Raw genomic sequence first — 922,746 nt, forward strand, 5'->3', positions numbered from 1 at the left:
ACTTCATGTTCTGCTCCTAAATCACTGTACACAAACACCACTAATTTAGAATGCTTTTTATCTAACTGCTCATAAAGCTTATTCCATTGAAAAAAGGTCTCATGTACTAACTCTTCATAATAGTCAGAACACCAAGGAAATTTCGTTTGTTTTTCAAGTAAACTTACTGTATCCTCAACCGCCTGGGCATAGATAGGATAACTTCTTTTGATTGACACACTAGATTGAGCAAAACGATTATGTATAATGTACTCTTGAAAAGGATAAACCCTATGTCTGGCATAAATAAATTGTATCCAATGGCTAAGCTCAATTTTGTTTTTTTCAGCAATCGTTATGTCTAACAAAGAACAAAGATGCTCTATATATTTATCACTCCATTGTTTAACTACATTTTTTTCTTCAAGATCTACCCAAATAGACTCCCACCAAAATATAGATTGACAAAAATTCTGACAATTAATTTTTGGATACCCCAAGCTCAACGTTTTTTCTATTTTTTCAAAAATATCTTTATTGGTATGCCTATGTTTACTAAATTCATACTCAATTGAAGAGGCAAAGCCTTGTTCTTCGCGAATAATTGAAATAGCTATTGAATACATCAAAAATTTCATTGAGTTAAGTGTAATCTTAAACGGAAAAATTTTTATTGCGCTGTTGACAAGTTCATAAATATAGTTTTTATCAATAGGAAAAGGCCATTCATATTCTTCATATGCTTCACAAAAATAAAGCATTAGAAACAAACGGATTTGTAATTCATTATCCCCTGACAAAGCATATGTATCTAGATTATGAGTAATCTCAATATTGCGATCTTTTAAAACAAGTTTTAACCTTCTATAGCTTCTATATAAACTTGATTCACTAATATACAAACGCTTTATATGAAATGATGTATCTTTATTTGGATAAAAAAAGAACGATTCAAGTAATGCTAAATCACTAGAATTTTTCATCATTTTTTTATACAATTCACTAACTGCGTGATTTTTATTCATAAACACACGAATACCACGTTTTTTCGAGATTTCCATAATAACATAATCTGGCCATTCGTTTTCAAAATAGCTACAATCTGATAATAAAGTTTGTTGCGAACATTTCATCTGCTTGGTCAACTCTTTCATTGGTGTCCATTGATTTGAATGAATCAAAATATCTAATAATCTGACTCGCCGGATCATCGTATTTTGGATCAAACGTTCCATTTTAATTCCTCCTCCTAAAAATTGAAGAAACCCAAACTCACGAGTTCACTTATATAATAAACCAATAAAATAAAAAAACATACTATTTTGCATGATATATAGATAAAATTGAGAGCAGAACAAAACGAAAGATCCGTTTTATTTTGCGCTCTTACTCTATTTAGTCAGCAAAAAAAAATTTTTGAAAATAGACATTTCCCGCTTTTTTTCGGTCTCATTCAAAACTATTTTGATGCAAAAACCATCAGATTTTCAGTATCTGAAATACAGGTTTGCAAGGTTATTCTTTCACCTCCAGTTGTTCCAACTGTTTGATCCCAATAATCAACACCTGTAGCTAGTTCTTGTCCAAAATCATCTAAATGAAAAATATTGTTTATCGTATAATTCGTCATCTTCCCACTGCTATCACTTACAGTAATTGACTGACCTATCCTTACACTAAACAAAACAGAAAAGACGCCAGGATTATGACCTATAAAATGTGTGTTTGCCCCATCATCACCCGATTGTATAGGCATTCCTCCCCATGTTGATGCACTACCATTAGAATTATTATCAATTATTGCTTGCCCTGATCCCTGCCCGCCATTTTGATAAGGAATTGTCACCCCGTTGATAATTAATACATTGGGTTGATTATCAGAAGCAACTGGTTCTTTAGGAACCGTTTCATTCACTTGAGAGGATTGCTCAAAATTACTTGCCGGCTCGCTCGATTCAATACTTTTTGACTCTTCTTTCTTTGGTTCTTCTGATATGAACGGTTGAGAAGAGATAGCCGTATGACTGTTTGGGTCAGCGATAACTGTAATTTCTCTTGTTTTCGTCGTTTGATTGTTATTAGAATCTGAAACTGTATAGTCTAATCGGTATAGCCCTTCTTTCGAAGAATCCACTATTCCAGAAACGTTCACTTTACTATTGAGATCACCATCTACATTATCTTTGACACTAACATCAGCCAAAGGATCAAATTCTTGATCTTTATATATAGTTGAATCCTTTAACGTAATGGTAGGAGCCACAGTATCTACAATTGTTAAACGAATAATCCCTTGAGTCGTATCAGTTTCTTTTTTGAATCTAACATTTATATTAGTTGTCCCAATTTTTGTGAGATCAAAATTTGTGGTTTCAATTTCTAACCCTTCAATTTCTTTTGATGTGATGTCAAATATTTCTTCCACTGAAATTTTTTCGCCATACTCAATCGTTTTATATCGCGTGCCAGAAGGTAGCTCTGTTCTTTTAACTTCAAGCACTTCACTTTTTTTAGTATCAGCAAAATTTTCTGCTTGATCCGATAAAATAAATAAAACTAGTGTCGCTACTAAAACAAGAATGGTATACACCAAAATAGACCCTTTTAAAAAATTCTTTTTCATATTATCAACCTCTCAATTTCTTTTTTTTTGAACTTGAGACTCATAATAATACTTATTGTCTTGATATCCTATTCATTTGTTTTGATTACCGAACAAAAAAACACTTTATAGTTGATGTATCAACAAATTTCAATTTTTTTAAATTTTTAAATTATCTGAAATTGGTCTACTTAACATTCGATTTTTAATTAAACATTCTTTAGATAAACTTAACCTAATTGATTTAATAGACAAAAGAACTTCAACAGTTAGACGACACCTAACTATTGAAGTTCTTTATTTAGTATACAATCTTTAATTAAGCTTTTTTGGAAAATAATGACTTTAAAATAAATACACTGTTTGTTATGATTATACTCGTTAAGAAGATGGACAATAGTAAAAAGGAACTTTTTTTCCAAATTAAAAAAGCAAGCAATAATAAACAAAAACTATTAATTGATAATTTAAGTATCATTCTTTTTCCCATAATTTTTCCTTTACAAATATTTTTTCTTTACGTTCTAACCTTAGCCTTTTAAATAGTATATTACAAGTTTTTTTATATGTTAATAATTAATCAGTAAGTAATTTTTCAATATCTCTAGCGATTTTTTCTGGTTCAACAGTCGGTGCAAAACGTTTCACAACGTTGCCTTCACGATCTACTAAGAATTTGGTAAAGTTCCACTTGATCGCGCCACCTAAAATCCCACCTTTTTCCCCCTTCAAAAAATCATATAACGGATCAGCATTTTCTCCGTTGACATCGATTTTTCCAAACGTTTGAAAAGTTGTTTGATACGTCAATTGACAAAAGTCACTGATTTCTTGGTTCGTTCCAGGTGCTTGATGACCAAATTGATTACAAGGAAAGTCTAAAATTTCCAACCCTTGTTCACGATACTTTTTATACAAAGCCTCTAAGCCTTCATATTGAGGTGTAAAACCGCAGCCAGTCGCTGTATTTACGATCAAAAGTACTTTTCCCCGATAATTCTCTAATGATGCAGTTTCACCATTAGTTGTTTTTACTTGGTAGTCATAAATACTCATTTTATTTCTTCCTCTCCTGTTGCTTGTTTTATTAAATACTAGCTAGTAGAAGTTTTTACGTCAAGGAAACGAGCTTTCATTCAGTCAAAAATCGGTTTTAATTCCAGTAACACGATACCATTCGTATCAAGCGTCACATAATAATTGAAGCTATTATCGATTTGAGTATCAAAAACTTTGATCTTAGGACGAGTATTATCCACAATATATTCTTGCGCTTCTAAATCAAGTGTCCCGGCATTACTAAACTCTTCGTAAGTGTAAAACAATGCACCATTGTGTCGATTAAAATCAATTTGCTTGACCTGATAATTTGCTGATTTTATGGCGGCTAATTCAATTTCAAACGTCACTGCCTGACTTTTAAGAAAGGCTTCTTCCGAAGATAAATGAGGATCAAAATAATTCCTATTAAATAGCAGCAGTTGATATTGCCCCTCTTCATAGGTCAATATATATTCTTCCCCTTGAGCTAAAACCCCTCCCCGCATTCTCCTTGCTAACCATAAACAAAAATAAGCTGGGCGTTTGCCACTATAATAGTGAAACAATTCCAAACCATCATTTTTTAATGGCCGTTCTTGTGTTTCTTGTTCATATAATTCAATATTCAACCAAAATCCGAACCCTTCTACCAACGTGTCCAAGATTAAAAGATCTTTTAAAATAATCGCACCTCTAAAAAATGTCCCATTACTATTTCTAGTCATCCCAGTTAACGTGTTCCATTCAGTAAGGTATAGCGGTAACTTGATTTCGTATTCTTTTAGAATATGCTTGATATGCATAGTTTTATTCAATACATATTGATGATAGTTTTTCAAATCAGGAAAAGTGCTATCTAAATTTTGAAACACGTAATTTGGTTCCGCCGAAAATGAGAGAAAATCGCAAGCTGCCGCTATTGTTTTGCAAAAAAATTCTGTCTGCTTCTGATCTCTTTTCTCAAAGAACGGATCAGGTAAAGGAATCTCTGCCCCAATTTCGATTTTTGGTGAAATAGTTGCCATCATTTGTTTTATTTCTAAGAATTCTGGATAGTATTCTACAAGATTTTCTCCTTTAAACAGACAATTGATTTTCCATTGCCCAGTTGATCTTATGCCAAAATTATTTTGGATATACTGGAAAAACTTAGGATAAAGTGCTTTGACTCCCATACTAAGTTTTTTGAATTCTACAAGGGACAATTGATAAAAAATAGCGATGTTTGCTTCTTCTAAAAAGGTCAAAATATAATCCCAATTTTCAAATGCAGGAAAAGAGTTCATAGAAGCTTCTTGATGAACTTGAACAGATAAAGGAATTTGTCTAAATAAACGCTGAATACTGATGTACTTGATGTCCATTTGCTTTTTCAACTCTAAAATTTCTGTTTGAATTTTTTTTGACGCCAAAGCTTCCCATGACCCAATGTGAATAATGATTTCTTTTTTCTCATAGTTGGTTGCTTGCTTTTCTGTTGTGATATGCAATTGCTTCGTTTTTAAGGATAATTCTGACGATCTTGGATCATCTGTTGCTGTTTGGATATAACTATATAATGGAATCAAAATTTCCTTCACCTGAAGTTCAGGTGTTTGGATTTTCTGATTGTTTTTTTTCGGAGCAAGAGATTCTGGTAAATGGGCTGAACGGTAATTCGTAGGTGAATCATTAAACATTTTTTTGAAATGTTCACGGTACGTTTTACTATTGCTAAATCCATTATCCAACGCGATTTGCTCAATACTTTTTTTCGTATAAAGTAATTCAGATAAGCTATGCTTCACACAAATCGTCCGCACATAATGAGAAAAATATTCCCCAGTTTCCTTTTTAAAAAACTTAGATAGAGCGGACTCTGACATAAAGAAATGATCTGCTACATCAGATAATAAAATACCATTTTGATAATGTTCTTCAATATATTCCAGAATTTCTCTAAGTTTTTGATTGTCGGAAGGATGATAGTCCAAGATTTCTTCTTTTTGAAAATTATGAACAAGTGACAAAATAATTTGCGTTAAATACAAAGTTATTTTCAACCGTTTCGATGGATCATCACTAAGCTCAACCAAGCATAATTCAGCAACTTGTCTTCTTAATGAAGCGATCGCATGCATTTTGCCGTGCTCTTTTTGTTTTGGCTGACATTCAAAGTGCGTATAAAAAAATGCTGGAAATTGAGTTGCGAAAAAAAGATTGTTCATACCTAATTCTAAATATGAACAAGAATCAACTACAGTAGTTGCTAAAACGAACTGATCACCAGTATTAACTAAAAACAACTCACCAGCTTCTATTTGAGTTGTTGTTTCATCTATAGTTATGAGCATCGATCCTTTTAACACAACTAAAATGGTTGTTTCTTTACAAAAAACATGCTTCTCCTTATCTAATTGTTGATAATTGATCTGATAATTTTCATTTACAATCATTTTTAATCCTCTACTTTCTATCTCTTTCCTATTATACCATCCAAATAAGAAAATAACGTTCGTTGATAATGTCATTTTTTTCCCATATTAATTTTTTAAAAGAAATCTCTGAAATTAGGAAATTTCTAGCATTGTGAAGTTTTTAATTAAGCATAGAATATGTATTGTATTTGAAAGGAGCAGTTTAAATGAACGATCTACAGAAACAACTATTTACAAAGCTTCAACAAAAAGAAGCGGATATGATTGCAATCCGTCGCCATTTTCATGAGAATCCAGAGTTATCGTTTCATGAAACTAAAACAGCACAATATATTGCTGATTTTTATGCAGGAAAGGATTGCACTGTTCAAACGAATATTGGCGGCGGTCATGGGATTTTAGTTGATATTCAAGGCGGAAAAGAAGGTCCAAGCTTGGCAATCCGAGCAGATTTCGATGCTTTACCGATCCAAGAAGATACAGGTCTGCCATTTTCATCCAAAACAGCTGGTGTGATGCATGCTTGTGGACACGATGGGCACACGGCTTACATGATGATTTTAACTGATTCCTTGATTGAATTGAAAGAACAGTTAACCGGAACAATTCGTGTGATTCATCAACCTGCCGAAGAAGTACCACCTGGCGGAGCTAAAGGGATGATCGAAGCTGGTTGTTTAGATGGTATCGATCATGTGTTAGGGATCCACGTTATGAGTCTGATGCCACTTGGTGATGTACTTTACCATCCAGGATCAGTCCATACTGGTCGGGCAACGTTTAAAGTCATCATGCAAGGAAAAGGTGGTCATGGTTCAACACCTCAAGATGCCAATGATACGATCGTTGCAGCTTCTCAATTTGTAACAGCTGTTCAAACGATCGTCAGTCGTAGAATTGATCCATTTGATACTGCAACCGTTACAATCGGATCTTTTGACGGCAAAGGTTCAGCAAATGTGATCAAAGATTCTGTTACGCTTGAAGGTGACGTACGGATCATGAAAGAAACAACACGGGCAATTGTAGAAAAAGAATTCAACCAAATTTTAGATGGAATCTGCCGAACCTTTGGTATCAGCTATGAACTTGATTATGCCAATGATTATCCTGTTTGCGTCAATGATCAAAAGACCACTGAAATGGTCGCACAGGCTTTGAATGAAGCACAAATCCCTGAGATCAAACAAATTATTGAATGTGGACCACAAACTCCTTCTGAAGATTTTGCGTATTATGCCAAAGAGCGTCCAAGTTGTTTCTTTTTCGTTGGCGCACACAAAGAAGGAACGCCAATGTATCCACATCACCATCCAAAATTTTATATAGATGAAGACTGTCTATTGATTGCTGCAAAATCAATGGGCGCAGCTGTCTTACATTATTTATCTGAAGGAGTTTAATCATGAAAGCAGCAACACATACAGCAGATACTGCAACATACAAAGGGACAAATAAATTACTGATTGGAATCGTATTAAGCGTATTGACCTATTGGCTATTTGCCCAATCTTTACTAAATATGGCGCCAGCCGTACAAAGTGACCTAGGGGTTTCTTCTGGTGTTTTAAACATCGGAATCTCCATGACTGGTTTATTCTCAGGTATTTTTATCGTCGTAGCCGGCGGTTTAGCAGATAAATTAGGCAGAATGAAATTGACCTATATTGGACTTATTTTAAGTGTTATCGGTTCTGCAGCATTAGTTATCGCACATGGACCTGTTTTATTTATCGGTGGCCGAATTTTGCAAGGGCTATCCGCTGCTTGTATCATGCCAGCAACAATGGCCTTAGTTAAAACCTATTATGAAGGCAAAGATCGTCAACGCGCTTTAAGTTATTGGTCAATCGGTTCTTGGGGTGGTTCAGGTTTATGTTCATTTTTTGGCGGAGCCATTGCAAGTTCATTAGGTTGGCGCTACGTTTTTATTTTTTCAATTATCGTTTCAATTTGTAGTGCGTTATTGATTTTTGGCACTCCTGAAAGCAAAGTCGTTAGTGATAGTAATAGTAAATTTGACTCAATTGGTTTGCTACTATTTATCGTTTCAATGGTCGCTTTAAATGTTGTCGTTTCTAAAGGTTCTGAGTTAGGTTGGACAAGTCCAATTGTGCTTATTTTAGCCGTAATCGTCATTATAGGGTTGATTGCCTTTTATAAAGTAGAACAAACAATCGATAATAGTTTTGTTGAATTTTCTCTATTTGAAAATCGTGGCTATCTTGGTGCAACTATTTCTAATTTCTTGTTGAATGCAGTCGCTGGTACATTGATCGTAATCAATACCTATGTTCAACAAGGACGCGGTCTTTCTTCTGCTAAAACGGGGATGTTATCGATTGGTTACCTCTGTCTAGTGTTGATCACGATTCGGATCGGCGAAAAGTTATTACAAACAATTGGTGCAAAAAAACCAATGTTGTGGGGAACCATTCTTTCTGGTACTGGTGTTGGCTTGATGGCTTTAACAATGGTTACTGGAACTGCCTATTTTATTTTAGTTTTCATCGGTTACAGCCTATTTGGAATGGGTCTAGGAATGTACGCTACCCCCTCTACAGATACAGCGATTTCCAGTGTCCCAAATGAAAAAGCAGGTGTTGCTTCCGGTATTTATAAAATGGCCAGTTCACTTGGCGGTGCCTTAGGAGTAGCTATTTCTGCAGCAGTTTATAACGGCTTTAGTGCTGGTGGGAATTACACACAAGGTGCTACATTTGGCTTACTGACAAATATTCTTTTCTGTGTTTTAGCTTTAGGTTCCATCCTATTTATCATTCCAAAGGAAAAACAAGTATAAGGAGAGAAATCAACCATGAATAATCAAGAAGCATTACAATTATTAAAAGAAGTCGTACAAATCAAAAGTATTTTAGGAGACGAAAAATTAGTTGCGGATAAATTACAAACTCTTTTTGAAAAACACGATATTCCTTGTGAACAAGTAGAGTACAGCGCTGGACGCAATCAATTAGTTGCCACTTTAAAAGGCAATGAAGCAGGTCCAGTTCTAGGATTTTCTGGCCATATGGATGTCGTTCCTGTCGGTGAAATTCCTTGGGATGAAGATCCTTTTAGCGCATTTGAAAAAGATGGCTTACTGTACGGTCGTGGAACCTGTGATATGAAATCAGGTCTGATTGCAGCCGTTGTTGCCATGATTCGTTTAAAAGAAGCTGGCTCAAATTTTAAAGGTACAATAAAACTTTTAGCAACCGTCGGAGAAGAAACAAGTGCCATCGGTTCCGGTCAATTAGTTGATCAAGGGTACGCAGATGACCTTGACGCATTAGTGATTGGTGAACCGACAAACGTAGAAATCGGTGTAGCACACAAAGGCGCTTTATGGCCTCGAATTACAACCTATGGAAAAACTGCCCATGGTTCAATGCCAGATCAAGGCGTAAATGCGATTGAACATATGCTTCTCGTTTTAAATGCTTTTAAAGAAACCTTCGATTTTTCTCAGTCAGTAGACGAACTGGTCGGTGCCTCAACATCTAGTCTTGATATTATCAATGGCGGCAATGGAACCAATGTTGTGCCCGACAAATGTACTGTAGAAATCGATATCCGTACGATCAAAGCACAAGATCACACTGAATTAAAACAACAATTTAAAGTGATGCTGGATAAATTAACAGCAACTGTTCCTAATTTTAAAGCCGAGATTGAATTCATTAATGACTTACCTTCTATGAAAACCGAACTTGATGACCCGTTCACTGTATTAACTCAAAAAGTCGTTTCAGAGGTCACAGAGAAAACAGCAAACACCTTTGGTATGACAGGCTATACAGATGGTTCACAGTTTGGTCGTGTTAAAAAAACATTTCCTATTTTAATTCTTGGACCTGGTGAAACAAAATACGCTCATCAGCCCAATGAATTTGTTGCGATCAATGACTTTTATCAAATGATTACGATCAACGAAAACATTGCAAAAGCCTTTTTAAACTAAAACACAAAAGAGAGCGAGACAAAACTGAGCGTTAGTTTTGTCTCGCTCTCTTTACGTTATAAAGATGCGAAATTATTACACCACGAATACTAAGAACTCTTTTCCAACACTTTGTGTCTACTTTTCTAAACACGAGCTTGAAATCTGTGAGATTATGGTCGATCTTACTTTCACATCTTTGTATATTTTTATTAAACTATTTATTGATCTAAAAGCTCTTTCAATTCCACTATTTCTTCCGTTACCTCTTGCCAATCACTGATAATTTTTTTATAACGATAACGAATGATCACGGCCGCCATAACACCGATTGCAGTCAATACGATATTCAATCCAAAAATCATCGATACATTTATTTTTTCTAGCAGACCAGTGATATAAGGAATGATCATCACAGAAATTGAGGTAGCAATTGAGTAATAACTAGTGATCCGCCCTTTTCCTTTTGAAAACAACTCCAACAACACCGCTAGCCCTAATTGCCAGATTCCGCCTGCCGCAAAAACACCAATCCCGATCGAACCGACTAAAAACATTGGCACACTTGGAAACAGTGTCATACCAATCAATAAAAACAACGATATCAATGTACACCATACTAGCAATAACGTCGGAGCAACACCACGTTTTACAATCAATGACGTTAAAAATACAGATGCAAAAGAACCGATACTATACGCACTGACCAAAACTAAACTGTTTGAATGATTCATCAGATTTAATGATTCCGCAAAAGTAGGTACCCACAAAATAAAAATATTAAACGTTGAAACACAAGTAAAACTAAATACCAGTAATGCAAATCCTTCCACTTTAAATAACGGTTGCTTACTTTTAGCACTTGTTTCGTTTTCATTCACTATTTGTAACGGCTCCGCCTGCACCTCTACTCTTTCTGGAAAGCCAAGCCTAGAAATATATAGCAAATTAAGAAATAATCCCAACGCACATCCGATAAAAACCAGCCCGTAATAAATCCCGTGATTCAACATAAATCTGGTTAACAACGGTAAAATAAATTGCCCTAAAGAAATAAAGGCTTTATTCAAGACACTAAGAGAGCTATTATCTTTTTCATTTGGATAAGCTTCCATCAAAGTTGGATAGGTACTCGTATCTAAAAATGCATTGCTAAATCCAGCAAAGACAGCAAAGAAAAGTCCTTGTAAATAGTTCTGACTAATTAATATCCCAATAAAGAAAATCAAATAACTGATGATCCCTAACTGAACTGTCTTCTTCCGTCCAAACTTATCTGAAAAATAGCCAGCAAAATACAAAATCAGGACACGACCCAACCCGATACCACTGATAACTAATGTCACTTGCTGAACTGTTGCCTGCCAACTTTCCATCAAAGCATTAAGGTTTTGCGATAAAATAATCGCTGCCATCCCTTGAAAAATGAAATTTGTATATAAAGAACCGATCAAAGGGGTATAATTTCTTTTTGTTGTTTCCATTACCATTCTCCTAGCTGTTTAAATTGAAGTTTGCTCACTTTTTCACTATATATAGTTTAAAAAGAAATCTCTATAATATCTAATGCTTTATTTTCATGTAATTAATAAATAAAATTTATTGATTTAGTTAGATACAAAGAATTAATTGCTCTAGTCAACATAATTATCCTATTATTACTTAGACCTTGTATCAAGTCAACAGTTAATTTACCCAAAATAAAAAAACTGTAAACAATCACTATACGATCATTTACAGTTTAAAATTAATAGAAGTAACTCAAATCACTTGAAACAGTTGGATAAAGCATGATCATTTCGTTCACTTTGCTTGCAGTTAAGTGTTGATTGATCATCATCGTAAATAAATTGATCAACTGATCGGCCTCATTACCTAAAACAGTCGCTCCAACCAATAGACCTGTTACTTTATCCGTAATAATTTTGGCTTTGACTAAGGGCTCATTAAGATGTTTATAGGTAAACCATTGAGATAAGTCAATAGTCTGTTGCTTGTATCGATCATCCGCTAACATTGCCTCATCTGCCAGGCCAACTTGGGCTAGCTTAGGAGAACTAAAAATAATGGTTGGTATGACAGGATAGTGGATTGCTGTTTCGAGTTTACCACTAAGTAGTTTTGCCAGATAGCTACCTTCAAAGCTAGCTATCGGTGTTAATTTAGGCGTATTTTTTTGTAAACAATCTCCTAAAGCATAAATATTCGCTATGGTTGTCTGCAGATGGTCATTAACGATAATGCCTTTGCGGTTAAATGCCACACCAATTGCTTCTAAATTCAGCCCTTCTACATTAGGTATCCGACCGGTTGCACAAAAAACTCGATCTGCTAACAGTGAACCTTGACTCGTTAAAGCTACGCGATACTGTGCTCCTTGTTTTGAAATAGACGCCGCCGACTCATTAAAATGGAAATGAACCCCTCGTTTTTTGAGATTTCCAATCAACTCATTCGTCATTCCTTGGTCAAATCCCTTTAGTGGTCGCTCATTATGGTGTAATAAATGAACTTCACTGCCACTACTGTTTGCGATATTAGCAAGCTCAAGAGAAATATAGCCCCCACCGACAAAAACGATTGTTTCAGGTAATTCTGTCATACTTAGAAACTCAGTACTAGTACCAAAGTGCTCTTTTCCGGGAATATCTAAAATAGCCGATCGTTGCCCCGTTGCTAGAATGAATTGGCTAGCCTGGTATTCTTGATTCTCCACTATGATTGTGTGAGAATCTCTAAAAGTAGCTTTACCTGTAATCGTTTGGATACCTGCACTGATCAATCCTTGTTTTTGTTCACTAGGGACTGCCTGTGTGAAGGTTTCTTTAAATGCCATCAACTCTGGCCAGTTGATTTTGGGAATTATATCAAATCCCTGATCTTTCAACTGTGCTAGATTATCTTTCGCTTCAACGGCACCATAAAGAACTTTTTTAGGATCACAGCCGCGATTTGGGCAAGTTCCGCCCCAAAGATCAGCTTCTACTACCGCTACTTTTTTCCCTTCAGCAGCTAAGTCATATGCTGCTGCCATTCCTCCAGGACCGCTACCAATGATGATTGTGTCGAAACTATTCACTTTAAAGTCCTCCTTTATTTTGCATCTATCTTTAAAACAAGTCTACAAGTAAACGAATAAAAAGTAAAAGGTGCTGTTTATTTGGGATAATTTGTTCAAAAAAATCTCAGCAATTCATGATCGATTCAATCCCCTATAGCATGTGATAGTGTTCATATTCTTTTAAAACAAAATAAGGCTGTCTAAAACTCAGTGCGTTTTAGACAGCCTTATTAAATGATTCTTTTTAGAATTATATTTTAGCTATTGCTTCCATTTTCTTGAATGACTTTTTGATACCAATAGAAGCTATCTTTCTTATAGCGATTTAAGCTGCCATTTTGGTTTTCATCTTGTTCTACATAGACAAATCCATAGCGTTTTTGATAACCATTCAGCCAACTTAATAAATCAGTATACGACCAAGTACAGTACCCTAAAACCTCTACACCGTCTGTGATCGCTTCTCTGATTGCATGGACATGGCCTTTTAGATAGTCGATGCGATAATCGTCATGAATTTCTTTTTCATCTGTTAATTTATCGTATTCGCCAAGACCGTTTTCTGTAATCAACACAGGGATTCGATAACGGCTTGTAATTCTTCTTAGACCGATCCGTAGACCTTCTGGATCGATTTCCCAGTCCCAATTCGTCCGTTCTACAAATGGATTTTCTACCCGTTTAAAGACCCCAGGAAGACCAGATTCTTCTGACGAACCTTTTTCACCCGTTGTGTTCATTTTACCCAAGCCAACACCATCTAACGGATTAAAGACAACTGTATTGGTTTGATAGTAGTTGATCCCCAGAAAATCAGGTTTGCCAGCTGCTAAGAGTTCTTCATCACCTGCTTCGATTGTAGGTGCTAAGCCTTGCTCTTTCAGGATTTTTAAAGCTGCGATCGGATAGTTGCCAAATAGATAGACATCCATCCAAAAATGAGCATTTAAATCTTCTGAGTCCTCTGCTGCCATTACATTTTTGGGATCACTATTTAGAGCATAGTTTGGACTATAAGCAAAACTTGGACCGATTCCACCTGGCATAGCCATTTCATGAAACTTCTTGATGACAGAGGCATTGGCAAGATTGGCATTGTGATTTGCTTGATACATTCGCTTAGGATCACTGACTGCTGGTGGATGGGATCCCATCAAATAGCCATGGCTGATAAAAACATTTTGCTCATTTAAGCTAACCCAATATTTTACTTTTCCACGAAAAGCTTCAAATAAAGCAGTCGCATAATTAGTAAAATCTTCAACGATTTTTCTAGATTCCCAACCTTGATATTCATCTTGAAGTGCTTGTGGCAAATCCCAATGATATAACGTCAAGACAGGTTCGATTTGGTTTTTGAACAATTCATCTACTAAATCGATATAAAATTGTAAGCCAGCTTGATTGATTTCTCCACGACCATTAGGAAAAATTCGTGTCCAAGCAACTGAAAAACGATAGGCTTTCAACCCTTGTTCCTTCATTAAAGCCACATCTTCTTTATACCGATGATAATGATCGACTGCTACATCACCATTGGTTCCTTTAAATGTTTTCCCAGGAATTCGGACAAACTCATCCCAAACTGACACACCCTTGCCATCTGCTTGCCAAGCTCCTTCTACTTGATAAGCCGCCGATGCCGATCCCCATAAAAAATCTTTTGGAAATTGATCCAGTTGTTTATGCTCCATCTTACTTGCCTCCAGTTTTATTACGCTTTCACCGAAATTACCTGTGCCTCTTACTCAAGCTTATTTTCGATTACACGTTTATTTTCGTGGATCTAAACGTAATGTCTCCGACTAATCCTTTAGTAAGAATCATCACATTTTTATTATCCTTCTCTATTATAATCTTAGCAAGAGGATTTCCACTACTATTTACCATAACTTGTTCATGAAAACCATCAAACAATTAGTTACTAACAAAGAATGGGCACGGTGACCTTATAAACAGAAGCTACACTTTAATGTGCTATTTATACTGCCAGAACTTTTTAACTATCAAAGAATTAACAGTATATTCCTAAGAGCCAACGACATTCAGCAAATATTCGACAAATAAAAAAATGAAATTCATTTTTTTGGAAGGCTTAAAAACAGATAAAATAATCTTTGAGAATCAATTTATTTTATCCCTCATTGACTTTTTAGTCATAAAACCACCAATTTTTCAAAAAAAAATACACCCAATTCCATACATAAAAAAACAAAATAAATATACTAAACATGAAAATATTTAATCACAAAAATATCATTTATAAACATTTTAATGATTAATAGTATTTTTTTCACCTTCGTTTGTTTTTTTATTTCACATTTTTTGAAATCAAAAAAACTACTATTCAGTCTTATTTATTTTCCCCTTTGAGAGTGCTATAACAATGTGATATACTAGTATTGCTTTGTTTTACAGTATTTCTCTTGTTAATTTGTTAGGAAAGGAGTGTAACTATTTTGGAAGAAGAATACTCGCGACGTAAACAGCAACGTCCAGAATCAACATCAAAAACTACTATCATGATTGTTATTTTATTGTTATTTATAAATACTCTTGCCCTGGGTACTCTGCTGTTCTTAAATGTTCAAGCAAACTCTAAGCAAGAAGAACAATTAAGCAATATCGAAAAGCAAGTTAGTCAGCTTGATAACGGTCAGGTAACACCGAATCAAGCAACTGCTGACAGTACAGAGCATAATGTCCCTGTAAGGGAAAGTTCAACTCACGTAAGTAGTACAGATGAGTCCAGTTCCATTGTTGAAAGCTCTACACAACCAGCTCAAACGACCCCATCATCAGAGGTTACTGAACGCTCAACAGAACCCGTGACTACACCTCAAGCGACTAGCTATGTTGTCCAGTCCGGCGATACACTTTCTGTGATTGCTGAGAAAAATAAGATCTCACTGCAAGATTTAATGCTTAAAAATAATTTGACTGATTCAACCGTTTATATTGGTCAAGTTTTATCGTTGCAATAATCCACTATTTTCCCTACATAATCTTATCTGATGACAAATAGGATGCAGTAAAACCAACCGTTTTACTGCAGCCTATTTTTGTTCTTCATCCAAAGTAAGCAAATAGTTACTTGCAAGAATATGTTATTTTGTAGTCTAACATTTTAGGGATTACGATTTCCTCATGCGACTGGATATAGTTGACAATGGATTCAACGATTTCTTGTGCTCCCTCATTGATTACTGGACACTCAAGATACGTAGGAAACCCACCGCCACCGCTCGCTCGATAATCGCTTAACGCAATCGTAAATTCATCCGTCTCTTTGATCACTTGGTCTTTATAGCGTAAAGCACTCACGCGATTTCCTGGCTTTTGGCAAAGATCAACTGTGTATTCAATGCCGACAAAAAAGTCAAAATGATAATGTTCAACTTTAGGATACAAATAACTAGGAGAAATAATCATCTTATTTTGTTCATCAACACTAAAATAATCTGTATTCTTTTCCACAACTTCTTTTAATTGTTTACCAGTGATTTTTAAGGTAATTAGCTGATTCGTATATGGATAAGTTGCGATTACATCTCGCATAGTTACTTCTTTGTGAAAGCCCGGTGATGTATTCGCTAAAGAAACAACTGTGATTTGCGCTTGACTGGCAGCTAATTGAACGGCTCCGATCAATTCAACAACAGGACTGCCATGCATAGCCATCGCTAATTTATCTTCGGCTAATGCGTCACGGTTCAAGCTTCCAATTGCTTGATCTAACCAATTTTGTACCTTTGTTTCTAAAGGTTGCAGCCGCTTCACTAAATCTATTTCAGGTTGAATGCTAGGCTTGCCGATAGCGGAGGTAATTTCGATGTTATCCTCGATCTTTTCAATATTGATCTGAAAGTAGGTCATCGCATTGGCAGAGGGCTGCACAATGTAAGTCCCATGTAAAAATTGCCCTTCAATCAATAAATGCTGGTGTCCTGTTAATAGTAAATCAAAATCAAGTTCTTTACAGATTCTATATCCAACATTTTCGCTTGTTTTTGATAATAGTTTTCCCGATTTGACATCTCTTTCAAAGCCACCATGATAAATACAAATCGTAAAATCAACCTGTGGTTTTACTTCTATAAGAGCTTGTTTAGCTGCTATAAATGGATCAGCGACGGTGATGTCATTGATATTTTCAGCTTTTTCCCAAACATTGATGTAATCGGTCACTACGCCGACAATACCGACTTTCAATCCATTTGTTAAGGTTTTGATGGTCCACGGAAATTTTTTCGTCTGACTTTTAGCATCAAGTATATTTTCACAAACACAGGTTGCATCTAATGCTTCTAAATAGTGATATAAGTAGTTTGTACCAAAATTCACATCATGGTTTCCTACAGTGACAAAATCATAGCCAGCATGATTTAATGCTTCTGCTTGGGGAAATCCTTCTTCAGGGTGAGCCTGACTATAAGAAGCCAACGCTGAACCTTGGAGCATATCTCCACCATCAATAATCAGGGTATTCTCATCTTTTTTAAAATTCGGTATACATTTTAAAAGACCCATTTCTTTTTCTTGTGTATCAGCATAGTTGGTTGGAAATAAATAACCATGGACATCAGATGTGTAATAAATTTTCAATTGCTGTTTCATTGTCTCACCCCAAGTCTATTTTTTATTTTGCATTACCATTGATAGTAGCAAGATACTCATCAAACACATTATAGATATAATTTGTTTCTAAACGATAGCTTGGAAAAAGCGCTCTATTCGTTGTTATTCGGTAATCAGATTGTTTAGGTATTATTTGATCGTGCGCTATTTTGATGCCTGAAATCGATTGATTTATCAGCAACTGTCTTAGTTCTTCCTGCGACACATGATAGGTTGAAAGTGTATAGGGCGGAGTAAAACTAGCTAAGAAATCTCTAATCGTTTTTCCTTTAAGTGTCACTGCATAAAAAGTTCCTGGTACTTTTTTAGCTAAATACTGATCCAAACGCCTTACATCTAGTTCTTGATCCAGCCAATTTTCATAGTCAACTTCGTTATATACAGAAAAAACTATCGTTGGATACCTCTTAGTCGCAACCAATTGTGCTTGTTTCTCCACTACTTGATTATTTTGGATGGAGAAACTTAACTCTCCAATGTAATTTCCCCGATATCCCGGTTGTACAAAAGCTGTGTCGTTCAGCACGCCCGCGTTGACTCGATGCTGGTGTCCACAAATCACACCATCGATCTCCGCTATTTCATCAATGATTCGGTAAGTTTGATCCTCTCCAGTATCATATTGAGTTGGTTGGCCGCAACTCATATCACGTTCGATTCCGCCATGATAACTTACGATCAAAACATCGACTTGTGCTTTTACAATAGGTACCCACCGCTTTAAGCTATCGATCACATTGATAAATTTCAACTCTTTGGTTTGTTCATAATCAGCAATTTGCGGCATTGCACTGGTGATCACACCGATCACACCAACTTTCAAGTTTCCTCGTTCAATAATTGTATATGGCTCAAAAATCTGTTCATCAGTTAAATCCAAAACATTAGCACAAAGATAGTGCCCATTAAAAGCCTCTGCTTGACACTTCAAAAAATCAATTCCATAATCAAAATCATGATTTCCTGGAACCATCACATCAAATCCGATTTCATTCGCCAACTTGATCAAAGGTGAAATTGTTTTAGTTGTATTAAAAAAAGTAGTCTGAGGACTACCTACCAGAAAATCACCGTTGTCAATCAAAATTGGTTCATGGTAGCTTTCAGCAATTGCAGGAAGAGAGCTAATGCCACTCTCTTCTTGTCCAGCTGCTGTTAAAAAACCATGAATGTCTGTCGTACTCAAAACTGTTATTTTATCCATTTTTTATCCTCACGAATTATCTAGCTACGCGGGCTAGTACTACGCTCTTCCGATCTCATCACTTCGCTCCAGAGATTGCTAGGAAACGCTGCTAATAAAATGAATAGATATAGAGTAGTACCTACTTGGTGAAGGTCTTCGGGAAAAAGATAAACTATGAATGAGGCAAAAAACATTTCAGTCATATTTTACTTATTTTCCCGTCAGAGTCAGACGAGCCCGCTGCACTTTTATTATTGTAGTTTTTTGCGTAGATAGCCAGTTATAGCATCAATCAAGAAAACGGTAATGATAATGCCAAACAAAATAATACCAACTTTATCCCATGCTCGGGATTGAATTGCAAAAATCATCGGTGCCCCGATTCCCCCAGCTCCAACAAGCCCAAGAGTCGCTGCACTGCGGACTGCAATTTCAAAGTGATTCAAGGCTAGTGATAAAAAAGTTGGAATCAATTGCGGCAAGCGTGCATAAAACATTGTTTGCCAGAAATTAGCACCGACTGCCGTCATTGATTCTACAGGTGCTTCATCCATTGATTCGATTTCTTCAGTATATAATTTCCCTAGCATCCCGATTTGATGAACCCCAATTGCTAGGACACCAGCAAAAGGACCTGGTCCAACCATCTTCACAAAAATGATTGCATAAACAAGTTCTGGAAAAGCTCTTAGTACGTTACAAATGAACTTACCAATTTTAGAAACAATCGTATTCGATTTCCATAGATTATGCGCACTAATGAACGTTAGCGGCAACGCTAAGACCGTCGCAATCACAGTTCCTAAAAAAGCAATACCGATCGTTAACAGTAGTAAACTCATTAGATCCTCGCCACTACCATCATAGATATAACCCCAATCTGGATGGAACAGCCCAGAAAGAACTGATTTGACCATATCAAAAGACATGTTTCCAGCCTCCGAATAATCGATACCCGCTGCTGAATAAAGAATGATTGCTAAAACAACAATAATTGGTAAATAGCTTTTTAATTTTCGATTTATGCTCATTATACCAACCTCTTTCTGATAATTTCACTGATCCAATCGATCGTGATCACCACAACTAAAATAGCTAAAATAATAATCGATACACGGTCATAACGCATCAAGCTTAACGAAGAATTTAAAATAACGCCGATCCCGCCGGCTCCAACGTAACCTAAAATAGTGGAAGCACGAATATTGACTTCAAAAGCATACAAAGAATAGCTAGCAATTTGATGAGATATTTGTGGAGCTATTGACCAAAAAGCAATCTGTGTCTTTGTGGAACCGACAGATTCAGCTGCTTCGATTGGCCCATGATCAATCGTTTCGATTGCTTCATAAACTAGTTGGGAAACCATTCCGAACGTAAACACAGCAATCGTTAATACACCTGTAAATTCACCGATCCCAAACATAGCTACAAACAAAGCGGCCAATAATAAATTAGGAATCGTACGAACAATACTCATTAAAAAGCGGATGATTGTGGTTACAAAAAAGTTTCTGGTAACGACTGTTGTTGCAAGAAAAGCAAACGGTACAGCGAAAACCACCCCAAGTGTAGTTCCAACAACTGACATTTTGATTGTTTTCAGCATCGGCTCAATGATTTTGGGAATATAACTCCAATCTGGACTAAGAAATCGTTGTAAAAAAATTCCCATCTGATCCAAGTTATTAAAAACATCTGTCATTTGTGCTCCTGTTACTCTCGCACTTGAAAAGACGCACAAAAGAACTAACACTACAATGAATAGATGCTTATATAAATCACGGTGAATCGTATCTTTTAACTTCATTACGCAACACCTTCAGCTTGTTTCAAAATATCCGCACCGTAAATACTAGTCAACACTTCATCAGTTGCCTCAGCAGCAGTTCCATCAAAGACCACTTCGCCATCACGTAAGCCAATGATCCGGCTTGAGAATTCACGAGCTAAGTCAACAGAATGCAGATTGATCACAACAGTGTGGTTCAATTCCTGATTAATTTTTTTCAAATCTTTCATGATCTTTTGGGTTGTGATTGGATCCAAAGAAGCCACTGGTTCATCTGCTAAAATGATTGATGCTTGTTGAACCAAAGTTCTTGCGATTGACACACGTTGCTGTTGCCCACCACTTAATTCATCACTTCTAGAATGCAGTTTTTCTGCTAATCCCACACGTCCTAAAGCATCACTAACTAAAGCGTAATCCTCTTTTGAAAAAATCCCAAAAATACTTTTGAATGTTGAATAATAGCCTAATCTACCTGAAATAACATTTTTTTGAACAGAACTCTTTTTTACTAAATTAAAGTGTTGGAAAATCATTCCGATATTTCTGCGGATTCTACGCAAGTCTCGTTTATTTGCTTTCGTGATTGAAGCACCGTCAATCATAATATTGCCTTCGCTAATTTCGTTTAGACGATTGATTGATCGTAGCAAGGTACTCTTACCTGCACCACTTAATCCAATCACGGAAACAAACTCACCGTCATTGATCGTTAAATTAATATTCTTAAGGCCTTTGACCCCATTATTATAGGTTTTTGTTACATTCTCAAACTGAATCATGATTTCTCCTTTTTATTCTAAAAAATAGAAAAGCTGAACAAATTCCGTTCAGCTTTTAAGTCACTCATTCATGTTGCAAAGCTTTATTCTGCTGCTTTTTCTGTATATTCTTCCACTGCATCATAATTTTTATCATCTGCTTCTACATAGCCTTTGTGTCCCCACATTGCCATGGCTTCAGCGCCTTCTTTATCTTTAGGCATTGCCAAGAAAACGTCTTTGACTTTAGTTTGCAAGTCTTTATCCATTTTTGGTTGAACGGCGATTGCATCATTTGGAATATCACCTTTTGTTAGATACAGCACTTTCAAATCTTTGAATAAGTCGTCTTTTTCAAATTTTGAAGCAAACACATTTCGTGCTCCTTCAAAAACAAAGCAAGCATCTTGTTGCCCATTTAAGACTGCTGTGATTTCACTTGGAATATCATTGACTGTTGTTAAGGTAACATCTTTGGTTGGGTCGATTCCCGCTTCTTTCATTTCAACCACTGGATAAATATAGCCGCTAGCTGAATTAGGGCTTAAGCTGGCAATTTTTTTCCCTTTTAAATCTTTTAAAGAATCGATGCCACTATCTGCTCGAACAAGTACTTCACCTTTAAAGGTGCTTGATAATTTGTTTGGTTCTGGTTTGCCTGTTTCCCGATTAAAAGCACCTAGTTCAGAAGATAAGATGGCTGTTGCCGCTTTTTGATTACGGGCTTGAACATATGCCGATGGCGGCATGATCCCAATATCTACTTTTCCTGAGGCCATTGCTTCAACGATTGTTGAATAGTCTGTTGCTAACGTAACATTAACCTCACGACCTAATTTTTCTGTTAAATAGTTTGCGAAAGGTTTCGCTTTGGCTTCCATTGAGCCATCGTTGTTGGTTGGTACAAATTGTAATTCTAATGGTTTGGTATCATCTGCTGCTTTTTTATCGCCGCTTGACCCACATCCTGTAAGTAATCCTACACTTAAACCAATAACTGACAGCAATCCTAATAATTTCGTTCTCTTTTTCACTCTTTCCATCCCTTCGCATTTCGGTATTGCTAGAACATCCGATCATCTCGCTACTTTAGCTATACCTATTGTATTTTAATGATGTAAATTTCTCATAATATTGAAGTAAATATTGTGTAAAATTTCTGAAATCCACTTCTCCATTATTTGTGTAGAGCAATTGTCCAAATGCCTGATCTCTTTCAGTAAATCTCACTGAATTTCTCATTAAAAATGAATGTATCAAGCTAAAATCAGTATAGCATAATTTCGACTTTTTTCTAGACCAGTTTTCATTTTTCGCTTATTTTTTCCTCATAATTCTTTTTATCGAAAAGGTAAAATAAACCTTTATTACGTAAGGTTTGATCGTTTTTTTACTAATTGTTATCGTTCGTTTACACTTGAATTCTTGTTATGCTTTAATCTTAATGAAACAATTGTGAAAAAACAGCAATTAAAAACTGACACAGCGCTCTTTCAGCATTGTGTCAGTTATATTTATTATTTTTCTGGATACATCTCATCCGCTAATTTTTCAATTCCATCTAATGATTGATAGCCATATCCAAACATATAGTTGTAATCAACGGCATAAACCTTTTTATTTTTAACTGCTTTCATACTGGAAAGCTTTGGATTTTTCAGTACAGCATCGATCATTGTGTCTCCTGAAATCCCACCTTTCATCGTGCTCCAATCCGCTACAATCAAGACATCTGGATCAGTTTCAATCAATTTCTCCACACTTACTTCACCTTTTTCGTCTTTAAACACGTTGTCCAGTTTTACCATTTTGAAAATATCATTGAAAAACGTTTCATTATTTGCTGGATAAACGTATAATTCTTCTGGATCTGTGGTGTGTAGATAAGCGAATGTTTGATCGTCTTTGATTTTCGCTAGCTTTTTCTCTACAGTTGCTTGCCGTTCTTTTAATTCTGATTTGAAGTCCTCTGCTTTATCAGCTACGTTGAATACCTTACCTAAATTATCGATGTCATCATAAACAGAGTTAAACGTACCACCTGTCACAGAAGAATTCAAAACAAATGTTTTGATGCCCATCTCATTCAATGTATCAACTGTTCCCACACCCCAGTCTTGATTGTCAAACAGACCACCACGACCATAGACTAAATCAGGATCAACACTTAAAGCTGTTTCTTTGCCAATATAGTCTGTTGATAAATGGTTTAACTGATCAAATTCTTTTTCCACAGCTTTATCTCGTTCGCCAAAAACAGCACCGACACCCACGATTTTATCTTTTAAGCCTAAATGCAGCAATAATTCTGCAGCAGGTTGGGTATTTGCTAAAACTTTTTCGGGAACCTTATCAAAGGTTTGCTCTTTCTTTTGCCAGCTTTCAGAACCTTCTGCTTTTGCAAAATTTTGAATCGTTACAGGATAACCTTCACTTTGATTTTTCTCTGTTGCTTTTTGTTCTTTTTGCCCACAGCCAGTGATAATCGCCAAGCTCATTAAACTAATAATTAGTGCTTTTTTCATTTTGTCCCATCCTCTTCATGTATGTTAAACCTAGTAACTAGTCTAAAGAATAAGCAAACCCTAAACGTCCAGTTACTGGATTTTTATAGATCGTACAATTAACGCCATAAATTTCTTCGATCAACTTTTCAGTAAACAGCTCTTCTGGCTCTCCTTCAGCAATGATCTTACCAGCTTTCATTGCGTAAATATAATCGCAGTAATGAGCAGCTAATTCCAGATCATGCAATGCCGCTAAAACGCCAATCCCTAAATTCTTGACACAGCTCAATATTTCTAATTGATAACGAATATCTAAATGATTGGTTGGTTCGTCTAAAATCATATAGCTAGGTTGCTGAGCAATCGTTCGAGCCAAGATGACTCGTTGTTTTTCTCCGCCAGATAAGGATAAGAAACTTCGATCAGAGTAGCTAGTTAAATTCGTTTTAGCTAACGCATCCATCACAATTGCGATATCATCTTGAGTGTCTGATTCTAACAATTTCTTATGGGGCGTTCTTCCTAGTAAAACCATTTGAAAGACACTTAAATCAAAGTTTAGTTCATTAAATTGGTTCACAACACCTAACTTTTGTGCCACTTTCTTTTCAGATACAGTTAGTAAATCAAGCTCTTCTAAAAAGACACTTCCTGCTTGTGGTTTGATGCCTTTGTAGATACCTTTGAGCATCGTTGACTTCCCACAACCATTCGCACCGATAATCCCTACAAATTGCTTTTTTTGTGTTTGAAAAGAAATACTTTTAACAATTGCTTCTTGTCCAATCATGATTTCTAAGTCTTTTACAGTTAATTCCATTGTTAGCCTCCGAAATTGTAGCCTTTTTTGACAATGATATAGATAAATAATGGCGCACCGATCACTGATGTGATGATCCCGATCGGTAGCTCCACGTTTGGAATCATGATTCGAGAAAGTACATCAGCCCAAATCATAAACAACGATCCAGACAGCGCTACGATCGGTAGTAACCGTTTATGATCAGAACCAATCAAGCCTCGGACAATGTGAGGAATAATTAAGCCCACAAAACCGATCATTCCAGAATAAGCTACGATTACACCTGTCAAAAGAGCTGCTAACAATAAATAGATTTGCCGATATTTCGCCAAGGGAACACCTAAAGTAATTGCCGCTTCGTCTCCTAACAACATGACATTCAAAATCCGGTGCTGAAACAAAAAGAAGCTAGTAATCAGGCCTACAACAACCGACAACACACCTAATTTATTCCAACTTGCAGAAGCTAAACTGCCCATCGCCCAAAAAGTCACCGTCTTCATGCCTTCTGCATTATTGGCCAAGTAAACAATAAAACTAGAAATCGAACTACACAATGCTCCTATCACAGAACCCGATAAAACCAGTTTGACTGACGTCATCCGCCCGCCAATTCCAGATAAAATCAGTACACCAAATGCGGCGGCCATAGCACCGACAAAAGCACCAAAAGCCAAACCAAACTGAGAAAAAATACTTCCTGTGCCAAAACCTACCAGAATTGCAAATGTCGCCCCTAGTGATGCCCCAGAAGAAATCCCTAAAATATAAGGATCCGCCAAAGGATTTTGAACGACTGCTTGCATAACAGCTCCAGTGATCGCCAACCCCATCCCGACAAAAACAGCTAAAATTACTCTAGGTGTACGCACGAACCAAATGATATTCACCGCAGAATTACTTGCAACGCCATCTAAAGAACCGATTCTACCACCGGATACCTTATTTAAAAGAATCTGCACAATGTCTTCAATTGAAATATTCGCCTGTCCATTGATCAATGAATAGACGATCGATAAAAGAATAAGAGCTACTAAAAACAGCAGGATCAAAGGATAATACAGTTTTATTTTCCCGTTGACCCTTACCTTGTTTGTCTTGATTGCTTGCAAAAAAATACGCCTCCTGTGTACCTAAAAAATCAGAACTACTCGTTATTTTCACTAAAGTCTGACAGCTTATCCGTCAAGCCTATCGCCCACTGCGAAACTGGATTTCTACGGCTTATTGGTAATTTTTGTTTTTCATCTATTTTGCTAATATCAAGCAAGCCAATGATTTGTCGTTCCTCAGTCACACCAATATTTTGCTTAAACACTTTATCAAAAATCACTGGAATCGTGCGCCAAGTCACACCAATTTGTCTTGACCAAGCGACTAATTGAATGTTTTGGATAAAGGCCGACACCGCACCGATTGCTTCCAAGTTCGATTTTTCACTTTCACCAATAGGCGCTGTGACGACTAGACTAAGGGGAACTTCTAAGAAATAATCTTGCGTCCTTGTTTTAGCCTTTGCTACGTTTTGCTGATCATAGCGGGACCAGATATCTAAACGATCATAGCTGTCCATGATTTCTTTCACGAATACTTGTCGTTCTTGTTCCTCACTGACAATTATCACTTCCCAAGGCTCTTCTTTAGAGTGATAAGGTGCATAACTCGCACTTTCCAATAGTTCATATATAACATCTAGAGCAACCGTTTGATCGGTTAACGTGCGAATCGTACGACGTTCCCGGATAATTTGTTCAATTGAATTCATGTCCATCTTGTTGCTCCTATTCTTAAAGTAATTGATCACTTTAATTGAAAATGAAAATCATTCTCAATTAGAAATTAAGAGTACCATTTCACTATTTTTTTTGCAAGACTCTTTTGAGTTTTCAGCACAAAAAAATATAGGTGCTTGGGATATAACTCATAGAGTCATATCCCAAACACCTAGAATCCAAATAAACGGTGGGAGCACACGGTCCTCCATGCTTTGAGGATCGGAGTGAAACGAGAACCGCAGACGCAGAAGCAACTCCTTCGGAAATAAACACCTCTGTCCCAACCTCAATGTGCTTTTTTAGATGCTTTTCGTTACACTAATTCAAATGGTAATGCTTGTGTTTCTTTCACATTCGCCCCAACAAAAACAATAAATGCTCCTGATTCTTCTTTGAAAGCCATTTCTTTCGTATAGAATTTCAACTCAGCTCTGGTTAAAGTGAAAACTACTTCTTTTTCTTCACCAGATTCAAGCTCAACTTTTTTGAAAGCTTTTAATTCTTTAACCGGCCGTACTACAGATCCCGTCACATCTTGTACATATAATTGAACAGTTTCTACCGTTGCACGTTTAGAATTATTTTTAACTTTGACCGATACATCAAGTGATTCCACCATTTTTTCGCTGCCCAATGTTAACTCATGATACTCAACTTGACTGTATGATAAGCCGAAGCCAAATGAAAATAGTGGATCATTTGGGCTATCTAAATACTTAGACACAAAACGACCTTTGTGTGTTGGACTCGTTAATGGACGTCCCGTCTTAAACTCACTATAGTAAATCGGCAACTGCCCAACTGAATAAGGGAAACTCATACTTAAACGCCCTGTTGGATTCGTTTGTCCAAAAATAATATCTGCTAACGCATTTCCACCTTCAGTTCCTGGGAACCATGCCTGAAGAATCGCATCGACTTGTTCAATCTCCTTTGTTAAGACAAGTGGTCGACCACTGATGACGATCAGCACCGTTTTTTTATTCAGCACTGTTAATTTTTCTAAAAATTCTTGTTGGATTTGCGGTATGGTAATATCAGTACGACTCCCTGCTTCACCACTTTGCATTGTATGCTCACCTAGTGCGAACACGATCGTATCAGCTTGTTTGGCTAATTCTAAGGCTTTTGTAAGTTCTTGTTTTTTTATCGCTTCATTTAAACCTAATTGCTCGATCTGGTCTTTAGTTGCACCAAATTCGCCTAAAAATGTGTAATCTTCCAGCATATCGCAGCCTTGAGTGTAAACCAAGTGGTCCGAATCAAGATAGTTTTCAAAGCCTTGTTTGATCGTTACAACATCTTCCCGCTGTCCATGAACTGCCCACAAACCGATCAACTCTTGATTGTCCCCATATGGTCCAACCAGTAAAACTTTCTCTTGATTGGGTTTCAAAGGTAATACTGCTCGCTTATTTTGCAATAAAACAATCGATTCAGACGACACTTTTTTAGCTAACTGCCGCTTTTCTTCTGTTAAGAAGACTTGCTCTTCTTGCATTTGACTAGCACCACGATACGGATCTTCAAACAACCCAAGATCATTTTTTAATTTTAAGACTCTATAAACAGAGCGATCTACTAGATCAGCACTGATTTCCCCCGCTTCAATCAATGGTTCTAATTCTTTTGCATAACAAGGGGTTTTCATATCGATATCCGTTGTTGCTTCGATTGCTAATTTCGCCGCTTGTCGATCATTTGCTGCTACACCATGAGCAATCAATTCCTGAATGGCGGCGTAGTCAGAAATAATCACACCATCAAAACCCCATTCTTTCCGTAAAATGTCTTCAAGTAAAAACTTGCTACCTGTCACCGGCATTCCGTCATACGTATTAAAGGATGTCATCACTAACTGGCAACCAGCATCAACTGCTGCCTTGTATGAAGGCAGATAATCTTGACGTAATCGACGTTCGGACATATCAACAGTGTTATATTCCCGACCACCTTCTGCCGCCCCATAAGCCGCAAAATGTTTAACACAAGAAGCAATACCACCACCATTAAGCAAATCTTTTTGCAGTCCCGTTACCATAGCTTTGGCAAAGGCTGCATTTAAAACGGGATCTTCTCCAGTTGATTCCAAACTCCTGCCCCAGCGTGCATCACGAACTAAGTCTACCATTGGCGCAAACGTCACGTGAGCACCTGCTGCGTTCGATTCTTCTGCTGTCTGCTGATAAGCTAATTCAACCAACTCAGGGTTCCAGGTTGCACCTAAGCCTAAAGGAATTGGAAAAATGGTACGGTAACCATAGATAATATCCGCCATAAACAATAACGGAATTTTATGTCTGCTTTTCTTTAAATGACGCTCTTGAATTTCCCGCGTTTTATCCGCTCCCGTGACATTCAAGACTGATCCTACTTGATCCACGATCTTTTGATCGATCCCTAATTTTTTTTGTGGGCCAACTGCTAACTGATCTGCATGGAAAAAATCACCAGATAGTTGCACCAACTGTCCAACTTTTTCTTCCCAAGTCAATGAGTCAAGTAGCTCTTTTAATGCTTTTTCTTCCATTCTCTACACCTCTTCACTTTGCTCTTGTAGATATGTTTTCTTATCCAAACGCTTGAACCATGGATACCACAGAATCGGTGACAAAACGAGTTGGATCACTAATTGTAAAATGATGACGGAAATACTTCCTTGGACAGCCGCATGAAAGCCGACTGGTAAACCAAAAATCGCCTGCACACCTACAAATCTTGATACTAGACCGATCTTCGTTAAAACATAGGCCAAAATCAAACCGATACTATTATTAAAAATAAACGGAATCGCTAAATCAAAATTCAAAACTAAAGGTGAACCGAAAATCACAGGTTCGGTAATACCAAACAAAGCAGGCACGATTGAAATTTTACCAACTTCTCGATATTGTTTACTTTTCGCTTTCAACATCAATAAGACTAAACCTAATGCCATCCCGCCAAAAGTAATGATATTAAAGAATGCTAATCCAACAATATTTGGCGGTGTTTGTCCAGCCGTGACAGCATTCATATTTTCCACATCCATTGCCATCCAAAGCGGTGTCACTAAAGGCAAGATCACATTTGTACCGTGAATTCCAAAAAACCAAAGAATTTGCTGTAACAAACTTAAAATGATCATGGCTCCAATCGATCCACCGATTCCTTTTAGCGGCTCTTGAATAATCGTATAAACAAATTGATGCATATTCCCAAAAGTAGTTAAACTAAAACCAAAATCAACTAAAATAAACATAATCCCGATCAAAACGGTGGGAATCAAGGACTCAAACATACGTGTCACCATCGGCGGTACACCTTCTGGCATTTTAATGGTCCAGCCTTTACGCTTAATTGCTAAAAACAAACGCCCGACGACCAACCCTACAATCATTGCTGAGAAAACCCCTTGTGCACTTAACCAAGTTGTTGGCAATGCCGCAACATCATCCGCTGTTTTATCAAGCGGTGTGATCAATAGAAAACTCATCAAAGAAATAATACCCGCAGCCACATAGTCTTCTTTTTCATCTAGTTTACGAACTAAATTGATTGCCATCAAAACAGAAATATATAAGGCCAGAGAACCAATCGTAAATGTATTCACTTTTCCTAATAATGAAATAACCTGTGTAAATCCTTGCAACATCTTTGACATATTCATAAAAACAACTAGCAAAACAGCGATCGAGCCGATAAAGACTGGACCTAACGTTGACATCATAGCACCAGAAATGGCTTGTAGATAAGGGTTCGTCCCCATCTTATCAAAAAACGGACTGACTTTATCAAAAAAACTGAGTAGCTTTTTCTTCATTTTTATTTCTCCTCTCAATATCCAGTAAGCGCTTTACTTGATTTTAGTATACTGAGTATCACAGTTTATTTCTGTGCTAAATCCGTCTTCAAATCGGAAAAATAATGACTTTTTATTTAAAATATTTTTGTCGGTATTGTTGTGGCGACAATGTGTAATGCTTTTTGAACACATTGTAAAAAGACTTCACTGAGAAAAAACCATTGTCCAACGCAATAGCCAACACTGTCATATCTGTATCTCTTAACTGATAATAAGCTTTTTCCAAACGAACCGTATTGACATACTCAGAAAAAGGAATCCCCATATATTTTTTGAAAAAGCGTGAAAAATAAGCTGGATCATAATTAAACGCTTCTGCCACATGCTCTAACTTCAGTGATTGATTGTAATGTTTCAACACATATTCATTGATTTGTTTCAACCGCTCTAAATGTTTTAAGCTTTTGATCGTCTGTTTTGTTGCTATCGGTATACTATAATGTTTAGTTAACACAGAAAGAAACTCTATCATGCGACTTTTGACGAGTAGATTCATAGATAAATCATTTTCCTGATATTTTTGATAAATTTCATTCAATAACGTTTGAACTTTCAAATCTTTTCGTTTTATCGGGATCAAATTAAATAGAAAACGATCATTGTACTGTTGCTGTGTCATTTCTTTCAAAAAAGGAAGTGGAAACTGTATCACAAATACTTCATTAGGTATTGGGCTTCTAGAAGAATGAATGATATTTGAATTGATAAAAAGTGTATCTCCAGGTTCTAGCAAATACGTTGTCTGTGGAAAACGGACCTCTAGATTTCCTTTCAAACAATACAATAACTCCGTACTTTCATGCCAATGAGTTGAGATCATTCGGTCAGGATTTCTGGATGTGAATGAAAATAATTTAAACGGATAATTTTTATTTGGCGAAATCATTTCATGTTTCATATGCAGACCTCTTTCTTTGTTAAGCTGGTTAAATTATAAGTCATTTAGGAGCTTATGAGAATGCGAAAGCACCTATGTACATCTTTTACCCTACTTGAACAAAAAAAGATCAAAGCAAGTTGCTCTGATCCTATATTACATCGTCTAATTCCTTTTTAGTCGTCTAATTCTTTTTCTAGAACATCTCCTGTTTGAGCATTTATTTTTACAGTCATCTCCTTATTACCAGTTTGCACTTTGACTTCCCAATAAGTAAGGGCTAGGTCTCGTTCTAATGACCATTCATTCGCCGTTCCTTCTCCCACACTATCTTCAGCGATTTTTGAGACGTCCTCTATTGATAAGATACCCTTCAACTCTAATGCTTCATTTTTCTTTTCCACACCGTTTTGTTCATCTTGATCTAGTGTTTCTTCACGCTCTTTTTTTAGTTCCCCAGTCTCTGCATTGATTTTAACTTCGTATTCTTTAGAGTCATCTACACCTTTGATTTCATAATAATAGATGCCAAATGAAGGATCTAAATCCAGAGAAGTGATTGAAGTATTTGGGTATGCTTCATTATAAGCTTTAATTGCATCCTCTACACTTACTTTTCTTTGTGATGTTTTTTTCGTGGTACTGTTTGAAGTACCGCTAACATCTTGTTTTGTTGACTGACTCACTTTCGTACTCATCTTACTTTCTTTGTTTGCCTCCAATGACTTATCCGTATTTGTACAGCCCGCTAGAGCAAAACCTAAACATAGTGTGCCTACTACCATCATCTTTTTATTCATTCTATCCATTCCTTTCAATTTTCCTTTAGGTGATTTACTTTACACTATTATTTTAGCAGGTAAATCATACTAAAAAATAAAGCAACATGAAAGTTAAATGAAGAATTCTTCATTTTATCTGTGTTTTAAATGTTACTGCAAATCGAGTTCCTTGAGGCAATACATCTGTCACAGCAATGTCCCCTTGATATTTTTCAACGAGCTCTTTCACAATCGATAATCCGATTCCTGTACCAGAAATTTCACTAGAGCGTGATTGATCCACTCGGTAAAAGCGCTCAAATACTTTGGCTTTCTCTTCATCTGGAATGCCCATACCAGAATCTTCGACAATCAATTGGATTGTCCCCTCATCTGAGAAAAGTGTAACGGTGATCGTCCCACTAGCCTCTGTATACTTCATTGCATTTTCAACCAAGTTGCGGGTAATCTGATAAAAATGCTCTACTTGTCCCTCTAAAAAAATGCCTGTTTCAATTTTAATGACGGCCTCTTGTGTCATCATAACCTTCAGTTCATTGATCGTTTGTTGAATGATCAATGACAAATCTAGCTGTTCTGTATTAAATTGTGTGTCTAGTCGACCTAATAATAACAACTTTTCTACAAGGCTTTCCAGCCGTTTCGATTCTTTATCGATATAAGAAAGCGAGGTTGGAATCACCTCTGGATGTGATTTTCCACGACGCTTGATCAAATTCACATGACCCCGAACCGCAGCAATCGGTGTTCTTAATTCATGAGATGCATCTGTTACGAATTGTTGCTCCCGTTTCAAATACATTCTTTGCTTCTCTAGTAATTGGTTAAATGATTTCGAAATATTTTGAACTTCTTGCGGTGTTTTTGGAATGGTTAGTTGCTGTTGTTTCGAATCTGAAACGTTTAATCGATTGATTTCCTCATCCATAACGACTAACGAACCACTTAAATTTTTAGAAAAACGATGCGTAATCAATGATCCCAAAATAATCACAGCCAACGTGATAAAAATCGTTAACGAAAAAATTCTCCCGATAAGATCAAATTGATCCTCCATATCTACTAAAAGCGTCACCTTTGCTTCGTCTTTTTGGAAACTTGCATAATAGTATGGCTCGATCTCACTTGTCCATAAGATTCTGTCAAATACTAGGAACTGTTTCATTTGAGAAAATTTCTGAAATACCTCTTTGGCATCTTCAGAAGAGTAAATAACTTCTCCAGTATCTAACTGAACGTGAACCAAATAAAGAGAACTATCATTAGAGCCGTTTTCAACAAGAACTTTTTGCCACTCTTTGGCATCTTTCCCACCACTATTTTTTAAAGAATCTTCTAACAAATCAGCTTGTTTTTCAGTTGATTCATATAATTCTACTACTGTAATTCCCATAATCGCTAAGCTTAAAATCAATACAGCTGAGATAAGTAACCCAATAAAACGGATGGTCAATTGGAATTGTGTTGTATTTTTCCGTTGTTTTAAAGTCGCTCTATTTTTTTTCATTGTTTTTCCTCAATGCATAGCCTACTCCACGAACCGTTTGTATCAAATGACCAGTCGGGTCATAATCCATTTTATTTCTTAGCGAACGTATATACACATCTACCGTATTGGTTTGACCAAAATAATCATAACCCCAAACAGCATTTAATAATTCATCCCGTGAAAGTACTTCTTCTGGATGCTTGATCAATTCTGCCAATAATTCAAATTCTTTTTGAGTCAATTGGATTTCTTCGCTGTATCGTTTAACTACTCGTTTCGTTATATCTAGCGTTAAGTCATGATATTGAAATAATACAGGCTCTTGTTGAAGTTTCTGTAGTTGCTCTTTGCGGCGGATGATTACTCTGATCCTAGCCAATAACTCTTCGATATCGAATGGTTTTGTAATATAATCATCTGTTCCAGCATCCAGCCCAATAATTTTATCTGTTACTTGGTCTCTAGCAGTCATCATGATAATCGGAACTTGACTTGTTCGGCGAATCCTTCTTGCAACAGTGATTCCATCATATTTGGGTAACATCCAATCTAATAATAGCATCGTGATGTTCTCTTGATTTTGTTCATATATCTCTAGCGCTTGTTCACCATCCGTTGCCTGTAGTACTTCATATCCTTCAAATCGAAGTTCTTCCGAAACAAAATTAGCGAGACTTGCTTCATCTTCCACTAGCAAAATGACTATTTCCTTCATCTACCCACCCACCTTTTTATATAGAGTACCCAGTATTTAAAACAAGGTCAATCAAATCATGATGAAAAAATCTTCATTTTTTACTTATATACCAAAAATAAACTTACAGCTTGCTCTCTTTAAAAATGTTTTTCATATTGAGTGAAGGTTCTTTTTATGATACCGTTAATAATGAATGAAACAGATGTTTTCTCATTTGATTTCATTCAGATTTTTTGTTAGGGAAAAGGAGAAAAAAATGAAAAAAACACTATTAGTACTACTTTCTTTAGCTATGTTGGGACTTGTTGGCTGCGGCGATACAACCAAAAGCAAAAAGACCTCTGAAAGCACCAAGACAGAGGCACAATTTGAAAAAGAGTCTAAAAAACGCGAAGAGGATGCCAAAAGAAAACAAGAATTGGTTCAAGAAATCTCAGTTTTAAAAGAATCAATTGCTTCAATGACTAAACTTCAAAAACAAACAGAAGAAATGGCAACAGAAAATACGATGGATGATCTTCAAGCAAATTTTGACGAATCTGTTTCATTAGGTAAAGAGGGACTTGAAGAATTACAAGGTCAATTAAGTAAAGCTGAAGCTGAATTGGAAGCATTAAAATAGTGAAAAAAAAGAGCTGAAGTCAGCTCTTTTTTTAATCAATATTACGTAGTTGGAAATAGGACACGATCTCGCCGATTCCCATAAAGATCAAGATCCCACCAAATAATTGGAATAGTACTAATAAACTACTGAAAGGATTGAATGTTAACACTAATCCTGCAATAATCAAAATCACGCTATAAATCAGCATTGGCATCCAACTAACGTTAACATAGGTACGTAAATTAACTGACTGGATTGCACGAGTGACACCAACAATGACGATTACAAGTCCAAGGAATATCGGTAAAATACTGACGATTCCTTTAGCAAAAACCAATACGATTCCTGCGATGACTAATAAAACGATCCCGCCAAGAAAACTCATTCCATAGGTACCCGTTGCCTTTTTAACTTTGAACCCATCATAAAGATTTAGCACGCCCATAATTGCAATATAAGCAGAAATAAAATAGACGGCTAGTTGGAAAACACTTCTTGGATTAATCACAATCAATAGCCCAAAAATAATATAAAAAATTCCACGTAAAAGTGCATATTTCCTTAATTGCTCCATAACATTACTCATTTTGATCTCCTCCATTAGCGCTTTGTTTGTTGCTCACTTTATATTGTATAAAATTTCTTTGGATCTGACGAATAATATGGATTATTACTGTTTTTTTATGAAGGATGATAGCCATTCCAATGAGTAGAAAAAGTTCCGCCCATTAGTGAATTCTTTGGGCGAAACTTTTTCATTTACTATTATGGTGTTTGTTCTACTTGCCATAAAATCGTTGCTCGATAACCACCTGCTTGTAACACTTCACCAGAAGGTACTTCTAGTAATAAGCCTGATTCATTTTTATCCCACTCATTACTTACATTGTACTGTCCTTTAGATTCATGTGTTCTTTCCGCTATCGGTTGTGTCGTATTTTCCGATAAGATAACCGTTTCTGTCTCATTTATCTTATAACGGATCGCTGAAGGTAGAATTTTGCTTGGATCTTCTTGGCTAGTCAATGGTTTCTTTAAGGTCGCTGTTAAATCCCATGCGCCACCATTTTTACGATTGTCCCAAACAATCAATGGTTTGTCATATTTTGCTTGTTCTACTTTTATAAAGGGTATCCCTAATGTCTTACGTCCAAAATTCAAGAAAGTCGGAGAAGACTGTACAAACAGTGTCCCTTTAAATTGATATTGAACAGTACTTTCTTCACTCGTAACTGGAATAGCTGTTTCATTATCTGGCTTCTTCACTAGTTGATAGTTTTTGGCCAAAATGCTTTCAAGTGCTTTTTGAACATCCTTTTCCTCGGTTAAGTCAATTGTTGTACCAATTACTTTATCAAACGTAATTTTATCATGTAAGGGCTCACCTGTTTCATCGACAAATTCCACATTCACTTTTTGATTGCTTTGAATATCGATCGTAATCGTCTTTTTGACTGTTTCGGTTCCTCTGGTAGCCTTCAAGGTAGCTTTGTAGGTACCTTGTTCAGGATTTTGCGGTAGCGTCGTTGATTCTACAGAAAGCTTGATATCTTTACTTGAACCCGTTGCTACATCCCAAGCAATTGCTTCTGATTTTTTAAGAATTAGCTGGTTGATTTCACTTTCAGTTAAATCTTGAAAAGGCTCTGGTCGGCTATTAAAATTATTCGCTGCAATATACAACCCTTTCGATGGCGGTATTTCATCAATCACTTGAACTGGCACTTTGATCAAGGTCGTCTTATCTGGTTGGTTTGCATCCGTCATCCGCACCATCACGCTAGTTAAGCCTGTAACTGAAGTATCCGGCATTGCGCCTTCGTATTCATAGGAAGCCGTATGTCCAGGTAAAATGACAGGCTCTTGAATGATTTCAGCTGCTTTTTTATTGAAGGCTGTTCCTTTTTTGATGATTTGGGGAATCGGTTTAGCACCAAGATTGTATACATTGATTTTTACGGCATAATCTTGTGATGGTAGACCATTGTAAGGACCTTCTGCTTCATTGATTGCGAGTAGAGACGTATCGTAGTGTTTGATTGTCCCTGGTTCTTCATTTAACTGTTCTGGTAAGCCTGTTCTCGGAATCGTCAACAGACTATCAAATTCTTTTTGACTATTTGCACTAAAAGGCATTGTAACTTCAACACCGGTTGGATACGTAACATAAACAGTCCCGTGATCCGTTGTTGTAGGAATTTTACTTAGTTTGTAGCTCGTCTTAAAATCTTCTACATAATCTGGGTAAATATTGAAGACTTCCGGATCCGCTTTGATTTGCATATAGGGAAGTTCATCACCCGCAAAAATTTCATAACCCGTATTTAACGCACTATCTGGAGCAATATCTTTCCAAGGTGCACCTAGCTGGTAAGCTGAATCGACATTCGACGCAATCACTTGACCTGTCGTGTAATTTTTACTTTCAGAGCCTGTTCCCATATAATCATTGCCAAAATAGTTAAAACCACCAGAAACGCCAATACTCCCATACGCTCCAGCAATGTATTTAGTATAGTCTGATAACCAATTTCCTCTGGAATCTTTTAAACGAATCGTAAATCGTTTGCCTGATGAAGGCTGGATATAAAAACCACTATTATTTCCTAATGCATAGATTGGAACTGAATCGGTATAATAATCCGTATCCACACTTTCCAACATTGAAAAACTCTTTGCTGAATTGGACAAATTATACATATCTAATTGGACACTAAAGTTCAAATTTCGGTTCAAGGATAAGTTGTAAACATAGAGAATCTGATTTGGTTCATCTATTAGAATTTGCTTCAGTTCGTTCCCTTTTCGTAGAAAATATTTAGATGTGATTTTTGAAGTAACTGCATCATATCCAATTCCACTTCCTCTAGACCAACCAGTTCCATATATAGGATTCTTATTCACTCCTGGAATATCTGAAACTCTTCCTTCACCACCACTATAAACATAGCCTCTACCAGCACCATCTTTGATAATAAAGCCAAATTCATTTTTTTGCGATGTTACAGAAATTCCTCTTTCAGGAAAGCCCATTTTAGAATTGTTTAATGGATTGGTAATCACACCATCCGTAGAATTCAAAGGAACATTTCTCCAGCCATCTAGCGTATTCTCTCCAAAAACTTGATCTGGCAGAACCAAAACCTCAAATTTGTAAGTCAGTAGCTGCTCTCCTAAAGTAATCGTAATCGATACCTCTTTGGATCCTCTACTAGAATTAACGATCATAGATTTCGTGATTCGTGCATCTAGTTCTTGTCCTGACATCAGATCCCAAGCTTTGGGCGCTAGTTTTTTGGTGAGTAATTGAATGATTTGCGGAACTGTTTTCCCTTTGATCTCGCTTGTATTCAAAAATGGCAGATAATTAAAACTCATCCCTGCTTTTGACTCAACAATGACCGTTTGATTATCGAGTGTCACTGTAATAGGAACAGGAATAATGGTCGATACTGTTGGATCCTTTTTATCTGTCATTTTGATATAACCCCAGCGGAATCCTGTTTTGCTCGTATCAAACTTATTTGCAGGTTCTGTAGGTTCACCTGCTGGATTTTTGACCCATTCATAGGTGGCGCTAGTAGCCGTCGCATCATTTAGAGACTGATATTTTGAAAAAATATTGGCGGCATTCGTCCCCATTGCCATGTCTTTATTTTGATCTACTTTAAAATAGTAGGGAGATTTCACATCCGCACCGAAAATAGTGACATTTCGAGTCGTTGTGGCTGACGTGCCATCCAATTCGACTTTGATCGTGCCTGTGTATGAACCCACTGAATTATTGACTACAGTCGTGTCGGTGAATGATACTGGAACTGCTGCTCCTGTACTCATGTTCCAAGCACTTAAATGAGCGTTTGCTTGGATCATTGTAATCAGCTCTTCTTTACTTTTCCCTTTTGTTTCATTCGGGTAAAAAAGGACCTTCGCATCCGATTTCACCATCACTTTATTCGCCAATAAGGCTGTAGTATCGCCATTCGTTACATTTATTGGCACTTTGATGGTTGTCGTAACAGAGTCGTTGTTTTTTTCCGTCATCTTGACATAAGCCCAACGAAACCCAACAGTTGTGGTATCAAATTTTTCCAAGACTTCGCCATTTTCATTAACAAATTGGTAGAGTGCATTCGTTGCAATTGTACTGTTTACCGTTTGAAATTTTGAAAATAGATTGGTTGGATTTGTCCCTAAGCCTAATGTCGCATTTTGAGCAACTGACACAAACGGTTGAGGATTCGCACCAAATACCGTAACATTTCGTGTTGTAGTGGCTTGTACGCCATCTAATTCGACTTTGATTGTTCCATTATATGCACCAATAGAATTATTGAGCGTTGTTGTGTCTGTAAACGATACTGGAACTGCCGCCCCGGTACTCATGTTCCAAGCACTTAAATGCGCTCTAGATTGAATCAGGGCAATCAGTTCTTCTTTACTTTTTCCTTTTGTTTCATCAGGATAAAGAATAACTGTTGCATCCGATTTTACCATCACTTTATTCGTTAATAGAGCGGTGGTATCGGCACTCGTCACATTGATTGGCACTTTGATCGTCGTTGTTACAGACTCATCGGTCTTCTCTGTCATCTTGACATAGGCCCAATGAAATCCGACAATTGTAGTATCAAATTTTTCTAACGCCTCACCATTCTCATCAACAAATTGATACACTGCATTGGTTGCAGTAGCGTTATTTACTGTTTGAAACTTTGTAAATAAATTAGTTGGACTTGTTCCCAAGCTCAATGTTGCGTTTTGAGCAACTGATACAAAGGCTTGCGGAACAGCACCAAAAACGACGACATCTTTTTGAATTGAAGCCTTTCGCTCTTGTGCACCGGTTCCAACCGTAATTTCAAATTCAGCCTTATAGGCACCAACCGAAGTAGCGCTAATCGTAGTGTTGATCACCTCAACTGGAACAGCGATCCCATCTTCCAACTTCCACGAGCGAACATTGGATTTTGTTTTGACTAATTGCTGTAGCTGTTCTGCTGTTTTATTTGCAATCTCATTTGGATATAGAATTATTTTCCCATTTGTATTATCTGTTTGAAGGGCAATCTGATCGTCCAACAAAAAAGAAGTCCCTAAATCCGTAACAGTTACCGGTATAGGAACGCGAATACTGGTTAGATTATAATTTTCGGTGATTTCTACATAAATCGTTTGAAATCCAACTGTTTCACTACTAGGGTTAACAGGTGTCCCATCAGCCGTGACATATTCATATAAAGCACCATATTCTGGCTGCGGTATAACTCTTTCAGAAAAAAGTTTTGTCAGACCTGCCTCGCTGTTGAGATCAGGAAATGCTTCATTTTGTTTTAATGTCAACACTTTTGGAGTTGCTTTTAACCCTTCTTCATTTTCCACTGGATCTAAAGATTTCGCTAGATAATTTCTTGGTTGGAGCTTTTTTGTTGATTTTTCAGTTGTTTGCTCAGCACGTTTATCCATTGCTTTTTCCAGACTGTTTTCCGGTTTCGCTAGTATTGGGTTGGTTGTGGTGAACAAAATGGTGACAGAAAAAATACCAAGTGCGGTTAGTCCAATGAGAGTCCCAACTATTTTCATTTTAGAAAAATTCTTTTTTTTGTTCTCCATTTTCTTCTCCTTTCTTTGTTATTTTTGTTCAGCTACCAAGTAGAGTCTTATCGCAACACCTCCTTTGTATCACTATCACCTATTTCGTTCAACTGCTCGAACCAGATCATTAATGGGGATATGCTGCTTGCTGATTAGAGGCGAGGCTCAAGAAGAATTTTAGCGTTGTTTTCCGATTGCCTATTCTATCGTTCTCTTCTTTGTGATTTTTGTTCCAAAAATGACTTATTTTCTAGCCTTTTCAGTTTCAGTTCTTTTATGCTTCTTATGTTTAATCAATTTGTACCTTGAAAGGAATACAAGTCCGCATACACCTACTATTACAACAATCATCCATAACATCGGCTTACTATCTGATTTATGTTCAACTGACTGCTGGTTAAAACTATTTGCTTCTAATACGTTGACTTTAAAGTCTTCTGTCCAAGACCACCGATCACCAGTTTTTGATATGATACTTATTTGAGCAGAATAATCTCCAGCTGATACGCCTTTATCCGCTAAATCAATTGGAAGATCAATCACTGAATTTGGCGCCATTCTCATGTCCTTTTTTTGATACTCAAATAACACCTTTTGTTTGTTTGTTTTTCTTACTTGAACCTCTACTTCCATCCCTTCGACATATGCTGGTCGACTATTGGAAATATTCACAAATAAATGACTTTTACCATCTTTGAATGCTATGTATGTTTTATTTAATTTAAGTTCAGGTTTGATGCTGCTAGTGTCGCCGACTCTTAGTAACATTCCGACTAAAAATGCAAATTCGTTTACGACAATATCTTTTTTGCCTTGGTCTTTCATCGTGCTATCTGCTACTGGCTGTAATTGAATACCACCTGCAATTAAACCTGGGGTCATCTCTTTGGGTAAAGAGATCATTAACTCCAGTTGTTTACTACTTCTGGCAGGAATCACGACTTTTGATGGGCCTTTCACGATTTTTATAAAGTCAGTTGTTAAGGAAGAATCCGCCTTTAAATCATTGGGCCCATACTCAACTTTACCGATACTATTCGTTTTTGCTGTATTTAAACTAACATTGACTGTTAGTTCTTTGGACAATGAGTTGTATAGTTTGAGAGAAACTTTTTGCTCTTGCCCCGGTTGCATGGCAAGATCAAAGTAGCCCAGTTTTTTATTCTTTTGATTCTCTGGATATAACACTTCATACGATAAACCATCGATCAAATTCGTTGAATCTTGTTTGGCCCAACTGGTAACAGGATCAAAGAAGAATGCTAGACAAATCATTAATAATAAACAGGTAGAATACTTCTTCATTTACTGACCCCTCTTCCTAAAATAATCAATGCTTGTCGTATAACTCAGTTCTGTGAACAATTTATAACAATAACTGTCAACCAATCTACTTACCTATTTAAATCAACATACTAAAGAATAGTTCTTCTTTTAGTATGTGTTATCTAGACTCCAGTTCACGCTAGCTTTAAATGCTTTACCAGCAGCGCCTGTACCTGTTGTAACTGTTAATTTAGTGTCTGATAATTTTGTAGCGAAACCGCCTTTAACAGCATCTGCTTGTGTTTTAGCAATGATGTTTGTTGCAGTTGTATTGCCCGCTTCTAACGTTACGTTTTTGCCCACAACAATATTGTTAGGATCTGCAAGTGTGCCTAGGTTTCCTTCAATTGGATTTGGTAAGAAGTCATTTGTATCTGGATCAACTTCACCAATATCGTATGATTGTGGATCACCTAAAGTAAACGTTAATTTTGATGGCAATTCTGTAGCTGAACTGTCTTTAGAAACTAATTTAGACAATGTAGCAGAAACTTTCCAAGCAGAAGTTGTAACAGCTCTTGTTCCTTCACTGCCTGTTTCAGTTCCTTGTCTGTCATCATTCACGACAATATATTGATCTCCGGCTACAGTATTGCTGTATGTAGCAATATTCGCTGTTGCTGCTTGACGACCAAAATCAAATTTAGATGGTGTCCATACTAATGCTAAGTTATCTTTAAATGGTCCTGGTCCAGGTTTTACTGGTCCATCAGTATCAAAACGAATCCCCAAGTCTGTTTGCTCGCTTCCAACTACTTCTGCATTCGCAGGTTTTGCAAAAATCAGCAAAGCTGATGAAGCAAGTAATGTTGTAAATAGTATTTTTTTCAAAATTTAATCACCCTTCTTATTTAGACAAATAAGATTGGCGACAGTTACTGTTATAAATTGTCCACAGAATGATTTTTTGCTTAATGCTACCCAATCAGTTTGATTTGATCTTTTAATAAGACGAATAGGTAGATAATTAACGTAAGACTGGTAATTGACACTGCTAATAAGCCGAAATTAATCGCTAGGTCCAGTCTTTTTTTTCTTAGTTTTCTGACTAAAAATACATCTTTGGAAAGAGTTGCCAGAAAAAAGAGCAATGAAGCAGAGGCAATTCCTCCTAATATATAAATCCATAAATAATCTCTCATATTACACTCCTATACATGTATGCTATACACTTTCCGTAAACTAATAACGCCTAAAAATACGATCAAACACGCGACACCTAGTAGTAATAGGATAAAAGACGTCATCATTTGGCCTAAATGAGGCAATGCACCATCCGTATCAGGATAACCAGTCGGTTTTGTTTCGTAAATCGGGGGTTTGGGTTTTTCTGGTTCGATAAACTGATTAAATGAAATGCCTGTGTCCGTTTTTTCTTGTTCCGCAAACACCTGAGACGACTGACTTAATAAGCTCCCAAATACGCACATCACAATCAACAACGGCCAAATAACGTACTGTTTTTTCATCCTTATTCACCAGCTTTTCTATTTATTTTTTTTCTTTTTTTCTTTTGACTTCCTTGTTTTTTTCGTTTAGCAATTCTGATTTTTTTCCACTGTTTGGCCCATTTTTTTCTTCTCACAAGGATCAGTAGCATGATCACGCCGACAACTATTATCAAGACGATCGTCGTGATTTTGATCCAAGTTGGCGTAATGATTTTAAAAGCACTTTCTTCATTCATTTTTTTGGCTTGTTGATTGGTAATCGTGAATTCTTTGCTAAGCTGCCACTCTTGATAGTCATTAGAGGCATCCAGTTTCAAGGTGTAGGTACCAGACGGTAGGTTAGCGATTCCCCAATCCATTTCAAAATCAAATGAACTATTAGGAGCCATGCTATAATTTTCTACGGATTTTCTTTTAACAACTTCATCGGTGCCTTTTTTAGTCATCGTACCTACGATGCTTAAATTTTCTAAGACTTTCGGTTCTGGATTTTGCAAGTTCGCTAAAACCATTTTTTTGCCTCGTTTAATTGAGGCTTTTGCTGAGATCATATTTAGCGTCTGAGCATTGTTGAATTCATCACCTGATTGAGAAGTGATCAAACCAACACGATAAGAGAATTCGGTTGACACACCACTCTTCGCTTTTTCGCCTTGATCCAAAGCAAAGACAATGGCGCCCATTTTCACCCCATCATATTTTTCTTTTGACGGAGTCAATTGGATTTTCACCGTTTTTTCTTCATAGTTACCCACGGTGATTTCTGGCGTTGGAAATTTAAGCATCGATGTGACCGGTTCTTTTAAGGTCGAGTCGTAGTATGATTTGTCATCACTATATTCGATCGTTCCTCCATCTCCTGTGATCGCATTGGTTCCATAAATCTTGATTTGTACATTCTCTTTTCGCGTACTTTTTATTCTGACTTCTAAGGTCTGTGCTTCTCCTGGTGTTGTTTTCACATAAAAATAGCTTTTGTTTGGATCAATTTGTGTGTTCGGCTGCACAAGTGTCACTGTATAGCCTAAATTATTATCATCATCTGCAGCACTTACATGGTCTGCAAAAAAAAATAATGAAAAGACGCAGATGATCGCTGCATAGATCGTATTAATCTTTCTCATGAAAAAAAGGTCTCCTAACTACTAATATTTATTCTTATTTAATGGATTGAACGATAATTTCTACATGCCAGCCATTTTTTTCATCTTGGTTGATACTTTCCATTAAGCGATAGTCTTTTTTAGCAAAATGGTCCGTCCAATGAGCTAAAAATTCTTTAGTATAGCTTTCGGCTGCTTCTTTTGTTTGAAATGGACCTTCCAATTTAACGATTTCATTTTCTTCATATTGTTCATCTTTTTCCTCGTATAAATAGGTTGTAATGACATATATGATATAAACAATTGTCAAGGACACGATAAACAACAACAAGAATAGCGGCCACAAGATCGTCTTCATTAGCGCTATAACATTAATTCCAATAATCAATAGAAATCCAACCATTGAATAGTTCATTTCTTTTTGCTTGATTGCTTCTCGTTGATTTTTGATATAGAACATCAACATTAGGAAGAGATTGAGCGTCATCAATAGAAAAGCTACAAATAGATACTTTAGTAGATCATCTAAGTAATAATTCACCATAAACAATAACTGAATCATAAACTTGGCATTTTTATCTACGTAAAATATGGCTACTTCATAAAATTTTGAAAAAAGCACAAAATTAGTGAGCCATCCAATTAGTAGGAGGAGTTCACAAAGATAATAATTTCGATATTTTTGATAATAATTCTTTTTTTCTTTCACACATTTAGCCATCCATTTCTTTACATAATTGCTTGAGCTCTTTAAATTCTATTTAATACTTGGTCATTGTAGGATTTCTTTACTTGTATTTTAGAAAGAAATGGTTCTTTTTTTGAGTAAGTAAGAAGATAACCCTTGGTTCGGATGATTTCAATTTCAAAATAGGATTGTTCTTTTAATTTATTTCTGATATGAAAAATAAAGTTTGCAACCCTGTATTTTTCTAGCGACTCACCTGTTGAAGTACCATAGATTGCGTTGTTGATTTCGTCATAGGTAACGACACTATCCAAATTTTCATATAACAGCTCTATTATTTTGAATTCTTTTCGGGTTAGTGCTATTATTTTGTCATGAACCACTAGGCTTAGCTTTGATTCGTCTAAGAAATGACTGTCACATTCTTTCTTTGGTTTCTCTCTATTTAGTAACTGATTTTTATAGTTGAGCGCATTCTTTATGACGATTCCAAGGGTCTCCAATCCTTGATCAGCTCGAATGATTTCTATCACTGAGTTTTTGCTTAAATGAGGATAGAGTTTTGTCAGCTCCGAATCATTTTCTCCACTGAGAATCCAAATAAATAAGGAATGCTCTTCTTTTAAATCAATGAGCCACTGAAAAGCCTTAACGTAATCAGATGATTTCTCCAAATTAATAATCAAGCCATCTAATGTTCCTATTTGTTTTTTATCAGTAATTTCAATCAGCGAGTAATGTTGTTCGTTGAGAGCCCTATTTATCAACAAACCTATGTTATCGTTCTGTTCAGAATCATCTCTGATATGTAATATGCCAATTGTATTTTCCATCTGGCTCCCTCCTCTTCATTTTTTTCTAGTCTTATTTTCTCGTTATATTAACAAACAAGAACTAGCACTCAAAACCCATCAATAGCAGAAATCTAAAGATTTTCTGACGGCAAATTTGACGGCTTAAGTTATATTCCCATTCAGTAGAAACTTGACTGGATAACTTTTATAGGGCAAGAAATCATTTCTTTTCAAAAAAAAAGGATCGTTAAATGAAAATGAAGAAAAAGCTAGTTACTTTCCAAATGTTAAAATTTTTGAAAAGTAGCTAGACTAACTGATTAAATTGATCGCTTTTCTTTTTTCTGACATAAAAGAACTTACATAAATATCTAGGGTCATTTTAGTAGAATGATGGCCCAATAAAGCACTGATCGTGGCGATATTCACTCCCTTTTCTAGACAGCGTGTAGCAAAGCTATGTCTAAGTTGGTGAAAACGAATCGCTGGAAAGTGGAAACTTTGACATATTTTTTTTAACCACACTGAAATCAAACGTGGTTCTGCGGGCTTATCTCCTCCTAAAACAAAGTTCCCCTTACTTTTTTTCTTTTGATCATTCAAAAGTTTGCTGACACTTTTAGACAGTGGGATCGTTCGCTTAGATGTGATACTTTTAGGTGTTCCTTCAATAACTTGTGTTTTTCGGTTCACACCATTGATTAATTGGATTCTTTGAATTGTACGTTGGACAGTCAGCAGATTTGATGAAAAATCAACATCTTCCCACTTTAATCCAGCTATTTCGCCAATCCTCATGCCAGTTTCTAATGCTAATATTATCGCAAGTCCTTTAGGATGTGCTGTAGCTTTTTCCTTTAATTTTCTTTGATCTTGCGATGTGATCGCGTTTATATTATTTGCTGTTTTTTTAGGCAATACAACATGTTTACAAGGGTTTTCCGTGATCAATTCCCTTTTTACTGCAGCTGTACAGCAAGACATCAACACTTGAAAGACGATTCGAGTAGAGTTAGGCGATAAATTTTGCTCTATTTTCTTGATCCAGTCATTTAAATCTGCTGTTTTAATTGATTGTAACGGGATGTCCCCTAAAAAAGGGAGGATATGTTTTAGCATTTTGTTTGTGTAACTAGCATATGTGCTAGGTTTCAATTGTCCTTGTATTTCAGTTAACCAACACATAGTCCAATCATTTAGACTGCCTTGATAGACAATTGTTTTAAAGGTATAGTTATGTGAATATAGTGCTTTCATGGTTAAGAGTCTTTCTTTTAAATCTGTATATGTTTTGTTATATACATAACCGTATATAGCACTTCCATCACTTTTTCTTCCTTTTATGTATCTTCCTTCCCAGCGACCATCTTTTCGTTTATAAATATTTTCACCTTTTCTTACCATAAATCATTTCCCCCTTCGTTTTAGTTTGACGGCGATTTGACGGCGAATAAAAAACAATGTATAACATACAAAATATAGTTACTCATAAAAAAAATACAGATATTAAAATATAAAAAACAGCATTGACAAAATAGTTAAAACATTATATCATCTTATTAATAAAATAAATTTCGCATTTATTTCATATTTTTCTTGTTTGTTAATATAACAAGAAAAAATGTATAAAATAACAAAAAATAAAAATTGTATATAAAAAAATAACCCTTACACAATATTTCGTTACTATGCCTCAAGATATTGTCCTTTAAATTGAATTGAAAAAGATCCACAGTTACTTACAGTCAAAAAATTTAGCATAACGCCTTCAGTATTTTGCTATGCAATTGAGATTTGCACAAATCATATTTAAGGTATTAAAAGCTTTCTAATAAAGATTTTTTTATCCCTAATTGATGAAACCCATTTTTTATATTCTTTACTGTATTATAGCTGATCAAGACTAATAATTATTTTACCTACATAAACTGAAATTTTGGAGTATTTAGTCTTTTTTAAACACTATAAGGGTTTGCCGATATAATTATACCTGTGTTCATATCGTCTGAATAATTAGTTCGATGAGCGCAGTAATTATCGACGAACATCCATTTTTGGCTATAACAAAAGACATCATGAAAACTCATGATGTCTTTTTAGTTTGGATGTCCAGGCCATTTCTATTTTGTTACCTATTTTATCTCTTTACAAAAAAACAGCTCCTTTAATAGGTTGTACCGAATAACTTATCTGCACTTTTGTTGTACTTATAGGAGCCATCATGCAAAAAAATAGCGTTATTTCTTTAAAAGCAACGGTTCATAAATTGATTTATTTACGTTTCAATAAAAAATTAGTCATATCATTAATTGCTTCTTTTTTATTTCCCACTTGACAATGCATTTCTCCACCAGAACATTCAGTATAAAGAATCGTTTCAATCTTTTTCGCATTTATGAGTTTAGTCATTAAAAATGCTAATCTGGAAACGGGAACATACATGTCTTTTGTTCCTGCCATTAATAAAACTTCTTGTTGAACTTTATCTTCAATTCCATTAAGAGAAAAACTAGATATAAATTTTAAGAGATCTGAAGGCTTATTCGTATTAGAAATTGAATAGCCTTTTGTCAATTTAAATGTCAAATCTTTGTTGGATCTAGCAACTTTTAGCAACCGCTCATTTAATTTATTTGTATCCCCACTTTCAAGTAATGATGAAATTGTTTGATAGTCTTTTGAAACAAGTCCTTCTTTAAACGCATCCTCCATACTATACATAATATCGAATGCAATCACTCGTTTAATTCTAGGTTCAAAAGCAGATGCTCTTAACGCCAAATAACCACCTAATGACATACCCAATAAATCAGCTTCTGATAATTTACAATAGTCTAATACAGCTCCGACTGGTTTTTCCCACTCATTCGTCATAGCTACCTTCTTTTTGATTAATTCGCCTTGTCCTGGTCCTTCAAATAAAATAAGTTGATAGTTATCAAGTTGATCAAACAAATTCATTAATCTAATTAGTTCTTCTAAGTATGAATCAAAACCGCCATGAACAATTAATGTTTGTGTAACATGCTCACTTTTTTTAACAATCACACCTGGCATAAAAGTATTCTCGTAAGGAATTTGAATAAAGTTCAAATTACTCCTATCTATACTTTTATAAAATGTTTTTTTAAAGAGCTCATACACTATTTGTTTTCTTGGATCTTCTTCAGGAAGATAAAATTCTGCTAGCTGATAATAACAAGAAGCAACATCGTAGAAAAGATCTTTTTCTCTTTTTTTTCCAAGAGCAAACCAGATTTTATACCATGATTCTAAATCTTCTAGTTGATTCGCTATTTCTTTCACTTCCTTTTGGACACTACCATCTTCTTCGTAAGGCTCTAAAAAGCGGTTCATTTGAAAATTGAATTGCTTATTTCTATTATAATTGTTAAACATATTAATCCTCCCTTTCTATATAAACAATTCTATTTACATTGAATTACTAATAAAAGACACAATTTTGTTTGTAATGTACTATAATGAACAAAAAAACAAAAAATGTCTAGAAAGAAGGATATATAGTGGGTATCGATTTGCGTGTAGATAAAACAAAAACATTCATCCAAAAATCATTTATTCATTTATTAGAGGTAAAACATTTTGAAAAAATTACTGTAAAGGATATATGCCGATCGGCTAAAGTTGGTCGATCAACATTTTATACTCACTACAGTGATAAATTTGATTTGTTTGAACAAATCATAACGAGCTATACTGATTTATTTGATTCCCTTATTCAAAAACGTTTTTCTACAACTAACCTTTCCGTTACATTAAATTCTATTTTCAAAGAATTAAATGTCAATAAAGAAGAACTAAAAGTACTTTTTTATTCTTCTTTTGGTGAATATGCATTAGAAAGAAACTTTTTATCTATTTTAAAAAAATACATATCTCAATATCTAGGTAGAATAAGTAAGTACAAAAGAATCAATCTACCATTTGAATTTTTGGTTGAATTATACTCAGCAAATGCTATGGTTTCTATTAAGTATTCTTTAGAAAATGAATTATCTGAGGATATCTCTTCATTCATGGAAAATTTTTTCGAGAGTGCTATAACTAAAGTATAAAAAGCTAACTTAACTCTAATCATAAATCAACTTATTTTAAAATAGAGAATTTCTTTTCATACTAATGCCAAATCTACTTCTAACTATTTTTTAGATTTTTTTCATACCTTGAAGTAGGAACATTTTTTACTAACCTTAAACACTGACTTTTCAATAAGTTGCAGTACTGTCTGCTCTAATATAGGACTAATCCGATCAAGAACTCCAAAATCAAAAAGGAATTTTGACTTATCTAGCTTTTGTAGAATATTACTCATTCATTTAGTTGTTTTCTCTTGCAGAACAAAATAGGGTAGAAAATTCTTCTGCCCTAAATTTATAACTTTAGACATGTAATTAAGTGCTTGGTAATTTTGTTAGAATGATTAATTCTAACTATCACTACTAATGTTTATTCCACTTATTAATGCATTATCTAATTTTCGCTCAGAAGTACTCCCATTATTATACTAGCTATATAGAATCTTTACTTTATCATCTTCCATCGTAGTCGCTTTAAAAGATACAAATCTATAAAGTTTATCACAAACCTAGTCTCATCATATAAAATAGAGAGACTAAAATTTTTGTGAATGAAAATTAACAGGTGCATCGCCGACCTGATTAGTCTGCATTCTATATTATTAAACAAATAGTCCACCTTACTACTATGATCTCTACCAAGACTTTCCCTTCATTTTAAAAATATCACTTTTTTTATCTACTTTAAAGCTTTAAACTGCTTCGTACTCTACTTCTTAAAATAGGCCCTTCCCCGAATAGATTAATAGTTCTCCTTGCTATTTTTGTGTACTGGCTTACGTTACAGTCTATTTTTCATCTTATAAAAAAACCATTTCCTGTATTGTGCATTTTTTATAACATCTCTGTAATTTTGGTTTATAGAGTGAATTTCGCTCCCCAAAACGAAACTGATTCTTTGCGTATTTTTTTACACGATTTTCAAACAGTATCTAAGAAAATTCAAGTCTTTCCTTTCAATACTTCTAATTTTGTATCATTCAATAACGTCTAATCAAATTCGCTACATCCAATCATAGTCATCATGAATAAACTTCTCAATATGAATGTTTAGTTCTTTTTCTTCATATACTACTTTTATGACAGCTTGCTTTGCTATTTCTCCTAACTCTACTGTTCGTCCAGATACTTTTAAAAAAAATGCTAGAAACCACTTCTTAAAATGAGTTATAAAAAAATGTTTATTCTTTCCTTTAAACAATATATTCCATCACTTTGTTAAACATTATCTGCTATTACTCTTTATCCTTTTAGGCTAGATTTAAGGTTCAAATAGTAAACTGTATAAAAATAAACAAAGGAGAGGAGCAATTTTTTTGAAACAATTAAATACAGCTAACGAAAAATAGAAACATGGAAAGAGATCATTGGACACCTTAGGCATATAAAACAACAGTTTACCTATTACCATTCAGGAAACTAGGTCTGAGAAGACTGAATTTCGAGGAATTCAACTATAAGGAGGCGTAGTTCATGAAAAATAAGAAAAGAAAGTTAAAAAAGCTATTAATCACTATAAGCGCAATAGGAGTATTTGTTTTAGGAGGAGTTTTCACCTTTTTTCATACCAATGTTTTTGCCAAACAGCGTGACCTTTGGGTTCAGACAGCTATGTCGACATCGAATCATAAATGGTTAGCAACAACTTTTCTTTCCAGTGAAGAAATAGAAGCTATTCTAGCAAAATATACGGTAGTTAACAGTGAAAATTCAGATAGTGCCAGCGTAAAAATTCAGACAGCCGTTTCCACAAGTAGTAGCAATACTACAACCAGTGTGGTAGGAGAAACATCTTTAAAGGAAATTTCTGGTAGCACATATCAAGGATACGTTGTCACTGTTAAAGATCCTTCTAAGGTAGCATTAACGACCAATCTTGATAGTCTTAATCAAGGACAATTAGTTTCGGAAACCCTTGCTGAAACTGCTTCAATACAAGCTATAGTAAATGCTGGCGGTTTCGACTTTAATCGCCAGTCTGATTCTTCCGTTTCAACTATAAATTCAGGTATCATTCAAGATGGTCAGCTTATTTATGGGTCCGCTGAAGAAGAGACTCAGTGGATTGGGATGAGTAAGGAAGGAAAACTCATTTTAGGAACATATACCTTTAAAGATGCTTTAGCAGCTGGGATTGATGATGCCATTGAATTTGGTCCATATCTTCTCATTAATGGAGAAGATCAAATTGAAAACGAGGAGACTGGAGGTTTACAACCCCGGACGGCCATTGGTCAATCAAGTGATGGCACCATATTTTTAGTGGTAATTGAAGGGCGTTCCACTTCCTCAGCAGGAGCCAGTCTTTATGATTTACAAGAAATAATGAAGGATTTAGGCGTAATCAACGCAGCAAACCTTGATGGTGGTGGTTCCTCCGAACTCTTCTATGAGGGAAACCTAATAAATGACCTTTCAAACGGTTCTGAGCGAGCTGTGACGACGGTCTTTACGGTAGCAAAGTAGGAGATAGAAAGTAAACTCATTTAAAATGCAGGTATGCGTTGAAATAATAATTATTTCTTTCTGCATCAATGTAAGTCTTATCAGAGAACTATCTCTGTTGCATGTTCTAACGTAAATCAGATTTTCTTAAATAGCTGCATTTTCTATGCAAAGGGTGACATCTTTATCTTGATATTATCAATTGTACACCACTAAGTACACTTTATCCGATGCCCCGCTCCAGCCCAAAAATAGAAACTATTTTATTCTAACAATAGTTTTGGAATACAATCTAAATCACTTAATATTTAGATTTTTTATCCTGTTTTATCAAAAATAATACAAAATTCAATTTGTATTATTTACTTATAAATATTGTACAATTCTAGCTAAATAAAAACTTTTTCATCTTAACCTCTTTTTACCTATCTTTCTTAAAGGTAGGTATTTTTTGTAACTAGGTTTTTAATGATTTTTTTTATTAAAAAAAGACCCATTTCTATACTCAAAAAATTGAATTAGTAAGAATAAAATACATCCTCTAAAACTGACCATGTATATAAGGTTTACATCGTTAAAAATTTTTATTTATGCAATTTGCGTACCCATAAAACTCCCCTCTGTCAAAATACAATACGTGTTTGAATGAAATTTTTTAATACCACAAAAAATGGCTACTGTTAACATACTTAATGGAATTACTGGGAAAATCAATAATGTCCTATATGTCTCTTCATTTAAACCTTTTTGAAACAACCTCACTAGTTCATTTAGAACGCTTCTAGGTACTTATTTTTATAGATTTGTTGATATAGCGCTCAATTTTTTGACGTCTTCGCTTATTTCCAAACTAGTAAAATAAAATGCTTCATTTTTTGTGTTCATTACTGATTTAGTTCTTGATTGTGACTTTCCTTTTGAACGTACTTCCTCACTCAATTTCAACATATCGCTTACAGTCTTACTCACTGTCACTCCTTCTTATTCATCCTTTTTAGGAACCCAAAACTATTTTCAGTTTCAGAAATTCTTACTATTCGTATTCATCTTTTTTAAAATTGCTATTTTTTATTTTTTAGTAAAGTTAATACTGTCAACGGTATTCCTAAAATAACGTAGCCTATAACGCACATAAGAATTACTATTAATACTTCATTTTTTATCATAAAAACACGAGATACTATGGTATAGGATAACGCGACTGATAACACATAACAAATAAATAATTGGAAAAAGCGTTTAAGTGTCACTGATTATTTCCCCTCTCATTACACTATCCTGTAATTTTGAAATGTAGTTCTCCATTTTAAGTTTAGCCATTGTTAATCGTTCGTTTTTAAGTCTGTTTTGCCTGTTGGATCGACTCTCTCTACTGTCAACAAAAAGTATCTGGTTTCCAGAACGATTGCTTTTGGATCTCATGGATGTGGCTGCCGATTTTTTTGAATTTACACTACTATTGGCTAATTGATTCCTTAAATTCAAACATGCCTTCTGAATACTCAAACTTTAAAATACAGCATTTAGTAAATTTGATTGCTTTAATTTGCTCTTGAGATAGCCATTTCTGAATAAATCGATACATAGAGCCTCCATGGCTAACACATAGAATATTACGATGATCTTTCTTTTTATAATCTCATTAAGCGTAGCATTCATTCTACTTTGTACTTGTTCACTAGATTCTCCACCGTAATCTACAAAAAAGTCTCCATATGAGGTCTCACCTGCTTTTATTTTAGGATTCAATTCTTCACTTTCACTCTCGAATAAACCAAAGTTCCATTCTTTGACTCCTTTTAATCGTATAACACTTTTATACTCACAGACTATTTCTGCAGTATCAACGGTTCTTTACTGTGTCGACGAATAGACGTGATCAAAAATTACATTCTGACTTAAAAAGTAATCCCTAGCAAGCTGAGCTTGACTTATTCCTTGCTTAGTGAAAGGTGAATCACATGCTCCTTGAATTTTACCCCGTAAATTAAATAGTGTCTGTCCATGTCTCATTAAATATAGTGTTCTCATACGCAATACACCTATCTTTCATTTTAAATTTGCATATTTTGCTTTTATCACTGATCATTTTTGATAAAATTCTCTAATGTCCTTACCACATAATCATCTTTCTCTATTTTGGTCGTTTAAGTTATTCAAATTCTTTCTAAGAATTCTAATATTTATTCTTCTTCACAAACATTTTGTAGTTTGTAACTATTGCTAACCCGACAAGAACAACACCTAAATAAAATAGCCCTGTTTTTTTTGAAATCAATAATCCTGCTAAGATAATTATGTAGTACAAAAAATTAACACTCTCTCTTTTAAAAAATTTATTTAAATTTTTAACCATACTATTCACCTCTACTCATTTTTTATTTTTTCGAATCTCGTACTTGTTACTAGTTATCGTTTTTGAATCTCAAGGATCATGTTGCTGATCCTTTTGGATTAACTATCTTTATGCAAATGAGTTACTGATATCGTCAGCACTATTATTTAGTTTATAGATAGAATCAGCTTCACGTACTTCTTTTAATCATTAAAGAACAATTCTTTTATTGTATATAAACTCTCATACACAGAATCTATTAATTCGGTTTCATCTTCAATGTATATCGGATCGGATTAATTCCAACAGATTATCGTAATTTAGACTTCTTTTGTCAAAGTGTACTAAATCTCTATTTCGAATTTTTCTTAAAATAGATATAGGATCAACTATAACAGTCACCCTACTCTCCTTTGATTTAGCTCCAGTTTTAATTTATTAGTATGATCACTCAACATTTTTAATAATATTATCTAATTTACTTATATCACTTAAGTCAGCATTTAGATAGTCAATGTTTTGAATAGGCGTATTTTGAGTAAATGATGCGAATTTTTGTAAGTAAACTGAAGCATGCTTAATTTTAGAAAAAATTACGTGCCCTCCTACTGTATAGTCATCAGAAATAAAATGACTATGGAATCCTGCTACAGTTATCCCTTGATACAATGATGGAGAGTAGTAACTAAGTAACGTTCCTGTTACGTCTTTAGAATAAAATTCAACTTGGTTATTAGCAATCTTCTCAATACCTGGATAGGGTTTATTGGATTTTTTAGATGAGCGAGTATGGATTACCTCAAATCTCCCATGTATTTTAACAGAGAAGAAAATATTTGTACCTACAATTCTTTTTTTTATCTCTTCTAAACATTTACTTAACTCAATACTGGAAACATTATCTATTTTTTCATAATTTTCAAAGTGAACATCAGCAAATGTGATTTTAAAGGCATTTTCTAAGGGTATCCCCTCCCCTTTATGATTGACTTTAAAGCCTTTTCCATTTAAAATAATCAATTCTCCATCAATTCCTTCACCTGTGCCAATACCAGTATCCCCGTGTATCATAAGTTCTTTTAATGTAATTGTTCCATCTAATAGACCCTCGCTTAACATTTGCATTGTCCCTTGTTGAAAAAAACTATTTTTTTCCATTATTGACTCTCCTTTACTGATTCTTTTTAGGAATTTTTTTGCTTAATTCGATTATATTCCCTCCTTCTTAAAAACAAAAGTAATACTTCTACTAGTATTACTACCCTTAATATTACTAAACTTATGCTTACTTCAATCAATATAGCTGAAAAAAGCTCGTTCGTATTGTCTCTATATAAGATTTTTATCGCGCTCATGCACGCTAGGATGACCCTATTTTCCAAAAAAGATAAAAGAGGCAAAAACTAAGATAATAACACTTATACAATAAAATATCATTCAAATAATTTTATAAATAGACGTTGTTGACTTATCTTTATATTTAATTTTTCGTTTATTTATGAGTCATCCTATCTTATCGTTTTTGAGTATGTTTACTAAATAATTTTTACATATTTATGACATAAAAAAAGAGTTATAAATATTATATTAGTGACTAGTCCTGATACATATTGCGTCGAAAACAACGTTTGAATAATATGTCCAATTATATGTATTCCCTAAACAATAATAATTCCAACACACTATTATAGTGTGAATAGAAGTAGCAAAAAAATGGAACGAAACTAAGTTAAAAAAAACTGACATACTTTTTTGTATTAGCTATAATGTTTTTCAAATTATAATCGTAACTTTTAATACCCTAACATTATGATTATAGTTGCTTGATTTTATTCGAGTGATTTTTTTACATTTTTGATAATCTATTTTTAAGAATAGAAGCCGACTTAATGAAATTAAAAACGCTTGATAAGTTCATTAAGTCAGTTTCTTAAAATATAAAATGCTTTATTTTTCAAATACGAACCTTATCAACAAATACTGCTGAGTTAATTACATATTCTTGATTCTCCACCTCAACTCTATAATACGGGTTACCTTTCGTGGATGGGTAGTAACCGATAACATGGATAATCTTGTTGTTTATATTTAAATTTTTTGTCGTTGTATAGTTTGAAACTCGCTCAAAATGATGATTCTCTAGGACATCATCAGTTACACGATAAACGTTATAGTTCTTTTCCCCCATTAATAAGTACTGATCAACAATTTGTTTGGCTTGAATATAATTTCCCTTGAAATCAAGCTCAACACCATAAGGTACAGAGGAAGCAATATTCCCGTTATTATAAACAACACAAGTATCTTCCTCAGAAAACAACCATGAAGCCAATTTTTTCGGTTTCTCCCAAGTTAAGCCAGCCATAGCCAAAGCTGCAGCATCTATTTTGCTACTCTTGACACCATTTATATTTTCCAATGGACTTCCATGCACCCCTACGGCCCATGAACTCATAAATTCGGTTCCTAAAACGTTATCTCTAATTGCATTTGCACCATCAGCACCACCGCCTAAGTGCGGAATTCCTAATGCGTGACCAATTTCATGAATCAATGTGGCTTCTTTCCAATTGTTCTTAAAGGCATCTGGTAATGTTGTCTCATCCAGATGCCAATGGTTTGGATAGAACAAGATTCCTTCACCATTATACGTTTGACCACCTAATGGATAAGTAATTTTCCCGTTTACCATGATCCCATTGGTATCGCTATCACGAATTGTTTCATCACTTTCCGCTTGAGTGCGCACAATTTCTACAATTTTAGTACCTGCTAAAGTATTCCAATATTCTGCTGCTGATTGCACCATCTGTAACGTCATCATCTCTGAAGTGTTGTACAATTTCAAAATACCATCACTGCCGACAAAATTTTTTAGATTATCCCCTTCTAACTGATAAACATGTTTTGTAGATACAGTATCTAAGCTAGTGTTCCCTGAATAAGTATCCCCATGAGTGATGCTTGTCAATTTTTCAAGTTGAGCTTGATGATAAATATTCACCGTTATTTTCCCGCCTACATTACAATACTCCGGTGTCAACTGATTTATAGTTACTCGCTGATTCGTTGCTCCATTTTCAGCAAATACGTCTGTTTTCCCAATATACAAACACCCTGCAATAGCTAGTATTACTGATAAAATTAATCCTCTTTTTTTCATTTTCATGCTCCCCTATCTATTATTATATTGTGTACAGAAAAATTATAGCATTTAACTAGATTGTCTTGTTGAAAAATTTAAGCGAAAAGTCTATTTTATTGGTTAATACTTACTAAAAAATATAGCATTGTATTGGTCTAAAAATATTTATGACAACTAACTAATTCTATACTAACTGCCCCTTCTTTCTTTCACAAAAGACGAGTGTTTTTAGCACTGAAAATTCCACCTATTACCTTTGATATATTATTTCTTCTAGACTCTGAATTTTTGAAGATCTATTCTTTCAGGATAAAAATATAAAAATAGCCTTTATCGTGAATTTATAAAAAGTTTTACCAAAAATAATTAACTACTTTTTTTAACTTTAAGAATATTAATGTAGACAAAAATGACGTATTGGTTTATACTTATTATACTATCAAGATAAAAGGGGGCTGAGAATCATGTGGGTAAATATTGTCCAATATTGGTTAGATGCAACATCAAACTTTTTCAATCTATTTAAATAACCAGAAATTCTACTAAACCAACAACTAACGTATCTAGTTGTTGGTTTTTGATTCAACATTGAAAAAAACTGTTAGAGAGATATAATGACGAATATGAAGAAGAAGCTTAAAAATGTCGCACTAGTTGGCAGACTGATTGAAGTAACCAATTACTGCATAACACAACTCAAATTGCTTTAGTACGTTTAGATTAGTTGAGGATTGCTTTTTCACGAAAACCAATGGAGGTCGATAAATCGATTTTATTTTTAAAAATGTGATATGATTTTATGTTGCAGCTATCCGTGAGGTTTTGCTTATATGAATAATTTTTTTCATTGCTCCTCGTACCTATGTTAAATATAAAAAGTCTACTTTTGATTAAATCGTTTTCTCTAGTTTTTTTCCGTTTCGACTGTTTTCTTAGTTGGGTCTATTCTCTTCTTGATGTTCCATTGATGCGAGAACTTAGTAAACAATTCTATATATATTATTTTATTCACTAATTATCTTCATCAGAACAGATTGACTTTAAGATAAAGAAAAACACCATAAATTTTCTCATGATGTTTTTTTCTCTCTATTCTCAAATATCCAGATTGCTTATCTACTTTATCAGATATTAACTTAACTATATATCTCTATATTCCTTAATAAGTGAAGTCGTATTCACCATGTTCCACACCATGCCATGAAAACCCATCAGCAATTATTCGTGAAGTAAATGTAGCATCACTTTTAGGATATCCTGAATAAAAAGTATCACCTAACGAAGCTGTTTCAATCCACGGAATACTAATGGCAACATCTCCATTATTTAATCGTTCTCCTAGATCAATTATGATCTTATTTATAAAGGTACTCGGAGCTCCTAAAAATTCTCCTGAATTTGTATAATAACTAACCTTTCCATCTCTCAATAGTTCCGGCAAAATACTTACAGGATCACAATATGTATATGAACCATCTGCTTTTTTAATACGTCTATAGAGATTTATTTCCACCAAAGATTCTTTAGCTCTGATACTTCTGTCAACGTTATTATAAGATCGCGTATTGTAAAAACCTATTTTATGAGGTAAAAAGCCTCCCATAGTTCCAGGTTCTAACTCCAAAATAATTTTTGCATTCTTACGAGCATCATAACTGATATTAATGTTCGTACCAAATTCGTATGAAGACCGCCCCCCATCTATTCCATAACCATAATAATGTCCGCCTCTCCAGATCGACATCTGTTGACCAGCTGCTCTATCAGCAAATGGATCTCCTGGTAGCTCGGCGTTTCCTTTTAAAGTCCCTACTACTAAACTAAGAAAAACTCCTAACATTGAAATAAACAGTACCTTTTTAATTCTCATTTAAAATCCCCCTCTTATATAAATTATATCAATAATTAATACAACTTATTATAAAACAATACTGTTCATTTGTAAAGTTAATTTATCAAAAAGGTCGCAAAATCCCTTTTAAAAAACATTCCAGAAAGTTTTTCAGCTTAATATTTTTTAGGACAGGTACTAATTCTTTAATGTAGTTCTTTTTTATTGCTTAGAAATTTTTGAAAATATGTTCCGTTAAAACTACTTCTAGAGAAATCTTGAAAGAGCTGGAAGGTATTGGCGAAAAAATTACTGATTATCATAGAATAGTGAATTGTTCATCTATAACCTTATTTTAAATAATAGAAGAAGAAAAGACGTAATGAAACAAAATTTATGTAAGGTTTAACAAATTTTAGAAGGTGTACTAGAAAAAATATTAAACATAATAATCGGGTTATCGTAACTTAGCGAGTAATTTTTTTTCTTAAAAATAAATACATAAGCCCCATTTGCTAGTATAATCATAGTGCCCATTACTGTTAGTATTGGTGAGTTCATTTCGCCTGTTTATGGCAACACCGCATTTTTTCATAAAGCAACTCTTCATTTAACGCTGATAATATTATTGATTTAGGCTCATGAAAAACAATCGTAAAATTTGAAGTTCTCCCATAAGTGTATGTTAGCCATTACCTAGAACCATTAAATTCATCAGCAGCATCTTTTCCATAATAATCGCCAACAGTTAAGTACTTATCATTATCTTTGTAATACAAAACATTACCTTTTTTAGCATAGATATCTTTAATAGTAGCATTATTGTAGATATCTAACTATTGATTATTATCAATATCAGTAAAATTGAAAAACCAGAAACTTTTGTTTCGAACCCCGTTAAATTATTATAGATAGGATAGAAAAATCTCTACCCTATCCTAATTATTAAAAAATCCAATGAAGCATTGAAATTATTGCCCGTATTTATTTCTATAATATTCTCCCTTTTCTCTTCCTAAACGTTGATAATCTTCTGAAGATAAATTGGGATCAGAAAAAATATTGCCCCAATTTGGATCATCTTGTTGTTCTGATGCCTGCTGTTCTGCTACTGCTTGCTGTTTAGTTTCTGATACTTCCCCTTTTTTAGTATTCATTTTAGCTTTTTTTGAATCAGAGACTTGCTCAATTGAAGTATTTGTATTTTTCTCTATACCATTATTCTTATTGCATCCAGCACTTATAAGAACTAATGCGCACATCGATAAAAATATTTTTAAATTTTTCAAGTTGGAACCCCATTTTATATATTATAGTATTGCATAATGTATAATACTATAATATATATAGTTGTTCAATAAAAATTTTTAGCTATCACTTAATTTAGCTATATAAGATATTTGACATCAAAATAGCTTGCTTTTTATAGGTTTGACATAGTCTTTTTAGCGAATATTATTGGTACAAGTACACATTGTACTTTAAAACTTTGTTTTTTTGTGTGTTATACTGTACTCATGATTAATGTCAAAGGAGTTTACTTATGATTATTGTACCTACCAAAAAATCACTACCACTTTTTAGTGAATTTCCTGTTTCTACTACCACATCTAGCTCAACTGAACGTTCTTTTTTCTCTTGGCATGCAAATTATTTTACTTTAGACAGAAAAAATGTTTTAGTTTTGGTCAATGATTTGTCCTTTTCTCCAATTGTTTTGTCTGATATCAACACTAAAAACAAACAACAGCTTTCTATTTATATAAAAGAAGGCATTGAACATGTTTTTGGTTATAGTACAAACAAACCTTATCAACTAAAAAGATACTTTCTTAGAGCTGGCAGAATGGAAATTTCTTATTCCTATAACCGTTCGATCAGTGGCATTAACAACAACATGATTCAACTGTTGAAATCTTATCCTGAAGACATTGACCTAAATTCACGGCTACAGTCCTCTGCAATGGCATTCCTTGCTAAAACGCCATATCGTAGTATGACACCTGAATATACGTTTAGCATTGACGTAGTAAAAAAGGAGTTAGATATGCTATAAGCTTTCTAACTCCTTTTTTGAGTCAAGATCTTGATCACCATTCAGTATAAATCACCAGGCTATTTTCTATTCTAACAAGTCTACAAACAACAAATAGACCATTTAGTTTCATTTCATTCAGTAATCATTTGTTTGAATTTTTTTCATGTTAAGTTGTAATATTTGATCCTAACACCGTTTTGCATATTATATCCCTTTACTTTTAGTTATATATTACTTTATCATAAAAAGGGGATTATTTTATTAAAAAAAAGGGGGGTTATGAAAATTGAGTTCTATAGATGAGTTGTATGAAGATTTAAAAAAACAAAAGGAAGATTATGTTTTTTCTGACTGTACTGCAGTGATTATTGCCAAATTGCTACCCTATTGTCCGTCAAATCAAGATACATTATTTTGGTTTCTAGGAGGTCCTTTGTTATGGTTGTTTACTTGGCGAGCAAACCAAAAAATGTACGCAGAGAAAAATATTTCAAAAGTAGAACAAAAAATAATTACACTTCTATCAAAATATAACTATTCATTAAAAAACGGATACTGTGTACTGATAAGAAAAAATTTATAAAATCATCGTTACTTAATTGTCTAGCTAACATAATAAAGAATTATACCAAGTTCCAACAAAATCAACCCTTTCAGCAACCCAAAATTCCAAAATCAATTGGTCTACCTCTAAATCAAACCAGAAACCTTGATATAATAAGGTTTCTGGTTTTCCCGTTTTAGTGGATCTCTTTTATCTTTATTGGGGAAGTGTGTTATTAAAAGCTACTTTACAAGCAACTTAAAATGGTGGTAAGGACATCCACTAATCCATCTAAAGTCCGCTTTTGACCATATGTTCTTTTTCTCAATAATTTAATCATGTATGGTTGTCCTCCTTCTTATCCGTCTACTGCTTTTTTGATTTCTTCATACCAGTTCATAAAAATTTCATCAGTATCAATGCTTAGTGAGTTCGAACTTACTAGTCAAGGCTTTACTAACTGACGTCAATCAGATAGTAAAGTGTCTTTTTTATTTTATGTGTATTCTATAAAAATACTGTTACTTGAATTGTTTTTTAATAATTTTATTATTTTTGTTAATATCTCTTGGGAAACTTCGCCTAATGTTGATCTATCAATTGACTCAAATTGTTGTAATGCTTCTTGATTATTTGGAATTTCCCAAGGACTTTCATCATACCAACCTTCATACAAATTATAGTAATATGCTAAAGATTGCCACTCGCCATTTACTGGTTGTATTGCTCTCATTATTTCATCAAAATACCCATCCCACATTTCGATACCCATCTTTTCATTTTCCGAAAAAGTATAAATCTCAATTTCAGGGTTTCCCTCAAATCCTTCATAATAATTATCCATATATGGCATCCTTTCTATTCTTTCCAGTGACCATCTGTTAACATTTTATCTTGTTCAGGTGTACTAACACCATTTTTTCTGTCTGTTATTGCTTTTTGCCAATCATTTTTACTAACCCATTTATCTTCTCCTAATAATATTTGTTGTGAACGTCGTTGACCATCTGCTGTTCCTGGAATAGTTTTTTCAACAACAAATGTATTCCCTTGTCCTTCTGGTGCTCCAGGTGTTCTAGTATGCCAACGCGCTTCAATTGTTTCTCCATTTTCTTTCCACTTATAAGATATTTGTTCATATCCATTTTTAGATTGAGCTTTTATATTTGCATTTTCTGGAATATTCACTGGAGATTTTTTCTTATATTGATTGGCTAACTTTAACTGCTCTGCCTCAGTTAAAGTAGAAAGTTTCGGAACATTAGCTCCACTGGCTTTCTCAATATTACTTCCAGTACTACCAGCGCTACTTCCTTTATTGGCAAACATCTGTAAATCTATCTCTAACAATGGATCTTTGGTTTTAGATACTGTATTTATTGCTTGTTTTACGGTCTATTATTATCTTCAAATACGTTTTCTAACAATACTGATACTTGTGCCCATAAATGCAATTGTTCCTACAAATCATACACTAGATAACCATCTTGGTGGTTAATTTTTTTGATTTATCGCATATTTTCTATTTGAATCATCTTGCTTCAATTTTTTGATACACGAAAAAACGGTATCAGTAATGGATTACTCACTAATACCGTTTCAATAACTTCTAATTTCCTAACTAAAATTTTTATACAATAAATACAGCTAGCTTTTGTTAGCTATTGGCAACTTGATTAGTGAGTTACAGCTTACTAGTCAAGGCTCTATCTTCTCGATTCCCGTCGAGTGTTAGAGTGCCTTTTTTATTTCAAAAAATTATATTATAGATTAACAAAATAATTAATTCCTCTCGTTAGTTGTTCTTTTAATTCTTTTTTAGAGGTACTCTCATTATCATACCAACTATATGATATTTTTGCTCTATCAGCTTCAACAGTTGCTATTTCAAACGAAACAAATCTATAAGGTGCATAACTAGCTTGTTCTACGACTAATTCAGCCATAGCTGTATCATTGTCAAAGCTAACAACAAAACCATCTTTTTCATTACGTAAAACATCAATATTTATATTGTTATTTTTAAAATAGGTTTCATTTTCTTCACACCATTCTATAACAATTGATTTGATTTCTTTAAATAGCTTTTCTTTATCACTCATGATTATTTACCACCTAAATTTTTTATATTAAGAGCATCTGGCATTTCAGTAATTGCTGGCAATCCTTTTTTTTGATTCAAACGATCGATAAGTGAATCTGGTCCTGGGATTTGAGACCAGTTTTCATTTCCTGCTGGATATAAAGAATTTTTAGCTACATCAAATTCAGAATATATTGATCCATTAGGAGCAGAAGGAAAAGCGTCTTTACTTGTAGGAGACGCAACATAAGTCCTGTTCCCACTAGGAGACATTTGAACTTTTCCTGTATCAATCATTTTATTATATTCATCGTTAGACATCCAACGTCCGACTGTGGAATTTCCATCTTCTGGTAAGGTAGAAACAACATTTTTATTAGTTCCCCCAGCCCCACTGGCTTTCTTAGGGGAAGAAACTTTAGTTTTAGCTCCTGCATAAGAAAGTCCAGCAATCATCGCAAGATCATACAAACCGCTGTCTTGTGCGAATGCATATCCTGTCGAAATATAACCACTCAACTGCATAGACCCTTTGGATAACCCTTCATATTTTTGTCCTGTAATATAGGTTTCGCCTCGTCTTAGAGCATCATTTTCTAAGTCTCTAATTTTTTTCCAGTCCACAATGTGGTAATAACTAGGATCTAATTCTGTACCATGTTGTTCCAAGAAATTTTGTAACTCACTATTATCTAGTCTACGACCATCTTTGTCTATAAACCAATTAACGGTTACTTCCCCTGTCACGGGGTCTTCATAAGGCCATGCATAAATGGTATATCCTTCTAACTTTTTCAAATTATTATTAAAGGCTTCTTCTTTTTGTGTTGCTTTAGCGACTTCTCTATTTTTCCATCGAGTAGAAATATCTTTCGCCCAGTTCATATTCAACTTGCTAATATCGAAAGTTCCCGTAGACGCATTCCATGCTGTACAATTTTTTACTTGAGCTAACCCATTAGTTAATTCTTGTTGTGAAGATTCATACTCTGAAAAAAAACTAGCAGAGAGAGCGCTATAAGTACGTAATTTCTCTAATTTTTCTTGTCTCTTTTGCATGGCTTCATAAGCCCTCATAGACCGTTGTTCTAAATCCGGTCTAGAGGTTTTAGCTGTGCGAATCAAATCATCAAGTGAGCGGAGTAATTCTTGATACCCGTCAATTTCCGCTTGAATTTTATCCTCGTCTATATCTCCCCCACCAACCGTTGCTTGATACTCACTTAGAAATTTTTTATGAGCATTGGTTAGTGCTTCACCTGTCATAATAATCGACTGACAAATTGGAGTATAAGCGACCATAAAATAATTTTTAGCGGAATCATACGCCTTACTTGATAACGGTGCTGACAAAAAGGATTGAACACTCTGTTGCAACGAAGCAGCTGCTTGTTGGGCTTGACTACTTACTTGCGAAGCTTGTGAACTTCGTGTCTATGCTTCTGACACAATAAATTTAAGTCCCACTTACATTCTCCTCTCCCTCGTTTTTCAAAAATATTAGTTGCTCTGAGCGGACAGAATTTTCATTCTCTAACAACTTTTTATAGTCCTGTTGTAATTGCTCTTGCTCTTTTTCAAATTCTTGTAAGGCTTTCCGTGATAAATAGGTCACTTCATCCAATCGCTCCTCAAAAAAAGCACGTTCTTCTGGCTCAAATTCGTTTAATGACTGTTGGTACAGTTGATTTTCTTGTTATTGTACGTGATAAAACTGTTCCTGTAGTGATTCAAGAAAACGTCGCTCTTTTTTATTTTCTACCTGTTCGTCTTGGAGTTCTTCCAATCGAATTCTATACTGGTAATTTTTATCTTCAACCTGTTGTTGCGACGTTAAGTTCATTAGTTTAGCCCTCCGAAAGAAAGATTTGGCAATTGAGCGATCTTTTGATCAATCCGTTCAAACTCTTTGGCAACAGAGTTGATGTTGTCTCCTGCTGTAACAATACTAGTCGATATCCCTTTTAAACTCGATTGAAAAGACGTAAAACTCTGACTTGCCGAACTATTTCCAGCAACATTAGTTTGCCCTGAAGCAACAGAGACAGAAATGCTATTTAAAGCACTAGCAGATTGACTAAATGATGCAGACACACCGCCGGCAATACTGGAATTACTATTAATTGTCATTGATTGTTCTCCTATATTTTATTCGAAGTACCTCGTCTTGCGTTTCTTGCTTTTAAGGGATTATAAAAAAGACCAGGAGACAACGTCCCTAGTCTCGTTAATTTTTATAACCCGCGACCGATCGCAGAAGAAATATTTTGATCTGTCTCTTCTACAATGTTTGCGACTTCATTTAATTGCTTGTTGATTTGATCTAATAATTCAGCAAACTCACTTACTTTTGGTTTTAAGGCAGTGAATTGATCGTTAAAGCTGTCAAACCCTGAACCTTCCCAATTCCCTTGAATGGTATCTTGTTCAGATTGTAGTTTTTGTAGAATATCCTGAACTTGCTGTGAACCGTCTGTATATTTTGTAGCAGACGTGCGTAATTCCTGTGGCGATAATTTGATGCGATCTCCAGCCATGCATAATCTCTCCTTTATTTATTGAATAAGTACTAGTTTTAGTTTAGCACAATAAGATGTTTATTTTTATCAAAATATTAAAAAAATACTTAAATTTATAATAGATAATATGTCTTTTGACGAATTCACTGATCATTTGTATAAATGTTCTCTTTCATTCTTTGGCTTAGACAAATGCCATTCACGATGACTTCACTCACAAAATATTTACTTGGTTTATCAACCATTAATTTTTTCACAGCATAACTATATTCGGGCTGATTCAATGTCGTGATGTACGATAATTAATCTATCTCAGTGTTTAGATTCCCCTAATTTTAAAAAATTCAGTTAATACTATAAGAAAAAATAGAAGTAAACTTTTTTTCTTTACTCTTTCTGAGAAGGCCATACTGTATTATTTATACTATCGCGTACAACATAATAAGTAGAGAACAGCTTGAACGCTTCTACAGTAGAAGCATTCAAGCTGTTTCTATTTTCATCTTAATTTGATTTAGCTGTTTTATAATCACTAACAGAACTAACTCCTAAATACACTTAACCTATAATGCTTATCACATTTTTGTATTAATCAACCCAATTAATTGGAATATACATATAACCAATCATGTAACTCAAATTAAGATCACTACTTGTCGCATTAAAAGACATCTCTAATTTATCAATGGTAGGATCTAAATTATCAAAGCTCAATAATGTTCCTTGTTCATAATCATCAATTTCATATCCTTCATTGCCGTTGCCGTTGTAAATATTAATCTTAATTTTTACATCCTCAAACTGCTTAGAAAGAATGACTGGTGATGGAATGTTTATAGATTTGATATTTTTTTTAAGGGTAATTCCCTGAGCGTAGCCTCTATCTTGAAAAATATTGATATTTTTTAACTTTGGAAGTTCATTCAACGCACTAAGGTCTAGTATTACTTTATCAACAATTAAATTACAGACATTTAAACTTTCTAACTGTTTTTGGTTTTTTAAAAAATTTAGATCTGTAATATTAGTGTAATCAATTCCTTCTGATGATCCCATAGCACTACTTATATTTAATTCTTTTAAGTCTTTTATATTATAGATATAGGATAAATCTCTTGATGGCGTATGAATGTCTAATCTATCAACATATAAGCCACGTAATGGCTGTTCCATATCATATTGTGTAGCGTTCTCAATTATAGAATTTCCAAAATGTGAACTTGGTACTACGTTATACAAATTAAATAAATTTAAATCTTCTTCTCCTAATCCATTTTCAATACCTGGGATGTGAAATGGGTTAAGCGTTTTATATTGCTCTGCAAATACTCGTTGACCTTTAAACCCAACTAACAACATGGACACTAACATTACCAACCCTAAATAACCTTTCTTTTTCATAAAACAACTCTCCTTTTTTTAATATCTACTTCTATATTTTAAAGGTAATATATTCGAGAATCAATAGAAAATGCATTATCCTCGTATTTTCTAAAAAAATTATTTCGAAGCACCTATGCTTGATCATCGGAAATACTAGCCCTATAAAAGACAATTTATCAATCAGACTGATTTTGTTACAATTTTTAACAACTATATACGCCATTTCCAAATATTTTCCGTAAAGACATTTGTTAAAAAAAACTATATGTTAAATTATTTTATATAACTATCTATGATTGTATTTTTGATAGTCTAATGCCATGATTCTTGAATCTATCATTTATGTAATTGATACTTATAAGTTTTGAGAGTAGTACTTAAAAAGAAACATTGTCTATTCTTGAAAAATTTTACAATAAGTATTTCCCTTAGTTCAAGTATAATGTGCAACTACTTCACTATTTTTTCAATCAGTCTCATGCTTGCGGTTGTTCCGATATGTCGCTGCATCTTTCACGATCTCATAAGTTATCCATTACAATTCATTGAGCAGTTGAAGAACTCCATAAACCATTGAGCTTATTGTTCATTTTTGTTTCCTTCTATTTAATTGTATACGTTTCATGTTTTTCAATACAAAAAAACTCACAATTTATTCATTCATCATGAGATAATAAGAAATTTGTATCACTTCATTTTCGGAAAAGACATAAGCAAATTTAATATAACTTCTAGTCATCTTATTACATTGAATCTGTCATATTTTAATGATAACGGTCGCATGCGCACATCTTTTTTTACTTTTTTACGTATACATTTGAGCAATTTTTCCAATATGAAACAAAGCATTTAGGCCGTTTTTACTCAATCAATTATTATTCTTTTCTTCTTTTAATAATTTTATCAAACTGAGTAAACAATCAGTTTTCATCGTCTAAGCCTTTTAGTTAATTTATATAAATAAATAAGAGACACATTTGCTAAACATCTAACCATCTCTTTTTGCCTTAATTATAAATCACTTTTTGCTATAATTGTCTGTAATGTACTTCAAGAAAGTCGGTAGTTGCCCCAAAATCAGACTCTTCTATAGGTCTCTCTATAAAATAATATTGTCTTTCAGAATCTCTAAATCAGTAATCACAATCTTTCGATCTTGAATTTTGATTGCTCCTAAATCCTTCAACTGCTGCATCATTCGATTAACACTACTTGCAGAAGTGATCCCGCAAAAATGAGCAATCTCTTCATTCGTCACCACAAAATCAATCAATAATCCATCCTCAATCTGTACCCCAAATGTATCATACAATTCATAAATCTGAGTACAAACGGCACCAAATTTTCCATTCATCAACATCTGTTGCATCTTCTTCATTGAATACATCAAACGAACACGATAATAATCTTTTACATACATCTGCAGCTCTTTGCTTTGATTAATGTCCTTCCAAAATTGGACACGGTCAATCTGATATAATTCAGCCTGCTCTGATTCAATTCTAATATTGAACGGTGCATCAATAAATTGAGAATATTCATCCCTTAATAGAGAAACGATTTCCAAACTGTTGATGTATCTTAGATTAAATTCTCGTCCATCAGGTGAAATGACGCTCGTTTTGATAGTTCCGCTTTTTAGTATGTAAGCATATCGATCTTGCAGCCCTTCATACGTAAGGTAAGTCTTTTTTTTCTTAACTACTATAGGAAATGAGTGATCATCTAAGTATTCTTGTAACACATGGCTATCCATTTTTCAGCTCCTCATTATTTTTTGAAAATTTTCTGTAAAAATAAATGCTAGTCTTATTTAAAATGATAACACATCGAAGAGCAACAACAAATGTATATGTCTTTTGTTGTGTTTTTTTGTTAATAGCTTTTTTAAAATACAAATCCACATTTTTTTTAAACGCTTTTTTCGTATAGTAATAGCTATAACTGGCTTTCAGAAAAAAATTGTAATTTCCATAATAAGCTTATGAAAAAAAGAAAGAAGGAATCAAACACAATGTCGGAACATCCAGAAGAAAAATTATTCAACAAAGGGTTTATCAGTATTACCATCATTAATTTTATCGTTTACTTAGTCTATTATTTACTAATGGTCATTATTGCAGTCATTGCACAAGACACGCTTCATGCTTCTTTAGGTCAAGCGGGACTTGCCTCAGGAATTTACATTATTGGAACCTTGTTTGCACGGTTATTTATGGGAAAAACGTTGGAGCTGATCGGTAGAAAAGCAGTGTTGAGATATGGAGCATTATTTTATCTAATGACAACGATTGCTTATCTTTATATTCCGAGTATTGGTGTGCTCTATCTCGTCCGCTTACTAAATGGTTTTGGTTATGGTGCTGTGTCGACAGCAACTAATGCCATCGTGACCGCTTATATTCCTAAATCAAAACATGGCGAGGGTATCAATTATTATGGATTAAGTACCAGTTTAGCTGCAGCAATCGGTCCGTTTATTGGGATGGTTCTGTTAAATACAATGAGTTTTTATTTTATTATTTTGTTTTCTATTATTCTTATCTTATGTACAACCATTGCTTGTTTTGTCTTTCCTGTAAAAAATATTCAATTAACTACCGAACACAGAACAAGTTTAGCAAGTTGGAGCATCAATAGTTTTATTGAAAAGAAAGTGTTGTTTATTTCATTTATTGCATTTTTGATGGGACTTTCTTATTCAAGCGTTTTGTCTTTCCTTTCATCTTATGCAAAAGCAATTGATCTTGTCAGTGCAAGCTCCTTCTTCTTTGTGGTTTATGCCTTAGTTATTACGGCCACTCGTCCATTATCTGGTCGAATTTTTGATGCTCGTGGCGAAAATGCCGTTATGTACCCTAGTTTCATTTTTCTAACGGTTGGTCTGTTCTTCTTAAGCATGACAACAACAAGTTGGATGTTACTCGTTTCCGGAGGTTTGATTGGGTTAGGTTATGGGACATTCATGTCAAATGGACAAGCGATTTGTCTGAAAGCTAGTCCCAACAGTCATCGTATCGGAATTGCTTTATCTACTTATTTTATTGGCTTAGATTTAGGTCTTGGAGTAGGACCTTACCTCTTAGGTGAATTGCACAATTTCATGTCATTTTCTGGTTTATATTTAGTTGCCAGTGCAATTCCAATCATTTGCATTATTCTTTATGCACTATGTTATCGGTCAAAAGCAGTTAACTATAAAACAATTCCTACAGAACAACTATTATTTCAAAATAAGGAGAATTAAAATGAATACAGATGAACGTATGTTAGAAGTTTTACAAAAAACTTTAGTAAAAATCGAAGAATTAAATACACGTTTAGGTCATATCGAAAGTGATCTTACTTCCATGGATCGTCATCAAACGAGTATGGATCACTATGCTAGAGAAATCGAACTAGCAACTGAAAATAATAACATTATGGGGTAAAAAAGGTAATACTTAAATATTATTCCAGCTTATTTTTATTGAAGAGTCTTTATTTTTCAAGCATATTAAAGATAAAGCGTATAAAAAAATCTTTTATACGCAGTTCTAGTATTTACAAAAATAAGAGTGTGCAGATCTTAACCGTCAAAGGGCAGATCTTCACACTCTTTACTTTAAAATGCAGGCGTTAATGTTTCACTATATTTTGTTTCCAACAATTCTCGTACCTTATCACTGGTCATAGCTTTTTGCAACGCTTTGATTTCAGCTGAATCTTTGTTATCTTCTCTAGCAACCAAACTAATTGCAAAACGATCATCTACTTTCTGTTCTAACAAAATCGCATCTTTTGGTGTTAAACCGATTTTAGCAATATAGGTTGGGTAATTATAAACCATCGCAATATCTTTTTCGTTGTACGCTTCGGCTAAGTTTAACAAATCAACTGAGACCCATTCAATATTTTTGGGATTATCAACAACATCTTTGATTGTTCCATTAAAGCCGACACCTTCTTTTAGTGTGATCAAACCAGCATCATCTAAAATTGCCAAAGCTCGTCCCTCATTAGAGACATCACTTGGTAAAGCAATTTTAGCTCCTTCTGGAAGATCCTTGATATCTTTGTACTCTTTAGAATAAAAACCGACTTTAGCATTATATATTTTTTGTACAATCACTAAATTACCATCTTTTTCTTCATTGAACTTTTGCATGAATGGTTCATGCTGTGCAAAATTTGCATCGATTTCTTTGGCATTCAATAACTCGTTATATTGAATATTATCATTTACTTGAACTAATTCTACTTTGTACCCCTCTTCGATGTTTTTTCCAGCCAATTCAACAACTTCGACAGTCGATGGAATATGTGACGCGACTTTGATGACTTTGTCTTCTTTTTCTTTGGTATCTGCGGCTTTTTTCTGACCTGTACAACCTGCCACAACAAATCCAGCTACAACTAACATACTAATCAATACTTTCTTTTTCATCTTCTTGCTCCTAACGATTATTTTTTATTTATTTTTTTAGCTAATGCGCTACCGCTAATTTGAATAAAACTAACGAAAAAAATCATAAGTACAATTGCTGTATACATTACCGCATATTCATAGCGTTGATACCCGTAACGTAAGGCAAAATCTCCGATACCACCACCTCCGATCACACCCATCACTGTTGAATACGACACCATGCTAATGACAACTGAAGTCAATGCCAAGACTAGACCGGATCTTGCCTCAACGTACAAAAAACGAAAAATCAGTTGTAGCTTAGTGCTACCCAAAGACTGGGACAACTCTAAAATGTCATTTGGAATTTCTAATAGTACTTGTTCAACAAGTCGGGCATATAAGGCAACTGCTACAAAACTCAAGGGCAACGCAGCGGCATAGGTTCCAAACGCCGTTCCCAATACTAAACGTGTAAAAGGAATCAAGGCTACAACAAACAGCAAAAATGGAAATGAGCGCACAATGTTGATGTAACCATTTAGCAAGACCCCAACCCAACGATTGGTTTTAGTTGGTATTTTTTTGGTCAAATAGACAAAGGTCCCCAATGGTAGACCAATGCAGATGGCGGCAATGATCGAAATCATAATCATAATGCCACTTTCTGTTAAAGCTTTGCTTAATTCTGGGAGGTAATAGCTTATTTTATCGATATATTCTGTCATCATCCTAAACTCTCCCGAACTCTTTCATAATAAGAACTAAATTGTGTCTGTTGTTGTTCTTTTTGAATTTCTATGGTCTCTAAAACTTTGCCATTTTCTAAAATCGCTGTCCGATTGCATAATTGCTTGATCAAATTCAGTTCATGGCTAACAATGACCATGGTAGTCCCAAAAGTTTGGTTGATCCGTTGCAACAATGCCAAAACATCATAAGCGTTTTGACCATCCAAGGCGGAGGTTGGTTCATCACAAAGTAAAATCTCCGGCTGTGTAATCAATGCTCGAGCAATCCCTACACGTTGTTTTTCACCGCCACTTAGTTGTTTTGGGTAAGATTCTCCTTTATCTGACAGACGAACAAATTCTAAAACTTCTCGGACTTTTTGCGGATCATACGCTCTATTTAAGCGTAGCGGTAGAGCGATATTCTCATTCACGGTTTGATTGTAAAGTAAATTAAATTGTTGAAAAATCATCCCGATCTTTTTCCTACTTTGCCGTTTTTGAGCATCACTTAGCTGCATCAAGTTGGTTCCAGCGATGTTGATTTGCCCTTGACTTGGCAACTCTAACGTATTGATCATGCGCAGTAATGTTGATTTTCCTGAACCACTCTCTCCAATCACACCAAATATCTCATGATGTTGGATTTGCAAATCAACCTTATCTAAGGCTGTAATAGATGTATCATTATGACGATAGATTTTTGAAACTTGGTCAAACGTAATCATTTCATATCCTCCAACTTAATCAACCAACAACTGGACAAATTCTTCTTTAGTAACATTGGCAAAATAATCATCGATTCTAATCGGTGCTAATACCTGTTTAATTGCTTCCGGTGCATATTTACAGCCAATCAATAAATCAGCTACTTCCTGTGTATCTTTTTGACTAAAGTAATCACCATAAATCGTGATTGCTGTGATTCGATCTTTTTCTATAGAAATGTTCGCTTCAATTAAGCCACCTTTGAACTTCTCTTCTCTTTTGATTGTGTATTTCGGTTCTTCACCAAATATCCAAGCATCATTTGCATAAATGTCTGCAACTAATTGGTCGATTGCCTGCTCATCTGCTTGGGTCAATTTATATTCGTGCGTTTGGATAGCCTCCATCGTATCAGCACTAAATAAATGCAGTAATAGCTTATCTCGAAAAGCTTCTGTGGTAATATCTTGGTATTCCTTCGCCAAATAGGGTTTGAGATTTGTCACTCGACTTCTAACTGACTTGGTACCTTTTGAAGCTAACTTTTTTTCAGAAACAGTCAAAACTCGACTGACTTCATCTAAGTCAACATCCAGCATCAAAGTGCCGTGGGAATACATTTTTTTATTTTTAGTATACATCGCATTCCCAGAGAATTTTTTCCCATCGATCATTAAGTCATTGCGCCCACTGACCTCAGCCCCCGTTGCCCCCATTTCATGTAGAGCTTCAATGATTGGCTGTGTAAATAGTTTAAAATTACCAAAAGAGGCATGATCCGCATTCACAACAAAACTAAAGCTCAAATTGCCTAGATCATCGTAAACAGCACCTCCACCAGATAATCTTCTCGTAATCATAACTTGATGTTCCTTAGCATACTTTAGATCCACTTCAGCTCGCACATTTTGATTGCGTCCGACAATCACACAAGGTTTTTGAATATAAAATAAAACAAGTGGTTCATCAAATGTTCGCTGATTCAACAAATATTGTTCTGTGGCTAAATTTCGACGAATGTCTTGCGAGGGCATAATAACATAATACATTTACTTCCTCTTTTCTATAAAAGTGCTTTCAACAGTGTCAACTCGAAAATTCTGATAATTCCAATAACAGATTCAGTCTATCATTTCTAATTATAAAATTACATATATTTGCTCAAAAAAGCTCTATATTATAAGGAAAATCAATATTTTATATAACAGAAATTTAAACATGAGACAGTTTTTAGTACACAAAAGGCACTCCTGAGTATGTACTGAACAGGAATGCTTTTCCCTAACTCAAAAATATTATTAACTAAATGTCAAGTGGTTTCCCTAGAGAAACAAACAACTAAAAAAGTGGCAGAAAACCAACAATCAGTTTTCTGCCATCTTTTTTAAACTTAAAATGTCGGATTATTTTTAATCATCTCTTGGTACCACGCAAAAGATTTTTTCTTTTTCCGCGCTAAAGTCCCTGTTTGATCATCATTTTTATCCACATAGATAAAGCCATAACGTTTTTTCATTTCACCAGTCGTTGCACTGACTAAATCAATCGGTCCCCACATTAGATAACCAAAACAATCCACATAATCTTCAACGATTGCTTTTTCCATTTGTTCTAAATGCTTTTGTAAATAGTCAATCCGGTAATCATCTTGGATCGATCCATCAGGTTCCACCTGATCCACTGCACCTAAGCCATTCTCAGTAATGATGATCGGCAAACCATAGCGTCTATAAACATAGTTTAAGAGATATCTTAACCCAGTTGGATCAATTGCCCAGCCCCATTTACTCTTTTCAAGATACGGATTTTGAACACCGCCAAATAACGTTTCTTCATTGTCGTCGTCCCCTTCATAATGGGCCACACTTGAAGAATAATAATTTAAGCCTATAAAATCCAGTTTGCCTTTTACAAAGGCTTCTTGATCTGCTTTAGAAACCTCTAATTCGATTCCTTGAGCCTTGTATTCTTTCAATTTGTACTCTGGAAATTTTCCCATACACATGGCATCAATCTGATAAAATTCACGGTCTGTTTCTTTCAATGAATTCATGACATTTTGCGGATCACAGTTTAACGGATAAGCCGGAGTTAGACCAAAAACACAGCCAACTTGATTTATTGGATCAATTCTACGTGCTAATTCAACAGCCTTCACACCTGCTAAAGTCATGTTGTAGCTAATTGTCGCCAAGGTTTGCTTTTTGTTTTTCATGTCCGTATATTTCAGCCCCGCAATAATATAGGTAAAAATATCAGAGGCTTCTGTTTGCGGATCAATATGATTCATTTCGTTAAACGTTACCCAATAACGGACTTTACCTTTTAGTGCTTCAAACATTGATTGACAATACTTTAGATAAAAGTCAATGACTTTTCTGTTCGTCCACGAGCCATATTCTCTGACTAAATGAACAGGCATTTCAAAATGATATAAGGTCACGATCGGCTCAATGCCATTTTCCAATAATTCATCGACTACCTTTTGATAAAACTGTATCCCTAATGGATTGGCTTGTACTTCATCTCCTTTAGGATAGATTCTTGACCAATCAATAGAAATACGTAGTGCTTTAAAGCCCATCTCAGCAAATAAAGCAATATCTTCCTTATAGTTATGATAAAAATCGATCCCATCATGAGATGGATAATACTTATCTTTCTCGATCGTCTGACAAATTTCACGTGGGGTTTCATGGCTTCCCTGAGTGACCAAATCCATGATTGCCACACCTTTACCATCTTGATCCCAAGCACCTTCACATTGGTGAGCAGCAATACTGCCGCCCCATAAAAATTCATTTTTTTTCATTGTGTATTCTCCTTAACTTAAAAGCCTAGCAGGCTCGTCCAATTCTTCAGAAAACAAATACTACTTTACATCTATTCAGTCCATTCATAGTGTTTTGTAGTACGCCTTAGCACTTGCTCTCAGGAATGGATGAACTAGCCCGCGAAATTAGATATTATAAAATAACGGTCAAACACTCATCTTCGGCAAATAAATTTTCTTGCGCTGCTGGTATCACGTCTAAATAATCCATTGTATTCGTAATGACTACGATAACTGTTGGGTCATAGCCATCTTTTTTGATTCCTTCAAAATCAACTGTTGATAATAATTGACCTTGTTTCACCTGGTCGCCTTGTTCCACGATTGTATCAAAGTGCTTTCCATCAAGTTCTACCGTATCGATACCAATATGGATCAGTACTTCTACGCCTTGTTCTGTTTTGATACCGATTGCATGTTTCGTTGGAAAAACAGCTGATACTTCACCTGCAACAGGCGCAATGATTTGACTATCACTTGGAATAATTCCTAATCCTTTACCTAATGCACCCGTTGAAAATGCTTGATCGTTGATTTCAGCTAATGGAACTAATTTTCCTTCAACAACTGACGCAAGAGGAACTTTTTTTACGTTGCCAGCCGAAGCTTGTTCTGTTTCGTTCACGGGTTCTTTTGCTTCTACATCTTTTTCTTCCTGAGGTATCCCTAAAATGTATGCTGCAACACCCGCTGCTACAAAACCAACCACCACACTGATGATCATAAAGATCAGATTAGAGAAATCTTGATTATCTGCATACGACGGTAGACCCATCAAGCCCCAAACAATCGAATAGGTTTTAACGTTCATCAGACCAGCAAACAAACCACCCATTCCGCCACCGATCATAACGGCAATAAACGGTCTTCTATATTTAATAAAGGCACCATAGATTGCTGGCTCTGTTACACCCATCAAGGCACTAAAACTAACTGTCCCAAATAATTGTTTTTGTTTTGAATCTTTTGCTCTTAGGAAGTAGCCTAACATAGCACCAGATACAGCTAAATCAGAAATGGTTGCTGCTGCTAAGAAAATCGGATCGTACCCCATTTTGTTCACAAAGTTCAGTGCTAATGGCATCATGAAATTTCCGGCACCTAACATGATCAAGAACGGTTGGAATGCTGCATAAAGCATCACAACAATCCAGCTACCAAATGTATTGTGTAAAACTTCAAAGAACCAACCAATACCATCACCGATCCAAATACCGATCGGTCCGAATACCAATAATGTCACGGGCAAACAAATCACCATGATCAATAATGGATTTAAAAAGTATTGTAAAAACTTCGGAACATATTTCTTTAATAATACCGTTAATTGCCCCATAAACCAAACAGCTAAAATAATTGGAATAAATGAGTTCGCATAAACCATTTGCGGTAATTGAATCCCAAAGATGCTCAAACCTGCTACATCATTGATTGAATTTGAAACAAGTGTTGCAGCTAACGCTACTGCCAAATATGGACTTGCTTTTAAACGCTTTGCACAAGACATAGCAATTAAAATTGGTAAAAAGAAAAACACTGCTGAACGGATCGAATCTAATAATTGATAGGTTGGACTGTCTGCAGAAATCAACCCAGTGATTGAAAATAAAGATAAAAAACCAGCAAGTAATCCAGAAGCAATAATCGGTTCGATTACTGGTGTCATTGTTTCAGATAGTAAATCCATTGCGGCTTTTAATGGGTTCTTTTTCTCTTTCACTTCGAGTTCTTCATCTGAACTTGGCGATAGTCCCAACATACTGATCAATTCTGCATGAACTTCACTGACATGTGTCCCAATGATTACTTGATACGCTACATTGTTAGAGACAACATCGATCACGCCATCTAGTGCCTTTAAACCTTCTGTATCTGCTTTTGAGCGATCGTTTAACGTAAAGCGTAAGCGAGTCATACAATGAACGACTGCTTGAATATTTTCTTTCCCACCTACTAGGCGGATGATTTCTTCATTAAATGGTTGATATTTCATTTTCTTATGTCCTCTCTTTTTGACTCCGATGCGTTACTCTATGGATATGGAGCATAAGGTAGGTTTCTTCATCGATTGTTAGATTACAGGTATATTTTTGCTGAATATAGACTCTAATTTTCTCAACACATTCAAACGAACTTGTATACATCGATTTGATTTGTCTATTCAAAACCGTATCACTTTCTTCATAACTGTTTTTCGTCATGATTCGTTGAATAAAATATTGTAAATGGGTCATTAGTCTCATGTAATTCAGTGAGCCTTCATCTAATTTGATCTGAAAATGGTACTGAATGATCGATAAGATATCTCTTAAACTTTCCATCGAACGGATCGTTTCGTCTAGATTATTCTTATCCTCCTGCAGATTGACAAAGTGCAATGCGATTGAAACGGCTTCGTCTTCTGGAAACGTCAGTTGAAATTGTTCATTGATCAAATTCAATGCATACATGCCAATATCAAAATGCTGCGGATAAAATTTCTTAACTTCCCAAGTCAATGGGCTGCGAATAAATTGTCCTTTAGCTGCACGTTTTAATGCAAATTCGATATGATCCAGTAAGGTCAAACTAAGATAATCATTTGATTTTTCACCCAACTTTTCTTCTCCGTAAGCAATGATTTGATTGACTAATGTAATATGATTCGCATCTGAATGGGACAGTAAATAACTAAAATGTTCCAACATATCATTAGAATCTAACACATAGGTCTTTTCGATTTCATGGTCATAAATCACTTGCCCGACTTTTTTTCTAAAGGCTAATCCTTTGGCATAGACGATGACCTCATTATCTCCTCGGCTTACGATTGCTACGTTGTTGTTTAAAATTTGACTTACTTTCACTTGATTTACTCCTTTCCAGAAAAAAAACTCAAACTACCCAGGAAAGGACATTCCTAGGTAGTTTGAGTTCTGCCTGCATCATTCAGTAACATACTCTATAAAATGGCTGCTTCGCCATTAACGTTTTTTTTCTTGGTTTTAGTATAATCTATTTCCCCTTAATTTGCAACGCTTTCATGGAAATTAGGATCTGATCGTTTTTTTATTTTAAATCTGCACCATTTGTTTCGATCACTTTTTTATACCAGTAAAATGAATCTTTCTTAGAACGAGCTAAAGTCCCTCTTCCTTCATCATCTAAATCGACATAGATAAAACCATAACGTTTGGACATTTCACTTGTGCTCGCACTGACTAGATCAATACAGCCCCACGGTGTATACCCCATCAGATCCACACCTTCATCGATTGCTTGTTCCATTTGTTCGATATGACTTCTTAAATAGTCGATTCGATAGCTATCATGAATACTGCCATCTGCTTCAACAACATCTTTGGCACCTAAACCATTTTCTACGATAAACAACGGTACTTGGTAGCGGTCATATAATTTATGCAAGGTTATGCGAAGGCCCACCGGATCGATTTGCCAGCCCCAGTCGCTTGCTTCTAAATATGGATTTTTCTTAGAACCAAGTAAGTTTCCACCAGTCGTATCGCCATCTTTTTCATGTGAGGCAATGCTACTCATGTAATAGCTGAAAGACATGAAATCAACCGTTCCTTCACGTAAGATTTCGTCATCTCCCGCTTCTTTTTTGATTGTGATGTTGTGATCCCGGAAAAATTTATTCATATATCTTGGATAAGCCCCACGAATTTGAACATCTGAATAGAATAAGTTACTGTGATCGCTATTGACACTTTCCATCACATCTAATGGATTGCATGTTTCTGGATAAGCTTCCATTCTTGCAAGCATACAACCGATTTGAGCATCTGGAATGATTTCATGACAAGCTCTGACTGCCAAAGCACTTGCGATAAATTGATGATGTGCTGCTTGATATTGTGCTTGTAGCATATTTTTTTCACCATCCGCTAAAATACCACCGCTTAAGTAACCTGTCATCCCAATAATATTGATTTCATTGAAAGTTAGCCAGTATTTTACTTTGTCTTTGTAACGTTCAAATAGAACTCGTGCATAACGTTCAAACGCTTCGATCGTAGCACGACTTTCCCAACCATTTTGTTTAAATGCCAATCCTAATGGAAATTCATAATGAGAAATCGTTACTAATGGTTCAATATCATATTTGATACACTCATCGAAGACTGCATCATAAAAAGCTAAACCTGCTTCATTTGGCTCCAGTTCATCACCGTTTGGAAAAATACGTGGCCAAGAAATCGATAGTCTAAATGTTTTAAACCCCATTTCCGCAAACAAAGCGATATCTTCTTTATATCTATGATAAAAATCGATGCCGTGACGTTTAGGATAAACACCCTCTTTGTCATTCATTGCAAATTCAACATCTGCTTTAGTGGTAGGTTTCAGTAATTCTGTCATACTGATTCCATTTTCCTTGATAAAACGTGCTGTATCTGCTGTTGACCAGCCTTTACCATCTTCCAAAAATGCCCCTTCAAACTGATTTGCTGCAGTTGCGCCGCCCCATAAAAAGTTTTGTGGAAATCCGCTCATATTTTCCATCCTCTCGGTCATTGATTTAGTGTATAATTGACTTAATAAACTAATCTTAACACGAGAAGAGTCAATATGATTTTTATGTTTCTGGTGTTATTTTCATTATTTCGATCTATTTTCGTTAATGTGAAAATGGATCACTACGAAGGAGCTTTTTGATGCTTGATTTATTTGATTTTCTTCATTATTTAAACACAAATAAGCGAGATGCAACTTATTCACGGATCATCATTTATCTTCTTAATCATCTTAATGAGGTTCGGACACTGACAATCACTGAAATTGCCGAAAGCTGTTTTGTTTCACCAGCAACACTAAGCCGATTCTGCCGTCATTTTGGCATTTCAAGTTTTGCCTCTTTGCGAGAGGCACTCGTTTCGTTAGGCACGATGAAAGGCCATAGTGGTTTGCGAATGAAAGAACATGAGCTGACTGATCTTAAGCATGATCCGAAAAGCTACCTAGCTTCATATGGAACTGAAATCATTACAGCGGTTAATGATGTCTTGGAGACTATCGATATTGAGCAAGTCGATCATATTTTAGCAGATATCCATCAAGCACAAGAAGTCATTTTGATTGGGTATAGCGCTACATTAGAGTTAGCAAAAGACTTACAAACATCTTTTCTTCTAAGCCAGAAACTGATTTTTATTGGGGAAACAGAAGAAACTCAGCAAGCGTTTGTGGATGAACTGAGTGAACAATCGATCGTAATCGTGATTTCCTCTTATGGCTCTTTACTTAATCGTAGCAGTGAGCTGATGAGAAAAATCAGTAATAGCCCTGCTAAGTCGATTCTTTTGACTCAACATACACAAAATACATTGACCAATCAATTCGATTTATCACTCAATGTGACCACTACCAACTATGTCCGCATTGGTAATTATCCTTTGACGTTTTTCTTGGATTATTTTGTGCGCCGTTATACAAGTTTATATCAATAAAATAGGAATCATAAATAAAAGGAGTTAGGTGTAGGTATGGGATTATTTGATTTTTTCAAACAAGAAGAACCAAAACAAACGATCGATTTAGATGAGGAAGTAGCAAAAATCGTAGCAATTTATGAAACTTATCCAGAATTCCCAGTAATGTCAGCAGAGCGTAATGTTGATGACTGGCTGAAATCAATTGCTAAAGGAACAAGTACCATTGTCCCTAAAGAAAGTATGGTTCGCAATGCCGATGGCTTACTACCTGGTGAAGTGATTTTACTGGATTGGGTCAATAAAAAAGATTCTACTCTGGCTGTTTTTCCAGAATTCTTTGAAATGGAGTTAGGGATTGATCCGGCAGCATCTACAAATGAGTTATTGTTTGCTGATTATTTGGATATTTTAAATGATGCATCGGTTATTGATTACTGGTCTCTATTTCAACTGAACGAAGTATTTGAGGAAAATGGACTGAGCAAATGTGACACTAAAACACAAGCTCTGAAACTGCTAAAAAAGGAATTCACTGCTGATTATATCGTAAATATGGTCGATCCTGGAATTTATATTTTAATAGACAAAGGTCAAGCCATTGTTGATAAATACGCAGATTTTATCCATGATTATTTAGATACACCACCAGAATAAAAAAGAAAAGCTAGGTCTAACCACTCATGTTAGACCTAGCTTCTTATTATGTTTTCTATCCAACTAACTCCCAAGGTCCCCATTGTTCTGTTCCTGGTACGTTGCCCTGAGTCCACCATTTTGCTTTATACGTCTTGCCTTGATACGTTACAACATCGCCGCCATTGTATGCTTTAGCAGCGTCCCATGCATTGGTTACAGGAGGTGTTGTACTTTCTTTCGTTTTGACTGAAACAACATTACTGTCAGCTGAAAGGTTGCCAGCTGCATCATAGGCTTTGACTGTGTAATTGTATGTCGTATTCGCTTTTAAAGCAGTATCTGTATACGTCGTTTCTGCAACGGTCCCTACTAAGACACCATCACGGTAAACTTTGTAACCAGCGAGCTTCACATTATCTGTAGCGGCTGACCAGTTTAATACTACACTAGCATCTGTAATAGTTCCAGCGGTTAAATTGCCAGGTGTCGTTGGCGGTGTCGTATCAGTTGGATCTGGATTGACTGCACCTCCACCGTAAACTGTTTGTTTACTAAGCTCTGCACCATTTTTAGCAATTCGTTGTGTCAAATCAATGCTGCTGATTCGATTTACCTCTACTGCTGCAGCGCTCGATTTTAATCTAAAGGTATAACTTGCACCTTGTGGAATTTGTTGTGCATCGTAAACCGAAGAAAGATCAACCACAACGTTTCCCTTCTCTACAGTAACAGTTCCAGCTTTATAATCACCTGCAGTCAATGTTTCAGCTGCATTTACTGGAATGTACAACTTAGGTAATTTCACTGTTTCAAAAGCAGCTTCTACCGCTTTTAGTACGTCGCCAGTTTCACCTGAAGTCTCATTGTTTTTCACTGTAATTTCATAACCAGCGCCATTTTCACTATAAGGTGCGATCGTTGCTTTGACATTTAAATCTGCATAAATCGTTTTATTTGCTGGAAGAGCAGTTGAACCAAATAAACCTGTTTTGATTGCTTTCGTTAGTTCGTCCCGTTTCGTTGTATCTGTGGCTTTGTCTTGTGATTGCATCCATGAAATCACACCACCTAATTGATTATTTTTCACATATTCTGCTTTATAACCGATTGAACGAGGGTTATCATAGGTATAAAATTCACCTGTTTTTTGATTATACATGTATGGTGCTTTGGCTACATCATCCCAATATTCTTTTAAATCAGGAGATTTAACTTTAAGATCCGAAATATTGCGATATGGCCAAACACCACCTGCACGACCGCCGTCGCCTGATTTCAAAGGATTTTTATTATTAGCACCATAAGTTGGTGATAAATCAGCATCCTTATTATTTTTTTCTGCGGCTTGGAATAGTCCAGGATTTGCCGTATCAGTTCCTGCTGCTACTTTATTCCAACCACGTGTATAAAAAGCAGCTCCAATAACAATTTTACTTGCTGGAGCACCATTAGTTTGTAAGTATTTAACCGTTTGATCTACTGAAAATCCACTAGCATAATTAGGATCTGCTGGATTGCCATAAAGCGCGCTATGATGGGCACTATTTGGTGTCCATGCTCCATTCATATCATAGGTCATCACGTTCGCAAAATCGATTACTTTAAATAATTGGTCAACATCTATACCATTTTTCAACGTATTTTGTGAAGCAGGTAAGGCAACAGATAACTCATATGTTTTACCTAAGTCTTTCCCTTGCTTATCGATCGCTGTACGGATGTCTTGCAACAATGTAATGAAATTTTGTTTATCTGCTGGTTTAGCATGTGGTGTCCCTTCATCATTGGTATTATCAACCTTATCTGGTTCACGAATAGAGGCTGGATATTCCCAATCTAAATCGACAAAATCCATGTTTGTATATTTAATAAATTTAGCAATATTACTGACAAAATTTGCACGAATCGTTGGATTAGCTGCTACATCAGAAAAGTCTCCCGATTTAGACCACCCGCCAATTGAAATCCCGATTTTTAAGTTAGGATTCTTGGCGCGAATATCTTGAATAGCATTTAAGACACCTGCACTGGCACTATTCCACTGAACGCCTTCTTGTCCAACTGGCGCACCAACTGCTGCATCTTTATCAGTAAATTTTAAATTACCGCTACTATCAAAATCTAAAAAGGCATAATTTAAATGCGTCAATTGATCCGCTGGAATATCTTTAGGATAAAAATTGTCTTCCCCACCCCAGATCGACCAGTCCCCGTAGTACATTACATTACGGTATTGAGCAGGTTCTGCTGCCACTACAGTCTTATTTGGAGTTAACACGGATAAAGATAAAACTAAACTTGAAACAATAAGAACCAGAGCAGATAAAACGTTTACATTTTTTCTAAACACTTTTTTCAAATTTTCCACCTCGTTTAAGTTTTTGTCGTGCAGGAATGATAGTCAATACTTCATGTTCTGATTTTGAGTATCCCCTACTAAAGCTCTTCTTAATCTATTCATAATAATATAACATTTTGATTGAAAGCGCTAACGATATACTTGTTAAAACGATATATTTTTATTAGTAAAGATATAAAAAAATGTAGAATAAGGCAACTAATGTCTTATTCCACAGTCTAAATTCAAACAATCACAAATTATAGGCTATTAACAACTTGGCAACATATATCCTCTTGAACGAACCGTTCAAATATATTTGGATTTGAAAGAATCATCATCAAGCTTTTTTCTCAAATGAAAAACTAAATTGGCAACACGATACTTTTTATCGCCTTCTTCCTGCCCCCATGCGTTTTCATATAATTCTTCATACGTAACAGCTTCACCTTTTCGATCAATCAATAGTTCTAGCGTTCTATACTCTAATTTGGTTAAGCTTATTTCATCTTTTCCTTCAATTTTTACAGAAAAATTTGCAGGAACTAAACGAATATCAAAAGATTTCTTGTCCTCTTTAGAGTGATCAACGAATCGATTTACACTGTGACCCGCTCTTCTTTCAAGAGTCTTTGTAATATACAACGAAAATTCATCTAAATCAGTTTGATTATTAAAAGTACCATCTGCTCCAAGTTGGAGATGGATGATTCTATTTATTTTTGTGACCTCTTCAGATAAGACCCAGATGAAACAGTTCGCAATATCTCTCACTTTAATGATCCATTCACAAGTTTGACCAATGGTTTCTACTGCTGGTTCTAGGATAAATACAGCATGTATACTGGAAATTTCTTTCGATAATTCACCTAAATCCATATGACGTAACGTGTATTCTTTTTCTTTTAACGCAGATATATATGTTGATGCATTGTTTTGAGTATCACTTACGATTGCTATGTTAAACATTTTTGATTCCCTCATTTATAATTTTTTTGATTATTACACAAGTATTCTTCTATTTTTTTAAGGATATTTACACTTTTTTTCTTCCTAATAATCAGTATAAAAAAGAAAAAGACTATTTTATTATTAATTTTGTTTGTAATTTCCACACTTTTTTGATAAAAGGGCAGGATTACGCCTTATCCTTCATGATTTATTTCATCTAATTTATTAAATAAATAAAAAAACAACTGAAACATAACTCTACGAGTTATACTTCAGTCACATGAAATCCGAATAAACAGTGGATAGAAGTACATACTTTTATCCTAACCTCTCCCAATAAATAGAAAATAAACTGTTTTATTCTATCATTTTTCCATATATTTTTTTGTTTCAATCCTCAAACAATCCTAATGCGAGTTTTTTTAGTTTGGTTGGATTCAGTTGATAGTTTTTCCCCTGTTTTATAACTAATTTTTCTTTTTGGAACTCTGCTAAGGTATAAAGCAAGTGTCTGTAACTCACACCTAAAAATTCAGCAGTCTCTGTTTGCTTTTCAGCATACAAGCCCTCAAACTCTGTCTGTAACATATACGCCGCTAAACGATGTTTCAATTCATAGTTTTGATTATTTGAAAAATGCTCGACCCTTAATAACACCTTTTCACCTAAATATTTAGCAATAATTCTTAAAAAATGATTATCATTTAATAATTCTTGTTTTACTTTGTGATAGGGTAGCGCTAAGCAAACACAACGATCGATCGCTTGTACGTCTTTTACTTGTTCTTCTACCGCCAATAGCGACAGTTCTCCTATAAAATCCCCTTTACCCAAAAACTGGATCAGAGAACGTCGACCATTTTCATGGATTTTATAGATTTTAGCTCTGCCTTCGATTATCAAAAAAAGCTGTTCGACTTCTTTATCAAAGCGGACGATGTATTCTTTATTTGTATAGACGATAATTTGGGCTTGATTTAACAGAGCATCAGAAAAATAATGAGATAAATCGAAAGGGCTATTTTTAGTTAATGCTGTTAATTGATCTAAAGAATATTTTTTCATTGCGCCTCCTAAAATGTGAGATATCTCCTATTATTATGACTGACTATTCGTTAAATTACTACTAAGAGATTAATCTAAGTCTCTATGCTTTACATTTAGGAGGTTTATCATGAAAAATTTTTTATTTTCTCTTTTCTTTTACACGCTTAGCGGCATCGGTATTAGTTTAACTCTTAAGGCGGATATTGGCGTCAGTAGTTTCAATTCATTGAATGTTGCGCTTGCGTCGATTAGTGAGATTCGAGTTGGAACCATTACTTTTTTATTGAATACTTTATTTTTGTTGCTTTATATGTTGTTATCACGAGAAAGACAACTCTTAAAGTATTTATTAATGTTCCTTTCCGTACTATGTTTGGGTAACATAATCAATTTTTGCTCTTATACCGTGTTAGCTCCCTTAGATTTGGACAATTATTTACTTAAGCTAATAGTCTTTATTATTGGTACTTGCATTGCTGGTTTTGCTACGGGAATGGTGATCTCACTTGGTGTTTTACCCTTTCCTATCGAAAGTGTCTGTATTGTTTTATCTGAGTTGACAGGTTTTTCTTTCGCCAAATTCAGATATGGTATTGATTTATTTTCAGTAACACTTTCTTTGATTCTTTCATTGAGTTACAACCTCCCTGTCTTCGTACGCGAAGGAACACTACTTAGCTTATTTTTATTGTCTGGCGTTATTTCTTTGACCAAAGCGAATTATGAGGCTCACTTACTTAAACAAAATAGCTAAATATATACAAAAAAGAAGTGGAAAAAGTGCTAATATAGCCTTCTTCCACTCCTTTTCAGTTGTCGATTTTGATAAAAGGTAATGCACCATCCGTGAAAATTTCGTCCCCACCACCATTTCTACCATGATAACTTGTTGTAAAATGCTCCACGATTTCAATGGAAACAGCTTGATTCGATTGCTTAAATGTTTTTAAAACAAAGTCTCGTTCTTCATCAATATCTGAATTTATTTTATGTGTCACTTGACCTGTAAAAATAGAAAAACCAACTTTTTTATCATAGGTTGCCGCACCCAGCCAGTCAGCTTTTCTACCTCCTGGTAAATACCAATCATCTGGTGTTTGCCAAAAGCGGATGTGATGCCTTCGTCGTGGGTTATTTTCGATTTCTTTTTCAAAAGCTAGATCTTGTTTTTTATTAAATAAAAAGAGAGAACTAACTGGCGCACTAGGATATGATTTACTAAATACACTGGCTGTGATCATATGTAAACTAGAACGAAGTGATAAAGTTTCTGCTTTCGTCCAGCCTGCATTTATAAATAGTTGTTCCAGCTCAGCTTTAGAGCCTATAAAAGCCAGATTTATTGGATCACCAAGCAATCCATCACTGGTTCTAGAGCGACCAATAAAATAATCCGGCAAGTAGCGGCCTGTCATTAGTTTGTTGATAAAAGGAATCACTAAATAAGAACTAAACAACCAGAAAAAAATATAAAGAAAAATATGGATTTTCCGTGTTAAAATTTCTGCGAATAAGGTTCTATAAACTAAATAACCAAAAACAATAATAAAAGCAAATCGAATTAATCTAAACACACTATTCAACACTGTTTGTTTTTTCATTTAAACCTTCCTCCTGACACGTTACACATCATCTGACTTAGGATCATAGGGAACGTATTGACTATAATTATCCATTTCCCCTTCAAAAAAATCATTGACAACATGGCTATACGATCCAATTCCCATTGTCCCTAATTCTGAACTTGCTTCTGTCATAGTATTCATGATTTTTTCCTGATACTCTGCAGCAGTGATCACAGCTCCTGTTTTGAGATTCTTATAAAAATCAGGCATTTCACTTCATCCTTTCTTGAATAGTACTCGTTTAATTAAATTATACTCACTTCTGAGATAAAGTCGCCTGTTAGCATGTTGCTTTGTATATAAAAAAAGAAGCAGTCCCTTTAAACGACTGCTTCTTTTCTATTTATAAATAGTAATTTCTTTTTTATTTTGCTTAATACCAACCATTAGCCATCCAGAAAGATTGAGCTGCTTCCCAAGAGCCATAACGACCTGCTACATAGCTATCCGCTACACGTTCTTGATTTGCTTCTGAATAATCTCCATTTAAGTATGAAGCATCTAATTGATATCTACCGATATACTTACCGTTTGTTGCACCATAAGAACCGCTAGATTCTTTTTGAGCAATCCACTCTTTTGCAGATGAAGTTGTCACAGCTGCTTCTGGTGCTGTTTCTTGCGCAACTGGCGCTGCTGGTACTTCTGTTGCTTGTACAGGAGCTTGCACTGTTTGTTGAGCTGCTTCTTGTTGAACTGGTGCTTGCGCTGCTTCTTCTGCTGTTCTGATTGTTAATTGTTCGCCTTCAAAGATCATATTTATATTAGAAATATGATTATCTTTTGCAATTAAATCAATCATGCTATTGTCTCCGCTGAATTGATGAGAAATAGTAGATAATGTATCTCCAGATTTTACTGTATATAAGCTATCAGCGTGCGCGTCAGTCGTTCCCATAAAAATACCAAGTCCTGCAGTCAAAGTTGTTGCGAATAAAATCGTTTTAAGTGATTTCATGTTGTTTCTCCTTTGTAAAAAATATTTTTTTGTCGTTTGTTTATCGACTTTGCATACTTTAACATCTAAAAATATTTCATAGGTGAAGATACCGTGACAATTCGTTACGAGTGTTTTCATTACGTAACGGCTTGTAAAATAAGACTGTCAAAACACTTGTTCGCTCTGGATTTTCATTTGATTTTAAAATTGAAAAAATACATGATTTTTTCTGAAATAATACTGATTTAATTTAAATATTAATTGTAATGTTACAAAATTTGGGAATTATTACAGAAAATTTCAGCTATTTCCTTTACTAAAACATGATTTCCAGTCGATTCAATCTCATTTTTAGCGCACAAAAAAAGCAGAAAGGCTTTTAAGTTCTTAGCCGTTTCTACTTTTTTTACTATCCATTATGGTCTTTTTGCTCGATCACTGATTCTAATAATCGATTTTCTGTTTGAATAATGTCAAAGAAAGCACTGATTTTCTCTAATTGCTCATAATCGATTCGATATAATTTTACTCTAGGTTTGAAAAAGAGAAAGCCTGGACGAATCTTAACACGCTCATTTATCAAATGACATTGTTCCATCATTGATTGTAAATCCATTTCTGAAACACTATTTTTAATTTTTTCAATACGTGCTCGTTCATAGACCCATTGATCTTTTGTAACGGTCATTTTTTCGGTGATCGTCACTAATTGACGATTTAAACGCCAAGATTGTTCAATAAACTTCGCTTTTTTATAAAGATCATCATACTGGATCAAATCGATACGAACTGGCTTGTACCAGTCTTCTTCATCAATAGTAGACTTCTGATGTTTTTTAAATCGTTTTAATCCACTAACGAGTAAGCTGTTTTCTATGGCGAGCAGCTCGTATTCCAATTTTTCTTTTGCTACCCGCACGCGTTCCTTTGACGCTTTTTCTCGTTTCAAACTTTCTTTTAAAAAGAGAACTTCACTTTCTTCTGTTCGAGCAAGTGCTGTTACTTCAGCCTCTTCTATTCGTTCTAGATTGGAGTCTTCTTCTTCGGCTTCTTCTTCATCTAAAAACCATTGTTCGATTTCTGATATTTCTTCTTCTGGTGTTTCTTCTATAGATACTTCTACAGGAAAACTAAGTGTTTCACCAGACAGAGGAAGCTCTTCTTCTTCTTGAAAAATAGAAAGAAGTCTTTTTTCTAAAATGCTGCTGACAGATTCACCTTTTGAATAGGCCATCTGTTCCAGGCTAGCAGAAACGGTAAATTGGATTGTTTCTTCTTCTGAAGAAAAAGAAACAGGAACCAATTCACAAAAATATGTATTAAAAGCACCATCGACTTCTTCAACAATTTTTGTCCAAACAAACTGGGGAAAAAGTTCTTCTAATTCTTCCAATAAGACATCCCAATTCAACTGAGCATTGAAAAACTGGATTTCCACATGTTTTTTAATTGGAGATGTTATGACCTTCCGAGAAAGCTCATCGTTCTCCCGAAAAGTAAGAAAATCTCCTGTTGAGCGTTCATAGAGTGTCTCACATGCGTCAATGATTTCTTCAGTACTATCTTTTTGGTAGAGAACGGTCCCTAAAGTGAATGGGATAGCTTGTTGATGAAAAAACACATCGAAATAATCATTCATTACACCGTTCTCCTTCCTTGTTTTTTATGATTGAAGTTCATAAACTGGCGCTAAAATAAGCTGTTGTCCTTCAGTTAAAAAGTATTGATCTAAGTCGTTCCACTCTTTTAACGACCACACAGAAATCCCTGTCTTTTTAGATATACTTGCTAAAGTATCGCCTTTTTTCACTTCATACGTTTCTTTTGTCTTCTTGCGAGTCGCGCTTACTTGATAATCTTTTGATTCTTTTGTAGACGTTGTTGCACTTGTTTCTTTTGTCGATTTTGTTTGCTTAGTTGTATTGGTTGTCTTTTTAGTTGATGCTGTTTTTGATTCTTTTTTAGCCGTAGATTTAGTTGTTTCTTGATTTGAAAATGCATTAGATAATTTTTGAACCATGTCCAATGAACGGTCTACTGCATCTTCTTTTGGCACTACAGTCGTTTCTTCCTCTTGTTTTGGTACACTCAATTTTTGACCGATAAATAACATACGTCGATCTAATTGATTTTTTTCTAAAATAGCTAACGTAGAAATATTATATAACTCACTGATCGATTTAAGTGACTCACCTTTTTTCACGATATGTGTAAGGTATTCAATTTTTTGATCCAGTTGATCATCTTTCTTTTCTAACTTATCAAAAGATGTATTTAATGTGATTTTTTTCGCTTTTTTGGTATTCTTTTTATCTTTTAACGTATCGTATTGTGTTAAATCATACGCATCGATCAAGCCGTTCAATTTTGAATTATAGCTAGTATCTGTCGCATAACGACCCGTTAGAAACTTCGTTGCATCTTTATGCGATTTCGTATTGGTTTTCCAAGTTCCACTATAAAACGCACTGCTGGAATCTGTACCACCTCGAAGAAGTTTCACATAATCCTCTAGTGACTCTTTATATGATGGGTACTTTCTAAAATTCGAGCGAATCGTGAACATACTTCCAGAGCCATTATCTTCACTTGTTAGAAAATTAGCACTAGAGCCTTCATAGCTTCCTTTGATACCAAATAGATTATAGTTTGGTGCAGAAGCTAAAGCGCTGTTTCCTGAAGCACTTTCTAAAATCGCTTGCGCAATCATCACTGATGCATATAAATTATTCTCACCCGCAATCGTGCGGGCATCTTCACCTATTACCTTAACAAAACTTTTCGTAGTCAGATTAGGGCTGATATGAAATACCTGATCTGATCCAGTAGAAATACTACCAGTATTACTTCCAGTTACCGTTCCAGTACTTGGTCTACTTGGCTGCTGTGCTGGTGCACTTGGCTGTTGAATTGGTCCTTGAACGGGTGGTGTTGGCTGATTAGGTGTTGGTTTGTTTGGCTTTGGCTTATTTGGTTTCGGTTTTGACGGTTTTGTTGTTGAATTCGTTGTACTTGTACTAGAACTGCTTGTTGTACTAGTTGAAGTACTAGTTGACGAATCTGTAGTTGATGTCGACGATTCAGATGTACTTGTCGAATCCGTTGTATCTTGTGTAGAGCTGGTCTCATCTGATGTACTTGTCGAATCACTGCTAGATTCTTCAGTTGACTCTGTGGTCGAAGAAGAATCTGCGCTATTTTCGGTAGTAGAACTGGTCTCTATTCCTTCTACTGTACTTTCTGTTGTTTCATGTTCCTTAGTTGAAGATAAAATTGCTACTTGCTCTTGTTCTTCGGAGCTTGAAGTTGCTTTGTCATCGATTTCTTTCGCAACAATTGGTTGAACATCGCTAACAGAAAGGACAGCACTTGAAGTAAGCAATCCCACACTCAATAATCTTAATTTTTTACTGTTTAGATTTCTCTTTTTCATTCTGTGTCCTCTCTTTCTATTAATCAGTATCTTCTTTCACCAAATTGATGATTTGGTTGAATGCTTGTTCTGATTCTTCCTTAACATCTTTGATGCGTTTATAATAATTTTGGTATTCTTGTTCAGCACGTTCTAAGCGTTTTAAGACACCTGCTTTTTTCTTGGTTTCTTCATTGATTAGTTGTGCACGTTGATTTGCTTGATTGACGATTTCTTTTGCTTGTCTCTTCGCCTCTAATAAAACTTCACCGATATCTTCTTTCGTTAATTGTTGGTCGACATCGATCATTTTTTGTGCTAATTGACGTTTTGTTTCTTCTAATTCCTGACGGACTTTTGCCAACTCTTCATAAGCACCTGTGTCGGTTGGTGTATCAGATGCCATGATCACGATCCGGTCTTCTGAAAGTTTGTCGATTTCTTCTTGTTTCGCCAGTAGCTCTTGCTCATACTGTCTGATTTTGTTAGCAAAGCGCTCTGCTTTTTTACGGTTCAAATCAGTCTCATCAATCTGACGATTACTATCACGTAACAAGCTGTTGTATTTGCTTTTTACTTGTTCAAGTTCGGCCATACGAGCATCGTAATCTTTTGGTACGGCTTGTACCATCGATAATTCATTTTCCAATGAATCGTTTGTTTCACGAGCCGCTTCTAATTGATTTTGTAATTGAGTGTTCTCTCTCTTATTCTTGCGTAACTCTGCTTTTAATTCGCGAAGTTCACTTTGAAGTTGTTCATTTTCTTCTTGTAGTTCCTCTAACTCATCATCATCGATAACTTCATTGACAGGTGGTCTCTTTTTCTTTGGTTTTGGCTTTCTAGCTGGCGCAGGGACCGGTTTTTTCTTTTTACGTGAGAATAGTGAACGAGGTTCTTCTTCTTCATCATCGTCGTCATAGTCTTCGTCGTCATCATAATCTTCATCATCGTCGTAGTCTTCGTCGTCATCATAATCTTCATCATCGTCGTAGTCTTCGTCGTCATCATAATCTTCATCATCGTCGTAGTCTTCGTCGTCATCATAATCTTCATCATCATCGTCGTAGTCTTCGTCGTCATAATCTTCGTCATCATCGTACTCTTCATCGTCGTAATCTTCGTCATCATCGTACTCTTCATCGTCGTAATCTTCGTATTTTTTTCTTTTTTTACCTTTTCCAAAAATCTTTAGCATATGCTCACGTCCTTCTACAAAAATAGGGCTATCTCTTTTATTGATTATTTTTAGTGTACAATGGATCTTAAGTGAATTATTTGAACTGTCTATCTATGTATATAACTATAGTGACGAGTGCCGTAATTTTTTATTTATAAAAATAACCAACTTCACTTCTAGGTGTTTTTCAAATTACAATAACCTACTTGTTTGTCTAAGCATGACGAATAATTGTTATGTTCATTCTAGTAGACAAAAAATAGGGGTCTAAAACATACCTAGTTCCTTACATTTTATCAGATAACAAGCAAACAAACAAACTGAATTCACACTTTCGTTCCATTTTTGTGAAACTGAAATAGTCCTTTATTATTTTTCACAAAAAAATAGATTTATAAAAAAATTAATATATGTTTTTTTATAAATAGCTTCCGAAAAAACCAATTATTTTTTTTATTTAAACATTAAAAACTATCAATGATTTAAAAAGGTGAAACGTCTTTAACAAGCTAATCATTTTAGATTTTAAAGTACTTGACCTTCCCCTGAAATCATGATTGAATCCTTTGTAAAATGACCATTTCACCTCTCCCCCCTCTTTTTTTAGTAGATAAACGGAGCACTTCCTTCTAAAAGATTAAGTAACTATTAATTCTAAAACCAAATTCTAGCATTTGATAACCTAAACATTATATCTTTTTTATATAAGAAAACATCTTTTTTCATTTGTTATTGATTTCATTAAAAAATAGGAAAAACAACTAAGTATTTTTTTAGCAATTTATTACTTTTTTTGTGAGAATGATGAGTATTTACAAAAAATGAGCTCTCATTATTTAAAATTATGAATGATTTTACTGATTTTTGATGATAAATTTATAATTCTAAAGGAATCGTCTATTCTTATACTATTTTAAAGTTCACGTTTTATTATCAAGTTGACAGTCTGATTTAAAGTAGCAGTACCGTTATACTATTCAAAAAAGAGCGAAACAAAACTAAAAATCAGTTTTGTTTCACTCTTTTCTTGCTACTCTTTTGAAGGGATCAATAAACGTAAGCCATTCAGAATAACCAATAACGTACTTCCTTCATGTGCAATCACACCGATCGTAATATCCATTTTTCCAAGAATATTTAATGTAATCAAGAGAACTACAATGAAAATTGAGAAAATGATATTTTGCCAAACGACACGATCTAAACGTTTGGAGATTTTATGAGCGTAGCTGAATTTCGTTAAGTCATTTTGCATCAAAACAGCATCTGCTACATCAATGGCAATATCTGTTCCATCACCCATCGCAACACCGATATCCGCTGTTACTAAAGCTGGTGCATCATTGACTCCATCCCCTAACATCGCTACATTGCCAAAACGAGCTTGTTGGTCTTTAATGATTGCTGCTTTATTTTCCGGTAAAACATTCCCAACAACTTCATCGATTCCGATTTGACGTCCGACTGCCTGTCCAGTTAATTCGGCATCACCAGTAATCATCGTGGTATGAATTCCTTGAGCTTTCAAATAACTAATGACCGTTTTAGCATTTTCATTTGGTACATCCATCATTGCGATCAACCCAATCACTTCATTGTTCTTCGCAAAGTAGACCACTGTTTTTCCTTCTTTAGCGTATTGTTCATTATGAGCGTTGATTTGAGTTTTAACTAAGCTGAAAATTTCTGGTTTACCAATTTGATACGTATCTCCTTGATATTCAGTAACTAGTCCTTTACCGATTTCATTTTCGACGTTTAAGCTTAGTTCTGTACCTGCTTTGAATCTGTCTAAAATCGCATTTGCTAGCGGATGGTTCGCTGTTTTTTCCATCGCAACAATTAAATCGATACAGGTTTGTTCTGTCATTTGTGCCGTATCTGTTAAGAAATAGAAATCAGTGACAGATGGTTTCCCTTTCGTTAAAGTCCCCGTTTTATCAAAAGCGACTGATTTAATGGTCGCTAGATTTGCTAGATAAGAACCACCTTTGAATAAAACACCTCGTTTAGCTAGGTTGGAAATACCTGATAGTGTGGCTGGTACAGCACTGGCTGCCAGCGCACAAGGTGAAGCTGATATCAAGAACACCATACCGCGATAAAAGCTCTCGTTCCATGACCAATTAAATATAAATGGACCTGCTGCAATAAAAATTGGAACTAAAATCAAGACGATCGTTACATAATAAGGTTCTAATTTTTGGATTTTAGTAGCTGTTTTCGACAAATTTGATTGAGACTGATTGACTAATTGAAGAATTTTGGCAAAGACTGTATCACTGCTGTCTTTGGTCACTTCCATAGTAAATGTACCTGTTCCATTGATTGTACTACCGAAAACTTCGTCACCGACTGTTTTTTCTCGTGGAATACTTTCACCATTGATCGAAGACTCATCGATTGAGGTACGCCCTGATAGAATGACTCCATCAGTAGCAATTTGATCGCCATTCAAAACTTGTAGTTTATCACCGATTTTCAAAGTGCCGACATCAACTGTCTTCACGTTGCCATCCGCTTGGATCAAACGCGCTTCGGTCGGATTCATTTTAAGTAGATTGGTAATTTCTCTTTTACTACGACCTTCTGCATATTCTTCAAGGAAATGAGCTGCTGCAAATATAATGATCAGCAAAGCCCCCTCTTCATAATTTCCAATGATCGTCGCTCCGAAGGCTGCTAAGGTCATTAAGATATGAACGTTTGGAACAAATTTTCTTTGTTCTTTTGATTCACTGATCGTATCAACAATACCTTCTAAAATAATGTGATAACCTGATAATAGCATGGCGCTGACAAATAGAATATTTTGGAGCAGTGAGCCCTCAGTGATAAAAAATGCGATGATAAAGATTGCTAATCCTGTAAAAAATAAAACGACAGGAGATTTTCCATGACTGTGACTGTGTCCGTGACTGCCTTCATGATCATGATTGTGCTCATGGTCTTTTTCGCTTGAACAGCCATGATCGTGTGCTTTTGTTGTATCCATTTTATGTTTCCTCCTTTTTGGTTGTTTTCTGAAAAGATACACTTTTCTTTTCAAATGAATATCTGTTCATATATCACATACTCATAATACATGAGCGTATATTCATATGTCAAGTAAAAATATATATTTTTTTACATCTAAAAAAACTAGAGCAACGCCTATTCCGCGTTGCTCTAGTTTTGACTTTATTTTGCTTCTTCTACTTGAATATACTTGAAACTATAGGGTGAACCAAAGGCATGTTTCACCACACCACTGATCTGTTTGTTTTGCAGCAAAGCTGTTTGCTGTTGATAGATCGGCGCTATCGTATAATCTTCAGCAAGTAAAAGCTGTTCTGCCTGCAATAGATCCGACCATCTTTTTTCTTCATTCGCTGCATCTGTTTCAGAGGCTGCTTGAATCAATTGATCGTAGGTTGGATTTTTATAGTTCACATGGTTTAATCCCGATGTTGAAGCAAACATATCTAAAAACGTGCTGGCGTCTTTGAAATCTGGCATCCATTGACCAAACGCAATATCATAGTCACCGGCTAAATAGCGCTCCTGTAAGTTATTGCTTGGTAATGTGGTGATTTCAAATTTTATCCCCGGCAAAACTTCAGCTATTTGACTTGCTAAATATTCCGCTGTTTTTTTCTCTGTATCAGTGTCTTTACTCAAATAAACTAACGTGATATCGTCTTTGTTCAGCTCTTTTTTCGCTTCTGTATAAGCCTTTTGCGCCGCAGTTTTATCGAACGTTTGCTGAACGCCATTTTCTTTACGGAAATCTTCCCCTGTTTTCGGATTTTGCACAAAATGTTGTGGCACAAACCCTTCCGCTGCAATTGAACCATCGCCTAAGATGTTTTTGACAAAGGTCTCACGGTCAATGGCTAAAGCAATTGCTTTACGCAAGTTTTGGTTTGCCAATGGTTTCTCTGTTCCTTGATTAAAACGGAGGTACCCCATTTTTGTGTCGTTTTGATTTTGAAAATCTGGGTCGTTTTTATATTGTTTTGAGAATTCACCGTCTAATACTACACGGTCAAGTTCATCCGTTTGATATAAGTTAACAGCGGTACTAGTTGATTTTACAACCGTTGTTTGAATTTCATCGACTTTGACATTTTTATTATCCCAATAGTCAGGATTTTTAACGTACTGCCAAGTATCTGCGTTTTGTTCCCAGCCTTCTAAAACAAATGGGCCATTATACAGCGTGGTTTTAGCTGATGTTCCGTAATCACTGCCTTGTTTTTCGGCAAAGGCTTGGTTGATTGGGAAAAATGTTTCAAACGTCAACAGTGAAGTAAAGTAGGGAATCGGCTTGATCAACTGAATGACTAGTGTGTGCTCATCTGGTGCTTCTACGCCTAATTCTTCTGGCTTCATTTTCCCTTGGTAAATAGCATCAGCATTTTTGATTGAAGAAACAAACAGACTAGCATAGGACGGGGCAGTTTCTGGCGTGACTGCGCGTCTCCATGCATAAAGAAAATCAGCTGCTGTAACTGGTTTACCATTCGACCATTTTGCTTCTTCTCTTAAAGAAATCGTATAAGTTTGTTTGTCCTCACTGATTTTTGGTAAATCTTTGGCTACTGCCGGTATAGCTTCATCTTTTTCATTTAACTGATAAAGTCCTTCCAATACTTGATTTTGAGCGTTAAAGCTTGTAAAATCTTCTTCTTGTGTCGTATCTAATGTTAGTAATTCTGCTGGTTCAGTAAAATGGACGATTGCTTTTTTAGATTCACTTGATTCCGTTTTGCTCACTGAATTACACCCTGTTACAAAAAGTAAAAGTGCCAATGCACTGATTGCGAAAAACTTTTTCATCTTATTCCTCCTGATAAAAGACGTAAGAAACAACAGCATCTAAACAAAGATAACCTTTTCAACAACAGCTATTGCTGGATCTAGAGATTGCATGACTGGACAATTTTTCCCAATCAATTTAAGCGCTCGTTCAGCCTTACCTTGTGCTTCTTCAGCTACTTGAATTGAAAAAGTGATGTCAACACGGCTTAAAGGTTTCGCTTGTTTCTCTTCTGCTCGTTCATATGAAATTTCGACCTGCTTGATCGTGAAATTGATATGCGAATTGGTCAATATTTTTTCATAAACATATGCACCACATGCCGCAATCGATGCGACTAACATTTCAACTGGTGAAAAACCCAGTTCTTTTTTTAATAACCAATTTCCATTTTGATGCACTAATTCAAAGCCCTTTTCACTTGAAATCAATTCCATTTTCTCCACTCCTTTGCTTATTTGCTTCTCTATTTTATAGCGTTTTCTTTATCTTACTATGATAGTACAAAACCTAGCAAACTGATAATAGTTAAATAGTGGGTATGATAGCAAAAAGCTATCAATAAGATGAAGAAAAATAGATGAAACAAACGACTTAATCATTTTCTATATTTATGAAAATGACGAAGAAACACTTGTTTATCCGTCAGCTGACAGATAAAGTGACTCAATAGCTTGTGATGATGTTACGTGTTACCGTTATGTCTCACATAATTCTCATTTATCAAATTATGCACGTATCAACGGAAGGTATGATCATGCGTGAGATTAGGAAGGAAATCTAATTTCTGAAAGTAAATAGATTTCCAAAAAGGGGTGCTTTTGGGAATCGTATGTTTAAGAGGGTCTGACTCAAAATGCTTGGATCAGATTTTAAATATTCGCTTAACTAATGAATTCGGTTGAACAAATTAGGACAGATAAAACCTCTATTCTAAATTTATATTATTAGCGACTCTATTGAACAGCCAAAAATCGTGGGGAAGAGTGCAGAAAAAAGAAGTGTACAGAAAATGACTATTTTCTATACACTTCTTTTAAGCTAAATAATGAGTGATTTCCCTATCTGCCATTTATCGGGTCAAAAAAATCAGCATTTAAAAAGAAATTGACAGCTCACTATACAAAGAACCTAAAAACTTGAGGCTGGGACATAACTCTACGAGTTACATCCAAACCTCAAGGAATCCGAATAAACGGTGGGATCAGAAGCAACCCCTTCGGAAATAAGCTGAGATTCACAAAAATTTGAAAAGCAATTTTCGTGAATCTCCTCTTATTTCTCGGCGTTAAACACTTCTGTCCCAACCTCAAGTTCCTTATGTTGATTTTTATCAAATTAATAGGATCAAAATCAGGTTGACTTATTTTTTCGATTCAACGGTTACAGTAAAGTCATCCATAATGAAATCTTTAGCGGCGCCTGTTGTAAAAATACCAAATGTGGTATTTCCTGAAGCATCCCCAATTATTTCTGCTTCATAATGTTTGGTTTGACCATCTGCTACCGTAGAAGTCAACTTACCGATTGGTTTGAAGTCGTTATTGTTTTTAAATTCACCGTTAATCGTTCCGGCAGAAAAGACATTATCAGCATCTGTTTGATAATCGAATTGAACCGTATATTTCTTGTTAGGTTCAAATTTAATATTTTGCGGAGTCGTTTGAAGCATTAAGCCCGCACCTTGTTTGTGGGCTTTCAATGACCAGTTGCCTTCTAATACATCTGATACAAGATTCCCATTCCAGCCATATTGTGTGTAAGATTCATTTCTTTCTGACAAATGAATCCGTGGATCTTCTACACCACCAGCTGAACCTTTAACAAACGGATATAAACCGACTGCTTGTGTGTCTTCAAAATCTTGCTTAATTACTGTTTGTTTGTCTAGGTTCATGATATCGGTTTGACGCTCAACAATCCGTAAATCATCAAATTTTGTAACGGAATTGCCTTTGTCAACCGCTAACGTAACCGACCCTTTTTTGGCATTATCTGGAATTTCGAAATCAATTCGCATATTCTGCATATACTGCGGATTTTTTCTACTTGTGTGGTTAATATCTGCCTGAATATAGTTTTGGGCAACTGAATCATCAACTGTCCGCGTATATTTTTTACCACCAATTTTAACAGTTACTGTGGCTTTTCGATCATGTGTTTCTGTGTTTAGATACAAACTATATTTTCCTGGTTTAGGAATATTAACATCTTGTTTGATTTCTGTTCTTTCTTTTTCTGAACTAAAGACATAATCACCGTTTGCATCTTTCACAACCACGCCATCGCCTCGGAAAACTTTCCAGTTATTTTTCAAGGTATTGGCTTCATTAAATCCAGGATCTTTAAATGGTGTTCCTGTTCCAAACGTCATCGGTTCAATACTATCAGGTTCAGCAATCACATACGGCGTATCGGCCTCTGCTTGGATGGTGACTTGGTTATTCGTAGTTGCAATTGCGCCTTTATCGATACGACCTTGATCAGTTAATTCATATAAATGTAAATTCGCTTTCCCTTGCATTTTATTATCTAATGACCAAGTGCTGGTGCCACCTTTTGGATTCCAATGATACAGTTTGTCTTGACCATTGACATTCCAAGGTAATAGATACGCATCGCCTTTTAGCACTTCTGTATCATTTAAAGTAATACTTCTTGGTGAATTGGCATCTGCTTGAGTAATGGTAACTTTTTCAGCACCGTTCGCCAATTTAATTGTGCCATAGATTTGACCATCCTCCGCTGTTGTTGTTTCCCAGTTGGTAATTTGATAGTGTTGTAAGAATTTAGTTGGTACATTAATTGCAAAAGTTTTTTGGCGATAGGTATTAAAATTGGTTTTACCAACCCACCCTTCATACGCTTCAAATTCGGCACCGCCTAATAATGGGTTGTCGGAAATAACCCAAGTATCTTTTTGGTGATTACGAATAAAGCGAACGATCGTACTGTTAAATCCTTTCGTAGTTGTACCACCATAATCTTTTTCTGCAGACCAATGGTTCCAAACTGAATCATACTCTAAAGAACTTGGAAATTCATTGGTTGTAAACCAACCTAGAGAATTAATTTCTTTACTTAGTTGACGACTCGCCCAACCTGATTCGCCTTGATTCCCCCAGACATCGACATAAATGTAATCTAGATTTGGTGCTTTTTGTTTTAATTCTTTAAAGCGATCATAACGACGACCACTCAATGCATCTGGTCTTTGTTTAATAAAGTAGGATGGGTCCAACCAATCCCAGCCACGTTTCGTCGGATCAACTAATTCTTCATTAAATGCTTTTGCTTCTGGATAAGATTCTGTGTCATTAATATGCACACCGAAAACTGCATTTAATTTATGGCCTTCATCAATTAATTGATTCAACGCTTGTTCCCCACCAGGTCGCTGACCAATAGCGCCGTAATCTGGATGTGCAGAATCGTGCCCTTCATTTTGATACCCTTTCAGTAAATTCATTTGTCCCAATCCATCTGTTAAATTGTAAATGCGTTTTGATTCGTCTAACGTCACCAAAAATGGATTTGTAGCCTGACTGGCAAAGTTAAAAGGAATACGTTGATTGACTAACTCAGGTACTTTTTCAGCACCAATTGGATTATTCATAATCGAACGAAAACCAATCGCCGCATCTTGCCAATCCACTTGATTGTCGTCGTTTCTATCTTTCGAGAATTTAACTTTCACTTCTGGCGTTTCTCCAGTCGTGTAATCCTCTGGCGCATCAAATGGTCGGTAAGTCCATGCACCACTTGACAAAGTTGTTACATAACCAGACTCCGATTCTTTTGTTTGTTTATGGATTCGATTGTTGTCGCTACCATCGACAGACCCATCTCCATAAGCGTTTGTCCAGAAACTTGCAGCATAGTTCGCTGTGTTTAAGAAACCATACATATATTTTTTCGTTTCTTCTTGACTTGCCGTAGTTAAATCTTGAATGGTATCACCATTTTTATTTCCATTATTTGCGTTTGTCCCAGTATTCATCACGACACCAGCAAATGTCGCCCCTTCATCCGTACTATTAACAGAAATCAAGCCATGATTTGGAATAGAAATTGTGTGTATTTTTGTTCCTTCTTCACGAATATCTGATAGTTTCATAGCCAATTCTTGTCCATCTGAAACGGTTAATGTCGTCGTAAAACGCAGACCAATTTCTGGTACTGCAACGTCATAAACTGCTTGATTCGCTTCACTCTTTTGTTTTTTAGCAGTAGCTTTATACGCTTTACCATCAATCATCACTTGGTCACTTTTCTTGTGCTGTCCATGAAAAATCACTTGATTATCCTGAGGGTCTTCGTAGCGAATAATTCGTGGAAATTGTGGATCAACCACTGCTGTTAAATCTGCAGAAGAGATTTTGTCACCTTGTTCTGCTTCATTGTCTTTAGCAACAACAACGCTGGCTTGTGCTTTCATGCTTGTGCTTTCCACAGTGCCATCAACTTCAAAAGTCCCTGGTTCTTTGTATGCATCAGGATTGATGTCGTCCCAACTTACTGCTTCATGGGTTTCTTTGCCTGTGTTATAGGTCACTTTAACTTGTTTAGGTAATTTTGGTGCAACACCAGTTTTTGTAAAAACTTTGACTGGAGCAATTTGCGTCACTTCTGGCACAATTTCTGGAATACTATCTACGGGTCCATTTTTCAAATAGTCATAATTGACAATTTTTTTGTCATACCATAAGCGGACACCCATATGTCCGGCTTCTGTTGGAATCTTCGCACCATTTGCCAAAACGGGTTCTCCTTCGTAAATCAACGTGGTATTTAGCCAGATAGTAATTTTTTCACCGACATAGCGCACTTTTAACAAATAACTTGTATCCTCATTCAACGTTGGTCCAGAAATCGAATCATTCCATGAATTAGGACTTTCAACCAACCATTTTCCGTTATCATTATAGCCTACAAAGACCCAGCTATCTTTGGCATTACCGCGAATAATCACACCGGTCCGACCACTTCCAGCAGTGTATTTAAATCTCGTTTCTACTTCACCATCAGCTAATTTAGGTGAATCTAGATTTAAGGATACGGCATTATTACCTGCTGCAGCATCTCGTGAAATCGCCAATGACTTTCCAGCTAATTCCCTATTTATTTTGCCAATCACGTCTTGCCACTCCCCGATTTTCCCCCCTGGAAAATTAGATTGCCACAATTTCTCTTCTGTTGCGGCAGGTTCAACCATCGATGTTGTCATTTCAGTGCTACTGCTTGTTGTTTCTTCTGCAGATGTACTTAATGGTATTAAAATCGTTGCGCTTGCCAATAGTGTCAATATACTAAATCGTTTCACTTTTCCATGTTTCATCAGATAAATCGGCCCCCTAACATTTTTTCGAACGCGCTTTCAATCGTAACGATCAAAGGGGGCGTTCAAAAAATAAATTCTTTTATTTTTTGAATGCCCGTCTCTAGACCATTCTCTTAAAAAAATTTGATAAATTGTGACTACAAATCAGAATTATTCATCTTCATCATCTACTGAGGCATTTAGCAGCAACTCGTTAACTTTCACAATACTTTCCGCTGATTCCTTGACATAATCACCTTCTATTGCTAATAAATTCGCATTAACATAGCTGATAACCATCGGTAAATTCATCCCAGTATATAAGTCAAACGAAGCACCTTGCATAATTTTTTTTGATAAAATATTACAAGGTGTTCCCCCTAATAGATCAGCAAAGACAACAAAATTCTCTAACGATTCCGTAATCGCTTCAAATTTTTCTAAAAAGTTGGTTTCTCCTTCTTCTGGTAATAAAGTAACTGTGGTAATTGTTTCTTGCGGTCCCATAATCATTTCTGCACTTTTTTTTAATTCTTCACAAAAACGACCATGACTTACTAAAACTAACTGTTCACTCATCGATTTTCTCCTGTTTTATTTATTTTGAAATAACACCTACGGCAGAGAATGCGACACAGACAATTAATACAATAAAAATTGCTTTAGTAGACGTCATATTCTTTTTACCTAACATCCAATAAACGCCACCGACAATCCCTGCAGGAAGTAGACGTGGTAAAATCATATCCAAGTTATTTTGCATGTTAAGTGTTACATCCCCAATACTTGGTGCCCACGAAAATTTCACATTAACCATAGTTGCCACTAAAGCTCCAACCATGAAGACACCCAGTAAAGTTGCCGCATCTGTTAAGGCAGTTAAACGATGTTGCATGGTTGTTACTAAAGAAATTCCTTCTCGATACGCAAATTCCAATTGTTTCCAACGGAAGACCATGACAGCAATTTGTGCAACAATCCAGATAAAGATTCCGGTTGGGTTACCGTTGATTGCCATATTGGCAGCTAAGGCTCCAAAAATTGTTGGAATTAACGCCGCAAAAATTGAATCCCCAATTGCCGCAAATGGTCCCATTAAACCAGTTTTCAAACCTGAAACTGTTTGTTTTCCATCAATTCCTTCTTTTTCTTCAATAGCCAAATCGATCCCTGTGATAATCGTATTAAAGAAGTTTGATGTATTGAAAAATTGCGTGTGTGTGTTCATAACTTCTTTTAATTCAGGCGTATCATCCCCATACATTTTACGTAATTGCGGCAAAATCGTGTACAAGTAACCTGATCCTTGCATCCTTTCGTAGTTCCAACCTAATTGGAAAGTAAGCAAGCTTCTGCGATTAATTTGTTTAAAATCTTCTTTCGTCAATTTATAATTAGATTTCGTCATCTTCAATCTCTCCTTCGTCTGAATTATTCGCTGCATTTTCTTTTTTGGCTACTGGTCCACTCGGAATCATTTGACCATTTTTGTAGCTAATTGCGGCTAAAGCGAAACCAATTAAAGCAACTGCTAACATTGGGAGTGCGTTAAATACACCACTGAAGTCTTTCACAACGCTAGCAACAGATGTTCCTAAAAGTTGCATGTTTGTAAAGATTGTTCCTAGTAAAGCCGTTACAGTGAAACCAAGAATTAAATAAGGGAAATGTTTTTTCACTGGTAAGTAACGTAGTAAAATCGCAAAACCAACAGCTGGTAAGACTGCCCCTGCAACAGACAAACCATCACCTAACCATTTTAAATCGCCATTTAAGACAGATACGACTTTTTCTACTAAGCCACCACCAAAAGCAAGTGCTAAGAAGACAGGAATCATCCGAGAAAGAGACCATGGTAACGCTCCCATTAAGAAGTTACGTTCAATCCCTTTATAGTTCATATCTTCGACCATTTTATCAATCCGATGTGCAAAGTACGTATTCGCAAAACGAGCCAAAATATCTAATTGAATCATTAAACTAGCAACTGGTACTGCAATAGCAGCAATTGCTTGTTCTGGATTCATTCCTAAAGAAATGGAAAATGCTGTGGCAAGGATAGTTCCTGAGTTGGCATCAATTTTTGAAGCACCTCCGAAAGTCCCAACTCCCAAAACGGTTAATTGCATACTTCCACCAATAATAAGTCCTGCTTTAATATCCCCCATCACTAATCCTGCAAATAGACCTGCAAACACTGGCGCACTTAATGAAGAATAAATTTGTAATTCATCTAAAATTTGGTATCCTGCGTATAATGTTAATAATAAGATCTGCCACCATAAGATATTCATTTTTTGTTCCCTCCTATTTTGTTATCAAACTCATAAAGTCTTCAGCTTTGTCACTTGGCACCATTTGGGCAGTCAAATGCACGCCTTTATTATTTAACTCTTTAAAGACCTCAATGTCTTGATCTACCACATTAATCGACTTGGTAATCGACCGTGTTTCGTTTGTTTGAGACATGTTACCAACATTGATTTCTTTAATTGGTGCTCCAAGTTCTACTAGTTTTAATAAACGATCTGGCTTACGCACCACGATTAGTAAACGTTGTGAATCATATTTTCCTGCTAAAATATTTTGAGCAGCCTTTTCAACTGGTAGCACGCTTAATTTCACGCCAGCAGGTGTCGCTAATTTTAACCCATTTTTTTCAATTGCATTCCCTGCAACCTCATCATCAACGACCATAATTCTGGAAATATTCAATTTTGTCGTCCATAAATTTGCTACTTGTCCATGAATCAAACGTCCATCAACTCTTACGCCAATAATACTCATTGTAATCCCTCTTTCATTTCTTTATATAGCGGTTCTTTTACTAACTGAATTTCTGGTTGGTATGTTCCTTCTGTTTCAAAAATGACGATCTCATTTTTTCCTTCTTTTAATAATCCTTTTGGAATATATAAGGAAAGCGTTGGGCCAACATTCCAGAAACGACCAAGATTGGTTTGGTTAACAAAAACAATCCCTTTGCCGAATTTAGAAACATCAATAAATGTATCTTTGACTTCTGCTAACTCTACATGATATTGGTAAAAGCTCGGTTGATCAGGTTGCCATTCTTTTGAGTAATCCACCTGTTCACAGCTTGTCATGGGTAAACAATACTGCTGCCATTGAGTAATAAAATGTAAATCCGCCATCACGCCCGTTCGAATCCCTTTTTTCTGAGTATCTGCAAATAGTTTATGTCCGTAATTGACGCGACCCATATTTTCCATTAAAACATCGATTTGATTATTCTCTTGCGGAAGTGTAACGTAAATTTCTTCGCCTATTTCCGTTTGATATTGCGTTGCTTGAAGTGTCTGATTGACAAATAATTGTAGACGATCACGACCATCAATCACTCTTAACTTTTCTTTTGCGGCATCTTTTTCAATGCTTGTTCGGTAAAGAAGATAGTCGGTATTTTGTCCTAGTTGTTCCATTGTTTGCGGATAAACGCTGATCACTGGCTGACTAATAGTTTCTAAGGTTGCAAACAAATTCACTTTGTTTGTTAAAGGAATTGACTTTTGCTCAAAAGATTCTTTAACTAGTGGCTCAGCTTGTGGCAATGTGGGATATTCCTCGTGAAGCATTTTTTGTAACGCAAAATACTTTTCTGTTGGATTCCCTTGTTCATCAAGTGGTGCATCATAGTCATAGGAAGTGATTTGTGGTAAATCAATTGTTCCTCGTGCGGAGCAACCATTCATAAAGCCAAAATTAGTCCCACCATGAAACATATACAAGTTGATGCTGCCTAATGCTAACGCTTCTCTAACCGATTCAGCCAGTTCTTGCGGATCTCGTTTAATAATTGGCTCTTTCCAACGATTAAACCAGCCATCCCAAAATTCCATACACATTAACGGCCATTTTTTGCCATGTTCTTCAAAAAATGCTTGCATCAGCCCAAAATTCTCTTTGGCTTTTGAGCCAAAATTCCCTGTTACTAAAATATCATCTTCAATCATGCTGCCTGCTCGCAAGGTTGCGCGCCATGGCCCATCAGAAGTGAAGAATGGCGCTGTTACTCCACACGCAATCATCAAATCACGAACCGCCCGTAAATAAGCTTTTTCTTCGCCGAATGAACCGTATTCGTTTTCGATTTGAATCATTAGAATATTGCCACCGTTAGCAAGTTGATGAGGAACAATTTTTTCCATTAAAACATCATAATACTCTGCAACATGTTTCAGATACGTCGGATCATTCGAACGCATCCGTCCAGATTCATTCAATAGCCATGCTGGAAAACCGCCAAATTCCCATTCTGCACAAATATAAGGAGAAGGCCGAACAATCGCATATAACCCAAGGTCCTGTGCTAATTTAAAAAAACTCTCCAAATCTAATATTCCCTCAAAATGAAACGCACCTTTTTGCGGTTCATGCAAATTCCATGGTACATATGTCTCAACTGTATTGAAGCCCAAAGCTTTCAAGTTATAAAGTGAATGATACCAATCTGAGGGATCTACACGAAAATAATGAATGGCTCCTGATAAAATTTTAAAAGGTTGATCGTTTAAAAAAAACTCCTCTTTAATTTCAAATCTGTCCACATTTCCACCCTTCCTAGCAAACGCTTTCAATCGTTGGATAATTGCTAAATAAAGAGGTATCTTTATTTAGCAATTTCGACTACTTGTATGTTCATAATATGTTCGTTCACGTTATCTACGTTCACATGCCCTGTCATTCTTTCTTGGGCATTGGCCATTCCAGCAGCCATTCCCCATTTTAATAGTTCAGAGGCTGATAAATTCTTGGCCAGGCCATATGCGAAACCAGCAATGGTTGCATCTCCTGAACCAACAGGGTTCGTTGCTTGAATCGTCGGAATTTTTACACGGTAAAACTGATCGTGATGTTTTGCAATTGCCCCTTCTTTTCCTAAAGACACTACAATCCATTCAATTCCAACAAACATTGGGTTTGTTAAGGCCTTTTGCACAGCTGTTAATGGACTTTCTGAAAAGTTTTGCTCTAGCAATCCTTCGAGTTCCTCTAAGTTGGGTTTAATTAGATACGGTTTCCATGGCCCTTGAAGAACTTGCCTTAAACTTTCACCAGACGTATCTAGCAACACTTTAACCTCTTGTATTTGTGCTTTTTGAACTAATTCTTGATAAAAATATTGTGGTAATCCTTTGGCTAAACTTCCAGAAATTGTGACAATTTCTGCTCGCTTAATTAATTGATCGAAGTTTTCAAGGAAGGCGGTTATTTCTTCTTTGGAAACAATCGGCCCAGCTTCTAAAATTTCAGTTTGATTGCCCTCATGCAAAATAGCAATCGAATCACGCGTTTCTTCTTTGATCGATGTAAATGCTTGGGGGATGTTTGCTTTCTTTAATTCGCTAGCAATAAAAGCCCCATGAAAACCACCGAGAACGCCGGTAGCTGTAACATCTCCTCCTAGATCATGAATGACACGAGTGACATTTAATCCTTTACCACCAGGTGTTTTCGTTACCTGACTGGTCCGGTTAACGGTATCAAGGTTTAGATGGTCTAATAGATAGGAGATGTCAATTGACGGATTCATCGTTACTGTTACTATCACAGCTATGCCTCCCAATTACCCTTCGTTTACTTGAACTTTCGCATGCCAAGAGCTGGCTGTTGCTGCGATGACTTCATTTAAGCTTTCAATATTTTCTCTTCCTTCTGTTTTCAACCAATCACAGGCTGCGGTTTCACCTGCTTCAACAAAAGGTTTCACCCCATTTTTCCATGTTGCACGGCCACATAAAACACCATTAAATGTTGAACCTGCTTCTTTAGCAAAACGTAATGTTTCTTGGAATAAAGCAGTTGAAACACCGGCACTTAAAAAGATAAATGGTAAATGAGTGGTTTGACTTTGTTCTAAGAAATAATTAGCCGCTTTCTCTTTTGTATATGCTGTTTCACCAGTCGCAAAACCTTCTACATAATTCATATTGACTGGTACTTCCACTTTCAATACATCTACTTTATATTGTGGTTTGGAAAATTCTTTCATCATTTCATTCACTTTATGTGGTTTAACTTTTGCATATTCCAAAGAAATAGCATCTGCTATCTGCGCATCATAAGAAACTAATTCCAAGTAAAATGGTAGGTCTTCTCCTGCACATTCACTACCTAAGCGTTCAATAAACACGTGTTTTTGATGATTAATTTCTGGATCCTCATCCACGTCATAGTATAGTAGAAACTTAATAGCATCTGCGCCTTCTTCTTTCAAGCGTAGAACAGACCAGTCTGCTAGTAAATCGGGCAATCGTCCAGGAGTAGTTGCATCGTATCCTGTCTTTTCATAAGCGAGCAACAACCCCGACTCAGTATCACGTGCTTTAGCAGCAGGCAACCCATATTCTGGATCTAATAAAATTGCTGAAGCATACGGTGTCATTTCTTTTGAGACTAATTCTTTAAACGTTTCAATTTGTGCATCAGTTGGCTCTATATCTAGCGCTTTAATCATTTTTTTCAACGCACCTCGTTGATCAATTGCTAACGCGCTAATGATTCCTTCATGCGTTGATAAACTATCCATTGCCGCTTTTTTTCCAGCTGTTAACGTAAGCATAGTTTCTTCTCCAAATGTCGTATCATTTATAGTCATAAATCGTTACTCCTTTAACCACACGATTCACTGTACCTGTCGGTGAAGGGGTATCCGGTTTATTTCCCACCTTAATAGATGTTAATAGTGCGACTGTTTGTGCTACCATGATATCTGCTAATGCTAAATAGCCATCTGGTAATAAAGCTGTTTCCGCTGAATATTCAATGGTTGAACCTGAGAAATTACGTTTTCCAGGTTGGGCAATCGCAAAGACGCCAGCTGCTATTTCGTCACTGTGAACTTCTTCTAAAATGTCCAAATCATAATCTCTTGTGTAAGGCGCATTATTAACAAAGCCAAACATAATGGTTTTTTCATTAATAAATGATTTCGGACCATGACGGAAGCCCATTGATGAGTCAAAAATTGTTGCAACTTTTCCTGCCGTTAATTCTAAAATTTTCAGTTGAGCTTCTCTTGCCAAACCAGTTAAACTTCCAGAACCAACATAAACAATTCGCTCAAAACCAAGATTAGCAATTTTGTTCAACTCTTCTTCACGGGATAAAACTTCTTCACCCAATTCCATCAAAACGCTTACATATTCTTGTTTTTGTTCGAAGGCTGTTTGATCAAAGAGTAATAACGTGCCCAAGGTCATGCAAGAAAAACTACCAGTCATCGCAAAACCACCATCATTTGAACGTGTCGGCATTAAGAATAAAAAGCTATTATCTTCTTTTTGACTCCGTTGTGCCAACTGTCCTTCTTCTGCACAAGTAATGGCTAAATGATGAATCGTCTCAACTACTTGATTTGCTACTTCCACTGCAGTTAAGCTTTCCGGACTATTCCCGCTTCTAGCAAGCGAAACTAACAACGTTGGTTCTTCTTTAATCAGATAATCTTCTGGTTTGGCAACAATATCTGTTGTCCCAATACTTTCAAATGTAAACGCCTGTGTGTCCCCATGTGCTCGTAAATAAGGAACAACGGTATCACCTACATATTGGGAAGTCCCTGCTCCTGTAAAAATCACTCTTGTACGTTTTCCTTCTGCTTTGGCATGGACTTCTTTTAAAAAGTTTTCCAAAATGGCTTGATTTTTACGATAAAGTGTCACGGTTTCTTGCCAAAGCTCTGGTTGCTGACGAATTTCACGGGTAGTATTTTCCGCTCCTAGCTGTTCTAGTTCTTCTTTTTCTGCTGTAAACATACTTAACTCTCCTAACTATTCCGAATATGGCGTATCTGATAATGAAACTGATCTGCTCGTGCCACACTCAATGTAAATTCAATAATTTCATTTTTCATGTTATACGTCTGTCGTGCTAAATGAAGTACTGGTGCTCCTTCTGGAATCATCAATAGTTTCGCATCTTCTTTCGAAGCAATACTCGCGTATAACTCTTCATCTGCTAAACGAATGGTTTGATTAAAATCTTCCGAAAACAGGTCATATAATGGTTTGCTACGCAATAATTGATCCGTGAGTGATAAGAAAAATTTCACTGGCAAATAAGTGTCTTCTACCATTAAAGGCTCTCTATCAGCAATCCGTAATCGACTTAATTTAAATACTGCTTCTCCTAACGAAAGGTTAAGATGCTGACAAATAAATTTATCCGCTTCCAATTTTTCAAACGATAAGATACGAGTGTGTGGTTTTCGACCAAGACTCTTCATTTGTTCTGTAAAACTATATGCGCCAGCTAAATCAGCAGCCTCTTTTTTTATATCTGAAACAAATGTTCCTTTGCCATGTCGACGATAGATGGAACCTCTATTTTCTAGTTCTTGTAGCGCTAACCGGACCGTCGTCCGACTGACCCCATATTGTGCAGTTAATTCACGTTCAGAGGGCAACTTGTCATGAGGAATCATGACTGTTTCGATTCGTTCCTGCAGTAAATCAACAAGTTGATGATACAAAGCTTTGTTTTTAAAGGCATTTTCCATAAGTTTCTCCTTTATTTTAACTGGTTATAACCACAAGCCAATATTACGGTGGTTTTTTTTCGTTTGTCAATAAAAAGGAATAAGAAATATTTCCATATCTATTTATCTTTGTCATAACAACATTTATAGACCATGACACTTTTAAAAAAAATAACTTTTTTTAATTTAGAAACCATTTTTTTTAAAAAACTCCCTTAAATGTAATACCAGTTAGCTCATTTATATTCTGAGTTGTAATAGTAATTGCAACAATGAGCCCATCAAAATTTTCTAGTAAAATGAGTTTAGATTAGCAAACTACTAGGATTGATTTTGATGGGTTCACATAAAAAACTTAAATGAGATACTCGAAAGCTTATAGTGACGGTGTTTTATGACAACATGAGTATTCAGGAAATAGGCGATAAAATGGGGGTTAGCCATCCAACAATTTATCTTAAGTTGCAACGAGTTCCTTAAAAGCGGAATTCTCCGTATGAATCATAGGTGATAAAACCCACTATTCCGTCTACAGACCAGCCAATGCCGATTGTAACCTCGAAACAACCATTGTCACCTTGCTTAACTACTGGTTTCCGAAGAACGGCTTCTATCTTGGCCATCTCTTACCTCTTTTTTTCTTTCCCAAAAACCATCAATAAAAAGAGAGCTAAGCAAAACTCAAGATCAGTTTTGTCCAGCTCTCTAACTTCGAATAAACAGCGAGGAAAAAGCAGCTCCTCCTTATTACGAGTCGATATTACACAGTGCCTACTACACTACGTTTCGATCTCTGAAGACACTTAGAATTGAAGGACTTGGTTCTTGGATTTAGACACTTTTATTTTGGCCTCTTCTAGGTTATTTAAAAAGATTTATTCAATCGATTGTCCTCTTCATTTGTATCTTGAATGATCGAATCAATGTATTCTTTCAAAAACTTGCTATTCTCTGCGATGATCTGATAGCCTTTTTCTTGCTTAAATTTTTCAACTTCTTCCTCTGAACTGTAATCATTTCCAGAGAAGAAGCGGATGTTTACTGTTCCTACAAACTCAGCCGCTATATCCATTTGTGCTTCATTCGTCATACCACTATCGATTAGTTGAGCATAGGCTAGCCGTTTGCCATCTTCCATAAAAATATTTTTGATATATTCTTGGTAGTTTCTAACTTGCGGGGTTGTGATATTTTTTTCTCGTGCCCATGTATCTACATCATTTTCTTTCTTTTGATACTCGAATGAATCTTTACTCAATTTGACTATACCATAGCTTTGCGGTGTGATCGAAAATGAACCAGAGACAATTTCAGTCAAGCGGTCATTCTCGACTGTTTCTGTCATGATATCTTGTGCATGTATGTGTCCTGAAAAGACAACGGGTACTTGATATTCTGCCAAGAGTTGTTTGAACTCGTCCGCATTATTAAGGACAAAGCCACTGGATAATAATTTGTTATGGGCATAGATATTATGATGTAAAAAGACAAGCGTTTTTTTATTCGTTTGCTTTGCTTCTGCTAATTGTTGCTTGACCCAACTCATCGTTTTGCCACGAATCGTTCCCCCTGTTGCAGGTCTTGTTTGAGGTTGGTTATCGTCAGGATAAATATTAGAATCAAGAAACAGAAAATTATACGTTGGATTCACGGCTACAGAATAACTCAATGAGTGTTTATCATAACTCGTTGCATTTTGATAGCCATTTTCTGCAAATATTTCTTTAAAATCAGCTATTGATATGGCTTCTGTTTTCTCTTGTTTAGCGCCAACGAATTTTCTCGCCCATCCATCATTGATATCATGATTGCCCGGGATGACAAAAGCGTTGATCCCTTTATTCGTTAATTGTTTAAGTAATTCTGCCAGTTTTTCTGCGCTAGCTTTTTCCCCATTTAAGGTCAAATCACCAGTAATAATCAGCATATCTGGTTGTTGTTCTATCGCTTTGTCGATAAATGCTTGCCAGCTTTCTTCTTGATAATCCAACTCTTTACCTGCTGCAGTCTGCTTGATATTTTGATAGGCAGTACCCGAATCAGTCAAACTTTTATCGAGATAATGCGGATCACTCACGACCCAAAATTCAACAGTTTCTTTTTCCATTAATGGTTTCACTGTTTTTTCTTTACTCTCACCAAAATAATTTAAAGCAAGCGCAATCACAACGACAGCACCGATAATCAAGCCTATTACTTTTTTCATGGTTCCATTCCCCATTCTAATTCATTCCACTCTATTCTATGCTTTTCTAGGCAAAAAAGCTCTCACCGTATCTATTTTACTAAAATACGATGAGAGATGCTGTTATTTTTTTATATTTCGGCTCCATTTGTCTGGATCAAGTGTTTATACCATTCAAAAGAATCTTTTTTAATGCGTTTTAGTGAACCGTTCCCTTGATTGTCACGATCCACATAAATAAAACCATAACGTTTCCGCATTTCCCCAGTGGTGAATGAAATAGGATCAATACAGCCCCAAACAGTGTAACCTAACACATCTACACCATCTATCTCAATGGCTTTTTTCATTTCTTTGATATGTTGATTAAGAAAGTCGATTCGTTCCACATCATGGATTTGATCTTCTACCAGTTTATCTGCATACCCAAATCCATTTTCCACGATAAAAATTGGACGTTCATAACGATTACTTAAAAGATTTAAATAGTGGCGCAATCCAGCCGGATCGATCGACCACCCCCACTCTGTCATGCTTACATAAGGATTTTCTACAAGAGAGCTGTCTCCAAGTAAGTCGTCTTCTAAACGTACGGCTTCCGGACGTGTTGAGATCGTATTACTTAAATAGTAGCTGATACCGATATAATCAACCGTTCCAGCTTTTAGTAATTGTAAATCTTCCTCAGTGATAGCCATTTGATAGCCATTTCTTTCCCACTCTTTGATTGCCCAGCGAGGGTAGTTACCTCTAACTTGGACATCGGTGAAAAACAGTTGTTTTTCATCTTCTTGTTGGGCAGCGATAATATCTTCTGGATCACTCGTCAACGGATAGTTTGGTGTTGCGGCTAACATACAGCCAATTTGGAAATCAGGATTGATTTTCTTTCCTTCAGCAACCGTTATCGCTCCTGCTACAAATTGATAATGTGCAGCTTGATACATCGTTTTTAATTTGTCTTCGCCTTCTTGATAAAGAATACCTGAGTTGGTAAATGAGTAAATCGGATTTTCTAAGATTCGTTGGTTATTGATTTCATTGAACGTCATCCAGTATTTTACTTTATCTTTATAACGCTCCATCACAGTCACAGCAAATGTAGTGAAAAAGCCGACCAATTCGCGGCTACGCCAACCACCATAGTGCTTAACTAGATGATATGGCATCTCAAAGTGAGACAACGTAATCACAGGTTCGATTCCGTATTTCAATAACTCATCAAATAAATCATCATAAAAGGCTAACCCTGCTTCATTCGGTTCTTGTTCATCCCCATTTGGAAAAATTCTTGTCCAAGCAATACTGGTTCTTAAACATTTAAAGCCCATTTCTGCAAAGAGTTGGACATCTTCTTTATAATTTCCATAAAAATCGATCGCATCATGGTTAGGATAAAACTTTCCTTCAATAATTCCGTCAGTAATTTCTCTAGCATGATCTTTTGATCCCGCCGTCATTACATCTGCAATACTGATTCCTTTGCCACCTTGATTAAAACCGCCTTCTACTTGATGAGCCGCAACTGCGCCGCCCCATAGGAAATCGTTTCTCATTGACCGTCAGCCTCCTTGCTCGTTCCAACAACAAATAATTTTGTTTCTGGCGTCACTTTATCGCTATCATTGATAATATTCAATGATTCCATACTTGGTGCGTCTGTTAAAATAACTGGCGATGTCATCGCATAACCTGCTTGCTCGATCTTTTCACGATCGAAAACTAATAATGTTTGGCCACGTGTGATCGTATCTCCCATTGCAACTTTGGTTTCAAAATGTTCGCCATTTAAGTTCACTGTATTAATTCCGATATGGATCAATAACTCGCTACCGCCAGTTGATTTTAACCCAATCGCATGTTTTGATGGGAAAATAGCGACAACTATTCCATCGAATGGTGCCACAACTTTATCAGAAGTCGGGATAATAGCCACACCTTTCCCAGCAATTTCACTAGAAAACACATCATCATCTACTTCTTTCAAAGGAATCACAGTCCCTGCAAGCGGCGCATAAACAGTTGTTTCTGGATGCTCTTGTACCGCTGTTACTGTTTCTTGAAAATCATCTTCTCCTTGATCAGTTTCAGGCAAGAAATCAGTCATTTCGTCTTCTTTAACACCGAAGAAATACGTTAATACAGCTCCTGCAATCAAAGCAGAACCGACACCAATGAAATAGCCGATTTTTGGTGTATAAACTGGAATAGAGAAAATATTATGGAATACATAGGCATTCATGGTCACACCTGTCACACCACAAATTGCACCACCAATCGCACCTGAAATCGCAACGATCGGTAATAAGCGTTTATATCTTAAAATCAAACCATATACAATTGGTTCTGTTACACCTGCAAATAAACCTGTCAACGCCAATGGTCCAGCTAAAGCTTTCATTTTAGAATGTTTTTTAGATTTTAAATAGAAGCCAATTGCGATCCCGATTTGTGCAAATACAGCAGCAACTGCCATACCTTCGATTGGATCGCCACCCATCACCGTCAAGTTTTCCAGTGTGATTGGTGAAAAGCCCCAATGCAAACCAAACATAACCATAAATGGCATTCCGCCACCTAAAACGATCCCTGAAAGCAACGCACTTTTACCGATCAACCACATTACCCCTTGGGATAACGCATCGCCGATAACAGTTCCAAATGGGCCGAAAAGCAATGCTGTCAATGGAACCATGATCATTAAGCTAAACATTGGAACAGCGAATAATTGAAGGTCTCTAAAAATAATTTTACGTAAGAATTTATCCACGAATGAATAAATGAAAATCGCTACAAAAATCGGGAAAATCGTTGTTGCGTAATCGACAACATTTAAATTGATTCCTAGAAAATCAAGCTTTTCCTGACCAATCATTCCAGTAAATGACGGTTCCAGCAAGGCCGCACCAATTACACCACCAACATACATATTCCCACCGATTTTTTTCGTTAATGTGATCCCTAGAAAAACAGGTAAGAAATAAAAGATTGCATTACTTGCCGCACTTAGGACCATATAAGTTGAACTAGTATCAGCTAATAATTTCATTTCAACTAAAATCGTCAAAACTGCTTTGATCATTCCAGATCCAGCCATTGCTGGAATCAGCGGTGAAAAGGCCCCAGAAATCACTTCGAACACATAATTGAAGCTTAGTTTCTTCTCTGTTTTAGGTGCATTTTCGTTTAAATCAGCGAGCGACTGAATCGCCGCATAATAATCTGGGACTTTACTACCGATCACGACTTGATATTGTCCACCGCTATTCACAACTGACATCACATAGGGCAACTTCTCTAATGATTCTTTGTCCGCTTTTTTCGTATTTTTCAAGCTAAATCTTAAACGTGTCGCACAATGAACTAAACTATTGATATTCGACTTGCCGCCGACAAGTTCAATGATTTTTTTACTTTCTTCTTCATAACGCATGATAGTAATTCCTCTCTTTGATTCGTTTTTCAGAAAAAATGACCCAAGAAGAAACACTTATAGACTAAGTGTTTTTCTTAGGTCACGCCTGCTTAACCAGTAACGATCCTATTGATTGCTTGATAAGCGATTTAAGTGAAGTGTTAGGTACATCAATTCATCATTGGAAATCGTCCAATCATATTGTTGTGCCAAAAATGCTTTGATTTTGACTGCACATTGATAATCTTGTTCGTATTTGACAGCGATCAGATTGATCAAGGACGAATCCTCATTTGACGATACTTCTTTGTCCAACTGCCTTTTGACAAAATAACGAATGTGGGTGATGAAACGAGTAAAATCATAAGAAGTTTCATCATATTCTTTGCCATAATGGTATTTAATGATATCGATAATGCTTTGAATGATTTTGGTTGTCAGCATGGTTTCGTTCATACTGCTAGTAGAATTATAAGCATTTACAAAATGAAGGGTAATAAAAGCAGCTTCTTGGTCAGGAATCTCAATGCCCGTTTTCTCCCGCATCATTTGAACGGCTTTCAACGCAAATGCATATTCTTTTGTATAAATTTGTTTAATGTCCCATTCTAGTGGCGAGCGCATTTGTAAACCCTCTGCCGCACGATTTAGGACAAAGCCGATATGATCGGATAATGTCAGCAATATGGAATCATCGATTGCTTGCTTTAATTCAGTTTCACCTAATTGAATAATATCACTGGCCAGTTCAATATCTTCAATGTCGATTCTTGCAAGTAGATTATCTAAATTGCTGACGGAATTGTTACCTTCTAGAACAAATCTTTTTTCAATCAAGACAGGATCGATCACGTCACCTTCACGCTTGTTGAAACCGACGCCTTTGCCCATAATGATTTCTTCAACACTATCATCATTTAAGATCAAAGAAACATTATTATTAAAAACTTTCAGTATTTTCATTGCAATTATCTCCTGTTCTTAACTTGAAAAACGAAAAAAGACCTGACCATATCAAACATCACCAAAAAAGTAATGTGAGAGGTCACGCCTGCTTAACCAGTAACGATCCGTTGACCAAAGTATACAACGTCTTATTTTCTTTGTCAATAGTACGCTTACATTTTGATCCCAAGTCTCCTCACATAACACTCAACCGCTTATTCTTACTGAGTTTAAACTATATCTTATTCTCTTCAAATGAATAGATTTGCTCGATTGCGTCAGTTAATTTTTTAAACTGAACAAACTTTCCTTCACGAAGATACTCTTTTCCATCAACGAAAAATAGTAAAGTTGGTGCTGAAAAAATTAGATATTCAGCGGAAATCGCTTTGACTTTATCCGCTTCAACTTCTCTTAATTCGATTTTAGGATAGTTTTTTAATAGCTCAGTCAATTTAGGTCTGAGCGCATGACACACTGAACAGTCTTCTTGTGAAACGTATAAAAAAGCAAGCTGATTTTCATTGACAAAGGTTATTACCTCTTGAATTGTTTGTAATTTTTTCATAGTCTAGTCACCCTTTTGTTATTGGCTAAATCATAGCATTTTCTCAGCAAGTTTACGATTTTTATGCCCAACATTACTTATCTACTTCGATCCAAGCTTTATAATAATCTCTATAAAATCCATCCTGGTCTTCAGCTGTCATGATATAACGCCCAACCATCGCCCCAGTATGATAGCCTTTTTTCTCCAATTTCTCTTTCATTGACTCAAAATTATTTTCTAAAGGATTGTCGGACTTGATCGTAAGTAGAAATTGTTTATACGAGTAGTTTGGTTGCTCTGGTTGTTGCCAAATCGTCATTTCTTTGACAAATTCTTTCGTCGTCACAGCAAATCCGTAAGTAATTTCTTTTTCATGTCCTTTCTCGATATAAACAACTAAGCTTGAAGGATTATCAATGTATGTCTGCAATTCATTGGGATCTTTTAAATCAATTGGAATGATTCGTTCTACATCTAATGGCTCATCAAGAAATTCTTTTTCTTTTAGTTCTATCAAACTCAACAGTTGATCTTTCCTATGCTTGATCCCTTGCTGTTTTTTCTCTAATTCAGCTAATTCTGATGCAACGCGTGTTTGAGTTTCATCTAATATCGTCCATAATTCCTCTGGCGATTTGCGATAGAGATTAGTCATTTTATTAATGGGTATATCGAGTCTCCGGTAAAAATCAATATCACTGATTGTCAAAATATCCTCCATATCAAAAAGCCGATAGCCATTTTGTCTATTTCTAGACGATGTCAGCAGATTCATATCGTCCCAATAGCGAATCTTCGACTTGGGTAAATTCATGATTTCAGCCACTTGTCCTACAGTTAATAACTTCTCTTTTTCCATATGCTCACCTCTGATTTTAATTATAAACAAAAAACATTGACATTCAAGTAACTTGAAGGTGTAGAATTCTTTTTGAGTCTTGAAAAGGAGGAATTTAAATGAAAATCATTCAGTTTTTCATTAAAAAGAATCTGACACTTATTTTAGCGACAGTTCTTTGTTTATGTTTACAAATTATCGGAACACTTGGTGTACCGTTACTCGTAGCACAATTGATCGATGTTGGGATTGCTAGCGGCGATCAACAATCCATTAAAATGATCGGGCTTAAAATGCTCGCAATGGCTTTATTTGGTGCGCTCTCAGCAATTGCTGGAAGCTATCTTTCTGCTAAAGTAGCCGCAAAATTTGGGTTGGAAACTCGGGAAATGTTTTTTGCCAAACTTCAAACATTTTCTATCAAAGATGCAGATCATTTTGGGACAGGTTCCCTACTAACAAGAATGACGAATGACGTTGATAATATTCAACAAATGATTGTCTTGTTTCTACAACTCATTTTACCTGCACCGATTATTGCGATTTTCTCACTTTATATGACGTACACTTATTCAGCGACATTGGCTTTAGTACCACTAATTGCCATCTCAGCTTTTGGATTGATCGTCTATATCTTGATGAAAAAAGGAACGCCTCTTTCATTAATGATCCAACCTAAAATGGATAGGATCATTGTGACGTTACGTGAATTTTTCACTGGGATCAATATGATTCGAGCTTTTAACAATCAAGAATATGAAGAAGAGCGAACAAATAAAACATTTTCTGACTATGCAAACGGGATGATCCGCGTAAACAGTATTTTCGCGTTTATTACACCAGTTGCCTTCTTATTAATGGGTGTGGTGTTCTCTTCTATCTTATGGTTTGGCGGAAACTTCGTAGCACTTGGTACCTTGCAAATTGGGACGGTTTCTGCCGTCGTTGAATATTCTTTACTGACACTTGCTTACTTAATGATCGCAGCAATGGTGTTAGTCATGTTACCTAGATCCCTTGCTTCAGTAAAAAGAATTGAAGAAATTTTAAATACCCAAGACCAAATTCTTGATACTGATCAACCTGTTTTACTTGAAGAAACGGAACCACAAGATGCCTTGATCGATTTAAATCACGTAACCTTCAGTTATGATCAAGCGGATGAACCCGTTTTAGAGGATATCCATTTTAGTATTCCCAAAGGAAAAACGACCGCAATCGTTGGTGGTACAGGTTCTGGTAAGAGTACAGTTGCCAAATTACTGTTAAGACTTAACGATGTCTCTGAGGGAGCTATTTTATTTGATGGTATTGATATCAGAAATGTTACACAAGATGAGCTACGTTCTAAAATCAGTTACGTTCCTCAAAAAGCCTTTCTATTTAGCGGAACGATTAAGAGTAATTTATTGATGGGCTATCCTGAAGCAACAAAAGAAGATATGGATCGAGCAGCTGAAATTTCTCAACTCTCTTCTTACCTTGCTACATTAGAAGATGGTTATGATTCATTTGTTGCACAAGGCGGAACCAACTTCTCTGGCGGTCAAAGACAACGTTTGTGTATTGCCCGTGCCTTGATCAAACCTGCGGATATTTATATTTTTGACGATAGTTTTTCAGCGCTTGATTATAAAACGGATGCTGCATTAAGACTCGCATTAAAAGAAGAAATGTCCGATAAAACCTTGCTGATTGTTGCTCAACGATTAAGTACGATCCAACAAGCTGATACGATTATCGTTTTAGATGAAGGCAGAATCGTAGGTCAAGGAACACATAGTCAACTGTTACAACAGAATAAAACATACCAAGAGTTTGCCCGCTCACAAGGGATTATCATGAAAGGAGCACAGTCATGATGGAAAAATTAAATAAACAAACATTAAAACGATTCTTTCAATTGATTCGACCTGAACGTCCGATATTTCTGGGCTTGATTCTGTGTAGTTTAGTCGGCAATGCCTTAGTTATTGCTATGCCTTTCATTATGGGGATTGCTATTGACGATTTGCTTACATTGATTAAAACTCATGGAGTCGGTCATATTACATTTTCCCTAGTTCAAGACGCTTTATTGACACCTGTTTTTATTCTGATTGTCTTTTCAATCATCAGTAGTTTGATGTCTTACATTCAAGAACGTGTGATGGCCGCTTTAAGCGAAAGGATCACCTTAAGAGTCAGAAAAGAAGTCACGAAGAAATTCAAATCATTACCAATGGCCTTTTTTGATCAACATCAAGTAGGGGATATTCTTAGCCGAACAACAACTAGCTTAAACCAATTATCACAAGTTTTCTTAACTGGGATCAATCAATTCTTTACATCGATCTCAACGATCGTCTTTGCTGGGATCATGCTATTCTATATTGATGTAAAACTAACCCTGATCGTCATTGTCCTAATTACTGGAAGCTCATTCTTAACAGGCAAAATTGCTAATAAAAATAAGAAACTGGCTGAAGCAAGTCAGGCTGAACTTGGGATTTTGAACAACAAAACTGAAGAGTTTTTATCTGGGAATTTAGTGACGAAAACCTTCAATCAACAAAATCATGCAAAAGACGTCATCTCTCAAACAAATCAAAAGCACTACAAAGCCTTTTTAAGTGCTCAATTTATGAACTTTGCGATTTATCCAGCAATTCGTTTGATCAATCAATTAGCATTTATCGTCAGTGCGATCATCGGAGCATTCTTAGTTTTACAAGGTGGGATCACAATCGGTTTACTGCAAGCTTATCTGCAATATATCAATCAAGTTTCTGAACCAATTTCCACAGCATCATATGTTATCAACTCCATTCAAGCAGCATTAGCAGCTGTTGATCGCATCTTTGAGATTTTAGATGCAGAAGATGACATTCCAGAAAAAAAGAACTTGCAAAGCATCGATCAACCATCTGGTGCAATTGCTTTTGATAACGTTCAGTTTGGTTATACAAAAGAAAAAATATTGATGAAGCAAGTCGATTTCACGGTTAAACCAAAACAAATGGTGGCAATCGTTGGACCAACTGGTGCAGGTAAAACGACATTAGTAAATTTACTGATGCGCTTTTATGAGTTAAATAATGGTCGTATCACCTTTGACGGTGTGGATATTACAGATCTTTCAAGAACAAATTTACGCGAAATGTTTGGAATGGTTTTACAAAATACATGGTTATTTGAAGGAACAATTGCGGAGAATATCGCATATGGGCGCATGGACGCAACACGAGAAGAAGTCATCGAATCGGCTAAAATTGCCCAATGTGATCACTTTATTCGGACTCTGCCAAATGGTTATGATTCGATTATTTCAAGCGAGAATGGCTCGCTGTCACAAGGTCAGCAACAACTATTGACGATTGCTAGAATCATTTTAGCAAATCCTCCTGTGGTTATTTTAGATGAAGCAACATCCAGTGTGGATACTAGAACAGAAGCTCACATCCAAAAAGCGATGGATGAAGTGACGAATAACCGAACCAGTTTTGTGATTGCTCACCGTTTGTCTACGATTGAAAGTGCGGATTTGATTTTAGTGATGAAAGACGGAGATATCGTGGAAAAAGGGAATCACCAAGAATTGTTGGCGAAACCTTCGTTGTATGCTGATTTATATAATAGTCAGTTTCAACAGACTTAGATAAGTGTATACACAAAAAAGGCTATCTGATTTGTTTGAGATAGCCTTTTTGTGTTACTAACTAAAAGCGTTTTACTTTATAATTGATCGTTTTAATCTATCCCATCATTATAAGAAAAAAGTTAGTTGAGTCGAATTAATAGTCTACACAGTCGTCCTTCATTTTACTCAAGACAACTATTGAGATCGCGATCAACAACATCCCCATAAACGCTGGCGCAGCCGATCCAATGGTTATATAAAGCTGTCCGCCAATAACTGGTCCGACGATTCGCGCCAAAGACTGAATAGATTGACTACCACCTTGAACCCTTCCTTGTTCAGTTGAATCAGCAGATTTTGAAACCATTCCATTGAAAGCAGGTCCAAAAATCGAATCGCCAAATCCAAAGATAAACAACCCAATGATAAATAAAAGATAGGAAGTCAGCAAAGCAGAGCCAGCGATCAAGCCATAACCGATGACTTCAGACAGCATTCCAAGAAGCATAATTTGCTTATCGCTGAATCTAAGTAACAGTTTTGGCATGATAAATCCTTGGGATAGAATATCTTGAATGCCCATGATCGAAAAAATCAAACCAATCAGTGCGGGCTTTAAATTAAATGTATCAATCGTAAATTGTGACAAGATCGCTTGCAGTGAACCATTAGGAAGCCACAGTAAAAATGCTGAAATGAGTATTCTATTTAAATTTTTCATTGATAGCACACTAAACAGCTGATGGAATGGATCTAATCTAGCAAACGTAATTTCTTTTAGTCGTTTATCCTTATCAAGGCTTTCAGGCATAAAGAAAAAACCATACACAACATTGAGAACGGTGATCATCGCACCGAAGTACAGCGGCGCAGCATGTCCAAATTCAGCTGCCAACACACCACCCAATGCCGGTCCCATTACTGTTCCTACACCAGTAATTGCACTTACCCAGCCAAAATATTTTGTGCGTTGCGCTCTTGGCGTGATATCAGCGAAATAAGCAAAGATCGTACTGATACTTCCACCAGTGATTCCTTCAATGATTCGTCCAACAAACAAAACCCATAAAGCTCCCCCGATACCCAAAATCAAGAAACCGAGGGCCGATCCTAAAAGACTAATTAGCAATAATGGTCGTCGACCGAATTTATCGCTTAACGCACCAAGAATAGGCGCTGAAAAAAACATACATAAGGCATAGACTGAAACCAAAAGTGTCACGACGGTAGCTTGATTACTAGTATCCCGAATATAAGGTTCTACTAAAAACGGTATAACTGGCGTTATGATACTAAAACTGATTCCGATCAGAAATACAGAAATCAATCCGAAAAGTAAGGCATGTTTATTCATAGTTTGCTCTTCAGTCTGTCTCTTTTTTGATTTAAATTTAAACATTGATAGTTCTCCTAGTTTTTTAGTTTCCTAAGAAACATAAACATCTTAACTTTTTTTAGTTTCCTTGTCAACAAAAAAACAACCTCCTCATAATAGAGTCAGGTTGCTTATCTTGTTTCACTTTTATTTAAAATTTATTTAGCTTTATTTTCTAGCCCTTGTTTTTTCATTTCTTCATCTAAATGTTTACTGTAATTTTCAATGAATGCCAACATATTATCATATTGCTCTTCCGTTACTTGTTCAAATACCGTGTTGTCACGTTTTTGAAATTCATTATGCACTTTTTCATGAATATCAAAAACTGACTGACCTTTCCTCGTTAATCTAAAGTAAATTTCTTTTTTATTCTCAGCTTTTTGATAACTTTCAATTAGCTCTTTTTTTATCAGTTTTTTCGTTATTTTACTGATAGCTCCTCTTGTCATGTAAAAGGCTTCTGCAAGTTTCGTTACGTTGGGATCAGCATTTTTCCCAATGTATTCTATGCAGTGGACCTCCGAAGGTTTGTATTCTTTAAGAGCCTCTTCCATCTTAAGTTTATTCAACCAGATCAATTTATTAAATAATGCCCTAAATTCAATAATTGTTTGCTCTTTTTTGTTCATTTTCTACACCCCTGTCTGCTGGATCATTTCTATTTACAGTATAAAGAGTTATTGTTTCTATTTCAACAATCATACGAACTACTTTTTAAATAACGATTTTATAACAAATTTATTTCTTTATTGCCATTTTTTTAAAATCATACTATACTTTCCACATCTACTATTTTATAAATAGTAGACTGCGAATTCAAAAAAGGAAAGGAATTACTATCTTGAAAAATTTAAAATTAGGTTTAATTGATATTTTTTGCTGGGGGCAACGTTGGTTAGCTTAGCTCCTGAATCTGTATCCGCAGTAGAATCTCGTTCCGTCATTGGTAACGATGATCATGTTCAAATCACTGACACTACAGCCATGCCTTATCAAAGTAGTGTCTTTATTGGTGCAGATGGCGCTCTCGGTTCGGGCTCTGTTATCGGAAAAAACACTGTACTAACAGCTGCTCATGTTGTATCTGGTATTAAAGACAATCCAAATACAGATTCTAACTATGTTATTCCCGGAAGAAACGGCGCAACTCTTCCTTATGGAAAATTCCAAATTAAAGAAGTTCATATCTTTAAACATTATTTAACGACTTCAAGTACAAGTGATGACATAGCAGTACTTATTTTGGAACCAAATGATGGTAAGGGAATTGGCGATATTGTTAAACAAAATCCAATTATTTTAACAGATACAGTAACGATTGGAGACAATGTGTCGAGTACAGGTTATCCAGGGGATAAAACATGGGGAACCCAATGGGAAGCGAAAGGTAAAATCATTGGAAAACAAACAACTAGCCTAATTGATTACGACTTTGATACTTTCGGCGGTCAATCTGGTTCTTCCGTATTTAATGACAAGCATCAAATAATCGTTGTCCATTCTGCTGGCGGTGGTAATCGAAATGTGGGTGTTAAATTAAATTCTGAAAAAATTGATTTCATTTTAGAACATATTGGTGAAGCAAGCACTCCTATTGAGATAGTACCTAAAGAAATTGTCATTGAAAAAGACGCTATCGAACTAAATGCTGGGGACTCTATGCCCCTTAAAGCTTCTGTTTTACCAGAGAATACAACCAACAAGCAATTACACTGGGAAACGGAGGATGAGGATATCGTTACTGTTGATAATACTGGTCATATCACAGCCGTAAATCCTAGTTCTACATGGATTTCTGCAACAACAGCTGACGGAAAAATCACAGAACATGTTGAAGTTACTGTAAACGAAGTTGCTCCTAAAGAAACCGTGGTTGATCAAGAAAATGTAGCGTTATACCTAGGTGAATCAATGACACTGAACGCTTCTGTTTTACCAACGAATGCAACTGATAAAGAACTATTCTGGATCTCAGATGATGTATCTATTGTTTATATTGATGATAATGGAACAATTACAGGTAAAAAACTTGGCTCTACAGAAATCTCGATTCTTTCTGTAACTAATTTTGGTGATATCGAAAAACGCATTACGGTTACAGTCAAGGAAAAATTAAACCCAGCTGACTTACCTTTCCCAGCTAGAACCGGTTCGCATTTTTCTAAGCAAGAAATGAAAGAAACTCGTGAAGTAGTCTCTAATACTGACAAACTCACTCATATTCTATTCCATTTAAAAAAACCTAACGCTTTATACGATTTAAAAATCGGTGAATTTGATTTCAACGGTGGAACTGGCATTTATAATGTCCAAGCCATTACACTAGGAAAACCATTCACACAATTTTATTACACAATCGATACTGACAGACAATTAACGGATAGTAAAATCGTTATAATGTATGTCGACAAGAAAAATCTTAAAATCGTAAAGGATTATTTCTTCGTTGAAAAAAGATAAAACTTTAACATAAAATTTTTAAGTGTTCAAGACAAAAATAGTTATTCGAATTTAAAGAGCGAAGCAAAACAGATCATTAGTTTTGCCTCGCTCTTTTACTTTTTTAACAAACTATTGTAAAACAGTTAGAAATCGCTAGTCTTTCCAAGCAAAATATTGACTTTTCCGCTCACTTAACGTACACTTTGTACTTGAATCTAATAATTAAATAGTACCTCAAATCGAGGTAGAGGTTGCGATTTTTATTAAGCTTGTGGAGTGAGAGGACACTTTGAAACAAGTCTAGGAACAATCGCCGAAATGCATAACAGCCTCCCTGTTATGTGTTGGGACGCAAGCGAACAACTTGCGGACTGTCTTAGTAGTGATGCTAAGTTGCGCTATGTTTTTGTTGAGAGTACCTGACGATAGTAGGCAGCTATGCATTTTGCATAGTTGTTTTTTTGCGTAAAAGGTCTGGATAAACGGCGGGAGCAGAAGCAATCCCTTCGAAAATAAGCCAGAATTCACAAAAATTTGGAGAGCAATTCTCGTGAATTCTTTCTTATTTCTCGGGATTAAACGCTTCAGTCCCAACCTCTAAACTAAATTATAGTAGAACAAATTCAGTGATGGAAAAGAAAGGAAGACAAACATGAACAAAAAAACATTTTCACTTGGCTTGCTAGTAGCATTTATTCTAAGTATTTTCTGTGCCCCAGTCTTCAGCCAAGCAGAAAACACAAATGGTGAATTCCGCGTCGGTATGGAAGCAGGCTATGCACCGTTCAACTGGTCGCAAAAAACCGATGCAAACGGAGCCGTGCCCATTCAAAGCAATTCTTCTTACGCCGGCGGTTATGATGTGCAAATCGCTAAAAAAATTGCAGATGGTCTCGATAAAAAACTAGTGATCGTCCAAACAAAATGGGATGGCCTAGCACCTGCCTTACAATCTGGCAAAATTGATGCAATTATCGCCGGAATGAGCCCAACAGCTGAACGGCGCAAAGAAATCGATTTTACCGATCCTTATTATGAATCTCAATTAGTTGTAGTCGTTCAAAAAAAAGGGAAATTCGCAGATGCTAAAAATTTGAAAGATTTATCTGGCGCGAAAATTACAGCACAGTTAAATACCTTCCATTATAGTGTGATCGATCAAATTCCTGGTGTCAGTAAACAACAAGCAATGGATAACTTTTCAGCGATGAGAACCGCCTTAGCTTCTGGTATGATTGACGGTTATGTGAGTGAACGTCCTGAAGGTGTCACTGCTACAAGTGTGAACAATGATTTAGAAATGCTTGAATTTTCTAAAGAAAACGGCTTCCAAACAAATGCTGAAGATGTTCAAATTGCAGTTGGTATGCGCAAAGCGGATCCTGAAATCAGTAAAGTGAATCAAATTTTATCTGGTATCTCACCAGAAGAACGAACAAAGATCATGGATCAAGCAGTCAAAGATCAGCCAGCCGCAGAAACAAGTGATAGCGAAAAAACAGGCGTTTTAGCTGACTTCAAGAACATTTGGGATCAATATGGTGGTATGTTCTTACGCGGTGCTGGTTTGACTCTATTTATCGCGCTGATTGGAACAGTTGTCGGTACGACTTTAGGATTATTGATCGGTGTTGTCCGCACGATTCCTGAATCTGAAAATAAAGTGAAACGCTTCTTCCAAAAATTGGGAAATGCCTTGCTTTCTATTTATATCGAAGTTTTCCGTGGTACACCGATGATGGTTCAAGCAATGGTTATCTTCTATGGTTTAGCTTTAGCCTTTGGGATTTCTTTAGATCGAACCGTTGCAGCCTTGTTTATCGTTTCGATCAATACTGGAGCGTATATGTCTGAAATCGTCCGTGGCGGGATTTTTGCGGTTGATCAAGGTCAATTTGAAGCAGCCCAAGCAATTGGAATGACTCATGGTCAAACAATGCGGAAAGTTGTTGTTCCTCAAGTCTTACGAAATATTTTACCAGCAACTGGAAATGAATTTGTCATTAATATTAAAGATACAGCTGTCTTGAGTGTTATCGGAGTAGCTGACTTATTCTTCCAAGGGAACTCTGCATCTGGTGCAAACTTCCAATTCTTCCAAACCTTTACGATCGTGGGCATCATGTATTTGATCATGACCTATGCCATCACACGTATCTTACGCGTTGTTGAAAAGAAAATGGACGGTCCTTCTGCTTATGTAAAATTAGAAGAAGCAGAAAATCTAAAAGAAAGCTAGGAGGAGAACAAGATGAATCAAATTATTGAAGTTGAACATCTAAGAAAAAGCTTCGGTGAAAATGAAGTCTTAAAAGATATCAATGTCACAGTAAATAAAGGTGAAGTTGTTACGATCATCGGTTCTTCTGGTTCCGGTAAATCAACGCTTTTACGTTGTATCAACTTACTAGAAAAACCAACTGGCGGAAAAATTATTTATAATGGTGAAAACGTGTTAGAACGTGGTTACAACTTGCCAAAATATCGCACTCATTTAGGAATGGTGTTTCAATCATTCAACCTATTCAACAATATGAATGTTTTAGAAAATTGCACATCCGGACAAATCACTGTACTGAAATGCAACAAAGAAGAAGCGAGAAAAACAGCTTTAGAAAATCTTGAAAAAGTTGGAATGGAGCGCTTTATTGATGCAAAACCATCACAACTTTCCGGTGGGCAAAAACAACGTGTCGCAATCGCCCGTGCGTTATCAATGAATCCTGATGTCATGTTATTCGACGAACCGACCTCAGCACTTGATCCTGAGATGGTGGGTGAGGTGTTAAAAACAATGAAAGACTTAGCTCATACTGGTTTAACGATGATCATCGTAACACACGAAATGGAGTTTGCTAAAGAAGTTTCTGATCGTGTAATCTTTATGGATAAAGGTGTAATCGCTGAAGAAGGTACATCTGACGATATCTTTGTTCATCCAAAAGAAGAACGGACGAAAGAATTTTTACACCGTATTTTGTCTAAAACTTAAATCAATCATTACTTTAAATATAGAGAAAAAAACCTTATGAACAGCAAACGTTCATAAGAGTTTTTTTTATTTATATTTTCTAATCATCGGTGGTGTAAACGTATCTATAAAATCATTTATTTCCTCTAACGAATCTGAGAAACAGATCTTTGCTCGATCTTCCTTAGTCAAGAACCCATCTGTCACCATCTTATCAAAAAACTCTGCTACTAAATCGTAGTAGCCATCGACATTAAAAAAGATACAGGGATTTTGATGCTCCCCAACTCGGCCCCAAGAAACGACTTCCGTGATTTCTTCTAAAGTGCCTGGTCCACCAGGTAAAGCAAGATAGCAGTCAGCTAAATCGATCATTTTTCGTTTTCTCTCATGCATATCACTAACAATGTGCATTTCAGTAATGGCTTGATGAGCCAATTCCCGATCTATTAGAAAGGACGGCATTACACCAATAACTTGACCGCCAGTTTCAATAACGTGATCTGCTAAAATCCCCATCAAGCCAACATTTCCGCCACCATAAACAAGGTCATAATTATGAACACTCATCCATTGCCCTAATTCCTTTGTTCGCTCTTCATACACTGCTTTAGTTCCTTTACTAGCACCACAATAAACTGCCATTCTTTTCATAAAAATCCCACCTGTTCTTGCTCAATAAACATCTCGTTATGCTTCTTCATTTTGTGTTTGATAAGAAATATCATTAAACGATTTGATTGTATAATATTCTGTATTTTGTTCTTTTTCTAAAATCGAAATACTCGTATTCGCTAATGGCCCACCCTCACGCCAACGCGATTTTTCTTTACCAGTTAAGGAATTAATCAATGTGATCAGTAGGACTCCGTGAGCTACGATCAACACTTTGCCATCAGGGTATTCTTTGCTGATTTTTTCAATTGTCTCCGTTGAACGCTGAACTAAAGCATCAATCGTTTCACCACCGAAGGCCTTAGGATCATATAAATCTGGTCGTTGTCTTAGATAGTTCGTTTGTTCATCCGTATGATCGATTTCGGCTCCTTCACGTTTGCCAAATCTGATTTCTCGCAAGCTATCTTGATAGTGAACTGTTAAGCCATCCAAAAAATTATTTTCTTTCAAAATATAATTTGCTGTATCCATCGCTCTTTTTTGCGTGCTGACGTAAGCTGCATCAAATGATAGATCACAAAGATTACGTCCTGCTTGAATTGCTTGTTCAACACCAATCGGTAATAATGGCGAATCGATAGCGCCTCCTTGAAATCTCAAACTTAGATTAAGTTCTGTTTTTCCATGTCTAACAAAATAAAATGTGGTCATGGATTTCTCCCTCCATTTTCTTAAGGCTTCCTGATACTTCATTATGATACTACAAATAAGTAAACTTTGCTCTGTCTCTTACGATGTAATGGTTGGTGTCTCTTCTGTATAGATTGCAGGTAAAATCGAAATAAAGGTAGCACCTTTTCCCTGTTTTGATTTCACTTGCATTTTTCCTCCATGTAATTGAACAATACGTGCTGCAATTGTCAGTCCTAAGCCATTTCCTACTGCATGGTGAGAGGGATCTCCTTGATAAAACTTATCAAAAATATGTTTCTGGGCATAATCCGTCATTCCAATACCGTTATCTTGTATGTTTACTTTCACAGCATTTCCGAAAACAGAACAACTAATCGTAATTGTTCCACCTATGTGAGAATAGCGAATGGCATTTTTTATCAGATTCAGCCAAAGCTGCATTAATAGCTCTTCATCTGCTGTAACACGTAGATGTGCCAGATCGAGCGACAGTTCGATATTTTTTTCTTCCCATAAATTTTGTAGCAATAAAATACACATCCGCAATTGTTCATCTAAGTAATAAGAAGATTTTTTTAGTGTGATTTTTTTTTGATTTTCAATTTTTGACAATAGTAAAATATTCATTGATAAATTACTGAGTCTTTCTGTTTCTTCCAGTATAATAGCAATACTTTCTTGCTTGTCTTTTTCTGATAAGTTGGGATTATTCAACTGCTTAGCAAAACCTCTGATCGAAACGATTGGTGTTTTAAATTCATGAGAGAAGTTGGTAATAAAGTCATTATGAACTAAATCAACATTTTTAAGCTCAGCAGCCATCAAATTAAAATTATCGATCAAGGCACCAAGTTCATCCTTTAATGTATCGTTTTCAATATGAATCTCAAAATTTCCTTTTGCAATTTCTTTTGTCCCCTCAACTAGATCATTAATTGGTTTTAAAATTCGTTTACTAACTACCAACGAAATCGTTGTTCCAATGATCACACAAGAAAGTAGAGTGATTGCTAAGCGCAAAAAAGGATACCCAGACAATGAATTAATCACGCCTATTTTCATCAACCCTAAAAGAATGACTCCTGAAATCATACTCGTAGAAACTAAAATCAAAAAAATCGTCCAGACAAATTGAAGTTTAAGTGATCTACTTCTCCTCATGTTTCACCGCCTTATAGCCTAAACCCCGAATCGTAATCAAATCAAAGTCTTTATTGTGAATCGTTTTTTCTCGCAGGCGCTTGATATGAACATCAATTGTCCGCTCATCCGCCATATTATCAATCCCCCAAATATCATCTAGTAATTGTTGACGAGTAAAAATTTTATTGGGATAAGATAACAATTTATATAGTAGTTGGAACTCTTTTTTGGGTAATTCTAAATAAGTATTTTCTGATTGGATCGACAGATTATCACTATCAATAACCGTTTTACCAACAAGAATTTTTGCTTCCAAATCATTTTGAGTTCTTCTTAATAGAGCCTTGATCCGAAGTAAAAACTCTTCTTCATCAATTGGCTTAACTAAATAGTCATCTGTTCCAGCTATAAAGCCCTTCCTCTTGTCTAATGGTAAACTTTTAGCCGTGACCATGATGATCGGCAATTGTGCATTGATTGCTCTAATTTTTTCTGCAATTTGGTAGCCATCGATTTGCGGTAACATTACATCTAAAACGAATAAATCAACAGTTTCTTGCTCAATTATGGACAAAGCCTCCATACCGTTTTGGGCTTGCAAGGTTTGATAACCACTTTGCTCTAAAATCGTTACAAGCAATTTCCGTATATTTTTATCATCTTCTACAACTAAGATCGTAATCATTTTTTTACTTCCTTCATTTCTTTTGTTACTAACTATAGCATAAAAAAACAGAAGTTTGGATTCTTTTTCTTTGTTCATACTGAGTACATATTCATTTGTTAAACTAGTAAAGCAAAGAAGGGGGAGTCAAGCAATGCTACAAGTAAAAAATGTTAAAAAAAGTTATACAACTGGGGAATTTACTCAAATTGCTTTAAATGGTGTCAATATTAATTTTCGTGAAAATGAATTTGTCGCGATTCTAGGACAAAGTGGTTCTGGTAAAACGACTTTACTTAATATTATTGGTGGTCTTGATCAATATGACAGTGGTGATTTAATCATTAATGGCAAATCCACGACTAATTTTAAAGATGCCGATTGGGATGCTTATCGAAATAACAGCGTAGGTTTTGTTTTTCAAAGCTATAATCTAATCACTCATTTAAGCATTTTAGATAATGTAGAAATGGGGATGACCCTAAGTGGTGTCTCAGCTGATGAGAAAAAACAACGCGCTGTTGAGGTACTTGAACGGGTTGGACTAACAGAACACCTTCATAAAAAACCAAACCAACTATCCGGTGGTCAAATGCAGCGTGTCGCAATCGCACGAGCGTTAGCTAATGATCCAGATATTATTTTGGCTGATGAGCCAACTGGTGCCTTAGATACAACTACTAGTGAACAGATTATGGATTTAATCAAAGAAATTGCTGATGACAAATTAGTCATTATGGTAACACACAATCCAGAACTTGCTGAACAATATGCAGATCGGATCGTCAACTTTAGAGATGGTCATGTTATCCATGATTCTAATCCTTATTTAGAAGCTGAAGAAAGTAGTCATTATGATTTGAAAAAAACGAGCATGAGTTTCTTCACTGCCTTAAAACTATCTGGAAAAAATATCGCGACTAAAAAATGGCGGACAGGTTTGACTGCATTCGCTGCCAGTATTGGGATCATTGGAATTGCTTTGATTTTAAGTCTCTCCAATGGGTTTCAAAAGCAGATTGATTCCTTTCAAAGTGATGCATTAGCCGAATTTCCAATCATTGTTTCTCAGCAAGCAGTCAATATGGATGAAGAATCTTTAAATGAGCTTAGAGCCGATGGTCCACTGCATAAAAAAGAATTTGTCAAATCTAATAAAGTCTTCTTATATAATCCAGAAGAAAATAGTGTGACACATAAAAATGATTTGAATCAAAAGTACTTGGATTATTTAAATGCTATTGATTCTGACTGGGTTCGCAGTATTGGCTATACTCGAGTCGTTGGAATGAATATGCTTCGTAAAGTAGGCAACGAGGTCACACCAGTTTCTGTTTCAGTTGGCATGACCCGCTCCGGCGGGAATCAAAATGTCAGCTCAGGTGCAGGTATGACTAGTATGAACGGTGTTGGTCTATCTTCTTATCCAGCAGCTTTCAAAGATGAGAAAGAAACCTACCTCGAAAAAAACTATGACGTTTTAGCTGGAAGTTATCCTAAATCTAATACAGATATGGTTTTAGTGGTAGATAGTAAAAACCGTATTGATGAAAATACAATGAAAAATCTAGGGTTCTCGATTGATAACGTAGAGACGATCAATTTTAATGACATAGTAGGAACAGAATTAAAATTGATTGGCAATAATCAATACTTTGAAAAGACGAATATGGGCAATTTCATTCCTAAAAATAATTATGCCGAGATGTATGACAATGCCGAAATGAGTTTGACTATTTCAGCTGTTGTTCGTCAAAAAGAGGATGTTCAGGTTGCTATGCTTGGTCAAGGAATTGCTTATAGTGATACTTTAGTAGAAGATATCATTGCTAAGGAAGAAAATTCTGAGATCGTGAAAGCTCAAAAAGAGTCCGATATGAACGTAATGACGATGGAAAAATTAGATGCTGATTCAAAGCAAAGCTTATTAGCTTATCTAGGTGGCGATTCTGCTCCAATGATGGTTTATATCTATCCAAAAGATTTTGAAACAAAAGACAAAATCGTTGATTACTTAGATGCTTACAATGATAAAAAAGACAATAAAAACAAAGTCGTTTACACTGATTTAGCTAGTACTGTTACTGAAATGACAGGCGGTATCATGGATGGTATCACCCTTGTTCTAGTTGCTTTTGCTTCTATTTCATTAGTTGTTTCGTTGATCATGGTGGGAATCATCACTTATATTTCCGTTTTAGAACGAACAAAAGAAATCGGTGTTTTAAGAGCTTTAGGTGCTAGAAAGAAAGATATCACACGAGTGTTCAATGCAGAAACGTTGATCATTGGTACTTGTTCTGGCTTATTGGGAATTACCATTGCATATGCCCTCACCTTCCCAGTAAATCAAATTATTGAAAATATGACTGGTTTGGCCAATGTTGCACAATTAAATCCGATCCATGCACTACTTTTAGTTGCTATCAGTATTATTTTAACCTTGATTGGCGGTTCGATCCCAGCTAAAATGGCTGCTAAAAAAGATCCAGTAGAAGCACTAAGATCTGAATAAACTGAACGGTCACATTATTTTAACTTGAGCTTTTGAGTTGAGATAGTGTGATTTTTATCTAGTTTTTGCTTTTATTGTCTGATATGCTACCATAGTAAAATAGACTGGAGGGATTTGTGTGGAACTTCAACATTATCAACAATGGATCAGCGATTTTTATAAAAAAAGAGGTTGGTATACACTTAGCTCATTTATTCGTGTAGGCTTTTTAGCAGAAGAAACAGGAGAAGTTGCTCGTGCCGTTCGAGCATTAGAAATTGGACGTGATCGTCCAGATGAAAAAGAAAAAGATCCTGAGCATCTGGTTCAGGACCTAACGGAAGAACTGGGAGATGTTTTGGATAATGTCTTCATTTTAGCAGACAAATACGATATTCGTTTTGAAGATATTCTAACCTCTCATAAATCAAAGCTAGAAGAGCGATTTAACATTTTAGCGAACTCGAAAGAAGAAATACAATGAAAAAACAACTAACGATTAGAGTAATGGAAGAGCATGATTTACCAGGATTACTTGAAATAGAAAATACTATTTGGACCAATCAAAACTCCCCTGTCTTTCATCATTACGAATCTGTGGATGCATACAAAGAAAAAATCAATGGACGGATCATTTTTGTTGCGGTAGATGCAGATCAGGTCCACGGTTTCATTGATATTCACCATCCTACACCTCTAGCTGCACATAAAAAACAATGGATGTTTGGCATCGGTGTTCATCCAAACAGTCAGTCATTAGGCGTTGGCAGACAATTGTTGGATTATGTCAAAGAAGCTGCAGTTAAAGCAGGAATTCATAAAATCTCTTTACGTGTCATGGGACCTAATATTAAAGCCATTCAGTTTTATCGCAGAAATGGGTTTATCCAAGAAGCTTTATTTAAAGATGAATTTCTAATCAACGGACTATTTTGTGATGACTATCAGTTTGCCTATTTTGTTGATTAATCTCAGCTAGTTTTAATAGTTTCAGAAAACTTTAAGTATTTTCTGAAACTCCGCTTGCTGTGGTCTTCTTATTCTGTTATTTTTATTAAAGATAATTATTAAGGAGTGTTGAAATGTGACAAAGAAATTAACATGGCGTGATTACCTTTATGTAGGTTCCATGCTATTTGGTTTATTTTTCGGAGCAGGGAATCTGATTTTTCCTGTTCATATGGGACAAGAAGCCGGCGCTAACATTTTTTTAGCAAATCTTGGTTTTTTGATTACCGGAATCGGTTTACCCTTTTTAGGAGTGATCGCCATTGGGATTTCCAAAAGTAATGGTGTGTTTGATTTAGCTACTCGTGTGAATCGACGCTACGCTGTTGGATTTACTGTATTATTGTACCTGACGATTGGGCCATTTTTTGCATTACCGCGCCTTGCGACGACTTCTTTTGAGATTGGTTTAGCTCCTTTTGTTCCAAGCGAACAACATAAATTGATTTTAGCTATTTTTTCAGCGTTATTCTTTTTGGTTGCTTGGGCTTTTTCGCGTAAGCCTTCTAAATTATTAGGGTATGTAGGAAAATTTTTAAATCCATTATTTCTAGTTTTATTAGCTATTTTGATTTTATTTGCATTTATTACACCGCTCGGTTCAATCTCTTTTGCGGCTATCACTGACACATACGTAGCAAATCCTTTTTTCAAAGGGTTTACCGAAGGCTATAATACCTTAGATGCGTTGGCTTCTTTAGCCTTTGGCATCATTATTGTTTCGACGATTCGGGGAATGGGTGTAGAAAAACCGAACGATATTGCAAAAGATACGATCAAGTCTGGTGCAATCAGTATTGTCTTGATGGGAATCATCTATACCTTGTTATCGTATATGGGTACAATGAGTTTAGGGACATTTCCTCTTAGTGAGAATGGTGGGATTGCTTTAGCGCAGATCGCAAATCATTATTTAGGGACTCTAGGTAGTATTTTATTGGCTTTTATCGTAATTTTAGCCTGTTTAAAAACAGCGATTGGTTTGATCACCGCTTGTTCTGAAACATTCAATGAGCTATTTCCAAGAGGTTCTTATGCTTTTTATATTGCAGTAGCTAGTATTTTACCTTGTTTGTTTGCAAATGTTGGGTTGACGAATATTATTCAATTTTCAGTTCCCGTTTTAATGTTTCTTTATCCTTTAGCAATGACTTTAATCATTCTGGTTATCGTCAGTCCACTATTTCACCATCGCAAAGAGGTTTATCGTATGACAACTTATGTTACTCTTTTTGCAGCGCTACTCGATGCCTTGAATAGTGCACCTGATTTTATTAAATCAAATACTGTCGTCACTTCTATTTTAAAAGCTGCAGAGAATTACCTCCCTCTATTTACGATTGGTATGGGTTGGGTCGTTCCAGCTGCACTTGGCTTTCTGATTGGCTTGATCTGGACCAAGGTCAAAAAAGTTGAAACACTTAGTTAAAATTAAATAGTAGCTGAGGTGAGCCTAAGGGTTTAGCTCAGCTTTTTTTGATTTGAATCGTTCATAATCTTATCTATCTTACTGGTAATTTTTCTAACCCAAAAGAGAAATAATGTTCATCTTATTTTGTCTTTTGTTCACACTGGATTAAAGATTGCCTTTTTGTTAAGGATGTGTCTCTAACTGTTGGTTGAACATCGTCTTAGCTGACAAGCACCCCTAAAGTACAGTAGAATAGGGGCAAGGAAGTGATTAGTATGCTATATGAAGAATTGATGATGGATTCGGGAATGCTTACGAAATTTAAGCTTTTCAAAAGAATTACACAACTCAATCAATCAGATATCTCCATTACTCAATTATCTGATGAACTCTCTTTAAACTATCAGCAGACATTTATTATTATAAATGAAATTAGTAATGATTTAACTAAAGTCCTGTCCAACCATCCAGCAATTTTAAAAAAAGCAGGAAAAATAGACAGTACTAAACTATTAGTAACAATTGATGAGTACCGTTATTTTCTATTGAAAAAATCGGTTCCGTTTCAATTTATTCTTTATTTGTTAAACCATGATTCACCCAACATAGATGACTTTTGTGAACGTTATTACGTTAGCCGCTCAACCGTTTCTAGAAAAATGTTACCTTTGAAAAAGCACGTAAAACAATTTAATCTGCGATTTACATATACCGAAGCCAATTTAACTGGCGATGAACGTGCTGTCAGAGTTGCTCTTTTTGATACATTATGGTTAGGAACACGAGGAACGATCTGGCCCTTTAAAAGTGTTGCAAAAGAAGAAGCTGAAAGACTCGCTGAAGCCTTCTCCGAATACTTTCCATTATCTAGAACTTACTTAGGTGCAAAAGAATTAACCTATTTTGCAGCTATCTTTCTTTGTCGTATGCGTAAAAAGATTTTTGTTAGCTACGATGACCGCTATGATTTCTTAATGAAAGATAATCCTTATTACGATTTTGAACGCTTAAATAAAGAACTTGGATTAGTTCAGGCACTACCTCCTAAACACAGTAAAGGTGAAAGTAGCTTTATCTTTTTCTTAGCACATTATGCACCTTTTTATACGCTGGATGATGATCCTTCATTGTTTCAAACACTACAGGACTTTTCAGGTAAACCTAACCCTGTATATGAGTTAGTTCAAGAGTTTTTAGATTATGCAACAATTAACATCTTCAAAAAAGAACCTGAAGTTCTTAATAAACCCATTATTATAGGCAATTTGCTAAATATTACCTTTACCTTTTTTGTCTTGCGCCAACCCTTCCCTAATCTGCAAAAATTAGTGGAATTACCTCGAAAAAAGAAAAAAGCTAGTGAGCATCTTGAAGCTAAAATTCAAGCTTTCTTTGATGAGAAATCGCAAGAAAAAGAATATAAGTTTATTTATACGATTAAAGCGCCATTAGTCCATGCATTCAAAAGTATCTTACTGCCAGCCTATGATAAGCCGAAACATTCGGATCATTTAACCGTTGGTGTTGCTTTTGAACATAATTTCCTTTTGATCAGAAGAATCTACCAATTTTTAAACGATTTAGGTTTTGTGGATTCTGCTCCTTATCAAGAAACACTCAATGAAGAGTACGATTTAGTAATCAGTTCTTCTTTATTACCAAGAAAAAAATACCCAGAGCTGCCACTTTATTTTTGGGATTTATCTTACGGTGAAGAAGAATTGGCTGATTTATATCGAACTTTGCAGCAGCTATTTGAAAAAAAGAATATCCTACCAGAATAATTGGTGAGTAAAGACGTCCTGAGTTAAGATAAGATTTATTTCTCCCAACGTTATATACTGTAGTTAGAAGAATTTTTATAACTACTTTTTTTGAGGTGAAGAGAATGCTCCATGAAAAAAAGAAATCAGAAGAAACAGATTATCTAGAACCGATTTTTGGCACTAAAGAGGAAGGTAGCATACTACCAAAATATCGTTTGGCTCAACAATCAATCGAACCTCGAGTTGCACATCAATTAGTAGCGGATGAATTATTGGATGAAGGAAATGCACGGCAAAATTTAGCCACGTTCTGTCAAACCTTTATGGAAACAGAAGCAATTGATTTGATGAGCCAGACTCTAGAAAAAAATGCTATTGATAAATCAGAATATCCCCAAGTAACTGAATTAGAAAAACGCTGTGTCAATATGATAGCAGATTTATGGCATGCAAACGAGACTGAAGAATTTCTAGGGACTTCAACGATTGGTTCATCTGAAGCCTGCATGTTAGCAGGGATGGCACTAAAATTTGCTTGGCGAAATCGCGTTCAAAAGTTAGGCTTAGATAGTACCAAGAAAAAACCAAACTTAGTTATTTCTGCTGGCTATCAAGTTTGCTGGGAAAAATTTGGTGTCTATTGGGATGTGGAATTGCGTGAAGTACCAATAGAACAAAATGAAATGACCCTAAATCTCGAGACAGTTATGGACTATGTAGATGAATATACCATTGGGATCGTCGGAATTCTTGGTATCACCTATACAGGAAAATATGATGATATTAAACAACTTGATCACTTAGTTGAACAATATAATCAAACAACGGATTATAAGGTCTTTATTCATATAGATGCTGCATCGGGTGGACTTTTTGCTCCTTTTGTCGATCCAGAACTTATTTGGGATTTTCGTTTAAACAATGTCGTCTCAATCAATACGTCTGGTCACAAGTATGGATTGGTTTATCCAGGTGTCGGTTGGATAATCTGGCGTGGTAAAAAGTATCTTCCTAAAGAATTAATTTTTGAAGTGAGCTACCTAGGAGGAAGTTTACCCACAATGGCTATCAATTTTTCCCATAGTGCTGCCCACATCATCGGCCAATACTATAACTTTTTACGCTATGGCTTTGAAGGCTACCAATCCATCCATCAAAAAACACGTGCTGTCGCTACCTTTTTAAGCGAACAGCTAGCAACAATCGATTGCTTTGATGTCATTAATGACGGCAGTGAACTACCGGTCATTTGTTATTCGTTATCTACAGATAAAGACATCCAGTGGACGCTCTATGATCTATCCGATCGACTAAGAATGAAAGGTTGGCAAGTTCCAACGTATCCTTTACCAAAAAATCTGGCTAATACTCTTGTTCATCGTATCGTTGTTCGAGAAGATTTTGGAACAAACTTAGCTCATGATTTTATTAAGGATCTACACAATGCATTAAATGAATTGAACCAGGCACATCTCCTATTTCACAAACAAAATGAACTGAAAACGTATGGATTCACTCATTGATTTAGGTTTCAAAAAATGAATAGTTATCTGGCCTCTAATTATAATATACGCAAAAAAGGGTGTGGGCCAAAAGTAAAAAGCACTTTTGTTTCACACCCTAAATGCGAATAAACGGTGGGAGCAGAAGCAACCCCTTCGGAAATAAGCTGAAATTCACAAAAATTTGAAGAGCAATTTTCGTGAATTCCCTCTTATTTCTCGGGGGTAAACACTTCTGTCCCAACCTCTTTTTCTCTTACTGCTCGTATTTCACTTCCACCAAATAAAGTCCTTCTGGATGTGCTGTAGGTCCAGCTAAATTCCGATCTTTTGCTGCTATGATTTCAGGAATCAATGTTTCATCCATTCTACCATTTCCCATTTTAAGTAAGGTTCCTACTAAAATTCGAATCATTTTATATAAGAAGCCGTCTCCACGAAAGGTAAAAATCAACTCATCTTTCGCTTCATTCATTTCTAGACTTGCTTCATGAATCGTTCGGACTTTGTCTTCGACCTCAGTGCCCGATGCACAAAATGAAGTAAAATCATGCGTTCCAATCAAATCCGTCAACGCTCGTTGGATTTTGTGCGTATCGACTTGGTAAGGAAAATAACTAGCATAAAATCGTTTAAAGGGATTTCTCGGCTTACCAATATCTACTCGAAATTGATAGGTTTTCTCAACGACATGATAGCGCGCATGAAAATCATCCGAGACAATTTCGACACTTTTTACAGCAATATCTTCAGGTGTTTGTGTATCCAAAGCATACCGCATTTTCTCCAACTCTCTTGTGTGGGGGTAATCAAAATGAATAACTTGTCCCGCAGCGTGAACACCAGCATCTGTCCGACCTGAACCAAAAATCGTGATCATTTTGCCATTATTCATCATTCTCAATGTTTTTTCAAACTCAGCTTGCACTGTTCGTCCATTTGGTTGAGTCTGAAACCCATTAAAATTTGTTCCATCGTAAGCAATTATTGCTTTATAACGCGGCATTTCTTTTCCACCTTTACTTCTAACTTCTTAAAAAGATCAATAGTACAGTCAAAACTACAAATGCTAACATTACTACAGTATCTGTGACATGCCAATGCAAGACCCGATACTTCGTCCGACCATCGCCACCTTGATACCCTCTGGCTTCCATCGCAGTTGCTAAATCTTCTGCTCGGTTAAAACTACTGACAAATAATGGAATCAGTAAAGGAACTACAGCCTTCATTTTCTGTACTAAATTGCCTTCACCAAAGTCAACGCCACGAGCCCGCTGCGCATTCATTATTTTCTCTGTTTCATCCATCAAAGTTGGGACAAAACGTAATGCGATCGATAGCATAAGCGATACTTCATGAACAGGAAAACGAACGACTTTTAGCGGGCGTAATAAATACTCAATAGCATCCGACAAATCAAGCGGTGGTGTTGTTAGTGTCAGTAACGTTGACATGAAAATAATCAACACAAAACGACAGAAAATAAAGAGTCCATTGATCACGCCAAACTCAGTGATCGAGAATATCCCCCAGCTAAAGTAAACAGTTCCACCTTGAGTAAACAGCATCTGCAAAGCAACCGTAAATAAAATTAGCCAAATCAACGGTTTGATTCCACGAATAAAGAAACGAATATTCACCTTTGATAGAAAAATCGCAAATAACGTAAAAATTGCTAAAACACTATATGTTTGCCAATTATTCGCTAAAAATATGATTCCAATAAAATAGAAACTAGCAAGTAACTTTGCACGAGGATCCATAGTGTGGATAAACGATTCACCTGGAATATAGCGTCCAAAAATCAACTTATTCATCATTGATCCTCACCTGCCTTTTGCAATTCCTTTATCAAAACATCGGCCAATGCGTCTGCTGTCAAAGGTAGTTGCTCAAAAGAAACACCTTTAGCCATCAATTTTTCAGCAAATGATGCCGCTGTAGGGACACCTAACTGCTTTTCTTTCAGCCAATCGATATCTTGAAAAACGTCTTGTGGCGTGCCCGACTTAACCATCTTGCCTTTTTCTAATACAATCACATGATCTGCATAATTAGCGACATCGTCCATTAAATGAGTCACCAAAATAATCGTCATCCCACGCTCTTCATGTAGACGCTGAAACATTGCCATCATTTCTTTACGCCCCTGCGGATCAAGACCTGCTGTAGGTTCATCTAGTACTAGAACTTCCGGTTCCATCGCTAAAACACCAGCAATAGCAACTCGTCGCATTTGACCGCCTGATAACTCAAAAGGAGAACGTTCTAAGTAACTAGCATCCAGACCAACTAAATCAAGCATTTCTGCCGCTAATCTAATTGCATCTGCTTCTGATACACCAAAATTTTTGGGTCCAAAAGCAATATCTTTCGCAACTGTCTCTTCAAATAATTGAGCTTCGGGAAATTGAAAAACGATCCCAACTTTTTTACGAATGGGTTTCAAATTTTTATTATTTGTTTCTGGAACAATTGTCCGATCCCCAATCGTAACAGTTCCTTTTGTTGGTTTCACCAAAGCATTCAAGTGTTGTAACAACGTTGATTTTCCACTACCAGTATGCCCTACAATCGCAGTGTATGAACCATTTTCTATCGTCAAATTTAAATCGAATAATGCCCGCTGCTCGAATGGCGTATTTGGTTGGTACGTAAAATCTACTTGTTCAAAACGGATGTCCATAACCAATCCACCATCCTTTCTTCAGTCAAATATTCCGTTGGCACATCAATTCCTCGTTGTTTTAAAGCAATCTTTAATCGCTCAGGAAAGGGTAGGTCTAAACCCATTTGAATCAATTCAGTCCCTGCTGAGAAAATCTTCTCAGGTGTGCCTTCAGCAACTAGCTCTCCTTGTTTCATTACTAAGATTCGATTGGCATTAGCCGCTTCATCAATATCATGAGTAATCGAGATGACAGTCAGATTACTTTCTTCTTTGATTTTTTTGATTGTCGTAATCACTTCTTCCCGTCCTTCTGGATCAAGCATACTAGTCGCTTCATCTAGAATGATGATATCAGGGCGTAAAGCAACGACACCAGCAATTGCGACACGTTGTTTTTGCCCCCCTGATAGGCGAGCTGGTTCACGTGTGGCAAATGAATCCATGCGTACTTTCTCTAAAGCGTCTTTGACTCTTACAAGCATTTCTTCACGAGAAATGCCTTGATTTTCTAAGCCAAATGCAACATCATCTTCCACAGTCGAACCCACAAACTGGTTATCGGGATTTTGAAAGACCATCCCGACCATTTTACGGATATCCCAAACATTGGTTTCATTTAATTCTTTACCGCCGACGGCAATCGTGCCAGAAGCTGGTAATAATAATCCATTGATTGTTTTTGCTAACGTCGATTTACCTGAACCATTGTGTCCAATAATTGCAATCCACTCACCTTGTTGGATGGAAAAAGATACATCTTTCAAAGCGGGAGAAGCATCTTCAGGTTGATAGTTAAAATCGATATTTTTTAATTCAATTATCGGTTGCATCGTGTACTCCCTCAATTATTTAGTCTTCCTAACACTAACAAAAAATCAGTGTTTTTTCAATCATCTCTTCTTATCTTTACACTAATCTCTATTATAACAAAATATAACCTAATATGTGAATTCTTATCTGTCAAGACAGGAAGTTTTTTTGATATAATTCCATTATCACTCAAATGAAGATAAAAAAGATGCAAGAAAACGAATTACTCGTTTCTTTGCATCTTTTTATAGTTCGACACTTCTATTTATTCAAATATTCAAACGCATATTGTCCATATAATTCTACACCAATTTCCATTGCATCTTCATCCACATTGAAACGACCATGATGGTGCGCCCATTGTGTATCTTTTTCCGGATTTCCACATCCTACTAAAGCAAAGCAACCAGATGTATGCTCCGTAAAATAGCTAAAATCTTCTCCACCAGTTGTTGGCGATTTCTGAATAAGTGCTGCCTCTCCAAAGTTTTCTTTAATGAGCTCTTGGGCAAACAAAGCATCTTCTTCATCATTGACCACCGGAACCGTTCCATAATTATACTCTAGCGTTGCAGTACCGCCATACATCAGCGCAGTTTGCTCTGCATAACGTTTTAGCGCTTTTTCTACACGATCACGTGTCTCAAGGCTAAAGCAGCGGACAGTCCCTTCTAATCGCGCATTTTCAGCAATAACATTAAAACGAGTTCCCACATCCATTTTACCAACTGTCACTACCACTGGATCTAATGGATTCGTTTCTCTTGAAACGACACTTTGAACATTCATGACAAATGCTGAAACCATCACAGCTGCATCTACACAAGCATCAGGCATTGCACCATGACCGCCACGGCCTTTAAAATCAATCGAAAAAATATCTGCAGATGCAAATGATGATCCAACGACACAAGAGGCTGTTCCAGAAAGCATTTGCGACCAAACATGAATGCCAAAAACATCATCTACTCCATCGACAGCATCTTGAGCAACCATTGCTTTGGCTCCTTGTGCATTTTCTTCTGACGGTTGAAAAATAAAACGAACAGTTCCTTTAAGTTGTGCTTGTACTTCTTTCAACGCTTTAGCTGCCGTCAACAACATCGCTGTATGCGCATCGTGTCCACAGGCATGTATTTTCCCGTCTTCCAATGATTTATAAGGAATATCCTCTGTCAATTCTTGCACAGGTAAGGCATCCATATACGCACGTAATGCAACTGTCTTACCTGGATTTGCCCCAACCAACTCAGCTATGATTCCTGTCGGTTCTGTTTTTCGATACGGAATTTCCAACTGATCTAAGACTTCAGCAACTTTCTCTGTTGTTCTGAATTCTTCAAATTGTAATTCGGGATGTTGATGTAAATCTCTTCTAAAATCAATTATTTCAGCTTTATACTTTTGAACCAACGTTTTTAATTCTTTCATTTTACTCCCTCATTAACAAATAATACCGCACAAACAAAGACAGATGAGATCCATGCGTTGGTCTTACTAGATACTACATCTCCAATATGTAAAATAGCCATCAAAAACGTAAAGGCAGTCATTTGTGCCATAATACTACCCCTTTATACACCTTTTTATTTATCAGAAAATTCCGACTAATCAAAGTATGCTAAAGATTACACTAAGATTCAATAAGATAACAAAATAGAGTAGTCGCTAAAAGGTTCCTTCTTTACCTATTTTTGCTCAAATTTATGTAAAGAATAAAAAAATCGCTATTAAATCTTTTTAAATACAAAAAAACTTACAACAAAATATGTTGTAAGACAAAAAAATACACTTTAAAATATGATGAGTGCTCCCCTGTCAAACCAAGTTTGACAGGGAAAGCGTTGAGCTAGACTAGGAGTCGCCTCCAACATCATAACACTCTAAAAGAATCATCTATAAAGTGACGGTATAGTTTGATTATTTAACAAATTCGATAATTACCATTGGTGCTGCATCTCCGCGTCTTGGTTCTGTCTTCAAGATACGAGTGTAACCACCTTGGCGTTCAGCATAACGAGGTGCAAGGTCATTGAATAACTTTTGTAAAGCTGATTCAACAACGATTTTTTCGTCTTCTTCACGAACGCTAGCAACTTCATTACGTACAAAAGTAGCTGCTTGACGACGAGCATGAAGATCTCCACGTTTGCCTAAAGTAATCATTTTTTCTGTAGTCGAACGAATTTCTTTCGCACGAGCTTCAGTTGTAACGATACGTTCATTGATAATTAAATCAGTAGTTAAGTCACGCAACATTGCCTTACGTTGGCTTGATGTGCGTCCTAATTTACGATAACCCACGTTGGTTTTCCTCCTTCGTAAAAAGTATTAATCGTCTTTACGTAAGCCTAAACCTAAATCATGTAGTTTTAGTTTAACCTCTTCAAGAGATTTACGACCTAAATTACGTACTTTGATCATTTCTGGTTCAGATTTATTTGTAAGTTCTTGTACAGTGTTAATACCTGCACGTTTTAAACAGTTATATGAACGAACAGACAAGTCTAGTTCTTCGATGGTCATTTCTAGCATTTTTTCTTTTTGTGTTTCTTCTTTTTCAACCATGATTTCAGCGTTTTTCGCTTCATCAGTAAGGTTAACAAAGATGTCTAAATGCTCCGTCATAATCTTAGCTGCTAAGCTAAGGGCTTCTTGAGGAATGATTGAACCATCAGTCCATATTTCCATTGTTAATTTGTCAAAATCATCACGACGACCAACACGAGTGTTCTCTACTTGGTAGTTCACACGGCGAACTGGTGTATAGATGGAATCAACAGGGAGAACACCAATTGGCATATCTTCCTTTTTGTTTTCGTCTGCTTGAACATAGCCACGACCAGGTTTCACTGTTAAGCGAGCATGGAAAGTAGCTCCTTCAGAGACACTACAGATAATTAAATCTTTATTCAAGATCTCAACATCGCTGTCGACGATGATATCGCCAGCAGTTACTGTAGCAGGTCCTGTAATATCGATCTCAAGGGTTTTTTCTTCTTCTGCATAAAGCTTTAATGCTAAGCCTTTGATATTCAAAATAATTTGAGTTACGTCTTCTCTTACACCTTTAATGGTAGAGAATTCATGCAACACACCATCGATTTGAATATTGGTAATAGCAGCTCCTGGTAGAGAAGATAATAAAATACGACGTAGAGAATTGCCTAAAGTAGTCCCGTAACCTCTTTCCAGTGGTTCAACGACGAACTTGCCATAATCTCTATTCTCATCAATTTTTTCGATTCTTGGTTTTTCAAATTCAATCATTCTTATCTATACCCCTTTCAAAACGAAAAGTGTCTTGTTCAATGACGTTCTTAATTCAAACTCAGAATGAGTGGCACTCATTAAACACGACGGCGTTTTGGAGGGCGGCATCCATTATGAGGAACTGGAGTCACGTCACGAATTGCAGTCACTTCTAAACCTGTTGCTTGCAATGAACGAATCGCTGCTTCACGTCCAGAACCAGGTCCTTTAACTGTTACATCAACAGTTTTAAGTCCATGTTCTTGTGCTGCTTTAGTTGCAGCTTCTGCGGCCATTTGAGCTGCAAACGGTGTTGATTTTTTGCTTCCTTTGAAACCTAATGAACCTGCAGATGACCATGCTAAAGCATTACCATGACTGTCAGTGATCATTACAATTGTATTATTGAATGTAGAATGGATATGTGCAATCCCAGTTTCTATATTCTTTTTCACACGGCGTTTACGACTAACTTTTTTTGCTGCCATGAAGATCTAACCTCCTTCACTTAGGAATTATTTTTTCTTGCCTGCTACAGTACGAGCTGGGCCTTTACGAGTACGTGCATTATTTTTCGTGTTTTGTCCACGAGTTGGTAATCCACGACGGTGACGGATACCACGGTATGAACCGATTTCCATCAAACGTTTGATGTTCAAGTTCACTTCACGACGAAGATCACCTTCAATTTTTAACTTATCGATTTCCGCACGGATAGCATCTGTTTGTTCGTTTGTTAAGTCACGAACACGAATATCTTCAGATACGCCAACGTTTGCTAAAACTTTTTTAGCAGTAGTGTTACCAATACCAAAAATATAAGTAAGGGAAATTACTACACGTTTATCACGAGGGATGTCTACTCCTGCAATACGAGCCATTCTACGTTACACCTCCTATTATCCTTGACGTTGTTTATGTTTTGGATTTGCTGGGCAAATGACCATAACACGTCCATTACGGCGAATTACTTTACAATGCTCACACATTGGTTTTACTGATGGTCTTACTTTCATGATAATACCTCCCTGAATTTTACGGAGTACAATTATTTAAAGCGATAAGTGATTCGACCACGAGTTAAATCATATGGAGATAACTCTACAGTTACTTTATCTCCAGGTAAAATTCGAATGTAGTGCATACGGATCTTACCGGAAACAGTAGCAAGAACTTGGTGTCCATTTTCTAGTTCAACTTTAAACATTGCATTCGGCAAAGTTTCGACGACTGTACCTTCGACTTCAATCATATCTTCTTTAGCCACGCACAGTACCTCCTTGTACTTGTTTCGCATTTTCACACGATAAAATGGCGGAAACTTCAGCCCCCACCTAGAATTTTCAATTAAACCTCTACAAAAAGGTAGAAGTCGGACTGATATATTCTATCATAAACTATTCTATTTGGCAAGAGAATCTGAATCAAACACAAATGGTAAGCTTGCGGCCAATCAGAAAACTATTTTTTTTCAATGATTTCTTTCACTTCAGAAAAAACAGTATCGATCTCGCGATTCCCATCTATTGTATGCAATACGCTTTTAGCTTTATAAAAGTCTAAAATTGGTGCACTGCTTTTGATGTTGACTGCCAGACGGTTTTTGACCGTTTCAGGCTTGTCATCTTCTCTTTGATAAAATTCATGTCCGCCGCAACGATCACATGTTCCTTCTACGGTAGGAGGATTGAAGATTTTGTGATAAGTTGCACCACATGAGCGGCAGATAAACCGACCAGCTAAGCGTTCAACCAAAATTTCTTCTTCAACATGGATGTCGATGACAGCATCAATTTTTTTATTTAATTCTGTTAACATTTTATCTAATGCTTCTGCTTGATCCAAAGTCCGAGGAAAACCATCTAATAAAAAACCCTTATCAGTATCAGGTTCTGCCAAACGTTCTTTGACAATTCCATTTGTTACATCGTCCGGAACCAAAGCACCTTTATCGATATAAGATTTCGCTTCTAAGCCAAGAGCAGTTTCGTTTTTCATTGCAGCACGGAACATATCTCCTGTAGAAATATGAGGAATACCATAAGTATCCACGATCTGTTCTGCTTGAGTTCCTTTGCCTGCTCCAGGCAATCCCATTAAAATGAGGTTCATTTCATTTCCTCCTAATTTTAAAGACTGGCTTTTGAAGCTAGCCCAATGAGAGAACAGTGCTGAGGATAATCCTCAACACACTATTCTTACTTATTGATAAAGCCAACATATTGACGTTTCAACATTAAACCTTCTAATTGTTTCGCTGTTTCTAAAGCAACACCAATTACAATCAGTAAGCTTGTTCCTCCGAGACCGATAGATTGCGGTAGCTTCCAGATCATTTGTGCAATGATCGGTAGTAAGGCAACTAGTCCTAGGAATATAGAACCGACAACACTTAGTCTCATTAACATTCCAGAAATATATTCTTCTGTCCCTTTACCTGGTCGTACGCTTGGAATATAGCTTCCTTGTTTTTGTAAGTTTTCCGCTAATTTCTCAGGGTTAACTTGAACAAATGCATAGAAGAATGTAAAAGCAACGATCAGTACAGTATAAATAATCGCACCTGGAACGGTATTGTAACTAAAAATTTGTGTCATTACATCGTACCAACCTTCACCAGCATAGCTTTTAGAGAAGGCTTGTAAAACAGCATTCGGCGTTGCGATCAATGAACTAGCAAAGATAACTGGGATAACACCAGCAGCATTTACTTTTAACGGTAAATAACTACTTGTTGGTGCACCAGAAACGCGTTTTGTATATTGGATCGGAATTTTTCGTTCTGCTTGCTGGAAAAATGTTACTAATGTAACAACAGCTAAAATTGCAATAATCAAAATCACAATAAAAATCACAGATTGCCAAATTCTAGAAGATTCAATATTGATAAAGTAATCATCAACGATCTCTTTGATTCCTTCTGGTAAACGAGAAATGATCCCCGCGAAGATAATCATTGAAACTCCATTTCCGATTCCTTTTTCAGTAATTTGTTCTCCCAACCATGTAACAAACATTGTTCCACCAGTTAAAATCACAGCGATCATCACAAACGTGCTCGTGTTAGGATTTTTTACGATCCCAGCACTACTTAAACTTTGAAATCCAGCAGTAATCCCAATAGATTGAGCAATACCCAAGAAAATCGTTAGATATCTTGTTGCTTGATTCAATTTCTTACGTCCTACTTCACCTTGCTTCGACCATTCTACAAATTTTGGAACGATATCCATTTGTAATAATTGGATGATGATCGATGCTGTAATGTATGGTGAAACCCCCATCGAAAAGATAGAGAAGTTTTGCATAGCACTACCGCTGACCATATTCAACATATTTAAAAATGGTAAATTGCTTAAGTCTTGCAAACCTTTTGCATTTACGCCAGGTACAGTTATGTGCGCACCTAAACGAAATACAAAAAGAATGAATACAGTAAACAAAATTTTTGATCTAATGTCTTTGACTTTAAAAGCATCTTTTAATAGTTTAAACATTAGATCACCTCGATTGTTCCACCAGCTGCAACAATTGCATCTTCTGCTGCTTTAGAGAATTTAGCTGCTTTCACAGTTAATTTTTTAGTTGTTAATTCACCGTTAGCAAGAACTTTGATTCCAGCTTTTTCGTTTTTCACGATTCCAGCTTCGATCAAGCCTGCAGGTGTAACTTCAGTTCCATCTTCGAAACGATTTAAGACATCTAAGTTGATGACTGCATAATCTTTACGGTTGATGTTCGTGAAGCCGCGTTTTGGTAAACGACGGAATAATGGAGTTTGACCCCCTTCAAATCCTAGTCTAACACCACCGCCTGAACGAGCTTTTTGCCCTTTTTGTCCACGGCCGGCAGTTTTACCATTACCAGATGAAGTACCACGTCCAACACGGTTACGTACTTGGCGTGAACCTTCAGCAGGTTTCAATTCATGAAGTTTCATTGGTTTGGCACCTCCTTAACAATGTACTATTGTAAATTAAACTTCTTCAACGTCCACTAAATGTGACACAGTGTTGATCATACCTTTAATGGCAACATTATCAGGTTTGACAACAGAGCTGTTTACTTTTCCTAAACCTAATGCTTTAACTGTATCTTTTTGGTTTTGAGGACGTCCGATGATGCTGCGTTTTAATGTAACTTTTAATTCAGCCATTCTTATGTCCTCCTTATCCTAAAATTTCTTCTACAGATTTACCACGAAGTGCTGCCACTTCTTCGGCACGTTTTAATTGTTTTAACCCTTCAACAGTTGCGCGAACAACGTTGATTGGTGTATTTGAACCTAATGATTTTGATGTAATATCTGCTACACCAGCTAATTCCAATACGGCACGAACTGGTCCACCAGCGGCTACCCCAGAACCTTCTACTGCAGGTTTCATAAGGATACGGCCACCACCGAATACCCCAATCACTTCGTGAGGGATACTAGAACCAACCATAGGCACTTCAACTAAGTTTTTCTTCGCGTCTTCGATCGCTTTACGGATTGCTTCTGGCACTTCTTGTGCTTTACCAGTCCCAAAGCCAACGTGACCGTTTTTATCTCCCACAACAACTAATGCTGCAAAGCGTAGACGACGTCCACCTTTAACAACTTTTGTTACACGGTTGATAGAAACCACGCGGTCTTCTAATTCCAAGTGTTTTGGATCAATATAAACCATGAATGGTGTTCCTCCTTCTCCTAAAATTCTAGTCCATTTTCACGCGCTGCTTCAGCTAAAGCTTGCACGCGGCCATGGTAAAGGTATCCACCACGGTCAAAGACTACTACTTTAACGCCTTTTTCAGCGGCACGTTCAGCGATTAATTTACCAACAGCTGCGGCTGTTTCTGTTTTGTTTCCACCTGAAATTTCTTTATCTAAGGCAGAGGCACTTGCTAGCGTTACACCCGCTACGTCATCAATGATTTGCGCGTAGATGTTTTTGTTAGAACGGAATACGTTCAAGCGTGGGCACTCAGCAGTACCAGAGATTTTGTTACGTACACGACGATGTCTCTTTTGGCGTGTTTTGTTTTTATCTGGTTTTGTAATCACAATTGTCACCTCTTTATATTTGCTAGCTATTAAGCTGCGATAGACAACGGATCGTTATTTTTCAAACGAAGTTGAAAAATAACTCTCAAGCTGCTATTATTTACCAGTTTTACCTTCTTTACGACGTACGAATTCGCCAACATAACGGATTCCTTTGCCTTTATAAGGTTCTGGAGGACGAGTACCACGAATATTCGCTGCTAATTCACCAACATGTTCTTTGTTAGCACCTTTTACAACTACTTGTGTATTCGAAGGTACTTCTACAGTTACACCAGCTGGTGGTGTAATTTCTACTGGATGAGAATACCCAACGTTAAGAACTAATGTAGTCCCTTGCATTTGAGCACGGTACCCAACCCCGATAAGTTCAAGACCTTTTTCAAAGCCTGTACTTACACCAACAACCATGTTGTTGAAGTTCGCACGAGTTGTTCCGTGGATTGTTTTCATGTCTTTGCTATCATTTGGACGAGTGAATGTTACTTCATTTCCTTCGATATTCATTGTGATATCAGCAGAAAATTCACGTGTTAATTCACCTTTAGGTCCTTTTACAGTAATGTTGTTTCCTTCTTGTTTGACTTCAACGCCAGCAGGAAGTACAACGATTTTATTACCAATACGGCTCACTTAGAGACACCTCCTTGTGTGTTTTTTTAAATTACCATACGTAGGCGATTACTTCGCCGCCGATGTTTTTAGCTCTTGCTTCTTTATCAGTTACAACACCTTCAGAAGTAGAGATAATCGCGATTCCTAGACCATTCAATACTTTAGGTACTTCGTCAGATTTGACATAAGCACGTAAACCTGGTTTAGAGATACGTTTTAAGTTTGTGATAACACGTTCTTCGTTTTTACCGTATTTAAGGAAAACACGAATCACGCCTTGTTTGTCATCTTCGATATATTCTACATCGCGTACAAAACCTTCACGTTTCAAGATTTCAGCGATATCACGTTTGATTTTTGACGCAGGCACTTCTAAGCTTTCATGTTTAACCATGTTTGCATTACGAATGCGCGTTAGAAAATCTGCAATTGGATCTGTCATGACCATTGAACTATTTACCTCCTTTATGCGAGTTTACTTGTTTACCAGCTAGCTTTCTTCACGCCGGGAATTTGACCTTTATAGGCAAGTTCGCGGAAGCAAATACGGCAAAGATGAAATTTACGATAAACTGAATGTGGACGTCCGCAACGTTCACAACGAGTATACGCTTGTGTTGAATGTTTGGCAGGGCGTTTGTTTTTAGCAATCATTGATTTTTTAGCCACGTAGTTCGCCTCCTTTTATTATTTTTGGAATGGCATACCTAATTGTGTCAACAATTCACGAGATTCTTCATCTGTGTTTGCTGTAGTTACAATAACGATGTCCATACCGCGTACTTTATCTACTAAATCATAATCAACTTCTGGGAAGATTAATTGTTCTTTAACACCTAAAGTATAGTTACCACGTCCGTCAAAAGCTTTTTTGCTTACTCCGTGGAAATCACGTACACGAGGTAGAGAAACAGATACTAATTTATCTAAAAATTCGTACATTCTTTCTCCGCGTAAAGTAACTTTCGCACCGATTGGCATGCCTTCACGTAAACGGAAACCAGCGATTGATTTCTTAGCTTTCGTGATCAATGGTTTTTGACCTGTGATCAATGCTAATTCTTCAACTGCTTTATCTAAATTTTTTGCGTTTGAAACAGCGTCGCCCACACCCATGTTAATAACGATCTTATCAACTTTTGGTGTTTGCATAACTGAACTATAATTAAATTTTTCCACTAATGCTGGAGTAATTTCTTTAATATATTTTTCTTTCAGGCGGTTCATTTAGTAAGCCCCTCCTTCCTTTTAATCTATTTATCTAAGACTTCACCGGTTTTTTTAGAAACACGGACTTTTTTACCATCGACTTCTTTGTAACCTACACGACCAGCTACACCTGTTCCGTCAATCACCATTACATTAGAAACATGAATCGGCGCTTCGACTTCTAGGATTCCGCCTTGCGGCGCTGCTTGATTTGGTTTTTGGTGTTTTTTCATGATGTTAACACCTTCAACGATGACTTTGTCTTTTTTAGGAAACGCTGCTAATACAACGCCCTCTTTATTCTTGTCTTTGCCAGTGATAATTTTCACTTTATCGCCTTTTTTAACAAACATTACTGTTTCGCACCTCCTTTGATACGTGTCCTGATTATAATACTTCTGGTGCTAGAGAAACGATCTTCATGAAGTTGTTTTCACGTAATTCACGTGCAACAGGACCGAAGATACGAGTTCCACGCGGGCTCTTATCATCACGAATAATTACAGCAGCATTTTCATCAAATTTAATGTATGAACCGTCTGTACGACGAGCTCCTGATTTAGTACGAACGATAACGGCTTTTACGACTTCACCTTTTTTGACAACCCCACCTGGCGTTGCTTGTTTAACCGTAGCAACAATCACGTCACCAATGTTAGCAGTTTTACGTCCAGAACCACCTAGTACTTTAATCGTTAAGATTTCACGAGCACCTGAGTTATCTGCGACTTTTAATCGGCTTTCTTGTTGGATCACGATGTGTATCCCCCTTTCAGATTTTATGTTTCAATCTATATAGGAAAATCTCGTTTTTATTAGATGACAACTGCTTCTTCGACTACCTCTAGTAAACGGAAACGTTTTGTAGCTGATAATGGACGAGTTTCCATGATTCTTACGATGTCTCCAACTTTTGCAGTGTTGTTTTCATCATGAGCTTTGTATTTCTTAGAATATTTCATACGTTTACCGTAAATAGGATGGTTTTTCTTTGTTTCTACGACAACAGTGATAGTTTTATCCATCTTATCTGAAACAACACGACCTTGGTAAACTTTGCGTTGATTTCTTTCTTCAGTCATACGCGTTTGGCCTCCTTCCACTATTAGTTAGCTTGTTCACGCAATACTGTTTTGATGCGTGCAATCGATTGACGTACTTCTTTAATACGTGCAGTGTTTTCTAATTGACCTGTTGCTAGTTGGAATCTAAGATTAAATAGTTCTTCTTTGAATTGCTTTTCTTTTTCAAGCATTTCGGCAGTGGTTAATTCTCTGATTTCTTTAACCTTCATTCGATTCACCACCCATTTCCTCACGTTTTACAATTTTGGTTTTCACCGGTAATTTGTGGGATGCAAGGCGAAGTGCTTCACGAGCTACTTCTTCAGGTACGCCTGCGATTTCAAACATGATCTTGCCACGTTTAACTGGTGAAACCCAGCCTTCAGGAGCCCCTTTACCTTTACCCATACGAACACCAATTGCTTTACTTGTGTATGATTTGTGAGGGAAAATTTTAATCCATACTTTCCCGCCACGTTTCATATAACGAGTCATAGCAATACGGGCAGCTTCGATTTGACGGTTAGTAATCCAGTGAGATTCAGTTGCTTGTAAACCCCATTCACCAAATGCTACTTCTTTTCCGCCTTTGGCTTCACCACGCATTTTACCTCTAAATTCACGACGGTGTTTTACACGTTTAGGTACTAACATGATTATTTCCCTCCTTTCTCAGTGTTTTTTTTTGTTGGAAGAATTTCTCCACGGTAAATCCACACTTTAACTCCTAATTTTCCGTAAGTTGTGTCTGCTTCTTCCCATGCGTAATCAATATCAGCACGCAAAGTGTGAAGTGGAACTGTACCTTCAGAGTAACCTTCTGAACGAGCGATATCAGCACCGTTTAAACGACCTGATACTTGTGTTTTGATACCTTTAGCGCCTGAACGCATAGTGCGTTGGATCGCTTGTTTTTGAGCACGACGGAAAGCAACACGGTTTTCTAATTGACGTGCAATTCCTTCGCCTACTAATTTTGCATCTAAATCTGGTTTTTTGATTTCAATGATGTTGATATGAACTCTTTTACCAGTTAGTGAATTTAATGATTTTCTTAGGTTTTCGACTTCAGATCCGCCTTTACCGATAACCATACCTGGTTTAGCTGTGTGGATTGAAATGTTCACACGATTTGCAGCGCGCTCGATCTCAATTGTAGACACAGCGGCATCAGCAAGTTTTGTCGCGATAAATTTACGGATTCTTAAATCTTCGTGTAAGAACTCAGCATACTCTTTTTCAGCATACCATTTTGCATCCCAGTCGCGGATGATGCCTACACGCATTCCAATTGGATGTACTTTTTGACCCACTGATTGTCCCTCCTCTTAATCTTTTAAGGTTCGGTCGTCACTATCTTTTAATACTCAGTATCAAAGATAATGATCCTCCTCTTATTAAGTGACGTCTGTTTAAAAACAGATTATTTTTCTGATACGACTACTGTAAGATGACTTGTACGTTTGTTAATTGGTGATGCTGAACCTTTTGCACGTGGACGGAAGCGTTTCATTGTTGGTCCTTCGTTGACAAATGCTTCAGATACTACTAAGTTTTCAACGTCTAAGTCAAAGTTATTTTCTGCGTTAGCAACTGCTGACATTAAAACTTTTTCAATGATTCCAGCAGATTTGTTTGGCATGAATTTCAAGATAGAAATTGCATCCGCAACGCTTTTACCTCTGATAAGATCGATTACTAAACGGGCTTTACGAGGTGAAGTGCGAACTGTTTTTGCAGTTGCCTTAGCTGATGTAATTTGTTCTGACATTTGCATTTCCTCCCCTCAAAATTAACGTCTAGTTTTCTTATCGTCGGCTCCGTGGCCACGATAAGTTCTAGTTGGTGCAAATTCACCTAATTTATGTCCTACCATGTCTTCTTGGATGTATACAGGAACGTGTTTACGTCCATCATATACGGCAATTGTAAATCCAACGAATGTTGGAAAAATTGTAGAACGGCGAGACCAAGTTTTAATTACTTTCTTCTTTTCGGCACCTTGTTGAGCTTCTACTTTTTTCATTAAATGCTCATCAGCGAAAGGTCCTTTTTTCAAACTACGACCCATGGTGAACCTCCTCTCAAAATGTACGACACATGGTCAAAAAAATTATTTAGTACGACGACGAACAATAAGTTTGTCTGATTTAGCTTTTTTGTTACGAGTTTTCAAGCCGATAGCTGGTTGACCCCAAGGTGATACTGGAGCTTTACGTCCAATCGGTTGTTTCCCTTCACCACCACCGTGTGGGTGATCGTTCGGGTTCATTACGCTACCACGAACTGTTGGGCGTTTACGCATCCAACGAGAGCGGCCAGCTTTACCAATGTTGATTAATTCGTGTTGTTCGTTACCAACAGCACCGATAGTTGCACGGCAAGTTGCTAAAATCATACGAACTTCACCAGAGTTCAAACGGATTAATACGTATTTGCCTTCTTTACCAAGTACTTGTGCACTTGTTCCAGCAGAACGGATCAATTGACCGCCTTTACCAGGTTTCATTTCAATGTTATGAACAACAGTACCTACTGGAATATTTTCCAATGGTAATGCGTTCCCTACTTTAATATCTGCTTCAGTACCGGAAACAAGGCGCATGCCTACTTCCAATCCTTTTGGTGCTAGAATATATGCTTTGATTCCATCTTCGTAATGTACTAACGCGATGTTAGCAGAACGGTTTGGATCATACTCGATAGTTTTGACAACCGCTACAACGTTATCTTTATTACGTTTGAAGTCGATCATACGGTATTGACGTTTGTGACCGCCACCTTGATGACGAACTGTAATACGACCATTGTTGTTACGACCGGCATGATTTTTTAATGGCGCCAACAACGATTTTTCAGGTGTTGATGTCGTGATTTCAGCAAAATCAGATGCTGTCATATTACGACGGCCATTTGTGGTAGGTTTATACTTTTTAATCGCCACGTCTTTTTCCCTCCCATTTAATAGTTAACATGGACTGCTTATTCAGCAGCATCGAAAATTTGAATTTCTTTTGAATCATCTGTTAATGTCACAACAGCTTTGCGACGTTTTTTTGTGTAACCAGCGTGTTTACCCATACGTTTAAATTTAGGGCGCACGTTAATGATGTTTACGTTTTTAACTTTAACATCAAATGCTGCTACAACAGCTTGTTTTACTAAAGTTTTGTTCGCACGAGTGTCCACTTCGAAAGTGTATTTCTTTTCGTCCATAGCAAGCATGGATTTTTCAGTGATCACTGGGCGTTTGATTACGTCTAGTAAGTTCATTATGCAAGCACCTCCTCAATTTGAGTAAGAGCAGTTTGTGTTGCCAATACTTTAGTATTAGAAACGATATCTAAAACACTTACGTTATCAGAAGTTACTACAGAAACGTTTGGTAGATTACGTGCAGACAATGCTGCAAAATCATTTCCTGTTTCTAAAACAACTAATACTTTCGTATCAATAGATAAGTTAGTTAAAACTTGTTTGAATTCTTTTGTTTTTGGTGCATCAAAGCCTAACGCTTCAACTGCTACCAAGTTGTTTTCAGCAACTTTATCTGACAATACAGATTTCATTGCTAAACGACGAACTTTTTTAGGAAGTTTGTAGCTGTAAGAACGCGGTGTTGGTCCGAAGACTACGCCACCTCCACGCCATTGTGGTGAACGAATTGACCCTTGACGAGCACGACCAGTTCCTTTTTGGCGCCATGGTTTACGGCCGCCGCCACGAACTTCTCCGCGGTTTTTTACTGAGTGTGTACCTTGTCTTAATGAAGCACGTTGCATGATGATTGCATCGTAGACAACTGTTTCATTCGGTTCGATTCCGAAAATCTCTTCGTTTAAAGTGATTTCACCATTTTGAGTTCCATCTTGTTTAAATAATGCTACATTCGGCATTCCTTAGTTCCTCCTTTCCCTACGCTTATTTAGCTTTCACAGCTGATTTGATTGTGATTAATGATTTTTTCGCTCCAGGAATGTTACCTTTGATCATGATTACATTTCTTTCAGCGTCCACTTTAACAATTTCAAGGTTTTGAATTGTTACGCGGTTACCACCCATACGGCCGGCAAGTTTTTTATTTTTAAATACACGGTTAGGTGCAACTGGACCCATTGACCCAGGACGACGGTGGTAACGAGATCCGTGACTCATTGGTCCGCGGCTTTGTCCGTGACGTTTGATAACGCCTTGGAATCCTTTACCTTTCGAAGTTCCTGTAACATCAATAATGTCTCCTGCTTGGAAAACATCTACCTTAATTTCTTTACCTACTTCATATTCTCCTAGCTCAACATTTTTGAATTCCTTAATGAAGCGCTTAGGAGCCGTGTTTGCTTTTGCAACATGACCTTTCGCAGGTTTGTTCGCTAATACTTCACGTTTGTCTTGGTAACCGATTTGGATTGCTTCGTATCCGTCAGTCTCAACAGTTTTTACTTGCAAAACTACGTTTGGCGTAGCTTCAACTACTGTTACTGGAATTAATTCACCAGACTCAGTAAAGATTTGTGTCATTCCCACTTTTTTTCCTAAGATTCCTTTGGTCATGAGTACACCTCCATCATCTTGATTTTATAGTTTGATTTCAATATTCACACCAGATGGTAAGTCAAGCTTCATTAAAGCATCAACTGTTTTTGGTGTTGGGTTCACAATGTCGATTAGACGTTTGTGCGTACGCATTTCGAATTGTTCGCGTGAATCTTTGTATTTATGAGTCGCACGAATAACTGTGTAAAGCGAGCGTTCTGTTGGTAATGGAATTGGTCCTGATACGTCAGCTCCAGTTCTTTTTGCTGTTTCCACAATTTTATCCGCTGATTGATCTAAAATACGGTGTTCATACGCTTTTAAACGGATACGAATTTTTTGTTTTGCCATCTTGTTCCCTCCTTCGCCTATTTTGAAAGTAGACATAGCTCCACGAAAATTTTTCCGTCACGCTCGTTCGTGGCAAAGCGTCCGGGCGTGTCGCAACCTCTCGTTTCTTAGCCGGTAGACCAAAAGCTTGATTTACCAATGCTTTTTACACTTCTATAAATAGCACCTTTGTCATTATATTATAGAAACATAGTAATAGCAAGGTTTTTTTCAGAAAAAAGTCATTTTTTTATTGCAAGCATTTTCTTGAAAATTATTTTCTTATATTCAAATAATTTAATCAACCAACTTAATCCATTATATATAGAAGAAAAAAGATTTTAGCGTCTCCCCTCTTTTTGTTTTATCTATTTTAAGATCAAAAAAAGTCGAAGGGAAATCCCTTCGACTTACGTCCGAGTACGCCGATGTTTTACGTCGGTTTTGTTACTTTATATTCATCTGTAATTATTTAGTAATTTCAGAAACAACGCCTGAACCAACAGTACGTCCGCCTTCACGAATAGAGAAACGAGTTCCGTCTTCGATAGCGATTGGGTGGATTAATTCAACGTCCATTGCAACGTTATCACCAGGCATTACCATTTCAGTACCTTCTGGTAATTCAACTACACCAGTTACGTCAGTTGTACGGAAGTAGAACTGAGGACGGTAGTTTGTGAAGAATGGAGTGTGACGTCCGCCTTCTTCTTTTGATAAAACATAAACTTCAGCTTTAAATTTTGTGTGTGGAGTAATTGAAGCAGGTTTTGCCAATACTTGTCCACGTTCGATATCTTCACGGGCTACACCACGTAATAAAGCACCGATGTTATCGCCAGCTTCAGCGTAGTCTAACAATTTACGGAACATTTCAACACCAGTAACTGTTGTTTTAGCAGTATCTTCTTTAATACCAACGATTTCGATTTCGTCACCAACGCGAACTTCTCCACGTTCAACACGGCCTGTAGCAACAGTACCACGTCCAGTGATTGAGAATACGTCTTCGACTGGCATCATGAATGGTTTGTCAGTATCACGAGTTGGAGTTGGGATGTACTCATCAACTGCAGCCATTAATTCCATGATTTTTTCTTCGTATGAAGCGTCGCCTTCTAATGCTTTCAAAGCAGAACCAGCGATAACAGGAGTGTCGTCACCTGGGAAGTCATATTCAGATAATAAATCACGAACTTCCATTTCTACTAATTCTAATAATTCTTCATCATCTACCATATCCATTTTGTTTAAGAAAACAACGATGTATGGTACACCAACGTTACGTGATAACAAGATGTGCTCACGAGTTTGAGGCATAGGACCATCAGCAGCAGATACTACTAAGATAGCTCCATCCATTTGTGCAGCACCAGTGATCATGTTTTTAACGTAATCCGCGTGTCCTGGGCAATCCACGTGGGCATAGTGACGAGCATCAGTTTCATACTCGATGTGAGAAGTGTTGATTGTGATACCACGTTCTTTTTCTTCTGGAGCGTTATCGATATCAGCATAGTTTTGAGCTTCACCGCCACCGTGTTTAGCTAACACAGTTGCGATTGCAGCAGTTAATGTAGTTTTACCATGGTCAACGTGTCCAATAGTACCAATGTTTACATGGGGTTTAGAACGGTCAAATTTTTCTTTAGCCATTTTAAATGTTCCTCCTAAAATATATAAATTTTATTTTTATTTGATAGATAGTTTTACAGCTACCTGATCATCTTTTATTATTCTAACTGAAATCCGCAGAAAATCCTAGTCATAAATAAGCATGTACTTATTTCTTAACTATTATGCGTTGTTTCCGCCATTTTTCTTGATGATTTCTTCTTGTACAGATTTTGGTACATCTTCATAGTGGTCAAAGACCATCATAAACGTACCGCGACCTTGTGTTGCTGAACGTAATGTTGTAGCGTAACCGAACATTTCAGCTAGAGGCACCATCGCATTAACGATTTGTGAGTTACCGTGCGCTTCCATACCTTCAACACGTCCACGACGACTTGTAACGTGTCCCATGATATCGCCTAAGTAATCTTCTGGTACAGTGATCGTTACTTTCATCATTGGTTCTAAGATAACTGGGTTAGCTTTCTTAGCAGCCGCACGTAGTGCCATAGAAGCAGCTACACGGAATGCTGTTTCATTTGAATCGACATCATGGTATGAACCATCGTAAAGTTTTGCTTTAATATCCACTAATGGATATCCAGCAAGAACACCGTTGTTCATAGATTCTGCCAAGCCTTTTTCAACCGCTGGGATGTATTCACGAGGAACCACACCACCGACGATGGCATTTTCAAATTCAAACCCTTTTCCTTCTTCGTTTGGTGTAAATTCAACCCAGACATGTCCGTATTGACCTTTACCACCAGACTGACGTACAAACTTACCTTCTGCCTGAGTTAAAGGTGCACGGAAAGTTTCACGGTATGATACTTGTGGAGCACCAACGTTAGCTTCAACCTTGAACTCACGTCTCATACGGTCTACTAATACGTCTAAGTGCAATTCACCCATACCAGAGATAACTGTTTCACCAGTTTCAACGTTTGTTTCAACGCGGAATGATGGATCTTCTTCTGCAAGTTTTTGCAAAGCAATCCCCATTTTATCTTGGTCGGCTTTTGATTTAGGTTCAACAGCTACTTGGATAACCGGTTCTGGGAACTCGATTGATTCAAGAATAACTGGCGCATCCATCGCACATAAAGTATCACCAGTTGTTGTATCTTTCAATCCAACCGCTGCTGCGATATCGCCTGAGAAGACTTTATCGATTTCTTTACGAGTATTTGCATGCATTTGTAGAATACGACCGATACGTTCTTTTTTGTCTTTAGAAGCGTTCAATACGTATGAACCACTTTCAAGGACACCAGAATAGACACGGAAGAATGTTAGACGACCTACGAATGGGTCAGTCATAACTTTAAATGCTAATGAAGCAAAAGGAGCTTCGTCATCTGCAGGACGAGTTGTTTCTTCGTCTGTTTTTGTGTCGATTCCTTTGATTGCTTCGATATCTAATGGTGATGGTAAGTAATCAAGAACTGCATCAAGCATTAATTGAACACCTTTATTTTTAAAGGCAGAACCAGCCATTACTGGGAAGAATTCAACGTTGATCGTTGCTTGGCGGATACCCGCTTTTAATTCTTCGATTGTAATTTCTTCACCATCAAGATATTTCATCATTAGGTCTTCATCTGTTTCAGCTACTGCTTCAACTAATTTTTCACGCCATTCAACTGCTTGTTCCATATATTCTTCTGGAATTTCAGTTTCTTGAATGTCTGTACCTAAGTCGTTTGTATAGATTTCAGCTTTCATCGTAATTAAATCGATGATCCCTGTAAAGCTATCTTCTGAACCAATTGGTAATTGGATTGGATGAGCATTTGCTTGTAAACGATCATGTAATGAGTTTACAGAGTATAAGAAATCCGCACCGATTTTATCCATTTTATTACAGAAAACAACACGAGGAACTTTATATTCAGTTGCTTGACGCCAAACTGTTTCTGTTTGAGGCTCCACACCTGATTGTGAATCAAGAACGGTTACAGCACCATCTAATACACGTAACGAACGTTGAACTTCAATAGTGAAATCCACATGTCCTGGTGTATCAATGATATTTACTCGGTAACCTTTCCATTCTGCAGTTGTTGCAGCAGATGTGATGGTAATACCACGTTCTTGTTCTTGTTCCATCCAGTCCATTTGTGAAGCACCTTCGTGCGTTTCACCAATTTTATGGATTTTACCAGTATAGTATAAGATACGCTCTGTTGTTGTTGTTTTACCAGCATCAACGTGAGCCATAATACCGATATTACGAGTGTTTTCTAACGAAAATTCTCTTGCCATTTTAGGTTGATCTCCTCTCTTTATTTAAATCGATTGTAAAGTGACTGTCTGTTGTAAAGTTAAATTACATACAGAGAGGATTTTACCAACGATAATGTGCAAACGCACGGTTAGCGTCAGCCATTTTGTGAGTATCTTCACGTTTTTTAACTGAAGCGCCAGTGTTATTGGCTGCATCCATGATTTCTTTCGCTAGACGTTGTTCCATTGTATGTTCACCGCGTAGGCGAGCATAATTAACAACCCAACGTAAACCTAAAGTTGTACGACGTTCTGGACGAACTTCAACTGGTACTTGGTAGTTAGAACCCCCAACACGGCGAGCTTTTACTTCTAAGACAGGCATAACGTTTTTCATTGCTTGTTCGAAAACTTCCAATGGATCGTTACCTGTAGATTCTTTGATGATATCAAATGAATTATAGATAATATTAGCAGCAATCCCGCGTTTTCCATCAACCATTACACGGTTAATCAAGCGAGTTACTAATTTTGAGTTATAAATTGGATCTGGTAAAACATCGCGTTTTGTAACAGGACCTTTACGTGGCATCCGTAACTCCTCCTTCCGAAAATTCTTTATTGTATAACACCTTAGTGATTGTCAAATTATTTAGCTGCTTTAGGCATTTTAGTACCATATTTAGAGCGGCTTTGTTTACGATCTGTAACACCAGCTGTATCAAGCGCACCACGTACGATATGATAACGTACCCCTGGTAAATCTTTTACACGTCCACCGCGTAATAGTACCACGCTATGTTCTTGTAAGTTATGACCAATACCTGGGATATAAGCTGTTACTTCGATTAAGTTAGACAAACGAACACGGGCATATTTACGTAAAGCCGAGTTAGGTTTTTTAGGTGTCATTGTTCCCACACGAGTACAAACCCCACGCTTTTGTGGTGAGTTTACGTTTGTTTGGGCTTTCTTAAAACTATTATATCCTTTGTTCAACGCTGGTGAATTAGATTTCTCCACCTTTGATTTACGAGGTTTACGTACTAATTGATTAATTGTAGGCATTCCTTGTTTCCTCCTTCCTCATTTCGCATCTAGTTCCACACATCCAGGTGGTTCTTTTTTAGCGATAAAAAATAATGCAATCTCTGCACTCATTATCAAATATGCTTCGATAGACAGTCAGCACGTCTCCAACGAGAGACCTGTAGATAAAGCACCTTTGCTAGGATAGCACGATAATACGGGTATGTCAACCACTTGTCAGCTTTTTTCTAGTAAAATGAGGATTTTTTTTACTTCTTTATTTAAGTTAGCATTTATATAGAAGAAAATCGACATTTCCATAAATCATTCTATCTTTTTTTTTTGTTTAACGGTACAATATCTTTGATTATTTGAAAGGGGCAAACAAACGGATGAATCTTAAACAAATGGCAGGAATCGAAGCAGCAAAATATGTAGAAGATGGTATGATTGTCGGTCTTGGTACTGGATCTACGGCAAAATTCATGGTAGATGAAATCGGGCGACGTGTAAAAGAGGAAGGCTTATCGATCGTAGGTGTCACGACATCAAAAGAAACTGAGCGTCAAGCACAAGCACTAGGTATCCCTTTAAAAGGGATTGATGAGGTTCCTTACGTTGACCTGACAATCGATGGCGCTGATGAGATCAGTGAAGATTTCCAAGGAATCAAAGGCGGCGGTGCAGCTTTACTATTTGAAAAGATTGTAGCAACCTACTCAAAAAAATGTATTTGGATTGTTGATGAATCAAAACTTGTAAAAAAACTTGGCAAATTCCCTTTACCTGTTGAAGTCGTTCCATACGGCAGCAAACAATTAGTACGTTTATTTGAAGAAAAAGGCTATTCACCCATTTTACGCACAACAACTGATGGTGAAACGCTAATTACAGATGGCGGTCATTACATCATTGATCTTCATTTAGAAAAAATCGATGACCCTATTGCTCTTGGAGCTTATTTAGATCAGTTAGTCGGTGTAGTTGAGCATGGTCTATTTCTTCAAATCGTTTCAACTGTGATTGTAGGTGGCGAGGCTGGTCCTAAGACGATCCATGTCCCAAATTAAAAAATATTTGAATCTGATTTGAAAAAGAACAAAAAGATTAAAATTAGATAAAAAAACAACTATCATTTCGTTCGTTTTTATGCTACATTTTTAGTATTCAATTTTACTTTTGTACTAGAAAGGACGAACGATGAAAATAATTGGTTATGCGCGTACAACAATTACTGACGACGATCTTGATACTCAAATCAAGGTGCTGTCTGATTACGGCTGTGATCACATCTATCAAGAATCTTTTGACGTCACAAATGATACTCACGTTATTTCTGAGCTAGAGACTGTTCTCAACAGTTTGGCTGCTGGTGATACGTTAGTCATTTGCCGATTGAACCGTTTAGGTCGTTCAACTCGACAACTCACAGAGTTAACCCAAACCTTCAAAGGTTCAGGTATTCATTTGGTCAGCCTTGATGAAGAAATCGATACTCGTGATCCGATGGGCAAAATTTATTTTAAGTTGATGGACGGTTTAGCTGCGATGGAATGTGATTTAATCAAAGAACGAACCTTAATTGGCTTAAATAACGCTCGAAAAAACGGGAAAATCGGCGGACGCCCAAAGATAGATGTACGTACTATAAAAAAAATCCGTCATTTGTACCATGAAAAGAAAGAAACAATTCAGTTTATTTCTTCAAAATGTAATGTTTCTGTGGGAACTTGCTACAAATACATCAATTTATCCGAAACAGAACTTGCCAAGCTTTCTCAGTAGTAACCCAGATACGGTAGACTGCAGCTAAAAATGCTGCGGTCTCTTTTATTTAGATTCTTTCCTATAGCGATAGCTTACTTTAGATAATTACCCATTTCACTAATTTACAATGGAAATCTATTTTAAAACGGTGTACAATAGAAAAGGAAATGAAAGTTTCAGAAACTACAACTCAAAGGAGAGCTATACATGCCAAAATTAGTATTTTCTCGTCATGGACTTAGTGAATGGAATGCATTGAATCAATTTACTGGATGGGCTGACGTAGATTTAGCACCAGAAGGTGTTGAAGAAGCAATCGAAGGCGGACGCAAAATCAAAGAAGCTGGAATTGAATTTGATGTAGCCTATACTTCTGTATTAACTCGTGCTATCAAAACATGTAACTTACTTTTAGAACATTCAGATCAACTATGGGTTCCTCAAATCAAATCTTGGCGTTTAAACGAACGTCACTATGGTAAATTACAAGGTTTAAACAAAAAAGAAACTGCTGAAAAATATGGAGATGACCAAGTACACATTTGGCGTCGTTCTTACGATACATTACCTCCATTGATGGATGCAAATGATGAAGGATCAGCTGCAAACGATCGTCGTTATGCAATGCTAGATCAACGTGATGTACCAGGCGGAGAAAACTTAAAAGTAACGCTAGAACGTGCATTACCATTCTGGCAAGATCAAATCGCTCCTGCTTTACTTGACAACAAAACTGTCTTAGTAGCAGCTCACGGTAACTCTTTACGTGCTTTAGCAAAACATATCGAAGGTATTTCAGATGAAGATATCATGGATCTTGAAATCCCAACAGGTCAACCACTTGTTTATGAATTAAACGATGACTTAACAGTAGCGAAGAAATACTACTTATAATAAAGTAAGACCGCTGAAACAATCCAGTTTCAGCGGTCTTTTTTTATTTTTCTAAACTTTCTTTTAAGCGATCAAGCCAACTAGAGATACCTTCGCGCTGTGTTACAAATTCAAAATCAGACATGTTATAGTGAACATAATATCGTCTGTCTACAAAACGCACCATGATCGAAGATCTTACTTCCTCCTCTAGTGCATCTTTTTGTAACTCTTCACGGTAAAATATCCAACTTGTTGCTAGAACATCAGTAGATCCCTTTAAATCCGTTTGAACAATTTGATTGATTGTTTCTATTAAATCGTTTTGTTCTATATTCTTAAAATAAGCGTACCAAAGTGTCCGGTTTCCGGAATATGTTTCATCAAATAACTTCTTCATAGGATCTTTCCTCTTCTCAAGTCATTTTTTGTTAAACAAAACTAGATTCTGTCAAACAGTCACGGTAGATCGCTTCAACATCGGATTCAGTTAACGGAACAAACGCATCTGTTTTGATCGTACTATGTGCCACTGCTTGTTTCGCCATTTCTTCAAATTTTTCCTCATCGATCCCAACTGCTAGTAATGTCATCGGAATGTCGCACGCTTTGAAGAAATCATAAGTTGCTTGAATCCCTTTTTTCGCCGCAAGCATTGGATCCTTCTCAACGATTCCCCACACATTATGGGCAAACTGAGCAAATTTAGCGACCGTTTGTTCCGAAAGTACATAATTCATCCAACGTGGTGTTAAGATAGCCAAACCGATTCCATGAGTAATATCATAAAAAGCACTTAGCTCATGCTCCATTGCATGACAGGACCAAACACCGTGCTTCCCGTTTCTTGTCAAACCATTCAGTGCTAAGCTGCTTGACCACATCAAATTAGCACGGGCGTCATAATCATCAGGTGTAACAAGTGCAATTGGACAATTTTTAATCACTGCACGCATCAAGCCTTCTGAAACAAAATCTTGAACGTTAGTACCTTCTGTTACATTAAAGTAACTTTCAAACAAATGACTTAAGATATCAGCAGAACCAGCTGCTGTTTGATACGCTGGTACCGTAAAAGTTGTTGTTGGATCTAAGAAAGAAACTTTTGGCATCATCGCAGGACCACCAACACCTAGTTTTTGATTCGTTGCTAAGTTTGTGATCACTGCCCCTGCATTCATCTCACTACCTGTTGCAGCTAATGTTAAAATCGTAACTATCGGTAAAGCGTCCCCTTGGAACCCTTTTCGTCCAGCAATGACTGTCCACGGGTCTTCTTCACTATAGAAACCCGCCGCAACCACTTTGGCACAATCGATCGTTGACCCGCCACCAACAGCTAAGATCACATCTACATCATGTTCACGACATAATGCCACGCCATGACAAACCGTTTCGATACGAGGATTTGGTTCAACGCCACTTAATTCCACAACTTTATTTTTATTTTGTCCAAGCAAACCGATCACTTGATCGTACAACCCGTTTCTTTTAATACTTCCACCACCATAAACTAACAATACATTTTTGCCATAAACATTCAATACATCTGTTAGTTCTGTTGTTAAACGATCTTTTCCAAAACGAATATCTGTCGGTACGTAAAATCTAAAATTATCCAATTGTTCTTCCTCCATTCAAATTAGGGTTCTTACTCTATGATAGTCCATCAAAAAAGAGTGTCAAGAAAAACAGTCACTCGATTAAATCGAGGTATAAAAACAGCTCCGTCTAGAATCAGGAGCTGTTTTACTAACTATTATCATTAATTGTTGATTGCTGTTTCAAGACCAACTTGGATCATATCGTTAAAGGTTGTTTGGCGTTCTTCAGCAGTTGTTTCTTCACCAGTTACCAAACTGTCACTAACGGTCATGATTGCTAAGGCTTGCACATCAAATTTAGCTGCTAAATAATATAAGGCTGCAGCTTCCATTTCAATTGCTAAAACACCTAATTTACCTAATTCAAACACACCATCCATGCTATCTTTGTAGAAAACATCATCTGACAACACGTTTCCTACATGCGTAACAAAACCTTTTTCTTTCGCTGTTGTATATGATTTCAACAGCAAATCAAAATCAGCAATCTGCGGGAAATCGTACTTAGGAAAATCATTACGGATCATTGATGACGACGTTGCGGCTGCTTGTGCAATCACCAAATCTCTAACATTAACTTTCTCAGAAATAGAACCACAGGTACCCACACGAATCAATTTTTTCACATCATACGAATTGATCAATTCATGCGCATAAATAGTAGCTGAAGGCATCCCCATTCCTGTTCCTTGAACAGAAACTCGTTCACCTTTATATGTCCCTGTGTAACCTAACATTCCTCTAACTTGATTGTAGCAAACTGGGTTTTCTAAAAATGTTTCAGCAATATATTTTGCGCGTAATGGATCTCCTGGCAGTAAAATTTTATCTGCGATTTCACCTGGTTTTGCTTCGATATGAATACTCATACTTTTTCTCCTTTAATCATACAGTTTATAATGCAGCTAATGCCGCTTTAACTAATTCTTTAAATTGCCCTTTTACACGTTCTGTTGTTTTAACAACTTCTGCATGGTTTAAACTACTTTGCATACCCGCAGCTAAGTTAGTAATACATGAGATTCCCAGAACTTTCAACCCACTATGAGCTGCAACAATAACTTCTGAAACGGTCGACATCCCCACCGCATCTGCTCCCATTACACGAGACATCCGGATTTCAGCAGGTGTTTCGTAGGTTGGACCAGAAAAGCCCATATAAACACCTTCCTGCAATGGTACATTTTGCGTTTTCGCTACTTTTCTTGCTACCTCAGCATATTCTGGCGTATATGCATGGCTCATATCTGGGAAACGAGGACCCATTTCGTCATCGTTCTCACCAATCAACGGATTATCGAAAGTGAAGTTGATATGATCTGTAATCAGCATCAAATTCCCTGGTGTAAAGTTCTCATTCACTCCACCAGCAGCGTTCGTTACAATAATAGAATGCGCTCCAATCGCCGCCATCATACGAACTGGATACGTCACAGTTTGCATTGAATGACCTTCGTAATAGTGGAAACGACCTTGCATTGCTAACACTTTTTTCCCTGAAAGTGTACCATAAACTAATTTACCTGCATGACCAACAACAGCAGAAACAGCAAAGTGAGGAATTTCAGAAAACGGGATAGCAATCGCATCTTCTATTTCATCTGCTAATTCACCTAATCCTGAACCTAAGATCAAGCCAAATTCTACTTCTTTAATTCCTTTTTCTTTTAAAAAACTAGTTGTCTCTTTTAACATTTCACTTAGTTTTGTCATCATTTCTCTCCTATACCAGTTTATTTAAGAAGCTTTCGCCATTTTCAGTTTTTGGAACAGCAAAGTTTTCAGCCACCGTTGCTGAGATATCTGCATAATGACCTTGTGCCAAACTACCTTGTCCATTCATTTTTTTGCTGTAAACTAATAATGGAACATACTCTCTAGTGTGGTCAGTCCCAGGGAATGTTGGATCATTTCCGTGGTCAGCTGTGATCATTAATAAATCATCGTCTTCCATCGCGTCAATAATTTCTGGCAATCTTAAATCAAAGGCTTCGATTGCATGTGCATATCCTACTACATCACGGCGATGACCGTATAACGCATCAAAATCAACTAAGTTCGTAAAACTTAATCCTTCAAAATCGAGTTTCATTACGTTAAGCAATTGATCGACACCATCCATATTACTTTTCGTGCGAACAGAGTCTGTGATCCCTTGACCGTTGAAAATATCATTGATTTTTCCAACAGCAATCACTTCTTTCCCGTTATCTTTCAATGAATCTAGAACTGTTTGACCAAATGGATCTAAAGCATAATCATGGCGATTACTTGTTCTAGTAAAATTACCTGGTTCACCAAGATACGGACGAGCGATGATACGTCCAATCATATAAGGCTCGTCTTTGGTAATATCACGAACATACTGACAAATACGGTATAATTCTTCCAAAGGAATGATCTCTTCATGCGCTGCGATTTGCAAGACTGGATCAGCTGATGTGTAAACGATCAAATCACCTGTTTCCATTTGATGTGGACCGAAATCGTCAATCACGGCTGTTCCGCTATATGGTTTATTACAAACGATTTTACGCCCTGAAAATTCTTCGATTTGTTTTAATAATTCTTCTGGAAATCCATCTGGAAATACACGGAAAGGTTTTTGAATATTCAAGCCCATGATCTCCCAATGTCCTGTCATCGTATCTTTACCTACTGAAATTTCTTCTAATTTTGTTGCATAGCCTTTGTGATCCGCAACAGCTTCTACATTATGCAAAGGCGCGATCGTTCCTAGACCTAGATTTTCTAAATTGGGAATCGTCAAACCTGCTTCTTTAGCGATATGACCTAACGTATCACTACCGACATCACCAAATTTTTCAGCATCAGGCGCTTCTCCGATCCCAACTGAATCCATTACTACTAAATGCACACGTTTAAACATAACCATCCTTCTTTCTTTACTATTGTTTTAAAAGCTTTACCCGTTTATCCTGTAAAACTAGCATGATAATTATTATAAAAAGGGCATGACTTAAGATAACTTCCCATAGCCCGCCCTTTTATACTAAATTTATTTATTTTGATTTGATATAATTCTTCCCAATAGCTTTTGGACCAGATGCTTTTCCTAAGAAAACGACCAGTACGATAATGGTCAATACATACGGTGCCGCTTGTAAATAAACAGCTGGTATCGATGAAATCACTGGTAAGTTTGAGCCAGCAATACTGATGTTTTGCGCAAAACCGAAGAATAATGCTGCGCCCATCGCACCTAGTGGATTCCATTTACCAAAAATCATTGCTGCCATTGAAATAAAGCCTTGTCCAGCAATCGTTGTAACTGCAAAACGTCCAGCAATCGTTTGAGCGAAGACAGCTCCCCCGATTCCACCTAAAAATCCAGAAATCAAAACGCCAGCATAACGCATTAGATAAACATTGATTCCAAGGGTATCTGCTGCTTGTGGATTTTCACCAACTGAACGAAGACGTAAACCAAAGCGCGTTTTGAACAACACAAACCAAGATAAAATTGCGACTAAGATCGCTACAAAAGCTGGCAATGTTGTTTGTTTAAAGAATAAATCACCTAAAATTGGAATATCTTTTAAAATCGGAAATGAAAAATAACCAAACGATTCTGTGATCGTATCTGTTTGACCTTTTCCATAAATCACTTTGATCAAGAAAATCCCTAAAGCAGGAGCCATCAAATTGACTACGGTTCCGCTGATGATATGATCGGCTCTTAGATTGATCGTTGCTACTGCATGCAATAGCGAGAATAACATCCCGACTACACCACCAACTAAACAAGCAAGCCAAGGTGTTGCTGCACCAAACGTTTCAGCAAATGTTAAGTTAAATACCACCGAACTGAAAGCACCCATAACCATAATACCTTCAAGTCCTACGTTTACAATACCACTACGCTCAGAAAATGTCCCGCCCAAAGCCGTGAAGACCAAAGGAGTGGAATAAACCAACGTTTGTGTAATAATCGGCGCTAATACAGCGATTAATGCAATATTCATTAGATTTTTCCTCCTTCTTGACTTGTTTGGTCTGATTTTCCGTCTAATTCTTCAACGATTGCGACTTCTTTCTTACTACCTGAAGCTTTCGCCAATACGAAACGGATAAGATAGCTGATTGCGACAAAGAAAATGATCGCAGCAATTACGACATCGACTAATTCGATTGGAACACCAGCACGTAAAGGCATACCTTGTCCGCCGAGTTTCAGCACACTGAAGAGGATCGCCGACAGGAAGATTCCTACCGAGCTACCTGCTCCTAGCAAGGAAATCGCCATTCCATCAAAACCGATACTTAACGAAGAACCTTGAACAAAGAAATTCCCAAATGTTCCTAGCCCAAGAACCACACCGCCCAGACCAGCTAAAGTCCCTGAGATGACCATCGACATTACAATGGTTCGTTTACTGCTCATTCCGGCATATTCTGACGCAAACGGGTTCAATCCAACCGAACGAATTTCATAGCCCAAAGTCGTTTTCTTCATCAGGAACCAAATCAAGACTAAGAAAATAAGTGCCATAAAAATCCCAATATTCAAACGAGAACCACTACTCAGTTCTTTCAAAAAGCCTGTACGTAAACTCGCGTTTTCTCCAATTACTTTGGTCACACCTTTGTTGCTCATATAATCTTTTGACATCACATTATTCACAATGTGCGTGCTTGTATAAAGGAAAACATAGTTCAACATGATTGTAACGATTACTTCACTTGTCCCGAAAAATGCACGTAATAAACCAGGAATTGCAGCGGCTGCCGCTCCTGCTAAAGCACCTGCCAAGATAGCTGTTGGTAACACTACTAAACGTGGCGCGTCCGGCATCGCTAAAGCTACCCAAATACTTGTTACCCAACCACACAGAGCTTGTCCTGAAAGCCCGATATTAAAGAATCCTGCTGAATTCGCTACCGCAAATCCTAGGGCTGTGAAAATCAACGGACCCGCTGTTACGAAAATCTCACCGATACTTTTTGGGCTTTGAAAAGCAGTCTTAAGCATCGCTTGATAGCCTGCAATCGGATCTTGACCTGAAATAAGCATAATAATTGCGCCAAGAATAAATCCCATCAACACTGATAATATAGGAACTAAAATATTCCGTAGTTTTTCTGACCGATTATTCAACTGCCTCACCTGCCTTTTGATTCAATTCGGCTCTAGCTTCTTCCAATGAGTAACCTGCCATTAAGAGCCCTAATTCATTTTCACTGGTTTCTTTTGGATCAACGATCCCAACGATTTTCCCTGCATGAATTACAGCAATTCGATCAGAAACATTTAAGATTTCCTCTAATTCAAAGCTAACGACTAATACCGCTTTATCTTTATCTCGTTGTTCGATCAACCGCTTATGAATGTACTCGATAGCACCAACATCCAAACCACGAGTTGGTTGAGAAACAATTAGCAAATCTGGATCGCGATCGATCTCACGAGCGATGATTGCTTTTTGTTGATTCCCACCCGATAACGCTTTAGCTGGAACCAATTCGCTTACTGTCCGTACATCATATTCTTCTATTAACTTGCGCGCATAAGAATTGATTTGGTTGTAATTTAGAACACCGTTATTACTTAATGGTTTTTTATAGTAGGTTTGCAATGCAATATTCTCTGCTAGCGTCATATCTAAAATCAAACCATATTTGTGTCGATCTTCTGGCACGTGACCCACACCTGCTTCTGTAATTGTTCGAGGATTTTTATTTGTGATTGCTTCTCCTCTAAGTTCAACTGAACCACTTTCAGCTTTACGTAACCCTGTTAGTGCTTGAATCAATTCAGTCTGACCATTGCCATCGATCCCTGCAATCCCGACTACTTCACCAGCACGTACATCTAAGCTTAACCCTTTAACCGCTTCTAGGCCGCGACTTTCTTTCACCACTAAATCTTTAATTGAAAGAACGACTTCTTTTGGCTCGGCAGCTTTTTTTTCTGTTTTAAATGAAACAGAACGTCCCACCATCATATCGGCTAATTGTTGTGAAGAGACATCTTTAACATTGACTGTATCAATACTTTGACCACGACGGATAACCGTACAACGATCCGCTACTTTTTTGATTTCATCTAATTTATGGGTAATCAAGATAATAGATTTACCCTCTTGAACAAGACCACGCATAATTTCAATCAACTCATCAATTTCTTGCGGTGTTAAAACAGCGGTCGGTTCGTCAAAAATCAAGACATCCGCCCCACGATACAACGTTTTCAAAATTTCCACACGTTGTTGAGCCCCAACAGAAATATCACGAATATAGGCACCTGGGTCTACTGATAACCCGTACTGTTCTGAAACACGTTTGATTTCTGCTGTTGCCTTTTTACGGTCTAAAACACCAGCATTTGTTGGTTCACTTCCAAGAACAATATTTTCTGTCACGGTAAATGCATCTACCAACATAAAGTGTTGATGAACCATCCCAATTCCTAAACGATTCGCTGCAGTAGGTCCATTGATCGTAACTTTTGAACCATTCATAAAAATTTCACCTGATGTTGGTTCTAACAAACCAGATAAAATATTCATCAGGGTAGATTTCCCCGCACCATTTTCCCCAAGCAATGCATGAATTTCTCCAGGCCGAACAGTTAAGTTGATATTATCATTGGCCTTAAATGTTCCAAACTGCTTAGTGATATTGCGCATCTCAATTACATAGTTTTCCTGAGCCACATTTTTCACTTCCTAACGATTTAATCACTTACACTTACATCATCTATTAATACGGTACTTCTAAAAAATAAAGTAGCTTTTAGGCTCTTAAAGAAAGAAAATGAGTTGTTTTTTCATTCGTTTTCTTTCGTTAAAGGCTTAAGAAAATCTTAGCGCTGCTACGAATGCAGCGCTAAGCAGAAAGTTCTATTCTTTTACATCTTTTGGTACTTCTGGAACAGTGATTTTTTCAGCGATGATTTCTTCTTTTGCTTTATCAACAGCTTTTTGTGCTTCTTCTGATAAATAGCCTTTTGTTAAATCAACACCGCCGTCTTTCAAACCATAAACTAAGTGTTCGCCGCCAGGGAATTTATCTTCTAAGGCACGGTTAGAAATATCTTGTACTGCTGCACCTACACCTTTAAGTGTTGATGTCAAAGTGAAGTTATCTTCTTTACCGTCTTTAGTTTTGTATTTACCTTCTTTATCTTGGTCACTATCTACACCAATAACCCAAACTTTGTCTTTTGAGCCAGTTTCGTTTAAATCTTTTGCTTCTTGGAAGACACCTTGTCCTGTACCACCTGAAGCATGGAAAATGATGTCTACGCCTTTTTGGTACATAGATGCTGCTAATGCTTTCCCTTTAGCAGGATCCCCAAATGAAGCAGCGTATTCGATTTCAACTTTGATGTCTTTGTTCAACGCTTTAGCAGTGTCGATCACACCTTGATGGAAACCAGCTTCAAAACGGTCGATAACCGCGCCTTCTTCACCACCAATAAAGCCGACAGTGTTTGTTTTTGTTGTATATGCTGCTGCAACACCAGCTAAGTAAGAAGCTTCTTGGTCTTTAAATGTTGCAGATACTACGTTATCTTTGCCTTCAATAACACTATCAATGATACCAAATTGTGTATCTGGGTTTGCATCTGCCGCTGTACCAATAGAATCAGCTAACAAGTAGCCAATACCAAAGACTGTTTTAAATCCATTAGAAACAGCTGTATCGATATTTGTTACGTATTCTGAAGCATCGTTTGATTGAATGTAATCAAAGCCGTCTGCTCCTTTTTTAAGATCATGCTCTTTACCCCAAGCTTGCAAGCCTTCCCAAGCTGATTGGTTAAACGAACGATCATCTACCCCGCCGATATCAGTAACGATCACAACACTGTGATCAGCGTCCCCACCTGCTGATTTTCCATCTGTTGAATCTTTTTTACCTCCACCACATGCCGCTAAGACAACTGTTAACGCTAGTGCAGTCAAGCCAAAACCAAATAATTTTGCTTTTTTCATCTCTGTAAAGCCCCCTAAAATAGTTTTATATTTTCAACAGCCGGATGACTGAATGAAACAAGATAATAGTGAAACAACTCTCTCTTCGGCCGTCTTGTGCTTTTCAGCATCAAAATAACGATTTTTTCAGAGATTTGATTCATATAGCTAGATCTTACAAAGCCACATTTAGAACAATGTAGCATGTTATAGATCTTTTTCCGTAAAGGCATATGGCAATAACTCGCCAACGGTCGTCTCTTTCATCACGCCATGAACGCCCACCAAGGTAACTGGCATTTCAGGCGCGCAAAATTCAGCCATCACTTGTCGGCATGCACCACATGGAGAGATTGGCTCAGGTGTATTTCCTGCAATCACTAGATGTTGGAATTCACGTTCACCTTCCGAAACAGCTTTGAATATGGCTGTCCGTTCTGCACAATTTGTCAATCCATATGAAGCATTTTCGATATTGACACCTTGATAGACTTTTCCTTCTTTAGTAACTAGACATGCTCCCACTGGAAAGTGAGAGTATGGTACATAAGCTTTTGTTAACGCAGTATCTGCGATAGCTAACCACTCTTGTTTTGCTGTCATTTGTCCGCCACTTTCCGCTTTAGATTAATAGCCTGCTCCAGTTGAGCCTTCCATAATAGCAACACCAGCACTTGTACCAATACGTGTAGCGCCAGCATCGATCATTGCTTTGGCTTCAGCTTCGTTATGAATACCACCTGATGCTTTAACACCCATATCTGGTCCCACCGTTTTGCGCATTAATGTAACATCTGCAACCGTTGCTCCACCAGTTGAAAAACCTGTCGATGTTTTAACAAAATCAGCACCTGCTTCTTTTGCTAATTCACATACTTTGATTTTTTCTTCGTCGGTTAGTAAAGCTGTCTCAATGATTACTTTCACTAAAGCTTTCCCTTCGGCCGCTTCGACAACTGCTTGAATATCTTTCAACACTTTTTTATACTGCTTAGATTTTAACGCACCTACATTGATGACCATGTCAACTTCTGTTGCACCATTGTTGATCGCATCTGTTGCTTCATATGCTTTTACTTCTGACGTGTTGGCTCCTAAAGGAAAACCAATTACTGTACAAACATCAACTGATGTTCCTGCTAAGTGTTCTTTTGCTAGCGCAACCCAGCAAGGATTGATACATACTGAGAAGAATTCGTATTTTTTGGCTTCTTCAATAATCCGTAAAACATCCTCTTCCTTAGCATCTGCTTTTAAAATAGTGTGGTCAATCATTTGATTTAATTCCATTATTTTTTTACACATCCTTTATGCTGTTATTATATCATGAATCAGCTCAGGTTCAGTACCAGAACTGCCGATTTCGATATTTTTATATAAAAGTTCTTTTACGTTTTCGATTGAGTCTGAATTTGCATAAATAGTCAATAATGATTCTCCTGCTTTTACAGGCATCCCAACTTTTTTATGGAGTTTAATTCCAACTGCGTGATCGATTGAATCTTCTTTTGTGGCACGTCCTGCACCTAAAAGCATCGCCGCGATCCCAATTTCATTTGCTACCAGTTTTTGTACAACACCCGACTCTTTTGCTGGGAGTTCTATTTGATATTTAGCTGTTAGTAACCGTTCTGGCGTATCGATAATACTGTCATCGCCACCTTGATTACGGATCATTTCTCGGAATTTATCTAGTGCTTTGCCCGATTCCAAGGCCTCTTTCAACATAGCTCTGGCTTCGTCTAATGTTTCAGCTTTTTTGGCTAAAACAACCATTTGGCTGCCTAAGATATAGCACATCTCCATTAAATCTTCTGGCCCTTTGCCTTGAAGCGTTTCGATTGCTTCAACAACTTCTAAACTATTGCCAATTGCTTCACCGAGTGGTTGAGACATGTCGGAGATCACAGCCATCGTCTGACGGTTCGCTAAGCGACCGATGCGAACCATTGTTTCAGCTAAGCGACGTGCTTCATCGATATTTTTCATAAAAGCACCTTCACCAGTTGTCACATCCAATACGATTGCATCTGCTCCAGCTGCAATTTTTTTACTCATGATCGAACTTGCGATCAACGGAATTGAATTAACTGTCGCTGTCACATCACGTAAGGCATATAGTTTTTTATCTGCTGGCGCAAGGTCACCTGACTGCCCTATAACTGCTACGTAGCTTTCATTTACTAAACGAATGAACTCTTCATCCGGGATTTCTACATGAAATCCTGGTATTGCTTCTAGCTTATCAAGCGTACCGCCTGTATATCCGAGCCCTCTACCGGACATTTTAGCCACACTAGCGCCAACGCTGGCAACAAGCGGTGCTAAAATCAAGGTAGTTGTATCACCAACGCCACCAGTAGAGTGCTTATCTACTTTAATTCCTTGAATTGATGAAAGATCGATCATCTCACCTGAATTTGCCATCGCTAATGTCAGGGTCGTAATTTCCTCATCTGTCATATCTTTGTAAAAAACAGTCATCAAAAATGCGCTCATCTGGTAATCCGGAATATCACCTTTCGTATAGCCGGAAATAATGAATTGAATTTCTTGATCCGTCAAGACCTGTCCATCCCGTTTTTTCTCGATCAAATCTACCATTCTCATGCTTTTTTTCCTCCAAATCAATCCCCAAGGATGTATTATACACTAAAATTGTTCAGGTTAAAACCTTTTAGTAAAACAGTTTACTAACGCTTTCATATATTGAAAACGCTTATAACACGAACATTAAATCAAATCTACCCGATTGTCAATCGATTTCGTGCTATTTCTTAAAATAAATGTCGTATCGAAAATTTTATTTGGTATTTTTTTCTCTGGATCATTGATTGATTCTACCAAGAACTGTGCGGCATAAAAACCAATATCAAAGCTAGGTTGATAAACAGTTGTCAGCCCTGGAACTAAATATTCCGAAATTTCCAATCCATCAAATCCAATAACAGAAATATCCTCAGGAATTTTTTTACCGCATTCTTCTATTGCCTGATATGCGCCCATCGCCATTTCATCATTTCCGCAAAAAATAGCAGTGAGCTCTGAATTTTTCAATACGTTTTTAGCCGCCGTATAACCGCCACCTAAATTCAAATCGCCATTACTCATGTATTCTTCTCTAACTGGAATACCGTGATCTTTTAGTGCATGCTGGTACGCTGTCACTCGTTCAGTCAATTGATAATACCCATCGTTTTCTGTTAACATCCCAATGTGTCTGTGACCTTGTTCGATCAACGAGCAGACCGCTTGGTAAGCGCCCTCATATTCTTTTACGATCAAACGGCCATTTTCCCGAGGGTTGATACCACGATCGACTAAGATCACTGGAACCTTCCGTTTTTTCTTATTTCGTAAAATATGATTCACCGGCAAAATATTAGGTGTTGCAAAAATGATCCCATCAACTGAACGATGAACTAACTCCGTAACATATTGCGTCGCCTTATCTTCATCATGCTTAGAATTGCATAACAAAATCATGTAGCCTAAAGAGTTCAAATACGTTTCCACACCTTCGATTACTTTAGCAAAGAAAAAATCCGTTACATCTGGAACCACCATCCCAATCGTTTTCGAATGACGAGTAATGATGTTTGACGCAAAATAATCTGGTTTGTAATCATATTCTTCTACCACAGCTAAAACCTTATTTCTCGTTCTTTCGCTAAAGCGACTTCCTTTGTCATTGATGATTTGTGAAACTGTTGTTACTGATACACCAGCCATATCCGCAATTTCTTTAATGGTCAATTTCATAGTCCATTCTCCCTTTATCGACAAGCCCTACCAAACATGTCAACGTTTTCAAAATTGATTTCGAATGACTACAGTTTAGCAGAATTTTCTAGAATAGAATAGCTTAACCAGAAAAAAACTACTTGCTAAAACCAAAACAGCTGACCAAGCGCATACTTTCCACCTCTTGAACAGTCATTATCAATAATCAGTCTAAACCAATGTTACCAGTTATTCGTCAACATCAAAAGACCTGGTATCCAGCAAGTGACCACTCCTTCAAAAATCGCAAAATATAAAACAGGTTTTCCAATTTCTTTTTTCAATACATACTCAATAAATCCTGTCAGCCATAAAATCCCCCATGATAGCCAAATCAAGGCAAAACGCCAGTCGCCATCGACCGTATAAAAAATATAAGCCGCTGGAATTGTATTTACAGCAACAAAAAAAGCAAATATCCCATAAATACGCATATCCAAATTAAAAACATAAATCAGTCCGACCATCAAGTAAGTAAATGCAAACAAGTAGCCTGTTCCAGCATCATAATAAGCACCTTTAAACAAATAAATCGTATTGATAATAAAAGATAAACTTCCAGTCATCAAATTGATCAGACCAGTCGATTTTTTATCTACTCCAGCTAATCCGCAATAACCGTTGCTGATCAACGTGATTGCTACAAATAATAATCCTACTCCTAACACGCTATTCCCTCCAATAACTTTTCAAAAAAAGCTCGTTTACTACTGGATTATTTTACTTTAAAACGGCGGAAAAAACTACCTCCTTTTACAGATTTCCCTTCTCTTATTGACAGAGACAGCAACACATGTTAAAGTCTTCAAAATACTTATTGAACGTACTACTTGTTCCAGCAAAATAGAGAGGATGATACCGTGAAACGTGAACATGTCAAAAATCTACCTAAAATCGAGCTACACTGTCATTTAGATGGATCAATCCGACCAGAGACTTTACGAGAGATAGCAGATGCACAAGGCATTGCTCTACCCAACGATCACGCACAATTAAAAGAGCTATTAATCGCACCTAAGGATTGTCAAAATTTAAATGATTATTTAGAGCGTTTTGATTTAGTTTTGGCTTGCCTTCAAACAGAAGCAGCGTTAAAAACAGCGGCAATCGACGTTATCAGTCAAGCAGCTGAAGAAAATATCCAGTATATCGAAGTTCGTTTTGCCCCGTCTCTTCACACTGAAAAAGGACTCTCTTTGCCAAAAGTGATCACGGCGGTTTTAGCAGGTCTTGAACAAGGACAGCAACAATTTGGTGTAAAAAGTAACGCTTTATTATGCGGCATGCGCCACGAAGAACTAAAGGAAATCGAAAAAATCGTCCAGTTAGCAGAAGCGTTTAAGAACAGCGGGGTTGCGGGATTCGATCTCGCTGGAAATGAGATTGATTTTCCGCCGTACACCTTTGAAGAAACGCTAGATTTAGTTAATCAACTGTCTATTCCACTAACGCTTCACGCTGGTGAATGCGGCTGCGGTAAAAATGTTGCCGATGCTATTCATCTGGGTGCCAAACGGATCGGACATGGCATTGCCTTAAAAGACACTCCAGAATATTTCTCTTTACTGCAAAAAGAAAACATCTTAATCGAAATGTGCCCTACTAGTAATTTCCAAACAAAAACCGTTACTCATCTAGCCGACTATCCTTTCAAAACGTTTCTAGAAGCTGGGATCAACATTTGTATCAACACAGATAATCGGACAGTTTCGGATACAACATTAACAGATGAGTTTATGAAACTTCATGAATGGTACGGTATTACTTATGCCGACATGGAACAATTGAGTCACAACGCTGTGAATGGTGCCTTTATTTCTGAAAGTGAAAAACAGCTTCTTCATGATCAATTGACGAATAGTTATTGATCGGTTCCAAAAAAAAAGGTAGAACGAACGTGCAAAACGTTCATTCTACCTTTTTTATTTCGTGGTTGAACTCTTACCATTTTCCCAGATACTATGTGGCTAGGGTGAAACTTGCAGTGTTATACCCTGTCACTTGATGATTCCTGTTTGATCAACACCAATAATCTGCCAATCATAAATTCTAGCCGTTTTTCCATTTTGTTCTGCTTTTTCTAGCGAAAGTTTCACATATCTTGCTTCAACTAAACCGATTGCATCACGGCTACTATTTTCAATATTGCCACGATGCTGAACAACGGTTGTCCAATTATTTCCATCACTACTTACAGAAATATCATAGTCTCTGGTATTCCATTCTGGACTTTCGCCACCTGCTCCTGCATGAAATAGTTCAAAACCAGCAATTGTTTTTACCGCTCCTAAATCAGCGATCATCCACGGCTGATCACTGCTGTTATCACACCATTTCGTTTTTACGTTGCCATCTAACACAAAGCGATAGCTTTCACTGTCATTCGTATAACCTGACCCTTGAGTAGCTGTCGTTGTTGGCAACGTAGATAGATTTTCTATTTTGATGCCTGTGCTTGGATCGTAAACATGGAGATAGTTTTCTTTAATCACTTCTGTTTCACCTGACGCATTCACTGCCGTTGCTTTTACGGTATAAACACCCGCTTGATCAAAAGAGAGTGACACTTCTTTCCCAGAAGCTGTTTGCGGTGTTGCACCGAGCACTTCCCAATTGACCGTTTCTGTCGATTTAGAAACAGTTGCAGATAACGTAAGTGTTTCCCCAGGTGCGATCAGTGTACTACTCGCATTAATGGCAATCTCTGGTTTTTTCAACGCTTCAAATGTGTAGACTGCTGACGCTCCTTTCTTTTGATCTTCTCGACCATAATGATCGACCGGAACCACGTGATAGCTATTATTTTCTGTTGAACGTGTTTGATTTAATATGGTATATGCTTGGTTAGCTGTTTCACCTTCAAATTGTAATTGACCGGCTACTTCCCGGTAAATACGATAAGAAGCCGTATTTTTCCCTTTGGAATCCCAGCTTATCCGAATACTTTCAGTTAAGTCATCGAGTACAGTTTTTCCAGAAAAAGTAACTTTACTGATAGCACTGACTGGTGTTGTTTTTTCCTTTCCAAGTTTTAATTGACCTAAATAAATCGTTGCTGGACCACTCTCACTATTTTTTAAATCCAACCCAACAGCTGTCACAGTTTGACAGTTTGCAGGCTTAAGTGAGTACGTTGTTTGAACCCAACCGTTTGCTAAAGTTTGCTGCTTTCCTTGGATCGTTAAGGGTTGTTCTTTGCCTTTTAATTCTAAAACTAGTGCAGCTTCATTTACTCCTTTTGTCACTACAGTTGCCGTGTCTGCTGCATTAACCTTAACTTGAGATGCGTATAATTTGATAAAGCTTGAGGTTTCGGCTGCCATTGCGCCGGATAACTTGATCGATGAACCACCATTAAAAGCATCTTCATAACTAATTGCTGCTTCTAGTTGATTTCCCTCTCCGTTATCAATGACCCAGCGATAGGTCGGCAAAACATCTTGAATACTACGATTGTTAAAGGTTCCTTCTTGGACTTTGCTTCCGTTTTGATAAAAAGCATCGCCATTGCCCACATTAAAATTTGTTAAAAATGGCAAGCTAGTTACGGGTGTTTTTTCTACATAATAACGAGAAACACCTTGCCACTCATTGCTGGAACTCACTACAGATCGAGGATTTCCTTGAGGATTTATCCAAAGTAGCTTTTCATTTTCCCAATAACGATCAATGTTATATTGTCCGCCATCACGCAACGTCCAATCTGGACAATACAGCCCTAAAGAAACCAGTGGTTGACCGTTTCCGCCTAAAATACTGCTTGGCTTCCGTCTACTATTGACGCCATTTGCCTGAACATCGATCCCAGCAAAAAGGTCGTAAGGATCACGTTTCAATTGCGTCGCTTTTTCTCGTGATCCAGCGAGTCCTTGCCAACGAAAATCAATAAACAGTTTATCGGAAACTCGTTTTTTCCCCTCCTGAAAATACCCTTGATTTTGCTCGTTTAAAGCTCCTTGCCAGTCAACATTGCCGTTTGGAAGCATGGAGTCATACCAAATAACTTGCTGATTTTTCGGTTTACGAGTCTGCAAATAACTCATAAATTCTTTCATGTCAGTGGCTGTTTGGGCATCAACATTGGTTTCTTGATTGATAAACCAGCCATCAAAACCATAAACCGTAGACATTTCTATTAATTTGTCTGCCATTGGGAATCTACCTTTTTGATCCTTTTGGACAAATTGGGTTACCCATTCACTTTTCCCACCATAGGCTTCTGGCGGAAAGAACACTGTCCCGACAACTGGTACACCATTTCGATGTGCAGAATCAGTAACGTCCCCACTTGGTGGTACGATGATCCCTTCACCTGAGGATCCTGCCCACGCAACAAGGGTGTCGATATATTGCCAATTAGTAAAGTTATAGACAGCTTTATCTGTTCCACCTTGAGACGGTGTTCCTTTTGTGTGACGATTGACAATTGCAATCGACAATACTTTAGCTTCTGTACTTTGATCAACATTTGTTTTCTTTCCTTGTACCCGAGTAACTAAAGGCACTTTAGACAGATTAAACGGTGCATCAGGATCGCTTTGAGGACTCCATTCTAACAATGTTTCAGGAAATAAAGCTGTTGATTCTGGCACTTGATCAAATAAAGGGATACTCGTTTCTTGACCGACTTTTAATTCTGATGGCTCTGCGGAAACAGTTGGTGTAAACAACAAATTTGTCCCTAACGTAATAGTCATTGCCGTGCAGCAGTAAAGTACACTTTTCCAAGTTTTTCTTTTCAACGAATGAACCTCCTTAGTTATTTGCCTAGAATTCCGGCATTTTTCATTCTTACAAAAAATGTTAACGCTTTCTTTATAACTTATAAATAGAGAAACTATAGCATTTATATCAAAAAGTATAGGTTTTCTTTGTGAAACGGAAAAAAAACAGCTGAAATAGTCTGCTTTACACATTTTATTACAGCTGTCTTTCTATTTAGTTTTTATGAAAATGAAAAGAAAATCCTTCCATTAGCTTGGTCAGTGCTATGATGACTTCTTTTTCAGTTTGTGCTCTAGGTTTATCACACCAAACTGCTAGAGCGGCACCTTTGACTTGTTTTTGATTTCCCAACGGAACCAGTTGTTCTGAAGAGAACAAGTTTGGCTGCCATTGTTGCTTTATTTTTGCTGCCGTCGGATAAGTATAACCAGCATTTTCACCTAGTACATAATAGAGATAATTATCATTGAAATTAACCACTGAATATCCTTCATCTAAAAAAGTTTGCAGTGGAGCCATTTCTTTTTGCCACTTTGTCCAATAAGTAATTTCGACGTCTTTAGTCAACGAGGATGTTTGGCTATTTCTAAAGAATGCATCGTTCCAGACTCTTGGGATAAAGCCGCGTGCTTTAACAAATGTTGCAACAGTGTTGACGTATGCTTCAACTTTTGTGATCCCTGAATCAGCCAAGGCTGGATATTGTTCCATTTGATCAAAATCAATAAATTCATCCGCCCCAATATGAAAGTAACGACTATCAGCAAAAAGTGTCATATATTCATCGTACAAAGAATGCGCAAATGCTACTGCTTCTTCATTTGTAATATCTAGCGCAGAAGGAACTTTACTCATTTTCTTTTGTGGTTCAGCTCTCGTTAATTGCCACTCTGGATGACCTTTCAACAAATGCTCCATATGCCCAGGTGTATCAATATCCGGAATAATCTCGATCGATAAATAGGCAGCATAATGAATCAATTCTTTTATTTCAGCTTTTGTCAGAAATTTTTCTGAAACAAGTTGAGGATATTTTTCTGATTCGATCCGAAATCCTGTATTTTCGGAAAAATGTAGCTGTATGAAATTAAAACCATGTAACGCCATGTGCTCTAAAAGCTGGCGCACCCCTGCAACTGAAAAATACTTTCTACCAATATCCAACATGATGATTCGTTCAGGTAAACAATCATGAAATTTTCCTGATTTAAGTTTAAGACCTGCTTTTACTTGCTGTGCTAAATACATCATGCCACGAAAAGCCAGCAATGGATTATTAGCTGAAACTACAATTGTCTCAGCTATTTTGATCACAAAGCTATCTTTTAATTCTGCCGAATAGTTCACAACAACTGCTGCTTGTTCAGGTGCCTCGACAAAATTAATTTGTTTAGCCAGGAACTTCTCGTATAGATAAGCTACCCTTTCTTTTTCTCCAACAAAAGCATTGTCAAAAAACACGTAAATTTCTTGTCTATCAAACCAGATTAAATTTTCGCTTCTGTTCATATCATGCACACTGTTCTTTGGCCAATAATAAGCAGCCCATCGTTCCACTATTTTCTTCTAAATCACACCCAACAATATAGTCTTCTAGCGGAGGTAACGCTACATAGTCTCCTAGCTGTTGCTTCAAGGACTCACGAATCATCGGAAAGAGTTGCGCTTGTTTCATTACGCCTCCACCTAAAATAATTTTTTCTGGCGAAAGGACCAATGTATAGTTCATCAATGCTTGAGCTAAGTAGAATGCTACAATCGCCCAAACGTCATGATCAGATGCTAATAATTGCCCTTTGATCCCTGTTCTTTTTTCTAAAGCAGGACCTGCAGCAAGCCCTTCTAAGCAATTATCATGGTATGGACAGGTACTTTCTAACGTATCATTTGGGTAACGTTGAACTGAAATATGCCCCATCTCAGGATGACTAAATCCTTGCAAGACGACTCCATTGACCACAGCACCACCACCGACACCTGTACCGACGGTTAAATAGATACAACTTTGAGTGTCTTTACCAGCGCCTAAATGCATTTCACCATAAGCTGCCGCATTAACATCCGTAGTCCAAGCAATCGGAATATCGTAACGTGCCTTTAATGCCCCTAAAAGATCGACATTTCGCCAACCGGGTTTCGGTGTTGAAGTAATATAGCCATACGTGCTTGATTTACGGTTGACATCAATTGGTCCAAACGAGCCTACACCTAAAGCTGTTAAGTCGTAGGAATCAAAAAAGGCAAAAACTTGTTCTAAGGTCGCTTCTGGTAGTGTTGTGGGCAGACTGATTCGCTCAATGATTTTTAGTTCCTCATCTGCTACCGCACAAACAAATTTTGTACCGCCCGCTTCGATCGATCCATAATACGCCATTTCAATCACTTCTCCTTCTTATCGGTCAAAACCTATCGTACGTATTTCATAAGCCTTTAACTCCTGTGCTACAGGTCCATTTTGTTTTTCTTCTAGCAAATTCAATACGATCGGTGCATCACTACCTGTTTTATTGATGCTCACTTCAGCCGTTTTCCCGCTCATATTGAATCCTCTAACAACTAGCATTTGATTGTCTTCACTATTCTTCACTGCTGTTACAGCAAATGTCGTGCCTTTAACCGTTAAATAAGTATCTTTGGCTTTTAGCTCACCTGAATGTTTAGTGGTTTGTTTCACACTAAAAGGAATTTGAGCTGCATAAGCTCGTTGATACGTTGCATATCTTTGCGCTTTTGCTCCATGAAAATCAATACCATATTCAAATGTATGCAGACCTAAACACTGTGCTTCTGGTGTCGGGAAGTAGCCCCAATCACCCATTTCTCCAACAGCGCGTATAAGCGTTAAGGCAATCGTATTCGCTTCAGGTAAAATTTCATATTCATTCAATCCAAAATTAGAAACAGTCACTCCAGATAGTTCATCATGAAGATTGACGAAAGCATGCTGGTGTTGAGGATTAGTTGGGTTCTCCCAACTTTTGCTCACTTTATTTGGTCGCGTCACGACTTCATATATGCTATCCGCTTCATGGGTCTCCGTTTTGATATCTGTCGGAAACAACATCCGTAGGCGGTGGTCTTTCATTTGATTATCCACTATTGTTTCAAAACGCAAATGAGCAGAATCTTTTTCCATCGTCACTATAGTTTCGATCGTTAACTCTTTTAAAACGGCTGAGCGTCCTGCTTTTCGGTAACGAAAATCAACAACAGCTTTTTGTTCTTTTTCTAATAGCTCGTCTGCTGATTGCGGAATCATCATACGTTGGCAGATCTTGATTTGAGTCATGAAGGATTCATCTTTTATAACCGAAACCTCAGCGGGGCATCCACTAGATAAAATTGGACCCGTTCCTTCTGGTTGTTTAAAAATATACTCATTCCCAATATCACCGACATTCTCAATCGTCAATAACTTGCTATAGTTTTTACCTGTTGCTTTGTCTAACACGTCCAATGTACCATCTTGATTAATCGTTACAGTCAAACAGCTATTTTCTAGTTGAAGATTTTCTAGCTTCTTAATCATCGATCCAACTTTTTTGACTTGTGTTGTCGTTTCCTGAAGCGCAAAAGTATTCCGAGAAAAAGCTAGCATTTTTGTGATCGGTAGCTCGATTTCGACATATTTAGCCATATAAGGAACTCTAAAACGGTCTTTTGGTAAATCATAACCAAAGCTCACTTCTGGTTGCGAGATCACAGCTGGAATAATTTCTCCTTGTATATCAACCACTTCAAACATTGGCGTATCGCTTTCAGCAAGACTTTTCCACAATTCATGGGGAATTCCCTCTTTGAACATTTTTCGCTCGATTTCCACTTTGACTTTTACAATGTCCGATTTTTCATAGCCAGACGTATTAAACACGACAAATGGATGACTGGTTTCAGCAAACACTTCTGTATCAACGGCTTCAACTAAATGTGTCAACGCCTCTTCAGCTATAAATTTTCCAACTTCATTGGCTTTTTCAAATCTCGGCATCATTTCCCGATGCACTTCATCTACCGAACAACCACAAATACTATCGTGAGGATGATTTTGTAATAGTAATTTCCAAGCGTATTCTAGCTGATCATGAGGATAATTTTGTGTCAACTCATAGGCCATAGCAGCTAAAGGTTCTGTTACATTTTCTAATTGTCGTTCTACTTTGGTATTCCATTGTTTTAAATAAACTCTTGCAGAAGCCGTATTTGCTAATGTAAACCAACCATCTGTTTCTTGGCTAGTCAGTTCTCCATGAACCGTCCCAACTTTTTCGGGTAAATCCTGACGCATATGTTGTAAATACTCATCAAAGTTCGAATGAATAAATTCATATTCTGGAAACAGCTCATTCGCTAACGCAATCGCCTTTGTCACATCTTTTTGAACAGGCTGATGATCTACACCATTCATCATCAGTAAGTGATCAGTCGAGGCAAATTTTTCAGCTTCCGCTAATTTTTGCGTCCAAAAGGCCAGTGCTGCTTCTTTTTCAGCGGGTATCTCATTGCCATTACTGTACCAATTCGCAAACAGTAAGCCTAACACGATACTACCGTCTGGTCCTTGCCACCACATTTCTGAATACTGAGAAGTATAATTTTCATCCTCAAGCACTTCGTTGTTAAAGCCAACTGGTTTTACTCCACGACCAAAAGCCGCTGCATCCAGCCCTGCTTGTTGCATCATTTGCGGTGTTTGTCCCATGTTTCCAAACGTATCAGGGAAATAGCCTAGTTTAACTGCTGGTCCCCATTTTTCGCTGTCTTTTTTGCCAATTAGCATGTTACGGACATTGGATTCAGAACTGATCAAAAAATCATCCTGCAAGATATAAAACGGACCAATCCGTAATTTTCCATCCGTAATCGCTTTTTGGACAGCTGATTTTTTTTCTGGTCTAACTTGCAAGTAATCATCTAAAATAATCGTTTGTCCGTCTAAATGAAAACTATTAAAATCCGGATCCGTTTCAGCTAATTCTAATACATCATCCAATAATTCAACCAAACGCATATGGTGTTGTTCATAAGGCATGTACCATTCACGATCCCAGTGAGAATGCGAGATGATATAAACTTTTTTCTTCATGATTTTACACTCCATTTCCTTTTTATCGTTCTACACGGATATCAAAGTAATCCATAACCAACTCGCAAAACATCATGTTTGCCCAAGAAAACCACTCGCGCGTGTAGTTTGACGGATCATCGACATCAAATCCTTCATGCATTAAATGGGTTCCGCCATCGTTTGCAACCAAAGAATTCAAAATTCGTTCTTTTTCTGTTTTATTCTCCGTGGTCATCCCTTCCATCGCCAGAGCAATCGGCCAAATATAATTTTCTGGGGTATGAGAGCTACCAATCCCTTTAGCGTATTTTCCTTCGTAAAAATAAGGATTTTCTTTACTTAAAATAGTTTTACGCGTCGCTTGGTACGTTCCATCATCGGCTGCTGTATAACCAAGATATGGCGCTGAAAGTAAATTAGGAATATTGCTGTCGTCCATAATACTACTATTTCCTAGGCCGTCTACTTCATATGCATAGACAGATTCGCCACCTTGATTAGTCGTTTTTCCGTAGCTTTGAATGCCCGTATCGATCTCTTTTCTAAGGGCTGAGGCCTGTTTGACTAATTCTGGATCAGAAAGCACCTCACTGAAAATCTCTTCGATATAGCCTAAAACGACCACTGCAAACATATTCGACGGAACTAAATAACCGTACCGACAGGCATCATCACTGGGACGGAAACCAGACCAAGTCATGCCCGTTTTTCCAACCTCACTACCGCGACCATTATTTGGAAGTGTATCTTCTAAACGTGTTGTATCTCGTTCAAATGTATAGGGCGAAAGTTGATGTTCCTGTTCTGTTGTAAAAACGGCTAGTATTTTTTTGACACCTGTAACAAAATGTTCATCAAACTGTTTTTGGCAACCAGTGTTTTTAAATAGTAAATACGCTAGCTGAACAGGATAACACAATGAATCGATTTCATATTTCCGCTCCCAGATCCACGGAGTCATTGTTGTGTGATCCGTTTGATGTCCTGCGCTATTCGGTGTTTCATTAAAGGCATTGGCATAAGGATCCATCGTGATATAAAAAAATTGGCGTTGAACCAACCCGCAAATCATGTTCTTAAGTTCTTCATCTTCTTTTGCAATCACTAAATATGGACGAACTTGTGCGGTCGAATCTCTCAACCACATGGCAGGAATATCGCCCGTCAGTAAAAATGTGGTGCCATCTGTTTGCTTTTTGACAGTCGTTGTTAGGGTATTGGCAAAAGCTGCGTTAAAATTCTCCGCCCAGCCAGCATGTTCTTCCCCACACAATTGCGTGATTTTATCCATAAACGTTTGGACAGAAGTAGGTATTTTAGTATAAGTCATAGTTGCCTCCTAATAGTTGATATATCATTTCACAACGAAAGTATATGCTAATGAAAGCGTTTTGTCTACTGTTTTTAGTAACATTTTAAAATTGAACTCTTTTTCCTTCTGTGGTAAACTAGCATTAATGATATATCATTTCACATTTAGGAGAATTCTAATGTCCAAACCACTATATAAAAAAATTACCGATGATTTATTACATGCAATCGAAACAGGTCAGTTAGCAGAAAATGCACAACTACCGACCGAAAAGGAACTCTCTCAAACCTACAATGTCAGCCGCATCACCTCGAAACGTGCTTTGACAGAATTGGAAAACCAAGGGTTGATTTATCGAATCCAAGGTAAAGGCAGCTATGTACAAAAACGTAAACCTAGAAAGAAAAAAGTTTCTCGTATCTTATTTTTGATCCCCTTTGTAAATGACCTTTCTCTTGGAAATTTTAATGAAGGGCTAGCACCCGTGACAAGTGAACATCATTACGAGGTCATCATGTCTTCTGCAGCGTTTTTGATCAATAAACAAGCAGCTGATATCATTGAAGACTTTGATGGCATGATCTACTATGCACACAATACTGAAGACTTTTTAGATACACTATTTGAACTGTCCATTCAGCAATTTCCAGTCATTATTTTAGATAAAAAAATCCATGACTTACCTTATCCAACAGTTCAGTCAGATAACTTTTCAGGTGGAGCTATGGCAACCAATTATTTGGCTGCCCAAGGTCATCAGCGAATCGCTTATATTTTTGGCGAACCAACCTTGCCGCAATCTGTACGACAACGCTATTTAGGCTACATCCATGCCACAAAAGAACAGCACTTATCTTTTCATACAGCATTAACGGATAAACAAGCTTTTTTAAATGCAGATGTGATTGCTTATCTCAAAGAAAATGAGATTACAGGCATCGTCTGCGAAAATGATCTAGTGGCGATTTCGTTAATAAATCAAGCGAAACGTGCAACGATTGATATACCAAATCAGTTATCCGTAATTGGATTTGATAATATCCAAGCAGCTTCACTAATCGATCCAACACTTACAACAATTGCCCAAGATTTCAAAGGTATGGGTAAGCTTGCTGGTACGATGCTGATTGAATGGATCGAAAACCTTGTGATCCCAACAGATCAACAAATCCCTGTAAAACAAATCATTCGACACTCAACAAAGGAGAATTAATTAAGTGAAACCAACACTAATCGACACTAGACATGGTACTGATAACCAACATTCTTTTTCAAATGGAAATTGTTTACCTTATACAGGTGTGCCATTTGGCATGAACTATTTTGCTCCGCAAACGAACGGAGATAACGGCAGCTGGTGGTTCAATCCTCGCGACCGAGTTTTTCAGGGCTTCCGTTTGACTCATCAACCAAGCCCTTGGATGGGCGACTTTAGTTATTTAGTGATGCAGCCCTTTAACGGCACACTAAAAGAAGCAACTGTTTTTCATGCACAGTCTTCTTACCGATCAGATGAAAGCGTTTTTAATCCAAGTCACTTAGAAATCACGGCACAACGTTATCAATCAACTTCCCGTTTGATTCCAAGTATGTATGGCGGTGTTTTAACAACAAAGTATACTCAAGCAGATGCCCGTCTTTTGCTTTCGTTACCAGGAAAATATCAGCTTATAGTTGAAAACGATCATTCCGTCTCCGGCACGATCATAAACTATGCAGGCTGTGAGGACAAAGACTTTTCTTTCTTTTTCACGATGCGTTTTAAACAACCCTTCACTTTTGAAGAACCTTTTGAAAAGAATGGGGAAAATGAGTGTCTTGCTTTTTCATTTGGTGATATTCAGGAACAAATGATTCAGTTTGGTACTTCTTTTATCAGTTTAGAGCAAGCCAATTTAAATTTATCTCGTGAATTAGATTGGCAGCCGGAAGATTACCTTACACAATCAGAAGATCAATGGGCACACTACCTAAATAAAATCGACATTCAGGATAAAAACCAACAACGTCGTTCAACTTTTTACCATAATCTATATCGTTCGTTTTTATTTCCGCAAACATTTTATGAAAAAGATTCTTATAACCAAATTATCCATTATGATACCTTAGCAAAAGAAGTAAAACCGGGATTTCTCTATACAAATAATGGTTTTTGGGATACTTATAAAACCGTTTATCCTTTGTACTCCTTGATTGCACAGGACAAATATGCTGAAATGCTAGAAGGTTTTTTAAATAGTTATCGAGAAAGTGGTTATTTGCCTAAATGGCTTTCGCCTGATGAACGAGGCCTGATGCCTGGGACACTGATCGATGCAGTGATTGCTGATGCCGCAGTTAAAAAAATTCGTCCTGATTTGATGCCAGAGTTCTTAGGCGCCATGATTAAAGGCGCAACGATCCAAAGTGAGAATTCTAATTATGGTAGACAAGGAACGAATGATTATTTGAGATACGGCTACGTCCCTGCTACTTATCATGAGTCTGTCAATCATACCTTAGATTATTGCTACAGTGATTTTTGTATCAGTCAAGTCGCTAAGACATTGAACGAAACGAGCATAACAGAACATTATGCGCAACAAGCTAAAAACTATCTAACTATTTTCGACCCTAACACAGGTTTCATGCGTGCTAAACTGATGGATGGTGCCTTTAAAGAACCCTTTAACTGTCATCGCTGGGGTGGCGATTATGCCGAAGGTAGTGCTTGGCAAAGTAGCTTTGCTGTTTATCATGATTTTAAAGGGTTGATCAAAGCTTTTGGTGGGCCAGAAAAATTTCAAAAAAAATTGATCAGTCTTTGTAATCAACCGCCCACATTTAATGTAGAAGGGTATGGATTTGAAATTCATGAAATGAGTGAAATGGCTGCTACTGAATTTGGGCAACTGGCGATTTCAAATCAACCAAGTTTCCATTTGCCTTATCTGTTTAGTTATCTTGGCAAACCGGAATTTGCTCAACCCTTGTTAAAACAATTAATGATCCAAGAATTCAATGATAGCCAAACTGGGTTCCCTGGCGATGAAGATAATGGCAGTATGGCCAGTTGGTATATTTTTAGTTCATTAGGGTTTTATCCTGTTTGTCCTGGTTCTGGAGAATATGTGATTGGAATGCCGCTATTCGATAAAGCCATTATTCATTTGTCGAATGGTGAAACATTGACCGTTACGGCCAGTCCAAACCATGAGCAACAGCAATTTGTCGACCAGATTCGCTATAACGGTGCTCTTCATAAGCGTTTAGTTTTTGATCACAAATCATTGATGGAAGGTGGACTGATCGACTTTACGTTGGGAATTGTACCTAGACCGAAAAATTATGAAGCTGACCAGCTTCCATTTAGTATTTGATCACTAAAAAAGCGGATTGGCCGCAACAAAACAGCCAGTCCGCTTTTTCATTCTTCTCCTACTGAATCGTAATGATGCTTATATTTTTCTCGAAACTCTTTAGGTGTCAAATCGTTCATCTTTTTGAAGATCTGCGAGAAGTACGTGCTATTATTAAAGCCAATTTTATCAGCAATTTCATTCACATTATCATCTGTGTATAACAATAAATTTTGGGCTTTTTTCATACGGTATTGATTCAAATATTGAGAAAAGCTCTTTTTTGTTTCTTTCTTAAATAGTTGCCCTAAATACATCACATTAAGATGCAAAGATTGCGCTACGCATTTCAACGTCAATTCACTTGTATAGTCTGAACGGATTTTATCGATCACATTTTGGACATTTTCAGAATAATCGTAGGCGATCTTTTCCCGGGTGATTTGTTTGACTGTATTCGATAGGATTTCACGTAGTTTATCCACATTTGAGGAGTGATTAATATCATCCAGTATCTGTTGATATTCCCCTTCATCCAAATGATTGAAACGCCGATAAATATCCATGAATAGCATAAATGTAATGTGTCGGACATCTTCTGGCCGTGCACCGATTTTTTGAGTTTTAGAAAAAATTTCAGCGATCGTTGTCTCGATCGTAGTGAAATCCCCCACCATCAATGTTTTATTAAAGTTAATAATATCTGCCGAAAGATCAAAGTCATCTGAAAAAACCGAATAGAGTAAGTTTTTACCGCCTGCTTCATAAAATTTGTAACGCTGCAATGTTTGATTTGCCTTTTCATAACTATCCGGGACATCTTCCCAATCACTGACTGTTTCCCCTACACTGATCAGCCAGCTGTCATCTTCTTCGATTTGCAGCGGATTTGCTGCTAGAAGTTGATTCAAGTGATACTTACCACCTTTAAAGATATGTACAAGCAAACTTTTATCACCTAAATTTCGTGAAAAAAATAAGGATTGTTGCTGTTCTTCCAGCCATTTTACGACTTGCGCTTTTTTCTCGCGTGTGACTTCTACTAGTAAGACCGTCCAATCCGATTTTTCCGCAGTGTTGACTAGCTGATCAAGTTCTTCAAAGTTATCTTTATCAATTTCACCATTTACCCATTGTGACAATAAAATTTCGCTGTATAAACCATTCCTAGTTTCTTGTTGATTCCGATTGTCTAAACGTTTTTTTGCTTTCCGGACACTTTTTAAAAGCTCTAGTTTATCTACTGGTTTCATCAAATAATTAATAGCCCCAAGCTGTAATCCGCCCTTTAAAAAATCAAATTTCTGGTAACCAGAAAGAATCATAAATTCAAACTGCCTCGCTTCTTTTTGAGCAGCTTCAATAAACTCTAATCCTGTCATTTCCGGCATCGTAATATCCGTTATCACAAGATCAATCGATTCCAGCTCCATCAAGGTCAATGCTTCTTTAGCATTTCGAGCTGTCCCTTTGATGGTAAAACCTTCCTCTTCCCATGAAATAATTTTTTTCAACCCATTAACGATCATATATTCATCATCAACTAGCAAAACATTATACTTCATTATCTCGCTCCTTTATTGTGAACTAGTCTGACTATTGTTATACCTGATTTCGATTTTAGAAAAGGAATCGTCAAATGAAAGTTCAATAGCGATTCCTTTGGTTTCATTTGGCCTAATTGTCATCAAAAAACTTGGGTCAAAATAAGCACGCAGACGTTCATTCACATTTTGTAACCCGATCGAACCATGTAATTCGATTTGTTCACTTTGCAATTTCGTTTCAATCAAAGCTAGTTTTTGAGGTGAAATCCCCTTCCCGTTATCACGAATCAAAATCTTCACTTGATCATTACTTAAATGTGCTTTAACACTGATTGCATTGTCATTTCGCGAAAAATCGATACCATGAACAAAATAATTTTCAATCAATGGTTGTATGGAAAATTTAGGTAAAACTAGTTTCTTCAATGCGTCATCGATTTCAAAATGATAAGCGATTCGGTCTGGATATCTCATTTGATACAGATATACATATTTCTCACAGAAACTTAGCTCTTTTTCCAGAGTCGTCGTTTTAGCTTGATCCGTATTATTACGCAGTAAGGTTGAAAAAGCATAGACTACATCCGCTAATTCTTCACTGCCTTCACTTAATGCATACATACGAATATACTCTAAGGTGTTGTATAAAAAATGTGGGCTGATTTGAGATTGTAGCGCTCGCATATGAGCATCTTGCTGTTTGATCTCTAATTTATAAATGTCGGCGATATATTGCTCAATATTATCCAACATCGTATTGATCCCCTTTGAGAGCTCTCTCAGTTCAAACTGCGTCTCCTGTTCATTGATTCGTGTATTTAGATCGCCTTTAGTGACAAGTGCCATTGAGTCCATAATAATATCAACTTGCTGTGAATACTTTGTAAAGGTTCGATACAACAAATACAGCAATAACAAAATCAAGCCTAAGCCGCCTATCAATAGAATGCGCAAATCAAAAAAGACATGTGTGAGGATCTGCTGCTTAGATACAGTTACCAAAATATCAAAACCGCTCGTTGTTTGCAGATGTTCCAACAGATTAGTTTGGGCCAACGTTTGAATCGGTAATAGTGAAGTTTCTTTCATTTTTTGTTGGATCAACTGCTGGTCTAAGGTGTTACTTTTTTCTGTATAAGTTAATAATTGGTAGCCCGTACTTGAAAAAACATAGGCTGACAAGCCATCAAACGTCGTTAAGTGAGTTAAACTATCAATAATATCTTTTTGAGAAAATTCGACATAAAAACTGCCTAGAACTTCTAGCGTTACTGGATTTGTAATAGGATAGGCTAAATAAAATTTGTTATTTAAACGAGGGGTTCCACTGATTTTTTTACCACTCTTATCATCTGAGGTAGAAAGATAGTAATCATTGTAATTATTCAACACCATAATGATCGATTCTATATTGTCATACATCGTGTAAAAATTTTTCACTTGACCTGGTAAAAATAAATAGTTGCCCGTTGCTAATTGTTGATCGTAAGAATAATTCAAATAATTAGAAATTGGCTCGTCCATATAACGATTCAAATTGTTGATCTTCTCTTGATTATCAGTCAACCCGTTTAACATTGTCTTCCCTTGAATATTTTTATCATTGATCGAGCGAGCAATCGTATCGACTGCTTCTTGCGCCGTGATTTCCCCTCTTCCCATCGATTGCCAATAGGTATTCATTCCAATACTGACCATGCCAATCAAGATCAGTGTAACCAAAATCAACGCATAATTTTTCAGTAATCGGTTTAGTAATGTTTTATCATTAAAGGAAGAGGGTTTCTTTTTACGCATGAAGTTCCAATCGTTGATCGATCGTTTGCCGCCATGATTTTGTCGCTGTAAAGCTCCATATTTGGATCATAGAAACCGTGCCGAATAGAATCAATCCTTTGAATTTCCACGTAATAAATACAATCAAACTTACGCTAATCGCTATTTTCAATAAATTCGTAAAATTAGATAATGTCGAAATAAACGCCAGTTTCAACAAATTTTTTAAACCGATTTCATAATAGCTATCTAATAACAATGTGTATTGATACGTAACAATCCCATAAATCATTGCAAAAACTAACAGAAAATCGATCATTAAAAAAGCAATTCCCTGAATTTGTACAGATAAAAATAAATTGTACGCCAATATACTTAATAACAAGCCCAATCCATAAAAAAGCAGATTTCCTCTTACAAAGTTCTTTTTAAAAGTGTTCCAGCCGTCCTTCAAAGTGATTTCTTTATAATTGAACTCGTGACTGACAAATAATTCATTGACTGTTTTCAAGGCTGGACCCACGCCTGCGACAATCAAACCGCAACAGCTGAACAGCCAAAAGAATAGATTCAATTTTACGATGACCCAAACTTTAATGAATAACGTTTCTAACGCTTTTCCAACCATCTAACTCTTCCTTTCTCTCTCTAATTAGTATAATAAATAACTATGGCTGATATGCCAAATAAAAAACTGCTGCTTATAATATAACTACGCAGTTTAGTCAGAATATTATTTTTTTATAAAAGAACCAAGCAAAAACGATGTAGTATCGATTCACTTGGTCCCAAGGTCTATATCTGATTTATTTTTTCAAAAATTCATCGTATTGTTTTTGCATTTCAGTTAAGACTTTGTCATAACCAGCATTATCAAGTGCTTCTTTTAATTTAGGCACTGTCTCTTCTGGATCTACGGTTCCTGTGTTTAAACCATCTAAATATTGACTCATCACGTTGGCAATGTTACTCATTTCTGTTTTCACATTCGACGTTACAAAGTTAAAGCCTAAGATTGGTGATGTTTCTGCTTTAGCGATTGATTCATCACGCTCTTTGATCATATCTTCAGTGATCGTATCTTGTGTATATAAGATTTTGTTGTTACCAGTATTCCATGCTGGTAAATGCATGTTTGGTTTATAGCCATCTAACAGTTTGATTTTTCCATCTTTATCAGGAATTTTTTCCCACGCTTCGCCTTCAATTCCCCAGACTAAACCATTTAATAATTCTGGATCACTATTGATCTGACCTAAAACTTCCACTGCTTTTTCTTTGTTTTTAGACGTATTTGAGACTACAAAGTTAGCCATTCTTGCTTGATCACTTGATTTCAAGGCTTTAGTAAATGCTGTAGACACTAATTCTTGGCCTGCCGCATTACTTAAAATCGTATCACCATAATCGTAAGGTCCTTGTGTCTCTTGACGAATGAACCAAGTATTTCCTTCTAATGGAAACTCTGTGTTGCTTGTTGCTGCATCTGATGGGATGTAACCTGCTTGATACCATTTATGCATTGTTTTTAAGACATCCATAAAGTCTTTGTTTTCGTATTGGTTGATGATCTTTTTAGTATCGCCATTTAGATCGACAGCAAATGGATAGTCGTTTCCAATTGGGAAATCAAAATCACCTTGCGCTTTAAACCCTTGACCAATCGCAAAGGCCGCAATATTCGGTTCTTTTTCATGGAAGGTTTTTAAGACACTTTCCGCATCTTTGTAGGTTTTAATGTCATCAATCGATAAATTATATTTATCTAAATATTGCTTATTAAACGTCAACACTTGTTGCGAATAAACATTACCATTGACTGGAAAGGCATATAGTTTTCCGTCAACTAAGTTCCCTTTGATATACGCTTCATCTAATTGCTCATAGGCATCCTTAGCAAACTTAGGTGCTAGTTCAGTTAAATCCGCAAAGGCTCCTTTTTGTGCATTTGGTACATAACTATCTGCAAATGCAATATCATAATTTTCACCAGAGGACACAATAACGCTCATTTTTTTCTTGTAATCGCCCCATCCAATATATTGGATATTTAGTTTAGCCCCTGTTTTCTCTTCGATTCTCTTATTGGCAACTTCCATCAACGCATCATAATTCTCAGGCTTATCACCGATTTGATACATCAATAACGTACCTTCATCTGCTTTTTTACTACTGCCAGCAGTCTTTTTTTTACTGCCTCCGCCACATGCTGTCAACGCAACTAAAAGAACAACTGCTGTACTTAAACCGACTACTTTTTTCCACGTCTTCATTTTCTGTTCATCTCCATTTTCTATAGATTATTCCTTAACTCCACCAATCGTTAACCCTTTAACAAAATATTTTTGGAAAAACGGATAGCTGATCGCAATCGGTAAGGTTGAAATAACCACGATCGCCATTCGAGCAGATTCTCCTGGTATTGCTGCCATCCCACCAGATAATTGACTGCTGGCGCCAGCATTTTGTGTCAGATATTGAATATTATTTTGAATCTTCATCAATAAATATTGCAATGGAACTAAACTATCTTTTTGAATGTATAAGAGTGCGTTAAACCAGTCATTCCAATACCCTAAAGCTGCAAACAAACTGATTGTTGCGATACCAGGCACCGCGAGCGGTAATACGATTTGAATAAAAATCCGCATCTCTGAAGCCCCATCAATCCGTGCCGACTCGATGATCGACTCAGACACTGAGCGTTTGAAAAATGTCCGCATCACAATAATATTAAACGGACTGACTGCCATTGGCAAAATCAACGCCCAAATCGTATCTTTTAATTGAAGTAAATTCGTCATCACTAAGTAGTTTGCGACCATCCCTGGAGAAAATAACATCGTGATCAAACAAAAAACCGTGAAAAACCGACGAAACGGAAAATTAGATCTAGAAATCACATAGGCATATAAGGATGTCGCTGTACTATTGATCAGCGTGCCGACCAACGTAACCAAAACCGTCACAAACAACGCTTGAAAAATTTTATCCTGCATTTGATCAAATAGATAGGTGTAGCCAAAGATACTAAACTCCTTAGGCCAAAAACTATATCCATGAGCAGCTAATGCGGTTTCATTACTAAGTGAGATCGCCACAACAAATAAAAACGGCAACACACAAGATAGAGCAAAAACAGCGATCAGCACATTAAAAAATAAATTGACTGGTTTATTAAACGAACGAATTTCTACTTTTGAAACTGGCTTTTTCCTCAATGTTTTCACTCCTCCTTAGAATAATGCCGAATCATTGTCAAAACGACGAACGATCCCATTTGTCACCATCAACAGAACAAATCCGACTGTTGACTGATACAATCCAGCTGCTGCCGTCATCCCGATGTCCCCTGTCGCAGTCAAACCATTAAAGATATACGTATCTAAAACTGACGTAACTTGGTACAACGAGCCAGAATTACGCGGCACATTATAGAACAAACCAAAGTCCGCTCTAAAAATATTCCCCACTGCTAAAATCGTCATGATCGTCATCAAAGGTAATAATTGCGGAATCGTAACATTCTTGATTTGTTGCCATTTGCTGGCGCCATCAACCATTGCGGCCTCATAATACGTTGGATCGATTCCCATGACAGAAGCAAAATAAATAATACTATTATAGCCGATCCCTTTCCACGTTCCGATAAAGACTAAGATAAACGGCCAAAATTTCGGTTCACTATACCAATTGATCGGCGTACCTCCACGACTTGAAATCCACTGATTAAAGATCCCTTTATCTGGGCTTAAAAAGGCATAAACAAAATACCCAATGATAACCCAAGATAAGAAATAAGGTAACAGAGACATCGTTTGGTAGACTTTTACCAAACGCTTATTCCTCAGTTCACTCATCACGATTGCAAAAAATACAGAAATGATAAGGTTCAAAACAATAAAGGTCACGTTGTACAACACTGTATTTTTCGTAATCAGAAACGCATCATTAGAAGAAAACAAAAACTTAAAATTCTCTAAGCCAACCCAAGGACTCTCCTTTAAGCTAGCAATAAACCCGTCTGGTGAAATATGAAAGTCTTTAAACGCCACCACATTGGTCAACACTGGAATATAAAAGAAAAAAATCATCCATAGCATCGCTGGGATCGCCATCAAGATCAACGCTTTATACCGCCAAACATTGTTAAAAAACAGCGCACTCTTTGACTTTTTCTTCATTTACTCAACTCCTTTCATCAAATTGTCTACAATAGAATTGTAGCGCTTTCAAAAAGAAATAAAAATAAACAAAATATAGATATTCTTATAGAAAATATAGATGTTCCAAAAAATAAACTTGATAACCTCCTTCTCTAATGTAGCCACTCGACTATGATACAATTAGCTTATCGACTTGAATGGAGGAAACACTATGCAAATTTATCAAAATACAAAAATCGCTAGCAACAAGTCCCTATACATTTCCGGTCAAACACCAAGTAAAGACGGAGTAACACCTCAAAGTATTGAAGCACAAACAGAGGTTGTACTTGAAAAAATCTCAGCTGCCTTACAAGAACATCATTTAACTGTTGAAGATTTAGTCAAGATCACGATCTATATTACCGATGTTTCTTATCTGCCGGGTCTTAGAAGTAAATTAGCCGAATTTGTAGGTGAGTCAAAACCAACTTCTACATTAGTAGTTGTTGCTGGGTTGATCGATCCAGATTTTAAAGTAGAAATTGATGGGATCGCTGCTTTTTAGCAAATCAAAAATGAGACACCCGTAAAAGCTTAGCTGCTTACGAGTGTCTCATTTATTCCTATTATATTTATGCTTCTTTTACGCTTTTCAAAATATAGTAACCTTTGTCTTTTGTCACGATTTCTACATTGCCAAAGACTTCCGCCATTTTTTTCTCAGCACTTGGCGCACCTTGTTTCTTTTGAATCACGACAGTCAACGTTCCACCGACAACTAGTCTAGGATGGGCCTCACTCAAAATTTCATGCACTACTTTTTTCCCAGCTCGGATCGGCGGGTTGCTAATAATTGCAGCATATTGCTGTTCATGTGTATCAGCATAGATATTTGATGTGTGGATATCGACATTTTCAACATGATTTTTCTTCGCGTTTTCTTGCGCTAAAGCGACTGCTCTCTGATTGACATCGATCATTTCTACTGTTCTACCACTGAATGAAGCCAACGTTAAACCAATCGGACCATAACCGCAACCGACATCAAGCAACGCCCCTTCTGGAAGATCTTCCCACTCAAACTCATCGATCAATACACGGGAACCAAAGTCCACCGTATTACGAGAAAATACCCCACTATCGGTTAAAAACTGAAACTTCTTTCCTTTTAATTCAAATGACCACTGCTCTAAATCATGAGCTAACTCTGGGTTTTCTGTATAATAATGATTATTCATTTTCTTCTTCCTAACTATTTTCTTTTGTCATCAGTCTACCTTTTATTTCGCGAACAATCAAGGCAGCGAGTAAGTCATAACCCGTTTTGGAAAAATGTAGTCCATCTGCTTGTAAAAATTCATCTGTGCCAGGGTAAACGACCATTGCTTTGTATAAATCAATGACAGGAATTTCATATTTAGCGCCGATTACTTTTACTCGTTCTACATATTCACGAATCCGATCATGATCCCGCGTTGGTTTTCTAGCACAATCTACATATGGCGGTGTGAGTAACACGACTTTTTCTTTACCGATTTCAGTGATCATTGTTTCGATATTTTCTGCGTATTTTTCTAAAGAAACTAGGTTGTCACTGTTTGTGTCATTGGCACCGAAGAAAATTGTTACGATATCGGCTTGTTCTGCTAAGACTTCTTTTTCCAAACGTTTCATTGCATCTTGTGTGGTATCTCCCGGCATCCCAGCATTTACGATCATCACTTCTTCATAATGTTGAGCCGCTAGATCTTCTGTGATTAGATTTTGTAAAATCGGCGTGATGGCTTCCTCGCCGTATCCTGCTGTGATACTATCTCCAAATAAAACGATTTTTTTCATTAGGTATTTTCCTTTCTCGACTTGTTTTCTTTATTTATCATACCATTGAAAAGACTGTTTTGCCGAGGTAAAGAATTATTTCAGGAATTGGTGTTAGGTCTAGCTAAATTGTGTTAAAATAGGAGCAGAAATAAATGTTGGCTTTGGTGGAGGAACCGATGGACGATAAAATGAATTATTACCCCATTTCACGAAAGGAATGGCAGGGCTTCTATCACAACGGCAAAGCGCCGCTGACAGAAGAAGAATTAGAAGATATTAAAGGCTTCAATGATCAAATTTCATTGCAGGATGTGCAGGACATTTACGTGCCACTGACCCACCTGATTCATTTATATATGAAAGAATTTGAGTCTTTAACTGTTAGCAAAGGGCTGTTTTTGCATGAATATGTGCCTGTTCCGCCTTTTATCATCGGGATCGCTGGTAGTGTGGCTGTTGGAAAAAGTACCACAGCTCGCTTGTTGCAGCTGATTTTATCCAGAACCTTTAAACGCCGCAATGTCCAACTGATTACGACGGACGGCTTTTTGTATCCGAACAAAGTATTGGAAGAAAAGGGCATTATGGATCGGAAAGGTTTTCCAGAAAGCTATGACATGGAAAAGTTGATCGACTTTTTAAATCAAGTCAAAAATAGCCAAGATGAAATCAAAGCACCGCTTTATTCTCATAGTGTCTATGATATTATCGAAGGCGAATATGAAGTGATCCAACAACCAGATATTCTGATCGTTGAAGGAATCAACACACTTCAATTGCCAGCGAATCAGCAAATTTACGTCAGCGACTTCTTTGACTTTTCGGTCTTTGTAGATGCTGAACCGAAGCTGATCGAAAAATGGTACCTTGAACGTTTTGGCGCCTTACTTGATACAGCTTTTCTTGATCCAGATAATTACTATTATCAATATGCGATTGGCAATCGTGACGATGCCTTTGCGATGGCAAAAGAAGTTTGGAAAACGGTGAATTTGAAAAACTTAGAGGAATATATCTTGCCAACTCGAGGCAGAGCGGATATTATACTTCATAAGACTGAAAATCATATCATTGATGAGATATTTATGCGGAAGTATTAATTCGTAAAGCTAGATCAAACTAATGATCAACACTTTCTCCGAAAGTTTTGTACTGTTCCACATCAGTTCATTGCATTCACTGTGTCTCACAGCAAAAGCCGAACGAACTCGTTCAGTACTGACAGAAAAATAGGGAAAAATGATTGTGACGCTTTTTGTCACTAGCCTTTTTCGTCTTTTTTCCGAAGCACTAGTTCGTGAAGCTAGATCACAAAACAACACTTAATTTGATTCTAAAGGGGTCAGAATTTTCCTAACGGAAAATTCTCCATAAACGGTGTAAAACAAGCAGGTTTCTCGGCAATTTCCTAAATCATATACAATCCAAAAAAAAGGATTCTACATGATTTAGTCCAATTGCTCGAACCTAAACGCTTTTTTTGCAACCTCTTTTTAGATAAATCTAAATGGATAGGGGTAATAAATGTGACCAATGTTGCCGATTTGACAACTGTTGAAAAAATTATTGTTTTAGACTTTGGTAGTCAATATAACCAATTGATTACTCGACGTATTCGTGAATTTGGCGTGTTCTCAGAATTATTGAGCCACCGAATCACAGCGGATGAAATTCGCGAAATGGCTCCTAAAGGAATTATTTTCTCTGGTGGACCCAATAGTGTGTATGACGAAAATGCCTTCCAGATCGATCCTGAAATTTATGAGCTAGGGATTCCAATTTTAGGTATTTGCTACGGTATGCAGTTGATGATGCATAATCTAGGCGGAAAAGTCGAGCCTGCTGGCAACCGTGAATACGGTAAGTCAGAGCTATCACTTTTGATTCCTGATTCACCTATTTTTAAAGGAACACCTGAAAAACAAATCGCTTGGATGAGTCATGGTGACCTTGTCGCTGCTATCCCTGATAGTTTTGAAACGGTGGCAACTAGCGCAGATTGTCCGTTTGCAGCAGTTCAAAATACAGACCGCAACCTTTACGGTGTGCAATTCCATCCAGAAGTTCGTCATTCTGAATATGGTAACGACTTATTACGTCACTTTACGTTTGATATTTGTCATTGCGAAAGCGACTGGACAATGGGCAACTTCATCGAAATGGAAATCAACAAAATCCGCGAACAAGTCGGCGATAAAAAAGTCCTTCTTGGCCTTTCAGGCGGCGTGGATTCAAGCGTTGTTGGTGTGCTTTTACAAAAAGCCATCGGCGATCAATTGACTTGTATCTTTGTAGATCATGGTTTATTGCGCAAAGGTGAAGCAGAGCAAGTAATGGATAGTTTAGGCGGAAAATTCGGCTTAAACATTATTAAAGTAGATGCAAAAGAACGTTTCTTAGATAAATTAGCTGGCGTTTCTGATCCAGAGAAAAAACGTAAAATCATTGGGAACGAATTCGTTTATCTTTTCGATGATGAAGCGACAAAACTTGATGGCATCGACTTCCTAGCACAAGGTACCCTTTATACAGATATCGTAGAAAGCGGAACTGAAACAGCGCAAACGATCAAATCTCACCATAACGTGGGCGGATTGCCGGAAGATATGCAATTTGAATTGATCGAACCGTTGAATACGTTATTTAAAGATGAAGTTCGTGCTTTAGGGATCGAATTAGGAATGCCTGAAGCGCTAGTTTGGCGCCAACCATTCCCTGGTCCTGGTTTAGGAATTCGTGTGCTTGGTGAAATTACTGAAGAAAAATTAGAAATCGTGCGTGATTCTGATGCGATTTTACGTGAAGAGATCGCCAATGCTGGTTTAGATCGTGATATTTGGCAGTACTTTACTGTGTTACCTGGCATCCGCAGTGTGGGTGTGATGGGTGATGGCCGTACGTATGATTATACTGTGGGTATTCGTGCAGTGACTTCAATTGATGGAATGACAGCTGATTTTGCGAGAATTCCTTGGGATGTGTTGCAGAAGATTTCTGTGAGGATCGTGAATGAAGTGGCTCATGTGAATCGGATTGTTTATGATATTACGAGTAAGCCACCTGCTACTGTGGAGTGGGAATAAAAAAACAATATAACTTGGTGTAAAAACGTTGATTTAACGGTGTTTAGGCACATATGAAATGGATAAAAACAATACAATTTGAATAGGTTCTCCGCCAAAATCCCGCCAAAACGAAATCTGGGGTTGCCTATATCAAGTTATAGAAAGAGCCTTGTAGAAAGAAAACAAGGTTCTTTTTTTGAACCTAATTTCTTTAGTAAAGTAAATTTTGACGCCAAAACTAAAAGTGGCGTATTTTTAAATATTGAAATCAAATTGAAAGGAAAGCTTATGAAAAATAAAATAGGTAATAAACTATTAGGGGTACTGATGGTCGCCATGACTATTATCAGTACCCTTTTTGCTTCTTTAAGTACAGTTCACGCCAGTGATCTTGTCTTGAATGAAGTCACTGGCTATAGCTATACAGGTGTCAGCCCACATCTGGGTTATGCCATTACGCATGACCCACTTTATATCATGAAGGTTGATGGCAAAGTCGTCTTCTGTGTGGAATCAGGAATCTTCACGACCTCTGGAGGTGGCTATATTCCAGAAACCTACATTGATAGGAAGAAAGACCTGCTATCTAAAATCGCCTACTACGGCTATACGAATACTGCTCAAAGTGGTTATGACTATGCTGTAACGCAAGTCATGATTTGGGGTGAACTCGGAGATAAATATATTTCTTCCAGTATTCCCAACTATGAGAAGCGAAAAGCTGAAATCATGGCACAAGTCAATCGTCATGACACCCTCCCATCTTGGCACAATCAAGAAGTCTCAGTTCAAGTTGGTAAACCATTGACCTTGAGCGATACCAACGGTGTATTCAGTGATATGAGTTTAACTTCAAACCCAACAAATACGTCACTTTCTACGAAAGGCAATGAGCTGACAATTACTGCCAATCAAGATTCTACCAATGGCACACTCTCTTATCAGAAAGTAGCGAATGCCAAAATTGGAACTTCGATTGTTTATAAGAAGCCGAACCATCAAACATTGGTAGAGTTTCATTTAGACAATACCAAACAAGCGAATCTTAAAGTCAACGTCATCAAATTAGGAAATGCACGTATCCAAAAACTTGATGAAGATACTGGTAAACCCTTAGCTGATGCAACTTTATTATTGGAATATAGCGGTACATCAAAAGAAGTTGTGACCAATGAACACGGGTATGTAGAACTTAATGGCTTACCTCAAGGTACACAAGTCACCATTCGTGAGGTAACTGCTCCAGATGGTTTTGTCAATAAAGGGGAAGTTCAAACTATCACCATTGAACCAAATAAGACACTGGAAGTTCGTTTCAACAACAAAGCGCAACAAGGACAATTGAATCTAACCAAGACAGGAAAGAAAGTGGTCTCCATTGAATCAACCGATTCAGAGTATGGGGACTTACATTCTTTCCTTTTTGATTACCAACCAATCGCTGGCGTAACCTATGATATCAAAGCTGTAGAAGATATTGTTATAGGTGGCACAATACACCACAAGGCTGGTGAAATTGTCACAACGGTAACTACTGGTGATGATGGCAACTTAATCAATATGCCTTATCTCTATTTAGGAAAATATGAAGCTATTGAGGTTTGTGCTCCTGCTGGTTATATTGTCGATTCTACACCTATCCCCTTTGAATTTATTTATGCAGGGCAAGAAGTTTCACTTGTGCAAGAATCTGTGACTGCTAAGAATGAATTCCAGAAATTAAGGCTCTCTTTATTCAAAGAGGAAGAAACAATTGCTAAATGGCAAGACAATTTACCAGTGATTGAAACTATTCCTGCTAGTGATAAAGTTTTTGGTTTGTACACCAACGAGGATTTGGTTATCACTCCAGAAGTAACGTTACCAAAAAATTCTTTGTTGGAAATTGTGACAACTATTGATGGTGAAGCTTTTTTAGAAGACCTGCAATTTCCAGAAAGTCATTACTATTTCAAGGAACTAGACGCTGGCAACCAACACACCTTACTGGATAAACACTATGAATTTAGCTTTATCGCTACAGACAATGAAGAAATAAAGGAAATCAAAATTTATGAAGATGAAGAAATCCCACTTCTTAACAAGCTTCATTTCAATCACTTTTCATTGAAAAAGTTAAACGAGGAAGCCATTCTAACTGAAAAAGAAGGCTATCACTTTGAATTAGTGGAATCTCAAGGAGCTATCTTCTCTTTAGAAGATGAAGACGGTACGGTCATTCAATCCGTAACAGTTGGTGACGAATCACTAGCCACCTTCAACCATATTCCAGTTGGCACATTCTATTTGAAAGAAGTCAGAACATCTTCCAGTGACTATCTGCTTTCTGATTTGATTTATCGTGTGGAATCCACCAAAGACGGTATTCAAGTTTACAATGAAGCAGATAAATTAATTGCAGAACAAAGCTTTCTTGATGAACCAGTTTATTTGTTTGAAGCAGAAAACTATTTGATAAAAGGTACTGGTCAACTCAGCAAGACGGATATCTCTACTGGTGAACCTTTACCAAACACTGGCATTCGTCTACTAGATAAGGATAAGAAAGTTATTTTTGAAGGACGAACCAATCAAGAGGGTTTGCTTACTTATGAGGAGCTACCAAAAGGAATCTATTACTTCCAAGAGTTCGATGCACCAACAGGCTATCAAATTGATGACACACCGATTCAATTTGAAATCAAAGAAAACGGAAAGGTTGTGAAATGTGAAATGAAAAATAAACAGATTCTCAAAGCGTCATTGCCACAAACTGGTGAAAATCCTTCTATTAAACTATATGTGGCTGGTATTTTAGTTTCAATGGGAGCTATCGCTGTTCTCTGTTACAAACGTAGAAAAGAAAAACTGAATTGTGACGACTAACGCAAGGATCATAAAATAAAATGATAGGTTCTTGCGTTTTTGTTTGCCATTAGAAAGGAGTATGTATGAACAACATTCGTTCTCCCACTCTCACCACCACGACTTAAACTGATAATTGAATAGATTTGTACAACAAAGAAAAGAGGAAAATATATGGAACTAAAACACACTATTCCCAATATGGAAAAGACATTTGGACAATTAGAATTTGCAGGTGAAGGAAAAATCGAACAGCGCCGTATCAACGGCAAGATGACTATTCTTTCTCGTAGCTATAACCTTTACTCTAACATTCAACGAGCAGATGATATTGTCATCATTTTACCAGCAGACGCTGGAGAGAAGCATTTTGAAATGGAAGACAAAGTCAAACTTGTCAATCCACGTATTACCGCAGAAGGTTATAAAATCGGCAATCGAGGATTCACAAATTACATCATGCACGCAGATGACATGGTCAAGGCATAGAAAGGACAAGGTAAAAATATGAGATTAGCAGAAGGTATCGTTATTGAGAACGAGAAAACGTTTGGAGTATTAAAGTTTTCGGCGTTACGACGTGAAATCAAAGTCGTCAATGAAGAAGGTGTGGTGACAGAGGAAGTCAGAGAACGCACTTATGACCTGAAATCCAAAGGTCAAGGTCGCATGATTCAAGTCAGCATTCCTGTAAAAGCTGGAAATAAGAAGTTTGATTACAACGCTGAGGTAGAACTGGTCAATCCAGTAGCTGATACTGTGGCAACAGCTACCTTTCAAGGAGCTGATGTGGATTGGTATATCAAGGCTGATGATATTGTTTTAAAAAAACTAGAAAATAGTCGAAAATCAGAAATTAAACAGAATCAAAATAAAAATGATTAGTTGATAGCCCACTAATCAGATGATAATATTGGTATATAAAAGGAGGCTTAGAAATGACATTTTCAAATAGCGATAAAACTGGAAAATTAGATGTGGAGTTACAAAGTGTTGTACAAGCTTTCATAGATGATGCCTCGGAAGGAAGTTATTGGGATTTTAAACAAAAATGGCACAATAATAATGCCGACTTACTCAAAGATATTATTTGTATGGCTAATAATACGACAAGTAATATGCAAGATGGTTATATAATATTTGGCATTGAGGATACAACATTTGAAGTCACCGGTGTTTTAAACGATGTTAACCGTAAAAACCAAGAAAATCTCATTGGTTTTCTTAGCTCGCAAATATGGTCGGGTGAAGAAACTCCCAATGTAGATGTAAAAACTATTCAAATTGACGAAAAAGAAATTGATGTTTTAGTTATTCGTAATGAGATGGTTACACCGTATTATCTGTTAAAAGAATATTCAAAAAGTAATTCTGGAAAAAACAAAACTATTATCCACGCTGGTGTAATTTATAGCAGAATTGGGGATAGAAATACAAGTTCAGCAGAATGTGCTACGAAACATGCTACTGAATTTTTATGGAAGAAACGATTTGGATTAATCGGAAATGATGATTATAAAGTAACAAAGAGACTCGAAAATACAGAAAATTGGTATTCTACAGATGAATATGAAACATTTCATAATAATGAGTATGGAGATATTACCATTAAGCGTGATACTACCTATAATCTTGAAGTGACCATAAATAAAGAAGAAACGAATACTCGTATTTGGGTTATGGATTTTCCCTATCTATTTAGTAATATATCTAATTGGAATATCGGTGAACGAGAAACTGGTAGAAGACTGAAATGGGATATTTTCTTAAATGGCAGAGAACTAGATATTTCTATTTACGGAGTTCAAGCTACAAGGCAAACATTTTATCATATTGAACCTAAAACGTATTGGGATAAGGCACTAGGAATTTCTATCAATGGCATTACAGACTCCATAAAGTATTATGCATATATCGAAAATAGTATTGAGTACCTTGCCTTTAACCTATTTTTTGATAAGCAATGTTATTCAGATAGAGAACTAGATTACAACAAAGCATTACAGGTCATTCCAGTTTTTAAAAGCGAACAGGAACACCTTGAATTTATGGAACATATTAAAACCTGTGTTGATGAATTTGAATTAGCTGTAGAGAATCAAGATATTAATGGAATGTTTCCTACCTATGCAAAAGAAGTTGATACGGTTATAGTCTACAAGCTAGGGAAAACATTAGTTCAGTGGCTTAGAGAGTGGAGATTTAAGTTAATGGAAATTTAGTATATCTATCCAAAGTAAGTAACCATTGCGTTACTTTTTTTCTTTACTTAACAAAGGAGGAACTGCTATTTTCAAAACAAAAGGAAAACGTATTAAAGCAACTGATACTAATTTGCTCTACCATTCTGCTTTTAAGTTCTTTGGATTCATTGGAATTTTTGTGATGTTGTTCTTCCATCTTCATTCACTTATGCAAATCAATTGGAAGACTATTCCCTTTGAAAAACTTCTCTCACAACTTTATACACCATACTTCTTAGGTAGTGTTCTCACTGCCTTTTTTGTTTGCTTATTATTTGGTTTATGGGTCTATCGTTATCGCATTGATACAATTAAAAAACTCCAACACATGCAGAAGCTTGCTCGCATGATTTTGGAAAATAAATGGTATGAATCGGAACAGGTGCAATCTGATGGGTTCTTTAAAGACCTCTCATCTTCAAAGACTAAAGAGAAAATCAGCTACTTTCCCAAGATGTACTACTCACTAAAAAATGGACTGATTCATATTCGTGTAGAAGTTACCCTTGGTAAATACCAAGATCAGCTTCTACACTTAGAGAAAAAATTGGAGACTGGCTTATTTTGTGAGCTAGTCGATAAGGAACTCAAGGATTCCTATATTGAGTACACTCTACTCTATGATACGATTGCGAATCGTATTGGAATTGAGGAAGTCAAAGCAGAACACGGGCGACTCAAACTGATGAAGTCTGTCTATTGGGAATATGACAACCTCCCTCATATGTTGATTGCTGGAGGAACTGGTGGCGGAAAGACTTTTTTCATTTTGACCATCATTGAAGCCCTCCTTCAGACCAATGCCAATTTGTATATTCTTGACCCTAAAAACAGTGACCTTGCAGATTTAGAATCTGTGATGGACAATGTTTATTTCAAGAAAGAAGATATGTTGGAATGTTTGAATCAATTCTATGAAGCTATGCTGGTGCGGAGTGATGAAATGAAGCAACACCCAGACTACAAAACTGGTGAAAACTATGCTTACTTAGGACTGCCTGCAAACTTCCTCATCTTTGATGAGTATGTCGCCTTTATGGATATGTTAGGACGTGATAGTACCGAGGTTATTTCTAAGCTGAAACAGATTGTCATGCTAGGAAGACAAGCAGGCTTCTTTTTAATTCTGGCTTGTCAACGTCCTGACGCAAAATATTTAGGTGATGGAATCCGTGACCAGTTCAATTTTCGAGTAGCCCTTGGAAGAATGAGTGAGCTTGGATACGGCATGATGTTTAGCGAGACCAACAAAGATTTCTTCTTGGAGCAAATCAAAGGACGTGGCTATGTAGATGTTGGTACAAGTGTGATTAGTGAGTTCTATACACCACTTGTACCTAAAGGGTATGACTTTCTAGAAAGAATTGGAAAATTAACCACCAAAACGCAGGCTGAACCAGAGCCGTGCGAAGCGAAAGGCGCAGGGACAGACTAGCGTGGTTTGGTGTGGCGACAGCCACGCCAAACTGACAACCCCCAGTCCATCTAACAGGGGGGTAGAAAAAAGACAAAAAACTGACAAAAAACATCATGAAGTCCAGTGCTCACGGGCAAATATGAATTTTATACAAGGTGTGATAATGCTTAGGCAAATGTGACACCTTTTTTGATTGGAGGAATGCGATTGGAAAAAGAACTTTCTTGGGAAGAATCCTTTAGAGAAAAACGGGATAAATACGGTGTCTCTCAAAACAGAATAGCAACAGATGTCGGTATCTCAAGAGAACATCTCAATCGAATTGAAAATGGAAAGCTAATTGCTCCTGATTCTCTTAAGAAGAAATTAAGTCATGAGCTGAATGCTTACAATCCTGATTTACCTCTTGAATTGATATTCGACTATGTTCGGATTCGATTTCCCACCGATGATGTGGTGAAAGTGATTCAAGAGATTCTACGATTGAATATTGACTACATGGTACATGAAGACTATGCCTACTATTCTTATCAAGACCATTATCACTTTGGCGATATTATGGTCATGCACTCTGTAGACCTCTCCAAAGGCGTATTGTTGGAGTTAAAAGGAAAAGGTTGTCGCCAGTTTGAGAATTTTCTATTGGCACAACATAGAAGTTGGTACAACTTCTTTCAAGATTGTATCAAAGCAGAAGGTGTGATAAAGCGACTAGATTTAGCCATCAATGATAAAACAGGAATTTTAAAAATTGCCGAATTGGCTCATAAGTGTGATGAAGAAGAATGTATCTCTGTCTTTCGTAACTTTAAAAACTATAAAAGTGGCGAATTAAAACGACGCAATGAAAAGCAAGATATAGGAAATACCCTTTATATCGGTTCGCTAAAAAGTGACGTTTATTTTTGCATTTATGAAAAGGATTATGATCAATACATCAAGAATGGCATACCTATTGAGGAAGCAGAAATCAAGAATCGTTTTGAAATTCGCTTAAAGAATGAACGGGCGGAAATTGCATTGGAAGATTTATTACAAAATCGGAATCCACAGCGAACCGCTTTTGGTATCATAAATCGCTACATTCTCTTTACCGATAAAGAAGATGGAAAATGTCGCAGTGATTGGAAAATCAATTATAGATGGAAGTCTTTTATTGGTAACAATCGTAGAGAACTTCGATTAACCACCGAACCAGAACCTTATGACTTTAAAAGAACCTTGAACTGGTTACGTCATCAAGTCGCCCCTACGCTCAAGATTGCCACTATTCTTGATACCGTCAATGACACTGATGTGGTGGAGATGATGATTCGTGAAGCCAGCTTGACTGATCGTCACGAAAAAATCTTGGAACAACAGCTCTACACCTCTGAGGATATTATCTTATGAGCGAGCTAACCCATACACTCAAGGAACTTGGTTTCTATTGTGGCATTAAGCAGGAACTTTATTTACAAGATACAGGACAATACACGTCTCTCATTATTGAAGGCATACAAAAAGGAAGTGATATTTTATACGATTTCTATAAGCAAACATTTTACCCACGTTACCCTAATAGCGTGACTGTCTATGGTGAACAAATGACAGAACAAGAATTAGTGGAACGTGTGAAACGTTATTTACTTAACCGAAGAATTTATCTACAAGAAAGGAATGATAATTTATGAACTTTGGACAAAATTTGTATAACTGGTTTTTAAGCAATGCGCAATCGTTGGTGTTACTGGCTATTGTGGTGATTGGACTTTATTTGGGATTCAAACGTGAATTCTCAAAACTGATTGGCTTTTTGATTGTGGCACTGATTGCTGTTGGTTTAGTCTTCAATGCTGGCGGTGTAAAAGATGTGCTTCTTAATCTCTTCAATCGCTTGATTGGTAGTTAGGTGGTGAGACAATGGAAATGCAAGTCTATATTGCCAATTTAGGCAAATACAATGAGGGTGAACTCGTCGGTGCTTGGTTCACCCCTCCTATTGATTTTGAAGATATGAAAGAACGTATTGGTTTGAATGATGAATACGAAGAATATGCCATACATGATTATGAAGCACCCTTTGATATTGGTGAATATACCTCAATTGATGAAATCAACCGCTTATATGAAATGGTGGAAGAAATCGAGGGTTCGCCAATTTATGATGAACTCAAAGAGATTCAAGGCATGTGGTTTAATTCCTTAGAAGAATTATTGGAAAACAAAGACGATATTATCTGTTATAGCGATTGTGATTCTATGGAAGATGTGGCTTATGGATATGTAGAAGAGGGACATTTTGTTGAAATACCAGAACGGCTTTGGATTTATCTTGATTACAAAGCTATTGCAAGAGACTTAGAGATAAATGGAAATTTTCTGGTAACCTCTCATGGTGTATTTGAATATGTCAATTAGCCATTGTATATTACTATTAGAATTCATTGTGTCTTTCTTGAAAATGTAAGATAATAAAAGTGTGTTAAATTCTTTATGCGGGAAGACATAGTAGTAAACGGGTAGAATTGGAGGATAGCTTATGACACGTATTAACTTACTTCAAAATAAAATTATTGAACTTGAAGGTGGAGCTTTTCAAGGACTTTGTGATGCGTATCTTTATAAAAAGTATCAACTAAAAAATATTCATTCACTCGGATCTCAAGAAGGAACCAATAAAACAACGATTGGCGTACCAGATAGTTATGTTCATCATGAAGATGGTACTTACACTTTTATAATGTATGGACATCAAAAATCTTATAAAAGTAAAATCGAAGAAGATATTAAAAATTGTCTAAATGGAAATGTTAAAATGGTGCCGTATGTTGATATTAAAAGAATAATAATTTGTCATACGTCAACAAACATTACGACTATAGAAGATAAAAAATTCCGACAACTAGGTGGAGATGTCAAAGTTGAGCTGATTGGATTAGATACAATCGTTCAAGATTTGAATACTCCAACTTATCAAGCGATTGCCAAAGACTTTCTTAATATAAAGATTGATTCAGGACAAATTTTTTCTATTAGTGATTTTGTAAAATCTTATGATAAAGGGGGGATGTCAGCACCACTTGATATTGAGTTTAAATTTCGCGAGAATGATTTTACAGAACTAGTGAATCAAATTAAAAAAAATGACTCAGTTTTAGTTAGTGGTGCTTCTGGTGTAGGTAAGACTAGATTAGTACTTGAAGTTTGTAGAAGTTTTGAAAGCAAAGGTTATCAAGTGTTTTGTGTGAAGAGCAATGGACAATCATTGTATGATGATTTCACCATGTCTGCCTCAGAACCAGGAAGATTCTTATTTTTCTTAGATGATATAAATGTTACCACAGATGTTAGGGCAATAATTGGGTTTATACAGAGCTCTTCTGATTTAAAAGAAATTAAATTAGTTGCCACTGTTCGAGACTATGAAAAAGGGAAAATAAGTGGTCTATTAAATGAATTCACTTATTTTCATGAAAAACGAATATCAAGCTTGAGTGTTGAAGAAGTACGAACAATTCTTGAAGAATGCCTAGAAATAAAGAATAGAGACTATCAAGATAGAATAGTGAAAATTTCAAAAGGAAATATAAGGCTAGCTATTTTTGCTGGAAAATCTGCTATTAACGATATAAATTCCGTTAATAATCCTACAGGGATTTTTAAGGCATATTATGGTAAAATTTTTGAGGAACGATTTGTTGAATTAAATTATGTGAAGGTGTTATTTATAATTTCATTGTTAGGAACAGTCAAAATGAATGAAACGGATTTTGCGACAAAATTGCTTGAAGAATTTGGAATAGATTGGAAAGAGTTCAGAGAAATCGGTTTGCTATTTCATCAAAATGAACTAGTTGACTTTTACCTTGAAGAAGTTATAAAGGTTAATGACCAAAGTTTCAAGGATTACATTTTGGAATATTCTTTGATAGAAAAAAAAATAATAAGTATTTCACGTCTTTTAGAAATAGGTTTAGTTAAAAATCGTAAGCAGATAGTTTCTGCAATAAATACTTTGGTTAATATTTTCTCGTCAGAAAAAACTCAAGAATACGTATCAAAAGAAATATTATCTCAATGGAATGTAGCCACAGAGAATGAGCAAGACTTATATCTTGAATCTTTTTATCGTCTTAATCCTCTTAAATCTCTTGCAATTTTAAAGAAAAAAATTGATGGATTTTCTCAGGTTAATTTTGAAATCTCAGATGAATATTTTAATAGTAAATCAAATTATAATACAATAAATTCAAAAGAAGTATCAATTCTATCAGGTTATAAAAATACTAGTTGCTTTCAAGAGGCAATCGAATTACTTGTTGAGGTGCTGAATAAACGTCCTGATTGGTTTATGGACATTTATTTCTCTTTTAGCAGTTTAACTTATGATCGGAGTTCCTATCATTTAGATTACGAAAAAGAGTATGTATTACTTGAGAAACTTTGGAGTTTGAGAGAAATAGGAGATAATAATTTTGATTTTTTGATATTTAAAGTTGTTGATGAACTTTTGGCTTGTTCACATGAAATTACTGAGGATGGGGATTCTCCAAATTCCATAAGTTTTTCTCATATGTCTATCAATTTATCTGAGGGGACAAAACAATTAAGAAGTCTATGTTGGAAAATTTTGTCAGAACTGTATAAAGAATCCCCGTATCAAAACAAAGTTTTGAAAACGTTAGTTGGGAATCATTGGAGAGGGTTTGAAGATTATATAATTCCAATCTTTGAATATGATATGCAAGAAGTGAAAAAGTTTTTTGTTGACAGTTGGGAAGAACTCACTTTTGAACAGTGCTTGACTTTGAGTAAATTAGTTGAGTTTTCAGTGCACTTCGAAGTAAATATTGATGAAGGTTTCATGGGGTATAAAGATAATAGAGAATATTGTTATTATGAAGTAATTGCTTCTAATGATAGACTTGAAAGACTCTCCGAAAATACTGAAAAAAGAATTGAACGAATAAAAAGTGAATCTAAGGATTTTACTTTGGAAGATTATAAGCAGTTATTTTCTGTTGCAAAAAAAATAGAACAAAAAAATAAGTTTATAGAGACCTATTCAATCGGGGAAAATCTTTCAATTTTAGTAAGAAATGTTGATAGTGAAATATTGCCTGATATTTTAAAATTGTATTTTTCATTTGATGCACCATTTTCTGGAAGCTTATCTGTTATTGTTATTGATTTACTTAATTCACAAGGATTTGATGAAACATTTAACCTTATAAGTCAGTTTGATTTTCCAAATAGAAATATTTGGATTAACACTATGTGGACATGTCTGCCTAAGGAAATGGTTTCTGAAAATCAGATAGCTCTTCTAATTGAGCACATTAATTCAGAGGGGAAAAATCAAAACCCTAGCATTCCGAGATTCTCTGATTTATTGAAGTTTCAAAATGTAGATAAATTAATAGTTCAGAAAGTAAGTGAGTTAATTGCTGTTATTTCAGAAAGCAATCAGAATATTGCTCAATCATTTCTGTTGGAATTTCATAATAGACCAAAAGAATTGGTCGAGGTATTTTCTAAAAACATAGTTATTCTTGAAAAAATGTACTTTTCACTTCAATTTGATTACCAGGGTCTAATTTTGTCAGAAATCATAAAATTAGACCTTGCATTTTGGGTAGTCTATACAAAACAAGTGGATATGAGTAGTTTTCATAATAATTATGACAAAGAAATATTTAAGCAAATCTGGATATTAGATAACTATAATGAACTAATAGATGTTGCATACGAGAATATTGTTGCTCCTTCATACAATTTCTATTTCAGCTTCGGTAAGCACGAGACCATTTTTCCAGTAGATATAGGACAAGATTCGATAAGAAATAATCATATTAAGACATGGGTACTTAATTTTATTAGTAAACACTCAGATAATTTTGAAGAGGTTCAAAATATTTTTTCTGTATTCGTTAACAATCAAAATGATGAGGATAAAATCCAATATATTGAGAAGTTTCTAAGTTGTAATAAGAACTATAATGATTTTATGAAGTTGTCACTTAATCCTTCTTCCCATTCTTGGAGTGGTAGTTACGTGCCGATTATTGAGGGAGAGGTTAATTTTTGGAAAAAGTTACTTGCTCAGAACTTCCTAAAAGGAATAGAATTTATAGAACATAAGAATAGTATTGGTGAGAGAATCAATTTTCTTGAAAATAAGAAAAAAGAAACTTTACTTAGAGAATATCAAGATGATTATCTGAATCCATAACTTTCAAAAAATAGATATTTTAGTTTCAATAAAAACTTGAAATAGTTTAAATGATACACCAGAAGAGTTTATTCCTTTTAATACAAACGACGAAAAGATATCTATATCAAATAGATGTTTATTAGAATTAAATAGTAATTAAAAAATAACAAGCAGAGAGCAATCCCCTCAAAAGGTTTGCTCTTTTTCTATTTTCAAGAAAGGACGTAAGTATTTGAAAAAAATAAGAAGCTATACCAGTATCTGGTCAGTGGAGAAAGTCATCTATGCGATTAACGACCTACAACTGCCTTTTCCGATTACTTTCACTCAAATGACATGGTTTGTCGTATCACTCTTGACGGTGATACTATTTGGCAACCTCCCTCCACTCTCCATGATTGAGGGAGCGTTGCTCAAGTATGTAGGAATTCCTGTGGGTCTAACGTGGTTTATGAGCCAGAAGACTTTTGATGGCAAGAAACCTTATGGCTTTCTAAAGTCGGTCTGTTCTTACGCAGTAAGATCAAAGACCACCTATGCAGGAAAGCCAGTCAAACTTGGCATGTCGCATATGAATGAACCAATCACCATAGTAAGGAGTGAATTAATACATGGCATATCCAATTAAGTATATTGAAAATAACCTGGTATTCAATCATGATAGCGAATGCTTCGCCTATTATGAGTTGATACCCTATAACTACAGCTTTTTAAGCCCAGAAGAAAAGTTTCAAGTCCATGATAACTTTCGACAGCTGGTGGCGCAAAACCGTGATGGGAAAATCCATGCTTTGCAACTTGCCACAGAATCCAGCATTCGAGCCACACAGGAACGCTCAAAGAAAGAAATAACTGGTAAGTTAAAAGAGATAGCCTATCAAAAAATAGATGAACAGACCAAAGCGTTAGTAGACATGATTGGCGACAATCAAGTAGACTATCGTTTTTTTATTGGCTTCAAACTGTTACTCAATGAGCAGGAAGTTTCGGTCAAAAACATTAAGCAGGAACTACTCAATGCCATTCAAGATTTTATTGGTGGGGTTAATCATAAGCTGATGGGGGACTTTGTCTCTATGAGTGATGGTGAGATTCAACGATTTGCCAAAATGGAACAGCTTTTAGAAAGTAAACTCTCCAGACGTTTCAAGATTCGCAAACTGGAGAAGAACGACTTTGGCTATATCATTGAACACCTCTATGGTCATACTGGTATACCTTATGAAGACTATGACTATCATCTGCCAAAGAAATACACCGATAAAGAAGTCTTCGTGAAACACTTTGATATCTTAAAACCGACTCGCTCACTGATTGAAGAAAAACAACGCTACTTGAAAATCCAAACCGAGGAAGAAACAACGTTTGTTGCCTACTTTACGATTAACTCCATTGTAGGAGAGTTGGACTTTCCCAGCAGTGAAATCTTCTACTACCAGCAACAACAGTTTTCTTTTCCAATCGACACCAGTATGAACGTGGAAATTGTTGCCAACAAAAAAGCCCTCTCTACGGTGCGCAATAAAAAGAAAGAACTGAAAGATTTAGATAATCATGCATGGGAAAGTGACAATGAGACCTCCAACAATGTGGTAGAAGCCTTAGATTCCGTTAATGAACTAGAGACCAGTTTAGACCAAAGCAAAGAATCCATGTATAAACTCAGCTATGTGATTCGAGTGTCAGCGAAGGATCTCGACGAGTTGAAAAGACGGTGTGATGAAGTCAAAGACTTCTACGACGACTTATCCATCAAACTCGTGCGTCCCTTCGGTGATATGCTAGGACTTCACAGTGAATTTATCCCTGCTAGTAAACGTTACATCAATGACTATATTCAATACGTGACTTCGGACTTCTTAGCTGGTCTGGGATTTGGTGCTACACAAATGCTGGGAGAAAACGAGGGAATCTATGTTGGTTATAACCTAGACACTGGACGCAATGTCTACCTCAAGCCAAGTTTGGCTAGTCAAGGGGTGAAAGGTTCGATTACTAATGCTTTAGCTTCTGCCTTTATTGGCTCACTCGGTGGCGGGAAATCCTTTAGTAACAATATGCTCGTTTACTATGCCGTTCTCTTTGGTGGTCAAGCAGTGATTGTTGACCCAAAAGCCGAACGTGGTAGATGGAAGGAAACTCTGCCAGAAATTGCTCACGAAATCAATATCGTGAATCTGACCAGCGAGGAAGAAAACAAAGGACTTTTAGACCCTTATGTGATTCTCAAGAAGCCAAAGGATTCTGAAAGTCTAGCCATTGATATTCTCACCTTCTTAACGGGGATTTCATCACGAGACAGTGAAAAGTTTCCAGTGTTGAGAAAAGCGATTCGTAGTGTGACGCAAAGCAAGCACCGTGGTCTCCTTCTGGTCATTGATGAACTGCGAAATGAAGATACAGCGATTAGTCATAATATTGCTGACCATATCGAAAGTTTTGTGGACTATGACTTTGCCCATCTGCTTTTTAGTGATGGTTATGTCAATCAGTCTATTAGCTTAGATAAACAACTCAATATTATTCAAGTGGCTGACCTTGTGCTCCCAGACGCAGAAACAGGCTTTGAAGAATACACCACCATGGAACTATTGAGTGTGGCAATGCTGATTGTGATTAGTACCTTTGCCTTTGCATATATGCTAATAAAGTAGACATTTTTTTTGCTATACTATTAATTAATTAGACATCTTTTAAGAAAGGAATTTTGATTATGGTAGACAAACGTAAATCTCCACGAAAATTTGACGAAGAGTTTAAAAAATCAATCGTAAAACTCTATCAAGGCGGTAAATCACAAAATGCTTTAGCTAGTGAATATGGAATCGCCCTCTCCTCTGTGGCTCGCTGGGTGAAGCAATATTCTGAAGTCCAAATTGATGATGATACGATCCTCACGGCTCGACAGATCAAGCAATTACAGAAACGAAACCTTCAGCTAGAAGAAGAAAATTTAATCTTAAAAAAAGCGATTGCCATATTCACGCCACACTCAACGAACGACTAAATGCGATTCGTATTTTACGTCATGAACACTCTGTTGTTACGCTTTGCAGGGTTCTTAAGGTTAATCGTTCGACTTACTACAAACGTTTTTCTGGAAAAATTGCCCCTAGAACAGCAGAAAATCAACAGTTAAGAAAGACGATCTTAGAAATCTATATACTCTCTAAAAAACGAATAGGCCCTGCAAAAGTAAGACGTATGCTTATACGTGACTATGGCATTTCTATTAGTATTGGTCGCGTTTATCGACTAATGAGCTCCATGAACTTACCTAAAATGTCTACAGTAAAACCTGTCTTTAAACCGACTACAGGTCAGGTTTCTTTGAAGCGCCCAAATCATTTGAAGCAAGCATTTAACCCACCTGCACCAAACCAAGTGTGGACCAGCGACTTTTCTTATATTCCTATTGGGAAAAAATCGTTTGTTTATCTTTGCGTGATTTTAGATTTATTTTCTAGAAAAGTCATTGCTTGGACTGTCAGTAAAAAGATAGATACTACTTTAGCTATTACAACAATTGAAAAAGCAATTCAAGTCAGAAAGCCTACGGCTTCTGTTCTTTTTCACACTGATCAAGGTTCCCAATATACTTCATTTGAATTCAGAAAGTTTTTAGAAAATCATTCTATTGTCCAATCCTTATCGAAACCTGGTTATCCTTGGGACAACGCTGTAACAGAAGCTTTCTTCAAATACATGAAGAAAGAAGAACTCAACAGAAGAACCTTTTCTTCTCTTCAAGAAGTCCATCTTGCTTGCTTTGAATATATTGAGGGATTCTACAACTCGCAGCGCCCTCATGGAACCTTAGATATGCTTACACCAAATGAAATGGAGGATAAATACTTTGATTCTCACTAAGTACTTGCTCTTTTTGTGTCTACTTTATTGATATTTATCCATTTATGATACCTTATTTCCTACTCAATATTTTTCAAACAAAATCTCTATACATTCTCCATGTTTGTATTTTTTCATAAATTTCTTATTACCATTTTATCCATAATGAATTAAGGCTTCCTAAAAATAAAATCCCATCATGTTCTAATTACAAGTATTTAAGATCATCAGATAGAGGAGGTTCATCAGAGCACCAGCCCAGTAATAAATTTTGTCTAAAAGTCTCTTCTACCATAGTTTGCCAATAATCAAACATGTTTTCTTTCTTAATCACTTTAAATGATTGAGATAAATTAGAGGTTAATTCAAATTTCTCATCATTAAAATCTAATTTTATGTCAGAAAAATTCTGAGCAGAATCCGCCAATCGACACGGAAAAAAACTAAACATATTATTAATGTCTTCATTAGAATCATTAAACATCGCAGCACTGTATAATGTCCATTTGCTATCTCTGTCTGATATAGATAGAACCCTATCAGTTACAGTTGTTTTAAATACACCTGAAGTCGCTTCAATCCTCTTCCCTATATCTTTTTTTGTATACACACATTCACGATTTCCGACAACAAACACAGTATCTACATAAAATTTTTCACTATGCCTACTTCCAAATAATATTATATCTCCTCTGTTTAAATCATGTAAACCTATCCCTTTTCCTTTTGTCTTTTGTAAACAATTAGAATAAAAAAATCGCTTACCTAATACATAAGGGTCTGTATTTTGATATTTACAATTAGTTTTTTTTATTTTTGGAACTGGTGTAGGGGTATGCAAGTATTTAATTTTATCCCTATTTTGATCACCAGAAAAAATTTGGTTTCTTGACCTAGACACACGCTCCACGCTGGTAGGCGGCTCCCACTCTGCCCAAAAAAGCAACTCCTTATCTTTCCCCGATTCGATTTTGGCTTCCAAATTTTTAAGATTGCTAATATAGTTACCTCTATATTTCAAAAGTTTTCTATTATGATTGCTCTTCAGTTTAGTCCAATTTGCAACACCTTCAACAACTTCTGAGTTATCTTTCCCACCGTGAATAAATTGTATTATTTTCCCCATAACATATTTCCCTCTCATTTTAACTTTCTATTTTTACTAACAAAGATAATTTCCCAATATTTTACACATCTTTAAGCACCACCTTAATTGTACCTAAAATCAACAACTTAATATATAAGTTGATAGCAAAATGATAGCATCCCAAAGAAATTCATAAAATTCTACTTTATTGGGACATACTCAAAACACTTTAAAATCAGTGTTTATACTTCAAAACATATTGTTCTCTTCTTGAGTGGGAATAAAAGGCTAACCTAAATTGAATTGAGAACGCCTATTTATCAGCATTTCTTATCAAGTAAAATGGATAAAAACTACTTAATTTAATATGGTTCCCTGCCAAAAAACCTGCCAAGATTTTTCTTAGCAAGGTTTTCTTATTTAAAATATTTAAAGCTTATTGTTCTTTAGGATGACTATTCTATAACTAATTTTATGTATCCATCATCCTCTTTATTGTATACTCTTTTACCTTCTAAAGAAGCAATTTCTTTAATTGTATCAAAACTTTCAAAATTATCATCATTGCCATCTTCAAGCTCAACTTCCAGATAATTGCCATCTTCAACAATGTGACTTGTGCAGTTCACATAATATTTATCTAAAATATCTTCTAAAGGATACTGCGAGTTTTCATTATTCTCAATCTCAAAGCGCAATGTAATAACATATCTTTTATTTTTCAAATCCTTATAAATTCCATTTTCTAATTCTTCATAGTTCTGTTTGTTTCGATATTTATCTAAAATCACAGTTTTAATATTTTTCATTTTTTTAGCCTCCACTTTGTACATTTAATTTCCTATAATTTTAGAAAAATCTATCCCATCAATACTCCACTTAACTTCAAAAGAAACAGGTCGTGGAGAATTTCCACTATAATTGGCCTTAACTTCTGCTATAACTTTCTTACCTTGATTTAGTGCCTTTGCCCAAGAATTTTCAATTTTTTTAAAATCACTCAAGTTTGCTTTACTTGACTGTGAAAATAAATTATTCAATTCTGGAGACCCGCCAAACCTATCTCCGAAGGCATGCCCTGCATGATCTCCTGGCAATTTACCAGGTGTATTAGGATTATGTGGAAGTCTTCCATCATGAGTTTTGGGTTTTAATTCATCAGGACCTGCTTTTTCCAACCGACCTAAATCATCAGTTTTATAGTTATAATCATGTTCCCCTGCCTTATACTTATTATTCGGCTTCAAATCTTTATGGTACTGATTATAATTATTTGCGAAACTATAGTTAACTGTCGAACTAGCAACACCCATCTTACTAATAGCATCCGAAACAATTGCCACACCCGCTCCTGTAGTTGCTGTACCTGCTACGACTCCTGCTTGTGTGATGCCTGTTAAGGCAAGTGTTCCTCCAGAAAAATAAGTTCCACCTAAACTTAGTCCAGTTATCCCTAATCCTCCAAGTGCTGTAGTTACTCCCGTAGCTAATTGTAACAGAGATTGATTTAAAAGTTCTCTTTGTTGAGCATTCAATTCTTTGTTAGCTTGAGCGGTTAATTCTGCATCATTTACACCATTCTTTAAAATAATGACTCCATCACCTGCACCCATATTCACAGGTAACACTCTCAATATGTTTCCTTCATTATCAAACATCAATAACTGATTCAACTCATTAATAGCTGCTGCCCATTGATCAGCAGGAACATTTTTCAATGCCTCTTTCATAATTTCTTGATAATATTTCCGAGCTGCTTTTGGTAACTGGAGTTCATCCATACCATTTTCTAAAGCGACCTGTTTTCTTGTTGTAGTTACGCTTGTTGATTTAACAGATGTTACCCAAGAAGAATCAAACCCATCAGGAAAAGCGTAAGCTCCTGTTTCTGGATTCACCGTCATTAATCCTAGCACTTCTATAGCTTGCATACCAATCTTTAACTGAGTCAATGAATCACGAAATAAACCATTTGTTTCTGACTGAAAATTGGCTAATGCTTCTAATTTTTCTTGCTCTTCTCTTATTTTATCTTCTAAATTTGAACGTGCCTGTTCTAATCGTTGGTTATCATGGACTAAAGCTTCTAAAGCTCCTTTAGCCAATTTCCCAAGCAATCCTAATTTATTTGAGCATTGAATTTGAAAATTAATCACTGAAATTTGGCGTTGAAATGATTGAATTAATTCATTTTGCACCTGTTCATCAATAACAGCCCATTTATTCACTAATCCGTCCGCTGCTTGATAACTGCTGAGTTCTTCTTTTATTGCATCAACTGCATTATCTACACGTTCAACGGTTGGAAGAATCAAGTCTTGAAATAAGCCTTTCCCTGCTGTATACGCAGCCCCAGATAGCTGTTCACCATCTACTGACTGAATCAAATGTTGACTACCTGACTTTAGTTGTCCTGTAACACCTTTCGCAATAGTGATATTCGTTGTTAACCCTTGAATCAAGGCTATTGAATCTGCACTTATATATTTTACCATTCTAACGCCCCTCGCTCTTTATACAAACGTTCGTTAGTATCCTCTAATTGTCTACTCGATTTTCTATAAGCAGATTCTACCGTTTCTTCCTGAGAACGTAAGACGGATTGAACATTTCTATAAATATCCTGAATTTCCTCTTGGTTATAATGAGCAGTTTTATCTCCAAAGTGAGCAAGTTCTTGATATAATGAAGTAATTCGATCAGTCTGTTGTTTCAATTGCCAACTACTTTCTTCTAACTGTTCCTGCCACTTCCGTTGTTCTCTCTTCAAATCCTCTGAAATTTGCTCATTTTCTTTAATTTGCTTGGTTAATACAATTTTATCATCTTCTATTTTTTGCTTATCCTTTGTCAATATACGACCCCCCCCATTTGGTGAGCAGCTTGACGATCTTGATACTCCATCATTTCTGCAATTTGAGGGAACTTTTCTGCTTGAGACCAGACACACTCTGCAAGATTACTCACTTCACCTACAATTTGATTGGCAATTGTCAATCCGTCTGTCATACTTGATACCGTACTTCCTGAAAAACTGATTGCCTTTTTAGATAAATCTACATTTTTTCCAGTTAATTTAGTTACAGCATTTTGAGCTGCTGCTGTACTTGATGCTATTTTCCCAACCATAAAAAAACTCCTTCATTTATAATTTTTTATATTCTGAATTTTGTTCACTATAAAAATTATGTAATTTCAACTATCTCCCTATTCCTTATGAACTGTTAGAACCTTTCTAGTTGAACGCTTTATTTTAAAAATAATCTAAATAAGTAAACTAATAATAGCAGTTGCTAAAATATGGAAATATAAAATAAATATATTTGTATTGTCAAAAAAGAGGAACCAAACACGTCCCTCACAATGATTATTATTTCATTCAACAATTAGAAATACTTTTTTAGTTCCCTACAGCCCAAGCAAAAATATCAAATAAGAACATTATTATTCTCCCCTTTCTTACTAATGTAATAAAAAGTGGCTTCTATTATAAGAATAGCATATAGAATAATAAGTTCAATCTTTTTTTTAATTTGCATACAAAAAAATACTTAATGGTCTTTTAAACAAATAGCTATCCATCCACTAATCATTGAAACTGTTTACAAATTGTCTTGAATACTCTAAAATAGTAAGTAGAAAGTGGTGTACATTTTTACTCTTCCCCAAGATTTAATTATGACTCACTGCTTTCTTTTCATTATGATTAATTAGATGGATAGTTATTTATTATTAAATAAATAGTGAATGTCAAAAATAAACATTCAAGGTTGCAACCTTAAATCTGCGCTTTTCATTTTATACATTTTTATGACTGAATCACTAAATCTTTTCTATTTGCAATATAGAATTCTAAAACATCTTATACCTTTAAAGAAATATTTCTTATAATTAGTTTATCATGTTCTATTCTGATTGCAATAATAATAATCTAAAAGTGTTATATTCATATAATTTAACGTTTTATTTTTGTTTTTTTACTGTAGATCCCCTGAGAAACAACATATACGATACAATTCTAATCATTTAGAAAAGGAGCAATATAACATGAATGTATATGAAACTTTGAAATTTATAAGAATTTCAAAAAAAATTAAACAAAGAGATATGCTCCCTTCTACAGCCGATCACCAAATTTATAATCGGATTGAAACTGGTCGGCGAAAAATTTCTGTTGATGAACTTTTCGAAGCACTAAACACCTTACAAGTGACCCCATCAGAATTTTTTACTTTAGTTACAAATTATAAAGAAAATCAAATTAAAACAATTGATTCTCACCTGTCAAGCTATTCAAGAAAAAAATTTGAACTAGATGATGAAGATAAAGCACAATTACTAAATGATTATTTTTATTTAAATAATATTGAAACTAAAACAGTATCTGAGCTTTGTTTATTCTGTGATATAAAAGCACTGTGTCATAATATAGTCGTTGAAATAGAACCTATTTCAAAATACGATTTACATTTAATATTTACTATGATAAAAAATAGAAAAAATGGTTACTATACTTATTATGAATATCGACTAGTTTCTAATACAATCATTCTTTTCCCACAAGAAAAAATCAGTTTTCTCTTAGATAAAATGTTTCCAATCGAAAATTTAGAAACTCGCGATGAAAAAGTAATTAATATTGCTTCGTTAGCTTTTAATAACGCTGTTACAGCTTCTCTTCATGAAAGAGATTACAAACAAGCCCTCTATTACATTAAATTAGGAAAACAACAACAAATTAACCCTAGAAATTTTCTGTTCTATTTTTCGTTAGGCTATCTTGAAGATTTACTAAACTACCTTGTTACTGGAAACATTACTTATCTAAATAAAGTCTATACATTTATTGTTCTTCTTGAAAATACAAATGATTCTGATTTTGCAGAGATTTTAAAAGATGAAGTAAAAAAACTAGCTTTTGAAACACAAAGAAAAACACAAAAAAAAGAATTAAAACCCGTCAACATGAGAACAGAGTAACTATACGTAATAACATTTAATTTTAACTAATTAAAATTATCTTTACTTTTGAACACATGCTAAAAAAAATGGAATTAATTTTTGCTATTTTACTTAATAATTGAAAATAATAGAGATACCTCAAAAAAGCTTTGCAAGAACGAATGTTCGATATTATAATAAATGTGTCAAGACAATTTTTGCCGATAAAAAAATAGAAAGTTGGTAATAGATGCTAAATTTAGAAAACATATTAATTCCCGAAATTGCGAAGCGATTAAAAGACTTACGAGTCACTGAATACAGAAAAATTCCTCCCGAACTTATTTCTCATGGTCAAAAGTCGAGGATTCTCAATATAGAAAAGGCGAGATTACCAAAAAGCGGCAACTTCATTTCAGATACACTATTAGATGATTATGCTCGATATTTCACTATCCCAAAAGCTGAATTGATTTTTGGAACATCAGAAGAAACAGAAAAGTATTTATTGTTATTTTTTTTCGAGATATTTAGTACACTAACGCCTGATCGATTTATGAATCAGCTAGGATTGCCAAGAAGAATAGAATCCCTACCTATGCCATTACATGCTGCGATAAAAAATGTGACCTATGCTTTTGCTGATTTCGGTAGATGGTATGAATTAAAACAAGCATATGAAACAGCCGATGAAAAAGAAACGATTGATTTTTTATCCATGTATAAAATCATATGGAGGCTTTGCAAAAAAAAAATTACTCGTTCATTTGAAGAAAAATTAATTCCTGACGTTTTTAATGATAAATTCTATTTCAACCGAATCAATGAAAAAGTGATGAACTGGCTATTATCAGATATTACAACAATTATTTTTCCTGAAATGGTAGAAAAATTGAAAAGCGATAGTATTTTTAAAATGGGATATATTGTAAAAGGGTTAATAGATGAAGCCTTAGTACAGAAATTTTCTCCTTGTTATCTAAAAAATATCCCTTTAGAAGAGTTCTTACCTCCAATAAAAAGCTTTCATGTCCATTTGGAAGAAGAAGATAGAACAGAAGAAAATATGAAAAAACTAGCGGAAGAAACCTTTCGATTTTTACACGCTTCAAAGGAACGTCTTTCTATAGAAGACCTTGAAGCCTTAGATAAAGAAACATTTTTTGAAGGCGTGCGTGGTGTGACTGACGAAAGCAGTCCATTTGTTAATGACACTAGAATTGTTGATGCAGAGGAATTTATTGACTATGTTATGAGCACTCCGACTTTTTTTGATAAGCTCCATGAACTGAACCGCAGAGATAGAAAAATCCCTGGTGTATTAACTGTAAATAGTCATGCATCTACGCTACTACAAGTTAAAGTCAATGAAGTATTTGAAATAATCATTGATGATTTAGTCAGATACCAAAATATTTTTATTAACTGTATTAAATGGGAAGAACTAGAAGATTTTGCAAAATAATAGTGATACTGCATAAAGCAAAAGAGAGTAGACAAGCTAGCTACTCTCTTTTTTTGTGTTTTTTTTTAGGTGTTCAAATTGGTGTTCAAATGACACGAAAATAACACCAATTCTATGGACTTTTTTGTATAGGAATTGAGGTAGAATAATTTTATCAACAGTTGATTGCTCCAACTACTGATTCTTCACAAGACAACATGCATATTTTGCTAGTAGACCGCCCAAAGGAAGAAAAACCAACTTTTTACCAACCTTTTGCCAACTTTCTATCGGATATCCTACTGGTATCAAAGAACAGCGCATAAAACTTTGATGAATCACTGGATAGCCTGCAAGTTATCCATCATGAAAAGCTGAATTTGCAGGTTCGGGCTTTTCACCAACAAAACAATACTAAAAAAATCAGGAGGTTCTCACTTATGAAAACAACTTTTACACAAACAAACGGCTATTCAGAAGCAACGGCACAAAAATTTATCAAATCAGATGTACCAACACAATGCACGACATCATTTATTGAAACACAATATGAATATGTTGACAGACAGCGCACAGATAATATCACAGGTTATAAACTATGGTTTGTACAGGAAGGCTTAAATCCCTTTACCGTTAAATTTGAGAAAGAGCCAACGTTACCCTCGTTTTTATCCATTGTAGAATTTGACAACTTACAAGGAATCGAAATCAGAAACAACGTCTATTTCAAAGCCGATGGCTTCAAGGTTGTGAAATAATGGACGACAAAGACCTTGAACGTTATTTAAACCAAAGTTTGAACATGGCATTATCCATGAATGGGGAATCAACGTACACAAATTCTTTTTTCGTAGAGGTTCGGGCGGACGGATTTTTATTCGTTCCCCGCACTCCTGCGGGTTATCTGATAGACAATGATCTGTACCATAAAATCTTTATTATTGCGAATGCTAGCTTGTACCCTCGTTATACGCTATTAAAACAAAACTCGGCGTATTTCATGCCCCTTGATACAGAGGATATCCACACACAACGAGCTTTGTTCTTTCCGTGGTTTAAAGGCATTAGTGACCGTTTGATTGTTCCGAATCTTTCGGATCATATCAAGCAATTGGCAAAGAATCAGCTACCACTCATGAAAAATCTGACGATTGATTATCGAAAAGTAACCAGTCTTTTGATTGCAGGCAATTCAGGCAGTGGAAAATCCTATTTCTTGACCTATCTTCTTGAATGCCTGCGCCCACTATCAGAGTTAATCATCATTGACCCGAAATTTGACAGCCCGTCACGTTGGGCAAGAAGTCATGATATTTCAGTGATACACCCTGAAAGTAATCGGTCAAAAAGTGACTTTGTTAGTCAAGTGAACGACGCATTAAGCACTGTCTTAAAGACGATTTATGAACGGCAAGAAATACTTTATCATGAACCTTCACATCAATTTGAACATGTCACGGTTGTGATTGATGAAGTACTGGCAATATCTGAGGGCATAAACAAACAAATCAAAGAAGCCTTTATGTCCTTGCTTAGTTCAATTGCTTTATTAGGACGTGCGACCCGTTGCCACCTTGTTCTAGTGTCACAGCGATTTGATTTTAACGCCGTACCTGTCAGTGTACGGGAACAAGCAAATGTATTGGTTCAGATTGGCAATATCAGCAGTAAAACAACCCAATTTTTATTTCCCGACTTGAACCCTGAGGGGATTGTCATTCCAATCGGAAAAGGAACAGGCTTGATACAAGTGATTGACAGTGAACACCCGTATCAAGTTCTACCCTTGCTTACACCCACATTTTATACAGAAAGAGGAATTTTATAAATGAACATGAAAAAATCGTATCTTATGAGAATCTATAACCTTTTGTTATTTCTAGGCATGTTGTTTCTACTTACATGTATCTTTACGCTCTTGCTTCTGTTTGCACAAGGACACCTCATAAATAGTACAGATAACAGCGGACTAATGAACGCTATGAATGACCTTTTCGGGCAATGTCTAACCATTTCTAAGTGTATTGTGAGCGTGATTCCGTTTATTGTCATCGGTTTATTGCTTCCCGAATCTGTTTGCCGGCTAAAAAGTGATTCCCTGATAAATTTAGGGGGTTCCTTCATTGGAACCTTACGATTCAGACAGTTTTTAACCCAGTCAGAGCCTATACCGACTGAAAACGTCACCCTTGCACAAGTGGTATCGGAACGCCCTAAAACAGCGGAAAACAAGACCATTTCACGCTTTAACAGAGCCGTTCATAAATCGGTGCTTGAACTCACCAACAAACAACTACGGTTATTTATCAAAGTGCCCAAAGAGTCACAAGCGCAAAAAATCTTAAAAGAGCATGAAGAACAAATTAAAGAACATGTGGCAAGTCTTTACCCTGACTATCTCATCTCTACCTTTGAGCGAAAAAAATTCGGGTTATGGTTGATTGGTACTAAACGAAACAAATGAATGCCCACCCGTGGCGCTTTTGTTCGGAACGAAAACAAAAAAGCGCCACAACATCTATATGCACATCTATGGAGTCGAAATGATGAAACTCTAGCAGAGCAAATGTCTGGAAATGTACAATTTACTTTTGCGACAAAATCAAGTGTACTATTTAACGGAAATCAAGTAGTAAAAAAATAACCCCTGCCAATTTCCTGCCAACTTAAAAATAATGACATATAAACGTTGATTTATAGCGGTTTATGTAAGCATAATATATGTGGAGTGGGAATAAAATAAAAAAACAGAATTCTGATTAATACAGAATTCTGTTTTTTTATTCATAACAATATAGATTAAACAAATAATTTATTTTTAATCCTACCAAAATGCTGTCATGCAAGTATTACTCATATTCCCTCCGTGGGCTGTAAAGTTAATATATCTTGCTCCCATAGTCCAACCATCTGCAATTATTAGGAAGTTTGAATTAACTGTGGTCTTCTTACCAATATGATACCCTTGTACGACAACTGAATGACCTGACCCTTTTACAACACTATACCCAAAAATAAAATTTCTATTATTTCGCAAATAAGATTTCATTTGTGAAAAGACAGGTTTCTGAATTTGAGCAGAATTTACAGTTTTACCTTTTGATCTAGCTAAACTATTCATTGCCGGAATAAGTTTATTATCATATGTCGATCCATAGGAAATCGTTTTACCGTATTTAGTTGCAGTCTTATAAGTTGTTGTCCCTGAATCTTTCCAAAGTTTGTTGTAAGTTGCATTAATCGTTTTAGGATCGTATGTTGCTCCTCTTGAGATACCCAGCTTCTCTGCGATAATACTCATCGCTGTGACTGAACATGCAAACTTACCTGAGTGGGCTTCAGCATCACCTTGTAACATAGGGATAAATGCTCCAACTCCAAATGATTCAACATAAGAATATCCCGAATTAGAAGGATAACTTGTCATAGCATCTTCTGAATGTCCATAAGAAGCTTGATTACTATAGCTAGCATCTTGATTTTCCAACTCTTCAATAAAACTCTCTGGATCTTCTATACCCGTAGCTGTACTAGCAACAACATTTTCAATATTTACACTGTACACGGTAGCTTCATTTGAAATGATAACTTTCTCTTCAACTGAAACATTATTCGTATTGACATCCGTTTCCTCATCTATTACTTCAACCAGATTATTAAATAAACTAGTCGCATTTTCGTTTAAATTAAATTCCGATATATAATCTTCTTTCAATCGATTATCTACTATTACATATCCATGGTCTTTATTATCTATCTGCATCCGACAATCATACCCAATAAAATTTTTGTCGCCATCGTAAATAGGAATCATCTCTGAAATTTTAAAATTTTTCCCTACATCCGTACTATTAGAAAATTCGAGTGCAATTTTTGCATAGGCTTCTTTATTTTCAAAATTAAGTAATGGAGAATTTTTAACATCTTTCTCTGAAATTATTTCATTCGAATATTTTTCAGTTGTATCTTCATTTAAAAACTCTTGAAATTCACTTGCTTCGGCGTATCCAGTTCCCATGAGCGAACAAATACCCATTAACCCAGCTACCAACAACGTTAATCTCTTATTTTTCATTTTCATCTTTAACACTCCCTCTGATTATATTTGAAATTCTACTAATTTCTATTTGCTTTTTAGTACTGATTCTATCCATCGGATAAAAAATCGTAACATGTTCTCCTACTCTAAGACTGTCAATATAAAAACGAATCTCCGAATCATTTAACACTGCATTTGATTCATCAAAAACGTCATCAGAAAATTTAACTATGACAGATGTACCTTTCTTTAAATTTTCTACGTCTTCCAACAGCTTAATGGAGAACTCATTATTTCCTTTTTCTTGAACTACTCCTTGAATTTGTAAGGGAGGTAATTCATTTCGCGCAACTTCTTTTTGTCGATTTGCATTCCAAATAAAATAAACAACAGTAATTACGATAACAGTAATTAATACTATGCAAATTTTTTTTATATTCAACTAACCTCCCTCCTTGAAGTTCGTTCTAGATGTAATCTTACATCAATGACAATTTTCCCATTTTGTTCATTATAACTTACATAATATAAATTCAGAATATTTTAAATATTAAATATTGTCAAGTCTTTTTTATGTATACTTTATTAAATTACGGAAGATAATTTAGAAATCGTCCGTAACTCTGATTCGATTTTACGTGAAGAGATTGCCAATACTGGTTTAGATCGTGATATTCGGCAGTACTTTACTGTATTGCCTGGTATCCGCAGTGTGGGTGTGATGGGTGATGGTCGTACGTATGATTATACGGTTGGTATTCGTGCAGTGACTTCGATTGATGGAATGACAGCTGATTTTGCGAGAATTCCTTGGGATGTGTTGCAGAAGATTTCTGTGAGGATCGTGAATGAAGTGGATCATGTGAATCGGATTGTTTATGATATTACGAGTAAGCCACCTGCTACTGTTGAGTGGGAGTAAAAGAAAAGCGTGTAGACCCCTTTAATCATAAAGGTTCTACACGTTTTTTTTGATATAGCGTAATCATTTTACAACCAATCGACCAACAAGTAATTTTTATAGTCAATCTTAAAATAATTTCATAAATTTTGCCGTACATTATTTTTCCAATAACTAAGATGATTTCTTATGAATCCGTTTCTAACTATTTCTCACAATTAAAGGATTGACTCTTTTTAATTTAATTGGGATAATGAGTTTATAGTAACATTTTCTTTACATATTTGTTCCTGTACCAACATCCTGATAATTAAAGGAGAATGAGCCTTTGAAAAAGAAAAAATGGTTCCTTGTTTTACTTGTACTTATACTAATTGGAGGTGTCAGTTTGTTTACTTTTAATCAAAATGCGAAGGAAAGAAAAGAGCAACAAATAATAAAAATGGAAACAATAACAGCAAAACAAATTAAAAATACCTTTGCGAATGTGACAAAAATTGAATTCGATGAGGAATACGGTGAAAATAAATTAACAGGCTATACGGAAGTTATGGTTACAGTATCAACTAGCTATGGCGTAAGTTCAGAAATTGGAGTAAGTATGTCTCCTAAAGATAACATTGATGAGTCCTATTTAGGAAGTGGAGAATTGCCTGTTTTGAAAAAGGGGCTAACAGAGACTAAGGTTATAGTTATTTTCTCTAATAAAGAGGAAAGGAGTTTTTAATCAATGGCGACAGAAAAGGTATTAAAAGACTTAAATCAAGAAGTTTATAAAGTTGATCCTGATTATAAAGACAATGGAAATAAAATTAAATACACAGATAAAGAAGATAATCAATTGGAAAAAAATGAACGCAACATTGTAAGGATTCCAGGAGAAGGGGAATTCAAAGTACTTTCAGTAAAAGATGGAGATTATGGATTTCAAGGAATGGCTGTAGCACCGATAGTAAACGGTACACCAGATATATCTCAAGTAACAGTTGTGGCAGCTGGAACGTATCCTGACGATGGAAGAGATTTTAAAGCTGCTTTAAAAGGGATGTCTCCCAATGGTTCCCCTCAAGCAGACGTTGCTTTACAGTATGTGGGAGACCTTATTGATAATAATCCAAATTGGACGATTAATCAGTTATCTGGCTATTCCCAATCAGCTTATATGCTAAAAGTGGGAGCTCATTTTCAAATCCCAGCTACAGTGTTTAGTGGCTGGTTTCAATATCGCTCCTTAACACCAGCGGAAGAAAAATTTATGAAAGAAAATCCTCATTTATTTTTAAATTATCGGCAAAAAAATGACGATGTGACGAAATGGAATGATTTCAATTCTAAATGGGGAAATAGTGATGATTTTGGAACAATTGTATGGGTAGATGGTAATAGTCATAAATTAACCAGCTGGGAATTTGATAAAAAAACAGGACAGCTAAAGATATCAGATAGTTTGGGTAATTCCGAAGGATCTATGATACAAGCTAGTTATTTTCTGATGCGTGGATTTTTAACTCAATTGACTATGTTAGATCAACTAAAAGCCAAACTAACTGCCAGTGGTGGCGGACTATCAAAGAATGAGAAAATTTATTTAGATGACCAACAGGCGTTACTAGCAGTTAATACAGGGCGAGCAGCTTATCAAAATGCGATGGCTAATGCTATAAAAGTATATCAAAATGCAATTACAGATGCAGAAAATATCTGGCAAGAAACATTACGGGAAGCCCGTTCTCAAATAGAAGTACTGTCTGATAATGAAATGAAGGATAATTTATCGGCGATAGGAGCTACTGAACAAAGAATAGTCGGTGAACCAACAGAATTTTTTCAGCAAAAAATCAATAAAGCAAAAACGATGGATGAAAAATTTGAATCGTTAGCGAAAGAAATCAAAAGTAAAATCGATAAAATGGTTCAAACAGATCAACAACTAGCGCAACAATTAAAGCCTTAAAAAGGAGCTAATAGATGAAAGAGGAACAGATTACAGGCGATTATCAGCGAAAACGCCGTGAACTAGAAGAAGATGAAGATATTCTAAAAAATACGCAACGAACAGGAGAACAATTGATACAAGAAACGTTATCAGATATTTATCGAATTGTTCAACAATCAGCTATAGATAGCGAGCCTTTCGATCGTGTAAAACAATCAATTATGCAAGTAGAAAATGACTATCACGAAGCGTTATCAAGAGCAAAAAAACAGCTATATCAGCAACAAGAAAAACTTGAACAAGACTATCGAAATGACCTCCAAAAAGCAAATAAAGAATAAGGAGTTGTTCTATTGGAAGAATTAGCAAAAAAATTATTGAAAGAGTTAAAAAAGAATTTAGAAAAAATACGTGTACAAGCAATTGGTTCAGCCAAGATACAGAAATCTCATAACATGAAACAAGAATCTAAAAAGCAAGGTGAAACAGCCATAGAAAGTGCTAAAAAGGCATTGTCTTCTTCCTCTCAAACTTTAGAAGGAGCAGTTAAAGGTCAGTTTGGAAAAAAAGTAACAGAAGCTTTTGAGAAGCAACAACAAACTTTAGATAAGCTATCTTCTTAGCATTCAATGATTAAATTGATAACACTTTGATAACACTCTACTAAAATTGAGTACATTTTAAACAAACTCAAATCACTTAAAATGGCGTAAACTCAACTATTACGTGCTGTGAAAAACTAATTTATTTTTGAGTGGGAATAATTAATAAGAACCATATAACTCTTTTACAGTAAAGAGTTATATGGTTCTTATTTTGCCGCAACCAATAAATCATTAAATAGTACATGATTTATCTGATTTGATGCTTTACTATTTTATAAGCTACTTACATTGTCATCCTATTCCTTTTACTCTTTTGATAAACTAAAATAGCTATGATAAAAATAATACCTGTAATTTTGACGAACACATTACTGTAAAAAAGAAGAAACAACGGAATAAGTATTGAGACTACTTTATATGTCCATTTTACAAATAGCTTGCCAGCTTTTCTTTCGCTCTCATTCTCGGGAGCTGATTTATAGCTATTCGCATCAAATGGATTCCTAGCTAAAAATAATCCGTTTGACTTATCTATAAGTAGCGCCAATAAAAAAACTATCAAACTAAACACTATCAAAAATAATAATACTTGATCTTTTGAAGAAAAAATAGTTTCCATCTCAATATCTCCTTACAAAATGTTTTCAATTAATTATAGTTTATTCAATTGATTTTTCGACTTATACTAGTTTTTAACAACGTATTTCGTTTTACTTTCTTTCTCAGAAAATATATTTCCTTCTGTTTCTTCCCTATTTGACATATACTATACTTTCTTCTCTGCTCTCACTGTTAAGCTCGTAATGGATTGTTACCTTAGCTTCTTTTTCCTTGAGCTGCGAAAGTTCATTAGTCAAATCCAATTCAGTCTCTTCCTGACTCAAAATATTTGTTGTTATTATTGTAAGACCGCGAGTCTCATCAATCGACTCCCATTTGTTATCTTTCTTTATTGAAAACTCAGTCTCTGATTCTAAAATCGTAATAATATCTTTTGTCTCATTTTTAATAAACAATTTCATACCTTGAAACTTCAAAACAATTGGTGAGTCTTCATCCTTTGTATCTTTAGTATTACTACCAATCTTTGAACAACCTACTACCAACAATAATAACATCCCTATTAAACAAAATTTTTTCATCCGTTCTCCTCCCTTGATAATAAATAAATCATATCATAATAAGGCTTTTCAAAAAAACTACTTTAAATTTATTCATTTTTTTAAGATACTCATATCATACATTTTTGTTTACTATGCTATTAAAATCAACAATAATGAGGAAGTTCAACATGGCTCACCAGTAAAAATGATCACCTATCAAGATCTACATAAATTGACACGAAACCTTCAGTTCACTAAAAAACAACATCCATAATCACTCTATTCTTGATAGCCTCTTTTATGAGCATGAACGGATACTAGAAATATTAGATCAAGAAACACAAAAACTTAAAAGCAAAGCGAAACTGAAAAACATTTTGATTTAAAATCCTAGCCGCAAAATGGGATTTTAAAATTCATCAGTTTAGCCAAACTGATATTGATGAACAATAGATTTAAACACTCTCAGCAACTTACCAAACTATTTCCCCTCTTTTTGAAAATAGCTAAAAAACATAGTATAATGACCAAACACAAGGAGGGGTTATTATGGCATTTCAAATTGAACTAAATGAACAAGAATTATCCATTCAAGGTGTACAATTTCAAACAAAAAAAGAATATACCATAATGAAGAACTCTTTAGGTTCAAGTATGTACGAGGGATTCAAGCCAACAAAAGACATGGTTCAGCTTCTAAAAGACATTCATGATGGAAAGAAAAGTAGAAATGATATTCTTACTTTTGTCTTAGGAAATTAACTCATGACTACCCCTTATAACTATATAGATACCAAAAACCTTTACACTTCTCCTAATTCAAAGATTAAAAAAACATTCCTACTATTGACGATTTAGAAAAGTACCATTTAACAGAATAGCTGAATTAGCTTAAATCCTTTTACCCTAGTGGTTTCAAGCATCTAGATTCTATTAATTTATCGAGTGGATATGATGCCACAAGTTTTGCCCCCCTTATTTATAGGACTTCTCAAAGCTTTTTCTTTAAAGGAGGAACAAAAATGAAATCAAAAATGCCTAAAATTCTTTCTTTCATTTCAGAAGAAGCGGTTAGTAGAAAAATGACCAGTGAGGAAATTGCCATTCACTTTGGTTATGATAAACATCACTTTAGTCGGAAATTTAAAGAAATAAATGGATTCAGTGTTGCTGAATTTCTCTCTAGTTTAAAAGTTGAAAAGGCGATCTTTGAACTTGATGAAGAAAAGCGAATACTCGACCTACAAGAACGTGCAGGTTTTGAAAGCAGTGGCAGTTTCACGAATACCTTTAAAAAATATACTGGAAGTTCTCCTAGAGCGTACAAAACGGAAATGAGTGCTCTTTTTGATGATATGAAACGGTTTGAAACGGATGATAAGGATCAGTCAATAGCACATTTTGAAGAAAAGAGCCAGTCTTTTTGCACCGTAACGATTGAAGTACCGGATGGATTTGAGATGGGAATCCTATTTATTGGCCTTTTCCATACACTTATTCCGAATCATCTGCCTATATCTGGAGTAGCAACCAAACATTTACTCGGAAATACATTGAACAATATTCCAAATGGAGACTATTATTTATTAGCTTGTGGGATAAGCCGTTCCACTAATGTTCTATCTTACTTTAACTTAGGCAATAGTTTAAGGGGGAAAGAAGATGAACGGTTATCTTTTCCAATCTGTTCTGGCAATCATTACACGATTAAGCTAAGAGAACCGATCCCAGAAGACCCACCAATATTAGTGAATGTGGGGAAACTTTTGATCTCTCGTTTAAAGAACACAATCTAGAACAATATTATTCGACCGTGAAATGATAAACTAGTCGTAAGTTGATGGAATGGAGGAAATAGTTATGAGTTTAAATGTAAAAAGTGTTACTGTAGGTCTACCAGTAAGTAACTTAGAGGCAGCTGCAAGTTGGTATGGAAAACTTCTTATGAGCGACGAGAAAATCACCCCTGTTGAAGGGATTATTGAGTATCAAATTGGTTCTGTTTGGATTCAACTTTTCGAAGAAAAAATGAATGTTTCAGAGAATGCTTTACGTTTAGAAGTAGAAGATTTAGACACAGAATTTGAGCGTTTAAAAACACTTGGTGTAATCGTTGACGAGGTGATAGCGGATGTAGCGAATATCCTTCGATACGTTGATTTCTCTGATCCTGATGGTAATAAGTTATCGTTCTATTGGTTATACACTCAAGAGTCGATCTAAACAGTGCTTATCTAATAAACAAAACGCTAATAAAACGACGACTAAATGGTTCGTCGTTTTAACTTTTGAGATAATGCCCAAATAGAGTCAGATATAACGTTAACTTGCCTTTCTATATTACACAAATCACATTGATTTTCACGTGAAAATAGTGATCGACAAGCTTCAACCTTTTGTATTCCACGGGGTTGAGGCTTTATTGTCGCTATCTATCTAACCTTTTCTCTATACTTAACTGTTCGTCCAATTTATAGTAAGCATATTATTATTCATTCGACTTGCTCAAAAATCAAGCTATATATCACTAAACGTAAAGGCTCTAATAATCTATCTTCCTATCACACAGAGTTTTAAAGTATTATCTACTTGCAAATGACATAACTCCAGCTCTCCCCCCTTCTACTTCTGCAATATTCAAATCATTTTTTATTGTTCCAAATTTTCAGTGGAAATCCTTACCAAAAAAAGTGATAAACCTTTTTTACTCTAATATTTACTTTGAAAGGTATTTACATACTAGAGTTTATAAAAAATTTATATTTTGGTAATAGTCTATTTATCCGTATTAGGTAATATAAAGTACATAGATGATAAGCAAATGAGAAGCGCTATCTATAAAAAAAGGAACACGTTTTTTATATGTGGATTGCTAAAATCAATGGCACTCGTTGATTTGAGTAAATAAAAATTAGAAATGGGGAATTATAGTATGAGCACAAAAACAAGGAACAAACAGCACTTTAGTTTATCTTTTATCACAATGTTGCTTACGTTTATTTTTGTATTAAACGGGCATACTGCATTGGCTGCAGATTATGAACCTAACCAACTTTTAGGTTCAACAAATTGGGAAGGGACCTATGTCTACGATGCGCAAGGTAATGATGTAACAAGTCAAAATAGTGGATTTATCGGTAGAGCAAAATATGACGCTACAACAAATCGTTATGAATTTTTTGACAAACAAACAAATGTAAGCCGTGGCGATAAAGGAATCTTTTTCGTCACGCAAGATGGCAAAAAAAGAATTTTACTATCCGAGCTTGGCTATCGCGTTGTTGTTGACATGGTAAGATTGGATAAAGATATGTTTACGTACCGCAGATCTGGTGTTCAAAAAGATGGCACTCAAGGGAATGTATTTGTTGAACACGTACCTTACAGCGGAGAATTGACTTTTACTTCACAACCTCCTGTATTATCAAAACAAACTGGAGAAATTGTAACAGATCAACCAGGTAGAACCATTTTAAGTATAACAAAATGGCAAGGAACAAAAGCTCTTGATGAGAACGGTAATGACGTTTCTGCATACAACCAAGGGTTTTTAGGATTAGCTCGTTATGAAAGCAAAACAGGTAGATATGAATTTTTCACCACACAAGGCGAATCAAGAAATGATTTTGGCTATTATGATGTAATCAACGGGAATAAAGAACGAACGCATATCTCATTGGGTGCAAACAGCTATGGAGCCACATTAGAATTGACAGAACTTAATAACAACCGTTTCACTTATGCTAGAATGGGTAAAAACGCTGCGGGTGAAGATATTCCAATCACCGTTGAGCACGAACCTTATACTGGAGAACAGCCCTTAGAATTCACCTTTAATCCAGCAAACGAATTAATTGTGCAACCAGCAGCTAAAGTACCAAATAAAGATGATCTAACAAATAGTAATGCAGTAGTAGAAGTTGAAAGTGTAACAAATTCAGGTACAGTTAAATTTAGTGAAAATGCCAATACTGAAGCGAGTATTATTTTTTCAAAAATCAATACAAAAGATAGACAAACATTAGTTGAAGAAAATGAACCTGGAAAAGCAGTAGTCAGTGTTATTGATACACGTACTGGGGAAGCTTCACAAAATGAATGGAATGTTCGTACTAAGTTATCTGATGGCCCTTTTGGAAATAAGGGTTTCTTATTAAATAATTTAGGTGTTGTACTCACCCCTTCTACACAAGAAGAATCTGTAACAACTGCTGAGAAAGTAACGATGAATGACAATGGTGAATATCAAGCCTTTTCGGTCGCTTATAAAGAAGGAAGCAATGAACGAAAAGCAGTAACTTTGAACCCACAATTAACAGTTGGAAATACAAACTTGTTACAGTCAGGCGTGTATGGAGCGAATATTACTTGGACATTGACTCCTAAAGTGTAAAACGAAAGCAGAGAAAAAGCACTTAGTAAATTTTTTATAAAAGTTGCTTTTTCTCTTTGCTATACGTCTTTTCAATTTTCTTGTTGCGATAAATTTTTGATGAAAGGAGTGTAGAAGATGAGAGTAAATCAATGGTTTATTGGCCTGTTATTCCTTATGTTTTTTTGGGTTTTGCTTCCAGTAAAAGTATTGGCTAATAGTTCTGGGTTTTATGTAACACCAGTTATACCAGAAAACCAGCTAGAAGATACGAAGGATTACTTCAATTTAAGTGTACCCGCAGTAATGGACCAAACTTTGGAATTAGTAATTATAAATGAATCAGTTGAATCAAAAGACTTTCACTTAACTCTGCTTGACGGGATGACAACAAATGACGGAACAATTAGTTATGATAATAAACATAAGTATAGTGACAGTAAGAGATATAAAATAGCAGAAATAGCACAGTTAGAAAAAAATGAAGTGACAGTAGAACCAAACAGTTCTGAAACAGTCAAAATACAATTGAAGAATACTGTTAAAGATTTTTTTGGTATGATTTTAGGAGCTGTAAATATCAGTCAAAAAGAAGAAGCGGATAAAAAAGCAGGTGTTAGTAACTCTTTTGCTTATACTATTCCTATAAAAATAAGAGTAGCAGAAGACAATAATGACTACAAATTGACTTATGACGGTTTGACCGTTGATGTTGAGAAAGTCAAGAAAGCATTGGCATTAACATTTCAAAATCCCAATCCAAATATTCTCAGAAAATTGAATCTAACATTTTCAATTTACAAAAAAGGAGATTCAGCTACCCCTCTTTATAAAAATGACATGAACGAAATCGAATTAGCTCCCAACAGCCTGTTTACACCTATGTTATCTTTAACTGAAGCTAAATTAAAAGCGGGTGAATATGTGTTAAAAATTGATGCAAAATCTGATGTACTAAATGAGTCATGGGAAAGTGAATTTAAACTTTCCACTGCACAAGGGCAGTCAATCAATGGTGGAGTAGAAGTTTTTTCTGAAAGTAATCAAGTGTGGATGATGATTATTGCAACTGTTCTGGTTATAGGAGGAGTAGGCTATGTTTTTTTCAAAAAAAAATCGTAAATCCTTAACCCTTAATACCACCTTACTTCTGTTTAGCCTGTTTTTAATTTTTTCTTCAAAAAGTGTCCATAGTGAATCTATCGTAAGTGATGCTAGGGTTGAAGTAGTGCGGGAAGATTCGTTGACCAATAAAAAAAATCCTGCTTCAAAAACTCCATTTCCAAAAACAAACGAACAGATCAATTTTCTGATTTTTGCTATTGGCATCTTAATAATTTTATCTTCAGCAAAACTAATATATGATAAATACGGTAATTGAGAGATGAACAATACGAAGGCTCTCCCCTCTTTACCCTATTTAGTATATCTATTGAAAATATTATATAAACTAAGTGAGTACCTGATAAGGTAAGCCACTCACTTAGTTTTTTATTCCCCTATACTGGTTGAAGGTCAGAATAGCTGCATTTATCTGAAAAACCAAATAGATATAAAGAAGTCTGATCCACTCTCCCTAGTCTTAAATAAGTCATATAAAAGAACTGTATCACTAGGTTTAATATAGAACAGTGCTTAAAAAAATCGTTTAAAAGAATTAACCACTATCCAAAACATATACGGCTTAATTGAGTCTATAAAAATCTTCTTGGATGACACAATCAGCAGCTATTTTTTTTCATAAGCACACACCATGTAGTGTACCTAAATGGATTAAATGCCCAAAATTCCTCAGCTTTTCCAACATAATTCACGACTTGCTCAGCAAGAATCATCCTTTCCCACTTATCATCAGGGAAAAGCTGCTTGATTCCATCTTCGTCAAAATAATGGTGAGGAACGCCTTCTTCTATTCCTACCTCTAACACAAATGTATCTTTTTCGATTTCTTCTCCCTTGCCATACAAATCCGCTTTTGTCGATTTGATCGTCCCTAAAAAATAACCACCTGTTATAAGCGAATCGTAAATGCAATCAATCGCTTCAATTATTTTATCCAAAGTATTATGCTGAAGCACCGCCCAACTAAAAACACCATGCAAGAACTCTTTCTTGCTCCACGGATAGATTTCCATCGAGGTCAAGGCTTCAACATAGTTGATGTGATTCTCTTCTAATTTTTTCGTTGTCAGTTCTATTGCTTTACTAGAATTATCGCTAATAAAAACCTCACAGCCCATTTTTCCCATCACCACACTGTGACGTCCTCCACCGCAACCTAGATCCCAAACCCGTCGCTCTTGCTGATTTGGAAATTCTTTTGCTAAGAGTTCTATGAATTTAACGGCTTCAGGTTCAGGTGCTAATTCTATGTTTTTTTGATCATAAAATAGTGTATTCCAATCTGCCATATTCTTCCCCTCTTTCTTTAGATTTCCATTTGTTATGGACTATAAGCATATCATATTAGCTACTCGTACTTTCATCAAACTCTTTATCTTAGCTGTAATTAATTGATAATCTGCGCCATAATTATTTTTGAACCGTTACTTCTTGGCTTGGATCCTATTTTTGAAAAACCAGTTATATCAATGTTTCTATCAATGTAAACACCTGTATACACCTATATTTCTAGTAAAGTACACTCTAATAGACAGACAAAATATCCCCTTCTATATTATCTTAGACTCAAAGGAGACAGCAAAATGAACTTTAATAAGCAATTAAAACTTTATCGTGAAAGAGATGGTTACTCTCAAGAAGAACTTGCAGAAAAAATCTATGTCACACGGCAAACAATTTCTAAATGGGAGAACGATCATACTTATCCTGATATTCATAATTTGATTGCATTAAGCACTCTTTTTGATGTCACTTTAGATGAATTAGTCAAAGGAGATGTAGCAATTATGAAAAACAATCAACACATCGAAGCGGAAAAAATGAACCGACTCTCTTGGGTTATGATTATATTTATTATTCTAACGGTTCTATCTATTGGTCCTGTTATGTTACTTTGGGATTGGTACGGATTGGGTATTTCTTTTGTTCTTTGGGGAATTTCTATGATTGCAGCTTTAAAAATCGAGAAAATCAAAAAGGAAAGAGATGTTCAAACCTATAGTGAAATTGTTGCTTTTATAGATGGGGAAGATCTTGAAGCAGCCAGAGCCAAACGAGACAAAAAAAGGGATCGCAGGAATAAAACAAAAATCGTTTTGGGCTTTTCATTAGCAGCTGGTGTACTGGCTGCGATTAGTTCGTTTCTATGGATTTGGCTTTCGTAAAATGTTCAAGCAAATAACCTTTAGGTGATCTCATCAATGACAGAGAACATCTAAAGGTTAGTATATTCAAAAGCTCGACTCGTAAGAATCTCTTATATTTATTTTTTGTCTTAATATATTTTACTTTCAACTGTATTATCTAACTATAGATCATATATATAGTAATATGAATAATTCTATTTCTCCTCTATTATTCTTGTAGGATAAATCTTAAACGTCTGCAGATTGCTTATTCTTACACAGGATTTTTTCAAACGCTTCTTGTATACTCTTTTGTGGTAAATTTTGACCGATAATAATGAGCTCATTGATTTTTGTTTTGCGCACCGTTGGTCTAAATTGAAAGAGTTGGTTGATACCTTGAATTTCTGTTTGAAACTCATTATCCATAAACTGGATAAAGCCTTTTATTCGAAAAATATTTTCTTGGTTACTCATCATTACCCAATCTATCCACCTCTGAAATAACGTCTCTGCAATTATACCTGTTCCTTCCAAATGTAATGCTTCAAACTTATGATGTAATTTACGATGAGATTTCTCCGAGTGATGATGCCTAGCGTGATGCTCATCACTCAGATGTTCCAGATGAAGTTCTTGATTAAATTTATTGATCCCAATAACTTGTCGAGCAACACTTTCCTTTTCATCTGATAATGAAAAAGTAAAAAAATCAGCCATTGGATTTATAGGTTTTATCTGTTGTATAATATCTTGAATTTCATTTGTATTTTTATCAGACTTCTTAGAAATGATGACACGATCAGCCATAGCTAATTGCTTTAATGATTCTGGATAATTCAAATTTTTTTCAAAAAAATCACTATCGACCACCGTAATAACACTGTCCAAATAAAAGTTCGTACAAATTCTAGGTGTTGCCAAAATTGTCTGTAAAATCGGCTGAGGATCAGAAATACCACTCGTTTCAATAATCACTTGTTTAATTGGATAGCCTTGTTCGATAAATACTTCATCAACTGCAATCAATGCATGAATCAAATCCGTTCGTAAGCTACAGCAAATACAGCCTCCGTTCATTTGGAAAATTCGCTCATGCGAGTGAAGAAGCAATTCATGATCAATTCCTTTATCGCCAAATTCATTTTCAATGATCAGTATTTCCTCTGGAACTAAATTAGTTGCCTTTAGTACATGGTTGATTAGCGTTGTTTTCCCAGAACCTAAAAATCCAGAAATAACCGTGATTGGTATTATCATACTAATCCCTCCCATTTTTCTATTTATCCTTCAAATACTTTGATGAGGCTGTCTTATCGACTAGATAAATATTCTGTTAGTTGAACCTGTTCATCGTAATTAAATTTATCTTCTGCCATCTCTAACAAGAGTTTTTCTTTTAAATCAATAGGAATTTCCCAATAGCCATCGATTTTCTCCAGTAATCCCACGTCATATTTTTCAAAAATTGGATATATCTTTAAAAAGTTTTCCAAGGAAAGGTTCTCCGTTTCATCAAAAATTTTGACCCATCCCTTTTCTATTGCAAAATCAGTTGGTTCTCCATTTTCTGTAATAATGTCATTTTCTACCATGAAGCGATACGTATCTGCTTTACTGATGAATGACTGCTTCTTTTCCAAAAGTTGAAATTTAATACTTTCCTCAACGAGTGGCGGATAGATAATATTCATTATGCTTTCTCCCTATTCCGTTACTTTTTTTCCTTTGTAATATCCTTTTAAAGATACATGGTGACTGCGTCTATAGTCACCCGTCGAAGCGTCGAACGAAATTTCGGGTTTTGACATTTTTTGATGCATACGACGAAGCTTCTTTTTTTGTTTAGATGTTTTTCTTGCTGGTACAGCCATTAGATCGTCTCCTCTTCTTCATATAATTCACTAACCAACTTGTTTCAACCATAATAGTTGTTCCTTTAATCTGATCTGTCAATCTTCTAAAATTATTATCATACTATTTGGATCACAGTTCTATAGTGACGAATAATTTCCTCATTTTTTGATTTCTTTAAAAATAGCTTTTCTTCTTAATTTTTTCGAATATTTTTTTAATTCTAATCTTTCTGGTGTGTTTCTTTGATTTTTACTTGTTAAATACAAGCGCTCACCTGTTTCGACACATTCTAGTATAATGTTTTGTCTCATTTTTCTCAGCTCCTTTACCAATTAATACATTATATTTACTAAATAAATATACTTAAGTCTTTCACTAGATCATTTCAGCACTTCTTCTATTACTACCAGAGATCTTAACTTTAAATTTGGACTAGTCGCCATAGTTTCCATCGATCACTATTCCGATTCGCCCAATCAAAGCGTAATGATTACGTTTTGCTTTTTTGGATTTTAACAATAAAATTTACTTATGTCAATTATTTTTTTAATAATCATTTATATAATTTTGAAACTCTATCATAATTAAAAAAATAGACCAAAAATTCATTGGCCTTTAACTATACTAAAAAGACTGACATGATTTTTTCTTGTCAGTCTTGCATTATTTATCTACTAAAATCAAAGAACAGGTTTAAATATAATACAAATTCTCAGACGGATAAACCGCATCACTCGTAATATCCAACCCTAACTCTCTTAACGTTTGCTCATCATTCTTACTCAACATCACCGTAGAATGCGCTTGGACACCATTCAATTCAGATAATTTATCATACGCCAATTGTGCTGTTGGGTTTGTAACAGCACTGATTGCTAGCGCAATCAAGATTTCGTTGGCTTTTAAAGCCGTAATTTTGCTGTGTAAATCTTTGCGTTTCATCGTTTGAATGGTTTCAAGAATCACAGGAGACAATAATAAGATTTCATCTGAAATATTGGCTAATGTTTTAATAGAATTCAAAATAGCAGATGAACAAGAATCCATTAAGCTGCTGGTTCTCCCGGTTACAATTCGACCATCTTGTAACTCAAACGCAATAACAGCCGGCGTATCATTACTTTGGGTTTGTTCTCTCAATCGTTCTGAATACTCTCTAGCAGGCAGTACCGCTTTGCGGTCTTCTTTTTTCAGTTCGACTTCTTCCATGATCAGCTTAATGCGATTGACTGTTCCTTCATCGATCAAGCCTTTTTTAAAGTCACATTCTGTAGCAAAACAGCGACGGATGATTTCTTGTTTAGAGGCTTCTTTCACTACATCATCATCAATAATCCCAAAACCAACACGGTTCACCCCCATATCTGTTGGTGATTGGTAGACAGATTCTTCGCCGGTAATTTTTTCAATGATTCGTTTGATTACGGGGAATGTCTCAACATCACGATTATAATTAACAGCAACTTTTTGGTACTTATCAAAATGAAATGAATCGATCATATTCACATCTTTCAAATCAACAGTCGCTGCTTCATAGGCAATATTTAAAGGATGCTTCAAGGGAACATTCCAAACTGGGAAGGTTTCAAATTTTGAATAACCAGCAGTCTTACCATTACGGCTTTCATGGTAGAGTTGGTTCAAACAAGTTGCCAATTTCCCACTACCAGGACCAGGTGCTGTCACGACTACGATTTGTTTTGTTGTTGGAATATAGTTATTTTTCCCAAAGCCTTCTTCGCTGACGATTTTCTCAAGATTGGATGGATAATCTTCGATCGCCGCATGTTTATAGACTTTGATATCTCTTCTTTCCAGTTTGTTGATAAACATTTTTGTAGAAGGTTGTCCACTATAGCGGGTAATCACCACACTGTTAACTGCTAAGCCATACTCTCTTAACTCATCGATTTGGCGTAAAATATCCATATCATAGGTGATCCCATAATCGCCACGAATTTTATTACGCTCAATATCCCCTGCATAAACACAAATCAAAATCTCCGCTTGATCTTTTAATTTTTGTAAAAGTTTAATTTTAGCGTCCGCATCAAATCCTGGCAGAACACGTTTCGCATGCATATCGCCAATCAATTTCCCACCAAATTCCAAGTAAAGTTTGTCGTAATGATCAACTCTTTCAAGGATATATTTTGATTGCTCTTCGATGTACTTTTGTGGATCAAAACCTTGTTTTTTCACGTAAGAACCCTCCGATATTTGTATACTGCCATCTATTATAAACTTATTTTCGGATGATTACGATAAGGAATTTCATTATTTATTATCTAACTCTATTTTACGTATCACTGCTAACCAATTTTGAGTCTACAATCCAATTTTCTCAAACGCTTGCTCTAAATCACTAATCAAATCATCAATGTATTCAATCCCGACAGATAAACGAATCAATCCATCTTTAATTCCAGCCTGTTCTCTGATTTCCTTTGGAATAGATGCATGTGTCATCACTGCTGGAACTTCGATCAAACTTTCAACCCCACCCAAACTTTCTGCTAACGTAAAAATGTTTAGACCTTCCACAAACGAATTGACAAACGCCTCGTCTTTCAGCTCAAAAGAAATCATGCCACTAAAACCGCTCATTTGTTTTTTGGCTAATTCAAAGCCTGCATGACTCTTTAACCCAGGATAATAAACAACTGCAACAGCTGGATGGGTTTCAAGATATGTGGCAATTTTTAATGCATTTTTTTGATGAGCTTCCATTCTAAGTGCTAATGTTTTGAGACTTCTTTGAACTAACCAACTATCATGCGGACCTAGAACGCCCCCTATTGCATTTTGGTAATAGCCAATTTTTTCTGCTAATTCCGTTTGATTTGTCACTGCAAAACCTGAGACAACATCGCTATGTCCGCCAAGATACTTGGTCCCACTGTATACCACAATGTCGGCTCCTACTGTTAAGGGACGTTGAAAATAGGGTGTCATAAAGGTATTATCCACAATCGTCACTAAATGATACTTGTTTGCTAAAGAGGAAATTGCTTGAATGTCAGAAACTTTCAATAATGGATTGGTTGGCGTCTCAAAGAGAATTGCTTTTGTTTTCTCAGTGATTGCCTCTTCTATCGAGGTTAAAACATCAGTTTTCACCAATGAATAGGTGAGGCCATTTTTTTCAAAAACCTTTTGAACTAGTCGAAACGTTCCACCGTATACATCATCGCCTAATAGTATATGATCTCCTGCTTCAAAAAGGGATAAGACTGTATGCAAAGCTGCTAAACCAGAAGCAAATGCGAAGCCTTGTACTCCTTCATCAAGTTCCGCTACTAGTTCTTCTAAAGCAAATCGGGTTGGATTTCCAGAACGAGTATATTCATACTGTTTAGGGTTTCCAACACCATTTTGCTTATAGGTTGATGTTTGATAGATTGGGACACTGACTGCTCCTGTTTGTTCATCGTTACTGATTCCACCATGGATTAATTTTGTTTGAAAATGCATCGTTTTTCCTCCTTAAATTTGGTCCTAGCCATAAATATTTTTGGAGAGATATCGTTCTCCAGAATCTGGAAAAATAGTGACAATTGTACTGTTTTCGGGTAATGTCTTGCTTTCTTTAATGGCTGCAGCAAAAGCTGCTCCACTTGAGCTACCAACGAGTAGCCCAAATTTTTCTGCTAAAAGCCTTGTAAAATAGAACCCTTCTTCATCACGGATAGTATAAATTTTATCAATCGTTACATTCTCAAAGAACGTGGGGATAAACTCTACTCCGATCCCTTCAATTTCGTGTCCGTGAGCTGTTCCTCCATTTAAAATCGAGCCTTCTGGTTCTACTCCGATCGCACGAATTTGTGGGTTTTGATCTCTTAGATAGGCTGCAACTCCTGCAAACGTTCCCCCACTGCCGACTCCAGCAACGAAGCTTGTTAGTTGTCCTGAAAGCTCATTAAAAATTTCAGGTCCAAGTGTGTTGTAATAGGCTTTGGGATTTTCTTCATTTTCAAATTGTAACGGTAAATAACTGTTTGGGATCTCTTTTGCCAATTGTGTTGCTTTGTCGATTGCCCCTCTGATTCCTTTGGCTGTTGGTGTATGCACGATTTCTGCTCCTAGTGCTTTCATCAATTGTTGTTTTTCCAAACTAAATTTCTCGGGTACAACAAATAAAGTCTTGATGCCTTCTTTCACGCCTGCCAAAGCAATACCAATGCCTGTATTTCCAGCTGTTGGTTCAATGATTTTTGTTTCAGAAGTTATTTTTTCTTCTTGCAACGCACGGGTTAGCAAATGTTGCCCTAACCGATCTTTGATACTGCCCCCTGGGTTCAGGTATTCTAATTTAGCATAGATCTTACTCCCTTTTTGACCACCAAATCGAGCAGCATCAAACTTGAACATCGGTGTGTGTCCAATCAATTCCTGTACTTCATCAACTATCATGACTTCCTCCTATCGTTATTAACGATTATGACTGCGCCGTTGCAACAAAAAAAGGGAACAAAAAAAGAGGTACTGACTATTAAATCAGTACCTCTTGAACGTCAACTATAAACAGTTCACCTTTTCTTTAATAAAGTGACCTGAAACATTTAACTTTTCTAGATGGACTATTAATAGGCATGACAAATTGGTATGCTGCTTTTTCGCACCATACAACAACAGCATAAAACTGAACGTCTGTTGTTTGTCATGTCTTTTCCACTCCTCTAAATAAGTATACATGGAAGATATCACATCATTTTTCTGATGTCAATTTAAAAGAATCATCCTAAAAAAATTCGTACGACTAAATAACTGATTTGTTAACCGTACCATATTTTTCCTGTAATATACTCTTTTGATCCTATCAAAAAAAGCAGTTGCATTCATAGTTTCATAGTTCTCTTTTTTCGAAATAAAAAATACGTGGTGAGGGTTCTTCCACAATCCAATAATCGCATTAAATGTCTTAGGGCAAGATGGACTCCCTTATGCACCTTCTAGGCAATACACTAACTAAAAGAAATGTCACTACCTGTTATCTGCTACATCCATATTCGTTCTATTTATTACTTTTACTATATCAACTATTACTCTATCTGTTTTAGAAGTGATAGGTGATTGAACTGAACAATTGTCATAGTAAGAAATAAATCTGTTTGTGGTGATTGCCAACTCATTTCCACACTGACTTTATTCCCTTTTCACCAACAACTGTATTAATTTTTCTCTAAAAAATATTGACAGCGCTTTCTTTATAGTGTATATTTGCTTTGTTAAATGGATAGTGATTATTAAGTTAAGCTAAACCTAAACAACGCCTTCAGTGGCTTTTGTTTAGGTTTTTTTTATTCTCAATCTCTTTCGTAAAGCTAAAGGAGGTCGAACAACTTGGAAATTCTAAAAATTTTAAATAATAATGTGATCATTGTCTTGAATGAAGAAAATGAAGAAGTCATTTTGATGGGCAATGGTTTGGGCTTTCAAATGAAAACAGGGGCAAAAGTTGATGTCGAAAAAATCGAGAAGGTTTTTAAGCTTGAAAACCAAGTCCAATCAGAACAGATTGAACAGCTTTTTGCAGAGATTCCAGAAGAAATCATTGAGATTTCGTATAAAATTTTATCACATGCAAGAATTGCTTTGGATAAAGAATTGAATGAATCATCTTTTATAGCGATTGCGGATCATTTAAACTCCTCGATCCAAAGAGCGAAAAAAAGTATTCAGGTGAAAAATTTTTTATTGTGGGATATCAAACGGTTTTTCCCAGCCGAATTAGAAATTGCTAGATCTGCAATTCAAATGGTTAATCAACAGTTACATGTTGACTTAACAGATGATGAAGCTGGTTTTCTAGCCTTACATATCACCAATGCTCAGATCGATAGTCATCACGAGGATGCAATCAGCCTTACTCAGTTGATTGAAGAAATCTTGACAGTTATCAAATATACGCTGCGAATCAGCTTTGCTGAAAATGATATCTATTTTCAACGCTTTATTACGCATTTGAAATTTTTTACGGAAAGAGTCTTGAAAAAAAATACTGGTAATAGTGCTAAAGATCAAATCGAAAGTGAGTTGTTTTTACTCGTTACTACACAGTATCCCGAAGCGTTTACGGCAACAAAGAAAGTCGCTGAATTATTAAAAAATCGACGGAACTATGCGATGTCAAAAGACGAACAAGCCTACATCACCATTCATTTAGCTCGAATCATCGATAAAACTAGTTAGTTGGAGAGTATTCTCTTTATCTAAAATCATTCCCAGAAAAGGAGCATAGGAAATCGTTGGCCTCAGGAAAGGCAATGGATCGTGACATTAAGTTGGCGAGACCTCTAAATAAAAAATAAATGAACATTTGGAGGAACGAAAATGGGTAAATATGAAGAACTTGCAAAAAAAATTGTAAAAGAAGTCGGAGGTAAAGAAAACGTCAATTCTTTGACAAATTGTATCACACGTCTACGCTTCAAATTAAAAGATGAAAGCAAAGCAAATACTGAAGTCTTAAAAAACATGGATGGTATTGTTACAGTCATGCAAGCTGGTGGGCAATATCAAGTGGTCATTGGCAATCATGTCCCTGATGTTCGTAAGGATGTAGATGCAGTGCTAGGTGTTTTAGAACCTGTGGCGGATGATGGAGCAAAAGGCAATTTGTTTGATCGATTTGTGGATATGATTTCTGGCATTTTCCAGCCTATTCTGGCACCATTATCTGCAGCAGGTATGCTAAAAGGGGTCAATGCAATTTTAGCCTTTGCCTTAGGTTCTAGCTTTTCGGGTAGCTCTACTTATGCACTCTTTAATGCAATGGGTGATGGTTTGTTCTTATTCTTGCCGATTTTTATTGGGTACACAGCAATGAAAAAATTTGGCGGTTCTCCTTTTTTAGGAATGATGATTGCTTCAAGCTTGGTTTATACAGGTTTTATTGATGGATCTGCGACCGCTGCTTTTGCAGAAAGTGGTGGGTTGAATTTCTTTGGCATTCCGTTTTCGATCCCTGCTGCTGGATATGGCTCAACAGTGATGCCAATCATTGCATCCACAGCTTTTGCGGCTTTTCTTGAAAAACAATTAAGGAAAATCATTCCAGATGTGGTTAAACTATTTTTAGTCCCCTTTTTCGCAGCTTTGATTACAGTTCCCTTGACCTTTTTGGTGATTGGACCAATTATGAATGTTGTAGCGGACGGACTTGGAAATGGGTTGCTTGCCGTTCAAGCGTTCAATCCAATCATCTTTGGTGCAATTGTAGGGTTCACTTGGCAAATCCTTGTTATGTTCGGGATGCATTGGGCACTTATTCCATTTGTCATTATTTCATTATCTCAAGGAATACCAACTTCTTTACTAACAGGTTCCGGCAGTGTCTCCTTCGCACAGACAGGGGCAGTTCTTGCTGTTATGCTAAAAACGAAAAATTTGCGCTTAAAAGAGTTATCTATTCCTGCTTTTATTTCTGGATTGTTTGGTGTTACTGAACCAGCTATTTACGGAATCACTTTACCGAAAAAGAAACCCTTTTGGGCATCTTGTATTGTAGGTGGTGTCACGGGTGCTATAGCTATGGGATTAGGTATTCAAGCTTATCAAATGGGCGGACTTGGTATTTTTAGATATACTTCAACAATTTCACCTGATGGCGATATGAAATATGCTATTTACAATATGATCTTAGATGCTTGCGCACTTGCAGCTGGATTTGGCTTAGCATGGATTTTAGGATTTAAAGATGATGAACCAACGATTCAACTATCAAAAGAAGAAGCAAAATTAGCCGCAACTGGACAAAAAAAGAAACTTACAAAAGATGAAGTTTTCTCTCCAGCAGAAGGCAAAGTCCTACCTTTGAGCGAAGCAAGAGACGCAGCATTTTCTGAAGGTATCATGGGCAAAGGGGTTGTGATCGAACCAACTGTTGGGGAAATCGTGGCACCATTTGATGGTACCGTGATGACACTTTTCCCGACAAAGCATGCCATTGGATTGATTTCGGACAATGGGACCGAGCTGTTGATCCATATCGGTATCGACACCGTTCAGTTAGATGGTGAAGGCTTTGAGGCGTTCGTTGAGCAAAATGCGAAAGTTAAAAAAGGGGATAAATTAGTGACTTTCGATATCCGTGCGATCGAAGAAGCAGGATACAGTACGCAAGTACCGATCATCGTTACAAATACTCCTGATTACGCTGATGTGATTGCAACTTCTGAAACCTCAACTAAACAAGGAGCTGTTTTGATTACTGCGATCATCGCAAAATAATCATTTAAACTACTACTAAATTTATTTACAAAGGAGTAAAAATCAATGAGTTTTCCAAAGAATTTTTTATGGGGCGGCGCAACAGCTGCCAATCAATGTGAAGGTGCCTGGGATCAGGATGGCAAAGGAGATTCTATTTGCGACCACAATCGTGCCGGAAGCCGTACCTCTAATACTCACCGCACCTTTGATCTAGAAATTGATACAGAACAGTATTACTATCCTAGCCACACAGCAATCGATTCATACCATCGTTATAAAGAAGATATTGCTTTATTTGCTGAAATGGGCTTCAAAGTCTACCGGATGTCGATTGCTTGGTCTCGGATTTTTCCTAATGGAGATGAAACGACACCTAACGAAGCTGGCTTACAATTTTACGATAATGTGTTTGATGAACTAGCTAAATATGGTATTGAACCGCTTGTAACGATCTCTCACTTTGAAATGCCGTTTCACTTAGGTAAGAAATATGATGGATTTTTAGATAAACGGACAATTGGTTTTTACGAAAATTATGCAACAACACTATTTGAACGGTACAAAAATAAAGTGAAATATTGGCTGACATTCAATGAAATTAATTTTGGTACAATGGATCATGGTAAACGCATCAGTGGTCTATTCAATCGTGACTATACTGAAACCGAGCAATACCAAGCACTACACAATGTTTTTCTAGCTTCAGCAAAAGCAGTTGTTGCTGGACACAAAATCAATCCCGATTTTAAAATCGGTTGTATGCTAGCTTACATTACGATGTATCCTAAAACATGCCGACCAGAAGACGTTTTAAAAACGCAGCAAATCAATGAAAAATTTAACTTCTTCTGTGGAGATGTTCAGGTAAAAGGAAAATATCCCTATTTTATGAAACGTTATTTTGCCAAGAATAATATTCAAGTCGACATTACAGATGAGGATAAGGCATTATTACAAGCAGGGACTGTCGATTATTATACGTTTAGCTATTACATGACCACTTGTATTACAGATGATTTAGAAAATCGCGATGATAAAACAGGAGGAAACCTATTTGGCGGCGTCTCCAATGAGTATCTAGAAACCAGTGACTGGGGTTGGCAAATCGATCCTGTCGGTCTACGGTATACTTTAAACCAAATCTATTCTCGTTATGAAGTTCCTTTAATGGTTGTTGAAAATGGTCTTGGAGCCTTTGATAATGTTGAAGCAGATGGTTCGATCAATGATGATTATCGGATCGATTACTTCAAACACCATATTATTGAAATGGAAAAAGCAATTGATGATGGTGTTGATTTGATTGGGTATACACCGTGGGGCTGTATTGACTTGATTAGTGCCGGAACAGGTGAAATGAGTAAGCGCTATGGGTTTATCTACGTCGATCATGATGACGAAGGTAACGGAACACTTGAGAGAAGCCGCAAGAAATCATTCCACTGGTATAAACAAGTGATTGAATCAAATGGCGAAAATCTCGCCTAAATCACTCTAAGCTGAAAATCTTGAGCACATCAATTGTAATTACTACTAAATCTATTATCTTACAATCAAGGAGCGTGAATGACATGAAACAGCCAATAACATATATTTCAGTAACTGAACATGCTAAAGCCCAAATCGATTTCTACGTTGACGTTTTTCCAAATACTACTACTCAATCCATCATTTATTATGATGAAATATGCTGAATGCGTTTTAAATGGACAACTAGATTTAAACGGAACGCCACTCTACTTTTTAGACATGAGACCAGAAAATCCAGTAACACCTGGTTTGCATCTTTCTTTGTATGTTGAATTGGATAGTGAAGCAGAATTGGATTAACTCTTTTCAACATTAGTTGCGGATGGATTTTTCATGATGGGACCAGAACCTGCTAGTATCTTCCAAAAGGGTACTTGGTTGACTGATCAATTTGTAATCACTTAGCAATTGGTATTTGTCGGTAAGTAAAAATACTACTACCTTGCTTAGCAAAAATAAGATAGCGCCATATTCAATATCAATTTTACTCTGAAAATTAATACACGGTTGCCAAAAGTCAACTTCTCCGGCAACCACGCAAAAAGCGAGCAATACAAAAAACGTGTTGTTCCCTTTTTGTATTGCTCAAACCTGATCGGCTTTCGACTTGATTTCATTTTTGTATTCTTTTACTGACGCTTAAATTCAACTTCAGTCTCACCATAATGAACCATTATTCACTCGACCCTATCCTGAATAATCAAAGACGATTTGATAATACATTCCCCCCATCTTTTTCATCCGTGCTAAGAACCCTTGGTAAGTAACGTGTCTCTTTCTCGTTGATAACAGCTTGAAGCCAGATATCATCTGGATCAATTCGTTCGTTAAACATCTTGTCACTCGTTGTTAGTACAAATGAATTTGGATAAACTATACCTAATACGATCTATGACCACACGGGATCGCTTGGAACAAATCAAGCACATCAAACGATTTGATTTTAATGAGAAACAATAGTTAATAGTTTTTCTTGTAAAATTGTCAACTTCTCTACTTTTAGGCTGATGATGCGCTGATCAATCGTGATATAGTTATTATGCGTCCATCATCATTTTCGCTAAAAATGAATAACCAAAAATGACGAATTTTCCACTTAAATGCCATTGACTCTTTTCTTCATCTGTTATCATAATACCTCCAATAAAATATAAAACAATCATAGCATTAAAGCGTTAAAGTCCGTACTAATACACTTTCTTCGTTTTTTAATCGTAAAACATTCTATAGTATTTATTTGATTATAAATTTAAACTACGTTAAACTTTTAAAAGAAAGTTCACTTTAATTTAAATTATTTTATAATTTACATTTTTTTAGTTGGAGTGTCTAGTTTATAAAAAAGAGGGAGCGATAGTCGATGTGTACCAGTATTACGATGACAACAAAAGATCAACATGTTTTATTAGCTAGAACAATGGATTTTGCAGTCGTTTTAGAGGGTGAACCTACGTTTATTCCACGGAACAAATTCGTATTCGTTAATGACGAAAGTTACGATCAGAAAAATGAATACGCCTTTGTAGGAATGGCACGGCAAGTGGATAAAGAACATTTTGTTTTTGCCGATGGTTTAAACGAAAAAGGACTTTCTTGCGCTGCTCTTTATTTTTCAGGTTACGCTGACTATAATAGCCAAGACACTGACAAAAAATATACCTTAGCACCTCATGATGTTGTCCCATTTTTACTTTCTACTTGTTCAAGCATTGAAGAAGTGACTCGCACCATGGAAAATGCTCAAGTTGAAAATACGGCGTTAGATTTCTTAGGAATCGTCTTACCTCTTCACTGGGTCATCACAGACAAAACCGGCAAAAGTATTGTCATTGAGTATACTGAACAAACCTTGCACATTCACGAAAATACTATTGGTGTTATGACGAATAGTCCAGACTACAAATGGCACACGACTAATCTAAGAAATTACATTGGTTTACAGCCTGAACAAAAAACAGAAGTTCATCTAAACGATATGGTGATGAAACCTTTTGGTGAAGGGACTGGTGCTTTTGGCCTTCCTGGTGATTTCACTCCACCATCAAGATTTGTCAGAGCGACTTTTTTAAAAGCCTGCTTACAAGATGTTCAAACTGAATTAGATGGGGTTACTTCAATGTTTCATGTGCTTGCTAACGTTGACATCCCTAAAGGTGTTGTAAAAACCACTCAGGCCTATGACTACACGCAATACACTGCTGTTATAGTCAATAGTTCACTGAATTATTATTATAAAACATACAATAATCAACGCATTCGTTGCATCGAATTAGCCAATGAAGATTTTGATGCCACTTCTGGAAAAATCTGGTCTAGTGGTGATTCGGAAGATATCTTGTACCGAAACAACAAAAAATAATTCATTTTAAGAAGAGAAAGAGAAGATCTGCGTTTAGATTTGTGTCTTCCTCTTATTCTTTATACACAAAACCCCATAAAAGGATAATTATTACCCTGAAAGGAGATTTAACAATAACTAAAAGAATTATGATTATTAGAGGAGTGATCAGCGGTACTACCACGACAACCAGACTAAGAATATAAAAGGAACCATCGGAATTTTGTTTGAGGTAATGGCGATTGATTCTAAAATAGAATAGCGACCGTTACAAATTACCAAAGACATGAACCGTAGACGTCAATCTAAGGTGCTAAAGAACGTATGCCACCATGGTCGTTTTAAGTGCCCATCTTGGTAAAAGCCTTAGTTTCTATGCTCATTGCTAGTGGTGCTACTGTAATGAGGAAAATGTTACGATTCTCTTCATATTCTGGGATTAAGTATTTTGAAACAATCAAAAAAACGGGCTAGCAAAATGATTCTATATCATGCTGCCTAATGGTACTAAAATCATTAAATCTTTCATGAAACAAACTAATATTGATTCACTACCAAGGATGAACGAAAAAGCCAATGAATTGAGCGCTAAATTTGTTATCTGGACGATGGTGGGTAGGGCTATCACGGCATAGGTAAAGCGGAATTGTTTGACTTCGCGGAATACGGCGGAGTAGAAACTTATTTAACCGACAATGTACAAGCGAATTTAAACTAAATCATCGGCTGATACCATTCGTATCCTATTGATTTACCGCTATTCCCAAACTCTTCAATTGAATAAAATAACAAATATCGTACTTCAGCAAATCAAAAAAACATTCAAAAATTTGTAACGTTTTTGAATGTTTTTTTGATTTATCTTCGCATTTTAGATACCTAGAGTCTATTTAGACATCCATTTTTCTACTAGCCATCCATTTGATCATTTCAGGATCAGCATGAGAGAAAAATTGGCTTTCCCCTTCATTCAAGGTGGCAATTGCTGCTTTGTCTTCTTCCGATAATTCAAAATCAAATACGGCTAAATTTTCAGCCATCCGCTCTGGTTTAACAGATTTTGCAAGTACAACAATCTCTTGTTCTAACAACCAGCGGACGATTACTTGAGCTACTGATTTTTGATATTTTTTGCCAATATTCGTTAAGAGCTCATTCGTAAAAATACCATTCTTACCTTCTGCAAAGGGCGCCCAAGCTTCTGGTATGATTCCTTCTGCTTTTAAAGCTTCGATGTTTTTGATTTGTTGGTTAAAAGGATTGATCTCGATTTGATTAACTTGAGGTACGACCTTATTGAATTCTGCCAAATCAACTGCTCGATCTACAGCAAAATTTGAAACGCCGATTGCACGGATTTTCCCTGCTGCTTGTAGTTCTTCCATAGCACGCCAAGCACCGTAAACATCATTATACGGTTGATGCAATAAAAGTAAATCCACATACGCTAAACTTAAACGGTCAAGCGAACGCTGAAAAGAAGCTTTTACTCCGTCATAAGAAACATTTTCTACCCAAATTTTTGTTGTAACAAATAACTCTTCACGTAAAATGCCTGAAGCTGCGATTCCATGTCCCACTGCCTCTTCATTTAGATACGATTGTGCTGTGTCAATATGACGATAACCGGCCTTTATTGCATCAATAACAGCTTGTTCAGCTTCTTGTGGGTTTGTGATTTGATACGTACCAAAACCTAAAATTGGGATTTCTACACCATTATTCAATGTGACTGTCTGCATTTGTCTTTCCTCCAGTTCTTTTTTTATGCTAGTAAGTAACGAACAGCCTCACTATAAACTATGGAGTGAACTTCATAGCAAGCATTTATTTTTTATTATCATACGTTACGTTCCAAAGCTCTTCAAGGTTATCAGATGTGGCTTCGCCAGATTTAAACTTAGCAATATGCTCATCATAGGTATCAATTTTGTATTGTAGTAAATCTCTTGTTTGGGTCATCTCTGTTAGCTTTTCATTGATTTCCTGCAGTTGATCTCGCAAAATTTGTTTTTGTGCTTGATCAACATTTCCATCAAGTTGAGCAAGTGTGGCAAATTCGATCAGAGATTCTATCGATACACCGGCATGACGGAGACTTTTGGCTAAATAAATCCAATTTAGATCCCTTGTTGTATAAACTCGGTAACCATTTTTATCCCGCTCGATTGGTGGAATAACCCCTACCCGTTCGTAATAGCGGATCGTGTCAGTTGTTAACCCGAACATTTCAGCTGCTTCTTTACTGTTCAACTAAACGACCTCCTTATAAGGTTCATGACAAACTTGAAAAATCGTGATTGATGATCTCTAACAATGTGAATGTATCATTCTCAAATTCAAATTTCAAAATACAACAATTGCTCAAAGCTTCTTTTTGATCGACTTCACTTGTATGGGCCCAATTTCGCATAAATTGACGGCAAGATGCACCATGAGATACACCTAAAACAGTTTCACCAGCCTCTTGCATTACCTCCAGCAAGCTTTTTGAAACACGCTCCCTAAATTGAAACTCCTCTTCACCACCGTAAGCTACAAAGAAATCCCCATAAGGAAGTGTTGGATTCAGCGCTTCACTTTCCGATTCAAAACGACCGAAATTCCATTCTTTCATTCCTTTTACTCGTTTATAAGGCATGTCAGTGACATATTCCAGCGTATCACTAGCACGTTCTGACGTAGATGCGTAGGCGCTGTCAAATGTAATGTTATGATCACTAAAATACTTTCCTGCAATCTGGGCTTGCTTGATCCCTTTTTCTGTCAGTGGTGAATCGCACCAACCTTGGATTTTTTTTCGTTGATTGAATAATGTTTCGCCATGTCTCATCAAATATAATGTTTTTTTCATATAATTCAGCCCCATTTCTATTTGTTATGTTTATCATAAACCATGAAGTGGACTCTAAGGCAAGCAAAAAAAGCTGAACTTTTTTATTCAGCTCAACTCTTTTCTTTATTCAAGTAAATGATTTTCGTCGATCTTCATCGCTAAACATTCAAACCGTCGAACACGATCTTTATTCAATTCTGTCCAAGGATTTTTTTCACTCTTGGTAGCAGTCCGTTCCGCATTTTGCGCATAAACACTTCTGCTCCATTCTCTTAATAGCTAGTAAATTGTTATTCTTTTCGGTACGTCTCAGCCAGCTTCAATATCTCTTGCTTATGCTTTTCTTGTAAGTCAATCGGCGAGATAACGTTGACGCCATTACCGAACATCAATAAAAATGGTAAAAGTGTTTTTTGCTGATTAGCGTAGATAGTGACCTCTACATATGTATCCATAACTTGAATCTCATCATCTGTGTAATAGTCATATAATTTCCCAAGGTCTTCTTTTCTAAACCTTAATTGAACCAACTCTCCATTTGCTTCAGCAGGTTTTTGATTCATGTAATCAGCTGTTTCAAAAGTTGTTTGTTGGATTGTTAGTTGTCTTATTCTTGTGACTTTAAAATATCTATACGCTTTTCGAGCCTCACAATAGGAATAAATATACCAACTACCATTCATCAACATCAATTCATATGGATGAATCATTCGTTTTGTATGATCCCCCTTGTTATCTACATAATCAATCAGCAACTTTTTATTTTGCTTTAGCGCAAGATTGATACAATTGATTTTCTCCTTCGTCTCTGCTTCTATTTCAGGCCGGTGCATTGTAGGTGACTGAAATGAAAAACGTGTTTTTACTTGTTGGCTTTTTTCTGTCGCCCCTTGCAACAGCTCAATTTTCTCTTTGATCATGTTTTGCTGATCCATGACCCCAAAGAGACCTTCACTGACATTAAGAGCATTGATGAGCTCTTGCTTTTCTTCACCACTGTAAGTATGAGTTCTCAGTTTAAAAGAATGAACTAAAGAGAAGCCTCCGTTGCGACCTGAATGAGAAATAATAGGAAAACCGGCTAATTCAATTGTTTCGATATCTCTAAAGATAGTTCTTTTTGTTACTTCAAATCGTTGGGCTAATTGAGCTGTTGATATAATTTCATTATCTAAAAGTAGAACAATTATCGCTAGGATCCGCTCGATTTTTTTCATGCAAATGTCTCCTTAAAAAATAGTTTCTTCACTCAGTAAGATTAAAGGGATGAAACTAGCATGATCCCACCTAGTTTCATCCCACTATTAATCGATAAAAAACTCTTTTATTTCTCGTTCTGAATAAATGCTATTCTCGATATTTGACTGCCAAACCTTTTAAGAAGTTTCTTGCATAACGGTCACCACATTCTTTATAGTTCCGATGTCCTTCTTTTCTTAGAATCGCACTTAATTCACTATCAGAAGCGTAGACACTCGCCAATCTTAGCACATCTAGCATATCATCACTTGTTAGAGCTAAAGCGATTTTTACTTTCTTCAACAATACATTATTAACATTACTTTGGCTGTTGATCAGAAAAGTTGGTTTAGGAGCCACACCATTTTTTAGTGGTAGTTTCCCTCTTTTGTACGTAATCAATCCATTCAAGAAAGACTCCAATGTATGATTATCGCAGACCGCATCTCGTGGAAGTTCATCTTCCTCATTTTGCTTCGTTAGTAATACTCTTAATTGATCTCTAGTGATTTCTAAATCGCCTAACTTAAAAATCTTGATCATATCGGTGTCTTTGATATCTAATGCATAACGCAAGCGAATCAGTATATCATTATTATTCATCTTTCTCCTCCAGAAAATAACTCATTGTTTCTTTAGTATAAAGCTTTCTTTCAGAGAATGCATCTATTTGTTTGAATTTACCTATCTATCCTTGCATATATGCTAATAAAGTAGACATCTTTTTTGCTATACTATTAATTAATTAGACATCTTTTAAGAAAGGAATTTTGATTATGGTAGACAAACGTAAATCTCCACAAAAATTTGACGAAGAGTTTAAAAAATCAATCGTAAAACTCTATGAAGGCGGTAAATCACAAAATGCTTTAGCTAGTGAATATGGAATCGCCCTCTCCTCTGTGGCTCGCTGGGTGAAGCAATATTCTGAAGTCCAAATTGATGATGATACGATCCTCACGGCTCGACAGATCAAGCAATTACAGAAACGAAACCTTCAGCTAGAAGAAGAAAATTTAATCTTAAAAAAAGCGATTGCCATATTCACGCCACACTCAACGAACGACTAAATGCGATTCGTATTTTACGTCATGAACACTCTGTTGTTACGCTTTGCAGGGTTCTTAAGGTTAATCGTTCGACTTACTACGAACGTTTTTCTGGAAAAATTGCCCCTAGAACAGCAGAAAATCAACAGTTAAGAAAGACGATCTTAGAAATCTATACACTCTCTAAAAAACGAGTAGGCCCTGCAAAAGTACGACGTATGCTTCTACGTGACTATGGCATTTCTATTAGTATTGGTCGCGTTTATCGACTAATGAGCACCATGAACTTACCTAAAATGTCTACAGTAAAACCTGTCTTTAAACCGACTACAGGTCAGGTTTCTTTGAAGCGCCCAAATCATTTGAAGCAAGCATTTAACCCACCTGCACCAAACCAAGTGTGGACCAGCGACTTTTCTTATATTCCTATTGGGAAAAAATCGTTTGTTTATCTTTGCGTGATTTTAGATTTATTTTCTAGAAAAGTCATTGCTTGGACTGTCAGTAAAAAGATAGATACTACTTTAGCTATTACAACAATTGAAAAAGCAATTCAAGTCAGAAAGCCTACGGCTTCTGTTCTTTTTCACACTGATCAAGGTTCCCAATATACTTCATTTGAATTCAGAAAGTTTTTAGAAAATCATTCTATTGTCCAATCCTTATCGAAACCTGGTTATCCTTGGGACAACGCTGTAACAGAAGCTTTCTTCAAATACATGAAGAAAGAAGAACTCAACAGAAGAACCTTTTCTTCTCTTCAAGAAGTCCAACTTGCTTGCTTTGAATATATTGAGGGATTCTACAACTCGCAGCGCCCTCATGGAACCTTAGATATGCTTACACCAAATGAAATGGAGGATAAATACTTTGATTCTCACTAAGTACTTGCTCTTTTTGTGTCTACTTTATTGACATTTATCCAATTTGCTATTACTGCTTATATCCAGAACTAATTTTAGTTTTGACTACGAAATACTCAAAGCTCAAAAAAATACTACATCTTATTGGTATTATAGAAGAGATTGTATCTTCATTTATGTTACAAATGGACAGACCTTAATTTTACAAGGGAAGTTATCAAAACTTATAAGTATCGATCGAATAAAATCAAGCAACAACACTCAGGATATTAGACTATCAAAAGTTATGATCATAATTTGAACAACAATAGAGCTGAAAAAAAAGTGTGTCAGATCTACTTAAATATGCTTATACCTAAAACATTGGTTTTAGGTGAAGGAAAGAATGATATATTAGAGAGTTTGAACTCGACAGAAGAAAATAACGAAGAGCAAATTTTCTTAGAGATAAAGAGAGGGATATCATTAGGCGTTTAGGTACACCAGTTTAAATTCGTAAAAAGAACCTTGGTATCGGTTGATACCAGGGTTACTTGTGATAATTTGATTTATGTAAACAAAGTAATAACTAAATTTTATTGTATAGAAAACATGAAATAGTTGAAAGCGTAAAAAGGCACCTATAATTTACAGTTGTTTCTCTTTGTATCAAAAACGAATGTTTTGGGGAATCGCATAATTAAAAAGAAACGGATACGATTCTTTGTGTCCGTTCTCTGCTGAGTAGCATAGTATTTATGAGCGTAACTTTTGATAGTCTAACATTCTGATTCTAATTACTCAATTTTCTTCGATCAATACTTTTAAGTTTTGATAGTGTTTATTTAAGAAAAAAGTGGAAGTTCTCCACTCTTTTAATTGACTTCGGATTTATATACATAAAAAATGTCAATTGTTTTTCACTTCAAAAGAACCAATTTCTTTTACGCTCTCCCCAGTGAGATTATCTATCTCATCAATTTGAACTCTATAAGTAGTCTTCATATCTAATGCACTCAAATTAAATGATATTTTAAATTCTCCTGTTTTTGGATTCCAACTAACCATGTTCAATTCTTGATTTATCTTGACACCATTTTTGAAAAGATTCGATGAATACATCTTTTTAGGTATCGCTAAAGGGTCCTCAGGATCTGCTAGCTCTATAGGTGCTTTGAAACGAGCTATAGTTTGTAAAGCATCACTTTTTACTTTAATATCTGTAACTTGATCTATATTTTTTATTTGTGGTGTTTTTGTAGTTGTTATCGGTTTATGTTCAATATCAAAACTCCAATCACCCTCGTACTGTATAACATTTGGCACCGAAAAAGCTGGACTATTTTCTTCCATCGCTTCAACCATTACCGTTTGAAACTGTTCATAATCTTGCCATGAAAGTTCATAGATATGTAACGTCAGCTTTGCATTATCTGAAACTTTGTCTCTTGAAAAATTGGCAGTGCCAGTTCCATAAAGTTTATTTCCTTCTAAGCGAAACGTTGAACCAGCACCCCCACCTCCAATTAGATCTTCCGTATTTCCTTCTTCGAATAAACCAAAACGAATATGTTGCATGGTTGGTCCACCTTTTATTAGAGGGTTTTCTGTGGCGATTTTACTGTTTTTCTCTATAAGCAAACGTAATTCATCGTCTATTTCCAATTCATAATCAAACGCTATTTTCGTAGGTGTTGAAACAAATTTTGTTAATTTGATTTCGCGTCCATTCTGAATACTAGAGAGATTAATCTTTGTTGCGATATCCTTTTCTTCTATAGCTTGTACAGCAGGATCTCTACTGATTCCAAACAACTCTTCCATTGCACCACTAATAGGCGTTTTAAAAGAGAGTATCAAGAGACCCGTGGCAGCCGCTACTAAAGTAAACATCAACACTTTTTTTTGAAAATTTCTTTGAACTACCTTTTTATGTTGAATAAATTGTCCATTTAAGATATCTTCTCGATTCTTGTTAATTTTTTTCATGGCACTTGCTGGTATTTTCATTTCATCCTGTATTTTTTCTAACATTTTCTTATCCATTATATTCCTCCTCCAATAAGTATTTCAACTTTGTCTTACCCCTAGCTACTCTCGTCCTCACTGTATTTGGAGAAATAGCTAATTGTTCAGCAATCTCTTTATAGCTAAATCCAGCATAATAATGTAAAACAAGAGGTATTTTATGCTCTTCTGACAATTTATTGAGTGCCTCTGACAAAGGCTCAAATCTATTTTTGTCAAACCATATTTGACTATGTTTTTCTTCAATTTCAATTTCTTCCACTCTGCGTCGTAAAATATTTTTTGCCTTATTAATCATGATTCGAAAGAACCACGTATTAAATGTATTATCTTTCTTTAATTGATTTATACTTTGCCAAGCTTGAATTTCTGTTTCTTGTATACAATCAACTACATCGTTCTCATTTTTTAGTAGCTTATATGCTGAATTGTATAGAACAATTTGATAGTTTTCACACAATTGAATAAATGCGGAAGCATCTCCTTTCTTCGCTTTTTTTACTAAATCCAAGTTCACATCTATTTTCAAAAGACACCTTCTTTCTCACCTATATCTATTTGACACTTTTTTTAATCAAATCGTTTCACTGAAACATAGTTTTTCATCAAAATTTAATAAAGTGAACATTACAAATCACAAAAAAGTGATCTCGCTTCATCTACGAAAAATCACTTTTAACTCCTTACTTATCACATTCTGTTTCTAGAATATACCTATACCTAAAACGAATGTTTTTGGCAGAAGAAAAAAAGCATCATGAAAATTTCATAATGCCTTTTTACTTTTTGTTTCAGAGCGTTTATACTTCTGTCTAGTATATTAGATACTATAAATTTATGAAAACTCTCTTTAAATCTTTATAGTGCTTCTTTAAGATTAGTTAATTAAACTAACATAGTTTTTATTTGCTGATACGTATCCTTGATCTGTCACTAAACGCGGCCATCCATCTTTACTAAAGATAATACCTTGAACGGTCAAAATTGTTCCTTTTTTTATTTGTACTGATTGAGTATTGCTTGCGAAAATATCTTTATCATTATAACTCCAAATATCTTGTTTAACTTCTACTTCTCCAATATTCGTTACATACTGATCAATATTATCAATCGTTGGCTTCACATAATTTTTATTTGCTGATACATACCCTTGATCTGTTACTAGGCGTGGCCATCCATCTTTACTAAAAATAATTGATTTCACTTCAATCATTGTATCTTTAGGAATTTGAATTACTTGAGTTTCAGCAGAAAATGTATCTTTATCACTATACACCCAAATATTTTCTTTCGTTACTAGTCTTTGTGCTATTGTTATATAGTCATCGATATTTCCGAGTACTGGTTTTACATAGTTTTTATTTGCTGATACATACCCTTGATCTGTTACTAGACGTGGCCATCCATCTTTACTAAAAATAATTGATTTCACCTCAATCATGGTATCTTTAGGAATTTGAACTACTTGAGTTTCAGCAGAAAATGTATCTTTATCACTATACACCCAAATATTTTCTTTCGTTACTAATCTTTGTGCCGTTGTTATATAATCATTAATATTATCGGGTAATTTGACAAAATAATTTTTATTTGCTGACAAGTAGCCTTCTTTGGTTACCAGTCTAGGATATCCCGTTGAACTATATTCAATTCTTACAATATCAATCATTTCATCTTTCTTAATTTCTCTAGATTGTGTCGCAGCCGAAAATGTATCCTTATTATTGTATACCCAAGAATTTACCTTAGCAGCTACTTTTTTAGGATTGACAGTGAAATAGTTAGTCAAATCAATTGGTGGTAATGTTGCACTCATATCTTTAAAATGAATGTATCCATCTACAACATTTTTATCAATCCAGCGTGAGTTATAATTCCCGTTATAATCATAGTTGTATTCTTCAATAAGAACTCTATTCCCATCCACAGCTGCTACCCAAGCAACATGATATTTGGCACTCCAGTAAGCTACAGAACCACGCTTTGGATTCATATCAACTTTATACCCTTGTATTTTTGCATTATTTCCCCATTGATTAGCGTTCCAATCCATCTCTTCTTATATCAAATTTGTTAACTACACTTAATCGATTTGCTACAAACGAAGGACAATATCTCGTAGCCATTTTCCAATTATCATTAGTTGCACCCAAAGGAAGATTTTTCCATTTTGCTGGATAATCATCTCCAATGATGGTATCAGCTGCGCTGACAGCTTTCGGCTGCCAAACGCTGCCTATGCTTAAAAGCATCATAACTAAAATCCCCAATAATATTTTTTTCTTTTTCTTCATTTAATAACTTCCTTTCTTATATTAAGTAAAAATAACGTTATAATTTATAACGTTATTTTTACTACATCATTTATCCGTAAATAAAGGAAGAAGGAAAATAAGAATTGTTATATTACACTTCTATAATCCAAGTTTTTTGAAAATAGTATATTCATTTAACCAGCGATTTCTGTTGAACAGGTAGAAGTCTTGATTTTTCGGCATTCCCTATCTGTTCAATAAAGTGTCATCATTTTCTGCACACTTAATTTAGACTAAACAATGAATGCTTTTCCTTACCGCCATTTATCGAGGCGAAAATACCACCATTTAAAAAGGAAATTAACAAAGGATAATTGAGCATTATCCTTCTTGTCCTAAAAACGAATGTTTATGGGAATCGCATATTTAAAAGAATCTGACTAAACGTGCTTGTGTCTGATTCCATTCTTTACATGCAGAATTAAAAAAAACGCGATCTCGCCATAACTACTAAAGATCGCGTTTTAATGTATATTTAGTTATACTCATACAGCTTAGTTTAATGCATTCTGTCTGATTTTTAGTTACTGTTTTCTCACGATAGTTTTAATAAATCGTTAGCTCTTCTTTAGTTAATGACTGAAATTCAAATACTATTGGGGTCATTCTTTGTTTCATTTCTTCATACTGCACGAAGTAATCTTCTAATTGCAATTTAGTCACTTTCACTTGAGTAAATATTCCTTTCAACAGGAGAACATGCTCTGTTTCTAAATTAAAAATACAAACTGATCCTCGAGGATTTGCTTTTAGACAAGAGGCAATTAAATCTTCTTCTTCCATACAAAATAGCATTGAATAAGTATTCAGCTTCCGACAGGGTTTCCAAAAGGCTTGAACCTCTGGAAATCTCATCGCATTTGTTGTCATAATCACGACCAACTCATTACAGGTATTTTCTTTTTTTCTTCTGTTTGACATAGTAATCTCCCCTTTTCATTAAGTTAAGATTAATTTATCAAACATCATCTTTTAAAACATCAATTACGCTCTTTAATTTATATATTTGAACAACTCTATTGAGCATTAGTAATCATTTGTCACTTTTCAATTTAAATGACCAAATTTCTTTCGACTTATTTGGCACAATAGGCGAATGCCATTCAGTAAATAGCCGTTCTTCTAAATGTAATATTAGTTTGTGCCATTTATCAATATAAAATCTATGCCATTTAAAAAGAAAAATGGCAGCACCTAAATTTTATATAATAAACGTGGATCGTATATATCAAATAGATTACAACCAATTAATGTAGTTAATGTGGGTTCGAATCCTACCCCTACCATATGCCAGACACTACTATTTGGTTAGACTTCATTATGGCTTTAATTTCCAGTTACGTATATGATTTGTTAAAGGAAGAAATTATAATGAATGTTTTTAATCTAGCTTTACCTGTACTTTTACTTTTCTTCTGCGGAGCGGTAGGGTAGCCAAATAGGAAAAGGCGTGGTGGAAGCAGAAGAAAAGTATTTTTTTCTTGAATTAACATAATAAATCTAAAAAAAGTAGTTTACCTATTTGATTTAAGCTACTTTTTTATTTACACCAAAAACCGTCGTTTAAAGTTCTTCGCTATACAAAAACAAATCTAACGTTTTCCAAAATAAAACAATTACAGCAAAAACTAAAGTATATTTCACATCAATCTTATCCAACATGCTGCTTAGCCAAACAGTTACTTGATTCCACCATTCAATAGTTTAATGAAAGTTTATCCGCAATACATAGAAAAAAACTTTATTTTCTCTTTATTTCTTAATCAACAAAGGACTGAAAGCGTCAGAACTAAATCATAAATCGATTTAGTTCTGACGCTTCTTTTCTGTTTATTCAACCTCAACTTTTGACCGCCACGAAGTTCCACAACGATCAACGATTTCATTCAATGTTTCGATATTCTCTTTCCCTTGGGTGGCAAACCAGTCACGGCCAGCTGCTTCTCCTTTAGCTGCAAATGGTTTTACCCCTTCACGCCAAGTTGCACGTCCACAAAGGACACCGTTAAACTTAGAACCAGCTTCTTTAGCAAATTCCAGTGTTTCCTGAAATAACTTTGTCGAAACACCTGCACTAAGAAAAATGAATGGCAGTTCAGTTAATTCGCTTTGTTTTTTGAAATAACCTAACGCTTCTTTTTTGCTATATACCACTTCATTTTCAGCAAAGCCTTCTACATAGTTCATATTTACTGGGACTTCCATTTTCAAAACATCAATATGATATTGCGGTTTAGAAAATTCAATCATTGACTCTAATACTTTATGAGGCTTTACTCTGGCAAATGCCGCAGAATTTGCATCAATAATTTCAGTATCATAGGTGACGATTTCTACAAAAAGCGGGATATCTTCTCCGAGGCATTCACTGCCTAAACGTTCTACAAAAACATGCTTCAACTTATTGATTGCAGCCGGTTCGTCTGGATCATAATAAAGTAAAAACTTGATTGCATCAGCACCCGCTTCTTTCAAACGTGAAACTGACCAACTCTCTAATAAATCTGGCATTCTACCTGGTATTGTTGTATCATATCCAGTCTTTTCATAAGCTAATAGCAAGCCACAGTTTTCATCACGTACTTTGGTTGCTGGCAACCCGTATTCTGGATCAAGCAGAATCGCTGAAGCGTAGGGTGTCAGCTCTTGTGAAGCGACTTGTTTGAACTCGACAATTTCTTCTCCTGTTGCCATTGTACTAGCAGCGGCAATCATTTTTTTCAGCGAACCTCGTTGATCGATTGCCAAAGCTTCGATCAATCCTTTTTCATTTGATAAACGATTTAAAGCATCCATTTTTGCTTGACTGATTTTGATCATCGTAACGACTCCTTTGCTCTTTTTAAGGAAATACTTCTCTTACTCTTGAGTATACTCTCTAGCATTTATAAAGACAAAGGAGATGATAATGAAACTTTATAAGACAACTTTAAATAAAATGAAGAATTCCTTCTTGACCTGATACCCGTTTCATACTTTATAGTGAAAAAAAGACAGGAGGTATCAAATTATGATGAATGGGATGCTTGAATTAACTGATCGTTTAGGACTGGATTATTATTTTGTTTCTTTAACAACGGAGAAGGGCTCACTTGTCATTCGGAGTTTGAATAACTATTGCAAACCGATCGATAAAGCAGTAGAATTGGCTGAAATAGAAGGTTTGACGTTTGGAGCAGAAGGCGAGCTTGATTTCATTTGTTTTGATTATGAAAAAGAGCATTATCGCTTTATTGATTATGGTAATCACTTACTCCCTTTTTTAAGCAGCATCTTGCGTCCGAACAGCGTTAGTTACTAATTTTGAAAGGAGTCATCTATGGCAAATATACGTGATATTGCCAAGCTTTCAGGCTATTCAGTCACGACTGTTTCACGAGTTTTGAATAATCACCCTTACGTCTCTGAGGAAAAACGAACGAAAATCTTGAAGATCATGCATGATCTTGACTATATCCCAAATGCTAAAGCCCGTGATTTAAGTAGTGGAAAATCAACTCATATCGCGGTGATGATTCCTTATGCTAATCACCCTTATTCTGAAAAAATCGTCAGCGGTATTTTAGGCGCCGCATTCAAGGAAGGATACAAAGTAACCTTACTGCCTACAAATTATGATCCGAATATCGAGAAGCAATATTTAGATGAATTAGCTGCAAAAGCTTGGGATGGTATGATCATTACCTCAAAAAAAATTTCATTTGAAACGATTGCACGTTATTTAAAATACGCACCGATCATTTGCTGTGAAGATACTGGTGACTTTCCAATTTCTTGTGTGTCCATCAAACGTGAAGAATCATATATCGATTTATTTACTAGTTTAAAAAAACAAGGTCATTCTAAGATTGCCTTAACTGTTGGACGATCAGAAACGATTAGTGCCAGTACTGCGTTAGTACTTGAGACCTATCAAACGGTCATAGGAAAATTTGATGAGGTGATGATCGTTAGAAATTGCCGCTCTTTTGAAGATGGTGTAAACGCAGGCATTCATTTTTCTAAGATAAAAGAACTTGATGTGATCGTGACTAATGGCGACGACGTTGCAGCTGGTGTCTTACAGCACATTGACCAAGAAAACGTACAAGTTATTGGTGAAGAAAACTTATTATCTAGCCAACTGCTCGGTTTTTCTACTATTGATCATCATTTAGATCAATGTGGTGCGGCTGCCTTTCACTTGCTATTTGAAAAATCGAACCAGAGTATAGCAATCCCCTATACTTTTATTCAGCGGATATAGGAGTTCCTACCAGCAGAACAATAAAAAAAAACGATACTATACAGCTAGGACAGAAGTTTTTTTACTTCTGTCCCACACCTATAGTATCTTTTTTTTCGTTAAATCATCTTTTATGATACGTTAATGCTTGCTCAATGCAGAAAGTTAGTTCATTGATTGGTAATTCTGTTTCTGGATCAAGAACAATTGCTCGATTCTTGGAAAATTCAAAAATATCACTAAACAATGCTCTGAACTCTTCCACCAACGTTGTTTGACAATGAAAGAAAATCGCAATCTTTTCAGCACCAAAGCGATCGAGCCGGATCGGACTGCCTGATTTACTGACTCTTGTCGCATAAGATGGCTGCTGCCACTTCAAACTTTCTTCTAGCTCACCGACACTAGCCAGTCCTGCAGCGGTATTAAAAATCAACTCTCTTATCTGTAGTAATGGTTTACGATATTCCTTTGGATACTGTTCAAAAACCTTTGCTACATTTATATCAATAATCTCTTTCATTCAATCCCTCTTTTTAGAACTAGTATTTTTTAATTGGAATCCATAATTCACACCGGTAATCCTCGGATTCCATGTTCCCCATTGGATAAAGTTCTACTCTAGGTAGCTCAGTATTCTCAACCAGTCCATTATTGTTCCAAGGTGCGCTCATTTGCATTTTTGATTTCATCAAGGTATTCGGTTCAAACGGTTGCTTGTCATCCAAGGCTGTAACACCTGCTGAAATTGCACCCACACATTCAACTACTGCCCAGTCTGATACTGGAAACTGGATAAGATCTAAACTATCCATCTTAATATCTCTAGGCTTTACACTTGTGCCAATCAGATAGTTAAATGATTCTCGTTGTGCTTTGTTGCTATCAGAAATGCCAAGTAAACATTGAATAGTTCCATCTGTTACAGACATCAACTGATTCATTTTGTTTTCTGTTAAATTTGACCAAAAATGTGATATTTCATAAAAATTTTCATTTTTTTCGATTTTCGGCATTTCTTGTAAATATCCACCAACTGCAAAAGCTGCTTTTTCTTCGATTTTATAATTCATAGTTTCATCTCCATTTACGTGATGACTATAAATTAACATGAGAATGATGACAACATCATGTCATCATTTTTTAAATCACAGATCAGCTGAAGTAAAAACTTCTGATACGTCATCATCTTCTTCTAGTTTATCGATCAAAATTTGTAGTTGCTCTTGTTGCTCAGCCTCAAGTTCGACCAACGTTTGAGGAACCATTGTTAATTCCGCTTGAGCTAAATTATATCCGTCTTTTTCTAAAACATCGCGAACTGCAGTAAAATCTTCCGGTGCTGTATAAATTTCAAATACTTCTTCTGAGGTTTCTAAATCCTCCGCTCCTGCTTCCAACACATTTTCAAACATTGTATCTTCATCCACAGAAAGACCTGAACGCTCGATCGCAATATAGCCTTTACGATCAAACATATAGCTGACCGAACCCGTTTCCCCTAAAGAACCACCATTTCTAGTAAATGCGACTCGGACATTGGTTCCAGTCCGATTGCGATTATCTGTCAAGGCATAGACTAAAATCGCCACACCAGCTGGTCCATAGCCTTCATACGTAATCTCATCATAATGCTCATTTTCACCTGTACTGCTAGCCTTTTTGATTGCACGATCGATATTATCATTAGGCATATTAGCTGCTTTTGCTTTATCCATCACCAGTCTTAAAGCCGCATTCGTCGCTGGATCAGCCCCTCCTACTTTAGCTGCCATATAAATTTCCCTTGATAACTTTTGAAAAATCTTCCCCCGTTTAGCATCCTGCGCATTTTTCCGACCTTGAATATTCTTCCATTTACTGTGACCTGCCATTATTTCTCCTCCTAATTTAAAAGCGGAACAAATCGTTTGATTCTGTAGAAAATTAGGAAATTGACATTGAAACGTTCTTTGTTTCACTGACAATTTATCTATTTTCCTAAGGATTGATTTGTGCAGCTAGATAATTTAAAAGCGTAGCGGGCTCGTTTAGCCTCGACTGAAAAATAGAAAAAATTGACTGTGACGCTTTTTGTCACATTCCATTTTTATCTTTTTTCCGAGAGGCTAGCCCGCGTAGCTAGATAACATTAAAAGCTGAAAGAGCTTGGTCAGCCTTGACAGGAAAATAGGAAAAATTGAGGGTGGCGCTCTTTGCCATAATCGATTTTTATCTTTTTCCCGAGAGGCTAGCCCGTGTAGCTAGACATCCAGTTAGTTACCTTCCATTTTACTATGCTTCTTAATAGTTGCAACCCTTACTCTCATTTATATGATTCGAATCCTATTTAAACAAATCAAGGGAAGACAACACCTTTCAGCAATTGCCTTCCCTTATTTATCTATAATACTATGCAATAATATCTAGACGAAGCTCTACACCACGTAATACTGCCATTTCACCAGTTTTGAATAGAATCGTGCATTCTTCTTGTTCACCGCTTAATAACTGGATATTGATGCATCCTGTATCTGGAAAAACTCGGTAAGCCAACATACCTAAGCTAGCTATTGTTGCAGTATCTCTAGTTTTGACTTGGTTGATAGTCAAAATCTCCATATTCAATCACTCCTTATTTTTTATTATAGAAGGATTTCTTTCGTTTGGCTACAATAGCGGTACAACAGATTCTGGTAATTCTTGCTGTTTGATTTCTTCCCAGTACAAAACATTCTGCCCTTTGACTTCTAATTTTAGGAACTTGCCTGGTGACAGCTGTTTTCCAAATGAAATATATTCCAGTTTTCTTGTGTACCCATTTTTGTTATAACAAGTTTGAATATAAGTAAAATTTTCTATCTTACTGACAGCATCTGGATATTTCCCCTCATACTTAGCTGTCGTCATAGTATATAGTGTATCATTTTTAACGAATGGGTTTAGACGATCGATCACAGCTGCAGCAGTTGATGTATTATTGTATGTATAAATTCTAAGGCCAATAACGCTGAGTATCAAAATAATAATCGTTGTGAATATGGATTTACAGAAACGTTTCATACTGTTTTTCTCCTTCTCTTTTTATCGGTCGTTTCACTCACTTTCCTTATCATAGTTTTTTTACTATTAATTTTCATCCAGCTTGAGACTGATTTTTAGAATAAAATGATAAAAATACCGACTGGATTACTCCAGTCGGTAGGTGGTCTTACTATTTGTTCTTCCTTCAGAGCCCAACTTCTTCTATTTCTTCTTCATCTTTTTGATACCTATCACAATTAGGCAAAGTAATACTGCAGTTAATGCACCAATAGAATCTAACATCACGTCCTGAAATAACGGGGTCCGTCCACCTGTCAACATTTGATGATATTCATCCAAGCCAGCATAACCAGTTGCGGTAAGCCATGCTACAACGCTGATTAAAAGAGGCTGCTTGATTTTCATGTTCAATCCGATAAACCAGCTGCCACCCAATAAAAAGTATGTACCAAAATGAGCACCCTTACGAATAAAAAATTCTATAAACTTAGCATACCCCATTGCTTGAACACTTACTTCACTACCAGCATAACTAAATGAAATTCCTTTCAGCTGTTCTTTAAATGGATGATTGCTTAATAAATTATCCAATAACCCCACTTGTGATTGTTGTTCATATGTTTGGGAAGAGCTATAGAATAATACTGCCATGATCAAAAACGCTACAACTATATAAAAATTACTATTTTTTAACTGTTTTTTCAAATCGTCACCTCTTTTCTTTTATTATAGTAGACTTTTTAAACAAAATAAACAATCACTCAATTTTTCTTATGATATACTAAAAGAAATGAATTTAAGAAAGAAGGAATCGAGTATGACTTATTCACTTATTTGGGATCTAGATAGTATCTTCCCTGGTGGCAGCCACTCTGTGGAATTAGAACAACGATTAACACAACTGAAAGAACAAAGCGCCAGCTATCATCAATTGATCGAGCAATGGACACCAGAAAACGATGCAGATTATCAAAAATTACAAGAGATTTTAGCTTTACATGAAAAAATTTCAGACGGATTTTCACAATGTGGTAGTTTTATCAACGCATTATCTTCAGCTGACACAAAAGACAAGAAAGCCAAAATTTTAGCTGGAGATCTTTTCTCACAATTACCTGCAATTCAGTTAGCAGAAACTATTTTCACAAAAAAATTGACAGAAATTTCTGATGAACATTGGCAAGCATTAATCAGTCTACCTGTTTTTGACTCCATTGCTTTTCGCTTAGGTGAGATTCGTCGTGATGGCATGCAACTCCTATCTGAGCAAGAAGAAAATATCATCAACACCTTATCCTTAGATGGGCTAAATGCTTGGAGCAGCCACTATGATACCATTGTAGCTAGTATTCTGATTCCATTTAAAGAAGGCGATCAAACAACATTACTTTCAGCCGGCCAAGCCTTTAACCGTATGATGAGTGATCCTAACCCAGAAGTCCGTGAAGCACTGTTTATTGCGTGGGAAAAAGCTTGGAGTGACAAAGCACCCTTGTTAGCAGATACATTGAATCATTTAGATGGTTTCCGTTTGAGCGACTACAAACTACATGGTGTGACGGATTTCTTAGAAAAACCATTAAACTATAACCGGATGCAAAAAGAAACCTTAGATGTGATGTGGGCAACCATTCAAAAAAATAAACAACCATTCATCGACTTCTTAACTCGTAAAGCACAGTTATTTGGGAAAGACAAAATGGATTGGCAAGATCAAGATGCGCCGATCATCTTAGGTGACTTAAAAGAAAAAAGCTACAGTTTTGATGAAGCAGCAGCATTTATCTTAGAAAACTTTGAAAAATTTAGTCCAGCCATGGCAACTTTTGCGAAAGGTGCTTTTGAAAAGAGTTGGATCGAAGCCGAAGATCGTCCAGATAAACGCCCAGGTGGCTATTGTACGGAACTTCCCGAAACAAAAGAATCTAGAATCTTTATGACTTTTGGAAATTCGATCAATGAAGTTGCAACATTAGCACACGAGTTAGGTCATGCGTTCCACAGCAGCGTGATGTGGGATCTCCCTGCACTTGACCGAGAATATGCAATGAACGTTGCTGAAACAGCTAGTACGTTTGCAGAATTGATTGTAGCAGATGCTACCTTGAAAAAAGCAGAGACACCAGAGGAAAAAATAAATTTATTGGATATCAAAATGCAAAATGCCATTGCCATGTTTATGAATATCCATTCTCGTTTTATTTTTGAAAATAATTTTTATGAAGCACGTCAAAATGGACTTTTAAGTGAAGATGAAATCACCGAACTAATGCTAGAAGCACAAAAAGAAAGTTATCAAGATAGTTTGGGAACTTACCATCCTCATTTCTGGGCAAGTAAACTTCATTTCTTTATTGATGATGTTCCATTTTATAATTTCCCTTATACATTTGGCTATTTGTTTAGTATGGGGATCTACGCTTATGCAAATCAACAAGGTAGCGGTTTTGAAGGTCAATATATCGCGTTACTTCGAGATACAGCATCCATGACTTCTGAAGATTTGGCTAAAAAACATTTAGATGTAGACCTAACAAAACCTGATTTTTGGCAAGCTGGGATCGATCAAGTAATTAAAGATGTAAATGAATTTTTAGAGTTGACTGAAGATTATATTAAATAAAAATAGAAAGAACTCAGTTCAAGGTAGAAAATACTTTGAATCGAGTTCTTTCTATTTCTTTTTACAAAAAAAAGAACCAGACATCAGTCTGATTCTTAAATTATTAGATTTAATTTGATTACATGCGTACAGCGAAACTTGGTGTGAATGAACCAACATTGCTATATTGAACACCTGTACTTGGATCACCTGCATGAATATAACCACCACCACCTGTAGCAATTGCTACGTGGTAAGAAGCACCTGGGCTACCCCAGAAGTATAAATCTCCAGCTTGAGCTTCCGCTACAGAAATACGTGTACCAGCACTTTCTTGTGCAACTGTATAACCACCAACGTTGCGGCCAGTTGAATTCATAAATGCATAGTAGACTAAACCAGAACAGTCAAAGCTATTTGGACCTTTAGCACCCCATACATATGGTTTACCAACTTGTGCTGCTGCGATAGAAATTGCAGAACCGCCAGTTGATGGTGGTAGTGGAGTTGGGTCTGGGATTGGATCTGGTTTAACAGGATCTGGAGTTGGTGTCGGATCAACTGTTCCGTCGCCTCCACCGTTATTATTAACAGGAGGTGTTACCACTTCAGTATTGTTATTATTATTTGTTGAGCTACCAATAGTTGCTGATTCTTCAGTTGATGAAGCAGTTGTAGTACTTGGTTTTGTTGCTTTAGCAGCTGCAGCTTCTTCAGAAGCTTTTTTAGCATTTGCTGCTACTACTTTTGCTTGTTCTGCAATACGTGCTTGTTCTGCAATTGCAGCATCTTTTTCTTTTACTAAGCTAGCTTTTTGATCTTCAGCAGTTGCTCTTTCAGCAGCCAATGTTGTTTGTAATACATTCAAATCAGCTTCTGCTTTAACAAGATCGCCTTTTTGAGCTTCAAGTTCTACTTGATTATCTTGTAATTCTTGTAATTTTTCTTCATTTTCAGTTTTCTTTGTTTCTACTGCTTTTTTATCTTCTTGTTGTTGTTTCACTAAGTTATTGTTTGCATTAACAATCGTAGACATAGCTGTTACACGAGTAATAGCATCAGATACTGATTTTGCGTTCAATAATGCATCCATGTAGCTTGAGCTACCGCCATTAACTTGTACGTCACGTGCTTGGTTTTGGATAGCAACTTCACGTTTTTCAATACGTTTTGTTAATTGTGTAATTTCTTTTTCTAAGTTAGTCGATGTTGTTCTTAATTTGCCTTGTTCAGCTAATAAAGTTTCTGCTTTTTCATTAATAGAAGCTACTTGATCTTGCACCGCAGCCACTTGACTTTGAGCGTCAGCTTCTTTAGATTTCAATCCTGAAATCGCTTGGTCTTTTTGTTGAATTTTTGAATCCACTTCATCTGCTGATGCGATTGCTGGTAATGCTACAGATGTAAGAACTAATGAGCAAGTCATTAATAATGGCAATATACTTTTCTTCACTATTCATTCCTCCGACTTTTTACTTATCATATAATGGTTCATCTTTTGAGTAATTTTCATTCTATATTGACAACGAAATCATTGTATCATAATCACATGTCATACATATAAAAATAATGTTACAGGAGTATTTCATTTTTGAAAGTTAAACATGACGACTGGAATAGAGACTATTTATACCCTATGTACTTACTAAAACAATTCTTTCAACTCTATTTCTGATTTATTCAACGATCTGTGATCAAAAAAGATATGAACAACTACACCGATTCTTATACCTTACTTTATTAGACAATATAATACAAATAATCCCCATCGACAAAACTAAAAATGGTTTTGTCGATGAGGATGTTTTTTTTAATTGGTTTATCCTGGGAAACGCCAGACAACTGCTCTAAAGTTTGCAGCATATGGACTTGGTGTCCAACCTGTAGTTGTCGATACATAACCTGATCCTGCTGGGTTATTTGATTCCACAATTTGAACTGAACTGCCGTTAACACCAACGACTAGAACTGTATGAACACCATCTAACCATGCATCTGGACTAAGTGCGTTCTCGTATTGAACCACATCTCCAACTTGAACATCAGACCATGATACCTGAACTGCTCCTGATTGTGTATACCCACTATGCGGGCCACCTGGTGAGAATCTGACACCGGCTGCATTCAGCCAATTTTGTACAGCTACGATACATTCACCACTTTGTCCCCAACCTGTTGGGTTTGTCTGACCAACAGCATTCAAGGCAATTTGAGCCGCTCTTTTCTTCGCTTCTGACACGCCGCCGGTCCCAATGCTGCTACCGCCGCCAGTGTTATTATCGCTAGGTTTTTCAGGTGTTGGTGCAACAGGTGTTGTACTTGTTGTTCCATTTTCTTCTACAACATTTGTTTTGGCAAGACCTGGATTTGATGCTTGTGCTTCTGCAAGTTTTACAGCGGCTTCAGCTTCAGCTTTTCTTTGCGCTTCTGCTTGTTTCACTTGTTTTGCTTGCTCTTCTTCTAGTTTCTTTTGAGCAGCTGCTTTTTGTTCAACGTATTCAGATTTTTTGCCTTCTTCTGTTGAACGTTGCGCTTCTAAATCATTTTTTGCAATCTCTTGCTCAATTTTTAAAGTATCTAACGAAGCTTGCTTATCTGTTAATTCTTTTGTTGAAGTTTCTAGAACAGAAATTTGTGTTTCAACGGTTTTAGTCTTTTTCTCTACTTCTTTTTTATCAGAGTTTTGTTGCTCTAATAGATCATTGTTGGCTTTAACCAATGTAGAAATCCCTTGTACACGACTAATTGCATCTGAAATTGATTCAGAATTAAGAATAACGTCTAAATAACTAGTACTCGTTCCACTAACCTGAACATCGCGAGCTTGGTTACGCATTTGAACTTCTCTTTTTTGAATACGAACATTTAAATCAGAAATTTCACCATATAATGTTGTGATTTCATCTTTAAGTGTTTTTTTCTTATCGGTCAATTCATCGATTTTTGTTGCTGTACTCAACATGTCAGCTTCGATTGCGGCTAGTTTAGTTGCAGCTTCTGATTCTTTCGTTTTTAGTCCGTTGATGATTTCATCTTGTTGTTCGATCTTTGTATCATAGTCATCTGCCACTGCAGCTATTGGCAAAGCAGCTGCGCTAAGAGTAATCGAACAGACCATCAATGCTGATAATATACTTTTTTTCACGCTTAAGTCCTCCGGTGTTTACTTTTATGTATTTTATAATTGCTGAGTATTGTTTCAGTCATAGTTTCATTGACAACGAGCTAATTGTACCATAGCAGTATGACATACAGATAAACAGGATATTACAAAATTGTTTCATGTAAGCTAATTAAATAACGCTTGTAACTAGCGCCAATCCGGTTTAACTATAGGTTTTACTAGTGAAGACTGTAATATTACACTCTAACTCCAGCTATAGAAAAAAGACTATTCATTCACGAATAATCTCTTTAATGGATAAGAAAAAATAACAAATATCAACATATTAAAAAGTAAGGTTGGTCCTAAAACTTTTGTGATAAATAATAGTGGAGCAACGTTTGATAGATGAAAAACAATTTGAAGTCCTACTGCAATTAGTTCATACGTCGTTACAAAAATAATCATTCCGAAAAACGCAGTTAGTAAATTCGTATGAACTACTCTCTGGAAACGATACATCATCATAACAGTTGCTGCTAGTGCTACTGTATAAATCCCTATAATGCCAATATAATAACTATCACAGATCATACCCAAGACTAACGTCGTAATCAACAGGTAACGTTTCGATAAATTGGGAACTGCCATCAAAAATGCTAATAACATAAGATGCGCATTCGCAAAATAAACGTTATCCGTTAAATTTATGGCAGCCTGAGTCAATTGACCATCAATCAGCATAAGTAAAAAGAAAACCACAGGCGCATAGTATCTAACATTTTCTTTACGTATCATTTATTCATCATTCCCCCGCTCCAGCTAGTCGCTTGATGATCGTCACAACGGGAATCCCATACATATCAGCATAAGGTTTAACATACACTTCACGGTCTAGGCCATAGCTATCTGGTTTAACTTTTTGAACCACACCAACTGGCAAGTTTGCTGGAGAGTTTTGACCCAACCCAGATGTTTGAACGATATCGCCTTCTTTGATATCCATATCTCCTACTAATTGACTGATGATCAACGTATTTTCCTTATCATCATAATTCTTCAATAATCCATAAGAATCGCCTTTTTCAGAATTGATTTGGACTGGGAAATGATTTGAATTTTGATTTTTAGACGTTAATAGTTCTACTTTCGATGATGTCGCATTGACTTCAACGACACGTCCAATCAACCCTTTTTGCGCCATCACGGCCATATTCGGCTCGATCCCATCATTTGATCCACGATCAACAATCAGGAGATCTTGCCACATATCAGGAGAACGTGACACAACAGTTGCTGTCACTTTTTCATAATTGCCTAACGTCTCGTTTAACGCTAATTCTTTCTTCAACGTTTCATTTTCTTTTTTTAAATTATCATTTTGAATCGATAACTCACCATAACCATCGATCCGCTCTTTTAAGCGCACATTTTCATCATACGTGTTAAATAATGTACTGATCGATGAGACTCCGCTACCGATCACATTCGCTGGAAATGAAATGACCTTATCGACAAAACTTACACTGTCGTTGACTGCAGATTGACCTAGATTGCTCTTCCCATCGTTTGCTCTATGAGCTGCGGTCAAACTAATGATAGTAACCACGATGATCACTACGATTAACGTGATAATTATATTTTTATTTGGATTAAATTTTTTCACATCGACACCCCGAATAATCTTTAGACTGATAGCAATAATTTTACCACTAATTAGAAGCAAACAAAAGAGCTGTGGTGTCTCTTTACTTAATTTTATTAAATAAAATCATTTTTACAAAAAAGCAGAGTAAGCCAAATGCCTTACTCTGCTTAAAACATGTAAACTAAAGCAACAATCGATTGCTTATTTTTCTTTATTTTCTTCTGTCAACAACGCTTTACGTGAAACGTTCACACGGCCTTGTTTATCGATTTCCATAACTTTTACAAGTACTTCATCGCCAAGTTTCACAACATCTTCGACATTGTTGACACGTTCATTGGCTAATTGAGAAATGTGAACTAGACCATCTTTTCCTTTGATCAAGTTAACAAATGCACCGAATTTTTCGATACGAACGACTTTACCTAAGTAAACTTGTCCAACTTCAACTTCTTTTGTCAACTCTTCAATGATCTTGATCGCTTTTTTGATCATATCTGCATCAGCAGAAGCAATACTTACATTACCTTCTTGATCGATATCAATCTTAACGCCTGTTTCATCGATAATGCCGTTGATTGTTTCTCCGCCTTTACCGATCACATCTTTGATTTTGGCTGGAGCGATTTGGATCATTTCGATCTTAGGTGCATATTTACTTAACTCTGGACGAGGTTCAGCTAATGTTGATGTCAATTCAGCAAGAATTTCCATACGAGCTTTTTTCGCTTGAGTCAATGCTTCTGTTAGGATTTGTTCCGTAATTCCTTGGATTTTGATATCCATTTGTAGTGCTGTGATTCCGTCGCGCGTTCCGGCAACTTTAAAGTCCATGTCTCCTAGATGATCTTCTAAGCCTTGGATATCTGTTAAAATCGTATAGTTTTCTCCATCACTGACAAGTCCCATTGCGATGCCGGCAACTGGTGCTTTGATTGGCACACCAGCATCCATCAAGGCTAAAATACCTGCACAGATACTTGCTTGTGAAGATGAACCATTTGATTCTAAAACCTCTGATACTACACGGATCATGTAAGGGAAATCTGCTTCCTCAGGAATAATTTGCGCCATCGCACGTTCACCTAAAGCACCGTGACCGATTTCACGACGACCAGGAGAGCCTGCACGACCTGTTGAACCAACAGAGAATTGCGGGAAATTATAGTGATGGATGAAACGTTTGCTGTCTTCCACTCCTAAACCATCAATAATTTGATGTTCGCCAAGTGGTGCTAATGTCACAACTGACAATGCTTGTGTTTGTCCACGAGTGAATAAGCCAGAGCCGTGAACACGTGGTAAAATACCAACTTCTGAAGCCAATGGACGGATTTCGTCTAATTTACGACCATCAGGACGGATTTTATCTATCGTGATCAATTCACGAACAACATCTTTTTCTAGATCTTCTGCAATTTGTTTTACTTCTTTAGCTACTTGTGCTTCCTCTTCATGACCAGCAAATTTTTCAGCGTACGCTTCTTTTAATTGACCTTTGATTGCATCGATATTAACTTCACGAGCTAATTTTTCTTCTGTCATCACAGCTTCTTTCATTGGAGCATAATAAGCTGCAAAGATTTCTTTTTTCAAATCAGCATCGACCTGTAATAATTTGATTTCCATTTTTTCTTTACCGACTGCGGCAACGATTTCTTCTTGGAATGCCACTAATTCTTTGATTGCATCAAACCCGAAAAGTAACGCACCAAGCATGTCTTCTTCTGAAACTTCTTTAGCACCACTTTCAACCATGTTGATTGCTTTTTTCGTTCCAGCAACCGTTAACTCGATATCTGTTTTTTCAGACTGTTCAACGGTTGGATTTAATACATATTCTCCATCCACACGACCAACATCAACACCTGCAATTGGTCCGTCAAATGGAATATCTGAAATAGCTAAAGCCAGAGATGAACCAAACATTGCAGCCATTTCTGGTGTACAATCTTGTTCCACGCTCATTACTGTATTGGTGATTTGAACTTCATTACGGAAACCTTCAGCAAACATTGGACGGATCGGACGGTCGATCAAACGAGCTGTTAGTGTTGCACGTTCACTCGGACGACCTTCACGTTTAATAAATCCACCAGGAATTTTCCCTACTGAGTACATTTTTTCTTCATAGTTAACAGTCAATGGAAAGAAATCAAAATCTCTCGCATCTTTTGAAGCGACTGCAGCTGTTAATACTACAGTATCCCCATAACGAACTAATACTGCACCGTTTGCTTGTTTGGCTAATTGACCAATCTCAACTTGTAAAGGGCGTCCGCCCCAAGTTGTTTTAAACACTTGTTTTTCTGTCATGTCTTTGTTCTCCTTTGTTCTTCGGAAAAGTCAGACTACTACTAAACAAATGAAAAGATTCAAAAAAGTTGAGTCCTTTTATTTGGTTAGTAGATTCGATTCAAACTTTCCAAAGAAACTTATTTTTTAGTAATTTAAGGCTACTTTACCTTTGTCGTTTTTGAATAAGCTAAAAAGCGAGGTTCGTTAAGAATCTCGCTTTTCCTTTTTTGATTAACGACGTAATCCTAAACGTTCGATCAATACGCGGTAACGTTGGATGTCAGTCTTACGTAAGTAAGCTAACAAGTTACGACGGTGACCAATTTTTTTCATTAGTCCACGGTAAGAATGATGATCTTTTTTGTGAACGCGAGCGTGTTCATTCAAGTGATTGATATCAGCAGTTAATACAGCAATCTGTACTTCTGGTGAACCAGTATCTCCTTCATGACGAGCGTATTCGCTAATGATTTCGTTTTTCTTTTCTTTTGACATTGCCATGTTTTTCACCTCTTCTTTAATAGTCATCTTCCTACTGAGTAATGCGTTGGTGATTCGCACAACCAAGTAAAAGACGGTATGTTTCCATACATTTATACTTTACAGGAAAGTTGTTTCTTAGTCAATAAGTAGTGATTGATTCTCGTTAAAATACTAAATTAGTTTCTCTTGTATCTGCTATATCAAATAAAAAAATGTGTTTTTCAAATTATTATATCGCTGAAGATATGCTTAATGAACGCAATGATTCGTCTACTTTTTCTGCAGCTAGTCGTCCCTCTCGAACTGCCCAAATCACTAAACTTGGGCCTCTTTTAGCATCTCCAGCGACTAAGACACGTTCATTATTCGTTGTGTAGTCATCATAGATTTTATGAACATCGAATGCATCAAATAACGTTGTTTCTGCTCCTAAAAAACCCATTGCCAATAGAACTAAATCGGCCTTTAATGTTTCTTGCGTCCCATCAATTGGCTGAAAGGATTGATTTACTTTGACAACCTCAATAGCGGCAATACTCCCACATTCTGCACCAATAAACCTAGTTGTTGATGTTTGATGTTTGATAATCGAATTTTTGTAAACAGCTAAGGCTTCCTCTTGACCATAACCAGTCCTTTTCGTCATTGGATATTCCGGCCAAGGATTATTGTTGTCACGGCTTATAGGCAATTCTGGGGTAATCTCCAATTGTGTTACTGAAGCAGCTCCTTGACGCACAGCTGAACCGATGCAATCATTTCCAGTGTCTCCACCACCAATAACGATCACATGCTTACCTTCTAGTTCTCGATTTGTTGTTTTTTTACCATATTGTAATACCTCTTTAGTCACCTCAGTCAAATAATCAACAGCTAATTTGACTCCATTAAGCTCACGTCCTTCAATTTCCAGCTCTCTTGGCATACTAGCACCTGTAGCTAAAATCACACGATCAAAACGCGCTTCTAACTCTTCTGGCATAATGTCTCGTCCAATTTCTATATTTGCAATAAACGTTACACCTAGATCAGCCATCAAATCAATGCGACGTTGTACAATGCCTTTGTCTAATTTCATATTGGGAATTCCATACATCAACAGACCTCCGAAACGATCGCTTCGCTCGTAAACAGTCACGTCATGCCCTAACTGATTCAAACGCCATGCAGCCGATAATCCTGCTGGACCACTCCCAATAATTGCGACTTTAAAACCTGTGGACTTGCCTGGATGCCCTGATGCTTTTACCCAATCATTTTCAAACGCTGTATCGATGATAAAGCGTTCGTTATCATGGATAGCAACTCCTTCACCGTTTAAAGATTCCGTACAACTTTTTTCACAAGGGGCCGGGCAGACACGTCCCGTCATTTCAGGCAGTGGATTCGTTTTTGCCAATCGTTCAAATGCTGCCTGATATCTTCCTTGAAAGACTAAATCGTTCCATTCAGGAATTAAATTGTCATTAGGGCAACCAGATACTGCCCTCTTTCCTCCATAAAAAGTTCCTGAATGACAAAATGGAATCCCACAATCCATACAACGTGCAGCTTGTTCTTGTCGATCTTTTTCAGAAAGTGGTATTTGTAATTCCTGCCAATCATAAATTCGTTCGCTAATCTCGCGATAAGGATTTTCTTTCTTTGGATACTTTAAAAAACCAAATGGATCTGCCATATGAATTATCCCTTCCCTTCTTGCGTTACTACGTCTATGCCAACAACTAATTCAAATGCACGAAGCATCAATTCATTACCTTCGTATCCCTCTTCACGGATTTTTTCTGTCATCTTCATCATCTTGTGGTATTCCGTCGGGTATACTTTGACGAAATTCAGCATTTGATTTTCCCAATCATCCAATAGCATTTTTGCTTTTATTGAATCTGTGTAGCGATAGTGTTTTTCAATAAGTTCTTTTAAGTCCTCATCATGCCCACTTTCACCAATAGAAAATAGCTCAACCATTTCAGTGTTGCATTTTTCTGCAAGTTCCTGTGTTGGATCATAAACATAGGCAACACCACCTGACATTCCTGCACCAAAGTTACGACCTGTTTTTCCTAAGATAACTGCGATACCACCTGTCATATATTCGCAGCCATGATCACCAATGCCTTCAACTACTACATTTGCCCCACTATTTCTGACACAAAAACGCTCACCAGCCATTCCCCGAAAGAATGCTTCTCCACGATTGGCACCAAAACAAGCGACATTTCCGACAATTGGTGATTTTTCACTGTCATAAGCAGCATCTTCTGGTGGAACGATAATAATACGTCCTCCACTTAATCCTTTTGCAACATAATCATTTGCTTCTCCAATTAATCGCAACGACATTCCTTGCGTAATAAACGCACCAAAACTCTGTCCGGCAATCCCTGTATACGTATAATTCAATAACCCAGGTGTGACACTATAATTCCCAAACCGTTCCGCAATCCACCCTCCCATTCGGGCACCAACTGAGCGTTGCACATTATTAATAGTTTTACTTACTTTAATTTTTTGATTCGCTTCAATAGAAGCTTGTGCATAATCATCTAGTAATTGCCATTGCCGTTTTTCTGAAAATGGGTCGGTGACTTTTCTTTCAATTCCTAACGATTTTCCAATCATACGAGAGAAATCTAATGATTTTGCTTTACCTTTTGCAGTAAAACGTGGACGTAAACATTCTCCGTGCCCAATCATTTCTTCAACGGTTTTAAATCCGAGTTCAGCCATCACTTCACGTAAATCTTCCGCTAAGAACATCATAGTATTAATCACGTATTCTGGTTTGCCAGCAAAAAATTTCCGTAGTTCTGGTTTTTGTGTTGCTACACCGACAGGACACGTATTTAAACTACAAACACGCATCATGACACAGCCTACTGCAACAAGAGCTAAAGAGGCAAAACTAAATTCCTCAGCTCCTAGTAACGTCGCAACAGCAATATCTCTACCCGTCATTAATTTCCCATCCGTTTCAAGACTCATACGCTGTCTAAGACCATTCATCATTAGTGTTTGGTGCGCTTCAGCAATTCCCATCTCCCATGGCAGTCCAGCATCTCTAACAGAGTTTCGTGGTGATGCTCCTGTCCCGCCATCATAACCAGAAACAACTACCACATCTGCCCCAGCTTTTACGACGCCTGTAGCGATTGTGCCAACCCCAGTACTAGAAACTAACTTTACATTGATGCGGGCATATGGATTGATTGTTTTTAAGTCATAAATCAATTGCGCCAAATCCTCGATGGAATAAATATCGTGATGCGGCGGCGGTGAAATCAATTGAACGCCTGGAGTTGAGCCACGAATTTCCGCAACCCAGGGGAATGCTTTATTTGCTGGTAATTGGCCCCCTTCTCCTGGTTTTGCACCTTGTGCCATCTTAATTTGAATTTCTTCTGCACTCATTAAATATTCAGCGTTGACACCAAACCTTCCAGAAGCTACTTGTTTGATTTTACTATTTAAATTGCGTCCATCCGCCAGTGGTTTAAACCGACGCCGATCTTCGCCCCCTTCTCCAGAATTGGACTTCGCGCCAATCCGGTTCATACCTTCTGCGATGCAAGTATGTGCCTCTTCACTTAGAGAGCCAAAAGACATGGCACCTACTTTAAATCGCTTTACAATTTCTTCTGCAGGCTCAACCTCATTAATAGAAATTGCTTCATTCACCTGATTGAAAGACCACATCGCACGCAACGTGGTAGGTGTGGTTACCATATCCGCATTTATCTGATTCGCATATTCTTTGTAAAGCTGATAATCTCCTGAGCGAACGGCACGTTGGAAATTATAAATCGTTTCGGGATTAAATAAATGGTGTTCACCATCTGCTTTATATTGGTAACTACCACCAGATTTTAGATAATCTTTTGCCTCGGCTCCGAAAGCTTCCTCATATCGCTGAGCATATTCTTGCTCGATTTGTACCAATGAAAGCCCACCGATACGTGTTGCTGTTCCAGTGAAATATTTTTCGACAACGGAAGAAGAAATACCTACTGCTTCGAATAGCTGTGCACCTTGATATCCAGCAATTGTCGAAATCCCCATCCGCGACATCACCTTTATCAATCCTTTTTCACATGCTTTGCGATAGGTTTCAAGCTGTTTTTTTCGATCAAAATGACGTAAAGTAGCATAGGCTCCATAAGGATGGATTGCACTTGCTCCGTAGCCGATTAACATTGCAAAATGATGCACTTCGCACGCTTCCGCAGTATCAACAACAAGAGACACTGCCGCTCCCTTGCCTTGTTTTACCAGATAATTATGTAACCCAGACACTGCTAATAAGATAGGAATCGGACGCTGTTGCTTGCCCGCTCCTCGATCTGACAAAATAAGAATGGTTGCCCCCTGGTTCACTTTTGTTTCGGCTTCGGAAAAGAAGGTCTCCATCGCACTTTGCAGACTATTTCTATCCTGACTTGTCGCATCATATAAGATAGATTGAACCATTGTTTTTCGATAGTCATCCGATAAGCTCTTTACTTTTTGATATTGTTCTGTACTCAAAATCGGACTATCAATTTTCAATTTACAACAATTCATTTTTTGATCTATACGAATATCTGCATCTTTTCCTAAGAACAATTCCGTTCCGATCACCATTTTTTCACGAATTGCATCAATCGGCGGATTAGTAACTTGTGCAAACTGCTGTTTAAAATACGTAAATAATGACTGCGGTTTATCGCTTAAAATCGCTAATGGCGAATCAAAGCCCATGGATACAACTGGTTCTTCGCCTTTTTCTGCCATTGGCAGCAACAAGGTGCGAATAACTTCATCTGTGTAGCCAAATAATTTCCACATTGCTAATAATTCATCTTCCGAATAGAGTGATTCCTCTTCTTCTTTTTCTAACTGATCAACAGAAATAAGCTGTTGTTCCAACCATTCTTTATATGGATGTTGCTTAGCATAATATGTTTTGATTTCTTCGTTTTTTATAATATTTCCTGTTGTCGTATCCACAATAAACATCTCTGCTGGACCCAAAACACCTTTTTCAATCACTGTTGCAACAGGCAAGTCAACAACACCAGATTCAGAAGCTACCACTACTATCCCATCTGAGGTAATTGAATATCTTGATGGACGTAGCCCATTTCTATCCAAAGCAGCCCCTACAAACTTGCCATCGGTGAAGCAAAGTGCTGCTGGACCATCCCAAGGAGCCATAAAGCTAGCGTTGTACTCGTTAAACGCTGTTAATTCTTCTGAAAGTTTTGCTTCTTTAGACCAAGCCTCTGGCACCATCATCATTAAGGCATGCGGAATGTCCCGTCCATTTCTATAAAGATACTCTAAGCAGTTTTCTAGCTTAGCAGAATCCGAATTTTCTTCATCATACACTTCAATCTGATGGCTATGCATCCAATTTTCAGCCCCGCGTAACGTATTGATTTCACCATTGTGCGCCAAAAAGCGGAAAGGCTGGGCGCGGCTCCAGCTAGGAAAAGTGTTTGTAGAAAAACGTGAATGCGTCAAAACAATACTCGTCTGCATATCAGGATCTTGTAAGTCTTTAAAAAACAGTCCTACTTGATACGCATGCAACATACCTTTGTAAACGATGGTTTGACTTGATAGGCTACAAATAGTCATTTCTTCAGATGAATAATTTTTTTCTAACGCTCGACGCAAACGATATAGCTGATCTTCGAATACTCGTTCTGACAAGATACCTCTTGGCTTTTCAATGAACAATTGCACAAAACTTGGCATTACTTTTTGAGCACCACGCCCACATTGATGAAAAGCATATGGTACTTCTCTAGCCCAAAGAGTATTGAACCCTGATTCAGAAATATCAGCAATAATCGACTGTTGCAATAATTCCCGTTTGTCTTTTTCTTTTGGCAAAAAAAACATACCTACAGCGTACTGTCCCTTTTCTGGTAATGAAATTTCATTTTTTTGGGCTTCTTTTGCAAAAAAACCGGCTGGCATTGCCATCAATAACCCCGCACCGTCACCTGTATTGGGTTCTGCACCAGTTCCTCCGCGGTGGTTCATCCGCTTTAACATCGTTAACGCATATTCGACTAATTTTCTTGATGCTTGTCCGTCTTTTTGGGCGATAAAGCCCATGCCACAAGCGTCTTTTTCAAATGATGAATCATACATCGTTTGTTGGTTACTTATCATCTTCATATAAAACCCTCTTTTTCTGAATAATCTGAAAATTAAACTTTTGACATAATAATTTAACCTAAATTTTATATTTCGGATTATAGCATATAAATTGCAAATATAAAATTACAAATATAAAGATCTATCATGATTGTGGATACATTTCTGGTATCAAAAAATTGAAAATGATCTAGCAAAAATGCCCACATCCAAAAGCTACAAACAAATCATTCTATTGATGTAGCGAGAGTATGAAGCTAACCAAACTATTTTATCTAACATAAAATTAAAAATAAGCATTCTCCTAAAATTTTTATCCATTTTATTTCAATTTTTCTATGTGAACGTTCTCGTTTTCAGTAAAGTTCACATGCGCGTACTTATCTAGCACATTAATCACGGCATGATTTTTACTTATTTTTAATTGAGTGCTATTGGCTTTTTTTAACTCTATACGGAAGAGGTTTACTATCTTGGGTATTTTGAACTATTTTTAGCATACAAGTTATTCTCATAAGCAGTGACCCGCGACCAACTACTTTAGATTCCTATGACGTCATAATTACATCATTGTATGCTTTAACCATCAATTGCATTACTAGTTAACAAGATCGACTATTGCCAAATTCTTCAATAAAAAAATTTACAAAAAGACACTTTGATTACTACCAAAGTGTCCTTTTTACCATTTAAAGTTATTCATTCAACCGATTGTCATTCGGATATGCCATTATTTTCCAAGAAATTTATGCACTCCAAACCAAGAACAATCAAACTCCCTCTTTTTAATTGATTATATTAGACTAAATTTACAACACTAACTGCTACCAATTTACTCACATCTATCCTTTATATTTAGTATTTATATATTTTTTTAGTATGTGTTATCTAGACTCCACGTTACCGCACCTTTAAATTTTTTACCTTCAGCACCAGTGCTTGACGTAACGACTAATTTAGTATCTGTTAATTTTGTAGCAAAACCATCTTTCATAGCATCTGTTTTGGTTTTTCCTAAAATTTCTACCGCTGATGTGCTACCCGCTTCTAACGCAACATTTTTGCCAACTACAATATTGTTCGGCTCAGCAAGAGTACTAAGATTCCCCTCAATCGGATTTGGTAAAAAGTCGTTTGTATCTGGATCCACTTCACCAATGTCGTAGGCTTGTGGCGCAGTTAACCCAAATGTTAAGTTAGCTGGTAAATTTGTTGCTGCAGCATCTGTAGAAACAAGATTTGATAACGTTGCTGTCACTTTCCATCCTGATGTTGTTACAACTCCCTGATCATCTTCTTCACCTTTTCGGTCATCATTCACGACAATATACTGATCACCCTGTATCGTATTGCTGTATGTAGCAGAATTGCCTACAGCTTTTTGTTTTCCAAAATCGAACTTAGAAGGTGTCCACACCAAAGCTAAATTATCTTTGTATGGACCAGGCCCTGGTTTCACAGGACCGTCTGTATCAAATTGAATTCCTAAATCAGATGTGTCTTTATCAACCTCAGCAGCATTAGCTGGAAGTGCTGCAAACCCTAAAACAGTTGCAGATACGAGTGTTAAAGCAAGTAATTTTTTCAAAATTTATCACCTTTCTTATTGGTGAATAAATTGATAGCAGTTACTATTGTAAATTCAGTCTTCTATTAGCCAAGTAGTTGGATTTGATCTCTCAACAAGATAAATAGATAGATGACTAAACTAATACTAATAAAAGTAATGGCTAAAAATGATCCATTTAACCACAAACTCCTTTTCCTTTTTTTCAGGCATTTCACTAAAAAAACATCCTTTGAAAAAGTCACTAAAAATATTAGCAGCGTTAATATGCTTGTCCCTCCCAAAATATATATCCATAAAAAATTCATATGTTCGATTCCCCTTTTGATAAATCATAAATTCGTTTCATACTGTGGATACCCATAAACAGGATCAATCCAAATATGCCTAATAATAAGATAATAAAAGATTGAACTAATTCACCTGTAGAAGGCAATACACCTCTGTTAGATACTACCTTCAATTCTGGTACATATGTGGCTGGTAATTTTCCTTTATCCGTTATTTGTGCTTCTTCAAACGAAATCGCGGCGTCAGTTCGACTTAATTCTTCTGCATTCATTTGATAAGGAGTAACTAGCCACAGTATGAACAATAGCCCTATACAACATCCAATGATTTTTCTCATTTTACTCACCTCTGAAGTTTAAACTTTATTCAGCTGTTCATTTTTTCTTCTTTGCTTTCTTTTTTTCTTTTTCTTTTTATTTGTTAACTGTAATTTTTCCCATGCATTTTCCCACTTCTGTCTTCTCATTATCAACCAAGTACTATTGATTCCTGTTAGCACCAGTAGCATGATTGCTAAGACTTTTATCCACTGGGGAGTTACAATACTAAAAGCACTCTCTTCATTAATTGATTTTGCTTGTTCACCGGTGATTGTAAAATCCTTAGTCAAACGCCATTCTTGATAATCATTGTGCATAGTTAGGGTAATCACATAGTCACCTGAAGGGAGGGAATTAGTTCCCCAATCTAATTCAAAATCCACATGACTGTTTGGTGCTAATGAATAATTAGTAACGTCTTTTTTCTTTACGACTGTATTACTACCTTTTTTAGTCATTTCAGCATAGATGGTTAACCCTTCAATTGTTTTTGGTTCTGGATTTTGTATCCTTGCTAAAACCATTTTTTTTCCTCGTTTGATCGACGCCTTTGCATCAATGAGATTCAGGGTCTTACCATTATTGAATTCATCTCCTGATTCTGAAATGATCAGCCCAATGCGATAAGAAAAGTTCGTTGCTACACCATTTTGTTGTTTTTCAGCTTGGTCTAACGCAAAGACAAGGGCACCCATTTTTATACCTTCATACCCTTTTTCCGGTGGTGTGATGGTGATTTTAACTGTTTTTTCTTCAAAATTCCCAATAGTAATCTCTGGTGTCTTTACATGGACCATTTCAGTAATCGGCATGCTCAAACTGCTGTCTTGATCAGATAAGTCTTCTGTATAATCTATAGTCCCTTTATTCCCCGTGATCGCATTTTGACTATAAATTTTGATTTTTACGTTTTCCTTTTTAGTACTTTTAATACGAACTTCAATCTCTTGCGGTTCATTCGGACGCGTTTGTAAGTAAAAAAAGCTTTGTTTTGGATCGATTTGCGTTTTAGGTTGAACCATAGACACTGTATATCCTAAGTTGTCTTTTGCATCTGTAGCTAACACTGGAATCGAATGACCAATACTCACTACAATAAATAAAAGCAAAACATAAAACAGATTCTTTCTTTTCATTCTGATAATTCTCCTAGCTAAATTGATTTCTTTTTTGTAGTTTCACCAAGATTCTAACCTTATAACTTTCCAACTCTTCCTCCGTAATGACCGCTTCTAATTGTGTTAGTTTTTGTTGATAATAGGGCATCCAATAGTCTAAAAAGCTTTTTGCTTGTTGTTCTGCTTCTTCTTTTGTTTTAAATGGACCCAATACCTTTATCGGTTCATCTTTGACCCCAATCACTATTACGTTTGCTTCTGGTTTAAATAGGATATAGATAACAAATAAAAGAGTTCCTACAATTAAAAGATCTACTAAAAAGAATGGCCACAGTCGTGTTAACAATGGTGCTAGTGCCACCATTGACACAATTATTATCATGATTAATTCAACATTTGTTACGTTAAGATTCATTCTATTTGTTCGAGTGTCCCATAAAATTATCACAATACTTACTAGCAACAACACATCATAAAGCAGTAGTAGTAATAACATTTCATTTACAGAATATGTCAGAATGAAAAGAAATTGAGCTAGCGCATCCGCTTGTTTGTCAATGTAAAAAGTAATTTCTTTATAGATGTAATCATAAACGCTTAAATAACCACTCCAAATCAATAGCAGGGTCAGTACTTTAATACTTCCTGAAAGTAGGCTCCGATTTCCTTTCGTTCTGTTTCCCATTGGCATCTCCATTCCTATTTTTACATGTATCATATTATTTATTCATTCGTACATAACATGTATCCCTTAGTACGAATGATCTCAATACTCAAATAATTTTGAACCTTTAACTTCTCTCGAATTAAATGAACCAAGTTGGCTAATCTGGCTTGATAATAAGAACCCGTTTTCCCAAATAAATGTTCTTCTAGTCTCTCGTAACTTACGACATTATTCATTTGTTCAAAAAGTAATGACGTCAACATAAATTCTCTCCTTGTTAATCTTATGATACTATCCTCATATACTAGTATCATTTTGTTAGCATCCAAAGAGAAGTTATATTGATTTTTTTTTATTTCTGCACAGTGTCTCTCTGTGGTACTTTGTTTATAATTCATAGTATTCCGTATCATGTATTTCATTGTCGAAAGCTGATGTGGCTGATCAATTATTGTGATAACAGAATGTTTACATAGTTCATAACAAATTTGAGCTATTTGTTCATTTGGTTTACTAAAAACAATCCAAATAAATAGTGGCATTTGATGCTCTAATTCAATCAACCATGACATCATTTCTAACTTTTCTTGATTGGCAACATAAATAACTATTCCATCTAGAGTGGAGAGTATCTCTTCCGTTTCAACAGATACAAGATCATATTCCTTCTCGTTTATGCAAATCGATTCTGTCATCCTCTTGTACATGTCGGGTTCTTCTCCAATCGGCAACAGACCGATTCTTTTTTTCATAATTTTCTCCTCGTACGTCTTTTGTTTTTCCATTTTGTGATGCAAAAAATCGATATAGCGCCAATAATGAGCCCCACTATTCCTATTAAAAGCGCCTGGTAAGGAAATCTATTTTCTTGCACAACTACAGTATTGACTTGCTTTGCTGCATCTGGACTAATGGCAAAATTTCTATGAAATGTCCACTGATTATCTTTTTTGTCTTCAATAGTCAAAACTAACTGATAGTTTCCTGCAACCAATTGTTCATCATCCCAATCAATAGAAAAATGATAGGTTGATACAGGTGCTAACTGTAAGCCTGAATAGGTTTTTTCGTTGATTTTCTTTCCCGTTTCCTCGTTTTTGATCTCAACGTGGTATGTTAAATGACCATACGCTTCTCGCACAGGGTTAATAAGATCAATCGCTACACTCGCTTTACCAAAAGCAATTGTCGGTTCAATTTTTTTTACACCAATTTTACGTTGTATTTTTTGGTCACTCTCTGTCAGACGTAGCCCTAAAAGATAACTATAGGTATTTGCAATTCCTACTTGATTCGTTTGTTTTTTTACTTTGCTAACCTTGATTCCTGCCAATAATTCACCTTTGTATGCTTCTTCTGGCATAGTCAAGGTAATTGGTACTTTTTCCGTTTGTCCTTTTGGAACAGTAATTTTTTTTTCATAGGTCGCAATATGATCTATTGTTAATTCTCTCTGTTTTTCTTCTGTCTCTTTTTTTTCAGAATAATCAATAAAACCTTGATCATTAGTGTATGCTGGATTAATTTCTATAGTATAGGTTTGGTCTTCTACTGATGTATTTGCCACTGCAACCTCAATCGTTTGCTTTTGCCCTGGTTTCATTTGCAAGTCAAAAAATGAGCTATCTGGATTTTTTTGATTTTCTGGCAAGATAGCATATATATGGTAGCCAATTTCTGTCTCATCTGCTTTAGCTGCATCTGCTTGTACAGCAGAATCCCAACCTGCTAACAGATAAAATGAGCATAATACTATCACTAAGAGATAACTGGCTTTCTTCATAGTGCTATCATCCTCACTTCGTTATTGTGCATTGGGTGTATTGTATAGCTTATAGCTGATTGTGCCTTTCAACGTATCGCCTGCAATCAATTCACGATTCAAATCATTAAATGTTATAGTTAAATCTGAAATCGTTGTTTTGATTACACCTGTGTTATTTTGTGCAGTTTTACTAGCCGCAGCTTGCGCAACAATCCCTGTTGCTCCCGTACCCACTAACTCAATTTGATTCATTTTAAAACTTGTTACTTCCATTTTCTCATTTGAACGAGCTAAAATTAAGTAGTTATCTACTACTTGGGCTTTAACAGACCACTCTCGATTGATACGATCATTGAATACATCCAGTGTTTCGTTTGCTTTGGCACTAGCGGTAACGGTTTGCCCTTGCAATTTTGTTTTAAATTGGTAATTTTTTGGTACTGTTTCTAATAAAAGATTTTTTTGATTGGGATCTGTAGGGTCTAAAGGATCTACTCCTGATCCATCATCATTATCAATCACAGTAATCATCGTGGGGGTCTCTTGCGTCTGATTTGTTATTTCTTGCGCACCCCCTATTTCAGCAATTCTCGTGCTGCTCAACAAACCCATTATAGTAAGTACATAAAGTGTACCTTTTTTTTTGTTCAATATTTATTCCACCTTTATTCACTTGTCGTTGTATTTACTTCGGTGTATAGACTTGATTTAATGTCCATTGAATAGCTCGGTCATTATTGTACGTACCGATTGCAAGATACTTTTTATTATTTAGTAAGACGCCTGCTGTGTTTTCCAGATGCAATTGATAATAGTAGGTATCCTTTAACGAGGCTTTTGTTGGGTCCATAATGTTCAGCGTATTACCTGATTGTTTATCTGGTATAGGCTGCCTTTCCCCTTCTTTTGTCTGCCATAAGAAGCTACTATCAGATAATACAGATGAATCTTTTGCAGTAGTCGAAATACTTACATACCAGTCATTCATCTGATTTTGTCGACTATCAGACACTGTCAAATCTATTGCATTTCCGGCATCTCTAGCTACGACACCTTTAGTTTCACCAATTTTCAGATTGGTCCAGCTTAAAATGGAAGGAACTTTTGTCAGTTGTAACACACCTGTGACCTTAATCGTTGCACTTAACTGGTTTACATTTGCCGCATTTGCTTCTTCATAAATCACGATATCTAATAAATTTTCCCCATAGGTCAACGCTCCTTTAGGAATCAATAGTTCTTTACTTTTTTGCGTCGTAGTATTGCTATCATTGAGTATGGTATCATCAAGCACTAGTTCTCCATTTTTAAGAACTTTATAGTTGATTGTTGAAGCGGCCGTTCCTCCACTATAATAAAACGTTAGTGGGTAACCGGTCTCTTTAAGTGCCCCTTGATCAATTTCTTTTGTGATTGTTGTAGTTAGTGAATCACTTGTCCAAGACACATTGAATGGGTCTGAAACATATTTTAGTAAGAAATGCACAGGCATAGAAGAAAGAAAGTCTTGATTTCCTGTAGAAGTATTTGTTAAATACAAACTAGAACTAAAAGTCGCTATTTCATCTGCTTTCAATGTAAGGTTGCTTTTCGCACTAAATGCTAGCTCAACAGCATCTCCTTTTTTTATAGTTCCAGGAATTGTTATATAAAATTTATTAGTAGTCGTATCAATTGATGGAGTATAGGACCCAACCACCTGTCCGTTGATTTTCCCCTGAACAGTACCAATACTAGTTAAATCAAACTGTGCTGCACTTAACCCTACTTGATAGATATTAGTTGTACTTGTATAGGCCAAATCTTGAATAGTCGCAGTCGTTTTAAATGATACTTGCTCGCCTTTTGTTGCGTAAACACTTGTATTCCCACCATTGTTTTCTAATGCTAGTTCTTCCCCTTTTTTATTGGTCACCTCATTCTTTAGATCGTAGGATAAAGGAACTGGTGCATCGGCAAACACCACTTTTACATTTCCGCTGCTTGCACCATTTGCTGCTGTAAATCCCCAATAAGCAGTTGTGTTTGTTGCAGATAGTTTCAATTCCGATGACAATAAATTCCAAGGGACTAAGACAGGGCTAGTAGAAATATCTGTGTTGGGATCTCTTAAAAAATAGGCAAATTCTTTCTTATCAAAATCAAAACTAAAATTAAATTCGTACCAAGTATTGTCTCTCACATTTTTCTTTAATGCGATATTTAGATCTGATAGCATTCGATGTTTAACTCTTGCTGTTCTTCCTACCATTCCTAAACCGCTAAACCAACCATCAACATCCGAAATATTTCCTAATACACTTTTATCAATTGCTTGATAGGTTAAGTCCAAGTTACCTGGAAATGTATACGCCATATGAGGAGCATCAAACTCATATCCATATTCAGAAATATCATACGCATTGGGATATCGTGCAATACCGTTAGTATATAGATCAAATTCTACCGAAAATGAATTTTTTATTGCCCCCGTATTAGGATAGTACGTATTAAACAAGCTTTTAGATGATCCATTTGATCCATATACGCCTAAATTCTGTCCATCACTCTTTTTATCTTGTGAGGTAGTCAATGCTTGTGTTTTTTTTGGATCATTGTGTATCGTAAAAGTGAATCCGTCTGACTGGATACTCCCAAAGTTGACAAACATGCGCCCTTTGAAAGACTTGGAAAAATCCAGCTTATTGTTTTCAAGCGACCACATAGCTACCCAGTTGTCCTTCCCACCAATCGTCACCTCACTATAAGGAAAACCATTATTTGAGCTAGTACTAGGTGGATAATTTTTAATAGTAAAACCTGTCCCACCGATAGGGTTATCAAAAAGTCCATTGATAGTAATTCCACCTTCTGGAATAGAACTTAGACCCTTCGTAGTATCAGATATCCTCTCACTAGTTGCGTCTGAGTTCCCTTCTATCTTTTCGTTATCATCAGCAGGTTGAAGCTTTTGCGTTTCCACACTAGACTCTTCTATCTCTTGATTTGCTGACTCATTTGCATATGTAGGTAGTGAAAAGAGAAAAAGACAAAAAAAAGAGAGTAAACACATAGGTTTATAATATTTCAATTTAAAAACTTCCATTCTTTTGTTTTTTTTGTATAATAGTATAATATGTCTATTTTTCATTTTAATGGGACATTTTTTTTTTTGATTTTTCGAAAAAAAATATCTTTCTCACAGACAGGAGTTTACAAATGAGCCAAACTTTAGAGACCTTACTTACCCTTTTATATGAACCAGAAATCAAGAAAAAACTCTCCATCATGAAAGCTTTAGAGCATAAAAATGACTGGATTACCTTAGAAGAATTGCATATAAGATTAGGATATACAACAACTACTATAAAAAAATACTTAATTCAATTTGAAAAAGAATCAAATAAAAATGATAATTTTTATTTAACATCAGATAAAAAAAGAGGGTATTTATTAGAAATAAAAAATAAATTTGAATTTGGACAATATTATCGTGATATTCTGTTCGTTATGTGGCCAGTTCAATTTTTGACGCAATTGATTTTACATAATAAAGTGCGTAAAGCTTTTTTTCCTGTTGAATTCTTTATTAGTGAATCAGCTTTAAAAAATAAAATCAAAGATTTAAAAAAAGCCTTAAGTTTTTTTTCAATCACACTAAAAATACGTAATGGTGTTTACTACTTAGATGGGAATGAAGCCAATATTCGTCGATTGTCAGAAGATTTTTTTTGGGAATTTTTCAAGGGTAGCTCTTGGCCCTTCAAAACAGTTGATGAACAAGCGATTTTAACAAAAACAGCTCAATTACTACAGAATGCAACACGACCCTTTTCTATGATTGATCAGCGAAAAATCCATTATGCATTGGCAATACAAGAGATACGAGTCAAGTGCGGACAACCCTTCAAAACAAACCCTTATATCGTCAGCTATTTCCCACTCCTAAACCCTTTCATAGCAAATATGCAGCAAAGTAAAAGTTTGTTTCCATCAGAAGCAGAATTCTATTATTTTTATTTTAAGCTAGCTACAAATTCAAAATACTATTCGTACTTTGACACTGATTTTAATACTATTATGTTGGAGACTGACAATTTAGATGCCTATGCACAGTTAAATATTCGAATTTTGACCTTTATTACAAAAAAACTTGGTCCCTTGTCTCAAGAACATACTTACAACATGTTCAATTATTTATTTTGTACTCATATGCACTTAGTTTTATTTAATAACAGCTATACCATAAATGATAAAGAATTGTCTTTCTTCAATAAAAAAAATATGGAACCTACTATCAATAAAATTATACATTTGATTGAAGAAGAGGTCCCATTAGATGAAGCTATCAAAAACTTTTTAATTTACCGATATGGCATAATGTTATCAACAATTTATCCACCTTCTGTTTTTTCAAAAAAAATCGTTATTAGTTTTTGTACAGATATTGATCCTTCTATAGAAACAAAATTATTGCGTATTTTAACTGACTATTTTTCCGATATCGTCAATATCGTTTTCTATTCTGGAGTAAACAATGTAACAGAGCCTATAGACCTTATCATACATACTGCTTTGGATCCACAAATTTTTTCTTATAAAAATGTAAAAGCAACACGCTACGTTGATACACGTTTTCTTTACAATCGAAATGTATCTCCTCTAATTGACTTAATCAATCAGTTTTTAGGTGATGAAATTTTTGATCTTCATTCAGAAATTAGCAAAAAAGATTAAAGCTAACCTATATTTAGGTTATCCTAGAGGTATTTTTTAGCACTATTAAAATCATATATACTTCTATTCAGCATAAAATAGAGCTAATGTAATACTCGCAGTAACTACTGTTACACACTCCTATTCTTATAAAATTGTTTCTTCAACAATCCATCTCTACTTTTAACGTCTTAAACATACGTATTTGCTAAGAGAAACTCTCACTCTCAGAGATTTTTCAGATCGTAAACGGTCTCCTAAATTGAGATTCTATTTTTTTATCATTACTTGTATGAACTAACTTAGGCGTGGCTCTGACGTCTAAAAATAATTCATTGCATTTGAAAATCAATTTAACACATCCATACTTGATGCGTTTGTACAATTCAATTTGATTTACTCTATTTATTGAAATTCGTTCTTTGAGAAAGATAATGAAGAAGTTGGCCACATAACAGTGAACGAATGTTATTCGCTTCTTACTCATCGGACAAAAAAATGGGATTATTTTTATTCAATAACCTATATTTCACTCTCTTTAATACTTTATAATAGCTAGTAACTCTTTCACATTTTTTGTTTGAACTCTTGATATACGTGTTATTCATTTTTCTGTTTTTTCTATACCTCTTATATGTTAAAATATAAACTAAATAGCTTTAATACTTTAGTGTATTGAAAGGAAGAATAGTAATGATTACAATGGATAATATTATCCGTGAAGGAAACCCAACCCTTAGATCAGTGGCAAAAGAAGTAGCTTTGCCACTATCTAATGAAGATATTAAATTAGGAGAAGACATGATGGAATTTTTACATAATAGTCAAGATCCTGTCAAAGCAGAAGAATTAGGATTACGCGGCGGTGTTGGTTTAGCAGCACCGCAATTAGACATTTCCAAACGGATCATAGCCGTTCACGTACCAAATGGCGATTTAGAAAACCCAGAACCGACATTGAGTGCCGTTATGTACAATCCAAAAATTTTAAGCCACTCTGTACAAGATGCTTGTCTTGGAGAAGGTGAGGGATGTCTATCTGTTGACCGTGAAGTGCCAGGTTATGTGGTACGCCATAATAAAATCACCTTGTCTTATGTAGATGTTTCTGGTATTAAACAAAAAATTCGTTTGAAAAATTATGAAGCCATTGTCGTTCAGCATGAAATCGATCATTTGAACGGGGTCATGTTCTATGATCACATTGATTCAGAAAATCCCTACGCATTGAAAGATGGCGTTTTGGTGATCGAATAAAGTAAAAGTGGAACAGGACAAACGCAACATGTTTGTCCTGTTCCACTTTTTTATTCTATATTAAATTGCCTTTAATTTTTTTAACGCTTTCCAAATACCATCATTATCATTGGTGTCTGTCACGATTTTTGCTTCTTTTTGGATATGTGGTAATGCATTTCCCATCGCTACACCAATACCTGATTCATATAACATTTCACGATCATTTTCACCATCGCCAAATGCAATGATGTCTTCACGAGCAATCCCCACACGCTCTGCTAAGTTCAGCAAAGTTGCTGCTTTTGAACCATTCTTAGGCACAATATCGACACTTTCAGAATGCCAGCGGATAAAGCGGAATTTTGAAAATTCACGATCAAACATCCCATCTGACGAATCATCATAAAACGCTAATGCCTGATAGACATCATTTTCCTTGTGGAAATTCCTATCATATTCCGGCGCTTCAAAATCGATTGATCCCATCGCTTCAGCCATTTGGATATGACGATGATGATTGTTTTTTTTCACGTCATCCAGCCCGACATAGGCCAAGCCGATTTCTCTTTTTTCTACCTCTGAAGCAAAACGATGTAATTCATCTTGATCTAATAAATTTTGAAAATATTGTTCATGATCTAAAAATGCTGCGGCACCGTTACAAAGAACATAATTAGAAAAATCTAGATCTAAGATAATATCTTGCGCCATAAATCGGCTGCGTCCTGTAGCAATCGTTACAAGGTGCCCTTGTTGGCGTAACATCTTTAATGCTTCTCGGGTGCTCTCTAGTGGTTGTCTATCTGTTCCCAGTAATGTTCCATCAATATCAAATGCAAAAAGTTTTCTTCTCATGGCGTAATAACTCGCTCGCTTTCTATGGTTTTGGCAAATACTTGCTGCCTTCTCTAACGGCTAATGGGCTTAAATCAGTTTCCTCCATCAATGTTTGGACCCAATTTGGCTCCGTTTTACTATATTGACGCATAGACCAGCCGATTGCTTTTTGAATAAAGAACTCATCTGTAGTTTTATCATAAATGATGGCTTTTTTCAATAACACAGTGTTTGTTTTTTCTTTATATAACAGTTGCAAATTGATGGCAATCCGTCTGTGCCAAAAATTTTCTTCACCAAAAAAGGCATCAAATAACTGCGGCATTTCTTCAAAATGTTGAGCGCCCCACAGTCCAAAAAACTTACGCCAAGCATCAACACTGTCCCACCAAGCTTTTTCGATCACAAATGATTTGAAGTTTATCATGTCTTCAAAGGAGAAGCGTTTGACATTGACCGTTGCCAAATCGATTGCCAGATACTGGTACTCCCGTTCAGATTTCTGATAGTAAAAACCTATTAAGTCAAACAATTCTGTAACTGGCATTTTTTTACTAACTTTCAATAGTTCTTTCTCTAATAACGTACGTTCCGGTGCTGCAACACCTGCAAAAGGAAATAAATTTTTCATGTAAGCGGCCATTTGCTGTGCTTTTTCTTTATTTCTCGGAAACACAATTTCATTCATTCTTTTGCTCCATTTACTTCTTTCCTCTATCTTACTTCAAATCAGCCCAGACAGCAAAAAAAGCTGAAATGGAAATAGGTCCATCTCAGCTTTTCATTTCATTAATCTAAATAATTTGTATCTGCATTGTTCAACCAAGCATAACCCAAGCCCATCACTAAGCCACCACCGATAAAGTTACCAATCAAAGCAAAGAATAGATTGTGTGCTACACTGCCAGCTGTCATTGCCGCCAATGTTCCGTGAGAAGCGAAATACGCTAAACTAAATGCTGGGAAGTTGGCGATAACGTGCTCGTACCCTAAGAAAGCAAAGATGAAAATGATAAAAATGATTGCTGCAACTTTACCTGCGTCATCTTTCATACGCATACTTACTAGCACTGCAGTATTTACCACAATATTTGCAAAAATTGCTTCAACTAAAATCTGTGTTGTTGTTTTATCTAATTTACCTGCAATCGACGTGAAGAAAAAGCTGTCAGCCGGTAAGTCCTGGAAAGGAACGGTTAAAGAAATCAAGTAACCAAAAAGAACCCCACCAACTAAATTAAAGAAAATACATGTAAATAAAATTTTTGCAGCAAAAGAGAAGTTGATTTTTTTACGGTAAACCCCAACAGTCATATAAAGCATGTTTGATGTCCCGAGTTCCGCATTCATATAAAGAATCATAACAAGTGACCAGCTGAACATGAAGGCATAAAGAATCTTGCCTAAGCCGTGGACCATTCCTTCACCTTTGATTGCAATCGCAAAAGCAACCGCTGTTCCTAGTGTTAAAAACATGCAAGCAAGGATAGCGCGAAAAGCGTAACGCATAAAGCTGCTTTGGAATAAGTTCATTTTTTTACTAATTGATTTGTCGATCTGCTCAAACAATGGCGATACAGGTTTCATTGTGTTTCTCCTTTTCAATTTGTTTTCATCTAATATTTTCAAAAACATCCCTTATCATTTTAAAGACCGGCGAGGGTTTTGTCTAGTTCTTTTTCATACAAAATAATACTTTTTTTCATAGCATAACAAATTGAAGAGGAAAATTCCAAAGAAATCTATAGTAATCTAAAAACAAAAAAATCCATCTGAAGTAGGATGACATTATTTAAGCTAATGGTAAAATAGTAGTATTAACACTTGCTTTCTCTATGAAAAATGAAAAAGAAAATTTGGTATTAACTTGAAGTTAGGGGGACGAACATCATGTATAGATCCATTCAAAACAATCAGCCACAACAATTAAATCAAAAAGTTATTTCTCACTATCGGTCTTTAAAACAAAGAAACGAAATTTTTATGGTCATTTTATTGTGGATCATTCTATCTTGCAGTTTCTTTTTCACCTTATTTTTTATAACAGAAAATCATTATCCTGCCAAAATAGATTCCTATAACCAACAATTGCTCAAACTTGAACAAGAACGTACAGACATTCTAGCTGGTCACATAGATACAGCAACAAAGTCGTTTGATACCGTTTTGCAAGAAAACCTAGATAATTTAAAAGAGTATCCCCAACAGGAAAATAATTACTCTGTTGTTATTGACGGAACCGACAGTAATCTAGTAATCAACAAAAATAATATATTTGTTTCAGATAACGCAAACATGTTAGATGCTGCCGTAAAGAAAAAAATCTATGATCTGAACAAACAACTAGCTGCCAGTACCAACGGTGCTCAGTTAGAAGTCGTAACCGTTAGTAAATTACCCCGTGGTGAAGATATTGAATCTTATGCCAATAAAATTTTCAATCAGCTAGGGATCGGTAACAAAGATGAAAACAACGGTGTCTTATATTTAGTCGCTTTAGATGAACGGGAATTCCGCTTAGAAGTGGGTTATGGATTGGAAGGGTTGATTCCTGATGGCCTAGCAGACACTATTATCAATGACGATACAGTTGTCGATCAGTTTAAAGAAGAAAATTACGCTGTCGCTGTAACCCAAGTCGTGGAGAACGTTTTTGCTTTAATGAACACAAAAACAGCCTTGGTCGATTCTAAAATCAAACAAGTTGAACAGCAAAAAAGCTCAGCTAGGTTTGCTCATTGGGGGTTATTCATCTTGTTGCTAAGCATCGTAGTCGTTGGCCTATTTTTGATTACCAGACTCATACGGGCAAGAACGTCTTTAAAACTAAGCTATAAAGCGTATCAAGAACAAGTAGCCAGCAGCGCCAATGAACTCCATCAACCTGATTCTCAAGTACTTCTTGAAAAAATAAAACAAACAGACCTTTACTATATCATGCTAAGCGGAGCCTTCTTGATTTCATCAAGAAGAAGTATCCGGCGTGCACGAGCTAGAGGAGAACTATTAAAAAATCCAACTGCTCAACCAAAAGCTTTTGGCCGCATTTTAATTGGTGATACTCTTTATTCAGGTAATGGAGACATTTTAACGACTGCCTATCTGACATCTAATTACAATTCTAATAATTGGTCAGACAATGATTCTTCTGGTAGCGGCGGTGGTGGATCTTCATGGGGCTCTTTCGGTGGGGGTTCATCTGGTGGCGGTGGCGCTTCTGGAGGCTGGTAGTTTATCTGTGATAACTCAAGAAAAAACTTGAGTTATCACTTTTTTTACGTTATACTAATCTTTGTGTAAAATAATGCAGCAGAAAAATAATAGGCTCGTCAACAATTCATTGCCTTGATCGATGTCTAGCTTCTAAGGTTCAATCATCTTATCGGCTATTCTTTTCAGGTTCAACTGCGTAACCACGGCTGCAAAGGGCGAAGGTTGAAGAATGAATTGAACGAATATGAATTTTTCAGAAGATTATTTTACTCCAAAAAATTATTTTATTGGAGGAATTTTTAATGTCACGTTATACAGGACCATCATGGAAAATCTCTCGTCGTCTAGGTATCTCTCTATCAGGAACTGGTAAAGAACTAGCACGTCGCCCATACAAACCAGGACAACACGGACCAAACAGCCGTGGTAAAGTTTCTGAATACGGTATGCAATTAACTGAAAAACAAAAATTACGTCATATGTACGGTATGAACGAACGTCAATTCGTTAACTTGTTTATTAAAGCAAGCAAGATCAAAGAAGGTAAACACGGTGTTAACTTCATGATCTTACTAGAACAACGTTTAGATAACGTCGTTTACCGTCTAGGTCTTGCAACTACTCGTCGTCAAGCACGTCAATTAGTTAACCACGGTCACGTTACTGTAGATGGCAAACGCGTAGATATCCCTTCATACCACGTTGAAGTTGGTCAAGTGATTTCTGTTCGTGAAAAATCTCAAAACGTAGTAACAATCAAAGAAGCTGTTGAATCTACTGTTGGACGTCCAGCATTCGTAAGCTTTGACACTGAAAAATTAGAAGGTAGCTTCACTCGTTTACCAGAACGTGATGAATTATACCCTGATATCGACGAAGCTCTTGTCGTTGAATACTACAACCAAAAACTTTAAGATTCTCTTGCTGTTATTGCATTATGGATCTTTCTCGAAAAAACCTTGTACAGTTTTTCTGTACAAGGTTTTTTTATATAAAAAATGAGTGTGGGACAAAAGTAAAAACACTTTTACCTCAAACTTTAAAACCAAATAAACCTGTTTATCCCCAGCGGTTTTTCTAAGTTCTTTGTTTTTGCAACAGGCCATCTTTCATCACATATACTTCATCGCAATGCTCAATCAAGCGTTGATCGTGAGTGACCATGATCGTTGCTTTGTTTTTTTCTTTTGTTTCTCTCGCTAATATTTTTACAACTTCAAAAGCCCGATCTGAATCTAAGCTTGCTGTAGGTTCGTCCGCTAAGATAATAGATGGATCATTATACAAAGCCCGCGCAATTGCTACTCGTTGACGTTCCCCACCAGAAATTTCATCTGGATATTTTTTCTTCAACTTCTCAATTCCTAGCTCTGTTAATAACTTATTGACTTTCTCCATATCGGTCTTTTCTTTTTTTACTTTATCCACCAACCGCAGTTGCTTTTCCACAGTTAGAAATGGAACCAAATTTGATGCTTGTAAAATAAAGCCAATTTCAGAGAAGCGTATTTTAGAGCGTGTTTTCTCATTTTCTTTGCTAAATGCTTCACTATTTATCTTAACCTCGCCATTCGTTGGCGTTTGCAAGCCACCAGCTAATGTTAAAAACGTACTTTTCCCCGAACCACTTGGACCAATCAAAGCCACAAATTTGCCTTTTTCCACAGAAAAATCTGTGGGTTTCAATGCTTCGATTGTTGTATCCCCATCTAAAAACTGTTTATCCACAGACAAAAATTCGATTGCTTTCATGTTAAACAAACCCCTTTCTAACCTATCGCCTTCAGTGGATCAATTTTTATGATCGTCTGAACAGAAAATAATGCGCCTAATACGGCAATCACCAACATGATTCCGCCAATTGATAAGAAGAATAACCAATTTGTTTGAAACGGAACTGCTGTCGGCAATACAAATGAAGTCCCAAGCGTACCTAGTAACCCAAAAGTTATCCCCAGAACGGCTAAAACAAAGGTTTGAACAATCACAGAGACAGCGATATAAAATCCAGAGATCCCTTGTGCTTTCATGATCCCAAAAATTGTTGCTTTTTGCATGGTCAATACATAAATGAAAATTCCAATCACGATTGCTGCAATTACAATCAAAAATCCGATCATGAAACCAAACGTCAGTACTTGGGCACTATACCCAGGCAATTTATTAATAAATGTGCCAATACTATAACGAGTTAGACCATCATCTTTTACGTGAACATTTTTTACTGCCCCATCTTTTGCTCGAAATACGATTGCGTTTACTCTAGCATTTTCTGAAGTATCTGTTTTTTCAAAGCGAATTTGTTGAAAAGCGGCTGTTGAGACATACAAAACAGGGGCAACATTAAATTTGGCGTTGTTCGTAAATCCCACTACTTTTAGCTTTTTATCGTTTCCTGCCAGCTTTATCGTATCACCCAATTGAATATCATTTCCTTTTTTCAGACTATCATCTACGACCGTCTCATTTTCATTCTTAAATGCTTCTCCTTCGACAATATTTGGCATTAGAAACTCGTCTTTATTGATACCAAAAAAACTAGCATTGATTTTTTCGGCGTTCTTTTTATCTAATTGAATCACGGCTGCTGTTTGACCAAGTACAGCTTTTTCTTTCGCCTCGACCTGATTCATTGATTTGATCGGAATCATCGACATATTAATATTCGTATTTGATTCATCCGACAACACAATACCATCTGCCTGCCACTTATCCACAGCCGTGCGATTATCTTCCGCCAAGCCATATGCTAAACCTGTTAAAAAAAAGACTAAATACGAAATTAAAAACATCACACTAATGATCAATGCATAGCGTAATTTTGAACGAGTTATTTCATTCCATGCTAAAAACATTTCTCTTCCTCCTCCTTATCGATTGATAAGTTCTAAAAAAAGTATAGCAAAATTTAGAGTTTACAACAAAATATTTGCTTTTACCTACTCTAAAAAAAGCCACAAATTTGTCTACCTTTCTTCTTATTTCTGCCTATTATTCTGATATACTAAAAGAAACAATAAGTAAAAAGGAGTTTATATATGAAAAAGAAACACGGCACACTTTATACAGTAATCCAATTTTCAATGATTTTGCTATTTGCGCTTTTCCTAAGGAAGTTTGTTTTAACACCTGTGGAAGTTATCGGAATTTCAATGGAGCCGACTTATCATGAATCTGATCGTCTGTGGCAAACCTCTTTAATCAGTCCAAAACGTTTTGATATAGCAACTTTTCCGAGCCCAAGAGATGGAAAACGAATCGTGAAACGCGTTGTCGGCTTACCCGGTGATACAATCCGGATAGAAAATGATCAACTATATATCAATGATAAAAAATATGATGAGCCTTATTTAGATGAATTTAAAGAAGCTTTAACAGACGGACAACCCTTAACGGCTGATTTCACTTTGGCGAGTACAGCTGCTGGACCCGCAACGGTTGTTCCAGAAGGAAAGTATTTTGTATTAGGGGATAATCGTCGCAAAGCCGATGATAGCCGTTACTTTGGTTTTGTGGATAAAGAGGCTATTGTCGGTGTGGTTTATTTTCAGTATTATCCGTTGAATAAGATCGGTATGCAATAAAAAAACAAGTAGTCACTTCTATGATTGAAGTGACTACTTGTTTTTTTATTGCTGTTTACTTGCTAGTTCATATAAAGGCAATAACGCCTCATACGTTTGTAACATATATGCACGGGCTTTTTCCGGATCGTTCAACAAGTCATCTGTCTTCCTAATAATTCGACCAATTTGGAATTCTCCTTTTTTGACATCACGAAAACGAGTCAAATGCTTTTCCAAATCTGCTTCGTTCAAACGTTCGATCTGAGGTTGTGTGTGATCGATCGACAGATAAAAATCATCACCCAATTGTTTAAATAGTCGTTGATTATCCAAAAAAGCTTGAGCAATTGCTTTTTCATTTTTGGGATTATCAATCAATGATAACCACATAAAAAGATAATCCGGCCAAATGCCCAATTGGAAATGTGCTTCCATTTTATAGCCACGTTTTTTCTGACTCAAGGCTGACCAAGTATTTTCCGGCGGATAAACCGTTCTCCGACGGTGTTGAGCGATGTGAACAAAAAATTCTGTTTCGAGTTTCTCGCCTAATTTTTCAGCAAAATAATCATCTAATTCTTGAAATTTCGGTTGGATCGTTGAACGAATCCCAGCCATTCTTGGGTCTAACCCTGCTATTGTAAAAACATCAAAATCTTTTTCAGTAAACATCAGCATGTCTTCATTTCTCCTCTGAGCTATTCTGTTATTTAGATGTGTAGTTGCCGCCATTCCTCTAACGTAATTCCACGCATGACATCTGTAACGACTTTCCCTTTCCACATGCGAGCATTCGGGATATTTCCTTCTATTTTCATCCCGATTTTTTCCATTACACGTCCAGATTTAGGATTATCAATATCATATGTTGCAAAAATCCGCATCAACTTTAGTTCTTCAAAGCCTAAACGAAGCAGTTCATTTGCTGCCTCTGGTACATAGCCATTACCCCAAAAATCTTTATTCAGCGCATAACCGATTTCTGCTATATGATGCTGACTCTCGATACGTAAATCGATCGTTCCAATGAGTTTTCCCGTTGTATTTAATTCAATTCCGTATTTTCCGAAAGGTGCACACATAAAATAATTAGCAATACTTTCTTTGGTCTCTTTTATTGTTTGATGCCTTGGAAAAACATATCTACAGGTTTCTTCGTCAGATGCATATTCATACATATCATTAACATCACTTAGCGTTACGGGCCGCAACGTTAAGCGTTCTGTTTTTAGAGATTGATTTTCTGCAAAAATCAAATTCCGATTGATGACAATTTCCATAATTTCACCTGCTTTTCATACTACTTTACAGAAATTCAGGCTCAGTGGCAAGGGGAAAAATAAAAAAACTAGTTTCTTACTGCTGCTTCAATAAATGCTGTGACTTCGTTCTGTTTCCCCTCACTTAACAGTTGTACGATTTTGCTTCCTACGATCACTCCCGCACAACTTTTTCTAAAACGATCAACATGATCCCTAGAAGAAACACCAAATCCAGCTAAAACTGGTTTATCACTGACTTGTTGAATATAAGCTAAATGTTCGTCTACTGTTTCTTCATAATTTCGACCAATACCTGTTACACCATTGACTGCTACTGCATAAATAAAGCCGTCGCCCGCTTCGACTAACTCTGGAATCCGTTCTTTTGGCGTCGTTAATGCCACTAATGGAATCAATGAAATATCGCTGTCTTTTAAAAACGGCGCTAATCGTTCTTGATGCTCATAAGGTAAATCTGGAATAATCAAGCCTAAGACATTCGTCTCAGCTAAATCTTGTACAAATGCTTCTAGACCATAACTAAAAATCGGATTGAAATACGTCATGATGACCAATGGTGTTGGGGTTTTGACTTGTTTTAGCTGTTTAATTATTTTTCGTAGCGTCACTTTATTTTCCAACGCTCGCAGTCCTGCTGCTTGGATCACAGGACCATCTGCTACTGGATCAGAAAATGGAATCCCTAATTCAATCGCACTTGCACCGGCCTCTGTTAATAAATGAATTTCATCTGCTAGTTGTTCTAGTCCTTGTGCTCCAGCCATAATATATGGAACGAAAATCGTTTCGTTGGCCTCTTGTTTTTCCTTCAATTGCTTTGTTAATGGTTTCATTGCTTCCCCTCCTCTTCCAGTAATGCTTTGATTTGTTGGACATCTTTATCACCACGACCTGAAAGACAAACAACGATTTGCTTATCTGGACCAAGTTCTTTTGCGATTTTTATTGCATGACTAACGGCATGTGCGCTTTCTAAAGCGGGGATGATCCCTTCTGTTTGGCATAAAATCTTAAAAGCAGCTAGTGCTTCTTGATCCGTTACCGATTCATAACTTGCTCGCTTTGTCTCGTTTAAATGACAGTGTTCTGGGCCTAGACCAGGGTAATCTAATCCAGCCGAAATCGAGAACGCTTCTAAAATTTGTCCGTCATCATCTTGAAGCAACTTCATCATAGCACCGTGAAGAACACCCGTTTTGCCTTTGTTGATTGATGCTGCATGTGCCTCTGTATCCAACCCTAATCCAGCTGCCTCAACACCGATTAGAGCCACATCATCATTGATAAATGGATAGAAAATTCCCATTGCATTACTCCCACCACCAACACATGCAACCACTGCATCTGGCAATTTATTTTCTACTTCTAAAAATTGCCGTCTAGCTTCAATTCCGATGATGCTTTGATAATCTCGAACAATTTCAGGAAATGGATGTGGTCCTAAGACAGAGCCCATCACATAATGAGTATCTTCAACATTGGCAACCCAAAATCGTAACGCTTCATTAACTGCATCTTTTAATGTCTTGCTTCCAGAAGTAACACTTTCAACTTTCGTACCTAATAATTCCATCCGAAAAACATTTAACGACTGGCGAGCAACATCAACAGCTCCCATAAAAACCGTACACTCCATTCCAAACAAAGCAGCAACAGTCGCTGTTGCTACACCATGTTGGCCTGCACCTGTTTCTGCGACAATTTTTTTCTTGCCCATCTTTTTCGCCAACAAAATTTGCCCAATCGTATTATTGATTTTATGCGCACCCGTATGGTTTAAATCTTCTCTTTTCAGATAAATTTTGGCCCCACCCGCATAATCTGTTAAACGCTCGGCAAAATACAAAGGATTTTCTCGCCCTACATATTGTTTCAAGTAATAATTCAGTTCTGTTTGAAACGCCTCATCTTTCTTAGACGCTTCATAAACCTCTTCTAATTCTTTCACTGCATACATTAATGTTTCAGGGACAAATTGCCCCCCAAATTCTCCGTAAAACCCTTGATTTGGTTGATTATACATGATTTTCCTCCTTATTATTAAAGCTGAATGAGCTGTTTAGCATCGACTGAAAAATAGAAAAACATGGAAGTGGTGTTCTTTACCGCATTCAGGTTTCATCTTTTTTTCGAGGTGCTGTTTCATGAACCTAGCCCGCAAAGCTAACGTGCTTTTTTTAGAAAAGCAATTATTTTATTCAGATCTTTTTCTCCATTTGTCTCAACGCCACTTGATACATCGACTGCATACGGGTCAAATAGTTGTTTTGCTTGTTGGACATTTTCCGGTGTCAGGCCGCCAGCAATGATGATTTTCTTGTTTTTAATCGAATTCGTATCTAACCGAGACCAATCAAATACTCGACCATTTCCCCCAACAAATCGCTGTGGTGGCGCATCGAATAGCAAATATTCTGTTGAGGTCTCTTGGATAAGTTTTTCTTGAGATGAACCATCAACAGGAATTGCACGAATCAGCGGGACTGAAAAGGTTCCCGCTTTTAATAAACCATGAATTTGCACCATATCTAAGCCAGCTTGTCGAACGATCCATTCAACTTCTGATTGGCTCGGAGAAACAAATACGCCCACTTTTTTGACTCGTTTAGGGACAGCTTTCGTGATCTCTTTGACTTTTTCTGGGCTAATCCGACGTTTGCTTTCCGCAAAAATAAAGCCAAGATACTCTGCCCCATGTGCAACTGCTGTGTTTACTTGTTCTTCCGTTTTCAATCCACAAATTTTGACTTTCATCGTAAGACCTGCAATTCTTTGACTTTTGCTTTAGGATCATTTTCCCGCATCAACCCTTCACCAACTAAAACCGCTTGATAGTTTTCTTTTACAAGAGCAACTTGTTGACCCGTTGAAAAACCTGATTCACTGATATAAACAGCATCTCTTGTTTGTTTTTTCCCTAGTTGTTGGCTGACTTCGATTGACACATCAAAGGTCTTCAGATTCCGATTATTCACACCGATTAGTTGAGCCGATAACTTTTCTGCTATTGCAAGCTCTTGTTCATCATGAACTTCTACTAAGACCTCTAACTCCAATGCGACTGCTTTGGTGTATAACTCTGCTAGCTTCTGTTTAGATAAAGCCGAAACAATCAATAATACCATCGTCGCTCCAGCATTTCTTGCACGAATCAACTGTTTTTCATCGATGATAAAATCTTTACATAAAACTGGAATTGCTACCTGTGAAGCAACTGTTCGTAAATCTTCAATTGAGCCTTTGAAGAAGACTTCATCCGTTAATACAGAAATAGCTGTAACACCGGCTTGTTCATATGCTTGCGCTTGTTCGATTACGTTGACAGCTAAATTAATGGCACCTTTAGATGGTGAAGCTCGTTTAACTTCTCCGATGATATGCATTTTATCCGGATGTGCTTTGACTTGTTGATAAAACGAGTCTGTTTTCCGTAATGGTTGAATCTTCTCTAACGGCATTGCCTGTACTTCTTGTTTCTTTTCATGAATGATTGTTTCTAAAAAATCCATTTAAGCTACCTCCTTTTGCACTTTGATCAATTGCTGAAGTTTATCAAAAGCCTCACCGCTTGCAACACACTCTTTCGCCAACAGAATTCCTGCTTGAACGCTGGACACTTTACCATTGCTGAAAAATCCTAATCCAGCATTTAATAAAACAGTATCCAAATATGGGCTCACCTGATTTTTTAAAATAGATAACAGGATTTCTGTATTTTGTTCAGCCTTCCCCCCCTGAATCGCCTCTATTGGGAGACGTGCAAACCCAAACTCCTCTGGTTCGATCGTATGCATGGTGATCCGTTGCTCTTCTAATAAAGCAAAATAGGTTGTTCCAGCCAACGTTGCTTCATCTAAGTTACCTGAACCATTAACAACTACCGCTCGCTTACGTCCTAATTCACCTAGTGTCTTCGCTGTTTCTTCCAACAGATCACGCCGATAAGTTCCCATTAGCTGCGAATCTAATCTTACTGGATTCGTTAATGGACCAATCAAGTTTAAAATTGTTGGTGTCCCCAGCTCTTTGCGGACATTCATCACATATTTCATTTTCGGGTGCATGTGAGGTGCAAAAAGAAAAGCTAGACCAACTTCATTCAATATCGTACTTAATTTATCCGGCGACAGTGTAATATCAACCCCTAAACATTCAAAAAGATCAGCACTGCCTGATTTACTGGAAATACTGCGGTTACCATGTTTGGCAACAGTTACACCACCGGCTGCCAAAACGAAGGCAGCTGTTGTACTAATATTAAAACTGCCTGATTGATCCCCACCAGTTCCACAATTATCCATAACATTCTCTTTTTGACAATCGATTATGACTGCTTTACGTTGGATCGTTTCTGCAATTCCGGCCATTTCTTCCGCCGTTTCTCCTTTGCATTTTAATGCTGTTAAAAAAGCTGCGATTTGACTATCTGTTAGTTGCCCTTCAAAGATTTTTTCCGCTACTTGTTGTGTTTCCAAACGTGTCAAATGTTGATTACTAAAAACTTTTTCAAAGAGTTCTTTCATCGCATTGTTCCCCCATTACTTGGATAAAATTTTTGATAATTGCTGTACCGCTTGAAGTGCCGATCGATTCTGGATGAAATTGAAGGCCGAACACTGGATATTTTTGATGTTCAATTGCCATAATCTCTTGATCATCCGTTGCTGTTGCAGTAACTAGAAATTCTGATGGCAAAGTTTGACGATCGATCACAAGTGAGTGATACCGCATCACTGAATCTTCTTGAGCTATCCCTTTAAAAAGCTGACTGTCTTTATTCGTTTTAATCAGCGATTGCTTACCGTGACGAATTTTCTTAGCCAGTATAACTTTGGCTCCGAATACTTTCCCAATTGTTTGATGTCCTAAGCAAATACCTAGTACTGGCTTCTTTTGGTAAAACTGTTGGATCAACTCTTTTACATGTCCTGTCTCTTCTGGCGTTCCAGGTCCAGGAGAAATAATGATTGCCTTAGCCTGATTCGCCAGCTGAAAAATAGTATCTGAATCATTTCGAGTAATCACAACTTCTTGGTCTGCACCAATCAATTGAGCTAGATTATGTGTAAATGAATCATAATTATCAATGAGTAAAATCATTCTCCCACCTCCAAAAGTGCTTTTGCTTTATGCAATGTTTCTTCATACTCTTTAGCAGGATCAGAATCGTAAACAATGCCTGCACCGGCTTGAACATACGCTTTATTTTTATGAACAACCATCGTTCGGATGGCAATAGCAAAATCAGCCTGATCATTTTTCGAAAGATAGCCCACGGCTCCAGCATAGATGTTTCGTTTAACTGGTTCGATCTCATAAATCCGTTGCATCGCTCTAATTTTCGGCGCTCCACTAACTGTTCCTGCCGGTAAAGTTGCTTTCAAGGCATCCATTGCGGTCAAGTCCTGTTTCAGCTTTCCAGTTACTACAGAGACTAAGTGCATGACGAACCGATACTTTTCAACGATCATATAAACTGGCACTTCAACAGAACTGATTTCACTTACTTTCCCTATATCATTGCGGCCAAGATCGATCAACATCAAATGCTCTGCTCGTTCTTTTTCATCCGTAATCAACTCTCGTTCCAACACCAAGTCCTGTTCAGCTGTCTGTCCTCGTTTACGTGTTCCAGCAATTGGGTTTGTCGTGACAAGTTGATTTTTCACACTCACTAGACTTTCCGGGGAAGAACCGATCACATAAGTTTCACCAAAGTCTAGAAAATATAAGTAGGTGGATGGATTGGTCACCCGTAGCCTACGATAATAATCAAATGGAGCTTCTTCAAAATCAGCAGTCAAACGTTGTGACGGTACCATTTGGAACATGTCCCCTTGTTTGATATATCTTTTTATTTTGGTAACGACTGCTTCAAATTGCGGCTTGCTAAAATTACTCTTGTAGTGCAGTTTCTTCAAATGGATGACTTTTTGTTCTTCTTGGTTTGGTGTTTGAAGTTCTTTTATTTTTTGTGTGATCGCTTCAGCTAGCTCTTCTTCTCCACGTTTTGAGTAAGTATTCGCTTCGACTAAAACTATTTTTTCACTAACATGATCAAATATTAAGTACGAATCAAATAAGTAAAAATGAATATCTGGAACGTTCAATTCGTCAAACGGCTGTTGCCCTAAATCTTCATAACAAGCAATCACATCATAGCCAACATAACCGATCGCTCCACCTTGAAAAGGTAACTCGGCTGAGACAGATCCTTGTTTCAGGACGTATTTTTCGATTTCTTTTAATGGATCTTTTACCGTTCTTGTTTGACCATCGATCGTGAACTGATGACCGAAACAAGTGATTTCAGAAACGGCATCCCACGCAATGATCGAATAGCGTCCTTTGCTTTTATCTCTGGGAATACTTTCTAAAAGACATTTGTTCGTTCCTTTGATTCTTAAAAAGGCTGATATCGCAGTTAGATAGTCTGCTTGGATTTCTTTGATTCGTTGCATGAGATTCCCTCTTTTCTATTTTTTTATTTCAGATTTTGATAGAATACGTGATTCTCTAGTAATGAAACTTCTCTCACTTCGCTCGCCAAGTACTGTTCATCATCTACTCTGGCGAAGCCAATCATAGTCCTTCAATTCTAAGAGCTTCAGCTTTTAGAAAATAAAGGAAGCAACGTATCTTGACGATACCTTGTATTGTGCATCATCGAATCACTTTATTCTTCGTGATTTACAACAATGCGATCGAAACGCAGTGTAGTGATTCACAGCAAAAAGCCCTCACAAAACAGACCACTATCTGTTTTGTGAGGGCGAATAATAGTATCCACGGTACCACCTCAATGAAAAGAGTATTTCTTTTTTTAGTAACCTTTAGTAACTTTACATTATTCAACGTAAACGTCATGTAATTACTTATCGTTATTAGGATTGCCATTCGCTATTCATCGTTTTGGATTAGAGCGTTTGGTGATTCCTAGTAAGGTTACTTCTCTCCCTTGGTACGCCTTATATTGTTCATCATCCATTCTGGCGGAGCCAGTCATGGTGATTCACAACAAAAGCCCTCAAACCACACAAAAATCTGTGGTTTGAGGGCGAACTATTCACGGTGCCACCTCAAGTTTGAAAGAAATTCTTTCCTCTTATCAGTCGTCTATCAACGACCTTACTCTATAACGGGAGTCCCCGAAAATGCCTACTATAGTTCAACATTTTGCTCGAAAGTCCATTCACAACCCATCCCTTACTGATTCGCAGTCCCATCAGCTCTCTGAAAAGTTCCAGTGTTGTTACTCCTCTTTCTCAAAGCTTTGCTATTAAAGATAATCATATTAGAAAATTCTAATCTTGTCAACATTTTTTTATCTCTTTTTCATTTTCCACTGTCAACCCTTCGATTTAGTATGGTTCTCTTTGATGATTTCCACTATCGTTTTTGCGGTTAATTCCATTGACTCAAGAGTAATAAATTCATATTGTCCATGAAAATTTTCACCACCTGTGAATAAATTAGGCATTGGGATTCCCATAAATGAAATTTTCGATCCATCCGTTCCACCACGAAAAGGTTGAATATCTGGTTTGATGTTTAAGTTTCCCATTGCTTTGACTGCAAGCTCTACAGGTGTCATATCTTTTTTGATAATTTCTCCCATATTGTAATATTGGTCTAAAAACTCTATTGTTACGCGCTCTTTGTCCAAAGTGCCATTCAATTTAGAGACTATTTCAGCTAGTGTGTTTTTTCTATTTTGAAAAAGTTCTTTATCATGATCACGGATAATATACGTCAATTCGGCATGATCTAAACTTCCAATAAATTTTGTCAACAAGTAAAAACCTTCATATCCTCGTGTTTTTTCAGGAACCTCCTCTTTAGGTAATTGGGCATCGATCTTTTCACCCAATTTAATGGCATTGATCATAACACCATATGCTGTTCCAGGATGTACGCTTGTCCCTTCGATTTTAATCACAGCTTGTGCCGCATTAAACGTTTCATACTCAAAACAACCGACTCTGCCGCTATCTATTGTATACGCAAATTTTGCTGGAAAATTTGCTGCATCAAAACGGTCTGCTCCACGGCCGATTTCCTCATCTGGTCCAAATGCCAGTAAGACTTCACCATGAGGAATCTCAGGATGCGCCAGTAAATATTCCACCGCATCTAATATTTCAACGATTCCCGCTTTATCATCCGCACCCAATAATGTTGTTCCATCCGTTGTAATTAACGTTTGTCCTGTATACTCTTTTAAATTGGGAAATTCTTCTGTTGCCATGATAATCCCTAATTTCTCATTCAACACCACATCTTGGCCGTCATAGTTTGGGAAAACCTTTGGCTGAATATTGTCAGCATTATAATCTGCTGTATCCAAATGAGCAATAAAACCGATTACCGGTACATCCTCACTTGTTGTTGCAGGTAGCGTTGCTGTTAAAAAGCCATTTTTTTCATTGTAATGAATCTCAGAAAGTCCGATTTCAGCTAATTCCTTTTCAATGATTCTAGCAAACTCTACTTGTCCTCTTGTCGTCGGAACTGTCTGACTGGCTGCATCAGAGCGTGTATTGACTTTAACATAACGGATAAATCGTTCTAATAATCGACTCATTTCTCTACTCCTCTAAGTAAGCTGTTCTAAGGTTGAAGTAATCACCGTATAAGTGATAACTGATCCCTTTGATTTTCGGATTGATCAAGTAGTTAGAAGCACTTTGGTAAAGTGGCACTTGGGCTGCATCTTGATCTAATAAAATAGCTTCCGCTTCTTTGTAATCGTCAAACTGTTTGTCTGGTGTATTAGCATTGATCGTACGGGCATTTGTAATTAGTTTATCGTAATCAGCATTTTTATATGAACCATAGTTATAGGCAGACTCTCCAGCGTACAAATTGAAATAAGAATCTAAATCACTGCTTCCAGCAATCCAGCCAGACAATGATAGCTCATAGTTTTTATCTTTACGCGTTTGTAGCACATTATTTTTTGGTTGTGCATTGATCGTGATTTCTAACCCTTTTAAGTTTTCTTGTAATTGACTTTGAACGTACTCAGAGATTTTTTTACCATTATCGTCATCCGAAACTAAAAGTGATAGTTTGATTTTCTCCCCTAAATCCGCTTTGGCTTTCTCCCACTCAGCTTGTGCTTTTTTCACATCATAAACTGAATGATCCCCACTGAACTTTCTGAAGTCTTCAGATGTTTCAGGATTTTTGTATAGCCCACTTGGAATTAAACCGTTCAATGGTTTTGAACCATCGTTTAGCACACTTTTCGTCAATGCATCTTTATCAATCGCTTGTGCAATTGCTTTGCGTAAATGAAGATTATCTGGTGCCGTATCTGCTTTTTTATTGAAATCTAGGTAGTAGTTGGCAACATCTGAATGAGTGACATACCCCGCCTCATCACTGTATTGTTGAACATATTGACCACTGATGCGGACTAAATCTAACTCGTTTGATTGATATAAATTGATGCCGGTATTCTCATCTTTGATCGTATTGACTTTCACTTCTGTTAATTTTACATTATCTGCATCATAGTATTCAGGATTTTTCTTTAATGTCCACGTATCGGATGAAGCATCCCAGTCAGTTAAGCTAAATGGACCGCTATAAATCAAGTGATCGCTATCCGTCGCATAATCTTTTCCTTGTTTTTCAACGTATGCTTGGTTTTGTGGTGCTAACCAACCTATTGACGCAACTGTTAAAAATGATGGTTGTGCTTGCTCTAATGTTACTTCAAATTCTTTATCACTCGGTGCAGCGAGACCAATTTCAGCTACTGGTTTTTCACCATTACGAATCGCTTTACTATTTTTCACATTATCTAATAAGTAGGCATTTGGGCCGATCGTTTCCGGTGTTACTAATTTTTTCCATGAATAAAGAAAATCTTGTGCAGTGATCGGTTCACCATTACTCCATTTAATGTCATCTTTTAATGTAAATTTATACGTTAAGCCATCTTCACTAATATCAACTTTTTCCGCTAATCCTGGAATTGGTGTACTGTCATCATCAAAACGATACAAGCCTTCAAAAAGATGCTGAACGATCGTAAAGGTGTTTTTGTCCATTGTTTGTGTTGTATCTAATGTTGAAAGTGGCGCAGGTGAGCTGATTTCAATTTTTTGAGTTGTTGCAATTGCCCCATCTTCACTTTTTGTTGTTTCTTTTTTGTCATTGCCCCCACATGCTGTTAGTAATAATCCCGTTACTACAGCGCTTACGACTAATATTTTTCTCTTCATTTTGTTTCCCCCTTCAATATCTGTATACATTAGCTACTCCTACCTTATTATGTGAATATGAAAATGAGGTATTCTTGTCCTTGCTACAGCTTGAATTGTACATCATCAAGTTGCTTCGTTCTTTATGATGTACAACAATGAGATTAAAGCGCAGCGTAGTGATTCACTAGTAAGGTTACTTCTCTCCCTCTGGTCGCCAAGTATTGTTCATCATCTACTCTGGCGGAGCCAGTCGTAGTCCTTCAATTCTTAGAGCTTTAGCTCTTAGAAAACAAAGGAAGCAACGTAGCTTTCCGATACCTTGTATTGTGCGTCATCGAATCACTTCATTCTTCGTGATTTACAACAATGCGATCGAAGCGCAGCGTAGTGATTCACTAGTAAGGTGACTTCTCTCCCCTTGGTCGCCAAGTATTGTTCATCATCTACTCTGAAGGAGCCAGTCGTAGTGATTCACAACAAAAAACTCTCATCCTGTAAAGGACGAGAGTTTTAAACTTTCGCGGTACCACCTTCAATTAGCTTATACAATAAGCCCACTCTATCAGTACAAACATACTGAGGCGCTGTAACAGGCGCACCTGAATTGATCTCAACGTGTTCGATCAATTTGTTCAAAGGCCATTTTCTTTTCCATATTCACTGTCTCTTCCCACCAATCGAGACTCTCTTTGAGCTAGCTGAAAAATACTTTCCTCATCTTCACATTTAATTTTAATAGATAATGTATTACAAAGATTGTAGCATAGTAAAATAGTGACCGTCAACAAACTTTTAAACATTTTATTTTCCCTAAACGTTCTAACCTTCCTATTATACCTTGATCTGTAAACGCTATTTTGAACTAAGTAAAATAGTTAATTTTATAATACATTTTAAAAAATACGCTTTACTTCATTCTCTATTTCTTACAAAAAATATTGTTTTTTTGATAAATTCCTTTATCTTGTAAATGATATAATTTAACTAGTATTAAAATATTTTAATACTAAAAGGAGGAAACGGTAAAATGAAAACGAACAAAAAATTTGCTAGTCTAGCCTTGGTTACGCTACTAGCGCCAACATTATTGAATGCCCAACTTGCATTTGCAGAAGAGACACAACCTGCACCCGTTGAGCAACAAGAGGTAGTTTCTGAAGAGAAACAGCCAGAAGCTGAAAAAGAGGCTGATGTTGAAACTCAACCTGAAGCTGAAAAGGAAGGGCATCAGGAAGAAACACAACCTGAAAGCAAACCTGAACAAGAAACACCAAAAGAAGAAGCGAAACCTGAAACTACACCCGAAGCTGAAAAAGAAGCTGAAAAAACAGAAACACCTAAAAAAGAAAAGGCAGCTACGAACGTTACAGTGATTGTTAACATCGTTGATCAAGACGCTGGTCCGATCAATACACTTTCTTTTACAGGTGAAGCAGGTACAACTCAAAATGTAGCCTTATCTTTAACACCAGGGGCTTATACTTTTGTTTCTACTTCAGACGCAATGGCAATTCCTGTTGCGGATGCTACTGGAAATTTAGGTTTACAATTAACCTTCCCAGATACCAATCAGATTGTTTCTGTAACTGTTAAGAAACTTGCTGGTATCGTTGGAGGAAACGTTTATGTTGCTCATATTGATGATCGCGGCCTTGAGTTGACTCAGGCTATCACAGTTCTAGGTGGTTTCATTGGTGAGTCTTACACAACTGAACCAAAAAATATCCCTGGTTATATCTTAGTAAGTACACCAGCCAATAGTATTGGCGCGTTTACAGACACTGAGCAAGAAGTTATTTATCGTTATGATCGTGTTCAAACAACTGTTAGTGTTGTTTGTGTTGATGAAAATGGCGTTCCTCTAGGAGATGTTGTATCCGAAGTTGGTAAATTTGACGATGCCTTCACAATCACAGCACCAGAAGTACCTGGTTATGAATATTTAGGTATCTCTCAGGCAGCCTACTCAGCAAGTCCTTCTATGGTATTTGAAGGAAAGTATGGATTAGAAGATCAAAGCTTTGTTGCAACTTACAGAAAAATTGTAGAAGTTCCTACGATTCCAGCTGCACCAACTGCACCAACGCCTGGTATCCAAACAACTACAGTACCAACTTTATTAGCAGAACCAATCAAAACAGCGCCGATTAAAAAAGAACATAAAAAATTACCTGAAACAGGTGAAACTGAAACAAGTTCTTTCGTAGCTTCACTTGGCTTGACTATCATTGCAGCAGTTTACTTCACTAAGAAAAAACGTGAAGATGAATTTAGTTTATAATCAACTTAAATAGTATATAAAAAGAGAGTATAACTCAGCCACGCTGACTTATACTCTCTTTTATCACTGATTCAAGTTTTACTTCAATGCTTTTTGCACATCTTCAATCATCAAATGCGTAGACTCTAAACCGCCACCGCTCAAGTACCAAACATCTGGCTGTAAAGTAATCACTTTACCGTTTTTACCTGCATTTGTTTGCTTAACTAATTCGTTATTTTCAACATTATCATTCGTATCATCCCCGCCGATTGCCTTCGTACGATCAACTACAAATAAGATGTCTGGATTCTTTTCTAACACATATTCATATGACACACTTTGACCATGTGTTGAAGCTTCGATAGCATCGTCTGCTTGTTTGAACCCAAATGTATCATGAACGATACCAAAACGAGACCCTGTGCCATATGCTGAAAGTTGGCCTTCATTTACCAAGACAACTAATGCTTTTTCATCACTAGCTTGTGCTTCTTCTTTAACATCTGTAATTTCTTTTTCTAAATCTGCAATTTTTGTTTTCGCTTCATCTTTTTTATCGAAGATTTCAGCTAAGGTTTCAATATTTTTCTTTGTAGAGTTCCATGTATCTTTGGCATCTACTGATAGATAAATTGTTGGCGCAATTTTGCTTAGTTTATCTTGAAAATCTTGTTGACGTCCAGAAATAATGATCATATCTGGTTTTAATTGGTTGATTTTTTCTAAATCTGGTTCTTTGATCCCGCCTGCAGATTCTACTTTTTTATAGTCAGCTAAATAGGCTGGCAAGTTCTTCGTTGGCGCACCGACAACAGTATTACCAACACCTAATGCATCCATCGTATCCAATGAGCCATTATCAAAAACAACGACTTTTTTAGGATTTTTAGGAACTTCAACAGAACCATTTGAATCTTTTACTGTGATTGTTGTTGCTTCTTTGCTTGAATCATTGGTTGCCGATCCATCAGTCGTTTTTTTATCATTATTTCCACATGCACCTAAAGTAAGTAATGCGATCATTGAGATTGTTGCAACTGCTAAGAATTTCTTTTTCATTTTGTTTCCCCCAATTTAATTAATATTTTTATACTGCTCAAAGACTGAGCTAATATGTTACGCTTTTCTTGTGATCCAGCTTCACTCATTAGCCTTATCGGCAGTAACGAATAATAATTCACAGAGAAAAACACTCTGCTAAAATTATTATTCTTATACTGCTCAAAGGCTGAGCCAATGTGTTACGCTTTTCTTGTGATCTAGCTTCACTTACTAGCTCTTCGGAAAAAAGATGAATATTGCTAGTGGCAAAAATCGCCGCAATCATTATTCCCTATTTTTCTGTCAGAGCTAAACGAGTGCGTTACGCTTTTCTAGTTAAAATACATACAGAATCTTTTTCCTTCAATTTCACAAATCCGAATATTCATATCATAAAGTTTATTCAAAACTTCGGATTGAATAATGTCATCTGTGCTACCATGGGTAAATAGTCGACCGTCTTTCATTGCTACGATCTCATCAGCATAGCTCGCTGCAAAATTGATATCGTGAAGGACGATAATGACTGTTTTTCCAAATTCATCTACCAAGCGCCGTAGCGTCTGCATCATTTGAACCGCAAAGTTCATATCCAAATTATTTAATGGCTCATCCAGTAAAATATAATCTGTATCCTGCGCCAAAACCATGGCAATATATACTCTTTGTAATTGGCCACCTGATAATGTATCGATCAGTTCATCGGCAAGATCTAATAACCCAAGATTTTCCATTGCTTCTTCGACTTTTTCATGATCTTCTTTCTTCAAACGACCTTTACTATAAGGAAAACGGCCAAAGTTGACTAACTCTCTAACTGTAATTTTTAGATTAATGCCGTTTGTTTGCTTTAAAATCGATAGTTTTTTAGATAATTCACTTTGTTTCCAAGTTTTCACTTCGTTGTGATCTAAATAAATTTCACCAGTATCTTTAGGAATCAAGCGACTCATCATTGAAAGCAGCGTACTTTTCCCTGCCCCATTCGGACCAATAAAAGCAGTCAATTTTTGCTCCGTAATGGGCAACTGAACTTCTGAAACAACAATCTTTTCACCATATCTTTTTGATACATTTTTGATTTCGATCATCTGCGCTGCTTCCTTTCACTAATAATTTTTCCAACAAAATAGACACCACCGCCAAATTCAATCACAATACTTAGTGTTGTATTCAGCTGAAAAACTTGTTCTACAAGAAACTGACCAAATACAAGCAATAGAATGGACAACAAACTTCCACCTAAAAATAACTCACGATGCTTATAAGTTCCCATCAATTGATAACTCATATTAGCGACAATGAATCCAAGAAACGTGACGGGCCCAACTAATGCTGTGGATAATCCAATCAAAGCACTGATTACTGTTAAGAGTACAAACTGAAATCTCGGAACATTGATTCCTAAACTCGTCGCTTGCTCGTTCCCTAAATGTAGAACATCTAGCGCATGACTTTTCAACCACAAAAAACCAGCTAAAAACGTAATTAAAATTCCAGCTATCAACAAATGTTGACTATTCACATTTCCAAAACTAGCAAATAATTTTCCTTGCAACAGATCATACTCATTTGGATCCATTACAACTTGTAAAAAAGTACTAATACTATTGAAAAAAGTTCCTAAAATAATCCCGATCATCAATAATAGAAATAGATCATTCCCGCCTTTTTTCAATAAAAAACGAGATAACATAATGCTAGCACTCACCATTAACAAAACATTCAATAAAAATGTGGCGATCGTTTCATTACCTAACAACTGCTGTCCACCTAAAAAGAAAAACAGTAAGGTCTGGATAAAAACATATAGTGAATCCAGTCCTAAAATATTTGGCGTTAAAAAGTGATTTTGTGTCATAGTCTGAAAACTGATCGTCGAAAATGTTGCTGCAATCCCGACAAAAACAAATGCTAATAATTTTTTTCCTCTAAGCTCTAAGGCAAAGGCCCAATTCCCATACGTTTTATATGACAGGTATAAAGCACAAACCGCAATCACGGCGATCAACAATAAAATAACTTTTACCGCTGATGACTGGAAGAATTTCTTCATGCTGTTTTCCTCCTCATCAGTAATGCGATAAAGATAAAACTACCTAGCACACCGACTACAACGCTGACAGGCACTTCATAAGGCGCTATCACAACTCGAGCCAAAACATCACATGCCAGTAAAAAGATACTGCCCCCGACTGCCGTAATTGCCAATGTGTTTTTCATATGATCTCCATAACGCATCGATACCAAGTTAGGAACGATCACGCCTAAAAAGGGGATATTTCCTACCATAATCAAAACCACAGCGCTAGATAGTGCTACGATACCTAAGCCAAATAATTGGATACGCTGATAATTCAACCCCAAATTGGTTGCCATATCTTCCCCCATGCCGACTACAGTGAACCGATAAGCAAAAAGATAGGTGATGATCAATAAAGGAATCGTTAGATAAAGCAGTTCATAATTGCCCTTCATCACTGTGGAAAAATTCCCCTGCAGCCAAGAAGACATATTTTGAACTAACTGAAATTGATACGCAAAAAAAGTTGCCACTGATCCAATGATATTACCAAACATCACACCAATCAACGGAATCATCACTTGATTTTTTGCAGGTAGAAAACGTGTTAAATAAATAAAAATCAACGTTCCAACAAAAGCAAACAAGAATGCGATGAATGATCGGAATAATAGCGGTGCACTAGGGAAAAAGATCATCACGACCAAAATACCTAATCGTGCACTATCCATCGTACCTGCTGTACTAGGTGAAACAAATTTATTCTGTGTTAAATGTTGCATGATCAACCCAGAAATACTAATCGTACTTCCGGCAATCACTAAACTGATCGTTCGAGGTACCCTTGTTGTTAACAATACTAATTGTTGCTGTGAATCCCATTGAAACAATTGTGTCAGAGAAATATCTTTCACTCCAACAAAAATCGATGCTACAATCAAAAGGAGTAAGAGAACAAATAGGCCTATTTTTTTCATATACTTGCTCCATTTTTCTACTTGCTAGAATAAAATTCTCAAACACTAAAAGAGCTTGTTTGGCTTTTCTAATTGTCCCGCCTTACACGCTAGCATTTCGGAAAAAAGATAAAACTTGCTCGTGTCAAATACGATACAATCCTGTTTTCCTATTTTTCTGTCAGAGCTGAACGAGCCTGTTCGGCTTTTCTAATTGTCCAGCCTTACATGCTAGCACTTCGGAAAAAAGATAAAACTTGCTCGTGTCAAATACGACACAATCCTGTTTTCCTATTTTTCTGTCAGAGCTGAACGAGCTTGTTCGGCTTTTCTAATTGAGAATGATTTTCATTCTTACTTATTAGTCTATGCGAAATTCGTGATAAAAGCAATACTTTTTTAGCTTTTATCCATTCTCAATTAGAGCCGATTTTTAACTTCTCCAAACGTTTCAACCTTGATCTATGCTATAATTTGAAGTAAGACTATATGGAAGCAGGTTGGATAATTAATGGCACAAGATGACTTACAGAATCATTTAGACAATGCAATGTATGGCACCCCGTTGCTGAAACCCGAGGAACAGCGCAAGTATATGGGTACTTTCCGTGAAAGATGTTATCTCACGATGACAATTGAGCAGATGAAAAAGACAGAAGACAAAGCGAATTTTTTGAAAGAGCTAGCACAATACCCCGACGCTACCGTTCTTTTAAATGGTGCAATGGCTAGCGATTTACAGTCTGCTTATATTAAATTGATCAATGAGCGACAAACAAAATTTACAGTGGTCAATGATTTTGTTGAAAATACACCTAATGCTTTGGGGTTAGTTTTAACTTCAAATGAAGCGGTTAATGAAGAAACAATCGATATTGAACAAAAATATCCTAAGCAGACTTCAACAGAGGCAACAGAACAACCTAAAAAAGAGTTCTGGCATAAATTATTTCATTAAATAGGAGGAACTATGATGGTAAACCCAGATTTATTGAAACAAGATTTAGCTGACGCATTAAATGCTCATATTAAATTGTTGCGTGAAGTAGAACAAATCGAAGTGGATCATATGGATGCTTTTACGTTTATGATGCGTAGCTTTGGTTTTATGTTGGACCGATCGCCTAAAGTACTGCTAGGACAGGATAATGAAGCGTTGAATTATATGATGTTTCAATATTATAGTTTGTTGACAGAACTTAAGTATAATTTGATTTTGAATTATCCATATGCTCGGTTGCAAGGGAAGACGATGAAAGAGGTCGTTGAAGTATTTCCGACAACATATGAACGTGAAATGAAGCAATGGTGGGAAGAGAAGACTGGATTGGCTATTGAGGAGACGAAGCAGACCATTTTGATTAAGGAATTGGACTATTAAAAATAGTGTCATCATAAAAAATAAGGGTGTGGGTCAAAAGTAAAACTCACTTTTGTTTCACACCCTAAATACGAATAAACGGTAGAAACAGAAGCAACCCCTTCTTATTGCTGTAAAACACAGCGAGGTACGAGCTGACGTTACACAGTACCTACTTGGTTCTCGGGGTTAAACACTTCTGTCCCATCCTCTTTTCATCTCTCGACTAACTGATAATATACTTTTGACGTACGCCAATAAATGACAAAATAAGCCAAAGAAAAAATCAGCACACATATGATCGTTGTTATGATCAATAAATAAGAATTGTTCAGTTCAAACAATGTCATTAATTTTCTTATGATCGGAAAAGCAAAACTTAAGTGGATCACTGCAACAATGATCGGTAAAAAGAATACTAGTAAAATTTGTTGCTGAATCGTTTTTTTCACTTCTTTATGACTCAAGCCAACTTTTTGCATAATGATAAATCGTTCTCGATCGTCACTACCTTCTGAAACTTGTTTGTAGTAAATGATCAAGGTTGTAGCCATTAAAAAGCTTATTCCAAAGATAATCCCTAAGAAGAAAAAGCCGCCATATAATAACCGCATTTCTTCCCGATCTTTATCGATCGAGGTCACTGTCAACGAACGTTCTACTTCTTCACTCCCGCTCACGGCTGTGATTGCTTGAAATCTTTCCTGCAATCTATCTGCAATTTCCATTCTTTTAGTCATAGAGCCTGCTAATTCGAAGCTGACAATTGAAACAGGGGTTGGCGTAAACGGAAAGACTGATTCTTTGAAGTCCTCAGCTATTCCTTCGAAAAATGCTGTACTCGCCACTTTATCAGGAATCACCAGAATTAGAGAGCCTAAAACCCCATCTTCTTCTTTCGGTGCAAATATAAACTGTTTAAGTGTATTTTTCACTTCAAATACCTGCGTGCCAATAGTGATTCTTTTTTCCTTATACTCACCAGAAACAGGGTAAACATAGACCTCATTATTTGCTAAAGTCAGCTTTTCCCTTTCAATACGATTATACTCATTTAACGATATGAAGCGAATTCCAACAATATTACTATAATTTGAAAAGGCTTCTTTTAATTGGGTAAACGAATCGTCGTTTTCTTTCAACGTGATCAGAGGACTTGAAAGCGTAGCATAATTGACTTCGTCAAGTGCTGACCCTTGTTCTTTTACTACATCGTTTATAGTTTGTTTCGTTTCTGCCATTGGCAAAGCAACCTCTACAGAATTTTCAAATGGATTTCTACTTTGAATGATTTTCTCCTGTCCGATATACAAACAAACAGTGGATGAGATCGTTACTAATGCCATCGTACATAAAACGGAAATCGTTGCGAGTCCTGCCCCATTTTGTTTCATTCGAAAAATCATACTGGAAATCGAGATGAAATTATTCGGTCGATAGTAGAATTGTTTATTTTTTTTCAACAGTTTCAACAACGTGATGCTTCCTGCGATAAAAATACTATATGTTCCGATAATCACCAAAATGACAGCAATAAAAAAATGAGTCAAGGCCTTTACTGGTGAATCGATTGTTAATGAAATACCATACCCAGCGCTTAGACAAACAATTCCTACTAGAGTAAACAACCATTTTGACTTAGGTTCTTTTTCTCCCGAACTCGCTTGTCCCAATAGCTCGATTGGTTTCGTCTTCCTGACTTCCCAAGTATCATATAAAAATGTGACCATAAAAATCCCTAAAAATAGTAATGAAACCTGTCCTAACGATACTACAGAAAATTCATAAACAAAACCATCTCCAAAACCTGTCAAACGCTTCAAAACGAGAAACATTAGTTTAGATACTACCGCACCTGAAAGTAATCCGACAGTTAACGTAACGAATAATGTCATCAGATTTTCAATCAACATCATCAAAGTTAAGTTTTTCTTATCCATCCCTAAAATATTGTATAGACCTAGTTCCTTTTTACGTCGCTTCATCAAAAAGCTGTGGGTATAAAACGTAAAAATAATGGTAAAAATCATAATGATCTTACCACCTAAACCAAACATCACTTTAAGTGAGGAAGCTCCTTTTAGCGTATCTAGACCTTGATTATTACTCATGATCTGCATGACCATGTTCAAACTCACTGTAAAGATCATTGCTAAACAAAAGGGAACATACACTGCATGATTTTTCTTGATGTTACTGTAAGCCAAACGTAGATATAACATACTTTAGACCCCTTTCGTCAACAAGGTCGTCATTGTTTTTGAAATATCACTCAACAATTCATCGTGTGTTTTTTGACCTTTATACAGTTGATGAAAAACTTGTCCATCTTTAATGAATAAAATCCGATTCGCATGACTAGCTGCAATCGCACTATGAGTAACCATTATGATCGTTTGGTTTTGTTGGTTGACTTCTTGAAATAATTGTAGTAAATTTTCAGAACTTCTTGAATCTAAAGCCCCCGTCGGTTCATCCGCCAAAACTAATTGCGGTCTTGTGATGAGTGCTCGAGCGGCAGCTACTCGTTGTTTTTGTCCGCCTGAAATCTCATATGGGTATTTTTCCAACAATTGGTCAATCCCTAATGTTTTAGCTAATGGCGTTATTCGCTTAGTCATTTCAGCTATATCGATTTTAGACAACACTAATGGTAGAAATATATTGTCTTTAACGGAAAATTATCCAGTAAATTAAAATCCTGGAATACAAAACCCAAGTTCTCACGGCGAAATGCGGCTAATTTCCCCTCTGGTATCTCTGTAATATTTTTTCCATTTAGCAACACGGTTCCATTTGTCGGCATATCCAAGGTTGCTAAAATATTCAATAAAGTACTTTTACCCGAACCAGATTCTCTCATAATTGCGATATATTCCCCTTCTTCCACTTGAAAAGAAACATCTTTTAAGGCTGTTACTTGGTTTCCGCTAAACCTTGTTTGGTAAATTTTTTGAATATGATTGACTTCTAACATCGCCATTACATTCGCTCCTGTCTATAAAAATCTATATACTCACTATAAAGAAAAAAGCAGCCAAAGAACACTTACACTTCGCCTGCCATCCTTACAATGAGGTAAGGACCAAATATAAACTATCGACTATTCGAGTTCAAAAACGTTTTGAGTGAGTTTTAGTTTGACCTTCGTGCCGCGCCCTACTTCTGAGGTAAGATAGATTTGATGGCCTAATTTAGTCAAAATTTCTTTGCACATAAATAGTCCTAAACCAGATGCTTTTTGATACGTTCTTCCGTTAAAGCCTGTATAGCCACGTTCAAATACTCTACTAGCATCTTCTGACAAAATACCAATACCAGAATCTTCAATGACCAATTCAAGTTGGTTTACGCTATCCAGGTAAACCTTGATTCCTCCTTGATTTGTATATTTGATTGCATTAAACATCACTTGTTCCAAGACAAACTGCAACCATTTTTTATCACTGATAATTTTTGTATTTGTCGGCGTCAATGAAAATGAAAGATTTTTATGAATAAAAAAGACCGCATATTTTTTTACAGTCTCTTTAACAAGCAGATCCAAATCGATTTCTTCAAAAACAAAATCAGTTTCTGTATGGTTCATTCGTAAATACTGCAGCATCATGTTCAAATACTGATCCACTTTAAATAATTCCTGCTTCAAAATATCTTGGTCCAATTCATTTTCTTGCATTTTTAAATTTAATACAGCGATCGGCGTTTTGATTTGATGGCTCCACATACTGTAATAATCCATTAATTGCTGATTAGCTGCCTCAAGGGAACCAATTTCTGTTCGATACTCTTTTTCTAACCCAGTCAGCAGTTGTTCATATTCTGCTTCCAATAAAGAACGACTATTTTTTTTCTGGAAAGGATATAATCTGGGGGCTTGAATCCCTTCTTGCAACTGTCGATGTTTTCTGAAATATAGACTAAATTGAATACTTATTACGCCAAAAATCAACAATCCTGAAAAAAGGATTGCATCTGAATAAACAATAACAGGAATCTCATAGAGAAAAAGGTCATAGCAAACAATCCGACGATTCCGACATAGGTTATGATTGCAAAACGCTTATCTAGTAAATAACGAAAAAATACCTTCATCCACCTTACACTCCTTTTCCTAAACGATACCCCTTACCTTTTTCTGTATATATTTGTTTATCTAGTCCAATTTCAGCTACTTTTTTTTCGCAGGCGCGTCATATTGACTGACAACGCATTTGCATCAATAAATTCTTCGCTTTCCCACAGTTTTTCCATGATTTTTTCTTTTGGAATCAATTTTTCTGGTTATTGAAAAAGCATCCCTAAGATCTTTGATTCATTGATGGTTAATGCCACGGCTTGTTCTTTCAAGACTACTTCAAACGCTTCTAAATCCAGCGTAAAGCCTTGATAGTTCAACCTATGATTCGTCGGTAACATTTCACTTCGGCGTAAGATCGCTTGAATTTTTGCAACTAGGATTTGTAAATCGAAGGGTTTGGCAATAAAATCATCTGCCCCCATATTCATCGCCATTAAAATATTCATATTATCATTCGCTGAGGACAAGAAAACAATCGGTACATCTGACTGTTTTCTTAGCTCACTACACCAATGAAACCCACTATATAACGGCAAAGAAATATCCATCAGAACTAAATCTGGTTGATACTGTAAAATAGCTTCTGCTACATTTTGGAAATCAGTGGCTGCTTGAACATCAAAGGACCATTTTTTCAGAAACGTAGCAACGGTTTGCGTAATTTGTCTATCATCTTCTACTATGTAAATTTTTTTCATTTTATCCTCCAGTGTTTCAGCTTTAAAGCTCTCCCTTTTATTGTGGGAATCAATCACCGATTTGTCAATTTATTTTTTCAATAAAAAATAAAGGCGTCAGACAAAATAATGAGCCCTCCTAAGTTAGTGTACGCTAACTTTAGGGGGACTCATTATCCTTCCTATTATCTAAACACTTCTGGATAAAGCATTTCGAGTACATCCATCGTTAAATGGCGTCCTTTACCTGAGTGTGGATAAGCATGCATATGCATTGCTGGATTAAAATTAGCTTCTATAATCCCATAGGTTCGGCTATTTTTAGTTCCTATGATCGATTTGTCTGGAACGATCAAATCGATTCCGCAAATTTTTGCGCCTAATGTTTTCACGGCTTCCACAGCAATCTGCTTATAACTTTCATCAAAATCATCTGTCACATCGATCGAATCACCGCCTGTGCTGACATTAGAATTTTCTCTTAGGTAAACAATTTGATCTTTTTCTGGAACAGAGGTCGTTAATAGGTTTTGCTCTTTTAACATCAAGCGTTCTACATCCCCTAATTGAATCAACTCTAATGGTGAACGATGATGGGTTCCTCTTAATGGGTCAAGATTTTTTTCCGCCACCAATGCTTCAACGGAACGAACTCCGTCGCCTACAACATTAGCAGGTACACGCAACATGATTGCTCGCACTTGGTCATCTAAAACAAAGAAACGATACTCTGTTCCCGGCAAGAACTCTTCGATCAAAACAGCAGAATCCTCTTTAAATGCTAACTTCAACGCTTCTGTAAAGTCAGCTAGAGATGCTCCTTCTTTAAAAATCGTGATCCCTAGACCATAATTAGTTGTTTTTGGTTTAATCACAAAGGCTTTTTCTGAATATTTGATATAAGCTTGTTCAGCTCTCTCGACCGTATCAAACTCATCTCCAGCTGGCACTGTGAAACCAGCTTCGGCTAAGACTTTTTTAGTCACCGTTTTATTCTCCATGATCAATGGTACGATGTAGCTATCTTTACTGGTCATATTCGCATTTTTAACATATTCGATATGATCTTTGTGCTTAAGTTTTAAAAATTGTTCCTGTTCATCTAATAGTTCAACTTCCACACCTTTTTGAATAATATCAAATAAAAATAGTTGAGTGGACAGCTCCATATTTCTAAAACCGGCCAGTTGATAAGGACGTTCAAAAGCCATACCTTGGTATTCTTTCCCAAAAATAATCCCCAATTCATGATTAGAATTACTTTCAATGATCGTCCACATTTTTCCAGCAATCGTTAAATCAGGTGTTCTTAGCTGTGCTCGATGAATCTCTAATGATTTCTTCGTTCTAAACAGTCCCAACGCTTCGATCATTTCATCCATTTCAGCAAAAATACGGTCACCTTCTGCCAAAAGTTTTACTTGAGCGAATGGATGTCCCAATGCCACTTGTTCATTTAAGAAATCTCCTGTAGCTACCCAATCATTCGGCGCTTCTTTTTCATCTGTCCATAATAAATACAGCATAAATAAGTGAATGAATTCGAGTGTTTCTTCGTCTACACCTAATGGAGCAAATGGATTTAAATCGAGATTCCTTAATTCAATATAGCGAATTCCTGTTTTCGGTAAATCAGCCATCTGTTTACCACCACGTAATCTAACAGCAGAATAGAATTCTTTTTCTTCAGATAAAATGCCATTTTCAACCATTCGGTGAATATCGTTGATGTATTGTTGCAATGATTCATACGATACTTTGACATCTTCATTATTTTTATAGCCAAACGAACTATTGCGTAAACTTCTTACAGGCCCTTTCAGACGCTCTTCTCGTTCTGTAAAATAGCCTGCTTCACTAACTGGCGAAGCACCAAATAGGTACGTGATCAGCCAGCGGTAACGTAAATAATTACGTGAAACTTTCATATAAAGAATATTTTTAAATTCTTCGATCGTTTCGTATTCTGATTGCTCTGAAAAAAGCAGTTGAACTAATTCGACATCATATTCAAAATTAAAATGGATACCACTGACCATTTGCTTGCGTTTGCCGTATTCTCTTGCTAAATAACGACGATAAAGAATCCCTTCAAACTGATCCAGTTTAGCGATCTTTATATCTTCATCTTTTAGCGGTAATTTTGGCGGCATACTTAGCGGCCAAAGCATTTCATGTTTATTCATCGAACGTAATGCTACATCATGAATTGCAGCTAGATAACGCAACATTTCATGAATAGAATTTGCCACAGGTGTAATCAATTCCATCTGTGACTCACTAAAATCTGTTTGAATATATGGATGGTAGGAACGATTGCCTAATACTTCTGGATGATCCGTCGTTGCTAATTGACCATCAAACGTTGTGCGCTGACTTTCTTTTTCTAAGCCAAATCGTGCGGCCATAACATATGGACGAACGCTTTTTTGTTGTAACAACTCTTTAAATTTCATACTGTCGCCTTTCTTCCCCGTTATTATTCCATTACTCACCATTATATAGAAAAAGGGCAGCAAAAAGAATATTTTAGCTTAAATTTTGTCAAAAAGGAACTAAACTTCCTTAATTGGGTAAAAATATCTCGCCTTTCCATACTCCATTATTCCTTCATATCCTTTTCAGCCATATAACTTCATTGTATACTAAAGAAAAATAAGTCAACTCAGAGGAGAACATTATGCATCCTAATAAAGCCTTGATTGTTATCGATCTTCAAAATGGTCTAGAAACTGTTGGAACAGGCTTGTTCCAGCTAACTGATGTACTCTCTGGTGTAAATCAGCGTATTGCAGATTACCGAACTAATCACCTACCGATTATATTTATTCAGCATGAGGATGCTGAAATAGTCGCCGGTAGTCAGGATTGGCAATTATTTACGCAACTAGATGCTCAAACAGAAGACTTCTATGTTGGAAAAACACATGCCAACTCTTTTCACCAAACAAATCTAAAAGAGCTGTTAGATTCCTTATCCGTCTCTGAACTTGAATTTTGTGGCGCACAAACAGAATATTGCGTTGATACTACGATTCGTATGGCACATGGTTTAGGATATACTTGTTTCATGAAACGAGTTCTAAGTACCACCTTGAATAACGATCTTTTAGGTGCACAAACCATTATCCAGCATCATGAAAATTTATGGGACAAACGTTTTTTAACCTTTATTTGATTAAATAGGTTCTGTTTTTCTATTCTCTATAATTTTACCATACTCAACGAATAAAAAATTAAAAATATCTCATGATATCTGTTAGTCTTTCATGATAGTATGACTAAGGGATATTATTTTGTGCATTTATTTATCATTCAGTAATGATATCTCACATTTTTAGAAACGGAGGAAATAAATAGAAATGAAATTTACAAAACAACAAATTCAAGATACGTTATATGTGACGATTGGTTCACTTATTTTAGCAATCTCAATCAATTCAGTGTTATTACCGAATAAAATCGTCGCAGGCGGTGCCAACGGAATTAGTGTTGTAATCAACTATCTTTTTGGTCTTAATCCAGCCATCGTTTTATATGCGATCAATTTGCCATTATTAGTTCTTTGCTTTTTATTACTTGGAAAAGAGGTTGGGATCAAAACGATTTACGGTAGTTTGATTTACCCTTTCTTTGTCGGAATCACAACTCATTTACCGGTATTGACTCATAATATCTTTCTAGCGACGATTTTTGGCGGTATCTTGACTGGTATCGGTTTAGGTTTAGAATTTCGTGGAAATGCCTCAACTGGGGGAACTGCAATCATTTCACAAATCGTTAATAAGTATTTTAAAATTTCATTAGGTGTTTCGATTTTGTTTGTTGATGGCATCGTGATTTTATCTGCACTATTTGTTTTTAATACAGATACCGTCCTATTTTCTCTGATTTGCTTATACCTTATTGGACGTGTGGTAGATATGGTACAAGTTGGTTTTGTTCGTTCGAAAAATGTGATGATCATCTCACCAAAATACGCGGAAATCAAAGAGAAAATTTTGGTCGAGATGGACAAGGGCTTAACAATGATCCCTATCGAAGGTGGGTACCAAAAAAATCCGAGTATGTTAATGATGACTGTCGTGAGTGAAAAAGATTTCTCTAGAATTAAAGAAAGTGTCTTAGCTATTGACGAAGAAGCCTTTGTGGTGTCGATGAATGCCAGTGAAGTTTTTGGTCGCGGGTTTAGCTTGAAGAAAATAGCTGAAGATTACGGGATTGAAACAAATAATTTGTAAACTGAAAAGTGGAATGAACTGTTTAGACCTCGAACAAATTAGGAAAATACTGTAAAGATGTGCTGTATCTTTACAGTATTTTATCTATTTGTTGAGAGGTATGGTTCATATACCTAGAGTACGAAAAGCGAAATAAACCGTTTAGACCTTGAATAAATCAGTAAAATAATTTTTCATACGATTGCCAATTTCAATAAATTCCCTTTGGCAGAAATGCTTGTCAGAAGAAAAAAGAATAAGTTTGAGCCATTTGAATATTACAGTAAAAATAGACAGACATTTTAAAGTCGTTAATTACAAACTCTATAGATACTTGTATTAAAAAAATAGTTTTTGAACAATCGTCTTACTGACGTATTCAAAAACTATTTTTCTTATAAACCACATAACATATCTAGTGTCTAATCTTCAATCTTTAATAATCCTTTAAACAAACCAATCGCAAAATCATTCGCATCGAATGGTTCTAAATCATCAATTCCCTCACCTAGTCCAACTAATTTTACTGGTAAATGCAGCTCATTACGGATCGCCAAAACGATCCCACCTTTTGCTGTACCATCTAATTTCGTTAAAACTAAGCCCGTGACATCGGTCGTTTCTTTAAATTGTTTGGCTTGTGACATAGCATTTTGGCCTGTTGTTGCATCCACTACAAGTAATACTTCATGCGGTGCATCTGGTAATTCGCGTTGGATTACACGTTTAATCTTTTCCAACTCATTCATCAAATTAACCTTATTTTGTAAACGGCCAGCTGTGTCTACCAACAAAATATCTGCGTTTTCAACTTTAGCACGTTCTACTGCATCAAAAACAACAGCTGCTGGATCTCCTCCTGCATTGCCTCGAACAACCTCAACACCTGCACGTTCGCCCCAAACAACTAATTGATCGATCGCTCCTGCCCTAAACGTATCTGCAGCAGCTAGCAAGACCTTTTTGCCATCTCGTTTAAACTCATGTGCTAATTTTCCGATGCTAGTTGTTTTTCCAACACCATTTACACCAACAAATAGCATGACAGTTAATCCGTTTGATTGAATATTCAGCGCGTTATTTTCTTCAATGCCTTCTGCTTCGTATAAATCAACCATTTTTTCAATAATTGTATTTTGAACTGCTGCTGGCTTTTTCACGTTACGTAGTTTGACTTCTTGACGTAAAGATTCAGTAATTTTTATGGCTGTATCAAAGCCTACATCCGCACCAATCAAGGTTTCTTCTAATTCTTCGAAAAAGTCTTCATCTACTGAACGGAAATTGGCGAACAATTCATTCAGACGTTCACCGAACGTTTTACGTGTTTTTTCTAATCCTTTTTCATATTTTTCTTGAACAACGAGCTCTTCTTTTTGTTCCTCAATGATTTCAGGATCAACTAGTTCTTCAGCTTGGGTAGCTGGATCAATAGTAATCAGAGGATCGATTTCAGGTTCTATTGCTTTTTCAGGTTCTTCTGTTGTTTCAAGAGAATCTGGTTGTACTTGCTCCAAGATTTCAGCTGTTATTTGTTGTTCTTCCGGAATCACTTCTTCTTGAATGGATTCAATAACCTCTTTCTCTGTTTTGATTTCAGCAGGCGGTGTTTCTTTTTCGTTCATAAACGCTTTTTTTATTTTATCGAAAAATCCCATTTAATTCCCTCCTTTCAATGGTTCTAATACAAATTTCTCTACAGCTTGTGCCACACCATCATTATCATTGGTATCTGTGATCACGTCTGCCATGTCTTTAACTTTCGCGACAGCATTTTCCATTGCCACACCAAGTCCTGCATATTCGATCATCGGTAAGTCATTTTCCTCATCACCGATTGTCATGATCTCTTCTTGTTTGATTCCTAAATCTCTAGCTAATAGCGAAATACCATAGGCTTTGGTAATTCCTTTTGGCATAAATTCTAGTAGATTACTTCTCGTTTTGATGATTTCATAGCGTTCGTAAAATGGTGCAGGTATTTTTTGAATTTGTTCATCTAAATATGTTTCATCGATTGCCACGACTGCTTTGTTAAAAATCTGACCTGCTGTAAGTTGAGCTAATTCATAGGATTCAAACGTCAACAGATTATTTAATTGGCTGTACAAAGAAATGTGCTCTTGTGAAGCAGGTAGTTGCATCACAAGTCCATCAGATAAAATATCCAACGGTACATTCAATGAGGTAGCTAATTGATATAAGTCATGCACATCTTCTAATGGCATCAGTGCTTTTTCGATGATTTCACCAGTATCATTTTTTTGAACTAAGCCACCATTAAAGGTAATACTGTAATCACCATTATCACGTAGCCCTAATGTTTCTAAATATAGTTCAATTGCAGCCAACGGTCGACCTGTACAAATAACAATTTTAACGCCTTGTGCTTTTGCTTGCGCTAAAGCCGCTTTATTTCTTGTAGAGATCTGCTTGTTACTATCTAAAAGTGTACCATCTAAATCGATAGCGACTAATTTAATCAACCCGATTCCTCCTTTTTTCAGTTGGAGCTTGCCTATGAAGCTAACGGCATTATCATTAGCTTTCAGCGACGATCGCACCGCCCTCTTTTACTTCTTCTAAACGAACAGATACGATTTTCGATACACCCGATTCTTGCATCGTGACACCATACAAGACGTCTGCTGCTTCCATCGTTCCTTTACGGTGTGTTACCACAATAAATTGCGTATCATCTTCAAACTCACTTAAATAATGACCAAAACGAGAGACGTTGGCATCATCTAATGCTGCCTCAACCTCGTCCAAAACACAAAACGGAACAGGTCTAACTCGAATGATCGAGAACAATAACGCAATTGCCGTCAATGCTCGTTCACCACCAGAAAGTAAGCTTAAGTTCTGTAGTTTTTTACCTGGAGGTTGTGCTTCGATTTCTACCCCAGTATTCAATAGATCCTCTGGGTTGGTTAAAATCAACTCAGCTCGACCACCACCGAACATGTTAGGAAATACGACTTTAAATTGAGCTCGAATCGCTTCGAAGACTTCACTAAAACGAGTCTTAACTTCTTCATCCATTTCTCCCATTGTCTCAAACAATTGTTCCTTAGCATCTAATAGATCATCACGTTGAGAGACTAAAAACTCATGTCGTTCATTGACTTGTTCGTATTGTTCAATCGCATTGAGATTGACTGGACCTAGGCGCTCGATATCTCGTTTTAAGCGTTTAACTTCGATTTTCGCCTGCTCTTTGTCGATTGTTAGTTCATAATCTTCATTGGCACGTTCAAAGGTCAAACTGTATTCTTCTTGTAAGTATTGTAAGGAATTGTCCAATTTGATTTCTGCCCGATTTTTTTCAACTTCGATTTTCGTTTGTTCTGTTAATAAATGTTGTTGCTGTTTATTTTCTTCCGCTAAACCAGTATCGATTTGATCCACTTGCTCTTGTAATTGCTGACGAGCGTTTTTGGCTTCTTGAATGCTTGTTTGCAGTTGTGCTTTTTTCTCTGCTAGTTGTTCTAATTGAACAGCCAAACTTTCTTCTGTCACTTGATGATCCGTTGAGTTGTCATTCAATTGTTGTAATTGCTGACGCAACGCAGTTTCTCTTGCTAAGAATTCATCTAGTTGGCTTTGTTTTTCTGCTGCTTGCTCGGTTAAATGAGCCAATTGTTCAACTGCAACAGCTTGATCTGCTTGTACTTGATTGAAGCGTTCAAAAGCCTCTGCTCGCAAGGTTTCCATTTGACTGGCTTCTTGATCCACTTGCTTCATTTCACGATCCAAACGGTCTTTTGTTTCGTTCAGTTCTTGCTGTTTTTGGGTTAGCTCTTCTTTTCTGGTTTGATATTCCGTTAAGAATTGATGTAATTCACGAGCTTCAAATTCAAACAGACGTTGTTCTTTTGTCAAACGAGTGATGTTTTCTTCTTGATTCGCTAGTTTGTTTTGTAATTCTTGTTGTTTTAAACGGCTTGTCTCACCAGTCGAACGTAATTGTTCCAGTTTTTCATTTAGTTCTTTGACTTCGTCTGTTAGTTTTTGGACTTCTTTTTCGTTGAGCGTTAATTGTTTTTCGACACGCTCCATTTGTTCAGTCAACGTTTGTAGTTCTTGGGTTTGAGAGAATAAGCTACCTTGATTACCTCGTTTATTAGCACCACCTGTCATCGAACCACCGGAGTTCATGACATCGCCATCTAATGAAACAACACGATATTGGTAGTTAACTGCTTTTGCTAATTGATTGGCGCTTTCCAAGGACTCTGCTAGTAACGTCACACCTAAAAGATTTTGGATTACATTGCTAACGTCATCTGAAAAGTGGACTAATTCACTAGCAACACCTAGAAATCCTGAAATAGTACGAACACGGTCACGGACGGCACTAGAAACATTTCTCGGTTTAATTGTGGTCAAAGGTAAGAATGTTGCTCGGCCGCTGTGTTGTTGTTTTAAGAACGTGATTCCAGCTCGACCATCTTTTTCAGTTTCTACAACGACATGTTGGGCTGCGCCGCCTAAAGCTGTTTCGATCGCCAAAGTATACTCTTTTGGTACATCGATCAGTTCAGCCACTGCTCCAACAATTCCAGTTAATTGCTCTTTATGTTTTAAGACTGCTCGAACCCCTTGATAAAACCCTGAATAATTCTCTTGGATTTCTTGCAGACTTTTTTGGCGAGCTTTCGCTTGCTGTACTTGGTTCATGGCTTGGTACATTTGTTTTTGCTTTACCGCTAACTGTCCTTGTTGTTGATCCAATTGTTGTTTCAGTTGCGTATACTGTTCTCTTTGGTCCATTAATGATTGTTCAGAGGTAGCTAAGCTTGTTTCTAGTTGTTCCTTCTCAGTTAAGGCATCTGCCATTTGTTCTTCTAAGGCTTCATGCTTTTGTATCGATTGTTGATTTTTAGCTGTTTCTTGTTGGTATTGACGTTCTAAATATTTAAGATCGTTTGTCGTATTTGCTTGTTCCTGCATGACTTCAACATATTGGCTTCTTAATTCTTCCAATAATTCTTTTGAAGACTTGCTGTATTTTTCAACTTCTAATTCTGATGCTTTGATTGCTTCAACGAGTGATTCACGTTGCGCTTTTTTCTCTGTTACTTTCGCTTGTAAGTCTTGAACTTCTTCACGATAACGAGTAATTTTTTCAGCATTCTCTGCTAACGATTGTTGGTATTCACTCGTCGTTTGCATTGTATGTTTTGACCGTTCGACTAAAACATTTTTTTGTCCTTCGGTTTGTTTTAATGCTTCTGTGATTTGTAATAGTTGTTGCTGTTCTATTTCGATTTGCTCATCCAATTTGTTTCGTTTACCACGTAGTTGGAAAAGTTCATCTTCTGAATCATGGATTTTTTTGCTGGCTATCTGTAATTTTTCTTCGATCGTAATCAGTTCAGCTGCTTTGATTTCCCAAACTTCTTTGGCTGTTTCGATTTCTGTTACAGTCAAACTAACGTCAATCTCCGTCAAACTTTCTTTAAGTTTCAAAAACTCCTTGGCTGCTTCACTTTGTGCAGCTAAAGGAGTCAATTGATCTTCTAATTCATAGATGATATCCTGCACACGACTTAAATTATCTTCTGTTTCAAATAGTTTTTGTTCTGCTTTTTTCTTGCGTTGTTTGTACTTCAAGACACCGGCCGCTTCTTCAAAAATACCACGACGATCTTCTGGTTTACTATTAAAAATAGCTTCGACTTTCCCTTGAGAAATAATGGAAAATGATTCTTTGCCCAACCCAGAATCCATAAATAAATCATGAATGTCTTTTAAGCGGCACGCCTGTTTATTGATATAAAAATCACTTTCGCCTGTTCGACGATAACGACGTGTCACACTAATTTCAGTAAAGTCTAATGGTAAGAAATGATCACTATTATCCAAGACAACCGTTACTTCAGCAATATTCAGGGCTTTCCGTCCTTCTGAACCCGCAAAAATAATATCCGGCATCTTACCACCACGAAGACTTTTAGCAGATTGCTCGCCTAAGACCCAGCGAATCGCTTCGGTGATATTACTTTTTCCGCTGCCGTTAGGTCCAACGACAGCCGTAACACCATTTTCAAACTCTATAACGGTTCGATCCGCAAAGGATTTAAATCCTGCGATCTCAATTCGTTTTAAATACACGAATAAAACGGCTCCTTCCAAGCTTACTCAGGATTTTGTTTCAGCGCTCGTTCAGCGGCATCCTGTTCTGCTAATTTCTTCGATTTCCCCTGACCTGTACCGATCATTTTTTCGTTGACATAAACCTCAACAAAAAAGATTCGGTCATGAGCTGGGCCTTCTTCATTGACTAAACGGTAGTCGATGTTGACGTCTCCTTGTCGTTGTAATACTTCTTGTAAATGGGTTTTATGATCCATCTCATGTGAAAAAGCACCGGCATCGATTTTCGGAAAAATGACTTCTGCAATGAATTTCTTGACGGCATCGACTTTTTGATCTAAGAACAAAGCACCTAAAAATGCTTCAAATAAATCACAAAGTAGTGCTGGACGTGTGCGTCCACCTGAATTTTCTTCGCCTTTGCCAAGAAGAATATATTGATCGAAATGACATTCTTTCGCAAATTTGGATAAACTATCTTCACGAACGATCGCCGCCCGCATTTTTGTTAGTTTGCCTTCTGGCAGCTCTGGAAATTGTTTATACAAATATTGAGAAACCAATAATTCTAAAACGGCATCTCCTAAAAATTCTAATCGTTCATTGTCAGATAGTTTTAAGTATCGATGCTCATTCACATAGGATGAATGGGTAAAAGCCTGTTCTAATAGGTTGACATCATGGAAAACAATGCCGTAACGTTCTTTTAATTCTGTAGTTAGCTGATTGTCCATTTGCTACATTCCTTTAAGTTTATTTACAACCTTCTCTATTATACTTTTTTTTGCGTGATTTTTAAATGGTTAGGGGGTAATTGCCCCAAAATGACAGCTGAATTCATCGTATTTGAAGAGTTTCCTAATGATTTTAGGGTATTTTTATCATAAATTGTGAATTTATCGCATTCTTTTAGTTTGAAAAGACAAAAAGCGTTCAAGATCTGAGAGAATCTTGATACGCTTTTGGTTTAATTTTATTCCGTAAAAAATCGTTTAATTTCAACCGCTGCTGCTTCTGGTGAATCTGACGCATGGATAATATTTTCATAACTATTAGCGCCGTAATCGCCTCGAATCGTACCGGGTTCTGCTTCTAAGCAATTGGTTGCCCCAATCATTTTCCGGACTGTTTTGATGACGCTTGTTCCTTCTAAAACAAGATAAACTACTTCTGATGAAGTCATGTAGGTCATCATATCTTCAAAGAAATCAAATTTTTTAACATGTGCATAATGTTCTTCTGCTAATTTACGAGACATCTTAGCAACTTTTAACTGACTAAGCTTCAGTTGTTTTTTCTCAAATCGCTGAAGAATTTCTCCAACTAATTTACGCGAAACGCCATCAGGCTTGATAATAACAAGTGTTTGTTCCATTTGATTTCTCCCCTTGCTCTTGTTTATCGTTTGATTTGGAGCGCATTATTTGTAAGCGCTTTACAAGAAGATTATCACGATTCGAAAATTCTGTCTAGTGTACAAGTGACAAAAAAAGTTTTCCCTTTGTCACTTGTTAAATATTAAACAACTAAACAAGTAAAGTTATGAGTATTGCTGCTAAACATTAGCCAAGCTTCTTAAAATATACACATTCTAACTGAGTGGTGTCTGTAAGCTTTTTCCCATACTTTGATAAAAGTGTTGAGTAGTAGGTCCAATGGATATCATGCCAATTATTGAAACTTTGATCGCCCTCTTTGACAGCAAAGTCATTTGTAATCGAAGCAAACGTATTGATTTTTACCGCTTCAGCCTCGACTTCACACATTTGTTTGCCTTGACTATCTTGAATAAGCCATCGATCTCCAACCTGGGACGATTCGTTTAATCTAAGTTCTTGTAAATAGACTAATGAAGAGGTTGCAACTTTTATCCCTTCATCTACTGGCTGTGCAAGATAGTCCTGCTCATTTTCCTTTCCGCCAAATTTAACTACTTTCTGATTCATTCTATAATCCTCCTTGATTTAGTATAAAAAAAGGTGCCTGGACATAACTATACGAGTTACGCCCCCCAGCCACCTGAAATCATAAACAACTTCTTCATTGTTTATCTTATTTAATCCTTTTAATTAGAAATTACTCATCGAATAATGTCCTTTTTTTCTTCGCTATCATTGCTACTATAAACAACAATGTTCCCGATACCCCAAATACTGTTCGCACACCAAAGGACTCTGAAATCAATCCCATCGATACCGAAGACAATGCAAATGTACCTGTATAAAGTACATTCATTGCAGCATAAATCGGAGCAAGCATGTCTTTTGGGATCGTTTGTTGTATAGCCGTTGCTTGAGGAATATTTTTGATTTGAGAAAAGATCCCCACAAAGACCGAACAAATCAAAATAAAAACAGGATTCCATCCTGGAGCCACTAAAAAGGTTACCATAGCGCCGAACAACGAGCCCACGATCACAGCTTTCGATTTATGTTGATTGATCCAATCTGAATGCCGCATAACAATAATACTTCCAAGCATCGCACCAATAAAATAAGTAGCATTTATATACCCCCACCAACTTTCAGAGACATGTAACACTTCTTTCACATAAACCAAAACAATCGCTGAAACCCAAGCTGCATTCGCAATGGTTTCAAGAATATCCATTCCGACAACAACCCGAACCAGAGAACGCTTGCGAATCCCTTGCCAACCCATAATAAAATTTCCCCATTCATTTCTCTCTGATTCCGCGCCTTTAGCAACTTGTGGCAACAGCCATAAAATAATAGCTGACAGCAAAAATAACCCTACATCCAACCACACAAGATTCGTCACAGAAAAAATAATCAACAATGATGAACCAATCGTCCAACTACCTATACTAACGACTTGCAGCATCGTGCTAAATATACTATTTGCACGAATCAAGTAATACTCCTCCACATAATAAGGAATTAAAGCTGTGCTAACTGGTTCAGCACATCCGTCTAAAAAAGCAATCCCTGCGATAAATACATACAAAATAGTTAAGTCAAGATGCTCGATAGCCACTTGCAAATAAACCGCTAATCCCGCTAAAATCAATGTCTTACACAACTGGCTTATCTGTAAAATTTTTGACAGTGATACTCTTACAACAATCAATGGTGTTAACAATCCTGATAAAACCATACTTCCTGTGATGATAACCGGTACAATAGAAGCTGCTAATGCCGAGTTCGTTAATGTAAATACAGAGCTAACCATCGCAATCGTATAAATAGTATCTCCAATATTGGCAATCATCTGACCTATAATAAGTTTATTGAATGCTTTATTTTTATTCATTTTTTTCACCTTCACTTAGAAGAAACGAAAATTTCGTTCTTCATTTTTTTCGTTCTTACTCAAGTGAAGTATTTTAAATATTCATAAGTGATTTCCTCCTGGTTTTGTATACGTTAGCGTTATTTTGTTTTCCACACCAAATTTTATAATCATTTTCTCATATTGTTATCTTTAGTTCAACCTCACAAAATAAAAAGACACTTCCACGAAATAATGGAAGTGTCTTTTTACTCAATAACTTAACGTTTTTCTGATGTCAATTCAATGTCATAAAAGTCTTTTGTTTCTTCATAATTCCAAGTAAATGATTTCACGCGGTCATTAACTGGCATGATTTCATTACGGTATAATGTTGGAATAACTGGTGCTTGTTCAAACATATATTCTTGCCATGCATCATATGCTTCTTTACGTTTTGTATCGTCAAATGAAGCTTTTGAATCAATTGCTTTTAACAATTTATCATTTTCTTCTGAGGCAAAACGAGAGTAGTTAAATGCTGCGTTACGGCTGTATAATCCTGCTGGAGATGGCGCACTATTGACACCCCAAGCAGCTTGGTAAACATCAACTTCTGGATCATCATTTTTGATTTTATCATAGAATGCTTGGAAATCGATTAAACGACCCGTTGCTAATTTCACATCTAGGCCAATTTCTTTCCATTGTTGCAAATAGTAATCTGCCAATGGTTGAGCAGTTTCCCCACCAGCCATTGAAGCAAAATTGATGGTTAATTTTTCCCCTTTAGGATCTTCTCTAAGTCCATCACCATCTGTATCTTTATAACCAGCATCATCTAAAATTTTCTTTGCTTTATCCAAGTCATATTGATATCCTTTTACGTCAGTATCATGCAAAGTTTTAAAAATCGGTGGAATCAAGGTTGTCGCACCAGTACGTAACCCATTATAGAATTTTTGCCCAATTGCATCATTATCAATCGCATACCCCATTGCTTGACGTAATTTCACATCAGCCATTTTTGCATCTGGATTTGTGATTACTTCACCTTTTTCTTTATCATACGTCCCTAGTTTGAAACCAACATACGTATAAGCTAACTCTTCACGACCTAACATTTGATAACCTTCTGAATCTTTATATGTTGGGAAGTTATCTGTCGGCATTGAGTAAACTAAGTCATATTTTTTCGCTTTCACCGCTTCAACGATCGAAGCAGTAGGCACGTTAGTAAATACAATTTTATCTAATTTAGGTTTTCCTTTGTAGTAGTGTTCATTTGGTAAGTATTCCACTGATTCACCCGTTACGATTTTACTCATGTAGTAAGGACCGTATGTTACAGGATTTTTGCGGACTGCATCACTTTTTTCTTGGTCTTTGATCGGAATATCTTTAAAAATGTGTTTTGGCATCGCACTAGTATACACGCCGCCGTCTAATTGCAACATACCTGGATTCATTTCTTTATATGTTACTTCGATTGATTGGTCATCCACTTTTTTGATACCAGAAATAGTATCAGCTTTTCCATCATGGTATTCTTCCATTCCGACAATATTAGTAAAGTTGTCATCATAGCGAATTCCTGTGTAATCTTTATTTCCGATTACTTCATATGGATAAATCAAATCATCAGCAGTTACAGGTTCACCATCTGACCATTTAATATTTTCTTTAAGTGTAATTGTTGCTTTTTTATTATCAACATCTAAATCTAGCTTAGCAGCACCATCATCTGTAATAACGAAATCTTCATCATAACCGAACAGTCCTTCATCAGACGGTCTCATATAATGATAGTCATAAGCATCTTGATAATATATCTTAGAGAACAATCCTTTAAACTGAGTATCTGACGCAACTGCAACTTCCAAAGTCCCGCCTTTGATTGCCTCTTTGTCATTTTTGACCTTCATAGTAAATTTGCTGATATCCTCAGTCTCTACATTCTTGTTTCCTGAATCCGACTTCTTACCTCCACCGCAAGCGGCTAATGTTACAGCCACCACTGCTGTCAATGTAATTAAACCCAAAAGTTTTTTGCTCTTCACACTACTTCCTCCTCTTCTTAACCTAAACGCTGTCTAGCATCTGCTGAACGTTTAAACGCTTGGCCAATATAATTTATACATAACATCATGACTAAAATCAGTACTGATGCAGGTACCCAGATCCATGTTTTATTTGCTAAAACATCGCCATTACTGGCGTATCCGATCAATGTTCCAAGACTTGGTACATTTGTCGGCAAACCAAAACCTAAGAACGTCAGTGTTGTTTCGATCCCAATATTTGCCGCGAAGTTGATCGTTAAGTTGGTGATGATCAATGAACTTAGATTCGGCATGATTTCACGAAACATAATTTTAAAATCACTTGTTCCTAACGTTTTTGAAGCACTGACATAATCTCTGCGAACCTCAGATAACGTTTTACTTCTAAATAGCCGCGCTTTAGCGACCCAGTAAAAAGCACTCATGATTCCCACAAAAGACCAAACATTATAATTAGGAATGATCGTAACAAACACAATGATGATCATCATAATCGGTAAGATCATGATAAAGTCAACCACACGCATCACTGCATTATCAAACATTCCACCATAATAACCTGAAACAATACCGATACCTACACCGATGATCGAAGTCAAAATAGTGATGGCAAACCCAATCACAACAGAATTACGGGCACCAATAATCAGTTGCCCCAATACATCACGTCCGCCTTCATCAGCACCTAGTATAAAGTTCCCACCAGGCTCGGCATATTTATCTAAAATACTAACGGTCATTACTTTGTCTTGATCGGTCAATAAAGCACCGATAAAAACAACCAATAAAATGGCTACTAACAACACTAGTGAGAAAATCGCTAATTTATCTTTTTTGAATTCTCTTGCGATCATTCTAAATCCCATTGGAGGGATCGTTTCTGGTACAGCAACTGCTGCATTTTCTTTATTTTTATCCATCTCGTCTCTTCCTCTCCTTAAAATTGATTTTCTATTGAACCCGAATCCTTGGATCTACAAGACTCATCACAATATCTGAAATCAGATTTCCGACAAGTGTTGCAACTCCTAAAATCAATACTAAGGCTGTGATTACTGCATAATCACGTTGTCCGATCGAGTCGATAAATAATTTCCCAATACCTGGGTAACCAAAGATTTTTTCAATAACGACTGAGCCACTGATCAACGCTGTGATTTCGTAGCTTAATTGAGAAACAATTGGTAAAGAAGCATTTCTGAAAATATGTCGTGTATAAACTTTATTGGTTGGCACCCCTTTTGAGCGAGCAGTCCGAACATAATCCAATGACTGAGAATCAATGACCTCATTTCGTAAATATTGGATCGTGATCGCTGTTCCAAGAAGTGCTTGAGAGAGTGCTGGTAAGATCAAATGATAGAATCGATCCCAAATATAAGCACCTGTCCCTGGCTCGACACCACTGGAAATCGACCCTGTTGTAGGGAACCAATCTAAACGGTAACCAAAAATGAATAGCATAACGAGTGCAAAGATAAATGGCGGTACCGCAAAACTGAAGAAATTATAAATCACTACAAATTTATCTAAAATAGAATTTTGGTAGCGTCCTGATAAAACACCTAACGGTAACGCAATAGCATACATGATCACTACGGTTACGAGTGATAGCAGAATCGTATTTACAGCACGACTGCCGATCAATGTTGATACAGGTAATTTGAAAATGAAACTCTCACCAAAATCACCATGAAAAACGTTTACGATCCAACGAACATATTGTGTTGTCCACGGATCATTCAGCCCAGCTGACTCACGCATTTTCTCAATAACAGCTGGATCTGTATTTGGATTGATCAATCCTGTAAAGGGATCCCCTGGCATCATTTTAGCTAACATGAAAATCAAGACGCTTAAAATCAAGATTTGAGGAATCATAAAGAGTACACGTCGTAAAATCGTCTTCCACATTAGATTGCACCTCCATCTTTTAACGCTACTTGATGTGTATCACTGATTGTACGCAAGTCATACACACGACCATTTTGATCGTAATAGTCTTTTTGATTCTCAATATATTCTTTTTCTACTTGGCGACGCTGTGCTTTATGCTCTTCACGATGCGCAACGTCAATTTTAGGAATCGCTGATAATAAACGTTTGGTATAAATATGTTGTGGATCTGTATAGATATCTTGGCGCGTACCAATTTCAACAAAACGACCTTTATACATGATCGCAATATTGTCACACATATGTTTAACCACACCTAAGTCATGTGAAATAAATAAATAGCTCAACCCATATTCCTCTTGAATATTTTTCATAAAATTTAGTACTTGGGCTTGAACCGATAAATCTAAAGCTGAAACTGGTTCATCAGCAATGATCAATTTAGGATTCGTTGCTACGGCTCTAGCTACACCTAAACGCTGACGTTGTCCGCCTGAGAATTCATGAGGATATTTATACAGCGCATCTTCCGGCATCCCAACGATATCCAATAGGCCTTTGACCTTTTTCTTTTCTTCTTGGTCGCTTAATCGTTCAAAATTGCGAATCGGTTCAGCAATAATATCCAATACTCGTTTCTTTGGATTCAAGCTAGACATCGAATCTTGAAAAATCATTTGAACATCTTTATTATATTTCATCGCTTTGCGATTATGAGCTTTCGTCACATCTTGGTCTTGATATAAAATACTACCGCTAGTCACTTTCTCTAGCCCAATGATAGCTTTACCTGTGGTCGATTTCCCTGAACCAGATTCACCAACCAAACCATATGTTTTACCCTTTTCTATAATAAAATCAACGCCATCCACTGCCAGCACATGATCCGTTACTCTATTAAAGAAACCACTACGGATTGGATAATGAACTTTCAAGTCTTTGATTTGAATGATTTCTGTCATTATACTTCCTCCTGATCGTCTCTAAAATGGAAATCCTGATAACATGTACAGCGGACAAAATGGCCCTCTGACACTTCATGCAATGTTGGTTCTGCTTCATGAGCATCTTCTGAAATCCAAGGAATTCTTGGTGCAAAACGGCACCCTTCTCTTGGTAATTTACTCAATGAAGGAACGACCCCCTCGATCACATGTAACTGACTATCATCTGAATCTTCTTGCGGAATAGACTGTAAAAGTGAGCGCGTGTATGGATGTTTGGGATTATTGAATAATTCTTCAGCTGTCGCAACTTCTACAAATTGCCCAGCATACATCACTGCTACCTTATCAGCCATTTCAGCTACCACACCTAAATCATGGGTAATCAAAATGATCCCTGAACCAGTTTCTTCTTGCAAGTCTTTAAGTAAGTCCAAAATTTGTGCTTGAATCGTTACATCCAATGCCGTTGTCGGTTCATCAGCAATAATGATAGCTGGTTTACATGCAATAGCGATTGCAATGATCACACGTTGTCGCATTCCTCCAGATAACTCATGAGGATATTGCTTCCCTACTCGCTCAGGATTAGGAATACCCACTTGGGTCAAGAGCTCGATCACGCGAGCTTGTTTTTGCTCCGCATTCATATCCGTATGATAGGTCAAGCTTTCTTTGATCTGATCTTCAATACGCATCAAAGGATTTAACGCTGACAACGGATCTTGAAAGATCATGCCGATATCATTACCACGAATTTTATTATATAATTGCTCGTTAAACGTTGTTAAATTTAAATCCTTATAAAGAATTTCTCCCGTTACACGGGTATTATTGGCATCATGGAGACCAATGATCGTTGTAGCTAATGTACTCTTCCCACAACCTGATTCCCCAACGATAGCTAAGATTTCATTTTTTCCTAATTCAAATGACACATCATCAACTGCATCATAGAACTCGTCTTTGATACGAAAACCTGTATGCAGATGCTGAACGTCTAACAATTGATTACCGTCACTCACTTTAAAACACTCCTCCATATTCGGTTAAATAACTTATCACAACAGGAAAACTTATTAAAAAAACGTCATTTTTTAATAATTATTTTTTCTCTCCTCATTGTAATCGTTTTTAATAAACCCATATTCTCATTGTACTCATATTTAAGCAATTGTATATAAAATTTGTAAAAATTGCAACATTTTGGTAATGTAAATTTTTCTAAATAAACAAAAAAGTGGAACAAAACAGGATTTGTTTTGTTTCACTTTTTTTCATTTCACCTTATAAGTTGTTCATAATATAATCTACAGCGGCACCTACTGTTTCAATTTGCTCTGCGTCTTCATCAGAAATTTCTGTACCAAACTCATCTTCAAGCTCTAAAACAAATTCCATTACACTAATCGAATCTGCATTCAAGTCATCTTTAATGTTTAATTGATCTGTCACTTTCTCAGCTTCAATATCAAAGTGGTTTGAGATAATCTTCGCTACTTTTTCAAGTACTTCTTCACGAGTCAACTGTATTCACCTCCACTGCTTTTGAAAAGCGCTCCTCACGATTGAGTTAAACGCTATGATACATTGTACTCACAATTGATCGATTTGTCCATCTTTTTTTGCAATAGCATTACAATGCGGTTGCAAACAGGTTGCGAAACGGCTTATTCTTTCGTTTCATAATAGCTGACTAATTGGGGGACAACTTCTGTTTTCAACATTGTATGAATTTGGCGGATCGTATATCGAACAGCCTCTGGACCTGTTGATCCATGGGTTTTAACGACTGGTGCTTTCAAGCCAAAAAGAACTGCTCCACCATGTTTCGAGTAATCCATTTCATCTTTCATACCGCGCAACGCATTTTTTAAAAGCAAGGCACCCATTTTTCCTTTAAACCCTTCTGCAAGGATCGATGATTTTAAAAGACCCATCATATTCAAAGCAGTACCTTCAATCGATTTCAATACAGCATTCCCTGTAAAACCATCCGTCACAACCACATCGGCTGCTCCGCTCAATAAATCCCGTGCCTCTACATTACCAATAAAATGGATGCTTTCTTCTTCTGAAAGTAGTTCAAAGGCTTTCTTCGTTAACTCACTGCCTTTTGTTTCCTCAGAACCGTTATTTAAAAGTGCTACACGAGGTTTGTTGATGTTTCTAACTTTTTCAGCATAAAAAGAACCTAATACAGCATATTGAACCAAGTGTTCAGGTTTGTTATCAGCATTTGCACCTAAATCCAACATATCAAACCCACCGTCTGGTTGACCAATCACTGGCAATGTTGACATCAATCCTGGGCGTTCTACATTTTTGATTCGTCCAACGATAAATAATCCAGCAGCTAATAACGCACCAGTGTTCCCTGCAGAAAAAATCGCATCCGCTTCCCCATTTTTTACTGCTTGCGCAGCTAATACCATTGAAGCTGTCTTCTTACGACGAATCGCTTTAACTGGCTCATCATCGCTATCGATTTTCTCATCCGTATGGATAATCGTAATGTTTGTTACATCTGTTACATATTTTTTAATTTCAGGCTCTTTTCCATAAAGTAAAAACTCAATATCTGGAAAATCCTGTTTGGCCAACATCACGCCTTCAACAATAGCCTGCGGCGCATGATCGCCACCCATTGCATCTACTGCAATCTTCATAACATAGTCCCTCCTAGGTAAATTACAATAAGTAGTATAACATATTGAAAAGCGGAACGAGCCGCTTAGACCTCGAACAAATTAGGAAAATGATGGAAAGATGCCCTTCATCTTTTCAGCATTTTGTCTATTTGTTGAGAGGTCTGGCTCGTGGAGCTGGATCAGAGAAAAGCGGAATGAGTCGCCTAGCTCTGACAGAAAAATTCAGTGAAAAGCAAATTCTATTTCTCAACAATATCAATCAAAAAACTGCTGCTCGCCATCATCTGGCTTGATCTTCTCAGCAACGCCTTGATACTCCGGCAAAATCCACCACTGCTCCTTTTTCCAAATAACACTAGCTTCTTGGCGAGCAACTTCAAGAATATTAAAATCTGTCACAATATCTCCCACGGCAAATTGTGGAACACCTGATTGTCTGGCACCAAATACTTCTCCTGGCCCTCTTAATTCCAAATCTTTTTCACTTAACACGAAGCCGTTATTCGTTTCTGTCATGATTTTCATCCGTTCCACACCCATTTCATTTTTAGGGTTGGCAACTAAGATACAATAGGATGCATCCGATCCTCGTCCGACACGTCCACGAAGTTGATGCAATTGGGCCAAACCAAAACGATCAGCATCCATGATCAGCATCACCGTAGCATTAGGAACATTAACTCCAACTTCAATTACAGTTGTCGAAACTAAGAGCTGAAGATTATTATCTTTAAACTCCTGCATGATTTCTTCTTTTTCTTGGTTTTTCATTTTACCATGAAGTAAACCAACTTGATAAGTAGGATTGAAAAAAGCAGACATATGTTCAAAAATTTCTGTGGCATTTTTAACATCTAGTGCTTCAGACTCTTCAATCAGCGGACAGATTACATATGCTTGGTGCCCACGAGCCAATTCTTTTTCCATCCATTCTAAAACCGTATCTAATTGCGGCGGACGAATCCAACGAGTTTCTATAGGAATCCGACCAGCAGGCATTTCATCAATGATCGAGACATCCATCTCACCAAAAGCTGTGATAGCTAACGTTCTCGGAATCGGTGTTGCTGTCATAAATAACACATCTGGTTTCATGCCTTTTTCTCTTAGGATCCGACGTTGATTCACACCGAATCGATGCTGTTCATCTGTGATTACTAAGCCTAAGCGATGAAATAAAACGTCTTCTTGGATCAATGCGTGAGTGCCAATGATAATATCGATCTCACCTGTTGCTAATTGTTCAAGGATCTCTCGACGCTCTTTGGTTTTTGTCGATCCTGTTAGCAGCGCTGTCCGTATTTCTAAGGGATTATAGAGCTGTTGTAAGCTTTCCATATGTTGTTGTGCTAAAATCTCTGTCGGCACCATCAAAGCCCCTTGAAACCCTGCTGTCATCGTGGCATACAAAGCAATAGCTGCTACAACTGTTTTCCCACTTCCGACATCTCCTTGCAGTAAACGCTGCATATGATTTGGACTCATTAAATCCCGACAAATTTCATTCGTTACTTTTTTTTGGGCCGCAGTCAATTCAAATGGCAGCTTCTGGGTAAATGATTTTAGACGATCCACGTCATACTGGATGACCAAACCATTTTGTTCCGCTTTTTCTTGTCTTTTTAACCCTTGCATTTTTAATTGGAATAGGAAGAATTCTTCAAAAACTACTCGTCGTTTTGCTTGATGACTTTCTTCGGGATCACTTGGAAAGTGCATAGCAAACATCGCTTCTTTTCTTGGCATTAAACGATATTTTTCCAATAACTCTTCTGGTAGAATTTCTTGAATAAGGTCGCCATATTTTTCAAATCCTACACGAATCAACTGAATCAAACTACTTTGCCGAACTTTTTTATTTACATGATAAATCGGCGCAAAGTCTTCTCCATCATTTTTTGCGGCTAAAATTTTCATGCCGTTCAATGATTTTCGTTTTGCATCCCATTTACCATAAACTGCAATTTCTTCGGACATCACGATTTTATCTTTTAAATATGGCTGGTTAAAGAAGGAAACGTTAATCACAGCGTGGTCTTGCATCATCCGAAACATCATTCGACTTTTTTTGTACCCATAGCGACTCACGACTGGCTCCGATACTACTAATCCTTTTAGAGTAACTTTTTCTTGGTCTTGAATTTCATTTAATTCTTTTTCTTGGATGTCATCATAACGAAACGGATAGTAAGACAATAAGTCTTCTATTGTCCGGATACCTAATTCTTTTAAATTCTCTGCACGTTTTGGACCAACACCTGTTAACATGCCAATGTCATCTGACAAGTTCATTGAATTCCCTCCTGACTTTAAAAGCGGACTACGCTGTTTGTTTTTTTGAACGTCTGGCTCATAAAGCTAGACAAGTATCATCTATTAAATACGAATAGTATCGCTCTTTTTTTTATTTTATATAGAAAAAGCCAAACAACTAGTGTCTGGCTTCGATAAGTCATCTATTATTCAGCTGAAAACAGGTATGGGTAAACTGGTTGTCCACCTTCATGAAGTTCTGTTTCTAGATCTTCATATTCAGCAGTCAATGCTTCTACAAATTTTTCAGCTTCTTTCATTGTACCTTCTTCACCCACAATAATCGTGACGATTTCTGTGTCTTCATCGATCATGCGTTTTAGTGTGTCCAATGATGCTTTAAACATATCTGGTTCAGAAACTACGATTTTACCGTCGATCATCCCTAGATAGTCGTCTTTTTTGATTTCAACATTATCAATCGTTGTATCACGTACAGCTGTTGTTACCTGCCCGCTGACTACACTTTCGATCATTTCTGTCATCGTTGTTTTATTTTCTTCTAGTGTTTGTTGATCATTAAATGCAAGCATTGCTGTCATTCCTTGAGAGATTGTTTTTGTTGGAACAACCGCTACTGGAATATCTGCTACTTCTGCTGCTTGATCAGCTGCCATGAAGATATTTTTGTTGTTAGGTAAGATAATAACTTGATCCGCATTGACTTCTTTAACAGCTTTCAAGATATCTTCAGTACTAGGATTCATTGTTTGCCCACCGCTGATGATGTAGCTTGCGCCAAGACTACGGAATAATGCTTGTACACCTTCACCTGCTGCAATTGCAATCACTGCAAATGGAACACGTGGTTTTTGAGCAACTGCTGCTTTGGCATCGTGTTCAACTAATGTTTCATGCTGTAAACGCATGTTATCGACTTTGATTTTCACTAATGAACCGAATTTTTGTCCGTAGTTCATCACTTCACCTGGATGTTCTGTATGGACGTGGACTTTAATGATTTCATCGTCATTTACAACAAGTAGAGAATCCCCTAATTCGTTTAAATAGTTTCTGAATGTTTCATAATCGAAGTCGCTGTCTACAGTTGGACCTTCACCGATTTGAACCATGATTTCTGTACAATAACCGAATTTGATATCTTCAGTTGCAACATGTCCGCTGACACCACGGTGATGTTCCGCATTAACCATTTCATCCATCTCACCAGGACTTGGCTCATAAACTTCTGTTGCTAAAAATTCACCAGACAAAGCTTCTAAGAAGCCTTCATAGATAAATAACAAGCCTTGACCGCCACTGTCGACCACACCGACTTCTTTTAAGACTGGTAAAAGATCAGGCGTTTTGGCTAAAGCACGTTTAGCACCTTTCACAACGGCTTCCATCACTTCAATACAGTCATCGGTTTCTTTCGCTTTACGTTCACCAGAACGAGCAGCTTCACGGGAAACAGTCAAAATTGTTCCTTCTACTGGTTTCATTACTGCTTTATAGGCAGTCTCAACACCATGAGTAAAGGCTGCGGCTAAATCTTTTGCGTTTAACGTCACAACATCTGGAATTTGTTTAGAAAAACCACGGAACAATTGTGATAAGATAACACCAGAATTTCCTCTAGCGCCCATCAATAATCCTTTTGAAAGAATAGTTGTTAATTCTCCGACTTTCTCAGAACGAGAATCGGCTACAGCTTTCGCTCCGCTCGTCATAGATAAGTTCATATTTGTTCCTGTATCACCATCGGGTACAGGGAAAACGTTCAATGAGTTGACATACTCTGCATTCACATGCAAACGACTCGCACCTGCCTGAACCATCTCTTGGAACTGACTTGCACTGATTTCTGTTACATTCACCTAAAAAATCCTCCTTTGAGATTCACTGCTGCATAGAAAAGCGAAACGAACCGCTTAGCCCTCGAACAAATTAGGAAAATGCAGGAAAGATGCTTTTTGTCTTTTCGGCATTTTATCTATTTGTTGAGAGGTCTGGTTCGTGGAGCTAGATCAATAAAAAGTGAAACGATCAAGTCCAGCTAAACTCTTGCTAGCAGCTGGCTACCTAGTCAGGCAACACACGAACACCTTGCACAAATACGTTGACAGAATTAGACGTCACGCCTAGTAGTGTTTCAAGGTTATATTTTACTTTTTCTTGTACATTTCTAGAAACCTCAGAAATTTTTGTTCCATAACTTACAATAGTATATACGTCGACCGCAACGCCATTTTCTTCTTGACGTACGACAACACCTTTAGAATAATTTTCTTTACGCAAAATGCCATTTAAATTATCTTTGATTTGGTTTTTACTAGCCATACCGACGATTCCGTAGATATCTGTCGCAGCACCGCCAACGACCGTGGCAATAACCTCATTGGTAATCTCAATGGTGCCTGCTGGTGTTTTGATTTTTACAGCCATTGATGAAAGCCTCCTTAAAGAGCACAATTGCCCAATTTTCTTCTATAATATTTTAACATAGCCGTACCTCAATGAAAAGGAACTTATCTAGATAATTATAGAGCGTCTCATCTATTTTGCCAATAATTGTATAATTTACATCGTTTGTGTGAAAATGTCAAACTGATTTGAAAATCTTCTTGCAAAAAACTGCTTTCTATGATAAATTAAGTTAGTATGAGCTGAAAACTATCGCTCCGAGATCAAAGCAAAGGAGGAAACTAAAAATGGCAAAAGTATGTTATTTTACTGGTCGTAAGACAAGCAGCGGCAACAACCGCTCACATGCAATGAACGCTACTAAACGTACTGTTAAACCTAACTTGCAAAAAGTTCGTGTATTAATAGACGGTAAACCTAAAAAAGTTTGGGTGTCAACTCGTGCTTTGAAATCTGGTAAAATCGAGCGTGTTTAATAGAACGTAAACAAAAAGCTGAACGGCATGCCGTTCAGCTTTTTTATTTATCGCGACTTTGGATCACCGCTATCATTCCAGTATCAAATGACACTCCAGCAGTTGCTCCCACAAACTCATTACTTGCATAAGAAGTTGGAATCTCTACATCTACATGATCCAACGTATACTTACTTTCGGTTAACGTCAGATTCTTAACTGGTGTAAAACAACAGTAAGCTAAATAATTCATACCCGTTTCTTGCTTCACGATATAGCTGCCAGGAAGATAGTAGGCAATACTATTTTGCTGGTCTTTTACCTTTATTTGACCCGCAAATGCTTGAAAACGTGGTTCCAAGGGTAACCATAAGTTAGCTAAAAAATGATCTAGGCGACCACCCGTTGCACCAATAATCGTTATTTCAGCGTTTGGAAATGATTCAACCGTCAGTGCCAAAGCCAATTGAGTATCAGTATCATCTTTTTCCGCTTGCGCTTGTACCAATTTTTGCGCTTGTTTTTGAACCCGTTCTTGCTCACCCTGCGTTAAAGAATCAAAATCTCCCACTGCTATGTTCAATACCCAGCCATGTTCTACGATATATAAACTGCCTCGATCAATACCCACGAAATAGTCAAACTCTTTCGGGTCAAACTGCGGCCACTCATCCGGCGAACCGCCAGCCACAAGCAAAATATTCATTAATTTAACACAGCTCTCAATGCATCAATACGATCTCTTGGACTTTCTGAATCATAAATATAAGAACCTGCCACAAAGACATTGGCACCTGCTTCTTTACAAAGCTTGGCTGTTTCTGGCACAATACCGCCATCAACTTCGATATCATACGTATAGCCTTTCGTTTCTTTCCACTCTTTTAATTGAGCGATTTTATCTAATGAACTTTCAATAAACGATTGTCCACCAAATCCTGGATTGACCGTCATGATCAAGACTTGATCGACTAAATCCAGCACATATTCAATCGCTGACAACGGTGTACCTGGATTGATCACAACGCCTGCTTTCACACCTGAGGCTTTGATCATTTGAATAGCACGATGGATATGTGGTGTTGATTCTTCATGAACGGTGATAATATCGGCTCCTGCTTTAGCAAAAGCTTCAATATAGTTTTCCGGCTGAACAATCATTAAATGAACATCCAGTGGTAATTTTGTCACTGGTCGAATTGCTGAAACCACATTAGGTCCTAAGGTAATGTTCGGTACAAACTGACCATCCATCACATCCACATGAATGTAGTCGGCTCCTAGTTTTTCGACTAATTGAATATCTCTTTCTAAATTGGCAAAATCGGCACTTAAAATCGATGGTGCTAGTTTCATTAAAGCCACTCCTTATTTTTTCTTATAAATTGGTCTGCGATTTTCTATTTCTAGTAAAAACTGCAGATAATTATCATAACGTGTTTGCGCAATTGTCCCAGCTTCTACGCGTCTTTTCACTTCACAATTAGGTTCTTTGCGGTGCATGCATTCACGAAACTTGCATGATGCTGAAGCTTCTACAAATTCTGGGAACTGTTTAGGTAATTCTGTTGCTTCCATCTCTAAAAAGTCGATTGAGCTAAATCCAGGCGTATCTGCGACTAGTCCATCATACAATGGCAACAGTTCCACATGACGTGTAGTATGTTTCCCACGGCCTAATGATTCAGAAATTTCATCAGTAGCTAGCTGTAGATTGGGAGATATTTTGTTTAGTAAGGTTGATTTCCCTGCACCAGATTGCCCCATAAAAACAGTCAAACGTTCAGGAAAATACTGCTCCAAAGTCCGAACTGCTTCGTCGTCATTCGTTTTCGTTGCAGCAATTACAGGATAACCGATTTTTCCATAGACATGTTGAACAGCTGCGACACTGACCTTCTCTGTATCGTTCAGTAAATCAACTTTTGTCAAATAAATGATCGGAGCGATTCCTTTATCTTCTAATGTAACTAAAAAGCGATCCAACAAGTTATAAGAAAAATTAGGTTCGACCATGCTCATAACGACCACACCTTGATCCACATTTGCGACTGGTGGACGCACTAATTCATTATGTCTTGGAAAAACTTCAAGCAAATAACCATCTGTTGGATTATCACTTTCAAACATCACCTCATCACCCACTAACGGTGTGATATTTCGATTCCGAAAATTTCCACGTGCTCTAGTTTGAAATGTTGCACCATCTGCATAAATGTAGTAAAAACCGCTTAATGCTTTTCTGATTTGACCTTTCAGAAATGCCACCTCCTCGTCTCTATTGGTTTCATTTTACCATAGGTTGAAGAAAAGCTAAACGCAGGGCAAGATAAATCAATATTCTTTATAAAAAAAGAGGTTGTAGCAAAAGTCGTTTAGGTTTTAGCAATTGAATTAAAAACCGCACAATGCATAAAACGCATTGTGCGGTTTTTAGTAAATTGTCGAAGCCTTCAATTCTTAGTATCTTTGATACTTGGAGATTGATGTGATCGAAATGAAATGGAGTGCCTGACTTTCCCACGCCGTTTATTCGGATTTTAGGGGATTCAACTTATTTTCTAACTATTGTTATTACCTGTTGAGTCAGTTCCGCTTGAGAAATTAACAGTAATAGAGGTGCCTTTAGCAACACTATCACCAACGCTTGGCGATACACTGATCACTTTGCCTTTTGAAGCATCTCCAGATCCCTGAATATACTTCAAACCACTACTTTCTATTTGTGCCTTAGCATCTGCTTGCGAAAGATCCATAACGTTTGGAACGCTAACATTACTTGGGCCAGAACTCACTTTTAATGTAATTTTGCCATTTTTAAGATCAAAGGTCGCACCTGCACCTGGATCTTGTGAGATAACCGTTCCCTTAGGTAAGTCACTTGCTTCATCAACTCTTGAAATTTGGTTTTGTTTAATTCCTAAGCTAGTCAAAGCATTGACTGCGTTATCATATGTGTAACTTTCAGCATAACTTCCTAAAACTACTGTACTTGATTCAGAACTAGTCGTTGTTGTTTTATCTGGTCCAGAACTAACAGTCAATGTGATTTTCCCTTTTTTAGGATTAAATGGATTACCCGCTGCTGGATTTTGTTCCATGACTAAATCTTTAACCACTGTATCACTTGGTCGATCTACTCGAGTGATTTGGCTTTCTTTGATCCCGTAACTCAACAATTCCGTTACTGCATTATTATAACTATAGCCTAAGCTTGCATAGTCAGCTAAATAGATATCATCTGGTCCTTTGCTGACAACCAATGTGATTTCATCTGTTTTCGGGTCAACTTCTTCCCCTTTTTTCGGCGTCTGACTAATAACTTTGTCTTCATCTACTTTAGAATCTGTCTCTTTTACGATTTTGATTTGGCTTTCTTTAAACCCTTGTTCACCGAGTTTTTCAATAGCGTCTTTATAGCTGTCGCCTGTAACATCAGCTAACTTGATTTTTTTATTTCCAGAGCTGATATATAGCTCAACTTCACGATTTTTCTTAACCGTCGAACCTATCTCAGGATCTGTTTTGACCACTTTTCCTTCTTCAATATCGTCACTTTGTATTTGCTTTACCTCTGCTTTAACTTCCAGACCAGCATCTTCTAACATACTACGCGCTTGCGTTTCTGTTTTATCTTCAACATTTGGTACCTTGACTTCGCTGCTGCCGCGTCCTGCAAAATAGAATAATCCGCCAATAATCAACGTTAATGCCAATAAAATCATTACGATGACTACCCGTTTCTTCTTCTTTTTTTTCTTCTTTGCGGCCTCTTCCTGTTCTTCAATCTCTTCATGCTCATTCCGCTCTTCTGGAGGTGTTTCCATCGAATTGAAGGAAGAGGGCATCTCCATTTCGTCTGTGATCGGCGTTAGGATCTTGGTTTCACCCATCAATCCTGTTGGTTGCCATTTAGGTTCATTTAAACGGTTAGCAGCCAATACAGTATATAAATCACGTGACATTTCTTCAGCCGTTTTATAGCGGTCAGCTGGGTCTTTAGCTGTTGCATGTAATACCACATTTTCCAAGGATTGAGGGATATTAGGATCAACTGTTTTAACTGAAGGCATCTCTTCTTGGAAATGTTTCAAGGCAATCGTTACAGCTGACTCTCCATCAAATGGCACGTTACCTGTTAGCATCTCATATAGGATGATCCCAACTGCATAAACATCCGACTGATTAGTCGCCATGCTGCCACGAGCTTGTTCAGGAGATAAATAATGCACAGAGCCTAGCATTGTATTGGTTTGAGTGATAGATGTTTCCGTTAGGGCAATGGCGATCCCAAAATCGGTGATCTTAACAACACCACTTTCATCCATCAAAATATTTTGTGGCTTTAAATCTCTATGAATAATTCTATGTTCGTGCGCTAGTGAAACTGCTGATAAAATTTGTTCCATGATATCAACAATTTTTGCATAAGGAATCGGGTATTGTGTTTGAATAAATCGTTTTAGATCCATCCCTTTCACATACTCCATTACTAAGTATTGTAACCCATCTTCTTCGCCTACATCATAGACACTGACGATATTTGGATGAACCAATTCGGTAGCGGCTAGGGCTTCTCTTTGAAAGCGGCGAATCGCGGCTTGATCATTTTGAAAGTCAAAACGTAACACTTTAACTGCTACGTCACGATCTAAAATCAAGTCATGTGCTAAAAACACATTTGCCATACCGCCACTGCCGATATTGCCAATAATATGATATCGACCATTCAATTTTCTGCCGATTTCGATCATTGGTTTTCCTCCTTCTGTTCGTCAAAATGGATCACTAAGACAGTGATGTTGTCCGCCCCACCTGCTTCGTTAGCAGTTGCAATCAGTGTTTCAACTTTTTCATTTAATGTTTTATCTGAAAGTAAAGTAGCCAGAATATCCTTTTCTGAAACCATGTTTGTCAGTCCATCTGAGCATAGCAAAATATAGTCATTTGGTACCCAAAGATGGTTAGCAACATCGACTTCTACCATCCGTGGCATGCCTAATGAACGTGTTAAAACATTTTTACGTGGATGATTGGCCGCCATTTCGCGAGTAATTTCGCCAGATTTTACTAGTTCATTAACTAAAGAATGGTCTTCTGTTAGTTGGCGCAATTCACCATTACGAACTAAATAAGCTCGGCTATCACCAATATTCGCCAACACAAATGATTGATCAAGTAAAACGGCGCTAACAATCGTCGTTCCCATTCCTAAATATTCTGGGCGAGACTGACCTTTTTCATAAATCATTTTATTCTCATCTTGAATTTCTTTGATCAGCCACTGGGCAGCTTTTTCTGATGTATCGATTAGACTTTCCTGCCAGCGTTCACCAAGATTATTGACTGCCATCTGGCTCGCTACATCTCCTGCCTGATGACCGCCCATTCCATCTGCTAAAATAGCTAGAGAAACTCCTGATTGGTTCTCAAATAAACCAGCATAATCCTGATTGGTATTGCGTTTCCGTCCGACATCTGATTGAAAATTGATTTCCACTATGCTTCACCTCGTTTAACAAACTTTCTGCATACAGCAAATAAAGAATCCATCCGTGCCTAATTGATGCGGGTATAGCGTGAGCATTTGCTCATGCACAGAAGGCTCTACAGCCTCGCTAACACTGACATCTATTTTTTTAAATTCTGGATGTTTTTGTAAAAATGCTGCAACAACTTCTTGATTTTCTTCTTCGGCAATCGTACATGTGCTATAGACCATTATACCGCAATGTTTTAACGTTGGGGCAACACTTTCAAGAATTTCTAATTGAATTTTAGGTAATTGATCAAAATCTTGTGCTGCTTTATTGTATTTAATATCTGGTTTACGACGCATCAACCCTAATCCAGAGCAAGGTGCATCTACTAAAATCCGATCAAAATATTCTGCTGGAAATTCTTCTCCAACTTTGCGTGCATCTAATTTTTCAGTGTCTACGACGTCTTTTACATGGAGACGATCAGCGTTTTGTTTGATCAACTTGATTTTATGATCGTGAATATCTAAAGATTTCACACGACCGCCTTGTGCTGCATCAAGGAATGTTGCGATATGTGTTGTTTTACCACCAGGCGCCGCACAAGCATCTAAAACTACATGATTTTTTTCGATTTGCATGGCTGGGGCAACAAGCATCGAGCTTTCATCTTGGATCGTCAATTTCCCTGCATCAAACAAGTAATTTCCAGCTAAAAAGCCTTTATCCGCAACCACACCATAAGGGGAAACTTGACTAGCTTGGGCTTCGATATGGTCTTCTTGTAAAACCTTCAACGCATCTTCAATGCTGATTTCACGTGTATCCACACGACCACTAACATGACTTTTTTCAAAAAGCGACAACCCTAATTTTCTTGTTTCTTCCAATCCCATTTGTTTGATTAACTTTTCCGTCAGCCATTTGGGCATGCTGATTTCTACTGATAGGCGTTCGACAGGATCTTTGATATTGTCTAAACTTGGTGCTCCTTCTCGTTGAAATGCCCGAAGTACACCGTTCACAAATTTACCGATACCAACATTGCCTCGGTGTTTCCCGATTTCAACAGCTTCATTGATGATGGCGTGATCAGGAATTTTATCTAAAAAGACTAATTGATAGATTGATAAACTCAGTAAATTTTTCACCCAACTATCGACTTTTTTAGGGTTGGTAATAAATGGCGTTAGATAATATTCTAATAACAATTTTCGGCTGATCGTGCCATACACTAGTTCTGTGAATAGGCGACTATCTTTTTCTCCTAAAGCAGACTTATTGATCATTTCGTTTAATAATAAATTTGAATAGGCACCGCCATTATCAACGCGCTCAATCGTTCTTAATGCCACATAGCGGACAGAACTTTTTACTCTTGCTGGTATTTTCTTTCCCATCTTGACTAGCCCACCTTATCTGATTCTGCGACTGTTTTACCGACGCCATTTAAGAAGTCTTGGATAAATAATTTTCCTTTGCCGGATGGCTGAATCGTGTTGACAGAAAGAACGGTCCCTTCTCCACAGGCGATCCATAATTCCTTTTTGCTACGTTTGATGATTGTTCCTGGAACGTCATTTGTCGTTTCATCCAAAGGGGTAACATCCCATAATTTCCAATTGATTCCATTATAGGTAGTAAAAGCTGTCGGCCACGGGCGCATACCGCGTACTTGATTGTCGACTTGCTCCGCTGTTTTATGCCAATCGATTTGTTCTTGTTCTCTCGTGATATTCGGAGAAAACGTTACTTCATTTTCATCTTGAGGTTGTGGCGTGATTTCACCAGCTAAAATTTTAGGCAATGTTTCCAGCAATAATTCTTTCCCCACAAGACTTAATTTATCAAACATCGTCCCAACATCATCTGTTTTAGTGATGGGAATCGCTTTTTGAGAAAGGATATCTCCAGCATCCATTTTCTTCACCATCTCCATGATCGTGACACCTGTTTCCTTTTCTCCCTCAATGATCGAATAATGAACAGGCGCTCCGCCACGATATTTTGGCAATAATGACGCATGAACATTGACTGCTCCCAGTTTTGGCGCAGTTAAAATTTTCTCTGGTAAAAATTGTCCAAAAGCGGCTGTCACAATCAGATCAGGCGCAAGTTCGATAATTTTTTCCATTTCAGGTGAACCTGAGATTTTTTCCGGCTGTAAAACAAGTAATCCATGTTTGACTGCCGCTTCTTTCACAGGTGTTGGCGTAATTACTTTTTTACGTCCAACGGGGCGATCTGGCTGCGTCACGACTGCTTGAATCTCATAACCGTTTTCGATTAATCCTTCTAAAATCGGGACTGAAAATGCGGGTGTTCCCATAAAAATTAATTTAGTCATCTAAATGTTCCTCCATATATGCATCTAAATCTTCTGGTTTGATTGGATCAATGATTTTGTCGATAAATAATTCACCATTTAGATGATCGATTTCATGTTGAAATGCTCTAGCGAGATAACCATAGGCGGTCACTTCGATCTCCTGTCCTTCACGGTCAAAGTAACGAACGGTTACTTCATCTGCTCGTTCAACTGTGCCATAGGTTTCTGGAATACTTAAGCAGCCTTCCACATCGATATCTGTGCCTTTTCGCTCGATGATTTCAGGATTGATCAACTCAAATAAACCAGTTTCATCATCCACTTCGATCACTGCTAATTGCAAGTTTTTCCCAATTTGTGGCGCTGCTAGACCAATCCCATCATGGGCGATCATCGTTTCGTACATATCTTCTAGAAGTTTCACTGTTTCATCCGTGATCATTGTCACCGGTTTTGCTTTTTGTTTTAGGCGTTCATTAGGGTGTATCACTATAGGATAGCGCATAGAGTTTCCTTTCTTAAAATCAATCATCCCAGCTCTATTACCTCACTGTGATTCTTGACAGTTCTTATAAATCAGATAAAATTCATTGGCTCAGCATCGATTGATAACTTTAAACCGTGTGCTGTTGCTCTTTGAGTATCGGTCAGTATTTTTTTTAAGATATTTTGCAAATTCGGTTCGTTTTTATATTTAATGATCACTTGGTAAAAATAACGATTATTAACACGCATAATAGCGTTTGGTGTTGGTCCCAATAAAATACTTTGGTCAGACAAGCCAGATTTTAATTCTTTGACTATTTCAAACATCTGCTTGGCCGCTTGATTTTCTTCAGGATGGCTTGCGGTGATTTGCACCGTAAAATAAAATGGTGGGTAATCGCCACGATGGCGGACGTACATTTCTTTTTGGTAAAAATCTTCATAATCTTGAGCCTTCGCTAACTGAATTGCATAATGTTCAGGATTAAAAGACTGAATGATTACTTCTCCCGGCTTCTCAGCGCGTCCTGCCCGACCGCTGACTTGGGTCAATAATTGAAATGTCCGTTCACTCGAACGAAAATCTGGCAAATTAAGTGCCGTATCAGCATTCAAGACACCGACTAAGGTTACATTTGGAAAATCTAATCCTTTAGCAATCATTTGTGTTCCAAGCAGAATATCTGCTTCATGATTACCGAAGGCTGTCAAAATTTTCTCATGGGCACCTTTTCGTCTTGTTGTATCAACATCCATCCGTAAAACACGACTTTCAGGGAATAATGCTTTAAGTTCTTCTTCCACTTTTTGCGTTCCAGTTCCATAATAACGGATTTTATCACCGCCACAGTTGGGACAATGATAAGGAATACGTTCTTCATGACCACAGTAATGGCATTTCATCGTTTTCGTATCCATGTGCAGCGTTAGCGAAATGTCACAGTTTGGACAAGGTAATACATAGCCACAATCTCGGCACATTACAAAAGAAGAATAGCCTCGACGATTCAACAGCAGAACACTTTGTTCTTTTTTAGCTAAACGATCTTGGATCTTTTCTTGTAGTGCTATTGAAAAGGACGACGTATTTTTATTTTGGATTTCTTCACGCATATCCACAACGTCAATTGTGGGTAACGTGGCTGTTTGATTGGCTCTTTTTGATAGTACTAAGCGTTTATAGACATTTTTTTGTGCTCGAGCTCGTGTTTCTAGCGAAGGTGTTGCACTGCCTAAAACCACTGGGCAATTGTGATATGCAGCTCGCCAAATGGCAAGATCCCGTGCATGATAACGTGGCGTTTCTTCTTGTTTATAACTGGCTTCATGCTCCTCATCAATGATAACTACTCCAAGATTTTCTAAAGGAGAGAAAATCGCCGAACGTACGCCTACTACAACTTGTGCTTCACCACGTTCAATTTTACGCCACTCATCATATTTCTCTCCTTGAGATAAGGCGCTGTGCATCACTGCAACTTGTTCACCAAACCGACTTTTAAAGCGGTAAACCATTTGTGGTGTCAATGAAATTTCAGGTACTAGCATCATGGCAGTTTTTCCTTGATTCAAGACTTCCGCGATCACTTGGAGATAGACTTCTGTCTTCCCGCTACCAGTGATGCCTTCTAGTAAATAGGTTTGACTGATCTCTTGGTTGACTGAATCCAGAATGTTGTTTACGGCATTTTGTTGTTCGTCATTCAAGGCTAATGCTGTTGTTTTTTCAAATGTATGGTCTGCAAATGGATCACGATAGGCTTCGGCTTCGATAAAGGTCAGCCACTGTCTATTTGCTCCGTCATTTAAAACAGCTGTGCTAAATCCTAGTTCTTTCATCTCTTTGACCGTGGTCATTTTTTCTAGACCTACTTGCTGTAAGTAGTTGATCAATTGCTCTTTTTTCTGTGAGCTTTTTCTAAGTTCCATTCGTGCTTCTTCCAATTGTTCAACATTTTTTAACGCTTGAACATAGCGGATTATTTTGACTCTATTTCGAGTATTCACTTCGTAGCGAATATCGACTTTTTGCTGTTTTCTAAGTTGCATCAATTGCGGTAAAATATTCCGTGCTACAGCATCTTCCCAAGCAATTTCATCTAAGCCATAAAATAACTCATCTTGCATTGTTTCTTCTAATTCATCCGTTAAATATATGTATTTACTATAATCTGCACGCATTACGCTTGGCAGCATCGTTTGTAAACAGGTGATTTTAAAGGCAAATGTTTTCTCTTTCATGTAGTCAGCTAATTCCAGTAATTCCGTATTAAGGACAGGTTTTAAATCTAGAACAGATAGAATTTCTTTCCATTCAAACTTTTGCGCCGCTATTACTTCGTCAGAGACTTCATCTATCGCTAAAACAAACCCTTGTAAATGACGGTTTCCATTACCAAATGGAACTTCTACCCGCATACCAACGGTTAATTGTTGTTCTAAGTTAAAAGGAATCAAATAAGTAAACGGTTGGTCTGTCTGCATCGTCGGTACATCAACAATCACTTGCGCCGCTTTTCTCATAATTACTCCTCCATTTTTATTATTATTATTTCGTTGAAATTAAAACGAATCCTAAGTATTTGGTTATTTCTTTGCCTATTGTACTAGAGAATCTTGTTTTTGTCTTGCTCTTCTGATTTCTATTTAAAAAAATTACATAAAGCTAGTACACAGGTGCTCCTAAAAATAAAGAAAAACTGAGATAAAACTCTTCAATATTTTTAATTTTTTTGATAATTTATTAGAATGAATAGCTACAAAAAAAGGGACTTTTTCAATACTACCTCAGAAAGTAGTATCAAAAAAGTCTTCAAAAATGCCAGTTAGATTTCTATTGTCTTTTTTTTTCGTTAAAATGTCTAAAAAATTGATGATACTTAGAAAAATTTTTTGAACATCTCTGGTATCTTCTTTCAGTATTGATAAGGATATCACTTGTGGGAAAATATAGGCACCACTGTAAAAAGGAAAATCAAGTAAATTAGGTATTTGACTCCAACACTGTTTATCAACATTATTTATATGGTATAACTTCGCTATTTTTTTTAAAAGAATGTCTTTTTCTCTGTTACTTTTTACCATCTGAGGATTTTTATATAATTCCATTTGAAACTTAGTATAAACTAAATTATTCACTAATCTTTTTTTTAAATCCAGCTTGTAGTAATCTAGAATATTATCTTCTTTTAAAATTAATCTAACTATAAATAGTTCCAATAAATGAGCAGCTATCTCATCTATTTCAATAGGTACTATCACCCTTTTATCATACTTCATAGAATTAAAAAGAGCATGTCCAATTTCATGAGCTGCATAGATAAATCTTTCAATATTAGTATCAGCATTGCTTAAGAGTATTACACTGCTTTTAGAACATGGGAGTTCTACACAATATGAGCGCATATCAAAAGAATCATAAAACTGGAATCTTTCCATTGAATATAACAGTGGATATTTAATTTCTAAAAAAAATACCTCAAGCTCTTGTATAATATTATTTGAAGTATAAATCTTACCAAACTTATCATCATTAAAAATTGAAGTTTTTTCTGTCAAATAAATAGGTATGTCAAGCACCGTATTTATTGTCGGCAACAAACAAGAATTTCTCCAATTTAAATAGTCAAAGTCTTTATTCTGTGATATCAATTCATTCATTTGATCGTTCATATCATTGCATAGCTGTATTTCATTTGTACAATTCATTATAGGTAGATGTGAAATGTATGGTAACTTATTCTGTTTGAACAAAGCTTTTCTTTGTGTTTTTAAACTAATATTTACCGAAGTTGGTACTATATTCTTGTCTCTCAAAAAGTGTAAATTAGATATCTCTTCCACAACGCATTTTATCTCATAAGAATTCAATGTTTCCCCTCTCTATGCTTGCACTCTAATTTGTAAGATAATAACAATTTATAAATCTTTTGTTCAGTTTCTATATCCGGTCCAAGGACCCTATTATTGCTCATATGAATTAAAGCCGCTATCTCTTCTTTTTTCAAATTGTACAAATAGTTACTACTAATAAACGTACTTAGTTCTTTATATTTATTTTTATTAAATTGATTTGTGAAAGTAGTATATTCCTTTCCCAATTTATATACTCTATGACTTTTTATCAATAATTTTAGAATAGCAATTTCAGAATTTAAATCCTTTTCTACAAATGCTTTTAACCATGTATTTGTATTAATCATGGTGTCTTTAATTGTAGAATCAGGATTATATTCATAAATAGTAATCTTTGAGTCTAGATTACACAGTTTGAAAAAATTATCTATTCCCAGACAATAATACCTAAAATATTCTGGTACATACGTTTCTACAAGTATAGATACATTCTCAATTCCTAGTTTACTTAAAATAAGCGAAACTATTCCTTCGCAGTCTTTTTTTATTCTAAAACGACATTCATTTTTATTTTCTTTTATCTTATAGTTTACCCAAAAAAACTCGTCTATGAAGAAAGTTTCAATGACCATCTTTATACAATCGTATATTTCGGAGGTAGTCACGTTGTTATTGTATTGTATATTAATAGTATAAAAATCAACCTCTAGATTTGTATGCTTATTGTCAACTACAACATCAATATTTTCCTTATTAATATTGAGTGTTTCTTTTCTTTTCTTCCCATGAAAAGATGCTATACACTGATTACTATAACAATCATTATTAAAGAAAAAAGGAGAGTATTCTTGAAGATTTTCTTTAAATAAAATTTTTGAATTAGATTTCAGAGATTTATACATATATTTCAAGTCATCTTCTGACGATAAATTAAGATATGTTTCACAATCACCGCTACACATGCTCAATATGTCATTGATCAACCTTTTCTCCTTCAATAAAACTATGTTATGATAGAATTCTTCGTAATTTATGGTTGTGTTTAGTAGCATGGATAGATTCCATGTCTTACGTCTAACTATAATATTATCTAGCATTACTCTAGGATGGAAAAATAATTCTGATGTAGATAGAATATCATTAAAGTTTACTGATAAATTAGATACGCTCGAACAAATTAGAAGGACTATATATGGTGTTGGAAAAAACTTCAAGTCTATTGTAGTACCTTTAGATATATGGAGATCATTTTTATTTTCATCAATTACTACAAAATGATTCTCTCGTAAACCTATAAATATTGAATCAAAAATATTACTATTTTCTATTGTTTTTGAATTTTTTTCTGTATTTTTGAACTTCAAAAAAGCCAAAATCTCATCGTTGAAATTATTTCCTAGTAATACATCACTTTTTTCGTCATGATTAAAGATACAATGTGAATCACTTTCCGGGACAATTCCTTGACCAGTATCTATATCAATAACTACATTATCAGTGTTCATTTTGTATAGATTAAAAAAGATATCAAATCCGCGATTTTCGGCTAAATGATTTTTTTGATAGTTGCGTTTTATTAACTTTTTATCAATTATTACATCTTTACCAGATACAGTTTTTAAGATTTCAACTTGAGAGTGAATATTATTAATCAAGTCACTATTTTTATTGATAGAAGTTTTTACACTCAAAATTTTAGAAACTAATTGTTCATTTTCCATTAATGTTTTTAGGGAAATAAATTTGTCATTATAGGTATCATAGAATTCTTCAACTGCTTCATAATAATTTTCATATATTACAGCACCTAGTAAATTTCTAATAAATGATTCTGTACGTTCTAAATCTTTCTTGTTGATTATATTAGAGATATCCATAGCATCTTTGTTGGGCATACAGTGCAAAAATTTCTTCCCTGTATCTGTGCGAATAGTTCTATCAAAAACCAAAAATTCGTGTTCAATTAAGGTCTTTAAAGCTTCTTCTACCTCTGATAAATCCAAATTAACAAATTGACTCCTAAGCTTCATCTTTAGAGAATGAAACTCACATGGATTTTCTAATAACTTTACAATATATTCCACAAAAAATGATCTCAGTACCTTTTTCTTCGTATCTAATTTAGCATGAATTATATAATTATTTTGAGCATCTTCTGTTAATAACGGGTTTAATTTAATTTTTTGTGACTCATTAAACTCATCCAGTGAACAAAACTTCCAAACTTCTTTTGTACAATTTTCCTGTTCTATTGAACCAGATTTTAACGTATATTTATACTCGTTTGCTAATCCATTATACTGAGTTACCCTGTAAGAAGCTCTAGAAAACAATTTTTTTTTTTAATAATATGAGAATCAGTATTTAGGTTACAAAATAAAAATGGTAACTTTATATCTTTTTCAAATTTATTATATACATATTTTTCAATCTGATTAAAGGGCTCACATTCCATAAAATGTAATATTTTTAGAGGTAAAATAGGTGTCCTAACAATAATATCTTTTTTTGATGGCATTAACGTGTAACTTCCCTTCTAAGTTTAATATATTCTTTCCCATAACTATCTCTTTTTAAAAATCTGTAATCTACTAAATATCTTCTAATTAAAGAAAAATCTGAATAATGCTTTTTAATAATTTTGTTGATTTCCAATTCGGTATATACTGTCTCGAATTCAAACTGATTCCAAAAAAAATTGAGCACCTTTATCTTATTCTTCTCCTTTTTCGGAATTTGTTGCAGAATCCTATTTTTAAAAAATTTAACTTCGATATCATTATTTTCTGTCATAAGTATTCCCTATACTCCTTTTCTTTAAATTTATAGTCAGAATCCACACTAAAGCCATAGATAAAACAACAAATATGAGCCATGTTTGTTTGATATTTAATTTGTCAGATAGATACCCATTAATTGGTAGTAATGCACTAACTATTAATGCCTCTAATGTATAAAAAGTTGAAATAATCGAATTTCTAGAATTATTATTTTCAACAATATGATCATGAATATACGCCATAATAAGAGTATTCAAAATACCATAAATAAATACATGTATTAAAATAAAAAAAGCATTAATATAACTCAGTGAAATCAGTATCAGTATTATAGAGTCAAATACTATAAAAAAATAGATTACACTAATCGTAGATGTTTTTTCATTATTGAAGTATCTTGTTATAATTACGTTTGATAAAATAGTCACCATTCCAATTGCTACCCAAAAATAACCTGTTATTAATTGACTAATATTCTCATTTATTACCACTGACCATTGATTTGATGGACCTATATCAAGGATTGACGGAATCACAAACAAGAGCATGTAAAACCAAAAATACTTTACTTTTTTTATGTCTACTATGCTATTTCTAATAGTTCTTTTGTACATATTAGTAACTGAGGATTTTTCTGTTATATCTCGTTTTTTCCTCTCAGGTTCATGAATAAGCGTCTTAACTAACAACGACAAAGAAATAAACATAATTGCAGATATGATAAATGGTAATTTCATGTTAATTTTTGGTAGCAACTGTGCTCCAATGAATCCTGAAAGCATGCCAAAAAATGGAGATATTATATTATTTTTAGCCAAAATTGGTTGAATGGACTGTTTAGAATTATCTTTTTTTACTTCATTTGATATCCATGTCTCTGCAGATCCAGATGCTAATGCTTCTGCAATTCCAGTCAACACAGCAGAAAGTAACAAACAAGGAAAATTATTGGGAACAATTAATATCCCCAAGCCCACACCTCTCAATAAAAAACTTATTTGCATAATTTTTTTACTTCCTAATGTGTCCACCAAAACACCACCTGGCAACTCACACACTGTACATATAAGCCAAAATAAAGATAAATATATACTAATTTCTGTATACGAATAATTTTCATTTATTAGAAAAATATAGAGTATTGCAGAAAACAATTGCGTAGCAATAGCTATAAAAGAGCTGAGAATATAATATGCCTTAACTTTATCTTTCATTTTAAGTTACCTCGTTTTGACGAAGTCCGTCTAATATCATATATAATACATATGCACTAGTGTATGCATATGTATTATTATTATCAAAAAAACTGTTATATTCAACAAAATCCATTCCAATTACCTCATTAGACTCTCTTAGATAATGCTTTATAAAATAAGAAATACAAGATAAATTTATTCCTTGAGGATTTGGATAACTAACTCCTCCCATAATATTGGAATTTAATACATCAATATCAAAGCTTATATAAGTTTTCATCTTATTCTCTTTAAGATAGCCTATTAATTTCTTTATATCTGAAAAAGATATTGATTTTTTTGAGACATATTCAGCTTCTTCTTCTACCATAGGAGTGTAGTTTCCAAAATTTACTATTTCCAAAGGAAAATCTTTTTCCAACCAATTAAAAACATTCCCGTGATGAATAAAATCGCCAAAATCGCCAAAGTCACTATGGCTGTCAAACTTAAGAATTCTAATTTTTTCAATGGAATTTTCGAATAATCCTTTAATTATCGAATAAGTAATACTATGATCCCCTCCCACAAAAATAGGAAGAATTTTTGATCTCATGATACTTTTGGAAAAATATTCTAATTTTTTCAAAGACTCTCCTTTAATAAAGTTCAGCGTACCGTAATCTGACACATCTATATTAGAACATTTCGTATTAGATGCAAAAAAATTAATGTTAGGTATTTTTTGAGATTCTTTTTTCATTTTTTCAATTGATTCTATGTGCATAGGGATCTTACTACCTTCAAAATAAGGAACTGAAAAAATCCCAATTTTTCTTTTATTAGATAAAATATCTAATCTTAGATTATTGAGTTCTAAACAAAAAAAAGTATTTACTATGTGTTTTGGAAAATGATCAACATTTTCGATAGTTATAATACCACTATCAATTAATTGACATAATAGCTTTGTGTCCTCAGATAACCTACTTTTTTTCAGGGTATTGTTCATATTGTCTACAAACTGTGTAATGTCTTCTGTAAAACTTAATTCTATACCATCAATTCGTATTAATTTTCCTTCATTTTCTACAACAACATCTGAATTTATTTTATACATTTTTTGTCCTTTCTTCATTTATTTTAATTCCCAATTACTAACTTATTTTTAAGAAAACATAGGTAAGTAGTTATTGAAACCATTTTTTTTTAATAATGGAGAAATCTTTCTATTTGTATTATCAATGTCTTGTGCTTCAGGAACGATAATTCTCACTACTTTTAATGGAACATCATCTCGACTCAAATCAACTACATAAAAATTAAAATCCGAACTATTAATGAAGGCTTCTAGCGTTGACTGTTGTTGAACGAGCGTTCTTGTCTCTTTATTTTCGTTAGTAATTTCCATTATGTTACGTTCGTTGTTGTTCAAGAATGTATAGAAATACTTCTCATTGCCATCCCCCCATTCTTTATATACTAGATACTCACTATCACTCAATTTATCTTCTTTGTTTAATATTATTTGCGACGTTCTCATTTGTAAGGATTCACAAATAGCACGATATATCGCAGTATCTAAGTTGAAAGAGGCCCCCGAACCATGTGAGCATTTTGGAAACTGATTTTTTCTTGACTCTAACACACAATGAACTGTATAAAGACCATGTTCTGCATTCAATAAGGTTAGGTGAAGTTTGAAATCTTTTACCATATTTTGAGCCCAACTAATATCTTTAAAAAAACTCGCATAATCAATATTCAAATCAATTATTTCTCCTTTAATATCTGAGGTTTTATGAGAAATAGAATAGTTATGTCTTTCAAAAACCTCGCAAACTCCCTGTAAAATTGCATCTTCTACAGTAATCCCACTGGCTAACCCTGTTGTACTTTGGCTAGTAAAGTGTAATTCCGTATCAGCGTTGTAAGGGAAAAAAACAACATTAGCTGGGATGAGTATTTCTTTTTTCGTCCTTAAATCTACTCCTTCAACCCATTCGTAACTTTTTTCATCTTTGTACTCGAGTTCTTCAAAAGGGAACAGCACATTTGGATTTAAATATTTAGCTTCTGCACGATTCAACTCTTTCACATTTTTAAATAGAATATTTTCATAACCAAACTGCCTTGCGCAGTATCGCTCAATTGCTTCGCCTACTGCACTCATTTTGGCTTGCTGTTCAGTCAATCCTTTACCACCATGATACCGATAGTTCGTTTCGTTTCGTTGACAAGCCGAAACAGCTCCAAATACGGGATAAGAAATAGGATCTATTCCGATTAAATTTTGTATTTCTTTGACTGGAGAACAGCGACCAATATAATCGTCAAAATTTTTAACAGAATATTTTCTAAATCCTGTATTTTGATATAATTCCATCGGTTTCTCTAACTGTCGTTTAACGAAATTTTGTGTCACACAATTAGGATAGCACTGAATAAATGTAATATACGATGAATTTTTCCCTTTTTCGTATAAAACTATGGTATTACTTTGTATATGACTATAAATTTTTTTCACATTTTTCTTTGTTAGATTAGTAGTAAAACAAAACTTTGCGTTAAACAACTCTGGACAAAATGAAGATATTTCATCTTCAATCCCTTCAATATACCTCTGAATGAAACACTTTAAACAAATGTTTGTCCCCTTGTTTAGCAATAAATAACAATCAAAAAATTCTAATATAGTAACTTTATCTAGCTTACGGTTCTCGTAAAAAGATTCAAAATTTGACAAATCTCTAATAATAAAAATATCCATATCAACATCGTGATTCAATATAGAAACACATTCATTTTCCTTTTTGGAATTAAATAAAGGAAAATTAGCCAAATATCCTTCGTCATTAGAGTCCAGTTTCGTTCCTACATCTTCAAAGTAATAAAAGCTTTTTTTCTTTTTATACATAGCCACACTATTAAAAATTATTAAAAAATCGTCCATAAAAATGTATATTCGTCAACAAAATTCGTATTGAATAAAAATAATGCACTTGAAATAATTAAAAAAATTTTTCAAGCGCATTACTCCAAATAGGGTAGAAAAATTAAAGACCTAATTATCTCAAATAAATTTTTAAGTTCTTGTATATGATGCTTTTGATTGAGATGCAACAGGTTTGTTTCCTTTAATTTCCTTAACTTCAACTAATTTCATCAACTTCTCCTCTCATCTTGAATATTTTTGGTTAAAATTGGATGTGGAATTAATTAATTTAAAAAGAAAATTAAATTAAATCCCACTCACCAATATAAACTAATTATATCTTAATATAAATTAAAATCAACCTTTTTTTAAAAAATGCTAACGTACAAAATTATATTATTCAGTTTGCTTATATTCACTAATTTTACAAAGAAGCAAGAATATTCTTAAATATTGATTGAATACTACCAAATAGAATTTTTTACATTGTTCTTGATAGAATCTAACTATTAACCACCTATATTCACAAAGCGATCAGAGAGTGATTAATTAAGATATTTTCACATTAATTGCAATGTTACTAACTCACCTGATAAAGTTAGCGATAGAAAAGACACCTTGATATTCTTTATAATTAAGTCAACGAAAACCAATCATAAAGGAAAAAAGTGTCTTTCCCATTTTTTTGCAAAAAAAAATGCCCGTGATTTCTCACCAACATCATAAAGAATAAAATCATAGGAACTCCTAGAAAAAATCTTCTAGGAGTCCTGACAAACGATTTTATTCTTTGATTTTTTTACCAACATTTATTGACAAAGAGCCGAAGTTTTTACCTCAGTCTCCATCGTTTTATAAACTTTTTTCTTCGCGGATGCGATTTTCAAGTTCTTTTTGTTCTTGTTCGTGTCTCATTTTTTGTTCTTCTTTTGCCATACGCATTCTTTCACGTTTTTCTTCTGGACGAGGATCATTGATTACTGTTGCAGCATCGATTTCTTCTAATGCTTGACCTACGCTTTTTACAGATTCAAAACTTTCTAGTGTTGGTTGTGCACCTTCGTCTAATTCGTGAGCGCGTTTACTTGCTAAGATCACAAGTGAATATTTTGATGGTACTTCTTTTAATAATGAGTCAATAGATGGTTTTAGCATCATAAGGCTACATCTCCTTCAACATTTTAATATAGTTGCCAATTACTCGATCAACGCGAAAATGTTCACTCGCGATAATTTCTTTGATTCGTTTTACAGCTAATGGAACTTCATCGTTCACAACCGCATAATCATATAATGCCATCATTTCGATTTCTGCGCGAGCCACACGCATTCGTTCTTCAATCACTTCATGATCATCCGTACCACGACCAACGATCCGTGATTTAAGCTCAGCTAAATCTGGTGGAGTTAGAAAAATAAAGACCCCATCCGGCACTTGTTCTTTTACTTGCTCAGCACCTTGGACTTCGATTTCTAAAAAGACATCTTTTCCTTCATCAAGCGTTTTGTTGACATAAGAAAGCGGCGTTCCGTAGTAATTCCCTACATACTGTGCGTATTCTAGCATCTCGCCAGCTTCGATCATTGCTTCAAATTCTTCTTTTGTGCGGAAGTAATAATCTACCCCTTCTACTTCCCCTTCCCGCATTTTACGGGTAGTCATAGAAATCGAATACTGAAAATCGTTTTCTTCACTATCAAAAATTGCTTTGCGTACCGTTCCTTTACCAACTCCAGAAGGACCCGATAGTACAATTAATAACCCACGCTCTGACATGATGACTTCCTTTCATTAAAAGCTGAACAGGCTCATTCAGTCTCAACTGGAAAATAGAAAAATATGAGGTTGGCGCTTTTTGCCACAATCAGATTTTATCTTTTTCCCAAGAGACTAGCCTGTAAAGCTAGATAAGTTAAAAGCTGAATGAACCTGGTTAGTTCTGACTGAAAAATAGGGAAAGATGATCGTACCAGTTTTTGGCACTAACAGCTTTCATCTTTTTTCCGAAGAATTGGTTCATAAAGCTAAACAATTTTAAAAATAAGCTACCAATGTAGCTAAATATCAATAAAGTATTAGTTCTATAATGCACTTTTTTTCAGTAATTTTCAAGGCTTTACCCATAAATTTTTAGAAAAAAGCGAATATCCATTTAATTCTAACTTTTAGCAATCTAATCTCATGTTTATTCAGTGAATGATTCATTCAACTTTGAAATATGGTTTGAGCAATTCTTTTAAGGAAAATTTCTAAAAAGAGTATACAGCACCCCGGTTTTTCAAGTAGAATAAAGTTATTACTTATTTTCACAAAGAAAGAACTAACCTAGTTAATTATGTGAAAGAATTAAAAAAACGAAGGGATTTAACTCTATGTTCACACGAATAACACTTTTGAAAACAATCAGCAGCTTGCTACTGATTGCTTGTATTTTACTTGGAAGTTTTGCTCAAACAAGTTATGCACAAGAGGATTTAATGGAATTTGCAGAAAAAACAGGCTTTCCCGTTAAAGAAGCCTACCGTCCAAAAGCCTCGATTGTGATTGATGCTGATTCCGGCCAGATTTTGTGGGAAGAGCAGCCAGATTTAGCTTGGAGTCCTGCCAGTATCGCCAAAGTCATGACAATGTATTTAGCATTTGAAGCGATGGAGCAAGGAAAATTTGATTTAGACACGACGATCACAGCGACTGAAACAGATGTCAAAATCTCACAGATCTATGCATTAAGCAATAACAAAATCGCCTTAGGTGTTCATTATCCTGTTCGTGATATCTTTTCTATGGTTGCAGTTCCTTCATCAAATGTTGCCACGCTGATGTTGGCAAATCTTGTTTCTGGTAATGATGGCGCCAGCTTTATTCGTAAAATGAACGATAAAGCGGCAGAATTAGGCATGAACAATACTACTTACTTTAATTGTAGCGGTGCACAAATCGGTTCTTTTGAAGGCTTATATCAAGCCGAAGGTATCGACCCTAATGGCGAAAACAAATCAACTGCTAGAGATTTAGCTATTTTAACTTACAACCTACTAAAAAAATATCCAGATGTTTTACAATTTACTAGTAAACCTGTTGTTAAAACGATGGAAAATACCCCCTATGAAGAAACGTTTGAAACCTACAATTATTCCTTACCTGGTGCGAAATATGGTTATAACGGCGTAGATGGCTTAAAAACCGGATCCAGCCCGCTTGGCGGTTTCAATTATATTGCGACAGCCAAAAAAGGGGATCTCCGACTAATCGAAGTTATTTTAGGCGTAGGTTCTTGGTCCGATCAAGAAGGCGAATACGAGCGTCATCTAGCTGGAAATGCGATCTTAGACCATGCCTTTTCTACGTATGAATATAAAAAATTACTTTCTAAAGGATCAAACAAGATCGAGCAAAAAGAGATCAATCTTGAGCAGGATCTCTATGGCTTTGTCAAAAAGAACAGTGAGCCTAGCTTCACTCTAGCAGATGGTCAACTTTCTTTGAAAAGTGAACTCGGTCAAGTTTCACCGAATATTCCTGCTAAAAGTGTCAGCTATCAAGATTCTGAGACACAAACAGGTAATAACAATTCAGATAAAACAAACGCCAAAAAAACTAGTCAATCAGCAAAAACACCAAAAAAAGAGCATAATTATTTAATCAGTAGTCTTCTAGTAGGTCTAGGTCTACTATTCCTGATTTGTTCAAGACTATTTAGAAAACGAATTGCTGGAGTTAAACGTGGTAGTCGCACAATAGCCACACCTACAACTCGTTTATTCTTTACATTAGGCGCTCTATTAGTGCTTTCAGCAGTTGGCGCATTTCTATTTTTATAAAAAACAAAGAGAGCGGGACAAAGCTAAAGATCAGCTTTGTTTCGCTCTCTAAATCCGAATAAACGGCGATAAAAAAGCAGCTCCTTCGGAAATAAGCTGAAATTCACAAAAATTTGAAGAGCAATTTTCGTGAATTCCTTCTTATTTCTCAGAGCTAAACACTTTTATCTCGGCCTCTTTAAACTATCTTTTAAAAGCCCATATTCGATAAAGTATTCACAACACCCATGATTTCATCATGGCGTTTGATTTTTTTATCCACAGGACCATCTACCTCTTGAACGTCCACTCGGACAACAAAACGACGGTTCAATGTTACAAAGGCCTCTTCATTCACTCGAATATTAAAAACCTCGTTTGTAAATGACACACAAGCATCTTCCCACACTTTAAATGGATCTTTATCAGAAATAATCTCTCTTTTTACTACTGATTTCCCACTTAGTTCATGGAACGTTACATCATAATATTTTGACATAAATAGTCACCTCTTTACTTTCTTCTCTTTCATTATAACGTTAAAAAATAGAATCACAAACGATTTCCCATTATTCGACGTTTTGGATTTGCTCACGGATTTTTTCTAGGATCGTTTTCATTTGAACCACAATATTTTTGATTTCAATTGGGCTAGATTTAGATCCAATCGTATTAACTTCACGGTTCATCTCCTGCATCAGAAAATCTAATTCTCGGCCAACAGGTTCTGATTGGCACAATAATTCTTGTAGTTTGTCCACATGTATCGCTAAACGATCTAATTCTTCATGAATATCGCCTTTTTCCAGCAAAATCGCAAGTTCTGTCAGTAGACGAGCTTCGTCTACTTGTTCACCTAACCAAGCATTTAGTTTTGCTTCAAATTTTTCACGGTAATCCTTTTCATAGATTTTCACAAATCCGGCTAATTCATGAACCAAATCGATGAACTCTTGACTATATCCAGTCAAAACTTGCTGGATTTTTTGACCTTCCTGCAGACGGCTGGCATCAATGCGTTCAACCGCATTTCTAACAGAATCTAAAACGAGGTCGCCAAAGGTTTCATCAGATTCTTGTTTCTCAGTCACTTCAACATAATCTGAATTATTCAGTAGTTGGTTGATATTTTGCCCAGGATTAAATTCTGATTGAGGATAATTAGCTGTCAGCTCTTGCTTAATCTCACCCAATAATTGATGGATCAGCTCCCAATGTACTTGCACTTCCTTGTTGCCACTGCCCGTTTGCTTGATATTGATGTAGGCTTCGATCCGACCACGTTGTAGCGTTTCTTTCATCAATTGACGGATAGCCATTTCATACGGATTGACTTCTTTAGGCATTCGTAATTGGATATCTAAAAAGCGCTGATTGACACTTTTGATCTCGACATCGATTTGATACGTGTCATTTAAAAATGTTTCTTTTCCAAAACCAGTCATACTTTTCATTGACAGGGTGTCCTCTCTACATTGATTTTATTGCTTTAGATAATATCTCAAATTCTTCGTTTGTTAAGGTGATCCCTTTGCCCATCTTTTCATGATCGGCCGACCAGTCTCTTAAATCAAATTTTGGCGGACGCCCATTCCAACTAACTAAATTAAATTCTTTACGCCACCCTTGAGTATTTTCCGATAAAACTGCGATTTCTTCTACGATTTCATATGAAAAATCTTGTGCCATTATTGATCCACTCCTTGTAATATAAATTCTTTCATTAAAATTTGTAGCGCCTGAGCTGGTAATTTATCCAGTAAAAAAGCGATACGTTGCGGTTTCTCTTTTTCATCTGAATCCAGTAAATTGTTCATTAATGCTAACTGTTGTTTATCAGAAAGTAAAAAGTAATCTTCATAGTATTTCTTCAACCATTCTTGAACAGAAATCATCCCAATGTTCTCTACTAAATTCGTTTTGACATGGTTACTTTGTTGTAAAAGCGCCACTAATTCTTGCATCGTATACAGTCTAGAAGCTGAAATTTCCTGAGTCTTTGCTAACAGCTCAACTAAAACCATCCCGACATTTTCGGTATACACCCTGTCTCTATATATTCTACGCAATTTTTTACAGATTTTATTTTTCTGCTCTGCCGTATGCCATAGTTCAATTTGATACGTCTGTTTAACAAAGGTAAAAAATGCTTGTTGAAATACCTCTAAACTACTGATTGTCTCATCAAATGTATACCAATAGCCAAGATATTTTCGCCCGATGACTTTCATTGTTTCTAAATAGCCTAATTGAATATTTTTTGTTGAACGAGCACCATCAAATAATAGTACAGCTCCCATACTCCATGGTGTCTGTAGCGTCAAACAACTAGTTGTTGCTGGTATTTTTACTGGTTTGGTGATGCCTGGCCCTTTCACATCCACAATAATGCACTCAGTTGCATCACTACGCAACGCAATGTCTACGGGAATATTATTACGATAGCCGCCGTCCACATAGTATTTGTCAGCAATTTTCGTTGCCGCCATAGCTGGAAAAAAGGAAGCCGATGCCAATAACCAATTTTGCCATTGATCACTCGGACAGGTATTGAAATGAATATTTTTTTCCATCATATTGGGCAGCTCTGTTGTGACCAAATAAAAATCAGCTGTGACCTGCTGCATTTTTTCTTGTGAAAAAGTGTCGTGGATCAGTTTTTGCAATGGCTCTGTTGAAACACCATTTGATTGGATCGCATTCACAGTAAATGAGCCAATTTGACTCATCATTCCTCCTAATGTATCACCAGATGTTGTTGATACTGGGAAAGATAGAATTTTTTGTGTATCAATCTTCTCCCACATATCTTTAGCTGCCTCAAAATCATCTTGTAGAACCAGCGCGCCATTCAGTGCACCAACTGACGTCCCTGTGATGATCTTGATTGGAATAGCTAATTCTTTCAATGCTTGCCAAACACCGATTTGATAGGCACCTCTAGCACCTCCACCGCCTAAAACTAAGGCCGTTCGATAGGAAAAACATTTACTAGCTACTTTATTTTCTGTCACCGTATACCCGTATTTTATAAACACTTCTTGTAAATATAGGGGCAATGATTGTGGAAAAACAAATGTGCTGTTCAGCTGAAAAGTCTGCTTAAAAAATAGATCTATCGCTAAAAAAACTGATCTCCAACTGATTTTTCCGGTTTCTAAAATCAACAGATTCGTTATTTTTCCTATTTCAACTGTTAAAAATAAATAAGGATTCTTACCTTTATAGATCACATAAGCTGTACTTTCATTGTCACGTACTTTTTTTCTAAAAACTTGCCTTGCTAATGTATGTGTCTCATAAAAAGGGAATAATTGGATACTATTAGATACTTGTTTAGAAAAATCCGACCACTCTGAAGCAATCATTTCTTCACTTCTCATTACAAACACCTCCATCTGTTCAAGTATACCAAAATTTCTCGAAAATTACTTTTTATTAAAAATATACAAAAAGCGTACCTTTTTATTCGCTTTTCACGTAAAATAGATGTGGTATACTTTTTATAGAATTACATAGAAATCAGCTATGATAGATTGATCGATAATAATAAACCCTCGTTTAAAACAAAATCAAACAATTACAACGATCAAATCTTAACAAACCTAGAAAATCCCACTAGAGTTTTCTAACAAAATCTCTATTTTCTGACAAAAAGTACTAAAATCTGTTAGAATACACTGACTACCTTTCAGAAAATATAAAAGTAGTTATAGAAAATAAATTGGATATACTCATCTCCAAAACGTTATATCCAATAAAGCCAACCAAAATAAAATCTATTGTCTTGAATTAAGGATGGCTATCCTGTTTTCCGACCAAATAAGGAATAATTCAAGGTTACATGGTTAACGTTTATTGAAAAAACCTACACAGTGAGATTAATGATAAAGGATGTTTATATGAAAACCAGAACTATTTTACTGAAAATCTGCTCGTTCTTATTAGTCATGGGCTACTTTTCAGGTATTTTAACTGCAACCGGCGCTTATGCTGCAGAAGATATTCTAACAATCACCCAAAATGCCGGCTATCAAACAAATGAATTTTATAAGCCAAAAGCTTCGATCGTCATTGAAGCTCAAACTGGTCAAGTTCTTTGGGAAGACAATCCTGATTTAAAATGGAACCCGGCTAGTATCGCTAAACTGATGTCTGTCTACCTTGTTTTTGAAGCACTTGAGCAAGGTAAATTTACGTTAGATACAACGGTCAAAGCAACAGATAACGACCAAGCGATTTCACAGATTTATGAGTTAAGTAACAATTCAATCGTTTCAGGTGTCGACTATCCCGTTCGTGACCTACTCTACGCGACACTTGTCCAGTCATCAAATGTTGCCACCGTCATGCTAGCGAACCTTGTAACTGCTCATGATGAATCCAAGTTTATTCATATGATGAATGACAAAGCTAAAGAACTTGGCATGACCAACTCAACCTTTTATAATTGTAGCGGAGCTGAAACGGGTGCTTTTAACGGCTATTATAAACCAGAAGGAATCGACCAAAATGCAGACAACGTAACCACTGCTCGTGATTTAGCTATTTTATCTTATCATTTATTGAAAAACTATCCGGATACCGTGAAGTATACAAGTCCCGTCCAGATCACGATCATGGAAAATACGCCTTATGCTGAAGTCCTAGAAAATCATAATTATTCCTTGCCTGGTCTTGCTTATGGTTATGAAGGTGCCGATGGCTTAAAAACTGGTTCAAGCCCAACTGGCGGCTTCAACTATGCTGCTACTGCCAAACGCGAAGATACACGCTTGATTGAAATTGTCTTAGGTGTTGGCGATTGGGAAGACCAAGAAGGCGAACTTCAGCGCCACGCATTTGGTAATGCTATTTTTGATCGTGCTTTTGCTACTTATGAATACAAACAACTACTTGCTACAGGAAATCATACGATCAACAAAGAAGAAGTGATCTTGGATCAAGACTTTTATGGCGTTATTCAAAAAAATACCGAACCTGTCTTCACATTATCAACTGACAAACTAACGATGGACAATGGACTTGCCCAAGTTTCTCCAACCATCAAAGTGCCAAGTGTTTCATTTAAATATGCAAAAAAATTGAGAGCTCTACAAAACGGGACTTTCCTTCAAAATACTAAGAAAAAGAACGGTTTATCGACCTTTTTCGTTAATGGCTTACTGATTATCTTAGGTCTTTTAGTCATAGCCTTATCCAAACTATTTAAAAAAGAAACCACTGGAACGACCAAATTCAGCCCTATTTTGGCTCTAGGTGTCTTACTGATTCTCGCAGGAATTGCTTTAAGCATCTATACAATCGTCATCGGTCCATGGTTTTAATTGAATAACAAAGATAAACAGCCCCTGCTCGTAGGCGGCTGTTTTTTTGGCTCCCCCCGTTCAACTTTTTGTGGTTAACTCTTTGAGTAACCAGTGCTTGATTTGACTTCCAGATAAAGTAAGGTCTTATCAAAAATTGTTACTCTTGAAACAACATTAGCTGAGACTTTGAACGAAGAATATTAGTTAGAACTAGACCTTTAAGTGATAAATGCATAAAAAGCATATTTTTATGAAGTTCACACAAATTTGGGTAAGAAAATTTAGTATTAGTCTTTAGTATTTGGGGTAATTATTTATTTTTCTTTAGTTGTTTGATTTCTTTTTCGATTTGATCGATTTGTTTGCCTAAAGCCTTTTGTTCATTTTTATCGCGAGATACTTTTTTCTTGTTAATCAATTCTTGTTTTTCTTGGATCAATGCAGCGATTTTTGATGCTGTATCTTCACCTGGAGTTGATGGTGTTGTTGTGTTACCAGTTGAACCACCTGTTGATCCACCTTTTTTCAATGCTTGGATTTCGCGTTCGATTTCACCGATACGAATGCCTAAAGCTTTTTGTTCTTGTGGATTACGTCTAACTTTTTTCTTGTTGATCACTTCTTGTTTTTCTTGGATCAATGCGTTGATTTTTGCAGTGTTATCTACAAGTTGAGCTGAGTTAGCATGTACTTGCGTAGCGGTTACTAAAAATCCTGTTCCTCCGATTGATAAAGCTAAACCAGCAACTACTGCACCTTTTACAAATTTGTTCATTATAAATTCCTCCAATTTATTTTTTGTTCGAATACTACTGTTTATATAATAATAGTTCCGATACACAAATTATACCCACAGTTCTCTATAAAGTAAACTATTATTTTATAAATAGTAGAATCAAAATTTTATACACCTGTCGAAATTTATGAAAAAGAGTGATTTATCAAGGGATACAGCTGCTTATTTTCTCAAAAATAATTTATAGAAAATAAAAAAATCTAACTTTTTTACTCATAAGTGAGTAGAAAAGTTAGATTTTTTCTCTAAATTTTGTCTAATTACTCTTTACATTGATCCTTTAAATACATCAGCATTTTTCACAAAATAGTCAACACCTGAATAAATTGTGAACAGTAAGCAAATATAAAGCATAATTTGATCTACAGGAAAACCAATAGCTGCAAACGGAATATTGTTGATAAATAATAAAATGATCGCAACCATTTGTGTTGCCGTTTTGACTTTACCTGGCCAAGCTGCGGCCATTACTTCGCCGCCTTCAACTAATAGTAAACGCAACCCAGTAACAGCAAGCTCTCTACATACAATGATTGCTACTACCCAAGTTGGCACTTTTTGTTGCCCTACTAAAACGATAAATGCTGTCATTACCAACATTTTATCTGCTAATGGATCTGCAAATTTACCGAAGTTTGTCACTAGCCCTCGTGCACGTGCGATTTTTCCATCTAACCAGTCAGTAAAACTTGCAACTGCGAAAATAATTGCGCCAACTAGTTGAGTGACTGCTAGTGATGTCCCTGCTATGGTTAGTGTGCCCCAGTCCATTGGAATGCTAACGACAGCAATAAAAATCGGGATCATGAATATTCTAATAACGGTTAATTTATTTGGTAAGTTCAATGCCTGTTGCCCCTCTCTTTTCCTACTCATTTTACGTTATCTCATAGAAGGTGTCACGAAAAAAGATTTTTTTGCACCTAAATGATGTTTAAGTAAATGAAAGAAACTCTCAATAAATAAGTGAGAAAAACACAGGGAACGACCATTCATTGTTCATCACCTATTTTTCTCACTCATCTCTATCTATAAACGTAGTTTTATTGTGGTTGTTGAGACTGTGTTGATTGTTCTGATTGTGCATATGCAAGAGCCATATTGATATTTCTTAACCCAATTCCTGTATTGTTAGGATTAAACTCCGCTTTTTGACCGTCTAATTTGAATTCCATGTACTCAGAAGCACCTAAACTAACAACAACTTGCGCAGTTCCTGCTGGAATTTCAACAGATTTAGGTTGTCCAGGCTGAATCGTTTCTTGATAAAAATAGCCGTTGTCATTATTAGCAGCTGTTGCAATATAAACACCCACCCAACAAGGTCCCGTCACAGCATTAAATTCAAGCTTAGCAGGAGAAGCTAAATTAGTCGCGTTCATATTCACCGTTGGACCAGACTCACTAACAAAACTGACTTCTGCAGGTGCTTTCGGTTCTGATGAAGAACTTGAGCTTGAAGACTCCGTTGTACTTGATGCAGGAGCTTGGCTTGACGCAGAACTCGATGTTGACTCAGATTCTCTAATGATTTCAGAAGCTGGCGGCTGAATCATCGGGCTTGTTTGCCGATCTTGCCATGTAATATAAAAAACAACAATTGCAATTGCTAATCCAATCAAAGAAAAAATAATCGCAGGCAAACTACGCATAAAACGTTTCGTTTGGTTGTTTTCATCATACACTTGGGTTCTTGATTCATCCAAGGTTTGATATTGGATTGCTGTCTCTATGTCTTCTGGTTCTTCTATTCCATCATAAATCTCTACTAACTCGTTGCCGTCTAATCCAACTGCACTTGCATATTGACGAATAAACGCACGTACATAAAATGTTCCTGGCATAGAATCAAAATCATTCTCTTCGATGGCTATCAAATAGCGCTTTTGTGTTTTAGTAATTTGCTGCAGTTCGTCTAATGACATATTGCGTTGCAGTCGTGCATCTCTTAATTTTTTTCCTATATTTACGCTGGCCACTCGTCCATCTTCTCCAGTCTTTCTAATTTATAAGTTTAGCTTGATTGAATCAAGCTGTTATTGCAGTAATCATGTTTCTCTCTTAATCTAGTATTCTCTAGCTATCATTAGTTTATGTAAAACCTTTGAGTAAAAAATAACCGATCTTCTAATAGGCAATTACTCAAAATACTGGAAGATTTACTTTACTTAACTCATCTAAGCATACCATAAAAAATTCCCAATGAGGATAACATTTTTGAAAGTTTGTCATTAAATATCGGACTTTTTTTGATTCTGATAATAGTAGCTTGAGCAAGTCTTGAATACTTAGCTAAAACTTAGCAGCAATCGCTCAACTACTTGCTCTCACATACTATTCAATCTACTTTTTAGGATACATATAAAAGCGGCTTAACCCAGCTTGATTGATCAAGGTTTGTGCCAAATTTTTCACATCAGATAATTGGACACTTTCAATCACTTCAGGTGTGTCAAACAAAGTTGTTTCTCCATAGAGCGATTGTGAAAATTGATTTGCGATATATTCTAGTGAATTTAACGATTGGAAATATTTTCCAATCATCTTTTTCTTCAATAATGACAAGTTTTCTTCGGTTACTTCCAAACTCTCATTGGCTGTCAATAAAATCTCTTCGATCCGTTCAGCTAACACTTCTGGTTGATCGCTATCGCCACCAAAATCCGCAAAGTGGAAACTACGGTCCAAATTAAATTCATAGCCGAAACTATCATCCAATAAACCTTCGTTATATAAATTTAAGTAATTTTGTGACGTATTGCCAAATAACAATTGGAACAATAAATTAGCGGTTATTTTATATTTAAGTAATTCTTTTCCATCTGTTGGAACTTCGTCCAAGCCTTTTAAGCCTACAATGACTTTAGAACGGCTTATGGCCATTTCCAAAGAGCTTTCTTTAATGATATCTGCAGCTGTTTCTTTAGGAAAATGACGTTTGATCGGTTCAGCTTTCGTAAAGGTTTTAGCCGCTTGATTATCACGAATAAAGGTCATCATAGCTTCCGGATCCATCTTGCCGACAACAAATAAAGTCATGTTGCTAGGATGGTAAAAGGTATTGTAGCAAGTATACAAATCTTCTGCAGTGATTTCACCAATACTTTCCACCGTTCCTGCAATATCAATATGCAACGGATGTTTGGGATATAAATTGCCTAGTGTCCCAAAAAATAAGCGCCAGTTAGAATCATCTAAATACATTTGGATTTCTTGTCCGATGATTCCTTTTTCTTTATCTACTGTTTCTTTTGTAAAGTAAGGTTCTTGAACAAAATTAATCAAGGTTTCCAAATTTTTTTCTACTTGGTCAGTCGTTGAAAAGAGATAGCTCGTTTTAGTAAAACTTGTAAATGCGTTCGCCGAAGCTCCTTGGCGACCAAATTGTTGAAAAACATCACCATCTTCTTTTTCAAACATTTTATGTTCTAAAAAATGAGCAATCCCATCTGGGACTTTCACAAAATCTTTTGCACCAATCGGCACAAATTCATTGTCGATCGAACCATAATTAGTCGTAAACAAGCCATACGTTTTGTTGTATTCTGCTTTAGGCAACAAATAAACAGTTAAGCCGTTTTCTAGGACTTCTGTATATAGGACTTCGTTGATTTGCGGATATTCTTTTTTATGCATCGGCTTTTTCTCCTTCCAAAAAGAAAATGGCTTGTAGTTGCACTAACTTGGCAACTCGCTGAACATCAGCTAATGTGACAGCTTCCATCCGGCGGATCCATTCATCATCTTTTAAACGAAGGTGCGGAATCAAATCGTTCAAATATTCATTCTCTAAAACAGCTCCCGCATTATCTAAAGACAGTAAATATTGATTTTTCAGCATAGCTTTCGTTTGTTCAATCTCTAAATCTGTCACGTTTCCTTGTCGGATATTTTCTAGTTCTACAGAAATCAAGCGTAAAACTTGGTTACGATTTTTGCCATCAATACCTGTTTGAACACTTAAAAACCCTCGGAAAGTGTCAATACTGCTTGATGCATAATAAGCTAAATTTTCTTTTTCACGGACATTCATAAATAATTTAGAATGAGGAAATCCGCCAAATACACCATTGAAAATCTGCAAGGCAAAATAGTTCTCGTCTCCATAATATACGTCGGTATGATAGCCTAAGTTTAATTTGGACTGCGCTAACGTTTCTTGTTCTGAACGTTCTTCGATCACATTTCGTGATGGCTGCGTATAGAAAATATCTGCAATACCAGAAGCACGGTCCTCAAATGGTAACTTGCTGAATAGTGCTGTAACTTGTGCTTCATCCACATCACCAAGAACAAAAATATCTACTTGATCTTCTTGTAGCATTTGTTGATGATAAGCAGCAATCGTTTCAGCCGTTTCAGCTTCTAAATCAGCAATAATTCCAAAACTCGGGACTTTTTGATCTTCAGAACGACCAAAATATAGATTTTGTAAGGCTAATGAAGAATAGACTTGCTTATCCTCTGAAATGCTTTCATAATAAGCTTTTAAATTTTCTTTCTCCCGTTGAAACGTTTCAGCTTCAAACTTCCCATCAATAATGTTAGGGTAAAATAAAATTTCTTTCACAAAGTCAGCAGCGTCTGCTAAAACATGACTGTTGTCTAAATACTTATCATTGACCAAGTTCATTGAAAGGTTTAACCAGTGTAAATTGCCTTTTTTGTTGACATTGATCCCAAAGCTAGCTCCGTACAATTCAGCTAATTTTTCACTAAGCTTCACTTGATCTGGGTAATTTAAGCTATTTGTTTCCAGTAAACTGGACAAAAGCGTCCGTTTCGTAATCGTTTCTTTATTCAAACGCGTATTAAAACGAACCAAAATACGTACCGTTTTATATTTTTCTGTTGGAACAACATGTAAGTTGACTCCTTGTGCTAATGTGATCGGCATCTTGTCAGCTCCTCTTTGCTCTTCATCATAATAAAGCCTGATATAAAATACAATCATCCGGCCATTTTTAAATGTTTTTTTAAGGTTTTCTACATCCATTTAATTATAGCACAGCTCAACTGTCTTTCCTTGTGGTAAGAGTCTTTCATTTCAATTTTTTTTACTTTTTCTGTATACTGGATTTGAGAAAGGGAGGTTAGACTTATGATCAAAGAATTTAAAGAATTTATTATGCGTGGAAATGTGCTTGATTTAGCAGTTGGGGTTGTGATTGGTTCTGCTTTTACAGCGATCGTGACACAAATCGTTAATGGTTTGATTACACCACTCGTTAGCTTAGTCTTCGTATTGACTACTGGAGAAAAAAGCGCAGATGATGCACTCGGTGCATTAGTTTTTCATGTGAAAGGCGTAGCGTTCAACATTGGCGATGTCATTAGTGCACTTATTACATTTTTAATTACCGCTTTTGTTTTGTTCCTGATTGTCAAAGCTGTTAACAAAATGAAGAAAACACCAGAAGCTGCAGAAGAGGAAGTTAGTGGTCCTACAACAGATGACTTATTAGAACAAATCCGTGATTTGTTAGCGGCGCAAAATACTGCGAAAGCAACTGGTGTCATGAAAGAAACTACTGAAAACACTAAAGAGTAACATTGATCAACACAAACAAACTTAACTCTTCCTATAAATGCTTTCGCATTGTTAGGAAGAGTTTTTTTGATATGAAATAACGAAAAGATCGGATTATCTTGCTTTGAAACGTATCCCCTTACGTAGTCATTATTGTATACCAAATTTATACATTACAATTAGGAGAGAAAATGGTACGGGGGAAAGTTGGGCTAAAGATAGTTATCCTATCTACGTATTGATTTTTGTTTTTTTCGTTGGAGAAGTAATTTTGAAAAGTAGCTACCCACGTGTGGGAACTCTTATTTTTAATTGCGCTATCGGTTTTGCACTCCTAAAAGGCGGCTGGCAATTGAACTTAAAGGTAAGTTGGCTCGCTCGAGTTGTATTTTTATTAGGTGTACTTTGGCTTGGATATTTATTTCTACATTATGTAACTGCGTTTAATGACCCACAGTTTTAGTTGCTATTTTAATAAAAAAAGTTGATCTTCAATTTCATGAAGATCAACTTTTTTTATTTAGCTTCTCCTCATTTCTACATGAGGAATATCATCTTCTAGGTATACTTCAGAAACCTCTTCAAACCCAAAAGCACCATAAAAATCTGTAAGATGCGCTTGAGCCCCAATGATTATTGGTCGCTCTGGATAATTATCTTTTATTACTTTTAATGTTTCTTCTAGAAGCTTATTCCCTAATTTTTTCCCACGATAAACTGGATTGATCAATACTCTGCCAAAGGTCACTGTATCACCTTTATCTATGATCCGGGTATAACCAACAATTTCTGATCCTTCTTGTAGCCAAGTATGCCATGCTTGTTCATCCGCATCATCCACCTCTTGATAAGGACAATTTTGTTCAACTACAAAAACAGCAATTCTCAGTTTCACTATTTCAAAAAATTCTTTCGTTGTTAGTTCTGTAAACTTTTTCGCGTGATAATCCATCCTGAACCCTCCCTAATTAAACAAATAATTGAATTCCATTCCATAAATTTAATAACAATACTAGCAGAATCACTACTTGGTAAACTTGCGTTACACGTTCAGATGAAATTTTCCCACTGATCAATGCTCCCACAAAACCACCCACAATAGCCGCAGGTATCACATACAACAAAATTGATAGATCAAAGCGTTCAAAACCAGTAACTTGCGCGATCGTTACTAATTTTGCTGCCTGTGAAAAGAAAATCGTTACGATCGAATAAACAGTGGCTTCTTTGATTGGGATGCCAAAACACAGCATCAATAAAGCCACATTGATCGGTCCGCCACCGATTCCTAATAAGGTGGAAATGAATCCTAAAAACAACCCAACTATCACGTACCAAACAGGGCGTGATAGTTCTAATGACCATTCATTACCTATTTTTGTATAGAAATACGCAAACAACAACGTCACAATCGTCAGTATGATTTGAACTAACTGAACATATTTTTCATCTGAAAATAGCCGCAATAATAACTCAAACACTGTATTTCCTGAAATCCCACCAACTACAGAGCCTAAAGATACAAATATCGCAATTGGAATTTGCAACTTCAACCCATTTTTCAGCTGCCTCATTGTTGAAACGATCGACATCGTAAAAACAGCCACACTGGAATAAAAAGAAATTGCTGCGAGCGAATGAAAATGTAGTGTATCCAACACAGGCTTGATAATGACACCGCCGCCCATTCCTGAAATCGCGCCAACCGTATTCGCTAAAATAATGACAATAAAATAAATGATTCCTATATACACAGTTTTTCATCTCCTAGAAATAATCAGTTTTTCCTTAAGCTTTTCTTCGTCTAGCAAAATCGACAAATTTAAATTTATCTAATCTATGTCTGGATTCTGTGTATTCAAAACAACGTGTATCTTCTAGACTTACCACACTACGTACAACCACTACATGGGTATCACCATGGATATCCATCAAATTTTGGTCCGCTTCTGTCACAGCTTCGACTGTGATCTCTTTTTGAGCATAGCTGATTGCTAAACCTAAATCGTTTTCAAAATAGTCATAAATTGAATCCGCCGCACGCTCTTTAGGCAAGATTTCAATGATTTCTTTTAATAAATAATCGATATCAATAATAACCACTTCTCCATCGATTTCCCGTTGCCTAACTAATCGCCAAACAGCAGCGCCTTTTTTCCAACCTGTCAAACGTGCTAAAGCTTCACTGACCTGCGCTTCTTGTAGTTCCACAACTCTCGTTACACTATGGATTTGCTGTGCATTTTGTAATTCTTTATAGCTGATCACACCAGAAATCGGCAAATCAAACTTACGAACATTCAAAACAATCGAACCTTTGCCTTGTTTCTTTTGAATATAACCAGCATTGATCAGTAAATTCAAGGCTTTACGTATAGTTTCACGTGAAACTGAATATTGTTCAACCAATTGATTTTCACTTGGAAGTAATGTTCCTGGTTGATACTTACCTTCTAAAATCCCTTTTTCAAGCTCTAAAAATATATCATGAAACTTATTCATGTCCATCCCTCCACCCTAGGATACTCAAAGAAAATGATAGCATATTCTCGCCTAAAAAAATAGCATTCTCACTAAGTAAGCAGTGAATCCCCACCAATTCTTTTTGACCTCAGCACTTGTATTTACAAGCAATCCATACTATAATGTAAACGAAAACACAAACATGTCTATACAAGTTGAAATAAATTTTAGTTAGGAGTATTAAAATGAATTTTTTATCCCTTACACTTAGACCAAACGCTTTACATGTTCAAGCAAAAGATCAGCAACATTTACTCTTAGAGCAAACACTCGCCTTTTCTGATTTTGAATTTCCCCAAACGGGAGAAGTCTTAGCTGCACAAATCAAAGAGCAATTTCCAACTGTGGCAGGAGCTATTTTTAACGCTATCACACCTGAATTTTATACTAAAAATAAACAAGTATCATTATTAAATGCTGGCCTTGAGAATCTTACTAAACAATTTTCAGAATTATTAAATATCCCGATCCTAACAGCCTCACAAGTGAGCCAAGAGACTGATTTAGCCGCAGCATTCAAAAAGAAATTTGATTATTTAACCTGGAATCTAGACTATTTTGGTTATACACCAGGCAAAGAAGAATATTCTGTTGAATCATTATTGACTATCGGTAATGGTTTTATGGGTTTGCGTGGCACAATACCTGAGATGACTCTTTCCAAAGACCATTACCCCGCTACTTACATCGCAGGACTCTATAATGAAGAAACATCCGAAGTCGCAGGTCAACTCGTTGAAAATGAAGATTTTGTCAACACACCGAATAATCAATATTTTAGTATTCAGATAGCTGGAACAGACGAATGGTTACATTTAGAAAATGCCACTTTACACTATTTACACCGAAATTTAGACCTAAAAACAGGTTTGTTCACTTCTCATATGATCATTGAAGACTCACATCAACATCAATTAAAAATTACTGCACAGAAAATTGTCAATATGGCTCAAAAAAATCATTATAGTATCCGCTATTCGATTCAACCATTGAACTTTTCTAAAAAAATCATAGTCAAAACAACAACTGATGGCTCAGTCTACAATTACAACGTAGAACGCTATCGTAATTTAACCGCAAAGCACTTCCACATTACACAGTTACTTGCAGAAAAAAATAAATCAATGATTGAGATCGAAACCAATCAATCAAAAATAAACGTTCGACAAATTGCTACTATTACAGGTGATTTTTTTGATACAGCTGCTATCAAAAATACTATTTGCAAAGAAAGCATCGAGCAAACGATTCCTTTTACTGCCAAAGAAAATAACATCTACACGCTTGAAAAGCATGTTCAGGTCACAGCTTCAATAGCCGAACAAAGTTGGGAAAATCCCCCTTCACTTGCGACTTATTTTGACAGAGAATTTGCTGAAAGTAAGAGTGCTTGGGAAAGCTTATGGAAAAAATCAGATATTCAAATTTCAGAGGATCTAATGTCACAGAAATTATTACGAATCCACGCCTATCATTTATTAGTCTCTGCCTCTCCGTTTAATAACAATGATTTAGATGTTTCTGTAACCGCTCGTGGCTTGCACGGCGAAGCTTATCGCGGTCATATCTTCTGGGATGAGATTTTTATCTTGCCCTTTTATATCCTTCATTTTCCAGAAACAGCGAAGCAGCTTTTAATGTATCGCTATAACCGTTTAGGGAAAGCGAAAGAAAATGCTCGTGACAATCATTATGAGGGAGCTATGTATCCTTGGCAGTCCGGCTTGGATGGTAGTGAAGATACACAAAAACTACACTTGAATCCATTAAATGGTGAATGGGGTGAAGATCATAGTGTTCTTCAGCGCCACGTCTCATTAGCAATTGCTTACAATGTCTGGATGTACTGGAATAATTCTGGTGATGATTGCTTTATCAAACAGTACGGTGCAGAAATGTTGTTAGAGATCGCTAATTTCTGGCGTAGTGCAGCAACTTGGGACGAAACTACGCAGCGTTACTCAATCGCTAACGTCATGGGTCCAGATGAATTTCACGAAGCATATCCTAACAGCACTGAAAGCGGCTTAAAAAACAACGCTTATACAAACTTGATGGTTGTTTGGTTATTTGAAGAATTGGAAAACATCCTTTCACTATTAAATACGCAAGAAAAAACAGAATTATTTTCTAAAACAGAAACTACGCAAGAAAATTTTAAAAAAATGGAAGATATTCGCAAACGTTTATCCATCGAAGTCGATGAAGACGGGATTATTGCTCAATATGAAGGATACTTTGATTTAAAAGAAATCGATTGGGAGCAAGCAAAAGAAAAGTACGGCAACATTTACCGAATGGACCGTATTTTAAAAGCCGAAGGTCTGTCACCTGATGATTATAAAGTTTCAAAGCAAGCCGACACTTTAATGTTGTTCTATAATTTAAATAAAGACAAAATAGATGAAATCTTAGAGGAACTTGGCTATGATCTACCCACAGATTATCTTGAGAAAAATCTATTATACTACTTAAATAGAACGTCTCATGGTTCAACCCTCTCAAGAATCGTTCATGCCCAATTAGCCGAAGAAGTTGCCTTTCACGATTTGTCTTGGACTTTATATCAAGAAGCTTTGTACTCTGATTATCAGGATATTCAAGGTGGGACAACCGCGGAAGGAATCCATACTGGTGTAATGGCTGCAACAATTTATGTTACCTTAACTACTTATGCTGGGGTCGATATTAAAAAGAAACAACTAACGATCCAACCTAACTTACCAAAAAAATGGACTGACATGCGCTTTAATCTTGACCACAAAGGGATTCACTATCAGCTAACTATTTCAAAAAACACCGTTCAAATTTGTTCCTCACAGGACACAACGGTAATGGTTAAAAATCATTCTTACCAATTAACAGCAGATAAAGAAAAAGTGATTACTTATTAACGATCAGACAGGAGCACACACATGAAAAAAGGATTTATTTTTGACTTAGATGGTGTTATTACAGATACTGCAAAATTCCACTATATTGCTTGGAAAAACTTAGCCGCAACATTAGGTATCACGATCGATGAAACCTTCAACGAAACATTAAAAGGCATCAGCCGGATGGATTCTTTGGATAAAATTCTAGCTTATGGACACAAGGAAAACGAATTTACTACTACAGAAAAAGAAACGTTGGCTCAAAAGAAAAATGATGAGTATGTTACACTCTTGGCCGATCTTTCTGAGGCAGACTTACTGCCAGGTGTTCACGATTTTCTAGTCCAAGCAAAAGAGCATGCTATTCCTTGTTCGATTGCTTCAGCCTCTAAAAATGCTCCGATGATTTTAGATAAATTAGGTGTTCTTAAGTTCTTCGGACATATTGTTGACCCCGAAACACTGATAAAAGGAAAACCCGATCCGGAAATATTTGTCAAGGCTGCTAAAAGTATAGGCGTCAAACCAAAAGATGCCGTCGGTTTTGAAGACGCCCAAGCAGGTATCGAAGGAATCAAAGCCGCCGGAATGTATGCAGTTGGGCTTTCTGCGACAGAAACTTTAATTGGTGCTGATTTGCAAGTTGCTTCAATGACTGAATTAGATGTAGAACAATTGATTGACCAATAAAGAGGTTGGGACAGAAGTGTTACCTTTCATAAGGACAAATAAAAATACTAAATAAGATGGACTCGCCCATATAAATAGACCTTCGTAAAAGAAGGTCTATTTATTTCTATTAGCTCATTCAGTAAAATGGTATTCGAAGATACAACATTTTACCAAGATGAAATCAAAAAATACTAATTGCTATAGAGAGTCCACTTCCTTGTATAATTCATTAACTTCTTTCTTCAGCACATCTCTTTTAGAAATAAAATCCTCTAAATTATTTAATATATTTTCATATACAATTTTATCAGCTGGATTTTGAATTGTCTCAATATCAGTATTACAAAAATCAGAAATATCTGTTAGCTCGCTTTCATATATTACTTTCATTAGATTGAGTATTGTATTTTTATCAACTTTGTTGATATTTTCATATTTTGTCCCATCGATAGAAAATGTGGGATTTCCTTTTTCAATTTTCAAGATTATCATATATTCTTCTCCTATTCTTAAATGCTTTTTCTCCTGCTTCCATAGTTGAAATCAATGCAACAAAGTTCTTCATAGTTTTTCCGCATTGAGATTTTAGTTCCTTTGATGAAAATGCTCCTGTGTAGACCTTATAGCATTCTTCCTTTTCTACGCCATTTTCAAACTCATCTTCGTCAAAATCAGTATAAATAATATGATTTGGGTTCATCAGTGTCCCCATAGTGCTATTGTGTGTTACAACAAACACTATTGAATTCTCTGATATTTCATTTATCTTAGGAATTATACTTTCGTTTATAAAAACATTATCGAATGATGCTTCGGGTTCATCTAAGAGTAGAACATCATAATTCCTAGCATCATCAATACTATCTAACAAATTGAATTCTGCTCTTTCTCCTCCGGAAATAGGAGAGCCATTTTTGTTTACAACGCTATATTGAATTTTGAAAAGGGCTTTATATAAATCACTTTCAGGAATACCTTTATCTTTTAAGGATAAAATAAAATGAAACGGCTGTTCATATAAATTCTTAAATTCAGTTGCAATTCCAGCGCCTGTTTTTAAAGCTCCTCTTATCTCTGATGCATTTTCGAATGGTTGTTTTTTTACTATAGACTTGAACCTATTTAGTTTTGTTTCCTTAATAACACTTTCTTTTTTTAAATCATTAATAGTTCGGTCAAATCTACGAATGATTTCATCTTGCTTGTACGCTTTATAGAAATCTATTTCATCAATAAGATTTCTTGACGATTTATTACTTAATGCCTTTTTAACCCCCGAACAGACTAAATCTACTTCCATTTTTAACTTGTATTCCAAATACAAGTACCTATATTTAATAATTGCTTTATCTAAAAGTTGCTTCAAACTACTTTCATCAATATATTCTGAAATCATTTCTTTATAGTTTTTTGTGGTATATAAGTTAATTAAGGAATCAATCACTTTCTTTAGTTCAGAAGGCTTTAATGGGTTAAATTTAACTTCGGTATACAATCTTTGTTTAGAGTACTCATCATTCAAATACTCTTGTTCTGCAAATTCGATTAATGATGATAGGTATTTTTCTAGTTCATCAGAGTAACTGTGACTAATCTCCATCATCTCTGTGATGAGATTTTTGACTGGAGACAAGTAGTTTTCCACAATATTCTCTTGCTTGGACTTAATAACCTGTTCAAATTTTTTGTCAGTACTTTCATTCGTAATCTGGAACTGTTTTATATACTTCACGTTTTCAGAAGAGAAAGACTCAATAATTTGATCTAACGTGTATGTTTTACCAGAAGAACGTTTTCCTACAATTAAATTCAATTTTGTAGATGCTACAGTTCCGTCAGATAAAATTTGAAATAAGTCATCATTTTTACTGCTAGACAAAAAGACATTTCTTCTATCTCCAAGGATTAGTTTTAAGCTTCCAATATTAATGTCTTCGATTTCTAAATAAGTTAGTCTGATAGGAAATTTTTTATTTCTCTCATTGTTTTGATACTCATTTAAATTATCTTTTGATACTCTTAAATCACTGAATAAAACTGGTACTAAGTCATTAGGGTTATTCTTTACAACTTGAAATTTTTTTGGACTATTTACTTCTCCAGCAAAAATGTTGTTACCAAATTTTTTAAGAGTGGTCTGATTTATCTTTGGTTTCTTCTTGTAGTGAGGAATCAAAAGATATTCTTCATAATTAGAAAAAATTTCCTCGAACTCTTCAAACTCAATCCACTTTTTAGTATCATTAATGGATTCATTCAGTTTTAGACATTGACCATTAAACACATCAATCTTATTTTCTGGACATAAAACTAACAAATGAGCGTTATCAATATCTACTTCGACACCTGGAAGAACAATGCAAGGAAGTTTACTTTTTATGTCTTCGTATTGTTCGATGTCAAATAGATTATGATTAGTGATAGCGATTGCATCTAGCCCCATATCGTTGACGTAAGACTCTAAAAACTCAAATGAAAATTCAAAATTTACATCGCTAAACTTGTTAGGCAATGTGTGAATATGAAAATCAACCTTTTTCATTTCCTGCTTCACTCCTTATCTTCTAAATTAATGAATATTTTAAATTTGTATTTATTATATCATGTTAGCAAATATTAACTATAGCAATTATCTATTAAATAATATTTTGAAAATAAATATTAAAGAGCAAATCATACATTATTGTAGCAAAACCTCACAACCCCAACTATTAAGCCTTACTATATAGATGTAACAATAAATATATAAATACACCCCATAAGAAAGAAAATAAAACTTAATCGCAAAACCGAACACCTATGATATAACCACAACTAAAACACTTTCCATAAGAAAAAGTAGTTAGTCCTTGCAGCTTAAAGCCAGTGTTCCATAAAACACTATTTAATAGAAGAACTTGAGAACTTTACGGCTAACTGAGTGAAAATGAAAGTCTGCGATCATTGAGATTGTGGGCTTTTTCTATATCTTCTTTTAGTCATTCCCTCCATTTCGTTTTACCATATATATGTAATACAAAATAATATATCTGGAGGTTTTCAACATGGAAAAACAGCAGAAAAAGAAAGTAAAGGAACTAGAGAAGTTGGAGGAGGTAAAAATCGGCTATATTAGAGTTAGCAGTCTAGACGATCGCCAGCGTCTAAGTGTCGAAATTCAGACAGAAGCATTAGCTAGTTGCCATATACTATTTACAGAAAAACAAAGTGGTAGCAACAACGTCCGTCCCATACTCTACCAAACTTTAGAGCTTGCTAAATACCTAGCTAGTAAGAACAAACACGTTTCTCTTTATATCTACAAGCTAGACCGACTAACTCGCAGTATGAGTAAACTAGGTTCTCTTATTGACGAGCTAAATCAGCACAGTATTAAATTAGTTAGTCTACAAGAAAACATTGAAACAGATTCACTCACTGGACGCTTGCTTTGCTTGGTTCTTGGATATGTGGCAGAAATTGAACTAGATAATATAAGCTTTAGAACAAAAGAAGGTTTGCGGAAAGCTAAAGAAAACGGCGCAATACTAGGTAAGCCAGCTCTTCCAGATAAAAAGAAACGACAAATATTAGAGCTATACCAATTGAACTCAATGCCAGTAAGAACTATAGCAAAGCGTCTCAAGGTAAGTGAAAGTTCAATTTATAAAACCGTAAAAGACAGCGGGATAAAGCGCCGAAAGCTTGTAAAATAGCCCTTTAAAACTCTAGTTATATGTGGTAAAATTTTTATTGAAACCATTTATATCTTTCCTCGTTATATCGAACGTCTAAAAAAGATAACTAATTTCGCAATTATACATATACTTTTCTGACTGTAAAACGCTGATTTAATAAGGTTTATACCTTGTTGGACTGGCGTTTTTTTGTTGTCTTCTTATTTCGTTCGTTATAACGAGATGAGTAACGGAGGTGAAAACCAAAAACAAGGAAGTAAAAAAACAAATGGTTTTAAAATTTAAAACAAGGAGATGAAATGACTAAGTGAAAAACACAAGAATTTCAAGGCTTAGGCGTAACAAGCAATTCAAGCAAGCTACAAAACTTTTAACAGTCGGTTTACTGGTTTGTCCGCTGGCAATCGGGACGATTAAAGCACTAGCCGACGAATCAGAAGCTACCCCACCAGTGGAACAGGTAGAAGAAATACCAGCGACAACTGAGACAAGCGAGTCAGTCCATCCAGAAGTTGTTGAGGAAATGCAGGCAGAAGAACCAACAGTTATCGAAGAATCTTCAACCGAACAGCAAACAATTGAAACGCCCGTTTTAATGGAACAATCGCAAGAAGACACTGAAACTATCCAAGCATCTGAAATCTACACCTATTATGTAGTGCGTAATGTCGTAGATGATAACGGTAATCTTGTTGATTCAACAAGATCATCAGAAACAGCTGTTAAGGATTCAACCGTAGAGATTAAAGCAATTAACTGGTATGGTTATTACCTTTTGCCAGGAACAGCAAGCGAATATTCGGCTCAAATAATCCAAGACGGCACACAAGAGTTTGTTTTTACTTACATGAGTGCGACTTCTGAAAAACATCGTGATCCTGTTAAAGATAAGCAAATAGATGATTTATTCACCGAACTATATAATCTTCACGAGGAGTTAGCGCCAAAAGCACAAGGAACAAAATTTGAAGACCAGCTACAAACAATTTACTACAAGTTTGATGATATTAGCCATATTCAAGGTATAGTTAAATCAGAGGGTGGCTTATTAGCATGGTATGAGTATTCATTACCTAAATTGCCAGCTATTTTAGAAGAGTTGAAGGCTTTAGGGGATGAAATTAATGCCAGTCAACCAGAAGAGTCATTCACAGCTGGTGAACTTGACAGAGTCAAAGCTAAAGAAGTTCTAGCTCAATATAATAGCTTAATGGAATCAGATTACAGACCCGAATCATGGGCTAAAATGAAAGAAATGCTTGATCCTAAAGATTCTGTTGGAATTGTCGGTTCACTTGAAGCAATTTGCAACTTTCCAGATGACCATATTTTAACTGGCTCAAATAAAGAATCTGTTCAACAAAGTATTTATGACTGGACTAACACAATCACCGAAGCCATGAAAGCATTAGTAAAAGTTGGCAGTGGCGAAACTCCACTACAACAAAGTATTGCTAAGTTGAAGCGAACTATTACAAGCGCCGAATCTAAATTAGCAGAATCAGGCTATACCGCAGAATCAATGAACGTACTAAGACAAGCTTTGCAAAACTCAAAAGATGTCTTAGCCAACGCAAACAGCACTCAAGCTGAAATTGGCGAAGCTCAAAAAGCTCTAGATTTAGCTATTGCTGGCTTAGTAAAAGAAGATAACTCAAATGGCGGTAATACAGAAAACAACGGCTCAAATGGTACAGGAAACAGCACTACAGACCCAAAAAACTCCAACAACGGAGCGTCTAACAATATGAACAACGTAACAAGCAACACAAATAACCAAAGCAACAATAATAATAACCAAACTAGTAATACCGCAACAACTAAACCAACTGGCAATAACACAAGCAAAGACGGTTTGCCACAAACTGGCGAACAGTCTACAACTAATGTCGTTATTGCTGGCTTATCTCTAACAATGCTTTCTTTACTTGCATGGTTTAAGAGAAAGAAAGTATAATTAAACTACACCAACCCCATTAAGACCTTACAAATAGCACTAAACAAAGAAACAACCTTGTCCAAAAAACAGACAAGGTTGTTTTGCTATGTTCTCATTACTAATTTAAGGGAAAAGAAAAAGCCCTCGCTGAATTTTTTAGGTTCAGGTGAGGGCTGGAAGGTGCTTATAGCCAATAACTGTCTGTTAAAATATCACTACAATTAGGACATCCATGCTCTTCAAGCCCTTTCATTATTAGACTATCAACTGCTATCGCCATGTCTATTGAAGCTTGTAAATTATCCAATTCATTTTTTTGTATTCCAAGTATTTCACTTAATATCATAGGGCTTATACCGAAAATTGAGAGTTCTCTCGCCCGTTTAATAACATACGGGTCAGTTGGAATTATGCCAATATCAACGGCGCCTGTTTCCTCGGCTTCTTTATTAAACTTCAAATCAAATGCCTTTGCAATCGTAAAATAATCAACACCAGAAGAGATAAGAGAAACAATGATATCCTTTTTTCGCAGGTTTTCCATATCAAATCATCCTTTTTTGACATATTAAACCTACTCGTCGCTAAGTAGATTCCGTTAAGAATTTCTACCCAGCGACGGGATTAACTTATTAAATTGTAAGTTACGAAATAAATATTTACGTTATTTAATATAACATATTATATCCATAATGTCAATCCGCCAGGGTTTACATCGTTATTTATAGTTTCTCGAAATACGAGGTATTCTATCATGGTTTCAGCAGAAATAGGTTAGTCTTCTCCAGACTGTTCTTTGGCTATGGTACAAGCATATCTAATAAACTCTTTTGCTTCACTGTATTGTTAATTCTCTCATTTAAATATAGCATAAGCTTTGTTAAACTGAAGCCCTGTATATGTGCAAATTTACTTTTCGTTAAATGACTAGTAGGGATACATTTCATTTATTGATAACATATTTGATGAAAAGCATTAATTTTCAGATTCTTATAAAATTTATTCTTCTGAAAAACCTGAAGTAGAATCCAATGATATAAGAGCTTTCGCCAATTTAACAGTTTTAGGGTGTGAATCGCCCAATAGATATTTAATTTCTTCATAAGCCGAGGAGAAAAAATTTTTTGCCTCTTCATAATCTTTCCTTATGACACATAAACAGCCTTGTTGTTCAGTAATTATAGCATTAAAAAGGATGTAAGTATTTTTATCTAATTCATTTCTACTAAATTGAAGCTTTGTAGAAGCTAGCTCTAATGACATTTCGGCAAATGAATCTAGTCCTACCTCAATTTGATAATCCGCTATAGAGACCAACGTAACAATAATTTCTCTTCTTATTGTAGATTCATTGAAATTTTCTAACATGAAAGTAAGCATAGTGTTAATATGTTTTAAAATAGATTCATAATTTGCATCATTTTGATATAAATTAAACAGATTCACTAAATATATTAGATACTCAGATTTATTTTCTTCCACCAGCAAACTTCGTGCCAACTCATAAAGCCTTTTTGCAGTTTTGGATTTTCCAATATCCATATAATTATTACCTAAAAAACATAAAGTATGAAATAAAAAGATACATTCATCTTCTGGGATAGATCCGTCCTTTTTTTTATCAATAAGCATTTTCGATAAGTTACTCTCTACGAAATTTACATACTTCTTAGCATTAACGATTTTTTCAGTTGACCTTACTATGTCTTGTGCAACCAATATATTAAGCATAATCATGTTTTTTTGAATTTCATAGTAAGGAATGCTAATTGACTCTATAGGATAATTCAAATTATTAAAGGTTTCGAGAAATTCTTGTACATACGTCATATAATAAGCCAAATCCTTTAGTTTAGAATCTCCTATATCTGCTACACTAAACATTCTATCTATGAAAATCTCAAAAAAGGAAGATAAATTATATTGACTCAACAAACAATAGGCTGGAATTTGATGAATTGAATAATACTTATTTGATTCACGATATTCGCATGATATCCATCCAAGTTTTTCTAGACGGCTCAAATAATTTGTATCGCTCAATTCAAACCACTTTTCGATTAACTTTTTATTAAAAGGGAGTGTTTTGAAGATTGCAAATTTTATTAGTAAATCTATTTCTTCTTCACTTAATCTTTTTTGCATTGAAGAGAAAAGAAGCTGTGTTTGTCTAATAATTGTTTCTTCTGTCAACAAAAATTCATGAGTAGAATCAACTTTTACATCACTGTAATCTATACCATTTTCAGAAATCAATTCTATAAGTTCATCCAAAGTAAACTCCTCTACATACGCATTCTTTGCCATAAGTTCAAGCAATAATGTGTGACGACCTATGGAATTCATAATTGAGTTCATCTTTGACTCATCGTCTTCCAGAGTATAGTAGTTTTTAAATAAGGAAACACAATTTTCTTCTGATAAGCTTCCCAATTCATAATTTTCAAATCCTGAATAATTTAGCAATTCTTTTGTAGTCACTAAAACATGGCAATTTCTTCCGCTAAGTTCTATCAGAAACTTATCTTTTTCCTCAGTTGAATAAAAATTATCAATAATGATGAATAAATCATTATCCATTTCTCTTAGCATTTTATTTAGCTTATTTCTTTTTGTTTCAAGCGGTTCATCAACTAAGTCTAGAAATTGATTATATATAGATGATTCTAAATCACCCTCGTAATTAATCCACGCAAGATAATTACATATTTCAGACTCTCTGGTAGTTTTCCAGATATCTTTAGCGAACTCACTCTTCCCAATCCCTGAAAGTCCTTTTAAAATAATTTTTTGGCTATCGTCAATTAATGCTTCCCATATTTCATCTTTTTCGGTACGTTCTTTGTAAGTGTTTGTTAATGCATAAGGCGATTGTGTAAGTAGCTCTTGATACTTCTCAGAAAATCGTCCTTTTACTTCTTTATACTCAGGCAGTCTCCCGTGTTGTGCGCATACGGAATAGTAAAGAGCCTCAGCAAGGAAAACAAATACTTTCTTCTTTCGATTGATTTTGTAAGATTTTAAAAGCCCCTCTTGAACTGAACTAGTAAGATTAATACTTGATTCAATTATACTATTAAGCTCATCGATTTTATTTGTCTCAAAATTAAAACTATTTCGTTTATCTGATAATTTTTGTGAAACTTTATGTATGTAATTCGGAAATTCAATTACTGTATCTTGAGCACTTAAAATATCATTTATCCCTTTATATAAATCTCTACATTTATGCTCTCCATTGAACATTCGAATAAAAGTTTCATCTGCTCCTTTATATTTTGGCGCAAGAATATATGATAATTGTTTCGCTATTTCTCCTTTTCCCCCTTTCTCGTGCAAAGAAAAAGTCTTACAAAACAAACTAAAACTAAACATTTTTTCAGCCTCCTTTTAAATCGTCAATCATCGTCAATCAATCGTCAATTCATTCAACCATTTTTGAGCTACAATTCAGTTATCAACAAGAATCTGCTAGCAAAAATCTTGTTGTATAAATATCTTCACATTTACTTTTGATAATATCACAATGAAAAGCGCTTATCTATAAAAGAAAAAGGAGGAAAAGATCATGCTAATAGCTTTACTAGCTTTCAGCCCATATTTCGTATTAGTAATAGGATTTTTAATCTACTTCTATTACACAAGCAAGAAACTTTAATTAAGTAATCACTCTTAGAAACTAACCATATATAAACGACGTCGGTGGTTAGCTTCTGAGTAGATTAAACAGACAAAAACAATATTAGGAGGAAAACAAAAATGGATAACGAATTAAGTATGTTCAATCAAGACAAAATCGACAATCTGCCAAGAGCTACTAAATGGGCATTACAGAAGCAAGGAGCAGACGAAGTAAAGAAAGTGGTATTAGCTAAAGTTCACGAGGAAGGACGAGCTTATCTGGCTCATACTGCATTAGAACACGCCGGCACGCTTTCGGCTTTAGAAGCACATCTAAATCAAGTTACGCCTCAAGCTGCTGGCAGATATGCCCACATTGTTGATTCTTATGTCATGGGGGCTAGCAACAAGCTAGCAAGGTGGTAAAAATGGGAAATTTAATAGGTTTTTTATTCATTTGTTTCATGTTGTATTTAGTTTATTTAGGAGCGTTGTCACTACTCTCATCTTTTGGACTGTTTCAGTTGAAGCAAAAAGTAAAAGCCGAGCGTGAAGCCTTACAAAAAGAGCTTGACGACCTCAACCGAGAAGCTTTTCAGGCTTACCACCATTTAATGAGAGAATCCATGAATGTTGCTAAAGAAGAATACCAAGCCCACCGTCAAGATTTTGAACCACCAACAAATCGAGAAAGAAAAAATGTCAATGATTTGTAAATGTTTGAGGGCTGGTTAATCCGCCAGCCCTATTCTAAAAAAGGAAGTGAAAACCATGAAATCCTACAACTTTAACGACTTATACGAAGAAATCAGAAATGAAGCCGACCTAAAACTACTTGCTGAATTCTATAGATACTGGGGAAAGCCATTCGGAAAAATTACAGGACTTGGCGAACCAGACGTAAAGAACAAAGAACTAAGAAAAGAATTAAAGGAAAAATCGCAGAAGAAGCAATGGGAAGACAGACAAGCCAAACGAGCTAAAAAGATGTTTGGAACCGAGACAAAAGAGCCTGACGAACCACCATGATAATATCTTCCCGTTGTTAATAAAACAATAGTCAAATGCATACGCCACTAATCATACAGTTCAATCTGTTTCAAGTTGTCCAGCCGCTACCCTAAGCACTTGTGGAGAAGATTTACTTTCCTGAAATAGTAAGGTTTAATTGCCAAAGTCATATTTAACAAGAAAGGATTTGACTATGAATGACAAAAGAAGACAAAGAAAAAAAGGAAGTGATTTCCTTGAAAAGCAAATTAGTTGGTTGGGCGACAAGTATTTTTATTGCATGTCTTGCTTTAAATATCGCTATCAAGATGTTAGCCGAAATCTGGTTGCCCTTGCTATTTCTCGCACTATTCATTGTGTTGTTAGTAGTTGGTTATCAAGTGAAAAAAATCAAAGACTGGCGGTGATTTCATGAAGAAAATAGACCATCTGTCATGGCGCAAGCTGTCATGGACTCGACCGATTGAATTTGAGAATATTCAAAACCTCGTCCACCACTTGGCGACATCAGAACCAAGAAAACCAATTATTTTTGAAATACGAGCCACTAGTGGGAAAATATCCTATTTTTTAGCCACAGAAAGAGATGAGTTCGCCAAAAGTCAACGAATCTTTAAAACGCATGGAGTGAATTTTGGTGCAAAACTAAAGCCTAGCACTGCCACCAGAAAGCTTGTAAAGGTTGCTAGAAAGCTTTCTATATCCAAACCGATACTTTCTCTCAGAACCGACCATGCGGAGGAATTAGCCCGTGTAATGCTGGCAACAATGGCGCAAGCTAGCTCAAAAGATGAAATAGTGATTCAGTTAGTTATTGCTTCTAGTCTTCCACCAGAACAACTACCAAAAAACGTCCCAGACCCAAGCGCTAGCTGGTGGCAAATAATTAGTAATGGCACTCCGCCAACTGCTTCTGGCGATACTAGAACCGCCATAAAAAACAAAGTAAAATTACACCGTCTTAGAACGCTGGTTAGAGTTGGCGCTCACTCACAAGATGAAGCCAAAGCTAAAAGCTATATTCTCAGTGTGCTATCTGTCTTTAAAATGCTTGAAACTGGTGGAAATAAGCTTTCTCTCCAGCCAGAAGAACCAGCAAATATAGACAATGCTAAATTACCGTGGAAATATCCGAGACTTTCCGTTTTGGAACTGGCAAATTTAATGTTAGCACCTATCGGACAAGAAGATTTAAGCGGAATTGCACCGATTCACCCTAAGATTTTATTGCCTCCGATTGGTATGAAAGACCCAGTAAAAAATATGCGAGCGTTCGCCGAAACGATGAACGAAGACCCAGCTTTTCGCCGTTCGTTACATCTGCCAGTTGAAGATAATTTAAGAGGTTTATATATTATTGGACCACCAGGAAGTGGAAAAAGCACCGTGCTTGAGAATCTCGTGCTTTCTACGATTGATAACAGTCTGAAAAATTCAAAAGAAGCCAAAGTTGGTTGCATTGTAATTGATCCAAAATTTTCACTAATTTCCTCATTAGCTGAAAAAATACCAGAGGAAAAACTCAAAGACACTATTATTTGGGATATAACCTCTAATCGACCATTAGGAATTAACGTTTTAAACCAGATTGACGGGAAAAGTCCAGAACTGGCGGCGGAAGTCGTTTTGAGCAGTTTAAGAGGATTGTTCAAAGGTGGTGACTTCGGAGTGTACACGGAAGAATTGCTAACAATGGGGTTGCTTACTCTAGCACAGTATAAAAAGGAGCAAATGACCTTGCTTCACCTTCCTATCCTGCTATCTAACTCTTCGTTTAGGAAACGCGTATGTTCGCAAATAACAGATGTCTATTTGAAAAGCTATTGGACGAATTTTGAAGCCTTACCAGAGAAAGAACAAAAAGCACAAACAGCGGCGCCTCTAAGACGTTTAAATTTACTTTTAATGCGCCAAACAACCAGAGGAGCATTAGGACAAGCCAACCCAAAATTTGATATTGAAAAGCATATTTTCGAGGAAGGAAAAACGTTATTGGTTCCCTTAAGTGAAGGTTTAACAGGCAAAACAGTTAGCGAGCTTTGCGCTAGTCTCTTAATAAATACAGTTTGGTCAATTGCGCAACGTCGGAGCGAAATAAAGGAAGAAGATAAAATACCTGTGCTAATTTTCGTCGATGAATTTCAAAAATTTGTTAAGCAAAGTGCCGAAAATTTTTCGGACATATTGAGCATGGGACGAGGGCTAAAATGTGGATTTTGTCTCGTAAATCAGAGCCTTGACCAACTACCATCAAAAGAAATGAGGGAAATAATTTTAAGCAACTGCCGAAGCAAAATAATTTTCGGAACAAGCAAAACGGACGCCAAAGTTTTAGCCGACCTTGCGCCCGAATTGCATGAGAATGACATTCTATTGACACCCTCAAGGACAATTTACTACAAGCACCACAGCAACGCAAGCACAACCACGTTCCTTTCTGGAAAAACGTTGCCTCCACGTCCAGCAATTAGAAACAACCATGCGGACGTTTTCGCAAAAAGTGCCTTAGAATATGGACGGGATATTGATGAAATTGAAAAAGAATATATTGACTTAATGACCCAAAACGACACAGCAAATGACGAACTAGAAAACTTAGATATTGACCTAATTATAGGCAAAAAAACGAAGAAAAAAGCAGACAAATAACTGTCTTACCGCCTGTCTCACCGCCTCAACGAGCGACGGTTTCTTTAAGGCGGTAAAACGTAGCTAAATAAAAATAAGGGCGAGGACTTTCTATTTATAATTTTTTCTAATTTAATGTATAAATAGAAACTCTCCCGAGGGGGCAACCATCATGACTGACAAACAAAATAAACGCATAACTAAGAACGAACTTCGGCGCCTGTCGGCGATACTAGACTCGCGCGAAATTGAAATTGTGCGAACAATTCACCAAGTAAAATTTGCTTCGGCAAATCAAATTCAACGGATATATTTTACTGAAAATGAGAAACAATCAACCAACCTTAGAACTTGTAATAGAAAACTGAAACGATTAAAAGGTTTTGGTTTGATTGACAATCTTGACCAGCGCTTAGGTGGTAAAGGTGGAGGGGCTAGCTCAATGGTCTACGGCATTACATCGGCAGGTTATCAATTTCTTAGACTAGACGATATGACACTAAATGCCACTAGAAAAAGATTATATGAACCTAATATTCTTTTTTTAGAACACACCTTAGCAATTACAGAAACTTATACCCGACTACATGAAATGAACCGCTTGAATAAGATTCATGATTTACAAGTAACTTTTGAGCCGAGCTGTTGGCGCACCTATATGAAAAATGGCACTACTCCAACCTACCTAAAACCCGACCTATTCGCCAGATTCGCCGTAGATGATGAAACGGAAGATTTCGTTTTTTATGAATTAGATCAGGCGACACAATGTCCGAAACGTGTGATTCGTAAATGTAAACAATACCTTATTTATTACAATTCAGGTATTGAACAGCGAATAAACGGCGTTTTGCCGTGGGTGGTTTGGATAACGCCAAGTGAAAAACGGCGAGACCAGCTAACAAGGCATATCAATGAAGCTATTCCAAATGCTGAACGAATTTTTAGAGTAATAACAATGGACGAACTGGAAACATTGACGTATAACAACCACAAGGAGGAGGATTAAAAACGAAAACCAAGAAAAGAATGCTCAGCCAAAAAAAGCACCCGTTTCTTCTGATTTACCAGAAAAAACCACTAAAATTAAAGTTGGTGAAATCACTGTTTTTATCAAGTTTACAGAAGGTGGAGAAAGTCTAGAAACATTGCTAGAAAAGCACTTCAAAGGTATGAATAGTGCTGAAAAATAGGCTTAAATATGGTAAAATGGATGTATGGGCGAGTCTAAGGAGGGTCAATAAATGACACAAATTAGAGAATCGCAGAATAGAACATTGACAACTAAAAAAGTGTGGAAAGTCGCAATATACTTGCGACTTTCTCAAGAAGATGGCAAAGACGAAAGTCAAAGTATTTCTAATCAGCGGAAAATTATTCTTGAATATCTAGACAATGAATTTAACGCAAATTATGAAATCATTGATACCTATATTGATGATGGCATTAGTGGTGTAACGACCACTCATCGTGCTGAATTTCTGCGTATGATTTCGGATGTAGAGACTAAAAAAGTTAATACCGTTATTTGTAAAAGCCTTTCTCGTGCTTTTCGTAATTCAAGCGACCAATCAAAATATTTAAGGGAGATTTTTCCGCAATACCAAACTAGGTTTATCACGATTGACACACCTTATATTGATACATTCTTAAATCCTCGACAAGCTTATGCAATGGACGTTGAATTTTACGGAATGTTTAATGGTAACTATCCAATCATGATTTCAGAAGAAGTGAGTAAGACATTCAAGATGATGATGAATAAGGGCGAATTTGTTAGTGGATTTGTTCCATATGGTTATGTCAAAGGCAATACGGAGGAAACGAAGTATAAACTTTACATTGATGAAGAAGCAGCTGAAACAGTTCGTAATATCTTTAATTGGTATGTCTATGATGGTTTGAGCCAAGTAGCGATTGCTGAAAAACTTAATTCCTTAGGGATTCTAAGCCCCGCTTCCTATAAACGAAAGAGAGGTTTTAATTTTACAGGTGTGTATCCAAATAATGATGGGCTGTGGTTTTCGTCAACTATTAGGCGGACGTTAGACAATGAGGTTTATATCGGTCATATGGTGCAAGGCAAAACTAGAGTAACTAGCCCTATCCTTAAAAAAAGTGAAAAAGTGCCAAAAGAAGAATGGATTACTGTCAAAAACACCCATGAACCTATTATTTCAGAAGATTTGTTTAAGAAAGCTCAATTTATTCGTCAAAAGAGACATCGAGTTAAGAAGAATAAATGGGAGGTTGACCTCTTTTCTGGATTTCTAAAATGTGCAGATTGTGGCTTAACAATGACCAGGTCAATAACTCGCTACACGACAAAACAGAACGTAAAGAAGAAGGCAACTTATTATGTTTGTTCTACTTATTCATCCAAGTCAAAAAAGGCTTGTTCTGCTCACCGAATTAAGCAGGCTGATATAAAAGAGGCAGTCTTAGGCGCCATTCAAAACCAGATACAGACTGTTAGCAATCTTGAGGAAATCCTCAACAAGAATCAGCGTGAGAAGATTGTCCGTTCCGACCTTAAACGTCTAGAGAAGTCTTTACAAAGCAAGCAAAGAGAGCTATCTAAAATTGAAAGTGTTGCGGATAATCTTTACATTGATTGGAAAACCGAGGTTTTGACAAAAGATGAATACAGACGCATGAAGCTATCTTTCGATGAGAAAATTTCACACTTAAAACAAGTTATTGAAAATATTAAATATGAACTTGACGAACAAACAAATAAGCGTGATGAAATCACCCCTTATTTAGAAGTTTTTCGAGAACATAAAAATGTAACTGAATTGAATCGAGCAATTTTACTTGACCTTGTAGAAGTAATTCACGTCAAAGAAGATAAGAATATCGAAGTTGTATTTAAGTTTGATAACACTTATCGGAAAATTGTTGATTCAATTCAAGAGTAATAAATACTAGCGGGAGTTTTCCGCTTCCGCTAGTATTTTGTCTTTATCGTTGTTAACAGAAGTGTTCAGGCCCGAGAAATAAGCCAGCATTCACGAAAATTGCTTTTCAAATTTTTGTGAATGCTGGCTTATTTCCGAAGGGGCTGTTTCTGCTGCCACCGTTTATTCGGGATTAACGTGCTTAGCAAATAGAGAACCAACTTTTATCCTAAACTCGTTTTTTTATGATGCTGTTAAAACCACTTTTTTCCATTTGCGAATCTTTGTCCGAAAGTTGGTAAATGGTGCCACCGTATTGATATGAACCCATTTATAAACTGGCCACATAGCTTTTGTTGTCGCCCAATTTCGTTGACCTGGCTCAAATAACTCCTCATCAGAAAGTGACTCCAACCATATGCAAAGCTCATTGACAGACTCACTCAGCATGACTCTTTGTTCAGCAATACTGTACTGACCATATTTTTCATAGAAAGACTGATACAGCCCACCAAGATTATTCCATTTATAACCTGGTGCGGGCGTCTCTACTATTTTTCCAGCCTGTTCCTCTTTTTCCCATTGCAAAATCAAATTCACCCAACCAAGCTGATAAGATAAATTTTCAGAAGGTGTTTTATCTACCTCTTCAATTCGTTTATTTTTTAACGTTTCAGAGACTTGTTCAAACTCCGCATCATATTTCTCATATCTTTTTTTGATTTCAGCGATCAATTCCTGTTTATTTTCGTATGTACGCATAATTGCACTCCTTTCATGTCATCCTCTGGTTCTATTTTAAACCTTACCATAATGTTAAAGTCAAGCATGCAGACGCAAATAAAAAATAGTATACTAATAAAAACTGACTCACTCTTCTAAGGAGCAAAAATATGTTTAAAATCAGCGAGTTCTCTCAACTAACAACTATTAGTCCACGTATGCTCAGACATTACGACAAACTGGACTTGTTAAAACCCGAGATCATCCACCAAGAAAATAATTATCGCTATTATACAGCTGGACAAATCAATCAGGCTAATCGAATTCTTTCACTAAAAAATGTTGGTATTCCACTAAAAGAAATCAAAACACTTCTAGAGAATGAGGACGATCAAACAGACTACTTAGCCAATCATCGAAAAAAACTTGAAACTGAATTAGCGGAAAAAAAGCTGCAACTTACTTATTTAGATTGGCTAGAAGAAAAAAAGAAATCCTCTGAAAAAGTGGGGATGAATTATCCCGTAGAAACAAAAAAAATGAATGATTTACGCGTACTTACTTATCGTCAAAAAGTTACCTCTTATTACGAAGAGGAACAGCTTTGGCAACAACTCTTTTCTACAATACGGACAGAAGACCTATCTAAACTGGGTCAATCGATTGCAGTCTTTCATAACAGTGCTTCTGGTAATATAGAAATCGAAGTCATGATCAGCATTCCCGAAATGCTTAAACACGTCTACCCAAAGACTAAAATCTTCTCACCTGGTTTGATTGCTTCTGTCGTGACCAATGGTTCTTATGCTACTATGCCAACGGTTCATGCGGATATGGAGAATTGGCTGAAAGTAAATGAGTATGAACTTACTGGAACTATCTTTACTATTTATCATTCTAGCCCAGCGACTGAAGAACAGGAAGAACTTTATATAACCGAAGTTTGTTACCCGATAAATAGACTAGAAAAATAAATTAAATCAGTGACCTATCGACTGACTAGAAGCGCATGAGCTTAAGCTTTCTCATGCGCTTCTTTGTTATAAAAATAATGTGTCTGAATAAACGGTGGGAGTAAACGGTCCTCCATGCTTCGAGGATCATAGTGAAACGAGAACCGTAGATGCAAAAGCAACTCCTTCGGAAATAAGCTGAGATTGCTGTAAAACAGAATGAGGAACGAGTTGATGTTGCACAGTACCTACCTGGTCACAAAAATTTGAAAAACACCAAGTAGGTACCAATCATCATCAATTCGTAAACTTACTGTGATTCTTGGCAATTTTCGTGAATTCCTTCTTATTTCTCGGAATTAAACACTTCTGTCTCAACCTCCTTTCAAGACGGTCCTTACTACTCTAAAGTCTTCATCCAAAAGAATTAAATCAGCATCATAGCCTACAGCAATCTTCCCAAGCTTTTGCTCATTTAAAATAGTCGCCGCAGTCGTTGCACCCATTTTGATTGCATCATCTAACGGGATCCCCATCTCTACACTTAGTTTAAGTGCTTCATTCATTGTGACTGTGCTGGATGCTAACGTGCCATCCTTTAAACGTGCAACGCCCTTTTCAACAGTGACCTGATGACCTCCAAATTCATACAGACCATCTCCCACGCCCATCGCCTGTAACGCATCCGTGATCAACACCATACCGTCCGCACCTTTTATTTTATGCAACAGTCGGACGATTCCTGGATGTAGATGAATTCCGTCAATGATTGCCTGAACACTAACCGCATCATTTTCAAGAGCTGCCGTAACCAAACCTGGTGCCCGGTGATGGATTGGTGGCATTGCATTAAAGCAATGGGTGATATGTGTTGTGCCATGTTGAAAAGCTGTTTGAGCCTCTTCATAGGTTGCATCAGAATGAGCAATTGCGATTACAACATTTTTCTTTTTTAAATAAGTAATCAGTTCCAAACAACCAGGTAATTCTGGTGCTATTGTAACCATTTTGATCAAGTTGCCAGCCCGTTCAAAAATAGTCGCCATTTCGTTTAAATCAGGGTTTCTTAAATAGTTTGGATCCTGCATTCCTTTTCTTTTAACATTTAGATAGGGTCCTTCTAAGTGAATTCCCAAAATTTTTGCGCCCACTTCATGTCCAATCACTTCTTTAGTACGGTCGATCATGGTCAACAAAGCTTCTAAAGAAGACGTAACTGAAGTAACTAAAAAGCCTGTACAGCCCGTTTCTAAGCATTTTTTTGATACTTCTTGAATACTTTTTGTCGTACCATCCATCATATCAAAATTATTCGCACCATGAATATGGACATCGATCATTCCTGGAATCAGTAGCTGACTTTGTCCATCCAGCTGTTGGTCCGTGACTTCTTTAGAAAAGGCTTGTTTGTCAGAGTGTTCTATCTCTGTAATTGTTTCATTTTCAATTAGAATATCAACCACTTCTAAGCCTGTTTCCTTGCTTATCGTTACATTTTGGATTAATGTTTTCATTTTTTTCCACCTTTTACAAGCATAATTTGGACATCAGCTTCACTTAACTGTGCGGTGATCGTTTCTGGTAGTGATTTGTTTGTAATGATCAAATCGATATCTGAGAAATCTAATTTAAAATTGGATGTATTTCTAACTTTAGAACTGTCGAGCAAAACGCATGTCCGTTTAGCATTTTTGATGATTGTTTTTTTTAATTCGATATCTTCTAATTCTGAATAAAATAGTCCCGTTTCATTGATGCCGGATGCGCCAATAAACGCAATGTCAAAGTAGAAATTAGCTAATTGCGTAATGAGCGATGTCCCATGCAGTAAATGAGAGTTAGCATTAAAATATCCCCCAAGCAAATAAACTTCTTGTTGGGCATTTACTTGCGTTGCCGATATCGCATTGTCAATCGAATTTGTAACAATCAACACATTTTCTTTGGTGAGCTCTTTTGCAATAAATTGCACAGTTGTTGAAACATCTAACCAAATCGTTTGATCCGTCAAAACTTGCTGAGCTGCTTCACGAGCAATTAGTTGTTTTTCTTGGCTATTGATTACTAAACGCTTAGAATAATCTTCGATTTTCGTTTTGATAATTGGCAATGTAATACCGCCACGATATCTTTCTGCTAACCCATCGTTGACAATCAATAAGATATCTCGGCGAATGCTATCTTTAGAAATTTGGAAATAATCGGCTAATTCAGCTGCATCTAACTTTTCTTTTTCTTGCAGTAACTCTAAAATTTTAGCGATACGTTCTTTTTGATTCATAAGCTACCTCCTAATTTAAAAGCGTAGCGGGCTCGTTCAACTCTGACAGAAAAATAGGAAATTCTAATTGAGGTGCTTTTTGCCTCATTATATTTTCATCTTTTTCCCAAGAGAACAGCTCACAAAGCTAGATAACTTTATTTTGAGTATAGCAAATAAAATCATTTTTGCATATTAATAAGTTTTTCGTGTTATTTTTTAAGTTATTGTAAGTTTAAATAAAAAAAGACCTCTAAACAGACAGTCTTTTCATCTCTATATTCATTTGGCGATCGATCCTATAAAAATTGGGTTGACTATAAACATACACAAAATCTTATTGTCTACCCGTCTGATTTCGATAGATATGTTTTGCGAGTTGCTCGATACTTTTTTCATCTTCCCCAAATACAAAAATAAATAAGTTATTTTCTTGATATAGCTTATAGTTACCACTTTGCAATTTTTCCACTTTATTATCGTAAGCTTCGATCAAGTTGAACAATGAGTGCCAATTTGCGATTGAAATAGCGATTGCTTTTTTAGTACTATCTGGTAATGGCAAACTGATTCTAAGGACATCATTCCCATATCTTTCTTTAATACTTTCAAGGATTTGTCCATCGTTATGTACATTGGTTCCATCAAGTTTTAATGCTTTCAAAACACTTTCTTTTAATGATTGGGTGACTTCTACACCAATGTTTTGCTTAGGATTTTGAATATCTGGTTTACCTAGAAGAATTGCTGCTTGGTATTTTTCAGGGTCTACTTCTCTAAGAATTTCCAGCGCTTTACGTTCATCTGGACGTTCCATTTTCGTCATGTGGTTGCTCCTGTCTGTGACAATTTATAAACACAGCATACTATATTTCGCAATAAAAAATGGCTATGGAACGACAAAAAGATTAAAGAAAAAATACATCCATTGATGAATTTCTCCTCTAACCTCTCTAATCAAGTATTTTTATTTAGGCATTACATCAGCCGGAATCGCTGATTGATACTTTTTACCACCAACTGTGGCAAAGTGTTCTGCTTTTGCTTTTGCAACTAGCTCAGGATTAGTCAACAGGTCATACGCAGTTGTGGCAATCGTTTTACCAGCTGCCAACAATCCTTTATGGGCTACTGATGATTTGCCATTCGCAACCCATTGCCATGAATGAGGTGGCGTTCCTTGAGGCTCACATCCAATCAACACTTGAGCTGTTGGACAAACCCAGCTAACATCACCCACATCTGTAGAACCAGAAGTCGCATCTGTAAAGAACAATGGTGCGATTTGATCTAAGACTGGCATCGTTCCAAGGCGCTTGATCTCTTCTTCGCTAGCTGTTGGATTACTTTGTCTTGCTCTGGCTACTAAACCTGCTTTAGTTGCATCATTTAAGCTATCGTAATATCTTTGGCTATATTCTTGATCTTCTGATGTTAAGTTCATGTTTCCAAATTCTGTTAAGTTTTCATACATAGCAGTTGTTACTGCTTGATTTGGTAAATAGTTGGCACAAGCTGAATCAAATACGATTTCAAGCTCTGTTTCTGTCATTAAAGCTGCACCTTCGGCAATTTTATTCACACGTTTGTAGATTTCTTCTGCTTGCTCTATTTTTGGTGCGCGGATAAAGTAGTATAAGCTTGAAGTTGGCTGAACCACATTGGCAGACTCACCGCCAGCATCCATAAATGCGTAGTGAACACGACCTTCATCAATGATATGTTCACGTAAAAATTGTACGCCAATATTCATCAATTCTGCTGCATCTAATGCGCTGCGGCCTTGTTCAGGAGCGGCGGCGGCATGAGCAGATATCCCTTTAAAGTTATAATAGATTTGATAAACAGCTAAACTACTCAAGCCCCAAGCCATACTTGTATCCATTGGATGCCATGAAAGTGCAACGTCCAAACAATCAAATACGCCATCTCGAGCCATGAAAGCTTTACCGTAGCCACTTTCTTCAGCTGGACAACCAAATAATTTAATTGTGCCCGTTAATTTTTCTTGTTCCATCAAATCTTTGACACCGACAGCCCCCGCTAAAGCACCTGTCCCTAGTAAATTATGACCACAGCCATGTCCATTGCCCCCGTCATTTTCTGCTTTTTGCTCGCCTAGGTCAGCGACTTGACTTAGATTTCCTAGCGCGTCATATTCTGCTAGAATCCCAATAACAGGATTGCCACTGCCATACGTTGCAACAAAAGAATGTTCCATATTGGCAACGCCTTTCTCAATTGAAAAACCTTCTTTTTCTAAAATTTCTAAAAAGGGTTTTACAGATTCAGTTGTCGCAAATCTCGTCTCCGGTGTGCCCCAAATCTGATCTGCCGCTGTGATAAATTGGTCTTTCTTTGCATCGATTAATTGTGAAATTTGTTGTTTTGCATCCATTCTTATGTTCTTCCTTTCTTTATTTTCCTTGATTTTTATTATTTTAATTAGCGATCGATTCCAAATAATTCTTTCGCGATACGTTTCCCTGTTTTAGTTCCTGCTAGTCCGCCAATACCAGTTTCTCGAATATCTGCTGGCATACTGCGACCAACACGATACATTGTTTCAACTACTTCATCTGCAGGTATCTCACTTACGATCCCTGCTAATGCCATTTCTGCTGCACTGATTGCATTAGAAGTGCCACCAGCATTTCGTTTGATACAGGGGATTTCGACTAAACCTGCAACAGGATCACAAGCCAAACCAATCAGATTGTTCAACGCAATTGCAAAAGCTTGACTGGCTTGTTCAGGAGTGCCGCCAGCCATTTCGACTAAAGCCGCAGCTGCCATTCCTGAGGCCGAACCGATCTCAGCTTGACAACCACCCTCTGCTCCTGAAATCATCGCATTATTCGCTGTCACAAAACCAAAAGCTGCCGCTGTAAATAAAAAGTGCAGCATCTCTTCACGTGTCGAGCCAAATTTCTCACTAAAGGCTAGTAAAACACCAGGAACAACTCCTGCTGAACCTGCTGTGGGCGTGGCACAAATCATCCCCATTGCTGCATTCACTTCATTAGTCGCCACCGCATAACATAACGCTTTAACAAAAATATCATCGGTCAACACATTTTTCTTCTCTATATATGCTTGTAGTTTTTTTGCATCGTAACCTGTTAAACCGGAATGTGAACGAACCCCTTGAATCCCCTTAGCACTAGCGGCTTCCATTGTTTCTAAGTTCAACCTCATCTGATTCATAATCTCAGTTCTAGTTCGGCCAGATGTTTCTATTTCCTGAGCGATCATGATCTCAGATATGGTGCACTGATTGTCTTGTGCTCTTTGTACGAGCTCTTTAATTGATTCAAACAAAAAATTCACGTCCTCTATTTTAGCCGGTCGTAGGCATTACTGCTGTTATTCCCGGTATTTCTCTAATTTTTGCTACTAGCTTTTGACTGATATCACTAAGTGTTTCAACAAAGAAAACTGTTTCTTTATTTAATTGCTGAACTTCTACAAAAGCAGGACTTTCCAATGCATCCTCCACACATGGAAGGGCTGACTTTTGATTGATGGTAAAGACTAAGCCATTCCCTTGATCTTGATTCAGTAAAGTGGAATAATGATTGATTTCAGTTAATTGGATACTGCCCCCACCAATTGAAATAGCCGTCAAATTTAATTGTTCTTGTTCATCACTCAGCTCTAAATTGACCGTATTCGCATGCTCTGTTTCCTTGGTGCTAACTAAAAATTCAATCACAACCCCTTGTTTTTCCGCAATTCCGATTGCATCTGGGATACGCTCATCATGGGTTTCAAAGCCTAAAACACCTGCAACGATCGCAACAGCCGTACCATGTCCTTTATACGTTTCAGCAAATGAGCCAAAAAATGTTACGATCAATTTTTTAGGCGTGTGTTTGTATAGCTCTCTTGCCATATTTCCGATCCTGACCGCTCCAGCTGTGTGAGAGCTGGAGGGACCGACCATGATTGGACCGATAATATCAAAGGCACTTTTGTATTTAAATTTTTTGTCTGACATTACGCTTCTTTTTTCACTCCTAATACACAAAGTCCGCATAGTAGACTGGCTACTGCCATAAAGCCGAATGCTAACGTAAATGAACCACCTGCAGCTTTAATCAGTTGTCCTAAAATCATCGGTGCTAAGAATCCGCCTAAGGTTCCACCAGTGTTGATGATACCGATAGAAGAACCAATGATCGATGGATCCATGATTTTGTGTGGCCATGTGAAGATCGCTGTAAAGGCACTAACTGAAACCATACTTACTGCAATCAAACAAATCATTGATAACACTAAATTATTTGAAGCGACAAACGCTGCCACTAGAATCGCTGCTAAGACTGTAGCACTAAGAATAAACATGCGTTCTTTTCCTAAAAATAGCTTAGATAATAACGCCCCTGCAAACATCGTTGCTGCTGTTTGGAAGATGGCATTCACTGCAAGTAAGTAACCAATCGTTTTAATATCTAGTGTAAATTTTTGTGCTAAGAAACTTGGCAACCAAGACATATTTCCATACAGTAGGAAGTTCAACAACAACATCGCAACAAACAATACTAAGACATTGCGATTTGTGATAACTTGACTAAATTTGATTGCCGGCTTATTGCCTTTTCCAGCATTGGTACTAACAGCTTTATTCGGTACAAAAATTGCGACAAGTACCAACGCTACTGCAAACATTGTCCCCAATGCTAAATACCCATAACGCCAATTGGCATTGATCAAGTTCGTTCCTAAGGTAAAGGCTAAAATTCCACCAATCCCAGATGTTGAAAGAATCAATGATTGAATAAACGTTCTGCGTTCTTGTGGAAAATTATCCGCAATCGATTTTGAACAACTAGGTGGATAACCACCGTGCCCAAGACCCGCAAAAAAGCGAATGACCATGAATAACATCAAACTACTAACGGCCCCAAATGCGAATGAAAAAATTGAAATAATTGCAAGTGACAACATTAATACTTTTTTGGCACCAATTTTATCTGCTAACCAACCACCAGGTATTTGCATTAGTGAATAGCCTAGGAAGAAGAATGACATGATCATACCCGTTTGTCCGGCATCCAAATTAAACTCTTTAGCCATTGGTAAAACAGCTGTAGAAATCATACTCTTATCCATGTAAATCATCGAGTACCCAGCCATTAGTGCAAAGATCAACCCAGCACTACTTTTGTTCGTTACTGTTTTTTCAACTTGTGTTTCCATTTTATTCCTCCAATGTTCAAATATAAGAAAACGTTTTCCATAAATTCATTATACGAAACAATTCACAAACAGAAATTACTTTACTTGCTTGATACAGTATCAATATTTTTAATTTTAGAAAAAAGAGAGAAGAAAGAGCAAAAAAGACTAGGTCTTTTTTGCTCTTTCTTCTGCTCATCTTCAAGTGACTTACTTTCTTTTAACCTCTCCAGAACGCCGCTCTTTGATTTCATGCTCTTCAGAGAGGTTCTTTTGTTGTTGAGCAACATCATAAACTCTTGTGCTCGGATCTTGATTAATACCGCCAGTTCCAGTATTTACCATTTTCCCCCAGCCTTTTTTGGTCGTTACTTGACCATTCGCACGCAATCGTTCATTTTTTTGCCGAATTTTCTGATGCTTTTTTCTTCGTCGATCATCCAAAAAATCTGATATTTGGTCTACTATCTTCAAAATGCTCTCCTCCCTTGTTTGGCCTATTTAATACAACGGTTGAAACAAATACAACTGACAAGCATTCAACGTCAATGTCGTTTCTAACTCATACCCAAATGAATCAATCAATTCTTTTTTTAACTCAAATTTTGGCACGATTTTCTGTTCGAGATATTTCTGCAACTCATGATCCAACTCCGCTTGTCCACCAACTCTGATCCAATCATTGTAGATTCCACCATGATCTTTATCTAGCACATATTCTCGAATCAAATAGTTTCCTACTGGCAGATCTCTCAGGTGAATCTTTACTTTTTTGGTCTGATACTGAACTTGAAAAGTATCCACTGAATACAATGGATCTAGGTAACTAGAGTTGTACAGCAATAATTGATACTGTCCTTGATTACGGGTCAACAGATAACCGTCACCACTAGCAACCAGCTCACCTTTTAAATGATTCAAAAATCGTAGTGAAAAAAATAATGGACGCCGTAGCTCTTCATATAGAAAAACAGACAGACTGCTATCTTCTCTTGTGTAAGTTTGCCGTTCTTTGACTTTGATATTTAGCCAAAAAGCAATTCCTGTCACTTCTTTAGACAATTCAATAATTGATTCTAAAATCAATGCTGAACGAAAAAAAGTACCCGAAAAAGTATTGCCTTCCCCAACCAACGTATTCCAGTCAGTTAAAAATAATTCTGGCTCCCACTCTGAATGAACCGTTTCTTGTCCAGGTTGACTTGCAGTAATAACTGATTTCACTCTATTCAAGATTGCTTGCTGATACTCCTTAAAACGTAACGCATGTTGATCTTTGATTGAAGTTGATGCATAGGGGTCTGCATGAAAACTAATGAAATCCGGCAAACAGCGTTGTGATTCTTGCTCCTGAATAAAGGCTTGATACTGTTGATACTCTTTTTCATCTAGCGATCGTAAGGACATCAAGCCCATTTTACAACCTTGTACCAACTGCTTCAACTTACGGTAAAAATAATGATATCCCCAGCGACTTCCCTCGCTCCAAACACTATTGACTTTCGGCAAGGACCATTGAATATACCATTGTTCTACTTCATCTTTACCATAGCGATTTAGAAAATGACGAATAATTTTCAATTGCTTATCACACCATAACTGTACATCTGCTTTTTCAGTATAGTTTTCAGGTAAATACAATTGAATCATTGGTTTTAACTGAATTTTCACTAAAAAATCAACCCATTGATTATTTAAAATATACTCTGATACTAATAAAACATCATTTTCAAAATTGGTTTCTTCGCAAAAACCTTCAAATTGAACTAAATCAAACGCTAAATCTTTTTGCAAAATACACAATTCCCGTTGCACACCATTGGCTAAACCTTCACCTGCAGGGCCGATCTTGATAATTTTTTTATTGCTGTGATAATTTGGCTGCACCTCTTTAGGTAAAGCTAACTGCAAACGTTGCTCAATCGCAGCATTTTCATCTTCAATATCCTGCTCTACCAAATATCTTGCTAATTCTTGTAAAGCCGCAGCTCCAGTTATTTCTTGATAATCTGCCGCTTCTCCCCCTCGCTCGTTTTGATCATTTGCAAGAGCATATTTTTTTCGATAATTTGCAGGTGTCAATCCGTATTGCTTTTTAAAGACTTGATGAAATGTCTTAGCATTAGAAAAACCACTATTCAACGCTACTTTGATTACCGATTGTGCTGTTAAAACTAATGCTTCAGCAGCATGCATCAACCGAATTTGATTTAGATATTCAGTAAAATTGACCCCAACTTGTTTTTTAAACGAACGGGATAAATGATAGTAAGAGATCCCACTCGTTTCTGCTAATGACTCTAGAGAAATCGGCTGGTCATAATTCTTTTGAATCTGCTCCAATAATTGATTCATCCGATCATCTGCTAAGTCTTCTGTAATTTGTGGAGTTTGAAATCGCTCTTTTTTAAAATTTTTAACTAATAGTGACAAGACTGTAAAGAAATGCTGATAGATCTCCAGCTCAGTTTCTTCATTTTGTTTAAAATATGCCGCCATTAAATGTGCCAGTGCTGCACGTAATTGTTGAAATTTTTCAGAACTCTCTGCTTCTGAACCTATTGTCGAACACTCAATAAACGGCAACCAGTTTTCTTTAAATTGCGGTGTAATTGGTTTTTTAGCAATCCGCAACGATAACAACAAATTCTTATCCGTGCTTTTAACTTGAAACTGCTGGCGCGGATTGATGACAAATAGATCATCTTGATTCAACTGATATTCTTTTTCCCCTACTGTGACCACCATACTGCCATTAAGCATTAAGAACAACGTTAAATAATCGCTTATTTGGGGTGGTGCGTAGCTGACTTTCATCAATGCTAAGTGAAAGGGAAATTGTTTCGATTCTCCCATAAATGTGACCTTCCTTACTGTAAAAACAGAACGGGCTAGCCTATCCAGCTAGACTAATTCCTACTGTGTTTGTTTAACAAAATATATCATCAAATCAATGTTAAAACAAGTTGTCTTTCGGACGGAAAATTGTCATACTATGGGTAATTTAAAAATAATCGGTTAATATGATTGGAGGAAAAAATGAAAACAAGTCAAGGCGATGTCTTTAGACGCAGAGAGAATATAATTGAACAGTTGCTACAAGAACAACAGTTAACAGTGAAGGAATTGGCCACACTTTTTAACGTTTCGGCTGTAACCATTCGACGTGATCTGCTCTTTTTAGAAAAGAAAAAAATGATCGAACGCTTTTACGGCGGCGTAAAATTAATTCAAACGCCCCTGTCCGTACAGAGGATTTCACAAGAACAAGTCCCCTTTCCAGTCACTGCTTTCGTAGATGCGCTCACCGTTTCTTTACCGATACAAGCTCAGATTTTTGTTGGAGCAGGACTTTTTTCTACAGAGATCATCCAAGCATTAGCCTTTCTTGATATTAGTATTTTAACAAATGATGCTGCTGCCCTTACTATTGAGCATCCGCAGAAAAAAGCCCTCATTTCCATTTGTGGTGGAGAGTTGGAACGTGAGTCTCACGCACTTGTAGGTGATTTTGCGACCCATTCCTTTCATAAAGTCCAAGCTGATCTATGTATTATTGAGGCCTCTGGGTTCAACTCTCATGAAGTGACAACAAAAAATTTGAGTGAATCTTTTATTTATCGCACCATGCTTCAACATACGAAAGGTCCAAAAATTGTTTACACCTCAGCCGCCAATCTAGAAACAGTCAGCCAGTTTATGATTGATCGAACATTTTTATTCGATAAACTTTATACAGACGCAACAATTTCATCGGCTATTTTAAGTCAATATCAAGCTCAAGGAATCCCGATTGAAGTGTTAACTGGTTAAAAAAATTATAGCCAAAATTGATATTATGCAGTAGCTGCTATACCATCTGCATTTTTCTTCTTATATATCAATTGATAAATAGCACAGACTCATATCATATTGAGAAGAATAGCTATTTATTGAAATGCATTCTTATCTTGTGCCAAATAACTCGAAAGATATTGTTGTAAATTATATAAGTAACTGTTTAGTACATGAAACAAGCACGTTAAGCAAGGTCAATTATTTAGTCATTATTATTTTTAGTGATTTTTAATCTGATTACTAAAAATAATTTAAAAAAAGAGGAAAAAAATGAAAAAAATTTTTGGGAGTATGATTTTAGCGGTAGCAGTAACTAGCCTTTTCGTATATCGTGCTTGAAATTTATAAACTATTCCCCTGAGTTAAATACAAAGAAAACTATTATAACAACTACTTTCAACATGCTTCTAATAAAAGGATTAATAATTTTTTCCAATGAGATGAAGGCTAAATACCCAATAGTAATACAATAGCTGATATACAAGTTCCAATAACAATTCACATAGTGGCACCCCACAAATTTTTTACTTACGTTATACTATATCAAAAGATCAGTATCTTTTTACTCAAAATCTAAAAATTGGACTTAATATCATAGTAATCAATCAAAAATGACTATTTTCAAGAATTTTCCAATTAACTACTGCCGATTCAACGTATTTTTGTCAAATACTCATCAGTAACATACACATATATTAGAAAAAGTGGTCTCGCTACATCCAAGTAAGATCACTTTTAACTACTCACTGATTTGGCACACAAATAGTCACTTTACACCTCATCTAGAAACAACCGTTTTTGGTATAGGCTCATTTTAAAAAAACTAACACACTTTTTTACGTCAGCTCAATTTTTGTTCAAATTATGGTTGTAACTTTTGATACTCTAATATCCTGATTATTGTTGCCTGATTATATTCAATCGATACTTCTAAGGTTTTATATCTTTTTAATTGGAAATTTAAATCCACTCATATTTTATACAAATGAGAATATAATTTTTTCTAATAGATTTTTGATAGAAAGACAACTAAACAGAGATCCACTTTTAATGTTCTTGAGTAATTTTTTAATAGTTACCTACCCATATAAAAAGAGAGCAATCATCATTTGATTGCTCTCTACTATCATTGTGCCTATCTAAAAAATAGGTATTGATTACTGTCTTCTCTATCTATTTTGCTGACGTTGATTTATTCTGTACCTATATCCACTTACCTGATTGTTTCTTTCCTATAGAAAAAAACTAGAAGCAATGAACTTGATAATAATATGCCTACTATAATTAGGACACGGTTCTCTTTCTCACCGGTTTTCGGTAACATTTTTTGGTTACTTGTTTCATTTTTCTTTGGTAATTGATCATTATACGAAGGGCCTGTGGTATTGTTTGTTTCTTTCTTATTTTCCTTATAAACATAATTGATGGTTTGTTCTTCTTCAGTAAATGTACCTGTCGGATTGCCTTGCACTTCTTTAAAGGTGTAATCCGCAATTATTTTTTGTTCTGTTGTATAACTTTCCCCAATATTTCCAGTAAAGACTGTATTTTCAGAGATAGGATTCCCACTTTCGTCGACATATCTGGTTGTAACGGTTCCTCCAGCTACTGAATTCTTCGTGTATACATATGTTACTGTTTGTTCTTGATCAGTAAATATACCACTAGCATTACCTTGTACTTCTTTGAATGTATAACCTACAATTTTCTTTTGTTCGGTTGTATATTTTTCACCAACATTATCAGTTAATACAACATCGCCAGAAATGACATTCCCTTTATTATCTACATATTTGGCTACAACCTTAGCCTTTTCCATAACATAAGGTTGTATATATGTCACTTTATATCCGAAAGGACCATCTCTATAATTAGAATGACTAACGCTCAATTCACCATCTTTTGTTAAATTGTTCCATTGAGCAGTACCATTATTTACTGTTCCACCATAAGAAATTTCAATTTGTTGATTAGATTCTGGAAAGCCCGTATTTAAATATGGAATATTAAAAGAATATGAACTAGACATCAAATGAATTGTAGGAAGAATTATTGTTTGATCATTAGGATATGAAGCATAAAAAGTATTATCTGGAAAATGTGACATAGGAGAAAAATCGCGAATCTGATTAGATTCAAAATGAAAAACAGAATAAGTAGGTAGAGAAGAAATATCTTGAAAAACTTCTAAACTTGAAATTTCATTATTAGCTAAATTAACAACAAAATAAGATGAAGTATCATATTCCTGCCAATTCATAAAAATAGGCTTTAAAGGATCTAAATCAACAATAGAATTATGAGCAAGATTTATACTCCTCAGATTTAAAGCATATTGAAGCCCCTCCACCGAAGATATATTATTATTGTTTGAACTAATTTCAGTTAATTTTAACAAGTTTTCTTTGGTTAAATCAGAATCTGAAGTTAATCCTAAACTTTTCTTCACAGTATCTCTAAGATTAACATCTGGAATGTTAACAATATCAGATGAATCAGCAGAAACATTAGTAAACCCCAAACTAAATATTAAGATAACTGATAACATAAATAACAATATTTTTCTTCTCATAATTTCCCTCCAAATAATGCATATAGTTTCGCTTGCGTATAATTTCACTAATAATAGCAAGAAACATCCATAATGACAAGCAGTTTGATTTGAACAATGAAAGCTCTCTCAAATTCTGGTTCTGAAAGGATATCGACATTTTTGTATAAAGAATCTATATTTTCAGTATTTTTGTAACGAAAAAAACTTATAAGTAACAAATACTTTTAGCATAGATACCTGAATGAACAAAATAGGACAAAGAAATTATTTATCATGACTCTTTATTTTGAGTAACTCTGTTGAACACTAAAAACCTTACAACAGCAAGTTTCACAAAATGATCCATTACCTATACCTTATTGTGGTTCCTCTATTAAAATTTTATCGCTTCAGGAATATAGCTTTACAGAAATTGTTTACAGGTCTAAATATTTTTATTAACTGGCTATAGATATTTTATAGGATTTTGATTATTCCAATCTTGAGCTTCCTTTAACAGATACGTTAGCTCTGAAACTTCGCTTTTGGGAACAAATAAATTACTTTCATTTTATCAAATCTAATTCGATTATTTACCATTAAAGACGGGTTAGCCACCTTCATTATAACTAATTTCTTGTTATAAGAATTTACTTTAATAATATATTGTATATTATCTTTCTTATCTTTACTAGTTACCCAATCACCTAAAGACTGATCATCTCACTCTTTTTGACTTAGATTAGGATTTAAAGAAACTAATAGTATTTTCTTAGAGCTTTCAAGTATTATACGTTCTTTAGAATTTAAATCAGTTTTTACTCAGTTCTGCTATCTCATCAAGATTAAGTATTCTGGTATAGTTACTCGATTTGCTCCAGTCATATTTTGAATGGGCGTTATTGGCTTCCGCTTTACAGTATTATATCTTTAATACGAACGTTTAGCTGAACATAGATTTCGTTATGACTTTTTGAACACTATATAGCTAAAACTGATTCTATTATCTAAAAATGTAAAAAAGAACTGGCATTCTAATTTTCCAGTTCTTTCTTTATTCGATAAATAGTCTTACATTTGTCTGTTTTTTTTAAATTACGCAATGCTTATTCCGACGAACAACATATATTTCAATTTTACAATGAGGATTTTTAAGGGATTATTCCTCATCAGGTGGAGTCGAGAATACATAAGCTAATATTCTATAGGTTATTACTATATTTTCAGAATCAACAATTCCTTCTCGATTATCTGGTATTTGGTTATAATTTTGCCAATACCTTATTCCACTGTAACTTGTATCTTCATTTACAGAACCAACTTGTGACACTTCATTTCCTTCTGCATCTAATATCTTGAATGTCATTTTCTCTGGTAAAGAATATGTTTCATCTATTTTACTTTGTAAAACAATGTTAGGTACTTGTTCTCCTTGGTTGTATAGTTGTTTATTATAGTCTAACTGCATATGATATTTATCCAGATTAGGGTATCTAGGGATAAGAGAACCATTTTTATACGTCATTAAATTATACAGAGTAAACGGATTCCCATCACTATCAATAAACTTAATGGTAATTGTAGCGTCCTGTACTTCTTTATTGTAAACAAATCTTACTTCTTGCTTTTGCTGTTTGATTACCCCTTTAATATTACTTGGTAATTTTGTTGTATCTAATGTATATCCTTCAATTTTCAACTGATAATTGTCTGTGGATGCGTCGTAGAGGTCGCCTATATTCCCACTAATTATTTGTGATTCATGTATCTCATTTCCTTCTTGATCCACATAATTAATAAGAATGTTTCCTTCCGCAACAGGCACTTTTGTATACACATATGTTACAACTTGAGTTGTTTCACTAATGACCCCCTTTGGATTCCCCTCTACTCTTTTGTAACTATAACCTTCAATATCTTTGAGTGTTGTTTCAAATGTTTTCCCAAGAGTTCCCTCTAAGATTTCACTAGGGATTAGTGTATCTCCGTTCTCATTTTGATAATTAACGATTACTGTTCCTTTTTTTTCAGGAATGGGAACATTATTGTTATCAAACGTATGAATATACCCTATATAAGTGTAGCCTGATATAACTTCTGGTTTTTTTGTCTCTTTCGTTCCTTTAGGCGCAATTACAGATACAGGTTCTCTCAAATACTCTTGTTCTATTGCATAAGCAAACGAACTTGTGAATCCACTTCCGCCTAAGAAAATAAAGATTAATAAAAAATGCTTTCTTTGTTTCTTTTTCCAACTAAAAAAGACAATGCTTCCCAAAATAAAAGCAGAACCCAAAGTAACTAATCCCTTATTAGAGCCAGTATCTCCTGTTTTCAGTAGCATTTTATTTCCAGAAACATTACTGTTTTTATTCTGTTCAGTTTTTAAATCTTCTTTTTGATAAACAAATAAATAGTTTTCACTATCGTGTAGATTGGTTTCACTGGGGTTCCCTTGTATGATGTTATTTCTTTGTTCATCCGTCAGCGTATCAATTGAAGCATAATTATACACAATAGTACTGGTTGAATCGTCTTCAGCTGCCAGTACTATTGAGCTACTTAAAAAAGAGAGAAAAAAAACAAAGCCTGCTAACAAACATAGAGTCTTTTTCTTATGCATATAAATCCCCCTTAAAGATATTATTATTTCATTTAAACACAAGTATGGAGAAATTCAAAATAAATTATTTTATTTTACAACAAAATCTATTTAAACTTTATTTAAATGTAATATATTTAAATTGGGCATGGTGAAGTTTACAGTAACTATCTATTTTTTTACACTTCCTTTTCTGCACTTTCTCCCACCATTTTTAGCTATATAGTGTTCAAATAATCATAACGAAATCTATGTTCAGTTAATCCTTCATATTAAAGATATGATACAATAAAACGGACACCAATAACGCTCATTCAAAATATGACTGGAGCATATTGAGTAACTATTTATGAAATAAAGAAAGAACTAGAAAGTAAAGATTCCAATTCTTTTTTACATTTTAAATGATTTGAATAAATCGGCTTAAATTATAAACCGCAAATTATCGAGGCGAGTACACCACCATTTAAAAAGGAAATTGACGTTTGGGTTTTGACTGACTGGGATATGGATCAAAGTATTAAGTCCTAAACTCATCTTAACCGTATTACTCGAACTGTTCATATAAATTCTTTCATGAACAGTTCTTTAGATTGCATTGAATTTAGTGAAACAATCGCTTATTCTAAAATCAAGAAAACGCTTTACAAAAAATATTGATTGGAGAAACCTACATGACACTTACATTTCCAGAAAATTTCCTATGGGGCGCATCTATTTCTGCCCACCAAACAGAAGGAGCATATCAGGCTGACGGTAAAGGCTTAAGCGTTCAAGATACTCGCGAAAGAGATAACCATGAAATTGCAGATTTTACTATTGCTGTGGATCATTATCACCACTATAAAGAGGACATTCGTTTATTAGCTGAGATGGGAATCAAGATCTTCCGCTTTTCCATTGCTTGGACTAGAATTTTCCCAAAAGGACGGGGCGAAGTTAATCAACTAGGAGTACAACATTATAGCGATGTGATCGATGAATTATTAAAATATAACATTCAGCCATATATCACGTTAAATCATTTTGATTTACCCCAAGCCTTAGAAGACGAAGGTGGTTGGAGTAATCGCAGTACCGTAGAGGCCTTCAAAGTTTATGCTGAAACACTGTTTGAAGCTTATGGTGACCGAGTGAAACACTGGCTAACGATCAACGAGCCAAACATCATGTTGCTAGTCGATAAAAAGATTCTAGGGAAAGAAATTCCGCTACAAGAAAAATACCAACAATTCCATCATTTAATGATTGCTGAAAAATATGCATTCAAACGATGCCATGAATTGATCGAAGGCGGACAAATTGGTCCCGTACCAAACATTTCCCTAGTCTATCCAGCAACGAGTAAACCGATGGATAACCAAGCATCACTTTATTTTAATAGCGTTCGGAACTGGGCTTATCTTGATTTCTCTTGCTTTGGTCGTTACAACGCTGTGTTTAAAGACTATTTAAACCGTAACGATATCACAATTGAATTCGCTGCTGAAGATCAAGATTTGATGGAACATCACTTTCCAGATTTTGTGGCAATGAATTTCTACACCACTGTCACTGTAGAAAAACCAACCGAAAAAAATGATATGGCCAATGGTATCAGTGATCAGCAAAGTGAAGACATTATGGAATGGGGCTTCTATAAAGGCTTTACCAATCCCTATTTGCAGAAAAATGAATTCAATTGGACGATCGATCCTGATGGGTTAAAAACTACTTTGCAAACTCTTTATGACCGCTATCATTTACCAATCATCATTACCGAAAATGGTTTAGGTGCCAAAGATGAATTAACAGCAGATGGTAAAATTCACGATTCTTACCGTGTCAACTATCTAGAGCAACATATTGCCCAATGTTTACAAGCTATTGAGGCAGGTGTTGACTTGATTGGGTATAGCCCATGGTCGGCAATCGACTTAATCAGTGTTCATGAAGGTATCAGCAAGCGTTATGGATTTATTTATGTAGATCGTACAGAGCAAGATGAAAAAGAACTCACTCGTTATAAAAAAGATAGTTTTTATTGGTACAAATCCTTGATCAAAACCAATCAACTGCCCTCATAAAGAAAGGAGAAAAAAATGAATAAAGTATTTACTTTTTTAGAAACAAAATTGATGCCGCCTTTGAATAAAGTTGCGAATTTACGCTTTATTCGAGCGATTATGCAAGCTGGGATCATTACGGTGCCTTTTACAATTGTTGGCTCGATTTTTCTGATCATCAATAATTTGCCGCAAATCATTCCGCCACTAGCTCCGTTTTTTGAGAATACGATTTTGAAATTTGCGCCAATTTATAGTGTGGCTACCACGATGTCGATTGGGTCGATCGCCATTTTTTACTGTTTAGCGACAGCTTATTATTTAACCGATATCTACCGGAAAGAAGAAAGTGATGGGCTGAGTAGTTTTGTTGGAGCGATATTGGGGTTATTTGCTTTTTTGATGACTATTGTGCAAACAGATATCGTCGATGGCGGTGCCCAGCTGATTCAAGCGGAAAGTGAAACATCGATTGTTTATAATGGAATTGCACTTGGTGGTTGGGTCACTCGCTTTAGTGGCGTTGGGATTTTTATTGGGATCATTACAGCTGTGATTGCTACTCAAATTTATCGTTGGTGTGTGAAAAAAAATATTACGATCCGAATGCCTGAAGGGGTTCCTGATGGTGTAAGTAAAGCTTTTGCTTCATTGATTCCTGCCATCTTTATTGCATTTGTGATGTTATTTATCAATACAATTTTAGCGGTGTTCCATACCGATTTACATGGATTATTGTCAAAACCATTTGAGTTCGTTAAAGATCTAACAGGTTCTTGGTTGGGAATCATTGTGATCATGCTATTGATCCATCTGCTATGGGCTGTTGGGGTTCATGGAACAGCCGTGATCAAGAATAGTTTTATCAATCCGATTTTATTAGTGGCTTTAACAGAAAATATTGATGGCGGATCAAATATTTTCGCTGGCGACTTTGTCAATATGTATATCTTTATTGGGGGTGCAGGCAGTACGTTGGGGTTGGTTTTGCTGATGATTTTTGCGGCAAAATCTGATCAGCTAAAAGTTCTGGGTAAAGCAGCTGTATTACCTGGTTTGTTTAATATCAACGAGCCTGTGATTTTCGGAGCACCGATCGTTTATAATCCTTATTTGATCATTCCGTTTATTATAACGCCTTTGATCAATGTGACGATTGCCTATTTTGCTTCTTCTCTTGGGTTAGTGAATAAGGTGATTACTGGGATTCCTTGGATTTCGCCTGTGGGAATTGGGGCGTTTCTTGGAACTGGTGGCGATTTTAGAGCTGTATTGATTGCCCTGATTAATTTAGCTGTTTCGATTATTTGTTACTATCCATTTTTCAAGATGTATGATGGAAAATTGTACGGTGAACAGATGGCCGCATTGGAGAAGGATTAATAGAAAAAAGCTAGTGGATCTGTCAAGAGATCCACTAGCTTTTTTTCTGTACGTTCAAATTGTTCCAGTAAGATGGACAATAATCGAATTTACTTTCTAAAAAAACATAAGTCTATTCCGTCGTTTTTACTTCACATGCTATAATTTTGTCGCCAACTTGCCCCAAAAGGGGGTGAGGGTTGTTGGATAAATTGGTATCATTAGTTATTGCGCCTATTTTTGTAGGTTTAGTGATTCAACTAATTTCTCATAGGTTAGATGAAAAAGACAATGACTAAAACAAGTTGCCTATCTAACCCACACATTTGAAATCATAACAAATGTAAACAAAAACCACTCTACCAAGAATAGAGTGATTTTTGTGTATCGTTGGAAAAACTGGTATCGTTTTGTAACATAATTAGAGCAAAAATCATCGTAAAAATCAATCTGATTGGGTATACGATTTATTTATAAGCAGGGCTATCATATGTCATATCTTATTTTACTAGCTTTCACCATAAATCCGTGACACCGTGTACTTATTGATTACAGGTACCAACAAATTCATTACTAAAATCGCGACCCCGATTCCCCCAGGTAAATCCATACTGATCCGCAAAATTGCTGCTAGTACACCGCAGCCAAGCGCAAATATATACTTCCCTTTATCCGTCAACGGTGAAGTCGTATAATCCGTCACCATAAAGACCGCCGCAAAAATCAACGCTCCACTTAACAAATGAGCACTCGTAAAGGCAAAATTAAATGAACTATATAATAAAATTGCCCCATAAAATGAAGCCATTGTAATAACTGGTACCAACGGATTGATAATCTTTCGCGCAATCAAATAACTCGCTGATAAAAGCAAAGCGAACTTGCACGTCTCACCAATTGGGCCACCTAACCCAAACCCCATAAACAAATCAACTAAATCAGGCGTTGTCGGTGAAATCTCTCTCGCAAAATTCCCTAAATCAACTAATGGTGTCGCAGTTGCCACAACATCCGGTTGCGGTGTAACCCAATTCGTGATCCATGGTGAAAAGAATAATTTCAACAACACTCGGGCTGCTACAGCTGGATTCAACCAGTTCCGACCAATTCCACCTGTCAATTGTTTTACTACAATGATCGCAATAAAATCGCCAATAAGTAACGTCCATAAAGGTGCGGTAACAGGTAATGTCAACGCCAATAGCCAACCTGTGATCACGGCACTATAATCATTGATCGTTCCTTTCTTCCAAACGACTTTTTGAAAAATAAACTCAAGTCCGACACACGCAACGATGCTCGCCAACACCATGATGAGCGACCACCAACCAAAAAAGTAAGTTGCGGCAATAGTTGGAAATACCAAAGCAATCATCACTTGTTGCATGATCCACTGAGATGTCCATTTTTCTCTAATATGAGGCCCCATAAATGGCCCTGTACTTGTATATTCTGTGTTTATCATCAGCGACTCCCCAATACTTTCTGCTTTGCTGCTCGAATATCACCTAAAATATCGATTTTTGACGGACAAATATAAGAACAGGCGCCACAATCGATACAATTCAACACACCTAATCGTTTCGTTTCCTCGATATCTCCTGCTCGATAAGCGTTACTGATCGAAATAGGCTGTAAATTAACGGGGCAAGCGTTGATACATTCTGAACAGCGAATACAATTTTGTTCTTCAGGTATTTTCGCTTCTTCTCGAGTCAATCCAAGGATCAAAGAAGTTGTTTTGGTTACTGGTTCGTCTAGACTTTGGATTACTTTCCCCATCATTGGACCACCATTGATCATTTTCATCGGGCTTTCAATAAAACCGCCACACGCTTCAATTACGTGCTCGATTGGCGTACCAATTCTGATACGTAGATTTTGAGGGTGCTTGATTGGGGTACCAGAAACAGTTACTACGCGATCGATTAATGGGCGATTTTCTTTCAATGCATGTAACGTTGCTAACACCGTAGAAACATTCATGATCCCTGCATTTAAATCAATCGGTAATTTCCCAACTGGCAGTTCTCTTCCCAAGACAGCTTTGATCACAATCTTTTCCCCTCCTTGAGGATAATGATTCGGTAAAATGGCTAACTTGATGTGCTTATCATCGATTTTTTCTTTTAGTTTTTGAATCGCCTCTTCTGATGAACGTTCGATTGCAACCACACATTGCTTGATGGAACAGCTTGTTTGAATGAGACGGATTCCTTCGATAAACTCATTAAGTTCTTCAATAATGATTCGTCGATCAGCCGTGACAAAAGGTTCGCACTCCGCTGCATTTATGATCAATGTTTCTATTTGTTGGTGTTCTTTTAAAAGAAATTTTACATCGGTCGGAAAACCAGCTCCACCCATACCGACGATTCCGTTATTTTTGATTGTTTCTACTATGTTTTCGCTAATTAAACGAGGTACTTCATATGTATCTTGAAAATCATTTTTGATGATCACAACGGATACTTCACTATTTCCAATGGTTCTTTCTTCGATTTTTTCAACGGTTCCAGAAACTGAACTATGTATATTGGCTGAAATCAAACCGTCTTTTTCTCCAATCAGTGTTCCGATTTTCACTTTTTGCCCAATGGATACAACGATTTTTGCCGGTTTACCGATGTGCATATTCATTGGTAAAATGATTTGTTTAGGTGCTTGTAAAACTTTGATTGTTTCCAGCTTGGTTGACCATTTATTTTTTGGAACCATCACACCACCAAGTTTTCTTTTGATGTTCAAAATCATTTACTTACCTTCCCTCTACTCTAAATTTTCCGTCTATCTGTATATAAAAAAGTAATAGACTAGTGCAATTGCTACAACGACTAATTGGAGCGTTAAACCCCAAATCTCATATTTTTCTCTTTTCATTTTTTCTCCTGACTTTTTTCTAATAAGTTCAGTTTATCAAGTGGCTTTCCTTTTGAATCACTATTTTTTCCACTAATTGTCTAAAGTTGAACTTGCTATTTCTCAGACAAATCAATGGTTCTCTTTCTCTTAACAAATAAACAGAGTAAACCGTTTTCTTAGTCAATTCATTGCATATTGGTTTGATCCAACTACTCTCAAATCCAATCTTCTCCTGTTATCTGCCTATTTTGATAAGTAATAAATGAAAAAAACACTATTTTGATAGACAAAATAATGTTTTTTATTTAATACTATTTACGTTTCGTTTCAAACAATGGACTAACTGGTTTATTTTCATGGATACGTTTGATGGCATCACCAATTAATTCGCCAACACTGATTTCATCGATTTTGTCGATTTTACGATCATCAGAAAGATAGATAGAATCTGTCACAACTAAGCGTTTGATAGCAGAGTCTTCAATACGTTGTAATGCTGGTCCTGATAAAACTGGGTGTGTACATGACGCATATACTTCTTTTGCTCCAGCTTCTTGTAACGCATTAGCTGCTAATGAAATCGTTCCAGCCGTGTCGATCATATCATCAATCAAGACACAGATCTTTCCTTCTACATGTCCAATAATATTCATAACTTCCGCAACATTCGCTTTTGGACGGCGTTTGTCGATGATTGCGATTGGTGATTTCAAGTATTCCGCAAGTTTACGGGCACGTGTCACACCACCATGGTCAGGAGATACAACGACAACGTCATCGCCTTGAATGCCATGTTCCATAAAGTAATCTGCGATTAATGGAGCGCCCATCAAGTGATCGACTGGAATATCGAAGAATCCTTGAATTTGAACGGCATGTAAATCCAATGTCAACATTCTAGTTGCTCCTGCTTTTTCAAGCATATTTGCTACAAGTTTCGCTGTGATCGGTTCACGAGCGCGCGCTTTACGATCTTGACGTGCATAACCATAATAAGGCATCACAACGTTGATTGTTTTTGCACTGGCACGTTTTAAGGCATCGATCATAATCAATAATTCCATCAAATTATCATTGACTGGACTGCTTGTTGATTGGATGACATAGACGTGAGAACCACGAATACTTTCTTCAATATTTACTTGAATTTCACCATCACTGAATTGAGTGACAGAAGATTTTCCTAATTCGACACCGACAGCTGCAGCGATTTTTTCTGCTAATGGACGATTCGAGTTAAGAGAAAAGATTTTCAATCTAGGATCAAAATAATGTTTTGACATGAGGACCTCCACTTTCTTGTACTGAACAATAGTTTCCTTATAAATAGTAGTCACTTTTTCAAAATAAATCAAGTGATTTTGGGGCATTCCTCCAAAATAATACAATTTTCTAATAAAAATGCACAACTCTGGACACGAAAAAAATGAGTAACATTAAAATATAGTGATTTTGCCATTTTCTTTTAAAAAAATAGCGTAATTTCTAATGACAAGGTTAAAAATATATATTACTATTTAGGAGGTTGATAAAAATGAAAGCGTATTATCATCCTTTTATAAACCGCTAAGGAACTAAAAGTACGTATTATCTAGCTTCATGAGCTGCGGTCTCGTGGAAAAGATAAAAACTGACTGAACAAAACACACTTCAATCAGTTTCCATTATTTTCCACCGATACTAAACAGCTCATTCAGCTTATAATTTGAGGAGGAATTTTGTGAAAAAGTCTGTTTTGAAAAAAGTACAACTTGGGTTACAAGTATTGATGGTTTCCACCTTATTAGCAAGCACTAGCGCCACAACTGCATTCGCAATCGAGCAACAAACCTCAGAAACAACACAACCAGAATCTACTGTTTCAAGTACAACACCGGATGAACAAGAGACCACTACTCCAACCAATAAAGAAGGAACAGCACAGAGACTTACCATTTTAGGTACCTCAGATGTCCACGGCCAGCTATGGAACTGGTCATATGAAGATGATAAGCAAACACCTGTTGGATTGTCTCAGGTCAGCTCTGTCGTGAATAACATTCGTGCAGAAAATCCTAACGGCACGATTCTGATCGATAATGGCGATATGAACCAAGGAACGATTTTAACGGATGACCTTTACAATAAAACGCCTTTAATAGCGAAACCAAATCCAATGATCAAAGCAATGAACTATATGGAATATGATGCCATGGTTTTGGGGAACCATGAATTCAATTTTGGCTTGGATTTAATCACAAAACTTGATACTGAAGCCGCATTTCCAATCTTATCTGCAAACACCTATGTCAAAGACTCAGGAAGCCGCTTTGTTGGCGGAACCACGAAAAAAGCTGTTGACCTAGATGGTGATGGTACCACAGACTTAACCGTTGGTATCATAGGTTTAACCACACCGCAAATTCCTTTGTGGGATGGTGCGAAAGTTGACAGCCTTTACTTTAATCCTTTGAAAGAAGAAGCAGAAAAAGCCGTCGCTGAGCTAAAAAACGATACGGATATCATTGTTGCTTCGATCCATGCTGGACGTGAAAACTCTGATCCGGCTGCAAGTGCCGATCAAGTCATCACGAATGTCTCTGGTATCGATGCGTATATTTTAGGCCATGATCACCGTTCTTTCGCAGAAAAAATCCAAGGACCAAATGGCCCTGTTCCTGTCGCTGGTCCTAAAGATACCGGAACCGAAATGATTAAGATCGACCTTGATCTCGAAAAAACTGGAGACAAATGGCACGTCAAAAACAGTGTTCCCGCCATCATAAGTACTAAAACTGTCCCAGCAGATGAAACATTAAAAGCAGAAACGAAAGAATACCATGATAAAACGAGAGAATTTATCTCAGAAAAAATTGGAACAGCGACTGGCGACTTTTTACCGCCTGAAGAAATAAAAGGAATTCCAGAAGCGCAACTGCGTCCGACTGCCATGATTTCTCTGATCAACAATGTTCAACGAAAAGCAACTGGTTCACAGCTTGCTGCCTCTGCTCTCTTTAAAGCAGATAGTAAATTAAACGCAGGAGATATCTCATACTCAAACATCTTTGATATTTATAAATATCCTAATACATTAGTCAGTGTCAATATCACTGGGGAAAATCTTTTAACATACATGGAAAATCAAGCGGATTATTACAATACGCCTAGTCCAGATGATTTAACTATTAGTTTTAACGAAAAAATCCGTGTATACAACTATGATGTTTTTTCTGGAATTTCTTATAAAATCGATATCTCTAAACCACATGGACAGCGTATAATCAATCCAACGATCGACGAAAAACCAGTTGACCCGGCTGCAAATTATAGCATTGCTATGAACAATTATCGTTATGAAGGATTATTAACACAAGGTCTCGTGACGGAAGAACCCATCAAATCCACTGATCCAGAAACACTTCGTGGTTTGATCGCTGATTATATACGTGAAAAACAAACTCTTGATCCCGTAGTTGAAATTGAAAATAACTGGGAAGTGATTGGCTATCATTTCAATAAAAACTGGCGTGATCTAGCTGTTAAACTAGTGAATGATGGTACCTTACAAACACAACCTGCTGCCGATGGTCGGACGCCTAACGTCAAACCAATCACAAAACAAGATATTCTCAATGCTGGCTTCTCACCTGAATCAATCACGATCATGCATACAAACGATGTTCACGGACGTTTAGAAGGTAACGGCAAGGATGTTTTAGGCATGGCTCGATTAAAAACGTACAAAGATTTAGTACAACCTGACCTTTTGATTGATGCAGGAGATGTTTTCCAAGGTTTGCCGATCTCCAATTTCTCTAAAGGAATGGATATGGCAGCTGTCATGAATGAAGTGGGCTACGATGCGATGGCTGTTGGTAACCATGAATTTGACTTTGGATTTGATACGGCCATGGAATATAAGAACAAACTGAACTTTCCAATCTTATCCAACAACACATTTAAAGATGGAAAACTGGTCTTTGAACCTTACACAATCGTTGAAAAAACTGGGAAGAAATACGCAATTATTGGGGTAACGACACCAGAAACAGCAACGAAAACTCACCCAAACAATGTAAAAGGTGTGACGTTTGCCGATCCAATCGCTGAAACGAAAAAAGCAATCAACGCAATCAAAGATTCTGGCGAAGCGGTTACTGCTTATGTTGTAACAGGTCATTTAGGCATCGACGAAACCACACCACATGAATGGCGTGGCGATACATTGGCTGAAACATTAAGTAAAGAATATCCTGATTTGAATATCACTGTTTTAGATGGCCATTCACATACAGCTGTAGATGGCGGCAAACAGTTTGGAAACGTCATGTATACCCAAACAGGGAATTACTTGAACAATGTCGGTTTAGTAGATGTTGACTTAACAGACCTTAGCAAAAAAACAGCTTCCTTAACACCAGCAGAATCTTTAGCTAGCTTAGAGGAAAATCCTGCAGTCAAAGCATTAGTTGATCAAGCTAAAGCTAATTTTGAAGAGTGGGGCTCAGAGGTTGTAATTGAAAACAATCCTTATCAATTCAATGGAGAACGCGATAATGTACGAACTAGAGAAACCAATTTAGGGAATTTGATTGGAGATGCCATGTGGACTTATGGACAACACGGCTTTAAAAGCCAAACCGATTTCGCTGTTACAAATGGTGGCGGTATCCGAGCAAATATTGAACCTGGCAAAGTAACGTTAGGTGATGTTATTGCCGTCATGCCGTTTGGAAATAGTATCTCTCAAATCAGTGTTACAGGTAGCCAAGTCAAAGATATGTTTGAATTATCCCTTCGCTCTATGGCTCAAAAAGACAAAAATGGTAAGATCATATTAGATGACTTTAATCAGCCTAAACTTGGTGCAAATGGCGGTTTCCTTCATGTTTCCAGCACGATTCGTGTACACTATGATTCAACTAAAAAAGGTTCTTTACTGCCAGCAGACGAAGGCAACGGGACAGATAAAACCATTGTTGGAGAACGAGTATTGCAAATTGAAGTTCAAGACCGCACGACCGGAAAATTCGCGCCAATCGATGAAAAAGCAACCTATCATATGGCGACAAACGACTACTTGGCAGCTGGCGGCGATGGCTATGATATGCTAGGCGGCGAGCGTGAAGAAGGCCCTTCTTTAGACACAGTCTTGATCAATCATCTAAAACAAGGTGCAAACCTTCGTTTATATGATGCTGCTACAAATATTGACTTATCACAATACAAAGAAGCCTTTCCAGGTGAACGGATCGTCTCCATTTCAGAAGCTGAGTTCAATAAGAAAAACAAACCCGAACCTGTACCAAATCCTGATCCAAAAGATCCAGATAAAACAAAACCGAATGAGCTAAAACCAGCAAAACCTAGTGATAAAACAGTGAATTACCCGAAAATGGGTGAAAAAATTGTTACCTATGGTGGTTTAGGTATCCTTATCATTGGTCTTTCTGGTTATAGTTTCTATGAATATAATCGTAAACGGAAAATAGGATAACTAAAAAAGATGGCTGCCAAACAAGTGCAGTCATCTTTTTTCTTATTTCTCGTTATTCATATAAGGCATGTTTTTCCCATAGCCTTCTTTATTCACTTGTCTTGCACGAGCAATCGCTAAGTCAAACTCAGCTACATCATCTGTAATGGTTGAACCTGCTGCGATAACTGAATTCGCTGCAACATTCACAGGTGCAATCAAATTTGTCGCTGATCCAATAAACGCATGATCGCCAATGCTCGTCCGATGTTTGTCTTTACCATCGTAGTTCACAAAAACTACACCACAGCCAACATTGATATTTTTACCTAAATCAGCATCCCCAACATAAGTCAGATGTCCGACTTTAGTATCTTCTGCCACCGTTGCATTTTTGATTTCCACAAAGTTACCAACGTGAACACGTTCGCCGATTTCAGCTTTTGGACGAATATGAGCAAATGGGCCTACGTCTGCATCTTTGCGAATAATACTTTCCTCGACAATTGATTGGGTGATTTTCACATTATCTTCAATTACACTATCAACGATTTCAGAATGTGCACCGATGAAACAATCATCCCCAATCACTGTTTTCCCTTTTAAATGTACCCCTGCTTCAATTACTGTATCTGAACCAATCACGACACCTTCATCGATATAAGTTGAATCAGGATCGATAAAGGATACACCATTTCTCATATGCATCGTATTTAAACGACGGTGCATGATTTTATTCGCTTCAGCTAAAGCTACACGATCATTGATTCCCATCGCTTCTTCAAAGTCAGCCATTTGATAGGCCGCGACAGTTTTGCCTTCTTTTTTAAGGATCTCAATAATATCTGTTAAATAATATTCGCCTTGGGCATTGTTGGTATTGATTTTAGATAAAGCATTGAATAACGCCTCGTTATCAAAACAAAATGTCCCAGTATTGATTTCTTGAACACGAGCTTCTTGTTCAGATGCATCTTTTTGCTCCACGATTTTTTCAACGATGCCTACATGATCACGAATGATACGACCATATCCCGTTGGATCTTCCGCATGCGCTGTTAAAATCGTCGCACTGGCGTTTTTACCTTGATGGTAATCAAAAAGGTTCACTAATGTTTCAGAAGTCAAAAGCGGTGTATCTCCTGTAATAACCAGCGTTGTTCCTTTTTTGCCTGCTAAATGCGATTCTGCTTGCAACACAGCATGTCCTGTTCCTAATTGTTCTGCTTGTAAAGCATATTGGCTACGCTCGCCTAAATGGCTTTTGATTGCTTCTGCACCATGACCTACGATCGTGACAACTTCACTTGGATTCGTTTTTTCGACTTGATCCATGATGTGCTCTACCATTGGTTTTCCAGCGACAGGATGCAACACTTTATAAAGTGTTGATTTCATACGTGTTCCTTTACCGGCAGCGAGGATAATGACATATCTGTTTTCCAATTGCTTCACTCCTAAGAATTGTTTTATTTTCAATCGTTTATTTTCAATTTATGCACCATGTTTTAGTTTAGCTTACTCTTTATGGTTTTTCAACTGAACCAATTGCTTTTTTGCTATACCAATTTATAATTTTGAGGATTTGCGTTATAATATATATGCTTATATGTTATCTAGCTACACGAGCTAACCACTTCGCTCCGCTTCGATCTCAACAATTCCTAAGAGCTAAAGCTCTAAGGATTGAAGGTCTCGGAAAAAAAATGGATTGTGACAAAAAACATCACATTCAATGTTTCCTATTTTTCTGTCAAGGTTGAACGAGCTCGTTTCGCTTTTATTTTGGGGGTGATAATATGATACTTAAACAAACACACGTATCTCATTCAAAAGCCCATTCAGGTTTGACATAATAAAGTGCTTTGGTTGTTGAAGGATTGCCTTTACGCAAAGTACTTTATCACTTGAATGATAGAGAGGAAATCCATTATGAATAAACAAATACAACCATATCAATTTAATTTTATTAGAAAACAAGCCAATATTTTGCTACAAGCTCATTTATCTGTAAATGATAAAAATACAATCAAAACACTGCAAGCGATCGTTCTTGAGAAAATCAATGAACAGTTTGGTGCAGATAAAGATCAGTTACAGCCTTTATTAGAAGGATTTTTAGAAGCTGCGACTTCTAAGCCTAGACTGGAACACTATTTGGAAGAGTTAAAAGAAGCGGTGATTCCGTTTGATTTGCCTTCAAAACAACAACTAACAAAGCTTTTTAAAAAGACGAAGAAATTAAAAATCCCCGAGTGGGAAATGATGGATTTGCGTGATTATACCTTTTACAGCTGGAATGACAGTGGGAAACAGCAGAAATTTATTATCGCTTCAATCGACGGACAGCTCGTCGGTGTTTCCGGAACAATTGCTCCTACGACTCAGAAGGGCATCTGCCCGATTTGCCATGAAACGTCAGAAGTTGCGATGTTTCTGTCTAAAGTGAAAGAATCTGGTGATGGGATGTACACAAAGCGTGGGAATTATATTTGCTATGATAGTGAGAAATGTAACCATAATATCGAGCGCAGAGAAGAGTTAGAAGCGTTTGTTCAGAATGTGAAATTTACGAAGTAAAACATTACCTAGAGGAAATCGCCTCTAGGTTTTTATTTTTTTGATCTCCTACTTTTTCGAATTATTTTACTAGTTGGCATTATTAGATTGACTGGCTATTTCTCTTTAAACTAAAATGATTTACTCTATCAAAAAGATCTAAAAAAAACTGAGCTAACAAAGGAGGAATACTATAGTGAGCAGTCTAGTTGTATATCCAGCAATTTTTAATCAAGAAGGAAATAACTATAACGTTACATTTCCTGACCTCCCAGAAGTAATTACATTTGGTAACGGTATCGAGCATGCCGTAGAAATGGCTCAAGAAGCGTTAGGTTTGGCAATCTATAATAAAACAGAATTGCCTACCACATCTGATCCAAGAAAAATAAAATTAGACAATAAAACTGATTTCGTTTTAATGGTTACTTTGGATCTAGATGAATATAGAAGGAAATTCCATTCAAAATCTGTAAGAAAAAATACATCAATTCCAGAATGGATCAATGACTTAGCCGAAAAAGAAAATATAAATTTTTCTCAGACTTTGACAGAAGCACTTAAAAATAAGTTGAATGTCTGAAAATTTCTGCAGGCTGTTTAAAGTTATTGTGGGAATAAATTCTTGTTGATACAATATTTCTACCTGAAGCGAGCACAACCAAGCTTCAATTGGTTTGATTATGCTCATTTTATTTTCACACTAAAAAGTATTATTTTTTTTCAAATCAGCCTAGTCTTCTCTCGTAAGAAAAGTAATCACATTGTATTCACTTTGTTTTTACTATATAATAAAAGAAATGATACGGAGGGATCTAACATGAAAACAAGACGACAAGGAAATGCAATTGTGTTAACAATACCCGCTAAATTTGGTATTGAAGAAAATATTGATTATGTCGCCGTCAAAGGTGAAGACGAGAGTATAACGTTCATTAAAAAACAGTCTAACTTATTCAAAGAAGCTTTCGAGAACAATCAAGAGATAGAAGTTGGAGAAGGGTTCCCTGAAGATTCTGCTGGAAGGGAATTAATGTAATGGTTTTTAGTGTTCACGGATATACCCCAAAACGCGGAGATATCGTGGTAATCTACTTTGACCCTAGCGTTGGGCGTGAAATTCAAAAGAAACGGCCAGGCATTGTTATTAGCAGTGATGAATATAATGCCGTAACTGGAATGATTGCAGTTTGTCCAATAACGTCTACGAAAAACACAAAAAATCATTTTATTTCTTTAGATACCAATCATCAAATAACTGGATACATCAATCCTCTTCAAGTTAAAACATTTGATTTTACTGCTCCAGAAAGAAATGTTCGGTTCATAGAAAAAGCGACGTTGAAAGAAATTGGTGAAACGGCACAGATTGTCAGCATGATCTTTGATTTTTCAAATTTGATGACAGAATAAAAAACTTAGTTGGATATAGTTCATCTCAAATATAAAAAAGTACTGACAACATTCATTCCTTAACTTTGTTAGCGTATAAAAAAATCGTGTTATAATGACAATGAAAAGAGAGATATGCGCTAACATACCTCTCTGGTGTAGATAGTACCAGTAAAAAGCTGGCGGCTATAGATTAAACGGTAAAAGTAAACCATTTTAACCTGCTAAAGTTAAAAAAATGGTTTATTTTTTTTGATTAAATTTCAATATGGCAACTCCTAACATTGCAAAACTAATCGCAAGTGTTAATGCTTCATATCCTGACAACTCTATTCCTTTCCAGAGACACAGCCATTAATCATCAGGCATCACCATTTTCCAAGAGATTTAGCCAATCATCTTTTCACTTCTCTGCATTAATTATTATATCATAATAGCAAGTATTTATAATGCTTAATCGTGATTTTCGATGGCAAAATGAACCATTATTGGGCGATAATTCAGACAGTCATTAATACAAGTAAAATGTTCAAAATTCCACTACTTTTGTCAAACTTGTCCGTTTTTTTAGCCAAAATTTGACTGTTTAAATTGTTCAAAAAAATTCTATTGACTATTCCAACTGCTTTAAGTTAGAATAAATTTACAACATAAAATAAAAAAAGGCGCCCTGCCAGAAGACGGTAATCTTCCAAACAGAGCCCTGTATTATCAGCGTAAACTAATAATACAAGTTGCCTCGTCAATAATTTCTTACTGACTATCTTTATTGTACTAAAAGTAAAAATGGATTTCCATTCTTTTTTGCTTACTCAATAATAATAGTGAATGGTTATTTAACGAACGCTTCATGGTATTAGTAGCTGACTAATATCATTTTTTTGTGTTTAACATCAGGTAATTATAACATATTTGCTAAAACAAAATATCTGATTGAGCATAATTCATATACAATAGTAATATCAAAGCGTTCCAAAATAGCTACTAAGCCCAAGGTTAATGGCAACGATAGTAACAAAAATGATTGCTATAGAAGATTGTTTCATAGTAAATAAGCAGCATGCTACAATTCCAAAGAGCAAACATTTTAATATCACGAGCCATAATCCCTCAAGGCGATAGTTTGAAGATGGTGCGCACCAAATACTCCAAATAATAATCATCAATATTGGTGCTAGTAAAACAACTGTAACACGAATAATTTTACTAGACTGAAGAGTGAACCCCCAATATCCTAAAATAAATATAGCAGCTACTTCTATTAGAAAAGCAATTGCTATATTAGTATATTTAATTAAATACATTACGTTCTCCTTTTTTGATTATGTATTTCATCATTAGAAACTACAAGAACAATATTATACAGCTAAGCACAAAAGCCACAAGACTAAATGGTGTCATTATTTTACGTTATTTCTTACTTTTAGTTAATAACCCATTAGAAAAAATGGCGAAGAAAAGGAATACAGTCGTTAAGATAATTAAGCTTCTGTCAAATCGATTAAATACCTGGATATAAATTAATTGACTATAGTTAAGATAACTAATACCGACAATCGTCCAGATAACCAAAAATATAAAGCTGATAATTCTCATTTTGAATGGTAGCACAATATTTTTTCCACCTAGTACATATTCACCAAAAGGAAAACCAAATATTAATAGTAGATGAAGCAAAGCATTGAGAAAAAAACTGATTGCAATTATTATACTAAGTACTTCTATCATCGTATTCTCCTTCATTATTAACTAGTTTGAGTATATAATATTAAGATGGATAGCACAATTACGCACAAAAAAGTAAGTACCCATTGGAGGTTGAGATTTGAAATCAGAAAAAGAAAATAGATGCACTGTTGAAGATTATGGTTTTAAAAATATAGAAAAATTATTAACCATGATAGGTGGTAAATGGAAAATACAAATTATTTATCACTTGAGCGGAAATCCTAACATTAGATATGGACAGCTGAAAAGAAAAATTCCTGAGGTTAGCCATAAGACATTATCAGCCCAACTTAAACACCTAGAGAAGGACAGGCTAATTTCAAGAATAGAATACAATGAAAATGTGCCTAGAGTAGAATATTTACTTACAGGTCTCGGAAGAAGTCTTCTGCCTGTTTATGAAGTATTTGGAAATTGGTGTGAGGAAAATAGAGATGTTTTTGAAATAATACGAAAATAAAAAGATAGCCTTCTTATCCCGGGAGGCTATCTTTCTTGTAAAAGCTCATTTTCACCAAGTTTAAATTTTTATTATTAAAAGTTGTTTTATGGAAGTTGCTTATTAGAGCGAAAAACAAAATAAAAAGGCACTCTGCTAAAGGACGGACATACTCATACAGAGCCTCATATTATCAGCGTAAACTAATAATATAAGTTGCCCTAGTCAATATTTTCATATCGACTCTTTCATTTTACTCAATTTTTGTAAGAAATACTAGTACTTTTTACAGATTTGAGTGGGTTGAAGCAGTTGGTGGTTATTTATTGCACTTTTGCACGGTATTAGTTTAGTCGCTAATGCCGTATTTTTTCGCTCTTTTTATAACTAGCAAGTACTTTGTTCTCCTTTATAAATACGTTTTTTGCGTATTTACATTCTACCAATTGTGCTTGCTAGTTGATGGGTTTAGAGTCGAATCCTACCAGCTAGTTGTCATTCATTCAAACAGGCAGCCCAGTCAATGCGTACAAAAACCGAGCAATATGTCTCTACATTTTCATTCATTTGAATAGCAACTATCGTATTCGATTTTGAATTCATCATTATTAACAATGATCCATATGGCGGATATAGGGTCGTTGTGTAAAAAATCCGCAGGCCTGCAGAACCTGCGGATTTCAAATAGCTGTTTATCGTTCAGAAACTTCCAACCATTTTTCTACTATCACATGATAAACAGCTGTTTGTTTTTTCTTGTTCATAAAATAAATAACGTTTTAGTCTCTGTGATATATAAGCACTAAAAATGTTACTTTAATCATCGCTTCAAGTTTCTGATTTCTCCTCCTATACTCTTAATAAATTTTGTTATTCTTCAATTTTCTTCTGAAGTAATATCCACATACTAGAAGAACAAGTGCAAAGCCAATGAGCCTTATTGCATTCTTCTGAGCTTCTCCTGTTTTAGGATAAGTACTACGTTCTTTTTTAGTTTGATCTGTTATTCCATAGCTTTTAACTGAAGAGTTTATCCCACCTTGAACAGCTGACGGATTCCCTGATGATGTTCCCGTTTGTTGTAATTGCTCCGAGCTGTTGCTTCCATCAGATTGCTTAGTACTACCCGATGTCTCTGTCGACGACTTATCTGGTTGAGTATTTTCTGTAGAATCTGTTGGTTCTTCTGGTTTTGGAAATGATATAACTGCTTTGACGATCTCGCTCTCATTCCCAGCATCATCGTAGCTTTGAGCCCAGATTTCGGTTGCTTTTGCTTGCTCAAATGGCACTGTATACGATTGATAACTGACGCCTTTATCCAGACTATAACGAAGATGGGTATAACGATTTTGTTCTTCTGTCAATTCTTTGTCATACGTAATTGTAACTTGTACAGGAAGTGTCGCGTTCTGACTCCGCGTTTTAGCATTAATGGTTATAATCGGTTTCGCCGCAATACTACTTTGAATATTATTTACTTCATAAGTTGTTATGTCGGACTTGTTGCCATACTGGTCTACTGCATAAAAGTATACTTTTTGATTTGTTACAACAGCTATTTCATCTGTATAACGCTCATAACGTTCAGTATCAAAACTATAATAGATTGTGGTCTTCGGTTCGGCAGTAGCTTTTAGTTTAACGGATTGATTTGTTACAGTTTGATTATTTGCCGTGACAATAGGTACTTTTGGTGCTTGATTGCTATAAAAGACTGAAACAGCTTTACTTGTTGTATTTCCAATACTATCTGTTAATCCAACTTGTAGGTGATTCTCTCCCTCTGTTACAGGGACTTCATAATCAAATGCAGCTGCTGGTTTACCCTCAAAAAATTTCTCATCAAACGTATTGTAATTGACATCCGAATAAATGTTTTCATTGTTTACAAAGAGTTTGTACCCTGAAAAATTATCTGAAATTGAGCCTTTTAAATGAAACGGATTTTCATTCGTATAGACTGAATAGTTCCCTTTTTCATCTATTGTCAAGTTATCCATCTGCAAGGTTGGCAAAACTGTATCAACGACCACATAGTATCCTTCATTGACAAAAGGATTTCCATTATTTTTTTGGTCTGATTGGACATAAAAGGCTAGACTTTGCTTTCCTTGTTTTAGCTTGATAGGGAAACTAAAGGTCAATGTATCGGGATCATAAGAAACCTCTTGTTTGTTGATTGTAAAATGATCGACCTTTTCACGCAAACGACCTTTTATTGTATAAGTTTCTGCCGCTGAATCATAATCAGGGTTGCCCACACCAACGATAGTGATATTACTTATATTAATATTTTCTAATACAAGAATCTCTCTTTGCTGGTAGCTTGAGGTTGTAATAATTCGTTCTTCTACGGTTTGATTCCCATACTCATCTGTCGCATAAATCGAAATTAAATTTTGACCATGAACCAATTCTATATCTGTTTTAAAGTGACCATCTGCTTGAATTAGAGATGTCAAATCAACTTTTTGACTGCTACTTGTTTGCTCTATTTCTAGTTTTTTCGTTGTTTTACCTGTTGTTCCATTCAAGGTATATATCGATTGATTCGTTATACTATTTTCTTCTATGGGATCCGTAATGGATAACTCAGGCAATTTGCTATATACAGTGATTGGAACTTCTTTAATAATAGTTTGACCCTCACTATCCGTAGAAAAGACAATCGTTTTAGTGTCATTTGTCACAGGAACAACTACTTCAAATAACTGTTCATTTTTTGTCGCTTTAACTCCGTTAACGAATAATTCCTGAGGATATGAACCATTGATCAACAAGGTTTGATTCGTGATTGAAAAATTAGCGGTATTGCTTGTAATCACTTGATCTTCAAATAGATTGAAAAGGACTAACCCAGCCTTTGTCCCTTGTTGTATCAACTGATTTCGATAAGCATAATTTCCTGCATAATCCGTAATCAGCAGTTCGACTTGATTCTGACCTTCGCTCGGTTGCTGAGATGCGACTAGCGGAATCGAAATAGGTCCTGATGTTTGATTGCTAAGATCATACGTTTCGATTCTTCCGTTAACAGAAACAGTGACTGCTCTTAAATCTACACCACTTAATTCATCTGTCAGATTTACATTTAATTTTGCTGTTGGATTAGCATTATCGAAGGCTATTTGCTCAATCGTTGGTTCGACAGTATCGACTTTTATTGGCAGATACATTTCTTGAGGTTTCGCATCAACAATATCGGCCTTAGCGACTACTTTCATTTGATATTGTCCATCTGGTACGACTTCATTTTTTCCAGTTTTCAAATTAAATGTGGTGCCATCCCAATTAGCACTTGTAATCGTATGAGACGTAAAACGCCCCATGCTAGAATTAAATGTGTCTTTACGAATTCCTTTTTCCTCAGCCAAACGTCGAATTACTTTTTTATCGGCATCTACAATTTCATACGTAACACTTTTAGCATTTCGTAAAAAGTTTAAGGTTGGTTTTGCTTCATCTTTACGACCATCTTTATTAGGAGAAATAGCAACTAAATCAGGATTAATCGTATTATTTTTCAAACCTAAGAAAGTATTGTTCTTATCTGTAAAAAAACCAAATCCTTGAATTGACGCTGCGTCATAGATTGGTGCATCAATCACAGATGCTAAACTATAATCCCCATAAAATCCAACAAATGGCATGGTTAAATCTGGTTGAGTATCACTTGTAAATCCGATGTAGCCTTCTACAAATTGTTGTTTCGACAACGAATTGGGTAAGCTTAATTTGAGCTGAATCGTTTGTGTTTGACCTGGTTGTATCGTTACTTTATTCTGACTCGCTAGCATTTTCGCATCTTTTATTTTGGTTTCATAGACCTCAGCAGTACTGGTTTGTGCTTCTGTATAAACACCGCCAAAGTCCGTAAATTGGTATGTGGCTTCTTTATTTCCATTATTTTTCAGTTTAACAGAAATCGTGGTTTCCTGACCAACTTGTTTTAGTGCCAGTGCACCATCACCATCAACTGCATCAGTCAAGGACGTCGTATTTTCGATTGCTTTGTCCACTTTTATTTGCCCAGCACCTTGGCGACGTGGTGAAATAATCACTTCATTATGATTTTTATCCAACATTGGTAATGCAGTATTCATCACAGATAATTTTGCAAAACGGGTTAAATCTGTTCCAGACAGCGAGGTTTTTCCATTTTTCAAGGCCTGATAAATAAGTGCTTGGGAACCAGCAACAAATGGAGCAGACATTGACGTTCCACTCATCGTTTTATATTGATTGTTATTAACTGTCGAGTAAATATTCCCTCCAGGAGCTGATATTTCCGGCTTAAATTCTAAATTGGGTGTTAATCCCCATGAAGAAAAATCAGACATTTTACCTGTTTTGGGATTTGCAAATTGAAACTCACCGCTATCAAAACTAAATCGTTGATTCTTATTATCTTTCGCTAGTTTAACAAGTGCTTCCCCATCTTCTTTTGTTAAACTTAAAGTTAAATAGTTAAGATCCTCGATTTGCATTCCCATAGGAGGACTATTTGAAACGTTGTTATAAATAAATGCAGCAATTGCTCCATGTTCCTTGGCATTACGTTGTTTTTCTGAAAAATTGATTGTCCCACGTTGAATTAATGCTATTTTTCCTTGAACATCTTTCGATCGATAGTCACTTTCTGCTCCGATTCCAACATCGATTAAGTCGGTTGTTTGTTTTAGTAGGTCTGTACTTTCAGTTGTTGGATTAGAAAAGACGATTGCACCAGAAGGTGATGTTGAGGTCTCCATGTGATAGGGCTGCTTCGTCCCGTTTGTATCAACTAGTTGAACCAGCAAGCCACCACTTGTAATATACGTATTTTCTGCAGAAGCAACAGTTAAAGCTTCTTTCGTAACACCTGGTGAACCAAGTGTTCCTGTGTCTATTGTTCCTAATTTATTTTGTGGATCAACATTCGTATTGTCCGTAGTACTAATACTACTATTCCCTGCCGAAATCACAGACAACACACCTGCTTCAGCAGCCTGTCGTATGACTAATTGTTCTGGAGAATCTGGGTCCACGGCACCTGAAACAGAACCTAAACTCATGTTTAAGACATCAGCTCCTAGTTTTACTGAATCCTCAATCGCCGCAATTACATCATCGTCTAAGGCTGTTGCAACCCTCGTATTATTTGGAAAGACTTTCATTGCAAGTATTTGTGCTTCTGGTGCAACACCTAATACTGCTTTAGCAGGATCCTCTCCAATACCATTTGCGGCAACAATCCCTGCAACGTGCATCCCATGCATGCCCGTTCCAGGATTTGTATCAATAATATCCTCATTATTATCGGCATAATTGTGACCATAAGGAACTTTTCTAGTAAAGGCTTGTCCATACCCCAAATTTTTTGCGCTTTGTCCTCCTACTTGTAGGGAAATTTTTTCTTTAGTTTCTTCGGATAAACGTAAGTCTTTATGTGTAGGATCAACGCCTGAGTCAATGATAGAGATAACCATTCCTTCCCCTTTTAATTTGTAGTTTTCCCATACTTGCTGAACGTTTGCCAGCTGATTTGAATCGATTGAGGTTGGATGATAGACCTTTGCAGCCGAAACAGAGGCAACTCCATGAATAGATTTTATCGTATCAACATCTTTATATTTCGCATCAATTGAAAAACCATTGATCAAGTAACCAAAAGCTCGATCACTTTTATTCCCCGTTAAAGCTTCGATTTTCTTTTTTACTGTCGATTGATTTTCAATAACATCCTCTGTCGCTTGTTCAATTGATTGAACGGACGCTTTGCTTCCTGTGGGATCAGGTAGTTCTTCAACTGCCGCAGCTTTTTCAAGTTGCACAATTAACCGAATTTCTTGATTTCCGTCAAAAGTATTTTCTTCAAATCCAGTTGTGTCAAATCCTCTACTTGTTAATTGGGCTTTGACATTCTCTTCAAACGCTTTTTTACTTAGATCATTTACAGTCGCTTCACTTTTTTTATGAGCCTCTATTAACTTATCATAACCAATATTTTGCTGTGCAGGTGTATCTTTATCAGCAAAAGCAATTGTTCCATAGATATTCAGCCCGATAGATAATAATAAAATAGTTAGTAAAAACAGGCTACTACTTTTCCTTTTTCTAACATAACCAAACTTCATCATTCCTAACCCCTCCTTTTTCATCATTTTCAAATAATAATACAATTCAATTCTAATTCAAATGTCATTTATTTTCAACTTTATAAAGACTTTTTTTATAAAAACTTGAAACTTCATTTTATTCAGCAGTTTTTAGGAGAAATAAAAAAGACATTCGTAACGAACTATTATTGCTTACAACGTAACATAGACCATCCGAGAAAATCCCCACTTTTTTCTACATCATTCTAGAAATTGAATAAGGTTTACTGCTACATCGCTTGGAGAAAATGGTGTTCTTTCATCTTTATTATTTTTAACTTCTTCCTCAAGTATCACTATTTCACCTATGTCAGTGATCCCTTGAAATATAAATGAGATTGTATCATTCGATTGTGCTGAGTAGGAAGTATCCACACCACAAGAAAAGTATATATAGTTCTTACTCATCGCTTTTTGTTCAGTAATCACATTATTTTTGTACTCAAAGTTGGAGAACACCAGACCTTCAGCTCGACCTCTGATACCGAGAATTTTATTTTTGTATAATTTCGTTCCCGTTGGTACAGCAGATATTATCTTCTGCTTCTTTCTTTCAGTTAAGCCGTCATTATGGGAAAAACCAAAAAACCAGTGAACCCATCCTTCTTTAGGTGACTGATTCAACTGATCATTAATCTCTCTAGGTGCATCCGTTTCATATTCAGGTAATGGCCTGGCATGATTAATGTACTCATGGTAAATGGGTAGCTCTGGATCATCAGGATTTAAAGTTGCCATCACATAATCAGCACACATAAATATTTCTCGGACATACTCCATATCAGCAATGTTTATTTCATCAATGTACAAACAACCATATTGACCACCAAGAACCTTTTTCCAACGAGCTTTGTTATCGTAACCAAGCACATATATTATTTTTTCTCCGTTAGAGGTTTGATATTTCAGGTGAGGCAAGCTGTGATCCTTATTCCCTTTAGAGTGGTAGGTGACTAAGCTTCCAAAAATATCAATAATTCTTAATTCGGATTGAATAATATTTTTTTCGATTGTTCCCAAATCTAAGCCGCTAATGATGTGCAGTTTCCTATTTGATTCAGCAACCTTAAAAAGAAATTTAACAGCCCCTACAGTTGTTTTGCCTGCTGCTGTGGTTCCCTCAAGAAACTCAACGTCTGTGTCATATTTAAGAAATCTTTTGTACTTAGGTGACAGAATCAACTCAGTCATCTTCATCACCTAATTGTTGTAAAATACTATCGAGCTTATCTGTTCTGATGGTTGCATCAATCTCTTGTCTATCGGTGAACAGCGCATGACGCTTACCCAATAGTTCTGCAGCTTTGATCCGGTCTTTAGCAGATAGCTCCTTACGTTCTCGAGCCACATCTCCCACGCCGTCTCCTGCGCCAACAACCATCAAGACCTCTTCATCAATTTGGCCATTCATAGCTTGAGAAAGGAATTCCTCAACATCTTTTGCTGTAGCGATGTTTTCATCTTGAATTTTTTCACGTTCTTCTTTAATAGCGTTTTTAATGTCAACATTTGTCAACAGACGCTGTCCTTGAGAACGTGCTGTCTTTTCTGAATATCCTGCTCTGATTGCAGCTTGTGTAGCATTAAAGTCGATTAAATATTGTGTTACAAATATTTTTTGCCGATTATTCATTCCTTTTGCTGTCATGTTGTTCACCTCCTTCTCTTTAAACTAAAACAACCGCCACGAATGACGGTTTATGTAATATAAAAAGCCACCGCGTATGCGATGACTAAAAATTGGAAATCTCTTACTAAAAGCGAGTAGCTGTTTATTTTGAATTTTTATATGACGGAAAAACATTAATGAGCTTTTCATATTCCGTACCATTAATGACTTCATCAATTGGTTGAATTTTCCCTTGTGATTCCATCAATTTTAGTTTGTTATAAATGATATTATAATCCCCTGTATTTCCACCTACAATAAATCGTCCATTGTAAAGATAACCTTTAGTTCCTTTGTATACCCCATCTACAACTGTTAATTTCATCATTTCTTTTTCCTCCTCTGTATTTAGTTTATTTTCCTCATTCTCACTTATTTGCGTATTAAATAAATTAATTTCTTCTTGACGACGACGTCTTAAGCCTTCCTCAAATTGTGATCCTTTATTAATGTAATTAGCGAATGACTCCGTAATGTAACTATTAGAAGCATTTTTATCCCAATTATCTCTTTTAAAGACCCCTGTACCGCAATTATAGGTAAAGCTCACCATTGCATCAAATTGATTTTGATTAAAAGAACGAGTAAAATAGTTGTTTACTGCATTTACATAACCCGATATATCCTTTCTGAATTGATCATCCGCTTGAGCTTGAGACCACGTTGTTACTCCAGCGACTAAATTTGTTTGCCCTTTTGGTTCTGCATGTCCCCAACCAATAGTAATCATTCCATCACCAAGATCATATGCTGTAAGGATACAATTTTCAAATTTCTTGATTAATGCTTCCCCATTAGAACTTAAAGTAGTCGCTTTTTCGTCTGGAGTCGATGTGTTGCTTGATGAAATCCATTGGTCTAGATTTAAAATATCTGTAATAGGGACTTCCCCAACATTCTTCTTAACAGCAAAGCCATTCCAGTTTGCTTGCCAACTATCAGAACCGATTTTTACCCAAACGTGCCCGTAGCCACCGCCACCATTTCTGCTAACAGCTATGTTGAGTGTGCCTGTTCCAACTTTTGCGATTCCTTGAGAAACATACGTGTTTGGAATATCTTTTGCATTTCCTCGTGCAGCATACGGATTAGGTGCCCCAACAAATTCAAGCAAATTTTTAATCAAACTGACGCATTGACCACTTAAACCGCTGTCAGATTTATCAACAGTCACTTTACCGACAAGACTGTCGAGAAAATTCCTTACTTCTCCAATTGTTTTTGCCATATATTATTACCTCCTAACATTTGTTTTTGTAATATCTTACAACGTTAGTTTAAAGGATATTTATTCTTTCAAACTATCGCAATTCTGTCAGTATTCTCCCAATATAAAAAGCCACCGCGTATGCGATGACTCTTTGATCTGTCAGTATTAATTCGATTTGCCTCGTTTTATAAAGTTTCACCATTTAAGTTTCATTTTAGCTTATTAGTTTATGATAGATTTATTAACTTAAAACAAGGAGATGTTCGCCATGCTAAAAAAATTGCTTTCAAAACTTCAATTAATTTCAAAGGATCTTTTATACGAGGTTGCTCTTTTAGGTGGTGCCCATCTAATATATGAATTCGTCAGTCATTTAGTATAAAAATAACCCACCCACAGGCTGTAAACTAGGTATTTACCTGTGAGTGGCGATAACCAACTAAAGCAACTATCGTAAATTAGTTGTGTGTGTAATTGTTTGCTTTGAATGGTTTATCTTAATATTTCATAATATCAATATATCATTATATCTATATTAAATGGCGCCATTTTCTTGCCATCTTCATGTATCAAGATTTAAAGCATTAGCTATTTCTTCAAAAAATTCAGTTCGTAATCGTTGCGCTGTTCTTTTACTACAAAAAACTTTACCACTTTGTAGTAGACCGTCCATCGTATACACTGGTCGTTTTACTAAATAAAGCTCATGAATAATTGTCCTTGTGTCTTTATCGGAGTTATCAAGCGCATTAGAAACTACTTGCTTATTACGCTCTAAGTTAGTTAACCTTTTGTCCTGCTCAATCGTAATCATCAAGTTAACCTGATTGTCATAACTCGCTTTGGTACCTTTGATATCTCCGTTAAGATTAGATTCACGTTGAGGATAACGTAACTCATCCTCGCGCTGTTTGATATATTCATCTGTTTTGTAATAATCCGCTAGGATGTCTTTGATATAGTTAAATGTTGATGTTCTCAATCCGTTACCTCTCTCTATGATATAATTACTCCGAAAAGGAGTTGTTATTTTTGAATATGATGAGATTTTTGACTATATTTTCTATTTTAATTAATACGTTTGTTTTATTCACACTGTTTACTATGGTTTCATTCGATATACTTTTCACCGGAAGTCTATTAGCCTTTATAACTTTTTATATTAGTTTGTTCTACAGAATCCGTTTTCTAGCGGGTCTTTTAGTATTCCTGTCATTTTTATTCTCTTTTGCTTTTGGCTTTTTAGGATTCGTCACATTTGTAATCGCTACTAACCACCTCGACATAAAAATAATAGGAATATTTTTAATGATGTATGGGATCCTCAATCCATTTCTATTAATGTATCTAGCTACTAAACGATGTAAACATATCATTTAAACAATCCACCAAACGCCTTCTGCCTGCTCATGGTGCCTTTGCGTTTGTCGCCTTTAGTTTTAAAGTCTGGCTGTTTAGGTAGTTCTTTCCACTCAATCTGAACAATCCCGCTAGACAGTTCAGCCAATTTTTGTAACTTCTTGAGCTACTGATTCTCCTACTAATGACCACTCATACAATCTGTTGCTACTCACTCTCTTTTATACTTATTTACCAGATTATCTTTACACATCATCCAACGTTTAGTTTGGTTTATTTTACATTAAAGTTGATATGAATTAAAAGATGTAATAATATTTTGAGTTCAAATAGTACAAACATATTAAATAGATTCTTTTCCAATTTCTTAGCAGCTCTTATGCATTTGCTTATATGTGGGTTAGTCTTCTTGATATTTGACAACCATTTTAACGTTTTTATGTCTGAAAACCATTTCACTGAGATTATCATTTTAGGTTTCTTTATCGACTTGATTGTAGGTGTAATTTTCTGCATACTAGCAAGTAAATTATCACAAAAATCAATATCATTTAAAGATCTATCTGTAGATAGATACTCGATTTGGCTTGAAATTTTAAGCATCCTAATTTCTTTTATTTTGATAGGTACAATTCTTCTGGAATCTGACCTTAAAATAGAAGTTGATAAATCTCAATTCCAAGCTTGGTTTATCTTTGTATATCCTGCAAATGCAAGTACAAAAATTTACAAACACTTTGAAAAAATAAAAATTGTCAATTAATTATTTTGTTAAAATACCAAAAATAAAAATTCTGCTCTATCAACCTTTTAATATCATCTTAACTCGTCAAAAACTTGTTTGAAATCCATATACAGGACATCTTTACTTTGTTTGTCGTACCAAAACATACGACTGCCGCAACAGGCATCTAGTATGTTTTTAATCATCAGCTATCACCATCCAATCTAACGGCAACCGTCCTCTTGCCTTCATATGCTGCTATCACTTTCTCAAATATTTCATTAACTAACTTTTCGGGAATGTTTGATCGCTCGTTGTAATCTTTTGAAAAACTTCCCCATTCAACATCAGCCTTAATTATTTCGTTTTTAAGTCCTAGTTGAATGTTACTTGCGAATTTAGTTGGCTTTTGAAGTGGGTAATCATAATTGTTATACCTGGTTAAGTTTTTATATGGCAGCCGAAAGCCAATAACATCTTCAACGTATTCCCACAGCTTGCTATTTGCTGGATTCTCAATAATAAAATACTCTGGATCGTACCGTTTAATTATCTCAATCGTGTTATAAGCAGTTAGTTCGCCATTTACTCTCTTGATGAACTGCTTACCGTAATTTAAATTATTATGCGAATTTTGATAATCTAATTTTGTTCTCTCGGTAAACGGACTTGGCTGTATTTGTGGTTGGAATAAGTTATCTGATACATCTTCCCTTTTCCAACAGGCGTTCCCCCCGCTAAGGCACTAGCAAACACTCCAAGACTAACACGGAGGACTAGCTATAATCAAGTCAGGTTTTGGTAGTTTATTCAGAACCTCATACATCTGATTGTTTCCAAACATATATGAGTAATCAGCTAAATTTAAATGTATAAAGTGATCGTTCTTGTTTTCTATATCCAAGCCTATGCTATAAATTTCTATGTCATCGAATTTTTCAGCAGAGCGTTTATAGCATCCGTTTCCACTGTCGAAAAGCGCCCATACAATCATATAATCACAAAGGAGTAAAAAGCTTTTTAGTCCTGCAGGAAATCTCCTACTCCCTTCGTTTAGTTAGTTTATATATCCCACGGATCGTAGTCAGGGTCATTTACCGATGACCAACAATCCCCAGCTTCCCAATGATCTATATGGCAGCCGCCACATGTTTCGCATATTTCTTCCGGATGGCAAACGTGGCATTGTCCGCAATCACAGTCCAGTAATTTTGTTCCACATTTCTTACACTTTTTCTCCATGCTCTACCTCCTGCAGTTCTTCGGCTGTTTGGATGAGTATCAACTCAGGATTATTTTTCTTGATAGCTGTATCACAAAGAACAACACAGTCATCATTTGTACCTATCACTGTTTTCCCAACGCCGTTAAAGGCAACTGTGTCCCAACCTTTAAACTCATCCAACTTACGCCCTTTACTGGCAAAGTGTTCAGCTCGTTTAAACGTTGCTATCTGTTCGGCGGTGGCTGGTTTCCTCGTCTCGCCCCAAAGCGATCTGTAAGCCATGTGATCATCCCAAAACTTATCTTCATTTTGACTATAAACTCTGATTGCGCACATCCCCTCGGATGTTTTTAAAAAATCAATATTTTCATGTAACTAGACAAAATTGATGATTGAATTATGATTGAAATGATAAATCTATTATGCACATCTTATCTTATTATCAAATTAATATGGGCCTTCATCATAAGTTTGCTTATTTAAACTAAGCTAATCTACATCTAACTTAACTAGACTAATTAGATATATGGTAACTTAAGTGCATAGTCTTTGACAAAATAGAAACAAAGCTGTTATTTTAAATGTATAGTTGAATTCATACAATAACTGACAGGAGGTTCACTTTGAGTAAATTAAAAAAAACATTTATTACGTTTTTACTTTTGCTACTTATGTATTTATCTTTTTCAGCCGTCGTTTCTTATCAAACATATATATCTATACCATTTTACTTTTTAAGTCTGGATGACTACCCATTAGTTGGTACTTGGTTACCTATAATTGCATTCTATCTTGCAGTAGCTACTTTGATTATCTTTTTCGTTTTAGTATTAATTACATTATTTTATCCAAAAAGAGTGAGTCAATTTTCATTTACAAAATCAGATGGTCATTTAAAAATCAGTAAAAAAGCGGTAGAAGGATTCGTCTCTGAGTCATTGACAGCAGAGAAATTGATGAAAAATCCAAATGTGAAAGCAACAATGAGTCAAAAAAAGATAAAGATAAAAGTTAAAGGTGATTTTCAAATAGTTTCAGATTTATATGGTAAAACTGACGAATGGAGTAAAAAGTTAGAAAATCAACTACATGATTTGATTGGAACAGGCGTAAAAATTTCAATCAAAATTAAATTTGAAAAGCCTCGAGCAGAAAATGTTCAACGTGTAAAATAGGAGGAAATATATGAATGAGGTATGGGAAACACATAAAGGACCTATAATCGGTGCACTAGCAGGTTTATTGATTGCACTATTAATGTTGACTTTAGGTTTCTTTAAAACCGTTCTAATTATCGTGTTTGTTATTCTTGGCGGTTTTGTGGGATGGTATGCTACTGCGCATGGATGGATAGATATCTTTCTTTCTAATAAAAGAAAGTAAAACTATAAATAATTAACTAAAAGAAGGGATTTGAAGATATGGATAACAAAAATCTACCAAAAAAAGAAGAAGCAAGTGTAAATGGTATTAAGGGTGAACTTACTTATGATGATAAAGTAATCCAAAAAATAATCGGGATTGCGTTAGAATCAGTCGATGGATTATTGACAGTGGAAGGCGGTTTTTTCTCAAACGTTGCTAACAAGCTTGTTAATAGAGAAGACGTCACTACTGGGATCGATGTTGAAGTAGGGAAAAAACAAGTGGCAGTTGATTTAGATGTTGTAACTGAATACGGTAGAGATATCGCAGCGTTGTATGAAAAAATTAAAGAGGTTATTTCTAGAGAAGTTGAAAAAATGACTTCTCTTAAAGTAGTAGAAGTGAATGTAACTGTAACAGACGTAAAATCAAAAGAACAATATGAAGAAGATTCAACAACTGTTCAAGATCGATTAAGTGATGCGACAGAATCAATAAGCAATTTCACAAGTGAACAAACAGAAAAAGCAAAAAAAATGGCAAATAACGGTGTAGCAAAAGCAAAAGATGCAACAGAAGCAAGGGTTCAATAAGTTTGCAAAACTTAAATAATACTACTAATCAGTAAAAAAAGGCAGAGCCTTTGATAAATTTCTAAAACCCGTATAATGCATAAAATGCATTGTACGGGTTTTAGTTTAATTACTTAATTCCAAAGCAGAAGCTATCTATTATCTAATTCATTTAAAACTCAAGAAATTTATATTTATTAATACAACATTAGTTAATTTCTGATTTTAAAATTCAATTTACCACTGAAAAAGGGGAACTACGATACTTTTAATACGATTCAAATATCCATTACACTAAATAACTCGTAGCCATTTCTTTATAAATATCCACCATTTCCAAATAATTATCCACATCCACATACTCATCTACTTGGTGAGGCGTTTCATTACCTGGTCCAAAGATAATTACTGGGAAAGCTTGTTTGCCTTTGGTAAATTCAGCAGCATCTGTTGTACCAGAAACACCGACCATTGGAATATCCACATTCACTTGTTTTTTCGCTACTTGTTGGGCGATTTTTGCGATATCAGAATCTTTTTCGCTTTTCACAGAAATTTTATTTGCTTCGATACTTAACGTTAAATGGTAGGTGTCTTTTTGGTTTAATTCATCGATCAGTTCGTTCATTTTTTTGATTACAACATCATTATCATAGCCAGGAATCGTTCTGATATTTCCTTGTAGACTGGCTTCACTTGGAATACTGTTGATTTGTTCTCCGCCGGAAATCATCGTTACGTTATAGATAAAATCACCTAAGACTGCATCTGTATGGGTTTCACTACGGAATAATTGATTCGCTCTTGAATAGAAATCATTTAGATGATCGATTGCATTAACCCCAAGTTGAGGCATTGAGCTGTGAGCATTTTTACCTTGAGACTCTACTTTAAAATTGATTGAACCTTTATGTGCATAAACGATTCCAGCATAACCAGAGGGTTCACCGATCACCATTGAGGTTACATCATCGACGTAGCCTTCTTTCGTTAATTGCTCGGCTCCTAGTTCACCAACTTCTTCACCCACTGTTGCGATCAAACGTAGGCGTCCATTAAAGGCAGCATGTTCTTCTTTTAATTCGATCATCGCAATGGCCATAGCAGCTAAACCACTCTTCATATCACATGTGCCGCGACCGTACATTTTCCCATCACGAATTTCAGGTTTGAACGGATCAGAAGTCCAATCCGCAACATTTCCTGCTGAAACGACATCCATATGTCCAGAAAATGCTAGAACTTTCTCGTTATTTTTGTTCCCAATTTCAACAATTAGGTTATCACGATCTTTGTCATATTCTAAAAAGCTTGAGTCGATCCCGTGTTTTTTGAATAACTTACTTAGATACTCAGCGACCTCTTTTTCATTGCCGTTGACCGATTTAATTGTAACGATGTCTTTTAAAATTTGAACTTTTTCTTGATTTTCCATTGTGTTGGCCTTCTTTCATTTGATTCATTCAGTTTCTCATCGTGTGTGAGAAAATGGATAAATATGCTTACAGGTTAACTATACACCTAAATGAGAATTTCGTTAAATAAAATCGGTTATTTTTGCCTATATCTTATTTTTCCTTTTTTTCATATATACTGAATGAATAATAATAAAAAAAAGAAGATAAAAAAATGAAAAAAATCGCTAGTTTAATCAGTTTTTTTGCTATTTTGCTAATTATGACGTGTTTTCCAAAAGCTTCCTATGCGGTGGATCAATTAGTTTTTGAAGGCCCTACATTAGATACACCCTATGAAGGTCAAACACAAATTTCAGGGTATCTGGCGGCGTTTGGCACTTTGCCTTCTGGAGAAAAGGTTTCTGTCAGTACATTCGACGGTGCTGCTTGGATCGCAATTAATGGTAAAAATTACAATGGTACGACCTCTGGTAATCAGATGTTTCATTATACCGTTACAAAAATAGATGAAGAAAAATATTCTTTTACCTTCACGCTCCCTGATAATATTGTATTAAAAGAAGGAGATCGAATAACCAATTTTGTGATTCCAGCCAATGTAGAGAATCCATCAAATTATCCCCAACTAGCACATAAATTTTCTGGAGAATACATTGTTCAGAAAAGAGCTGATCCACAACCTAGTGGGGAAGTTGTTGTTTTGTACCTTGATGAACAGGGAAATGAGATTTTAACAAAACAAACGATCTCTGGTATTGTGGGCGATCCCTATGATGCTTCAACAGATACTTACAAACTAGCAATTGAAGGCTACACATTAGATGAAACAAAGTTACCTACAAATGCTACAGGTACAATAAGTCCAGTAGCACAACTCTTGATTTACACATACAAAAAGAATCCAAGCAAAGCCCATGATGTCACAGTACGTTATGTTGATGAGGAAGGGACAGAAATAGCTAATCCCAAACCAATCAGCGGGATGATTAGCGAACCTTATGATGCATCAACAGATACCTACAAACTAGTCATCGATGGCTATACGCTAGACGAAACAAAATTACGTACAAAAAAAATCAACAGATAGCACAAAATCTTACCGTTCAATATGTAGATGAAAATGGTCAAAAACTAGTTGATTCCAAAATTGTCAGCGGGATGATTGGTACAGCTTATGATGTCTCAATGACAGCCTATAAACGAATCATTGAAGGCTATACGCTAGATGAGACAAAATTACCTACAAATGCGATTGGAACTTTAACTGATACTAAACAAACTGTTACTTATCACTACATTTTCAATAAAGAATCTGGCAACACAACAGATACAAATCAAGGCAACACTGGAAAACCAACAGCACAAAAAACAACCTCTTCAAAAAACAGCAAGAACTTTCCTAAAACGGGAGAAACTGCCACACACTCTATTTTATACCTTAGCGGATCATTAATTATTCTAAATGGGCTTGTCTATTTAAGAAGAAACAAAACAAACTAAACCTCAATAATATCAACAAAAAAACCAGCTCATCATTTCTGATGTCTGGTTTTAATTTTATTCATTAAAGTAATTCCCAGGAACTACATTGATTGTTTTCGTCCGTGTATCTACATCTTCTACATACAGCAATGACGTATAATCTTCAATCGCGCGTTGGCCTTTAAATTTAGACTCGGCAAAGACGGTAATCCCGACAAGTTCGGCTTCAAACTCTTCGATCAAGCTCTTCATTCCATTAACAGTTCCGCCGCCTTTCATGAAGTCATCTACTACTAAAACTCTCGAACCGCGTTTTAAGCTACGTTTTGACAGTTCCATTTTTTCGATACGTTCAGATGATCCAGAAACGTAATTCACGCTAACCGTTGAACCTTCCGTGATTTTTGAATCACGACGCACGATCACAAACGGAACATTCAAGTAATAAGAAACAGCTTGAGCAATCGGTACCCCTTTAGTTGCTACGGTCATGACTGCATCGATTTGTTCACCTAAATATTTAGAAGCAATGATTCTCCCAACTTGGCGCAATAATTCCGGCTGTCCTAATAAATCAGAAAGATACACATATCCTCCTGGCAACAGACGATCTTGTTCAGATAAACGTTCACACAAAGCCATGACTAATTCTTTTGACTCCTCATATGGAATTTCTGGGATAAATCGTACACCACCAGCAGCTCCTGGAATTGTTTCAAGAATTCCTGTACCTCGTTGTTTGAATGTTTTCTTAATGATCGCCAAATCCTCACTGATTGATGATTTAGCTGATTTATAACGCTGTGCAAAATGAGTCAAAGAAACTAATGTATGGGGATGATCCAGTAAGTACTGTGTCATATCAATCAATCGTTCGCTTCTCCGAATTTTAGAATCTGTCACTTCTTCTCCTCTTTCCTTTAAGGTTTACTGTCCGCTAGTATGATTACTAGACCTTATTTTTTTATAGGTTCGTTATTCATTATTTTTTAATAGGTAAAATAAATGATACTCCCTTACAATCTATCGTTCCCTATTATAGGGTGTTTTACAAAAAAAATCGAGCATTTTTTTAAAATAATGAAAAATAGTTCGCAATTTATGAAACAAAAAAGAAGATAAGGATAAAAACTTTCGTTTTTCTCCTTATCTTCTTTTGACTCAACTCTAGTTATCTCTGACTCATTTTCTTATTCCGCTGCATCGTCACCATTAGTTTACGAATGATACTGACAAGAATAAATAACCCGATAAAAATCAAGGTAATGCTGGCACTTGGCGGTGTTTCTAAATAATAAGACCCCGTCAATCCTGTTAGCATGCCAATCAATCCCATAATAACACTGATGATAATAACCGTGTTAAATCCCTTGCCAATCCGCATCCCGATCGCAGCAGGTAAGACCATGATCGCAGATATCAATAAGGCCCCTGCAATAGGGATCATAACTGCGATCGCTACACCTGTAATCACGTTAAACAACATCGACATCCAATGAATCGGTAACCCATCCACATGTGCCGTATCTTCATCAAACGTCAAAACATACATTGGTCGTTTAAATAAAACAAACAAAATCACTAATACAACAAACAACACCGCCAAAATAACGACCTGCTGCCAAGTGATCGTCACGATTGAACCGAATAAATACGACTGGATACTAGCCGCTGAATTTCCTCCGCTAAGGTTCATCAACACCAGAGCTAGCGCTAAGCCACCAGACATTAAAATCGCAATCGAAATTTCCGAGTACGTACTATAAATCATTCGTAGATATTCTAAAATAATTGCTGCAATAATCACGACGACCAACGTCATGATATCTGGATTCCAATTTAAGAAAAACCCTAAAGCTACCCCTGCCAAAGAGACATGAGAAAGAGTATCCGCCATTAAAGATTGTCTTCTGATTACCAAAAATACACCTAGCATTGGGGCAATCACGGAAATAAAGGTTGCTGCTAAAAAGGCTTTTCTCATGAACTCATATGAAAGCATCTCCATTGTGAATCCTCCTTCCGAACTAAACGAATTTGTCGATCAGCATAGGATTTGATATCCTCATGATCGTGAGTAATCATCAAAATCGCTTTTCCATGGTCATGAGCGTTATGCCGTAATAAACGATAAAACTCATTTCTAGACGTTTCATCCATTCCTGTTGTTGGTTCATCTAAAATAAATAAATCAGGGTCTGTCGCGAAAATACGAGCCAGGCTGATCCGTTGTTTTTGTCCACCTGAAAGTTCACCGATCCGTTTATGCCGCATCTCCCACATACCAACTGCTTTCAAAGCTTTCTCTACATGTTGATGGTCTCTTTTCGTAAGAGGTTTAAACCAGCGATTACGGGGAAAACGTCCTGAACGAACCAATTCGAGCACCGTACTTGGGAATCCCGCATTAAATGAGGCTACTTGTTGGGGAATATAGCCGATACTTAGTTTTTCGCCCGCACTATTTTCTTTGGCGATCGTGATCTCACCCTTTGTTGGCTTTAACAAACCCAGCGTACTTTTGATCAGGGTTGATTTTGCCGCACCATTTTCACCAGTGAGAATGACAAATTCACCTGGATCGACATAATATGAAACATCTTCTAAGACTGGCTCATCATCATAATAAAATGTGAGGTCTTTGACTTCTAGATAATGCATGTCCATTCTCCTTCTTTTGACTACTACACAATTGAAAGCGGGAATAACAGCATCATGCTTATTATCCCGCCTTTATTTGTTTACTTGATACTTTTCTTTAAAGCTTCTAGATTAGCTTTCATTACGGAGATATAATCTTCACCTTTATCTTGTTCTTTTTGAGTGATACTTTCTAGCGGGTTAAGAACTGCTAGTTCCACATCCGTTTCGCGAGCTAATGTTTCAGCGACTTTTGATGATGCCGATGTTTCAAAATAAATCACTGATACGTTGTGCTCTTTGATATATTTTTTCAACTCTGCTAAACGGCTTGGTGAAGGTTCTTGATCTGGAGAGATTCCAGCAATTGATTCTTGTGTCAAACCATATTGTTTTGCTAAATAGCCAAATGCAGCATGCTGCGTTACAAACGTTTTGTTTTTAGCATCTTTAAAAGCTTCTTGGTATTCAGTATCTAGGGCTTTTAATTTTTCAATATAAGTTGCAGCATTTTTCTCAAATGTTGCTTTTTGTTCTGGGTATTTTTTCACTAACTCATCACGAATGGCTTCAACCTCTTTTTGTGCTAAAACTGGATCTAACCAAACATGCGGATCTAATTCGTGATCGTGGTCATGCTCATCGTGATCCGCTTCTTCTTCATCGTGATCGTGGTCATGGGCTGCACCTGCCATTAAATCGATCGAACTAGCAGCTTCAACAACAGCGACTTTTTTCTCATCAACATTTTCCAAAACATCCTTGACCCAAGTTTCTAATTCATGGCTGTTATAGACAAACACATCCGCATCTGTGATCTTTGCAATATCTTTGGCACTCGGCTCATAGTCATGGGGCTCTGTTCCAGCTGGGATTAATAATTGAACATCGCCTGCATCTCCCACTACATTTTTCGCAAAATCGTACATTGGGTAAAATGTGGACACAACTTTTATTGTATCACTTTTTCCAGACTCTTCTTGTTTATTTGTTTGACCGCAGGCTGTTAATGTAAAAATTACCGCAATTAATAACAATCCTACCAGATATTTCCAGCTATTTTTTCTCATCTATCTTTCCCCATTTCGATTTGTCTTATTCAAATAGTAATATTTACGATTTATTGGCAAAACTAATTTACCAGATGAAAAAGAGAACGTCAAGAGAAAACCAAAAAATAATTTATTCCTATATACGGAGACGGTCAAGTATAGATAATTATGTCGTTGAAACTGTTTTATCTTTTCCTAAACAGTTATAGATACATTATAATTAGATTGAAATAGAGTGATGGTTATGCACAAAATAAAAGTTAGAAAAATCGGGAATATTATTCAATTAGATCTATCCGAGGCGCAAAAAGAGTATGACCGATGTTTAATTGAAGAAGGCTTTGCAGACTTTGAAAAAGGCAATATCGTGACAGAAGCTGAAATTATGGAAGAATTCTAACATTATGATTGGGGAGATCAATCATGACAGCTCTTTCTGCTGAGTATACTGAGAGCTTTCGTTTAAGTCTTAGAAAACTTAATCAGGAGTGGTCAAAAGAATATTTTTTTACTGATGAAAAAATCACAACTTTTGTTCAATCTATTTACAAGTCCATTGAGCTAACCAAAATAGTTCCCGAAATGCATGAAGAAATCTCAGCCATTTACAATTTTAATAACCCAATCTATAGAATTTTAATTGGGAAAAACTATGCGATTTTTTATCGTATCGATCGTTCTACTACAAAAATTATGTTAGGAAACATGTATTACCAACGGCAGCTACATATTTCGTTTTAAATCACTTGTAGTAACTAAAAAACCACTCGATTGAGTGGTTTTTTAGTTATATTCAAATTTTAAAATTTTCATTTTAACGTTCTTACAATATACACTTCATCACAAAAGCCTTTTAAGCCATTATAAATCCGTTGAGCGCGCGTTTTCTTCTCACATAAGGCAAAAACCGTTGGTCCGCTACCGCTCATAAGTGCTGCATCTGCACCATATTTCGTCATTCGATCTTTGATTTGTTGGATCACCGGATGACGTTTGATTGTCACACCTTCTAACGCATTCCCGATTTTTTCTGTCATCAATAAATAATCATCCGCTTCAATCGCTTGTTTCAACCCACGAATATCAGGATGTTGAATACTATTAAATGATAGACTGCCAAAAATCGAACTCGTTGAAACACTCATCTTAGGTTTTACCAAAACGACCCAACACTGAGGCATTGAAGGTAAGAAGTCGATTTTTTCCCCACGACCTGTCACAAAAGCAGTACCTCCATGAATACAATACGGGACATCTGAGCCAATCTTACTGCCTAATTCTGCAAGTTCTGCTAGAGATAACCCTAAGTTCCATAAACGATTCAAACCTCGTAAGGCAGCGGCACAGTCACTACTACCGCCAGCCAATCCTGCTGCAACAGGGATTCTTTTTTCTATATATATTTTGACTCCTTGAGTGAGTTGAAAGGTATCCTTCAGCAATTCTGCTGCTTGATACACATGATTTCTTCTGTCCACTGGTAAAAAGGAGCTATCGGTTTCGATTATTATTTCATTTTCCGGCAATAACTCAAACGTCAGCCGATCGGCTAAGTCTACACTAGCCATGATCATCTCTAATTCGTGATAACCATCTTGTCTTTTATAGAGAGCATCCAACCCCAAGTTGATTTTTGCGGGCGCTTTTTCTATGATTTCCATTCTTTTCACCTATCTAATCTCATTACCTAACCATCTTCACAATCTTTTAAATTCTAACATATGTTGTTAGAGAAGTATATATTTGTATAAAAATTGATACGGTTTTCAAATAGAACATAAAAAAACATCTATCCCTCTATTATCTTGGAATACACGCTTTTTGATTATTTCTTGTTTTTGCGATTAAACGATCTCGCTTCTATTCTTGATGATCTTATTAACGATCCCATAATCAAGTGCTTCTTCAGCACTCAACCAATAGTCTCTGGCCGTATCATTCTTGACTTGCTCAATATCTTTGCCAGTTTCTTTAGCAATCAACTGGTTAATTTTTTCTCTTGTACGGATGATTTCTTTCGCTGTGATTTCCATGTCGCTGGATTGACCTTGTGTGCCACCAGAAGGTTCGTGGATCATAAACCGTGTATTTGGCAAACAATAGCGGCGTTCTTTTTCACTAGATAAGTAAATAAGTGCCCCTGCACTGACAACCCAACCTGAACCAATGATATTGACTTTCGGTTTGATAAAGTTGATCATATCAAAAATTAAGTAACCTGAATCTACATGACCACCATTACTACTAATAAACAAATTGATTGGCTCATCATTGATTGATTCTAATAACAGTAGCTGTGTACAAACTTCTTTTGCCATTTGCTCATTGATTTCGCCTGAAATAATAATCGTCCTAGTTCCTATCATTTTCTCAGCCAGTAAATCCGGTTGTTTTTGTTCTTCTTTGACCTTTTCTTGTTCACTCATTACATATCCTCCTTTTTGAATCTACTGAAAGTCTAACATAGCTTTTTTGAAAAATCACGGAATATTTCTACTTGCCCACCGTGTGCTACCGACAAAATCAGAGTATCGTTTAAAGCCTGCAATGATAGTAAATTATCCTGATCTAAGTAGAAACAGTCAAAAAAGCAGAGCTAAAGCGTTTCCGCTTTAGCTCTGCTTTTAAAATAGACTCATTGTTAAACTGCTTCACCGACAAATTCAATCTCTACTGTGCGTGTTAGCACATCAGAATAACTATAAGAAACTCGTTCAAATGAGTTTTCATCTGGATCTAAATCTACGACGAAGACAGATGGATACGTTTCTGTCAAAATACCATTACGTTCTGTTTGACGCTTTCTGCCGGTCTGAGCAACTAATGTGATTTTGCTGCCGATACGACATTCTAGATCTTTTTTAATGGAAGCTAAAGTTGTTGGCATTGCATTCACCTCATTTTCCATTGTACCACAGAACGATAAAAATATCAAGTTTACCATAGCAGAAAATGAAATGCAACTAATTATAATTTATAAATGGATAATTATTTAATGTGAAAAATAACAATTTTCTCATTTAATCGTAAATAATCGCTTTCAACTTCTTTTTTGCCCGGTCGTATGCACTTCTAACCGTAACTTCACGACTGTCGGTATCTTTTGCAATTTCATCTAGTTCTTTGCCGTTTATATATTCTTCAAATGTAATTCGTTCAAACGGCGACAAGACTTTCGGCAATTGTTCCAGTTTTTCCCTAATGATCATTTGCTCTAAAACATCAGGCTCTTCCGTCTCGATATAGTCAAAAAATGATTCGCCCTGATGTTCTATTTTTTGATCAAGTGAGACTGATTGTGTATCGATCGTTCGTTTAAGAGCGCATTGCTTTCTGATCAAACTGCGAACATGATTTTCAAAATTTGACTTAAAAAACTTCCCGATAGAAGCATTATGTGCTTCTTCATATTTTTCAAGCGATCGATAAAAAATAATTCGACCTTCCTGCAGCCAATCTTCCCGATCAAAATCTTTCAGATAATACTTTTTCCGAAACTTGTACACCACTGGATGATATTTTCGATACAAATGATCAAATCCCACGGTGTCCCCTTTTAAGATATCATTGTACTTATTCATAAATACCCTTCTCCTTCCAAGCATTCTACCAAAATGCTTGGAAAAAGCGTAACATTTTCTTCAATAAAAGTCGGAGAAATCAAGGGGTCAATCTTTGTTGTTAGATAATTCGTCCAGTTTATCGGACAACTTTGACAATTGTTCGATATTCCACGGAGAATTTCGTCGAAAATCTTGAAAATGGATATCTGTCGCATGGACTGCGATCGTGCGTTCTGTTTTTTGAACATCTTTGTACAACTCGTTAGCTGACGTTCGCAATGCACCTTTGGAAAAAACTAGCCATTGCTCCGCTAAATCACTTGTTGCTACAGTTACTTGGGTTAGCCGATCATTTCGTTCACCAGCTACTCGTTCTATGTAACTATCCGCAGTCTCTTCTTCTTTGGTAAAAATCACCGTTAAGCGATACTTTTTATATGTCTGCTGAATTCCTGGAACAAACTGTGCATCAAAAACAACCATTACTTCTAAATCCTCATATTTCGCATAATTGGATAAACGCTGAAGCAAAACCTCTCTAGCATCCTCAAGCTTATTTTGGTTCTTCAATTGAACCAACTCTGGCCAAGAACCGATCATGTTATAGCCATCAACGATCAGCAACTGTTTTTTCATTTGCTTTGTCACCTTCTTTATGTATGAGGTCGAGAAAAAAATTACTTTTTTCTCGCCATTTATCTAACTCTTTATAGCGGATTACGTCCACGATAGACTTCGTACATCAATAATCCAGCCGCAACGCCGGCATTCAAGCTTTGAACGTGTCCTGTCATTGGAATCGTTAATAATTCATCCACTTCTTTATGCAGCCCTTGACTCATACCACGGCCTTCATTTCCGATAATCAACGCAATCGCCCCTTTAGTGTTCCATTGACGATAATCCGTCCCTTTCATATCTGTTCCAAAAATCCAAAAGTTATTTTCTTTTAAGGTTGTGATACTTTGGGCTAAATTCGTTACACGAGCAACAGGAATATACTCAACTGCACCAGTCGATGCTTTTGTTACCACAGGTGTAATACCAACAGCACGATGCTTCGGAATAATGATTCCATCTACACCTGTTGCATCTGCTGTTCTCAAGATCGAACCAAAATTGTGAGGATCTTCTAGACTATCTAAAATCAAGAAAAATGGGACCTCTGTCTTTTCTTTCGTACGATCGAGTAATTCATCCAGCGTTAAGTACTCATAAGCTGTAATCGCCAATACAATCCCCTGATGGACACCATGATTCGTCATTGTATCTAGTTTTTGTTTAGGAACCCATTTAACAGGCACAGCATTTTCTTTTGCCAATAATTTTAAGTGTTCAACTTTTTCACTTTTACTATCTTCTTGAAGAAATAGTTTGTTTCCTCGACCTTGCTGGATTGCTTCAATCGTAGCGTGATTGCCAAAGACAAAGTTATCTTCAATCTCTTCTTGCGAAACTTCCCGCTCTTTTCTGACTATTTCTTTTTTAAACGGCTGACTTTTTTGCGGCTTATTCCCTTTGAAAGGGCGTTTCTTATCATTTCTCATTTTTTTCACCTACTTTTTTTATACACCAATCGATCAATTCTTCCAAACGCTCTGTTTGTTTTGTCAGATGTAAATAGCCCATCAATGATTCAAAACCTGTTGCAATACGATACGTTGTGATATCTGCATTTTTAGCAGAAGTATGGCTTTTCGCATTACGGCCGCGTTTGTACATTAGTTCTTCATTTTCTGACAATAATTTTTCTCCCAGCATTTCTTGGATCAAAAAGGCTTGTGCCTTCGCTGAAACATAATGCGTTGCCTGACGGTGTAAAATATTGGGTTTCGTTTGTCCTTGCTCTACTAGGTAATCACGAATATAAATCTCATAGATCGCATCGCCCACATAAGCCAAAGCTAAACCATTTAATTGCGTGTAATCTCTCATTCACTTCTTCTCCATCTAGTTCCTTGGGCTGTATCTTCCAGGGTTATTCCTTTATCTTTTAATAGATCACGAATCTCATCACTGCGGGCAAAATCGCGATTCTTACGCGCTTGATTGCGTTCTTCAATCAATTGGTCTATATCGTCATCCAACAATTCTTCTGATAAGAAGAAAATACCGAAAATACTTAACCATTGCGAGAATTGTTCTAGTGCTTTTTCTGTAACGATCGTAGAAACGGTTTCTTGCTCACTGTACTGATTCAGCCACTTAGCCAATTCGTAAACAACAGTGATCCCATTTGCCGCATTAAAATCATCATCCATTTCAGTCGTGAAACGTGTTTCTAAATCTGCTAGTTCTTGTAATTTCTGACTATCTTCATCCATTTGAATAGCAGCATCCGCTTTTCTAAAGGACAAGTTCTCAAAGGCATTTTTTAATTTTTGTAAATTGACGCCAGCCTCTTTCATCGTGGTTTCACTATAGCGAATCGGGCGACGATATTGAGTCGTTGCCATAAAGAAACGCAACACTTGAGGATCAACTTGTTTGACTAGTTCGTGAACTGTAACAAAGTTCCCCAAAGATTTACTCATTTTTTCATCGTCTTCACCAATCGTAACAAAACCATTATGCATCCAATAATTGGCGAATTTTTGACCAGTTTTTGCTTCACTTTGGGCAATTTCATTTTCGTGGTGAGGAAACTCTAAATCTTGACCGCCCCCATGAATATCAATTGTATCACCTAAATGTTTCGTTGCCATGACCGAGCACTCGATATGCCAGCCTGGACGTCCCGCTCCCCACGGTGAATCCCAAGAAATTTCTCCTTCTTTTGCCCCTTTCCATAAAGCAAAATCCAAAGGATCTTCTTTCAATTCCTTTTCTACACCAGTTCGTTGACTTGCTCCAACTTCTAATTCATCGATTGATTGGTGGCTAAGTTTACCATACCCTTCAAACTTACGTGTCCGATAATAGACATCACCCTGTGAAGTATAAGCATACCCTTTATCAATCAATGTTTGAATAAATGTTAAGATGTCTGGCATATGATCCATCACACGAGGATGAAGCGTTGCTGGTTTAACATTCAACATATTGGTATCTTCTTCAAAAGCATGGATAAATCTATCTGCAACTTCTGGCGCTGTGATTCCCAGATCCTTGGCTGCTCGAATGATTTTATCATCTACGTCAGTAAAGTTCGAAACATAATTCACCTCATAGCCGCGGTACTCTAAATAACGTCTAATCGTATCAAAAGCCATTGAGCTGCGGGCATTACCGATATGAATATAGTTGTACACGGTGGGTCCGCAAACATACATCCGGACTTTCCCTGCTTCGATTGGTTGAAAAATTTCTTTTTCTCTTGTTAATGTATTATAAATTTGAATCATAAGCTACCTCCAATTTTTCTCCTTTGATTCTAACAACTTTTGCTGGAATCCCTACCGCTGTGGCATCATTAGGAATATCTGTTAAAACAACGGCAGAAGCTCCGATTTTAGCTCGTTCGCCAATTGTAACAGGACCTAATATTTGTGCATGTGCATGGATCATGGCCCCTTTTCTGACTGTCGGATGACGTTTTCCTGTATCTTTTCCGGTCCCACCTAATGTTACACCGTGAAATAAAACAACATCCTCTTCAATTTCAGCTGTTTGACCGATTACGACACCCATACCATGATCGATAAAAACACCTGGTGCAATCGTCGCGCCGGGATGAATCTCAATTCCTGTTATAAATCGCCAAAATTGTGCATGGATTTTCGCTAATAAAAACAAGCGGTGTCTATATAAAAAATGAGAAAAACGATGCCAAAACAATGCGTGCAAGCCTGGATACGTCAGTAAAGCTTCTAATGTTGAACGTGCTGCCGGATCATTGTTTTTGACTGCTTTAACAGCTCTCTTTAACCAACTCATATTTTTTACTCCTTTCATTTTATTTTAAACAAAAAAGCGTCTTTTAAACGAAATAATTCCGTTCAAAAGACGCTTCTGCGTGGTTCCACTTTTTTTCACAGGTTTCCCTGCCTCAAAACAGATAACGGTTGTTGGCCGTTTTCAGCTACATATCGCTGAAACTATTCAAAGATGCATTTCAAAAAGTACTGACAACTGTTTTCACCATCCACAGTCTCTCTAAAGTCGCGCTCTTTTTTACTTCTTCTTCTCTACATATTTTTATTATAAAACGTTATTTAAATGATCTAAAGCTTTTTCTTTTCCTAAAAGTTCGATCGTATCGCCTAATTCTGGGCCATGCATTTGTCCTGAAACAGCTACACGGATTGGCATAAATAGATTTTTACCTTTTACGCCTGTTTCTTTTTGGACTGCTTTGATCCCAGCTTTGATACTTGGGACATCAACAACATCCATTGCTTCCAATTGAGCTTTAAATGCAGCTAAGACTGCCGGCACTGTTTCTCCTGCTAGAACTTCTTTCGCAGCAGCATCTAAAACTGGGTGTTCATTGAAAAACAACTCAGATACATTGACGATTTCAGCCGCATAACTCATTTGTGGTTGGTATAGGCTAACAACTTTTTTCAACCATTCCAATTTTTCACTGCTTGGTTGTGCTTCGATTTTACCTTCTGCTACTAAATACGGAAGACACATATCTGTTAAAACATCTAAATCTAATTGTTTCATGTATTGGTTATTGACCCATTCAAGTTTTTTTCCATCAAATGCAGCTGGTGATTTACTTAAACGTTCTGGATCAAAGATTTTGATCAATTCATCTTGTGAGAAGATTTCTTCTTCCCCAACTGGTGACCAGCCTAATAATGCGGTAAAGTTGAACATTGCTTCTGGTAAATAGCCAAGTTCACGATATTGTTCGATAAATTGTAAAATCGATTCGTCACGTTTACTTAATTTTTTCCCTGTTTCAGAGTTGATGATCAACGTCATATGACCAAATTCTGGTGCTTTCCAACCGAATGCTTCATAGACCATCAACTGTTTTGGTGTGTTCGCAATGTGATCATCTCCACGTAAAACATGGGTGATTTTCATCATGTGGTCATCCACTGCTACTGCAAAGTTATACGTTGGCATGCCATCACGTTTTTGAATAACAAAATCGCCGCCGATATTATCTGATTCAAAAACGATTTCGCCTTTGACCATATCTTCAAATGTGTAAGACGTATTTCTTGGTACACGGAAACGAATAACTGGTTTCAGTCCTTGCGCTTCTTTTTCGGCTTGTTCAGAAGGTGTCAATTCTGCACATTTACCTGAATAATGAGGCATTTCACTGCGAGCACGTTGCGCTTCTCTTTCAGCTTCTAATTCTTCTTCAGTACAATAACATTTATATGCACGATTGCTTACCAACAGTTGATCGATTAAAGGTTGATAAATTTCGCTACGTTCTGATTGACGATAAGGACCATATTCACCTGGTTTTTCAGGAGACTCATCCCAATCCATTCCTAGCCAAGCTAAGTTTTCTAGCTGACTTTTCTCTCCATCTTCGATGTTTCTCTTTTGATCGGTATCTTCAATACGAATAATAAAGTCACCATCGTTGTGGCGGGCAAATAAATAATTGAATAAAGCAGTTCTTGCATTTCCGATATGCAAGTGTCCAGTTGGACTTGGTGCGTAACGTACACGTACACGTACTTTTGTCATTGTGCATTCCTCTTTCTATTTATCAAGTAAAGCGACCGCGATCGCTCCCATTCCTTCTTCTTGACCAATGAAACCCATTTTTTCCATCGTTGTGGCTTTTAAATTGATTTGATTTAGCTCAATCTGACATGCTTTAGCGATATTTTCTTTCATTTGTTCTAAATAAGGCTTCATTTTTGGTTGTTCTGCTAAAATTGTACAATCAATATTGCCAATAGTAAAGCCAGTAGTCAAAACTTTTTGACTTGCTACTTGTAATAACTTGATCGAATCGGCATCTTTAAATTCTGGATCTGTATCGGGAAACAAATGACCGATATCGCCAAGCCCTGCAGCGCCTAAAATTGCATCAGTAATTGCGTGCAGTAATACATCTGCATCTGAGTGCCCTAATAATCCTTTTTCAAAAGGGAGCTCCACGCCGCCAATGATCAGCTTACGTCCAGCTACTAATTGATGAACATCAAAGCCTTGTCCAATACGTATCATATTTTCCACCTAGTTTCTTCTTCGTTTGACGATGGCTTCACCAATCAACATATCTTCTGGTGTCGTCAATTTAATATTTTCGTAACTTCCCAAAACCATTGAGACAGGTAAATCACTATATTTTTCAATCAGTGAAGCATCATCTGTGCCTAAATAGTCTTCTTGTTGTGCCCAAACATGCACAGCTAACAAATCCGCTCCATAGAAGGCTTGTGGCGTTTGAACTTGCCATAATGTTTCACGTGGAACTGTTTCTTCAACGATTCCATCAACGACACGCTTGATTGTATCTTTGACGGGCACACCTAAAATAGCAGCTCTCGTTTCTTGAACTTTACGATGGAGTAATTTTAATTGCGCTAAGCTTACAAAAGGTCGGGCTCCATCATGAACCATCACAATATTTTTAGGGTCAAGTAATGCCTTTAATCCATTAAAAACACTGTATTGTCGCTCCGATCCGCCAGAGACGATCGTTATAGGATGTTTTTTCTTGTTCTCCTTTTTAACTACTGCTGCCAATAAATCTTGTTCATCTTCTTGTGTCACTAAAATAATATGTTTACATGCAGGATCATTTAAAAAGGTATTTAACGAATAAGAAATAACTGGTTTACCGATCAAATGCAATAAAATTTTATTACGGCTGGCACCCATTCGTTTCCCTTGTCCAGCCCCCAACAAAATGACCTCATAATCCAGTGCTTTATTTCTATTTTCAGCTCTTTTCATTGGCTTTATGTTCTTCTTTACGATCATCGATTCCGCGACCCGAATGTGCAGGTTTTGCAAAAATCATCCGACCCGCCGCCGTCTGTAAGGCACTAGTCACAACAACTTGAATATGTTCATTCATGTAATGCTGTCCATCTTCAACTACAACCATCGTGCCGTCATCTAAATAGGCCACACCTTGTTGACGCTCTGTTCCAGCTTTGACAACCATTACGTTCATCGTTTCTCCTGGAATCACGACTGGTTTAACTGCATTGGCTAAAGCATTGATATTCAAGACAGGAATGTTTTGAAATTCTGAAACTTTATTTAAGTTATAGTCATTGGTTACGACTACACCATCCAACAGTTTTGCTAGTTTGATCAATTTACTATCTACTTCTGAAATGTCTTCAAAATCACCCTCATACATTTCAACAGAGATCCCATCTTCTTTTTGCAATGCATTTAAAATATCCAATCCACGGCGACCACGAACACGTTTTAAGCTATCACCAGAATCTGCAATATATTGTAATTCATACAATACAAAATTAGGAATCAAAATAACCCCTTCTAAAAAGCCTGACTTAGCAATATCGTAGATCCTACCATCAATAATTACACTCGTATCCAAAATTTTATACTTATGGAAATGATCTTCTACTCTACGATCTAGCACTTCGCCTTCACTTTCGGTTAGAACTTTCTTTTGCTTAGGAGTAAAAATTTTACGCCATTCATCAATACGAGTTGTGCCCATACGAAAACCTAAATAACCAAAAATAATCATCACTAATATGGGTAAAACGCTATTTACAAACGGAATATTCAAATTGTACATAGGAATCGAGATAATCGCTCCGATGATCAACCCAATGATTGCGCCCACACTCCCAAATAATAAATAGGTCAAGCTCATTTCATTTAATGCTGCTTCTACTTTTTTCACACCTGAAACAATATACTTTGCTAACCCTAACGATAAAATGAAGAAAATAAGTGCACCAATCAAACTGTTAGTAAAGTTATTGTTCAGCCATGTGTTATCTGCCTGCTTTGCCATGTCCCAAGCCATCGGTAATAATGAGATACCTAAACTTGCACCAGCAACGACCATCAGCAGTGTGATGACACGTTTTTGCATAGATTCATCCTCCAATATAGTCATACTTATTTTAAAGAATGACAGGAGAGACCGCCTTTAGTTTGTTACCACGATCTCTGTCTCTCACTCTACTTGAATACTTTTCTTAAGGTTTCTCCAATTGTGGCAACGCCGACAATCTCAATTCCTTCTGGTGGCGTCCAACCACCTAAATTGTTCTTCGGTAAATAAATCTTGGTAAACCCTAACTTTTGTGCTTCACGTACTCGTTGTTCAATGCTGTTCACACGACGTATTTCGCCAGTTAAACCGATCTCACCAATAAAACATTCTGTTGGTTTGGTCCCATTTTCTTTGTAACTGGAAGCGATACTGACTGCTACAGCTAAATCGATTGCCGGCTCATTGATTTTGACACCGCCTGCTGCTTTCAAATAGGCATCTTGATTTTGCAAGAGTAAGCCAGCCCGCTTTTCTAGAACTGCCATGATCAATGAAACTCGATTGAAATCTAGCCCTGTGGTTGTTCGTTTAGCATTTCCAAACATAGTTGGTGTAACTAAAGCCTGCACCTCAACCAAAATCGGCCGCGTTCCTTCCATTGCTACAACGATTGCTGAACCTGTGGCATCCGCCAGTCGTTCCTCTAAAAAAACTTGCGACGGATTGGCGACTTCTTCCAATCCATGTTCTCTCATTTCAAAAATACCAATTTCATTAGTCGACCCAAAACGATTTTTGACTGCTCTTAAGATTCTAAACGTATGATGTTTATCACCTTCAAAATATAAAACTGTATCTACCATATGCTCAAGCATACGTGGGCCTGCAATGGAACCTTCTTTGGTCACATGACCGACGATAAAAATCGCAATACCATTGGTTTTGGCAATTTTCAATAATTCAGCAGTTGTCTCACGGACTTGGCTTACACTACCAGCCACACTCGTTACATCTGGCTGCGTCATCGTCTGAATAGAGTCAATAATCACATAATCTGGTTCTAATTTCTCAATTGCACGAGCGATTTCATTCATATCTGTTTCAGCGTATAAGTAAAATTCCGTGTCGATCGAACTTAAACGTTCCGCACGCATTTTGATTTGTTCGGCGCTCTCTTCTCCGGAAACATATAAGACTTTGCCGCCGATTTCTGCAAGTTGTTGTGATACTTGTAAAAGTAGCGTAGATTTTCCAATACCCGGATCACCGCCGATCAAAACAAGTGAGCCTGGAACTACACCGCCACCTAGCACACGATTCAGTTCTACCAGCTTCGTTTTAACTCTTGGCTCTTTCTTAGGTACTACTTCCGCTAGACGTTGCGGTTGTGTTTTTTTACCAGTCAAACTCACTCTAGCACGACGATCTGTCGTATCTTGAATGATCTCTTCTGTCATCGTGTTCCACTGTCCGCAATTTGGACAGCGTCCTAAATATTTGGGGGAAATATACCCGCACGTTTGACATTCAAATTGAACTTTTGCTTTTTTTGCCATATGCTATCCCCTCATTTTGATGTATTCTTTATTTTACCATAGTTTAGGCCGCTTAGACTAAGACTTCCCACTGTAAAATACGCAGTTTTCCAGTGAATTTAGCTTAGTTTTTACCCGAAGAGCCGAAACCGCCTGTACGTTCGTTTTCTACGTCATCAATATCTGCTAAAAGAAATGGCTTAAAGATTCCTTGACCGATTCTTTCACCCTTTTCGATGATCATTTCTTCATAGCCAAAATTTAAAAACTGGAACATGATATGCCCTTCATTGCCTTCGCTATTATAATAATCACGATCGATCACACCCACACCATTCGCTAACATTAAAAAACGTTTCAATGGGTTTGATGAGCGACTAACCAATTCTAAATACTCATTTTCAGCCATGTAGGCTTTGATTCCTGTTTTAACTAAAACTGGCTTTGGCGCAACGCCTTGTGCTTGCTGCTGCCAAATACTTGGTACAACAACTCTTTCAGCTGCTTCAAAGTCATAACCTGCAGCACCTTTTGTCGCACGCTGCGGAATCGTGATCCCTTGGTCTGAATAATCCGTAATAATTTCAAATCCTCGTTGTTTCATCAAAAATCTCCTCTACTTGTAAACTATTTCTATTTTAACATACTACACTGATTCCCTGTTTAGTTTTATAGTATCTTTACTATTCTCTTGTGCTTTTTTAATGTTTTCACATCATTTGGATTCATTTTGTTCATCAAATTGACGTTTATTCTCTTTTAACACCTCATAAAAAATAAAAACAAAAAATAACATTAGCCCAATGATACTTATTACATGAACATATTCAACTACCTGAAGGGCAGCAGGGTTATGAGTCCGATGTGCAGTAATCTGTAAAACGGTTTTAACTGGTAGGTGCGCTTGCTTTGCTAATAACCACAAAACACTCATCAATAGTAACTGATGGGTCACACTACCTTTGGTTTGTGTACTATATTTAGTGATGATCCGTGTATCCTGCGGTAAACTTTCATTCTGATAATATTCTTGATTTAAAAAGTTTCCAGTTGCGCTGATAAAACAGCTTAGCAGGAAAATTCCAAGCGGAAAAAGCGGCAGAAATAGTAACAGAAATAGCGAAAAGATAAATCCACCAAGATGGATGATTCTCGGATCGACATTAGGCAATAAACGATATAAAAATTTAATAACAATCGCTGAAGCAATGATCCCCAAAATATATGGAACATACAGATTAACAGTCAGGCGATCGATCCCTAAGCGTAGTGAAACATAGAACGTGCCAAAAAGGAGCAAAAAGTTCATACACATTCCATTAGCAAATGTTAGTAAGTTTAGCCATATCGGTAGTTTCCACATTTTTCTTTGTCGGTTCAAATACCAAGCTGTGATCAAAAATAAACCAGAAAAACCAATAATGCCAGCATCTAAAAGCTGAGGATCAAACAGAAGTCGAGCCGAACGAATAAATAACAATAAAACAAAAAATCCTAGAAATAAAAAGAACTCTTTAAGCGATACCACTTGTTGGTTGACTTCATTAAAATCAATTTCATAGTCAGGATAATGCGTTACAGTATGGTAGGCAGCTATATACAACAAGGTATATTCACCTAAAACCAACGGAATCCTTAATTCTTTCGTCAGCATCAAAGAAGCGATCACCCCACCTAATAGCAATAGGATAAAAAGATATTTTCTACCAGTCAAAGCTGAATAACCCTGCCTTTTCTCATGATAATTAACTGTGGTATTAGCGGCAGGCAACCATGAGGCACTAAGCCCTAGTAAAACTGCCGAAAACAAATAGGCTGGAAAATAAAATTGACCTAACACGCCGATCAAACACCCGGCACCACCAATCAGGATAGAAATGATCAGCACATTGAAACTGGTCAAAGCTAGTTTAAAACTTTTTAACAAAAAGATGCCCGTCATGCGAAAGGTATAAAAAAGCACAAAAGGTAAAATTCTTTCCATCGTCGTACCATCACTTAAACTCAGAAATAAAAAATAAGGGATGAAAATAACTGTATTGGATAAAATAAACGGCGCCACTTGCAAACAATTGCGGGCTAATTCTTTTAGTTTAGACATTCGTTGATCTCCTTTGAAACGGTTTGTTATGTTGGTAGTCTACCATGATAATGAAAAAAGTGAAATCATCCACTAATAGAAAAAAACGCCTATAACATAAACTATGCAATAGACATCTCTTTTCATTAACTTTTTTCTGTTTATAACACTTCATCTACTAATTTCGTTTGATTTTTTTCAAAAACTTTGAAGAATGGATAATAAACCACCATGCTTAAAACAACTAAAAATACATAAAAAACAATATTCCGCCAATCCATCGTTGCCAGGTATGCTTGAGCAAAAAATGGAGTAAATGATGGATCAACGATAAACCCAAGCGATATCATCCCGATTTTTTGAGCAAAATAGGTTAAAAATAGCGAAATGACTGGCATGATCAGAAAGGGAATTCCTAAAATCGGATTAAACACAATTGGCAATCCGAAAATAACTGGTTCATTGATCGAACAAATTCCTGGAACGAAAGATAATTTCCCAATCGTTCGATATTGCGGCACTTTGCTAAACATCATCAAAAGAACTAAGCCTAGCGTATTTCCAGCCCCGCCTAAAACAGAGATCCGAAACATCTGCAAGTTCATCAAATGTGTCATTGCTTCTCCATTGGCAGCTTGTTCTGCATTCAAACCAGTTTGGGCCACTCCCAGCGTAAAGACGATTGGAAAAATGATCGATGATCCATTGATTCCAAATAGCCACAAAACATTGCCTAGAGTGACGATTAACAGTAAACCACCTAAACTTCCTGCAATATTAACGGCTGGAGTCAACACAGACATGACGGCATCAGGGAATGTTTGATCGATCAGCCCTAAGAAAACCAAATTCAAGCCATAAAAAAGCACAATATTCGTCAATAAAGGAATCAATGTATTGATAAATGTCACAACCATTGGCGGTACTGTATCAGGCAGCGAAATCTTAATATTTTTCACTTCAAAAAAACGGCTAACTTCAACGACTAAAAGTCCTAAGATAATAGCTACAAACAAACCGTTTGTTCCTAAGTAGGCTAACGATATCGTTCCTTCTTTAACAGGTGTACAAACGAGCAAGTATGTTACCATACTGACCATACCATTCATTGCAGCATTTAGTTTGTACTCATTTGATAAAGAGTACGCTATCCCAAAAACACTAATCAAGCCAATGATCCCCATCGTCAGATTGTAGGGTGCGGTGATCATATCATAATTAGCAACAGCAAAATCTTTCCAAACAGCCAAAAATTTCATAAACAGTCCTGCATGTGCAGGATCATACTGCTCCATATTAATCGGCGGATTAGCGAATATCAGGAAAAAAGAACCAATCACGATAAACGGTAACCCAAACATCATTCCAGTAGACACTGCTTTAAGGTGCCGTTGATTACCGATTTTATTGGCAAACGGACTTAAAACATCATTTAATCGATTTACAATAGATTCTTTCGCATTCGCTGAATTTTTCATCAGGTGTCCTCCTTAGACTTGCCAAGAGTTAAACTCAAAAGCTGACTCAACAACTTCATTTGGATCATAACGATCAATAATTTTCGCATATTCTTCTTTATAGTCATTCGTCACATCCGCTTGGGGAATAACAATGCTCGCTTCGTTTAAGAAATGTTTTGAGTCTCGTCCCATCTCTTTACCTCGAGTAGTATGTTTATCCAACGCAATATCAGGAATTTCAGGGACATACCCCATTGCAAAACTTTTGATCACGATATTTTTTAACAAATCAGAAGAACGGTCTTTTTCTGATTGGCATAAGTAACGAATCGCATGGAAAAAGAACATCGCGCGATCCGATTCATTGTATTGAAATTCTTTACGCATTTGATTTAAATTGTTGACCATGATTGCAGCATTCTCATTGCCCATCCCAATATCTTCTACTGAAATTGCCAGCAACCGACGCCATAATTTTTCTTCAAACTGGGGTGAAGTGATATACATTTCATAAGCAAAATCGCATGCTGCCCGTTCATTACCACGGCGGATCGACTTTTGTAAAGCAGAGACTACTTCATCGCCATTTAAATTATTTCTAGTTTTAACTCTTGCCCAGGGATCATTGATATATTCTTGTTCTGTCATGTTATAATACTCCTAACTAAAATGATTTTAAGGATGATTCATGTGAATATCGATAGTCTTGCAGAAAAATACCAATTGAATAAAACTGAGGTTCAAATTTTAAGGTATATGGCTGAGCATCGCCAAGAATTAAAGAATTTAGGTATTCGAGAAATTGCGAAACAAAGTTTTGTATCCACGGCTACGGTCATTAATATGGCTAAAAAGATGAATTTTACAGGTTATAGTGAATTGGTTTTTTATATTAGCAAATTCAACCTTAGCCAAGAACGGCTTGAAAACCATGATGTGATCACAACTTATGGTGAAGCCTTTTTGTCGTTATTAAAAAAGTACCACGATAAAAACATCATGATTTTAGGTTCTGGTTTCTCACAAAACTTAGCCAATTACTTTTCTGAATACTTGAATCTTTATGGATTTAGGGCTACTTCTAATAGTCATTTAGAATTTTTAAGAGCGAGTCACCAAGATGATGTTCTGTTGATTTTCATCAGTAATTCCGGTAATACCGGTAGAATGTTTGAACTAGCAGAAATCGCTCAAGCCAATGAACTAGAAAGCATTTGCTTTGTCGGCAATGATCAATCGACCATCAGCAAACTGTCCACACTTTCTATCAGTACAAATACTTATTCTCCGAGCTCCCATCAAGATTTTTACCCTCAGCTATTTTTTGGTACAGTTCTAATTCAATTTGAATTATTAATGAGTTACACACTTCAAAATTTACAGTAGAAGAAAGATTCGGCCGATGTTTCTTCATGTGCATTATAGTTGAAAAAAGCCAGAACTAGAAGCGCTTTCAGACAGATTTAAACATGTTTACCAATTTATAAACATGTTTGACTTTTTTAAAATGAAAACCTCTGTGAAAAATTTTACGAAATTTACTTTTAATCTTTTTTTAATCTAAGCTTTCTGTTATAATGGTTTTCACATTTACTATACAATAGTAGATGAATGATCATATCAAAGGAGAGATAGATGTATGAAAACTGTTTACAATTTTTCAGCAGGTCCCGCCGTTTTACCTAAAAGTGTATTGGAAAAAGCACAATCCGAATTGGTGAATTATGAGAACAGCGGTATGTCCGTGATGGAGTTGAGTCATCGTTCCTCCCTTTTTGAATCGATCATTGAAAATGCTGAAACCTTACTCAGAGAATTAATGACTATTCCTGATAATTATAAAGTGCTCTTTTTACAAGGAGGCGCCAGTACGCAATTTACTATGGTTCCTTTAAACTTGGCGCAAAATAAAAAAGCTGTATATGTTAATACTGGTTCATGGGCGCAAAAAGCAATTAGTGAAGCCAAAAAAATCACGAATGTCGATGTTCAAGTCATCGCTTCAAGTGAAGATAAAAATTTTACCTATATTCCTGAAATCCACAAAGAAGATATTCCACAAGATGCAGCTTACGTTCATATTACGACCAATAATACGATCGAAGGGACTACAATTTATCAGTTGCCTGAGACAGGTGATGTACCAATTGTGGCCGATATGTCTTCAAATATTTTATCAATTGATTATAATGTAGCTGATTTTGGCTTGATTTACGCTGGAGCGCAAAAAAATATTGGGCCAGCTGGACTGACCGTTGTGATTGTTCGTGATGATTTGATTGGGCAAGCAGATGTTCTTAGCGCCATGTTAGATTATGACATCCATGCGAAAAATGGCTCAATGTACAATACACCACCAACCTATAGCATCTACATGGCAAAACTTGTCTTTGAATGGATCAAAGAACAAGGCGCCGTTCGTCAAATGGAAAAACAAAATAAAGAAAAAGCAGCGATTTTATATGATGCCATCGATGCTTCACCTTTATTTTCTTCACCTGTAACGCCTAAAGACCGTTCAATCAACAATATTCCATTCATTACAGGAAGCGATGAACTAGATAAAAAATTCAACCAAGAAGCCTTAGCAGCAGGTTTTGAAAACTTAAAAGGTCACCGTTCTGTAGGTGGTATGCGCGCTAGTTTATATAACGCCTTTCCTAAAGAGGGTGTTATAGCTTTAGTTGATTTGATGAAAAAATTTGAAGCAGAAAACGGAGGCACAAAATAGATGTATGATATTAAAACATTCAATGCAATTGCACCTGTTGGTTTAGCTCGTTTTAACGAAGAGAACTTTACGATCAATCAATCAAATTCTCCTGCTGGAATTATCTTACGCAGTGAAAAACTCCATGATTATGCCTTTCCCGCTTCTGTTCTAGCTGTCGCTCGTGCAGGTGCAGGAACGAATAATGTTCCCGTTAAACAATGTACCGAAGACGGTATTGTGGTTTTCAATACTCCAGGAGCCAATGCCAATGCTGTAAAAGAGTTGGTTATTGCCTGCTTGCTTTTATCTGTTCGCCCGATTTTAAAAGGCTCTAATTGGGTTCAAACGTTGACAGGAACAGACACTGAAGAACAAGCCGAAGCACAGAAAAAACAGTTTGCTGGTACTGAATTAGAAGGCAAAAAACTAGGTGTGATCGGTCTTGGCGCGATTGGCGCTATGGTTGCTAACGATGCCTATCGCTTAGGTATGGAAGTGACTGGATTCGATCCTTTCGTTTCTGTTGATACTGCTTGGAGCATTTCGCGCCGTGTTAAACGAGCACAAAGCATGGATGAAGTCTTGAAAACCTGTGACTTTGTGACTGTTCACGTTCCTTTATCTGAAAATACCCATCATTTGATTGGTAAAAAACAATTAGCACAAATGAAAGAAAATGCTGTTTTGCTGAATTTTGCTCGTGGTGAATTAGTAGAAACTACTGCTGTGATCGAAGCTCTTGATAGTGGAGAAATCAGCAATTTTGTGACTGACTTCGCTGATGAACGGTTATTACACAATGACAAAATCTTAGTCTTACCTCATCTAGGTGCTTCTACAGAAGAAGCTGAAATCAACTGTGCCAAAATGGCCGCACGTACGTTGAAAAAATTCTTAGAAACAGGAAATATCAAACGTTCTGTCAATTTTCCAACTGTAGAAATGGCCTTTAATTCACCATTCCGTTTTACGATCGTGCATAGAAATGTTCCGAACATGCTAGGACAAATCTCAACAGAAATCGCAAATTTAGAAATCAATATCGATACGATGATCAACCGCAGTCGTGATGATTACGCCTATACGATTGTTGATATTGCTGAAACAGATGAAGCAAAAATCAATGCTGCCGCTGAGAAAATTCAAGCTGCTGAAAATATCATCCGCGTACGCACAATCAAAAATACTGAGGCGGTGAGCTATTAATGGTTATGATTCATCCTTTTAAGAGTATTCGCCCAGCAACTGAATTCAGTGAAAAAATCGCTACATTACCCTATGATGTTTTGAATTCTGCTGAGGCACGAGAGCTCGGTGCAAATAATCCTTATTCTTATTTGCATATCGATAAAGCAGAAATCGATTTACCAGAGACACTTTCTCCCTATGATGATCAAGTTTATGAGAAAGCCGCCAACAATCTACAAACTTTTTTACAAAAACAATGGCTAATACAAGATGACCAGCCGCTTTTATATCTTTATGAGTTAACAATGAATGGACGTGCTCAAACAGGACTCGTAACGTGTACTTCCATCACTGATTATACGAATGGTAGAATCAAAAAACATGAATTTACCCGTCCAGAAAAAGAAGTTGACCGCATTCGCCATATTGAAGCTTGTGATGCTAATACTAGCCCGATTTTTCTAACGTATCGTCGAAATGAACAAATCCAAACAGTGACTGATGAATGGAAAAAAACGTATAAGCCAGTCTATGATTTTACTAGTTTCCATGAGGTCACTCATCGTGTTTGGCTGATCGATCAACCAGAAGTAATCGATCAACTAGTTACAGCTTTTGCCCAAGATGTAGCAGCATTATATATCGCTGATGGTCATCATCGAACAGAATCAGCGGTAAAAGTTGGCCAAAAGAAAAAATCAGCCCAACCAAATGCAACTGACACAGCCGAGTTCAACTACTTCTTATCTGTGATTTTTCCTAAAGAAGAACTGGAGATTTTAGATTATAATCGGGTTGTCAATGTTCCAATTGAAGCAAATTTCTTTGAACGTCTAAGCGTCAATTTCTCAGTTACAAAAACCGAAACAGGAAAACCTGACCAACCGAAAATGTTTGGTATGTATTTAGATGGACAATGGTATACATTGACTGCTAAAGAATCGCTTTTATCTGATGATCCTGTTGATGGTTTAGATGTTTCTTTGCTACAAAATCATGTATTTGCGGAGATTTTCGACATTCAAGATGTTCGTACCGATAAACGGATCGATTTTGTCGGTGGAATTCGTGGAATGAAAGAATTAGAACAATTAGTTGATAGTGGTACGTGGACAGCAGCTTTTGCTATTTACCCAACTACAATGGATGATTTATTAAATGTGGCCGATGCTGGAAAAATCATGCCGCCAAAATCAACGTGGTTTGAACCTAAATTATTGAGTGGATTATTTGTGCACGACCTAGAGACAAATGACGTATAAAGCTGTAAAATAGAAGAATAAAATCAAAGCTTGGACAAAAGCAAATTTTTTTGTCCAAGCTTTCTTGCAAATAAACGGAAATGGCTAGATAATAGCCTTATATAAAATAATCTGGAAAAGTTAGGAAATAAGTGAGGTCAACCATGCGAAAACAATTAAAAGATGCAAAACGAATCGTTATCAAGGTAGGAACAAGTACGTTGATCTACCCCAATGGTAATATTAATTTAAGTGCCATTGATCAATTAGCATTCACCCTATCCGATTTGCGCAACCAAGGTAAAGAAATCATCTTAGTCTCTTCTGGTGCGATCGGTGTTGGGTTGAATAAGTTAAACATGGACAAACGACCCCCGACCATTCCAGAACAACAAGCAGTGGCTGCTGTTGGACAAGCTGAACTGATGAATATTTACAATCAGCGTTTTTTGACTTATAGCCAGCAAATTGCCCAACTGCTATTAACTAGAGATGTGATCGAATATCCAGAAAGCCGAAAAAATGTGACCAATACGATGGAACAATTATTACAAATGGGCATCATTCCGGTCATTAATGAAAATGATACTGTAGCGATCGATGAATTAGATCATCTGACAAAATTTGGCGATAATGATCAGCTATCAGCTATCGTATCTCAACTGATCCAGGCAGATGCTTTGATCATGCTATCCGATATTGACGGCTTTTTCTCTGCTAATCCAACGATCAATAAAGAAGCAACACTTTTCTCTGAAATCAACGAGATCAATGATAAACTTTTACAACTAGCAGGAGGCAAAGGCAGCCGCTTTGGTACTGGTGGTATGTACAGCAAATTAAAAGCTGCAGAACGCGTTTTAGAACATAATAGCGCTATGGTTTTAGCAAACGGACAACACCCTAAGATTATTTTTGATATCTTAGATGGTGAAATGATCGGAACCTTATTTATTCGCTAGTTTCTTATTCATGACAATTAAAAAAAGGGGGAAAATGATGATGACTGATTTGACGCAACTAGGCCAACAGGCAAAAGAAACAGCTTATCAACTAGGTTTGCTGGATACAAAAATAAAAAATGATTTATTGTTGCACATGGCAGCTGAATTAGAAAAAAACACCGCTAAGATTCTACTAGAAAACCAAAAAGATCTAGCTACTGCTAAAGAAAACGGGATTACAGAGACAATGCTAGATCGTTTACGATTAACAGAAGCACGGATCACAGAAATGGCTGATGGCATCCGCCAAGTCGCAACTTTACCTGATCCAATTGGTGAAGTAGATAAAATGTGGAAAAATGAAGATGGCCTAATGATCGGCAAACAACGTGTACCACTAGGCGTGATCGGCATCATCTATGAATCTCGTCCAAACGTGACAACAGATGCGGCAAGCCTATGTTTTAAAACGGGTAATGCTGTGATTTTACGTGGTGGTAAGGAAGCATTCCACTCAAATCAAATCCTTGTTACAGTTTTACAGCAAGCTTTAGAACAAAAAGGAGCTTCGCCGTTTGCGATTCAATTTGTTGATGATACCTCTCGTGAAACAGCCCAAAAATTGATGAAATTAAATGATTATTTAGATGTTTTGATTCCACGTGGTGGCGCTAATTTGATCAAAACCGTCTTAACGACCGCGACTGTTCCGGTGATCGAAACAGGAACTGGTAATTGTCATGTCTATATTGACAAAGAGGCCCAATTAGAGATGGCTACAAATATTGTCGTCAACGCAAAATGCCAACGACCTTCTGTTTGTAATTCAGCAGAAACGTTATTGATCCATCAAGATGTGGCAGCAGCTTTCCTACCTGTGATCGAAAAGGCATTGAATGAATACAAGGTGGAATTGCGTGCGGACGAACGGGCAATAGCGATTTTTGAACAAGCGATTCCAGCTACTGAAGAAGATTGGGAAACAGAGTTTAATGATTACATTTTAGCTGTTAAAGTCGTCGATTCTTTAGATGAAGCAATTCACCATATCAATCGCTACAATACCAAACATTCTGAAAGTATCGTCAGTGATAATTATTTTGCTACACAACAATTTTTACAGCAAGTTGATGCAGCAGCCGTTTATGCTAATGCTTCAACACGGTTTACAGATGGATTTGTGTTTGGTTTTGGTGCAGAAATCGGTATTAGCACTCAGAAATTACATGCACGCGGACCAATGGGGTTAGCAGAACTGACTTCTACGAAATATATCGTTTATGGTGATGGGCAATATCGGAAATAATCAAAAAAGAGGTTGGGACAGGAGCTTATTTCTCGGGGTTGCTTCTGCTCCCACCGTTTATTCGTATTTAGGGTGTGAAACAAAAGTGCTTTTTACTTTTGTCCCACACCCTTTTTTGATTTTTATCCTCTCACACATTTAACACGTACCCTTTTGAACGTACAGTTCGAATTGTTTCGGTTGCACTAGTTTCTTGTATAAACTTCTGCCTAATATGGAAAATCAAATTGCTAATACGGTAAAATTTCCGCTCCGTGCTCTCTTCTTCTTCCCAAATCACTTGGTACATCTCTTCATAAGTCACAGTCTTGCCCATATTTTTAAACAGCAAGTCCATGGCTTTGTACTCAAGATTAGTCAATTGAACCTCTTCAGTTTCATTTACGACAACACTTCTATTTCGGTGATTTAAAACAATCCCTTCACAACGGCTTTCTTGAACTGTCTTTTCAGTTTGTAAATTGCTAATTACCTTTTTACGCTTTAATGCGTTCTCTGCAACCAGCAGCCACTCTTCTAACTTTAAGCTGTCTGTTTTTACACCATCGGCCCCAAGTTTTAAATAGACCATTCGGTTCATCTCATTTTGAACTACTGACCAAATCCAAATCAGAGAATCTGCTTCTTTTTTCACCTGTATCAACTGTCCACAGATTTCCCCAACTTGTTTCAAACTATTTTCTACTATAATAATCAAGTCATACCTGTCTTTTGAATCCTCAACTATAGGAATCAACGTCCACTCACTTGGTATTATCGTTTGTAATTGTTCCCATTCCGATGTATTACCTTCGAAATTTACTACGCCAATACGATACATGTCTACCCCTCCAATAGAAAATTTTTCTCTTTTGATCCATAGCCGTTTTAGTATGCCCTAATTTGATAAAATGGCCACCAGCGCAGTTTTACAGTACCAATTACCGCTTGTTCATCAACTAAACCATAGTAACGACTATCGGTAGCATAATGTCGGTTATCCCCAAGTACCAAATATTTCCCTTGCGGAATTATGCCATTGTTTGTTTCTAAAATGTCTTTTGAATCAAAATCAACAGTGATTACTTCGTTCTCTATTTTGGCTTGTACTAGCCGTCTTTGTATAAAACGTTCTACAACCAACCGATCATTAATATAGAGTTCATCATTTCGATAACTAACTTTTTCTTCTGGTAATCCTATAATTCGGCGAATCGAAGTACCATTTCCATCAGGCTGTTTGAAATAAATCAATGAAAAACGTTTCCGTTTTCCCAACCGATCAACATAAACCCGATCGCCATCATTTAGCTCATCACGCATACCATAGCCTTCATTTTTTGGTAGCGTAAAAAATACTCTAGAGAGCAAAAAGAGCAATAATAGTACTATTAAAAACGTTATGCCTAATTCCTTACTAACCTCTTGAATGCTGCGTATCTTTCTTTTTTTACGCCTACGCTTTTTTTTGTTATAGGACAATTTTTTTCTACTCATTTAGCCTCACAGCCATTCCCTAAACCCTTTATTTCTTTTGCTTTAAAGCTGCTTCATTCACATTGAAATACGTAAAAACTTTTTTCTGGATCGTTTGTACTTTTTTGATATCTGCTAAATAATTTTTATAGGTTGTTTTTTCTTGCAGACTTTCGACCGATTGGTTATTCAAGTTTAGCCCGATTTCCTTCATTTGTGAATAATAGCGATTTAGCAATTGCTGTCCTTCTACTGTCAACCTCGGATCCGCATATCGAACCCCAAATCCAGATAACTTTGCAGCTAATTCCCGTAAATTTTTTCTTGCTTTCTCAACATTGGGTGTTTCTTGCACCGATGCTAATTGTTCTGATGTTTTATTTAATAAATAATACCCCTCCACAATACCGTCTGAATCACGATCTCCTAAATTTGTCGCTTGGTGGTAACGGGAAAAAGCGGCGCCACCTGCTAAGACTGTACCTAAAAGTAAGAACATCAGCCCCAATTGAATTTGCTTTTTGCCTTTTTTTATTAACATACGAGATTTCTTTTTAAGAATTCTGCGCCTTTTTTTATTTTTTGGTCGAAGTTGTTTTAATTTGAACCTCTCTTTTTTTGTTAGAAAATAAGAAATTAAAAAAACAATTGCGAAAATAATACAGAGGATAGCCGTTGAAAGTATCCCAATGAATAGCCAATCTAGTATCGACATTTTTCTATCCCCCAGAGATGGGCAGTTTTAACAATCGTTTGCTTTGTATCTGCCATTTTTTTGGATCACCAAACAACGTTTTTCTTTGCTTTGCAACATTACCTTTTTTTGTTGCCTGATTTCTTTTTCTTTCTAGCTTTTTTCTTATTCTTTTGCCTAAAGAAGCGGACTGTAAAGAAAATGATCACTATCAGTACGACTCCACCTAGCGCTAATGCAATGATCAACAGCCAATTTATTCGACTTTCTTGTAATAAACTGACATCTTCTTGGTTAAATTTATCTGCTTCTTCATCTGTGATCTTAAATTCTTGTTCCCATTCCCATTTACCGTTATTTTCTGCTGTGACTAAAATATGGGCCCGATAATCGCCCGCCTGCATTTTTTCACCATTCATCAAAACAGGAAAATTGATTTGTGAGTTAGGTGCCATTCTCATTTTATTTTGTTTTGTATCATATAGTACTTCATCCGAACCTTTTTTCATGATTTGAACATCAACGGTCATATCATCAAGATAAACAGGTGCTATATTTGAGTAATTGATAAAAACGGCGTTACGGTAGTTTTGCTGCTCGGCAAAAACTGTGTTGAGCTTCAGTTCTGGCGTTATCACTGTATCTGTTTCAGTTAAAATCATGCCAACTAAGTAGCCGTACTCATTTTTGATCATGGCATCTTGGCTTTCTGTTTGTCCTTTTTGGATCATGTAAATTCCGCCAGAAATTGCACCGTCAAATTGAGCGTTGGGCATCTTTATGTCTAATGTATAATCAACACTTTGGTTAGCAGGAATTTTAACCGTCTTTTCACCTTTTACTAGATCGGCGAAATCATATTTTAAAGATTTATCTTTTTCAAGTTTAGAGGGACCATATTCGACGACACCATTTGTGTTAGTCTTAGCACTATTTAATGCGACTTCTACGGTGATTTCTGCTGAGGAGCTATTGTTCATTTTGATCGTGACAGTTTGCTCCTGACTTGGTGTCATACGTAAGTCAAAATAGCCGACTTCTTTATTATGTTGATTTTCAGGCTGGATGACTTTATACGTAAAGCCACTGCCATCCTCTTTAGCAGCAAGTCCTGTTGTGGATAAAAAGGTACTATTGACCCCTATGTATAGAATAATTGCCAGCCACGTTAAGATTTTCTTTTTCATTCCATACTGCCCTTTCTTTTATATGAGAACAAGTGCGCCAATAATGACGAACTTGTTCCCACTCTTCATTTTACTTTTATGTTTTGTTTAGATTATCTTGCGTCAGCAATCGTCCAAGTAATTGTTGAAGAATAGCCGCTACTTGTTGATAATTTATTGCCTGCTGAAGGGACCCACAATTTAACAGAATCTGCTTCAGTGCTATCAGCCTTATCTCCAAATTGTAGGATAAATTGACCGAAGCCTTTATCTGCAACATCTTGCGTCACAAAAGTTGTTGGTGTTGTTCCATCAGTTTCAACAATTTGTGTTGCTGGAACGCCAGCTGTATTGACTTGGTTTTGATCTGCTGCATTGATTAGTTTCACGTTACCAAATTTCAATTGAGCTGATTTCAACTCTTGTTTTTCTGTATTCGTAAATTTTGTTGCTTTTGCTGTCAAGGTGTGTTTGTTAGGTTGGTTATCAGCACGAGTATCTTTAAATTGTACGAAGTTTGGACTAACCACTTTTGTACCATCTTTATAGACAACTTCAGCGGCTTTTGCTGTATACTCCCAGCCATTACCTGAAGCCGGCGTTACTTTATTGTCGCCGAAATTTAAATCAGTCACCGCAATAACTTTTAAAGGTCCTTTAGCTGGGTTAACTGGTGGTTCTGTAATTGGATTTTCAGGATCGATCGGTTTCGTTGGGTCAGTTGGATCAACTGGTTTGTCTTCACCATCATCCTCACTAAAATTGATCGTACCTTTTCCGCTCCAGTTCAATGGATCATCTGCCGCTTGTACAGCTGTTGGCAAGGATACTGCTGCTCCAAGGACTGCTAATAGCGCAGCTGCGCATAATTTGTGTGTTAATTTCATGTGTGTTTCCTCCTAGAATTTTTTTGATTTATGGTAGCTCAGATATTATCCAAGTTAACACCGTTTGATAGTTTCCTGGCTCTTTTGTTGCTTTACCAGGTACAAATAAAGAAATCGCTTGATTTTCATAAATTGGTTGATTGTTGAACGCAGGATCAACGACTGGATTATTCTGTTCATCCAATTTCGGTTTTAGCGTGTCTGCTCTTTTTTTATCATTCGTTACAGAGGCTCCGAAAATAATCGCCCAGGTTCCCTCCCCCATATTCGGCTTGGCCTCAGCTAAATTATAGCTTTCGCCAATATTTAAAAGCCGAATCACTTCTTTAGACACTTTAGGTGCTGTCTCAGGATCATTTATTGAGTTGGCCCAAGACTGATCGAACGAAAGCACTGCACCGTTTAATCTTTGACCGTTGGCACTATTTTGAAACTGTGTTTCTTGCTTTAGTTGCAACGTCCAACCTGGGCTATCATTTCTAAAATCAGATACTTGTATAAAATTACCTCTTGCTCCAGTATCATCTTTGAACAATTGAGCATTTCCATAATATGTTTGATCTGTATCAGAAATTTCTGCTTCCCAAAAATTGATTTGAGGAACAAAATCAACACGTAATAAGCGATCCGTATTCGGACTTACTCCTGCATCAACAGGTTTTTCTGGATGTTCTGGATCCATCACTTGCAAAGGATGTTTCCCGTTAAATTCAATCGTTCCATCACCAGAGAAGTTAGTAGCATCCGCTTTAGCGATTGACGGGCTTGCGAATAGTGCAAATAATAGTAGGGAACTGACGAGTCGTTCTTTTTTCATCTCAATCACGCTCTCCTTTCACAGGACGTCTCTTCTTCCAAAAGAAAAGAATCAATGCAAGTAAGCTTAAAATAACACCTGTGAACAGCAAACTGACTTTTATTAAATCACCAGTGTTTGGCAGTCGCCCAGCCGGCTTTTTCTCTTGAGGTGATAAACCATTATGTGTTGCGTCACTTGTTTGCTCAGTCGTAGGAGTCGATTTTTTTAAAACGATTCCAGCTTTTGTCTGTACCTGCCCGCCTTCCTCAGCTGCCCAGCCCTTATTAATCGTACCGAAAGACACGGCAAGAAAAATCAAAGGAATTAGAATATAACGAATAATTCGATGCTTTTTCATAACAGTCTTCCCTCCATTAATAGGCTTCTTCTATTTGCCAAGTCAGTGTTGTTTCATATTTTCCTACTTGCTTAACAGATGCGACCGGCACATTCAAACGTAACCCTTGTTTTTTAGGTCCCCACGTTTCTTCGCTGATGTCATATTTTCCAGCAGCCTGGTGTTTTGAGCGAAAGACTTCCTGAGAATCCGTAGATATCACTTTTTCTTCAGTAGTCGTCTGATAGCTTAAGGCATTGGGTAAATGATGCGTAGGATCTCCTGGAATACTAAAATCCTGTGATTGTTTTAACGTAATTTTCCAAGTACCCAAGGTTGAACGATTATCCCAAATAATCAAATGTTGATCATAGCTTGGATCATCGAATTTTTTATTGCTACCACTCACTTTTTGATCACCGAAATCAATCGTATTAGGTGCAGATTCAATAAACAACGTTCCTTTAAACGTATATTTTCGCGTTACACCTTCTGGAACGATCAAAAGATTTTTTTCATCTGGCGGCGGTGTGTTTAAGACATAATTCAGGCCTTTGACCACTTTAAGTTTTTCAATGACTTGAGTATTTTGACTTAAGTCGATACGATCAGCTATCGTTGCTTCAAATGATAAATCTTCGATGATTGGTTGGTCTTTTTCGTCAACAAAAGAAATTTTTACAGTGGCAAAACTTTGGGTGACGGTAACCTTGATTGTTTTATCGACTTTCGTACTATCCAAACCATAAGAAGCGGTTACTTCATAAACACCAGCACCCGCAAGTTCAGGTGGCTTAGGTAAGGTTCCAATCGTCAAATTCAACTTATTTTTATCTATTGGATTTGCAGACAGCTCATTATACTGCCACAATTTTAAATCAGCTTTTTCCTTGATCAAGGTCAGTAATGCAGCTTCTGTTTTAGGGTAATCTTTTGCCGCAACACTAAAGTCTGTCCCACAGATAATGTATTGACTACTTTTGACTACCTCTTGATTTTGAATAAAAATTGGAATCGTCACATCACGCGCGTTGCCCTTTTCATCTGTAAGAGTAACTTGGAAGCTACTAGGACCAATTGTTTTTACGATACTTGCGATATCTTGTCCCGCCTTTAAGTTGATCTTGATTTTATCTTTTGGCGAAAAGTCATCTTCATAGTGTAATAAAAAGGCACTATAATCAGGAGCTCCAGTAATTGCTTGTTCGTCACCAGCATCAATAAAGGTTAATTTTCCAATACCAAGAGGGGCTTCTCGATCGTATGTGATGTCATATGAAGCATCTTTGCCAGAAATAAAGTTTTTAGCTACTGCTTGTGCGGTTAGTGTCAATTTTGCATCATCTGTCACCTTGGTATCCTTCACTTTAAATTGAATATCAACCAACGGAGTCGTTGCCGATAAGTCTTTGGAAAGAGGAACCACTAGTTCATTATTGATATACGTAGGTGTTACAGGAGCACCGTTTAAAAGAAACGTCCCTGGCTGATATACTTGATTGGGTGATAACGTAAACTTGAAAGTGGGTTGAATCATACTCTGCTTACCACCCGTATATTGTCCCGAATAATGCACCGTTACTTCTGAATCTTGCGTAATACTTTGAATTTTTTGTCCTTTACCATTCATAAACTCAACATTTTCAGTATAATTTACTAATCCGGGTACTGATTTGAATGCAACTACTGCTTTTTCAGAAAAAGCACCCGTTGAACCAGTAAATCCCCAATAAACACTATCTGTCCCAAAAGTATCTCTAGAAATTGGAACTGAAATAGGAGCTAAATCACCAAAGGTATAGGTCAAATTACCAACATTACTAGCATTCCAAGCAGTCCATTGAATCTTTAATAAACGCCACTGTCCATCCCCAAGCTTAAACGTTGGGTACTGTAATCCTGAATGGTTGATTCCAGTTATCGTAGTAGATGGACTTGTGTACTTGTAAGAAGAAAGTTTATCTGGAAAAGAATAAGCAATATGTCCTTTATCTGTATTTCTATTTAGACCAGAATCATAACTATCACCGTTGTAGTAAGTATCAAATTCAATGGCAAAACTTTTTTTCAATTGTTTTCCGCCAATTTGACTAGGCGATCCATAAACAACCTTATCACCATAAATGGACAAACCAGCACCGACTAATCCAGAAAAATTGACAATTTTATCTGGATCATTATGCATCACATATGCAATCCCGTCTGCATCACCATCAATGTAAATGTACATTTCAGAGTAAAAATCTTTGGTTAAATCCATTTTATTTTGCTCTGTGGAAAAAATACTCCCGATTTGGCTTATTTTTTTATCCGTGATGATAACATTATTTCCTTCTACATAACTATTTGCTCCTTTAGGCGTTACAAAGATCTGATCTAAAGGAACACTTTGCGGCGCATCAATATACCCTAACGCTTCTGCCTGCAACGGCACACCTACTACAAAAAAAGTCAGTGCAGAAAAAATAACTCTTTTTACTTTACCTAACATCTTTGTTTTCACCTCCTTTCTATTGAGGCGCTTTTTCTTTTAAACATGACAAATAAACCTGCCTTAATCAGAATAATTGACTTCATTAGGGGTCTTTGATTTAATGAGTAAAAGATTCTCATTTTTAAATGAAACGAGAAATACGCTTAATTCCCGCCTAATTTTAAGCATTTTGGGCTCGTTCTGACGAGGAAGTTGACGGCGAAAAAAAAGAATATAGTTCTTAAAACAATTGCCGTTGAGTCATTTCTTAAGCCTTCTAAATAACTGACGTTATTTAAAAGGCTCTAATTTTCTACTATATAGTCCGAAAATTAGTAACGTTTCCACTATTTATAAACATGCTAATTTATCGATAGCCGCTCTTTGCTCTTCAAAAAAAGAATTTGTATATGTATCCAAAGTCAATTTTATGGAGGAATGACCTAACAACGAACTGATAGCGGCAATATTTACACCTAATTCTACACAACGAGTTGCAAACGTATGTCGCAAAGCATGGAAGGGTACATTTAATAAACCTAAGCGTTTTTTGATTTGCTCAAATCGATAGCTGACCGTTCTTGGTTCAACAGAACGAGACCCGCTAGTCACAACAAACTCCGAATTCGATTGTGCTTTGCAGTTCAATAACGCTGTTTTCAATTTTAAAGAAAGTGGAATCAATCGATTGGCATTAGCTGTTTTTGGTGCTGTTTCAACGATTTTAGTGCGCTGACTTGAGGATTTTGGCATTGCGATCCGCTGTTTTGTTCTATGAACACGTAAAACAGACTCCTCAAAATCAATATCTGTCCATTTCAACGCACAAATTTCACCGATTCGCATACCTGTCTCCAATGCTAATAAAACAGGCAATCCTTTGGCTGTTTTTTGACTTTCTATTTCTACTGCTTTTTGTTGATTACGCGTCAGTGCTTGGATTTTTTGTTTATTAATTTTAGGTAACATCGTCTGTTCACAAGGATTCAGATAAATATAACCACGTTCTCTAGCTGCTTCAAAGCAACTCTTGACGATTCGGAATACAATCTGAATAGAGCTGGCTGACAATGATTTAGAAAGTCCTTTTACTAATTGATCCATATCAGAAGTAGTAATCTTTTTGAGTGCCCGCTGTCCTAATAGTGGAAAAATATGTATCTGAAGGTTATTGCTATAACTAGCATATGTGCTCTCTTTTAGTTTTACAGCCATGATGTCATTCAGCCAAATATTTGCCCACTCTCCAAAAGTTCCCTGAAATTCCTTTGCTGATTTTAAATAGAATAGTGCGGTTTGAGCTTTTCGTTCAATCAACTGCTCCTTTACAGAACGATAAGAACGGGCGTAGATATAACCATAATGGATCGTCCCATCTGCTTTACGAGCTTTAGGATAACGCCCTTCCCAACGTCCATCTTTTCTTTTATAAATATTTTCGCCTTTAGCCAAAATAATCAAATCCTTTCTTATAATAGTTGACGGCTTAATTGACGGCGGTAAAAAATACCCCATCTTTCCTTTGAATATCGTCGGTTTTTTCATTTTTTTTTAAGAAACCTAAAAAAATTGAGAAAATAAAACAGTTTTTTCTATTATAAAGCTATTGATTTATTTCAAATAAACCAATACAATGTATTTAACTTAAACAAATTTTTATCAAATAAAACTATTTCTCGTTTCATTTAAAAACAAGAAATAGTTTTATTTTTTTATTTCTATAACCATCTACAACTTACTTTTATCTACTGAAAAACACTACCTTTTTGAAATTAGTAACGGTTTCCCCAACCTCCCTTTTCTTTAATCATTTATTTTTCTGAATAGCTTGAAAAAATACTATAATAATGATTATATAACAAAAAAATAATGATTAAAATTTTAATTTTTAAAAAATATTTATCCTGAAATTATCACTAAATTCTCTATTGTTTACACAAACAGTAACTTTCTTCTAAACACTGTTGGACAGAATGAACGTTATAGGATAGCCTATAAAATAGGTATGAAAAAAACAGATAAGTAATTGGGAGGTTTTCGTATGAAACGTGATGGTCACACGCATACAGAATATTGTCCACATGGAAAAGTGGAAGATACTGAGCAATTGATTCAACAGGCAATTCGTCTAGGTTTTAAAGAATATTCCATTACAGAACACGCTCCTTTACCTAAGGGTATAGAAAAATTTGCAGCGGGAGACCCTGAGGTGTGGAAAACTGCCTCGATGGCTTTAAATGATGTGGATAACTATTTTAAAAGGATGAATAGCTTACGAAAAAAGTATGCTTCTGACATGATTATTCACATTGGCTTTGAGTTAGATTATTTTTCAGAATTTGAAGATTGGACACGTGAGTTTTTAGCAGAATATGGACCGCAAACAGATGATGGTATTTTATCTGTTCATTTTCTTGATGGACAAGATGGCTTGCGCGGAATTGATTACTCATTTGAAGAATATAAAACAGGTGTCGTTGACTATTTAGGAAGCTTTGAATATGCTCAAAAACGTTATTACCAAAAGGTTTTAGCCTCTTTAGATGCTGATTTAGGTCCTTTTAAACCAACTCGCTTAGGTCATATTTCCTTGTGCCAAAAATTTGAACAGTTCTTTGATGAACCAACTGATTATTCTTCCGAAAATACTACACTTGTCCACACCCTTTTGACATGTGTACAGCAGGAAAAATATAGCTTAGATTTGAACACTGCCGGATTTTATAAACAGGGTTATCAACAGACTTATCCACAGGTGTGGATAACTAAAAAAGCTATTGAATTGTGCATTCCATTTGTTTATGGGTCTGATACACATTCACTGGCTGATGTTGGACAAGGATATGAGAGAATTACACAATACCTTTAAAAAAAGAGCAAGACTTGTGAAAAGTTATCCACAAATCTTGCTCTTTTTACTTCATTCAATGTTTCATATTGCGGTGTTTTTATAGCTCGTGCAGGTTGATTTGATCGCCACTTGCTAACGTTTGTAATGTTTCTTTTTGAATAGCATAGATTTTATATCGAGAACTGGCACAAACTTACATTATATTGAGAAGAACAGCTGTTACTGAGGTGTATTCGTCTATTGTGTCATGTAAATCAAAAAGTGACACCTCCGTAAAACCTTTTGAATTTCTTTAATTTTTTCTTTCTGACAATCAATTTTTCAGCGGATATGCTAAACTATATATATTCTATTTATTACGTTGCGAGGTCGATTATGAAGAAAAAAATGCAAGCATTTATCAAAGAAAACTGGCCTTATATGACCGCCAGCTTTTTTATTCCTTTTTTTGTGATGGTCATTGTTTATTTAAGTATTGGTATTTACCCCGGTAGTAGCCGAAGTGTGATGGCCAGTGATTCTTTTTCACAATTTTCCAATTTTCACGCTAGTTTTAACAATATGCTACATGGTAAACAAAGCATTTTTTATACATGGAATGCATCGCTGGGATTAAACTATCTTTCCCTGATTTCTTATTACCTAGGTGGACTATTTACCCCACTCGTCCTATTCTTTAAAAACCAAAATATCCCGGATGCTCTGTATCTGATCACCTTACTGAAAATTGGTTCAGCTGGTTTGGCTTTTTGGGTCTTTGCTAAGAACACTTATAAAATGCCTAAGTGGGGACATGTCATGCTTAGTGTACCTTATGCTTTGATGTCTTTTGCAACCGCGCATTCTGAAATTATCATGTGGTTAGATGCATTTACTTATCTGCCTTTGGTTATTCTCGGTATTCATCGTCTGATGGATGAACGAAAACCAACACTGCTATTTGTCAGTTATCTGCTCTTGTTCATTTCCAATTTTTACATGGGCTTTATGATTGGTGTGTTCTCATTCTTGTACTTTATCGCTCGAATGTTGACGAATTGGAAAGTATACAAACAACAGATCATTCCTTATGGTCTGACTTCTCTTTTAGCAGGAGGCGCTTCGATGATTTTAGTGCTGCCCGCTGTTCTTGATTTACGTGCAAATGGCGAAACATTATCTGAAGTCACTCAGTTTAAAACAGAAGCCACTGCTTTTTGGGATATCGTCATGAAAAATATGATCGGTGTGTATGATACGACCAAATATGGTTCGATTCCGTTTATCTATGTTGGTCTTCTTCCACTAATTTTCTGTATCTTTTACTTTGTCACAAAAGAAATTCCACGGAAAAACAAATTCTTATTTGGTAGCCTGTTCATCATTTTGATTGCTAGCTTTTATATCACGCCGTTGAATCTATTTTGGCACGGGATGCACGCACCGAATATGTTCTTGTTCCGTTATAGTTTTTTATTTTCTTTCTTAGTGGTTTTATTAGCAGGATACGGCTTTGAAAAATTTAAAACAGATGATCTCGGCGTCTTAGCAGGTTCTACGATTATGTTGATCGCTATTTTCGCCTTAGCGGAAGGTACAAAAAACACCACAAGTTATGACTATGTTCCGATTTCGGCCTTTGTCATTACAGCTTTATTTTTACTTTTGTATCTAGCTAGTATCGTCTTTTATCAACTGAAAAAAATACCGATGCACTATCTGATTATATTATTAGTATTACTCGTTTCAACAGAGGCATTCATCAATACTAATACAATGCTAAAAGGTATTCTGGATGATTGGAACTATGCTTCACGCAGCCTTTATTCTGAGCCTTATCCATCAATCAAAAAATTAGTGGATAAAACGAAAAAAGAAAATGATTCTTTTTATCGGTTGGAAAACTTAAATCCTGTTTCTTCTAACGATAGTATTAATTACGGGTACAGCGGAGTCAGTTTGTTTTCTTCTATCCGAAATCGTCATTCTTCTTCTTACTTGAATGACTTAGGTTTCCGTTCTAGAGGAACTGGTTTGAACATTCGCTACCCCAACAATACGTTGTTAATGGACTCACTTGTTGGAATCAAATACAATATTTCGGAAAGTGATCCCTTGAAATTTGGCTTTTTCCCAACAGACAAAGCAGATAAATTTTCATTATACGAAAATAGTAATGCGTTGCCATTAGGCTTTTTAGCTGATAAAGATATTTATAAAGTCAAACAGCCCGCCAACGATAACTTAACCAGTCAAACGGAGTTATTCAATGCATTATCTGATAAACAAGAAAATTATTTCAAATTTTATCAACCAACCATTATTAATAAAACAAATGTTAAAATCGAGCAAAATGCTGGATCAGTAACCTATAAAGAAATTCAAAACAACATTTCTAAAGATATTACTTGGACAGTTGATGTACCAGCTAATACTCAAGCGTATCTTAGCTTATTCCCAACAGATTTCGCTCAACTAGAAAGTTCAAGTGCAACGATGTCGGTCAATGGTGTTAGCCAAAAATCACAAATCAATATTACAGGACAGTATTACAATATCGGCTATTACGATAAACCAACTACTGTTACCTTTACAGTAAGCTTTTATGGCACAACAGCCGTTAGTTTTATGGAACCTAAAGTTGTCGGTTTAGATACCAAAGCCTTTGAATCATCTGTTCAGGCAATCCAAGCCAAAGGCGCTGATCTAACTGCTAAAGGACGAAAAGCTGTCGGTACAGTGAACGCTGAGAAAGATCAAGTCCTTTTAACAACGATTCCTTACGATAAAGGCTGGAAAGCGTATGTGGATGGAAAAAAGGTACCGATTGAAGCGTTTAAAAAAGCCTTTGTCAGCATTCCCGTAACACAAGGTGAGCATACGATTGAATTTGTTTATTTACCGGAAGGTTTTATCCCTGGTGTGATTTTGTTTGTTGTTTGTATTGGGGGATTTGTGGTTTATGTACGGTTTACGAATAAACCTAAACTCACTTTAGTAAAACCTAAAAAAAGGAAACGAAAAAAACGTTAAAATGATCTTTAGTGGAGGAGCTTTGTTGTGAAGCTCCTTCTTTTTTATTACACCAACTTCTTTTATTCTTAACACTTAGAACAAGCATATAGGATTGACGAGTAAAAAATCATATATTATCATTAAAATAGGAAAGTAGCCTACTAAGCGACAGTTTATCTATAAAACTATTTTGAATTAGCTCAAACACAAACTTATACTAGAATAGAGGACTAAATATGAACAAAGCAAAACCTATTTCAATTTTTGGCACTAATTTAGCGATAATCATCTATTACTTTTTACCAAGAATAGAAATAACAACACTGTCTCCACATTGGAATATGTTTTTTAATTTTAGACCTATTTTGGTAACAATTATTACACTATCTATGTTGATGATAACTTTTCAAAAAGCCTATTCTAACAAATGGAAGAGTGTTCATTTAAGTCGAATGGTCACAGGTGCCTATATCTTATTCCTACTAGCTACGCTTTTTTATTTTATGATGCTTGAATTTGTAAAATAGACGTTAAAGAGGCTGGGACAGGAGTCGCTTCTCTTTTTGTTAAACAAGCTGATCTCGAATAAACGGTGGGAGCAGAAGCAATCCCTTCGGAAATAAGCCGAAATTCACAAAAATTTGAAGAGCAATTTTCGTGAATTCCTTCTTATTTCTCGGGATTAAACGCTTCTGTCCCAACCTCTTGTATAACCAATACTTTTGTCTTATAGCCTAGCGATTAAGCACACTTCTCAATCGCTTCTAACAACCACTGCCTAAATTGTTCTTCCTCAATATCCACACACACTCGGCAATTAATCTCTTTCCCTAAATACCCAGCCAAATCAACTAAAGTAGCACCAGCAGTCAAACTACCTTGTGTTTCAATTGCCACATAAGACTCTTTAACTTCAAACATTTCCGGCATTAATAGATAGGCCACGGCACAACCATCATACATCTTTAATCCTGTATCTAAACTGCCACCACGATAGTTACTAAATAAATGGTCAATCATATCACCTGTTTTATTCATTTTTTTGATTTGTATACGATCTTCAGGTAATATTAACGCCTTCTCACCAACATCTAAGCCTACCATCGTCAATGGAATCTTACTTTCAAATACGATTTTAGCCGCTTCTGGATCTGCAGCAATATTAAACTCAGATAATATTCCATAATTTCCTCTGCCCAAAGAACCACCCATGATTACCAGTTCTTCAATTCTCTCCACACATTCTGGATAAATTCGAAGTAAAAGAGCAATATTCGTAAGCGGACCGATCCCCACAATCGTTGTTTTTTCTTTTGACTCCATCAATACTTTATACATCTCAATCACTGCATGGTTTTTTGTTAATAGTTCATACTTTGATTCGGAAAATTCATAGCCATCCATCCCAGTACTTCCATGAATATCACTTGCATTGATCGCTTCACGAAGTAATGGCCGATCTGATCCGATTGCCACCGGAACTTCTTTCCCCCAAAAAGCGAGCAGTTTAAGTAGATTTTTGGTTACTTTATCTACACTGACATTACCAGCAACAGTCGTAAACAATCTAACGTTCAGCCTTTCATCAAAAAGCGCCGCTGCAATTGCTACTGCATCATCGATCCCTGGATCTGTATCGATGATGATTTTTCTTGTTTTTTTCACGTTACGTAATCCTTCCTTTTCAACTAAAATTATCTGAAAAAGCCTTTCTCCCATGCTCGTTTCAGAGAACTAAAGCTACCCCTTTTTTTATAAAAAAGCGGGGAACAGAAAAAGTGCCTGTTTTCCCGCCTTCTTCTATTTTAATAATCTAATTGTTTTAAATGCAGTAAAAATGATTCCTGCGTTAAACGCTTGATTGTATATAATCGTTCAATTTGTCTCCGAATTTTTTTGTCTTCTTTTGCAGCAGGATCAAAAACATCCATTAACTTGCTGATCCCATACTCCATGATCATACCTGATCCACAACTTCCCACTGCAAATCCTAGCATATCGGTATCATTTAGTTGGCCTTTTTTGATTTCAGCAATACTTTGACTGAAATCACCTTCAACGATAATTTCATCTGTCTTCTTGTCTAATTCTTCTGCTAATTTAGCTTTCGTGCTTACTCTCACTTGCATACTATTCATCCAAAAAAACCTCCTTTTAAATTATTATACGCTATTCACATTTTTTTACTAGTGGGACTTAAGCAGTACAAAAAGGGTGAATGAAACCATTTCTAGCTTCCTTCACCCCTCTTTTATGATCCTGTCATGACCTCTTCAACTAGTGAAGCAACTTTACCTTTACTTCGCTCAATCAATAACGCCAACTGAATAAAAACAAAGAGCACATTACTTTGTTTTGAATAAGCAAAATATCTGGATTCCCAACTCGTAACATATTGTTCTTTTTCTTTTCTCGTATCTTTGAATCCATACAATTGATCGCCATACTTATAAAAAATATTGATCAGACGCTCATTTAAAAATGAGTATTTTGTTTCACCGACATTCGCTAGCGGTGCAGCTCCTAAATTAACCGAGCGATAGCCACGATTTTGATATTCTGTGATAAAATGCGTTAGCATGAAATCTGCAGTATACTTCGGTGCTGATTCACGATATCGAAGCAAATCATAGGACATTTCAAGACCTTGAACAATCGGTTTAGCTGAAATAAAGCCGATCACTTCATGTTGTTCATTTCGGAAAACCCCTACATCGCTAAGCCCCAAATATTCTTGGTCAAAATAACCACAGACAAAATTTCTCTCTCGTTGGCTACCTAACCACTCCTCAGACACATGCGCTAATTCTTGGAACAGCTCAGCTGAGATAGGCTCACGATACATCCTAAATGTATACCCTAAATTCGTTAAATGTTGTAGCTCCATCCGATCAGGCGCAAAAGAAACTGAGGCTTTATCCTTACCAGAAATACACACAAGTCCTTCTTCACCAGCTTTTATGAAATTAAACCCTAAATCGTGCAGGATCATGGTATATTTTTCGCTAACTCGATAAAATGCCGCTTGATATCCAAGCAGATCAGCTGCATCCATAAATGCTAGCGTAGCTTTGGCCCACTTCTCTTGATTTCCAACAGGGTCAGCCAAAAGAAAACACTTATTGGCTTTGATCTGATAGGCAAACAAGACTTCATCTTCACCATTTTCTTGATAATAATAATAGGCGTAATTTTTTAAATACAGTAAATGACTGCCCTCTGTACCTCCATATTTCTCAATCAGAGCCGTTAAACGATCTCCTTGATACGAATCACCTAAATGTTTGGACGTCTCTGCCAAGTATTGGTAGAGCGTAATCAAACCGATCATCGAAATTCCTAATCCAATCAAACCAGATAGCCAGACATCATCCGATGGAAATAGCAAAAACATGTGAGGAATCGGACCTACTTTATCTGGATGAGAGCTATAATACCCCGCTACAGCATAAATAATGAATAAGAAACTAAATAAAATACTATCAACAGTTGATGCACCCCAGGAATAGACAAATTTTTCCCGATAAAACTCTTTTCTTGCTAAAAAAACGGCCGATAGAATTACCAGATAAACAAGAACCAATTGCCATGAAGCTGTTCTGGAAATGGTATTGATGATTCCAAAAATCAATAATCCAATCGTTGGCCAATAGGCTTTTTTCACTTTCATCGAAATCCCTCTGGCTAGTCCTAATAGTAAAAAACCAATCAGCATATTAAACGTTTGATCTAAAAAATCAAAAGAAAACGGCAATAAAAGTTTAAACAGTCGACTAACATTCGATAGATTTGTGATCGTAGACAATAAAACCATCATGATCCCAGCAAAATAAAGTGCCGCTACTAAAATAAAGTGTGCCGCTTTTTGTGAAAACATCCGCGGTAAATTATCAAAAAATCGATTGATTTTGATTCCTGTTTGATGAATAAACAAAATAATTCCAGTCATAAACGGCCATACGTAATAAAATAAACGATAATAAATCAACCATACAACAGCTGTCGATTGGCTCACACCTAATTGAGATAAGCCTAAAATCATCAGTACATCAAATGTACCCATTCCGCCAGGCACCATCGTCAGCATTCCGATCAAGGTTGCGATCACAAACATTGGATAAACTGATACCAGTGATACATCGACTTGCATCAAAGCCCCCACGCTTAAAAAGACAAACATCGCACCTAGCCATTGCCCCAATGAAGCACCAAACAATAAAAATATTCCTTTCGGAAAAAAATCTTTAAATAAAGTATATTTTTTTAATTGCGTAAATAGTAATAATGCTGGCGCAATCAAACTTCCGGCAAGTAACCAAACCCAATATTCTCGGAATAAGCTATCTGGTCGAATAAAAAAAACATCAACAAACGCAATAAACGATAGGATCGACAGACCAGAAATCATAAATAGAGCCGCTTTAGAGACCGTTGCAACAACTTTTTTACGCGGCGTATCTTTTCCATAAAAATTAGCCCGTAGCGTTGCCCCAACTACACCGCCAAAACCTGCAAGATTATTGATCGTATTGGTGACCCAAGCAGACACAAACCACTCCCAGCGGTTCATTTTAGGCTTGCCTTGTTCCTCAAGTACACTTACAACTACAAAATCATATAAAAGCATCGGCAAAACGCCAATCAAGCCTGCTGAAATCATTCCGAGAATCCGAAAACGATTCTGTTGTCCCATTGTATGAAAGACATCTTCCCACGTCATTCCCTGTACAATATGGGTTACTTGATTCGCTACAAAAATCAGCACAGAACCAAGAAATATTAGTTTTAATAATAAACTATGCTCTTTCATCCAATGAAATAACTGGTCTATTTTGTTTTTCATTTGTTCACCGCTTTTCTTATGATCCAGTTCTATAATATATTTTCTTTTATATGTTAGCGTATAACGAATTATTTTTCCACTTTAGCTCTTGAAATCGACTATTTTCTATAAAAATAGCCGCTAAACTTAAATAACTAAGCTCAACGACTACTTCTATCTATTTACTAATACTAATGATTCTTGTATTCCGTCCCAATTTTATCCGCTACAATAATCGCTGCTTTGACCTGATCCACAGTAATCGGAAATGGCATTGAATGGATCGATTCTTCTGGGATGCATGATTTTTCAGCGACTTCTGTTAGTTCCGCATCCGAAATTTCTTTTACACCTAAATCCGCCAAACATACTGGTAAACCAATCAATAAAGCAAAATCTAATACTTCATATAATTCAGCTTTCGGCGCATTTTCTAAAACTAGCTGGCAAATCGTACTGAATGCCACTTTTTCACCATGAGTTGCGCCATGTGCATCATGTAAAACAGTCAAACCATCATGAATTGCATGGATTGCTGCCAGACCAGCACTTTCAAACCCCAAACCTGAAAGTAAGATATTCGCTTCAATAATGTTTTCCAATGCAGGGGTTACCACATTATTATCTGAAGCTTCTTTGGCTTTTAAACCATCTTCTAGAATTGTTTCATAGCATAATTTAGCTAAGGCCAACGCTGTATTTGTTCCTTTCGCTGGTGGACAGACACCTTCTCGTGCGCCACAAGGCAACCCAGCATTGACATTAGAATATGAATTATGGGTTGCTCTTGCTTCAAAATAAGTAGATAACGCATCGCCCATACCAGAAACCAAGAAACGCGTTGGCGCATTCGCAATTACCACTGTATCGATCAACACCACACTTGGACTTTGCACAAAGTAAGCATAATCATCAAATTGACCATCTTCTGTGTAAAGCACTGCTGAGTGACTAGTTGGCGCATCTGTCGCAACGATCGTAGGTACAATGATCAAGTTATGCCCTTCTGCCACACATTTTGCAGTATCGATCGCTTTACCGCCGCCAAGACCGATTACACAATCACACTCATTTTCTTCCGCCACTTTTTGCAAACGAGCCACTTCAACTCGAGAGGCTTCTCCGTGGAAATTACTTTCTACAAAAGAAATATTAAAGGTTTCAGCTGTTTTATCTAATTTGTCTTTTACACGACTCACATCATCAGCATGGGCAATCAACAAAGCTTTCTTGCCAAATGTTGTCACAAAATAACCTAAATTCAATAACTCATCTTCACCTTGAACGTATTTCGTTGGACTAATAAACGCTTTTCTCATGTTTGAAAACTCCTATTCTTATCTTATTTTATTTTTAAAGGCGCTAATTGCTCCTTTATGGCATCGATCGGTGTATCTACCTGCAGTAACGCGGCCGCTGTATAAGCGCTTTCTACTAAAGCCGTATCAAACAAAAGTACTTCCTTTTCCGTCATATCAATTGCCATTTCTAAATTCATTTTGGCACTACCTAAATCATAAAAAGCGAATAATGTTTCGCCTGAATTTTTTTCAAAAGCTTCCATGATTTTTTCAAAAGAAGTTCCTACTGCACCATCTTCTAATCCAGCAGCAACTGTTATCGGAACATCTTTCGCAACTTCTTTGATCAAACGATCGACACCTTCACCGATCTCTTTAACATGAGACACTATCACTACACCATTACGCATCAAAGACACCCGCTTCCATTAAAGATTGAAAGAAATACATACTGGACATTGCTCCTGGATCGATATGTCCAATGGAACGCTCACCAACATAAGAAGCACGTCCTTTGGTTGCAGTGATCTCTTTAGTTGCTTCTACCGCCGATTCAAGTAAGGCTTCTGTTAACGTATCCTTTTTGATTGCCTCGATTGCTGGTGCCCATTCATCTAGCATGGTTTTTTCACCTGGTTTACTATTGCCACGTTTTTCAATTCCTGCCAAGCCAGCTTCTAAAATCGGTAATACATCTGAAGTTGTTGCAGCAGCTTTGGCCATTTCCATCATAGCTGTTCCATAAAGTGGACCTGAAGCTCCGCCGACTTTACTGATCAAAGCCATTGCAGTAAGCTTGAAGACATCTTGCACTGTTTGAGGCTCTTTACTTTGCAAACTCTCACTAACAGCATCCATACCACGTACCATATTATTACCATGATCACCGTCACCGATTGGTGTATCCAGCTCACTTAAGTAGTCTTTGTTTTTATCGATTTTTTCTTTGAATAATTGTAATGATTTTTTTAGATTATCTACTGTGAACATTAAAGTCCCCTCCGTTTTTCAAACTATACATAGCAATACTCAATCTAGATTGCCCTTTACCAAGCTACTGTATCAACGTCTTCATTCAGCGCTGCTACCCAATCATCTTCTACTTTCAATAACGTTACAGAAATTCCTGCCATTTCCAATGAAGTCATATAATTGCCAACTTTTGAAAATGAAACCTTCACGCCTTCAACATCTAACAAACTCATTACATCATCATAAAAAATGTATTGTTCCATCAAAGGTGTCCCACCTAATCCGTTCACTAAAATAGCGAATTGATCTCCTTTATTCCATTGAAATGCTGCTGCTAATTTAGAAAACAATTCTTCTGCCATCTCCTTAGATGGTCTAATTTTTTCTCGTTTATAACCAGGTTCACCATGAATACCAACACCAAACTCAATTTCATCATCTGCTAATACAAATCCCGGCTTTCCTACTTCAGGAACTGTTGCGCCTGTCAAAGCAACCCCAATTGTTTTTAGATTCTTAACCACGCGTTCTCCTAATTCAACTAATTCTTCAACTGATGCACCATTACGTGCTGCTGCGCCTAGAATCTTATGAACTAAAACAGTACCTGCTACACCACGTTTTCCTTGAGTGTATGTGCTGTCTTCAACTGCAATATCATCATCCACAACCACTGTGCCAACTTTGATATCTTCCATTTCAGCTAAATCTTTCGCCATATCAAAGTTCATAATGTCCCCAGAATAGTTTTTTACGACCATTACAACACCTTGCCCTTGATCGACCGCTTTAATTCCTTCAAAAATCTGATCAGGAGTTGGTGATGTGAATACCTGACCACAAACTGCAGCCTGCAACATACCTGAGCCAACAAATCCAGCATGCGCTGGCTCATGCCCACTACCACCACCACTGATCAAAGCAACTTGTTTACCAATTTCCTTTTGCTTTAAAACAAATGTTTCTGGTACTTGCTCGATTTTTTCTTGATGAGCACGGACAAATCCTTGTACCATTTCCGGAACTACGTTTTGAGCTTGATTGATAATTTTCTTCATGATATTCCCTCCTGTTTTTTCTGTTGTGGCTGATCGAACTTGTGCAGTTTTTATTTTATCTAGCTTCACAAGCTAGTCTCTCGGAAAAAAGATAAAATATGAGTGAGGCAAAAAGCACCTCAATCATATTTTCCTATTTTTCTGTCGAGACTGAACGAGCTTGTTCCACTTATATTTATTGTATACGTTTACAATACTCGTATATGAAAAAAGTTGCAACGGACAAACAAGTTTATGTGTCCGCTTTCATTTTGATTTTTTTCTAAACTATAGTTTTCGCTTAAAAGACAGCGTATAATAGAAACTGATATTAATGGAAAAGGAGCAGTGGCTCAATGAAGCAATTAATCAATTCAAGCGGGCATATTCGGCAGCAATTATTGGCTGGGATCGTCTATACATATAATGACAAATTAAACTGGCAACCTCAAACTGGCATCGTCACTAAAAAAATAATCGCAGAAAATAAAGTAGTCCTAATCAGTGGAGGAGGATGCGGACATGAGCCAGCTCATATCGGCTATATTGGTGAAAATATGCTGGATTGTGCCATAATGGGAGCGATCTTTGAGCCACCAACTAGTGGTGAGATCTTACAAGCTATCGAGCAAACTTACAATGGTTGCGGAACCTTGTTGATCATCAAAAATTTTGAAAAGGACTTAGCAAGCTTTCTTGAAGCTGAACGACTAGCCAAAGTAAAAGGTCTGCTCGTTTCCCATGTCATCGTTGATGACGACTGCTCTATTGAAAGTGGTTCATTTGAGAAAAGACGACGCGGAGTTGCTGGAACTGTTTTTGTTCATAAAATACTCGGAGCCGCCGCTACTATTGGCCACTCTTTAGACGAACTACAAATACTAGGTAAACAACTAATTTCTCAAATCAAAACATTAGGAGTCGCTTTTTCACCCGCTTCCCCTATTGGGATGATCCCTCAACAATATGAATTGGCAGAAGATGAAATGTACTTTGGCATCGGCATCCATGGAGAACCTGGTTATCGTATTGAGACAATGCAATCTTCTGAAAGGATCGCAATCGAGTTAGTTAATAAGTTAAAACAACAATATCCAAGAAACGAATTAAACAAAGCGGCTGTCTTGGTAAACGGTTTAGGTGGAATCCCTTTACTTGAGCTAGGTATTTTCATGAATGACGTCCAACAATTGTTGGATATTGAAGATATTGAAGTAGTTTACAAACGAATTGGCAATTTTTTAACCGCCTATAATACCAACGGACTTTCATTAACACTATTAACCGTTAAAGAAGAAAAATGGATAGATTATTTGAATGCACCAACTGATGCTTTTGGCTGGAAATAAGAAAAGCGGAATGAACTCTTTTAGCTCTGACTGAAAAATAGAAAATCCTATTCGTGACGCTTTTTTGTCGCTAATAGGATTTGTCTTTTTTCCGAAGAGCTAGTTCATGCAGCTAGATCACAGAAAAGCGGAATGAGGCGATTAACCCTCGAGCAAATTAGGAAATAACAGAAAAGATGGTCCTTATCTTTACTGGTATTTGTCTATTTATCGATAGGGCTGCCTCATGTAGCTAGATCATAAGAAAGTGGAATGAACTTCTCAGTCCCAAACAAAAAACAATGAACAATAATGTAATTTCCACATATACATCATTGTTCATTGTTTTTCTTCAAATCCCATTAAAAAGGCAATTTTCATCTGCTCCGCAAATCGATGTGAATCAACCTGACATCCTCCAATGATCCATTTGCTCGTTAATGAAACAAAGGCATTTGCATAAAACTCTTCCAAAAACAAACGGTCCGATTCCTTAAGCTCTCCTTCAGATCTGTTTTTAACCACCAGAACTTGGTTGATCAATGCTTTTAAATGCTGTGTATAATATTCTTGAAATGAATTTTGACCTTCAAATTGTAGAATCCTTCGATAAAAAAGCTGATTTTCCTCAAAATAGATAAAAAGATTCTCTACTATAGTCTGCCACGCCTCATAAGCAAGGTTATCTTCAATTTTTTCAATTGCCTCTTGCTGGAAAATCCAGTCCACCAATTCATACTTGTCTTGAAAATAGTCATAAAAAGTTTGACGCCGCATGTGGCTTTCCTGCATGATTTTTGCGATCGTTACTTTTTCAAATCCAATTTGACCAACAAGTTTTTTAAAGATCTTCGCTATTTTCTTTTTCGTAATCAATGATCCTATCATTTATCTGCACCTTTAATTTCTTGATTACTTTTATTGTACCAGTTAATCAGCATTTAGAAAATCAATGTTTCTATATTTAAACAAACTAAGCTAAAGTTGATTAAATTTTATCCGCTTTATTCCTTAGAAACTTATAGTACTAAACAAAAAATGAGATCAACTAAACAGTCGATCCCACCTCTTCTACGCTCTTCCCTCGTTTTGTCGAGCAAGATACGTTTCCAAATATTCGCTTAATAGTTTATATCCTTCCATTTTTTGTTCCACTTCCTTAGGACAATAAATCCATTTACCCATAACTTTTCTTTTTTTAGAAAGTATATTTACCTCTTCTAAAAAATCATTCAAGTCATTGATCAATTGTTGTGTGCTTAATTCGTTTCCTAATAAAATATCTTTCTTTTCTCGCTCATAGATGGAGGCCCATAGATATGGCAGTACTTCTATTTTACGAATATTGGTGTAAAAATCAGCTTTCGGCATCATCCCTTTATGTCCCACACCTCTTCCTTGCTGGAAAAATGAATGGATATCCCACTCTAATTTTTTCAAGCGGCGTAAAGATGACCCTTGCGATTCTTGAGCATTGTTAAGGTTTTGACTGTAGTTTTCATCCAATGTCCAAGGACTTTTTATTTCTATTGATTGCGGGTGTTTTTCAGAAACTCGGTCCAGCATTTCTTCGATGGCTAATGTGACTGTTGGTCTTTCTTCATCGGTAGCCATAACAGGTTTCATAGGTCTATTGGCTTGTAAAAAACTCTCTTTTGATGGGAAATTCCGGTTTTCTTGTACTGTTTGAGTTGGTTGTACTGCTTTAGAAACTGGCGGTGCAACTGGTCCGATCATCGAATTGTTTCTTGCAAAAGGCGTTTGCTGAATCGTTGTTGTTTGCTCTTTTTTAGCCGCTGGTGCAGCGGCTGTCTGGCGCATTTTTTGTTCTAATTCAGCTATTTTTTGATGTGCTTTGATCAATTGAACATCTACTTTACCAACTGTTTGAGTTAATTTTTTGATCTCTGTTGCATTTGATTTTAATTGTTCCTGATCTTTTTGATGTTGTTCCGCTAGTTTTTTTGCCGAATCACTTTTGGTCAGTCTTACTGTAGGAATTTTTTTCTTTTCTTTTTTGACTGTGGTCAATACAGTTTCAACCGTGGCAAGTTTTGTTGTTAACTGATCAATGACTTGGTTTAACTTAACCGTTTCCGATGCTGTCTCTTGTAATTGTCCGTGATCTTTTTCAATTCTAGCTAGCACTTCAGAGTCTGGCTTCGCATCTAAGACAGTTGATTCTACTGTAGTCAATTTTTCATCGATTTGTTGTAATTGGCGAGCAATCGTTGTAACTTCCTCACTCGTCGTTGCTAATTTATCAGCTAATTTATTTTGTTCACCAGTATTTTGCTTCGCTACAGAAAAATTCAGCTTTGGTCGTTTTTCTTGCTTATTTTCTGTCATTGTCTGTTTTAATTTGGTCACTTGCTGGTCTGAATGATTCATTCTTTGGCCCAGTAAATCTATCCGTTTGATTGCTTCTTCTATGCGCATTTCAACGGTTGGCCCTGATTCTTCTCCTGAACCAAATGTGATTTTGAATTTTGGCGGTTGCTTTGGCTTCGGTAGTTTAGCTAACTTATCAGTCACATGTGTTTTAAAGGTTGAAAACTCTTCTGTTAGCTGCGCAATTTTTTCGTTTACTTTGTTTAATTGTTTCGCATTTTCAGATTCCAATGCCTCTTTTGCAGCAACTTTACTTGGAATTACTTTGACCACGGGCGGCGTTCTTTTATCTTTCACTGATTGGACTTCTTTGTAGATATCATTCAGATTTTCACTGAATTGATTCATCATCTCTGTTAAAAGTAAGACTTCGCTATTGGTTTCCTGTAACCCTTTTACCATCTCTATTGGTACCTCTTCAGAAAAACCAGTCATATGCTCTAAAGGCATTTCTGGGACTTCTAAGCTGCTGATCCAAGTACGTAGATCACTGATCTGTAGCTTGCTGAGTGGATGCGCCAAGGCTAATAGTAATGTCACATAGACAGCTTTTTGCGTTACCCTCACATAAAGATTTTTTGCAACACAATCTTCAAATTCATGATTGAATTGCTCTGGAAGATCCACTAAGAGAGCTTCGAATTGTTCTGGCTGATCATAATCAGACGAAACCTCAAATTTTCTGATTAGATAGACAGAATACTGGCTTAATACATCATCCGAATAGAGTTCTTCACCTAAACGGTTGGCTTCGATTTCTTTTCTTAAAAAAACTTTTTTATTCTCTGTTGTACTCTTTGTAAGATTCAACTTTTCCATATGTACTAACGGCCCCTTTTTGACTTGTATCTTACCTTTTTATTTAAAAACACCTTTTTATACTTATTGAGGCTGGAACCAACATTTCCCCTGAAAGTCAGACCATCAACTTTATGTGAAAGCTGATCAGATTGAATCGGTCATTTTTTATCAAAAAACTTTGTGGAAACAGTTTAGTTGGATTTACATGACATCAATGACTGATGTTCTAATCCCCTCTATGCTCTTTTTTTAATTCTATGTTCATTACGCTTTTTTTTAACAATCATTTCTAATTTTACCCTAAAAACAACCTTAGTTGTTTTCACAAAATGTTTAAATATCGTAAAAAAATGAGAATAACTATCGTTTAAAACTGCAAATAAATTTCATTTAAATAAAAAAAGATGAAAAAACCAAAAAACAGTCTGTTTCATCTTTTTATTATATATATAATTATAGTTATTCTTTGTACTGATTTTCAATTCGTCTATCTGGAATGATCCACATAATCAACACACCGATATTTAAAATCAATACAAAATAAGGATGAATCAGCCAACCTAATACCAAACCTAAGATATTCAAAAAAATGCTTACGTAAGATTTGTTATAACGTTGGAACAGTTCACCAAGGGTAGAGTCACTGCCATTTACCCGAATCAACTCTCGAGTCAAGATCAAATATGAAATATTCGCTAATAGTGTCATTATGCCGTATGTCAGCTGTGGAATCAAACTATCTATAAAGTCACCGACCCAGGCAGTAGCAAATGGCACTAGTGTCAGTGTAAAAATGAAAAAGTTATTCGCCCATAATACACGTCCATCTATTTTATGAACTAACTGAAACATATGATGGTGATTGTTCCAGTAGATTGCTAGCATCACAAAACTCACTACATAAATAAATAATTTTCGTTCTATTCCCGCTAAACCAGCTAAAGTATCTGTTGTTGGCTGATGCAATTCTAAAACTAAAATGGTCATCACGATTGCGATAACTGCATCTGTAAAAGCCTCTAGTCTTGATTTTGACATGATTTCATCTCCTCGTTTTTATTTTACGTACTTTTTATGTAATTGCAATGAATATGACCCGTCTAAGGGTGGAGAGAAAATCAGCCTAAAGGTGGATTTCATAAAGAAAGATTCTTGCTATACTTTATTCATAGACAACGAGAGAAAAAATGGAGGTTTTAACAATGAGACAACAATCAATGCTAATGAATATATTAATGGTTATCGGGTTATTTTTTGTAGGAAGTATTGTTTTGAGTATTGTACTTGGACTTTTAGGCGGTTTATTATGGTTTGCTATTAAGATCATGATTCCTGTAGCTATTGCTGTTTGGTTGGTTCGGATGATTTCAGGTCCGTCAAATAATCGTCGTAGATATTACTAAACATGGTAGCAAATTCGAGGTTGGGACAGGAGTGTTTAACCCCGAGAAATAAGAAGGGATTCACGAAAATTGCTCTTCAAATTTTTGTGAATTTCAGCTTATTTCCGAAGGGGTTGCTTCTGCTCCCACCGTTTATTCGGATACGAAGAGCCTGAAACATAACTTTTTAAGTTATGTCCTAGGCTCTCATAGATAAATAAAAAAGATCAGATCTAGCTCATAGCGAACTAGATTCGATCTTTTTTTATTTATTTACTCATATCTCCACGGAAGGCTTGCTCAAGGTTATCAAAATAATTGATTGAACCCTTCGTTTGAATTTCCCATTTATCTTCTTTTTTCTTGATGATTACTTTAAAACCATCACCATAACTATCAATACTTACAGGTTTGGTGTTTTTGAAGATTTCAGGAAGTTTATCAAGTTCTGCTTTTTGAGCAGCTTTACTTCTCTCATCATATTCTTGATCTCTATGAGATTCATAATATTCTTTATTTACAGCTTCCATCTCATCTTTCATTTCTTTAAATGATAATCCTTCCACGTTCACTGTTACTTCAGCTACATCTGGGAAATAAGAAGCAAGCTCATAATTGACTGTTGCGATTTTGGCATTGTCTTCTCTAAAGACTTTTGCCAATGCTAAGCCTTCTTCATCGGTTACTTTATAGTCGTAGAATTTTTTCTTGATTGCTTTATTAAAGTTTTCATCAAAATTTTTGACGGAAGCATCACGATCGTTAGCTACAAGTTTATTGTAATCTTCATTTTCAGTTGCCAAGAAAACTTCATCCACAAATGCAGTTACAGCTTTTTCTGCATCTTCACTGTGATCTTTATACTCAGAAGCATTCACATCAAGAATAATCGGTTTTGGTTCTTTTTCTACTTCATAAATTCTTGGTTCAAAGTGTAATTTGTATTTTGCTTTTTTCTCTACTGGAAATACTACATAACCAGTTTTACTTTTCTTCCCAGAAATTTTTTCATAAGCAAGAAGTGGTGTTTTACTTTCGTCTAGATAAAGACTTAGTGACTCGATCTTACTATCATCTTCATCGTAAAGCATAATATCCGTTGCACTCATATCTAGGCTTTTATCTGTTTCATTTTTGATTGTTACTTTTAATGCAAGAAAGCCTTCCCCATCTTCGGCTTCTTCTTCTTTTGGAAGTACATATTCTCCTTCATCGATCGTAATAGATGCGATTTTAGATTTTGCAGCTTTTTTCTCTGTCTTACTATCGTCTCCACTTTTTTTAGCAGATCCAGTTCCTCCACATGCTGCTAATGAGATAATAGCAACTGCTGATAAAAATACTAATCCTAACTTTTTCATTATATTCTCCCCTTGAAAGTTATTGAACACTCTTTCCATTTTACTATAGTAAGTAGAGCGTTTTATCTCAATCTTCTAGGAAATAGTCTAATTTTTTGAGAATTATAATGATTATTCTATTTTTTTGTATACATTTTATCGCTATGTCGTAGCAATTGCTCCGCTTTGATTTTTTCAACTGCCTGAACTGTGTTTATTTCACCTTTGTGATACTCTTTATGAACTTGTTTAGAGACAGTTAAAAGATTCGTTTCATGATCACTACCGCCGTTAGATACAAAAATCAAGTGGTGGATTTCTAATTGCTGATTACTAGCGGGAATTCTGACACCAAAACGATTTGTGATCGCCAAATCTTCCCCTGTTATCCGACAGTAAAATCGATCTCTACTAGCAATCCTATATGGTAATGTGGAAATTCCCCGCTTGAAAAATGTCGCTTTACCGTAGTTTCGGCTACAACCATCCGAACAAAATGATCTGCGTCGACCTTCTAATGGTTGATTACACCATTTACACAAACGCTTATCTTCTCTAAAATCAATCGTTTCAAACCCTAGCTCTTCACCAAAGGCTTTTTCATATTCATAAAGACTAAGCCAACGTCTTGTGTAGGTATCTGATTTCTCTTCAAGACGCAGTTGACTCCCCTGCGCTTTATACTTATATTTATCTGGAATTTCTTCAATAATTTCTTTGATTTCTTTTTTTCTTTCAGTAGAAAAAGCTGGAAATTCATTAGCAGATAATTCACCTAAACCGAATTGTCCAATGGTTTTACATTTAAAACAGATATAAAACTGTGGTAATGCTGAAGTTTCTTCTGAAAAAAGTAATTCGACTTTCCTTGAACATTTCGGGCAGTAGGCTCCTGGTAGTTTAAAACGGTGGTAGTTCATATGGTCATTCCTTCGTGTTTTTTTCTATTATACCGTATTTTTACACTAAAAAAGTAGAGGATGGGTTGAACAACCCATCCTCTACTTTCGCTTAAAAATCAGAGATTATCCTAATTCTTCTGTTTTCTTAACAATTTTTTTAATTTCATGAATTGCCTTTTTTTGTTCTAAATAGCTTTTTACTTTATTTTCATCACTATCGATTTTGCCTAATGTTGTATCTAGCTTATCGATTTCATCATTGATTTTATATACCAATGATTCTTGATCATCGAGCCAATTTTCAGCATCTTCAACTGCTTTATCCTGTGCTTTTTGTTCTTCTTTTTCAATTTTATTTTCTTTACGGATAATTGATTTTACTTCATGAAGGGCTTTTTCTTGTTCAAAAAAATGTTTGATTTTGCTGTCCGTATCTTCCATTTTCCCAAGAGTAACGTCCAACTTATCCATTTCTTTCCCGATTTTTTCTACTAATTTTACTTCTTTTTCTGCATAATTTGTCATAACTTATTCCTCCTTGTCTTATCTAAATGCGTAAACGATATGCGTGATACCAAAAAGCATAAAATAAAATCCAACTAGAAAACTTAATGTTAGTGCTGAAGATAATGGGTTCATCAATAGCATGATCCCTAAAATGATGCCCAAAATATCAACAATTAAAGTGAACCAGAAATAGCCAGGACTAACTGCTTTGGCCAAATCTAACGTAAATAAACCAAATACAGAATCAAAAATAAACCAAATTGCAAAAATAAATGGTAAAGCTGCAACACCGATATTTAAATTAAATAAAAAGTACACCCCGATAATAACATCGATCACACCTAAAATAATTGGTGCATAGGCTTTGTAGCCAGTTAATTCTTTTAATCTGTTACGAGCGAAAATTTCAAAAATTCCTTTTAAAATCGCAAATATAGCGAAAACCAACACGATAGCAATCAAGTTTCCAGCTGGATCTTGAAATGATAATAACGCTGTTAAAACAAACAGAATTCCTAGAATCAAAGAACCCCAGTCTATTCCTTTTCTACTTGTTTCATTCATAATATCCACTTCCTTTTGTCTTATTTTCCCCTACAAATTTATGGTACTCCTAAATATTGGTCTAGTCAAAAATAAAGTCCTCTAGGTTAAGTTTGTATACGAATCGAACAGACTTTCAACTTAACTATTTGCCATTTCTGCTCAATCGATTTTACTTTGTCCTCGCTGTCAAACACTTCTAAACAAACTTTTTCCTAAAAAGCCACTATGTTGCTTTACAACATAGTAGCTTTTTGGTATATTGTATTACAAGATACTAACCTTAAAGGAGGAATTCAGTTGGATGCAACGCAAATGCTAAAAGGATTACTTGAGGGCTGCATCTTAAAAATCATTCAAAAAAAGACCGTTTACGGCTACGAAATGATCACTCTTTTATCAGAGTACGGTTTAAATATGGTCAGTGAAGGAAGTATTTATCCAGTCTTACTAAAACTACAAAAACAACACTTGATCGTTGGGGAAATGCGCCCCTCAACTGATGGACCCAAACGAAAATATTATTCTTTAACACCAGCTGGGGAAACCTATCTTCTTCAATTTGAAAAGCAATGGTCACTGATTTCAACAGGAGTAAATCACATTATGGAAAATGAGGGCTGAACATGAAAACAAAAGCTATGATCAAACAAAATAATGAATTAAGAAAGCAACTTAATCCAGAAAACAAGAAATACTATGAAGAGATTCTTGTTTATATCCGCGTAAACGTGAATAAAGATGAACAACAAACAGAGGAAATTCTCTTAGAAATCTTGCAAGATATTTTGGATGCACAAAAAAATGGGACTTCTGCCAAAGAATTTTTCGGAAAAAATCCGCAAGAAATCAGTGACAATATTTTAGCAGAACTACCAAGTAGCTCTGGAAGATCTTTAATAAAATTTGTTCTGCTGATCTTTGTTTTGCTTCTACAGTTTAATTTAATTACTATTCTTCTAGAGCCTGTAATAGCGATTAGTTTCTTTAAAACGGGTCTGCCAATTTTATTGTCTGTTGCGGCCATTTTTTTCATCCTTGCCATGGTGAAATACTACAGCTTTTCCAAAAAGACTAGCTATTTTTTTGCTCTACTTGCTTTTATTTGTTGGTTAGCGATTTTTTTAGTCCCCATCATTGATGCTAGATTAAACGGTATCGGACAAACAATCATCCTTTCACATCAAACCTTTGCTTTGATCCTCTTGATTTTATCTGGCATTATTTTAGTCGGATATTACTTAGAAAAAAGTAGCTTCTTTGAAATCATCCCTACTGTGATTCTAGCTATTTTAGAATTTACTGTTCTAATAGGAGTAGTAAACCCTGCTACATTATCATTAGGTAGCAAAGCTATCTTCTCAACACTGCTTCTACTGCTACTATTTGTCCTGCCTGCTATTCAATTTTATACACAAGAGAAACAAAGCTAGCTCCAGCTAAAAAAAAACAGCCTAACTCAAAACAAACAAGTTTTGAATTAGGCTATTTTATTTTTTCTTGCCAATTGAGCGAAAAGCTCGTTTGATTACATCGAAAAATCCTAAAGACTGCACCATATGATCTGGTGCTACATACTCCTGTATTTCTCTAAGTACTTTTTTAGGCTGTTTAGAAGAGAACGTAAATGTGCCATTTTTCTTGGTTTGGATCGCATAACGTGGAATCCATTTTCCTTTAAACATGACTGAAGCAATCACATAATCAACTTCTTCCCATGGAATTTGGACAAATTTACGGCTATCACGTGAATTGTAAAATTCAAAGCCTTTGTCGCCGATCATAATTTTTCCATAATCTGTAAGGCCAGTAAAAGCGGTGGCATCTGTTATGAAATCTACTTGTGTATTCAGTGATTGAACCATTTTATCTGCTCCATTTCCTCAGTGATTGATGTTACTTATCATTATATGTGTTTTTAAACGATTAAGCTATGTAAATGAAACTTGGGACAAAACCGAATGGCTTTACCCCAAGCATAAAACTCATAGACAGATTATAATAATCCGATTACGTGGCCAGCTACGCCGACTACGAATAAGCCAAGAATAATAACAATTGGTGATACTTTTTTCTTCAATAACCACATACAGAAGAATGTAAGTAGTAACGCTGCTAGTCCAGGAATCAATTGATCCAAGTTGTTTTGCAATGTTGTGACTTTCATTGCAGAAAGAGCTTTACCTGAGCCAACTTCTTCAAATGCTTTTTGTAGACCTTCGCCATTGATGGGTAGTTTGTCCCATTCAACATATGCACCTTTATCTAACTTAACTGTAGAAACGATTGGAATAAACTTGATCGATACCCACCGCTGTACCAAGGCTGCCAGTACGAACATCCCGAGGATCGAAGCTCCTTTAGTGACGTCTTGTAGTAAACCGCCTGAAAGGTCTTCTGTGATTTTAGAACCTGCTTTATAACCGAATTCTTGTGTATACCACATAAATGACCAACGGATAATATTCCAAGCTAAGAAGAAAATGATTGGTCCAAGAATGTTTCCGCCAATTGCAAGGGAAGCACCTAAGGCACCTAACATTGGACGGATCGTAAACCAGAATACTGGATCACCGACACCTGCTAAAGGTCCCATCATCCCAATTTTAACACCTTGAATCGCTACGTCATCAACAGGTGCGCCATTGGCACGTTCTTCTTCTAGCGCTAACGTTACACCTAGAATTGGTGAAGCAATATATGGGTGAGTGTTAAAGAACTCTAAGTGACGTTTTAGTGCAGATGAACGATCTTCTTTTGTTTTATATAATTTTTTGATCGCTGGGATCATTGAGAATGCCCAACCACCATTTTGCATACGTTCATAGTTCCAAGAACCTTGGATAAATGTAGAGCGCCATGCAACGGCTAAACGATCTTTTTTCGTTAATTTAATTTTTTCTGCCATGTCTCTTCTCCTCCTCTTAATTTAATAGTCGTTTAAGATATCGCCCAGCGGATCACCAGTATTGCCTCCGCCGCCGTTGCCGTTGCCATTTGAAGAACCACCCATTTTTGAAAGGTTCAAGTAGATCAATGCTAACGCTACGCCTAAGGCTCCAAGTGCGATCAATGTTAATTGAGAAATTGCCGCTACAACGAAACCAATGATAAAGAATGGCCATACTTCTTTGGTTGCCATCATGTTGATTACTAATGCATAACCTACAGCCACAACCATACCACCACCGATAGCCATACCTTCTGTCAACCATGCTGGCATTGATTCTAATGCTGATTGAACGGTTTCTGCTGGAATGAATAAAAGAGCTGCTGCTGGAATCGCAATACGAATCCCTTGCATACATACTGCTAAAATGTGTAACATTTCAATTTTTCTGATATCGCCTTTTTCAGCGGCCGCATCCATCATGTGCACGATCGGTACAGCAAGTGTACGAACGATCATTGTTAAGAAAAGACCAGCTACTGCAAGAGGTACAGCAATCGCGATTGCTGAAGGAACACCTTTAACACCTTGTCCGCCTAATACTAAAATAATTGCTGATGCAACAGATGCTAAGGCCGCATCCGGTGCTACTGCGGCTCCGATGTTCGCCCAACCAAGTGCGATCATTTGCAAAGTTCCGCCAAGAACGATCCCGGCTTCCAAGTTACCTGTTACTAAACCGATCAAGGTACACGCCACTAACGGTTGGTGAAATTGGAATTCATCTAGAATTCCTTCCATACCAGCTAGAAAGGCAACTAAAATTACTAAAATAATTGTTATAATAGACATGATAAGCCTCCTATTTTCATTTGAATTTTTAAGTTATTTTGATTTTGCTTCTGCTAACTCATGTTTTGCTTTTTTCAGGATTTCATCCATGTTAGCGCTAGAATCATTTGGAACTTTACGAACGTCAAACTTAACGCCTAAATCTTCCAATTTTTCAAAAGCTTCAACATCTTCTTGTCCCATTGATAATACTTTACTTACTACGACTTTACCGACTGAATGTGCCATAGAACCAACATTTACTTCTTTGATATCTACACCTGCTTCAACTACTTTTACCACATCTTCTGGGTTTTCAAACAGCAATAATGCTTTTGTATTCCCAAAACGTGGGTCTTTTGAAATTTCAATCATTTTACTGATTGGAATAACATTGGCTTTTACTCCTGGAGGAGCCGCTTGTTCAATCAATTTTTTACGAAGATCGTCTTTAGAAACAGCATCTGAAACAACAATAATGCGGTTTGGTAAAACCGATTTTGTCCAAGCTGTCGCTACTTGTCCATGTAACAAACGAGAATCGACACGTGCTAAAACAAATTTGATTTTGCCATCGCCTACTACTGTACCTTCAGGCAATGCACCTTTTGGCTGAGTATCTTCCACAGCAGCTTTTGGTGCTTCAGCAGGTTCTAACTCTTCAGGTTTGATTCTTACGCCTTCTTTAGCTGTTTCAAGAATATGTGTTGCGATTTCTTGAGCAGAATTCATTGAAAAACGAGACGCATATGCTTCAATCAACATTGGCAAGTTCAAACCGCTGACAATCGCCCATTTGTCTTTATGTTCTTCAAACAGACTGTTTGCTTGGTTAAACGGTGTTCCTCCCCATAAATCGACTAAGAACAATACTTCATCTTCTTCATCAAACGTTGCGATTGCTGCTTTTAATTTGGCTTTTAAATCATCTGGGCCTTCGCTAGGCATCAATACAACTGCTTGTACTTTTTCCTGTTCGCCAAAAATCATGGAACCGGATTGTAAAATGCCTTGAGCAAACTCCCCATGGCTAGCAATAATAATTCCTACCATAATTTGATACCTCCTATATTTTTTTCAAACTACTTATCACTAAATCACCAACAGATGAAAACACTGACTAGAAAATATAAAAAAGAAAAAATGCGTTACTCAATTTGTGTCTTCAATTACTTCTTGCAATCTGTCAGATGATTTTCGCTGACCACTATTACTCAACGATACTACGTCAACATTCGATCGATCGGATCACTCCTTCCAATTCTATGCATAAGTTACGATAATGAACATCGAGTCAGTCTGTCACGCCATTTATATAGAATCTGAAAAAAGACTCATACTAACTGTTCTTTTTTCAGCAATTCCATCATATCCACTTGGTTATCTGCAACGACTTTGCGGATTTCCAATTTAATCCCTTGATCATGCAAATACTTAAATGCTGCGATATCTTCTTTATTGACCGCAACAGCATTTGTGATCATTCGTTTTCCACTTGTAAAACTCATACCACCAATATTGACAGAGTTAAAGACTACATTCCCTTCAACTACACGTTTGACATCTTCAGGAATTGTGAACAACAGCATTACTTTTAAATTATCAAAACGCGCATCTGCAAAAGCCTCGATCATTTTATCGACCGTAATAACATTTACTTTTACACCGGGTGGAGCCGCTTGTACTAATAACGCTTTTCTCAGCGTATCATGAGCAACGGCATCACTAATGACTAAGATTCGGTTTACATTGGTGCTTTTAGTCCAGACAGTCGCTACTTGTCCGTGGATCAAACGATCATCGATCCGCACTAAACGAATATCCATCATGTCTTGCTCTCCTTCATTTCATTAGTTCCTTTAGCACATTCTTAATACTTTATTAATAAAATACTATGCTCTGACATTTATTGCCAAAATAACGACTAGCAAAATTAGCTAAAGTATTCAAAAATGCTTACGTAACGAACAGATTTCATCCGTCGACTTATTTAAAGCAAGTTTCGTGCCAAAATTAGTGTATTGTACATCAAAAGGAAAAACTAAGGGATTATTTAAGAAAATACACCAAGAAGATACACTAAAACAGTGTATCTCCTTGGTGTATCGCCCCTAGTGTATCTTCTGTATTTTCTATTTGATTCAACTGTGTATTTTTAATCAGTTGAATAATATAATAAATTTCTTCCATTGGTAATTCTAATTGGAATAGTTGTTTAAGATATAGTGCCGCTTTCATCACCACGTCATAGCTAGGCTCAGATGTAATTTGATCTAATTCTTCTTGAGTAAGTGATAATGTATCATGCTGTAGCACTCTTTCGAGCATTCCAGCTAAATGCATGACTAAATTCACATAAAAGGAATAATCCAACTGCAAATCCAATTTTGTTCGAATGATATCTGCAAACTCCCATAATGGATTGATGATTTTTTTAGGATTGATAAAAGTAAAACTTTCTTCCATATAATCCATACAGATTTTTCGGGCAACTGATTCGTCCATTTCTTGAGCTTCCACATAAATCTCACTATCCATCAATAACTGATTGATCACAGATTCAGCTTCACCTGAGAAAAATGTTTCCATTGGGATAAACGGTGCAGCGATTTTAGGATCAGTGATTCCTGTTGCCGCAATAACGCGATATTCTTCTTGAATCGCAACAAGTTGCTCTTGCATATCTATAATAGACAACGGTAATACTTCTAATTCTAGGTCTAACTGTGGTAGCACAGCGGCTTCGATCATTTCTTTCATCCGTTTGGCTGTCCCCTCACCAGAAGCACAGATCGCAATGATCACGCGTTTTTTCCAAGGGGCTAACGGATCCAGCTCTCTTTCTTGGTGGATCTCCGCATAACCTTGGAAGTTTTTCAATGAATCATATAGTGTGTCTAACTGTGTATCGATCAATGTTGTTTTTCTTGCAGTTTCTAAAACGATTGGGGTCGTGACCATATCCACCGTACGAACGTCGATGCCTGTTTGCCGTGTGATTTCATCTGAAAAAGTAGCAAGTGAGCCCATATCGACTAAAAGAATCACACCGCTGTCTTCATTGACTTCTTTCACTACATTGACAATTTGACGCAGCGCTTCTTTGGGCTGCATTTCTAAAGGCATGTCAACTGCCCTTAAGTTATCAACATTCAACAATTGTGATACAACTTGCACCATACTTGTCGCGGTACTTTTTCCATGTGCTGCAACCACGATCCCAATTCGTCCTGCATCTTTGTTTTCCCTCAGTGAAATCAAGAGAACTGCTAAATAATAGGTTTCAAATTCTGGGATCTTCATTTGGTAATTGATTTCAATGATTCTTTTGATTTCTTGGGCTGTTTCAAATTCTACTGGATAATCCAACACCATATTTCTGATATTTTCATTTAATTGATGCTGACGCTCTTCGCCATTTTGGATTCGTTTTAAAAACGAACTAATGTGTAAGCTCATCGCATAAATAAAATTTGACTGAAAATTATAATTTAGTTTTTGTTTAGCGAAATTATAAATTTCTTTGGTAACGTCAATAATCCGTTGATCTACGATTTCTGCTAGTTTGTTCTCCGTATCAAAAGTAAAACCATGATCTTTATAGAAGGATTTTAAATGGACATTGATATCTGTCGTAATAAAGTTATTGATCACTTCTTGCTCTAAACCATCCGCTTTTAATAAGGCTGCTTTATCTCCAATGATTTCGTATAAATTATACGGTAATTCATAGGAATCTGACTGAATCGTAACTAGTGGTTCATTTGGTGCTACAATCATTTGCGGTTCTAAATACTTAGAGAGCTCAGCTAAGGTTTCCCGATTACTTGCCAGTTGCATCATGCCATCTTTAATACTGTCTGTCAGCTCATCGATCGTGATTGCTAGTTCATCTTGGTCAATATGATTTAAAAACCCTCTAGCTGTTACTAACTGAACATTCGATTTCAACTGACCAACATTTCCATAAGACACACTGCCGATCAACGCTTTGACTACATCCTCGGATAAGGAAATTTTACGCTGGATGCGTGAAGCTTCCATTGAAATCATGACTCTTAGCAAATCAATTTTCTCTTTTGCCGGACGATCGATAAAATTTGGTAACTGAATAATAATCGGAATTCTTCGGACAAAAGTGTTTAATAAAGATGAGGTTGGATTTTCAGTCGTGGCACAAACGATCCGTACATCTGCATGACGATTTTTGACTGTTTCACCAAGTCTTGAATAGGTGCCATGATCCATAAAATAAAAGACCATCTCCTGACCTTCTGGTGGTAAACGGTGAACTTCATCAAGAAACAAAATACTCCCGTCTGCTTCATGAATGATCCCTTCTTTGGCCTTCGTCGCACCTGTAAATGCGCCTTCAGCATAACCAAAAAGGTGAGACATCAATAATTCAGGATTATGAGCATAATCAGCACAGTTAAAAACAACTAATTTTTTATCTGGATCGATCACATGATTCAATAGCGCAAATTGAAACATCGCATGGGCAAAATAGGTTTTACCTGATCCCGTTGGTCCGGTAATTAAACAATTTAACCCTTTTGGCGGATAGAGAATAGCTGCTTTCGCTTGTTCAACAGGCGTTCGCATACTTCCTGTTGAGCCGATCATTCCTTTAAAAATATCATCTCCAGCAAATTTCTTCGTTGGCTTATGTAGCTCTTCTGCGGTAGTATTTTGACCATTTACTAAACTATCTTCCCGATAACTCATGACAGGTTTAGACAACGGCTGATATTTAAAAATCGCTTTATCGACATATTTAACTGGACGCCCGTCCGTTTTCTCTAATAACCCTTCTCGAACAAGCTGATTCAAGTCTTTGCTGGCATTAGTTCTTTGGATATCTAAAGTTTCTGAAACTTCTCCTGTCGTTACTCCGCCGCCTAAAGAAACATCACTAGGTGTTAAATTTTCAGTCTGTTCTTTTACATAAAGGTAAATTCGTTCAATACGCTTCAAATTGGTCTCTCCTTTCTTTTTTTAAAACGTAGCGAGTTCATCTACTGCCTCATTCATAATTTATCGTTTTCTCGATTACTTCAACAAATAGGTACTACTCTCCATTTGTTCAATTTTTTCATAGTGTTTCAGGGCAATCCTTAGAACTTTACCTCTTAGGGATAAATGTGATTGTTAGCTCGTAACAATCTATGCGTAACCGATAAACGATACACTATTTTTATGTGTATCATACAGTGTATCGTTTCAAAAGTATACTAATAACCTTTTATTAGAATGTTCCACATGAAACACTTCTTTTTTAAATTCCCTTCATTTTGGTAAAAACTATAAGGTATTTCTGAAAAAGTCTGAAATTCCTTGAAAAATGTGGGTTTCCTCGCTATAATGCAGAGAGGTTTAACTATTCTATATGAAGTGAGGAAAACAATTGATTACTGTAAATGATGTAAGTTTGCTATTTTCTGACCGCAAACTTTTTGATGATGTAAATATTAAATTCACACCTGGTAACTGTTATGGTTTAATTGGTGCTAATGGCGCTGGTAAATCAACATTCTTAAAGATTTTATCTGGTGATATCCAACCAACAACTGGGAATGTTGCTTTAGGTCCTGATGAGCGTTTAGCTATCTTGAAACAAAATCATTTTGATTTTGAAGACAATACTGTTCTAGAAACAGTTATTATGGGTCACAAACGTTTGTATGAAGTAATGAAAGAAAAAGATGCTGTCTACATGAAAGAAGATTTCACTGATGAAGATGGTATAAAAGCGGCTGAACTTGAAGGTGAATTTGCTGAGTTAGATGGTTGGGAAGCTGAACCCGAAGCAGCTGTTTTACTACAAGGATTGAATATCCCTGAAAGTCTTCATGACCAAAAAATGAGTGAATTGACAGCGGGTCAAAAAGTCAAAGTATTACTTGCTCAATCACTATTTGGTAAACCTGATGTTTTACTACTAGATGAGCCGACCAATGGTTTGGATACTCGTTCAATCAACTGGTTAGAAGAATTTTTGATCAACTTTGAAAATACCGTTATCGTCGTTTCCCATGACCGTCACTTTTTAAATAAAGTATGTACGCATATGGCCGATCTTGATTTCGGAAAAATCAAATTATATGTTGGTAACTACGACTTTTGGTTAGAGTCAAGCCAATTAGCAGCGAAATTACAATCAAATGCTAACGCTAAAAAAGAAGAACAAATCAAAGAGCTACAAGACTTTATCGCTCGTTTCAGTGCGAATGCATCGAAATCAAAACAAGCAACTTCTCGTAAAAAGATGTTAGATAAAATTACCTTAGATGATATTCAACCATCATCACGCCGTTACCCATTCGTTGGCTTTACACCAGATAGAGAAATCGGAAATGATTTACTCCACGTGGAAAATGTCTCTGTAACGATCGATGGCAAGAAAATTTTAGACAATATTTCTTTCTCTTTAAATAACGTTGATAAAGTAGCGTTCATTGCTGATAATGATATCGTTACAACAACATTATTTAAAGTGATCATGGGAGAAATTACACCTGATACAGGTAGTGTCCGTTGGGGCGTTACAACAACGCAAGCATACTTACCAAAAGATAACAGCAAAGACTTTGATACTGATCTAACGATTTTAGATTGGTTACGTCAATTTGCAAGTAAAGAAGAAGACGACAATACGTTCTTACGTGGGTTCTTAGGAAGAATGTTATTCTCTGGAGAAGACGTACTGAAATCAGTTAACGTCCTTTCTGGGGGCGAAAAAGTTCGTGTGATGTTATCTAAATTGATGCTGTCTAAATCAAATGTTCTTGTTTTAGATGATCCTACCAATCACTTGGATCTAGAATCAATTACAGCTTTGAATGATGGATTAATGGCATTTACTGGCGCAATTTTATTTGCTTCACATGACCACCAATTTATTCAAACATTAGCGAACCGCATTATTGCTGTATCCGATAAAGGTGTCGTTGACCGTGCAGATACAACTTATGATGAGTTTTTGGAAAATAAAGACGTTCAAAAACAATTAGATGAACTGTTTTCTAGTGAATATTAAGGGGAATATCAATAGAACAATAACTTATTGTCAATAGAAAAGATCATAGACTATTGAAGTCGTTCCAAAAGATTCCCTTTTTGGAATGACTTCATAGTCTATGATCTTTTTTAATGGATCTATTGTCCAGATAATTATCAAATAGAAGTTTCTAAACTATCTAATGAGACTACCACTTTCTGCTATTCCTAAACAGCAAATATGAATAACTAACAAACACTACTATACAGCAAATTGAAAGTATCATACCCAACTTAAATCCCTGTGGTAAATATTCAAATTCTATTTGATGTTTTCCTGAAGGAACAAGGATACTCAATACGCCATCATTGATTGTACGGATAGCCACTTCTTTTCCGTCAATTTTAGCTTTCCAACCTTTATCAGCCGCAATTGTTGTAAAAAGCACTCGTTCATTCTCAGTAACCACTTCAGCAGTAGCTTTTCGTCCAGATACCTTAAATTCTACACCTTGTTCTTGTGCTTTTTTAGTGGCTTCAACAAATTTTCCTGTATCTAAGCTTAATACTTTTGGTTCAAATAATTCTAAATGATCCGTATGTTCAAAAATTACTTTTGCAGTTATTTCTTGTGCATTTTGATAATTTCCCAGAGAATAATACTGCCCCGTTTTGGTCATGGGTGTGTTTGATTGTTGTTTATCTGTATTTATTTTTACTCTCAATGGGCTTAAGTTCTCATAACTTGCAGGTAATAAATCTATATAAACTTGTGATGCCTTATCTATTTTAATTTTCCATTCAATTTCAATTGGTTTCTCTTTTTCTTTTGTATTTAAAACAAGTATATCTTTTCCATATTTTGATTCTTTCGTTACCTTTGCATTCTCTATCTTAACGATTTCGGGAGAGAGTGTCTCATAAAATTTATTGTCTATACCTGAAAGAACTGACAATAGTTGTTCTGGATCTGAAGAAATATCTTGTTCGTACACTCTTTCATCTGTTAATACCCCCATAGGTAATGCATTTTGATTCTTATATAAATAGTTCTTTCCCGATTCACCAATTTTCTCAAAACCTGCCTTGGATAAAGGTTTGTTTGAGACATTATATTTTATACCCATCAGTGCATCTGGAATTAACGTATTATTCTGATAATAAACTTGTAAATTTGTACCTGCTGAACGAAATCCTAATGTGTTCATATAATTAGATGAATGACGGTTTCTAATTGACGAAAACATCCCAATACCACTATATCCGTAACGAAAACTTTCATTGTTGGAAAGTGCCGTTAGGTTCTCCAATCGATAGAACTGAGTATTTTCTTTTTCAGTTTGTGATACTAGCTGCTGAACTGCTACATAATCTTTATCATATAAAGATCGGTCTGGATATCCCCAGTCATTATCAATCCCTCTCACCATATAGACCGTATTGATCCCAATTTCCAGAACGAATACACTTACAAAAAGACCAATCAAAATAGTCAGTTTCCCTTTTACTTTATGATGCAAAAAAAATAATACTAAATAGCTTGCTAAAAAGATCAATGTTAAAATAAATGACGTATACGTTAAATAATCGTATCTTTCACCTTTCGCAGTTACAACACGAACTATTGAAAAAACTATTAGTAATCCTATGATAATATTTACAATTTTTTCAAAATCTTCTTTTTTATATTTTGACCAACCATACCCTGCCAATAATAATATTGTAAAAGAAAATAAAAAGCTAAATCGAAAAAGAAACATATTGGGTGCATGAAAACCATGCCAAAATAAATTTAGCCTTTCAAAATAAAAACTAGCGATAATAATCAATAATAAAATCCCATAAAATAGCTTATTTAAACGTGTTACTTTTTTGCTCAAGAAAAAAAAGAAACAAAATACAATTGGCAAAAGTCCTACATAAATAAACGGTATAGAGCCATAACCCGTTGTATCATATACACCAATCATATTTTTTATTACTAAATCCCATGGACCTGTTGCGGCAGTCTTTAACTTTGTTATTTCTGTTAAAGCTTCTCCATTTGTTTTTAAATCAATCATTGTTGGTAACAGGACAACCAGTGATGCGCCACCAGCAAGTAGGGAAGTAACTAAATAACTAATGCTTTTCTTTATATAGTGTTTTCTGTTTGTCAATAATCGTACTAAAAAATAGAGAAATGAGTAAACACCAACCATAAAACCAATATAAAAATTAGAGATAAATAAGAGGAAATAGCTTAAAAATAATAAATTAGGACGATGATAATCCATTAGTCGATTGATTCCTAGAATTATTAGCGGTAAGTAAAGTATGCCATCTAACCACATAATAACTTCTGAATTAGCAACAGTAAATCCCATTAAAGCATAACTAATACTAAGCATCAGATTGCCCCATTTGGGAATATTAAACGTTCGAGACGAGAAGAACCAAAAAGATAAGCCTATAGCCCCTACTTTAATCAATGTTAGAAAATAAACAAAGTCTGGAATATTTTGATTATCAAAAAAATAAACAAGCGGTGTAAAAATGCCACCTAGATAATAACTAATAAACGATAAATAGTTTAATCCTAACGAACCTGACCAAGTGTAAAAAATACTCTGATCACTTTTCATCATTGTATTAAAATTTGCAAAAAAGTTGGAATACTGGCCAAATGAATCACTCGCTAGTATACTTATTTTACTTCCAGGGTAGATTCCTATTGAAAAATAGACGCTGCTTAAAATTAGAATAGGGATAACAACACTTGCTAGAGCATATTTGTTTATACGAAATGATTGGATCTTTTTTAATTTGTCCATAATACTCGTTCACCTACTTTGACTAGTAATTTTATTGAATTAATCCTATACGGTTTAATGGATAATATCGAAAAAATGCTACTCCTTCTATTTGTTTAATCGAAACCAGTCCAAATGAACGACTATCATTTGAATGGTTTCGATTATCTCCCATTACGAAATAATTGTTTTTTGGAATCTTTTCTAATCCTTTTAATTCATTCGCAACGGACGCATCAAGCGTTACTGTAACGATTTTATTATCCTCTGTTTCTAAATAAAGAGTGTTTTTGTCTATTTTAATTGTATCATTTGGGATACCGATCACTCGTTTTATATATGACTCTTTCGGTTTTTTTAATGGATCCAACGTAACAAGTTCATACCGCTTAGGTGTTTTTCCTTTATCGATTAGAATACGGTCCCCTTCTGTAAAAGTCGGAATCATTGAAGAACCGTTTACAACATGCGTATTAATTTTAAATAATAATACTAAACAAAGACAAACCCACAAAAAAAATAAAGCATTCTTTATTGTAAGTTTAGAATGCTTGCTCGGTATCTCTTCGCAGCTTGAATAATGATTTCGTTTTATCTTCAGAAGACTTCTTCCTTTCCTTTATGTCCTTTAACCTAAAAACTTGCTAGTCGATGCAAAGGTAAGATTCGCATCTCAACAATACCTATGATATCCTTCTCATCTATCAAGCCATAATAACGCGAATCTGTAGAGTATTGTCGATTATCTCCTAAGACTAAGTATTTATCTTTTGGAATAGTATCGTATTTTACATTCGGTAACTGTTGTAACTGAAAGTCATCTGTTACTAGTTCTTCATTTTGTTTGGCATGATTTAACTGTTTTTGTAAAAAGCGTTCGACTGTTTCTTGCTGATTAATGAATAATTGATCATTTTTATATTGAATACTTTCACCAGGCAAACCAATTACACGTCTAATAGATGTCTCTTGACTATTTGGGATTTTAAAAAAAATAAGTTTAAAGCGTTGGACTTTTCCTAAACGATTAACAAAAAAACGATCATTGTTGTTCAATGTAGGCGTCATACTATATCCTTCTACTTTTGGCAAAGTAAAAACCGTTAATGATAGAATTCCGAAGAGAATAGACACTATCATTACCGTTATGATAATTTCTTTCCAAAACTCTATCATTCTTTTTTTTCTCTTCATCATTTTTTTCTTTTTTGATTTCTTTTTATTACTTTTGGATGCAATAGGATTAATCCTAGCATTTTTCTTATTTTTTCTTTTATAATTTCTATTTGACATAGTCATCATCCAATTATTTTTTTTGCTGTAATGCCTGTTCATTTACCTTGAAATATTCAATTATTTTCTTTTGAGTGGCTTGTGTTTTCTGTATCACACTAATGTACTCTTCACGTTTCTCTGGATTATCAACCATTTCGCTACTTTGATTGTTTAAATTTAAACCTAGCTCTTTCATTTGATTGTAATACCTTGATAATAATCGTTGTCCTTCTGATGTTAACCTGCCGTCAGCGCCGCGCATTCCAAAACTTGATAACTTTGCCGCTAGCTCTCTTAAATTATTTTCAACTTTTTCAGAATTATTATTTTCACTTAACTGATTGATTTGATTAACTGTCTCATTTAGTAAATAATAGCCTTGGACAATCCCATCAGAATCTTGTTCTCCTAAATTTGTGGCTTGATAGTATCGCGAATAAAAGGCTGTTGCACACAGACAAATTGCCAGAATAGAAAATACTAAAAGATTACGCCTTTGCTTTTTTAGCTTTACAGTTGTTTTTTTTATTTTTCGTCTGATTTTTTTCCGTTTTCGAGTATTTTTTGATCTTATAAGAGATAATTGATTTAACTGTTTGCGAATCTGAAACAAGCGAAAGAAACAGAATAAAGAAAACAATGCAAAGAGGATAGCACTTGATAATGTTGCAATAAATACCCAGTCCAATAAAAGCATCTTTCTATCCCCCCATTAATATTATTTTTTCTTAATTTTATTTGTTTTCTTTTTATTTTTAATTCTTTTTTTCTCTTTTTTCTTATTTAATGAGCGAACAATCAAATAGATTATTATAATTAGTATCAAGACAATAAAAATAATCATCAAAATTAATTGCCAATTAATACGATTTTCTTGTAGTAAACTTACATCTTCTTGATTAAATTTATCTGCTTCTTCGTTGGTTATGGTGAATTTTTGCTCCCATTCCCACTTTTCGCCAGTTTTTGCTGTCACTAAAATATGAGCACGATAATTTCCTGGCTCCATTTTGTCACCATTCATTGACACAGGAAATTTTATTTTGGAGTTAGGTGCCATGCGCATTTTCGTTTGTTTTGTATCGTACAATACCTCATCAGATTTTTCACCCATTATTTGAACATCTACTGTCATATCATCTAAATAAGCAGGTTTTGTATTAGAAAAATCGATAATAATAGAGTTACGATAATTTTTTAAATCAGCATAAACCTTATTTAGTGTTAAATCTGGTTTTATTTCTGTATCTGTTTCGGTTAATAGCATGCCTATCAAATAGGCGTATTTATTTTTGATCATCCCATCTTGTTTTTCAGATTCCTGATTGCGCTCGATCATATAAATACCGCCTGAAATTACCCCATCAAATGAAGAATCGGGCATTGTGATTTCAATATTGTAATCAATTGTCTGTTTTGGCGGTACTACAACCGATTCTTTCCCCTTTACAATATCTGCAAAATCATATTTCAATGATGCATCTTTTTCTAAGTTAGAGGGGCCATTTTCAAGTACACCGTTACTATTTGTTTTTGTACCATTTAACCCGATATCAATGATAACTTCTTTATCTGAACTATTACTTAATTGAATTACTGCCGTTTGTTTTTGACCAGGACTCATTCGCAAATCAAAGTATCCCACTTTGTTATGTTGGTTTTCAGGATAGATTACTTTATAACTAAATCCACTGCCTTCAGCTTTTTGATCACCTTCATTGGCAAAAGCAGATGCCGGGGTGATAACCAAAGCAATTACTATGTATAAAATAATTGTAATACAATTTAAATACGTTTTTTTCATTATCATCACAATCCTTCTTTTAAAAGGGAACAGGATCATCACCGATGATCCTTGATGATCCTGCTCAACCTTACTTTTATACTATTTTTTAACGTGCGTCAGCAATTGTCCAAGTGATTGTTGAAGTATATTCACTTGTTGTTGATAATTTATTATTTGCTGCTGGAATACTTAATTTTACAGATTTATCTGCGTTTCCATCTGCGATTTTACCAAATACTAGATCAAAACGTCCGAAACCTTTATCATCAGCATTTTGCGTTACAAATGTAGATGGTGTTGTTCCGTCTGTTGCTAATGTTTGTGTAGTTGGTGCCGCTGTTGGATTGATTTGACCTTGGTCACCTGTAGTAGTTAAACGGATATTGTTGTAAGTGATTGTTGCAGCTTTTAGTTCTTTACCGCCTGTGTTTGTAAAAGTCGTTGCTTTCGCTGTTACTGTATATTTGTTTGCAAGATCATCTGCACGTTCATCTTTAAACGTTACAAAGTTAGGCATTTCTATAATGTTTGATGCATTATCTTTTTCAGCTGCCTTGAATGTTTTAGCATAATATTCCCATCCATTACTTGTTGGCGTTGTTACTTCATTTGTACCGAAATCTAGAGGTGCGATTGTGATTACTTTCAAAGGTCCATTATCTGGGTTTACCGGTGGTTGTGTGATTTCAGGTCCATCTGTTTCAGGAGGTGTTGGAATATCTGTTCCAGTACCCTCTTGTGTGAATTTTATTTTACCTGTTGAAGAGTGTACTTTTGCATCTCCTCCGTCAGCTTTTGTTGCTGATGGTAAAGCTAGACCTACACCGACTACTGTTAATAATGCTGCTCCGCATAATTTGTGTGTTAATTTCATTTTTGTTTCCTCCTAGGATTTGTTTTAATTTATGGCAACTCGGATAATACCCAAGTCAACACCGTTTCATATTGTACCGGATCTTTTTTTATTTTACCCGGTACGGTTAAAGATACTGCATTATTTTGATAAACTGGTTGATTGTTGAACTCAGGATCAAGAATTGGTTGCCCTTTTGGATCAATTCTCGGACTAAGTGTATCTTTTCTTTTTTGGTCATTATCAATTGTTGCACCAAAGATGATTGCCCATGTCCCCTCACCTGTACCAGCTTTTGCTTGTGCCAAATCATATGTTTCACCAATATTATTAATATGGATAACTTCTTTTGACACAATAGGTGCATACGTACTGTCATTGATCGAATTTGTCCAAGATTGATCGAAAGAAATCACTGCACCTTTTAATTCTTTATTTTTAGTAGTTTCATTTCTCAATTGCGTTTCTTGACGAACTTGCAAGCTCCAACCGCTTTTATTTTCACGATAGTCAGAAATTTGGACGAAATTTCCACGTGCACCTGTTCCATCAAGAAATAGTTGCGCGTTCGCAAAATACGTTTGATCTTTATCAGAGATTTCATTACTCCAAAAATTTAGTTTTGGAACGAAATCAAACCTTAAAGGACCATCCGTTGATGGTGATGTTCCTGGATTGACAGGTTTGCTGGGATTCTCAGGATCAACAATTTCTTTCGGATGCTCGCCAGTGAATTTCACTGTCCCACTACCTGAGTCTGTCTTTGCTTCTGCAGAAACTGTTGATGGATTAATGCCAATTCCAATAGCTATTATTGCAGCAATAAGGATAACTCTACGTTGTTTTTTCATTCACATTAACGCTCCTTTCTTGCTGACTTTTTCTCTTTTTTCTTTCGTAAAAATAGAATCAAGATCAAAATAATTAGAATCACACCACTAATACTCAAGCTTGCTCTAACTAATTCACCTGTTGATGGCAATCTACCCTTTGGCTTTGTGATGACCTCTGATCCAGATGTTGTAGTAGACGTCGTAGTTGAATCACTACTACTTGATGAGCTAGAGGTACTGGATTCATAAAATCCTACACCAGCCTTTGTTTGTATCTGTCCTATTTCTTCAGCATAAGCTGGTGAAAAAGTAGCTAAGCATAAACTTAAGCAGAATATAGAGACAAATAAGAAACGATTTTTTAACATTTTCTTCATTTATTTCTCCCCCTATTGCTTAATATGCTTCTTCTACTCGCCAGATCAAAGTTGTTTCATACTCTCCAGTCAGTTTCACTGCACCTGAGGGAACATCTAGTCGCAGCCCTTGCTTATCAGGTCCCCAAGTTCTTGTTGAAACATCATATTGACCTGATGCATCATGTTTTGCTTGAAGTACATCTTGAGCGTCTGTTGATAGTACTTTCTTATCAGATGCTGTTTGATAGCTTAATACTCCACTTAGAATATGCGTTGGGCTGCTTGGAATACTTAGTTCTCCTTCAAGTTTCACCGATAATTTCCAGTTTGCAAGATTATTCCTATTATCCCAAATCACCAATGGTTGATCGTAGGTTGGATTATTATCTTTTGTTCCTTTCCAACTAACTTCATGACTACCGAAATTAATTTCTGTTGGACCTGAATATATGGATAATGTTCCTTGAAACGTATACGAAACTGTAGATTCTTCCGAGACAACTGGAACTGCTGTTTCATTAGTTGGACGACCCGAACTTTCCAATACATAACGTTTTGCAAGGACAGAAGCAATAGCATCCGTTACAGTTTTTTCTTTCGTTAAGTCTATTGTAGAACCAACATTCCCTTTTATGGTAACGACATTATTCAATGCATTACCTGCTTCGTCAAGAAACTGAACGTTAATATTTTGCTCCGAAAGATGTACAGTAACCTGAACTACTTTAGTAATATCTGTTGCCAAACCAGAATCGGCTGCTTTCACTGTAAGAACAACTGGATAGGTTCCACTGGTCTTACTTGGTGTCAATCCAGCTAAATCTGTTACCTGAACCTTGTCCGTTAAGTCTGTATAAACACCATCAACGATTTTATGTGCAGAAGCACCACTTTGTGATAAAATTTGTGCTTTTAACTGGGTTTCAGTCATATCTTTAATTACTTTTGTTTCCAAAGTGATGTCTTGTGCATCGATACTATTTGTTGTCTCATGGACAATGAGTTTTGAGGTTATCACTGTTTCATTTAATGCATTATCCATTAATATGACTTTAACCTCATGCTCGCCAACAGTACCTGCTAGTGTATTTATTACCGCAAGCGTTTCTGGTGCATATTTATACGTATAATTTTGTGGAACCGGATTAGTATCAGTTGGATTTTTAACAAACCCACTTGGATCCGGTACCCCGTCCCCTTTACCAATATGATAATCTCTAGGATCTCCTTTAGGTGGCGTAACATCTAAAACAACTTGAGTTGCAGTATCGGTTTTACCATCTAAGAAAGAATAAGCTGAGATTGTCGTTCCTGCTAAGAAACGTTTTCCACCTGGTAGAGTATATGAATAATTACCAGATGAATCCGCACGAACAGTAAAATTATCTGTAAACGCTGATTCTGCACTTGCTGTAACAGGACTCACTACTGTATTCTCAGATGGCAAGAACACATTTGCCACACCAGTTGCTGCAGGTGTATCTGATAATCTTACATACGCATTAGGGTTTGTCGTACCTGACACTGTCGTTGAATCTGTAGAATTCACATTATCTGTTGCCTTACTTAAAATACTTATTTTCACATCAGGAATATACTCATAAAGTACCCTTTGGACATTTCTCGTCGTAAACGTTGATTTAAAACTATCTATATTTGCCTGAGTTAATGACGATGCACTACTGATAGTTGGCGTATACGTGTTATAACTTAGTTGCATGCCATACATAGGTGTCCAACTGTTTGAAGGCGTGTCAGAGAAATTATTTCTATTCCACATGCTCACCTTTTGAATATCTACATCTAGCTTACCCCCACTACCAGCAATATTAATTAGCCCGTTTGTCGTAGCAGTACCATCTAATGCAGCCGTTCTTTGTAGGTTTACTCGTTGTGCATCTGCGAATTGGAAAGTAGAGCCATTTGAACCAAAATACAATAGATTTTGTGCTTGTGATGTACTATCACTTATCACATTAAATGTTCCTTGCTTTTGGACCGTGAAACTTGCATTTCCATTAACATGAATAATGTTAGAGTTAGATGCTACCATTCCTGTTGCTTTAATATCTAAGGAACCTTTTTTATCCACCATCAATGAAGAAGAAGCTGCTAAATAAATGATATTCCTGTTGTATCCATTACTATTGTCTGTATGCCCATTTGACGTAACCGCAATTTTTGCATTTTCTCCAATATTAACCGAGCTGTTTGCCTGATAGAGAGAGAGTGCAGCATAATTCGGCTTAGGATTTAAATTTAGATTAGCCCCATTTTCCAAGCTTAAATTACCACCAGCTATGAAAAGATTGGTTTGACTTGCATCACCTTCACCTGTTAAATCATTTTGTCCAGCAGTGACATTCATAGTTGAATTTTTCTTCATGATCAGACTACCACCAGATAATAAGTGGATATTTCCTGCACGAAGAGTGCTCATAGTAACTGTAGTATTTTCTGCAACTGTTAAGTTTGTAATCATAAAATTGATTTGAATCTCGTCAGTTGTTTGCCAGTTTGTTCTATAAGGAGAAGTATATGAAGTTTGCTGTAAGGTACTTACTTCATTTCCCGATAATACAACATCTGTATAGGGTGAGTGGATCATCTGACTCCCTACATCTTTTAAATTAGCGTAGGTCATCTTTGATGCTCTTTGATTCGCAACACTTAAATCATTTAATGTTGTAAAACCATAAATATTCCCATGGTATACATTTAGATTTTGCCAAGTAAAATCCCATGCTCCAGTATTATTGTAAAAGCACAGAGCAATAGAACCAAAATCAATTGTGTTATTGTTTCCTTCAATCACAACTTTACGACCAATATTGGCTACTCCCATATAAACATACTGGGAAGTACCACTTGCATTGCTTGATGTTCCACCAGTTAAAATACTAGTTAAATTCGCTCTTGGATTATCTGGTACTGCAAATCCTGAAGTTATATTTATGCCGGCGATACTTGTGTCTGCAAGTGCCTTAATGAACTCTTCCCATGTTGCTACGTTTTTTACTGTAGCAGGATCGTATTGGCTTATATCTACAGTCCCTGAGCTAACGGATGTTTCTTCTGCTTTTATAGTTGATGTATTAGCTTTTGATAAAAAAACTAATGACATTAAAGCAAACAGGAAAATACCAAAAACTAACCAAGACTTTTTTCCGATTTTCATTTTTCTCATCTCCCCTCATTTATATTCATTTGTACATTCGTCTTTAAAATGTACCAGCTATTTCTTCTCTTTTACTGAAATATCACTATTTGAGAAAAACGATAGAGTGCGTTCTCTCGTTTAGCAATATCACTTTCGTTCAAAGAAAGAATAGCCTTTTGGCCGTTAATCTGTCACCGTCATCATCTTTGTAAAGACAATTATTCGTCCTTACAATTTCGACCGCCATGACAGTTAAGTAGTTTACCTTTATTAGATATCCAACATGTACCCTTTTGAACGAACTGTTTTAATATAAGTATGTGTTCCAGTATGTTCATCTAGCTTTCGACGTAAATGAAATATTAAGTTACTTATACGATATTTTCTGTAATTCTCATTGCTTGTTGTTTTCCAAACTTCTTTTAGGATATCTTCATATGTAACCGTTGTTTTACTATGTCTGTAAAGTATCTCTAGTGTTTTAAACTCTTGCTTCGTTAAGTAAATTTCTTCTTCGTTGTTCAAAAGCACACTAAGATTTTGAGGTATTAATTTAAAAGAGGTCTCATTTTTTTTCTTTTTCGGACTGCTTTCGCTGAAAATATTTTGTTCACTCTTGTTGCCTTTCACAGTACATAAGCTATTTGAGAGAATCAACGCAACTTCATCTAAATTATTAGAATTGTCAAATACCATATTAGCCCCTAATTCAAGGAATAGAGAACGCTCATTGTTTTCTTTTACTCCAGAAAGAATCCATAAAAACTTAGTCGTTTTTTTTCTTATTTCAATCAGCAATCTAAATATTGTTGTATTGCTCAAGACATCATTTTTTTTTATTAAAATACCATCTAATTCATTTAAATGGCTCATAATATCCTCTTTCTTTAAGTCTATCAATGAAAGTTGATTGTCTTCAAAAAAAATTTTTATTTGATTTTCATCTTCTTTCGGCAACGATACATAGCCTATTTTATACATTTTTTTTAACGCTCCCTTTCTGATAAGAATTGACATATTATTCACTCATAGCTGGCTTATTATTAGAGTCCTTAACACCTTAAATATACTGCTAAAAAAAATTAATTCCTCTATAATGTAGACTATGAGTGCTTTTTGAATTATCTGAACAACCCTTTTGATTTACTGCTGCCTATTTCTTATTTCTACGACAAATAAGAAATAAGAAAAAGTAAAAATTTGTGAAAAAAAAATTAAATTTATCTGTTTAATTAAATTCACATTTATGTTAACTGAGAAATCTCTCAAAGTCAATAATCATTTCTATCGAAAATTTCAAAAAAGTTTAAAAAAAAAGAGAAAAACTCAATGTTTTTGAATTTTTTCTTCAAAAGAATTGATTTTTCCTCTGATAAGCCGTCAAAAAAATTGTCAAGACAAGAAAGGATTAATCTAATATGGTCAAAAAAGGTGAAAATATTTATAAAAGAAAAGATGGACGTTGGGAAGGTAGATATATTAAACAACGGACACCAGATAAAAAAATAATTTATGGTTCTATATATGGCAAGCAATATTTAGAAGTGAAAGAAAAACTAACATTTATTAAAGCTAGATATCTCACCTCGAATTGTTCTGTTGCTAGCTATAATGAGACGTTTGAAGAATTCATTGGAAATTGGATGATGACCACGATGAGTTATGCTGTTAAACCTACAACATACTCGAATTATACTCGACTGATCAAACGTCACATTTTACCAAAATTAGGTGATATAAAAGTTCAAAAAATTACACAAGAAATTATTCAAGAATTTGTTTATCATCTTACTAAACAAAATTTTGCTTCTGGTACTATTAAAAATGTCTTTAATATTTTAAAGAAAGCATTAAATACAGCTGTTAAAAAGAGCTACTTACTCCAAAATCCATGTGATAACATTATACTCCCCAAAACTACAACCAAAAAAATAAATGCACTTACTTTAGAAGATCAGAGAAAAATTGAAAGGTTGGCGTTAGCAGAAGAAAAATGCTCTCCTGTATTTTTAGCATTGTATTCAGGTATGAGAATTGGAGAAATTAGTGGATTAAAATGGGAAGATATTGATTTTGATAAAAACTTAATTCACGTCAGACGAACAATCACCCGAATTACCAATGAAAGTACATCATTGAAAAAAACTAAAGTCGTTGCTGGGTCTCCAAAATCTGATCATTCTACCCGGGTAATTCCTATAGCAGAAAACCTCAGAAACTACTTGTTGGAAAAACAAAGATATTCACAAGGGATATATGTAATTTGCTGTAATGGTGGGTTAACAGAACCGAGGACGATAAATTACCGATTTAAAAAAGTGGTCAATGAACTAGAACTTTCGGACATTCGCTTTCATTCGCTACGACATACCTTCGCAACACGTTGCTTAGAGCAAGGGGTGGATATTGCTAGCTTAAGCCAAATATTAGGACATCATTCAATCAAGCTAACTCTAGATACCTATGCGGATTCATTATTGGAAAACCGGATAAGTGCAATTGCAACAATAGATAATTTATTTTTGAAAGTCCACTAAAAATTGTTTCGTTAATAACTCCGTCAAAGAAATGGTCAAAAAAAGTTCTGGATTATTTGGAACAGTAAACAAACAATCTATTTCTTATTTGTCGTAGAAATAAGAAATGAGAATAGTATCCATTACTTAGTTATATTCCACTACTCACATAGAATCTTTATCAACTAATATTGGAAAAAAATCGAACACATTATAATAATAGTTAAAGCGTCCAACGGTCTTCTCCTGTAGACGCTTTTTGATTGAAATTTGAGAATACCAGAGCATTTTTTATTACACCTAATGCTAATGACAGTATAGAAATAGTTGAGAAAACATTTTTTTAGTAACTCACACAATTTCTATAATATAAATAGGATTCTGATAAGAACACAAAAAAGAACAGTTTCAACTTATTTTCCTCTTAAGTAGTAAATCAAGCATCCTTACTTCAATCAGTTGGATATAAAATAAAAAGGGACAAGAAACAACGAGCATCTTTAAATACAGCCAAGTTTCAAAAGTTCAATAAAATCGAACTACTTATAAAGCTCCAATGGATAATTCCCTCTCGCTCCTTTCCAACCATCTTAAGAACTAAAAGAATAGACTAAAAATGCCAAAATAGCTCCTTTTGAATCATTTTTTGTTTATTACTTTCGATAAAAACAATAACTTAGATTAAAATATCTAAAGAATTTTCGGTAAGCTTTGTATAAGACATCTTAATAACGCCTTATGATTATTTTTAGTCGACTTAATTCTAAAGAATAGTAGGTTGTTTTTCTATTATTTTGCATAAAAAAAGTCAGTGATTTCTCACTGACATAAACCTTTTAAAATAAACTATTTAAGAATTATTCAAATTAAATTAACACCCATACCATATATATCTTATCTTTCAATTTTTAAACATCAACCATAAAAATATCTTTCTATCTCACTCCTAATGTTTTTTTCTAAAATAATCATCATTCTGCTTTACTTATTTTTGCGACAAACCACATATTTTCTTGAACTTCGATTGTCAAAATATATGCTGAATTAGCAAGCATCCTTTCAACTAGATAAATTCCTAAACCTGTACCACTTGTCGAATCAAACGTTGCAAAAGGTTGACCAATCAATTCCACATCAACTATATAGTTCTCTGATATTCTATTTTTAATCGTTAAACTATCTCCATTGACTTCTATAAATATTATGCTACCTTCTAACGTGTAATTTATTGCATTACTTATTAAATTAGAAAAAACTTTTTCAATGATCTTTGTATCTAATTCCATAAAGAAATCATTCTTAAACTCACGACAGATCGTTATTTTTTTATCTTCTATCAGTATTTCATAGTTTTGAATAACCTCATCTATAATATTTATCGAAGACTGTTCTGATTGTGAATTTAGGTTACTTTTTTGACTGATAAATAGTATTTCTCTAATTAGTTGGTCTAAACTATTGGTCTGATTATTCAGCTCTATCAAAATATCACGACTGGCCTTCGTTTTATTTAAACTCTCTAACTGGTTAATCAATAATTTCGTCGACATAAGAGGAGTTTTCATTTCATGTGTCATTCCTTTTAGTAACGCTGAGTTATTGGATTCCAGTTTTTTTACGAGTTGAACTTCTTTCTCCAGCTTACTTTGCACATGTTTTAATTCTGAATAAAGCTCTTTTATTTGTGATTCGATTTCTGCATATTCCTCTAACCTCAGCTTTAAATTCAGATTAGCTATTTCATCATTCGTTACATTTTGTTTTGTAAGGTCAAATAAGACATCTAGTTTTTTTCTTTCACGCTTATATAAAAAAACGTAGATGGTAATAATGATAGCAATGCTAAAAGACGCCAAAAATAAAACATAAGGAATTGAGCTCAATATAATTTTGCTGATATCGGGTGGTGTTAGTTGAATAGGATAACTGATATAGACATTTAGCTCGTTTACCTTGAAATTTGTAACAATCCCACTCATTGGTACTAATAACACATCCAACTCTTGATTGAAAGATTCTGAATCATCTCGAGGATAAATAGTTTTGCCATGTTCGTTTGTAATAATTATTCGATAGCCATTGACTACAAAAGGCCTTAAATAGCTATAATCTCGATTTTTTTCAATAATTTTGCGTATTTGAGTAGTTGTTCCATCGAATATATCTTGTTGCTTTTTTTCTATTTGTTTCCCTAAGTTTAAAGTAATCACACCAATCACTATAAAAAATACGATAAGAGACATGATTATGGAAAACAAAACAATAACGACTTTTGTTGACAACTGGAGGGCCTTATTCTTTTTCAATTCGATAACCCACTCCTTTGAGAGTATTTATCAAATTTTTTCCCAATTTATTACGTAGATTTTTTATGTGAACATCAATTGTTCTTGAGTCAACATAATAATCATATTTCCAAAGTGCCGTTAAAAATTCATCTCTAGAAAAAACTTTGCCCTGATTGAGCAACATTGCTTGAAGAATTTCGAATTCCTTTGCAGTTAACGTAACTTTCTCACCATTTTTCTCAACAATATAATTTCCTATTTCAATCATAATATTTTTATAAAGTATTTTTTTAGACGAGTTTTGAGTATTTGTTTCGATACGTCTTAATAAAGCATCAATTTTTAATAATAATATATTTACAGAGAATGGTTTCACAACATAGTCATCAATCTTTCGATGATAAAGATTGATTTGCGTAAATTCATCATTTAATGCGCTGATGATAATTATAGGAATTTGATACTCTCTTATTCTATCTAAAAACTCTTCTCCATTCATTTTAGGCAACATTAAATCGAGTAAAATTAAATCGTAATGATTTGATTCAAAAGAATCTAATGCTGCTTCTGCATTTGGAAAAGCATATACGTTATAATTTTCTTTTCTTAAACTCAAATCTAACCCATTTCTGATTTCATCTGTATCTTCTATTAATAAAATTGTTGCTTTCATAGCCCTCACCTCTATTAAAGAATAACAAATTATTTAATTTAATTTAACTAATTGACCTTCTTTAATAGTCAATACTACATCAGATTGTTGCTCTACTATAGGATCATGTGTCACAATAATAAGACATTTTCCCTTTCCCTTTAATTGTTTAAATAGATTCATCACTTCTTTAGCATTTCCTCTGTCTAGATTTCCTGTCGGTTCATCGGCGATAATTAAGTCAGTATCTAAAGCAACCGCTCTGGCAATCGACACTCTTTGTTGCTGACCACCGGATAATTGGGCACTTTTCTTGGTTTGATTTTCTCCCTTAATACCTAACTGATTTAGAATCGTTTGAATGAAAGGAAAAACACTTCTGTCTTTTTTCTGATGGATTGCTAAACCTAACTTGATATTATCAATTGCTGATAAATATGGTACTAAGTTAAAGGATTGAAAAATATAACTGATTGACTTTCTATATTCTACGTAATTGCTTACTTCTTTTTGATTGTAAAAAACTTGTCCTGCTTGGAGAAATTCTAATCCCGATAGCAAAGAAAGAAATGTTGATTTCCCAACGCCAGAGATTCCGACAATTGAATATATTTTTCCTTTTTCGAATGAATAATTAATATCTTTCAATATCGTTTGATCATTATAACGATAAGATAATTTTTTGACTTCAAGCATGCTGTTCCTCCCTATTCTGTACTAGATAAAATTGATTTTGGACTTTTCTTTAGAATCCTCAGTGTTGGAATTGTTGTTGAGCATAGAATGATTCCCAACAGTATCAGGAAAATAAATCCTGCTACCCTCATATTCTGAACCTTATCTTGATTCTGAATTTGAATTTCTGTCCCTAATTTTACACTTGTATCTTCAACATAATTTGGTCCTCGCTGAATCATTGGCTCATGTTTACTGTCTGAAATTGTTTGTTGCATTTCTTGATTAATCGTTTCAGTTGCAATTGGATTCACAATGAAATTGGAAATACCAAATCCAATCATAAAACTAACGACTAATACTGTCATAACTTCTAAAAACATTTGTAGCAGTATTTTAAACTTCGTTTCACCTAAAGCTAAAAGTAATCCTATTTCATACTTTCTTTCACGTAATGACAGTAACATGATCAATGAGACGATTACCGCAGCTACTACAAAGATAATCAGTTGTAAAACAGAAAAAATATTCATGATTTTATCTATCATGTTACTGATTGTTTTATATTGACCATAGGTACTATTAAATTTAATAGATGAAAAATCACCACCACCCGATTTGATTTCTGAAATAAATTTATCCGTGTCCATTGGATTTTTTAGTTCAACTTTTACTTTTTCATAATTCATGATTGGTGAGCTTATTTCTTCATCTTGAATTTGAATCTTTTTAACATCATCCAATACTTTTCGTGTAGAATAAAATGTTTCTTTTTCTTTCTTTAAATAAACTGGATCATTATCTTCTGTTAATGTATAAATTCCTGAAATTTTTGCGTTCATTTCTTTTTTCATTTTTTCTTCCTGAAATCCTGAATTTAAATCTAACTTCAATGAATCCCCAACATTAAGATGATATTCTTTTGCATACTTTTCTGATACCATTATTGGATTTTCTAAATCAGAATCATCGGGTAATTTCCCCTCGACCACTTTTATCTTAGTCTTAGCTAAATCGGGATTCGTACTGTCGAAAATCGATAAATCATTTGTTGGTGTTATATATCCTTTTGGAGCCTGATCTGGTACATTCGTGGATTCAGCACTTGAAAATTCTGTACTTACTGCTGCATTACTATAGACAGAAAAATCTTTGATATAGGGAGAATTACTGATTTTTTTAACTAATTCTTCATCAATATTTTGTTTATCACTACTTGATTCTCCACCATACATTTCTTTCATTAAAGCATCCAAATCAAGTTCGACCGAAATAATTGGATTCACTTGATTTTTTGTTTCATTCATTACTTTCTTCAATGAATTTTGAATAGCAGCTCCTGAAATTAAAAAGACGGAAACAACAATAAATAATATACTTAGGATTATAGTTCTTTTTTTTAGATTGAAAATACTTTGACCAATTCTTTTAAAAATACTCAAAAAAATTACCTCCTTGTTTATTTGAACTTAGTGTAAACTATCATGATGTATTGCATGTATTTCTAATGTAAATCTTTTATGAAGTTCTCTATTGCATTTTATTAGGTAACACAAATTTTTTTACTGAGTATTTGACACTAATAACTTCAAAAGTATTCTTTAATTGAAAATACCCTTAATTTTCGCATCTTTTCTAACTTCACTACTTAATTAAAACAGAGATATGCGTTAGCATACCTCTGTCTGTAATAGTAGTAAGATTTAATTGTTAAGCTACTTACGTCGTGCCCTTACAAATGAAAAATGGCTTATTAGCTATACTCCATTTTCTAACCTCTACTTCATAAATAGTTTATTAACTAATGGCTACTTACTCTCTCTATGAAGTAACACATTTTCTTTTCTATTTTTAACGATTTTTACTACATCAAACCAACATACCGACAGCATCCCTAAAAATACACAAAGCAGAAACTGATTTAAACTTAATGCTGCCAAATCTAAAAATCCGCTGATGGGTGAATAGATCAAAGCAATCAATATGACCAAAGTCCCACCTAAAATGGTCCAAATTACTTTGTCCCAAAACAATTTTAAGAAAGTTTGTATTCCTAACAAATGATTAGAACTATTTACTTGTACTAAAAATATGTTCGCAATAATCAGAACAGTTAGTCCCATGGTTCTTGCTAGTTCATCATTCATTGGATCTTTTAGGAGCGTCATGTAATAACTTCCAAATGAAGCAAAAAAAATCATCATTCCCTGTATAAAACTTTTAACTAGTAATCCTGTTGATAGAATAGTCTCATTTGGATTCCTTGGCGGACGTGCCATACTGTTTGGTTCACTTGGTTGCCTTTCTAATACGACTGAACAAGTAGGATCAATCACAAGTTCTAAAAGAACAATATGCGTTGGGAGTAAGAACAAGGCGGCTTGTGGTATTCCTAATAAGGGACCCATCAATGCCGTTAAAGCAATTGGAATATGAATCACAAAAATATATCCGATTGCCTTTCTTATATTATCGTAAATTCTTCGACCATCTTTAATAGTGTCTACAATTGTTGAAAAATCGTCATCCATCAAAATTAAATCAGCTGCCTCTCGAGAAACCTCTGAACCTCTTTCCCCCATAGCAATACCAATATCTGCATACTTTAAAGCAGGTGCATCATTAACGCCATCTCCTGTCATAGCCACTATTTCACCATTTTGCTTGAACGCTTGAATAATCTTCATTTTATGTTCAGGCGTTACTCTAGAAAAAATAGTTGTTTGCTTGACTTTCTTTACTAGTTCATCCTCAGACCACTCATCGATCTGTGCTCCAGTTATAGTATGATCCGTATTAAATATTCCTACTTGTGTTGCAATTGCTCTTGCAGTTACGCCATTATCACCTGTAATCATGATTACATTAATTCCTGCGTTTTGACAAAGTAAGATATTCTCTTTAATCCCATCTCGAGGTGGATCAGTTAATCCTATTAAACCCAAAAATTGTAACGAACACGCGTCAATTCTTTCTGGGATTTCAGTTTCAGAAGAAACAGCTTGTTCCCCTACAGCTAAAACACGCAATCCCTTTTGAGCAAAAAGTTTGATTTGCTTTAAAATTGCTTGCTTTTCTGTCTCCGACAAATTGGATCTATTAAGAACACTTTCAGGAGAACCTTTTACCGCAATCATGATTTGAGAGTCCCTTTTCCAAACATGTCCCATCATTTTCAACTCATCTGTGAACGGATACTCGGTGATTAGCGTTGCAGAAAATAAGCGATCTTTTGACCACCCTTTCCTATTCGCATATTCTAAAATAGCGACTTCCATTGGATCATAAGGATCTGTTTCACAAGCTAACCCCACAATTTGTACAAAGCGATCTTCATTTTCAGTAATAGCTGTTTCTGTGACCGTCATTTTATTTTCTGTAATAGTTCCAGTTTTGTCCACTGCCAGAACTGAAACAGCTCCCATTGTTTCAATAGCTGCGAGATTACGAATCAATGACTTCTTTTTAGCTAGTCGCCACGCTCCTATTGAAAGAAACACTGTCAGCACAACTGGGAATTCTTCAGGTATCATCGCCATTGCAATGGTAATTCCTGCTAAAATGCTTTGAATCATGCGATCGACAACCTTCAAATTCGTAGCATTAAAAAATGTAACCACTGCTACGAGTAATAATAAAACAAAAGCTATAATCGCGCATACTTTAACTAGTTTTTCTATTTGCTTATCTAAGGGAGTCTTGTTCTTTTCTATTTTCGTTAGATGATTTCCGATTTTTCCATATTCTGTTTTAGTTCCGATTTTATCTACTAAAATTGTAGCACTACCAGTTGTAACAAGGGTTCCTGTATAAACATAATCTTTTCGCCAATAGTCTATGATTGTTTTCTCTTTTGATTCTGATATTTTTTTCCACACTGCTTCCGCTTCACCAGTCAAAGAAGATTCATTCACACGAAGGTCATTTGCTTTTATAATAAAACCATCTGCTGGTATTTTGACCCCTTCTTCAATTAACATTAAGTCATCAGGTACTAAATCTTCACTCAAAATATTTAATATTTTTCCGTCTCGAATAACCTTGATTTTAGGAGCAGATAAATCTTTGAGTGCATTCAAAGTCTGATCTGTTTTCCATTCTTGAATAACTTCAATTGCAATAATGACCACTACAAAAATCAACATAATCAACCCATCTTGTGGTTCCCCTAAAAAGAAGTAAATCAAAGCTGCTATTACAAGTAAAAGAAACATTGGTTCCATAATAATGTGCACTATCTTTAAGAGAAATGGCTCTTTCTTCTTTTGTTCTAAACGATTCTTTCCAAACTTCTGCAGTCTTTCTTGTACATCAGCATTTTTTAACCCGTTCCAATTAATACTATTCATAACAACCCCGCCTTTTTTTGATAAAAAATAATATTTGCTAATCATATAATGTTTTTTTTATCAATACGAGTGTTAATTCTCATTTCTTAGTCAACTTTTATTGTTTAGTAAAAACGAAAAAAGGTTATATAGGTTCCCCTAAAACTTATTTTTATCTTCCTAAAAATCAAATTAGCTTGACTTGTACTCATCGCGAAGTATCACTACTTGAAATGAGTTCTGATTTTTATCCACTATTTATTAGGAAGTATCCTTTTGAATAGGATAAATAGGTCTGTTCAGTACAGAAGAGTTGTAGTTTACCTTATAAACCCAACCACAGCTAATATAATTCAGCTACCATTATCCTTAAGAGAAATAAAAAAAGGTTGTCGCATTCTTTTAAAATTCTTTAGACTAAAGTCATTTAAATTTTCTAATAGCTGTATTTATTCAGTTACTGTTTTAGTTAGAAAATGACCATACTAATTATCTTCAGAAAATTTTTGAATTGCACAACCTTTAGTTCCTAGTATTAGAATCACACATTATTTGCCTTGTGTTCCTTTTTTATAAATCTCTGCAAAATTTCAATATAGAGTATGGTTACATTTTAGTCTTCCTTTATTATTTATTTACTATATCAATTTTTTCGATGATACAAAGAGGACAGAAAGCACTCTCCAGCCTCTTTTATTCCTCTTCACTTAAATATCATTAAAGTATCTACCTAAAATGTTAATAGATAAAAGATGAAGGTTTACATGTCTTATATGTAAACCTTCATCTTTTATCTATTATTGCTTATTCTGTTCGTATCCATATAATTTTACCTTACCTGAAAGATACTCTCCTAGGTATATTTCGTTGATTCCTTTGTAATCCTCATTTTGAACTTGATCCGTTAACCATTCAATATCTTTATTGATTAATTCTAATACATCATAGTTTGCTTGACCATCCACAATAATTGGATACCGAATACTTTCGTCGCCGAATTCTATCATAGTCAACTGGCCATTTTGCTCTAAGACAGCTCTTTTAACATTTTCAACTTCGTAAATGGCATTTGCTCTTAATTTAAACATTAATTCATTTGCTGAAATTCCACACCTCAGACATTCATTCACATCAACTTTCCCATCTTTGATCAAAGTGATTGGTCTACCATCTACAACATACTTTACATATCGATTATGCTCTTTTGCAAACTTGACAGTCAATACAAGCAACGTCCAAATAATCAATACCAAAACAAATTGTAATACACTGATTGAATCGTTATAAATTACCCCACCTATAATTCCACCTAAAACATAATTTTGAACTTGATCCATTGCTGAGGAAGGTGCTAAATTGCCTTTTCCCATTAAATTAATCTGAATGATTAAACAAATAATTCCTAAACCAAGTTTGATGATTATTGGACTATATAATTGCATGCTATCTTCCTTTCTATTTTAACTTATTTCGTAATTATAATATCTGGATTCATCAAATATGCTTCTTCCAAGACATAAGAATTTTGATCTGTGCTTAAAGTCGTCTTATAGTAGCTATTTTCGATTTTCACGAGTGTTCCATCAACTAATTGAGTTGAACTTACAAGAATTTCTTTTTTGTCCACACCTTTTTCTTTTGAAATCTGCTTCACAAAATTGACCATTTGAGATGATTGTGAATTTTTACTTTGATTTTGTGTATAATCTGAATACTGAACACCTAGTAAAAACAATAGTAGTAAAAAAGTGATTATACTCAAATCTCGATATTTCGTCTGAATACGGTGACGCATATACAAACTAAACGCAATAATCATTACAATCAATGCACCAAAAATAAAAAAATACTTAATATAATCATTGAGGTTAGACTGCGATTCCAAATAATCTATACCATAAAAATTCAATAAAAATACCTCCCATAGAGATTTAGTCTTAAAAATATATAGTAATATAATATGCTTTATTGATCCAAAATAAAAGTATAAGTAATTATAAAAAAACACTTCGTCACAAAGAATGCACTAAGTGTTTTATTTTTATCTTTTTTCACCTCTTGAAAAAACTGCAACACAACCATTTCCAGTATGACTAGTAATTGTCGGACCTAAGGGATACAAACAAATTTCTTTGACCTGAATTTTTTCTTCGATCAAGGTCTTGACTCTCTCTGCACTTTTTAAGTCACCAGCATAAGCAATAAATACAGTTTGTTTCAATGGTTCAATCATCTCTTTGACCGTTTCATCTGCTAGCTTTTTCAAGGCTTTACTACGTCCTCGAACTTTTCCAACATTTTGTAACTTGCCTTGTTTATCTACCACAATAATCGGCTTGACGCTCATTAACCCACCAATCGCTGCTGCCGCTTTGGAAATTCGGCCGCCACGTTCCAGATGCTTTAAATCATCCACTGTGACCCACGAATGCACGGTCATTTTATTTTCCGATAACCATAGTAGGATATCCTCTAAAGAATGACCATCTGCTTTTAATTGGATAGCTTCGCTGACTAGCAAACCTTCACCTAAACTAGCTGCTTTCGTGTCTATAACGTAAATTTCAGCGTCATTGTACTCTTCTTTCAATATATCGACAGCTTGCATCGCACTTTGATACGAACCACTTAATCCAGAAGAAAAAGCTAAATACAAGATCGGTATCTTCTTTTCTACAAAGGGTCTAAAAAATTCAATATAGCGTCCCACATTTACCTGAGAAGTTGTCGGCATGCCGCCTGTTTTGATTTCTTGTAAAAACCAGTCATAATCAAATGTCTTCCCCAAATCATCGACTAATTCTTTCCCATTTAACTGAATCGTCATACTGATAAAATCAACATCGTTTGCTTCTAAATATGTATATGGTAAATCACAACATGAGTCTGTCATTAATTTAAATGTCATTTTTAAGTCCTCCCTAACTGTTTTTCTATTTTAACACATAATCGATTGTTACTCATGTTTTATTAGAGTAGAATCAGACTAAAAAAGGACATATTTTTGAGAAAGATGAATAAAAAACGAGAGACATTTGATAATTTGTCTCTCGCTTGCTTTTTAAATTTAAATTTGTGCCCAAACGCTTTCTAATACGTTTGTTTGATTACGGTCTGGACCTACTGAGAATGTTGAAATACGTACACCTACTAATTCAGAAATACGGTGAACATAGTTTCTTGCATTAGCAGGTAGATCGGCTAATGTTTTACACCCAGTAATATCATCTGACCAACCTGGTAACTCTTCATAAACCGGTTTACAGCGGCTCAATTCCTTCAAGCTAGCTGGATAATGATAGATCAATTCTCCATCTAATTCATAGGCTGTACAGATTTTTACTGTTTCTAAACCACTTAGCACATCAATCGAATTCAATGATAAATTCGTGATTCCTGATACGCGTTTAGAGTGACGCATCACAACAGTATCAAACCAACCCACACGACGAGGTCGTCCTGTTGTAGTACCATATTCTTTCCCAACTTTACGAATTGTTTCTCCTGTTTCATCAAACAATTCTGTCGGAAATGGTCCGTCACCAACACGTGAAGTGTAAGCTTTACATACACCAACGACTTTATTGATCTTTGAAGGACCAACACCACTACCGATCGTCACGCCTCCAGCAACTGGATTTGATGATGTCACAAATGGATACGTTCCTTGGTCAATATCCAACATAACGCCTTGAGCACCTTCAAATAAAACACGTTTTCCAGCATCTAATGCATCATTTAAAATAACAGAAGTGTCTGTTACGTATTGTTTGATTTGTTGACCATATTCATAATATTCTTCAAAAATGTCTTCAAAGGCGATAGGTTCGCTATCAAACATTTTGACGAATTGACGATTTTTTTCTTCTAAATTGATTTTTAGACGTTCTTCAAAGATTTCTTTATCTAATAAATCTGCCACACGAATCCCTACACGAGCTGCTTTATCCATGTATGCAGGACCGATCCCTTTGATCGTTGTACCGATTTTATTGTCGCCTTTAGCATCTTCTTGCAATTGATCCAATTGGATGTGATAAGGTAAAATGACATGAGCACGGTCTGAGATACGTAAATTATCTGTGGTTACATTATTATCTTTTAAATATGCCAGTTCTTTTACTAATGATTTCGGATTAACGACAACGCCATTTCCGATCACACTGATTTTATCTTTGTAAAAGATACCTGAAGGAATCAAATGTAGTTTATAAGTAACACCATCAAATTTAATGGTATGACCTGCATTATCTCCGCCTTGATAACGTGCGATGACCTCAGCATTCTCACTTAAGAAATCTGTGATCTTTCCTTTTCCTTCATCGCCCCACTGCGTCCCGACTACTACAACTGATGACATTCGAACACCTCGTTCTAAATTATTTTGTCCTGATTCATTGTACCAATAAAACAGAACGCTTTCAAGGAAAAATCGAATATTGTTTTTTAGAAAATTAAAAAACAAAGCAAAACACGAACATTAATCTTCAAATGATTTTACATCAGATAAAAAAACGAAAATTTGGTTATTTCCTTGTAAAGAAATTTCATTTTGTTATAATCATAAACAATATGTTATAAACTTAAATAGGAGGTACATTCGGGATATGAAACATTCTTTTTGTTTGGAGATTGACGAATCTCTATCTTTAGTCCAGCCAACTCTCGATATGGCTCAGGAACTTTTTGAAGTTGTTGATTCAGATCGGAATCATTTGAGGAGATTCCTTGATTTTGTGGATTCTTCAACCTCTTTTGAACCGCAAGAGCATTATATCAAGATGAAATTAGAAGGTTATGCCAAAGGAACAGATCGCTTATTTATTATTGCTTTTGATCAGAAAATAATTGGCTGTATTGATTTACATTTTATTGATACTAACAATAAAAAGGCTGAACTTGGTTACTGGCTTCATTCATCTCAAACCAACAAAGGTATTATGACAAAAGTAGTTAAAAAGGTTTGTGCAATTGGGTTTGAAGATATGGGGTTAAATAAATTAAGTATCCGAGCTGATACTGAAAATAAAGCAAGTAATGCAGTTGCCCTTAAAAGTGGTTTCTCTTTTGTTGGAACGGATAAAGCAGAAGTTATTATGTATAATGAGTTTAGAGATTTAAATAAATATTCTCTTTTAAAGGCCGATTTCAATTAAAAAGATAGCCCAGGTAAGTTGTCAGTAAACACTTACCTGGGCTATCTTTCTATCTATTCATACTTAGAATTCTTCTCTCGGTGATAGTGAAGCGAACTTATTAAATTCTTTAATAAATAACAGTTCGACAGTTCCTCGAGCACCACTCCGGTTTTTCTCGATAATCACTTCGATCACATTGTCGATTTCTGGCTCTTCACGAGCACCATCCTCGCCTTCTTCCCCACGATCATAGTAATCATCGCGATAAAGAAAAGCTACGATATCCGCATCTTGCTCGATCGATCCAGACTCACGAATATCACTTAACACAGGACGTTTATCCTGACGTTGTTCTACACCACGAGATAATTGAGATAAAGCGATAACAGGAACTTTCAATTCCTTTGCTAACTTCTTCAATTGACGAGAAATTTCAGATACTTCTTGTTGGCGGCTCTCACGACCAGTTCCTTCAATCAGCTGCAGGTAATCGATCAAAATCAAACCAAGATTGCCGCGTTCTTGTGCTAGTTTACGACATTTCGCGCGAATTTCGGTAATTTTAATACCTGGTGTGTCATCGATATAGATTTGTGCTCTAGATAAGCTTCCCATTGCAATGATCAGGTTTTGCCACTCTTCTTCTGATAACTGACCAGTTCGTAAGTGTCCCGCTTCAATCGAACCTTCCGCACAAAGCATCCGGTTAACTAACGATTCCGCCCCCATTTCCAAACTGAAAATAGCAACAGAACGGTCTGTTTTAGTCCCGATATTTTGCGCGATATTCAAGGCAAAGGCTGTTTTTCCAACGGCTGGACGAGCAGCTAAAATGATTAATTCTTCTGCTTGTAGTCCAGCTGTCATTTTATCTAAGGCTGGATAACCTGTTGGTAATCCAGTAATGTCTTCATCGTTTTGATACAGTTGGTCAATGTTGGCGATTGAGGTGTTCAAGACATCTGCAATCGACAAAAAGCCGCTTCTATTTCTTTTTTCTGAAACTTCTAAGATACTACGTTCTGCATCATCCAGAATAGTCTCAACATCTTCTCCCTGTTCAAACCCTTTCGTAACAATATCTGTAGCAGTTTGAATCAGATTGCGAAGCAATGATTTTTGTTCGACGATTTTCGCATAGTACACAATATTAGCAGCCGTTGGTACAGCCAACGCTAAATCTGATAAATAGCTTAAACCACCAACATCTTCTAATAAATTTTCCTGTTCCAAACGATCTTTGATCGTAATGACATCAATCGCTTCATTTCGATCATTCAAGGTCAGCATAGTTTGAAAAATCAATTGATGATTACGGCGATAAAAATCTTTTGGTTCTATGTATTCTAAAGCATCGATAATAACCTCAGCATCTAAAAAAACCGACCCTAAAACGGCCTGCTCTGCTTCCATACTTTGGGGCGGTACTCGATCTTGCCATACTTCATTCATTTTTTTCTCTCCTATAGCTAAAATTACGCTTTTCAGTCTTTCTATTTTAACAAGAAACAAGCGAAATGTACAATGACATTATCGTTTCATTTTTGATTGGGAATAAGTAAAAAACAGAGGTTAGCCTCTGTTTTTTACTCATTATTCTTCTACAACATGAACTTTGATCGTTGCCGTTACTTCATGATGTAATTTAACTGGAACTTTTGTAAAGCCTAGCGAACGAATCGGTTGCGATAGTTCTAGCTTACGTTTATCTAATTTGACCTTATATTGCTTGTTTAAGGCTTCTGCGATTTGTTTTGAAGGAATAGACCCAAAGAGACGTCCATCCTCTCCAGCCTTCGCTTTAAGCTCTACAACAGTTTCTTCTTTTTCTAGAAATTCTTGCATTTTTTTGGCTTCTGCTAAAATTTCTGCTTCATGTTTATCTTGTGCTTTCTTTTGTCCAGCTAAAGCACTGATACTCCCTTTATTGGCTTCTTGAGCGTAACCATTTTTGATTAGAAAGTTTTGAGCGTAACCTGTTGGTACTTCTTTGACTTCTCCTTTTTTCCCTTTACCTTTAACGTCTTGTAAAAAAATAACTTTCATACTATTATTCCTCCTTATTTTTAAAGCATAGAAGTTTATGGAGCTGGATCATACATTACATCTATATTTTGTTGAATCACTTTCAGTAGCTGCTCTTTTACCTCAGTCACTGTTACATTTGTTAATTGTACCGCAGCATTCGTAAAATGACCACCTCCGCCTAAATTTTCCATAATCAGTTGGACGTTGATCGACCCGTTACTTCGTGCGCTGATCCCAATTTGCTTATCCGTTCTTTTTGTTATTACAAAAGCCGCGTTGATGCCCACCATCGATAATAATGTATCTGCCGTTTTCGCTGCAGTCACACTATCATATTCCTTCTCTTCGCTGCCAGTTACAATGACTGTGTCAGGTGTAACATATTCACTTTGAGCAATCAAACTGTTCATTTCCAAATAACTAGTTAAATCTGAGCTTAATAAATATTGTACTAAAGATGAATCTGCTCCACAAGTTCTTAAATAACTGGCCACATCAAAGGTGCGTGCCGTTGTCCGGACACTAAAACTTTTTGTATCCACAACGATTCCCGCTAATAATAAGGTTGCTTCAAGCTTATCCAAACTTCTTTGAGCGTTACTTTGGTATTCGATCAATTCAGTTACTAACTCTGAAGCAGATGACGCAGATGATTCAATGTAAGCCAGCAATGGTTTAGCAGGAAATTCATCCCCACGACGATGGTGATCGATAATTACGACTTTATCAAACTGTTCATATAGCTCTTGCGAGATCGAAAGTGACGGTTTATGGTAGTCAACCATAATCAATAGACTGCTATCTGTTTTTCGTTTCATTGCTTCCTTTGGTGTAATGATTTGCTTCGCCAGCTCAGGATATTTTTCCAGTTCAGCCATTACTCGGTCAACATCAGGAATACTTTCATTTTTATCTAGTACGACCCAAGCTTCCTTATGATGAAATTTAGCTAGTCGTGCCATACCAAAAGCTGAACCGATCGCATCCATGTCAGGAAAGCGATGTCCCATGATATAAACATCGGATGACTCTGCCAAAATCCCTTGAATTGCTGTACTCATTGCTCTAGAACGAACTCGTGTTCTCTTTGCGACGGAAGCTGTTCTACCACCATAAAAAATTGGTTTAGCATTATCTTTCGCTTCTTTAACTACGACTTGGTCGCCACCTCTAACTAATGCTGTATCCAAGTTTGTTTGGGCGGTATTTCCTGTTTGACTTAATGTTTCACCACCATATGAGATGCCCATACTTAATGTAATTGCTATCTCTCTTGTACTTGATTCTTTTCTGATCTTATCTAAAATTTGAAATTTAGTGTCCATCATTTTTTTGATATCTTCTAACTGCGCAATAAAGAAATAACGTTCCGCATTCAGTCTTTTATAAAAAACTTGATATTCATCCATCCAATCAGAAACCATTGTGGTAATAAAACTATTCAAGTAAGAGATTTCTTTTTCGTCCATACTATCTGTAATATCATCATAGTTATCAACTGATACAATTCCAATAGCTGTCTGCATCTCCAATTTTTCTTGATACAAATTACTCTCTTCTGTAATATCCTTAAAGGTTATCGTATTTTGATTTGTATCAATATTAAAACGATATACATGATCACCAACTTTAAATATATCTTTACCTTTTTCAGCTCGTGATACATAGGTTTGTATTAATTCTGAGCTGATAAGTGTTTGCCCATCTTTATGAAAAATATCTTCCGCGAACGGGTTTAACCACTTTGCTTCTTTTGTGTCTGGATCGTAATTTATAATCCCAACAGACACTTCATTAAAAGCATAATCTAATGACTTTTCTGCAATCGTACTTGCTTCTCTGATTTTTTCTGTATTAGATATTTCAATTTTTTTGATTAAGTAGAAAATCCGATTGATCAATACGAGATTGAGTATTAATAAACCAGCTATAATCATGTATTTATTAGATAAGAAGAAAAGCAACATTACTTCTAATAAAAAGAGAACGAATACAGAACCCAAAATCCGTTTCATTCCATTTTTTTTCATTATAAGGACTCCTCCATGTTCTGCAGATAAAGCTATTTTAGCATAAAAAAGTGATTTCTGCGAGTTACTAAATGTTTCACGTGAAACATTCAAAATCCACACTCACAGTTATTTACATTTAAACTAAAAAAAGATCAAAGAACTAACTAGTCCTTTGATCTCTAAGTAATTCTATATTATTGCTCTTCACCAACAAATGGTAATAAGCCCATGATACGTGCACGTTTGATTGCAATTGTTAATTTGCGTTGGTTCTTAGCGCCAGTACCTGTTACACGACGTGGCAAAATTTTTCCACGTTCAGAAATGAATTTTTTTAATAATTCGATATCTTTATAATCAATATATTCAATATGGTTAGCAGCGATATAATCGACTTTACGACGTTTACGTCCGCCTCTTCTTTGTTGTGCCATTCTTATTCCCTCCTATCAAATTCGTTTAGAATGGTAAATCATCATCTGAAATGTCAATAGTCGAGCCTGTTCCACCAAATGGATCAGAATCTCTATCGAAATCAGGCATACCGTTATTGTTAGACTGAGAGGATGATTGATTAAAATTGTTTTGTCCTGAAAAATTATTGTTCTGTGGTTGAAAACTACTTCCGCCACCAGCATTATAACTTGGTGCCGAATCTGATCCTTCTGTTGTTTGTCTTTGTTCTGAAGCAGAACGAGACTCTAACAACTGGAAATTCTCACAAACAACTTCAGTTACGTATACACGTTGACCTTGTTGATTCTCATAATTTCTAGTTTGAATACGACCAGTTACGCCTAATAATGTACCTTTACGCGCATAGTTTGCCATTGTTTCAGCAGGTTTACGCCAAATCACACAGTTAATAAAATCTGCTTCACGATTTCCATTCGCATTCGTAAAGTTACGGTTTACCGCTAAAGTAAATGTCGCAACTGCAGAACCACTAGAGGTATATCGTAAATCTGGATCTTTTGTTAGTCTTCCAACTAATACAACGTTGTTAATCATTTAAACATCTCCTTTCGTCAACCCAATGTTTCACGTGAAACATTTTGATTAAACTTCTTCCTTGATAATCATGTGACGGATAATATCGTCATTGATTTTAGCAAGACGATCAAATTCATTGATTGCTCCTGCAGTTGATGGAGAAGATACTTTAACGATATGATAGATGCCTTCACGGAATCCGTTCATTTCATATGCTAAGCGGCGTTTTTCCCAATCTTTTGATTCGATAACTTCAGCTCCGTTATCTTTTAAGATCGTGTCGAAACGTTCTACTAAAGCAGTTTTTGCTTCTTCATCAATGTTCGGACGAATAATGTACATAACTTCATAATTCGTAACTTGACTCATTGATTTTCACCTCCCTATGGACTTTAGGCTCTTAGTTTGCTAAGAGCAAGGAGAGTTATCTAAAATATATAGACTACTCACAATGTTTCATTATACAGCTAAAAGCTGATAAAATCAAGTATTCTTCGCAATTTTTGATCATTTTTTTTGACAATCATTTTTCTCTCAGGTCTTACTATTAATATACGTGTAAATCAGCTTTTTTTACTTTTTTACTTATGATTTAGGTTATTTATTTTTCGTGGTATACTATCCTTGTTCGAAATTACACAAATAATCTAAAGTAGTTTGAAAGGATGCTGTTACATTGAATCAATTGTTAGAATACCAACCGCTCAACCTGTACACGAATTATCTTGAGGCAACACGTAATAACCCTAAAACAGCTATTATTCATGATGAACCTCTACCAGCTTTTCCTGAACTTGGAACGAATTACACTTATCAATTAAGTCATGAAGCGATCTTAAACCGCGCTTATCAATTGGCTAGTTTAGGCGTAAAGGCTGAAGATAAAATCATCATTTTCAAAAGCTCAAAATTCGATACGTATCTGTTAGCAGTTGCCGCCTCTTATTTAGGTGCTGTTCCAGCGATGATTTCTTATCATTTCCCAGCTGAAACAATTGAAGTATTTGTTGATCGTTTGGAAAATCCATTTATCCTATTTGATGAAGAAACGGCATCAAAAATCGCAAAAGTAAAAAATAGTTCACCCGAAAAACAAATTTCAGTGGCAAACCTTTTACAAGCACCAGCTAATGAAGTCCCTCAAGTAGAATTACCTAAAGATATGATTGCTTACATGACACATACCTCTGGTACAACTGGTATTCCTAAACTAATCTGTCACTCTGCTAATTCTATGGGGTGGCGTACAAAATGGCAAAAAACAATCTTTACAAAAATCGCTGAGAAAAAACTGGTTGGATTTCATATTTCGCCTGTTCACTCTCGTTTCAATATTGGGATTTCTTCTTTGATGGCTATGGGTTTCCCGATGATGCCATTATCGATATCGAATAGTGACTCCGTAGCAGAAATGCTCTTAAAATATCAACCAATCGCTCTAGAAACTCATCCTAATAATTTTGTTCAGTGGACATCGCTAGCCAAAAGACAGCCAGAAGCCTTTACAAGCGTTCGTTATTATCATTCTACTTTTGATGCTATTAATAATGCCACGATGGCGAGCTTCTTAAAAGCTTCAGAAAAAAATGACCCAATTTTCCTTCAAGTTTATGGTCAAAGTGAATGTGGTCCAATGATCTTAAAAGCTCATACTTTAGAATCACTTAAACTATCTGACGCTCGTGATATGGGGGTTGGTTTAGAAGGTTTAACTGAAGCACGAATCGCGGATAAGAAAGGTAACGTTTTACCAGCTATGACTGATGGACATATCCAGTTCTTGTCTAAAGGACGTGCGCTAACTTATTTTAAAGAAGATGACCGCTTCCAAGCAACTGTTTTTGGTCCTTGGTGGGATAGTGGTGATTATGGCTTTATGGATGAAAATGGACATTTATTCCTTAAAGACCGTCAAGTCGATTTGATTGATAAGATCGATAGTAATTTGGCGATTGAGGATCATTTATTAGATGCTCTTGATTTTCTTCAAGAAGTGATCATTGTTCGAGCGAAGGATAACTCTCCTCAACCAATCTTAGCCGTTGATCCAAAACAAGGAATGGACTGGGATGCTTGGTGGGAACAAGTGACTGATTTACCTCACTTGAACAAACCGATTATTATGGATTGGGATGAAATTCCTCGTACAGCAACGATGAAAGTCCAACGATTGCAAATTGAAAAAGCACTGAAAGAAAATTAAAAGTCTAGCATAAAAAAGAATCACAAACTAAGCAAAAGAATTAGTTTGTGATTCTTTTTATTTTACAAATAAGGAGTTGTAAGTTCCATATTTCAATAACGTTTCTTGGGCTAATAAAACACCAATTCCTAATCCATCAGGCACCTTAATTTCCCCTTTTCGAATCTCAAATGGTTCCGTAATAATATCTTCGTAATAATAGCGATCAGAAGCCGAAATATCTCCCGGAAAAGTAAATAATTTTTGAGAGGCAAACTGTAAATTCAGCGCTCTACCCACACCAGACTCAAACATTCCGCCTAGCCAGACTAGTAATTCTTTTTCTTTGCAAAATTCAACGATTTTCATTGCTTCTGTGAGTCCACCAACTCTAGGAATTTTCAAGTTTATACTCCGACAACTTCCCAAAGAAAAGGCCAATTCACAATCTTTAAGTGTTCGAATATTTTCATCCAAGCAGATATCCGTTTTTAGTTCTTTTTGCAACTGCGCATGGTCTAAAAAGTCATTCGCTGCAAAAGGTTGTTCGATCATAGCTAGATCATATGTATCTAATTGCTTCAAATGTGAGATATCTGAAATGGCATAGGCTGAATTAGCATCAACCATCAATGGTAAGTCAGGGAATTTGTTCCGAATAGCATCAATTGGTTTTAAATCATAACCAGGACGTATCTTTAATTTAATTCGTTGGTATCCTAGTCCTACATATTTAGTAATTTGATCCAATAATTTAGTCAAATCCGTCTGGATACCGACGCTGACACCTACAGGAATTTGTGCTCTAGTATCAGTAAAATACTCTTTTAAGCTTTTTCCATTTCGTTTAGCATATAAATCCCAAATTGCTGTTTCAAGGCTAGATTTAGCCATGTAGTTTCCTTTTACTTCGTTAAAAAGCAGTGCTACTTCTTTAGGATGTTGGATGTCTACATTATCCAGTAAAGGAATTAAATGTTTTTGAAGTATGATACGAGCTGTGTCAATTGTCTCTTCTATGTAATCGGGCTGCTCAAATGGAACCAGTTCGCCAATTCCTTGATTCCCCAGTTCATCGGTCACTAACACAAGATCAAAAGCTTTCTCTGCTAAAAGACCATAACTTGTTTTAAAGGGAATCCTTAGCGGTAGCCGAACACGATAACAGTCAACTCGATGAATTTTCAATTGTATGTCCTCCTTAAGTTGTTAGCTGTCTTCTGATGAGCTAGTGACAAATGATATAACGATTTTCTCAAACGTCTGTGGTTTTTCTAAATGAATGCAGTGACCTGTGTTACTAACAATTTCAATCAAAAAAGCGGGCTGTCTTTCTTTCATTTTTGCAGCAATCTGTTGAAATTTATGATCTAATTCACCAACTATTAACAAAGTTGGTACTTTTAACTTATCTAGCTCTGGCCAAAAGTCTGGCTGAACTCCGGTCCCCATAAACCACAAACTACAGGCAAGTCCAAAATTTCGTTGCGCCAAACGTTCTTGTCGTACAGCTTCCTGAACTTGGATTGATAATTTTTTTTGGCTAGCAAAAAGAGGTAGTTTTTCCCATTTCTCAACAAAAGCTTCGATAGAGTGACTCATAATAAAACCAGCTAAATGTTCATCAGAATATTTGCGCAGTATTCGCTCTGTTTTCCCCTTTAAACCTGGAGATCCGCTTTCTAAGATCAGTTGCTGAATCTTTTGAGGAAATAAGTAGGCGAATCCTAAAGCAGCTCTAGCACCCATTGAATAGCCTAATAACGAAAACTTGAAAATACCTAGCTGCTCAGTCAATATGGCAATATCTTGACACAAGCAATCCATCTGATAGCGATATGGATGGACATAACAGTCGGTTTTTCCATGTCCGATCAAATCAATCGCTAAAATATTGAGCTCTCTTTCTTTTAGAAAAACAGGCGCAAAGGTCTGGCTAGTACCAGTAAATCCATGAAAGCAAACCACTGTTGGTCGTTTCGCTTTGTACTCTGAAAACCACTCATAATAATAGTTTACTCCATTTATCGTTGCATTCATTCTTTTTCCCTTAGCTTTTCTTTTAATCTCATCATTACTTTTTCGTAGAGTTGAACGTTTTCTTGACGCTCACCAACAACTTCAATAATTTGAAATGCAGGCTGTTTTTGTGTTTTTTCCAACAATACCGCCAACTGTTCTAAACTTTCAGCTTTAACATAGTTTGCGTCATACAATTGTGCAACTAAAGAAAAATCTAAATCGATCGGTGTTCCGAAAATTGGTTCAAAATCCTCCACTGCTAACTGACGTTGTGAAAGAAAAGAAAAAATACCGCCGCCATTATTGTTCAGTAAAATAATCGTCAATGGTAAGTTATAACGTTTAGCCAATAATAACCCGTTCATATCATGATACATCGCCAAATCACCAATCAACAATACATTCTGACGCTCTGGATTTATTGCACACATCCCCAAAGCAGTTGAGACAATCCCATCAATACCATTGATCCCACGATTTCCAAATAACTGATAATGATTTGATTCAGCTGTTGAAAACCGATCTAGAAAGCGAATTGCATTACTATTAGAAACAAACAACTGACCGTTATCTGCCATTTTCTTATGGACAAGCAGACTTGCTGATGTTTCGTTTAATGTTTTCATTTCGCTAAGTTCATTTAATTGCTGTTCTGTTATTTCTTGCCAAGTCATCCATTGATTACTCCATGAGTCCACGGTTTTTGTTTCAACTTTATTAATGATTGCTTGAATAAAAGTTTGTTCTTCGGCTTGGATCGCAACTTGTGTTTGTTTTAATTGGTCTTGCCACTCACCTGTTTCATCAACAAAATACATTGTAGTCTTATCCTCAAGTGATTGTAGCCAAAACATTGTATTTTTGGAAATAGGTAACATTCCAAAGCGAACGACTACTTCTGGATATTGGATCATTTCAACTTCTTGGATAAAAAGATCCGCACATCTCATGATTAATGGACTGTTTTTGCCGCATGCTGTGATATTTGCCAACGGGTCGCTAATGATTGGCCAGTTTAAGGTTTCGGCTAATTGAATAAATACTTCAGCTTCTTCTGATGTATGATTGCCCCCGACCACTAAAATGCCTTGCTTCCCTTGCCAAGCATCAACACAGTTGATTATCTGTTCTTTTGACAGTTGCTTTTTACCTGCCAAAATGGTAGTTGTTTTTTCAGCGATCAATGATCGATCTAAATTGGGTAATAACGGTTCTCGTAATGGAAAATTCAAATGAATAGGACCTTTAGGGATTTGACATGCTGTATCTGTCGCTCGCATTCCTTGCCAATAAGCATAATCCAACATTATTTTCGTGCCTTCTGGGATAGCCATTTCGATAAACTCTTTGACATGGCCTTGAAACAAGTGAAATTGGTCCATTGCTTGCGGCGCACCAACTTGACGTAATTCATGTGGCCGATCTGTAGTCAAAACGATCAACGGAATATGACTAGCATAGGCTTCACAAATTGCTGGATAGTAATTTGCCGCAGCGGTTCCTGAAGTACATAATAAAACAACCGGCTTACTACTTGCCTTGCTTAACCCTAATGCAAAGAAAGCTGCTGATCGCTCATCCACTTCGGTAAACGTTTCGATTTGTCCTTGTCGATGCAATAATAAAGCAAGTGGTGTGGAACGTGAACCTGGACTTATCACAGCTTGTTCTACACCACTACTGATCATTCCTTCAACAAAGGTTTGTAAATAATTTGTCATATCACTTTGATTTGTCACGATCTTCCCCGCCTATTCCTCTTAACATCGGTTGAAATTTGATTTTTGTCTCGATTCGTTCTTGTTCTGCTTGAGAATCTTTAACGACCCCGCAACCTGCATATAAATAACCAATCGCCCCCGTAAACACTGCTGAACGAATCCCTACGGCAAATTCGCCAATATCTTCTTTAATCGCAACCCAGCCGATTGGAGCACCATATAATCCTCTATCCAACTGTTCATGCTCCTTAAGCCACGCTATAGCTAATTCTTTTGGTTCTCCACCTAATGCTGGTGTTGGATGTAGCTGCTGAACTCCCTTCAAGAATCGATAAGCTTTTTTCCGCTTTCCTTCGATCGGTAAGTACAAATGCTGAATATCACGATTCTTTAATAGTTGCGGCGTTGTAGCTTGAATCGAAGTCCCTGTCATCTGTTCTAATTCTTTGATGATTCTGTCGACAACAATTTTGTGCTCTTGCTTATTTTTCAAATCATTTAGCAAATAATGACCTAGTGAGTCATCTTCAGTTTCGGTTGTTCCACGTGAAACAGAACCTGCGATACTAGCCGTTGAAAAGGTTTCTTTAGAAGCTTTTAATAAGCATTCCGGTGTCGCACCAACAAAGATTTGTTCATCTGATTCTAAAACAAAAAAATACGTATTGGTTTGCTGTTGTTGGAGATTTTGTAAAATAACCTCTGCTTGAAAGGGTTGATTACTCTTCACTTCCATCCGTCTGGCTAAAACAACTTTTTTTAACGGACCTGCTTCTCGCAATTTCGCTACAGTATCATCAACGACCGTCATCCACTCTGAAACCGCAATTTCTTCTGCTTTGATTTGTGCAGGTTCTTTTTTCGCAACTTTCTCAGTTTCCATAACGCTTGCAAACTCTTCTGTAAGTTGTTGCCACTTTTGCTGTAATGCATCTTCAGTTTCAGCACTGAAATTCATTGTAAGGTACTGTTTCCCATCGATTTCTGTCAGTAAAAAGGTTGGCAAATAAAATAGCCCTTGCTCCATGCGCCCCCAATCATTTTGCTCGATTGGTTTGCTATCAAAAGCAAAACCACCAAACAAAATAGCACCTGTACCCGTGATAAAGTTGTTTTGATAAATTTTTGCTTTTTCCTCTAAAATAAATGCATCGACTTTTTCAAAAGATGCCTGATCATCCGTCAGTTCTTTTGCTTTACCGAAGCCAACTAGCGTAAAGTTTTTTTCTGGTGTTTGCCAATAAAAACGTTCGCTTTTATATTTTTTTTGCCCCTTCTCAAAAGAAGTACGCAAAGAATCTTGGTTTTCATTTATTTCTTTGACCCAGCTAAATTGTCGATAGCCTTTTTCAAAAGCTTGTACTAATTCTTTAGGAATGCTCATTTGTTTAAAAAAGCCTCCCTTTCTATTGTTGTTAAACGGTGTTTCGCTAATTTCCCACTAGCTGTTTTTGGTAGCGAGTGGCATAAATAAACCCGTTTAGGTAGTTTATATTTTGCTAAATATTGTTTTGCAAATGCGTTTATCATTTCTGCTGTAATCGTTGGTGCACCAACAATATACGCTACAGGAACTGCATCCCATTTTTCATCGGGCTCGCCAACGACTGCAACTTCTTTTACTCCGGGAAATTCTTGTAAAACATGTTCAATTTCTGTAGGATAGATGTTTTCACCGCCTGAAATGATCAACTCACTTAAACGACTGACCAGATAAAGATAGCCATCTTCATCCAGATACCCCATATCCCCCGTTTTGAACCAGCCATCTGGCGTCCATTTTACGGTTTGCCATTGTTCACCATTTAAATAGTGACGAACGACATTTTTCCCTTTTAATAGAATCTCACCGACGTTGTTAGGCTCTAGCTGTTTTTCATTAGCATCAACAATCTTGAGCGCTATTCCCATCAACGGTTTACCTGCTGAACCAATTTTTTTCGCAGCATCTTCAAAGCTTAAAGCCACGACTTGTGAACAGGTTTCAGTCATTCCGTATGACTGAATCACAGGAATACCATAACTTTCGCATTTTTCCAATGCTTTAGGTGAAATCGGGCCGCCTCCAAGCAACATCGCTTTAAAAGTTGATCTGTAGCCGTTCTTAGGATAATGTTCTAGCAACTCCCGCAACATGACCGCCACGACCGAAATCACCGTTCCCTGACCATCAGCTAGATCTTCCGTCACTGCTTTTGCCTCAAATTTACTATATAAACGTAAACTGCAGCCTAATACTAATTGACGAATGATGATCGACAGCCCACTGATATGAAATAAGGGGACTGGACATAGCCAACAATCTGCTTCTGTGATTTTCATGTTTTCTTGCGTTGCTAAAGCGCTAGCCAAATGATTACTAAAACACTGCACAACACCTTTGGGATTCCCTGTAGTACCTGATGTGTACATGATCGAAGCTGTTGCATCAAGATTGTAGGCAGGAGTGGTTTCACTTGTTGATAAAAGGTTAGTTTCAGGCTGTATCATTTCAGTTACAGTTAAAAAATCTAATTTAGCAAAAAAGGACAAACTTTCCGTAGCAACCACTACCTGATTTACCTTAGCATCCGTCAATTGATAACGAAGTTCTTGTATGCTTAATTGTGTATTTAGCAAAACCAATTCTTTTCCTAACGCCCACAGAGCAAGAATTGAAAAATACATTTCTTTTGAATTACGGCTAAATAGACCGATTCGTTTTTCTTTACTGGGAATTTTCATAGAAAATGTATCTGCCCACTGTTTGACTTCCTGCCCAACTTCAGCAAATGACCATGTTTCATCCTGCCAATAAAAAGCAGGCTGATCGGGTCGTTCATTTACTTGTTTTTGCAGCCAACTACTCATGATTTTCACCCTTTATGGAAATTTAGGAAATTGATCGAAATCTGGGTCGCGTTTTTCTTTAAATGAATCACGGCCTTCTTTTGCTTCATCCATTGTGTAATAAAGCAACGTTGCATCCCCTGCTAATTGCTGAATTCCAGCTAGTCCATCGGTATCAGCATTTAAAGAAGCTTTGATCATACGTAATGCGAGAGGGCTTTTCTTCAACATTTCTTCTGCCCATTCCATCGTAACATCTTCAATTTCCGCTAATGGGACAACCGTATTGATCCACCCCATATCCAATGCTTCTTCAGCTGAATATTGTTTACATAGGAACCAAACTTCTTTGGCTTTTTTATGACCCACTACACGAGCTAAATAACCAGAACCATAACCGCCGTCAAAACTACCTACATTTGGCCCAGTTTGACCGAATTTAGCATTATCTGCTGCAATCGTTAAATCACAAACCAGTTGAAGGACATTTCCCCCACCGATCGAATACCCTTTGACCATTGCGATAACAGGTTTTGGAATTACTCGAATCAAGCGTTGTAAATCTAGTACATTTAAACGAGGAACACTATCTTCTCCTACATAGCCACCATGTCCACGGACTTTTTGATCTCCACCGGAACAAAACGCTTTGTCGCCTGCACCTGTCAAAATAATCACACCAACATCTTGTTTATCACGGCTAATATTAAAAGCATCGATCATTTCCATAACCGTTTTTGGTGTGAAGGCATTATGCACCTGAGGACGATTAATCGTGATTTTTGCTACTTTACCTTCTTGTTCAAATAAAATTTCATCGTATTCTTTGATCGTTGTCCAGTTTCTCATGAGGAAACCTCCTTATAATTTTAAAAGCGGAACAAGCCGCTTAGCTCTGACTGAAAATAGGAACGTATGACTGAGTTTTTTGTCTCACTCAATTTTTTTCTTTTCCCTTGGGAGTTAGCTTACACAGCTAAATTAGTTTTCAATGCTTCTATTATACACAAATATGGATATTTTAGAATGATAGACGGTTTAGAGAATGATAAAAGCAAATAAGATTTTTTACGAAAATAGAAAACCTTTCTCGAAAAATACTAAGTATTTCTCCAAAGGCAATGTTCTTTTAGTTTGAAATTAGTGGTATTACAGAACCTATTATATATGGTCTAATCGTTCCATATCGCAAAACATTTATTTACATTATTATCGCTAGAGCTGTAGGCGGAGTCATCCATAGCTTTTTTCAAGTCAAAATAGTCTATTATGCATTTGCCATTTTTGGGGAATTCCAGCATACAGCTCAATAATTATCTAGTTATTTTCTGCTTTAATCACTGTAAGTATTGCAGCAGTCCTTTGTTATAATATTCGGATACGAAAGGAGCAAAAATAGCATAAACACAGACTTAATAAATCAATTTTATTGAACTAATATAAAATAGAATAAATAAAAAGCAGCTTTCTGAAAGAACAATTCTTTCAGAAAGCTGCTTTTTTGATCACATGTCTATTTTAATTTTTTACTATAAAAAATGTTTATACTTAACTATTTACATCCTATCAATGTGCCAACATCTCTTGCGCAATCTCAAAACCAGTCATATTAACAGGATAATATGTTGGCCAATTATCCATTTCTTCTAATAATTTTTGCTGACTTTCATCGCCAAAATAAATATGGAAATGTGCTGCTTTTGACGGTGCGATTCCATGATCTGAAAATTGAACATATTTGTAAGGCGTGTCTTCTGTAGCTTCAAATAAATAGCGAACGCCACGATTTCCTGCTTTATAAGTTAAGATTTCTTTGCCTGCGTATTTGTATTTCGATGAATACTTTTTATCCCCTACTATAAATGTCATGGCATCTTTGCTAATATCAATTCGATCCACGTCTGTTTGGTATCCTTTTTGATAATAGGCTTTGTATTCTTCTGCCGTCATTTTTTTCGTTAGTTTTTCTTTATAATCAAATACTTGATCAAATGTGCCATCTTCTAAATAGGGAAACACCGATTGCCACTCACCTACATAATCAGAAAGCTCACGGTCTTTAACATCCTTATCATCAAAATATCCATTTGAAACTGTCTTGTTTACGGCAGTTTCAGTTAATTCTTTTTTCGGGGTAACTTCTGTTGATTTTATCAACGCCTCTAAATTCTCTTTCATCACACTAATATATGTTTTGCCTGCTTTCATATCCTCATTGGTAAGTCCTTCTAACGGATTTAATACAAGTAATTCTACACCCGTCTCATTTGCTAAAGTTTTCGCTACTCGGTCATTTGCGTTTTCTTCAAAATAGATATAGTTGATTCCTGTTTCTTCAACTAATTTTTTCAATTCTGCAATCCGAGAAGGCTGTGGTTCTTGATCAGGAGAAATTCCTGCGATTGGAATTTGTTTTAGGTTATAATCTAATGCCAGATAAGAAAAAGCTGTATGTTGGGTGATAAAATTCTTTTGTTTGGCATTCGCTAATTTTGCTTCGTATTGCTCATTAAGCTCCGTTAATTGTTCGATATAATCGGCCGCATTTTTAGTAAATGTTGTTTTTTGCTCTGGAAAATGGTTAATCAATTCATCTCTGATTGTTTCTACTTCTTTGATTGCTCGAAATGGACTCAACCATAGATGAGGATCATAGTCATGAGAATGTCCTTCATGGCTCTCCTCTGCTGAATGGTCGTGGTCTTCATTTCCAGGTAAAAGAACCATGCCTTCACTTGCTTTAATGCTCGTCACATTCTTTAGTGATTTTTCCATCTTAGGCACCCAAGTTTCCATGTATTCACTATTATAAACAAAGGCATCTGCATCTTGTAATTTGGCAATGTCTTTTGCAGAAGGTTCATAATCATGTGCTTCTGTTCCTGCTGGAACCATTAACGTCACCTCACCAACGTCGCCAACTATATTTCTAGTAAATTCATACATCGGATAAAATGAAGTAACAATCGTTAATTGTTTTTGTTCTTTATTCTCTTTTGTCTCAGTTTTTGATTTGGTACAGGCGGTGAAAACAATACCTAGTAAAAATAGCCCTGCAATCGCGATAATAAGACTTAACTTCTTTTTCATTTCTGATCTCCTCAATCGTTTTATTATATGATGCGTCGTATCTTAAAATAATTACTACTATTAAAAAGGTTTATTTGGCTAACCTTTTTAATTGTTTAGGCCTTCATCTTGCTACTCCTTTCCGATTTCGATCGTCTAAAACGTAATCGTTACACTTTGTCCAAATGAAAATATAACAATTTTTTTTCTCATTGTCAAGGAATGCATAAAAGACCAAGAAAAAAACGTTACGTTTCTTCCTTGGCCTTTTATTTGTAAAACGACTGATACAAAATCTACTACTCCGATTTATATCAGTCCATTCCATTTTCGAAAACTACTCCATATAAACACTATTAGTAGGCACAACTTGAGCTCCAAACGGCATTAACGCCAATTTAGCTAATTTAAACGACTGCATCCCAAATGGAATCCCAATAATCGTTACACATAAAATAATTCCACTGACACAATGTCCTACTGCTAACCAAAATCCGCTGAAAACTAGCCAAAGAATGTTCACTAAAAATGAAACTGTACTTGTGCTGTAGACAACTCTTTTGCCAAATGGCCAAAAACTTAACCCTGCAAGCTTGAAACACTGTAAGCCAATCGGAATTCCAACGATTGTAATACACCAAAGAATGCCCGCTAAAAGCCACGTTATCCCACCAAAAAATCCGCCAAAAATAAACCAAATAATATTTCCTAAACAGCCCATCTTAAATCCTCCCATTTCTACTTAACGATATAAAATTAAATTATACTATAAAAGCAGAAAATAGATACTTTCTCTAAGCATAAATTTATTAAACTATACAAAATCACTTGTGATCATCCTATAACTTGGTTACTATCATAATTAAGAGTAATTCTTTCAATAAAAGGAGATGATTTTATGAATAAAGCTGTTGTAGTGTACCAAAGTACGCCGATGCTCGGAAAAAGTAAACTACCGAATGGTTCAATTTTAGGGATGTTTAAACAAAAAAAACTAGTAACTAAATTAAATAAAACCCTTGAAACAAAAAATAGTCCTTGGCTAGTCGCTTTAGATGATTCAATAGCCGATATTGATGTGATTGCTCAAGAAGCTGATGCCATTATCTGTGTACCAGGACTACAGAAACAGTTTGATTGCAAGAATTATCCTAAAGAAAAAGTATTTTACTTTGATTCTTTAAGTTACCATGAATTAGCTTTAGACAACGTCATCAAATTTCTAGAATTGATCGAACAATAACAAGAGAGGACTGACTTTTATGCACTTACTAGACTACTTAACGATCGAAACAACTGAGCAATCTAAAGAAAAAGTTGTGCTAACAATGAAAATAGCGGATTTTCATAAACAGCCTTATGGAATTTTGCATGGCGGAATGAACGGTGTTTTAATTGAAACAGCCTGTAGTTTAGGTGCTAATGAACAGTTTTCAGAAGAAAATGCTTATGCTGTCGGCGTTGATTTACAAGTCAATCACCTAAAAAGTGTCGCGGAGGGCGTTCTGACAGTCATAGCCCAACCAAATCATATTGGCGGTTCCTTGCAAGTGTGGGAAGGAAAAATTTTCAATGAAACTGGAAATCTGATCAGCGTTGGTCGTTGTACCTTGCTTAAACGAACGGAAAAATAAAAAAGCGTGTAAGTTAAAATAGTGTAGCTATTTTTAACTTACCAGCTTTTTTATTCTCATTCCAAAAAAAAGTTTTTTTTACATCAATTAAATTCAAGGTTAATTCTAGAGAAAGACTAATCAACATTATATTTTTCCCCAGATGCTTTTGTTTTTATATTATTTTATTATAATTACATAATTTCTCCAGTTATGATTTTTAATTTCATAAATAAAGATGACATCACATCTAGCTCATTTTGATCCACTTCTGAATATTTTTGATTCAAGATTTTTTCTCTTTCTTTTTTGACAAGTGAATGCATCAAATTTAATTCTTCTGTGGTTAGATTAGCTAAATAAACATGGTTTGGTTCAGAGTAAGCAAATGCTTCGATTTCAAACGTCTCTGGATTTCGTTTTAAGCTAGTTCTAATTTGAAAACCATTTGAAAAAGTGATCATTTCGACATAAAGATACTCTGAAAAGGTAATCGGTCTACGCTCATAAACGGTTGTCTTACCACCAAATATTTCTAGTATATTTTCGATAAAGTTAGATAACGCCGTTCCAATATTTAATTGTTTTGAAAAAGTTTTCGATAGTAATAATTTTTCTTGTGTCATCCTTTTTACCTCTCACTTCTTATTACTCTTTATTATAATCATATTTTTTTCAAAACAAAACAAAAACGATATTATATTTTTTTCGAATTTACCAACGATAAATAAAAAAGAACATCTCAGCGTCTCGCTGAAATGTTCTTTCTTATTTATTCTTCTGTTGTTGTGTCTGTTTCTGGCGTTTCAGTTTCAGTTTCAGTAACGACTTCCACACCTTCAACTTCCTCAACGATTTCATCTGGCTCCGGCTCAACAACTGCCATCGTCACCACTTTTGCGTCTTCTTCCATTCTCATCAAACGAACCCCTAGTGTTGCACGTCCTGTTTGAGAAACTGAATCAACATTGAAACGAATAATGACACCTTTATTAGTGATTACTAGAATATCTTCATCACCACGAACAGTTGTAAGTCCTGCTAATGGACCATTCTTCGCTGTAATATTGGCTGTCTTGATTCCTTTACCGCCACGGCCCTTCACAGGGTACTCAGAGGCTTTTGTCCGCTTACCGTAACCATTTTCCGTCAACACTAATACTTCTGTGTCAGCGTCCAATAGAGAGGCTCCTACGACGTAATCATCTTCTCTTAGACGAATACCACGTACACCTGAGGCAGTACGACCCATATCACGAACGGCTGTTTCAGCAAACGTCACAGAATAACCATTGTGTGTTCCGATGATCATGTTTTGTTCACCGTTAGTTAAAACGACGTTGACTAGTTCATCTTCTTCTTTTAGACCGATTGCAATCAAACCATTACTTCTAATATTAGAGAATGCTTTAACAGCTGTACGTTTAACCGTACCTTTACGGGTCGTGAAGAATAGATAATGTCCTTCTTCTGCTTGTCCTTCAACAGCAATGATCGCTTGAATCTTCTCACTAGAATCAATTCCTAGCATATTGATTACAGGAATTCCTTTGGCTGTTCTACCGTATTCTGGAATTTCATATCCTTTAGCACGGTAAACTTTTCCGTTATTCGTAAAGAATAGTAACGTATCGTGAGTTGAACAAGAAACTAGATTTTTCACGAAATCATCATCATGAACACCCATTCCTTGAACACCACGACCACCACGGCGCTGTGCTCTAAATTCGCTGTTTGCTACACGTTTGATATAGCCATTATTCGTTAACGTAATCACAACTTCAGCTTCTTCGATCAAGTCTTCGTCTTCTAAACTTAAAACTTCACCGACTAATAATTCAGTACGACGAGCATCGCCATATTTATCACGAATGTCACCTAATTCTGTTTTAATGATTTCAACAACACGTTCTGGACGAGCTAAGATATCATTTAAATCAGCAATGAATTTCAATAATTCTTGGTATTCATTCTCGATTTTATCACGTTCCAAACCTGTTAAACGACGTAGACGCATGTCTAAAATCGCTTGTGCTTGGCGATCTGAAAACTCGAATCGTTCAATCAATGATGATTTTGCTTCATCATCTGAATTTGAGCCACGGATGATTGAAATAATCTCATCAATGTGGTCTAAAGCAATTCGTAATCCTTCTAAGATATGAGCACGAGCTTCTGCTTTTTTCTTATCAAATTCCGTACGGCGTGTGATCACTTCTTTTTGGTGTTCGATATAATTTTCAAGAATTTCTTTTAGACTTAAAATTTTTGGAACGCCTTTTTCGATTGCCAACATATTAAAACCAAAAGAGGTTTGTAATGCTGTCATCTTATATAAGTTATTCAAAATAACAGAAGCACTAACATCACGACGCACATCGATTACGATACGCATTCCTTCACGAGAGGACTCATCACGTAAATCTGTGATTCCTTCAATTCGTTTTTCACGATGTAATTCTGAAATCCGCTCAATCAAACGAGCTTTATTGACCATATAAGGTAATTCTGATACTAAGATACGCTCTTTACCATTCGGCATATCAACGATCTCAACTTTAGCACGAACAGTGATCGAACCACGCCCAGTTTCGTAAGCACGACGGATACCAGATTTCCCCATGACTAAACCACCTGTAGGGAAGTCAGGTCCAGGTAATACTTCCATCAATTCATTGGTTGTAACATCTGGGTTTTCCATCAGTAAGCTAGTTGCTTCGATTACTTCAGCTAAGTTATGAGGTGGAATATTGGTTGCCATCCCTACCGCGATCCCTGTTGTTCCGTTAACTAAAAGGTTAGGGAAACGCGCTGGTAATACATCTGGCTCTTGTTCAGAGTCATCATAGTTTCCGTGGAAATCAACTGTATTTTTATTGATATCACGCAACATTTCCAAAGCAATCTTACTCATTCTTGCTTCGGTATACCGCATTGCAGCTGCTCCATCGCCATCGACAGAACCAAAGTTTCCATGCCCATCAACTAACATACTACGGTAGCTAAATGGTTGCGCCATACGAACCATGGCTTCATAAATTGACGAGTCACCATGCGGGTGATATTTACCCATTACGTCCCCTACAACACGGGCCGATTTCTTATGCGGTTTGTCAGGTGTCACACCTAGTTCATTCATTCCATATAAAATACGGCGGTGAACTGGTTTTAACCCATCACGAACATCTGGTAGCGCACGAGCTACAATAACGCTCATCGCATAATCAATGAAGGATTCTTTCATTTCACTGGTCAGATTGACGTCTTGAATGTTCTCTTTCATTTCTTCACTCATGAATCTATCTCCTTCTTTAATTAAATATCTAGATTTTTCACGTAATGGGCATTTTCTTCAATAAATGCTCGGCGTGGTTCAACGCGGTCTCCCATCAGCATTTCAAAAATTTGATCGGCTTCAATCGCATCATCAATGCTGACACGTGACATTAAACGTCTTTCAGGATCCATGGTTGTTTCCCATAATTGATGGTCATCCATTTCCCCAAGACCTTTATAACGCTGAACACTTGGTTTTGGACTAGCTGGTAGAGAGGCCAAAATTTGAGCCAATTCTTCTTCAGCATTTTTCCCTGGTTGAACGTACGTGATATTTTTTCCTTGTTTGACTCCATATAAAGGTGGTTGAGCAATATAAACATAACCTGCTTCAACAACAGGGCGCATGAAACGATAGAACAACGTCAACAATAGTGTACGAATATGTGCACCATCGACATCGGCATCGGTCATAATTACTAATTTGTGGTAACGCGCTTTCGATACATCAAAATCAGCACCAAAACCTGTTCCCATCGCTGTAAATAGTGAACGAATTTCTTCATTCGCTAAAATTTTATCCATGCTGGCTTTTTCAACGTTTAGGATTTTCCCACGAATCGGTAAAATCGCTTGGAATTCACGGCTACGACCTTGTTTTGCTGAACCGCCGGCTGAATCCCCTTCGACGATGAAAATTTCGCATTTTTCAGGTTCTTTACTTGAACAATCGGCTAATTTACCAGGTAAATTACTGATTTCAAGGGCACCTTTACGACGGGTTACTTCGCGTGCTCGTTTAGCAGCCATTCGGGCTTTTGACGCAAGTAGACCTTTTTCTACGATTTGTTTCCCAACTGTTGGGTTTTCCATCAAGAATTTATTGAAATACTCAGAGAATAAACGGTCTGTAACCGTACGAACTTCTGAATTTCCTAATTTAGTTTTAGTTTGTCCTTCAAATTGAGGTTCTGGATGTTTGATAGAAATAACTGCTGTTAAACCTTCACGAACATCTTCCCCTGTTAGGTTTTCGTCATTTTCTTTCATGATCTTTTGTTTACGAGCATAATCATTGATTACACGCGTTAATGACGTTTTAAAACCTGATTCATGGGTTCCACCTTCATACGTATGAATGTTGTTAGCGAAACTTAATAAGTTAGTATGGTAGCCATCCGTATATTGCATAGAAACTTCTACAATAATGTCTTGTTGTTCCCCTTCAATGAAAACGGGCTCTGGGAATAAAACATCCTTATTGGCATTTAAATGCTCAACATAGCTCTTGATCCCACCTTCGTAGTGATACTCTTTTAAGACAGGTTTTTCTTCACGTTTATCTTCGATCGAGATTTTTAAACCTTTGTTCAAGAATGCTAATTCTCTCACACGTGTTGCTAATTTATCGAAGTTAAAAATCGTTGTTTCTGTAAAGATTTCTGGATCTGGAACAAAGTGAACCGTTGTCCCATGACGGTCTGTATCACCGATCACTTTTAAATCGTCTTTAACAGCACCTTGATGGAATTCTTGATAATAGATTTTGCCTTCTTTGTAGACTTTTACGTCTAATGTTGTTGATAGTGCATTAACAACGGAAGAACCTACCCCGTGAAGCCCGCCAGAAACTTTGTATCCGCCACCACCGAATTTTCCTCCGGCATGGAGAACGGTAAAGACTGTTTCTACTGCTGGACGACCTGTTTTAGCTTGAATACCAACCGGGATTCCTCGACCATCATCGACAACTGTAATACTGTTATCCTCTTCAATTACAACTTGGATACTTGACGCAAAACCAGCTAACGCTTCATCGATGGAATTATCCACGATCTCCCAAACTAAGTGGTGTAAACCTTCTGAACTCGTCGATCCTATGTACATACCAGGACGCTTACGAACAGCTTCAAGACCTTCTAATACCTGAATCTGACTGGCATCATATTCTTGGGCACGTTCTTTCATATTCTTTTCTTCTTCTGTCATATAGTTGCTTCCCTCTCTATCTCTCCCTGATGAACATAAAATATGTCTGGTTCAACAGTTAATTTATTGTTTAAATGATCCAAACTGGTTGTGGTTAAAAAAGTTTGAACCTTTCCTTCAATCGTTTCTAGCAGGTGCAATTGTCGTTCATTATCTAACTCACTCATGACATCATCCAATAACAAGACAGGATATTCTCCTGTTTCTGAATACATTAAATCAATTTCCGCAAGCTTTACGCTAAGAGCCGTGGTTCTTTGCTGTCCTTGTGAACCATACGTCTGGACATTTTGTCCATTTACATTAAAAATCAGGTCATCTCGATGAGGACCTAAAAAAGTATTCGCCTTAAACAATTCTCGTTTTCGGCTATCAAGTAGACTCTGCAGCAATTGCTTTTGGATCTCTTCTAGTGAAAAATTTTCTTTATCTAGTGGGATACTTGAAAAATAGTCGATCGCTAATTCTTCTTTTTCATGGCTGATTTTTTTATGAAGTAAATTAGCCCAGTGCTCTAATTTTTTGATAAATTCTAGACGGGCAAATAATACTTTTCCACCGAATTCCGCCAATTGTTCCGTCAAAATATCTAAATAAATATGATCTGACTGTTTTTTTTCAGCTAATTGTTTCAAATATTGATTACGTTGTTTTAAAACAGACTGATATTGAACGAGATCATATAGATAAATCGGATTGACTTGGCCTAATTCCATGTCGATAAACTTTCGACGTAATTGGGGTGAGCCTTTAACTAACGATAAATCTTCCGGCGCAAATAAAATGACATTTAGCTGACCAATATACGAACTCAAACGTTTTTGTTCAATATGATTGACTTTGGTCTTGCGGCCTTTATTGGAAATAATGATTTCCAATGGTACGGTCCCTGTCTTCTTTTCGATGACACCACTAATTCTAGCCGAATCGGAATCCCAATGAACCAGTTCTTTTTCGTTACTAGTTCGGTGGCTACGTGTCATGGCTAAAACATAAATACTTTCTAAAAGGTTCGTCTTACCTTGTGCATTTTCCCCCAAGAAAATATTTAGTGTTTTAGGAAAATCTAAGGTCAGCCCATCATAATTACGATAATGCTGTACCTCGATTTTATTCAGTCTCATCGACTACCTCGCCTTTTTTGGCCATAAAAAAAGTACCTTCTTCAGGTATCTCGAGCATCATACCGGCGTATAATTTTCTACCGCGGCGATTCTCTAATTCCCCATCCACAAAAACACTATTCTCAGCTAAGTACCACTTAGCAGCACCGCCGCTACTGATAACGTCGACTTCTTTTAAGACTTGACCTAGTGTCATGTAGTCAGTTTCTAAAACAATCGTCTTTTTCAAAATGCATCCCTCTTTTTTGTTTTCACTTTTACTCTTAATATTATACTCTTTTTTACGTCAAAAAACAAATTTATCCGTCTAATTTTCTTTCTAAGCAATTTTGAATCTAATCGACAAAAAATATTCTAACGATTAAAAAAGGCTTAAAATGCATTTTAAGGAGAAATTTGTGAGTTTGGGCTAAAGAAATTTTTTTTAGTGTTTTCAATTTAGTTAAATAAATAGACAAATGTTCCTATTCTAAAATTCCACAAGCGTTAATTTATTTAAAATAGCAATTGACATATACAATTCGATTCTATATAAAGGTGGGTATGTATGAATCAACTGAGAATCTATTAAAACAAAAATGGATACGTGAAATATCTGGTGAAGATAAGCACCGACGAGTTTATACTTTAACAGGTACTGGAAGAGACGTTTTGAAGTTAGATATGAAAAGCTTGCTGATGACTTATTATAGGAGGAGCAAAATGAAAAATTAGATGAATAAAGCTAATTTTAGGTGAGTATTTTTTTCTCGCATTAGCTAAAATAAGAAAAAGAGTGTATGAAAACCTAAAATGCAGGTTTTCATACACTCTTTTTTTTAATTCGTACGAACTGGCGTAATCAATTGAATAAAGTCTAAATCAGTTTCTGTTGGTTCCAAAGTAAATGGACGAATCGCAGAAATAAATTTGACTGTGATACTCATATCACCAAAAGCACGCAGAGCATCTTTCATATAATCTGGATTGAAAGAAATTTCCAACGGATCACCAGTTACTTTTTCATAGCTTAGTGGCTCTTCTACTTTCCCTATTTCTGGAGAATTTCCATAAAGAACAACTGAGTCAGAAGCAATTGCTAAACGAACGATATTATTACGACCTTCATGTGACAACAAAGAAGCACGGTCGATAGCAGATAGTAATTCTGGAACATAAAAATCGATTTCTGTATTAAAGCTTGTTGGGATCAAACGATTTGTATCAGGATAATTTCCTTCCAACAAACGAGAATAGAAATACATATTCTGTGTTTTAAACAATACTTGGTTTTCCATGATACTAATTTCAACCATTTCTTCTTCATTGGTAAATGAACGAGAAAGCTCAGTCAAGCTTTTTCCTGGAATCACAATATTGAAATTCTCAGCTGCTTGTTCGATCGGAATGATCCGTTGACTTAAACGATGGGAGTCAGTCGCAACAGCTAATAATTTTTGATCGTCTAAAATAAAATGAACTCCAGTCAAAATTGGACGACTTTCATGAAGTGATACAGCAAATCCTGTTTCATTGATAATTTTTGTCAACAGGTGAACAGGTAATTGAATTTGATTTTTAGCATCGATTACAGGAAGGTGTGGATAATTATCTGCATCCAACCCATTAACAGTAAAATCAGCTTTCCCTGAAGTAATTGCGACTTGATTGTTGTCCAATACTTCTAATGTGAACATGTCTTCAGGTAATTTGCGGATGATTTCACCAAAGAAACGAGCTTGTAAAACGATACTACCTGTTGACTCGATCGTCATTTGAGCTTTTTCGTCTTCTTTACTTAAAAAACTTTCAATCGAAATATCGGCATTGCTACCTGTTAACGACAGACCTTCGTCGGTTAAAACGATTTTTACACCTGTTAAAATGGGAATCGTTGTTTTAGAAGAAATGGCTCTTTGAACAGTTTGCAATTCTTGTAAAAATGTATTTCTTTTTACGGTTAATTTCATAATAAATGAACTCCTTTTTAATTGATTTTAAAAGCATAAATTTTACTGAGACAGTTTTGTATTTATATATAAATAAATAATAAAAGTAGTAGGTCCTGTTAATTCTGTGGAAAAGTCAGAAAACGAAATGAAATAGGAGTTTTCCACCTGTGTATAACTTGTGGAAAACTTTTTACTTTTCTGCTTTTTTATCCACAGGCTATGAATTAAGCAAGTTTTTGATTTCCCCAACTTCTTTTTGGATCGTGGGATCTTTTTCCATTAATTGCTGGATTTTTTCATGAGCATGAATCACTGTTGTATGATCTTTTCCGCCAAATTCGGCACCAATTTTTGGTAGCGAGTTATCGGTCATTTCTCTAGAAAGATACATTGAGATTTGTCTAGGAACAACGATCGATTTAACGCGTTTTTTGCCCTTGAGATCTTTTAATTGAATATGGTAATACTTTGCCACTTCTTCTTGAATTTGTAAAATGGATAGATGATTTTGGCTGCCGACAGATTTTAAAGATTTAAGTGCATCAGCTGCAAGGCTAGTTGTAATATCTTCACCATTGATCGTTGCAAAGGCTTGAACTCTAACCAGAGCGCCTTCTAATTCACGGATATTGGAATCGATCTGACCTGCAATATAGCTTAGCGTATCGTCAGGTATCTCCAGTCGTTCTGCATCTGCTTTTTTCCGTAAAATTGCAATTCGGGTCTCTAAATCAGGTGGTGTGATGTCGACTGACAATCCCCAAGCAAAACGAGAAACTAAACGTTCTGGTAATTTCGGGATATCATTTGGTGGTCGATCACTCGTTAGTACGATTTGTTTATTTTCATTATACAAATCATTGAAGGTATGGAAAAATTCTTCTAAAGTTGCTTCTTTTTCAGCTAAAAACTGAATATCATCAACTAGTAACAGATCAACATTTCGATATTCTTTACGAAATTGTTCTGAATTTTTCGTTTGGATCGAATTGATGAATTCATTGGTGAATGTTTCGCTACTGACGTATTTCACTTTGGCATCGGGGCGATTTTGCAGCATTTGGTGACCAATAGCATGCATCAAATGGGTTTTTCCAAGACCAACACCACCATAAAAGAATAGTGGATTGTAAATAGAACCAGGATCTTCTGCTACAACTAATGCTGCAGCATGTGCCATTTGATTTCCTTTTCCGATAACGAATGTGTCAAAAGAATACTTCGGATTCAATAAAGCTTTTTTCCCATGTTCAGCAATTTTTTCTTGTGTCACAGGGGCTTTTTTTTCTTCTTGAACCGGGATCGTTTCTTTTTCGCCAGTAACCACAAAATGAGGCATCACTTCAGCACCAGTTAATTTAAAGCCAGTTTCAACAATTTTTGCGGCTAAATTCTTTTCCCAATAGTCTTTATGAACAGCAGAAGGAACCTCTAACCATAACTGGTTATTCTCCAACTTTAGCGGTTGCGTTGTTTTTATCCATGCATCAAAACTTGGTGCGGACAAAACAGATTGGTAAGTATCTTCTAGATCTTTCCAGAAACTTTCCATATCGGGCATATGGTGACCTCCTTAATATAAAAGCGTAGCGGGCTCGTTCAACTCTGAGAGGAAAATAGGAAAAATCGATTGTGGTGTTTTTTACCACAAACTATTTTTATCTTTTTCCCGAAGAGTTAGCCCATGTAGCTAGATAACATATGGTAATAACGTTCTACTTTGTTTCACCGTGTATCATTCAACATCAACTCATTTCTTCGTTGTGTTTTTGGCATGTTTCAACATAAAAGCTCATAAAGCTAAATAAATTTTTTCTATATAAAAAAGCAGAACAAATATAAATAGATAAGCAAATAGAATTTTAGCATTTTTTCAGAACTTTTTCCACAGGCAAATTGTGAATTGTGGAAAAAAAATTCACAGAGGGTGATAAACTTATCCACAAAGCGAAAGTAAACCGTGGATTTCTCTGATTAAATTTATTTATCCACAACAGATTCTGCAAAAATAAACCACGGAACACAGGCTTTTTTGAAAGTTATACACAATTTTCAAAACGGATGTGTATAACTTTTAAACACCCTGTTTTTTTGTGCAAAAGTCTAACGAAAACTAAAAATGAACGATTCACAAAAAAAAACTATCCACAAGTTATCCCTAACTTTTTTCTTTTTGTGGATAACTTATTTAGCAAAGAAGGAAAATTAATTCCAGAAAATTTATTGACAAAAGGACCTAATACTAGGTATACTATCAAAGTATGTCTATGTATTGATGGATAGTTACAATTTCAGGAGGTGGAACAAGAGATGAAAAGAACGTATCAACCAAACAAACGCAAACGTCAAAAAGTTCACGGTTTCCGTAAACGCATGAGCACAAAAAATGGTCGCAACGTATTAGCGAGCAGACGTCGTAAAGGCAGAAAAGTTATTTCAGCATAATGTATGTTGACTTTAAATAACGAATCAAGTTCAAACTAAGAACCCTTTATTATCTTCACAATGTATGTGTGGAAATAATAAAGGGTTCTTTTGTTGTGAATCATCCATTCTGTTGGAGCCAGTCATGGTGATTCATAATACTTGGCGAACGCAGTGAGCGAAGTTTCCCAACTAGAGAATCACGAAAACCTAAATCCAGAAAGAAAGTGAGACTAAATATACAGCTCAAGATAGAGCTCTTATTTTGAAACACTATAAACATCATTATTATAGTAGTAACCAAAAACATAGCAATTAAATCAGCCGGAAAAATCAACAACAACCATTCTCTAAAAACGAATCAACCTCGGAAAATATCATAATCCCATAAAATAAAGTGAAAAAAGATCAGAAAAATGATACTATATGAATTTAGAGTCATGATTCGCAAAATCTCTAGATATTTTCCCTTAATTTTGATAAAAAATGACCGAAATATGCTATTATTGTAGAGTGAGTAAAAAAGAAAGATAGAAAGAAACAAAGGGATGCAGATGAAGAAATCCTATAGAGTAAAAAAAGAAAAAGAATTTCAAGCAGTCTTTCAGCATAAACGTTCTTGTGCCAATCGTAGATTTGTTGTTTATGTATTGGAAAAACCAGAACAAAAGCATTTTCGAGTAGGAATTTCCGTAGGGAAAAAAATCGGGAATGCTGTTGTCAGAAATGCTGTTAAGCGTAAAATTCGTACATCGATTTACCAGTTAAAAGAATCGATTGATCCGACTTGTGATTTTATTATTATCGCAAGACCTGGTGTTGACAAGTTAACATCGGAAGAAATCCATAGTAACGTGATCCATGTGTTAAAACTTGCAAAAATTTTGAAATAAGAGAGGAACAGTTTTGTGAAGAAGTATAAACGCTTATTATTGATGGCAGGTCTAGTTACACTTGTTTTTGTGCTGTCTGCCTGTGGAACCGCCCCGATTAACGAGAGCAGTACAGGAATTTGGGACCGCTACATTGTCTATTATTTCGCTGAAGCGATCAAATTTTTATCCATTTCGGCAAATACTGGTATTGGGATTATCCTATTTACATTAGTGATTCGGATTATTTTATTACCATTGATGCATTTCCAAACAAAAAGTATGCGCAAAACACAAGAATTACAACCTAAATTAAAAGCGCTGCAAAAACAATATTCATCAAAAGATCCGGAAACACAACGTTTATTCCGTGAAGAACAACAAAAACTATATGCTGAAAATAATGTAAACCCTTATGCAGGCTGTTTACCATTATTGATCCAAATGCCGATCATGATGGCACTTTATCAGTCGATTTCTCGTGTACCAGAATTGAAGCAAGGTAGTTTCTTATGGTTGAACCTAGGACAACCCGATCCATATCTGATTTTACCGATCCTTGCGGCAGTCTTTACCTTTGCTAGCACTTATTTAACAAGCATGAGCCAGATCGAATCAAATGCTTCATTGAAAATCATGAATTTTGTCATGCCTGTTATGATCTTTGTTATGGGTATGAGTTTAGCTAGTGGATTATCGCTTTATTGGGTAGTTTCTAACGCATTCCAAGTAGGTCAAACATTATTGATCAATAATCCATTCAAGATTCGTAGAGAACGTGCAGAAGCTGAAAGACAAGTAAAAGAACGCGAACGTGCATTGAAGAAAGCAATGAATCCTAAGAAAAAAAATAAGAAAAAATAAAAGGAGGTTTTCCAGATGCCGGTTTATGAGGGAAACACAATTGAAGAAGCAACAACTAAAGGGTTGCACGCACTGAATTTGTCAAAAGAAGAAGTAGAGATCAATGTGATCGCAGATGCTAAAAAAGGTTTTTTGGGCTTTGGTAAGAAATTAGCTCAAGTATCGATCGAGCCAACTGTTAGTGAACAAATCGCTGAAGCAGTTGCCGAAACAGTTGAAGATATCATTGTGACAGATGAGGAAGTAAAAACTGAAACAGCTGTTGAAGAATTACTAGCTTCTAAATCTGATTCCTCTGAATCAAAGGTCTTGGAAAACTTAGCAGATGAAGACGCAATCACAGAACTAGCAATGTATTTAACAAAAATTTCAAAAGAATTAAATGCACCTGCTTTAGTCCGTTTAGAACGTAAAGATGGTTTGTTGGTTTTCCATTTGGATACCGACAAACAAGGAATCTTGATTGGAAAACATGGTAAAGTCTTAAATGCCATGCAATATTTAGCGCAAGTATTCGTTCATCGTGTTGCAGAGAATAAATTATCTGTAGTAGTAAATGTTGGTGATTACCGTGAAAAACGGCAAGCAATCCTACAACGCTTGGCAGAAAGAACGGCCGAAAAAGTGAAGCAAACAGGTCGTCCCGTTTTCTTAGAACCAATGCCAGCATTTGAAAGAAAGCAAATCCATTTTACATTAAGCAAAGACGATCATATCAAAACACATTCAGAAGGCGACGAACCATACCGCTATTTAGTCGTTGAACCTGTGAAAAAATATTACTAATACAAATAAAAATCTCCCTTTAAAAAGTATTTTTTTAAAGGGAGATTTTTTGTTTAGATTGGATCACTTTACTAAAAAATACATTGACATATACCGTCAAACAAAGTATATTTTAAACGAAATCATTCTTATCAACGTACAAAATACGATGATAAAGTAGTTGAAGCATTCGTGCTTCTTCCAGCCTGGTTCTTTTAGGATCAGGTTTTTTATTTTGTCTAAAAAAATAGGCTTATATGACAAAAGTCATAAGAGCTTATGACAAATGAATCTAACGAACACAGGATTTTTCCGGCATAATAAGGGTATCAACTAACAAGGAGAAATCATTATGAATAATCAAACAAACAGAATTGAAGAATTAGAATTGGAAAATGAAAACTTGCGTCTAAAATTAGCTACAATCAAAGAAGAAAATAAGGATGCTTGGGCAAGTTGGGTTTGGGTCTTGGTTCCTGTTGTCGGGATGCTAGTTGGCGCGTTTCATACAATGGTTTAATTAAAAAACGGGAAAAGCTAACAGACTTTTCCCGTTTTTCTTTGATTGATCAACCAATATTCGTTTGGGTAAATTGAACTACAGTGCCATAGGCAAATATTTCCACGACCCATTTTCCTTGGTATTCCACATATTTTTCTTCAAAATGACAATTAATCACCGCGTCCGCTTCATATTCAAAGGCAATGACTTTTAACTGACGGTAAACACCGCTGAACACATCATTTGGGTTGACGTCTGGTGAAAATAAGTCTGTTTCAATTCGATCAGTCGCAAAAACAATATCACGGAGGATATACTTTTTGTTGACATTTCCTGTAGATAATGTGATTCCATTTAAACGATTTTCTAATTCTTGCTCATTTAACTCATCTCTTTTAGCTTGTCTCATTTTAGGAACCTCCTCGCATTATTAAGTTTATTTTAAAGATAAACTAGAAGAAATGCAACGTTAACGAACGTTTATAGCAAACAAATAATGTTGCGAAAAATAAGAAAATATGCTATTCTATGTCAAGAAATTAATAGGAATTGATGCAGTGAAAGTGCTAGATCCAACCTGAAAAAATAGGGGTGGAGTGGGCGCTTTTTTTGTAGCCAAAAATAGATGCATACATAGTTTGAAATAAGATAGGAGTTATTTTACGTAGTAATTATTACGCGAAAAACAGCTCAATCCATTAACGAAAGGAACTCAGTCAATCATGCAACAAATAACGCTAGAATTTGATACGATCGCCGCAATTTCAACACCTCCTGGCGAAGGAGCAATTAGTATTGTCCGCTTAAGTGGAGACCACGCAATTACTATTGCAGATAAGGTTTATCGTTCAGGCAGTAAGCAATTACTAGATGTGCCGACGCACACGATTCATTATGGTCATATCCTTGATCCGAAAGAAAACAGCTTGGTCGATGAAGTGATGGTCTCTGTGATGAGAGCTCCAAAAACATTCACTAGAGAAGATGTAGTTGAAATCAATTGTCACGGTGGAATCGTGGTCGTGAATCAATTATTACAGCTACTTTTAAGAGAAGGTGCACGTTTAGCTGAACCAGGTGAATTTACAAAAAGAGCCTTTTTAAATGGTCGAATGGACTTATCTCAAGCAGAAGCTGTGATGGACTTGATTCGAGCTAAAACGGATCGGGCAATGCATGTCGCATTAGATCAATTAGATGGAAATTTATCTACTCTGATCCGTTCACTGAGACAGGAAATTTTAGAAACGTTAGCCCAAGTTGAGGTAAATATCGACTATCCTGAATATGACGATGTTGAAGAATTAACAACAACATTATTACTTGAAAAAGCAGGCTTTGTTAAAGCCCAAATCGAAGGCTTACTGACAACTGCTAAACAAGGGAAAATTTTACGTGAAGGGTTAAGTACGGCGATTATCGGTCGTCCAAACGTTGGAAAGTCAAGCTTATTAAACCATTTACTACGTGAAGAAAAAGCAATCGTTACAGATATTGCAGGCACAACACGTGATGTGATCGAAGAATATGTCAATGTTCGTGGTGTACCGCTAAAATTGATCGATACAGCGGGTATCAGAGAAACAGAAGATATCGTAGAGCGGATTGGGGTAGAACGCAGCCGTAAAGCGTTAGCGGAGTCAGATTTGATTTTACTGGTTTTAAATCAGAATGAACCACTGTCAGAAGAAGACCGTCAACTATTAGTTGCAACCGAAGGCTTAAAACGTGTGATCTTACTAAATAAAATGGATTTACCTTCACAACTAGATCGAGAAGCATTAAAACAGCTTGTGAAAGACGAAGAAATTTTGCCAGTATCCGTTTTATCTAATACGGGGATGGAACAATTAGAATTAAAAATCGCAGACTTATTTTTCGGCGGCCAAACAGGAGAAAAAGATGCAACCTACGTATCCAATACTCGCCATATTGCTTTACTAGATCAGGCTGCGATAGCACTAGACGAAGTAATACGTGGAATTGAAGCTGGAATGCCAGTGGATCTTGTTCAAATGGATATGACCCGCTGTTGGGACTATTTAGGTGAGATTGTCGGGGACAGTGTTCAAGACGAACTGATCACTCAATTATTCAGTCAATTTTGTTTAGGAAAATAGAAAGGAAGAGTCGATGAACCAATTTAAAGCAGAATCTTATGACGTAATCGTAGTTGGAGCAGGTCATGCAGGATCAGAAGCCGCCTTAGCATCCGCTCGCATGGGCAGTAAAACCCTGCTTCTAACAATTAATTTAGATATGGTAGCCTTTATGCCATGTAACCCCTCTGTAGGAGGACCGGCTAAAGGCGTCGTTGTGCGAGAAATCGATGCACTGGGTGGTGAAATGGGTCATAATATAGACAAAACATACATCCAAATGCGGATGCTAAACACAGGAAAAGGTCCGGCCGTTCGAGCCTTGCGCGCCCAAGCGGACAAACACGCTTACGCTACCGAAATGAAGCACACAATCGAACGCACCGATAACCTATCATTACGCCAAGGTATCGTGGAACGTTTGATTGTAGAAGATGGTATTTGCAAAGGCGTTATCACAACAACAGGTGCACAGTACCAAAGTAAGGCCGTGATCATCACAGCTGGAACAGCACTTCGTGGTGAAATCATCATCGGTGAACTAAAATATTCTTCAGGTCCCAATAATTCATTACCATCGATTGGGTTAGCGGATCACTTAAAAGAACTAGGACTAGAAATGGATCGTTTCAAAACAGGGACACCGCCACGTGTAAAATCTAGTACAATCGATTATTCTGTCACAGAAGAACAACCAGGTGATGAGCAACCGAATCACTTTAGTTTCAGTACGCCAGATGATGCTTATAATTTAGAGCAACGTTCTTGTTGGTTAACGTATACGAATGAAGGAACGCATGAAATCATTCAAGATAATCTACATCGTGCACCGATGTTTACTGGTATTGTTGAAGGAGTGGGGGCTCGTTATTGTCCATCAATCGAAGATAAAATCGTTCGATTCTCTGATAAGCCTCGTCATCAATTGTTCTTAGAACCAGAAGGATTGAACACAGAAGAAGTCTATGTCCAAGGTTTGTCAACTTCCTTACCAGAAGATGTTCAAACAGATATCCTCCATTCAATTGCAGGTCTAGAAAAAGCTGAAATGATGCGCACAGGTTATGCGATCGAATACGATGTCGTTGTACCACATCAATTACGTCCAACCTTAGAAACAAAAGTCATTGATAGCTTATTTACAGCTGGACAAACCAATGGTACGAGTGGTTATGAAGAAGCTGCTGGACAAGGATTGATTGCTGGGATCAACGCAGCACTTAAAGTCCAAGGCAAAGAACCATTTGTGATGAAACGTAGTGATGGTTATATCGGTGTGATGATCGATGATTTGGTGACAAAAGGGACGAATGAACCTTATCGCTTGCTAACTTCAAGAGCTGAATATCGTTTGATTTTACGTCATGATAATGCCGATTTACGTTTAACCGAACAAGGTCATGAAATTGGTTTAGTCAAAGAGGAACAATATACAGCTTACCTTGAAAAGAAAAAAGCAGTCGAGGCTGAAATCGCGCGATTGAATTCAGTCAGAGTGAAGCCTACAGCGGACGTACAAGCGTTCTTAGAGGCAAAAGGTTCTGTTCCGTTGAAAGATGGGGTCTTAGCTGGAGACTTCTTAAAGCGACCAGAAATGAGCTATCATGAAGTGACCCAATTTATCCCCGCTTCTGAAGTAGAGTTGGATGATAAAGTCATTGAGCAAGTTGAAATTCAACTAAAATATGAAGGCTATATCAAAAAAGCGTTAGAAAAAGTCGATAAACTAAAAAGAATGGAAGCTAAACGAATTCCAGAAAATATCGACTACTCTGCAATCAACGGTTTGGCAACTGAAGCGAAACAAAAATTACAAAAAATCCAACCAGAAACAATTGCCCAAGCAAGCCGAATCAGTGGAGTGAACCCGGCTGATGTTTCGATTTTGATGGTTTATATTGAACAAGGGAAGATAGCGAAAGTACAATCTTAAAAAAGAATGTAGTTCGTTTACGTTTAAAACATCGCTATGACATAGTAACTAGTAATAGACATAAAATACCGAACAAGCCGAATAATAGTTAAAAGGAGGGAGCTCATAACGAAGCTCCCTCCTTTTTTGTTTCATGTGAAACATTTGATGATTGCTATCTAAATAAATGTAACAGATTTTCGGGAGACTTTTAACAGTAAGTTAAAAGTTTATATACATAAAAATAGAGTAAGATCGAAATAGGTAGATAAAAGAAAGTCAGCCAAATATTTAATATTAACGAAACCAAAGGAGTAAAACCGATGCGTACAATCAAAACAGTCGAAGATTTCTGGCAAGTAATCGATGAAATAAGAATAAAAAAAGAATTAAACTGGTCAGATTTAGTTGGAGGAAAAGCTAAATTAGCTGCCAGCCAACACTGGAATCCGCCATTAACATATATTCTTCAAATGCAAACGAAACTGGATGTAGAGATTATCAACACCTTTGTCTACGAATTGATGGAATCCGACCAAGCAGTCACTAAAGATCCTGAAACTCGGGAAAAGATGAAATTGATTTACCAGTGGATTCAAGCTGAAAATTGGATGGAAGATGAACAACTTCTTCAAAACGTTCAAGAAATTGCAAAAACAATTTTATGAGTTATAAACACATAAAGAAGTTAAAACAAGGAGTGAATAAAATGAAAAATATAGAAAAAATGATTCAATGGATGACCGATCGAAAAGGAAAAGTCACTTACTCGATGAATGCAAGGTTAGGACCAAACAGCTATGATTGTTCTAGCGCTGTTTATCTCGCTTTGATTAATGGTGGTTTCTTAAACTCTGGAATGATGGGCAATACAGATACTCTTTTCTCCCATTTAGAAAATGCTGGCTGGACTAAGATACAAGCAGATGGAACTGGAAATTATCCAGCTAAAACAGGAGATATTTTTATTTGGGGAAATCGTGGAGCATCAGGAGGAGGAGCTGGTCATACAGGGATTTTTATAGATGATCAAGATAACATCATTCACTGCAATTATGGCTATAATGGCATCACGATCAATAACCATGATACGATTTGGGGATTAAACGGTTGTCCTGCAATGACGATTTATCGTTATGGAAGAAATGAAAGCAGACCACAGCCGACACCTTCAACGCCCAAGCCCGTGCCGCAAGAACAACTGGTTGGTTTAATCTCAATGACGGGACCTTTTTATCCAGACAGAAAATTAGCAGTCAGCCAAGATACTAATCCGGACGATGCGATCAGTCCCGCACTTGACTACTATCTACCTGGTATGACGATCTACTATGATCATTATATTCATAGCAATGGCTATGTTTGGATCAGTTATATCAGTCATGGTGGTGCACGGCGTTATGTAGCGGTTGGACCAGATGACGGTCGTACAGATACAACGTGGGGATCTGGTTTTTTCAATTGATCAAATGAGAGACGACACATTTAGAAAAGGTCTTATCTATAAAAAATAAGGAAATCTTGCTATAATGGTGGAAAAGTAAGGATAGATAGAGTGCTGATTAATGACAAAAAACTTTAGAGAGAGTGGATTTGCTCCGTTAAAAAGAGTTAGGAAAGCAGAGTAGGCGCGGTTATGCTAATTTCTTTTCAAGAGATCAATTCTTTACCATTGGTCATTTCGTCATTGAAGGAAATTTGAGATTTGCCCATCGCCGCTTGGAAATTTTGCCGATTCGGGATAGTTTAATTGAGGAATCTAGACCATTTTTAGAAGGTGGCGATGTTTTAGTATATGGTAAAACAATATTTGTTGGCTATTCAGGTTTGGCGAGTAATTTAAATGGTATCAATTGGCTGAAATCACTTTTAGCATATTTGGACTACACAGGCTTTATTAAGAACAACCAACTAATTGGCAACTTATATAAAACGAAAAGAAATTCAGACTTTCACCAAACAATTGTAATAAAGAAGCCACTTTTTGAACACAAAAAAGTCACAATTTCGGGTTATTATAAATCCATACCAAACAAACAACCCTAACAAAACACTTTTTCATTTTTTAACTCCTTTTCCCACTCTTCCCCAAAGAGTGGGTTATTTGTTGTGAATCACCATGATTGGCTCTGCCAGAATGGATGATGAACAATACTTGGCGACCAAAAAGAGCGAAGTGTCCTTACTAGAGAATCACAAAAACCTAAACCAAAGAAAAAGTGAATAAGAGAGCGTGGATGCTGATAAATCTCTTGTGTTAACAATCCGGACTCCACCAGAATAGATGATAAACAGACAAACAATCAAATAAGCTAACCACAAAAATTGTTCTTTGAATTTTTGTGGTTCAGCTTATTTTTTATAATCGTCTATTGTATTTAGAAGACAAATTCTATTTACTTTGTTTTCCTTTTCTTCTCTTCCAGAAAAGGAGAGATCCAGCGGCACCTGCCATAAAGGCCCCCATTCCTTGTCCCATTAGAGAAGATTCTGTTCCTGTATTTGGTAGTCTTCTTTCAGAACGAGTATTTGGTAGTGATTTAGTTGAAAAATCAGAGACTGCATCGAACGTAGTAGTTGTTAGAACAATAGCTCCTTTTGCTTCTTCCTTTTTCTTGGGATCAATTAGAGCTACTGGCGCCTCGGCTAGATTGACTGCGAGAGGAGCCTCTAGTACAGTAGGTTTCGTTGGTGCAGCAAGTTCGATTGGTTGTTTTATAGGCGTTTTTATTGGGTCAACAGTCTCTGGTGCTACAAGTTCTGGAATACCTGGAGCGTTAACAATAGGAGCTTCTTCTAATTTTTCAGGTTGCTCTAAAGGATCGACCTCTGTAACATCTTCCAACGCTTCTAGTTCAACAGGAGCATCAGGTTGAATACTTTCTTCAGCTTCTTCGCTATCTAATTCCACATCAGTTATATTTTCTGAAGTACCTAGTTCTACAAGTGAACTAGGAGGAGTAGATGCATGTTTATCTGTTAAAGCAGGTAAGTTGATTCCTGTGATATTTTCAATAATTTTTGTTGAAGCTGCAGCAGGTGCAAGCGCTGGATTTGTTGGTTCTGTTATATTTTCGACTTTTTTAGGTGTGTTAATTCCTACTGCCTTTGTCGGAATTTCAGGCATATCTGGTACTGTTGGAATTTCAGGAGTATTTATTTTTTTGAGTATTAGCGAATCTAATTCAGTTTGAATTGTTTTTAAATCAATAGGTGGAAGATTAACCTTTCCAAGCGCGGATTGTGTACTCATTCGCCAATTGATTATTGAACTTCCCCCCCCCATTTCTATCCAGTCATATAGAGAAAAACCAACATCTTCAATATAAGGATCTGCATAAAAAGCATCTAAGCTTGTTTGATAAGCTCCAGTTGCAACATTGAGACTTGTAGTGACCGAAGTCGGAATTCTATCTAAGTTTATAGGTGTTTTAACATTGTTGCCTGTTGCTAAATTGAATTCTTCAATTGCAGTAGCCATGGTTGAATTTGCTACTGTCCATTTATCAGAAACGCTCATTAGATAATTAGAATAATTCGTAAGTTTCTCAATTGCTCCACCTGCAATTGAATCATAAGTTGATACAAATTTATCCCAATCCTTCGATGTATTTAATGATTGTAATCGTTCTTTCGGATAGCCAATAGGAGTGAAATCTAAGGTTCCAGCAGTGTTAATAATTTCGATCCAAGAATCTAATTCATCGTCAGGATCTCCAGCGTTCCCTACACCCCATCCTCTAGTGTATACATCGAAAGCATCAGAATAAGCTTTGTATGATTGGTAGTATTTCTGATACACTTTAGAACTATTAATATTATCCTCCATCACATGTTCAGCCTCAGCAATGAAATTTACTAATTTAGACCGAAAATCTTCTGGTCCATAAATAAGATCTTGGGTAATTTCTGGTTTAATAGAACTAGCATTGTAACTATCATTTTTGTCTTGATAGTCCATAATGACTGGCCACGATTCATTTAGTGCTTTAGTTAAAGCTAATTTAGCTGTTTCGTATTTAGTTTGCCACAATGCTAAGTCAGCAGGAATATTATCAAGATTTTCTTGCGTTATTTTGTCAGCTGGAAAGTCATCAAGAATGTTATTCATTCCAGTAATAGCAGCATTAATCTCACCTTCAGCAACAACCGCCTTCTCATAAGCAGCAAGAGCATCCTCATATGGTTTTGCTGCTGTGGTGAAACTTTCCTTTGCAAGATCATATTTAGTTTTTAGATTTGTGTAGAGTGTAAGAGCTTTATCGTAATTGACAGTGAGAGTTTTTAATTTTCCATCAGCTAGTTGGTAGTCCTTATCAGCGGCTTTCCACGCATCATTTGCAGCACCGTAGGCTGTATTAACTCCGCTATACTTTTCATGAAGCTCTTCAAAGGAGTTTCCCAAGTCTGTGTACTCTTTTGAAACAGCGGCGAATTCTTTTTCGTGAGCTGTTTGCTCATCAGTCATTTCACCCAATTTGATTTGAGTTGCATTATAGGTTTTCAGAGTTTCTTCATATTTTGTTTTTAGACCAACATAGTAAGCAGCTAAATCTGTATATTCTTTCTCGCGTAGTAAAAAAGTTTCTTTTACTTTAGAAAGGGCAGTTGCCGCTGTGGTATAGGCTGTTTCGGCGATAATGTATTCGGCATCTAAAGCAGCAAATTGTTTTGTTACTTTATCATAAGTTTCTTTTGTTTTAGTATATTGAGTTTCTAAGGCGGTGTATTGTTTTGTAGTTGTTTCTAATGTTTCGCCTAATTTTGAAAAAGCTACTTTAGCTGCAGCCAATTCTGATTTTAGTGTAGTTAATTCCTCTGATAGTGTTTGATATTCTGGTAAAAGACGGTCATATTCGGCACGTGCTAGTTCGTATTTTTTATTAGCAGCATCATATATTTTGCTCGCCTCGTTATATTTTGCTTCTATGATGTCAAAAGCGTCTGATCCGCTTGTAAATTTAGCAAATACAGCATCATAAGCTTCTTTTAACAGGTCATATTGATGTTTTACTTCAGTAGACTCTGTGACTGCTGCTTGATAGGCAGATTCTGTTTCTTCATAGACATTGATTACTTGTGTATAGTTCGTACTGATTGTTTGGTACTCTTTTTCCAATTTTTGATAATCAGTATTCGCTCGCTCGCATTGTGCTAAAAGAGTATCATATTGTTGCCTAATAGACTGATAGGAAGTGGCAATTTTTTGATAATCAGCTGTTGCAGTGTCATAAGCTGTTTGTACGTCTTTGAACTTTGTATTGAGTTGTTTAACTTGTTCTTTTACTTGTTGATATTCTTTGTCCACTTCGTTATAACGAGTATTATTTTCATTATAAGAGGCCAAAGCTGTTGAATATTCCACTGTGCCTTCTTCATACTTTTTTAGAATGGCTTCAGCGGCTGCTCTTTTTTCATTGTAGGTAGCTAAATCAGTTTCATAAGCAATCAAATTAGCATCATAGGCAGATTTTTGTTGATCATAAGTTGTTTTTGCAGTTTCATATGTTTTCGTTTTTTGGTCAAAGGCTGTCTTTTCGGTTTCATAGGCCGTACGTTCTGTTTCATATTGAATGGCTAATTCTTTAAGTTGACTAGATAAAGTTTCATAAGTTGTTTTTGCTTTTTCGTACGCTTGTTTTGTAATGTTATATTCTTCTTTAATTTTATTATACTCAGTAAGTTTTCGTTCATAATCACTTATGGTCACCGTTAATTCTGATAAACGTTTTTCATAAGTTGCTTTATCCGCTATATACGTTGTTTTTGTATCATTATATTCAGTTAGTAGTACATTATATTTCTCAAGTGCTTTATCATAGTCAGTTTTTACTTCGGTATAGCTGGTTTTTGCTGTTTCAAGTTCTGTTTTTAAGGTATTGTATACCTCTGTTGCTACGTTGAATTCTGTAGCTTTAGTATCATACACTGTTTTTTTATTAGTGTAGTTGTTAAGTAAGGTATCGTAAGAAAGTTTTTGCGAATTATAGTCTGATAGTTGCGTATTGTACTTATTTTTTGCATCATTGTATGCTGTTTGAATGGTTCTATAAGCTGTTGCAGCATCTTCGTAAACTTTTCGTTTTGTTTCGTATTCCACTCTTAAATTTTCGTAGCTTGTTCTTTTTTCCTCAGCATCCTTGTTCAATAGCTCGTATTCAGCTTGAGCACTTAAATAGTCTGTTTGCATGTCGAGAAAAGTTGTTTCCGTGTCTTGATAACGTTTTTGTTCTGTTTCATAGGCAGCTTTTGCTTGGTTGTAAGTATCAATATGTGCTTCGTAGCTAGACTTATTTGTTTCATATGTAGCTTTATGTGAGTTATAAGTCATTGTCGCTTCTTCGAAAATCATTAACTGTTTTTTGTACGTTTCTTTTAATCCGTCTAACGTCGTTTTAAGTTGATCAGCTATTTCATAGGTTTTATCAGCTTCGTTTTTGGAGGTATTGTAGTCTTCTAAGGCAATATCATATGCTTTTTTTGTATCCTCATATTCTGTTTTTGCTGTGGTGTATTCTTCTAATATGCTCTTATAATCTTTTTCCAACGCTTTCTGAACAGATGACTTTTGTTCTACTGTTGCAGCCAGTGCATGTATAGGAATACCAGAACCTATGAGAGCCACACTAGAAAGCAACATAAATTTAAACGAACCTTTTTTCCATGAGTCATTCATTAAATCACACTACCTTTCTTTTTTTAATAATATTCATATAGTAAATAAATAAAGCCTTAATGAATTGCATGTTTTATCAAATGTAATTATACATTATTTTAATGTATAGTTACATTATTTTTAAGTTAAACATTTATCACGTTTTTCGTTGTAATTGCAATTTTTTGATAATCAAATGACGTATAATAATAAAAATAAGTATTATAGAATGGTCTTTTCTAGAAAAAGTACTAAATAGCTTGGTGATAGAGAATTTTTACCTTGGAAGAAAATTATTTTGATTTTTGTATAAAGTTCAGGAAATATGACCATTTATGTGAGGAGTATTATAGAGAATTAAGGAAAGTGGAAAAAATGCTATATGATTTCTATATGATTTTTGAATACAATTGATATAAAATGTAGAATATGTTTAATAAACTTTTCGAAGTACATGCTTTGATGATTTGTATCAATTTTTTTGATCAAAAGAATGATTAAAAGTAATGTAGCGTTTTAATTGTTAATTCTTGTGTAAGTTAAATTAAAACTTCAGATTTCTGACAAACAATCGTAATAAAGAAACCTATCTTTCAACACAAAATAGTCACACTTTCAGGTTATTATAAATTCATACCAAACAAACAACCCTAACAAAACACTTTTTCATTTTTTAACTCCTTTTACCCACTCTTCCCCAAAGAGTGGGTTATTTGTTGTGAATCACCATGACTGGCTCCGCCAGAATGGATGATTAACAATGCAAGGCGTGTGAAGAGAGAAGCCACCCTACTAGAAAATCACCAAACCCCAAATCAAAATAAAAAATTGATGTTCATTTTTCGAAAGAACCTTCTATCGATCAGCAGTACACTAAAGCTACAAAACGAAGGGACTGATGATCAATGAACGAAACCAAAACAACCCATTTCAGAAATGCTCACCAACAAAAGAAACCACTTGTCTTACTAAATATTTGGAACGTAGCCAGTGCCGATGAGCTGACGACCCAAACTATCAATTTAATTCCAACAGGTAGTTACGCAATGTCAGATTATTACGGCTATCAGGATGGTGAAAATATGCCATTTGATGAACTACTAGGCTACATAAGACAAATGGATACCCAAAACAATTACATTACCGCAGATATTGAATCAGGATATGCTACAAATGGACTAGAGCTGGCAAAGAATATTGAAGCGCTCATCAACATTGGTGTCATCGGGATCAATATTGAAGATAAAAAACCAAATACAGAAACCCTGTATTCCAAAGCAGAACAAAGTGAGCGTCTACTAGCCATCAAGCAACAAACTAACGCCATGAAAAAAGACCTTTTTATCAACGTAAGAACAGATACCTATTTTAGTGGCGATATTGCTGCAAACAACCAAAATGAACAAGTCTTAAATCAAACGATCGCACGAATCAAAGCGTATGAAAAAAATGGAATCGACGGTATTTTTATTCCAGGGTTGAAAAACCAAGAACATCTTAAGCAAATAGCAGCAGCCATTACGTTACCGATCAATATTATGCTAGATCTCCAAAACGACTCCATTGCAGATTATTTAGATACAGGAATTTCAAGAATCAGCTTTGGACCTTCGATCTATATGCTTTATAATGAATATGAAACAGACGATTTAATTACATTTTACACATCGTTACTGGCTGACTTAGCTCAATACGAGGAGCAAGATCAGATTGAATTATTTAGAATAAAGTAGAAAGGGGAATGCTCAATGATCAGCGAAAAAGAAAAAAAGCATTACTATCAAGCCTTGCTAGCAAAAGATTCAACATATGATGGTATTTTCTTTGTTGGGATCAGCTCTACTGGTGTCTTTTGCCACGCAACATGTCCTGCAAGAAAACCGAAGTATGAAAATTGTACATTTTATGAAACTGCTGAAGAGGCACTTTTGTCAGGTTATCGTCCTTGCAAACGCTGTAAACCACTATCTTATCCAAGAGAAATCCCGCTTTTAGTGCAGCAAATGGTGGAATTAGTCGAAGAAAATCCTGAAAAACGTTGGAAAGACCAAGATTTCGCAGAGTTGGGTATTCACTCAATGACTGCTAGAAGACAATTTAAAAAAGTGTATGGCATGACCTTTGTTCAATACGCACGCTCAAGAAGGATGGGGATGGCCTTGAAATCAATCAAAAATGGGGAGAAACGAATCGATACGCAGTTGGATGTCGGCTATGATTCACCAAGTGGTTTTTACGATGCTTTTTCAAAAATCATGGGTAGAAATCCAAAACAATCGAAAGAAATCAAAATATTATCAGCCGATTGGATCGATACGATTTTAGGCCCAATGATGAGTATTGCGGATGATGACTATCTGTATTTATTGGAGTTTGTGGATCGCCGTGGCTTGGAACGAGAAATTGAACGCCTACGTAATCGACTGAATGCTTCCATCGTCCCAGGTAAGACCAAGATCAATGAACAGATCAAAGCAGAATTGGATCTGTATTTTGAAAAGAAGCTGGATGAATTTCAAACACCCTATCTATGCTTAGGGTCAGATTTTCAAAAGAGTGTGTGGCAAGCGTTGACCGAAATTGATCGTGGTAAAACGTCTTCGTATAAAGAATTGGCTGCTACGATCGGTAACCCAAAAGGGATGCGGGCCGTGGGGAATGCGAATGGCGCTAATCAGTTAGCGATTATTATTCCCTGTCATCGCGTGATTCAGACTGATGGTAGTTTAGGTGGTTATGGCGGTGGTTTGGAGCGGAAGAAGTGGTTGTTGAAGCATGAACGGGAATATCACTAAAAATAGAAAAGATTATTTTCTTTCACTATAAGAAAGAGAATGATCTTTTTTGTAACGAACGTTATTTTATTTTGTTCAAAAAACTACATAGAAGCTACTGTTTTGAGCTAAAAGAGGTATAAAAACATGTTAATGTAAAGATGTAAGTAAGTTTATCTACTAAGTCTTTAAGAGGAAGAGTGGTTATTTTTATGAAAAAAGTGTTATTGAATTTAGTGTTTGCATGCTTAGGCGGTGCGGTATTATTTTCTACTAGTACACAAGTGTTTGCACAAGACAGAATGATCAACGATACCAATAATCATGTTATGGGAAATAATGTAAAGAAGGCCGAGCAGTCTAGCAAAAGCCGACAAACTTCATTACCATACACACAAGAGCATCTTCCAAGAGCGGATTTTATCGATATTTCTTCTTGGAATGGTGAAATATCTGTAGATGCATACAAAAAAATGAATGCTCAAGGGGTTAAAGGAGTAGTCGTAAAATTGACAGAATACACGACTTATAAAAATCCTTTTGCTAAGATTCAAATTGAAAATGCTAAAAAAGCAGGACTGACAGTGTCAACGTATCATTATTCTTGGTTTGTGGATGAGCAAAAAGCGGTGGAAGAAGCCAATTACTTTGCGGACTTTACGCAAGAACTTGGGTTAAATCCAGAAACGATCATGGTCAATGATGCAGAAGAAGGGGAAATGATTCCGGCAGACGTTACAATCACATCGACAGCTTTTAAAAACCAACTAAATAAACGCGGGTTTAATCATGTGATCCATTATAGTATGGCTAGCTGGTTTACGAACAATTGGTTGGAATTTCCAGTTTTAGGCAAGGAAAATAGTTGGGTTGCAGAATGGCCAAAATCACCGTCGAATGAGAACTTGTTACATTCAGATACGGCAGCATGGCAATGGAGTTCTCAGGTAGAATTTGCAGGGGTGACGGGTGTATTTGATGCCAATGTAGATTATCTTGGTCGTTTTATTTCTACACTTGAGTTTAAGTTGGGAACAGATTTGAATCCGATTCAGTATTATCAAGGGGAAGAAGTTATGTATCAAGGAAAAAAATATACTGTAATCCAAACGCATAAGAATTATGGCGAACCTTGTGGAGTGCCAGGAATTGCTGAAGCGTTGTTTGCGGTGAAGAATTGATTAGGTAAGTGAATAGAAAAGAGTGGACAATGATCAGAAAAAACTGAGAATTGTCCACTTTTTTTGAAGTCACCAGCCACCAGAAAAACCACCACCGCCAGATGATCCACCACCACCGGAACTTCCTCCTCCGCCACTACTGGAAGAACCACCAGAATTGCTACTTCGATAACTTGAGGTACTAAAATGCTGCAATGTCTGATAGTCAGCAAAATTGATTCCTGGTATTTCTCCTAAAAATAAACATTTATCAAGATCATGGATCGCTTTTGGATAATAAGTTGACTCAATTTTTTTGAAATCTCGTTCTCCTTTTTTAAAAGCTTTAGGTAATGCTTGTTCAAAGTTGCCAGCTTCTTTTAAAAAATCTTCTTTACTAGTATCTTTCCCTTTTAGCAGATGATATGAAACGAGTAAAACGAGTAATTTTTCTTTTTGTTTTGTGTAAAAGGACTTTGATACATGTGCTTTTACGTAGACTTGTACAATCTTTCTTGTTTGAACGAATGTAACTCTTGCTTGAACGATCGTTTGCAACATTTCTAAGTAGTCATTATCTGATTTTTTTAGTTGCAAGCGTAATTGTTTTGTTGCTTGCTCGATTTTCTGCGGCTCTGTTAGAAAATCAATTAGATGCTGAGAATATTCTTCATAGTACCGTTGGCTGATGTCTAGACAGAGTTTGTAGTAAATCATTTTATTCGCAGTTATTAAGTGATGGGTTCGATATTTTCCTATCTCAATTGAGTAATTTATTATGTCGCTTGTAAATAAAATTTTTGCCAGATAGCGTTGTAAGTATTGATATTTAGCAAAATTTGAGAGAATTAATATCCAAATAGGTGACGATTCGATCTGAGAAATCAGTGTTTTTTCACTTAAATCAACGTTTCCCAATGTCTTTACTTTTAATTCTTGAATCGAATCAAACAGAGACATTTTTGAAAGGCGTTTCACTAAAAAGCTTCTAAAATAGAAGTAGCTTATAATAATCCCTACAGCAATGAGCAATAGAGCAATAAAATGAGTCATAATAAAACTTAGAACAATTTCAACATAGTCAAAAAAACTCTTTTTTGGTTCTGTGTAGTGATAGTGTCCCTCAACATAAGAATTACTTGCTTGTTCTAAATCCTGAACTTCCTTTTTCGCTACTTCGTAATTGCCATAACGTTCGTTAACGATAGAAATGATATTATGACTGATGATCGTCAAACCTTGATCATACTTTTCTTCGCGAAATAATTGTTCCACACTTGTGGGGACAATGTCACGTTTCATACTATCTGTAATCACGTCTTCTACACCATATCCAACTTCTAAACGATATTTCCGATCAGATACTGCAATGACAAATAAAAAGCCGTTATTCAGGTCTTTATTGCCGATTCCTAACGTTTGAAAGGTTTTATCTGCATAGGTTTCGATCGTTTCATTTTTGGGTAATTTCTTGATGGTCTTTAGAACAAATTGTGGATGACCAGTTAGTTGTTTGAAATCTGATTCGTTTGCTTGGATGATCGCTTGTTTTGTTTCGTCGCTTAATAGACTAGCTTGATCGTCGACGAAGAAGCTTTCGGCTGAGCTGGTTTGTGGGGTGGAGAGTGTGAATAGGAAAAGGGTAGTGAGAAAAAGGATTATTTTAAGCAAGTTTGGGTTGGTAAAGTGTATGTGTTTTTTATGTGTGTGATTTGAGTTCATTTTGCTCCTTTTTGTTGTGTTGGTGTAGTTATTGCTCATTTTTTTAAGTTCAAATACTGTTCTTTAAAATTTAATAGCCTAATCCCTAATTCGTCTGAAAAATCCTACTGATCTACTATGAATCTATGGTAGGAAATTCTGCCCTTTTTTTGATTACTATTTTCAATAGTACCAGTCATTAAGCGAACTTCTAAATAAATTTTTTCATATAATTTTTTATGAATACCAGTCGAATCACTAATTCTTAAATTTAATTCATTTAAGAGTTCTTTTCCCTCTTGTTTCAATAGAATCTGATCTGTTCCAAATTGTTTAGATTGAGAGTGTGTCATCACTATGTTCCTCCTAGAGCTGCTATGATTCTTTTTTTATCTTTTCTATTTTTTGATACACATGTTCGAGCTCTATCAATATAGGATCGTTATAATTCCCAGTATCATCAACAAAATGTCTTGTTAAATCCATGAGATTAATCGTACTAGTAATTGTTTCACTACCGTCGATTTGTTCTAGAATATGGTTTATAGAACGTTCAATTCTAGCTAAGCTATAGTTTGAATTATCATTTGGATAATTGTTCTTAATTAATTTTAAAACTTGTTTACAATGATATTCAATATTTTTTAGATTGCGAAATTTAATTAGATTACTTACCATTGAGGACAATTCTTCACTTCCAATCTAATAAAGGGACGTCTAAGGACTGAGGAGCTTCTTCTATAAAACCTAATCTGCTAACATATATCTGTTTATTTAAATCTTTCAACGTCAAATAATTAATTCTTCTATAGACTTCTAATTCTTGTTCGTTTGTCAATTGTATTTGTTGCATGGTCTCGTTAGTATGGACGGATAATATAATTGTCCAATAAACTTCATCTCTAAAGTCTGCAACATTGCAATTCACGATACAAGATGGATCTTCATAAATTGTATTTTTATTTTCAGTAGATTTCCTCATAATTTTAAAATTTTCTTTGCCCATTGTTTATCAGCCCTTTATTTTAATTTATCTAAGTTAAGAGAAGCTGTATTACTAAGCTCTAGATATATAAACATGATCTAAGCTTTAAAATACTCACGCAATCTTTTATCTGTTATCAATCGCTCCACAAAATCATCTAAGGTAACATTGCCATCGGAATATGCTTTTAAGGTTTCTTTTTTCATTAGTTACGAACACATTTCAAGTATTATTTTTTCTTTATTTAATATCGCTAGCTTCGTTTTTTTTCATATCTAACGTACATTCTAAATGAGTCTTTATATTAAGTTTAACATAAAGACTGGATAAATATTTTACACTTAACAAAAAAAGTAAAAAACTACTAATTAGAGTAATTTTTCACTTTGATTGTTACTTAATATTTAATTTTTTCTTTTTGTCTCAACTCTGTAATTTGTTTCTCCATTTCCTGCAATGCTTGTGAAAAGTCGTTATGGAAGGCAGAGAAAATTTGAGAGCATGCATAGTAATTACTTGCGATTTTTTTCTTATTTACGGGTCTTTGTTTATCACTAAAAAATAATTTAGTAGATTCAGGGCATTTTGCCAAGAATTGAGTTGTTCTAAAAGGTCATGTAATGAGTAGATATCTTGATGGCTGATACTTTTAATTGGTTGATTTCTGTCATTTTTAATAGTTAACTGTTTTATTGTATTCATTGTGATTCTCCTTCAAATTTTTTTGGAGAATTTCTTAAATGTATGATATACTCAACTCGTCTAGGGTGGAGTTTTAATGATTAAGAAATTCATTTCTTAATCATTAAAGCTCTGCTTCTTTTTGTTTATAGTCAATCCTCCTTTGTGTTCAATAAAAAGAATTTAATATTCGCTTTAATGAATATATAATGCCGCAAATAGAATATTTCGTCAACGATCTTATTCCGTTTTAAGAATTATTTGTTCAATTAAACGAATTTATTATGTTGACTGTGGAATATCTACATTTTATACTGAGGATATAGTTAGTAGAAAATGGGAGGTTAAGGCAGATGACGATAATTTATAATCGATTATGGAAGTTGTTGATAGATAAAGAAATGACAAAAACACAACTACGTAAAGAAATAGGGATAGGAACGGCTACTTTAGCGAAGCTCTCTGCAAATGAAAAAGTATCGATGGATGTTATTGAGAGGATATGTGTGGCTCTTGATTGTCAACCAGGGGATATTATGGAGTTTGTTTCTGAAGATAGATAAAAAATAGAGTTAATTTCAGCAAATGAAATTAACTCTATTTTTTACGAAATCAATTCTAAATATCCTTTAGTGCCACTTGAACGGCTATTAGAACTACTTACCAAAGTTGCAGTATTTTGATTCATTAAATCGCTTGCTTGCTTATCAGCATCCTCGAACGCTTCAGCCATACTGTCAACATATGTGTTAAGCTGCTTTAAACTTTTACCTAGTTGCTTATTGCAGCTACCTAGTTGTTTCATAGCACTTTCTAATACTGATTTGCTATCATCTGTTATTGAAGTGCTAACAGACTCCATAATTTCTGGTAAATCATTTGATATAAGTGTACTTTTTATAGTTCCTACTTCAATTTTTTGCATTTTTTCACCTCACGTTGTTTAGAGTTTAAACAATTAGTTTTCTTCTTCAGAATACCATTTTAAGAATTCTTCAATGGAGTGAATAGTGTGTTCTTCGTTATCTTTACTATATTTAGAATCAAGAACTACATCTTCCCAAGGATCTGTATTTTTGGGAACTAACAGTTTTGCAAGTTCTTCTGCAGACGGGGGAGCTTGAGAATAGTTGATGTAACCAAATCCGTCAGTATCAAAGATTTTTTTTGTTTCTGGATATTGTTCTTCTAAAGCAATTAGTTTTGAATTTTCTTTTTTACTTCCTATTAAAACTTGTTGATTAGGGTTAGTTAATGAAACAAAAAATCCGCTATTATCAACAATTTTTCTATCTTGGAAATTTGTAGCTGAAATAAATTTATATTCTTTTGGAACTTGTTTTTCTTCAGCAGTTTTCTTCAGTATCTCTCGATCCATTTCAGATTCCTTTATAATCTGTTCGTCTGATAAACGAAGGTAGTAAAACTCTTTTAGTCCTTGAATTGAAAATCGAACAAATTTTTCATCATAAGTAAAATCATATATATTGTCCATGGTATAATCTTTGTCTATTTCTTTAACTTTCTTTTGTAAATCTATATCCTTCATTTTTTTTATTGATTTTCTTTCAATTGAATATACATCTAAATGATATGTTACAGAAAAATCAGGTTTATCTCCACTATTCATGGAAGAAAAACGTTCTTGATCTATTAGAATTAACTTTGTTAGCCCAATAATTGGGGAAGTCGTTTCATATTCAATACTTTTATTATCTTCATAATAACTCTTGGGTAATTTTGGACTTTTTGCACTTACCAGTAACCATTGATTGTTGTTTAGCCAATCTATTCCAGTGATGTCAGGTTTTGAACCAGTAATCCATCGCTCAGTAACTTTTAGGATATCAAACTCTTCTTTCTTTTTTGATTCTTTCAGGAAAAGGAAGATGACGACCCCAATAACGAGGACTAAGATAAGTATTGAAATATATTTTTTTTTCATGTACAGTTTCTCCCCAAGTCTATTTGTTTTTAGGATCCATAAACCATCTACTTGCATCTTTAGCGAGTTGTTCTTTATTATTTAAATTTGTATTTTTAATTGCATCCCTTAAAACGTTTTGAATTTGATCAATATTTACTTTGGACAGATCCCCGCCATTTTTAATGAAATCTATCACGGGGAGGATGTCTTCATTTTTCTTCCCTTTATTTTTTAAGGCGTTGAGTATATCTTGTTCAGCACTAGTATCCAGTTGATCAAAGAAACTTTGATATCCGTTCTCTGTAAAATCTATAAGTCTAAGTTGTTGTTCAAAGGTCATTTTATCAACAGGTGTTAGTATGGTATGCGTGATTGTATCATTCTCTGAAATTTCCAGTCCACCAATATCTAAGATATTGTGGAGAATTTTCATTTCTTGCGCATCAATATCTTTAGCCATTTGATCCCAGTTAGACCATAGATCTGCAATGCCACCCATGATGTCTCCAGCACCACCTCGAATTCTTGTTTTTTTATTATTTTCATAATTTTTTTCCCAGGCTTTAAAACCTTTTTCATCATCTCCAAAGCGTTGTTTTTGATAATTGATGATTCCTTTATCGAACAATTCATTCATACTTTTAGTTTGATTCAACCCACCACTGACAGTACCAGCAGCATTAGCAATTGCTGAAACGATGCCAATCACACCTGCAACTTCAGGTGCAAAAATTCCTAAAAATACACTTGCGGAAGTTAGAAGGACTTCATTAACAAATTGCGCTTTTTTAACTCTTAGCTCTGCTAATCTTTGATTATCTTGTGCTTTAGAGAATTCGAAGGCATCATCATAACGAATACTATCAATTTCTTTAACGCCATTTTTTAGTCCATATTCCTCATATCCAGAAAGAGACTTATAATTCTTTAAATCAAAAGAAACATCACCGTCGGTTCCAAAGTGCAAACCTTCTAATTTAGAATAGTAGTTTACCCATTGAGAACCAAAGCCCCAATCTTCCATAGACCTTTTTACTGGATTTAAAACATATAATGATTCAAAAAGAGTATCTACAGCTCTTACTTTATCATATCTAGAAAGTAAATCGGGGTCACTATTATCTAGCATTAGAATTGCACTAAGCTGTGCAAATTGGAGCGCAGTTTGTTCTGAGAATTTTTCTAGATATTTAGCAACTCTAGCCTGTGCACCTTCACCAGTTTGTGAAAGTAACGCACTCAAAAATTTTTCTAAATCAGGCGGAGCATCCTCCCCCAAAGTAACTTGATCAATTACTTTATTTGTTAAAACACCATGGAGCTGATCGCTGAGTTGATTTGGATCTAGTTTGAATAGCTTGTCATATTCGCCTTCACCTAAATAATTTAGTGCTTCTACATCCTTTTTATTCATTTTACCAGAAACTATAGCATTACCAAAGCCCTGTGAAATAAGTTTTATCATATTTGCTGGCTTTAATCCGCTCTTTGGATCTGTAATATTCATCGTATTTTCGATAGAGGAAACACACTGAGTTAATTCAGCGGTTACGGCTTCTAATGCCGCTTTAAAAGCAGTTTGTGCTTCTTGTACCGTTGAACGTGTAGTTTTAATCTCATTTGTTTTATTTTGTAATTCAGTCTGAAGGCTAGTTAAATGAGTTTCTATTTTGGAATCTGATACTTCTGGTAAGACTCCTGCAATTTCATTGATAACAGTTTTAATACCATTTGCTTTTTCTTCAAATTTTTGATATTCAGTACTGGTTACCTTCTGGCAATATTCATCTTCTACTGTGGGTTTTACAGATTTTATTAGGTTATTAAACCCCGCCCCTGTTAACGCTGAATGATAATTTTGTAGCGCTTGTGCAAAGTTTGTGGTGGCTTGCGGAAGTTGAGCAAATGCGTCAGATTTCAATTGATTCATTACACCAACGAATTGGTTAACAGACTCTGCTTCTGATCCATCCAGTTTTGAACTAAAGGTTGTTTGAGCCGCATTTGCTGCATCGGACATGGATGTACTATATTGACTAATTTTCGTCTGTAATTCACTTAGATCATTTATTTGAGTAATTTTTACAGCCATTTTATCCCTCCTTTATTTAATCATTTACTTTTTGCCTTTTCAGCTTTCGCTTTTGCCTCAGCAACTTTCCTCTCTGCTTCGGCTTTCTCAGCTGCAACAGCTGCATTATACTGTACCTCTAGATTTTCCAGATCGGTCTCTAATTTGCCGATTTTAGCGGCTAATGTTTCTAATGCAGCGCTCTTTTCACTAATTACGCTACTTTTAAATGTAGTGAAACTTTCTTTTACCCCAGTGTGTTGGTCTTTATATTTTGTTCCAGCCATTCCATCAGTATTCCTTGTAACAGACATCTTTCCGGGCATATTTTTCCCGGAAAGTTTTGACTGTAAGGTTACTAAATTTGCTTTTTCTTGACTGACATAATTCATAGCACTTCGTAAATCTGCTGAACTCATCTATTTTTTCACCTCTTTTTTCTACAAGCTATTTACATTGTTTAAATAGATATGCCATATTATTTATTAGATAATAGGCCTCATCCTCTGCTAACATAGGTTCTTTATAGTTTTTATTGCCTGGACTAAAGATACTTTGATCATTTAATCGGACAGTTAAAATGACTTCTTCTGCTCGTTTAAGAACTTTACTTATATCATCGTATCCTTTTGATAATTCAAAAATATCTGCAATTGAAACAAAGTAGATGCCGACTTGGTGTGCTTCTGTTAATAATTTTACCAATAAAGTTTGATTTAGGGTATCCATTTCACTAACGACCTTATTAACATTGTTTAGTAAAATATACATAGGTTTCAAACCTCTATAAAACTCTGTAGGAGAAAGTTGACCTTGCTTTTCTCTTTCAATTGTATATTGTTCTTCACGTTCTTCTAAGCGTATTTTTAAAGCATTTAGTAAATCATGGTACTGCTCTTTTTCTGTTGCTAGTGCCGATACTTTATCGTGTAACTCATATAAAGGACTATTTGCTGTATCAAGTAAAATAACTTGGTGTTCTTTTTGTAATAATTGAGACAAGAGTTGTTTACCGAATTGCTCCGCTTCTTGTATTTTTCCGTAAGCAAATAGGAGGTTGCTTCTATAACTATCCCAAGAAACGCTCTGTACTTCTTCAAAGTCGATCCCAACTGGGAATAAGTTAGGTGTTGCTAAATCTTGTTGGACACTTGGCATGTTTACGAAGTATTCTTCTGTTAATATTTCAGGCACCATCGGAATTGGTTCAGGTCTAGCACCTGTCCAATGTTCATCCATGTCATTCACTTCTTCTTGAATCGCTTCAATAATTTGCAAGGTATCTTCACCATCCGCTGGAAGAGCAGTTTGGAACAACTCAGGTTCTTCCAACTTAATCAAGCCACGACCAGGCAAGTCATCAATCGTTAATGTGGTACGTCCAACAATCGCTCTTGGCTCTGAATCATCAATCATCTTCAATACAACTTGCGTCTTGATATTACTTGAAAGAGTCGCTCTCATTGAATTTTGTCTACCAGCAGATAGAAGTAAATGAATCCCGATTCCAGCACCTTCACGAGCGACCTGAGTGATAACCTTCTCAAGAATCTCTTCAAACTTCGCACCCTTCATACCTTCAAATCCATCTAACAAGATAAGAATAATCGGTTCTTCTTTCCCACTAGCACGTTCATACATATCCAAACTAGCCACAGAAAACTCACTCAACAACTTCTTACGACGTTTTAATTCATCATTGATCCGTCTCGCAAATTTCTCGATTTTCTCTTCTTCATCAATACTCATCGTATCTGCGACATGCGGTAATTTTTTAAGAGGTAACAGTCCATTCGTCCCAAAATCAAGCAAGTACACATTCAACCGCTCTGGACTATGCACTCTCGCCAAATCCATCACAACCGTCTGCATAAACGTACTTTTCCCATACCCAGGACTACTAAAAACCGTCATATGACCTTCTTGCGTCATATTCAAACGCAAGGTATTCTGCGCCTGCATACTCGGCACATCCACTACACCAAGAACTGGTTCAAGCGGCTGTTTCTCCGTCAACCATTCTTCTCTAAAGTCCACAGGATGAAGGGTAGAAGAAGCAATCCGTTCTTCCAACGGTGGTAACCAAGGACGTGGAAGTGGGGTAATGTTTTCACGTTCCGCTACTTCATGAATCCCATCAATAATGGCATCTAGTTCAGTCGGAATCTGTTTTACATCATCCGCATTCTCCAAGCCACTTAAATCTTCACTTAAAATCTCATACTGACCAAGGTCGTTAACCAAGTAAATCGTATGATCCTCAATCTGTTGATCGTCTTTCTCAGGCTGATAATCCGCCCCACTCCAAGCGCTTTGGAACAATTCATAAATCTCATTATTCCCCACTTGCAAGTAGGCACGCCCAGCTTGGGTGATTTCTGCCGCATCTGGTGTTTTTAACATTTCCATTGAATCGGCTTTATCCGCCACTTTCAATGCTAATTTGAATTTCGAGTTACTCCAGATTTGGTCATTGACCACACCACTTGGTTTTTGCGTCGCAAGGATCAAGTGAATCCCCAACGAACGTCCAATCCGAGCCGTAGAAACCAATTCCTTCATAAACTCAGGCTGTTCTGATTTTAACTCGGCGAACTCATCCGAAATTAGGAAGAGGTGAGGCATAGGCTCAGAAACATCGCCATTTTTATATAATTTTTGATACTGATTGATATGATTCACGTTATTCTCCGAGAAAAGGCGCTGACGGCGTTTTAGCTCGGCATTGATGGAAATCAAGGCACGCATACTTTGAGTGCCATCTAGGTTGGTAATACTCCCTAATAAGTGAGGTAGGTTACGGAACAAGTTCGCCATACCCCCACCTTTGTAGTCAATCAGTAGGAAAGCCACATCATAAGGATGGAAATTCACGGCTAAACTTAAAATATAACTCTGCACGATCTCGGATTTACCAGAACCAGTCGTACCAGCGACTAAACCATGAGGCCCGTGGGCTTTTTCATGTAAGTTCAAGTAGACAATATCGTCTTTTCCACGTAAACCTAAAGGCACAGCTAAGGTTTTATTAGCTGTATTCTGTGTAATACTAACAAAATAGGGAATAATATTAGTGAGATAAAAGAAAAAAGTAAAAAACTACTGAAAATAGTAATTTTTTACTTTAAGAATGACTCAATATTTAACTTTTTCTTTTTGTCTCAACTCTGTAATTTGTTTCTCCATTTCCTGCAATGCTTGTGAAAAGTCGTTATGAAATGCACAGAAAATTTGAGAACATGCATAGTAATTATTTGCAATTTTTTTCTTGTTTACTGGTCTTTGTTTATCACTAAAATAATGATTTAGTAGATTCAGTGCATTTTGCCAAGAATTAAGTTGTTCTAAAAGGTCATGTAATGAGTAGATATCTTGGTGGCTGATACTTTTAATTGGTTGATTTTTATCATTTTTAATATTTAATGGTTGTATTTTATTCATTGAGTTTCTCCTTTAAGTTTTTTTGGAGAATTTCTTAAATGTATGATATACTCAACTTGTTGAGGGTGGAGTTTTAATTTAAGAAATTCGTTTCTTAATTTTTAGAGCTCTGCTTTTTGTTTAATAGTTTATGAATTCAAAATAAATATACTTGTTTACTTAAGTTCATATTAGATCACCTCCTCTAAATAGGATCTCCTGTATTTTTGTAGACTTATAGGATATAAGATAATAATTATTCCTATACAAAAGAATGTCTCTATTAACTTTATACTCTTATTATACATATTACTGTTTACTTTATCAATAGTAAAAGTAAATATTTAAATACTTTTTTGAAAAATATTGTAAAACCTAGTATAGTAATACATGAAAGAAGGTGCTATTTTGGAGCAATTAGGAATCAATATTAGGAAATTACGTAAAGTCAGAGGCATGACACAGGAAGAACTGGCAGAAAATGCTAAAACAACGAAGCAAAGTATTTTAAAGATCGAAAAAGGAGAAACAATTCCTCTGAGTACGACTCTTTACGCGATTGCATCTTCATTAGGCACGACTGTTGAGACTCTTTTTAGTGAGGATATTGAGTTTAGTCAGACTTCTGAAAATATAGTTTTGGATGTTTTGAGGAAACAAGCCTCATTTAATGAACTACATAGAAATATTTTGGAAGACAGTAAAGACGATGAATTTGATAAAGTAAAGTTAGAGAAGGAGAGGAAACTTCTTCTTTCGGAGTTAGATATAGACAATCTAAGTAACAAAAAACTGCATGAACTTATTTTTTTGAAACAGGTATTTGATTTAGAAAACGCTCGAAAGGAATACTTAGATAGTAGTAATAATCAGAAATTGTAAAATTCCCTTGAAGTAGGCAGACAAAATATTGATACATTCTGTTTTACTTCAAGGGAATTTTATTGTAAGTGGCTACCTTTTCAAATCATCCAAAGTTTTGTTAGCTCGTAGTCTTTTTACAAAACTATCTAATGCATCATTTTCATTATCAAAAAAATGCACACCTTCCTCGGTAGCTCTCTCATTACGTGCATAGACTTTCCAAGAATTATTATCTTTAGCTATTCCTAACTCATTTTCTTTTGGATTATCTTGATTAAAAAGACTGTAATTAGATAAATTTTCTTTCTTTATAGTCTCTTTGACTTCTTCCATATTCATAGTACTCCTCCTATTTCACAATTTTTAATAAACCTAATTTTTCTAATAAGTCTGCTGGCATAGGTAATTGCCATTTAATTCCTCTTCCAACAGAATTAAATCCTAGAGCTATTTCTCCAGATTGTAGTATTAACTGTTCAGATGATAAATAATATTTTGTCATATAATTTATTGCTTTTTGTACAGCCGAGGGTCATTACAAATTCCAATGTAAGATTTAATTTTATTGAGATCTCCAGTAACTTCATAATGATGATATTTAGACATATCTTTTACACAAGGCATTGAACGCTGATCATAATTAAATCCATTTCCATTTTCTAATGGCGAAGTAAATCGTCCGTTAGTTGGACCATATCAATCAAGCTTGGAACCTATTTCAGGAATATGCCTATTTTTGATAGTATTACCAGCATCATCTAAAGCGAAATCATCATTAGGTACTTGAGACCAATCAATAGCTTCATTTTTTTTAAGACACTTGATAATTTCGAAACTTGAATTTTTTCTGTGTAACAGAAAAAGTCAAAAATTACTAAAAAGTAATTTTTGACTTTGAAAACTATAGTCCTTTTTTTCTGAAATATTCTAATACCTTATTTTTTGCTCTTAATCGTTCAGTAAAATTATCTAATGCTTCACTTTCATTTTGAAATACCTTAATACCTTCTGCACTCCCTTTTTCACTAGTAGAAAAAACCTCCCAAGATTTATTTTCTTTTTTTATTACTACTTCATTTTCTTTCACAGGATGTTTTTCAAATAGATTAAAATTTGTTAGTCCTTCATCTTGTATTATTTTATTAACTTCATTTTCTTCCATGCACGATTCTCCTTTAAAGTTTTGTTATCAGTCCTAGGTCAGTTAACATTTCAAGAGGTAGTGGCATTTGCCATTGTATACCACCGCCAGTTGACCCAAAACCACTGGCAATATCACTAGCTTGGATTATTAAGTCATCATATGTTAAACTCTTATCAATCATATAGGATTTTATAACTTCTTTTAATCCTGTATCTGCGTTCTCAATTTTTGATACTATATCGTTAAAATTACCAGTAACCTCATATTTATGATATTTGGACATTTCTTCTATAAAAGGCAATGACCTTTGATCATAGTCGTATACTTTTCCATTTTCTAATGGTGAGGTGAAACGACCATCTGCTGAACCATAGCGATCAAATTGGGTACCAATCTCAGGTGTGTGACCATTTTTAATAGCATTACCAGCATCATCTAAAACAAAACCGTCATTGGGTACTTGAGCCCAATCAATAGCGCCATTTTTCGTTAGAACACTTGATGATTTGGGCACTTGAATTTTTTCTGGCCACTTCCCAGTTTTTAAGAAATCATCTGCAATTTGATCCCCACCGGCCCAATGATTTCGCAAGTATCGTTCTAGTTCGTCACCACTACAAGTTGTTTGTTTGATAATTGAATGTGTGCGCATTGTTTTAGCAACTACTTGAATTTGTTTATAGCTACTACGACTAGAATTCTGCATCATTTTCACGACATGTTCCATCTTAGTGGATGATGCACCTTTAACCATACTAATATTTTTACTGAAAGAAGTTAGTCCCTTCACACCACCAAAGACACCTAAAGCTCCAGCACCAAATCTGAACCAACGTTCACCAGTGCCCAATTCACGTCCACTTATTAAATCTTTACCAATACCAGCATTAAGCATTTCATATCCACCCAACGCAGCGCCTAAAACCATACCAGCTGGTGGGCAAACGATTCCTACGACAACAGTCGTTGCAAGTGCAGCCATGTTGAACCAAAATTCTTTTTTCTTCTGTCCATCTGAAATAGATTCGTATTCAAACGCTCCAGAGTAAAGAGCTGCTTTTTGATAATCCGCATAAGATAAATCTTTTGCGCCAGGATTGTTTTTTAAATAGTTTTTCCACTCGTCAACCATCGCTTTGCCAACTGGGTTGTCCCCATTTAAAATATCATTAAGATTTATTTTATCTTTTTTACCTCATACGTCATGTTGCTTCCCATAGCATAAGCCGTTCTAGTTTCTTTTATTCCTAAGCTATTAGAAACAGAGTATTCTGTGATATCTAAATCTCTTACAGCAGTTACATAGGCATCCATTTCTTTATAGAAAGGATCGTCGATTTCAATAGATAAAATAGTGTTAACTTGTCCTGTGAAATCTTTCAGTATTTTTGGTTTCTTGATATTGATTACTAAAAACTAAAAATAAAAAAATCATTCCTAGAATGATTTTTTATAGCGATATACTACTTTAATAGTTCATGAAACTATTAAAGTAGTATATCGTAAAATTAAAGTAAATATATTACTATTCATTTATCTTAATTTATATATTCTTCTTATTTCATGAGTTTCTAAATCTGCATATCTTGTCGTTATAGGTAGCCGACTTTTTTCGTTAACAAAGTGAAGGGTAATTTTTTTAGCTGTTTCTAAATCAATCCAATTACCACAAGAAACATAAATAGGCTTTACATCTTTTCTTGTCCTAAGAACCAAGCCGTATATCTCGTTCTGGGTTTGTATGAATTCAAAAGCTCCAACTTCATTTTTAGGTTCTTTAAATTCAGCTCCATCAATTTTTAAATAAGATTTTGCTACGCCAATTGTTGGTTTGTTTAAATAAAATGACGCATGTGTAGCAATTCCCATATGTCTAGCATGTAAATAGCCGTTTCCATCAAACATATACAAATCTGGTTTGATAGATAATTTTTCTACAGCTTTTAAAATCAGTGGTAGTTCTCGGAAAGCTAAAAAGCCAGAAATGTAAGGAACTTCAATTTCTCCGTAATAATTCACTTTTTCAACAATAGATTTTGTAACATAATCTATTATGATAATGCAGCAAACACCATACTCTTTTCCGTATTTGCTCCAGTATGCTAAGTCAACTCCAGCAACAAATTTAAGATCATTAATTTGAAATTTATTATGCAAATCAATTTTTGATAACCATTTTTCTTGTTCTAATTTAAATTGTTCTTGCATTTCTATCATTTTTATTTCTCAACCGAACTTTCTAACCATCATTTTATCGAAATCTGTAGGTTCTTTCTTTTCTTCTATAATATTTCCATCTTCATCATATTTGACAAAGGTCATAAGAAAACCACCTGTTCGCTCTTCTTCAATCTTAATAGCACTATTCTCGTAATATTCAATTCTTTTTCCTTCGGGAACGTTATCAATCATGTTACTAATGGATTCAATATTACCATTAGAATAAAATCTTACTGTTGCACCTTGTTTAATCCCATCTCTAACAAACATATAAGACTCTAAATTGCCATTCTCATACAATTCGTAAGCTAAACCAGTAAACACTCTTTCATTATCATTTTCATCAAATTCGACTATCTCTAAGCCGTGTTTACCACCATTAGCTAAGTATTCAAAATTAGTTCCATGTTCTAAAATGTATTTTTTTGTTAGAATTTTATCAGTTTGTTTATCTTCCAACTTTTGACACCTCCGATATTATATCAAATCCTTCTAGTAAGTAAGCACAGTGAGGGCATCGAGTAAACATCATTCCTGCTGGTTTTGCCTTATTTTGACCAGTTCTAACTACATTAATTACAATATCTTTAATATTAGCATTAGGATTCGCTAATAGCGCTTCATTGGCGGCATATATTTCTGCATGAGAACCAAATCCCTTTGTAAATTCGTAAGAACCTTTTACATGATCTGGAACATCTACAAAAAGTTTCTCTAACTGTGGAGCCCATTTATTAGGTGGGAGTCCGTCATAATTATTTATTGCAAAATTATACTTTCCTGTAGTTTTATCAAATGCTCCTGCAAAAGCAGGTCCAAGTTTATTTTTACTAGTGGCTTTTCTGATATTTTCTAATTCTTGCATTGTCTCGCCACGTAAATTCATTCTTTGATTTAACTCTGTTTTAGACATTTTACCATATTTTCCATGTAAATAATCTAACCTATTTGCGTATTTCCCCCTAGTTGCAGTGCTGTTAGCCATTTGAGCAGCCTGAAGAGCTTTCGCTTGGCTCATTATCCCCTTATAATTACTACGGCTAGAATTCTGCATCATCTTCACAACATGTTCCATCTTAGTGGATGAAGCACCTTTAACCATACTAATATTTTTACTGAAAGAAGTTAGTCCCTTCACACCACCAAAGACACCTAAAGCTCCAGCACCAAATCTGAACCAACGTTCACCAGTGCCCAATTCACGTCCACTTATTAAGTCTTTACCAATACCAGCATTAAGCATTTCATATCCACCCAACGCAGCGCCTAAAACCATACCAGCTGGTGGGCAAACGATTCCTACGACAACAGTCGTTGCAAGTGCAGCCATGTTGAACCAAAATTCTTTTTTCTTCTGTCCATCTGAAATAGATTCGTATTCAAACGCTCCAGAGTAAAGAGCTGCTTTTTGATAATCCGCATAAGATAAATCTTTTGCGCCAGGATTGTTTTTTAAATAGTTTTTCCACTCGTCAACCATCGCTTTGCCAACTGGGTTGTCCCCATTTAAAATATCATTAAGATTTATTTTATCTTTTTTTACCTCATACGTCATGTTGCTTCCCATAGCGTAAGCCGTTCTAGTTTCTTTTATTCCTAAGCTATTAGAAACAGAGTATTCTGTGATATCTAAATCTCTTACAGCAGTTACATAGGCATCCATTTCTTTATAGAAAGGATCGTCGATTTCAGTAGATAAAATAGTGTTAACTTGCCCTGTAAAATCTTTTAGTACTTTTAATTTTTCACCGATTTCTTTATACTGACTACTACGATCGGTATGACTGAAACTGATAATCCCATCTTCGTCATAGGTTGCGATATTGTCTTCTGCTTTTTCTAGATTTTTAGTGACATCATTTAATTCTTCATGAACACCTTTACCCCATCCAGAACCAATTAAATTTCCTAAGTCACGTCCCATTTTTTCCCAGCTACTTTGAGTATACTTTACATCTGCCATTATTTCACCTCTTTTCTACCTATTTCTGTGCAGCCTGTATGCCGTTAGAAATGCCTGTGTCCATTTCGCTCATTTGCTCCCAAGTCAATGCAGTTATTTGTAGCAATCTGCCATAATGTTCAGCAACAGAAGCATATTTATTTGGGATGTCTTTTAATTTACTAACGGCGTCTTTTGCTTGTCCTTCTTTATAAAATTTTAAATTCCCGATTTTTTGTGCTTCTTTGCAAGCTTCTTCGATTGTTTCAAGAATATCCATTAAATCTGCACCAAAATCTTCAATATCACTAATGTTTATATCTACGTTTTGTGCCATATCAGTCCCTCTTTTACTTTCCTTCACTTTCTTGTGGGTAAGGAATTTCTAAGCTATCAAACAGTTCTTTCATTAGCCAATACTGACTGGCTCGATAGTAGGATTCCTCCTCAACATTAACCGCACAAAGTTTGTCTTCTTCCATAAAATAAAGCCATTGCGCGAATTCTTCTTCTGTTTGTCCTGCATTTGTGTCGAAAACTGCAATGGAAAGAACATTTTCTCCGACCTCTTCTTCTAAAATGGATCTTCTTTCGCGATTTCTGAGTTTTTTCAAGGTAAACTCCGTCTCATCAGATAGAGGTTCTCGTTGAATAATTGGTAGTGAATCGAACAAATCTTTCAACACAAGGCGTTTATCAATCACCTTTATCTGATAATAGGTTTGATTTTCTACCTCGGTAAGCACAATTAGTTCATCAGGTTCACTTTCACTAAAAGCAATCATTAAATTATTTAGCTGAACATATTTTTTAGAAGTTGCATATTCTTGTAAGGCTTTTATAACAAAGAATCCGCCCTCAGAAATGTGACCTTCTTCATCTAAAATACCTTTTTCTTGAATAGCTTCTTTGGCTGTTTCTAAATAATGTGGATCAGTAATAGCGTAGACACTTTTGTCAGGTAAGCCGAAAATCACTTCATTTTCTGTAGCTTCAGCCATTAAATATAATTCGTATAAATGGAAAACATCATTTCGTGTTACTTTTGTTTCGGTCATCATAAGCTTTTCACCTTCGATACTTCACCATGACTTTCGTAACCAGAAATTCCTGTTGGAATTGTTTTTAGAGCTTTCGTTTGTTTTTTACTGGCTTTGTGCATATCTGAATGATATTTTTGAACAATGCTTAGGTAGGCTATGAAGGAATCTTTCGCTTCACCATCCCATTTAGAGCTCTGTACTTTACTTAGTAAGCTTTTTGCTTTCGCGTTTGAGTCGCCTAGTAGGCGTGTTAAAGTTGTGGCAGAGCTAATTGCTGTAGTGACTTCACTTTCCGTGATATCTAATTTGGATAATCCCATCTTTTAAGCACGCTCCCTTTCTTTTCTAGCTTTGTCAGCTTTTTCTTTTGCTTCTTTTCTTTTTGCTTCTTTTGCTTGACGTTCTTGTTCAACTTCCTGGTTTACTTTGTTGATATAATAGTTTTTTCTTGTTTCTGCTTGGTTTTTTGCAGAGGTAAGACTGACGCTTTTCGCTTCTTCTTGGCTAATGTACGTACTTAACTTTTCTGTTAATTCTTCTCGCTTTGGGTCAAAGTGATTGGATGGAATTTTTGAATTTGAAAAGTTTGATACAGTTCCTTTATAAGCTGAAAAAATTTCTTTTGCGTTATTCATGTGCTTGTCATGGTCACGAATGCGTTTGTCCAATTTATTACACAAGTGTTCATATTGATTTGCTTTTCTTTCGCTTTCTCTGGTTACAAAAAAGTACATATAGTTTCTCCTTTCAGATTTCTATCTTCCTAATGATATTTTTACTTTTTCAGCAAAATCATTTTCTACGAAGTATCCTTCTGTATCATCAAGTTGAGGTTCACGATAACCTAAGTTTGAGGCTTTTAATTGGTTTTGATCTGCTACTTTTCCTAAAACAATTCCTTTGTTGATGGTCTTCAATAGTTTGCTTGCATCGTCGTAGCCAGTAATTCCATTGAACAATGAACCGAATAGAAGATATATACCCATTTTTGGTCCATTTTGTAATATTTTTACAAAAGCTAACTCCATTTCCCTTGGCATTTCGGTTAATATATACGAGATATTTGGCATTACTAGGACAAATGGTTTGATTTTTGTTAGATACTCTTTCATATTTGCAACTTCGCCATCTTCTTTCATATCTTCAAAGTCATCTTCACGATCTTCTAAAAACTCTACCAATTTTTGGAATATTTCTGGATATTCTGAGCGGTTTGAAGTATAGTGAGCGGCTCCACCACGATATTTAGCAAAATTTTCTTCTTGATCATCTAAAATTGCATATTGATAGTGACCAGAATCAACAATGAAATTTTGAATACTTGTTAAGCAATAAAGTAGTCGTTCTGGTTTTGGTGCAAAAACAGCTAATTGGTTTAAGCTTGCGATTGATCTTGATACAGGTTGAACGGCTTCGAATTCTAAACCAATTGGGATTTGTTTTTGTGTTAATAATTCTTGAACTTGTTTTTTCTGTTTGAACTCTTCAAAATAAAGCACTTCTGGTACCATCGGAATCGGTTCAGGTCTAGCACCTGTCCAATGTTGATCCATTTGGCTAACTTCTTCTTGAATCGCTTCAATGATTTGTAATGTATCTTCACCATCAGCCGGAAGGGCGGTTTGGAATAACTCAGGTTCTTCCAATTTAATCAAGCCACGACCAGGTAAGTCATCAATCGTCAATGTTGTCCGTCCAACAATCGCTCTAGGTTCTGAATCATCAATCATCTTCAACACGATTTGTGTTTTGATATTACTTGAAAGGGTCATGCGCATTGAATTCTGACGTCCTGCAGAAAGTAATAGGTGAAGCCCAATCCCAGCACCTTCACGAGCTACTTGTGTAATAACTTTTTCAAGAATCTCTTCAAACTTGGCCCCTTTCATTCCTTCAAATCCATCTAAAAGAATCAAAATAATCGGTTCTTCTTTGCCACTAGCTCGCTCATACATATCCAAACTAGCCACAGAAAACTCACTCAACAACTTCTTACGACGTTTCAATTCATCATTGATCCGTCTCGCAAATTTCTCGATTTTCTCTTCTTCATCAATACTCATCGTATCGGCTACATGCGGCAATTTCTTAAGAGGCAACAGTCCATTCGTTCCAAAGTCCAATAGATACACATTCAATCTTTCTGGACTATGCACTCGCGCCAAATCCATCACAACCGTCTGCATAAACGTACTCTTACCATACCCAGGACTACTAAACACGGTCATATGACCTTCTTGTGTCATATTCAAACGCAACGTATTCTGCGCCTGCATACTTGGTACATCTACCACACCAAGCACAGGTTCAAGCGGCTGTTTCTCTGTTAACCATTCTTCTCTAAAGTCCACAGGATGAAGGGTAGAAGAAGCAATTCGCTCTTCCAATGGTGGTAACCAAGGACGTGGAAGTGGGGTAATATTTTCACGTTCCGCCACTTCATGAATCCCATCAATAATGGCATCCAACTCAGTTGGAATCTGTTTTACATCATCCGCATTTTCCAAGCCACTTAAATCTTCACTTAAAATCTCATATTGACCCAAATCATTCACAAGGTAAATCGTATGATCCTCAATCTGTTGGTCATCCTTCTCAGGCTGATAATCGGCTCCACTCCAAGCACTTTGGAACAATTCATAAATCTCATTATTCCCCACTTGTAAGTAGGCACGCCCAGCTTGGGTGATTTCCGCCGCATCTGGTGTTTTCAACATTTCCATTGAATCGGCTTTATCTGCCACTTTCAACGCTAATTTAAATTTCGAGTTACTCCAAATTTGGTCATTGACCACACCACTTGGTTTTTGTGTCGCAAGGATCAAGTGAATCCCCAATGAACGCCCAATCCGAGCCGTAGAAACCAATTCCTTCATAAACTCAGGCTGTTCTGATTTTAACTCGGCGAACTCATCCGAAATTAGGAAAAGGTGAGGCATAGGCTCAGAAACATCGCCATTTTTATATAATTTTTGATACTGATTGATATGATTCACGTTATTCTCCGAGAAAAGGCGCTGACGGCGTTTTAGCTCGGCATTGATGGAAATCAAGGCACGCATACTTTGAGCGCCATCTAGGTTGGTAATACTCCCTAATAAGTGAGGAAGATTACGGAACAAGTTCGCCATACCGCCACCTTTGTAGTCAATCAGTAGGAAAGCGACATCATAAGGATGGAAATTCACGGCCAGACTCAAAATATAACTTTGTACGATTTCCGATTTACCAGAACCCGTGGTACCAGCGACTAACCCATGAGGCCCGTGGGCTTTTTCATGTAAGTTCAAGTAGACAATATCGTCTTTTCCACGTAAACCAAGCGGTACAGCTAAGGTTTTATGTGGAGAATGTTCAGCCCAACGTTGCGTCACATTAAACTCGTCAAATTTCTCAATGCCGTACATTTCTAAGAAGGTCACGGCTTCAGGAATACTTGATTTCAAGTTTTGTAAGTGATTCAATGGCGCCAACAATCGTGGCAATTGCTCTTTATTAAATTCAGCAGGGAAGTGATCTAATTGGAACGATTTGTTCATCAATTTGCCTTCTTCCAATAAGAGCACCCCAGTGTTACGATCACGAATATCGATAACGGTTTTGATATTATCCGATAAACTACTCATGACATCTTCCACGAAAATCACGCTACAGCCAAGTTCACTGGGATCTTCATTGAAGAATTCCATAATGACATGATCCAAAATCAACTTCTCATCCGTGATCATCACCACATAATGAGGGGAGAAGAGGGTACTATCTCGGCTATTGCGGTTTTCTTCCATGGAATTTTTACGGTTTTTCAAGATTTGATTCAAACTATTCAAGACTTGGTCACGGCTCCGTTGGTTATAGACAAAGCCACGTACATTGACATCCTGCATCGTTGCATGAGGCAACCAACGCATCCATTCCCAAAGGTTTTTTTCGGCTTCTGGGAAAATTGAGATAAATTGTACATCATGGTAACTATGGAACACTGATAATTGATTGACGAGTAAATGAAGCTGTTCTAGCACTAAGTTTCTAGGCCCAATATACCCAACAGGTCCATTGACTAAGTTGGCTACGATCGGCATATTTTCTAGCTCTAAACTCTTCGTATAAAGCTCATAACCGCTTTTTTCTAAATCATCGGTTTCTTTACCACGTTCTTTGTTAGAATAGGTAATTTCACTTGATGAACCAAGTGTTCCTAAACCTAAACGATAGAACAGAAAGTCAAAGTGCAACGGCGTTTTTTCATAAATTCTTGGGCTATACGTTTTCGTCATATCCAATAATTCTGAAACGTTTGGATAGTGGTAGAGTTGCCCTTGCTTTTGTTCTTGATTTAATTGGTGTAGTTCCACCGATTTATCGACTAAATATTTTTTATAGCTCACTTCACGATCAATCAAGCTTTGTTTGTGTTCTTTTTTCGTTTTAAAGTAATTAGTGATTGAGAAAATAATCGTGATCAACGTCGTTGCAGCACTAGCTAAGACGAATAAGCCGTTTGGTCTGAAGAAGGCCATTGCCACAGTGACCATCAACATCACGATCGGTGGTAAAATCGTTTTGATCAGTTGGTCTTGTTGTTTATTGTTTGGCTCACTTGGGGCATTGATCGTGATTTTTTCTTCTGGTTCACGGTAAATGATCCGTGGTGAACGGTGGAAATCTGGATAATCTTCATAGACATCGTAACGAGAAGTATAGATTTCGCATAAATCTGATTTAATGATCGTCCCTTCTGTCGCATGGATTTCATGGGTAAAGACTTTCAATGTGTGGTGTAGGAAGGACAGTTCGTCTCCTTTACCTAGTAAGTAGTCTGTGCCTGTAAACAATTGATTATTGATCATCAATTCACCAGAAAGCACCGTTAACAACCATTGATCGTCTTGTTTTTTCAAAATAGCGGCAAGGGGCTGTGCTAAATCATCATTTGGTAATTCTAATGTTGCCCCTTTGTCGGTGCTTAAAATAAGTTCTTTTTTATCTAATAGGTCAAATACATGTAGTTTCGTTACAGGCGCTAAAATGATCGTTGCTTGTTGCTCGTCGGCTAATGAAAAGGTGAGGGGAGAGCCAAGGGTTAAGGTTTGTTCTTGTCCTTGGTGGGTTAGTGTCCACTCATTTTTCATGTCGATCGTCAATTCGTCTGCTTCTGTCAGTAAAGGTAAGTGAAGAGCTGCTTGATTATCTGAACCGATCCGTTGTGTTTTGTCTTCATCAAGGGTCAATTGGTAGCGATAGCCTTGAAGGTAGATGATGGCTTGTGTCTTGGTCATCTAGTTTCCCTCCTGAGCAGTCGATCCTTGTGTTTGTTCAGCAACAGCCGCAGCATTCACACTTTCGTCACGTTTTTCTTTGTATTTTTTATAGTCGGCTTCTAGTTTGCCAATGGTTTCTTCTTTTTCGGTACCAGTCATTTTCGTATCTTTTCTGACTTGTTCGATTTTTTGTGTGATCCCATATAAAATCAAATCGGAATCTTCTAAGTTTTTCGCTACATCTAGAGCCTCATCCAGATTTCCTCGACCGTTTTCGATCCAGTAATCTAGGTAATGTTCATCAGAACGTAGGGTTACGTTGTTTAAGATGACTTTTTTCTGTTGCTCTTGTAAGGCTTCCCCTTGAATAAAGCTAAAGGCTAATTCATATTTTTGCGTGAAAGGAATACTTGCTGTTTTCACGGGTTCTAAGGTTGTGATCACGGCTTCATAGTCATTTTTCAAGAAAGCTGTGTCCGTATTTTGCATCCGATCTAAGAATGGTAAACGGAAAAATAGTAAATAAACCAATGGAATCACTAAAATAGCAGATAATACCGTCATCCAAATCGATAATTGTTTCATCACTTGGAATTTGGTTTTGCTGACTTTTTTGATTGTTTTGGCCGCATGCTCTACGGTTTGATCGTACATTTGTACCAAATATTGTCTGATTTCTTCGAAGCTTTCTTTTTTCAAAATGGTTTGAACAAATTCGGAGCCTTTTTTGATTTCTAGTTGTCCTTCATAGAGTTTAGTAAAGTCATCTTTTTTCTCAAATAAGGCGATGATCAAGCTTTTGTATTGTCTTAATAGTAAGTCGTTATTGGTGACTTTCGGCGGCATTTTTCCGTCTAGTCCACGGTAAGCAATTTTAGGCTGTAGGTTATAATCAAACAGCAGGTTTTCTGGGTGGATAAAGAAGGTAAGTGGTAAATCTAAAAGCTGTTCAACGGCTGCCATGTTTGCCATGGCGCGTAGTTTGTCTTCTTTTGATCCAGCTTTTAATTCGTTAAAGGTAATCCGTTCTTTAGGTAATTCGTAGGTGAATGTCACGGCGTCTTCTTCCCAGTGGATGCTTGTGTCCATCAAGAGTGGGTGAGCGACTTTAAGTAGGGCCAAATCTTTTTCCTCACTGACTTGGACTTCGGATTTTCTCAAGGCAAGCTGCCAGTTTTCGCTCGTTTTCTTAAATTCATACGTATGTTTTTCAATTATGATTGCTACAGTTGCTTCCTTCATATTTTCCATCATTTATTCTCCCAACACTTCGATGATATCTCCGTCTGTTATCGGAAAATCTTTTAGTTTTTGTTCTTCATCTAAAAGAATGCCCTTGTTCAAAACTTTGATTTGGTATTTTTTAACGTTTTTTTCTTTGCCGAAAATTTGGTTTAATTCCCGAATAAAGCGGTAAACGGTGATATTATTCGGGATGCGTAGATCGACCATTTTTTCTTTATTTTTTTGATACATTAAGGTGATATTGATATGTTCTGTATTATCTGCCATGGTTTTGTCCTCTTTTTCTGTTGTGATACAAAAGTAAGGTGACAACGGTCACCAAGGCTAAGCCTAAAATTAAGGGAAACAATGCAGGAGGAGAAGAAACTGTGGCTTCTGTTTCTTCTCGTTTGACTGCTGCTTGCTTCGTTCCGTTGGCTACAAATAGCTGAGTAGGATCTAATTCTTTTACTTTTGCTGCTTTGGTTAAAAATAGGTTAGACATGTCTTCTTGTTTTTGTTTTTCTTCCAATGCTTTGGCGTCGGCTGTTTTTTGGATCATTTCAGCTTCGAATAAGCGATCTTCAGCGGCAAAGCTTTTGGTTTTACCATCATCTACTTGTTCTTTATTCAACCGATCTGTTTGTAATTCTAAGTTGTTATCAAGTAAGGTTTCTTCTGCGTGGGCTGTATCAGAAAAGGAAAAGACAATGATTCCTACCAAGCATAAGAAAATCAGTTTTTTCATTTTGTGACCACTTCCTTCGCTTTCCGTCTGGGTTTCCAAATAAAGATGTTGAATACGATCAAGGCTGCGATCGCTAATAGATATAAAATGATCTGAACGATATTCAACGCATTATTTGCCAAAATATCGGCTAAGTTATTTTCACCGATTGACAATGGATTGATGGAGCGAATAAGATCGACCATCGGATTATTGCCTTTCGTTTTCCCAATTGCGTTTGTCACAAAGACATAACTGATAAATAGGAAAAGACTTAAGGCAAAACCGGCAATATGGAATTGTTTTAATGCATAGTGATTCAATAAGGAGAAGATCAGCATAAATAGTACGATCATCATGCCCCAAACGATTTGAGATTCTTTGACGATGCCTAGTTCACTGATACTCAATAGACTTAAAATCAAGCCAATCCCAATTGCACTTAAACTGATCAACAGAGTTTCTAACATGTTGTCTTTTAGCCATAGTTTTTCTTTTTTGAATTTATTTTTAACCTTTCTGGTAACAGGTTGTGTTGCGAATAGGTAAGCGATAAATAAACTCAAGGTATACATGATCAAGATCCAAGTGAACGGCTCATTAACTTCGGTTGTTTTGATCGTAGCTTCTGATTTTCCGTTAACTGGGTTCGCGATAAATTGCAATAAAGTATTATTTGGCACGCCGTCTTTATGAGCATTGTTCAATACTTTGATAAAGGCGGAGACGAAATCATTGTTGTTTGCGAGTTCTTTGTTTAGGTTATCCATGATGACATCAGCATTAGCAGATAAATCTTCACCATTTTTTTGCGCCGTTTGTACGTCTTTATCAAATGAGGTAAAGACAGATTTCACACTTTCCGCTTCTTTGACGTTCATGTCAGAGGCTTCTTTAACCATTTCTGCTTGCTTTTTGATGGATTCAAGCATGGAATCGATTGAAGAGATTTCGGTATCTGTAGCCGTATTGTCAGAAGCAACTTTGGTTTCGGACGTGGTGATTTCCGACATGTTTTTTTGCCAATCCGCAATTTGTGCTAAATGTCCTTTGACATTTTCGTTCAAGTTCATGGTATTGCCCTGGATATCTTGCAGTTTTTCTCCGATTCGTTCGGATTGACGATCGATATCGGAAGCTTGTAGTTTTAGAGATTCAAGTTTTTCGTGTTGATCTTTGTAATGACCTGTTGCAAAGGTGCCGTTAAGCACTTGTTTGAACATTTCAGTCATGTTCATGTCTAATAAGTTGTTGAAGACATCGAATGGGTATTTGTCGAAGTTATTAAGTTCTTCAGCTACGCTATTATATAATTCAGTCACTTTTCCAACTTCTTCAGAGTAGCTTCTTTTTGCTAATTGATAATTTCTATCTAGAAAAGCTGTTGTATCTATCGTTTGGTTCCACTCAGCTACGTAGAGAGTAGCTGTAGTTGATTTTTGTTGACGGGGTGCTGGCTGCACTTGTTTGACTTCAGGTTGAGCTTTCTGATCAGTGGTTTCAGGTTCACTTTCAGCTGATTGTTCGTTATTTTCAGAAGCCGTTGTGCTTTCTGCTGTATTTTCTTTGCTAGCACTGCTTTCTTGTTCATTAGTAAGAGCTTTAAAAACAGGAGATGCAGTGACAGTAGTTGTTGGTACAGGAGTTTCGGCAGTTGGTTCTGTTTCTTTTTTTATTACGACATTAAATGATGGTGCTTGTCTAGAATATTCATCATAGGTCGTAGCAAAGCTATAATAAACAGTGATTTTGTCGTTTTTTCGTTCAATAGGGTATTCATGATTTTCTGTTACTGGAATTGTTCCGTCTGGATCAAAGCTGATGTCAATGATCCCTAGTTCGTTGAGGTTACTTATATTAGAGATACTGAATGTTCCTCGATTAAAGTTTTCAGTATTTATTATGAAACTTTTTCTATTTCCATATTTTGTGGGATCCAATACGTTTTTTTTAGCATCTTGTAGTTTGATATAGGCTTCCCTGAGATTTTGATAATAAGAACTTTTTTCTTTCACAACTTCTGGATCAGTATTCCAAACTAGAGGGACGATTGTTTTAGCAGTATCATTATTTAGCTCATTATTTTCTATGATTTTTTCATTAGCAGCTTCAATTTTTTCGTTTATTCGTTCTACTTGTGATTGGATGCGTTCTGTTTTTCTACTAATCGTTTTCAGTGGCTCACCATCGTTGTAAGGTACGTCCATATACTGAAAAATCTCGTTCATTTCATTAACATCTTCGGTATCAATTTTGTAAGGTAAAATGTTTAAACGTTCTTGTATGCTTAAAAGATATTCATCATTAAACGTGCTTATATTATTTAGTGATGATGAGTAATTCATTTTTTTCAAAACAGTTCCAAATGTTACTTTAGATGCTTCATCTGTGTTGATTCTAAATTGTTTAAAGAACTCTTCACTATAAGTATCGAAGTATTTATCTTCGATTCCTTCTAAGTCCTCGATTTGCTTTTCTACATCTGCTTTAGACGCTAATAACTGTTCATTCAAAGCATTCATTTGCTCGATATAACGACCATTTCCGTCATTTGAAGCAATAAAGTCATCCTGTAATGACTGATTCAAGTTTTCAAGCGTACTGTATAATTTATTGGTTTCTGAACTTAACACGCTGTCATCCATCGAAGTTAAGATTTTGACAAATTCTTCATATGATAATTTGCCATCAGCACGTTGTTTTAACAATTGCTCTAGTAATGTTGAAAAATCTTGATGACTGCTGACTAATGATTCCGGATTTTTGATAAAATCGATCAAGGTAGTTGTCAGTAAATCATTGGCTTGTAAGGCACTTTGAGATTGTGAAGTAATGCCAGGTAGATATTCTTTAAAATTAATTGTTGGCTGATACAAAATATCTTGGAATTTGCTAACGGAATCTGTTTGGTTTGTATAGACTTTTTCAATATTTTGCTGAGCGGTATATAGATTATCAACGATGCTGACTACATATAAATCAACAAGTTGCTGATTTAAATCATTAACGATTTTGCGACCAACACTTCTAGATTCATTTTCTAACGTAGCATTTCCATTGGCGTTGATTTTATAGTTGACTTGGACTTTTTCAGGTGCTTCACTATCTAGTTCTAAAAGTTTACTTGAAAAATTGCTTGGAATTGTCACGAGTAAGTTATAAGTGCCGGATTTTAAGCCATTTTCAGCGATTCCTCGGCTAACTGTAAACCAGTTATACGTTGCATCTTTTTCAATTTTTTTGACATAATCTGCGCCTAAGTTATAGTCTATGTTATTTTTGTTAACACCGTTATCTTCATTTACTAGTGCAATATTTAACCGCATATCTTGTTCTTCTTTAGCTTTGTTTGCAGATATATCAGTAAAATCTCGGTTCATAAATATCAGCATAATAAGTAAAATTACAACCATCCAAACAGACTTCAACATATAATATAGTTTTTTACTGTTCATTTATCATTCTCCTAAAAAAAGAGGAACAGTGAGGAGCAAGTGCCCTCCCTATTCCTCAGTTATGTGGTTCTTATAGACCTCTTCCGATTGCTGAAGAGATATTTTGATCTGTTTCTTCTACAATGTTGGCAACTTCGTTTAATTGTTTGTTGATTTGCTCTAATAATTCAGCAAACTCAGATACTTTTGGTTTTAAAGCAGTAAATTGATCGTTAAAGCTGTCAAAACCGCTACCTTCCCAGTTACCTTGGATTGTATCTTGTTCAGATTGTAGCTTCTGTAAAATATCGTTGACTTGGTTTGAACCATCCGTATATTTTGTTGCAGAAGTTCTTAGTTCTTGTGGGGATAATTTAATTCTATCGCCGGCCATTTTTCATTCCTCCAAATTGTTTTTTAGAAAGCAAAATAATGCTCACTAGTTATATAAACGTTACCATAAAAAAGGTTCGATAAATACTTGATGTAAAAAGTTGCGTGTTTTAAGTAAAAAATAACAAAAAAAATAGAATTATAACTTATCTTTTAGGTGATTTTTTTTCTTCCTGTGGTTTCTATAGTTATCTATACGTCTGAAAAATAAAAATCTGTAAAAAATACAGATTTTTCAAGAATAATATAGTTTTTTTATGATTAATTTTTAATTAAAATGGCCCATAGCATTATGCTTTTCTTGTTTTGAGAAAAGTTGCATATTTTTCCTTTAACTCATCTTTAAAGGTTCTACTTATCGGTAAGGAGCTGTTGCTTTTTTGTTGTATATCCTCTTTAAATTGTTTGACGAATACTTCATTATTGGTGATTTCAACAATGTAATTTAGATTCACTACATAACTGCCATGTATTCGAGCAAATAAATCCTTGTTTAGTTTACCAATGATTTCAGACATCGTTAAATATGTTTTATAGACTTTTTCTGTTGTGTAAATGTAGGCAATCCGCCCGCTTTTGGCAATGTAGATGATTTCATTCATCGTTAAGACAACATGTTTTCGATTAAATGAAAATTCAAAATAAGCTTGGATTGCATTAAAATAGTTATTTGCTCGCTCGATCGTTTCTAGCAAGTCATTCTGATTTATCGGCTTTAATAAGTAATCAAATGCTTGGACTTTAAATACTTCAGGCATCCGTTGATTGTTATCCGCTATAAAAATAATCAGTGCTTCTAAATCGAAAGTGCGGATTTGCCGTGCTAGAGCCATACCGTCCATTTCAGTCATTCCAATAGAAATGAAGTAAATCTTATAAGTTGTTTCTATTTCATTAAGGTGGCGTACTAATTTTTCACCATTAATAAAAAAATCAAATTCATATGGTTGAGAAGTGTGTAGCAAAATGGTTCTCTCAATTCTTCCCATATCTTTCTGGTCGTTACCACACAATGCAATCTTCAATGGTTCATCTCCCTTGAGTTTAAGATTAAAAATGTATGTTTATATAGAATAAATCGTTTTTAAACTTTTTATTTTTATCAATTCTAATCATAGCATATTTTTTTTACAGGGATTTTCAAAAATTTTACGAAATGAGAACATTTCAGAGAAAAGTTATAATATTTAAAAATGTAGAAGGCTTTAAATAAAATGTAAAAAACATTTTATAGAGTACTGTTCTTATTTTTTGTTATACTATAGAAAGCAATGGAGGAAAGCAGATGAAAATAGAGAATCAATACAATTCAGATCATCAGCCAATCGGTTATGCAGTAAAGGATTGGTCTAGAAGAGAATATCCAACAAAAGTGCTGCTGGAAGGGACGTATTGCCGGTTAGAAAAAATAGATCCTATCCGACATATTGAAGATTTGTATCATGTTTACGGACCGACAAGTCCTTCGAAAAATTGGACCTATTTACCAATGGAGCCGTTTGAAAGTAAAGCGGCACTTGCTACTTATTTAAAAACAATCAGTCAATCACAAGATCCATTTCATTATGTAATTATTGATCAGGTTAGTGGAAAAGCATTGGGAACATTGGCTTTGATGCGGACAAATCCAGAACACGGGACGATTGAAGTCGGCTTTGTTATCTATTCTGATCAATTGAAGAAAACACGAATCGCCACAGAAGCCCAATATCTTTTAGCGTGCTACGCAATCGACGACTTAGGTTATCGACGGTATGAATGGAAATGTGATGCATTAAATGAACCTTCTAGAAAAGCAGCTTTACGTTTAGGTTTTACCTTTGAAGGGATTTTTCGTAATGCATTGGTCTATAAGGAGCGTAACAGAGACACTGCTTGGTTTTCAATTATCAATAGTGAGTGGGCTGACAGGAAAGATCGACTGGAATCTTGGTTGGATGAAGCAAACTTTACTGTTGAGGGAGAGCAAAAAAGGCGTCTAAATGAATGCTAACAACAAATAAGCTTAATTTGAAGGGAAACCAATACAATGAAAAAAGAAGTGCAACTAACAAAAGTTCCAAAGCCGATGATTTTTACCGATGTTGCTCCAACATATTTAACAGATGAAACGATGCTCGAAAGAAAACAGAAAGTCTTGGAAAACATGAAAGCAGAAGGTTTTGACAGTATCGTGATTTATGCGGATAAAGAACATGGTGGTAATTTTGAGTATTTAACAGGCTTTATCCCTCGTTTTGAAGAAGGACTGCTCATCTTAGATGCAACAGGAGAGTGTACACTCGTCCTGGGAAATGAAAATTTGAAAATGGCAAAAGTTGCTCGAATTGAAAATCAATTGATTCATTTTCCGCTGTTTTCTTTGCCAAACCAACCAATGGATAACGAAGCAAGACTGGAAACTATATTTACAACAATTGGCTTAGCGAAGAAGCACAAAATTGGCGTAGTAGGCTGGAAAATGTTTACTACTACTGAATCGGATAACGAAGCGTATTTTGATTTACCTTATTTTATTATCCAAGCACTTTTAACAAGTAAAAATGCGCAAGCTGTGCTCAAAAATGCAGCTCATCTGTTTATTCGAGGAGATCAAGGTGCTCGTACAACCAATAATGCGAATGAAGTGGCTCATTATGAATATGGTGCTAATCTAGCATCCAGCTCTATTTTGAAAGCAATGGATGCGGTTGAAGTAGGGGTGACGGAAGCTGTATTAGGGAATGAATTAACAGCAGAAGGACAAACGAATACAGTTGTGACGATTGCTGCAACTGGACAACGGTTTGAATATGCTAATGTTTATCCAACACATAAGCAAGTCAAACTAGGCGACCCATTGTCTTTAACCACTGCCTTTAAAGGTGGGTTATCTAGCCGAACTGGTTTCGTTATAGAAAATGCGACGCAACTTCCAGCAAATCAACCGGATTATCTAGAGAGAGTTGCCAAACCCTATTATCAAGCTGTGACTGCTTGGTTAGAAACAATCAAAATTGGCATGCAAGGCAATGAACTTTATCAAACCATTGAGTCGGTTTTTCCTAAAGCTGATTATCATTGGCTTTTGAATCCAGGTCATTTAGTTTCAGATGAAGAATGGATGTCTTCACCGATTTATGCCGGATCTGAAGAAACATTGAAAAGTGGGATGATTTTACAAATCGATATTATTCCATCTGTGGCAGGCTATACAGGCGTAAGTGCTGAAGAGTGCGTAGCTTTGGCTGATAAAAAGTTGCAAAGACAAATTGAAGCCGATTACCCTGAACTATGGCAGCGAATCACTGCACGAAGAAGCTATCTTAAAGAAGTATTGAATATCGAACTAAGTGAAGATATCATCCCATTGTCCAACACTGTGGGGTATTTACGTCCGTTTTATTTAGCAAAAGAGCAAGCTTTCCGCTGTTCTAAGTTGTGATTGAAAATAAGGAGCTGACCATTCTCTTTAACGGTCAGCTCCTTATTTAATTTTTTATAGCCATTGTTACACGTGAAACATTTCTGATACTTCTCGGATAATAATGTTATTTTTCAGTAGCGCAACATTTTCAATAGAAACATATCCTACTGCTTGCTCAAGGGCATTACTCATTCCACAAGCCATGGCATACCGTAGTGTTTCTTCTATAGAAAAACCTTGATCTAAAGCAAATGCTACACCTCCTACGGTTGCATCACCAGAACCAGTCGGGTTGATGACATCGATCATCGGTAGGGTAATATCAAAAATCTGCTCATGATATTTCGCAATTGCACCATCACCGCCACAAGAAACTAGGATAAAGGGAATTCCTTGTAATATAGGGTGGTTCAGCTGTTTGATGACTTCATTTTTAGTCATAATAGAAACGTTTAGTAATTCCGCGAATTCATGAATATTCGGTTTGATAAAATAAGGTTTTATCGGGCTTTTTAAGGTATTGTGTAGTTGTTTTCCAGAAATGTCTGTTAGGACTTTTATATTGGCTCCAAGTTGCTCGTTTAACTGTTGTAAATAGTCGTGGTATAATCGTTCATTTTTTGTGTTGGCTGACCCACACAAAGCAATGATCGGTCTTTTTTTTTGTTCCAATGAAAAATCGATTACTTGATCTATAATCTTCTTTGCGGTTTCAGCAGTAATTTCTGGTCCAAGCTCTACGATTTCTGTTTGATTTTTTTGGCGATCCATCACAGTTACTGCATTTCTTGATTCTCCAGCAATGGGTAGAAATATAGTTTGAAAGGGTTCTTGTTCAAGTGCTGTACGAATAGACTCCCCATTGAGACCCGCCAAAACGCCCATTGCCGTCACGTTCCCGCCTAAAATGGCTGCAGTTCTTCCGGCGTTGATTCCTTTTCCACCGACTGCTTTGATCGGATTACTGCAGCGGTTCATCTCACCCAGAGTAAAGGTATCGGTAAAATAAATCGAGTCCATTGATGGATTTAGTGTCACTGTTACAATCATTGTTGTTTTCTCTCCTTCAGATACTAAGCTAAGCTGAGGTTCTGAAAGAACCGAGAACCTTCAGTTAACTGGTTTATTTAACAATTTTCCATAAGATTGGTAGAAATTAAAGGTTGGTTCATCGATTTTATTGTCAGTGATCACGTAGTCTAAATCAGATAATTTATAAAACGTATAGACATCACTAACATTAAACTTGGTACTATCTGCCACGACAATTTTTTGTTTTGCATTTTTAAAAGCTGCACGTTGTACGCCACCTTCTAAATAGTTAGAAGTCGTTACATTGTTGTTATAGATGCCATTTGTTGCTGCAAAGGCAATATCAATATTGATTGTTTCAAAAGTCTGCTCTGCATGTTCTCCGATAAATTCTTCTGTGATCGGTGTAAAATCCCCCCCAGTTAATAAGATGCGATAGTCTGTGTGCGCAATAATGTAATTAAAGGCTAACAAACTATTGGTAACGATCATCAAATTTTGTTTTTTGATAAAAGGTAATGCATATAAAATCGTGGTTCCAGCACCAACGAAAACAACTTGGTGATCTTGGATCAAAGAGTTCATGATTTTACCGATATATTCTTTTTGTTCGATATGTAGATTGATTTTCTCGTGAGTAGCCAGCTCTTTGTCTTTACGATCGATTTTCTGTGCTCCTCCATATAAGCGAACTAGTTGATTAGAATCACTTAGTTCCGTGATATCTCTACGAATCGTCATTTCTGAAACTTGTAGTTCTGTGGCTATATCGGACACGGTCATAAATGTGCTTTTTTCCAATAGATCTAAAATATGGGCATGTCGTTCTCTTTTTAACATAAAAAGGTCTCCTTTTTGTTCGAAAATGTTTATCTATTACATTTTAAACGTAAAACGAACAAAAAACAATCGAAAGAAAGCGTTGACAAACCATTATACAAGTTGTATTCTTTTTGTATAAACAAAGTTTAACATATATTTACAAAGTTGAACATAAAAAGTTTAAATATGTATAGAATGGAGAAGAATAATGAGTACAAAGCAAATGTTCCAACCAGAGCTAATTGATTTAAATGTGACTGCTCAAGATGAAGACAAATTATTTGAATGTATTGCGGAGCGGCTACAACTAGCGGGGTATGTTAATAATGGCTACTTAGAAGGGATCAAAACTAGGGAAAAAGGGTTTCCAACGGGCTTGATCACAGAATATCTCAATATAGCCTTACCTCATTCAGACACAGAATATATTGAGAAGCCTTTCATATATGTTGTTAGAACAACAAACCCAATCAGAGTTAAACAAATGGGAGACAATCAAGAAATGGAGGTGAGAGATTTATTTTTCTTAGGCATCAAAGAACCCTCAAAACAAGTTGGTTTGCTACAGGAGTTAATGGTCTTATTTCAAAATGAAGCATTTGTATCGGAGTATAAAAAAACGACTGAAAATGAAGGCGTATTCAATTTATTCATAAAACAATGGGAGGAAGTAAAAAATGGCTAGAAAATTAATTGTGGCGTGTGGGAGCGGAGTGGCGACGAGTACGACAGTAGCAGAAAAAATCAAAAGTAAGTTTGATGCAGATGCGATTGATTATCCGGTTGAAGCAGTGGACTATAAATCGATTTTACAAGAATTACCAAGTGCTAGTATTTACGTTTATATTGCAAAACCTGATGATGAAGTACTACAAGAAGCTGAAAAATTAGGCGTTTCCGTCTATGCTGGGGTTCCTTTTTTGACTGGTATGGGTCTGGATGAAATTTATGAAGGAATCGTTAACGACACGAAGAAATAAAAAAAGAGCTCAGATTATGACGAATCTGAACTCTAATAGACAATGAGAACATATAGCTCACAATCTAAATTAAAACGATACAAACTAATCATACCAAAAAAATAAAAAGATAGGTAGGTAAAAGAGATGGGAATTTTTCAATCTGTGATTGATTATATATTGAACCTAGGATCTGCTATTTTTGTTCCGTTGATTATCCTGATTATCGGGTTGATCGTTCGAATGCCGCTGAAAAAAGCTTTTATGTCAGCGATTACGCTTGGTGTTGCCTTTACTGGAATGAGCATGGTGATCGGATTTATGTCAGATGCTGTTAGTCCAGCGTCAGAAGCGATGGCTAAAAATACGGGCATTAGTTTACCCGCTCTTGATTTAGGCTGGACGGGTGCGGCAAGTATTACATGGTCTTGGTCGTATGCATTTGTGTTTTTTGCGGTTGTCTTAGGTGTTAACTTTATTATGCTTCTATTGAACTTAACGAAAACGCTCAATGTTGATATGTGGAATGTGTGGGGGAAGGCGTTAACTGCCTACTTGGTGTATTTTATTAGTGGATCGCTGGTTGCAGGCTTTATTGCGGCGGTTGTACAAGTGGTTTTAGAATTAAAAATGGGGGATATGTTCCAACGTCATATTCAGGATTTAACGGGGATTCCGTTAGTGACTGTCACACATTTGATGAACATTTCTGCAGTATTGATGTTACCAGTCAATATTGTGATGGATAAGATTCCGTTCTTTAACAAAAAAGCTGATACTTCGGCTTTAAAAGCAAAAATCGGAATTTTTTCTGAAAATAGTGTGATGGGGTTCATCATTGGTGTGTTACTTGGATTTGGCGCAGCATATGGGATTTCTGGTTCATTAAACTTAGGGATTCAAGTAGCGACAGCAATGGCGTTATTTCCAATGATCAGTAAAATGTTTATGCAATCACTCTCACCTTTGGCTGATGCGATGTCAGAAATGATGAAAAAACGGTTTAAGGATCGTGAAGTCTATATAGGATTAGACTGGCCGATTTTAGCTGGTCGTTCTGAGATTTGGGTGACTGCGATTATCTTGGTACCAATTTTTATTGGGTATGCCATGATTTTACCAGGCAATCAGGTGTTGCCACTTGCCGGAATAATCAACTATTCGATTGCTGTTGGAGGGTTACTATTAACGGGAGGAAATCTTTACCGTATGATCACACTGGGCATTATTTATACACCACTTTATTTATATGGCGCAACCTATCTTGCACCAGTCTTGACTGGATTAGCGAAAAAAACAGGTGCGGTGGACTTAAAGGGTGGCAGTATTACGTGGTCATCGATCGAAGGTCCAGAATTTAGAATCTTATTTGCAGAAGCAGCTAATTTGAATCTTGCAGCAATTGTCGGATTTATTATCTTTATCGCTATGTTCATCTGGTTATACAAGTATATGGCAAAGGAACCTGTGCCAAGTGCGCGTTATGAAGAAGTGAAAGATTAAGTGAAGCACAGAGAGGACTGGATAATATGGATCAAAAAGGAAAATGGATGCTGTTGCTGTTTACGGATATTTTACTGTTTATATTGGCGCTATCGATCAACATCACGCCATTGTATTTTCTAGTCATGATCCTTTCTTTTTATATTTATAAAAATGGTAATGCAGTACTTTTTAAAGAATATGATGAACGAAAAAAGCAAAAATATGAAGAATATAAAGTTGTACAGGATGCGGCAAAAGAAGCAATCCGTACAGGGAATTTACTAAAAAAGAAGAAGGAGCTGTAATGAATCATGGCAGATGGAAGAATTTTATTTGAACGTGAAAGAGAAGATATGGCAAAAATCGTACAACTGATTTTTGAACGTAAAAATACGAATGTCGCTGGGGGCAATTTTTCATTTAAAACAACGGATAAAGACGGGAAAGAGTACATCATCATGACGCCGACTATGATGTCTCAAGCATATCTTGGGCATGTTTCTCCTTCACAGATTTTAGTGGTAGAACCTCACACAAGAAGAGTTGTTGCAGGAGAAGGTGGTTTAACAAGAGAAATCAATATGCATGAAGCAGTCTATGATGCAAACCCTGAAATCAAGTCAGTTTTACATGCCCATGCCCCGAATAGTATGTTTTGGGCAACGAGTGGATTAGATATGCCTAACTTGACCGAGGCAACTCAGAAAGTAGAATATATTGAAGTCTTGGAGTTTGAGCCCAATTGTTCAGAAGAATTAGCAGAAATCGTCAGCAATCATATTAAAACGATGGCGAGAAAAACGTTACCGCATGAATTTTTATTGGATAGTCATGGGGTTTTAATAACCACAGGTGGGGAAACGGGGATGGAAGCTATCCATTCAGCATTAGCTATTCTAGATACCGTTGAATGGAATGCCGAAATTGCGTATAAACAAACGATTTTCCAAAAACTAGGTATTTTGGATGGCTATTACTCTAAAGGGGTCAAAATTGGCACAATTGACGATTTGATAAACCGTGAGCCAATTTACAATCAAAAAATAAAAATAACCGCTGGCGGCGATTAAAAATAAAAAAGAAGCTGTTCCTTTAAACCGATTCAAGGTTTTAAGGAACAGCTTCTTTTTTATGGCTGACAACAGGTAATTTTTTTATGCATATAATAGAAAGAAACATTTTATTAGAACTGCTATAAATCTTGCTAAAAACATTGCAAGAAATCTCTATTTGCGTTAAAGTAAGAAAAGACAACTGTGAAACATTTTCTGTTTCACGCAAGGAAGGATACATATGACACCTGAAGAATTTAAACAACTATTAAGCCAAAAAGGGATTCAATTATCAGATCACCAAATGGAACAATTTACCCGTTATTTTGAGTTACTCGTTGAATGGAACGAAAAAATGAACCTAACCGCCATCACAGAAAAGAAAGAAGTTTATTTAAAACATTTCTATGATTCTATTTCGTTGGCATTTTTTGAAGATTTTTCAACGAATAAATCGATTTGTGATGTGGGTGCAGGAGCAGGGTTTCCTAGTATCCCGTTAAAAATCGTTTTTCCTACCTTACAAGTAACGATCGTTGATTCGTTGAATAAGCGAATCACATTCTTAACAGAATTAGTCAACGAGTTGCAATTGGAAGGCGTCTCTTTGTATCATGACCGTGCGGAAACGTTTGGGCAAAAAGAAGCGTTTCGTGCAGCGTTTGACTATGTAACCGCTCGTGCTGTTGCTCGTTTAAATGTGTTGAGTGAACTCTGTCTGCCGCTAGTGAAAAAAGATGGGTTTTTCTTAGCCTTAAAGGCAGCTAAAAGTGAAGAAGAAATCAACGAAGCAAAACCTGCAATTGCTACATTAGGTGGTAAATTTCAAAAGGAAGTTTCATTTGAACTTCCAATCACACATGATGAGCGTCATATCGTTGTGATTCAAAAGAAAAAAGAAACCCCTAAAAAATATCCAAGAAAACCAGGATTACCCAATAAACAACCAATCAAATAAGATGGAGGGACACAAATGGCACGAATAATTTCTGTAGCGAATCAAAAAGGCGGCGTGGGTAAAACCACGACCACTGTGAATCTAGGTGCTTGTCTTGCCTACTATGGTAAGAAAGTGTTGCTGATCGATATTGATGCTCAAGGAAATGCAACAAGCGGTATCGGTGTCCGTAAACCAGACGTTGCAACTGATGTTTATGATGTATTAGTGAATGAAGAACCAATCAAAAATGTGATTCAGCAAACCTCTAGAGAAAATTTAGATATCGTCCCAGCAACCATTCAGCTTGCGGGCGCAGAAATTGAATTGACTTCGATGATGGCCAGAGAATCTCGATTAAAAGCTGCTATAGAAGAAATAAATGATATCTATGACTTTGTTTTGATCGACTGTCCACCGTCTTTAGGGCATTTAACGATTAATGCTTTTACAGCAAGTGATTCGATTTTGATTCCTGTTCAATGTGAATATTATGCATTAGAAGGGTTGAGCCAATTATTAAATACAATTCGTTTAGTCCAAAAACATTTTAATCCAGAACTGCGTATTGAAGGTGTCTTGTTGACCATGTACGATGCTAGAACCAACTTAGGGGCTGAGGTAGTTGAAGAAGTCCGCAAGTATTTTCGTGAAAAAGTCTATGATACGATCATTCCTAGAAATGTTCGATTGTCTGAAGCACCAAGTCATGGTTTGTCAATTATTGATTACGATCCCCGTTCACGTGGTGCCGAAGTGTACCAAGCACTAGCAAAGGAAGTGTTGGATAATGAGTAAAGGAAAAGGTTTAGGTAGAGGTATTGATGCATTGTTTCAAGATTTTGCTAGTTTGGAAGATGTTGATGTTCAAAAAGAAGAAGTCTTAGAAATTCCCTTAAATGAACTGCGTCCAAACCCTTATCAACCAAGAAAAACGTTTGATGAGGCATCCCTTCAGGAATTAGCGAACTCGATTCAACAATCAGGTGTATTTCAACCGATCATTGTCAGAAAGTCAGCAGTTAAAGGGTATGAGATTATTGCCGGTGAGCGCCGTTTCCGTGCATCAAAATTAGCAGATAAAGAAACTATTCCAGCAATCGTCCGTGAATTTGATGAAGAAGCTATGATGCAAGTAGCTGTTTTAGAAAATTTACAACGGGAAGATTTAAATCCCTTGGAAGAAGCAGAAGCTTATGATATGTTGATGAAAAACTTGAAACTGACTCAAGTAGAAGTTGCTGAACGTTTAGGAAAGAGCCGCCCCTATATTGCCAATTATTTACGTCTACTAACATTACCAACTCAAGTCAAAGAAATGGTTCAAGGCGAAATTTTATCAATGGGACAAGCTAGAACCTTACTAGGGTTAAAAGATAAAGAGCTGATTTTACCTTTGGCTAAACGAGTAGTTGCGGAAAATCTAACGGTCCGTCAATTGGAGCAAATAGTCAATGATTTAAATGAAAATCAGGGTAAGAAAACTCCAAAGAAAGAAAAGAAAAATACCAAAGATAAACCTTACTACATCCGTGAAAGTGAAGATCGCTTAATGGATAAATTTGGTACGACTGTCGCTATTCAAGAAAAAGAAGGCAAAGGGAAGATTGAGATCGAGTATCTTTCACAGTCAGATTTAGCAAGAATTCTAGATATTTTAGAGATACATTTTGATGAAGCTTAGTTAATCAAATAAAGAAAAGCGTGAAGCAAAACTTTTTAGTTTTGCTTCACGCTTTTTATTTTTTTTAAGGGGTGAAGTATGGAATTTAAAAAATATATATTAGTATTAGTAAAATATTTAATAAAATTATTATATCGAAAAATAACATATTTTTTCTTGTTTTTATATAAAATAAGAAAAATATATAATTGTTCAAATTAAAGCGTACAGCTCTTGTTTATTAGGTACTTAACTTAAATACTCATATTACGAGTATACAATAAATAATTTGGACATGTCAATGAGGAATAAAAAAATAACAATATATTTAATTTATGGATAATACAGTTTATTTAAAAGGTAAATCATGTAATTAACAATAAAATAGTGATGTATAGACAAATTATTATATAAAAATAATGGAGATTACACCTAACTATTCTGTCTCCCATAATTAATAAAGACCCTTATATAGATTTACTTATTTTTATACGCCGTCAAATGAACCGTCAAAAATATCGATTTGGATCAATAACTTTACCTTGTTAAAACGATAAAAATTATGTTTTGAGTATACGCAATCTAATAAAGTAACAATTTTTATATTTATATAAATACCTAAATGGGTTGAAAAGAGGTGGTTAAAAAATAAGAAGCTAGAAATAACTTTAATTTTCCGGATTTTTTTCAAATTCCTTAAAAAAAATAAACTCTTCAAAAAAATCTGAAAAGAAAATCGCTAGGTAGAATTGTATTTTAAGTAAGACTGACAGAAAATGAATAGACAGAATCATCGTTACCATCTTCATTTATAAAAGTATTATCGAATTATTTATTTTTATAATAATCATTATTTTAAAAAATCTTTTTTTAGGTTTTTCTTAAATAGACCGTCATTAGACCGTCAATATAATTTTGGAACTAGCTATATACCATACATTTAAAATGTTTTTTCTTATTTTATATAAGAATAGGAAATTCCTATTATCTACTATGTAACAGGTTTAGGTGAAATATGGCGATTAAAAGTCAAGGTACATTTCCCAAGTTAGGAATTTTATCAAACACAAATGGTTGGAATTTACTATATATAAAAACTAAGAGGAGGATTTACTAGTATGAGGAAAAAAATTATTATATTGACTGATACACTAAGTGCAAATGGACTGTTGCAGAATAGTTTGTTGAATATGGATTATGAAATAATGGTTTCAAAAGATATATTGACTCAACCAAAAGATAAGGAGTTCTATTTTCTGCAAAACTTCGATCTTATCATTTATCAACAATCTATGTACAGTGGGTTGAAAGAATCGTTTCTAGATAATCTAGCACTACTGAATAAACCAATTGTTGTATTGACATTTGAGTCAGAACAAGTTAGTAAATCAAAATACCTTAATAATGCGAATGTGAGTTTTGTTCGTTATCCAATATCGGTCACTGATCTGGCAAGTAAATTAGCGGCTATTTTTGAGGAGAGCGCCAGTCGTACAGGTAAAAATAGTCAAGAAAGGGCAGTAGGTCATTCTGGAAATAACGAAGGGGCTTCACAAAATACTAGTCCATTCTCAAATGTTGTAAAAGTAAAAAAACAATATTCATTCCAATTAAAAGATCGTACATTGATTATTGATAATTGGCTGATTCCATTGACTAAAAAAGAGCATCAAGTATTAGAACACTTTATTAACTCTGATCAAAGGGTCTTCTCAAGTCAATCATTATGCGAAGCCATTTGGACGAATGCCAAGCAAAAAAATAAACAAGCTTTACTAAGCAATCTAATCAATCGCATCAAACAAAAGATAATGGAAAAAACATCGATTTTTGAACCATTTATTTTGAATAAAAAAGGAATCGGTTACTATTTGAACCAAGAGTTTGTTGTACTAGATGAACAAAATGATGAAAAAATACGAGAACTGCTAGTCGGCAGTCTTTAACTCAAACAGGGTAAGTTAAGAAAGGGAGCGGGAGATTTGGCAATATTTAACAAAAAAAGCAAAAAAAAAAAGAACCATGATGAGGATTACGAAGAGTACTACGATGAATATGACGAGTATGATGACTACGACGAATATGACGATGATGAATTTGAGGAAGAATCTTATGAACCCCCTAAAAAAAGTCGTCCAGAAACTTCAAATAAAAGAGAGCGTTCGGAAAATATTATGAGAAAACAAGAGCAAGAAACTCAACAAGAACAAGCAACGGTAATTGAACACTTAAATAGTGAGAATCTGCAGTTCCAAAAAGAAGTACAACGCCAAAAAACAATGGCAGAGCGACTAAAAGCCGAAGTTGAAAATAAACAACAAGAAATCGACCAGTTGACAATGCGTTTGACAAGTTCATCTAAGTCTAAAGAAAGAATCCTTTCACTAGAAGAGCAAGTCAGACAATTAGAAGAGTTAAGAGTGCAATTAGATGAACAATTGTTGGATGAACGAAATAAAAACTTAGAAACTGAAAAGCAACTACGTCAACAAGATCAAATGAAAAATCAAATTGCGGAAGTATTGATGGAAGCAAAAGAAAAAGCACAACAGATTATTGAACGGGCCACTGTTGAGGCTGATCGAACGGTAGAGGCTGCCAGACATGAAACCAAAAAAGCAATTTCAGAAGCTTCAATCGAGCTGAAAATGATCAATCAAGAAGCGGCTAATTATCATACACGGATTCTTCGCCTACAAAGTGAAACAAGTGTGCTGATGGAAGATTTATTGAGTAAATCAAGCCGATTAGCGGATCAATCACTAGATTAAGGGAAGGGGATCAAGAAGTGGTTTATCAAAATATTATGGTCGACATTTATCAAGCCGCTTCTCCAGCAGTAGGTGAACGCCTTTTTGATGATGACATGTTACGGGATATTTATTATATTTGCGAAGAAATATTCCAAAAGAAAAATAAAAGAATCCCTTACCCTCAAAAAGAAGTGGAAGAATATTTTGAAGAGTTCCACACTATAATTTCTTTTTTTAAACATGTTGAGATTACATTAGACTATGTTGATCTCGACTGGTCTGCTTTATTGGATGAGTTGATTCATACATTCCCACAAATTGCTTGGATAGGCGGTTCGAAGGAAAAAGAAGACAATCGTGTTGTTTACTATATTGATTTTGTTCCTATTGCTTATAGAGAGACAGGATTTCCTTTTATGGTCAACTTGCTGCAGTCGTTGAGCCAGCAGTTACCAGACGATAACGAAGGGGATGTGCTGGAGGCTTTTGTTAGTGAAATTGAAAGGCTTGTCTCTAAATTTATTCAACCTTTAAAGGTCACTAATTCTGAGGTTTCAGAGCAAACGGAAGTTATAGAGTACAGTGAACATGATGAGAACTATTTACTAAAAATAGAAGAAGCTGTCAGTAGAGAAAGATACGCAAAAGAAAGAATGCGGCTTGCCAATAAAAAGTTAGAAGTTGTCATCGATCAAATGGAGCGGCAAAATCTGTCTAGGGCTATGAAAGAATTAAGTAAGTCAAGTAGTGATGAAAATGAGAATTGGGATCAAATTTTGAAAATTGATTTGAGAGAGTATTCTCAATTGTTGCAAAAAGCTAAATTTTTGGAGCAATCATGGATGATGAACAAAGAACTAGTGACAAAATCTGAAAAGATGACAATTTCTGATAATCAGTTGACTTATGAAAGAGAACAAGTAAGAAGTTTTAAAGATTCAGTATCAACAAATGAAATTTATTTAATTTTAGATGAGTGTAAGCTGATCGAGTCACGAGTAAAAATTAAGAAAAGGTCATGGTTTCGTCAGCCTCATGTTCGGATCATGAAGATGGACTATGAAAGTATACTAAATAAAGCAGCATATTTTGATCTGATACAGGGAGAAAATTATTTACTTGAACAGATCGTATTAAACGAAGAATCCTTAATAGATGACTAACAATTATGATGAGCTGTTATATTTACACTAACAATCTATCCAAAGAAATAAAAAGGATTGGGAATTGTCGGCTTTTCCCATCCGCTACTACATAATTTTTTAAAGTATCTGCTGAGTACTGAGGAAAAAAATCCCAAAAGTGAATAGGGCTAAAACAATAAAATAATCAAGGATAGTAAGATAATACCCGCCAGTATATCAAGAGGAAATCAATTGATTTCACCAGTTGCTATGTTTGATTTTTCATCAAGTATGTACATAAGATTTTACTATGCAGGGAGTTTGAAATTCAATGATTAAGAAACGAAAAACACTTCGCTTGATTAGAGTGATAGGAATTTTTCTACTATCACTGGCATTTTTATTGATTGGATCTAAAACTGGGATGGCTATTTCGGTAAAACCGGTTTTACCGAAAAATCAGCATAATCCAGAAGCAACCTATTATGATATTAGAATGACCCCAGGTCAGACTCAGGATTTGAAGCTAGAGCTGATCAATACCTCAGACAAAGAACAACAGGTTTCCTTACAAATCAATAATGCAACGACAAATGAATCTGGGGACATAGATTATTCTGATCGATCAAAAATCGTCGCGAGAGATAAGAGTTTGGAAATTGCTTTAAAAGATATTGCAACTACTGAGTCGGAATTGGTCATTCCTGCAAATAAAACGATCGTAGCAACCGTTCGTTTAAAAATGCCTGAACACCAATTTGATGGAATGGTCCTGGGCGGCATCAAAGTGGTTTCTTCAGAAAAGATAACGGAAGAAAAAGATGCCAATACTAAGAAAAATCAGGCGAAAAAAACATATATAGTCGCTGTAAAACTAACGGAGACAGACACCCCAGTTGAAGCAGAATTGAATTTGTTGGAGCTGATCTCCTTAAGTGAGGCGAATCGAAATAGTCTAAAAGCAACTATTCAAAATGAACGATCAATGAATTTAGAAGATATCGAGTATGTCGCAAAAGTTTATGAAAAAGGCTCAGATAAGATTTTGCAGCAAAGTAGGTTGACGGGCCATCGAATGGCCCCAAATTCAAGTTTTACTTTTATTATTGATGGAGAAAAGCAAGGATTTCAAGCGGGAAATTACAAAATTCAGCTGACTGCAAAATCTTACGCAACCAATCAAGAATGGAAATGGGATAAAGAACTCGAAATTACTAAAAATGAAAACAAAAAAACTGCTACATCTAATATAAACTCAGAAAAAAAACATATAATGCTATACACTATCATTTTTATAATCACATTTGTGATACTACTATTACTTTTATTGATTTTACTAATTTCGAGAAAGCGCAAAGAGAAACGCTATGAAGAAATACTATATCAAAAAAAGAAAAAGCGTGATCGGAACAGCAAAAAGGCTCAGCAAAATAGTAAGTCAAAGATAAATAAAAAAGCTAGAGCTAGGAAAAAGAAAAAACGACCTGCAAGTTCAGAACAGATACAAGAACAAGGGAAACAATCGAAATAACTATAATCTGCTATCTTACAAATAAGGATCTAATTTTAATTATAGTGATACCTATCCAAAATTGAGTGTTGAGTTCAGAACAGTTATCGATCAATGTTTTTAAATCAAAAAAGAGATTTACAGTATAGCGATTTTAGGAGTTGGTGGACATGAACGAAGCTGAGCAAAATACCCAGAAACAAGGAAGAAAAATAATAAAAAAATATATACTTCATCAAAAAGTCAATCCGAGACTTTTGGGAGTAGAACTTTTCAATAAGCATTTGGTTACACCAAACGAAGCGTATCTTTCATGTAAATTGATTTTTAAAAAGGATGTTCGGTCATTGATGGAGCTTGAGCAGATCACGAAGAGAGTGTATGAAACGTGGACTGAAAAAAATAATGAATTAGTTATCAAAAAAATCAATGTCTTTACATCAACTGCTTATATTGTCTTAACATTTACTATCGGTTTTTATGAAGAAACCCATGTAAAGCACTTGCGAGAATTAAAAGAGTGTGCGAAAGAGATCATCGAAACCTATGATAACGTGATTAAACAGGAAAAAGAAGAGGAATACAAGCGAAAAGAAGCTGAAATTAATGGAGCTTTAGAGAAGTTCAGCCAATTGACTCAAAAAATGGAGCTTTTAGAAGACAGACTTGTAAAAAATGAGTCAATTGTTTTAGATTCTGGAGAGTTACTTAAGACTGAACTTATAAAGGTCAGTAAAACAATCAAAGAACAAATGAGTCAAGTGGACTATAGAATGACAGATAGCCAAAGTGATTCTAAAAATAAAAAGCAGGCAGTGCTCGAAACAAAGACAGATTCAGTAAAGACGACCCAGATAGACAAACGAGTTACTGGGCAGAAAAAAACTCAAGTACATAAGTTTGTACTTAATCGTCAAAAAAAGGGATCCAAGCCTATAAAAACAAGGAAACGTTCATCGATCCAATCGTCAAAAAAAAAGTTGATCGAAGAAAAATCAATTAAAAAAATCGGTTTAACAGGAACTGCTTCTAAACTCGAGATGGATGTTTTAACGCATTTTGCAAAAGGTCAAGAATTGCATGGGAAAAAAATGATCCCTAAGAAAAAATTCTTGGTTTTAAAAGCGAAAATAGAATTTATAGATTATTTGTGGATGTTGTTAGAACTAGAGGGGAAAGAAGAAATTGTTATTGCTGGTAGGCTAAGTTGTAGAGAACTGATTGAAGAATTAGGTCCGCTTATGGAAACGGTAGAAAAGGTTGCGGCAGGTCCTACAATTTTTAATTATTGGGTTTATTGTTCACAAGAAATGTTGGTAAAACTGGAAGGATATGCGGTACTAAAAGATTTTTTAAGCAACTCCTTAAGGTTGAGTAACGATACCCTAGTGAATGAAGTATGATATTGAACAACTTGATTGAAAAAGGGGGAATGTGCAGGGAACTAAGACAGTTTCGAATGTACGGACCTTTTTCTTTTTCCTTGTAATATTATGTGAATAGTATTTGTATAACAAAAAAAGTTGATATCAGACTTTCAAATATTTTCTTTTTTTCTAGAATTTTTGAGACTAAGTAAAAAAAATAGTAATGCATACTTAGTTAAGAAAACTGAACGTATTGTAAGATCATGGTTAAGTTTAGTTGGTAGTAAATGAAAAGGGAAAACCTGAATATTGATTTTAAATAAGTGTTTTAGGTTGGTAAAAAAGAACATAACATATTTAAAATTTGTAGTAATTTCATTTTCTTAAATCAATAAAAATTAAATTTTAGAAAGGGTCTTGATGATGGCAAGAAGAGGAGAAAATATCTATAAAAGAAAAGATGGTCGTTGGGAAGGTCGATACATAAAAGGGAGACAAAAAAACGGGAAGATCCATTATGGTTATATCTATGGTTACAAGTATTCTGAGGTAAAACACCTACTCATTTTGAAAAAATATGAAAAACAAACGAATACTAGTAAAAACTTGCTTCCTTATGAAGGGCAATTAGCAGATTGGACAAATTATTGGTTAGATACTTTCGTTCGGCCAAAAGTAAAAAGTAGTACATATGCTAGCTATAAAAATAAGATGGATGTCCATGTATTATCAAGGATCGGTTCGGTAAAATTACAAAAACTAAAACAAGCAGACATTGACAGTTTACTCAAAAAAATGGAGACACAGTTAAAAGCAAGCTCGATTCGGTCAATATTCTCAGTACTGAAAAACTGTTTAGGTAAAGCAGTATCATTAAAATTATTGACAGAAAATCCATGTTTGGGATTGGATCTTCCAAAAACGAGGAAAAAAACAGTCCAGGCCCTATCTATTAAAGACCAAGCTAAGCTAGTCAAAGAAATTAGCACTAGCCAGAAATTTTTTTCTATTATGCTGGCTTTACAGACAGGATTACGGATTGGGGAGATATGCGGACTGAAATGGGAAGATATCGATTTTGAAAACAATACATTAGGAGTCAATCGAACAGTGCTCAGAGTGCAGGTAGAAGATAAGGGTGGGCGAAAGACAGAGATTGTGGAAGTGACACCTAAAAGTAGCAATTCGCAACGAAAAGTTCCAATCACAAAAGCTTTAAGAAAAAAATTATTGGAACTTCAAAAAGTATCAACAAGTGATTACGTTATTTCAAATAAACATAAGGCTTTAGAACCACGTACAATCGCCTATCGTTTTCAAATTATTCGCAAAAAAATTGGCTTGGAAGGATTCTCCTTTCACTCTTTGAGACATACTTTCGCTACCCGATGTTTGGAGGCAGGAGGAAATATTGCAACAATCAGTTCTTTATTAGGGCATTCGTCAACCAAAATGACATTGGATTGTTACACAAATTCTTTTTTTACAGAAGAACGTCAATTAGTGGAGAAACTGGAATTTTTTTAGTAACTGTTTCTTATTCGTGTAACAAAAATGCTGCTCTATTTTAGTCAATAGACGGAGCAGCATTGGCTAAATATCATCACAATTTAGCGTGAGAGGAATAGATATCAAACAGTAGCCGACCCAAATCAGCAATATCGTTTTTTTCATGATAGTTTGTCATAAAGAAAAAAGATTTTCCGTATTTTTTTAAATAGGAGCAATCTACATTACTGATAACTAAATCATAGAGTTTGTTGTTAACTAACGGTTCTGCATGCGCAAAAGCAGTCAATTCGACATATTTTATCCACCAATTCGTAGCTTTTCTTTTGCGGAGAAAATCACCCTCAATAAAGATGCCAACAGAAATTTTAGTTTTGGTACACTCTTCATAAAAACGAATCGCATGTGCGTATTTTTTAATAAGAGCAGAATCATGAATAGCATCGACAAACAATTTTGGGTATTTTTCTTTTAGATAATCAACAAAGTGATAGACAGTTTCAGAGTATTTCACTGTTTCCCATTGAGGATCATTGGAATCCCAATAATAATCAATATGACCTTTGAATAGTAAATGGTGATAGCCGCTAGAATTTAGATAGTAATGAAGGGTAGAATTGTGAGTAGAAGTCAAGTGTGCATTTGAGTGTTTTTTTTTCATAAAATCTAAGAATTCTTGATTCAAAGTCCGGATAAAAAAACTACTGTATCTTTCAATTAAGTCAAGCTCTTTTAAACAGTGAGAATTAGCAGGGATGATTTCTTCACCTAGCATGAAGAGCAGCAGTAAGATAGTTTCACTAGGAAGCATTTTAAAGGAATAGTAAACTAAGAACGATCCAAGTGCTTGATTGACTTTTTTAAACAAATGCGTTTTTTTTAAGGCATTCAAAAATCTTTTTTGGCTAGGGATGTCTGATTTATTACTGAAAAAAGGTTCTTGTTCACTATAAATCGGTATTTTTTTTTGAGCATTTCTTCTTTTCAATAGGCTTAAGTAGATGATAAGTTTTTTTCGAGCATAGTTTGAAAGAGGACTGCCTAAAATCTGCTGAACAGTATTGACTGTTTCATAAATTCGAGGATCGATATTAGGGATTTTTAGCTGCTGTTTAGGATCTGTGACCGAATAAAGAGAAACGTAAAAAAAACGAATTTGTAGCTCAGAACCAAGCAGATAACCATTTTGGATGGATAAATCAAATTCAGCTAATAATTTATTCAATTCATTGATTTTTCTGAAGTAGGTTGAATAACTAATCCCAATTTTTTCACATAGACGAGAGGTGTCGATACTGCCAAAAAGCAATAATTCTTCTAAAATTCTATACATTGGTGCATGAACGATTAGTTCATTATATAGCGTATGAAGAGAATATTCTGGTTTTGTTTGAACGGTGATAGTATGCTTGCTTATGTCAATGGAAAAACGATTATTCGCTTTTTTTGCGGATACTGTTAAGCTGTCAATCAGTTTTGCTAAAAAATATTCACCTATCTCTAAATGATGTAAAAGTTCTTTTTTTGTTGCGGTACCCCCAACAGTACTTAGGTAGATCAATAAGTCAATTTGATAAACTTCCAACTTTTCTAGTAAGTCAAATTTTCTCATAGTAAAACTCCTTTAAATGTCAGTATTGAAGTAAGGATAAAAGAAGTTGAAAGCATACTAAGCTTTACGTATGTTTTAATAGCTCAACTTTATTCTTACATTGACATTGTGATCATTATCTAACATCTATAGGGGAAATACAATCATATTTAAGTAGGTTTATTTTTATTTTTTTAAGAAATAGCTTCATTCGTTCTTTTTGTTTTATTATTAAATACATAAATAAAGTGAATCAATAAAATAGCTTTGCTTGATTGTCCAAAAAATGGTATTGTATCCTTGTATGTTTATGTGTGTTTTTATGACTATTTTAGAAGGGATATGTCTGAAATGTATGATCTTGGTGATATTGTAGAAATGAAAAAGCCCCATGCTTGTCAGGCAAATCGTTGGGAAATTACCCGAATGGGCGCCGACATTAAAATAAAATGTACGAACTGCGGTCATATCGTTATGATGACACGCCGTGATTTTGAAAAAAAGATGAAGAAAATTTTGGAAAAAAAACTAATAAAGGATAGTGAATGATCAATGGCATTAACAGCTGGAATCGTAGGTTTACCTAACGTAGGAAAATCTACCCTTTTTAACGCAATTACAAAAGCAGGAGCAGAGGCAGCAAATTACCCGTTTGCAACAATTGATCCGAATGTGGGTATGGTTGAAGTACCAGATGAGCGCTTGCTGCGTTTAACAGAGTTAGTGAAACCTAAAAAAACAGTACCAACAACTTTTGAGTTTACGGATATCGCTGGAATCGTAAAAGGCGCAAGTAAAGGTGAAGGTTTAGGAAATCAATTTTTAAGCCATATTCGTCAAGTAGACGCTATTTGTCATGTAGTACGTTGCTTTGATGATGATAATATTACCCACGTAGAAGGGCGTGTAGATCCGTTAGCAGATATTGATACCATTAATTTGGAGTTAGTGTTAGCTGACCTAGATTCTATTACAAAACGCTATACACGTGTGGCTAAGATTGCTAAGACAAAAGATAAAGATGCAGTAGCAGAGCTGGCTGTATTGGACAAGCTTAAACCGGTTTTAGAAGAAGGTCTTTCTGCTCGTACGATCGAATTTACGGAAGATGAGCAAAAAATCGTTAAAAGCTTATTCTTATTGACAGCAAAACCAATTCTCTATGTAGCCAATGTTTCAGAAGATGAAGTAGCAGATTCAGATAATAATCCTTATGTTCAACAAGTGCGGACTTTTGCAGCAAATGAACAAGCGGAAGTAATCGTAGTTTGTGCGCGTGCTGAAGAAGAAATTGCTGAATTAGATGATGAAGATAAAGCAGATTTCTTAGAAGCACTAGGAATTGAAGAATCTGGTTTAGATCAACTGATTCGTGCTGCCTATGATTTATTAGGATTGGCAACTTACTTTACGGCAGGTGAGCAAGAAGTACGTGCCTGGACTTTCCGTAAAGGAATCAAAGCACCTCAAGCAGCTGGAATCATTCATACGGACTTTGAACGTGGATTTATTCGTGCAGAGACTGTTTCGTTTGATGACTTGAACACCTATGGTAATATGCAAGCAGCTAAAGAAGCAGGTAAAGTTCGTTTAGAAGGAAAAGAATATATTGTACAAGATGGCGATGTTATGCTTTTCCGCTTCAATGTATAGTAAAAAAATTGCTAAAAACTGTTTTTCTCCCTAAAAAATGTGTTAGAATACTTTTTAGGTAAAGACTGTCCCGTTGGCCACGGGCGAGGAGGACGCAAAAAATGGAATCAGAAGCACTTCGAGCTATTGTTTCAGAAAATCGTGAACTTGAACAAAAATTAACAAAGAGAAATGAACAGTACATCTTTGACTTAAAAAAATCATTAGTTGCTGCTAATCTTTCAGAAGAAGCACAGACACTTGCTTTACATGAAATTCTACCTCATTTAGTAGAAGGTCAAAAAAGTGGGAAAACTGCGCGTCAGCTTTTCGGAACAGTGGCTGAACGTACGGAGTCTATTTTAAATAAACCAGAAGAATTACCAGAATCAACACCTATGTTGATGTGGCTAGATAATACATTACTATTATTTGGTGTAATGACGATCATGTTCTCAGTTATGATGATGTGGTCTAAAGGTAAATCACAACCGTTGGGATTACTAACATTGGTGTTAGCCTCAATGGCTGGTGGGTATGTATTTTATCTGATGTATAAATATGTTTATCAATATGATCGTCCAGGTGTGGATAAATCAAAACGTCCTGGTTGGTTCAAAACTGGTTTGATTTTAGTTGGGGCAATGCTTTTATGGCTTGTTGTCTTTGCGGGTTCCGCAATGTTGCCACCGATCATTAATCCTGTCTTTGATCCAGTTGTTGTTATCATTATTGGTGGGCTTGCTTTAGGTACCCGTTACTTATTAAAGAAAAAATACAATATGCGGAGCAGTTTAGCACGCTAAATAGTACATGAAAAAGAATCTTAAACAAAACTATTTTTCGTTTTGTTTAAGATTCTTTTTAGATTGCCAGCTAAGAGATTTGAAAGGGGTTCGTGTTTGAAAGAAAAACTTTTACACGATACCATAAAGACTAGGAATGAGACTTTCAATTTATTTTCAATCGAAAGAGGTGAACCGATGAAAACTTGGCTCAATCAACATAGCCGTATCGTCATTTTTTTGAGTTTTCTTATATTAAGCATTTTGTCTCTCTATATTGTTTATCTTCAGAATGGTCATATTATGGTCGGTGATGACTATCATTTCCACCAAAATCGAATTGAAGGTCTAGCTTTATCCATGAAAAATGGGGTGTTATTGCCTAAAATCAGCTATTTTTTTATTGGAGGATATGGGTATGCCTCTAGTTTGTTTTACCCAGATTTTTATTTGTATTTTCCAGCAGTATTACGTCTTCTAGGTCTGTCTCTAGCGAATAGTTTTATCATTTTTGCTATTGGGATAAATTTAGGTACCTTTATTGTGACGTATATTTCAGGAAGATATATGGCATTATCTAAGATGAAAAGCTGGTTGTTTTCATTATTATATACGTTATCGATTTACCGTTTACAGGATTTTTTTAATCGACAAGCACTAGGGGAACTACTTGCGATGAGTTTTTTTCCGTTGATTTTAGCTAGTTTATATTTATTGAAAAATGGGAAAACAGGAAGATGGCTATTATTAACTATTGGGATGACAGGGATCGGCTTAGCTCATTTTATTTCATTGGAGATCGCCAGTATTTTTATTGGATTATATATTCTTCTTAATTTGAAAAAATTTCTAAAAAAAGAGGTAATTGTGGCGATAGTAAAAGCCGCAGGCGTAACGATATTGTTATTAGCTTTTTATTTAGTACCGGTTTTTGAACAGATGAGACATGTGACATTTCAAGTCACCTCAAAGCCGTTGACACTGATTTCAGAGCGAAGCTATTCTTTGGGTAAACTGTTGGCTAATAGTTTTAAAAATACAGTTTTTCATGCATCCTCCGCTAATATAGGTGTTATTTTGCTACTTGGTTTGGTGCTTTATACTGGCATGTTATTCAAACGAGATGCACCAAACCGGACATTGATTATTTTAGCCCTATTCTTTATGTTTATGACAACGAATCTCTTCCCTTGGCAGTTATTTGATCAGACGCCTTTAAATACAATCCAGTTTCCTTGGCGTTTTTTGTCGATCGTAACATTGTTAGTAGCCTATCTTATTGCGAATGATGATTTAGGGCTGTTTAAAAGATACCCTAGCAGCCAACTTGTTTTAGCCACGGTTATTTTGCTTGGCGTGGGATTATATGAAAAAGAAAGCATTGATACTGAAGGAAAGCGGCTATTATCTCATCAGTCATATGATCAAACGAATAGTTACTATATTGGTGCCGGTCATGAATATTTACCAACAGAAGTAGATTATGAAATCATCAAAAAAAATAAAAATCGTCAGCTTACGTATGATAATGAGGAAGTAGAAATAAAAAAAGTTGAAATGACATTTGATTCTGTAGCATTTGATTATCAAACTAAAAACACAAAAGAAGCGACCGTGACAGTTCCATTTATCTATTATTATGGTTATCAGGCTAAAATAGTCAGTAATGGAAAAGAAAAAATAGTTCCAACTGTATTAAATAAACAAACTGGCTTAGTTGATGTTTCGCTAGCCGACAAAGGAAGTGTCGTAGTTTCATATCAGCCAACTTGGGCTCAAAAAATTTCCTTAGGTATTTCTATTTCGACGCTCTTGGTAGGGATTATGTGGCAAGGTGGTACGAGAGTACTTGTTAGGTTAAAATTAAAGAAATAACAATAGTTATACTTTCATTTTGATAACAAATAGATGAGAAAAAACTCATGTTTCAAGAAACCAAAAGAAAATCGCTCTAAACAAAGAAATGCGGTTGACTTACCTTATATTATCTGTTATTTTCTTATATAAAATTAAATAGAGGAGTGATCTAGAAAATGTCTAACTGGGAAACAAAATTTGCGAAAAAGGGTCTTACATTTGATGATGTTTTATTAATTCCGGCAGAAAGTCATGTGCTACCTAATGAAGTGGATATGAGTATCCAACTAGCAAAAAATATTAAGTTGAATATTCCTCTAATCAGTGCAAGTATGGATACTGTAACAGATAGTAAAATGGCGATTTCAATGGCTCGTCAAGGTGGTTTGGGAGTTATTCATAAGAATATGAGCATTGCTCAACAAGCAGACGAGGTTCGTAAAGTAAAACGTTCTGAAAGTGGCGTAATCATCGATCCATTTTTCTTAACGCCAACAAATTTAGTGGCAGATGCTGAAAACCTAATGAGTAAGTATCGTATTAGCGGCGTACCAATTGTAGAAACAATGGAAAACCGTAAATTAGTAGGGATTATTACAAACCGTGATATGCGTTTTGTAACGGATTATCAAATGAAGATCGATGAAGTGATGACAAAAGACAACTTAGTAACAGCCCCAGTTGGTACTTCTCTAAAAGATGCTGAAAAGATTTTACAAAAACATAAAATCGAAAAATTACCAATTGTTGATGAAAATAATCGTTTAAGTGGATTGATTACGATCAAGGATATTGAAAAAGTAATTGAATTCCCAAATGCAGCGAAAGATGAACATGGTCGTTTATTAGCAGCTGCAGCTGTTGGTGTAACTAGTGATACGTTTGAACGCGCGGAAGCTTTGTTGGAAGCAGGAGTAGACGCAATCATTATTGATACGGCCCATGGTCATAGTGCAGGGGTAATTCGTAAAATCAAAGAAATCCGTGATACGTTCCCAGAAGCTACGTTGATTGCTGGAAATATCGCAACGGCTGAGGGAGCTAAAGCTCTTTATGATGTCGGTGTCGATGTTGTTAAAGTTGGGATCGGTCCAGGTTCTATTTGTACGACTCGTGTTGTAGCAGGTGTGGGTGTGCCTCAATTAACAGCTATTTATGATGCAGCATCTGTTGCTCGTAAGTATGGAAAATCAATTATTGCTGATGGTGGGATTAAATATTCTGGAGATATCGTGAAAGCCTTAGCTGCTGGTGGACATGCCGTTATGTTAGGTAGTATGTTAGCTGGTACGGATGAATCACCTGGTGAATTTGAAATTTATCAAGGACGTCGCTTTAAAACATATCGCGGAATGGGTTCATTAGGCGCAATGGAAAAAGGGTCAAGTGATCGTTATTTCCAAGGTGGTGTCAATGAAGCAAATAAATTAGTGCCAGAAGGTATTGAAGGTCGCGTTGCTTATAAAGGCAGTGTCTCAGATATCGTGTTCCAAATGATCGGTGGTTTAAAATCAGGTATGGGCTATGTTGGTGCTGCAAACTTGAAGCAATTACGCGAAGAAGCACAATTTATTCAAATGAGCGGGAATGGGTTGAAAGAATCTCATCCTCATGATGTACAAATTACAAAAGAAGCTCCTAATTACTCTGTAGAACAATAAACAAAAAACTCTTATGTCGATAGGACATAAGAGTTTTTTTTCTTTATTGCACAGGACGTTCATCTTTAGAACCATAATACATATGCAAAGGTTTTGCTTTGTTCCCTAATAATGCTTTAGAAGGTAAAATTTCATAACCTGCTCCACGTAGATGGTCAATCACAGTAGATACTGCATCTACTGTTTCAGGATGAATATCATGCATTAAAACAATTGTATCGTTATAAGCAGTATCATCAATCCGTTTAATGATAGCTTGAGCATTGTGACTTTGCCAGTCTTGTGAATCTACAGACCATTGAATGATCGGCTTCCCAATGATTTTCGCTACATCTTTGTTGACAGCCCCATAAGGTGGTCTAAAATCAGTAGGTAGTTTGCCAATAGCATGATAAATGGCTTTATCCGTTTTTTGGACTTCATCTGTCACTCTTTGTGCATCAACACCAGTTAATTGAGGATGTGAGTATGAGTGACTAGCTACTTCGTGACCTTCATCGGCTACTCGTTTTACAAGGGCTTCATGTTTGACGACGTTTTGTCCTAACATAAAGAAAGTTGCCTTAACGCCTTTTTCTTTTAGAATATCTAGAAGTCTAGGTGTTGTTTCCGGGTTTGGACCATCATCAAACGTTAATGAAATGTATTTTTTATTTGGGTCTAGTGGTTCGGGTAAAGCATCTTTGATAGCAGCTGGGTCAACAAATTCAGGATTTACATAACTGGCAATATCTTTGTAAGGCAATGTGATTTCTTTTTTACCAGTAGGATTTTCCGGTAAGCCTAAGCTAATTGAATCAGCATGGTAGGTGAATGCAGTTCCCTCTAAAGAAATCTTAGGCATGTTGAGAATACTATCGATAATAGCATTACCATCTGGACTTTCAGAGAGTAGCTTTTGTTCAATGATTTGTTGAACAGCCAACATATTGGCTTCACCCATGAAAATATCCTGTAGTGTCAGCGGTTGTTTGGTCTTTTGATTAACAAACGCTGTATTTTTACCCATTTCGGTTTTCTCAGACCAATCTTCATCATTATAATCCCAAGTATACGTGTCAACAACTGGTTGATAACCAATCACTTGTTCAGTGATTTTAAGCATTTTTATGTGACCGACAAGCTTGATGGCAGTTTTTTTTGAGCTGTCTTTTTCAGCCGCGGTCATCAAAGCGGTCAATTCAGTTTTGATCGCTACTAATTGAGGGATAGAGTCAGATGCAGCAGGTTCATAGGTCAGTGTTTGAATATTGCCGTTCGTTTTTTCTTGCTCAGTACTTTCAAGCGCCTCATTTTTTTGAGATTCTCGAATTTTTGCTAGCAGTGCCGCATCTTTTTGTTCAAAATAACTATTGTCTTCAAGTTCATTGGCTTCTTTTGGTTTATGCTGCATTGCGTACGTAGCATAAACACCACCACCAATTAAAATAAAAGAAACGGTTAAAATTGATACAAATGCTAATTTTTTTGAAAAAACGTGTTTCTTTTTGTTGCGGCGGCTGTTTCTGGTTCCTTGTGGGTGATTATTTCTCTCCATAACGTCTATCCCTCTAATTTTATATATTTGATTATTTACGGTCTTTTAAATGTTATCATGCCTTTTTGGGACTTTCAACTGCTATACTGTTATGGAGATGATTCTTTTGATTTATTTAATTTTTTTTATTTATCTAAAAAAATTATTTAATCAGTTTTAAATTGCCCATATAGGGTACTAAAACTTCAGGAATCGTCACTGTTCCATCTTCATTTTGATAATTTTCTAAAATAGCTGCAACTGTTCGGCCAACTGCTAAACCTGAACCGTTTAATGTATGAGCATATTGAACTTTGTCATTTTCATCACGGTAGCGGATCATTGCACGACGAGCTTGGAAATCTTCGCAGTTTGAGCAAGAGCTGATTTCGCGGTAAGCATTTTGTGCTGGAATCCAAACTTCTAAGTCATAGGTTTTCGCAGCAGAGAAGCCCATATCTCCTGTAGCTAATGACATAACACGGTAAGGAAGATTTAGCTTTTGTAAAATATCTTCCGCATTTGCTGTCATTTTTTCTAATTCTTCATAAGAATGTTCTGCATCACTGAATTTCACCATTTCTACTTTATTGAATTGATGTAAACGAATCAATCCTCGTGTATCGCGACCAGCACTGCCTGCTTCAGAACGGAAAGACGGGCTTAAAGCTGTAAAGTAGATCGGTAAATCTTGACCATCCAAGATCTCGTTATTATAGTAGTTTGTCAGAGGAACTTCAGCAGTTGGAATCAACGTCATATCAGTGCCTTCTAATTGGAAAACATCTTCCTTGAATTTAGGGAATTGTCCAGTTCCAAACATAGAATTGCTATTTACAATATAAGGCGTCATCATTTCAGTGTACCCATGATCGTAAACATGCATATCCAACATAAAATTGTATAATGCTCGTTCAAGTCTAGCACCTAATCCTTTATAATAAACAAAACGACTACCAGATACTTTTGCGCCACGCTCGAAATCAAGAATGTCTAAATTTTCGGCTACGTCCCAATGAGGTTTTGGTTCAAATGCGAAATTTCTTGGCTCGCTCCAACGACGAACTTCAACGTTATCCTCTTCATCAGCGCCTACAGGTACTGAATCATGAGGAAGGTTGGGTAAAGTTGTAGAAATCTCTTGTAGTTTGTCATCAATTTCCTCAATTTCAGTATCCATCGCTTTGATATTCCCGCCAACTTCTTTCATTTCAGCGATTTTGTCAGTAGCATCTTCTTTATTTCGTTTTAATTGTGCGATCTCAGCCGAAACATCATTACGATATTTTTTCAGTTGTTCTGATTTCACTAATAAGTTACGACGGCTTTCGTCCAAGCGCAAAAATTCTACTAATACCTCTTCTTTGACACCACGGGTTTTCAATTTTGTTTGTACTTCATCAAAATTTTGACGGATCATTTTTACATCTAACATACTTACTCCTCCTTATTTTAAAAGCGTAGCAGACTTGTTCAGCCTTGACAGAAAAATAGGGAAATATGAATGTGGCGTTTTTTGTCACAATCATATTTTATCTTTTTTCCAAAAGGCTATTCTGCGAAGCTAGATAACATATAAAAGCGTGGCTAGGTAATCTTGTAGCAAAATAAAAAGCCACTCCATCCCCAGAAAAAATTCTTGGGACGAAATGACTTGAATTTCGCGGTACCACCCAAGTTCAGCATGATGCTGCCCTTGTAGTGCAGATAACGGCTGCCACCGGTTTGGCTTATTTCGTCAAACGCATAGAATAGAGACGGACTTCTTTATAGTTGAATATTTGCTCTCACCACCGCAAACTCTCTTTGATTCATTACTATAAATACTTTTTCTCTTTGCTTGTCATTAGGATACAAAACTTTTGTTGGGATGTCAACCTTGGTAAGTGATTAATGTAAATATAATTGAAAGTTCATTTTTTGTTATTTCTTAGAATATAATATCGATTCTTTAAAGGGTATGATAAAATAGTAATCAATTAGTGAAAAAAGAATTAATAACCCTTAATAACTTGGAGGATAGAGCTTGAATAAATCAAGAAGGAAAACATGGATTCAACTGAGTATTTTATTGTTAATGGTTTTTATAGCAGTCAGCGCTTATTTTTTTTGGTTGGTGACATCTCAAAGTAACTATCTTGGCATTGGAGGTAGAAAAGAAGGGAATAAGTGGGTTGTAACAAAACTACAGGCTGATGGTGCAGCTAATAGTAGTGGTGTAAAGATAAATGATGAATTAAAATTCATCGATAAACAATCAGTAAACGAGAATAGACTATTGAATAATTGGCTGATTGTAGAACAAGCTAAAAGTGTGATTGTTGCAAGAGACGGTGAGTTACATACAATATTGTTTTCTAAAAATAATCGAAATTTTAAAGTATTCTGTATTTTCTTCATTATTGGTTTGGTGTATCTGCTTTTTCTGATAGGACTTTCCAAAAAACAATTAACCAATAATAGCTCTAAACGATTTTATCAATTTAGTGTGCTGGCTATTTTTACGTTGTTATCAGTTGTTCCTTCTAGTATGGGAAATTACTTTGGGAGGCTCATTATTATTTTGTTTATCTCAGCTTTTCCTTTTTATGTCTATACGTTTTTAGATAAATCTAAATCAATAAATATAGTCAATAGTAAAATCGTACGATTTATTGGATTAGTCGGATTAGTGAATATTTCTCTGATGTTCTTTGTATATTGCGTCCAATTACCTATTATTTTAACTGAATATTTATCCGTTGGCGTATTTTACTTGCTGGGTTTTATTCTGATTACTCTATCAATCAGCGATTTAAAAAAAAGGTTTTCTAGTAAGACGAGAAAAGAAGGAACACAAGTAAATTTATCCTTAATCAGTCTATTGAGTTTTGTCCCCTTATTTTTATTTTATATTTTACCTACTGGCTGGGTAGCACCGTTTTATTTAGTGGTTATTTTTACAATATTTCCAATTTTTGGTGTAATTCATCTGTTGATATTGTCACGTTTTTTAAGATATAGGTATCGGATGAACCAAGCACTGTTATATTTTATTCTCGCTTTTATTTTATCTTTTACGATAATTCTAGTCTCCTTATTAGGTAGATATGTTCCTCTTGCCAACTTGTTGTGCTATGTTTTTCTGTTGATTTACTCTTTTTTCCCGTTGATTGGCGAACTGATTTTAACTGTGAAACGAAATAAAGAGTATAGTGATCCAGTTTCATTATTTGTCGCTGTTGAAGATGAGAGAGAAAGTATCTCTACTTATATTCATGACACGGTTATTCAAGATGTCATCTATTTAATGAAGATTGCTGAAGAAAAAGAGAGTAGTATCGCGAAAGAAGTTATTATTCAGGAATTAGACGAAGTAATATTTAACTTGAGAGAGCTATGTTCAGATATCTATCCATTGATGATTAAAGAAATGGGGTTGACCAATACGATTGTTTCTATGATTGAACAGACAATGAAGAAATATTCTGTGGGAATAACGCATAGTATAGATACAAAAGTAGAGCACTACCCAGTGAAAGTGAATAATTTTATTTTGCGTTCCTTGAAAGAGTTTATGAACAACAGTATTTTGCATGGAAAAGCAGATGAAATCGAATTGATTATCACGTGTAAGGATGAGCTTTGTGAATTTAAAGTATTGGATAATGGGAAATATATTCAAAAGAAAGATGATACTCACGCACATTTTGGATTGGAAGTAATTAAAGAAAAATTGATTTTGCTTGGTGGGGAACTATTGATTGAAACAAATGATCAAACGATTATTACGATGACCCTTCCTTACGATCATTTAAAAGGAGAAATGATATGAATATCAGAATGGCACTAATTGATGACCATCGACTTGTACTAGAAGGGCTGCGTAATAAATTAGAAACAGTTCCAGAATTTGATATCATTGGAGCCTACACAACAGTAGAAGAATTTTTGATTTGTATTAAGTACAAGAATATAGATGTTGTAGTGATGGATCTGATGTTAGATGGTGTTCATGGATTTGATTTGGTAAAGAAAATAAAAGGTATGGCTAATAGTGATGTGAAAGTCATTTTGATTTCAGGTTTTTATGAAGAAATGCTCCACAAAAGAGCATTAGAATTAGGTGTAAAAGCATTTCTTCGTAAAGAGACAAGCTATAAAGAACTTATTAGTACAGTAATCAATGTCTATAAAGGAAATCATGTAATCCCAGATTTTCTAGTTTCAATAGAAGAAAATCCGATTTTAAGTGAAATAGAAATAAAAATTATCAACCTGATTGTCAATGAATATACAAATGAAAAGATTTCAAAAGAACTTTATGTAAGTCGAAGAACAGTTGAGTCTCATGTAACTAATATATGTAGAAAACTTGGAGTAAACAGTCGAATTGGTGCAGTTAGAGAAGCAATTAAATTGAATTTAATCAATTAATGAGGAAACCCGCAAAAAAACATTCGGAAGATACGGATGTTTTCTTGCGGGTTTCCTTTTATGCTAAGTATATCAAATTGAAATGAGGGAAAAAAATGGTTGTTGACGAAATACTTGGTAAGTTTGAAACTAGATATTTTGGTTTGGGGCACAAAAATACAGAATACAGTTTACTAAATGGAGTAGAGGAAAACGCATTTAGTTCAGAAATTGTATTTGTTGCGAAGATCAATCAATCATGTGGTTGGTCAGAAAAAAATGGGGAAATTTTGAAACCGCATTTAAGTACAGTTGATGGCTTGATATTGGCAGTTTTAGTTGCAGAGGGTTATTTATGTAGATATAACTCGGATATCTGTCTAGACACTTTATATTTAGCTTCTTTTGAAATCAAGGCAGGAGTTGTACCTGTGGAAGATTTAAGGAGAATACCGATGATCTTGGAAAAAAGAATCATTCAAAAAGATAAACAGAAATTTACTGTTTTCATTTTAGGAATGAGAATTACACTTCAGTTGAAGAAGTGTAACAGTACAACTATACAAAATAAAAATAGCAAAGAACAAGTAGCACATTACATGAGTAACCATTTAAAACACTTACGTCATGATATCCAAAATATTGAAATTTTTAATGGAAAAGAAATGATGTGTGAAGTAACTCGATCAATGCAAAGTGAGGTTATCTATTCTGGAATAGGGAGTAAGGTTGCCCAAGCGATGTCTTTGATTGAATGGTTGATTATTTTTTCTCAGATGAGCCAAGTTGTTGCATATAACTTTGACGATATTGAAAGGAAATATAGCGATACTTTCTGGATGCGATCGGCTAAGGCAGAAATGGACGAGCCGTATCAATATAATCCAGAAAAAGTGCTTGTTTCTGGTGGAATAAACAGAACTCAGGTTATTTCAATGAATAACGAGAGCTGGAGAACATTCAATATGGCTGGTGAAACAGCTGATAGTAAGGTTAGATTTTCAGGGAAATTAGCTCATAAGGTTCCTGAAAAAGTAAGTAGTGGGAGTGAAGAACGTGGGTAAGAAGGAAATTAGGTTAGTAATTTCAGGAACGTATTCTACAGGAAAGACCACTACTACAACAGCATTATCTATAGCGACGGGAATTCCTCTGATTAATGCTTTATCAGCAAGAGAAATTTTAACTGATTTGTATCCCGGCCGTCGTTTTCAAGATATGAATGCGACGGAACTATTAGCACTTGGACTCAAACGAATGGAAGAAAGAATTAGAGAAGAAATGGCACTTTATCAGACTTCGGGAAGTTTTATTTCAGATGGATCTGTAATGAACGAATGGATATATGGAACAGTAAGGATGAAGGTTGGTATAAACCCTGGATCATCATTTTCTCACAGAATGGCAAAAGCCGTATTAGGGTTGCCAGCTCGTGGTTTTTTCAAAAAATATTTGGATGCTTATGGACAAGTCGCCAATCAACACGCAAAACAGTGGTATACAGATGCAGTTCACTTACCAATTGAGTTTGAAATGGATTCAGATGGACATCGTCCAGTTTCAGAAAAATATCGAGTGTTATCAGATCAAGAATTAAAAAATGCATTCATCAGTATTGGATTAGAGCCTAATCTTGTAACAGGTAATCAAATCGAACGTGTCAAGAAAATTGTTGAGTTGTATCATCTTCCCCTAGTAGTTCCTGTTGAAGAAGCAGTGAAGCTGGCACAAACAAGAATTCAAAAAAATCGAGAAGCTGTTGCTCAAAGGATTATTGAACAATATTCAGAACCTGGTTTAAAAGAGAAATTTTTAATCATGACAAAATATTAGTTAGCTTTATGGGCTTGCATCTCAGAAGAAAGATAAAACCTGAATGTGCGAAAGAATGTCACAATCATGTTTTCCTATTTTTCGTCAATGCAAAACGGCTCATTCAACTTTAAAAATTAGGAGGATATAATGTTAGAATTTAAAAATATTAGTAAAGAGTATGAGGTAGGCGAACAAAATGTAAAAGCGCTGGATGATGTAAGTTTTACAATTGAAAAGGGCAAGTTTACTGTCATTTTAGGACCTTCTGGATCAGGGAAAAGTACGATGCTTAATTTATTAGGAGGAATGGATCGTGCTTCAAAAGGAAAATTTTGTTTTGATGGACGAGATATAACGAAGTTAAATGACTTTGAATTGTCAGTTTATCGTAGAGATGTTGTGGGGTTCGTTTTTCAATTCTATAATCTTATACCTAGTTTAACTGCGTATGAAAATATTGCTATTGCAGCACAATTAACCGGAAATCAAGACAATGCAGAAAATTATTTGAAAAGAGTAGGGTTAGAGCATAGAAAAAATAATTTTCCAACACAAATGTCTGGAGGTGAAATGCAGCGTGTGTCAATTGCTAGAGCTTTAGCAAAGTCGCCAGAATTATTGCTTTGTGATGAACCTACAGGAGCTCTAGATTCAGGCACAGGAATAAAAATCATGGAAATTTTAAGAGAAGCGGCTAATGATTCCAACACAGCGGTTGTTATGGTAACGCATAATGTAGAATTTGCTAGCATCGCTCACAAAGTAATTCGTCTGCATGATGGCAATGTTGCATCTATTGAAGAGAATCCTCATCCAATCGATGTACAGGAGGTTCAATTATAGTGAGTTTTCTAAATCTAAAATTAAGACGTGATATTTTTAAAAATTGGACTCAGTTTTTCTCAGTATTTTTAATGTCATTTTTAAGTGTTTTAGTATTTGTTGGATTGCAAGGAGCATGGGGTGGCTTAGAGAAAAGCTTGGATAATTTTACCACAACATCTAATTTAGCAGATTCTTGGGTATATAGTACTGGTTTTACAAATGAAGATATTGAAAAAATTAGTGAACTCTCTGGAGTAGAAAATGTCGTTGAAAAAACACAGATAAAAGTAACCGATATAAGAGATGATACTCGAGAAAAATATTTATCAGTTGATACATACTCTAGCGATAATTTATCAACACCTTTTCTAACAAAGGGACATGAATTACCTACGAAAGAGGAAGAAGGAATTTGGCTAAATAAGGAATATGCTACTGAAAATAGTATCGCAGTGGGAGATGCTATTCAATTAAAATACAGGGAACATCAAGTCAAATTAAACGTAAAGGGGTTTATTCAATCTCCAGAAAAAATTTACTATACTGGTACACAAGAATTTATTGCCCCTAATTATTCGGACTATGGCTATGGAATTATTTCAAAGAGAACCTTACAGCAGAACTTTCAGCACCGAGGTCCCTCTAATGTAATTGAAATGAGAAACTCTAAGAATGACATTCGTAAAAATATTGAAAGTATCTTAGGAGTAAAACAGATTGCTTATTATAATAGGGAAACATTAAATGAGGTAGCAAACGCTTTAGATCGAGTTGGACAAATTCGTAATTTATCGTATATGTTCTCATTTATCTTTATCTTACTTGCAATTTTGGCCATGTATACAACTATTAGAAGGCTAATTGAATCTCAAATAAAGGAAATTGCTGTATTGAAGGCATTGGGATTTTCCAATCTGAGTATAGGTGTTCATTATGCTAGCTATGGTTTTTTAATCGGAGGAGGCGGAGCTGTTCTTGGAGCGGTAGTATCTCCATTATTGTCTTGGTTTGTTTTGAATACGCAAAAAGACATGTTTTCAATTCCTGAATGGACGATTTCGTATAACTATACTTCGTTTATTGTTATTTCGATTGTTGTCTTCACCTGTGTTTTATCAGCTTTCTTAGCTTCCAGAGAAGCAAGAATAGGGTTGCCGGTATTATTTCTTCGCGGAGGAAATACAAAAAATGTTCATTCTATTATTCTTGAAAGAATGCCCTTCTTATGGAATGCATTAAGTTTTGAAAATAGATGGGCTTTTAGAGATGCCGCTATTAATAGAGTCAGGATGTTAATGGGAATTATTGGTGTAGCTGGTGGAATGATGTTGCTTACAGCTGGCTTTGGTATGCCGGAATCAATCAATCATTTAGTAGATAAAGCATATAATCAAGATTTCACTTATGATAAAAGACTAGAAACGACAAACTTTGACGCGTTGAACGATGAATTTGACGGACAAAGTGTACAAATTTTACCAGCTAGATATACGCCAGATGACGGATACAATCGTTTGCTGATCATTATAAGTAAAGGCTCATTTGTAAATATGAGAACAAAAGATAATAAACCTGTATCGAATGACGGAATCTATTTGACTAATGGGTTTGCAGAAAGAGCTAACTTAAAAGTAGGAAATAAAGTTAAGGTACGATCTTCCTTGGATACGAATGATTATGAGTTTGAAGTCAAAGGGATTATTACTAGCGAAACGAATCAAGGTGCTTATATTATGCAAGAAACTTGGGAGAAAGCGGGTGGGAAATTTGCGCCACATACTTTATTAGTAGGAGCAAATCTAGCAGTATCAGAACTAAAAAATAATTCGAATGTAGAATCAGTGATTAACATAGTGGATCAAAAAGGAAACGCATATGAATTCGTTGAAAGCTTAAGTAGTATTTTCATGATGATCGTGGCGTTTGCTATATTGTTGGTTGTAGTGGTTTTATATAATTTAGGAACACTGAATTTTGTTGAAAGAACAAGAGATTATGCGACGTTAAGAGTACTTGGCTTTCATAAGAAAGAGCTAAGAAGAATTACAATGATCGAGAACCTATTTACAACAGCAATCGGCTGGCTTATTGGAATCCCATTAGGATTATGGTTTTTAGACCAGTATGTCAAAACTTTTTCAACGATACACTTAGAGTATACTTCCTATATAGGCATACTTAATTTGACATTCGCTTCACTTGTCGTATGGGGTTGTTCATTAACAACAACTTTCTTTGTTGGAAGAAGAATACAAAAACTTGATATGGTGGAATCATTAAAGGGTGTAGACTAAAGAATAAGAGTTAGGAACAATACACATTCAGTGTAATTCCTAACTCTTATTCTTGTTAACTAATTTCTCTTCAAAGGCAAGTGAATAATAAATGAGGTCCAACGATTATCAGATGTTGCATAGATATATCCTCCATGTAATGCAATAATGCTTTGTGCAATAGCTAAACCAAGACCTGTTCCGCCTGTTTCTTGCGAACGTGATTCTTCTACACGATAAAAACGATCAAATAGTTGATCCAAAGATTTCTTAGGGATAGGTGGGCCATCGTTTCTAACAGCAATTACAGCTTCAGTTCCAACTTTTTCTACATCAATGACGATATTTTTACCGCCTTTTCCATATTTAAGCGCATTTGATAGGAGATTATTAAAGACACGCACTAACTTTTCAGTATCTCCATCCATTTTGATTGAAGCTGGATTAGCATTGACTTGAATAATCATGCCATTCTTGTCTGCTTCAAGCTCGAAATCAGCTGCAAGTTGTTCAATCAATTGAGCCATATCAAAATTGATTGAATTGATTGGGACAGAAGGTTGGCGAACTTTTGTATATTCGAAGAGATCATCAACAAGTAGCTTCATCTGTTTTGCTTTTACATAAGCTGTATGTGTGTATTTCAGTAAATCCTCTTGATTATGAAATTGCCGATCTTCAATCAAACCTAAATAACCTATAATAGAAGTTAAAGGTGTTCTGATGTCATGACTGACATTCGTGATCAACTCATCTTTTGATTTCTCGATTTTTCGCTCATCTTCGATAGCCGCAACGGTACTATCAACTAAACCATTAATACTAGTAACGACTTTCGCTAAATCACCACTCAACTCGAAAGGGATACGATGATCGTAATTGCCATCTGCAATATAATGTAACTCACTAATAATATGACGTAACTGCATTTGACGATAACGACGGATTAATCGCCAGTACAACACGCTGACATCAACAATAAAGAAAATAGGAATCACAAATTTACTCAAACTCCAAAATAAGTCTGTATTTAGTTCTTGAGCAAAAGCACCTTTCGTTGCCCAGATGATTCCTTGTAGTGTCTGACTACCACTAAGCAGAACTGTAATTGAAACATTTAATAGAAGCAACAGGATAATTGTAACAATCCCCTCAGCTAATAATTCACTGATTTCTTTAGATGTTAATGTGATTCTCTTTTGCTTTTCGATCTTCTTTTGTCTAACGAGCATCGATCTTATATCCAACTCCCCAAACTGTTTGAATGACTTTTTCTCCGCCAGTCGCTTCTTCTATTTTATCTCTTAAGTGGCTAACGTGAACCATAACTGTTTTTGCAGAAACAATGCTTTCTTGCTGCCAGACACGCTCAAAAATTTCATCGGCACTGAAAACACGATTAGGATGGCTAGCTAATAGATACAAGATCCCAAATTCTAGTGCAGTTAGCTGGATTTCCTTTCCATCAACTGTTTTTACTTCATGAGAGTCTTTATTGATGATTAGTGAGCCGATTTCAAGTACATCTGGTTCGTCAGCTTTTTGTTGCATTTGGCTACGTCTTAAAATAGATTTAACTCGAGCCATAACTTCCAATGGATTGAATGGCTTTGTAACATAGTCATCTGCACCAGCTACCAAGCCCTTGATTTTATCCATGTCTGTCGTTTTAGCAGTCAACATAATAATTGGAATTTGAGATTCTTTTCGCAACTCTTTCACAACTTGCATACCGTCCATGATTGGCATCATGATATCTAGTATAAGTAAATCAATATCTGAAATAGTCCGAATTTTCGATAAGGCTTCTTTTCCATCATAAGCCTTAACCACTTCATAGCCTTCGTTGTGAATATAAATACTCAGTAGTTCTACAATCTCTTTATCATCATCAGCAACTAAAATTTTCATATCATTCATTTCCTCCATATATAATAGTAGAATTCTTCTTCTTCATTCTAACAAAAAAATAGAAAAATTGACAAAAACAAAGAGAAGTTACGGTAAATTTAGAATATGTTACCAAAAATTAAGAAACAAGGCGAAAAGAGCCGTTTTTTTCTCAAAAACGAACATTAAAGAACAAAAGTAATAAAACAATCGGTAACGGAAAAAACTTTCAAAAAAGTGCAAGTTTTAGTTGACCTACGCCTAGAATCTTGGTATATTATATCTTGTCGCAAGGCACCGAGGAAACATGTCAAACGATGAAGATAATATAACAGCTTAAGTTGGGAAAAAACTTTTGCAATCAGTAAAATAGTTGTTGACAAGCAGCTGTGGACCTGATAAAATAGTGAAGTTGTCGCAAGAAACAAAGATGGCTGAACGAAAATAGAATAACAATTCGAGTTTGAAAAAACTTGAAAAATCAGCGAGAAAGTTGTTGACAAATAACAAGTAACCTGATAAACTAATGAAGTTGTCACGAAACAATTGATGACATCGAGCAGAAAAAAACTTTGAAACTTTTTTAAAAAAGTGTTGACATCAAATCAAAGATTTGATATGATATAAAAGTTGCTGCGAGGTAACACAGTAGACCTTTGAAAACTGAACAAAGTAAGACGAACCAAATGTGTAGGTTGTTTTTACAACGGTAAAAACAAACAACAATTTTTAACAAGCAAGCAATATGCTAGCAACCAAATGAGCTTATCGATCGCAAGATCGTGTTCAACTTTTATTATGAGAGTTTGATCCTGGCTCAGGACGAACGCTGGCGGCGTGCCTAATACATGCAAGTCGAACGCTTCTTTTCTACCGAGTGCTTGCACTCATTTGAAAAGAGGAGTGGCGGACGGGTGAGTAACACGTGGGTAACCTACCCATCAGAGGGGGATAACACTTGGAAACAGGTGCTAATACCGCATAACAGTCGACACCGCATGGTGTTGATTTGAAAGGCGCTTTCGGGTGTCACTGATGGATGGACCCGCGGTGCATTAGCTAGTTGGTGAGGTAACGGCTCACCAAGGCCATGATGCATAGCCGACCTGAGAGGGTGATCGGCCACACTGGGACTGAGACACGGCCCAGACTCCTACGGGAGGCAGCAGTAGGGAATCTTCGGCAATGGACGAAAGTCTGACCGAGCAACGCCGCGTGAGTGAAGAAGGTTTTCGGATCGTAAAACTCTGTTGTTAGAGAAGAACAAGTAGGAGAGTAACTGCTCTTACCTTGACGGTATCTAACCAGAAAGCCACGGCTAACTACGTGCCAGCAGCCGCGGTAATACGTAGGTGGCAAGCGTTGTCCGGATTTATTGGGCGTAAAGCGAGCGCAGGCGGTTTCTTAAGTCTGATGTGAAAGCCCCCGGCTCAACCGGGGAGGGTCATTGGAAACTGGGAGACTTGAGTGCAGAAGAGGAGAGTGGAATTCCATGTGTAGCGGTGAAATGCGTAGATATATGGAGGAACACCAGTGGCGAAGGCGACTCTCTGGTCTGTAACTGACGCTGAGGCTCGAAAGCGTGGGGAGCAAACAGGATTAGATACCCTGGTAGTCCACGCCGTAAACGATGAGTGCTAAGTGTTGGAGGGTTTCCGCCCTTCAGTGCTGCAGCTAACGCATTAAGCACTCCGCCTGGGGAGTACGACCGCAAGGTTGAAACTCAAAGGAATTGACGGGGGCCCGCACAAGCGGTGGAGCATGTGGTTTAATTCGAAGCAACGCGAAGAACCTTACCAGGTCTTGACATCCTTTGACCGCTTGAGAGATCAAGTCTTCCCTTCGGGGACAAAGTGACAGGTGGTGCATGGTTGTCGTCAGCTCGTGTCGTGAGATGTTGGGTTAAGTCCCGCAACGAGCGCAACCCTTATTGTTAGTTGCCATCATTCAGTTGGGCACTCTAGCGAGACTGCCGGTGACAAACCGGAGGAAGGTGGGGATGACGTCAAATCATCATGCCCCTTATGACCTGGGCTACACACGTGCTACAATGGGAAGTACAACGAGTCGCTAGGCCGCGAGGTCATGCAAATCTCTTAAAGCTTCTCTCAGTTCGGATTGTAGGCTGCAACTCGCCTACATGAAGCCGGAATCGCTAGTAATCGCGGATCAGCACGCCGCGGTGAATACGTTCCCGGGCCTTGTACACACCGCCCGTCACACCACGAAAGTTTGTAACACCCGAAGTCGGTGAGGTAACCCTTGTGGAGCCAGCCGCCTAAGGTGGGATAGATGATTGGGGTGAAGTCGTAACAAGGTAGCCGTATCGGAAGGTGCGGCTGGATCACCTCCTTTCTAAGGAATATTACGGAAACTTACACATTCGTCGCTACTTTGTTCAGTTTTGAGAGGTTTACTCTTATAGAAGAAGTTAATCATTGGATTTTCTTTCTTATTATATGATTCTCTCAAACGAATTGTTCATTGAAAACTGGATATTGAAGTAAAAAAGTAATCAAAACAAACCGAGAACACCGCGTTGAATGAGTTTTTTAAGTAAAATAGTTCGAATGCTTATTTTATTGGTCACGCCTCTATCGCTAGAGAAACGAACCAAACAAAACCGATCGTAAGATCGTAAGGTTAAGTGAATAAGGGCGCACGGTGGATGCCTTGGCATTAGGAGCCGATGAAGGACGGGACTAACACCGATATGCTTTGGGGAGCTGTAAGTGAGCTATGATCCAGAGATTTCCGAATGGGGAAACCCAGCATCTTTTATAGGATGTTACTATTCAGTGAATACATAGCTGGATAGAGGTAGACGCAGAGAACTGAAACATCTAAGTACCTGCAGGAAGAGAAAGAAAATTCGATTCCCTGAGTAGCGGCGAGCGAAACGGGAAGAGCCCAAACCAACAAGCTTGCTTGTTGGGGTTGTAGGACTCCGTTATGGTAGTCTGTCAAGATAGTCGAAGAACCTGGAAAGGTTCGCCAAAGTGGGTAATAGCCCCGTAGACGAAATGTTGGCAACACCTAGGAGGATCCTGAGTACGGCGGAACACGAGAAATTCCGTCGGAATCCGCGGGGACCATCCCGCAAGGCTAAATACTCCCTAATGACCGATAGTGAACCAGTACCGTGAGGGAAAGGTGAAAAGCACCCCGGAAGGGGAGTGAAATAGATCCTGAAACCGTGTGCCTACAACAAGTCAAAGCCCGTTAATGGGTGATGGCGTGCCTTTTGTAGAATGAACCGGCGAGTTACGATTGCATGCGAGGTTAAGGTGAAGAGCCGGAGCCGCAGCGAAAGCGAGTCTGAATAGGGCGAATGAGTATGTAGTCGTAGACCCGAAACCATGTGATCTACCCATGGCCAGGTTGAAGGTGTGGTAAAACGCACTGGAGGACCGAACCCACGTACGTTGAAAAGTGCGGGGATGAGCTGTGGGTAGCGGAGAAATTCCAAACGAACTTGGAGATAGCTGGTTCTCTCCGAAATAGCTTTAGGGCTAGCCTCGGAATTAAGAATGATGGAGGTAGAGCACTGTTTGGACTAGGGGCCCATCTCGGGTTACCGAATTCAGATAAACTCCGAATGCCATTCATTTATATCCGGGAGTCAGACTGCGAGTGATAAGATCCGTAGTCGAAAGGGAAACAGCCCAGACCACCAGCTAAGGTCCCAAAATAACTATTAAGTGGAAAAGGATGTGGGGTTGCACAGACAACTAGGATGTTGGCTCAGAAGCAGCCACCATTTAAAGAGTGCGTAATAGCTCACTAGTCGAGTGACCCTGCGCCGAAAATGTACCGGGGCTAAATAGTTTACCGAAGCTGTGGATTACACCTCTGGTGTAATGGTAGGAGAGCGTTCTAAGGGCGTTGAAGGTCGATCGTGAGGACGGCTGGAGCGCTTAGAAGTGAGAATGCCGGTATGAGTAGCGAAAGACGGGTGAGAATCCCGTCCACCGTATGACTAAGGTTTCCTGGGGAAGGCTCGTCCGCCCAGGGTTAGTCGGGACCTAAGCCGAGGCCGATAGGCGTAGGCGATGGACAACAGGTTGATATTCCTGTACCAGTTGTTTTTGTTTGAGCAATGGAGGGACGCAGGAGGCTAAGGAATGCATGCGACTGGAAGTGCATGTCCAAGCAGTAAGTCTTGAGTAGAGTCAAATGCTTTACTCTTTACGGACAAGCTGTGATGGGGAGGGAAATAATAGTACCGAAGTTCCTGATGTCACACTGTCAAGAAAAGCTTCTAGTGAGAAAACAACTGCCCGTACCGTAAACCGACACAGGTAGTCGAGGAGAGTATCCTAAGGTGAGCGAGCGAACTCTCGTTAAGGAACTCGGCAAAATGACCCCGTAACTTCGGGAGAAGGGGTGCTGACTTCGGTCAGCCGCAGTGAATAGGCCCAAGCGACTGTTTATCAAAAACACAGGTCTCTGCAAAATCGAAAGATGAAGTATAGGGGCTGACGCCTGCCCGGTGCTGGAAGGTTAAGAGGATGGGTTAGCTTCGGCGAAGCTCAGAATTGAAGCCCCAGTAAACGGCGGCCGTAACTATAACGGTCCTAAGGTAGCGAAATTCCTTGTCGGGTAAGTTCCGACCCGCACGAAAGGCGTAACGATTTGGGCACTGTCTCAACGAGAGACTCGGTGAAATTTTAGTACCTGTGAAGATGCAGGTTACCCGCGACAGGACGGAAAGACCCCATGGAGCTTTACTGTAGCTTGATATTGAGTGTTTGTACCACATGTACAGGATAGGTAGGAGCCGATGAATCCGGAACGCTAGTTTCGGAGGAGGCGCTGGTGGGATACTACCCTTGTGTTATGAACCCTCTAACCCGCACCACTTATCGTGGTGGGAGACAGTGTCAGGTGGGCAGTTTGACTGGGGCGGTCGCCTCCTAAAAGGTAACGGAGGCGCCCAAAGGTTCCCTCAGAATGGTTGGAAATCATTCGCAGAGTGTAAAGGCAGAAGGGAGCTTGACTGCGAGACTTACAAGTCGAGCAGGGACGAAAGTCGGGCTTAGTGATCCGGTGGTTCCGCATGGAAGGGCCATCGCTCAACGGATAAAAGCTACCCTGGGGATAACAGGCTTATCTCCCCCAAGAGTCCACATCGACGGGGAGGTTTGGCACCTCGATGTCGGCTCGTCGCATCCTGGGGCTGTAGTCGGTCCCAAGGGTTGGGCTGTTCGCCCATTAAAGCGGCACGCGAGCTGGGTTCAGAACGTCGTGAGACAGTTCGGTCCCTATCCGTCGCGGGCGTTGGAAATTTGAGAGGAGCTGTCCTTAGTACGAGAGGACCGGGATGGACTTACCGCTGGTGTACCAGTTGTTCTGCCAAGGGCATTGCTGGGTAGCTATGTAGGGAAGGGATAAACGCTGAAAGCATCTAAGTGTGAAGCCCACCTCAAGATGAGATTTCCCATTTCTTTAAGAAAGTAAGACCCCTGAGAGATGATCAGGTAGATAGGTTGGAAGTGGAAGTGCAGTGATGTACGGAGCGGACCAATACTAATCGGTCGAGGACTTAACCAAAGAAACGAAATAAAAAAGTATTTTCGGAATGTTTGATTACTACTTCAATCCAGTTTTGAGTGAATAATCACTCAACTTAATAGTAACAACACCCAGTGTGGTGGCGATAGCGAGAAGGATACACCTGTTCCCATGCCGAACACAGAAGTTAAGCTTCTTAGCGCCGATTGTAGTGAAGGGTTTCCCTTTGTGAGAGTAGGACGTCGCCACGCTAAAGTGTTGTCTTGGAGGTTTAGCTCAGCTGGGAGAGCACCTGCCTTACAAGCAGGGGGTCGGCGGTTCGATCCCGTCAACCTCCATTTTTTGAGCCGTTAGCTCAGTTGGTAGAGCATCTGACTTTTAATCAGAGGGTCGCAGGTTCGAGCCCTGCACGGCTCATAGGAATATTTTGCGGGTGTGGCGGAATTGGCAGACGCACTAGATTTAGGATCTAGCGCCTTACGGCGTGGGGGTTCAAGTCCCTTCACCCGCATTTTTAGTCTCGTTTAATACTTGGCGAATACGCCGGCTTAGCTCAGTTGGTAGAGCATCTGATTTGTAATCAGAGGGTCGAGGGTTCAAATCCTTTAGCCGGCATCCAAATTGCGGAAATAGCTCAGTGGTAGAGCACCACCTTGCCAAGGTGGGGGTCGCGGGTTCGAACCCCGTTTTCCGCTTAGCTTGTTCGCCGGGGTGGCGGAACTGGCAGACGCACAGGACTTAAAATCCTGCGGTGAGTGATCACCGTACCGGTTCGATTCCGGTCCTCGGCATTGCAGTGACATACAGATGTATGACATGTAGCACCCATAGCTCAACTGGATAGAGTGCTTGACTACGAATCAAGAGGTTAGGGGTTCGACTCCCTTTGGGTGCATAGTTGATAGGTTTGACTGCGGATTAGAAGGTAATGTGTATTCGTTCCTTTTAAGCGTTTAGTCTTTTTTTATTATTATAGCTACGGGAAGTAGCTCAGCTTGGTAGAGCACTTGGTTTGGGACCAAGGGGTCGCAGGTTCGAATCCTGTCTTCCCGATTGAAAGAACAGAGTAATTGCTCTGTTCTTTTTTGTTCTAATGAAATACCCAATGCGTTATCTATATTTACTTTTTCTTATCAAATTAGGCATTCTCCTTTATTAAACAGTTGAAGTTATGTATAATTAAGGTCAGTATTAGTCAAGGGAAAAGGATGAGTGTGATGAGTAATCAAAATACTTCGGATTTAATAGAAGCATATCTAAAGAAGATTCTTGAAGAGAGCAGTAAAATTGAGATTCGCAGAGCCGAAATGGCTCATTTATTCAATTGTGTTCCATCCCAGATTAATTATGTTATCAATACACGCTTTACAATTCAACGCGGCTATTCTGTTGAAAGTAAACGTGGTGGCGGTGGTTACATTCGAATCGCCAAGGTTCAAATTTCTGATAGTGATCAATTGTTAAAACAGATTGCTCAGTTTACAGGCAATGAACTTTCAGAAAAAGATGCACTGATTTTTATACAAAAGTTGTACGAAGAAGAAGTGATCACCAAAAGAGAAGGAAACCTGATGTTGTCAGTTCTTGGAAAACAAGTTCTAGGCAAAGCAGGATCAAATGAAGATTATTTACGTGCTCAATTGATGCATTCATTTTTAGAACGTTTGAGTTACGAGGAGGAATGATAATATGGATGAATTATTTACAGAAAGTGCCAAGGCAGTCTTAGCCATTGCACAAGAAGAAGCAAAATATTTTAGGCATCAATCTGTTGGATCAGAGCATTTGCTATTGGCATTAGTTTTGGAGCCAAATGGAATTGCTGGGAAATCATTGCGCCAGTTGAATGCTGATAAAAACGATATTCGTGAAGAAATCGAACACTTGACGGGTTATGGTACTGTAAAAGCCTATCCTAAAGGTTCATACTTGCCTTATTCTCCTCGTGCAAAGCAAATTTTTGCATATGCTGGTGATGAAGCCAAGCGTTTAGGTGCACCAAATATTGGTACAGAACATATTTTATTAGGGTTATTAAGAGATGAAGATATACTAGCATCACGTATTTTATTGAATCTGGGCTTAAGTTTATCCAAAATGCGCCAGCTTTTAATGAAAAAAATTGGTATAACAGATCCACAAATGAGTGGTAATGTAGGACGTCGAAGAAATAATCAAGCTCAAAAAGCAGCACCAAAAGGAACGCCAACATTAGATTCTTTAGCACGTGATTTAACAAAATTAGCTCGTGAAAAAAATCTTGATCCAGTAGTTGGACGTTCACAAGAAGTTAGACGTTTGATTCAAATTTTAAGCCGTCGTACAAAAAATAACCCTGTTTTAGTTGGAGAACCTGGCGTTGGTAAAACAGCGATTGCTGAAGGGTTAGCTCAAAAAATCGTCAATGGTGAAGTGCCAGAAGATATGCAAGAAAAACGCTTGATGATGTTAGATATGGGCGCTTTAGTAGCTGGTACTAAGTATCGTGGAGAGTTTGAAGATCGGCTCAAAAAGGTGATCGATGAGATTTATCAAGATGGCGAAGTCATTTTATTTATTGATGAATTGCACACTTTGATTGGTGCAGGTGGTGCTGAAGGCGCAATCGATGCATCAAATATATTAAAACCAGCACTTGCAAGAGGTGAATTGCAAACAATCGGTGCAACAACATTAGATGAATATCAAAAGTATATCGAAAAAGATTCTGCTTTAGAACGACGTTTTGCCCGTGTGCAAGTTGATGAACCAACACCAGAGGAAGCAGAAGAGATTCTAAAAGGTTTACGTTCTCGTTATGAAGAACATCATGGTGTGGAGATTACAGATGATGCGCTACATGCAGCGGTTCAATTATCTGTACGCTATATCAATTCTCGTCAGTTACCAGACAAAGCAATTGATTTGATGGATGAGTCTTCAGCAAAAGTTCGTTTGGATTTAGCCGACGAACCTTCTGAAATCAATAATTTGCGCTTGGAAATTGCTCGTTTAGTTGAAGAAAAAGAAGCAGCAATTCAAGCTCAGTCATTTGAAAGTGCTGCTAGGTTACGTCAAAAAGAGAAAAAATTGGCACGTAAATTAGAGAATATTTTATTATTAGAACAAAAAGAAGCGTCTGGTTATGCTAATCGGGTAACAGAAGAAGATGTTGCTAATGTGGTATCACAATGGACAGGCGTGCCTTTACAGCAATTAGAGAAAAAGGAAAGTGAACGACTGCTTGAATTGGAAAGTATTTTACATCATCGAGTAGTTGGTCAGGACGAAGCAGTTCAAGCTGTGTCGCGTGCGATTCGTAGAGCTCGTAGTGGTTTGAAAGATCCAAACCGACCAATTGGTTCGTTTATGTTTTTAGGCCCAACAGGTGTAGGGAAAACGGAATTAGCAAAAGCTTTAGCTGAAACAATGTTTGGTAGCGAAGATGCCCTTGTTCGGGTAGATATGTCTGAGTTTATGGAAAAATATAGCACCAGTCGTTTGATTGGTTCTCCTCCAGGTTATGTGGGATATGAAGAAGGCGGCCAATTAACTGAAAAAATTCGCCAAAAACCGTATTCTGTTATTTTACTGGATGAGGTAGAAAAAGCGCATCCTGATGTCTTCAATATCTTGTTACAAGTGTTAGACGATGGTCACTTAACAGATTCTAAAGGACGAAAAGTAGACTTTAGAAATACAATTTTGATTATGACATCAAACATTGGCGCAACGGCGATTCGTGATGAAAAAAATGTTGGTTTCAATGTTCAGGATCTAACGAAAGATTACGGTGCAATGCAAAAACGGATCATGGAAGAACTGAAAAAAGCATTCCGTCCAGAATTTTTGAATCGTGTAGATGAAACAGTTGTCTTCCGTTCATTAGATCAGGAAGAAATTCACGAAATCGTGAAAATCATGAGTAAATCAATTGTTCAACGCTTACGGGAACAAGATGTTAATGTGAAAATCACAGCAGCTGCGATTGAAGTGATTGGAAAAGTTGGCTTCGACCCGGAATACGGCGCACGCCCAATTCGTAGAGCTTTGCAAAAAGAAGTAGAAGACCGTTTAAGCGAAGCATTACTTTCAGGTCAAATCCATCTTGGGGATAAAGTGACGATTGGAGCAAGTAAAGGAAAAATAACATTAAACGTTAAATCGCCTAAACTTGAACAGATGTTACAAACAATTTAAATTTAAAATCAATAATTCGCTGTGCAAAACGAATCTGTTTTGTACAGCTTTTTTTCTTAAATAGACATAAATAATACTCTTTATTTTGTGAAAAATGATCGTTAAAATAAAGAGAGCCTATTGGAAAGTTTGTGAACCTGTGCTACTATAAAACAGTTGTAAGAAGACTGTGTAAAAAGATAAAAGTATTGTTGTTAGATGAATTTGTAAAGGATTGGATGAGTCTGTTCAGCTTTTAAGATATTTAGCTTCATGGGCTAGCTCTTCAGAAAAAAGATAAATATGAATGGTGGCAAAAAACACAACCTTCCCTATTTCCTATTTTTCAGTCAGAGCTAAACGAGCCCATTTAGCTTTTAAAGGAGGATACAAAATGATAGAACTTATTGCGACTGCTGAATCTGTTGAACAAGCGGAGGCGTTATTAGCAGTAGGGGTAGATACTTTATACATTGGAGAAGAGATGTTCGGGTTGCGCTTGCCAACGTCATTTTCTCGTGAAGAACAGCGTATTATTACAGAAAAGGCCCATCATGCTGGGAAAAAAGTGACTGTTGCGTTAAACGGGATCATGCATCCAGAAAAAATGAAGCAGGTCCCGGAGTATTTGACTTTTTTGCAAGAAATCAACGTAGATCAAATAACTGTTGGAGATCCAGGGGTAGTATTTGTTTTACAACGTGACGGGATTGACATTCCATATATTTATGATGGAGAAACCTTAGTAACTAGCTCTCGTCAAATTAATTTCTGGGCAAAACGTGGATCGATCGGTGCAGTTTTGGCTCGTGAAGTTCCTTTTGAAGAAATGAAAGCAATGAAGGATAATTTGATGGTTCCAGCTGAAGTCCTTGTATATGGCGCTACATGTATTCATCAATCAAAACGTCCATTGTTGCAAAATTACTATAATTTTACTAAAAATGATGAATCCGCTAGTAAAGAGCGTGGGCTATTTATATCCGAGCCTAAAAAGGAAGAAACACACTATTCCATTTATGAAGACAGTCATGGTACTCATATTTTTGCAGATAATGATGTCAATTTAATTGGTGAGCTAGACAAACTTCATGAACATAATTACACAAAGTGGAAGCTTGATGGTATTTATGCGCCTGGAGAAAATTTCGTAAAAGTAGCGGAACTATTTGCAGATGCTAAGGAAAAAATAGAAGCCGAACTTTGGTCGAGTGAGCAAGCACAAGTGGCAATTGAACAAATAGAAGCTCTTCACCCAGAAAATCGTGGTTTAGATATCGGGTTCTTTGATTTAGATCCAGACGAGATAAAGTAAGGAGAAAAAAACATATGACAAACGAACGAACACTGAAGCGTCCTGAGGTCTTAGCACCCGCAGGGACGCTAGAAAAACTAAAAACAGCTATTCACTACGGTGCAGATGCAGTCTACATTGGTGGTAATGCTTATGGATTACGTAGCCGTGCCGGGAATTTTACAAAAGAAGACATGATCGAAGGTGTAGCGTTTGCCAACGAACATGGGGCAAAAGTTTATGTGGCAGCAAATATGGTTACACATGAAGGAAATCAAGAAGGAGCAGGAGACTTTTTCAGAGAAATTCGTGATGTTGGGATTTCAGCAGTCATTGTTTCTGATCCAGCTTTGATTGAAATTTGTGCAGCGGAAGCGCCAGGCTTGCCGATCCATTTATCTACACAAGCATCAGCTACCAACTATGAAACATTAGAGTTTTGGAAAAACGAAGGATTAGAACGTGTGGTTTTAGCGCGTGAAGTATCTATGGACGAAGTCGCAGAAATCCGCAAAAATACAGATGTGGAAATTGAAGCGTTTATTCATGGGGCAATGTGTATTTCTTATTCTGGTAGATGTACGTTGTCTAATCATATGTCGATGCGGGATGCGAATCGTGGTGGTTGTTCACAATCTTGTCGTTGGAAATACGAACTTTATGATATGCCTTTTGGCGCTGAACGTACAAGTTTGACTGATAAAGGTGAAGTGGAAGAAGAATTTTCAATGAGTGCGGTGGATATGGCGATGATCCAACATATTCCTGAATTGATCCAAAATGGTGTTGATAGCTTTAAAATCGAAGGCCGAATGAAGTCAATTCACTACGTTTCTACAGTAGCGAATGTTTACAAAAAAGCGGTTGATACGTATATGGAAGATCCTGAAAATTATGAGTGCAAACAAGAATGGATCGATGAGCTTTGGAAAGTCGCGCAAAGAGAGCTTTCAACTGGCTTTTATTACCATGTACCAACCGATGAAGAACAGTTATTTGGAGAACGTCGCAAGATCCCACAATATAAATTTATCGGGGAAGTGATGGCGTATGATCCCGAAACGAAAGTCGCAACGATTCGTCAAAGAAATCATTTTAGTGTAGGCGACGAAATTGAATTTTACGGTCCTGGGTTCAAACACTTCCATCAAACAGTAGATGTTATGTATAATGAAGAGAACGAGTCAATTGATCGAGCACCAAATCCAATGATGATTTTAACAATGCCAGTTGAAGAACCAGTAGCAGTTGGTGATATGATTCGTAAAAAGAAATAAATATTTTGATTGAGGGATTGGCTGTTACAGCTTGTCCCTTTCATTGCAGAAAGGATAAGTGAACAATGGCAAAACAATATGATTATATCGTAATCGGCGGTGGCAGTGGTGGAATTGCTTCTGCTAATCGTGCCGGGATGCATGGGGCTAAGGTTTTATTGATCGAAGCGGCTGATATTGGCGGAACTTGTGTGAATGTTGGTTGTGTACCTAAAAAGGTGATGTGGCAAGCAAGTTCAATGATGGAAATGATAAAACGAGATACAGCAGGGTATGGAATGGATGTAGAGGTCAAGTCCTTCAGTTTTAAAAAGCTCGTTCAAAATCGTGAGGCGTACATTGATAATCTACATGCGGCTTACCATCGTGGGTTAGATAGTAATAATGTAGAAGTTTTAGCAGAGTATGCAACGTTTGTTGATGATCACACAGTCGAAGCAGGAGGCGAATGTTTTACAGCTCCTAATATTTTGATTGCAACTGGTGGACGACCTAAAAAATTAGGAATTCCAGGTGAAGAATATGCAATCGATTCTAATGGATTTTTTGCTTTAGAAGAATTACCAAAACGAGTAGTCTTTGTTGGAGCAGGTTACATAGCTGCTGAACTTGCTGGAACCATTCACGGATTAGGATCTGAGACACATTGGGCATTTAGAAAAGACCGTCCATTACGAGGTTTCGATGAAATGTTATCAGAAAAAGTAGTTGAGCATTATGCTGAAGATGGCATGCATATTTATCCTCATTCAACTCCTCGTTCGATTGAAAAGTTTGAATCAGGAGAATTGATGATCACTTTTGAAAACGGAACTAAAATCACGGCTGATAGTATTGTATTTGGAACTGGTCGTCAACCTAATACAGATACGTTAGGGCTAGAAAATACACATGTTGAGCTGACAGACCAAGGCTATGTAAAAGTGGATAAATTCCAGAATACAACACAAACTGGTATTTATGCTGTTGGCGATGTGATTGGCAAAATCGATTTAACACCCGTGGCGATTGCCGCAGGAAGAAGATTATCAGAGCGTTTATTCAACGGAAAAGAAAATGAGTATTTAGATTATGAAACAATTCCAACTGTGGTCTTTACGCACCCAACAATTGCTACAGTTGGTTTAACTGAAAAAGAAGCCGAAGAGAAATATGGGGATGAAAATATCAAAATTTATCAATCGACTTTTACACCAATGTATTTTGCTTTAGGTGAGTATCGTCAAAAATGCGATATGAAACTAGTGTGTGTCGGCGAAGAGGAGAAAATTGTTGGATTGCATGGGATTGGCTTAGGGGTTGATGAAATGTTGCAAGGTTTTGCAGTAGCAATCAAAATGGGGGCTACGAAAAAAGATTTTGATAATACTGTGGCAATTCACCCGACAGGTTCGGAAGAATTTGTAACGATGAGATAAAAAAACACGGATAAAACGTCAAACGTTTTATCCGTGTTTTTTAATTTGTTCGTGCAAGAATGGCTTGTGTGATTTCCAAGAGCTCATTTTTAGCTTTAGAGGGAGTTTCAGGTAGCTTCTGAATACCTTTTAAAGCTTGCTGCGTATATTTTTGTGCAAGCTTTTGGGCTTTCTCAACTCCACCAAATGAATGAACCAATTCATAGATTTTATTTGTTTCAGAGTCAGTTAATGTTTCACCTTTTTTCAAATAAGGAAGTAGGGTGTCTCGTCCTTCTTCTAACGCATATAAAAGCGGCAATGAATAGATTCCCTGACGGACATCCTCCAACACAGGTTTTCCGATTTGTTCTGGACTTTGGGTATAATCTAAAACGTCATCTATAATTTGAAAAGCAATCCCAATGTTTTCACCGATTTTTCCGCAATTTTTAGCAAAACGTTCAGTTGTTCCACTTTCATAAGCTCCAACAAAGCAACTTAGTGAAAAAAGTTCAGCAGTTTTACCAGAAATATTTTCTAAGTATTGATTAATCGTCATATCAAGATTATAACGATTATCCATTTGTCCCAGTTCACCACTTAATATTTTTTCCATACTCCGTGAATTTAACTGGATACTTTTTAAAGAAGAAGAGTAGTCAGCAAGTAACTTAAAACAGCTGACAAACAAATAATCACCCGCATAAACAGCTGTGCTATTGCCAAACTGAGAACGAATAGTTGGTAAACTACGTCTGATATCAGCATCGTCTACGATATCGTCATGAATCAATGTTGCAGTGTGCAATAATTCAATCGCTGCCGCTAAAGCAACAGCCTTTTTGGGTTCTCTTTTTTCGCCAAACTGTGAAAATAAAAGCTGATAAGCTGGACGAAGTAACTTACCGCCGGAATGAATCATCGACATGACTGCATCTTCGACATCTTTATTTTTTAGAGCAACACTATTTTCCATCAATTTTAACGTGTTGTTTAATTCTTTTGCTAGTTCAGGATATTTTTTCCACATGGGATGAATGTTCATAAGATGACTCCTTTGATTGTACTCAGTCAGAATAAAATATTATTGAAAATATTGGCTCCATTTATGTTTGGTCGTTGATTCGTAATTTAGCTGAAATTGGCGTAGAGTTTGAACATGGCGCAGTAGGTAATTTGCTGCAATCCCGATTGCAATTCCGGATAATAAGCCGAAAAAAGAAAGGAAAGGCAGATAAAGCATAGGAGCCCATGATTGAGCAAAGAAACAAGTGGTTAATAATTGCCCAACATTGTGTAAAAATCCACCTGCCGCACTAATTCCAATAATACTGACGCGTTTAGGACCTAATTGCATGATGAGTAGCATCCCTAAATAGCTAAGTAAGGCACCACTGGCACTATAAAAGAAAGTGGAAATCGTTCCGCCAAGCAGTGTCGTTAAAATTAGACGCATACAGACCAAAAAGAAACTATCTCTTTTTCGCATTGTAAAAATAGCAATGATGGTAATTAGATTAGCCAGTCCTAGTTTAGCACCAGGGGCAAAAGCAAAAGGATAAGGAATCATATTTTCAATCAATCCAATGATCACACCCTGTGCGACTAACATGGAAATATAGATGTTTTTTTGTAATTTACTCATAATATACTGACAGTGTTTAATAAATCAAACTGCCATCCTCACTCCCATCAGAAGCCTCAACTGTGATGAATAAATTATGGGGCAAGCAGGCAATAGGTGTTTCTCCTGCTTTAGATATCCAACCTCGTTGTACGCAAATTTGATCTCCGCAATTTGATTCTACCATGCGGATTTTATCACCACTGACTTCGATCAAGTTATAGTCTCCATCAGAGTCCTCGTATTTGTACGTATATGTGGGGCCGCCTTCTTTTAAATCGAAGACTTTGATTACTTCACCGTCCACTTTTAGTACTGCTTGTTTTGTCGCGTCATCTTGTGCTGTGTTTTGCATGCTAAATACTGCAAGGGGCAAGAAAGAACTGAGAATCAAGAAAACAATGATCACAATATCCCACGGACGTATATAGCTTTTTTTGACAAATTCTTTAATGTCCATTTCTATCCTCTCCCTTGTAGTGTTTATTTTCTTATATTCTATCATAATGAGAAAAGAAAGTTCTAGGAGCAAACCTAGAACTCTCTTAGATTTTTACTATAAAAAGTAATTATTTACTGCCATATCTGGACTTAGGTGTTCCGTACCACCATTTACCTAGTGTACGTTGAACCCAAGGGATAACCCAGCGGTCTAAACCAAGCGCACGTCCAGAACCATTCATTAAAGCGAAGGCTACAAAGATAAACCAAATGTTTACCCAATAGAACATGCCTGATAAACAGAATGCAATGGTTAAACCAATTGTTGCAGCACTACTTAACCAAGTGAATAATCCAGCGATCAACGCTAAAGCAATCAAGACTTCAACGATTGTCATAAATTTTTGCATGAACAATGCGACTTCTTGGTTAGGCATCATGAATTTCATAACACTTTCAAACCATTTAGGCATATGATCGAAGACTTGCATTGGCTCTTCACCATAGGCATAGCTTAAACCGAATTGAGCAGCTTTAGCTGTCGTTTCAGTTGCCTCAGCGCCACCACCTGCAGCAGATGCACCTGTTGTTACTTGTTCTTGTAACCAAGGGAATGGGAAGGCAACTTTATCAGTAAACCATGAACCATCACCAAACCAAGTGCTCGGGTTCAAGTAATCGCCAGTACCGACAATTTTCTTCATCGATTCGACTAACCAAACCATACCGTAGAATACACGTAAAGGAACGCTCCATAAAACATTACCATAACGAGAAGAATGTCCACGTGTTACATTACGATCGTCTTTAATATGGAAGAACTCATGCATAATATATTGGAACATATAGTAACCAGAACGAATATCAAAGAAATATTTCAAGTTAACGATGTGTTTCATGATGATCGCTAGGAAACCGCTAAGATGAATTTTATCAAATAAGTTTGCGACACCCCATTTAGCGCCAATAGAAACCATAAATCCTTGATAATTTCCTTTGAATTTGTGTTTTTCACTGCCTTTGATGTCCGCTACGATATTTGCAGCAGCTGTGTGACCAGTTTGTTCAGCAGCTTGAACGATTTGTGGTGTCGGTGTTTCAGGGAATTCTTCGTAATAAACCAAGTCACCAACGATATAAATGTTTTTATCTTCGTAGCCTTTCGCTTGCATGTATTCATTGGCAATCAAACGATTGCCACGAGCTGATTCTAAACCGAAGTCAGCAGCGTCAGAAGTCGCTTTGACACCAGCAGTCCAGATCAATGTGTGTGTTGGAACTGTAGAACCATCTTTTAATTTGATATGATCTGCAGCTACTTCAACGATTGGTGCGTTAAGCAACAATTTCACATTTTTCTTCTCTAAGTAACGTTCAGCTTTCGCTGCATCATTACGAGAAAGCATGTTTAAGATTGTTGGCATTGCTTCAACGACCATTAAAGTAAATTCATTAGGGTCAAGTTTAAATTCTTTTGCAAGACGATCTTTCCAGTCGATCAATTCGCCGACCATTTCAATACCAGTAAATCCTGAACCACAGACAACAAATGTCAACATCGCTTTACGAACTTCTGGATCTGGTTCGATTGCTGCTTTTTCAACTGTTTCCAAGATATGTTCACGAATTTTCAGAGAGTTTTCAAAAGACCATAGAGTAAAACCATGTTCTTTAACCCCAGGGGTACCAAAATCATTTGGCTCGCCACCCATACCGATGATCAATTGGTCAAATTCATAAGAACCTAACTCTGTTTGAACAACTTTTTTGTCTTTATCGATACCAGTTACAGTGTCAGTTACAAGAGTGACATTCTTTTTACGTGAGAATAAACGTTGTAGATCGTACTGAATCGCTGAAGGCTCAACACGTCCTCCGGCTACTTCGTGCAACTCAGTCATCATGGTGTGGTAAGAATGACGATCAATTAAAGTAATCTCAACGTCAGAATCTTTTTTCAATTTTTTGGCTAAAAATTTAGTAGCTGAAACTCCAGCATAACCAGCTCCCACAACGACAATTTTTTGTTTTGTCATTGATAATCCGCTCCTTAAAAATAAATGAAATGAAAAATGATAATAATTACACAATCGAATTCATTATATAGCCATTTTTAGGTTTTGTCTAATAACAATTCTTAAATATAGGAAATAAATTTTTTTTATTAAAAAGCCGTGAAAAACGGGTAAAATTTTGTCTTTCTTTTATAACTTTAATTGACATAATTGGAAATTTCTATAGAATGTAAATTATATCACAAACAAAAAATTGTGAATGTTTAAGAAAAGGAAAAGGTGAACAAAAATGAAAATGAACAAAATTGTAAAGGGCTTCACAGCTATCGCACTTTCATCTCTTTTACTAGCAGCATGTGGATCAGATCAAAAAAAAGACACAGCGAAATCTTCTGAATCAACTACTGCAACATCAAAAACAGCTGAATCTTCTACAGTAGCAGAAAAAGAAGCTGGTGCAGATTTACAAGATGGTACTTATAAATTAGAAGAAAAAAATGAATCTAATGGTTACCGTGCAACATTTGAAATGACTGTTAAAGACGGCAAAATCACTGAATCTAAATATGATAATATCAATGCTGATGGTAAATCAAAAGCAGATGATAAAGACTACGAAAAAAATATGAAAGACAAATCAGGCGTAGGCCCAGCTGAATACATCAAAGAATTAAATGATTCTTTTGTTAAAGCACAAAGCGCTGATGGTGTAGAAGTAGTAACTGGTGCGACTCACTCAAGTGAATCATTCCAAAACTATGCACAACAATTGATTCAAGCAGCTCAAGCTGGCGATACTAAAACAATCGAAATCGACAATGGTGCTGATCTTAAAGATGGTACGTATACATTGAAAGAAAAAAATAATTCAAATGGCTACCACACTGAATTTTCAATCGTTGTAAAAGATGGTAAAGTAACTGAATCTAACTACGATAATGTGAATGACGAAGGCAAATCTAAAAAAGATGACGCTGACTACAACAAAAACATGAAAGACAAATCAGGCGTAGGCCCAGCTGAATACATTAAAACTTTAAACGAAGAATTAGTGAAAGCAATGAACGAAAAAGACGGTTCAGCTGCAAACGTAGAAGTAGTAACTGGTGCAACTCACAGTTCTCACTCATTCGTAATCTACGCTGAACAATTAGTGAATGCTGCTGAAAAAGGCGACACTAATGAAATCGTTGTAGACAACATTGTAATGAAAAAATAATTTTTCACATAAGTAAAACAAAAAAGATATGTGTGCAGAATTCAGAGATTGCTCTGAATTCTGCTTTTTGCTGTGAATCACTGCGATTGCTACCCAGAGCAGATGATGAACAGTACTTGGCGACCGAAGGGAGAGAAGTAACCGTACTAGGAATCACCCAATGCTTAACTCACAAAAAAACAGAGGTAACTGTATCTAGAAAAGTAAATGTCGGTCAAAAGAATAGCCCAACAGGCTCTGCCAGAGCAGATGATGAAAACAGTCCAAGGCGACTGCAAGGAGCCGCAAATACCAAAAGTCCAAACAAATCACTGCATTCATTTCACTAAACCGCACCAATAACAGATAGAAAATCCTTTCCATTCAAGCGAAAAAGCGCTACTATAAATAAGACAATTTTTCTATGTAGAAAGAGGGATACGATGAAAAACAAAAAATCACTGATCATCTTAATGACAGTACTATTTTTAGCTGTTTTGGCAGGATGTAACTCAAAAGATAAGAAGGAAGAAACCAAAATCAACAAAGAACCTTATTCAGATCAGCAATCGCTATTAGGAACTTATGTACAAGTGAGAATCTATGATGACGGCAAAGAAGAGGTATTAGAAAAAGCCTTTGCCAGAGTGAAAGAACTAGGCGATAAAATCACAGTCAACGAAAAAGGGTCTGAAATCGATGAAATCAACGAACAAGCTGGGATCAAACCAGTCAAAGTCTCTGATGATATCTACCCATTATTGAAACGAGCATATGAATATAGTGAAGACTCTTCCGGTGGTTTTGATATGGCAATCGGTCCAATCACACAATTATGGCATATTGGCTTTGATGATGCTCGTAAACCTTCACAAGAAGAAATCGATCAAGCGTTAAAATTAGTTGATTATCATAAAGTAAAATTAAATGATGAAGATAAAACGGTCTATCTTGAAGAAAAAGGAATGCAACTTGATCTAGGTGCAATCGCCAAAGGGTTTATTACAGATGAAGTCGTGAAAGTTTTGAAAGATAATGGCGTAACGACTGCAATTGTGGATTTAGGTGGAAATGTTTATGTGCTAGGACATAGCCCTCGTGGTAAAGATATGGACTGGAATGTAGGAATACAAGATCCTAACAAAGCCCGTAATACAGTAGTCGGAACGATTCAAGAAAGCGATAAAACATTAGTAACTTCTGGTATTTATGAGCGCTTTTTAGAAGTAGATGGTAAAAAATACCATCATTTATTTGACCCTAAAACAGGTTATCCTTTCGATAATGATATCGCAGGTGTCACTGTGATCACGAAGGAATCGATCGATGGCGATGGACTTTCAACAGCTGTATTTTCAATGGGGGTCAAAAAAGGTTTAGAGTACGCTGAAGGCTTGAAAGATGTTGATGTGATTTTTGTTACAAAAGAGGATACCGTATTTGTAAGTAAAGATATTGAAAAGGTTTTTGAGTTAGGAAAAGATTCAGGTTATACATTGGGTGATCGTAAAGACCTGAAATAAGGAGAACGAATATGTCTTTGAAAGTATTTTTGCAGGTTGTGGAAATTCAGACTAAATTAGCGAGTCTATTTCCTTTTGCAGTTGGGGTGTTATTTTCGCTTGCTTATTTCCAAGAGTTTCAGTTAGGCTACACAGTTTTATTTTTCATAGGAATGGTTGTTTTTGATATGGCTACGACAGCAATAAATAATTATATGGACTTTAAAAAAGCAAAATCTGAAGTATACAAATATGAAGAGAATATTATTGGTAGCTCTGGGATCGCACCAGTTCTTGTGAGAAATATGATCTTTGGAATGGTTGCTTTTTCCGCTGTGATCGGGATCTTTTTAACGGTTCAAACAGGTTGGCTGTTCTTGGTAATGGGCGGCGTGTGTTGTTTTATCGGAATTTTTTATACGTTTGGACCAATTCCGTTATCGCGGATGCCGTTAGGTGAGGTTTTCAGTGGATTTACAATGGGACTTGGGATTTTTGCGATGACGATCTATTTAAATGTTCAAGATAAACGACCATTTTATCTATTGCTCGATTGGGGTCGTGGAACATTTGCCTTGACAGGGAATTTGTGGGCAGTTCTAGCGATCATTTGGGCCTCTTTGCCGATGGTCTTCACGATTGCCAATATCATGTTGGCAAATAACCTGAGAGATTTAGACACGGATATTGAAAATCATCGTTATACGTTGGTTTATTATATTGGTCGAGAGCATGGTGTGATATTATTTCAACTATTGATATTAGCCTGCTATGCAGTTGTTTTGATTGGGTGGCCATTGGGCGTATATCACTGGCCGATTTTGACTGTATTTTTATCACTGCCAACTGTTTGGAAAAATCTTCAGTCATTTAAAAAAGAGTTGCCTCATCCAAAAAGTTTTGGCTATTCGATAAAAAATCTATTAGCATTTAACGGTAGCTATTTACTAGGGTTATTCTTAACGATTATTTTAGAAAAAATTTAAATAAAAAAGAAGGAAGCAGTAACCAACAACGACTCTGCTTCCTTCTTTTTTACGCTCTATTTTAACAACCCTTTTTTAAACACTACTTTTTATTTTTTTTTACTTTTAATGAATAGAAATAGTACAGCTAATAGAATAATGGCAATACCCGCAATTGAAAAGTAAACAGTTTTCTTTTCACCTGTGTTTGGAAATAAGTCTTTTTTCTTTTCTGTTTCTTTAGTAGAAGTCGAAGAGGAAGCAGTGCTTTTAGCTGGTGTAGAGCTATCTGTTGTTCCTGCGGCACCGGCAAAGGCCTGGTCAGTTAATGTATAGATGGGTGAATAATCACCTGATTGTGGCGAAAAAGCCGCAAAACTGAAATGATCTTGGTATGGAAGAGTGAAATAACCTTCAGTGTCTGTTAGGACAGGACTGTCTGTTTTGGCGAAGGGATAAAACACTTTTATATTTTTAGGAACTGCATCATAGTTAGCAGTATTTTCGCCGTAAATAGGAACGTTACTGACTGAAGCTTCATCTGTAGTTAAAACCCTACCCTTAACTTGTTTTTTTTCTGAATTATAGGAAATAAATTGGATATCATAGGTTGGCGTAGACTTTACTACTTTATAGCCCATATTTAGTGTAACTTCTTGCTTCTCTCCTTGGTTTTCTTCTAAAGGCTGGAGCATAAAGCTCACTTTGACTAAATAGTCTCCTATTTTTTCTGTTGAGGCGTCCTCTAAAAGTTTAAGATCTCTGAACGCAGCGCCATGATAGCCACTATCTTGGGAAAGCATTTCTGCAGTCACTTTTTCTCCTTGAAATACAACTAAAGTTGTTTGGATAAGATCGCTATAAGCGTTGGGAGCTGAGCTACTGGAATTTTCTATGGAACTTGTATCTGATGTAGAACTATCCACGGTTTTTTTGTTTTCCTTCTCAGTTTCTTGTGTGGATGTTATAGAGGAAGAGCTTTCAACTTCCGATGTAGTTGAAACTTCTTCTGCAAAACTTGTAAGCGGTAGAGCTAAAGATAAAGCGACCAAACAAAAAACAACTTTTTTCATAAATATTCTCCTTGTGTAATGTTCGTATTGTTTATGATATAAATGTAACACAAGTGAAACATTTAGCAAGTGGTTGTAAGAAAACTGGCTGCCCCCTTAAGGAATTCTTAATATATTCGTTTGATGTTGCTGTTAAGTCGTTGGATTGATACTGTTTAAACTGATTTCCCCAGAAGAAAGAATCTTTTCTGTTTTGTCATGGAGTTGTACGACTAATTCACCATGATCGTTGATGGAGACCGCAATTCCTTCATATTCAACACCTGTTTGAGTGAATGAAACAGTCTTGCCGAGGACAAATGATTTTTGGCGATATTCTTCTAAGAAATGTTGTTCTGGTAATTGATTTAGAATGGCATAAAATTGATTCCAGATTTCTCCAATCAGTTCGTTTCTTGTAATCGTTGGTTCCTCTTTTGGAAATAGAGAGGTTGCTTTTTTTCTTAATTCCTTTGGAAATTCCTCTTGTTTTAAAGAGAAGTTGATTCCCATGCCGATGATGACATTTGAGATTTGTCCCGATTCAACATCACTCATTGCTTCTGATAAAATACCACAGACTTTCTTTCCGTTGATATAGATATCATTGACCCATTTGATTTCAGTAGAGACCTTGACCAACTTGTCCATTGCACGAGTAACTGCTACAGCCATGATCACAGTATATTGCGCCATTTCTTCAAAGTTTTGATTTGGTCTTAATAACATACTCATGTAGATGCCGCTACCCGCTTTTGAGAAGAAAGGGCGACCGAAGCGACCGATCGGTGCTTCTTGGATATCTGCTACGATCAATGTATTATCAGGTTCACCATTGATTGCGGCTAGTTTTGCATCTTTCATTGTAGATTCTGATGAGTTTAGCACCGTGATCGAAAGGCTAGGTGTTGTTGATTTTAGAGCTAAACGGATTCCTTCTGCTGATAAAACGTCTGATTTTCCGTAGCAATAGCCTTTATTACGGCTACTTGAAATGATGTGCCCCTCTTTTTTTAATTCGTTGATCGCTTTCCAGATTGCAGTTCGAGATAAAGAAAGTTGTTGAGCCATTTCTTCACCCGAAATAAAATTGGGGGCTTGTTTCATTAATAGGGTTAATACCTGACTTTTCGTAGACATACACTTCGCTCCTTTATAATAGTTTCATTGTATCTGATGGTAGGAAGGTGGGTCAACCACCATCCGCCTGAAAGAGGAGATAAAAATCCATCTAAGGATGTATGAGTTTTCCTGGAAAAATTGCTATACTTACGTAGTAGGAACGAAAGATACTGGTTATTATTATAGAGATGGAGTGGGGAAGAATGGAAAAGCAACAATATGTTTGTGATAAGTGTGGCAACACACATTATGTATCAGATCAGTTTCAAGCAACAGGAGGAAACTTTTCAAAGATTTTTGATATACAAAATAAGAAATTTATCACAGTGAGCTGTACGAGATGCGGATTTACGGAATTGTACCGTGGTCAAACATCAGATGGCTGGAATGTTTTAGACTTTTTAATGGGTGGCTAATAGCCAACAAAATAAATAAAAAAGGAGTTCAAGTGTATGCTGCACTTGAACTCTTTTTTTAAACTAGTAGTAGTTGATCGTCTTTTAATTCACTGCCACTATTTTTGTGGAACATTTCCATCAACTCGTTAACGGTTAGATCTTTTTTCCGTTCGGCAGGGACATCTACTACAACTTGCCCTTGATGAAGCATAATCAGACGGTTGCCATAACGAATCGCATCTTCCATATCGTGAGTAACCATAAAGGCTGTCAGGTTTTGTTCCTGTATTAATTTTTCAGTTAGCTCCATAACTGTGATCGATGTTTTAGGATCTAATGCTGCGGTATGTTCATCCAGTAAAATCAGTTTGGGACGAATCAAGGTAGCCATAAGCAAAGTGATTGCTTGACGTTGTCCGCCAGATAGTAAACCAATTTCCGCACCTAAGCGATTTTCTAAGCCTAAGTTCAAACTGGCTAATTGTTCTTTGAAGAAATTACGGTCGTTTTTACGAACGCCGTTTCCCAAACCGCGTTTTTTTCCACGTTTCATTGCAAGGGCCATGTTTTCTTCCACAGTTAAACGTACAGCAGTCCCCATCTTTGGATCTTGAAACACACGGCTGATTTGTTTAGAGCGAGCAACGACACGCTGTTTGGTAATATCTTTACCATTTAAAGTTAATTGCCCTTCTTCAATCGGTAATGTTCCAGCAATGCTGTTTAGTAAAGTCGATTTACCAGCACCGTTTCCGCCGATGATCGTAATGAATTCACCTTGATTGATTGTTAAATCAATGCCTTTTAGTACATGGTTTTCATTGACTGTTCCACGCTCGAAATATTGGTGTAAATTTTTGATTGTTAGTACAGGCTCCATTAGTTGGCTCCTCCTTTACGTTTCCCTAGTTTAGAAAAACCTAATTTTTTTTGAATCAATGGTGAAGATAGACAAATCACCAGAATAATTGCTGAGAATAATTTTAAATCAGCTGGATCGACACGTAGCTCTAGTACGCAAGCAAGGATAAAACGGTATAAAATTGCACCAATCACAATTGTAAGCAAACGCAAACCAAGTGATTTATTTTTAAAGAGAACTTCTGCAATGATAATGGAAGCAAGTCCGATAACGATCGTTCCAATACCGGAATTCAAATCAGCGAAGTTATTATTTTGTACAAGTAACGCACCAGCTAAGGCAATACACCCATTTGACAACATATAGCCGATGATTTTCATGTTGTCGGTTTTGATTCCGTTTGCTTCACTCATATCGATGTTGTCACCCGTTGCTCGAGTGGCCAAACCAATTTCAGTTTTAAAGAATAAGACAAGTAAAATAATGACTAAAAGAACGATGATTGTACCGACAACTATCGCGCTGTTGATTTTAGTGAGTCCTAATGATTGAGCGTGAGAGAAAATCGAATCTGTTCCAATTAAAGAAATATTTGGAGCGCCCATGATACGTGAGTTGATACTGTAAAGTCCAGTCATCGTGATGATTCCTGCTAATAAAGCTGGGATTTTTAATTTTGTGTGTAAAAGTCCTGAAACAAGTCCTGCTAACATGCCGGCTATAAAGGCAATTATCAATGCAAAGATTGGCGCTATCATATAATGGATATCGAATAAAGACTGGACTGGCGCCGGCCAAGTCGTTGGGTCTTTAGCTAAAATAACGGCAGCGACTGCACCGCCTAAAGGAAAACTTCCTTCAGTAGTCAAATCAGCGATATCTAAAATACGGTAAGTCAGGAAGACTCCGATGGCGAGTAAGGACCACAGAAGACCTTGAGAGGTTGAAGATAGTAATATGTCTAACAATAAAATCAGCTTCTTTCAGTAGTTTTATGTAAAGGTTGAGAAAAAAGCGTTTAGTTTCGAAAAGCCGGTTGCTTTTCTCTCAACGTTTATTTAGGAATTAAGGTGCTTTGATCGTGTCTAGATCAATATCCAACGCTTTTGCCATGTCTTTATTCACGAAAAGTTCTAAGTCTTTTGCTTTTTCAACAGGCATATCCTCAGGTTTTGCTTCACCTTTTAGAATTTTTGCTGCCATAGCCCCGGTTTGTTTGCCCAATGATTTATAGTCGATACCTACAGTGGCCAAGCCACCTTCTTCGACTTGCTCAATTGAACCTGCAATGACTGGCGTTTTATGTTCTTTTGCTACTTCGCCGATAACAGCAGCTGCTGAAGCGAAAGTGTTGTCGGTTGGAATATAAATTGCATCAACATCTTTGGCTAAGCTAGTCGTTACTTGCTGTACGTCGTTTGTTGAGTTAGCCGTTAAAACTTTTGATTTGATGCCAGCATTTTTTAAGGCTTTTTCTGCCATATCCGCTTGGAATTTAGAATTGGCTTCACCTGCGTTATACATGATTCCGACAGTTTTAGCATCAGGGACGATAGATAATAGTAAGGTAATTTGTTTGTCGATAGGGACGATATCAGTAGTCCCAGTTACGTTACCACCAGGTTTTTCATCTGATTTTACGAGTTTGGCACTCACTAAATCTGTTACTGCTGTGACTAAAATTGGAATATCTGTTGTTTCGTTCAACAGTGATTGCGCAGCGGGTGTTGCAATTCCTAGTAAGAGATCTGGTTTTTCTTTGACTAATTTTTCACTCATACTTTTTAATTGTGCTTGATCATTTTGGGCATTGCTATAGTCAATGGTTAGGTTGTCGCCGTCTTTGAATCCATTATCAGCTAAGCCTTCTTTGAATCCTTCAAAAGCAGCATCTAGTGAGCCATGTTCAACAGGTTGTAAAACACCGATCTTCTTACTATCACTGTTTGTGTCGCTGTCTGTCTTCTTGCCATCTCCACATGCGCCAAGAGCCAATAGTGCTACTGCTGATACAATACTTAGTCCTAATAGTTTCTTTTTCATCTTGATTCCTCCAATTATAATTAATAAAACAAAAAATCCATTCAGACAATATGCCTAAATGGATTGATAAAAGTCGTAAGATAAACACTTCTTCATTAAGCCACTTAGGATTGTCTACGTGGCGTTTGTTCAGTACAAAATGCTTTAGCCATCATAGATACAAAAACAGGTTTTTGCTGTTTGTACCCACGATTTCATGAATACAAAACTATCTAAAGTAGCTAAAGTAAGCTTTATTCAGTTGTGAGTTGATTAAGTGTGTCATAAAAATCCCTCCGCAAATTGAATTGTTTACAGTATAAAGGAAAAGTGAGGTAGATGTCAACAGATTATTTTAAATTTTCTGAACATTCATATAATGCTATTAAATAAAAAAAGAGATAAAAATAATTATAAATTTTGTGAAATATTTAAATTATTCCTAATGTTAAACACTGGAAAAGAGATATCTTTGTGAATTTCAACGGGTTCATGCTAGAATTTAACTGGATAAATAGTAAACAACTAGGAGGATGTATATGATTTCGAAAAAATTAATTACGTTAGGCACATTAGCAGCAACAGTATTGGTATTAGGTGCATGTAACGGAGATAAGAAAGAATCTAAAGACAGTTCATCAGACAGCAAAACAGCAACATCAATGAGTTCAAGTGTTGATGCAGTGAGTGGTGCGTCAATCAGTGATAAACCAGAAGTGATCGAAAAAGCCTTGAGTAAAGATGGTAACTGGATCGTTGCAGCAACAGCTGATCTTACTTTTGACAAAGATGTAACAGTAGCTGGTGAGTTTCACGACAAAGGGGAAGCATCAGGCGATATTTATAGAAAATTAGCATTGTATGCCCAAGATTCAGATAAAAAAATTACAGCTGAATATACATTAACTGTTCCTAAGTTAGTTGTTGAAACAGAAAACTTCAATATTGTTAACGGAACCGTTAAAGGGGATATCTTAGTAAAAGCGAACGGTTTTGTCTTGAATGGAACCAAAGTTGAAGGAAATGTAACGTTTGAAAAAGAAGAATACAAAACTTCTGCAACGTTAGATAAAGAAGGCGCTGAAATTACTGGAGAAACTACGGTTCAATAAGTAAAAAAGCGGAGGACATTCGATAAAAATTGAATGTCTTTTTTTGCAAAAAAAAGATTGCTATAATCATACGAAAAACCTTGACTTTTACTATAGAAGGAAGTACAATATACAGATGCAAAAACTATCTGAAAAATGACAAAGCAGGAGCGAAATATTGTCCGTTCCGGTTTTTAATAGGGAAACAAAAGTAGAAACGCACGAGAAATTTTCAAGAGCACATTCTATTTTTGGTTTTTTTTTGCCTAAAAACTGCAAAAAATGCTCAATATTACGGATATTTAATATTTGTAATATTAAAGAAATATTTTCGGTTAGTGTTTTGATAGACTTTTAATTAGAGGAGTGAAGAGCTTGGCTGGACACGTAGTAAAATACGGAAAACACCGCGAACGTAGAAGTTTCGCCCGGATCAGTGAAGTGTTGGAATTACCCAACTTGATCGAAATTCAAACAGACTCTTACCAATGGTTTTTAGATGAAGGACTAAGAGAAATGTTTGAGGACATTTTACCGATCGATGATTTTCAAGGGAATTTATCTTTGGAATTTGTGGATTATGAATTAAAAGAACCTAAGTATACGGTAGAAGAAGCGCGTGCACATGACGCAAACTATTCTGCACCGTTACACGTTACTCTACGATTGACGAACCGTGAATCTGGAGAAATCAAATCACAAGAAGTATTCTTCGGTGATTTCCCTCTAATGACTGAAATGGGAACATTTATCATCAATGGTGCAGAGCGTGTTATCGTTTCTCAATTAGTACGTTCACCTGGTGTTTATTTCCATGGCAAAGTAGATAAAAATGGTAAAGAAGGCTTTGGCTCAACAGTGATTCCTAACCGTGGTGCATGGTTAGAAATGGAAACTGATGCGAAAGATATCTCTTATGTACGTATTGACCGTACGCGTAAAATTCCTTTAACTGTGTTAGTACGTGCCTTAGGTTTTGGCTCTGATGATACAATTTTTGAAATTTTTGGTGAAACATTAAGCTTACGTAATACGATCGAAAAAGATTTACACAAAAATGCTAGCGACTCTCGTACTGAAGAAGGCTTGAAAGATATTTATGAGCGTCTTCGACCTGGTGAGCCGAAAACGGCTGACAGTTCTCGTAATTTGTTAAATGCTCGTTTCTTCGATCCAAAACGTTATGACTTAGCGAATGTTGGTCGTTACAAGGTCAACAAAAAATTAGATTTAAAAACACGTCTATTGAACCTAACTCTAGGAGAAACATTGATCGATTCTGAAACAGGAGAAATCCTTGTTGAAAAAGGAACAGTGTTGACTCACCAAGTTATGGAAACACTAGGTGAACATATCGATAACGGCTTAAATAGCGTAACGTATTACCCAAGTGAAGATGGTGTGGTTACTGAACCAATGACAGTTCAAGTAATTAAGGTTCTTTCTCCAAAAGATCCAGAACGCATCGTTAACGTGATCGGTAATGGCTATCCTGATACAAGTGTGAAAACTGTTCGTCCAGCAGATATCGTAGCTTCAATGAGTTATTTCTTTAACTTACAAGAAGACATCGGTAATGTAGATGATATCGATCACTTGGGTAACCGTCGTATTCGTTCAGTTGGTGAATTACTACAAAACCAATTCCGTATTGGTTTAGCTCGTATGGAGCGTGTAGTTCGTGAAAGAATGTCGATTCAAGATACTGAAACACTAACACCACAACAATTGATCAATATTCGTCCAGTAGTGGCAAGTATCAAAGAATTCTTTGGTTCTTCTCAGTTATCACAGTTCATGGATCAAACAAATCCTCTAGGTGAGTTGACACACAAACGTCGTCTATCTGCCTTAGGACCTGGTGGTTTGACTCGTGACCGTGCCGGCTATGAAGTTCGAGATGTTCACTATTCCCATTATGGCCGTATGTGTCCGATCGAAACACCTGAGGGACCAAATATCGGGTTGATCAATAGCTTGTCAAGTTATGCCAAAGTGAACAAATTTGGTTTTATCGAAACACCTTATCGTCGTGTTGATCGTGCCACTGGCAGAGTAACAGATAAAGTAGATTACCTAACTGCTGACACAGAGGATCACTATATCGTAGCGCAAGCAAACTCACGCTTAAATGAAGATGGAACATTCGCTGAAGAATTAGTAATGGCTCGTCTGCAAAGTGAAAACCTTGAAGTGACGATCGATAGAGTCGATTACATGGACGTTTCACCTAAACAAGTAGTTGCTGTTGCGACGGCATGTATTCCTTTCTTGGAAAACGATGACTCCAACCGTGCCTTGATGGGTGCCAACATGCAACGTCAAGCAGTACCGTTGATCCAACCTCGTTCACCACTTGTGGGAACTGGTATGGAATACAAATCAGCGCATGACTCGGGTGCTGCTTTACTATGTAAACATGATGGTGTCGTTGAATATGTGGATGCATCAGAAGTACGTGTTCGCCGTGACAATGGCGCATTAGATAAATATATGGTAACGAAATTCCGTCGTTCAAATTCAGGAACAAGTTACAACCAACGTCCAATCGTTCTTTTAGGCGAAAAAGTTGAAAAAGGCGATACATTAGCAGATGGACCTTCTATGGAAGAAGGAGAAATGGCTTTAGGACAAAACGTCCTTGTCGGATTTATGACATGGGAAGGGTACAACTACGAGGATGCGATCATCATGAGCCGTCGTTTGGTGAAAGATGATGTCTACACTTCGATCCATATTGAAGAATATGAATCAGAAGCTCGTGATACAAAATTAGGACCTGAAGAAATCACGCGTGAAATTCCAAACGTCGGAGAAGATGCTTTGAAAGATCTTGATGAAATGGGAATTATCCGCATTGGTGCTGAAGTCAAAGATGGTGACCTATTAGTAGGTAAAGTAACGCCTAAAGGGGTAACTGAGTTATCTGCTGAGGAACGTTTACTACATGCGATCTTTGGTGAAAAAGCCCGTGAAGTTCGTGATACATCTCTACGTGTGCCTCATGGCGGCGGCGGAATCGTTCATGATGTGAAGATCTTTACTCGTGAAGCAGGAGACGAATTATCTCCAGGTGTAAACATGTTGGTTCGTGTTTATATCGTGCAAAAACGTAAAATCAACGAAGGCGATAAAATGGCCGGACGTCATGGTAATAAAGGGGTTGTATCCCGCATTATGCCGGAAGAAGATATGCCTTTCTTACCAGATGGTACACCGATCGATATCATGTTGAACCCATTAGGGGTACCGTCACGTATGAATATCGGACAAGTATTAGAATTACACTTGGGTATGGCTGCTCGTCAGTTAGGTATTCACATTGCAACACCAGTATTTGATGGAGCCAATGATGATGACGTATGGGAAACAGTTCGCGAAGCTGGTATGGCTAGCGATGCGAAAACAGTTCTTTACGACGGACGTACAGGTGAACCATTCGATAACCGTATCTCTGTTGGTGTGATGTACATGATCAAATTGGCCCACATGGTTGATGATAAATTACATGCCCGTTCTATTGGACCATACTCACTTGTTACTCAACAACCACTTGGAGGTAAAGCTCAATTTGGTGGACAACGTTTTGGGGAAATGGAAGTATGGGCACTGGAAGCATATGGTGCAGCTTACACATTACAAGAAATTTTAACGTACAAATCTGATGACGTTGTTGGTCGTGTGAAAACATACGAAGCCATCGTCAAAGGTGAACCAATTCCAAAACCAGGCGTGCCGGAATCATTCCGCGTATTGGTAAAAGAATTACAATCACTAGGGTTAGATATGCGCGTATTGGACATTGAAGAACAAGAAATCGAATTACGTGATATGGATGACGATGATGATGACTTGATCACTGTTGATGCCCTAACAAAATTTGCCGAACAACAATCAGCGAAACAGTTAGAAAAAGAAGCAGCTGAAGCAAAAGAAGCTGCCGATGCAGTTCTTGAACAAGAAATTGAAACAGCTGAAGATACTAAAAACTAATTGTTTGAAGTCATAGTAATATTGTCAAGTTAGTGTTGATTTACGTTTTCTTTGTAGAAAGAGAGCTTGATTCAGTTGGTGGAAGGAAGTAAGCATTTGAAAGAGTGTTGTACTTTTCTTCCTCCCCCTAACTTTTCCTATCAAGAAATGGAGGGAATTCCTTTTGATCGATGTAAATAAATTCGAAAGTATGCAAATAGGTTTGGCTTCTCCAGAAAAGATCAGAAGCTGGTCTTACGGTGAAGTAAAGAAACCCGAAACGATTAACTACCGTACGTTAAAACCTGAACGTGAAGGTTTGTTCTGTGAACGCATTTTCGGCCCAACTAAAGACTGGGAATGTGCGTGTGGAAAATATAAACGTATTCGTTATAAAGGTATCGTTTGTGACCGTTGTGGTGTGGAAGTAACTCGTTCTAAAGTTCGTCGTGAACGTATGGGACACATTGAGTTAGCAGCACCCGTTTCACATATCTGGTATTTCAAAGGTATTCCATCTCGGATGGGTCTTGTGTTAGACATGAGTCCTCGTGCCTTAGAAGAAATCATTTACTTCGCATCATATGTAGTAATTGAACCAGGAGATACATCTTTAGAGAAAAAACAATTATTAACAGAGCGTGAATACCGTGATAAACGTGATCAATATGGTCAAGGATTTTCTGCTGCAATGGGTGCAGAAGCGGTTAAACAATTATTAGATAATGTTGATTTAGATGGCGAAGTTGCTGGCTTGAAAGAAGATTTGAAATCAGCTCAAGGCCAAAAAAGAACTCGTGCAATCCGTCGTTTGGACATTTTGGAAGCCTTCCGTGCTTCTGGAAACTTACCAAGCTGGATGGTTATGGATGTTATTCCTGTAATCCCGCCAGATTTACGCCCAATGGTTCAACTAGAAGGTGGACGTTTTGCGACAAGTGATTTGAATGACTTATACCGTCGTGTAATCAACCGTAACAACCGTTTGAAACGTTTATTAGATTTAAACGCACCAAACATCATTGTTCAAAATGAAAAACGTATGTTGCAAGAAGCAGTAGATGCGTTGATCGATAATGGTCGCCGTGGCCGTCCTGTAACAGGACCAGGTAACCGTCCTTTGAAATCTCTTTCTCATATGTTAAAAGGGAAACAAGGTCGTTTCCGTCAAAACTTACTAGGTAAACGTGTGGATTACTCTGGTCGTTCAGTTATCGTCGTAGGACCTAACTTAAAGATGTACCAATGTGGTTTACCAAAAGAAATGGCGATTGAATTATTCAAACCATTCGTGATGCGTGAATTAGTTCAACGCGAAATCGCAACCAACATCAAAAACGCAAAACGTAAAATCGAACGCGGCGAAGATGAAGTTTGGGACATCTTAGAAGAAGTTATCCAAGAGCATCCAGTATTGCTTAACCGGGCACCTACACTACACAGACTTGGTATCCAAGCCTTTGAACCAGTGTTAGTTGAAGGTCGTGCAATTCGTCTTCACCCGTTAGTGTGTGAAGCCTACAATGCCGATTTCGATGGGGACCAAATGGCTGTTCACGTTCCACTGAACGAAGAAGCGCAAGCTGAAGCACGTATGTTGATGTTAGCTGCTCAAAACATTTTGAATCCAAAAGATGGTAAACCAGTTGTAACACCTTCTCAAGATATGGTCTTAGGTAACTACTACCTAACTATGGAAGAAGATGGACGTGAAGGGGAAGGCATGATCTTCCGCGACATGAATGAAGCTGTTTTAGCATGGCGTAATGGATACGTGCATTTACATTCACGTATCGGTGTTCAAACAACATTACTTGGTGACAAACCATTTACGGATTGGCAAAAAGAACGTATTTTGATCACAACTGTAGGTAAGATTATCTTTAACGAAATCATGCCTGTAGAATTCCCATACTTGAATGAGCCAACTGACTACAACTTAACAGTGCAAACGCCTGATAATTACTTTGTAGAAGCGGGTACAGATATTCCTGCGCACATTAAAGCACAAGAATTAGTCTTACCATTCAAGAAGAAAAACTTAGGAAACATCATCGCTGAAGTCTTCAAGAGATTCCATATCACTGAAACTTCTAAGATGCTTGATAGAATGAAAGACTTAGGTTATAAACATTCTACTCATGCTGGTATGACTGTTGGTATCGCCGATATCATGGTCTTGCATGAGAAACAAGAAATCATCGATGATGCTCATAAACAAGTGGAAAATATCACGAAACAATTCCGTCGTGGTCTGATTACAGATGACGAACGTTATGAACGTGTTATTGCTGTTTGGAATAAAGCCAAAGATGAAATTCAACAAAAACTGATCGAAAGTATGGACGCTAAAAATCCTATCTTTATGATGTCAGATTCTGGAGCCCGTGGTAACATCTCCAACTTTACTCAGCTTGCTGGTATGCGTGGATTGATGGCCGCTCCAAACGGACGTATCATGGAATTACCGATCATCTCAAACTTCCGTGAAGGACTTTCTGTCTTGGAGATGTTTATCTCTACCCATGGAGCTCGTAAAGGGATGACCGATACAGCCTTGAAGACAGCCGATTCAGGTTACTTGACTCGTCGTTTAGTTGACGTTGCCCAAGATGTTATTATTCGTGAAGACGATTGTGGAACGGACCGTGGTCTAGTGATCCAATCTATTCGTGAAGGAAATGAAATCATTGAGCCGTTAGAAGAACGTTTACTTGGACGATATACCCGTAAAGCTGTTATGCATCCTGAAACTGGCAAAATGATCATCGGTGAAGATCAACTGATTTCAGAAGATCTTGCAAGAGAAATTATTGATGCTGGGGTTGAAACGGTAACGATCCGTTCCGTATTTACATGTAACACGAAACATGGTGTATGTAAACACTGTTATGGCCGTAACTTAGCAACTGGTTCAGGCGTTGAAGTTGGGGAAGCAGTTGGTACAATTGCTGCTCAATCAATCGGAGAGCCTGGTACTCAATTAACAATGCGTACGTTCCATACAGGTGGGGTTGCCGGAGATGATATTACTCAAGGTCTTCCTCGTGTCCAAGAAATCTTTGAAGCACGTAATCCTAAAGGTCAAGCAGTTATTACAGAAGTTACCGGTGAAGTAATCGATATTTCTGAAGATCCTGCAACACGTCAAAAAGAAGTAACGATCAAAGGAAAAACCGATACTCGTACGTACACTGTTCCTTATACAGCTCGTATGAAAGTGGCTGAAGGCGATACGATTCATCGTGGGGAACCGTTGACAGAAGGTTCGATCGATCCTAAACAATTACTACAAGTTCGCGATGTATTATCTGTTGAAAACTACCTATTACGTGAAGTACAACGTGTTTACCGTATGCAAGGGGTAGAAATCGGCGATAAACATATTGAGGTAATGGTTCGTCAAATGCTTCGTAAAGTTCGTGTCATGGATCCAGGTGATACTGAAATCTTACCAGGTACATTACTAGATATTGCTGAATTTAAAGATCGTAACTATGACACATTAGTAGCTGGTGGCGTTCCTGCAACAAGCCGTCCAGTCTTACTAGGAATCACAAAAGCATCATTAGAAACAAATAGTTTCCTATCTGCTGCGTCATTCCAAGAAACAACTCGTGTGTTAACAGATGCTGCGATTCGTGGTAAAAAAGACCCATTACTTGGTTTGAAAGAAAATGTTATCATTGGTAAGATCATCCCAGCTGGTACTGGTATGGCTCGTTACCGTAACATGGAACCAAAAGAAGTTGGCGTAGCAAGCGAAAATGTCTACAGTATCTCTGATATTGAAGCACAAATGGCTGCTGAAGATGCTTTGAATGAGTTGAATAAATAATAGTGAACAAAAAGGCTTGAAATCACATGATTTCAAGCCTTTTTTATTTAATAAAGTTCTGATGCAGCTTCTTGATCTAAAATAATTGTTAAATTAGGATGGGTTTGTAATAAAGAGGCAGGGACATCATTTGTAATTGGACCGAAGAATGCCTGTTTGATGATCGCCGCTTTTTTCTTGCCTGTGGCAAAGAGTACGATTTCTTTTGCCTGCATCACGCTTTTTGGTCCCATGGTTACGTAAAATTCTGGACGTTCATTTTCATCGCCGCCGACCTCGCTTAATAAAATATCCTTCATGTTCTCAGTAGCGTTTTCTCCTACATAAGAGGTTAGGTCTTCAAATTTTGTTGTACCTGGTAAGTTTCCACAATAATGGCCATCAGCTCCGATGCCCAGTAGAATCAAATCTAGTCCGCCATCTTGTTCGATTCTTTTGTCCTGATTTTTGTAGTTTTTTTCATCTAAGGGATGAATCTGACTCTCAGGAATTTCTGCTGGTTTAAAGAAGAGGTTATCGAGATTTGCCATCGTTACACCATATCCTTTTTTTTGTTTGAACGGAATCTCATCAAAATTATAATAATGAACATTGTCAAAATAAGATTTGTTTTTTACATCAGAAACTAGGTATTCATACATTTTAACCGGTGTCGATCCAGCGGTTATTGCTAAATTCACTCGTCTATTTTGATACATTTTGCCTAATAGAATATTTGCAGCGACCCGACTCATTTTTTCATAGTTTTCTTCAATAATAATTTTCATTTTTTTTACAGCTCCTTCTTTTTCTTTAATTTATCATATGGGAACCATCCCATGTCAATCGAAATTTTATAGGTAAAGTAGTATTCTAGAGTTTATTAGTCCATATGTTTCACAGGGATGTGAGAGTAGTAGATGTATATTGATAAGTTCAGAATAGCATAGAAATACAGTTGCTTACTTCCTAAAGGAATAAATAGTCCTGGAAAGTAGTTGTAAGGGTACTTTCGTTGAGATATAATTAACATATTGGCCGAATCAAATTAGGAGGTGTGGAATCGTGGATATAAAGATAGAATTAGGTAAAAAAATTCGGACGTTTCGCGAACAAAAGAAATTAAGCAGAGAAGCATTTTGTGATGACGAACTGGAATTGACTGTTAGGCAACTTTCGCGAATTGAGTCTGGTGAATCACTCCCAACACTCCCTAAACTTACATATATTTCAAAACAACTTTTTATACCTATTTCGCACTTGATAAACGAAAATGACATTATATTACCTAAACGTTATATTCAGTTGAAAATGGGTTTATTCAAACGTCCACCACAATATAATGATGCGATGAAAAAAATGGTCGAGGACACCTTTGAGGAAATATATAAGGACTACTATGAGACTTTACCTGAAGAAGAGCAGCTTTTAGTGGATACTGCTCAGGCACAAAATGATGTAAATCTTTCAAAGAAAATCGATTTTGGTGAGGGAATACTGCAGGATTATTTTTTTCAAGTTAGAAATAAAAAAGAGTATTCTGAAAATGATTTGTTAATTATACATTTATATTTTGCCTGTTGTTATTATAAGCCATTTGAAAATAAAGAGTTCGATACTTTGGTGGAGAAGACATTGGAACAAGTCAATTATAGTTCGGAATTTGGGTTGATTATTTTAAATAGAATTCTAATTACGATAATTGGTCTATACATTTTTTCTGATCGATACGATAAAATTTTAAACATTATAAAGATTTCAAATACTATCATGAAAATGAGAATGGATTTTCATCAAAAACCGATTATTGATATGCTTGAGGGAAAGTATTGGCTGCACCATAAGGATCTAGAGAGAGCGAATAAAAAATATAATGATGCAATATTACTTGCTCAATTACATGGTGAGGAGCAATTGTCAGGTAAAATTAAGCAAGAATGGCAACAAGATCTAAATAGTTAATTGTAGACTGTAGAGACATGAATGATGTCTTTATGGTCTTTTTTATTTGATAAATTAATAACCGGACAAAGATGTCCTGTTGGATTTAAGAAGAAAACAGTAAAGTACTATATGTAAAGAGGACACAGTGAAAAAAGATAAATACGATGAAGAAGTTTGAGTGAAAATCATAAAACAGGACAAAAATGTCCTGTTGAAAAGAAGTGTAACACCGTAAAGTAATATATATAAGTGATACAAGAAATAAAACGAAAAGGGAGGAATAACATATGAGACTATGGAGTATTTTATGCGGATATTGGTGGGAATTATAAAATAATAAAATAATATGACAGATAAAAGAACTGTAGCAACTTAGTTAATAAAAAGAGGGAATATTTATGACAAATATAAAATATTTTATTAAAGATCAAGAAATTATACATAGAAAATTAGTTATTGTAAATGATGGTAATGAAGACAAGTTACTGAAAATAATTAACAGAGGCGAGCTGTTGAAAATTGTTATGCTTCCTCAAAAAACAGAAAAGGAATTACTTTTTGATTATTTGAATGTAGAAGATATTGAAGTGTTAGAAATAAAGTAAAGAAAATTCAGTTAAATCATAGGAGTGATAAAGATGCAAGAAGTTAGAATGAATAACTATTTAGTAAAAACGAAGAGTTTAGTGAAGAAATATAAAGATTACCATGCTGTAAATGAAGTATCAATGACGATCAATCAGGGAGATATTTATGGATTTATTGGTAAAAATGGTGCAGGTAAAACGACTTTTATTCGGATGTTAACTAATTTAATCGAGAAAAGTTCAGGTAGTATCGAATTTTTTAACGGTAAGGAAAAAATAAAAGTTGGTGCTGTGATAGAATCACCAGCATGCTACCCCTATCTATCTGCACAAGAAAATTTGAATTATTATGCTATCCAAATTAATTTGCCTGATAGAAAAAATCGTATTAAAGAAGTGCTGGAGTTTATTGGATTAGGAGCTGTAGGTCAGAAAATGTTTAGAGATTTTTCTTTAGGCATGAAGCAACGCTTAGGGATTGGGTTAGCTATATTGAATAACCCGAATTTACTTATTTTAGATGAACCGACTAATGGTTTAGATCCACAAGGGATTGTTGAAATTAGAGAAATCATAAAAAAATTAAATAAAGAGTACAAAACAACGATCTTAGTATCCAGTCATATTTTATCAGAATTATCAATGATAGCGACTAGATATGGAATTATTCACCAAGGAAAATTGATTAAAGAAGTGACGACTCAAGAACTTGAGAATGAATGCAAAAAAACAATCATTCTATCAAGTATAGGTAATCAAAAATGCCAGGATGTTTTAGAAAAAGAAGGATATGTTGTGCATATTGATGATGCTGGATTAACAGTTAATGCAGAAAAGTCTGAAATGCCAAGTATTTCTGAGCTTCTATTTAACAATCAATTGTATCTTACTTATTTTTCATACAAAGAAGAAAGCTTAGAAGACTATTATTTAAAATTAACAGAGTAGAGGAGAGTTTATATGTTAAGTCTATTAAAATCAGATAGTTATAGAATTTTAAAAGGTAAACTTGGTTTTTATTCAGTAGCAGGTTTAATTATATTTGGTATATTTTTTGGAATAGTTAGAGATGATACGCCAAGTTTAGAAGTGATTCAAGATGGTTTATCTAGTGCTTCGATTTTTGTCTCAATTTTTATGATCAATATTTTTATTATTGTTTGGGGCCATGAGTTTACTTATCGGGTCGTCAATAATTCATTGATTTTTGGAATTAAAAGATGGGTATATTTTCTAAGCAAGGTTGTATTAACCTTCGGTATGTTGATTCTCTTTTTAGTCATTTATACAGGAGCATTAGCAAGTACGGTGTGGATCACAGGTGGGGGATTTTCTCTGATCGAAATGATAAAAATAATGTTATTGCAGCTACCATTGTATTTTTCAGTCAGTCTTATAGGTGTATTGTTGTTTAATGTTATTAAATCAAGTAATGTTGCAACGGCGGTATTTGTAGCGTTGATTTTAATTGGAGAAGGGCTAGCTTCAAGCATTATTTCAAGTTATTTTTTAGCAGCAAATGCGCTATTGGATACGCTACTATTTACGAATATTAGACAACTGACAGATTATCAAAATGTATCAAACCAGACCTTTGTAATTGTTTTTAGCAGTGCATTAGTCTATAGCATCATATTCTATGTATGTAGCTATATGTTATTTAAAGAAAGAGATTTCAAATAATAAAAAATAGAAGAGGGAAGTGAAGTGTATGAAAAAGAAACTGATGATTTTGATCCTTGTGGTCGCGGTTGTTCTTTTTGTGGGCTATACAACAATGCGCTCAGATAAAACCACAAAAGCTATAACAAAAGATTGGCGCTTTTCAACAGATATGATTGACTCGCTATCGTTATTGGGCGCTGAACAAGATGTTAAGACAACGATTATTGAAACTGAAAAAGAAGAAACTGTGGTTAAATTAGCCGGAAAAGTGTCTGACAAAACAGAAAAAGAGCTCAATAAGGCAAAAACTAAAGCGACAAGTTTAGAAATTACATTGTCCGATACAGATGGATTCAAATTGATGCCAAGCAGTGATGGGAAAAGTGAACTAGAAATGCAGGTTTTCTTAGGCAAAAATGCCAGCATAAAAAATTTGAAAATAGAGTCAATAGTAGGAAATGTTGATGTTACGGTCCCACAAGATTTTCAAGGGAAGTATGTGACGATTGCTAAAAATGGCGGAGAAGTTTTAGCAGTTCCAGATACTAGTAAAGATCAGGATGAAGTTATAGAGATTAGTACCATCGGAGATATTCGCATTAAAAAGTAAGGAGAATGTACTATGTATGCCCATTATATGCAACATTCAACGACAGATTGTGGAATCGCCTCGTTAAAAACGATATTAAAACAACTACGAATAAAAATTGGTAATGAGAATGAATTATATCAACATTATAGTATTAAAAAAACGCAAGGACTTTCTCTGGATGAAATGAAAACCATTTTAAAAAAGTACGGAGTAAACTCTAGTGCATATGGAGTGACAGATTTTGAGAAATTAAAAAAAGTTGAGAAACTTCCTATGCTATTGGTCGTAGAGAATGATGGTGTAGGTCACTATGTAGTTGTTCATGAGATAAAGGATAATCAGTCATTCATAGTCTCTAATCCTGCAGAAAGCACTCTAATAGAATACGATGAAGCCTATTTAAAATCGATATTTTTAGGCTATGCCCTATGTATTGCAGATTCTAATTCAGTTGTTACAAATAGATCAAAAAAGAAATTCAGAATGAATAAGGTGGAATCAAGTCTAGGTAAAAGACTTTACAAAGAAGTCATGCAAGAGATTTCTTATAGCTTAAAAGTAAAAATGATTGGATTGATCTTGTTAAAATACCTACTTCCGATAGTAACAACTTTTCTAATTCAAGGAACACTATCATTAAATAGAACAGATTCTGCTCCTATGTTTGTTTTTGTAATATCTGTAGCGTTATTGTTGATTTTAGGATTCTATAAAATCAATATTATGGAAGGAAAGCAAAAAGTTACACTTGAAAATAAGATTCAAGAAAAAATTTTAATGAAATATTATGTTCAAAAAGTTAGTGATATCAGATCTGGCGGTAATAGTGACAATGTCACTGGTTATTTTTGGAATTTGTTTGGTTCAGTTTCGGGTTTGCTGGAAAAATTTTATTTTAAGCTTAATTTAGTTTATGTATTGCTATTGGCAAGTATTGTTTTCAGTATAACGCCTTTATTATTTGGTGTTTTAGTTTTCTGGATTGGTTTATTTTCTTATTTTTTAAAAAGGAAAATAGACATTATTAGAAATAATGAAAAAGATGTCATTGGAAAATCATCGGTGTTTTCATTTTCTGTTGAGAATAATATCAAAAGCTCATTTGATATCAATTTGTTTTCCAAGAATAAAGAAGCAGAAAGCTTTGTTCAACAGAAAATCCAAGATTATTTTGAAAGTAAAAATCAAATGGTCACGAATGATTTGAAAATAGCTTCAATGTTTCAAGTGTTTTCAACGCTTATCTCAATTTCAACATTTGTTGTGTTCGGTGTAAATGCAGCACTTCACACTGGAAGTACTACTAGTTTATTAAATGATTCAAATGGTATTTTGATTATTTCTATCATACTTAGTTCAGTTGCGCCAGTTCTGCAATCATGGTTGAGTTATCAAAAAAGTGCCATTGCGATTGATTATATTCAAAGTGGCGAAGATTATACTGAGCAAGCGGAAAAATCAGAGGATGTATTAGATGTTCCAAAAATCACCACTATTGATGTGAAGAATTTGAATTTTTCTTATGATGAGAAAAAGAAGATATTCAAACAGTTTGATACGAGATTTGAAGCAGGAAAACTATACACTCTTATTGGAGATAATGGTTGCGGAAAATCAACACTCATTAATTTGCTTTCAGGGGTGTTAGATCCAGATTCTGGAATAATGATTGTTAATGAATCAGTCGAAAGGAGATCATTTAAAAATACCAGTATTAGAGAATATATTAGTTTGTATTCGCCTGAATTCAATTTGTATGGCAATACCGTTGGTCGTAATATTCGCTATAAGGTGTTTAATGAGAATTTGACAACAGAGCAGAAGTCTCACTATGATGACTTGCTGGATTTAAAGTTGCCAAATAATTATTTGATTCAGAGCGAGGGTCGAAACTTATCTCAAGGCCAAAAACAAAAAATTCTATTAATGCGAGCTTTGTATCAAGATACGAGTCTTTATATTTTTGATGAACCAACAGGAAATTTAGATAGTGCGTCTAAGAAAAAATTTATGAATTATATCAAAAAACTAGCTAATGATGAAAAAAAGATCGTGATTGTAATAAGTCATGAGACAGATGTTTTAGAATATGCTGATGAAATTATCAATATAAAAGAAAAAAGACGGGGAGATAAGAATGAAAAATAAAACAGGAATACTGTTATTGTCTATCGTTGTTATTGTATTTTTTGTGATTCTAACAGCATCTAAAACGAGTGCCAGTATAAAAGACAACACAATATCAATCCAGCAAATCGAAGATACCATTACAAACAAAGAAGACACATTCATTTTAGTAGGAAATCGAAATTGCACGTCATGTCAAATGTTTCTACCAATTTTAGAAAAAGCAGCGAAAAAGACAGATACTGAAGTCTATTATCTGGATACTGAAAATACTAGTAATAAAAAGTTTATAACTAGTAATAACGTAACAGTGACGCCGACGATACTAGTGATCAAAGCTGGGGAACTAACACGCTATGAAGGTGCTCTAGAGTATGACACAACAAAAAATATTCTTGAAGGTAGGGAAGTAGAATGAAGTTAAAGAGAATAGCAGTATTCTTGTCAGTAATTGGATTGTTTAGCTTGGGTGGAACGGCATATGCATTAAAATTGGACAATGATAAGAAAGATCAGCAATTAGTGGTTGAGCAGTCTAACTATCCAGAGATTTACAACACAGTAGATTCAATTACATTTGATAGCTTTAAAGAAAAACTTGAAAAACAAGAAGATTTTTATGTTTATGTAGGTCGACCAACATGTGGAGACTGTAATGACTTTGAGCCGGAATTTATTAAATTGGTGGAAGAAAAAAACATTTCACAACAGATATTTTATTTAAATGTCGCAAAGGTTAAAGAGAATGAGGAAGAATGGGAAAAGTTCAAGTTGGATTACAACATTAAGTATACTCCAACACTAGCTAAATATAGTAAAGGTATTTTGACGAATAAAATAGAGTGGACACCTGAAAATGGAATATCCCTGCAGAAAGTCGCAGAGTGGATAGATAGATATGTTGAGCCAGCAGCGTTAGTCAAATAACTACTGAGTTATTAAAACTATAAAAAGAGGAGGAAAAGAAGATGAAAGAATTAACGAAAAATGAAGCAAAAACAGTAGAAGGTGGCTTGAGATTTTGTTTCTTTTATTGGAAAGGCTGGGGCTTTTTCTGTAAGTAAGAAGGCAGTGAGGAAGAGAGAACAGGTTTAAAAAAGAGAATTAATGTAAATCAAACATAAAAGAGGAGGAAAAGAAGATGAAAGAATTAACGAAGAATGAAGCAAAAACAGTAGAAGGTGGCTTGAGATTTTGTTTCTTCTATTGGAAAGGCTGGGGCTTCTTCTGTAAGTAAGAAGGTATCAGTAAAGAGAAAACAGGCTTAAAAAAGAGAATTAATGTAAATCAAACATAAAAGAGGAGGAAAAAAAATGAAAGAATTAACGAAAAATGAAGCGAAAATAGTAGAGGGTGGCTTGAGATTTTGTTTCTTCTATTGGAAAGGCTGGGGTTTCTTCTGTAAATGAGAAGGCAGTAAGTAAGAGAGAGCAGGTTTAAAGGGAATCAATGTAAAGCAACCATAAAAAGAGGAGGAAAAGAAGATGAAAGAATTAACGAAAAATGAAGCGAAAACAGTAGAGGGTGGCTTGAGATTTTGTTTCTTCTATTGGAAAGGCTGGGGCTTTTTCTGCAAATAAAAAGAAGTAGCTAAGAGATCACTAAGTTATTGAATAGAGTAAGTAATGAGTAAAAAAGATAGAGATTTAAGTAGTTTAGTCATATAAACTACGATCGCGACCTGATCCATTTAGGAACAGGTTGCGTTTTTTTGCTTGTAATAGAAATTGACTATGTGTTTTTATAAGGTAACTATTTAATAGCTTACACTCGTATGGTAATTTTACGCTTGAGAATTTGATTATTTGTTGAAAAGATTCTTTTATTATATAAGCAAATCAATATCATTATTTTTTTATTCGGCTTATGATAAAGAAAAGAAGAGGTGAGGGAATCATGGAACACAAATACGAAAAAGCGATTTTTGCAGGAGGCTGTTTTTGGTGTATGGTCAAACCATTTGATACTCAACCAGGTATTATTTCGGTTGTAGCTGGATATACTGGTGGACATGTCGTAAATCCAACCTATGAGCAAGTCACATCAGGAATGACCGGTCACACAGAAGCCGTTGAGATAACCTATGATCCTGCGATTATTCCATATGAAAAACTAGTAGAAACGTATTGGCAGCAAACAGATCCAACCGATGCATTAGGACAATTTGCAGATCGTGGGGATTCTTATCGACCTGTTATCTTTTATACAAATGAAGCACAAAAGATAAGCGCAGAAAAATCAAAAGCGGCATTACAAGCAAGTGGTCGCTTTACGCAGCCAATCGTTACCAAGATTGAGCCAGCACAAGCTTTTTATCCAGCAGAAGACTATCACCAAGATTATTATAAAAAGCATAGTGTACATTATAGTCTGTATAAGGAAGGTTCCGGACGTGCTGGATTTATTCGGAAAAATTGGAAAGCTAAATAAATTGAAGTGATGAGCCGGACAAAACTAAAGTCAGTTTTGTATCGAGCTCATTCTTTATTTCCATATTAGTGCAAAAAATAGACCGATACTTAAAAAAGGCACAAAAGGTAGTTGTCGGATAGTTTTCTTTAAAATGTATTGGTAGATGAAAAGAAAAAGTAAGCCACTACTGCTGGCAATGAACAATAAAAATATAATCGACTCTCCACCTAAAAATAAGCCCCACACCGTTAACAAAAAGATGTCGCCACCTCCCACAGAATCAGGAAAGATATAGTTTAGTATCTGTAAAGCAATGAATAGAATCAAGCTTGTAAACGGAAAAAAAGGTAATGCCAAATAAATATGTCCAATACATAATAAGATGGAACAGGTGTAAAATAATCTAGGTTCTACGATTAAATAAAAGAGGTCAGTTAAAGATAAAACGACAGCCATCGATAAAAAAAATAGAGAATAAACAGGATGAACCGCTTCAAGCAATACATAAAAACAAAGTGATCCGAAAATCAACTCGCTAAAAAAATAAACATAAGATAGCTTACATTTGCAGTAACGACAGCGAAAACCCAAACATAGAATTGAAACAATTGGGATCAATTCGACCATCTTCAATTTAGTTTGGCAATAAGTACAGTGGGAAGCGGGGCGCACTATTGATCGGTTGGCAGGTATACGTTCTGCCACTAAACAAAGAAATGAACCTATCACACTACCAATAATAAAATAAATAATCGACATAGAAAATTCTCCTTTCACAAATAAATACGCAAATATCGCCCTTTTTAACTAGACAAATATTTTTTTATTAGGAATAATGAAAGAGAGAAATGAGGCGAGAAAATGGAAAAAATAGCAATTGGTGTAGATATTGGTACAACGCAAACAAAGGCAGTCGCTTTTAGTGAGGATGGAGCAGTTCAAGCATCTGCTTATATTCGTTACCCGCTCATTCAGGAAACAGAAGGTATGGCAGAGCAAGATATAGATCAGATTTTTCAAGCAGTCATTACTTGTATTGGTGCGGTTGTGGCAAAAGTGCAGCCACATGAAATTTCAGTAGTATCCTTTTCAACTGCGATGCATGGCTTGATCGTAATGGATAAAAATCATCAGCCGTTGACAAGAGTCATTACATGGGCTGATAATCGTGCAGAAAAATACGCGGAAGAACTAAAAAATACGGCATTAGGAACATCTATTTATCAAAAAACAGGGTTACCGATGCACCCAATGACCCCGTTTCATAAAATGCGCTGGCTGAAGGAAGAGTTTCCGAAGGTTTATGAACAAGCAGACAAATTTATTGGGATGAAAGACTATATTTTTTATCGTTTATTTGATCAATATATTACCGATATCAGCACTGCTTCAGGAACAGGATTTTTAAATATTCATGATCTGATATGGGATCAACAAGCATTAGCGGAGCTGGAAATTACTACAGAGCAGTTGCCAAGACTAGTTAAACCTACTCAGCAACTAACTGGTTTAAAAGAAGAGTGGTTAAAACTATTAGGATTGACGCCTCAAACAATTTTTGTGTTAGGCGGAGCAGATGGTCCATTATCAAATTTAGGCTTAGGTGCTTTAAATCAAGGAACGGCTACTTTAACGGTTGGAACCAGTGGCGCATTGCGCTATATTGTTGAGCAGCCCCAGACGCATCCACAAGCAGAGACTTTTTGTTGTGTGCTAGATGAATATCATTGGGTAATTGGCGGTGCAACAAGTAATGGCGCTGGTATTTTTGACTGGGCTTGTGAAAATTTCTTGAAAGAAGTTCAAATGGAAGCTCGTGAGACTGGAAAAAATCCTTATGATGCCGTGATGGAACTTGTGAAGGAGACACCGGCAGGAGCTAAAGGCTTATTGTTTCATCCTTATTTATTAGGAGAACGGGCACCATTATGGGATGCGGAAGCTGCCGGTAATTTTGTTGGACTGAAAAGAAATCATGATGATAAGATTATGATGCGAGCTGTGGTTGAAGGAATTTGTTTGAATTTGAAACGTATTTTAACGGAATTGGAAGAGCTAGGCGGATCAGTGAAGGAAATTCGGGCTACAGGCGGATTTGCTGATTCAAAGGTTTTTAAACAGATCATGGCAGATGTTTTTGGTTATAGGTTATCAATGACAGAAAGTGTCGAGGCATCTGCCATGGGGGCAGTTCTATTAGGCTGGCAAAGCTTAGGAAAAATTCCCAGCTTGAAAGCAGCCGGTGATTTGGTAGAGATTTGTGAAATAGTTGAACCGAATAGTGAAAAGCAGCAAATTTATCAACAGATTTATCCACTATTTAGCACAACGCAACAGCAACTATCAGCCAGTTATCATCAATTAGCCAAACTAAGAGCTGATTTAGACTAAATTTTTTTGACAAATAGCGCTGAACTTGTTTTACTAGTAGTAAGAGAACGGAGGAAAGGAAATGAAAAAAGTCTGGATCACTTTTTTGCTTTTGGTCGGGATTTTTCTGACAAGTTGCGGCTCAAAAGGGATTTCCGCAGAAGAGGCAGGTGAATTGTTTGTTGATCGCCTGGTCTACCAGAAAAGAGAAAATGAATTTGCGAAGGAATTTCGTGACGGCGAACGAGTAGGCAAAGAGTTAGATAACAACAGTAATACGTTTGAAGAAAACTTTGCAAAAGGATTATCCTCGACAGGTGCCAAAGTTCCGCAAAAAGCAGCAAATCAATTAACAAAAGAATTATTACAACAGACAAAAGCAAAAACATCCTATAAGATTATTAAAATAGATGAAACAAAAACCGGGGCTGTAATTTCTTATTATGTAACTGGGTTAGATTTAGTGAGTGCTATGCAGGATATGACCAGACAGCTCGTAAAAGAAACTTTAGCTGATCCGGAAATAGCGAAAGATGATCAAAAAACACTAGATGCAACTTTTTCTATTTTGGAAGAACGAGTCAAATCAATTAAAATCAAAACAGATCCAGTTCAGCTTAAATTACGTTTAGAAAAGGAAAAGGGTAAATGGTTTATACCAGATAATCAAAAAGAAGCTGTATCCAATTTGTTCCTAGCATTTATTTCGGGTTCTGAAAATACAGAAGCGATGAATCAGGAGCTAGAAGAGGCAATGAATGAAGTTGCTAAAGAAATTATTGACTCATTAGATACTATGCCACTACCTAATAACAATTGATGTTTTAGATTATAATGATTATCAAAAGATAATATTTATAAAAATGAAGATTTTACTGTACTTTTCCGGCATTTCGTACTACAATTATAGATGTAGATAAAAACTTTAGGAGGATGATGTATAATGAAATTTGAACAAACTAAAGAAGTATTGAACCAACTAGTTGCAGATCTAAGCCAGTTTTCAGTGGTAATCCACCAAACACACTGGTATATGCGTGGCCCAGAATTCTTGACATTGCACCCTAAAATGGATGAATACATGGACCAAATCAATGACCAATTAGATGTTGTTTCTGAACGTTTGATTACATTAGATGGAGCTCCGTATTCAACTTTACAAGAATTTGCAGATCATACTGGTATTGCAGATGAAATTGGTACTTACGAACGCTCAATTCCTGAACGTATGGAAAAATTAGTAGAAGGTTACCGTTATTTAGCTGATTTATACCAAAAAGGAATCGATGTTTCTGGTGATGAAGGTGATGATTCTACACAAGATATCTTTATCGCAAACAAAACTGATATTGAGAAAAACATTTGGATGTTGCAAGCAAAATTAGGGAAAGCACCTGGTATTGATGCAGATTCACGTACTAAAACTCGTTAATTTAAAACTTGTAAAAGCATATGAAAGATAGTGAGTTATCTTTCATATGCTTTTTTTAGTTTTCTTCGTTAGCTAGTTTCAGCTTACTACGCATAATGGCAGCTTGGACTTGTCCAAAGCCTGTTCCGCCGTATGAAGTCCGCCGTTCAACAGCTGTTTTTGAGGCTAAAGTTTGGTAGATGTCAGCTTCGATCAAGGGGGTAATCGTTTGGTATTTTTCTAAGGGAACATCTTGTAAGTAGATGCCTTGCTTTGTACATTCTAGGACTAATTTACCAACAATTTCATGTGCTTGCCTGAATGGTAACCCTTTGTTGGCTAGGTAGTCTGCTAATTCTGTAGCATTTGAAAAATCTTTTTCAGTTGCTTTTTCCATGATGGCTGTATTCAGCGTCATTGACTCAACCATACCAGCCATCATCTCTAAACTAGTTAAGATCGTGTGAGACGTATCAAACATCCCCTCTTTGTCTTCTTGTAGGTCTTTGTTGTAAGCTAATGGTAGCCCTTTTAAAACGGTTAAAAGGCTGAATAAATTGCCATATACGCGACCGGACTTTCCTCGAACCAATTCCGCCATGTCAGGATTTTTTTTCTGTGGCATAATCGAGCTGCCAGTGGAAAAAGTATCAGTCAATTCTATAAATTGAAATTCGTGACTACACCATAAAATGATTTCTTCGCAAAATCTCGAAAGGTGCATCATTAAAATAGAACTATTGCTAAGAAATTCTAGAATAAAGTCACGGTCACTCACGCCATCCAAGCTATTGTCATAAATCGAAGCAAAACCTAATAGTTCAGCGGAATAGGCTCGATCGATGGGAAATGTCGTACCAGCGAGTGCTGCACAGCCCAATGGCGAGATATCGATTCGTTTTAAGCTCTCTGAAAAACGTTCTTGGTCTCGAGTTAGCATTCCATAATAGGCCATCATATGGTGGGCAAATGAAATCGGTTGAGCATGCTGCAAATGTGTATAGCCAGGCATGATCGTTTCAATATTTTCCTCAGCTTTATCCACTAAGACTTGGCGCAGTAAATGGATCTTTTCGATGACTTCTTGAACGACTTCTTTTAAGTAAAGATGCATATCGGTTGCCACCTGATCATTTCGGCTGCGTCCTGTATGTAATTTGCCAGCCACAAGACCAATTTCTTCATGTAAGTGCTTTTCGATATTCAAATGGATATCTTCATTTTCTATACTGAATTCTAGCTCACCAGCGTTTAGTTTTTGCTGAAGAGTATTAAGTCCGAAAGTAATCTGTTTGGCTTCATCAGTCGTTAAAATACCTGTTTTAGCTAACATTTTTACATGTGCGAGACTCCCTATAATATCTTGTTTGGCTAATGTTTGATCGAAAGGGATCGAAGCACCGAATGAATCGATCCAGGCTTCACTTTTTCCTTCAAAACGTCCGCCCCATAATTTTCCCATTATCTGCACCTCTTTATTATGCATTATTATTCATTCTCAAATTGCTTATTTTTCTTCATGGCCTATTGATTTCCTTATTTCCATCCGCAGGTAGAAAAGAAATTCTCCTAGAACAAGCCACTCGTTGAAGGTGAAACAATCGGATAACCTTATTTACAAGGCATGTAAAAGCTATCTCACGTATAGAATCACTCTAATTTTGCTTATTTAATGATGCTTGAACTTCCGCATTGACTTTCGTTGGTAGGCCCCAAAGTTTGATAAAGCCAACAGCTGCTGCTTGATCAAAAGTATCAGCTGATGTATAAGTTGCTAGATTTTCATTGTAGAGACTATTTTCTGATTTACGGCCTTCAACAATTGCATGTCCTTTGAACAATTTTACTCGAACTACGCCATTTACGTATTTTTGAGTAGACTTTAAAAAAGCAATCAAGGCATCTGTTAACGGATTGAACCATAATCCATCGTAAATAATTTGTGATAATTGATTTTCGATGATTGGTTTGAAGTGAGCCAGCTCACGGACAAAGGTCAAATCTTCTAGCTCTTTATGGGCGGTCATTAGAGTGATCGCTGCTGGACACTCATAAACTTCACGTGATTTGATTCCCACTAAGCGGTTTTCCACATGATCGATTCGCCCAATGCCATGTTTACCAGCTAAGTCATTTAAATCGAGGATCAACTCAGATAACAGCATACTTTTACCATTGATGGCTGTCGGAACGCCCTCAACAAAAGTTAGCTCGATGACATCTGCTTCATCAGGTGCATTCTCTAAACTGGTGGTTAGTTCGTAGGCGCCTTCAGGAGGTGTAGCCCAGGGATCTTCTAAAATGCCGCATTCATTCGCACGGCCCCAAAGGTTTTGGTCAACTGAATAAGGATTATCCAAATCAGCCGGAACGGGTACCCCTTTTTCTTTAGCGTAATTGATTTCTTCTTCACGAGACCATTTCCATTCACGAACAGGTGCAATAACACTGATTTCGGGTGCAAGGGCATTGATCGCAACTTCAAAACGGACTTGATCATTCCCTTTTCCTGTACAACCGTGTGCAATTGTTGTTGCTCCTGTTTCGTGAGCCAATTCTACTAATTTTTTAGCAATCAAAGGACGAGATAAGGCAGAGACTAGAGGATAAGATTGCTCATAAAAAGTATGGCCTTGTAAAGCAATCAAAGCAAACTCTTGGGCAAACTCTTCTTTGGCATCAATAGTATAAGACGCAGATGCCCCCACTTCTAACGCCTTATTCTTGATAAAATCTAAATCTTTCTTTTCGCCCACATCCAAACAGCAGGCAATCACATCATATCCTTCATCAACTAACCATTTAACAGCAACAGAGGTATCTAATCCTCCAGAGTAGGCTAAAACAACTTTTTCTTTCATTCGTAACACTCCTTATTTTCTAATTGACTTTTTTGATTGTTCTCATCATATCACTTGAAAATACATAAATCAATAGTTTTTGTAAATAATTATGCATTTATTTACTTTTATAAGGAAAAATATACATTTTCATTTTGTGGGTTCTCGTAATATATATTACGCATATACAAGTAGTTTTTCTTTTCCAACAGGTGTTAATTTTTTAAAGTAATAAAATCGGCAAGAAAAATAAAGCGAAAACTTCAGAAATTCATTGACTTTACTAGTGATAGAAGGTATCATATTAAATGGTATTGTTTGCCCCACAATGAGCCCCGGAAACTCAAGTGAATGTCAAACATCGAATAGAAAATTGGAGGAAAGAATCGTGCGTACAACATATATGGCCAAATCTGGCGAAGTAGAACGTAAATGGTATGTAGTAGATGCAACAGATATCCCAATGGGACGTCTTTCAACTGTAGTTGCTTCTATCTTACGTGGAAAAAATAAACCAACATTCACACCACATGTGGATACTGGAGATTTCGTAATTGTAATTAATGCTGATAAAATCAAATTAACTGGTAACAAAGCAAGTGATAAAATTTACTACCGTCACAGCCAATACCCAGGTGGGTTGAAATCTGTTACTGCTGGTGAATTACGCGATAAAAACTCTCGTCGTTTAATTGAAACTTCTGTAAAAGGTATGCTTCCTAAAAACACTTTAGGCCGTAAACAATTTACTAAGTTGAACGTATACGGTGGAGCTGAGCATCCACATGCTGCACAACAACCAGAAGTATTAGATATTACTAACCTAATTTAAGGAGGGAAATTCATTGGCTCAAGTACAATATAGCGGCACTGGCCGTCGTAAAAAATCTGTAGCTCGCGTACGTTTAGTACCAGGTACTGGTAAAATTACTGTAAACAAAAAAGATGTTGAAGAATATATTCCACACGCTGACTTGCGTGAAGTTATCAACCAACCATTCGGCGTAACTGAAACTAAAGGCGCTTATGATGTAATGGTAAACGTTAACGGTGGAGGCTACTCTGGTCAATCAGGTGCGATCCGTCACGGTATCGCTCGTGCATTATTAGAAGTAGATCCTGACTTCCGCGGAGCTTTAAAACGCGCTGGTCTTCTTACACGTGATGCCCGTATGGTAGAACGTAAAAAACCAGGTCTTAAGAAAGCTCGTAAAGCTTCACAATTTTCTAAACGTTAATCTTTGTTATATCAAGGATTTCAAGACACTTTCCAGATTTTGGAAGGTGTCTTTTTTTGATTTGGTTACGAGTTTGGTTACGACTATTTTGTACTTCGTAACTAATTAAATCGTCATACTAATTATAATTTAATACTTGTGCAGTGTAAGTAGAGCCAACTTGATTAATTGAATCGAAGTTGAGGATTTTAGTTCTTGGTAATGACATTATTAAATAAGAATTATCTTGATTTTTTAATTTAATTAGTTAAGAGTTGAGATATTTGAACAATTATAGTACCACCTCCGTATATTTCATACTAATAGTATTTTTTTTATTAAAAATGATATCATTTACATAAATTAATGCTATAATTTAATAGATTGATAATGATATGAGGTGTAAATATGAGTTTTAATAAATTTGGAACTAATAAATCAGCAACAAGGTATTTTATTTCTAAGTTAGCAGGTGAAAATCTTGTTCCTAAAGATATTCCAAGTGATGAATTGTCGGCTTTGAATGATGTATCTGCAATATATGTATATTGTAGTAAAGATTTGAAAACGTATTATATTGGTCAAACTAATTCTATAATTAGAAGACATGGTGAGCATGTTAAAGAACTTGAAGGTGATATTCTGAAATATGAAAAGTATTTTTGTGAAGGACATATTGCTATCTTTTATGGTAATGAAATTTCTAGTAATTTAAATTATATCGAACAAAGTTTAATAAAATTATTCAAGGAATTTGGAGCTATATATGATTTTAGTATTTTTAACGGTCCTGAAGGAAATAAATCTGATTTCATTCAAGATAAACGAGAAAGCTTAGATGTTGAAATTATCCATAAAATTTTATGTTCATTAAAGGACCATGATCTCTTAAATAAAGAGATTAATACCCAAATAAAAAGTCTGAATAGCTTGTTATACAGACATAGCCCTTTTTATGAACTGGATAAAAAACAAGTTGAAATTTTAGAAACGGTATTACAATCTTCCAATATATATTGTCAAAAAGAGGATTCATTCAGCACTTTTATTATACGAGGAGGTGCAGGCACTGGAAAAACAGTTTTGATGAATCATATTATTGCTCAATTTTTTGGAAAGAATATTTTTCTTAAAAATGGACATGATAAAACCTTAAAAATCGGAGTTTGTTTAAAATCTAATATGATTAAACCAATAACTACAATTTTTCAATCATATGGAAAAAGTTTGAAAGAAAATAATATTTTTATTGGTAAATGGATGGATATATTATTAGAGGGAGAAAAAGAAGAATTTGACTATATACTAGTTGATGAGTCACACCGTCTAATGCAGTACAAAAATAATATTTTTCCTGAAATACATAAACAATTTTTAAAAAAAAGAAAGAAAGAAAATGTCCTAAATCTCATTTTAGCGTGTTCGAAGAGAACAGTTTTATTTTACGATGATATTCAAAGAATTCGTCCAAATGATATAGAAGCAATAGACTGCGAAGATTCTTATAATCCAATTTACAATTTTGTCAATAGTAGTGTTTATGATGAAAGGCTATCAATTCAATACAGAATAAAGATTAATGCAGATTTAAAAAATTATAATAGGAGGTACGCTAAGAACTATGTGGATTATTTAAAATATATTTTGCAACTTTCAAAAAAACCACCCCAAAATGTAGATTTTTTAGAAACAAATTATTTCCAAATAGTTGATAAGATGGAAGAAGTGAAAGAATATATAGAGTGTAAACGGGAGGTATTCCCTTATAAAAATGCTAGAGTAGTAGCTGGTTATAGTAGAAAAGATAGGTGGTCGGGCAAAAAGGGAACTCCTAATCGAAAAATCGAAGTAAAGGCATGGTCTGAAATTGATATGGCTTGGAATAAAGATTACAAGTCATGGGCAAGTGTAGATTCTGAAAAAAATAGAAATCAGGTAGGTGCTATTCATTCTGTGCAAGGTTATGATTTTGATTATATAGGATTAATAATTGGAAATGATATGACATGTACGGATGGTAAAATTACGGTAAAAATAAAGAATTATAAAGATGATCGAGGAAAAATTAAATTGAAATGTGACGAGTTGGAAAAGTACATAAAAAATGTATATTACACTCTTCTCACAAGAGGAATTTATGGTATCAGAGTATTTATTGAAGATAGTGATTTAAAGAAATACTGGGAAGATATGAATAATACTTTGATAAGGGCGAGTCAGAATAAACGTTTATAATTGGCTTACAATTCTTAATTTAAATTAAAACAAGTTATTAAAAGGAAGCTATGATTCAGGCGATGGTCAAAAAATTTGTTTCGAGTTGTATTATTAGTAATAATAACAAAACCTTTTCATAGAAGAACATAGAGGAATTAAAGGAAATATTTAATATTGTTGGAATGATTTTAAACTATTTACTAATAAAAAATGACTAGTCTATTTTATGGTATTAGTTGGTATCAGTTATATCCAAATAAATGGATTTTTATTATCTTATGAGTATCTTTACATTTCAAAGTTATTGGTATGAAAGGATTTGTAATTTCTTGATGTCTTTTACTTCTGAGTAGAGAATTCTAAAAAAGTTAATCTTTGTCATATCAAGGATTTCAAGACACTTTCCAGTTTTTGGAAGGTGTCTTTTTTTGATTTGGTTACGAGTTTGGTTACGACTTTTTTGTACTTCGTAACTAATTACTCTTGACTCGCTTGTCTATATTCTTCCAAACGTTTAATTGTTTCAATTTTTGTTTGTTCATTTGTGTGTCCATAAACGTCTCGAATCATATTAGATGTTTCTGCATGACCGACAAGAGATTTAATAATTAAACCATCGATTCCTTGATTTAGTAAATCTGAAACAAAGGTGTGTCTTAAACCATGAGGGATGATATGAGGAAGTCCATATTTTTTCTCTAGTTGGTTTAACTTATTGTTCAACCAATCGGTATGAAGTGGTTGGTTGACATCGCCTTTTTGATTCACATAGGTAAATAGAAATTGGTGAGCTGTTTGTTTAATTCCTAGTTGTTTCAATTTAATTGCTTGTTTTTGCTTCCATTCTTTTAATAAATTTGCAATGGTATCATTGATTGGAACATCTCGAAAGCGATAGCCGTTTTTCATTCCTTCTACACGTTCATATATGCCAGTTTCTTTGTTCTTAACTAACTTATGGGATAAAGAGATTAATTGCTTTTGAAAGTCAATATCAGCCCAAACGAGGGGATAAATTTCACCTTTTGTTGCTCCTAAATAATAAGTTAAAGCTAAGAGGGTATAGTTTTGAAAACCATGTTCTTTTTTCATTAATTCTAAAGATTCTTGAACAGTTTCTATAGAATAATATTTTTTTCGTCTTTTCTGTTCTTTTTTTCGTTTGAGTGCTTCATTTACAGGCATTTCCAGTAATTCATAAGGGTTATTGGCGATATAACCTTTTAGTAAAGCATATTTCATTACTTGCTTTGTGTAAGATACACAAACTTTGAAATTTGCATAAGGTTTAATCTTCTTTTCTTCGTCACCAAATGCCCATAAAATTTGAAGATTTTCTAGAATATCAAATGATACATGTTTTATTTTTTTATCTCCTAAAAAAGGGAGAATGTGAAGGCGAAAAACACTTTTCGTTCGGTCTAAAGTACTTTGTTCATGATGTTTAGTAATAATATATTTCTTTTTCCACCACATTTCATAAACTTCTTTAAATGTGTAATCGCCTTTCTTTTTTTTGAATTCTCCCTTTAGTTTTTGGAGTTTCGCTTCTTGTTCAAGAATCATAGCTTCTTCTTTTGTATCGGCGTAGGCAACAAATCGAGAGAAACTAGCGCCCATGTAGACATTTACTTTATACTTTCCATTATTCATTTTTTTAATTGCCACAGTTTTTCCTACTTTCCTTCTTGCACGTCAGAATGTAAGACCACTATAAAGTGAGTGTAACATTCTTCAAGCTGAGTGACTAAACTTTTTTAACCAGCAATCAACTTCTATTTTGTCATATAGAACAACGCCTTGAATATTTAGTTTGGGTAAACCTTCTGCAATCAATTTATCTAAAGTGTTGTTGGATAAATTGAGGTAGTGACAGAGTTGTTTCTTTTTGATATAACGTGTATTTAAACCAAGTTCTACTTTGAACTGGTTAACTTCATTTGTTAACAAGTGATGAATTGTTTGTTGTAATGTTTCTTGTTGTGTTTTGGATAATAGAATAGTGAGTTCATTCATGAATATCTCCTCCATTTTTTTTTATTTTTGTGTAACGAACCTTGCTTTCTTCAAACATAAGTATTGGTTCTGTTACTTCGTATAAGTTCCATTCTCTAAAAAAGAAGGGTTTCTTTTTTGTATATTCTTTCGTTACTAATACTTTTTGATTAGAAACATTATAGGGTGTATCTGTTCGTCTCTTTGTTTCTTTAGGAAGGCGTAAATTTTGAGATTTGAAGAAAGCTTTCTTTTTATGTTCCTTTAGCTCTAATTCTTTATCAAAATATTTACTGATATATCTTCCTCGATTTTCGATACCATCCACATCAATTTTATTTATTCTAACTGCACCATGTCCCCAAGTGCTTAAAAGCTGTTTATGAGGAACGTAAGGGAAGCGAAAGAGAATAATGTGGTAATGGATAGCTCCACGCTTTTGCTTCTCCCACGTAGCTAAGTAGCGAATTTGAGCTTTCTTGGTTTTATATAATTGGTAATTTAATCGTTTAATAAATTTTTTGAACTCACTATTTGTATAGTCAATATCTTCTATGTTTTCTTTAAAGGTTAGTGTTAGAAATTTCGTTTGTTTGTCAAAGTTTGTGTCAATTAATCGTGCAATATCAAATCGTTTCGTTTTATAATGTTTTTGTTTTCTCTTTAAACTGTCATATTGTCCCTGTGCAGATAGTTCATCAAATTTTTTTCGGATTGTTTTTTCTTCTAGCCATCCAAGTTTTTCTTTTTTCGCTTTTTCTGTTTTTGATCGTTTTGAATAGATTGGTTGCTCATATTCCCAAATTTCTATATACGTAGGAGTTTCAATGATTTTCTGATTGTAACTCGTATACAGTGTTTATCACTCCTAAAAGTAGAAATTGAGTGGCGAATGATTAACAAAGAATTGTGCCTTTATTTTCGCCAGATGTTGTCCTATAGAACAAGTAAAGGGGAAGAAAGGCGTAGCCTTTCTTCCAGACAACACGTCCATCGTGTGGTTGTTTTCGAGCGGAAAGCGGTGTTGGGCTTGCTTGCCCTACCGCTTCCGTCGAAACCACCCGCTGGAAGTATTGTCAGAATCAGGTGCGGAAGTTTTCTCTATCTGTGTTACTCTGCGGGATAAATCAATGATCCGTTTGTCTATGTCATGATACTGTCTGACTAGTGCATTGATAACCTTATCTCTTTCTTTCAATTTTTCATTGAAAATCTCTGTAATAAAGTCAATGAGTTCATGATGTTTCATCAAATCAATTTTCTCATGAACATCAAACAATTGTCTTAAAGCTTTATCACGTCCGATTTTCGGAATTAAATGAGCGACTCCTTGAAGTTTTTGAATTTCTTCTATAGAAAATACCCTTGTTTTCCGATGATGTTTGGTTTGTCCCTTTCGTCCATGACTGACAAAGGGGATGTATTCGTATTGAAAAGTATAATCACATTCTTTTTGAATAAAATTTGCCCACTTATTTAACGTAGATAGAGAATGAAGCCCATGAACTTGTTGAATGACTTCATGGGCTGTAAAAAATTGCTTTCCCATTATTTTTGAGTCACGAGTTTTGCAGAGGTTGCAGTCGCAGAAAGTCCATAACTAACAAATTGTCCATTAGCACGTCCCCATGCAGAAATTGATAATCCCTCAAAAGAAACTAATGCCATTCCTTGAGCTTCTAGTTCTTCTTTAGCAATAACAGGAAATTCACTCGAGATTTTCACACTAACTTTTTCAAAGCGTAATTTTGGTAAGACACATTCATATGTCCAACCTAGTACTTCACCGTCTTTTTGCCATTTTGTTACTTGTACTACTTGATACTCTTTTTCTAATTTGTTCTCAGGTAAAACCAAATCACTAATTTTTACTGCCATTTTTACATTCCTTCTTTCTTTTTAGTACGTATTTTAGTACAAAAATAGTATAAAACAAGAATAGGTGGCTTGTCAATATATTTTAGTACAAAAAATAGTACAAATGTGTTTTACTCTAAATATAGAATCTGTTATGATAGATTTAGCATATTAGTTGAAAGGAACAATGATTATGAAGCCTAATAAAAAGAAGGTTGCAAATAGAATACGAGAAATTAGGACAAATTTAGGTTATAGTATGGAGGAGTTTGGGAAATTAATAGGTAATTCTCCAAGAAGCTCTGTTAATAATTGGGAAAAAGGGGTTAGTATTCCCAAACGAGATAAGTTAGAAAAGATAGCTTTGTTAGGTAAAATGATGCCAGATCAGATTTTGTATGGGAGAGCTGATGAATATTTATATGATTTGATTGAACAGAATTTTGACGTGAAACTTAGTGATAGTATACTTTTTTCGATTTTTGAAGCTATTCCACCTGCAAAACGTACATATGACGACATGATGTGGTTAGCGGTAGCTAAGTATGTTCTAGACAATGGAACATATGGAAAAAGAGTAGGACATTTAGTCTATACTTCGATGTTGGGAATGCCTAATTTATATGCTGGACGATATAAAGATGACTTTATTGAACAAAGTGAAAACCACAATCAATTAGAAATAATGTATTATATTTATGCAGAAGTTGAGAAAAACAGATTGCATGTTATTCCTTTTTCATTAAATGATAAGAATAGCAATTTATTTTTTGAATTTCCAATGTATATTGAAAACGAAGGTGAGCATCAAGTATTTACAAAAAATTTTGGTGAAATAGGATTAACTTTGGAAGGTTCCTATATCATTTATTATGGAATAGATAAGGACAAAGAAATGGAAGATATTCGGTCATTTCAGTATAACGAAAAAGAAAATAATTATGTGATTAGTGAAATGAACGATTCTATTTATTTAGAACTGTTCAAAGATGAGCTTGAAAAAGAAATTGTGCAGATAAAAAATAGAGTTTGATATAATAATTTAGAATAAAAATATGATAAAGAAAAGACCAAAACGTTTCTGTTTTTGATCTTTTTTCTTTTAGTCTGATATATTATTTCATTTGTTGTGTTTACTAACTATCTGATGATGTTATAATTATTGTGACCATTTAATTATTAATAATAATAGATAATAGGAGTGTGAAAAAAATGGGAGAAACGGTCAGTACAGATGGAAATGCAGTTGCTAAATTTGCTACGGATGTTTTAGGTGCAAAGGGAACTATTGATTTTAAGCCAACAAATAGTATTAATACATCTACAAGTCCAGCAACAAATGAATTGAAAACCTTAATGACTTCTTTTCAACAAACAATTAATACCTATAAAACCTGCCTAGCTACAGAGGTAAGAAATGTACAAGCCGTACATAATGCAATCGAAGAAGCAGATAGAAAAATAAAAGATAGCATAGCAACAACGATGCAAGCATGAGGTGAACTAGATGGATAAAAATTTATTTAGCTTGCGTATGAAAGTAGACGAAGCAGAAGAAGATTTCAACAGTTTGAAAAAGAAAATTGGAGAGATTCCGTTTGCTTATGAAGAGTGTCAAAAGGCAATCAACCGACAAAAAGAGATATGGGAACGTGTCCTACATTATTCTAAAGGGACAGACTCAGAAAAACAAGTCTATCAAAAATTAGATGAACTGGAAGAGAAGCAGAGAGAATTTGCAAAATTTTTTTCTATTGCCGATGAAGAAATTGAAGTGGAACTGAAAGATAGAAAAGCAGTTTACGAAAAAGCTGAACTACTATATGAAGAAACTAGAAAGGAGGATTCCGATGAAAATAATGTATGAGGAACTAAGTGATGTAAAAAGTAGTATTCGTTCGGAACGTTTAAATGCTGTGGGTAGTTTTAATTCTGTAACAAGTTCAATAGATGGATTAGCTGGGAATAGAAATTTATTAGGTGGTGGCTGGGTTTCAACTGTGAGACATCTCCAAGCATACCAAGAGATAGACAAAGCACTATTCAATGTTTATTATGAGATGGACAACAGTTTAAATAGCTATTTAACAGATTTTGTTGGTGAAGTTGGCAAGACAGATGAAGTATTAGACACAGATGATTTAGGAGGATTGCTTAGAGATTTACAAACGGCTCAAAACGAATATACTAATTTAATGAGTGATTTGGCTAAGTCGATGAAAAACGTTCCTGTATTAGGTGATTTTTTTAAACAACAGAGCATTGATCCTATTAAAGAAGATATTGAGATTTTACAGAAATATCAAGCTTTTGAATCTAGTCATGCCTCTCAGTATTCGGAATTATCTAGTTTGATCAATGATGTAAACACAGGATTGGCACAACTAGGCAATCCAGCAAATTTTCTTAATCCAAGAGACGGGTATAGAATTGTTGACTATGGTAATCAACAATGGTTTAAAAATTTAAAAGGATATAATGATAGCCAACCAAAAAGTCGTGTTGAAACGGTGACAGAATTAGATGATGCTGGAAATGTTGTCTATGTTGTTTATACAAATGGTGTAAAAGATGAGAAACTAACAGCACAACTAACAGAAGCAATGAAAGAAAGTTGGCTTGATCGAAGCATAGATGCGATTGCCCAATTTTTGGATATTGTAGGAAATGTTGTGAAGACAACTTTAGGTGTGGTGACAACAATTACGGGTATTATTGGGACGATTGGTGGTTGTGCCGTTGTAACATTAGCGACGGGCGGTGTAGGAATACTTGTTGATGGTGTGATAGTGACGGAAGGAATAATAGTAACAACAGCTGGTGTTGCTCTAACTGTTGATGGAATTAATGGCTTAACAACGAGTAATTTTGCTGGAAAAGACAGCACAACTAATCAAATAAATAAGCAAATAGACTCTGGGAAAGCGCCAAAAGGGGTAAAAAGAGCTGATAAAGGATTTAGTGATGTAGAGGATGCGCAAGACCATATTCATTTCGATGATTCTAGGTGGACTTTAAACAGAGATGGTTCATGGGGACATAATTCTAGCGGACAGCCACCAAAATTGACTAAAAAAATATTAAAATGGTTACAAGATATAGGTTGGAAACTTCCATAAAGAAAGGAAAGCAGATGAAGAACATAGATGAATTTATTAATGAATGGGAAAAAGGATCCAAGAGACTACATTCAGAGCATATCGATTTTTTCATAAATAAAGATACATTCGATTACGAAGATTGTTTAGTAATTATAAATGATATTAAAAAGGAACTAAAGAATAGAGGAATCAACAGTCCCAAAGTAATGGTTAGAATCCAATGTGGGCAATCAAAAAGAATACAAAATTGGGGAGAATTATTTTGGCAGTTAGTAGATGCTAATTCAACACCCCCAGAACTTTTTATTAGTAATCAAGACTTCTTAGATTCTAGTGTCTTTAGTCAACAGATCACACATCCGAATCAAGGAGAGAATATTGAAAACTATATTGCATTCTATCCTGATGAAGATGGATTTAATCGTTGTTTAAACCTAGTTGAAAAAGAGGTGCCTTATGTCTAATCTTACTTATTTTTTAGAAAAAGTGAAGAAACGAGAGCGTTCATTTATTTATATATATGACTTGCTTCAAAAAGAAGAAGTCACGTATGGTGAAGTGGTCGTAGTATTAAATGAATTGGCTGAAAATATATCGGCAGAACAGTTTTTGGAATGTCAAATTTCCTCGGAGACAGAAATCATGGTAAATAATAGTGAAATTTTATTCAATTTACCCATTGATACGGAATGGAGTATACCAACTATTGAAAGTAGTGGAACGTTGATTTGGTATCCGAAAGAAGAGGAAAAAATTATAAATATTGAAGGGTTATCAGAAACATTAGTAGCAGTTTATTATATTCAATCAGGCGAATATTATTTAACAATAGTGTCAAAGACAGTCTTTGATACTAGGCGTGTTTCTGAGGATGTTTTAAATTTGATCATTCCTATTTCTGAAGGTGACATGGTTCTTTGGGACAGTGATCAATATATTGGTGAGAAAAGATTTAAAGAAATTGTAGATTATTTGGAGAGTTCTGGCTATATTTTTATCGTTCATAAAAATATAGTTGATAATATGGAGTCTATCACAATAAAAGCGACTATTGATTGGAAACAAAAAGAAGTTTATAGTATCGAGCTTACAAAAAAAGGTAGAGAGTATTATGCAAATAATGAACTAGGTATTGAAGTAATGAAATTTGTTCATGATATATCTGTAGATTGAACTTAATAAAAATAACAAAAACAGAAAGCTACTTTAACTTCAAGTAGCTTTCTGTTTTTGTTTTCAATTTAAGTCTTTAAAGGTAAAAATATCTTCAATAGAAACACGAAAATATTTTGCGATATTATGTGCAAGTAGTAAGGACGGGTTGTAACGATTTCTTTCTAGTTGAATGATTGTTTGTCTGGAGACACCTACATTATCAGCGAGTTCTTGTTGTGTTATTCTTTTCATTGCTCTGTGAACATGAATCGAACTTTCAAAATCGGTTTGTTTCTTTTTAATCATAATAATTCTCCTTATAGTTTTTTCACTTGTTTTAGTACAAGTGTTTAGATATTTTGTTAAATGTTATACATTGTCAAAAATATTCAAATGATTGCGCTTATACATAATATTTTTTGAAGACTATTGTTTATACAGGTCTTTTTTTTATTTTTCAGATAGCTTATCAAATAAAAAATTTTAAATGATTCAATAACTAAATTTATTAAATATATTTTTAATCTCCGTTATTAGAAAATCCATGTCTATGTAAACAACACTGTAAAAATATTTTACTATACCATGTTTATATAGACAACAAAAATGCTTTTACATGGAGGAATTATCATGGGCAAAGAGAAAGAAGAAGTAAAAGTTGAAATATTGATAAATAATTTATTAGCAGAAAGAAATATGTCATTAAGGGAGTTAGCAAGATTATCAGGAATAGAACCTTCAAATTTAAGTAATCTTGCAAATGGTAAACGAGAGCGAATTTATTTGGAGCATATAGAACGGATTGCAGATGCTTTGGAAATTGATGAAATATCGAAGATTATGAGATTGAAGTATAAATAAAAATTATTACTTTTTTGAGTAATCTTTTTAGTTTAAATGAAGGAGGAAAATGTAATGGTCAAATTCATTGAAGAAAATATTGTAGCTATTTTTACAGCTTCTATAGCATTTTTTTCTTTTATTATTGCGACAATATCCCTATTTTTGACTAAGAACAATTCTCGTTTAAATAGTTATAATTTTAGAGGGAATTTTTCTGTATACTTAAAGCAGGACTCAAAGTTAAAAAAATTTTTTATTTCACCTAGCTTTGAAGTTAAGATTTATAATTCAATAATGTCAGATACAATCCCTTTTGAATATACACTTCAAATAGTGTCCGTGCTAGGCGGAATTTTCCGAACACATTGCTTTAACTGCATGGATGATAGTTCAACTTTAGGGGTTGTTAAATCTTTACCAATCATCAGGCAAAAAGTAAAGAAAAATCGATTTTCAAAAAGATATGCACACGATAATCTTATTAGTTTTTCATCGGATCATTTTTATTCTTATTTTGAGGCATTAGGGAGGTACAACAAAGAAAAGAAGATTAGAGAAAACAAATTAAATAGGTATCATAACTATATTGAGATTACAGATTATTGTGGGAATACTGAAATATGGTATTTTTCTTTTTCGTTATACCTTTCCAATTTAGAGAAAGATTTAGAATATGGGGTATGGAAAACTTGTTACGATTCATCAGCTCATTTTAAATATTATAGATTTTCTGATTTTACAATAATGTCTCCAAATGATATAGCAATGAATTTAAATAGAGTTCTTAAGTATGAAAAGGATTTGTCAGATATTAGAGGAGGAAAGGAGGATTATAGAGAATCTAAAAGGTTTATTGATAAAGGATATAAAAAAATAGAATATGATTTAGAGTTATATGAGCTAAAGAAATATCATGAATTTTTACAAAAATTAGGCGAGTATAAGTATATATAAATCATTTGAGGAGGTGTATCCACTGATGGAACGGGTCAAATTCTATAGTTCATCAGATATGTCTATAGGTTATCATTTTGATAGATTGAAAGAGCTAATTGAATCCTGTGAAAAATTGGAATTAAATAATTTTTTAGATATATTGGAAGCTTACAATGTTTTAAAATTTATTAGTAATAATATTTATCCAATTGATTTATCAGATAAGCAGATTAAAGAGGCTAAAGGGAGATTTAATAGTAAGATTAATCAATTTTTTAATGGGATATCGAAAGAAGATATTTCAGAAATTTTTAGTTACTTCTTTTTTTCTGATGAATCTGAATTAGATGAGAACATAGCAAAAAAACTAGATAATGATAGTATTGATGAATATAGTAATACCTTATTTAGGGAAGATTTTTTAGAATGTTATGAACAGTATAAATTAGATTATAAAATTAGTGAAGACGATTTAAGAAAATATATTGAAGAATATGAAATACCTATTTGGTACTTTATAGGAACACAATATTTTATAATTAAGTATCCTGATTTAATGAAAGATATATTTTTAGAAAAAGCTAATAATTTTGAACTGCTTCTAGATAATTATACAGGTGGTAAAAATAAACGTTTCATACCCACTAACATTACTAAGGATGAAATGTATAAATTTTGTGAACAGTATATTGAGTATACGTTTGCAAATTTAAATTATATTCGCTTGCTTAATCAAGGGATCCAAGGGCTTAAAGAACTTACAATTGATGCGAAATTGAAATTAAAATCTAGAAAAAGATGTGAGCAGATAGAGCAAGAAATTTTTAGTGATAAGAATAGAGGAATTGGGCAGAGGATCGCTGTTTATACAGAAAAGGAACATTATAATGTTGCGAAAGACGAATTTAAAAACTTAATTGATGTAGATTACTTAAAAAAAGAAAATTCCAAAGAAAATTTGTTAGAGTATATGATGTATTTTAATTTTTTTTTACAGACAATTGGATATTAAATTTGTGTAGCTTTCCTAACCTAGAAAGTTCAACGTTAATGAGAACATTATCTGGGGTTCATACAAAAAAAAATTATGAAACAAGTTTCTATTTCAGTAATAAGAATTCATTAATGCTATTGAGTTTTAAAGTGTATCAGGACAAATTAAAGGAGCTTCTTAACTTAAGAATAGAAGAATTGATAGTCTATTTTTTTTCAAATTATAGTAAAGAATATTTTTTTATAGACTGGTTATCTTTAGACTTTGCAAGTAAGTCAGAAAAAGTGCATATTCAGACTAAAAACTTATTTACACTAGAGGAACAAATAAGAAAGCAATGGAAACTGTATATTGATGAAAATGAAATAGACAAAGAATTATTTGAACTAGAAGCAACTCCACGACTTAATTCACTAAAGAGTTTATTGGATAGGAAATATATATATGTAAATGATAAAAATGTAAATATTAAAAGAATTATGTATTTACTATTTTCAGATCAATCACATATAACTTATATAAATGAAGAATTGAAAGGAAATGATTTTGTACAACTAATTGTTAACAATAAAATTAAAAAAACTGATTTTCGTAGTTACCAACAATTGAATATTGATTTTTTAATTGATAATGATGTCATTTCAGTTGATAAAGAAGAAACCATATTCACAACAGAAAAACAGTTATTTAGAATCCTAATTATTTCAAACATCTACAAGTATGGAGTTATTCACTATTATCATTGGAATCAAAAATTGAGTATAAAAAAAGGGATAGAGTACCAGCAGCAAGAGATAGATGAAATGATTGAAGAAGGACTATTAATTTATGAGAATACTCTGTTTGCTAAACCTGAAGTAGATTATCTAAATTACATTCTTAATAATTCTGAATTTGATAATTCATTAGGTTTAAGAAATAAGTATTCACATGGTTCTATTGTAGAAGAAAATGAAACTGATTATTTCTATACATTAATCATTTTGGTAGTCTATGTAATTAAGATAAACGAAGAACTAGTCCTTAATGAGGAGTAAGGAGTGAGTATTATAAATAAGTTATTTATTATAGGGAATGGATTTGACTTAGCTCATGGAATTCCCTCTACATTTAATCATTTTAAAGAATATCTTAGGTACACATACGAGTATGTGTATGACGAATATCCTAATCTATGGCTACAATCATATGCAGATCACGACGGAGGAGAGTCTTATGAAATTGAAGGTTGCGCACAAATAATAGATTTCATGATTTGTAATAGTTGCTCAAATATTAGTGACGAAGGAGATGGGGAGAACTGGAGTGATTTTGAAAAGGCTATGAGGTATTTTGATTACTCTTTGTTAGAAGAAGATATAGAAATTCAATATGATAAAGAAGGAGATATAAATCCTTTTCGTACAGGGAATAATTATGAAGATGCATACAATGATTTAAGAAATGTGATGCTAAAGTTACCTGAGCTTTTTTCGGAATGGATAAACAATATTTCAACTCCTGAAAACTGTTTTTCTGTCTTCAACTTGAATAGTTATTATTCTTTTTCAGAATTAATTGACAAAGAAAATGATACTTTTCTAACGTTTAATTATACTGAAACGTTAGAAAATCTGTATGAAGCAGAGAATGTTATTCACATACACGGAGATCAAGTATCTCCCGTTGTAGGTCACAACAATGATTTTCAAATGGATGAACAAATTTATCACCAAGATACTTATATAAATTCTATGAATGAAGCATTAAGGAAACCTACATCTAGAATTATAAAAGAAAATTTGCATTTTTTTAAAGAATTACAGGGAGATGTTGATTCTATTTATTCATATGGCTTTTCTTTTGGAGAAGTTGACTTAATCTATATTGAGGAAATGTTTAAACATTTAAACTCTAAAAATATAATATGGTATCTTCACTGTTATGATAAAACAAAACATGAAGAATTTAAAGGGAAAATAAGAAAGCATGGGTTTCTAGGTTCGTTTTCTGAGTTTAGTTAATAGAATTTCCTGACGTGCAAGATATTTATTTGGTTACGATTTTCAGTTACGAGTATTTGAAATTTATTTAAATACTGTGAAATTTTTTTAGCTGATTTTAATAGAAAAAGTTGATATTGTTACATTTTGAGACTGTATGATATCTGGGATTAGCCAACCAGGTCTTAAGAAAGCCCGTAAAGCTTCACAATTCTCAAAACGTTAATATCCTTGATATTATTGACTTTAAAGACACTCTCTCTTATCGAGAAGGTGTCTTTTTTCTTTTTATTAAAGCTGATTAGATGTGTAAAAAATGTAAGGTCTAAATTACTGTATGGATTGGTGTAAGTGTTATCTTTATACATCTGCGTTTAAGATGCATCGCGAGTCAATATATAATTTTTGGGGTATATCATTTAGTTTACTTTAAGAAAGTTTATCAATGCACCTATTGATAATATCTGGTATGTATATAAGTTATATTAATTGTTTGTAATTATGGACTAATATATTCATATGTCTTAATGAACAAGATATATTACAAAATGGATTTTGCAGGATTAGCTCAGTATGGTAGAGCGTTACATGTGTATATATGTAAAGTCCCTGGTTCAATTCCAGGATCCTTAAGGGAAATAGTATTATTTCTTTTAAGAATCCTGGGATTTTTTATCTTAAAAAGGAGAAAATCTATGATAGAAGATCAAAACTTGTCTATTTACAAAGCGGCAACTGAAAATGTGCGTGAGTTAAAGAAAAATGTAAAAATATTGAATAAAATGATTAACTTTGCTATAAAAAATGGTAACACTCAAGAGCTTGACACTTTAACAAAGTTATATTTATTATTATTTTCTACATATGCCGAGGCTTCTTTTTTGAAACTAATTAATACTCCCCACGGTTTTTTAAAAACAGAAATAGAAAGTATTAATCAAATGAGAAATTTAGAAAATAAGTGGAAAAGATGTATCGAAATTTGTTTAGATAAACTAAGAAACAATATAAACAAAGGGGATATACAAAATAAAAATAAGAGACTAGAGAAATTAGTTGAAGTGAATATTATCGAAAATAGTCAAATTAGAAATAAAATCGCTCATGGACAATGGCATACTTGTTTTAATAATTCAAATACAAGAATTTCTGAAGAGAACACAACTAAACTTAAAAATATTGATGTGGTTAAGATAAGTCTACACTTAGAAATTTATGTAAAAATACAACAATGCATAGAAGACATAATTGAATCTCCAAAAACACATTATAGAGATTACTATGTTTCGATGGAAGAAATTGAACGAATAGAAAATGCAATAGCTGATAAAAAAAATTGGAATTTAGCGACAAAGAAAAAAAAAGCTGCAAAATTCAAAAAAATATAAAAATAGAAAGCAATATTGATGATTATTTAAGCGATGTAAACTATGTCTATAGATTTCAAAATTTAGTTTAAGAGTAGATATAGTTTGGAAGTTATATTACTGCAGGAATGGTAAAGACATTTTAAGGAGTATATAAAAGAGCGGGAGGATGTACTGTGAGAAAAGGAAAGGTAACGGTTATATTAGGTTTTTGCATAGTCTCTTTAGGGTTATTAGCAGGATGTAATTTTCCTGACAAACCTAGTGCTGACACTGATAAATCATCAGCTAGTACAAAAGTAACGACAGAATTAACTGCGAATAGTAAAGAAACCAAGGTAACGAAGAAAACGACAGCACCAACAACAGAACAATCAAGCACAGCTCAAGAGACAAAAGAAACTGAAGCATCACATGAACAAGCAAAAGAAGAAGTACCCAAAGTAATGGATCTCTCTCAAATACAACAAGGGGATTATTCCAACCTTAACGGAACTTGGGGAAATGGCTTAGGAAATACGATCTTTATAGAAAACAATACAATGAGCTTTACAGATATTTCTAATCAGAAACAACCAGCCGAAATAATTGGGCAGAATGTAGACATTCCTCTACTAAACTCGTCAGATGGGACACCTGAATTAGTATCCTATATGGGGGATAGTAATAAAGTTAAAGCGTATGAACAACAATTAGGGCTTGAAACGAATCAAGGTTTTGTTTCTTTAAGAAGTAATCTTCCAGGTTCAGTAATCTACGTATCGTTTTTACCCAAAGGCGTAATGGGTGACATACTAGAAGGAGATAACAACCAAGATAAGATTGTTGCAGTAGGCACTCAAAATACTGCTACATCAGTTCGAGCAGCGTACGTTTATTACAAAATTGATTAAGTTATCGATGGTTTCCAAAAAATATTTGTACGTATCTACATTGAAAGGCGGAAATATCCTTGAAGTACCCATAAAATAGTGGGTACTTTTTTTATATTATCTTGTCCATACGTATCAAAGTTTGACAGTAAAAAGAAAAAGCACTCTATTTTCATAGAGCACTTAAAAAATCCTATAATAGCCTTATTCTACCGAAGATTCTTTATAAAACTCCTCCAAAATCATTCGAACCTCATCCGTAGATTTTGTCCCCATCAATTTAACCCGCAAATCACTAGCTCCAGGAAATCCTTTAACATAAATCTTAAAGAATCGGTGCAATCCGACAATCGAGCGTGGTACCATTTCTGCATAGTGATCCTGTAAATCAAGCTGCATCTCCAACAATCCAAGCAGCTCTTTCGGCGAATGCTCTTTAGGTTCTTTTTCAAAGGCATAAGGATTTTTAAAAATTCCCCGACCAATCATAATACCATCGACGCCATATTGTTCTGCAAGTTGCAAACCTGTTTGGCGGTCAGGAATATCACCATTGATTGTAATCAGTGTTTGTGGCGCAACGCGATCACGGATTTCCATAATTTGCGGAATCAAATCCCAGTGAGCATCGACTTTACTCATTTCATTTCGTGTTCGTAAATGAACAGAAAGGTTAGCAATATCTTGTTTTAATAAATGTGTGATCCAAGCTTCCATTTCCGCAATTTCTGCATAACCGATTCGGGTTTTGACACTGACAGGGATGCCGCCTGCTTTTGCGGCTTCGATCAATTCAGCGGCCACTTCAGGACGCAAAATCAAACCACTACCCTTACCGCGTCCTGCAACATTAGGAACAGGACACCCCATATTCAAATCAATACCTTTAAAGCCCATTTCAGCTAAGCCAAGGCTCATTTCTTTGAAAAATTCTGGTTTGTCTCCCCAAATATGAGCGACCATTGGCTGTTCATCTTCAGTAAAAACCAAACGTCCACGCACACTTTCGATGCCATCAGGATGGCAATAACTATCTGAATTTGTAAATTCTGTAAAAAAAACATCAGGTGCGCCAGCATCTTTTACGACATGACGAAAAACGACATCCGTCACATCTTCCATTGGTGCTAAAATAAAAAAAGGCTTAGGTAGTTCTGCCCAAAAATTAGTTGTCATTCTATAATCTCCACTCTATTGCACTTTGTAACGTTCTGAAAAACATAATCATTATACTAATAATACTGGAAAGAATCAAAGGGAAGATTTTGAAGACGGAGTAAACGGTATATAAGTACCGGTTTATTGCTTACTTTTAGTAAGTGTGTTAAACTAGCGATATCAGTTTAGTCATAAACTTAAAAAGAGGGTGTGTAGTGATGAAATTATCTCTTTCAGAGAAAGTAAAATTAAGTTGCTGGCTGTCTATCTTGCAATTCGTCCAAAAGAGCAATACGCAGTCCAATGAATTTTTAAAACAATATAATTTAAACGTTTCAAAGTTTGACATGCTGCATCATATCCAAAAAAATCAGCCAATCACTCAAAAAGAATTGGGCGAAAAACTACTTTTATCTAAAGGCGGTGTTTCGCAAATGATTAAACAATTTGAAACAGATGGTTGGATTACTCGTCAGCAAAAGTGGAAAGAAAAGTATATCTCTTTAACTGATCGCGGGCAGGAGCTATTAGATTGCTGTTTTTTTGAACAAAGCAAGTTACAAGCTTCTGTGTTTGATAATCTAACAAAACAAGAAGTAGTACAACTAGCTAAAATCAGTAAAAAATTAATGAAATAGAGACTATAGTTAATCAGAGAAAAGGGAGTGTAAGAAAAATGAACAAAAAATACGGAATCGATTCTTCAAAAGGAATGGAAATTGGTTTATATTCGTTAGGTGATCATATTGCCAACCCAATGACAGGTGAACGGATCAGTCAGCAGCAACGGATCAACGAAATCATTGAAGCGGCAAAATTTGCGGATGAAGCAGGCATCGATGTTTTTGGTGTGGGTGAAAGTCATCAACGATATTTTGTAGGGCAAGCCAATCAAATGATTTTATCCGCAATTGCAACCCAAACAAAAAACATCAAACTTACTAGTTCAGTTTCGGTTTTGAGTACGAATGATCCAGTTCGTGTTTATGAAGAGTATGCAACGTTGGATTTGATTTCTAATGGTCGTGCTGAAATCGTTGCAGGACGTGGCTCTCGCGTAGGTGTTTATGAACTGCTTGGGTTTGATTTGAAAGATTATGAAGAATTGTTTGAAGAAAAAATGCACTTGTTGAAACTCTTGAATGAGGCTACACCAAATGAGCGGATAAATTGGGAAGGGAACTTCCGGGCACCCTTGCAAGATGCGGAAATTCTCCCACAGCCAGTTCGTGGACATTTACCTGTTTGGCGAGCTGTAGGTGGTCCAGCAGAAAGTGCGATCAAAGCTGGATTAGAAGGGATCCCAATGATGTTAACAACGTTAGCTGGACCAGCTCCAATTTTTAAACGCTCAGTAGATGCGTATCGTTTAGCTTTAACGGAAGCGGGCTACGATGAAAAGGAATTTCCGTTGGCAACAACAAGCTTGTTTTATGTAGCTGAGACGGGTAGCCAAGCACGTAAAGAAATGTATCCATTTTTAAATGCTGGTTGGGAAGCAATTCGTGGCGGAACGTATCCAAAACAACATTTTGCTCAATCACAAGATAGTAGAGATACCTTAATGGTTGGTGGTGTTAACGAAATCATTGAAAAAATGTTGTATCAATATGAATTATATGGTCATCAACGTTTTATGGCACAAATCGATTTTGGTGGTGTACCTTTGGACCTAGTTAAGAAAAATATTGAATTGATTGCGACAAAAGTCATGCCAGAAGTTAAAAAATATACTAGAGAATAGGGTGAACATTTATGAAAGTCGTTGCAATAATCGGTTCAGCATTTGGTAGTAAATCAAGAATAGCTGTACATTATGCGGTCAATAAAATAAAAGAAGTACACAAAGAGGCTGAAGTGGATGTGATTGATTTTTCTGAAATACAATTTCCCTTTGCTGATGGTCGTGAGTATTTTCAACATGAAGGTGAGATTGGCGCAGCACTTAAAAAAATCATGGACGCGGATGGTTTGATCATTGGAACACCGATTTTTCAAGCATCGATGCCAGGGACCTTGAAGAATTTGTTTGATCTGCTGCCAGTCAATGCTTTTCGGAATAAAGTAGCTGGAATGATCGTCACGGCTGGATCGGAAAAACATTTTTTGATTCCTGAACAACAAATCCGTCCAGTTTTGAGTTATATGAAGGCTAATTTAGTACCTAACTACGTGTTTATTACAGATGAAGATATTATGCGGCAAGAAATCAAAAATCCTGATATTGAGTTTCGTCTGGATCGTTTTGTGGATGACCTGTTCTTATTGCTGGATACGTATCAAATGATGATGCAGCAAAAAGAAGCGGAATATGATTTTTAAAGAAAAGCTTATAGATAGAACATTGAGGTAGAGTGAAACAAAATTATCATGGTACGATGAAGTAAACTTTCTGGAGGTCATTATATGGGAACTATTGATCAGGAATATTTACAAGCGTCGATAGAACAATTTCTGTCTGAAGCAAATTGTTTAAAAACTTATGCACACTGTATTGCGGTAGGTGATTATGCTTATAAGTTAGCAGAGCAGTTTATGGCGGACCCACATAAGGCTCAGATTGCTGGGTATTTACATGATATTTCTGCAGTTTATCCAGATGATCAGCGAGTTGAAATAGCAAACAAGATGGGGATAGCATTATACAAAGAGGAAATAGTGTTGCCGATGATTATTCATCAGAGAATGTCTAAGGAAATTGCTATAAGTCAATTCAACATAAATGATTCGGAGATATTATCCGCTATTGAATGTCATACTACCTTAAAAGGGAATTACTCTATTTTAGACTTAGTTGTATTTATAGCAGATAAAATAAAATGGGATCAAGATGGTGAACCACCTTATATAACAGGTCTGATGGCAGCATTGGATCATTCGTTAGAATCTGCAGCTTATTATTATATTGACTATTTATTGCATCATGGTATTCAGGTGACCCACCCGTGGTTGAATGAAGCCTATGTGAAATTGAAACAACAATTAGAGCCTGCTTAGACTTTCTTTTAAAAGAATATAATGAAAAGACCTACTTAGTTCTCTTTTATAAAAAGAGCTAAGTAGGTCTTTTGGATAATTACGATATGTTTAACTTGTCTTACAACAAATCAGCATCTTTCAAAATATCCCCGATATACGTATCTTTCGTTTTCTCAACGAACTTTTCAACGATTTTACGTTCTACAAATGGTAAATCCATCTCAGTTAGTTTTTGCTTATCGGATAGATAGTAAACAGAATTTGCTAATGTTCTCAAGTCATAAGCCGATGCAAAAACCTCAGGAACCCCACGTTCAACATCTAGTAATTGATAGACAGCTTCCATCGCTGTTCTAACCGAGTATTCAGTGGTAAAGACTGTATCACGTTCCGTTTCAGCAAAGTTACCAATAAAGGCTAAGTTTTTAGAACCATTAGGAATGACCAATGGGCGATCGCCAGGTTCACGCAACATAAAGTAAGAGGTGATAAATGGCATGTAAACAGGAATTACTGTACATGATTCTTGAGCAAATCTTGCAATGTCTGCTTCAGGAACACCTAAATGATACATCAATTCTTGGGCAATCTCTGCACCAGAACATTGTTCAATCGGTTTTTTAATATAATTACCTGGAGTGTTAGATAATAAACCGTACACCCAAGTGATTGTTTGTTGGTCATTTTGTTCTTTAAAGTGTGGTTGGCGGTGTGTTGCAAAACTCATCAACCAGTTTGAATCTTTAATAGTAATGATCCCGCCAGTCACGATTTTGCCTGTTCGTAATTTGCGGTGTGTCAATCTAGAGATGTAAGGCTCGATATCAAAATTTTCCCAGGTCACTGTAGCAGAAACGAACCAACTTTCGTCTGGTAAGTTTTCGCAAAAGACATCAGGATTCCCAAATTCTGGAGATTGTTTTGCTAAGTTTTTCCAAAGGTTCCAACTGCCGCCTAGATCATGGGTGATTGGTGCAGGAGTGTGATGATCTCCTTCTGTTGAACTTTCAGTAATTGAGCCATTTGTGACAAAGACTAGATCATGCTCAGTCAAATGAATTTCTTCGGTTTTTCCAGCTCGGGTTAATAAAATACTTTTTGCGACCTTGCTTTTCTCTGTGATATCCACTTGAATATTATTGATTTTTGTTTCATATTGGAAGTCAACACCATTGTCATTTAAAAAGGCTAATAGTGGTTTTACTAAAGATTCAAATTGGTTGTAGCGTGTAAATTTCAATGCAGTGAAATCTGGTAAACCTTTAATATGATGAATAAAACGCATCACATAGCGTCTCATTTCAATAGCAGAATGCCATTTTTCAAAAGCGAACATACTGCACCAATATAACCAAAAATTTGATTCAAAGAATTCTTCAGTGAAAACATCTTCGATTCGTTTGCCAACTAATTTATCTTCTGAGGTCATAAATAAGTCAACTAATTCTTTTTGCGCTTTTTTAGATAAGGTAAATTTGCCGTCATCTGCTACGCGTTCCCCACGATTAGAAATGATACGACAATTTGAAGAATTGGGGTCATCATGGTCCAGCCAATAAAATTCATCTAATACAGAAGCATCGTCCACTTCTAATGATGGTACAGAACGGAAGAGATCCCATAAACATTCAAAGTGACTTTCCATTTCACGCCCGCCGCGGGTAACAAAACCATCATGGGGGATGAATTTTCCATCTAAAGAGCCTCCAGATAAGGATAATTCTTCAAAAATATGGATATTTTTACCTTTCATGTGTCCGTCACGAATCAAAAAGACTGCTGCTGCTAAACCAGCTAAGCCTGCACCAACGATATAGGCGCTTTTCTCATCAACGCCTGCCGGTTTTCTACTTCTTGCAAATGCTTCATAGTTTCCACTTACGTACTTCATAAAATATCCCTCCTGATTTTTGATCTGTTACACCGTCATTGTAACAAGGATCATTTTTGTCAACAAAGGATAGCTGTATAAAATTGGACAATTGGTTGATTTTGTCTGAAAAATAGTGTTAGAAGTATAAGAAAAAAGCTTTCTAACAGTGTTGATTGCTAGAAAAGCTTACTAGTTATGTTGACTGAAAATATAGAGAGGAGATGAACCTGTAATTATTGAACAACGGTCCACTCATTAAGCGTTTTTCCAGTGGCATCAATCAATTCCAGCCAACTATTTGTTCCACCAAAATATAAAAACAAGCCCACTTCATTGACGCTTTTTAAAATAATATCTTCTGTGGTCACATTATTTTTCACTTTGTCTTGATGATCTTCTCTGATTCTTTGACCCATTTTTGCTGAAAAGCCTAAAGACCCATCTTTATTAAGTGGCGGTTTAGCCATCATAGTAGCGCCGGCTTTTAACAACATTTCATTACGTTTGTGCCAAAGGGCGGTTGCTTTGCTCTCACGTGTATCGATAAAAAATTTGATTTGGCTGATTTCTTTGGTCCATTTATGCCGAGCTTTGGCTGGTTTTGCTTTGGCCTTTTTAGGTTCTTCATGATGTTTAAACGGGTAGCCAAATTTTTCTAAGACCATAAGCACTTCATTTTTATAGGTCGTAAGTGTTTTGGTAGCGCTAGCTGGAATTTTTGTTGCTACTCCAGAGTTCTGTTCTAGCTGGATGCCGTTTTCTAACGCCTCTGTGATCAGCTGTTGTTCTAAATAGCCTAATTCAATATCCCATGAAGGAGCAATAGTGATCATTTTATTAAAAGTGACTTCAGTGTGAAAAGCCCCAGCTTCTGATCTACCTATCGAAACAATCGTATTTTCATTTAGCAAAACATAGACAGCTGCATGTTCAAGCAGAAGGCCTTCGTTAGTATCAAATAGGGTGATGATTCCTTGTTTGTTATTAAATTCAATGGTTGTTTTGGTTTCTGTGATGAGGACAGATAATTTGATGTTCATATTAGACTCCTTTTTGATCCTTGTTTTCAGTTTATAAGTAAGTAAATAGTAGCATGAAATTCGTCATAAGTCCTGTAACTTAGATCAAGCGATAAATGTTATATAAAATAATGCGCGTTATTTATTATGACGGTTGTAATTTTCAGTAGGCTGAGCTTTTTTATAGTTTTTTATGAGAATAGAACTTGTATTTCAGGAGGTGGATGCTGTTGTTTTCTCATTTTTAATAGGTTAAGTGGTGACGGAAATTCTCTTTTTTTACTTTATGAAGTTGATAATGCTGATTTCTTGTTGAATAAATAATAGGTTAAGTATGGAAAACTAAATGAATATACTCACATTTGATACTCATTTTAATAATAAAAAAATAGTTGAAAAATAAGTGGCGTCTTGTTATTCTGTTCAGTAAATTGATGAAGGTGGTTCGGTCGATGGAAAAGTTTAAGAGTAATGACTTTATGACGAAACAGGATTATCAAATGGCTTTGGAAGAGATCATTCGTCCTTTGAGACAGAAAATACTTGAATCAGATACTTCAGGTTTACATTTAGGTAGTAGTGGAGCCGTCTATGATCAGCAGCGGGCCGACATGGAAGCGCTTGTTCGTCCGCTGTGGGGCATTGCCCCTGCTTGGCGGTTTCAAAAAGATGATGAATTAAGAGATGCCTACTTAACAAAACTAATCAAAGGGACTGATCCAGCTAGTCCTTACTACTGGGGCTTGATCGAGGACTATGATCAATACATCGTTGAGACAGCTGCCCTGTCATTGACATTGTTGTTGCACAAAAAATATGTTTGGGAATTATTGTCAAATACAGCACAACAGAACATGATAAACTGGCTGTCGCAAGCCTTAGTGCGGAAAATCCCTAAAAATAATTGGACTTTTTTTAAAGTATTGATCCGAACTGCATTGTTTCATTGTGGTGAAAAACTAGACCGAAAAAAACTAACTGAAGAATTTCAATTGATTGATTCGATGTATATTGGTGAAGGCTGGTATGTAGATGGGAAAACGACACAAAGAGATTATTATATTCCGTTTGCTTTTCAATACTACGGCTTGATTTACGCAACCTTCATGAAGGAAGAAGATCCTGAAAGAGCCCAATGCTTGATTAATAGAGCGAAGTTATTTGCCCAAGATTTTATATATTATTTTGATAATGATGGTGAAGCACTACCGTATGGCCGCAGCTTAACATATCGTTTTGCACAAGGCGCTTTTTTCTCTGCATTGATTTTTGCTGATGTTGAAGTAATTCCTTGGGGAGAAGTAAAAACAATTCTATCAACACATTTAAAAAATTGGCTAAACCATGATATTTTTACTTTCGATGGTCGGCTTTCGATTGGCTATCATTATGAAAATCTTGTGATGGCAGAAGGGTATAATGCGCCAGGTTCACCTTATTGGGCGCTAAAGACATTCTTGTTGTTGGCTGTGCGTCACGATCATCCTTTTTGGGAAGCAGTGCCAATACCTGTGAAGAAACAAGGGAAGAAATTTGTAGGAAAAGGAAATATGCTTTTAATGCAGGCGCGAGATGGAGAGCACTTATTAGGATTTCCAGCTGGGATGATGGTCGCAGGACAAGCTCATGCACAAGCAAAATATAGTAAGTTTGTCTATTCTACAAAATTTGGCTTCAGTGTCCCTAAAGCAGGTACTCGTTATGAAGAAGGTGCTTTTGATAATACCTTGGCTATTGCTCGCGCCGGGGAAGGGGATTTTCAAGCGAAAGGTGTGACGGAAAGTTACTGGCTGACAGAAGATTGTGTTTATCAGAAGTGGTCGCCATTTGAAGGTGTGACGATTGAAACAGAAGTTTATCCTTTTGAACAGTGGCATCTACGAGTCCATGAAATCAATACAAAAGTACCGTTAGAGGTTCGAGAAGGTGGGTTTAGTCTGCCATTATTGGGAAGAAAGCCACAAGGACAGCTAGGCTCAGATTGGAGTTTTGTAACGGAAAAAGATTGGTTATCTCAGATTGTTGCGATAGAAGGCTACGACGAAGCGCTGATTATTCAGCCAGAACCGAATACTTCTTTATTTTTCCCAAGAACTAGCTTGCCGTGCTTGAAAAAATCATTGCCTGCAGGTGAACATCGCTTGATCTGTCTGGTTGGCGGTATGATTAAAAGTGATAAGGAGACGAGAAATAATGATAAAAATTGAGTTGAAAAATAATCAAGATCGACTGATCGTTGGCAAAATTGACCATGAAAAAGAGGAACAGTTATATATAGCCGAAGGGGCTGAAATGGCAGTTTTAGCCATCAAAGATTACACTTATGAAGTAGGGGATAAAATCGTGGTGTCGACAACGGAGCTGAGTTCATACTTGGCCGTACAACTTGATGAAACCCTGCCGTTGTCGATTATTTATGTTGCTCAACAAACATGGGAATATCAAATTCCGCTTATAGAATCACTTAGAAAAGCTTCTGTTGAAACAGCATTTCATTCAAAACGCCATCATTTGATGGTACGAAAAGCCCATGACTTTGAAATCAAGAACTACCAAAATCTTTCGTTCAATTCTCATGATCAAAAGGCAAGCTCAGGTGCGTACCCTCATGCAAGTGCGAATGTAGAAACGAGAGATGATGCAGTATTTTTTGCTAAAAATGCCATTGATGGAAAATACGGAAATTTATCTCATGGTTCGTATCCTTTTGCCTCATGGGGCATCAATCAACAAAAAGATGCAGCGTTAACAATTGAATTTGGTCGTAAAGTTGAAATTGATTGGATCAGGTTACTATTTAGAGGAGATTATCCTCACGATAGCTATTGGACTGAAGTAACATTAGAATTTTCAGATGGTACACAGCAAATTCTAGCCACAACCAATGACACAATATTTCAAGAAATTAAATTTCCAACCAAAGTAACAGAGTTTGTGACATTGAAAAATCTTAAAAAAGCCGCGGATGATTCTCCGTTTCCAGCGCTTACTCAAATCGAAGTTTTCGGGAGAAATAAGTAAAGAAATGAACCATGATCTTTTGCCTAGAAAGCAATCATGGTTTTTTTGTTGGAAAAATGTCGTAAGAAGCATTCGCTTTTTCATTTTGTTTGGGTTATAATGATTTTGGTTAATATGTTAACAAGTTAAGGAGCTGTGAAATATGTCTCTTCAGGAAAATAAAGATAAGCTGATCGATTTGGGTGAAAAGGTGAGCCCGCAATGGTTAGCAGAACAAATCAATTGGTGCATCACACAAATCGAGAAAAATATGGAACGATTTGGTACACAATTTCCTTCTGCCAGTGCTACCAATGGGAAATATCGGATCAAGGCCAATGATGATTGGACGAATGGATTTTGGACTGGAATGCTTTGGTTAGCATATGAATGGACTGGAAAAGAAACGTTTTTAAAACGAGCAATGGAAAATATCGTCAGTTTTCAACAACGTTTAGATGATCATTTTGTATTGGATCATCATGATATCGGTTTTTTATATAGTCTATCAGCAGGTGCGGGCTATCAAATAACTGGAAGTGAGGCCTGTAAGACAGAAATTATTCAAGCCGCAGATGTTTTGATGGCACGTTTTCAGAAATCAGGTAATTTTATCCAAGCTTGGGGGAAATATGGTGATCCTAAAGAATATCGCTTGATTATTGATTCTTTGATCAACTTGCCTATTCTATTTAAAGCAGCAGAAATTTCGGGCGATGCTCGCTATTCAGCTGTTGCAACGAAGCATTACCATACATTGTTAGAGACTGTGATCAAAGCGGATGCAACAACGTTTCATACGTATTATTTTGATCCTGAAACAGGCCAACCGAGTCATGGAGCTACGCATCAAGGGAATAGCGATGAATCAATTTGGGCAAGGGGCCAAAGTTGGGCGGTCTTAGGGATTCCGTTGAATGAAGGGTATCTGCAATCTAAAACATTTCCAGAAAATTATGCACAAATTGTTGATGTATTTCTAGCACATTTGCCTGAAGATCTTGTTCCTTATTGGGATTTTGATTTTAATGACCAACAACCTTCAGATAAAGATAGTTCTTCAGCAGCTATTGTAGCGTGTGGATTATTGGAAGCTGAAGCGTTACAAGTTTATCCAAATGCAAAGGCTCTTGCCAAAGGAATCATTTATCAATTGGGGGAACAGTATTCTGCTAAGGAAGTATTAGGGAATGAAGGCTTATTGCTTCATGGAGTATATGCACACGGAGAAGGCAAGGGAATCGATGAACCAAACTTATGGGGCGATTATTTTTATTTGGAAGCCTTGATCAGATTAGCAAAACCAGAATGGCAAAGATACTGGTAAAGGGGAATGATGATGCAAACGTTTGAGATAAAAGAAGATTTTTTACTAGATGGCAAACCAGTCAAATTGATCAGTGGTGCGATCCATTATTTCCGGATGACACCAGGGCAGTGGGAAGATAGTTTATACAACTTAAAAGCTCTAGGAGCTAATACTGTAGAAACCTATATACCTTGGAATCTACATGAACATATTGAAGGAACGTATGATTTTGAAGACTTAAAAGATATCGAAGCCTTTGTAAAACTTGCGCAAGAAATCGGGCTGCTCGTTATTTTGCGCCCGTCGGTTTATATTTGCGCTGAATGGGAGTTTGGTGGTCTGCCCGCTTGGTTGCTAAGAGAAAAAGGCATGCGATTGCGTTCGACTGATCCACGTTTTATGGAAAAAGTTCGTCAATATTTTAGTGTTCTAATTCCTAAACTAATACCGCTGCAATTGACTCAAGGTGGACCTGTGATCATGATGCAGATCGAAAATGAGTATGGGTCTTATGGAATGGAAAAAGACTATCTTCGTCAAACTAAACAATTGATGGAAGAGTTTGGTGTTGATGTACCACTGTTTACTTCAGATGGTGCGTGGGATGAAGTACTTGATGCTGGAACATTGATTGAAGAAGATATCTTTGTGACAGGTAATTTCGGAAGTCATTCAAAGGAAAATGCTCAAGTGATGCAAAACTTCATGAAACGTCATGGAAAAAAATGGCCGATCATGTGTATGGAATATTGGGATGGTTGGTTTAATCGTTGGAATGAACCAATCATCAAACGAGATGGGCAAGAGCTAGCGACAGAAGTCAAAGATATGTTGGAAGTTGGTTCGTTAAATTTATATATGTTTCATGGTGGGACAAACTTTGGCTTTTATAATGGCTGTTCAGCACGCGGTGTGTTAGATTTGCCGCAAGTCACAAGTTACGATTATGATGCATTGTTGACGGAATGGGGCGAGCCGACAGAAAAGTATTTTCATGTTCAAAAAGCCATCAAAGAAGTCTGTCCAGAAGTTTGGCAAGCAGAACCGCGTAAAAAAGAACTGATGAACCTCGGGACATATCCTATAAAAGAAAGTGTTTCACTATTTGCAACAAAGGATCAGATGATCCAGGCTCAGCAGGCGATGTATCCATTAAGTATGGAAGAAGCCGGTGAGGGATATGGCTATATGTTGTATTCAGTAGAATTGAAAAATTATTTTCATGAAAATAAATTAAAAATCGTTGAAGCTAGCGACCGAGTCCAAGTTTATGTGGATGGAAAGTATCAGACGACGCAGTATCAAGAAACAGTCGGAGAAGAGTTGGCGATAAATGGACAACCCGATAAAAAAGAAATCAGTTTAGATGTTTTGGTTGAAAATTTAGGCCGAGTCAATTATGGATTTAAACTAAATAGTCCTACTCAATCAAAAGGGATCCGCGGCGGTATTATGCAGGATATTCATTTTCATCAAGGATATAGACACTATCCGTTAACGTTGTCTGAAAGTCAGTTGCAGGCTATTGATTATACAGCGGGAAGTAATCCACAACAGCCTTCGTTTTATCGAATAGAGGTTGAGCTGGATACATTAGGGGACACGTTTATTGATTGTTCTGACTATGGTAAAGGGGTTGTGTTAGTCAATGGTGTCAACCTTGGGCGTTACTGGGAGGTCGGGCCGATCCGATCATTATACTGCCCAAAAGAATTTTTGAAAAAGGGTCATAACGAAGTGGTGATTTTTGAGACGGAAGGTCGAGAAATCAAAGAACTGCACTTCTCAGAAAAAGCCATTGTCGATTAAAAAATCGAAGCAGAAGCTTACTCAGCTTCTACTTCGATTTTTGTTTTGAAATATTTCCAGTGTTTATAACTAACGATATACTCGGCAACACTTCCGTCAGACAGATAAGAATGCTTGACTTGTTTAACTGCTGGTTCCCGAAAGCTCAATTGCAATAAATTTAACAGCTCTGGATCGTCTGGAAAGACGATTTCATTGGTTTCGACAGAGGCTAATGAAAACAAATCGATCGCAAAATCTTTCCGAACTTTTTCGTAGACACTTGCATAAGCAGCAAGGTCTTTTTCGATTGGTTCTTTCATCATTTTTTTAGGCAGATGTGTGATATGGGCTAAAAAAGGTGTATCGCCAAAAGAGCGCACACGAATAATCTTATAATAGCTAGCATTAGCAGGTAAGCCTAACTGCTTTAGAATCTCAGGTTTATTTTCTTCTTCAACAGAGATTACTTGAACTTTCTCAGTATCTAAGGAGTGAAGTTCTATATCAGAAAACTTAACGTTTTGGGAGATCTTGGCTTTTGAAACAAAAGTCCCTTTCCCTTGAATACGGTACAAATAGCCTGCGCTGGTTAATTCGTTCAATGCTTTAACTGCAGTGATAGAACTGACAGAATAAATGCGCTTGATATCTGCTTCAGAATAAAATTTATCGCCGGGAATGAATGTATGATTTTTTATTTCGGCTAAGAGATCTTGTTTGATCTGTTCATATTTAGGAATCATGAGAGATTACCTCCATTCTCATAAGATAGTCAATTAAGGATAACATGTTAATTTTACTTTAGCAATTGCTTTATAAGAGAATCTGTTAGTAAATATGCACAATAAGTAAGGTCATAATAAAAAATCAACATATTAAGATATTAGGTTTACGGATGGGTTATCATGTGTTATAGTATATTCGTAAGGAACATAACATGTTAAGTAGGGCGACCTGCATTGCTATCTAGCTACGCGGGCTAACCTTTCGGGAAAAAGATAAAACCTGAATGTGACAAAAAGCGTCACCAGTCATGTTTTCCTATTTTCCTGTCAAGGTTAAACGAGCCCGCTACGCTTTTATTTTAAGGAGGGAATCAAGTGGAAAACATTGTATTGATAAGCCATGGCGGGATGGCTGAAGGTGTTAAAGGTAGTTTGGAGATGATTGTTGGACAACAAGAACATATTCATACCGTATCTTTACGACCTGACGGGGATAATATCCAATTTGAAAATGAGTTAAATTCAAAAATGAAAGCCCTTAACGGATCGACACTGATCATTGCAGACTTACTAGGTGGGACGCCTTGTAACGTTGCGGTGAAAAATTATTTGAATGTGGCTGATGTTGAAATTATTGCCGGAATGACTCTTTCAATCGTAATTGAAGCTGTTGTCAATCAGCAAGCTTCTATCAAAGAACTTGTCTGTTTGGCGAAAGAAAACATTGTGGATGTCAAAGCTGGTATGAATAAAGCTGAGAAAGATATTTCAGAAGCAAGTTTAGAAACTGAGCTCAGTAATTATAGTGAATATGCAGGTTATGCCAATATCGTCAATACCCGTATTGATGAACGCTTGATTCATGGGCAAGTAGCTGGGATTTGGTCAACAAGTTTGGATACACAAAGAATTATTGTGGCAAACGATGAAGCAGCCTCAGATCCTTTGCAAAAGACTTCTCTTAGAATGGCGGCACCTACTTCTATGCGATTATCGGTTCTACCTGTTGCAGAAGCTGCGGGAAATATTTGTGCTGGTAAATATGGTAAACAAAGGCTGTTCTTGTTATTCAAAAACCCAGCAGATGTTTTAAGGTTTATTGAAGCAGGCGGACCAATCGAGACTGTGAATGTTGGCAATATGAGTTACAAAGAAGGCGCTCGTGAAATAACGAAAAGTATTCAGGTTTTAGAAAATGAAGAGAGTATTTTTGAATCGATTGCTTCAAAAGGGGTAAATGTTACGGCTCAATTAGTTCCAAATGACCCGGCAATTGATTTTATGAAGAAAATGAAAAGTAAAAATTAATATATTATCTCACTTTGAAATGTGCCAGGAAACACAGTGAATGAAATGAACTGATGTTGAAAAGTACAAGGTGTATCGAAGCGGAACGTTGTTACCATATCTAGTTACGCGGGCTAGCTCTTCGGGAAAAAGATAAAAATAGAGTGAGACAAAAAGCGTCTCAATCGATTTTTCCTATTTTCCTGTCAGAGCTGAACGAGCCCGCTACGCTTTTAAATTATCTAGCTGCACAAATCAATCCTTAGGAAAATAGATAAATTGTCAGTGAAACAAAGAACGTTTCAATGTCAATTTCCTAATTTTCTACAGGATTAACCGATTTGTTCCGCTTTTAAAATTAGGAGGAAAATTCATGCATTTAGCGGCGTATCAAATTATTCTTATTACGGTTTATGCTTTTATTGCAATTAATGATTCACTTATTTCAAATACGTTGACGCAACCTGCCATTGCCGGAATGATTTCAGGGATGATCATGGGGGATTTGAAAACAGGGTTGATGGTCGGTGGGACTTTACAGCTTATGCGTTTAGGAATTGCGGCATTTGGTGGAGCTTCTGTACCGGATTATTTTACTGGAGCGGTGCTTGGGACAGCCTTTGCGGTTATTTCAGGTAAGGGAGCTGAATATGGGATCGGTTTAGCTGTGCCAGTATCACTATTGATGTTACAGCTGGATGTTGTGGCACGGTTTTGTAATGTGTTTCTGTTGCATCGTGTCGACAAAGCAATCGATAATATGCAGGTCAAACGGATTCCACGTTTAGTATTGTCAGGTTCATTTTTATGGGGATTGTCTCGTGCTATTCCAATTTTATTGATGCTGTTAGTTGGCGATGCAGCAGTTACGACCATTACTGAAAATATGCCGGAATGGTTGATGACGGGTCTGAAAACAGCAGGTGGTGTTTTACCAGTGGTGGGTGTCGGTATTTTACTACGTTACTTACCGACTAAACAATATATTCCTTATCTATTATTAGGATTCTTTTTGGCCGCTTATCTACAAGTACCAATGCTAGGTGTTTCGATCATTGGGATGGTAGCAGCTATGCTCGTATTTAAACGTGATAGTGATAAACCAGTAGCGCAAGAAAATGCTGGAACAAGCAACTTTGAAGGAGGATTTGATGGCGATGAGTAATCAAAAACTAACGAAACAAGAATTGAATGCAATCAGCTGGCGCTACATTTTAGGAAGTCAATTAAACTGGAACTATGAACGAATGATGAGTTCTGGCTATTTATATGGTATTTTACCGGTATTGAAAAAATTCTACGGACATGATGAACAACAATTCCAAGATATGATGCGTACGCACAATCAATTTTTTAATACTAATGCTATTTTCGGAAACTTGATCATGGGGATCGATGTTGCGATTGAAGAACAAGATGGCTACAAAGCAAAAGACACGATCGTAGCGTTAAAAACAGCGTTGATGGGTTCCTTAGCGGGTGTTGGTGACTCATTGTTCCACGTGATTTGGGGAACGATTTTTGGTTCAGTTGCTGGAACCTTGGCACAAAATGGTTCGGTTGTGGGGTGTGTGATCTGGATCATTGCCAATATTGCGTTATTGTTTGGACGAGCTGCATTATTGCCGCTTGGCTATAAACAAGGTGTCAAACTCGTAACGACTTTAAAAGATAAATTATCAGCATTTACGAATGCGGCAACCGTTTTAGGAATCACCGTGATCGGTGCATTGATTCCTTCGGTGATCAAAGCGACAGTACCGTTTGTTTATAAAAAAGATGGTGTTGAATTAGTTATTCAAGATACTTTGGATGCTATTTTGCCATCGTTAGTCCCAATCCTTTTAGTTCTTTTGACTTACTGGATGTTAGGGCAGAAAAATTTAAACTCAACTCGTGTGATCTGGATCATTTTGATTCTTTCGATCGCATTAAGTGCTTTTGGAATTCTAGGATAATAAAATGCAGGAATAGGTGATTAAATGAAACGAGTCGATATTTTATCTCGTTTAGAGAAAACAGGTGTGGTTGCTGTTGTCCGTGGTGCTACTAAAGAAGAAGCGTTAAAAGCTAGTCACGCTATTATTGAAGGTGGTATGACTGGAATCGAATTGACCTTCACTGTGCCGCAAGCTGCTGAAGTGATCAAAGAATTAGTAGCAGTTTATAATGATCGATTGGATGTTGTGATCGGCGCTGGTACTGTATTAGATGCCTTAACCGCTCGATTGGCGATCATGGCTGGTGCTGAGTATGTGGTTAGTCCAAGTTTTGATATAAAGACAGCTGAGCTTTGTAATTTATATCAAATTCCTTATTTACCGGGTTGTATGACGATCACAGAAGTTCAAGAGGCATTGAAAAGTGGCGCAGATATCGTGAAGCTGTTTCCAGGAAGTGTTTATGGACCAAGTATTATTTCCGCCTTTATGGCGCCAATGCCTCAAGCGAGCATCATGCCGACAGGTGGTGTCAATTTAGCAAACATGGCAGATTGGTTTAAGGCTGGCGCAGTCACAGTAGGTGTTGGTGGTGATTTATTAGCGCCCGCTGCAGCTGGTGACTTCCAAACAGTTACCGAAACTGCCCGTCAGTATGTAGCAAAACTAAAAGAAATTAAGGGATGAGCAGATGGGAAAAGTCGTTACTTTAGGTGAAATCATGTTGCGTTTATCAACGCAGTCGGGAAATCGTTTAGTTCAAAGTAACTCTTTGCAGGCTCATTATGGTGGTGGTGAAGCCAACGTAGCTATTTCTTTGGCAAATTACGGACATGAGGTTATTTTTGCGAGTAAAGTACCCGATACAGCTTTAGGTGAAGCAGTGTTCAAACATTTGCATGGGTATCAAGTCGACACTCACTATCTGCTTACAGGGAGTCAACGTTTAGGCACGTATTATCTGGAAACAGGGATTGGCGGACGTGCTGCGGCTGTTATTTATGATCGAGCTGAATCTGGTTTTGCTGCGATGAACGTGCTTGAATGGGATTTAGCTACTTTATTTGATGATGTGGATATTTTTCATATTTCAGGTATTACACCAGCTTTATCAAAAAAATGGCAGACAATGACCTTAGAGCTAATGAAACAAGCCAAAAAATCAGGCTGTAAAGTTAGTTTCGATAGTAATTACCGTAGTAAATTGTGGAGTCAAAAAGAAGCTGGACAAGTGATCCGACAGCTTTTACCATATGTCGACTATTGCTCAGCTGGGAAATTAGATGCAGTCAATCTTTTGGGGATTACCAATGAACCAGCTGAACAAGAACATGAATTAGCCTTTTATTACAAAGAAATGCACCGACTATTTCCAAATATTCAATTATTTTATTCAACAAAACGCAAAATCTATTCTGCTAGTGCTAATCAATTAATCGGTACACTTTGGCAGGATAATCACTATTATGAATCAGATATCCATGAAATCGATCCAATTATAGACCGAGTTGGTGCAGGCGATGCATTTGCTGGTGGAATTTTACATGGTGTATTAGAACAAATGACGCCGCAAGCAACAGTCGATTTTGCTACAGCAGCAGCGGTATTAAAGCATACCGTACATGGTGATTGTAATCAGTTTAACAAAGAAGAAGTCGCTGATTTTTTAAGAAGTGGCTCAGGAAAAATAATTCGATAAGGGAGTATGAATCATGCAAAATATGGACAATAGATATACGCATAGTCCGGAAGATATCCGTCACTATTCAACAGAAGAATTACGTAGAGAATTTTTAGTAGAAAAAATATTTGCACCGGGTGAAATCAGTTTGACATATACACACAATGATCGAATGATCTTTGGTGGGGTAACACCAACAACAGAGTCATTAGAAATTGTGTTAACGAAAGAATTAGGTGTTGACTACTTCTTAGAACGTCGAGAATTAGGGGTAATCAATATCGGTGGTTCGGGCTCGATCACAATTGATGGTCAAACAGAATCAATGAAAAAACAAGATGGTTATTATATCGGAAAAGAAACCAAACAAGTGATTTTTCAATCAGATGATCCCAAAAATCCAGCTAAGTTTTATGTGAATAGCGTTCCAGCACATCATAAATACCCGAATGTAAAAATCAGTATCGATCAAATCAAACCGATGGAAACAGGAGAAGCGTTAACCTTAAACAAACGTAAAATCTATCAATACATTCACCCAAATGTTTGTGAAAGCTGCCAACTTCAAATGGGCTACACAGTCTTGGAACCAGGTAGCTCGTGGAATACAATGCCTTGTCATACACACGTCCGTCGGATGGAAGCTTACCTTTATTTTGACTACGCTAGCGAAGATACACGTGTCTTCCATATGATGGGCAAACCAGATGAAACCAAGCATTTAGTTGTGGCCAATGAACAAGCGATCATTTCACCAAGTTGGTCGATTCACTCAGGTGTAGGAACAGGCGATTATACGTTTATCTGGTCAATGTGCGGCGAAAATATCACGTATACAGACATGGATATGGTGCCGATGGATCAACTAAAATAGAAAAGAGGAATAAAAATGGAATTTAATATGGACATGTTCCGTTTAGATGGGAAAGTAGCGTTAGTAACAGGGGCTGTACATGGTATTGGCTTTGAAATCGCTAAGTCATTAGCTGCGGCTGGCGCTATGATCGTTTTTAATAATTTGTCTCAAGACTCTGTAGATAAAGGACTGGCTCTTTACCAAGAAGCGGGGATCAAAGCTCGAGGTTATGCTTGTGATGTAACAGATGAAGAGGCCGTTCAAGCGACAGTTAAACAAATCAAAGATGAGGTTGGTTCAATCGATATTTTGGTGAACAATGCGGGAATCATCAAACGAATTCCCATGATCGAAATGTCTGCGGCAGAATTTAGACAAGTGGTCGATGTGGATTTGAATGCACCTTTTATCATGGCTAAAGCAGTCATTCCAGATATGATCGAAAAAGGCGGCGGCAAAATTATTAATATTTGTTCAATGATGAGTGAGCTGGGCAGAGAAACAGTCAGTGCTTATGCGGCAGCTAAAGGCGGGCTTAAAATGTTGACGAAAAATATTGCTTCTGAATACGGTCAATACAATATCCAATGCAATGGCATTGGGCCTGGCTATATTGCGACACCACAAACAGCACCGTTAAGAGAGAAACAAGAAAACGGTGATCGTCATCCTTTCGATCAATTTATCATAGGACGAACACCAGCAGCTCGTTGGGGCGAGCCGGTCGACTTAAGTGGTCCAGCAGTTTTCTTAGCTTCAAGTGCATCAGATTTTGTGAATGGACACATTTTATACGTTGATGGTGGTATTTTAGCCTATATTGGCAAACAACCGTAAACAACTTATAATAGTAGAAAGAGCAACCCATGATCGCCAATCGTATTATGGGTTCTCACTTACAAAACAATGAAAGCGTTTGCTTAACGATCAGAGAAGGAGGGTACAATAATGATCAATAGATCTAAAAAATGGCTGTGTATTGTAGGCTGCTCACTTTTACTTGGTAGTTTTTCTTATGCACTGAGTGGTGAGAGTTTTGCTGAGGAAGTAACTCAAGTCCAAACTGGTATTTACGAATCAGATTTTGCTAATCAGCTGGGAGAATGGCAAGATGTTGTTGGAAAAGCCGATAAGGCAAGTACAGCTAATGGGTTGATTATTGGAAATACAAAACAAGGAACAAATTTAGAATCGGTTTCCTTAAATAAAAATGCTGGCAGTAAAAGTGCTGGTGATCTGGAATATACATTTTTATATGAAGGACAAACGAATTTTGGGTTAGTCTTTCGCGCTGATTTACAAGATTCTAAAAAATGGCAGTCTTTCGCTTATACTCGAGATGGGCAATGGCAATTAGGACAACCTGGAGGAAAATGGATTACAACGATTACTGGGCCTAAATTGATTTCAGGGCAACGCTATAAAGTATTGATCCGTTATGAAGGAAAGAGCATCGAAGCGTTTTTGAATGACCAACTGTTATATGAAAATAATGAAGTGATTTACCCGAATACTTCTACGAGTATTGACGGTGATTGGGAAGGATATGTAGGGATTCGCCTTTTTGGCAATCTATCAAAACTAAACGTCCTGTCAATGCGTAGTGGTGCAGTTGGCAGTCTTCCTGTTGAAAATAACGTAAGCGATTATGCAACTTTAAAAGAAAAATGGAAAAATCAATTGGTCTCTGATCAGTATGACGAAACCAATACGACCGTTGTAAACTACGTTAAAAAACTTTCAGAAGAAGCGGAGCAATTATATCAAACCTTAAATAAAGACCCAAATCGAACATATCTTTGGCCAATCGAGCAAGGGAACACAGCTTCAGCAGATTTGACGACACAATTTACTAAATTACAAAAACTTGCTTTAGCCTATGGAACAAAAGGTAGTGTTTTTTATCATGATCCGCAGATAGCTGCTGCAATCAACGACGGCTTAGATTTCATGGTGACAAAAAAAGGCTACGACGGGAAGAAATATCATGGCAATTGGTGGGATTGGCAGATTGGTGTACCGCAAAAATTTGTTGGTATTTTAATGATTTTAGGAGATCAAGTACCACAAGCTAAACAACAGCAGTATACGGAAGCTATGAGCGGCTATGTGCCTGATCCGTTTAAACAATTGTATACCAAAGCCCAAGGAACGTTCGTTGATCTAGCATTTATTCCTAACTTTGTAACTTCGGGAGCGAATCGTACAGATTTAGCTCAAACTGTTTTAGCATTGGGCATTTTACAAGAAAATGATGGGAAAATCAGTCAAGCTTCTAGCAGTATTGTCGATGTGTTTAAATTAGTGACCAAAGGTGACGGTTTTTATCAAGATGGTTCCTTTATTCAGCATAATAATATTCCCTATACAGGATCATATGGCAATGTACTGATGAAAGGTGTGGGCCAAATCTTAGCAATCACTAAAGATTCTAAATTTGAAATGGATCCAACGATTGTTCAATCGTTCGTTGAAAATGTTGACAAAACATTTATTCCTTTGATCTATCAAGGCGAAATGTTACCAGGTGTCAATGGTCGTTCAATCTCTAGAGCGCCAGCTAAAACTAAAACAGGTTATGGTTCCACAACCCTTTATAATTTATTGATCGTCTCAAAATTTGCTCCAACGGAATACCAAACGAAATTTAAAGAAGCTGCTAAATATTGGATGAAAGAAAATCCAACGTATTATTTGACTAATGCAAGAGATTATAATGATTTACAAATGACGATGTCTGTATTGGACGATACAGCAATCATTGGTGAGACCTTGCCATTTGTCGGGACAAAAATGTATGCCTCAATGGATCGATTTGTTCAAAGAACACCAAATTACATGATGGGTTTAAGTTTATATTCTAGCAGGATTTCGTCCTTTGAAGCAGGCAACAAAGAAAATAAACGTGGCTGGCATACAGCTGATGGTATGTTGTATTTGTATAATGATGACGAAGTACAATTTAATTCTGCTTATTGGCCAACAGTCGATCCTTATCGGTTGCCAGGTACAACTGTAGATACCGTTCCTTTAAAAGATGAAGTATCCGCCTTCACAACAGTTACCTCAAAAGAAAAATGGGTTGGCGGCGTAGCTCTAGATAATCAAGCTGTTGTAGGGATGGCGTTGAATAAAACAGGAACAAAAAATAATGGGACCGTGTTACCAATGAATCTCCAAGGAAAAAAATCATGGTTTGTGGTAGATGGACAAATTGTCGCATTAGGCGCGGGAATCAAAGGGGATACGACAGCTTCGATTGAAACCATAGTAGATAATCGTCTATTAAATGACAACTATACCTATGACGTACTGTCAAATAATGGTGTGATTCAACAAGAAAAAGAACGCAGTACGAAAGAATGGCTACTATTAAAATCAAATCACCAAAATGCGAATATTGGCTACTATTTCCCGGAGAATGCAACAGTGGATGTAATCAGTGAAGTTCGTAAAGGATCGTATACAGAAATCAATGAAGCTTTTCCTAGTAACGATCAATACACTGGAAACTATCGCAAGTTTGTACTAGATCACGGGAAAAATCCAACGAATGAGCAGTATGCATATGTAACATTGCCGGGAATTGATGAAGCAGGTCTAAAAAAATATGCAGCAGAAAAACCTGTAACGATTTTAGCTAATTCAGCTGATATTCAAGCTGTAGAGTTGAAAAAAGCTAATTACTTAGGTGTGAATATCTGGGAAGAGACTGGTGGCAGTATAGCGGGAATCACGTCGAACAAGGCGGTGTCTTTATTGAAGAAAACAAATGAAGGCAAGAAAACCTATGTGTTAGCAGAGCCAACGCAATCAAATGTCGTTATGACAGTCAAAATACCTAAAGACTTCCAGCAAATTGTGATGCTAAGTGAAGGGGTAACATATGACGAAGCCACTGATACCTTTACGATTCATTTCGAGAACACAGGTGGAAGTAGTAAACAAATCGTTGTAGAGTAAATAAGTAAAAAATGATTTCTAGTCTGACTTCCCTAAGTAATAGGGAATGTTTAGGCTAGAAATCATTTTTTTTTAAGCAGAATAAAATAAAGTGATTTTATTTGTTGACATTTTTAAAGAATCGCAGTAAGATTTGAATGTAACTTAGAATGTTACTAAGATTTGGAGTGATAGACATGGCCATGTCGACGAAATTAAGTGTTGCGATCCATATTCTAAGTTTGATTGAAATCGGGCCACCCGATCGTGTCAATTCTGAATTGATCGCATCAAGTGTAAATACCAATCCAGTTGTTGTCAGAAGGTTGATGAGTAAGCTAAAAAAAGCTGGACTTATCCACACAAGTAGAGGCGCAACTCAAACCTATTTGTTGAAAAAACCAGAAGATATTTCTCTCTATGATGTCTATGAAGCGGTCGAGTTAGATCATGAAGTATTCAACATTCATCAAAATCCTAATCCGAACTGCCTTGTTGGAGCGAATATCCAGTCTGCTTTAGAAGAACAATATAGTAAAGTTCAGCAAAGCATGGAAGCCGAATTAAAAGAAATTGCCTTAGCTGATGTGATCCATCAAATTAAGCAATAAGAGACTTAAACGTGTCTCTTCTCTTTTTAAGAACAAATGTAACAAAAAAAGTTTCATTACGAGAGAGGAAGAATAAAATATGAAAGTAGTAATTTTAGGAGCAAACGGTAAAGCAGGTTCAGCAATTTTGAAAGAAGCAAAGAAACGTGGATTAGAAGTGACTGCTATCGTTCGTGATGCAGCAAAAATCACAGATGGTACACCCGTTATCGAAAAAGATGTGTACAGTTTAACAACAGAAGATGTGAAAGGCTTTGACGTTTTAGTTAGTGCGTTAGGATTCTGGGGTGATGTGAGTGAATTTACTGGCTCAACACAACATTTGATCGATATTTTGACGAATACAAAAACACGTTTGTTGGTTGTCGGTGGCGCAGGAAGTTTATTTGTAAATCCAGAACATACGGTTCGCTTAAGTGAAACACCAGATTTTCCAGAAGCATTTAAACCATTAGCAATAGCTATGGGTAAAGGGTTGGACTTACTAGAAGCTGCGAAAGATATTAACTGGACCTACATTAGTCCAGCAGCTGAATTTGATGCGGAAGGTCCTGCAACAGGTAAATATGTTGTGGCTGGCGAAGAATTAGAAACGGATCAAGCTGGTAAGAGTTATATCTCTTATGCTGATTATGCAATTGCAATGGTGGATGAAATTGAAAAAAATGTACATCCAAACCAACGTTTTAGTGTTCATCAATAAAAAATGAAATAATAGCCTGGGATATAACTTAAAAAGTTATATTTCAGGCTATTTTCACCCGAATAAACGCTTCTGTCCCAACCTTGTTGCTTCTTTTATTTTCTAAGTGTTAAAGCACTAAGAGTTTAAGGCTGTTACATGACGAAATTGATAGGCTGACGTAAGGTGATTCTAAGGTGAAAAAAGCTCCTTTAATTTATAATATGCTAGGTTAATGAATGAGGAGGAAGCAATAATGAATAATGTGACAACAAGTAAGTTTAAAGGTCTCACAACATTTGATTTAAAAATAATCGGAATCATTTTGATGTTTATCGATCATATTCATCAAATGTTTGTTCCAATGGGAGCACCTAGTTGGTTAGATTGGTTTGGGCGTCCCGTTGCAATCCTTTTCTTTTTTGTCAGTGTAGTCGGTTTTAGTCATACAAGAAGTAAAGAGAAATATATGATGCGTTTGTATGTAGGTATGGTCATCATGACTCTAGGAAGCTTCGCGCTACAGAAGATCATTGGATATGAAGAAGTTCAATTAATGAATAATATTTTTCGGGATATTTTAGTTGGAACATTAATGATGTACGGAATCGATAAGATTTCTGAAGGGAATTCAAATAAAAAGGTTAGCAAGATAGTATGGGGGATAGTCATTATATTATTTCCGATTATTACTTCAGGGATTTTACTTTCGCTTATGTCAAATCCAAATACGGTCATGGTGGCAGTCCAGATTGTAACTTTTGTTCCTGCATTACTATTTACTGAGAATGGCTTGATGGTACTGTTGATTCCGTTATTGTATTTAGCTAAAGATTATCGCTGGCTTCAATGTACATTGATTGCTTTAGCTGCACTATTTTACTTTTTTCAAGGTTCGACACAATGGATGATGATTTTTGCCGTACTACCTATCATGTTGTTCAATGGGGAAAAAGGGCGAGGTATGAGAAATTTCTTTTATGTATTCTATCCACTGCATATTTGGATTTTGTATTTGATTTCAGCTTATGTGTATATGCATTGATTTATCATCATAAACGGTGGGATTTCTTCTGATTCCACCGTTTATTCGGATTCCATGTGTCTGGGATATGACTCGCAGAGTTATGTCCCAGACACTTTGTTTATACAGCTTTGTATTTAGTTGCGATCAATAACATTTAGAGCAGGGTGTTAGACCTCTTGCTTGTGCCTCTTCTAAGGTTGTTGGAGTATACGTCCCATTCCCACATTTGCGATTATGGTATTTAGAACCTGTTGTAGTAACCAAAACCATTTCACCTGTTTCTTGGGTATTGGGTGTTGGTGTTTCAGGTGTTTGAGCCGCTGCTTGTGCTTGTTGTTCAGCTGCGGCTTTTTGAGTGGTTATTGCTTGTTTTATGCCATTTGCCCGAGCAGTTAAGTCTGGATGACCATTGGGTAGTTCTTTGATTTTAGCGATTGCTTGGTTGTAGTGGTCATCTGTTGGTTCTTGTTCGGCCTTTTCTACCGCTTCACGAGCCGCTGCGATTTGCTTTTCGGCTTTTTCCTTTTCAGTGATTTTTTGTTGAACAGTAGTTAATCGTTTTGCGAGCGCATCTTTGTTTAAGGTTGCCTGTGCAACTAATGCTGTTGCAGCATCGAGCTGTTCTTTCGTTTGTTTTGTTTCTGCCAGTTCAACCGCTGTGTAGATTGGGACGTTATCTTTAACAATGGCTAAACGTTTTATAAAATCATCTTGTTCCTTAGTTAATGAAGTGACGCGAGTTGCAGCTTCATCATAATTTTTTTGCGTAGGTTTACCTTCAGCTAATATTAGAGCTGTTTCAGCATTTTTAAGGGTTTCTTTATTTTGCTTTTCTTCATTTAAAAAGGCAACGAATGCTTTTGAAGGTTTGACTTCGATTGTTTCAGCTTGCTCTATGTCACCGATTGAAGCCATGAATGTTAACTTTTGTGGTTGGTCGTCGTGCAGCGATACTTTGTAAGAAAATTTGCCGTTTTTAGTGTCGATCGTTTCACCATCAACGGTAATGTTACTTTGCTCATTTGTTTTCCTGTGATTGTGGCTATTCCAGAGTCATTTGTCTCTACCGATTTTTCTGCTAATGAAAGGCTGGGTGTGGCAGGTGATAAAGCAATAGCCCCGATCATTGTTAGAAAACTGATTCCAGTTAAAAGTAAAACTTTTTGTTTTGGTTGCTTTTTAAAAACGGCTTTTAGTGAAAGAACGCCACCAGTGATAAATCCTAAAAAACTTATAATGCCAATAAATACTGTCATTAATTCCTTTTCCTCCTTATTTTAAAAGCTGAAAGAGCTTGATCAGCCTTGACAGGAAAATAGTAAAAGCGTAGCGGGCTCGTCCAGCTCTGACAGAAAAATAGGAAAATGTGTTTGTGGCGATTTTTGCCACAGGCAGATTTTATCTTTTTCTGTCAGAGCTATCCCGAAAAGCTAGATAGCACATTGGACAAATTGTATCATATTATTTTTCTAATGATAAATATTTCAATTTTCAGGGAATTACACCTTCAAAGACGTTAAGTAGCAATAAAAAAAAATCATATGATAAAATGAAATAAGCATCGTTTACGTATCTTATTAGAGAAGAGGGGAAAAATGAAAGCAGAGATCATTGCAGTTGGCACCGAGTTATTATTAGGTCAAGTTGTCAATACAAATGCGACTTTTCTATCACGAGAGTTGGCAGACTTAGGAATCGAGGTGTATTATCATACCGTTGTAGGAGATAACCCACAGCGTTTGGAACAGTTATTGGTTGAAGTTGAAGACCGTAGTGATTTGATCGTTTTATGCGGTGGATTAGGTCCTACAGATGATGATTTAACAAAAGATACTGTAGCAGCACATATTGGCCGGACGTTAGTTCAAGATGAGCAGGCACTTGCACGTCTTCATGAATTTTTTAAGTTTTCAAAAAATAAAATGACAGAAAACAATTTAAGACAAACCTTAATGATCGAAAGTGGGGTCGCTATCCAAAATCCTACGGGACTAGCAGTCGGTTCCTTGATCACTGAAAATGAGACGACCTATTTATTATTACCAGGACCGCCCAATGAATTAAATCCAATGTTTCAGCAAAACGTTCGTCCATTATTAGCAGCACGATTTCCGCAAGCAGAACAGCTGATATCGAGAGTGTTGAGGTTTTATGGCATTGGTGAATCACAGTTAGTAACTGAGTTAAAAGAATTGATAGATAGGCAAACCAATCCAACGATCGCACCTTACGCCAAACCAAATGAAGTTACATTACGTTTGACTGCGAAGGTTGCGGATGATGATTTAGGGCAACAACTGTTGGATGAGTTAGAAGCTAAGATCATGGCTAAAGTAGGTATGTATTTTTATGGCTATGGGGATGAGAATAGCTTAGTGAAAGTGACTGTTGACGCATTAAAGAAATGTAGAAAAACTGTAACAGCCGCAGAAAGCTTAACAGCAGGATTGTTTCAAAGTACGTTAGGAGACATAACTGGTGTATCAGAGGTTTTTAAAGGTGGTTTTGTCACCTATTCTGCTGAAACAAAAGCACATTTTTTAGGTATTGATACGAAACTATTGGAAAAAGAAGGTACTGTCAGTGAAGCGTGCGCAATCGCAATGGCAGAGCGAGCAAGAATAGTAGCGGATGCAGATTTTGCGGTATCCTTTACTGGAGTTGCAGGTCCAGATGAATTAGAAGGAAAACCTGCTGGCACTGTTTGGATTGGGTTTGCTGAAAAAGGTCAACCAACAATAGCTGTGCTTCAACATTTCAACCGTGATCGACGTTATGTTCGCCAAAGTGCTGTGATGAAAGGTTTAGACCTGATTTTAAGAGCAGTAAATAAGAAAAATTAAAAAGGCGAATGTTTGTTCGTTTTTCTCTTGCTTTTTTTAAATAAACCAGTTATGATATATTTATTGAAAAGGAATTTAAATCGTTTATATATAAGGAGGATTATCGATTGGCAGATGATCGTAAAGTGGCCTTAGATGCCGCACTAAAAAAAATCGAAAAGAACTTTGGTAAAGGTTCAGTAATGAAATTAGGGGAGAAGATCGATCAACAAATTTCGACGATCCCTAGTGGTTCTCTAGCATTGGATGTGGCTTTAGGTGTCGGCGGTTATCCTCGTGGACGGATCGTTGAAGTGTATGGACCAGAAAGTTCTGGTAAAACAACGGTTGCTTTACATGCAATCGCTTCTGTGCAACAACAAGGTGGCACGGCTGCATTTATCGATGCAGAGCATGCGTTAGATCCTCAATATGCACAAGCTTTAGGGGTTAATATTGATGAATTACTTCTTTCACAACCCGATACTGGTGAACAAGGATTAGAGATTGCAGATGCGTTAGTTTCAAGTGGTGCGATCGATATCGTCGTAATTGACTCTGTAGCGGCGCTAGTACCTCGTGCAGAGATCGATGGCGAAATGGGTGCAAGTCACGTTGGGTTGCAGGCACGTTTGATGTCACAAGCCTTACGTAAGCTTTCAGGTTCAATCAACAAGACGAAGACGATTGCGATCTTCATCAACCAAATCCGTGAAAAAGTTGGGGTTATGTTTGGTAACCCAGAAACAACACCTGGTGGACGTGCCTTGAAATTCTATGCAACAGTTCGTTTAGAAGTAAGACGTGCTGAACAATTGAAGCAAGGAACAGACATTATTGGTAACAGGACAAAAATCAAAGTTGTAAAAAATAAAGTAGCACCGCCATTTAAAGTAGCTGAAGTTGACATCATGTACGGCCAAGGGATTTCTCAAGAAGGTGAATTACTTGATATGGCTGTTGAAAAAGACATTGTTGACAAGAGCGGCGCGTGGTATAGCTATAAAGAAGAACGAATTGGTCAGGGTCGTGAAAATGTTAAAGTTTACATGACTGAACATCCTGAAATGGTAGAAGAAGTTTCTAAACGTGTTCGTGATGCATTCGGTATCGGTGATGGAACCGCAATCGTTGAAGAAGAACAAGCACAAGAAGAACTTCCACTTGACGAAGAATAAGATCAAACAAAGCAAACCAATGAGAGCTGTTCACAGCTTTTTATTGGTTTGCTTTTTTATGTAGTTGGGATTCTTTTCAGCATCAGAGCTCTTTCAACCGGAAAGGGCTTTTTTAAGTTGACACACTGGTGTACAAACATTAGAATAAAGTTGTGTGCTAAACACGTATGCAAGTAGGCATATTGATAATTGATTATAGTTTATCAGAAAACTACATGAATATTGAAAAATTGAAGATAGTACGGAGGTGGAAACAATGGTTTTAGGAATTCTCCTCGCTATCATCGGTTTAATTGTCGGTCTTGGTTTAGGGTTAGTCGTTGCAAAATCACGTCATGAAAAGGCTATAGATGGTGCAAAGTCCTCTGCAGAAGGCATAATCGAAAGTGCGAATAAAGAAGCAGAGACTCTGAAAAAAGAAGCTTTATTAAAAGCTATGGAAGAAAACCAGAAGTATCGTTCAGAAATTGAAAGTGAGTTGAAAGAAAGCAAAGTAGAACTTAAATCTCAAGAAAATCGTTTACTACAAAGAGAACAAACATTAGATCGTAAAGATGACTCTCTTGAAAAACGTGAAAACTCACTGGAAGAAAAAGAAGAGAAACTTGGTGCTAGACAGCAATTAATTGATGAGCGAGAAAAAGATGTAGAAGAACTAGTTGAAAAGCAACACCAAGAAATAGAACGTATTGCTTCACTATCTAAAGACGAAGCAAAAGATATTATCATGAAATCAACAGAAGAAGAACTAAGTCATGAGTTAACCGTAATGGTCAAAGAATCTGAACAACGTGCAAAAGAAGAATCAGATAGAAAAGCGAAAAATTTACTTTCCTTAGCGATTCAACGTTGTGCGGCGGATTCAGTTTCTGAAACAACTGTTTCTGTTGTTAGCTTACCAAATGATGAGATGAAAGGAAGAATCATCGGCCGTGAAGGACGTAACATTCGTACATTAGAGACCTTAACAGGAATCGATTTGATTATTGATGATACGCCGGAAGCTGTGGTACTTTCAGGATTCGACCCAATTCGTAGAGAAATTGCTCGTATGACACTAGAAAAATTGATTCAAGATGGCCGGATTCATCCAGCCCGTATTGAAGAAATGGTTGAAAAGTCTCGTAAGGAGATGGACGAACGAATCCGTGAATACGGAGAGCAAGCAGCTTTTGAAGTTGGTGCTCATACGTTACATCCAGATTTGATCAAGATTTTAGGTCGATTGCGTTTCCGTACAAGTTATGGTCAAAACGTATTAAATCACTCAATCGAAGTGGCTAAATTAACTGGTGTCTTGGCCGCAGAAATAGGCGAAGATATCCAATTAGCAAAACGTGCAGGTTTACTACATGATATTGGTAAAGCATTGGATCATGAGATTGAAGGATCTCACGTCGAAATCGGTGCTGAATTAGCTGCTAAATACAAAGAAAACTCAACAGTTATTAATGCAATTGCCTCACATCATGGTGATGTTGAAGCAACGTCTGTTATTTCAGTATTAGTGGCGGCAGCAGATGCTTTATCAGCTGCTAGACCAGGCGCTCGTAGCGAATCAATGGAAAACTATATTCGCCGCTTAGAAAACTTAGAAAATATTTCTAATGGATTTGAAGGCGTTGATTCTAGTTTCGCTGTACAAGCAGGACGTGAAGTTCGCGTCATGGTCAAACCAGATGAAATCACAGATTTAGAAGCTGTTCGTTTAGTAAGAGATATTCGTAAGAAAATCGAAGACGACTTGGATTACCCAGGACACATCAAAGTGACTGTTATCCGTGAAACACGTGCAGTTGATTATGCTAAATAAGTAATGAATGAAAGAAGCAACGCCTTAAGGTGAGTTGCTTCTTTTTTTAGTTTACATTAGAAAAAATTCAGAATATTTTTACTAAACCTGTCGTGGTGTTTTAATAGTGGCTAACATAGAACTTTGATATATTCTTTGTAGCTTTTATTAAAATTGGGGGTTTTTTAGATGAAATTAAAGAAAAGTGCCTTACTAGGCTTGATTGCTTTATCAAGTATTGCCTTAGCTGCATGTGGCGGGAATTCTAAAAATGCCGACGGTGGGTCTGGTAGCGAAGAAAAAGTATTTAGATACATTGAAAGACAAGAAATGCCAAGTGCAGATCCTTCATTAGCGACAGATGAAGTAAGTTTTGTAGCCTTAAATAATGTCTATGAAGGAATTTATCGTTTAGATAAAGATAATAAACCTCAACCAGCTGGAGCTGCCGAAAAGGCAGAAGTTAGCGAAGATGGTCTAACGTATAAAGTGAAATTAAGAGAAGATGCTATGTGGACTGACGACAAACCAGTAACAGCTGCAGATTTTGTTTATGGCTGGCAAAGAACGGTTGATCCAGCAACTGGGTCAGAATATGCATACATGTTCAATTCTGTAAAAAATGCTGAAAAAATCTCTAAGGGCGAAATGAAAAAAGAAGAGTTAGGGATAAAAGCAGTAGGTGATTATGAATTAGAAATTACATTAGAAAAAGCAACACCGTACTTTGATTACTTATTGGCTTTCCCATCATTTTTACCGCAAAGACAAGATATTGCTGAAAAATATGGTAAAGACTATACAACAGCTAGTGACAAATCAGTCTACAATGGTCCATTTACCTTAACTGATTTTGATGGACCTGGAACAGATACAAGCTGGTCTTACTCAAAAAATGATAAATACTGGGACAAAGATACTGTTAAACTAGACAAAGTAGCAATCGATGTTGTGAAAGAAGCGCCAACGTCATTGAACTTATTCCAAGATGGACAAGCTGATGAAGTACCGTTATCTGGTGAGTTAGCGCAACAAATGAAAAACGAGCCGAACTATATTATTTTAAAAGGTGCTTCAACATTCTATCTTGAACCAAATCAAAGAGAAGAAAACTCACCTTACCGAAATGTAAATTTACGTAAAGCATTATCTTATGCAATTGATCGTAAAGCGTTAGTTGAACAAATTTTAGCGAATGGTTCAGCTGTTCCAATGGGATTAGTTCCAGAAGGTTTAGCGGCAGATCCCAAAACAGATGAAGACTTCGCTAAAGAGCTAGGTGACGAAGTAACCTACAATGTTGATAAAGCCAAAGAATCATGGAAAAAAGCCAAAGATGAATTAGGTGTTTCTACAGTATCAATCGATTTATTGATCGATGATACCGACAATGCGAAGAAAATGGCTGAGTATCTTCAAGGTTCATTGTCTGATACATTAGAAGGTTTAAAAGTATCTGTTAGTCCTGTACCTTTCTCAGTTCGCTTAGATCGTTCAAATAAAGGCGACTTCCAAATTGCTGTTAGCGCTTGGGGGGCGGATTATGCTGATCCAAGTAGTTTCTTAGATCTATTTACAACAGATAACTCTTATAATAGAGGTCATTATTCAAACCCTGAATATGACAAACTAGTTGAAAGTGCTGCAACAACAAATGCAAATAACCCAGAAGCACGCTGGCAAGATATGTTGGATGCAGAGAAAATATTAATGGATGATATGGGTGTTATTCCATTGTATCAAAAAGCTGAAGCACATCTTCGCTCTGAAAAAGTTAAAGATGTTGTCTATCATTCAACTGGGGCAAAATACGACTTTAAATGGACGTATATTGAAGATTAATAAACAAATAAATAGCAGTAATTCAACATTACTTTAATGAAAAGAGATGAGACAGAACTTTACAGTTCAGCCTCATCTCTTTTTTAGTAGAAAAAATAATCTGATAAAACAAAATAAAGAAAAGTTTTGTTTTATCAGATTATTTTTGATTCAAAAAACATAAAATTTATGGAAAATAAAAAAATAAATAGCTTTGTAATGTATATGCGTTAAAATAAATACGCAGGGTGAAAAATCAGTTTCAAAAATATAATTATTTATAATATGATTTAAATTTCTTTATTGTTTGACAATATAGAATAGAGCAATAAATAGAAAAAAATAATTCTACTATAATTACGATTCTAATGTTAAAACATGATTAAGTCAATGGGGGGATAAAAAATATTATTTTCATTTTTTGTTTTTAAATACAAAAAATTAGAGAATTATTAACAATTATATCTATCATTTATATAAGAAAATATTGATAGAATAGGCTTTGAAGGGTGTTATAAAGATAAGCCGTCAAAAATACCGTCAAAAACTTGGAGGAAATCAATATGTCAAAAAAAGGAGAAAATATTTATAAACGAAAAGATGGGCGTTGGGAAGGGCGTTATATCAAAAACCGCACTCCTGACGGAAAAATTCAATATGGCTATGTTTATGGAAAAAAATATACAGAAGTTAAAGAACGGTTGGTAGTATTAAAAGCTCAATACGTTGGTAAACAAAACTGTAGAAAAATTTATTATGGTGATTTTTCTGATTGGCTATTATTTTGGAAAGAAAAATATTTAAAAAAGATCGTTAAACCTACTACTTTTTCGGTTTATTCTGGGATCATCAACAACTACTTATTGTTTTATTTTAATAAAAAAAATTAATTAAAATTGATTCGAATGATATCCAAGAATTTATCGAATATTTAGAGAAATTACAATTATCTTCTGGGTATATAAGGAATATTTTCCATATTTTAAAAATTTGCTTGTGTGAAGCAGAAAAAAAGGGGTATATTAGCCAAAATCCTTGTATTGGAAGTACGCTGCCAAAGGTCAAAATAAAGTCTGTAAAAGCATTAACAATCAAAGACCAACGTAAATTAGAGCTGATTGCTTTTCAATCCCAAAGCTGTTCGCCCGTAATTTTAGCTTTATACTCTGGCATGAGAATTGGTGAAATCAGTGGATTAAAGTGGGAGGATATTGATTTTGATAAGGAGACGATCCAGGTTCAGCGAACGGTCTACAGGATAAGTAGAACGACAAATGAAAAAAAGAAAACACAACTTATCGAGGGATCACCAAAAACTGACAGTTCAAAAAGAGTTATTCCATTATCACCAAACTTAAAAAAATATTTATTAGATAAGCAAAAACAAAAAAACTGTGAATACGTTGTTGCTGATAATGGAAAAATAATCGAACCACGACTGATCAACTATCGTTTTAAACGAATGCTTCATATGGCTGGGTTGGAAAATATACACTTTCATTCATTACGACATACTTTTGCCACTCGTTGTTTGGAGAATGGTGCTGATATTGCAAGTTTGAGTCGTTTACTTGGACATACATCAGTAAAGATGACGCTAGATACATATACAGATTCCATGTTAGAAAATCGAAGAGCCGCTATTTCAGCAATGGACTATCTGCTATCTTCCTCCTCTCAAAATTTCATAGATACTAATAAATTAAAAAAAGTCGTGGGCTAGCTCACGACTTTTTTTGATTTTATACGCCGTCATGAAAGTCGTCAATTTTATAATATACTCAGTATTTTCAAGGTATTTTTAAGGTGTTCTTTATTGTCAAACAATAAAGATAAAGAAATTAGATTACAGTTTTTTAGTGTGAAATATATTGAAAATGTTTAAAGACCTACTAATAGAAGAAAGGGTGAAGATTCATATCTAGTAAGTAATTATGTATTTGGAACAGGGGGAGAATAAATGTATCACATAGGCTATATAAAGCTGTCAGATTTTGATAAAGAAAAATACATACATTCAATCGAAAAAGAATGCTTAATCGAAAAACTTGATCAAAATAGGATCGGGCAACCTTCACAATCAATCGACGGTATCATTATTTTTGGCACAAATGATGACATTATTTGTGAAGCTAGTGAATTGATTTTAAAAATAAGAGAGCAATCAGATGCTTTCATTTGGATTGCTGCACAAAAAATGAATAACATCAGCAAGGTAGTTTTTCTCCAATTAGGTGCAGATAGTATTTTTGATGATAATCAGACTTCAGACATTTTCCGATTAACTATAACAAATGCATTGAAAAGAAACCAGTTGGAGCAACCTGGAATACCGCTAGGTTTGGATACAGAAAATGATTCATTTACGTTAGATAGCAGAAACCAAGTAATGAGAATTGGAGGAAAACCGACGACGCCACTAACAAATTTAGAATATAGAACATTGCAAGTTCTAGCAGATAATATGGGGAACACCGTAACATATGAAGAAATTTTTGAAGCGGTCTGGCATCAAAAATATAATAATGAAAAATACAGGATTGCTAATATTATGTTCCATATTAGAGAAAAAATAGAGAGAGAGGCTTCAAGTCCCGTCTTTATAAAAACAGTCAGGTCAAGAGGATACTTACTTTGCAACGAATAATAGGAAATATGTAACTACCTTTTTTGAAAGGGGACAACAAAAAATGAAAAAAAGAAAAATAGTAGTGATTGGTTGGATCATGGCATTTTTTTCAGTGATCAGTATCCTATTTATGATCAAGTCATTTTCACCGATCAAAGCGGCGGAACAGGCAAATGATCAAGTTAAAATCGATATATCTACCCAAACAGACTCAAGCTGCGCAACGGTTGTTTTAACTATCGGCAATACGGAGAAACAAAGTTTAATACTGGAAACGGAAGGTCTCAAATATATCGAAGATGAAGCAATAGAAAATGGTGCTGATTCAACCTTTGATGGAAAACTTGTGGTAACAGATTTAAAAGAACAAAAGAATAAAAAATTGCTTATAGAGGGCGGTACAAAACAACTTGTTTTGTCTTTTTCAGTAGAGCAAGAAGCAACTGGAAATTCAGGTAAAATCAATCTTTTGGGGGATCAGCAAGTGGTTTTGGCCGAAAAAAACGTTGATTTCACTCCAGCTAAAATGAAAGAAATGCAATCGGTAGAACAAGAAGCAAAACCGCTGAAACAATCAAGAGCATTGACAAGAGATGCAACTACACCGCCGGTTGATAGTCTACCATTGTTGGATGTTTTTCGAGCGCCAATTGGGACAGGCCCAGAACTGATCAATAATGGAAAAGTTTTGCGGGTCACAAAAAATATGGGTAGCCAGATCGGAGCGATCTGGTCTCAACAAAAATTAAATCTAAAAAAAGATTTTCACCTGAAATCCTATTTATATTTAGGAAATAGAGGAGCAAGTGCCGGGGATGGAATTACCTTCACACTACAAAATGATCCTAGAATGGCAACAACCCCTACAGCTGTTATTGGCTCTTCTGGTATGGGATTAGGTGCGTATTATGGTGGTCGTTCTGGAAATCCATACGTTCAAAGAGGGTTATCGATCGAATTTGATACTTATTTTAATAATGGATCAAGTAATCGTATGGATCGAGAAGTTGGTGAAAACGGTAAAAAAGGTCATGTGGCATTTGTTACACCTGGGCTACAAAATAATAGCTATACGGGTCAGCATCACAGCTGGATTTTATCACCTGAATATTTATCGAATGATACATGGAGAACACTAGATGTTATATGGAATTCTGCTACTCAGACCTTATCTTACACACTTTCTGGAGTAGGTTCAGACTCGTATCGGATTCCTGATCTGAATACAAAATTTGGTGGCACAGAAGTTTATTGGGGCTTTACTGGATCTACAGGTGGATCTTACGAGGAAAATGCCATAGCGATTACACAATTACCAGGAGACATTGAACAAACAGCGCAGATAGAAAATCTTACTCAAAATAGTGCACTGCAAGAAACCGTGGATGCTAAGAAAAACGAAACGTTGAAACTAAAAGACACGATTATTTTTGATGGAAATAGCATTATGAGTACAGATGGAACGAAGATGAGAGTAAATTTAGCTGAGGGATTGACCTATAGAGCAGGGACATTGGCTTTAGATGGGGTGAAAATACCTGAAACGTCGATCCAACAAGTAAATAATCAATTAATCATTTCCAATCTAGCGTTTTCACGCGCAGATGTTCCTTATGAGCTAAGTTTAGAGGCAACAGTTACAAGCAGCCAAAATGATGTTCAACTAAAAACGACATTTGATTACCTTTCTTCAGTAAATGAAGTTGCGTCTTCATCTAATCCAGTAATCGTGAACATCCCTTTAATAAAAGGACACGTAACGATTCATTATGTCGACGAAAATAAAGCTGATTTAGCAGCTCCTAAAACAATCAATCAAAAAGTTGGGACAGTCTATAATGAAACACCTATCACTATTGCCGATTATCTATATGATCGAACAGAAGGAAATGCGTCAGGAACAGTTCAGGAAACGCCACAAGATGTTTATTTTTACTACAAAAAAGCGAAAGCTAATTTGACGATTCAATTTGTAGATGAAGCTAATGGCAAATTACATGAAGCATTAGTAAAAGAAAAAACAATCGGCGAAAAAGTAGATTTAACGAAAGACCAAGAAGTAAAAGAAGCTATTACGGAAGTTCTTACTAAACGATATTTGTTGGAAACTTCAGGACGCCCAACAAATGAAACGGCAGTATTGATCGAGGCGAAGGGTACGCAAGTAACCTACACATTCCAAGGAACGTTATCTATTTATTCTGGGCCAACGGAAATTGATTTTGGTAGTCATGAAGTCAGTTGGAAGGGCACAAAAGATGCTAATCCTTCCTATGATCAACCATTAGTTATTTGGGATAATCGTAAAAATCTAGATAGTTGGAAGCTATCAGTCAAATTAGAGGGCGAGCTAAGTATTCCTGACAGTCCTACTCATGTACTGAATGGTGTTTTAAGTTATCAAACAGCAACAGATAAAAAAACACTATCTGTCGATGCCCAAGAAGTATTGCGGACAAAACATGAAGCTTCTGGTCAATACAATGTTTCAACTAAGACATGGGGACCAGATAAACAAGGGCTTCGCTTGGATGTTCCCTCTGGGGCAGTGAAAGTAATCGGTGAGTATGAAACAACACTGATTTGGCGTGTAGAAGAGGCTTATTAGACAATGGAGGGAAAATCAATGAAACAAAAAGCAGTATATTTCCTATTGACCTCTGTTCTCTGTATTGGCATTGGTTTGGGTTGTTATACGCCGGTTCATGCTGAAGAAATAGGTCAAGTTCAGACGAACGCAGGTATTGGTTTTTATGAAGCTAGTACGGATAGTAGCAGCTCAATAGAATCGACGACAACGGTAACGCAACCAGACAGCTCTATAAAACCTAAAGGTAGATACCCTTCAACAGGAGAATTAGTGAAAAAAAGTTTAGTCATCAGCGGCGCCATTCTTATTCTTTTGGTTGTGTTGTTTATTTTATGGAAACGTAAAAAGAATCAGCAAACAAAAAATGGGAAGGAAGGGTAAACATGTTGGAAAAGAACAGTACAATACTCCAATTATCATTTGTAGTCATGACATTATCCTTTTTACAACCACTAAATGTGAATGCTGAGCCACTTAGTCATTCGGAAAATGGAAAAATTCAGTTTACTGGAGAATATCCTAAAGGGGTTGTTGATCCAGAACATCCTAATAAAGGTGTAGATCCCGGGCCAAGTCCTACAACCGATGGGCCATTAAGATTTGAATTTGTTCCTCAGTTAAGTTTTTGGAATAACGAGATCTCAGAAAAAGATCAGGTGTATTATGCAAATGCACAGTTATTTTTAGACGGAACAGGTGCAAGGGGAAATTTTGTACAACTCTCGGATTACCGGGAGAAAGGGAGCGGTTGGACCTTGCAAGTCCGCCAAGAAAATCAATTAAGGAATGAGTCTACGAAAAATAAAGAGTTAAAAGGGGCAGTGATTTCTTTTGATCAATCGTGGACGAATTCAGTCAATAGTGCAGGGTATGCCCCAAGTGTCTCCAAAGAAGTGATCCATATCAATAATATTAGTGAGACCTACGACTTAGCACAGGCACGACCAGGTACTGGGGAAGGAACATGGTCGATCATTTTCGGTGCTTCGATCGACAATGGTCAGGGGCGAAAAGATACTCTAAGCCCCAGAATCGACCAACATGGACAGCCATTTGTAGATGCGGCTTTCAACAATCAGCCGATTTATCAAAATAGTGCAGTCTCTTTAACCATACCAGGTAAAACAAAAAAGGACCCAGTCCACTATCAAACGATGTTAACTTGGATATTATCTGAGTTGCCATAAATAAAAACATTTTGGGAGGAAACAGAAATGAAATTAACACACAAATTATGCGGAGTAGCGTTATTAACAGCAGTCGGAATCGGACTTGCTTTACCATCAGCAACAAAAGCAGACGGCGGAGATGAAAAAGTTCACTCATCAACAGGTAAAGTGAAATTTACTCAAGAAGGTACTGGAACGGATACTGTGACACCGCCAGAAACAGACGGTCCTGAAATCACAGAACCAACTGGAAATACGGATAATGGTCCATTGAAAGTAATTGCTATTTCACCACTTGATTTTGGTACAAATGAAATCACTTCAGCAACAGCAGGTGGCTGGGAATACTATGCAAAAATCTTTAAAACAACAGAAAAAGACAATGAAGCAAACGAAGTTGAAATGCCTAACTTTGTCACCTTTAAAGATGAACGTGCAGATGATAAACCAAACAAATACACTTTAACTGCCAAAGCAACAACTTTCACGAATACAGCGGGTAAAGAATTGAAAGCAGCTACGATCACATATGATAACATCCGTTTAACAACAACAGGCGATGCTGGTCAAATTAACTCTGCAGCAGCACCAACAACAAAAGTATTAGCTACAGATGGAACAACTCCTTCTGAATTTGTAAATCAAGATGCGGATGATAAAGGATTTGGTCGTTTTGATTTAGTTTTCGGTAAAATTGCTGATAGCAATGCAGATAAATCAGTAAAACTTTGGATTCCAGCAGCAAATAACAAATTATCAACAGCAAGTGAGTACACATCAACAATCACTTGGACTATTGCAGATACACGTGCTCCGGAAGTACCTGAGACTGGCGAATAAATCATAAAAGTATGTTTGGAACAGGCTCATCCATGTTATCACTGTGATGAGCCCTGTTCTCTTTGAAAGAAGGCAAAAAAATGAAGAAAAGAATAATCAATTGGGTAATGAGTATCCTATACATAGCAATAGCTTTCTTTATATTACCGAATAGTGTGTTGGCAGATAAAGAAAGTGAACAAACTGCTAGTGGTGGATTTACCTATAAAGTGATCTACCCAGACAATCAACATAAAGAAGTAAGTTACTTTGATTTAAGAATGAAACCAGCTCAAAAACAAACAGCTATTATTCAAATGAGTAACAGCTCAGAGAAGGAAATTACAGTCGATATCAGTTTAAATGGGACAAAAACTAATAGTAATGGTGTTTTAGAAAATGGTCCTTCAAGCTTAGAAAAAGATTCATCGTTAAAATATGACTTTGCTGAAATTGTAAAAGGGCAAGAATCCGTAGTGATCCCGCCCCAACAAACAATCGACTATCAACTAGAAATAACGATGCCTGAAACAACCTTTGATGGTGTTATTTCAGGTGGTATTTATATGATTCAAAGGGACCAAGCTTCGGAAAAACAAGCAGGTATGATCAAGAATAAATATGCCTATTTAGTCGGAATGTTATTGACTGAAACAGACAAAAAAATCAAACCCAATCTAGAATTAAATAAAGTCTATGCGGATCTAAAAAATTATCGAAATACAATTGTTATCGATTTTTCCAATACACAACCTGCTTATTTAGATAACATGGCAGTAGATGTTCAAATAATGGGACAAAAATCGGATGAAGTTCTATATGAAACAAAGCAGACAAAAATGCGGATGGCACCCAATTCTAAAATCAATTTCCCTGTATCAATGAATGGTGAAAAAATGGTGCCAGGAGATTATCGTGCCCATATTTTAGTATCGGCTAAGACTGGTGAGAAGTGGGAATGGGAACAAAATTTTATCATCACAGATGAAGAAGCTGATAAGTTCAACCAAGAGGATGTCAGTCTACTACAAGAAAACCGAATCAACTGGCAATTGATTGTAATGATTATTGTAGGTGTTCTTGTAGTGATCTTGATTATATTTGTGATAGTTCGCATCATAAATAAAAAGAAAAATAAGAAGAAAAGAAAAACAACTGGGCGGAAAAAAAGCTGATGTTGAAAAGGATAAGGTGAAGTGTGGGGAATGTTGTCACCATATGTTATCTAGCTTCGTGGGCTAGTCTCTAGGAAAAAAGACAAAATCTGCCTGTGACAAAAAGCGTCACAAACATATTTTCCTATTTTTCTACGAGACTAAACGAGCCCACTACGCTTTTATTGTTATCTAGCTGCGCAGGCTAACTCCTCGGGAAAAAGATAAAAATAGTTTGTGGTAAAGAACACCACAATCGATTTTTTCTATTTTCCAGTCGGAGCTAAACGAGCCCACTACGCTTTTACTGTTATCTAGCTGCGTGGGCTAGTCTCTAGGAAAAAAGACAAAATCTGCCTGTGACAAAAAACGTCACAAACATATTTTCCTATTTTCCAGTCGGAGCTAAACGAGCCCATTACGCTTTTATATTAGGAGGATAGAAGTATGTCATTACTGGATTGGGTATTTATTGGAACACTATCAAGTGCTATCCTCTTTGCACTATTTTCTTTATTTAGTATTTTTTTTCTTTTTAGTACAGGAAAAAAAATTCAGCAACTTACAAGAATTAAAACAAAAAATACCCGGAAACGTAAAAAGATCAGACGAACATTGAAAAAAGTCAAAGGTAAACGTAAGAAACAGCGTTGGGGCTTAGTAATTTGTGTAGTTCTTATTGGTATCTTAAGTAGTACAGCCTTTTACGCTCGTTATTATCAGGCAACGAATTTAGGTGAAAGAGATTCAGAAGGGATCGTCCAAGGTTATTATTTACTCAATGAAACCAAAGATCAAATCGATGCGTTGAGTGAAAGCCACAATTCAGAGAAATCTGAAAATAACTTAAGAGAATTAGCGGCAAAGCTTTCTAGTTTCGGGATGCGTGGCGCTGATGGCCGTTTGACAGAAGAAGGGCAACGACTATTGACTCGGTATTATAATCAGGTCAAAGAATTAGGCCTAAATCTGAATAATCAAAGTGCTGAAATGTTAAGTAATCAAGAGATACGTGAAACCTATCTCAATGATCTACAAAAAGCACAAAAAACGCAAAGCAAAATCATTACCTATTTTAAAATCAATGAAAGTGCATTGAAACAAAAAAAATAAGCAGATGAAACCAATGACTAAAAAAAAGAAGAAAAATGATTATAACAGCCATAGAAAAAAACGTTCGAGGAGTCAGGTCCGAAAATTATCCCAGAATAGCAAGAGAATAAAATCAACGAAAGAGCTGTGGAAAGAAATAGGATTGACTATTTTTATTGTGCTCTTTCTTTTTATTGTGATGTCCATGACTCTTTTTTCTTTACCCAAAAGTGAAGGATATGGTATGGCACCTACAGTCAATGATGGTGAACGCGTTTTTGTAAATCGACTTGGAACCGTTCGACGTTTCAAGTTGATTTATTTTAAAGTCCCCGATAGCAAAGATAAATCAATTCGTCGCGTGATCGGGCTGCCAGGTGAAAGTATCCAATACAAGAATGATCATCTGTTCATCAATCAACAAGAAAGTGTGGAACGTTTTTTACAAAGCCAACTAAAACGAGCGGAACAAAATGAAGAGCTGTTAACAACGGATTTTCGGTTGCAGCAAATCCCTAATAATAAATATGCTCGAATTCCAGCAGGAAAGTATTTAGTGTTAGGTGACAATCGACCTTATTCATCAGATTCCCGTTATTATGGCTTAGTGGATGAAAAAGAGATCATTGGAACAGTAGAAATGCGGATTTGGCCGTTACATACGTTGACTAGCTACTAAAATCAAAGGACAGAGAGATGAATAAGAAAATTAATCATAAAAGTAAACCAGCGCCAAGAAAACGGAAAAAAACAAAAAAGCCATATATGCAGTTCGCGGCTTTAGTATCCAATGGTACTTTTTTCTTGTGTATATTTCTAGGCATCCTTTTTTTAATCAAAGTTGGCCCCCATGTTGTAGATGGTTCATCGATGTTTCCAACATTGGAAAATGGCGATCGGATTTTTGTAAATAAAGGGGAAATACCAAAGCGGTATTCGATTGTGACGCTAGATCCATTGAAAAAAAAGAAAGAATCTTACGTAAAACGAGTGGTTGGTTTGCCAGGAGATTATATTTGGTTAGAAGGAACAAGTCTATTTTTAAATCAGGAGCAACCCACTTTTTCTGTTGAAGGGAGTAGCAAATCTAGTCACCTTCCTGATGGAACGATAAAAATCACAGTGAACAGAGCTGTTGCACATAAAATGGGAGGACTAAAACAGATTCCCGCAGATAATTATTTTGTGTTAGGAGATAATCGTAATCACTCAAATGACAGCCGTTCCTTCGGCTTGGTTTCCGCAAAACAAATTGAAGGTGTAGCGATGTATCGTTATTATCCATTAACTCGTTTAGGGAGACTGCACTAAAAATTAGATAAGAATAGAAAGGAAACATATGAAAAAACAACGAGCACTATTTTTCTCAGGGAGTACTAGGTATGCTGTGGCTAGTTTTGTCTTGCCCATTGTTATATTAGCCGGTGTCTATTTTTCTATCGGTATTTATCCTGGTAGTAAAATCAGTATCTTAGCTAGCGACGGATTTGGACAATATGCTAATTTTTTTGCTAGTTTCAATAATTTGATGAAAAGTGATCAGAGCATTTATTACACCTGGTTTGGCTCATTAGGATTAAACTATTTATCATTGATCAGCTATTATTTAGGTGGTATCTTTACTTCTTTTGTTTATTTTTTTGATAATCAGAATATACCTGATTTTATTTATTATTTAACGCTGGTAAAAGTCGGCTTTGCAGGTCTAGCGTTTTGGCTTTTCTCTACTCAAACATTTCACCTACCTAGATGGGGGAAGCTTTTGTTGAGTGTTAGTTATGCTTTGATGGGATTTACGATTGCAAATTCAGAAATGGTCATGTGGTTAGACGGCCTGATTTATTTTCCTTTGGTTATTTTAGGTATCCACCTTATTATGAATAAACGTCAGCCTTGGCTTTTATTTATCAGTTATTTCTTGTTGTTTATCTCCAATTTTTATATTGGTTTTATGATTGGTGTCTATTCATTTCTTTATTTTGTTGTACGCTTATTTACAAATCGTACGCGCTATTTAAAGTGCCTGCCAAGTTATCTCTTGACATCGTTACTGGCAGGAGGCGCATCTATGATGTTATTATTTCCAGCGTTGGTCGACTTACGGACGAATGGGGAAGCGTTGACGACTATGAAGAGTTGGAAAACAGCTGCCACAGGTCCTTGGGATTTAGTGGTCAAAAATATGGTTGGTGTCTATGATACGACTCGTTATGGCTCAATTCCGTTTATTTACGTGGGATTGTTACCGCTAGTTTTTTGCCTATTTTTCTTTTTAAGTAAGAAGATACTACTACGCAAAAAAATTTGTTATGGTCTGTTATTGATCATATTGGCGACTAGTTTTTATGTGGAACCGCTGAATTTATTTTGGCATGGATTGCATGCGCCAAATATGTTTCTTTTTAGGTTCAGTTTCTTATTTTCTTTTACGATTTTATTATTGGCAGGATATGGCTGGTCGGCGTATAAAAAAGAAGATTTTGAACAGGTGGTCAATATTTTTCTTGGGTTGATGATGTTATTTACAGTTACCAGAGTAGTTACAGCAAAAAGTCAGCAATACGACTATTTGACATATACATCATTTATACTAACGTTGATTTTTCTAGCAGTTTATCTAGTGTTTTTCTTTTGTAACTATAAAGGTAAAGGCCAAACAAAGATACTGATCTGTCTATTTATGGGGATTTTTTTCTTTGAAGTGGGAGTGAATACACGATTGCTAGTGAAAGGCATCCAAGATGATTGGGGCTATGCAGAGCGGTCGGGTTATGAGAAAGATTATAAAGATATTCAAAAGCTAGTTAAACAGACTAAAGACGAAAACGACTCCTTTTATCGTATGGAAAATAATACAGCCAGCTCACCTAATGAAAGTTTTCGCTATGGGTATAGTGGCATCGGCCTGTTTTCATCGATCAGAAATCGACATTCTTCTTTCTATATGAATACATTAGGCTTTCGCTCATATGATACGAATTTGTCTATCCGATACCAAAATAATACTATTTTGATGGATACACTGATGGGCGTTAAATATAATTTATCATCTACTGACGTGTCTAAAGCAGGTTTTGAGAAAATAAATACGATGGGTGACTATCAACTGTATAAAAACCAATATGCATTGCCGATGGGGATTTTGACGGATGAGGGAATTTATGATAAAGAACTTGCCAATGATCCTGCCAGTCTTCTGTTGGCCCTCTCTGGTAATGAAGAAGCGCTGTATGCAACGGCTTTTCCAGAAATAATCAAAACAGAGAATGCGATCTTAAAGGAAGGCGTTAAGTATGATAAAAATACGTTGATTTTAAAGGCAAAAGAAAAAAATGAGCCGCTAAAAATCAAATGGAAAATAGCAGTGAATCCTCACTCTCAAGTGTATCTGGATTTATTTCCAGCAAACTTTAGGGGACAAGAGCGTACTGAAATACATGTTACGTCAGACAAGCAGAAAACGAGGACATTATTAACAAAAACAGGACAGTTTTATTCTTTAGGGGATTATGAAACCGCACAAGACATTACTGTGGAAGCCATATTCTATTATACAGATCAGTTGGAATTAGTTGATCCAACAGTCATGATGTTAAACACAGAAAAATATGCAAAGGCCGCACAAAAAGCACAAGAAAAAGGCGTAAAATTTCAAGTAAGAGGGCGTAAGGCCACCGCCACGGTTACAACAGAAAAAGAGCGAATTCTATTTACGACAATTCCGGCAGATAAAGGCTGGCAAGCAAAAGTAGATGGAGAAAAGGTTCCCATTCGTACAATCAATGATGGTTTACTAAGTATCTCAATTCCTGCGGGAAGACACCATGTGGAATTTATCTATAGACCGCAAGGCTTGCTCCTAGGAAGCTTCTTGTCTCTCTTGAGTATAGTTAGTTTTGGTGCTTATCAATATTATTTGATTCGTCGTAACAAGTACTAGAGTGAACAAGGTTCTGATGAATGGTAGCATATTGGAGGGGATTATATGAAGAAAGTTCCGGCAATAGTCATCTTTTGTTTACTGTTTCTTGTAGGATGTAAAACGGGCATCGAAAAAAATATTTCTGAGCAGAAGAATGATGGAGCAAACTGGTCAAAAAAACGTACAAATTTATTTAGTTCATTGGATTACCCGGAACTATCTAAAATAGAAGCAAACAAGCTCATGAAAGAAAAATTCGATTTAACAATGCCGCTTTTTTTTGAGCGGTCATTAGCATTAACACAAGAAACATTGTTGTTAGAGACCCCAGTGCAGTATGCAATCAAAAGTGAAGCAGAGAATCTGACGATTCGAGGAATCGTTATAGGAAAAAAGACTACTGATCCAAACTATACTGGATTAGCAGAAGCCCATTTTCAAGTGAATCAACAAAAACAACAAGTTTATTTAACGAAGCAATCGATAGTGATTCAATGTTCAGCATCAGATAATAAACTTCAAGGAGAAACGGTTCGTTTACTCTTAAGAAGACTAGGTGAAGCGATGGAATTACCAGACTTGGATCAGGTAATGAAACAAGCAGAGCAGAAAATGGCACAAACTAAGGACGAAGGTTCTAGCCAAATGATTGAAATCTATAATGATAGTGAAACAGCAAAGAAGCAACAATCTACCAGCCGGATTCTAACGATCTTCTATGACGAAAACAACATGGTTAAAGAAATAGATGGATTAATTTCGATTGAGTAAGGGTCAGAATAAAGCGAGCTTGTAGCATAACTTTTTAAGTTACGCTACAAGCTCGCTTTATTTATTGACAGAACATGACAAATGTCATATAAATCCATGACAAGATCATCTAACGTAGTCCCCTTATAAACAGATAAAATAAGGACATAAGTAAAGGGGAGAAAAAAATGATCACAGTCAATAAACTCACAAAAACAATTAATAAAACAACAATTTTAAATACTATTTCTTTAACCGTAAACCAAGGGGAAATCATTGCTTTGGTTGGTCCAAATGGTGCAGGCAAAACCACATTGATCAACTGTTTAACTGGACTGATCCGGCCAACAACTGGTGAAATCAGTCTCTTAGGGGCAAATCCCATGAATAAAAAAAATAAACTTAAAATGGGTGTTATGCAGCAAGAAAGTACGACTTTAGAAAATGTCAAAGTCAAAGAACTACTAACTCTGTTCCGGAGTTTCTATCCTAATCCGCTTTCTCTAGAGGAATTACTGGACATAACTGGGTTAAGTGAACAACAAAATACCTATACGACTAAATTATCTGGCGGACAAAAACGACGCCTAACATTTGGGTTAGCCATTATTGGAAATCCAGAACTACTTTTTTTAGATGAACCGACAACCGGAATGGACGTTACTAGCCGTAAAATTTTCTGGAAAAAAATCAATACATTAAAAGAACAAGGCAAAACAATTATCTTGACCACACATTATTTGGAAGAAATTGAAAAAGTCGCAACTCGAATTTTACTAATGAAACAAGGTACGCTGGTTCATGATGGGACATTAGCAAGTATTCAAGCTGAAATGTTGCAAAATAAATTGACCTTTCAGTTGTTAGACAATGAAGATGAAGCAAAGCTGGCAGATTTACCGTATGTCTCAACGATTGAAAAAGAGGAAGACCAAGTAACGCTATATTCATCAAATAGTGATGAAACACTTATTGAGTTATTCGTAGCCAAAATCAAATTTAGAGATCTATTGATTATCCCAGGGAACTTAGAGACGGTCTTTAATACCTTAGTCGAGGAGGAAACTAAATGAACGCTTTGATCATTCAAACTAAAACAGATTTAAACCGCTCGTTATTTAGAAGCAAACCTTTTATCTTTTTTTCTTTAGGCATGCCGGTCGGTTTCTATTTGCTATTTACAAAAGTATTTAATATGGGGGTTCCTGAAGAGTATCTGGCTGTTTTTTACAAAGACAGTATGATTCAAATGGCGACGTATAGCGTAATGATCAGCTCGCTCTTTTCTTTTTCAATGACGTTGATCGAAGATCGTAAGCAAGGTGTGAAGCAGTTTTTACGTTTATCTCCGTTGCCTGAAAGAAGCTATTATCTCAGCAAAATTCTAACCCAGTTTTTGATCAATACGTTATTATTAGTCGTAATTTTCATAGTGGGGCATTTTGTAAATGGTGTTCAAATGGACTTTGGCGCGTGGGTATTCAGTGCCTTGTGGATTTTATATGGTTGTTTACCGATTGTCGCATTAGCCACGATTGTCAGTCTTGTAAAAGATCCCAACACAGCAAGTGTATTGAACAATATGATCTTGATGCCGCTTGCGATCATAAGTGGATTGTGGTGGCCGATCGATATGTTTCCAGAGATAGTTCAAAAAATGGCGACAGGCTTACCAACTTATTATGCAGCACAAGGTGCGAAACAGCTAGCAGCAGGACAATTACCAGATAGCAAAGGAATCTTGATCATCTTCATTTATTTTGTAGGAATTATGGTATTATCAATATATCTGAATGGTCGTAAAGAAGAAATAAAACGTTAGGGGTAAGTTATGATTGGCAAGTTTAGGTTGTATCCAAAAGAGGATGGTTTTGTTTCGTTTATATGGTTGATTTTTATTTTGATTCCGATCATCGCAATGTTTCCCTATGATAATGTTGATAAGCAACTAGCGCTAGCTACTCTGGGGATTTTTGTGGTGACCTATCGAAACTGTTTATTTAATGGGAAGTGGTTTCCATTTTGGATGGCGTTGATGTATGGAATATCACTGTTTTATACAATGTACTTTGGTTATATCTATTTGTTTATCTATCCAGCGTGGATGATTGGTTTTATTCCAATGAAGAAGCACGTGTTTAAGTATTATTATATTGCGTTATTATGCACACTAACACCTGTGCCGTTTGGTTTAAGTCAATTGCCGGAATATGTGACACAAGATTTGAAAATCACGATTTTTGTGTATGGATTTTTTATCTGTGCGGCTCCATTTGCTGGTCGATCGATTCGTAAACAGGCGGAATTGCGGAAACAAATGTATCAGTCTACGCAGCGGATGGAATACGTGATCAAACAAGAAGAACGTTATCGGATCGCAAGAGATTTACATGACACATTAGGTCAATCGTTATCGATTATGACGATCAAAACAGAATTAGCAGGAAAACTGCTAGACAAAGATTCTGAACGAGCGAAAAAAGAAATTGCAGAAGTTGCAGAGACCTCCAGAGGAACCCTGCAAACAGTTCGGGAAATAGTTTCGAGCATGCGTCATGTTTTGATTGCCGAAGAAATGATCACGATTGAAAAAAGCTTACGGGCTGCGAAAATCATTTTATCCACAGAAGGGGAAGAGTTAACTGCCGAGCTAGCTACAGACCTCCAAAATACGGTGAGTTACTGTTTACGTGAATGTGTCACGAATGTGATTCGTCATAGTAGAGCCAGCCACTGTAGGATTATCATTGAAAAGAGTGGCGTAAATTATATCTTTACAGTTGCAGATGATGGTAAAGGAATGAAAGACTCGATTCAGGGGAATGGACTGATGGGATTAAAAGAGCGAATCGAAAGCATCTGTGGAAAACTCGAATTTACTCAAAAAAATGGGATGAAGGTGATATTCACAGTGCCTGTGGATAAAAAAGAGGAGCCGATCAATGATTAGACTAATTATCGCTGAAGATCAAGGGGTACTGTCATCAGCTTTAGCAACGATTCTGGGATTAGAAGAGGATTTAGAAGTTGTAGGGATCGCCAAAAATGGTGTGGAAGCATTGGAACTGATTGAAAAGCATCAACCAGATGTTTGCTTGACTGATATCGAAATGCCTTTAAAAACGGGCTTAGATATAGCGGAAGAGTTACGGTATCGAGAACAAAAGGTGATCATTTTAACTACGTTTGCTAGAGAAGGCTATTTTGAACGTGCCGTGAAAGCGAACGTATCAGGTTATCTTCTAAAAGACACTCCGACAGATGAGCTGATTGAAAATATCCGCGCTGTGATGCAAGGGAAAAAATTTTATTCACCTGAACTTGTAACGGGACTGTTTTCACAGCAAGAAAACCCTTTGACTGAACGGGAACAAGAAGTATTGCTCGCAGTAGGGGAGGGCTTGTCCTCAAAGGAAATTGCGGGAAAGTTGTTTTTGACGAGCGGAACGGTACGAAATTATATGTCAGAGATTTTGAATAAATTAGGGGCAAAAAACCGAATTGACGCAGTAAGTATTGCTAAGGAAAAAGGCTGGATTTAATTAGGAAGATACATTTAGAGCAAATAAGAATAGGCATTAAATGTGGAAATGGATAGATAGTAAAAAAATGTTCTTCATTGATTAGTTTATCAATAAGTACCATGATATAAAATGTATTTATTTAATTTATCCATTATTATTGGAGAGTATATTTTATAAAGAAGTACTTAATTACTTATTTTGCATAATTCTGATTAAAAAAATAGCGCCCGTATCAACCGATACAGGTGCTACCTTTGTAGGTGTTGATTTTTTGTCAAGAAGATACCCTTTCATTTATCAACTTTGATGATTCTGAGTGTTATTTTAACCACTAACTAAAATGAAAGTTGTGATCAACGTTACAAGTGTTACTGAAGAAATAATCATAGCTATACCTCCTTTGCCATTTTGAATATTATGTTTTACATATTCATTATGATACAATTTAAGAAAAAAAGGAATGATTTTATTTTGAATATACAAGAGACCCTATTTTATATACGTAAAAAGAAGGAACTACCGCAACGAAAATTATTAAAATATGTCGATGCTTCCGTATATTCAAAAATTGAATCAGGAAGAAAAAATTTAACCTTTTCTGAACTACTGGAAATTTTAACCAACTTATCAATACCGTTGGATGAATTTTCAAATTATTTTGATAATGATTCTGTTGGAAAAACAATGAGAACTCTCTTGTATGAATATAAGGTAAATCCCAAAAATCTTACGACCAAAGAAAAGATTATTTCATACTTTAACACGTTGTATTTTTCTCAAGAGATGTCGCTAGAAGAATTATCTGATTATATCGTCATTAAAACTTTATTTTCCAATCAATGGAAAGAAGTGCTAATTTTATCTGATACAGAATTAGCAAAAATATTTACTCTTTTAAATGAAAAAAAATACTATTTTCATTATGATTACGCTATTCTCTCTAATACAATTTATTTATTTAGAGATGATCAAATAGATATTCTTATGAATAGAGCGTTCCCTGTAAAAGACATGGAGTATCGAAATGCTGCCACAAAAGAATTTATCACAAATTTAATTTGTAACTTGATTACTACGCTTATCAAAAAAAAGAAGTATAGCGAGTGTGCCTATTATATTGACTTAGCAAAAAAGGAACGGGAAAATTATGATTTACCTTATAAAATCATGTTAAAATTTTTAGAGAATATGGTGTCTTACGTTCAAAATAAAAATCAAACGTCTAAAGAAGAGTTAGAAGCAGCGATTAATTTTTTAAATTCTGTTGAAGAGTATGAACTAGCTACTGCGTTAAAGTTAGAATTAGAAAATATCCTTACAACAGATGAAGAACCAGTTATTATTTTTAGAAATCATTTCAATAAGCAATATTAGAATGTTGCCAATTTGGCAGAATATTCTTGTTTATTTTGTACAAGAAAGCAAATAGTAATATAATTAAACCATGTATAAATAAAAAATCCCTTAGCAATATAGGCATGGTGAAGTCTGCTAAGAGATTCATAAAAGGGATTTGCGCGCCTTTTTGTAGCTTATCACTACATGTTTAGTTTACCATTTTTATGTTTAATTGTGTTAACTTATAGTGAATACAATAGTTTTTTATCTTATATCCTGTGATTCGGTCAATAAGAAATAAAAGAAGATACTCATCCATTGAGTATCTTCTTTTATTTCTTTAGGAAATGCCATTACTTTTTGTTCAGTATTAGGGTAGGTTTTCAATTTTTCTTCATCTCCTTTTTAGTAGGCGTATTTAGATTATCAAAATCTTACCAATCACACATTTGCTCATATTACTAGGCATAAGTTATGACGGGAGTTCCTCGTTGTCTGTAGGGTCTTATTTTTGAAGTCAACAAAATATGGTGACAGTTTCTGCTGAATTGATTTAAGTATACGATCGTTAATAATACGTCTATTCAAGTTAAGCAAATAAGACAATTTTATATAGTTAAAAAATTGTCTCAATGGTTCTTAAAAATAACTAGGTATATGGAGATTAATAATAGTAAAACTTTAACTAGATGTGTTTCAAAAAAGAATAGTAACGTTGGAATGTGATTAAAGAAGCGTTGAATACTTGATAAAAAGTCCTTTAATGATACGAGTAAACTTTTAAAAAAGCCGAAAAGAAAGAATCATCGTCGGCTTTTCAATCTGTATAGAAAATATAATACTATTAGAACCCTTGTTTAAAAGTTTTAAAAAAAATAATCATTTCAAGTTTTTGTAACAGAACAAAGAATAGTAGGTAAATAGTCTATTACTTCATCTAAACGATTGATGATATGGTCTGTGTATTTTTTCAGTTCTTGCTCTGTCCCGTTTCCAGATAATACTCCAATTCCTGCTAAACAAGTTTGTGCAAATTCCATGTCTACTGAGGTATCACCAATATGGATAACTTCTTCGTATTGCAACTGATTTTGGATACAAAATTCATCCAGCATTTCTCGATTTGGCTTGGCAAGAAAACGATCTGAGGTACCTACGAAATCAATATAGGAGTCAATACCTAAGGTTTTTAAAGTGTATAAGGTACTTTCATAATCATCTGCTGTAGCAATTCCTAAAATGATCGATTGTTCTTTCAGTTTATGCAAAGTTTCAACCAGATTTGGAACAGGTTCAAGAGAAAGTTTTTCTTCCTTTAGACAGACTAATTGATAATATTGAAAACTTTTAAGTAATTTTTCAGTATCATAGTCTAAATAACTTGCGATAATCGTGATAATTTCTTTAGTAGAAGCTGAAGATAACAATCCATCGCTAAGCAAGATTCCATTGCGATAGCCAATTTCTACTAAAATAGTTTCTGCTTTTTTACCATCGGTGAATTTTAAAATAAAATTTCTAACCATATGAACCCAATCTTTTGTAAAGTAGACTAGTGTACCATCTTTATCCATCAAAATACCTTTGATCATAAGGTCTCAGCTAACTCCTTCCAATAGGTCAGACTGGGCTGTTTCTCTCCAAAATAAACGGGATTAGTAAAGCCGATCAGTTTCCCTTCAAGGTCTCGAATGGTAACACGAATGTAGTTATAAGAATTGTTAACAAACTCAAAGGACTGTTGACTCTCTGATGATTCCTCTGTAGCCATTATTTCGCCATTGATAATCCATTCAATTCTACACGTATCGATTCCTGTTACGTTGGCGAAGGCCGTTACATGTTTTTGATAGGGCAATCGGCTACCGGCAATCTGACCTTCTACAGCAAAATCAATCTTACAATCAAAACGGCTAACCCAAACATTACCAGCTTTTACACGAGAAAGAATATTCGGAATATCTAACTTTTCTGAAAAAACATAGGTTGAAGGATCCCCAATAAGTGAAGGGAATTCGGCTTCTGGATAGCGATCATCAGGTCGTAAATGTGAATCAGATCCACCAATACCAGTGATTTTATGCCCATCAGATAATGCTTGATCCCAAGCTAACAAAGCTTTTTCGGTTGCATCAGGATTTAAGTGATACGTAGGATCATTCCAAATTTCAATGGCATCCACCAGGTGTAAGTTTGTTTCTCCCGCCAACCATTTCCATTCTCCTAGAAATGGATGATTGATGGAGTTTAAATGTTGTTGTGTCTCTTTCTTTTCAAAAGATTTAGCTAACTTTTCTGTAGTTTGGAGAAGAAGAAAACCTTTATCTTGAAAAGGACTGTTTCTAACACCAATTTGGTTATAGTGACCATGTGGAGATGTGATTTCCACTCCAGGAATAACGAGAACTTCTGTTGAATGAGGCCAAGAAGTTGGGACAATATTATGATCGGTTGCGGTAAAGAAATCTAGACCCATTTTCTCAGCTTGGATCAGGTTTTCCTCGCGGCTCATTTTTCCATCTGAGTAGATAGTGTGGGTATGAAAATCACCTCGATACCATTTAGTTTCTTCTTTTTTGTTTTGAGGGTTTTCATCTGTTAGTTCAAATACACCTTTTTTAATAGAATACCATGGATTTTCAGTAGGCAACGATTCTTTCAAATGTTTAAGCTGGGCGTTGTTTTTTTCAGTTACTTCGATTTCAATTTTTATTTTCTCAAGGGGAGTGTTTTCTTTCATAATGCCGCAAACCTCTAAACACCATGGTGCTGAACCGAAATTTCCTGCAATTGTGTTAGGAGAAAATTGGGTATTTTCTGTGATAATTACAGGTTGTGGGGTAGACGGTCCAATATATTCTGCCCTTATATTTCCGTTTCCGTCATAAAGAATATAAGAACACCAAATATCTCCAACTGTGAAGACCGTGATTTCCAAAGCGACTGTGCTTAGTGCTAGGTCAAGCTGAAAGGGTTTGTACAAAATATTGGGGCTACTGTTTTCTGTAGAAGGAGTTATGCTAAACTTCATTTTGACACCTACTTTTTATTTATTTGGTCTAGTGCTTCTTGTGCTTTTTTCTGAGCTTCTGACAATGCTTGTTTTGCAGGAACATTCTCTAATTCTACCTGATCTGCAGCTATTTTAAGAGCATCTACAATTTTTCCACCAGTTGGATCAATGAAAGCAGGGCTTGCATGTTGCGCTTGCTTAAAGGGAACGGCATAATATGGTTTTTCTTCTAAAAATTTTGCATAGTCTTCGTTGTCTAATGTGGATTCTTTTACTGGGATATAACCAATCGTTTCTGACCAGTCTGCTTGAACTTTACTTTGTGTAAAATAATGAATAAAGGCATAAGCCGCTTCCTTCTCTTTTTTATCAATTGAGCTTGGAATTGCAAGATAAAGAGCAGAAGCGATCGGTTTTGCTTGATTACTTCCTACACCGGGTTGTTCTGCAGAATCAATGATTGAAAAATCTAGATTTCCTTTATCCCCTGAAGAGCCTAGATAGCCAACCGATTTTCCGTTAGTCACATCATCAATCGTCTTGTACCAGTATTCCCAACCCTGTCCGCCAGAATTTATAGACATCACTTTATCTTCATGAATAGCTTTTCGAATCATCTCCCAAGAATCGATCCAAGCGGAAGTGCTTATTGTTACCTTCTTTTGATCCTTATCTAGGATCGTTCCCCCATTACTTAATGAGATATCTATTAAATTATCTTGTCCCCACATAGGTTCAAAGCCAATTTCTGCAATGTTTTCTTCTTTAATTTTTTTACTTGCGGCAATCAAGTTTTCCCAAGAAGAGAAGGCCTCTGTTGGGGAAATACCAGCTTTTTCAAGTAAATCTTTTCGGTAATACATGACTTGCGTGGTACCATAAGCAGGAACACCCAAAACAGAATCATTTACCTTTGCTTGTTCCATAAATACTTTAAGAAAATCTGATTCATTATATTCCTTGTCTTCTTTTAAATACGAATCCAAGGGCTCAAGTACATTTTTGCTTCCTAAATCGGCTAAATAGCTATTTCCTAAAATCGCCAATCCTGGTGCTGTTTTAGAAGCAATAGCAGCCTGAAGTTTTTGATACGTTTCAGCGTAATCTGCCTGTGGAACAGCTTTAACTTCATATTTATCTTGTGAGTCATTGAATTCTTGGATAATCTCTTTCATCTTTTTGTCGGCTTCACTACCTAACCCATACCAATATTCAATTTGTGTTTTTTCTGAGCCGCTTTCTTTAGAATCGGTATTTTTTGTATTTCCACAGCCTGTCAGAACAAGGCTAATGCCTAACAATATACTCATAACAGATAGAACATTCATTACTTTTTTCATGATTTTCCTCCAATAAGTTATTTTTAGTTTGTGTTTATCCTTTTACGCCACTATCGCCAATCCCTTTGATTAACCATTTTTGGAAAACAATAAAGACGATTAATAATGGAATGACTGTAATGACATTTACCGCCATGATTAAGGGCCACTGATCAGCAAATGCGCCTTGCATAGTAAAAAATTGTCTTAATCCAACTGTGATTAAGTATTTATCTTGGCTTTTTACGATTAGTGAAGGCCAAAGATAATTGTTGTACATTTGAATAAAGGTAATAATGGATAAGGTAAAAACACTTGATTTAGACATCGGCACCATCACACGCCATAAAATCCGCCAGTCTGATGCGCCTTCAACTCGGGCAGCTTCAATCACCTCCTTAGGTATATTTAGAAAGGTTTGCCTTAGTAAAAAAATACTGAATACACTTCCGATATTTGAAATCACAATTCCTGTGAGAGAATCTAATAAATTTAATTTTGCCAATATAACGTAACTCGGAACATACGTAACTGCTGAGGGCAACATGTAAGAAAGAAGCAAGCTATGAAAGATTAAATTTCTTCCTTTAAACTTAATTTGGGTTAAGCCATAGGCTACCATACAAGATAATCCAATTTGAAAAATGACAATTAAAAAAGAAGTCACGATGCTATTTTTTAAATAAATAGCAAATGGTGCCAGTTTGAAGGCATCTACAAAATGATGCCATTGCATTTCTTTAGGAAGAAGCTGCAAGGGAACGGCAAACATTTCATCTGTTGTTTTTAAAGAGCTAAGTGCCATCCATACTAGTGGAAAAAGCGTTCCGATACTTAAAACAATTAGTGCAGTATATTGAAAGAGTCCAACGAATGTTCGACAGTGATTTCCCTTCATTTGTAGTTCACTCCTTATGTTTCTTACTGATTAAACGAACTGTACTAGACGTTTACAATGCTATATTTTTTCTGAAGACTAGAATTTTGAGGAACAGTTGTGCTAACCTTATCCAAAACTTGTCATTAATTGTAATGAACCCAATATTTTGAAAGCAAAAATTGGGCAAGAGAGATAAGAGCTGTGATGAAAATAAGCAGCACAGCAAGAGCTGTAGCTTGTCCCATGTTAAATTGTTCAAATGCAAGCTGATAGTAGTAGTAAAGTAAAGTTCTTGTGCTTCCAGAAGGCCCCCCTTGCGTCATGACTTGAATCTGATCATAAGCTTGTAGTGAAGAAATAATGGAAGTTACAATTAAAAATAAGGTAGTGGGAGAAACATAGGGAAAATAAACCCTCTTCATTTTTTTCCAATAAGAAACTCCCTCAATTTCGCACACTTCCTCAATTTCAGATGGAATTTTTTGAAGAGCATCGCAATAAAAAATCATGCACCAGCCAATCCCTTTCCAAATGGTAACAATTATGATCGCCCACATAGCAAAGTTGGAACTTTGTAACCAAGAGGGTTGAGGCAAATGAAGAAACCCCAGAATTTGGTTGATTACGCCAACTTTAGGCTCGAAAATCCAAGACCATACGATTGAAATCGCAACAGTAGGGGTTACCCAAGGAGAAAACAAAAGAGTTTTAAACAAAGTTTTCCCTTTAGAAATCGAGTGAATGAGTAGAGCTGTGAAAAAGCCAAGAATTAAAGTTGGAATGACGGTCCATAATGTGAAAAAGATAGTATTTCCAAAAGCAGCTCTAAACTCAGATGAACCTAAAATTGTCGTATAGTTTTCTACGCCAACAGACTGGATGACAGGATTTATATAGTCCCAGTCTGTAGTACTCAACCAGACAGATACAACTAAAGGAATGAACCAGAAAATGAGCAAAGGCAATATAGGGAGCCCAACATAAAAGAAAGCAAGTAAATAGTTATTTTTCCTCATGAAGAAAAGCCCCCTTGGAGTACCATGTCTTATCACTTTCTTTATCAAATAAATAGAAATTTTCCTCTGGAAACTGTAAGTATACTTGTTGTCCTTCTTGATAGGAATGAGAATGATGGACTTTAGCTAAAAAGGAATAAGACTCATGATGCAAATGAAGTAGCAATTCAGAACCTAGCAATTCCATATACTCAATCGTAGCAGGCAAGCCTTGTTCATTATTCACATGAATATCCTCTGGTCGAATCCCCAAAGTCCATTCCGTTTTTTCAAATGGTAGTATTAATTCTTCAGCTAATAATGAAACTCCTTTTAAATAGAGCATCTTATTTTGATAAGAAACAGGTAAAAAATTCATTGCAGGTGTCCCTATAAAACCCGCGACAAACTTACTCTGGGGAAATCGAAACACTTCATAAGGTGTCCCTACTTGTTGAATATCTCCATCTTTTAAAATGACAATTCTTGTAGCCATTGTCATAGCTTCAACCTGATCATGGGTAACATAGATTGTAGTCGTTTGTAATTTTCGATGTAATTGAATGATTTCTTCTCGCATTTGTGTTCGAAGTTTTGCATCTAAATTGGATAACGGTTCATCCATCAGAAAAATATCGGTTTGTTTTACTATAGCCCTAGCTAAGGCAACACGTTGCTTTTGTCCTCCAGATAATTCCTTTGGTTTCTTCTTTAAGAGATCTTCTAAACCAACAACTGTGGCAGTTTCTTTTACCAATTTTTCTATTTCTTGTTTTTTAAATTTTCTTACTTTTAAGCCAAACGAAATATTTTCTGCAACCGATAAGTGCGGAAATAAAGCATAGTTTTGAAAAACCATCGAGATATTTCGATCTTTTGATGCTACAGTATTCACTTTTTCTCCGTTCATCCATAACTCGCCAGATGTAATTTCCTCCAAGCCAGCAATCATTCGCAAAGTGGTAGATTTGCCACAACCCGAAGGCCCCACTAACACAATAAATTCTTTTTCGTCAATTGACAGATTAAAGTTTTCAATGGTTGTTTCATCTCTATTATCATACGTTTTACTAATATTCTTTAATTCAATTTTAGCCAATAGAATCACAAACCCCTTTCTTAAATTCGATTATAAGGATTGTTTGTAAGGTCTTTGTAAGTTTAAAGTTAAGTTTGTTAATTCAAAGTTAATGTTTTGCCAAATCCCAAGTTTGTTAATGTGAAATAAGTATAATGAAAAAAGGAGGCGAGACGATGAATAAAAGGCAAGAAGCAATTGTAGAGTATCTAAAAAAAAATAAAACAATCAAGAATAGTTATATTGCAAAGGCGTTTAATGTTTCAAGTGAAACAGCAAGAAAAGATTTAGAATTGTTGGAAGAAAGTGGAATAGCTAAAAAAATATATGGTGGGGCTTATTATAATCAAAAGTTTGTCAACGAAACAGATTATTTGCATCGTCAAAATTTGAACCGCGTGGAAAAACGGAAAATTGCTAAAAAAGCAATTGAATTTGTGTCGGAAAACCAAATTATTGGATTGGATGTCAGTACGACCAATACGCAAATCGCGGCAGAGCTTACCCATCATTTTAAAAATCTGACCGTAGTTACAAACTCTGTAATCATTGCGGTGGAACTTTCTAAAAGAAGTCGTTTTCAAATTGTCATGCCCGGAGGATTAATAAAGAATGATGAACTTTGTTTTGTAGGAGAGTTCAGTGCTGACTATTTAAAACAGTTTCATATAGATGTCTTTTTCATGAGTTTTAGTGGAATTTCTTTAAGCAACGGTTTTACAGACTATGGTTTTGGAGAAGCTTCTTTAAAAAAACAAATGATTAAAAATAGTTCGACAATATATGGAGTAGGAGACTCGACCAAATTTGATAGCACCTCGTTGTTAAGCGTCTGCCCTTTGCATCAAGTTAGTGCAGTTATAACGGATGATCAACTTTCTCCTGTTGTAGCTTATAATTATGAAAAATGCGGAGTCCCTATCTTTACTGGAGAAAGATAGGATTCTGTTTCAAAGTTTTCTATAAACGACAGGCTAAATTAAAAGTAGAAAATTTATGAAGGTAGTTTATTGATAAATAGTTAGTTAATGCGCTGGATCATAGGATCTCTATTACATCAAATAGCCCGTCTATCGTTCGATAAACGGGTCATTTTAGCGTGCCTAAAGATTTGTTATCTTTTGCATGTAATATACTTGAAGGTGGTCTTGAAAAACATATACTTCATACTTTTATATTTTAAATATTCTTTCTGTTAAATGCTCCTCTTCAACCAAGTTACAGGCCACTATTTAGTTTTTTCTGTATATTGTATTCAACAGCTCGGAACTTGTTTTGATCAATACTTTTTTATTATTCACGCATGGAAGTTTCTTCCTAATACAGTATTAATTTCACCAACCAATTAGTGCTTCCCATACGGTTGAAAAAAATAACTTCTCTTTTTCAAAAGAAGTAACCAGAAATACGAAAAATATTTTGCAGAGTAATACCCTCAGACTATCTGGCAGTTCAAATGGAAAAATCGGTCAAGTTAGAGAAATAGTTTTCGCCACAACCTTATCCTTATTTTTTGTTGAGTAGGAACTCACTTCATAATTACAGTCGAGTAGAACCAAAAAGAAAGATTCCTGAAAGATTCCCTAACAATGTTCCGTATTGCGTAGCTGCTCTCTGTCCAGGAGGAACCACTACAGCAGGGTATTCTATAGTGGTCATTCGCGAGGGAATTGAGACTGTCTTTTTCCGATAAACAAAAACAACTTCTTGTGGCTCATTTGTAAAAGTTCCTTCTTGTAAAGCTGGGTGGCTCACTAATTCCCAGTAGTGGTGTTCCTCTTCTTTGGCATAAAAAATAATCATTGTTGGTTGAGCAATTAGTAAAAAAGCTAGAAAAACTGTCAACAAACACAGATTAAAAGATATTGTTTTTTTCATTTTCGTTCTCCCTTAGTTCAATCACTAAATCAGCAAATTTGGCCCAATCAGACGGAGTTGGCGGTTGTTTCCAAATGATTTGCTGACAACTTGTTTCTTTTAGATGGTAATCAGATAAAAAGATATGGGTATCATTGTTAAATTTTTTCTGAATACTAACATTTAAATCACGAAAGCGCCGCAAGCTTTGACAAATATACTCTGTATAGGCTATTCCATGTGAAAAATCGATATAAATATTGATCGGTGTTCCTAATTGTGAAGGTTCTAAAATAGATAATACGGAAAACATTATGTCATAGTAAAGTTTTGCTTGATCATTTTTGGACAGTTCTAGAGCTATCAGAAAGTGAGTTTTTCGAATAAACCGTAAGATCAATGTATGTAAGGGATAATAAACCTCAGCAAAGTAGCTATACGCTGCAGTTTCGACAAATGTAGTATAACTTTGTTTGAAAATAGATAGACTTAACAGTTTTTTCAAAAAAGAATCGTATAGCTGCGTTTTTTGTAAATCTGTAATTTGAAATTGAGTGGCTATACGCTCCACTAGTTCTTGCGTAGCCTCTTGGTTTTGTGTAAATAACTCTTGATTGAATGTCAGTTCAGGTGTGAACATTTCAGAAACAAATAGAAAGGCTAATAAGTAGTTACTTTCATTGAACGATTCAGGAACTGTGTCTTTTGTTGGACGGAGTGCTTGCTCAATCAAGATCATCTGTTGTTCAAGTGCGTGATTTGTCTTTTTATTGATAGAACACAGATTTTCTTTTACCGCATGATGTTTTTTTATTCTAATGTAGACGATGTGGATAAATAAGGCTAACTTTTTTTTCTGAAAAAAAGTTGAGTCTAAACCAAAATGTGTAGTCAATAACTGTAGAAGCTGTTGTACTTCTTGATTGCTATCCTTGGAAAATGGATAGTCTTCTCCAAAATAGAAATAAGAAACAAGGTCAAAAATAATGGAACGTACTTTCATCTCGTTTCCAGTCAGTTTATTTTTTTGAATCACGATCCGCTCTTTTTTTAGCTGAGTTAACACTTTGCTGCGAATTTGGTAAAGCGTCGTTTTGGCAATATGTTGTTCTTCTTGAAATTTTTTTATCGTTTTCTCTTCTACTAGCACCTCAATAAAAAAACGAAATTTTAGTGAACGTTGGGCGAAAGTATGTTGTATCTTTTGAATCATATCATTAGAGATAGGCTGATAAATCAGTTCATCGTAAACTTCTTCAGAAATCGTTATTTCTGGACACTCTTCATTTAACTCTTTTATATATTTTTCCAATAAAAACTTCGATAACCCTGTGAGCTCCAGTAATCTTTTTTGAGTTAAATATTGATCGTTGTAAAGTTGTAAGTTCATAAGTAAGTGTAACTTATCGCGATCTTCTTCATCTAAAAATTGCAAATATTCCATTATTCTCTCCCCATTGTTGGATTAGAAGCAAAACCGTTAAAAGAATTGTTTCTAAACCGGTATTTAGTTTATTTTTTCAACTTTTTTGGCTGTGATTCTGTAAGATTCGCCGATTTTCCCTGTAATAGTACTTGGCGTAGTAAGTTCATTGCCTTGTTCATCAACAAACTTAATCGTCACAGAGCCTCTACCATCATGATCTGTTTGTTTTTCCTTAGCTTGTTGTTGCACCGTTTCTTTGGAATCACTCGTTTTTTCAGTGGTTGCCAGTGTATTTGGAAACCACGTTGGCAACTCTAGAGCCTCTTTTAATACCTCAGAAACGTCCACTTGATTCTTAACGATGTGAGTAATACTGCTAATGATAGGGTTAGTTCCGTAACCAAAATATTCTGTGGGGAATGCAGAATGTGAATGGGTCAAAGGAATTAAGGGTTTCTCTATCTTTTTATACATGTAATGGACTGTTTGGGCTTGATTCGTAAACGATCCACTAGCATTTCTAGGAAGTTCTTTTAGTTGCCAGCCTGTTATTTGTTTGCTTACAGACGTATAAGGTGTATCAAGCTGTCCCTGCAATGTTTCTGGTTCAGCAAGTGGCTTCCCTTGTGTATCAGTATAGTAGACCATTACAGGTTCGCCAAGTGCTCTTTCATAGGTAAAAATAATTTCCTGAGGATTTTGTGTGAAGGTGCCTTCTGTATTCCCAGCTGTTGATTTCAATACCCAAGTATTGATGTCTTTAGGTACAGCTGTGAATGAGGCATCGATTTTTCCTTCTAAGACAGTAGATTCACTAATAGGCTGACCCGCTTCATCCTGGTATTTAACGGTCACTGGTGCTCCATCTTCAGGTTCGTCAATCACATTAAATTGTTGGAAGTACGTTCCAGCAGAAATGGCGTAGAAACTAAAATTAGGTGGGGTCTCATAGTTTCCTACAGGATTATTTATCCGAGCATTATATGTAATACTAGCGAGATTATGAAAATCCTCTTCTGTAACAGCTGAGACAGTAATTCCAAGATCTGTGATTTGTAAGCGATCTTCCGGCAATTGTGCATCATTGAATTCAAGTACAGTGTTACTAGCAGAAGTTGATGTTGTAAATGGCGGTACATAACCGTCAAAATTTGTGATTCGATTAGGCATTTCAACAAATGGAATAAAAACGGTTTGTTGTGTGGCATCATAGCCTAAGGTGCTCCGAGACATCGTGACTGGAAGGCTTGTTCGGCCAGTATTTTGCCCAAAGGCTGCTAGGTCATTCAGCGCTGGAAAATCATTGATTACAGTAAAATCTGTAATACCGCAAAATTGAACGGAAATTGAACGTAATTTTGGCAAATGTTTCAAGGGCTCAAGTGTCGTAATAAACATATTTTTATCTAAATAGAGTCGCTCAAGATTCATCAATGTAGTGAATTTTGATAATACCTCATTATCTAGTTGTCTGGAAGTTACTGAAATATGAGTAATCCCAGTACTTTTGCTTAGATCAGGAAAAGTACTAGAGGTTAAAAAGTTACCACTTAAACTGACAAAAACGAGCGATGTCAATTGTTCCAAAGGGGTAAAGTCCCCTACATTGTTATTGTCTAAAGAGATAGCACCTAAGTTTGTTGCAAATTCTAGACCAGCCAAACTGTTGATTTGTATAGATGTAGCATTCGTTATCGTTAAAGAAGTCAGGCTCTCCATATCTTGCTTAGTAAGTACATCATCTGTTGATTTTCCTAATTTTATTAAAATAGTTTCTCTTAGAACCTTGTCAGGAACGGATACTATTTCTGATGTAGCTCTTGTAAAAGGAAGGTCTGGACTGGATGAGTGTAGAGAAGAATTGTACGTAGCTGATTCAGAAGAAGGTGTGTGTTCCATTGCCATTGGTTCATCTTGGTTGATTGCTGTCGCTTCGATGGGCAAATTTGCTAAAGTATAAATTCCCAAACAGATCATCGAAGGCAGAAAAATTTTTTTTGCGTTGTTCAATAGTAATACTCCTCAATAAATATAGTTATAAAGTGAAAGAATCAATCTTTTTGTGAAGTTTATTTTTGGTAAAAAACCACTTATTTTTATCGATTATTCTTTATGGATAACTTTTTGATATCAAAAATATTTTATATAAGAAAAAGAAATCAACTAATATAGTACACTTTTTCACTAATAACATCTATAAAATAATAAAAAGAATTTCTTTATTTTTTCGTGAGTTCGGAAAAAATGCGGACATTTGCAAAAAAACGGGAAAATAGTTCCTTTGGCGTGATTGTATTTTATTTGTATCTAGACGAATATTAAATAAGCAAAATAAAAATAATTATGATTTGTTTTTGAGATTTTTTAATTGAATGGGAGAGGAATGTTATGAGGGTTGGGATACTAAACACAGAAAAGAAGAGTAGTGAAACATTTATTTCCTATAAAGCCTCTGGATGTTTAGTAGAAAATAAAAAAGTAGTCGATGAGAAGGACTTACAAGATATAGATGCATTGCTTATCTGTAAAAATCAGACATTCAGTGTTGTAGAGGTTTGTGAATGGGTTATCAAAAGTAAAATGCGTCGACCGATTCCAATCTGGATAAGTACTACTGAAAAACGAGTAGAGGAAAAAAACATTTATTTACAATTAGGTGTTTGTGGAATTTTTGAAGATTACACCATTGAAGAAATAGATTTAGCTATTAGCAACAGCTTAAATACAATGGAATCGGCGCAACACATGAAAATGAAAAAAGAGCCAATGGTGCTATTAGACCCCTTAAAGCTAAGCCTTAATGTTGATCATTTAACTATTTCACTGACAAAATCAGAATATTATCTGTTTGCTCTTCTTTATGAACATAAGGAAGAGGTTTGCACCTATGAAATGCTTGCAGAATCATTTTTGGGTAAGGGAATAGATTTATTGGGTGAAAGTGGGCAAAGCAGAGTGGCGAATATTGTTTGTAAAATCCGAGCAAAAATAGCTCAAACAAGTGATGGGAAAAAAGAATTGATCAAAACAATCCGCTCAAGAGGCTACATGCTAACTTTATCCGAATGAAGTAAACCTGGAGAGGGGGTGAGCGATAGAATCTGACGAGTCAATAGCCAAGGCAAATCCTCCGACAAACAAAATCATCACTTAGTAGAAAAGAATATCGTTATTTAAGGCAGAGGGGAGGCAATTATGAAAAAACTAATTCAATCTAGTATTTGTTTACTGCTCTTATTTGTCCCATTTTATGGAACATCTGCAGAAGCCTCTGGAAAAACGCAATCAGGTATTACTTTTATTCAAGGTGACCATCCGAAAAAACCGATTATTGATACTATTTTTTCTGGAAATAAAAAAGGAATACTTCCTCATACAGGGGAAGCGTTGAGCCTGTACTTACTTATTATCGGGATTTGTCTGTTGATTTTCATTTATCTATGGTTTTACTTAAAAAATAAAAACACACGAAAGAAGGAACAAGAATGAAAAAGAAATTAGTTGCAAGTTTATTGTTGAGTGGATTGGTATTAAGTTACAGCTCTACAGGAGTTTATGCAGTAGATGCAAGTGCAACAGCCAAAACAAAAGCTGAAACAGAATTTACTGCTGGGGATCGTCCTGATCCATCGAAACCAGAAGAAGGACCAAAAGATCCTAATCCATTAGATCCAGACCCAGATCCGACAGATCCAACGAAACCAAAACCACTACCAGAAGCAAATAATGTTTATGTAACACATTTACCAGACATTTCATTTGGTTCAAATAAAACAGAGTTGAAAACAACTGAATACGAAGCGTTAACTGAAAAAAGAACAAAAGGGCAAGGGGCTGAAACATTTTATATGCCTCATTCTGTTCAAGTAGCGGATTTATCTGGGAATAGTGAAACAAAATGGAAATTAAGCGTTCAACAAGATGACGTATTCAAAACAAACGATAGCACACCAAAACAATTAGACAGATCTCGTATTCGAATTTATGGAAATACGTTAACAAGTACCGCCTATGCAGCCACAGATTTAGCAGACAAAGTTGCAGGTGTTGCACTAAGTGAGACAGATGAATTTGGCGCGTATTCAACGATTCCTGTTAAAAGCGATACACAAGATGAATTAGTAGTGTTGGAAAATAAAACACCTGGCTTCACATTGAACTCATATACTTCTTCTGTTTTTAGAAATAGTTATATCGAAGAAGACTACGATGCGACTAAAACACCTACAGCGTCTCGCTACGAAGGGGTCAAATTAAATGTACCGGCAAGTGACCAATCACAAGCGAAAGCTTATTCAGCTGATTTAACTTGGACATTGACTGTAGAACCGTAAAGAGCGAATCATTAAATAAAAAAACATCTTATCAGCAACAAAGACAAGGAGCGAAAAAATGAAAACAACTATAAAAAGAATTTTAGGATTGAGCTTAGTAACAGCGGGGATTTTAAGCTTAGCAACACCAGCTTTTGCCGAAACAGGAGCAGTAAAAACAGATGGAAAAGCGTCATTTGTACCTCAATCTGGTGATATCAATACAATCAAACCTGGTACAGATGAAAAAATCGATATCGTTGATGGCAATAATGAACGGGTAACCGTTGAAAATATTCAATTGATGCATGTCCCAGACTTTGATTTTGGTAGTAACGAAACAAGTGTCGATACAAAAAATTATGATGCTATTTATGAACATTATCAAAAAACAGGCGATACGACAAAATATGCTATTCCTCACTTTGTACAAGTCGGCGATGTTTCTGGTGTGCAAGGAACGGCATGGGCTGTGACAGTGGAACAAGAAGCGCTGTTTAAAGAAACAGGAGGACATGCTTTGAAAGCATCTAGAGTCAATTTGTACAACCAAACCTTGACCAATAATGTTCAAACTGGAAATGTGACCGATGTTGTGACAGGACTGACAATCCCGAGTGATGGTACTGTTCAAGTTCCTGTCAAAGGTGTGGATACAACTGGTAGTATCGCTGTACTAACATCTAAAGCTGGAAAGACTGATCAAACAACAACAAACGGAACCATCAGTTCAGTTGTCTTCCAAAAAGATTATGACGAATCAAACTACGGAAAAGTAGATTCACCAGCGTTAACAGACAAAAATACAGATGTAAAACTAAATGTTCCACAAAGCGATGGGGTACAAGCTAAAGCATATGGAGCTAAATTAAATTGGACTCTAACGGTCGGACCGTAAAACCCAGTTTTTATTGGTGGAAAGTTCCATTTTTAGGAACTTTTTTCCAATTTTGTTAGAAAGGAAAAATGTATGACTCTACTAAAACAATCGATGAGCTGGAGCAGACGAGTCTTTTTATGTTTAGCTTTGCTGATCCTAATACCATTTTCTCCAGCGTATGGAGAAGAAATTCCCATTTCCGTCAAAGCTATTTTACCAGACAATCAAGTGACAAAAGATGCAGGCTATTATGATTTAAAAGTGAACCCGGGAGAAAAACAGGAACTCTCTTTTCAACTCTATAACCAAGGGGACAAAGACGCTACAGTCAACATCAACATCAACCCAGCCTATACAGGAGATGGCGGTTCATTTGTCTATACAGAAGATGAAACCAATAAAGATTCTTCTTTAAAATATCCTTTATCAAGTATTGCGACCTCAGAACAAACGGTCAGCATTCCAGCAAAAGGCACGACCGTTACGAAAGTAACATTAGATATCCCCAGTGAGCCTTTTGAAGGGCTAATTCTTGGTGCAATTCGTGTGACAAGTGCCGATGCAGGAGAAAAGAAAACCGAAGAAACAAAAAAAGGCTTCAACATTTCTAATAATTTTGCGTATTCAGTAGCCATCCAATTAAGAGAATCAGATGATCTGCCAAAATCCGATTTAGCACTCAAAAAAGTCTTTGCCTCCCAAGTTGCAGGGCGCAATACAGTGAAAGTAAATCTGCAAAATCCCACAGCAACGATTATCGATAACGTCTCCTATGATGCTGCTGTCAGTAAAAAAGGAGACAACGCACCTTTGCATGAAACAAAGGTAAAAGGCTATCGAGTAGCGCCAAACACTAACTATAATGTTCCGATTAACTGGGAGAATCAACCCTTTTCAGCAGGTACCTATGTTGCCAAAGTCAAAGCAAAATCAGAAGATACAGGACAAGAATGGCAATTCGATCAAGAATTTGTCATCAGTGCAAAAGAAGCAAACGAGCTGAATGAACAAGCAGTGGATCTTGAGAAGGACTATTTGCTCTATATCTTGATTGGCGGGGGAATCTTCATTTTACTTGTTATTGTTCTTATTATTCTATTGGTCATTTTATCCAAAAAGAAGAAAAAACGAAAAGAACAAGCAAGACGAGCACGTCAAAAAAAGCAAAAAAAAGGAAAAGAACATGACAAACGAAAACAACGAACAACCGATAAACGATCTTCCCCAAGTTCAGGAAACCATAAACGAAGATAAGCAAAAGCCTTTTTCTTTCTACCTTGTTCTGACCTTACTACTTATGCTTCTAATAAGCGGTGGTATTGCAGGGTATATCTGTTATCCATTTGCCAATAAAATCAGCGGCAACTGGGTATCGACCGATCAAGCCATGCGGCTAACAAGCCAAGGAAATATGTGGGAATTAGCTATTGCGGATTACAAAAAAACAAAAGGGTTTACGCTTGTGTTTACAGGAAAATGGACGGCCGCAGGGGTCAATAAATATGATGGGAAACAAGTAAAATTATTCGCTAAAATAGCGAAAGTGAACTTTTCTAAAGAGGAAATCAATACATTGGAAAAAAAGTCCGATCTATACACAGTTTCTGATCAAACTGAAAAAGAGCTTACCTTGCAGTACACAAAAAAAGGAATCAAACAAATTCAGCCAGGTTCTAATTTGAATAAAGTCGTACATATGACGTTAGAAAATATTCATTGGACGAAGCAGAAAGAAAAGTTGTACCTAAATAGCAGTTATTTTTCTACTGAACGGATTGAATTTAAGTACAAAAATGAAAACAAAACATAGAGTGTTGTTGAACATCGGACGAAACGAGAGGAGTGAACAGTTGAAATAGTGTTCTATTTCACGGCTTATGAAAAGAAAAAAGTATATTCTCTCTTTGCTTATTTTAGGGGTTAGTTTAGTGATAGGTATATTTATCGCCACTTCTTTAAGTTCTAAAAATAAGCTCCAAGCGCAAGAAGTACAACCAACCAGAGCAATCACAGATAATATTTTTCAAGAAGCGAAAATCATCGTTCCAAGTGAAAAAAGTCGAGTGTTAGAGCAAGAAGATTACCTCAAAAATGATTCGGAAGTCAAAGTCACAATGACGTTCAAATTCACGAATAAAAATTATAAAACAGGCGATACGTTTGAAACAACATTACCAGAAGGCTTCACCTACACGCAGGTTATTGAAGGTGGCTTGAGTGATACAGCGACTTATCGCATTGATCCAGCAACAAGAAAATTGGCCTTAACGATGATAAAGGATGTTCAATCGGCAGAATATAAATTGGATTTAGTCACACGTATCAAATTTGATAGCAAACTAAATTCCAAACAAACCATGCCTTTTGAAACACAAACGCCAACAAATTATATCTTTCATCTATATGAGAAAACCAGCACACAATATCTTTATGGAAAGACTTTTGACAAAGAGAAGAATGAAACAACATTGATGCCTACAAGTGGCGGTGCTTATGGTGCAATGGACGTCAACTACGCCCGTGTAGATTTATCAAAAAATAATCTTCAAGTCAGTTTCTCAAAAAAATTAATGCCAAGTGGTTGGAGCGACGGTTATGTTAATGCAACACAAGACCTTTCATCATTTAAATTCTATACGTATGAAACAATGATTGATGGAACGCGCATAGGTGAAAAAAAAGAATTAAAGGTCAATGAAGATTTTGATGTGATTGAAAAAACAAATGAGTTGAGCCAAATTAAGTTTAAAGAGAAATTCCATGAAGCATTAGAAGTTTCAGAGGGGGAAATGAATTTTGATTACACTGGTTTTAATCCTATTTCTAACGGGAAAAGAGGGACAGTAGCATCCTGGATGACATTTATTGTTTATCCAGGAACAACTACTGATAATTTTATCAGTTACAGCCGGTTTTCAGTTAACTTCTTTGTAGTGGAATTAGGTTATTTGGGGTTAGGGACAATTGTTGCAGATACCAATGTCAAAGAAAATGAAAGACTCGTTAAAACACCGATCTACATCAATGGAACAAATCAGCAACTAAAAAAAGGGGATACATTCATTCTGACAAATGATAAGGATCCAGCATTGGTGGCGGTCGATACAAAATTAGCTCAAGAATATAACGTCACATTCAATGCCAATGGCTCCATTGTCGAAGGGACTAAAAAAGCAATCAGTAACTGGAAAATCACGAGTGATGTATTTGGTGAGGTAACACTAACTTACTTAGGTGAAGATACGACAGGTACGTTAGGCTTAGATATCTATACTGGAATAGATGAGACGGTTACACCATCGTACAATAGTAAATATATTCTTTCTGGAAATGGATACGAAACAAACGGGACGACAGCCTTTAAAGGTCAAGCTGCCAACATGAAAAGCGGGACATTCAACACGGAAAAAAATAGCATCGCTTGGACGGCAACGATCAATTCTCTTTATCAAAAAATCACGAAAATAACAGATACATTTGGTGATGGTGTAAAAGCAGGGACCTTGAAAAATTTGAAAATCAGCTCTGTGGAATTTGGAAAAAATGGTGTGAAAAAAGAGTTAGTTGAAGGAACCGATTATGAATTGGTCGATTCTTCAGACCATTTTGAAATCAAGTTTTTAAAAGAAGTCAAAGAAAAGCTCACAGTAACGTATGAAACAGGCGTTGATCTTAAAACAATCAATCCAAAAGATTCCCGAGCGACAAATACAATCACACCGAAGTTCATTTTTGCTTCGTCAACAGAAAAAGAATTTCTAACAGTTGGATATGCTTATATCCCGAGTTATCTTTTTACGAATTCACCATTTGTACTAGGAAAAAATGGCATGTATACTCTGGCTGAAAAAGTTAAAGAACAACCTGTGAACCAAGTGAAATTACTGATAAATCCATCAGAAGCCGATCTTACGAATAATGAGGTCGTTATCAATTATAAAAGTATGGATGTTTCGGTTTTAGATAGAAAGTTTACAGTAAACAAGGTCAAAAAATTTTCTACAACAGATTATACCAATCTACTGCCAGATGAAGAAATCACTTCTGACAGTGAGGAATATCCTGAAATAAGTATCGAAGAGAATCAAATTCGCGTGAAAAACAAAAAATTAACGCAAGCAATCATCGTTAGTTTTACTTTAGGCAAAAATAATTATTATAATGCTGCGGGTGATTATGCAAAAATCAGTCAAACAAATGATAGCTTTGACCCAGTCGATACAACGTCTACCAGATTTTATTTTAATAACAATTTAGCAAAAAGTTTTACACTAAAAACAAGTGAGACGTATGCTAATATTGCTGAAGGAACCTTGGTGGTCAATAAAAACAACGGTTTTGCATTGATTAAAGGGACAAAAATCGACCTTGCCAATATTGTCCCGTCAAACGATTCGAAAGAACTTTCCAGCTTAAGAGAAGTTACGGATGGAGAAGGTAATCCTTTACCAGCCTCAACTATTTCAGTGAGTGGTGGTGGTTATTCAGCGTGGGCTGTCACTATCAATGATGATCAGTTGAAAAATGGCTTGATCGTAAAATTGAATTTTAATTTCACCACAAGTGGCTCGAAAAGTTACACAGGAGGAAATTCAAGTCATCCGTTTATTGACTATCGCGGCTCTACAACAACACAAAGTTATTTAAACAATAATTGGTCGGGGAAATTTGATATCGATAACTCTGGCGCAGGTGGCGGTGGAAATCTGATCTTAAAAGATATGACGATCACTATGATCGATTCTGTGACCAATAAACCGTTAGCTGGTGCAACATACGAGATCATCGATAAAGATGGAAAGGTAAAAGATACGCTAACATCAAATGCAAACGGTCAAATTCTTCTAAAAGAATATGTCGTTACAAACTATACCTTGAAAGAAATCAGTCCGCCAGAGGGCTATGTGTCCAATCAGGATTATAAAGATCCAGGTAAGGAAATCACTTTGACGCCAACCGGTGAAAACAAACTGACGATTCCCTACGTTAAAGAAGGTAAAATCAACGTTCATTTTACCTATCAAGATGGAACGGATATAGAAACGATCGATCCGATAACGATCAAAGGCGGTAACGGTACTATCGTTAATTTAAAAGAGCAAAAAGCAATCACAGATCAACTTGATGCGTTAGCGCTAGAAAACCTAGATTATCGCTTTTTGACCTTTGATAAAGGAAAAATGGATGGATCAGAGGAAGCATTGACGATTCCATATGATAGTGAAACAGTCTATTATAAATATGAAGGACTGATTTCGTTAAAAGTTCCTGAACTTTTAACCTTTGAAACAGGCTTCGTCACACCCTTTGAGCAAGTGCTTTCTTATGCTAATACAGATGATTTTGAAGTAGGATTTAGAGATAGTCGCCAAATTACGACCTCTGCTACAACAAAAAATGGCAAGACGCGAGGCAATATTCGCTTAAATGCTTTCTTATCGAAAGAATTTACGACACAAGAAAATAAAGTGCTAAAAGATGCCCGTTTGATTTACCGAAATGGTGCAACGGATGTTGTTTTGAATGGATCTGGCGGAGAATTAGTGAATAATAAACAAGATGCTAACGATAAAGGGAAGAAAGATTTCAATTTCATTTTAGATACAGCGGGAAGTGAAAACCGAGGCTTTAAACTGGAAGTACCAGCTAAAGGGACATTAGCTGATGACTATACAGGGGAAGTTACTTGGGAGATTATTCAGGAGCCCTGAATCACTTAGTTGAAAGTAAATATCAATAAGAAGTAGCCTAAGATTTAGTAAGCAAATCTTAGGTTATTTTTATATATGTTTGCTAGAGAGTTAAGTAGTCCAGTAAATGATTTGGAAATACGTTATTTGATCAAAAATGCGTTGACTGCTGCAGTGGATGATCGAGAGGTCTATTATGAAGGGAATCGATATTAGTTATTACTATGAAGGCTATACTGAATATAGTACAGAAGATCTATAATAAAAAAGCCTTCCTGAAAAAAACGCTCAGATTAAGTGTTTTTTTCAGGAAGTTTTTAATGGTTAAAATCGAAACGAATCCACCAAGCAACTCACAAATTCCTCATAAGAATCGGCTTGTAACAGTGCATCGATCGTTTCCTTATTATCCAACGATTCAATAATCAAGTTAAAAATCTTCCGAAACTCCTTTCGCTCCGACTGATTTATCGCAATCATCACCACGATTTGGACCAGATCAAAGCAGGAAAATGTGATTTTATCGGGCTCAATTATTATGATAGTAAAACGGTGGAGCACGTGACTGAACAAGACCGTGCTAAAGAATTAGTGATCAATAAAGCGGGTGAAGTAGGTTCGACTGAAAAAGAAGTGATTGAAGGAATCTATAAAGGTTGTAGTAATCCATATTTAGAAAGAAATGACTGGGATTGGGAAATCGATCCAGAAGGGTTGTGGATTACATTAAATCGGATTTATCAGCGTTATGAAATACCGTTGATCATCACAGAAAATGGCTTAGGAGCAATCGATACACTAAACGAGAAACACCAAATTCGTGACGACTATCGCATTGATTATTTAAAGAAGCATCTTGAACAGGTTCATTTAGCCATTGTTCAGGATGGTGTAGAGGTTTTTGGTTTTTACCCATGGTCTTTTATTGATTTGATCAGTACAACTAGTGGCTTTAGAAAGCGGTATGGGTTTGTTTATGTAGATCGAACGGATACCGATGTCAGAGAATTGACTAGGTATAAAAAAGATAGTTTTTATTGGTATCAGGGAGTTATTAGGGGAAATGGAAAAAGGTTGTAACTTTAGAGCGTAAAAAAATAAAAGTGAAGGTAGATCAGATTCTAGCTAAGATGGAATCTGATCTTTTTTGAATATTGTCTGTCTGTTACCAGTAGAAGGTCTAAACTCTTAGTGAGTTAAGAAAAAATTTCAGTAACCTCTTTACCTAGTGAGCGCGCAATGTTAAGTGCCAACGAGTCAGAAGGTTTATATTTTCCTTTTTCAATACTTTGAATCGTTTGAATCGAAACATCGACCTTATCGGCAAGCTCTTCTTGGGTCATACTACTGTTGCTACGGGTTTCTTGCAAATTGTTTTTGATCGGTTTTTTCATAAATGATAGCCTCTTTCTTTTGTGATTATGATAGTAAAAAAATAACGCACGCAACATTTATTAGCAATTTTGATTAAAATATATACTAATTCTAACTTTGTGAATTATATTTAATACTTAGCGGTGAGCTACAGATGAATGGAAAGCGTTCCTTTTATCAATGACTTCTAGCATGAATAACTTCCCCAAGTTTTATGATTGCTAGGAGTTTTTTTGTCTAGGAATCAAAAGTTAAATAGTATTGAGTAATTACACTTCAATTTCTATTAGCTAACAACTAGATACTTATAATAATATCAGATATTAAAGGCTTTATAAACTTATTATTGAACTAATTGTTAAAAAAGCATGGAATAATGCTGTCTTTGTCTTGAAATAAATATTTTATGCTGAAATAACCTTTGGAAGGATAGGAAATAATGGAAATACATGAAGTTTTGAAGTTATTTAGAAAACAAATGGATTTCACGCAGAAAGAAATTTTAACTAATTTTGATCCTTCTGTTTATTCTAGAATTGAAAATGGAAAACAGGAACTCAAAATAACAGACTTGAAAAAAATAATTAATGTATTATCACTTTTACCAGAAGAAGTTTTTGCTATGGCTCCGTTAGATATAGAGCAACAAGAGTTTAAAACTCTGTACTTGTATTGTGTTCAGAACTTGCAAGATGAAATTGTCAAACAGGAGTTAGTTAATTATTTTAAAGAACTTTCAAACAAAAATAAGAATTTAAGAGAACTATCCAATTATTTTGCTATACAATGTTATTTTTCTCAATTATGGGATGAGATTGACGAAGTAAAGTTAGAGGAATTAGAAAATATCTACTCTTTGATGAGTGGTAAAAAGGATTATCAGCACTATGACTACATAATTATTAGGAATGCGATGAAATTCCTTAAAAAAGAAAAAGCAGATGTACTTATACAAAAAATTTTTCTTACTGAAGTACAACAAACTATAAAGGTTAACGATTCTTTTTATTATATTCTTTTGAATGCAATAACATCTAGGATTTACGAAAAAGAGTATTATCTTGCAAGAAAATATATTTATTTAGCTAAGAAAAATGATAAAGTGCGAAAAGATTTTCATTATCAAACACATTTAAAGTATTTAGAAAATTTATTAGATTATGTAAATATCGGTGATTATCAATATATACAGAGAATTCAAGAGTATATACATTTACTAAAAGATATAGGTGATATTGATTTAGCAGATCAAATTAGTACCGATGTCAAACTAGTTTTAGCTGGCATGGACGAACACATCGATAAAAAAGATTTTCCAGTTGTTTTTGTAAAACATAATTAAATGATCAATTTTTTTTACTTCCAGTTACAGGTAAACCCTCAGCATATCTCCACCTCTTCCCTTCCACCCCAAAAACCTCTATAATAAAAACAGAAATCAAAAGAGAAGAGGAAGATTTTTGCGTATATTATTTATAGGAGATGTAGTAGGATCTCTAGGTCGCGATACAATCACCACCTATTTACCAAAACTAAAGAAAAAATATCGTCCCCAAGTAACGATTCTTAATGGCGAGAATGCGGCAGCAGGTAGAGGGATCACTGGGAAGATCTACAAGAAGTTTTTACAAGATGGTGCAGATGTTGTCACACTAGGTAATCACACTTGGGATAATAAAGAGATCTTTGAGTTTATCGATGATGCGAAAAAAATGATCCGACCAGCTAACTTTCCGCAAGGGACACCAGGACAAGGAATGGTGTTTGTGAAGGTCAACCAGCTTGAGTTGGCTGTAATCAATATGCAGGCCCGTGTTTTTATGGCAGATATTGACGATCCTTTTCGTAAAGCAGAAGAATTGATTGCTGAAGCACGCAAGCGGACGCCGTTGATTTTTGTTGATTTTCATGGCGAAACTACCAGTGAAAAACAAGCAATGGGCTGGTTTTTAGATGGTAAAGTCAGCGCTGTTGTAGGGACTCATACACATGTTCAGACCAATGATGCACGAATTTTGCCAGCAGGAACGGCCTTTTTAAGTGATGTTGGTATGACTGGACCATATGATGGCATATTAGGTATGAAGCGGGAACCGATCATAGAAAAATTTATCACAGCCTTACCAAAACGTTTTGAAGTTGTTGAAGAAGGAAGAAGTTTACTATCTGCTTGTGTCATTGATATCGATGATCAAACAGGTCAAGCTAAAAAAATAGAACCGATCCAGATCAGTGAAGATCGACCATTTGAAGAATAGATTTATTTAAAAAGACAGAAGTATCGAACTCTGGCGATAAGAGTTCAATACTTCTGTTTTTTTGTTTAGTTCTTGATAATCTAGACATAAGACATAAATTTTTCTATATCTCGTTCTGTTCTTGATTGTCCTGATGTTACTTCTTGCAGTATATCTATATAGAAAAAGACAACAAAAAATCAAAGCACTAGAAAAACAAGTAGCCGAATTAAAGAAAAATGAAGAATAGAGCTATTCTTTAGAAAAAAGAGGGAACCTAAAAAAATGGTTGCCTCTTTTTTTCTGCAGTTTCCGTTTTTTTCCGTATATTATAAAAGAAGGCCTGCTGTTTTATTTTACGTAAACTGTTGATTTTGCTGGAATTATGTTAAAATAAGTAGACTCATTTTCCAACAAAATCTACCCTAAAATAAAGGTGTGAAAACATGGAGCCATCCATTACAGATAAAAAAATCAACGAAGAATTAACCAAATTATTAGCCTTACTTGGTGAGGACGAATTGATTCAGAGTTATAAAGAATTAGAAGCTAAAGTTCAAAAAAATGAGAAACTGACAGATTTAGTTGAACAAATCAAAGCTGCACAAAAAGATGCTGTTCAATTTGCGCATTATGATAAACCAGAAGCGGAGAAAGCTGCAATCCAGCGAGCAGACGCACTAACGAAAGAATTCGATGAACATCCCTTAGTTGTCGCTTATCGAGAACAACTGATGGAAGCCAACGACCTTTTACAACATGTCACAGACATGATCCAGTATAGAATCAATGAAGAGCTAGAAAAGGAAGGGTAATAATGCCTCAAAAAACGAAGAACACACCAATGATGGAACAATATTTAGCAATCAAAGAACAATATCAGGACGCTTTTCTATTTTACCGATTAGGCGACTTTTATGAAATGTTTTACGAAGATGCGATCAATGCCTCACAGTTGTTAGAATTGACCTTGACGAGCCGTAATCGTAATGCGGATGATCCGATCCCAATGTGTGGTATTCCCCACCATGCCGCTCAAGGCTATATTGATACATTGATAGAAAAAGGCTATAAAGTAGCGATTTGTGAACAAGTAGAAGATCCTAAAACAACCAAAGGTATGGTCAAACGTGAAGTTGTACAGCTGATCACTCCAGGAACGGTTATGACTAGTAAAGGCTTAGATGCAAAAGACAACAACTATTTAACGGCTATCGTAGAAGAAAATGGCGTCTTTGGCTTAGCCTATGTCGATTTAAGTACGGGAGAATTGAAAACGGCGGTCTTAAGCGATGAAGATGCTGTGATCAATGAAGCCTCAGCACTACAAACTAAAGAAATCGTGCTAGGTAGTCCATTAGCAGAAACATTACAACAAACGTTGAAAGACCGTTTGAATATTATTTTTTCTGAACAAAAACAAGCAGAAGAAAATGCCGAGTTCAGCTTTTTAACCAGCGAGCTGACACATCCGCTAGAAGTCGAAGTAACCGGGAAATTATTGACTTATTTAACGGTAACGCAAAAACGCGGATTATCACACATTCAAAAAGCTGTCGAGTACCAACCAGACCATTTCTTAAAAATGGATCACTATTCTAAATTCAACTTGGAATTGACACAATCGATTCGGACTGGTTTGAAAAAAGGAACATTATTATGGTTGTTGGACGAAACAAAAACCGCAATGGGCGGACGTTTGTTAAAACAATGGCTGGATCGTCCCTTGATCCAAGAAAAACAAATCCAAACACGCCAAGCGATGGTTCAATCATTATTAAATGCCTACTTTGAGCGTGTCGATCTACAGTCTAGACTGACAAAAGTATATGATTTAGAACGTTTAGCTGGCCGTGTCGCATTTGGAAATGTTAATGGACGTGATTTGATCCAACTAAGAACATCCTTAGAACAAGTTCCATTGGTTCGTGAATTGATTGTTGGCATCAACCAAGGAGAATGGAATGATCTGTTACTTGATTTAAATCCAGCAGAGGATGTTGTTGAACTGATCAGTCAAGCAATCAACGAAGAAGCACCCCTTGCGATTACTGAAGGAAATATCATTAAAGATAATTACAATAAAAAATTAGATGAATACCGCGATGCGATGCGTCATGGCAAACAGTGGCTAGCTGAATTAGAAGCCAAAGAACGCCAAGAAACAGGCATCAAAACCCTAAAAGTTGGGTTTAACCGTGTATTTGGTTATTATATCGAAGTCACAAAATCTAATTTAGCCAACTTAGCAGAAGGCAAATACGAACGTAAGCAAACTTTAGCAAATGCAGAGCGCTTTATCACACCAGAACTAAAAGAGATGGAAACCCTGATCTTAGAAGCAGAAGAAAAATCAGTTGATCTAGAATATCAACTATTTCTAGAGGTACGTGAACAAGTCAAAGCGAACATCGAACGACTGCAAAAATTAGCGAAAACGATCAGTGCCGTTGATGTGTTACAAGCCTTTGCTACCGTCAGTGAACGATACCAATATGTGCGTCCAACTTTAAAAAGCAATAGCAAAGAATTGCATATTGTGGAAGGGCGGCACCCCGTTGTGGAGAAGGTTTTAGGCCACCAAGAATATATTCCAAATAGTGTGCATATGAGTAAAGAAGACATCATTCTATTGATCACTGGACCAAATATGTCAGGTAAAAGTACCTATATGCGTCAACTTGCGTTAACTGTAGTAATGGCTCAAATTGGTTGTTTTGTACCAGCTGAATCAGCTGAGTTACCGATTTTTGACCAAATATTTACCAGAATTGGCGCATCAGATGACTTGATTGCAGGCCAAAGTACCTTTATGGTAGAAATGATGGAAGCCAATCAAGCATTACGTCACGCTACCCCAAACAGTTTGATTTTATTCGATGAGTTGGGACGTGGGACGGCAACTTATGATGGAATGGCATTAGCCCAAGCAATCATCGAATATATCCACCGAGAAGTCAAAGCCAAAACACTGTTCTCTACTCACTATCATGAACTAACCGTGTTAGATGAAAACCTAACCGGATTAAAAAATATTCATGTCGGGGCTGTGGAAAAAAATGGCGAAGTTGTCTTCCTACATAAAATGATGGAAGGTCCAGCGGATAAAAGTTATGGGATCCATGTAGCGAAAATCGCCGGATTACCAAGCGATTTATTAGAACGTGCAGCAACGATCCTTTCTGCTTTAGAGTCAGAAGAACAACCCCTAAAACAGATTGAATACAAAGATGAAATCAAAGAAGATACAGAACAATTATCCCTCTTTAAAGAAGTATCCACCGATGAATTAAGTGTGATCGATACGTTAAAGAAAATCAACTTATTAGAGATGACACCAATGGACGCTTTAAATAAATTACACGAACTACAAAAAAGAATCTAAATTCCAGAGTGGAAAATGGAACAAGGAGATGATCCTAAATGGGAAAAATCCAAGAACTATCTGAACAGCTTGCCAATCAGATCGCTGCGGGTGAAGTAGTAGAACGTCCGGCATCTGTAGTTAAAGAACTTGTTGAAAACGCCATTGATGCTGGCAGTACGCAAATTGACATTTTCATTGAGGAAGCTGGCTTGAAGACGATTCAAGTCATTGATAATGGTGAAGGAATCGCTAAAGAGGACATCTTAAATGCCTTTAAACGACATGCAACAAGTAAAATTCATACCCGAGATGATCTATTTCGGATCCGTAGCTTAGGCTTTCGCGGTGAAGCCTTGCCCAGTATTGCTTCTGTATCGGAAATCAGCGTTGAAACGGCTGTCTCAGATGAAGAAGAAGGTAGCCTTGTACAAATGAAAGGCGGAACGATCGAAGAACATCGTCCAGCAGCGCTAAGAAAAGGCACAAAAATCACCGTTTCAAACCTGTTTTTCAATACGCCTGCGCGTTTAAAATATGTTAAAACGATCCAAACCGAATTAGCCAATGTGGGCGATATTGTTAATCGTTTAGCCCTGAGCCATCCAAAGATTGCTTTTCGTTTGGTACATGACGGCAATAAGATGATGAATACAGCTGGCAATGGTGATTTGAAACAAACAATCGCAGGTATCTATGGCATCAGTACGGCTAAAAAAATGCTGAAAATCGAAGCGAAAGATTTAGACTTTAAATTGACGGGGTATGTTTCTTTACCGGAAGTTACTAGAGCGAGTCGTAACTATTTATCAACGATCATTAATGGCCGTTACATCAAAAACTTTGCTTTGAATAAATCAATCGTTGATGGTTATGGCTCTAAATTGATGGTGGGTCGTTTCCCATTAGCGGTAGTAGAGATCGAGATGGATCCGCTGTTAGTCGATGTCAATGTTCATCCAACCAAGCAAGAAGTTCGTTTAAGTAAGGAGAAAGAGCTGATGACCTTGATCAGTACAGCGATTCGTGAAGTATTGAGTCATGAGCAACTGATCCCCAATGCGGCAGACAATTTGCGCTTTAAAAAGAAAGTTGAAATGCAGCCAAAGGTCGAACAAATGGAGATTCCGCTAACAGAACCAGAAGCACCGGCTAAACCGAATCGGAAACCTAGTAGTTTAGGATATGATGCAGCTAGCGGTAATTTCTTTGTTAAAGAGACAACGGCAGAATTTTCAACACAAAAACCAGTCAACAGTTGGGCACAAACACCCGAACCACAAACGAAAGAAGACTCTGAGCGAGAGGCTTTGTTGGCCTACGCATTTAGTTCACCTGAGGAGCGAGCTTCCTTTCCTGATAGTGATCAGCAAGCGCTATCTCAGACATCAGAGGAGACTGTTTCATCAAGTGAGGAAGCGGCAAACGTAGATGAACAAGTCTATGAAGAAGAATTGAGCCATCATCCAGAGTTTGATTTTTCAGAGACTGAGGCTAAAAATGACTTAAATAAAATGCTGAACAAGTTATCAGATGAACGTCCTAAAGAACGTTTTCCAGAACTAGAATACTTTGGTCAAATGCATGGCACATACTTGTTTGCTCAAAGTAAAGACGGCCTGTATATCATTGATCAACACGCCGCTCAAGAGCGAATCAAATATGAGTATTTTAGAGAAAAAATCGGTGAAGTTACCAATGATTTACAAGAATTATTGGTACCGATCGTGATTGATTATCCTAATAGTGATGCGTTAAAGATCAAAGAACAAAAAGAAACATTGGCAGAAGTCGGGATTCACTTAGAGGATTTCGGTCAAAACAGTTTCATTGTTCGATCTCATCCAACATGGTATCCAGCAGGAGAAGAAGAATCGATCATTCGGGAAATGATTGACATGTTTTTAACGACTGGATCTGTTAGCGTGAAAAAATTCCGTGAAGCCACCGCAATTATGATGAGCTGTAAACGGTCAATCAAAGCCAATCATTATCTGAATGAACAACAGGCTCGAGTGTTGCTGAAGGATTTAGAAACGTGTGAAAATCCGTTCAATTGCCCTCATGGACGCCCTGTTTTGATCCACTTTACTAACTCAGATATGGAAAAAATGTTTAAACGAATTCAAGATCCACATTAAAAATAGGGAAGAAGGTTTTATCCTAATGGCAGTTATCCTGGCCTCTCAATCGCCGCGTAGACATGAGTTATTAAGTCGCATCATTTCTGATTTTGAAGTAGTACCGGCTGATATTGATGAAGATGTAAAAAGTTATTTTACGCCAATGGATTATGTTTTGACGATGGCGGCGCAAAAAGCAGCTCATATTGCAAAACAGTATCCAAATGATCTAGTGATCGGTTCTGATACGATCGTCACGATCGATAATGAAATATTGGGAAAACCCACTTCTAGAGAAGATGGCTTTCGGATGTTGAGACAACTGAGTGGTAGAACACATAAAGTGTACACCAGTGTTGTCTTGATGAAAGATGATCAAGAATCTTCTGCAACGGTTCCAGCAACAGTTGAATTTTATGATTTGACAGATGAAGAAATCAATCGTTATTTAGATACAAAAGAGTATGAAGACAAAGCAGGCGCATATGGAATCCAAGAACAAGGAGCCCTGTTAGTAAAAAGTATCCAAGGGGATTACTATTCGATCATGGGCCTTCCAATCGCTACTCTTTATCGTATGCTGCCGTCTTTTGATCAGTGCTAGAACAAGGAAAGAAGGAAAAAATCAATGAAATGTTCCCAAACAAGAGCGATCCAAACACATATGATCACCTATCCTCATTTGAATTTTCATAAAACGTTATTTGGCGGTCAATTGATGGCGTGGTTAGATGAAACGGCAGGCATCGCTGCTGTTCGAGTATCAAGAGCCGCAATCGTGACCGCTTCTGTGGATCACTTAGACTTTCTAGCGCCGTTAAAAGCCAGCCACTCTGTCTGTATCGATGCCTATGTGTCTGGTGTCGGCACACGTTCAATGGAAATATTTGCTAAAGTGATCGGAGAAGACTTATTTACGGGTGAACGTTATTTAGCAGGTACTTGCTTTATGACCTTTGTTGTACCTAAAGGAGCCAGTTTACCTGAAAACATCGAACCTGAGACAAAAGAAGAACACTTTATCTGCCAAGGTTACGAAGCGAGAAAACAAGTTAGACAAGCAAAACGACAAGAAAGTCTTGATCTTGCTCAAAACGTCGATTTGACCATTCCTTGGAATTAATTTAAGGCTTAAACACTCATTTTCTAAACAGAAAATGAGTGTTTTTTTCGCAATGATGCTATGATAAGACTAACTAAAAAAGTAAGGGTGTGATTTGTCATGGAAAAACCATCAAAAGAAGAGTTGAAAGAGCAGTTATCTGATATCGAATATGCAGTAACCCAAGAAAATGCGACAGAGCGACCTTTCACTGGTAAATATGACGATTTCTATCAAGAAGGCATTTATGTCGATATCGTTAGTGGCGAACCTCTCTTTAGTTCAACAGATAAATATGATGCAGGGTGCGGTTGGCCAGCATTTACGAAACCAATTGAAAAACAAGATGTAGTAGAGCATAGCGATTTTTCTTTAGGAATGCATCGAGTTGAAGTGCGTAGTAAAGAAGCAGACTCTCACCTAGGACACGTCTTTACAGATGGACCTACAGATCAAGGTGGGTTACGTTATTGTATCAATGCGGCAGCTTTGCGGTTTATTCCAGTAGCAGAGTTAGAAAAAGCTGGCTACGGAGAATATAAAGCTTTATTTAAATAAGAATAAGGAGAGTGAGACAAAACTAAAGATTAGGTTTGTCTCACTCTTTTTTTGTTAGCGCTTCGATTTCTGTATAGATGTTATTTTTAGATTATACAAAAAGATTGCATTTTAGATTTGTATCTAGTAATATAAGAATATTCAGAAAATTAAAATTCGGAAAGAGAATTATTATTTATTGAGGAGAAAAAAATGAAAAAGAAAAATATGACGAAATTAATCAGTGTTATGATGTTGTCGACACTGGTATTAGCGGCTTGTGGTGGCGGCGGTAAGACTGGTTCGACAGATAGTAGTAGCGACAGCAAAAAAGCGAGTGGGGAACAGCTTTTTCGATTAGTCGTGCAACAAGAAATGCCAACAGCCGATTTATCATTAGGAACAAATACCATCAGTTTTTCAGCCTTTAATAATATTTATGAAGGCTTGTACCGATTAGATGCGAAAAGTAAACCACATGCTGCAGGTGCAGCTGAAATGGCGAAAAAAAGCGATGATGGCTTAACCTATACCTTCAAGCTAAGAGAAGACGCTAAATGGTCAAACGGCGATCCTGTTGTAGCCGCAGACTACGTTTATGGCTGGCAGCGGACAGCAGATCCTAAAACAGCAGCTGAATATGCTTACATGTTTGCCTTGGTTAAAAACGGAGCGGATGTTTCAGACGGTAAAAAACCATTAGATGAATTAGGAATCAAAGCAATCAGTGATTACGAATTAGAAGTAACATTAGAGCAAGAAACACCTTATTTTGATTATCTATTAGCATTTCCATCATTTTTCCCGCAAAATAAAAAAATCGTAGACGAAAAAGGCAAAGATTATGCCGCAACAAGTGAAGCCTCTGTCTATAATGGTCCTTTTACATTGACTGATTTTGACGGTGCAGGAACGGATACGGAGTGGTCTTATACAAAGAATGACCAATATTGGGATAAAGAGACAGTTCAGTTAGATAAGATCGAAGTAAAGGTAGTCAAAGAAGCACCGACCTCGTTGAATCTTTTCCAAGATGGACAAGTTGATGATGTGATTTTAAGTGGTGAATTAGCGAAACAAATGGCCGATGATCCAGAACTTGTGATTGAAAAAGATGCACGAACATCTTATCTAGAATTTAATCAAAGGGATGAAAAATCACCTTATCGCAATGCGAATTTAAGAAAAGCAATCTCTTATTCAATCGACCGTGATGCGTTGGTTGACCGGATTTTAGGAGATGGATCAGTTGCTTCTACAGGGCTAGTTCCAGCGGGCATGTCATTTTCACCAGAAGGCAATAAAGACTTTGCTGATGAAAATAAAAACGTGTTGACTCATGACACTAAAAAAGCAAAAGAATATTGGGAAAAGGCGAAAAAAGAATTGGGCATCGATTCATTCAAATTTGATATTGTCGGTGACGATACCGATTCTACGAAAAAAATATTAGAGTATATCCAAGGGGCAGTCAAAGAGACATTAGATGGCGTGGATGTGACAGTTACTAATGTACCGTTTGCTGTTCGTTTAGATCGTGGTAAAAATGGTGACTTTGAAGTGATCATGGGCGGTTGGGGGGCTGATTATGCCGATCCAAGTAGTTTTACTGATCTATTCCTAACAGGTGGATCATACAATAGAGGACGTTACTCAAATGAAAAATATGATCAACTAGTTAAAGATTCAGGCAGTAAAAATGCCGCAGATCCAGAAAAACGCTGGACAGATATGGTAGATGCTGAGAAGCTATTGATGGACGATATGGGTGTTGCTCCAGTCTATCAAAAAGCAGAAGCACATATGCGCAGTTCAAAAGTTAAAGGTGTGATTGCTCACGGAGCTGGCGCACGTTATGATTATAAGTGGACGTATATTACTGAATAATAAAATGAACCAGTACGAATTTTAAACCAATTCGTACTGGCTTTTTTTATTTAAGCAAGTGCTTTTTTTTCTAACTACTGATTTTCCTGAATCTGTGCTAAAATAGAAACGTATGTGCGTGTAAAGCAAAAGCAACGCTAGCAAGAAAGGTGAAATTATGTACGAATATATCATTGGTAAAGTGACCTTTATCAGCCCTTATTATATTGTAGTCGAAACAAATGGCATTGGTTATCAAATTTCTGTAGGTAATCCGTACCGCTATTCAGGCAAAACCGAACAACAAATCAAAATTTATGTCCACCAAGTGATTCGTGAAGATGCTCATTCATTATACGGATTTGGCGATTTAGATGAAAAACAACTCTTCTTAAAATTGATCAGCGTTTCAGGAATTGGACCTAAAAGTGGTCTAGCAATCATGGCGTCAGAAGATCATGGTGGGTTAATCAATGCCATCGAAAGCGAAGATGCAGCATACTTAACTAAATTCCCAGGGGTGGGTAAAAAAACAGCTCAACAAATGGTTCTTGATCTCAAAGGTAAATTAGGCGAACTAGAAACGTCAGAAGCAGCTGTTGAAGCAATGGCTAAAACACCAGCAAATCAATCAGCCAATCAGTCACTGACAGAAGCCTTAGAAGCATTAAGTGCGCTAGGCTATAGCGATAAAGAAATCAAACGAATCACACCAAAACTAGAAGAACTAGGTAAGCAAGCAACAGACGAATATTTACGTAACGCACTAAAATTCATGATGAAACGTTAAGGAGGAATGGCTATGACAGAAGATGAAAGACTACTTTCCGCTGAAACAACAAGCGAAGGAGAAGAGTCCTTAGAAAAGTCACTACGTCCCCAATTTCTCGAACAATATATCGGTCAAGATAAAGTCAAACAGGAGCTAACGATCTATATCGAAGCTGCCCGTAATCGGGAAGAGGCCCTAGATCATGCTCTTTTGTATGGACCACCTGGACTGGGTAAAACAACGATGGCAATGGTGATTGCCAATGAAATGCGTGTCAATATCCGTACCACCAGCGGACCAGCAATCGAACGTGCAGGAGATCTAGTTGCTATTTTAAATGAATTAGAGCCAGGTGATGTTTTATTTATCGATGAAATTCATCGTCTCCCTCGAGTAGTAGAAGAAATGCTTTATTCAGCAATGGAGGATTTCTACGTAGATATCATGGTAGGGCAAGGAACAACGGCTCACCCTGTTCATTTTCCCTTGCCGCCTTTCACCTTGATTGGTGCAACCACTAGAGCAGGGATGTTATCAGCGCCACTTCGAGATCGCTTTGGGATTATTTCCCATATGGAATATTATGAAACACAGGACCTGAAAGAAATCGTCTTGCGTTCTGCGGACATTTTCCAAACAGAAATCGTAGAAGAAGGCGCATTTGAGATTGCTCGCCGTTCTCGAGGTACCCCACGAATCGCCAATCGTCTGTTAAAACGAGTACGTGATTTTGCCCAAGTCCAGTCAAACGGGACAATTGATCGCGGCATTGCTGATCAGGCGTTGACCTTACTACAAGTCGATCATCAAGGCTTAGATTATGTCGATCAAAAATTATTGAAGACCATGATCGAATTATACGGCGGTGGTCCTGTTGGGTTAAGTACGTTAGCTGTTAACATCAGTGAAGAGACGGAAACCGTGGAAGATATGTATGAACCTTATTTGATTCAGAAAGGGTTTATTAAAAGAACACCAAGAGGTCGGATCGCAACGGCATTGGCTTATGAGCATTTTGGATATGAATCATATTATCAGGAATAATATACGAAACACTCAAACTATGGGATGAATTCTCTCCGAATAGTTTGAGTGTTTTATTGTCAGAGAATGGGGTACCTTCAAGGCGTGTGTACCTTCCAAAAATACCAACCATTAACAAATCCCTAAAAATCCTTCAAAACCTTATATTTTCCACTCATTTTTTGGTATGATGAACGTATCTAAAAAAAGTGAGGAAAAAAACATGAGCGAATCACAAATAACCAAAAAAGCTATTTCTGCTGCACTGATTGAATTATGCGGTCGAAAATTATTCAGTAAGATCAGCGTTCAAGATATTACGAAGGAAGTCGGTTTAAATCGCCAAACGTTCTATTATCACTTTACCGATAAACAAGATCTATTGCGTTGGATTTATACCCATGATGCCTTGATTTATTTAGATTCGCCAGATGTCTCTATCGATAATTGGGAAGAACAAGCGCTAAAAATGTTAAAAGCGATCCAATCAAAAAGTGATTTCTACTATAATACCGTAAGTTCCGATTCAGATATTCTAAGAGGCTGTTTTTCAACGATCACCAATCAACTGTTTATCAACTTATTTGACCAAGTCGACCAAGAAAACCAATTGCTGCCAGAAGATAAAATCTTTTATGCCCGCTTCTTTTCATATGGCTGTAGTGGTGTTTTGATTGATTGGATCTTAGGCAGCTACAAAGAATCACCTTTAGAAATCGCCACACAGCTATTTCGTTTGGCTAAAGATACCGAGTTTTTCTCTTATCGATTGTATGCGCAAGAAAACGAACTATTGTGACAAATTGTCCAAAGTGTCTAAAAAGAAGACGGAATGGAAAGGCTATCACAAGACAAACGTTGGGAATCATTGTACGCTAGGTTCATAAATTGAATCGGGGGGATTCTCATGAAAAAAAGACATATTGGATTAGCAGCAGCAGGTGTATTAGGCGCAGCCTTTCTGGCTAAAAAAGTATCCGCTGAAAAAGAAGTAGAGAAGATTGCAGAAATTGAAGAAGAAATCAACAGTCGTTATTATGGTGATAAACAAGTATATCTAATTGGCGGCGGTATTGCGACAATGGCTGCAGCAGCTTACTTGATTCGGGATGCAAACTTTAACGGAAAAAATATCCATGTGATCGAAGGCATGAAAATTCTCGGCGGCAGTAATGATGGGATTGGAACAAACGAAAAAGGCTTTGTAGCCCGCGGTGGTCGGATGTTGAATGAAGAAACCTATGAAAACTTCTGGGAGCTATTCGATAGCATTCCTTCGCTTGAATGGCCAAATCACAGTGTAACAGAAGAAATTTTAAACTTTGACCATTTACACCCAACCCATGCTCAAGCACGTTTAGTGACAAAAGATCAAGAAATTCTTGATACCCATACAATGGGCTTTGACAATGAAGATCGTTTAGCGATGACAAAATTATTAGCCGCTTCAGAAGAAAGTTTAGATGGTGTGACCATTGAAGAATGGTTTGGTCCACACTTCTTTGAAACAAACTTTTGGTACATGTGGCAAACAACCTTTGCTTTCCAAAAATGGAGCAGTGTCTTTGAATTACGTCGATATATGAATCGGATGATTTTAGAATTTTCCCGTATCGATACATTAGAAGGTGTGACACGGACTGCGTTGAATCAATACGATAGCGTGATCTTACCATTGAAATCATTTTTGGAAAAACACGGTGTTGATTTTACCTTGAATGAAGACGTTATTGATTTGGAATTTAAACCAGGATCAGAAATCACAGTGACCGCATTGAGATTAGGGAATGGTGAAACAATCGAGTTAGATGAAGAAGATGTAGTCATCATGACCAACGGAACAATGACCGACAGCTCTACAGAAGGAGACTGGCAGACTGCAGCTCCAGCTGTAACGGAAGAGTCGCGTTCAGCACGTCTATGGCGTAATATTGCTAAGAAAAAAGCTGGCTTAGGTAATCCAGAACCATTCTTTGGTAATGAAGCCGAAACAAACTGGGAAAGCTTCACTGTAACATGTCGTGGGGATAAGTTATTAAAACGGATCGAAGAGTTTTCTGGAAACATTCCAGGCTCTGGTGCTTTGATGACGTTAAAAGATTCAAGCTGGTTGATGAGTACCGTTGTGGCAGCACAACCTCACTTTAAAAACCAAGATCCAGACACGACTATTTTCTGGGGATACGGTATTTACACAGATAAAGTCGGTGATTACGTGAAAAAACCAATGCGTGATTGTACTGGGGAAGAAATTTTGTACGAATGGATTTGCCAAATGGGATGGCAAGCCGATTGGGATGAAATCGTTAAAGATGTTGTCAATGTGATTCCTGCTTACATGCCGTATATTGATGCACAATTCCAACCACGTAAAATGACAGATCGCCCACAAGTTGTTCCTGAAAATAGTACAAACTTTGCCATGGTCAGTCAATTTGTGGAGATTCCGAAAGATATGGTCTTTACTGAGGAGTATTCAGTTCGAGCGGCGAGAATTGCTGTGTATACGTTATTTGATATTGATAAAGAGATTATTCCTGTGACACCGTATAATCGTGATCCTAAAGTGTTGGCTAAAGCTGCACAAACGATGTTTAGATAAAAATAACTTAAGAGTAAATGACATGTTTTAATTTGTCATTTACTCTTTTTTTGTAAAAAAGTGAGGAAGCGATTTACATAAATAGGATCATTTACCTAGAAAAATCTCAGCCTTTAGATGGATGCTTTTCCCAAGGGAAAAACGTACAATAGAAAAGTAGAGTAATGACTAAGAGAGAAACAATAGATAAGTCAAAAGAGATTGGGGAAATGAATCATGAAGAATTTATTTAAAACAGTTGTATTTGAGATGAGTTTATATTACGGGTTGCTGGCATTGGTATTGCCTTTGATTTATGCGGTTACTTATCATGTTGCGTTCATATCTGTTTTCAATGTCGAATGGTTTGCTGTTACGGTATTCATATATCCAATCGTATTGATTTTATCAGCTATTCGTTATAGTTATGGTCGAATGAGAAAATCAAGTCACGTATAAAAAAAGCTAGGACAGAAGTTTTGATAACTTTTTGTCCTAGCTGTTTTTTGACTTTTATAACGTTAACTGCTCCATATTAAATGCATCTGTCATTGCTTGTGTTGCTTTTTTTATTGGTGTAACTGACTCTAATTCACCTTGAACCGCAATCCGCGTTGTCGCATACATATCGCCACACGTAATCAAAGTAATCATTTTTTTACCAGGTACATCATCGATCAACTCAACGCGTGAAGGATCGATTTTTTCAACATAAGTGATCTTATATGTATAAACATTGCTTAAATCAGTTGTATAAATCAATTCTCCTGGTTTTGAATATTCCAATGGTGAAAATAAAGAAATCATGTCTTGTACACGATGACTGGCAAGAGCGTAATTCCCTTTACCCATTTCTTGGTCAGGCTTCATTGTTCCAGCTCCGGTTAGTAGAACAACATTGTCCAATCCTCTAAAGATCGGCAAGTTGATTTTGACATCGGGAAGTGCAACAGCACCTACAACCGGTAAGTTTTTATTGGCTAGTTGTGCTTTTAAGACAGCTTCTGTACTTAATGATTCAACTGCTGCAAAATCGAAAGAAGTATCCGTTTCATTGTTTTTTGCAACAATTTCAGGTGTTAGCTTCTCTACCGCATATTCTTTTCCGTTTTGTTGAATCAACCAATTTCTGATTTGTGTATTAAAGACCAGTGCTAAACCAACAATCAATAATAAAAATAGGAAGATATTAATCAGCCAATTTCTTTTTCTTGATTTTTTCTTTTTAGGGCGTTCTTTTCTTGAGGCCATAAGCTTCCTCCTTTTTTTTATTAAGTGTATCATAAATCAAAATGAAACCCTAGCTTAAAATCTTTATTTTTTTATAAATATGATTATTTAAAAGGAACCTTAAAAATATAGCTGTTGCACACTATTTTTTTACAGATATCCGTTATCTTCTCTAGAAAGTGGGCAGTTTTTAACTCTTTGTAACTGAATCTTAAAATAAAAGACACAAGCTTTTCTTTACAAAATACTGTAGAATGTAAGAGAAGACAATTGACGGGGGTGGTGGAACAAATGTTGGAATTGATTTATGTACATATTGATATGACAAGTAATGCAGTATTATCAAAAGGGATCACACATACAGACTTTACGCGCTCCATCGTTCATCACCCTAAGAACCTGCTATTACTGAATCCTTCTGCTGAAGAAGGCGAGTATGATATGCACAGTGGATTAAAGATCATTCGTGGTCAAGAGAATGTCGATCAATATTTTTCTACCGTTCATCGTCGTAAAATGAACGAAGAAATCAAATGGATCGATTTCTCTGATGTTACAATGCTCAAAGAACTAACGCCGATGGAAATTTCCGAGTTGCTTTATTTTGGGCATATGAAAACAAGTCTACATTCACCGTTCTTTTATAAATTACAAAATGATTTCGTCTTTTTTGAATTTGTCGACCATATGACAAGGGTTTATTATCGTTACATTGACGAGTTTTATCGCATTTTAGCGGATAAGATTACCCGAGTGATTTTGGAAAAAGTCAATGATCGTAAGACGTTTTTTAAACGCGGAGTCTCTGTTGAAAAGCTAGATGGCGAATTATTGAAAGAAATGAAACCGATTTTGCAAGAAGGTGTTGTGTTCTGTTTTGATCAAATGGATATCAAAGGGAAAGAATATCATATTCCAATTCATGTGGTAGAAGACTCTTTGTGGAAAACGAAAAACTTTGCCTATCGAAAAGAACCAGTCATTGCAATCTTGATTTATAATACAGCGAAACGAACTTGGCGTTTGATCCAAGAAGATGAGTTTGGTTTTGCGGATTTGCCGAGACAGGCATAAAAAAATTATGTCGGAATAATGGGTTTTATTTTTTCGATGAGTTTAATCGCTATTTTATATAAAAAAACTGAGAAACAGCTTTAAAAAGTTGTTTCTCAGTTTTTTTAAGTTATTTTAGTTTACCCATTAGAACAGACATCCAGATTTCTATCACTGCCTCGAAATCCTTTTGAACCTGAAGAGGAGACTTTCTATTATCCTCTTTTAACCATTCTTTTATATACCTCTCGAATCCACCAAAAATAAACCTTAGAGAATTGGAAATGGCGTTTTTTCCATATATGCGAAGAATTTCTTTTCCTCTAATATCATATACAAGAATAACTTTCTCATAAATTCTATCCAATAACAAATAAAGGAGATTATTATCAACTAACGACTTAATGAACTCGTGATTATTATCAGCAACTGTAAATATAAGGAAAACAATATTATGAAAAGTCAAATCAGTAATTTCATGGAGAGCTTGAATATATTCAGATGAAATCTTAGAGATTTCTACATCTAAAATCTCAATTTTAGAATCAAAATTTCTATAAAATGTTTTACGAGAAACATTAGCACCATCAACAATTTCTTTTATTGTGATTTCTTCAAATTTTTTATGTTTTATTAATTTAAGCATAGATTCTTGTATTTGTGTTCTTGAATATAGAGATTTAGCGTTACCTTTATTTTTCAAATTATTACCTTGCGTCATTGACCAATAAGGTTTCTGATACATTTTCCTTTCCGGCTATGCTATTAAGAGCCAATTAATGGTAGCTTTAATAGGGAATTACTAAATAAGTTATGACAGTTTCTTCAAACTAAAAAAAATAGTTGTTTCAATATTTTAACATTTGAGTGAATATGGCTAAATTGAATTAGATGATTATAATCGAATGGGTACTCCTATTTCTATAGTTAATCGTAGGAATATTGTGCATCAGTTATCAAATCCAAAGATAGTCACTAAAGCTTTTTAATGTACGTCATACAAATCATTATAGTGAAAAATTTGGAGGATGCTCATTTTATTTGGATTAACTGATTGGGATAACTAATATGTTGTTCGATGTGTTCAGATGAATATATAGTTTATACTTAGTATTTAATAATTAAATTTTACTATTCTTGTAAAAATAATTGTATGATAGCTTACAAGATTATTGAGTGTGTGATCCCCATCTAGTATTAATTGAACATAAAATAAATGTCTTTTGGTCTATTTATTGTCTTTTTAACTAACGCTATAACACAGTGTTGAAAGTGTTAATATTGGAGCAGCTTACAAACTTTATTATAGCATATATTAGCACAAAATTAGCTTTGTACCATTATTGTAGTCATAATTTAGTAGAAAAAATATAGATTAAGTTTGAGTGTGAAAAAGTTGAAAATAAAGTGTATGAATCTTTTTTTAGGTATATACATTTGTTGTCTTTAAAAAAAACGATGCAAGAGTTGTATGATACAGCTACTAATTACAAATTTTAAAAATTATACATATTTAATCTATTATAAAAACTAAAATAAAGTACACAAAAAAGTGTAAAATGTAGCTATTTTCAGATTGTATTGAAAATAGCTACATTTTATTTTAGTATTATAGTCACACATGTGTCTATTTTGTAAATTTTATAAATTAGATATTTTATATTAGAAGGCATTTGATTTTTCTAAGAAAATAATTCAAATAAATAACTGAAGCAAGGGAAAGTATGACTGTATAATGCTGCAAATAGTAAATTCAGGAGGCTACTTAAAAATGATGAAAAAAAATAAACAAAGAGGGTTTATCTGTAAGTGTATAAAGGTGTTGAGTATTGGATGGTTATGCTTATTTCTAGTTGTTAAACGTTCTGTTCCAGCAATAGCCAGCGAGAATAAAGGCGATCCTCTAGGGTTTTCGGTGGAAACAGTCAAGCCTTCTAGTCAAATTGATCAGAATAAAACTTTTTTTTATATTAAAACCGAGCCGAACCAAGTGCAAAAGCTGAAAGTAAAAGTGACTGGGACTTCTGAAGAAGTAGTCAAAGTGAAAGTCTATTTAGCAAATGGTATTACTAGCGAGAAAGCAACGATTAATTATCTTGCCAGTCAGAAAAAAGATGAAACTTTAAAAGATTCTATTGAAGAAATTGCCACAGTAAATCAACCAGAAATAGAGGTAGCCCAAGGTGAAACTAAAGAAGTCATTATTACTGTAAAGCCATCAGCTGAGAATTATACGGGTATTAAATTGGGTTCAATTTATTTTCAACGAGAAACGGAAAAAAATTCCAAGGTAACCGTTGATAGTTCCTTTTCTTATCGAATAGGACTTGTTGCATCGGAAGAAAACAGTAGTTATAGCGATGGAAAATCATTAAAGCTACTTGATGTCCAACCAGAACTTTTAAGAGCACAAAAAACTATTGGTATAACCCTACAAAATCCAGAATCAAAAGTGATTCCCGATTTTTCTATGAAAGTTGAGATTGTCAATAAAATAAACGGGAATGTTGTCAAAAAACAGTCTATGTCTGATGGATCGATTGCGCCAAATAGTCACTTTACTTATTCAGTTGATTGGGGGTTGGATCCAATTCCTAGTGGCACGTATATCGCAAAAATAAATGCAAAAAGTAATGATCAAATTTGGAACTTGGAAAAAGAATTTACGATAACTGAGGAAAAGGCAAAAATAATGAACGATGAGACAGCTTTCAAATTGTCATTGCCCGATTGGGTCTATGTGCTAACTATTGTATTGAGTTTAGCAACGCTAATTGTAAGTATCTATCTTATCTATCGTGGAGGGCAATGGCAGAAACAATTGGTAGCAAAGCGTAAAAGCAATAGGAGACCTAAAAACGTCGAGAGAAAATAATAGGAGGAAAAAAATGAAAAAGAAGTACGCTTTTGTTTTGATAAAGGCTCTAATTATATTAGTCTATATTCTTTTATTAACTTTTCAGCCGTTGATAACAGATGCGAGTAACCCACGTAATGAATTGGAAACGGATGCCGGAATAGGTTTTACTACTAGTTCTTCTACTGTTACAAGCACGAGCAGCAGCCGTGACAAATTACCAGAAACTGGTGGGGGTTCCAATAAATGGAGAGGTAGCTTGCCCAAAACGGGTGCTCTGACGGAGCCTTTCATTATTTTGATTTTAGGGTGGGCCTTGGCTGTTTTATCACTAACAATTTTTACTATAGTTAGAAAAAAATATGAAGAGCAGGAGGAGATGTAATGATGGTTTATTATTGGGTAGCTGGGCTGGGCATTGTTGGCTTAATCAGCTTAATCAGTTTCTGTGTCTTTCTTTTAAGAGATATCAAATTAAATCGGGTACTGAAGAAAAATAAATGGCATTTTCTATTAAATGGAAGTCTACTATTTTTTTCTATTGTATCTTTTAGCATCATGATTGTGATGTTTCTTTCATTAAAAGCACAAATTATATTGTTGTCCTAATTCAGGAAGTGAAAATTAGTTAGTATAGATTGTTAGAGTAACTTTCTCCAATACTTAAAAAAATTGTAAGTAAAAGGGGAAAAAACTATGAAAAAAAAGTTATTATTTGGATTAACAGCAGCAGCCTTTGGCGCGGTATTAATTACAGCAACACCAGCTCAGGCCGTAACTGGAGATACAGCAAACAGCATGAAAACAGAAACAGGAATTGGCTTCTTAACCTATAATCCTGGTTCTGGTCCTTTCCAAAATAACTTGGCACTAACTTTTGTGCCATCATCTTTCAACTTTGGTAATGCGAATAAAGTCAGTGCTAATGCGCAAACATTCGCACAACAAGATGCACCAACTGGTGGTCAATATTTAGGGGTTTCTGATGATAGAAAAACTAAAACTTCATGGAATGTGACGGCCACTTTAGCAGACTTTGTGAATTCAAAAGATGAAACAGATAAATTGGAAAATGCATCGATTGTGATGAATATGGAAACTGTTCAAAAATACAATTTTAATGCAAAGGAAGCGGATGAAGCTGGGTATGCGACACCGGATCCATCAGCTTCTGGCTCATTGACTAGTTTAGATGCGAATTATGCCAACTTATACTCAGGTATTGCTGCTGGAAATATTACGTTGAATGCTGGTTCTACAGCAGGAAGCAAAGTATTGAATTATAATTTGCCAGCTAATACTACTGCACAAACAGGAACAGCAGCAGTTGCTAGAAAAATTTCTAATGTTAATTTGAATGTTAAAGGTGGGTCAGCTACAGAAAACAGCAAGTACTCTAGTACGATTAAATGGGTCCTTTCTGACGATGCCGCTTAATCTAAATTTTATTCAGTACACGTTCATGTAATTATTAAAACATAAGAATTGCGAGAAAGTTACTGTAACAATCTATATTAAAAGAGGAGCGTAATGTATGAAGAAAAAGAAGAGCAACTATTGGAAAATAGTATTGATCCTTGTTTCTTGTATTGTAACATGTTCTATATCAAATTTTTCGTATGCAGCATCTGAAATAAAAGGAGATTTTGAAGTTAAACGATCGAGAAATGATATCAAGCTTGTAAGTGTAAATATTTCGGAGGACTTATCTAAATATACCAAAAGTATCGAAGTTGTCACACCTAAATCAATAGCATTGAGCAATGGCAACACAGCGGTACTTCCATCAAATTGGACATACTACAAAAATGAAACAAGCAATACCTCGAGTAAGAATTCATATACATTTTCAAGTAATGGTTCTTCGGCGAATGTCACACAATTAGTTAATCTACTTCAGAGTCTGAACTTTACTATTGATAAAGATACATTTGTTGAGGGAGATAATATAGAAGTTTTATTTCACAATAAGATATTAACAAGTCGTGTTGATGACGATAATATTACTCATTATTATAGTTTTGTTCCATATTCAGATATTGGTGTTAATGAAATGACATGGTCAGATGCTTACAATTATGCAAAAACAACTAAATATCGGGGATTAAAAGGGTACTTGGCAACCATTACCTCTAACCAAGAACAGTCATTTATTTATAATAATATTGCAAAAGTTGCTGGATGGCTAGGTGGTACAAGAGCTCTTAATAGCAACTCTAAAATCTCAGATCAAGATCAACTTGACGTAAATAGCTTAAATATAAGTAGTTCTACTGCAAATAAATGGTACTGGGCAGATGGTCCAGAGGCGGGAACTGTATTTTTTAATAATGCAAAGTATAATGCTGCAACAGACTATTCAGTTCCAAATATCTATAATTGGTTTTCCAATTCTAAAAATGGTCTATCAGCAGATTATGTTGAACCAAACAATTACAATGGTGTTGAAGCTTATTTACAATTTGCACATGGTGGAGATCATTGGAACGACTTGGCATTAAATTCTACTTTGCCAGATGGGCTCTACATTGAATATTCGCAATATGGTAATCAAGAAGAAACGATTAAAGATGAAACAGATTTTGTAATTAATAAAACGATACCCGAAGATACTATATTTAAGATTGAGCGCCAAAATAATACTGCAAAAATAGTTGATGCAACGGTTTATGAATCGCTAGCAAACTACTCTAAAAGTATCGAACTAATTGTGCCAAATGCATTTTCTTTATCCAATTTAGATAATTTAAAATTACCTTCTAAATGGACTTATTTTCTTAATGAAACGAGTCCTGGAGAAAAAAAATCTTGGACATTTTCTAGTAATGGTAATCTAGCTACGGCAAGCGATATAAACTTATTGTTGGAAAGCGTAAATTTTACTGTAAATCAAACAGACTTAAAAGATGATCAACAAGTTGAAATTCTTTTTCATAATAAAATATTAACGAGCAGAGTTGATGATGATGGAATAACTCATTATTATAGTTATGTCCCGTATAAAGAGTTAGGCGTAAGTAAGATGACTTGGAAGGATGCCTATAATTATGCGAAAACATTGAACTACAAAGGGCTTACAGGCTATTTGACCACAATAACCTCTCAAGAAGAACAAGATTTCATTTATGATAATATTGCTAAGAATCCGGGATGGCTAGGTGGAACTCGCTCTCTTATAGGGACTGAGAAAATTTTGGATCCTATTAAAATTGATTCGATTCTGAATATTGATGCAACACAGGCAAATAAATGGTACTGGGCAGATGGGCCAGAATCAGGTAAAAATTTTTTTGATAATACTATCTACAATAGCAAAATTGATTACGCTGTTCCAGGAGAGTTTAACAATTTTAGTAATATTCGCAATGGTTCCCCGGCCTCTACAATTGAACCAAATAATTACAACAATCAAGAAGCTTATTTACAATTTGCCTTTGTTAATGCGGGAAGATTTTGGAATGATTTAAGTGAAAATACTGAATTATTAAGTGGATTTTATGTTGAATATTCATCATATAATTCGCAAAAAGAATCTAACGTTGATGAGACAGATATTGTCTACTCATCAGGAATTCCGCAACCAATAAGTATTGAATACACTGATGCGGATGGAAATAAATTAAGAGAGGCCACCACCTTTAACGGAACATCATATAGACTGAATACTAATTTACTGGATAAGTATCCAGTGATAGATAATTATCACCCAAAAAGTCTTACAAACAAAGATACCGGAAAAGAATCAAGCTTACCTATCATTGCAACTAGTAAGCTTCAAAATTATAGGATCATCTATGAAAAAACGGTAGTTAAGATGACTGTGAACTATATAGATAAAAATGACAAAAAGGCTATATTTTCAAAAGCATTGGTAGATTCTACTACGAAAAGTGGAGATGAGAAGGCTGTAAATGCGGGAGATTCAATCGCAAAAATAATATCAACCTTTATTACTGATGGCGATTTGAAATTGAATTTTGATGGTTACGACGATGTTGCTGTAGATTCATACATAACCAATACAGAGGCGAATGCGCAAGAATACACTAAAGTTCCAACAACAGATTTTTCAATTACTTATTATTATAAGCCCGTTACGAAATTAGTTTCAGTACCAGAAAAAATCAATTTTGGAATTATTGATCCTAGACTACTTCTTAATAAAGAAACAGTTATTTACCCATCAGATAGATTGATTGAGAACGTAAAAATATTAAACACAAATAGAACAGTTAATTGGACTCTACATGCTCAGTTATCTCAACCGTTCCAGCGAAACACAGATAACCGACTGTTAGATGGACAGCTATTCTATCAAAATGCAGACAAAACAAAAACTATAATTTCAACGTCAGACAACATTTTAAGTACTCAAAAAGCAAAAAAACCGTTACAAGAATTTATAACAATATTAGGTAATTCTATTGAAGAAGTTGGCATTGGGATGAACATATCGAGGACCCAACGAGACTATATAGGTAATTATATAGGATATTTGACTTGGCAGTTGACTACTGACCCGATAAGGTAATTTGTATTTCAGGATAAAGCTAAAAAATATTACAAGGAAGAGGTGACGATGGATCATTCACTATCGGAATGGAATAGCCCTATTTCTTTGAATAAATACGCTTATCCGATCGTATTAGACTTTAAGTGGAACTGTCTAATTTTCATTACAGTTATTGCATACAAGCCATACTAGAAATAGAGAATAAACTCATTGACAAATCAGTTTATTCTCTATTTCTATTGGATTTATTCAACAAATAAAAGTCATGCATAGTAAAAAAAGGCATCAGATGTGCTCAGATGACCTTTTTTTCGTCGGCTTCATTTTCCTTATCTTTTAAAGCATCTTCAATTTCTTTATGCAAGAAGTAGGAGATTACCGTTCGGATCACTACTAAAATAGCCAATTTTAAAATATCTTGAAAAGTTGGTTTGATAATCGATTCAATGATATCTGCAGCAATCAGTATTTCTAAACTAAGGAGAATGTAACTACCTAGAAAACTTTTGATGAAATTATTTTGGCGCGCCATCACAACACGATTTCGGTTTGCTCGTTCGCTTTTTAGAAAATCGATTCCAGACATAATCACGCCCCAAATTAAGACGACGATCGAAAAAATATTTAACGCTAAAATGAATAAATCAAAGAAAGGAATTAAATTATCCATGATATTTTGGGCTAAATCGTGCATTCATTTCCCCCCGTTTCCTGTACTTTAGAAAGGCTCATAATTTTTTTGCAGAAACCAACAGCATCATTGGCCTACGCAATTCATCTCTCATTTGGGCACTTGCTTCAAGCATTTCAGGAGCGGGCATCGGTTCAACCAAACGAGTGATTTGAAAGCCATTTGTTAATAGTCCGTCCAAATAAGTAGTCAAGGTTTTGTGATATTTCATTACGGTTTCACCTAAAAATAGTGTCTCACGAATACTTTCATCAAAGTAGCGATCAACTGGCCAATAAAGTGGCTGCCCTTTTTGATCATAAATCCAATCTTCCGTTCCTTGTGCTGTGAAAATCGGATGTTCTGTAGAGAAAATAAAATCGCCGCCAGAGTTCAAACAATGATTGACTTTTTTAGCAATATCATCAAATGAAGGGACATAATGAAGTGCTAAAGAGCTGATCACGATATCGAATGTTTCATTTAGTCCATCGATTTCATCCATACCCATTAAATGATAAGTGATTTTTGAAGAATCGGTCATCTCTTTTGCTTTTTCGATCATTCGTTCAGATAGATCGATGCCAATGACTTTTTCAGCACCATTTTCAACGGCATAACGGCAATGCCAACCATAGCCGCAACCGAGATCTAGAACGGTTTTTCCAGTGAAATCAGGTAGTGATTTTTTTAACTCATGGCATTCACCAGCACCCTCAAGCCCTTTTTTTGAACGATCCATTTGGCTATAAGCGTCAAAAAAATTAGGATTGTCATATTCGTTTTTCATACGGTGTCTCCTTTAATGAACGTACTTTTGTCTTATTAATTGTACCAGATTGTGAAGAGAATACCCATAAAAGAGAATTTAGGGAAGCTAGTATCCGTTTATTGAAAAATATGACCACAATCACTCAAAACTTGGATGGCTTTCGTTTTGTCTTTATTTTTGATTAAAAGATAATCGGTATTGTATGTGGATAAAGCGAAAATCGAGATCTGATTGTCAGCTAAAGGATTAGCCAATTGTGTCAAAATCCCTACTAAAGAAAAATCTAGTTCGCCGACGATCTGAATAATGAACCAGTCCTCATCAATAGAAAGAGCAAGATCTGTCTCAAGCGAGCCAGAAGGTACAATCACAGAACATTCATCGTGTGTGTAAGTCAGGCTCTTAAATGCTTTGATTTTATGGAATGAAGCAGGAATTGGGGTATCGACCGGAAATTTTATAATAGCATAGTTTAGTGTATCTAGTAGTTTTAACTGCATTTGTTTTCCTCCAAGTAGTATGTTAAATCGGGATTTCTAAAAAGACCTGAGACCCGTAAATAGCTGGAAGGCGATTGTCAGTCTCTTTAAAGCCTGCTTGTCGACATAAAGATTGGGTGAATGCTTTGTCTTCATTCACGACGATTGTAAGTTGATCGATCGTTGAAAAGTGCTGATGAATAAATGCTGGCAACAAATAAGTCGCTTGTTTGGCATAGCCTTTCCCTAAGTGACGATAATCAGTAGAAAAGTCTTGCACTAAAATATTATTTTTATTGGTAGAATAGTGGCTACCGCCTTGTGCTTCATAAAGAGTCAAGAAGGCAACGAGCTGATCGTGTTCAAAAACGAGAACACCATGACGATGCGGATCTTTTTTAGTTAAAGCAATAGCGATTTTTGGCTCACGGACATAGCGCCGTTTCTTTTGTGATAGGCAATAATCATTAATAAAAGTTTGGTGCGTATCATCGTACATTTTTAGGTACATGAGTTTTCCTCCTGCTTAGCGTAATGTGCTTATTTTAGCCGATAGGAAAATAGCAATTCCTTTATACTTATAGTATAACTTGTTTGAGAGGTCTTGTGCAGTTGCTTTATAATATTTTTTTCATTGGCGTGAAAATAATACCATCAACTTCTTGTTGACTGTCTATTGGTATAAAGCCGAGATGGTGATAGGCGTCAAGCGCATAAGGTGAAGAGTTCAATGTTAGTTGGGTTGCCATGTGGACCGTTTGGCAATATGTAGTCGCTGTTTTCATAAGCTGACGAGCAATTCCTTTTCTATGAAATGTCTTATCCACAAAAAGCAAGGATATGTGGTTTGGCAAACGCACTGCAATCAACCCGGTTATGGTTACTTCATTAGAGAAATAGGCCCAAAGCGTTAATTCTTGCGCTGCTAATTGCTGCGTAATTGTATCAAAAGAGATAAACTGCTTGAAATGTTGGATTCCTTCATCAGAATAATCAGGTGCTTCAAACTCAAGAAAAACCCGCTGAACAAGTGCAAGAGCTGCTTTAAGTTCTGATGTATTGATGGTTGAAAGCTGTTTGATTGGGTTGCTCATAATGTCCTCCAAGACCTTTTTGTTTATTTTATCATGAATAGGATTATAGTTTTCAATAAAAAATAGCCAGAGAGAAGTAAAAGTATTTCTCTCTGGCTATTTTGATTACTTAATAAGGCGCTTGTCATTTTTAGACAAGGTACTTACTTTTTTTATATGGTCAACAGTGATCATTCGGATTTGTTGGCTGTCTTCTTGTAAACGCAACATGATCGAATCACCAATGCTCTTGGAAACGATCCATCCAGATACTGTTTCAAACTTTTGCGAAGTCGGCACTTCTTTTAATTGTAGAACAACTAAACTTTTTTGAGCAGAAGCAACTTGTAATTTCTTAAGAATTTCTTCACGCTCTTTATTTTTGCTCTGTCTATCTTTAGAGTCGTCTAAAAATGCCGAAAAGAAACTTTGGGAAGATTGGCTGATCAATTTTGAAATACTTTTCATTGTTGATTTGTGGTTATTGTCCATTCTTCTACCTCCTTCACGAATTTACTACTACTGTCAGACTCTGAACAATCAGATACTACCATTCTACCTAATAAAGTCAAATAATTCAAGAAAATATGTTCGTAATAATCTTGTAAAGAATTATTCCTACTTGCTTTTTTCTATAGTTTCAGTAATATTAGAAGTACTAATTACATTTATGTAATTTGTTTGAAAGTAAGTAACGACTCAACGCTTTCAACTTAAAAGAGGGAGATATCAATGAAACAAAAACAGACAAAAAAATCAAAAGTTTCTATTATAGCATTACTAGTTGGCACAGCCTTTGCTGGAGCTCTTTTAGCTAAGGTGGCACCGATGGCAGAAGGTAGCGGCTTTTCAGCCTTATTTAATGACGGCAAAGCGAATGAAGTAAAAATAACTGAGACAAGTGAAAGTAAAAAAGAGCCAGAAAAAGTTAAAAAACTAACATACACGGAACAAGTCAATGAAGAGTTAAGTCAAAATAAATTTGCTAATCGGATGCCGATCAACTTATTATTGCAAACAGACGATAAATGGAAAGCGACACCTTATGGCATGGGCAACCCTGATGGGAATACATTGGAAATCAATGGCTGTGCAATTGTATCATTAGCAATGGTGTCTTCTTTCTTAGATAATAAACAATATACACCGCAAGATATTTTAAATTGGTCGAAAAATGATTACTTTGTAGAAGGTGAAGGGACAGCTTGGTCCGTATTTTCTGATTTTGCGATGGAAAAAGGCTATCAATTTGAAGATCTTGAAACAGATATGACAGCGGTAGAAGAACAATTAAAACAAAAACATCCTGTGATCATCTCGGTAAAACCAGGGCTATTTACTGAAACGGGTCATATTATGGTATTAAGCGGCACAAATAATGGGAAATTTTGGGTAAATGATCCAAATGACTCTGAGACAAAAGGCCACTCGATAAAAGAATTTACTGCAGATGAACTACTGAATGAAGCAATGAATTTCTGGGCGGTATATAAATAAAGTTGGGACAGAAGGAGTTACTTCTGTTTCGCCGTTTATTCGAATAGTGAATAGAAGGTCAACCGGTATGTATGGTTGGCTTTTTCGGCTACTACAAAAAGAGAACGCTTTACTTTTTTTGTAAAAACCATTGACATGGGATGGTTCCCACATTATACAATCAAGGTATAAAAAGGAAATGGAGTGAACCAAATGAAAATTATCATCGAAAAAGACTTTGAAGCAATGAGTGAAATGACTAAAAATATTTTAATAGGCCATATGAGCCAAGATAAACGTGTCAACTTGTCTATTACAGCTGGGAATACTCCTGTTGGCGTGTATAAAAAAATGGTGGAGATCGTAAAAGAATCACCAGATTACGCAAATGTTCATTATTATAATTTTGATGAAATCCCAGTACCAAATCAAGCGGAAGGAATCACGATTACTGATTTGCGTAAATTGTACTTGAATCCAGCTAATATCAATGAAGCAAATGTCCATCCTTTAACTGTAGAAAACTATAAAGAACAAGATCAACGTTTAGCTTTAGAAGGTGGATTAGATGCAATGTTGATTGGTTTAGGCGGAGATGGACACTTCTGTGGAAATATGCCGACAACAACTAGTTTCGAGAATCTAACCTATAAAGTGAAGGTTTCAGGAGAAGAACCATGGTTTGTGCCCGGTGAGATGGAAAAAGGTATGGAATTTGTAACGATGGGACCCGTTAGTGTCATGCGAGTGAAGCACTTGATTTTGATCGTCAACGGTGAGAAAAAAGCTGAAATGGTTAAAAATGTGTTGCAAGGACCTGTTACAGAAGAATTTCCAGCATCCATTTTACAGTTGCATCCTAATTTGACAGTCATTTTAGACGAAGAAGCAGCAAGTAAACTGAATAAATAAAATAAAAAAGATTAAGGTGCTAATTTGCCTTAATCTTTTTTTTTAACCACCAAAAGCGGAGACTAGAGAAAAACTTGGTCACTGGGAAGCGGATTCTGTATTAGGACACAGTGGAAAGTCTTGCCTACTTATACTAGTTGATTGAAAATATCGGTTTTTACTGGCGGGGAGAATTTCCAAAAATGATTCTATTTTTGTAAGGGATATGTTTGTAAAATTATTATCTCCTCTAAACAAAAAGCAACGCAAAACTATTACACCAGATAAGGACTAGAATTTGCAAAATATGAGTACTTTAATAGCTTATGTGGTATAAGCTGCTACTTTTCAGACTCTTGGTCCCCATGGCAACGCGGCATAAATAAGAATACGAATGAGTTAGTATGTGAGTAATTACCGAAAGATACTGACACGACATCTGTTTCAGAAAAATATATTAAATGCGTCATTTATAAATTAAACAGCTAACCTAGAAAATGATTAGGATGGAAAACACCTATTATAACTACTGTTTCAAATATATACTCACAAAGAAATAATTTTTTAAATATTATAATGACTATGTCGTATTACTTATTCAGTTTCAAACTTTCATTTTTTCTATTCTTTTCACTAAAATTTGCAAATAATAGTACGGACAATAATACAATACCAATTCCGATTATTTGTATTGGTGGAAGAATTTGATTTAAAAGCAATGGTGTTAAAATATTGGCGACTAGAGGCTCTAAAGCAGCTGTTATATTTGATAATGATGCTTCAATATAATTCAAACTGCCTAAGTAACAACAAAACGAAACGGCGGTACCAATAACGATTATAAATCCCATATATAAAATGACCTTTTTATCGATATTAAAACCCGGTTGCCAAATTGGGTGGACAAACTGAAATACTCCTCCTCCAATTAACATTCCCCAACCAACTACAACAGATGAACCATATTTTTTTAAGATTCTGCGGGGCTGTAATGTATAAAAAGTAACTCCAATAGCTGAACCTATTCCTATTAATAAACCCAAAATGTTGACATCTAATTTTGTTAGATTACCTCGTGTAACAACTAAAAAGACACCTAAAAAGGTAAGCATGATATAAAATAATTCTTGTAAAAACATTTTTTTCTCTTTTTTCAAAACTAAATAAAGATAAATAAAGATTGGACTAGTAAATTGAAGAATAGTTGCTAAACCAGCACCGTTTTTTTCTATTGATAAAAAAAATAGATATTGACAGCCACTCATGCCTATCAGTGCAAATAAAAATAATATGCTCATATCTTTGCTAGATTTAAATATTGAAAATATTTTCTCTTTTTTTATAAGTATTGAATATAGTAGAATTATTATTCCTGCTCCTAACAATCTAGTCCCTACAACCCATTCTACAGGGGCTTTTAATGTGGAAAATACTAAATCAACAAAAGTGCCGTTTATTCCCCAAAGAATTGCACCAGTTACTGCTAATAAAATTCCTTTTGATCTTTGATTTTTAACTATCTTTGAAAACAAGTAATTCCCTCCAATGACTAATTATTAAAAGATTTGATTTTCGTTGATATACTTTTTCATTTTAGCAGAAAAGTAAACTGTAAAAAAGGTTATCCAAAAAGGTATTGCACTTAATTAGACAATTCTAGCAGATTTACAAAACATACGTTCTCGTGTTATGCTTGGATAAAAAGAATGGAGACGAGTATGGATAAAATTCGGTGTGATTGGGCTAATGGAAATGAACTGGAGGTGAACTACCACGATGAAGAGTGGGGAACGGCAGAACATGGCGATCAAAAACTATTTGAAATGTTGATTTTAGAAAGTATGCAAGCTGGCTTAAGCTGGTCTACGATCCTTAAAAAGCGAGATACACTGACTAGTGCATATGATCAATTTGATTATGTAAAAATTGCTGCATATACTCAAGAAAAAATCGATTCTTTACTAGAAGATCCAGGAATTATTCGGAATAAACTAAAAATCAATGCAACGATTAATAATGCAAAAGTATTTATGCAGATCCAAGAGGAATACGGAAGTTTTGATCAATTTATTTGGGCTTACGTAGAGAACGAACCTATTATAAATCGTTGGAAAGAGATCAAACAGGTTCCTGCGTCAACAGAACTCTCTGATATAATTAGCAAAGACTTAAAGAAAAAAGGGTTCAAATTTTTAGGAACGACAACTGTCTATGCTTTTATGCAAGCTACTGGTATGGTAGATGATCATGTTCAGCATTGTTTTAAGTGCAAAAAGTAACATATATCATATTGTTCAGGTCCTGAGAGAATGACTGATCTCAGGACCTGAACACTTAATTAGAAGAAATGTGCAGGATTTCATAAAGAGCAGCACTGGTTTTGTCAGGTTTCTCAGCATAAAACCCAAAAATTGCTGCTTGCCATTTATCTGGATTATAGACAATGAGATTTCCCAAGCTATTTTTAGGTAACTTGTCTTTGAGCTTTAACAACTTGTCTGGCAGCTTTTCCAAAGAAAGTTGTTCGTCAATTGTCACGGTTTGTTCCAATAAATAAGTAGAATCAGTAAAATTAGTTGCTAGATCTACAGTTAAAGGAACACCGATTTGACAATTTTGCCAACCAAAGTCGCGGATGATAGCATCGTAAAAACCGCCAAAAATAAATTGATTCATTCCTTCAGAGTCGTTCCATACATATAAAGGGGCATATGAATTGGAAACTGCACCGGCTGCTTTTTCTGAAATAAGATACGCTTTAAATAGTAGACCCTTAAAGCCATCTGTTTTTGAACCATTCTCTTCAACACGTTGTCGAATCAGTGATATGTCGTAATCATTCGGTAAAATTATTTTGTATTGCATAGCATTCATTCAAATCAGCTCCTATTCTTGATAAATCCAGTATATTCTTTTGAAAAAGTATTGCATAATACGAAAAAATGATATATGTTATCAGTAATTGTGATAGCAAGAAATGGGTGGTAAGATGGAATTGAATGATTTAGCAATCTTTCAATGTGTAGCTGCTGCAGGTTCAATGTCGGAAGCTGCCAGAATCATGGGATACGCTCAGTCCAATGTGACTGAACGAATCAAACTGCTGGAACAAGAATTGACCGTTAGGCTCTTTGAGCGCACGAATCGAGGCGTTATACTACTTCCAGAAGGGGAAAAATTAGTAGAGTATGCAACGGTCATTTTGAATCAGATTGACGAAATCGAAAAGCATTACAAAAAAGTACCGATAAAAATTGGCTGTACCCAAACGATCGCTTCTAATTATTTTGATTTAGCGGCGGCCATTGATCATCAGCCGACAATCGAGCTATTTATTGATACAACAGTCTGTTTAGAGACGATGTATAGAAAAAAAGTGCTGGATGTATTGGTTACCAACAAAACGACGACTCTTACCAACACGATTTTATTCACTGAAACGGTTGGCTGGCTATCTGCCTCAGGTGTCCAAGATGTATACCTGATTAGCCGAGATAAGGAATGTCCATATAGAAAGATGATGCTGTCTTTAATCAATCCGCTGACATGTAAAATTGTCGAAGTCGACACTATTTACTTGATGATCGACCTAATAAAAAAAGGAGCTGGCCGGTCGCTTTTACCTGAACGATTTGTTCAGGAGAAACAGAATCAGTCGTTGCTTTTCAATAAAATAGAACAACAAGTTCCTATATATATCGCTGGAAATGAAATAAACAGACGTTATGTTCGTTCATTTTTAGAGCAAAGCAGCGGCTTGATATAGGGAGGATTTGATTTGTTATGAGTGATATTTACAAGGATATCAATTCAAACTACGAGCGATTATCAGAAGCCGAACGGGAAGTCGTTGAGTTTATTTTAAAAGTTAAAGATATTGAGAGTTTAAAATTAAAAGATATTAAAGATGTTCTATATGTGTCAAATGCGACAGTCATCAGAGCGTGTAAAAAGTTGAATTACGCCACCTTTAGTGAAATGAAAGAAGCGTTTATTCAGGCAAGAGATTCAAAGCAAAACAACTGTTCAGCAGAATCAGAATTTGTGCGTGTTTTAGAGGGGATAAAAAAAGATACGATAACAACTCTAGAATTAGCTGATGAAAAAAATATCGATCAAATCTGTAATTGCCTAATCAAGGCAAGAAGAATTTTTTGTGTTGGAATGGGGTCCAGTTTTCAAGCAGCATCTGAGTTTAACCACAAACTAACGTTGCTTGATCTTTGGGGGAATGTTTATTCAGATAAAACTTCGATTGAATATATTCCTCAAATCAGTAAAGAGCAAGATGTGATCGTTGTTTTTTCTTCAAGTGGTCAAGTAGATGAAATCAATGAGACTATTATCAAAGCAAAAAGCAATGGCACCCAAATCATTGCGCTTACCAGCATGTCTGCAAATAAACTAAAATCGATCAGTACATATTCTCTACTGACTGGTAGTTCCAGTAGTCAGAAAAAAACTCGTTCTGGATTGATGCTGCATATAATGAGTACTCTTGTTTATGAAAAAATCTTAACCAAAGTATCTAGCTTTTAACGCATATTAAGGAGTAACACCAAATAAAAGAAGAGCCTGCAATATAACTTTTTGAGTTATGTTGCAGGCTCTTCATTTCTACATCTGTTTCGTTTAGGCTCGACAAAACTTAATTTTTATCAAAATGATCTTCATAAACCAACATCAGCTTATCAAAACTTTTGGCATCGGGGATCAGTGGAATCACAACAATCGGTATATTATTGATATAGATTTCAGGAATATTGGTAATGATGCAATCATATTCAGCAGCAGCTTTTTCTAATTCCTCTAAAGAGGTCACATGCAAAGGTGTACAAGAAAAACGTCCTCGTAGGTAATAATTAATTCGCTCAGAAAGCATGTTCATATAATCTAAACCAGAATTAAATAAAAGACAGGCGTTCAGCGTTGGTGTTGAGTATTCTAAACGATCCAACAAGTTTGGCCAATTTGTAAACAGAATTGAAATAGATTCATAGACCATATATTCTTTATAAGGACTGGAATAAAAAATCGCTTGTAAAGAGTGGAGCAATTCCATCGGGAAATGTCCATATAAGTTTTTTATACTTGAAAGAAATTCCTTGTTTTTGTTGTGCAAAATGTAGGTTCTTCCATGGATCTGACATTCTAAATTATAAAGACGTATAAAGATAGTATCAAAATTAGCACATTTAGAGCCCATTCTTTTTTCAATCTCCAATAGAAGAGCCTCAATTTTTTTGTATTTCAAGTAGGCATTACGATCCGTTTTTATCAGTTCACGTACTGCATCAAGAGAAGGCATGTATTGGTCACTAAAAAATAAATAGTAGAAGGCGTTTAAGTTCACTTGGTTTAAGGGTAAATGGAATTGGCTATAAAACTCATCGCATGCATAGGCATCACTAAGGATAGTGAATTCATTTTCTGGAATATCATGCAGATGGTTTTCGCTATTATGCTTTAAAAGATTGATTACAGTATAGGTATAAAAGCGCAAGCGATTCAATAAAGAAAAATCTAAATTATACGACGATTTATCAGGAATTGCCTGATTAATGATCTGAAGACCGACTTGATCTAAAATAACCAGTTGTGGCGGTGTTAAAAGACTTTCGGCTACGCCGTATTTTTCATAAAAATAGTGCTGCATAAAATTACAAATACTATGTGGATCGCCAACCAGCTGCATTTTTTTTAAGTTGATTGTAAAACCTTCTATCTGAAGGAGCTGGTTGACACGAAGAACGATTCGCTTGATTGTAGAGACACTGGTATATAGATTGTCTGCTAGATCAATGATTGTAGAGAAATTATGTAAGAAAATTTTTTCGATAAGCTGAAATTCCACACTATTTTTAATGAACTTCTGATAAATACTTGTTTTACAAAAATCAAAATTTGCAGCAAGACGGATCCCGTATTTTTTAGAAGACTCGATCGTAGTAGGTGCGAGTAATACTTCTAATTCGATAATATCTGATTTTAATGTTTTGACAGGTACGCTTAAGATTTCTGATGCTGCTGAAAAAGTGACCCATTCATTATCAGCTAACAGTTCCATTAGCTCTAATTGGCGTTTGGATCGTGAGGAGAGGATTTCTTTCATGCTATCAACACTTTCTTTATTTATGTTATTTTTTTATATTTATTCATATTATAATGAAAAGAATTTCAAGACGTTTCTATTTTAACTTGAAACAGGCTGGTTTGTCTAGATGACCTTAGATGATAATAGATGTTTTTTTAAAATAAGTTAAATTGTATAGGTCAAAATTTTCTTTTTAATAGAAAAATATGACCTTTTAAGGCAGGTTATTTTGATAACATTTGTAATATTTATCTAAAATTGTTTAAAAATTAATATTATTTTCATGTGAAAATCAAATTCGATCAAGTATTGCTATTTTTTGATCATAAATGACCCTTTTTTTTCTTACATAACGTTTAAACTAATGTTAAGCCAGTTGAAGGCAAAACGATAGACGGAGGAAAGTTATGAAGAAAAAATTACTAGGGTTAGTATTAATGTCAACAATTATTTTAGGTGGGGCAGGTCTGTTGAATGCTGATGTTGCAAATGCTCACGGATATGTAGAAAAACCAGCAGCTCGTGGATACCAAGGTTCATTAGATAAAAATACTTTAGGCTGGTCAGCAGCTATGGAGAAATACGGAATGGTTATTACAAATCCGCAGTCTCTAGAATTTGATAAAGGGTTCCCGCAAGCAGGACCAGCAGATGGCCGTATTGCATCAGCAGATGGTGGTAAAGGTCAAATCACTGACTCTGTAATGGATAGCACAGGGGCAAACCGTTGGACGAAACAAGATATCAATACTGGCGTGAATACATTTACATGGCATTATACAGCGCCTCATAGTACGACTAAATGGCACTACTATATGACAAAAGTTGGTTGGAATCCAGATAAACCATTATCGAGAGCTGATTTTGATTTTCTTGGTGAAGTGAAACATGATGGTTCACCGGCTTCAAATAATAAATCACATCAAATTACAGTTCCGGAAAACCGTTCTGGTTACCACGTGATTTTAGCTGTTTGGGATGTTGCAGATACAACAAATGCCTTTTATAATGTGATCGATGTCAATGTAAGGGGTGGCGGAGAAATCACTCCTCCAGTTGAGGAAGCACCAGCTAAACCAACAAATGTAAAAGCAACAGATATCACAACTTCTTCACTTAAATTAACATGGGGTACAGTTTCAAATGCCAAAGAATACAATGTATATCGCGATGACAAAAAAGTTGCAACCGTTGGAGGGACTCAATTCAACGATGCTAATTTAACTGAAAACACAACGTATTCTTATCAAGTAGAAGCAGTTGGAACAAACGGTAAAGTCTCTGAAAAGAGCGCAGCAGCAAAAGCAACAACACAATCATCCGCTGTAGAAGATAATCAAAAACCAACAGCACCAACAAACGTTCACTCAATGGGAACAACTGAAAACACAGTAGATTTAATGTGGACAAAATCAACTCACTTCTTAGGTGTTAAAAACTATGAAGTATACCGTGATGGTAAAAAAGTTGCGACAACTGAAAAGACAAGCTTCAAAGATACAGGCTTAAAAGCTGATACAACATACAACTATACAGTAAAAGCAATCAGCATTGGCGGAAACGTTTCAGAAACGAGTGCGGTGTTTTCTGTGAAGACCAAAGAAGCGCCAAGTGGTCAATCAACATGGGAAGCGGACAAGATTTATAACTATGGTGATAAAGTAATCTTCAACGATTTAGAGTATGAAGCAAGATGGTGGACAAGGGGTGAACGTCCAGATCAATCAGACGTTTGGAAACTTCTTTCAAATAAAGCAGTCAACTGGGAAACAAGCAAAGCTTATAGCGGCGGCGATACAGTAATTTTCCAAGGAGAAACATACAAAGCAAAATGGTGGACACAAGGAAACGAGCCGACAACTTCAAACGTTTGGGAATTGATTTAATCTATTTTAAACTTCCTAAATGACATAGTAAGGAATACAGAGTACCAACGACATAGAACAAAAAAGAAGCACTGGATCTGATGTTATGCATCTTCTCCAGTGCTTCTTTTTACAGATTTTGAATATGTGTATGTTTAAATGCATCTGAATATTTAAGTCCATATCCCATTGTTCGATCCATAAAAATATGTGCGAACCAAATGATAGAAATGGCTAATAAAAGAGCCGTGTGGGTAAAGAGATACATAAAACTAAGTAAGACTGGGAAAACTAGATTATGACCTAAATTATAAATTTTAGCACCAACAGCTGGATTTTTTAAGTAGCCTACCATAGTAACATCTGGTAATAGAAGAAAAAGAAAGAAGTAAAGAATTGAAAAACCAAAATGGATATACAGTGCTAGTGCTAAAATAAAGAGAGCCCCATTTTCTAGTTGTAAAATTATTTTATTTGTCATAATGAGAGCTCCTTTATTCCATGGTTAGATAGTTGATCGATCAAAGCGAATAACTCCGCTTGATTTTCTACGTAGTTATTATCTTGGATCGTAGCTTTTAGTTTTAATAATAACTTGTAAGACACTTCGTAAAAAGAGATCTTTTGTTTGATATAGTTGATTTTATCTGTTAAAAAGTCAGTAGACTCATCGTTGCATTGAGTAGAAATCGGCTGCCTTTTTAACTCTAACAAGTAGTTGATTTCTTTTATGGAAAAATTCAGCTCTTTTAACGCTAAGATAATTTTTAAATCTTGTTGGTCAGTTTCCGTAAATTCACGATACCCATTTGTTTGTCGCTTGGGTTGTAGCAAACCGGAGCGCTCATAAAAGCGGATCGCATCAGTTGATAGATTAAATTGTTGGGCAAATGCAGTTATTTTCATTGTTCTTTCCTCCTGTATCGTTAGTGTAACATTGGATATAGCTCCAAGGTCAAGAAGGAAGTTGAAGGTTGAGGCATGAACAAAATGAAAAAAGTGATTTAAAACCGTTCTCGAGGATAGAAAATGATTTGAATAATACTTGACTTTCAAGCGCGGTATAAGCTTTATACTATAAAAAAGGTGGTGAACAAATGCGATACAAAATCAATGAGTTTTTCAAAATGACCGCTATTCCTAAGTCCACACTGCGTTATTATGATCGAGAAAGATTGTTGATTCCGTCATTAAGAGATCAAGAGAACGGTTATCATTACTATGATGAAACAGATTTTAAACGAGCAAACCAGCTGACGTTATTAAGAAATAGCGACTTTTCGATCTCAGAAATCAAAGAAGTCTTGTATGGGCTTGAAGAAGAAGCGGATTTAGCCTATTATTTAATTGAAAAAAAGGCATTTATTTTAGAAGAAATTCATGAAAAAGAGCGATTGATGAAAAAAATCGATCAAATGATTACACTAAGTGAAACAGGTACTTGTGAACAAGAGTACGTCGTTAAAACACGAACCAAACCAACGCAACGTGTGATCACTAGGACTTGTACTTGCCCGTTTGATGAAATGGGACCGGAAGTGAATTGCTTATATGAAGCAGCCAAAGGAGCTGTTAGCGGTGAGTTGTTTACTTGTCAACAAGAATTATTGAATGAAAAGATACAGTATGAAATTGGCATTCCCGTTAGTCGCATGATTGAAAGTAAAGAGGTTAAAAATGAAATTTCCCCTGAAATGACGGGGATTCAAACACTTCATTATGGTTATTACCAGGAGATTGTAAAGGCGTATAAAGTGTTGATCGATTATGCAGAACAGAATCGGCTGCAAACAAATTTTTCGTTTATCAGCACCTTTATTAAGGGAAGTGGCAAGAAGTTCAAAGGGAATCAGGCAAAATATATCACGGAAATCTTTTTACCTATAAACTATTCTGGAGGAAGTAACAATGAAATTTGAGTGGAGAAAGCAAGAGAAAGAACTGTATTTACCTAAAGCAAAACCGACGGAAATCATAGTGCCAGAACAAAAATTTTACACGTTATCTGGAGCAGGCGATCCTAATGGAGAACAGTTTTCGCAAGAAGTCTCGGCCTTGTATGCCATGTCTTACGGTATTAGAATGTTATCGAAAAAAGGTTTGGCTGGTAAAGAACCGTTTGAATATACGGTTTATCCTATGGAAGGGATTTGGACATTATCTGATGAAACAGTAGCGGAGGAGAGAGGCTTCAACAAAACTGATTTAGTCTACAAGATCATGATTCGGCAACCAGACTTTGTAACCGAAGCACTAGCGTTAGCCAATTTAGAAGAAGTGTCTAAAAAGAAACCGAACCCAAATAATCAAAACATAACATTTGAACGGATCGAAGATGGTAAATCTCTTCAAATGCTGCATCTAGGTTCATATGATGACGAAGCGAAGACCTTTGAAATAATGGGACAATATTGTGAGGAACATCAGTTGCATAGAACGACATTTGCCCATAGAGAAATCTATCTGTCTGACCCTAGAAAAGTGGTGCCAGAAAAAATGAAGACAGTTTTGCGGTATTTTGTTGAGTAAATGATAAAACGAATGAGCGGTGTCTGGGATATAATTCTGCGAGTTATATCCCAGACACCGCTCATTCGCTTTTTTAGTTAAGTATTTTTTTGTAAACATGGGCTTCATAATCAGAAAGAAGCATTCGTTTTGTTAAGGGCTGCGTTTTAGTTGGTGCTAATACTTCTTCCCAAGTAGAACAATCCAAAGTATCTGGTAATGAAACAGTTGTCTGTTCGCGAGCCAGCTGAACTAAAATGAGCCATTGTTCGGTCTCAGTTGTACGTGTATAACTAAAAACAGTTGGGTGTTCAGGCAATAGTAATTCGAATTTACCGTGAATGAGCGCGGTGGTTTCTTTTCTTAAACGAATCAGCTCTTGATAATGGTGGAAAATACTGCTGCTTTCAAGCTCTTTTTGCGTTGCGTTAATCATACGGTAATTTTCGTTAACTTGCAGCCAAGGAGTGGCGGTTGAAAAGCCGCCATGTATCGTATCCTCCCATTGAAATGGCGTGCGGCTATGATCTCTAGACCAATTCACTGCAATCGCCAAAGCGTCCTCGCTTTTAGTCCCTTGAGCCAATAATGTTTGATAAAAATGAATCGTATCTGCTCCATCGATTTCCTCGATCGAAGTGAAGGGATAATTTGTCATACCCAATTCCTGGCCTTGATAGATGAACGGTGTTCCTTTTAACAAAAGTAAAACCGTAGCCAGCGCTTTAGCGGCATCAGGAGAATCATCACCGTAAACTGAGACACTGCGAGGTGTATCATGATTTTCCAAGTATAGAGCATTCCAACCATGATCAGCAAGACTTGTTTGCCATTGGTTTAGGGAATTTTTTAAATGTGAAATAGACCCTTTTTGATACCCGGGTTCGCCAATTCGCTCGCAGTGTTCCAATTCAAAAATCATGTTGAAATACCCGTTATCACCCGTCCAGTCAGCCGCCTCATGGTGAGGCACTCCGCTTGCTTCCCCGACCGTCATAACCTTGTATTCATCGAAAATCGCTTTTAATTCCTGTAAATAAACTTCAATGCCCGAGACATTCATAAATGGTGCCCATTGATTATCTGTAATGTTAAAGTCCCAAGGTTCTTTTTGGATATGGCTGATCGCATCAATACGAAAACCGTCAATGCCAAGATCAAGCCACCAGCGAATCATCTGATAAATATCGTGGCGAACTTTTGGATTTGTCCAATTTAGATCGGGTTGTTCTTTAGCGAAAACGTGAAAATACGATTGTTTCGTTGTTTCATCGTATGTCCAGGTGGAGCCGCCAAAAAAGGATTGCCAATTATTGGGTGGGCAGTCCTTGGCAGCATCTGTCCAGTGGTAATAATCCCGATAAGAGTTATCTAGTGATTTCTTTGACTCTAAAAACCAAGGATGCTGATCACTCGTATGGTTGACCACCAAATCCATGATGATCTTTAAATCCAAACGGTGAGCTTCCTTCAGTAATGCTTGAAAGTCCTCCATTGTACCGAAATCTTCGTGGATTGCTTGGTAATCAGAAATATCATAGCCGTTATCAATATTTGGTGAAGCGTAAATCGGGTTGATCCAAATGAAATCAATACCCAACTCTTTTAAATAGGAAAGCTTTTCTCGAATCCCGTTAAGATCGCCGATCCCATCGTGATTGCTGTCTTTAAAACTACGTGGATAAATTTGATAGCCAACGGCATTTTTCCACCAGCTGTTTTTTTCTACTATACTGATTTGTTTTGTTTGAGTAGCTGAATTAGGCATGCTTTTTTCCTCCGAGTTCGACCACAAAGGCTTCATAAGGTGCCAAAGTTCTGTCTAAAAGGTTGCGGTACTCTTTTTCAGTATTGGCAATAATTGTTTTTTCGACTGGTTTATCTAGTGAAAATACTTGTTCTTGGTCTGAAAAATTACAAACAATCAGCCAACTGTTTCCTTGGTAGTGACGATAGTAAGCAAAAATATCAGTTGCGGTATCTTCTAGTAATTCAAAGCTGCCCCAAACGATCAGTGGATGCGTTTTACGTAATTCAATCAGTTTTTGATAGGTATAAAAGATCGACTCTTTATCAGCTAAAGCTTGTTCAACGTTGATTTCATGATAGTTTTGGTTAACATCGATCCAAGGTGTACCTGTTGTGAAGCCGGCGTTTACTGTATCGTTCCATTGCATAGGGGTGCGAGCGTTATCTCGTCCTTTGGCGTTGATCGATGCCAAAATTGCTTCTTCTGGATAGCCTTTTTCGATTCGATCCGCATACATATTTTTACTCTCGATATCTTCCACTTCTGCAATATCGTGAATGATGCGGTTGGTCATCCCGATTTCTTCGCCTTGATAAATATAAGGAGTTCCTTTTAACATGTGCAATAAAATCGCCAACATTTTAGCGCTTTGGACACGATACGTGCTGTCATTGCCCCATCTTGATACGATGCGAGGTAGGTCGTGATTATTCCAGAATAAAGAATTCCAGCCCTGATCCCCAAGTTCTGTTTGCCATTTGGAGAAAACTTTCTTTAGCTCGGCAATTTGTAATGGACGTAGATCCCATTTGCTTTTGCCAGGTTCTTCATCTAATCCGACATGCTCAAACTGGAAGACCATTGAAAGTTCATTTCGTTTGGGATCCGAATATAATTTAGCAATTTCAGGTGTTGCGCCCCATGTTTCACCAACGGTTAATAAGTCTTTGTCGCCGAATGTTTTGGTATTCATTTCGTGTAAATAGTCATGTAGTTTTGGACCATTACCGGTGATTTTTTCATCAGGTATCTTGCCAACAAGATCAATCACATCCATCCGGAAGCCGCCGATTCCTTTGTCGATCCAAAAGTTCATCATATCGTAGATCGCTGTGCGTACATCAGGGTTTTCCCAATTCAAATCTGGTTGCTTTTGGCTAAATAAATGCAGATAATATTCACTACTGGACTCGTCTAACTGCCAAGCAGAACCTAAAAATGTTGACTCTAAGTCATTAGGCGCATTTCCGTCATGCCCCTCTCGCCAAACATAGAAATCACGGTAGGGGTTTTCTTTTGATGTACGCGATTCGATAAACCAAGGATGTTCATCACTAGTATGGTTGACTACGAGATCCATAATGATCTTGATGTCTCTTTGCTGAGCTGCTTGGATCAAGTGATCCATGTCAGCCATTGTGCCGAATTCGGTCATGATTTGTTCGTAATCACTAATATCATAGCCGTTATCATCGTTTGGTGAACGGTAAACAGGGCTCAGCCAGATGGCGCTGATTCCTAGTTTTTTCAAATAGTCCAACCGTTGGATGATACCAGCTAAATCACCGATCCCATCACCGTTACTATCTTGAAAACTTCGTGGATAAACTTGATAAACGACGGCTTCCTGCCACCAATGAGTGTTTGTTCCCTGATGTGTCATTTTGTTCAGTCCTTTCTATGTTGTCTAGTGATACGGCAAAGCCGTATGGTGCAAGTTCAATAATATTTTTATCTAATGAGTGCATTTGTGTTGAAAATAGAATATGTTCCTTTTCCAAGTAAATAGGCGCCTGTCCTGTATTGAAAATGCCATGAAGCATTTTTCCTTCATATTCGTAAGCGAAATCAATAAGCCCAGTTTTTTCATTGGTTTCTAGCCAACGTAACTTCCCTTCGGATAAAATCGGTTGATGTGCTTTTCTAAAGGCGATCAAAGCTTTAACGAATTCATACATCTCTAAATCTTGTTGTTTATCTTCCCAAACCATGCATTTACGACAATCAGGATCGCCTGCCCCGTCCATAGCATATTCATCACCGTAATAAAGACAAGGAACGCCCTTTTGTAGGTAGGTGAATGCCAGAACTTGTTTCATTAGCTCCTTGTTATTCTGAGCGATTGTCAACAAACGTGGTGTATCGTGGGAATCCAACACATTGAACATAATTTGGTTGGTTTGTTCACGATAAAGCATCAGTTGATGGTTTAATTCAGATACCATTTTACTTAAAGGGATGGTTTGGTAGACAAAATAAGAAAGAATAGCATCTGTAAAGGCGTAGTTCATAACAGCGTGAAATTCATCCCCCTGAAGCCAAGCTTGGGAAGAATGCCAAATTTCCCCTAAAATATAAATATCTGGTTTGGCTTCTGTACAGATATCATGAAACTTACGCCAAAAGCGATGATCTACTTCGTTAGCGACATCTAGGCGCCATGCATCGATATCAAACTCTGTGATCCAGTAACGAGCAATGTCTAATAGATACGCTTGCACTTCTTTATTTGCTGTATTTAATTTCGGCATATGTGGAGTGAAGGCGAAAGTATCGTACGAAATATCATCGGAAAATTCAAAATTAGCGGTTGGTGTGTAAGTAACTGGGAATTGATGGATATGGAACCAGTTAGCATAAGCTGAATTTTCACCATGTTTGATGACGTCTTGCCATTGAGGTGAAAAATCCCCCATGTGATTGAAAACAGCATCTAGCATCACGCGAATTCCACGTTTGTGACACTCTGCAACGACTTTTTTAAATAGTTCCTTATCTCCGAAAGCTGAATCGATCTCAAAATAATCGATTGTATCATACTTATGATTGCTAGCGGCTTGGAAAATCGGACAAAAATAGATACCGTTGATGCCAAGGTCTGTCAAGTGTTCCAGATGGTCTAGGACACCTTGCAAATCACCACCGAAAAAGTCTTCACGTCCAGGATGTTCTTTGCTGCCCCAAGCGAGTGTACCTGCTGGATCATTAGTCGGATCCCCATTGGCAAATCGTTCAGGGAAAATTTGATACCAAATGGTTTCCTTTACCCACTGTGGTGCTTTAAAGCGGTCAGCTTCGTGGAAGTAAGGGAGTTTGAAATAGTTATTGGCTGCTTTTAAGGTTATTTCTTGATAAGGAAAGAAGCCATGATCACCATAAAATAGGATCGTTCCATCCATACCTTCGATCTTAAAAGCGTAACTTAGACGTCGGAATGGTGCGGATGTCTCGACTGTCCAATAATCATGGGTAGTAGTTGATAAGTATTTTTCCATTGGTATCGTTACATTAAACCATTCATTATGTTCGAGTTGATACGGATCACCATTCAATAGTTCAACATTTTTGATATCACCTCTGCCAGTTCGTAAGCGGATATGCATTTTGTCGGATGTATATAAATAAGCAAATTCGCTTTCTGGCTGGTGATGGATCGCTGCAGTATTCATCTAATTTGTCCCCCTATAATCGACTTAGTATTTTTTCTAGTCAGACGTTTCTAAAAACCACCCATATTATGCCACATAAGAAAAACGTTTTCAATGTATTTTTCGCAATCGATTGCATTTTGTTTTAGTCGACCCATTATTTACTAGGAAAATAGCGAGAATTGCTAGTTAAAGAACTTTTTTTACATTTAAACATTATCGTTGTTGTTTAATTACTGTTTGTCTATTTAAGGGAAGGGGAGTTATTTAACTGATTTATTAGGGAATGAAAATTATTTTTTTGCTTTTTTTAGTTTTTTCTTGACATTTTACGCAAACGATTGCACAATGTATGAGAATAGATCATTAAAAAATTCCTGGGAGGAACAAAAGATGAAAAGAAATATGAAAAAGCTTTTGACATTAGGAGTAACAATGACGGCAGCAGGATTTGCTTTAGCAGCGTGTGGCGGAGGCTCGACAGATAAAAAAGCTTCTGACGGAAATGAAAACGCTTCTATAAAACTGTGGGTAGATGTAGCGTTTGTTGATACGTATAAACCATTAGTAGAACAATTTGAAAAAGAGCATAAAGATTGGAAAGTGACGATCAAGCCGAGTGAATCTGCCTCAGCGCAAGAAAACTTGAAAAAAGATCCTAGTGCTGCAGCGGATGTTTTTATGATGCCTCATGATCAATTAGGACAAATGGTCGATGCTGGAATTATTTATGCAAATACAAAATATGAAGATAGCGTGAAAGAAAATAGTACTGAAAGTGCAGTCGCAGCAGCGACTTATGATGGGAAGTTATACGGTTATCCTTATGGTGTGGAATCACAAATTTTATACTATAACAAAGGAAAATTAGCGGAAGATGATGTGAAAAGTTGGGAAACATTAACATCAAAAGGCAAATTAGGTGCGAACTTTGGTGAAGCTGGCGCCAACTATATTTTCACTCCGTTATTTATGTCAAACGGGGATGAGTTATATGGTAAAGATGGCGAAGATATCAACGGCACGAACTTCAACAACGATCAAGGTGTACAAGTCTTAAAATGGATTCGCTCACAAAAAGACAATTCTGGTGTGGTGCAATCAAATGCTGACGCGCTTTCTAACTTAGGAAATGGTAAAATCGATGCTTATTTATCTGGTCCGTGGTCTAAATTGGATGTAGAAAAAGCTTTGGGTGATAACTTTGCAGTTGCGCCTTATCCAACGGTTGATTTAGGTAATGGTGCAGTACAGCAAAAAGCCTTTTTAGGAGTTAAATTATTTGGCGTCAACGCTTCAACGAAAAGTCCTGTAGCTGCAATGGCCTTAGCTGATTTCTTAACGAATAAAGAAAATCAATTAACCGTTTTTGAAAAAAATGGTACAGTGCCAGCCAATAAAGAGGCGCAAACAGATGGTAAAGTGACCTCTGATAAAGTAGCTGAAGCTGTAATGACGATGAGTGATGCAGACCATTCAGTAGTAATGCCGAAACTTCCAGCAATGGTTACCTTCTGGGGACCTGTGGAAGCAGTGATCAATGATACGTATAACGGCAAAATTGCGGAAGATCAATACTTGCCAAAATTAGATAAATTAGTGAAAGATACCAGTAAATCAGATAAATAAACGTTAGAAATTATAGTGGAAATAGCGGCTGAGTAGAATAGAACAAAATTAAAGGTCAGTTTTATTTTCCTCGCTAAATCTGAATAAACGGCGAGAAAAAAGCAGCTCCTTCGGAAATAAGCTGAAATTCACCAAAATTTGAAAGAGCGATTTTCGTGAATTTCCTCTTATTTCTCGGAGTTAAACGCTTTGGTCTCAGCCTCTTGATTTCAAAGAAGAACAGGAAGTGAAATGCTATGAAACTAAAGTCAAAGTCGGAAGGTCAGCTCACGTTTAGAGAGTTGTTTAAAAAAGGCGATACACCGATCAAGCTTTCGTATATTTTTATGGGAACAGCCAATATTTTGAATGGACAAATCATCAAAGGGTTGGCATTTTTAGCACTGCAAATCGGGTTTGTGGCGTGGCTCGTCGTGAATGGCTTTCATGCATTGTCAATGCTGCAATCATTGGGAACCAAAGCGCAAGGTTGGGTCATGGATGAGTCGTTAGGGATCGAGGTACAACAGCCGGGAGACAATTCGATGTTGCTGTTATTATTTGGGATCGCTGCAATTATTTTGATTTTACTCTTTATTTTTCTTTACATCGTCAATCTGAGAAGTGCCCGTAAAATTTTTACCTTGAAGCAAGCGGGGCAAGCTTTGCCGACGCTGAAGGAAGATCTAAATAGTTTGTTGAATGAAAAATTCTATATTACGTTGATGAGCATTCCGTTGCTAGGGGTATTAGCCTTTACGATCTTGCCACTGTTGTATATGATTTCGATTGCGTTTACGAGTTATGATCATAATCATTTGCCGCCTAAAAATTTATTTCATTGGGTCGGTTTTGCTAATTTCAGCAATGTGATTACAGGAGATATTGCGGGGACCTTTTTCCCGGTGCTTACTTGGACATTGGTTTGGGCCGTTTTAGCAACGGCAACCACTTTTTTCTTCGGTATTCTGTTGGCGTTATTGATTAATGCTAAAGGGGTCAAGGGAAAAAAAGTCTGGAGGACGATTTTTGTGATCACGATGGCGGTACCGCAATTTGTCAGCTTATTGTTGATGGCAAACTTATTCAATGGTTCAGGACCAGTGAATGCAATGCTTCAAAATTGGGGCTTGATCGATCAGCCGATTCCGTTTTTGACAGATGCTTTATTAGCCAAAGTTACGGTTATCTTCGTTAATATGTGGGTTGGGATTCCGGTCACGATGTTAGTCGCGACAGGGATCATTACTAATTTGCCGACCGATCAAATCGAAGCAGCCGAAATTGATGGCGCTAATAAGTTTCAAATCTTTAGAAATATCACGTTCCCGCAAATCTTGTTTGTCATGGCACCTAGTTTGATTCAACAGTTTATTGGGAACATCAATAATTTCAATGTGATTTTCTTGTTAACTGGCGGACAACCAGCGAATAGTAATTTTCATTCTGCTGGTGAGACCGATTTGCTAGTAACGTGGTTGTATAAATTAACCGTAACAGCCGCCGATTATAATCTTGCATCGGTAATCGGGATCATTATCTTTGTACTTTCAGCTGTCTTCTCTTTATTTGCTTATACACGAAGCAGTTCATTTAAAACGGAAGGAGCGTAAACAAGCTTATGAAATCGAAAAAAAGAAACCATTTAGTCCTACATTATACATTATTGACGATTTTATCGATTGTCTGGATCTTTCCAATCGTTTGGATTGTTTTGACTAGTTTTAGAAGTGAAGGCGGAGCCTTTGTGACGTATTTTATACCTAAACAGTTTACCTTTGAAAATTATAAAATGTTGCTGACAAGCTCGACTTATCCGTTTGTTCAATGGTTTTTAAACACGTTGTTTGTAGCGATTTGCAGTTGTATTTTATCAACATTGATCACGATTGCCATGGCATATTCTTTAAGCCGTTTAAGGTTTCGGGCGCGTAAACCCTTTTTAAAGCTAGCTTTAGTGTTGAATATGTTTCCTGGATTTATGAGTATGATCGCTGTTTACTATATTTTAAAAGCGATGAATTTAACTGGTAGTTTATTGGCCTTGATTTTAGTGTATTCCTCTGGAGCGGCTTTAGGCTTTTATATTGCAAAAGGCTTTTTCGATACGATTCCGATGGCATTAGATGAATCAGCTATGATCGATGGTGCAAGCAAGTTTGAGATTTTTACAAAAATCACATTACCATTAAGTAAACCGATCATTGTGTATACAGCATTGATGGCCTTTATGGCGCCATGGATGGATTTCATTTTTGCAAAAATCATTTTAGGCGATAACGTCAATAAATATACAGTTGCGATTGGTTTGTTTACGATGCAAACCAAGGATAAAATCGATCAATACTTTATGGCGTTTACAGCAGGCTGTGTTTTGATCGCAGTGCCGATTACGTTACTGTTTATCTTTATGCAGAAATATTATGTTGAAGGAATTACCAGTGGTTCTGTGAAGGGATAAAAAGGAGAAAAGCATTCCCAGATGGAGATGCTTTTTTTATGTCTGTCTTTGAGTATAAGCAGAAGTTTCACCTTCAATCACATTAGCAATCTCCGCAGCTAATGTTTCTCTTGAAATAGGTTCATATCCATGAACGAGTTTTCTAATTCCAGGTATTGCTTTAAGCAGGTTGATCCCAAAGGCACTAATAACAGAAAAATAACGCTTTTTATCCACAACTAAACTAGGGTAAATAATCACATATTGTAGGCTGCTTGCTTTGATCAGTTGTTCAGCTTGCAGTTTAGCATTCATATAATTTCTTAAAGGGAATGGGGCGCTATTGGCAGATATAAATAGGAAATGTGCTGTCGGATTATGCGTGCTTAAATAATCCAGAATTAGTTGGACCGGCGATAGAATAAAGCGATCATAGGTAATTCCTTTACGAGGATGCTCAAAAAGAATTCCGATAGTGTCGATGACCCAATCAGCTTGTTGGATAGCTTTGTGCCAATTGGTATCGTTTAGGATATCTGAACGAACCCAATGGACTTTTTCAGACCAAGAACTTGATAAATCAGTTGGTTTTCCATGACGTGAAATGCTGGTTAGGTCATGTCCTCTGTTGGTCAGTTCTTCAATCAGTTTTTGCCCAATAAAACCACTTCCACCGAAAATAGTTATATTTATCGTGTTCACCTGCTTTCGCTATGTAATATAGTTAGTTTAGCATTATTTTCCGAAGGATAAAAAGAAACAGTACGCTGAAGCACCTAGCATACTGTTTCTTTTTATTTAATCGTTACTGCGACACCGAAATGATCGCTAACAACAGGTGTCTGTTTCCCATCAAAGAGGATCTGATAATCGGTAATCGCTAATTCTGGGGAAGTGAAAATATAGTCTATACGCAATTTCTCCTGATTTGCGCCCCAACCATCAATGGCCTTTTCAACAGTATGTTCACCTAATTTTTCTGCTGCAGCTAAAAAGCTATCTTGCAACTGTAACGGACTGTTTAGTACCAGATCATAACCAGTTTTGGCAAGTGATGGGGGATTGTTAAAGTCTCCCATAAGCAACAACGGTGCCGTGTGATGTTGTAAGGCGCGTTCGGTTTTCTGCCATTCATGTTTAAAACCGCCCGTTTCTAACCACCAAGAATAATGACAACAAACTGCAGTGATTGATTGCTCAGCTAGTTTTGTTTGACCAATCAGGATAACTCTTGTGCGGTAGTCATTTGGATCTGTGGTGTCAGAAACGAGGACTATTTCAGGGATGATTGGCTGCTTTGAAAGTAGTGCGACCCCTTCATGATAAATTGAGTAACCAATGTGATTATAGGCCCAACTCCAGTGGTAGTCGTGTCCTTGTTCCTGTAATCGTTGTACTAATAAATGAGCGAAGTTATCTTCGTGGATCGGCTGTTGCTTTTCAGTTGGATGGAAATTATGGGTTGAAATGGCCGGTAAACTGTCCATGCGTTGGTTGACTTCTTGTAAGGCAATCACCTCATAGTCTGCTTTGATGATTTGATCGGCTAATTGTTGTAATTTTTCTAAGGGCTGTTCTTCTAACCAGCTGTGAGTATTCAACGTTAGTATGTTCATAGTTATTTCCTCCTGTGATTATAAAAACAAGGTCGTGCCTAAGACATAACTCTGCGAGCTATATCCCGCCTGGAATACGGATAAACGGTGGGAGCAGAAGCAATCACTACGCTACGCTTCGATCACATCAAATTCTAAGTGCTAAAGCACTAAGATTTGAAGGCTTCGGAAATAAACCGGAATTCACAAAAATTTGAAAAACACCAGGTAGGTACCAATCATCATCAGTTCATAAACTCACTGTGATTCTTGGCAATTTTCGTGAATTCTTTCTTATTGCTGTAAAACACAGCGAGGTACGAGCTGATGTTGCACAGTACCTACTTGGTTCTCGGGATTAAACACTTCTGTCCCGACTTCGCCCTATTTAGACTGTTGTTTGTGTTAAATATCTAATCGTCCGATAACAGTTCCAGGATCTTGTTTACCAACTGTATCTAAATGGAAAGCATTGATCTTTTCGCCATTTGTAAAGACTACGATCATCGTTGTTTGTTTACCAGCGGCTTTGATTTTGTCCAAATTAGCAGTGGCAATCATGGTGCCTGCTGTGACCTTTTGACCTTCAGTAACATGGATCGTAAAGGCGGACTCTTTCATTTCGATCGTATCAAGTCCCATATGGATCAAGACTTCAATGCCTTCATCCGTCTGAATCCCTAATGCATGTTTTGATGGGAAGATACTGCTGATCACGCCATCGATTGGTGCGTAAATCGTTGAGTCTTCTGGGATAACGGCGAAACCATCACCCATCATTTTTTGTGAAAAGACAGGATCATCGACTTGATCGATAGCAATCACTTCACCATTTGCGACAGGTAGGATTGTTTTGGTGATGCCGAGATAATCAGTTGTACTTGTTGGTGTATTCGTTGTTTCTGTTTGTTGCGGTACAGGTATTTCGACGCCAGAATCTAGTAAGTCTTGAATATCTGATTTTAACACGTCGGCTTTCGGTCCGTAAACTGCTTGAACGCCATTATCTTTTACGATCAGCCCCATAGCGCCTGCTTTTTTCCAAGCTTCTTCCGCTCCAACTTTATTTTTATCTGTAACACTGACGCGTAAACGGGTCATACAAGCATCAACGTCTACGATATTTTCTTTTCCGCCTAATAGATGAACGATATCGATGATTTGAGGATCGAGTCCACTAATGCTTTGAGTATTACTTGTTTCGGAAGTTGTTTGGGTTTCGTTATTATCATAGTTACCGTTGCGGCCTGGTGTCGCAAAGTTGAATTTTTTGATCATGAAATTAGCAATAAAATAAGTTAGGACGCCAAATGCAATCGTGCAAAGTACGAAATTTAACAAATCCCCGCCTAATCCGGCTTTGATTGCAAGCGGTGTTCGAGTCAATAATTCGATATTTCCAAAAGAGTGAACCCGCAGTGCAACGATATCTGCCATAGCGAACGCAGCTCCTTGAATAATGGCGTAAACAACATATAAAGGAACCGCCGCAAACATAAACATGAATTCTAAAGGTTCAGTAACACCTGTTAAAAATACAGCCAGCGCCGCTGAAAGATACATTGATTTATAGCTGGCACGTTTATCTACATCAACATTTCGGTACATTGCCAGGGTCATACCCATCAAAATACCAGAAGCGCCAATCATTTGGCCTACTTTGAAGCGAGCAGGTGTCCAGTTGGCTAAAACAAAATTATATTGAGATGTGTCGCCAGCGCCTTTTAGATTGACTAAGTCAGTTGCCCAAGCTAACCATAAAGGATCTTGTCCAAAAACTTGCGTTCCTGCTTGTGCGCCAGATAAAATTTCATAAGTTCCGCCTAGCTGTGTATAGTTGATCGGAATCGTCAACATATGATGTAAACCAAACGGTAATAGCAAACGTTCTAAAGTTCCGTATAAAAATGGTGCTAAAACTGGGGCCGTATCTTGAGACTGAGCGATCCAAAGTCCAAAATTATTGATACCCGCTTGAATATAAGGCCAAATAATGGCTAAAAGGATTGCGACGATTGTTGACCAAAGTATCACGACAAATGGCACAAACCGTTTACCGTTGAAAAATGAAAGTGCATCTGGTAATTTACGGTAATTATAATACTTATTAAAGGCCATCGCACCAACGAAACCAGCGATGATTCCAACGAAAACGCCCATATTTAATGCGGGTGCTTCCAAAACACTTGTGAAAAAGCCTTTGACCATAATTTTAGTGCCGAACAATGTGTGGATAAACGCTTTGTCGTCTGCCAGCATGGCGCTAGTAACACCAAAAATCGATCCTGTGATGCGGTTGATCAAAATAAATGAAAGCCCAGCGGCAAAGGCTCCACCTGCGCGTTCTTTCGCCCAGCTACCGCCAATCGCAAGTGCGAATAAAATGTGTAAATTACCAATGACAGCCCAACCGATATTTTCAATAACACCGCCTGTTGTAGCTAACGCTGCCCAATCTGGATTGATCAACGGAATGGTTTTACCGATGCTGATCATTAATCCTGCAGCTGGCATAACAGCGATTACAACCATCAGTGCTTTACCAAACTTTTGCCAAAATTCAAAACTCAATAACTTTTTCATCTTTTTTCTCTCCTTTGCAATAATTGCGCAATCGTTTTCGTTGATTGTAGTATAAAGCAGATTTTTATTTTTGTAAACCCTTAAGTACGATCACTTTGTTTTCATTATCAATAAAAGGATAGTATTATTAAAGATAAAGAAATTATAATTGTTAAGGTGTAATCCACAAATAAATATTTGACAATGCAATCGGTTGCGTTTATTATGATGTTAAGAAGCGAACCATTTACAGGAGGAGATAAAATGAATCACTTATTTGAAATAGACCCATGGAAAATCGCAACACATCAATTAGCACGAGAGGAACGCCGTTTGCAAGAATCGTTAACTTCAATAGGAAACGGTTATATGGGGATGAGAGGGAATTTTGAAGAACAGTATACAGGTGATCATCATCAAGGGGCTTATTTAGCAGGTGTTTGGTATCCTGACAAAACAAGAGTTGGCTGGTGGAAAAATGGTTATCCTGACTATTTTGGTAAAGTGATCAATGCAGTGAATTTTATAGCCATGGATATTTTTGTAAATGGTGAGGCGGTTGATTTAGGGATTCAAACAGCAAAGGATTTTTATTTAGAATTGGATATGCATAACGGGTTGTTGACTCGGACATTTGTTATTGAAGTTGGCGAGACAAGCGTTAAATTCCATTTTGAACGTTTTTTAAGCATTGTTCAACAAGAACTTGCGGCGATTCGAGTAACAGCAGAAGTGCTTACAGGGACGGCGGATATTCAGGTCATTTCAAAAATCGACGGTGATGTTCGTAATGAAGACAGCAATTATGATGAAATGTTTTGGGAAGCACAGCAATCAGGTTTTGAAGGGACGATTGGCTTTTTAACGACTAAAACGATTCCAAATTCTTTTGGCATCGAGCAATTTAGTGTGACTGCCGCAATGAAGCATATAACAGAGGCTGAAGTGGGGATAGTAGAAACTGAACCATTGAAAGTACAACAGTCATTTCAAGCAACACTACAAGTAAATGAATCGATCACGTTAGAAAAACAAGTCATCGTTTTAACTAGTCGTGATCTTCCAGAGGCGGAACAACAAGGAAATGCCGTTCAACTGTTGCAAGACAACACGAAGACGTTTGCTGAATTATTAGACGAGCAAAACGCAGCTTGGGCAAAACGTTGGGCGCTGGCTGATGTTGTGATTGAAGGTGATGATGCCGCACAACAAGGGATTCGTTTTAATTTATTCCAATTATTTACAACGTACTACGGTGAAGATGAACGATTGAATATTGGACCAAAAGGCTTTACTGGTGAAAAATATGGCGGTGCCACTTATTGGGATACTGAAGCGTATGCTGTTCCTTTGTATTTAGCTTTAGCCAAACCAGAAGTAACCAAGAACCTCTTGAAATACCGCTACAACCAATTAGAGCAAGCAAAACACAATGCTCGTCAACAAGGGTTAGCTGGTGCCTTATATCCGATGGTAACCTTTACTGGTATTGAATGCCATAATGAATGGGAAATCACGTTTGAAGAAATCCATCGAAACGGAGCAATTGCCTATGCAATCTATAATTACGTCAACTATACAGGCGACAAAGAGTATTTAAAGAACGAAGGACTGCAAGTTTTAACGGAAATTGCACGTTTCTGGGCAGACCGAGTTCATTTTTCTAAACGTACTGGAAAATACATGATCCATGGCGTGACTGGACCAAATGAATATGAAAACAACATCAATAATAACTGGTACACAAATACGATTGCAACATGGGTGCTGCAATATACGTTAGAGAATTACGCTCAATACAAAGCAGAAACGCCAGTCAAAATTACAGAAGCAGAGCAAGCTCATTGGCAAGAAATTGTCGAAAATATGTACTATCCTTTTGATGAAGAATTAGGTGTTTTTGTCCAACATGATACCTTCTTAGATAAAGACTTAATGCCAAGGACAGCATTAACACCAGCGGATCTTCCGTTAAATCAACATTGGTCTTGGGATCGGATTTTACGTTCTTGTTTTATTAAGCAAGCAGATGTGCTACAAGGGATTTACCTCTTTGGTGAACGTTTTTCTCGAGCGGAAAAAGAACGGAACTTTTTATTTTATGAACCAATGACGGTCCACGAATCTTCGCTATCACCAAGTGTTCATGCGATTTTAGCAGCAGAACTTGGAATGGAAGAAAAGGCAGTGGAAATGTATCAACGTACGGCTCGCTTAGATTTGGATAATTATAACAATGATACAGAAGATGGCTTACACATTACCTCAATGACGGGTAGTTGGCTCGCGATCGTGCAAGGATTTGCTCAAATGAAAACAGCTGGTGAAACCTTGAGTTTTGCACCATTTTTACCAAGTACTTGGTCATGTTACGCCTTTCATGTGAACTATCGTGAGCGCTTATTATATGTGACGGTAGATAAAGAGAATGTCCGCTTGCAACTAGTAACAGGCGCAGAGCTGCCACTTACGTTATATGGCAACAAATTCATTTTAGCAGATGAATTAGTGATTGAAATGGAAAAGGTGAATGAAGATGTTTAAAGGGGTACTGTTTGATTTAGATGGTGTTTTAACCGATACAGCCGAATACCATTACCAAGCATGGCAACGTTTAGGGAAAGAAATTGGGATCACGATCGATCGAGCATTCAATGAAGAATTGAAAGGTGTCAGCCGTGAAGATTCGTTGAAGTTGCTTTTAGCTCATGGCGGACGGACAAACGCGTTTGATTCAGAGCAATTTGCTGAATTAGCGCAGCGGAAAAATGAGTATTACGTTGAGATGATCCAACAAGTCGGTCCAAAAGATGTCTACCCAGGGATCTTAGACTTGTTAAAACACTTAAAAAAAGAAGAAATCAAAATCTCGTTAGCTTCTGCGAGTAAAAACGGGCCATTCTTATTAGAAAAGATGGCGTTGATGTCTTATTTTGATGGGATTGCAGATCCAGCAGAAGTAGCGAAAGGCAAACCAGATCCAGAGATCTTTCAATTGGCAGCGGAAAAAGTTGATTTAACAGCCGCTGAGTGTATTGGGATCGAAGATGCTAAAGCGGGGATTCAAGCGATCCTAGCAAGTGGTGCCTTGCCAATCGGTGTTGGACGTCCAGCAGATCTGGGATCAGATATTGTAGTGGTTGCCTCTACAAAAGAATTGAAGATCGAGCTTTTGACTTCTGTATGGCAAACAGCAAATAAAAATTGAATGAACGAGAAATGCGTTTAAATAAAAAATGACGATAGCAACGAAGCATTAATCTGTGGTATTATTTTCTACGATAGAAGGATTTATAATTAACCGTGAAAGGAGTGGAAAAGATGACGATTACAGTCAAGGATGTTGCCAAAAAGGCTGGAGTAGCCACATCTACGGTTTCCAGAGTAATCAATGATCATCCCAGCATTTCAGATGCTACAAAGAAAAAAGTCTATAAAGTAATGGAAGAAATGGGGTATGTGCCTAATATTGCTGCTCGTAATCTTGGTAAACGTTCTTCGGGAGCTGTGGGCGTGATTTTGCCACCGTTGGATTCTCGCGAGCGGATGGGGAATCCATTTTACTTAGAAATTATTGAGTCGATCAATGATGAAGCACGTAAGCATAGTATGACGACAGCGATTGCCACGGCACAATCTTTTGAGACCTTATTGGAAAATGTCCAGCTAATGCATCGACAAAAACAAGTTGACGGCTTTATCCTGCTCTATTCCGATAAAGATGATCCCGTCATTGACTACTTATTCGAAAATCAAGTCCCATTCTCATTGATCGGTCAACCTTATACGAACGAAGATCAAGTGATCTATGTAGATAATGATAATCAATTATTGGGAAAACATGCTACGGACTATCTAATTGAAAATGGCCATAAAAATATCTTATTTATTACCAATACAACGCACGAAAACGTCTATTACGAACGCTATTTCGGCTATCAAAAAGCGATGATGTTGGCTAATTTAACGGTGTTGCCTTCTGTTGATATGGAGCAACCTGAAGATTATGTAGCATTTGAACAATTGCTAAAAGAAACCAAAGCTACGGCTGCAGTTGTGATCGATGATATCTTTGCGATGAGGATGATTCAACTAGCACAAATGTATGGTTATCGTGTGCCGGATGATTTTTCAGTGATTAGTTTTAATAACTCGATTTATGCTACATTAGTTCATCCTTATCTGACCAGTATCGATATCGATATTGCCGAACTTGGGAAAATGGGCATGCAAAAGTTGATCGAATCTTTACAGGAAAAAGAAGCAACTGGAGTTCGGATGGTGATTCCGCATAAGTTAATCAAGCGGGAAACAGTGCTATCCTTGAATGAAACAAACTAAAACCACAACAAATAAACCATTAAAATCTAACTAGTTCAGAAATAAAAAGCTGAACTAGTTAATTTTTATTGGCAAAAAAACGACTACAATTGTAAACTTTTTGTGATGAGCAAGAAGGAGAGGAGAAAATGATACAATCAATAACCGATGAAAACTTCATCCAAGAGACAAGCCAAGGAATTGTTCTAGTAGAATTTTGGGCACAATGGTGTAGTTATTGCAAAATGCTGGAACCTGTTTTAGAGGAACTAGATCGAGAATATGCAACGGACATTCAGATTAGACAAATGAATGTTGAAACAAACGAAGTAATTCCCGAACAATATAATGTAATGAGTTTACCGCTTTTAATTCTATTTAAGGATGGAGAAGCAAAAGAAAAAATTGTTGGCTATTATCCCAAACATATACTGAAGAACTATTTTAAAGAAATCCTACAAAAATAAAATATTGACAAACAAGCTATTATGAATTAAGATACAAGTGAATCAAAAACGACTACAATTGTAGATTCCGAAGAAAGTAGAAGATACTTATGAAAACTAGCAATTATGATCTTTTTAAACGTGATTAACACATCTTTAAAAAAATCGTTCAACCAAGGCTTCAACTAAACAACATAGTGATTCTTTCAGCCAGATATATTCCGGAAATACAAGGAACAATAGGTAAAGTAACTACCATCTATGAGATTTAAGCATGTGCAGTAACTTATAAACGTACTTGATCAGCAAGTCTGGCTGATTGAAGAGGACCTGATGCAATAATTAAAAAGTGGGAGGAAATCTAAATGGCAGTAGCAGAAATGCACCATATAACCGATGCGGAATGGGAAATTATGAGAGTTGTCTGGACGCAAGGAACAACAACGAGTAAAGAAGTCCAGCAAATTTTAAATCAAAAAACAGAGTGGAAAACAACAACCGTAAAAACCTTACTCGGACGTCTGGTTGAAAAGAATTTCCTATCCACTGAAAAAAACGGCAATAAATTTATTTATCGATCATTAATAGAAGAAAAAAGTACGATTCAGTTAGCGACAACAGAACTACTAGAGAAAATCTGTGCAAAAGAGGTCAGTTCTGTTGTTAAAACAATTATTGCTGAAAGCTATCTGAGTTTTGAGGATATAGAGCAGCTAGAAAAAGTATTAGCAGCAAAGAAAGAATCAGCGGTGGATGTTGTGTTATGTAATTGCACCTCAGAACAATCACTGTATCAACAAGCAAATTAAAAAACTAAGGAGATGGAGAAAAATGGAAGTAAAAACATTTGATATAGAAGGGATGACGTGTGCCTCTTGTGCTCAAACAGTCGAAAAGGCGACTGCAAAACTAAGCGGCGTGTCAAAGGCCACCGTCAATCTTGCAACAGAAAAACTAAATATTGAATATGATGAAAGTAAACTATCAGAAAGCGATATTCAAAAAGCCGTGTCCGATGCAGGCTATGAAGCTTTAAGTAATGTACAACAACGAACGTTTGATATAGATGGAATGACGTGTGCTTCATGTGCACAAACGATTGAAAAAGCAACCAATAAACTAACGGGTGTCTCAAAAGCTTCAGTCAATCTAGCGACAGAAAAAATGGTCGTTGACTTTGATCCATCAGCAATAAACGTTTCTGATATCACCAAAGCCGTATCAGATGCTGGATATGAGGCAATCGAGCAAGTGGATTCTGCAGATACTGTGGATAAAGACCGCGAGAAAAAACAAAAACATATCAAAGAAATGTGGCAACATTTTTGGATGTCAGCAGTCTTTACGGTTCCATTATTATATGTCGCAATGGGACACATGGCAGGTCTGCCATTACCAGCAATAATCGATCCAATGATGCATCCAGAAACATTCGCCATGGTTCAATTGATTTTAACGATTCCTGTATTATATTTAGGTAGAAGTTTCTTTACAGTTGGGTTTAAAGCTTTATTTAAAGGACATCCTAATATGGATTCGTTAGTTGCTTTAGGAACTAGTGCAGCTGTAGCGTACAGTCTATACGGGACTGCTATGATTTTTGCTGGCGATCCGCAATTCACAATGGCGTTATATTACGAATCAGCTGGCGTGATTTTAACATTGATCACATTAGGGAAATACTTTGAAGCTGTTTCAAAAGGAAAAACATCAGAAGCGATCAAAAAATTAATGGGCTTGGCACCAAAAAATGCCCGTGTTTTCCGTAATGGTCAAGAAATGGAAATTCCAGTAGATAGCGTTCAGTTAGATGATACGATCATTGTTCGTCCAGGAGAAAAAATTCCAGTAGATGGCGTTGTGATAGAAGGATCATCTGCAATCGACGAGTCAATGTTAACAGGTGAAAGTATGCCAGTTGAGAAAAAAGTCGGGGATAATGTTATCGGTGCAAGTATCAACAAAAATGGTAGCTTCCGTTTAAAAGCAACCAAAGTCGGTAAAGATACAGCATTGTCTCAAATCATTAAATTAGTTGAAGATGCTCAAGGATCCAAAGCACCAATTGCTAAAATGGCAGATAAAATTTCTGGTGTTTTTGTACCGATCGTAATGGTTTTATCTGTGTTAGCTGGTTTAGCTTGGTACTTCTTAGGACAAGAATCATGGGTATTTGCATTGACGATCACGATTTCCGTTTTAGTTATCGCTTGTCCATGTGCGTTAGGATTAGCAACACCGACAGCGATCATGGTGGGAACCGGAAAAGGCGCTGAAAATGGCGTATTGATCAAAAGTGGAGATGCACTTGAAACAACGCATAAAATTCAAACAATCGTTTTTGATAAAACAGGAACAATTACAGAAGGAAAACCAAAAGTAACAGATGTCGTGACAGCTAATGATATGAGTCATGATGAATTATTAAGACTAGCAGCTTCAGCTGAAAAAGGGTCTGAACATCCTCTAGGTGAAGCAATCGTAAATGGTGCAGAAGAAAAAAATCTAGCCTTTGCTCAAACAGAAGAGTTTGAAGCAATTCCAGGTCACGGGATTGAAGTAACGATCGAAGGGAGCCGTTTATTGTTAGGAAATAAAAAATTGATGGATGATCGTGGTATTTCTTTAGGAAATTTAGGCGTCACATCAGATCAATTAGCAGAACAAGGTAAAACACCGATGTATATTGCGAAAGATGGCGCGATTGCAGGGATCATCGCAGTTGCGGATACGATTAAACCAAACAGTATTCCAGCAATTAAAAAATTGCATCAAATGGGTATTGAAGTTGCCATGATCACAGGTGATAATAAACGAACAGCTCAGGCAATCGCTAAGCAAGTGGGTATCGATCGTGTACTAAGTGAAGTTTTGCCAGAAGACAAAGCCAACGAAGTGATGAAGTTGCAAAAAGAAGGTAAGAAAGTTGCCATGGTTGGGGATGGCATCAATGATGCGCCAGCATTAGCACAAGCGGATATCGGGATCGCAATTGGTTCTGGTACAGATGTTGCAATGGAATCAGCAGATATCGTATTAATGCGTAGTGACTTGATGGATGTCCCAACAGCGGTAGAATTGAGTAAAGCGACAATCAAGAATATCAAAGAAAACCTATTCTGGGCCTTTGCGTATAACACGTTAGGAATTCCTGTAGCGATGGGTGTATTATATCTATTTGGCGGACCACTACTTAATCCGATGATTGCAGGAGCTGCGATGAGTTTCAGTTCAGTCTCTGTGTTGCTGAATGCTTTACGGTTGAAAGGGTTTAAACCTTCAGCGTTGAAAAAATAAAAAAGAAACGTTAGTAAATTGACTTAAAAGTTTATAAAATAGCCACTATCTTACCTTAATTAATGGAAAGATAGTGGTCTTTTTATTTCTGGATGAAAAGGACTAAAAAATTGATTACTTCTATAATGTAGCAGGTGCTAAAGATCTATCTTTATGGCAATAACTGCTTTTTTAAAGTTTTATCCATACTCAACGTATTTTTTTAGCAATTCGTGTCATGCCGTAATAATCAGTATAAATAATTTTTTGGAAGGTCTCTTTTTCTTGATGAATAAAAACAATTGTTTCGTTTATTTTTTCTGTTTTGAATACAGATTTATTGTTATCTGAATGGAGGTGTTTAAGTTTGAGTTTATACGGAGCATCGTATAATTTAGGCACGATAAGAAACAAATCCTCATCTGCGATTACCTCAAAAGAGAAAAAATCCTCTACTACTTCATACAGACCAACAAACCGCTTCAATAAGTAGGGAAATGTTGGTTGTATACGAGGTAGTGTGATATTAAACGAACTATCGAATTTCAATTCACTAATCTCTTTAGTAATGACACCTACTGGAATTAAGTCAAGATTACTTAAAAAAATAACTATGAATTCATCTGTTTCAAACTGTTTAATCGAATTAACAAAACCGCTGACATCACCAAAATGCTGTCGGCATAGCTGTCCGTTGATTTTAGTAATATCCCAACCGCAAGCATAACTTCCCTGATTGATGGTGAACATTAATTTGGTTAAGTCTTTCGAGATGAGTTCATGCCTTCTAAGTGCTTGATCCCAAAGGTATAAATCTTTTGCCGTGGAATAAATACCGTACGCTCCTAGTGGAAATGAAGTGTTCGTTTGAGGAGTATTTATTTCTTTTCCCCAGTAACTATAACTTGAGGCTAATTTTGAGATGATATCTACTTCATTCATGCATCCAGTATTGTTCATATTTAGCGGTGTAAAAATATGTTCTTGTAAAAACTGCGCATATGAACGTCCAGAGACCACCTCGACTATTTTTGTCAAAACTAAATACCCAGAGTTAGAATAAGCAAATTGACTGCCGGGTTCAAACTCTAGCGGCAAATTCTTGAATAAATCCAACATACCATCAAGCGTCCAGCTAAGTCGCATCGTTGTTTCCCAAAAATCTTCAAGTGAAGTGAAGTTGGGAATTCCAGAGGTACAAGTCATACAATGGTAAATAGTTATCTTATCTCCGTTTGGAAAATTGTCTAGGTATGTGTTGATAGAGTCACCACTTGATAAATAGCCTTGCTGTTGTAGAATCAATACTGCCATGGAGGTGAAAGCTTTTGTCAATGAACCTATTTGATATTTCGTGTCAGAGGTATTTGCAACATTAAACTCAATAGAAGCCAGTCCAAAACTTTGTTCTAAAAGAATGCCTGTTTTATCCGCAACAAGCAAATTCCCCTGCAAATAGCCTTGTTGATCATAGGTATTTATGTAACTTTCTAATTTTTCTTTAAAATTCATAGTGTTTCCTCTTCAGAAATCGTAGCGGAAATTTCTTTATGCAAGGTCCATACATCTTGCCCTAAGTTACTCATGATTGTGATATTTAGGTTCTGTGATCGATCATAAGATGAAATAAATGAGATGCCAGGATCTTGTCCCTGCATGTATGGGAAAATCTGTTCATCTTTTTTGGCAATCCAAAAACCATAGCCGTAACAATCAGAAGCTTGTATTGTTTGCATCAGGTTTACAGCATGTTCAGAGATGATTTTTCCGCTAAACAAGGTTTTCCAAAAACGGGAAAGATCGTTTAATGTTGTAAAACATCCTCCTGCACCACTCCCTTTAACGTCGATGCTATAAATATTAGAGTAAAATTCTTCAGTTTCGCTATCATAAATATACGCATTCGCGACATTAGCTGGCAAGCGGTCTAAAGAAAAATATCCAGTTGAAGACATGCTGGCAGGTTCAAAAATGAGTTGTTTCAAATAACAATCAAATTTTTGGCGAGTCACTTCTTCGATGATCGTTGCTAAAAGAACATAGCCTGTATTGTTGTATTGAAATCTTTTCCCAGGGATATTAACCATTTTTTTATCAATAAAAAGCGGAAAAAGATCACTATTTTTACGTATTTTGTAATTAGGAAAATCTTCCCACAAGGCTGCATAATCAGTCAGTTCTTCTTCGTCGAAATAATCTCCAACACCTGATGTATGATTCAGTAGTTGATGAACAGTAACAAGAGGATCGATATTGGGCATATTTTTTGAGAGAATTTGATTGATAGGCTGGTCAATACCGATTTTTCTATCTTCAATCAGTTTCATGATCGCAACGGCAATGAATGTTTTGCTCCCAGAAGCTGTTCCGAAAATCGTATCAATGGTATTGTCTATTTGATTAGAAAGATCTCGATAGCCATAAGTATCCAATAACAATGGAACATCATTAGATGTAACGCTGATAAAGCCACTAAAATCTTTTGGAATAGCGTGATATAAGTTCATGAGCGAAACTCCTTAAGTTAGAATATGTATTTGTCATTATATACTATAATAAGTTTATCATTAATTATGTGCCGAATGGTTTATTTTTTTATCCTTTTGGGAAAATAGTTGGTGGATTGCTCACTTTTAGTATTTAGTGTAATGCTATTGAAAGAAGGAGTGGAATTGAAATTGCAAGAGAATGTATGCTACCATAGAGCAGATATCAAACAAACGTACAATAAAGCAAGAAAGGAAGTGATCAGCAGATGAATACCTATAAATTAATATTGATCATGCTCCCGCCGCTTCCCGGAGATCGATGTTTTTTTTCAACTCTTTAATAAAGTAAAGTAGCTGTGAAGATTTGTTTTTGCAGCATTTAATCTAGGAGGAAGTATTTTGAAAAAAAGCATCGTAACGCGTGTACCATCTTTATTATTATTGATTGTTTTAGTTGGATTTCCACAAATCAGTGAAACAGTTTTTACTCCGTCATTACCAGATATTGCCCTTGATTTTAAAACCTCTATGGCCACTGTTCAATTGACGTTGAGTATTTATTTTATAGCATTTGCATTAGGAGTATTCTTTTGGGGTTGGTTATCTGATTTTATCGGCCGACGTAAGGCAATGCTAACTGGATTGTTCTTTTACGGAATCGGTAGTTTTCTTTGTTTTCGTTCAGAGACGATAGAATTTTTACTCTTTGCTCGATTTATTCAAGCTTTTGGTGCTAGTACAGGATCAGTTGTCACCCAAACGATTTTGCGTGAAAGTTATTCTGGGAATCAGCACCATGCGTTATTTGCACAAATTTCCGTAGCTCTTGCGTTTACCCCAGCAATCGGACCATTGATTGGCGGCATCGTTGACCAATATTGGGGCTTTAAAGCCGTTTTTCTTGTGTTGGTCGTGATGAGTGTGTTGATTTTTAGTTATGCCTATTTCTGTTTGCCAGAGACTTTTGAAGTGAGTAAACGGATGTCGGTGAGATTAAGACCAATCATTAAACGTTTTATAACGAATCCAAGAGTTTTAACGTATGGTTTTTTAATAGGAGCAATCAATGGCGTGTTGTTTAGTTACTATGCAGAAGCTCCTTTTATCTTTATCGAGCATTTTCATTTATTAACTGCGATGTATGGCTTTTTAGGGGTTGGTGTTGCGGGAGCTTCCATTTTAGGCTCGTTATTATCGAAACGCTTGTTACCGATTTATCAGCCAGAAAAGATTATTGAGATTGGAATTAAAACGATACTATTCGGTACGATGTTTCTACTTTTGGTAAGTGGCCTACCTATTTTTACCGATGGCACTCAGTTTTGGTTGATGTTGATCGGGATTTTTATTCTACTCACAGGGACAGGAACGGCACTTCCCAATTGCCTAAGTTTAGCATTGACAGATTTTCAGCATGTCATCGGTACAGCGGGAGCTATTTTTAGTTTAGGGTATTATTTGCTAGTAAGTTTGTTCACGTTTAGTATGAGCAAACTTCATAATGGAACATTAATGGTGATGCCGTTGTATTTTCTAGTGATCGGCAGTGTGATGCTTCTTTTGGCACGGAAGCTCTTATCACCAAAGAAATAAAGTTAAACCAATAAATAAAAAACATCTGCGTAAATGTACGTGGATGTTTTTTCGTGAGCGGTTTCTTTTTTTGTTATAATTGAGTTAGTATTAGAAAAAATAGTGGGGGCGAGTTTGGTGAGAGAAATTTTGTTACAGGCAATCGGCTTTTGTTTCGTGATTTTTTTAGGCTACTTGATGAAACGGATTGGTTTGTTAAGTAAAGCAGATGGCGGAACATTATCTGTTATTATTGTAAATATCACATTGCCGGCAACAGTTATTGTGAGTTTAGCAAGTGTAGATGTTTCCGGAACGTTATTTTTTTTATTGATAATGGGGATCATCTTAAATATCTTAGTTATTTTGATTGGTGGGCGAGTAAGTAAAAAACAAGCTATTTTAGAACGGAAATTTCAAATGTATTCCATGTCGGGCTATAATATTGGAAACTTCAGTTTGCCTTTTATCCAAGGATTTTACCCTTTGGCAGTACCATTTCTTTTGATGTTCGATATTGGAAATAGTGTCATGTTGACAGGCGGTAGTACGTTGTTGATTGATAAAGTTGTTGGATCCAAAGAGGAGATAACGTTTAAAAGAATTGTATTATCGTTGTTTAAATCAGCGCCTTTTACAGCGTATATGGGTATGTTGTTGCTTAGGATTATACAGGTTGGATTGCCGCTAGAGTTGATAAGCATACTAGAAATGATTGCCAAAGCAAACGGCTTTTTGTCGATGTTTATGATTGGGTTGTATTTTGAATTGAGATTGCCTAAGAAAGCGATGCGATTAGTGAAAGAAGCGTTAGTTTGGCGCTATTTATGTGGAGTGGCATTTGCATTATTATTTGCTTTTGTGTTGCCATTGGATCCGTTATTACGGATTGTGTTAGTTGTATTGAGTGTAGCACCGATGCCGACTTTTTCAGTGATTAATAGTGTAAAAGCAGGGATACCAGAAGAAACAGTTGGATTTACATCCTCTGCAAGTATTTTGATCAGTTTGATATTGATGACGGTCATCATGATGTTGATGGGATGACAATAGAAAAAGAGTGTGAGACAAACGTAGGAATCACGTTTGTTTCACACTCTAAATGCGGATGAGTGCTTTTGACCCATCCTCTTCCTTTTAACTTAAAATCAAGCGTTCTGCAATGTAGAAATCCCCGTCATACGGCGTGTCTTCTCCGCCGACTTTTTGATACAAGTCAGCACCTTTTCCAGCCAAAACGACGGCGTCTTCTCCTTGGCTCATGGCAAGAGCCCTTTCGATCGCTTCACTTCGATCGGCGATTATTTCGACTGGAATATCTGTTGTGATATAAGACTGGATTTCTTCACATATCGTAATTGGATTTTCATCAGCAGGATCATCCGTCGTTAGAATGGCACAATCAGCTAATTCAGATAAAACAGTACCAAAATCTTTACGTCGAGAAATAGCTTTGTTTCCAGTACTGCCGATAACAACAAGTAAACGACCCTTAGGATGTTCTGCTTTGACAAAAGTCAAAAGATTCTTTAAACTGTCATAATTGTGTGCATAATCAACATAGACTTTTGCACCATTTTTATTTGTTAACAATTCCATTCGGCCAGGAACGGTTGTGTCGCTGATTCCTTGTTGGCAATCGTCGCGTGTGGCGCCAACCAAAGCGCTAGCTAACGCAGCACTTAATGCATTTCCTTTATTGAAATCGCCACCTAAGCGCAAGTGATAGGCACCAGACACAGCTAACGAATCATTTTTTGCTTCGATTGAGAAAGAAAGTGAATCATCTGCACTTTTTTGATAGACATAATCAGTATCTGATGAAAAGTGATCGCCATAGACAATATAGGGAACGCTATGCAATTCAGCCGTTTCTTTCAATAATTGGAAATGATCAGAGTCGTGATTCAAAATCATTGTTTTTGAATGGGTGATCAATTGACGTTTGCAGTAAAAATAATCATCAAACGTTGGATGCTCGATTGGGCTTATATGGTCAGGTGTGATGTTTAGAAAAATACCGACATCGAAAAATAGACCATATACCCGATTTGTTTTATAGGCTTGCGACGACACCTCCATAATGAAGTGGGTCATATTATATTGAACCGCTTCAGCCATCATGCGATAAAGATCAAGAGATTCAGGCGTAGTTAAATGTGATTTGAAAAAAGTCTGGCCATCTAAAGTTGAATTCATTGTGGACAACATCGCAGTTTTCTTATTTGTTGCCTGATCTAAAATGAATTTAGTAAAGTAAGCAGCAGTTGTTTTTCCTTTTGTCCCAGTAAAACCAATTAGCTTTAATTTATTTTGGGGATAGTCATAAAAAGTCATGCTTAAAATCGACATTGCTTTTTTTATATCTGTTACAATAATTCCTAATGCAGCGGGGACTTCATAGGGCTGTTCTGCTACATAAACCTCAAGTCCGGAAGCAACTGCTTTTTCCAAATAGTCTGCTTTAAAATTGAGTCCTTTACAGAAAAAAAGTGTATCAGCACTTACAGTACGGGAATCATATGATAGTGTAGAAAATGTTTTATCGTTCATTGAGGCAGGGGGTGTTAACAGCCAACCTTGTTCTGAAACGAATTCTTTTAAAAGATGCTCTTTAATCAAGCATTCACGGATTTTTTTTAAAGAAATAGTCATCATTGCGCCTCCAAGCGGTATCTATAATCTAAATAGTAGATTATTGGATAGAAAACTTTAGAAATTCATCATACAATTTAAATGTCAAAACTTCAAGACACGTGCTGATGAAGGCTCCAAAAAAATTGCTGGAAAATAATAGATGAAACAGAATTTTTTAAGATATTTAAGAGATATTAAATAACAAACGGATAAAGAGTATATTTTAATAGGATATGAAAAAAACTATAAAAGTAAAGGTGTTTTTAACATGTTTTTTTCTGAATATAAATAAAAAATAAATACTTATAAATGAAGTGATTCTTTGGTTTTTAGATAATTCAAAAATCATAACCAGTGTTTTTTTGCAAAATCCGTGAGGAAAATATAAATAAGTGAATTTATTCAAGAAAGTCGTTGCATATACTTGATTTAACAATTAAAATAAAGAAAGCATGTTCAAAGAAAGTTGGAGGAGTTAAATGATAAATCAACCAAATCTTGCTGATCAACCTATCTTGACGAACCAAGAAAAAATGGTTAAAGGTTCTGCTTGGATGACAGCTAGTAATATAATTTCTCGTTTGTTGGGTGCAGTCTATATTATTCCATGGTATGCATGGATGGGAGAACACGCCAACGAAGCAAATAGTTTATCCTCTATGGGGTATACTGTGTATGCTCTCTTTTTATTAATCTCTACAGCGGGTATTCCTGCTGCGATTGCTAAACAAACTTCTTACTATAATTCACTAAATGAATATAAAATCAGCAGACAGCTTTTTTATAAAGCCCTTCAATTAATGGCTATTTTAGGAGCGATTTCTGCAATTATAATGTACCTTGCAGCACCATTGTTGGCAAAATGGTCTGGTGGTGGGGAAGAATTGATCCCGACCATGCGTGCATTGAGTTTAGCGGTTTTGATTTTTCCTTGTATGAGCGTTGTACGTGGTTATTTCCAAGGAAACCAAGATATGATGCCATTTGCGTTATCACAAATCGTTGAACAAGTCGCACGTGTTTTCTATATGTTATTGACAGCATTTATTATCATGAAAGTATTTAAAGGTGATTATGTTGATGCAGTGACACAATCGACTTTGGCAGCGTTTATCGGTATGTTAGCTAGTTTTATAGTATTATTTTTCTACATCCGTAAGCAAAAACCAATGTTTGATTATCTTGAAGCACATAGTGCAAATGAACATGAAGCATCAACGCGTGATTTGTTAACAGAAACGTTAAAAGAAGCGATTCCGTTTATTATAGTTGGTTCAGGTGTAACAGTCTTTAAATTAGTCGATCAATTTACTTTTTCTAACTTTATGAACACATTTACGACTTATTCTGGTAGTCAATTACGGACGTTATTTGCGATTTTTAATGCGAATCCGGATAAATTAACAATGGTCGTGATTGCTTTAGCAACATCAATTTCAGCAACAGGACTTCCTTTGATCACTGAAGCGATTACGTTGAAAAAATACCGAGACTTATCGAAATTGATTAGTAACAATCTACAATTATTTATGTTTGTGATGTTGCCAGCAACATTCGGAATGATCGTCTTGGCAAAACCGCTTTATACAATGTTTTATGCTCCAGATGATTTAGGTGTATCAGTCTTGATCCAGGCATGTTTTGCTGGTCTGTTTATGGGGCTTTATATGTTGTCTTCAACAATGTTGATGGGGATGTATGAAAATAAAGCAGCAATCAAATATTTTGGACTTGGTTTAGTCTTGAAGTTAATTGTGCAATATCCAAGCGTACGTCTTTTTGAAGTGTATGGTCCATTGATTGCTACAATGATCGGTTTCACATTATCTTGTGTCCTAATCATGAGAAAAATCAAAAAGGTCAGTCACTTTAATTTTGGGTTGACGTTACGACGTGGTTTGTTGATTTTCTTGATCACCTTAGTTATGATGATCGGGGCAATCATTATGAGACAATTCTTGTATCTATTTTTAGATCCAACACGTAAGTTCCAATCTTTTGTGATCATTATGATCGTAGCAGCCTTTGGTGGCGCGATATATGGGTATATCACATTAAAACTACGTTTAGCCGATAAATTATTAGGTGCTAGCGTTGGAAAAATTCGCCGTAAATTAAAAATAAAATAGAATCAAGTAACGAGCGGGGCGTAATGCTCCGCTTTTACTCTATCTAGTTTTAAGAGCTAGCCTATTGGGAAAAAAGCTGAATCAACTCGTTCAGTTTTTAAATGGAGGAGAGAAAGTATATGCGTTTAGATAAATTCCTTGCAGAAACAGGTGTTGGCAGCCGAAAAGAAGCCAAACAGTTATTGAAAAAAGGGCTAGTAACAGTTAATGGTCAAGTTATCAAAGAGGCTAAAACACAAGTGGATGAAGTGCAAGATATCATTGAACTTGCTGGTGAAGAATTAACCTATCAACAGTATTACTATTACATGTTGCATAAACCTCAGGGCGTGATTTCAGCAACTGAGGACAAATGGGATCAAACAGTGGTAGATTTACTAAAAGATGAAGATTATCGGGAGGATTTATTTCCAGTTGGGCGCCTAGATAAAGATACAGAGGGCTTATTGTTGTTGACCAACGATGGACAATTAGCACATCAATTACTATCCCCTAAAAAACATGTCGATAAAGAATACTTCGCAATCGTTCAAGGGCTTGTAACGAATGATGATATTCTTCAATTTGCAGATGGCTTTGCATTGACCAACAAAGAATTAGTCAAACCAAGTGAACTAATGATTGAGGCTATAAATGAAGAAGAGAAACGCTCAGAAATTCGTTTGATCATCCAAGAAGGAAAGTTTCATCAAGTAAAACGCATGTTTGAAGCGATAGATAAAAAGGTTGTCTACTTAAAAAGATTGCGTATGGGGAATTTATGGTTGGATGAAGAACTGGAACTTGGAGAATATAGAGCGTTAACTGAATCAGAACTTGAAGGATTAAAAACGAACAACTAGAAGGTAACCAAAATACAAGTAAACATGATGGCTTTACTTTAAGGTAATCATAGTTACTTGTATTTTCTTTGACTAGTTAGTCAACGGGGGGCTATACTTCAATTGACTAATTAGTCAATGTTATCTGACTATGTGAGCTAACTCTTCGGAAAAAGATAAAATCTGATTGTGGTAAAAAACGTCACCCTCATATTTTCCCATTTTTCTTTCAGAGTTGGACGAACCCGTTACGCTTTTATATTGAGGAGAAGTGATAAAATGAATGCTATTGAACTCAAAGGATTAACGAAATTATATAAAAAACAACCAGCTATCGATCAAGTAGAATTGTCTGTAGAAAAAGGGGAAATCTACGGTTTCATCGGTCCAAACGGTGCAGGAAAATCAACGACGATTAAAACCATGCTGAATTTTATTTATCCAGATCATGGAACCGCTACGTTACTTGGATTAGATAGTATCAAAGAAGTAAAAGAAATTCGTAAGCGGACGGGATATGTCTCTAGTGATGTTCGTTTTTATCCTAATATGACTACTCTTGAAGTACTTAAATATATCGCTGCGTTTCATCAAGTAAAAGAAAGCAAAAAGCAAATTGCTTATTTTATTGAGTTATTTGATATTGATGCGAAGAAGAAAATGTTTGAATTATCTTTAGGAAATAAAAAGAAAATCGCGATAACAGCAGGAATTTTACCTAATCCAGAATTGTTGATTTTAGATGAACCAACGAACGGGTTAGATCCATTGATGCAACATCGTTTATTTGAAGAGTTGGAAAAATACAATCAACAAGGGATGACGATCTTTTTATCTAGCCACGATTTAAACGAAGTTCAACAGCATGCACATCGAGCCGCCTTTATTCGTGAAGGGAAAATCATCACTGTTCAAGATATTACAAAAGAAAAATCTCTAGGTAAAGTGATTACATTGATCGGCGACCACATTCCATTATCTTTATTTGAAAAAATGGGCGCAGCAATTTTAAAACATCAAGGAAATGAGACTCGTTTATTGTTCGAAGGAGATTTACGAGAAATTTTACCCTTATTAGCAGATGCGTCGATTCAAGATTTTACGGTTACAAACCCAGAACTGGAAGATCAGTTTATGGCGTTGTATGAAGGAGGGGTAGTGAAATGATCACAGCTAAAATCGAAAGCAAAGGACTCATTAAAGGATTAATCATTTGGACGATCTTATTTGCTGTGATAATTTTTGGCTTCAGCGCTGTCTATCCGCAAATGCATAGTTCAGCTATGGAAGATCTTTTAGGAGCAAAACTAGATGGGTTATCGCCGGCGCTTTTAAAAACTTTTAATATTAGTGTAAATGGTCAAGCAAGTTTTTTAGTTGCTGCAGGTTTCTTTGCCTATTATTTTCAGTATATGTTTTTAGCTGCATCGATTTACGCAATGATGCTAGGCAGCCAGGCATTGATCAAAGAAGAGACGGATGGCACTATTGAATTTTTATATGCCCAACCTGTGACACGTAGAGAAATTGTGACGAGTAAAGTTGGAGTGAACCTACTCATTTTGGCTATCTTTTGGTTGTGCTCATTTGGTGTATCGCTAGGCTCAACCTTGCTATACCGTCAATCAACCGATTCGGTCGCAACGATAACCAAAGAAATCAGTAAAATTTTCATGCAAGAAAGTTTGATTTTACTGTTTTTCTTAGCGTTAGGCTTTTTTGTCTCAACCTTTTTAAAATCAAGCAAACAAAGCACCAGTGTTTCTTTAGGGATTGTGTTTGGGTTTTATTTGATCGGGATTTTTTCTGATTTGAATGACTCTTTTAGTTGGGCGAAAACAATTTCTCCAACCCATATGGGTATCCCAAGTAATTTATTAGATAAAGGCTTATCTAGAGGTAATGTATTATTGTTGAGTGTGTTGATTCTGTTATTCCTAGGAGGAACTTACATGGTTTACCAACGGAAGGATCTGAAAGTCTAGTGCAAAACATCAACATCGATCAACAAAAATATGACCGAAAGATATCGTCCAGTTAGTTTTGGGTGTATTGGATCAACTTTATATGAAAAGTATACAGTTTATAAATAGGGATCTAGACGTGACAGAGATCAACCAAATAGAATTTTTAGTAAAACGGGCAGAGACGTATATGGGGATTTTACAAACTGGATTTCTAGAAAATAAAGCAGAAGAAAAATGAGGATCATTTTTCTTCTGCTTTATTCTGTGTGTTTTCAAACTGTTTCATATAATAGGGTAAATTCTGACTGATTTCGGTGGGTAAGACCACGTAATGTTCTGTTCCTAACGTCTCTCCAATCAAACTATGGAGATAAACTGCCGCGCAAATGGCTGCCTCTTTATCATCAAATTGGGCGAGAAAGCCAGCAATCATTCCAGCCAAAGTATCCCCCATTCCGCCAGTTGCCATTGCAGGCGTTCCTAGTGGGTTTTTGAATTGAGCATTGGTCGTATAGATTTCTGTTCGATGGCTCTTTAAGATCACTGTGGCACCTAATTGTCTTTGTACAGCTTGATTTTGTACAACGGTTTGGTTGTCTATTTTAAGCCCACTTAGCCGCTCCCATTCCATTTGATGGGGCGTGAATACGACTTGTTTTGGATACTTCAACGCGTAATGATGTTGAGCAAATAAAGTAATGGCAGATCCGTCGATCACGAGCCATTGTTCAGGTTTTTGCTGCTGTAAAACGAACGCTAAGAGTTGCTGACTATGAGAAGTCAGACCTAACCCAGGTCCAATCAAAATCACATCTGCTGTATCAAGTAAATCTGTTAGTCCATTTATAAGTGTCCAATCTAGTACCATCGCCTCAGGCAAACGAGCATGAAGTGCCGTATGGTTCTTTTCGGCTGTAACGACGGAGGTTAACCCACAGCCTGCTTTGACACATGCTTCTGCACTCATCATGATGGCTCCGCCATACATTTCATTTCCACCGATCAATACCGCTCGTCCAAAGGTTCCTTTGTGAGAATTTTTCGGCCGATAACGGATCGCCGCACTCAAATTTTTTTGTGAGAGTTCCTGCATATGAATGTCCTCCTTGAGGGATTTACCCTCAGTATAAATCTGTTTCGAAGCAAGCGCAAAATATTACGGAAAAAACTGTTTCTGCCTTTTTCTTTTAAGTCAGTTAGTGGTATGATGGGAAGGTAGAATAATGAATTGGAGTGACTAAAAAATGACAATTGATTGGCAAAAAGAAGTAGACGCACGTAAAGATGCGCTATTAGAAGATTTACAAAACTTATTACGTATCAATAGTGAGCGTGATGACTCAAAAGTAACACCAGAAGCACCATTCGGACCAGGACCTGTTGCTGGCTTAAAACATATGTTAGCTTATGGTGAGCGCGATGGCTTCATTGTAAAAAACGTTGATAACTACGCTGGACACATCGAATATGGTGAAGGGGATGAAACATTAGGGGTTTTCGGACATATGGACGTGGTTCCTGCTGGTGACGGTTGGGATACTGATCCTTATGAGCCTGTGATCAAAGATGGAAAAATCTTTGCCCGTGGTTCAAGTGATGACAAAGGGCCAAGTATGGCGGCTTATTATGCATTACGAATCATCAAAGATTTAGGATTACCTTTGTCTAAAAAAGTTCGTTTTGTCGTAGGTAGTGACGAAGAAAGCGGCTGGGGTGATATGGATTATTACTTCAAACATGAAGAAAAACCTGACTTTGGGTTCTCACCAGATGCAGAATTCCCAATCATCAATGGTGAAAAAGGAAACGTAACGATCCGCTTAACTTTCAAAGGCGGAAACGGCGTGGACTATCAATTAGTTAGCTTTAAATCTGGCTTACGTGAAAATATGGTTCCCGGAACTGCAACGGCAATCGTAACAGCAGCTTCAGCAGATGATGCAGCATCTTTAACAGCGTCATTTGAAACATTTATTAAAGAAGAACAAAAAATTTCAGGACATGCGGAACTTTCAGATCAAACAGTTACCTTCCATGTTGTTGGTAAAGGTGCACATGGTGCTAGTCCACAATCAGGAATTAACGCTGCTACATTCTTAGCAATGTTCTTAAATAATTACAGCTTTGCTGAAGGTGCATATAGCTTCATCAATACATTAGCAGAATTCGTTCACGAAGATTTCTACGGTGAAAAATTAGGAACTGCATTTGAAGATGAAAAAATGGGCAAATTAACAATGAATGCTGGTATTGTTAACTTTGATCCTGCCAACCCAGAAAATAGCTTAGTGACATTAAACTTCCGCTATCCAAAAGGGACATCAGCAGAAGAATTACAAGAAAAAGTACAAAAAACAGTGGGTGAAAATGTAATGGCCACACAAGGTGGACGTAATCAAGAACCACATTACGTACCTGCAGATGATCCATTGGTTGAAACGTTATTACAAGTTTACGAAGATCATACTGGTCAAAAAGGTCATGAACAAATCATCGGTGGTGGAACGTACGGACGTTTACTAAAACGTGGTGTGGCATATGGCTCAATGTTTCCAGGCTATACAGATACAATGCACCAAGCTAATGAGTTTATGGCATTGGATGATTTATTCCGTGCGACAGCTATTTATGCGGATGCGATTTACCGTTTGGCGAAGTAAGCTTCACCACATTAATATAAAAAATTCAGAAAACCTGACAGACAGTTGTCAGGTTTTTTTCTGTACAATAGAAACAAGTCGTTAGAAACAAATAACATTTTCAAGTATACTTATAAACATACTTAAAAATAGTGAAAGTTTGACGAAAGATAAATAAGACATGCATATAAGAAAAAATGAGGTGAATAGATGATTAATTTTCAAAAGGTTTCCAAAAGGTACAATGATCAATTAGTGTTAGAAGACTTTGATATCTCAATTGAAGACGGTGAATTTTTTGTACTAGTCGGACCAAGTGGGAGTGGAAAAACAACTACGTTAAAAATGATCAATCGGTTGATCGAACCAACGGATGGAGATATCTATTTTAATGATCAAAGACTGATTGAGTACAATTTAAAAGAACTAAGGTTAACTATTGGCTATGTGCTGCAACAAATCGCACTATTTCCCAATCTGACTGTCGCTGAAAACATCGAGTTGATTCCAGAAATGAAACATTGGAGCAAGGCCAAAAGACGGGAAAGAACGGAAGAATTACTAAGAAAAGTAAGCTTACCGCCAGAAGAATACCTTCATCGAAAACCAGCTGAATTATCTGGAGGCGAGCAACAACGGATCGGAATCTTACGAGCGATTGCAGCCAAACCAGATATTATTTTAATGGATGAACCGTTTAGTGCTTTAGATCCGATTTCAAGAGGGCAATTACAATTGTTGATCAAAGAGCTGCATAAGGAATTAGCTAGCACCGTTGTTTTTGTAACCCATGATATGACTGAGGCTCTACTTTTAGGTGATCGAATTTGCGTGATGAAAGACGGTAAAATCGTTCAAACAGATACGCCAGAATCCATCAAAAGTCATCCGGCCAATGAATTTGTGGCGCAGTTCTTTCAACATGAGCATACCAATTTGGAGAATTATTGTGCAGAGGATTTAGTAGCCGCTGGGTTTGTAGAGTATGGACAAGTTGAGAGTGAAACCACTGTGACTGTAGGAACAGATTTACCAACGGTGATTCGTTTACTTGTAGCAGGAAAAACCGTTGTATTAGTCGATGAAGATGGTCCAATCGGTGAAATCACAGATCGAACGATTTTACGCTTTTTAGAGACAAAGATAGAAGGTGATCAATAATATGGGAAAACTGATCGAAACATTCATCGCCCGTAAAGAAGACTTTATTCAAGCGGTCGTCGAACATATCCAACTATCGTTATTGTCATTATTGATTGCGATTCTTATCGCAATTCCGTTAGCAATTCTACTAACGAATTACAAAAAAGTCGCTGAATTTGTTCTGCAAATTACGGGGATTTTCCAAACGATTCCGTCACTCGCTTTATTAGGATTATTGATTCCAGTTATTGGGATTGGCAGTCCACCAGCTATTGTGGCGTTAGTGATTTACGCTCTGTTTCCAATTTTACAAAATACCTATACAGGTTTGACTGAAATTGATCCTTCGTTGGAGGAAGCAGCCGAAGCTTTTGGTATGAATAAGAGGGAGAAACTAATCAAGTTTGAGTTGCAGTTAGCGTTGCCGTACATCATTTCAGGTATTCGTACAGCAACCGTGATGATCATTGGGACGGCAACGTTAGCTGCTTTGATTGGTGCAGGAGGTCTTGGAACATTCATTTTACTCGGGATCGACCGAAACAATGTGTACCTGATCTTGATTGGGGCAATTTCCTCCGCTGTTTTAGCGGTCTTGTTTAACTTTGGAATCCATTTATTGGAGAAAGCCACAGTGAAACGAATTGTAGCTGCATTTATGGTGTTACTTGCTTTATTAGTGGGTTCATTTGTCTATACCCATCAAGAAGCAGAACAAAAAGAAATCACTGTTGCAGGAAAATTAGGTGCAGAACCAGATATCCTGATCAACATGTATAAAGAATTAATTGAAGCAAATAGCGATATCCACGTAAACTTAAAATCAAACTTTGGGAAAACCAGTTTCTTATTTAACGCACTAAAATCTGGTGAAATCGATATCTACCCTGAATTTACAGGAACTGTACTTGAAACATTTTTGAAGGACAACAAAAACACATCGAATGATCCGAGAGAAGTGTATGAATACGCACGAGATCAAATCAAGACACAAGAAAATATGGATTACCTCGAACCAATGCGTTATCAAAATACCTATGCGGTGGCAGTCAAACGATCATTTGCAGAAGAAAATGGGCTGAAAACAATTGAAGACTTGAAAAAAGTCGAAAGTCAGTTAAAAGCTGGTTTTACACTAGAATTTATCGATCGTGAAGATGGGTATAAAGGATTGCAAAAATTGTATAACTTGAATTTAGATGTGAAGTCGATGGAACCGTCATTACGCTACCAAGCAATCAATAATGGGGATGTGAATGTGGTAGACGCCTATTCGACTGATAGTGAATTGAAGCAATATGATTTGGTGATTTTAAAAGATAATAAACAACTATTTCCACCGTATCAAGGTGCGCCATTGTTGAAAGCTGAAACACTTGAGAAATACCCGGAATTAAAAGAATTATTGCAGCCTTTGGTTGGTAAGATCACGGAAGAAGAAATGAGTGAGATGAATTACCAAGTGAATGTGGAACAAAAAGATCCAGCGACTGTTGCGCAGGATTATTTGGTGAAGCATGGGATGTTGGGAAAATAGTAATTGATAGATGAGAGGGCACAACATAAGAGAGCTATCTATCTCTTATGTTGTGTTTATTATACGTTATAAGGTATAATAAAGGAGAAAGCAATCGCACTTAAGTGTGACCGAAAAAAAAGCCAGTGCTGATAACACTGACTCTTTAGTTGAGTTCTGACTAAAGCTCGATAAGACGAATTGCCACTATCTTACTTTAGCTGAGCAGATAGTGGTCTTTTTTTGTCTAGAATCACGAACTAAACCTATCGACAAATAGATAAAGTCACACAAAGATAAAAATCATCTTTGCATGACTTTCCTAATTTGCTTGAGGGTTAAACGAGTTCGTTCTGCTTTTCTATATCAAAAATAGAAGTGACAAAGATTTTAATCACTTCAACAATATAGTAAGCCACAAGCGTGACAACTATTTTCGAAGCGATGTCTTTTAGCAAATCTCTCAAGGACCGCTTTTCCTGAGAAATAAAGCAGGACAAAAGCGATAAAGACATATCTTTATGGCATCAACTCCTTTTTCAGAGCTTCAGCCGTAATTCAACTAGTTATAGTATATTAAAAATTGCATCGATAATGTATTGAATGTTTTACAAAATGGTAAAGGATAAATAATCAATCCTAGATAAGAACCTGCCAATCGAATGCTACGAATTTGGGTAATATGAAATAAAGTCTCAAGTCCTATAACTCAATGGATTTGAAGCTTTTTTTATTATCATACCCAACTTTTCTCATAATAAAGTAATTTTTACCAAAAAGAAATGCAAATTTCCCAAACTTTCGCTATAATAAAGAAAATAACCAAAACAGGAAGTGTAACCATGAAAAAAGCAGACCGACAACGGTTGATCAAGCAACTGATCACAGAAAATGAAATAGAAACCCAAGACGACCTGATTGCACTTCTTGAACAATCTGGTGTCAAAGCAACCCAAGCAACTGTTTCAAGAGATGTGCGTGAAATGAGTATCGTTAAAACGCACGGCTCAGATGGTCGAGTGAAGTATGCTCTATTCTCTCAACAACAAGCATCTAGCAGTGAGGAAAAACTAAAAGCATCTGTGAAGGATTCAGTGATTCGCATGGAGCGGGTTCAATTTATGGTCATTGTCCATACAGATATGGGCGCAGCAGATGTCGTCACTAATTTTTTAGATGAAGTCAGTTATGAAGAAATTGCAGGAACGGTCGCAGGTGTTGATACAATCATTATTATTGCTCGTTCGGAAGATGACGCAATCGCCATCGTTGAACGTTTTGAAGCAATGATCGATTAAAATAGAACTAATCAAAAAATGAAGGGAGATTTGGTTACATGGATTTGAAAACGTTACAAAACGGGTCGGATATAAGAGGAATAGCAGTCGAGCATGAGGAAAAAACAGCGAACTTAACACCAGCGCAAGTCGGGAAAATTGCAGTTGGAATGGTTCATTGGCTCCGTGATGAAAAAAATTTAGCTGAAAAACATCAATCGGGAAAATTGAAAATCGGTATCGGTCATGATAGCCGAATTTCAGCAGATAGTTTGAGACTAGCTTTGATCGATAGCTTTGTTGAGCAAAATGTCGAAGTCTTAGACTTTGGTTTAGCGACAACACCAGCTATGTTTATGGCTACGCAATTTCCACAATATGATTGTGATGCCGCAATTATGATCACAGCTAGTCATTTGCCGTATTATTTTAATGGATTGAAGCTGTTCACTAAATCTGGTGGTGCAGAAAAAGCGGATATTGCCTATATCTTAGAACACGCTGACGGACCGGCACTTACAGAAAAAGGCTCAGTAACAAAATACTCGGTTTTAGAGGAGTACTCTGCTGATTTAACCGACAAAATTCGTAAAGGCATGAAAACGACAGAAGAAAAACCTTTATCTGGTTTTCATATCATAGTCGATGCTGGTAATGGCGCGGGTGGTTTCTTTGCGGAAAAAGTCTTAGCAAAACTTGGCGCAGACATTACAGGTTCGCAATTTTTAGAACCTGACGGTATGTTCCCTAATCATATTCCTAATCCTGATAATAAAAAAGCAATGGCAAGCATCCAACAAGCTGTTTTGAAAAACAAGGCTGATTTAGGAGTGATTTTTGATACGGACGTGGACCGCTCAGCAGTGGTAGATGCATCAGGCGAAGTCATCAACCGAAATAATTTGATAGCTGTCTTAGCAACGATTGTCTTGGCTGAAAATCCTGGCAGCAGTATTGTGACAAACTCACCAACTTCAAGCCATCTGAAAGAGTTTATAGAATCAAAAGGTGGCAAACAAGTGCGCTATATCTCTGGTTACCGCAATGTGATCAACAAAATGATTGAACTTAATGATGAGGGAATCGATACCCAATTAGCAATTGAAACAAGTGGACACGCAGCCTTTAAAGAAAACTATTATTTAGATGATGGCGCATATGTTATTGCTAAAATTCTGATGCTGTTACCTACATTAAAAAAAGAAGGCTTAACACTCGGTGATTTGATCAGTTCATTAAAACAACCAGCAGAAACTCAAGAATTACGTTTTGAAATTCTAGCAGGAAATGTCCGTGATTATGGTGAACAAGTAATTCGAAATTTGAGTGGTTTTGCCGGGAGTCAACGAGGCATGAAAGTCGATCCTGAAAACCATGAAGGCATTCGAGTGAATGTTTATGATGAGTATGGCAGTGGCTGGTTCTTACTAAGGATGAGTTTACATGAACCATTGTTAGTTTTGCAAGTTGAAAATGATCAAGCTGGAATGAATCAAAAAGTTTTAGAAGAATTGGCTAGTTTCTTTGAAGGATATAAGCAGTTGGACTTAACGAAACTCACTGAAGCATTGGGGAAATAGTAAAAGAGGTTGGGATAGGAGTGTTTAACCCCGAGAAATAAGAAGGAATTCACGAAAATTGCTCTTCAAATTTTTGTGAATTTCAGCTTATTTCCGAAGGGGTTGCTTCTGCATCTACGGTTCTCGTTTCACTCCGATCCTCGAAGCATAGAGGACCGTTTGCTCCCACCGTTTATTTGGATTTAGGGTGTGAAACAAAAGTGCTTTTTACTTTTGTCCCATACCCTTTTTGTTTTACCACAAACTGGGCTCAGCAACTGCCATAATCGTTTCTCCAGTAAATGGATGTGTCAGGTGCAGTTCATAAGCATGAAGCATCAAGCGCCCATTAGGTTTGGGATGATACAAAGGATCACCAATGATTGGATGCCCAATACTTGCTAGATGTACACGGATTTGATGTGTTCGTCCCGTTTCTAAAACACAATAAATAGTGGTATGGTTTGTCTTTAGATCATAAGATTCAATCTCAACATGAGTAACAGCCACATCACCACGCCGTTCATCAATCACTCGTTTTCGTCGATCATGACGATCACGGCCAATTTTTTTTCGAATGGTCATAGACTCGTTTAGCTGCCCTAAAATCACCGCTTGATAGCGACGATAGATTTGCTTACTTTCCAATAATCGGCCTAAAATAGGCAAAACGAAAGGATTTTTAGCAAATAGAATCGCACCGCTTGTTTCTTTATCTAACCGATGAACCACATATGGGACTTGGTTTTTAGGTGCTAAGTAGGCAGCTAAATGATTAAGGAGTGTATCGTTTTCATTTGGTTGATTCGGGTGAGTTTTCATGCCGATCGGTTTATTTAAAATGATTAAATGCTCATCTTCAAAAAGCACATTCACTTTAGCGATGTTTCCCAAAAGAATCGCAGGTATTGGATAATCTTCTGGCTCGAACTGTAACGTAACAACATCGCCACTTTTCACAGGGAAATGAAATAAAGCGGGCTCTCCATTGATCGAAACATTTTTTCTAGTTCTCAAAAAATGGCGTACTTTACGAGGAACTAACCATTCTTGTTCCAGTAATTCTCTGACTGTTTGTTCGTTAAAATCCTTTGGTAACTGGATGGATAATTCCATATGTTTTCCACCTTTTCAATAGCATTCTCTCTTAGTTTAACAAATGGAAGAATAAGTTCAAGTAGTTAGTTGGGATGAAAGGTTCAAGTAAGGAAGATTTTTTGAGAAAGGTAAGTAGAGGGTATGACGTTTCATTGTTCAGTCTTTGTGCCAGTATCGGTTCTATTTTTTTGTTTGTTAGTTTTTGTCTAAGGTGTTTGGTGATTCCAAGTAATGGAACTTCGCTCACTATGATCGCTAAGTATTGTTCATCATCTACTCTGGTTGATGCTAGAGTTTAGAAAGTGTCTAGAGGCTTGATCGAGTTATAGTTTAGGCATTATGGTGATTCCAAGTAATGGAACTTCGCTCACTATGTTCGCCAAGTATTGTTCATCATCTACTCTGGCGGAGCCAGTCGTAGTGATTCACAACAAATACCCGTCCTTTGGGGAAGGACGGGAAAGGAGTTAAAAAATGAAAAAGTGTTTTGTTAGGGTTGTTTGTTGGTATACATATATAATACAAACTAAATATGAATTTTTTGTGTATTAATTTATCTGAAACTGTAAATTTTTTCTAAAGAAGTGTTTAAGTTTCACACAAAATCACCTAACTAGTTACCACTCATTGTATTGATCAAACGTTTCGTCCAGTTAAAATCGGTTTTTGTAATGGTATCATCACCAAATTGTTTGCCATCGCGATCAATGGCATAAACAAACATGCCGCCTTTTTGTCCATCTTTTGGATTCCATTTTGCATAAGCGTAAGCTCGGCTTGTTTCATATGGTTCTACGGTATCATTCCAACGGTTGTGATCTTGTTCTTCTGGGAATGAGATACCAGGAAGAAACTGTTGTGGTGTGATCGATGTTTTGTACGTACTCCAAGTGCTATCTAAAGAACTAGCTGAGCGACCATAGGCTTGTACGAATAGATAATCAAAATAAGAAGCTGTTTTTTTAAACAAAGAGTGGTTATCTTTATTTGTATCGTAAATCAATAGCTTACCAGTATTAGAATTTGGACCTAATTTTTTAGATAAGGCTTTGAATGTACCAACTGCCATTTCTTCTTGTTTGGTGGTTAAACTAGACTCCATATCAACATCCAGTCCATCTAAATTCCAAGGTGTAAGATAAGTATCGATCAGCTGTTGAGCATAGGCTTCATATTCAGCTGTTGTTGGTGTAGCCCCCGCATGAGGAACATTCCAAATTTCTCGAATATCGATCGTCCGGATAACGCGTGTTCCTCTAGCGTGCAAGGTAGGGACGTAAGTGTCTTTCAATGTATCCCAAAATTTCTGTTGATCTGTACCAGGATTGACATAATGGAAAACAGAGACAATATCTACACCTTCTGGAATATCGGTCATAGCAGTCACGTTTTGATCAGGTAAAGTTGAATTTGCATCGTGAGGCATGGTCACATCTCGCCATGTGCGATAGTAAGCCATCATGATTGGGTTTGTGTTGGTCTTTGCTTGTGCTGCCTCCGACGGATTAGAAAATAGACTAAAACTTAGTAAAAAGAAAAGCGGAATAAGTAAAAATGCTCTTTTTTTAGACATAAAAATTCTCCTCTTCTATTTATTGGTAAAACGGTTACATTTCAAAAAAAGTGTAGCATAAAAAAAATTATAATAACAATTAAAGCGACTCTATTTTATGATCTAGGTAGCAATTTCAGGTCTAGTTGTCTAGCTTGAAAATTTTTCCAAAACAAAAAGAGACCCACTCTTTGGGGAAGAGTGGGAAAAAGGAGTTAAAAAATGAAAAAGTGTTTTGTTAGGGTTGTTTGTTGGTATACTTGTATAATAAAGGGAAAATATGAATTTTTTATGATCAAATCGTTTTTAAATAAGCATTTTTTTTCAACGAAAATAAGAACTTGCGATTTAGATTTCTACGATAACCACTGAAATCATGGATTTCTTGATGTATTCTTAAACATTTCTACATAAAAATAAAAGAAAAACGTGTTAAAATAGGCAAAACAAAATTCTATGTACATTATTCATGCTAAAGCCGTATGAATAAAAAGAATGATCTATGTTAAAATGGCTTAGAAACTTTTATATAAAGAGGGAGCACTATGGACTTTAAAACAATTATGGGAAAAATAAAAACCGGTTTTCAGCGCTTTTGGGCGTGGATCAAGCCATATCTTGTTCGTTTTCATCATTTTCGGAAGCGAATTTGGAAAAAATATCAAATCAATAAAATCATTTTACTATTAGGAATGGTTGTTGTTTTAGTGACTAGTATCTATCTATTTACTTTAGCTAAATCAGCGAATGTTGGGGCCTTGAAAAAAGGGTTGGAAGAATCAACTGTTATCTACGATAAAAAAGGCGACGAAGCCGGAAAATTGTTTGGACAAAAAGGAACCTTTGTGACGATTGATCAGATTTCTCCTTATGTCAAAGATGCCTTGATATCAACTGAGGATCGAAATTTTGAGACCCATCACGGGTATGATATCAAAGGACTTTTGCGTGCGGTTGTTGGAAAGTTGAGTTTTGGGATGATTGGTGGAGGTGGAGGTGGTAGTACGATCACGCAACAGCTAGCTAAAAATGCCTACCTCACCCAAGAACAGACCATGACGCGTAAAGCAAGAGAGCTGTTCTTAGCAATTGAAATCGAGAAAAAATATGATAAACAACAAATCTTAGAAATGTATCTTAATAATTCTTATTTTGGGAATGGGGTTTGGGGAATCGAAGATGCTTCCCATAAATACTTTGCTGTGAGTGCGAGTGAACTGTCAGTCGGTCAAGCGGCAACCTTAGTTGGAATGTTAAAAGGACCAGGTATTTATAACCCAATCGATTATGTTGAAAATGCAGTTAATCGTCGTAATACGGTTTTACAGTTAATGGTAGATAATGGGAAATTATCACAAGGCGAAGCGGATGCTCAAGCAGGTGTTGATATGGGCAGTATGCTAGCAGATAATTATTCTGATCAAAATTCAGACTACAGATATCCGTATTACTTCGATGCGGTCATTGATGAAGCGGTGAATAAATATGGCTTAAAAGAAGAAGATCTATTGAATAAAGGCTATAAAATCTATACAGCGTTAGATCAAGATTATCAAAAAGCGATGCAGCAAACCTATGATAATGACGCCTTATTCCCACCAAATGCAGAAGATGGTGCCATGGTTCAAAGTGGTTCCGTTGTGCTTGATCCAAAAACAGGTGGTGTGCAAGGAGTTGTTGGAGGACGTGGGGAACACGTATATCGAGGCTTTAACTTTGCGACACAAACAAAACGTTCACCAGGTTCGTCTTTAAAACCTATCTCGGTTTATACACCTGCTTTGGAATCCGGCATGAAACCAAATAGTATTTTAGAAGACAAACCGCAAGATTATTATCCAGCTGAAAACTATAGCCGGACGAACAGCGGCGAAGTGACAATGTACCAAGCCTTAGGGGAAAGTTTGAATCTCCCGGCTGTTTGGACATTACACAAAATCGGGTTAGATAAAGGATTTGAAAAAACGGAGAAATTTGGCATTCCTTTAGCCAAAGAAGATAAATATTATGGGTTAGCGCTCGGTGGACTGAAAACAGGTGTGTCACCTTTGACAATGGCTAGTGCTTATAGTGCTTTTGCCAATGGCGGTGTTCAATCAGAAGCCCATTTGATCACGAAAATCGTAGACTCTACGGGAGCTGTGATCGAAGACAATACCAATGCGAAAACGAAACAAATTATTACCAAAGATACTGCAGATCAAATGACCAGCATGCTTTTAGGTGTCTTTAGCTCAGGAACTGGGATTAATGCTGATCCAGCAGGCTATGTTATGGCTGGAAAAACAGGGACAACAGAAACCAACTTTGATACGGATAAAACTAATGACCAATGGGTTGTAGGCTATACGCCAGATGTGGTAGTTGCAACGTGGTTAGGTTTTGAGCAAACCAGTGAAAGTCATTATCTACAAGGAAGTAGTGCTACACATGCCTCGACCGTATTTAGCAGTCAGACACAAGGCATTTTACCTTTTACAGCACAAACGCCATTTACGGTAGCCGATGCCTATGCAACAGGTGGAATCGTACAGCCTGCAGGAGAAGTTACAACACCTGGAAATAGCGACGCATGGAAAGACAGTGTGAAAGATATCGGTGGTCAAGTCAAAGAAGGAGCTAAAGATATTGGCGGTAAACTCAAAGAAGGCTGGGACAATGCCAAAAATGGGTTGAAAGACTTCTGGGGTGGTTTGACGGGAGAATAATCGGTTTGAAAACGAATCAAAGAATGGTACAATCAAAGAGAAGAATTTATAGAAACGAGGGAGATTGAATGAGCAATATTTATGATACAGCCAATCAAGTAGAACGCGAAATCCGTGAAATGGATGAATTTAAAGCTTTAGAACAAGCATATGCAGATGTAAAAGCGGATGAAGCAGCCTACAAATTATTTAAAGAATTCCAAACATTCCAACAAGGCTTACAAGAAAAACAAATGCGTGGTGAAGAATTTTCAGAAGAGGATGCTGAAAAAGCCCAAGCTTTAGCAACGGAAGTTCAAGCAGCAGAAGTTATCAATCAATTAATGCAAAAAGAGCAAGCTTTTAGTTTGATCGTCAATGATTTGAACCGTATTATTATGACACCTATCCGTGATTTGTATAACGATTAAGAGGTCGTGATTTAAGCTTTAAAATAACGAGTGAAGCAGCATGGATACTCGCTATTTTAAAGCTTTTTTAGTGTATTTTATTATAAGGGATAAACCAAAATAGTATGTAAAAAAAAGCATTAAATATTAAAAATTCTCCCATTTAACATACTTTTAATGCTATAGTATTATTAAACGAAAAAATGATTGGGGAACAAAAAGTATGATTGGTATTTATGATTACACAGTTATTCTAACGTATGGAAATGCAGTTTTTTCCATAATCGGGATGTATTTGGCGCTGACTCAACATATTGTTGAAGCGATTTTTTGTTTAGTATTTTCAGGTATTTGTGATATGTTTGATGGATTTGTTGCAAACACGAAAGAACGCTCCAAGAGTGAGATGTGTTATGGGATTCAAATCGATTCACTCGCTGATTTGATTAGTTTTGGGGTGTTTCCAACAGTTTTAGGGTATGCTTCTGGTTTAACGCAAGGAATTTATTTGCCATTATTTGTCTTTTACATTTTAGCAGCTTTAATTCGGTTGGCCCACTATAATGTGACCGAAATGGAGAGAAAAGAACATTGTGACACTTGTCGAGAATATTACGAAGGATTGCCTGTTACGAGTAGCGCAGCGTTGATTCCATTGTTATTTTTTATTGCAGGACGGTTGCACATTGCCTTTACTTTGGTCTATCCAGCAGCATTATTGATCATTGGTTTTTTATTTATTTCAAAAGTAAAAATCAAAAAAGTCGATCCTAGAAAATTAGCTTTTGGCGCTTTTATAGGAGCAGTAGTTGCTTTTTTTGTTCGCTAAATTTTTTAAAGGAGTAAATAGATGAATAGACGCTTTAAAACTAAACGGATTACTGAACAGGATAGTTGGT

General features: G+C 36.2%; 816 protein-coding genes, 8 tRNA genes, 3 rRNA genes, 14 pseudogenes, 1 riboswitch and 4 other annotated features (2 of these 846 running past the window's edge). Of the genes and pseudogenes, 337 read left to right on the plus strand and 504 right to left on the minus strand.

Annotated features, from left to right (window positions below):
- The 4 genes from A5866_RS08370 to A5866_RS08385 all read right to left on the minus strand — a co-directional run.
- On the minus strand, positions 1–1,214 hold the 5' portion of the coding sequence (locus tag A5866_RS08370; protein WP_339099768.1) for a helix-turn-helix domain-containing protein. It extends 238 nt beyond the left edge of the window; 1,214 of the gene's 1,452 nt are visible here — the first part of the coding sequence; its start codon is at positions 1,212–1,214; its stop codon lies off the left edge, out of view.
- 224 nt (positions 1,215–1,438) lie between these two features.
- Complete coding sequence (locus A5866_RS08375; protein ID WP_086443816.1) at positions 1,439–2,602, minus strand: immunoglobulin-like domain-containing protein; 1,164 nt, start codon at positions 2,600–2,602, stop codon at positions 1,439–1,441.
- A 555-nt stretch (positions 2,603–3,157) separates the two neighbouring features.
- The gene (locus A5866_RS08380) at positions 3,158–3,637 is read right to left on the minus strand and encodes a glutathione peroxidase (protein WP_086278448.1); all 480 of its coding nucleotides are present in this window, start codon (positions 3,635–3,637) and stop codon (positions 3,158–3,160) included.
- An 80-nt stretch (positions 3,638–3,717) separates the two neighbouring features.
- A complete protein-coding gene (locus A5866_RS08385; RefSeq protein WP_086443815.1) occupies positions 3,718–6,057 on the minus strand; it encodes a helix-turn-helix domain-containing protein in 2,340 nt (779 codons plus the stop codon).
- A gap of 188 nt (positions 6,058–6,245) precedes the next feature.
- On the opposite strand from A5866_RS08385, the gene A5866_RS08390 reads away from it, so the two are divergent.
- Genes A5866_RS08390 through A5866_RS08400 form a run of 3 tightly spaced genes read left to right on the plus strand, consistent with a single transcriptional unit; the run spans position 6,246 to position 10,003 of the window.
- A complete protein-coding gene (locus A5866_RS08390; RefSeq protein ID WP_086443814.1) occupies positions 6,246–7,442 on the plus strand; it encodes a M20 family metallopeptidase in 1,197 nt (398 codons plus the stop codon).
- A gap of 2 nt (positions 7,443–7,444) precedes the next feature.
- A complete protein-coding gene (locus A5866_RS08395; RefSeq protein ID WP_086443813.1) occupies positions 7,445–8,842 on the plus strand; it encodes an MFS transporter in 1,398 nt (465 codons plus the stop codon).
- 15 nt (positions 8,843–8,857) lie between these two features.
- The gene (locus A5866_RS08400) at positions 8,858–10,003 is read left to right on the plus strand and encodes an ArgE/DapE family deacylase (protein ID WP_086443812.1); all 1,146 of its coding nucleotides are present in this window, start codon (positions 8,858–8,860) and stop codon (positions 10,001–10,003) included.
- A gap of 200 nt (positions 10,004–10,203) precedes the next feature.
- Here A5866_RS08400 and A5866_RS08405 read toward each other — a convergent pair whose 3' ends face one another.
- From A5866_RS08405 to A5866_RS08415, 3 genes are all read right to left on the minus strand, one after another.
- Positions 10,204–11,466 carry an MFS transporter gene (locus A5866_RS08405; RefSeq protein ID WP_086443811.1) on the minus strand — a complete coding sequence of 421 codons (1,263 nt, stop codon included), beginning with the start codon at positions 11,464–11,466 and terminating at the stop codon, positions 10,204–10,206.
- A 263-nt stretch (positions 11,467–11,729) separates the two neighbouring features.
- Positions 11,730–13,061: a dihydrolipoyl dehydrogenase family protein gene (locus A5866_RS08410; RefSeq protein WP_086443810.1), complete on the minus strand. Its 1,332-nt coding sequence runs from the start codon at positions 13,059–13,061 to the stop codon at positions 11,730–11,732.
- A gap of 239 nt (positions 13,062–13,300) precedes the next feature.
- Entirely contained in the window at positions 13,301–14,737 is a 1,437-nt protein-coding gene (locus A5866_RS08415) for a glycoside hydrolase family 1 protein (protein ID WP_086443809.1), read from the minus strand.
- Positions 14,738–15,502: 765 nt separating this feature from the next.
- Between A5866_RS08415 and A5866_RS08420 the strand changes: the two genes are divergently transcribed.
- The gene (locus A5866_RS08420) at positions 15,503–16,027 is read left to right on the plus strand and encodes a LysM peptidoglycan-binding domain-containing protein (RefSeq protein ID WP_086443808.1); all 525 of its coding nucleotides are present in this window, start codon (positions 15,503–15,505) and stop codon (positions 16,025–16,027) included.
- Between the two features lie 106 nt (positions 16,028–16,133).
- On the opposite strand, the gene A5866_RS08425 is transcribed toward A5866_RS08420, so the two are convergent.
- From A5866_RS08425 to A5866_RS08500, 16 genes are all read right to left on the minus strand, one after another.
- Positions 16,134–17,660, minus strand: a complete 1,527-nt coding sequence (locus A5866_RS08425; RefSeq protein WP_086443807.1) for a bifunctional metallophosphatase/5'-nucleotidase — start codon at positions 17,658–17,660, stop codon at positions 16,134–16,136.
- Positions 17,661–17,682: 22 nt separating this feature from the next.
- Positions 17,683–18,885 carry a metallophosphoesterase gene (locus A5866_RS08430; RefSeq protein WP_086443806.1) on the minus strand — a complete coding sequence of 401 codons (1,203 nt, stop codon included), beginning with the start codon at positions 18,883–18,885 and terminating at the stop codon, positions 17,683–17,685.
- A 233-nt stretch (positions 18,886–19,118) separates the two neighbouring features.
- Positions 19,119–19,898 (minus strand): phosphonate ABC transporter, permease protein PhnE, encoded by a 780-nt coding sequence (gene phnE / locus A5866_RS08435; protein WP_086278438.1) that lies wholly within the window; start codon positions 19,896–19,898, stop codon positions 19,119–19,121.
- Positions 19,898–20,677 (minus strand): phosphonate ABC transporter, permease protein PhnE, encoded by a 780-nt coding sequence (gene phnE / locus A5866_RS08440; RefSeq protein ID WP_086443805.1) that lies wholly within the window; start codon positions 20,675–20,677, stop codon positions 19,898–19,900. Before phnE (A5866_RS08440) ends, phnE (A5866_RS08435) begins: the two co-directional genes overlap by 1 nt.
- A complete protein-coding gene (gene phnC, locus A5866_RS08445; protein WP_086278436.1) occupies positions 20,677–21,441 on the minus strand; it encodes a phosphonate ABC transporter ATP-binding protein in 765 nt (254 codons plus the stop codon). The genes phnE (A5866_RS08440) and phnC overlap by 1 nt, the downstream gene beginning before the upstream one ends.
- An 83-nt stretch (positions 21,442–21,524) precedes the next feature.
- On the minus strand, positions 21,525–22,454 hold the full coding sequence (locus tag A5866_RS08450; RefSeq protein ID WP_086443804.1) for a phosphate/phosphite/phosphonate ABC transporter substrate-binding protein: 930 nt from the start codon (positions 22,452–22,454) through the stop codon (positions 21,525–21,527).
- A gap of 483 nt (positions 22,455–22,937) precedes the next feature.
- A complete protein-coding gene (locus tag A5866_RS08455; protein WP_086443803.1) occupies positions 22,938–23,945 on the minus strand; it encodes an ABC transporter substrate-binding protein in 1,008 nt (335 codons plus the stop codon).
- A gap of 37 nt (positions 23,946–23,982) precedes the next feature.
- Entirely contained in the window at positions 23,983–24,747 is a 765-nt protein-coding gene (locus A5866_RS08460) for an ABC transporter ATP-binding protein (RefSeq protein WP_086278433.1), read from the minus strand.
- Positions 24,748–24,749: 2 nt separating this feature from the next.
- The gene (locus A5866_RS08465) at positions 24,750–25,841 is read right to left on the minus strand and encodes a FecCD family ABC transporter permease (protein WP_086443802.1); all 1,092 of its coding nucleotides are present in this window, start codon (positions 25,839–25,841) and stop codon (positions 24,750–24,752) included.
- Between the two features lie 35 nt (positions 25,842–25,876).
- The gene (locus A5866_RS08470; protein ID WP_086443801.1) at positions 25,877–26,500 is read right to left on the minus strand and encodes a nitroreductase family protein; all 624 of its coding nucleotides are present in this window, start codon (positions 26,498–26,500) and stop codon (positions 25,877–25,879) included.
- Between the two features lie 317 nt (positions 26,501–26,817).
- The gene (gene bglX / locus A5866_RS08475) at positions 26,818–29,034 is read right to left on the minus strand and encodes a beta-glucosidase BglX (RefSeq protein ID WP_086443800.1); all 2,217 of its coding nucleotides are present in this window, start codon (positions 29,032–29,034) and stop codon (positions 26,818–26,820) included.
- A gap of 3 nt (positions 29,035–29,037) precedes the next feature.
- Positions 29,038–30,306 (minus strand): PTS sugar transporter subunit IIC, encoded by a 1,269-nt coding sequence (locus tag A5866_RS08480; RefSeq protein WP_086443799.1) that lies wholly within the window; start codon positions 30,304–30,306, stop codon positions 29,038–29,040.
- A gap of 112 nt (positions 30,307–30,418) precedes the next feature.
- Positions 30,419–31,246: an AraC family transcriptional regulator gene (locus tag A5866_RS08485; protein WP_086278427.1), complete on the minus strand. Its 828-nt coding sequence runs from the start codon at positions 31,244–31,246 to the stop codon at positions 30,419–30,421.
- Positions 31,247–31,401: 155 nt separating this feature from the next.
- Complete coding sequence (locus A5866_RS08490; RefSeq protein WP_339099769.1) at positions 31,402–32,025, minus strand: PepSY domain-containing protein; 624 nt, start codon at positions 32,023–32,025, stop codon at positions 31,402–31,404.
- Positions 32,026–32,134: 109 nt separating this feature from the next.
- Positions 32,135–33,514: a sensor histidine kinase gene (locus A5866_RS08495; protein ID WP_086443797.1), complete on the minus strand. Its 1,380-nt coding sequence runs from the start codon at positions 33,512–33,514 to the stop codon at positions 32,135–32,137.
- Entirely contained in the window at positions 33,501–34,211 is a 711-nt protein-coding gene (locus tag A5866_RS08500; protein ID WP_086443796.1) for a response regulator transcription factor, read from the minus strand. Before A5866_RS08500 ends, A5866_RS08495 begins: the two co-directional genes overlap by 14 nt.
- Positions 34,212–34,449: 238 nt before the next feature.
- Between A5866_RS08500 and A5866_RS08505 the strand changes: the two genes are divergently transcribed.
- Positions 34,450–34,815 (plus strand): hypothetical protein, encoded by a 366-nt coding sequence (locus tag A5866_RS08505; RefSeq protein ID WP_086443795.1) that lies wholly within the window; start codon positions 34,450–34,452, stop codon positions 34,813–34,815.
- Positions 34,816–34,846: 31 nt separating this feature from the next.
- Here the strand turns inward: A5866_RS08505 and A5866_RS08510 are convergent, their stop codons facing one another.
- From A5866_RS08510 to A5866_RS08560, 11 genes are all read right to left on the minus strand, one after another.
- Entirely contained in the window at positions 34,847–35,383 is a 537-nt protein-coding gene (locus tag A5866_RS08510) for an HdeD family acid-resistance protein (protein WP_086443794.1), read from the minus strand.
- Between the two features lie 179 nt (positions 35,384–35,562).
- Complete coding sequence (locus A5866_RS08515) at positions 35,563–40,410, minus strand: MucBP domain-containing protein (RefSeq protein WP_086443793.1); 4,848 nt, start codon at positions 40,408–40,410, stop codon at positions 35,563–35,565.
- Positions 40,411–40,635: 225 nt separating this feature from the next.
- Positions 40,636–41,697: a DUF916 and DUF3324 domain-containing protein gene (locus A5866_RS08520; protein ID WP_086443792.1), complete on the minus strand. Its 1,062-nt coding sequence runs from the start codon at positions 41,695–41,697 to the stop codon at positions 40,636–40,638.
- Between the two features lie 129 nt (positions 41,698–41,826).
- Positions 41,827–42,549 carry a WxL domain-containing protein gene (locus A5866_RS08525; RefSeq protein WP_086443791.1) on the minus strand — a complete coding sequence of 241 codons (723 nt, stop codon included), beginning with the start codon at positions 42,547–42,549 and terminating at the stop codon, positions 41,827–41,829.
- Positions 42,550–42,635: 86 nt separating this feature from the next.
- Complete coding sequence (locus tag A5866_RS08530) at positions 42,636–42,860, minus strand: hypothetical protein (RefSeq protein WP_086278408.1); 225 nt, start codon at positions 42,858–42,860, stop codon at positions 42,636–42,638.
- Between the two features lie 9 nt (positions 42,861–42,869).
- Entirely contained in the window at positions 42,870–43,187 is a 318-nt protein-coding gene (locus A5866_RS08535) for a hypothetical protein (protein ID WP_086278405.1), read from the minus strand.
- A 2-nt stretch (positions 43,188–43,189) separates the two neighbouring features.
- Positions 43,190–44,293, minus strand: coding sequence for a DUF916 and DUF3324 domain-containing protein (locus A5866_RS08540; RefSeq protein ID WP_086443790.1), 1,104 nt, complete (start codon positions 44,291–44,293; stop codon positions 43,190–43,192).
- A gap of 34 nt (positions 44,294–44,327) precedes the next feature.
- The gene (locus tag A5866_RS08545; RefSeq protein WP_086443789.1) at positions 44,328–44,981 is read right to left on the minus strand and encodes a hypothetical protein; all 654 of its coding nucleotides are present in this window, start codon (positions 44,979–44,981) and stop codon (positions 44,328–44,330) included.
- A 41-nt stretch (positions 44,982–45,022) separates the two neighbouring features.
- Positions 45,023–45,793, minus strand: a complete 771-nt coding sequence (locus tag A5866_RS08550; RefSeq protein WP_339099770.1) for a winged helix-turn-helix domain-containing protein — start codon at positions 45,791–45,793, stop codon at positions 45,023–45,025.
- Positions 45,794–46,066: 273 nt separating this feature from the next.
- The gene (locus tag A5866_RS08555; RefSeq protein ID WP_086443786.1) at positions 46,067–47,158 is read right to left on the minus strand and encodes a tyrosine-type recombinase/integrase; all 1,092 of its coding nucleotides are present in this window, start codon (positions 47,156–47,158) and stop codon (positions 46,067–46,069) included.
- 867 nt (positions 47,159–48,025) lie between these two features.
- Positions 48,026–49,153, minus strand: coding sequence for an alpha/beta hydrolase (locus A5866_RS08560; RefSeq protein WP_339099647.1), 1,128 nt, complete (start codon positions 49,151–49,153; stop codon positions 48,026–48,028).
- 125 nt (positions 49,154–49,278) lie between these two features.
- Here A5866_RS08560 and A5866_RS08565 point away from each other — a divergent pair, with 125 nt between their 5' ends.
- Positions 49,279–49,830: a TetR/AcrR family transcriptional regulator gene (locus tag A5866_RS08565; RefSeq protein ID WP_176271395.1), complete on the plus strand. Its 552-nt coding sequence runs from the start codon at positions 49,279–49,281 to the stop codon at positions 49,828–49,830.
- A 1,024-nt stretch (positions 49,831–50,854) separates the two neighbouring features.
- Here A5866_RS08565 and A5866_RS08570 read toward each other — a convergent pair.
- On the minus strand, positions 50,855–51,052 hold the full coding sequence (locus tag A5866_RS08570; protein ID WP_086278391.1) for a hypothetical protein: 198 nt from the start codon (positions 51,050–51,052) through the stop codon (positions 50,855–50,857).
- A gap of 272 nt (positions 51,053–51,324) precedes the next feature.
- On the opposite strand from A5866_RS08570, the gene A5866_RS08575 reads away from it, so the two are divergent.
- Entirely contained in the window at positions 51,325–52,317 is a 993-nt protein-coding gene (locus tag A5866_RS08575) for a phosphodiester glycosidase family protein (RefSeq protein ID WP_086443785.1), read from the plus strand.
- A 774-nt stretch (positions 52,318–53,091) separates the two neighbouring features.
- Here the strand turns inward: A5866_RS08575 and A5866_RS08580 are convergent.
- From A5866_RS08580 to A5866_RS08610, 8 genes and pseudogenes are all read right to left on the minus strand, one after another.
- Positions 53,092–53,265, minus strand: coding sequence for a hypothetical protein (locus A5866_RS08580; protein ID WP_176271394.1), 174 nt, complete (start codon positions 53,263–53,265; stop codon positions 53,092–53,094).
- 487 nt (positions 53,266–53,752) lie between these two features.
- Positions 53,753–54,327, minus strand: a pseudogene (locus A5866_RS08585) (histidine phosphatase family protein).
- Between the two features lie 145 nt (positions 54,328–54,472).
- Positions 54,473–54,652, minus strand: coding sequence for a hypothetical protein (locus tag A5866_RS08590; RefSeq protein WP_086443783.1), 180 nt, complete (start codon positions 54,650–54,652; stop codon positions 54,473–54,475).
- A 426-nt stretch (positions 54,653–55,078) separates the two neighbouring features.
- Positions 55,079–55,789, minus strand: coding sequence for an acetolactate decarboxylase (budA, locus tag A5866_RS08595; RefSeq protein ID WP_339099648.1), 711 nt, complete (start codon positions 55,787–55,789; stop codon positions 55,079–55,081).
- A gap of 796 nt (positions 55,790–56,585) precedes the next feature.
- Complete coding sequence (locus tag A5866_RS08600) at positions 56,586–57,794, minus strand: hypothetical protein (protein WP_086443782.1); 1,209 nt, start codon at positions 57,792–57,794, stop codon at positions 56,586–56,588.
- 1,141 nt (positions 57,795–58,935) lie between these two features.
- The gene (locus A5866_RS08605) at positions 58,936–59,646 is read right to left on the minus strand and encodes a hypothetical protein (protein WP_086353037.1); all 711 of its coding nucleotides are present in this window, start codon (positions 59,644–59,646) and stop codon (positions 58,936–58,938) included.
- 366 nt (positions 59,647–60,012) lie between these two features.
- A complete protein-coding gene (locus A5866_RS17075) occupies positions 60,013–60,168 on the minus strand; it encodes an LPXTG cell wall anchor domain-containing protein (protein ID WP_422389658.1) in 156 nt (51 codons plus the stop codon).
- A 410-nt stretch (positions 60,169–60,578) separates the two neighbouring features.
- Positions 60,579–60,896 carry a hypothetical protein gene (locus tag A5866_RS08610; RefSeq protein WP_086353035.1) on the minus strand — a complete coding sequence of 106 codons (318 nt, stop codon included), beginning with the start codon at positions 60,894–60,896 and terminating at the stop codon, positions 60,579–60,581.
- A 254-nt stretch (positions 60,897–61,150) separates the two neighbouring features.
- Between A5866_RS08610 and A5866_RS08615 the strand changes: the two genes are divergently transcribed.
- Positions 61,151–61,663 (plus strand): DUF6933 domain-containing protein, encoded by a 513-nt coding sequence (locus tag A5866_RS08615; protein WP_086353034.1) that lies wholly within the window; start codon positions 61,151–61,153, stop codon positions 61,661–61,663.
- Positions 61,664–61,931: 268 nt separating this feature from the next.
- Positions 61,932–62,228, plus strand: a complete 297-nt coding sequence (locus A5866_RS08620) for a hypothetical protein (RefSeq protein ID WP_339099649.1) — start codon at positions 61,932–61,934, stop codon at positions 62,226–62,228.
- Between the two features lie 457 nt (positions 62,229–62,685).
- Here the strand turns inward: A5866_RS08620 and A5866_RS08625 are convergent, their stop codons facing one another.
- The 11 genes and pseudogenes from A5866_RS08625 to A5866_RS08670 form a co-directional block, all read right to left on the minus strand.
- Entirely contained in the window at positions 62,686–63,033 is a 348-nt protein-coding gene (locus A5866_RS08625; protein WP_339099650.1) for a hypothetical protein, read from the minus strand.
- Positions 63,034–63,047: 14 nt separating this feature from the next.
- On the minus strand, positions 63,048–63,518 hold the full coding sequence (locus A5866_RS08630; RefSeq protein WP_339099651.1) for a hypothetical protein: 471 nt from the start codon (positions 63,516–63,518) through the stop codon (positions 63,048–63,050).
- 434 nt (positions 63,519–63,952) lie between these two features.
- Complete coding sequence (locus A5866_RS08635) at positions 63,953–64,291, minus strand: hypothetical protein (protein ID WP_086443781.1); 339 nt, start codon at positions 64,289–64,291, stop codon at positions 63,953–63,955.
- A 2-nt stretch (positions 64,292–64,293) separates the two neighbouring features.
- Positions 64,294–65,157, minus strand: coding sequence for a hypothetical protein (locus A5866_RS17080; RefSeq protein WP_422389672.1), 864 nt, complete (start codon positions 65,155–65,157; stop codon positions 64,294–64,296).
- Between the two features lie 45 nt (positions 65,158–65,202).
- Positions 65,203–65,661: pseudogene (locus A5866_RS17085) on the minus strand (T7SS effector LXG polymorphic toxin); the annotation flags it as partial.
- A gap of 67 nt (positions 65,662–65,728) precedes the next feature.
- The gene (locus tag A5866_RS08645; protein ID WP_176332526.1) at positions 65,729–65,887 is read right to left on the minus strand and encodes a hypothetical protein; all 159 of its coding nucleotides are present in this window, start codon (positions 65,885–65,887) and stop codon (positions 65,729–65,731) included.
- Positions 65,888–65,968: 81 nt separating this feature from the next.
- The gene (locus A5866_RS08650; RefSeq protein ID WP_176332525.1) at positions 65,969–66,115 is read right to left on the minus strand and encodes a hypothetical protein; all 147 of its coding nucleotides are present in this window, start codon (positions 66,113–66,115) and stop codon (positions 65,969–65,971) included.
- The gene (locus A5866_RS08655) at positions 66,115–66,402 is read right to left on the minus strand and encodes a TIGR04197 family type VII secretion effector (protein WP_086443779.1); all 288 of its coding nucleotides are present in this window, start codon (positions 66,400–66,402) and stop codon (positions 66,115–66,117) included. The genes A5866_RS08650 and A5866_RS08655 overlap by 1 nt, the downstream gene beginning before the upstream one ends.
- A 104-nt stretch (positions 66,403–66,506) precedes the next feature.
- A complete protein-coding gene (locus A5866_RS08660; RefSeq protein WP_086443778.1) occupies positions 66,507–66,809 on the minus strand; it encodes a WXG100 family type VII secretion target in 303 nt (100 codons plus the stop codon).
- 570 nt (positions 66,810–67,379) lie between these two features.
- Positions 67,380–68,192, minus strand: coding sequence for a hypothetical protein (locus A5866_RS08665; protein WP_339099652.1), 813 nt, complete (start codon positions 68,190–68,192; stop codon positions 67,380–67,382).
- A 1,081-nt stretch (positions 68,193–69,273) separates the two neighbouring features.
- Positions 69,274–69,930, minus strand: a complete 657-nt coding sequence (locus A5866_RS08670) for a Crp/Fnr family transcriptional regulator (RefSeq protein ID WP_086278359.1) — start codon at positions 69,928–69,930, stop codon at positions 69,274–69,276.
- A gap of 258 nt (positions 69,931–70,188) precedes the next feature.
- Here A5866_RS08670 and A5866_RS08675 point away from each other — a divergent pair, with 258 nt between their 5' ends.
- On the plus strand, positions 70,189–71,421 hold the full coding sequence (locus A5866_RS08675) for an MFS transporter (protein WP_086443776.1): 1,233 nt from the start codon (positions 70,189–70,191) through the stop codon (positions 71,419–71,421).
- A 1-nt stretch (position 71,422) separates the two neighbouring features.
- Positions 71,423–71,605, plus strand: a complete 183-nt coding sequence (locus tag A5866_RS08680) for a hypothetical protein (RefSeq protein WP_086278353.1) — start codon at positions 71,423–71,425, stop codon at positions 71,603–71,605.
- Positions 71,606–71,778: 173 nt separating this feature from the next.
- On the opposite strand, the gene A5866_RS08685 is transcribed toward A5866_RS08680, so the two are convergent.
- The 8 genes from A5866_RS08685 to A5866_RS08720 form a co-directional block, all read right to left on the minus strand.
- Complete coding sequence (locus tag A5866_RS08685) at positions 71,779–72,600, minus strand: MetQ/NlpA family ABC transporter substrate-binding protein (protein ID WP_086278350.1); 822 nt, start codon at positions 72,598–72,600, stop codon at positions 71,779–71,781.
- Between the two features lie 17 nt (positions 72,601–72,617).
- On the minus strand, positions 72,618–73,292 hold the full coding sequence (locus tag A5866_RS08690) for a methionine ABC transporter permease (RefSeq protein ID WP_086443775.1): 675 nt from the start codon (positions 73,290–73,292) through the stop codon (positions 72,618–72,620).
- Entirely contained in the window at positions 73,289–74,020 is a 732-nt protein-coding gene (locus tag A5866_RS08695) for a methionine ABC transporter ATP-binding protein (protein WP_086443774.1), read from the minus strand. The genes A5866_RS08690 and A5866_RS08695 overlap by 4 nt, the downstream gene beginning before the upstream one ends.
- A 15-nt stretch (positions 74,021–74,035) precedes the next feature.
- Positions 74,036–75,049 (minus strand): lipoate--protein ligase, encoded by a 1,014-nt coding sequence (locus A5866_RS08700; protein WP_086278343.1) that lies wholly within the window; start codon positions 75,047–75,049, stop codon positions 74,036–74,038.
- Between the two features lie 341 nt (positions 75,050–75,390).
- Positions 75,391–76,812 carry a family 1 glycosylhydrolase gene (locus A5866_RS08705; RefSeq protein WP_086443773.1) on the minus strand — a complete coding sequence of 474 codons (1,422 nt, stop codon included), beginning with the start codon at positions 76,810–76,812 and terminating at the stop codon, positions 75,391–75,393.
- Between the two features lie 154 nt (positions 76,813–76,966).
- On the minus strand, positions 76,967–78,826 hold the full coding sequence (locus tag A5866_RS08710) for a beta-glucoside-specific PTS transporter subunit IIABC (RefSeq protein WP_086443772.1): 1,860 nt from the start codon (positions 78,824–78,826) through the stop codon (positions 76,967–76,969).
- A gap of 4 nt (positions 78,827–78,830) precedes the next feature.
- The gene (locus A5866_RS08715; protein ID WP_086443771.1) at positions 78,831–79,679 is read right to left on the minus strand and encodes a PRD domain-containing protein; all 849 of its coding nucleotides are present in this window, start codon (positions 79,677–79,679) and stop codon (positions 78,831–78,833) included.
- Between the two features lie 202 nt (positions 79,680–79,881).
- Positions 79,882–81,330 carry a glycoside hydrolase family 1 protein gene (locus tag A5866_RS08720; protein WP_086278336.1) on the minus strand — a complete coding sequence of 483 codons (1,449 nt, stop codon included), beginning with the start codon at positions 81,328–81,330 and terminating at the stop codon, positions 79,882–79,884.
- Between the two features lie 161 nt (positions 81,331–81,491).
- Here A5866_RS08720 and A5866_RS08725 point away from each other — a divergent pair, with 161 nt between their 5' ends.
- Positions 81,492–82,283, plus strand: coding sequence for a MurR/RpiR family transcriptional regulator (locus tag A5866_RS08725; protein WP_086278333.1), 792 nt, complete (start codon positions 81,492–81,494; stop codon positions 82,281–82,283).
- A 36-nt stretch (positions 82,284–82,319) separates the two neighbouring features.
- A complete protein-coding gene (locus A5866_RS08730; RefSeq protein ID WP_086443770.1) occupies positions 82,320–82,922 on the plus strand; it encodes a hypothetical protein in 603 nt (200 codons plus the stop codon).
- A gap of 55 nt (positions 82,923–82,977) precedes the next feature.
- Here A5866_RS08730 and A5866_RS08735 read toward each other — a convergent pair whose 3' ends face one another.
- The 3 genes from A5866_RS08735 to yeiL form a co-directional block, all read right to left on the minus strand.
- Positions 82,978–85,263 carry a glycosyl hydrolase family 18 protein gene (locus A5866_RS08735; protein ID WP_086443769.1) on the minus strand — a complete coding sequence of 762 codons (2,286 nt, stop codon included), beginning with the start codon at positions 85,261–85,263 and terminating at the stop codon, positions 82,978–82,980.
- A 288-nt stretch (positions 85,264–85,551) separates the two neighbouring features.
- A complete protein-coding gene (locus A5866_RS08740; RefSeq protein ID WP_339099653.1) occupies positions 85,552–86,211 on the minus strand; it encodes a winged helix family transcriptional regulator in 660 nt (219 codons plus the stop codon).
- Between the two features lie 372 nt (positions 86,212–86,583).
- Positions 86,584–87,258: a transcriptional regulator YeiL gene (gene yeiL / locus A5866_RS08745; protein ID WP_339099654.1), complete on the minus strand. Its 675-nt coding sequence runs from the start codon at positions 87,256–87,258 to the stop codon at positions 86,584–86,586.
- 109 nt (positions 87,259–87,367) lie between these two features.
- Between yeiL and A5866_RS08750 the strand changes: the two genes are divergently transcribed.
- Positions 87,368–87,994 (plus strand): hypothetical protein, encoded by a 627-nt coding sequence (locus A5866_RS08750; RefSeq protein WP_086443767.1) that lies wholly within the window; start codon positions 87,368–87,370, stop codon positions 87,992–87,994.
- A 55-nt stretch (positions 87,995–88,049) separates the two neighbouring features.
- On the opposite strand, the gene A5866_RS08755 is transcribed toward A5866_RS08750, so the two are convergent.
- The 26 genes from A5866_RS08755 to A5866_RS08880 form a co-directional block, all read right to left on the minus strand.
- Positions 88,050–88,841, minus strand: coding sequence for an LssY C-terminal domain-containing protein (locus tag A5866_RS08755; RefSeq protein ID WP_086443766.1), 792 nt, complete (start codon positions 88,839–88,841; stop codon positions 88,050–88,052).
- A gap of 21 nt (positions 88,842–88,862) precedes the next feature.
- Positions 88,863–89,075: a hypothetical protein gene (locus tag A5866_RS08760; RefSeq protein ID WP_086278318.1), complete on the minus strand. Its 213-nt coding sequence runs from the start codon at positions 89,073–89,075 to the stop codon at positions 88,863–88,865.
- 163 nt (positions 89,076–89,238) lie between these two features.
- Positions 89,239–89,823, minus strand: a complete 585-nt coding sequence (locus A5866_RS08765) for a LysM peptidoglycan-binding domain-containing protein (protein WP_086278316.1) — start codon at positions 89,821–89,823, stop codon at positions 89,239–89,241.
- Between the two features lie 391 nt (positions 89,824–90,214).
- Entirely contained in the window at positions 90,215–91,444 is a 1,230-nt protein-coding gene (locus A5866_RS08770; protein ID WP_086443765.1) for a hypothetical protein, read from the minus strand.
- Between the two features lie 24 nt (positions 91,445–91,468).
- Positions 91,469–93,238, minus strand: coding sequence for a glucosaminidase domain-containing protein (locus A5866_RS08775; RefSeq protein WP_086443764.1), 1,770 nt, complete (start codon positions 93,236–93,238; stop codon positions 91,469–91,471).
- Between the two features lie 19 nt (positions 93,239–93,257).
- The gene (locus A5866_RS08780; RefSeq protein WP_086443763.1) at positions 93,258–94,415 is read right to left on the minus strand and encodes a hypothetical protein; all 1,158 of its coding nucleotides are present in this window, start codon (positions 94,413–94,415) and stop codon (positions 93,258–93,260) included.
- Between the two features lie 1,012 nt (positions 94,416–95,427).
- Positions 95,428–97,392, minus strand: a complete 1,965-nt coding sequence (locus A5866_RS08785) for a heavy metal translocating P-type ATPase (protein WP_086443762.1) — start codon at positions 97,390–97,392, stop codon at positions 95,428–95,430.
- A 185-nt stretch (positions 97,393–97,577) separates the two neighbouring features.
- Positions 97,578–99,218 carry a peptide ABC transporter substrate-binding protein gene (locus A5866_RS08790; RefSeq protein ID WP_086443761.1) on the minus strand — a complete coding sequence of 547 codons (1,641 nt, stop codon included), beginning with the start codon at positions 99,216–99,218 and terminating at the stop codon, positions 97,578–97,580.
- Between the two features lie 39 nt (positions 99,219–99,257).
- Entirely contained in the window at positions 99,258–99,635 is a 378-nt protein-coding gene (locus A5866_RS08795) for an OsmC family protein (protein WP_086278304.1), read from the minus strand.
- A gap of 926 nt (positions 99,636–100,561) precedes the next feature.
- Positions 100,562–104,536, minus strand: a complete 3,975-nt coding sequence (locus tag A5866_RS08800; protein ID WP_086443760.1) for an endo-alpha-N-acetylgalactosaminidase family protein — start codon at positions 104,534–104,536, stop codon at positions 100,562–100,564.
- A gap of 153 nt (positions 104,537–104,689) precedes the next feature.
- Positions 104,690–105,097, minus strand: a complete 408-nt coding sequence (locus tag A5866_RS08805) for a PTS sugar transporter subunit IIA (RefSeq protein ID WP_086443759.1) — start codon at positions 105,095–105,097, stop codon at positions 104,690–104,692.
- A 19-nt stretch (positions 105,098–105,116) separates the two neighbouring features.
- A complete protein-coding gene (locus A5866_RS08810; protein ID WP_086443758.1) occupies positions 105,117–105,926 on the minus strand; it encodes a PTS system mannose/fructose/sorbose family transporter subunit IID in 810 nt (269 codons plus the stop codon).
- Positions 105,913–106,812 carry a PTS mannose/fructose/sorbose/N-acetylgalactosamine transporter subunit IIC gene (locus A5866_RS08815; RefSeq protein WP_086278296.1) on the minus strand — a complete coding sequence of 300 codons (900 nt, stop codon included), beginning with the start codon at positions 106,810–106,812 and terminating at the stop codon, positions 105,913–105,915. The genes A5866_RS08810 and A5866_RS08815 overlap by 14 nt, the downstream gene beginning before the upstream one ends.
- A 13-nt stretch (positions 106,813–106,825) precedes the next feature.
- The gene (locus tag A5866_RS08820; protein WP_086443757.1) at positions 106,826–107,305 is read right to left on the minus strand and encodes a PTS system mannose/fructose/N-acetylgalactosamine-transporter subunit IIB; all 480 of its coding nucleotides are present in this window, start codon (positions 107,303–107,305) and stop codon (positions 106,826–106,828) included.
- A complete protein-coding gene (locus A5866_RS08825; RefSeq protein WP_176332524.1) occupies positions 107,302–109,116 on the minus strand; it encodes a glycoside hydrolase family 35 protein in 1,815 nt (604 codons plus the stop codon). The genes A5866_RS08820 and A5866_RS08825 overlap by 4 nt, the downstream gene beginning before the upstream one ends.
- Positions 109,117–109,148: 32 nt before the next feature.
- Positions 109,149–110,090 carry a hexose kinase gene (locus tag A5866_RS08830; protein WP_086443755.1) on the minus strand — a complete coding sequence of 314 codons (942 nt, stop codon included), beginning with the start codon at positions 110,088–110,090 and terminating at the stop codon, positions 109,149–109,151.
- 15 nt (positions 110,091–110,105) lie between these two features.
- Positions 110,106–111,101 carry a tagatose-bisphosphate aldolase gene (gene lacD, locus A5866_RS08835; protein WP_086445499.1) on the minus strand — a complete coding sequence of 332 codons (996 nt, stop codon included), beginning with the start codon at positions 111,099–111,101 and terminating at the stop codon, positions 110,106–110,108.
- Between the two features lie 22 nt (positions 111,102–111,123).
- Positions 111,124–112,296: an SIS domain-containing protein gene (locus A5866_RS08840; RefSeq protein WP_086443754.1), complete on the minus strand. Its 1,173-nt coding sequence runs from the start codon at positions 112,294–112,296 to the stop codon at positions 111,124–111,126.
- Between the two features lie 11 nt (positions 112,297–112,307).
- Positions 112,308–113,039, minus strand: a complete 732-nt coding sequence (locus A5866_RS08845) for a GntR family transcriptional regulator (protein ID WP_086278287.1) — start codon at positions 113,037–113,039, stop codon at positions 112,308–112,310.
- A gap of 455 nt (positions 113,040–113,494) precedes the next feature.
- Positions 113,495–113,641, minus strand: a complete 147-nt coding sequence (locus A5866_RS08850) for a hypothetical protein (protein WP_176332522.1) — start codon at positions 113,639–113,641, stop codon at positions 113,495–113,497.
- A 242-nt stretch (positions 113,642–113,883) separates the two neighbouring features.
- Positions 113,884–115,224 carry a metallophosphoesterase gene (locus tag A5866_RS08855; RefSeq protein WP_176332521.1) on the minus strand — a complete coding sequence of 447 codons (1,341 nt, stop codon included), beginning with the start codon at positions 115,222–115,224 and terminating at the stop codon, positions 113,884–113,886.
- A gap of 110 nt (positions 115,225–115,334) precedes the next feature.
- Complete coding sequence (locus A5866_RS08860; protein ID WP_086443752.1) at positions 115,335–116,759, minus strand: 6-phospho-beta-glucosidase; 1,425 nt, start codon at positions 116,757–116,759, stop codon at positions 115,335–115,337.
- Positions 116,756–118,636, minus strand: coding sequence for a beta-glucoside-specific PTS transporter subunit IIABC (locus tag A5866_RS08865; protein ID WP_086443751.1), 1,881 nt, complete (start codon positions 118,634–118,636; stop codon positions 116,756–116,758). The genes A5866_RS08860 and A5866_RS08865 overlap by 4 nt, the downstream gene beginning before the upstream one ends.
- Before the next feature lie 108 nt (positions 118,637–118,744).
- Positions 118,745–119,581, minus strand: a complete 837-nt coding sequence (gene licT, locus A5866_RS08870) for a BglG family transcription antiterminator LicT (RefSeq protein WP_086278280.1) — start codon at positions 119,579–119,581, stop codon at positions 118,745–118,747.
- Between the two features lie 217 nt (positions 119,582–119,798).
- The gene (locus A5866_RS08875; RefSeq protein WP_086443750.1) at positions 119,799–120,131 is read right to left on the minus strand and encodes a thioredoxin family protein; all 333 of its coding nucleotides are present in this window, start codon (positions 120,129–120,131) and stop codon (positions 119,799–119,801) included.
- 73 nt (positions 120,132–120,204) lie between these two features.
- A complete protein-coding gene (locus A5866_RS08880) occupies positions 120,205–120,972 on the minus strand; it encodes a MerR family transcriptional regulator (RefSeq protein WP_086278277.1) in 768 nt (255 codons plus the stop codon).
- Between the two features lie 98 nt (positions 120,973–121,070).
- On the opposite strand from A5866_RS08880, the gene A5866_RS08885 reads away from it, so the two are divergent.
- Positions 121,071–122,813 (plus strand): ABC transporter ATP-binding protein, encoded by a 1,743-nt coding sequence (locus tag A5866_RS08885; protein WP_086443749.1) that lies wholly within the window; start codon positions 121,071–121,073, stop codon positions 122,811–122,813.
- Positions 122,813–124,588, plus strand: coding sequence for an ABC transporter ATP-binding protein (locus A5866_RS08890; protein ID WP_176332619.1), 1,776 nt, complete (start codon positions 122,813–122,815; stop codon positions 124,586–124,588). The genes A5866_RS08885 and A5866_RS08890 overlap by 1 nt, the downstream gene beginning before the upstream one ends.
- A 136-nt stretch (positions 124,589–124,724) precedes the next feature.
- Here A5866_RS08890 and A5866_RS08895 read toward each other — a convergent pair whose 3' ends face one another.
- A complete protein-coding gene (locus tag A5866_RS08895; protein WP_086443747.1) occupies positions 124,725–125,969 on the minus strand; it encodes an MFS transporter in 1,245 nt (414 codons plus the stop codon).
- Between the two features lie 134 nt (positions 125,970–126,103).
- Positions 126,104–126,577 carry a MarR family winged helix-turn-helix transcriptional regulator gene (locus tag A5866_RS08900; RefSeq protein WP_086443746.1) on the minus strand — a complete coding sequence of 158 codons (474 nt, stop codon included), beginning with the start codon at positions 126,575–126,577 and terminating at the stop codon, positions 126,104–126,106.
- 262 nt (positions 126,578–126,839) lie between these two features.
- On the opposite strand from A5866_RS08900, the gene A5866_RS08905 reads away from it, so the two are divergent.
- From A5866_RS08905 to A5866_RS08915, 3 genes are all read left to right on the plus strand, one after another.
- A complete protein-coding gene (locus A5866_RS08905) occupies positions 126,840–128,408 on the plus strand; it encodes an Ig-like domain-containing protein (RefSeq protein ID WP_254907513.1) in 1,569 nt (522 codons plus the stop codon).
- A gap of 219 nt (positions 128,409–128,627) precedes the next feature.
- A riboswitch (Lysine riboswitch) is annotated at positions 128,628–128,799 on the plus strand.
- Between the two features lie 243 nt (positions 128,800–129,042).
- Positions 129,043–130,629: an ABC transporter permease subunit gene (locus A5866_RS08910; protein ID WP_086278264.1), complete on the plus strand. Its 1,587-nt coding sequence runs from the start codon at positions 129,043–129,045 to the stop codon at positions 130,627–130,629.
- A gap of 12 nt (positions 130,630–130,641) precedes the next feature.
- On the plus strand, positions 130,642–131,382 hold the full coding sequence (locus A5866_RS08915; protein ID WP_086443744.1) for an amino acid ABC transporter ATP-binding protein: 741 nt from the start codon (positions 130,642–130,644) through the stop codon (positions 131,380–131,382).
- 66 nt (positions 131,383–131,448) lie between these two features.
- On the opposite strand, the gene A5866_RS08920 is transcribed toward A5866_RS08915, so the two are convergent.
- From A5866_RS08920 to A5866_RS08935, 4 genes are all read right to left on the minus strand, one after another.
- Positions 131,449–132,015, minus strand: a complete 567-nt coding sequence (locus A5866_RS08920; RefSeq protein ID WP_086443743.1) for a TIGR00730 family Rossman fold protein — start codon at positions 132,013–132,015, stop codon at positions 131,449–131,451.
- 36 nt (positions 132,016–132,051) lie between these two features.
- A complete protein-coding gene (locus A5866_RS08925) occupies positions 132,052–132,690 on the minus strand; it encodes a histidine phosphatase family protein (RefSeq protein ID WP_086443742.1) in 639 nt (212 codons plus the stop codon).
- 78 nt (positions 132,691–132,768) lie between these two features.
- Positions 132,769–133,833, minus strand: coding sequence for a sensor histidine kinase (locus A5866_RS08930; RefSeq protein ID WP_086278256.1), 1,065 nt, complete (start codon positions 133,831–133,833; stop codon positions 132,769–132,771).
- Positions 133,820–134,500 (minus strand): response regulator transcription factor, encoded by a 681-nt coding sequence (locus A5866_RS08935; RefSeq protein ID WP_086443741.1) that lies wholly within the window; start codon positions 134,498–134,500, stop codon positions 133,820–133,822. Before A5866_RS08935 ends, A5866_RS08930 begins: the two co-directional genes overlap by 14 nt.
- A gap of 133 nt (positions 134,501–134,633) precedes the next feature.
- Here A5866_RS08935 and A5866_RS08940 point away from each other — a divergent pair, with 133 nt between their 5' ends.
- The 6 genes from A5866_RS08940 to A5866_RS08965 all read left to right on the plus strand — a co-directional run bounded on the left by A5866_RS08940 (position 134,634) and on the right by A5866_RS08965 (position 142,681).
- Positions 134,634–136,994, plus strand: a complete 2,361-nt coding sequence (locus A5866_RS08940) for an ATP-binding cassette domain-containing protein (RefSeq protein WP_086443740.1) — start codon at positions 134,634–134,636, stop codon at positions 136,992–136,994.
- Positions 136,995–137,112: 118 nt separating this feature from the next.
- Positions 137,113–137,457 carry a MazG nucleotide pyrophosphohydrolase domain-containing protein gene (locus A5866_RS08945; protein WP_086443739.1) on the plus strand — a complete coding sequence of 115 codons (345 nt, stop codon included), beginning with the start codon at positions 137,113–137,115 and terminating at the stop codon, positions 137,455–137,457.
- On the plus strand, positions 137,454–137,942 hold the full coding sequence (locus A5866_RS08950) for a GNAT family N-acetyltransferase (protein ID WP_086443738.1): 489 nt from the start codon (positions 137,454–137,456) through the stop codon (positions 137,940–137,942). Before A5866_RS08945 ends, A5866_RS08950 begins: the two co-directional genes overlap by 4 nt.
- 115 nt (positions 137,943–138,057) lie before the next feature.
- Positions 138,058–139,410, plus strand: a complete 1,353-nt coding sequence (gene brnQ / locus A5866_RS08955) for a branched-chain amino acid transport system II carrier protein (protein WP_086443737.1) — start codon at positions 138,058–138,060, stop codon at positions 139,408–139,410.
- Between the two features lie 257 nt (positions 139,411–139,667).
- A complete protein-coding gene (locus A5866_RS08960; RefSeq protein WP_086443736.1) occupies positions 139,668–141,176 on the plus strand; it encodes a helix-turn-helix domain-containing protein in 1,509 nt (502 codons plus the stop codon).
- A 104-nt stretch (positions 141,177–141,280) separates the two neighbouring features.
- Positions 141,281–142,681, plus strand: coding sequence for a glutamate decarboxylase (locus tag A5866_RS08965; RefSeq protein WP_086443735.1), 1,401 nt, complete (start codon positions 141,281–141,283; stop codon positions 142,679–142,681).
- A gap of 235 nt (positions 142,682–142,916) precedes the next feature.
- Here A5866_RS08965 and truA read toward each other — a convergent pair whose 3' ends face one another.
- The 39 genes from truA to rpsL all read right to left on the minus strand — a co-directional run bounded on the left by truA (position 142,917) and on the right by rpsL (position 167,108).
- Positions 142,917–143,666: a tRNA pseudouridine(38-40) synthase TruA gene (gene truA / locus A5866_RS08970; protein ID WP_086443734.1), complete on the minus strand. Its 750-nt coding sequence runs from the start codon at positions 143,664–143,666 to the stop codon at positions 142,917–142,919.
- Positions 143,667–143,685: 19 nt separating this feature from the next.
- Positions 143,686–144,483: an energy-coupling factor transporter transmembrane component T family protein gene (locus A5866_RS08975; RefSeq protein WP_086278240.1), complete on the minus strand. Its 798-nt coding sequence runs from the start codon at positions 144,481–144,483 to the stop codon at positions 143,686–143,688.
- A complete protein-coding gene (locus A5866_RS08980) occupies positions 144,480–145,349 on the minus strand; it encodes an energy-coupling factor ABC transporter ATP-binding protein (RefSeq protein ID WP_176332520.1) in 870 nt (289 codons plus the stop codon). Before A5866_RS08980 ends, A5866_RS08975 begins: the two co-directional genes overlap by 4 nt.
- Positions 145,325–146,164: an energy-coupling factor ABC transporter ATP-binding protein gene (locus A5866_RS08985; RefSeq protein WP_086443732.1), complete on the minus strand. Its 840-nt coding sequence runs from the start codon at positions 146,162–146,164 to the stop codon at positions 145,325–145,327. The genes A5866_RS08980 and A5866_RS08985 overlap by 25 nt, the downstream gene beginning before the upstream one ends.
- A 241-nt stretch (positions 146,165–146,405) precedes the next feature.
- Positions 146,406–147,575 (minus strand): amidohydrolase, encoded by a 1,170-nt coding sequence (locus tag A5866_RS08990; RefSeq protein WP_176332519.1) that lies wholly within the window; start codon positions 147,573–147,575, stop codon positions 146,406–146,408.
- The gene (locus tag A5866_RS08995; RefSeq protein WP_254907246.1) at positions 147,572–147,706 is read right to left on the minus strand and encodes a hypothetical protein; all 135 of its coding nucleotides are present in this window, start codon (positions 147,704–147,706) and stop codon (positions 147,572–147,574) included. The genes A5866_RS08990 and A5866_RS08995 overlap by 4 nt, the downstream gene beginning before the upstream one ends.
- 358 nt (positions 147,707–148,064) lie before the next feature.
- A complete protein-coding gene (gene rplQ, locus A5866_RS09000) occupies positions 148,065–148,448 on the minus strand; it encodes a 50S ribosomal protein L17 (RefSeq protein WP_010761666.1) in 384 nt (127 codons plus the stop codon).
- 27 nt (positions 148,449–148,475) lie between these two features.
- The gene (locus A5866_RS09005; RefSeq protein ID WP_010761667.1) at positions 148,476–149,414 is read right to left on the minus strand and encodes a DNA-directed RNA polymerase subunit alpha; all 939 of its coding nucleotides are present in this window, start codon (positions 149,412–149,414) and stop codon (positions 148,476–148,478) included.
- A gap of 80 nt (positions 149,415–149,494) precedes the next feature.
- Entirely contained in the window at positions 149,495–149,884 is a 390-nt protein-coding gene (gene rpsK / locus A5866_RS09010; protein ID WP_010761668.1) for a 30S ribosomal protein S11, read from the minus strand.
- 27 nt (positions 149,885–149,911) lie between these two features.
- Positions 149,912–150,277 carry a 30S ribosomal protein S13 gene (rpsM, locus tag A5866_RS09015; RefSeq protein ID WP_010766211.1) on the minus strand — a complete coding sequence of 122 codons (366 nt, stop codon included), beginning with the start codon at positions 150,275–150,277 and terminating at the stop codon, positions 149,912–149,914.
- Positions 150,278–150,295: 18 nt separating this feature from the next.
- Positions 150,296–150,412, minus strand: a complete 117-nt coding sequence (gene rpmJ / locus A5866_RS09020; protein WP_010742772.1) for a 50S ribosomal protein L36 — start codon at positions 150,410–150,412, stop codon at positions 150,296–150,298.
- 32 nt (positions 150,413–150,444) lie between these two features.
- Entirely contained in the window at positions 150,445–150,663 is a 219-nt protein-coding gene (gene infA, locus A5866_RS09025; protein ID WP_002356224.1) for a translation initiation factor IF-1, read from the minus strand.
- A gap of 194 nt (positions 150,664–150,857) precedes the next feature.
- Positions 150,858–151,508, minus strand: a complete 651-nt coding sequence (locus A5866_RS09030) for an adenylate kinase (RefSeq protein WP_086443731.1) — start codon at positions 151,506–151,508, stop codon at positions 150,858–150,860.
- 86 nt (positions 151,509–151,594) lie between these two features.
- Positions 151,595–152,893 carry a preprotein translocase subunit SecY gene (gene secY, locus A5866_RS09035; RefSeq protein ID WP_086443730.1) on the minus strand — a complete coding sequence of 433 codons (1,299 nt, stop codon included), beginning with the start codon at positions 152,891–152,893 and terminating at the stop codon, positions 151,595–151,597.
- Positions 152,893–153,336: a 50S ribosomal protein L15 gene (gene rplO, locus A5866_RS09040; protein ID WP_086278231.1), complete on the minus strand. Its 444-nt coding sequence runs from the start codon at positions 153,334–153,336 to the stop codon at positions 152,893–152,895. The genes secY and rplO overlap by 1 nt, the downstream gene beginning before the upstream one ends.
- 36 nt (positions 153,337–153,372) lie before the next feature.
- A complete protein-coding gene (gene rpmD, locus A5866_RS09045) occupies positions 153,373–153,552 on the minus strand; it encodes a 50S ribosomal protein L30 (RefSeq protein WP_010766215.1) in 180 nt (59 codons plus the stop codon).
- Positions 153,553–153,565: 13 nt separating this feature from the next.
- On the minus strand, positions 153,566–154,066 hold the full coding sequence (gene rpsE, locus A5866_RS09050; protein WP_010761674.1) for a 30S ribosomal protein S5: 501 nt from the start codon (positions 154,064–154,066) through the stop codon (positions 153,566–153,568).
- Between the two features lie 20 nt (positions 154,067–154,086).
- A complete protein-coding gene (gene rplR, locus A5866_RS09055) occupies positions 154,087–154,443 on the minus strand; it encodes a 50S ribosomal protein L18 (protein WP_010761675.1) in 357 nt (118 codons plus the stop codon).
- A gap of 96 nt (positions 154,444–154,539) precedes the next feature.
- A complete protein-coding gene (rplF, locus tag A5866_RS09060; protein WP_025869795.1) occupies positions 154,540–155,076 on the minus strand; it encodes a 50S ribosomal protein L6 in 537 nt (178 codons plus the stop codon).
- 31 nt (positions 155,077–155,107) lie between these two features.
- Positions 155,108–155,506: a 30S ribosomal protein S8 gene (rpsH, locus tag A5866_RS09065; RefSeq protein WP_010761677.1), complete on the minus strand. Its 399-nt coding sequence runs from the start codon at positions 155,504–155,506 to the stop codon at positions 155,108–155,110.
- A 35-nt stretch (positions 155,507–155,541) separates the two neighbouring features.
- The gene (locus tag A5866_RS09070; protein ID WP_002356214.1) at positions 155,542–155,727 is read right to left on the minus strand and encodes a type Z 30S ribosomal protein S14; all 186 of its coding nucleotides are present in this window, start codon (positions 155,725–155,727) and stop codon (positions 155,542–155,544) included.
- Between the two features lie 18 nt (positions 155,728–155,745).
- Positions 155,746–156,285 (minus strand): 50S ribosomal protein L5, encoded by a 540-nt coding sequence (rplE, locus tag A5866_RS09075; protein ID WP_010770625.1) that lies wholly within the window; start codon positions 156,283–156,285, stop codon positions 155,746–155,748.
- A 26-nt stretch (positions 156,286–156,311) separates the two neighbouring features.
- Entirely contained in the window at positions 156,312–156,620 is a 309-nt protein-coding gene (gene rplX / locus A5866_RS09080; protein WP_010761679.1) for a 50S ribosomal protein L24, read from the minus strand.
- A gap of 34 nt (positions 156,621–156,654) precedes the next feature.
- Positions 156,655–157,023, minus strand: a complete 369-nt coding sequence (gene rplN, locus A5866_RS09085; protein WP_010766218.1) for a 50S ribosomal protein L14 — start codon at positions 157,021–157,023, stop codon at positions 156,655–156,657.
- A gap of 59 nt (positions 157,024–157,082) precedes the next feature.
- Positions 157,083–157,349: a 30S ribosomal protein S17 gene (rpsQ, locus tag A5866_RS09090; protein WP_010766219.1), complete on the minus strand. Its 267-nt coding sequence runs from the start codon at positions 157,347–157,349 to the stop codon at positions 157,083–157,085.
- 23 nt (positions 157,350–157,372) lie between these two features.
- The gene (gene rpmC / locus A5866_RS09095; RefSeq protein ID WP_010766220.1) at positions 157,373–157,561 is read right to left on the minus strand and encodes a 50S ribosomal protein L29; all 189 of its coding nucleotides are present in this window, start codon (positions 157,559–157,561) and stop codon (positions 157,373–157,375) included.
- Positions 157,551–157,985, minus strand: a complete 435-nt coding sequence (gene rplP / locus A5866_RS09100; protein WP_002356208.1) for a 50S ribosomal protein L16 — start codon at positions 157,983–157,985, stop codon at positions 157,551–157,553. Before rplP ends, rpmC begins: the two co-directional genes overlap by 11 nt.
- A 2-nt stretch (positions 157,986–157,987) precedes the next feature.
- Entirely contained in the window at positions 157,988–158,644 is a 657-nt protein-coding gene (gene rpsC / locus A5866_RS09105) for a 30S ribosomal protein S3 (RefSeq protein ID WP_010766221.1), read from the minus strand.
- A 110-nt stretch (positions 158,645–158,754) separates the two neighbouring features.
- On the minus strand, positions 158,755–159,102 hold the full coding sequence (gene rplV, locus A5866_RS09110) for a 50S ribosomal protein L22 (RefSeq protein WP_010761685.1): 348 nt from the start codon (positions 159,100–159,102) through the stop codon (positions 158,755–158,757).
- 21 nt (positions 159,103–159,123) lie between these two features.
- The gene (gene rpsS / locus A5866_RS09115) at positions 159,124–159,402 is read right to left on the minus strand and encodes a 30S ribosomal protein S19 (protein WP_010761686.1); all 279 of its coding nucleotides are present in this window, start codon (positions 159,400–159,402) and stop codon (positions 159,124–159,126) included.
- A 42-nt stretch (positions 159,403–159,444) separates the two neighbouring features.
- Positions 159,445–160,275, minus strand: a complete 831-nt coding sequence (rplB, locus tag A5866_RS09120) for a 50S ribosomal protein L2 (protein WP_086278229.1) — start codon at positions 160,273–160,275, stop codon at positions 159,445–159,447.
- A 38-nt stretch (positions 160,276–160,313) separates the two neighbouring features.
- Positions 160,314–160,604, minus strand: coding sequence for a 50S ribosomal protein L23 (gene rplW / locus A5866_RS09125; RefSeq protein ID WP_010761688.1), 291 nt, complete (start codon positions 160,602–160,604; stop codon positions 160,314–160,316).
- Entirely contained in the window at positions 160,604–161,227 is a 624-nt protein-coding gene (rplD, locus tag A5866_RS09130) for a 50S ribosomal protein L4 (RefSeq protein WP_086278228.1), read from the minus strand. Before rplD ends, rplW begins: the two co-directional genes overlap by 1 nt.
- A 25-nt stretch (positions 161,228–161,252) precedes the next feature.
- The gene (gene rplC, locus A5866_RS09135; protein WP_010766222.1) at positions 161,253–161,882 is read right to left on the minus strand and encodes a 50S ribosomal protein L3; all 630 of its coding nucleotides are present in this window, start codon (positions 161,880–161,882) and stop codon (positions 161,253–161,255) included.
- Positions 161,883–161,906: 24 nt separating this feature from the next.
- A complete protein-coding gene (rpsJ, locus tag A5866_RS09140; RefSeq protein ID WP_002389727.1) occupies positions 161,907–162,215 on the minus strand; it encodes a 30S ribosomal protein S10 in 309 nt (102 codons plus the stop codon).
- Positions 162,216–162,662: 447 nt separating this feature from the next.
- The gene (gene tuf / locus A5866_RS09145; RefSeq protein ID WP_086278226.1) at positions 162,663–163,850 is read right to left on the minus strand and encodes an elongation factor Tu; all 1,188 of its coding nucleotides are present in this window, start codon (positions 163,848–163,850) and stop codon (positions 162,663–162,665) included.
- 141 nt (positions 163,851–163,991) lie between these two features.
- Positions 163,992–166,079, minus strand: coding sequence for an elongation factor G (gene fusA, locus A5866_RS09150; RefSeq protein ID WP_086278224.1), 2,088 nt, complete (start codon positions 166,077–166,079; stop codon positions 163,992–163,994).
- Positions 166,080–166,161: 82 nt separating this feature from the next.
- The gene (rpsG, locus tag A5866_RS09155) at positions 166,162–166,632 is read right to left on the minus strand and encodes a 30S ribosomal protein S7 (protein ID WP_010761695.1); all 471 of its coding nucleotides are present in this window, start codon (positions 166,630–166,632) and stop codon (positions 166,162–166,164) included.
- A gap of 56 nt (positions 166,633–166,688) precedes the next feature.
- A complete protein-coding gene (rpsL, locus tag A5866_RS09160) occupies positions 166,689–167,108 on the minus strand; it encodes a 30S ribosomal protein S12 (RefSeq protein ID WP_069641179.1) in 420 nt (139 codons plus the stop codon).
- A gap of 353 nt (positions 167,109–167,461) precedes the next feature.
- Here rpsL and rpiA point away from each other — a divergent pair, with 353 nt between their 5' ends.
- From rpiA to gpmA, 3 genes are all read left to right on the plus strand, one after another.
- Positions 167,462–168,139, plus strand: a complete 678-nt coding sequence (gene rpiA, locus A5866_RS09165; protein WP_086443729.1) for a ribose-5-phosphate isomerase RpiA — start codon at positions 167,462–167,464, stop codon at positions 168,137–168,139.
- A 130-nt stretch (positions 168,140–168,269) separates the two neighbouring features.
- A complete protein-coding gene (locus A5866_RS09170) occupies positions 168,270–168,854 on the plus strand; it encodes a recombinase family protein (protein WP_086443728.1) in 585 nt (194 codons plus the stop codon).
- A gap of 189 nt (positions 168,855–169,043) precedes the next feature.
- Positions 169,044–169,730, plus strand: coding sequence for a 2,3-diphosphoglycerate-dependent phosphoglycerate mutase (gpmA, locus tag A5866_RS09175; protein WP_086278219.1), 687 nt, complete (start codon positions 169,044–169,046; stop codon positions 169,728–169,730).
- Positions 169,731–169,773: 43 nt separating this feature from the next.
- On the opposite strand, the gene A5866_RS09180 is transcribed toward gpmA, so the two are convergent.
- From A5866_RS09180 to A5866_RS09245, 14 genes are all read right to left on the minus strand, one after another.
- Positions 169,774–170,109 carry a hypothetical protein gene (locus tag A5866_RS09180; protein ID WP_086278217.1) on the minus strand — a complete coding sequence of 112 codons (336 nt, stop codon included), beginning with the start codon at positions 170,107–170,109 and terminating at the stop codon, positions 169,774–169,776.
- A 31-nt stretch (positions 170,110–170,140) separates the two neighbouring features.
- Entirely contained in the window at positions 170,141–171,346 is a 1,206-nt protein-coding gene (locus A5866_RS09185; RefSeq protein ID WP_176271385.1) for an iron-containing alcohol dehydrogenase, read from the minus strand.
- Between the two features lie 128 nt (positions 171,347–171,474).
- The gene (deoD, locus tag A5866_RS09190; RefSeq protein ID WP_086278214.1) at positions 171,475–172,182 is read right to left on the minus strand and encodes a purine-nucleoside phosphorylase; all 708 of its coding nucleotides are present in this window, start codon (positions 172,180–172,182) and stop codon (positions 171,475–171,477) included.
- Between the two features lie 25 nt (positions 172,183–172,207).
- Positions 172,208–173,026 (minus strand): purine-nucleoside phosphorylase, encoded by an 819-nt coding sequence (locus A5866_RS09195; RefSeq protein WP_086278212.1) that lies wholly within the window; start codon positions 173,024–173,026, stop codon positions 172,208–172,210.
- Positions 173,027–173,036: 10 nt separating this feature from the next.
- Entirely contained in the window at positions 173,037–174,203 is a 1,167-nt protein-coding gene (deoB, locus tag A5866_RS09200; RefSeq protein WP_086443727.1) for a phosphopentomutase, read from the minus strand.
- A 133-nt stretch (positions 174,204–174,336) separates the two neighbouring features.
- Positions 174,337–175,299, minus strand: a complete 963-nt coding sequence (locus tag A5866_RS09205; RefSeq protein ID WP_010770607.1) for an ABC transporter permease — start codon at positions 175,297–175,299, stop codon at positions 174,337–174,339.
- Positions 175,299–176,432: an ABC transporter permease gene (locus tag A5866_RS09210; protein ID WP_176271384.1), complete on the minus strand. Its 1,134-nt coding sequence runs from the start codon at positions 176,430–176,432 to the stop codon at positions 175,299–175,301. The genes A5866_RS09205 and A5866_RS09210 overlap by 1 nt, the downstream gene beginning before the upstream one ends.
- Positions 176,425–177,990, minus strand: a complete 1,566-nt coding sequence (locus A5866_RS09215) for an ABC transporter ATP-binding protein (RefSeq protein ID WP_086443726.1) — start codon at positions 177,988–177,990, stop codon at positions 176,425–176,427. Before A5866_RS09215 ends, A5866_RS09210 begins: the two co-directional genes overlap by 8 nt.
- Positions 177,991–178,176: 186 nt before the next feature.
- Entirely contained in the window at positions 178,177–179,274 is a 1,098-nt protein-coding gene (locus A5866_RS09220; RefSeq protein WP_086278202.1) for a BMP family lipoprotein, read from the minus strand.
- A 186-nt stretch (positions 179,275–179,460) separates the two neighbouring features.
- Positions 179,461–179,856, minus strand: coding sequence for a cytidine deaminase (locus A5866_RS09225; RefSeq protein ID WP_086278199.1), 396 nt, complete (start codon positions 179,854–179,856; stop codon positions 179,461–179,463).
- A gap of 24 nt (positions 179,857–179,880) precedes the next feature.
- Positions 179,881–180,543, minus strand: coding sequence for a deoxyribose-phosphate aldolase (gene deoC, locus A5866_RS09230; protein WP_086443725.1), 663 nt, complete (start codon positions 180,541–180,543; stop codon positions 179,881–179,883).
- Positions 180,544–180,561: 18 nt separating this feature from the next.
- Positions 180,562–181,863 carry a pyrimidine-nucleoside phosphorylase gene (locus A5866_RS09235; RefSeq protein WP_086278195.1) on the minus strand — a complete coding sequence of 434 codons (1,302 nt, stop codon included), beginning with the start codon at positions 181,861–181,863 and terminating at the stop codon, positions 180,562–180,564.
- Positions 181,864–181,986: 123 nt separating this feature from the next.
- Entirely contained in the window at positions 181,987–183,015 is a 1,029-nt protein-coding gene (locus A5866_RS09240; RefSeq protein WP_086278193.1) for a LacI family DNA-binding transcriptional regulator, read from the minus strand.
- Positions 183,016–183,218: 203 nt separating this feature from the next.
- Positions 183,219–183,704 (minus strand): AmiS/UreI family transporter, encoded by a 486-nt coding sequence (locus A5866_RS09245; RefSeq protein WP_086443724.1) that lies wholly within the window; start codon positions 183,702–183,704, stop codon positions 183,219–183,221.
- Positions 183,705–183,896: 192 nt separating this feature from the next.
- Between A5866_RS09245 and add the strand changes: the two genes are divergently transcribed.
- Positions 183,897–184,904, plus strand: a complete 1,008-nt coding sequence (gene add, locus A5866_RS09250; RefSeq protein ID WP_086278190.1) for an adenosine deaminase — start codon at positions 183,897–183,899, stop codon at positions 184,902–184,904.
- A 129-nt stretch (positions 184,905–185,033) separates the two neighbouring features.
- Here add and A5866_RS09255 read toward each other — a convergent pair whose 3' ends face one another.
- The 5 genes from A5866_RS09255 to A5866_RS09275 all read right to left on the minus strand — a co-directional run bounded on the left by A5866_RS09255 (position 185,034) and on the right by A5866_RS09275 (position 194,156).
- Entirely contained in the window at positions 185,034–187,778 is a 2,745-nt protein-coding gene (locus A5866_RS09255) for an endo-beta-N-acetylglucosaminidase (RefSeq protein ID WP_086443723.1), read from the minus strand.
- 196 nt (positions 187,779–187,974) lie between these two features.
- A complete protein-coding gene (locus A5866_RS09260) occupies positions 187,975–189,270 on the minus strand; it encodes a family 20 glycosylhydrolase (protein ID WP_086443722.1) in 1,296 nt (431 codons plus the stop codon).
- A gap of 1 nt (position 189,271) precedes the next feature.
- Positions 189,272–190,135: an ROK family protein gene (locus A5866_RS09265; protein ID WP_086443721.1), complete on the minus strand. Its 864-nt coding sequence runs from the start codon at positions 190,133–190,135 to the stop codon at positions 189,272–189,274.
- A gap of 18 nt (positions 190,136–190,153) precedes the next feature.
- Positions 190,154–192,844 (minus strand): alpha-mannosidase, encoded by a 2,691-nt coding sequence (locus A5866_RS09270; RefSeq protein WP_086443720.1) that lies wholly within the window; start codon positions 192,842–192,844, stop codon positions 190,154–190,156.
- 22 nt (positions 192,845–192,866) lie between these two features.
- Positions 192,867–194,156: a glycoside hydrolase family 125 protein gene (locus A5866_RS09275; RefSeq protein WP_086443719.1), complete on the minus strand. Its 1,290-nt coding sequence runs from the start codon at positions 194,154–194,156 to the stop codon at positions 192,867–192,869.
- Between the two features lie 160 nt (positions 194,157–194,316).
- Between A5866_RS09275 and A5866_RS09280 the strand changes: the two genes are divergently transcribed.
- Positions 194,317–195,351: a GntR family transcriptional regulator gene (locus A5866_RS09280; protein WP_086278177.1), complete on the plus strand. Its 1,035-nt coding sequence runs from the start codon at positions 194,317–194,319 to the stop codon at positions 195,349–195,351.
- Between the two features lie 4 nt (positions 195,352–195,355).
- Positions 195,356–197,497 (plus strand): GH92 family glycosyl hydrolase, encoded by a 2,142-nt coding sequence (locus A5866_RS09285; protein ID WP_086443718.1) that lies wholly within the window; start codon positions 195,356–195,358, stop codon positions 197,495–197,497.
- Positions 197,498–197,544: 47 nt separating this feature from the next.
- Here A5866_RS09285 and A5866_RS09290 read toward each other — a convergent pair whose 3' ends face one another.
- The 6 genes from A5866_RS09290 to A5866_RS09315 form a co-directional block, all read right to left on the minus strand.
- Positions 197,545–199,041 carry a response regulator transcription factor gene (locus A5866_RS09290; RefSeq protein ID WP_086278172.1) on the minus strand — a complete coding sequence of 499 codons (1,497 nt, stop codon included), beginning with the start codon at positions 199,039–199,041 and terminating at the stop codon, positions 197,545–197,547.
- 12 nt (positions 199,042–199,053) lie between these two features.
- Positions 199,054–200,820, minus strand: coding sequence for a sensor histidine kinase (locus tag A5866_RS09295; protein WP_086443717.1), 1,767 nt, complete (start codon positions 200,818–200,820; stop codon positions 199,054–199,056).
- Positions 200,813–201,427 (minus strand): YesL family protein, encoded by a 615-nt coding sequence (locus A5866_RS09300; RefSeq protein WP_086443716.1) that lies wholly within the window; start codon positions 201,425–201,427, stop codon positions 200,813–200,815. Before A5866_RS09300 ends, A5866_RS09295 begins: the two co-directional genes overlap by 8 nt.
- Before the next feature lie 178 nt (positions 201,428–201,605).
- A complete protein-coding gene (locus A5866_RS09305) occupies positions 201,606–203,072 on the minus strand; it encodes an ABC transporter substrate-binding protein (protein ID WP_086443715.1) in 1,467 nt (488 codons plus the stop codon).
- Positions 203,073–203,099: 27 nt separating this feature from the next.
- Positions 203,100–204,020 (minus strand): carbohydrate ABC transporter permease, encoded by a 921-nt coding sequence (locus A5866_RS09310; protein WP_086278164.1) that lies wholly within the window; start codon positions 204,018–204,020, stop codon positions 203,100–203,102.
- 15 nt (positions 204,021–204,035) lie between these two features.
- Positions 204,036–204,983 (minus strand): ABC transporter permease, encoded by a 948-nt coding sequence (locus tag A5866_RS09315; protein WP_086443714.1) that lies wholly within the window; start codon positions 204,981–204,983, stop codon positions 204,036–204,038.
- A gap of 193 nt (positions 204,984–205,176) precedes the next feature.
- Between A5866_RS09315 and A5866_RS09320 the strand changes: the two genes are divergently transcribed.
- Positions 205,177–205,512, plus strand: a complete 336-nt coding sequence (locus A5866_RS09320) for a RidA family protein (protein ID WP_086443713.1) — start codon at positions 205,177–205,179, stop codon at positions 205,510–205,512.
- Between the two features lie 67 nt (positions 205,513–205,579).
- On the opposite strand, the gene A5866_RS09325 is transcribed toward A5866_RS09320, so the two are convergent.
- On the minus strand, positions 205,580–206,185 hold the full coding sequence (locus tag A5866_RS09325) for a class I SAM-dependent methyltransferase (RefSeq protein WP_086443712.1): 606 nt from the start codon (positions 206,183–206,185) through the stop codon (positions 205,580–205,582).
- Positions 206,186–206,195: 10 nt separating this feature from the next.
- On the minus strand, positions 206,196–206,786 hold the full coding sequence (locus tag A5866_RS09330; RefSeq protein WP_086443711.1) for a GDSL-type esterase/lipase family protein: 591 nt from the start codon (positions 206,784–206,786) through the stop codon (positions 206,196–206,198).
- Positions 206,787–206,944: 158 nt separating this feature from the next.
- On the opposite strand from A5866_RS09330, the gene coaA reads away from it, so the two are divergent.
- The 15 genes and pseudogenes from coaA to A5866_RS09405 all read left to right on the plus strand — a co-directional run bounded on the left by coaA (position 206,945) and on the right by A5866_RS09405 (position 226,403).
- Complete coding sequence (coaA, locus tag A5866_RS09335; protein WP_086279667.1) at positions 206,945–207,868, plus strand: type I pantothenate kinase; 924 nt, start codon at positions 206,945–206,947, stop codon at positions 207,866–207,868.
- Between the two features lie 426 nt (positions 207,869–208,294).
- On the plus strand, positions 208,295–209,851 hold the full coding sequence (gene guaA, locus A5866_RS09340; protein WP_086443710.1) for a glutamine-hydrolyzing GMP synthase: 1,557 nt from the start codon (positions 208,295–208,297) through the stop codon (positions 209,849–209,851).
- Positions 209,852–210,121: 270 nt separating this feature from the next.
- Positions 210,122–212,698: a SpaA isopeptide-forming pilin-related protein gene (locus A5866_RS09345; RefSeq protein WP_086445497.1), complete on the plus strand. Its 2,577-nt coding sequence runs from the start codon at positions 210,122–210,124 to the stop codon at positions 212,696–212,698.
- A gap of 153 nt (positions 212,699–212,851) precedes the next feature.
- Positions 212,852–213,166, plus strand: coding sequence for a YdcP family protein (locus tag A5866_RS09350; protein ID WP_086443709.1), 315 nt, complete (start codon positions 212,852–212,854; stop codon positions 213,164–213,166).
- Between the two features lie 18 nt (positions 213,167–213,184).
- The gene (locus A5866_RS09355) at positions 213,185–213,562 is read left to right on the plus strand and encodes a YdcP family protein (protein WP_086443708.1); all 378 of its coding nucleotides are present in this window, start codon (positions 213,185–213,187) and stop codon (positions 213,560–213,562) included.
- A 53-nt stretch (positions 213,563–213,615) separates the two neighbouring features.
- On the plus strand, positions 213,616–214,899 hold the full coding sequence (locus A5866_RS09360) for an ATP-binding protein (protein WP_086443707.1): 1,284 nt from the start codon (positions 213,616–213,618) through the stop codon (positions 214,897–214,899).
- Between the two features lie 67 nt (positions 214,900–214,966).
- Entirely contained in the window at positions 214,967–216,355 is a 1,389-nt protein-coding gene (locus tag A5866_RS09365; protein ID WP_086445496.1) for an FtsK/SpoIIIE domain-containing protein, read from the plus strand.
- 183 nt (positions 216,356–216,538) lie between these two features.
- Complete coding sequence (mobT, locus tag A5866_RS09370) at positions 216,539–217,729, plus strand: MobT family relaxase (RefSeq protein ID WP_086443706.1); 1,191 nt, start codon at positions 216,539–216,541, stop codon at positions 217,727–217,729.
- Positions 217,726–218,010 carry a hypothetical protein gene (locus A5866_RS09375; protein WP_086443705.1) on the plus strand — a complete coding sequence of 95 codons (285 nt, stop codon included), beginning with the start codon at positions 217,726–217,728 and terminating at the stop codon, positions 218,008–218,010. Before mobT ends, A5866_RS09375 begins: the two co-directional genes overlap by 4 nt.
- Positions 218,007–218,228 carry a hypothetical protein gene (locus A5866_RS09380; RefSeq protein ID WP_086443704.1) on the plus strand — a complete coding sequence of 74 codons (222 nt, stop codon included), beginning with the start codon at positions 218,007–218,009 and terminating at the stop codon, positions 218,226–218,228. The genes A5866_RS09375 and A5866_RS09380 overlap by 4 nt, the downstream gene beginning before the upstream one ends.
- A gap of 11 nt (positions 218,229–218,239) precedes the next feature.
- Entirely contained in the window at positions 218,240–218,737 is a 498-nt protein-coding gene (locus A5866_RS09385) for an antirestriction protein ArdA (RefSeq protein WP_086443703.1), read from the plus strand.
- A 121-nt stretch (positions 218,738–218,858) separates the two neighbouring features.
- Positions 218,859–222,551: an ATP-binding protein gene (locus tag A5866_RS09390; protein WP_339099655.1), complete on the plus strand. Its 3,693-nt coding sequence runs from the start codon at positions 218,859–218,861 to the stop codon at positions 222,549–222,551.
- A 214-nt stretch (positions 222,552–222,765) separates the two neighbouring features.
- Positions 222,766–223,161 carry a conjugal transfer protein gene (locus A5866_RS09395; RefSeq protein WP_086443702.1) on the plus strand — a complete coding sequence of 132 codons (396 nt, stop codon included), beginning with the start codon at positions 222,766–222,768 and terminating at the stop codon, positions 223,159–223,161.
- Positions 223,145–225,175, plus strand: a pseudogene (locus A5866_RS09400) (ATP-binding protein); the annotation flags it as partial. The gene A5866_RS09395 and the pseudogene A5866_RS09400, both read left to right, overlap by 17 nt.
- A 71-nt stretch (positions 225,176–225,246) precedes the next feature.
- Positions 225,247–226,403 (plus strand): IS3 family transposase gene (locus A5866_RS09405; protein WP_339099656.1). Its coding sequence is split into 2 segments (ribosomal slippage): positions 225,247–225,505 and positions 225,505–226,403, totalling 1,158 coding nucleotides; the frame shifts between segments, so codons are not numbered across the junction.
- Between the two features lie 187 nt (positions 226,404–226,590).
- On the opposite strand, the gene A5866_RS09410 is transcribed toward A5866_RS09405, so the two are convergent.
- From A5866_RS09410 to A5866_RS09430, 5 genes are all read right to left on the minus strand, one after another.
- On the minus strand, positions 226,591–227,508 hold the full coding sequence (locus tag A5866_RS09410) for a hypothetical protein (protein WP_339099657.1): 918 nt from the start codon (positions 227,506–227,508) through the stop codon (positions 226,591–226,593).
- Between the two features lie 416 nt (positions 227,509–227,924).
- Positions 227,925–228,278 (minus strand): hypothetical protein, encoded by a 354-nt coding sequence (locus tag A5866_RS09415; RefSeq protein ID WP_086443700.1) that lies wholly within the window; start codon positions 228,276–228,278, stop codon positions 227,925–227,927.
- Between the two features lie 24 nt (positions 228,279–228,302).
- On the minus strand, positions 228,303–229,964 hold the full coding sequence (locus A5866_RS09420) for a DNA/RNA non-specific endonuclease (RefSeq protein ID WP_086443699.1): 1,662 nt from the start codon (positions 229,962–229,964) through the stop codon (positions 228,303–228,305).
- Positions 229,958–230,323, minus strand: a complete 366-nt coding sequence (locus A5866_RS09425; protein ID WP_086443698.1) for a hypothetical protein — start codon at positions 230,321–230,323, stop codon at positions 229,958–229,960. The genes A5866_RS09420 and A5866_RS09425 overlap by 7 nt, the downstream gene beginning before the upstream one ends.
- Positions 230,320–230,598 (minus strand): hypothetical protein, encoded by a 279-nt coding sequence (locus A5866_RS09430; RefSeq protein WP_086443697.1) that lies wholly within the window; start codon positions 230,596–230,598, stop codon positions 230,320–230,322. The genes A5866_RS09425 and A5866_RS09430 overlap by 4 nt, the downstream gene beginning before the upstream one ends.
- A gap of 918 nt (positions 230,599–231,516) precedes the next feature.
- Here A5866_RS09430 and A5866_RS09435 point away from each other — a divergent pair.
- From A5866_RS09435 to A5866_RS09455, 5 genes are all read left to right on the plus strand, one after another.
- Positions 231,517–232,449 carry a helix-turn-helix transcriptional regulator gene (locus A5866_RS09435; protein ID WP_339099658.1) on the plus strand — a complete coding sequence of 311 codons (933 nt, stop codon included), beginning with the start codon at positions 231,517–231,519 and terminating at the stop codon, positions 232,447–232,449.
- 211 nt (positions 232,450–232,660) lie between these two features.
- Complete coding sequence (locus A5866_RS09440) at positions 232,661–233,875, plus strand: hypothetical protein (protein ID WP_086443696.1); 1,215 nt, start codon at positions 232,661–232,663, stop codon at positions 233,873–233,875.
- Positions 233,876–234,294: 419 nt separating this feature from the next.
- Positions 234,295–234,612 carry a hypothetical protein gene (locus A5866_RS09445; protein WP_086443695.1) on the plus strand — a complete coding sequence of 106 codons (318 nt, stop codon included), beginning with the start codon at positions 234,295–234,297 and terminating at the stop codon, positions 234,610–234,612.
- Entirely contained in the window at positions 234,612–235,682 is a 1,071-nt protein-coding gene (locus tag A5866_RS09450) for a cell division protein FtsK (protein ID WP_086443694.1), read from the plus strand. Before A5866_RS09445 ends, A5866_RS09450 begins: the two co-directional genes overlap by 1 nt.
- Complete coding sequence (locus tag A5866_RS09455; RefSeq protein WP_086443693.1) at positions 235,683–236,318, plus strand: hypothetical protein; 636 nt, start codon at positions 235,683–235,685, stop codon at positions 236,316–236,318.
- A gap of 360 nt (positions 236,319–236,678) precedes the next feature.
- Here the strand turns inward: A5866_RS09455 and A5866_RS09460 are convergent, their stop codons facing one another.
- The gene (locus tag A5866_RS09460) at positions 236,679–237,935 is read right to left on the minus strand and encodes a hypothetical protein (protein WP_086443691.1); all 1,257 of its coding nucleotides are present in this window, start codon (positions 237,933–237,935) and stop codon (positions 236,679–236,681) included.
- The gene (locus A5866_RS09465; protein ID WP_086443690.1) at positions 237,919–238,335 is read right to left on the minus strand and encodes a hypothetical protein; all 417 of its coding nucleotides are present in this window, start codon (positions 238,333–238,335) and stop codon (positions 237,919–237,921) included. Before A5866_RS09465 ends, A5866_RS09460 begins: the two co-directional genes overlap by 17 nt.
- Positions 238,336–238,482: 147 nt before the next feature.
- On the opposite strand from A5866_RS09465, the pseudogene A5866_RS09470 reads away from it, so the two are divergent.
- The 5 genes and pseudogenes from A5866_RS09470 to A5866_RS09490 all read left to right on the plus strand — a co-directional run.
- A pseudogene (locus tag A5866_RS09470) lies at positions 238,483–238,815 on the plus strand (GMP synthase (glutamine-hydrolyzing)); the annotation flags it as partial.
- Between the two features lie 307 nt (positions 238,816–239,122).
- The gene (locus A5866_RS09475) at positions 239,123–239,521 is read left to right on the plus strand and encodes a hypothetical protein (RefSeq protein ID WP_086443689.1); all 399 of its coding nucleotides are present in this window, start codon (positions 239,123–239,125) and stop codon (positions 239,519–239,521) included.
- Positions 239,522–239,524: 3 nt separating this feature from the next.
- Positions 239,525–240,748, plus strand: coding sequence for a hypothetical protein (locus A5866_RS09480; RefSeq protein ID WP_086443688.1), 1,224 nt, complete (start codon positions 239,525–239,527; stop codon positions 240,746–240,748).
- Positions 240,749–240,762: 14 nt separating this feature from the next.
- Positions 240,763–241,071 (plus strand): hypothetical protein, encoded by a 309-nt coding sequence (locus A5866_RS09485; protein WP_086443687.1) that lies wholly within the window; start codon positions 240,763–240,765, stop codon positions 241,069–241,071.
- 12 nt (positions 241,072–241,083) lie between these two features.
- Positions 241,084–241,353 (plus strand): hypothetical protein, encoded by a 270-nt coding sequence (locus A5866_RS09490; RefSeq protein WP_086443686.1) that lies wholly within the window; start codon positions 241,084–241,086, stop codon positions 241,351–241,353.
- Positions 241,354–241,618: 265 nt separating this feature from the next.
- Here the strand turns inward: A5866_RS09490 and A5866_RS09495 are convergent, their stop codons facing one another.
- Complete coding sequence (locus A5866_RS09495; protein ID WP_086443685.1) at positions 241,619–241,954, minus strand: hypothetical protein; 336 nt, start codon at positions 241,952–241,954, stop codon at positions 241,619–241,621.
- Positions 241,955–242,087: 133 nt separating this feature from the next.
- A complete protein-coding gene (locus A5866_RS09500) occupies positions 242,088–242,477 on the minus strand; it encodes a hypothetical protein (protein WP_086443684.1) in 390 nt (129 codons plus the stop codon).
- A 510-nt stretch (positions 242,478–242,987) separates the two neighbouring features.
- On the opposite strand from A5866_RS09500, the gene A5866_RS09505 reads away from it, so the two are divergent.
- The 6 genes from A5866_RS09505 (at position 242,988) to A5866_RS09530 (ending at position 248,191) form a co-directional block, all read left to right on the plus strand.
- A complete protein-coding gene (locus A5866_RS09505) occupies positions 242,988–243,200 on the plus strand; it encodes a hypothetical protein (RefSeq protein WP_086443683.1) in 213 nt (70 codons plus the stop codon).
- 260 nt (positions 243,201–243,460) lie between these two features.
- Positions 243,461–244,234, plus strand: coding sequence for a helix-turn-helix domain-containing protein (locus A5866_RS09510; RefSeq protein ID WP_086443682.1), 774 nt, complete (start codon positions 243,461–243,463; stop codon positions 244,232–244,234).
- A 64-nt stretch (positions 244,235–244,298) separates the two neighbouring features.
- Positions 244,299–244,661 carry a VOC family protein gene (locus A5866_RS09515; protein WP_086443681.1) on the plus strand — a complete coding sequence of 121 codons (363 nt, stop codon included), beginning with the start codon at positions 244,299–244,301 and terminating at the stop codon, positions 244,659–244,661.
- A 709-nt stretch (positions 244,662–245,370) separates the two neighbouring features.
- Positions 245,371–246,831: a DUF4822 domain-containing protein gene (locus A5866_RS09520; RefSeq protein ID WP_086445560.1), complete on the plus strand. Its 1,461-nt coding sequence runs from the start codon at positions 245,371–245,373 to the stop codon at positions 246,829–246,831.
- A 117-nt stretch (positions 246,832–246,948) separates the two neighbouring features.
- Positions 246,949–247,932: a DUF916 and DUF3324 domain-containing protein gene (locus A5866_RS09525; RefSeq protein ID WP_086445561.1), complete on the plus strand. Its 984-nt coding sequence runs from the start codon at positions 246,949–246,951 to the stop codon at positions 247,930–247,932.
- Complete coding sequence (locus A5866_RS09530) at positions 247,907–248,191, plus strand: hypothetical protein (protein WP_086445562.1); 285 nt, start codon at positions 247,907–247,909, stop codon at positions 248,189–248,191. The genes A5866_RS09525 and A5866_RS09530 overlap by 26 nt, the downstream gene beginning before the upstream one ends.
- 340 nt (positions 248,192–248,531) lie before the next feature.
- Here the strand turns inward: A5866_RS09530 and A5866_RS09535 are convergent, their stop codons facing one another.
- On the minus strand, positions 248,532–249,221 hold the full coding sequence (locus tag A5866_RS09535; protein ID WP_086445563.1) for a class I SAM-dependent methyltransferase: 690 nt from the start codon (positions 249,219–249,221) through the stop codon (positions 248,532–248,534).
- Between the two features lie 294 nt (positions 249,222–249,515).
- On the opposite strand from A5866_RS09535, the gene A5866_RS09540 reads away from it, so the two are divergent.
- Positions 249,516–250,097 (plus strand): helix-turn-helix domain-containing protein, encoded by a 582-nt coding sequence (locus A5866_RS09540; protein ID WP_086445564.1) that lies wholly within the window; start codon positions 249,516–249,518, stop codon positions 250,095–250,097.
- 210 nt (positions 250,098–250,307) lie between these two features.
- Here A5866_RS09540 and A5866_RS09545 read toward each other — a convergent pair whose 3' ends face one another.
- The 7 genes from A5866_RS09545 to A5866_RS09575 all read right to left on the minus strand — a co-directional run bounded on the left by A5866_RS09545 (position 250,308) and on the right by A5866_RS09575 (position 256,331).
- A complete protein-coding gene (locus tag A5866_RS09545; RefSeq protein WP_086445565.1) occupies positions 250,308–251,318 on the minus strand; it encodes a CobW family GTP-binding protein in 1,011 nt (336 codons plus the stop codon).
- A gap of 53 nt (positions 251,319–251,371) precedes the next feature.
- Positions 251,372–251,752 (minus strand): hypothetical protein, encoded by a 381-nt coding sequence (locus A5866_RS09550; RefSeq protein WP_086278139.1) that lies wholly within the window; start codon positions 251,750–251,752, stop codon positions 251,372–251,374.
- Positions 251,753–251,764: 12 nt separating this feature from the next.
- Positions 251,765–251,932, minus strand: coding sequence for a 50S ribosomal protein L32 (rpmF, locus tag A5866_RS09555; RefSeq protein ID WP_086445566.1), 168 nt, complete (start codon positions 251,930–251,932; stop codon positions 251,765–251,767).
- 141 nt (positions 251,933–252,073) lie between these two features.
- Positions 252,074–252,226, minus strand: coding sequence for a 50S ribosomal protein L33 (gene rpmG / locus A5866_RS09560; RefSeq protein WP_086278137.1), 153 nt, complete (start codon positions 252,224–252,226; stop codon positions 252,074–252,076).
- 382 nt (positions 252,227–252,608) lie between these two features.
- Positions 252,609–254,117, minus strand: coding sequence for a DUF1846 domain-containing protein (locus tag A5866_RS09565; RefSeq protein ID WP_086445567.1), 1,509 nt, complete (start codon positions 254,115–254,117; stop codon positions 252,609–252,611).
- A gap of 126 nt (positions 254,118–254,243) precedes the next feature.
- Positions 254,244–255,389, minus strand: a complete 1,146-nt coding sequence (locus A5866_RS09570) for a cystathionine gamma-synthase (RefSeq protein ID WP_086445568.1) — start codon at positions 255,387–255,389, stop codon at positions 254,244–254,246.
- Positions 255,390–255,413: 24 nt separating this feature from the next.
- A complete protein-coding gene (locus A5866_RS09575) occupies positions 255,414–256,331 on the minus strand; it encodes a PLP-dependent cysteine synthase family protein (protein ID WP_086445569.1) in 918 nt (305 codons plus the stop codon).
- Between the two features lie 930 nt (positions 256,332–257,261).
- On the opposite strand from A5866_RS09575, the gene licT (A5866_RS09580) reads away from it, so the two are divergent.
- The 4 genes from licT (A5866_RS09580) to A5866_RS09595 all read left to right on the plus strand — a co-directional run bounded on the left by licT (A5866_RS09580) (position 257,262) and on the right by A5866_RS09595 (position 261,962).
- On the plus strand, positions 257,262–258,110 hold the full coding sequence (gene licT, locus A5866_RS09580) for a BglG family transcription antiterminator LicT (protein WP_086278133.1): 849 nt from the start codon (positions 257,262–257,264) through the stop codon (positions 258,108–258,110).
- 141 nt (positions 258,111–258,251) lie between these two features.
- Positions 258,252–260,150, plus strand: a complete 1,899-nt coding sequence (locus A5866_RS09585) for a beta-glucoside-specific PTS transporter subunit IIABC (RefSeq protein WP_086443680.1) — start codon at positions 258,252–258,254, stop codon at positions 260,148–260,150.
- Between the two features lie 45 nt (positions 260,151–260,195).
- Positions 260,196–261,620 (plus strand): glycoside hydrolase family 1 protein, encoded by a 1,425-nt coding sequence (locus A5866_RS09590; protein WP_086443679.1) that lies wholly within the window; start codon positions 260,196–260,198, stop codon positions 261,618–261,620.
- A gap of 120 nt (positions 261,621–261,740) precedes the next feature.
- Positions 261,741–261,962, plus strand: a complete 222-nt coding sequence (locus A5866_RS09595) for a hypothetical protein (RefSeq protein WP_140335112.1) — start codon at positions 261,741–261,743, stop codon at positions 261,960–261,962.
- Between the two features lie 400 nt (positions 261,963–262,362).
- Here A5866_RS09595 and A5866_RS09600 read toward each other — a convergent pair whose 3' ends face one another.
- On the minus strand, positions 262,363–262,497 hold the full coding sequence (locus A5866_RS09600) for a hypothetical protein (RefSeq protein ID WP_254907243.1): 135 nt from the start codon (positions 262,495–262,497) through the stop codon (positions 262,363–262,365).
- 525 nt (positions 262,498–263,022) lie between these two features.
- Between A5866_RS09600 and A5866_RS09605 the strand changes: the two genes are divergently transcribed.
- Entirely contained in the window at positions 263,023–264,021 is a 999-nt protein-coding gene (locus A5866_RS09605) for a linear amide C-N hydrolase (protein ID WP_086278129.1), read from the plus strand.
- A gap of 869 nt (positions 264,022–264,890) precedes the next feature.
- Here the strand turns inward: A5866_RS09605 and A5866_RS09610 are convergent.
- The 5 genes from A5866_RS09610 to A5866_RS09630 all read right to left on the minus strand — a co-directional run bounded on the left by A5866_RS09610 (position 264,891) and on the right by A5866_RS09630 (position 268,678).
- Positions 264,891–265,742: an aldo/keto reductase gene (locus A5866_RS09610; RefSeq protein WP_086443678.1), complete on the minus strand. Its 852-nt coding sequence runs from the start codon at positions 265,740–265,742 to the stop codon at positions 264,891–264,893.
- Positions 265,743–265,827: 85 nt separating this feature from the next.
- Complete coding sequence (locus A5866_RS09615) at positions 265,828–266,253, minus strand: MerR family transcriptional regulator (protein ID WP_086443677.1); 426 nt, start codon at positions 266,251–266,253, stop codon at positions 265,828–265,830.
- 22 nt (positions 266,254–266,275) lie between these two features.
- Entirely contained in the window at positions 266,276–266,854 is a 579-nt protein-coding gene (locus A5866_RS09620; RefSeq protein WP_086443676.1) for a histidine phosphatase family protein, read from the minus strand.
- Positions 266,855–267,126: 272 nt separating this feature from the next.
- Positions 267,127–268,053: a helix-turn-helix transcriptional regulator gene (locus A5866_RS09625; protein WP_086443675.1), complete on the minus strand. Its 927-nt coding sequence runs from the start codon at positions 268,051–268,053 to the stop codon at positions 267,127–267,129.
- Positions 268,054–268,183: 130 nt separating this feature from the next.
- Complete coding sequence (locus A5866_RS09630) at positions 268,184–268,678, minus strand: DUF1456 family protein (RefSeq protein WP_086443674.1); 495 nt, start codon at positions 268,676–268,678, stop codon at positions 268,184–268,186.
- A 173-nt stretch (positions 268,679–268,851) separates the two neighbouring features.
- On the opposite strand from A5866_RS09630, the gene A5866_RS09635 reads away from it, so the two are divergent.
- Positions 268,852–270,008 (plus strand): IS3 family transposase gene (locus A5866_RS09635; RefSeq protein WP_254907511.1). Its coding sequence is split into 2 segments (ribosomal slippage): positions 268,852–269,110 and positions 269,110–270,008, totalling 1,158 coding nucleotides; the frame shifts between segments, so codons are not numbered across the junction.
- An 867-nt stretch (positions 270,009–270,875) separates the two neighbouring features.
- On the opposite strand, the gene A5866_RS09640 is transcribed toward A5866_RS09635, so the two are convergent.
- The 6 genes from A5866_RS09640 to lacD (A5866_RS09665) form a co-directional block, all read right to left on the minus strand.
- Complete coding sequence (locus tag A5866_RS09640) at positions 270,876–272,012, minus strand: hypothetical protein (protein WP_086443673.1); 1,137 nt, start codon at positions 272,010–272,012, stop codon at positions 270,876–270,878.
- Entirely contained in the window at positions 272,005–272,523 is a 519-nt protein-coding gene (locus tag A5866_RS09645; protein WP_086278108.1) for an RNA polymerase sigma factor, read from the minus strand. The genes A5866_RS09640 and A5866_RS09645 overlap by 8 nt, the downstream gene beginning before the upstream one ends.
- Before the next feature lie 348 nt (positions 272,524–272,871).
- Positions 272,872–274,047 carry a DUF5776 domain-containing protein gene (locus tag A5866_RS09650; RefSeq protein WP_254907510.1) on the minus strand — a complete coding sequence of 392 codons (1,176 nt, stop codon included), beginning with the start codon at positions 274,045–274,047 and terminating at the stop codon, positions 272,872–272,874.
- Positions 274,031–274,288, minus strand: coding sequence for a hypothetical protein (locus tag A5866_RS09655; RefSeq protein ID WP_254907509.1), 258 nt, complete (start codon positions 274,286–274,288; stop codon positions 274,031–274,033). The genes A5866_RS09650 and A5866_RS09655 overlap by 17 nt, the downstream gene beginning before the upstream one ends.
- Positions 274,289–274,855: 567 nt before the next feature.
- Positions 274,856–275,230, minus strand: coding sequence for a hypothetical protein (locus tag A5866_RS09660; RefSeq protein ID WP_086278103.1), 375 nt, complete (start codon positions 275,228–275,230; stop codon positions 274,856–274,858).
- A gap of 909 nt (positions 275,231–276,139) precedes the next feature.
- A complete protein-coding gene (gene lacD, locus A5866_RS09665; protein ID WP_086443672.1) occupies positions 276,140–277,129 on the minus strand; it encodes a tagatose-bisphosphate aldolase in 990 nt (329 codons plus the stop codon).
- Between the two features lie 190 nt (positions 277,130–277,319).
- On the opposite strand from lacD (A5866_RS09665), the gene A5866_RS09670 reads away from it, so the two are divergent.
- Together A5866_RS09670 and A5866_RS09675 are read left to right on the plus strand one after the other, a co-directional pair.
- Positions 277,320–277,610: a hypothetical protein gene (locus A5866_RS09670; RefSeq protein ID WP_086443671.1), complete on the plus strand. Its 291-nt coding sequence runs from the start codon at positions 277,320–277,322 to the stop codon at positions 277,608–277,610.
- A gap of 18 nt (positions 277,611–277,628) precedes the next feature.
- Positions 277,629–278,555: a LacI family DNA-binding transcriptional regulator gene (locus A5866_RS09675; RefSeq protein ID WP_086443670.1), complete on the plus strand. Its 927-nt coding sequence runs from the start codon at positions 277,629–277,631 to the stop codon at positions 278,553–278,555.
- 103 nt (positions 278,556–278,658) lie between these two features.
- Here the strand turns inward: A5866_RS09675 and A5866_RS09680 are convergent, their stop codons facing one another.
- The 6 genes from A5866_RS09680 to A5866_RS09705 form a co-directional block, all read right to left on the minus strand.
- Positions 278,659–279,057, minus strand: coding sequence for a DUF1801 domain-containing protein (locus A5866_RS09680; protein ID WP_086278094.1), 399 nt, complete (start codon positions 279,055–279,057; stop codon positions 278,659–278,661).
- 19 nt (positions 279,058–279,076) lie between these two features.
- Positions 279,077–279,607, minus strand: coding sequence for a GyrI-like domain-containing protein (locus A5866_RS09685; RefSeq protein ID WP_086443669.1), 531 nt, complete (start codon positions 279,605–279,607; stop codon positions 279,077–279,079).
- 75 nt (positions 279,608–279,682) lie between these two features.
- Complete coding sequence (locus tag A5866_RS09690; protein WP_086443668.1) at positions 279,683–280,408, minus strand: YebC/PmpR family DNA-binding transcriptional regulator; 726 nt, start codon at positions 280,406–280,408, stop codon at positions 279,683–279,685.
- Between the two features lie 517 nt (positions 280,409–280,925).
- Complete coding sequence (locus A5866_RS09695; protein WP_086443667.1) at positions 280,926–281,135, minus strand: hypothetical protein; 210 nt, start codon at positions 281,133–281,135, stop codon at positions 280,926–280,928.
- A 48-nt stretch (positions 281,136–281,183) separates the two neighbouring features.
- Positions 281,184–281,576, minus strand: coding sequence for a YxeA family protein (locus tag A5866_RS09700; RefSeq protein ID WP_086443666.1), 393 nt, complete (start codon positions 281,574–281,576; stop codon positions 281,184–281,186).
- A gap of 183 nt (positions 281,577–281,759) precedes the next feature.
- The gene (locus A5866_RS09705; RefSeq protein ID WP_086443665.1) at positions 281,760–282,263 is read right to left on the minus strand and encodes a VanZ family protein; all 504 of its coding nucleotides are present in this window, start codon (positions 282,261–282,263) and stop codon (positions 281,760–281,762) included.
- A 112-nt stretch (positions 282,264–282,375) separates the two neighbouring features.
- On the opposite strand from A5866_RS09705, the gene A5866_RS09710 reads away from it, so the two are divergent.
- On the plus strand, positions 282,376–284,181 hold the full coding sequence (locus A5866_RS09710) for a M3 family oligoendopeptidase (protein ID WP_086443664.1): 1,806 nt from the start codon (positions 282,376–282,378) through the stop codon (positions 284,179–284,181).
- Between the two features lie 118 nt (positions 284,182–284,299).
- On the opposite strand, the gene A5866_RS09715 is transcribed toward A5866_RS09710, so the two are convergent.
- From A5866_RS09715 to A5866_RS09790, 16 genes are all read right to left on the minus strand, one after another.
- Positions 284,300–285,613, minus strand: a complete 1,314-nt coding sequence (locus A5866_RS09715) for a coiled-coil domain-containing protein (RefSeq protein ID WP_086443663.1) — start codon at positions 285,611–285,613, stop codon at positions 284,300–284,302.
- A 366-nt stretch (positions 285,614–285,979) separates the two neighbouring features.
- Positions 285,980–287,305, minus strand: coding sequence for a coiled-coil domain-containing protein (locus tag A5866_RS09720; protein ID WP_086278082.1), 1,326 nt, complete (start codon positions 287,303–287,305; stop codon positions 285,980–285,982).
- A 246-nt stretch (positions 287,306–287,551) separates the two neighbouring features.
- A complete protein-coding gene (mreD, locus tag A5866_RS09725; protein WP_086443662.1) occupies positions 287,552–288,061 on the minus strand; it encodes a rod shape-determining protein MreD in 510 nt (169 codons plus the stop codon).
- A 7-nt stretch (positions 288,062–288,068) separates the two neighbouring features.
- On the minus strand, positions 288,069–288,929 hold the full coding sequence (mreC, locus tag A5866_RS09730; RefSeq protein WP_176271382.1) for a rod shape-determining protein MreC: 861 nt from the start codon (positions 288,927–288,929) through the stop codon (positions 288,069–288,071).
- A 183-nt stretch (positions 288,930–289,112) separates the two neighbouring features.
- Complete coding sequence (gene pnp / locus A5866_RS09735) at positions 289,113–291,227, minus strand: polyribonucleotide nucleotidyltransferase (protein ID WP_086443661.1); 2,115 nt, start codon at positions 291,225–291,227, stop codon at positions 289,113–289,115.
- Between the two features lie 213 nt (positions 291,228–291,440).
- Positions 291,441–291,710, minus strand: coding sequence for a 30S ribosomal protein S15 (gene rpsO / locus A5866_RS09740; RefSeq protein WP_010770485.1), 270 nt, complete (start codon positions 291,708–291,710; stop codon positions 291,441–291,443).
- Between the two features lie 211 nt (positions 291,711–291,921).
- Positions 291,922–293,370 carry a glutamate synthase subunit beta gene (locus A5866_RS09745; protein ID WP_086443660.1) on the minus strand — a complete coding sequence of 483 codons (1,449 nt, stop codon included), beginning with the start codon at positions 293,368–293,370 and terminating at the stop codon, positions 291,922–291,924.
- Positions 293,371–293,375: 5 nt separating this feature from the next.
- On the minus strand, positions 293,376–297,860 hold the full coding sequence (gene gltB / locus A5866_RS09750; RefSeq protein WP_086443659.1) for a glutamate synthase large subunit: 4,485 nt from the start codon (positions 297,858–297,860) through the stop codon (positions 293,376–293,378).
- Positions 297,861–298,713: 853 nt separating this feature from the next.
- Complete coding sequence (locus A5866_RS09755) at positions 298,714–299,427, minus strand: WxL domain-containing protein (RefSeq protein ID WP_086278068.1); 714 nt, start codon at positions 299,425–299,427, stop codon at positions 298,714–298,716.
- A gap of 283 nt (positions 299,428–299,710) precedes the next feature.
- Positions 299,711–300,034, minus strand: coding sequence for a hypothetical protein (locus A5866_RS09760; RefSeq protein ID WP_086443657.1), 324 nt, complete (start codon positions 300,032–300,034; stop codon positions 299,711–299,713).
- A gap of 18 nt (positions 300,035–300,052) precedes the next feature.
- A complete protein-coding gene (locus A5866_RS09765; RefSeq protein ID WP_086443656.1) occupies positions 300,053–301,153 on the minus strand; it encodes a DUF916 and DUF3324 domain-containing protein in 1,101 nt (366 codons plus the stop codon).
- Between the two features lie 13 nt (positions 301,154–301,166).
- Positions 301,167–301,820, minus strand: coding sequence for a hypothetical protein (locus tag A5866_RS09770; protein ID WP_086443655.1), 654 nt, complete (start codon positions 301,818–301,820; stop codon positions 301,167–301,169).
- A 38-nt stretch (positions 301,821–301,858) separates the two neighbouring features.
- On the minus strand, positions 301,859–302,554 hold the full coding sequence (locus A5866_RS09775) for a helix-turn-helix domain-containing protein (protein WP_176332516.1): 696 nt from the start codon (positions 302,552–302,554) through the stop codon (positions 301,859–301,861).
- On the minus strand, positions 302,551–303,585 hold the full coding sequence (locus A5866_RS09780) for a DUF916 domain-containing protein (protein WP_086443653.1): 1,035 nt from the start codon (positions 303,583–303,585) through the stop codon (positions 302,551–302,553). The genes A5866_RS09775 and A5866_RS09780 overlap by 4 nt, the downstream gene beginning before the upstream one ends.
- Before the next feature lie 21 nt (positions 303,586–303,606).
- Entirely contained in the window at positions 303,607–304,218 is a 612-nt protein-coding gene (locus A5866_RS09785; RefSeq protein ID WP_086443652.1) for a hypothetical protein, read from the minus strand.
- A 34-nt stretch (positions 304,219–304,252) separates the two neighbouring features.
- The gene (locus A5866_RS09790; RefSeq protein WP_086443651.1) at positions 304,253–306,529 is read right to left on the minus strand and encodes a lectin-like domain-containing protein; all 2,277 of its coding nucleotides are present in this window, start codon (positions 306,527–306,529) and stop codon (positions 304,253–304,255) included.
- Between the two features lie 236 nt (positions 306,530–306,765).
- Between A5866_RS09790 and A5866_RS09795 the strand changes: the two genes are divergently transcribed.
- Both A5866_RS09795 and def (A5866_RS09800) read left to right on the plus strand, forming a co-directional pair.
- Positions 306,766–308,283, plus strand: a complete 1,518-nt coding sequence (locus A5866_RS09795) for a helix-turn-helix domain-containing protein (RefSeq protein ID WP_339099659.1) — start codon at positions 306,766–306,768, stop codon at positions 308,281–308,283.
- A 672-nt stretch (positions 308,284–308,955) separates the two neighbouring features.
- Complete coding sequence (gene def, locus A5866_RS09800; RefSeq protein ID WP_086443650.1) at positions 308,956–309,519, plus strand: peptide deformylase; 564 nt, start codon at positions 308,956–308,958, stop codon at positions 309,517–309,519.
- Between the two features lie 60 nt (positions 309,520–309,579).
- Here the strand turns inward: def (A5866_RS09800) and A5866_RS09805 are convergent, their stop codons facing one another.
- The 3 genes from A5866_RS09805 to A5866_RS09815 all read right to left on the minus strand — a co-directional run bounded on the left by A5866_RS09805 (position 309,580) and on the right by A5866_RS09815 (position 311,925).
- Positions 309,580–310,356 (minus strand): Cof-type HAD-IIB family hydrolase, encoded by a 777-nt coding sequence (locus tag A5866_RS09805; RefSeq protein WP_086443649.1) that lies wholly within the window; start codon positions 310,354–310,356, stop codon positions 309,580–309,582.
- Between the two features lie 22 nt (positions 310,357–310,378).
- On the minus strand, positions 310,379–311,026 hold the full coding sequence (locus A5866_RS09810; protein WP_086443648.1) for a DNA alkylation repair protein: 648 nt from the start codon (positions 311,024–311,026) through the stop codon (positions 310,379–310,381).
- A gap of 101 nt (positions 311,027–311,127) precedes the next feature.
- The gene (locus tag A5866_RS09815; RefSeq protein WP_086278041.1) at positions 311,128–311,925 is read right to left on the minus strand and encodes a formate/nitrite transporter family protein; all 798 of its coding nucleotides are present in this window, start codon (positions 311,923–311,925) and stop codon (positions 311,128–311,130) included.
- 303 nt (positions 311,926–312,228) lie between these two features.
- On the opposite strand from A5866_RS09815, the gene A5866_RS09820 reads away from it, so the two are divergent.
- Together A5866_RS09820 and rpsD are read left to right on the plus strand one after the other, a co-directional pair.
- The gene (locus tag A5866_RS09820; protein WP_086443647.1) at positions 312,229–313,569 is read left to right on the plus strand and encodes a TPM domain-containing protein; all 1,341 of its coding nucleotides are present in this window, start codon (positions 312,229–312,231) and stop codon (positions 313,567–313,569) included.
- Between the two features lie 284 nt (positions 313,570–313,853).
- Positions 313,854–314,465: a 30S ribosomal protein S4 gene (gene rpsD / locus A5866_RS09825; RefSeq protein ID WP_086278037.1), complete on the plus strand. Its 612-nt coding sequence runs from the start codon at positions 313,854–313,856 to the stop codon at positions 314,463–314,465.
- Positions 314,466–314,628: 163 nt separating this feature from the next.
- Here the strand turns inward: rpsD and A5866_RS09830 are convergent, their stop codons facing one another.
- Together A5866_RS09830 and A5866_RS09835 are read right to left on the minus strand one after the other, a co-directional pair.
- Positions 314,629–315,303: an ABC transporter ATP-binding protein gene (locus A5866_RS09830; RefSeq protein WP_086443646.1), complete on the minus strand. Its 675-nt coding sequence runs from the start codon at positions 315,301–315,303 to the stop codon at positions 314,629–314,631.
- 17 nt (positions 315,304–315,320) lie between these two features.
- Complete coding sequence (locus tag A5866_RS09835) at positions 315,321–316,406, minus strand: ABC transporter permease (protein ID WP_086443645.1); 1,086 nt, start codon at positions 316,404–316,406, stop codon at positions 315,321–315,323.
- Positions 316,407–316,589: 183 nt separating this feature from the next.
- Here A5866_RS09835 and lepB (A5866_RS09840) point away from each other — a divergent pair, with 183 nt between their 5' ends.
- Entirely contained in the window at positions 316,590–317,135 is a 546-nt protein-coding gene (gene lepB / locus A5866_RS09840) for a signal peptidase I (protein WP_086443644.1), read from the plus strand.
- A gap of 45 nt (positions 317,136–317,180) precedes the next feature.
- Here the strand turns inward: lepB (A5866_RS09840) and A5866_RS09845 are convergent, their stop codons facing one another.
- From A5866_RS09845 to A5866_RS09895, 11 genes are all read right to left on the minus strand, one after another.
- Positions 317,181–317,795 carry a DUF1054 domain-containing protein gene (locus tag A5866_RS09845; RefSeq protein WP_086443643.1) on the minus strand — a complete coding sequence of 205 codons (615 nt, stop codon included), beginning with the start codon at positions 317,793–317,795 and terminating at the stop codon, positions 317,181–317,183.
- Positions 317,796–317,827: 32 nt separating this feature from the next.
- Positions 317,828–318,397, minus strand: a complete 570-nt coding sequence (locus A5866_RS09850) for a GNAT family N-acetyltransferase (protein WP_086443642.1) — start codon at positions 318,395–318,397, stop codon at positions 317,828–317,830.
- Positions 318,398–318,465: 68 nt separating this feature from the next.
- Positions 318,466–319,233, minus strand: coding sequence for a tryptophan synthase subunit alpha (gene trpA, locus A5866_RS09855; RefSeq protein ID WP_086443641.1), 768 nt, complete (start codon positions 319,231–319,233; stop codon positions 318,466–318,468).
- Entirely contained in the window at positions 319,230–320,423 is a 1,194-nt protein-coding gene (gene trpB / locus A5866_RS09860) for a tryptophan synthase subunit beta (protein ID WP_086443640.1), read from the minus strand. The genes trpA and trpB overlap by 4 nt, the downstream gene beginning before the upstream one ends.
- A gap of 140 nt (positions 320,424–320,563) precedes the next feature.
- On the minus strand, positions 320,564–321,154 hold the full coding sequence (locus A5866_RS09865) for a phosphoribosylanthranilate isomerase (protein WP_086443639.1): 591 nt from the start codon (positions 321,152–321,154) through the stop codon (positions 320,564–320,566).
- Complete coding sequence (gene trpC, locus A5866_RS09870; protein WP_086278019.1) at positions 321,151–321,909, minus strand: indole-3-glycerol phosphate synthase TrpC; 759 nt, start codon at positions 321,907–321,909, stop codon at positions 321,151–321,153. Before trpC ends, A5866_RS09865 begins: the two co-directional genes overlap by 4 nt.
- The gene (trpD, locus tag A5866_RS09875) at positions 321,910–322,923 is read right to left on the minus strand and encodes an anthranilate phosphoribosyltransferase (protein WP_086443638.1); all 1,014 of its coding nucleotides are present in this window, start codon (positions 322,921–322,923) and stop codon (positions 321,910–321,912) included.
- On the minus strand, positions 322,907–323,500 hold the full coding sequence (locus tag A5866_RS09880; RefSeq protein WP_086443637.1) for an anthranilate synthase component II: 594 nt from the start codon (positions 323,498–323,500) through the stop codon (positions 322,907–322,909). The genes trpD and A5866_RS09880 overlap by 17 nt, the downstream gene beginning before the upstream one ends.
- Positions 323,497–324,861, minus strand: a complete 1,365-nt coding sequence (gene trpE, locus A5866_RS09885; protein ID WP_086443636.1) for an anthranilate synthase component I — start codon at positions 324,859–324,861, stop codon at positions 323,497–323,499. The genes A5866_RS09880 and trpE overlap by 4 nt, the downstream gene beginning before the upstream one ends.
- Before the next feature lie 589 nt (positions 324,862–325,450).
- Positions 325,451–325,678, minus strand: a binding site (T-box leader).
- A gap of 70 nt (positions 325,679–325,748) precedes the next feature.
- On the minus strand, positions 325,749–326,984 hold the full coding sequence (gene pepT, locus A5866_RS09890; protein WP_086443635.1) for a peptidase T: 1,236 nt from the start codon (positions 326,982–326,984) through the stop codon (positions 325,749–325,751).
- A 4-nt stretch (positions 326,985–326,988) separates the two neighbouring features.
- On the minus strand, positions 326,989–328,635 hold the full coding sequence (locus A5866_RS09895) for a peptide ABC transporter substrate-binding protein (protein ID WP_176332514.1): 1,647 nt from the start codon (positions 328,633–328,635) through the stop codon (positions 326,989–326,991).
- A gap of 476 nt (positions 328,636–329,111) precedes the next feature.
- Positions 329,112–329,347, minus strand: a binding site (T-box leader).
- Between the two features lie 297 nt (positions 329,348–329,644).
- Between A5866_RS09895 and A5866_RS09900 the strand changes: the two genes are divergently transcribed.
- Positions 329,645–330,898 carry a MucBP domain-containing protein gene (locus A5866_RS09900; protein WP_086443633.1) on the plus strand — a complete coding sequence of 418 codons (1,254 nt, stop codon included), beginning with the start codon at positions 329,645–329,647 and terminating at the stop codon, positions 330,896–330,898.
- A gap of 78 nt (positions 330,899–330,976) precedes the next feature.
- Here the strand turns inward: A5866_RS09900 and A5866_RS09905 are convergent, their stop codons facing one another.
- From A5866_RS09905 to A5866_RS09920, 4 genes are all read right to left on the minus strand, one after another.
- Positions 330,977–331,939 (minus strand): siderophore ABC transporter substrate-binding protein, encoded by a 963-nt coding sequence (locus A5866_RS09905; RefSeq protein ID WP_086443632.1) that lies wholly within the window; start codon positions 331,937–331,939, stop codon positions 330,977–330,979.
- 314 nt (positions 331,940–332,253) lie between these two features.
- Positions 332,254–333,012, minus strand: coding sequence for an ABC transporter ATP-binding protein (locus A5866_RS09910; RefSeq protein WP_069639184.1), 759 nt, complete (start codon positions 333,010–333,012; stop codon positions 332,254–332,256).
- The gene (locus A5866_RS09915) at positions 333,009–333,977 is read right to left on the minus strand and encodes an iron chelate uptake ABC transporter family permease subunit (protein WP_086443631.1); all 969 of its coding nucleotides are present in this window, start codon (positions 333,975–333,977) and stop codon (positions 333,009–333,011) included. Before A5866_RS09915 ends, A5866_RS09910 begins: the two co-directional genes overlap by 4 nt.
- Positions 333,974–334,921, minus strand: a complete 948-nt coding sequence (locus A5866_RS09920) for an ABC transporter permease (RefSeq protein ID WP_086443630.1) — start codon at positions 334,919–334,921, stop codon at positions 333,974–333,976. Before A5866_RS09920 ends, A5866_RS09915 begins: the two co-directional genes overlap by 4 nt.
- Before the next feature lie 490 nt (positions 334,922–335,411).
- On the opposite strand from A5866_RS09920, the gene A5866_RS09925 reads away from it, so the two are divergent.
- Positions 335,412–335,858: a YueI family protein gene (locus tag A5866_RS09925; RefSeq protein WP_086443629.1), complete on the plus strand. Its 447-nt coding sequence runs from the start codon at positions 335,412–335,414 to the stop codon at positions 335,856–335,858.
- Positions 335,859–335,873: 15 nt separating this feature from the next.
- Positions 335,874–336,281, plus strand: a complete 408-nt coding sequence (locus A5866_RS09930) for a hypothetical protein (protein ID WP_086277999.1) — start codon at positions 335,874–335,876, stop codon at positions 336,279–336,281.
- Between the two features lie 194 nt (positions 336,282–336,475).
- On the opposite strand, the gene A5866_RS09935 is transcribed toward A5866_RS09930, so the two are convergent.
- The 6 genes and pseudogenes from A5866_RS09935 to gshAB all read right to left on the minus strand — a co-directional run bounded on the left by A5866_RS09935 (position 336,476) and on the right by gshAB (position 343,474).
- Complete coding sequence (locus tag A5866_RS09935; protein WP_086443628.1) at positions 336,476–338,482, minus strand: ABC transporter permease; 2,007 nt, start codon at positions 338,480–338,482, stop codon at positions 336,476–336,478.
- 3 nt (positions 338,483–338,485) lie between these two features.
- Positions 338,486–339,243: pseudogene (locus tag A5866_RS09940) on the minus strand (ABC transporter ATP-binding protein).
- 120 nt (positions 339,244–339,363) lie between these two features.
- Positions 339,364–340,092, minus strand: coding sequence for a sensor histidine kinase (locus tag A5866_RS09945; RefSeq protein ID WP_140335111.1), 729 nt, complete (start codon positions 340,090–340,092; stop codon positions 339,364–339,366).
- 116 nt (positions 340,093–340,208) lie between these two features.
- A complete protein-coding gene (locus A5866_RS09950) occupies positions 340,209–340,355 on the minus strand; it encodes a hypothetical protein (RefSeq protein ID WP_176332513.1) in 147 nt (48 codons plus the stop codon).
- 5 nt (positions 340,356–340,360) lie between these two features.
- Positions 340,361–341,039: pseudogene (locus A5866_RS09955) on the minus strand (response regulator transcription factor).
- Between the two features lie 164 nt (positions 341,040–341,203).
- Positions 341,204–343,474, minus strand: coding sequence for a bifunctional glutamate--cysteine ligase/glutathione synthetase (gene gshAB, locus A5866_RS09960; protein ID WP_086443626.1), 2,271 nt, complete (start codon positions 343,472–343,474; stop codon positions 341,204–341,206).
- Between the two features lie 224 nt (positions 343,475–343,698).
- Between gshAB and A5866_RS09965 the strand changes: the two genes are divergently transcribed.
- Both A5866_RS09965 and A5866_RS09970 read left to right on the plus strand, forming a co-directional pair.
- The gene (locus A5866_RS09965; protein WP_086443625.1) at positions 343,699–344,196 is read left to right on the plus strand and encodes a cysteine hydrolase family protein; all 498 of its coding nucleotides are present in this window, start codon (positions 343,699–343,701) and stop codon (positions 344,194–344,196) included.
- Positions 344,197–344,380: 184 nt separating this feature from the next.
- Positions 344,381–345,259 carry a YitT family protein gene (locus tag A5866_RS09970; RefSeq protein ID WP_422389659.1) on the plus strand — a complete coding sequence of 293 codons (879 nt, stop codon included), beginning with the start codon at positions 344,381–344,383 and terminating at the stop codon, positions 345,257–345,259.
- A 401-nt stretch (positions 345,260–345,660) separates the two neighbouring features.
- On the opposite strand, the gene ftsY is transcribed toward A5866_RS09970, so the two are convergent.
- The 17 genes and pseudogenes from ftsY to A5866_RS10055 all read right to left on the minus strand — a co-directional run bounded on the left by ftsY (position 345,661) and on the right by A5866_RS10055 (position 366,826).
- Positions 345,661–346,896, minus strand: coding sequence for a signal recognition particle-docking protein FtsY (gene ftsY, locus A5866_RS09975; protein ID WP_086443624.1), 1,236 nt, complete (start codon positions 346,894–346,896; stop codon positions 345,661–345,663).
- Positions 346,897–347,724 (minus strand): Cof-type HAD-IIB family hydrolase, encoded by an 828-nt coding sequence (locus A5866_RS09980; RefSeq protein WP_086277975.1) that lies wholly within the window; start codon positions 347,722–347,724, stop codon positions 346,897–346,899.
- Positions 347,725–347,779: 55 nt separating this feature from the next.
- The gene (smc, locus tag A5866_RS09985) at positions 347,780–351,358 is read right to left on the minus strand and encodes a chromosome segregation protein SMC (RefSeq protein WP_086443623.1); all 3,579 of its coding nucleotides are present in this window, start codon (positions 351,356–351,358) and stop codon (positions 347,780–347,782) included.
- Positions 351,359–351,381: 23 nt separating this feature from the next.
- Entirely contained in the window at positions 351,382–352,074 is a 693-nt protein-coding gene (gene rnc, locus A5866_RS09990) for a ribonuclease III (RefSeq protein WP_010766442.1), read from the minus strand.
- 239 nt (positions 352,075–352,313) lie between these two features.
- Positions 352,314–352,715 (minus strand): nucleoside-diphosphate kinase, encoded by a 402-nt coding sequence (ndk, locus tag A5866_RS09995; RefSeq protein ID WP_086277971.1) that lies wholly within the window; start codon positions 352,713–352,715, stop codon positions 352,314–352,316.
- 187 nt (positions 352,716–352,902) lie between these two features.
- Complete coding sequence (locus A5866_RS10000) at positions 352,903–353,286, minus strand: ASCH domain-containing protein (protein ID WP_086443622.1); 384 nt, start codon at positions 353,284–353,286, stop codon at positions 352,903–352,905.
- A gap of 130 nt (positions 353,287–353,416) precedes the next feature.
- Complete coding sequence (locus A5866_RS10005; protein WP_086443621.1) at positions 353,417–354,613, minus strand: MFS transporter; 1,197 nt, start codon at positions 354,611–354,613, stop codon at positions 353,417–353,419.
- A gap of 239 nt (positions 354,614–354,852) precedes the next feature.
- Positions 354,853–356,631 carry an oligopeptide ABC transporter substrate-binding protein gene (locus A5866_RS10010; RefSeq protein WP_086443620.1) on the minus strand — a complete coding sequence of 593 codons (1,779 nt, stop codon included), beginning with the start codon at positions 356,629–356,631 and terminating at the stop codon, positions 354,853–354,855.
- Positions 356,632–356,648: 17 nt separating this feature from the next.
- Positions 356,649–357,554 carry an ABC transporter permease gene (locus A5866_RS10015; RefSeq protein WP_010761889.1) on the minus strand — a complete coding sequence of 302 codons (906 nt, stop codon included), beginning with the start codon at positions 357,552–357,554 and terminating at the stop codon, positions 356,649–356,651.
- Between the two features lie 31 nt (positions 357,555–357,585).
- Positions 357,586–358,548 carry an oligopeptide ABC transporter permease gene (gene opp4B / locus A5866_RS10020; RefSeq protein WP_086443619.1) on the minus strand — a complete coding sequence of 321 codons (963 nt, stop codon included), beginning with the start codon at positions 358,546–358,548 and terminating at the stop codon, positions 357,586–357,588.
- Positions 358,548–359,492 carry an ABC transporter ATP-binding protein gene (locus A5866_RS10025; protein WP_086277962.1) on the minus strand — a complete coding sequence of 315 codons (945 nt, stop codon included), beginning with the start codon at positions 359,490–359,492 and terminating at the stop codon, positions 358,548–358,550. Before A5866_RS10025 ends, opp4B begins: the two co-directional genes overlap by 1 nt.
- On the minus strand, positions 359,492–360,499 hold the full coding sequence (locus A5866_RS10030; RefSeq protein ID WP_339099660.1) for an ABC transporter ATP-binding protein: 1,008 nt from the start codon (positions 360,497–360,499) through the stop codon (positions 359,492–359,494). Before A5866_RS10030 ends, A5866_RS10025 begins: the two co-directional genes overlap by 1 nt.
- Positions 360,500–360,761: 262 nt before the next feature.
- Complete coding sequence (gene acpP, locus A5866_RS10035) at positions 360,762–361,001, minus strand: acyl carrier protein (protein ID WP_010761893.1); 240 nt, start codon at positions 360,999–361,001, stop codon at positions 360,762–360,764.
- A 143-nt stretch (positions 361,002–361,144) separates the two neighbouring features.
- Complete coding sequence (plsX, locus tag A5866_RS10040) at positions 361,145–362,143, minus strand: phosphate acyltransferase PlsX (protein ID WP_086277958.1); 999 nt, start codon at positions 362,141–362,143, stop codon at positions 361,145–361,147.
- 237 nt (positions 362,144–362,380) lie between these two features.
- Positions 362,381–364,423: pseudogene (recG, locus tag A5866_RS10045) on the minus strand (ATP-dependent DNA helicase RecG); the annotation flags it as partial.
- A 161-nt stretch (positions 364,424–364,584) separates the two neighbouring features.
- Positions 364,585–366,258, minus strand: coding sequence for a DAK2 domain-containing protein (locus tag A5866_RS10050; protein ID WP_086443617.1), 1,674 nt, complete (start codon positions 366,256–366,258; stop codon positions 364,585–364,587).
- 205 nt (positions 366,259–366,463) lie between these two features.
- Entirely contained in the window at positions 366,464–366,826 is a 363-nt protein-coding gene (locus A5866_RS10055; protein ID WP_086277953.1) for an Asp23/Gls24 family envelope stress response protein, read from the minus strand.
- A 266-nt stretch (positions 366,827–367,092) separates the two neighbouring features.
- Between A5866_RS10055 and rpmB the strand changes: the two genes are divergently transcribed.
- A complete protein-coding gene (gene rpmB, locus A5866_RS10060) occupies positions 367,093–367,281 on the plus strand; it encodes a 50S ribosomal protein L28 (RefSeq protein ID WP_010761898.1) in 189 nt (62 codons plus the stop codon).
- Positions 367,282–367,324: 43 nt separating this feature from the next.
- On the opposite strand, the gene A5866_RS10065 is transcribed toward rpmB, so the two are convergent.
- From A5866_RS10065 to gmk, 17 genes are all read right to left on the minus strand, one after another.
- Entirely contained in the window at positions 367,325–367,966 is a 642-nt protein-coding gene (locus A5866_RS10065) for a thiamine diphosphokinase (RefSeq protein WP_086443616.1), read from the minus strand.
- Positions 367,966–368,616 (minus strand): ribulose-phosphate 3-epimerase, encoded by a 651-nt coding sequence (rpe, locus tag A5866_RS10070; RefSeq protein ID WP_086277949.1) that lies wholly within the window; start codon positions 368,614–368,616, stop codon positions 367,966–367,968. The genes A5866_RS10065 and rpe overlap by 1 nt, the downstream gene beginning before the upstream one ends.
- 12 nt (positions 368,617–368,628) lie before the next feature.
- Positions 368,629–369,528, minus strand: coding sequence for a ribosome small subunit-dependent GTPase A (gene rsgA, locus A5866_RS10075; protein ID WP_086277947.1), 900 nt, complete (start codon positions 369,526–369,528; stop codon positions 368,629–368,631).
- Positions 369,529–369,821: 293 nt separating this feature from the next.
- A complete protein-coding gene (gene pknB, locus A5866_RS10080; RefSeq protein ID WP_086443615.1) occupies positions 369,822–372,014 on the minus strand; it encodes a Stk1 family PASTA domain-containing Ser/Thr kinase in 2,193 nt (730 codons plus the stop codon).
- The gene (locus tag A5866_RS10085; protein WP_086443614.1) at positions 372,011–372,760 is read right to left on the minus strand and encodes a Stp1/IreP family PP2C-type Ser/Thr phosphatase; all 750 of its coding nucleotides are present in this window, start codon (positions 372,758–372,760) and stop codon (positions 372,011–372,013) included. Before A5866_RS10085 ends, pknB begins: the two co-directional genes overlap by 4 nt.
- A gap of 15 nt (positions 372,761–372,775) precedes the next feature.
- Complete coding sequence (rsmB, locus tag A5866_RS10090) at positions 372,776–374,140, minus strand: 16S rRNA (cytosine(967)-C(5))-methyltransferase RsmB (protein ID WP_086443613.1); 1,365 nt, start codon at positions 374,138–374,140, stop codon at positions 372,776–372,778.
- 5 nt (positions 374,141–374,145) lie between these two features.
- Positions 374,146–375,087, minus strand: a complete 942-nt coding sequence (fmt, locus tag A5866_RS10095) for a methionyl-tRNA formyltransferase (protein WP_086277940.1) — start codon at positions 375,085–375,087, stop codon at positions 374,146–374,148.
- Complete coding sequence (def, locus tag A5866_RS10100) at positions 375,080–375,574, minus strand: peptide deformylase (RefSeq protein WP_086277939.1); 495 nt, start codon at positions 375,572–375,574, stop codon at positions 375,080–375,082. Before def (A5866_RS10100) ends, fmt begins: the two co-directional genes overlap by 8 nt.
- Positions 375,575–375,645: 71 nt before the next feature.
- Entirely contained in the window at positions 375,646–378,078 is a 2,433-nt protein-coding gene (gene priA, locus A5866_RS10105) for a primosomal protein N' (protein WP_086443612.1), read from the minus strand.
- A gap of 264 nt (positions 378,079–378,342) precedes the next feature.
- Positions 378,343–379,425, minus strand: coding sequence for a hypothetical protein (locus tag A5866_RS10110; RefSeq protein WP_339099661.1), 1,083 nt, complete (start codon positions 379,423–379,425; stop codon positions 378,343–378,345).
- Positions 379,422–381,743 (minus strand): lantibiotic dehydratase C-terminal domain-containing protein, encoded by a 2,322-nt coding sequence (locus A5866_RS10115; RefSeq protein ID WP_339099662.1) that lies wholly within the window; start codon positions 381,741–381,743, stop codon positions 379,422–379,424. The genes A5866_RS10110 and A5866_RS10115 overlap by 4 nt, the downstream gene beginning before the upstream one ends.
- 184 nt (positions 381,744–381,927) lie before the next feature.
- Entirely contained in the window at positions 381,928–382,203 is a 276-nt protein-coding gene (locus tag A5866_RS10120; protein ID WP_339099663.1) for a DUF2087 domain-containing protein, read from the minus strand.
- On the minus strand, positions 382,190–383,404 hold the full coding sequence (locus tag A5866_RS10125) for an MFS transporter (RefSeq protein WP_339099664.1): 1,215 nt from the start codon (positions 383,402–383,404) through the stop codon (positions 382,190–382,192). The genes A5866_RS10120 and A5866_RS10125 overlap by 14 nt, the downstream gene beginning before the upstream one ends.
- A 1-nt stretch (position 383,405) precedes the next feature.
- Entirely contained in the window at positions 383,406–384,503 is a 1,098-nt protein-coding gene (locus A5866_RS10130) for an arginase family protein (protein WP_339099665.1), read from the minus strand.
- Positions 384,504–384,533: 30 nt separating this feature from the next.
- Positions 384,534–386,318: a YcaO-like family protein gene (locus A5866_RS10135; RefSeq protein ID WP_339099666.1), complete on the minus strand. Its 1,785-nt coding sequence runs from the start codon at positions 386,316–386,318 to the stop codon at positions 384,534–384,536.
- A gap of 834 nt (positions 386,319–387,152) precedes the next feature.
- Positions 387,153–387,458: a DNA-directed RNA polymerase subunit omega gene (rpoZ, locus tag A5866_RS10140; RefSeq protein ID WP_010766464.1), complete on the minus strand. Its 306-nt coding sequence runs from the start codon at positions 387,456–387,458 to the stop codon at positions 387,153–387,155.
- 4 nt (positions 387,459–387,462) lie between these two features.
- Positions 387,463–388,077, minus strand: a complete 615-nt coding sequence (gene gmk, locus A5866_RS10145; protein ID WP_086277936.1) for a guanylate kinase — start codon at positions 388,075–388,077, stop codon at positions 387,463–387,465.
- Positions 388,078–388,673: 596 nt separating this feature from the next.
- On the opposite strand from gmk, the gene A5866_RS10150 reads away from it, so the two are divergent.
- Positions 388,674–390,122: a DUF1958 domain-containing protein gene (locus A5866_RS10150; protein WP_086445495.1), complete on the plus strand. Its 1,449-nt coding sequence runs from the start codon at positions 388,674–388,676 to the stop codon at positions 390,120–390,122.
- 190 nt (positions 390,123–390,312) lie between these two features.
- Here the strand turns inward: A5866_RS10150 and A5866_RS10155 are convergent, their stop codons facing one another.
- The 4 genes from A5866_RS10155 to A5866_RS10170 form a co-directional block, all read right to left on the minus strand.
- Positions 390,313–390,600: a hypothetical protein gene (locus tag A5866_RS10155; protein ID WP_086445494.1), complete on the minus strand. Its 288-nt coding sequence runs from the start codon at positions 390,598–390,600 to the stop codon at positions 390,313–390,315.
- Between the two features lie 70 nt (positions 390,601–390,670).
- Positions 390,671–391,555 (minus strand): YicC/YloC family endoribonuclease, encoded by an 885-nt coding sequence (locus A5866_RS10160; RefSeq protein ID WP_086277931.1) that lies wholly within the window; start codon positions 391,553–391,555, stop codon positions 390,671–390,673.
- Positions 391,556–391,571: 16 nt separating this feature from the next.
- The gene (locus A5866_RS10165; RefSeq protein ID WP_086277929.1) at positions 391,572–391,790 is read right to left on the minus strand and encodes a YdbC family protein; all 219 of its coding nucleotides are present in this window, start codon (positions 391,788–391,790) and stop codon (positions 391,572–391,574) included.
- Positions 391,790–393,484 carry a patatin-like phospholipase family protein gene (locus A5866_RS10170; RefSeq protein WP_086445493.1) on the minus strand — a complete coding sequence of 565 codons (1,695 nt, stop codon included), beginning with the start codon at positions 393,482–393,484 and terminating at the stop codon, positions 391,790–391,792. Before A5866_RS10170 ends, A5866_RS10165 begins: the two co-directional genes overlap by 1 nt.
- 519 nt (positions 393,485–394,003) lie before the next feature.
- On the opposite strand from A5866_RS10170, the gene A5866_RS10175 reads away from it, so the two are divergent.
- Positions 394,004–395,428, plus strand: a complete 1,425-nt coding sequence (locus A5866_RS10175) for a DUF1958 domain-containing protein (RefSeq protein WP_086277925.1) — start codon at positions 394,004–394,006, stop codon at positions 395,426–395,428.
- 292 nt (positions 395,429–395,720) lie between these two features.
- Here the strand turns inward: A5866_RS10175 and A5866_RS10180 are convergent, their stop codons facing one another.
- The 5 genes from A5866_RS10180 to yfmF all read right to left on the minus strand — a co-directional run bounded on the left by A5866_RS10180 (position 395,721) and on the right by yfmF (position 401,103).
- Entirely contained in the window at positions 395,721–396,185 is a 465-nt protein-coding gene (locus tag A5866_RS10180) for a hypothetical protein (protein ID WP_086445492.1), read from the minus strand.
- 288 nt (positions 396,186–396,473) lie between these two features.
- Complete coding sequence (gene pgsA / locus A5866_RS10185) at positions 396,474–397,052, minus strand: CDP-diacylglycerol--glycerol-3-phosphate 3-phosphatidyltransferase (protein ID WP_086445559.1); 579 nt, start codon at positions 397,050–397,052, stop codon at positions 396,474–396,476.
- A 197-nt stretch (positions 397,053–397,249) separates the two neighbouring features.
- Entirely contained in the window at positions 397,250–398,185 is a 936-nt protein-coding gene (locus tag A5866_RS10190) for a helix-turn-helix domain-containing protein (protein WP_086445491.1), read from the minus strand.
- 364 nt (positions 398,186–398,549) lie between these two features.
- Positions 398,550–399,842 (minus strand): EF-P 5-aminopentanol modification-associated protein YfmH, encoded by a 1,293-nt coding sequence (gene yfmH, locus A5866_RS10195; protein ID WP_086445490.1) that lies wholly within the window; start codon positions 399,840–399,842, stop codon positions 398,550–398,552.
- Entirely contained in the window at positions 399,835–401,103 is a 1,269-nt protein-coding gene (gene yfmF, locus A5866_RS10200; protein WP_086445558.1) for an EF-P 5-aminopentanol modification-associated protein YfmF, read from the minus strand. Before yfmF ends, yfmH begins: the two co-directional genes overlap by 8 nt.
- 204 nt (positions 401,104–401,307) lie before the next feature.
- Between yfmF and mscL the strand changes: the two genes are divergently transcribed.
- Positions 401,308–401,757: a large conductance mechanosensitive channel protein MscL gene (gene mscL, locus A5866_RS10205; RefSeq protein ID WP_086445489.1), complete on the plus strand. Its 450-nt coding sequence runs from the start codon at positions 401,308–401,310 to the stop codon at positions 401,755–401,757.
- Positions 401,758–402,256: 499 nt separating this feature from the next.
- Here the strand turns inward: mscL and A5866_RS10210 are convergent, their stop codons facing one another.
- The 3 genes from A5866_RS10210 to treR are packed head-to-tail and all read right to left on the minus strand — an operon-like array spanning position 402,257 to position 404,238.
- On the minus strand, positions 402,257–402,688 hold the full coding sequence (locus A5866_RS10210; RefSeq protein ID WP_086277910.1) for a GNAT family N-acetyltransferase: 432 nt from the start codon (positions 402,686–402,688) through the stop codon (positions 402,257–402,259).
- Positions 402,689–402,704: 16 nt separating this feature from the next.
- Positions 402,705–403,490, minus strand: a complete 786-nt coding sequence (locus tag A5866_RS10215; RefSeq protein WP_086445487.1) for a sulfite exporter TauE/SafE family protein — start codon at positions 403,488–403,490, stop codon at positions 402,705–402,707.
- A 34-nt stretch (positions 403,491–403,524) separates the two neighbouring features.
- Positions 403,525–404,238, minus strand: a complete 714-nt coding sequence (treR, locus tag A5866_RS10220) for a trehalose operon repressor (protein ID WP_086277907.1) — start codon at positions 404,236–404,238, stop codon at positions 403,525–403,527.
- Between the two features lie 206 nt (positions 404,239–404,444).
- On the opposite strand from treR, the gene A5866_RS10225 reads away from it, so the two are divergent.
- On the plus strand, positions 404,445–407,153 hold the full coding sequence (locus A5866_RS10225) for a glycoside hydrolase family 65 protein (protein WP_086445486.1): 2,709 nt from the start codon (positions 404,445–404,447) through the stop codon (positions 407,151–407,153).
- A 21-nt stretch (positions 407,154–407,174) separates the two neighbouring features.
- On the plus strand, positions 407,175–407,825 hold the full coding sequence (pgmB, locus tag A5866_RS10230; protein ID WP_086445485.1) for a beta-phosphoglucomutase: 651 nt from the start codon (positions 407,175–407,177) through the stop codon (positions 407,823–407,825).
- 180 nt (positions 407,826–408,005) lie between these two features.
- Here pgmB (A5866_RS10230) and A5866_RS10235 read toward each other — a convergent pair whose 3' ends face one another.
- Positions 408,006–408,299, minus strand: coding sequence for a hypothetical protein (locus A5866_RS10235; protein WP_086445484.1), 294 nt, complete (start codon positions 408,297–408,299; stop codon positions 408,006–408,008).
- On the minus strand, positions 408,280–410,349 hold the full coding sequence (locus A5866_RS10240) for a hypothetical protein (protein WP_086445483.1): 2,070 nt from the start codon (positions 410,347–410,349) through the stop codon (positions 408,280–408,282). Before A5866_RS10240 ends, A5866_RS10235 begins: the two co-directional genes overlap by 20 nt.
- Before the next feature lie 502 nt (positions 410,350–410,851).
- Here A5866_RS10240 and A5866_RS10245 point away from each other — a divergent pair.
- Both A5866_RS10245 and A5866_RS10250 read left to right on the plus strand, forming a co-directional pair.
- Complete coding sequence (locus A5866_RS10245; protein WP_086445482.1) at positions 410,852–411,502, plus strand: recombinase family protein; 651 nt, start codon at positions 410,852–410,854, stop codon at positions 411,500–411,502.
- A gap of 289 nt (positions 411,503–411,791) precedes the next feature.
- On the plus strand, positions 411,792–413,441 hold the full coding sequence (locus A5866_RS10250) for an LPXTG cell wall anchor domain-containing protein (protein ID WP_086445481.1): 1,650 nt from the start codon (positions 411,792–411,794) through the stop codon (positions 413,439–413,441).
- A 166-nt stretch (positions 413,442–413,607) separates the two neighbouring features.
- Here the strand turns inward: A5866_RS10250 and A5866_RS10255 are convergent, their stop codons facing one another.
- Together A5866_RS10255 and A5866_RS10260 are read right to left on the minus strand one after the other, a co-directional pair.
- Positions 413,608–413,967, minus strand: coding sequence for a hypothetical protein (locus A5866_RS10255; RefSeq protein WP_086445480.1), 360 nt, complete (start codon positions 413,965–413,967; stop codon positions 413,608–413,610).
- Between the two features lie 455 nt (positions 413,968–414,422).
- The gene (locus A5866_RS10260; protein WP_339099667.1) at positions 414,423–416,798 is read right to left on the minus strand and encodes an NB-ARC domain-containing protein; all 2,376 of its coding nucleotides are present in this window, start codon (positions 416,796–416,798) and stop codon (positions 414,423–414,425) included.
- Positions 416,799–417,182: 384 nt separating this feature from the next.
- Between A5866_RS10260 and A5866_RS10265 the strand changes: the two genes are divergently transcribed.
- The 8 genes and pseudogenes from A5866_RS10265 to A5866_RS10300 all read left to right on the plus strand — a co-directional run.
- On the plus strand, positions 417,183–417,470 hold the full coding sequence (locus A5866_RS10265; RefSeq protein ID WP_086445477.1) for a hypothetical protein: 288 nt from the start codon (positions 417,183–417,185) through the stop codon (positions 417,468–417,470).
- Positions 417,471–417,472: 2 nt separating this feature from the next.
- Positions 417,473–417,760: a hypothetical protein gene (locus A5866_RS10270; protein WP_086445476.1), complete on the plus strand. Its 288-nt coding sequence runs from the start codon at positions 417,473–417,475 to the stop codon at positions 417,758–417,760.
- 55 nt (positions 417,761–417,815) lie between these two features.
- The gene (locus A5866_RS10275) at positions 417,816–418,073 is read left to right on the plus strand and encodes a hypothetical protein (protein ID WP_086445475.1); all 258 of its coding nucleotides are present in this window, start codon (positions 417,816–417,818) and stop codon (positions 418,071–418,073) included.
- A gap of 179 nt (positions 418,074–418,252) precedes the next feature.
- Positions 418,253–418,462, plus strand: coding sequence for a hypothetical protein (locus tag A5866_RS10280; RefSeq protein WP_086445474.1), 210 nt, complete (start codon positions 418,253–418,255; stop codon positions 418,460–418,462).
- Positions 418,463–418,466: 4 nt separating this feature from the next.
- Positions 418,467–420,704: a type IV secretory system conjugative DNA transfer family protein gene (locus A5866_RS10285; RefSeq protein ID WP_086445473.1), complete on the plus strand. Its 2,238-nt coding sequence runs from the start codon at positions 418,467–418,469 to the stop codon at positions 420,702–420,704.
- 151 nt (positions 420,705–420,855) lie between these two features.
- Positions 420,856–421,692, plus strand: a complete 837-nt coding sequence (locus A5866_RS10290; RefSeq protein WP_086445472.1) for a replication-relaxation family protein — start codon at positions 420,856–420,858, stop codon at positions 421,690–421,692.
- 235 nt (positions 421,693–421,927) lie between these two features.
- Positions 421,928–423,604: a recombinase family protein gene (locus A5866_RS10295; RefSeq protein WP_086445471.1), complete on the plus strand. Its 1,677-nt coding sequence runs from the start codon at positions 421,928–421,930 to the stop codon at positions 423,602–423,604.
- Between the two features lie 56 nt (positions 423,605–423,660).
- Positions 423,661–423,780 (plus strand): annotated as a pseudogene (locus A5866_RS10300) (DUF3788 domain-containing protein); the annotation flags it as partial.
- Positions 423,781–423,826: 46 nt separating this feature from the next.
- Here the strand turns inward: A5866_RS10300 and A5866_RS10305 are convergent.
- Positions 423,827–424,345 (minus strand): ClbS/DfsB family four-helix bundle protein, encoded by a 519-nt coding sequence (locus tag A5866_RS10305; RefSeq protein WP_086277901.1) that lies wholly within the window; start codon positions 424,343–424,345, stop codon positions 423,827–423,829.
- A 131-nt stretch (positions 424,346–424,476) separates the two neighbouring features.
- Here A5866_RS10305 and A5866_RS10310 point away from each other — a divergent pair, with 131 nt between their 5' ends.
- Positions 424,477–425,280 carry a MerR family transcriptional regulator gene (locus tag A5866_RS10310; protein WP_086277899.1) on the plus strand — a complete coding sequence of 268 codons (804 nt, stop codon included), beginning with the start codon at positions 424,477–424,479 and terminating at the stop codon, positions 425,278–425,280.
- A 353-nt stretch (positions 425,281–425,633) separates the two neighbouring features.
- Here the strand turns inward: A5866_RS10310 and nagA are convergent, their stop codons facing one another.
- From nagA to A5866_RS10355, 9 genes are all read right to left on the minus strand, one after another.
- Positions 425,634–426,773 (minus strand): N-acetylglucosamine-6-phosphate deacetylase, encoded by a 1,140-nt coding sequence (nagA, locus tag A5866_RS10315; protein WP_086445470.1) that lies wholly within the window; start codon positions 426,771–426,773, stop codon positions 425,634–425,636.
- Positions 426,770–427,540, minus strand: a complete 771-nt coding sequence (locus tag A5866_RS10320; protein ID WP_086445469.1) for a DeoR/GlpR family DNA-binding transcription regulator — start codon at positions 427,538–427,540, stop codon at positions 426,770–426,772. The genes nagA and A5866_RS10320 overlap by 4 nt, the downstream gene beginning before the upstream one ends.
- 316 nt (positions 427,541–427,856) lie before the next feature.
- On the minus strand, positions 427,857–428,345 hold the full coding sequence (locus tag A5866_RS10325; protein WP_254907234.1) for a hypothetical protein: 489 nt from the start codon (positions 428,343–428,345) through the stop codon (positions 427,857–427,859).
- Between the two features lie 141 nt (positions 428,346–428,486).
- On the minus strand, positions 428,487–429,917 hold the full coding sequence (locus tag A5866_RS10330) for an amidohydrolase (protein ID WP_086277895.1): 1,431 nt from the start codon (positions 429,915–429,917) through the stop codon (positions 428,487–428,489).
- Positions 429,918–429,964: 47 nt separating this feature from the next.
- The gene (gene sdaAA, locus A5866_RS10335) at positions 429,965–430,840 is read right to left on the minus strand and encodes an L-serine ammonia-lyase, iron-sulfur-dependent, subunit alpha (RefSeq protein ID WP_086277893.1); all 876 of its coding nucleotides are present in this window, start codon (positions 430,838–430,840) and stop codon (positions 429,965–429,967) included.
- Positions 430,841–430,859: 19 nt separating this feature from the next.
- Complete coding sequence (gene sdaAB / locus A5866_RS10340) at positions 430,860–431,519, minus strand: L-serine ammonia-lyase, iron-sulfur-dependent subunit beta (RefSeq protein WP_086277891.1); 660 nt, start codon at positions 431,517–431,519, stop codon at positions 430,860–430,862.
- The gene (locus A5866_RS10345) at positions 431,519–432,721 is read right to left on the minus strand and encodes an MFS transporter (RefSeq protein WP_086445468.1); all 1,203 of its coding nucleotides are present in this window, start codon (positions 432,719–432,721) and stop codon (positions 431,519–431,521) included. Before A5866_RS10345 ends, sdaAB begins: the two co-directional genes overlap by 1 nt.
- 189 nt (positions 432,722–432,910) lie before the next feature.
- Positions 432,911–433,174, minus strand: a complete 264-nt coding sequence (locus A5866_RS10350; protein WP_086277888.1) for a hypothetical protein — start codon at positions 433,172–433,174, stop codon at positions 432,911–432,913.
- 27 nt (positions 433,175–433,201) lie between these two features.
- The gene (locus tag A5866_RS10355) at positions 433,202–435,556 is read right to left on the minus strand and encodes a helix-turn-helix domain-containing protein (RefSeq protein WP_086277886.1); all 2,355 of its coding nucleotides are present in this window, start codon (positions 435,554–435,556) and stop codon (positions 433,202–433,204) included.
- 183 nt (positions 435,557–435,739) lie between these two features.
- Between A5866_RS10355 and A5866_RS10360 the strand changes: the two genes are divergently transcribed.
- On the plus strand, positions 435,740–436,513 hold the full coding sequence (locus A5866_RS10360; protein ID WP_086445467.1) for a DeoR/GlpR family DNA-binding transcription regulator: 774 nt from the start codon (positions 435,740–435,742) through the stop codon (positions 436,511–436,513).
- Between the two features lie 1,237 nt (positions 436,514–437,750).
- Here the strand turns inward: A5866_RS10360 and A5866_RS10365 are convergent.
- Both A5866_RS10365 and A5866_RS10370 read right to left on the minus strand, forming a co-directional pair.
- Complete coding sequence (locus A5866_RS10365; RefSeq protein WP_086445466.1) at positions 437,751–439,109, minus strand: MucBP domain-containing protein; 1,359 nt, start codon at positions 439,107–439,109, stop codon at positions 437,751–437,753.
- 1,120 nt (positions 439,110–440,229) lie between these two features.
- Complete coding sequence (locus A5866_RS10370; RefSeq protein WP_086445465.1) at positions 440,230–441,693, minus strand: MucBP domain-containing protein; 1,464 nt, start codon at positions 441,691–441,693, stop codon at positions 440,230–440,232.
- Positions 441,694–442,346: 653 nt separating this feature from the next.
- Here A5866_RS10370 and A5866_RS10375 point away from each other — a divergent pair.
- The 3 genes from A5866_RS10375 to A5866_RS10385 all read left to right on the plus strand — a co-directional run bounded on the left by A5866_RS10375 (position 442,347) and on the right by A5866_RS10385 (position 445,378).
- Positions 442,347–443,738, plus strand: coding sequence for a glycoside hydrolase family 1 protein (locus A5866_RS10375; RefSeq protein WP_086445464.1), 1,392 nt, complete (start codon positions 442,347–442,349; stop codon positions 443,736–443,738).
- 15 nt (positions 443,739–443,753) lie between these two features.
- Entirely contained in the window at positions 443,754–445,100 is a 1,347-nt protein-coding gene (gene celB, locus A5866_RS10380; protein ID WP_086277876.1) for a PTS cellobiose transporter subunit IIC, read from the plus strand.
- 182 nt (positions 445,101–445,282) lie between these two features.
- Complete coding sequence (locus A5866_RS10385) at positions 445,283–445,378, plus strand: type I toxin-antitoxin system Fst family toxin (RefSeq protein ID WP_139843287.1); 96 nt, start codon at positions 445,283–445,285, stop codon at positions 445,376–445,378.
- 209 nt (positions 445,379–445,587) lie between these two features.
- On the opposite strand, the gene A5866_RS10390 is transcribed toward A5866_RS10385, so the two are convergent.
- From A5866_RS10390 to A5866_RS10400, 3 genes are all read right to left on the minus strand, one after another.
- Positions 445,588–446,544 (minus strand): RnfABCDGE type electron transport complex subunit D, encoded by a 957-nt coding sequence (locus A5866_RS10390; RefSeq protein ID WP_254907233.1) that lies wholly within the window; start codon positions 446,542–446,544, stop codon positions 445,588–445,590.
- The gene (rsxC, locus tag A5866_RS10395; RefSeq protein WP_086445463.1) at positions 446,544–447,833 is read right to left on the minus strand and encodes an electron transport complex subunit RsxC; all 1,290 of its coding nucleotides are present in this window, start codon (positions 447,831–447,833) and stop codon (positions 446,544–446,546) included. Before rsxC ends, A5866_RS10390 begins: the two co-directional genes overlap by 1 nt.
- A gap of 419 nt (positions 447,834–448,252) precedes the next feature.
- Positions 448,253–449,224: a ribose-phosphate diphosphokinase gene (locus A5866_RS10400; RefSeq protein WP_086445462.1), complete on the minus strand. Its 972-nt coding sequence runs from the start codon at positions 449,222–449,224 to the stop codon at positions 448,253–448,255.
- A 437-nt stretch (positions 449,225–449,661) separates the two neighbouring features.
- Here A5866_RS10400 and A5866_RS10405 point away from each other — a divergent pair, with 437 nt between their 5' ends.
- Positions 449,662–453,420: a 5'-nucleotidase C-terminal domain-containing protein gene (locus tag A5866_RS10405; RefSeq protein ID WP_086445461.1), complete on the plus strand. Its 3,759-nt coding sequence runs from the start codon at positions 449,662–449,664 to the stop codon at positions 453,418–453,420.
- Between the two features lie 42 nt (positions 453,421–453,462).
- Here the strand turns inward: A5866_RS10405 and glmU are convergent, their stop codons facing one another.
- On the minus strand, positions 453,463–454,845 hold the full coding sequence (gene glmU / locus A5866_RS10410; RefSeq protein WP_086445460.1) for a bifunctional UDP-N-acetylglucosamine diphosphorylase/glucosamine-1-phosphate N-acetyltransferase GlmU: 1,383 nt from the start codon (positions 454,843–454,845) through the stop codon (positions 453,463–453,465).
- A gap of 486 nt (positions 454,846–455,331) precedes the next feature.
- Between glmU and A5866_RS10415 the strand changes: the two genes are divergently transcribed.
- The 4 genes from A5866_RS10415 to A5866_RS10430 all read left to right on the plus strand — a co-directional run bounded on the left by A5866_RS10415 (position 455,332) and on the right by A5866_RS10430 (position 457,371).
- On the plus strand, positions 455,332–455,979 hold the full coding sequence (locus A5866_RS10415) for a FusB/FusC family EF-G-binding protein (RefSeq protein ID WP_086445459.1): 648 nt from the start codon (positions 455,332–455,334) through the stop codon (positions 455,977–455,979).
- Positions 455,980–456,154: 175 nt separating this feature from the next.
- The gene (locus A5866_RS10420) at positions 456,155–456,541 is read left to right on the plus strand and encodes a type II toxin-antitoxin system HicB family antitoxin (RefSeq protein WP_086277863.1); all 387 of its coding nucleotides are present in this window, start codon (positions 456,155–456,157) and stop codon (positions 456,539–456,541) included.
- 237 nt (positions 456,542–456,778) lie between these two features.
- The gene (gene mazE, locus A5866_RS10425) at positions 456,779–456,997 is read left to right on the plus strand and encodes a type II toxin-antitoxin system PemI/MazE family antitoxin (protein ID WP_086277862.1); all 219 of its coding nucleotides are present in this window, start codon (positions 456,779–456,781) and stop codon (positions 456,995–456,997) included.
- Positions 456,997–457,371, plus strand: coding sequence for a type II toxin-antitoxin system PemK/MazF family toxin (locus A5866_RS10430; protein ID WP_086445458.1), 375 nt, complete (start codon positions 456,997–456,999; stop codon positions 457,369–457,371). The genes mazE and A5866_RS10430 overlap by 1 nt, the downstream gene beginning before the upstream one ends.
- Positions 457,372–458,312: 941 nt before the next feature.
- Here A5866_RS10430 and A5866_RS10435 read toward each other — a convergent pair.
- A complete protein-coding gene (locus A5866_RS10435) occupies positions 458,313–458,654 on the minus strand; it encodes a YrdB family protein (protein ID WP_086445457.1) in 342 nt (113 codons plus the stop codon).
- 521 nt (positions 458,655–459,175) lie between these two features.
- Here A5866_RS10435 and A5866_RS10440 point away from each other — a divergent pair.
- Entirely contained in the window at positions 459,176–459,538 is a 363-nt protein-coding gene (locus A5866_RS10440; RefSeq protein ID WP_086445455.1) for a winged helix-turn-helix transcriptional regulator, read from the plus strand.
- Between the two features lie 836 nt (positions 459,539–460,374).
- On the opposite strand, the gene A5866_RS10445 is transcribed toward A5866_RS10440, so the two are convergent.
- The 5 genes from A5866_RS10445 to A5866_RS10465 all read right to left on the minus strand — a co-directional run bounded on the left by A5866_RS10445 (position 460,375) and on the right by A5866_RS10465 (position 469,518).
- Positions 460,375–465,639, minus strand: a complete 5,265-nt coding sequence (locus A5866_RS10445; protein ID WP_176332618.1) for a S8 family serine peptidase — start codon at positions 465,637–465,639, stop codon at positions 460,375–460,377.
- Between the two features lie 219 nt (positions 465,640–465,858).
- Positions 465,859–466,848 carry a terminase large subunit domain-containing protein gene (locus tag A5866_RS10450; RefSeq protein WP_254907629.1) on the minus strand — a complete coding sequence of 330 codons (990 nt, stop codon included), beginning with the start codon at positions 466,846–466,848 and terminating at the stop codon, positions 465,859–465,861.
- Positions 466,841–467,305, minus strand: coding sequence for a terminase small subunit (locus A5866_RS10455; protein WP_254907628.1), 465 nt, complete (start codon positions 467,303–467,305; stop codon positions 466,841–466,843). Before A5866_RS10455 ends, A5866_RS10450 begins: the two co-directional genes overlap by 8 nt.
- A 124-nt stretch (positions 467,306–467,429) precedes the next feature.
- Positions 467,430–468,554: a lysozyme gene (locus A5866_RS10460; RefSeq protein ID WP_086445453.1), complete on the minus strand. Its 1,125-nt coding sequence runs from the start codon at positions 468,552–468,554 to the stop codon at positions 467,430–467,432.
- A 544-nt stretch (positions 468,555–469,098) separates the two neighbouring features.
- Complete coding sequence (locus A5866_RS10465) at positions 469,099–469,518, minus strand: transcriptional regulator (protein ID WP_086445452.1); 420 nt, start codon at positions 469,516–469,518, stop codon at positions 469,099–469,101.
- A gap of 786 nt (positions 469,519–470,304) precedes the next feature.
- On the opposite strand from A5866_RS10465, the gene A5866_RS10470 reads away from it, so the two are divergent.
- Entirely contained in the window at positions 470,305–470,658 is a 354-nt protein-coding gene (locus A5866_RS10470) for a hypothetical protein (protein ID WP_140335150.1), read from the plus strand.
- Between the two features lie 59 nt (positions 470,659–470,717).
- On the opposite strand, the pseudogene A5866_RS10475 reads toward A5866_RS10470, so the two are convergent.
- From A5866_RS10475 to A5866_RS10485, 3 genes and pseudogenes are all read right to left on the minus strand, one after another.
- Positions 470,718–470,822 (minus strand): annotated as a pseudogene (locus A5866_RS10475) (SAM-dependent methyltransferase); the annotation flags it as partial.
- Between the two features lie 2 nt (positions 470,823–470,824).
- Positions 470,825–471,613: pseudogene (locus A5866_RS10480) on the minus strand (DNA methyltransferase).
- 231 nt (positions 471,614–471,844) lie between these two features.
- Positions 471,845–472,126: a hypothetical protein gene (locus A5866_RS10485; protein WP_086445448.1), complete on the minus strand. Its 282-nt coding sequence runs from the start codon at positions 472,124–472,126 to the stop codon at positions 471,845–471,847.
- Between the two features lie 341 nt (positions 472,127–472,467).
- On the opposite strand from A5866_RS10485, the gene amaP reads away from it, so the two are divergent.
- From amaP to A5866_RS10500, 3 genes are read left to right on the plus strand one after another with little or no spacing between them, the layout of a single operon-like run.
- Positions 472,468–473,019, plus strand: a complete 552-nt coding sequence (amaP, locus tag A5866_RS10490) for an alkaline shock response membrane anchor protein AmaP (protein ID WP_086445447.1) — start codon at positions 472,468–472,470, stop codon at positions 473,017–473,019.
- Between the two features lie 10 nt (positions 473,020–473,029).
- On the plus strand, positions 473,030–473,227 hold the full coding sequence (locus A5866_RS10495; protein ID WP_086282445.1) for a DUF2273 domain-containing protein: 198 nt from the start codon (positions 473,030–473,032) through the stop codon (positions 473,225–473,227).
- Between the two features lie 38 nt (positions 473,228–473,265).
- A complete protein-coding gene (locus A5866_RS10500; protein WP_086282443.1) occupies positions 473,266–473,802 on the plus strand; it encodes an Asp23/Gls24 family envelope stress response protein in 537 nt (178 codons plus the stop codon).
- A 268-nt stretch (positions 473,803–474,070) separates the two neighbouring features.
- Here the strand turns inward: A5866_RS10500 and A5866_RS10505 are convergent, their stop codons facing one another.
- On the minus strand, positions 474,071–475,216 hold the full coding sequence (locus A5866_RS10505) for an ArgE/DapE family deacylase (protein WP_086445446.1): 1,146 nt from the start codon (positions 475,214–475,216) through the stop codon (positions 474,071–474,073).
- Positions 475,217–475,410: 194 nt separating this feature from the next.
- Between A5866_RS10505 and A5866_RS10510 the strand changes: the two genes are divergently transcribed.
- A complete protein-coding gene (locus tag A5866_RS10510; RefSeq protein WP_086445445.1) occupies positions 475,411–476,286 on the plus strand; it encodes a MucBP domain-containing protein in 876 nt (291 codons plus the stop codon).
- Positions 476,283–476,699 (plus strand): MucBP domain-containing protein, encoded by a 417-nt coding sequence (locus tag A5866_RS10515; RefSeq protein ID WP_254907648.1) that lies wholly within the window; start codon positions 476,283–476,285, stop codon positions 476,697–476,699. Before A5866_RS10510 ends, A5866_RS10515 begins: the two co-directional genes overlap by 4 nt.
- A gap of 57 nt (positions 476,700–476,756) precedes the next feature.
- Here the strand turns inward: A5866_RS10515 and purR are convergent, their stop codons facing one another.
- The 4 genes from purR to A5866_RS10535 all read right to left on the minus strand — a co-directional run bounded on the left by purR (position 476,757) and on the right by A5866_RS10535 (position 480,391).
- Entirely contained in the window at positions 476,757–477,584 is an 828-nt protein-coding gene (gene purR, locus A5866_RS10520) for a pur operon repressor (protein ID WP_086282436.1), read from the minus strand.
- Positions 477,585–477,852: 268 nt separating this feature from the next.
- Entirely contained in the window at positions 477,853–478,689 is an 837-nt protein-coding gene (locus A5866_RS10525; protein ID WP_086445443.1) for a metal ABC transporter permease, read from the minus strand.
- Positions 478,662–479,342, minus strand: a complete 681-nt coding sequence (locus A5866_RS10530) for a metal ABC transporter ATP-binding protein (protein ID WP_086445442.1) — start codon at positions 479,340–479,342, stop codon at positions 478,662–478,664. Before A5866_RS10530 ends, A5866_RS10525 begins: the two co-directional genes overlap by 28 nt.
- Positions 479,343–479,422: 80 nt before the next feature.
- The gene (locus A5866_RS10535) at positions 479,423–480,391 is read right to left on the minus strand and encodes a metal ABC transporter substrate-binding protein (RefSeq protein ID WP_086445441.1); all 969 of its coding nucleotides are present in this window, start codon (positions 480,389–480,391) and stop codon (positions 479,423–479,425) included.
- Between the two features lie 226 nt (positions 480,392–480,617).
- Between A5866_RS10535 and A5866_RS10540 the strand changes: the two genes are divergently transcribed.
- Both A5866_RS10540 and A5866_RS10545 read left to right on the plus strand, forming a co-directional pair.
- A complete protein-coding gene (locus A5866_RS10540) occupies positions 480,618–480,773 on the plus strand; it encodes a hypothetical protein (protein WP_176271378.1) in 156 nt (51 codons plus the stop codon).
- 23 nt (positions 480,774–480,796) lie between these two features.
- Entirely contained in the window at positions 480,797–481,114 is a 318-nt protein-coding gene (locus A5866_RS10545) for a hypothetical protein (protein WP_086445440.1), read from the plus strand.
- 68 nt (positions 481,115–481,182) lie between these two features.
- On the opposite strand, the gene ispE is transcribed toward A5866_RS10545, so the two are convergent.
- The 18 genes from ispE to A5866_RS10635 all read right to left on the minus strand — a co-directional run bounded on the left by ispE (position 481,183) and on the right by A5866_RS10635 (position 497,517).
- Positions 481,183–482,034: a 4-(cytidine 5'-diphospho)-2-C-methyl-D-erythritol kinase gene (gene ispE / locus A5866_RS10550; protein WP_086445439.1), complete on the minus strand. Its 852-nt coding sequence runs from the start codon at positions 482,032–482,034 to the stop codon at positions 481,183–481,185.
- 183 nt (positions 482,035–482,217) lie between these two features.
- The gene (locus A5866_RS10555; protein ID WP_086277840.1) at positions 482,218–482,799 is read right to left on the minus strand and encodes an ATP-dependent Clp protease proteolytic subunit; all 582 of its coding nucleotides are present in this window, start codon (positions 482,797–482,799) and stop codon (positions 482,218–482,220) included.
- A 215-nt stretch (positions 482,800–483,014) separates the two neighbouring features.
- On the minus strand, positions 483,015–483,260 hold the full coding sequence (locus tag A5866_RS10560; protein ID WP_086277839.1) for a Veg family protein: 246 nt from the start codon (positions 483,258–483,260) through the stop codon (positions 483,015–483,017).
- A 133-nt stretch (positions 483,261–483,393) separates the two neighbouring features.
- A complete protein-coding gene (locus tag A5866_RS10565) occupies positions 483,394–483,954 on the minus strand; it encodes a sigma-70 family RNA polymerase sigma factor (protein ID WP_086277837.1) in 561 nt (186 codons plus the stop codon).
- Positions 483,955–484,041: 87 nt separating this feature from the next.
- Positions 484,042–484,572, minus strand: coding sequence for an NYN domain-containing protein (locus tag A5866_RS10570; protein ID WP_086277836.1), 531 nt, complete (start codon positions 484,570–484,572; stop codon positions 484,042–484,044).
- A 71-nt stretch (positions 484,573–484,643) separates the two neighbouring features.
- The gene (rlmB, locus tag A5866_RS10575) at positions 484,644–485,492 is read right to left on the minus strand and encodes a 23S rRNA (guanosine(2251)-2'-O)-methyltransferase RlmB (RefSeq protein ID WP_422389660.1); all 849 of its coding nucleotides are present in this window, start codon (positions 485,490–485,492) and stop codon (positions 484,644–484,646) included.
- Complete coding sequence (locus tag A5866_RS10580; RefSeq protein WP_086277832.1) at positions 485,473–485,871, minus strand: Mini-ribonuclease 3; 399 nt, start codon at positions 485,869–485,871, stop codon at positions 485,473–485,475. Before A5866_RS10580 ends, rlmB begins: the two co-directional genes overlap by 20 nt.
- Positions 485,868–487,280: a cysteine--tRNA ligase gene (gene cysS / locus A5866_RS10585; protein WP_086445437.1), complete on the minus strand. Its 1,413-nt coding sequence runs from the start codon at positions 487,278–487,280 to the stop codon at positions 485,868–485,870. The genes A5866_RS10580 and cysS overlap by 4 nt, the downstream gene beginning before the upstream one ends.
- Positions 487,264–487,812, minus strand: a complete 549-nt coding sequence (gene epsC / locus A5866_RS10590) for a serine O-acetyltransferase EpsC (RefSeq protein WP_086277828.1) — start codon at positions 487,810–487,812, stop codon at positions 487,264–487,266. The genes cysS and epsC overlap by 17 nt, the downstream gene beginning before the upstream one ends.
- A gap of 62 nt (positions 487,813–487,874) precedes the next feature.
- Positions 487,875–488,075, minus strand: a binding site (T-box leader).
- Position 488,076: 1 nt separating this feature from the next.
- Entirely contained in the window at positions 488,077–489,540 is a 1,464-nt protein-coding gene (gltX, locus tag A5866_RS10595; RefSeq protein WP_086445436.1) for a glutamate--tRNA ligase, read from the minus strand.
- Between the two features lie 15 nt (positions 489,541–489,555).
- Positions 489,556–490,029 (minus strand): 2-C-methyl-D-erythritol 2,4-cyclodiphosphate synthase, encoded by a 474-nt coding sequence (ispF, locus tag A5866_RS10600; protein ID WP_086279663.1) that lies wholly within the window; start codon positions 490,027–490,029, stop codon positions 489,556–489,558.
- A 9-nt stretch (positions 490,030–490,038) separates the two neighbouring features.
- Positions 490,039–490,761 (minus strand): 2-C-methyl-D-erythritol 4-phosphate cytidylyltransferase, encoded by a 723-nt coding sequence (gene ispD, locus A5866_RS10605; protein WP_086277824.1) that lies wholly within the window; start codon positions 490,759–490,761, stop codon positions 490,039–490,041.
- Positions 490,748–491,890, minus strand: a complete 1,143-nt coding sequence (locus A5866_RS10610) for a PIN/TRAM domain-containing protein (protein ID WP_086277822.1) — start codon at positions 491,888–491,890, stop codon at positions 490,748–490,750. The genes ispD and A5866_RS10610 overlap by 14 nt, the downstream gene beginning before the upstream one ends.
- Positions 491,891–491,979: 89 nt before the next feature.
- Positions 491,980–493,350 carry a DNA repair protein RadA gene (gene radA / locus A5866_RS10615; protein ID WP_086277820.1) on the minus strand — a complete coding sequence of 457 codons (1,371 nt, stop codon included), beginning with the start codon at positions 493,348–493,350 and terminating at the stop codon, positions 491,980–491,982.
- Positions 493,351–493,453: 103 nt separating this feature from the next.
- Complete coding sequence (locus tag A5866_RS10620) at positions 493,454–493,933, minus strand: dUTP diphosphatase (protein WP_086277818.1); 480 nt, start codon at positions 493,931–493,933, stop codon at positions 493,454–493,456.
- A gap of 111 nt (positions 493,934–494,044) precedes the next feature.
- Positions 494,045–495,430 (minus strand): hypothetical protein, encoded by a 1,386-nt coding sequence (locus A5866_RS10625; protein ID WP_086445435.1) that lies wholly within the window; start codon positions 495,428–495,430, stop codon positions 494,045–494,047.
- 140 nt (positions 495,431–495,570) lie between these two features.
- A complete protein-coding gene (locus A5866_RS10630; RefSeq protein WP_086445434.1) occupies positions 495,571–496,887 on the minus strand; it encodes a PTS sugar transporter subunit IIC in 1,317 nt (438 codons plus the stop codon).
- A gap of 12 nt (positions 496,888–496,899) precedes the next feature.
- Complete coding sequence (locus A5866_RS10635; RefSeq protein WP_086445433.1) at positions 496,900–497,517, minus strand: hypothetical protein; 618 nt, start codon at positions 497,515–497,517, stop codon at positions 496,900–496,902.
- Between the two features lie 42 nt (positions 497,518–497,559).
- On the opposite strand from A5866_RS10635, the gene A5866_RS10640 reads away from it, so the two are divergent.
- The 6 genes from A5866_RS10640 to A5866_RS10665 all read left to right on the plus strand — a co-directional run bounded on the left by A5866_RS10640 (position 497,560) and on the right by A5866_RS10665 (position 504,261).
- Positions 497,560–498,255: a MurR/RpiR family transcriptional regulator gene (locus A5866_RS10640; RefSeq protein ID WP_086445432.1), complete on the plus strand. Its 696-nt coding sequence runs from the start codon at positions 497,560–497,562 to the stop codon at positions 498,253–498,255.
- A 253-nt stretch (positions 498,256–498,508) separates the two neighbouring features.
- Positions 498,509–499,600, plus strand: coding sequence for a 3-phosphoserine/phosphohydroxythreonine transaminase (gene serC / locus A5866_RS10645; protein ID WP_086445431.1), 1,092 nt, complete (start codon positions 498,509–498,511; stop codon positions 499,598–499,600).
- Positions 499,601–500,788: a phosphoglycerate dehydrogenase gene (locus A5866_RS10650; RefSeq protein WP_086445430.1), complete on the plus strand. Its 1,188-nt coding sequence runs from the start codon at positions 499,601–499,603 to the stop codon at positions 500,786–500,788.
- Positions 500,788–502,032: a DUF1015 domain-containing protein gene (locus A5866_RS10655; RefSeq protein ID WP_086445429.1), complete on the plus strand. Its 1,245-nt coding sequence runs from the start codon at positions 500,788–500,790 to the stop codon at positions 502,030–502,032. Before A5866_RS10650 ends, A5866_RS10655 begins: the two co-directional genes overlap by 1 nt.
- 143 nt (positions 502,033–502,175) lie before the next feature.
- On the plus strand, positions 502,176–502,973 hold the full coding sequence (proB, locus tag A5866_RS10660; protein ID WP_086277801.1) for a glutamate 5-kinase: 798 nt from the start codon (positions 502,176–502,178) through the stop codon (positions 502,971–502,973).
- 40 nt (positions 502,974–503,013) lie between these two features.
- Complete coding sequence (locus A5866_RS10665) at positions 503,014–504,261, plus strand: glutamate-5-semialdehyde dehydrogenase (protein ID WP_176332617.1); 1,248 nt, start codon at positions 503,014–503,016, stop codon at positions 504,259–504,261.
- A gap of 130 nt (positions 504,262–504,391) precedes the next feature.
- On the opposite strand, the gene A5866_RS10670 is transcribed toward A5866_RS10665, so the two are convergent.
- The 9 genes from A5866_RS10670 to A5866_RS10710 all read right to left on the minus strand — a co-directional run bounded on the left by A5866_RS10670 (position 504,392) and on the right by A5866_RS10710 (position 513,587).
- Positions 504,392–505,081, minus strand: coding sequence for a winged helix-turn-helix domain-containing protein (locus A5866_RS10670; protein ID WP_086445427.1), 690 nt, complete (start codon positions 505,079–505,081; stop codon positions 504,392–504,394).
- Positions 505,082–505,128: 47 nt separating this feature from the next.
- Positions 505,129–505,737, minus strand: a complete 609-nt coding sequence (gene lepB, locus A5866_RS10675; RefSeq protein ID WP_086277797.1) for a signal peptidase I — start codon at positions 505,735–505,737, stop codon at positions 505,129–505,131.
- A gap of 28 nt (positions 505,738–505,765) precedes the next feature.
- A complete protein-coding gene (locus A5866_RS10680) occupies positions 505,766–506,257 on the minus strand; it encodes a hypothetical protein (RefSeq protein ID WP_254907627.1) in 492 nt (163 codons plus the stop codon).
- 272 nt (positions 506,258–506,529) lie between these two features.
- Positions 506,530–507,597, minus strand: coding sequence for a DUF916 and DUF3324 domain-containing protein (locus tag A5866_RS10685; protein ID WP_086277794.1), 1,068 nt, complete (start codon positions 507,595–507,597; stop codon positions 506,530–506,532).
- A 92-nt stretch (positions 507,598–507,689) separates the two neighbouring features.
- The gene (locus tag A5866_RS10690) at positions 507,690–508,463 is read right to left on the minus strand and encodes a WxL domain-containing protein (protein WP_086445425.1); all 774 of its coding nucleotides are present in this window, start codon (positions 508,461–508,463) and stop codon (positions 507,690–507,692) included.
- Between the two features lie 28 nt (positions 508,464–508,491).
- A complete protein-coding gene (locus tag A5866_RS10695) occupies positions 508,492–509,280 on the minus strand; it encodes a WxL domain-containing protein (RefSeq protein ID WP_086445424.1) in 789 nt (262 codons plus the stop codon).
- A gap of 1 nt (position 509,281) precedes the next feature.
- Positions 509,282–509,620 carry an LPXTG cell wall anchor domain-containing protein gene (locus A5866_RS10700; protein ID WP_086277788.1) on the minus strand — a complete coding sequence of 113 codons (339 nt, stop codon included), beginning with the start codon at positions 509,618–509,620 and terminating at the stop codon, positions 509,282–509,284.
- 16 nt (positions 509,621–509,636) lie between these two features.
- Positions 509,637–512,090, minus strand: a complete 2,454-nt coding sequence (locus A5866_RS10705) for a lectin-like domain-containing protein (RefSeq protein ID WP_086445423.1) — start codon at positions 512,088–512,090, stop codon at positions 509,637–509,639.
- 333 nt (positions 512,091–512,423) lie between these two features.
- Complete coding sequence (locus A5866_RS10710; RefSeq protein ID WP_254907626.1) at positions 512,424–513,587, minus strand: tyrosine-type recombinase/integrase; 1,164 nt, start codon at positions 513,585–513,587, stop codon at positions 512,424–512,426.
- Positions 513,588–514,113: 526 nt separating this feature from the next.
- Between A5866_RS10710 and hisJ the strand changes: the two genes are divergently transcribed.
- The 3 genes from hisJ to A5866_RS10725 all read left to right on the plus strand — a co-directional run bounded on the left by hisJ (position 514,114) and on the right by A5866_RS10725 (position 518,444).
- Positions 514,114–514,941: a histidinol-phosphatase HisJ gene (gene hisJ / locus A5866_RS10715; protein ID WP_086445420.1), complete on the plus strand. Its 828-nt coding sequence runs from the start codon at positions 514,114–514,116 to the stop codon at positions 514,939–514,941.
- A 357-nt stretch (positions 514,942–515,298) separates the two neighbouring features.
- Entirely contained in the window at positions 515,299–517,935 is a 2,637-nt protein-coding gene (locus A5866_RS10720; RefSeq protein ID WP_086445419.1) for a YfhO family protein, read from the plus strand.
- Positions 517,936–518,153: 218 nt separating this feature from the next.
- On the plus strand, positions 518,154–518,444 hold the full coding sequence (locus A5866_RS10725; RefSeq protein ID WP_086277780.1) for a hypothetical protein: 291 nt from the start codon (positions 518,154–518,156) through the stop codon (positions 518,442–518,444).
- Between the two features lie 214 nt (positions 518,445–518,658).
- Here A5866_RS10725 and rihC read toward each other — a convergent pair whose 3' ends face one another.
- The 7 genes from rihC to dhaK all read right to left on the minus strand — a co-directional run bounded on the left by rihC (position 518,659) and on the right by dhaK (position 526,070).
- Positions 518,659–519,582: a ribonucleoside hydrolase RihC gene (gene rihC / locus A5866_RS10730; protein ID WP_176332616.1), complete on the minus strand. Its 924-nt coding sequence runs from the start codon at positions 519,580–519,582 to the stop codon at positions 518,659–518,661.
- A 140-nt stretch (positions 519,583–519,722) separates the two neighbouring features.
- Positions 519,723–520,055 (minus strand): hypothetical protein, encoded by a 333-nt coding sequence (locus A5866_RS10735; RefSeq protein ID WP_086445417.1) that lies wholly within the window; start codon positions 520,053–520,055, stop codon positions 519,723–519,725.
- 113 nt (positions 520,056–520,168) lie between these two features.
- Positions 520,169–522,760, minus strand: a complete 2,592-nt coding sequence (gene mprF, locus A5866_RS10740) for a bifunctional lysylphosphatidylglycerol flippase/synthetase MprF (RefSeq protein WP_086445416.1) — start codon at positions 522,758–522,760, stop codon at positions 520,169–520,171.
- A 170-nt stretch (positions 522,761–522,930) separates the two neighbouring features.
- A complete protein-coding gene (locus A5866_RS10745; RefSeq protein WP_086445415.1) occupies positions 522,931–524,058 on the minus strand; it encodes a glycerol dehydrogenase in 1,128 nt (375 codons plus the stop codon).
- A gap of 23 nt (positions 524,059–524,081) precedes the next feature.
- Positions 524,082–524,450, minus strand: coding sequence for a dihydroxyacetone kinase phosphoryl donor subunit DhaM (gene dhaM / locus A5866_RS10750; protein WP_086445414.1), 369 nt, complete (start codon positions 524,448–524,450; stop codon positions 524,082–524,084).
- A complete protein-coding gene (dhaL, locus tag A5866_RS10755; RefSeq protein WP_086277766.1) occupies positions 524,443–525,030 on the minus strand; it encodes a dihydroxyacetone kinase subunit DhaL in 588 nt (195 codons plus the stop codon). The genes dhaM and dhaL overlap by 8 nt, the downstream gene beginning before the upstream one ends.
- Before the next feature lie 56 nt (positions 525,031–525,086).
- A complete protein-coding gene (gene dhaK / locus A5866_RS10760) occupies positions 525,087–526,070 on the minus strand; it encodes a dihydroxyacetone kinase subunit DhaK (protein ID WP_086445413.1) in 984 nt (327 codons plus the stop codon).
- Between the two features lie 335 nt (positions 526,071–526,405).
- On the opposite strand from dhaK, the gene A5866_RS10765 reads away from it, so the two are divergent.
- The gene (locus A5866_RS10765; RefSeq protein ID WP_086277761.1) at positions 526,406–527,398 is read left to right on the plus strand and encodes a dihydroxyacetone kinase subunit DhaK; all 993 of its coding nucleotides are present in this window, start codon (positions 526,406–526,408) and stop codon (positions 527,396–527,398) included.
- Positions 527,399–527,716: 318 nt separating this feature from the next.
- Here A5866_RS10765 and dhaS read toward each other — a convergent pair whose 3' ends face one another.
- The 3 genes from dhaS to A5866_RS10780 all read right to left on the minus strand — a co-directional run bounded on the left by dhaS (position 527,717) and on the right by A5866_RS10780 (position 531,607).
- Complete coding sequence (dhaS, locus tag A5866_RS10770; RefSeq protein WP_086445412.1) at positions 527,717–528,265, minus strand: dihydroxyacetone kinase transcriptional activator DhaS; 549 nt, start codon at positions 528,263–528,265, stop codon at positions 527,717–527,719.
- 183 nt (positions 528,266–528,448) lie between these two features.
- Positions 528,449–530,587: a hypothetical protein gene (locus A5866_RS10775; protein WP_086445411.1), complete on the minus strand. Its 2,139-nt coding sequence runs from the start codon at positions 530,585–530,587 to the stop codon at positions 528,449–528,451.
- 441 nt (positions 530,588–531,028) lie between these two features.
- The gene (locus tag A5866_RS10780) at positions 531,029–531,607 is read right to left on the minus strand and encodes a TMEM175 family protein (RefSeq protein ID WP_086445410.1); all 579 of its coding nucleotides are present in this window, start codon (positions 531,605–531,607) and stop codon (positions 531,029–531,031) included.
- 164 nt (positions 531,608–531,771) lie between these two features.
- Between A5866_RS10780 and A5866_RS10785 the strand changes: the two genes are divergently transcribed.
- Positions 531,772–531,972, plus strand: coding sequence for a hypothetical protein (locus tag A5866_RS10785; RefSeq protein WP_086277753.1), 201 nt, complete (start codon positions 531,772–531,774; stop codon positions 531,970–531,972).
- A gap of 248 nt (positions 531,973–532,220) precedes the next feature.
- Here A5866_RS10785 and A5866_RS10790 read toward each other — a convergent pair whose 3' ends face one another.
- From A5866_RS10790 to A5866_RS10805, 4 genes are all read right to left on the minus strand, one after another.
- Complete coding sequence (locus A5866_RS10790; protein ID WP_176332615.1) at positions 532,221–533,312, minus strand: DUF5105 domain-containing protein; 1,092 nt, start codon at positions 533,310–533,312, stop codon at positions 532,221–532,223.
- A 116-nt stretch (positions 533,313–533,428) separates the two neighbouring features.
- Positions 533,429–534,211 (minus strand): HNH endonuclease, encoded by a 783-nt coding sequence (locus tag A5866_RS10795; protein ID WP_086445408.1) that lies wholly within the window; start codon positions 534,209–534,211, stop codon positions 533,429–533,431.
- A gap of 105 nt (positions 534,212–534,316) precedes the next feature.
- Positions 534,317–534,718, minus strand: coding sequence for a hypothetical protein (locus A5866_RS10800; protein WP_086277747.1), 402 nt, complete (start codon positions 534,716–534,718; stop codon positions 534,317–534,319).
- 18 nt (positions 534,719–534,736) lie between these two features.
- Positions 534,737–535,264 carry an HdeD family acid-resistance protein gene (locus tag A5866_RS10805; RefSeq protein ID WP_086277745.1) on the minus strand — a complete coding sequence of 176 codons (528 nt, stop codon included), beginning with the start codon at positions 535,262–535,264 and terminating at the stop codon, positions 534,737–534,739.
- A gap of 279 nt (positions 535,265–535,543) precedes the next feature.
- Between A5866_RS10805 and A5866_RS10810 the strand changes: the two genes are divergently transcribed.
- Both A5866_RS10810 and A5866_RS10815 read left to right on the plus strand, forming a co-directional pair.
- Positions 535,544–535,867 (plus strand): PadR family transcriptional regulator, encoded by a 324-nt coding sequence (locus A5866_RS10810; protein ID WP_086277743.1) that lies wholly within the window; start codon positions 535,544–535,546, stop codon positions 535,865–535,867.
- Between the two features lie 17 nt (positions 535,868–535,884).
- Entirely contained in the window at positions 535,885–536,676 is a 792-nt protein-coding gene (locus tag A5866_RS10815) for a hypothetical protein (protein WP_254907625.1), read from the plus strand.
- Between the two features lie 57 nt (positions 536,677–536,733).
- Here A5866_RS10815 and A5866_RS10820 read toward each other — a convergent pair whose 3' ends face one another.
- The 6 genes from A5866_RS10820 to A5866_RS10845 all read right to left on the minus strand — a co-directional run bounded on the left by A5866_RS10820 (position 536,734) and on the right by A5866_RS10845 (position 543,941).
- The gene (locus tag A5866_RS10820) at positions 536,734–537,108 is read right to left on the minus strand and encodes a DUF956 family protein (RefSeq protein WP_086277739.1); all 375 of its coding nucleotides are present in this window, start codon (positions 537,106–537,108) and stop codon (positions 536,734–536,736) included.
- 131 nt (positions 537,109–537,239) lie between these two features.
- The gene (locus A5866_RS10825) at positions 537,240–538,151 is read right to left on the minus strand and encodes a PTS system mannose/fructose/sorbose family transporter subunit IID (protein ID WP_086277737.1); all 912 of its coding nucleotides are present in this window, start codon (positions 538,149–538,151) and stop codon (positions 537,240–537,242) included.
- A gap of 21 nt (positions 538,152–538,172) precedes the next feature.
- The gene (locus A5866_RS10830; RefSeq protein ID WP_086277735.1) at positions 538,173–538,985 is read right to left on the minus strand and encodes a PTS mannose/fructose/sorbose transporter subunit IIC; all 813 of its coding nucleotides are present in this window, start codon (positions 538,983–538,985) and stop codon (positions 538,173–538,175) included.
- 33 nt (positions 538,986–539,018) lie between these two features.
- Positions 539,019–540,017 (minus strand): mannose/fructose/sorbose PTS transporter subunit IIA, encoded by a 999-nt coding sequence (locus A5866_RS10835; protein ID WP_086277733.1) that lies wholly within the window; start codon positions 540,015–540,017, stop codon positions 539,019–539,021.
- A gap of 281 nt (positions 540,018–540,298) precedes the next feature.
- On the minus strand, positions 540,299–540,793 hold the full coding sequence (locus A5866_RS10840) for a mannose/fructose/sorbose PTS transporter subunit IIB (RefSeq protein ID WP_086445406.1): 495 nt from the start codon (positions 540,791–540,793) through the stop codon (positions 540,299–540,301).
- A 250-nt stretch (positions 540,794–541,043) separates the two neighbouring features.
- Positions 541,044–543,941 carry a sigma-54-dependent transcriptional regulator gene (locus A5866_RS10845; protein ID WP_086445405.1) on the minus strand — a complete coding sequence of 966 codons (2,898 nt, stop codon included), beginning with the start codon at positions 543,939–543,941 and terminating at the stop codon, positions 541,044–541,046.
- A gap of 430 nt (positions 543,942–544,371) precedes the next feature.
- On the opposite strand from A5866_RS10845, the gene A5866_RS10850 reads away from it, so the two are divergent.
- A complete protein-coding gene (locus A5866_RS10850) occupies positions 544,372–546,003 on the plus strand; it encodes an ABC-F family ATP-binding cassette domain-containing protein (protein WP_086277727.1) in 1,632 nt (543 codons plus the stop codon).
- 169 nt (positions 546,004–546,172) lie between these two features.
- On the opposite strand, the gene A5866_RS10855 is transcribed toward A5866_RS10850, so the two are convergent.
- From A5866_RS10855 to A5866_RS10900, 10 genes are all read right to left on the minus strand, one after another.
- The gene (locus A5866_RS10855; protein ID WP_086445404.1) at positions 546,173–548,776 is read right to left on the minus strand and encodes a YfhO family protein; all 2,604 of its coding nucleotides are present in this window, start codon (positions 548,774–548,776) and stop codon (positions 546,173–546,175) included.
- Positions 548,777–548,807: 31 nt separating this feature from the next.
- Positions 548,808–549,269 carry a signal peptidase I gene (gene lepB / locus A5866_RS10860; RefSeq protein ID WP_176271375.1) on the minus strand — a complete coding sequence of 154 codons (462 nt, stop codon included), beginning with the start codon at positions 549,267–549,269 and terminating at the stop codon, positions 548,808–548,810.
- Between the two features lie 119 nt (positions 549,270–549,388).
- On the minus strand, positions 549,389–550,048 hold the full coding sequence (gene lepB, locus A5866_RS10865; protein WP_254907624.1) for a signal peptidase I: 660 nt from the start codon (positions 550,046–550,048) through the stop codon (positions 549,389–549,391).
- 13 nt (positions 550,049–550,061) lie between these two features.
- Positions 550,062–550,727: a hypothetical protein gene (locus A5866_RS10870; protein WP_086445402.1), complete on the minus strand. Its 666-nt coding sequence runs from the start codon at positions 550,725–550,727 to the stop codon at positions 550,062–550,064.
- A 21-nt stretch (positions 550,728–550,748) separates the two neighbouring features.
- Entirely contained in the window at positions 550,749–551,840 is a 1,092-nt protein-coding gene (locus A5866_RS10875; protein WP_339099668.1) for a DUF916 and DUF3324 domain-containing protein, read from the minus strand.
- An 82-nt stretch (positions 551,841–551,922) separates the two neighbouring features.
- Positions 551,923–552,690 carry a WxL domain-containing protein gene (locus A5866_RS10880; protein ID WP_086277718.1) on the minus strand — a complete coding sequence of 256 codons (768 nt, stop codon included), beginning with the start codon at positions 552,688–552,690 and terminating at the stop codon, positions 551,923–551,925.
- Between the two features lie 29 nt (positions 552,691–552,719).
- Entirely contained in the window at positions 552,720–553,520 is an 801-nt protein-coding gene (locus tag A5866_RS10885; protein WP_086445400.1) for a WxL domain-containing protein, read from the minus strand.
- Between the two features lie 5 nt (positions 553,521–553,525).
- The gene (locus A5866_RS10890; protein ID WP_086277713.1) at positions 553,526–553,879 is read right to left on the minus strand and encodes an LPXTG cell wall anchor domain-containing protein; all 354 of its coding nucleotides are present in this window, start codon (positions 553,877–553,879) and stop codon (positions 553,526–553,528) included.
- A gap of 19 nt (positions 553,880–553,898) precedes the next feature.
- Positions 553,899–557,039: a pectate lyase-like adhesive domain-containing protein gene (locus tag A5866_RS10895; RefSeq protein ID WP_176332614.1), complete on the minus strand. Its 3,141-nt coding sequence runs from the start codon at positions 557,037–557,039 to the stop codon at positions 553,899–553,901.
- Between the two features lie 252 nt (positions 557,040–557,291).
- Positions 557,292–558,002 (minus strand): response regulator transcription factor, encoded by a 711-nt coding sequence (locus tag A5866_RS10900; RefSeq protein WP_176271373.1) that lies wholly within the window; start codon positions 558,000–558,002, stop codon positions 557,292–557,294.
- 437 nt (positions 558,003–558,439) lie between these two features.
- Here A5866_RS10900 and A5866_RS10905 point away from each other — a divergent pair, with 437 nt between their 5' ends.
- The gene (locus A5866_RS10905) at positions 558,440–559,558 is read left to right on the plus strand and encodes a tyrosine-type recombinase/integrase (protein WP_086277706.1); all 1,119 of its coding nucleotides are present in this window, start codon (positions 558,440–558,442) and stop codon (positions 559,556–559,558) included.
- A gap of 950 nt (positions 559,559–560,508) precedes the next feature.
- On the opposite strand, the gene A5866_RS10910 is transcribed toward A5866_RS10905, so the two are convergent.
- From A5866_RS10910 to A5866_RS10950, 9 genes are all read right to left on the minus strand, one after another.
- Positions 560,509–561,843, minus strand: coding sequence for a sensor histidine kinase (locus tag A5866_RS10910; RefSeq protein WP_086445398.1), 1,335 nt, complete (start codon positions 561,841–561,843; stop codon positions 560,509–560,511).
- Positions 561,830–562,498, minus strand: coding sequence for a response regulator transcription factor (locus A5866_RS10915; protein ID WP_086445397.1), 669 nt, complete (start codon positions 562,496–562,498; stop codon positions 561,830–561,832). The genes A5866_RS10910 and A5866_RS10915 overlap by 14 nt, the downstream gene beginning before the upstream one ends.
- A gap of 33 nt (positions 562,499–562,531) precedes the next feature.
- Positions 562,532–563,173 (minus strand): ABC transporter ATP-binding protein, encoded by a 642-nt coding sequence (locus A5866_RS10920; RefSeq protein ID WP_086445396.1) that lies wholly within the window; start codon positions 563,171–563,173, stop codon positions 562,532–562,534.
- Between the two features lie 11 nt (positions 563,174–563,184).
- On the minus strand, positions 563,185–564,594 hold the full coding sequence (locus A5866_RS10925) for an ABC transporter permease (protein WP_339099669.1): 1,410 nt from the start codon (positions 564,592–564,594) through the stop codon (positions 563,185–563,187).
- A 366-nt stretch (positions 564,595–564,960) separates the two neighbouring features.
- Positions 564,961–567,501 (minus strand): cation-translocating P-type ATPase, encoded by a 2,541-nt coding sequence (locus A5866_RS10930; RefSeq protein ID WP_086445394.1) that lies wholly within the window; start codon positions 567,499–567,501, stop codon positions 564,961–564,963.
- Between the two features lie 776 nt (positions 567,502–568,277).
- On the minus strand, positions 568,278–568,922 hold the full coding sequence (locus A5866_RS10935) for a DUF421 domain-containing protein (protein ID WP_086445393.1): 645 nt from the start codon (positions 568,920–568,922) through the stop codon (positions 568,278–568,280).
- A 23-nt stretch (positions 568,923–568,945) separates the two neighbouring features.
- Positions 568,946–569,389, minus strand: a complete 444-nt coding sequence (locus tag A5866_RS10940; protein WP_086277679.1) for a DUF3290 domain-containing protein — start codon at positions 569,387–569,389, stop codon at positions 568,946–568,948.
- A 132-nt stretch (positions 569,390–569,521) separates the two neighbouring features.
- A complete protein-coding gene (locus A5866_RS10945; protein ID WP_086445392.1) occupies positions 569,522–570,388 on the minus strand; it encodes a DegV family protein in 867 nt (288 codons plus the stop codon).
- A 159-nt stretch (positions 570,389–570,547) separates the two neighbouring features.
- Positions 570,548–571,840: an adenylosuccinate synthase gene (locus tag A5866_RS10950; protein ID WP_086277674.1), complete on the minus strand. Its 1,293-nt coding sequence runs from the start codon at positions 571,838–571,840 to the stop codon at positions 570,548–570,550.
- 247 nt (positions 571,841–572,087) lie between these two features.
- On the opposite strand from A5866_RS10950, the gene A5866_RS10955 reads away from it, so the two are divergent.
- Positions 572,088–572,636, plus strand: coding sequence for a GNAT family N-acetyltransferase (locus tag A5866_RS10955; protein ID WP_086445391.1), 549 nt, complete (start codon positions 572,088–572,090; stop codon positions 572,634–572,636).
- 63 nt (positions 572,637–572,699) lie between these two features.
- Here A5866_RS10955 and dnaB read toward each other — a convergent pair whose 3' ends face one another.
- From dnaB to rpsF, 6 genes are all read right to left on the minus strand, one after another.
- Positions 572,700–574,070: a replicative DNA helicase gene (gene dnaB / locus A5866_RS10960; RefSeq protein ID WP_086445390.1), complete on the minus strand. Its 1,371-nt coding sequence runs from the start codon at positions 574,068–574,070 to the stop codon at positions 572,700–572,702.
- A gap of 141 nt (positions 574,071–574,211) precedes the next feature.
- Positions 574,212–574,664 (minus strand): 50S ribosomal protein L9, encoded by a 453-nt coding sequence (rplI, locus tag A5866_RS10965; protein ID WP_069653499.1) that lies wholly within the window; start codon positions 574,662–574,664, stop codon positions 574,212–574,214.
- A 35-nt stretch (positions 574,665–574,699) separates the two neighbouring features.
- The gene (locus A5866_RS10970) at positions 574,700–576,676 is read right to left on the minus strand and encodes a DHH family phosphoesterase (protein WP_086445389.1); all 1,977 of its coding nucleotides are present in this window, start codon (positions 576,674–576,676) and stop codon (positions 574,700–574,702) included.
- Positions 576,677–576,852: 176 nt separating this feature from the next.
- Positions 576,853–577,092 carry a 30S ribosomal protein S18 gene (gene rpsR / locus A5866_RS10975; RefSeq protein WP_010762117.1) on the minus strand — a complete coding sequence of 80 codons (240 nt, stop codon included), beginning with the start codon at positions 577,090–577,092 and terminating at the stop codon, positions 576,853–576,855.
- 25 nt (positions 577,093–577,117) lie between these two features.
- Positions 577,118–577,669, minus strand: coding sequence for a single-stranded DNA-binding protein (ssb, locus tag A5866_RS10980; protein ID WP_086277665.1), 552 nt, complete (start codon positions 577,667–577,669; stop codon positions 577,118–577,120).
- A gap of 48 nt (positions 577,670–577,717) precedes the next feature.
- Positions 577,718–578,020, minus strand: coding sequence for a 30S ribosomal protein S6 (gene rpsF / locus A5866_RS10985; RefSeq protein ID WP_010766612.1), 303 nt, complete (start codon positions 578,018–578,020; stop codon positions 577,718–577,720).
- A gap of 307 nt (positions 578,021–578,327) precedes the next feature.
- Between rpsF and A5866_RS10990 the strand changes: the two genes are divergently transcribed.
- Entirely contained in the window at positions 578,328–579,854 is a 1,527-nt protein-coding gene (locus A5866_RS10990; protein ID WP_086445388.1) for an AMP-binding protein, read from the plus strand.
- Between the two features lie 57 nt (positions 579,855–579,911).
- Here the strand turns inward: A5866_RS10990 and menC are convergent, their stop codons facing one another.
- From menC to A5866_RS11030, 8 genes are all read right to left on the minus strand, one after another.
- Positions 579,912–581,021 (minus strand): o-succinylbenzoate synthase, encoded by a 1,110-nt coding sequence (menC, locus tag A5866_RS10995; RefSeq protein WP_086445387.1) that lies wholly within the window; start codon positions 581,019–581,021, stop codon positions 579,912–579,914.
- 21 nt (positions 581,022–581,042) lie between these two features.
- A complete protein-coding gene (menH, locus tag A5866_RS11000; RefSeq protein ID WP_086445386.1) occupies positions 581,043–581,873 on the minus strand; it encodes a 2-succinyl-6-hydroxy-2,4-cyclohexadiene-1-carboxylate synthase in 831 nt (276 codons plus the stop codon).
- Complete coding sequence (gene menD, locus A5866_RS11005) at positions 581,870–583,594, minus strand: 2-succinyl-5-enolpyruvyl-6-hydroxy-3-cyclohexene-1-carboxylic-acid synthase (RefSeq protein WP_086445385.1); 1,725 nt, start codon at positions 583,592–583,594, stop codon at positions 581,870–581,872. The genes menH and menD overlap by 4 nt, the downstream gene beginning before the upstream one ends.
- Positions 583,578–584,960: an isochorismate synthase gene (locus A5866_RS11010; RefSeq protein WP_086445384.1), complete on the minus strand. Its 1,383-nt coding sequence runs from the start codon at positions 584,958–584,960 to the stop codon at positions 583,578–583,580. The genes menD and A5866_RS11010 overlap by 17 nt, the downstream gene beginning before the upstream one ends.
- Complete coding sequence (locus A5866_RS11015; protein WP_086445383.1) at positions 584,957–586,426, minus strand: o-succinylbenzoate--CoA ligase; 1,470 nt, start codon at positions 586,424–586,426, stop codon at positions 584,957–584,959. The genes A5866_RS11010 and A5866_RS11015 overlap by 4 nt, the downstream gene beginning before the upstream one ends.
- 12 nt (positions 586,427–586,438) lie before the next feature.
- A complete protein-coding gene (gene menB, locus A5866_RS11020) occupies positions 586,439–587,254 on the minus strand; it encodes a 1,4-dihydroxy-2-naphthoyl-CoA synthase (RefSeq protein WP_086277655.1) in 816 nt (271 codons plus the stop codon).
- 717 nt (positions 587,255–587,971) lie between these two features.
- The gene (locus A5866_RS11025) at positions 587,972–589,495 is read right to left on the minus strand and encodes a zinc ABC transporter substrate-binding protein AdcA (protein ID WP_086445382.1); all 1,524 of its coding nucleotides are present in this window, start codon (positions 589,493–589,495) and stop codon (positions 587,972–587,974) included.
- Positions 589,496–589,811: 316 nt separating this feature from the next.
- The gene (locus A5866_RS11030) at positions 589,812–590,195 is read right to left on the minus strand and encodes a YccF domain-containing protein (RefSeq protein WP_086277653.1); all 384 of its coding nucleotides are present in this window, start codon (positions 590,193–590,195) and stop codon (positions 589,812–589,814) included.
- A 177-nt stretch (positions 590,196–590,372) separates the two neighbouring features.
- Between A5866_RS11030 and A5866_RS11035 the strand changes: the two genes are divergently transcribed.
- Together A5866_RS11035 and A5866_RS11040 are read left to right on the plus strand one after the other, a co-directional pair.
- Positions 590,373–590,717 (plus strand): hypothetical protein, encoded by a 345-nt coding sequence (locus A5866_RS11035; protein WP_086445381.1) that lies wholly within the window; start codon positions 590,373–590,375, stop codon positions 590,715–590,717.
- 19 nt (positions 590,718–590,736) lie between these two features.
- Positions 590,737–591,108, plus strand: a complete 372-nt coding sequence (locus tag A5866_RS11040) for a PaaI family thioesterase (protein ID WP_086277651.1) — start codon at positions 590,737–590,739, stop codon at positions 591,106–591,108.
- 173 nt (positions 591,109–591,281) lie between these two features.
- Here A5866_RS11040 and A5866_RS11045 read toward each other — a convergent pair whose 3' ends face one another.
- From A5866_RS11045 to dnaA, 7 genes are all read right to left on the minus strand, one after another.
- Positions 591,282–591,713 (minus strand): hypothetical protein, encoded by a 432-nt coding sequence (locus A5866_RS11045; RefSeq protein WP_086277650.1) that lies wholly within the window; start codon positions 591,711–591,713, stop codon positions 591,282–591,284.
- Between the two features lie 146 nt (positions 591,714–591,859).
- Entirely contained in the window at positions 591,860–594,382 is a 2,523-nt protein-coding gene (gyrA, locus tag A5866_RS11050; RefSeq protein WP_086445380.1) for a DNA gyrase subunit A, read from the minus strand.
- A gap of 20 nt (positions 594,383–594,402) precedes the next feature.
- A complete protein-coding gene (gene gyrB / locus A5866_RS11055) occupies positions 594,403–596,352 on the minus strand; it encodes a DNA topoisomerase (ATP-hydrolyzing) subunit B (protein WP_086445379.1) in 1,950 nt (649 codons plus the stop codon).
- On the minus strand, positions 596,349–597,476 hold the full coding sequence (gene recF / locus A5866_RS11060) for a DNA replication/repair protein RecF (RefSeq protein ID WP_086445378.1): 1,128 nt from the start codon (positions 597,474–597,476) through the stop codon (positions 596,349–596,351). The genes gyrB and recF overlap by 4 nt, the downstream gene beginning before the upstream one ends.
- The gene (gene yaaA, locus A5866_RS11065) at positions 597,463–597,705 is read right to left on the minus strand and encodes a S4 domain-containing protein YaaA (RefSeq protein WP_086277646.1); all 243 of its coding nucleotides are present in this window, start codon (positions 597,703–597,705) and stop codon (positions 597,463–597,465) included. Before yaaA ends, recF begins: the two co-directional genes overlap by 14 nt.
- Positions 597,706–598,294: 589 nt before the next feature.
- On the minus strand, positions 598,295–599,425 hold the full coding sequence (dnaN, locus tag A5866_RS11070; protein ID WP_086277645.1) for a DNA polymerase III subunit beta: 1,131 nt from the start codon (positions 599,423–599,425) through the stop codon (positions 598,295–598,297).
- Between the two features lie 199 nt (positions 599,426–599,624).
- On the minus strand, positions 599,625–600,968 hold the full coding sequence (dnaA, locus tag A5866_RS11075) for a chromosomal replication initiator protein DnaA (RefSeq protein ID WP_086277644.1): 1,344 nt from the start codon (positions 600,966–600,968) through the stop codon (positions 599,625–599,627).
- A 749-nt stretch (positions 600,969–601,717) separates the two neighbouring features.
- Here dnaA and rpmH point away from each other — a divergent pair.
- The 5 genes from rpmH (at position 601,718) to A5866_RS11100 (ending at position 604,852) form a co-directional block, all read left to right on the plus strand.
- A complete protein-coding gene (rpmH, locus tag A5866_RS11080) occupies positions 601,718–601,852 on the plus strand; it encodes a 50S ribosomal protein L34 (RefSeq protein ID WP_010762140.1) in 135 nt (44 codons plus the stop codon).
- Positions 601,853–602,385: 533 nt separating this feature from the next.
- A complete protein-coding gene (gene rnpA / locus A5866_RS11085) occupies positions 602,386–602,724 on the plus strand; it encodes a ribonuclease P protein component (protein ID WP_086279660.1) in 339 nt (112 codons plus the stop codon).
- A 15-nt stretch (positions 602,725–602,739) separates the two neighbouring features.
- Positions 602,740–603,567, plus strand: coding sequence for a YidC/Oxa1 family membrane protein insertase (locus tag A5866_RS11090; protein WP_086277643.1), 828 nt, complete (start codon positions 602,740–602,742; stop codon positions 603,565–603,567).
- Positions 603,568–603,582: 15 nt separating this feature from the next.
- Positions 603,583–604,353: an RNA-binding cell elongation regulator Jag/EloR gene (jag, locus tag A5866_RS11095; RefSeq protein ID WP_086277642.1), complete on the plus strand. Its 771-nt coding sequence runs from the start codon at positions 603,583–603,585 to the stop codon at positions 604,351–604,353.
- Between the two features lie 331 nt (positions 604,354–604,684).
- Positions 604,685–604,852, plus strand: a complete 168-nt coding sequence (locus A5866_RS11100; protein ID WP_176271371.1) for a hypothetical protein — start codon at positions 604,685–604,687, stop codon at positions 604,850–604,852.
- Positions 604,853–604,901: 49 nt separating this feature from the next.
- On the opposite strand, the gene A5866_RS11105 is transcribed toward A5866_RS11100, so the two are convergent.
- Entirely contained in the window at positions 604,902–605,243 is a 342-nt protein-coding gene (locus tag A5866_RS11105; RefSeq protein ID WP_086277641.1) for a hypothetical protein, read from the minus strand.
- A gap of 313 nt (positions 605,244–605,556) precedes the next feature.
- Here A5866_RS11105 and mnmE point away from each other — a divergent pair, with 313 nt between their 5' ends.
- From mnmE to A5866_RS11130, 5 genes and pseudogenes are all read left to right on the plus strand, one after another.
- Entirely contained in the window at positions 605,557–606,954 is a 1,398-nt protein-coding gene (gene mnmE, locus A5866_RS11110; protein ID WP_086445377.1) for a tRNA uridine-5-carboxymethylaminomethyl(34) synthesis GTPase MnmE, read from the plus strand.
- A 13-nt stretch (positions 606,955–606,967) separates the two neighbouring features.
- Positions 606,968–608,866 carry a tRNA uridine-5-carboxymethylaminomethyl(34) synthesis enzyme MnmG gene (gene mnmG, locus A5866_RS11115; protein ID WP_086445376.1) on the plus strand — a complete coding sequence of 633 codons (1,899 nt, stop codon included), beginning with the start codon at positions 606,968–606,970 and terminating at the stop codon, positions 608,864–608,866.
- A gap of 302 nt (positions 608,867–609,168) precedes the next feature.
- A complete protein-coding gene (locus A5866_RS11120; RefSeq protein WP_086277638.1) occupies positions 609,169–609,513 on the plus strand; it encodes a hypothetical protein in 345 nt (114 codons plus the stop codon).
- Between the two features lie 41 nt (positions 609,514–609,554).
- Positions 609,555–610,310 (plus strand): peptidoglycan amidohydrolase family protein, encoded by a 756-nt coding sequence (locus A5866_RS11125; RefSeq protein WP_086445375.1) that lies wholly within the window; start codon positions 609,555–609,557, stop codon positions 610,308–610,310.
- 140 nt (positions 610,311–610,450) lie between these two features.
- Positions 610,451–610,732: pseudogene (locus A5866_RS11130) on the plus strand (amidinotransferase); the annotation flags it as partial.
- Positions 610,733–611,237: 505 nt separating this feature from the next.
- On the opposite strand, the gene A5866_RS11135 reads toward A5866_RS11130, so the two are convergent.
- Positions 611,238–615,521 (minus strand): LPXTG cell wall anchor domain-containing protein, encoded by a 4,284-nt coding sequence (locus tag A5866_RS11135; protein ID WP_086445374.1) that lies wholly within the window; start codon positions 615,519–615,521, stop codon positions 611,238–611,240.
- Between the two features lie 884 nt (positions 615,522–616,405).
- Here A5866_RS11135 and A5866_RS11140 point away from each other — a divergent pair.
- The 3 genes from A5866_RS11140 to A5866_RS11150 all read left to right on the plus strand — a co-directional run bounded on the left by A5866_RS11140 (position 616,406) and on the right by A5866_RS11150 (position 619,455).
- Positions 616,406–617,233, plus strand: a complete 828-nt coding sequence (locus tag A5866_RS11140; RefSeq protein WP_086445372.1) for an isocitrate lyase/PEP mutase family protein — start codon at positions 616,406–616,408, stop codon at positions 617,231–617,233.
- 15 nt (positions 617,234–617,248) lie between these two features.
- Complete coding sequence (locus A5866_RS11145; RefSeq protein ID WP_086445371.1) at positions 617,249–618,295, plus strand: bifunctional transcriptional activator/DNA repair enzyme AdaA; 1,047 nt, start codon at positions 617,249–617,251, stop codon at positions 618,293–618,295.
- A 191-nt stretch (positions 618,296–618,486) separates the two neighbouring features.
- On the plus strand, positions 618,487–619,455 hold the full coding sequence (locus A5866_RS11150; RefSeq protein WP_086445370.1) for a GH25 family lysozyme: 969 nt from the start codon (positions 618,487–618,489) through the stop codon (positions 619,453–619,455).
- A gap of 69 nt (positions 619,456–619,524) precedes the next feature.
- Here the strand turns inward: A5866_RS11150 and A5866_RS11155 are convergent, their stop codons facing one another.
- The 4 genes from A5866_RS11155 to A5866_RS11170 all read right to left on the minus strand — a co-directional run bounded on the left by A5866_RS11155 (position 619,525) and on the right by A5866_RS11170 (position 622,822).
- The gene (locus A5866_RS11155) at positions 619,525–621,156 is read right to left on the minus strand and encodes a TPM domain-containing protein (RefSeq protein WP_176332611.1); all 1,632 of its coding nucleotides are present in this window, start codon (positions 621,154–621,156) and stop codon (positions 619,525–619,527) included.
- Between the two features lie 104 nt (positions 621,157–621,260).
- Complete coding sequence (locus tag A5866_RS11160) at positions 621,261–621,488, minus strand: hypothetical protein (RefSeq protein WP_086445368.1); 228 nt, start codon at positions 621,486–621,488, stop codon at positions 621,261–621,263.
- A 338-nt stretch (positions 621,489–621,826) separates the two neighbouring features.
- Positions 621,827–622,141: a hypothetical protein gene (locus A5866_RS11165; protein WP_086445366.1), complete on the minus strand. Its 315-nt coding sequence runs from the start codon at positions 622,139–622,141 to the stop codon at positions 621,827–621,829.
- 513 nt (positions 622,142–622,654) lie between these two features.
- Entirely contained in the window at positions 622,655–622,822 is a 168-nt protein-coding gene (locus A5866_RS11170; RefSeq protein WP_254907623.1) for a hypothetical protein, read from the minus strand.
- A gap of 332 nt (positions 622,823–623,154) precedes the next feature.
- Between A5866_RS11170 and A5866_RS11175 the strand changes: the two genes are divergently transcribed.
- Positions 623,155–623,364: a helix-turn-helix domain-containing protein gene (locus tag A5866_RS11175; RefSeq protein WP_086445365.1), complete on the plus strand. Its 210-nt coding sequence runs from the start codon at positions 623,155–623,157 to the stop codon at positions 623,362–623,364.
- A 41-nt stretch (positions 623,365–623,405) separates the two neighbouring features.
- Here the strand turns inward: A5866_RS11175 and A5866_RS11180 are convergent, their stop codons facing one another.
- The 6 genes from A5866_RS11180 to A5866_RS11205 form a co-directional block, all read right to left on the minus strand.
- Positions 623,406–623,726 carry a hypothetical protein gene (locus A5866_RS11180; RefSeq protein WP_069640024.1) on the minus strand — a complete coding sequence of 107 codons (321 nt, stop codon included), beginning with the start codon at positions 623,724–623,726 and terminating at the stop codon, positions 623,406–623,408.
- 33 nt (positions 623,727–623,759) lie between these two features.
- On the minus strand, positions 623,760–624,746 hold the full coding sequence (locus A5866_RS11185) for a hypothetical protein (RefSeq protein ID WP_069640025.1): 987 nt from the start codon (positions 624,744–624,746) through the stop codon (positions 623,760–623,762).
- Between the two features lie 19 nt (positions 624,747–624,765).
- Positions 624,766–626,820 carry a hypothetical protein gene (locus A5866_RS11190; RefSeq protein ID WP_086445351.1) on the minus strand — a complete coding sequence of 685 codons (2,055 nt, stop codon included), beginning with the start codon at positions 626,818–626,820 and terminating at the stop codon, positions 624,766–624,768.
- 20 nt (positions 626,821–626,840) lie between these two features.
- Positions 626,841–627,218: a hypothetical protein gene (locus A5866_RS11195; RefSeq protein ID WP_086445350.1), complete on the minus strand. Its 378-nt coding sequence runs from the start codon at positions 627,216–627,218 to the stop codon at positions 626,841–626,843.
- A gap of 28 nt (positions 627,219–627,246) precedes the next feature.
- On the minus strand, positions 627,247–629,814 hold the full coding sequence (essC, locus tag A5866_RS11200; protein WP_422389661.1) for a type VII secretion protein EssC: 2,568 nt from the start codon (positions 629,812–629,814) through the stop codon (positions 627,247–627,249).
- Positions 629,815–629,934: 120 nt separating this feature from the next.
- Positions 629,935–630,240, minus strand: coding sequence for a hypothetical protein (locus A5866_RS11205; RefSeq protein WP_086445361.1), 306 nt, complete (start codon positions 630,238–630,240; stop codon positions 629,935–629,937).
- A gap of 369 nt (positions 630,241–630,609) precedes the next feature.
- On the opposite strand from A5866_RS11205, the gene A5866_RS11210 reads away from it, so the two are divergent.
- On the plus strand, positions 630,610–631,101 hold the full coding sequence (locus A5866_RS11210) for a helix-turn-helix domain-containing protein (RefSeq protein ID WP_086445364.1): 492 nt from the start codon (positions 630,610–630,612) through the stop codon (positions 631,099–631,101).
- 72 nt (positions 631,102–631,173) lie between these two features.
- Here the strand turns inward: A5866_RS11210 and A5866_RS11215 are convergent, their stop codons facing one another.
- The 18 genes from A5866_RS11215 to A5866_RS11300 form a co-directional block, all read right to left on the minus strand.
- A complete protein-coding gene (locus A5866_RS11215) occupies positions 631,174–631,422 on the minus strand; it encodes an Imm59 family immunity protein (protein WP_086445363.1) in 249 nt (82 codons plus the stop codon).
- 10 nt (positions 631,423–631,432) lie between these two features.
- A complete protein-coding gene (locus tag A5866_RS11220; RefSeq protein WP_176332610.1) occupies positions 631,433–631,585 on the minus strand; it encodes a hypothetical protein in 153 nt (50 codons plus the stop codon).
- 399 nt (positions 631,586–631,984) lie between these two features.
- Positions 631,985–632,245: an Imm59 family immunity protein gene (locus tag A5866_RS11225; RefSeq protein WP_086445362.1), complete on the minus strand. Its 261-nt coding sequence runs from the start codon at positions 632,243–632,245 to the stop codon at positions 631,985–631,987.
- A 13-nt stretch (positions 632,246–632,258) separates the two neighbouring features.
- Positions 632,259–633,359, minus strand: coding sequence for a glycohydrolase toxin TNT-related protein (locus A5866_RS11230; RefSeq protein ID WP_339099670.1), 1,101 nt, complete (start codon positions 633,357–633,359; stop codon positions 632,259–632,261).
- Positions 633,360–633,760: 401 nt separating this feature from the next.
- Positions 633,761–634,444: an endonuclease V gene (locus tag A5866_RS11235; protein WP_086445359.1), complete on the minus strand. Its 684-nt coding sequence runs from the start codon at positions 634,442–634,444 to the stop codon at positions 633,761–633,763.
- Positions 634,445–634,453: 9 nt separating this feature from the next.
- Positions 634,454–634,906 (minus strand): toxin-antitoxin system YwqK family antitoxin, encoded by a 453-nt coding sequence (locus A5866_RS11240; RefSeq protein WP_086445358.1) that lies wholly within the window; start codon positions 634,904–634,906, stop codon positions 634,454–634,456.
- On the minus strand, positions 634,896–636,410 hold the full coding sequence (locus A5866_RS11245) for a YwqJ-related putative deaminase (RefSeq protein ID WP_086445357.1): 1,515 nt from the start codon (positions 636,408–636,410) through the stop codon (positions 634,896–634,898). The genes A5866_RS11240 and A5866_RS11245 overlap by 11 nt, the downstream gene beginning before the upstream one ends.
- A 19-nt stretch (positions 636,411–636,429) precedes the next feature.
- Positions 636,430–636,726, minus strand: a complete 297-nt coding sequence (locus A5866_RS11250) for a hypothetical protein (protein ID WP_086445356.1) — start codon at positions 636,724–636,726, stop codon at positions 636,430–636,432.
- A gap of 13 nt (positions 636,727–636,739) precedes the next feature.
- Positions 636,740–637,450 carry a DUF5081 family protein gene (locus A5866_RS11255; RefSeq protein WP_086445355.1) on the minus strand — a complete coding sequence of 237 codons (711 nt, stop codon included), beginning with the start codon at positions 637,448–637,450 and terminating at the stop codon, positions 636,740–636,742.
- Positions 637,447–637,752 carry a hypothetical protein gene (locus A5866_RS11260; protein WP_086445354.1) on the minus strand — a complete coding sequence of 102 codons (306 nt, stop codon included), beginning with the start codon at positions 637,750–637,752 and terminating at the stop codon, positions 637,447–637,449. Before A5866_RS11260 ends, A5866_RS11255 begins: the two co-directional genes overlap by 4 nt.
- A 3-nt stretch (positions 637,753–637,755) precedes the next feature.
- Positions 637,756–638,166 (minus strand): hypothetical protein, encoded by a 411-nt coding sequence (locus A5866_RS11265; protein ID WP_086445353.1) that lies wholly within the window; start codon positions 638,164–638,166, stop codon positions 637,756–637,758.
- A gap of 21 nt (positions 638,167–638,187) precedes the next feature.
- Entirely contained in the window at positions 638,188–642,708 is a 4,521-nt protein-coding gene (essC, locus tag A5866_RS11270; protein WP_339099671.1) for a type VII secretion protein EssC, read from the minus strand.
- Entirely contained in the window at positions 642,709–643,941 is a 1,233-nt protein-coding gene (essB, locus tag A5866_RS11275) for a type VII secretion protein EssB (protein WP_176332608.1), read from the minus strand. It abuts the gene before it with no gap.
- A 3-nt stretch (positions 643,942–643,944) separates the two neighbouring features.
- Complete coding sequence (locus A5866_RS11280; protein WP_086445347.1) at positions 643,945–644,202, minus strand: EsaB/YukD family protein; 258 nt, start codon at positions 644,200–644,202, stop codon at positions 643,945–643,947.
- The gene (locus A5866_RS11285; protein ID WP_086445346.1) at positions 644,192–644,662 is read right to left on the minus strand and encodes a hypothetical protein; all 471 of its coding nucleotides are present in this window, start codon (positions 644,660–644,662) and stop codon (positions 644,192–644,194) included. Before A5866_RS11285 ends, A5866_RS11280 begins: the two co-directional genes overlap by 11 nt.
- Positions 644,659–648,096, minus strand: coding sequence for a type VII secretion protein EsaA (esaA, locus tag A5866_RS11290; protein ID WP_086445345.1), 3,438 nt, complete (start codon positions 648,094–648,096; stop codon positions 644,659–644,661). Before esaA ends, A5866_RS11285 begins: the two co-directional genes overlap by 4 nt.
- 70 nt (positions 648,097–648,166) lie before the next feature.
- Positions 648,167–648,469, minus strand: coding sequence for a WXG100 family type VII secretion target (locus A5866_RS11295; protein ID WP_010766560.1), 303 nt, complete (start codon positions 648,467–648,469; stop codon positions 648,167–648,169).
- A 289-nt stretch (positions 648,470–648,758) separates the two neighbouring features.
- Complete coding sequence (locus tag A5866_RS11300) at positions 648,759–649,493, minus strand: LytR/AlgR family response regulator transcription factor (protein WP_086445344.1); 735 nt, start codon at positions 649,491–649,493, stop codon at positions 648,759–648,761.
- A gap of 260 nt (positions 649,494–649,753) precedes the next feature.
- Between A5866_RS11300 and A5866_RS11305 the strand changes: the two genes are divergently transcribed.
- Positions 649,754–650,461: a GNAT family N-acetyltransferase gene (locus A5866_RS11305; protein WP_086445343.1), complete on the plus strand. Its 708-nt coding sequence runs from the start codon at positions 649,754–649,756 to the stop codon at positions 650,459–650,461.
- Positions 650,462–650,497: 36 nt separating this feature from the next.
- Entirely contained in the window at positions 650,498–651,892 is a 1,395-nt protein-coding gene (locus tag A5866_RS11310; RefSeq protein WP_086277624.1) for a M24 family metallopeptidase, read from the plus strand.
- 66 nt (positions 651,893–651,958) lie between these two features.
- Here the strand turns inward: A5866_RS11310 and A5866_RS11315 are convergent, their stop codons facing one another.
- Together A5866_RS11315 and A5866_RS11320 are read right to left on the minus strand one after the other, a co-directional pair.
- A complete protein-coding gene (locus A5866_RS11315) occupies positions 651,959–652,924 on the minus strand; it encodes a 1-phosphofructokinase family hexose kinase (protein WP_086445342.1) in 966 nt (321 codons plus the stop codon).
- Positions 652,925–652,984: 60 nt separating this feature from the next.
- Complete coding sequence (locus A5866_RS11320) at positions 652,985–653,746, minus strand: DeoR/GlpR family DNA-binding transcription regulator (protein ID WP_086445341.1); 762 nt, start codon at positions 653,744–653,746, stop codon at positions 652,985–652,987.
- A gap of 190 nt (positions 653,747–653,936) precedes the next feature.
- Between A5866_RS11320 and A5866_RS11325 the strand changes: the two genes are divergently transcribed.
- The 14 genes from A5866_RS11325 to A5866_RS11390 all read left to right on the plus strand — a co-directional run bounded on the left by A5866_RS11325 (position 653,937) and on the right by A5866_RS11390 (position 668,105).
- A complete protein-coding gene (locus tag A5866_RS11325) occupies positions 653,937–654,413 on the plus strand; it encodes a PTS sugar transporter subunit IIA (RefSeq protein ID WP_086445340.1) in 477 nt (158 codons plus the stop codon).
- Complete coding sequence (locus tag A5866_RS11330; RefSeq protein ID WP_086277620.1) at positions 654,406–654,708, plus strand: PTS sugar transporter subunit IIB; 303 nt, start codon at positions 654,406–654,408, stop codon at positions 654,706–654,708. The genes A5866_RS11325 and A5866_RS11330 overlap by 8 nt, the downstream gene beginning before the upstream one ends.
- A gap of 126 nt (positions 654,709–654,834) precedes the next feature.
- Positions 654,835–656,190 carry a PTS galactitol transporter subunit IIC gene (locus tag A5866_RS11335; RefSeq protein WP_086445339.1) on the plus strand — a complete coding sequence of 452 codons (1,356 nt, stop codon included), beginning with the start codon at positions 654,835–654,837 and terminating at the stop codon, positions 656,188–656,190.
- Positions 656,191–656,216: 26 nt separating this feature from the next.
- Positions 656,217–656,477, plus strand: a complete 261-nt coding sequence (locus A5866_RS11340) for a hypothetical protein (protein WP_086445338.1) — start codon at positions 656,217–656,219, stop codon at positions 656,475–656,477.
- 6 nt (positions 656,478–656,483) lie between these two features.
- Positions 656,484–657,242, plus strand: a complete 759-nt coding sequence (locus A5866_RS11345; RefSeq protein ID WP_086277617.1) for a class II aldolase/adducin family protein — start codon at positions 656,484–656,486, stop codon at positions 657,240–657,242.
- Between the two features lie 223 nt (positions 657,243–657,465).
- On the plus strand, positions 657,466–658,182 hold the full coding sequence (rsmG, locus tag A5866_RS11350; protein WP_086445337.1) for a 16S rRNA (guanine(527)-N(7))-methyltransferase RsmG: 717 nt from the start codon (positions 657,466–657,468) through the stop codon (positions 658,180–658,182).
- 15 nt (positions 658,183–658,197) lie between these two features.
- Positions 658,198–658,959 carry a ParA family protein gene (locus A5866_RS11355; protein WP_010762166.1) on the plus strand — a complete coding sequence of 254 codons (762 nt, stop codon included), beginning with the start codon at positions 658,198–658,200 and terminating at the stop codon, positions 658,957–658,959.
- On the plus strand, positions 658,952–659,845 hold the full coding sequence (locus tag A5866_RS11360; RefSeq protein WP_086277615.1) for a ParB/RepB/Spo0J family partition protein: 894 nt from the start codon (positions 658,952–658,954) through the stop codon (positions 659,843–659,845). Before A5866_RS11355 ends, A5866_RS11360 begins: the two co-directional genes overlap by 8 nt.
- 1,097 nt (positions 659,846–660,942) lie before the next feature.
- On the plus strand, positions 660,943–661,770 hold the full coding sequence (locus A5866_RS11365; protein ID WP_086277614.1) for a helix-turn-helix domain-containing protein: 828 nt from the start codon (positions 660,943–660,945) through the stop codon (positions 661,768–661,770).
- A 36-nt stretch (positions 661,771–661,806) separates the two neighbouring features.
- Positions 661,807–662,595 carry a hypothetical protein gene (locus tag A5866_RS11370; protein ID WP_086277613.1) on the plus strand — a complete coding sequence of 263 codons (789 nt, stop codon included), beginning with the start codon at positions 661,807–661,809 and terminating at the stop codon, positions 662,593–662,595.
- 17 nt (positions 662,596–662,612) lie between these two features.
- Positions 662,613–663,740, plus strand: coding sequence for a hypothetical protein (locus A5866_RS11375; RefSeq protein WP_086277612.1), 1,128 nt, complete (start codon positions 662,613–662,615; stop codon positions 663,738–663,740).
- Between the two features lie 292 nt (positions 663,741–664,032).
- Positions 664,033–665,232, plus strand: coding sequence for a DUF916 and DUF3324 domain-containing protein (locus tag A5866_RS11380; RefSeq protein ID WP_086445336.1), 1,200 nt, complete (start codon positions 664,033–664,035; stop codon positions 665,230–665,232).
- Positions 665,233–665,381: 149 nt separating this feature from the next.
- Positions 665,382–666,614, plus strand: coding sequence for a hypothetical protein (locus A5866_RS11385; RefSeq protein WP_086445335.1), 1,233 nt, complete (start codon positions 665,382–665,384; stop codon positions 666,612–666,614).
- A gap of 384 nt (positions 666,615–666,998) precedes the next feature.
- Complete coding sequence (locus A5866_RS11390) at positions 666,999–668,105, plus strand: tyrosine-type recombinase/integrase (RefSeq protein ID WP_254907224.1); 1,107 nt, start codon at positions 666,999–667,001, stop codon at positions 668,103–668,105.
- Between the two features lie 76 nt (positions 668,106–668,181).
- Here A5866_RS11390 and A5866_RS11395 read toward each other — a convergent pair whose 3' ends face one another.
- Positions 668,182–669,699 (minus strand): helix-turn-helix domain-containing protein, encoded by a 1,518-nt coding sequence (locus tag A5866_RS11395; protein WP_086445334.1) that lies wholly within the window; start codon positions 669,697–669,699, stop codon positions 668,182–668,184.
- A gap of 330 nt (positions 669,700–670,029) precedes the next feature.
- Between A5866_RS11395 and A5866_RS11400 the strand changes: the two genes are divergently transcribed.
- The 5 genes from A5866_RS11400 to guaB all read left to right on the plus strand — a co-directional run bounded on the left by A5866_RS11400 (position 670,030) and on the right by guaB (position 675,613).
- Positions 670,030–670,227 (plus strand): DUF951 domain-containing protein, encoded by a 198-nt coding sequence (locus A5866_RS11400; protein WP_086445556.1) that lies wholly within the window; start codon positions 670,030–670,032, stop codon positions 670,225–670,227.
- A gap of 3 nt (positions 670,228–670,230) precedes the next feature.
- Entirely contained in the window at positions 670,231–671,331 is a 1,101-nt protein-coding gene (ychF, locus tag A5866_RS11405) for a redox-regulated ATPase YchF (protein WP_069640167.1), read from the plus strand.
- Between the two features lie 101 nt (positions 671,332–671,432).
- Complete coding sequence (locus tag A5866_RS11410) at positions 671,433–672,116, plus strand: DUF1129 domain-containing protein (protein WP_086277608.1); 684 nt, start codon at positions 671,433–671,435, stop codon at positions 672,114–672,116.
- A 177-nt stretch (positions 672,117–672,293) separates the two neighbouring features.
- Positions 672,294–673,970, plus strand: coding sequence for a hypothetical protein (locus A5866_RS11415; protein ID WP_086445333.1), 1,677 nt, complete (start codon positions 672,294–672,296; stop codon positions 673,968–673,970).
- A gap of 158 nt (positions 673,971–674,128) precedes the next feature.
- Positions 674,129–675,613, plus strand: a complete 1,485-nt coding sequence (gene guaB, locus A5866_RS11420) for an IMP dehydrogenase (protein WP_086277603.1) — start codon at positions 674,129–674,131, stop codon at positions 675,611–675,613.
- Between the two features lie 43 nt (positions 675,614–675,656).
- Here the strand turns inward: guaB and A5866_RS11425 are convergent, their stop codons facing one another.
- On the minus strand, positions 675,657–677,150 hold the full coding sequence (locus A5866_RS11425) for a polysaccharide deacetylase family protein (RefSeq protein ID WP_086445332.1): 1,494 nt from the start codon (positions 677,148–677,150) through the stop codon (positions 675,657–675,659).
- 142 nt (positions 677,151–677,292) lie between these two features.
- Positions 677,293–678,564, minus strand: a complete 1,272-nt coding sequence (gene serS / locus A5866_RS11430) for a serine--tRNA ligase (RefSeq protein WP_086445331.1) — start codon at positions 678,562–678,564, stop codon at positions 677,293–677,295.
- A 202-nt stretch (positions 678,565–678,766) separates the two neighbouring features.
- Positions 678,767–678,978 (minus strand) — a binding site (T-box leader).
- Positions 678,979–679,155: 177 nt separating this feature from the next.
- Here serS and A5866_RS11435 point away from each other — a divergent pair.
- From A5866_RS11435 to A5866_RS11460, 6 genes are all read left to right on the plus strand, one after another.
- Entirely contained in the window at positions 679,156–680,943 is a 1,788-nt protein-coding gene (locus A5866_RS11435) for a hypothetical protein (protein WP_086445330.1), read from the plus strand.
- On the plus strand, positions 680,940–681,545 hold the full coding sequence (locus A5866_RS11440; protein ID WP_086445329.1) for a response regulator transcription factor: 606 nt from the start codon (positions 680,940–680,942) through the stop codon (positions 681,543–681,545). Before A5866_RS11435 ends, A5866_RS11440 begins: the two co-directional genes overlap by 4 nt.
- A 95-nt stretch (positions 681,546–681,640) precedes the next feature.
- Positions 681,641–682,588, plus strand: coding sequence for an AvrD family protein (locus tag A5866_RS11445; RefSeq protein ID WP_086445328.1), 948 nt, complete (start codon positions 681,641–681,643; stop codon positions 682,586–682,588).
- On the plus strand, positions 682,581–683,357 hold the full coding sequence (locus tag A5866_RS11450; RefSeq protein WP_086445327.1) for an AAA family ATPase: 777 nt from the start codon (positions 682,581–682,583) through the stop codon (positions 683,355–683,357). Before A5866_RS11445 ends, A5866_RS11450 begins: the two co-directional genes overlap by 8 nt.
- A gap of 129 nt (positions 683,358–683,486) precedes the next feature.
- Entirely contained in the window at positions 683,487–684,182 is a 696-nt protein-coding gene (locus A5866_RS11455) for an ABC transporter ATP-binding protein (protein ID WP_086277591.1), read from the plus strand.
- Positions 684,182–686,458 carry an ABC transporter permease gene (locus A5866_RS11460; RefSeq protein ID WP_086445326.1) on the plus strand — a complete coding sequence of 759 codons (2,277 nt, stop codon included), beginning with the start codon at positions 684,182–684,184 and terminating at the stop codon, positions 686,456–686,458. The genes A5866_RS11455 and A5866_RS11460 overlap by 1 nt, the downstream gene beginning before the upstream one ends.
- Positions 686,459–686,517: 59 nt before the next feature.
- On the opposite strand, the gene A5866_RS11465 is transcribed toward A5866_RS11460, so the two are convergent.
- A complete protein-coding gene (locus tag A5866_RS11465; protein ID WP_086277587.1) occupies positions 686,518–687,669 on the minus strand; it encodes a sensor histidine kinase in 1,152 nt (383 codons plus the stop codon).
- Positions 687,659–688,348, minus strand: coding sequence for a response regulator transcription factor (locus A5866_RS11470; RefSeq protein WP_086277585.1), 690 nt, complete (start codon positions 688,346–688,348; stop codon positions 687,659–687,661). Before A5866_RS11470 ends, A5866_RS11465 begins: the two co-directional genes overlap by 11 nt.
- A 773-nt stretch (positions 688,349–689,121) precedes the next feature.
- On the opposite strand from A5866_RS11470, the gene A5866_RS11475 reads away from it, so the two are divergent.
- The 16 genes from A5866_RS11475 (at position 689,122) to gor (ending at position 701,988) form a co-directional block, all read left to right on the plus strand.
- A 16S ribosomal RNA gene (locus A5866_RS11475) occupies positions 689,122–690,682 on the plus strand.
- 286 nt (positions 690,683–690,968) lie between these two features.
- Positions 690,969–693,880, plus strand: a 23S ribosomal RNA gene (locus A5866_RS11480).
- A 96-nt stretch (positions 693,881–693,976) separates the two neighbouring features.
- A 5S ribosomal RNA gene (gene rrf, locus A5866_RS11485) occupies positions 693,977–694,092 on the plus strand.
- The 16S, 23S and 5S rRNA genes sit together here with 8 tRNA genes alongside, the layout of an rRNA operon.
- A gap of 14 nt (positions 694,093–694,106) precedes the next feature.
- Positions 694,107–694,179: transfer RNA gene (locus A5866_RS11490), tRNA-Val, on the plus strand.
- 6 nt (positions 694,180–694,185) lie between these two features.
- A tRNA-Lys gene (locus A5866_RS11495) sits at positions 694,186–694,258 on the plus strand.
- 12 nt (positions 694,259–694,270) lie between these two features.
- A tRNA-Leu gene (locus A5866_RS11500) sits at positions 694,271–694,352 on the plus strand.
- A 31-nt stretch (positions 694,353–694,383) separates the two neighbouring features.
- Positions 694,384–694,456, plus strand: a tRNA-Thr gene (locus tag A5866_RS11505).
- Between the two features lie 8 nt (positions 694,457–694,464).
- Positions 694,465–694,536 (plus strand) — tRNA-Gly (locus tag A5866_RS11510).
- 10 nt (positions 694,537–694,546) lie between these two features.
- Positions 694,547–694,632, plus strand: a tRNA-Leu gene (locus A5866_RS11515).
- Positions 694,633–694,662: 30 nt separating this feature from the next.
- A tRNA-Arg gene (locus tag A5866_RS11520) sits at positions 694,663–694,736 on the plus strand.
- Between the two features lie 84 nt (positions 694,737–694,820).
- Positions 694,821–694,894, plus strand: a tRNA-Pro gene (locus A5866_RS11525).
- A 164-nt stretch (positions 694,895–695,058) separates the two neighbouring features.
- Positions 695,059–695,526, plus strand: a complete 468-nt coding sequence (locus A5866_RS11530; protein WP_086277583.1) for a CtsR family transcriptional regulator — start codon at positions 695,059–695,061, stop codon at positions 695,524–695,526.
- A 4-nt stretch (positions 695,527–695,530) separates the two neighbouring features.
- Positions 695,531–698,020, plus strand: a complete 2,490-nt coding sequence (locus A5866_RS11535) for an ATP-dependent Clp protease ATP-binding subunit (protein WP_086445325.1) — start codon at positions 695,531–695,533, stop codon at positions 698,018–698,020.
- Positions 698,021–698,393: 373 nt separating this feature from the next.
- Positions 698,394–699,314, plus strand: coding sequence for a peptidase U32 family protein (locus A5866_RS11540; protein WP_086445324.1), 921 nt, complete (start codon positions 698,394–698,396; stop codon positions 699,312–699,314).
- A gap of 14 nt (positions 699,315–699,328) precedes the next feature.
- Positions 699,329–700,570, plus strand: coding sequence for a peptidase U32 family protein (locus A5866_RS11545; RefSeq protein ID WP_086277577.1), 1,242 nt, complete (start codon positions 699,329–699,331; stop codon positions 700,568–700,570).
- Between the two features lie 65 nt (positions 700,571–700,635).
- Positions 700,636–701,988: a glutathione-disulfide reductase gene (gor, locus tag A5866_RS11550; protein WP_086277575.1), complete on the plus strand. Its 1,353-nt coding sequence runs from the start codon at positions 700,636–700,638 to the stop codon at positions 701,986–701,988.
- Positions 701,989–702,028: 40 nt separating this feature from the next.
- Here the strand turns inward: gor and A5866_RS11555 are convergent, their stop codons facing one another.
- The 4 genes from A5866_RS11555 to A5866_RS11570 form a co-directional block, all read right to left on the minus strand.
- A complete protein-coding gene (locus A5866_RS11555; protein ID WP_086277574.1) occupies positions 702,029–703,015 on the minus strand; it encodes a polyprenyl synthetase family protein in 987 nt (328 codons plus the stop codon).
- A 39-nt stretch (positions 703,016–703,054) separates the two neighbouring features.
- On the minus strand, positions 703,055–703,615 hold the full coding sequence (locus A5866_RS11560) for a Gx transporter family protein (protein ID WP_086277572.1): 561 nt from the start codon (positions 703,613–703,615) through the stop codon (positions 703,055–703,057).
- Positions 703,616–703,631: 16 nt separating this feature from the next.
- The gene (locus tag A5866_RS11565) at positions 703,632–704,054 is read right to left on the minus strand and encodes a NusG domain II-containing protein (RefSeq protein ID WP_086277571.1); all 423 of its coding nucleotides are present in this window, start codon (positions 704,052–704,054) and stop codon (positions 703,632–703,634) included.
- A 109-nt stretch (positions 704,055–704,163) separates the two neighbouring features.
- Positions 704,164–706,071 (minus strand): NAD(P)/FAD-dependent oxidoreductase, encoded by a 1,908-nt coding sequence (locus tag A5866_RS11570; protein WP_086445323.1) that lies wholly within the window; start codon positions 706,069–706,071, stop codon positions 704,164–704,166.
- Between the two features lie 268 nt (positions 706,072–706,339).
- On the opposite strand from A5866_RS11570, the gene pplA reads away from it, so the two are divergent.
- The 4 genes from pplA to menA all read left to right on the plus strand — a co-directional run bounded on the left by pplA (position 706,340) and on the right by menA (position 709,736).
- Positions 706,340–707,269 carry an extracellular electron transfer flavoprotein PplA gene (gene pplA, locus A5866_RS11575; RefSeq protein WP_086445322.1) on the plus strand — a complete coding sequence of 310 codons (930 nt, stop codon included), beginning with the start codon at positions 706,340–706,342 and terminating at the stop codon, positions 707,267–707,269.
- A gap of 32 nt (positions 707,270–707,301) precedes the next feature.
- Positions 707,302–707,598: a hypothetical protein gene (locus tag A5866_RS11580; protein WP_140335148.1), complete on the plus strand. Its 297-nt coding sequence runs from the start codon at positions 707,302–707,304 to the stop codon at positions 707,596–707,598.
- A gap of 93 nt (positions 707,599–707,691) precedes the next feature.
- Positions 707,692–708,771: an FAD:protein FMN transferase gene (locus A5866_RS11585; protein WP_086277566.1), complete on the plus strand. Its 1,080-nt coding sequence runs from the start codon at positions 707,692–707,694 to the stop codon at positions 708,769–708,771.
- 11 nt (positions 708,772–708,782) lie between these two features.
- Complete coding sequence (menA, locus tag A5866_RS11590) at positions 708,783–709,736, plus strand: 1,4-dihydroxy-2-naphthoate polyprenyltransferase (protein ID WP_086277564.1); 954 nt, start codon at positions 708,783–708,785, stop codon at positions 709,734–709,736.
- Between the two features lie 89 nt (positions 709,737–709,825).
- On the opposite strand, the gene A5866_RS11595 is transcribed toward menA, so the two are convergent.
- Entirely contained in the window at positions 709,826–710,788 is a 963-nt protein-coding gene (locus tag A5866_RS11595) for an LPXTG cell wall anchor domain-containing protein (RefSeq protein WP_086445321.1), read from the minus strand.
- A gap of 132 nt (positions 710,789–710,920) precedes the next feature.
- Entirely contained in the window at positions 710,921–711,907 is a 987-nt protein-coding gene (locus tag A5866_RS11600) for a biotin--[acetyl-CoA-carboxylase] ligase (RefSeq protein WP_086445320.1), read from the minus strand.
- Between the two features lie 185 nt (positions 711,908–712,092).
- Here A5866_RS11600 and A5866_RS11605 point away from each other — a divergent pair, with 185 nt between their 5' ends.
- Positions 712,093–712,305, plus strand: coding sequence for a zinc ribbon domain-containing protein (locus A5866_RS11605; RefSeq protein WP_010771950.1), 213 nt, complete (start codon positions 712,093–712,095; stop codon positions 712,303–712,305).
- Positions 712,306–712,363: 58 nt separating this feature from the next.
- On the opposite strand, the gene A5866_RS11610 is transcribed toward A5866_RS11605, so the two are convergent.
- From A5866_RS11610 to A5866_RS11620, 3 genes are all read right to left on the minus strand, one after another.
- On the minus strand, positions 712,364–713,167 hold the full coding sequence (locus A5866_RS11610; protein ID WP_086445319.1) for an ABC transporter ATP-binding protein: 804 nt from the start codon (positions 713,165–713,167) through the stop codon (positions 712,364–712,366).
- A complete protein-coding gene (locus A5866_RS11615) occupies positions 713,167–714,117 on the minus strand; it encodes an ABC transporter permease (RefSeq protein ID WP_086445318.1) in 951 nt (316 codons plus the stop codon). The genes A5866_RS11610 and A5866_RS11615 overlap by 1 nt, the downstream gene beginning before the upstream one ends.
- A 97-nt stretch (positions 714,118–714,214) precedes the next feature.
- Positions 714,215–715,192: an ABC transporter substrate-binding protein gene (locus A5866_RS11620; RefSeq protein WP_086445317.1), complete on the minus strand. Its 978-nt coding sequence runs from the start codon at positions 715,190–715,192 to the stop codon at positions 714,215–714,217.
- Between the two features lie 518 nt (positions 715,193–715,710).
- Between A5866_RS11620 and A5866_RS11625 the strand changes: the two genes are divergently transcribed.
- The 3 genes from A5866_RS11625 to rpoC all read left to right on the plus strand — a co-directional run bounded on the left by A5866_RS11625 (position 715,711) and on the right by rpoC (position 724,072).
- Positions 715,711–716,283, plus strand: coding sequence for a hypothetical protein (locus A5866_RS11625; protein WP_086277553.1), 573 nt, complete (start codon positions 715,711–715,713; stop codon positions 716,281–716,283).
- A gap of 354 nt (positions 716,284–716,637) precedes the next feature.
- Complete coding sequence (gene rpoB, locus A5866_RS11630) at positions 716,638–720,255, plus strand: DNA-directed RNA polymerase subunit beta (protein WP_176271368.1); 3,618 nt, start codon at positions 716,638–716,640, stop codon at positions 720,253–720,255.
- 163 nt (positions 720,256–720,418) lie between these two features.
- Positions 720,419–724,072, plus strand: coding sequence for a DNA-directed RNA polymerase subunit beta' (gene rpoC / locus A5866_RS11635; RefSeq protein ID WP_086277547.1), 3,654 nt, complete (start codon positions 720,419–720,421; stop codon positions 724,070–724,072).
- A 47-nt stretch (positions 724,073–724,119) separates the two neighbouring features.
- Here rpoC and A5866_RS11640 read toward each other — a convergent pair whose 3' ends face one another.
- Positions 724,120–724,839, minus strand: coding sequence for a glucosamine-6-phosphate deaminase (locus tag A5866_RS11640; RefSeq protein WP_086445316.1), 720 nt, complete (start codon positions 724,837–724,839; stop codon positions 724,120–724,122).
- A gap of 277 nt (positions 724,840–725,116) precedes the next feature.
- Between A5866_RS11640 and A5866_RS11645 the strand changes: the two genes are divergently transcribed.
- The 9 genes from A5866_RS11645 (at position 725,117) to msrA (ending at position 733,396) form a co-directional block, all read left to right on the plus strand.
- Positions 725,117–726,013, plus strand: coding sequence for a helix-turn-helix domain-containing protein (locus tag A5866_RS11645; protein ID WP_086445315.1), 897 nt, complete (start codon positions 725,117–725,119; stop codon positions 726,011–726,013).
- Positions 726,014–726,393: 380 nt separating this feature from the next.
- Positions 726,394–726,600, plus strand: a complete 207-nt coding sequence (locus A5866_RS11650; RefSeq protein WP_086445314.1) for a hypothetical protein — start codon at positions 726,394–726,396, stop codon at positions 726,598–726,600.
- Between the two features lie 33 nt (positions 726,601–726,633).
- A complete protein-coding gene (locus A5866_RS11655; RefSeq protein WP_086277539.1) occupies positions 726,634–727,530 on the plus strand; it encodes an ABC transporter ATP-binding protein in 897 nt (298 codons plus the stop codon).
- Positions 727,531–727,542: 12 nt separating this feature from the next.
- Entirely contained in the window at positions 727,543–728,265 is a 723-nt protein-coding gene (locus tag A5866_RS11660) for a hypothetical protein (RefSeq protein WP_086445313.1), read from the plus strand.
- Positions 728,266–728,293: 28 nt separating this feature from the next.
- Positions 728,294–728,857 carry a hypothetical protein gene (locus A5866_RS11665; RefSeq protein ID WP_086445312.1) on the plus strand — a complete coding sequence of 188 codons (564 nt, stop codon included), beginning with the start codon at positions 728,294–728,296 and terminating at the stop codon, positions 728,855–728,857.
- Between the two features lie 12 nt (positions 728,858–728,869).
- Positions 728,870–730,987 carry an ATP-binding cassette domain-containing protein gene (locus A5866_RS11670; protein WP_086445311.1) on the plus strand — a complete coding sequence of 706 codons (2,118 nt, stop codon included), beginning with the start codon at positions 728,870–728,872 and terminating at the stop codon, positions 730,985–730,987.
- Positions 730,977–731,384, plus strand: a complete 408-nt coding sequence (locus A5866_RS11675) for a thioredoxin family protein (protein WP_086277532.1) — start codon at positions 730,977–730,979, stop codon at positions 731,382–731,384. The genes A5866_RS11670 and A5866_RS11675 overlap by 11 nt, the downstream gene beginning before the upstream one ends.
- Entirely contained in the window at positions 731,381–731,893 is a 513-nt protein-coding gene (locus tag A5866_RS11680) for a thioredoxin family protein (RefSeq protein WP_086277530.1), read from the plus strand. The genes A5866_RS11675 and A5866_RS11680 overlap by 4 nt, the downstream gene beginning before the upstream one ends.
- Before the next feature lie 969 nt (positions 731,894–732,862).
- Entirely contained in the window at positions 732,863–733,396 is a 534-nt protein-coding gene (gene msrA, locus A5866_RS11685; protein WP_086445310.1) for a peptide-methionine (S)-S-oxide reductase MsrA, read from the plus strand.
- 54 nt (positions 733,397–733,450) lie between these two features.
- On the opposite strand, the gene A5866_RS11690 is transcribed toward msrA, so the two are convergent.
- Positions 733,451–734,137, minus strand: a complete 687-nt coding sequence (locus tag A5866_RS11690; RefSeq protein ID WP_086445309.1) for a prepilin peptidase — start codon at positions 734,135–734,137, stop codon at positions 733,451–733,453.
- A gap of 102 nt (positions 734,138–734,239) precedes the next feature.
- On the opposite strand from A5866_RS11690, the gene A5866_RS11695 reads away from it, so the two are divergent.
- The 3 genes from A5866_RS11695 (at position 734,240) to A5866_RS11705 (ending at position 737,180) form a co-directional block, all read left to right on the plus strand.
- Positions 734,240–735,769, plus strand: a complete 1,530-nt coding sequence (locus A5866_RS11695; protein ID WP_086445308.1) for a gluconokinase — start codon at positions 734,240–734,242, stop codon at positions 735,767–735,769.
- A 61-nt stretch (positions 735,770–735,830) separates the two neighbouring features.
- The gene (locus A5866_RS11700) at positions 735,831–736,568 is read left to right on the plus strand and encodes a DUF5105 domain-containing protein (protein WP_086445307.1); all 738 of its coding nucleotides are present in this window, start codon (positions 735,831–735,833) and stop codon (positions 736,566–736,568) included.
- Positions 736,569–736,691: 123 nt separating this feature from the next.
- Entirely contained in the window at positions 736,692–737,180 is a 489-nt protein-coding gene (locus tag A5866_RS11705; RefSeq protein ID WP_086445306.1) for a Dps family protein, read from the plus strand.
- Between the two features lie 55 nt (positions 737,181–737,235).
- On the opposite strand, the gene argH is transcribed toward A5866_RS11705, so the two are convergent.
- The gene (argH, locus tag A5866_RS11710) at positions 737,236–738,621 is read right to left on the minus strand and encodes an argininosuccinate lyase (RefSeq protein ID WP_086445305.1); all 1,386 of its coding nucleotides are present in this window, start codon (positions 738,619–738,621) and stop codon (positions 737,236–737,238) included.
- A gap of 193 nt (positions 738,622–738,814) precedes the next feature.
- Positions 738,815–740,020: an argininosuccinate synthase gene (locus tag A5866_RS11715; RefSeq protein WP_086445304.1), complete on the minus strand. Its 1,206-nt coding sequence runs from the start codon at positions 740,018–740,020 to the stop codon at positions 738,815–738,817.
- A 364-nt stretch (positions 740,021–740,384) separates the two neighbouring features.
- Between A5866_RS11715 and rplM the strand changes: the two genes are divergently transcribed.
- The 3 genes from rplM to A5866_RS11730 all read left to right on the plus strand — a co-directional run bounded on the left by rplM (position 740,385) and on the right by A5866_RS11730 (position 743,451).
- Positions 740,385–740,831, plus strand: a complete 447-nt coding sequence (gene rplM / locus A5866_RS11720; RefSeq protein ID WP_303393681.1) for a 50S ribosomal protein L13 — start codon at positions 740,385–740,387, stop codon at positions 740,829–740,831.
- Positions 740,832–740,844: 13 nt separating this feature from the next.
- Positions 740,845–741,237, plus strand: a complete 393-nt coding sequence (rpsI, locus tag A5866_RS11725) for a 30S ribosomal protein S9 (RefSeq protein ID WP_010771970.1) — start codon at positions 740,845–740,847, stop codon at positions 741,235–741,237.
- Between the two features lie 387 nt (positions 741,238–741,624).
- Positions 741,625–743,451 (plus strand): DNA/RNA helicase domain-containing protein, encoded by a 1,827-nt coding sequence (locus tag A5866_RS11730; RefSeq protein ID WP_339099672.1) that lies wholly within the window; start codon positions 741,625–741,627, stop codon positions 743,449–743,451.
- A 459-nt stretch (positions 743,452–743,910) separates the two neighbouring features.
- Here the strand turns inward: A5866_RS11730 and A5866_RS11735 are convergent, their stop codons facing one another.
- From A5866_RS11735 to A5866_RS11755, 5 genes are all read right to left on the minus strand, one after another.
- On the minus strand, positions 743,911–745,101 hold the full coding sequence (locus tag A5866_RS11735; RefSeq protein WP_339099673.1) for a site-specific integrase: 1,191 nt from the start codon (positions 745,099–745,101) through the stop codon (positions 743,911–743,913).
- A gap of 66 nt (positions 745,102–745,167) precedes the next feature.
- On the minus strand, positions 745,168–745,449 hold the full coding sequence (locus tag A5866_RS11740; RefSeq protein WP_086445302.1) for a helix-turn-helix domain-containing protein: 282 nt from the start codon (positions 745,447–745,449) through the stop codon (positions 745,168–745,170).
- Entirely contained in the window at positions 745,442–746,284 is an 843-nt protein-coding gene (locus A5866_RS11745; RefSeq protein ID WP_086445301.1) for a rolling circle replication-associated protein, read from the minus strand. The genes A5866_RS11740 and A5866_RS11745 overlap by 8 nt, the downstream gene beginning before the upstream one ends.
- Positions 746,285–746,467: 183 nt before the next feature.
- Positions 746,468–746,977 (minus strand): hypothetical protein, encoded by a 510-nt coding sequence (locus A5866_RS11750; protein ID WP_086445300.1) that lies wholly within the window; start codon positions 746,975–746,977, stop codon positions 746,468–746,470.
- Positions 746,977–747,306: a hypothetical protein gene (locus tag A5866_RS11755; protein ID WP_086445299.1), complete on the minus strand. Its 330-nt coding sequence runs from the start codon at positions 747,304–747,306 to the stop codon at positions 746,977–746,979. The genes A5866_RS11750 and A5866_RS11755 overlap by 1 nt, the downstream gene beginning before the upstream one ends.
- A 172-nt stretch (positions 747,307–747,478) precedes the next feature.
- On the opposite strand from A5866_RS11755, the gene A5866_RS11760 reads away from it, so the two are divergent.
- The 6 genes from A5866_RS11760 (at position 747,479) to A5866_RS11785 (ending at position 751,559) form a co-directional block, all read left to right on the plus strand.
- Positions 747,479–748,318, plus strand: coding sequence for a helix-turn-helix domain-containing protein (locus A5866_RS11760; RefSeq protein ID WP_086445298.1), 840 nt, complete (start codon positions 747,479–747,481; stop codon positions 748,316–748,318).
- 179 nt (positions 748,319–748,497) lie between these two features.
- A complete protein-coding gene (locus A5866_RS11765; protein ID WP_086445296.1) occupies positions 748,498–748,782 on the plus strand; it encodes a hypothetical protein in 285 nt (94 codons plus the stop codon).
- Positions 748,783–748,792: 10 nt separating this feature from the next.
- Entirely contained in the window at positions 748,793–749,152 is a 360-nt protein-coding gene (locus tag A5866_RS11770; protein WP_086445295.1) for a hypothetical protein, read from the plus strand.
- Positions 749,136–750,404 carry a T7SS effector LXG polymorphic toxin gene (locus A5866_RS11775; RefSeq protein WP_086445294.1) on the plus strand — a complete coding sequence of 423 codons (1,269 nt, stop codon included), beginning with the start codon at positions 749,136–749,138 and terminating at the stop codon, positions 750,402–750,404. Before A5866_RS11770 ends, A5866_RS11775 begins: the two co-directional genes overlap by 17 nt.
- Before the next feature lie 14 nt (positions 750,405–750,418).
- Positions 750,419–750,850 (plus strand): hypothetical protein, encoded by a 432-nt coding sequence (locus tag A5866_RS11780; RefSeq protein ID WP_086445293.1) that lies wholly within the window; start codon positions 750,419–750,421, stop codon positions 750,848–750,850.
- Positions 750,843–751,559 carry a hypothetical protein gene (locus tag A5866_RS11785; RefSeq protein ID WP_339099674.1) on the plus strand — a complete coding sequence of 239 codons (717 nt, stop codon included), beginning with the start codon at positions 750,843–750,845 and terminating at the stop codon, positions 751,557–751,559. The genes A5866_RS11780 and A5866_RS11785 overlap by 8 nt, the downstream gene beginning before the upstream one ends.
- A 63-nt stretch (positions 751,560–751,622) precedes the next feature.
- Here the strand turns inward: A5866_RS11785 and A5866_RS11790 are convergent, their stop codons facing one another.
- Positions 751,623–751,847, minus strand: a complete 225-nt coding sequence (locus A5866_RS11790; protein ID WP_086445297.1) for a helix-turn-helix transcriptional regulator — start codon at positions 751,845–751,847, stop codon at positions 751,623–751,625.
- 324 nt (positions 751,848–752,171) lie between these two features.
- On the opposite strand from A5866_RS11790, the gene A5866_RS11795 reads away from it, so the two are divergent.
- The 8 genes and pseudogenes from A5866_RS11795 to A5866_RS11830 all read left to right on the plus strand — a co-directional run bounded on the left by A5866_RS11795 (position 752,172) and on the right by A5866_RS11830 (position 758,556).
- Complete coding sequence (locus tag A5866_RS11795; RefSeq protein WP_339099675.1) at positions 752,172–752,402, plus strand: helix-turn-helix transcriptional regulator; 231 nt, start codon at positions 752,172–752,174, stop codon at positions 752,400–752,402.
- A 54-nt stretch (positions 752,403–752,456) separates the two neighbouring features.
- Positions 752,457–753,338, plus strand: coding sequence for a hypothetical protein (locus tag A5866_RS11800; protein WP_339099676.1), 882 nt, complete (start codon positions 752,457–752,459; stop codon positions 753,336–753,338).
- A gap of 25 nt (positions 753,339–753,363) precedes the next feature.
- Positions 753,364–754,332: a hypothetical protein gene (locus A5866_RS11805; RefSeq protein WP_339099677.1), complete on the plus strand. Its 969-nt coding sequence runs from the start codon at positions 753,364–753,366 to the stop codon at positions 754,330–754,332.
- Positions 754,333–754,370: 38 nt separating this feature from the next.
- A complete protein-coding gene (locus tag A5866_RS11810; protein ID WP_339099678.1) occupies positions 754,371–755,351 on the plus strand; it encodes a hypothetical protein in 981 nt (326 codons plus the stop codon).
- A gap of 3 nt (positions 755,352–755,354) precedes the next feature.
- On the plus strand, positions 755,355–756,317 hold the full coding sequence (locus tag A5866_RS11815; RefSeq protein WP_086445289.1) for a bacteriophage abortive infection AbiH family protein: 963 nt from the start codon (positions 755,355–755,357) through the stop codon (positions 756,315–756,317).
- Between the two features lie 535 nt (positions 756,318–756,852).
- Positions 756,853–756,929 (plus strand): annotated as a pseudogene (locus A5866_RS11820).
- A gap of 62 nt (positions 756,930–756,991) precedes the next feature.
- Positions 756,992–757,684, plus strand: coding sequence for a hypothetical protein (locus tag A5866_RS11825; protein ID WP_086445288.1), 693 nt, complete (start codon positions 756,992–756,994; stop codon positions 757,682–757,684).
- Between the two features lie 155 nt (positions 757,685–757,839).
- On the plus strand, positions 757,840–758,556 hold the full coding sequence (locus A5866_RS11830) for a DUF6287 domain-containing protein (protein WP_176332603.1): 717 nt from the start codon (positions 757,840–757,842) through the stop codon (positions 758,554–758,556).
- Positions 758,557–758,739: 183 nt separating this feature from the next.
- On the opposite strand, the gene A5866_RS11835 is transcribed toward A5866_RS11830, so the two are convergent.
- Positions 758,740–759,711 (minus strand): tRNA dihydrouridine synthase, encoded by a 972-nt coding sequence (locus A5866_RS11835; protein WP_086445287.1) that lies wholly within the window; start codon positions 759,709–759,711, stop codon positions 758,740–758,742.
- 200 nt (positions 759,712–759,911) lie between these two features.
- On the opposite strand from A5866_RS11835, the gene A5866_RS11840 reads away from it, so the two are divergent.
- The 4 genes from A5866_RS11840 (at position 759,912) to yqeK (ending at position 762,690) form a co-directional block, all read left to right on the plus strand.
- Positions 759,912–760,331, plus strand: a complete 420-nt coding sequence (locus A5866_RS11840) for a MarR family winged helix-turn-helix transcriptional regulator (protein ID WP_254907646.1) — start codon at positions 759,912–759,914, stop codon at positions 760,329–760,331.
- A 38-nt stretch (positions 760,332–760,369) separates the two neighbouring features.
- Entirely contained in the window at positions 760,370–761,437 is a 1,068-nt protein-coding gene (locus A5866_RS11845) for an LLM class flavin-dependent oxidoreductase (RefSeq protein ID WP_086445285.1), read from the plus strand.
- Positions 761,438–761,448: 11 nt separating this feature from the next.
- Positions 761,449–762,015, plus strand: coding sequence for an NADPH-dependent FMN reductase (locus tag A5866_RS11850; protein WP_086277468.1), 567 nt, complete (start codon positions 761,449–761,451; stop codon positions 762,013–762,015).
- An 84-nt stretch (positions 762,016–762,099) separates the two neighbouring features.
- Positions 762,100–762,690: a bis(5'-nucleosyl)-tetraphosphatase (symmetrical) YqeK gene (gene yqeK, locus A5866_RS11855; protein WP_086445284.1), complete on the plus strand. Its 591-nt coding sequence runs from the start codon at positions 762,100–762,102 to the stop codon at positions 762,688–762,690.
- 100 nt (positions 762,691–762,790) lie between these two features.
- On the opposite strand, the gene A5866_RS11860 is transcribed toward yqeK, so the two are convergent.
- Entirely contained in the window at positions 762,791–764,563 is a 1,773-nt protein-coding gene (locus A5866_RS11860; protein WP_086445283.1) for an oleate hydratase, read from the minus strand.
- Positions 764,564–764,778: 215 nt separating this feature from the next.
- Positions 764,779–765,585, minus strand: a complete 807-nt coding sequence (locus A5866_RS11865) for a hypothetical protein (protein ID WP_086445282.1) — start codon at positions 765,583–765,585, stop codon at positions 764,779–764,781.
- Positions 765,586–766,016: 431 nt separating this feature from the next.
- Between A5866_RS11865 and A5866_RS11870 the strand changes: the two genes are divergently transcribed.
- The 4 genes from A5866_RS11870 to A5866_RS11885 all read left to right on the plus strand — a co-directional run bounded on the left by A5866_RS11870 (position 766,017) and on the right by A5866_RS11885 (position 771,682).
- The gene (locus A5866_RS11870) at positions 766,017–767,771 is read left to right on the plus strand and encodes a DUF2264 domain-containing protein (protein ID WP_086445281.1); all 1,755 of its coding nucleotides are present in this window, start codon (positions 766,017–766,019) and stop codon (positions 767,769–767,771) included.
- On the plus strand, positions 767,758–768,585 hold the full coding sequence (locus A5866_RS11875) for a hypothetical protein (RefSeq protein WP_086445280.1): 828 nt from the start codon (positions 767,758–767,760) through the stop codon (positions 768,583–768,585). The genes A5866_RS11870 and A5866_RS11875 overlap by 14 nt, the downstream gene beginning before the upstream one ends.
- A 142-nt stretch (positions 768,586–768,727) precedes the next feature.
- The gene (locus A5866_RS11880) at positions 768,728–769,891 is read left to right on the plus strand and encodes a glycoside hydrolase family 88 protein (RefSeq protein ID WP_086445279.1); all 1,164 of its coding nucleotides are present in this window, start codon (positions 768,728–768,730) and stop codon (positions 769,889–769,891) included.
- Positions 769,892–769,903: 12 nt separating this feature from the next.
- Positions 769,904–771,682 (plus strand): glycoside hydrolase family 35 protein, encoded by a 1,779-nt coding sequence (locus tag A5866_RS11885; RefSeq protein ID WP_086445278.1) that lies wholly within the window; start codon positions 769,904–769,906, stop codon positions 771,680–771,682.
- Between the two features lie 17 nt (positions 771,683–771,699).
- Here A5866_RS11885 and A5866_RS11890 read toward each other — a convergent pair whose 3' ends face one another.
- Entirely contained in the window at positions 771,700–772,407 is a 708-nt protein-coding gene (locus A5866_RS11890; protein ID WP_086277450.1) for a GntR family transcriptional regulator, read from the minus strand.
- Positions 772,408–772,797: 390 nt separating this feature from the next.
- On the opposite strand from A5866_RS11890, the gene A5866_RS11895 reads away from it, so the two are divergent.
- The 11 genes from A5866_RS11895 to A5866_RS11945 all read left to right on the plus strand — a co-directional run bounded on the left by A5866_RS11895 (position 772,798) and on the right by A5866_RS11945 (position 784,433).
- Positions 772,798–773,697 (plus strand): PTS mannose/fructose/sorbose transporter subunit IIAB, encoded by a 900-nt coding sequence (locus A5866_RS11895; RefSeq protein WP_422389673.1) that lies wholly within the window; start codon positions 772,798–772,800, stop codon positions 773,695–773,697.
- Positions 773,698–774,049: 352 nt separating this feature from the next.
- Complete coding sequence (locus A5866_RS11900) at positions 774,050–774,841, plus strand: PTS mannose/fructose/sorbose/N-acetylgalactosamine transporter subunit IIC (RefSeq protein ID WP_086277445.1); 792 nt, start codon at positions 774,050–774,052, stop codon at positions 774,839–774,841.
- Positions 774,834–775,634, plus strand: a complete 801-nt coding sequence (locus tag A5866_RS11905) for a PTS system mannose/fructose/sorbose family transporter subunit IID (protein ID WP_176271367.1) — start codon at positions 774,834–774,836, stop codon at positions 775,632–775,634. Before A5866_RS11900 ends, A5866_RS11905 begins: the two co-directional genes overlap by 8 nt.
- Before the next feature lie 24 nt (positions 775,635–775,658).
- Complete coding sequence (locus tag A5866_RS11910) at positions 775,659–776,303, plus strand: bifunctional 4-hydroxy-2-oxoglutarate aldolase/2-dehydro-3-deoxy-phosphogluconate aldolase (RefSeq protein ID WP_086445277.1); 645 nt, start codon at positions 775,659–775,661, stop codon at positions 776,301–776,303.
- A gap of 4 nt (positions 776,304–776,307) precedes the next feature.
- Positions 776,308–777,315, plus strand: a complete 1,008-nt coding sequence (locus A5866_RS11915) for a sugar kinase (RefSeq protein ID WP_086445276.1) — start codon at positions 776,308–776,310, stop codon at positions 777,313–777,315.
- A 13-nt stretch (positions 777,316–777,328) separates the two neighbouring features.
- The gene (gene kduI, locus A5866_RS11920; RefSeq protein ID WP_176271366.1) at positions 777,329–778,171 is read left to right on the plus strand and encodes a 5-dehydro-4-deoxy-D-glucuronate isomerase; all 843 of its coding nucleotides are present in this window, start codon (positions 777,329–777,331) and stop codon (positions 778,169–778,171) included.
- Positions 778,172–778,186: 15 nt separating this feature from the next.
- On the plus strand, positions 778,187–778,990 hold the full coding sequence (locus A5866_RS11925) for a gluconate 5-dehydrogenase (protein WP_086277441.1): 804 nt from the start codon (positions 778,187–778,189) through the stop codon (positions 778,988–778,990).
- Positions 778,991–779,101: 111 nt separating this feature from the next.
- Entirely contained in the window at positions 779,102–782,116 is a 3,015-nt protein-coding gene (locus tag A5866_RS11930; RefSeq protein ID WP_086445275.1) for a polysaccharide lyase 8 family protein, read from the plus strand.
- A gap of 176 nt (positions 782,117–782,292) precedes the next feature.
- A complete protein-coding gene (locus A5866_RS11935) occupies positions 782,293–782,706 on the plus strand; it encodes an Rrf2 family transcriptional regulator (RefSeq protein ID WP_086277439.1) in 414 nt (137 codons plus the stop codon).
- 79 nt (positions 782,707–782,785) lie between these two features.
- Positions 782,786–783,409, plus strand: a complete 624-nt coding sequence (locus A5866_RS11940) for an NAD(P)-dependent oxidoreductase (RefSeq protein WP_086445274.1) — start codon at positions 782,786–782,788, stop codon at positions 783,407–783,409.
- A gap of 235 nt (positions 783,410–783,644) precedes the next feature.
- On the plus strand, positions 783,645–784,433 hold the full coding sequence (locus A5866_RS11945; RefSeq protein ID WP_086445273.1) for a TraX family protein: 789 nt from the start codon (positions 783,645–783,647) through the stop codon (positions 784,431–784,433).
- Positions 784,434–784,559: 126 nt separating this feature from the next.
- On the opposite strand, the gene A5866_RS11950 is transcribed toward A5866_RS11945, so the two are convergent.
- Together A5866_RS11950 and A5866_RS11955 are read right to left on the minus strand one after the other, a co-directional pair.
- Positions 784,560–785,330: a hypothetical protein gene (locus A5866_RS11950; RefSeq protein ID WP_254907619.1), complete on the minus strand. Its 771-nt coding sequence runs from the start codon at positions 785,328–785,330 to the stop codon at positions 784,560–784,562.
- A gap of 5 nt (positions 785,331–785,335) precedes the next feature.
- Entirely contained in the window at positions 785,336–785,671 is a 336-nt protein-coding gene (locus A5866_RS11955) for a hypothetical protein (protein WP_254907618.1), read from the minus strand.
- Between the two features lie 339 nt (positions 785,672–786,010).
- On the opposite strand from A5866_RS11955, the gene A5866_RS11960 reads away from it, so the two are divergent.
- The 23 genes and pseudogenes from A5866_RS11960 (at position 786,011) to A5866_RS12070 (ending at position 811,051) form a co-directional block, all read left to right on the plus strand.
- The gene (locus A5866_RS11960) at positions 786,011–787,258 is read left to right on the plus strand and encodes a competence/damage-inducible protein A (protein WP_086445272.1); all 1,248 of its coding nucleotides are present in this window, start codon (positions 786,011–786,013) and stop codon (positions 787,256–787,258) included.
- Positions 787,259–787,365: 107 nt separating this feature from the next.
- Positions 787,366–788,415 carry a recombinase RecA gene (gene recA, locus A5866_RS11965; RefSeq protein ID WP_010762249.1) on the plus strand — a complete coding sequence of 350 codons (1,050 nt, stop codon included), beginning with the start codon at positions 787,366–787,368 and terminating at the stop codon, positions 788,413–788,415.
- A 256-nt stretch (positions 788,416–788,671) separates the two neighbouring features.
- Positions 788,672–790,228, plus strand: a complete 1,557-nt coding sequence (gene rny / locus A5866_RS11970; RefSeq protein WP_086445271.1) for a ribonuclease Y — start codon at positions 788,672–788,674, stop codon at positions 790,226–790,228.
- Between the two features lie 168 nt (positions 790,229–790,396).
- Positions 790,397–792,049, plus strand: a complete 1,653-nt coding sequence (locus A5866_RS11975) for a peptide ABC transporter substrate-binding protein (protein WP_086277434.1) — start codon at positions 790,397–790,399, stop codon at positions 792,047–792,049.
- A 542-nt stretch (positions 792,050–792,591) separates the two neighbouring features.
- The gene (locus A5866_RS11980; protein ID WP_339099679.1) at positions 792,592–792,918 is read left to right on the plus strand and encodes a hypothetical protein; all 327 of its coding nucleotides are present in this window, start codon (positions 792,592–792,594) and stop codon (positions 792,916–792,918) included.
- 32 nt (positions 792,919–792,950) lie between these two features.
- A pseudogene (locus tag A5866_RS11985) lies at positions 792,951–793,004 on the plus strand (hypothetical protein); the annotation flags it as partial.
- 18 nt (positions 793,005–793,022) lie between these two features.
- Positions 793,023–793,751: a site-specific integrase gene (locus A5866_RS11990; RefSeq protein ID WP_339099680.1), complete on the plus strand. Its 729-nt coding sequence runs from the start codon at positions 793,023–793,025 to the stop codon at positions 793,749–793,751.
- Between the two features lie 237 nt (positions 793,752–793,988).
- The gene (locus A5866_RS11995) at positions 793,989–794,675 is read left to right on the plus strand and encodes a response regulator transcription factor (protein WP_086445270.1); all 687 of its coding nucleotides are present in this window, start codon (positions 793,989–793,991) and stop codon (positions 794,673–794,675) included.
- 43 nt (positions 794,676–794,718) lie between these two features.
- The gene (locus tag A5866_RS12000) at positions 794,719–797,265 is read left to right on the plus strand and encodes a lectin-like domain-containing protein (RefSeq protein ID WP_086445269.1); all 2,547 of its coding nucleotides are present in this window, start codon (positions 794,719–794,721) and stop codon (positions 797,263–797,265) included.
- 18 nt (positions 797,266–797,283) lie between these two features.
- Entirely contained in the window at positions 797,284–797,628 is a 345-nt protein-coding gene (locus tag A5866_RS12005; RefSeq protein ID WP_086445268.1) for an LPXTG cell wall anchor domain-containing protein, read from the plus strand.
- Between the two features lie 2 nt (positions 797,629–797,630).
- Entirely contained in the window at positions 797,631–798,434 is an 804-nt protein-coding gene (locus A5866_RS12010; protein ID WP_086445267.1) for a WxL domain-containing protein, read from the plus strand.
- A gap of 27 nt (positions 798,435–798,461) precedes the next feature.
- Positions 798,462–799,256: a WxL domain-containing protein gene (locus A5866_RS12015; protein WP_086277428.1), complete on the plus strand. Its 795-nt coding sequence runs from the start codon at positions 798,462–798,464 to the stop codon at positions 799,254–799,256.
- Between the two features lie 80 nt (positions 799,257–799,336).
- Entirely contained in the window at positions 799,337–800,410 is a 1,074-nt protein-coding gene (locus A5866_RS12020; RefSeq protein WP_086445266.1) for a DUF916 and DUF3324 domain-containing protein, read from the plus strand.
- Between the two features lie 426 nt (positions 800,411–800,836).
- Entirely contained in the window at positions 800,837–801,502 is a 666-nt protein-coding gene (locus A5866_RS12025) for a hypothetical protein (RefSeq protein ID WP_086445265.1), read from the plus strand.
- A 136-nt stretch (positions 801,503–801,638) separates the two neighbouring features.
- Positions 801,639–802,160, plus strand: a complete 522-nt coding sequence (lepB, locus tag A5866_RS12030) for a signal peptidase I (RefSeq protein WP_339099774.1) — start codon at positions 801,639–801,641, stop codon at positions 802,158–802,160.
- 17 nt (positions 802,161–802,177) lie between these two features.
- Positions 802,178–802,792 carry a signal peptidase I gene (gene lepB, locus A5866_RS12035; RefSeq protein WP_086445263.1) on the plus strand — a complete coding sequence of 205 codons (615 nt, stop codon included), beginning with the start codon at positions 802,178–802,180 and terminating at the stop codon, positions 802,790–802,792.
- 28 nt (positions 802,793–802,820) lie between these two features.
- Positions 802,821–805,421 carry a YfhO family protein gene (locus A5866_RS12040; protein ID WP_086445262.1) on the plus strand — a complete coding sequence of 867 codons (2,601 nt, stop codon included), beginning with the start codon at positions 802,821–802,823 and terminating at the stop codon, positions 805,419–805,421.
- A 45-nt stretch (positions 805,422–805,466) separates the two neighbouring features.
- Positions 805,467–806,174 (plus strand): hypothetical protein, encoded by a 708-nt coding sequence (locus A5866_RS12045; protein WP_086277422.1) that lies wholly within the window; start codon positions 805,467–805,469, stop codon positions 806,172–806,174.
- A gap of 167 nt (positions 806,175–806,341) precedes the next feature.
- Positions 806,342–807,226, plus strand: coding sequence for an ABC transporter ATP-binding protein (locus tag A5866_RS12050; protein WP_086445261.1), 885 nt, complete (start codon positions 806,342–806,344; stop codon positions 807,224–807,226).
- Positions 807,223–807,975 carry an ABC transporter permease gene (locus tag A5866_RS12055; protein WP_086277420.1) on the plus strand — a complete coding sequence of 251 codons (753 nt, stop codon included), beginning with the start codon at positions 807,223–807,225 and terminating at the stop codon, positions 807,973–807,975. Before A5866_RS12050 ends, A5866_RS12055 begins: the two co-directional genes overlap by 4 nt.
- 9 nt (positions 807,976–807,984) lie before the next feature.
- A complete protein-coding gene (locus A5866_RS12060) occupies positions 807,985–809,103 on the plus strand; it encodes a sensor histidine kinase (protein WP_086277419.1) in 1,119 nt (372 codons plus the stop codon).
- Complete coding sequence (locus A5866_RS12065) at positions 809,096–809,695, plus strand: response regulator transcription factor (RefSeq protein WP_086445260.1); 600 nt, start codon at positions 809,096–809,098, stop codon at positions 809,693–809,695. The genes A5866_RS12060 and A5866_RS12065 overlap by 8 nt, the downstream gene beginning before the upstream one ends.
- 453 nt (positions 809,696–810,148) lie before the next feature.
- Positions 810,149–811,051 carry a helix-turn-helix domain-containing protein gene (locus tag A5866_RS12070; protein ID WP_176271365.1) on the plus strand — a complete coding sequence of 301 codons (903 nt, stop codon included), beginning with the start codon at positions 810,149–810,151 and terminating at the stop codon, positions 811,049–811,051.
- Between the two features lie 848 nt (positions 811,052–811,899).
- On the opposite strand, the gene A5866_RS12075 is transcribed toward A5866_RS12070, so the two are convergent.
- The 6 genes from A5866_RS12075 to A5866_RS12100 all read right to left on the minus strand — a co-directional run bounded on the left by A5866_RS12075 (position 811,900) and on the right by A5866_RS12100 (position 818,321).
- Positions 811,900–812,607, minus strand: a complete 708-nt coding sequence (locus tag A5866_RS12075) for an HAD family hydrolase (protein ID WP_086277416.1) — start codon at positions 812,605–812,607, stop codon at positions 811,900–811,902.
- A complete protein-coding gene (locus A5866_RS12080; RefSeq protein WP_086445257.1) occupies positions 812,604–814,046 on the minus strand; it encodes a CehA/McbA family metallohydrolase in 1,443 nt (480 codons plus the stop codon). The genes A5866_RS12075 and A5866_RS12080 overlap by 4 nt, the downstream gene beginning before the upstream one ends.
- Positions 814,047–814,054: 8 nt before the next feature.
- A complete protein-coding gene (locus tag A5866_RS12085) occupies positions 814,055–815,368 on the minus strand; it encodes an ABC transporter substrate-binding protein (protein WP_086445256.1) in 1,314 nt (437 codons plus the stop codon).
- A 34-nt stretch (positions 815,369–815,402) separates the two neighbouring features.
- Positions 815,403–816,245 (minus strand): carbohydrate ABC transporter permease, encoded by an 843-nt coding sequence (locus A5866_RS12090; protein WP_086277413.1) that lies wholly within the window; start codon positions 816,243–816,245, stop codon positions 815,403–815,405.
- 125 nt (positions 816,246–816,370) lie between these two features.
- Positions 816,371–817,243: a carbohydrate ABC transporter permease gene (locus A5866_RS12095; protein ID WP_086277412.1), complete on the minus strand. Its 873-nt coding sequence runs from the start codon at positions 817,241–817,243 to the stop codon at positions 816,371–816,373.
- The gene (locus A5866_RS12100; protein ID WP_086279654.1) at positions 817,230–818,321 is read right to left on the minus strand and encodes an ABC transporter ATP-binding protein; all 1,092 of its coding nucleotides are present in this window, start codon (positions 818,319–818,321) and stop codon (positions 817,230–817,232) included. Before A5866_RS12100 ends, A5866_RS12095 begins: the two co-directional genes overlap by 14 nt.
- Positions 818,322–818,476: 155 nt before the next feature.
- Between A5866_RS12100 and A5866_RS12105 the strand changes: the two genes are divergently transcribed.
- A complete protein-coding gene (locus A5866_RS12105) occupies positions 818,477–819,241 on the plus strand; it encodes a DeoR/GlpR family DNA-binding transcription regulator (protein ID WP_176271364.1) in 765 nt (254 codons plus the stop codon).
- A 598-nt stretch (positions 819,242–819,839) separates the two neighbouring features.
- Here the strand turns inward: A5866_RS12105 and A5866_RS12110 are convergent.
- The 3 genes from A5866_RS12110 to A5866_RS12120 form a co-directional block, all read right to left on the minus strand.
- Positions 819,840–820,178: a MucBP domain-containing protein gene (locus tag A5866_RS12110; protein WP_086277410.1), complete on the minus strand. Its 339-nt coding sequence runs from the start codon at positions 820,176–820,178 to the stop codon at positions 819,840–819,842.
- Complete coding sequence (locus A5866_RS12115; protein ID WP_086445255.1) at positions 820,156–821,601, minus strand: helix-turn-helix domain-containing protein; 1,446 nt, start codon at positions 821,599–821,601, stop codon at positions 820,156–820,158. Before A5866_RS12115 ends, A5866_RS12110 begins: the two co-directional genes overlap by 23 nt.
- Before the next feature lie 63 nt (positions 821,602–821,664).
- The gene (locus A5866_RS12120; RefSeq protein ID WP_086445254.1) at positions 821,665–823,593 is read right to left on the minus strand and encodes a MucBP domain-containing protein; all 1,929 of its coding nucleotides are present in this window, start codon (positions 823,591–823,593) and stop codon (positions 821,665–821,667) included.
- Positions 823,594–823,971: 378 nt separating this feature from the next.
- Here A5866_RS12120 and A5866_RS12125 point away from each other — a divergent pair, with 378 nt between their 5' ends.
- From A5866_RS12125 to A5866_RS12165, 9 genes and pseudogenes are all read left to right on the plus strand, one after another.
- Positions 823,972–824,652, plus strand: coding sequence for a winged helix-turn-helix domain-containing protein (locus A5866_RS12125; protein ID WP_086277407.1), 681 nt, complete (start codon positions 823,972–823,974; stop codon positions 824,650–824,652).
- Positions 824,653–824,778: 126 nt separating this feature from the next.
- The gene (locus tag A5866_RS12130; protein WP_086277406.1) at positions 824,779–825,072 is read left to right on the plus strand and encodes an LPXTG cell wall anchor domain-containing protein; all 294 of its coding nucleotides are present in this window, start codon (positions 824,779–824,781) and stop codon (positions 825,070–825,072) included.
- Complete coding sequence (locus tag A5866_RS12135; protein ID WP_086445253.1) at positions 825,069–825,917, plus strand: WxL domain-containing protein; 849 nt, start codon at positions 825,069–825,071, stop codon at positions 825,915–825,917. The genes A5866_RS12130 and A5866_RS12135 overlap by 4 nt, the downstream gene beginning before the upstream one ends.
- Positions 825,918–825,975: 58 nt before the next feature.
- The gene (locus A5866_RS12140; protein ID WP_086445252.1) at positions 825,976–826,794 is read left to right on the plus strand and encodes a WxL domain-containing protein; all 819 of its coding nucleotides are present in this window, start codon (positions 825,976–825,978) and stop codon (positions 826,792–826,794) included.
- A gap of 72 nt (positions 826,795–826,866) precedes the next feature.
- Entirely contained in the window at positions 826,867–828,030 is a 1,164-nt protein-coding gene (locus A5866_RS12145) for a DUF916 and DUF3324 domain-containing protein (protein ID WP_086445251.1), read from the plus strand.
- 43 nt (positions 828,031–828,073) lie between these two features.
- Positions 828,074–828,586, plus strand: a complete 513-nt coding sequence (locus A5866_RS12150) for a hypothetical protein (RefSeq protein WP_339099681.1) — start codon at positions 828,074–828,076, stop codon at positions 828,584–828,586.
- Between the two features lie 118 nt (positions 828,587–828,704).
- Positions 828,705–832,487: a SpaA isopeptide-forming pilin-related protein gene (locus A5866_RS12155; protein ID WP_140335144.1), complete on the plus strand. Its 3,783-nt coding sequence runs from the start codon at positions 828,705–828,707 to the stop codon at positions 832,485–832,487.
- 93 nt (positions 832,488–832,580) lie between these two features.
- Positions 832,581–832,728 (plus strand): annotated as a pseudogene (locus A5866_RS12160) (cell filamentation protein Fic); the annotation flags it as partial.
- Positions 832,729–832,955: 227 nt separating this feature from the next.
- The gene (locus A5866_RS12165; protein WP_176332602.1) at positions 832,956–833,546 is read left to right on the plus strand and encodes a family 1 glycosylhydrolase; all 591 of its coding nucleotides are present in this window, start codon (positions 832,956–832,958) and stop codon (positions 833,544–833,546) included.
- 116 nt (positions 833,547–833,662) lie between these two features.
- Here the strand turns inward: A5866_RS12165 and A5866_RS12170 are convergent, their stop codons facing one another.
- Positions 833,663–833,860 (minus strand): helix-turn-helix transcriptional regulator, encoded by a 198-nt coding sequence (locus A5866_RS12170; protein ID WP_176271362.1) that lies wholly within the window; start codon positions 833,858–833,860, stop codon positions 833,663–833,665.
- 419 nt (positions 833,861–834,279) lie between these two features.
- On the opposite strand from A5866_RS12170, the gene A5866_RS12175 reads away from it, so the two are divergent.
- From A5866_RS12175 to A5866_RS12240, 14 genes are all read left to right on the plus strand, one after another.
- Positions 834,280–835,182: a helix-turn-helix domain-containing protein gene (locus tag A5866_RS12175; protein ID WP_086445248.1), complete on the plus strand. Its 903-nt coding sequence runs from the start codon at positions 834,280–834,282 to the stop codon at positions 835,180–835,182.
- A gap of 118 nt (positions 835,183–835,300) precedes the next feature.
- Positions 835,301–836,098, plus strand: a complete 798-nt coding sequence (locus tag A5866_RS12180; protein ID WP_086277398.1) for a TIGR00282 family metallophosphoesterase — start codon at positions 835,301–835,303, stop codon at positions 836,096–836,098.
- A gap of 425 nt (positions 836,099–836,523) precedes the next feature.
- Entirely contained in the window at positions 836,524–836,892 is a 369-nt protein-coding gene (locus A5866_RS12185) for a RicAFT regulatory complex protein RicA family protein (protein WP_086445247.1), read from the plus strand.
- A 2-nt stretch (positions 836,893–836,894) separates the two neighbouring features.
- Positions 836,895–839,462, plus strand: a complete 2,568-nt coding sequence (mutS, locus tag A5866_RS12190) for a DNA mismatch repair protein MutS (protein WP_086277396.1) — start codon at positions 836,895–836,897, stop codon at positions 839,460–839,462.
- 38 nt (positions 839,463–839,500) lie between these two features.
- Complete coding sequence (gene mutL / locus A5866_RS12195; protein WP_086445246.1) at positions 839,501–841,582, plus strand: DNA mismatch repair endonuclease MutL; 2,082 nt, start codon at positions 839,501–839,503, stop codon at positions 841,580–841,582.
- Between the two features lie 25 nt (positions 841,583–841,607).
- A complete protein-coding gene (locus tag A5866_RS12200; RefSeq protein WP_086277394.1) occupies positions 841,608–842,168 on the plus strand; it encodes a Maf family protein in 561 nt (186 codons plus the stop codon).
- A gap of 24 nt (positions 842,169–842,192) precedes the next feature.
- Positions 842,193–842,687, plus strand: a complete 495-nt coding sequence (locus A5866_RS12205; RefSeq protein ID WP_086445245.1) for an acyl-CoA thioesterase — start codon at positions 842,193–842,195, stop codon at positions 842,685–842,687.
- Between the two features lie 99 nt (positions 842,688–842,786).
- Entirely contained in the window at positions 842,787–843,224 is a 438-nt protein-coding gene (gene msrB, locus A5866_RS12210) for a peptide-methionine (R)-S-oxide reductase MsrB (RefSeq protein WP_086277392.1), read from the plus strand.
- A 192-nt stretch (positions 843,225–843,416) separates the two neighbouring features.
- On the plus strand, positions 843,417–845,090 hold the full coding sequence (locus A5866_RS12215; protein ID WP_086445244.1) for a peptide ABC transporter substrate-binding protein: 1,674 nt from the start codon (positions 843,417–843,419) through the stop codon (positions 845,088–845,090).
- A gap of 157 nt (positions 845,091–845,247) precedes the next feature.
- Positions 845,248–845,859, plus strand: coding sequence for a Holliday junction branch migration protein RuvA (ruvA, locus tag A5866_RS12220; protein ID WP_086277390.1), 612 nt, complete (start codon positions 845,248–845,250; stop codon positions 845,857–845,859).
- 12 nt (positions 845,860–845,871) lie between these two features.
- Positions 845,872–846,885, plus strand: coding sequence for a Holliday junction branch migration DNA helicase RuvB (gene ruvB / locus A5866_RS12225; RefSeq protein WP_086445243.1), 1,014 nt, complete (start codon positions 845,872–845,874; stop codon positions 846,883–846,885).
- Between the two features lie 202 nt (positions 846,886–847,087).
- Positions 847,088–847,663 carry a TetR/AcrR family transcriptional regulator gene (locus A5866_RS12230; RefSeq protein ID WP_086445242.1) on the plus strand — a complete coding sequence of 192 codons (576 nt, stop codon included), beginning with the start codon at positions 847,088–847,090 and terminating at the stop codon, positions 847,661–847,663.
- A gap of 108 nt (positions 847,664–847,771) precedes the next feature.
- Positions 847,772–849,466 (plus strand): oleate hydratase, encoded by a 1,695-nt coding sequence (locus A5866_RS12235; RefSeq protein ID WP_086445241.1) that lies wholly within the window; start codon positions 847,772–847,774, stop codon positions 849,464–849,466.
- A 216-nt stretch (positions 849,467–849,682) separates the two neighbouring features.
- Complete coding sequence (locus tag A5866_RS12240) at positions 849,683–849,904, plus strand: hypothetical protein (RefSeq protein WP_086277383.1); 222 nt, start codon at positions 849,683–849,685, stop codon at positions 849,902–849,904.
- 54 nt (positions 849,905–849,958) lie between these two features.
- On the opposite strand, the gene A5866_RS12245 is transcribed toward A5866_RS12240, so the two are convergent.
- A complete protein-coding gene (locus A5866_RS12245) occupies positions 849,959–850,696 on the minus strand; it encodes a class A sortase (protein ID WP_086277381.1) in 738 nt (245 codons plus the stop codon).
- A gap of 270 nt (positions 850,697–850,966) precedes the next feature.
- Between A5866_RS12245 and A5866_RS12250 the strand changes: the two genes are divergently transcribed.
- Positions 850,967–851,749: a hypothetical protein gene (locus A5866_RS12250; RefSeq protein WP_086279652.1), complete on the plus strand. Its 783-nt coding sequence runs from the start codon at positions 850,967–850,969 to the stop codon at positions 851,747–851,749.
- Between the two features lie 109 nt (positions 851,750–851,858).
- Here A5866_RS12250 and A5866_RS12255 read toward each other — a convergent pair whose 3' ends face one another.
- Entirely contained in the window at positions 851,859–852,473 is a 615-nt protein-coding gene (locus tag A5866_RS12255) for a TetR/AcrR family transcriptional regulator (protein WP_086445240.1), read from the minus strand.
- Between the two features lie 1,026 nt (positions 852,474–853,499).
- On the opposite strand from A5866_RS12255, the gene A5866_RS12260 reads away from it, so the two are divergent.
- The 5 genes from A5866_RS12260 (at position 853,500) to A5866_RS12280 (ending at position 859,116) form a co-directional block, all read left to right on the plus strand.
- Positions 853,500–854,603 (plus strand): DUF916 and DUF3324 domain-containing protein, encoded by a 1,104-nt coding sequence (locus A5866_RS12260; protein ID WP_176332599.1) that lies wholly within the window; start codon positions 853,500–853,502, stop codon positions 854,601–854,603.
- Positions 854,604–854,616: 13 nt separating this feature from the next.
- Complete coding sequence (locus tag A5866_RS12265; RefSeq protein ID WP_086445238.1) at positions 854,617–854,970, plus strand: hypothetical protein; 354 nt, start codon at positions 854,617–854,619, stop codon at positions 854,968–854,970.
- A complete protein-coding gene (locus tag A5866_RS12270) occupies positions 854,970–855,194 on the plus strand; it encodes a hypothetical protein (protein ID WP_086277372.1) in 225 nt (74 codons plus the stop codon). Before A5866_RS12265 ends, A5866_RS12270 begins: the two co-directional genes overlap by 1 nt.
- A gap of 87 nt (positions 855,195–855,281) precedes the next feature.
- Positions 855,282–856,022, plus strand: a complete 741-nt coding sequence (locus A5866_RS12275; protein ID WP_086277369.1) for a WxL domain-containing protein — start codon at positions 855,282–855,284, stop codon at positions 856,020–856,022.
- A gap of 97 nt (positions 856,023–856,119) precedes the next feature.
- Positions 856,120–859,116, plus strand: coding sequence for a hypothetical protein (locus A5866_RS12280; RefSeq protein WP_339099682.1), 2,997 nt, complete (start codon positions 856,120–856,122; stop codon positions 859,114–859,116).
- A 277-nt stretch (positions 859,117–859,393) separates the two neighbouring features.
- On the opposite strand, the gene A5866_RS12285 is transcribed toward A5866_RS12280, so the two are convergent.
- From A5866_RS12285 to A5866_RS12310, 6 genes are all read right to left on the minus strand, one after another.
- A complete protein-coding gene (locus A5866_RS12285; RefSeq protein ID WP_086277365.1) occupies positions 859,394–859,792 on the minus strand; it encodes a DUF1622 domain-containing protein in 399 nt (132 codons plus the stop codon).
- 34 nt (positions 859,793–859,826) lie between these two features.
- Positions 859,827–860,558: a class I SAM-dependent methyltransferase gene (locus A5866_RS12290; protein WP_086445237.1), complete on the minus strand. Its 732-nt coding sequence runs from the start codon at positions 860,556–860,558 to the stop codon at positions 859,827–859,829.
- 98 nt (positions 860,559–860,656) lie between these two features.
- On the minus strand, positions 860,657–861,040 hold the full coding sequence (locus A5866_RS12295; protein ID WP_086277361.1) for an ACT domain-containing protein: 384 nt from the start codon (positions 861,038–861,040) through the stop codon (positions 860,657–860,659).
- 22 nt (positions 861,041–861,062) lie between these two features.
- Complete coding sequence (locus A5866_RS12300; protein ID WP_086277359.1) at positions 861,063–861,530, minus strand: GNAT family N-acetyltransferase; 468 nt, start codon at positions 861,528–861,530, stop codon at positions 861,063–861,065.
- Positions 861,531–861,636: 106 nt separating this feature from the next.
- On the minus strand, positions 861,637–862,113 hold the full coding sequence (locus A5866_RS12305) for a GNAT family N-acetyltransferase (protein ID WP_086445236.1): 477 nt from the start codon (positions 862,111–862,113) through the stop codon (positions 861,637–861,639).
- A gap of 105 nt (positions 862,114–862,218) precedes the next feature.
- Entirely contained in the window at positions 862,219–862,584 is a 366-nt protein-coding gene (locus tag A5866_RS12310) for a hypothetical protein (protein ID WP_086277355.1), read from the minus strand.
- A 240-nt stretch (positions 862,585–862,824) separates the two neighbouring features.
- On the opposite strand from A5866_RS12310, the gene A5866_RS12315 reads away from it, so the two are divergent.
- Together A5866_RS12315 and A5866_RS12320 are read left to right on the plus strand one after the other, a co-directional pair.
- Complete coding sequence (locus A5866_RS12315; protein ID WP_086277353.1) at positions 862,825–863,589, plus strand: C39 family peptidase; 765 nt, start codon at positions 862,825–862,827, stop codon at positions 863,587–863,589.
- 192 nt (positions 863,590–863,781) lie between these two features.
- On the plus strand, positions 863,782–864,480 hold the full coding sequence (locus A5866_RS12320) for a glucosamine-6-phosphate deaminase (RefSeq protein WP_086445235.1): 699 nt from the start codon (positions 863,782–863,784) through the stop codon (positions 864,478–864,480).
- 569 nt (positions 864,481–865,049) lie between these two features.
- Here the strand turns inward: A5866_RS12320 and A5866_RS12325 are convergent.
- The gene (locus tag A5866_RS12325; protein WP_086277350.1) at positions 865,050–865,991 is read right to left on the minus strand and encodes a DMT family transporter; all 942 of its coding nucleotides are present in this window, start codon (positions 865,989–865,991) and stop codon (positions 865,050–865,052) included.
- Positions 865,992–866,177: 186 nt separating this feature from the next.
- Here A5866_RS12325 and A5866_RS12330 point away from each other — a divergent pair, with 186 nt between their 5' ends.
- The gene (locus A5866_RS12330; RefSeq protein WP_086277348.1) at positions 866,178–866,738 is read left to right on the plus strand and encodes a DNA-3-methyladenine glycosylase I; all 561 of its coding nucleotides are present in this window, start codon (positions 866,178–866,180) and stop codon (positions 866,736–866,738) included.
- Positions 866,739–866,793: 55 nt separating this feature from the next.
- Here the strand turns inward: A5866_RS12330 and A5866_RS12335 are convergent, their stop codons facing one another.
- The gene (locus A5866_RS12335) at positions 866,794–867,333 is read right to left on the minus strand and encodes a DUF4865 family protein (protein WP_086445234.1); all 540 of its coding nucleotides are present in this window, start codon (positions 867,331–867,333) and stop codon (positions 866,794–866,796) included.
- A gap of 103 nt (positions 867,334–867,436) precedes the next feature.
- Here A5866_RS12335 and A5866_RS12340 point away from each other — a divergent pair, with 103 nt between their 5' ends.
- Complete coding sequence (locus A5866_RS12340) at positions 867,437–868,225, plus strand: LysR family transcriptional regulator (RefSeq protein WP_254907617.1); 789 nt, start codon at positions 867,437–867,439, stop codon at positions 868,223–868,225.
- A 17-nt stretch (positions 868,226–868,242) separates the two neighbouring features.
- Positions 868,243–868,998, plus strand: a complete 756-nt coding sequence (locus tag A5866_RS12345; protein ID WP_086277342.1) for a MurR/RpiR family transcriptional regulator — start codon at positions 868,243–868,245, stop codon at positions 868,996–868,998.
- Positions 868,999–869,107: 109 nt separating this feature from the next.
- Here A5866_RS12345 and A5866_RS12350 read toward each other — a convergent pair whose 3' ends face one another.
- On the minus strand, positions 869,108–870,571 hold the full coding sequence (locus tag A5866_RS12350; RefSeq protein WP_086277340.1) for a helix-turn-helix domain-containing protein: 1,464 nt from the start codon (positions 870,569–870,571) through the stop codon (positions 869,108–869,110).
- A 389-nt stretch (positions 870,572–870,960) separates the two neighbouring features.
- Between A5866_RS12350 and A5866_RS12355 the strand changes: the two genes are divergently transcribed.
- On the plus strand, positions 870,961–872,439 hold the full coding sequence (locus tag A5866_RS12355) for a lytic polysaccharide monooxygenase (RefSeq protein ID WP_086445232.1): 1,479 nt from the start codon (positions 870,961–870,963) through the stop codon (positions 872,437–872,439).
- A 109-nt stretch (positions 872,440–872,548) separates the two neighbouring features.
- Here A5866_RS12355 and A5866_RS12360 read toward each other — a convergent pair whose 3' ends face one another.
- Complete coding sequence (locus A5866_RS12360) at positions 872,549–872,899, minus strand: DUF4260 domain-containing protein (protein ID WP_086445231.1); 351 nt, start codon at positions 872,897–872,899, stop codon at positions 872,549–872,551.
- Positions 872,896–873,324, minus strand: coding sequence for a MerR family transcriptional regulator (locus A5866_RS12365; protein WP_086445230.1), 429 nt, complete (start codon positions 873,322–873,324; stop codon positions 872,896–872,898). The genes A5866_RS12360 and A5866_RS12365 overlap by 4 nt, the downstream gene beginning before the upstream one ends.
- 191 nt (positions 873,325–873,515) lie before the next feature.
- Between A5866_RS12365 and A5866_RS12370 the strand changes: the two genes are divergently transcribed.
- Entirely contained in the window at positions 873,516–874,337 is an 822-nt protein-coding gene (locus tag A5866_RS12370) for a MerR family transcriptional regulator (RefSeq protein WP_086445229.1), read from the plus strand.
- A complete protein-coding gene (locus tag A5866_RS12375) occupies positions 874,327–874,947 on the plus strand; it encodes a GyrI-like domain-containing protein (RefSeq protein WP_086277330.1) in 621 nt (206 codons plus the stop codon). The genes A5866_RS12370 and A5866_RS12375 overlap by 11 nt, the downstream gene beginning before the upstream one ends.
- Positions 874,948–875,020: 73 nt before the next feature.
- Here the strand turns inward: A5866_RS12375 and A5866_RS12380 are convergent, their stop codons facing one another.
- Genes A5866_RS12380 through A5866_RS12390 form a run of 3 tightly spaced genes read right to left on the minus strand, consistent with a single transcriptional unit; the run spans position 875,021 to position 880,125 of the window.
- Positions 875,021–876,694 (minus strand): glycoside hydrolase family 13 protein, encoded by a 1,674-nt coding sequence (locus A5866_RS12380; protein ID WP_086445228.1) that lies wholly within the window; start codon positions 876,692–876,694, stop codon positions 875,021–875,023.
- Positions 876,687–878,339, minus strand: a complete 1,653-nt coding sequence (locus A5866_RS12385; protein WP_086445227.1) for a glycoside hydrolase family 13 protein — start codon at positions 878,337–878,339, stop codon at positions 876,687–876,689. The genes A5866_RS12380 and A5866_RS12385 overlap by 8 nt, the downstream gene beginning before the upstream one ends.
- Entirely contained in the window at positions 878,260–880,125 is a 1,866-nt protein-coding gene (locus A5866_RS12390) for a glycoside hydrolase family 13 protein (RefSeq protein ID WP_086445226.1), read from the minus strand. The genes A5866_RS12385 and A5866_RS12390 overlap by 80 nt, the downstream gene beginning before the upstream one ends.
- A gap of 372 nt (positions 880,126–880,497) precedes the next feature.
- Here A5866_RS12390 and A5866_RS12395 point away from each other — a divergent pair, with 372 nt between their 5' ends.
- The 3 genes from A5866_RS12395 (at position 880,498) to A5866_RS12405 (ending at position 884,173) form a co-directional block, all read left to right on the plus strand.
- Positions 880,498–881,733 carry an extracellular solute-binding protein gene (locus tag A5866_RS12395; RefSeq protein WP_086277321.1) on the plus strand — a complete coding sequence of 412 codons (1,236 nt, stop codon included), beginning with the start codon at positions 880,498–880,500 and terminating at the stop codon, positions 881,731–881,733.
- Positions 881,734–881,969: 236 nt separating this feature from the next.
- Positions 881,970–883,325 carry a carbohydrate ABC transporter permease gene (locus tag A5866_RS12400; RefSeq protein WP_086277319.1) on the plus strand — a complete coding sequence of 452 codons (1,356 nt, stop codon included), beginning with the start codon at positions 881,970–881,972 and terminating at the stop codon, positions 883,323–883,325.
- An 8-nt stretch (positions 883,326–883,333) separates the two neighbouring features.
- A complete protein-coding gene (locus tag A5866_RS12405) occupies positions 883,334–884,173 on the plus strand; it encodes a sugar ABC transporter permease (RefSeq protein WP_086277318.1) in 840 nt (279 codons plus the stop codon).
- A 36-nt stretch (positions 884,174–884,209) separates the two neighbouring features.
- Here A5866_RS12405 and A5866_RS12410 read toward each other — a convergent pair whose 3' ends face one another.
- The 3 genes from A5866_RS12410 to A5866_RS12420 form a co-directional block, all read right to left on the minus strand.
- On the minus strand, positions 884,210–884,845 hold the full coding sequence (locus tag A5866_RS12410) for an NAD(P)-dependent oxidoreductase (RefSeq protein WP_086279651.1): 636 nt from the start codon (positions 884,843–884,845) through the stop codon (positions 884,210–884,212).
- A 101-nt stretch (positions 884,846–884,946) separates the two neighbouring features.
- Positions 884,947–885,768, minus strand: coding sequence for an endonuclease/exonuclease/phosphatase family protein (locus A5866_RS12415; protein ID WP_086445225.1), 822 nt, complete (start codon positions 885,766–885,768; stop codon positions 884,947–884,949).
- A gap of 384 nt (positions 885,769–886,152) precedes the next feature.
- Positions 886,153–888,330: a PTS transporter subunit IIBC gene (locus A5866_RS12420; RefSeq protein WP_086445224.1), complete on the minus strand. Its 2,178-nt coding sequence runs from the start codon at positions 888,328–888,330 to the stop codon at positions 886,153–886,155.
- A 183-nt stretch (positions 888,331–888,513) separates the two neighbouring features.
- Here A5866_RS12420 and A5866_RS12425 point away from each other — a divergent pair, with 183 nt between their 5' ends.
- The 6 genes from A5866_RS12425 to A5866_RS12450 all read left to right on the plus strand — a co-directional run bounded on the left by A5866_RS12425 (position 888,514) and on the right by A5866_RS12450 (position 896,372).
- The gene (locus A5866_RS12425; protein WP_422389674.1) at positions 888,514–890,853 is read left to right on the plus strand and encodes a glycoside hydrolase family 65 protein; all 2,340 of its coding nucleotides are present in this window, start codon (positions 888,514–888,516) and stop codon (positions 890,851–890,853) included.
- Positions 890,846–891,517: a beta-phosphoglucomutase gene (gene pgmB, locus A5866_RS12430; RefSeq protein ID WP_086277311.1), complete on the plus strand. Its 672-nt coding sequence runs from the start codon at positions 890,846–890,848 to the stop codon at positions 891,515–891,517. The genes A5866_RS12425 and pgmB (A5866_RS12430) overlap by 8 nt, the downstream gene beginning before the upstream one ends.
- A gap of 113 nt (positions 891,518–891,630) precedes the next feature.
- Complete coding sequence (locus tag A5866_RS12435) at positions 891,631–892,650, plus strand: LacI family DNA-binding transcriptional regulator (protein WP_086277309.1); 1,020 nt, start codon at positions 891,631–891,633, stop codon at positions 892,648–892,650.
- A gap of 128 nt (positions 892,651–892,778) precedes the next feature.
- Positions 892,779–893,096: a thioredoxin gene (gene trxA / locus A5866_RS12440; RefSeq protein ID WP_086277308.1), complete on the plus strand. Its 318-nt coding sequence runs from the start codon at positions 892,779–892,781 to the stop codon at positions 893,094–893,096.
- Positions 893,097–893,440: 344 nt separating this feature from the next.
- A complete protein-coding gene (locus tag A5866_RS12445; RefSeq protein ID WP_086277306.1) occupies positions 893,441–893,884 on the plus strand; it encodes a CopY/TcrY family copper transport repressor in 444 nt (147 codons plus the stop codon).
- Between the two features lie 22 nt (positions 893,885–893,906).
- Positions 893,907–896,372 (plus strand): heavy metal translocating P-type ATPase, encoded by a 2,466-nt coding sequence (locus tag A5866_RS12450; RefSeq protein WP_086445222.1) that lies wholly within the window; start codon positions 893,907–893,909, stop codon positions 896,370–896,372.
- 189 nt (positions 896,373–896,561) lie between these two features.
- Here A5866_RS12450 and A5866_RS12455 read toward each other — a convergent pair whose 3' ends face one another.
- Both A5866_RS12455 and A5866_RS12460 read right to left on the minus strand, forming a co-directional pair.
- Complete coding sequence (locus A5866_RS12455) at positions 896,562–897,863, minus strand: serine hydrolase domain-containing protein (RefSeq protein WP_086277303.1); 1,302 nt, start codon at positions 897,861–897,863, stop codon at positions 896,562–896,564.
- Positions 897,860–898,858, minus strand: a complete 999-nt coding sequence (locus A5866_RS12460) for a serine hydrolase domain-containing protein (protein ID WP_086277301.1) — start codon at positions 898,856–898,858, stop codon at positions 897,860–897,862. Before A5866_RS12460 ends, A5866_RS12455 begins: the two co-directional genes overlap by 4 nt.
- A 381-nt stretch (positions 898,859–899,239) precedes the next feature.
- Here A5866_RS12460 and A5866_RS12465 point away from each other — a divergent pair, with 381 nt between their 5' ends.
- Positions 899,240–900,433, plus strand: coding sequence for a multidrug effflux MFS transporter (locus tag A5866_RS12465; RefSeq protein WP_086445221.1), 1,194 nt, complete (start codon positions 899,240–899,242; stop codon positions 900,431–900,433).
- Between the two features lie 117 nt (positions 900,434–900,550).
- Positions 900,551–901,459 (plus strand): AEC family transporter, encoded by a 909-nt coding sequence (locus tag A5866_RS12470; RefSeq protein WP_086277295.1) that lies wholly within the window; start codon positions 900,551–900,553, stop codon positions 901,457–901,459.
- A 90-nt stretch (positions 901,460–901,549) separates the two neighbouring features.
- Here A5866_RS12470 and A5866_RS12475 read toward each other — a convergent pair whose 3' ends face one another.
- Complete coding sequence (locus A5866_RS12475; protein ID WP_086445220.1) at positions 901,550–903,067, minus strand: UDP-N-acetylmuramoyl-L-alanyl-D-glutamate--L-lysine ligase; 1,518 nt, start codon at positions 903,065–903,067, stop codon at positions 901,550–901,552.
- 461 nt (positions 903,068–903,528) lie between these two features.
- On the opposite strand from A5866_RS12475, the gene A5866_RS12480 reads away from it, so the two are divergent.
- The 5 genes from A5866_RS12480 (at position 903,529) to A5866_RS12500 (ending at position 908,204) form a co-directional block, all read left to right on the plus strand.
- Positions 903,529–905,178 (plus strand): putative polysaccharide biosynthesis protein, encoded by a 1,650-nt coding sequence (locus tag A5866_RS12480; protein ID WP_086277290.1) that lies wholly within the window; start codon positions 903,529–903,531, stop codon positions 905,176–905,178.
- Positions 905,179–905,297: 119 nt separating this feature from the next.
- Positions 905,298–906,020, plus strand: coding sequence for a pseudouridine synthase (locus A5866_RS12485; RefSeq protein WP_086277288.1), 723 nt, complete (start codon positions 905,298–905,300; stop codon positions 906,018–906,020).
- Positions 906,021–906,278: 258 nt separating this feature from the next.
- A complete protein-coding gene (locus tag A5866_RS12490; RefSeq protein ID WP_086277286.1) occupies positions 906,279–907,166 on the plus strand; it encodes an ABC transporter ATP-binding protein in 888 nt (295 codons plus the stop codon).
- Entirely contained in the window at positions 907,163–907,984 is an 822-nt protein-coding gene (locus A5866_RS12495; protein WP_086277284.1) for an ABC transporter permease subunit, read from the plus strand. Before A5866_RS12490 ends, A5866_RS12495 begins: the two co-directional genes overlap by 4 nt.
- An 82-nt stretch (positions 907,985–908,066) precedes the next feature.
- Positions 908,067–908,204: a hypothetical protein gene (locus A5866_RS12500; protein WP_176271360.1), complete on the plus strand. Its 138-nt coding sequence runs from the start codon at positions 908,067–908,069 to the stop codon at positions 908,202–908,204.
- Between the two features lie 3 nt (positions 908,205–908,207).
- On the opposite strand, the gene A5866_RS12505 is transcribed toward A5866_RS12500, so the two are convergent.
- On the minus strand, positions 908,208–909,059 hold the full coding sequence (locus tag A5866_RS12505) for an NAD(P)H-hydrate dehydratase (protein WP_086445219.1): 852 nt from the start codon (positions 909,057–909,059) through the stop codon (positions 908,208–908,210).
- A 151-nt stretch (positions 909,060–909,210) separates the two neighbouring features.
- On the opposite strand from A5866_RS12505, the gene pepV reads away from it, so the two are divergent.
- From pepV to A5866_RS12530, 5 genes are all read left to right on the plus strand, one after another.
- Entirely contained in the window at positions 909,211–910,626 is a 1,416-nt protein-coding gene (gene pepV, locus A5866_RS12510) for a dipeptidase PepV (protein WP_086445218.1), read from the plus strand.
- 189 nt (positions 910,627–910,815) lie between these two features.
- On the plus strand, positions 910,816–911,766 hold the full coding sequence (locus tag A5866_RS12515; protein WP_086445217.1) for an ABC transporter ATP-binding protein: 951 nt from the start codon (positions 910,816–910,818) through the stop codon (positions 911,764–911,766).
- 1 nt (position 911,767) lies between these two features.
- Positions 911,768–913,285 (plus strand): ABC transporter permease/substrate-binding protein, encoded by a 1,518-nt coding sequence (locus tag A5866_RS12520; protein ID WP_086445216.1) that lies wholly within the window; start codon positions 911,768–911,770, stop codon positions 913,283–913,285.
- An 821-nt stretch (positions 913,286–914,106) separates the two neighbouring features.
- A complete protein-coding gene (gene argR, locus A5866_RS12525) occupies positions 914,107–914,562 on the plus strand; it encodes an arginine repressor (RefSeq protein WP_086277274.1) in 456 nt (151 codons plus the stop codon).
- Between the two features lie 38 nt (positions 914,563–914,600).
- On the plus strand, positions 914,601–916,121 hold the full coding sequence (locus tag A5866_RS12530) for a phosphomannomutase/phosphoglucomutase (RefSeq protein WP_086445215.1): 1,521 nt from the start codon (positions 914,601–914,603) through the stop codon (positions 916,119–916,121).
- A 234-nt stretch (positions 916,122–916,355) separates the two neighbouring features.
- Here the strand turns inward: A5866_RS12530 and A5866_RS12540 are convergent, their stop codons facing one another.
- Positions 916,356–917,216 carry an RluA family pseudouridine synthase gene (locus A5866_RS12540; protein WP_086445214.1) on the minus strand — a complete coding sequence of 287 codons (861 nt, stop codon included), beginning with the start codon at positions 917,214–917,216 and terminating at the stop codon, positions 916,356–916,358.
- A 595-nt stretch (positions 917,217–917,811) separates the two neighbouring features.
- Positions 917,812–918,771, minus strand: coding sequence for an endo-beta-N-acetylglucosaminidase family protein (locus A5866_RS12545; protein ID WP_086445213.1), 960 nt, complete (start codon positions 918,769–918,771; stop codon positions 917,812–917,814).
- 524 nt (positions 918,772–919,295) lie between these two features.
- Here A5866_RS12545 and A5866_RS12550 point away from each other — a divergent pair.
- From A5866_RS12550 to A5866_RS12565, 4 genes are all read left to right on the plus strand, one after another.
- Positions 919,296–921,458 (plus strand): PBP1A family penicillin-binding protein, encoded by a 2,163-nt coding sequence (locus tag A5866_RS12550; protein ID WP_086445212.1) that lies wholly within the window; start codon positions 919,296–919,298, stop codon positions 921,456–921,458.
- Between the two features lie 68 nt (positions 921,459–921,526).
- Positions 921,527–921,868 (plus strand): YlbF family regulator, encoded by a 342-nt coding sequence (locus tag A5866_RS12555; RefSeq protein WP_086277265.1) that lies wholly within the window; start codon positions 921,527–921,529, stop codon positions 921,866–921,868.
- Positions 921,869–922,070: 202 nt separating this feature from the next.
- Positions 922,071–922,676 (plus strand): CDP-alcohol phosphatidyltransferase family protein, encoded by a 606-nt coding sequence (locus A5866_RS12560; RefSeq protein ID WP_086445211.1) that lies wholly within the window; start codon positions 922,071–922,073, stop codon positions 922,674–922,676.
- A gap of 21 nt (positions 922,677–922,697) precedes the next feature.
- A protein-coding gene (locus tag A5866_RS12565; protein ID WP_086445210.1) for a phosphatidylserine decarboxylase crosses the window boundary here: on the plus strand, positions 922,698–922,746 show its beginning. Its footprint extends 821 nt past the window's final position; the window shows 49 of its 870 coding nt (coding positions 1–49); it begins with the start codon at positions 922,698–922,700; the stop codon falls past the right edge of the window.

The sequence above is a fragment of the Enterococcus sp. 12C11_DIV0727 genome, from assembly GCF_002148425.2.
Taxonomy (GTDB): Bacteria; Bacillota; Bacilli; order Lactobacillales; family Enterococcaceae; genus Enterococcus_L; species Enterococcus_L lemimoniae.

Bases quoted from the DNA above. Each gene is read 5' to 3' on its own strand.
- A5866_RS08375 (WP_086443816.1), bottom strand. From the start codon at position 2,602: ATGAAAAAGAATTTTTTAAAAGGGTCTATTTTGGTGTATACCATTCTT.
- A5866_RS08380 (WP_086278448.1), bottom strand. From the start codon at position 3,637: ATGAGTATTTATGACTACCAAGTAAAAACAACTAATGGTGAAACTGCA.
- A5866_RS08385 (WP_086443815.1), bottom strand. From the start codon at position 6,057: ATGATTGTAAATGAAAATTATCAGATCAATTATCAACAATTAGATAAG.
- A5866_RS08390 (WP_086443814.1), top strand. From the start codon at position 6,246: ATGAACGATCTACAGAAACAACTATTTACAAAGCTTCAACAAAAAGAA.
- A5866_RS08395 (WP_086443813.1), top strand. From the start codon at position 7,445: ATGAAAGCAGCAACACATACAGCAGATACTGCAACATACAAAGGGACA.
- A5866_RS08400 (WP_086443812.1), top strand. From the start codon at position 8,858: ATGAATAATCAAGAAGCATTACAATTATTAAAAGAAGTCGTACAAATC.
- A5866_RS08405 (WP_086443811.1), bottom strand. From the start codon at position 11,466: ATGGAAACAACAAAAAGAAATTATACCCCTTTGATCGGTTCTTTATAT.
- A5866_RS08415 (WP_086443809.1), bottom strand. From the start codon at position 14,737: ATGGAGCATAAACAACTGGATCAATTTCCAAAAGATTTTTTATGGGGA.
- A5866_RS08425 (WP_086443807.1), bottom strand. From the start codon at position 17,660: ATGAAACAGCAATTGAAAATTTATTACACATCTGATGTCCATGGTTAT.
- A5866_RS08430 (WP_086443806.1), bottom strand. From the start codon at position 18,885: ATGGATAAAATAACAGTTTTGAGTACGACAGACATTCATGGTTTTTTA.
- phnE (WP_086278438.1), bottom strand. From the start codon at position 19,898: ATGAGCATAAATCGAAAATTAAAAAGCTATTTACCAATTATTGTTGTT.
- phnE (WP_086443805.1), bottom strand. From the start codon at position 20,677: ATGAAGTTAAAAGATACGATTCACCGTGATTTATATAAGCATCTATTC.
- phnC (WP_086278436.1), bottom strand. From the start codon at position 21,441: ATGATTCAGTTTGAGAATGTAACAAAAACCTATAATAATGGGGTCAAA.
- A5866_RS08455 (WP_086443803.1), bottom strand. From the start codon at position 23,945: ATGAAAAAAGCACTAATTATTAGTTTAATGAGCTTGGCGATTATCACT.
- A5866_RS08460 (WP_086278433.1), bottom strand. From the start codon at position 24,747: ATGGAATTAACTGTAAAAGACTTAGAAATCATGATTGGACAAGAAGCA.
- A5866_RS08470 (WP_086443801.1), bottom strand. From the start codon at position 26,500: ATGGACATGAATTCAATTGAACAAATTATCCGGGAACGTCGTACGATT.
- bglX (WP_086443800.1), bottom strand. From the start codon at position 29,034: ATGGAAGAAAAAGCATTAAAAGAGCTACTTGACTCATTGACTTGGGAA.
- A5866_RS08480 (WP_086443799.1), bottom strand. From the start codon at position 30,306: ATGAAGAAAAAGCTACTCAGTTTTTTTGATAAAGTCAGTCCGTTTTTT.
- A5866_RS08485 (WP_086278427.1), bottom strand. From the start codon at position 31,246: ATGAAACATGAAATGATTTCGCCAAATAAAAATTATCCGTTTAAATTA.
- A5866_RS08490 (WP_339099769.1), bottom strand. From the start codon at position 32,025: ATGAATAAAAAGATGATGGTAGTAGGCACACTATGTTTAGGTTTTGCT.
- A5866_RS08495 (WP_086443797.1), bottom strand. From the start codon at position 33,514: ATGAAAAAAAATAGAGCGACTTTAAAACAACGGAAAAATACAACACAA.
- A5866_RS08500 (WP_086443796.1), bottom strand. From the start codon at position 34,211: ATGAAGGAAATAGTCATTTTGCTAGTGGAAGATGAAGCAAGTCTCGCT.
- A5866_RS08505 (WP_086443795.1), top strand. From the start codon at position 34,450: ATGAAAAAAACACTATTAGTACTACTTTCTTTAGCTATGTTGGGACTT.
- A5866_RS08510 (WP_086443794.1), bottom strand. From the start codon at position 35,383: ATGAGTAATGTTATGGAGCAATTAAGGAAATATGCACTTTTACGTGGA.
- A5866_RS08515 (WP_086443793.1), bottom strand. From the start codon at position 40,410: ATGGAGAACAAAAAAAAGAATTTTTCTAAAATGAAAATAGTTGGGACT.
- A5866_RS08520 (WP_086443792.1), bottom strand. From the start codon at position 41,697: ATGAAGAAGTATTCTACCTGTTTATTATTAATGATTTGTCTAGCATTC.
- A5866_RS08530 (WP_086278408.1), bottom strand. From the start codon at position 42,860: ATGAGAGATTATTTATGGATTTATATATTAGGAGGAATTGCCTCTGCT.
- A5866_RS08535 (WP_086278405.1), bottom strand. From the start codon at position 43,187: ATGAAAAAACAGTACGTTATTTGGCCGTTGTTGATTGTGATGTGCGTA.
- A5866_RS08540 (WP_086443790.1), bottom strand. From the start codon at position 44,293: ATGAGAAAGATTAATACGATCTATGCAGCGATCATCTGCGTCTTTTCA.
- A5866_RS08550 (WP_339099770.1), bottom strand. From the start codon at position 45,793: ATGGAAAATACAATTGGCATATTACATATCAGAGATGATTCTGAACAG.
- A5866_RS08555 (WP_086443786.1), bottom strand. From the start codon at position 47,158: ATGGTAAGAAAAGGTGAAAATATTTATAAACGAAAAGATGGTCGCTGG.
- A5866_RS08560 (WP_339099647.1), bottom strand. From the start codon at position 49,153: ATGTTTAACAATTATAATAGAAATAAGCAATTCAATTTTCAAATGAAC.
- A5866_RS08575 (WP_086443785.1), top strand. From the start codon at position 51,325: ATGAAAAATAAGAAAAGAAAGTTAAAAAAGCTATTAATCACTATAAGC.
- A5866_RS08590 (WP_086443783.1), bottom strand. From the start codon at position 54,652: ATGGTTAAAAATTTAAATAAATTTTTTAAAAGAGAGAGTGTTAATTTT.
- budA (WP_339099648.1), bottom strand. From the start codon at position 55,789: ATGGAAAAAAATAGTTTTTTTCAACAAGGGACAATGCAAATGTTAAGC.
- A5866_RS08600 (WP_086443782.1), bottom strand. From the start codon at position 57,794: ATGAAAAAAAGAGGATTAATTTTATCAGTAATACTAGCTATTGCAGGG.
- A5866_RS08605 (WP_086353037.1), bottom strand. From the start codon at position 59,646: ATGAGAATTAAAAAGGTACTGTTTATTTCAATGTTAGGAGTTTTTCTT.
- A5866_RS17075 (WP_422389658.1), bottom strand. From the start codon at position 60,168: ATGAACTCACCAATACTAACAGTAATGGGCACTATGATTATACTAGCA.
- A5866_RS08615 (WP_086353034.1), top strand. From the start codon at position 61,151: ATGATTATTGTACCTACCAAAAAATCACTACCACTTTTTAGTGAATTT.
- A5866_RS08625 (WP_339099650.1), bottom strand. From the start codon at position 63,033: ATGGATAATTATTATGAAGGATTTGAGGGAAACCCTGAAATTGAGATT.
- A5866_RS08630 (WP_339099651.1), bottom strand. From the start codon at position 63,518: ATGTTTGCCAATAAAGGAAGTAGCGCTGGTAGTACTGGAAGTAATATT.
- A5866_RS08635 (WP_086443781.1), bottom strand. From the start codon at position 64,291: ATGAGTGATAAAGAAAAGCTATTTAAAGAAATCAAATCAATTGTTATA.
- A5866_RS17080 (WP_422389672.1), bottom strand. From the start codon at position 65,157: ATGAACTGGGCGAAAGATATTTCTACTCGATGGAAAAATAGAGAAGTC.
- A5866_RS08650 (WP_176332525.1), bottom strand. From the start codon at position 66,115: ATGAACTTAACGTCGCAACAACAGGTTGAAGATAAAAATTACCAGTAT.
- A5866_RS08655 (WP_086443779.1), bottom strand. From the start codon at position 66,402: ATGACAATTAATAGTAATTCCAGTATTGCCGGCGGTGTGTCTGCATCA.
- A5866_RS08660 (WP_086443778.1), bottom strand. From the start codon at position 66,809: ATGGCTGGAGATCGCATCAAATTATCGCCACAGGAATTACGCACGTCT.
- A5866_RS08665 (WP_339099652.1), bottom strand. From the start codon at position 68,192: ATGAAAAAGAAAGGTTATTTAGGGTTGGTAATGTTAGTGTCCATGTTG.
- A5866_RS08670 (WP_086278359.1), bottom strand. From the start codon at position 69,930: ATGGATAGCCATGTGTTACAAGAATACTTAGATGATCACTCATTTCCT.
- A5866_RS08675 (WP_086443776.1), top strand. From the start codon at position 70,189: ATGTCGGAACATCCAGAAGAAAAATTATTCAACAAAGGGTTTATCAGT.
- A5866_RS08680 (WP_086278353.1), top strand. From the start codon at position 71,423: ATGAATACAGATGAACGTATGTTAGAAGTTTTACAAAAAACTTTAGTA.
- A5866_RS08685 (WP_086278350.1), bottom strand. From the start codon at position 72,600: ATGAAAAAGAAAGTATTGATTAGTATGTTAGTTGTAGCTGGATTTGTT.
- A5866_RS08690 (WP_086443775.1), bottom strand. From the start codon at position 73,292: ATGATGACAGAATATATCGATAAAATAAGCTATTACCTCCCAGAATTA.
- A5866_RS08695 (WP_086443774.1), bottom strand. From the start codon at position 74,020: ATGATTACGTTTGACCAAGTTTCAAAAATCTATCGTCATAATGATACA.
- A5866_RS08700 (WP_086278343.1), bottom strand. From the start codon at position 75,049: ATGTATTATGTTATTATGCCCTCGCAAGACATTCGTCGAAATTTAGCC.
- A5866_RS08705 (WP_086443773.1), bottom strand. From the start codon at position 76,812: ATGAAAAAAAATGAATTTTTATGGGGCGGCAGTATTGCTGCTCACCAA.
- A5866_RS08710 (WP_086443772.1), bottom strand. From the start codon at position 78,826: ATGAAATATCAACCATTTAATGAAGAAATCATCCGCCTAGTAGGTGGG.
- A5866_RS08720 (WP_086278336.1), bottom strand. From the start codon at position 81,330: ATGAGCGGATTTCCACAAAACTTTTTATGGGGCGGCGCAACTGCAGCA.
- A5866_RS08725 (WP_086278333.1), top strand. From the start codon at position 81,492: ATGCTTGATTTATTTGATTTTCTTCATTATTTAAACACAAATAAGCGA.
- A5866_RS08730 (WP_086443770.1), top strand. From the start codon at position 82,320: ATGGGATTATTTGATTTTTTCAAACAAGAAGAACCAAAACAAACGATC.
- A5866_RS08740 (WP_339099653.1), bottom strand. From the start codon at position 86,211: ATGTTTAACATAGCAATCGTAAGTGATACTCAAAACAATGCATCAACA.
- yeiL (WP_339099654.1), bottom strand. From the start codon at position 87,258: ATGAAAAAATATTCTTTAGATCAATTAACAGCATTAACTAAAAATAGC.
- A5866_RS08750 (WP_086443767.1), top strand. From the start codon at position 87,368: ATGAAAAATTTTTTATTTTCTCTTTTCTTTTACACGCTTAGCGGCATC.
- A5866_RS08755 (WP_086443766.1), bottom strand. From the start codon at position 88,841: ATGAAAAAACAAACAGTGTTGAATAGTGTGTTTAGATTAATTCGATTT.
- A5866_RS08760 (WP_086278318.1), bottom strand. From the start codon at position 89,075: ATGCCTGATTTTTATAAGAATCTCAAAACAGGAGCTGTGATCACTGCT.
- A5866_RS08765 (WP_086278316.1), bottom strand. From the start codon at position 89,823: ATGAAATCACTTAAAACGATTTTATTCGCAACAACTTTGACTGCAGGA.
- A5866_RS08770 (WP_086443765.1), bottom strand. From the start codon at position 91,444: ATGAATGATTATTTCGATGTGTTTTTTCATCAACAAGCTATCCCATTC.
- A5866_RS08775 (WP_086443764.1), bottom strand. From the start codon at position 93,238: ATGAAAAAGAGAAATCTAAACAGTAAAAAATTAAGATTATTGAGTGTG.
- A5866_RS08780 (WP_086443763.1), bottom strand. From the start codon at position 94,415: ATGCTAAAGATTTTTGGAAAAGGTAAAAAAAGAAAAAAATACGAAGAT.
- A5866_RS08785 (WP_086443762.1), bottom strand. From the start codon at position 97,392: ATGGATACAACAAAAGCACACGATCATGGCTGTTCAAGCGAAAAAGAC.
- A5866_RS08790 (WP_086443761.1), bottom strand. From the start codon at position 99,218: ATGAAAAAGTTTTTCGCAATCAGTGCATTGGCACTTTTACTTTTTGTA.
- A5866_RS08795 (WP_086278304.1), bottom strand. From the start codon at position 99,635: ATGGAATTGATTTCAAGTGAAAAGGGCTTTGAATTAGTGCATCAAAAT.
- A5866_RS08800 (WP_086443760.1), bottom strand. From the start codon at position 104,536: ATGAAACATGGAAAAGTGAAACGATTTAGTATATTGACACTATTGGCA.
- A5866_RS08805 (WP_086443759.1), bottom strand. From the start codon at position 105,097: ATGAGTGAACAGTTAGTTTTAGTAAGTCATGGTCGTTTTTGTGAAGAA.
- A5866_RS08810 (WP_086443758.1), bottom strand. From the start codon at position 105,926: ATGACGAAATCTAATTATAAATTGACGAAAGAAGATTTTAAACAAATT.
- A5866_RS08815 (WP_086278296.1), bottom strand. From the start codon at position 106,812: ATGAATATCTTATGGTGGCAGATCTTATTATTAACATTATACGCAGGA.
- A5866_RS08820 (WP_086443757.1), bottom strand. From the start codon at position 107,305: ATGAGTATTATTGGCGTAAGAGTTGATGGACGTTTGATTCATGGACAA.
- lacD (WP_086445499.1), bottom strand. From the start codon at position 111,101: ATGCTTACGTTAACAGCTGGAAAAAAAGCGGCAATGGATAGTTTATCA.
- A5866_RS08840 (WP_086443754.1), bottom strand. From the start codon at position 112,296: ATGTTTACAGCAGAAAAAGAAGAACTAGAACAGCTAGGAGCGGAAAAT.
- A5866_RS08845 (WP_086278287.1), bottom strand. From the start codon at position 113,039: ATGGAAAATGCCTTTAAAAACAAAGCTTTGTATCATCAACTTGTTGAT.
- A5866_RS08850 (WP_176332522.1), bottom strand. From the start codon at position 113,641: ATGGCCAAGATAGAAGCCGTTCTTCGGAAACCAGTAGTTAAGCAAGGT.
- A5866_RS08855 (WP_176332521.1), bottom strand. From the start codon at position 115,224: ATGAAAAAAGTAATAGGCTTGATTATCGGTGCTGTCGTTGTGATTGCG.
- A5866_RS08860 (WP_086443752.1), bottom strand. From the start codon at position 116,759: ATGAGAAACGATTTCCTATGGGGCGGCGCAGTTGCGGCTCATCAAGTA.
- A5866_RS08865 (WP_086443751.1), bottom strand. From the start codon at position 118,636: ATGCGTTATGAAGAAGAAAGTAAAAAAATCATTGAACTTGTCGGCGGC.
- licT (WP_086278280.1), bottom strand. From the start codon at position 119,581: ATGAAAATACTGAAAGTTTTTAATAATAATGTTTCTTTGATCTTAAAT.
- A5866_RS08875 (WP_086443750.1), bottom strand. From the start codon at position 120,131: ATGAAAAAATTACAAACAATTCAAGAGGTAATAACCTTTGTCAATGAA.
- A5866_RS08880 (WP_086278277.1), bottom strand. From the start codon at position 120,972: ATGGAAAAAGAGAAGTTATTAACTGTAGGACAAGTGGCTGAAATCATG.
- A5866_RS08885 (WP_086443749.1), top strand. From the start codon at position 121,071: ATGAAAATCATTCAGTTTTTCATTAAAAAGAATCTGACACTTATTTTA.
- A5866_RS08890 (WP_176332619.1), top strand. From the start codon at position 122,813: ATGGAAAAATTAAATAAACAAACATTAAAACGATTCTTTCAATTGATT.
- A5866_RS08895 (WP_086443747.1), bottom strand. From the start codon at position 125,969: ATGTTTAAATTTAAATCAAAAAAGAGACAGACTGAAGAGCAAACTATG.
- A5866_RS08900 (WP_086443746.1), bottom strand. From the start codon at position 126,577: ATGAACAAAAAAGAGCAAACAATTATTGAATTTAGGGCATTATTTAAT.
- A5866_RS08910 (WP_086278264.1), top strand. From the start codon at position 129,043: ATGAACAAAAAAACATTTTCACTTGGCTTGCTAGTAGCATTTATTCTA.
- A5866_RS08915 (WP_086443744.1), top strand. From the start codon at position 130,642: ATGAATCAAATTATTGAAGTTGAACATCTAAGAAAAAGCTTCGGTGAA.
- A5866_RS08920 (WP_086443743.1), bottom strand. From the start codon at position 132,015: ATGAAAAGAATGGCAGTTTATTGTGGTGCTAGTAAAGGAACTAAAGCA.
- A5866_RS08925 (WP_086443742.1), bottom strand. From the start codon at position 132,690: ATGACCACATTTTATTTTGTTAGACATGGAAAAACAGAACTTAATCTA.
- A5866_RS08930 (WP_086278256.1), bottom strand. From the start codon at position 133,833: ATGAGGAGAAGTAGATCACTTAAACTTCAATTTGTCTGGACGATTTTT.
- A5866_RS08935 (WP_086443741.1), bottom strand. From the start codon at position 134,500: ATGATTACGATCTTAGTTGTAGAAGATGATAAAAATATACGGAAATTG.
- A5866_RS08940 (WP_086443740.1), top strand. From the start codon at position 134,634: ATGCTACAAGTAAAAAATGTTAAAAAAAGTTATACAACTGGGGAATTT.
- A5866_RS08950 (WP_086443738.1), top strand. From the start codon at position 137,454: ATGAAAAAACAACTAACGATTAGAGTAATGGAAGAGCATGATTTACCA.
- A5866_RS08960 (WP_086443736.1), top strand. From the start codon at position 139,668: ATGCTATATGAAGAATTGATGATGGATTCGGGAATGCTTACGAAATTT.
- A5866_RS08965 (WP_086443735.1), top strand. From the start codon at position 141,281: ATGCTCCATGAAAAAAAGAAATCAGAAGAAACAGATTATCTAGAACCG.
- truA (WP_086443734.1), bottom strand. From the start codon at position 143,666: ATGCCGCGTTATAAAGCAATAATTGCTTACGATGGAACAAATTTTAAT.
- A5866_RS08975 (WP_086278240.1), bottom strand. From the start codon at position 144,483: ATGATGAATAAGTTGATTTTTGGACGCTATATTCCAGGTGAATCGTTT.
- A5866_RS08980 (WP_176332520.1), bottom strand. From the start codon at position 145,349: ATGGACATCCGTTTTGAACAAGTAGATTTTACGTACCAACCAAATACG.
- A5866_RS08985 (WP_086443732.1), bottom strand. From the start codon at position 146,164: ATGCAACCGATAATTGAATTAAAAAATATCGATTTTAACTATCAACCT.
- A5866_RS08990 (WP_176332519.1), bottom strand. From the start codon at position 147,575: ATGAAAGAATTAAAAACGTTGGTTCAAAAGTATAAAGCTGAAATAATT.
- A5866_RS08995 (WP_254907246.1), bottom strand. From the start codon at position 147,706: ATGGCACAAATGACTGCCTTTACGTTTTTGATGGCTATTTTACATATT.
- A5866_RS09005 (WP_010761667.1), bottom strand. From the start codon at position 149,414: ATGATTGAATTTGAAAAACCAAGAATCGAAAAAATTGATGAGAATAGA.
- rpsK (WP_010761668.1), bottom strand. From the start codon at position 149,884: ATGGCAGCAAAAAAAGTTAGTCGTAAACGCCGTGTGAAAAAGAATATA.
- rpsM (WP_010766211.1), bottom strand. From the start codon at position 150,277: ATGGCTCGTATTGCAGGAGTAGACATCCCTCGTGATAAACGTGTAGTA.
- rpmJ (WP_010742772.1), bottom strand. From the start codon at position 150,412: ATGAAAGTAAGACCATCAGTAAAACCAATGTGTGAGCATTGTAAAGTA.
- A5866_RS09030 (WP_086443731.1), bottom strand. From the start codon at position 151,508: ATGAACCTCATTTTAATGGGATTGCCTGGAGCAGGCAAAGGAACTCAA.
- secY (WP_086443730.1), bottom strand. From the start codon at position 152,893: ATGTTTAAACTATTAAAAGATGCTTTTAAAGTCAAAGACATTAGATCA.
- rplO (WP_086278231.1), bottom strand. From the start codon at position 153,336: ATGAAACTTCATGAATTGAAACCTGCTGAAGGTTCACGCCAAGTACGT.
- rpmD (WP_010766215.1), bottom strand. From the start codon at position 153,552: ATGGCTGAATTAAAAGTTACATTAAAACGCAGCATCATCGGACGTCCT.
- rpsE (WP_010761674.1), bottom strand. From the start codon at position 154,066: ATGGTTTATATTGATCCAAAACACTTGGAATTAGAAGACCGCGTGGTT.
- rpsH (WP_010761677.1), bottom strand. From the start codon at position 155,506: ATGGTCATGACAGATCCAATTGCAGATTTTCTAACGCGCATTCGTAAT.
- rplE (WP_010770625.1), bottom strand. From the start codon at position 156,285: ATGAACCGCCTGAAAGAAAAATATATTAAAGAAATTACTCCAGCATTA.
- rplX (WP_010761679.1), bottom strand. From the start codon at position 156,620: ATGTTTGTTAAAAAAGGCGATAAAGTGAAAATTATCACTGGCAAAGAC.
- rpsQ (WP_010766219.1), bottom strand. From the start codon at position 157,349: ATGACTGAAGAAAGAAATCAACGCAAAGTTTACCAAGGTCGTGTTGTT.
- rpmC (WP_010766220.1), bottom strand. From the start codon at position 157,561: ATGAAGGTTAAAGAAATCAGAGAATTAACCACTGCCGAAATGCTTGAA.
- rplP (WP_002356208.1), bottom strand. From the start codon at position 157,985: ATGTTAGTACCTAAACGTGTAAAACACCGTCGTGAATTTAGAGGTAAA.
- rplV (WP_010761685.1), bottom strand. From the start codon at position 159,102: ATGTCAGAACAAATTACATCAGCTAAGGCAACTGCAAAAACAGTTCGC.
- rpsS (WP_010761686.1), bottom strand. From the start codon at position 159,402: ATGGGTCGTAGTTTGAAAAAAGGACCTTTCGCTGATGAGCATTTAATG.
- rplW (WP_010761688.1), bottom strand. From the start codon at position 160,604: ATGAACTTACTAGACGTAATCAAACGCCCAGTGATCACTGAAAAATCC.
- rplD (WP_086278228.1), bottom strand. From the start codon at position 161,227: ATGCCGAATGTAGCATTATTTAAACAAGATGGAACTCAAAATGGTGAA.
- rplC (WP_010766222.1), bottom strand. From the start codon at position 161,882: ATGACCAAAGGAATCTTAGGAAAAAAAGTGGGAATGACACAAATCTTT.
- rpsJ (WP_002389727.1), bottom strand. From the start codon at position 162,215: ATGGCAAAACAAAAAATTCGTATCCGTTTAAAAGCGTATGAACACCGT.
- tuf (WP_086278226.1), bottom strand. From the start codon at position 163,850: ATGGCTAAAGAAAAATTTGACCGTTCTAAACCCCATGTAAACATTGGT.
- fusA (WP_086278224.1), bottom strand. From the start codon at position 166,079: ATGGCAAGAGAATTTTCGTTAGAAAACACTCGTAATATCGGTATTATG.
- rpsG (WP_010761695.1), bottom strand. From the start codon at position 166,632: ATGCCACGTAAAGGTCCTGTTACAAAACGCGATGTTTTACCAGATCCA.
- rpsL (WP_069641179.1), bottom strand. From the start codon at position 167,108: ATGCCTACAATTAATCAATTAGTACGTAAACCTCGTAAATCAAAGGTG.
- rpiA (WP_086443729.1), top strand. From the start codon at position 167,462: ATGAATCTTAAACAAATGGCAGGAATCGAAGCAGCAAAATATGTAGAA.
- A5866_RS09170 (WP_086443728.1), top strand. From the start codon at position 168,270: ATGAAAATAATTGGTTATGCGCGTACAACAATTACTGACGACGATCTT.
- gpmA (WP_086278219.1), top strand. From the start codon at position 169,044: ATGCCAAAATTAGTATTTTCTCGTCATGGACTTAGTGAATGGAATGCA.
- A5866_RS09180 (WP_086278217.1), bottom strand. From the start codon at position 170,109: ATGAAGAAGTTATTTGATGAAACATATTCCGGAAACCGGACACTTTGG.
- A5866_RS09185 (WP_176271385.1), bottom strand. From the start codon at position 171,346: ATGGAGGAAGAACAATTGGATAATTTTAGATTTTACGTACCGACAGAT.
- deoD (WP_086278214.1), bottom strand. From the start codon at position 172,182: ATGAGTATTCATATCGAAGCAAAACCAGGTGAAATCGCAGATAAAATT.
- A5866_RS09195 (WP_086278212.1), bottom strand. From the start codon at position 173,026: ATGACAAAACTAAGTGAAATGTTAAAAGAGACAACTAGTTTTTTAAAA.
- deoB (WP_086443727.1), bottom strand. From the start codon at position 174,203: ATGTTTAAACGTGTGCATTTAGTAGTAATGGATTCAGTTGGGATCGGA.
- A5866_RS09205 (WP_010770607.1), bottom strand. From the start codon at position 175,299: ATGAATATTGCATTAATCGCTGTATTAGCGCCGATTATTACACAAACG.
- A5866_RS09220 (WP_086278202.1), bottom strand. From the start codon at position 179,274: ATGAAAAAAGCAAAATTATTTGGTTTTGGCTTGACTGCACTAGCGTTA.
- A5866_RS09225 (WP_086278199.1), bottom strand. From the start codon at position 179,856: ATGACAGCAAAACAAGAGTGGTTAGCTATCGCAGATACTGCGTTAACA.
- deoC (WP_086443725.1), bottom strand. From the start codon at position 180,543: ATGGAATTAAATCAAATGATTGACCACACTATTTTAAAAGCAGATGCT.
- A5866_RS09235 (WP_086278195.1), bottom strand. From the start codon at position 181,863: ATGAGAATGGTAGATTTGATCGAGAAAAAACGGGATGGACAGGTCTTG.
- A5866_RS09240 (WP_086278193.1), bottom strand. From the start codon at position 183,015: ATGAAATTGACCATTAAAGAAATTGCGGATATGGCTGGTGTATCAGTA.
- A5866_RS09260 (WP_086443722.1), bottom strand. From the start codon at position 189,270: ATGAACAGAAGCGAAAATTTAATCTGGTTTGATAGACAAGAAATTTAC.
- A5866_RS09265 (WP_086443721.1), bottom strand. From the start codon at position 190,135: ATGGCGTATTATGGATCGATCGAAGCGGGCGGTACAAAATTTGTTTGT.
- A5866_RS09270 (WP_086443720.1), bottom strand. From the start codon at position 192,844: ATGAAGAAAAAAGTTTATATCATCTCGCATTCTCACTGGGATCGTGAA.
- A5866_RS09275 (WP_086443719.1), bottom strand. From the start codon at position 194,156: ATGACTTATACTAAAATACCTACTTCTGTCCAAACGTTTATGGATAAA.
- A5866_RS09280 (WP_086278177.1), top strand. From the start codon at position 194,317: ATGTCCAAACCACTATATAAAAAAATTACCGATGATTTATTACATGCA.
- A5866_RS09290 (WP_086278172.1), bottom strand. From the start codon at position 199,041: ATGAAGTATAATGTTTTGCTAGTTGATGATGAATATATGATCGTTAAT.
- A5866_RS09295 (WP_086443717.1), bottom strand. From the start codon at position 200,820: ATGCGTAAAAAGAAACCCTCTTCCTTTAATGATAAAACATTACTAAAC.
- A5866_RS09300 (WP_086443716.1), bottom strand. From the start codon at position 201,427: ATGGTTGGAAAAGCGTTAGAAACGTTATTCATTAAAGTTTGGGTCATC.
- A5866_RS09305 (WP_086443715.1), bottom strand. From the start codon at position 203,072: ATGAAGACGTGGAAAAAAGTAGTCGGTTTAAGTACAGCAGTTGTTCTT.
- A5866_RS09315 (WP_086443714.1), bottom strand. From the start codon at position 204,983: ATGAAGAAAAAGTCAAAGAGTGCGCTGTTTTTTAACAATGTTTGGCGG.
- A5866_RS09320 (WP_086443713.1), top strand. From the start codon at position 205,177: ATGCAAATTTATCAAAATACAAAAATCGCTAGCAACAAGTCCCTATAC.
- A5866_RS09325 (WP_086443712.1), bottom strand. From the start codon at position 206,185: ATGAATAATCATTATTATACAGAAAACCCAGAGTTAGCTCATGATTTA.
- A5866_RS09330 (WP_086443711.1), bottom strand. From the start codon at position 206,786: ATGAAAAAAATCGTTTTATTTGGAGATAGTATCACAGCAGGATACGGC.
- coaA (WP_086279667.1), top strand. From the start codon at position 206,945: ATGGACGATAAAATGAATTATTACCCCATTTCACGAAAGGAATGGCAG.
- A5866_RS09345 (WP_086445497.1), top strand. From the start codon at position 210,122: ATGAAAAATAAAATAGGTAATAAACTATTAGGGGTACTGATGGTCGCC.
- A5866_RS09350 (WP_086443709.1), top strand. From the start codon at position 212,852: ATGGAACTAAAACACACTATTCCCAATATGGAAAAGACATTTGGACAA.
- A5866_RS09355 (WP_086443708.1), top strand. From the start codon at position 213,185: ATGAGATTAGCAGAAGGTATCGTTATTGAGAACGAGAAAACGTTTGGA.
- A5866_RS09360 (WP_086443707.1), top strand. From the start codon at position 213,616: ATGACATTTTCAAATAGCGATAAAACTGGAAAATTAGATGTGGAGTTA.
- mobT (WP_086443706.1), top strand. From the start codon at position 216,539: ATGCGATTGGAAAAAGAACTTTCTTGGGAAGAATCCTTTAGAGAAAAA.
- A5866_RS09375 (WP_086443705.1), top strand. From the start codon at position 217,726: ATGAGCGAGCTAACCCATACACTCAAGGAACTTGGTTTCTATTGTGGC.
- A5866_RS09380 (WP_086443704.1), top strand. From the start codon at position 218,007: ATGAACTTTGGACAAAATTTGTATAACTGGTTTTTAAGCAATGCGCAA.
- A5866_RS09385 (WP_086443703.1), top strand. From the start codon at position 218,240: ATGGAAATGCAAGTCTATATTGCCAATTTAGGCAAATACAATGAGGGT.
- A5866_RS09390 (WP_339099655.1), top strand. From the start codon at position 218,859: ATGACACGTATTAACTTACTTCAAAATAAAATTATTGAACTTGAAGGT.
- A5866_RS09410 (WP_339099657.1), bottom strand. From the start codon at position 227,508: ATGGGGAAAATAATACAATTTATTCACGGTGGGAAAGATAACTCAGAA.
- A5866_RS09415 (WP_086443700.1), bottom strand. From the start codon at position 228,278: ATGAAAAATATTAAAACTGTGATTTTAGATAAATATCGAAACAAACAG.
- A5866_RS09420 (WP_086443699.1), bottom strand. From the start codon at position 229,964: ATGGTAAAATATATAAGTGCAGATTCAATAGCCTTGATTCAAGGGTTA.
- A5866_RS09430 (WP_086443697.1), bottom strand. From the start codon at position 230,598: ATGGTTGGGAAAATAGCATCAAGTACAGCAGCAGCTCAAAATGCTGTA.
- A5866_RS09435 (WP_339099658.1), top strand. From the start codon at position 231,517: ATGAATGTATATGAAACTTTGAAATTTATAAGAATTTCAAAAAAAATT.
- A5866_RS09440 (WP_086443696.1), top strand. From the start codon at position 232,661: ATGCTAAATTTAGAAAACATATTAATTCCCGAAATTGCGAAGCGATTA.
- A5866_RS09445 (WP_086443695.1), top strand. From the start codon at position 234,295: ATGAAAACAACTTTTACACAAACAAACGGCTATTCAGAAGCAACGGCA.
- A5866_RS09450 (WP_086443694.1), top strand. From the start codon at position 234,612: ATGGACGACAAAGACCTTGAACGTTATTTAAACCAAAGTTTGAACATG.
- A5866_RS09455 (WP_086443693.1), top strand. From the start codon at position 235,683: ATGAACATGAAAAAATCGTATCTTATGAGAATCTATAACCTTTTGTTA.
- A5866_RS09460 (WP_086443691.1), bottom strand. From the start codon at position 237,935: ATGAAAATGAAAAATAAGAGATTAACGTTGTTGGTAGCTGGGTTAATG.
- A5866_RS09480 (WP_086443688.1), top strand. From the start codon at position 239,525: ATGGCGACAGAAAAGGTATTAAAAGACTTAAATCAAGAAGTTTATAAA.
- A5866_RS09485 (WP_086443687.1), top strand. From the start codon at position 240,763: ATGAAAGAGGAACAGATTACAGGCGATTATCAGCGAAAACGCCGTGAA.
- A5866_RS09495 (WP_086443685.1), bottom strand. From the start codon at position 241,954: ATGGAAACTATTTTTTCTTCAAAAGATCAAGTATTATTATTTTTGATA.
- A5866_RS09500 (WP_086443684.1), bottom strand. From the start codon at position 242,477: ATGAAAAAATTTTGTTTAATAGGGATGTTATTATTGTTGGTAGTAGGT.
- A5866_RS09505 (WP_086443683.1), top strand. From the start codon at position 242,988: ATGGCATTTCAAATTGAACTAAATGAACAAGAATTATCCATTCAAGGT.
- A5866_RS09510 (WP_086443682.1), top strand. From the start codon at position 243,461: ATGAAATCAAAAATGCCTAAAATTCTTTCTTTCATTTCAGAAGAAGCG.
- A5866_RS09515 (WP_086443681.1), top strand. From the start codon at position 244,299: ATGAGTTTAAATGTAAAAAGTGTTACTGTAGGTCTACCAGTAAGTAAC.
- A5866_RS09520 (WP_086445560.1), top strand. From the start codon at position 245,371: ATGAGCACAAAAACAAGGAACAAACAGCACTTTAGTTTATCTTTTATC.
- A5866_RS09525 (WP_086445561.1), top strand. From the start codon at position 246,949: ATGAGAGTAAATCAATGGTTTATTGGCCTGTTATTCCTTATGTTTTTT.
- A5866_RS09530 (WP_086445562.1), top strand. From the start codon at position 247,907: ATGTTTTTTTCAAAAAAAAATCGTAAATCCTTAACCCTTAATACCACC.
- A5866_RS09535 (WP_086445563.1), bottom strand. From the start codon at position 249,221: ATGGCAGATTGGAATACACTATTTTATGATCAAAAAAACATAGAATTA.
- A5866_RS09540 (WP_086445564.1), top strand. From the start codon at position 249,516: ATGAACTTTAATAAGCAATTAAAACTTTATCGTGAAAGAGATGGTTAC.
- A5866_RS09545 (WP_086445565.1), bottom strand. From the start codon at position 251,318: ATGATAATACCAATCACGGTTATTTCTGGATTTTTAGGTTCTGGGAAA.
- A5866_RS09550 (WP_086278139.1), bottom strand. From the start codon at position 251,752: ATGAATATTATCTATCCGCCACTCGTTGAGGAAAGTATTAAATTTCAA.
- rpmF (WP_086445566.1), bottom strand. From the start codon at position 251,932: ATGGCTGTACCAGCAAGAAAAACATCTAAACAAAAAAAGAAGCTTCGT.
- rpmG (WP_086278137.1), bottom strand. From the start codon at position 252,226: ATGAGACAAAACATTATACTAGAATGTGTCGAAACAGGTGAGCGCTTG.
- A5866_RS09570 (WP_086445568.1), bottom strand. From the start codon at position 255,389: ATGCATTTTCAAACAAAATTAATCCATGGTGGAATCAGTAACGATGAA.
- A5866_RS09575 (WP_086445569.1), bottom strand. From the start codon at position 256,331: ATGATAGTTGATGAAGTACAGGAATTGATTGGACACACACCGATGTTC.
- A5866_RS09585 (WP_086443680.1), top strand. From the start codon at position 258,252: ATGGGTAAATATGAAGAACTTGCAAAAAAAATTGTAAAAGAAGTCGGA.
- A5866_RS09590 (WP_086443679.1), top strand. From the start codon at position 260,196: ATGAGTTTTCCAAAGAATTTTTTATGGGGCGGCGCAACAGCTGCCAAT.
- A5866_RS09595 (WP_140335112.1), top strand. From the start codon at position 261,741: ATGCTAAAGCCCAAATCGATTTCTACGTTGACGTTTTTCCAAATACTA.
- A5866_RS09600 (WP_254907243.1), bottom strand. From the start codon at position 262,497: ATGTTTAACGAACGAATTGATCCAGATGATATCTGGCTTCAAGCTGTT.
- A5866_RS09605 (WP_086278129.1), top strand. From the start codon at position 263,023: ATGTGTACCAGTATTACGATGACAACAAAAGATCAACATGTTTTATTA.
- A5866_RS09610 (WP_086443678.1), bottom strand. From the start codon at position 265,742: ATGCAGACAGTCACATTGAATAATGGTGTAGAAATCCCAATTTTAGGT.
- A5866_RS09620 (WP_086443676.1), bottom strand. From the start codon at position 266,854: ATGAAAAAAACATTATATTTGATGAGACATGGCGAAACATTATTCAAT.
- A5866_RS09625 (WP_086443675.1), bottom strand. From the start codon at position 268,053: ATGAAAAAAATCGAGCGGATCCTAGCGATAATTGTTCTACTTTTAGAT.
- A5866_RS09630 (WP_086443674.1), bottom strand. From the start codon at position 268,678: ATGAATAATAATGATATACTGATTCGCTTGCGTTATGCATTAGATATC.
- A5866_RS09640 (WP_086443673.1), bottom strand. From the start codon at position 272,012: ATGGATAAGAAAATGTTAGAAAAAATACAGGATGAAATGAAAATACCA.
- A5866_RS09650 (WP_254907510.1), bottom strand. From the start codon at position 274,047: ATGGATTGGAACGCTAATCAATGGGGAAATAATGCAAAAATACAAGGG.
- A5866_RS09655 (WP_254907509.1), bottom strand. From the start codon at position 274,288: ATGAAGAAAAAGAAAAAAATATTATTGGGGATTTTAGTTATGATGCTT.
- A5866_RS09660 (WP_086278103.1), bottom strand. From the start codon at position 275,230: ATGTCAAACAGAAGAAAAAAAGAAAATACCTGTAATGAGTTGGTCGTG.
- lacD (WP_086443672.1), bottom strand. From the start codon at position 277,129: ATGATCAAAATCAGTCAAGCAAAAATGGATGCTTTAAATCGTTTATCA.
- A5866_RS09670 (WP_086443671.1), top strand. From the start codon at position 277,320: ATGATGAATGGGATGCTTGAATTAACTGATCGTTTAGGACTGGATTAT.
- A5866_RS09675 (WP_086443670.1), top strand. From the start codon at position 277,629: ATGGCAAATATACGTGATATTGCCAAGCTTTCAGGCTATTCAGTCACG.
- A5866_RS09680 (WP_086278094.1), bottom strand. From the start codon at position 279,057: ATGAAAGAGATTATTGATATAAATGTAGCAAAGGTTTTTGAACAGTAT.
- A5866_RS09685 (WP_086443669.1), bottom strand. From the start codon at position 279,607: ATGAATTATAAAATCGAAGAAAAAGCAGCTTTTGCAGTTGGTGGATAT.
- A5866_RS09690 (WP_086443668.1), bottom strand. From the start codon at position 280,408: ATGGCAGGTCACAGTAAATGGAAGAATATTCAAGGTCGGAAAAATGCG.
- A5866_RS09695 (WP_086443667.1), bottom strand. From the start codon at position 281,135: ATGGAGATTTTGACTATCAACCAAGTCAAAACTAGAGATACTGCAACA.
- A5866_RS09700 (WP_086443666.1), bottom strand. From the start codon at position 281,576: ATGAAACGTTTCTGTAAATCCATATTCACAACGATTATTATTTTGATA.
- A5866_RS09710 (WP_086443664.1), top strand. From the start codon at position 282,376: ATGACTTATTCACTTATTTGGGATCTAGATAGTATCTTCCCTGGTGGC.
- mreD (WP_086443662.1), bottom strand. From the start codon at position 288,061: ATGATACGTAAAGAAAATGTTAGATACTATGCGCCTGTGGTTTTCTTT.
- pnp (WP_086443661.1), bottom strand. From the start codon at position 291,227: ATGACAGAAAAACAAGTGTTTAAAACAACTTGGGGCGGACGCCCTTTA.
- rpsO (WP_010770485.1), bottom strand. From the start codon at position 291,710: ATGGCAATGTCAAAAGAAAAGAAAAACGAAATCATTAGCGAATACGCT.
- A5866_RS09745 (WP_086443660.1), bottom strand. From the start codon at position 293,370: ATGGCAGATCCATTTGGTTTTTTAAAGTATCCAAAGAAAGAAAATCCT.
- gltB (WP_086443659.1), bottom strand. From the start codon at position 297,860: ATGAAGATGATAAGTAACCAACAAACGATGTATGATTCATCATTTGAA.
- A5866_RS09760 (WP_086443657.1), bottom strand. From the start codon at position 300,034: ATGAGAAAAATCATTGGATGTTGTATAGGGCTATTGTTCATACTGTGG.
- A5866_RS09765 (WP_086443656.1), bottom strand. From the start codon at position 301,153: ATGAAAAGAAAGAATCTGTTTTATGTTTTGCTTTTATTTATTGTAGTG.
- A5866_RS09770 (WP_086443655.1), bottom strand. From the start codon at position 301,820: ATGGGAAACAGAACGAAAGGAAATCGGAGCCTACTTTCAGGAAGTATT.
- A5866_RS09775 (WP_176332516.1), bottom strand. From the start codon at position 302,554: ATGAAAAAAAGAATCGGTCTGTTGCCGATTGGAGAAGAACCCGACATG.
- A5866_RS09780 (WP_086443653.1), bottom strand. From the start codon at position 303,585: ATGAAGAAAGCCAGTTATCTCTTAGTGATAGTATTATGCTCATTTTAT.
- A5866_RS09795 (WP_339099659.1), top strand. From the start codon at position 306,766: ATGAGCCAAACTTTAGAGACCTTACTTACCCTTTTATATGAACCAGAA.
- def (WP_086443650.1), top strand. From the start codon at position 308,956: ATGATTACAATGGATAATATTATCCGTGAAGGAAACCCAACCCTTAGA.
- A5866_RS09805 (WP_086443649.1), bottom strand. From the start codon at position 310,356: ATGAGAAGAAAACTTTTTGCATTTGATATTGATGGAACATTACTGGGA.
- A5866_RS09810 (WP_086443648.1), bottom strand. From the start codon at position 311,026: ATGAATGAAATTGTGTTTCCGAGAAATAAAGAAAAAGCACAGCAAATG.
- A5866_RS09815 (WP_086278041.1), bottom strand. From the start codon at position 311,925: ATGAAACCTGTATCGCCATTGTTTGAGCAGATCGACAAATCAATTAGT.
- A5866_RS09820 (WP_086443647.1), top strand. From the start codon at position 312,229: ATGTATAGATCCATTCAAAACAATCAGCCACAACAATTAAATCAAAAA.
- rpsD (WP_086278037.1), top strand. From the start codon at position 313,854: ATGTCACGTTATACAGGACCATCATGGAAAATCTCTCGTCGTCTAGGT.
- A5866_RS09830 (WP_086443646.1), bottom strand. From the start codon at position 315,303: ATGAAAGCAATCGAATTTTTGTCTGTGGATAAACAGTTTTTAGATGGG.
- A5866_RS09835 (WP_086443645.1), bottom strand. From the start codon at position 316,406: ATGTTTTTAGCATGGAATGAAATAACTCGTTCAAAATTACGCTATGCA.
- lepB (WP_086443644.1), top strand. From the start codon at position 316,590: ATGAAAAAGAAACACGGCACACTTTATACAGTAATCCAATTTTCAATG.
- A5866_RS09845 (WP_086443643.1), bottom strand. From the start codon at position 317,795: ATGCTGATGTTTACTGAAAAAGATTTTGATGTTTTTACAATAGCAGGG.
- A5866_RS09850 (WP_086443642.1), bottom strand. From the start codon at position 318,397: ATGGAAATTGTCATCAATCGGAATTTGATTTTTGCAGAAAATCAATCT.
- trpA (WP_086443641.1), bottom strand. From the start codon at position 319,233: ATGAAACCATTAACAAAGCAATTGAAGGAAAAACAAGAGGCCAACGAA.
- trpB (WP_086443640.1), bottom strand. From the start codon at position 320,423: ATGTATAATCAACCAAATCAAGGGTTTTACGGAGAATTTGGGGGGCAA.
- A5866_RS09865 (WP_086443639.1), bottom strand. From the start codon at position 321,154: ATGAAAGTCAAAATTTGTGGATTGAAAACGGAAGAACAAGTAAACACA.
- trpC (WP_086278019.1), bottom strand. From the start codon at position 321,909: ATGGATTTTTTAGAAACAATCATTCATGAAAAGAAACAAGAAGTACAG.
- trpD (WP_086443638.1), bottom strand. From the start codon at position 322,923: ATGAAAGAACTCTTTGAAAAAGTTTTTAGTAATCAACATTTGACACGT.
- A5866_RS09880 (WP_086443637.1), bottom strand. From the start codon at position 323,500: ATGATTTTACTCATTGATAATTATGATTCATTTACACATAATCTAGCT.
- trpE (WP_086443636.1), bottom strand. From the start codon at position 324,861: ATGCAACGAATCAAAGAAATCCAAGCAGACTATCTAACTGCGATATCA.
- pepT (WP_086443635.1), bottom strand. From the start codon at position 326,984: ATGAGTCGATTATTAGAACGATTTATCCGTTATGTTAAAGTCAATACA.
- A5866_RS09895 (WP_176332514.1), bottom strand. From the start codon at position 328,635: ATGAAGAGAAAAATATTAGTCGTAAGCGCTGTAGTAACGGGATTATTA.
- A5866_RS09900 (WP_086443633.1), top strand. From the start codon at position 329,645: ATGAAAACGAACAAAAAATTTGCTAGTCTAGCCTTGGTTACGCTACTA.
- A5866_RS09905 (WP_086443632.1), bottom strand. From the start codon at position 331,939: ATGAAAAAGAAATTCTTAGCAGTTGCAACAATCTCAATGATCGCATTA.
- A5866_RS09910 (WP_069639184.1), bottom strand. From the start codon at position 333,012: ATGATCGAAATCAAAAATGTATCAAAAAGATATGGTGAAAAGATTGTT.
- A5866_RS09915 (WP_086443631.1), bottom strand. From the start codon at position 333,977: ATGAAGAAATTCTTCCAGTCATCAGCGGTAAAAGTTATTTTATTGTTG.
- A5866_RS09920 (WP_086443630.1), bottom strand. From the start codon at position 334,921: ATGAAAAAAATAGGCCTATTTGTTCTCTTACTCCTTTTGATTGTAGCA.
- A5866_RS09925 (WP_086443629.1), top strand. From the start codon at position 335,412: ATGGCACAAGATGACTTACAGAATCATTTAGACAATGCAATGTATGGC.
- A5866_RS09930 (WP_086277999.1), top strand. From the start codon at position 335,874: ATGGTAAACCCAGATTTATTGAAACAAGATTTAGCTGACGCATTAAAT.
- A5866_RS09935 (WP_086443628.1), bottom strand. From the start codon at position 338,482: ATGTTATATCTACGTTTGGCTTACAGTAACATCAAGAAAAATCATGCA.
- A5866_RS09950 (WP_176332513.1), bottom strand. From the start codon at position 340,355: ATGAAGGTATTTTTTCGTTATTTACTAGATAAGCGTTTTGCAATCATA.
- gshAB (WP_086443626.1), bottom strand. From the start codon at position 343,474: ATGAAATTTAAAGAGTTGTTACAACAAAAAAGCGTTCGTCCATATGTT.
- A5866_RS09965 (WP_086443625.1), top strand. From the start codon at position 343,699: ATGCATCCTAATAAAGCCTTGATTGTTATCGATCTTCAAAATGGTCTA.
- A5866_RS09970 (WP_422389659.1), top strand. From the start codon at position 344,381: ATGAAATTTACAAAACAACAAATTCAAGATACGTTATATGTGACGATT.
- ftsY (WP_086443624.1), bottom strand. From the start codon at position 346,896: ATGGGATTTTTCGATAAAATAAAAAAAGCGTTTATGAACGAAAAAGAA.
- rnc (WP_010766442.1), bottom strand. From the start codon at position 352,074: ATGGACAATCAGCTAACTACAGAATTAAAAGAACGTTACGGCATTGTT.
- ndk (WP_086277971.1), bottom strand. From the start codon at position 352,715: ATGGAACAAACACTTGTTATTATCAAGCCTGATGGCGTTTCGCGTAAA.
- A5866_RS10000 (WP_086443622.1), bottom strand. From the start codon at position 353,286: ATGAATCAGAAAGTAGTTAAATTTGGCGGAAAGGAAAATGAGCAGGAC.
- A5866_RS10005 (WP_086443621.1), bottom strand. From the start codon at position 354,613: ATGAATAAAAATAAAGCATTCAATAAACTTATTATAGGTCAGATGATT.
- A5866_RS10015 (WP_010761889.1), bottom strand. From the start codon at position 357,554: ATGGATAAAAATAAAGAAAATGCAGCAGTTGCTGTACCAGAAACGATC.
- opp4B (WP_086443619.1), bottom strand. From the start codon at position 358,548: ATGTGGAAGACGATTTTACGACGTGTACTCTTTATGATTCCTCAAATC.
- A5866_RS10025 (WP_086277962.1), bottom strand. From the start codon at position 359,492: ATGACAGAAATCATTCAAATCAAAGACTTGAAAGTTCATTATCCAATC.
- plsX (WP_086277958.1), bottom strand. From the start codon at position 362,143: ATGAAGATTGCAGTAGATGCAATGGGTGGCGATCATGCGCCGCAGGCT.
- A5866_RS10055 (WP_086277953.1), bottom strand. From the start codon at position 366,826: ATGGCTGTAAAAATCAAAACACCAGCAGGCACCATTGAGATTACCAAT.
- rpmB (WP_010761898.1), top strand. From the start codon at position 367,093: ATGGCAAAAGTATGTTATTTTACTGGTCGTAAGACAAGCAGCGGCAAC.
- A5866_RS10065 (WP_086443616.1), bottom strand. From the start codon at position 367,966: ATGAATATTTTGCTTGTGGCTGGCGGTTCGCCGGATGAGTGGCCGCAG.
- rpe (WP_086277949.1), bottom strand. From the start codon at position 368,616: ATGAAACTAGCACCATCGATTTTAAGTGCCGATTTTGCCAATTTAGAA.
- pknB (WP_086443615.1), bottom strand. From the start codon at position 372,014: ATGATCGAAATCGGCAGAAAATTGAATGGTCGATATCATATTATTGGC.
- rsmB (WP_086443613.1), bottom strand. From the start codon at position 374,140: ATGGGAAAGAAAATACCAGCAAGAGTAAAAAGTTCTGTCCGCTATGTG.
- fmt (WP_086277940.1), bottom strand. From the start codon at position 375,087: ATGACTAAATTAATTTTTATGGGAACACCCGCATTTTCAGTCCCGATT.
- def (WP_086277939.1), bottom strand. From the start codon at position 375,574: ATGCGCTATCCTATAGTGATACACCCTAATGAACGCCTAAAACAAAAA.
- priA (WP_086443612.1), bottom strand. From the start codon at position 378,078: ATGAGAAAAGCGGCGCAAGTGATTGTTGATGTACCGACGATGCAGACA.
- A5866_RS10120 (WP_339099663.1), bottom strand. From the start codon at position 382,203: ATGACAGAAAATAATGATATCGAAGTTAAATTTTTTAAAAATAGGATT.
- A5866_RS10125 (WP_339099664.1), bottom strand. From the start codon at position 383,404: ATGAAAGATAAAGTTAAGGCATATTATATTCTCAGCTCTTTTATAGCT.
- A5866_RS10130 (WP_339099665.1), bottom strand. From the start codon at position 384,503: ATGAAGAAAGGACAAAAAATGTATAAAATAAATTCAGATGTTGTTGTA.
- A5866_RS10135 (WP_339099666.1), bottom strand. From the start codon at position 386,318: ATGGACGATTTTTTAATAATTTTTAATAGTGTGGCTATGTATAAAAAG.
- rpoZ (WP_010766464.1), bottom strand. From the start codon at position 387,458: ATGATGCTAAAACCATCTATTGACTCATTATTAAAAGAAGTACCATCA.
- gmk (WP_086277936.1), bottom strand. From the start codon at position 388,077: ATGTCAGAGCGTGGGTTATTAATTGTACTATCGGGTCCTTCTGGAGTT.
- A5866_RS10150 (WP_086445495.1), top strand. From the start codon at position 388,674: ATGTTCACACGAATAACACTTTTGAAAACAATCAGCAGCTTGCTACTG.
- A5866_RS10155 (WP_086445494.1), bottom strand. From the start codon at position 390,600: ATGTCAAAATATTATGATGTAACGTTCCATGAACTAAGTGGGAAATCA.
- A5866_RS10160 (WP_086277931.1), bottom strand. From the start codon at position 391,555: ATGAAAAGTATGACTGGTTTTGGAAAAGAAACATTTTTAAATGACACG.
- A5866_RS10165 (WP_086277929.1), bottom strand. From the start codon at position 391,790: ATGGCACAAGATTTTTCATATGAAATCGTAGAAGAAATCGCAGTTTTA.
- A5866_RS10170 (WP_086445493.1), bottom strand. From the start codon at position 393,484: ATGAGAAGTGAAGAAATGATTGCTTCAGAGTGGTCGGATTTTTCTAAA.
- A5866_RS10175 (WP_086277925.1), top strand. From the start codon at position 394,004: ATGAAAACCAGAACTATTTTACTGAAAATCTGCTCGTTCTTATTAGTC.
- A5866_RS10180 (WP_086445492.1), bottom strand. From the start codon at position 396,185: ATGAACAAATTTGTAAAAGGTGCAGTAGTTGCTGGTTTAGCTTTATCA.
- yfmH (WP_086445490.1), bottom strand. From the start codon at position 399,842: ATGCATAAAAAAGAATATCCGCAAATCAACGAAGTCCTATATACAGAA.
- yfmF (WP_086445558.1), bottom strand. From the start codon at position 401,103: ATGCCGATCACATTAGCACAAGGAGTCAACTTACATGTTGTTCCAACA.
- mscL (WP_086445489.1), top strand. From the start codon at position 401,308: ATGATCAAAGAATTTAAAGAATTTATTATGCGTGGAAATGTGCTTGAT.
- A5866_RS10210 (WP_086277910.1), bottom strand. From the start codon at position 402,688: ATGGATTATCACGCGAAAAAGTTTACAGAACTAACAACGAAAGAATTT.
- treR (WP_086277907.1), bottom strand. From the start codon at position 404,238: ATGAATAAGTTTCATGATATATTTTTAGAGCTTGAAAAAGGGATTTTA.
- A5866_RS10225 (WP_086445486.1), top strand. From the start codon at position 404,445: ATGAATTTTTTATCCCTTACACTTAGACCAAACGCTTTACATGTTCAA.
- pgmB (WP_086445485.1), top strand. From the start codon at position 407,175: ATGAAAAAAGGATTTATTTTTGACTTAGATGGTGTTATTACAGATACT.
- A5866_RS10235 (WP_086445484.1), bottom strand. From the start codon at position 408,299: ATGATAATCTTGAAAATTGAAAAAGGAAATCCCACATTTTCTATCGAT.
- A5866_RS10240 (WP_086445483.1), bottom strand. From the start codon at position 410,349: ATGAAAAAGGTTGATTTTCATATTCACACATTGCCTAACAAGTTTAGC.
- A5866_RS10245 (WP_086445482.1), top strand. From the start codon at position 410,852: ATGGAAAAACAGCAGAAAAAGAAAGTAAAGGAACTAGAGAAGTTGGAG.
- A5866_RS10255 (WP_086445480.1), bottom strand. From the start codon at position 413,967: ATGGAAAACCTGCGAAAAAAGGATATCATTGTTTCTCTTATCTCTTCT.
- A5866_RS10260 (WP_339099667.1), bottom strand. From the start codon at position 416,798: ATGTTTAGTTTTAGTTTGTTTTGTAAGACTTTTTCTTTGCACGAGAAA.
- A5866_RS10265 (WP_086445477.1), top strand. From the start codon at position 417,183: ATGGATAACGAATTAAGTATGTTCAATCAAGACAAAATCGACAATCTG.
- A5866_RS10270 (WP_086445476.1), top strand. From the start codon at position 417,473: ATGGGAAATTTAATAGGTTTTTTATTCATTTGTTTCATGTTGTATTTA.
- A5866_RS10275 (WP_086445475.1), top strand. From the start codon at position 417,816: ATGAAATCCTACAACTTTAACGACTTATACGAAGAAATCAGAAATGAA.
- A5866_RS10280 (WP_086445474.1), top strand. From the start codon at position 418,253: ATGACAAAAGAAGACAAAGAAAAAAAGGAAGTGATTTCCTTGAAAAGC.
- A5866_RS10285 (WP_086445473.1), top strand. From the start codon at position 418,467: ATGAAGAAAATAGACCATCTGTCATGGCGCAAGCTGTCATGGACTCGA.
- A5866_RS10290 (WP_086445472.1), top strand. From the start codon at position 420,856: ATGACTGACAAACAAAATAAACGCATAACTAAGAACGAACTTCGGCGC.
- A5866_RS10295 (WP_086445471.1), top strand. From the start codon at position 421,928: ATGACACAAATTAGAGAATCGCAGAATAGAACATTGACAACTAAAAAA.
- A5866_RS10305 (WP_086277901.1), bottom strand. From the start codon at position 424,345: ATGCGTACATACGAAAATAAACAGGAATTGATCGCTGAAATCAAAAAA.
- A5866_RS10310 (WP_086277899.1), top strand. From the start codon at position 424,477: ATGTTTAAAATCAGCGAGTTCTCTCAACTAACAACTATTAGTCCACGT.
- nagA (WP_086445470.1), bottom strand. From the start codon at position 426,773: ATGAAAACATTAATCCAAAATGTAACGATAAGCAAGGAAACAGGCTTA.
- A5866_RS10320 (WP_086445469.1), bottom strand. From the start codon at position 427,540: ATGAATCAAAAAGAACGTATCGCTAAAATTTTAGAGTTACTGCAAGAA.
- A5866_RS10325 (WP_254907234.1), bottom strand. From the start codon at position 428,345: ATGACGAAAATGGAACGTCCAGATGAACGTAAAGCGCTGGAAATTCTT.
- A5866_RS10330 (WP_086277895.1), bottom strand. From the start codon at position 429,917: ATGGATGCAAAACAACAAATTTCACAATTAATCGATGCAAAGAAAGAC.
- sdaAB (WP_086277891.1), bottom strand. From the start codon at position 431,519: ATGTCAGACAAAAAATTTAAATACAAAAGTGCCTTTGATATTATCGGT.
- A5866_RS10345 (WP_086445468.1), bottom strand. From the start codon at position 432,721: ATGGAAACACAAGTTGAAAAAACAGTAACGAACAAAAGTAGTGCTGGG.
- A5866_RS10355 (WP_086277886.1), bottom strand. From the start codon at position 435,556: ATGGGAGAATCGAAACAATTTCCCTTTCACTTAGCATTGATGAAAGTC.
- A5866_RS10360 (WP_086445467.1), top strand. From the start codon at position 435,740: ATGAAAACAAGTCAAGGCGATGTCTTTAGACGCAGAGAGAATATAATT.
- A5866_RS10365 (WP_086445466.1), bottom strand. From the start codon at position 439,109: ATGAGAAGAAAAATATTGTTATTTATGTTATCAGTTATCTTAATATTT.
- A5866_RS10370 (WP_086445465.1), bottom strand. From the start codon at position 441,693: ATGCATAAGAAAAAGACTCTATGTTTGTTAGCAGGCTTTGTTTTTTTT.
- A5866_RS10375 (WP_086445464.1), top strand. From the start codon at position 442,347: ATGACACTTACATTTCCAGAAAATTTCCTATGGGGCGCATCTATTTCT.
- celB (WP_086277876.1), top strand. From the start codon at position 443,754: ATGAATAAAGTATTTACTTTTTTAGAAACAAAATTGATGCCGCCTTTG.
- A5866_RS10390 (WP_254907233.1), bottom strand. From the start codon at position 446,544: ATGATAAACACAGAATATACAAGTACAGGGCCATTTATGGGGCCTCAT.
- rsxC (WP_086445463.1), bottom strand. From the start codon at position 447,833: ATGATTTTGAACATCAAAAGAAAACTTGGTGGTGTGATGGTTCCAAAA.
- A5866_RS10400 (WP_086445462.1), bottom strand. From the start codon at position 449,224: ATGTCAAAACATTATTTTGATCCTAGATTGAAAATCTTTTCTCTTAAC.
- A5866_RS10415 (WP_086445459.1), top strand. From the start codon at position 455,332: ATGAATAAACAAATACAACCATATCAATTTAATTTTATTAGAAAACAA.
- mazE (WP_086277862.1), top strand. From the start codon at position 456,779: ATGAAAACAAGACGACAAGGAAATGCAATTGTGTTAACAATACCCGCT.
- A5866_RS10430 (WP_086445458.1), top strand. From the start codon at position 456,997: ATGGTTTTTAGTGTTCACGGATATACCCCAAAACGCGGAGATATCGTG.
- A5866_RS10435 (WP_086445457.1), bottom strand. From the start codon at position 458,654: ATGTATTTAATTAAATATACTAATATAGCAATTGCTTTTCTAATAGAA.
- A5866_RS10445 (WP_176332618.1), bottom strand. From the start codon at position 465,639: ATGATGAAGTTTGGTTATGTTAGAAAAAGGAAAAGTAGTAGCCTGTTT.
- A5866_RS10450 (WP_254907629.1), bottom strand. From the start codon at position 466,848: ATGACTGAGTTGATTCTGTCACCTAAGTACAAAAGATTTCTTAAATAT.
- A5866_RS10455 (WP_254907628.1), bottom strand. From the start codon at position 467,305: ATGACAGCAAAAGGAATGAATAATCGGCAAAAAATATTTGTAACACAA.
- A5866_RS10460 (WP_086445453.1), bottom strand. From the start codon at position 468,554: ATGGCAAAAACAATTGGAGAAGTAAGGAATTTTCTCGACAGTCTTGTC.
- A5866_RS10485 (WP_086445448.1), bottom strand. From the start codon at position 472,126: ATGGCTTACAGATCGCTTTGGGGCGAGACGAGGAAACCAGCCACCGCC.
- A5866_RS10495 (WP_086282445.1), top strand. From the start codon at position 473,030: ATGAATGAGGTATGGGAAACACATAAAGGACCTATAATCGGTGCACTA.
- A5866_RS10500 (WP_086282443.1), top strand. From the start codon at position 473,266: ATGGATAACAAAAATCTACCAAAAAAAGAAGAAGCAAGTGTAAATGGT.
- A5866_RS10505 (WP_086445446.1), bottom strand. From the start codon at position 475,216: ATGGAAAATCAAGAAAAAGTTCAAATTTTAAAAGACATCGTTACAATT.
- A5866_RS10510 (WP_086445445.1), top strand. From the start codon at position 475,411: ATGAAAAAAATCGCTAGTTTAATCAGTTTTTTTGCTATTTTGCTAATT.
- A5866_RS10525 (WP_086445443.1), bottom strand. From the start codon at position 478,689: ATGGAGATGCTTTCATATGAGTTCATGAGAAAAGCCTTTTTAGCAGCA.
- A5866_RS10530 (WP_086445442.1), bottom strand. From the start codon at position 479,342: ATGCATTATCTAGAAGTCAAAGACCTCACATTTTATTATGATGATGAG.
- A5866_RS10535 (WP_086445441.1), bottom strand. From the start codon at position 480,391: ATGAGAAAAAATAGCTGGAAATATCTGGTAGGATTGTTATTAATTGCG.
- A5866_RS10540 (WP_176271378.1), top strand. From the start codon at position 480,618: ATGCACAAAATAAAAGTTAGAAAAATCGGGAATATTATTCAATTAGAT.
- A5866_RS10545 (WP_086445440.1), top strand. From the start codon at position 480,797: ATGACAGCTCTTTCTGCTGAGTATACTGAGAGCTTTCGTTTAAGTCTT.
- ispE (WP_086445439.1), bottom strand. From the start codon at position 482,034: ATGGAAATCATAGAAAAAGCGCCCGCAAAAATCAACTTGGGGTTGGAT.
- A5866_RS10555 (WP_086277840.1), bottom strand. From the start codon at position 482,799: ATGAGTGAACAAGAAAAGGTCAAAGAAGAACAAAAACAACCGGATTTA.
- A5866_RS10560 (WP_086277839.1), bottom strand. From the start codon at position 483,260: ATGCCAACAACTTTAGCTTCCATTAAAAAAGATCTAGAATGTCGTATC.
- A5866_RS10565 (WP_086277837.1), bottom strand. From the start codon at position 483,954: ATGAATAAGTACAATGATATCTTAAAAGGGGACACCGTGGGATTTGAT.
- A5866_RS10570 (WP_086277836.1), bottom strand. From the start codon at position 484,572: ATGAAAAAACAGTTGCTGATCGTTGATGGCTATAACATGATCGGTTCT.
- A5866_RS10580 (WP_086277832.1), bottom strand. From the start codon at position 485,871: ATGAGAGATTACACGCAATTAAATGGTTTAGCTTTGGCTTATGTGGGC.
- cysS (WP_086445437.1), bottom strand. From the start codon at position 487,280: ATGATTCAAATTTATAATACATTAACAAGAGAAAAAGAAATTTTTCAA.
- epsC (WP_086277828.1), bottom strand. From the start codon at position 487,812: ATGAGTTGGTTAAAGAGAGCTGTTAAAGCAGTCAAAAACAATGATCCG.
- gltX (WP_086445436.1), bottom strand. From the start codon at position 489,540: ATGACAAAAGTACGTGTACGTGTACGTTACGCACCAAGTCCAACTGGA.
- ispF (WP_086279663.1), bottom strand. From the start codon at position 490,029: ATGATACGTATTGGACAAGGCTTTGATGTTCATCAATTAGTAGCTGGA.
- ispD (WP_086277824.1), bottom strand. From the start codon at position 490,761: ATGAAAAGAGCTGAAAATAGAAATAAAGCACTGGATTATGAGGTCATT.
- A5866_RS10610 (WP_086277822.1), bottom strand. From the start codon at position 491,890: ATGCAAAAACGTGTCATCACACTGCTGATGGTCGTTGCTGGTGCAAGT.
- radA (WP_086277820.1), bottom strand. From the start codon at position 493,350: ATGGCAAAAAAAGCAAAAGTTCAATTTGAATGTCAAACGTGCGGGTAT.
- A5866_RS10620 (WP_086277818.1), bottom strand. From the start codon at position 493,933: ATGAAACAACGAGGATTTGAAATTATTACGGATTATTCAGACCAAGGG.
- A5866_RS10625 (WP_086445435.1), bottom strand. From the start codon at position 495,430: ATGTCTAAACTAAAAGAATTAGCCCGCAATTGTTTGCAAGTGGCGCCG.
- A5866_RS10630 (WP_086445434.1), bottom strand. From the start codon at position 496,887: ATGAAAAATTCAGCGAATGCGAAAGAATCTATTGTAAATCGATTAAAT.
- A5866_RS10635 (WP_086445433.1), bottom strand. From the start codon at position 497,517: ATGACAGAACAAGAATATATCAATGATCCCTGGGCAAGAGTTAAAACT.
- serC (WP_086445431.1), top strand. From the start codon at position 498,509: ATGAAAACTGTTTACAATTTTTCAGCAGGTCCCGCCGTTTTACCTAAA.
- A5866_RS10650 (WP_086445430.1), top strand. From the start codon at position 499,601: ATGTATGATATTAAAACATTCAATGCAATTGCACCTGTTGGTTTAGCT.
- A5866_RS10655 (WP_086445429.1), top strand. From the start codon at position 500,788: ATGGTTATGATTCATCCTTTTAAGAGTATTCGCCCAGCAACTGAATTC.
- proB (WP_086277801.1), top strand. From the start codon at position 502,176: ATGCGAAAACAATTAAAAGATGCAAAACGAATCGTTATCAAGGTAGGA.
- A5866_RS10665 (WP_176332617.1), top strand. From the start codon at position 503,014: ATGACTGATTTGACGCAACTAGGCCAACAGGCAAAAGAAACAGCTTAT.
- A5866_RS10670 (WP_086445427.1), bottom strand. From the start codon at position 505,081: ATGTATCGTATTGGCGTAGTAAATTTCGAAGGTAATACATCGGAATGG.
- lepB (WP_086277797.1), bottom strand. From the start codon at position 505,737: ATGAGTAGAAAAAAATTGTCCTATAACAAAAAAAAGCGTAGGCGTAAA.
- A5866_RS10680 (WP_254907627.1), bottom strand. From the start codon at position 506,257: ATGTTAATAAAAAAAGGCAAAAAGCAAATTCAATTGGGGCTGATGTTC.
- A5866_RS10685 (WP_086277794.1), bottom strand. From the start codon at position 507,597: ATGAAAAAGAAAATCTTAACGTGGCTGGCAATTATTCTATACATAGGG.
- A5866_RS10690 (WP_086445425.1), bottom strand. From the start codon at position 508,463: ATGAAATTAACACACAAATTATGCGCAGCTGCGCTATTAGCAGTCCTT.
- A5866_RS10695 (WP_086445424.1), bottom strand. From the start codon at position 509,280: ATGAAAAAAGAACGACTCGTCAGTTCCCTACTATTATTTGCACTATTC.
- A5866_RS10700 (WP_086277788.1), bottom strand. From the start codon at position 509,620: ATGAAAAAGCATCGAATTATTCGTTATATTCTAATTCCTTTGATTTTT.
- A5866_RS10705 (WP_086445423.1), bottom strand. From the start codon at position 512,090: ATGTTAGGTAAAGTAAAAAGAGTTATTTTTTCTGCACTGACTTTTTTT.
- A5866_RS10710 (WP_254907626.1), bottom strand. From the start codon at position 513,587: ATGGGGTATTTTTTACCGCCGTCAATTAAGCCGTCAACTATTATAAGA.
- hisJ (WP_086445420.1), top strand. From the start codon at position 514,114: ATGAAACGTGATGGTCACACGCATACAGAATATTGTCCACATGGAAAA.
- A5866_RS10720 (WP_086445419.1), top strand. From the start codon at position 515,299: ATGAAGAAAAAAATGCAAGCATTTATCAAAGAAAACTGGCCTTATATG.
- A5866_RS10725 (WP_086277780.1), top strand. From the start codon at position 518,154: ATGAACAAAGCAAAACCTATTTCAATTTTTGGCACTAATTTAGCGATA.
- A5866_RS10735 (WP_086445417.1), bottom strand. From the start codon at position 520,055: ATGAATAGTATGCAAGTGAGAGTAAGCACGAAAGCTAAATTAGCAGAA.
- mprF (WP_086445416.1), bottom strand. From the start codon at position 522,760: ATGAAAAACAAAATAGACCAGTTATTTCATTGGATGAAAGAGCATAGT.
- A5866_RS10745 (WP_086445415.1), bottom strand. From the start codon at position 524,058: ATGAGAAAAGCGTTTATTAGTCCAACGAAATACGTTCAAGGTGAAGAT.
- dhaM (WP_086445414.1), bottom strand. From the start codon at position 524,450: ATGCGTAATGGTGTAGTGATAGTGTCTCATGTTAAAGAGATCGGTGAA.
- dhaL (WP_086277766.1), bottom strand. From the start codon at position 525,030: ATGTTCACAGTAGATAATCTAAAAAAATCATTACAATTATTCAAAGAA.
- dhaK (WP_086445413.1), bottom strand. From the start codon at position 526,070: ATGAAGAAAATTATCAATCAAGCTCAAAACGTAGTTCCGGAAATGGTA.
- A5866_RS10765 (WP_086277761.1), top strand. From the start codon at position 526,406: ATGAAGCAATTAATCAATTCAAGCGGGCATATTCGGCAGCAATTATTG.
- dhaS (WP_086445412.1), bottom strand. From the start codon at position 528,265: ATGATAGGATCATTGATTACGAAAAAGAAAATAGCGAAGATCTTTAAA.
- A5866_RS10775 (WP_086445411.1), bottom strand. From the start codon at position 530,587: ATGGAAAAGTTGAATCTTACAAAGAGTACAACAGAGAATAAAAAAGTT.
- A5866_RS10780 (WP_086445410.1), bottom strand. From the start codon at position 531,607: ATGTCAAAATCAAGACTAGAGGCTTTTACAGATGCAGTTATCGCAATC.
- A5866_RS10785 (WP_086277753.1), top strand. From the start codon at position 531,772: ATGAGACAACAATCAATGCTAATGAATATATTAATGGTTATCGGGTTA.
- A5866_RS10790 (WP_176332615.1), bottom strand. From the start codon at position 533,312: ATGAAAAAGTTAGGATTAGTATTTTTATCAGCAGTTGCTATTATCTCA.
- A5866_RS10795 (WP_086445408.1), bottom strand. From the start codon at position 534,211: ATGAACTACCACCGTTTTAAACTACCAGGAGCCTACTGCCCGAAATGT.
- A5866_RS10800 (WP_086277747.1), bottom strand. From the start codon at position 534,718: ATGACAAATTATGCAGAAAAAGAAGTAAAATTAGTAGAAAAAATCGGG.
- A5866_RS10805 (WP_086277745.1), bottom strand. From the start codon at position 535,264: ATGAATGAAACAAGTAGAAAAGGAATAGACTGGGGTTCTTTGATTCTA.
- A5866_RS10815 (WP_254907625.1), top strand. From the start codon at position 535,885: ATGATCAAACAAAATAATGAATTAAGAAAGCAACTTAATCCAGAAAAC.
- A5866_RS10820 (WP_086277739.1), bottom strand. From the start codon at position 537,108: ATGGTTCAATCACTGAATACACAAGTAGATTTCATAACAGATGCCACC.
- A5866_RS10825 (WP_086277737.1), bottom strand. From the start codon at position 538,151: ATGGCAGAAAAAATTAAATTAACGAAAAAAGATCGTTTAGCCGTTGCA.
- A5866_RS10830 (WP_086277735.1), bottom strand. From the start codon at position 538,985: ATGTCTATTATAACAATTATTTTAGTAATTTTAGTTGCCTTTCTAGCT.
- A5866_RS10835 (WP_086277733.1), bottom strand. From the start codon at position 540,017: ATGGTAGGAATTATTATTGCTAGCCATGGGGAGTTTGCTCAAGGCATT.
- A5866_RS10840 (WP_086445406.1), bottom strand. From the start codon at position 540,793: ATGATGGATATTCGTTTAGTGCGGATCGATGATCGTTTGATCCACGGA.
- A5866_RS10855 (WP_086445404.1), bottom strand. From the start codon at position 548,776: ATGGACAAATTAAAAAAGATCCAATCATTTCGTATAAACAAATATGCT.
- lepB (WP_254907624.1), bottom strand. From the start codon at position 550,048: ATGTCAAATAGAAATTATAAAAGAAAAAATAAGAAAAATGCTAGGATT.
- A5866_RS10870 (WP_086445402.1), bottom strand. From the start codon at position 550,727: ATGCTTTTATTGGACTGGGTATTTATTGCAACATTATCAAGTGCTATC.
- A5866_RS10875 (WP_339099668.1), bottom strand. From the start codon at position 551,840: ATGATAATGAAAAAAACGTATTTAAATTGTATTACAATTATTTTATAC.
- A5866_RS10880 (WP_086277718.1), bottom strand. From the start codon at position 552,690: ATGAAATTAACACACAAATTATGCGGAGCAGCATTATTAACAGTAGTC.
- A5866_RS10885 (WP_086445400.1), bottom strand. From the start codon at position 553,520: ATGAAAAAACAACGTAGAGTTATCCTTATTGCTGCAATAATAGCTATT.
- A5866_RS10890 (WP_086277713.1), bottom strand. From the start codon at position 553,879: ATGAAGAAAATGTTAAAAAATCGTTTCTTATTTGTCTCTATATTCTGC.
- A5866_RS10895 (WP_176332614.1), bottom strand. From the start codon at position 557,039: ATGAAAATCGGAAAAAAGTCTTGGTTAGTTTTTGGTATTTTCCTGTTT.
- A5866_RS10900 (WP_176271373.1), bottom strand. From the start codon at position 558,002: ATGTATAAAATAGGCTATGTATCGTTGCCGAAAGAAGATGAAAATCAA.
- A5866_RS10905 (WP_086277706.1), top strand. From the start codon at position 558,440: ATGGTCAAAAAAGGTGAAAATATTTATAAAAGAAAAGATGGACGTTGG.
- A5866_RS10915 (WP_086445397.1), bottom strand. From the start codon at position 562,498: ATGAAAGCAACAATTTTATTAATAGAAGATACAGATGAAATCAGAAAT.
- A5866_RS10920 (WP_086445396.1), bottom strand. From the start codon at position 563,173: ATGCTTGAAGTCAAAAAATTATCTTATCGTTATAATGATCAAACGATA.
- A5866_RS10930 (WP_086445394.1), bottom strand. From the start codon at position 567,501: ATGAATAGTATTAATTGGAACGGGTTAAAAAATGCTGATGTACAAGAA.
- A5866_RS10935 (WP_086445393.1), bottom strand. From the start codon at position 568,922: ATGCAATTATATAGTCCAATAATCATCAAACTTGGTTTAGGAATTATT.
- A5866_RS10945 (WP_086445392.1), bottom strand. From the start codon at position 570,388: ATGACATTTAAATTAATGACAGACTCATGTTGTGATTTACCATATACA.
- A5866_RS10950 (WP_086277674.1), bottom strand. From the start codon at position 571,840: ATGTCATCAGTTGTAGTAGTCGGGACGCAGTGGGGCGATGAAGGAAAA.
- A5866_RS10955 (WP_086445391.1), top strand. From the start codon at position 572,088: ATGAAACATTCTTTTTGTTTGGAGATTGACGAATCTCTATCTTTAGTC.
- dnaB (WP_086445390.1), bottom strand. From the start codon at position 574,070: ATGAATGAAGTATGGCAAGATCGAGTACCGCCCCAAAGTATGGAAGCA.
- rplI (WP_069653499.1), bottom strand. From the start codon at position 574,664: ATGAAAGTTATTTTTTTACAAGACGTTAAAGGTAAAGGGAAAAAAGGA.
- A5866_RS10970 (WP_086445389.1), bottom strand. From the start codon at position 576,676: ATGAAAAAAAATGGAATGAAACGGATTTTGGGTTCTGTATTCGTTCTC.
- rpsR (WP_010762117.1), bottom strand. From the start codon at position 577,092: ATGGCACAACAAAGAAGAGGCGGACGTAAACGTCGTAAAGTCGATTAT.
- ssb (WP_086277665.1), bottom strand. From the start codon at position 577,669: ATGATTAACAACGTTGTATTAGTTGGAAGACTAACAAAAGATCCAGAT.
- rpsF (WP_010766612.1), bottom strand. From the start codon at position 578,020: ATGAGTCAAGTTACGAATTATGAAGTTATGTACATTATTCGTCCGAAC.
- menH (WP_086445386.1), bottom strand. From the start codon at position 581,873: ATGAATGCAACGATAAATGGAGTAAACTATTATTATGAGTGGTTTTCA.
- A5866_RS11010 (WP_086445384.1), bottom strand. From the start codon at position 584,960: ATGAGCATTCCTAAAGAATTAGTACAAGCTTTTGAAAAAGGCTATCGA.
- A5866_RS11015 (WP_086445383.1), bottom strand. From the start codon at position 586,426: ATGAGTAGTTGGCTGCAAAAACAAGTAAATGAACGACCCGATCAGCCT.
- menB (WP_086277655.1), bottom strand. From the start codon at position 587,254: ATGAGAAACTGGACAACGATCAAAGAATACGATGAAATTTTATTTGAA.
- A5866_RS11025 (WP_086445382.1), bottom strand. From the start codon at position 589,495: ATGAAAAAGAAGTTAAGTCTTATTATCGCGATTGCAGGGCTATTTTTA.
- A5866_RS11030 (WP_086277653.1), bottom strand. From the start codon at position 590,195: ATGGGCTGTTTAGGAAATATTATTTGGTTTATTTTTGGCGGATTTTTT.
- A5866_RS11035 (WP_086445381.1), top strand. From the start codon at position 590,373: ATGAATAAAGCTGTTGTAGTGTACCAAAGTACGCCGATGCTCGGAAAA.
- A5866_RS11040 (WP_086277651.1), top strand. From the start codon at position 590,737: ATGCACTTACTAGACTACTTAACGATCGAAACAACTGAGCAATCTAAA.
- A5866_RS11045 (WP_086277650.1), bottom strand. From the start codon at position 591,713: ATGACACAAGAAAAATTATTACTATCGAAAACTTTTTCAAAACAATTA.
- gyrA (WP_086445380.1), bottom strand. From the start codon at position 594,382: ATGAGTGAAGAAATGAAAGAGAACATTCAAGACGTCAATCTGACCAGT.
- gyrB (WP_086445379.1), bottom strand. From the start codon at position 596,352: ATGACAGAAGAAGAAAAGAATATGAAAGAACGTGCCCAAGAATATGAT.
- recF (WP_086445378.1), bottom strand. From the start codon at position 597,476: ATGAGACTGAATAAAATCGAGGTACAGCATTATCGTAATTATGATGGG.
- dnaN (WP_086277645.1), bottom strand. From the start codon at position 599,425: ATGAAATTAACCGTAAAAAGAAATACATTTTTACAAGAATTGCAAACT.
- dnaA (WP_086277644.1), bottom strand. From the start codon at position 600,968: ATGCCCGATATGGAAAGTTTCTGGAAAGATCTAGAAGATACTTACCAA.
- rpmH (WP_010762140.1), top strand. From the start codon at position 601,718: ATGAAAAGAACGTATCAACCAAACAAACGCAAACGTCAAAAAGTTCAC.
- rnpA (WP_086279660.1), top strand. From the start codon at position 602,386: ATGAAGAAATCCTATAGAGTAAAAAAAGAAAAAGAATTTCAAGCAGTC.
- jag (WP_086277642.1), top strand. From the start codon at position 603,583: ATGCCGGTTTATGAGGGAAACACAATTGAAGAAGCAACAACTAAAGGG.
- A5866_RS11100 (WP_176271371.1), top strand. From the start codon at position 604,685: ATGAATAATCAAACAAACAGAATTGAAGAATTAGAATTGGAAAATGAA.
- A5866_RS11105 (WP_086277641.1), bottom strand. From the start codon at position 605,243: ATGAGACAAGCTAAAAGAGATGAGTTAAATGAGCAAGAATTAGAAAAT.
- mnmE (WP_086445377.1), top strand. From the start codon at position 605,557: ATGCAACAAATAACGCTAGAATTTGATACGATCGCCGCAATTTCAACA.
- mnmG (WP_086445376.1), top strand. From the start codon at position 606,968: ATGAACCAATTTAAAGCAGAATCTTATGACGTAATCGTAGTTGGAGCA.
- A5866_RS11120 (WP_086277638.1), top strand. From the start codon at position 609,169: ATGCGTACAATCAAAACAGTCGAAGATTTCTGGCAAGTAATCGATGAA.
- A5866_RS11125 (WP_086445375.1), top strand. From the start codon at position 609,555: ATGAAAAATATAGAAAAAATGATTCAATGGATGACCGATCGAAAAGGA.
- A5866_RS11135 (WP_086445374.1), bottom strand. From the start codon at position 615,521: ATGAATGACTCATGGAAAAAAGGTTCGTTTAAATTTATGTTGCTTTCT.
- A5866_RS11140 (WP_086445372.1), top strand. From the start codon at position 616,406: ATGAACGAAACCAAAACAACCCATTTCAGAAATGCTCACCAACAAAAG.
- A5866_RS11145 (WP_086445371.1), top strand. From the start codon at position 617,249: ATGATCAGCGAAAAAGAAAAAAAGCATTACTATCAAGCCTTGCTAGCA.
- A5866_RS11150 (WP_086445370.1), top strand. From the start codon at position 618,487: ATGAAAAAAGTGTTATTGAATTTAGTGTTTGCATGCTTAGGCGGTGCG.
- A5866_RS11155 (WP_176332611.1), bottom strand. From the start codon at position 621,156: ATGAACTCAAATCACACACATAAAAAACACATACACTTTACCAACCCA.
- A5866_RS11160 (WP_086445368.1), bottom strand. From the start codon at position 621,488: ATGACACACTCTCAATCTAAACAATTTGGAACAGATCAGATTCTATTG.
- A5866_RS11165 (WP_086445366.1), bottom strand. From the start codon at position 622,141: ATGGGCAAAGAAAATTTTAAAATTATGAGGAAATCTACTGAAAATAAA.
- A5866_RS11170 (WP_254907623.1), bottom strand. From the start codon at position 622,822: ATGAATACAATAAAACAGTTAACTATTAAAAATGACAGAAATCAACCA.
- A5866_RS11175 (WP_086445365.1), top strand. From the start codon at position 623,155: ATGACGATAATTTATAATCGATTATGGAAGTTGTTGATAGATAAAGAA.
- A5866_RS11180 (WP_069640024.1), bottom strand. From the start codon at position 623,726: ATGCAAAAAATTGAAGTAGGAACTATAAAAAGTACACTTATATCAAAT.
- A5866_RS11185 (WP_069640025.1), bottom strand. From the start codon at position 624,746: ATGAAAAAAAAATATATTTCAATACTTATCTTAGTCCTCGTTATTGGG.
- A5866_RS11190 (WP_086445351.1), bottom strand. From the start codon at position 626,820: ATGGCTGTAAAAATTACTCAAATAAATGATCTAAGTGAATTACAGACG.
- A5866_RS11195 (WP_086445350.1), bottom strand. From the start codon at position 627,218: ATGAGTTCAGCAGATTTACGAAGTGCTATGAATTATGTCAGTCAAGAA.
- A5866_RS11205 (WP_086445361.1), bottom strand. From the start codon at position 630,240: ATGAATAAAATACAACCATTAAATATTAAAAATGATAAAAATCAACCA.
- A5866_RS11210 (WP_086445364.1), top strand. From the start codon at position 630,610: ATGAAAGAAGGTGCTATTTTGGAGCAATTAGGAATCAATATTAGGAAA.
- A5866_RS11215 (WP_086445363.1), bottom strand. From the start codon at position 631,422: ATGAATATGGAAGAAGTCAAAGAGACTATAAAGAAAGAAAATTTATCT.
- A5866_RS11220 (WP_176332610.1), bottom strand. From the start codon at position 631,585: ATGACAAAATATTATTTATCATCTGAACAGTTAATACTACAATCTGGA.
- A5866_RS11225 (WP_086445362.1), bottom strand. From the start codon at position 632,245: ATGGAAGAAAATGAAGTTAATAAAATAATACAAGATGAAGGACTAACA.
- A5866_RS11230 (WP_339099670.1), bottom strand. From the start codon at position 633,359: ATGGTTGACGAGTGGAAAAACTATTTAAAAAACAATCCTGGCGCAAAA.
- A5866_RS11235 (WP_086445359.1), bottom strand. From the start codon at position 634,444: ATGATAGAAATGCAAGAACAATTTAAATTAGAACAAGAAAAATGGTTA.
- A5866_RS11245 (WP_086445357.1), bottom strand. From the start codon at position 636,410: ATGGCAGATGTAAAGTATACTCAAAGTAGCTGGGAAAAAATGGGACGT.
- A5866_RS11250 (WP_086445356.1), bottom strand. From the start codon at position 636,726: ATGGCACAAAACGTAGATATAAACATTAGTGATATTGAAGATTTTGGT.
- A5866_RS11255 (WP_086445355.1), bottom strand. From the start codon at position 637,450: ATGATGACCGAAACAAAAGTAACACGAAATGATGTTTTCCATTTATAC.
- A5866_RS11260 (WP_086445354.1), bottom strand. From the start codon at position 637,752: ATGGGATTATCCAAATTAGATATCACGGAAAGTGAAGTCACTACAGCA.
- A5866_RS11265 (WP_086445353.1), bottom strand. From the start codon at position 638,166: ATGTACTTTTTTGTAACCAGAGAAAGCGAAAGAAAAGCAAATCAATAT.
- essC (WP_339099671.1), bottom strand. From the start codon at position 642,708: ATGACCAAGACACAAGCCATCATCTACCTTCAAGGCTATCGCTACCAA.
- essB (WP_176332608.1), bottom strand. From the start codon at position 643,941: ATGGAAAATATGAAGGAAGCAACTGTAGCAATCATAATTGAAAAACAT.
- A5866_RS11280 (WP_086445347.1), bottom strand. From the start codon at position 644,202: ATGGCAGATAATACAGAACATATCAATATCACCTTAATGTATCAAAAA.
- A5866_RS11285 (WP_086445346.1), bottom strand. From the start codon at position 644,662: ATGAAAAAACTGATTTTCTTATGCTTGGTAGGAATCATTGTCTTTTCC.
- esaA (WP_086445345.1), bottom strand. From the start codon at position 648,096: ATGAACAGTAAAAAACTATATTATATGTTGAAGTCTGTTTGGATGGTT.
- A5866_RS11295 (WP_010766560.1), bottom strand. From the start codon at position 648,469: ATGGCCGGCGATAGAATTAAATTATCCCCACAAGAACTAAGAACTTCT.
- A5866_RS11305 (WP_086445343.1), top strand. From the start codon at position 649,754: ATGAAAATAGAGAATCAATACAATTCAGATCATCAGCCAATCGGTTAT.
- A5866_RS11310 (WP_086277624.1), top strand. From the start codon at position 650,498: ATGAAAAAAGAAGTGCAACTAACAAAAGTTCCAAAGCCGATGATTTTT.
- A5866_RS11315 (WP_086445342.1), bottom strand. From the start codon at position 652,924: ATGATTGTAACAGTGACACTAAATCCATCAATGGACTCGATTTATTTT.
- A5866_RS11320 (WP_086445341.1), bottom strand. From the start codon at position 653,746: ATGTTAAAAAGAGAACGACATGCCCATATTTTAGATCTATTGGAAAAA.
- A5866_RS11325 (WP_086445340.1), top strand. From the start codon at position 653,937: ATGAGTACAAAGCAAATGTTCCAACCAGAGCTAATTGATTTAAATGTG.
- A5866_RS11330 (WP_086277620.1), top strand. From the start codon at position 654,406: ATGGCTAGAAAATTAATTGTGGCGTGTGGGAGCGGAGTGGCGACGAGT.
- A5866_RS11335 (WP_086445339.1), top strand. From the start codon at position 654,835: ATGGGAATTTTTCAATCTGTGATTGATTATATATTGAACCTAGGATCT.
- A5866_RS11340 (WP_086445338.1), top strand. From the start codon at position 656,217: ATGGATCAAAAAGGAAAATGGATGCTGTTGCTGTTTACGGATATTTTA.
- A5866_RS11345 (WP_086277617.1), top strand. From the start codon at position 656,484: ATGGCAGATGGAAGAATTTTATTTGAACGTGAAAGAGAAGATATGGCA.
- rsmG (WP_086445337.1), top strand. From the start codon at position 657,466: ATGACACCTGAAGAATTTAAACAACTATTAAGCCAAAAAGGGATTCAA.
- A5866_RS11355 (WP_010762166.1), top strand. From the start codon at position 658,198: ATGGCACGAATAATTTCTGTAGCGAATCAAAAAGGCGGCGTGGGTAAA.
- A5866_RS11360 (WP_086277615.1), top strand. From the start codon at position 658,952: ATGAGTAAAGGAAAAGGTTTAGGTAGAGGTATTGATGCATTGTTTCAA.
- A5866_RS11365 (WP_086277614.1), top strand. From the start codon at position 660,943: ATGAGGAAAAAAATTATTATATTGACTGATACACTAAGTGCAAATGGA.
- A5866_RS11380 (WP_086445336.1), top strand. From the start codon at position 664,033: ATGATTAAGAAACGAAAAACACTTCGCTTGATTAGAGTGATAGGAATT.
- A5866_RS11385 (WP_086445335.1), top strand. From the start codon at position 665,382: ATGAACGAAGCTGAGCAAAATACCCAGAAACAAGGAAGAAAAATAATA.
- A5866_RS11390 (WP_254907224.1), top strand. From the start codon at position 666,999: ATGATGGCAAGAAGAGGAGAAAATATCTATAAAAGAAAAGATGGTCGT.
- A5866_RS11395 (WP_086445334.1), bottom strand. From the start codon at position 669,699: ATGAGAAAATTTGACTTACTAGAAAAGTTGGAAGTTTATCAAATTGAC.
- A5866_RS11400 (WP_086445556.1), top strand. From the start codon at position 670,030: ATGTATGATCTTGGTGATATTGTAGAAATGAAAAAGCCCCATGCTTGT.
- ychF (WP_069640167.1), top strand. From the start codon at position 670,231: ATGGCATTAACAGCTGGAATCGTAGGTTTACCTAACGTAGGAAAATCT.
- A5866_RS11410 (WP_086277608.1), top strand. From the start codon at position 671,433: ATGGAATCAGAAGCACTTCGAGCTATTGTTTCAGAAAATCGTGAACTT.
- A5866_RS11415 (WP_086445333.1), top strand. From the start codon at position 672,294: ATGAAAACTTGGCTCAATCAACATAGCCGTATCGTCATTTTTTTGAGT.
- guaB (WP_086277603.1), top strand. From the start codon at position 674,129: ATGTCTAACTGGGAAACAAAATTTGCGAAAAAGGGTCTTACATTTGAT.
- A5866_RS11425 (WP_086445332.1), bottom strand. From the start codon at position 677,150: ATGGAGAGAAATAATCACCCACAAGGAACCAGAAACAGCCGCCGCAAC.
- serS (WP_086445331.1), bottom strand. From the start codon at position 678,564: ATGTTAGATGTAAAAATGATCCGTCAAAATTTTGATGAAGTACAAACA.
- A5866_RS11440 (WP_086445329.1), top strand. From the start codon at position 680,940: ATGAATATCAGAATGGCACTAATTGATGACCATCGACTTGTACTAGAA.
- A5866_RS11445 (WP_086445328.1), top strand. From the start codon at position 681,641: ATGGTTGTTGACGAAATACTTGGTAAGTTTGAAACTAGATATTTTGGT.
- A5866_RS11455 (WP_086277591.1), top strand. From the start codon at position 683,487: ATGTTAGAATTTAAAAATATTAGTAAAGAGTATGAGGTAGGCGAACAA.
- A5866_RS11465 (WP_086277587.1), bottom strand. From the start codon at position 687,669: ATGCTCGTTAGACAAAAGAAGATCGAAAAGCAAAAGAGAATCACATTA.
- A5866_RS11470 (WP_086277585.1), bottom strand. From the start codon at position 688,348: ATGAAAATTTTAGTTGCTGATGATGATAAAGAGATTGTAGAACTACTG.
- A5866_RS11530 (WP_086277583.1), top strand. From the start codon at position 695,059: ATGAGTAATCAAAATACTTCGGATTTAATAGAAGCATATCTAAAGAAG.
- A5866_RS11535 (WP_086445325.1), top strand. From the start codon at position 695,531: ATGGATGAATTATTTACAGAAAGTGCCAAGGCAGTCTTAGCCATTGCA.
- A5866_RS11540 (WP_086445324.1), top strand. From the start codon at position 698,394: ATGATAGAACTTATTGCGACTGCTGAATCTGTTGAACAAGCGGAGGCG.
- A5866_RS11545 (WP_086277577.1), top strand. From the start codon at position 699,329: ATGACAAACGAACGAACACTGAAGCGTCCTGAGGTCTTAGCACCCGCA.
- gor (WP_086277575.1), top strand. From the start codon at position 700,636: ATGGCAAAACAATATGATTATATCGTAATCGGCGGTGGCAGTGGTGGA.
- A5866_RS11555 (WP_086277574.1), bottom strand. From the start codon at position 703,015: ATGAACATTCATCCCATGTGGAAAAAATATCCTGAACTAGCAAAAGAA.
- A5866_RS11560 (WP_086277572.1), bottom strand. From the start codon at position 703,615: ATGAGTAAATTACAAAAAAACATCTATATTTCCATGTTAGTCGCACAG.
- A5866_RS11565 (WP_086277571.1), bottom strand. From the start codon at position 704,054: ATGGACATTAAAGAATTTGTCAAAAAAAGCTATATACGTCCGTGGGAT.
- A5866_RS11570 (WP_086445323.1), bottom strand. From the start codon at position 706,071: ATGACAAAACAAAAAATTGTCGTTGTGGGAGCTGGTTATGCTGGAGTT.
- pplA (WP_086445322.1), top strand. From the start codon at position 706,340: ATGAAAATGAACAAAATTGTAAAGGGCTTCACAGCTATCGCACTTTCA.
- A5866_RS11585 (WP_086277566.1), top strand. From the start codon at position 707,692: ATGAAAAACAAAAAATCACTGATCATCTTAATGACAGTACTATTTTTA.
- menA (WP_086277564.1), top strand. From the start codon at position 708,783: ATGTCTTTGAAAGTATTTTTGCAGGTTGTGGAAATTCAGACTAAATTA.
- A5866_RS11595 (WP_086445321.1), bottom strand. From the start codon at position 710,788: ATGAAAAAAGTTGTTTTTTGTTTGGTCGCTTTATCTTTAGCTCTACCG.
- A5866_RS11600 (WP_086445320.1), bottom strand. From the start codon at position 711,907: ATGTCTACGAAAAGTCAGGTATTAACCCTATTAATGAAACAAGCCCCC.
- A5866_RS11605 (WP_010771950.1), top strand. From the start codon at position 712,093: ATGGAAAAGCAACAATATGTTTGTGATAAGTGTGGCAACACACATTAT.
- A5866_RS11610 (WP_086445319.1), bottom strand. From the start codon at position 713,167: ATGGAGCCTGTACTAACAATCAAAAATTTACACCAATATTTCGAGCGT.
- A5866_RS11620 (WP_086445317.1), bottom strand. From the start codon at position 715,192: ATGAAAAAGAAACTATTAGGACTAAGTATTGTATCAGCAGTAGCACTA.
- A5866_RS11625 (WP_086277553.1), top strand. From the start codon at position 715,711: ATGATTTCGAAAAAATTAATTACGTTAGGCACATTAGCAGCAACAGTA.
- A5866_RS11640 (WP_086445316.1), bottom strand. From the start codon at position 724,839: ATGAAAATTATTATTGAAGAAAACTATGAAAAAATGAGTCGGGTCGCT.
- A5866_RS11650 (WP_086445314.1), top strand. From the start codon at position 726,394: ATGACAAATATAAAATATTTTATTAAAGATCAAGAAATTATACATAGA.
- A5866_RS11655 (WP_086277539.1), top strand. From the start codon at position 726,634: ATGCAAGAAGTTAGAATGAATAACTATTTAGTAAAAACGAAGAGTTTA.
- A5866_RS11660 (WP_086445313.1), top strand. From the start codon at position 727,543: ATGTTAAGTCTATTAAAATCAGATAGTTATAGAATTTTAAAAGGTAAA.
- A5866_RS11665 (WP_086445312.1), top strand. From the start codon at position 728,294: ATGAAAAAGAAACTGATGATTTTGATCCTTGTGGTCGCGGTTGTTCTT.
- A5866_RS11670 (WP_086445311.1), top strand. From the start codon at position 728,870: ATGTATGCCCATTATATGCAACATTCAACGACAGATTGTGGAATCGCC.
- A5866_RS11675 (WP_086277532.1), top strand. From the start codon at position 730,977: ATGAAAAATAAAACAGGAATACTGTTATTGTCTATCGTTGTTATTGTA.
- A5866_RS11680 (WP_086277530.1), top strand. From the start codon at position 731,381: ATGAAGTTAAAGAGAATAGCAGTATTCTTGTCAGTAATTGGATTGTTT.
- msrA (WP_086445310.1), top strand. From the start codon at position 732,863: ATGGAACACAAATACGAAAAAGCGATTTTTGCAGGAGGCTGTTTTTGG.
- A5866_RS11690 (WP_086445309.1), bottom strand. From the start codon at position 734,137: ATGTCGATTATTTATTTTATTATTGGTAGTGTGATAGGTTCATTTCTT.
- A5866_RS11695 (WP_086445308.1), top strand. From the start codon at position 734,240: ATGGAAAAAATAGCAATTGGTGTAGATATTGGTACAACGCAAACAAAG.
- A5866_RS11700 (WP_086445307.1), top strand. From the start codon at position 735,831: ATGAAAAAAGTCTGGATCACTTTTTTGCTTTTGGTCGGGATTTTTCTG.
- A5866_RS11705 (WP_086445306.1), top strand. From the start codon at position 736,692: ATGAAATTTGAACAAACTAAAGAAGTATTGAACCAACTAGTTGCAGAT.
- argH (WP_086445305.1), bottom strand. From the start codon at position 738,621: ATGGGAAAATTATGGGGCGGACGTTTTGAAGGAAAAAGTGAAGCCTGG.
- A5866_RS11715 (WP_086445304.1), bottom strand. From the start codon at position 740,020: ATGAAAGAAAAAGTTGTTTTAGCCTACTCTGGAGGATTAGATACCTCT.
- A5866_RS11730 (WP_339099672.1), top strand. From the start codon at position 741,625: ATGAGTTTTAATAAATTTGGAACTAATAAATCAGCAACAAGGTATTTT.
- A5866_RS11740 (WP_086445302.1), bottom strand. From the start codon at position 745,449: ATGAATGAACTCACTATTCTATTATCCAAAACACAACAAGAAACATTA.
- A5866_RS11750 (WP_086445300.1), bottom strand. From the start codon at position 746,977: ATGGGAAAGCAATTTTTTACAGCCCATGAAGTCATTCAACAAGTTCAT.
- A5866_RS11755 (WP_086445299.1), bottom strand. From the start codon at position 747,306: ATGGCAGTAAAAATTAGTGATTTGGTTTTACCTGAGAACAAATTAGAA.
- A5866_RS11760 (WP_086445298.1), top strand. From the start codon at position 747,479: ATGAAGCCTAATAAAAAGAAGGTTGCAAATAGAATACGAGAAATTAGG.
- A5866_RS11765 (WP_086445296.1), top strand. From the start codon at position 748,498: ATGGGAGAAACGGTCAGTACAGATGGAAATGCAGTTGCTAAATTTGCT.
- A5866_RS11770 (WP_086445295.1), top strand. From the start codon at position 748,793: ATGGATAAAAATTTATTTAGCTTGCGTATGAAAGTAGACGAAGCAGAA.
- A5866_RS11775 (WP_086445294.1), top strand. From the start codon at position 749,136: ATGAAAATAATGTATGAGGAACTAAGTGATGTAAAAAGTAGTATTCGT.
- A5866_RS11780 (WP_086445293.1), top strand. From the start codon at position 750,419: ATGAAGAACATAGATGAATTTATTAATGAATGGGAAAAAGGATCCAAG.
- A5866_RS11785 (WP_339099674.1), top strand. From the start codon at position 750,843: ATGTCTAATCTTACTTATTTTTTAGAAAAAGTGAAGAAACGAGAGCGT.
- A5866_RS11790 (WP_086445297.1), bottom strand. From the start codon at position 751,847: ATGATTAAAAAGAAACAAACCGATTTTGAAAGTTCGATTCATGTTCAC.
- A5866_RS11795 (WP_339099675.1), top strand. From the start codon at position 752,172: ATGGGCAAAGAGAAAGAAGAAGTAAAAGTTGAAATATTGATAAATAAT.
- A5866_RS11800 (WP_339099676.1), top strand. From the start codon at position 752,457: ATGGTCAAATTCATTGAAGAAAATATTGTAGCTATTTTTACAGCTTCT.
- A5866_RS11805 (WP_339099677.1), top strand. From the start codon at position 753,364: ATGGAACGGGTCAAATTCTATAGTTCATCAGATATGTCTATAGGTTAT.
- A5866_RS11810 (WP_339099678.1), top strand. From the start codon at position 754,371: ATGAGAACATTATCTGGGGTTCATACAAAAAAAAATTATGAAACAAGT.
- A5866_RS11825 (WP_086445288.1), top strand. From the start codon at position 756,992: ATGATAGAAGATCAAAACTTGTCTATTTACAAAGCGGCAACTGAAAAT.
- A5866_RS11835 (WP_086445287.1), bottom strand. From the start codon at position 759,711: ATGACAACTAATTTTTGGGCAGAACTACCTAAGCCTTTTTTTATTTTA.
- A5866_RS11840 (WP_254907646.1), top strand. From the start codon at position 759,912: ATGAAATTATCTCTTTCAGAGAAAGTAAAATTAAGTTGCTGGCTGTCT.
- A5866_RS11845 (WP_086445285.1), top strand. From the start codon at position 760,370: ATGAACAAAAAATACGGAATCGATTCTTCAAAAGGAATGGAAATTGGT.
- A5866_RS11850 (WP_086277468.1), top strand. From the start codon at position 761,449: ATGAAAGTCGTTGCAATAATCGGTTCAGCATTTGGTAGTAAATCAAGA.
- yqeK (WP_086445284.1), top strand. From the start codon at position 762,100: ATGGGAACTATTGATCAGGAATATTTACAAGCGTCGATAGAACAATTT.
- A5866_RS11860 (WP_086445283.1), bottom strand. From the start codon at position 764,563: ATGAAGTACGTAAGTGGAAACTATGAAGCATTTGCAAGAAGTAGAAAA.
- A5866_RS11865 (WP_086445282.1), bottom strand. From the start codon at position 765,585: ATGAACATCAAATTATCTGTCCTCATCACAGAAACCAAAACAACCATT.
- A5866_RS11870 (WP_086445281.1), top strand. From the start codon at position 766,017: ATGGAAAAGTTTAAGAGTAATGACTTTATGACGAAACAGGATTATCAA.
- A5866_RS11875 (WP_086445280.1), top strand. From the start codon at position 767,758: ATGATAAAAATTGAGTTGAAAAATAATCAAGATCGACTGATCGTTGGC.
- A5866_RS11880 (WP_086445279.1), top strand. From the start codon at position 768,728: ATGTCTCTTCAGGAAAATAAAGATAAGCTGATCGATTTGGGTGAAAAG.
- A5866_RS11885 (WP_086445278.1), top strand. From the start codon at position 769,904: ATGCAAACGTTTGAGATAAAAGAAGATTTTTTACTAGATGGCAAACCA.
- A5866_RS11890 (WP_086277450.1), bottom strand. From the start codon at position 772,407: ATGATTCCTAAATATGAACAGATCAAACAAGATCTCTTAGCCGAAATA.
- A5866_RS11895 (WP_422389673.1), top strand. From the start codon at position 772,798: ATGGCTGAAGGTGTTAAAGGTAGTTTGGAGATGATTGTTGGACAACAA.
- A5866_RS11900 (WP_086277445.1), top strand. From the start codon at position 774,050: ATGCATTTAGCGGCGTATCAAATTATTCTTATTACGGTTTATGCTTTT.
- A5866_RS11905 (WP_176271367.1), top strand. From the start codon at position 774,834: ATGAGTAATCAAAAACTAACGAAACAAGAATTGAATGCAATCAGCTGG.
- A5866_RS11910 (WP_086445277.1), top strand. From the start codon at position 775,659: ATGAAACGAGTCGATATTTTATCTCGTTTAGAGAAAACAGGTGTGGTT.
- A5866_RS11915 (WP_086445276.1), top strand. From the start codon at position 776,308: ATGGGAAAAGTCGTTACTTTAGGTGAAATCATGTTGCGTTTATCAACG.
- kduI (WP_176271366.1), top strand. From the start codon at position 777,329: ATGCAAAATATGGACAATAGATATACGCATAGTCCGGAAGATATCCGT.
- A5866_RS11925 (WP_086277441.1), top strand. From the start codon at position 778,187: ATGGAATTTAATATGGACATGTTCCGTTTAGATGGGAAAGTAGCGTTA.
- A5866_RS11930 (WP_086445275.1), top strand. From the start codon at position 779,102: ATGATCAATAGATCTAAAAAATGGCTGTGTATTGTAGGCTGCTCACTT.
- A5866_RS11935 (WP_086277439.1), top strand. From the start codon at position 782,293: ATGGCCATGTCGACGAAATTAAGTGTTGCGATCCATATTCTAAGTTTG.
- A5866_RS11940 (WP_086445274.1), top strand. From the start codon at position 782,786: ATGAAAGTAGTAATTTTAGGAGCAAACGGTAAAGCAGGTTCAGCAATT.
- A5866_RS11945 (WP_086445273.1), top strand. From the start codon at position 783,645: ATGAATAATGTGACAACAAGTAAGTTTAAAGGTCTCACAACATTTGAT.
- A5866_RS11950 (WP_254907619.1), bottom strand. From the start codon at position 785,330: ATGGCTTCAATCGGTGACATAGAGCAAGCTGAAACAATCGAAGTCAAA.
- A5866_RS11955 (WP_254907618.1), bottom strand. From the start codon at position 785,671: ATGACAGTATTTATTGGCATTATAAGTTTTTTAGGATTTATCACTGGT.
- A5866_RS11960 (WP_086445272.1), top strand. From the start codon at position 786,011: ATGAAAGCAGAGATCATTGCAGTTGGCACCGAGTTATTATTAGGTCAA.
- rny (WP_086445271.1), top strand. From the start codon at position 788,672: ATGGTTTTAGGAATTCTCCTCGCTATCATCGGTTTAATTGTCGGTCTT.
- A5866_RS11975 (WP_086277434.1), top strand. From the start codon at position 790,397: ATGAAATTAAAGAAAAGTGCCTTACTAGGCTTGATTGCTTTATCAAGT.
- A5866_RS11980 (WP_339099679.1), top strand. From the start codon at position 792,592: ATGTCAAAAAAAGGAGAAAATATTTATAAACGAAAAGATGGGCGTTGG.
- A5866_RS11995 (WP_086445270.1), top strand. From the start codon at position 793,989: ATGTATCACATAGGCTATATAAAGCTGTCAGATTTTGATAAAGAAAAA.
- A5866_RS12000 (WP_086445269.1), top strand. From the start codon at position 794,719: ATGAAAAAAAGAAAAATAGTAGTGATTGGTTGGATCATGGCATTTTTT.
- A5866_RS12005 (WP_086445268.1), top strand. From the start codon at position 797,284: ATGAAACAAAAAGCAGTATATTTCCTATTGACCTCTGTTCTCTGTATT.
- A5866_RS12010 (WP_086445267.1), top strand. From the start codon at position 797,631: ATGTTGGAAAAGAACAGTACAATACTCCAATTATCATTTGTAGTCATG.
- A5866_RS12015 (WP_086277428.1), top strand. From the start codon at position 798,462: ATGAAATTAACACACAAATTATGCGGAGTAGCGTTATTAACAGCAGTC.
- A5866_RS12020 (WP_086445266.1), top strand. From the start codon at position 799,337: ATGAAGAAAAGAATAATCAATTGGGTAATGAGTATCCTATACATAGCA.
- A5866_RS12025 (WP_086445265.1), top strand. From the start codon at position 800,837: ATGTCATTACTGGATTGGGTATTTATTGGAACACTATCAAGTGCTATC.
- lepB (WP_086445263.1), top strand. From the start codon at position 802,178: ATGAATAAGAAAATTAATCATAAAAGTAAACCAGCGCCAAGAAAACGG.
- A5866_RS12040 (WP_086445262.1), top strand. From the start codon at position 802,821: ATGAAAAAACAACGAGCACTATTTTTCTCAGGGAGTACTAGGTATGCT.
- A5866_RS12045 (WP_086277422.1), top strand. From the start codon at position 805,467: ATGAAGAAAGTTCCGGCAATAGTCATCTTTTGTTTACTGTTTCTTGTA.
- A5866_RS12050 (WP_086445261.1), top strand. From the start codon at position 806,342: ATGATCACAGTCAATAAACTCACAAAAACAATTAATAAAACAACAATT.
- A5866_RS12055 (WP_086277420.1), top strand. From the start codon at position 807,223: ATGAACGCTTTGATCATTCAAACTAAAACAGATTTAAACCGCTCGTTA.
- A5866_RS12060 (WP_086277419.1), top strand. From the start codon at position 807,985: ATGATTGGCAAGTTTAGGTTGTATCCAAAAGAGGATGGTTTTGTTTCG.
- A5866_RS12065 (WP_086445260.1), top strand. From the start codon at position 809,096: ATGATTAGACTAATTATCGCTGAAGATCAAGGGGTACTGTCATCAGCT.
- A5866_RS12075 (WP_086277416.1), bottom strand. From the start codon at position 812,607: ATGATCAAAGGTATTTTGATGGATAAAGATGGTACACTAGTCTACTTT.
- A5866_RS12080 (WP_086445257.1), bottom strand. From the start codon at position 814,046: ATGAAGTTTAGCATAACTCCTTCTACAGAAAACAGTAGCCCCAATATT.
- A5866_RS12085 (WP_086445256.1), bottom strand. From the start codon at position 815,368: ATGAAAAAAGTAATGAATGTTCTATCTGTTATGAGTATATTGTTAGGC.
- A5866_RS12090 (WP_086277413.1), bottom strand. From the start codon at position 816,245: ATGAAGGGAAATCACTGTCGAACATTCGTTGGACTCTTTCAATATACT.
- A5866_RS12095 (WP_086277412.1), bottom strand. From the start codon at position 817,243: ATGAGGAAAAATAACTATTTACTTGCTTTCTTTTATGTTGGGCTCCCT.
- A5866_RS12105 (WP_176271364.1), top strand. From the start codon at position 818,477: ATGAATAAAAGGCAAGAAGCAATTGTAGAGTATCTAAAAAAAAATAAA.
- A5866_RS12110 (WP_086277410.1), bottom strand. From the start codon at position 820,178: ATGAAAAAAACAATATCTTTTAATCTGTGTTTGTTGACAGTTTTTCTA.
- A5866_RS12115 (WP_086445255.1), bottom strand. From the start codon at position 821,601: ATGGAATATTTGCAATTTTTAGATGAAGAAGATCGCGATAAGTTACAC.
- A5866_RS12125 (WP_086277407.1), top strand. From the start codon at position 823,972: ATGAGGGTTGGGATACTAAACACAGAAAAGAAGAGTAGTGAAACATTT.
- A5866_RS12130 (WP_086277406.1), top strand. From the start codon at position 824,779: ATGAAAAAACTAATTCAATCTAGTATTTGTTTACTGCTCTTATTTGTC.
- A5866_RS12135 (WP_086445253.1), top strand. From the start codon at position 825,069: ATGAAAAAGAAATTAGTTGCAAGTTTATTGTTGAGTGGATTGGTATTA.
- A5866_RS12140 (WP_086445252.1), top strand. From the start codon at position 825,976: ATGAAAACAACTATAAAAAGAATTTTAGGATTGAGCTTAGTAACAGCG.
- A5866_RS12145 (WP_086445251.1), top strand. From the start codon at position 826,867: ATGACTCTACTAAAACAATCGATGAGCTGGAGCAGACGAGTCTTTTTA.
- A5866_RS12150 (WP_339099681.1), top strand. From the start codon at position 828,074: ATGCTTCTAATAAGCGGTGGTATTGCAGGGTATATCTGTTATCCATTT.
- A5866_RS12170 (WP_176271362.1), bottom strand. From the start codon at position 833,860: ATGAAAAAACCGATCAAAAACAATTTGCAAGAAACCCGTAGCAACAGT.
- A5866_RS12175 (WP_086445248.1), top strand. From the start codon at position 834,280: ATGGAAATACATGAAGTTTTGAAGTTATTTAGAAAACAAATGGATTTC.
- A5866_RS12185 (WP_086445247.1), top strand. From the start codon at position 836,524: ATGGAGCCATCCATTACAGATAAAAAAATCAACGAAGAATTAACCAAA.
- mutS (WP_086277396.1), top strand. From the start codon at position 836,895: ATGCCTCAAAAAACGAAGAACACACCAATGATGGAACAATATTTAGCA.
- mutL (WP_086445246.1), top strand. From the start codon at position 839,501: ATGGGAAAAATCCAAGAACTATCTGAACAGCTTGCCAATCAGATCGCT.
- A5866_RS12200 (WP_086277394.1), top strand. From the start codon at position 841,608: ATGGCAGTTATCCTGGCCTCTCAATCGCCGCGTAGACATGAGTTATTA.
- A5866_RS12205 (WP_086445245.1), top strand. From the start codon at position 842,193: ATGAAATGTTCCCAAACAAGAGCGATCCAAACACATATGATCACCTAT.
- msrB (WP_086277392.1), top strand. From the start codon at position 842,787: ATGGAAAAACCATCAAAAGAAGAGTTGAAAGAGCAGTTATCTGATATC.
- A5866_RS12215 (WP_086445244.1), top strand. From the start codon at position 843,417: ATGAAAAAGAAAAATATGACGAAATTAATCAGTGTTATGATGTTGTCG.
- ruvA (WP_086277390.1), top strand. From the start codon at position 845,248: ATGTACGAATATATCATTGGTAAAGTGACCTTTATCAGCCCTTATTAT.
- ruvB (WP_086445243.1), top strand. From the start codon at position 845,872: ATGACAGAAGATGAAAGACTACTTTCCGCTGAAACAACAAGCGAAGGA.
- A5866_RS12230 (WP_086445242.1), top strand. From the start codon at position 847,088: ATGAGCGAATCACAAATAACCAAAAAAGCTATTTCTGCTGCACTGATT.
- A5866_RS12235 (WP_086445241.1), top strand. From the start codon at position 847,772: ATGAAAAAAAGACATATTGGATTAGCAGCAGCAGGTGTATTAGGCGCA.
- A5866_RS12240 (WP_086277383.1), top strand. From the start codon at position 849,683: ATGAAGAATTTATTTAAAACAGTTGTATTTGAGATGAGTTTATATTAC.
- A5866_RS12245 (WP_086277381.1), bottom strand. From the start codon at position 850,696: ATGGCCTCAAGAAAAGAACGCCCTAAAAAGAAAAAATCAAGAAAAAGA.
- A5866_RS12250 (WP_086279652.1), top strand. From the start codon at position 850,967: ATGTTGGAATTGATTTATGTACATATTGATATGACAAGTAATGCAGTA.
- A5866_RS12255 (WP_086445240.1), bottom strand. From the start codon at position 852,473: ATGTATCAGAAACCTTATTGGTCAATGACGCAAGGTAATAATTTGAAA.
- A5866_RS12260 (WP_176332599.1), top strand. From the start codon at position 853,500: ATGATGAAAAAAAATAAACAAAGAGGGTTTATCTGTAAGTGTATAAAG.
- A5866_RS12265 (WP_086445238.1), top strand. From the start codon at position 854,617: ATGAAAAAGAAGTACGCTTTTGTTTTGATAAAGGCTCTAATTATATTA.
- A5866_RS12270 (WP_086277372.1), top strand. From the start codon at position 854,970: ATGATGGTTTATTATTGGGTAGCTGGGCTGGGCATTGTTGGCTTAATC.
- A5866_RS12275 (WP_086277369.1), top strand. From the start codon at position 855,282: ATGAAAAAAAAGTTATTATTTGGATTAACAGCAGCAGCCTTTGGCGCG.
- A5866_RS12280 (WP_339099682.1), top strand. From the start codon at position 856,120: ATGAAGAAAAAGAAGAGCAACTATTGGAAAATAGTATTGATCCTTGTT.
- A5866_RS12285 (WP_086277365.1), bottom strand. From the start codon at position 859,792: ATGCACGATTTAGCCCAAAATATCATGGATAATTTAATTCCTTTCTTT.
- A5866_RS12290 (WP_086445237.1), bottom strand. From the start codon at position 860,558: ATGAAAAACGAATATGACAATCCTAATTTTTTTGACGCTTATAGCCAA.
- A5866_RS12295 (WP_086277361.1), bottom strand. From the start codon at position 861,040: ATGCAGTTAAAACTACTAGATACACTAAACTATGCTATTATAAAATTT.
- A5866_RS12300 (WP_086277359.1), bottom strand. From the start codon at position 861,530: ATGTACCTAAAAATGTACGATGATACGCACCAAACTTTTATTAATGAT.
- A5866_RS12305 (WP_086445236.1), bottom strand. From the start codon at position 862,113: ATGAGCAACCCAATCAAACAGCTTTCAACCATCAATACATCAGAACTT.
- A5866_RS12310 (WP_086277355.1), bottom strand. From the start codon at position 862,584: ATGGACAATAACCACAAATCAACAATGAAAAGTATTTCAAAATTGATC.
- A5866_RS12315 (WP_086277353.1), top strand. From the start codon at position 862,825: ATGAAACAAAAACAGACAAAAAAATCAAAAGTTTCTATTATAGCATTA.
- A5866_RS12320 (WP_086445235.1), top strand. From the start codon at position 863,782: ATGAAAATTATCATCGAAAAAGACTTTGAAGCAATGAGTGAAATGACT.
- A5866_RS12330 (WP_086277348.1), top strand. From the start codon at position 866,178: ATGGATAAAATTCGGTGTGATTGGGCTAATGGAAATGAACTGGAGGTG.
- A5866_RS12335 (WP_086445234.1), bottom strand. From the start codon at position 867,333: ATGAATGCTATGCAATACAAAATAATTTTACCGAATGATTACGACATA.
- A5866_RS12340 (WP_254907617.1), top strand. From the start codon at position 867,437: ATGGGTGGTAAGATGGAATTGAATGATTTAGCAATCTTTCAATGTGTA.
- A5866_RS12345 (WP_086277342.1), top strand. From the start codon at position 868,243: ATGAGTGATATTTACAAGGATATCAATTCAAACTACGAGCGATTATCA.
- A5866_RS12350 (WP_086277340.1), bottom strand. From the start codon at position 870,571: ATGAAAGAAATCCTCTCCTCACGATCCAAACGCCAATTAGAGCTAATG.
- A5866_RS12355 (WP_086445232.1), top strand. From the start codon at position 870,961: ATGAAGAAAAAATTACTAGGGTTAGTATTAATGTCAACAATTATTTTA.
- A5866_RS12360 (WP_086445231.1), bottom strand. From the start codon at position 872,899: ATGACAAATAAAATAATTTTACAACTAGAAAATGGGGCTCTCTTTATT.
- A5866_RS12365 (WP_086445230.1), bottom strand. From the start codon at position 873,324: ATGAAAATAACTGCATTTGCCCAACAATTTAATCTATCAACTGATGCG.
- A5866_RS12370 (WP_086445229.1), top strand. From the start codon at position 873,516: ATGCGATACAAAATCAATGAGTTTTTCAAAATGACCGCTATTCCTAAG.
- A5866_RS12375 (WP_086277330.1), top strand. From the start codon at position 874,327: ATGAAATTTGAGTGGAGAAAGCAAGAGAAAGAACTGTATTTACCTAAA.
- A5866_RS12380 (WP_086445228.1), bottom strand. From the start codon at position 876,694: ATGCCTAATTCAGCTACTCAAACAAAACAAATCAGTATAGTAGAAAAA.
- A5866_RS12385 (WP_086445227.1), bottom strand. From the start codon at position 878,339: ATGACACATCAGGGAACAAACACTCATTGGTGGCAGGAAGCCGTCGTT.
- A5866_RS12390 (WP_086445226.1), bottom strand. From the start codon at position 880,125: ATGAATACTGCAGCGATCCATCACCAGCCAGAAAGCGAATTTGCTTAT.
- A5866_RS12395 (WP_086277321.1), top strand. From the start codon at position 880,498: ATGAAAAGAAATATGAAAAAGCTTTTGACATTAGGAGTAACAATGACG.
- A5866_RS12400 (WP_086277319.1), top strand. From the start codon at position 881,970: ATGAAACTAAAGTCAAAGTCGGAAGGTCAGCTCACGTTTAGAGAGTTG.
- A5866_RS12405 (WP_086277318.1), top strand. From the start codon at position 883,334: ATGAAATCGAAAAAAAGAAACCATTTAGTCCTACATTATACATTATTG.
- A5866_RS12415 (WP_086445225.1), bottom strand. From the start codon at position 885,768: ATGAACATACTAACGTTGAATACTCACAGCTGGTTAGAAGAACAGCCC.
- A5866_RS12420 (WP_086445224.1), bottom strand. From the start codon at position 888,330: ATGAAAAAGTTATTGAGTTTTGAATTTTGGCAAAAGTTTGGTAAAGCA.
- A5866_RS12425 (WP_422389674.1), top strand. From the start codon at position 888,514: ATGCAATCGGTTGCGTTTATTATGATGTTAAGAAGCGAACCATTTACA.
- pgmB (WP_086277311.1), top strand. From the start codon at position 890,846: ATGTTTAAAGGGGTACTGTTTGATTTAGATGGTGTTTTAACCGATACA.
- A5866_RS12435 (WP_086277309.1), top strand. From the start codon at position 891,631: ATGACGATTACAGTCAAGGATGTTGCCAAAAAGGCTGGAGTAGCCACA.
- trxA (WP_086277308.1), top strand. From the start codon at position 892,779: ATGATACAATCAATAACCGATGAAAACTTCATCCAAGAGACAAGCCAA.
- A5866_RS12445 (WP_086277306.1), top strand. From the start codon at position 893,441: ATGGCAGTAGCAGAAATGCACCATATAACCGATGCGGAATGGGAAATT.
- A5866_RS12450 (WP_086445222.1), top strand. From the start codon at position 893,907: ATGGAAGTAAAAACATTTGATATAGAAGGGATGACGTGTGCCTCTTGT.
- A5866_RS12455 (WP_086277303.1), bottom strand. From the start codon at position 897,863: ATGAATTTTAAAGAAAAATTAGAAAGTTACATAAATACCTATGATCAA.
- A5866_RS12460 (WP_086277301.1), bottom strand. From the start codon at position 898,858: ATGAACTTATATCACGCTATTCCAAAAGATTTTAGTGGCTTTATCAGC.
- A5866_RS12475 (WP_086445220.1), bottom strand. From the start codon at position 903,067: ATGACTATTTCTTTAAAAAAAATCCGTGAATGCTTGATTAAAGAGCAT.
- A5866_RS12480 (WP_086277290.1), top strand. From the start codon at position 903,529: ATGATAAATCAACCAAATCTTGCTGATCAACCTATCTTGACGAACCAA.
- A5866_RS12485 (WP_086277288.1), top strand. From the start codon at position 905,298: ATGCGTTTAGATAAATTCCTTGCAGAAACAGGTGTTGGCAGCCGAAAA.
- A5866_RS12490 (WP_086277286.1), top strand. From the start codon at position 906,279: ATGAATGCTATTGAACTCAAAGGATTAACGAAATTATATAAAAAACAA.
- A5866_RS12495 (WP_086277284.1), top strand. From the start codon at position 907,163: ATGATCACAGCTAAAATCGAAAGCAAAGGACTCATTAAAGGATTAATC.
- A5866_RS12500 (WP_176271360.1), top strand. From the start codon at position 908,067: ATGAAAAGTATACAGTTTATAAATAGGGATCTAGACGTGACAGAGATC.
- A5866_RS12505 (WP_086445219.1), bottom strand. From the start codon at position 909,059: ATGCAGGAACTCTCACAAAAAAATTTGAGTGCGGCGATCCGTTATCGG.
- pepV (WP_086445218.1), top strand. From the start codon at position 909,211: ATGACAATTGATTGGCAAAAAGAAGTAGACGCACGTAAAGATGCGCTA.
- A5866_RS12515 (WP_086445217.1), top strand. From the start codon at position 910,816: ATGATTAATTTTCAAAAGGTTTCCAAAAGGTACAATGATCAATTAGTG.
- A5866_RS12520 (WP_086445216.1), top strand. From the start codon at position 911,768: ATGGGAAAACTGATCGAAACATTCATCGCCCGTAAAGAAGACTTTATT.
- argR (WP_086277274.1), top strand. From the start codon at position 914,107: ATGAAAAAAGCAGACCGACAACGGTTGATCAAGCAACTGATCACAGAA.
- A5866_RS12530 (WP_086445215.1), top strand. From the start codon at position 914,601: ATGGATTTGAAAACGTTACAAAACGGGTCGGATATAAGAGGAATAGCA.
- A5866_RS12540 (WP_086445214.1), bottom strand. From the start codon at position 917,216: ATGGAATTATCCATCCAGTTACCAAAGGATTTTAACGAACAAACAGTC.
- A5866_RS12545 (WP_086445213.1), bottom strand. From the start codon at position 918,771: ATGTCTAAAAAAAGAGCATTTTTACTTATTCCGCTTTTCTTTTTACTA.
- A5866_RS12550 (WP_086445212.1), top strand. From the start codon at position 919,296: ATGGACTTTAAAACAATTATGGGAAAAATAAAAACCGGTTTTCAGCGC.
- A5866_RS12555 (WP_086277265.1), top strand. From the start codon at position 921,527: ATGAGCAATATTTATGATACAGCCAATCAAGTAGAACGCGAAATCCGT.
- A5866_RS12560 (WP_086445211.1), top strand. From the start codon at position 922,071: ATGATTGGTATTTATGATTACACAGTTATTCTAACGTATGGAAATGCA.